The sequence below is a fragment of the Nonomuraea sediminis genome (assembly GCF_018531495.1).
Taxonomy (GTDB): domain Bacteria; phylum Actinomycetota; class Actinomycetes; order Streptosporangiales; family Streptosporangiaceae; genus Nonomuraea; species Nonomuraea sediminis.
In genome coordinates, this window is the sequence record NZ_JAHDTI010000004.1 from 227,119 (window position 1) to 1,006,014 (window position 778,896).

At 70.9% G+C, this 778,896-nt stretch carries 718 protein-coding genes, 3 tRNA genes, 1 other RNA gene and 6 pseudogenes; 408 read left to right on the forward strand and 320 right to left on the reverse strand.

What is annotated here, in order from left to right; genetic code table 11:
- Window positions 1-455: 455 nt before the first annotated feature.
- Complete coding sequence (cofD, locus tag KIK09_RS20905; protein WP_214320956.1) at window positions 456-1,394, reverse strand: 2-phospho-L-lactate transferase; 939 nt, start codon at window positions 1,392-1,394, stop codon at window positions 456-458.
- A gap of 182 nt (window positions 1,395-1,576) precedes the next feature.
- Here cofD and KIK09_RS20910 point away from each other — a divergent pair, with 182 nt between their 5' ends.
- The 4 genes from KIK09_RS20910 (at window position 1,577) to KIK09_RS20925 (ending at window position 8,206) form a co-directional block, all read left to right on the forward strand.
- On the forward strand, window positions 1,577-3,457 hold the full coding sequence (locus KIK09_RS20910; protein ID WP_214320957.1) for a hypothetical protein: 1,881 nt from the start codon (window positions 1,577-1,579) through the stop codon (window positions 3,455-3,457).
- A gap of 307 nt (window positions 3,458-3,764) precedes the next feature.
- Entirely contained in the window at window positions 3,765-4,025 is a 261-nt protein-coding gene (locus KIK09_RS20915; protein ID WP_049564653.1) for a WhiB family transcriptional regulator, read from the forward strand.
- 96 nt (window positions 4,026-4,121) lie between these two features.
- Complete coding sequence (locus tag KIK09_RS20920; protein ID WP_214320958.1) at window positions 4,122-6,914, forward strand: glycosyltransferase family 2 protein; 2,793 nt, start codon at window positions 4,122-4,124, stop codon at window positions 6,912-6,914.
- Window positions 6,914-8,206 carry a DUF5719 family protein gene (locus KIK09_RS20925; protein WP_214320959.1) on the forward strand — a complete coding sequence of 431 codons (1,293 nt, stop codon included), beginning with the start codon at window positions 6,914-6,916 and terminating at the stop codon, window positions 8,204-8,206. Before KIK09_RS20920 ends, KIK09_RS20925 begins: the two co-directional genes overlap by 1 nt.
- A 19-nt stretch (window positions 8,207-8,225) precedes the next feature.
- Here the strand turns inward: KIK09_RS20925 and KIK09_RS20930 are convergent, their stop codons facing one another.
- On the reverse strand, window positions 8,226-8,663 hold the full coding sequence (locus KIK09_RS20930; RefSeq protein WP_214320960.1) for a metallopeptidase family protein: 438 nt from the start codon (window positions 8,661-8,663) through the stop codon (window positions 8,226-8,228).
- 166 nt (window positions 8,664-8,829) lie between these two features.
- Between KIK09_RS20930 and KIK09_RS20935 the strand changes: the two genes are divergently transcribed.
- The 5 genes from KIK09_RS20935 to KIK09_RS20955 are packed head-to-tail and all read left to right on the forward strand — an operon-like array spanning window position 8,830 to window position 12,836.
- Window positions 8,830-9,198, forward strand: coding sequence for a DUF3499 domain-containing protein (locus KIK09_RS20935; protein WP_214320961.1), 369 nt, complete (start codon window positions 8,830-8,832; stop codon window positions 9,196-9,198).
- Between the two features lie 38 nt (window positions 9,199-9,236).
- Window positions 9,237-10,577 carry a phosphomannomutase/phosphoglucomutase gene (locus tag KIK09_RS20940; protein WP_214320962.1) on the forward strand — a complete coding sequence of 447 codons (1,341 nt, stop codon included), beginning with the start codon at window positions 9,237-9,239 and terminating at the stop codon, window positions 10,575-10,577.
- 2 nt (window positions 10,578-10,579) lie between these two features.
- A complete protein-coding gene (locus KIK09_RS20945) occupies window positions 10,580-10,747 on the forward strand; it encodes a Trm112 family protein (RefSeq protein ID WP_308164216.1) in 168 nt (55 codons plus the stop codon).
- Window positions 10,748-10,753: 6 nt separating this feature from the next.
- On the forward strand, window positions 10,754-11,860 hold the full coding sequence (locus tag KIK09_RS20950; protein ID WP_214320963.1) for a bifunctional phosphoglucose/phosphomannose isomerase: 1,107 nt from the start codon (window positions 10,754-10,756) through the stop codon (window positions 11,858-11,860).
- A gap of 49 nt (window positions 11,861-11,909) precedes the next feature.
- Window positions 11,910-12,836, forward strand: a complete 927-nt coding sequence (locus KIK09_RS20955) for a cation diffusion facilitator family transporter (protein ID WP_214320964.1) — start codon at window positions 11,910-11,912, stop codon at window positions 12,834-12,836.
- Here the strand turns inward: KIK09_RS20955 and KIK09_RS20960 are convergent.
- Complete coding sequence (locus KIK09_RS20960) at window positions 12,791-14,614, reverse strand: phosphatidylglycerol lysyltransferase domain-containing protein (protein ID WP_214320965.1); 1,824 nt, start codon at window positions 14,612-14,614, stop codon at window positions 12,791-12,793. The two genes, KIK09_RS20955 and KIK09_RS20960, sit on opposite strands and share 46 nt — an antisense overlap.
- 100 nt (window positions 14,615-14,714) lie before the next feature.
- On the opposite strand from KIK09_RS20960, the gene KIK09_RS20965 reads away from it, so the two are divergent.
- Complete coding sequence (locus KIK09_RS20965; RefSeq protein ID WP_214320966.1) at window positions 14,715-15,845, forward strand: alpha/beta hydrolase; 1,131 nt, start codon at window positions 14,715-14,717, stop codon at window positions 15,843-15,845.
- Between the two features lie 32 nt (window positions 15,846-15,877).
- On the opposite strand, the gene KIK09_RS20970 is transcribed toward KIK09_RS20965, so the two are convergent.
- The 4 genes from KIK09_RS20970 to KIK09_RS20985 form a co-directional block, all read right to left on the reverse strand.
- Entirely contained in the window at window positions 15,878-16,348 is a 471-nt protein-coding gene (locus KIK09_RS20970) for a GerMN domain-containing protein (RefSeq protein WP_214320967.1), read from the reverse strand.
- Between the two features lie 6 nt (window positions 16,349-16,354).
- Entirely contained in the window at window positions 16,355-17,008 is a 654-nt protein-coding gene (locus KIK09_RS20975) for a response regulator (RefSeq protein ID WP_214320968.1), read from the reverse strand.
- On the reverse strand, window positions 17,005-18,153 hold the full coding sequence (locus tag KIK09_RS20980) for a sensor histidine kinase (RefSeq protein ID WP_214320969.1): 1,149 nt from the start codon (window positions 18,151-18,153) through the stop codon (window positions 17,005-17,007). Before KIK09_RS20980 ends, KIK09_RS20975 begins: the two co-directional genes overlap by 4 nt.
- A gap of 359 nt (window positions 18,154-18,512) precedes the next feature.
- Window positions 18,513-18,860 carry a MerR family DNA-binding transcriptional regulator gene (locus KIK09_RS20985; protein ID WP_214320970.1) on the reverse strand — a complete coding sequence of 116 codons (348 nt, stop codon included), beginning with the start codon at window positions 18,858-18,860 and terminating at the stop codon, window positions 18,513-18,515.
- Between the two features lie 158 nt (window positions 18,861-19,018).
- On the opposite strand from KIK09_RS20985, the gene ahcY reads away from it, so the two are divergent.
- On the forward strand, window positions 19,019-20,446 hold the full coding sequence (gene ahcY, locus KIK09_RS20990) for an adenosylhomocysteinase (RefSeq protein ID WP_214320971.1): 1,428 nt from the start codon (window positions 19,019-19,021) through the stop codon (window positions 20,444-20,446).
- 288 nt (window positions 20,447-20,734) lie between these two features.
- Window positions 20,735-22,042 carry an adenosylhomocysteinase gene (locus tag KIK09_RS20995; RefSeq protein ID WP_214321626.1) on the forward strand — a complete coding sequence of 436 codons (1,308 nt, stop codon included), beginning with the start codon at window positions 20,735-20,737 and terminating at the stop codon, window positions 22,040-22,042.
- On the opposite strand, the gene KIK09_RS21000 is transcribed toward KIK09_RS20995, so the two are convergent.
- The gene (locus KIK09_RS21000) at window positions 22,043-23,035 is read right to left on the reverse strand and encodes a stage II sporulation protein M (protein WP_214320972.1); all 993 of its coding nucleotides are present in this window, start codon (window positions 23,033-23,035) and stop codon (window positions 22,043-22,045) included.
- Window positions 23,036-23,066: 31 nt separating this feature from the next.
- On the opposite strand from KIK09_RS21000, the gene KIK09_RS21005 reads away from it, so the two are divergent.
- The 3 genes from KIK09_RS21005 (at window position 23,067) to KIK09_RS21015 (ending at window position 25,843) form a co-directional block, all read left to right on the forward strand.
- On the forward strand, window positions 23,067-24,179 hold the full coding sequence (locus tag KIK09_RS21005; protein WP_214320973.1) for an RDD family protein: 1,113 nt from the start codon (window positions 23,067-23,069) through the stop codon (window positions 24,177-24,179).
- Window positions 24,180-24,340: 161 nt separating this feature from the next.
- Entirely contained in the window at window positions 24,341-25,138 is a 798-nt protein-coding gene (locus tag KIK09_RS21010; protein WP_214320974.1) for an SAM-dependent methyltransferase, read from the forward strand.
- Between the two features lie 144 nt (window positions 25,139-25,282).
- Window positions 25,283-25,843, forward strand: coding sequence for a dihydrofolate reductase family protein (locus KIK09_RS21015; RefSeq protein ID WP_214320975.1), 561 nt, complete (start codon window positions 25,283-25,285; stop codon window positions 25,841-25,843).
- Here the strand turns inward: KIK09_RS21015 and KIK09_RS21020 are convergent.
- The 5 genes from KIK09_RS21020 to KIK09_RS21040 are packed head-to-tail and all read right to left on the reverse strand — an operon-like array spanning window position 25,840 to window position 31,162.
- A complete protein-coding gene (locus KIK09_RS21020; RefSeq protein ID WP_214320976.1) occupies window positions 25,840-27,213 on the reverse strand; it encodes a DUF58 domain-containing protein in 1,374 nt (457 codons plus the stop codon). The two genes, KIK09_RS21015 and KIK09_RS21020, sit on opposite strands and share 4 nt — an antisense overlap.
- Window positions 27,213-28,178 carry an AAA family ATPase gene (locus tag KIK09_RS21025; RefSeq protein ID WP_214320977.1) on the reverse strand — a complete coding sequence of 322 codons (966 nt, stop codon included), beginning with the start codon at window positions 28,176-28,178 and terminating at the stop codon, window positions 27,213-27,215. Before KIK09_RS21025 ends, KIK09_RS21020 begins: the two co-directional genes overlap by 1 nt.
- On the reverse strand, window positions 28,168-29,325 hold the full coding sequence (locus KIK09_RS21030) for a DUF4350 domain-containing protein (RefSeq protein WP_214320978.1): 1,158 nt from the start codon (window positions 29,323-29,325) through the stop codon (window positions 28,168-28,170). Before KIK09_RS21030 ends, KIK09_RS21025 begins: the two co-directional genes overlap by 11 nt.
- Window positions 29,322-29,939: a DUF4129 domain-containing protein gene (locus tag KIK09_RS21035; RefSeq protein WP_214320979.1), complete on the reverse strand. Its 618-nt coding sequence runs from the start codon at window positions 29,937-29,939 to the stop codon at window positions 29,322-29,324. The genes KIK09_RS21030 and KIK09_RS21035 overlap by 4 nt, the downstream gene beginning before the upstream one ends.
- Entirely contained in the window at window positions 29,936-31,162 is a 1,227-nt protein-coding gene (locus tag KIK09_RS21040) for a glycerophosphoryl diester phosphodiesterase membrane domain-containing protein (protein WP_214320980.1), read from the reverse strand. The genes KIK09_RS21035 and KIK09_RS21040 overlap by 4 nt, the downstream gene beginning before the upstream one ends.
- Window positions 31,163-31,431: 269 nt before the next feature.
- On the opposite strand from KIK09_RS21040, the gene mtrA reads away from it, so the two are divergent.
- The 6 genes from mtrA (at window position 31,432) to KIK09_RS21070 (ending at window position 38,411) form a co-directional block, all read left to right on the forward strand.
- Window positions 31,432-32,109, forward strand: a complete 678-nt coding sequence (gene mtrA / locus KIK09_RS21045; RefSeq protein ID WP_175587574.1) for an MtrAB system response regulator MtrA — start codon at window positions 31,432-31,434, stop codon at window positions 32,107-32,109.
- Between the two features lie 8 nt (window positions 32,110-32,117).
- Window positions 32,118-33,851, forward strand: a complete 1,734-nt coding sequence (mtrB, locus tag KIK09_RS21050) for an MtrAB system histidine kinase MtrB (protein WP_214320981.1) — start codon at window positions 32,118-32,120, stop codon at window positions 33,849-33,851.
- Window positions 33,841-35,574 (forward strand): LpqB family beta-propeller domain-containing protein, encoded by a 1,734-nt coding sequence (locus KIK09_RS21055; RefSeq protein ID WP_214320982.1) that lies wholly within the window; start codon window positions 33,841-33,843, stop codon window positions 35,572-35,574. The genes mtrB and KIK09_RS21055 overlap by 11 nt, the downstream gene beginning before the upstream one ends.
- A gap of 29 nt (window positions 35,575-35,603) precedes the next feature.
- Window positions 35,604-36,263: a ComF family protein gene (locus KIK09_RS21060; RefSeq protein ID WP_214320983.1), complete on the forward strand. Its 660-nt coding sequence runs from the start codon at window positions 35,604-35,606 to the stop codon at window positions 36,261-36,263.
- Between the two features lie 619 nt (window positions 36,264-36,882).
- Window positions 36,883-37,542 carry a ribosome hibernation-promoting factor, HPF/YfiA family gene (gene hpf, locus KIK09_RS21065; RefSeq protein ID WP_214320984.1) on the forward strand — a complete coding sequence of 220 codons (660 nt, stop codon included), beginning with the start codon at window positions 36,883-36,885 and terminating at the stop codon, window positions 37,540-37,542.
- A gap of 170 nt (window positions 37,543-37,712) precedes the next feature.
- Window positions 37,713-38,411: a response regulator gene (locus tag KIK09_RS21070; protein WP_214320985.1), complete on the forward strand. Its 699-nt coding sequence runs from the start codon at window positions 37,713-37,715 to the stop codon at window positions 38,409-38,411.
- A gap of 61 nt (window positions 38,412-38,472) precedes the next feature.
- Here the strand turns inward: KIK09_RS21070 and KIK09_RS21075 are convergent, their stop codons facing one another.
- Window positions 38,473-39,648 (reverse strand): winged helix-turn-helix domain-containing protein, encoded by a 1,176-nt coding sequence (locus tag KIK09_RS21075; protein WP_214320986.1) that lies wholly within the window; start codon window positions 39,646-39,648, stop codon window positions 38,473-38,475.
- A gap of 84 nt (window positions 39,649-39,732) precedes the next feature.
- Window positions 39,733-39,975 (reverse strand): HGxxPAAW family protein, encoded by a 243-nt coding sequence (locus tag KIK09_RS21080; protein ID WP_214320987.1) that lies wholly within the window; start codon window positions 39,973-39,975, stop codon window positions 39,733-39,735.
- Between the two features lie 209 nt (window positions 39,976-40,184).
- Between KIK09_RS21080 and secA the strand changes: the two genes are divergently transcribed.
- On the forward strand, window positions 40,185-42,980 hold the full coding sequence (secA, locus tag KIK09_RS21085) for a preprotein translocase subunit SecA (RefSeq protein ID WP_214320988.1): 2,796 nt from the start codon (window positions 40,185-40,187) through the stop codon (window positions 42,978-42,980).
- Between the two features lie 97 nt (window positions 42,981-43,077).
- On the opposite strand, the gene KIK09_RS21090 is transcribed toward secA, so the two are convergent.
- Window positions 43,078-43,668: a TetR/AcrR family transcriptional regulator gene (locus KIK09_RS21090; protein WP_214320989.1), complete on the reverse strand. Its 591-nt coding sequence runs from the start codon at window positions 43,666-43,668 to the stop codon at window positions 43,078-43,080.
- Between the two features lie 43 nt (window positions 43,669-43,711).
- Between KIK09_RS21090 and KIK09_RS21095 the strand changes: the two genes are divergently transcribed.
- The gene (locus KIK09_RS21095; RefSeq protein WP_214320990.1) at window positions 43,712-44,068 is read left to right on the forward strand and encodes a cupin domain-containing protein; all 357 of its coding nucleotides are present in this window, start codon (window positions 43,712-43,714) and stop codon (window positions 44,066-44,068) included.
- Between the two features lie 243 nt (window positions 44,069-44,311).
- Here KIK09_RS21095 and KIK09_RS21100 read toward each other — a convergent pair whose 3' ends face one another.
- Window positions 44,312-44,914 carry a TetR/AcrR family transcriptional regulator gene (locus tag KIK09_RS21100; RefSeq protein WP_308164218.1) on the reverse strand — a complete coding sequence of 201 codons (603 nt, stop codon included), beginning with the start codon at window positions 44,912-44,914 and terminating at the stop codon, window positions 44,312-44,314.
- Window positions 44,915-45,016: 102 nt separating this feature from the next.
- Between KIK09_RS21100 and KIK09_RS21105 the strand changes: the two genes are divergently transcribed.
- Complete coding sequence (locus tag KIK09_RS21105; RefSeq protein WP_214320992.1) at window positions 45,017-46,474, forward strand: FAD-dependent monooxygenase; 1,458 nt, start codon at window positions 45,017-45,019, stop codon at window positions 46,472-46,474.
- 288 nt (window positions 46,475-46,762) lie between these two features.
- Here KIK09_RS21105 and KIK09_RS59275 read toward each other — a convergent pair whose 3' ends face one another.
- From KIK09_RS59275 to KIK09_RS21125, 4 genes are all read right to left on the reverse strand, one after another.
- Complete coding sequence (locus KIK09_RS59275) at window positions 46,763-47,431, reverse strand: Rv3235 family protein (RefSeq protein WP_275956225.1); 669 nt, start codon at window positions 47,429-47,431, stop codon at window positions 46,763-46,765.
- Between the two features lie 202 nt (window positions 47,432-47,633).
- On the reverse strand, window positions 47,634-48,932 hold the full coding sequence (locus KIK09_RS21115) for a PTS transporter subunit EIIC (protein WP_214320993.1): 1,299 nt from the start codon (window positions 48,930-48,932) through the stop codon (window positions 47,634-47,636).
- Between the two features lie 48 nt (window positions 48,933-48,980).
- Window positions 48,981-50,249, reverse strand: a complete 1,269-nt coding sequence (locus KIK09_RS21120) for a PTS transporter subunit EIIC (protein ID WP_214321628.1) — start codon at window positions 50,247-50,249, stop codon at window positions 48,981-48,983.
- Window positions 50,250-50,330: 81 nt separating this feature from the next.
- Window positions 50,331-51,071, reverse strand: a complete 741-nt coding sequence (locus KIK09_RS21125; protein ID WP_214320994.1) for a GntR family transcriptional regulator — start codon at window positions 51,069-51,071, stop codon at window positions 50,331-50,333.
- A gap of 103 nt (window positions 51,072-51,174) precedes the next feature.
- On the opposite strand from KIK09_RS21125, the gene KIK09_RS21130 reads away from it, so the two are divergent.
- From KIK09_RS21130 to KIK09_RS21175, 10 genes are all read left to right on the forward strand, one after another.
- Complete coding sequence (locus KIK09_RS21130) at window positions 51,175-52,209, forward strand: SIS domain-containing protein (RefSeq protein WP_214320995.1); 1,035 nt, start codon at window positions 51,175-51,177, stop codon at window positions 52,207-52,209.
- 84 nt (window positions 52,210-52,293) lie between these two features.
- Entirely contained in the window at window positions 52,294-52,530 is a 237-nt protein-coding gene (locus KIK09_RS21135; RefSeq protein WP_192790232.1) for a PTS sugar transporter subunit IIB, read from the forward strand.
- 11 nt (window positions 52,531-52,541) lie between these two features.
- Entirely contained in the window at window positions 52,542-52,988 is a 447-nt protein-coding gene (locus KIK09_RS21140; RefSeq protein ID WP_214320996.1) for a PTS sugar transporter subunit IIA, read from the forward strand.
- Between the two features lie 69 nt (window positions 52,989-53,057).
- Window positions 53,058-53,711 (forward strand): HAD family hydrolase, encoded by a 654-nt coding sequence (locus KIK09_RS21145; RefSeq protein ID WP_214321629.1) that lies wholly within the window; start codon window positions 53,058-53,060, stop codon window positions 53,709-53,711.
- Window positions 53,711-53,968 carry an HPr family phosphocarrier protein gene (locus KIK09_RS21150; protein ID WP_214320997.1) on the forward strand — a complete coding sequence of 86 codons (258 nt, stop codon included), beginning with the start codon at window positions 53,711-53,713 and terminating at the stop codon, window positions 53,966-53,968. Before KIK09_RS21145 ends, KIK09_RS21150 begins: the two co-directional genes overlap by 1 nt.
- Complete coding sequence (gene ptsP / locus KIK09_RS21155) at window positions 53,965-55,638, forward strand: phosphoenolpyruvate--protein phosphotransferase (RefSeq protein ID WP_214320998.1); 1,674 nt, start codon at window positions 53,965-53,967, stop codon at window positions 55,636-55,638. Before KIK09_RS21150 ends, ptsP begins: the two co-directional genes overlap by 4 nt.
- A gap of 50 nt (window positions 55,639-55,688) precedes the next feature.
- The gene (gene nagZ / locus KIK09_RS21160) at window positions 55,689-56,972 is read left to right on the forward strand and encodes a beta-N-acetylhexosaminidase (protein WP_214320999.1); all 1,284 of its coding nucleotides are present in this window, start codon (window positions 55,689-55,691) and stop codon (window positions 56,970-56,972) included.
- A 12-nt stretch (window positions 56,973-56,984) separates the two neighbouring features.
- The gene (locus KIK09_RS21165; RefSeq protein ID WP_214321000.1) at window positions 56,985-57,629 is read left to right on the forward strand and encodes an HAD family hydrolase; all 645 of its coding nucleotides are present in this window, start codon (window positions 56,985-56,987) and stop codon (window positions 57,627-57,629) included.
- Between the two features lie 31 nt (window positions 57,630-57,660).
- On the forward strand, window positions 57,661-58,161 hold the full coding sequence (locus KIK09_RS21170) for a DUF6912 family protein (protein WP_214321001.1): 501 nt from the start codon (window positions 57,661-57,663) through the stop codon (window positions 58,159-58,161).
- A 200-nt stretch (window positions 58,162-58,361) separates the two neighbouring features.
- Window positions 58,362-58,988 (forward strand): HAD family hydrolase, encoded by a 627-nt coding sequence (locus tag KIK09_RS21175; protein ID WP_214321002.1) that lies wholly within the window; start codon window positions 58,362-58,364, stop codon window positions 58,986-58,988.
- A 470-nt stretch (window positions 58,989-59,458) separates the two neighbouring features.
- Here KIK09_RS21175 and KIK09_RS21180 read toward each other — a convergent pair whose 3' ends face one another.
- Both KIK09_RS21180 and KIK09_RS21185 read right to left on the reverse strand, forming a co-directional pair.
- The gene (locus KIK09_RS21180) at window positions 59,459-59,956 is read right to left on the reverse strand and encodes a TetR/AcrR family transcriptional regulator (RefSeq protein WP_250573532.1); all 498 of its coding nucleotides are present in this window, start codon (window positions 59,954-59,956) and stop codon (window positions 59,459-59,461) included.
- A 75-nt stretch (window positions 59,957-60,031) separates the two neighbouring features.
- On the reverse strand, window positions 60,032-60,505 hold the full coding sequence (locus tag KIK09_RS21185; protein WP_214321003.1) for a nuclear transport factor 2 family protein: 474 nt from the start codon (window positions 60,503-60,505) through the stop codon (window positions 60,032-60,034).
- A 719-nt stretch (window positions 60,506-61,224) separates the two neighbouring features.
- Between KIK09_RS21185 and KIK09_RS21190 the strand changes: the two genes are divergently transcribed.
- Both KIK09_RS21190 and KIK09_RS21195 read left to right on the forward strand, forming a co-directional pair.
- Complete coding sequence (locus KIK09_RS21190) at window positions 61,225-61,614, forward strand: YunG family protein (protein ID WP_214321004.1); 390 nt, start codon at window positions 61,225-61,227, stop codon at window positions 61,612-61,614.
- Window positions 61,615-62,278: 664 nt separating this feature from the next.
- Complete coding sequence (locus KIK09_RS21195) at window positions 62,279-62,986, forward strand: HAD family hydrolase (RefSeq protein ID WP_214321005.1); 708 nt, start codon at window positions 62,279-62,281, stop codon at window positions 62,984-62,986.
- 206 nt (window positions 62,987-63,192) lie between these two features.
- Here KIK09_RS21195 and KIK09_RS21200 read toward each other — a convergent pair whose 3' ends face one another.
- Entirely contained in the window at window positions 63,193-64,725 is a 1,533-nt protein-coding gene (locus tag KIK09_RS21200) for a penicillin-binding transpeptidase domain-containing protein (protein WP_214321006.1), read from the reverse strand.
- 87 nt (window positions 64,726-64,812) lie between these two features.
- Between KIK09_RS21200 and KIK09_RS21205 the strand changes: the two genes are divergently transcribed.
- Genes KIK09_RS21205 through KIK09_RS21215 form a run of 3 tightly spaced genes read left to right on the forward strand, consistent with a single transcriptional unit; the run spans window position 64,813 to window position 68,493 of the window.
- Window positions 64,813-65,730 (forward strand): LysR family transcriptional regulator, encoded by a 918-nt coding sequence (locus KIK09_RS21205; RefSeq protein WP_214321007.1) that lies wholly within the window; start codon window positions 64,813-64,815, stop codon window positions 65,728-65,730.
- A complete protein-coding gene (locus tag KIK09_RS21210; protein WP_214321008.1) occupies window positions 65,727-66,584 on the forward strand; it encodes a serine hydrolase in 858 nt (285 codons plus the stop codon). Before KIK09_RS21205 ends, KIK09_RS21210 begins: the two co-directional genes overlap by 4 nt.
- Window positions 66,585-66,642: 58 nt before the next feature.
- Window positions 66,643-68,493 (forward strand): acetoacetate--CoA ligase, encoded by a 1,851-nt coding sequence (locus KIK09_RS21215; RefSeq protein WP_214321009.1) that lies wholly within the window; start codon window positions 66,643-66,645, stop codon window positions 68,491-68,493.
- On the opposite strand, the gene KIK09_RS21220 is transcribed toward KIK09_RS21215, so the two are convergent.
- Together KIK09_RS21220 and KIK09_RS21225 are read right to left on the reverse strand one after the other, a co-directional pair.
- Window positions 68,483-69,022 carry an NADPH-dependent FMN reductase gene (locus KIK09_RS21220; RefSeq protein WP_214321010.1) on the reverse strand — a complete coding sequence of 180 codons (540 nt, stop codon included), beginning with the start codon at window positions 69,020-69,022 and terminating at the stop codon, window positions 68,483-68,485. The genes KIK09_RS21215 and KIK09_RS21220 overlap by 11 nt on opposite strands.
- Window positions 69,019-69,837, reverse strand: a complete 819-nt coding sequence (locus KIK09_RS21225; RefSeq protein ID WP_214321011.1) for an NADP-dependent oxidoreductase — start codon at window positions 69,835-69,837, stop codon at window positions 69,019-69,021. The genes KIK09_RS21220 and KIK09_RS21225 overlap by 4 nt, the downstream gene beginning before the upstream one ends.
- Before the next feature lie 88 nt (window positions 69,838-69,925).
- Between KIK09_RS21225 and KIK09_RS21230 the strand changes: the two are divergent.
- Window positions 69,926-70,843: pseudogene (locus tag KIK09_RS21230) on the forward strand (AraC family transcriptional regulator); the annotation flags it as partial.
- A 51-nt stretch (window positions 70,844-70,894) separates the two neighbouring features.
- Here the strand turns inward: KIK09_RS21230 and KIK09_RS21235 are convergent.
- The gene (locus KIK09_RS21235) at window positions 70,895-71,527 is read right to left on the reverse strand and encodes a GNAT family N-acetyltransferase (RefSeq protein ID WP_214321013.1); all 633 of its coding nucleotides are present in this window, start codon (window positions 71,525-71,527) and stop codon (window positions 70,895-70,897) included.
- 46 nt (window positions 71,528-71,573) lie between these two features.
- A complete protein-coding gene (locus KIK09_RS21240) occupies window positions 71,574-72,989 on the reverse strand; it encodes an FAD-binding oxidoreductase (protein ID WP_214321014.1) in 1,416 nt (471 codons plus the stop codon).
- A gap of 774 nt (window positions 72,990-73,763) precedes the next feature.
- Here KIK09_RS21240 and KIK09_RS21245 point away from each other — a divergent pair.
- The 5 genes from KIK09_RS21245 to KIK09_RS21265 are packed head-to-tail and all read left to right on the forward strand — an operon-like array spanning window position 73,764 to window position 78,590.
- Window positions 73,764-74,807: a LacI family DNA-binding transcriptional regulator gene (locus KIK09_RS21245; RefSeq protein WP_214321015.1), complete on the forward strand. Its 1,044-nt coding sequence runs from the start codon at window positions 73,764-73,766 to the stop codon at window positions 74,805-74,807.
- Window positions 74,797-75,156 carry a D-ribose pyranase gene (rbsD, locus tag KIK09_RS21250; RefSeq protein WP_214321016.1) on the forward strand — a complete coding sequence of 120 codons (360 nt, stop codon included), beginning with the start codon at window positions 74,797-74,799 and terminating at the stop codon, window positions 75,154-75,156. Before KIK09_RS21245 ends, rbsD begins: the two co-directional genes overlap by 11 nt.
- Before the next feature lie 18 nt (window positions 75,157-75,174).
- Window positions 75,175-76,140 (forward strand): sugar ABC transporter substrate-binding protein, encoded by a 966-nt coding sequence (locus KIK09_RS21255; RefSeq protein WP_214321017.1) that lies wholly within the window; start codon window positions 75,175-75,177, stop codon window positions 76,138-76,140.
- Window positions 76,137-77,621 (forward strand): sugar ABC transporter ATP-binding protein, encoded by a 1,485-nt coding sequence (locus KIK09_RS21260; RefSeq protein WP_214321018.1) that lies wholly within the window; start codon window positions 76,137-76,139, stop codon window positions 77,619-77,621. Before KIK09_RS21255 ends, KIK09_RS21260 begins: the two co-directional genes overlap by 4 nt.
- Window positions 77,622-78,590: an ABC transporter permease gene (locus KIK09_RS21265; RefSeq protein ID WP_214321019.1), complete on the forward strand. Its 969-nt coding sequence runs from the start codon at window positions 77,622-77,624 to the stop codon at window positions 78,588-78,590.
- A 132-nt stretch (window positions 78,591-78,722) separates the two neighbouring features.
- On the opposite strand, the gene KIK09_RS21270 is transcribed toward KIK09_RS21265, so the two are convergent.
- Complete coding sequence (locus KIK09_RS21270; protein ID WP_214321020.1) at window positions 78,723-79,166, reverse strand: hypothetical protein; 444 nt, start codon at window positions 79,164-79,166, stop codon at window positions 78,723-78,725.
- A 154-nt stretch (window positions 79,167-79,320) separates the two neighbouring features.
- Between KIK09_RS21270 and KIK09_RS21275 the strand changes: the two genes are divergently transcribed.
- On the forward strand, window positions 79,321-80,088 hold the full coding sequence (locus KIK09_RS21275; RefSeq protein ID WP_214321021.1) for an SDR family oxidoreductase: 768 nt from the start codon (window positions 79,321-79,323) through the stop codon (window positions 80,086-80,088).
- Here KIK09_RS21275 and KIK09_RS21280 read toward each other — a convergent pair.
- From KIK09_RS21280 to KIK09_RS21295, 4 genes are read right to left on the reverse strand one after another with little or no spacing between them, the layout of a single operon-like run.
- Window positions 80,081-81,601: an NADH-quinone oxidoreductase subunit NuoF family protein gene (locus KIK09_RS21280; protein WP_214321022.1), complete on the reverse strand. Its 1,521-nt coding sequence runs from the start codon at window positions 81,599-81,601 to the stop codon at window positions 80,081-80,083. The genes KIK09_RS21275 and KIK09_RS21280 overlap by 8 nt on opposite strands.
- Entirely contained in the window at window positions 81,598-82,371 is a 774-nt protein-coding gene (locus tag KIK09_RS21285) for a hypothetical protein (protein WP_214321023.1), read from the reverse strand. Before KIK09_RS21285 ends, KIK09_RS21280 begins: the two co-directional genes overlap by 4 nt.
- Before the next feature lie 52 nt (window positions 82,372-82,423).
- The gene (locus KIK09_RS21290) at window positions 82,424-83,806 is read right to left on the reverse strand and encodes a DUF1996 domain-containing protein (RefSeq protein WP_250573534.1); all 1,383 of its coding nucleotides are present in this window, start codon (window positions 83,804-83,806) and stop codon (window positions 82,424-82,426) included.
- Entirely contained in the window at window positions 83,803-84,447 is a 645-nt protein-coding gene (locus KIK09_RS21295) for a DUF4142 domain-containing protein (RefSeq protein WP_214321024.1), read from the reverse strand. The genes KIK09_RS21290 and KIK09_RS21295 overlap by 4 nt, the downstream gene beginning before the upstream one ends.
- Before the next feature lie 109 nt (window positions 84,448-84,556).
- On the opposite strand from KIK09_RS21295, the gene KIK09_RS21300 reads away from it, so the two are divergent.
- The 4 genes from KIK09_RS21300 to KIK09_RS21315 all read left to right on the forward strand — a co-directional run bounded on the left by KIK09_RS21300 (window position 84,557) and on the right by KIK09_RS21315 (window position 91,081).
- Complete coding sequence (locus tag KIK09_RS21300; protein ID WP_250573535.1) at window positions 84,557-85,111, forward strand: sigma-70 family RNA polymerase sigma factor; 555 nt, start codon at window positions 84,557-84,559, stop codon at window positions 85,109-85,111.
- Window positions 85,111-85,290, forward strand: a complete 180-nt coding sequence (locus tag KIK09_RS21305) for a zf-HC2 domain-containing protein (RefSeq protein ID WP_214321025.1) — start codon at window positions 85,111-85,113, stop codon at window positions 85,288-85,290. Before KIK09_RS21300 ends, KIK09_RS21305 begins: the two co-directional genes overlap by 1 nt.
- A gap of 113 nt (window positions 85,291-85,403) precedes the next feature.
- Window positions 85,404-86,183, forward strand: a complete 780-nt coding sequence (locus KIK09_RS21310) for a tryptophan 2,3-dioxygenase (protein ID WP_214321026.1) — start codon at window positions 85,404-85,406, stop codon at window positions 86,181-86,183.
- Between the two features lie 38 nt (window positions 86,184-86,221).
- On the forward strand, window positions 86,222-91,081 hold the full coding sequence (locus tag KIK09_RS21315) for an NAD-glutamate dehydrogenase (protein WP_214321027.1): 4,860 nt from the start codon (window positions 86,222-86,224) through the stop codon (window positions 91,079-91,081).
- Between the two features lie 337 nt (window positions 91,082-91,418).
- On the opposite strand, the gene KIK09_RS21320 is transcribed toward KIK09_RS21315, so the two are convergent.
- On the reverse strand, window positions 91,419-92,441 hold the full coding sequence (locus KIK09_RS21320; protein ID WP_214321028.1) for a DUF8094 domain-containing protein: 1,023 nt from the start codon (window positions 92,439-92,441) through the stop codon (window positions 91,419-91,421).
- Window positions 92,442-92,488: 47 nt separating this feature from the next.
- On the opposite strand from KIK09_RS21320, the gene prfB reads away from it, so the two are divergent.
- The 11 genes from prfB (at window position 92,489) to KIK09_RS21380 (ending at window position 105,591) form a co-directional block, all read left to right on the forward strand.
- Window positions 92,489-93,604 (forward strand): peptide chain release factor 2, encoded by a 1,116-nt coding sequence (gene prfB / locus KIK09_RS21325; protein WP_214321029.1) that lies wholly within the window; start codon window positions 92,489-92,491, stop codon window positions 93,602-93,604.
- A gap of 380 nt (window positions 93,605-93,984) precedes the next feature.
- Window positions 93,985-94,674: a cell division ATP-binding protein FtsE gene (gene ftsE / locus KIK09_RS21335; protein ID WP_020541427.1), complete on the forward strand. Its 690-nt coding sequence runs from the start codon at window positions 93,985-93,987 to the stop codon at window positions 94,672-94,674.
- 20 nt (window positions 94,675-94,694) lie between these two features.
- Window positions 94,695-95,600, forward strand: coding sequence for a permease-like cell division protein FtsX (gene ftsX, locus KIK09_RS21340; protein WP_214321031.1), 906 nt, complete (start codon window positions 94,695-94,697; stop codon window positions 95,598-95,600).
- A 23-nt stretch (window positions 95,601-95,623) separates the two neighbouring features.
- The gene (gene smpB / locus KIK09_RS21345) at window positions 95,624-96,091 is read left to right on the forward strand and encodes an SsrA-binding protein SmpB (protein ID WP_214321032.1); all 468 of its coding nucleotides are present in this window, start codon (window positions 95,624-95,626) and stop codon (window positions 96,089-96,091) included.
- The gene (locus KIK09_RS21350) at window positions 96,088-97,941 is read left to right on the forward strand and encodes a penicillin-binding transpeptidase domain-containing protein (RefSeq protein ID WP_214321033.1); all 1,854 of its coding nucleotides are present in this window, start codon (window positions 96,088-96,090) and stop codon (window positions 97,939-97,941) included. Before smpB ends, KIK09_RS21350 begins: the two co-directional genes overlap by 4 nt.
- A gap of 380 nt (window positions 97,942-98,321) precedes the next feature.
- Window positions 98,322-98,713: a transfer-messenger RNA gene (gene ssrA, locus KIK09_RS21355) on the forward strand.
- Between the two features lie 440 nt (window positions 98,714-99,153).
- Complete coding sequence (locus KIK09_RS21360) at window positions 99,154-100,665, forward strand: protein kinase domain-containing protein (protein WP_214321034.1); 1,512 nt, start codon at window positions 99,154-99,156, stop codon at window positions 100,663-100,665.
- Window positions 100,666-100,668: 3 nt separating this feature from the next.
- On the forward strand, window positions 100,669-103,413 hold the full coding sequence (locus KIK09_RS60080; protein WP_214321035.1) for an AfsR/SARP family transcriptional regulator: 2,745 nt from the start codon (window positions 100,669-100,671) through the stop codon (window positions 103,411-103,413).
- Between the two features lie 83 nt (window positions 103,414-103,496).
- A complete protein-coding gene (locus KIK09_RS21370) occupies window positions 103,497-104,093 on the forward strand; it encodes a hypothetical protein (RefSeq protein WP_214321036.1) in 597 nt (198 codons plus the stop codon).
- Entirely contained in the window at window positions 104,077-104,619 is a 543-nt protein-coding gene (locus KIK09_RS21375; RefSeq protein WP_214321037.1) for an OmpA family protein, read from the forward strand. The genes KIK09_RS21370 and KIK09_RS21375 overlap by 17 nt, the downstream gene beginning before the upstream one ends.
- Before the next feature lie 24 nt (window positions 104,620-104,643).
- Complete coding sequence (locus tag KIK09_RS21380) at window positions 104,644-105,591, forward strand: D-2-hydroxyacid dehydrogenase family protein (RefSeq protein WP_308164219.1); 948 nt, start codon at window positions 104,644-104,646, stop codon at window positions 105,589-105,591.
- On the opposite strand, the gene KIK09_RS21385 is transcribed toward KIK09_RS21380, so the two are convergent.
- From KIK09_RS21385 to KIK09_RS21395, 3 genes are all read right to left on the reverse strand, one after another.
- Window positions 105,579-106,748: a hypothetical protein gene (locus KIK09_RS21385; RefSeq protein ID WP_214321038.1), complete on the reverse strand. Its 1,170-nt coding sequence runs from the start codon at window positions 106,746-106,748 to the stop codon at window positions 105,579-105,581. The genes KIK09_RS21380 and KIK09_RS21385 overlap by 13 nt on opposite strands.
- A gap of 64 nt (window positions 106,749-106,812) precedes the next feature.
- Complete coding sequence (locus KIK09_RS21390) at window positions 106,813-107,868, reverse strand: S1C family serine protease (protein WP_214321039.1); 1,056 nt, start codon at window positions 107,866-107,868, stop codon at window positions 106,813-106,815.
- 19 nt (window positions 107,869-107,887) lie between these two features.
- Window positions 107,888-109,315, reverse strand: a complete 1,428-nt coding sequence (locus KIK09_RS21395) for an AMP-binding protein (protein WP_214321040.1) — start codon at window positions 109,313-109,315, stop codon at window positions 107,888-107,890.
- A gap of 125 nt (window positions 109,316-109,440) precedes the next feature.
- Here KIK09_RS21395 and KIK09_RS21400 point away from each other — a divergent pair, with 125 nt between their 5' ends.
- Window positions 109,441-110,286: a hypothetical protein gene (locus KIK09_RS21400; protein WP_214321041.1), complete on the forward strand. Its 846-nt coding sequence runs from the start codon at window positions 109,441-109,443 to the stop codon at window positions 110,284-110,286.
- 329 nt (window positions 110,287-110,615) lie between these two features.
- Window positions 110,616-112,793 (forward strand): acyl-CoA dehydrogenase family protein, encoded by a 2,178-nt coding sequence (locus KIK09_RS21405; RefSeq protein ID WP_214321042.1) that lies wholly within the window; start codon window positions 110,616-110,618, stop codon window positions 112,791-112,793.
- Window positions 112,794-112,841: 48 nt separating this feature from the next.
- On the opposite strand, the gene KIK09_RS21410 is transcribed toward KIK09_RS21405, so the two are convergent.
- Window positions 112,842-114,650: a hypothetical protein gene (locus KIK09_RS21410; RefSeq protein ID WP_214321043.1), complete on the reverse strand. Its 1,809-nt coding sequence runs from the start codon at window positions 114,648-114,650 to the stop codon at window positions 112,842-112,844.
- Window positions 114,651-114,688: 38 nt separating this feature from the next.
- Between KIK09_RS21410 and KIK09_RS21415 the strand changes: the two genes are divergently transcribed.
- From KIK09_RS21415 to KIK09_RS21430, 5 genes are all read left to right on the forward strand, one after another.
- A complete protein-coding gene (locus KIK09_RS21415; RefSeq protein ID WP_214321044.1) occupies window positions 114,689-116,227 on the forward strand; it encodes an MmpA family trehalose lipid delivery protein in 1,539 nt (512 codons plus the stop codon).
- 104 nt (window positions 116,228-116,331) lie between these two features.
- Entirely contained in the window at window positions 116,332-116,466 is a 135-nt protein-coding gene (locus KIK09_RS59290; protein ID WP_275956272.1) for a hypothetical protein, read from the forward strand.
- Window positions 116,467-116,477: 11 nt separating this feature from the next.
- Complete coding sequence (locus tag KIK09_RS21420; RefSeq protein WP_214321045.1) at window positions 116,478-117,281, forward strand: glycosyltransferase; 804 nt, start codon at window positions 116,478-116,480, stop codon at window positions 117,279-117,281.
- Window positions 117,278-118,402: a glycosyltransferase family 4 protein gene (locus KIK09_RS21425; protein ID WP_214321046.1), complete on the forward strand. Its 1,125-nt coding sequence runs from the start codon at window positions 117,278-117,280 to the stop codon at window positions 118,400-118,402. Before KIK09_RS21420 ends, KIK09_RS21425 begins: the two co-directional genes overlap by 4 nt.
- Window positions 118,399-122,442 (forward strand): alpha-(1->3)-arabinofuranosyltransferase domain-containing protein, encoded by a 4,044-nt coding sequence (locus KIK09_RS21430; protein ID WP_214321047.1) that lies wholly within the window; start codon window positions 118,399-118,401, stop codon window positions 122,440-122,442. Before KIK09_RS21425 ends, KIK09_RS21430 begins: the two co-directional genes overlap by 4 nt.
- On the opposite strand, the gene KIK09_RS21435 is transcribed toward KIK09_RS21430, so the two are convergent.
- Window positions 122,369-123,514: an acyltransferase family protein gene (locus KIK09_RS21435; RefSeq protein WP_214321048.1), complete on the reverse strand. Its 1,146-nt coding sequence runs from the start codon at window positions 123,512-123,514 to the stop codon at window positions 122,369-122,371. The two genes, KIK09_RS21430 and KIK09_RS21435, sit on opposite strands and share 74 nt — an antisense overlap.
- Window positions 123,511-124,239, reverse strand: a complete 729-nt coding sequence (locus tag KIK09_RS21440; RefSeq protein WP_214321049.1) for a class I SAM-dependent methyltransferase — start codon at window positions 124,237-124,239, stop codon at window positions 123,511-123,513. Before KIK09_RS21440 ends, KIK09_RS21435 begins: the two co-directional genes overlap by 4 nt.
- A 140-nt stretch (window positions 124,240-124,379) precedes the next feature.
- Between KIK09_RS21440 and pgfA the strand changes: the two genes are divergently transcribed.
- Window positions 124,380-125,282 carry a cell envelope lipid trafficking protein PgfA gene (gene pgfA / locus KIK09_RS21445; RefSeq protein WP_250573537.1) on the forward strand — a complete coding sequence of 301 codons (903 nt, stop codon included), beginning with the start codon at window positions 124,380-124,382 and terminating at the stop codon, window positions 125,280-125,282.
- A 177-nt stretch (window positions 125,283-125,459) separates the two neighbouring features.
- Window positions 125,460-126,566 (forward strand): NAD(P)H-dependent flavin oxidoreductase, encoded by a 1,107-nt coding sequence (locus KIK09_RS21450; RefSeq protein ID WP_214321051.1) that lies wholly within the window; start codon window positions 125,460-125,462, stop codon window positions 126,564-126,566.
- 221 nt (window positions 126,567-126,787) lie between these two features.
- On the opposite strand, the gene KIK09_RS21455 is transcribed toward KIK09_RS21450, so the two are convergent.
- Window positions 126,788-127,594, reverse strand: coding sequence for a crotonase/enoyl-CoA hydratase family protein (locus KIK09_RS21455; protein WP_214321052.1), 807 nt, complete (start codon window positions 127,592-127,594; stop codon window positions 126,788-126,790).
- A gap of 166 nt (window positions 127,595-127,760) precedes the next feature.
- Here KIK09_RS21455 and KIK09_RS21460 point away from each other — a divergent pair, with 166 nt between their 5' ends.
- The 5 genes from KIK09_RS21460 to KIK09_RS21480 are packed head-to-tail and all read left to right on the forward strand — an operon-like array spanning window position 127,761 to window position 133,937.
- Window positions 127,761-129,314 (forward strand): acyl-CoA synthetase, encoded by a 1,554-nt coding sequence (locus tag KIK09_RS21460; RefSeq protein WP_214321053.1) that lies wholly within the window; start codon window positions 127,761-127,763, stop codon window positions 129,312-129,314.
- Window positions 129,304-130,203: a Zn-ribbon domain-containing OB-fold protein gene (locus KIK09_RS21465; protein WP_308164220.1), complete on the forward strand. Its 900-nt coding sequence runs from the start codon at window positions 129,304-129,306 to the stop codon at window positions 130,201-130,203. The genes KIK09_RS21460 and KIK09_RS21465 overlap by 11 nt, the downstream gene beginning before the upstream one ends.
- Complete coding sequence (locus KIK09_RS21470) at window positions 130,203-131,216, forward strand: thiolase family protein (RefSeq protein ID WP_214321054.1); 1,014 nt, start codon at window positions 130,203-130,205, stop codon at window positions 131,214-131,216. Before KIK09_RS21465 ends, KIK09_RS21470 begins: the two co-directional genes overlap by 1 nt.
- 1 nt (window position 131,217) lies before the next feature.
- Window positions 131,218-132,366, forward strand: a complete 1,149-nt coding sequence (locus KIK09_RS21475) for a thiolase family protein (RefSeq protein ID WP_214321055.1) — start codon at window positions 131,218-131,220, stop codon at window positions 132,364-132,366.
- The gene (locus KIK09_RS21480; RefSeq protein ID WP_214321056.1) at window positions 132,366-133,937 is read left to right on the forward strand and encodes an acyl-CoA synthetase; all 1,572 of its coding nucleotides are present in this window, start codon (window positions 132,366-132,368) and stop codon (window positions 133,935-133,937) included. The genes KIK09_RS21475 and KIK09_RS21480 overlap by 1 nt, the downstream gene beginning before the upstream one ends.
- Here KIK09_RS21480 and KIK09_RS21485 read toward each other — a convergent pair.
- The 3 genes from KIK09_RS21485 to KIK09_RS21495 all read right to left on the reverse strand — a co-directional run bounded on the left by KIK09_RS21485 (window position 133,918) and on the right by KIK09_RS21495 (window position 136,881).
- Entirely contained in the window at window positions 133,918-135,285 is a 1,368-nt protein-coding gene (locus KIK09_RS21485) for a tetratricopeptide repeat protein (protein ID WP_214321057.1), read from the reverse strand. The genes KIK09_RS21480 and KIK09_RS21485 overlap by 20 nt on opposite strands.
- A gap of 62 nt (window positions 135,286-135,347) precedes the next feature.
- On the reverse strand, window positions 135,348-135,971 hold the full coding sequence (locus tag KIK09_RS21490; RefSeq protein WP_214321058.1) for a LysE family translocator: 624 nt from the start codon (window positions 135,969-135,971) through the stop codon (window positions 135,348-135,350).
- Window positions 135,972-135,981: 10 nt separating this feature from the next.
- The gene (locus KIK09_RS21495) at window positions 135,982-136,881 is read right to left on the reverse strand and encodes a LysR family transcriptional regulator (RefSeq protein ID WP_214321059.1); all 900 of its coding nucleotides are present in this window, start codon (window positions 136,879-136,881) and stop codon (window positions 135,982-135,984) included.
- A 110-nt stretch (window positions 136,882-136,991) separates the two neighbouring features.
- Between KIK09_RS21495 and KIK09_RS21500 the strand changes: the two genes are divergently transcribed.
- On the forward strand, window positions 136,992-137,513 hold the full coding sequence (locus KIK09_RS21500) for a cysteine dioxygenase family protein (protein WP_214321060.1): 522 nt from the start codon (window positions 136,992-136,994) through the stop codon (window positions 137,511-137,513).
- On the opposite strand, the gene KIK09_RS21505 is transcribed toward KIK09_RS21500, so the two are convergent.
- The 7 genes from KIK09_RS21505 to KIK09_RS21535 form a co-directional block, all read right to left on the reverse strand.
- Window positions 137,514-138,644, reverse strand: a complete 1,131-nt coding sequence (locus KIK09_RS21505) for an MFS transporter (RefSeq protein WP_214321061.1) — start codon at window positions 138,642-138,644, stop codon at window positions 137,514-137,516. It abuts the gene before it with no gap.
- A 195-nt stretch (window positions 138,645-138,839) separates the two neighbouring features.
- Window positions 138,840-139,304, reverse strand: a complete 465-nt coding sequence (locus KIK09_RS21510) for an RrF2 family transcriptional regulator (protein WP_214321062.1) — start codon at window positions 139,302-139,304, stop codon at window positions 138,840-138,842.
- Window positions 139,305-139,328: 24 nt separating this feature from the next.
- Window positions 139,329-139,895, reverse strand: coding sequence for a TetR/AcrR family transcriptional regulator (locus KIK09_RS21515; RefSeq protein ID WP_214321063.1), 567 nt, complete (start codon window positions 139,893-139,895; stop codon window positions 139,329-139,331).
- A 34-nt stretch (window positions 139,896-139,929) separates the two neighbouring features.
- Window positions 139,930-141,972 carry a YhgE/Pip domain-containing protein gene (locus KIK09_RS21520; RefSeq protein ID WP_214321064.1) on the reverse strand — a complete coding sequence of 681 codons (2,043 nt, stop codon included), beginning with the start codon at window positions 141,970-141,972 and terminating at the stop codon, window positions 139,930-139,932.
- Window positions 141,972-142,535, reverse strand: coding sequence for an ATP-binding cassette domain-containing protein (locus tag KIK09_RS21525; protein WP_214321065.1), 564 nt, complete (start codon window positions 142,533-142,535; stop codon window positions 141,972-141,974). Before KIK09_RS21525 ends, KIK09_RS21520 begins: the two co-directional genes overlap by 1 nt.
- A gap of 62 nt (window positions 142,536-142,597) precedes the next feature.
- Window positions 142,598-143,254, reverse strand: a complete 657-nt coding sequence (locus tag KIK09_RS21530) for an alpha/beta fold hydrolase (RefSeq protein WP_214321066.1) — start codon at window positions 143,252-143,254, stop codon at window positions 142,598-142,600.
- A 4-nt stretch (window positions 143,255-143,258) separates the two neighbouring features.
- Window positions 143,259-143,762 carry a pyridoxamine 5'-phosphate oxidase family protein gene (locus KIK09_RS21535; protein WP_214321067.1) on the reverse strand — a complete coding sequence of 168 codons (504 nt, stop codon included), beginning with the start codon at window positions 143,760-143,762 and terminating at the stop codon, window positions 143,259-143,261.
- A gap of 45 nt (window positions 143,763-143,807) precedes the next feature.
- On the opposite strand from KIK09_RS21535, the gene KIK09_RS21540 reads away from it, so the two are divergent.
- Together KIK09_RS21540 and KIK09_RS21545 are read left to right on the forward strand one after the other, a co-directional pair.
- Window positions 143,808-144,434 carry a winged helix-turn-helix transcriptional regulator gene (locus KIK09_RS21540; RefSeq protein ID WP_214321068.1) on the forward strand — a complete coding sequence of 209 codons (627 nt, stop codon included), beginning with the start codon at window positions 143,808-143,810 and terminating at the stop codon, window positions 144,432-144,434.
- Window positions 144,435-144,456: 22 nt separating this feature from the next.
- Window positions 144,457-144,957, forward strand: a complete 501-nt coding sequence (locus tag KIK09_RS21545) for a pyridoxamine 5'-phosphate oxidase family protein (RefSeq protein ID WP_214321069.1) — start codon at window positions 144,457-144,459, stop codon at window positions 144,955-144,957.
- On the opposite strand, the gene KIK09_RS21550 is transcribed toward KIK09_RS21545, so the two are convergent.
- The gene (locus KIK09_RS21550) at window positions 144,954-146,300 is read right to left on the reverse strand and encodes a dipeptidase (protein ID WP_214321070.1); all 1,347 of its coding nucleotides are present in this window, start codon (window positions 146,298-146,300) and stop codon (window positions 144,954-144,956) included. The genes KIK09_RS21545 and KIK09_RS21550 overlap by 4 nt on opposite strands.
- 231 nt (window positions 146,301-146,531) lie before the next feature.
- Between KIK09_RS21550 and KIK09_RS21555 the strand changes: the two genes are divergently transcribed.
- Entirely contained in the window at window positions 146,532-147,914 is a 1,383-nt protein-coding gene (locus tag KIK09_RS21555; RefSeq protein ID WP_214321071.1) for an aspartate aminotransferase family protein, read from the forward strand.
- 63 nt (window positions 147,915-147,977) lie between these two features.
- Complete coding sequence (ald, locus tag KIK09_RS21560) at window positions 147,978-149,093, forward strand: alanine dehydrogenase (RefSeq protein WP_214321072.1); 1,116 nt, start codon at window positions 147,978-147,980, stop codon at window positions 149,091-149,093.
- A 700-nt stretch (window positions 149,094-149,793) separates the two neighbouring features.
- On the opposite strand, the gene KIK09_RS21565 is transcribed toward ald, so the two are convergent.
- Together KIK09_RS21565 and KIK09_RS21570 are read right to left on the reverse strand one after the other, a co-directional pair.
- The gene (locus KIK09_RS21565) at window positions 149,794-150,240 is read right to left on the reverse strand and encodes a VOC family protein (protein ID WP_214321073.1); all 447 of its coding nucleotides are present in this window, start codon (window positions 150,238-150,240) and stop codon (window positions 149,794-149,796) included.
- A complete protein-coding gene (locus KIK09_RS21570; protein WP_214321074.1) occupies window positions 150,237-150,554 on the reverse strand; it encodes a PadR family transcriptional regulator in 318 nt (105 codons plus the stop codon). Before KIK09_RS21570 ends, KIK09_RS21565 begins: the two co-directional genes overlap by 4 nt.
- A gap of 60 nt (window positions 150,555-150,614) precedes the next feature.
- Between KIK09_RS21570 and KIK09_RS21575 the strand changes: the two genes are divergently transcribed.
- On the forward strand, window positions 150,615-150,986 hold the full coding sequence (locus tag KIK09_RS21575) for a VOC family protein (RefSeq protein ID WP_214321075.1): 372 nt from the start codon (window positions 150,615-150,617) through the stop codon (window positions 150,984-150,986).
- A gap of 657 nt (window positions 150,987-151,643) precedes the next feature.
- On the opposite strand, the gene KIK09_RS21580 is transcribed toward KIK09_RS21575, so the two are convergent.
- The gene (locus tag KIK09_RS21580) at window positions 151,644-153,056 is read right to left on the reverse strand and encodes a tetratricopeptide repeat protein (RefSeq protein ID WP_214321076.1); all 1,413 of its coding nucleotides are present in this window, start codon (window positions 153,054-153,056) and stop codon (window positions 151,644-151,646) included.
- A gap of 115 nt (window positions 153,057-153,171) precedes the next feature.
- Here KIK09_RS21580 and KIK09_RS21585 point away from each other — a divergent pair, with 115 nt between their 5' ends.
- Window positions 153,172-153,936, forward strand: a complete 765-nt coding sequence (locus KIK09_RS21585; protein WP_214321077.1) for a GntR family transcriptional regulator — start codon at window positions 153,172-153,174, stop codon at window positions 153,934-153,936.
- A gap of 165 nt (window positions 153,937-154,101) precedes the next feature.
- On the opposite strand, the gene KIK09_RS21590 is transcribed toward KIK09_RS21585, so the two are convergent.
- Window positions 154,102-154,926 carry a poly(ethylene terephthalate) hydrolase family protein gene (locus KIK09_RS21590; RefSeq protein ID WP_214321078.1) on the reverse strand — a complete coding sequence of 275 codons (825 nt, stop codon included), beginning with the start codon at window positions 154,924-154,926 and terminating at the stop codon, window positions 154,102-154,104.
- A gap of 57 nt (window positions 154,927-154,983) precedes the next feature.
- Here KIK09_RS21590 and KIK09_RS21595 point away from each other — a divergent pair, with 57 nt between their 5' ends.
- Complete coding sequence (locus tag KIK09_RS21595) at window positions 154,984-156,288, forward strand: M28 family peptidase (protein ID WP_250573538.1); 1,305 nt, start codon at window positions 154,984-154,986, stop codon at window positions 156,286-156,288.
- Here the strand turns inward: KIK09_RS21595 and KIK09_RS21600 are convergent.
- The 4 genes from KIK09_RS21600 to KIK09_RS21615 all read right to left on the reverse strand — a co-directional run bounded on the left by KIK09_RS21600 (window position 156,247) and on the right by KIK09_RS21615 (window position 158,209).
- Window positions 156,247-157,104, reverse strand: a complete 858-nt coding sequence (locus KIK09_RS21600) for a sulfite exporter TauE/SafE family protein (protein ID WP_214321080.1) — start codon at window positions 157,102-157,104, stop codon at window positions 156,247-156,249. The genes KIK09_RS21595 and KIK09_RS21600 overlap by 42 nt on opposite strands.
- A 50-nt stretch (window positions 157,105-157,154) precedes the next feature.
- Window positions 157,155-157,421 carry an SHOCT domain-containing protein gene (locus tag KIK09_RS21605; protein WP_214321081.1) on the reverse strand — a complete coding sequence of 89 codons (267 nt, stop codon included), beginning with the start codon at window positions 157,419-157,421 and terminating at the stop codon, window positions 157,155-157,157.
- Window positions 157,422-157,553: 132 nt separating this feature from the next.
- A complete protein-coding gene (locus KIK09_RS21610) occupies window positions 157,554-158,015 on the reverse strand; it encodes a Clp protease N-terminal domain-containing protein (protein WP_214321082.1) in 462 nt (153 codons plus the stop codon).
- Entirely contained in the window at window positions 158,012-158,209 is a 198-nt protein-coding gene (locus KIK09_RS21615) for a helix-turn-helix domain-containing protein (RefSeq protein ID WP_214321635.1), read from the reverse strand. Before KIK09_RS21615 ends, KIK09_RS21610 begins: the two co-directional genes overlap by 4 nt.
- Before the next feature lie 57 nt (window positions 158,210-158,266).
- Here KIK09_RS21615 and KIK09_RS21620 point away from each other — a divergent pair, with 57 nt between their 5' ends.
- Together KIK09_RS21620 and KIK09_RS21625 are read left to right on the forward strand one after the other, a co-directional pair.
- On the forward strand, window positions 158,267-159,622 hold the full coding sequence (locus tag KIK09_RS21620; protein ID WP_214321083.1) for an FAD-dependent monooxygenase: 1,356 nt from the start codon (window positions 158,267-158,269) through the stop codon (window positions 159,620-159,622).
- Window positions 159,623-159,731: 109 nt separating this feature from the next.
- Entirely contained in the window at window positions 159,732-161,318 is a 1,587-nt protein-coding gene (locus KIK09_RS21625) for an ABC-F family ATP-binding cassette domain-containing protein (RefSeq protein WP_214321084.1), read from the forward strand.
- 444 nt (window positions 161,319-161,762) lie between these two features.
- Here KIK09_RS21625 and KIK09_RS21630 read toward each other — a convergent pair whose 3' ends face one another.
- Both KIK09_RS21630 and KIK09_RS21635 read right to left on the reverse strand, forming a co-directional pair.
- Window positions 161,763-162,410, reverse strand: a complete 648-nt coding sequence (locus tag KIK09_RS21630) for a response regulator transcription factor (RefSeq protein ID WP_214321085.1) — start codon at window positions 162,408-162,410, stop codon at window positions 161,763-161,765.
- Window positions 162,407-163,525 carry a sensor histidine kinase gene (locus KIK09_RS21635; RefSeq protein ID WP_214321086.1) on the reverse strand — a complete coding sequence of 373 codons (1,119 nt, stop codon included), beginning with the start codon at window positions 163,523-163,525 and terminating at the stop codon, window positions 162,407-162,409. The genes KIK09_RS21630 and KIK09_RS21635 overlap by 4 nt, the downstream gene beginning before the upstream one ends.
- Window positions 163,526-163,661: 136 nt before the next feature.
- On the opposite strand from KIK09_RS21635, the gene ggt reads away from it, so the two are divergent.
- The gene (gene ggt, locus KIK09_RS21640) at window positions 163,662-165,350 is read left to right on the forward strand and encodes a gamma-glutamyltransferase (protein ID WP_250573539.1); all 1,689 of its coding nucleotides are present in this window, start codon (window positions 163,662-163,664) and stop codon (window positions 165,348-165,350) included.
- Here the strand turns inward: ggt and KIK09_RS21645 are convergent.
- The 5 genes from KIK09_RS21645 to KIK09_RS21665 are packed head-to-tail and all read right to left on the reverse strand — an operon-like array spanning window position 165,340 to window position 170,159.
- Window positions 165,340-166,794 (reverse strand): flavin-containing monooxygenase, encoded by a 1,455-nt coding sequence (locus KIK09_RS21645; protein WP_214321088.1) that lies wholly within the window; start codon window positions 166,792-166,794, stop codon window positions 165,340-165,342. The genes ggt and KIK09_RS21645 overlap by 11 nt on opposite strands.
- On the reverse strand, window positions 166,787-167,659 hold the full coding sequence (locus tag KIK09_RS21650) for a metal-dependent hydrolase (RefSeq protein ID WP_214321089.1): 873 nt from the start codon (window positions 167,657-167,659) through the stop codon (window positions 166,787-166,789). Before KIK09_RS21650 ends, KIK09_RS21645 begins: the two co-directional genes overlap by 8 nt.
- On the reverse strand, window positions 167,656-168,474 hold the full coding sequence (locus tag KIK09_RS21655; protein ID WP_308164221.1) for a M24 family metallopeptidase: 819 nt from the start codon (window positions 168,472-168,474) through the stop codon (window positions 167,656-167,658). The genes KIK09_RS21650 and KIK09_RS21655 overlap by 4 nt, the downstream gene beginning before the upstream one ends.
- Before the next feature lie 57 nt (window positions 168,475-168,531).
- The gene (locus KIK09_RS21660) at window positions 168,532-169,479 is read right to left on the reverse strand and encodes a WD40 repeat domain-containing protein (RefSeq protein WP_214321091.1); all 948 of its coding nucleotides are present in this window, start codon (window positions 169,477-169,479) and stop codon (window positions 168,532-168,534) included.
- A gap of 47 nt (window positions 169,480-169,526) precedes the next feature.
- Window positions 169,527-170,159: a TetR/AcrR family transcriptional regulator gene (locus tag KIK09_RS21665; RefSeq protein ID WP_214321092.1), complete on the reverse strand. Its 633-nt coding sequence runs from the start codon at window positions 170,157-170,159 to the stop codon at window positions 169,527-169,529.
- A gap of 86 nt (window positions 170,160-170,245) precedes the next feature.
- Here KIK09_RS21665 and KIK09_RS21670 point away from each other — a divergent pair, with 86 nt between their 5' ends.
- Window positions 170,246-171,604: an MDR family MFS transporter gene (locus tag KIK09_RS21670; protein ID WP_214321093.1), complete on the forward strand. Its 1,359-nt coding sequence runs from the start codon at window positions 170,246-170,248 to the stop codon at window positions 171,602-171,604.
- Between the two features lie 55 nt (window positions 171,605-171,659).
- Here KIK09_RS21670 and KIK09_RS21675 read toward each other — a convergent pair whose 3' ends face one another.
- Window positions 171,660-171,836, reverse strand: a complete 177-nt coding sequence (locus KIK09_RS21675; protein WP_214321094.1) for a hypothetical protein — start codon at window positions 171,834-171,836, stop codon at window positions 171,660-171,662.
- Window positions 171,837-171,941: 105 nt separating this feature from the next.
- Between KIK09_RS21675 and KIK09_RS21680 the strand changes: the two genes are divergently transcribed.
- Both KIK09_RS21680 and KIK09_RS21685 read left to right on the forward strand, forming a co-directional pair.
- Window positions 171,942-172,724 (forward strand): SURF1 family protein, encoded by a 783-nt coding sequence (locus KIK09_RS21680; RefSeq protein WP_214321095.1) that lies wholly within the window; start codon window positions 171,942-171,944, stop codon window positions 172,722-172,724.
- Window positions 172,725-172,729: 5 nt separating this feature from the next.
- A complete protein-coding gene (locus KIK09_RS21685; RefSeq protein ID WP_214321096.1) occupies window positions 172,730-173,038 on the forward strand; it encodes a DUF3817 domain-containing protein in 309 nt (102 codons plus the stop codon).
- Between the two features lie 13 nt (window positions 173,039-173,051).
- Here the strand turns inward: KIK09_RS21685 and KIK09_RS21690 are convergent, their stop codons facing one another.
- The 4 genes from KIK09_RS21690 to KIK09_RS21705 all read right to left on the reverse strand — a co-directional run bounded on the left by KIK09_RS21690 (window position 173,052) and on the right by KIK09_RS21705 (window position 176,833).
- Window positions 173,052-173,246 carry a tail-anchor membrane protein gene (locus tag KIK09_RS21690; protein WP_214321097.1) on the reverse strand — a complete coding sequence of 65 codons (195 nt, stop codon included), beginning with the start codon at window positions 173,244-173,246 and terminating at the stop codon, window positions 173,052-173,054.
- 104 nt (window positions 173,247-173,350) lie between these two features.
- A complete protein-coding gene (locus KIK09_RS21695; RefSeq protein WP_214321098.1) occupies window positions 173,351-174,712 on the reverse strand; it encodes a glycosyltransferase family 39 protein in 1,362 nt (453 codons plus the stop codon).
- A 77-nt stretch (window positions 174,713-174,789) separates the two neighbouring features.
- Window positions 174,790-175,923 (reverse strand): protein kinase family protein, encoded by a 1,134-nt coding sequence (locus KIK09_RS21700; RefSeq protein WP_214321099.1) that lies wholly within the window; start codon window positions 175,921-175,923, stop codon window positions 174,790-174,792.
- Between the two features lie 55 nt (window positions 175,924-175,978).
- Window positions 175,979-176,833, reverse strand: a complete 855-nt coding sequence (locus KIK09_RS21705) for an arylamine N-acetyltransferase family protein (protein ID WP_308164222.1) — start codon at window positions 176,831-176,833, stop codon at window positions 175,979-175,981.
- Between the two features lie 74 nt (window positions 176,834-176,907).
- Here KIK09_RS21705 and KIK09_RS21710 point away from each other — a divergent pair, with 74 nt between their 5' ends.
- From KIK09_RS21710 to KIK09_RS21735, 6 genes are all read left to right on the forward strand, one after another.
- Window positions 176,908-177,591 (forward strand): response regulator transcription factor, encoded by a 684-nt coding sequence (locus KIK09_RS21710; protein ID WP_214321100.1) that lies wholly within the window; start codon window positions 176,908-176,910, stop codon window positions 177,589-177,591.
- Window positions 177,588-180,800, forward strand: coding sequence for a DUF4153 domain-containing protein (locus KIK09_RS21715; RefSeq protein ID WP_214321101.1), 3,213 nt, complete (start codon window positions 177,588-177,590; stop codon window positions 180,798-180,800). Before KIK09_RS21710 ends, KIK09_RS21715 begins: the two co-directional genes overlap by 4 nt.
- Window positions 180,801-180,830: 30 nt before the next feature.
- A complete protein-coding gene (locus KIK09_RS21720; protein ID WP_214321102.1) occupies window positions 180,831-182,363 on the forward strand; it encodes an N-acyl-D-amino-acid deacylase family protein in 1,533 nt (510 codons plus the stop codon).
- Window positions 182,364-182,534: 171 nt separating this feature from the next.
- Window positions 182,535-183,581: an alanine racemase gene (locus KIK09_RS21725; RefSeq protein WP_308164223.1), complete on the forward strand. Its 1,047-nt coding sequence runs from the start codon at window positions 182,535-182,537 to the stop codon at window positions 183,579-183,581.
- Between the two features lie 9 nt (window positions 183,582-183,590).
- Complete coding sequence (locus KIK09_RS21730) at window positions 183,591-183,971, forward strand: RidA family protein (protein WP_214321103.1); 381 nt, start codon at window positions 183,591-183,593, stop codon at window positions 183,969-183,971.
- 9 nt (window positions 183,972-183,980) lie between these two features.
- Window positions 183,981-185,171: a hypothetical protein gene (locus KIK09_RS21735; RefSeq protein WP_214321104.1), complete on the forward strand. Its 1,191-nt coding sequence runs from the start codon at window positions 183,981-183,983 to the stop codon at window positions 185,169-185,171.
- Here KIK09_RS21735 and KIK09_RS21740 read toward each other — a convergent pair.
- Window positions 185,168-185,713, reverse strand: a complete 546-nt coding sequence (locus tag KIK09_RS21740) for a TetR/AcrR family transcriptional regulator (RefSeq protein ID WP_214321105.1) — start codon at window positions 185,711-185,713, stop codon at window positions 185,168-185,170. The genes KIK09_RS21735 and KIK09_RS21740 overlap by 4 nt on opposite strands.
- A gap of 4 nt (window positions 185,714-185,717) precedes the next feature.
- Entirely contained in the window at window positions 185,718-186,335 is a 618-nt protein-coding gene (locus KIK09_RS21745) for a LysE family translocator (protein WP_214321106.1), read from the reverse strand.
- A gap of 102 nt (window positions 186,336-186,437) precedes the next feature.
- Between KIK09_RS21745 and KIK09_RS59295 the strand changes: the two genes are divergently transcribed.
- On the forward strand, window positions 186,438-189,173 hold the full coding sequence (locus KIK09_RS59295; RefSeq protein WP_308164224.1) for an ATP-binding protein: 2,736 nt from the start codon (window positions 186,438-186,440) through the stop codon (window positions 189,171-189,173).
- A 395-nt stretch (window positions 189,174-189,568) separates the two neighbouring features.
- Here KIK09_RS59295 and KIK09_RS21755 read toward each other — a convergent pair whose 3' ends face one another.
- From KIK09_RS21755 to KIK09_RS21765, 3 genes are read right to left on the reverse strand one after another with little or no spacing between them, the layout of a single operon-like run.
- The gene (locus KIK09_RS21755) at window positions 189,569-190,255 is read right to left on the reverse strand and encodes a hypothetical protein (protein ID WP_214321108.1); all 687 of its coding nucleotides are present in this window, start codon (window positions 190,253-190,255) and stop codon (window positions 189,569-189,571) included.
- Window positions 190,256-190,312: 57 nt separating this feature from the next.
- On the reverse strand, window positions 190,313-190,738 hold the full coding sequence (locus tag KIK09_RS21760) for a nucleoside deaminase (protein WP_214321109.1): 426 nt from the start codon (window positions 190,736-190,738) through the stop codon (window positions 190,313-190,315).
- Window positions 190,735-191,577, reverse strand: coding sequence for an LLM class flavin-dependent oxidoreductase (locus tag KIK09_RS21765; RefSeq protein ID WP_308164225.1), 843 nt, complete (start codon window positions 191,575-191,577; stop codon window positions 190,735-190,737). Before KIK09_RS21765 ends, KIK09_RS21760 begins: the two co-directional genes overlap by 4 nt.
- Window positions 191,578-191,682: 105 nt before the next feature.
- On the opposite strand from KIK09_RS21765, the gene KIK09_RS21770 reads away from it, so the two are divergent.
- Window positions 191,683-192,138, forward strand: a complete 456-nt coding sequence (locus KIK09_RS21770) for an Lrp/AsnC family transcriptional regulator (RefSeq protein WP_214321111.1) — start codon at window positions 191,683-191,685, stop codon at window positions 192,136-192,138.
- Window positions 192,139-192,140: 2 nt separating this feature from the next.
- On the opposite strand, the gene KIK09_RS21775 is transcribed toward KIK09_RS21770, so the two are convergent.
- The 5 genes from KIK09_RS21775 to KIK09_RS21795 form a co-directional block, all read right to left on the reverse strand.
- A complete protein-coding gene (locus KIK09_RS21775) occupies window positions 192,141-193,295 on the reverse strand; it encodes an alpha/beta hydrolase family protein (RefSeq protein ID WP_214321112.1) in 1,155 nt (384 codons plus the stop codon).
- A 12-nt stretch (window positions 193,296-193,307) separates the two neighbouring features.
- Entirely contained in the window at window positions 193,308-194,726 is a 1,419-nt protein-coding gene (locus KIK09_RS21780; protein ID WP_214321113.1) for a S41 family peptidase, read from the reverse strand.
- Window positions 194,723-195,757, reverse strand: a complete 1,035-nt coding sequence (locus KIK09_RS21785; protein WP_214321114.1) for an ABC-2 membrane transporter-related protein — start codon at window positions 195,755-195,757, stop codon at window positions 194,723-194,725. The genes KIK09_RS21780 and KIK09_RS21785 overlap by 4 nt, the downstream gene beginning before the upstream one ends.
- The gene (locus tag KIK09_RS21790; protein WP_214321115.1) at window positions 195,754-196,644 is read right to left on the reverse strand and encodes an ABC transporter ATP-binding protein; all 891 of its coding nucleotides are present in this window, start codon (window positions 196,642-196,644) and stop codon (window positions 195,754-195,756) included. Before KIK09_RS21790 ends, KIK09_RS21785 begins: the two co-directional genes overlap by 4 nt.
- Window positions 196,645-196,708: 64 nt before the next feature.
- Entirely contained in the window at window positions 196,709-197,101 is a 393-nt protein-coding gene (locus KIK09_RS21795) for a GntR family transcriptional regulator (protein WP_308164226.1), read from the reverse strand.
- Window positions 197,102-197,205: 104 nt separating this feature from the next.
- Between KIK09_RS21795 and KIK09_RS21800 the strand changes: the two genes are divergently transcribed.
- From KIK09_RS21800 to ybiA, 4 genes are all read left to right on the forward strand, one after another.
- A complete protein-coding gene (locus KIK09_RS21800) occupies window positions 197,206-197,379 on the forward strand; it encodes a ribbon-helix-helix domain-containing protein (protein WP_214321117.1) in 174 nt (57 codons plus the stop codon).
- A gap of 1 nt (window position 197,380) precedes the next feature.
- Window positions 197,381-197,728 (forward strand): VOC family protein, encoded by a 348-nt coding sequence (locus KIK09_RS21805; RefSeq protein ID WP_214321118.1) that lies wholly within the window; start codon window positions 197,381-197,383, stop codon window positions 197,726-197,728.
- A 2-nt stretch (window positions 197,729-197,730) separates the two neighbouring features.
- Complete coding sequence (locus tag KIK09_RS21810; RefSeq protein WP_214321119.1) at window positions 197,731-199,200, forward strand: MFS transporter; 1,470 nt, start codon at window positions 197,731-197,733, stop codon at window positions 199,198-199,200.
- A 62-nt stretch (window positions 199,201-199,262) separates the two neighbouring features.
- Window positions 199,263-199,829 (forward strand): riboflavin biosynthesis intermediates N-glycosidase, encoded by a 567-nt coding sequence (gene ybiA / locus KIK09_RS21815; RefSeq protein WP_214321120.1) that lies wholly within the window; start codon window positions 199,263-199,265, stop codon window positions 199,827-199,829.
- A 186-nt stretch (window positions 199,830-200,015) separates the two neighbouring features.
- Here the strand turns inward: ybiA and KIK09_RS21820 are convergent, their stop codons facing one another.
- The 3 genes from KIK09_RS21820 to KIK09_RS21830 form a co-directional block, all read right to left on the reverse strand.
- Window positions 200,016-201,014, reverse strand: coding sequence for a LacI family DNA-binding transcriptional regulator (locus KIK09_RS21820; RefSeq protein ID WP_214321121.1), 999 nt, complete (start codon window positions 201,012-201,014; stop codon window positions 200,016-200,018).
- A gap of 120 nt (window positions 201,015-201,134) precedes the next feature.
- Window positions 201,135-202,478: a carboxylesterase/lipase family protein gene (locus tag KIK09_RS21825; protein WP_308164227.1), complete on the reverse strand. Its 1,344-nt coding sequence runs from the start codon at window positions 202,476-202,478 to the stop codon at window positions 201,135-201,137.
- On the reverse strand, window positions 202,475-202,741 hold the full coding sequence (locus tag KIK09_RS21830) for an alpha-L-rhamnosidase C-terminal domain-containing protein (protein WP_214321122.1): 267 nt from the start codon (window positions 202,739-202,741) through the stop codon (window positions 202,475-202,477). Before KIK09_RS21830 ends, KIK09_RS21825 begins: the two co-directional genes overlap by 4 nt.
- On the opposite strand from KIK09_RS21830, the gene KIK09_RS21835 reads away from it, so the two are divergent.
- The 4 genes from KIK09_RS21835 to KIK09_RS21850 all read left to right on the forward strand — a co-directional run bounded on the left by KIK09_RS21835 (window position 202,732) and on the right by KIK09_RS21850 (window position 206,101).
- Window positions 202,732-203,097, forward strand: a complete 366-nt coding sequence (locus tag KIK09_RS21835; protein ID WP_214321123.1) for a hypothetical protein — start codon at window positions 202,732-202,734, stop codon at window positions 203,095-203,097. The genes KIK09_RS21830 and KIK09_RS21835 overlap by 10 nt on opposite strands.
- A gap of 2 nt (window positions 203,098-203,099) precedes the next feature.
- Window positions 203,100-203,621, forward strand: a complete 522-nt coding sequence (locus KIK09_RS21840) for an XdhC family protein (protein WP_214321124.1) — start codon at window positions 203,100-203,102, stop codon at window positions 203,619-203,621.
- Between the two features lie 81 nt (window positions 203,622-203,702).
- The gene (locus tag KIK09_RS21845) at window positions 203,703-204,833 is read left to right on the forward strand and encodes a phosphatidylinositol-specific phospholipase C1-like protein (protein ID WP_214321125.1); all 1,131 of its coding nucleotides are present in this window, start codon (window positions 203,703-203,705) and stop codon (window positions 204,831-204,833) included.
- 401 nt (window positions 204,834-205,234) lie between these two features.
- Complete coding sequence (locus KIK09_RS21850; protein WP_214321126.1) at window positions 205,235-206,101, forward strand: LLM class flavin-dependent oxidoreductase; 867 nt, start codon at window positions 205,235-205,237, stop codon at window positions 206,099-206,101.
- Window positions 206,102-206,723: 622 nt separating this feature from the next.
- Here the strand turns inward: KIK09_RS21850 and KIK09_RS21855 are convergent.
- Entirely contained in the window at window positions 206,724-207,461 is a 738-nt protein-coding gene (locus KIK09_RS21855; protein ID WP_214321127.1) for an FHA domain-containing protein, read from the reverse strand.
- Window positions 207,462-207,521: 60 nt separating this feature from the next.
- Here KIK09_RS21855 and KIK09_RS21860 point away from each other — a divergent pair, with 60 nt between their 5' ends.
- A complete protein-coding gene (locus KIK09_RS21860) occupies window positions 207,522-207,854 on the forward strand; it encodes a hypothetical protein (protein ID WP_214321128.1) in 333 nt (110 codons plus the stop codon).
- Here KIK09_RS21860 and KIK09_RS21865 read toward each other — a convergent pair.
- Both KIK09_RS21865 and KIK09_RS21870 read right to left on the reverse strand, forming a co-directional pair.
- Window positions 207,814-209,496: a serine/threonine-protein kinase gene (locus KIK09_RS21865; protein WP_214321129.1), complete on the reverse strand. Its 1,683-nt coding sequence runs from the start codon at window positions 209,494-209,496 to the stop codon at window positions 207,814-207,816. The genes KIK09_RS21860 and KIK09_RS21865 overlap by 41 nt on opposite strands.
- A 62-nt stretch (window positions 209,497-209,558) precedes the next feature.
- Window positions 209,559-210,563 carry an aminotransferase class V-fold PLP-dependent enzyme gene (locus KIK09_RS21870; protein WP_214321130.1) on the reverse strand — a complete coding sequence of 335 codons (1,005 nt, stop codon included), beginning with the start codon at window positions 210,561-210,563 and terminating at the stop codon, window positions 209,559-209,561.
- Between the two features lie 42 nt (window positions 210,564-210,605).
- On the opposite strand from KIK09_RS21870, the gene KIK09_RS21875 reads away from it, so the two are divergent.
- Window positions 210,606-212,333 carry a serine/threonine protein kinase gene (locus KIK09_RS21875; protein ID WP_214321131.1) on the forward strand — a complete coding sequence of 576 codons (1,728 nt, stop codon included), beginning with the start codon at window positions 210,606-210,608 and terminating at the stop codon, window positions 212,331-212,333.
- On the opposite strand, the gene KIK09_RS21880 is transcribed toward KIK09_RS21875, so the two are convergent.
- Genes KIK09_RS21880 through KIK09_RS21900 form a run of 5 tightly spaced genes read right to left on the reverse strand, consistent with a single transcriptional unit; the run spans window position 212,330 to window position 219,062 of the window.
- Window positions 212,330-214,897: a sugar-binding protein gene (locus tag KIK09_RS21880; protein WP_250573541.1), complete on the reverse strand. Its 2,568-nt coding sequence runs from the start codon at window positions 214,895-214,897 to the stop codon at window positions 212,330-212,332. The genes KIK09_RS21875 and KIK09_RS21880 overlap by 4 nt on opposite strands.
- Before the next feature lie 28 nt (window positions 214,898-214,925).
- Window positions 214,926-215,726: a carbohydrate ABC transporter permease gene (locus KIK09_RS21885; protein WP_214321132.1), complete on the reverse strand. Its 801-nt coding sequence runs from the start codon at window positions 215,724-215,726 to the stop codon at window positions 214,926-214,928.
- A complete protein-coding gene (locus tag KIK09_RS21890; RefSeq protein WP_214321133.1) occupies window positions 215,723-216,604 on the reverse strand; it encodes a carbohydrate ABC transporter permease in 882 nt (293 codons plus the stop codon). Before KIK09_RS21890 ends, KIK09_RS21885 begins: the two co-directional genes overlap by 4 nt.
- The gene (locus tag KIK09_RS21895) at window positions 216,601-217,947 is read right to left on the reverse strand and encodes an ABC transporter substrate-binding protein (protein WP_214321134.1); all 1,347 of its coding nucleotides are present in this window, start codon (window positions 217,945-217,947) and stop codon (window positions 216,601-216,603) included. The genes KIK09_RS21890 and KIK09_RS21895 overlap by 4 nt, the downstream gene beginning before the upstream one ends.
- Window positions 217,944-219,062, reverse strand: coding sequence for a carbohydrate kinase family protein (locus KIK09_RS21900; RefSeq protein ID WP_214321135.1), 1,119 nt, complete (start codon window positions 219,060-219,062; stop codon window positions 217,944-217,946). The genes KIK09_RS21895 and KIK09_RS21900 overlap by 4 nt, the downstream gene beginning before the upstream one ends.
- Window positions 219,063-219,174: 112 nt before the next feature.
- Between KIK09_RS21900 and KIK09_RS21905 the strand changes: the two genes are divergently transcribed.
- From KIK09_RS21905 to KIK09_RS21920, 4 genes are all read left to right on the forward strand, one after another.
- Window positions 219,175-219,933, forward strand: coding sequence for a DeoR/GlpR family DNA-binding transcription regulator (locus tag KIK09_RS21905; protein WP_214321136.1), 759 nt, complete (start codon window positions 219,175-219,177; stop codon window positions 219,931-219,933).
- On the forward strand, window positions 219,930-221,261 hold the full coding sequence (locus KIK09_RS21910; RefSeq protein ID WP_214321137.1) for a 6-phospho-beta-glucosidase: 1,332 nt from the start codon (window positions 219,930-219,932) through the stop codon (window positions 221,259-221,261). The genes KIK09_RS21905 and KIK09_RS21910 overlap by 4 nt, the downstream gene beginning before the upstream one ends.
- 117 nt (window positions 221,262-221,378) lie before the next feature.
- Complete coding sequence (locus tag KIK09_RS21915; RefSeq protein WP_308164228.1) at window positions 221,379-221,726, forward strand: ArsR/SmtB family transcription factor; 348 nt, start codon at window positions 221,379-221,381, stop codon at window positions 221,724-221,726.
- On the forward strand, window positions 221,710-224,133 hold the full coding sequence (locus tag KIK09_RS21920; RefSeq protein ID WP_214321138.1) for an HAD-IC family P-type ATPase: 2,424 nt from the start codon (window positions 221,710-221,712) through the stop codon (window positions 224,131-224,133). The genes KIK09_RS21915 and KIK09_RS21920 overlap by 17 nt, the downstream gene beginning before the upstream one ends.
- On the opposite strand, the gene KIK09_RS21925 is transcribed toward KIK09_RS21920, so the two are convergent.
- Window positions 224,130-225,539, reverse strand: coding sequence for an LCP family protein (locus KIK09_RS21925; RefSeq protein WP_214321139.1), 1,410 nt, complete (start codon window positions 225,537-225,539; stop codon window positions 224,130-224,132). The two genes, KIK09_RS21920 and KIK09_RS21925, sit on opposite strands and share 4 nt — an antisense overlap.
- Window positions 225,540-225,714: 175 nt before the next feature.
- Between KIK09_RS21925 and KIK09_RS21930 the strand changes: the two genes are divergently transcribed.
- Entirely contained in the window at window positions 225,715-226,980 is a 1,266-nt protein-coding gene (locus tag KIK09_RS21930) for an ABC transporter substrate-binding protein (protein WP_214321140.1), read from the forward strand.
- Window positions 226,981-226,983: 3 nt separating this feature from the next.
- Here KIK09_RS21930 and KIK09_RS21935 read toward each other — a convergent pair whose 3' ends face one another.
- Together KIK09_RS21935 and KIK09_RS21940 are read right to left on the reverse strand one after the other, a co-directional pair.
- Complete coding sequence (locus tag KIK09_RS21935; RefSeq protein WP_214321141.1) at window positions 226,984-227,973, reverse strand: hemolysin family protein; 990 nt, start codon at window positions 227,971-227,973, stop codon at window positions 226,984-226,986.
- Window positions 227,970-229,280: a hemolysin family protein gene (locus tag KIK09_RS21940; RefSeq protein WP_214321142.1), complete on the reverse strand. Its 1,311-nt coding sequence runs from the start codon at window positions 229,278-229,280 to the stop codon at window positions 227,970-227,972. Before KIK09_RS21940 ends, KIK09_RS21935 begins: the two co-directional genes overlap by 4 nt.
- An 84-nt stretch (window positions 229,281-229,364) precedes the next feature.
- Between KIK09_RS21940 and KIK09_RS21945 the strand changes: the two genes are divergently transcribed.
- Together KIK09_RS21945 and KIK09_RS21950 are read left to right on the forward strand one after the other, a co-directional pair.
- Window positions 229,365-229,631: a GlsB/YeaQ/YmgE family stress response membrane protein gene (locus KIK09_RS21945; protein WP_214321143.1), complete on the forward strand. Its 267-nt coding sequence runs from the start codon at window positions 229,365-229,367 to the stop codon at window positions 229,629-229,631.
- Between the two features lie 75 nt (window positions 229,632-229,706).
- On the forward strand, window positions 229,707-230,489 hold the full coding sequence (locus tag KIK09_RS21950; RefSeq protein WP_214321144.1) for a pyrroline-5-carboxylate reductase family protein: 783 nt from the start codon (window positions 229,707-229,709) through the stop codon (window positions 230,487-230,489).
- A gap of 12 nt (window positions 230,490-230,501) precedes the next feature.
- Here KIK09_RS21950 and KIK09_RS21955 read toward each other — a convergent pair whose 3' ends face one another.
- Both KIK09_RS21955 and KIK09_RS21960 read right to left on the reverse strand, forming a co-directional pair.
- Window positions 230,502-230,744 carry a hypothetical protein gene (locus tag KIK09_RS21955; RefSeq protein WP_214321145.1) on the reverse strand — a complete coding sequence of 81 codons (243 nt, stop codon included), beginning with the start codon at window positions 230,742-230,744 and terminating at the stop codon, window positions 230,502-230,504.
- A 72-nt stretch (window positions 230,745-230,816) separates the two neighbouring features.
- A complete protein-coding gene (locus KIK09_RS21960) occupies window positions 230,817-232,142 on the reverse strand; it encodes an alpha/beta hydrolase family protein (RefSeq protein WP_214321146.1) in 1,326 nt (441 codons plus the stop codon).
- A gap of 115 nt (window positions 232,143-232,257) precedes the next feature.
- On the opposite strand from KIK09_RS21960, the gene KIK09_RS21965 reads away from it, so the two are divergent.
- Window positions 232,258-233,100, forward strand: a complete 843-nt coding sequence (locus KIK09_RS21965; RefSeq protein WP_214321147.1) for a sulfurtransferase — start codon at window positions 232,258-232,260, stop codon at window positions 233,098-233,100.
- A gap of 9 nt (window positions 233,101-233,109) precedes the next feature.
- Here the strand turns inward: KIK09_RS21965 and KIK09_RS21970 are convergent, their stop codons facing one another.
- The 3 genes from KIK09_RS21970 to KIK09_RS21980 form a co-directional block, all read right to left on the reverse strand.
- Window positions 233,110-234,207 carry a family 2 encapsulin nanocompartment cargo protein terpene cyclase gene (locus tag KIK09_RS21970; protein ID WP_214321148.1) on the reverse strand — a complete coding sequence of 366 codons (1,098 nt, stop codon included), beginning with the start codon at window positions 234,205-234,207 and terminating at the stop codon, window positions 233,110-233,112.
- 88 nt (window positions 234,208-234,295) lie between these two features.
- Window positions 234,296-235,120, reverse strand: coding sequence for a geranyl diphosphate 2-C-methyltransferase (locus KIK09_RS21975; RefSeq protein ID WP_214321149.1), 825 nt, complete (start codon window positions 235,118-235,120; stop codon window positions 234,296-234,298).
- Between the two features lie 13 nt (window positions 235,121-235,133).
- Window positions 235,134-236,498 carry a family 2B encapsulin nanocompartment shell protein gene (locus tag KIK09_RS21980; RefSeq protein ID WP_308164229.1) on the reverse strand — a complete coding sequence of 455 codons (1,365 nt, stop codon included), beginning with the start codon at window positions 236,496-236,498 and terminating at the stop codon, window positions 235,134-235,136.
- Window positions 236,499-236,663: 165 nt separating this feature from the next.
- Between KIK09_RS21980 and KIK09_RS21985 the strand changes: the two genes are divergently transcribed.
- From KIK09_RS21985 to KIK09_RS21995, 3 genes are all read left to right on the forward strand, one after another.
- Window positions 236,664-237,395: an IclR family transcriptional regulator gene (locus KIK09_RS21985; protein WP_214321150.1), complete on the forward strand. Its 732-nt coding sequence runs from the start codon at window positions 236,664-236,666 to the stop codon at window positions 237,393-237,395.
- A 92-nt stretch (window positions 237,396-237,487) separates the two neighbouring features.
- Window positions 237,488-238,528 (forward strand): polyprenyl synthetase family protein, encoded by a 1,041-nt coding sequence (locus KIK09_RS21990; protein WP_214321151.1) that lies wholly within the window; start codon window positions 237,488-237,490, stop codon window positions 238,526-238,528.
- A gap of 18 nt (window positions 238,529-238,546) precedes the next feature.
- The gene (locus KIK09_RS21995; RefSeq protein ID WP_214321152.1) at window positions 238,547-239,893 is read left to right on the forward strand and encodes a family 2B encapsulin nanocompartment shell protein; all 1,347 of its coding nucleotides are present in this window, start codon (window positions 238,547-238,549) and stop codon (window positions 239,891-239,893) included.
- Between the two features lie 71 nt (window positions 239,894-239,964).
- Here the strand turns inward: KIK09_RS21995 and KIK09_RS22000 are convergent, their stop codons facing one another.
- Entirely contained in the window at window positions 239,965-240,999 is a 1,035-nt protein-coding gene (locus tag KIK09_RS22000) for an NAD(P)-dependent alcohol dehydrogenase (protein WP_214321153.1), read from the reverse strand.
- A gap of 46 nt (window positions 241,000-241,045) precedes the next feature.
- On the opposite strand from KIK09_RS22000, the gene KIK09_RS22005 reads away from it, so the two are divergent.
- Window positions 241,046-242,833 carry a flavin-containing monooxygenase gene (locus KIK09_RS22005; RefSeq protein WP_214321154.1) on the forward strand — a complete coding sequence of 596 codons (1,788 nt, stop codon included), beginning with the start codon at window positions 241,046-241,048 and terminating at the stop codon, window positions 242,831-242,833.
- Here the strand turns inward: KIK09_RS22005 and KIK09_RS22010 are convergent.
- Together KIK09_RS22010 and KIK09_RS22015 are read right to left on the reverse strand one after the other, a co-directional pair.
- Entirely contained in the window at window positions 242,830-243,570 is a 741-nt protein-coding gene (locus KIK09_RS22010; RefSeq protein WP_214321155.1) for a DUF8814 domain-containing protein, read from the reverse strand. The genes KIK09_RS22005 and KIK09_RS22010 overlap by 4 nt on opposite strands.
- 406 nt (window positions 243,571-243,976) lie before the next feature.
- Entirely contained in the window at window positions 243,977-244,831 is an 855-nt protein-coding gene (locus KIK09_RS22015) for a hypothetical protein (RefSeq protein ID WP_214321156.1), read from the reverse strand.
- A gap of 810 nt (window positions 244,832-245,641) precedes the next feature.
- Here KIK09_RS22015 and KIK09_RS22020 point away from each other — a divergent pair.
- From KIK09_RS22020 to KIK09_RS60090, 8 genes are read left to right on the forward strand one after another with little or no spacing between them, the layout of a single operon-like run.
- A complete protein-coding gene (locus tag KIK09_RS22020) occupies window positions 245,642-246,874 on the forward strand; it encodes a sugar transferase (RefSeq protein WP_308164230.1) in 1,233 nt (410 codons plus the stop codon).
- Window positions 246,874-248,199: an O-antigen ligase family protein gene (locus KIK09_RS60085; protein ID WP_214321158.1), complete on the forward strand. Its 1,326-nt coding sequence runs from the start codon at window positions 246,874-246,876 to the stop codon at window positions 248,197-248,199. Before KIK09_RS22020 ends, KIK09_RS60085 begins: the two co-directional genes overlap by 1 nt.
- Window positions 248,196-249,722, forward strand: a complete 1,527-nt coding sequence (locus tag KIK09_RS22030) for a lipid II flippase MurJ (RefSeq protein ID WP_214321159.1) — start codon at window positions 248,196-248,198, stop codon at window positions 249,720-249,722. The genes KIK09_RS60085 and KIK09_RS22030 overlap by 4 nt, the downstream gene beginning before the upstream one ends.
- Entirely contained in the window at window positions 249,719-250,417 is a 699-nt protein-coding gene (locus KIK09_RS22035) for a polysaccharide deacetylase family protein (protein ID WP_214321160.1), read from the forward strand. Before KIK09_RS22030 ends, KIK09_RS22035 begins: the two co-directional genes overlap by 4 nt.
- Window positions 250,414-251,526, forward strand: coding sequence for a glycosyltransferase (locus KIK09_RS22040; RefSeq protein ID WP_214321161.1), 1,113 nt, complete (start codon window positions 250,414-250,416; stop codon window positions 251,524-251,526). The genes KIK09_RS22035 and KIK09_RS22040 overlap by 4 nt, the downstream gene beginning before the upstream one ends.
- Entirely contained in the window at window positions 251,526-252,146 is a 621-nt protein-coding gene (locus KIK09_RS22045) for a Wzz/FepE/Etk N-terminal domain-containing protein (RefSeq protein WP_214321162.1), read from the forward strand. The genes KIK09_RS22040 and KIK09_RS22045 overlap by 1 nt, the downstream gene beginning before the upstream one ends.
- Complete coding sequence (locus tag KIK09_RS22050) at window positions 252,143-253,258, forward strand: GNAT family N-acetyltransferase (RefSeq protein ID WP_214321163.1); 1,116 nt, start codon at window positions 252,143-252,145, stop codon at window positions 253,256-253,258. The genes KIK09_RS22045 and KIK09_RS22050 overlap by 4 nt, the downstream gene beginning before the upstream one ends.
- 12 nt (window positions 253,259-253,270) lie before the next feature.
- Entirely contained in the window at window positions 253,271-254,377 is a 1,107-nt protein-coding gene (locus tag KIK09_RS60090) for a glycosyltransferase (RefSeq protein WP_214321164.1), read from the forward strand.
- Here the strand turns inward: KIK09_RS60090 and KIK09_RS22060 are convergent.
- Window positions 254,352-255,716 (reverse strand): glycoside hydrolase family 26 protein, encoded by a 1,365-nt coding sequence (locus KIK09_RS22060; protein WP_214321165.1) that lies wholly within the window; start codon window positions 255,714-255,716, stop codon window positions 254,352-254,354. The two genes, KIK09_RS60090 and KIK09_RS22060, sit on opposite strands and share 26 nt — an antisense overlap.
- 321 nt (window positions 255,717-256,037) lie before the next feature.
- On the opposite strand from KIK09_RS22060, the gene KIK09_RS22065 reads away from it, so the two are divergent.
- Entirely contained in the window at window positions 256,038-257,201 is a 1,164-nt protein-coding gene (locus tag KIK09_RS22065; RefSeq protein WP_214321166.1) for a carboxylate--amine ligase, read from the forward strand.
- Between the two features lie 40 nt (window positions 257,202-257,241).
- Window positions 257,242-258,492 (forward strand): NAD(P)-binding domain-containing protein, encoded by a 1,251-nt coding sequence (locus KIK09_RS22070; RefSeq protein WP_214321167.1) that lies wholly within the window; start codon window positions 257,242-257,244, stop codon window positions 258,490-258,492.
- A gap of 170 nt (window positions 258,493-258,662) precedes the next feature.
- On the opposite strand, the gene KIK09_RS22075 is transcribed toward KIK09_RS22070, so the two are convergent.
- Window positions 258,663-258,914, reverse strand: coding sequence for a hypothetical protein (locus KIK09_RS22075; RefSeq protein ID WP_214321168.1), 252 nt, complete (start codon window positions 258,912-258,914; stop codon window positions 258,663-258,665).
- Window positions 258,915-259,038: 124 nt separating this feature from the next.
- Between KIK09_RS22075 and KIK09_RS22080 the strand changes: the two genes are divergently transcribed.
- Complete coding sequence (locus tag KIK09_RS22080; RefSeq protein ID WP_214321169.1) at window positions 259,039-260,121, forward strand: GEVED domain-containing protein; 1,083 nt, start codon at window positions 259,039-259,041, stop codon at window positions 260,119-260,121.
- A 272-nt stretch (window positions 260,122-260,393) separates the two neighbouring features.
- Window positions 260,394-260,651, forward strand: coding sequence for a hypothetical protein (locus tag KIK09_RS22085; protein ID WP_214321170.1), 258 nt, complete (start codon window positions 260,394-260,396; stop codon window positions 260,649-260,651).
- A gap of 168 nt (window positions 260,652-260,819) precedes the next feature.
- On the opposite strand, the gene KIK09_RS22090 is transcribed toward KIK09_RS22085, so the two are convergent.
- Window positions 260,820-261,440: a C40 family peptidase gene (locus tag KIK09_RS22090; protein WP_214321171.1), complete on the reverse strand. Its 621-nt coding sequence runs from the start codon at window positions 261,438-261,440 to the stop codon at window positions 260,820-260,822.
- A gap of 139 nt (window positions 261,441-261,579) precedes the next feature.
- A complete protein-coding gene (locus KIK09_RS22095; protein ID WP_214321172.1) occupies window positions 261,580-262,770 on the reverse strand; it encodes an FAD-dependent monooxygenase in 1,191 nt (396 codons plus the stop codon).
- A 173-nt stretch (window positions 262,771-262,943) separates the two neighbouring features.
- On the opposite strand from KIK09_RS22095, the gene KIK09_RS22100 reads away from it, so the two are divergent.
- Together KIK09_RS22100 and KIK09_RS22105 are read left to right on the forward strand one after the other, a co-directional pair.
- The gene (locus KIK09_RS22100; RefSeq protein WP_214321173.1) at window positions 262,944-264,056 is read left to right on the forward strand and encodes an epoxide hydrolase family protein; all 1,113 of its coding nucleotides are present in this window, start codon (window positions 262,944-262,946) and stop codon (window positions 264,054-264,056) included.
- Window positions 264,057-264,143: 87 nt separating this feature from the next.
- Window positions 264,144-264,659 carry an LppU/SCO3897 family protein gene (locus KIK09_RS22105; RefSeq protein ID WP_214321174.1) on the forward strand — a complete coding sequence of 172 codons (516 nt, stop codon included), beginning with the start codon at window positions 264,144-264,146 and terminating at the stop codon, window positions 264,657-264,659.
- Between the two features lie 26 nt (window positions 264,660-264,685).
- On the opposite strand, the gene KIK09_RS22110 is transcribed toward KIK09_RS22105, so the two are convergent.
- Window positions 264,686-265,297: a helix-turn-helix transcriptional regulator gene (locus tag KIK09_RS22110; RefSeq protein ID WP_250573543.1), complete on the reverse strand. Its 612-nt coding sequence runs from the start codon at window positions 265,295-265,297 to the stop codon at window positions 264,686-264,688.
- A gap of 130 nt (window positions 265,298-265,427) precedes the next feature.
- Here KIK09_RS22110 and KIK09_RS22115 point away from each other — a divergent pair, with 130 nt between their 5' ends.
- From KIK09_RS22115 to KIK09_RS22130, 4 genes are read left to right on the forward strand one after another with little or no spacing between them, the layout of a single operon-like run.
- Window positions 265,428-265,754 carry an NIPSNAP family protein gene (locus KIK09_RS22115; RefSeq protein ID WP_214321176.1) on the forward strand — a complete coding sequence of 109 codons (327 nt, stop codon included), beginning with the start codon at window positions 265,428-265,430 and terminating at the stop codon, window positions 265,752-265,754.
- Window positions 265,747-266,337 (forward strand): TetR/AcrR family transcriptional regulator, encoded by a 591-nt coding sequence (locus KIK09_RS22120; protein ID WP_308164231.1) that lies wholly within the window; start codon window positions 265,747-265,749, stop codon window positions 266,335-266,337. Before KIK09_RS22115 ends, KIK09_RS22120 begins: the two co-directional genes overlap by 8 nt.
- Entirely contained in the window at window positions 266,334-267,497 is a 1,164-nt protein-coding gene (locus KIK09_RS22125; RefSeq protein WP_308164232.1) for an FAD-dependent monooxygenase, read from the forward strand. Before KIK09_RS22120 ends, KIK09_RS22125 begins: the two co-directional genes overlap by 4 nt.
- A gap of 2 nt (window positions 267,498-267,499) precedes the next feature.
- Complete coding sequence (locus KIK09_RS22130) at window positions 267,500-267,973, forward strand: nitroreductase family deazaflavin-dependent oxidoreductase (RefSeq protein WP_214321177.1); 474 nt, start codon at window positions 267,500-267,502, stop codon at window positions 267,971-267,973.
- Here KIK09_RS22130 and KIK09_RS22135 read toward each other — a convergent pair.
- Window positions 267,951-268,406, reverse strand: a complete 456-nt coding sequence (locus KIK09_RS22135) for a hypothetical protein (protein ID WP_214321178.1) — start codon at window positions 268,404-268,406, stop codon at window positions 267,951-267,953. The genes KIK09_RS22130 and KIK09_RS22135 overlap by 23 nt on opposite strands.
- 49 nt (window positions 268,407-268,455) lie before the next feature.
- A complete protein-coding gene (locus KIK09_RS22140; protein WP_214321179.1) occupies window positions 268,456-268,857 on the reverse strand; it encodes a carboxymuconolactone decarboxylase family protein in 402 nt (133 codons plus the stop codon).
- A gap of 105 nt (window positions 268,858-268,962) precedes the next feature.
- On the opposite strand from KIK09_RS22140, the gene KIK09_RS22145 reads away from it, so the two are divergent.
- The 4 genes from KIK09_RS22145 (at window position 268,963) to KIK09_RS22160 (ending at window position 272,323) form a co-directional block, all read left to right on the forward strand.
- Window positions 268,963-269,865, forward strand: a complete 903-nt coding sequence (locus KIK09_RS22145; RefSeq protein WP_214321180.1) for a LysR family transcriptional regulator — start codon at window positions 268,963-268,965, stop codon at window positions 269,863-269,865.
- 180 nt (window positions 269,866-270,045) lie between these two features.
- Window positions 270,046-270,252, forward strand: a complete 207-nt coding sequence (locus KIK09_RS22150) for a DUF2283 domain-containing protein (RefSeq protein WP_214321181.1) — start codon at window positions 270,046-270,048, stop codon at window positions 270,250-270,252.
- Window positions 270,253-270,392: 140 nt separating this feature from the next.
- Window positions 270,393-271,400 carry a helix-turn-helix domain-containing protein gene (locus tag KIK09_RS22155; protein ID WP_214321182.1) on the forward strand — a complete coding sequence of 336 codons (1,008 nt, stop codon included), beginning with the start codon at window positions 270,393-270,395 and terminating at the stop codon, window positions 271,398-271,400.
- 140 nt (window positions 271,401-271,540) lie between these two features.
- Window positions 271,541-272,323 (forward strand): class II aldolase/adducin family protein, encoded by a 783-nt coding sequence (locus KIK09_RS22160; protein WP_214321183.1) that lies wholly within the window; start codon window positions 271,541-271,543, stop codon window positions 272,321-272,323.
- A gap of 3 nt (window positions 272,324-272,326) precedes the next feature.
- On the opposite strand, the gene KIK09_RS22165 is transcribed toward KIK09_RS22160, so the two are convergent.
- The 4 genes from KIK09_RS22165 to KIK09_RS22180 all read right to left on the reverse strand — a co-directional run bounded on the left by KIK09_RS22165 (window position 272,327) and on the right by KIK09_RS22180 (window position 274,921).
- Window positions 272,327-272,701 carry a VOC family protein gene (locus tag KIK09_RS22165; protein ID WP_214321184.1) on the reverse strand — a complete coding sequence of 125 codons (375 nt, stop codon included), beginning with the start codon at window positions 272,699-272,701 and terminating at the stop codon, window positions 272,327-272,329.
- The gene (locus KIK09_RS22170; RefSeq protein WP_250573544.1) at window positions 272,698-273,312 is read right to left on the reverse strand and encodes a TetR/AcrR family transcriptional regulator; all 615 of its coding nucleotides are present in this window, start codon (window positions 273,310-273,312) and stop codon (window positions 272,698-272,700) included. The genes KIK09_RS22165 and KIK09_RS22170 overlap by 4 nt, the downstream gene beginning before the upstream one ends.
- A 75-nt stretch (window positions 273,313-273,387) precedes the next feature.
- Window positions 273,388-274,608, reverse strand: coding sequence for a GDSL-type esterase/lipase family protein (locus KIK09_RS22175; RefSeq protein ID WP_214321185.1), 1,221 nt, complete (start codon window positions 274,606-274,608; stop codon window positions 273,388-273,390).
- 100 nt (window positions 274,609-274,708) lie between these two features.
- Entirely contained in the window at window positions 274,709-274,921 is a 213-nt protein-coding gene (locus tag KIK09_RS22180) for a YciI family protein (RefSeq protein ID WP_214321645.1), read from the reverse strand.
- 8 nt (window positions 274,922-274,929) lie between these two features.
- Here KIK09_RS22180 and KIK09_RS22190 point away from each other — a divergent pair, with 8 nt between their 5' ends.
- Window positions 274,930-275,370, forward strand: coding sequence for a LysR family transcriptional regulator (locus KIK09_RS22190; RefSeq protein ID WP_275956253.1), 441 nt, complete (start codon window positions 274,930-274,932; stop codon window positions 275,368-275,370).
- On the opposite strand, the gene KIK09_RS22195 is transcribed toward KIK09_RS22190, so the two are convergent.
- The gene (locus KIK09_RS22195) at window positions 275,363-275,944 is read right to left on the reverse strand and encodes a 1,2-dihydroxy-3-keto-5-methylthiopentene dioxygenase (protein ID WP_214321187.1); all 582 of its coding nucleotides are present in this window, start codon (window positions 275,942-275,944) and stop codon (window positions 275,363-275,365) included. The genes KIK09_RS22190 and KIK09_RS22195 overlap by 8 nt on opposite strands.
- A gap of 44 nt (window positions 275,945-275,988) precedes the next feature.
- Between KIK09_RS22195 and KIK09_RS22200 the strand changes: the two genes are divergently transcribed.
- From KIK09_RS22200 to KIK09_RS22240, 9 genes are read left to right on the forward strand one after another with little or no spacing between them, the layout of a single operon-like run.
- Window positions 275,989-277,023: a substrate-binding domain-containing protein gene (locus KIK09_RS22200; RefSeq protein WP_214321188.1), complete on the forward strand. Its 1,035-nt coding sequence runs from the start codon at window positions 275,989-275,991 to the stop codon at window positions 277,021-277,023.
- Window positions 277,020-278,486: a sugar ABC transporter ATP-binding protein gene (locus tag KIK09_RS59320; protein ID WP_214321189.1), complete on the forward strand. Its 1,467-nt coding sequence runs from the start codon at window positions 277,020-277,022 to the stop codon at window positions 278,484-278,486. Before KIK09_RS22200 ends, KIK09_RS59320 begins: the two co-directional genes overlap by 4 nt.
- Window positions 278,483-279,451: an ABC transporter permease gene (locus KIK09_RS22210; RefSeq protein WP_214321190.1), complete on the forward strand. Its 969-nt coding sequence runs from the start codon at window positions 278,483-278,485 to the stop codon at window positions 279,449-279,451. Before KIK09_RS59320 ends, KIK09_RS22210 begins: the two co-directional genes overlap by 4 nt.
- Window positions 279,448-280,620, forward strand: a complete 1,173-nt coding sequence (mtnK, locus tag KIK09_RS22215; RefSeq protein ID WP_214321191.1) for an S-methyl-5-thioribose kinase — start codon at window positions 279,448-279,450, stop codon at window positions 280,618-280,620. The genes KIK09_RS22210 and mtnK overlap by 4 nt, the downstream gene beginning before the upstream one ends.
- Window positions 280,617-281,033, forward strand: a complete 417-nt coding sequence (locus KIK09_RS22220; protein ID WP_214321192.1) for a hypothetical protein — start codon at window positions 280,617-280,619, stop codon at window positions 281,031-281,033. The genes mtnK and KIK09_RS22220 overlap by 4 nt, the downstream gene beginning before the upstream one ends.
- Window positions 281,030-281,329 (forward strand): PE domain-containing protein, encoded by a 300-nt coding sequence (locus tag KIK09_RS22225; RefSeq protein ID WP_214321193.1) that lies wholly within the window; start codon window positions 281,030-281,032, stop codon window positions 281,327-281,329. The genes KIK09_RS22220 and KIK09_RS22225 overlap by 4 nt, the downstream gene beginning before the upstream one ends.
- Window positions 281,320-281,811, forward strand: a complete 492-nt coding sequence (locus KIK09_RS22230; protein WP_214321194.1) for a WXG100-like domain-containing protein — start codon at window positions 281,320-281,322, stop codon at window positions 281,809-281,811. Before KIK09_RS22225 ends, KIK09_RS22230 begins: the two co-directional genes overlap by 10 nt.
- Window positions 281,804-282,274 (forward strand): hypothetical protein, encoded by a 471-nt coding sequence (locus KIK09_RS22235; RefSeq protein ID WP_214321195.1) that lies wholly within the window; start codon window positions 281,804-281,806, stop codon window positions 282,272-282,274. Before KIK09_RS22230 ends, KIK09_RS22235 begins: the two co-directional genes overlap by 8 nt.
- The gene (locus tag KIK09_RS22240; protein ID WP_214321196.1) at window positions 282,252-282,398 is read left to right on the forward strand and encodes a hypothetical protein; all 147 of its coding nucleotides are present in this window, start codon (window positions 282,252-282,254) and stop codon (window positions 282,396-282,398) included. The genes KIK09_RS22235 and KIK09_RS22240 overlap by 23 nt, the downstream gene beginning before the upstream one ends.
- Here KIK09_RS22240 and mtnB read toward each other — a convergent pair.
- The 8 genes from mtnB to KIK09_RS22280 are packed head-to-tail and all read right to left on the reverse strand — an operon-like array spanning window position 282,395 to window position 289,901.
- Window positions 282,395-283,024 carry a methylthioribulose 1-phosphate dehydratase gene (mtnB, locus tag KIK09_RS22245; protein WP_214321197.1) on the reverse strand — a complete coding sequence of 210 codons (630 nt, stop codon included), beginning with the start codon at window positions 283,022-283,024 and terminating at the stop codon, window positions 282,395-282,397. The genes KIK09_RS22240 and mtnB overlap by 4 nt on opposite strands.
- On the reverse strand, window positions 283,021-283,668 hold the full coding sequence (gene mtnC, locus KIK09_RS22250) for an acireductone synthase (protein WP_214321198.1): 648 nt from the start codon (window positions 283,666-283,668) through the stop codon (window positions 283,021-283,023). The genes mtnB and mtnC overlap by 4 nt, the downstream gene beginning before the upstream one ends.
- Window positions 283,665-284,612, reverse strand: a complete 948-nt coding sequence (locus tag KIK09_RS22255) for a nucleoside hydrolase (RefSeq protein ID WP_214321199.1) — start codon at window positions 284,610-284,612, stop codon at window positions 283,665-283,667. The genes mtnC and KIK09_RS22255 overlap by 4 nt, the downstream gene beginning before the upstream one ends.
- Window positions 284,609-285,610: a s-methyl-5-thioribose-1-phosphate isomerase gene (locus tag KIK09_RS22260; RefSeq protein ID WP_214321200.1), complete on the reverse strand. Its 1,002-nt coding sequence runs from the start codon at window positions 285,608-285,610 to the stop codon at window positions 284,609-284,611. Before KIK09_RS22260 ends, KIK09_RS22255 begins: the two co-directional genes overlap by 4 nt.
- Window positions 285,558-286,427: an ABC transporter permease gene (locus tag KIK09_RS22265; protein ID WP_214321201.1), complete on the reverse strand. Its 870-nt coding sequence runs from the start codon at window positions 286,425-286,427 to the stop codon at window positions 285,558-285,560. Before KIK09_RS22265 ends, KIK09_RS22260 begins: the two co-directional genes overlap by 53 nt.
- Window positions 286,424-287,413, reverse strand: coding sequence for an ABC transporter permease (locus KIK09_RS22270; protein WP_214321202.1), 990 nt, complete (start codon window positions 287,411-287,413; stop codon window positions 286,424-286,426). Before KIK09_RS22270 ends, KIK09_RS22265 begins: the two co-directional genes overlap by 4 nt.
- Window positions 287,410-288,885: an ABC transporter ATP-binding protein gene (locus KIK09_RS22275; protein WP_214321203.1), complete on the reverse strand. Its 1,476-nt coding sequence runs from the start codon at window positions 288,883-288,885 to the stop codon at window positions 287,410-287,412. The genes KIK09_RS22270 and KIK09_RS22275 overlap by 4 nt, the downstream gene beginning before the upstream one ends.
- A gap of 2 nt (window positions 288,886-288,887) precedes the next feature.
- Complete coding sequence (locus tag KIK09_RS22280) at window positions 288,888-289,901, reverse strand: BMP family ABC transporter substrate-binding protein (protein WP_214321204.1); 1,014 nt, start codon at window positions 289,899-289,901, stop codon at window positions 288,888-288,890.
- A 91-nt stretch (window positions 289,902-289,992) separates the two neighbouring features.
- Here KIK09_RS22280 and KIK09_RS22285 point away from each other — a divergent pair, with 91 nt between their 5' ends.
- The 14 genes from KIK09_RS22285 (at window position 289,993) to KIK09_RS22350 (ending at window position 307,901) form a co-directional block, all read left to right on the forward strand.
- Entirely contained in the window at window positions 289,993-290,841 is an 849-nt protein-coding gene (locus KIK09_RS22285; RefSeq protein WP_214321205.1) for a universal stress protein, read from the forward strand.
- Complete coding sequence (locus KIK09_RS22290; RefSeq protein ID WP_308164233.1) at window positions 290,814-291,470, forward strand: protein-L-isoaspartate(D-aspartate) O-methyltransferase; 657 nt, start codon at window positions 290,814-290,816, stop codon at window positions 291,468-291,470. Before KIK09_RS22285 ends, KIK09_RS22290 begins: the two co-directional genes overlap by 28 nt.
- 141 nt (window positions 291,471-291,611) lie before the next feature.
- The gene (locus KIK09_RS22295) at window positions 291,612-291,956 is read left to right on the forward strand and encodes a hypothetical protein (protein ID WP_214321206.1); all 345 of its coding nucleotides are present in this window, start codon (window positions 291,612-291,614) and stop codon (window positions 291,954-291,956) included.
- 92 nt (window positions 291,957-292,048) lie between these two features.
- Window positions 292,049-293,599: a serine hydrolase domain-containing protein gene (locus KIK09_RS22300; protein WP_214321207.1), complete on the forward strand. Its 1,551-nt coding sequence runs from the start codon at window positions 292,049-292,051 to the stop codon at window positions 293,597-293,599.
- Between the two features lie 76 nt (window positions 293,600-293,675).
- Complete coding sequence (locus KIK09_RS22305; RefSeq protein ID WP_214321208.1) at window positions 293,676-295,223, forward strand: ABC transporter substrate-binding protein; 1,548 nt, start codon at window positions 293,676-293,678, stop codon at window positions 295,221-295,223.
- Window positions 295,223-296,170 (forward strand): ABC transporter permease, encoded by a 948-nt coding sequence (locus KIK09_RS22310; RefSeq protein ID WP_214321209.1) that lies wholly within the window; start codon window positions 295,223-295,225, stop codon window positions 296,168-296,170. The genes KIK09_RS22305 and KIK09_RS22310 overlap by 1 nt, the downstream gene beginning before the upstream one ends.
- Window positions 296,167-297,027, forward strand: coding sequence for an ABC transporter permease (locus tag KIK09_RS22315; RefSeq protein WP_250573546.1), 861 nt, complete (start codon window positions 296,167-296,169; stop codon window positions 297,025-297,027). The genes KIK09_RS22310 and KIK09_RS22315 overlap by 4 nt, the downstream gene beginning before the upstream one ends.
- Window positions 297,017-298,735, forward strand: coding sequence for an oligopeptide/dipeptide ABC transporter ATP-binding protein (locus KIK09_RS22320; protein WP_214321210.1), 1,719 nt, complete (start codon window positions 297,017-297,019; stop codon window positions 298,733-298,735). Before KIK09_RS22315 ends, KIK09_RS22320 begins: the two co-directional genes overlap by 11 nt.
- Window positions 298,736-298,752: 17 nt before the next feature.
- Window positions 298,753-300,276 carry an N-acyl-D-amino-acid deacylase family protein gene (locus tag KIK09_RS22325; protein ID WP_214321211.1) on the forward strand — a complete coding sequence of 508 codons (1,524 nt, stop codon included), beginning with the start codon at window positions 298,753-298,755 and terminating at the stop codon, window positions 300,274-300,276.
- A complete protein-coding gene (locus KIK09_RS60095) occupies window positions 300,273-301,862 on the forward strand; it encodes a PucR family transcriptional regulator (protein WP_214321212.1) in 1,590 nt (529 codons plus the stop codon). The genes KIK09_RS22325 and KIK09_RS60095 overlap by 4 nt, the downstream gene beginning before the upstream one ends.
- A gap of 14 nt (window positions 301,863-301,876) precedes the next feature.
- On the forward strand, window positions 301,877-304,111 hold the full coding sequence (locus tag KIK09_RS22335; protein ID WP_214321213.1) for a translocation/assembly module TamB domain-containing protein: 2,235 nt from the start codon (window positions 301,877-301,879) through the stop codon (window positions 304,109-304,111).
- An 87-nt stretch (window positions 304,112-304,198) separates the two neighbouring features.
- Complete coding sequence (locus tag KIK09_RS22340; RefSeq protein WP_308164234.1) at window positions 304,199-305,071, forward strand: GNAT family N-acetyltransferase; 873 nt, start codon at window positions 304,199-304,201, stop codon at window positions 305,069-305,071.
- Window positions 305,068-306,177, forward strand: coding sequence for an o-succinylbenzoate synthase (gene menC / locus KIK09_RS22345; protein WP_214321214.1), 1,110 nt, complete (start codon window positions 305,068-305,070; stop codon window positions 306,175-306,177). The genes KIK09_RS22340 and menC overlap by 4 nt, the downstream gene beginning before the upstream one ends.
- A gap of 89 nt (window positions 306,178-306,266) precedes the next feature.
- Entirely contained in the window at window positions 306,267-307,901 is a 1,635-nt protein-coding gene (locus tag KIK09_RS22350) for a helix-turn-helix domain-containing protein (RefSeq protein ID WP_214321215.1), read from the forward strand.
- Here KIK09_RS22350 and KIK09_RS60100 read toward each other — a convergent pair.
- The 8 genes from KIK09_RS60100 to KIK09_RS22390 all read right to left on the reverse strand — a co-directional run bounded on the left by KIK09_RS60100 (window position 307,879) and on the right by KIK09_RS22390 (window position 319,113).
- The gene (locus KIK09_RS60100; protein WP_214321216.1) at window positions 307,879-309,897 is read right to left on the reverse strand and encodes a prolyl oligopeptidase family serine peptidase; all 2,019 of its coding nucleotides are present in this window, start codon (window positions 309,895-309,897) and stop codon (window positions 307,879-307,881) included. The two genes, KIK09_RS22350 and KIK09_RS60100, sit on opposite strands and share 23 nt — an antisense overlap.
- Window positions 309,894-310,961 carry an erythromycin esterase family protein gene (locus KIK09_RS22360; protein ID WP_214321217.1) on the reverse strand — a complete coding sequence of 356 codons (1,068 nt, stop codon included), beginning with the start codon at window positions 310,959-310,961 and terminating at the stop codon, window positions 309,894-309,896. The genes KIK09_RS60100 and KIK09_RS22360 overlap by 4 nt, the downstream gene beginning before the upstream one ends.
- A gap of 5 nt (window positions 310,962-310,966) precedes the next feature.
- Window positions 310,967-312,811 carry an ABC transporter substrate-binding protein gene (locus tag KIK09_RS22365; protein WP_214321218.1) on the reverse strand — a complete coding sequence of 615 codons (1,845 nt, stop codon included), beginning with the start codon at window positions 312,809-312,811 and terminating at the stop codon, window positions 310,967-310,969.
- A 28-nt stretch (window positions 312,812-312,839) separates the two neighbouring features.
- On the reverse strand, window positions 312,840-313,652 hold the full coding sequence (locus tag KIK09_RS22370; RefSeq protein WP_214321219.1) for an ABC transporter permease: 813 nt from the start codon (window positions 313,650-313,652) through the stop codon (window positions 312,840-312,842).
- Window positions 313,649-314,599, reverse strand: coding sequence for an ABC transporter permease (locus KIK09_RS22375; protein WP_214321220.1), 951 nt, complete (start codon window positions 314,597-314,599; stop codon window positions 313,649-313,651). Before KIK09_RS22375 ends, KIK09_RS22370 begins: the two co-directional genes overlap by 4 nt.
- Window positions 314,596-316,611: a dipeptide ABC transporter ATP-binding protein gene (locus KIK09_RS22380; RefSeq protein WP_214321221.1), complete on the reverse strand. Its 2,016-nt coding sequence runs from the start codon at window positions 316,609-316,611 to the stop codon at window positions 314,596-314,598. The genes KIK09_RS22375 and KIK09_RS22380 overlap by 4 nt, the downstream gene beginning before the upstream one ends.
- A 99-nt stretch (window positions 316,612-316,710) precedes the next feature.
- Entirely contained in the window at window positions 316,711-318,078 is a 1,368-nt protein-coding gene (locus tag KIK09_RS22385; protein ID WP_214321222.1) for a serine hydrolase, read from the reverse strand.
- A 135-nt stretch (window positions 318,079-318,213) separates the two neighbouring features.
- Window positions 318,214-319,113 carry a LysR family transcriptional regulator gene (locus KIK09_RS22390; RefSeq protein WP_250573547.1) on the reverse strand — a complete coding sequence of 300 codons (900 nt, stop codon included), beginning with the start codon at window positions 319,111-319,113 and terminating at the stop codon, window positions 318,214-318,216.
- Between the two features lie 71 nt (window positions 319,114-319,184).
- Here KIK09_RS22390 and KIK09_RS22395 point away from each other — a divergent pair, with 71 nt between their 5' ends.
- The 5 genes and pseudogenes from KIK09_RS22395 (at window position 319,185) to KIK09_RS22410 (ending at window position 321,861) form a co-directional block, all read left to right on the forward strand.
- Window positions 319,185-319,571, forward strand: a complete 387-nt coding sequence (locus KIK09_RS22395) for a hypothetical protein (protein WP_214321223.1) — start codon at window positions 319,185-319,187, stop codon at window positions 319,569-319,571.
- Entirely contained in the window at window positions 319,564-321,129 is a 1,566-nt protein-coding gene (locus KIK09_RS22400; RefSeq protein ID WP_214321224.1) for a multicopper oxidase family protein, read from the forward strand. The genes KIK09_RS22395 and KIK09_RS22400 overlap by 8 nt, the downstream gene beginning before the upstream one ends.
- A 40-nt stretch (window positions 321,130-321,169) precedes the next feature.
- Window positions 321,170-321,229: pseudogene (locus tag KIK09_RS60625) on the forward strand (hypothetical protein); the annotation flags it as partial.
- Window positions 321,230-321,359: 130 nt separating this feature from the next.
- Window positions 321,360-321,506, forward strand: coding sequence for a hypothetical protein (locus tag KIK09_RS57915; protein ID WP_250573548.1), 147 nt, complete (start codon window positions 321,360-321,362; stop codon window positions 321,504-321,506).
- A gap of 100 nt (window positions 321,507-321,606) precedes the next feature.
- Window positions 321,607-321,861: a hypothetical protein gene (locus tag KIK09_RS22410; RefSeq protein ID WP_214321225.1), complete on the forward strand. Its 255-nt coding sequence runs from the start codon at window positions 321,607-321,609 to the stop codon at window positions 321,859-321,861.
- Window positions 321,862-321,898: 37 nt separating this feature from the next.
- On the opposite strand, the gene KIK09_RS22415 is transcribed toward KIK09_RS22410, so the two are convergent.
- On the reverse strand, window positions 321,899-322,576 hold the full coding sequence (locus KIK09_RS22415) for a TetR/AcrR family transcriptional regulator C-terminal domain-containing protein (RefSeq protein WP_214321226.1): 678 nt from the start codon (window positions 322,574-322,576) through the stop codon (window positions 321,899-321,901).
- A 55-nt stretch (window positions 322,577-322,631) separates the two neighbouring features.
- On the opposite strand from KIK09_RS22415, the gene KIK09_RS22420 reads away from it, so the two are divergent.
- Entirely contained in the window at window positions 322,632-323,435 is an 804-nt protein-coding gene (locus tag KIK09_RS22420; RefSeq protein ID WP_214321227.1) for an alpha/beta fold hydrolase, read from the forward strand.
- Between the two features lie 125 nt (window positions 323,436-323,560).
- On the opposite strand, the gene KIK09_RS22425 is transcribed toward KIK09_RS22420, so the two are convergent.
- Window positions 323,561-324,829, reverse strand: coding sequence for an MFS transporter (locus KIK09_RS22425; RefSeq protein WP_214321228.1), 1,269 nt, complete (start codon window positions 324,827-324,829; stop codon window positions 323,561-323,563).
- 54 nt (window positions 324,830-324,883) lie between these two features.
- On the opposite strand from KIK09_RS22425, the gene KIK09_RS22430 reads away from it, so the two are divergent.
- Complete coding sequence (locus KIK09_RS22430) at window positions 324,884-325,756, forward strand: winged helix-turn-helix transcriptional regulator (RefSeq protein ID WP_214321229.1); 873 nt, start codon at window positions 324,884-324,886, stop codon at window positions 325,754-325,756.
- A gap of 124 nt (window positions 325,757-325,880) precedes the next feature.
- Window positions 325,881-326,486, forward strand: coding sequence for a hypothetical protein (locus tag KIK09_RS22435; protein ID WP_214321230.1), 606 nt, complete (start codon window positions 325,881-325,883; stop codon window positions 326,484-326,486).
- A gap of 129 nt (window positions 326,487-326,615) precedes the next feature.
- Here the strand turns inward: KIK09_RS22435 and KIK09_RS22440 are convergent, their stop codons facing one another.
- The 3 genes from KIK09_RS22440 to KIK09_RS22450 all read right to left on the reverse strand — a co-directional run bounded on the left by KIK09_RS22440 (window position 326,616) and on the right by KIK09_RS22450 (window position 329,882).
- Window positions 326,616-328,016 (reverse strand): polysaccharide lyase 6 family protein, encoded by a 1,401-nt coding sequence (locus KIK09_RS22440; protein WP_214321231.1) that lies wholly within the window; start codon window positions 328,014-328,016, stop codon window positions 326,616-326,618.
- Between the two features lie 67 nt (window positions 328,017-328,083).
- On the reverse strand, window positions 328,084-328,896 hold the full coding sequence (locus KIK09_RS22445; RefSeq protein WP_250573678.1) for a helix-turn-helix domain-containing protein: 813 nt from the start codon (window positions 328,894-328,896) through the stop codon (window positions 328,084-328,086).
- A gap of 5 nt (window positions 328,897-328,901) precedes the next feature.
- Window positions 328,902-329,882 (reverse strand): hydroxyacid dehydrogenase, encoded by a 981-nt coding sequence (locus tag KIK09_RS22450; RefSeq protein ID WP_214321233.1) that lies wholly within the window; start codon window positions 329,880-329,882, stop codon window positions 328,902-328,904.
- A 155-nt stretch (window positions 329,883-330,037) separates the two neighbouring features.
- Between KIK09_RS22450 and KIK09_RS22455 the strand changes: the two genes are divergently transcribed.
- From KIK09_RS22455 to KIK09_RS22480, 6 genes are all read left to right on the forward strand, one after another.
- Window positions 330,038-331,354, forward strand: coding sequence for a sugar ABC transporter substrate-binding protein (locus KIK09_RS22455; protein WP_214321234.1), 1,317 nt, complete (start codon window positions 330,038-330,040; stop codon window positions 331,352-331,354).
- Entirely contained in the window at window positions 331,351-332,271 is a 921-nt protein-coding gene (locus tag KIK09_RS22460) for a carbohydrate ABC transporter permease (protein WP_214321235.1), read from the forward strand. Before KIK09_RS22455 ends, KIK09_RS22460 begins: the two co-directional genes overlap by 4 nt.
- Window positions 332,268-333,134: a carbohydrate ABC transporter permease gene (locus KIK09_RS22465; RefSeq protein WP_214321236.1), complete on the forward strand. Its 867-nt coding sequence runs from the start codon at window positions 332,268-332,270 to the stop codon at window positions 333,132-333,134. The genes KIK09_RS22460 and KIK09_RS22465 overlap by 4 nt, the downstream gene beginning before the upstream one ends.
- Window positions 333,135-333,140: 6 nt before the next feature.
- Window positions 333,141-334,355, forward strand: coding sequence for an alpha-L-fucosidase (locus KIK09_RS22470; RefSeq protein ID WP_308164235.1), 1,215 nt, complete (start codon window positions 333,141-333,143; stop codon window positions 334,353-334,355).
- A 138-nt stretch (window positions 334,356-334,493) separates the two neighbouring features.
- A complete protein-coding gene (locus tag KIK09_RS22475) occupies window positions 334,494-334,778 on the forward strand; it encodes a hypothetical protein (protein WP_214321238.1) in 285 nt (94 codons plus the stop codon).
- Window positions 334,779-334,940: 162 nt separating this feature from the next.
- Window positions 334,941-335,126, forward strand: a complete 186-nt coding sequence (locus tag KIK09_RS22480) for a hypothetical protein (RefSeq protein ID WP_214321239.1) — start codon at window positions 334,941-334,943, stop codon at window positions 335,124-335,126.
- 216 nt (window positions 335,127-335,342) lie between these two features.
- On the opposite strand, the gene KIK09_RS22485 is transcribed toward KIK09_RS22480, so the two are convergent.
- Window positions 335,343-335,414, reverse strand: a tRNA-Arg gene (locus KIK09_RS22485).
- Between the two features lie 117 nt (window positions 335,415-335,531).
- Between KIK09_RS22485 and KIK09_RS22490 the strand changes: the two genes are divergently transcribed.
- A complete protein-coding gene (locus KIK09_RS22490; RefSeq protein ID WP_308164236.1) occupies window positions 335,532-335,918 on the forward strand; it encodes a response regulator transcription factor in 387 nt (128 codons plus the stop codon).
- Window positions 335,919-336,153: 235 nt separating this feature from the next.
- Here KIK09_RS22490 and KIK09_RS22495 read toward each other — a convergent pair whose 3' ends face one another.
- The gene (locus KIK09_RS22495) at window positions 336,154-337,428 is read right to left on the reverse strand and encodes an FAD-dependent oxidoreductase (RefSeq protein ID WP_214321240.1); all 1,275 of its coding nucleotides are present in this window, start codon (window positions 337,426-337,428) and stop codon (window positions 336,154-336,156) included.
- A 66-nt stretch (window positions 337,429-337,494) separates the two neighbouring features.
- Here KIK09_RS22495 and KIK09_RS22500 point away from each other — a divergent pair, with 66 nt between their 5' ends.
- From KIK09_RS22500 to KIK09_RS22510, 3 genes are read left to right on the forward strand one after another with little or no spacing between them, the layout of a single operon-like run.
- The gene (locus KIK09_RS22500; RefSeq protein ID WP_214321241.1) at window positions 337,495-338,136 is read left to right on the forward strand and encodes a TetR/AcrR family transcriptional regulator; all 642 of its coding nucleotides are present in this window, start codon (window positions 337,495-337,497) and stop codon (window positions 338,134-338,136) included.
- A gap of 9 nt (window positions 338,137-338,145) precedes the next feature.
- Entirely contained in the window at window positions 338,146-338,544 is a 399-nt protein-coding gene (locus KIK09_RS22505) for an ArsR/SmtB family transcription factor (protein ID WP_214321242.1), read from the forward strand.
- 45 nt (window positions 338,545-338,589) lie between these two features.
- Window positions 338,590-339,810: a hypothetical protein gene (locus KIK09_RS22510; RefSeq protein ID WP_214321243.1), complete on the forward strand. Its 1,221-nt coding sequence runs from the start codon at window positions 338,590-338,592 to the stop codon at window positions 339,808-339,810.
- A gap of 15 nt (window positions 339,811-339,825) precedes the next feature.
- Here KIK09_RS22510 and KIK09_RS22515 read toward each other — a convergent pair whose 3' ends face one another.
- Genes KIK09_RS22515 through KIK09_RS22525 form a run of 3 tightly spaced genes read right to left on the reverse strand, consistent with a single transcriptional unit; the run spans window position 339,826 to window position 341,507 of the window.
- A complete protein-coding gene (locus KIK09_RS22515; RefSeq protein WP_214321244.1) occupies window positions 339,826-340,236 on the reverse strand; it encodes a VOC family protein in 411 nt (136 codons plus the stop codon).
- A 9-nt stretch (window positions 340,237-340,245) separates the two neighbouring features.
- The gene (locus tag KIK09_RS22520) at window positions 340,246-340,662 is read right to left on the reverse strand and encodes a helix-turn-helix transcriptional regulator (protein ID WP_214321652.1); all 417 of its coding nucleotides are present in this window, start codon (window positions 340,660-340,662) and stop codon (window positions 340,246-340,248) included.
- The gene (locus KIK09_RS22525) at window positions 340,662-341,507 is read right to left on the reverse strand and encodes an NAD(P)H-binding protein (RefSeq protein ID WP_214321245.1); all 846 of its coding nucleotides are present in this window, start codon (window positions 341,505-341,507) and stop codon (window positions 340,662-340,664) included. Before KIK09_RS22525 ends, KIK09_RS22520 begins: the two co-directional genes overlap by 1 nt.
- Before the next feature lie 85 nt (window positions 341,508-341,592).
- Between KIK09_RS22525 and KIK09_RS60105 the strand changes: the two genes are divergently transcribed.
- Complete coding sequence (locus KIK09_RS60105; protein WP_214321246.1) at window positions 341,593-342,531, forward strand: Lrp/AsnC family transcriptional regulator; 939 nt, start codon at window positions 341,593-341,595, stop codon at window positions 342,529-342,531.
- Here the strand turns inward: KIK09_RS60105 and KIK09_RS22535 are convergent.
- Window positions 342,520-342,921, reverse strand: coding sequence for a nuclear transport factor 2 family protein (locus KIK09_RS22535; protein WP_214321247.1), 402 nt, complete (start codon window positions 342,919-342,921; stop codon window positions 342,520-342,522). The two genes, KIK09_RS60105 and KIK09_RS22535, sit on opposite strands and share 12 nt — an antisense overlap.
- An 86-nt stretch (window positions 342,922-343,007) precedes the next feature.
- Here KIK09_RS22535 and KIK09_RS22540 point away from each other — a divergent pair, with 86 nt between their 5' ends.
- From KIK09_RS22540 to KIK09_RS22550, 3 genes are read left to right on the forward strand one after another with little or no spacing between them, the layout of a single operon-like run.
- Window positions 343,008-343,355, forward strand: coding sequence for an ArsR/SmtB family transcription factor (locus tag KIK09_RS22540; RefSeq protein WP_214321248.1), 348 nt, complete (start codon window positions 343,008-343,010; stop codon window positions 343,353-343,355).
- The gene (locus tag KIK09_RS22545) at window positions 343,352-343,801 is read left to right on the forward strand and encodes an SRPBCC family protein (protein WP_214321249.1); all 450 of its coding nucleotides are present in this window, start codon (window positions 343,352-343,354) and stop codon (window positions 343,799-343,801) included. Before KIK09_RS22540 ends, KIK09_RS22545 begins: the two co-directional genes overlap by 4 nt.
- A complete protein-coding gene (locus KIK09_RS22550; protein WP_214321250.1) occupies window positions 343,798-344,016 on the forward strand; it encodes a dihydrofolate reductase family protein in 219 nt (72 codons plus the stop codon). Before KIK09_RS22545 ends, KIK09_RS22550 begins: the two co-directional genes overlap by 4 nt.
- A 30-nt stretch (window positions 344,017-344,046) precedes the next feature.
- On the opposite strand, the gene KIK09_RS22555 is transcribed toward KIK09_RS22550, so the two are convergent.
- Window positions 344,047-344,928 carry an SMP-30/gluconolactonase/LRE family protein gene (locus KIK09_RS22555; RefSeq protein WP_214321251.1) on the reverse strand — a complete coding sequence of 294 codons (882 nt, stop codon included), beginning with the start codon at window positions 344,926-344,928 and terminating at the stop codon, window positions 344,047-344,049.
- A 55-nt stretch (window positions 344,929-344,983) separates the two neighbouring features.
- Between KIK09_RS22555 and KIK09_RS60110 the strand changes: the two genes are divergently transcribed.
- The 6 genes from KIK09_RS60110 to hemF are packed head-to-tail and all read left to right on the forward strand — an operon-like array spanning window position 344,984 to window position 348,368.
- Window positions 344,984-345,418: an Lrp/AsnC family transcriptional regulator gene (locus tag KIK09_RS60110; protein WP_214321252.1), complete on the forward strand. Its 435-nt coding sequence runs from the start codon at window positions 344,984-344,986 to the stop codon at window positions 345,416-345,418.
- Window positions 345,419-345,430: 12 nt separating this feature from the next.
- Window positions 345,431-345,811: a VOC family protein gene (locus tag KIK09_RS22565; protein ID WP_214321253.1), complete on the forward strand. Its 381-nt coding sequence runs from the start codon at window positions 345,431-345,433 to the stop codon at window positions 345,809-345,811.
- Window positions 345,812-345,856: 45 nt separating this feature from the next.
- The gene (locus KIK09_RS22570; protein ID WP_214321254.1) at window positions 345,857-346,426 is read left to right on the forward strand and encodes a TetR/AcrR family transcriptional regulator; all 570 of its coding nucleotides are present in this window, start codon (window positions 345,857-345,859) and stop codon (window positions 346,424-346,426) included.
- Window positions 346,427-346,483: 57 nt separating this feature from the next.
- The gene (locus KIK09_RS22575) at window positions 346,484-346,657 is read left to right on the forward strand and encodes a hypothetical protein (protein WP_214321255.1); all 174 of its coding nucleotides are present in this window, start codon (window positions 346,484-346,486) and stop codon (window positions 346,655-346,657) included.
- Entirely contained in the window at window positions 346,654-347,475 is an 822-nt protein-coding gene (hemC, locus tag KIK09_RS22580; RefSeq protein ID WP_214321256.1) for a hydroxymethylbilane synthase, read from the forward strand. Before KIK09_RS22575 ends, hemC begins: the two co-directional genes overlap by 4 nt.
- Entirely contained in the window at window positions 347,472-348,368 is an 897-nt protein-coding gene (gene hemF, locus KIK09_RS22585; protein WP_214321257.1) for an oxygen-dependent coproporphyrinogen oxidase, read from the forward strand. Before hemC ends, hemF begins: the two co-directional genes overlap by 4 nt.
- Before the next feature lies 1 nt (window position 348,369).
- Here the strand turns inward: hemF and KIK09_RS22590 are convergent, their stop codons facing one another.
- From KIK09_RS22590 to hemB, 3 genes are read right to left on the reverse strand one after another with little or no spacing between them, the layout of a single operon-like run.
- A complete protein-coding gene (locus tag KIK09_RS22590; protein ID WP_214321258.1) occupies window positions 348,370-348,828 on the reverse strand; it encodes a hypothetical protein in 459 nt (152 codons plus the stop codon).
- Window positions 348,825-349,775, reverse strand: a complete 951-nt coding sequence (gene hemH, locus KIK09_RS22595) for a ferrochelatase (protein WP_214321259.1) — start codon at window positions 349,773-349,775, stop codon at window positions 348,825-348,827. Before hemH ends, KIK09_RS22590 begins: the two co-directional genes overlap by 4 nt.
- On the reverse strand, window positions 349,772-350,779 hold the full coding sequence (gene hemB / locus KIK09_RS22600; RefSeq protein ID WP_250573550.1) for a porphobilinogen synthase: 1,008 nt from the start codon (window positions 350,777-350,779) through the stop codon (window positions 349,772-349,774). The genes hemH and hemB overlap by 4 nt, the downstream gene beginning before the upstream one ends.
- Before the next feature lie 54 nt (window positions 350,780-350,833).
- On the opposite strand from hemB, the gene KIK09_RS59340 reads away from it, so the two are divergent.
- From KIK09_RS59340 to KIK09_RS59345, 3 genes are read left to right on the forward strand one after another with little or no spacing between them, the layout of a single operon-like run.
- Entirely contained in the window at window positions 350,834-350,959 is a 126-nt protein-coding gene (locus KIK09_RS59340; protein WP_275956230.1) for a hypothetical protein, read from the forward strand.
- Entirely contained in the window at window positions 350,956-353,115 is a 2,160-nt protein-coding gene (locus KIK09_RS22605) for a peptidase domain-containing ABC transporter (RefSeq protein ID WP_214321260.1), read from the forward strand. Before KIK09_RS59340 ends, KIK09_RS22605 begins: the two co-directional genes overlap by 4 nt.
- Window positions 353,078-353,209: a hypothetical protein gene (locus tag KIK09_RS59345; protein WP_275956231.1), complete on the forward strand. Its 132-nt coding sequence runs from the start codon at window positions 353,078-353,080 to the stop codon at window positions 353,207-353,209. The genes KIK09_RS22605 and KIK09_RS59345 overlap by 38 nt, the downstream gene beginning before the upstream one ends.
- A gap of 20 nt (window positions 353,210-353,229) precedes the next feature.
- On the opposite strand, the gene KIK09_RS22610 is transcribed toward KIK09_RS59345, so the two are convergent.
- Both KIK09_RS22610 and KIK09_RS22615 read right to left on the reverse strand, forming a co-directional pair.
- A complete protein-coding gene (locus tag KIK09_RS22610) occupies window positions 353,230-353,682 on the reverse strand; it encodes an L-2-amino-thiazoline-4-carboxylic acid hydrolase (RefSeq protein ID WP_214321261.1) in 453 nt (150 codons plus the stop codon).
- A gap of 3 nt (window positions 353,683-353,685) precedes the next feature.
- Complete coding sequence (locus KIK09_RS22615; RefSeq protein WP_214321262.1) at window positions 353,686-354,297, reverse strand: response regulator transcription factor; 612 nt, start codon at window positions 354,295-354,297, stop codon at window positions 353,686-353,688.
- A 315-nt stretch (window positions 354,298-354,612) separates the two neighbouring features.
- Between KIK09_RS22615 and KIK09_RS22620 the strand changes: the two genes are divergently transcribed.
- Entirely contained in the window at window positions 354,613-355,071 is a 459-nt protein-coding gene (locus tag KIK09_RS22620; protein ID WP_214321263.1) for a VOC family protein, read from the forward strand.
- Here the strand turns inward: KIK09_RS22620 and KIK09_RS22625 are convergent, their stop codons facing one another.
- Together KIK09_RS22625 and KIK09_RS22630 are read right to left on the reverse strand one after the other, a co-directional pair.
- Entirely contained in the window at window positions 355,072-356,334 is a 1,263-nt protein-coding gene (locus KIK09_RS22625) for a hydroxyacid-oxoacid transhydrogenase (RefSeq protein WP_308164237.1), read from the reverse strand.
- 22 nt (window positions 356,335-356,356) lie between these two features.
- Window positions 356,357-356,881 carry a CGNR zinc finger domain-containing protein gene (locus KIK09_RS22630; protein WP_214321265.1) on the reverse strand — a complete coding sequence of 175 codons (525 nt, stop codon included), beginning with the start codon at window positions 356,879-356,881 and terminating at the stop codon, window positions 356,357-356,359.
- 28 nt (window positions 356,882-356,909) lie between these two features.
- On the opposite strand from KIK09_RS22630, the gene KIK09_RS22635 reads away from it, so the two are divergent.
- Window positions 356,910-357,803, forward strand: a complete 894-nt coding sequence (locus tag KIK09_RS22635; protein ID WP_214321266.1) for an arginase family protein — start codon at window positions 356,910-356,912, stop codon at window positions 357,801-357,803.
- Here KIK09_RS22635 and KIK09_RS22640 read toward each other — a convergent pair.
- Entirely contained in the window at window positions 357,778-359,097 is a 1,320-nt protein-coding gene (locus KIK09_RS22640) for a DUF4434 domain-containing protein (protein ID WP_214321267.1), read from the reverse strand. The genes KIK09_RS22635 and KIK09_RS22640 overlap by 26 nt on opposite strands.
- Before the next feature lie 75 nt (window positions 359,098-359,172).
- A complete protein-coding gene (locus KIK09_RS22645) occupies window positions 359,173-361,968 on the reverse strand; it encodes an alpha-L-fucosidase (RefSeq protein WP_214321268.1) in 2,796 nt (931 codons plus the stop codon).
- 187 nt (window positions 361,969-362,155) lie between these two features.
- Here KIK09_RS22645 and KIK09_RS22650 point away from each other — a divergent pair, with 187 nt between their 5' ends.
- The gene (locus KIK09_RS22650) at window positions 362,156-363,982 is read left to right on the forward strand and encodes a hypothetical protein (protein ID WP_214321269.1); all 1,827 of its coding nucleotides are present in this window, start codon (window positions 362,156-362,158) and stop codon (window positions 363,980-363,982) included.
- Here KIK09_RS22650 and KIK09_RS22655 read toward each other — a convergent pair.
- From KIK09_RS22655 to KIK09_RS22670, 4 genes are read right to left on the reverse strand one after another with little or no spacing between them, the layout of a single operon-like run.
- Window positions 363,979-365,172: an RNA polymerase sigma factor gene (locus tag KIK09_RS22655; protein ID WP_214321270.1), complete on the reverse strand. Its 1,194-nt coding sequence runs from the start codon at window positions 365,170-365,172 to the stop codon at window positions 363,979-363,981. The genes KIK09_RS22650 and KIK09_RS22655 overlap by 4 nt on opposite strands.
- Window positions 365,169-365,507 (reverse strand): YciI family protein, encoded by a 339-nt coding sequence (locus tag KIK09_RS22660; RefSeq protein WP_214321654.1) that lies wholly within the window; start codon window positions 365,505-365,507, stop codon window positions 365,169-365,171. The genes KIK09_RS22655 and KIK09_RS22660 overlap by 4 nt, the downstream gene beginning before the upstream one ends.
- A 36-nt stretch (window positions 365,508-365,543) precedes the next feature.
- The gene (locus tag KIK09_RS22665) at window positions 365,544-366,365 is read right to left on the reverse strand and encodes an SCO6745 family protein (RefSeq protein WP_308164238.1); all 822 of its coding nucleotides are present in this window, start codon (window positions 366,363-366,365) and stop codon (window positions 365,544-365,546) included.
- Window positions 366,362-367,141 carry an SDR family oxidoreductase gene (locus KIK09_RS22670; protein ID WP_214321271.1) on the reverse strand — a complete coding sequence of 260 codons (780 nt, stop codon included), beginning with the start codon at window positions 367,139-367,141 and terminating at the stop codon, window positions 366,362-366,364. The genes KIK09_RS22665 and KIK09_RS22670 overlap by 4 nt, the downstream gene beginning before the upstream one ends.
- Window positions 367,142-367,224: 83 nt before the next feature.
- Between KIK09_RS22670 and KIK09_RS22675 the strand changes: the two genes are divergently transcribed.
- The 4 genes from KIK09_RS22675 (at window position 367,225) to KIK09_RS22690 (ending at window position 372,908) form a co-directional block, all read left to right on the forward strand.
- Window positions 367,225-368,010, forward strand: a complete 786-nt coding sequence (locus KIK09_RS22675; RefSeq protein WP_214321272.1) for an alpha/beta fold hydrolase — start codon at window positions 367,225-367,227, stop codon at window positions 368,008-368,010.
- A gap of 78 nt (window positions 368,011-368,088) precedes the next feature.
- Entirely contained in the window at window positions 368,089-370,362 is a 2,274-nt protein-coding gene (locus tag KIK09_RS22680) for a CBM35 domain-containing protein (RefSeq protein ID WP_214321273.1), read from the forward strand.
- A gap of 64 nt (window positions 370,363-370,426) precedes the next feature.
- A complete protein-coding gene (locus KIK09_RS22685) occupies window positions 370,427-371,194 on the forward strand; it encodes an SAM-dependent methyltransferase (RefSeq protein ID WP_214321274.1) in 768 nt (255 codons plus the stop codon).
- Window positions 371,195-371,225: 31 nt separating this feature from the next.
- A complete protein-coding gene (locus KIK09_RS22690; protein WP_214321275.1) occupies window positions 371,226-372,908 on the forward strand; it encodes an IlvD/Edd family dehydratase in 1,683 nt (560 codons plus the stop codon).
- On the opposite strand, the gene KIK09_RS22695 is transcribed toward KIK09_RS22690, so the two are convergent.
- On the reverse strand, window positions 372,905-373,852 hold the full coding sequence (locus tag KIK09_RS22695; protein WP_214321276.1) for an NADP-dependent oxidoreductase: 948 nt from the start codon (window positions 373,850-373,852) through the stop codon (window positions 372,905-372,907). The genes KIK09_RS22690 and KIK09_RS22695 overlap by 4 nt on opposite strands.
- 92 nt (window positions 373,853-373,944) lie before the next feature.
- Between KIK09_RS22695 and KIK09_RS22700 the strand changes: the two genes are divergently transcribed.
- A complete protein-coding gene (locus KIK09_RS22700; RefSeq protein WP_214321277.1) occupies window positions 373,945-374,625 on the forward strand; it encodes a type I phosphoribosyltransferase in 681 nt (226 codons plus the stop codon).
- Between the two features lie 3 nt (window positions 374,626-374,628).
- Here the strand turns inward: KIK09_RS22700 and KIK09_RS22705 are convergent, their stop codons facing one another.
- Complete coding sequence (locus tag KIK09_RS22705) at window positions 374,629-376,014, reverse strand: hypothetical protein (protein WP_214321278.1); 1,386 nt, start codon at window positions 376,012-376,014, stop codon at window positions 374,629-374,631.
- 64 nt (window positions 376,015-376,078) lie between these two features.
- On the opposite strand from KIK09_RS22705, the gene KIK09_RS22710 reads away from it, so the two are divergent.
- The 4 genes from KIK09_RS22710 (at window position 376,079) to KIK09_RS22725 (ending at window position 380,370) form a co-directional block, all read left to right on the forward strand.
- A complete protein-coding gene (locus KIK09_RS22710) occupies window positions 376,079-376,345 on the forward strand; it encodes a YciI family protein (RefSeq protein ID WP_214321279.1) in 267 nt (88 codons plus the stop codon).
- On the forward strand, window positions 376,342-376,962 hold the full coding sequence (locus tag KIK09_RS22715) for a DUF998 domain-containing protein (protein WP_214321280.1): 621 nt from the start codon (window positions 376,342-376,344) through the stop codon (window positions 376,960-376,962). Before KIK09_RS22710 ends, KIK09_RS22715 begins: the two co-directional genes overlap by 4 nt.
- 51 nt (window positions 376,963-377,013) lie before the next feature.
- Entirely contained in the window at window positions 377,014-378,294 is a 1,281-nt protein-coding gene (locus KIK09_RS22720) for an MFS transporter (protein WP_214321281.1), read from the forward strand.
- A gap of 66 nt (window positions 378,295-378,360) precedes the next feature.
- Window positions 378,361-380,370: a M14 family zinc carboxypeptidase gene (locus KIK09_RS22725; RefSeq protein ID WP_214321282.1), complete on the forward strand. Its 2,010-nt coding sequence runs from the start codon at window positions 378,361-378,363 to the stop codon at window positions 380,368-380,370.
- Here KIK09_RS22725 and KIK09_RS22730 read toward each other — a convergent pair.
- Genes KIK09_RS22730 through KIK09_RS22750 form a run of 5 tightly spaced genes read right to left on the reverse strand, consistent with a single transcriptional unit; the run spans window position 380,333 to window position 383,858 of the window.
- Window positions 380,333-380,974: an alpha-ketoglutarate-dependent dioxygenase AlkB family protein gene (locus KIK09_RS22730; protein WP_214321283.1), complete on the reverse strand. Its 642-nt coding sequence runs from the start codon at window positions 380,972-380,974 to the stop codon at window positions 380,333-380,335. The two genes, KIK09_RS22725 and KIK09_RS22730, sit on opposite strands and share 38 nt — an antisense overlap.
- Entirely contained in the window at window positions 380,971-381,642 is a 672-nt protein-coding gene (locus tag KIK09_RS57920) for an Ada metal-binding domain-containing protein (protein WP_250573551.1), read from the reverse strand. The genes KIK09_RS22730 and KIK09_RS57920 overlap by 4 nt, the downstream gene beginning before the upstream one ends.
- Entirely contained in the window at window positions 381,639-382,334 is a 696-nt protein-coding gene (locus KIK09_RS22740; protein ID WP_214321284.1) for a 2OG-Fe(II) oxygenase, read from the reverse strand. Before KIK09_RS22740 ends, KIK09_RS57920 begins: the two co-directional genes overlap by 4 nt.
- Window positions 382,331-382,801: a methylated-DNA--[protein]-cysteine S-methyltransferase gene (locus KIK09_RS22745; RefSeq protein WP_214321285.1), complete on the reverse strand. Its 471-nt coding sequence runs from the start codon at window positions 382,799-382,801 to the stop codon at window positions 382,331-382,333. Before KIK09_RS22745 ends, KIK09_RS22740 begins: the two co-directional genes overlap by 4 nt.
- Window positions 382,802-382,859: 58 nt before the next feature.
- Window positions 382,860-383,858, reverse strand: coding sequence for a LacI family DNA-binding transcriptional regulator (locus tag KIK09_RS22750; protein WP_214321286.1), 999 nt, complete (start codon window positions 383,856-383,858; stop codon window positions 382,860-382,862).
- Between the two features lie 166 nt (window positions 383,859-384,024).
- On the opposite strand from KIK09_RS22750, the gene KIK09_RS22755 reads away from it, so the two are divergent.
- From KIK09_RS22755 to KIK09_RS22775, 5 genes are read left to right on the forward strand one after another with little or no spacing between them, the layout of a single operon-like run.
- Window positions 384,025-385,761 (forward strand): glycoside hydrolase family 13 protein, encoded by a 1,737-nt coding sequence (locus KIK09_RS22755; RefSeq protein ID WP_308164239.1) that lies wholly within the window; start codon window positions 384,025-384,027, stop codon window positions 385,759-385,761.
- On the forward strand, window positions 385,758-387,080 hold the full coding sequence (locus KIK09_RS22760; protein WP_214321288.1) for an alpha/beta hydrolase: 1,323 nt from the start codon (window positions 385,758-385,760) through the stop codon (window positions 387,078-387,080). The genes KIK09_RS22755 and KIK09_RS22760 overlap by 4 nt, the downstream gene beginning before the upstream one ends.
- A gap of 1 nt (window position 387,081) precedes the next feature.
- On the forward strand, window positions 387,082-388,230 hold the full coding sequence (locus tag KIK09_RS22765; protein WP_214321289.1) for a sugar ABC transporter substrate-binding protein: 1,149 nt from the start codon (window positions 387,082-387,084) through the stop codon (window positions 388,228-388,230).
- Between the two features lie 3 nt (window positions 388,231-388,233).
- Window positions 388,234-389,652: an ABC transporter permease subunit gene (locus KIK09_RS22770; protein ID WP_214321290.1), complete on the forward strand. Its 1,419-nt coding sequence runs from the start codon at window positions 388,234-388,236 to the stop codon at window positions 389,650-389,652.
- Complete coding sequence (locus KIK09_RS22775; RefSeq protein ID WP_214321291.1) at window positions 389,649-390,482, forward strand: sugar ABC transporter permease; 834 nt, start codon at window positions 389,649-389,651, stop codon at window positions 390,480-390,482. Before KIK09_RS22770 ends, KIK09_RS22775 begins: the two co-directional genes overlap by 4 nt.
- Here KIK09_RS22775 and KIK09_RS22780 read toward each other — a convergent pair.
- Window positions 390,472-391,749: a hypothetical protein gene (locus KIK09_RS22780; RefSeq protein ID WP_214321292.1), complete on the reverse strand. Its 1,278-nt coding sequence runs from the start codon at window positions 391,747-391,749 to the stop codon at window positions 390,472-390,474. The two genes, KIK09_RS22775 and KIK09_RS22780, sit on opposite strands and share 11 nt — an antisense overlap.
- Before the next feature lie 81 nt (window positions 391,750-391,830).
- Here KIK09_RS22780 and KIK09_RS22785 point away from each other — a divergent pair, with 81 nt between their 5' ends.
- From KIK09_RS22785 to KIK09_RS22795, 3 genes are read left to right on the forward strand one after another with little or no spacing between them, the layout of a single operon-like run.
- Window positions 391,831-392,709, forward strand: coding sequence for a thiamine pyrophosphate-dependent dehydrogenase E1 component subunit alpha (locus KIK09_RS22785; protein WP_214321293.1), 879 nt, complete (start codon window positions 391,831-391,833; stop codon window positions 392,707-392,709).
- The gene (locus tag KIK09_RS22790; protein WP_214321294.1) at window positions 392,706-393,695 is read left to right on the forward strand and encodes an alpha-ketoacid dehydrogenase subunit beta; all 990 of its coding nucleotides are present in this window, start codon (window positions 392,706-392,708) and stop codon (window positions 393,693-393,695) included. Before KIK09_RS22785 ends, KIK09_RS22790 begins: the two co-directional genes overlap by 4 nt.
- Window positions 393,688-394,764, forward strand: coding sequence for a 2-oxo acid dehydrogenase subunit E2 (locus tag KIK09_RS22795; RefSeq protein ID WP_214321295.1), 1,077 nt, complete (start codon window positions 393,688-393,690; stop codon window positions 394,762-394,764). Before KIK09_RS22790 ends, KIK09_RS22795 begins: the two co-directional genes overlap by 8 nt.
- On the opposite strand, the gene KIK09_RS22800 is transcribed toward KIK09_RS22795, so the two are convergent.
- The 4 genes from KIK09_RS22800 to KIK09_RS22815 are packed head-to-tail and all read right to left on the reverse strand — an operon-like array spanning window position 394,741 to window position 408,684.
- Window positions 394,741-399,987, reverse strand: a complete 5,247-nt coding sequence (locus KIK09_RS22800; protein WP_214321296.1) for a non-ribosomal peptide synthetase/MFS transporter — start codon at window positions 399,985-399,987, stop codon at window positions 394,741-394,743. The two genes, KIK09_RS22795 and KIK09_RS22800, sit on opposite strands and share 24 nt — an antisense overlap.
- Complete coding sequence (locus KIK09_RS22805; protein ID WP_214321297.1) at window positions 399,984-405,908, reverse strand: non-ribosomal peptide synthetase; 5,925 nt, start codon at window positions 405,906-405,908, stop codon at window positions 399,984-399,986. The genes KIK09_RS22800 and KIK09_RS22805 overlap by 4 nt, the downstream gene beginning before the upstream one ends.
- Window positions 405,905-407,305: a condensation domain-containing protein gene (locus KIK09_RS22810; protein WP_214321298.1), complete on the reverse strand. Its 1,401-nt coding sequence runs from the start codon at window positions 407,303-407,305 to the stop codon at window positions 405,905-405,907. The genes KIK09_RS22805 and KIK09_RS22810 overlap by 4 nt, the downstream gene beginning before the upstream one ends.
- 2 nt (window positions 407,306-407,307) lie before the next feature.
- Window positions 407,308-408,684, reverse strand: a complete 1,377-nt coding sequence (locus KIK09_RS22815) for a class I adenylate-forming enzyme family protein (protein ID WP_308164240.1) — start codon at window positions 408,682-408,684, stop codon at window positions 407,308-407,310.
- A 144-nt stretch (window positions 408,685-408,828) separates the two neighbouring features.
- Between KIK09_RS22815 and KIK09_RS22820 the strand changes: the two genes are divergently transcribed.
- The 3 genes from KIK09_RS22820 to KIK09_RS22830 are packed head-to-tail and all read left to right on the forward strand — an operon-like array spanning window position 408,829 to window position 412,053.
- The gene (locus KIK09_RS22820) at window positions 408,829-409,056 is read left to right on the forward strand and encodes an acyl carrier protein (RefSeq protein ID WP_214321299.1); all 228 of its coding nucleotides are present in this window, start codon (window positions 408,829-408,831) and stop codon (window positions 409,054-409,056) included.
- Complete coding sequence (locus KIK09_RS22825; protein WP_214321300.1) at window positions 409,049-410,251, forward strand: condensation domain-containing protein; 1,203 nt, start codon at window positions 409,049-409,051, stop codon at window positions 410,249-410,251. The genes KIK09_RS22820 and KIK09_RS22825 overlap by 8 nt, the downstream gene beginning before the upstream one ends.
- Window positions 410,248-412,053: a N,N-dimethylformamidase beta subunit family domain-containing protein gene (locus tag KIK09_RS22830; protein WP_214321301.1), complete on the forward strand. Its 1,806-nt coding sequence runs from the start codon at window positions 410,248-410,250 to the stop codon at window positions 412,051-412,053. The genes KIK09_RS22825 and KIK09_RS22830 overlap by 4 nt, the downstream gene beginning before the upstream one ends.
- Before the next feature lie 5 nt (window positions 412,054-412,058).
- On the opposite strand, the gene KIK09_RS22835 is transcribed toward KIK09_RS22830, so the two are convergent.
- Genes KIK09_RS22835 through KIK09_RS22850 form a run of 4 tightly spaced genes read right to left on the reverse strand, consistent with a single transcriptional unit; the run spans window position 412,059 to window position 416,170 of the window.
- On the reverse strand, window positions 412,059-413,555 hold the full coding sequence (locus tag KIK09_RS22835) for an NAD-dependent epimerase/dehydratase family protein (protein WP_214321302.1): 1,497 nt from the start codon (window positions 413,553-413,555) through the stop codon (window positions 412,059-412,061).
- Window positions 413,552-414,493 carry a methionyl-tRNA formyltransferase gene (locus KIK09_RS22840; protein ID WP_214321303.1) on the reverse strand — a complete coding sequence of 314 codons (942 nt, stop codon included), beginning with the start codon at window positions 414,491-414,493 and terminating at the stop codon, window positions 413,552-413,554. Before KIK09_RS22840 ends, KIK09_RS22835 begins: the two co-directional genes overlap by 4 nt.
- A complete protein-coding gene (locus KIK09_RS22845) occupies window positions 414,490-415,179 on the reverse strand; it encodes a PIG-L deacetylase family protein (protein WP_214321304.1) in 690 nt (229 codons plus the stop codon). The genes KIK09_RS22840 and KIK09_RS22845 overlap by 4 nt, the downstream gene beginning before the upstream one ends.
- Window positions 415,166-416,170: an NAD-dependent epimerase/dehydratase family protein gene (locus KIK09_RS22850; protein ID WP_214321305.1), complete on the reverse strand. Its 1,005-nt coding sequence runs from the start codon at window positions 416,168-416,170 to the stop codon at window positions 415,166-415,168. The genes KIK09_RS22845 and KIK09_RS22850 overlap by 14 nt, the downstream gene beginning before the upstream one ends.
- A gap of 181 nt (window positions 416,171-416,351) precedes the next feature.
- On the opposite strand from KIK09_RS22850, the gene KIK09_RS22855 reads away from it, so the two are divergent.
- Window positions 416,352-417,155: an alpha/beta hydrolase gene (locus KIK09_RS22855; RefSeq protein ID WP_214321306.1), complete on the forward strand. Its 804-nt coding sequence runs from the start codon at window positions 416,352-416,354 to the stop codon at window positions 417,153-417,155.
- Here KIK09_RS22855 and KIK09_RS22860 read toward each other — a convergent pair.
- Together KIK09_RS22860 and KIK09_RS22865 are read right to left on the reverse strand one after the other, a co-directional pair.
- Window positions 417,141-417,644, reverse strand: a complete 504-nt coding sequence (locus tag KIK09_RS22860; protein ID WP_214321307.1) for a hypothetical protein — start codon at window positions 417,642-417,644, stop codon at window positions 417,141-417,143. The two genes, KIK09_RS22855 and KIK09_RS22860, sit on opposite strands and share 15 nt — an antisense overlap.
- 86 nt (window positions 417,645-417,730) lie before the next feature.
- Entirely contained in the window at window positions 417,731-418,639 is a 909-nt protein-coding gene (locus KIK09_RS22865; protein ID WP_214321308.1) for a helix-turn-helix domain-containing protein, read from the reverse strand.
- 158 nt (window positions 418,640-418,797) lie between these two features.
- Between KIK09_RS22865 and KIK09_RS22870 the strand changes: the two genes are divergently transcribed.
- The 4 genes from KIK09_RS22870 (at window position 418,798) to KIK09_RS22885 (ending at window position 422,747) form a co-directional block, all read left to right on the forward strand.
- Window positions 418,798-419,352 (forward strand): papain-like cysteine protease family protein, encoded by a 555-nt coding sequence (locus KIK09_RS22870; RefSeq protein ID WP_214321309.1) that lies wholly within the window; start codon window positions 418,798-418,800, stop codon window positions 419,350-419,352.
- Between the two features lie 11 nt (window positions 419,353-419,363).
- Window positions 419,364-420,080 (forward strand): hypothetical protein, encoded by a 717-nt coding sequence (locus KIK09_RS22875; protein ID WP_214321310.1) that lies wholly within the window; start codon window positions 419,364-419,366, stop codon window positions 420,078-420,080.
- Between the two features lie 132 nt (window positions 420,081-420,212).
- Window positions 420,213-421,070, forward strand: a complete 858-nt coding sequence (locus KIK09_RS22880; RefSeq protein WP_214321311.1) for a DinB family protein — start codon at window positions 420,213-420,215, stop codon at window positions 421,068-421,070.
- Window positions 421,071-421,310: 240 nt separating this feature from the next.
- Window positions 421,311-422,747 (forward strand): MFS transporter, encoded by a 1,437-nt coding sequence (locus KIK09_RS22885; protein WP_214321312.1) that lies wholly within the window; start codon window positions 421,311-421,313, stop codon window positions 422,745-422,747.
- 975 nt (window positions 422,748-423,722) lie between these two features.
- Here the strand turns inward: KIK09_RS22885 and KIK09_RS22890 are convergent.
- From KIK09_RS22890 to KIK09_RS22920, 7 genes are all read right to left on the reverse strand, one after another.
- Window positions 423,723-424,235 carry a hypothetical protein gene (locus tag KIK09_RS22890; protein WP_214321313.1) on the reverse strand — a complete coding sequence of 171 codons (513 nt, stop codon included), beginning with the start codon at window positions 424,233-424,235 and terminating at the stop codon, window positions 423,723-423,725.
- Between the two features lie 544 nt (window positions 424,236-424,779).
- Window positions 424,780-425,526 carry a helix-turn-helix domain-containing protein gene (locus KIK09_RS22895; protein ID WP_214321314.1) on the reverse strand — a complete coding sequence of 249 codons (747 nt, stop codon included), beginning with the start codon at window positions 425,524-425,526 and terminating at the stop codon, window positions 424,780-424,782.
- Window positions 425,527-426,016: 490 nt separating this feature from the next.
- The gene (locus tag KIK09_RS22900) at window positions 426,017-426,448 is read right to left on the reverse strand and encodes a hypothetical protein (protein ID WP_214321315.1); all 432 of its coding nucleotides are present in this window, start codon (window positions 426,446-426,448) and stop codon (window positions 426,017-426,019) included.
- Between the two features lie 392 nt (window positions 426,449-426,840).
- Complete coding sequence (locus KIK09_RS22905) at window positions 426,841-428,775, reverse strand: multicopper oxidase family protein (RefSeq protein ID WP_250573552.1); 1,935 nt, start codon at window positions 428,773-428,775, stop codon at window positions 426,841-426,843.
- Between the two features lie 580 nt (window positions 428,776-429,355).
- Window positions 429,356-430,114 carry an ABC transporter permease gene (locus KIK09_RS22910; protein WP_214321316.1) on the reverse strand — a complete coding sequence of 253 codons (759 nt, stop codon included), beginning with the start codon at window positions 430,112-430,114 and terminating at the stop codon, window positions 429,356-429,358.
- Entirely contained in the window at window positions 430,111-431,043 is a 933-nt protein-coding gene (locus KIK09_RS22915; RefSeq protein WP_214321317.1) for an ATP-binding cassette domain-containing protein, read from the reverse strand. The genes KIK09_RS22910 and KIK09_RS22915 overlap by 4 nt, the downstream gene beginning before the upstream one ends.
- Window positions 431,040-432,239, reverse strand: coding sequence for a cytochrome P450 (locus tag KIK09_RS22920; protein WP_214321318.1), 1,200 nt, complete (start codon window positions 432,237-432,239; stop codon window positions 431,040-431,042). The genes KIK09_RS22915 and KIK09_RS22920 overlap by 4 nt, the downstream gene beginning before the upstream one ends.
- Before the next feature lie 161 nt (window positions 432,240-432,400).
- Here KIK09_RS22920 and KIK09_RS22925 point away from each other — a divergent pair, with 161 nt between their 5' ends.
- Window positions 432,401-433,063, forward strand: coding sequence for a MarR family transcriptional regulator (locus KIK09_RS22925; RefSeq protein WP_214321319.1), 663 nt, complete (start codon window positions 432,401-432,403; stop codon window positions 433,061-433,063).
- A 14-nt stretch (window positions 433,064-433,077) separates the two neighbouring features.
- On the opposite strand, the gene KIK09_RS22930 is transcribed toward KIK09_RS22925, so the two are convergent.
- Complete coding sequence (locus KIK09_RS22930) at window positions 433,078-433,407, reverse strand: cupin domain-containing protein (protein ID WP_214321320.1); 330 nt, start codon at window positions 433,405-433,407, stop codon at window positions 433,078-433,080.
- Between the two features lie 95 nt (window positions 433,408-433,502).
- Here KIK09_RS22930 and KIK09_RS22935 point away from each other — a divergent pair, with 95 nt between their 5' ends.
- Window positions 433,503-434,324: an alpha/beta fold hydrolase gene (locus KIK09_RS22935; RefSeq protein WP_214321321.1), complete on the forward strand. Its 822-nt coding sequence runs from the start codon at window positions 433,503-433,505 to the stop codon at window positions 434,322-434,324.
- Between the two features lie 5 nt (window positions 434,325-434,329).
- Complete coding sequence (locus KIK09_RS22940) at window positions 434,330-434,800, forward strand: MarR family transcriptional regulator (RefSeq protein WP_214321322.1); 471 nt, start codon at window positions 434,330-434,332, stop codon at window positions 434,798-434,800.
- Between the two features lie 30 nt (window positions 434,801-434,830).
- Here the strand turns inward: KIK09_RS22940 and recQ are convergent, their stop codons facing one another.
- Together recQ and KIK09_RS22950 are read right to left on the reverse strand one after the other, a co-directional pair.
- Entirely contained in the window at window positions 434,831-436,648 is a 1,818-nt protein-coding gene (recQ, locus tag KIK09_RS22945) for a DNA helicase RecQ (RefSeq protein ID WP_214321323.1), read from the reverse strand.
- A 9-nt stretch (window positions 436,649-436,657) separates the two neighbouring features.
- The gene (locus KIK09_RS22950; protein ID WP_308164241.1) at window positions 436,658-437,890 is read right to left on the reverse strand and encodes an MFS transporter; all 1,233 of its coding nucleotides are present in this window, start codon (window positions 437,888-437,890) and stop codon (window positions 436,658-436,660) included.
- A 76-nt stretch (window positions 437,891-437,966) separates the two neighbouring features.
- Between KIK09_RS22950 and KIK09_RS22955 the strand changes: the two genes are divergently transcribed.
- The gene (locus KIK09_RS22955; protein ID WP_214321324.1) at window positions 437,967-438,212 is read left to right on the forward strand and encodes a type B 50S ribosomal protein L31; all 246 of its coding nucleotides are present in this window, start codon (window positions 437,967-437,969) and stop codon (window positions 438,210-438,212) included.
- 8 nt (window positions 438,213-438,220) lie between these two features.
- Here the strand turns inward: KIK09_RS22955 and KIK09_RS22960 are convergent, their stop codons facing one another.
- The 6 genes from KIK09_RS22960 to KIK09_RS22985 all read right to left on the reverse strand — a co-directional run bounded on the left by KIK09_RS22960 (window position 438,221) and on the right by KIK09_RS22985 (window position 442,712).
- Window positions 438,221-438,460 (reverse strand): DUF3040 domain-containing protein, encoded by a 240-nt coding sequence (locus tag KIK09_RS22960; protein ID WP_214321325.1) that lies wholly within the window; start codon window positions 438,458-438,460, stop codon window positions 438,221-438,223.
- A gap of 140 nt (window positions 438,461-438,600) precedes the next feature.
- Window positions 438,601-438,828, reverse strand: a complete 228-nt coding sequence (locus KIK09_RS22965) for a DUF6343 family protein (protein ID WP_214321326.1) — start codon at window positions 438,826-438,828, stop codon at window positions 438,601-438,603.
- Between the two features lie 10 nt (window positions 438,829-438,838).
- Window positions 438,839-439,537, reverse strand: a complete 699-nt coding sequence (locus KIK09_RS22970; protein ID WP_214321327.1) for a maleylpyruvate isomerase family mycothiol-dependent enzyme — start codon at window positions 439,535-439,537, stop codon at window positions 438,839-438,841.
- Window positions 439,538-439,546: 9 nt separating this feature from the next.
- The gene (gene acs, locus KIK09_RS22975; protein ID WP_214321328.1) at window positions 439,547-441,430 is read right to left on the reverse strand and encodes an acetate--CoA ligase; all 1,884 of its coding nucleotides are present in this window, start codon (window positions 441,428-441,430) and stop codon (window positions 439,547-439,549) included.
- A gap of 73 nt (window positions 441,431-441,503) precedes the next feature.
- On the reverse strand, window positions 441,504-441,842 hold the full coding sequence (locus tag KIK09_RS22980) for a DUF4190 domain-containing protein (RefSeq protein ID WP_214321329.1): 339 nt from the start codon (window positions 441,840-441,842) through the stop codon (window positions 441,504-441,506).
- A gap of 141 nt (window positions 441,843-441,983) precedes the next feature.
- Window positions 441,984-442,712: a glycoside hydrolase family protein gene (locus KIK09_RS22985; protein WP_214321330.1), complete on the reverse strand. Its 729-nt coding sequence runs from the start codon at window positions 442,710-442,712 to the stop codon at window positions 441,984-441,986.
- A 185-nt stretch (window positions 442,713-442,897) separates the two neighbouring features.
- Here KIK09_RS22985 and KIK09_RS22990 point away from each other — a divergent pair, with 185 nt between their 5' ends.
- Window positions 442,898-443,770, forward strand: coding sequence for a sugar kinase (locus KIK09_RS22990; protein ID WP_214321331.1), 873 nt, complete (start codon window positions 442,898-442,900; stop codon window positions 443,768-443,770).
- A gap of 44 nt (window positions 443,771-443,814) precedes the next feature.
- Here KIK09_RS22990 and KIK09_RS22995 read toward each other — a convergent pair whose 3' ends face one another.
- Window positions 443,815-446,733, reverse strand: coding sequence for a discoidin domain-containing protein (locus KIK09_RS22995; protein ID WP_214321332.1), 2,919 nt, complete (start codon window positions 446,731-446,733; stop codon window positions 443,815-443,817).
- Window positions 446,734-446,841: 108 nt separating this feature from the next.
- Between KIK09_RS22995 and KIK09_RS23000 the strand changes: the two genes are divergently transcribed.
- The 5 genes from KIK09_RS23000 (at window position 446,842) to KIK09_RS57925 (ending at window position 452,760) form a co-directional block, all read left to right on the forward strand.
- Entirely contained in the window at window positions 446,842-447,954 is a 1,113-nt protein-coding gene (locus KIK09_RS23000; RefSeq protein ID WP_275956232.1) for a LacI family DNA-binding transcriptional regulator, read from the forward strand.
- A 94-nt stretch (window positions 447,955-448,048) separates the two neighbouring features.
- Window positions 448,049-449,383 carry an ABC transporter substrate-binding protein gene (locus KIK09_RS23005; protein ID WP_214321334.1) on the forward strand — a complete coding sequence of 445 codons (1,335 nt, stop codon included), beginning with the start codon at window positions 448,049-448,051 and terminating at the stop codon, window positions 449,381-449,383.
- A 37-nt stretch (window positions 449,384-449,420) separates the two neighbouring features.
- Window positions 449,421-450,281 carry a carbohydrate ABC transporter permease gene (locus tag KIK09_RS23010; RefSeq protein WP_308164242.1) on the forward strand — a complete coding sequence of 287 codons (861 nt, stop codon included), beginning with the start codon at window positions 449,421-449,423 and terminating at the stop codon, window positions 450,279-450,281.
- Window positions 450,278-451,237: a carbohydrate ABC transporter permease gene (locus KIK09_RS23015; RefSeq protein WP_214321336.1), complete on the forward strand. Its 960-nt coding sequence runs from the start codon at window positions 450,278-450,280 to the stop codon at window positions 451,235-451,237. Before KIK09_RS23010 ends, KIK09_RS23015 begins: the two co-directional genes overlap by 4 nt.
- 2 nt (window positions 451,238-451,239) lie before the next feature.
- Entirely contained in the window at window positions 451,240-452,760 is a 1,521-nt protein-coding gene (locus tag KIK09_RS57925; protein ID WP_250573553.1) for a glycoside hydrolase family 13 protein, read from the forward strand.
- A 26-nt stretch (window positions 452,761-452,786) separates the two neighbouring features.
- Here KIK09_RS57925 and KIK09_RS23020 read toward each other — a convergent pair.
- Window positions 452,787-453,623: pseudogene (locus KIK09_RS23020) on the reverse strand (LysR family transcriptional regulator); the annotation flags it as partial.
- 62 nt (window positions 453,624-453,685) lie between these two features.
- Here KIK09_RS23020 and KIK09_RS23025 point away from each other — a divergent pair.
- Window positions 453,686-454,429, forward strand: coding sequence for an SDR family NAD(P)-dependent oxidoreductase (locus tag KIK09_RS23025; RefSeq protein WP_214321338.1), 744 nt, complete (start codon window positions 453,686-453,688; stop codon window positions 454,427-454,429).
- Between the two features lie 9 nt (window positions 454,430-454,438).
- The gene (locus KIK09_RS23030) at window positions 454,439-454,966 is read left to right on the forward strand and encodes a carboxymuconolactone decarboxylase family protein (RefSeq protein WP_214321339.1); all 528 of its coding nucleotides are present in this window, start codon (window positions 454,439-454,441) and stop codon (window positions 454,964-454,966) included.
- A gap of 4 nt (window positions 454,967-454,970) precedes the next feature.
- On the opposite strand, the gene KIK09_RS23035 is transcribed toward KIK09_RS23030, so the two are convergent.
- A complete protein-coding gene (locus KIK09_RS23035) occupies window positions 454,971-456,176 on the reverse strand; it encodes an FAD-dependent oxidoreductase (protein WP_214321340.1) in 1,206 nt (401 codons plus the stop codon).
- A gap of 126 nt (window positions 456,177-456,302) precedes the next feature.
- Between KIK09_RS23035 and KIK09_RS23040 the strand changes: the two genes are divergently transcribed.
- Together KIK09_RS23040 and KIK09_RS23045 are read left to right on the forward strand one after the other, a co-directional pair.
- Window positions 456,303-456,683, forward strand: a complete 381-nt coding sequence (locus tag KIK09_RS23040; RefSeq protein WP_214321341.1) for a DNA glycosylase AlkZ-like family protein — start codon at window positions 456,303-456,305, stop codon at window positions 456,681-456,683.
- Window positions 456,623-457,009, forward strand: a complete 387-nt coding sequence (locus KIK09_RS23045; protein WP_250573698.1) for a DNA glycosylase AlkZ-like family protein — start codon at window positions 456,623-456,625, stop codon at window positions 457,007-457,009. The genes KIK09_RS23040 and KIK09_RS23045 overlap by 61 nt, the downstream gene beginning before the upstream one ends.
- On the opposite strand, the gene KIK09_RS57930 is transcribed toward KIK09_RS23045, so the two are convergent.
- A complete protein-coding gene (locus KIK09_RS57930) occupies window positions 456,955-457,188 on the reverse strand; it encodes a hypothetical protein (protein WP_250573554.1) in 234 nt (77 codons plus the stop codon). The genes KIK09_RS23045 and KIK09_RS57930 overlap by 55 nt on opposite strands.
- The gene (locus KIK09_RS57935; protein WP_250573555.1) at window positions 457,188-457,553 is read right to left on the reverse strand and encodes a hypothetical protein; all 366 of its coding nucleotides are present in this window, start codon (window positions 457,551-457,553) and stop codon (window positions 457,188-457,190) included. Before KIK09_RS57935 ends, KIK09_RS57930 begins: the two co-directional genes overlap by 1 nt.
- Window positions 457,554-457,692: 139 nt before the next feature.
- Between KIK09_RS57935 and KIK09_RS59355 the strand changes: the two genes are divergently transcribed.
- Window positions 457,693-458,091, forward strand: coding sequence for an ACT domain-containing protein (locus tag KIK09_RS59355; protein WP_308164243.1), 399 nt, complete (start codon window positions 457,693-457,695; stop codon window positions 458,089-458,091).
- Window positions 458,092-458,332: 241 nt separating this feature from the next.
- On the forward strand, window positions 458,333-458,557 hold the full coding sequence (locus KIK09_RS23060; RefSeq protein ID WP_214321343.1) for a hypothetical protein: 225 nt from the start codon (window positions 458,333-458,335) through the stop codon (window positions 458,555-458,557).
- Between the two features lie 80 nt (window positions 458,558-458,637).
- Here KIK09_RS23060 and KIK09_RS23065 read toward each other — a convergent pair whose 3' ends face one another.
- The 6 genes from KIK09_RS23065 to KIK09_RS23090 all read right to left on the reverse strand — a co-directional run bounded on the left by KIK09_RS23065 (window position 458,638) and on the right by KIK09_RS23090 (window position 465,312).
- The gene (locus KIK09_RS23065) at window positions 458,638-459,633 is read right to left on the reverse strand and encodes a LacI family DNA-binding transcriptional regulator (protein WP_214321344.1); all 996 of its coding nucleotides are present in this window, start codon (window positions 459,631-459,633) and stop codon (window positions 458,638-458,640) included.
- Between the two features lie 325 nt (window positions 459,634-459,958).
- Window positions 459,959-460,954, reverse strand: a complete 996-nt coding sequence (locus KIK09_RS23070) for a LacI family DNA-binding transcriptional regulator (RefSeq protein WP_214321659.1) — start codon at window positions 460,952-460,954, stop codon at window positions 459,959-459,961.
- Window positions 460,954-462,297: a GH1 family beta-glucosidase gene (locus KIK09_RS23075; RefSeq protein WP_214321345.1), complete on the reverse strand. Its 1,344-nt coding sequence runs from the start codon at window positions 462,295-462,297 to the stop codon at window positions 460,954-460,956. The genes KIK09_RS23070 and KIK09_RS23075 overlap by 1 nt, the downstream gene beginning before the upstream one ends.
- Window positions 462,294-463,097 (reverse strand): carbohydrate ABC transporter permease, encoded by an 804-nt coding sequence (locus KIK09_RS23080; RefSeq protein WP_214321346.1) that lies wholly within the window; start codon window positions 463,095-463,097, stop codon window positions 462,294-462,296. Before KIK09_RS23080 ends, KIK09_RS23075 begins: the two co-directional genes overlap by 4 nt.
- Window positions 463,094-464,035: a carbohydrate ABC transporter permease gene (locus tag KIK09_RS23085; RefSeq protein ID WP_214321347.1), complete on the reverse strand. Its 942-nt coding sequence runs from the start codon at window positions 464,033-464,035 to the stop codon at window positions 463,094-463,096. Before KIK09_RS23085 ends, KIK09_RS23080 begins: the two co-directional genes overlap by 4 nt.
- Window positions 464,032-465,312, reverse strand: coding sequence for an ABC transporter substrate-binding protein (locus KIK09_RS23090; protein WP_214321348.1), 1,281 nt, complete (start codon window positions 465,310-465,312; stop codon window positions 464,032-464,034). The genes KIK09_RS23085 and KIK09_RS23090 overlap by 4 nt, the downstream gene beginning before the upstream one ends.
- Before the next feature lie 149 nt (window positions 465,313-465,461).
- Between KIK09_RS23090 and KIK09_RS23095 the strand changes: the two genes are divergently transcribed.
- The gene (locus tag KIK09_RS23095) at window positions 465,462-466,166 is read left to right on the forward strand and encodes a poly-gamma-glutamate hydrolase family protein (RefSeq protein WP_214321349.1); all 705 of its coding nucleotides are present in this window, start codon (window positions 465,462-465,464) and stop codon (window positions 466,164-466,166) included.
- Here the strand turns inward: KIK09_RS23095 and KIK09_RS23100 are convergent.
- Together KIK09_RS23100 and KIK09_RS23105 are read right to left on the reverse strand one after the other, a co-directional pair.
- Entirely contained in the window at window positions 466,163-467,050 is an 888-nt protein-coding gene (locus KIK09_RS23100) for a serine/threonine-protein kinase (protein ID WP_214321350.1), read from the reverse strand. The genes KIK09_RS23095 and KIK09_RS23100 overlap by 4 nt on opposite strands.
- Before the next feature lie 131 nt (window positions 467,051-467,181).
- Entirely contained in the window at window positions 467,182-468,936 is a 1,755-nt protein-coding gene (locus KIK09_RS23105; RefSeq protein WP_214321351.1) for an N-6 DNA methylase, read from the reverse strand.
- Between the two features lie 75 nt (window positions 468,937-469,011).
- On the opposite strand from KIK09_RS23105, the gene KIK09_RS23110 reads away from it, so the two are divergent.
- The 6 genes from KIK09_RS23110 (at window position 469,012) to KIK09_RS23135 (ending at window position 475,974) form a co-directional block, all read left to right on the forward strand.
- Window positions 469,012-469,782, forward strand: coding sequence for a PP2C family protein-serine/threonine phosphatase (locus tag KIK09_RS23110; protein WP_214321352.1), 771 nt, complete (start codon window positions 469,012-469,014; stop codon window positions 469,780-469,782).
- Window positions 469,783-469,951: 169 nt separating this feature from the next.
- Window positions 469,952-470,875: a CHAP domain-containing protein gene (locus tag KIK09_RS23115; protein WP_214321353.1), complete on the forward strand. Its 924-nt coding sequence runs from the start codon at window positions 469,952-469,954 to the stop codon at window positions 470,873-470,875.
- Window positions 470,876-470,966: 91 nt separating this feature from the next.
- Entirely contained in the window at window positions 470,967-474,167 is a 3,201-nt protein-coding gene (icmF, locus tag KIK09_RS23120; RefSeq protein ID WP_214321354.1) for a fused isobutyryl-CoA mutase/GTPase IcmF, read from the forward strand.
- Between the two features lie 20 nt (window positions 474,168-474,187).
- On the forward strand, window positions 474,188-474,688 hold the full coding sequence (tpx, locus tag KIK09_RS23125) for a thiol peroxidase (RefSeq protein WP_214321355.1): 501 nt from the start codon (window positions 474,188-474,190) through the stop codon (window positions 474,686-474,688).
- 48 nt (window positions 474,689-474,736) lie between these two features.
- Window positions 474,737-475,366, forward strand: a complete 630-nt coding sequence (locus KIK09_RS23130) for a TIGR04282 family arsenosugar biosynthesis glycosyltransferase (RefSeq protein WP_214321356.1) — start codon at window positions 474,737-474,739, stop codon at window positions 475,364-475,366.
- Window positions 475,363-475,974: a class I SAM-dependent methyltransferase gene (locus tag KIK09_RS23135; RefSeq protein ID WP_214321357.1), complete on the forward strand. Its 612-nt coding sequence runs from the start codon at window positions 475,363-475,365 to the stop codon at window positions 475,972-475,974. The genes KIK09_RS23130 and KIK09_RS23135 overlap by 4 nt, the downstream gene beginning before the upstream one ends.
- A 3-nt stretch (window positions 475,975-475,977) precedes the next feature.
- On the opposite strand, the gene KIK09_RS23140 is transcribed toward KIK09_RS23135, so the two are convergent.
- Together KIK09_RS23140 and KIK09_RS23145 are read right to left on the reverse strand one after the other, a co-directional pair.
- Entirely contained in the window at window positions 475,978-476,679 is a 702-nt protein-coding gene (locus tag KIK09_RS23140; RefSeq protein ID WP_275956233.1) for a flavodoxin family protein, read from the reverse strand.
- A 46-nt stretch (window positions 476,680-476,725) separates the two neighbouring features.
- Entirely contained in the window at window positions 476,726-477,514 is a 789-nt protein-coding gene (locus tag KIK09_RS23145) for an SAM-dependent methyltransferase (protein WP_214321358.1), read from the reverse strand.
- Between the two features lie 60 nt (window positions 477,515-477,574).
- Here KIK09_RS23145 and KIK09_RS23150 point away from each other — a divergent pair, with 60 nt between their 5' ends.
- Window positions 477,575-478,324: a helical backbone metal receptor gene (locus KIK09_RS23150; RefSeq protein ID WP_214321359.1), complete on the forward strand. Its 750-nt coding sequence runs from the start codon at window positions 477,575-477,577 to the stop codon at window positions 478,322-478,324.
- A gap of 368 nt (window positions 478,325-478,692) precedes the next feature.
- On the opposite strand, the gene KIK09_RS23155 is transcribed toward KIK09_RS23150, so the two are convergent.
- Entirely contained in the window at window positions 478,693-479,829 is a 1,137-nt protein-coding gene (locus KIK09_RS23155) for an ROK family transcriptional regulator (RefSeq protein ID WP_214321360.1), read from the reverse strand.
- 1,178 nt (window positions 479,830-481,007) lie between these two features.
- Between KIK09_RS23155 and KIK09_RS23160 the strand changes: the two genes are divergently transcribed.
- From KIK09_RS23160 to KIK09_RS23170, 3 genes are all read left to right on the forward strand, one after another.
- Entirely contained in the window at window positions 481,008-481,793 is a 786-nt protein-coding gene (locus tag KIK09_RS23160) for a sugar phosphate isomerase/epimerase family protein (RefSeq protein WP_214321361.1), read from the forward strand.
- Window positions 481,790-483,109 (forward strand): MGH1-like glycoside hydrolase domain-containing protein, encoded by a 1,320-nt coding sequence (locus KIK09_RS23165; RefSeq protein WP_214321362.1) that lies wholly within the window; start codon window positions 481,790-481,792, stop codon window positions 483,107-483,109. The genes KIK09_RS23160 and KIK09_RS23165 overlap by 4 nt, the downstream gene beginning before the upstream one ends.
- A gap of 519 nt (window positions 483,110-483,628) precedes the next feature.
- Window positions 483,629-484,474 carry an LLM class F420-dependent oxidoreductase gene (locus tag KIK09_RS23170; RefSeq protein WP_214321363.1) on the forward strand — a complete coding sequence of 282 codons (846 nt, stop codon included), beginning with the start codon at window positions 483,629-483,631 and terminating at the stop codon, window positions 484,472-484,474.
- Here KIK09_RS23170 and KIK09_RS23175 read toward each other — a convergent pair.
- A complete protein-coding gene (locus tag KIK09_RS23175; RefSeq protein WP_308164244.1) occupies window positions 484,446-485,240 on the reverse strand; it encodes a universal stress protein in 795 nt (264 codons plus the stop codon). The genes KIK09_RS23170 and KIK09_RS23175 overlap by 29 nt on opposite strands.
- A gap of 73 nt (window positions 485,241-485,313) precedes the next feature.
- Here KIK09_RS23175 and KIK09_RS23180 point away from each other — a divergent pair, with 73 nt between their 5' ends.
- Complete coding sequence (locus tag KIK09_RS23180) at window positions 485,314-485,625, forward strand: hypothetical protein (RefSeq protein ID WP_214321364.1); 312 nt, start codon at window positions 485,314-485,316, stop codon at window positions 485,623-485,625.
- A 43-nt stretch (window positions 485,626-485,668) separates the two neighbouring features.
- Window positions 485,669-486,205, forward strand: coding sequence for a phosphatase PAP2 family protein (locus KIK09_RS23185; protein ID WP_214321365.1), 537 nt, complete (start codon window positions 485,669-485,671; stop codon window positions 486,203-486,205).
- On the opposite strand, the gene pip is transcribed toward KIK09_RS23185, so the two are convergent.
- The gene (gene pip / locus KIK09_RS23190) at window positions 486,168-487,139 is read right to left on the reverse strand and encodes a prolyl aminopeptidase (protein WP_214321366.1); all 972 of its coding nucleotides are present in this window, start codon (window positions 487,137-487,139) and stop codon (window positions 486,168-486,170) included. The two genes, KIK09_RS23185 and pip, sit on opposite strands and share 38 nt — an antisense overlap.
- 23 nt (window positions 487,140-487,162) lie before the next feature.
- Between pip and KIK09_RS23195 the strand changes: the two genes are divergently transcribed.
- Window positions 487,163-488,074 (forward strand): threonine ammonia-lyase, encoded by a 912-nt coding sequence (locus tag KIK09_RS23195; RefSeq protein ID WP_214321367.1) that lies wholly within the window; start codon window positions 487,163-487,165, stop codon window positions 488,072-488,074.
- Between the two features lie 318 nt (window positions 488,075-488,392).
- Here the strand turns inward: KIK09_RS23195 and KIK09_RS23200 are convergent, their stop codons facing one another.
- Both KIK09_RS23200 and KIK09_RS60115 read right to left on the reverse strand, forming a co-directional pair.
- The gene (locus KIK09_RS23200) at window positions 488,393-488,965 is read right to left on the reverse strand and encodes a hypothetical protein (RefSeq protein WP_308164245.1); all 573 of its coding nucleotides are present in this window, start codon (window positions 488,963-488,965) and stop codon (window positions 488,393-488,395) included.
- Window positions 488,966-489,052: 87 nt separating this feature from the next.
- Entirely contained in the window at window positions 489,053-489,694 is a 642-nt protein-coding gene (locus tag KIK09_RS60115) for a DUF397 domain-containing protein (protein WP_308164265.1), read from the reverse strand.
- Between the two features lie 302 nt (window positions 489,695-489,996).
- Here KIK09_RS60115 and glgX point away from each other — a divergent pair, with 302 nt between their 5' ends.
- From glgX to KIK09_RS23250, 8 genes are all read left to right on the forward strand, one after another.
- Complete coding sequence (gene glgX / locus KIK09_RS23215; RefSeq protein WP_214321370.1) at window positions 489,997-492,093, forward strand: glycogen debranching protein GlgX; 2,097 nt, start codon at window positions 489,997-489,999, stop codon at window positions 492,091-492,093.
- Entirely contained in the window at window positions 492,086-494,206 is a 2,121-nt protein-coding gene (treY, locus tag KIK09_RS23220; protein WP_214321371.1) for a malto-oligosyltrehalose synthase, read from the forward strand. Before glgX ends, treY begins: the two co-directional genes overlap by 8 nt.
- Window positions 494,196-495,908, forward strand: a complete 1,713-nt coding sequence (gene treZ, locus KIK09_RS23225; RefSeq protein ID WP_214321372.1) for a malto-oligosyltrehalose trehalohydrolase — start codon at window positions 494,196-494,198, stop codon at window positions 495,906-495,908. The genes treY and treZ overlap by 11 nt, the downstream gene beginning before the upstream one ends.
- 163 nt (window positions 495,909-496,071) lie before the next feature.
- Window positions 496,072-497,049 carry an ABC transporter permease gene (locus KIK09_RS23230; protein ID WP_214321373.1) on the forward strand — a complete coding sequence of 326 codons (978 nt, stop codon included), beginning with the start codon at window positions 496,072-496,074 and terminating at the stop codon, window positions 497,047-497,049.
- On the forward strand, window positions 497,050-497,889 hold the full coding sequence (locus KIK09_RS23235) for an ABC transporter permease (protein ID WP_214321374.1): 840 nt from the start codon (window positions 497,050-497,052) through the stop codon (window positions 497,887-497,889).
- Window positions 497,886-499,955: an ABC transporter ATP-binding protein gene (locus KIK09_RS23240; RefSeq protein WP_214321375.1), complete on the forward strand. Its 2,070-nt coding sequence runs from the start codon at window positions 497,886-497,888 to the stop codon at window positions 499,953-499,955. The genes KIK09_RS23235 and KIK09_RS23240 overlap by 4 nt, the downstream gene beginning before the upstream one ends.
- Window positions 499,952-501,661, forward strand: a complete 1,710-nt coding sequence (locus KIK09_RS23245) for an ABC transporter family substrate-binding protein (protein ID WP_214321376.1) — start codon at window positions 499,952-499,954, stop codon at window positions 501,659-501,661. Before KIK09_RS23240 ends, KIK09_RS23245 begins: the two co-directional genes overlap by 4 nt.
- Before the next feature lie 751 nt (window positions 501,662-502,412).
- On the forward strand, window positions 502,413-504,164 hold the full coding sequence (locus KIK09_RS23250; protein WP_214321377.1) for a hypothetical protein: 1,752 nt from the start codon (window positions 502,413-502,415) through the stop codon (window positions 504,162-504,164).
- Between the two features lie 746 nt (window positions 504,165-504,910).
- Here the strand turns inward: KIK09_RS23250 and KIK09_RS23255 are convergent.
- On the reverse strand, window positions 504,911-505,750 hold the full coding sequence (locus tag KIK09_RS23255; protein ID WP_031169160.1) for a LysR family transcriptional regulator: 840 nt from the start codon (window positions 505,748-505,750) through the stop codon (window positions 504,911-504,913).
- Window positions 505,751-505,855: 105 nt separating this feature from the next.
- Between KIK09_RS23255 and KIK09_RS23260 the strand changes: the two genes are divergently transcribed.
- The 4 genes and pseudogenes from KIK09_RS23260 (at window position 505,856) to KIK09_RS23275 (ending at window position 510,022) form a co-directional block, all read left to right on the forward strand.
- Entirely contained in the window at window positions 505,856-506,581 is a 726-nt protein-coding gene (locus tag KIK09_RS23260) for an SDR family NAD(P)-dependent oxidoreductase (protein WP_214321378.1), read from the forward strand.
- A gap of 73 nt (window positions 506,582-506,654) precedes the next feature.
- Window positions 506,655-507,578, forward strand: a complete 924-nt coding sequence (locus KIK09_RS23265; protein ID WP_214321379.1) for an NADP-dependent oxidoreductase — start codon at window positions 506,655-506,657, stop codon at window positions 507,576-507,578.
- A 181-nt stretch (window positions 507,579-507,759) separates the two neighbouring features.
- A pseudogene (locus KIK09_RS23270) lies at window positions 507,760-508,721 on the forward strand (IS481 family transposase).
- A 362-nt stretch (window positions 508,722-509,083) separates the two neighbouring features.
- Complete coding sequence (locus tag KIK09_RS23275) at window positions 509,084-510,022, forward strand: hypothetical protein (protein WP_214321380.1); 939 nt, start codon at window positions 509,084-509,086, stop codon at window positions 510,020-510,022.
- A 952-nt stretch (window positions 510,023-510,974) separates the two neighbouring features.
- Here KIK09_RS23275 and KIK09_RS23280 read toward each other — a convergent pair.
- The 9 genes from KIK09_RS23280 to KIK09_RS23320 form a co-directional block, all read right to left on the reverse strand.
- Window positions 510,975-512,570 (reverse strand): FAD-dependent monooxygenase, encoded by a 1,596-nt coding sequence (locus KIK09_RS23280; protein WP_214321381.1) that lies wholly within the window; start codon window positions 512,568-512,570, stop codon window positions 510,975-510,977.
- 466 nt (window positions 512,571-513,036) lie between these two features.
- A complete protein-coding gene (locus KIK09_RS23285; RefSeq protein ID WP_214321382.1) occupies window positions 513,037-513,330 on the reverse strand; it encodes an MTH1187 family thiamine-binding protein in 294 nt (97 codons plus the stop codon).
- 55 nt (window positions 513,331-513,385) lie between these two features.
- The gene (locus tag KIK09_RS23290) at window positions 513,386-513,694 is read right to left on the reverse strand and encodes a hypothetical protein (RefSeq protein WP_214321383.1); all 309 of its coding nucleotides are present in this window, start codon (window positions 513,692-513,694) and stop codon (window positions 513,386-513,388) included.
- A 54-nt stretch (window positions 513,695-513,748) separates the two neighbouring features.
- Window positions 513,749-514,426, reverse strand: a complete 678-nt coding sequence (locus KIK09_RS23295) for a uracil-DNA glycosylase (RefSeq protein WP_214321384.1) — start codon at window positions 514,424-514,426, stop codon at window positions 513,749-513,751.
- Between the two features lie 142 nt (window positions 514,427-514,568).
- Entirely contained in the window at window positions 514,569-515,945 is a 1,377-nt protein-coding gene (locus KIK09_RS23300; protein WP_214321385.1) for a M1 family metallopeptidase, read from the reverse strand.
- 72 nt (window positions 515,946-516,017) lie between these two features.
- On the reverse strand, window positions 516,018-516,917 hold the full coding sequence (locus KIK09_RS23305; protein ID WP_214321386.1) for a carbohydrate ABC transporter permease: 900 nt from the start codon (window positions 516,915-516,917) through the stop codon (window positions 516,018-516,020).
- Window positions 516,914-518,281, reverse strand: coding sequence for an ABC transporter permease (locus tag KIK09_RS23310; RefSeq protein WP_214321387.1), 1,368 nt, complete (start codon window positions 518,279-518,281; stop codon window positions 516,914-516,916). Before KIK09_RS23310 ends, KIK09_RS23305 begins: the two co-directional genes overlap by 4 nt.
- A gap of 6 nt (window positions 518,282-518,287) precedes the next feature.
- On the reverse strand, window positions 518,288-519,610 hold the full coding sequence (locus tag KIK09_RS23315) for an ABC transporter substrate-binding protein (RefSeq protein ID WP_214321388.1): 1,323 nt from the start codon (window positions 519,608-519,610) through the stop codon (window positions 518,288-518,290).
- A gap of 7 nt (window positions 519,611-519,617) precedes the next feature.
- On the reverse strand, window positions 519,618-520,865 hold the full coding sequence (locus KIK09_RS23320; protein WP_308164246.1) for an ABC transporter substrate-binding protein: 1,248 nt from the start codon (window positions 520,863-520,865) through the stop codon (window positions 519,618-519,620).
- A gap of 128 nt (window positions 520,866-520,993) precedes the next feature.
- On the opposite strand from KIK09_RS23320, the gene KIK09_RS23325 reads away from it, so the two are divergent.
- The 3 genes from KIK09_RS23325 to KIK09_RS23335 are packed head-to-tail and all read left to right on the forward strand — an operon-like array spanning window position 520,994 to window position 524,531.
- The gene (locus KIK09_RS23325) at window positions 520,994-521,500 is read left to right on the forward strand and encodes a PadR family transcriptional regulator (RefSeq protein WP_214321390.1); all 507 of its coding nucleotides are present in this window, start codon (window positions 520,994-520,996) and stop codon (window positions 521,498-521,500) included.
- Window positions 521,497-522,225, forward strand: coding sequence for an ABC transporter ATP-binding protein (locus KIK09_RS23330; protein ID WP_214321391.1), 729 nt, complete (start codon window positions 521,497-521,499; stop codon window positions 522,223-522,225). The genes KIK09_RS23325 and KIK09_RS23330 overlap by 4 nt, the downstream gene beginning before the upstream one ends.
- On the forward strand, window positions 522,222-524,531 hold the full coding sequence (locus KIK09_RS23335; protein WP_214321392.1) for an ABC transporter permease: 2,310 nt from the start codon (window positions 522,222-522,224) through the stop codon (window positions 524,529-524,531). The genes KIK09_RS23330 and KIK09_RS23335 overlap by 4 nt, the downstream gene beginning before the upstream one ends.
- Window positions 524,532-525,089: 558 nt before the next feature.
- On the opposite strand, the gene treS is transcribed toward KIK09_RS23335, so the two are convergent.
- The 4 genes from treS to KIK09_RS23355 form a co-directional block, all read right to left on the reverse strand.
- A complete protein-coding gene (gene treS / locus KIK09_RS23340) occupies window positions 525,090-526,775 on the reverse strand; it encodes a maltose alpha-D-glucosyltransferase (RefSeq protein ID WP_250573557.1) in 1,686 nt (561 codons plus the stop codon).
- A gap of 281 nt (window positions 526,776-527,056) precedes the next feature.
- Window positions 527,057-527,764 carry a MerR family transcriptional regulator gene (locus KIK09_RS23345; RefSeq protein WP_214321394.1) on the reverse strand — a complete coding sequence of 236 codons (708 nt, stop codon included), beginning with the start codon at window positions 527,762-527,764 and terminating at the stop codon, window positions 527,057-527,059.
- 11 nt (window positions 527,765-527,775) lie between these two features.
- On the reverse strand, window positions 527,776-528,663 hold the full coding sequence (locus tag KIK09_RS23350; RefSeq protein ID WP_214321395.1) for an alpha/beta fold hydrolase: 888 nt from the start codon (window positions 528,661-528,663) through the stop codon (window positions 527,776-527,778).
- Window positions 528,664-528,711: 48 nt separating this feature from the next.
- Window positions 528,712-530,346, reverse strand: coding sequence for an asparagine synthetase B family protein (locus KIK09_RS23355; protein WP_214321396.1), 1,635 nt, complete (start codon window positions 530,344-530,346; stop codon window positions 528,712-528,714).
- A gap of 70 nt (window positions 530,347-530,416) precedes the next feature.
- On the opposite strand from KIK09_RS23355, the gene KIK09_RS23360 reads away from it, so the two are divergent.
- From KIK09_RS23360 to KIK09_RS23375, 4 genes are all read left to right on the forward strand, one after another.
- The gene (locus KIK09_RS23360) at window positions 530,417-532,261 is read left to right on the forward strand and encodes a hypothetical protein (RefSeq protein ID WP_308164247.1); all 1,845 of its coding nucleotides are present in this window, start codon (window positions 530,417-530,419) and stop codon (window positions 532,259-532,261) included.
- 145 nt (window positions 532,262-532,406) lie between these two features.
- Window positions 532,407-532,898: an anticodon-binding protein gene (locus tag KIK09_RS23365; protein WP_214321397.1), complete on the forward strand. Its 492-nt coding sequence runs from the start codon at window positions 532,407-532,409 to the stop codon at window positions 532,896-532,898.
- A gap of 116 nt (window positions 532,899-533,014) precedes the next feature.
- Complete coding sequence (gene lysA / locus KIK09_RS23370) at window positions 533,015-534,397, forward strand: diaminopimelate decarboxylase (RefSeq protein ID WP_214321398.1); 1,383 nt, start codon at window positions 533,015-533,017, stop codon at window positions 534,395-534,397.
- Window positions 534,394-535,674, forward strand: coding sequence for a homoserine dehydrogenase (locus tag KIK09_RS23375; RefSeq protein WP_214321399.1), 1,281 nt, complete (start codon window positions 534,394-534,396; stop codon window positions 535,672-535,674). Before lysA ends, KIK09_RS23375 begins: the two co-directional genes overlap by 4 nt.
- Here KIK09_RS23375 and KIK09_RS23380 read toward each other — a convergent pair.
- Window positions 535,671-536,516 (reverse strand): DUF3800 domain-containing protein, encoded by an 846-nt coding sequence (locus tag KIK09_RS23380; protein ID WP_214321400.1) that lies wholly within the window; start codon window positions 536,514-536,516, stop codon window positions 535,671-535,673. The genes KIK09_RS23375 and KIK09_RS23380 overlap by 4 nt on opposite strands.
- A gap of 234 nt (window positions 536,517-536,750) precedes the next feature.
- Between KIK09_RS23380 and KIK09_RS23385 the strand changes: the two genes are divergently transcribed.
- The gene (locus KIK09_RS23385) at window positions 536,751-536,996 is read left to right on the forward strand and encodes a hypothetical protein (RefSeq protein WP_214321401.1); all 246 of its coding nucleotides are present in this window, start codon (window positions 536,751-536,753) and stop codon (window positions 536,994-536,996) included.
- Window positions 536,997-537,002: 6 nt separating this feature from the next.
- Here KIK09_RS23385 and KIK09_RS23390 read toward each other — a convergent pair whose 3' ends face one another.
- Entirely contained in the window at window positions 537,003-537,374 is a 372-nt protein-coding gene (locus KIK09_RS23390) for a DUF5997 family protein (protein WP_214321402.1), read from the reverse strand.
- A gap of 55 nt (window positions 537,375-537,429) precedes the next feature.
- Between KIK09_RS23390 and KIK09_RS23395 the strand changes: the two genes are divergently transcribed.
- The 4 genes from KIK09_RS23395 to KIK09_RS23410 all read left to right on the forward strand — a co-directional run bounded on the left by KIK09_RS23395 (window position 537,430) and on the right by KIK09_RS23410 (window position 539,615).
- On the forward strand, window positions 537,430-538,182 hold the full coding sequence (locus KIK09_RS23395; RefSeq protein WP_308164248.1) for a LysR family substrate-binding domain-containing protein: 753 nt from the start codon (window positions 537,430-537,432) through the stop codon (window positions 538,180-538,182).
- Between the two features lie 242 nt (window positions 538,183-538,424).
- The gene (locus tag KIK09_RS23400) at window positions 538,425-538,964 is read left to right on the forward strand and encodes a hypothetical protein (protein ID WP_214321403.1); all 540 of its coding nucleotides are present in this window, start codon (window positions 538,425-538,427) and stop codon (window positions 538,962-538,964) included.
- A gap of 70 nt (window positions 538,965-539,034) precedes the next feature.
- On the forward strand, window positions 539,035-539,250 hold the full coding sequence (locus KIK09_RS23405) for a hypothetical protein (protein WP_214321404.1): 216 nt from the start codon (window positions 539,035-539,037) through the stop codon (window positions 539,248-539,250).
- A 38-nt stretch (window positions 539,251-539,288) separates the two neighbouring features.
- A complete protein-coding gene (locus tag KIK09_RS23410; protein WP_214321405.1) occupies window positions 539,289-539,615 on the forward strand; it encodes a hypothetical protein in 327 nt (108 codons plus the stop codon).
- 411 nt (window positions 539,616-540,026) lie between these two features.
- On the opposite strand, the gene recD2 is transcribed toward KIK09_RS23410, so the two are convergent.
- Window positions 540,027-542,138 (reverse strand): SF1B family DNA helicase RecD2, encoded by a 2,112-nt coding sequence (recD2, locus tag KIK09_RS23415; RefSeq protein ID WP_308164249.1) that lies wholly within the window; start codon window positions 542,136-542,138, stop codon window positions 540,027-540,029.
- An 84-nt stretch (window positions 542,139-542,222) separates the two neighbouring features.
- On the opposite strand from recD2, the gene KIK09_RS23420 reads away from it, so the two are divergent.
- Window positions 542,223-543,197: a chymotrypsin family serine protease gene (locus tag KIK09_RS23420; RefSeq protein WP_214321407.1), complete on the forward strand. Its 975-nt coding sequence runs from the start codon at window positions 542,223-542,225 to the stop codon at window positions 543,195-543,197.
- Here the strand turns inward: KIK09_RS23420 and KIK09_RS23425 are convergent.
- Complete coding sequence (locus tag KIK09_RS23425; protein WP_214321408.1) at window positions 543,180-543,890, reverse strand: FadR/GntR family transcriptional regulator; 711 nt, start codon at window positions 543,888-543,890, stop codon at window positions 543,180-543,182. The genes KIK09_RS23420 and KIK09_RS23425 overlap by 18 nt on opposite strands.
- Before the next feature lie 104 nt (window positions 543,891-543,994).
- On the opposite strand from KIK09_RS23425, the gene KIK09_RS23430 reads away from it, so the two are divergent.
- The 5 genes from KIK09_RS23430 to KIK09_RS23450 are packed head-to-tail and all read left to right on the forward strand — an operon-like array spanning window position 543,995 to window position 550,352.
- Window positions 543,995-545,593 (forward strand): ABC transporter substrate-binding protein, encoded by a 1,599-nt coding sequence (locus KIK09_RS23430; RefSeq protein WP_214321409.1) that lies wholly within the window; start codon window positions 543,995-543,997, stop codon window positions 545,591-545,593.
- Entirely contained in the window at window positions 545,590-546,549 is a 960-nt protein-coding gene (locus tag KIK09_RS23435) for an ABC transporter permease (protein ID WP_308164250.1), read from the forward strand. Before KIK09_RS23430 ends, KIK09_RS23435 begins: the two co-directional genes overlap by 4 nt.
- Complete coding sequence (locus KIK09_RS23440) at window positions 546,546-548,471, forward strand: dipeptide/oligopeptide/nickel ABC transporter permease/ATP-binding protein (RefSeq protein WP_214321410.1); 1,926 nt, start codon at window positions 546,546-546,548, stop codon at window positions 548,469-548,471. The genes KIK09_RS23435 and KIK09_RS23440 overlap by 4 nt, the downstream gene beginning before the upstream one ends.
- Window positions 548,464-549,456 carry an ABC transporter ATP-binding protein gene (locus KIK09_RS23445; RefSeq protein WP_214321411.1) on the forward strand — a complete coding sequence of 331 codons (993 nt, stop codon included), beginning with the start codon at window positions 548,464-548,466 and terminating at the stop codon, window positions 549,454-549,456. Before KIK09_RS23440 ends, KIK09_RS23445 begins: the two co-directional genes overlap by 8 nt.
- Entirely contained in the window at window positions 549,453-550,352 is a 900-nt protein-coding gene (locus KIK09_RS23450) for a dihydrodipicolinate synthase family protein (protein WP_214321412.1), read from the forward strand. Before KIK09_RS23445 ends, KIK09_RS23450 begins: the two co-directional genes overlap by 4 nt.
- Here the strand turns inward: KIK09_RS23450 and KIK09_RS23455 are convergent.
- Both KIK09_RS23455 and KIK09_RS23460 read right to left on the reverse strand, forming a co-directional pair.
- A complete protein-coding gene (locus tag KIK09_RS23455; RefSeq protein WP_250573560.1) occupies window positions 550,349-550,624 on the reverse strand; it encodes a dsRBD fold-containing protein in 276 nt (91 codons plus the stop codon). The genes KIK09_RS23450 and KIK09_RS23455 overlap by 4 nt on opposite strands.
- A gap of 44 nt (window positions 550,625-550,668) precedes the next feature.
- Window positions 550,669-552,180, reverse strand: coding sequence for a Na+/H+ antiporter (locus KIK09_RS23460; RefSeq protein ID WP_214321413.1), 1,512 nt, complete (start codon window positions 552,178-552,180; stop codon window positions 550,669-550,671).
- A gap of 51 nt (window positions 552,181-552,231) precedes the next feature.
- Between KIK09_RS23460 and KIK09_RS23465 the strand changes: the two genes are divergently transcribed.
- Window positions 552,232-552,900 (forward strand): hemerythrin domain-containing protein, encoded by a 669-nt coding sequence (locus KIK09_RS23465; RefSeq protein ID WP_214321414.1) that lies wholly within the window; start codon window positions 552,232-552,234, stop codon window positions 552,898-552,900.
- A gap of 14 nt (window positions 552,901-552,914) precedes the next feature.
- Window positions 552,915-553,400: a DUF4232 domain-containing protein gene (locus tag KIK09_RS23470; RefSeq protein ID WP_214321415.1), complete on the forward strand. Its 486-nt coding sequence runs from the start codon at window positions 552,915-552,917 to the stop codon at window positions 553,398-553,400.
- Between the two features lies 1 nt (window position 553,401).
- On the opposite strand, the gene KIK09_RS23475 is transcribed toward KIK09_RS23470, so the two are convergent.
- The 3 genes from KIK09_RS23475 to KIK09_RS23485 all read right to left on the reverse strand — a co-directional run bounded on the left by KIK09_RS23475 (window position 553,402) and on the right by KIK09_RS23485 (window position 556,308).
- A complete protein-coding gene (locus KIK09_RS23475; RefSeq protein ID WP_214321416.1) occupies window positions 553,402-554,346 on the reverse strand; it encodes a sugar kinase in 945 nt (314 codons plus the stop codon).
- Between the two features lie 128 nt (window positions 554,347-554,474).
- Window positions 554,475-555,575, reverse strand: coding sequence for a winged helix DNA-binding domain-containing protein (locus KIK09_RS23480; RefSeq protein ID WP_214321417.1), 1,101 nt, complete (start codon window positions 555,573-555,575; stop codon window positions 554,475-554,477).
- Window positions 555,576-555,621: 46 nt separating this feature from the next.
- A complete protein-coding gene (locus KIK09_RS23485) occupies window positions 555,622-556,308 on the reverse strand; it encodes a TIGR00266 family protein (protein ID WP_214321418.1) in 687 nt (228 codons plus the stop codon).
- Window positions 556,309-556,485: 177 nt separating this feature from the next.
- Between KIK09_RS23485 and KIK09_RS23490 the strand changes: the two genes are divergently transcribed.
- The gene (locus KIK09_RS23490; protein WP_214321419.1) at window positions 556,486-558,297 is read left to right on the forward strand and encodes an ATP-binding protein; all 1,812 of its coding nucleotides are present in this window, start codon (window positions 556,486-556,488) and stop codon (window positions 558,295-558,297) included.
- A 24-nt stretch (window positions 558,298-558,321) separates the two neighbouring features.
- The gene (locus KIK09_RS23495) at window positions 558,322-561,534 is read left to right on the forward strand and encodes an ATP-binding protein (protein ID WP_214321420.1); all 3,213 of its coding nucleotides are present in this window, start codon (window positions 558,322-558,324) and stop codon (window positions 561,532-561,534) included.
- Here KIK09_RS23495 and KIK09_RS23500 read toward each other — a convergent pair.
- Window positions 561,501-562,154, reverse strand: coding sequence for a hemerythrin domain-containing protein (locus KIK09_RS23500; RefSeq protein WP_214321421.1), 654 nt, complete (start codon window positions 562,152-562,154; stop codon window positions 561,501-561,503). The genes KIK09_RS23495 and KIK09_RS23500 overlap by 34 nt on opposite strands.
- Window positions 562,155-562,361: 207 nt before the next feature.
- Here KIK09_RS23500 and KIK09_RS23505 point away from each other — a divergent pair, with 207 nt between their 5' ends.
- Genes KIK09_RS23505 through KIK09_RS23515 form a run of 3 tightly spaced genes read left to right on the forward strand, consistent with a single transcriptional unit; the run spans window position 562,362 to window position 567,876 of the window.
- Window positions 562,362-563,240, forward strand: coding sequence for a hypothetical protein (locus tag KIK09_RS23505; protein WP_214321422.1), 879 nt, complete (start codon window positions 562,362-562,364; stop codon window positions 563,238-563,240).
- Between the two features lie 2 nt (window positions 563,241-563,242).
- Complete coding sequence (locus KIK09_RS23510; protein WP_214321423.1) at window positions 563,243-565,060, forward strand: CASTOR/POLLUX-related putative ion channel; 1,818 nt, start codon at window positions 563,243-563,245, stop codon at window positions 565,058-565,060.
- A complete protein-coding gene (locus KIK09_RS23515; protein WP_214321424.1) occupies window positions 565,060-567,876 on the forward strand; it encodes an AfsR/SARP family transcriptional regulator in 2,817 nt (938 codons plus the stop codon). The genes KIK09_RS23510 and KIK09_RS23515 overlap by 1 nt, the downstream gene beginning before the upstream one ends.
- Here the strand turns inward: KIK09_RS23515 and KIK09_RS23520 are convergent.
- The 4 genes from KIK09_RS23520 to KIK09_RS23535 form a co-directional block, all read right to left on the reverse strand.
- Window positions 567,819-569,231 carry an AfsR/SARP family transcriptional regulator gene (locus tag KIK09_RS23520; protein ID WP_214321425.1) on the reverse strand — a complete coding sequence of 471 codons (1,413 nt, stop codon included), beginning with the start codon at window positions 569,229-569,231 and terminating at the stop codon, window positions 567,819-567,821. The two genes, KIK09_RS23515 and KIK09_RS23520, sit on opposite strands and share 58 nt — an antisense overlap.
- 45 nt (window positions 569,232-569,276) lie before the next feature.
- Complete coding sequence (locus KIK09_RS23525) at window positions 569,277-572,348, reverse strand: serine/threonine-protein kinase (RefSeq protein WP_214321426.1); 3,072 nt, start codon at window positions 572,346-572,348, stop codon at window positions 569,277-569,279.
- Window positions 572,349-572,445: 97 nt separating this feature from the next.
- Window positions 572,446-572,982, reverse strand: coding sequence for a GNAT family N-acetyltransferase (locus tag KIK09_RS23530; protein ID WP_214321427.1), 537 nt, complete (start codon window positions 572,980-572,982; stop codon window positions 572,446-572,448).
- Between the two features lie 3 nt (window positions 572,983-572,985).
- Window positions 572,986-573,477, reverse strand: a complete 492-nt coding sequence (locus tag KIK09_RS23535) for a shikimate kinase (protein ID WP_250573561.1) — start codon at window positions 573,475-573,477, stop codon at window positions 572,986-572,988.
- 37 nt (window positions 573,478-573,514) lie between these two features.
- Here KIK09_RS23535 and KIK09_RS23540 point away from each other — a divergent pair, with 37 nt between their 5' ends.
- Complete coding sequence (locus KIK09_RS23540; RefSeq protein ID WP_214321428.1) at window positions 573,515-573,754, forward strand: hypothetical protein; 240 nt, start codon at window positions 573,515-573,517, stop codon at window positions 573,752-573,754.
- Between the two features lie 2 nt (window positions 573,755-573,756).
- Here the strand turns inward: KIK09_RS23540 and KIK09_RS23545 are convergent, their stop codons facing one another.
- On the reverse strand, window positions 573,757-575,583 hold the full coding sequence (locus KIK09_RS23545) for a transketolase (RefSeq protein ID WP_214321429.1): 1,827 nt from the start codon (window positions 575,581-575,583) through the stop codon (window positions 573,757-573,759).
- 214 nt (window positions 575,584-575,797) lie between these two features.
- The gene (locus tag KIK09_RS23550) at window positions 575,798-576,967 is read right to left on the reverse strand and encodes an ROK family transcriptional regulator (protein ID WP_214321430.1); all 1,170 of its coding nucleotides are present in this window, start codon (window positions 576,965-576,967) and stop codon (window positions 575,798-575,800) included.
- 97 nt (window positions 576,968-577,064) lie between these two features.
- Between KIK09_RS23550 and KIK09_RS23555 the strand changes: the two genes are divergently transcribed.
- The 4 genes from KIK09_RS23555 to KIK09_RS23570 are packed head-to-tail and all read left to right on the forward strand — an operon-like array spanning window position 577,065 to window position 581,763.
- Window positions 577,065-578,255: an ABC transporter substrate-binding protein gene (locus KIK09_RS23555; RefSeq protein ID WP_214321431.1), complete on the forward strand. Its 1,191-nt coding sequence runs from the start codon at window positions 577,065-577,067 to the stop codon at window positions 578,253-578,255.
- A 1-nt stretch (window position 578,256) separates the two neighbouring features.
- The gene (locus KIK09_RS23560) at window positions 578,257-579,207 is read left to right on the forward strand and encodes a carbohydrate ABC transporter permease (RefSeq protein WP_214321432.1); all 951 of its coding nucleotides are present in this window, start codon (window positions 578,257-578,259) and stop codon (window positions 579,205-579,207) included.
- A complete protein-coding gene (locus KIK09_RS59360) occupies window positions 579,204-580,037 on the forward strand; it encodes a carbohydrate ABC transporter permease (RefSeq protein ID WP_214321433.1) in 834 nt (277 codons plus the stop codon). The genes KIK09_RS23560 and KIK09_RS59360 overlap by 4 nt, the downstream gene beginning before the upstream one ends.
- A gap of 10 nt (window positions 580,038-580,047) precedes the next feature.
- Window positions 580,048-581,763, forward strand: coding sequence for a beta-galactosidase (locus KIK09_RS23570; protein ID WP_214321434.1), 1,716 nt, complete (start codon window positions 580,048-580,050; stop codon window positions 581,761-581,763).
- A gap of 40 nt (window positions 581,764-581,803) precedes the next feature.
- On the opposite strand, the gene KIK09_RS23575 is transcribed toward KIK09_RS23570, so the two are convergent.
- The gene (locus KIK09_RS23575; protein ID WP_214321435.1) at window positions 581,804-581,953 is read right to left on the reverse strand and encodes a GPGG-motif small membrane protein; all 150 of its coding nucleotides are present in this window, start codon (window positions 581,951-581,953) and stop codon (window positions 581,804-581,806) included.
- 104 nt (window positions 581,954-582,057) lie between these two features.
- Here KIK09_RS23575 and KIK09_RS57950 point away from each other — a divergent pair.
- Window positions 582,058-583,005, forward strand: a pseudogene (locus KIK09_RS57950) (acyltransferase family protein); the annotation flags it as partial.
- A 64-nt stretch (window positions 583,006-583,069) separates the two neighbouring features.
- On the opposite strand, the gene KIK09_RS23580 reads toward KIK09_RS57950, so the two are convergent.
- The gene (locus KIK09_RS23580; protein WP_214321436.1) at window positions 583,070-583,801 is read right to left on the reverse strand and encodes a hypothetical protein; all 732 of its coding nucleotides are present in this window, start codon (window positions 583,799-583,801) and stop codon (window positions 583,070-583,072) included.
- A gap of 112 nt (window positions 583,802-583,913) precedes the next feature.
- Here KIK09_RS23580 and KIK09_RS23585 point away from each other — a divergent pair, with 112 nt between their 5' ends.
- The gene (locus KIK09_RS23585) at window positions 583,914-584,720 is read left to right on the forward strand and encodes an SAM-dependent methyltransferase (protein WP_214321437.1); all 807 of its coding nucleotides are present in this window, start codon (window positions 583,914-583,916) and stop codon (window positions 584,718-584,720) included.
- On the opposite strand, the gene secA2 is transcribed toward KIK09_RS23585, so the two are convergent.
- The 3 genes from secA2 to KIK09_RS23600 form a co-directional block, all read right to left on the reverse strand.
- Window positions 584,717-586,867: an accessory Sec system translocase SecA2 gene (gene secA2 / locus KIK09_RS23590; protein ID WP_308164251.1), complete on the reverse strand. Its 2,151-nt coding sequence runs from the start codon at window positions 586,865-586,867 to the stop codon at window positions 584,717-584,719. The genes KIK09_RS23585 and secA2 overlap by 4 nt on opposite strands.
- A 162-nt stretch (window positions 586,868-587,029) precedes the next feature.
- Window positions 587,030-587,884 (reverse strand): DMT family transporter, encoded by an 855-nt coding sequence (locus tag KIK09_RS23595; protein ID WP_214321438.1) that lies wholly within the window; start codon window positions 587,882-587,884, stop codon window positions 587,030-587,032.
- A 195-nt stretch (window positions 587,885-588,079) separates the two neighbouring features.
- A complete protein-coding gene (locus KIK09_RS23600; RefSeq protein ID WP_214321439.1) occupies window positions 588,080-588,586 on the reverse strand; it encodes a DinB family protein in 507 nt (168 codons plus the stop codon).
- Window positions 588,587-588,665: 79 nt separating this feature from the next.
- On the opposite strand from KIK09_RS23600, the gene KIK09_RS23605 reads away from it, so the two are divergent.
- Both KIK09_RS23605 and KIK09_RS23610 read left to right on the forward strand, forming a co-directional pair.
- Window positions 588,666-589,040: a VOC family protein gene (locus tag KIK09_RS23605; RefSeq protein WP_214321440.1), complete on the forward strand. Its 375-nt coding sequence runs from the start codon at window positions 588,666-588,668 to the stop codon at window positions 589,038-589,040.
- Between the two features lie 110 nt (window positions 589,041-589,150).
- Complete coding sequence (locus KIK09_RS23610; RefSeq protein WP_214321441.1) at window positions 589,151-590,029, forward strand: DMT family transporter; 879 nt, start codon at window positions 589,151-589,153, stop codon at window positions 590,027-590,029.
- Here the strand turns inward: KIK09_RS23610 and KIK09_RS23615 are convergent.
- Window positions 589,938-591,089, reverse strand: a complete 1,152-nt coding sequence (locus KIK09_RS23615; RefSeq protein ID WP_214321442.1) for an FAD-dependent monooxygenase — start codon at window positions 591,087-591,089, stop codon at window positions 589,938-589,940. The genes KIK09_RS23610 and KIK09_RS23615 overlap by 92 nt on opposite strands.
- Before the next feature lie 86 nt (window positions 591,090-591,175).
- Between KIK09_RS23615 and KIK09_RS23620 the strand changes: the two genes are divergently transcribed.
- The gene (locus tag KIK09_RS23620) at window positions 591,176-591,724 is read left to right on the forward strand and encodes a TetR/AcrR family transcriptional regulator (protein WP_308164252.1); all 549 of its coding nucleotides are present in this window, start codon (window positions 591,176-591,178) and stop codon (window positions 591,722-591,724) included.
- An 18-nt stretch (window positions 591,725-591,742) separates the two neighbouring features.
- Here the strand turns inward: KIK09_RS23620 and KIK09_RS23625 are convergent, their stop codons facing one another.
- Window positions 591,743-592,426: a DUF429 domain-containing protein gene (locus KIK09_RS23625; RefSeq protein ID WP_214321443.1), complete on the reverse strand. Its 684-nt coding sequence runs from the start codon at window positions 592,424-592,426 to the stop codon at window positions 591,743-591,745.
- Between the two features lie 25 nt (window positions 592,427-592,451).
- The gene (locus tag KIK09_RS23630; protein ID WP_214321444.1) at window positions 592,452-595,598 is read right to left on the reverse strand and encodes a bifunctional cytochrome P450/NADPH--P450 reductase; all 3,147 of its coding nucleotides are present in this window, start codon (window positions 595,596-595,598) and stop codon (window positions 592,452-592,454) included.
- Window positions 595,599-595,706: 108 nt separating this feature from the next.
- Between KIK09_RS23630 and KIK09_RS23635 the strand changes: the two genes are divergently transcribed.
- Window positions 595,707-596,324: a TetR/AcrR family transcriptional regulator gene (locus tag KIK09_RS23635; RefSeq protein ID WP_214321445.1), complete on the forward strand. Its 618-nt coding sequence runs from the start codon at window positions 595,707-595,709 to the stop codon at window positions 596,322-596,324.
- Window positions 596,325-596,438: 114 nt separating this feature from the next.
- Here the strand turns inward: KIK09_RS23635 and KIK09_RS23640 are convergent, their stop codons facing one another.
- The 3 genes from KIK09_RS23640 to KIK09_RS23650 all read right to left on the reverse strand — a co-directional run bounded on the left by KIK09_RS23640 (window position 596,439) and on the right by KIK09_RS23650 (window position 600,111).
- On the reverse strand, window positions 596,439-597,005 hold the full coding sequence (locus KIK09_RS23640) for a DUF6461 domain-containing protein (RefSeq protein WP_214321446.1): 567 nt from the start codon (window positions 597,003-597,005) through the stop codon (window positions 596,439-596,441).
- A 166-nt stretch (window positions 597,006-597,171) separates the two neighbouring features.
- Window positions 597,172-599,520 (reverse strand): nSTAND1 domain-containing NTPase, encoded by a 2,349-nt coding sequence (locus tag KIK09_RS23645; RefSeq protein ID WP_214321447.1) that lies wholly within the window; start codon window positions 599,518-599,520, stop codon window positions 597,172-597,174.
- Between the two features lie 24 nt (window positions 599,521-599,544).
- Entirely contained in the window at window positions 599,545-600,111 is a 567-nt protein-coding gene (locus KIK09_RS23650; protein ID WP_214321448.1) for a GNAT family N-acetyltransferase, read from the reverse strand.
- 106 nt (window positions 600,112-600,217) lie between these two features.
- Here KIK09_RS23650 and KIK09_RS23655 point away from each other — a divergent pair, with 106 nt between their 5' ends.
- The 3 genes from KIK09_RS23655 to KIK09_RS23665 are packed head-to-tail and all read left to right on the forward strand — an operon-like array spanning window position 600,218 to window position 603,572.
- Window positions 600,218-601,420, forward strand: coding sequence for an acyl-CoA dehydrogenase family protein (locus KIK09_RS23655; protein ID WP_214321449.1), 1,203 nt, complete (start codon window positions 600,218-600,220; stop codon window positions 601,418-601,420).
- Window positions 601,411-602,556 (forward strand): acyl-CoA dehydrogenase family protein, encoded by a 1,146-nt coding sequence (locus tag KIK09_RS23660; protein WP_214321450.1) that lies wholly within the window; start codon window positions 601,411-601,413, stop codon window positions 602,554-602,556. Before KIK09_RS23655 ends, KIK09_RS23660 begins: the two co-directional genes overlap by 10 nt.
- Window positions 602,553-603,572, forward strand: coding sequence for an acyl-CoA dehydrogenase family protein (locus tag KIK09_RS23665; protein WP_214321451.1), 1,020 nt, complete (start codon window positions 602,553-602,555; stop codon window positions 603,570-603,572). The genes KIK09_RS23660 and KIK09_RS23665 overlap by 4 nt, the downstream gene beginning before the upstream one ends.
- On the opposite strand, the gene KIK09_RS23670 is transcribed toward KIK09_RS23665, so the two are convergent.
- A complete protein-coding gene (locus tag KIK09_RS23670) occupies window positions 603,546-604,133 on the reverse strand; it encodes a TetR/AcrR family transcriptional regulator (protein WP_308164253.1) in 588 nt (195 codons plus the stop codon). The genes KIK09_RS23665 and KIK09_RS23670 overlap by 27 nt on opposite strands.
- A 156-nt stretch (window positions 604,134-604,289) precedes the next feature.
- Here KIK09_RS23670 and KIK09_RS23675 point away from each other — a divergent pair, with 156 nt between their 5' ends.
- Window positions 604,290-605,054, forward strand: coding sequence for a nuclease-related domain-containing protein (locus KIK09_RS23675; RefSeq protein WP_214321453.1), 765 nt, complete (start codon window positions 604,290-604,292; stop codon window positions 605,052-605,054).
- Here KIK09_RS23675 and KIK09_RS23680 read toward each other — a convergent pair.
- Window positions 605,051-606,400, reverse strand: a complete 1,350-nt coding sequence (locus KIK09_RS23680; protein ID WP_214321454.1) for a vWA domain-containing protein — start codon at window positions 606,398-606,400, stop codon at window positions 605,051-605,053. The genes KIK09_RS23675 and KIK09_RS23680 overlap by 4 nt on opposite strands.
- Window positions 606,384-607,235 (reverse strand): AAA family ATPase, encoded by an 852-nt coding sequence (locus KIK09_RS23685; protein WP_214321455.1) that lies wholly within the window; start codon window positions 607,233-607,235, stop codon window positions 606,384-606,386. Before KIK09_RS23685 ends, KIK09_RS23680 begins: the two co-directional genes overlap by 17 nt.
- Window positions 607,236-607,315: 80 nt before the next feature.
- On the opposite strand from KIK09_RS23685, the gene KIK09_RS23690 reads away from it, so the two are divergent.
- Window positions 607,316-607,389: transfer RNA gene (locus KIK09_RS23690), tRNA-Lys, on the forward strand.
- A 135-nt stretch (window positions 607,390-607,524) separates the two neighbouring features.
- On the opposite strand, the gene KIK09_RS23695 is transcribed toward KIK09_RS23690, so the two are convergent.
- A complete protein-coding gene (locus KIK09_RS23695) occupies window positions 607,525-608,010 on the reverse strand; it encodes a hypothetical protein (RefSeq protein ID WP_214321456.1) in 486 nt (161 codons plus the stop codon).
- On the reverse strand, window positions 608,007-609,773 hold the full coding sequence (locus tag KIK09_RS23700) for an alpha/beta hydrolase (protein WP_214321457.1): 1,767 nt from the start codon (window positions 609,771-609,773) through the stop codon (window positions 608,007-608,009). The genes KIK09_RS23695 and KIK09_RS23700 overlap by 4 nt, the downstream gene beginning before the upstream one ends.
- A gap of 110 nt (window positions 609,774-609,883) precedes the next feature.
- Between KIK09_RS23700 and KIK09_RS23705 the strand changes: the two genes are divergently transcribed.
- Window positions 609,884-610,540: a class I SAM-dependent methyltransferase gene (locus tag KIK09_RS23705; RefSeq protein WP_308164254.1), complete on the forward strand. Its 657-nt coding sequence runs from the start codon at window positions 609,884-609,886 to the stop codon at window positions 610,538-610,540.
- A 34-nt stretch (window positions 610,541-610,574) separates the two neighbouring features.
- Here the strand turns inward: KIK09_RS23705 and KIK09_RS23710 are convergent, their stop codons facing one another.
- The 7 genes from KIK09_RS23710 to KIK09_RS23740 are packed head-to-tail and all read right to left on the reverse strand — an operon-like array spanning window position 610,575 to window position 628,743.
- A complete protein-coding gene (locus tag KIK09_RS23710; protein ID WP_214321458.1) occupies window positions 610,575-612,581 on the reverse strand; it encodes an SGNH/GDSL hydrolase family protein in 2,007 nt (668 codons plus the stop codon).
- A 12-nt stretch (window positions 612,582-612,593) separates the two neighbouring features.
- The gene (locus KIK09_RS23715) at window positions 612,594-614,393 is read right to left on the reverse strand and encodes a carbamoyltransferase family protein (protein ID WP_214321459.1); all 1,800 of its coding nucleotides are present in this window, start codon (window positions 614,391-614,393) and stop codon (window positions 612,594-612,596) included.
- Entirely contained in the window at window positions 614,390-615,571 is a 1,182-nt protein-coding gene (locus tag KIK09_RS23720) for a M24 family metallopeptidase (RefSeq protein ID WP_214321460.1), read from the reverse strand. Before KIK09_RS23720 ends, KIK09_RS23715 begins: the two co-directional genes overlap by 4 nt.
- Before the next feature lie 7 nt (window positions 615,572-615,578).
- A complete protein-coding gene (locus KIK09_RS23725; RefSeq protein ID WP_214321461.1) occupies window positions 615,579-616,628 on the reverse strand; it encodes a PLP-dependent cysteine synthase family protein in 1,050 nt (349 codons plus the stop codon).
- On the reverse strand, window positions 616,625-618,442 hold the full coding sequence (locus KIK09_RS23730) for an asparagine synthetase B family protein (RefSeq protein WP_214321462.1): 1,818 nt from the start codon (window positions 618,440-618,442) through the stop codon (window positions 616,625-616,627). The genes KIK09_RS23725 and KIK09_RS23730 overlap by 4 nt, the downstream gene beginning before the upstream one ends.
- 15 nt (window positions 618,443-618,457) lie before the next feature.
- Window positions 618,458-627,163: a type I polyketide synthase gene (locus tag KIK09_RS23735; protein ID WP_214321463.1), complete on the reverse strand. Its 8,706-nt coding sequence runs from the start codon at window positions 627,161-627,163 to the stop codon at window positions 618,458-618,460.
- Entirely contained in the window at window positions 627,160-628,743 is a 1,584-nt protein-coding gene (locus tag KIK09_RS23740; protein WP_214321464.1) for an FAD-dependent monooxygenase, read from the reverse strand. The genes KIK09_RS23735 and KIK09_RS23740 overlap by 4 nt, the downstream gene beginning before the upstream one ends.
- A gap of 145 nt (window positions 628,744-628,888) precedes the next feature.
- On the opposite strand from KIK09_RS23740, the gene KIK09_RS23745 reads away from it, so the two are divergent.
- The 3 genes from KIK09_RS23745 (at window position 628,889) to KIK09_RS23755 (ending at window position 630,709) form a co-directional block, all read left to right on the forward strand.
- The gene (locus tag KIK09_RS23745; RefSeq protein ID WP_214321465.1) at window positions 628,889-629,098 is read left to right on the forward strand and encodes a hypothetical protein; all 210 of its coding nucleotides are present in this window, start codon (window positions 628,889-628,891) and stop codon (window positions 629,096-629,098) included.
- Between the two features lie 177 nt (window positions 629,099-629,275).
- Complete coding sequence (locus KIK09_RS23750; protein WP_214321466.1) at window positions 629,276-630,046, forward strand: AfsR/SARP family transcriptional regulator; 771 nt, start codon at window positions 629,276-629,278, stop codon at window positions 630,044-630,046.
- Window positions 630,047-630,277: 231 nt separating this feature from the next.
- Window positions 630,278-630,709, forward strand: a complete 432-nt coding sequence (locus KIK09_RS23755) for a response regulator transcription factor (protein WP_214321467.1) — start codon at window positions 630,278-630,280, stop codon at window positions 630,707-630,709.
- 3 nt (window positions 630,710-630,712) lie between these two features.
- Here the strand turns inward: KIK09_RS23755 and KIK09_RS23760 are convergent, their stop codons facing one another.
- The 5 genes from KIK09_RS23760 to KIK09_RS23780 are packed head-to-tail and all read right to left on the reverse strand — an operon-like array spanning window position 630,713 to window position 636,820.
- A complete protein-coding gene (locus KIK09_RS23760) occupies window positions 630,713-631,579 on the reverse strand; it encodes a DUF6410 domain-containing protein (RefSeq protein WP_214321468.1) in 867 nt (288 codons plus the stop codon).
- An 8-nt stretch (window positions 631,580-631,587) separates the two neighbouring features.
- Complete coding sequence (locus tag KIK09_RS23765; protein WP_214321469.1) at window positions 631,588-633,666, reverse strand: multicopper oxidase domain-containing protein; 2,079 nt, start codon at window positions 633,664-633,666, stop codon at window positions 631,588-631,590.
- A gap of 9 nt (window positions 633,667-633,675) precedes the next feature.
- Window positions 633,676-634,059: a SchA/CurD-like domain-containing protein gene (locus KIK09_RS23770; protein WP_214321470.1), complete on the reverse strand. Its 384-nt coding sequence runs from the start codon at window positions 634,057-634,059 to the stop codon at window positions 633,676-633,678.
- A gap of 8 nt (window positions 634,060-634,067) precedes the next feature.
- Complete coding sequence (locus tag KIK09_RS23775) at window positions 634,068-636,365, reverse strand: MFS transporter (RefSeq protein ID WP_214321471.1); 2,298 nt, start codon at window positions 636,363-636,365, stop codon at window positions 634,068-634,070.
- On the reverse strand, window positions 636,362-636,820 hold the full coding sequence (locus tag KIK09_RS23780) for an anthrone oxygenase family protein (protein ID WP_214321472.1): 459 nt from the start codon (window positions 636,818-636,820) through the stop codon (window positions 636,362-636,364). Before KIK09_RS23780 ends, KIK09_RS23775 begins: the two co-directional genes overlap by 4 nt.
- Window positions 636,821-637,013: 193 nt before the next feature.
- On the opposite strand from KIK09_RS23780, the gene KIK09_RS23785 reads away from it, so the two are divergent.
- The 16 genes from KIK09_RS23785 to asnB all read left to right on the forward strand — a co-directional run bounded on the left by KIK09_RS23785 (window position 637,014) and on the right by asnB (window position 650,552).
- Window positions 637,014-637,307 carry a TcmI family type II polyketide cyclase gene (locus tag KIK09_RS23785; RefSeq protein ID WP_214321473.1) on the forward strand — a complete coding sequence of 98 codons (294 nt, stop codon included), beginning with the start codon at window positions 637,014-637,016 and terminating at the stop codon, window positions 637,305-637,307.
- On the forward strand, window positions 637,304-637,717 hold the full coding sequence (locus KIK09_RS23790) for a cupin domain-containing protein (RefSeq protein ID WP_214321474.1): 414 nt from the start codon (window positions 637,304-637,306) through the stop codon (window positions 637,715-637,717). Before KIK09_RS23785 ends, KIK09_RS23790 begins: the two co-directional genes overlap by 4 nt.
- 1 nt (window position 637,718) lies before the next feature.
- On the forward strand, window positions 637,719-638,975 hold the full coding sequence (locus KIK09_RS23795; RefSeq protein WP_214321475.1) for a beta-ketoacyl-[acyl-carrier-protein] synthase family protein: 1,257 nt from the start codon (window positions 637,719-637,721) through the stop codon (window positions 638,973-638,975).
- The gene (locus tag KIK09_RS23800; protein WP_214321476.1) at window positions 638,972-640,186 is read left to right on the forward strand and encodes a ketosynthase chain-length factor; all 1,215 of its coding nucleotides are present in this window, start codon (window positions 638,972-638,974) and stop codon (window positions 640,184-640,186) included. The genes KIK09_RS23795 and KIK09_RS23800 overlap by 4 nt, the downstream gene beginning before the upstream one ends.
- A 14-nt stretch (window positions 640,187-640,200) precedes the next feature.
- Window positions 640,201-640,458 carry an acyl carrier protein gene (locus KIK09_RS23805; RefSeq protein ID WP_214321477.1) on the forward strand — a complete coding sequence of 86 codons (258 nt, stop codon included), beginning with the start codon at window positions 640,201-640,203 and terminating at the stop codon, window positions 640,456-640,458.
- Window positions 640,455-640,910 (forward strand): SRPBCC family protein, encoded by a 456-nt coding sequence (locus tag KIK09_RS23810; protein WP_214321478.1) that lies wholly within the window; start codon window positions 640,455-640,457, stop codon window positions 640,908-640,910. The genes KIK09_RS23805 and KIK09_RS23810 overlap by 4 nt, the downstream gene beginning before the upstream one ends.
- Window positions 640,907-641,374 (forward strand): anthrone oxygenase family protein, encoded by a 468-nt coding sequence (locus tag KIK09_RS23815; RefSeq protein ID WP_214321479.1) that lies wholly within the window; start codon window positions 640,907-640,909, stop codon window positions 641,372-641,374. Before KIK09_RS23810 ends, KIK09_RS23815 begins: the two co-directional genes overlap by 4 nt.
- On the forward strand, window positions 641,374-642,108 hold the full coding sequence (locus KIK09_RS23820) for an SDR family NAD(P)-dependent oxidoreductase (protein WP_214321480.1): 735 nt from the start codon (window positions 641,374-641,376) through the stop codon (window positions 642,106-642,108). The genes KIK09_RS23815 and KIK09_RS23820 overlap by 1 nt, the downstream gene beginning before the upstream one ends.
- Entirely contained in the window at window positions 642,109-642,417 is a 309-nt protein-coding gene (locus tag KIK09_RS23825) for an antibiotic biosynthesis monooxygenase family protein (protein ID WP_214321481.1), read from the forward strand. It abuts the gene before it with no gap.
- 17 nt (window positions 642,418-642,434) lie between these two features.
- Window positions 642,435-642,707 carry an antibiotic biosynthesis monooxygenase family protein gene (locus KIK09_RS23830; protein WP_214321482.1) on the forward strand — a complete coding sequence of 91 codons (273 nt, stop codon included), beginning with the start codon at window positions 642,435-642,437 and terminating at the stop codon, window positions 642,705-642,707.
- 111 nt (window positions 642,708-642,818) lie between these two features.
- Window positions 642,819-644,462 carry an acetyl-CoA carboxylase carboxyl transferase subunit alpha gene (gene accA / locus KIK09_RS23835; protein ID WP_308164256.1) on the forward strand — a complete coding sequence of 548 codons (1,644 nt, stop codon included), beginning with the start codon at window positions 642,819-642,821 and terminating at the stop codon, window positions 644,460-644,462.
- Window positions 644,449-644,883, forward strand: a complete 435-nt coding sequence (accB, locus tag KIK09_RS23840; protein ID WP_214321483.1) for an acetyl-CoA carboxylase biotin carboxyl carrier protein — start codon at window positions 644,449-644,451, stop codon at window positions 644,881-644,883. Before accA ends, accB begins: the two co-directional genes overlap by 14 nt.
- Before the next feature lie 9 nt (window positions 644,884-644,892).
- Window positions 644,893-646,242, forward strand: a complete 1,350-nt coding sequence (locus tag KIK09_RS23845) for an acetyl-CoA carboxylase biotin carboxylase subunit (protein WP_214321484.1) — start codon at window positions 644,893-644,895, stop codon at window positions 646,240-646,242.
- Complete coding sequence (locus KIK09_RS23850; protein ID WP_214321485.1) at window positions 646,239-647,255, forward strand: ketoacyl-ACP synthase III family protein; 1,017 nt, start codon at window positions 646,239-646,241, stop codon at window positions 647,253-647,255. Before KIK09_RS23845 ends, KIK09_RS23850 begins: the two co-directional genes overlap by 4 nt.
- Window positions 647,252-648,685 carry a peptide MFS transporter gene (locus tag KIK09_RS23855; RefSeq protein WP_214321486.1) on the forward strand — a complete coding sequence of 478 codons (1,434 nt, stop codon included), beginning with the start codon at window positions 647,252-647,254 and terminating at the stop codon, window positions 648,683-648,685. Before KIK09_RS23850 ends, KIK09_RS23855 begins: the two co-directional genes overlap by 4 nt.
- 25 nt (window positions 648,686-648,710) lie before the next feature.
- Window positions 648,711-650,552, forward strand: coding sequence for an asparagine synthase (glutamine-hydrolyzing) (asnB, locus tag KIK09_RS23860; protein ID WP_214321487.1), 1,842 nt, complete (start codon window positions 648,711-648,713; stop codon window positions 650,550-650,552).
- On the opposite strand, the gene KIK09_RS23865 is transcribed toward asnB, so the two are convergent.
- The 4 genes from KIK09_RS23865 to KIK09_RS23880 are packed head-to-tail and all read right to left on the reverse strand — an operon-like array spanning window position 650,509 to window position 654,032.
- A complete protein-coding gene (locus tag KIK09_RS23865) occupies window positions 650,509-651,423 on the reverse strand; it encodes an NAD(P)-dependent oxidoreductase (RefSeq protein WP_214321488.1) in 915 nt (304 codons plus the stop codon). The two genes, asnB and KIK09_RS23865, sit on opposite strands and share 44 nt — an antisense overlap.
- Entirely contained in the window at window positions 651,423-652,157 is a 735-nt protein-coding gene (locus tag KIK09_RS23870) for an SDR family NAD(P)-dependent oxidoreductase (RefSeq protein WP_214321489.1), read from the reverse strand. The genes KIK09_RS23865 and KIK09_RS23870 overlap by 1 nt, the downstream gene beginning before the upstream one ends.
- A gap of 13 nt (window positions 652,158-652,170) precedes the next feature.
- Window positions 652,171-653,043 (reverse strand): hypothetical protein, encoded by an 873-nt coding sequence (locus KIK09_RS23875; RefSeq protein WP_214321490.1) that lies wholly within the window; start codon window positions 653,041-653,043, stop codon window positions 652,171-652,173.
- A complete protein-coding gene (locus KIK09_RS23880) occupies window positions 653,040-654,032 on the reverse strand; it encodes a methyltransferase (protein ID WP_250573563.1) in 993 nt (330 codons plus the stop codon). The genes KIK09_RS23875 and KIK09_RS23880 overlap by 4 nt, the downstream gene beginning before the upstream one ends.
- Before the next feature lie 85 nt (window positions 654,033-654,117).
- On the opposite strand from KIK09_RS23880, the gene KIK09_RS23885 reads away from it, so the two are divergent.
- The 6 genes from KIK09_RS23885 (at window position 654,118) to KIK09_RS23910 (ending at window position 663,756) form a co-directional block, all read left to right on the forward strand.
- A complete protein-coding gene (locus KIK09_RS23885; RefSeq protein ID WP_214321492.1) occupies window positions 654,118-655,101 on the forward strand; it encodes an LLM class flavin-dependent oxidoreductase in 984 nt (327 codons plus the stop codon).
- A 51-nt stretch (window positions 655,102-655,152) separates the two neighbouring features.
- Window positions 655,153-656,700, forward strand: a complete 1,548-nt coding sequence (locus KIK09_RS23890) for a multicopper oxidase family protein (RefSeq protein ID WP_214321493.1) — start codon at window positions 655,153-655,155, stop codon at window positions 656,698-656,700.
- Window positions 656,701-656,804: 104 nt separating this feature from the next.
- Complete coding sequence (locus KIK09_RS23895) at window positions 656,805-658,514, forward strand: ATP-binding protein (protein WP_308164257.1); 1,710 nt, start codon at window positions 656,805-656,807, stop codon at window positions 658,512-658,514.
- Window positions 658,515-658,524: 10 nt separating this feature from the next.
- Entirely contained in the window at window positions 658,525-659,655 is a 1,131-nt protein-coding gene (locus KIK09_RS23900; protein ID WP_214321494.1) for an exonuclease SbcCD subunit D, read from the forward strand.
- Complete coding sequence (locus tag KIK09_RS23905) at window positions 659,652-662,678, forward strand: AAA family ATPase (protein ID WP_214321495.1); 3,027 nt, start codon at window positions 659,652-659,654, stop codon at window positions 662,676-662,678. Before KIK09_RS23900 ends, KIK09_RS23905 begins: the two co-directional genes overlap by 4 nt.
- Window positions 662,679-662,817: 139 nt before the next feature.
- The gene (locus KIK09_RS23910) at window positions 662,818-663,756 is read left to right on the forward strand and encodes a hypothetical protein (RefSeq protein ID WP_214321496.1); all 939 of its coding nucleotides are present in this window, start codon (window positions 662,818-662,820) and stop codon (window positions 663,754-663,756) included.
- A gap of 242 nt (window positions 663,757-663,998) precedes the next feature.
- Here KIK09_RS23910 and KIK09_RS59365 read toward each other — a convergent pair whose 3' ends face one another.
- The gene (locus KIK09_RS59365) at window positions 663,999-664,133 is read right to left on the reverse strand and encodes a hypothetical protein (RefSeq protein ID WP_275956234.1); all 135 of its coding nucleotides are present in this window, start codon (window positions 664,131-664,133) and stop codon (window positions 663,999-664,001) included.
- A gap of 161 nt (window positions 664,134-664,294) precedes the next feature.
- Between KIK09_RS59365 and KIK09_RS23915 the strand changes: the two genes are divergently transcribed.
- From KIK09_RS23915 to KIK09_RS23940, 6 genes are read left to right on the forward strand one after another with little or no spacing between them, the layout of a single operon-like run.
- Window positions 664,295-665,029, forward strand: a complete 735-nt coding sequence (locus tag KIK09_RS23915) for a GntR family transcriptional regulator (protein WP_250573564.1) — start codon at window positions 664,295-664,297, stop codon at window positions 665,027-665,029.
- Entirely contained in the window at window positions 665,017-665,244 is a 228-nt protein-coding gene (locus KIK09_RS57955) for a 4Fe-4S dicluster domain-containing protein (RefSeq protein ID WP_214321498.1), read from the forward strand. Before KIK09_RS23915 ends, KIK09_RS57955 begins: the two co-directional genes overlap by 13 nt.
- Window positions 665,245-665,255: 11 nt before the next feature.
- Entirely contained in the window at window positions 665,256-666,611 is a 1,356-nt protein-coding gene (locus KIK09_RS23925; protein WP_214321499.1) for an ABC transporter substrate-binding protein, read from the forward strand.
- The gene (locus KIK09_RS23930) at window positions 666,608-667,444 is read left to right on the forward strand and encodes an ABC transporter permease (protein ID WP_214321500.1); all 837 of its coding nucleotides are present in this window, start codon (window positions 666,608-666,610) and stop codon (window positions 667,442-667,444) included. Before KIK09_RS23925 ends, KIK09_RS23930 begins: the two co-directional genes overlap by 4 nt.
- Window positions 667,441-668,115: an ABC transporter ATP-binding protein gene (locus KIK09_RS23935; RefSeq protein WP_214321501.1), complete on the forward strand. Its 675-nt coding sequence runs from the start codon at window positions 667,441-667,443 to the stop codon at window positions 668,113-668,115. Before KIK09_RS23930 ends, KIK09_RS23935 begins: the two co-directional genes overlap by 4 nt.
- Window positions 668,115-670,796: a fumarate reductase/succinate dehydrogenase flavoprotein subunit gene (locus KIK09_RS23940; RefSeq protein WP_214321502.1), complete on the forward strand. Its 2,682-nt coding sequence runs from the start codon at window positions 668,115-668,117 to the stop codon at window positions 670,794-670,796. The genes KIK09_RS23935 and KIK09_RS23940 overlap by 1 nt, the downstream gene beginning before the upstream one ends.
- Window position 670,797: 1 nt before the next feature.
- On the opposite strand, the gene KIK09_RS23945 is transcribed toward KIK09_RS23940, so the two are convergent.
- Complete coding sequence (locus KIK09_RS23945; protein ID WP_214321503.1) at window positions 670,798-670,944, reverse strand: hypothetical protein; 147 nt, start codon at window positions 670,942-670,944, stop codon at window positions 670,798-670,800.
- 25 nt (window positions 670,945-670,969) lie between these two features.
- The gene (locus KIK09_RS23950) at window positions 670,970-671,845 is read right to left on the reverse strand and encodes a serine/threonine-protein kinase (protein WP_214321504.1); all 876 of its coding nucleotides are present in this window, start codon (window positions 671,843-671,845) and stop codon (window positions 670,970-670,972) included.
- Window positions 671,846-671,947: 102 nt separating this feature from the next.
- On the opposite strand from KIK09_RS23950, the gene KIK09_RS23955 reads away from it, so the two are divergent.
- On the forward strand, window positions 671,948-672,814 hold the full coding sequence (locus KIK09_RS23955; RefSeq protein WP_214321505.1) for an exodeoxyribonuclease III: 867 nt from the start codon (window positions 671,948-671,950) through the stop codon (window positions 672,812-672,814).
- A 2-nt stretch (window positions 672,815-672,816) separates the two neighbouring features.
- Complete coding sequence (locus KIK09_RS23960) at window positions 672,817-673,527, forward strand: class I SAM-dependent methyltransferase (RefSeq protein ID WP_214321506.1); 711 nt, start codon at window positions 672,817-672,819, stop codon at window positions 673,525-673,527.
- Here the strand turns inward: KIK09_RS23960 and KIK09_RS23965 are convergent.
- Genes KIK09_RS23965 through KIK09_RS23985 form a run of 5 tightly spaced genes read right to left on the reverse strand, consistent with a single transcriptional unit; the run spans window position 673,500 to window position 679,664 of the window.
- Window positions 673,500-674,210: a tyrosine-protein phosphatase gene (locus KIK09_RS23965; RefSeq protein ID WP_214321507.1), complete on the reverse strand. Its 711-nt coding sequence runs from the start codon at window positions 674,208-674,210 to the stop codon at window positions 673,500-673,502. The two genes, KIK09_RS23960 and KIK09_RS23965, sit on opposite strands and share 28 nt — an antisense overlap.
- Window positions 674,211-674,228: 18 nt before the next feature.
- Window positions 674,229-675,896 (reverse strand): glycosyltransferase family 2 protein, encoded by a 1,668-nt coding sequence (locus KIK09_RS23970; RefSeq protein WP_214321508.1) that lies wholly within the window; start codon window positions 675,894-675,896, stop codon window positions 674,229-674,231.
- Window positions 675,893-677,752 (reverse strand): glycosyltransferase, encoded by a 1,860-nt coding sequence (locus KIK09_RS23975; RefSeq protein ID WP_214321509.1) that lies wholly within the window; start codon window positions 677,750-677,752, stop codon window positions 675,893-675,895. Before KIK09_RS23975 ends, KIK09_RS23970 begins: the two co-directional genes overlap by 4 nt.
- The gene (locus KIK09_RS23980) at window positions 677,749-679,233 is read right to left on the reverse strand and encodes a glycosyltransferase family 2 protein (RefSeq protein ID WP_214321510.1); all 1,485 of its coding nucleotides are present in this window, start codon (window positions 679,231-679,233) and stop codon (window positions 677,749-677,751) included. Before KIK09_RS23980 ends, KIK09_RS23975 begins: the two co-directional genes overlap by 4 nt.
- Window positions 679,230-679,664, reverse strand: a complete 435-nt coding sequence (locus tag KIK09_RS23985; RefSeq protein WP_214321511.1) for a hypothetical protein — start codon at window positions 679,662-679,664, stop codon at window positions 679,230-679,232. Before KIK09_RS23985 ends, KIK09_RS23980 begins: the two co-directional genes overlap by 4 nt.
- A 175-nt stretch (window positions 679,665-679,839) precedes the next feature.
- Here KIK09_RS23985 and KIK09_RS23990 point away from each other — a divergent pair, with 175 nt between their 5' ends.
- Window positions 679,840-680,892 (forward strand): glycosyltransferase family 2 protein, encoded by a 1,053-nt coding sequence (locus KIK09_RS23990; RefSeq protein WP_214321512.1) that lies wholly within the window; start codon window positions 679,840-679,842, stop codon window positions 680,890-680,892.
- A complete protein-coding gene (locus KIK09_RS23995) occupies window positions 680,889-682,502 on the forward strand; it encodes a glycosyltransferase family 2 protein (RefSeq protein ID WP_214321513.1) in 1,614 nt (537 codons plus the stop codon). The genes KIK09_RS23990 and KIK09_RS23995 overlap by 4 nt, the downstream gene beginning before the upstream one ends.
- Here the strand turns inward: KIK09_RS23995 and KIK09_RS24000 are convergent, their stop codons facing one another.
- A complete protein-coding gene (locus tag KIK09_RS24000; protein WP_214321514.1) occupies window positions 682,503-683,969 on the reverse strand; it encodes a glycosyltransferase family 2 protein in 1,467 nt (488 codons plus the stop codon).
- Between the two features lie 123 nt (window positions 683,970-684,092).
- Here KIK09_RS24000 and thrC point away from each other — a divergent pair, with 123 nt between their 5' ends.
- The 3 genes from thrC (at window position 684,093) to rho (ending at window position 688,554) form a co-directional block, all read left to right on the forward strand.
- Window positions 684,093-685,136 (forward strand): threonine synthase, encoded by a 1,044-nt coding sequence (gene thrC / locus KIK09_RS24005; RefSeq protein WP_214321515.1) that lies wholly within the window; start codon window positions 684,093-684,095, stop codon window positions 685,134-685,136.
- A 55-nt stretch (window positions 685,137-685,191) separates the two neighbouring features.
- Window positions 685,192-686,106, forward strand: a complete 915-nt coding sequence (gene thrB / locus KIK09_RS24010) for a homoserine kinase (RefSeq protein ID WP_250573565.1) — start codon at window positions 685,192-685,194, stop codon at window positions 686,104-686,106.
- Between the two features lie 456 nt (window positions 686,107-686,562).
- Entirely contained in the window at window positions 686,563-688,554 is a 1,992-nt protein-coding gene (rho, locus tag KIK09_RS24015) for a transcription termination factor Rho (protein WP_214321516.1), read from the forward strand.
- Between the two features lie 87 nt (window positions 688,555-688,641).
- Here rho and KIK09_RS24020 read toward each other — a convergent pair whose 3' ends face one another.
- Window positions 688,642-689,661 carry a COG1361 family protein gene (locus KIK09_RS24020; protein ID WP_214321517.1) on the reverse strand — a complete coding sequence of 340 codons (1,020 nt, stop codon included), beginning with the start codon at window positions 689,659-689,661 and terminating at the stop codon, window positions 688,642-688,644.
- Between the two features lie 190 nt (window positions 689,662-689,851).
- Here KIK09_RS24020 and rpmE point away from each other — a divergent pair, with 190 nt between their 5' ends.
- The 19 genes from rpmE (at window position 689,852) to KIK09_RS24115 (ending at window position 705,250) form a co-directional block, all read left to right on the forward strand.
- On the forward strand, window positions 689,852-690,070 hold the full coding sequence (rpmE, locus tag KIK09_RS24025) for a 50S ribosomal protein L31 (protein ID WP_214321518.1): 219 nt from the start codon (window positions 689,852-689,854) through the stop codon (window positions 690,068-690,070).
- An 89-nt stretch (window positions 690,071-690,159) separates the two neighbouring features.
- Window positions 690,160-691,212, forward strand: a complete 1,053-nt coding sequence (gene prfA, locus KIK09_RS24030; RefSeq protein WP_214321519.1) for a peptide chain release factor 1 — start codon at window positions 690,160-690,162, stop codon at window positions 691,210-691,212.
- Window positions 691,209-692,063, forward strand: a complete 855-nt coding sequence (gene prmC, locus KIK09_RS24035; protein WP_214321520.1) for a peptide chain release factor N(5)-glutamine methyltransferase — start codon at window positions 691,209-691,211, stop codon at window positions 692,061-692,063. Before prfA ends, prmC begins: the two co-directional genes overlap by 4 nt.
- Window positions 692,064-692,073: 10 nt before the next feature.
- A complete protein-coding gene (locus KIK09_RS24040) occupies window positions 692,074-692,721 on the forward strand; it encodes an L-threonylcarbamoyladenylate synthase (RefSeq protein ID WP_214321521.1) in 648 nt (215 codons plus the stop codon).
- Between the two features lie 87 nt (window positions 692,722-692,808).
- Window positions 692,809-693,996, forward strand: a complete 1,188-nt coding sequence (locus KIK09_RS24045; RefSeq protein ID WP_214321522.1) for a hypothetical protein — start codon at window positions 692,809-692,811, stop codon at window positions 693,994-693,996.
- Complete coding sequence (locus KIK09_RS24050; protein ID WP_214321523.1) at window positions 693,996-694,373, forward strand: hypothetical protein; 378 nt, start codon at window positions 693,996-693,998, stop codon at window positions 694,371-694,373. The genes KIK09_RS24045 and KIK09_RS24050 overlap by 1 nt, the downstream gene beginning before the upstream one ends.
- 20 nt (window positions 694,374-694,393) lie before the next feature.
- A complete protein-coding gene (glyA, locus tag KIK09_RS24055) occupies window positions 694,394-695,659 on the forward strand; it encodes a serine hydroxymethyltransferase (protein ID WP_214321524.1) in 1,266 nt (421 codons plus the stop codon).
- A gap of 57 nt (window positions 695,660-695,716) precedes the next feature.
- Entirely contained in the window at window positions 695,717-697,012 is a 1,296-nt protein-coding gene (locus tag KIK09_RS24060; protein ID WP_214321525.1) for a glycosyltransferase family 4 protein, read from the forward strand.
- Window positions 697,013-697,142: 130 nt separating this feature from the next.
- Window positions 697,143-697,565 (forward strand): Cg1360 family ATP-synthase-associated protein, encoded by a 423-nt coding sequence (locus KIK09_RS24065; RefSeq protein ID WP_214321526.1) that lies wholly within the window; start codon window positions 697,143-697,145, stop codon window positions 697,563-697,565.
- A gap of 65 nt (window positions 697,566-697,630) precedes the next feature.
- Window positions 697,631-697,846, forward strand: coding sequence for an AtpZ/AtpI family protein (locus tag KIK09_RS24070; protein WP_250573566.1), 216 nt, complete (start codon window positions 697,631-697,633; stop codon window positions 697,844-697,846).
- 67 nt (window positions 697,847-697,913) lie between these two features.
- Window positions 697,914-698,714, forward strand: coding sequence for a F0F1 ATP synthase subunit A (atpB, locus tag KIK09_RS24075; protein ID WP_214321527.1), 801 nt, complete (start codon window positions 697,914-697,916; stop codon window positions 698,712-698,714).
- Window positions 698,715-698,769: 55 nt separating this feature from the next.
- On the forward strand, window positions 698,770-699,003 hold the full coding sequence (atpE, locus tag KIK09_RS24080) for an ATP synthase F0 subunit C (RefSeq protein WP_214321528.1): 234 nt from the start codon (window positions 698,770-698,772) through the stop codon (window positions 699,001-699,003).
- Between the two features lie 32 nt (window positions 699,004-699,035).
- Window positions 699,036-699,575 (forward strand): F0F1 ATP synthase subunit B, encoded by a 540-nt coding sequence (locus KIK09_RS24085; protein ID WP_214321529.1) that lies wholly within the window; start codon window positions 699,036-699,038, stop codon window positions 699,573-699,575.
- A complete protein-coding gene (locus KIK09_RS24090) occupies window positions 699,575-700,384 on the forward strand; it encodes a F0F1 ATP synthase subunit delta (protein WP_214321530.1) in 810 nt (269 codons plus the stop codon). The genes KIK09_RS24085 and KIK09_RS24090 overlap by 1 nt, the downstream gene beginning before the upstream one ends.
- 23 nt (window positions 700,385-700,407) lie before the next feature.
- On the forward strand, window positions 700,408-702,054 hold the full coding sequence (gene atpA, locus KIK09_RS24095; RefSeq protein WP_214321531.1) for a F0F1 ATP synthase subunit alpha: 1,647 nt from the start codon (window positions 700,408-700,410) through the stop codon (window positions 702,052-702,054).
- Window positions 702,055-702,057: 3 nt separating this feature from the next.
- Window positions 702,058-702,960, forward strand: coding sequence for a F0F1 ATP synthase subunit gamma (locus tag KIK09_RS24100; RefSeq protein ID WP_214321532.1), 903 nt, complete (start codon window positions 702,058-702,060; stop codon window positions 702,958-702,960).
- A gap of 1 nt (window position 702,961) precedes the next feature.
- Window positions 702,962-704,407: a F0F1 ATP synthase subunit beta gene (gene atpD / locus KIK09_RS24105; RefSeq protein WP_214321533.1), complete on the forward strand. Its 1,446-nt coding sequence runs from the start codon at window positions 702,962-702,964 to the stop codon at window positions 704,405-704,407.
- 46 nt (window positions 704,408-704,453) lie between these two features.
- Window positions 704,454-704,855 carry a F0F1 ATP synthase subunit epsilon gene (locus tag KIK09_RS24110; RefSeq protein ID WP_214321534.1) on the forward strand — a complete coding sequence of 134 codons (402 nt, stop codon included), beginning with the start codon at window positions 704,454-704,456 and terminating at the stop codon, window positions 704,853-704,855.
- Window positions 704,856-704,878: 23 nt separating this feature from the next.
- Window positions 704,879-705,250 carry a DUF2550 domain-containing protein gene (locus KIK09_RS24115; RefSeq protein ID WP_214321535.1) on the forward strand — a complete coding sequence of 124 codons (372 nt, stop codon included), beginning with the start codon at window positions 704,879-704,881 and terminating at the stop codon, window positions 705,248-705,250.
- A gap of 4 nt (window positions 705,251-705,254) precedes the next feature.
- Here the strand turns inward: KIK09_RS24115 and KIK09_RS24120 are convergent, their stop codons facing one another.
- The gene (locus KIK09_RS24120; protein WP_214321536.1) at window positions 705,255-705,845 is read right to left on the reverse strand and encodes a cob(I)yrinic acid a,c-diamide adenosyltransferase; all 591 of its coding nucleotides are present in this window, start codon (window positions 705,843-705,845) and stop codon (window positions 705,255-705,257) included.
- A gap of 234 nt (window positions 705,846-706,079) precedes the next feature.
- Here KIK09_RS24120 and KIK09_RS24125 point away from each other — a divergent pair, with 234 nt between their 5' ends.
- Genes KIK09_RS24125 through KIK09_RS24140 form a run of 4 tightly spaced genes read left to right on the forward strand, consistent with a single transcriptional unit; the run spans window position 706,080 to window position 709,572 of the window.
- Window positions 706,080-706,955, forward strand: a complete 876-nt coding sequence (locus KIK09_RS24125; protein ID WP_214321537.1) for an ABC transporter ATP-binding protein — start codon at window positions 706,080-706,082, stop codon at window positions 706,953-706,955.
- Window positions 706,952-708,055, forward strand: a complete 1,104-nt coding sequence (locus tag KIK09_RS24130; protein WP_214321538.1) for an ABC transporter permease — start codon at window positions 706,952-706,954, stop codon at window positions 708,053-708,055. The genes KIK09_RS24125 and KIK09_RS24130 overlap by 4 nt, the downstream gene beginning before the upstream one ends.
- Window positions 708,056-709,219 carry a sensor histidine kinase gene (locus tag KIK09_RS24135; protein WP_214321539.1) on the forward strand — a complete coding sequence of 388 codons (1,164 nt, stop codon included), beginning with the start codon at window positions 708,056-708,058 and terminating at the stop codon, window positions 709,217-709,219.
- A gap of 35 nt (window positions 709,220-709,254) precedes the next feature.
- Complete coding sequence (locus KIK09_RS24140) at window positions 709,255-709,572, forward strand: STAS domain-containing protein (protein WP_214321540.1); 318 nt, start codon at window positions 709,255-709,257, stop codon at window positions 709,570-709,572.
- Between the two features lie 99 nt (window positions 709,573-709,671).
- Here KIK09_RS24140 and KIK09_RS24145 read toward each other — a convergent pair whose 3' ends face one another.
- The 5 genes from KIK09_RS24145 to nucS all read right to left on the reverse strand — a co-directional run bounded on the left by KIK09_RS24145 (window position 709,672) and on the right by nucS (window position 714,601).
- Entirely contained in the window at window positions 709,672-710,214 is a 543-nt protein-coding gene (locus KIK09_RS24145) for a TetR/AcrR family transcriptional regulator (RefSeq protein ID WP_250573567.1), read from the reverse strand.
- 144 nt (window positions 710,215-710,358) lie between these two features.
- Window positions 710,359-711,831, reverse strand: a complete 1,473-nt coding sequence (locus KIK09_RS24150; RefSeq protein ID WP_214321542.1) for an aldehyde dehydrogenase family protein — start codon at window positions 711,829-711,831, stop codon at window positions 710,359-710,361.
- 23 nt (window positions 711,832-711,854) lie between these two features.
- On the reverse strand, window positions 711,855-712,421 hold the full coding sequence (locus KIK09_RS24155; RefSeq protein WP_214321543.1) for a GNAT family N-acetyltransferase: 567 nt from the start codon (window positions 712,419-712,421) through the stop codon (window positions 711,855-711,857).
- Window positions 712,421-713,710: a carotenoid oxygenase family protein gene (locus KIK09_RS24160; protein ID WP_250573568.1), complete on the reverse strand. Its 1,290-nt coding sequence runs from the start codon at window positions 713,708-713,710 to the stop codon at window positions 712,421-712,423. Before KIK09_RS24160 ends, KIK09_RS24155 begins: the two co-directional genes overlap by 1 nt.
- Window positions 713,711-713,938: 228 nt before the next feature.
- Window positions 713,939-714,601: an endonuclease NucS gene (gene nucS / locus KIK09_RS24165; protein ID WP_214321544.1), complete on the reverse strand. Its 663-nt coding sequence runs from the start codon at window positions 714,599-714,601 to the stop codon at window positions 713,939-713,941.
- 36 nt (window positions 714,602-714,637) lie between these two features.
- Between nucS and KIK09_RS24170 the strand changes: the two genes are divergently transcribed.
- From KIK09_RS24170 to KIK09_RS24190, 5 genes are all read left to right on the forward strand, one after another.
- Window positions 714,638-716,080 carry a 3-hydroxyacyl-CoA dehydrogenase NAD-binding domain-containing protein gene (locus KIK09_RS24170; RefSeq protein ID WP_214321545.1) on the forward strand — a complete coding sequence of 481 codons (1,443 nt, stop codon included), beginning with the start codon at window positions 714,638-714,640 and terminating at the stop codon, window positions 716,078-716,080.
- Complete coding sequence (locus tag KIK09_RS24175) at window positions 716,077-716,361, forward strand: Rv1322 family protein (RefSeq protein ID WP_214321546.1); 285 nt, start codon at window positions 716,077-716,079, stop codon at window positions 716,359-716,361. The genes KIK09_RS24170 and KIK09_RS24175 overlap by 4 nt, the downstream gene beginning before the upstream one ends.
- 497 nt (window positions 716,362-716,858) lie before the next feature.
- On the forward strand, window positions 716,859-717,563 hold the full coding sequence (locus KIK09_RS24180; RefSeq protein ID WP_214321547.1) for an alpha/beta hydrolase: 705 nt from the start codon (window positions 716,859-716,861) through the stop codon (window positions 717,561-717,563).
- Window positions 717,564-718,148: 585 nt separating this feature from the next.
- Window positions 718,149-718,907, forward strand: coding sequence for an SDR family NAD(P)-dependent oxidoreductase (locus tag KIK09_RS24185; RefSeq protein WP_214321548.1), 759 nt, complete (start codon window positions 718,149-718,151; stop codon window positions 718,905-718,907).
- Between the two features lie 972 nt (window positions 718,908-719,879).
- Complete coding sequence (locus tag KIK09_RS24190; protein ID WP_308164258.1) at window positions 719,880-720,674, forward strand: alpha/beta fold hydrolase; 795 nt, start codon at window positions 719,880-719,882, stop codon at window positions 720,672-720,674.
- Here KIK09_RS24190 and KIK09_RS24195 read toward each other — a convergent pair.
- The 3 genes from KIK09_RS24195 to mce form a co-directional block, all read right to left on the reverse strand.
- Complete coding sequence (locus tag KIK09_RS24195) at window positions 720,634-721,803, reverse strand: AI-2E family transporter (RefSeq protein WP_308164259.1); 1,170 nt, start codon at window positions 721,801-721,803, stop codon at window positions 720,634-720,636. The two genes, KIK09_RS24190 and KIK09_RS24195, sit on opposite strands and share 41 nt — an antisense overlap.
- A gap of 135 nt (window positions 721,804-721,938) precedes the next feature.
- Entirely contained in the window at window positions 721,939-723,231 is a 1,293-nt protein-coding gene (locus KIK09_RS24200) for a DivIVA domain-containing protein (RefSeq protein WP_214321550.1), read from the reverse strand.
- Window positions 723,232-723,423: 192 nt separating this feature from the next.
- Window positions 723,424-723,846 carry a methylmalonyl-CoA epimerase gene (gene mce / locus KIK09_RS24205; RefSeq protein WP_214321551.1) on the reverse strand — a complete coding sequence of 141 codons (423 nt, stop codon included), beginning with the start codon at window positions 723,844-723,846 and terminating at the stop codon, window positions 723,424-723,426.
- 84 nt (window positions 723,847-723,930) lie between these two features.
- Here mce and KIK09_RS24210 point away from each other — a divergent pair, with 84 nt between their 5' ends.
- Window positions 723,931-725,112 (forward strand): acetyl-CoA C-acetyltransferase, encoded by a 1,182-nt coding sequence (locus KIK09_RS24210; protein WP_214321552.1) that lies wholly within the window; start codon window positions 723,931-723,933, stop codon window positions 725,110-725,112.
- A 565-nt stretch (window positions 725,113-725,677) separates the two neighbouring features.
- Here KIK09_RS24210 and KIK09_RS24215 read toward each other — a convergent pair.
- Window positions 725,678-725,821: a hypothetical protein gene (locus KIK09_RS24215; protein WP_214321553.1), complete on the reverse strand. Its 144-nt coding sequence runs from the start codon at window positions 725,819-725,821 to the stop codon at window positions 725,678-725,680.
- A 334-nt stretch (window positions 725,822-726,155) separates the two neighbouring features.
- Here KIK09_RS24215 and KIK09_RS24220 point away from each other — a divergent pair, with 334 nt between their 5' ends.
- A complete protein-coding gene (locus tag KIK09_RS24220) occupies window positions 726,156-726,947 on the forward strand; it encodes an alpha/beta fold hydrolase (RefSeq protein WP_214321554.1) in 792 nt (263 codons plus the stop codon).
- 121 nt (window positions 726,948-727,068) lie between these two features.
- On the opposite strand, the gene KIK09_RS24225 is transcribed toward KIK09_RS24220, so the two are convergent.
- The 3 genes from KIK09_RS24225 to KIK09_RS24235 all read right to left on the reverse strand — a co-directional run bounded on the left by KIK09_RS24225 (window position 727,069) and on the right by KIK09_RS24235 (window position 730,165).
- Window positions 727,069-727,221, reverse strand: a complete 153-nt coding sequence (locus KIK09_RS24225) for a hypothetical protein (RefSeq protein WP_214321555.1) — start codon at window positions 727,219-727,221, stop codon at window positions 727,069-727,071.
- 900 nt (window positions 727,222-728,121) lie between these two features.
- Entirely contained in the window at window positions 728,122-728,781 is a 660-nt protein-coding gene (locus tag KIK09_RS24230) for a DUF4230 domain-containing protein (RefSeq protein WP_214321556.1), read from the reverse strand.
- Between the two features lie 28 nt (window positions 728,782-728,809).
- On the reverse strand, window positions 728,810-730,165 hold the full coding sequence (locus KIK09_RS24235) for a hypothetical protein (RefSeq protein ID WP_214321557.1): 1,356 nt from the start codon (window positions 730,163-730,165) through the stop codon (window positions 728,810-728,812).
- A gap of 210 nt (window positions 730,166-730,375) precedes the next feature.
- Here KIK09_RS24235 and KIK09_RS24240 point away from each other — a divergent pair, with 210 nt between their 5' ends.
- Genes KIK09_RS24240 through KIK09_RS24255 form a run of 4 tightly spaced genes read left to right on the forward strand, consistent with a single transcriptional unit; the run spans window position 730,376 to window position 733,939 of the window.
- Complete coding sequence (locus tag KIK09_RS24240) at window positions 730,376-730,894, forward strand: MarR family winged helix-turn-helix transcriptional regulator (protein ID WP_214321558.1); 519 nt, start codon at window positions 730,376-730,378, stop codon at window positions 730,892-730,894.
- Window positions 730,895-730,898: 4 nt separating this feature from the next.
- A complete protein-coding gene (locus KIK09_RS24245) occupies window positions 730,899-731,834 on the forward strand; it encodes a tetratricopeptide repeat protein (protein WP_214321559.1) in 936 nt (311 codons plus the stop codon).
- 9 nt (window positions 731,835-731,843) lie between these two features.
- On the forward strand, window positions 731,844-732,473 hold the full coding sequence (locus KIK09_RS24250) for a cytidylate kinase-like family protein (protein ID WP_214321560.1): 630 nt from the start codon (window positions 731,844-731,846) through the stop codon (window positions 732,471-732,473).
- Between the two features lie 56 nt (window positions 732,474-732,529).
- On the forward strand, window positions 732,530-733,939 hold the full coding sequence (locus KIK09_RS24255) for an NAD-dependent malic enzyme (RefSeq protein ID WP_214321561.1): 1,410 nt from the start codon (window positions 732,530-732,532) through the stop codon (window positions 733,937-733,939).
- A 169-nt stretch (window positions 733,940-734,108) separates the two neighbouring features.
- On the opposite strand, the gene KIK09_RS24260 is transcribed toward KIK09_RS24255, so the two are convergent.
- The 3 genes from KIK09_RS24260 to KIK09_RS24270 are packed head-to-tail and all read right to left on the reverse strand — an operon-like array spanning window position 734,109 to window position 736,596.
- Window positions 734,109-735,017, reverse strand: coding sequence for an NAD(P)-dependent oxidoreductase (locus KIK09_RS24260; protein ID WP_214321562.1), 909 nt, complete (start codon window positions 735,015-735,017; stop codon window positions 734,109-734,111).
- Entirely contained in the window at window positions 735,014-735,202 is a 189-nt protein-coding gene (locus KIK09_RS24265) for a hypothetical protein (protein WP_214321563.1), read from the reverse strand. Before KIK09_RS24265 ends, KIK09_RS24260 begins: the two co-directional genes overlap by 4 nt.
- A gap of 56 nt (window positions 735,203-735,258) precedes the next feature.
- A complete protein-coding gene (locus KIK09_RS24270) occupies window positions 735,259-736,596 on the reverse strand; it encodes an MFS transporter (protein ID WP_214321564.1) in 1,338 nt (445 codons plus the stop codon).
- 69 nt (window positions 736,597-736,665) lie between these two features.
- On the opposite strand from KIK09_RS24270, the gene KIK09_RS24275 reads away from it, so the two are divergent.
- Window positions 736,666-737,277 (forward strand): TetR/AcrR family transcriptional regulator, encoded by a 612-nt coding sequence (locus KIK09_RS24275; protein WP_214321565.1) that lies wholly within the window; start codon window positions 736,666-736,668, stop codon window positions 737,275-737,277.
- On the opposite strand, the gene KIK09_RS24280 is transcribed toward KIK09_RS24275, so the two are convergent.
- Window positions 737,267-737,860, reverse strand: coding sequence for a hypothetical protein (locus KIK09_RS24280; RefSeq protein ID WP_214321566.1), 594 nt, complete (start codon window positions 737,858-737,860; stop codon window positions 737,267-737,269). The two genes, KIK09_RS24275 and KIK09_RS24280, sit on opposite strands and share 11 nt — an antisense overlap.
- Between KIK09_RS24280 and KIK09_RS24285 the strand changes: the two genes are divergently transcribed.
- Both KIK09_RS24285 and KIK09_RS24290 read left to right on the forward strand, forming a co-directional pair.
- Complete coding sequence (locus tag KIK09_RS24285; protein ID WP_214321567.1) at window positions 737,853-738,050, forward strand: hypothetical protein; 198 nt, start codon at window positions 737,853-737,855, stop codon at window positions 738,048-738,050. The genes KIK09_RS24280 and KIK09_RS24285 overlap by 8 nt on opposite strands.
- Before the next feature lie 92 nt (window positions 738,051-738,142).
- Window positions 738,143-738,721, forward strand: a complete 579-nt coding sequence (locus tag KIK09_RS24290; protein ID WP_214321568.1) for a YqgE/AlgH family protein — start codon at window positions 738,143-738,145, stop codon at window positions 738,719-738,721.
- Here KIK09_RS24290 and KIK09_RS24295 read toward each other — a convergent pair.
- A complete protein-coding gene (locus KIK09_RS24295; protein WP_214321569.1) occupies window positions 738,718-739,332 on the reverse strand; it encodes a TetR family transcriptional regulator in 615 nt (204 codons plus the stop codon). The genes KIK09_RS24290 and KIK09_RS24295 overlap by 4 nt on opposite strands.
- A 148-nt stretch (window positions 739,333-739,480) precedes the next feature.
- On the opposite strand from KIK09_RS24295, the gene KIK09_RS24300 reads away from it, so the two are divergent.
- Window positions 739,481-741,085 carry a DHA2 family efflux MFS transporter permease subunit gene (locus KIK09_RS24300; RefSeq protein ID WP_214321570.1) on the forward strand — a complete coding sequence of 535 codons (1,605 nt, stop codon included), beginning with the start codon at window positions 739,481-739,483 and terminating at the stop codon, window positions 741,083-741,085.
- A 50-nt stretch (window positions 741,086-741,135) separates the two neighbouring features.
- Here KIK09_RS24300 and KIK09_RS24305 read toward each other — a convergent pair whose 3' ends face one another.
- A complete protein-coding gene (locus tag KIK09_RS24305; protein WP_214321571.1) occupies window positions 741,136-742,515 on the reverse strand; it encodes a cellulase family glycosylhydrolase in 1,380 nt (459 codons plus the stop codon).
- Between the two features lie 77 nt (window positions 742,516-742,592).
- On the opposite strand from KIK09_RS24305, the gene KIK09_RS24310 reads away from it, so the two are divergent.
- The 6 genes from KIK09_RS24310 (at window position 742,593) to KIK09_RS24335 (ending at window position 748,460) form a co-directional block, all read left to right on the forward strand.
- Window positions 742,593-743,084 carry a hypothetical protein gene (locus tag KIK09_RS24310; protein WP_214321572.1) on the forward strand — a complete coding sequence of 164 codons (492 nt, stop codon included), beginning with the start codon at window positions 742,593-742,595 and terminating at the stop codon, window positions 743,082-743,084.
- A gap of 32 nt (window positions 743,085-743,116) precedes the next feature.
- Window positions 743,117-743,368 carry a DUF3039 domain-containing protein gene (locus KIK09_RS24315; RefSeq protein WP_214321573.1) on the forward strand — a complete coding sequence of 84 codons (252 nt, stop codon included), beginning with the start codon at window positions 743,117-743,119 and terminating at the stop codon, window positions 743,366-743,368.
- 78 nt (window positions 743,369-743,446) lie between these two features.
- Window positions 743,447-744,325, forward strand: a complete 879-nt coding sequence (locus KIK09_RS24320; RefSeq protein ID WP_214321574.1) for a zinc metalloprotease — start codon at window positions 743,447-743,449, stop codon at window positions 744,323-744,325.
- Window positions 744,326-744,344: 19 nt separating this feature from the next.
- The gene (locus KIK09_RS24325) at window positions 744,345-745,730 is read left to right on the forward strand and encodes an MFS transporter (protein WP_214321575.1); all 1,386 of its coding nucleotides are present in this window, start codon (window positions 744,345-744,347) and stop codon (window positions 745,728-745,730) included.
- A 104-nt stretch (window positions 745,731-745,834) separates the two neighbouring features.
- On the forward strand, window positions 745,835-746,515 hold the full coding sequence (locus KIK09_RS24330; RefSeq protein ID WP_214321576.1) for a hypothetical protein: 681 nt from the start codon (window positions 745,835-745,837) through the stop codon (window positions 746,513-746,515).
- Window positions 746,516-746,708: 193 nt separating this feature from the next.
- Entirely contained in the window at window positions 746,709-748,460 is a 1,752-nt protein-coding gene (locus tag KIK09_RS24335; protein WP_308164260.1) for a DEAD/DEAH box helicase, read from the forward strand.
- A gap of 518 nt (window positions 748,461-748,978) precedes the next feature.
- Here the strand turns inward: KIK09_RS24335 and KIK09_RS24340 are convergent.
- The 3 genes from KIK09_RS24340 to KIK09_RS24350 form a co-directional block, all read right to left on the reverse strand.
- Window positions 748,979-749,485 (reverse strand): hypothetical protein, encoded by a 507-nt coding sequence (locus tag KIK09_RS24340; RefSeq protein ID WP_214321577.1) that lies wholly within the window; start codon window positions 749,483-749,485, stop codon window positions 748,979-748,981.
- Between the two features lie 110 nt (window positions 749,486-749,595).
- Window positions 749,596-750,174 carry an isochorismatase family protein gene (locus KIK09_RS24345; protein WP_214321578.1) on the reverse strand — a complete coding sequence of 193 codons (579 nt, stop codon included), beginning with the start codon at window positions 750,172-750,174 and terminating at the stop codon, window positions 749,596-749,598.
- Between the two features lie 14 nt (window positions 750,175-750,188).
- On the reverse strand, window positions 750,189-751,472 hold the full coding sequence (locus KIK09_RS24350) for a nicotinate phosphoribosyltransferase (RefSeq protein WP_250573746.1): 1,284 nt from the start codon (window positions 751,470-751,472) through the stop codon (window positions 750,189-750,191).
- 46 nt (window positions 751,473-751,518) lie between these two features.
- Between KIK09_RS24350 and clpS the strand changes: the two genes are divergently transcribed.
- From clpS to KIK09_RS24375, 5 genes are all read left to right on the forward strand, one after another.
- Window positions 751,519-751,812 carry an ATP-dependent Clp protease adapter ClpS gene (clpS, locus tag KIK09_RS24355; protein WP_214321580.1) on the forward strand — a complete coding sequence of 98 codons (294 nt, stop codon included), beginning with the start codon at window positions 751,519-751,521 and terminating at the stop codon, window positions 751,810-751,812.
- A 10-nt stretch (window positions 751,813-751,822) separates the two neighbouring features.
- Window positions 751,823-752,347 (forward strand): DUF2017 domain-containing protein, encoded by a 525-nt coding sequence (locus KIK09_RS24360; protein WP_214321581.1) that lies wholly within the window; start codon window positions 751,823-751,825, stop codon window positions 752,345-752,347.
- Window positions 752,348-752,413: 66 nt separating this feature from the next.
- Window positions 752,414-752,815 (forward strand): M67 family metallopeptidase, encoded by a 402-nt coding sequence (locus KIK09_RS24365; protein ID WP_214321582.1) that lies wholly within the window; start codon window positions 752,414-752,416, stop codon window positions 752,813-752,815.
- Between the two features lie 136 nt (window positions 752,816-752,951).
- Entirely contained in the window at window positions 752,952-753,224 is a 273-nt protein-coding gene (locus KIK09_RS24370) for a MoaD/ThiS family protein (RefSeq protein WP_214321583.1), read from the forward strand.
- 1 nt (window position 753,225) lies between these two features.
- A complete protein-coding gene (locus KIK09_RS24375; RefSeq protein WP_214321584.1) occupies window positions 753,226-754,173 on the forward strand; it encodes a PLP-dependent cysteine synthase family protein in 948 nt (315 codons plus the stop codon).
- Window positions 754,174-754,245: 72 nt separating this feature from the next.
- On the opposite strand, the gene KIK09_RS24380 is transcribed toward KIK09_RS24375, so the two are convergent.
- Both KIK09_RS24380 and KIK09_RS24385 read right to left on the reverse strand, forming a co-directional pair.
- A complete protein-coding gene (locus KIK09_RS24380; RefSeq protein ID WP_250573572.1) occupies window positions 754,246-756,015 on the reverse strand; it encodes a DUF3352 domain-containing protein in 1,770 nt (589 codons plus the stop codon).
- 181 nt (window positions 756,016-756,196) lie between these two features.
- Window positions 756,197-756,517 carry a hypothetical protein gene (locus tag KIK09_RS24385; RefSeq protein WP_214321586.1) on the reverse strand — a complete coding sequence of 107 codons (321 nt, stop codon included), beginning with the start codon at window positions 756,515-756,517 and terminating at the stop codon, window positions 756,197-756,199.
- 104 nt (window positions 756,518-756,621) lie between these two features.
- On the opposite strand from KIK09_RS24385, the gene KIK09_RS24390 reads away from it, so the two are divergent.
- The 3 genes from KIK09_RS24390 (at window position 756,622) to KIK09_RS24400 (ending at window position 759,072) form a co-directional block, all read left to right on the forward strand.
- Window positions 756,622-757,410 carry a thioesterase family protein gene (locus tag KIK09_RS24390; RefSeq protein WP_214321587.1) on the forward strand — a complete coding sequence of 263 codons (789 nt, stop codon included), beginning with the start codon at window positions 756,622-756,624 and terminating at the stop codon, window positions 757,408-757,410.
- Window positions 757,411-757,474: 64 nt separating this feature from the next.
- A complete protein-coding gene (gene murI, locus KIK09_RS24395; protein ID WP_214321588.1) occupies window positions 757,475-758,317 on the forward strand; it encodes a glutamate racemase in 843 nt (280 codons plus the stop codon).
- On the forward strand, window positions 758,314-759,072 hold the full coding sequence (locus KIK09_RS24400; protein WP_214321589.1) for an MBL fold metallo-hydrolase: 759 nt from the start codon (window positions 758,314-758,316) through the stop codon (window positions 759,070-759,072). Before murI ends, KIK09_RS24400 begins: the two co-directional genes overlap by 4 nt.
- On the opposite strand, the gene KIK09_RS24405 is transcribed toward KIK09_RS24400, so the two are convergent.
- Window positions 759,069-760,292 (reverse strand): MFS transporter, encoded by a 1,224-nt coding sequence (locus tag KIK09_RS24405; protein WP_214321590.1) that lies wholly within the window; start codon window positions 760,290-760,292, stop codon window positions 759,069-759,071. The genes KIK09_RS24400 and KIK09_RS24405 overlap by 4 nt on opposite strands.
- Before the next feature lie 83 nt (window positions 760,293-760,375).
- On the opposite strand from KIK09_RS24405, the gene rph reads away from it, so the two are divergent.
- The 5 genes from rph (at window position 760,376) to KIK09_RS24430 (ending at window position 764,399) form a co-directional block, all read left to right on the forward strand.
- On the forward strand, window positions 760,376-761,095 hold the full coding sequence (gene rph / locus KIK09_RS24410; RefSeq protein WP_214321591.1) for a ribonuclease PH: 720 nt from the start codon (window positions 760,376-760,378) through the stop codon (window positions 761,093-761,095).
- On the forward strand, window positions 761,092-761,679 hold the full coding sequence (gene rdgB, locus KIK09_RS24415) for an RdgB/HAM1 family non-canonical purine NTP pyrophosphatase (RefSeq protein ID WP_214321592.1): 588 nt from the start codon (window positions 761,092-761,094) through the stop codon (window positions 761,677-761,679). Before rph ends, rdgB begins: the two co-directional genes overlap by 4 nt.
- A gap of 62 nt (window positions 761,680-761,741) precedes the next feature.
- Window positions 761,742-763,322 (forward strand): molybdopterin-dependent oxidoreductase, encoded by a 1,581-nt coding sequence (locus KIK09_RS24420; protein WP_308164261.1) that lies wholly within the window; start codon window positions 761,742-761,744, stop codon window positions 763,320-763,322.
- Between the two features lie 25 nt (window positions 763,323-763,347).
- Window positions 763,348-764,133 carry a toxin glutamine deamidase domain-containing protein gene (locus KIK09_RS24425; protein ID WP_308164262.1) on the forward strand — a complete coding sequence of 262 codons (786 nt, stop codon included), beginning with the start codon at window positions 763,348-763,350 and terminating at the stop codon, window positions 764,131-764,133.
- On the forward strand, window positions 764,130-764,399 hold the full coding sequence (locus tag KIK09_RS24430) for an SUKH-4 family immunity protein (protein ID WP_214321593.1): 270 nt from the start codon (window positions 764,130-764,132) through the stop codon (window positions 764,397-764,399). The genes KIK09_RS24425 and KIK09_RS24430 overlap by 4 nt, the downstream gene beginning before the upstream one ends.
- A gap of 62 nt (window positions 764,400-764,461) precedes the next feature.
- Here the strand turns inward: KIK09_RS24430 and KIK09_RS24435 are convergent, their stop codons facing one another.
- From KIK09_RS24435 to KIK09_RS24450, 4 genes are all read right to left on the reverse strand, one after another.
- Window positions 764,462-766,951 carry an ABC transporter permease gene (locus tag KIK09_RS24435; RefSeq protein ID WP_214321594.1) on the reverse strand — a complete coding sequence of 830 codons (2,490 nt, stop codon included), beginning with the start codon at window positions 766,949-766,951 and terminating at the stop codon, window positions 764,462-764,464.
- Window positions 766,952-767,692 carry an ABC transporter ATP-binding protein gene (locus tag KIK09_RS24440; RefSeq protein WP_214321595.1) on the reverse strand — a complete coding sequence of 247 codons (741 nt, stop codon included), beginning with the start codon at window positions 767,690-767,692 and terminating at the stop codon, window positions 766,952-766,954.
- 107 nt (window positions 767,693-767,799) lie between these two features.
- On the reverse strand, window positions 767,800-768,450 hold the full coding sequence (locus KIK09_RS24445; protein WP_214321596.1) for a response regulator transcription factor: 651 nt from the start codon (window positions 768,448-768,450) through the stop codon (window positions 767,800-767,802).
- Window positions 768,451-769,629, reverse strand: coding sequence for a sensor histidine kinase (locus KIK09_RS24450; protein WP_308164263.1), 1,179 nt, complete (start codon window positions 769,627-769,629; stop codon window positions 768,451-768,453). It lies immediately after the preceding gene.
- A gap of 147 nt (window positions 769,630-769,776) precedes the next feature.
- Between KIK09_RS24450 and KIK09_RS24455 the strand changes: the two genes are divergently transcribed.
- Entirely contained in the window at window positions 769,777-770,205 is a 429-nt protein-coding gene (locus tag KIK09_RS24455) for a hypothetical protein (RefSeq protein ID WP_214321597.1), read from the forward strand.
- Window positions 770,206-770,495: 290 nt separating this feature from the next.
- Here KIK09_RS24455 and KIK09_RS57960 read toward each other — a convergent pair whose 3' ends face one another.
- Window positions 770,496-771,047, reverse strand: coding sequence for a hypothetical protein (locus tag KIK09_RS57960; RefSeq protein WP_250573573.1), 552 nt, complete (start codon window positions 771,045-771,047; stop codon window positions 770,496-770,498).
- Here KIK09_RS57960 and KIK09_RS60630 point away from each other — a divergent pair.
- A pseudogene (locus KIK09_RS60630) lies at window positions 770,976-771,317 on the forward strand (HNH endonuclease); the annotation flags it as partial. The gene KIK09_RS57960 and the pseudogene KIK09_RS60630 sit on opposite strands and share 72 nt — an antisense overlap.
- A 60-nt stretch (window positions 771,318-771,377) precedes the next feature.
- On the opposite strand, the gene KIK09_RS24465 reads toward KIK09_RS60630, so the two are convergent.
- Together KIK09_RS24465 and bcp are read right to left on the reverse strand one after the other, a co-directional pair.
- Window positions 771,378-771,461 (reverse strand) — tRNA-Leu (locus tag KIK09_RS24465).
- A gap of 87 nt (window positions 771,462-771,548) precedes the next feature.
- Window positions 771,549-772,022: a thioredoxin-dependent thiol peroxidase gene (gene bcp / locus KIK09_RS24470; protein ID WP_214321598.1), complete on the reverse strand. Its 474-nt coding sequence runs from the start codon at window positions 772,020-772,022 to the stop codon at window positions 771,549-771,551.
- Window positions 772,023-772,140: 118 nt separating this feature from the next.
- Here bcp and KIK09_RS24475 point away from each other — a divergent pair, with 118 nt between their 5' ends.
- Entirely contained in the window at window positions 772,141-772,470 is a 330-nt protein-coding gene (locus tag KIK09_RS24475) for a DUF3618 domain-containing protein (RefSeq protein WP_214321599.1), read from the forward strand.
- Between the two features lie 342 nt (window positions 772,471-772,812).
- Here the strand turns inward: KIK09_RS24475 and KIK09_RS24480 are convergent, their stop codons facing one another.
- The 4 genes from KIK09_RS24480 to KIK09_RS59370 are packed head-to-tail and all read right to left on the reverse strand — an operon-like array spanning window position 772,813 to window position 777,147.
- Complete coding sequence (locus KIK09_RS24480; protein WP_214321600.1) at window positions 772,813-774,006, reverse strand: amino acid deaminase/aldolase; 1,194 nt, start codon at window positions 774,004-774,006, stop codon at window positions 772,813-772,815.
- A 36-nt stretch (window positions 774,007-774,042) separates the two neighbouring features.
- Complete coding sequence (locus KIK09_RS24485; protein ID WP_214321601.1) at window positions 774,043-775,629, reverse strand: ABC transporter permease; 1,587 nt, start codon at window positions 775,627-775,629, stop codon at window positions 774,043-774,045.
- On the reverse strand, window positions 775,626-776,516 hold the full coding sequence (locus KIK09_RS24490; protein WP_214321602.1) for an ABC transporter ATP-binding protein: 891 nt from the start codon (window positions 776,514-776,516) through the stop codon (window positions 775,626-775,628). Before KIK09_RS24490 ends, KIK09_RS24485 begins: the two co-directional genes overlap by 4 nt.
- The gene (locus KIK09_RS59370) at window positions 776,509-777,147 is read right to left on the reverse strand and encodes a TetR/AcrR family transcriptional regulator (RefSeq protein WP_214321603.1); all 639 of its coding nucleotides are present in this window, start codon (window positions 777,145-777,147) and stop codon (window positions 776,509-776,511) included. The genes KIK09_RS24490 and KIK09_RS59370 overlap by 8 nt, the downstream gene beginning before the upstream one ends.
- A 111-nt stretch (window positions 777,148-777,258) precedes the next feature.
- Here KIK09_RS59370 and KIK09_RS24500 point away from each other — a divergent pair, with 111 nt between their 5' ends.
- Window positions 777,259-777,858, forward strand: coding sequence for a DUF6286 domain-containing protein (locus KIK09_RS24500; protein ID WP_214321604.1), 600 nt, complete (start codon window positions 777,259-777,261; stop codon window positions 777,856-777,858).
- Window positions 777,858-778,364, forward strand: a complete 507-nt coding sequence (locus KIK09_RS24505) for a hypothetical protein (RefSeq protein WP_214321605.1) — start codon at window positions 777,858-777,860, stop codon at window positions 778,362-778,364. Before KIK09_RS24500 ends, KIK09_RS24505 begins: the two co-directional genes overlap by 1 nt.
- Here KIK09_RS24505 and KIK09_RS24510 read toward each other — a convergent pair.
- A partial coding sequence (locus KIK09_RS24510) for an L-serine ammonia-lyase, iron-sulfur-dependent, subunit alpha (RefSeq protein ID WP_214321606.1) occupies window positions 778,361-778,896 on the reverse strand: 536 nt, incomplete at its 5' end. The two genes, KIK09_RS24505 and KIK09_RS24510, sit on opposite strands and share 4 nt — an antisense overlap.

The window sequence follows — 778,896 nt, forward strand, 5'->3', positions numbered from 1 at the left end:
CCCCGCCACCTGAGACCGACCGCTCCCCGATTCCCCGACACCCACCGCTTCCCTCACCCCGGCCTCCCCGGCGGCCGCCGTCTCCGTTGGGCCGGGTTCCCTGGTGCTCGCCGTACTGGGGGCGCCGGTCTCCGCCGTCGTCTCTTCCCGCCGTCCCGGCGCCTGGGGATGCGCGCTTCGCGGTTCCGCGGCGGCCGCCGTCTCCGTTGGGCCGGGTTCCCTGGTGCTCGCCGTACTGGGGGCGCCGGTCTCCGCCGTCGTCTCTTCCCGCCGTCCCGGCGCCTGGGGATGCGCGTGTTGCGGTTCCGCGGTGCCCGCCGTCTCCATTGCGCCGGGTTCCCCGGTGTCCGCGGTGCCCGCCGCTTTCCTTGCGACGGGTTCCGTGGGGCTCGCCGTGTTGGGGGCGCCGGGCTTTGGTGTTGTTTCTTCCCGGCGGCCTGGTGCCTGGGGGTGGGTCATGGGGTGAGGGATTGGGCGAGGGTCAGGGCGGCTTGGGCCAGGGACCTGGTGGTGTCGGGGGTGGTCATGAGGAGGGGGCGGGCTTGGACCTGGACGCCGGGCAGGGAGACGTGGGCGTCTTCCTCTGCGACGAGCCACCCGTTGACGAGGTCGGCGCCGTAGAGGTCGAGGACCGCCTGGGCGGTGGTCTCCACGCCGATGGCGGTGAGGCAGGCGTCGGCCATGCCGCGGACCGGGGCGCCGCCGATGATGGGGGAGACGCCGACGACCGTCTTGGGCAGGAGGGCGTCGCGGATCCCCGGGACTTGGAGGATCGTGCCGATCGAGACAACCGGGTTCGAAGGCGGAAAAATCACGAAATCGGCGGAGGCGATCGCCTCGAGCACCCCGGGGGCAGGCCGGGCCGTGTCCACGCCGACCAGGGCGATGGACTCGGCGGGCACCGAGGCGCGCAGCCGTACCCACCACTCCTGGAAGTGCACCGCCCGCCGCCCCTGAGCGTCGTTGATCACCACGTGCGTCTCGCACCGGTCGTCGCTCATCGGCAGCAACCGGACCCCGGGCTGCCAGCGCGCGCACAGCGCCTCGGTGATCTGCGAGAGCGGATAGCCCGCCTCCAGCATCTGCGAGCGCACGATGTGCGTGGCGAAGTCGCGGTCGCCGAGCCCGAACCACTGCGGCTCCACCCCGTAGGCCGCGAGCTCCTCCTTGACGACGTGGGACTCCTTGGCGCGCCCCCAGCCCTGCTCCTCGTCGATGCCGCCGCCCAGCGTGTACATCACGGTGTCGAGGTCGGGGCAGACCCGCAGGCCGAACAGGGTGATGTCGTCACCGGTGTTGCCGATCACGGTGATGTCGGCGTCGGGGGCCGCGGCGCGCAGGCCGCGCAGGAAGCGAGCGCCGCCGATGCCGCCGGCGAGGGACACGATGTGCATGCGGTCAGTCTCGCACCGTGCCCCGACAACCCTGTCCGGGGAGTCACGTTTTCGGTCCCACATGCCCTGAAAAATCATCACAAACGGATAGATGTGGTAGATGAGGTTGCTGGGACTCCCGCCGTCGAAGTCAGTCATGTGGCAAACTCCACTCGGGCCAAAGGGCTCCGATGGGGGTAGTTGTGAGCAAACTCGATGTAACCCGGCTGAAGGAACCGGCCGCGTGGATCATGCTGGCCGCGGGCCTGCTGGACATCCTCGTGGCCATCGAAAGGGTGCTGCTCGGAGGCTCCGGATACGGCTCCAGCTTCGCCGAGCGCGCGTCCGTCGGCCTGTCGGGTCTCACCAGCCCTGTCGTCACGGCCCTGCTCCTGGGCGCGGTCCTGCTCGTCACCAAGGTGGGCGACCCCTCGCCCAAGGCCAGGCTCTTCGCCTACGGCGCCGCCGCGGGCCTCGGCCTGTCCACGCTCTTCGGCGCCGCCTCGCTGATCCTGGGCCTGTTCGCCGGCGGCGGCGCCCGTGACACGGCGGAGTTCCTGCTCACCAGCGCCCCCAGCCTGGCGTTGAGCGGCATCGCGCTGGTCTACCTGCTCCCGCAGGTCCTGCCCGACCGCCCCGCCGCCCCCGCCTTCGGCCAGCAGAACTTCCCTCAGCAGCAGGGGTACGGCCAGCCCTTCCCCCAGCAGGGCTACGGCCAGCAGCCCCCCAGCTTCGAGCAGCAGCCCGCCTACGGCCAGCAGCCCGAGTACGGCCAGCAGGACCCGCAGCCGCTGTACGGCCAGCAACCCCCCAGCGCCGAGCAGCCCGCCTACGGTCAGCAGTACGCGCCGCAGCCCCCCACCGGCGCCCAGCCGCAGTTCGGCCAGCAGCCCCAGTACGGCCAGCAGCCCGCCACCGGCGCGCAGCAGTTCGCCCAGCCCGACCAGGCCTACGCTGCCCCGCAGGAGCAGCCCTACCAGGAGCCCCCCACCGCCCAGGTCAGGGCGGCACTGCCCCCGGCCCCGACCCCGGCCGAGCCGCAGCCCTACGCGCCGCCGGAGCAACAGGCCTACACCCCTCCGGTCGAGCAGCAGCTGTACACCCCCGCCGACCACCAGCAGTACGCGGCCCCTGAGCAGCAGTACACGCCCGCGGAGCCGCCGCAGCAGCAGTACGTCCCGGTCGAGCCGCAGCAGCAACAGCAGTACCTGCCCGCGGAGCCGCAGCAACAGCACTACGCCCCGGCCGAGCCGCAGCAACAGCAGTACACGCCCGCCGAGCCGCAGCCGTACGCCCCGGTGGAGCAGGCCTACACCCCTCCGGTCGAGCAGCAGGCCTACACCCCTGCGGTCGAGCAGCAGCAGTACGCCCCTGCCGACCACCAGCAGTACGCGGCCCCGGAGCAGCACCACTACGCGCCGCCCGAGCAGTCCTACACCCCGCCCCAGGACCACGGGTTCGCGCCGCCCGAGCAGCCCCAGTACGGCCAGCAGCCCGCCTACACCCCGTCGGAGACCCTCCCCGACCCCGGCTACCAGCCCGCCCCCTACGTCCCGGCGGACAGCCAGCCCAACGTGTACGGCAACGCGTACCCCACCCCGGCGCCGACGGACTACCCCACCCCGGACGGCCAGCACAACCCGTACGCCCCGCCGGCGGACTACGCCCCGGCGCACGGACACGTCGAGACCGCGCCCGGCCTGCCGTACCCCCAGCAGGACCAGCAGGCGTACTACGAGCGCCCGCCGGCCTTCGAGCAGGCGGACCCGCGTTCGCAGCAACTGATGGACGCCTACCAGCAGGCGGAGACCTACCAGCACTCGAACGCGGGCACCCAGCCCGAGCTGAGGGTGCCCGACTACGGCGCCGGCAGCCCGTTCGGCCACCCGCAGCAGCCGCAGCAGCAGCAGGGTGGCTACGAGCCGCAGCCCCAGACCTACCAGCCACAACACCAGGGCTGGACTGAGCAGCCCGGCGACTCGACGGTCAGGCTGGACCCGTCGATGTTCGGCGGGCAGCACCCGCAGGGAGACGACCCGATCGATCCCACCGCCATATACACCCCCAACGAGCCTCGCAGGTAATCGACCCGCAAAGAGCGGCTAGAGAGAAGGTGGGCCACGGGCGGGGGTCAATCCCGCCCTGGTACGGTTCCGACCGCTGACAGCGTTGAACACCCCAGGCCAACCCCATGGGCTGGGGGCTCGAACATCACATGCCATGCACACCGGGGCGAGAGCTGGTCTTTCCCCGGATAGCGGCATGCCGCTTGACGTCGGATACAAGACGCGCGTGTAATTACAACCATGTTGTTACGCCTTCCTGTGGGTGGGTAATAAGGAAGGCGTCCATGGGGGGCTCCATTGCGGGCGGGCGGCAGGGAGGTGTGCAGTGACCGATCTGGTCATCGCACAGGATCAGCTTGACGCTGAAGAACTCGGATGGCAGGAGCGCGCGCTCTGCGCGCAGACTGATCCGGAGGCGTTCTTCCCGGAGAAGGGCGGCTCCACGCGAGAGGCCAAGAAGGTCTGCCGATCGTGCGAGGTCCGAGCCGAGTGCCTGGAATACGCGCTCGAGCACGATGAGCGGTTCGGCATCTGGGGTGGGCTGTCGGAGCGGGAGCGCAGACGGATCAAGCGCCAGGCCGTCTAGGGGATATGGGCGAGAGGGGTCACGCGGGCTGCCGTGTGACCCTTTGTCGCATGTATGGTGGTCGGCGCCTGATCAACCCCCAGGAGCCGAGCACAGATGTCCCGTCCCTTCGTCACCGCGATCGTCGTGGCCCACGACGGCGGCCGCTGGCTCGGGGAGACCCTGCAGGGGCTGCTGCGGCAGAGCCGCCTGCCCGATCGCGTGGCCGGTGTCGACAACGGCAGCCGTGACAACTCCGCCGCCCTGATCAAGCAGGCGCTCGGCGAGGGCAACCTGCTCGGCCTGCCCCGCTCGACCGGGTTCGGCGAGGCCGTCGCGGAGGTGCTCGATCGGCTGCCGCGAGCGGGCGAGGAGTGGATCTGGCTGCTCCACGACGACTGCGCCCCCGACCCGCGCGCGCTGGAGGCCCTGCTGCGGGCCGCCGACGAGGACCCCAAGGCCGCGGTGCTCGGCCCCAAGCTGCGCGACTGGCTCGACCGCCGGCGCCTGCTCGAGGTGGGTGTGACCGTCGACCTTACGGGCCGCAGGGACACCGGTCTCGAGCCGCGCGAGTTCGACCAGGGACAGCACGACGGCACCAGGGAGGTGCTGTCGGTCTCGACCGCGGGGATGCTGATCCGGCGCGACGTCTGGGACCGGGTGGGCGGGCTCGACCCGTTCTTCCCGCTCTTCCGTGACGACCTCGACCTGTGCTGGCGGGTGCGCAACGCCGGGCATCGCGTGCTGGTCGTGACCTCCGCCGTGGCCTGGCACGCCGAGGCCGCGGCCCGCAGGAGGCGCAGGATCACCGTCAGCGGCGACCATCCGCGGCGGCTCGACCGGCGCAACGCGATCTTCGTGATCATGGCCAACCTGCCGTTCCGCGCGATGCTCTGGGCGCTGCTCAGGAACCTGTTCGGCTCGCTGTTCAGAACCGTGCTGTACGTGCTGGGCAAGCAGCCGGCCAACGCGCTGGACGAGCTGGTGGCGCTCGGCTCGATCCTGGTCCATCCCTTCCGGCTGCTGAGAGCCAGGAAGATGCGCCACGACGGCCGCAAGAAGGGTTACAACCGCATCAGGCGGCTGCTGACGCCGCCGGGCGTGGCCTACCGGCGGCTGGCCGACCTGGTCCAGGGCTTCCTGACGGGTGAGAGCACCGCCGCCGAGGGACGCCACCACGCCTCCGCCGACGAGGACGAGGCGGTGGCCATCGACGACTCCGGCGCCGTCAGGCGCTTCCTCGGCCGTCCCGGGCTCTGGCTGGTGTCGGGACTGGCCGTGATCACGCTGGTGGCCGAGCGCTCCCTGCTGGGCGACGGGCTGCTCGGCGGTGGCGCGCTCGTGCCTGTGGCCGGCGGGGCCGCTGATCTGTGGCGGTTCTACACCGAGGGCTTCCACGACATCGGGCTCGGCTCGACCGACTGGGCGCCGCCGTACGTGGCGGTGGTCGCGGCGCTGTCCACACTGGCGTTCGGCAAGACCTGGCTGGCCGTGTCGGTGCTGCTGCTCGGCTCGGTACCGCTGGCAGGGGCGTGCGCCTACCTGGCCACGCGGCGGATCGTCCCCGCGGTGTCGGCCCGGATGTGGCTGGCAGGAACCTACGCGCTGCTGCCCGTCGCGACCGGTGCCATCGCCGCGGGGCGGCTGGGCACCGCGGTGGTCTTCGTGCTGCTGCCCGTCTACGCCAACCTGGGCGTGCAACTGATGTCGCCCGACCGCAACCGCGCCCGCCGCGCGGCCTGGGGGTTCGGCCTGCTGCTCGCGGTCGGCACGGCGTTCGTGCCGCTGGTCTACCCGCTGGTCGCGGTGCTCGCCGTGCTCGCGGCCGTCGCCTACGGAGGGGTACGGCGGGGCCTGACGGTCTCCATCGCGATCGTGCTCGCCGTACCGGTGGCGCTGCTGCTGCCCTGGCTGGCCGGGCTCGTCACCGATCCGGGGCGGATCCTGCTCGAGGCCGGCCTGCACGATCCCGCGCTGGCCGACCAGGCGCTGGCGCCCGAGGCGCTGCTGACCTTCAGCCCTGGCGGCCCCGGGCTGCCGCCGTTGTGGGTGACCGCCGGCCTGATCGCGATCGCGCTGGCGGCCCTGGTGCTGCGCAGGCAGCGGATGATCGTGGCGATCGGCTGGGGCATCGCGCTGTACGGCGTGCTCGCGGCCATCCTGGTCAGCCGCATCAGCGTGGCCGGGGCGCGCGCCTGGCCCGGCGTGCCGCTCGCCCTGGCCGCCACCGGGCTGCTGGTGCTGGCAGGGCTGACCGCGCACCGGCTGACCGAGCTGCGGGCCGCCGGCGGGATCAGGAAGGCCGTGGCCGCGCTGGTCACCGCCGCGGCGTTCAGCACGCCGCTGCTGGCCGCCGGGTTCTGGGTCTACACCGGCGTGCGCGGGCCGCTGAGCGGTCACGCGCGCGACGTGGTGCCCGCGCTGGCGGCCGTGCAGTCCCAGCACGGCGAGCGGGCGCTGGTGATCAGGGGAACCTCGTTCACCGTGCTGCACCGCCGTACCCCGCTGATCGGGGAGGCGGAGCTGCCTGTCGCCTCCGACACGCGTGCCCGGCTGGCCGTCGCGGCGGAGGGCCTGATCGGCGGGCGCGGCGGCACGGACGCGGCGGTACTGGGCAGGAGCGGCGTGGCGCTGGTCGTCGTGGCGCCGCCCGTCAGCGACGACCTGGTCAAGACGCTGGACTCGCAGCCGTCGCTGCAGCGGGCGAGCCTGTCGGACGCCGGCGGCATGTGGCGCATCACCGAACCGGTCACGCGCGTCCCTGTCAGACCCGGTGACGCGCTGCACGCCCCGTGGCTGTGGGCGCAGGCCGCGCTGGTGCTCGTCGCGCTCGTGCTGGCCGCGCCGGGCCGCCGCGAGTCCGCCGCCGAGCCCGTGGAGGCGCCCGCGCCGGTGCTGGTGGGGGTCTGATGAAGGCGTTCGTGGAGAACAGGTTCGGGCTGTACCTGCTGGTGCTCGTCGCCCTCGGCGCGCTGTACGGCGTGGCCTTCGTGACCAGGCCCGCGCCCGCCGAGCCGCAACCGCCGGGACCGCGCAAGGTGGCCGTGGAGTCGGCCTCGGTGGTGTGCCCGGCCCCGCATGGGGCCAGGGTCAGCGTGTACGAGCAGGGCGGCGTGTCGGCCAAGGCGGTCAAGGACGCCAAGCCGTACGTGGTCGCCGGGCACGGCGGGCTCGAGGTCGGCTACACCACGCGCGTCACCCGCGGCGGCGAGCGCGGCCTGGCAGGGGTGCGCTGCACCGAGCCCACCGCCACCACCTGGCTGGTCGGTCCTGGACCTGCCGAGGCGTCGGTGACGCTGCACCTGGCCAACGTGGACAAGGCGCCCGCGCAGGTCGACATCCAGGTCTACGCCGCCGAAGGGCCCATCTCCGGGGACAAGGGGCTCGGCCTGGAGTTCAAGCCGGGCGAGCACCGCGACATCGACCTGCGGACGCTGGCCCCCTCGGCCGACATCATGGCCGTCGGCGTCAGCACCGCGCTGGGCCGCGTCGCGGTCGCCGCCAGGGCGGTCTTCGACGGCAAGGGCGTCGACTGGCTGCCCGCCGCCGCCCCGCCCGCCACCCGCGTGGTCGTGCCCGGGATCCCCGGCGGTGGCGGCATGCGGGAGCTGCTGGTCGCCGCGCCCGGCGACACGGACGCCAGCGTGCAGATCAGGGCGGTCAGCCAGGACGCCGAGTACGCGATGAAGGGCCGCGAGACCCTCGACGTCCCCGCCGGCGCGGTCGTCTCGCTCGACGTCACCACCGGCATCGGCGGTGAGGCGGCGGCGCTGGTGCTCACCTCGCAGACGCCGATCGTGGCCGGGATGGTCATCACCGGCACGGGCAACGAGCAGGACGTGGCCTTCACGGCCGGGACGGCGCCGCTCGACCTGGGCGGCGCGGTGGCCGACAACGCCAAGGGCTCCAAGCTCGTGCTCACCGCGCCGGCGGGCGCGGGCAAGGTCTCGGTCCAGGTCGTGCCCGGCGGCAAGGCGTTCGAGGTGCCGATCCCCGCGGGGCGCACCAAGGAGGTCAAGCTGCCGGGCAAGGGGGACTACGGCGTCGTGGTCACCCCGGTGTCGGGCCAGGTGTACGGCGCGCGGGTCACGCAGGAGCGGGTCGGGGGCGGGGTGCTGGTGACCGTGCGGCCGCTGGCTCCGGCGCGGGCCTACGCCGTGCTGCCGGGGCTGCGCGACGACCCGGGCCCGGTGCTCCGCTAGCGCCGCGGTGGGGAAGGCGTCAGCGGCCGTCGTAGCCGGGGTCGACCGTGTCGGGGGACAGGCCCAGGAGGGTGGCGACCTGCTCGACGACCGTGTCGTGGACCAGCGCACCGAGCGTGTCGCGGTCGCGGGCGCGGGCCTCGAGCGGGCGGCGGTAGATCACCACGGCGGCCGGGTCCTGGCCGCGGGCGGGATCGGCGCGCCCGAACGGTATCGGCCCTTCGCCAAGGCCGGGGCCGTCGCCGAGCTCGCTGAGCGGCGGGACGTCCTCCACCGCGAACTCCACCGCGGACAGCTGCCTGCCCCACTGCGGGCGGAGCCGGTCGACCGCGTCGAGCACGAGGTCGTCGAAACGTTCACTACGGGAGCGGGCGATCGGCACGTGCGATGGCGCCAGCGGTCCGCGCAGGCCGCGACCGTGCCTGTCGCGCCGCCTGGGGCCGCGCTTGGGTGTCACCGGATCAGTGTATTCGGGACAGCCTGGTTGGCACGCTCTGGATGGCACGTGCCCAAGGGCGGCATGTTGGTGGAAAGGCTGCGACAGGTGTCCGAATTGTGGCGACACGCTCGTTAAGAGCGCTCAGATAGTGGCGCCTGGCACTCTTACCGGATACGGTCCCTCCGTGAGCCCCGTCCGTCGTTGTTCCCGCACCGCTTGCAGCCAGCCTGCCGTCTTCACGCTCACGTACGTGTACGCCGACTCGACCGCTGTTCTCGGCCCCCTGGCGACGTACGCCGAGCCACACTGCTATGACCTGTGCGCCGAACACGCCGAGCGGCTGACCGCTCCCCGCGGCTGGGAGGTCGTGCGGCTGCCGACGGACGGCAACTCACCCAGCTCCGACGACCTCGAGGCGCTGGCCAACGCCGTCAGGGAGGCCGCCAGGCCGGCCCCGGCCGGCGGTGGCGAGCCCGTGGGACAGGGAGTGGAGGTCGGCCGCCGGGGGCACCTGCGCGTTCTCCGGTCGGCCCAGCAGCACCGCGACCGGTAGGCTCGTTCTGCAGAAGACGACCTAGGGGCGGAGCTGGAGTGGGCGACCTCGCCAAGATCTTCAAGGCGTACGACGTGCGCGGCGTCGTGCCCGACGAGCTCGACGAGCGGACGACCGAGGCCGTGGGCGCCGCCTTCGTCGAGCTGACCGCGGCGAAGTCCGTCGTCGTCGCGCACGACATGCGCGAGTCGTCCGTCCCGCTGTCGGCCGCGTTCGTGCGCGGGGCCACCGCGCGCGGCGCCGACGTGGTCAACGCTGGGCTCGGCTCCACCGACCTGCTCTACTACGCCTCAGGCAGCCTGGGACTGCCGGGCGTGATGTTCACCGCGAGCCACAACCCCGCCCGCTACAACGGCATGAAGATGTGCCGCGCGGGCGCGGTGCCCATCGGCGCCGACACCGGCCTGGTCGAGATCCGCGACCGCGCCGCCGAGCTGCTCGGCGGGGTCGGCGAGCCGACCGGCTCCGTGATCGAGAAGGACCTGCTCCACGGCTACGCCGAGCACCTGCGCACGCTGGTCGACCTGTCGGCGATCCGGCCGCTGAAGGCGGTCGTCGACGCGGGCAACGGCATGGGCGGTCACACGGTGCCCGCCGTCTTCTCGGGACTGCCGGTCGAGGTGGTCCCGCTCTTCTTCGAGCTCGACGGCTCCTTCCCCAACCACGAGGCCAACCCGCTCGAGCCGGCCAACCTGGTCGACCTGCAGCGCGCGGTCGTGGCGACGGGCGCCGACCTGGGCCTGGCCTTCGACGGTGACGCCGACCGGTGCTGGGTGATCGACGAGCGCGGCGAGTCGGTCTCGCCGTCCGCGGTGACCGCGCTGGTGGCCGCGCGGGAGCTGGCCAAGCACCCGGGCGCCACGATCATCCACAACCTGATCACCTCGCAGGGGGTCCCGGAGATCGTCCGCGAGCACGGCGGCGCGCCGGTCCGCACGCGTGTCGGCCACTCCTTCATCAAGGCAGAGATGGCCCGCACCGGTGCCGTCTTCGGCGGGGAACACTCCGCCCACTACTACTTCCGCGACTTCTGGTTCGCCGACTCGGGGATGCTGGCCGCCATGCACGTGCTGGCCGCGCTGGGCGAGCAGGAGCGGCCGCTGTCGCGGGTCGTGGAGACCTACTCGCGCTACCACGCCTCCGGCGAGATCAACAGTACGGTCACCGACCAGGCGCTCGCGCTGTCGAAGGTACGGCACGCCTTCAGCGAACGCGGCACCGTCGACGAGCTCGACGGGCTTACCGTGACGGGTGCGGGCTGGTGGTTCAATCTGCGTGCGTCCAACACCGAGCCGCTGCTCAGGCTGAATGCCGAGGCGGCCGACGAGAGCAAGATGGCGGCGATCAGGGACGAGGTCCTCGCCGTCGTAAGGAGCTGAACGTGAAGATCGACGACTGGCTGCTGGAGATTCTGGCCTGCCCGGCGTGCAAGTCGCCGCTGCGCGCCGAGAGCGAGGCCGAGGAGCTGGCCTGCACGGGCTGCGGCCTGATCTACCCGGTCCGTGACGAGATCCCTGTCCTGCTGGTCGACGAGGCTCGGAAGCCGTAGGGCTCGATGGAGTTCCTCACCGAGCGGCTCGACGACCAGGACCATCTGATCGCGGCCGATCCCGGCGGCATGCTGCCGGCCGTGGCCGCCTCCGCCGCGCAGGTGCGCACCGGCTACCGGATCGCCCTCGAGGCGGGCGTCGAGCGGCTGGGCGGCGGAGGCAGGCCGCGGGCGATCGTGGTCATCGGGATGGGCGGCTCGGCGATCGCCGGCGACATCCTGGCCGCCGTCTGCGGCAACGGCGCGCCGCTGCCGATCCTGACCGTGCGGGGCTACCAGCTGCCCGGCTGGGTGGGCGCCACCGACCTGGTGATCGCGGTGTCCTGCTCCGGCAGGACCGAGGAGACGCTGTCGGCCGCCACCGAGGCCGTGCGCCGCGGCTGCACGCTGCTGGCCGTGGGCGGTCCCGGCTCGCCGCTCGAGGCGATCGCCACGCAGGCCTCGGGGCTGTACGTGCCGGTGCCCGCCGAGGGCCAGCCCAGGGCCAACATCTGGCTGCTGACGATCCCGCTGATCGTGGCCGCGGCGGCGATCGGCGTGGCCCGGGCCGACGCCGGCACGTTCGAGAACGTGGCCAAGACACTGGAGGACATCGCCCACCGGTGCAGGCCCGCCAGCGAGTCGTTCGTCAACCAGGGCAAGTCGCTGGCCGCCGAGCTGGCCGAGAGCGTCCCGATGATCTGGGGCTCCTCGCCGCTCGCGGCGGTCGCCGGCTACCGGCTGGCGTGCCAGCTCAACGAGAACGGCAAGTACCCGGCCGTCTTCGGCGAGCTGCCCGAGGCCAACCACAACCAGGTCGTCGCCTTCGACGGGGCGCTGGCCGAGCGCGACATCTTCGCCGACACCGCCGGCCGTACGCTGCGGCTGGTGCTGCTGCGCGACACCGAGGAGCACCCGCAGGTCGCGCGCAGGCGCGAGGTGTCGCTACGGCTGGCGGAGGACCGCGGCGTGCCCGTCACGGAGGTGGCCGCCGAGGGGGCGCACCCGCTGGAGCGGCTGGCCTCGCTGATCGGATTGGGCGACTACGCGAGCACCTACCTGGCGCTGGGTTACGGTATCGACCCCACCCCGGTGACGGCGATCACCGAACTCAAGGCCAGAATTTCGCAATAGGATCCCTTTTCGGGCCTTTGAAGGTGATCTTTATGAGCGGAGTAAACCGGTGAGCGCGAGTGGCGGTACCAAGGCAATCATCGCGGCGCTGAGCGCCAACCTGGCGATCGCGGCCGCGAAGTTCGTGGCCGCGTACTTCACCGGGTCCTCCTCGATGCTGGCCGAGGGCATCCACTCCGTGGCCGACTCGGGCAACCAGGTGCTGCTGCTGATCGGCGGGAAGCGGTCGCAGCGGGCCAGCACCCGCGAGCACCCGTTCGGCTACGGGCGCGAGCGCTACTTCTACGCCTTCGTGGTCGCGGTCGTGCTGTTCACGATCGGCGCGGCGTTCTCGCTCTACGAGGGCGTCTCCAAGATCGTCTCACCGCACGAGGTGGAGTCGCCGATCTGGGCGTTCGCCGTACTGATCTTCGCGATCATCGCCGAGAGCTTCTCCTTCCGCACCGCGATCAAGGAGTCGAACCCGCTGCGCGGCAGCCAGTCCTGGGTGGCCTTCATCCGGCGCTCGAAGTCGCCCGAGCTGCCCGTGATCCTGCTCGAGGACCTGGGCGCGCTGCTCGGCCTGGTCTTCGCGCTCTTCGGCGTGACGATGGCCGTGGTCACCGGCAACGGCGTCTGGGACGGCGTCGGCACCCTGATGATCGGCCTGCTGCTGGCCGTGATCGCCATCGTGCTGGCCATCGAGACCAAGTCGCTGCTGGTCGGCGAGGGCGCCTCGCCCGAGGTCCTGGACCGGATCTGCGCGGCGCTGGAGTCGGCGCCCGAGGTCGACCGCGTCATCCACATGCGCACGATGCACCTCGGGCCCGAGGAGCTGCTGGTCGCCGCGAAGATCGCGGTGGCGCACGACGACACCGCGGCCGACGTGGCCAGGGGCATCGACGAGGCCGAGCGGCGCATCAGGGAGGTCGTGCCGATCGCCCGCGTCATCTACCTCGAGCCCGACCTGGACCGCTCGCGCACCAGCACCAAGTGACCGCCGCGCTGCTTGGGCGCGGTACGCCGGGGGACCGGCACCGGGTGCGGCTCCGGCTGGGCGGGCTCGGGCTCCGTGCCGGCCTGGCCGTACTCCTGGCTCCTCTTGCGGCCTAGCGGGAGGCCGAGCGTGATGAACGCCTCGGCCTGCATGGCGCCGACGGCGATCCTGGGCAGGTCGCGGGCCTTCGGGTAGACCAGGAAGCGCGGCTCCCAGATGGGGCGGAACTTGGCGTTGAAGCGGTAGAGCGACTCGATCTGGTACCAGCGCGACAGCAGCACGAGCAGGCCGCGCCAGGCCCGCAGGATCGGGCCCGCGCCCAGGCGCTCGCCGCCGGCCAGGGCCGCGCGGAACATCGCGAAGTTGAGCGAGACGTGCGTGATGCCGAACTCAGGCGCGGCCTGCAGGGTCTTGACGATCAGTAGCTCGTTGAGCCCCGGCTCGGCGTCGCGGTCGCGGCGCATCAGGTCCAGCGAGATGCCGTTCGGGCCCCACGGCACGTAGTGCAGCACGGCGCGGATCTCGTCGTCCTTGTGCGCGGTCACCACCATGCAGTCGGCGTCGGAGGGGTCACCGAAGCGGCCCAGAGCCATCGAGAAGCCCCGTTCGGTCTCCCCGCTTCGCCAGGAGTCGGCGGCCGACTTGATCTTGTTGCGCTCCTCCTGGGAGAGATCGCTCACCCGGCGCATGCGGCAGGTGTAGCCGGCGCGCTCGACCCGGTTGGCCATCTGGCGGACGTTGCGCATGGCCCGGCCCTGGAGTGTGAAATCCGCCACGTCGACGATGGCCTCGTCGCCCATCTCCAGCGCCGACATCCCGCCCTCACGCGTCCACACCTCGCCGCCGGTCTCGCCGCAGCCGATGACCGCGGGCACCCAGGCGTGCCGCCTGGCCTCGGACATGAACACCTTGATGGCAGCGGGCCAGGCCTCCGGGTCGCCGATCGGGTCGCCGCTGGCCAGCATGACGCCGGAGACCACGCGGTAGGCGATGGCCGCCTTGCCCGACGGGGAGAACAGCACGCTCTTGTCGCGGCGCAGCGCGAAGTAGCCGAGCGAGTCGCGCTCGCCGTGCCTGTCGAGCAGCTCGCGCAGGCGCTTCTCCTCGTCGGTGGAGCGCCTGGCGACCGGACGCTCGGGCCGCAGCGCCAGGTAGAGCGTGGTGACGGCGGTCAGCACGCCGAGGAAGACCAGCGCGAAGTAGACCAGGTCGGAGACCCTCCCGACGGAGTAGTGCACGTCGCCCTCGACGCCCACCAGGCCGAGCACCACGTGCTCCATGCGGGTGTAGAGATCGGGGTCGCCCTCGATGGTGGGCCGGCTCACGAGCAGGTAGCCGAAGCCCAGGTCGATCGCGGCGAAGGCGAGCAGGTTCCACAGCGCCGCCCAGCGCGTGCGCGGGTCCGACAGCGCGTAGAACTGGTCCTTGCACAGCACCAGCCCCACCAGCAGGATCAGGCTGAGCACCACCGTGGCCAGGTGGCCGGGGTGGATGATCGTCTCCACGGTCGCGCTGACCGGCAGCAGGACCACCACCGCCCGCCAGGCGCGCACCTTCCTGCGGCGCAGCGCGTGCGCGATCATGATCAAGAGGATTCCCACGACCAGCGACGAGGCCCTGGCCACCGTCGAGACGATGCCTGGCAGGACGTTTGACCACTCGGCCACCCGGCTCTGCCCGAAGCGCGGGCTCAGCACCTTGAGGACGTCGAGAAAGCCGATCACCAGCGACACGTATCCTGCGACCGCCGGTACCCAGGGGCGTGAGATCTTCTTCACGACCGAGATTTAACGCCCGCTTCGGTAATCACCGAGTTAACTCGCCGCTTACTAACCAGCGAGTATCCATAACAAAGGTCGGTCAATATACGGGGGCGTCATGGGACTCACGTCGACAAAACTGGAACTTCTCGTCGGAGTGCTCGCTGTCGCCGCGTTGGCGTGCACGATCTGGTTCTGGCCGCGCCTTGCGGGCAAGAGCTGGCGCGCCGTTGTGGGCCGGGTGGGGACTCTGGTGGTGGACCAGGTGTTGACGCTGGTCGTGATCGGCCTGTTGGTGAACAACTACTTCGGTTTCTACGGCTCGTGGGAAGACCTGATCGGCACCCAGACGGGTTCGGCGCCGATCACGCTGGCCAGCGGCGGTCATGCCTCGGGCGTGCAGGTGCTGTCCAGCCGCCCGGCCAAGGGCGGCCGGATCGAGCAGGTCATCGTCCCCGGCCCCACCACCCATCTGAGCGAGCAGGCCTACGTGTGGGTGCCGTCGGCCTATGGCAAGAAGAAGGACTACCGGTTTCCCGTCGTCGTGGCGCTGACCGGCTATCCGGGTGACCCTCGCAACCTCATCACCAGGGAGAACCTGCCCAACCGGATGGCCGACGCGATCGCGGCGCACCAGATCCCGCCGACGATCCTGGTCATGATGCGGCCCAGCGTGGTCCTGCCGCGTGACACCGAGTGCGTGGACGTGCCCAACGGGCCGCAGGTGCTGTCGTACTTCGCCACCGACGTCAAGCAGGCGCTCGCGGCCTCCTACCGGGTGGCGCTGGACCGGGAGTACTGGGGGCTGATCGGCGGGTCGACCGGGGCCTACTGCGCCCTGAAGATCGCGATGACGCACCCGGAGGAGTACTCCGCGGCGGTCTCGCTGTCCGGCTACTACAAGACCATCATCGACCGCACCACGGGTGACCTGTTCGGCGGGGACAAGTCACTGGAGCAGAAGAACGACCTGATGTGGCGCCTGGCCAACCTGCCCTCTCCGCCGGTGAACGTGCTGGTCACCTCGAGCAAGAAGGGCGAGGCGAACTACAAGTCGACGCTGGCCTTCCTGGCCGCGGTCAAGCCGCCGATGCAGGCCTCGTCGCTGATCCTGCCGAGCGGCGGGCACAACTTCAACACCTGGGACCGCGAGCTGCCGCAGGCGCTGCCGTGGCTGGCTCAGCAGCTGCACGCGCCGGCGCCCGCACGCCTCACGACGCAGCCCACGGGGGACGGCGTCTCCTCCTAGTGGGGCAATTGTTGAAATAATCAAAAATAGCGCTACTCGTGGCCGGTGATGCAGGAAGTTCCCGCATCAGTCTCGTCGAACAGGCAGCGGCCGTCCTTGTTCAATGCGACGACTTTTTTCACGGACGAGAACTGCCGGAGCGTCGCCTCGATCGTGCGCAGAATGCGGGCGTCGCCGCCGACGCCACTGCCCCAGACCGTGCGGCAGAAGCGCAGGGTGGCGGTGCCCCGCCTGATCTTGAGGGAGAAGTCGGCGCCGCAGTCGGACCTGCCGCGGATCTGCCCGCCGAGATCGGAGTACAGCCCGCGCCGCTTCTCGGCCTTGGTCGGACCGGCGATCAGCTGCTCGATCGAGAACCTGGCCAGGCCGCCGTGCGGCGCCTGGCGGGTGACGGCGACGACCTTGCCTGGGATGCCGTCGCCCTTGGAGAAGTAGACCTTGACCTCCTGCCCGGCCTGGGCAGTTGAGAGCACGAGAACCGTGGCCATGAGCAGTTGCTTCATGGCCCGTTAGATGCGCGGTCGCCCCGCCGGGTTCACCAGGCCGGTCTCGTAGGCATGGATCACGGCCTGCGTCCTGTCGCGCAGGCCCAGCTTGGCGAGCAGGCGGGCGACGTGCGTCTTGACCGTGTGCTCGGTGAGGACGAGCTCGGCGGCGATCTCGGCGTTGGACAGGCCGCTGGCGATCAGCCGCAGCACCTCCACCTCGCGCGGCGTCAGCTCGGCCGGTTGCGCCACCGGACGGCGGCGGGCGAACTCCGCGATGAGCCGCCGGGTGATCTTCGGGGCGAGCAGCGCGTCGCCGCGGGCCACCGTCCTGACCGCCTCGGCCAGGTCGGTGGCCCTGACGTCCTTGAGCAGGAAGCCGCTGGCCCCCGCGGACAACGCGTCGTAGACGTAGTCGTCCAGGTCGAACGTGGTGATCATGATGGCCCTGGTCTTGCCCGAGGCCAGGATGCGCCGGGCGGCCGAGATGCCGTCCAGCTCGGGCATGCGGATGTCGAGCAGCGCCACGTCCGGCTCGCTCGCCTCGGCCAGCCGTACGGCCTGAAGACCGTCGGCGGCCGTGCCGACGACGGTGATGTCCGGCTGCGCGCGCAGCACCGCGGAGAACCCGCGCAGCACGATGGGCTGGTCGTCGGCGATCAGGACGGAGATGGTCATTCCAGCGGAAGCCCCACGGTGATCAGGAACCCGCCCGCGGGTCCTGGTTCGGCGTTGAACCAGCCGCCCAGGCCCAGGGCCCGCTCGCGCATGCCGACCAGGCCGTGGCCCGAGGCCGAGCCGCGGTCGGTCGCCACCGGCCCGGGGCCGTCGTCGGCGATGCGCATGACCAGCACGTCCGGGCGGTAGGCCAGCTCGACCGACACGCGCGCGCCAGGCGCGTGCACGCGCACGTTGGTCAGCGCCTCCTGGATGATCCGGTACGCCGACAGGTCGACCGCCTGCGGGAGCGGCCGCTGCTCGCCCACCACGTCCAGGTCCACCGGACCGCCGTGCTCGCGGAACAGCTCGGGCAGGCGGGCCAGTCCCGGCTGCGGCTCGGTCTCCTGCACCCTGGGCGTGTCGGCGCGCAGCACGCCGAGCAGGCGGCGCATCTCCGACAGCGTCTGCCGAGCGCTGCCCGCGATCTCGGCGAACTCCCGCTTGGCGGGCTCGTCCAGGTTCTCCAGCGTGTAGGGGGCGCTCTCGGCCTGCACGGCGATCATCGAGATGGAGTGTGCCACGATGTCGTGCATCTCGCGCGCGATCCTGGCCCGCTCGGCCATCGCGGCCTGCTGCCGCAGCGTCTCCAGGTTGCTGGCCCTGACCTGCGTGACCTCGGTACGGCTGCGCCGCACGTCGGCCAGCAGCGTAACCGTGCCGGTCACCACGGCCCCGGCGACCAGCATGACCGCCGCGCCCGAGAAACCGTAGTCGAAGCCGTAGAACCACCACAGGAGGCCTAGACCCAGCGCGCCCAGCGTCACCAGAGCGCCCCCGGCCCAGGCCAGACGGCGGTCGACCAGCCTCAGCAGCGTGTAGAAGCTGAGCGCGGCCGAGGCGTAGACGGCCAGCGGCCACTCCTGCGGGTTCTGACCGTTCACAAGCAGCAGCGCGGCGCCGGCGAGCGGCAGCAGTGCGGCGAGCGGCGGGTAGGTGTGGCGCAGCGCCTGCGGCAGCGTGGCCGCGAGCACGCCGAACAGGACCATCGGCGAATCGGGGATCGCCTGGGCGAGCCCGACGAACGCAAGCGCGACGGCGGTCACGACGTCCATCGCGGGGAGCTCGCGCAACCTGTCGCGGACCTGGGGCCAAGTCATGTCCATGGATCTCTTCCGGGGGTGTCGTAGTCGAGTGAACCACCAGGCGGCCATGCCGGAGAGGAAGCCGCCCCGCAGGATCTCGCCGCCATGGCCACCGAGCGAGGGTCGTGCTCGGAACGGCGTGTGCGGGGCGACGTTCTCGCAGGCGGAGGTCATGCCCTCGCGGGCACGCGGCCCCTCCGCCGCCCTCTCCCCGGCGATGCCCGGCACCGCCGGACCCGGTCCGCCCCCGTGGGGCCCGGCTCGTTCGACCGCCGTGCGATGGCCGTCGCCCGCTCGGCGCCCGTCCCCCTGACCTTGGCCGATATGGCGGGAAAGACCTTCATGGCGGAGGATCATGGCGGCGCGGGACACCGAAGTAGTCACTCTTTCGAGCGATATCCACCGCGCAGCAGCCGCTGCGCCTTCTCCTGGTCGAAGTCCAGGGCGCGGCGCGGCGCCTGGATGCGCCCGATACGGACCCCGAGATCCCGTACTGCGGCGGCCACCGCGGGCTCGGTCAGCACGCGCAGCCCGAAGGCCAGCTCGGCGGGGGAGACGTCGAAGCGCTTCTCCAGCTCGACCCCCTGTGCCACCGCGGCCAGCTCGTCGGCGCCGAACCGGCGGTGCGCGCCCTGCTCCCTGACGGGCGGCAGCAGGCCGAGCGCCTCCCGGTATCGCAGCATCCGCGGTGACATGCCCAGCCTTCTGGCGGCTTCAGTGATCCGCACAGCGGATCCCTGAAGCCGCCGGGCGAGCTGTGTTTTCAAGAGCTGTTATCCGCATCCTTACATTCTTACGTCAGATTCGCGCGTCCTGTGATGCGACCTAGCCAGGAGCGCGCCTAAACTCGACGGCGACAAGCATCGTGACGCGAGGGGAAAACCCGATGGACTTCAAGGTCGCCGACCTTTCACTAGCCGACTTCGGCCGCAAGGAGATCCGGCTCGCCGAGCACGAGATGCCCGGCCTCATGGCGGTTCGCGAGGAGTACGCGGCCTCCCAGCCCCTGCGCGGCGCGAAGATCATGGGCTCGCTGCACATGACGATCCAGACCGCAGTCCTCATCGAGACGCTGGTCGCCCTCGGCGCCGAGGTGCGCTGGGTCTCCTGCAACATCTTCTCCACCCAGGACCACGCCGCCGCCGCGGTCGCCGTCGGCCCCAACGGCACCGTCGACAACCCGCAGGGTGTGCCGGTCTTCGCCTGGAAGGGCGAGACGCTGGAGGAGTACTGGTGGTGCACCGACCAGGCCCTCAACTGGCCCGGCGGTGACGGCCCCAACATGATCCTCGACGACGGCGGCGACGCCACGCTCCTCGTCCACAAGGGCGCCGAGTACGAGAAGGCCGGCGCCGTGCCCTCCGCCACCGAGGACGACCCGGAGGAGTGGCACGTCATCGTCGACCTGCTCAAGCGCACGGTCACCGACGAGAAGCGGTGGACCAGGACGGCCGAGCAGATCAAGGGCGTGACGGAGGAGACCACCACCGGTGTCCACCGCCTCTACGAGATGTTCAAGAACGGCCAGCTGCTGTTCCCGGCCATCAACGTCAACGACTCGGTCACCAAGTCCAAGTTCGACAACAAGTACGGCTGCCGCCACTCCGTCATCGACGGCCTCAACCGCGCCACCGACGTGCTGATCGGCGGCAAGGTGGCCGTGGTCTGCGGCTACGGCGACGTCGGCAAGGGCTGCGCCGACGCGCTGCGCGGCCAGGGCGCCCGCGTCATCGTGACCGAGATCGACCCGATCTGCGCCCTGCAGGCGGCCATGGACGGCTTCCAGGTCACCACGCTGGAGGACGTCGTCGGCATCGCCGACATCTTCGTCACGACGACCGGCAACTTCGACATCATCCGGGCCGACCACATGGCCCAGATGAAGCACCAGGCGATCGTGTCCAACATCGGCCACTTCGACAACGAGATCGACATGGCCGGGCTCGCCAAGACCCCCGGCATCGTCAGGAACAACATCAAGCCGCAGGTCGACGAGTGGGTCTTCGCCGACGGCCACTCGATCATCGTGCTGGCCGAGGGCCGCCTGATGAACCTCGGCTGCGCCACCGGCCACCCGTCGTTCGTCATGTCCAACTCGTTCACCAACCAGGTGATCGCGCAGATCGAGCTGTTCACCAAGACGTCCGAGTACCCGATCGGCGTCTACACCCTGCCCAAGCACCTGGACGAGAAGGTGGCCAGGCTCCACCTCGACGCGCTGGGCGTCAAGCTCACCGAGCTGACCAAGCAGCAGGCCGAGTACATCGGCGTCCCGGTCGAGGGCCCCTACAAGTCCGACCACTATCGGTACTGATCTTCTTCTGGAGATCGTTTCCTGTACGGCGAGGCCGGCGATACGCCCCTCGCCGTACAGGGCCGGGCCTGTCCAAGCACGCCACTCCGGTGATGCGGGGTTGATCGCCGTGACGTGCGCACGATGGGCCGGGTCCTTCGCCTCCCACCCCGGGCGCCGATGTCTCTCGCGCCGACCCTCGCCGCACACCGTCCCGCCGACCCGGCGCGACGTGGTTCCGGGGAGGGGTCGGGCGGGTTCCGGAGGGTCGTAGCGGCTTGCAACCCGCATCGCCGGAGGAGCGTCTCCCTGGACAGGGGCCGGCCGGAGTGCGGCGGGTGGCGGTGGGCTCGGCTTGCCGTAAAAGATCTTAGGAGAGCTGTGACCGGACAAGGCCGGGGTGAGGGGCAGATCGCCTGGGCGGGGCGGTCGATGCCGGTGCTGACCGCGATCGGGGAGCGGTTCGCGGCGGAGCGGCCGCTGGACGGGCTGAAGATCGCCGCGTGCCTGCATGTGACGGCTGAGACCGCGGTCCTGGTGGGGGCGCTCAAGGCGGGCGGGGCGGAGATCGCGCTGGCCGCGTCGAATCCGCTCTCGACCCAGGACGACGTGGCCGACGCGCTGCGCGAGTACGGCATCGCCGTGCACGCCAGGGCGGGCGTCGACCGCGCCACCTACTACCGGCACATCGACCAGGCGCTCGACATAGGCCCCGACCTGGTGCTCGACGACGGGTGCGACCTGGTCAACATCCTGCACACCGAGCGCACCGACCTGCTCGAGCAGGTGAGCGGCGGCTGCGAGGAGACCACCACGGGCATCATCCGGCTGCGGCAGATGGCGGCCGAGAACGCGCTGCGCTTCCCCATGGTGGCCGTGAACGACACGCGGACCAAGCGGATGTTCGACAACCGCTACGGCACCGGGCAGTCCACCCTCGACGGCATCATGCGGGCCACCAACACCATGCTCGCCGGGCGGACGGTCGTGGTGGCCGGGTTCGGCTACTGCGGGCGCGGCGTGGCCGAGCGGGCCAAGGGGTTCGGCGCCCGGGTGATCGTCACCGAGATCGACGCGGTCAAGGCGCTCGACGCCACGCTGCAGGGCTACGAGGTGCGCCCGATGGCCGAGGCGGCCGAGCTGGGCGACCTGTTCGTCACCGTCACGGGCAACCGCGACGTGATCCGCGCCGAGCACCTGGAGCGGATGCGCGACGGGGCGATCCTGGCCAACGCCGGGCACTTCGACGTGGAGATCGACGTGCGCGCGCTGGCGGACCTGGCCGCCGAGGTGCACAGCGGCGTCAGGCCGAACACCGACGAGTACGTGCTGGCCGACGGGCGCCGCCTGCTCCTGCTGGCCGAGGGCCGCCTGGTCAACCTGACCGCCGCCGAGGGGCACCCTGCCGCGGTCATGGACATGTCCTTCTCGGCGCAGGCGCTGGCCGTGGAGTGGCTGGTCAACGAGCGCCTACGGCTGGCGCCCGGCGTCTACGACGTACCCGAGGAGATCGACCACGAGGTGGCCAGGCTCAGGCTCGCCGCCACCGGCATCGGCATCGACACGCTCACCCCCGCGCAGGAGGAGTACTTGCACTCCTGGCGCGTCGGCTCCTGATCACGCGGTCGGCGCCACGTCCGGCGCCCGCTCGATGTCGCCCGTCTCCTGCCGCTGTACGGCGCGGCGGCCGAAGACCACGATGTAGCCGAGGAAGGCCACCTCGGCCAGCACGCCGATGCCGATGCGGACCGGCGTCGGCAGCCCTGACGGGGTGACGAACGCCTCGATGAGCCCCGACACGAACAGCACCACCACCAGGCCGAGCGCCACGCTCATCACCGCGCGTCCCTGCTCGGCCAGTACCTCGGCACGTCTTCGCGGCCCAGGATCGATCACCGTCCAGCCCAGCCGCAGGCCCGCCGCGGCCGCCAGGAACACCGCTGTCAGCTCGAGCAGGCCGTGCGGGGTGATCAGGCCGAAGAAGATGTCGAGCTTGCCGCGCGAGGCCATCAGCCCGCCGCTGACGGCCACGTTCAGCGCGTTCTGCAGCATCAGGTACGGGATCGGCAGCCCCACCAGGATCGCCGAGATGATCATCAGTGCGGCGACCCACGCGTTGTTCACCCAGACGTGGCCGGCGAAGGAGGCCGCCGGGTTCTCGGAGTAGTAGTCGGCGAAGTCGTGCTCGACCAGCTGCGTGATCTCCTCGGGAGAGGCGATCGCCCGCTGCACGTCGGGGTTGCCCGCGACCCACGCGCCCGCGATCCAGGAGACGGCGAAGAAGGCCACAGCCATGCTCAGCCACCACCACCGCGCCCGGTAGGCCACGACGGGGAACGACACGGTGAAGAAGCGCGCCAGCTCCCGCCAGGCCGGGGTGTGCGCCCCGGTCACGGCCGACCTGGCCCTGGCAACCAGCGCCGACAGCCTGCCCGCGAGCAGCGCGTCGGCGGAGGCGCTGCGGACGATCGACAGGTGCGTGGACACCCGCTGGTAGAGGTCGACCAGCTCGTCGACCTCGGCGCCCGTCAGCGACGACCGGCGCCTGACCAGGTGCTCCAGCCTGTCCCATACCGGGCGGTGTGCGGTGATGAACGCATCGATGTCCACCGGACCATTGTGGCCCGGTTAGGCTCCAGATATGTCCGAGGTCGTTACCGGGGATGCCGTCGTCGTCGAGGTGCGGGTGGCGCAGCTGCCCTCGCGCGCTGTGGCGCTGGTCATCGACCTGGCCGTGCAGGTCACCGTGATGGTGCTGGCCTTCGTGGTGCTCGAGGCGTTCGCCATCGTCACCGACCCGGCGCTGTTCGCGGCGATCACGATCGTCGTGATGGTGCTCGTCATGGTGGGCTACCCGGTGCTCTTCGAGACCCTGAGCAGAGGGCGCAGCCTCGGCAAGCTGGCGCTCGGGCTGCGCGTGGTGGGCGACGACGGGAGCCCCGAGCGCTTCCGCCAGGCGCTGTTCCGCGGCCTGGCCGGGCTGGTGGAGTTCTGGATGCTGTACGGCGCGCCCGCGCTGATCTCCTCGCTGGTCTCGCAGCGCGGCAAGCGGCTCGGCGACATCTTCGCCGGGACCATCGTGATCTCCGACCGGGCGCCGGTCGACCGCTCGCAGGCCATCCAGATGCCGCCTCCGCTGGCGGCCTGGGCCTCGACGCTGGAGCTGTCCCAGCTGCCCGACGAGGTCGTGGCCGCCGCCAGGCAGTACCTGATGCGCTGGCACGACCTGGCGCCGATGGTCCAGCACGAGATGGGCTCGCGCATCGCGGCCCAGGTCGCGGCCGCGGTCTCGCCCGCGCCGCCGCCCGGGGTCCCGCCGCACGCCTACCTGAGCGCCGTCCTGGCAGAGCGCCGCCGCCGCGACGAGGTACGGCTGGCCGCCCGCAACGGCGCCCCCCACCCGGGCCACGCCTCCTACCGGCCCACGGGCCCTCACACCCCGGCACCCGGATACGCCACACAACCCGGATACGCCGCACAACCCGGATACGCCGCACAACCCGGATACGGCCCGCAACCCGGTTACGCCCCGCAACCCGGATACGCCCCATCGGCCGGGTATGCGACATCGGCCGGTTACGCCGCGCCCGGCACCCCTTCGTACGCGAACCCGGGCACGGCGACCCCGTACGCGCCTACCGCGTCGCCCTACGCGCCGCCCGCGGCACAGCCCACTCCGCCCGGGGCGCAGCCCGCCCCGCCCGCTGCCGAGCCGCCGCGGACGACGCCGGGCGGGTTCGCGCCGCCCCAGTAAGCCACCATCCCGGGCGCCGTGGCGGCGAGGTAGCGGCACCGACTCGCCGCAAGCGCCGGTCGCGGGTCCTCAGCCGGAGTGCGGCGGGCGGCCGGTGGGGGTGGCTTGCCGTACGAGAACTTCCCGTACAAAAGCAGCGATGTAGCGATATCGTCCGGATCATGAGCGACGAGCCGCGGTTGAACACGGGGATACCGCACACCGCGCGGGTGTGGAACTACTGGCTCGGCGGCAAGGACAACTACACCGTCGACCGCGAGCTGGGCGACCAGATCCGCGCGCTGCTCCCCGACATCGTCACCTCCGCGCGCGCCGACCGGGCCTTCCTGGGCCGCGCCGTGACGCACATGGTCACCGACGGCGGCGTGCGGCAGTTCCTCGACCTCGGCACCGGCCTGCCGACCGCCGACAACACCCACGAGGTCGCCCAGCGCCTGGCTCCCGACAGCCGCATCGTGTACGTCGACAACGACCCGCTGGTGCTCGCGCACGCCACCGCGCTGCTGACGTCGGCGCCCGAGGGCGTCACCGACTACATCCAGGCCGACGTGCGCGACGCGGACGCCGTGCTGGAGGGCGCCGCCAAAACGCTGGACCTCATCCAGCCGGTCGCGGTGATGATGCTGGGCATCGTCAACTTCATCGTCGACGACGACCAGGCGCACGAGGTGGTGGGCCGCTTCAAGGACGCGGTCCCCTCGGGCAGCTACCTGGCCATCGCGCACCCGACGGCCGAGATCAACGGCGACGCCGCGCGCGAGTCGGTGCGCATGAGCAACGAGGCCGGGGTGGCGCCCATGTGCCTGCGCGGCGCCGAGGAGATCGCCTCGTTCTTCGACGGCTTCGACCTGCTCGAGCCGGGCGTGGTGTCGTGCTCCCGGTGGCGGCCGGTCATCTCGGCCGTGGACGGCCCGCCGGCGGAGGTCTACCAGTTCTGCGCGGTAGGCCGTAAACCCTAGCCGGTGCCCTCCGCGTTCGACCTGATCGGGCGGGTCGTCGTGGTCTGCGGGAAAGGTCCTTAAGGAGAGCGGAAGGAGACCTTAAGCGGCCTCCGCGAGTGTTGAGCCATCGCAAGCGAACACGAGCGGAAAAGGATACCGATCATGCGCAAGCTCAAGCTCCAGGTCCAGGTCAGCGTCGACGGCTACATGTCGGGCGCGAACGGCGAGATGGACTGGATGACGCTGCCGTGGGACGAGGAGTGCAGCGCCTACGTCACGAGCCTCAGTGACGGCGTCGACACGATCGTGCTGGGCCGCAAGCTGGCCGAGGGCTTCATCCCGCACTGGGCCTCGGGGCCGGCGGACGAGCCGCAGGAGGCCGTCGACGCGATGAACGCCACGCCCAAGGTCGTGGTCTCCGACTCGCTGACCGAGTCACCCTGGGACAACACCACCGTGGTCGGCGGCGACCTGACGGAGGCCTTCGCCAAGCTCAAGTCGCAGCCGGGCGGCGACCTGATCGTCTACGGCGGCGGCACGCTGGTGGCGAGCCTGATCGCCGAGGGCCTGATCGACGAGCTGCACCTGTTCGTCAACCCCGCTTCGGTCGGCGACGGCCTGCCGGTGTTCCCCAAGGGCGGCACCCAGCGCTTCAGGCTCGCGGCCGCGCGCCCCTTCGCGTGTGGGATCGTCGCGCTCCAGTACGAGCCCGAGCGCTCCTAGAGGCGTCCCGCGGCCTTCAGCGCCAGGTAGGCGTCGGCCAGGGCCGGGGCGATCTCCTCGGGCGGCGCGTCCACGACCTCCACGCCGTGGCGGCGCAGCCGGGCGGTGATCCTGCGCCGCTCGAGCCGGTTGTGCTCGGCCGCCGCCGCGTCGTAGGCCTCCTCGGCCGTCGAACGCCTGGCGGCCATCGCGGCCACCCGGGGATCCGACACCCCGGCCACCAGGACCAGGTGGCGCGAGGACAGCTGCGGCAGCACCGGCATCAGGCCCTCGTCGAGCGCGGCACCGTTCAGGTCGGTGAGCAGCACCACCAGGCAGCGCCGCTTGGCCCGCGACAGGATCGCCGCGACCATGCCCTGCGAGTCCGCCTCGATCAGCTCGGCCTCGATCGGCGCCATCGCGTTGACCATCACCGACAGCAGCTCGGTGCGCGAGGCCCCGGCCACCCAGGCGCGCACCGCGCGGTCGTAGGCCAGGAAGTCCACCTGGTCGCCCGCCTTGGCGGCCAGCGCCGCGAGCAGCAGCGCGGCGTCCATCGACCAGTCGAGCCGCGGCCAGCCCGGCGCGGGCCGCGGATCGGTCCTGACCAGCAGCCCACCGCCGTTCGCGGTCGCGCCCGCGAGCGGGATCGGCGCGTCGCCCACCCGCCCGGCCGAGGTGCGCCCGGTGTCGAGCACGATCAGCACCCGGCGGTCGCGTTCGGGCCGCCACGTCCGCACCACCACGTCGTTGCGCCGCGCGGTCGCCCGCCAGTCGATCGAGCGCACGTCGTCGCCCACCACGTACTCGCGCAGCGAGTCGAACTCGGTGCCCTGCCCGCGCACCAGCGCCGGGTGCTGGCCCTCGAGCTCGCGCAGCCTGGCCAGCCGCGAGGGCAGGTGCTTGCGCGACAGGAACGGCGGCAGCACCCGCACCGACCACGGCGAGCGGTGGCTTCCCTGGCGCGCGGCCAGCCCGAGCGGGCCGATCGAGCGCACGGTCACCGCCACCGACTGGCGGTCGCCACGGCGGGTGGGGTCGAGCGTCACGACGAGCTTGCGGCGCTCGCCCGACGGCACGTCCAGCTTGAGCACCCGCGGCGTGGCTCCGGCCGAGGGCGGCCAGGCGTCCCTGGCCACTCCGCGCACCCGCCTGCGTCCCGGGTTCTCCACCACCAGCTCGACCATGGCGCGCTGGCCAAGCCGTACCAGCGAATCGCCAGAACGGTGGAAGAGCAGCGGGCGGACGGCGCCGGCCAGCGCCAGGTCGAGCACGATCGCGGCGGCCAGCAGGAGGCAGAACCCGAGCAGCGCCAGACCCGGCTGCGGCGCGAGCAGCACCACCACGACCCCCAGCGCGGCGACCAGGCCCGCGCGTCCCGTCAGAGCCATCAGCGCGGGACCGGGACCGAGTTCAGTATGCCGTCGAGCAGCCCGTCGGCGGTCGCGCCCTCCAGCTCCGCCTCGGGCCTGAGCTGCACCCGGTGCCGCAGCGCGGGCCTGGCCAGCGCCTTGACGTCGTCGGGGGTGACGTATCCGCGGCCGGACAGCCACGCCCACGCCCGCGCCGCCGCCAGCAGCGCGGTCGCGCCGCGCGGCGAGACGCCGAGCTGCAGCGAGGGGGAGTTCCTGGTGGCGCGGCCGACGTCGACGATGTAGCCGAGGACCTCGGGCGCCACGTGCACCTGAGAGACGGCCTCACGGCCCGCCGCCAGGTCCTCGGCGGTCGCGACCGGCTTGATCTCCGACAGGTCGCGCGGGTCGAAGCCGCGCGCGTGCCTGTCGAGCACCGCGATCTCCTGGTCGCGGGGCGGGAGCGGCACGGTCAGCTTGAGCAGGAACCGGTCGAGCTGCGCCTCGGGGAGCTGGTAGGTGCCCTCGTACTCGACGGGGTTCTGCGTCGCGCACACCACGAACGGGTCGGGTAGTGGCCGCGCGTCGCCCTCCACGCTGACCTGGCGCTCCTCCATGGCCTCGAGCAGGGCCGCCTGCGTCTTCGGCGGCGTGCGGTTGATCTCGTCGGCCAGCAGCAGGTTCGTGAAGACCGGCCCCTCGCGGAACTCGAACTCGGCCGTCTTCGCGTCGTACACGAGCGACCCCGTCACGTCGCCCGGCATCAGGTCGGGCGTGAACTGCACCCGCTTGAACTGCAGCGACAGCGCCGCCGACAGCGTCCGCACCATCAGCGTCTTGGCCACGCCCGGCACGCCCTCGAGCAGCACGTGCCCCCGGCACAGCAGCGCGATGACCAGCCCGGTCACCACCGCGTCCTGGCCGACCACCGCCTTGGCCACCTCGGCGCGCAGCGCCCCGAGCGCGTCCCTGGCCGCGTCGCTCCGGCCCTCGTCAACGTTCACTGACCATCCTCTCGATGAAGTCCAGGTATCCGGCCAGGGCGACCAGCCCGGCGTCGTCGGCGGGCGGCGGCCCGTACAGCGCGGCCCCGACCTCCTGCGCGTCCCGCCCGGTCCGTACGGCGATCGCCGCCACGATCTCCTGGCCGCCGGCTCCCGGCCCGAGCCCGAGCCGCGGGGTGAGCCGGTCGATCGTGCCCGCCCGCAGCAGGTCGGCCGCGCGTTCCCTGGCCCGCCTGGCCCGGTAGAGCCGCCCCCTGCCCTCGACGGTCTCGGCCGCCCTGACCACGACCGGCAGCCGCTCGGTCACCACGGGCCCGAGCCGCCTGCCCCGCCAGAACGCCACGAGCAGCACCGCGACGCAGCCCATCAGCACCGCCCACGGGATGCCCGGCGGGACGAGCTCGCCGAGCGACCTGCCCTCCTCGCCGGCCAGCTCGCCCTGCGTCTGCTCCTGCACGGGCGGGTTGACCAGCCACGTCACCGCGGGCTTGGACCCTGCCAGGTTGATCGCCAGTGCCGCGTTGCCGTCCTCGGCCAGGCGCTGATTGGTCATGAACTCGCCGCTGCCCACGAGCGTGGCCGTGCCGGTGTCGGTGGGCGCGGTGATCAGCGTGTAGCCCTCGTCCGCCGGGTAGCAGCCGCGGTCGGCCCGGTAGACCTGGCCGCCGACGAACGCGCTGCCCGCAGCCTTGACCGCGGGCAGGTCGCACTCCGGCTCCCTGGACCTGTCGCGCACCGGCCGCGCCTGCGTGCGCACGCCGGGGGCCAGCGTCTCCAGACCGAACACGTCGCCCACGATGAGCCGGTCGCCCGGCAGCGCGGCCAGCCGCCTCGCCTCGGCCACGGTCAGGTCGACGTCGGCGGTGAGCAGCAGCAGCCGGTCGCCCTGCGCCTGCTTGGCCGCCGCCGCCTCGACCGACTCCACGCGGTCCACGGTCACGCCGCGGGCGCGCAGCAGCTGGGCAAGCGCCTTGGCGCCCGCCAGCGAGCCGTCGTCCGGGTCGAGGTGGCGCGAGGCCTGCTTGGCGGGGGCGAGCAGCACCCCGAGCACGGCGGCCAGCACCACGATCGCGCCGAGCAGGATGCCCAGCCTGCTCGAGCGCCACATCGACCGCGCCGTGGGCGAGGTCGGCGCGCTCACGCTCATGCCGTGGCCCCCACGGGCACCGGCCTGGCCTGGCGCAGGCGCTCGTCGAGGTCGCGCAGCGTGGCGTAGGCCTCGGCCGTGCCGGGCACGCCGCCGTAGCTGACGTCGTCGAAGGTGCGCGCGGCCGCCGACAGCTCGGCGGCGAAGGCCGGCAGCGCGCGGCCCGCCTCGGCCGCCAGCTCGTCGGCCGTCCTGCCGGGCATGCCGTCGACCAGGGCGCGTTCCTCCAGGTCGCGGGCGATCGCGCGCAGCCGCTCCTGGATCGCCTCGGTGAAGTGTCCTTCGGCGGCCAGGCGTTCTGCCGACCGGCGGTGCTCGGCGGCGGTCATGGTCCGCTCGCCGTACAGGCCGCCGGACGCGGTCGCGTGCCTGCGCGAGGTCGTGCGCAGGCGCCAGACCACCAGCCCCACGACCGCGAGCAGGATGAGCACGATCACCACGGTGGCGATGATCCCGCCCGTCGTGCCGCTGCCGCCGGCGGCGTCCATCAGGTCGCCGAGGAACTGGGTGAAGCGCCGCCAGAGCTGGTCGAGCAGCGGCTCCTTCTCGTAGCCGGGCTTGAGCAGCTCCGCGGCCGCCCTTCTGGCGGCCTCGTCGCGGTCGATCGGGATCATGGGCCGTAAGGCGGTCGCGCGGCGTTGGACGGGTGCCACAGCTCGTCGGCCGAGCCGTGCACCCAGCCCTGGCGCTGCTGCTCGATCGCCGCGGTCTGCAGCACCAGGTCGAAGGCCTCGCTGCGCATCCGGCGGTCGGCGTACAGCAGGCCTGACACGCCCGCCTCGAACGGCAGCGTGATCATGTTGCTGAGCGTGCCGCCGACCGCGATGAGGATCGCCGTCAGGATCGCCGCGCCGGTCCCGCCGCCGCCGAGCATGCCGATGAACGTGCCCGCCAGCGTGAACGGGAAGCCGAGCACGCCGCCGACCAGGCCGGCGAGCAGCGAGGTGAGGAACAGGATGCCCAGCACGCGCCAGAAGTCGCCGTTGACCAGGTTCCACGAGCGGCGCATGGCCTGCAGCGGACCCAGCCCCTCCAGCACCACGGCGGGCGCGGCCAGCGCGAAGCGGGTGTTGAAGAACAGCACGTAGGCGATGTAAAGGACGAGCGTCAGCAGGACCGTGCCCACGATGGCGCCGGGCGACGAGCCGGCCGTGAACAGCAGCACGAAGACCGGGATGATCAAGGCCAGCGGCGCGAGCAGGATCACCGTCAGCATCCCGACCAGGCCGAACAGCGCGGGCATCCGGCTCCTGGCCAGGCGCCAGGCCTCGCCGGCGGTGAGGTTGCCGCCGAACACGGCGCGTCCCAGGATCCGCATCAGCACGCCGGTCAGCAGGGTGACCACGATGAAGCTGACGACCTGGGAGATGAGGGCGCCGCCGTACTGTGACAGGAAGCCGCTGTAGGACAGCTCGGTGTCGAGCTGCTGCGGGTTGGTCAGGCCGGCGCCCACCTTGTCGAGGAAGAACGCCTGCCCGATCGCGACGGGGACGGCCACCAGCAGCGCGGCGATGGTCGACAGGCCGAGCACGGCCTTGGGGTTGGAGCGGATCAGCTTGATCGTGCCGTCGAGGATGTCACCGAGCCCGAGCGGGCGCAGCGGGATGATCCCCGGCCGCAGCGCGGGCGGCGGCGGCATGTAGCCGTAGGGCGGGTAGGGCTGCTGTTGCTGCTGCTGGTACTGGTACGGCGGGGGGCCCTGTTGGTAACCGGGGGACGGGTGCGGCCCCTGACCGGGCGCGGTCCACGGGGACGCGTGCGGGGCGCCGTACGGCGGGGGCTGCTCTGTGGCCCACCCTGGGGGCGTCTCGGGCGTGGAACCGTGACCGTCTGACATATCCCAATCCTGGCATGGTGGGCGGGTCAATGGGGTCGCCCGCCTGTTTCACCGGCGCATCTTGGCGGCATTCCCCGACGTTTCGGGTCAAGGATCGCGTACGGAACTGGCCGAAAGTTGCTTGGTTACCGCAGACTGAGATTGCGGACGACGCTACGAGTCTAAAATTCGCCTTTTGATGGCCTCATGTCTCATCCATGAGCCAAGCAAGGGTAACCTTCAGCGATCGTGCGGGTATGTCCCACAATGCGTAGAACGAATGAGGGGCCATGAAAGGTCGCGTGCTGGTCGTCGACGACGACGCCGCTCTCGCCGAGATGCTCGGCATCGTGTTGCGCGGAGAGGGGTTCGAGCCTTCCTTCGTCTCCGACGGCGACAAGGCCCTCGACGCTTTCCGGGATACACGCCCGGATCTTGTCCTGCTCGACCTGATGCTGCCGGGGGCGGACGGCATCGACGTGGCGCGCAGGATCAGGGCGGAGTCGGGGGTTCCGATCGTCATGCTCACGGCGAAGAGCGACACGATCGACGTCGTGCTCGGCCTGGAGTCGGGCGCCGACGACTACATCGTCAAGCCGTTCAAGCCCAAGGAGCTGGTGGCCAGGGTGCGCGCGCGGCTGCGCCGTACCGATGAGCCGACTCCCGAGATCCTGCAGATCGGCGACATCACGATCGACGTGGCGGGCCACTCGGTCAAGCGGGCCGAGGAGACGATCAACCTCACGCCGCTCGAGTTCGACCTGCTGGTCGCGCTGGCGCGCAAGCCGCGCCAGGTCTTCACCCGTGAGGTGCTGCTCGAGCAGGTCTGGGGCTACCGGCACGCCGCCGACACCCGCCTGGTCAACGTGCACGTCCAGCGCCTGCGCGCCAAGATCGAGAAGGACCCCGAGCACCCCGAGATCGTGGTCACGGTACGGGGTGTGGGCTACAAGGCAGGACCGGCCTAGCCGGGGTCATGCCCCCGACGAAGGACAAGCGATCACGCCGACGGACGTTCCGCCAGATCCTGGGCGGAGTCCGCCGGCGGGCTCGCCGTGCCGCCGGCAAGGTCCGGCGCGTGTGGCGGCGCTCGCTGCAGCTCCAGGTCGTCACCAGCACCCTGGTCATCTCCGTGACCGTGGTCGTCGTCCTGGGCGTGTTCCTGTCGGACCAGATCAACAAGTCGGTCATCAACGGGCGCCAGTCGTCGGCCGCCCAGCAGGCCTTCGCCGACCGGGTGAAGATCGCCGACGCGCTCACCCAGAAACCTGACGACACCAAGGCCGCCGACCCCGGCAAGACCACCCCCGTCGACCCGCTCGACGAGGCCATGGACACCATCACCGGCTCGGGCGAGAGCACCTCCAAGAAGCCCTACGAGGTGCTCATCTTCGACCCGGCCAAGCCGGACGGCTCGCGCGCCTCAGGCAGCGTCCAGCCCGAGAACGTGCCCTTCAGCCTGCAGCGCGACCTGGGCCGCCAGGCGCAGCTCGGGCACTACGAGCCCAAGGGCATCCGCACGACGATCGCCTTCCCCGGCAGCCCCGGCAAGCTCACCGTGGTCATCGGCGCCATCATCCTGGCCCCCAACGGCGAGTACTACGAGGTCTACCACTTCTTCCCGCTGACGGAGGAAGAGGCGATGCTCTCCAACGTCCGCGTGGCCATCGTCGTGGTCGGCCTCGGCCTGGTGCTGCTGCTGGCCGCCATCGCCTACCTGGTCACCCGCCAGGTCGTCTCCCCCGTACGGCTGGCCCGCCAGGCCGCCGAGCGCCTGGCCGCCGGCAAGCTCGACGAACGGCTCAAGGTGCGCGGCGAGGACGACCTGGCCCGCCTGGCGACCTCGTTCAACGAGATGGCCGCCAACCTGGCGCTGAAGATCCACCAGCTGGAGGAGCTGTCGCAGGTGCAGCGGCAGTTCGTCTCCGACGTCTCGCACGAGCTGCGCACCCCGCTGACGACCGTGCGGATGGCCGCCGACCTGCTCTACGACGCCCGCGAGGACTTCGACCCGATGGCGTCCCGCTCGGCCGAGCTCATGCAGGCCCAGCTGGAGCGCTTCGAGTCGATGCTGGCCGACCTGCTGGAGATCAGCCGCTACGACGCCGGCGCCGCCACGCTCGACCTCGACTCCACCGACGTGCGCGACGTGGTGCTGCGCGCGATCGCCGACTCCGAGGCGCTGGCCGAGCGGCACTCCACCCGCTTCGAGCTCAGGCTGCCCAACGAGCCGTGCATGGCCGAGATCGACAACCGGCGGGTCGAGCGCATCCTGCGCAACCTGCTGTTCAACGCGATCGAGCACGGCGAGGGCAAGGACGTCGTGGTCACCGTGGGCACCGACAGGGACGCCGTGGCGGTGGCCGTGCGCGACCACGGCATCGGGCTGAAGTCCGGCGAGGACACGATGGTGTTCGACCGGTTCTGGCGGGCCGACCCGTCGCGGGCCAGGACCATCGGCGGCACCGGCCTCGGGCTGGCCATCTCGCGCGAGGACGCCACGCTGCACGGCGGCTGGCTGCAGGCCTGGGGCCAGCCCGGCGACGGCTCGCAGTTCCGGCTGACGCTGCCCAGGAACGCCGGCGCCGACCTGAAGGGCTCGCCGCTGTCGCTGGTGCCGCCCGAGGTGGAGATGCGCAGGACCTGGCGCGGCCACATGACGCCCGTGCTGCTGCCCGCGCCCATGGACGGGGTGGTCCATGAGGACTAGACGGCTGGGGATCGCCCTGGCGATGGCGGCCGCGACGGCGTGGGCGACCGCGTCGTGCGCGGTGATCCCTGTCGGCGGTCCCTTCCAGATCGAGGAGGCCGGCGGCGGCGACCCGATGAGCAAGCCGTTCCAGCGGATGGTGGCGGTGCGGCCGCAGCCGAACTGGAGCGAGAACGACCTGGTCAAGGGCCTGCAGGCGGCGATGGCCGCCTACCCTGACGACCCGAAGGTGCTGCCGTCCTACCTGACGCCCGAGGCGCAGCGCACGTGGAAGCCCGGCACCGCGGTGACGGTGATCGACAAGCTGGACGACATCACGGTCGTCTCGGTCGGCGGCAAGGACAAGGAGGCCACCGCCACGCTGAAGGCCACGCCGGTCGCGGTCATCACCGATCAGGACCAGTACGTGCCGATGCAGTCGACGGAGAAGAAGGACTTCACCTTCTCGCTGGTCAAGGGGCCCTCGGGCTGGCGGGTCAAGTCGATGCAGCAGGGCCTGCTGCTGACCCAGGCCGACGTCGAGCGGGCCTACCGCGGCACCAACCTCTACTACCTCAACGGCTCGCCCGGCCAGGCCATGAGCCCCGACAGGCTGGTCGTCGACCGGGTGTGGCTGCGCATCAGGCCGGCCGAGAGCTTCGCCCGCACGATCGTGGACCGGCTGCTGAAGGGCCCGACCCCGGCCCTGCAGGGCGCCGTGCAGAACTACTTCCCCGATCACTTCAAGATCGAGTCGATCACGCTCGACGACCGCGTGGTGATCAACCTGTCGGGTCCCTTCGGCATCGACGACGACAAGCTCGCCGGGCTCCAGGCCCAGCTGCGCTTCAGCCTGAACAACAACCAGGTGGCCAACGGCCGCAGCATCGAGATCCAGCTGGACGGCGAGCCGCTGAGCTCCTCCAGCCCCTCCTCCTTCAACGACTGGCTCGACGGCGGCGCCGCGGTCCTCCCCTACTACTCCGCCGGCGGCGCGCTCTACGCGCTCGACGGCGACCTCAAGCACGGCACCCCCATCAGGGGCCCGGCGGGCCAGCAGAACCCGGACGCCACCGGCTTCGCGGTCTCCATGGGCGGCGACTACGTCGCGGCCAGGTCCACCTCCAGGGGCGGCATCTGGGTGACGGGCACCACCGACGAGGGCCGCTGGCAGCAGTGGTTCCCCGGCCAGGACCTCACCCCGCCCTCGTGGAGCAGGGACGGCACGCTGTGGACCTACGACCCGCACAGCGCCTCGGTGCTGCGCTGCGACGCCTCCTGCGCCAACGGCGCGCGCCAGCCTGCCCGCGTCTCCGCGCCCAACCTGGTCAACGCCGACGTCAAGAAGCTCAGGATCGCCAGGGACGGCGTCCGCGTGGCCGCCCTGCTGGGCAAGTCGGAGGTCAGGGTCGGCGCGCTGACCAACGGCGACGAGATGCTCGGCAACGTCCAGCCGCTGATCAAGGCGGGCCCCGGCGAGGAGATCCTCGACCTGGCCTGGCGCGACGGCGTCCACCTGCTCGTGCTGGTCAAAGGCAAGGGCGGGCGGACCGTCAAGGAGGTCAACGTCGGCGACGGGACCACCGAGACGGTCACGCTGGACAACCGGCTCGGCTCCATCACCGCCTCCGGCGACAACGTCTTCGGCGGCACCTTGGACGGCAAGGAGCTGCTCAGGCTGACCAGGGAAGGCAAGATGGACGATCCGGTCAACGGGACCGCGCCGGTCTTCGCCCTCGGGTGATTGTCGGTGCCGCCCGGCATGCTTGGCCGGTGCTCGGCGCCCTCCTCGATCTCGTCGTGCCGCAGTCGTGCGTGGGCTGCGGCTCCTCCGGCGCGCGGCTGTGCCAGGCGTGCCTGGTCGTCGAGCCCGCGGTCCGCACGCCGGTGCCCGGCCCGCCCGGGCTGCCCCCGTGCTGGTCGGCCGCCGCCTACGAGGGGCCGTTGCGCAGGGCCGTGGTGGCCTACAAGGAGCGCGGCGAGTCGGCGCTTGCCGGTCCGCTCGCCGACGCGCTGGCCTACACGCTGGCCAGGGCCGTCCCGTGCGGGGGCGTGTGGCTGGTGCCCGTGCCCAGTTCCCGGCGGGCCTCCCGGGGGCGGGGGCACGATCCGGTGGGGCGGGTGGCGCGGCTGGCCGTACGGCGGCTGCGGGGGCTGGGGTGGGACGTGGCGGTGCTGCCGGTGCTGGAGCAGGTGCGGCGGGTCGCCGATCAGGCGGGCCTGAGCGCCACGCAGAGGGCCGCCAACCTCGCCTCCTCACTGAGAGTCGCCCCCGCCTTGCGCGGCGCTCACGGGCGTCCTGCGGTCCTCGTGGACGACATCGTGACCACAGGGGCCACTCTGGCCGAGGGTGCCAGGGCGCTGCGGGTGGCCGGTTTCGCCGTCCCGGCCGCGGTCACCGTCGCCGCGACACGCCGAAGATCTTGCAGGTGATGGAGATCACGCTGAGTAAAGTCACGCCCAAGTCTCGGACTCACCCGGGGGCCACACCTTCGTGGCTTGACGGGGCGGGAAGGGCAGCTCAGCACTCCGGAGAGACGCCTCGATAAGGGATGCCGCTCCCCTAAATAGGGCATCCGTACACCCGATAAGGCCGGAGAAAATCACGGAAAGTGATCCTTTGACCGATCTCGCGGCTGACATTCGCCCTGGATGCGGATAGCGTTCTGACATGGCACCCGTTCGGGTCCGTGGTTGCGCAGAGCCGGGGCTCCCGGCTCTGCTAGCCGATGCCAGCCGCAGGCAAAACGGTCCACGTAAGGCGACTCTTTGTCGACCGATCACGGTGCGGCTTAGGGGTAAGTCCTGCCTTCCCGGGGGTCCAGATGTCCCCCGTCAGGAGAGAAGGGCAGTAGTGGCAACAGAGCCGCGAAATCCTCAGCAGGCGGATGTGGGGTCGAAGACCAGGTCGGCCGGACGGGTGCCCTCGAAGTTCCCGGTGATCGCGTGTCGGAAGAGGGGAACGGTGGCAGAAAGGCAGACAGAGGACCCCGCCCGGCACGCACCTCGTCGGGCGCTCTTGCTCAGTCGTTAGACGAAGGGGGGCTGTTGCATGGACATCATCGTCAAGGGCCGGCACACAGGAGTGAGCGACCGGTTCCGAGACCAGGTGACGACCAAGCTGGCCAGGATCGAGCGTCTGGACAACAAGCTCATTCGAGTCGATGTGGAGGTGTCGAAGGAGCGCAATCCCCGCCTCGCCGACCAGCGCGAGCGGGTCGAGCTGACCATTCACTCTCGTGGCCCCGCCATCCGTGCGGAGGCCTCCGCCGACGACCGATTCGTAGCCCTCGACATCGCCCTCGACAAACTGGAAGGCCGCCTCAGGCGGCTGGCCGACAGGCGCAAGGTGCACCATGGCAACCACTGCCCGCCCTCGGTGGCAGAGATCACCGCGTCGCTCCCCGACGTCGTCGACCTGACCCCGCCGGCCGCCCGAGTCCCCGTACCGGCCGAGTCCGAAGAGGACAACCTGCCCGACGACACGCAGTACGACGACATCGTCCCCATCGCGATGGACGGCGAAGGGCCCCTCGTCGTCAGGGAGAAGTTCCACAAAGCGGAACCCATGACCATCGACCAGGCTCTACTCGAGATGGAGCTGGTCGGGCACGATTTCTACCTCTTCCGTGACAAGGAGAGCGGCCAGCCGAGCGTCGTGTACAACCGGCGCGGCTACAACTACGGGGTGTTGCGGCTCGTAGAGCCCTGATCGCCGTAGAAGAAGATCTTCTCGACCACCCGAGGACCGCCGTACCCGTGCCATCATGGCGGTTCAACGGCTCTGGGCCCCCGACGAGGAGGAGACGTGAGCGAGCTCAGTCAGGCGATAGTGAGCGAGCGAAACGAGAAGGCTGTCACGAGGTCGATGGAGGATGCCCCGTGACGGAGTCCGGCGAGCCCCGCGCGTCTGACAACGAACCCATCCGCGTCCTGATCGTGGACGACCACGAGCTGATCAGGCGCAGCCTGGCCTTGGCACTGGCGGCCGAGGACGACATCGAGGTGGTCGGCGAGGCGAGCGACGGGCAGGAGGCGGTCGAACTGGCCGACCGTCTCATGCCCGACGTGGCGCTGATGGACGTGCGCATGCCGCGCCAGGACGGCATCGAGGCAGCGAAGGGCATCAAGGCCTCGGTGCCGAGCACGCGGATCATCATGCTGACGGTGAGCGACGAGGAAGAGGACCTCTTCGAGGCGATCAAGGCGGGCGCCACCGGTTACCTGCTGAAGGACGTCCAGATCAACGACGTGCCCGCCGCCGTGCGCGGCGTGCACGAGGGCCAGTCGCTCATCAACCCGGCCATGGCGGCCAAGCTCATCACCGAGTTCGCGAACATGAGCCGCAAGGAGGCCGAACGGCCGCCGCAGCTGCCCGTGCCGCGGCTCACCGACCGGGAGATGGAGGTGCTGCGGCTGGTGGCCAAGGGGATGAACAACCGCGAGATCGCCAAGCAGCTGTTCATCTCCGAGAACACCGTCAAGAACCACGTCCGCAACATCCTGGACAAGCTCCAGCTCCACTCCCGCATGGAGGCCGTGGTCTACGCGGTGCGGGAGCGGATGCTCGAGATCACCTGACGCCGCCCGACCGTGGCCGCCGGAGCGGGCGATCCCCGCACCCGGCCCCGGCGCGGGACGGCTACACGGTCGCCGAGAGGATGGCCGAGGCCAGCGCGGGCTCTGCGCGCTCGACGCGCACGGAATCGCAGCCGACCCACTCGGCCGCCTCCCTGAGCGCGTCGCCGACCGCCGGACCCCACCTGGCGGGCGACAGCCCTGGCTCCAGGCTCACCTGCCTGGCCACCAGCGTGCCGCCCTCGCGGGCCGGGTCGACGCGCCCGATCAGGCGCCCGCCGGCCAGCACCGGCATCGTGAAGTAGCCGTGCACCCGCTTGTGCCTGGGCACGTACAGCTCCAGCGTGTAGGCGAAGCCGAAGGCGCGCTCGGTGCGCCCCCTGTGCCAGATCAGCGAGTCGAACGGCGAGACCAGCGTGGTCCTGTGCCGCCCGCGCGGCACCTCGGCCAGCGCCTCGGGGGCCGCCCAGGCGTTCGGCGCCTTGCCCGGCCAGCCCGCCACGTGCACGGGCACCAGCCCGGCCGCGCCGCCGGCGAGCACCTTGTCGAGGAGCTCGGCGTGGCGGCCCTTGACCCGGATGAAGTCCACGAGGTCGCCTCGGGTGGCCACGCCGAGCGCCACGCCGGCGATCCTGGCCAGCCGTACGATGCACTCCTCGTCGGTGAGGTCCTCGGCCAGCAGGTCGGCGGGGACCACGCGCTCGGCCAGGTCGTAGACGCGGCGCCAGCCGACGCGGCGGGTGCAGGCGATCTCGCCGATGTCGAGCAGCCACTCCAGCCCGATCTTGTTGTCGGACCAGTCCCACCACGGGCCGCCCTTCTTGCCGCCGCCGACGTCGGCGGTGGTCAGCGGGCCCTCGTCGCGCACCTGCTGGAGCAGCTTGTCGACGTGGTCGGGCACCTCGTGCCAGCGGTAGCGGCGCTCGCGGAAGGCACGGCGGCGGAAGGAGTACAGCGGCCAGTGCTCGATCGGCAGGATGCAGGCCGCGTGGCACCAGTACTCGAAGCTCTGGGCGGGATTGTGCCAGTAGGCGCGCTCGACCTTGGGCCGGGTCACCGCGCCGAGCCGCGCGTAGGAGACCAGCTCGTGGGAGCGGGCGAGCACCGAGATCGTGTCGAGCTGGACGGCGCCGAGCCTGCGCAGCATCGCGTGCACGCCGCCGCGCCGCCCGTCCGCGCCGACCAATCCCTGCGCACGAAGAATGATCTTTCTCGCCTCGTCGGCGGTCAGATCCGTCATGTCGCTTTTGATGTACGGCGAAGCATGCCGGAAATGCTAACGGCGGCCACCGACAAGAAATCGGTGCCCGCCGTCAGGAGGTCGTTATCGGTGATCTTCTGTGGACATGCCCACCCGCGGCGCGTCGATCACGACGTCGGTGAAGATGTCGAAGACCAGGGCGAGGATTCCGCCCACGATGAACACCCCGATGCCGATCCAGATGAGCGCCCAGTTGGTGATCGTCAGTCCGACGCCGCCCACGGTGAAGCCTGCCAGCATGACGGTGACCGCGAGCCACGATGACGCACGGCCGCCGTGGCTGCCCAGGTTGTGCCCGCCTGCCATGGCCTGTCCTCCTTCAGTGTTCCCGCTCATCCATCAAAGGGGGCGAGATCGATGTACCGGCCCATTCTCCCAGAAGGGGGATGCGGTCGTCGCGCCGCATTGGCTGTGTCTGGTTGCGGAACCGCCTACGATGGCAACCGGGGAAGTTTGTCTTGGCCTCTCCTCCTGGCGGCGCCGCCGGGGTAGACCTGCGAGGAGCTTTACATAAAGTGGCAGCCATTCTCGACAAGATCCTGCGTGCCGGCGAAGGTAAGACTCTGCGCAAACTCAAGCGCATCGCAGACCAGGTCAACTCCATTGAAGACGACTTCACGGGCCTGACCGACGCCGAACTGCGCGCGATGACCGACGAGTTCAAACAGCGCTTCGCCGATGGCGAAAGTCTGGACGATCTGCTTCCCGAGGCGTTCGCGACGGTGCGCGAGGCCGCCCGCCGCGTGCTCGGCCAGCGGCCCTTCGACGTGCAGATCATGGGCGGCGCCAACCTCCACATGGGCAACATCTCCGAGATGAAGACCGGTGAGGGCAAGACCCTGACCTGTACGTTGCCCAGCTATCTCAACGCGCTGGCCGGCAAGGGCGTCCACGTCGTCACCACCAACGACTACCTGGTGCAGGTCGGCGCCGAGAACATGGGGCGCATCCACCGCTTCCTCGGCCTCGAGGTCGGCATGATCCTTTCCGGGCAGGAGCCCGACGAGCGCCGCAAGCAGTACCAGGCCGACATCACCTACGGCACGAACAACGAGTTCGGCTTCGACTACCTGCGCGACAACATGGCCTGGTCGCTCGAGGAGTGCGTGCAGCGCGGCCACCACTTCGCGATCGTGGACGAGGTCGACTCCATCCTCATCGACGAGGCCCGCACGCCGCTGATCATCTCCGGCCCCGGCGAGCAGTCCGGCAAGTGGTACACCGAGTTCGCCAAGATCGTCCCCAGGTTGCGGCGCGGCGTCGAGGCCAAGAACCCGGGCGAGGAGAGCACCGGCGACTACATCGTCGACGAGAAGAAGCGCACCGTCGGCGTGCTCGAGGCCGGCGTGGAGAAGGTCGAGGACTGGCTCGGCATCGACAACCTCTACAAGCCCGAGCACACCCACCTGGTCGGCTTCCTGAACAACGCACTGAAGGCCAAGGAGCTGTTCAAGAAGGACAAGGACTACATCGTCTCCGACGGAGAAGTCCTCATCGTCGACGAGTTCACCGGCCGCGTGCTGCACGGCCGGCGCTACAACGAGGGCATGCACCAGGCCATCGAGGCCAAGGAAAGCGTGGCGATCAAGGACGAGAACCAGACGCTCGCCACGGTCACCCTGCAGAACTACTTCCGCCTCTACACCAAGCTGTCCGGCATGACCGGCACCGCGGTCACCGAGGCCAACGAGTTCCACCAGACCTACAAGCTGGGCGTCGTCCCGATCCCGACGAACATGCCGATGATCCGCAAGGACCAGGCCGACGTCGTCTACAAGACGGAGGACGCCAAGTTCAACGCGGTCGTCGAGGACATCAAGGAGCGCTACGAGAAGGGCCAGCCGGTCCTGGTCGGTACCACCTCGGTGGAGAAGTCCGAGCGGCTGTCGAAGGCCCTCAAGCGCCGCGGCGTCCCGCACGAGGTGCTCAACGCCAAGAACCACGCCCGTGAGGCCACGATCGTCGCCGAGGCCGGCCGTAAGGCCGCCGTCACGGTCGCCACCAACATGGCCGGTCGAGGCACCGACATCATGCTCGGCGGCAACCCTGAGTTCCGCGCCGACCTCGAGCTGCGCAACCGCGGCCTCGACCCGATCGATACTCCGGAGGAGTACGAGAAGGCCTGGCCGGAGACGCTGGAGAAGGCGAAGTCGGCGGTCAAGGCGGAGCACGACGAGGTCACCGAGCTCGGCGGCCTGTACGTGCTCGGCACCGAGCGCCACGAGTCGCGCCGCATCGACAACCAGCTGCGCGGCCGCTCCGGCCGTCAGGGCGACCCCGGCGAGTCGCGCTTCTACCTCTCGCTCGGCGACGACCTGATGCGCCTGTTCAACTCGGCCCGCGTCGAGATGATCATGACCAGGCTCAACATCCCCGACGAGCAGCCGATCGAGTCCGGCATCGTCTCCAAGGCCATCGCCTCCGCCCAGCACCAGGTCGAGCAGCAGAACTTCGAGATCCGCAAGGAAGTTCTCAAGTACGACGAGGTGATGAACCGCCAGCGCAAGGTCATCTACGCCGAGCGCCTGCGCGTGCTGGAGGGCGCCGACCTGCACGAGCAGGTGCGGGGCTTCGTCACCGACGTCATCGACGGCTACGTCGACGGCGCCACCGCCGAGGGCTTCGCCGAGGAGTGGGACCTCGACAAGCTGTGGAAGGCCTTCGGCGAGCTCTACCCGGTCTCGACCACGATCGACAACCTCGTCGAGGAGGCGGGCAGCCGCGAGTCGCTCACCGCCGAGCTCATCGCCGAGAAGATCAAGGCCGACGCGCTGGCCGCCTACGACCGCCGCGAGGAGGAGCTCGGCCCCGAGGCCATGCGCGAGTTCGAGCGCCGCGTGATCCTGTCGGTCCTCGACCGCAAGTGGCGTGAGCACCTCTACGAGATGGACTACCTGCGCGAGGGCATCGGCATGCGGGCCTACGCGCAGAAGGACCCGCAGATCGAGTACCAGCGCGAGGGCTTCGAGATGTTCGCCGCGATGCTCGAGGGCATCAAGGAGGACTCGGTCGGCTTCCTCTACAACATCGAGGTCGAGGTTCAGGAGAACCCGATCGTCGAGGAAGAGGACGCGATGATGGCGGAGACCCGCTCCATCATCGCCCGCGGCCTGCGCGGGCCCGAGCGTCCCGCCGAGCTCGAGTACTCCGCGCCCGGCGAGCAGGGCGAGGTCGAGCACAGGAGCGTCCGCACCACCTCCGCGGAGCGCGCCGCCTACGGCAACGTCGAGCGCAACGCGCCCTGCCCGTGCGGGTCGGGCAAGAAGTACAAGCGCTGCCACGGCGACCCGAAGAACGCCCAGACGGCCTAGCCGTTCCCGGAAGCCCCCGCTCCCAGCTCGGGAGCGGGGGCTTCCGCTTTCCCACGCGACTTCCCTCGTGCGGCTTCCCTCGTACGGTGAGTCGGGGTTACGGGGGAGGGGGGTCGGCGAGGGCGGTGCGGAGGAGGGCGCGGGCGGTCCAGCACATGAGGTCGACGGCCTCCTCGCGGGTGGCGCCGGCGATGTCGGTGAGCCAGACCAGCGACTCGATCCCCGTGGCCGAGCGGATCGCGACAGCCAGGCGGTGCACGTCGAGCCGGTCGCGCAGGGGCTCGAGGGCGTCCTCGATCCAGCCGATGGCACGTCCGCCACGGAGCACCGGCTGGGCGGCACCCGGCTCCAGGGACATACGCAGGGACGCGCGCAGCTGAGGCTCCCATTCGAGCGTCGTCCTGGTGAACTCGCGCATCGCCAGCTCGAGCCTGGCCTCGGGATCAGAGGGCGCGTCCTCGGGCAGAAGCGACCGCTGGCCGACCTCAGGATGCGCGGCCATGATCAGGGTTCTCTGGTTGGGGAAATACCGGTAGGCCGTGGTCCGGGAGATCTCGGCCGCCGCCGCGGCCTCCTCCACGGTCGGCTCCACACCCCCCGCCAGCAGCTCCCGCGCGGCCGCCACCAGCGCCTCCCTGGTCCGCGCCTTCTGCCGGGTCCTGCCTGTCGCCTCATATGGTACGGCCATGCCCATCATGGTACTCTCGTCCCATGTAGCTACGGAGGATGCCATGAGCCACGATCCCGCAGTGACCAACCCCGAGCTCTACCACGTGCTCTTCGAGAACGACCGGGTGCGGGTCCTCGAATACCGCGACGTGCCAGGCGACCGTACGGCTCCGCACCGCCACCCGGACACGGTCATGTACCCCCTGGCCTCCTTCACCCGACGCCTCACGGCGGGCGGCCGCCAGGTGGAGGTCAAACTCGAGCCCGGCCAGGTCCGCTGGCTCGACGCCCAGGAACACGCGGGCGAGAACATCGGCGACACCCCCTCCCACGCCCTCTTCATCGAACTGAAGGACCCCCGCCCCACCACCCCACCCACCACCACCCCACCCACCACCGCCCTCGGCCCCACCTCCTGACACCCCTCGCTCCCGCACACCTGTATGGCGAGTTGTGGGCGCGGCAAGGGTGGGACGCCCGGCGCGCGGTGGAGAGGAATGTGCGACGGGCGTTGGGTTGTAGCCCGCAGGGAAGGCGCTCGGCACGCGGTGGGTGTGTGGTGCGGAGGCTGAGACGCGCGGCGGAGGGGAGCGCGCGACGGGCGGTGGGTGTAGCGCGGAAGAAGGGGCGACCGGCTCGCCGCCGATTCGGTCGCCGCGGTTTCAGGACAGGCGATGGGCTCGGACGATGAGGTCGGCGGTCTCGGCGGCGATGTTGTGGCGTTGCCGGGCGGTTAGGGTCTTCGTGCCGTAGACGCTGGCCACTCGACCCTCTGTGATCAACAGGTAGGCGAACTGGCGGGCGGTCCGGGCCGGGTCGGGCACGTCCAGTACGCCGGCGGTCTGGCAATGACGCAGGTAGTCGGTCAGTTGCTCGTCCAGGTAGGGGGCGGCGGAGTCACCCCACTGGCGGCTCAGTTCGGGATGGTTACCGATCTCGGCGATGGTGAGGCGGTGCAGCGCGGCCACGGTCGGGGAGAGCGCCGTCGTGAGGATCTGCTCGCCCATCCGGGTCAGGTCCTGCGTCGGGTCGCCGGTATCCCGTGCGGCGGCTGCCTTCCTGCCGTCGACCACGTCACGGGCGGCGGCCAAGGCCGCGAGGAACAGCGCCTGCTTGTCGCCGAAGTGGCGATACACGGTCTGCTTGCCCACGCCGGCCGCGTCGGCGATGTCGTCGACACTCGCCGCGTACCCAGATCGGAGGAACGCTGCGGTGGCGGCGTCCAGGATCGCCTGTCTTTTCGCCTGGGACGGAACTCCGGTCACGAGGGACATCCTACGCCATGACTAGACGAGACCGTCTCGTCTCGTTATCGTTCGTCGAGACAAGACGAGACGGTCTCGTCTTGTATTCGGGAGGGTGTTGTCATGGACGCTGAGGTCGTCGTGGTGGGTGCTGGGCCGGTGGGGCTGCTGCTCGCTGCGGAGCTCGCGATTGCGGGGGTACGCCCGCTCGTGGTGGAGAGGCTGGCCGCTCCGGCTGAGCAGCCCAAGGCCCGCGGTATCGGGGTGCTGGCGGCGGAGGCGCTGCGCCGCCGCGGTCTCGGGGCGGAGCTTGATCGCGAGCACGAGCAGGGCCTGCGGGCGCTGGCCCGCGACCACGGCACCACCAAGACCCACTTCGCGTGGATTCACAAGATCGACCCGGACGTGGCCGATCCGGGGCGCCGAGGCGCGCTGATCGGGCAGCCGGCGCTGGAGCGCCTGCTACGCGAGCACTTGAGCGGTCTCGGCGTGCAGGTCCATTACGGATGCACCGTAACCGGCTGGCGCGACGGGCCGGACGAGGTCACCCTCACCATCGAGTCACCGACAACCACGCGACCACTCACCGCGGGGTACGTGGTGGGCTGCGACGGCGGCCACAGTGCCATCAGAAAGTTCGCCGGGTTCGGCTTCCCGGGGACACCACCCCTGATGACGGTCCGCTACGCGCACGCCGAGGTGCGAGACCCCGACCTGCTGCCACCGCCCGGCCGGCTAGCAGGCGGCACGCTGTTCCACGACGACGGGGTGATCGCGACCTTCGACTTCGCCGACACCACCCCCGACCGGTCGTCGCCGCTTTCGGCTGAAGAGGTACGCGACAGTGTCCGCCGCGTCGCGGGAGTGGACGTCGCCTTCGCCGCGTTCCACGGCGGCCTTCGCTTCACCGACCAGGCCCGCCAGGCCGACGCCTACCGGCGCGGCCGAACCCTGCTGGCCGGCGACGCCGCCCACGTGCACTCCCCGAACGGGGGACAGGGACTCAACCTCGGGCTCATGGACGCGATGAACCTGGGCTGGAAGCTCGCCGCGGCCGTCCGCGGCGCGGCGCCCGACGGACTGCTGGACACCTACACCGCCGAGCGGCATCCGGTCGGTGCCGCGGTCCTGCACAACACCCGGGCACAGTCGGCTCTGCTCGCGCCGGGCCCGCACGTGGATGCGCTGCGTGACCTCATGAGCGACCTGATGGACCTGCCAGAGGTCAACCGCCATCTCAGCCGGGTGCTGTCCGGCGTCACCCATCGCTACCCGCTGCCCTACCTCGCCACCCACCCGGCCGTCGGCGTGCACTGCCCACCGCTGACGATCGACGCCACTGCCCCGCTCGACGAACTCGCCGCCGGCGGGCGACCACTGCTGCTCCACCCCGAGGCCAAGCAGATCAACACCGGAGGCCGGGTCGATGCCATCCCGATCGTGGCACTGGGCGACGAGCGGCTCGCCGCCGTCCTACTCCGACCCGACGGCGTGATCGCCTGGGCCGCCGGGCCGGGCGAAGACCTCCATCCGCCCGCGCTCTGGCAGGCGCTCGACACGTGGTTTCCGGAAGTGCACTGACGGAACCGGCCTCGCTGGAAGCCGCCACGGTCGGCACGTCGACCGGGGCGCGTCGTGGCGCAGAGCACGCCGTGGCGAGCGGGCAGGCAAGCCGCGCAGGCGGGACGTAGAGCGGGGTGAGCGGGCGGGTAGGGCCGCGCGGGTGGGATGCGCAGCGGTGCGGGCGAGCGGGGCGGGTAGGGCCGCGCGGGTGGGGTGCGCAGTGGTGCGGGCTTGCGGGCGGACAAAGTCGTGCGGGCGGGTGCGCAGTGGTGGAGTGGGGCTCCGCGCGGGGCGGAGCCCCACGGGTCAGGCGGTTTCGAAGTCGGTGCAGAGCCACTGGATGCCGCGGCGTTCCAGGCGTAGGGCCAGGACGTGGTGGCGTTCGCCGCAGTTGACCAGGGCGCACATTTCGATGGCGCCGTCGCGGGGCTCCTTGACGTGGGGGACGCCGACCCAGGGTGGGCGGCGGGTGTCGATCATGCGGCCCGCCCGGACGAGCTCGCGGTAGGCGCGTTCGGTGAGGCGGTCGGCGACCGTCTCCGGTGGGCGCCTGCCTGAGAGCACCTCGGCGAGCGCCTGGGCCAGGCGGCGGAGCTTCCGCTCGTCCGGCAGAGCGCCGCGCGGTCCCCAGACCATGGGCCGAGGGTCGAGCGCCAGGGATCCCTGGATCTGCGGGCGATGCTCGTCACGATGCTCATCGTCGTAGGGAGGCTCCGAGCCGGTGGAGACACCGAGCCTGGGCTGCGAGGAGCCCGGGGAGGCTCCGTGCCTGGACTGCGATGGGGCTTGGACGCTCGGCTTGGGCTGCGAGGCGGTGGCGGGGACGCTGGGCGTGTGGTGTGAAGAGGCGGGGGAGGCGCTGTGCCTGGGTTGTGAGGTGGGGGCGGAGACGTTCGGCGTGGGGTGGGAGGGGGTGGCGCCGTACTTGGTGGGGACGGTTGGACTGGGGTGGGGGAGGTTGGGGTGCGGGGTCATGGGCCCTCCGGGAGTAGGGGGAGAAGGACGGTATAAGGAGGTTTCGGCCCGGCCTGCAGATACATCGGACGCCAACTTCTTTGATTTGCGTGCCCATTCACCCCGGCTTGTGAAGAAGATCGCCTCAAGCTGGATCCCTCTCCGCCCGGTTCCATCGCGATTCCGGATCTTGGGAGTACGCCTTACGGGCGGTGCGGAAGGGTCAGGTTTCTTCGGGCTCGCGGCCGGGAGTGGGGATGTCGAGTTTGCGGATCAAGAAGGAGAACAGGGCGTAGTAGACGACGAAGTAGAGCGCGCCGAAGGCGAGGATGAGCCCGAGCCGATGGGTGTTGGACTTGCCGGCGTTCAGGAGCATGTCGATGGCCCCGGCCGAGAAGGTGAACCCCAGGCGGGCGCCGAACTCGGACATCAGGGCCATCGACAGGCCCGTGAGCAGGGCGTGGACGGCGAACAGCAGCGGCGCCACGAAGATGAACGCGAACTCGATCGGCTCCGTGATCCCGGTGACGAAGGCCGTGAGCCCGGCCGAGAGCATGAGGCCGCCGACGGTCTTGCGCTTGTGCGGCGGGGCGGCTCGCCAGATGGCGATGGCCGCGCCGAGCAGGCCGAACATCATCACGGGGAAGAACCCGGTCATGAAGATGCCCGCCCCCTGCTCCCCGGCGAAGTAGCAGTTGAGGTCGCCCGCGGCGTCGCGCGTGGCGCCGTTCACGCCGGCGGTGCAGGAGGGCAGCGTGAACCAGACGATCGTGTTCAGGAAGTGGTGCAGGCCGATGGGGATGAGCAGCCGGTTGGCCACGCCGTAGATGCCGGCGCCGGGCGTGCCGTGGGCCGACAGCCAGTCGCCCGCGCTCGTCAGCCAGTCGCCGACGGGCCGCCACAGCAGGCCGAACACCACGCCGAGCAGCATCGCCGCGAACGAGGTCACGATGGGCACGAAGCGCCGCCCGCCGAAGAAGGCCAGCCACGCGGGCAGCTTGATCCGGTAGAAGCGTTCCCACAGGACGGCCGCCACCAGCCCGATGATGATCCCGCCGAGCACGCCGGTGGGGTTCTGCACGCCGAGGTCGAGCTGTGGGCTGGGGCTGCCGTTGACCGTCGTGACGATCACCACTTTGTCGTAGACCGCGCCGTGCCCCGCGGCGTAGAAGAGCGTACGGCTGACGCGGTCGAAGACCAGGTATCCGGCGAGCGCGGCCAGCGCGGTGGACCCGTCGGACTTGCGGGCGAAGCCGATCGAGACGCCGATGGCGAACAGGACCGGCAGGTTGTCGAAGAGCGCGCCGCCGGCGGCGGCCAGCACCTGGGCCACGGGAAGGAGCCACGGCCAGATGGCGCCGAGGCCGTCCTTGCCCAGCAGGTCGTCCTGGCCGAAGCGGAGCAGCAGTCCGGCGGCGGGCAGCACGGCGATGGGCATCATGAGCGAGCGGCCGATCCGTTGCAGCACCGCGAAGGTCGAGGCCCAGATCGACGCGCCGCCCTCGGCGCTCGCGCTGCTCATGTACCCGTTCCCCCCGGCCGAGCGAGATCACCGGGGGATAGCGGGATCCTAACCTTCGCCGGAATCCACGTCGGGTTCCGGCTCGCGCCCTGGCGTCATGATGTTCAGCCGCCGGATCAGGAAACTGAACACGACATAGTAGACAAATCCGTATATGACGCCGATTATCAGGATGCCTAAGAGGTTGTGCGTGTTCGGTTTGCTGGCGTTCAGCAGCATGTCCAGCGCCCCGCCGGAGAAGCCGAACCCCAACTGCCCGCCGATCAGCGCCGTCAGCCCCATGGAGAGCCCGGTCAGCAGGGCGTGGACCGCGAACAGCAGCGGCGCGACGAAGATGAACGCGAACTCGATCGGCTCGGTGACCCCGGTGACGAAGGAGGCCAGCGCCGCGGACAGCATGATGCCGCCCACGGTGCGCCGCCGATGCTTGGGGGCCGCCCGCCACATGGCCAGCGCGGCCGCCGGCAGCCCGAACATCATCACGGGGAAGAACCCGGCCATGAACTGCCCGGAGTGCTCGGCGCCCGCGAAGTAGCAGTTCTGGTCGCCGCCCAGGACGCGCCCGCCCACCGAGCACTGCGGCACGACCTGCCAGACGATGGAGTTCACGAAGTGGTGCAGCCCGAACGGGATCAGCAGCCGGTTGGCCAGCCCGTAGAGCCCGGCGCCGAGCGGCCCCAGGTTGGCCAGCCCCTCGCCCGCGTGGCTGATCCACTGGCCGAGCGTGGGCCAGATCCAGCCGATCAGCACGCCGAGCAGCAGCGCCACGATCGAGGTGATCAGGGGCACGAATCGGCGCCCGCCGAAGAAGGCCAGCCACGAGGGCAGCTTGATCCGGTAGAAGCGCTGCCAGAGAACGGCCGTGACCAGCCCGATCAGGATGCCGCCGAGGACCTTGGTCTCGTTCTGCTGGCCGTACTCGATGACTCTGGTGAGGCCGCCGGCGTCCACCTTGGTGATCAGGACACGGTCGTGGATGGCCGAGCCGGCGAACATGACCTTGGTGACGCGGTCGAAGACGAGGTAGCCGACCACCGCGGCAAGCGCCGTCGAGCCGTCGGACTTGCGCGCGAAGCCGATCGCGACGCCCACCGCGAACAGCAGCGGCAGGTTGTCGAACAGTGCCTTGCCGGCGGCCTCGACCACCGGCGCGACGTTCCTGAGCCACTCGAACCCGGCCACGTCGGCCAGGCCGCCGGGCGCGGGGCCGTTGGAGCCCAGCATGTCGTCCTGGCCGAAGCGCAGCAGCAGCGCGGCCGCGGGGAGCGCGGCGATGGGCAGCATCAGCGAGCGGCCGAGCCGCTGGAGCACGTTCATCACGCGCGGAAGGAACCGGCCTAACCGCGCGGGGGACGATGCGGTGGTCTCGTTCACCGGGCCTTTCCTCCGGGGAGTACCTCAGCCCCGTCTTGCGGGCATTTCCAGAATTGTGCGCAGCTGGTAGCGGTCCGCGCGATAGGTGGACACCCCGAGTTCCGCGCACACGCCACCCGAGAAGGATCTTCGCTGCAGCAGCAGTACGGCGCCGCCGCGCGGGAGCTTGAGCAGGTCGGCGTCGCTGGGATCGGCGATGCCGCCGTCGATGGTGAGCTCCCCGGCGTCCATGACGAGCCCGTACCTGCTCTCCAGCAGCTCATACAGTGATTTGTCGGACAAGTCGTGGTCAGCGAGATCGGGGGCGAGCTTGACCGGGATGTGTGCCCGCTCGATCGACAGCGGCTCGCCGTCGGCGGTCCGCAGCCGCTCGATGAAGTGGACCTCCTCGCCCGGCTGGATGCCCAGCTCCTTGGCCAGGTGGGCGCTGGCGCGCACGATCCTGCGGTCGAGGTCGCGCGAGCCGGGCTCCATGCCGCGGGCGCGCATGTCGTCGGTGAACGAGGTGAGCTGGAGCGCCAGCTCGATCTTGGGTCGGGCCACGAAGGTGCCCTTGCCGGGCACCCGGTGCAGGCGCCCCTCGGACACCAGGTGGTCGACCGCCTGCCGTACCGTCATCCTTGACAGGCCGAAGCGCTGACAGAGTTCGCGCTCGGACGGGATGGCGGCACCTATGTTGAGCTCGTTGCTGTCGATGAGGTCCAGCAGGATCTCGCGTAGCTGGAAGTACTTGGGCACCGGGCTGTCCGGATCGATGTGCGCCACGGATCCTCCCCTCGATCTGACCTAAGCGATGGGCTATGGTTCGTACTGGTCTAGTCCGGACTAGACCACATGCCGGAAATGAGAGTCAAGTGATAGGGGCGAGATGACCACCAAGATGCGCAGCGAGATCGCTGAGCAGCCAGCGGCGCTGCGGGCGACCCTCGACTCGCTGCTCCCTAGGGTCGGCGAGGTGAAGGCGCTCGCGGGCGAGGCCCGGCAACTGCTGTTCATCGCGCGTGGCACTTCCGACAATGCCGCAGTCTACGGCCGCTACCTGGTGGAATCACACGCGGGCCGCCTGGCCGCGCTCGCGGCGCCCTCCATCGCCACCACCTACAAGCGCAAGCTCGACCTCGACGGCGTGCTGGCCGTGGCGATCTCCCAGTCGGGCAGGACCGAGGAGATCGTCGAGACGCTGGAGTGGGCGCGCGACTGCGGCGCCAAGACCGTGGGCGTCACCAACGGCGGACCCGACAGCCCGCTCGCGGCCGCCGCCGACCTGGCGCTGTGCACGCTGGCCGGCGAGGAGAAGGCGGTTCCGGCGACCAAGACCTACACCACGCAGCTGGCCGCGCTCGCGGTGCTGGCCATCGGCCTGGGCGCCGACGTGGACGAGAACGACCTGCAGCGCGTCCCCGACGCGGTCGAGCGGCTGATCGCCGAGCCCGGCGACCTCGAGGCCGTCGTCGAAGGCCTGGCAGACAAGCCCGGCGTCGTGGTCTCCGGCCGCGGCCTGGCCTTCTCCACCGCGCTCGAGACCGCGCTCAAGCTCAAGGAGGCCTGCTACCTGCACGCCATGGGCCTGTCCTACGCCGACCTGCTGCACGGTCCGATCGCCGTGGTCGACGCCGACACCCCCGCGCTGCTGGTCGCCGCGGAGAACAGCCCCACGCTGCCCGGCACGGTCGCGCTGGCCGAGCGGGTGGTCGCCGCGGGCGCCGCGGCCTTCACGATCGGCGGCGGTACGGCTCTCGCCAAGGCGGGCACCGCCGCGCTGAACGGCCCCGACCTGCCCGAGTGGGTGGCGCCGATGGGCCTGATCGTGCCCGGCCAGCTGCTGACCGAGGCGCTGGCCAGGAGGCTGGGCATCGACCCCGACTCCCCGCGCGGCCTGAACAAGGTGACCCAGACGGACTGATAACGCTGAGTCGTTTAGCCTGGTCGGAGGGTATTTACCCTGGGAGCGAACCGGGCGGGCGACCGATTAGCAGGGAGGTCCATGATGGCGGCGGATGCCAACGCGATCATCGCCGGCCTCGGTGGTGCCGACAACATCATCGAGATCGAGCCGTGCATCACCCGGCTGCGAACCGAGGTGCACGACGCGTCCAAGGTCGATCAGGCCGCTCTCAAGGCGGCCGGGGCACACGGCGTGATGGCCGCGGGGAACGTGGTCCAGGTCGTCGTCGGGCCCGAGGCGGACACGATCGCCAGCGACATCGAGGACATCATCGGCTAGAGGGCGAGACCATGACGACTGTTCTCGCCCCGGTTGAGGGGGCAGCTGTGGGGTTGGCCGCTGTGCCCGATCCGGTGTTCTCGGCGGGCATGGTGGGTCCGGGAACGGCGATCGATCCGATGAGGGGGCCCGGCAAGGCCGTAGCCCCCATAGCCGGAAAAATCATGAAACTGCATCCGCACGCGTACGTCATCGTGGGGGACGACGGCAAGGGCGTGCTGGTGCATCTGGGCATCGACACCGTCCAGCTCAAGGGGGAGGGGTTCCAGCTGCTGGCGGCGGAAGGCGACAGGGTCAGCGCCGGCCAGCCGGTGGTGGCCTGGGACCCGGCGGCGATCGAGGCGGGCGGCCGATCACCGGTCTGCCCGGTGGTCGCCCTGGACGCCCTCGCCGGCGCGGTATCCGACGTCGTCGAGGGCGACGTGCATGTGGGGGACGAGCTTTTCCAGTGGGAATAGAGCCGGAGCGCAGGAGCTCGTCCGGAGAGAGCGAGGAACGAGCCAACGGAGGACGAAACGGGCGCGACCATAGAATGCGCCCTGTTCGACTTGGACGGGACGCTGATCAACACCGAGGCGCGGAGCATGGCCATGTGGCAGCTGCTGCTCGATGAGCACCACGTCGACGGGGACGTGCGTGCCTTCATGGGGCGCAGGGGCAGGGACGTGCTCCCCGGGCTGTTCCCAGGTCGCGACGTCGAGGAGCTGATCGTGGAGGCCTTCGCCTACCGCGACCACCCGGGGCTGCCCGAGATCGTCCCCGTGCCGGGCGCCGCGGAGCTGGTCCGCAGGGTCGTCGCGTACGGCTCGCCGATCGGCCTGGTCACCTCGGCCGGGCACGCGTGGGCCGAGGAACTGCTCGGCAAGGTCGGAGTCCGCGGTCTGATCAAGGTGCTGGTGGCCGCCGAGGACGTCGACCAGGGCAAGCCCGATCCCCAGGGCTACCTGCTGGCCGCGCGCGAGCTGGGCGCCGACCCGGCCGACTGCGTGGTCTTCGAGGACTCCCCAGCGGGGATAGCCGCGGCCAAGGCCGCGGGCATGAGATGCGTCGGCGTGACCACCACCCACACCGGCCAGGAACTGGCCGGCGCCGACCTCGTGGTCGCCGATCTGACCCAGGTCGGCTGGCCACCGTTCGACAAGGGGTCCAGCTGGTCTGGACCGGTGAGCAAGGAGGAATGATGGCACAGCGCAAGGCCACCGTGGCGGCGGAGGTCGGACTGCACGCTCGCCCCGCGGCGACATTCGTGCAGGCCGCCCAGAAGTCGCCGATCGACATCACGGTGGCGAAGCTCGGCGGCGACCCCGTCAACGCCAAGAGCATCCTGTCGGTGATGGGCCTGGACGTGCGACAGGGCGAGATGATCGTGATCAACGCCGAGGGGGAGGGCGCGGACGAGATCCTCGACGCGCTGGCCGCGATAGCCGAGGCGCCATGAAGGGCGTCGGCGTCAGCCCTGGGATAGGCCACGGACCCGCCTACGTCCTGGCCACCGTGGTGCCCGAGCCTCCTGAGGGCCTCACCTACGACGGCGACGCCGATGACGAGAAGGCCCGCGCCCAGGCCGCGCTCCAGCAGGTGGCCGGGGCCCTGGAGTCCCGCGGCCACCAGGCGGGCGGCGAAGCCAGATCCATCCTCCAGGCGCAGGCGCTGATGGCCGCCGACCCCGGGCTGGCCGTGGGCGTCAAGTCCCTCATCGACCGCGGCGTCGCCGCGCCGCGCGCCATCTACGAGGCTTTCGAGAAGTACCGGGAGATGCTGATCGGGGCCGGCGGCTACCTGGGCGGGCGGGCCGCCGATCTGGACGACGTGCGCGACCGGGCCATCGCTCTGCTGACCGGGCAGCCGCTGCCCGGCGTGCCGTCCGAGGCGGCCGAGCCGTACGTGCTCGTCGCGCGCGACCTGGCGCCCGCCGACACGGCGGTGCTGTCGAAGGACGTGGTCGCCGCGTTCGTGACCGAGGAGGGCGGGCCGACCAGCCACACCGCGATCCTGGCCAGGGCGCTCGGCGTGCCCGCCGTCGTGGCCTGCCCGGGCGCGACCACGATCCCGCCCGGCGCCTCCGTGCTGGTCGACGGCACCAGCGGCGAGGTACGGCTGGCGCCGTCCGAGGACGACGTGGCCGAGGCCGAGCACGCGGCCTCCATCAGGCAGGCGGCCGTCGACGCCACCCGGGGCCCCGGGCGGACCCGCGACGGCTTCCCGGTGGCGCTGCTCGCCAACGTGGGCAGGCCCGCCGACCTGGACCCCGCGCTGGCCAACGGCGCTGAGGGCGTCGGGCTCTACCGGACCGAGCTCCTGTTCCTCGACAGGGCCGAGGCGCCCTCGCTGGAGGAGCAGGAGGCGGCCTACCGCGCCGTGCTCGAGTCGTTCCCCGGCGGCAAGGTGGTCGTGCGGACGCTGGACGCCGGGGCCGACAAGCCGCTGCGGTTCCTGCCCGCGTCCGGCGGGGAGCCGAACCCGGCGCTGGGCGAGCGCGGGCTGCGGCTCTTCCGGGCCTTCCCCGACGTGATGGCCTCGCAGCTGGCCGCGCTGGCCGCCGCCGTCGTGGGGACCGAGGCGGAGCTGCAGGTCATGGCGCCGATGGTGGCCACGGCCGAGGAGGCCAGGTGGTTCGTCAACGCCTGCCGTACGGCGGGGCTGGACAGCGCGGGCGTGATGATCGAGATCCCGGCGGCGGCGCTGCGGGCCGAGAGCCTGGTGACCGTGGCCGACTTCGTCTCGATCGGCACCAACGACCTCGCCCAGTACACCTTCGCCGCCGACCGGCAGCTCGGGGCGCTGACCGCGCTGCAGGACCCGTGGCAGCCCGTGCTGCTCGACCTGGTCGCGGGGACGGCCACCGCCGCCTCCGACAACGGCAAGCCGTGCGGGGTGTGCGGCGAGGCCGCGGCCGATCCCGAACTGGCCTGCGTGCTGGTCGGGCTCGGCGTCACGTCGCTGTCGATGAACGCTCACGCGCTGCCTGCCGTACGGGCCGCGCTGGCGGCCAGCACGCTGGGGGACTGCCAGCTCGCCGCGCAGGCCGCGCGGGCGGCCACCACGGCCGCGCACGCGCGCGCGGCGGCCCGCGCCTACCTGCCGGGGCTCGCCGATCTCGGGCTGTAGGCCGACGCTTCGGGAGCGGAGCACGGCCGCACGCGGATACGGTTGAGTGCATGGTGCGACGGATCGGAGCCGCGGGACTGCTGGTGATCGCCCTCACGGCCTGCGCCGTGGGCGAGAAGGCCGCGGCGGGCTCCACCGCGCCCGCCCCTGATCCCACCACGCCCGCCCCCACCACGCCCGCGCCGGCTCAGCGAGCCGAGCAGGCAGACCAGGTCGGCGCGGTGCTCGCGCGGATGAGCCTGGAGGAGAAGGTCGGGCAGCTGTTCATGCCCGTGCTGTACGGCACGGCCGCCGACACCGTCTCGGGCGAGAACCAGGCCAGGTACGGCGCGGCCACCCCGGCCAAGGTGATCGCCAGGTACCACCTCGGCGGCGTGATCCTCTTTCCGCAGAACATCAAGAGCATCGGCCAGGTCGTCCAGCTCACCAACGGACTCCAGCACGCCTCCAAGGGCGTGCCGCTGATCATCGGCACCGACCAGGAGAACGGCCTGGTGTCGCGGATGTCGGCGCTGATGACCGACTTCCCCGGCGCCTCCAGGATCAAGGGCCCGGCCGACGCGCGCGCCGTGGCCAGGGCCACCGGCGAGGAACTGCGGGCGCTCGGGGTGAACCTGGACTTCGCCCCCGTCGCGGACGTGAACATCAACCCGCGCAACCCGGTCATCGGCCCCCGCGCCTACGGCAAGGACCCCCGCCGCGTGGCCACGATGGTCTCGGCGGCCGTGAAGGGCTTCCGCGACTCGGGCGTGGCGGCCACCGCCAAGCACTTCCCCGGCCACGGTGACACCAACGTCGACAGCCACACGGGCCTGCCGGTGATCAAGCACACCAGGGCGCAGTGGGAGCGCATCGACGCGCCGCCGTTCAAGGCCGCCATCGCCGCCGGGGTCGACGCGGTGATGAGCGCGCACATCGTCTTCCCCAAACTCGACCCGTCAGGAGACCCGGCCACGCTGTCCAAGCCGCTGCTGACCGGGCTGCTGCGCGGCACGCTGGGCTTCAAGGGCGTGATCTCGACGGACGCGCTCAACATGGAGGGCGTGCGCAAGAAGTACGGCGACGGGGAGGTGGCGGTGCGTGCGGTGCAGGCAGGGGCCGACCTGCTGCTCATGCCGAACGACTTCCCCAAGGCCTACAGCGCGGTGCTCGCCGCGGTGAAGTCGGGCAGGATCACCCGGCAGCGGCTGGACGAGTCCGTCACCCGGCTGCTCACGCTGAAGAAGAACCGGGGGTTCCTTACGCAGGCGCCGGTGGCCTCCGCCGCGCAGGCGGCCAAGGTGCTGCGCTCGGCCGAGCATCGTAAGCTGGCCGCCAGCGCAGAATCGCGGTGACAGGAGGCGTCCGTGGTCAGTGGTGTGCTGATCGACTGGGGCGGGGTGCTCACGACCGGCCTGTCCGAGTCGATCACCAAGTGGATCGAGGCCGACAGGATCGACGACGTCCACTACCGGAGTGTGATGGGCGAGCTCGTCTCGCAGGCCTACGGCGACAACCAGGAGAATCTGGTTCACGCCCTGGAGCGCGGCGAGATCGACGGTGCCGTCTTCGAGCGTGATCTGGCTGTCCGGCTGCGCACCCTGGACGGGGTGCCGCCGGTGGCGGAGGGGCTGCTGGCGCGCATGTTCGCCGGGTTCGAACCCGTCACGCCCATGTACGACATGCTGCGCGTCGTACGGAAAAATGGCGTCAAAACGTGCTTGCTCTCTAACTCATGGTCGAACACCTACCCGCGCGACCTCTTCGACGGGCTCTTCGACGCGGTGGTGATCTCGGCCGAGGTGGGCATGCGCAAGCCCGAGCCGGGCATCTACCGGCACGCGCTCGAGCTCGTGGCGCTGCCGGGCGAGGAATGCGTGTTCATCGACGACCTCGAGGCCAACATCGTGGCCGCGCGTGCCCTGGGCATCACCGGCATCCACCACCGCGATCCTGACACGACTCTCGCGGAACTCGAGTCTCTCCTCCGTCTCCCGTTGCGGCGGGCATGATAGAGCTCTTGCATCTGGTGAAAGGTTTCTGATGCGCGTCTATCTGCCGTGCACGCTGCCCGCGCTGACCCGAGCGGTCGAGAAGGGCGAGCTGGGCCCGGCCCCCTTGACCGGCTTCGCGGTGACGCCCGCGCTGACGGAGTGGTACGCCTCGGGTGACACCGAGGAACTGGAGTACGTGGCGCTCACCGAGGCGGCCCGCGCCTCGCTGCGCATGCTGGCGGCCGACAAGTCCGACGGCCTGGAGATCGCGCCGCGGCGCGTGGTCGTGGCCGCCGAGGTGCCCGACGTGGTCATGGGCGCCGACCTGGAGGAGAAGGCCAGGGTACGGTTGCCAGACGCGGTGCCGCTGGCCAAGGTCGCCGCGGTGCACGTCGACGACCCGTCGGCGGCGTCCGACATCTCGGCCGCGATCGAGGCCCTGCCGGCCTCCGACGCGGGCGACGACGACGCCCGCTTCACGGTCGACGGCGCCGAGGCTCACGAGCTGATGTGGTACGCCACCCAGGAGATCCCGGACCTGCTCGCTTGACCCAGATTTGACTATTCCCTGACAAATCGGCATAAACTCCTGTGGTGCTCGTGAGGCCGTTGGGCTTCACGGGTCGCATGTTCGATGAGCTGTGAGCTTCCGGCCGGCGCGGGCCGGTTGCTCTTCCTCGCCCTGGAGTCGTGCCGCGGCTCCAGGGCGTTCATCGCAATGTCAGAGCCGGCGGCTAGGCTGGGGCCGACATGACGAAGCACATCATCTGGGATTGGAACGGCACGCTCTTCCACGACATCGACGCCGTGGTCGGAGCCACCAACGTGGTCTTCAAGCCCTACGAACTGCCCGAGCTGACCGTCGACGACTTCCGCGCGGTCTACACGCGGCCCATCTGGGTGGCCTACGAGCGCCTGCTCGGCCGCCCGCTCGAGGACGGCGAGTGGGAGCGGCTCGACGTCGGCTTCCACGACAACTACTTCCGCCTCATGGCCACCTGCGGCCTGGCCGCCGACGCCCTCGCGACGCTGCAGGCCTGGACGGGCACGCAGTCGCTGTGCTCGATGGCGCCGCACACCCACCTGGTGCCGCTGGTGGAGTCCTTCGGCATCGACGGCCACTTCCTGCGGGTCGACGGGCTGCGCGGCTCGACGGGCGGCGAGAAGGCGGTCCACATGCTGGCCCACATCGAGGCGCTCGGCGCGGAGCCCGGCGACGTCCTCATCATCGGCGACAGCGTCGACGACGGCCTCGCGGCCCGCCACGTCGGCGCCCGCGCGGTGCTCTACACGGGCGGCATGACGACCAGGGCCGAGCTCGAATCCACCGGCCTCCCCGTCGTCGACACCCTCACGGACGCCCTCGCCCACGCGTGACCGCGCCTTCCCGCCGCCCGCGCGGCCGCTCTCTTGGTTTCGCGCGGTGGCCTTCTTGAGGTTCTACGGGGAGCTTTCTTGAGGCTGTACGGCGAGCCGCCGCCCCCGCCGCCCGCCGTACGTGGCCGGGCTCTGTCCAGGGAGACGCTCCTCCGGTGATGCGTGGCAGGCCGCCGTTACGCCACGCGCATTCCCGCCTACCCCGGTCCCGCGTCGCCCGCCGTACGCCCGTCCCCAGAGCGCTCGCCGTACGTCGGTCCTGGGGTGCTCGCCGTACGCCCGTTCCCAGAGGGCTCGCCGTACGTCGGTTCCCAGGGTGCTCGCCGTAGGTCGGTCCCGCGTCGCTCGCCGGATTCGGATCCGTCTGTGCTGGTCAGAGCGTTGAACGGGCGGGCGGTCGGGTGAGACAAGGGGCAGCGCGGGCGTTCGGGAACGGCATGTGCTTATGCCCGGTAGCACACGGTGTTGGGTCATTGACCGGTGAGGACGTGCGCCCACGGCTCATCGATGTCGGCCAGACCCAGCACGGCGACCACGTTGTCGAGCATCCCTGCGCCGAACCAGCGCCGCACGGCGTCGTCATCGCCCAGCAGCTGCCGAACGGTGTCAACCTGCTTGGCGTAGCACCGCCGCACGGCCTGTCCTACCAGCGGCTCCCCGGCGGCACAGTTCGCGTGCATGAGGAAACGCAGGATGGTCCGGTCCGCGACAAGCGCGGCGTAGGCGCCGCGTGCCGCAGCCAGCGCCGCCTCGGGCGCCGGCTTACCCCCACCCGACGTCGGCGAGTGCGTGACCAAGGTCTCGGTCATCACGACGGACACGTGGTCGACCACCGCCGCGAACAGCGCTTGCTTGTTCGGGTATAGGCGATAGAGATACGGCTGAGAGATGCCGACCCGCTCGGCTATCTCGTGCGTCGTCGTGCCGTAGAAACCCTTCTGCGCGAAGCAATCGATCGCGGCGGCCATGATGGCGCGACGTCTTTCGTCGCTCTTCGTGCTAGTGCCGGCGGCAGGCATGGGCATCACTTACCACGGCTCGCCTCAGCTTCCGAAAGTCACGCTGAGGTCAGGGTCGGACGGCACGTCGCGGGGTGTGAGCGCCTCGATGGCTACCAGCGGGTTCCAGTAGTCCAGGTAGTGGGTGATGAGCGCGTCGTCATCGGTCCGGACGACGGAGATGCACGTCTGCTCGTACGGCTTGCCGGTCGGCAGCGCCGTGCCCGTCGAGCGGAATTCCGCGATCACGAGACTCGGATCGACCGTCTCGTGGAACGCCAGATCGACGAACTCTACGTCAAAGGTCTCGGGGAAGTTACTCATGTGCGCGAACAGTGCGTCTCGCCCCGTTACCCGTCGAGGCATGCCGGTCGGTGCGAACGGGAACTCGAGGACCGCGTCCGGGGCGAACAGCTTCACCCATTCGTCGATGCGTCCTGCGGCGGTAAGGCGCAGATGTTCGGCCACGGTGTGCTGGGCAGCGGCGCGGCGGTTGGCGTCGTCTTTCTCGGCTGTCATATCGACTCCTACGTTAGTGATTGACCTATAACATACCAGAGCGCAGCAGTCGTGCCGATCGTTGGCCGCTGCTCGAGGAAGACGGGGTGCCTGGCAGAGGCGGGCGCAGCGAGAGCAGGCTGGAGCTGTCGCAAAACCGCAGTTCGATGAGGTCGAAGACACCACGTGATCGCCGACGAGGTGAACGCGGTCGAGGTAGCCGCCAGGTGGGCGCTGTTGGCACGATCCAGCTCCTACAAGATCATCGAGGCGGTTCGAGTGATGTTCGTTTCGTGTGCGACGCCATGGTGAGGATGAGCGCCTGACTTGCGGTGATTCGATCGCCTTTTCGATGACGGTTGGAGATCGATCGATCCGTCTTGGTTGAGTGCGCTCCGGGTGGGCGGAAACGTGACGACGTCCGTTGAGAAGGCCACGACCCTCCCGATTCTCTTGGCGGAGCAGGCGGGAGGGCCGTGGACGCGAGCCCCGGAGGGCACTGTGGTCGCGGTAGAGGCCTAAGCCGGCCACCTTCGCCGCCGACAAGACCATCGTCGACGAAGCCGCCACCCGCACCGCCATCAATGAAGTCATCGCAGCCGAGTGGCAGAAACCAGCCCCGGCTCGAGGCCTTCGCCAAGTGGGCTGTGATCGTTGACCCGCAGTCCTGGCGGCCGACTACATGTACGTGCACATCGGTCACGCCGCAGATTGTCACACCCTTCTGCGACTCTCCCAGGATGCTGAACGTGGAACATCTGCGGCCGTTACTGCGGGCCGCCTGGGGGCCCGACACCTGCGATCCAGTAGGCCGTGAACAGTGGCGGCCCGACAACCCGGCAAGGAGCCAGTGCGGGACGACGGCACTGGTAGTGCAGGACCTGCTCGGAGGTGACCTGATCCTTGGCGAGGTCCATGTCGGTGGAGCCAAGGTCTGGAACCACTATTGGAATCGGCTGCCTGACGGCACAGAAGTGGACTTCACGTCCGATCAATTTCAACCCGGCGAGGTCGTTGTCGGTGGTCGCGTACAGCATCGGCCACCGGATGCGCCTCGCCGGTGCCGCGAGGAGTACGAGCTGCTCCGACAGCGGGTGCTTTCTGCCCTGGCCTCGCCGCGACTCGACTGAAGAAGGCCTGCCAGTGGCGCCATGAATCGCGATCTTGTAGTGCGCCACTCACAGAAGCGGCCATTCGTTAACGATCTCGTTTGTCGCGAGGCCCCGGAAACCTAGCTTGGACCTCCGCGGTCACCCGCCAATGCGCCCTGCACACGCAGACCCCGTCCGCCTCACGCTGCCGGGGTCTGCTCACACCGCCACATCCTCACGGTGAATGACGTGCCCGTCCTCATCTTGAGTGTCCGGGAACACCGCTCTTGCGGTCCTGCTGCTGGTGACGGGCGTTTCGCTGATCCTGGACCCGCCATTTCGGGGGCTCTGTCCAGGGAGATGCTCCTCCGGTGACGCGTGGTCGGCCGCCGTTACGCCACCCGCATTCCCGCCTACCCCGGTCCCGCGTCGCCCGCCGTACGCCCGTTCCCAGAGCGCTCGCCGTACGTCGGTCGGTCCTGGGGTGCTCGCCGTACGGCTGTTCCCGGGGTGCTCGCTGTAGGTCGTTCTGGGGTACTCGCCGTACGGGGCAGCTGTCGGGCTGATCTTGGAGGGTGTCCTGTTTTCTCGGGTGAGGTGCGGGGTGGGGGAATCATGCTTAAATGAGCCGTCCGGGGCGGCGTAGAGGGGTGGGGGTCGTACCCTGACTGGGATCCCTCAGGAGGCTGCCATCAATCGCCTAGTGCTATGGAACGTCGACCTGACGCTGGTCGACGTCGCGATCGTGACCAGGGAAGCGTACGCAGAGGCGTTCCGGGTCGTGACGGGGCGACCGCTGGTGAAGCTGGCTCCTGCGATGGGCCGGCCCGATTCGGAGATCGTGTTCGAGACGCTGGCCGTGAACGGCATCGTGGCCGAGGACGATCACCTGCCCAGGTTCCTGTCGGCACTGGCCGTCGCGTTCGCCGACCGGCACAAGCGGCTGGCCAAGGACGGCCGGATGATGCCCGGCGCCAAGGACGCGCTGAAGGCCGTCTCCAGGCTCGACGGCGTGGTCCAGTCCGTGCTGACGGGCACGATCAAGAGCAACGCCGTGCACAAGCTGAAGGCGTTCGGCCTGGAGAAGTACATCGACTTCGAGATCGGTGGTTACGGCGAGGAGGTCTATCCGAAGGCCACGCTGCTCCAGGTCGCGCAGGGCCGGGCCAAGGAGCATCTCGGAACGCCGTTCACCCCGGCGAACACCGTGGTCATCGGCGACTCGACGCGCGACGTCCAGGCGGCCAGGATCGGCGGCGCGGCGATGATCGGCGTCGCCTCGGGGCGCTCGATGGCGGCCGAGCTGCGCGAGGCGGGCGCCGACATCGTGCTGCCCGACCTGTCCAACGCCTCCGAGGTGGTGGCCGCCGTCGCGGGCCTGACCGCCCCGCTCGACAGACAAGCAGGCTGACCCGGTACGGCAAGGCCGAGCACGATCCCACGCCAGGTTGCTCACCCGAAGACACCCGGCGAGGCTGGCAGCGTCGGGCGAGTGTCAGGGAGGTCCGCAAAAGCGGACAGACGGTCGCCCACTGAGGGCTGCACGCGGTCGGGCGGGCGCCCCGCCGGGTGAAGGCCGGAAAGGTCGGGCGGGGGCTGGATGTGTGTGGGTGGGGGTCAGGCCAGGCGCTTGAGGAAGCGGGAGGCGATGGGGGCCGCGACGGCCGCGCCGGTGCCGCCGCCCTCGACGATCACGGCGAAGGCCACGTCGCCCCGGTAGCCGATGAACCACGAGTGGGTGGGCGGCTCCTTGCCCGATCCGTACTCGGCGGTTCCCGTCTTGCCCGCCGTACCGGAAGGGAAGGGGACGGCGTGCGCGGTGCCTTCGGAGATCACCGCGGGCATGAGCGAGCGCAGGGCCTTCACCACCGCGGGCTCCAGCGGCCGGGGCTTGACGGAACGGTCGGGCACCAGCGCGGGAGGCACGATGCGGGGCGGACGCCAGGTGCCGGAGGCGATGGCGGCGGCCACGGAGGCCATGTTGAGCGGGCTGGCCAGGACCCGGCCCTGGCCGATGGAGGCGGAGGCCAGGTCGGTGTCGTCGCGCGGCGCGGGGAACTCGGCCCGGACCGCGGGCACGCCCGGTGTGACCGCCGCGCCGAACCCGAACGTCGCGGCCACCGACGCGAGCCGCCCGTCGCCGAGCTTGTCCACGCCCATCGCGCCGAACGTGGTGTTGCACGAGTGCGCGAAGGCGTCGCGGAAGGACAGCGTGCCGTAGTCGTGGAACTCGGCGTTGTGGAAGGGGAAGCCGCCGATGTTCTGCTCCGGCGGGCACGTCACGGTCTGCGACGGCGACACCCCGCCCGCCACCAGCGCGGAAGCCGTAACGATCTTGAAGGTGGAGCCGGGCGGGTACTTGCCCATCAGCGCCCGGTTGAACCCGCCGGGCCGGTTGACCACCGCCAGGATCTCGCCGGTCGAGGGCCGCAGCGCCACCAGCGAGGCGGGCTTGTCCACCCCTTCGAGCGCGGCGGCGCCCGCCCGGTGCACGCGCAGGTCGACCGTGGTCTTCAGCGGTTCCGAGGTCGCGGTCTTGACCAGCGGCCTGATCACGGTGTCGCCCTCCATCAGGTCGATCTCGGTCGAGCCGCGGGTGCCGAACCTGGAGGGATACACCGCCTTGATCCCCTCGACGAGCTGTTGCACCGAGCCGGGCGCGTCGGATCCGTCGATGCGGGTCCCGTCGGCCGCCAGGACGGGCGTGGTGGCCGCGTCACGCGTGATCGCCTTGATCGTCCGGCCCTTGCGCAGCGCGGGGTGGATCGTGGACGGCGACCAGGCGACCTTCCAACGCCGCTCGGTCTCGACGAGCTTCAGCGTCCCGTCGTACTCCCAGTCGCGGACGCCGGCCAGCCGGGAGTGGAAGGGCACGATGTCTCCCGTACCCGCACGGCCGGCCGAGAAGGCGGCCCCCGTCAGCCGGAGGTTCGTCCGGAACCCGCGATGCCAGGACTCGAAGTCGGCCGGCGGGTCGGCGACCAGCCGCTTCATCGCCGCGTAGTCCTGGCGGGACCATGCCGCCAGGTACGCGCCGGCGGTCTCCTCAGGCGAACCCTGGGTGCGCAGGGCCCACACGACTCCCCCGGCGACGAGAACGGGCACCAGGACCCCAGCGGTGATCCACGGCCATCTCCGTCGTTCAGTCATGCCCAAGAGGAGACCAAAGCCCCATTCGGGATGTCCAATACTGATATAACCACAAAACCGATATAAATCTGGATATAGTGGCTGGTCATGGACCTCGTCCGCCATCTTCGCTACTTCATGGTGGTCGCGGAAGAGCTGCATTTCGGCAACGCCGCGATCCGGCTCGGCATGGCCCAGCCGCCGCTCAGCCAGCGCATCAAGCGCCTGGAGGAGGAGCTCGACGTCCAGCTCTTCGACCGCTCAAGCCGCCAGGTCCGCCTGACCGAGGCGGGCAGGCTGCTGGTCGTCGAGGCCCGCGAGATCGTCGACCGCGTCGACCGGATGCGCGAGCTGGTCCGCCAGGGCGACGGCGCCGTGCTGCGCGTGGGCGTCCCGCCCGACCTGGCCGCCGTCGTCATCGCCGCCCTGGTCGCGGGCTTCCGCGAGAGCAATCCGGGCGTACGGCTCGCGCCGGCCGAGATCTGGACCGCCGACCAGGTCACGGCGCTGGCGGACGGCGCGATCGATGTCGGCATCGTGCGTCACCCGGTCACCGCCCCGGGCCTGCACTTCGGCCAGGTCCTGGTGCAGCCGCAGGGCGTGCTGCTGGCCGAGGACGACCCGCTGGCCGAGGCGGCCGAGGTGCACCTGGCCGACCTGGCGGGCAGGGAACTGCTGATGCCGCCCAAGGAGGGCGAGCCCGGCATGCACGCAGACCTGCTCGCCGAGTGCCGCCGCCACGGTTACGTGCCCGCGCAGGTGCACTCGGGCGCCGGGCTCGGGCTGGTGCTCGCGGGCGCGGCGGTGGCGTTCGCGCCACGGCTGGAGTCGCCGGGGGTCGCCTGGCGGCCGCTGCTAGGCTCGCCCCTCGCGTGCCGCTTCTCGACCGCGTGGCGGTCGGCGACGGTCGCGATCACGGACTTCTCGGCGGTAGCCGTACGGACTCTCAAGGAGCGCGCCAGGATGGCAGACGACGGCGCCACGCCCGTGCGGCGGGTCAGCCGGAGGCCGGGGGTGCTGGCGTGAGAGAGCCGGACTTCGCCGGGGTCTTCGCCGGGGCAGGCGTCACGGGGTGGCTGTACGCCTGCGACCTGGACTCCGGCCGGGAGGTCGGGCACGGCGCCGACGCGGGAGTGCCGACGGCCTCGGTGTTCAAGGTGCCGCTGCTGGTGGAGTTCGCCAGGCGGGCCGACGACGGGCTGCTGGACCCGACCGAGCAGCTGACCGTGCCCGCGCGCGGCAGGACCGAGGGGCCCACCGGGATCGCGGCCATGCTCGACGACGTCACGATGTCGCTGCGGGACCTGGCCTACCTGATGATCGCGGTCAGCGACAACGGCGCGGCCGACGCGCTGATGGCCAGGATCGGGTTCGACGCGGTGAACGCCATGCTGGCCGGCTTCGGGCTGCACGGCACCGTCGTGCGCCAGGACTGCCAGGACTTCACCGACAGCATGGCCGAGGACGCCGGGCACGGCTGGCCGTACCTGGACCCCGAGGACATCGCGCGGCTGCGGGTGCTCGACCCGGAGCGCACCAACCGCAGCACGCCGCGGGAGATGGCCAGGCTCTTCGGGCTGATCTGGCGCGACGAGGCCGCCTCCGCCGAGTCGTGCGCGTGGATGCGCACCGTGCTCGGCCTGCAGGTGTGGCCGCACCGGCTGGCCACCGGGTTCCCCTACGACGACGTGGACGTCAGCGGCAAGACCGGCACCATGCCCACGCTGCGCAACGAGGCGGGCGTGGTGGAGTACCCGGACGGCGGGCGGTACGCGGTGGCCGTCTTCACCCGCTCGTTCAGCCCGGCGCTGAACCAGCCGCGGGCCGACGCGGTGATCGGCACGGCGGCGCGTATGGCGGTGGACCACCTACGCAGGTAGCGACTTATGTGGGGGGTCAGGTATGACTTTCGGGGAACCGGGCGACAGGATGGGGCTCATGGTTGCTGAAGGTGCACTGCTCTGGGAACCGACGGCCGAGGTCATCGCGCGTGCGAGACTGACCCGCTACCTGGAGTCGGTGGGGCACACCACCTACGCGCAGGCGTGGCAGTGGTCGGTCGACGATCCGGGGGGGTTCTGGACGTCTGTCTGGCGCTACTTCGACGTAGTCGGTGATCTTGGTGACGGGCCCGTCATCACTGGGACGATGCCGGGCGCCGAATGGTTCTCCGGAACCTCGTTGAATTACGCCGAGAACGCCCTGCGCCGCGCCGACGGCACCGCGCTGGTCTTCGTCTGCGAGGACGGCACCCGCCGCGTCCTGTCCATGGCCGAGCTGCGCTCCGAGGTCGCCCGCGTGCGCGCGGGGCTCGTCAGACTGGGCGTACGGCGGGGCGACCGGGTGGCCGGTTACCTGGGCAACGTGCCCGAGGCGCTGATCGCCTTCCTGGCCACGGCCTCGCTCGGGGCGATCTGGTCGTCGGGCTCGCCCGACTTCGGCGTGCCGTCCATCGTCGACCGGTTCAAGCAGATCGAGCCCAAGGTGCTGATCGCCGTCGACGGCTACCGCTACAACGGCAGGTGGTTCGACAGGACGCAGGCCGTACAGGAGATCGCGGCCGAGCTGCCGACGCTGGTGGCGACCGTGCGGCTCGGCGCCGAGTGGGACGAGCTGCGCTCGGAGGAGGGTCCGCTGGAGTTCGAGCGGGTGCCGTTCGGGCATCCGCTGTGGATCCTCTACTCCAGCGGGACCACCGGGCTGCCCAAGCCGATCGTGCACGGGCACGGCGGGATCGTCCTGGAGCACCTGAAGTCGCTCTCCTTCCACCAGGACCTCGGTGAGGGCGACGTGTTCTTCTGGTACACCACCACGGGCTGGATGATGTGGAACTACCTCATCGGCGCCCTGCTGGTGGGCGCGGTGCCCGTGCTCTACGACGGCGCGCCGGTCGACCTGTGGCAGGTGGCCGCCGACGAGGGCGTCACCTACATGGGCGTGGGCGCGCCCTACATCCTGGCCTCGATGAAGCTCGGCAAGCACCCGGCCGGGCTGGCGCTGAAGGGGCTCGGCTCGACCGGGTCGCCGCTGCCGCCGGAGGGGTTCGCGTGGGTGGCCGAGGCGCTGCCGGGCGTCCCGGTCGGATCCTTCTCCGGCGGCACGGACGTGTGCACCGGGTTCGTCGGCTGGACGCCGCTGCACCCGGTGCGCGCCGGGGTGATCTCGTGCCTGTCGCTCGGGGCGGCCATCGGGTCCTTCGACACCTCGGGCAAGCCGGTCGTCGGCGAGGTGGGGGAGCTGGTGCTCACCGGCCCCATGCCGTCGATGCCGGTCATGTTCTGGAACGACTCCGGGGGCGACAGGTACCGCGACAGCTACTTCGACGTCTATCCGGGCGTGTGGCGGCACGGCGACTGGATCAAGATCAACCCCGACGGCTCCTGCGTCATCTACGGCCGGTCCGACTCCACGCTGAACCGCGGCGGCGTCCGGATGGGCACCAGCGAGTTCTACCGGGTGGTCGAGCGGTTCGATGCGATCGCCGACAGCCTGGTGATCGACACCGGGCAGCTCGGACAGGAGGGGCGGCTCCTGCTCTACGTGACGATGGCCGAGGGCCAAGAGCTGACCGACGAGCTGGCCGGCTCGCTGCGCAAGGCGCTACGCGAGGAGCTGTCCCCCCGGCACGTGCCCAACGAGATCCACGCCGTGCCCGGGATCCCGCGGACGCTGTCCGGCAAGAAGCTGGAGGTGCCGGTCCGCAAGATCCTGCTGGGCACGCCGGTCGAGGAGGCCGCCAACCTGGACGCGATGGCCAACCCCGAGGTGCTCAGGCACTTCACACCCTGATCGTGCGCAGCGCGGCGCCCCACGAGACCAGCTGGTCGAGCATCTGGCCGGCCTGCTGGGCGTACTTCTCGGCCGGGGCGGCCACCTCCTCGAGCGGGAGCGCCACCGAGAGCTGGACGTCGGCCACCTTGACCATGCCGAGCACCTGACGCAGGTGCTCGGCCGCCCTGACGCCGCCGTTCACGCCGTAGCCGACCACGGCGGCCGCCTTGTCGTGCCACTCGGCGAACAGGAAGTCGATCGCGTCCTTCAGCGCGCCGGGGAAGGAGTGGTTGTACTCGGGGGTGACGAAGACGTAGGCGTCGAACTCGCCGATCCGGTCCGACCAGGCCTTGGTGTGCCGGTTCGCGTACTGGCCGAGGGCGGCGGGCAGCTCCTCGTCCAGGTGCGGGAGAGCGAAGTCCTTCAGATCGACCAGCTCGTACTCCGCGTCGCCGCGCTTGACCGCCAGGTCGTGGATCCAGCGGGCCACGGTCTCGCCGGTGCGGCCAGGGCGGGTGCTGCCGATGACGATACCAACCTTGATCATTCCAACCCCTTAATGATGATTTTTCCTCTGATCTCGCCGGATTCCGCTCGTGCGTGGATATCCGGGAGATCGCGCAATGTGTGTGTTTCGGTGATGTCGACCCGGACCAGGCCCGCGTCGACGAGCCCGACGAGCTCGGCCAGGTGACCCGGGTCGTTACGGGCCACGAAGTGGGTGGCGCCCTCGGCCGGATGGGTGATTGTGACGACCCGCTCGCCCAGGATCGGGGGCGGGGCGGGAGCCAGGTTGAGCACCACGTCGTTGCCGTCCGGCAGCGGCTCGCGCGTGTGGTCCACCACCTCGTCGGCGCCCAGCGCCCGCACCGCGGCCGCGCTGCGCGGGCTCGCCGTGGCCACGACCGTGGCGCCGGCGTGCTTGGCCAGCTGGACCGCGAACATACCCACGCCGCCGCCAGCCCCCACGATCAGCACCCGCTCGCCCGGCCGCACCCTGGCGTGCTCGAACACCGCCTGCCAGGCCGTGAGCCCGGCCACCGGGATCGCCGCCGCGTGCTCCAGCGGGATGGCCTTGGGGGCCTTCACCAGATGGTCTTCCGGCACGACCGTGTACCCGGCCGCGGCGCCGGCGGCCAGCGCGATGACCGGCTCGTCAGCCGTGCCCGCCACGTCCCAGCCCAGGGTGTGCGGGAACGTCACGGGCATGAAGCCCCGGCGGAAGCCGACCTCCGACGGGTTGAACGAGGTGGCGGCCACCTTGACCAGCACCTCGCCGGGTCCCGGCTCGGGGATCGGCACCCGGTCGATGGTGATCACGGATGGCTCGCCGTACTCGTGGATGCGGGCTGCGAACATCATGGGCTCCACGGTAGGTCGTGACCATGAGACAGCCAATGCGTCAGAAGCTGGATTTCATACGCGAGCGTCTCCGGCTTAGACTCGATTCGTGGACACGCTGAGCGAGGTCATCGCCATCACCCGCACCGGCAAGCCGCGATCCGCCCGCATCGAGTGGCGCGCGCCGTGGGGGCAGCGCTTCGGCGCGGCGCCCGGCTCGATGGGGTTCCAGGTGGTGCTGCAGGGCTCGTGCTGGCTCATCCCGCCCGAGGAGGGCCCGATCCAGCTGGGCGTGGGCGACGTGATGTTCTTCCCGCACGGCGACGAGGTGGCCCTGGCCGACTCGCCGACGACGCCGCTGCCCGAGCCCGCCTGCGACCCGCTGCTGGAGCGCGAGCTGTTCACCTCGGCCTCCGCCGGCGGCACCGGGCCCGTCACGGTCACGCTGTGCGGCGGCTACCGGCTCGACCGCGCGCGCATGCACCCGATGCTGACCGGCCTGCCCGGGCTCATCCACCTGCCCGCCAGGCTCGGGCACCACCCCGAGCTGCGCGCGGCCATCGAGCTGCTCGCCGCCGAGATCGAGAACCCCCGCCTGGGGGCGGACACCGTCGTGTCGTCGCTGCTCGACACCCTACTGCTGTACATCCTGCGCGCCTACTTCGAGCAGCGGCCCGAGTCGTGCGTCGCGCACGGCTGGGCCGCCGCGCTGGCCGACGACGCGATCAGCGCCGCGCTCGACGCCATGCACCGCGACCCGGCCCACCCGTGGACCGTCGAATCGCTGGGCGCCCGCGCCGGGCTGTCGCGCGCCGCCTTCTCACGCCGCTTCAGCTCGCTGATCGGGCAGCCGCCGCTGTCGTACCTGACCTGGTGGCGCCTGGCCATGGCCGGGCGGCTGCTGTGCGAGTCCGACGCGCCGCTGGGCGAGATCGCCGCGCGCGTCGGCTACGGCTCGGAGTTCGCCTTCGCCAACGCCTTCAAACGCGAGTACGGCACGGCCCCCGGCCGCTTCCGCCGGGCGTCATCCCCAGCTGTGGACCCGCACGTGCACGTCGCCTCGCGGACCTCGGGCGCGCTACGACAGGCCGAAGAGGGGAAGGCAGGGTTCCAGATTGTGGATCTTGACAGTGGGCGTGGAGCGCCAGTCGGTGCGCGGTAGGCGGAAGCGGAGGGTGGTGACGGGCTTGCCCTGGCGGTTGTCCCGTTGCGTCCCGTCCTCCCGGTAGCCGAGCTTCCTGGTGACCGCGAGCGAGGCCGGGTTGTCCTCGAACGCGGCCGTGACGGCGTGCTCGGCGCCCAGCCCCTCGAACGCGAACTGCAGCACGGCCGTCCGCATCTCGGTGCCGATGCCCAGCCCGTGGAAGCGCCGCCCGAGCCACGAGCCGGTGGCGACCTCCCGCTTCACCGGGAAGTCCGTGGCCTCGACCGCCTGCGTGCCGACCACCTGGCCCTCGAAGACGACCACGAAGTCGACGCTCCAGCCCGCGGGCGAGAAGGCTCCCCACTGGCGGAACTGGTACTGCAGGGTGGCCCTGGCCCGGTCCTCCGGCTCGGCCTCGGTCCACGGCACCGCGAACGGCATGAACCCGTCGTCGTGCACTCCTTCGGCGGCCCGGTCGCCGAGCTCGTCCAGGTCCTCGAGAGACGGGTAGCGCAGCTCCAGCCGCGGGGTGGTGATCGACAGGTCGGTGAGAGGCCAGTGACGCATGGTCCCGAATAATCCCAGCTCGACCATCGCCCGGGAAACCGGTTATCTACACCCCCTGGGGGAGGCGGAAGAGGCGGTCGGGGTCGTAGGTGGACTTGACCTGGGCCAGGCGGCCGGCGTTCGGGCCGTAGTACTGGGCCTGCCAGTCGGTCAGGTCAGGGTCGATGTAGTTGACGTAGGCGTGGTCGCCCAGGTGGGGACGCATCGTCGCGTGGATGGCGCGCAGCCACGTCCTGTCGGAGCCGTCGGCGTAGTACTGGACGCTGAAGAGCGCGGCGCGGTGCGGGAAGGCGGTGGCATCGGGCTTGACCCGCCCGACCGCCCCGCCGAGCGCGTCGAGCAGCACCGAGTGCGTGCCGCCCTGCGCCACGCCCGCGACTAACGCGTTCACCGCCTTGTCCGGCATCGGGCGGTAGGCCATGTGCGACTTGGCCGCGAACGCCTCGCGGCCGGTCTGCTTGCAGCGTTCCACGGAGAGTGAGGCGCACCCGGCCATCACCATCATCGCGTGCTGGTAGGACGAGCCCGCCACGTACCGGGACGTGTTCGCGCCCAGCTTGGCGGACAGCGGCGCGAGCAGCCGGTCGAGCGCGCCCTTGCCGCCCAGGTAGAGGCCGCCGATCTGGACGTAGAGCCCGTTCCTGTCGCGGCCCAGGTGCAGCGTGGACCACAGTTCGTCGGGCGCGTTCGGCGCCCACGACTGCCACGCCTTGACCGCGGCGGCCGCCTTGGCCCACGGCCAGCGCAGGAAGAACACGCTGACGTCGCGGATCGGGTGGGTGCGGAAGGTGAAGGAGGTGACCACGCCGAAGTTGCCGCCGCCTCCGCCCCGGCACGCCCAGAACAGCCCCGCGTGGTGCGTGGCGTCGCAGGTCAGCACCCGCCCGTCCGCGGTGACGATCTGCAGCGACTCCAGCGTGTCGCAGGTCAGCCCGTACTTGCGGGACACCACCCCGATCCCGCCGCCCAGCGTCAGCCCGCCCACCCCGACCGTCGGGCAGGACCCGGCCGGGATGCTCACGCCGTGCGCGGCCAGCCGGTCGTAGACGTCGACCAGCTTGGCGCCCGCCCCGACCGTGGCCCGCCCCGCCGAGTAGCTGATCGAGTTCATCCTCGACACGTCGATGACCAGCCCCGTCCCCGTCGACCACCCGGCGTAGGAGTGCCCTCCTGACCGCGCCGTCACCGGGATCCTCGCGGTCCGCACGAAGTTCACGCACGCCGCGACGTCCGCCGCGGTCGCCGCGTAGGCCACCCCGCCAGGCCGCACGCGATCGTAGACCGGGTTGAACAGCCGCCGTGCCCGGTCGTACCCCGAATCGCCCGGCAGCACCAGCGGCCCCTTCAGTTGCCGCCGCAGCCCCGCCCAATCCGCCGGCGGCGACCCCGCGGCCGCCCCCAGCAGCCCTCCACCGATCAACGGCAGCATCCCCGCAACGCGCAGGAAATCCCGACGGCGCATGACATCTCCCCGGCCTAGTGATCAACCGACCGTTGAGACGCCCATACACCCCCTCAAGTTCGTCACAGTCCTGTCACTTCCTCCCAGATACGGCAAGCCCCCCAAACCCCGCACCCCCGCCACCCGCCCCCGGCACCACGCTCACCCCGCCCCGGCGCCGCGTCGCCCTCCCGCCGCACACGAGCCGCGGACCGCTCGCCGTAGGGGGCGCCGACCTTCGCCGTGCACCGCCCCGCCGACCCGGCGCCTGCGCGGCGCAGGTCGGGCGCGCCGCCCTCCCGCCGCATACGAGCCTCGGGCCGCTCGCCTTAGGGCGCGCCGCCCTCCCGCCGTACACGTGGCGGGCGGTCCCAACGGGCGCCGCGTCGGCGAGAGGTGGGTCGGTGGAAGCCGGCGCCCAGTACGGCGGGCAACCCGGGAACAGGCGTACGGCGGGCAACCCGGGAACAGGCGTACGGCGGGCGACCCGGGACCGGGGTAGGCGGGAATGCGGGCGGCGTAACGGCGGCCGGCCACGCATCGCCGGAGGAGCGTCTCCCTGGACAGAGCCCGGCCACGTACGGCGGGTGGCGGGGGGCGGCGGCTCGCCGTACGAGAGGATCCTGCAACTCGTGTAGAGAACATGCGCGCGGTCGAAGCTGAGCGGTGATATGGCCGTGACCTGCTGGAAATAGTGGGATAACGGCTTCGTAACAGCACATCTACACGTGTTGCTAAGGGGCCCTCTTAATGCCGAAGCTAGCCGTCAACACGAGTAGATGGGGATCCCGAGCAGTGGTCACTCGCCGCGATGTAGCCCGCCTGGCCGGCACCTCCGAGGCCGTGGTGAGCTACGTCCTCAACAACGGCCCGCGCAACGTCGCTCCGCACACCAGGGAGCGCGTGCTGCGCGCCATCGACGAGCTCGGCTACCGGCCGAACGCCGTGGCGCGCTCGCTGCGCACCAGCCGCACGCACACGATCGGCCTGGTCGTGCCCGACAACGCCAACCCGTTCTTCGCCGAACTCGCCCGCGAGATCGAGGACGTGGCCTTCAAGCACGGCCTGACGCTGCTGCTCGGCAACGCGATGGACGACGACGAGCGGGAGGCCGCCTACGTGCGGACCCTCATCGACCGCCAGGTCGACGGGCTCATCCTGATCCCCGCGCACGGCCCGCGGACCTGGCGCGCGGTGCTGGCCGCCTCCGGGCTGCCGTGCATCGTGCTCGACCGTGAGCTCGACGAGGTGCCCGCCAGCCACCTGCTCATCGACAACGAGAGCGGCGCCCACCAGGCCACCACCCACCTGCTCGCGCACGGCCGCCGCCGGATCGGCTGCGTGGCCGGTCCCAAGGACATCCACCCCACGGTCGACCGTGTCGCCGGCTGGGCCCGCGCGCTGACCGAGGTCGGCCTCGACCCCGGCGACATGCCCCTTGCGCACGGGCCGTTCGGCCGCAGGCAGGGCTACCTCAGCGGGCGCGACCTGCTGAGCAGGGAGAACAGGCCGCACGCGCTGTTCGTGACCAGCGACGAGCAGGCCATCGGCGTCATGCGCGCCGCCGCCGAGCTGGGCCTGGCCGTCCCCGGCGACGTGGCCATCTGCTCCTTCGACGGCATCGCGGCCAGTTCCTTCACCGTGCCCGCGCTGACCACGATGCGCCAGCCGTTCGAGCAGCTCGGCCGGCAGGCGGTGGAGCTGCTGCTCCGCCAGATCACCGACCAGTCGGCGGGCGAGCGGGTGATCCTGCCCGCCCAGCTCGTACGGCGCGGCAGCTGCGGCTGCCCCGACCCCGTGGGCGGCATCGACGGCGAGGGACTCCCCGATGCGCCCTGACGGCCTCTGGCACCCGCGGCTGCTGCACCTCCTGGCCGCCGCCGGGCACACCGACCTGATCGTGGTCGCCGACCCGGGCCTGCCGGTCCCGCCCGGCGTCGAGACGGTCGACCTGGTGTGGCGGCGGGGCGAACCCCCGCTGGCCCCCCTCGTCGAGGCGATCCGCGCCGAGCTGGTCGTCGAGCACCTCTTCGTCGCCGACGAGGCGCCGGAGACCTTCTTCCCCGAGGCGGAGCGCATTCCGCACGAGCAGCTGAAGCACCTGACCCGGCAGGCCCGGGTGATCGTGCGCACCGGCGAGGCGACGCCGTACGCGAACGTCGTCCTCCGCGCCGGCGTGCCGTTCTGAAACCCCCAAGGAGAGAACATGAAAAAGCAGATCATCGCCGTCGCCGGGCTGGCGCTCGCGCTGACCGCCTGCGGCAAGGAGGGCGGTACGGCCTCCTCCGCCGCACCCGTCAAGGCGGGGGAGAAGCCCACGATCTGCCTGGTGATGAAGTCCCTGGCCAATGAGTTCTTCCAGGACATGCAGAAGGGCGCCGAGGCGCACGCCAAGCAGCGCGGCGACGTGAACCTGCAGGTCGTCGGCATCCAGAACGAGACCGACATCGACAACCAGGTGGCCGCGGTCGAGAAGTGCGTCACGCAGCAGGCCAAGGCCATCGTGATCGCCCCCGCCGACTCCCGCGCGCTGATCGCCCCGCTCAAGCGGGCCTCCGACGCGGGGGTGAAGGTCGTCAACATCGACGTCCAGCTCGACGAGGGCGCGCTCAAGAGCGCCGGGATCTACGACAAGGTGCCCTTCGTCGGCCCCGACAACCGCGACGGCGCCAAGCAGTCGGGCATCGAGCTGGCCAAGGCGCTCGGCAAGGGCGCCGAGGTGGTCATCCTCACCGGCAACCCGGGCGCGGCCAACGCCGCCCAGCGCCAGGCCGGGTTCGAGGACGCGGTCAAGGAAGGCGGGCTGAAGCTGGTCGACACCAAGACCGCCCACTGGGAGACCGACGAGGCGCACACCGTCGTCGGCAACATGCTCAGCGCCAACCCCCGCATCAAGGGCGTGCTGGCCAGCAACGACAACATGGCGCTCGGCGCGATCAAGGCGATCGAGGAGCAGGGCAAGAGCGGTCAGATCAAGATCGCCTCGTTCGACAACATCCCGGCCATCCAGCAGTACGTCAAGGACGGCTCGGTCGTGGCCACGCTCGACCAGTTCGGCGCCCAGCAGGCCGCCAACGGCATCGACTACGCCATGAAGATGATCGGCGGGCAGTCGTTCTCCGGCTGGCAGAAGACCGACATCAAGCTCATCACCAAGGACAACCTCGGATGATCAAGGCCGAGGGCCTCGTCAAGCGCTTCCCCGGTGTGGTGGCACTCGACGGGGCCGACCTGGAGCTGCGTCCGGGCGAGATCCACGCGCTCGTGGGCGAGAACGGCGCCGGCAAGTCCACGCTGGTGCGCACCCTGGCCGGGATCCACTCCCCGGACGCGGGCTCGATGACCGTCGACGGCCGGCCGTACCGGCCGGGCGGCGCGGCCGACGGGCTGGCGGCCGGGATCCAGGTGGTGCACCAGGAGCTGGCGCTGCTGCCGTACCTGACGGTGGCGGAGAACCTGTTCCTCAAGCGGCTGCCGCGCAGGGCGGGGATCGTCGACCGGCGCAGGCTGCGGACGGACGCGGCGGCGTTGCTCGAGCAGATCGGGCTGGACGTCTCGCCCGACACGCACGTCGAGCGGCTCGGGCTGGCGCAGATGCAGCTGGTCGAGATCGCCAAGGGGCTGTCGGGCGAGGCCAGGGTCCTGATCATGGACGAGCCCACGGCGTCGCTGACGTCGCGGGAGGCCGGCCGGCTCTTCGGGATCCTGCGCGACCTGGCGGCACGCGGGGTGGCGATCCTCTACATCTCCCACCATCTGGAGGAGATCCTGGAGATCGCCGACCAGGTCACCGTGATGCGGAACGGGCGCACCATCAAGACCATGTCCATGGCCGGCGTCACCGCCGCCGACCTGGTCCGGTTGATGGTCGGCCGCGATCTGGAGCAGGAGTATCCCCCCAAGCCCTCGATCCCGCCCGGCGAGGACGCGCTGCGGGTCACCGATCTGAGGGTGGCGGGTTTCGACCACCCGCTGTCGTTCTCGGTCCGCAAGGGCGAGGTCCTGGGCATCGCCGGTCTCGTCGGCTCGGGCCGTACAGAGGCCATGCGCGCGCTGTTCGGCGCCGACCCCGTCATTTCCGGAAATATCACCTTGTACGGCAAGCGGCTGGCGATCCGGCATCCCAGGGACGCGGTGCGGCGTGGCATCAGCCTGCTCACCGAGGACCGCAAGTCGCAGGGGTTGGTCCTCGACCTGCCCATCGCCGCCAACGTCACGCTCGCCAAGCTCCGCGGCACCCTGCTGAACTTCGCCAGCGAGCGGAACGTCGCCCAGGACCTCGGCAAGCGCCTGCGCCTGAAGTCGGCCGGGGTGACCCAGCCCGTGCGGACCCTGTCGGGCGGCAACCAGCAGAAGGTCGTCCTGGCCAAGTGGCTGCACGCGGGCTCCGACGTCCTCATCGTGGACGAACCCACCCGGGGCATCGACGTCGGGGCGAAGTACGAGATCCACGAGCTCCTGCTCGAGCTGGCCAAGGACGGCAAGGCGCTCATCGTGGTCTCCTCCGACCTGCCCGAGCTGATGGGCGTCTGCGATCGGATCCTCGTCTTCTCTCGCGGCGAGATCGCCGGCTCGGTGGACCGGGCCGACTTCGACGCCGAACGCATCCTGACCCTGGCCTACTCCCGCTATCTCAAGAACGGTGACGAATAAATGATCAAGAGGATGGTCCTGGGGGAGGCCGGGATCGGCGTGGCCCTGGTGCTGCTTGCCGCCATCTTCGTGGCCGTGGCCCCCAACTTCGCCACGGAGCAGAACCTGCGCAACATCATGACCCAGATCACCCTGAACACGGTGCTCGCGGTGGGCATGACGTTCGTGATCCTGGTCGGCGGGATCGACCTGTCGGTCGGCTCCGCGATGGCGCTGTGCGCGGTGGTCTCGGGAACCTTCATGGCGGGCTCGGGTTCCGTCGTCGTGCTGCTCGGCGGGATCCTGCTGGGCGTCGTCGTGGGCGGCGTGGTCGGGTTCGTCAACGGGTTCGTCTCGGAACAGTGGCGGGTGCCGTCGTTCATCGTCACGCTGGCCATGCTGAACGTGGCCCGCGGCGCGGCCGAGCGCTACACCGACGCGGCCACGATCTACAACCTGCCCGCGGCGCTCAACGACTTCGGCACGATCACCCTGGCCGGCATCCCGGCGGTCTTCTGGGTCGCCCTGCTGCTCGCGGTCGCCGGCTGGTTCGTCCTGTCGCGTACGGTCTTCGGCCGCCTCGTCTACGCCATCGGCAACAACGAGGAGGCCGTCCGCCTCTCGGGCCACAAGACCTCCCGCGTCAAGATCGCCTGCTTCGTCATCGCCGGGTTCACGGTCGGCGTGGCGGCGCTGCTCTACATGGCCCGCCTCAACATCGCCAGCCCCATCCTCGGCCAGGGCTACGAACTCAACGCCATCGCCGCGGTGGTCATCGGCGGCGCCTCCCTCATGGGCGGCCGCGGCTCCATGATCGGCACCTTCCTCGGCGCCTGCCTGCTCGGCGTGCTCACCAACGGCCTGCTGCTGATGGGCGTCTCGGACTTCGAACGTCAGATCATCACCGGCCTGGTCATCCTCATCGCCGTCGTCCTGGACGCCTACCGCCTCCGCCTGGCCCGCCGCCTGGCCATCGCCCAACCCGCCTGACAGCCAGGCCCTCACTTCCAGCGCCAACGCGCCATCAGCCTCGGACCGCCCTCATGGGGGCGCCATTTCCAGGCGATGGCTCCGCTCGGTCGCGTCACCGCCTTCGGCGTCCTGCTCGCCGGGGTGAGGTGATCACGGGATTTGCCGGAGGACGGCGGCGGCGTGTTTGAGGTCGGTGGGGGAGATGAGGGTGGCTGTGAGGATGGCGGCCGAGGCGACCGCGACCGCCACCGCGAGGGCGGGTCTGCGGCGGCGGATCGGGGTGGCGGGGAAGGTGGGGACGGGAGCCGGGGGGAGGGATTCGAGTGCGGTCAGGGTGGTGGTCCAGGGGTGGATTTCTTGGTGCTCCAGGCCGCACGCCCTGACGTAGGCCGCCAGGAGGGGCTCGTGCGGGAGGCGGTTGCGGCTGAGCATGGTGGCGATCGCCGCCGGGGGGAGCGAGTCGCCGACCGCCGTCGCGCGGCGTTCCAGCTGGCGGAAACTGAGGCCTGACCAGGCCTTGAGGCGGCGCAGGTCGGCCACGAAGGTCGCCTCGTCGACGGCCGGGGTGGGCGCCGGTGGTGGCGTGTTGTGCATGGATGTCCCCGATGTGGTGCTGGGCCGGGCGCACGGTGCCCCCGTACGACCTCGAACGAGCAAACATCTTGATCGGGTTCCTGACCGGTGGTCAATGACACGACGCTCGGCAGGCCACCGGCGACCGTACGAAACCGGGGCTAAAGTGCCCGGGATGACGGAAGATCGAGTGATCGTGGTGACCGGCGTGAGCCGGCGGATCGGGATCGGGTTCGCGATCGCCAGGGAGTTCCTGACCACCGGCACCAGGGTGGTGGTGCAGTCGTGGACGCCGCACGACGCCGAGCAGCCGTGGGGCGCCGACCCGGCGGGCATGGCGGGCGTGCTCCGCGAGCTGGGCGACGTGGAGCACGTGGAGGCGGACTTCGAGGACCCCGAGGCGCCCGCGCGGGTGATCGAGCGGGCGGTCGACCGGTTCGGGCACGTGGACGTGGTGGTCGCCAACCACGCGCGCAGTTCGAGACAGTCGCTGGAGGAGCTGACGGCGCACGAGCTCGACCGCTGCTGGGCGGTGAACGCGCGGGCCAGCGCGCTGCTGACCCAGGCCTTCGCCGCCCGACACGACGACGCGCGGCCCGGCGGCCGGGTGATCCTGTTCACCTCCGGCCAGCACCTGGGGCCGATGCCGGGCGAGCTGCCGTACGCCATCAGCAAGGGCGCGATCCAGCAGATGACGCTGAGCCTGGCCGACGCGCTGATCGACCGCGGCATCACCGTCAACGCCGTGAACCCCGGCCCCGTCGACACCGGGTGGGCCACGCCCGAGCTCACCGCCCAGGTCGGCAAGGCCCTCCCGGCCGGGCGCTGGCACACGCCCGAGGAGGTGGCCAAGGTGGTGCGCTGGCTCGCCTCGGACGAGGCCGCCTGGATCACCGGTCAGGTGATCAACGTCGAGGGCGGCTTCCGCCGCTGGGTCAAGTGACACCGGACCCCACCAGACGCAGCGGGCTGGCCGGAGTGGGGGTTCCGTCGGTCCTGGCCAGGCGGAGCGCCAGGGCGGGGCACATCTCGACCGCCCTGCGGGCCTCCTTGGCCATCCACGCGGGCACGGCCCTGAACGACGGGAACCCGTAGGCGTCCAGGTCCACGAACTCCGGCAGCAGGTGCGCGCACAGCCCGTGCCCCTCGCACCTGGTCCAGTCCACGTCCAGCCGGTACTCGGGCTCCTCCTCCGCCTCCGGCAGCGGCAGCACCCCGCGGATGGGCCGTCCGCACGAGCCGTGCTCCAGGTGGAGCGCGATGTCGGTGTCGAAGGCGTCCAGCGCCGACAGCACGAACCTGGCGGTCCCGTCGGGATGGAAGCACGCGCCACGCCGCTCGATGGCCCGTACGGCACGCCGTACGGAATCCGTTGAGCCCGAGCCCTCGGTGAGGGCGCGCAGCGTGCGGGCGAGCTCGGGCAGGCCGAGCCGGCACGGCCCGCACTGGCCGGAGGACTGGGCGGCCAGGTAGGCGGCGACCCGGGCGGCCTCGCCGACGGGGCAGGTGGACTCGCCGAGCGGCACCACGATCCCGGCGCCGAGGCTGCCTCCCGCCAGGCGCAGGCCTTCGCGGGACAGCTCGGCCGAGGCGGCGACCTCACCGGAAAGCCAGGCCCCGTGGTAGCCACCGACCAGGACGCCGTCGCCGATCTCCGCCTCGCACAGCTCGAGCAGGTCGATCAGCGGGGTGCCCGACGGCGCCTCCACGACCGCCGACCCGGCCACGCTGAACAGCAGCGTGCCGGGCTCGCGCTCGGTGCCGACCTCGGCGTACCCGGCGGCGCCCAGCTCGGCCAGGATCGCGAGCTGGGCGAAGGTCTCGGCGTTCGACAGCAGCGTGGGCAGCCCGTCCACGCCGCTCTCGCTGGCGCGGCGCTTGCGGCCGGGCGGCACGGCCTCCAGCCCGTTGACGCCGCGCACCAGCGCGCCGCCCTCGCCGGTGATGAAGCGCTCGGGCAGGCCCACCACGCGGATGCTGATGCGGCTCTCCGAGGCGCCGGCGATGTTGGCGGCGCGGCGCTCGGCGACGGCGGCCGCGATCGAGGCCTCGCCGACCTCGCCCTCGGCCGTGGCGACCACGACCTCCTTGGCGTGCAGCGCCTCGGCCGCCAGCAGCGCGCCGTCGAGCACCAGGTGCGGGGTGCGGATCAGCAGCATCGCGTCCTTGGCGCTGGCCGGTTCGCCCTCGGCCGCGTTCACCAGCACGACGCGCTCGCGCGAGCCGGAGGCCTCGGCGACGGCGCGCAGCTTGCGCGCGAACGGGAACGCCGCGCCGCCCCGTCCGCGCAGATCCACCTCATCGACCTCGGCGATGAGGGTGTCCAGGTCACGCGGCACGGGCTCGCCGTGCAGCGTGCGATGCGCGGGCAGATCGAGCCTGCGGCAGTGGTCGAGCCCGGCGGTCAGCCGGGCGGGTCCGATCCGCAGCACCTGCGGCACCGTGTGGGGAATCATCCGGCCCTCCTGAGCTTGCGCCGCGCCTCGTCCAGGCTCACCGGCGCCTCGACCTGCGGCTCGGCCGCGGTCGCCGTCACGACAGGCGCCTGCACAGGCTCGGGTACGGCCGGCGGCCGCAGCATCGTGGCCCACACCCGCACCAGCAGCGCGGAGCCCACCGCGGCCAGGCAGGCCACGTACGACCAGGCCACCCACGGCGCCGGGGGACGCCCCGCGGTCAGCCCGTGCAGGATCGACACCGGCCAGGCCAGGTAGGCGGCTGCGTGCATGGCCCGCCACACCCACGGCAGCCGGGCCACGGCGAACCGCCCCCGCACGATCCCGGTCACCAGCACCGCGATCATCAGGTCGGAGGCGATCGCGCCCATGCCCACCCAGATCCCGGACACCGGGACGACCGCGGCGGCGGCGGGCGCGTGCCCGAGCACGACCATCAGCGTGATGTGGCCGGCCAGGAACCCGATCCCGGCCACCGCGGCGCCCCGGTGCGCGAGCTGCGCCCTGACCCGGTTGCCCGGCGACAGGAACACCCGCTCGCTGGTCAGCAGCCCGAGCGCGACCGTCGCGGTCAGCGTGACCAGGGTGAAGACGCCCATGTAGTACTCGAGGAAGCCGAGCCCGCGGCCGAGCAGCGCCAGCCCGGGATCCGTCCTGGTCAGCGCGAAGGCTGACAGCAGCAGCGCGGTACCGGCGGCGCTCGCCCCGAGGCGGACGTTCCTGGAGTCCAGCCTCGACGGGGCATGCCGGGGATGTCTTCTGTGGAGCATCGATTCCTCCCAGTGTCGGGTTGAGGGTGCGACTCGGGAGCGAATCGGGTCACTAGCAGCGGCGGCCGCGGTTGAGGCAGCTCACCACGAACGCCATCAGGCGGTCGGGCATCACGTTGGCGAAGTCCGCGTGGTCGGTGACCGGGTTGTGTTTCTGCTCGGGGAAGGCGTCCACCGCGAACGACGGACCCTGCGGCACCGAGTAGGTGAGGATCATCCGCAGCTGCGGCACCGCCCTGGTGCCCTGCGGGCAGGCGCCGTCCTGGCCGGGGAAGACGATGTGCGTGCGGTGGTTGGCGCTGTCGGTGTTCTGCCCGTCCCAGCAGCTGGGGAAGTCCAGGATCCGGACGACCCTGCTGAAGCGCGGGCACAGCGGATACTTGGTGCCGGTGATCCGGTTGCCGAACCCGGTGCACGTCCACTGCGCGCGGGCGTTGGCCCCGCCGTTCGTGGCGGCCTTGGCGTCACCGGTGATGATCCGCAGGAAGCGCGGCATCGGGCTCACCTTGCTCAGCGGGTTGCCGCGGAACAGCAGCGTCACCGTGCGGGCGCGGAGCACCTGGCCCACGTTGCCGTCCTTGTCGCCGAGATTGGCGTCGATCTTCCTGTCTCTCAGCACCGGCCAGAAGTAGGTGGACCTGTCGCCGAATCGGCAGGTCGTCCCCGCCGCGGCCAGGCTCTCGTCGGTGGAGAAGCCGTTGGTCGACAGGTTGCCCACGTAGTCGTGCAGGTGGTGGGCGCCGTTGCTGACGCCGGGCGCGACGATGAAGTTGTCGGGGTTGTTGTGCCCGTTCTGGTTCGTCCCGCAGGCCGACACGAACGAGCCGCGCGACCCGTTGCGGCCGAACCGCACGCCGGTGTCGACGGGCGGCACCTGCCGGATGTCGATGAAGTCCGTGACGAACGGCCCCAGGTCGGCGCACTCGTTCCCGTGATCGGCGGTTTCCGTCGGGGTAGCGGTCTGCGTCGGCGTGGCGCTCTGCGTCGGCTGCCTGCGCCGCTGCTCGCGGGTCGGGCTCGGGCTCGGCTCGTCGCTGGGCTCTGCCGTCTGCGTGGGCTCGGCGGACCCGGTACGGCTTGCCGTACCGGAAGGCGTGGGCTCCGCGGAGTCGGTGGGCGTCGGGGTCGGCGCGAGGACCATCCGGCCGCCGAAGCGGGGCGCGGTGACGGCGCCGCCGCCTCCCGAGCCCTGATCCAGGGGCGCCTGGTCCTGGCCGGTGGGATCCTGCTCGGGATCCTGGCCGGTGGGGTCTTGCCCGTCGGGGTTCTGGCCGTCGGGGTCCTGTGTCGCGCGGAGCGCCTGCTTGCCCTGGGTGGCGGGGTCGCAGTGGTCCGCGCGGGCGGGACCGACGCCGATGACGGCCGCGGATACCAGCCCGCCCGCCGTCACGGCCAGCGCGGTCATGGCCGCGGCCATGCGTCTCGATCTCCTCATGGTTGTCTCCTCGAATCGACCGCCGTGGCGGCGGGTGGAGCGGGGGAGGGCGAGGGAGGTTCGGGTAACTGGGCGTAGTCGACCAGCCCCGTGGACTCCAGCAGCGTCATGTGCTTCTGGACGACGACCACGGCCTGCTGGGCGAACTTCCTGATCTCGTCGTTGCGGGTGCCGGCGCGGACGTCGGCCACGACCGCGAAGACCTTGCCGTGCGCAGCGCGCAGCAGGTTGGCGAAGTCGCGGTCGAAGTCCGCGCCGCTCTCCGCCGACAGTTGCGCCATCCAGCGCTGCTGGTCGGCGTTGGGCTGGTCGGGCAGCGGGACGCCGAGGCGGGCGGCGACCTCCCTGGTCGCCTGGTCCAGTTTCTGGTGGTCCTGCATGATGATCGCCCCGACCTCCCTGACCCGCCGGCTCTCCCCGCGGGTCTGGGCCCATTCGCCGGTGGGCATCTCCCACAGGCCGGCCTGCCGTACGCGGATCAGGAAGTCGCGGTCGGCGGGGCCGAGCGGGCCGGAGGGCGTGGTGGTCCACTCGGCGGACGCCGGCGAACTCGTCGTCGGCATCACCAGCAGCACCGTCACCGTGGCCGCGGCGACGAAACCGCTCAGGATGAGCAGTTCACCGCGGAGAAGCCTGCACATGATCGGGGATACGCGGGCTTGTGGGGGAGGGTTCACCCTATGGGGCTAGATAGTCAGAATTGACTGGAGTTATCGGAGTGACTACCGGAGTGATAACGAAGGTGTAAAGATGTGCCCCGTGCTAGGTCACCTCGACGGCAGGTTCGAGAGTGCGGATGCCGAGGCGGAGCAACGCATCGCGCTGCTTTACCAGGAGTTCGGCGGCCCTCTGCTGCGCCACGTACGCAAGTCGACCGGTAACGATCTCCAGTGGGCCGAGGACGTCGTCCAGGAGACGATCGTCCGGGCCTGGCGTCACTCGGCAAGACTGCACTGGGAACCGAGCCTCATCTGGGCGTGGCTGCTCACCGTGGCCCGCCGCATCGTGATCGATGGACGCCGCCGCAGGAGCGTTCGGCCGCAGGAGGTCGAACCCCCCGAGGTGGACACCATCGCGGTCCCCGACGGGTCGGAGCACGCGCTGTCGGCGATCGTGGTCGCCGACGCGCTGCGGTGCCTGTCGGAAGAACACCGCGAAGTCATCGAGCAGACTTACCTCCGGGACCGTACGATAAGTGAAGCGGCGGAGATTCTGGGGATCCCGCCCGGCACGGTCAAGTCCAGGCTGTACTACGGAATACGGGCGCTGCGCGGACTGCTGCGCGACAAGGGGGTAGCCGGCTGATGCACGAGGAGGTGGCCGCCTACGTTCTCGGCGTCCTGGACGAACAGGACCATGAGGCGTTCGAGCGCCATCTCGACGGATGCCCGGAGTGCCAGGCTCAGCTCAAGGAGCTGAGCGAGGTGCCCGTCAGTCTTGACGAGCTTAAGCATTCCCCCTCCGCCTCCGAGGACTCGCGTTAATTGACGATCGCGGTCTTTTCGGGTGGTATCGGTACGGCAAGGCGTACATCCGGTCAATGAAGACCGGATGATTGGGGGAGGTGCTCCGGTTGGGGGTCAGCGGTGATGCGGCCGTGCCCCGAGATCGGCAGTTCGGCGAGGAAGGCGGCCGGTTGTCCTACGGCGGCTATCTCAGGCTGCCCGAATTGCTGCAGCAGCAGCAACCGCAGTCGGAAGCCCCGGACGAGCTGCTGTTCATCACCATCCACCAGGTCTACGAGCTCTGGTTCAAGCTGCTGCTGCACGAGCTGGAGAACGCTCGCGAGGCCATGTTCGCCGGTGAACTGTGGCAGGCCAGGCACCTGTTCCAGCGCGTGCACGCGGTGGAGAGGGTGCTGGTCGAGCAGGTCGAGATCCTGGAGACGATGACGCCGCAGGACTTCCTGGCCTTCCGCAGCAAGCTGGCCCCCGCCAGCGGATTCCAGTCGGTGCAGTTCCGCGAGCTGGAGTTCCTGTCGGGGCTGAAGGATCCCGCCTTCCTGGCCCGGCTCAGGGACGCCAGCGACACCGAACTCGCCAGGCTGCGCAGACGCCTGGACGAGCCCACGCTGTGGGATGCTTATCTCACCGCCCTCTCCCAGCGTGGTCTGCGGGTCTCCGACGAGGAGATCATGACCTCGCTGCTGGCCGTGGCGAGGGACCGCAGGTCGTACGACGACCTGTGGCAACTGGCCGAAGACCTGTTGATGCACGACGAGGCCGCCGCAGCGTGGCGGCTGCGCCACGTCCAGATGGTCGAACGGCAGATCGGTACCAAGTCGGGCACCGGTGGCTCGACCGGCGCCCCCTACCTCCGTGGTAGAACGCGCCTGCACTATTTCCCCCTGCTATGGGAACTAAGGGCCTGGCTATGAACAGAACTGGCAAACCCTCACAAAGGAGTGAGAGCGAGATGCCCCTCGATGAGGCCAAGGACGAGCTGCTCCAACGAGCCGCCCAGACATGCGCCGTGAGCGACCACGTGAACCCCGAGGACGCGCTGTCCTTCCTGCGGATCTACTACCGGCATGTCGCCCCGGAGGACGTGCTGGACCGCAACCCGGTTGACGTGTACGGCCCGGCGATGTCGCAGAAGCAACTGGCCGAGGTGCGTCCCCAGGGCAGGGCGCTGGTCCGGGCCTACACGCCCACCCTTGAGGAGAACGGCTGGGACTCCGGCCACTCGGTGGTCGAGGTGGTCACGGACGACATGCCGTTCCTCGTCGACAGCGTGTCGATGGAGCTTGACCGCCACCACATCGGCATCCACCTGATCGTCCACCCGCAGATGCGGGTCCGCCGCGACATGACCGGCAGGATGCTCGGCCGCGGCCAGGAGGACGTCACCGGCCAGTTCCTGGTCGAGTCGTGGATGCACCTGGAGATCGACAGGCAGTCCGACCCCGCCAAGCTCAAGGAGCTCGAGGCCGACCTGCAGCGGGTGCTCAGCGACGCGCGCCACGCGGTCGAGGACTTCGCCAAGATGCGGACGCTGGCCGTACAGACCGCGGAAGACCTTTCCGTCAACCCGCCGCCGCTTGAGCCCGCGGAGGTCGAGGACAGCCTCGACCTGCTGCGCTGGCTCGCCGACGGGCACTTCACCTTCCTCGGCTACCGCGAGTACCGGCTGGAGAGCACCGAGGAGGGCGACGCGCTGCGCTCGGTGACCGGCGCCGCGCTCGGCATCCTGCGCGACGACAAGCCCGGGTCGGAGAGCTTCTCCGTGCTGCCGCCCGAGGTGCGGGCCAAGGCGCGCGAGAAGCAGCTGCTGATCATCACCAAGGCCAACTCGCGTGCCACCGTGCACCGCGCCGCCTACCTCGACTACATCGGGGTCAAGCAGTTCTCCCCCGAGGGCGAGGTCATCGGCGAGCGCCGCTTCCTCGGCCTGTTCACGCACGTGGCCTACAACGAGTCCATCTCCAGGATCCCCGTGCTGCGGCGCAAGCTGGCCGACGTGCTGGACATGGCGGGTCTCACCGCCGACAGCCACGACGGCAAGGACATGATCGAGATCCTCGAGACGTTCCCCCGCGACGAGCTGTTCCAGACCTCGACCGAGCAGCTGCTGCCGATCGCGCTCGGCGTGCTGCGGCTGCGCGAGCGCAAGCAGGTCAAGCTGTTCCTGCGGCGCGACGACTACGGCCGCTACATCTCCTGCCTGGTCTACCTGCCGCGCGACCGCTACACCACCAAGGTGCGGCTGAAGATGCAGGAGCTGCTGCTCAAGGCGCTGGGCGGCACCACGCTCGACTACAGCGCGATGATCGGCGAGTCCGCGCTGGCCCGCCTGCACGTCGTGGTGCGCGGCGAGCGGGGCAAGCAGCTGCCGCAGCCGGACATCGACCTGGAGGAGCTGGAGTCGCGCCTGGCCGCGATCACCCGGTCGTGGGAGGACGACCTGGCCTCGGCACTGGGCGAGATGACCACCGAGACCGAGGCGCCCACGCTGACCCGGCGCTACCAGACAGCCTTCCCCGAGGGCTACAAGGCGGACTTCCCGCCCAAGATGGCCGTGGTGGACCTGCGCCGCCTCGAGGACCTCGACGGCGCCGCGGCCGACGAGGTGGGGATCAACCTCTACGAGCCCTACGACGCCGCGGAGGGCGAGAGGCGGCTGAAGATCTACCGCGTCGGCTCGCCGATCTCGCTGTCGCAGGCGCTGCCGCTGATCCAGCGGCTCGGCGTGGAGGTCGTGGACGAGCGGCCCTACGAGATCGACAGGGACGGCGACAAGATCGCCTACATCTACGACTTCGGGCTGCGCTACACGCCGTCGGAAGAGGTCGACCGCAACGACTTCAAGCGGCTGTTCCAGGACGGCCTGCAGGCCCTGTGGCGCGGCCGGGTGCAGGCCGACAACTTCAACGCGCTGATCCTGCGCGCGGGCCTGACCTGGGAGCAGGTCGAGGTCCTGCGGGTCTACGCCAAGTACCTGCGCCAGGCGGGCACCACGTTCTCCCAGCGGTACATGGAGCGGGTGCTGGTCGGCAACGTCCGGCTGTCCCGGCTGCTGGTCCGGCTGTTCGAGGCCAGGCTCGACCCGCGCCGCGACGAGGACGTGCGCAGCGACCTGGTCGAGGCGCTCAACGAGGAGATTCTGGGCGCGCTCGACGAGGTGGCCTCGCTCGACGAGGACCGCATCCTGCGGGCCTACCTGGAGATGATCCAGGCCACCCTGCGGACGAACTACTTCCAGACGGACGAGCACGGCGTGCGCAAGCCGTACATCTCCCTCAAGTTCGACCCCCAGGCGATCAGCGTGCTGCCGCTGCCGCGGCCCAAGTACGAGATCTTCGTGTACTCACCGCGGGTCGAGGGCGTGCACCTGCGCTTCGGCAACGTCGCGCGAGGCGGGCTGCGCTGGTCGGACCGCATGGAGGACTTCAGGACCGAGATCCTCGGCCTGGTCAAGGCCCAGATGGTGAAGAACACCGTCATCGTCCCCACCGGGTCCAAGGGCGGCTTCGTCGTCAAGCGGCCGCCTGAGGGCGGCTCCCGCGAGGAGTTCCTGGCCGAGGGCGTGGCCTGCTACCGGACGTTCATCTCCGGGCTGCTCGACGTCACCGACAACCTCGTCGACGGCAAGGTCGTGCCGCCGCCGGACGTGGTGCGCCACGACGGCGACGACCCGTACCTGGTGGTGGCCGCCGACAAGGGCACCGCGACGTTCTCCGACATCGCCAACAGCGTGGCCAAGGAGTACGGCTTCTGGCTGGGCGACGCCTTCGCCTCCGGCGGCTCGGTCGGCTACGACCACAAGGCCATGGGCATCACCGCCCGCGGCGCGTGGGAGTCGGTCAAGTACCACTTCCGCACGATGGGAGTGGACGTCCAGAACACCGACTTCACCGTGGCCGGCATCGGCGACATGTCGGGCGACGTGTTCGGCAACGGCATGCTGCTCTCCCAGCACATCAGGCTGATCGCGGCCTTCGACCACCGGCACATCTTCATCGACCCGGACCCCGACCCCGCCCGCTCCTTCGCCGAGCGGCAGCGCCTGTTCGCGCTGCCCCGCAGTTCCTGGGCCGACTACTCCACGGAGCTGATCTCGGCGGGCGGCGGTGTCTTCCCGCGTACGGCCAAGTCCATCCAGATCACCCCGCAGATCCGCGAGGCGCTGGACATCCCGGCCGGCGTGACCTCGATGGCGCCCAACGACCTGATCAGCGCCATCCTCAAGGCGCCGGTCGACCTGCTGTGGAACGGCGGCATCGGCACCTACGTCAAGGCGAGCGCGGAGTCCAACGCCGACGTCGGCGACAAGGCCAACGACGGGCTGCGCATCAACGCCTCCGACCTGCGCTGCAAGGTCATCGGCGAGGGCGGCAACCTGGGCTTCACCCAGCTCGGCCGGATCGAGTTCACCCTGAACGGCGGCCTGGTCAACACCGACTTCATCGACAACTCGGCCGGTGTGGACACCTCCGACCACGAGGTGAACATCAAGATCCTGCTCGACCAGGTCGTCCGCGACGGCGAGCTCACCGACAAGCAGCGCAACCAGATCTTCACCTCCATGACCGACGAGGTGGCCGGGCTGGTCCTACGCGACAACTACGACCAGAACGTGGTCCTGGCCGCCGCCCGCGCCCAGGCGCCCGAGATGCTGCACATCCACGCGCGGCAGCTGCGGCGGCTGGAGCGCGACGGGCTGGTCAACCGGGAGCTGGAGTTCCTGCCGTCGGACAAGACGCTGGCCGAGCGCCGCCAGGCGCGGCTGGGGCTCACGGCGCCGGAGTTCTCGGTGCTGCTCGCCTACACCAAGATCGTGCTGGACCACGAGGTGCTCGCCTCCGACCTGCCCGACGACCCGTACCTGGCCTCCTGGCTGGTGTCGTACTTCCCGTCGGCGCTGCGCGACCGCTTCCGCTCCTACATGGACGCCCACCCGCTGCGCCGCGAGATCATCACCACCTGCGTGGTGAACGACCTGGTCAACTCCATGGGCACGTCGTTCATGTACCGCTTCGGCGAGGAGACCGGCGCCTCGGCCCCGGACATCGTCCGCGCCTACCTGGTCGCCCGCGAGGTGTTCGACCTGTCGAGCTTCTACCAGGCGGTCGAGGCGCTGGACAACAAGGTCGACACCGCCACACAGATCGCGATGGAGCTCGAGGCCCGCAAGCTGGCCGAGCGCGGCACTCGGTGGCTGCTCGGGAACCGCCGGCCGCCGCTGGACCTGGCGGGCTCGGTGAACTTCTTCGCCAAGGGCATGAACGGCCTCATCCAGCACATGCCGAAGCTGCTCACCGGTCCCGACCTGGCCGCCTTCGAGGAGCGGCGCGACTCGTTCGTGGCGCGCGGGGTGCCTGTCGAGCTGGCCGAGCGGGTGGCCGCCATGGTCCCGGCGTACTCCACGTTCGACCTGGTGGAGGTGGCCTCGTTCACCGACAGGCCCGTCAACGAGGTGGCGGAGGTCTACTTCGACCTGGCCGACCGGCTCCAGCTGGCCCGGCTGCGCGAGCGCGTCATCGCCCTGCCGCGTGACAACCGGTGGAACGCGATGGCCCGCGCGGCGCTGCGCGACGACCTGTACGCGGCGCACGCCTCCCTGACGCGCGACGTGCTGACCCACAGCACGTCCGGCCAGTCGCCGGAGGAACGGCTGGCCCTGTGGACGGAGGCCAACTCGGCCGCCGTCTCCCGCGCCCGCCAGACCCTGTCGGAGATCTGGGAGAGCGACAACTTCGACCTGGCGACGCTCTCGGTGGCCCTGCGCGCCGTCCGCACGCTGGTCAGATCGTCCACCCTGCCCCACGCGGAGTGATCATCACCCCGCGCTGAGGCGCGATGATCCTGTACGGCGGGCCGCCCCACCGGCCCGCCGCCACGGCGCCCAGAACCCGCCTGGGTGGCCTCGAACCACTCAGCCGGGTGCCCATGTACCGCGTTCTCCCGTGCTCTTCGCGCCGGGGTCGGCGAGGAGGTGTGCGGCGGTCGTCCGGCGCCTCGTGCGGCGGGCCAGGGGGACCGTGGTGCCCGGCTCACGAAGCGCCGTGGCGGCGGGCGACCGTCATCGACTCGCCGGAAGCGCCGGGCACGGGCCCTGAGCCGAAGTGCGGCGGGCGGCCGGTTGCGGCGGCCCGCCGTACGAAGAAAGCGAACTAGCTCCCGTTGACCCGGGTGAGGGCGCCGTCGTGGGCGAGCACGCGCGCGGGCGCGGGCGCCTTCGCCGAGGGGACGACCGCCGCGTACAGGTGCGTTTCCGTGAGCTTGAGGACGTTGTCCACGGAACGGAACTTGATGGCCCACCGGGCGCTCTCAGGGACCGGGATGCCGTCGTCCTTGGCCGCCTTGGTGCGCGGGATCGTCGAGGTGATCCTGGTCAGCGCGTACTGGATCAGCGCGCCGCCGTCCCGCGTGCGCAGGGCGTAGAACGGGTAGTCGCCCTGGCTGAAGATCGAGTCGTAGCCGTAGCCCGAGCCCTTGGCGTCGGCCCGCGAGGTGGCGATCTGCGCGGCGATGTCCGTGGTCAGCGGCCCAGGCTCGATCAGGCCCTCCGTCACGCCCGTGGCGCCCGCCTCGGCGATCGTGGCGTGCAGCGGCCCCATGAACTGCGGGCTGATCGTGACGGACTTGTCGTCGGGAGGCAGCGCCGTGGCGTAGCCCTCGGCGTCGAGCTGGACCTGCGGCGGATCCTGGCCGGGCAGCAGCTGCTCCGTCGCGCTCACGCGCCAGTCGCCGCTCTTGGCGAACGTCACCAGGGTGGGATGGCCGTTGCGGGTGGCCAGCGCCGTGAACCAGAGCGCCTGCTCGTCCGGCTTGAAGCGCGGCACGTACAGGGTCGGCGGGCCCCAGGTGTACTGCGGCGGGTGGCCGCCGGTCGAGGCGAACGCCGCCGCGGTCAGCTGGGCGTAGGCGTCGCGGGTGTTGTCCATGTCCATGCGCAGCGCGGGCTGCATGTTGCCGGCCCTGCGCAGCGCGTTGTCGCTGGCGGTGAACGTGGCGAAGACCTTGGCCGCCTCGACGGGCGTGACCGGTGGCGCGGTGGGCGACGGCGTGGGGGTGGGCGTCGCGCCGGCCGTGGACGGGGTCGTGGCAGGCGATGCCGACGTCGTGCAGGCGGCCGCCCCGGCCAGCAAGCCGACGGCGAGCGCCAGCGCCTTCAGCCGACCGATTACACGCACCTCGCCATGTTATTCGTGCGCGCGAGGGTCGCGTACCCTTGGGAGACGTGGCAGACATCGATCCGGCTGAAGAGATCAAGGAGCTCGCAGGCACCCTGCGGAGCATCCAGGACGTGCTCGACCTGGAGGCGATGCGCAAGCAGATCGCCGAGCTGGGCGAGCAGGTCGCGGCGCCGGACCTCTGGGACGACCCCGAGCAGGCCCAGAAGATCACCAGCAAGCTGTCCCACCTGCAGGGCGAGCTCAACAGGGTGGACGGCCTCGTGCGCCGCCTGGACGACCTGACCGTGCTCTACGAGCTGGCGGCCGAGGAGGCCGACGAGGACACCCGCGCCGAGGCCGACAAGGAGCTGGTCTCGCTGCGCTCCGACATCGGCGCGCTCGAGGTCCGCACGCTGCTGTCGGGCGAGTACGACGCCCGCGAGGCGCTGGTCACGATCAACTCCCAGGCCGGCGGCGTCGACGCGGCCGACTGGGCGGAGATGCTGCTGCGCATGTACCTGCGCTGGGCCGAGCGCAAGGGCTACCCGACCGAGGTCTACGACACCTCCTACGCCGAAGAGGCCGGGATCAAGTCCGCCACCTTCACGATCAAGACCCCCTACGCGTACGGCACGCTGCGCGGGGAACACGGCACCCACCGGCTCGTCCGGATCAGCCCGTTCGACAACCAGGGCCGTCGCCAGACCTCCTTCGCCGGGGTCGACGTGGTGCCCGTGGTCGAGCAGACCGACCACATCGACATCAACGAGGACGAGCTTCGCATCGACGTCTACCGGTCGAGCGGCCCCGGCGGCCAGGGCGTCAACACCACCGACTCGGCGGTCCGCATCACCCACCTGCCGACCGGCATCGTGGTCTCCTGCCAGAACGAGCGCTCCCAGCTGCAGAACCGCGCGACCGCGATGAACGTGCTGCAGGCCAAGCTGCTCGAGCGCAAGCGGCAGGAGGAGGCGGAGAAGATGTCGGAGCTGCGCGGCGCCACCACCACGTCATGGGGCACGCAGATCCGCAACTACGTGCTGCACCCGTACCAGATCGTCAAGGACCTGCGCACCGGCACCGAGGCGGGCAACCCCACCGCCGTCCTCGACGGCGACCTCGACGAGTTCATCGAGTCCGAGATCCGCTGGATGCGGCGGCAGGAGTCAGAGCCCGCTTAGGTGCTTGAGCACCAGCGTCACGAACAGCGCGACGAGCAGGAGTACGGCGATGAGAGCGGGTGACAGTCCGGCGAAGCCGTGATTGTGCATCCGCTCCCGACTGGCACGGCAGACGGGGCAGCGACCCTCGATCACGGGGTGGGCGCACTGCGCGCATACGAGGTGTTCACAACTCATGTCAGCCCCAAGTCTAGCCGCACAATCGTTTTGTTTCCGTTATGGACGTTCCATGCCAGTCTTCCCCCTAGACTGTGCTCTGGCCAATCGGAACGTCGATCATCAGTAAAGATGGACGCCCCCGATAGGCCAGCGGCGGGAGGTGGGCATGTGCCACCCTTGCTTCCGTCCTGACCTCTAGACTGGCATGCCGTGATGCTCTCGTGATCCATTTCGATAATGTCACCAAGGTCTACGCGAACCAGAACCGGCCCGCCCTCGACCACGTGTCCGTTGACGTGGACAAGGGTGAGTTCGTGTTCCTCGTCGGTCCCTCGGGATCAGGCAAGTCCACGTTCCTGCGGCTGGTCCTCAAGGAGGAGCGGCCCAACTCCGGCGCCATTCACGTCGCGGGCAAGGACCTGGCGCGCCTGTCCAACTTCAAGGTGCCCCACCTGCGCCGCCGTATCGGCTGCGTGTTCCAGGACTTCAGGCTGCTCCCGAACAAGAACGTCTACGAGAACGTGGCGTTCGCGCTCGAGGTCATCGGCAAGCCCCGGCGGTTCATCCGCAAGGTGGTCCCCGAGGTCATCGAGCTGGTGGGCCTGGAAGGCAAGGCCCACCGCATGCCCGACGAGCTGTCCGGCGGCGAGCAGCAACGCGTCGCCATGGCCCGCGCCTTCGTCAACCGGCCCATGATCTTGCTGGCCGACGAGCCCACGGGCAACATCGACCCCGCGACGAGCATCGGCATCATGAAGGTGCTCGACCGGATCAACAGGACTGGCACCACGGTCGTCATGGCCACGCACGACGCGGCCATCGTCGACTCCATGCGTAAGCGGGTCGTGGAACTGGAGGACGGCAAGATCGTCCGTGACCAGTCGCGTGGCGTTTACGGCCAGGCCTACTGACAGGGAGCAGCAGACACAACATGCGGGCGAATTTCATCTTCTCCGAGGTCTGGATCGGCCTCCGTCGAAACCTGACCATGACGATCGCAGTGATCATCACGGTCGCAGTCGGCATGGCGATGCTGGGTGTCGGGCTGCTGATCAACGCCCAGGTTTCGATGATGAAGGACTACTGGTACGACAAGATCGAAATCTCGGTCTTCCTGTGCAGCAGGTCCTCGAGTCAGCCCACCTGCAAGGGCAAGCCGGTCTCCACCCAGCAGACCCAGACGCTGCAGGGGCAGCTCAAGACGATCCCCGGCGTCGAGCAGGTTTTCTACGAGGACCAGGCGACCGCCTACAAGAACTTCCAAGAGGCCTACGCCAGCAACAAGGCGCTGGTCAGCGCCACCCGCGTGGAGGACATGCCGACCTCCTTCCGCATCAAGCTGAAGGACCCCAACAACTACCAGCCCGTCATCCAGGCCGTGTCCGGCCAGCCCGGGGTGGCGTCGGTGGTCAACCAGAAGGACCTGATCGGCAAGTTCTTCACCGCGCTGGACAAGCTCCGTACCTTCGCCATCGTCGTCGCCGTCCTCCTGGTGCTCGCGGCGGCCCTCCTGATCGGCAACACCGTACGGCTGTCGGCCTTCAACCGCCGAAGAGAAACCGGCATCATGCGCCTGGTCGGCGCGTCGAATCTCTATATCCAGCTGCCCTTCGTGATGGAGGGCATGATCGCCGGTCTGATCGGCGGCGTGTTCGCGGCCATGATGCTGATCACCACCAAGATCCTGGTGTTCGAGGAGGCGGCCTCGAGTTCCCTGATCGCGCACCCGATCGGATGGAACGACGTCGCGCAAGTGATCACGATCACCATGGTGATCGGTGTGCTGATGTGTGTGCTCGCCTCCTTCGTCACGCTCCGTCGCTACCTCAGGGTGTAGTGGAACGCCGGTAAAGTCGAACCATGCCACGTGAGACCGGGCGGAAGGTCGTCGCCCAGAACAAGCGTGCCCGCCACGACTACCACCTCGAGGACTCCATCGAGGCAGGGCTCGTGCTGCAGGGCACCGAGGTGAAGTCCCTTCGGGAGGGCCGCGCCTCGCTCGCCGATGGGTACGTCAGCATCGACGGTGGCGAAGCGTGGCTGCTCAACGTGCACATCCCCGAGTACTCGCAGGGCACGTGGACCAACCACGCCGCCCGCCGCAAGCGCAAGCTGCTGCTGCACCGCAAGGAGATCGACAAGCTCGCCGCGAAGACCAAGGAGGGCGGGCTCACGATCGTGCCGCTGTCGCTCTACTTCAGTGACGGCAGGGCCAAGATCGAGATCGCCCTCGCCCGCGGTAAGAAGGACTGGGACAAGCGGCAGTCGCTCGCGGAGCAGCAGGCGAAGCGGGAGATGGCCCGGGCAGTGCGGCACGCCAACCGATGAAGCGCGTCCGGCGGACTCTCGCCTCGGCCGTCACGCTGGTGGTCGCGAGCACGACGCTGACCGCGTGCTTCGAGGAGCCCACCCCGCACGACGCGGTCCGCGACTTCCTCGTGGGCTGGCAGTCGGAGGACTACACGCTGGCGGCCGGCCGTACCGACGGTGACCCGGCGACGGTGAGCAAGGCGCTGGCCGCCACCAAGCTGGACCTGGACGCGGCCTCGTTCCGGTTCAAGGTCAAGAGCCTGTCGCAGGACGGCGACGAGGCCAAGGCCACCTTCGGCGTGGAGATCGACCTCGGCGAGAACGTCCCGCTCTGGGGTTACACCAGCACGCTCCCGCTGCACCGCGTCGGCGGGCAGTGGAAGGTGCGCTGGTCGCCGTCCGTACTGCACCCCAAGCTGAAGGACGGCCAGCGCCTGGCGGTCAAGACCGAGCCGCGCCCCCGCGAGCCGATCAACGACCGCACCGGCGAACCGCTGCAGTCCAACGACATCCTGTACGTGGCCGGCGTTACCCCTGACGAGGTCGGGAACCAGGCGCCGCGGATCGTCGCGAAGCTCGCCGAGATCACCGACTTCCCCCAGGACCGGCTGCTGAGCCGGATCCAGTCCTCGCCGCCGAGCGACTTCGTGCCGCTGGTGACGTTCGGCCGCTCGCGCTACAACGGGCTGAAGTCGAGGCTCGACGAGATCGAGCAACTCCAGGTCCACCCGCAGGACCAGCCCGTCCGCCCCGAAGACCCCAAGGACATCATCGGCAAGGTCACCGCGCTGACCCCCGAGCGCGAGCAGAAGCTCGGCGGCCCGCAGCGGGCCGGCGACTCCGTCGGGCTCAACGGACTGCAGGCCGCCTACCAGGACTCGCTCACCGGCTCCACCCAGATCCAGGTGATCACCCTGGACCTGAAGACCGGAAAGCAGGCCGACCTGCTCCAGGAGTGGCAGGGCAGGGTCAACTCCGCCGTCACCACCACGATCGACAGCGGCGTCCAGCACGCGGCCGAGAACGCCGTCCTCGACACCGACGCGGCCGCTCTGGTGGCCGTGCAGGCCTCGAGCGGCGAGATCCGCGCGGTCGCCACCAAGACCTACAACCAGGCCACCGACGCGCTGGCCGGCAGCTTCCCGCCCGGCACGACGTTCTCCATCGTGGCCGCCGACGCGCTGCTCAAGGCGGGGGTCAAGCCCAGCCAGAAGCTGCCGTGCCCCGCCGAGCGCACCGTCGGCGGCGCCAAGTTCGAGCAGGCGAGCCAGACCACCGGCGCCACGCCGACCGTCCAGGAGAACTTCGCCAGGGGCTGCGTCACCGCCCTGGCCGCGCTGGCTCGCCGGGTCAACGCCTCCGCGCTCACGCAGAGCGCCACCAACCTGGGCATCGGCGTGCCGTGGAAGCTGCCGCTGAACTCGTTCACCGGCACGATGCCCGCGCTCGACAGCGACGCCGCCAAGGCCAAGGCCATCGCCGGCCAGAACGTCGAGGTCAGCCCGCTGTCGATGGCCCTGGTCGCCGGGGCCGTGGCCTCGGGCACCTGGCACCCGCCCGTCCTGGTCACCGCGCCCACCACGCCCGACCCCGCCGCCGCCGTCGTCCCCGCGGCGCCGCTCAAGCCGGTCCCGCTGCAGCCGTCCGTCCGCACCACGCTCAAGTCGATGATGCGTGCCGGGACCAGCGGTACGGCTCGCGCCGCCCAGGCGGGCTCGTCCCCGGTCTACGGCGTCTCGTCCACGGTCAAGGACCTGACCTGGTTCGTGGGCTGGCAGGGGGACGTGGCGGTAGCCGTACTGGCAAAGAACTCCGACGCCGCCGCGGTTGCCGGGCGCTTCTTCGGAAGCCTCGGAAGCTCTCGGTAACTTTCTCGTCACTGTAGGCAACCGTTCGTGGGGTCGGCTGCGTCTTACTGAGTGACTGGGCCCGCTCGGGGGGTTGCGGACTCAGTCGCCGTGATGAGATGGGGCTTCATCTCGGGGGAAGCCTCACCGTCCGGACCGGCTCGACCCTGCCGGTCGCCCCCGGGAACGCGTAGCGACCTTGCCGCGCTCCCGGGGGTTCCGCCGTCTCCCCGCCCGTTTCCCCGTGCTGCACCCCTCGCTCGTGGTGGCCCGCCGTACAGGAACCCCTTCTGAACAGGCGGAGCGGGGCCGGGCGGTGGGAATGGAGTTGGCATCGTGGGTGTTGTGAGATGTATCTTCTTGTTGCTCGGCCCTTCGGGGTCGTGTTGACAACTGCACATGGGGGTGACTGGCTTCGACTTTGACCTTGCAACTCAGGTGAAGCGGGCCGAGGACTGCGGACATAACCTCGTTAATCCTGTGACCGCAAACAAATAAGTGCCAATTCTAAGAGCACTAAGGTCGCCCAGGCCCGTGAGGGCCTGGCTCTCGCTGCCTAAGTAGCGGGAACCTTCGTCAGCCCGGGAGTGCCTTCGGCCCGGTGTCTGGCGTCGCTAGAAGGCTCAACCGGACTACCCGGCCACGGGGGAGTTCGGGAAATCTAACAGTGGCTGAGCCCGTCGGCGACTCGCCTGCGTGATCGCCGGGGCTGAGAAAAGCACAGCAGGCTGCGCCCGGAGAAGCCCTGTCTTGGGGTTGAAGGACGCGGGTTCGATTCCCGCCACCTCCACCATGTTGCTCGAACCTGGCTCGTCCTGAGCCTTGGCGAGTATCGCGAACGGCGGTGTCCACGTGGACACCGCCGTTTCGCGTTAGACGTGGAAGCGCCCGAGGAGGCCGCGCGGCGTCTGGGAAACAGGCTGCGGAGAAGCCGGGGCGTGCCACGACAATGCGAATATGTGGAGACCCGCTCACGACGCCTGGTTCGTCGAAGCGACCTTCACCGGTCACGCCAGCTTCTACAGGGCCATCTTCTCCGGAGGTACGCGCTTCCCGCGGAATCGGTGTGGTAAGCAGGTCAGCCTCGAGGAGGCGCTGGTGATGCCCCGCGGCGATGGGGGCAGCGCATGTGTGGCCACTCGGCTGGCAGGTAGAGCCTGATGGCCAAGGGGGTGGTGTGCTGAGAGAGCTCGGATGAGACGGGGTTGTCGGGGGCTGGCTAATCTGTCTGCGATGGACGGTGAGCGGGTGATCGGTGGGTATGTGCTGCGGCGCGTGCTCGGGCGGGGCGGGATGGGGGAGGTGCACCTCGCGTCCACGCCTACCGGGTCGCTGGCCGCCGTCAAGGTGATCCATCCGGCGCTGGCCCGCGATCCCGCGTTCCGGCGGCGGTTCGAGCGGGAGGTGGCGGCGGCGCGGCGGGTTGCGCGGTTCTGTACGGCGCCCGTGCTGGACGCCGGATTCGACGAGGAGACCGCTTACCTGGTCACCGAATACGTCAAGGGGCCCGATCTGGCGCAAGCCGTACGGGCGCAGGGGGCGTTCTCGGGGGCGAACCTGGAGGCACTGGCCGTGGGGATCGCGACGGCGCTGAGCGCGATCCACGGGGCGGGGGTGATCCACCGGGATCTGAAGCCGTCGAACGTGCTGCTGTCGCCGCTCGGACCGCGGGTGATCGACTTCGGGATCGCGCAGCTCGTGGACGGGGACGCGTCCGTCAGCCAGTCGATCCTGGGAACCCCCGCGTTCATGGCTCCCGAGCAGGTGCGCGGTGAGCCGCTGAGCCCGGCGGCCGACGTGTACGCCTGGGGCGGGGTGATCGCGTTCGCGGGGACGGGGCGGCTGCCGTTCGGTGGCGGGGCGCCGCACGAGGTGCTCTACCGCATCGTCAACGAGGGGCCCGCGCTCGACGGGCTCGAGGCGGGCATGCGGGGCCTGGTCGAGCGGGCGATGGCCAAGGAATCCCGGCTGCGTCCGACGGTCCAGCAGTTGCTGGCCGATCTGATGGGTGGCAGGCAGATCACGCCGGAGACGGCCACGCAGGTGGTGGAGAACACCTGGACGGGGCCCGCGAACGGCCGTGAAGAGGTTCCGGCGGACCCGGGGCAGGACGGGGCGGGCCGTAAGGCGAAAAGGTGGCCGTGGGTCGCCGGGGCCGTGGGGCTGGCGGCCGTGGTGGCGGGCGCCGTGGTGGTGCCGCTCACGGCTCGGGAGAGCTGGCCGTACACCGCGGACTTCGGTGACGCGTGGGCCGTCGGCACGTCGCAGGGCGGCACCGCGCGCCAGGTCGGCGGCGCGTACGTGCTGACCGCGAACGCCGGGTGGCGGCTGTGGAAGTCGGCGCCCAGACGCGAGCCCGGCGACGTCGTGGTCAGCGCCAAGGCCCGCCTGGAGCAGGGCGAGGGCGAGTACGGCGTGTGGTGCCACGGCAGGCAGGGCTCGGGCGACCGCTACGAGTTCACGCTGAACGACCAGGGCAAGGCCTCGATCGTCAAGCGCCGCGCGGGCGGTCAGCCCGCGATCCTGTACGGCCCGGCCGAGGCGAAGACCGCGCAGGACAACCGGATCGTCGCCGACTGCGCGGGCAGGACGCTGCGCCTGTGGGTCAACGAGGAACTGCTCGCCAAGGTCACCGACGACCAGCCGTTCGCGCCCGGTGAGGCCGGCGTGCTCGCGGCGCCCAGCGGCGACCAGGCGGTGCGGGTGCGCTTCACGACGTTCGCCGTCCAGCCGTCGAAGGGCTAGGCCGTGCGCTTCGGGGTGCTCGGCCCGCTCCAGATCCGCGACGGTGAGCTCCCCGGCCCCGCCAAGCATCGCGCGCTGCTGGCGGCGCTGCTGCTGTCACCCGGCAGGCCGGTGCCGGTCGACCGGCTCGTCGAGGTCATCTGGGACGGCAGGCCACCCGCGTCGGCGGAGCCGGTGCTGCGGGTGTACGTGAGCGCGCTGCGCAAGCTGGTCGACGGCATCGCCACCGTGCCCGGCGGATACCTGCTTGACGTGGATCCCGACGAGGTGGACGCGCACCGGTTCGGGCGGCTGGTCGAGCGGGCCAGGCGGGCGCGGGAGGCGGGCTCGGCGGGCGAGGCGGCCGAGCGGTTCCGTGAGGCGCTGGCGCTGTGGCGGGGTCCGGCTCTGGCGGATGTGGAGTCGGGGTGGCTGCGCAGGGCGCATGCCGTACCTCTGGAGGAGCTCAGGCTGACCGCGACCGAGGAGCGGGTCGAGCTGGACCTGCGGCTGGGCAGGGGCGCCGAGGCGATCGGGGAGCTGCGCGGGCTGGTGGCGGCGTATCCGCTGCGCGAGCGGGCGTGGGCGCAGCTGATGGACGCGCTGCGGCAGGCGGGGCGGCGGTCCGAGGCGCTGGCGGCCTATCAGGACGCGCGCAGGACGCTGGTGGACGAGCTGGGGCTCGAGCCAGGGCCCGAGCTGCGCGCCTCCCACGATCGCGTGCTTTCCGACGATATTTCGGCGAAAACAGTCCCTGCCGAGACGCCGCCCGATATTTCGGACTTCGTGGGGCGGGGTGCCGCCCTGGCCTGGATCCGCGACGCCGTGCCCGCCAGAACCGGCGCCCCCGTCCACCTCGTGGTCCACGGCCCGCCGGGAAGCGGCAAGACCGCGATAGCCGTACACGCCGCGACAAGCCTGGACATGCCCGACGGCAAGCTCCACGCCGTACTCCGCGACAGGACGCCCGCCGCCGTCCTGGAGGACCTGCTGCGCTCGCTCGGCGGCGGCCCCGTGCCCGCCGCCCTGGACGAGCGCGTCAGGCTCTACCGCGGCCTGACCGCGACCCGCAGGCTGCTCGTCGTGCTGGACGACGCCGCCGACGAGGCCCAGGTCAGGCCGCTGCTCCCGACAGGGCCGGGCAGCCTCACCCTGGTGACCAGCCGCTCACCGCTCGCCGGACTGGAGGCGGCCCGCGCTCACGAACTGGGCGTACTGGACGAGGACGAGGCCGTCGGCATGCTGGCCGCCGTCGCGGGCGCCGGGCGCGTCGCCGCCGAGCCCGACGCCGCGAGGGCCATCGCGCGGCTGTGCGACGGCCTGCCGCTGGCGCTGCGCATCGCCGGATCGCGCCTGGCCAGGAAGCCGGGCTGGACGCTGGAGCACCTGGCGGGACGGCTCGGCGACGAGCGCCGCAGGCTCGACGAGCTCAGCGCGGGCGACCTGGCCGTCCGCGGCAGCCTGGCGCTCGGCTACCGCGGGCTGCCCGAGCCCGAGCGCGACCTGCTGCGCAGGCTCGGCGCGTTCACGGCGCCCGACTTCGCGCCCTGGGTGTTCGGCGCCGACCTCGACCCGCTCGCCGACGCGGGCCTCCTGCAGTCGCGCGGCCTGGACGTCTCGGGCCAGGAGCGGTACGGCCGGCACGACCTGACCCGCCTGTTCGCCGCCGAGCAGCTCGGCGACCCGCGCCCGGTCCTGGCGGAGCTCGCCCCGGCCATCCTCGACAGGACCCGCCGCGCCAGGTCCCTGCTGCTGCCCGCCGAACCGGGTTCGGGCAGGACCGTGGCCGCGACCGCCGAGCAGGTGCTCGGGACCACCCTGCTGCGCGAGTCGGCGCGCTGGCTGCGGGCCGAGCGGGTGTTCCTCGTGGCGACCGTCGGCGACCTGCACCGCGCGGGACTGCACGAGGCGGCCTGGCGGCTGGCCTTCTACCTGACGCCGCTGTTCGAGCTGGACGCCCGGCACGACGACTGGCACGACACCACCGCGATCGGGCTGGACTCCGCCAGGGCCGCGGGACACCGGCAGGGCGAGGCGCTGCTGCTGCGCGGGCTGGCCGACCTGCACCGCGCCGAGGGCCGCCCGGCCGCCGCCGCGGCGGCGCTGCGGGCGGCGTTGCCCCTGGTGGACGGGCTGGAGCTGGCCAGGATCACGCTCAGGCTCGGGCTCGTCGAGGAGCATCCGGCCGCCGCGGAACGCGCGTTCACCCGGGCGTCGCAGGTGTTCGAGGAGGCGGCCGACCTGCGCGGCACGGCCGACGCGCGGCGGGCGCTCGGCGCGCTGCGCCGCGACCCGGACCTGCTCGCACGGAGCCTGGCCGACTACAGGGAGCTCGGCGACCCCCGCGGCGAGGCGGAGTCCCTGCTCGACCTGGCCAGGCTCCACCTGGCGGACCGGCGCCTGGCCGAGGCCCGCGATCACCTGGAGCGGCGCCTGCTGATCAACCGGCGCCTCGGCGACCGGCTGCCCGAGGCGGTGAGCCTGCTCGTGCTGTCGTCCGTCGCGCTGGCGCAGGGCCGTCCGGAAGCGGCCCTGGCCGCGGCGCGGGAGGCCCACGAGATCTACGACGCCCACGGCGAGCGCCGCAATCGCGCGCACGCGCTGCTCGCCGTGGCCAGGGCGCGCCTCGACCTCGACGAGGTTGATGCTGCGGTTGAGGGAGTTATGCGAGCTATGGGAGAGTTTGACGTCCTCGGCGACGAGCCGGGCCGCGCGGAGTCTGAACGGCTCGCGCGAGAGGCCAGGAGGCGGCGTGGCCTGCCGATATAGCGGACTATGCGGAAACTGAAGGTCGCCCGCCTAACGTCGGGGCCCTGAGTTGCAACCCCCGCATCGACAAGGGTGATCATCGGATGAAGCGGATTCTGGCACTGGCCGTCACGGCCGTGGCACTCACCGGGTGCGGCCTGCTGCCCGCCCAGCAGGGCGGCGGCGGCGAGGAGAAGCAGCAGACCGCCGCGGTCCCCCCCAGCGTGCCGCCCGCTCAGGCCACGGCCACGTCTCCCGTACTGCAGGACAGCCCGGCGAAGCAGAGCGACAAGGCCATCGCCAGCCGCGAGGTGAAGGTCACCGCCGGAGGCAATTCCGGCACGGCGAAGGTCGACATCACGCTGCTGCAGCGCCAGGGCAAGCTCGTCTCACTCAACATCAGCGTGACCGCGCTCGACGGCAAGGTCAGCCTGCACGGGCAGATGGGCAACGACCCCGGCGACCTCACCCTCGGCCGCGTCTCGCTCATCGACACCGTGAACGGCAAGCGCTACCGCGTGGCGCGCAACGGCACCGGCGCCGACGCGGCCTGCATCTGCTCCACCACGCAGGGCGTGTGGCCGGAGAAGGGGCAGACCGCCTCGCTCTACGCCGTCTTCGGCGCCCCGCCGCCGGACGTCACCAAGGTCAACATCGAGATGCCGCCGTTCGGAGTCTTCACCGATGTTCCGCTCTCTTAGCCTCGCGCTGGTCGTCCTGCTGGGGGCGCCGCCGTTCGCGGATCCCACGGTCCCGCCCGATGCCGCGGGCGTGGTGGAGGACCTGGTCCTTCCTGTCGAGGACATCGTGGGCGAGGTCGAGTCGCTCGACGGCACCGAGAGCGAGACCAAGCAGGGCAGGCAGGTCACCGTCGCGCTCACCAGCGACGTGCTGTTCGCGCTGGACAAGTGGGTGCTGACGGCCCAGGCCAAGCGGCGCCTGCGGGAGGTCGCGACCAAGGTCAGGTCCGACGGCGCCGGCGGCGTGGTCAGGATCAACGGCTACACCGACGACCAGGGCACCGACTCCTACAACCTCACCCTGTCCAGGAAACGGGCGCTCGCCGTACAGAGGGAGCTCCAGCCGCTGCTGCCGGGCCTCACGCTGCAGGCCCAGGGGTACGGCGAGAGCCGCCCCAAGCTGCCCAACGTCATCGACGGCAAGCCCGACGAGAAGAACCGCGCCAAGAACCGACGCGTCGAGATCGTCTTCGACGCCAAGCAATGACTCATGGGGGCAATGGTGAAGTGCGTGATCCTGGATGACTACCAGGGCGTGGCCCTGGAGCTGGCCGACTGGTCGGCGGTGGAGACGCGCTCGATCCGCGAGCACATCACCGACCAGGACGAGCTCGTCGCCGCGATCGAGGACTGCGAGATCGTGGTCGTCATGCGGGAGCGCACGCCCTTCCCCGCCGAGCTGTTCGCCCGCCTGCCCCGGCTGCGGCTGCTGGTCACCTCCGGCATGCGCAACGCCTCCATCGACCTGGAGGCCGCGGGCAGGCACGGCGTCACGGTCTGCGGTACGGCCGGCAACTCCACCCCGCCCACCGAGCTGACCTGGGCCCTCATCCTCGGCCTGGCCCGCGGGATCCTTCCCGAGGCGACGTCCCTGCGCCAGGGCGGCCCGTGGCAGCACACGATCGGCCTCGACCTCCACGGCAGCACGCTGGGCCTGCTCGGCCTCGGCAAGATCGGCTCGCAGGTGGCCGGGGTGGCGCGGGCGTTCGGCATGGACGTGACCGCCTGGAGCCAGAACCTCACCCCCGACCGCGCGGCCGCCGCCGGAGCCGGCCTCGCCCCCTCGAAGCGGGACCTGCTCGCCACCTCGGACGTCGTCTCGATCCACCTGGTGCTCAGCGACCGCACCCGCGGCCTCGTCGGCGCCGAGGACCTGGCCCACATGCGCCCCACCGCCTACCTGGTCAACACCTCACGGGCCGGCCTCGTCGACCAGCCGGCCCTCGTGGCGGCACTCCGCACGGGCGTCATCGCGGGCGCGGGCCTCGACGTCTTCGACGAGGAACCCCTGCCTGCGGACCACCCCTTCCGCACGCTGCCCAACGTCCTGGCCACACCCCACCTGGGCTACGTCACCTGGGACAACTACCGGACCTACTACCGCGAAGCGGTCGAGGACATCCACGCCTTCCTCGCGGGCACCCCGATCCGCGAGCTCCCGCAACGTCAGGCCGGCTGACGGTTCCATGCCTTAGCGTCCGTCCGCGACAGCTTGTCGCGGCCGTACCATCCCAAGGCCGCGGCGAAGAGCGCGGAGAGGCCGACGAGGCCGAGCGAGATCTTCTTGGAGCTGCCGGCGAGGAACGAGGACATCCGCCAGGCGACCGTGTCCCGCTGGATCAGGAGCGCCGGATTGAAGGCGGCCGCCGTGGAGAAGGCCAGCAGGGCGACGACGAACGTCGCCGAGGCCGCGTTGAGCACCACGTAGGCGGTGTTGAGCGTGCCGACGATGGACTGCAGCGCGTCGGTCTTGGAGCCCAGGCCGTTCTCGTACTCCCGGCCGGTGTTGTGGAAACCGGCGACCCTCCTGGTCGCCACCTGTCCGGCCTCGCCCCGCCATTGGACCAGGTCACCGTTGACCATGCCGGCGGCGACCGCGCTCGGCCGGATCTCCGGGGTGGGGCCCTGCGCGCGACGTCTGCGGTTCAGCACGTCGTTGATCCGCTCGTCGGACGGCACCAGCAGGGCCAGCGCGATGAGCTGAGCCGTCATGGCGGCAGCGGACATCGCTCCGGCCATCCTGGCGTAGCCGAGCGTGAACTTGCTGAACCTGCTCATCTTCGCGATCTCGTAGTCGGGCACGTAGCGCGTGCGCAGGGAGTGGCCGGAACCGGAGAACTTGTCGACGGCCGCGACCCAGGTCTGGGCGAGAGCGACGCCTCCGGCCGCTGCGGGAAGGGCGTGCCTGAGCGGGGTGGACAGGTGATCCTGATCGGACCACGAGTCGCTCGCCGGGCTGTCGCCTCGTGGCGGTCCCTCGACGCGCAACGAGCGGCGATGCCTCGAGAGCTCCTCCCGATAGGACTGCATGAGCTCGTTCATCCTGCGCCTGGTCTCGTCCTCCGTCGCCACGTAGCGCATCGCGCTGGTGTGGAACATGTCGGCCAGGCCGTCGGCGGAGGCGGCTCCGTGCCGCGCGTCCTGCGCCTCGCCGCGGACGCCGTCGTTGTACGCGGAACGGAAAGTCTCGCCGACCAGGCTGAGCGCACCGGGCGGTAGGAGACTCCCGTCGAGTTCGCCGGCCGTACGGTCGAGGTCTTCTCGCATCGTCTGCGAGTTCACGACCGCTCGGGCGAAGGTGTCCAGGTCCCAGCCGAGCTCATCCGACGCGTTCACGGATGATCAACCTAGCAGCGTCGCCGATCACCCGCATGGGCCCGCGCCCGGCAATTTGGAGTACTCAGTCGGCCTGGAGTTCGCCGAGGGTGGCGGTGACGGTGGTGGTGGAGCCGTCGGGCTTGACGAGTTCCACCTTGACCTGGTCTCCAGGTTTGAGGGTGGCCAGGAGCTCGGTCAGGGCCGTGATGGTGGTCGTGGGGGTGCCGTTGACCGAGACGACGACGTCGCCCGCCTTGATGCCGGCCTTCTCCGCGGCGCCGCCCGCTTCGACCCTGGCCACGCCGACGCCCGCCGGCTGGCCGTCCGCGCCGATCACCGTGCTGCCGCGGATGCCGAGGGCGGCGCGGTGGCTGTCGGTGACCTTGCCTTCCTTGACGATCTGGGCCGCGATGTCCGTGGCGGTGTTGCTGGGGATGGCGAAGCCGATGCCGGGCGCCGCCCCGCCGCCGAGGTCGGGGTCGGTGGCCGCCAGCGTGGGGATGCCGATGACCTGCCCGTTGAGGTCCACGAGGGCGCCGCCGCTGTTGCCCGGGTTGATCGAGGCCGAGGTCTGGATGGCGCCGCTGATCGTGGCGCCGGGGGAGCCGGGGTCCTGCGGTTCGCTGACGGTGCGGCCGAGGGCGGAGACGATGCCGTCGGTGACGCTGCCCGACAGGCCCAGCGGGTTGCCCATGGCCAGGACGATCTGGCCCACGCGCAGCTTGCTCGAGTCGGCGAACCTGGCCGGCGTCAGCCCCTTGGGGTCCTGGACCTTGATGACGGCCAGGTCGCCCGCGGGGAAGGAGGAGACCAGGTCGGCCTTGCGGGCCGCGCCGCCGCTGGCGAGCGAGACCTCCATCTGGGTGGCCTGCCCGACGACGTGGGCGTTGGTCACGATGTGCCCGGCGTTGTCGTAGACGACGCCGGAGCCGAGGCCCGCCTTGGTGTTGATCTGCACGATGGACGGCAGCACCTTGGCGATCACCTGCTCGTAGGCCGCTTCGAGGGAGTTCGGCGTCACGGGCGCGGGAGCCGCGGAGGTCTGCGACGCGGAGGCAGCGGGGCTCGGGCTCCCCGAAGGGCCCGAGCATCCGGCCAGTAGCGCGACCGCGGCCACGCTCATGGCGATCTTCCTCATGCGAGGATATCTTCCCAACTCAGCCTGAAAGATACGCCTCTCGCACGTTTCGCCTGCTCAGCTTGCCCGTCGGAGTGCGCGGCAGCGACCGGCGGTACTCGATGACCCGCGGGTGCTTGAGCCGCGCCAGCCGCGGCTCGCAGTGCCGCAGCAACTCGGCCGTCAGCTCGTCGCCGGGCGTGAACCCGTCGGCGGGCTGCACGAGCGCCACCACCTTGTGCCCCCACTCGGGGTCGGGCACGCCGATCACCGCCACGTCGGCCACGGCCGGGTGCTCGAGCAGGGCCGCCTCGATCTCGGCGGGGTAGATGTTGACCCCGCCGGAGATGATCAGGTCGGTCCGCCGGTCGAGCAGGAACAGGTATCCGTCGGAGTCCAGGTATCCGACGTCGCCCGGCGTGTAGGCCTGGCCCCGCATGGCGGCGGCGGTCTTGCCCGGGTCGCCGTGGTACTCGAAGCGGTTCACGCCGCCGATGTAGACCAGCCCGGGCTCGCCCCGCGGCACCTCCTCGCCGTCCTCACCGACGATCGTGAACGTCATGCCGTCCAGCGCCCGGCCGACCGTGCCCGGCCTGGCCAGCCACTCCTGCGAGGAGACCATGGTGGCCACGGCCGCCTCGGTGGAGCCGTAGTACTCCCACAGGACCGGGCCCAGCCAGTCGATCATCGCCTTCTTCGTGGCCGGCGGGCAGGGCGCCGCGCCGTGGTACAGGTGGGTGAGCGAGGACAGGTCGTACTTCTCCCGATCCGGTACGGCGAGCAGCCGGTGGAACATGGTGGGCACCATGAACGCGTTCGTCACCCGGTACCGCTCGATCAGCTCGAGGGTCCCCGCGGCGTCGAAGCGTTCCGGGGCCACCACGGAGTGGCCGAACTGCAGCGCCATCATGGCCTGGCCGTACGGGGCCGAGTGGTAGAGCTGTGAGCACACCAGGTGGACCCCGCCGAGCGGCAGCCCGAAGTGCTTCCAGCTCTTGCGCATCAGGATCGGGTACAGCTCCTCCGGCGTGAGATCGAGCAGTCGCCTGCGCACGCCCTTCGGCCGCCCGGTGGTGCCCGAGGTGTAGAGCATCATCGACCCGGCCCTGCGCTGCTCGGGCGCGGTGTCCGGCTGCCCCTCCGCCAGGGCGGAGACGTCGTCGGGAGAGCGGACCACGACCCGGGCGCCGCAGTCGGCCACGATGTAGGCGATCTCGTCCTCGGTGAAGTGCCAGTTGACCGGCGTCAGGTACGCCCCGATCTGGTAGGTGGCGAGCATCATGGCCAGCATGCCGGCGCCGTTGTGGAGCACGGTCACGACGGCATCGCCGCGCTCTACGCCGCGGGCGCGCAGGCCGTGGGACACCTGGTTGACCCGGGCGAGCAGCTCCCCGTAGGTGATGCCGTCCGCGCCGAGCAGGGCGGGACGAGATTGATCATCAGCCGCGATCTCGTAGAAGCCGCTCATATCTCGCGAGAGTACAGAATCAGGTTCTACTCCGTGAATAGCGGAAATATCCCCACCTGGAGTGACGTAGCCTCAAGGCCATGGCGGACCCCGGCGAACACAGACCCACCTACGATGCTCCGACCATGCCATTCAGACAGGTCGCCCCGTCCGACAGCGAGCAGACCACCAAGATCCCGCGTCCGTCCGCGCCGAGACCGCTGCCGACCCGGATGCCCCCGCCCAGGCAGGGGCTCCTCGCCCGCCTCGGCGACATCCCCATCAAGGTCGTGTACCTCGTCGCCGCGATCGTGGCGACCGTGCTCGCCGTACTGCTGGTGTTCTTGGTCTTCTCCGGTGACGTGCCCAAGCAGGCGCAGCAGGACCGGCCCAGCCAGATCGCCACGGCCCCGGCCACGCCGGCGCCCAAGCCGAGCGCGGCCTCGATCGCGCTGCCCGCGGTGCCGGAGTCGATGAAACTGGCCACGCTGCCGGGCAAGGCCACCGCGACCGCCGGCGTGATCGCCGACAGCGCGACGGGGCTGACCTATCCGCGCTTCGCCAAGCCGTGGCAGGCCCGCTCGTACCCGCCGTACTCGGTCGCGCAGCGGATCGGGAAGGTCGCCATCCCGTACACGGTGATCGCCTCGGCCATGGTGCCGGGGAACGAGGCGATCAAGAAGCCGTCCAAGGACGCCGACTACCGGGCCATCGCGGCGCGCGCGGTCAGGTGGACGATGCGCACGCAGTATCCGGCCGGCGCCACGCTCGCCTGGACCGGCTCGCAGAAGCTCGCGGCCGGCAAGGGCTGGCTGCTCGGCTACAAGGTCACCTTCACCTCGGGCGGCGCGCAGCACGTGGCCCAGGCCCTGATCGCGGTGGTCGAGGTCGGCAAGACCAAGCCCGCCATGCTCCTCGCCTCAATCCCCGACCCCAACAAGTCCCACTGGCCCGACCTGGCCGTCCTCGCCGCGGGGGTTCGGGCACTTTAGATGTACGGCGGGCCGCCCCATCGGCCGCCCGCCGCACTTCGGCTGAGGGCCCGCGACCGGCGCTTCCGGCGAGTCGGTGACGGTTGCTCGCCGCCACGGCGCACGGGAACCACCTGGAAGGGTGAGGCGGGAAGCGCCCGAGCCCTGGCGAGGTGGGAAGTGTGAGCCCCTGATGAGGCGGGAAGCGCCCAGGTTCTGGCGAGGTGGGAAGCATCCGAGTTCAGGCTGGGTGGAGAGGTTTGTTCAAGTTTTCGAAGTGGGCTAGGCGACAGGGCAGAAGCATCCTCTAGAATATGGTTCTGGCATTGGACTCGGCTGGAGGATGAGCGATGGCGATCGGGTTGAGCGAGGAGCACGAGGCGCTCCGCGAATCGGTGAGCGGCTGGGCGGAGCGGAACGTCCCCGCCGAGCTGACGCGGTCCGGGGGCGACGAGCGTCCCGCGTTCTGGCCGGGCCTGGCAGAGCAGGGCCTGCTCGGCCTGCACCTGCCCGAGGAGTCCGGCGGCTCGGGCTACGGCCTGCTCGAGGCCGCGGTCGCCATCGAGGCGCTGGCCGAGCGGCTGGCCCCGGGCCCGTACGTGCCGACCGTGCTGGCGAGCGCCGTCATCCACGCCTCCAAGCGGCACGACCTGCTGCCCGCGCTGGCCGGCGGCGAGCGCACCGCCGCGCTGGCCCTGTCGGGCAACCTCACCGGCACCCGCGGTGACGACGGCACGCTGGTCGTCGAGGGCACCGCAGAGCCCGTCCTGGGCGGTTCGCTGGCCGACCTGCTGGTCCTGCCGGTGACGACGAGCGAGGGCGAGGAGTGGGTGGCGATCGACGCCTCGGACGCCACGGTCACCAAGCTCGACTCGCTGGACCTGACCAGGCCGGTGGCCAGGGTGGAGCTGGCGGCGGTAGCCGTACCTGAGGAGCGGGTGCTCGACGGGGTCGAGGGTCCCGACGTGCTGAACCTGGCGGCCGTCCTGCTGGGCGCCGAGGCGGCCGGGATCGCGGCGTGGTGCGTGCGGGCGGCCTCCGACTACGCCAAGGTGCGGGTGCAGTTCGGGCGGCCGATCGGGCAGTTCCAGGGCATCAAGCACAAGCTGTCGCGCATGCTGGTCGCGCTGGAGCAGGCTCGGGCGACGGTGTGGGACGCCACCCGGGCTGACGGGAAGGAGCTGGAGTTCGCGGCGGCGATCGCCGGGGTGATGGCGCCCGACGCGGCGGTGCGCTGCGCCAAGGACGCGATCCAGACCTTCGGCGGCATCGGCTACACCTTCGAGCACGACGCCCACCTGTACTTCCGCCGCGCGCTCACGCTGCGCGCGCTGCTCGGCTCGTCGGGGCAGTGGGCGGAGTCGGTGACCGGGCTGGCGCTCGGCGGCGTGTCCAGGGAGATGGAGATCGACCTGCCGGAGGACGCCGAGCCGCTGCGCGAGGCGATCCGCCAGGAGATCGCGGAGCTCGCCCGGCTGGAGGGCAAGGAGCGCAACCGCGCCCTGGCTGACCAGGGATTCGTCATGCCGCACCTGCCCAAGCCGTGGGGCCGCGGCGCCAAGCCGCTCGAGCAGGTCCTGATCGCCCAGGAGCTGAGGGCGGCCAAGGTCCGCACGCCCAACATGATCATCGGCGCGTGGGTCGTCCCGTCGCTCGTCTCGTACGGCACGCCGGAGCAGCAGCAGCGTTTCCTGCCCAAGACGCTGAGCGGCGAGATGATCTGGTGCCAGCTCTTCTCCGAGCCCGGCGCCGGCTCCGACCTGGCCTCGCTGCAGATGAAGGCGGAGCAGGTCGAGGGCGGCTGGAAGCTCAACGGCCAGAAGATCTGGACCTCGGTCGCGCACGTGGCCGAGTGGGGCATCTGCATCGCCCGCAACTCCAGCGAGGGCACCAAGCACGAGGGCATCACCTACTTCCTGGTCGACATGAAGTCGCCCGGCGTGACGGTCAGGCCGCTGACCGAGATGACCGGCGAGAACCTGTTCAACGAGGTCTTCATGGACGACGTGTTCGTCCCCGACGACCTGGTCGTGGGCGAGGTCGGCGACGGGTGGAAGGTGGCGCGCAACACGCTGTCCAACGAGCGGGTGTCGCTGTCGTCCGGCTCGGGCGGCACGGGCTCCTCGGTGCCGGACCTGCTCGGGCTGGTCTCGCGGCTGGGCAGGGAGCTCACGTCGGTCGAGCGGCACGCGCTGGCGGACGTGATCTGTGAGGGCCACTCGATCAACGCGCTGTCGCTGCGGGTGACGCTCAAGCAGCTGGCCGGCTCGGAGCCGGGCGCGGACGCCTCGGTGCGCAAGCTGCTGTCGACCTCGCACGCACAGCACGTGTCGGAGACCGCGGTGGACCTGCTCGGCTCGGCGGCCGTGGTGGCGGCCGACATGAAGCTGGGCGACGCCGGCTACTGGAACAGGGCCGTGCTGGCCACCAGGGCCATGACCATCTACGGCGGCACCACCGAGGTCCAGCTCAACATCATCGGCGAGCGGATGCTGGGCCTGCCCAGGGACCCCGAACCCGGACGCTGAGCAGGCGAGGGGCGTCTCCCGGCGGGAGGCGCCCTTCCCTGCCGAGGGCTACGGCTGGACGGGTTGGAGCGGGGTGGGGACGGCGGTCTTGCTGGGGAGCGGGACGCCGACCTTGATCTCGCCGACGCACGCCGTCCGGCCGTCCACCGTGCGCAGCACCAGCTCCTTGCCGCTCGACTTGAGCGTGGCGAACGTCCACCCGAGGTCCTTTCCGGCTGCCACCCGGGTGCCGACGCCGCCCAGAGTCACCGAGAGCGTGGTGGGGGTGGGGTTGAGGTAGCTCACCTGCACCGTCCACTCGCCGTTCGGCAGGGGCAGCGGGAGCGGGATGCGGGTGTCGGTGCCCTTGACCTGCAGGCAGCCGGGGCGCGGGATGGTCAGGCCCTCGATGTTCACCGGCCGCAGGCGGCCCTGCTCGTCGAAGGCCAGCGGGTTGCGCACCGGGCCGGTGAGCTGCGTGGCCCAGGTGACCGGGTGCGTGGCGATCGGCGCGAGGAGTTTCGAGGCGCGCGCGTACTCGTAGAAGAAGATCGGGTAGGCGACCTTGGGCGGCACGTTCGTGTCCATGACGACCGCGTCCATCGGGGCCCGCGCGAGCGCCAGCCTGGCGGTCTCGATGTAGCTCTTGACGTTCCTGCCGAGCGGCAGCCTGCCGTACGCGACGACCGACCAGATCGAGCCGACCAGGACGGCGGCGGCCAGCCCGAACCAGACCCTGCGCAGCGCGGGGAGCGGACGGCGCCACGGCTGTTCCTCGCCCTGGACGGGGATGAACGCCAGCCCGACGACGATCGCCAGGACGGTCGCGGTGGAGGAGACGTAGCGCAGTTCGTAGCCGCCGACGTCCGGTCCGAGTTGCTGGATCCGCCCGATCAGCACCGGCACGACGTCGGCCAGCGCGAAGTAGCCGAGCAGCATCACCCACGCCAGCCAGGCCCGCCGCCGGTAGAAGACCGACACCGCGATCACCACGGCCGTCACCGCCAGCCCGGCCCACACCAGGGCGGACGGCGGCGCGGCGGTGGCGTAGTCGTCGCCGATCGGCCGCCACCGGTACGGTCCGCCGAGCGCCCCGGGCACCAGCGCGCCCGAAAGCAGCGTCCAGGCGAAGCGCGCGGTCACCTCCAGGCTCGGCAGCGACGGCTTGATCAGATCGTTGGTCAGCTGCACCGAGGTGAACAGCTGCCGGAAGAACACCACGGCGTACCCGGCCACGACCGCCAGGTACAGCGGCCAGGCCGTCCGCCGCGGCCGCAGCCAGCCCAGCGTCAGCACCACGGCCAGCACCAGGATGAACGGCGCCTTGACGAAGAACGCCATCCCGAACAGCGTCCAGGCCGCGGCCGCCAGCGCGTGCCTGCGGCGGCCCGTGCGGGTGTAGAGGACGTGCGAGCTGAGCGCCATCGGCAGCGCGATCTGGAACGGCAGCGTCTCGATCGCCACCGCCCACCACGACAGCGACGAGATCGTCAGCGGCGTGACCAGGTACAGCCCGAGCGGCACCAGGATCGCGGGCCGCGCCCCGAACAGCAGCCGCAGCAGCCGTAGCAGGGCCAGGCAGGCCAGCGCCTGCAGCCCGATCACCACGAGGTGGGCCAGCACGTCGTTGTAGACGCCCATCCGCCCCATCGCCCACTGGATCGCGAACGGACCCGGCACCAGGTGGCCGTAGTCCACCCGCATCAGGTAGTCCCAGCTCAGGCTGTTCTCCAGGCCGCGGGTGATGAAGACGAAGTCGTCCTGCCTGAAGTAGGTCCTGCGGACGAGGTCGAACTTCCACGCCAGCTGTAAGGCGATCATCACGAGGGCGACACCGAGCACGATCTCGCCGTGCGCCCGCCTACCGCTTGTGGTCACCCGTGCCTCCCGAGGAGGACATTAGCCACAATAGCTGGATGCCGTCACTGACCCGAGTCGCACCCGTGCTGGGGCTGGCGCTCGGGCTGCTGGCGCTCGGGCCCGGCCTGGGGCGGGGGTTCGTCCTCCTCCAGGACATGGTCTTCGTGCCGTCGCCGGCGTTCTCCCCGTTCACGTTCGGGCTGGCGGGCGGGGCGGCCCGGGTGGTGCCCAGCGACGCCGTCGTCACCCTGCTGGCCCACGTGCTGCCCGCCGAGCTGGTGCAGAAGCTGCTGCTCCTGGCGATCTTCGTGCTGGGGTGCGCGGGGGCGGCCAGGCTCGGCGGCCTGGTCGCGGGCGCGTTCTACGTGTGGAACCCGTACGTGGCCGAGCGGCTGCTGATGGGGCAGTGGGCGCTGCTGCTCGGCTACGCGGGGCTGCCGTGGGTGGTGCACGCGATGGTCCGCGGGCGGCGGCTGTGGGCGGCGCTGCTGCCGGCCGCCGTCGGCGGGTTCGCCGCCATGCTGATCACCGGTCTCACGGCTGTGCCGCTCATCGGGATGTACGGCAGGGCCGTCCGTGACCGCTGGCGTGGCGCGCTGGTCGTGGTGGGGCTGCTGGTGGCCTTCAGCCTGCCGTGGCTGGTGCCCACGGCGCTGCGGCCCGAGGGGCTGACCGGGGATCCCGCCGGGGTGGACGCGTTCGCCGCCCGGCCGGACGGGCCGCTCGGGGTCGTGGCGAGCCTGCTGTCGCTGGGCGGGATCTGGAACGCCTACGCGGTGCCCGAGGGGTTCGGCTCGGTGGTCGGTTCCGTGGCGCGGCTGGCCGTCGCGGTGGCGGGGATCGCCGGGTTCTGGCTGGCGCGGCGCGACCTGCCCTACGCCAGGGGCCTGGGAGTTGCGGCGGCCCTCGGGTTCGCGATCGCGTGCCTGGGGGTGACCGAGCCGGGGCGGGACGCGCTCAGGTGGCTGGTCGGGGCGTGGGGCGGGTTCGCGGTGGTGCGGGATGCGCAGCAGTTCCTGGCTCCGCTCGCCCTGCTCGCGGCCGTGGGGCTGGGACAGCTCACGGCGAGGGTGCCGGGGCGGGGCTGGGTGGCGGCGCTGGTGGTCGTGCCCGTGCTGGTGCTGCCGACGATGGCCTGGGGGCTGGCGGGGCGGCTGGCGGCCGTGCCGTATCCGGACAGCTGGGAGCGGGCGCGGGCGGTCATCGCGCGGGACGGCGAGCCGGGCGACGTGCTGGTGCTGCCGTTCGAGTCCTACCGCAGGTTCGGCTGGAACGGCGGGCGGGCGGTGCTGGATCCGGCGCAGCGGTTCTTCGCCACGCCGGGGCGGCGGGTGGTCGCGAGCGACGTCATGCGGGTGGGTTCGGCGCGCGTCGGGAGCGAGGATCCGCGGGCAAGAAAAGTAGAACACGTACTAGAAGGGGTCTCACCGGACCTTGCCGCAGCGGGGTTTCGGTATGTCCTAGTCGATGCCGGTACCCCCGAGGAGCTTCAGACCTTCACGCAATGGTTGAAGGGTGCACAACCCGTGGTGGACGCCGCTGAGCTGCGACTGTACCGGCTGGCGGGGCCGGTCGCCCGGGTATCATCCGAATAAGTCCACTGATCAGCGGATTTATTAAGATTTCGTTGAGCTACTTCCGAGTAGCAAGAATTGGTTCTAGGTTAGGTGGGGCCCCCAGCTCGAGGAGGAACCCTCCCGTGATCAAGATTCTGCTAGCCGCGATCATCGGCATTGCCGTGGCAGCCTTGGTGACCACGGTCACGACAGTCTCTTTCACCGGCGCCACCGCGACACCCGTCAACAAGCCGCTGTACAACTACGGCGACCGGTAACCGGCTCTGCCATGCCGCCCTCCCGCCAGGGGGACGAACAGGCGAGCCGACGACCACTGCTTGAGATCGTCGTTCCGGCCTACAACGAGGAACGGCGACTCCCCGGGGGGCTCCTGCAGCTGTGCGCGAAGCTTGCCCGTTTGCCGTTCCCGTCCGCCGTCATCGTCGTCGACAACGACAGCACCGACTCCACGGCCGCCATCGTCGAAGCGTGGCCGGAGGGTCCCGTTCCCGTACGGCTCGCCACGTGCCCGATCCCCGGCAAGGGGGCCGCGGTGCGCGCCGGTCTGTCGCTGACCAAGGCCCCGCTGGTCGGGTTCTGTGACGCCGACATGGCCACCGACCTGGACGCCATCGACGTCGCCGTGGGCCTGCTGCTGTCGGGCGAGCGCGTCGTCATCGGCTCGCGCGCGCACGCCTTCTCCGACGTGGAGAACCGGCACAGCAAGGTGCGCGAGCTGGGCGCGGTCGGATTCCGCGCGCTGGCCAGGCTGCTGGTGCGCGGGGTGAGCGACACCCAGTGCGGCTTCAAGTTCTTCGACGGCCCGCTGGCCCGCGAGGTCGCGGCGGAGCTGGCCGTCACCGGGTTCGCCTTCGACGTCGAGCTGCTGGCCCGCTGCGTGCGGCGCGGCTCGGCGGTGCTGGAGATCCCCGTCCAGTGGCGGGACATGCCGGGCTCGCGCTTCTCGCCCGCCCGGCACAGTGCCGACATCCTGCTGGAGCTGGCCCGGATCTGGGTACGGCTGCGCAACGACTCCCGCTCGCGCGCCAAGCCCGCCTGGGAACAGCCCCTCGACCCCGTCGGCTATCCGTGAACGTCGCCGTGCTCAACTGGCGTGACCCGTGGCACCCCGCCGCCGGGGGCGCGGAGACCTATGCCTGGGAACTGGCCAGGCGCCTGGCGGCCGGCGGCGATCGGGTCTGGTTCGTCACCGCCCGCGCTCCCGGCCAGGCCAGGCACGAGGTCGTCGAGGGGGTACGGCTCGCCCGGATGGGCGGGCCGTTCACCCTCTACCCGCTGGTGCTGGCCTGGCTGCTGGTCAGGCGGTGGCGGTTCGACGCGGTGCTCGACTGCCAGAACGGGATCCCGTTCTTCAGCCCGTGGGTGCTGCCGCGCCGTACCAGGGTGCTGTGTGTGGTGCACCACGTGCACGACCGGCAGTTCGGGGTGCACATGTCGCGCTGGATGGCGGCGCTCGGGTGCTTCCTGGAGGGGCCGGTGTCGCGGTGGACCTACCGGCGGCGCGAGAGCGTGGCCGTGTCCCCGTCGACCGTGCGGGCCATGCGCGAGCGGCTGGGGTGGCGCGGCCCCATCCACGTCGCGCACAACGGGGTGAGCGTCCGGCAGCCGGGAGACGTCGCCAGGACCTCGCGGCCGTCCCTGGTGTGCGTCGGCAGGCTGGTCGCGCACAAGCGGGTGGACCTGCTGCTCGACGCCGTGCCGATCCTGCGGCGGCGGTGGCCCGACCTGACCGTGGACATCATCGGGCGTGGTCCCGACGAGGACCGTCTGCGCGCTCGCCTGCCGGAAGGCGTCACGATGCACAGCTACCTGCCCGAGCAGGACAAGGCCCGGCTCACCGCCCGGGCGTGGCTGCACGTCAGCGCGTCACAGGGGGAAGGCTGGGGGTTGTGCGTCCTGGAGGCCGCCGCGCTCGGCGTCCCGACCGTGGCCTTCGACGTCGACGGGCTGCGCGACGCGATCAGGCCAGGCGAGACGGGCTGGCTGATCCCCGAGGGCGCGGACCTGGCCAAGGGCATCACGGCCGCGCTCGACGAGCTCGACGACGCCTACGGCGAGCGGTGCAAGGCCTGGGCGGCCGGCTTCTCCTGGGACGAGACCGCCGGCCGGGTGGCCGCGCTGCTCCACGGTGAGCCCGAGCGGGGGCGGGTCGCCTGGCCGGTCGCCTCGCGCGTGGTGGGGGAGGAGCAGTGAGCGGGCGGGCCCGACATCGCCTGTGGCTGGCCCTGTGCTGCCTCGGCTTCGCCGTCCTGGCCTTCACCACCAGGCCGGGCAACATCATCGCCGACACCAAGATCGACCTGGCGCTGAACCCGATCGGCTGGCTGCAGCGCGCCGCCCACCTGTGGGACCTGCAGCACTTCGGCCAGCTGCAGAACCAGGCCGCCGGATACCTCTTCCCGATGGGCCCGTTCTTCGCCCTGGGCAAGCTGGTCAACCTGGAGCCGTGGGTCACCCAGCGGCTGTGGCTGACCCTGCTGATGAGCGTGGCCTTCCTGGGCGTGGAGCGCCTGGCCAGGCAGCTCGGCGTCGGCACGCCCGGCACCAGGATCGTGGCCGGGCTGGCCTACGCGCTGGCGCCCCGCGCGCTGTCGATCGTCGGTGAGATCTCCATCGAGTGGCTGCCCGCCGCGATGCTGCCGTGGATCCTGATCCCGCTGCTGACCGCCTCGGAGACCGGCCAGCGGGCCAGGGCCGCCGTCAGGTCGGGCCTGGCGGTGGCCCTGTGCGGCGGCGTGAACGCGGTCGCCGTGCTCGCGGTGCTCATCGCCCCGGTGCTGTACATCCTGACCAGGCCGAAGCCGGTGCCGCGCTGGCGCATGCTGGCCTGGTGGAGCGGGGCCATGGCGGTCGCCACGCTGTTCTGGTGGCTGCCGCTGCTGCTGGTCGGCCGCTACGCCTTCTCCTTCCTGCCCTACACCGAGACCTCCTCGGCCACCACGCAGGTCACCGGACTGACGAACGTGCTGCGCGGCGCCTCCGACTGGGTGCGCTTCCTGCCCATCGACGGCACGACCACCCAGCCCGCCGGATACGCGATCGCCACCTCCGCCCTCGGCGTGGTCGTCACCGGCGTGCTGGCCGCCCTGTGCCTGGCCGGGCTGGCCAGACGCGACCTGCCCGCCAAGGGCTTCATCATCGCGCTGTTCGTGATCGGCCTGCTCGCCCTGGTCGCGGGCCACATGAGCGACCTGGAACCGGTCGTGGCCGAGCCCGTGCGCTGGCTGCTCGACGGGCCGCTGGCCCCGCTGCGCAACCTGCGCAAGTTCGACCCCCTGGTACGGCTGCCGCTCGCCTTCGGCCTGGCACACCTGCTGGCCTGCGTGGCGGGCAGGATCCGGCTGCCGGTCAGGGCCGCGGCCCTGCTGGCCTTCGCCGGGCTCGTGCTGCCGGTGTTCAACCAGGGGCTGGCCGCGCCCGGCGACTTCAAGGAGGTGCCGCTGTACTGGCGCCAGGCGGCCGCCTGGGTCAACGAGAACGCCGGTGACGACGGCGTGCTGGTGGTGCCCGGCGCCAAGTTCGGCGAGTACCTGTGGGGCAGGCCGCAGGACGACCCGATGCAGCCGCTGTTCGACGCCCGCTGGACCACCCGCCAGGTGACGGCCGCCGGATCGGTCGGGCTGACCCGGCTGCTCGACGCCGTCGACCAGCGGCTCACCGCCGGGTACGGCTCGCAGGGCCTCACCGACGTGCTGCGCAGGCTCGGCGTCCACTACCTGCTCGTCAGGAACGACCTGATCCGCGCGAACCTGCAGGGCGCCTGGCCGGCGCGGATCTACCAGGCGCTGCGCGACTCGCCGGGCATCACCAAGATCCGCTCCTTCGGCGGCGAGGTGGGCGACGGCTTCACCGACGACGTGGTCAACTCCGTGGACTGGCCGTTCCCCGCCCTGGACCTGTACGAGGTGTCGGGCAGCGACGACCTGGTCGGCGTGCAGCCGGCCGGCGAGGCGCTGCAGGTGCGCGGCGGCCCCGACTCGCTGCTCACCATGGGCGACCTCGGCCTGCTCGGCGAGGGTCCCGTGCTGGTCAACGGCGACGCGGGCAAGCGCGAGGCGCCGACCGTGGTCAGCGACGCGCTGCGGCTGCGCGAGCGGGCCTTCGGCGAGATCAGGTCCAACTGGACCCCCACGCTGACGGCCGACAAACGCGAGGACTTCTCCGGCGTGCGCGCGCTCGACCTGCTGGAGAACGGCTGGCTGCAGGACACCGCGACCGCGCAGTACGACGGCATCGCCGGCATCACCGCCTCCTCCTCGGTGGCCGACCCCGGCGCCGTGCCAGGCCTGAGCACGTCGGGCCGCGGCCCGTGGGCGGCCATGGACGGCGACTACACCACCGGCTGGGAGAGCGGCGGCTGGGACCGCCCGCAGGGCGAGTGGCTCCGCGTCGACCTGCCGCGGCCGCGGGAGATCCCGCAGCTCAAGGTCACCTTCACCAACACCGTGCTGCTCGGCCAGTCGATCAGGCGGGTCGCGGTGGAGACCGAGGGCGGCACGGTCGAGCAGGACGTGCAGCGGACCAACACGCCGCAGATACTGAAGACCGCCTCCGGCCCGACCAGCTACGTGAAGATCAAGATCCTTGCCACCTACAACGCCAAGTGGAGCTTCGTGCAGCGGGTCGGCATCACCGAGGTGGCGATCCCCGGCATCCTGCCCAGCCGCACGATCCGGCTGCCCGGCGCGGGCGGCGACGTGTTCGTCATGGACCGCGGGCTCGACGGCCGGTCCGACTGCATGCGCAACCAGGACCGGTGGATCTGCAACCCGCTGCTCGGCCGCCCCGACGAGGAGGGCGCCGGCTTCGACCGCACCTTCACCGTGCAGGACGCGGGCAAGGGCGCCGTGCGCGGCTCCGCCATCCTGCGCGACCCCGCGCTCGTCGACCGGTACACCCGGCTCAGCGGCGACCTGACCCAGGTGACGGGGACATCCCAGGCCGGCCAGGACCCGGTGGCCGGCGCGCGGTCCGCCTTCGACGCCGACGCCTCCACCACGTGGATCCCCGCGCCCGGCGACACCGAGCCCACGCTCACGCTCGGCTGGATCGGCGCGCGGAAGGTGTCGCAGCTGCAGGTGGCCAGGCCGGGCGGCGACAAGCAGCCGCTCGACGTGATCGTCACCGGCGACGGCGACGTGGTCCGCAGCGGCCGCGTGGACGCCGGTGGAGTGCTGAAGTTCAAGCCCCTCATCACCAGGAAGCTGCGGATCCACTTTCTGCCCGTCTCCAAGCGGCTCGAGGTCACCGAGCTGATCATCCCCGGCATCACGCCCGCCTCGCGGCCCGAGGGCATCCCCTTCCGCCTGCCGTGCGGGCAGGGGCCGCGGCTCGAGATCAACGGCGCGACCGTGCAGACCCAGGTCAGCGGCACCTACGACGACCTGCTCGAGCAGCGGCCCGTGCGCTTCGCCGCCTGCGCCAAGCCCAAGCTCGTCCCTGGCGACAACCGGATCCGCGCCGCCGGCTGGGACCCCTTCGCCATCGAGAACCTCGTGGTCGGGACGCTGCCCTCCGGCACGCCGCAGGTCGAGGCCTCGGCCGTGCGCGGCACCTGGACGCAGTCGCTGCGCGAGGTGAAGGTCAACGCGCCCAAGGACGCCTTCCTCGTCGTCAACGAGAACTACAACCCCGGCTGGCGCGCCACGATCGACGGCGGGACGCTGCGCCCGGTCAGGATCGACGGCTGGAAGCAGGCCTGGGAACTGCCCGCGGGCACCGCGGGCACCGTGCGGCTCGAGTACCTGCCCGACCGGCCCTACTTCCTCGCGCTGGTCGTGGGGCTGGCGGGGATCGCGCTGCTCGCCCTGGCCGCGCTGGTGCTGCGCGGTCCGCGTCCCGAGCACGTCATGGCCACCGCCGCGGCGGGCGACTCGCGCGTGTCCCGGCTGCGCCTGCCGTACGCGATCGTGCTGGGGCTGGCCTTCGGCGGGTGGGTCGCGGGCTGGCCGGGCATGCTCGCGGTCGTGGTCGCCACGGTCGTCTTCCACCGCGCACGGCAGGCCGAATGGTGGGCGGCGGGCCTGTTCTGCGGCGCCACGGCGAGCCTGGCGGCGGCCATGGTGATCCGTGAGTACGGGGTGGACACCCAGGTGCTCACGGATCACGTGCCGCAGGTGCTGTCCTGCGCCGCGATGGGCGTGCTGTTCGGCAGGCTGGTCAGCGAGCAGGAGCCGCAGGCTGCGGAACCGGAGCTTCCGGCGGAGGCAGAGGTGCTGACCGGCGCCCACTGAGCCGCAGCGCGGGCTCCTCGAGCAGGTGGTAGCTGCCCACGCTGGCCAGCACCGAGCCGACGAAGGTGAAGATCGCCACCTGGGCGAAGTTGCCCGCGAACGGCTGGCTGCCCGTCACCTTGTAGAACAGCGTGATCACCGGCGCGTGCCAGAGGAAGAAGCTGTAGGAGATGCGGCCCAGGTAGGCGGTGACCGGGTTGCCGAGCACCCGGTGGCGCAGCGCGTCGTGCCGTGGCGCCAGCGCGAACGGCGCGACCACGAGGATCGCGACCGTGGCCTCCAGGATCATCCGCCACAGCGACTGCGACAGCGACGGCAGCGTGAGCGTGCGCGGCCCGGCCAGCTCGGTGCTGAGGACCGCGTACAGCAGCACGGCCAGCACCAGCAACTGCGGCGCGAGCTGGTCGATGATCCTGATCTCCTTGAGCCACACCGACAGCACCGCCATGGCCATGCCCGCGGCGAAGAAGATCAGGTGGTAGGGCAGCCAGAGTGCGAGCTGCGGCTGGTCCCAGACGTGCGCGGCGACCGCGGAGCCGATCGAGATCACCGGCAGCACGGCGATGCCGGCCAGCAGCCTGACCGGAGGGTTGCCGCGGCGCGCCCAGGCGTGCAGCAGCCAGGCCAGCAAGGGCAGGACCAGGTAGAAGGCCATCTCGATGGGCATCGTCCACATCTGGTACAGGCCGTCGGGAGCGCGCTTCTGCTCGAAGTAGTTCTGCAGCAGGAGCAGCCACTTGGCCCAGGTGCCCCAGTCGAGCGAGGTGCCCCAGGCGGTCAGCGCCAGGATCGTGACCAGCCAGTAGGCGGGCACCACGCGCAACACGCGGCGCCACACGTAGCGGCCCGCGCCCGGCGGGGAAGTCCCCTCGATGACGGCCCTGGCCCACGGCCGGTAGAGGAGCAGGCCGGACAGCAGGAAGAACACCGGTACGGCGATGCCGAGCCGGGTGGTCATCCAGGCGAACATGCCGTCGCGGTAGATGACGCCGGTGTTCCCGCCCACGTGCAGCACCCAGACGCCGAGCGCGGCCAGCGCCCGGATGCCGTCGAGGGCGGAGTCCCTCTTCACTTGTTCTTGCGCAGCACCAGTATCAGGTTCCACGTGGCGAACTCCCTGACGATGGGGACCTTGAGCATCGGGCGGTACCACCAGGGCAGGTAGCGGGGGAAGGCGTCGACGAGTTCCACGTCGCGCCGTGCCCGCGCCCACCTGAGCCCCTGGGCGACGGAGACCGGGTAGAGGCTGAGCCCGAAGTGGTTCTTGGGCGGCTTGCCGTGCTTCTCGCGATACTTCCGGGCGGCGTAGGCGCCACCCAGGTAGTGCCACGGGGAGGTCTCGTGACCGCCCCAGGGCGAGAGCCAGTTCGTGTAGGCCAGGAAGATCAGCCCGCCGGGGCGCGTCACGCGGACCATCTCGGCGGCCATCCGCCACGGCTCCGGCACGTGCTCCAGGACGTTGGAGGAGAAGCAGACGTCCACGCTGCCGTCGCCGAGGGGCAGGTCCATCGCGCTGCCCAGGATGCCGCCGCCCTCCCGCAGGTCGCCGGCGTCCACGTCGACGCAGACGCAGCGGGCGCCGTGGCGGGCGAACTCGCGGGCGAAGAACCCCGGGCCGCCGCCCACGTCGAGCACGACCTTGTCCTGGAGGTCGGCATACTGTCTGAGCTGGGCCGACGTGTCGGAGGCAAGCGTGGTGTAGTAGCCGTCCCTGTCGTGCTGCTCGGTGCGGAACGCACGGAACAGCCGGATAGATCGCGCCAGGTCGGCGCGCTTCCGGAAATCTCCCGCTTTCATATGTGAAACCACGATAGAACCTGTTTCTATCGATTTGATTGCGGCTCAATACCGGGCAGTGACGCTTGTCACACACTGTCATACTTTGTTGCCGGATACTCGGCAACAGGTTCTAGGAAGCGGAGGCCTTGATGGGTCGCATGTCCACGCTTGTCCTCATCGGGGTCGGAGCGTTCTTCATCGCGCTCGCCCCGCTCCTGAAGTTCTGGGCGGCGCCCAAGCTCATCGCCGCCCCCGCCAACCAGTTCGGCATCAGCGAGCTGGAGGCCAAGGGCGCGCAGTACTTCTCCAAGCAGGACCTCAAGGTCCTCACCGCGGACCTGCGGGTGATCGTCACCACACGAGGCGACGTCAAGGAGGCCAACTCCAATCGCGTGGTCTGGGACGAGGCCACCGTGATCAACGACGTCACCAACGGCCGCCCGCAGATCGACATGTCCGACCGGCGCAGCGCCTTCGACAAGTACACCGGCGTCGGCGTGAACTGCTGCGGCGTCAACATCGGCAAGGCCCCCGTGACGCTGGAGGGGCAGATCTACAAGTTCCCGTTCGACGTGGAGAAGAAGACCTACAAGGTGTTCAACTCCTCGGCGGCCAAGGCCTTCGACGCCACGTTCGTGCGCGAGGACGTGGTCAACGGCCTGCCGGTGTACGTCTTCGAGCAGACCGTGCCCGCCACCAAGGTGACCACGCTCACGGCCCCCGCCTCGGTGCTCGGCATGACCGAGACGGGTGACGTGCAGGTGGACCGCTGGTACGACGGCAAGACCACGTTCTGGGTCGAGCCCACCACCGGCGCCCCCGTCCGCCAGGAGGTGCAGCGGCACGAGGTGCTCAAGACCCAGGACGGCGTGGAGCGCTCGGCGGCCTTCATCGGCACGCTCAAGATGACGGACAAGACAGTGGCCGACCTGGTCAGCAACGCGGAGTCCGGCAAGTCGCAGATGAACCTGCTGCGGAACATCGTCCCGCTGATCCTGCTGATCGTGGGCGCCCTGGCCGTGGTGGCCGGCGTGCTGCTGGCCCGCCGCTCGTCCTCCTGATCCATCCGCTACGGCGGGCCGCACGGATCCCGTGCGGCCCGCCGTATTTGTTTGTCGGGGTTCTCACACATAGTTACTAGAACCCGTTCTGCCTCGTAGGTTACTCGCCAGTACCGACAAAAGGTTCTAGAGTAGAACGCGTTGCAGTTTGTTCGGCCGTCGCCGTATTGTCGGGCCATGCGAACACGTGTCACGGACATGTTCGGAATCGAGTTCCCGATCTTCGCGTTCAGCCACTGCCGGGACGTCGTCGCAGCCGTCAGCAAGGCCGGCGGGATGGGGGTCCTCGGAGCCCTCTACTTCACCCCGGAAGAGCTCGAGACGGAGCTCAAGTGGATCGACGACCACGTGGACGGCCGGCCGTACGGGGTCGACGTGGTCATGCCTGCCTCCTACGAGGGCGCCGACTTCGCCGCCGACGAGCTGGTCGGCAGGCTGCAGGCGATGATCCCCGAGGGGCACCGGCGCTTCGTGGACGGCCTGCTGGCCTCCCACGGGGTGCCCGAGCTGTCGCAAGAGGCCGAGGCGGGCAAGGTGCTGCTCGGCTGGACGGACGCGACCGCGCGCCCGCAGGTCGAGGTGGCGCTCAGGCACCCGATCGCGCTGCTGGCCAACGCGCTCGGCCCGCCGCCCGCCGACGTCGTCAAGCAGGCCCACGAGCACGGCGTGAAGGTCGCCGCGCTCGCCTCCACGCCCAGGCACGCGCTCAAACAGGTCGAGGTGGGCGTGGACATCGTGGTCGCGCAGGGCACCGAGGCGGGCGGGCACACCGGCGAGATCTCCACCATGGTGCTCATCCCGCAGGTCGTGGACGCGGTCGATGTCCCGGTGCTGGCCGCCGGCGGCATCGGCAACGGCCGCCAGATGGCCGCCGGTCTTGCGCTGGGCGCCGAGGGCGTCTGGACCGGCTCGCTCTGGCTGACCGTCGAGGAGGCCGACACCCCGGAGATGGCCAGGCGGCGCATCCTGGAGGCGACCTCCCGCGACACCGTCAGGTCGAGGAGCTGGACGGGCAAGCCCGCCCGGCTGCTGAAGAACGAGTGGACCGAGGCCTGGGAGGCCGAGGACTCGCCCGGCACGCTGCCGATGCCGCTGCAGTTCATGCTGGTCTCGGACGCGCTGCGCCGCATCGGCCGCTCCGACGCCGCCGAGCTGGCCACGTTCCCCGCGGGCCAGATCATCGGCATCACCAACCAGGTGCGCTCCACCCGCGACGTGATCTTCAGCATGATGGAGGAGTACGGCGAGGCGGTGGAACGCCTCGACCGCATCGTCGGCGACTAGTGCAGGCCCTCCATGAGGAAGTCGTAACCGCCGCCGCCGGGGAAGACCCACGCCCCGGTGACGGTGTCGCCGTGGAAGCGCGGCTCCCGGCCGGACAGGCGTAGGCTCCTGCAGGCTCGGCCGGCGGCGAGCCCGACATCGGGATCTCGCGCGTGCGGGCCGAGCCTGCGAGCAGGTCCAGGCAGGCGTTGGTGGCGATCTTGTAGAGCCAGGCCCTCAGGCTAGCCGCGCCAGACGGGAGGACGCTTCTCCTTGAAGGCCCGCGAGCCCTCCTTGGCGTCCTCGGACCCGATCACCGGCCAGCCCAGCTCGTCCGACACCTTCAGTGCCTCGACCTCGTCCATCCCGAGCGTGTCGCGATAGGTCCGCAGGATCGCCTGGACGGCAAGCGGCCCGGAGGCCGCCAGGTCGTCGGCGATCTCCCGCGCGACCGCGAGAGCCTGCCCGTCGGGCACCACCCGGTTGACCAGGCCCATCGACAGCGCCTCCGCCGCCGTGACGGCCCGGCCGGTGAGCAGCAGGTCCATGGCGTGACAGTAGGGGATCTGCCGGGGGAGCCTGACCGCGCTGCCGCCCATCGGGAACAGTCCCCGTTTGGCCTCGAACAGGCCCAGCGTGGCCGACTCCGCCACCACCCGCAGATCCGTGCCCACCAGCAGCTCGGTGCCGCCCGCCACCGCGTACCCCTCGACCGCGCACACGATCGGCTTGGTGGGCAGGTCCTCGCGCAGCAGCCCCTTCCAGTGGAAGTTGGCGATCTGCGCCGCCCGCTCGCGCACCGACGGGTCCTCGGAGGGCCGGCCCATGGCCTTGAGGTCGGCCCCCGCGCAGAACGTGCCGTGCGCCCCGGTCAGGACGGCCGCCCGGACGCCCGGCTCCTGCGACACGTAGGCCCAGGCGGAGGCCAGGCCCACCAGCATGTCCGTGGACAGCGCGTTGCGCGCCTCCGGCCGGTCCATGGTGACGATCACGACGTGGCCGTCGCGCTCGACGCGGCAGTGCGGGGTGCTGATGGGCAGGGTCTCCACGGGGGTGCCTCCCTCTTTGAGCAAGCGCTTGGTGGCAGGCTACCCCGTCAGGTGCGCATCGAATGTGGCTCGTGGGAAATCAAGCGCTTGCTACGGTCTCCGCGACCGGGTTACGCTGCCCAGGCAAACGAGAACAGGTTCTCATTTGACGGCCTGAGGAGTCCCGATGGGTACGCTCGGTTTCTGGAGGCTGGCGCAGGCGGATCCCGGCTGGATCGCCGCGGTTGATCCCGACGGTCGCGAGCACCGCGCCGGTGATGTGCTGGCCCAGGCCAACCGGCTGGTGCACGGGCTGCGTTCGCTCGGGCTCGAGGCGGGCGACGGCATCTGCGGGCTCGTGCCCAACGGCGTCGACGGGCTGGTGCTGTACCTGGCTGCGTTGCAGGCAGGGTGGTACTACACGCCGATCAACTGGCACCTGACCGCGCCGGAGATCGCCTACATCGTCGCCGACAGCGAGGCCAAGGCCTTCTTCGTGCACGAGCGGTACCTGGCCGAGGGCGCGCGCGGCGCCGAGGCGATCACCGAGGACCGCCGGTTCCTGATCGGCTCCGCCGTACCTGAGGTGGCTTTCCGCCAGATCGGCGAGCTCGTCGAAGGGCAGCCCGACACGGCGCCGGAGGGCCGCACGGCCGGGGCCACCATGCACTACACCTCGGGCACCACGGGCAAGCCGAAGGGCGTCAGGCGGCCGCTGAGCGGGCTGGACCCGGACGACGCGGCGGAGCTGCTCGCCTTCCTGCCCGGCCTGTTCGGCATCACCGCTGGGCAGCCCAACGCGCACCTGGTCACCTCGCCCAACTACCACACGGCGGTCACCCAGTTCGGCGGGACCGCGCTGCACATGGGCCACACGCTCGTCTACATGGACAAGTGGGACGCCGAGGAGACCCTGCGCCTGTGCGAGCGGTACCGGGTCACCAACTCGCACATGGTCCCCACCCACTTCAAGCGCCTGCTCACGCTGCCGGAGGAGACCAGGAGCAGGTACGACCTGTCCAGCCTCAGGTGGATGATCCACGCGGCGGCGCCCTGCCCGGTCCCGGTGAAGTGGGCGATGTTCGAGTGGTGGGGCGACTGCATCTACGAGTACTACGCCGCCACCGAGGGCGGCGGCACGCTGGCCACCCCCGAGGGCTGGAAGTCCCACCCGGGCACGGTCGGCACCGCCTGGCCGATCAGCGAGCTGCTCATCGTGGACGACGCGGGCGAGCCCGTCCCCACCGGCACCGCGGGCACGATCTACATGAAGATGCTCGGCACCGGCTTCGTCTACAAGGGCGACCCGGAGAAGACCGAGGCGAATCGCCTCAAGGACTACTTCACCGTCGGGGACATCGGCTATCTGGACGAGGACGGCTTCCTGTTCCTCTGCGACCGCAAGGCCGACATGATCATCTCGGGTGGCGCGAACATCTACCCGGCCGAGATCGAGAACGAGATCATGATCCACCCCAAGGTCGCCGACGTGGCCGTGTTCGGCATCCCCGACGAGGAGTGGGGCGAGCAGATCAAGGCCATCGTCGAGCCCGCCCCCGGCGCCGAGCCGGGACCTGAGCTGGCCCAGGAGATCCTCGCCTCGATCGAGGGACGGCTGTCACGCATGAAGTGGCCCAGATCCATCGACTTCATCGAGGAGATGCCCCGCGAGCCCAACGGCAAGCTCCTCAAACGCAAGCTTCGCGCACCCTACTGGGAAGGCCACGACCGTGCCATCTGAACAACCGCTGGTGGCCGAGCACGTCCTGGAGTTCCCCGGCGGCTACACCCGCACGACGGGCCCGGTCATCGGCCGTTTCCTGACCGAGCTGCGCAGCGGCAGGATCGTCGGCGTCCGCACCGCCGAGGGCCGGGTCCTGGTCCCGCCGCTGGAGTACGACCCGTCCACCGGGGAGCCGGTCACCGGCGAGTACGTCGAGGTCGGCCCCGCCGGCACCGTGAAGAGCTGGGCCTGGGTGAGTGACCCGTTACCCGGGCACCCGCTCGACCGGCCGTTCGCCTGGGCGCTGATCGAGCTCGACGGCGCCGACACCGCGCTCGTGCACGCCGTGGACGCCGGCAATCCCAAGGCGCTGGCACGCGGCACCCGCGTGTGGCCGGTCTGGCGCTCGCCACGCACCGGCCAGATCACCGACATCGAGTACTTCGCGCCCGAGGTGACCAGGATCGTCTCGAACGTGCGCTCCGCCTACCGCCTCCAGGCGGGCGGAGCGCTCAGGAGGTTCCTCGACGGGATCGAGCGCGGCCTGTTCCTCGGCGGGCGCTGCGCCACCTGCGACAAGGTGTACGTCCCCTACCGGCGCTCGTGCCCGCAGTGCGGCACCCCGATCGCGGAGGAGGTCGAGCTGCCCGACACCGGCACGATCACGACCTTCGCCATCAACAACCTGCCCGACCCGCGCGCCCCCGAAGTGCCCTTCGTCTCGGCCTACATCCTGCTCGACGGCGCGGACATCCCGATGATCGCCCTCGTCGGCGGCATCCCCGCGCACGAGGTGCGCCAGGGCATGCGGGTCAGGGCCGAATGGATCCCCGAGGCGGAACGCGGCCCGTCGATGTCCAACATCCGATGGTTCGCACCGACCGGCGAGCCGGACGTGGAGCTGTGATGCGTGACGTAGCGATCGTGGCCTTCGCCCAGACGCGCCACACCCCGCACGACGGCGGGCTGACGGAGCCGGAGCTCATCCTCCCGGTGATCAACGAGGTCAAGCAGCGCACCGGCATGAAGCGCTTCGGCTTCACCTGCTCGGGCAGCTGCGACTACCTGGCGGGCGCGCCGTTCTCGTTCGTCTCCGCGCTCGACGCGATCGGCGCCTGGCCGCCGATCTCCGAGAGCCACGTCGAGATGGACGGCGCCTGGGCCCTGTACGAGGCCTGGGTCAGGCTGCAGCACGGGGACGTCGACTCCGCCCTGGTCTACGGCTTCGGCAAGTCCTCGCTCGGCGACCTGCGCACGATCATGACGCTCCAGCTCGACCCCTACTACCTGGCGCCGCTCGGCCTCGACCAGCTGTCCTACGCCGCGCTCCAGGCCGCCGCCGTCGACGCCGACCGCGCACGGCTCGACGAGATCGTACGGCGCAGCCGTACGGCGGGCAGGGACAACCCCTTCGCGCTCGACCTGCCCGACGAGGTCGGGGACTTCGTGGTCGAGCCGCTGAAGGCGGGCGACATCGCGCCGATCACCGACGGTGCGGCGGCCGTCGTGCTGGCCGCCGGGGACCTGGCGCGCGAGCTGTGCGAGCGTCCCGCCTACATCAGGGGCATCGCGCACCGCATCGAACCCCACTATCTGGGCATGCGGGACCTGGCCCTGGCGGCCTCCGCCGCGGACGCCGCCCGAGCGGCGGGGGTCGGCAAGGGTCCCATCGAGGTGGCCGAGCTGCACACCCAGTTCAGCCACGAGGAGATCCTGCTCAGGAACGCGCTCGAACTCCCCGAGGAAACGGTGGTCAACCCTTCCGGCGGGCCGCTGGCGGCCAACCCGGTCATGGCCACCGGCCTGATCCGCATCGGCGAGGCGGCGCGCAGGATCCACGAGGGCGCCGGCCGTACCGTCGCGCACGCCACCAGCGGCCCGTGCCTGCAGCAGAACCTCGTCACGGTCTTGGAGGCGTGAGATGGGCAACCGGTGTGCCGTCATCGGCGTGGGTCAGACCTACTACACGACCAAGCGGCGTGACGTCTCCATCGCCGGGCTCGTCCGCGAGGCGGCGATCCGCGCGCTGGAGGACGCCGGGCTGACGTTCAAGGACATCGACGCCGTCGTGATCGGCAAGGCGCCCGACCTGTTCGAGGGCGTGATGATGCCCGAGGCGTACCTGGCCGACGCGCTGGGCGCGGCGGGCAAGCCGATGATGCGCGTGCACACCGCCGGCAGCGTCGGCGGCTCGACGGCGCTGGTCGGGGCCTCGCTGATCCAGGGCGGCGTGCACGACAGGGTGCTGGTGGTGGCCTTCGAGAAGCAGTCGGAGTCCAACGCGACCTGGGCGCTGTCGACGCACCTGCCGTTCAACTCCTCGCTGGTGGTGGGCGCGGGCGGGTACTTCGCCCCGCACATCAGGGAGTACATGCGCAGGTCGGGCGCCCCCGACCACATCGGGACGCTGGTGGCCGTCAAGGACCGGCAGAACGCGCTGAAGAACCCCTACGCGCACCTGAAGATCCCCGGCATCAGCCGCGAGATGGTCGAGTCGACGCCGATGCTGTGGGAGCCGATTCGCTACCTGGAGACGTGCCCGTCCAGCGACGGCGCCTGCGCGATGGTCCTGTCGTCGGAGAAGTACGCGACGGGCACGCCCGCCTGGGTGCACGGCACCGCGATGCGCTCCGAGCCGATCTTCCGCGCCGATCGCGACACGGTGAACCCGCAGGCCGGCAAGGACTGCGCCGCCGACGTCTACCGGCAGGCCGGCATCGCCGACCCGCGGCGGCAGATCGACGCGGCCGAGGTGTACGTGCCGTTCTCCTGGTACGAGCCGATGTGGCTGGAGAACCTGGGCTTCGCGGCCGAGGGCGAGGGCTGGAAGCTCACCGAGTCCGGCGCGACCGCGCTGGACGGCGACATCCCGTGGAACGCCTCCGGCGGCGTGCTGTCGTCCAACCCGATCGGCGCCTCCGGCCTGATCCGCTTCGCCGAGGCGGCGCTGCAGGTGCGCGGCATGGCGGGCGAGCACCAGGTGGACGGGGCACGGCGGGCGCTCGGCCACGCCTACGGCGGCGGGGCGCAGTTCTTCGCGATGTGGGTCGTGGGACGGGAGAAGCCCTGATGGAGTTCAACCACGCCGACCTGTTCGAGGGCCTCGCCGAGGCGATCGGCGACCGCGTGGCGGTCGTCTGCGGCGCCGAGAGGCGGACCTACGCCGAGCTGGACGCCGAGGCCAACCGCGTGGCCCACCACCTGGAGAGCCTGGGTGTCGGGCCGGGCGGCCACGTGGGGATCCAGCTCTACAACGGGATCGAGTACCTGGCGACCCACCTGGCCGCGCTCAAGCTGCGCGCCGTGCCGATCAACGTCAACTACCGCTACGTCGAGGCCGAGCTGCGCTACCTCTACCAGGACTCCGACCTGGTGGCGCTGGTCTACGACGTGGAGTTCGACGCCAGGGTGGCCGCCGTCGTGCCCGAAGGGGTCCACCTGGTCTCGGTGGGCGGCCGGTCGGCCATCGCCGCGGCCGTGCCGTACGCGCAGGCCCTGGAGAGCGGTACGGCGGGCCGCGGCTTCGCCGAGCGGTCAGGGCAGGACGTGTACATCATCTACACCGGCGGCACCACGGGCATGCCCAAGGGCGCGATGTGGCACAGCGAGGACCTGTTCATGGCCTTCGGCGGCGGCAACCCGTACGGCGAGCCGCGCGCGACCCCGCAGGAGGTGATCGACGAGGCGGCCAAGGCCAATCCGATGATCATGATGGCGGCGCCGCCGCTGATGCACGGCGCGGCGCAGATGGCCACGTTCATCGCGTGGTGGATGGGCTCCACCATGGTCCTGGTGCGCAAGTTCGAGGCCGACGAGGTGTGGCGCACGATCGAGCGCGAGCGGGTCAATACGATCACCATCACCGGCGACGCGATGGCCAGGCCCCTGGCGGAGGCGCTCGAGACGGGCTCCTACGACCTGTCGTCGCTGTTCGTGGTGGGCTCGACCGGCGCGATCCTGTCCGGCTCGGTGCGCGAGCGGCTGCAGGAGCTGCTGCCGAACGTGATGATCCTCGACAACTTCGGCTCGACCGAGTCCGGGTACACCGCCTCGGGCGTGGCCGGGTCCTCGCCGGAGAAGGGGCTGCGCTACCAGCCGAACGCGACCTCGCGCCTGGCCGTGCTGGACGAGACCCTCAAGCCCGTCGGCGAAGGCCAGCTGGGCACCGTGGCCAAGGCGGGCAGGATCGCGTTCGGCTACTACAACGACCCGGACAAGACCGCCCGCACGTTCGTCACCGACGCCGAGGGCACCCGCTGGCTGCTGACCGGCGACCTGGCGACCGTCGACGCCGACGGCACGGTCAACGTGTTCGGGCGCGGCTCGCAGTGCATCAACACCGGCGGCGAGAAGGTCTTTCCCGAGGAGGTGGAGGCCGTGCTCAAGGGACACCCCGGCGTGTTCGACGCGGTCGTCACCGGGATACCGGACGAGCGCTGGGGGGCCAGGGTCGCGGCCGTCGTCGAACCCCGGCCCGGGGCCGAGGTCACCGCCGCCGAACTGGACGCGCACTGCAGGGAGCTCCTGTCGAGCTACAAGGTCCCGCGCACCTACGCCTTCGTCGAGGAGATGGTACGGTCGCCCGCCGGCAAGGCCGACTACCGCTGGGCCAAGCAGACCGCTACCGCGGCTTCCTCGTGAGCAGCTCGCTCTCCACCTGGGTGGCGCGGCGCAGTACCAGCGTGGCCTCCATGGCCTGGTCGGCCTCGACCAGCGCGTCGCCCAGCATGAGCAGCGCCCTGGCCAGGTAGGAGTTCAGCGCCCGGTTACGTGGCGCGAAGCGCTCCAGCGTGGACACCGCCTCGCGCAGCGGCTCGACCGCCTCGGCGTAGGCGCCGCGCAGCTCCAGCGCGCACGCCAACGCCAGCCCCGCCGCCGACCTGCCCGTGTGCACGCCCTCGGCGTCCACCCCGGCCGCCAGCAGCTCGTCGTAGATCGCGATCGACTCCCTGGCCCGCGACTCCGCCCGCGGCCCGTCGTCCAGGCCGAGCAGCGGCAGCAGCTCGGCGCTCTGGGCCAGCGAGTCGGCCAGCACCGCGCGGAAGGTCGGCTCGTCCGGGCGCCGCCTGGCCAGCGTGATGAGCTCCTCGATGAGCGGGTTGGCCGCCTCCAGCTCGCCGCGCATCAGGTGGCACCGCACCAGGCGCTGCCTGGCCAGCGCCACCCGCGCCGCCACGGGCTCGTCCGGTGCCGGGTCGTCCGGGTCCTCCTGGTCCTCGGGTTCGCGCAACGGGCATTCCGGGGGCGCCAGGGCTTCGATGGCGGCCTCCGCGTACGGCGTGGCCTCCTCGGGGCGGCCCTCGGCCAGCAGGTCGTCCACCACGGCGGCGGCCGCCTCGGCCAGCCGTACGCGCTGGGCGGGGGTGTGCGGGGTGGCGGACTCGATGGCCCTGGCCAGGTAGTCCATGGCCTCCCTGCCGCGGCCGAGCTCGCGCAGCACCAGCCCGCGCACGCGGTCGGCCTCCGCGCGCAGGGGCAGCAGCGCGGGCCGCAGGTCGGGCCGCGCGATGAGCACCCGTTCCTGCTCGGCCAGCGACCAGGAGATGGCGGCCAGCGCGTCCTTCGGCCGACCGAGCGCGGCGAGCGTGGCGCCCAGATGCGCGTAGACGGTGGCGGCGACGACCGGCTCGTCCATGTCGTCGCACAGGTCGGCGGCGCGCTCCAGCGGTTCGAGGTCGGGGGCGTCGCGCTCGTACTCGAGCCTGCCGAGTGTGGCGAGCGCCATGCCCAGCCGCACCCGGTCGGTGCCCAGCTCCTCCAGGACCTCCACGGCCAGCGCGGCCAGCGCCACGGCGGCGTCGGCCGCCCCCGCGACCGCGGCCCGGTCGGCGAACCAGCCGAGGTATCCGCACAGGCGGCGCCTGTCGGGGAAGTCGGCGACCAGCGGGGTGACGGAGGCGATCAGGCCGGCGAAGTCGCCGGACGCGTCCAGGCGATCGGAAAGCTCGTCGAGCGCTGTGTCCGCGGCCAGAGGGACGGTGTCCGCCACTACCTCACTATCCCACCGACCTCCACCCCGTGGCACGACCTTTCATGCCGTTGGTCCGCGGACTATTTCGAGGTGGCCAGGAAGGCGCCGAGACCGAGGTAGACCAGGCCGCTGCCGATGTCGAGGCGGCGGCGGGCGGTGGTCGAGTGGCGGAAGCGACCCGCCACGGCCGAGGACATGAAGGCGTAGGAGCCGTCGGTCACCATGCCGAGCGCGGTGAAGATCAGGCCGAGGACGAGCATCTGCGCCCAGACGTGGCCCGCCGCGGGGTTGGTGAACTGGGGCAGGAACGCCATGAAGAAGATGGCGGTCTTGGGGTTGAGGATGTTGACGACGAAACCCTCGCTGAGGATGCGCCTGTTCGACTTGACCTCCAGCTCCAGCGGCTCCTCGATCGGCTTGCCGCGCATGAGCTTGCGGACGCCCAGGTAGACCAGGTAGGCGACGCCGGCGTACTTGACGATGGTGAACGCGGTCGCGGAGGCGGCCAGCAGCGCGCTGATGCCCAGCGCGGCGGCCACCACGTGCACCAGCGAGCCGGCGTGCACGCCGAGCACCGAGATCAGGCCCGCGGCTCTGCCTTGGGCGACGCTGCGGGTGACGATGAACAGGACCGCGGGACCGGGCACGAGGAGCAGGGCGAGGGTGGCGGCGCAGAAGAGCGCCAGCGTGCTGGGGCTGGGCATGTCGTCCAGCTTAGGAACGTGGCGGTGCGGATGCCAGAGGGTTTTGCGCGGGGACGGCCGCACGCAGCGCCGACAGCAGGACCTGGGTGGGCGGCGGGTGGGGCGGGTCACCGTACACGGCGGCGTAGACGTGCCTGGTCGAGCCGGGGACCTCGCGCGCGTGCACGTGCGGGTTGCGGTGGGCGCTCAGCGCCAGGCCCGGCAGCAGCGTCAGGCCCATGCCCGCGGCCACCAGCGCCTGCACGGCCACGATGTCGTCGCTGGTGAAGGAGATCCGCGGCTCGAACCCCGCCTCGCCGCAGACCTCGAGCAGGTGGCTCCTGCAGCGGTCGCACCCGGCGATCCACGGCGAGTCCGCGTGCTCCCACAGCTCCCCTGGCGGGGTGTCGGACAGCAGGTAGCTGGGGTCGTCGAAGAGCGGGATCAGCTGGATGTCGCCGTCTTCCGGCGCGGTGTCGTCGTAGCGGAAGACCACGGCCACGTCCACGCGGCCCGCCCTCAGCAGCCGCATCGCCTCCGGCGGCTCGGTCTCCGTCAGGTTGATCCGCAGCCCCGGGTGCGACCTGGCCAGGCACGTCACGGCGCCGGGGACGAAGGTGCCGAGCGCGGAGGGGAAGGCGGCCAGCCGTACGCGGCCCGACCTGAGGCCGACGTGCGCGGCGAGCTCCTCGGAGGCGGCGTCGAGGCGGCCGATGATCTCCGCGCCGCGCTCGGCGAGCAGCTTGCCCGCCTCCGTGAGGCGGATGCCGCGTCCGGCCCGCTGGATCAGTTTGGCGCCCGTCTCGGCCTCCAGGCGGGCCAGGTGGTGGCTGACGGACGGCTGGGAGTAGTGCAGCTCCTTGGCCGCCGCGGTGAGGGAGCCGCGTCTGGCCACGGTGACGAGGACGCGAAGCCGCACAACATCGAGCATTTATCAAGCGTATCTATGAATAGGCCAAAAGACTTCTGTTGGACCTATCGATCCGGATGGAGCACCGTAGAAGGGGAAGAGGAAATTGCTCTATTCCCTAGGGGGAAACCATGGAAACGATCGTGCGTCCCGGACTGGACCAGCTCGTCACGGACATCAATCGGATCGCGTCCAGGCGGATGCCCCTGCGGGAGACGGCTTTCGCGGTGGCGGACCTGCTGCGCGCCGGGCTGCCTGGAAAGGACATCCTGACCGAGGAGGAGCTCCAGGGTTCGCCCGACGGGTACGTCTCCAAGCCTCTCTACTGTCAGGACGACTTCTCGATCGTGTCGGTCGTGTGGCGGCCCGGCCAGGGCACGGTCATCCACGATCACGTGTCGTGGTGCGCGTTCGGGATCCTGTCCGGCATCGAGTACGAGACCCTCTACCGGGACATGGGCGACCACCTCGTGGAGATCGGGCGGGCCGCCAACATGCCCGGCGAGGTCAGCGGCTTCGCCCCGCCCGGCGACATCCACAAGGTCGAGAACACCAGCTCGGAGGTGGGCGTCTCCCTGCACGTCTACGGCGCGAACGTGGGCAAGCTGGGCAGCAGCGTCCGCCGCGTCTACGACCTGCCGATCAGGGCCTGATCATCGGGTTCTCGCCGCTGTCAGGGGGATGGCCAGTACGGCGAGCGCGGCGCCGGCGGCGAAGACGGTGGGGAAGCCGGAGGGCAGTGTGAAGGCGCCCAGCGCGGTGCCCAGGCCGATGCCGAGGTAGATGCAGGAGGAGTTGAGCGAGACCAGCAACGGAGCCTCGTCGGGGGCGATGTCGATCAGGCGGTGCTGCTGGGGAGGGGTCTGGCACCAACTGCTCGCGCCCCAGGCCGCCATCAGGGCGCCGACCAGGGCGGGGGCGGTGGCGCCCGTGGCGGCGAGGAGGGCGAGCGCGGCCAGGGAGGCGGCCATCAGGGTGTAGCCGGAGCGGAGGACCAGCGAGGCGTTCCATCGGTCGGTCGCGCGGCCCGCGGCGAGGTTGCCGACGACGGCGCCCACGCCGTACAGGAAGAGCATCGGGGCGGGCGAGGCGATGCCGACCGCGGCCAGGGCGGGTGCGCTGTAGGCGTAGGCCGTGTAGCCGGCCGCCATGCCCAGGACGGTCAGGGCCAGGACCGGGAGCACCCCTGGCCGTTTGAGCGCGCCCAGACGGGTGCGGAGGGGCACGCGGGGGTGGCCGGGGAGCGGCGGCAGGACGGCCCTGACGCCGAGCGCGACCAGCAGGCAGACCGCCGCCACCAGGCCGAGCGCGGCCCGCCAGCCGAGCAGCTGACCTGCCAGGCCGCCCAGCGGCACGCCCAGCGCGGTGGCGATCGTCAGCCCGCCCACAACTACCGACAGCGCCCTGGCCCGCTGTTCCGGGCCGGCCAGGGAGGCGCTCACGGCGCCCGCGTTCGGTGTGTAGGCCGCCGCGCCGAGTGCCGCCAGCACCCTGGTGATCATCAGCACGGCCAGGTCGGGGGCGAGCGCGGAGCCCAGGTTGGCCAGGCCGAGTACGGCCAGCGCGCTGACGAGCAGCGTGCGCCGCGGGAGCCTGGCGGTCAGCGTGGCCAGCACCGGCGAGCCGACCGCGTAGGCCGCGGCGAACACGGTCACCGACTGCCCGGCCGCCGCGGGGGAGACGTCGAGCGAGGCGGCCATCGCGGGCAGGAACCCGGCCACCACGAAGGCGTCGGTCCCGACCGCGAAGGTGCCGACGGCCAGCGTGCGAATCGGGATGTTCAATGTCTCGATTCCTTCCAGGCAAGATCCAAAGACAAAAGAGCAGGAAGAGCAAAAGCGTTGGGGTGGAGGTGAAGAGAGGAAGGGCGGGAGCGTTGGGGTGGAGGTCAGGGCAGGAGCGCGGAAGTGTTGGGTGGGGAAAAGAGGAAGAGTGGAAGCGTTGGGTGGGGAAAGTGGAAGAGCGGAAGCGTTGGGAGGTCAGGTGAGGCGGGCGTGGCGCTGCCGCATGCGCGCGGCCGCCCCGGCGGGCGCGGAAGCGACGAGGTCGGCGACCGTCTGGGCGGCCAGCTCGCGCCGCCAGGCCAGCTCCGCCTTGCGCATCGCGGTGGCGACGCCGCACGGGCGGTCGAACTCCTCGGTGCGCGCGACCCCGTTCTGCCGGATCTCGGTGCAGCGGAACGCCTCGTCGGGCCCCTCGACCGCGGCCACGACGTCCATCAGGGTGATCTGCTCCGGCGGCCTGGCCAGCAGGAATCCGCCCTTGGCGCCCGGGGTGGAGACGAGGATCCCGGCGCGTACGAGCGCCTGCAGCCGCTTCTTCAGGTAGGCGGGCGGTAGCTCGAAGAGCGTGGCGAACTTCGCCGTCGAGACGGGCTCGTCGTCAAGCCAGGCCAGCGTGAGGCAGCAGTGCAGCCCCCACTCAACCCCTTCACCGATCCGCATAAAAGGGGATATTACATGTCCCGATTAGCGCAGGCGGCCGTGCATCAGGTCGACGAGCGTGGCGTGCACGTCGGTCAGCGGCCGGTCGGGGTGCAGCACCCGGTGCTCGATGGAGACCGTCAGCACCATCCCGAACACGGCCGTGGCCGCGGTCTCCACGTCCAGGTCCGCCCTGATCTCGCCGTTCTCCGCCGCCCTCCGCAGCACCCCGGCGTACACCCCGAGAACCCGCTCGCGCAGCCGGGCCACGGCCTCCTGCCAGGCCGTGTGCCACATCTCGGCCAGCAGCACGCGGGCGAACGGCCCGTACTCCTCGAAGAAGCGCAGCTGACCGAGCACCACGCCGTCGAGCGCCTCGAGCGCGGTCTCGCCGACGGCGGCCGAGGACAGCGCGCCGGCCAGCCTGCCGATCGAGTGCTCGAGCAGCTCGGAGAACAGGCCCTCCTTGCTGCCGAAGTTGTAGAACACGGTCCCCTTGGCCACCCCGGCCCGCTCGGCGATGGCGTCGACGGTCGTCGCCGAGTACCCCTGCTCGGCGATCAGCTCGACGGCCGCCCCGAACACCTTCAGCCGGGTGTCCTCTCTGGTCATCGGCCCGACTCCGCGGTTCGGTCGCTGCGCTCTCTCACAGGGCCAGCTCCGGGTGCAGGCGCTTGATGGACCAGGTACGGCTGCGCTCCACGGCGAGCGTGGTGAGTGCGAGCCCGAGGAGGAGGAAGGCCGACAGCACCCCGCAAGCCTGCCACACCACGGTCGGATCGCCACCGCTGATCAGGCGGCGCAGCGCCGACACCACCCAGCTCATCGGTAGCCACGGCGAGATCGTCTGGAAGAAGCCGGGCGACGTCTCGATCGGGTAGGTCCCCGCCGCAGAGGTCAGCTGGAGCATCAGCAGCGCCAGCGCGACCACCCGTCCGGGCGGGCCGAGCAGCGCGTTGACCGCCTGAACGATGGCCAGGAACGCGGCCACGGCCAGCAGCAGGAGCCCCGCCACCCCGGCCCAGTGCTCGGCCTCGAGCCCGAGCCCGAACCGCAGCACCGCCAGCAGCACGCCGACCTGCGCGGCGCCCAGCCCGACGGCGGGCAGCCAGCCCGACAGCGCGATCCCGAGCGCCCCCGAGGTGCCCGCGAGCCTGCGCTGGTTGAGCGGCTTGAGCACCATGTAGGCGATCATCGCGCCCACCCACAGTGCCAGGGGGAGGAAGAACGGGGCGAACCCGGTCCCGTAGTTGGGCACCGCGTTGTCCACCGACTTGGCCAGCCGTACCGGGTCGCTCATCATGTCGGAGCGGGCGTCGCGCTCCTGGGCGGAGTAGGCCGGGATCTGCTTGGCGCCGTCGCCGAGCCCGTCGGCCAGGTCGGCCGAGCCCTTGGCGAGCTGGTTCATGCCCCTGTCGACCTTGCCCGCGCCGTTGTGCAGCTTGTCGACGCCCGAGTACAGCTGGCTGGCGCCGTCGCCGAGCTTGACCAGGCCGCCGCCGAGCTTGCCGATGCCGTCGGTGACCTGCTGCGAGCCGTTGTAGAGCTTGTTGGAGGCCTGGTAGAGCTTGGCCGTGCCGTGGCCCGCCTTGGTGACGCCCGCGTCGAGCGCCGAGGCGCCGTCCGCCAGCTTGGCCAGGCCCTCGTCGAGCTGGTCGACCTTGCCGCGCACCCCGTCCACCTTGTCGCCGAGCCCGGGCGCCACCTCGGCGATCCTGCGCGCGGTGGCCGCCACCTCGCGGGCCTTGGCGGCCAGCTCGGGGTTGCCGTCGACCTGGTCGGCGAGCTGGGCCAGGGCCTCGGCGTCGTCGGCGATCCGCGGGCCGTACTCGTTCAGCACGGGCACGTACCTGTCGGCGAGCTGGTCGACCGCGCCGATCTGCGCGTGCACCTGCCGGTAGGCCTGGTTCGCGCCGTCGGACAGCTTGCCGGTGCCGCGCTCGAGCTTGGCCATGCCGTCGTTGAGCGTGCCGATCGCGTCGCGCGCCTTGCCGATGCCGTTGGTGACCTGGGTGGAGCCGTCGTGCAGCCTGCCGGTCGCGGAGCCCGCGGTGCTCAGGCCGGTCGAGAGCTGCTGCGCGCCGTTCTCGGCGGTGCCGAGGCCGTCGTTGAGCCTGGAGACGCCGTCGCCCGCCTTGAGCGCGCCGTTGTGCAGCTTGCCGGCGCCGTCGGCGGCCTGGGTGGTCTTGTCGTGGATGTCGCCGATGGAGACGAAGACGTTGTCGAAGTAGCCGTGGATCGCGGTGCGTGCGGCGGCCGCCTTGACCTCGTTGAACACCGAGTCGGAGATCGTGCCCATGATGTAGCTGCGCCCGGTGTCGACCTGCAGTCCCAGCTGCGCCGGGTTGGGCGTCCCCTTCTCCGACGGCGAGGCCAGCCTGGTGCTGAAGTCGGAGGGGATGGTGAGCGAGAGGTAGAAGCTGCCGTCGCGCACCCCGTCGACGGCCTCCTGCGCGCTGACCCGGTGCCAGCCGAAGATCCTGCGGGACTCCAGCTCGTCGGCCAGGTCCTGGCCTGCGTGCAGGTCGCCCGACGGCCGGTCCTCCATGACCAGCGCCACCGGCAGCCTGTCCAGGTTGCCCTGCGGGTTCCAGAACGACCAGAGGTACAGCCCCGCGTACAGCAGCGGCAGCACGACCACCGCCGCCAGCGCCGCCCGCGTCAGCCGGGAACGCAGCATGCCCTTCATCACAACTCCACGAGGTGGTCGAACCGGTCCGGGGCCTGCACACAGGAGGCGGCCACGGTGTAGCCCTTGGCGGTCAGTTCGCGGAGCATGGTCCAGAGCCTGTCCTGGTGCCCGTCGGGCAGCCCGGCGTCGAGGTTGTCGGCCACGATCACGGCGGGCTCGTCCAGCAACGCCATCGCGACGCCCAGCCGTACCTGCTGCTCCCTGTCGAGCTCGCGGGCGAGCGTGCGCGGGTCGAGGTCCAGGCCGGCAGCCTTCAGCGCCTGCGTGTACGGCTTGCGCCGGCGTTCGCGCAGGTGCTCGGCGACCGTGAGCGAGCGGTCGGGATCGGTGACGCCGTCGACCAGCGCGAGGGAGGCGACGCGGCGGATCGCGTGCGGGCGGGTGTGCCCGGCGACGCTCAGCGTGCCGCCGGTGGGCTTCATCCGCCCGGCCAGCGTGAGCAGCAGGCTGGTGCGCCCGCTGCCCGTCTGGCCGGCGACCACGGTAAGCGTGCCCTTGCCCGCTTCGAGCGAGATCGCGGGGTACACCCCCTCGACCGTTAGGCCCTTGGCGACGATCACTGCGGCTCCATCTCTTGAACTGACCGGTCAGTTCAAAAGATAGTCCATCCGTTCATGGAGTGCTATGTGAGGATGCTCACCAGGTAATCGGCCAGCTCACGCGGGTGCGACAGCATCGCCATGTGGCTGCCGGGCACCTCGTCGGGCGTGATGCCGAGCCGGTCCCTGACCAGCCCGCGCACGAAGGCGGGCGGGAAGAATCGGTCGTCGCGGCAGAGCAGGTAGCGCGTCGGCACGTCCGGCCAGGCCGCCAGCGGCCAGGGCTCGCGTCCCGCCCGGTCCATGTTCATGCCCTCGGACACCGCTTTGTCGTGGGCGAGCACCGCCTCCGTCAGGTCGCGCGGGACGTCGTGCATGAACAGCTCGATCTCGTCCTCGATCTCCGACGAGGAGTACCCCGTGCGCTCCCACCAGTCGTCCGGCGCCTCGCCCGGGGCCGGGATCATGGCCGTGAGCATGACCAGGGCCCTGGCCTTGGCGCGCTCGCAGACCAGCGGGCCGACGAAGCCGCCCCAGGAGTGTGCGACCACCACCAGGTCGGAGCGGTCGCCGGTGGCCTTGACCACCGCGTCCGCGTAGTCCCACAGGGTCGCCGCGGGATCGGAGACGGGCAGGTCGATCGCCACGGTGTCGTGGCCTCTGGCGCGCAGCTCGTCCTCGACCAGGTGCCAGTCGTAGGAGCTGCCGCCGCCGCCGTGGATCAGTGCGAAAGTCGTCATGCGGTTATGACCTCCCGCGGCGGGCGAACTCATCGGGCGTCGCGCCGCCGGGCAGCCGCGTCTGGAAGTCGAGCACGCCCACCCAGGTGGGGCGCACGGCGATCCTGACCATCCGCAGGCCCGGCTCGTCGACCTCGGCGATGTTCCTGGCGCCCTGCTCGGGACCCGCGTAGCGGTAGTGGGCCTGCGCGTACTCGGGGACGACGCCCTCGACGTCGGTGACCTCGGCCTTGCCGCGCAGCAGCAGCTGCTTCGGCGGGAACGAGGCCGTGTCGACGGTGATGGCCACCTCCGGCCTGGCGCGCAGCGCGGCGATCTTGGCACTCCTGGGGAACGTCCCCATCACCCACTCCTCGCCCGTCCACTGGAACATCGTCGGGAACACCCGCGGCGTCCCGTCGGCGGCCACGTAGGCGATCCTGGCCAGCTCCGTGCCGTTGAGCAGTTCCTGGGCCACCTCGTGGGCGAGCAGCCCGACATCTCCCTGGGGTAGCTTGTTCACGTCCATAGTCCTAAACTAGGACCAAGAAGTCCTAGATGACAAGAGGTGGCGATGCGCAGCTACGACGACCCGTGCGGGGTGGCCAGGGCACTCGATCACGTGGGGGAGCGGTGGGCGCTGCTGGTCGTGCGCGAGCTGCTGCTCGGCGCCAAGCGCTTCACCGACCTACGCGCCGGCCTGTCGTCCGCCAGCCAGAACGTGCTGTCACAGCGGCTGCGCGAGCTGGAGGCCTCGGGGATCGTACGGCGGCGCAAACTGCCGCCCCCGGCGGCGAGCTGGATCTACGAGCTGACGGAACGCGGGCTGGCGCTGGAGCCGGTCGTGTTCGCGCTGGCCCGATGGGGTTCGCAGGCGCCGATGACGTCGTCGAGCTCGCTGAGCGTGGACGCGCTGATGATGGCGCTGAGGTCCACCTTCGACGCCGAGGCGGCGCGCGGCTTCGCGGCCGTGGTGGAGCTGCGGCTGGGCCACGACCGCTTCCAGGCGTCCGTCTCGCCCGGCGGGCTGGCGCTCATCAGGGCCTCGGGCGGCGCCGACGCCGTGCTGGAGACGGACGCGGACACGCTGCGTGCCCTGGTCTTCGAGGGGCGGGCCGTGGATCCCGGCGCGGTCACCGGCGACCTGGCGCTCGTCGAGCGGTTCGTCGGACTGTTTCCACGCCCGGCGATGAGTTCCTGAGCCGCCGGCCGTCTACAGCTGTATGGAACCCATCACGGAAATCGACGCGCGCTACAGCTCCGAGGGCGCCGTGGCCACCCCGTGGGAGCAGACGCGCGAGCTGCTGGAGCGGGCGGAGACGTACTGGCTGTCGACGGTGCGTCCCGACGGGCGGCCGCACGTCACCACGCTGATCGCGCTGTGGCACGAGGGCGCGATGTACTTCACCACCGGACCGGAGGAGCGCAAGGCGCTCAACCTCGAGGCCAACCGCAACGTGGCGCTCACCACGGGCGTGAGCTCTATGAGCGGCGGCCTCGACGTGGTCGTCGAGGGCGTGGCCGAGCGGGCGACCGACCCGGCCACGCTCAAGTCCCTGTCGGAGGCCTACGTGGCCAAGTACGGGTCCGACTGGGCCTTCCAGGTGGGCGAAGGCGGCTTCCTGCACGAGGGCGGCGGCCTGGCACTGGTGTTCCAGGTGGCGCCGCGGGTGGTCCTCTCGTTCAGGAAGGGCGACTTCGCCCAGACCAGGTATCGGTTCTAGGCGTCCAGCGCCAGCTCGTGGAGGAAGAGCGCCTCGGTGGCGGCCACGCGGTGCAGCTCCTCCAGGTCGACCCGCTCGTTGGGCGCGTGCGTGGCGGCGTCCTCGTCCTCGGCGCCGAACAGCAGGATCTCCGCCGCGGGGAACTGCTTGACCAGCGTGTTCACCAGCGGGATCGAGCCGCCCGCACCGACGTCGCGCGGCGAGCGGCCGAAAGCGCGCTCCATCGCCCGGTTGAGCGCCGCGCGCGCCTTGCCGCCCGAGTCGGCGTGGAAGCCGGAGCCGACCACGAAGTCCGTGATCGCCACCTTCGCGCCCCACGGCGTGACCTGCCGGAGGAAGTCCATCACCGCGTCGACCGTGGTCTTCGGGTCGCCGGCCGGCGGGACGCGGACCGTGACGCGAGCCCTGGCCACCGCCTGGACCGCGTTGATGGCGCCGGAGACCGTAGGCACGTCAAGACCCGTGACGGTGATCGCGTAGGAGGACCACAGCCGGTCGGCCAGCGAGCCGGAGCCGACCAGCGAGACCTGGTCGAGCACCCCGGTCGTCTTGCGGAACTCCTCCTCCGAGGGCCCCTGGCCGAGGAACGTGCCACGCGGCAGGCCGGGCACGCGGATGTCGCCGTTCTCGTCGTGCAGCGCGGTCAGCATCCGCATGAGGGCGGCCAGCGCGTCGGGCGCCGCGCCGCCGAACTGGCCGCTGTGCACCGGCTCGTTGAGCGTGCGGACCTCGATCGTGAACGCGGCCATGCCGCGCAGCGAGGTGGTGACCGACGGGTCGCCCACGCGCGGGTTGCCGGTGTCGGCGACCACGATCGCGTCGGCCCGCAGCAGGTCGGGGTTCCGCTCGACGAACGCCTCGAGGCGCTCGCCCGCGTACTCCTCCTGGCCCTCCACGATGACCTTGATGCCGACGGGGAACCGGCCCTGGAAGGCGCGCAGCGCGATCACGTGGGAGATGATGCCGGACTTGTCGTCCGCGGTGCCTCTGCCGTACAGCAGCTTGCCGTCGATCAGGGTGGGCTCGAAGGGCGGCGTGCGCCAGGCGGCGGGGTCGCCGGGCGGCTGCACGTCGTAGTGCGCGTACAGCAGCACCGTGGGCGCGCCGGGAGGCGCGGGGGCCTCGCCGTACACGGCGGGGAAGCTGCCCTCGACCGGGATCTGCTGCACGTGCGGCAGCCCCGCGCTGCGCAGCAGTTCCTCGGTCACGGCCGCGGCGGCCAGGACGGGCTCTTCCGGGTGCCCGGGGAAGGCCACGGACGGGATCGCGGACAGCCGCTTGAGGTCCTCAACGGCCTGGGGCATCGCCGCCGCGACGGCGCTCTGGATCTGGTCAGGAGTCACGGGAAGGTCCCCCAGGTCGGTTCTCGACAGGTACATCTCATTGGATCACAGAAGGTTCCGCACGATGGAAAGCCGTGTGACCCGGGGCCAAATCTACATGCGGATTTCGCAGCTGTTACATAGCGGTTCTGCGAATCTCGAACTTCTTGCAGAGTGTTGCGACGCATTCACTTGGCAAACCGCTGGTGAACATGCAGACTGTGGGGAGTTCAGACACGAGGGAAGATAACGATGACGCAGCCGGAAAATGAGATCCTCAAGGCCGCGCAGGATCACCTGTGGTTGCACTTCACCCGACACAGTTCCTACGAGCAGAGCGAGATCCCGACCATCGTCCGCGGTGAGGGATCGTACATCTACGACATTCACGGCAAGCGCTACCTGGACGGCCTGGCAGGCCTGTTCGTGGTGCAGGTGGGTCACGGGCGCAGCGAGCTGGCTGAGGCCGCCGCCAAGCAGGCCCAGGAGCTGGCCTTCTTCCCGCTCTGGTCCTACGCCCACCCCAAGGCCGCCGAGCTGGCGGCCCGGCTGGCGCAGGAGGCCCCGGACGGGCTGAATCGGGTCTTCTTCACCACCGGTGGCGGCGAGGCCGTCGAGACGGCATGGAAGCTGGCCAAGCAGTACTTCAAACTCAAGGGCAAGCCGCTCAAGCACAAGGTCATCAGCCGCAACATCGCCTACCACGGCACCCCGCAGGGCGCCCTGTCGATCACCGGCATCCCCGCGTTCAAGGCCCCGTTCGAGCCGCTCGTGCCTGGCTCGATCCGGGTCCCGAACACCAACTACTACCGGGCTGAAGAGTCCTCTGGTGTTTCCGGGATGTCCGAGGAGGAGTACGGCCGCTGGGCCGCCGACCGCGTCGCGCAGGCCATCGAGTTCGAAGGCCCCGAGACCGTGGCCGCCGTCTTCGCCGAGCCCGTGCAGAACGCCGGCGGCTGCTTCCCGCCGCCGCCCGGATACTGGCAGCGCCTGCGCGAGATCTGCGACCAGTACGACGTGCTGCTCGTCTCCGACGAGGTCATCTGCGCCTTCGGCCGCCTCGGCACGATGTTCGGCGGGCAGAAGTACGACTACGTGCCCGACATCATCACCTGCGCCAAGGGCATGACCAGCGGTTACTCGCCGATCGGCGCCATGATCGCGCACGAGCGGCTCTTCGAGCCGTTCAAGGACGGCGACGCCATGTTCGCCCACGGCTACACCTTCGGCGGCCACCCGGTCTCCGCCGCCGTGGCGCTGGCCAACCTGGACATCTTCGAGCGCGAGGACCTGCTCGGCCACGTCTCCAAGAACGAGCCGGTCTTCAGGGGCGTCCTGGACAGCCTGAAGGACATCCCGATCGTCGGCGACGTGCGCGGCGCCGGCTACTTCTACGGCATCGAACTGGTCAAGGACAGGACCACCAAGGAGACGTTCAACGACGAGGAGTCGGAGCGGCTGCTGCGCGGCTTCCTGTCCAAGGCGCTGTTCGACGCCGGCCTCTACTGCCGCGCCGACGACCGCGGCGACCCCGTCATCCAGCTCGCGCCGCCGCTGATCGCGGGTCCCAAGGAGTTCGACGAGATCGGCTCCATCCTGCGCGGCGTGCTCACCGAAGCCTCCGCTCGCCTCTAAACCCTCCAACCGGTACGGCGGGGCCGCCCGCCGTACCGGATCTTGCCTGAAAGGAACCCCGAGATGAAGATCGGCGTGCCCGCCGAGGTCAAGAACCACGAATACCGCGTCGCCGCCACCCCGGCGGGCGTGCACGAGCTGGTTCGCCACGGCCACGACGTCACCGTCCAGCGCGGCGCGGGCCTCGGCTCGAGCATCACGGACGAGGAGTACCTGGCGGCGGGCGCGAAGATCATCGACAGCGCCGACGCCGTGTGGGCCGAGGCCGACATGGTGCTCAAGGTCAAGGAGCCGATCGCGGAGGAGTACCACCGCCTCCGCGAGGACCTGGTGCTCTTCACCTACCTGCACCTGGCCGCCTCCCGCCCCTGCACCGACGCCCTGCTGACGTCCAGGACGACCGGCATCGCCTACGAGACCGTCCAGGTGGGCAACGCGCTGCCGCTGCTCGCCCCGATGTCCGAGGTCGCGGGCCGCCTGGCCCCGCAGGTCGGCGCCTACAACCTGATGCGCTTCAACGGCGGCCGCGGCGTCCTGCCCGGCGGCGTCCCCGGCGTCGCGCCGGCCAAGGTCGTCGTCATCGGCGGCGGCGTCTCCGGCCTCAACGCCGCGCAGATCGCCGTCGGCATGGGCGCCGACGTCACCGTCCTGGACACCAACGTCGACCGGCTGCGCTTCATCGACGCCATCTACCAGGGCCGGCTCAAGACCCTCGTGTCCAACGCCTACGCCATCGAGCAGGAGGTCCTGGCCGCCGACCTGGTCATCGGCGCCGTCCTCATCCCCGGTGCCAAGGCCCCGACGCTGGTCTCCAACGAGCTGGTCTCCCGCATGAAGCCGGGCTCCGTGCTCGTCGACATCGCCATCGACCAGGGCGGCTGCTTCGAGGACTCCCGTCCCACCACGCACGCCGAGCCCACCTACAAGGTGCACGAGTCGGTCTTCTACTGCGTGGCCAACATGCCCGGCTCGGTGGCCAACACCTCCACCTACGCCCTCACCAACGCCACCCTGCCGTACGCGGTCAAGCTCGCGGACCTGGGCTGGAAGGACGCGCTCAAGGCCGACGCAGGCCTCGCGGGCGGCCTCAACACCCACGCGGGCATCCTCACCAACCAGCCGGTAGCGGAGGCCCTGTCCCTCCCCTACACCTCGGTCGCGGAAGTCCTCGCCGCCTAACCCGGCACACCGAGAGGGCCTGCCCGACTCCTTCGGGCAGGCCCTCTTTCCGTCCCAACACCCACCCCCGTTCACGCTCTCCGCCCGCGCCTCGATCACGCGGCCCCCGTCTCCATGCCCCGGGCTACGGCGCTTGCCTTCGCACGGGGTCGGAGTACGGCGCCTGCTTCAACGGGCCTGGCCGACGGGTGGAGCACTCCACGCGCCGGGTCGGGGGCCGGTGTACGGCGAACTCGGCGCGCATGTGCGGTGGTCTGCCCCGAACCCGCGTCCCCGGGCTACACACTGAAGCCTGGCGCCCGTTCCTCGTGTTGCTCGCCGTACATGCGCGCCGGTTGCGCCGTACCCCCTCCCGCCGACGCGGCGCGCGGTGGAGCTCCCGGAGCCTGTGCCAGGCGGTGGAGTGTCCGGGATCCCGTGCCGGGCGGCGTGGGCGCCTTCCGTTCGCGGCGCTTCCACCATCCCGCCGTAGACGCGCGTCGGTTTCGCCCGTACCCCCTCCCGCCGACGCGCGCGCGGGGGCCGTGTTCTCGGTGGGCGTTGCGTTCTGGTCGCGGCCCTGTCGTGGATGGTTGCCCGCCGTACTTCGTCACGTCGTCCCAGTGCGGTGGGGTGCTGTGTGCTGGTTGGGATCAGGCTGTGGATGGTTGCTCGGCTCGCCGGCGGCTACCGGACACCCGAGTCCGCCGGCGGGCACCCATTAGGGGAGGTCGGTGGGGGTTTGGTGGGCTATGTCGTCGGGGGTTAGTTGTTCGCGGGCCGTGGTGATGGACCAGCGGTGGCCGAAGGGGTCGCGTAGCACGCCGTACCTCTCGCCCCAGAACATTTCCTGCACCGGCATCTCGACTTCCGCGCCGGCCGAGAGGGCGCGGGCGGCGACGCCGTCGGGGTCGTCGACCTCGAGGAGGATCATGACAGGGCTGCCGCCGAGCGTGGGCGGCGCAAGGGCGTTGAGTGCGGGCGTCTCCTCGCTCACCAGGAGGCGGCCGTCACCCACCTGGAGTTCGACGAAGAGGATCACCCCGTTGGGCAGGGTGTTGCGGAACACCTCCACCGCGCCGAACGCGTCGCGGTAGAACTCGATCGCCGCCTCGGCGTCCAGGACGAACAGATGCGGACTGAGCCCGGTGGGCCGTAGCGATGTCATGGGACCAGGCCTGCCTCTCGTGCTGCCGTGACCATGCGCGCGAGGAGTGCGGCCTCGGCTCTGACGGCCGCTGTGCCCTCGGGCGTGAGCCGGTAGTAGCGGCGCCGCGCGTCGTGCGGCGCGGCGGGGTCGCCCTCCTCGGTCTCCTCCACCAGACCGTCGGCCAGCAGCCTGCTGATGGTCCGGTAGAGCGTACCCGGACCGAGTTTGACCGATCCATCGCCGATCTCCTCGACGAAACGCATGACGGCGTACCCGTGGGCGGGCCCGCTGGCCAACGCCAGGAGCACCTGGAAACCCGCCGCGGTCAGCATGTTGACACGATAGCACCACGATGGTTATATCCGAAGCGGATATAACCAAGGAGGGTACACATGGGGATCAAGGTCAGCCAGATCACGCTGTACGTCGACGACCAGGACGCGGCGGTGGACTTCTGGACGAACAAGGTCGGCTTCAACGTCACCACGGACATGCCCTACGGCCCGGGCACACGCTGGATCGAGGTCACACCACCCGATGGGGGTGTCCGGCTCGTCCTGTTCAAGTCCGGCCCCGACTGGCCCGAGCTCAGCTCCGAGCAGCCGAACTATGCCATGTTCGACGCCGACGACATCGTCAAGGCGCACGAGGAGCTCTCGGCGCGCGGCGTCCACTTCACGCAGGCCCCGGTCAAGGAGGAGTGGGGCTGGTCCGCCGTCTTCACCGACAACGAGGGCCACGCCTTCCACCTCAGCCAGCGCTGACCGCGTCTTCCCCTTTCAGGGCCTTGGCACTCTTTAGGCGCTTTCAGGGCCTCGGCTCTCCTTAGGCGCTGTTGTCGGCGGCCCCCTTTAGGCGCTGTTGTACGGCAGGCCGCGGGACCCGCCGCCCGCCGTACTTCGGCTGAGGGCCCGTGACCGGCGCTTCTGGCGAGTCGAGGACGCTGACCCGCCGCGACGCCGCCCCCTACCCGCGTCCCTGGGCTCCGCTTGCTCGCCGTCCGCTGGCCGGGTTGCTCGCCGTAGATGCGCGCCGGGTTCGCCGTACACCGTCCCGCCGACCCGGCGCGGGGGTGGGTGTCGTGACCTTGGGTTCGTTCTGCGTGCCGGACAAGCGCGCCGACCACCGCCGTGTGCCGGCCATGTGTCGTCCCGCCGACGCGGCGCGCGTGGGGTGGGCGTCGTGGCCAGGGGTCGGCTTGCTCGCCGTACGTGCGCGCCGGTCACCGGTGTGCAGCGTCTCGCCGACCCGGCGCGCGTTGGGTCCGCAGCGGACGCCTGTGCGGCACAGCGCCCCGGGACCTGGGTAGGGGGGCGGCGTTACGGTCGGTCACCGTCGTCGACTCGTCGGAAGCGCCGGTCACAGGCCCTCTGCCGGAGTGCGGAGGGCGGCGGTTCCCACGGCTTGCCGTACAAGAGCACTCAACAGGCGGGGTGGCGTTGGGGGAGGTTGAGGCGGTGGCGGAGGGTGCGGGCTGTGGAGAGGACGCGTTCGACCTCCGTGGGCGTGGGCCAGGGGGACGTGCCGGGGCGTAGCAGGGTGGTGCGGATCGCGGCGAGGTGGTCGATGGCGGTCTGGTGGAGGCCGCTGCGTTCGGCCAGCCACACCACCACGTCCGCGTGGTCGCGCAGGGGGCGGGTCGTGAGGTCCCAGGTGCCGAGGATTTCGGTGAGGTCCTGGACCGGGAGGGGCACCCCGCCGCGACGGCCGGTGGCCGCGGAGGCCAGTTCGGCGCGCGCCGTGAGTTCGGGCTCCGCGAGCCGGTCCCAGGTGGGCGGCGGCGGGTCGGCCAGCCAGCGCTCGGCCTCCTGCTGCTGCCCGGCGGCCGACAGCAGCCCGCCGAGCTCCAGCGTCGCCCGGTGGTGTCCGGCCAGCGCCGCCTGGCGGAACCAGTGCTGCCCGCCCGCCAGGTCGCCGAACTCGGCGATCAGCAGCAGCCCGAAGTTGTAGGCGGACTCGGCGTCGCCGCTGGCCGCGGCCCGGCCGAACCAATGGCTGGCCCCCTGCGAGTCGCTCAGCTCCACGCAGACGAACCCGGCCATCCGCTGGTCGTCCAGCCGCCCGGCGTTGGCGGCCCGCTCGTACCAGCCCAGGGCGGTGCGCAGGTCTCTGCGGGACAGCGCGATGCCGCCGAGCTGCGAGGCGGCCCCGGCGTGCTCGCTCTTGGCGGCCAGCCTGTAGTACGCCTCGGCGCCTTCGGGATCGCGGCCGGCCTGCAGGAACAGGCCCAGGCAGTAGGCGGACTCGGCATGGCCGCCGCGCGAGGCGTACTCCCACCAGCGCACGGTCTCCTCCTCCTCACCCGAGGAGTAGGCCAGGAAGCCCAGGTCGTGGGCGGAGGTCAGGTCGCCGTCGCCGGCCGCCTCGCGGTGCCACTCGCGGGCGGAGGCGGTCTCGCCCGCGTCCTCGCACAGCAGCGCCAGCCTGCGGGCCGCGGTGCCGGAGCCGGCCCTGGCCGCGGCCTCGAACCACTTCCTGGCGCCGGCCAGGTCGCCGCGCTGCTCGAGCAGGATGGTGGCCAGGTTGAGCGCGGCCTCGGCGTCGCCGGTGCCGGCGGCCAGCTCGTACCAGCTGACGGCCTCCTCCAGGCTGCCGTGCTTCTCGTGCCAGACGCCCAGGTTGTAGGTGCTGTCGATGTTGCCGCCCGCCGCCGCCCGCTCCCACCAGTGGCGGGCGGCCGAGCGGTCGCCGCGCTGGGCGTAGAGCTTGCCGAGCCGGTGCGCCGCCTGCGGGTCTCCGTCCTGCGCGGCGGCGAAGAGCTCGGCGTCGGGCTCAGAGCGCCGCGGGGAGGGGACCCGCACGGGCACCGTCACATCGGAATTCCCTTGCCACATGTGCCCTCCTCACTTCAGCACAGCGTCGCACGTAACCAGGTGACAGCGGAGCGTAATCGAAGACTTCCTCACCTGGAGCCTGCAAAGGGATCCGGTCGTCCGTACAATTTTCGTCATGGATTGGGAACGCCGCCTCGCCCTGGACCCCGGCGCCGTCGTGCCGCTGTACTACCAACTGCGCGAACGCCTGCGCGCCGTGATCGCCGAGTGCGAGCCCGACACCCTGATCCCGCCCGAAAAGGACCTGATGGGCTACGCGGGGGTGAGCCGGGCGACGGCCCGCCGCGCCATCGGTGACCTGGTCCAGGAGGGCCTGCTGGTGGCCCGCCAGGGCAGTGGCACCTACACCGCCCCGCTGGCCGTGGCCTCGGAACTGGGCAGGCCCACCGGCTTCACCGAGACGATGGCCAGGCTCGGCCGCAAGCCCACCGCCCAGGTGCTGTACGCGCGCACGCAGCCGTGCACGCCGGACCTGGCCCCCGCACTCGGGCTGGAGGCGGGCTCCGAGGTGGTGTTCGTCGAGCGGCTGCGCCTGCTCGACGGCGAGCCGTGCATGATCGAGAGCGCGCACCTGCCCGCCGCGCTGGTCCCCGGCATCCTGGGCGAGGATCTCACGGGCTCGCTGTACGGCCTGCTCAGGCTGAAGTACGGCCTGGTGCCCGCCGCCGGCAGGGAGACCGTGGGCGCGGTCAACGCCGACTACCGGCTGGCGGGCCTGCTGCACGTGCCGATGGCGGCGGCGCTGCTGGCCACCTCGCGCACCACGGTCACGGCGGCCGGCCTGCCGATGGAGTACACCATCCGGCACGCCCGCGGCGACCTGGCGGTCTTCTCCGTCGAGCTGAACGACGCCAAGAACGCGCTCGAGGTCGAGCAGTGAGCGCATCCTGTACGGCGCGGCGAACTGGGCTGGGCGTGGCGATGCAGGCCTACCCGGTGGCCGACCTGCACGGTCACGCCCAGCCGCTGCTGGGCTACCTGCGCCTGCTCGGCGTGGAGCCGGACGACTCGGGCGGGCTCCACGCCGGGGGCCGGGGGCTGACGGTCACGGGAGGTTCTTCTCGGCCGCCTTCTCCCAGCTCGTGTTCGTGTTGATCTCCGGTGTGGAGCCCGCGAAGGCGCCTCTGGCGTAGGTGTCGCCTTGCAGCGTGTACATCAGCCAGGCGGTCAGGTAGCCGAGGAAGCCGCCGCCCGTGCCCTGGATGGTGTTGTGGTCCGCGCCCTTGAGCAGCGCCTTGGCCGCCGCGCCCGGCACCGCGTTGTAGTAGTTCGTCACTGCGGAGTTGGGGGAGATGATGATGTCGTTGCTCCCGCTCATGAACAGGACCGGGGAGGTCAGCTGGCCGACGTTGAACTTGTCTCCCGAACCCACCCAGATCGGGGCGGGCAGGGCGATCGGCACCACGGACTTGATCAGGCCGCCGGACTTGGTGGCGGTGTTGACCGCGCCGCCCGCGCCCTGCGAGTGGCCGACCGCGCCCACCTTGGTCACGTCGAGCTTGCCGTAGAAGACGCTGCTCGGGTCGCTGTTGCGGTCGACGAGGTAGCGGGCCGCGGCGATCATCTCCGCGCCGGTGCCCGTCGTGGTGTCGGTGCTGGCCACCACGGCGAAGCCCCACGAGGCGAGCTGGTTGAGCACGCCCGGATACTGGGCGGGGGTGGCGTTGGTGCCGTTGCCCCAGGTGATGATCGGGTGCTTGAAGCCGCCCGCGCCCAGGTCGGCAGGGTAGTAGAGCTTGTAGTCGGTGCCCACGTCGGCGGTGGCGACCGCCCACGGACCCGCGGCCGCGTAGTGCGCCTCGATCGTAGCGGCGGCCGCCGGTCTGGTGAGGAATCCGAGGAGGAGTAGGACGGCGGAGATGAGCTTCATTCGGCCCCCTGTCTTGTACGGATGACCGATCATTTGCTTCACTCGTAACCGATGTCAATGCTTGAATGGATAGAGACGATCACGGCGCGCGGCATCCGCAGGCCCGGCTATCCGGCCGACGAGTGGACCGAACGCTGGCTGGCGGAACGGCTCGCGGAGTTCGGCCTGGACGTGGCGCTCGAGCCGGTGGAGGTGACCCGCTGGCGGCCCGGTGGCGGCGTGCTCCGGCTCGACACCGGCGAGGAACTGCCCGGCTTCCCGCTGCCGTTCACCGCGCCCACCCCCGGCCTGCGGGCCAGGCTCGCCCGGCTGGAGGAGGCCGAGCCCGGCGACCTCGCGGTCGAGGAGGTGGCCTTCACCGAACTGCCGCAGTCGCTGGTCAAGACGCTGGCCACCGCGTACTACGACCCCGAGGGCGTCTTCGACTCGCTCGTGCAGACGATCCCGTTCGGCCCGCGGATGATGGAGGTTCTCGAGCCCGCGCTGGCCAAGGGAGCCGCCGGCTACATCGGGGCGCTGACCGGCCTGCCGTGGGAGACACGCGACTACTACGTGCCCTACGACGCCGTCGAGCGGCCCGTCCCCGGGCTCTGGCTCTCCGGCGCGGATGGCAGGGCGCTGCTCGACCGGCTACCTGCGATGGGCACGATCGTGTCCGAGTCGGTCAGCGACACCGTGACCACGCACAACGTGGTCGCCACGCTTCCGGGGAGCTCGCCGTACTGGGTGGTCGTGGGATCCCATCACGACGGGCCGTGGGCGTCGGCGGTGGAGGACGCCACCGGCATCGCGCTCGTGCTGGAGTCCGCGCGCCGCTGGGCCCGGGTGCCGCAGGAGGAAAGGCCGCACAACCTGCTCTTCCTGCTCACCTCCGGGCACATGGCGCACGCCGCGGGGACCAGGGCGTTCATCGAGGCGCACCGCGACCTGCTGGCCGACGTGGTGCTGCAGGTGCACCTGGAGCACGCCGCGCTGCGCTGCGAGGGCGTGGACGGCAGGCTCGTGCCCACCGCGGATCCCGAGGTGCGCTGGTGGTTCACCACGCGGGCGGCGCAGCTCGAGCGGCTGGTCTGCCAGAGCCTGGAGGCGGAGGACCTGCGCAGGTCGTTCGTGCTGCCGCCGGACGTCTTCTCGCCGATGCCGCCGACCGACGGCGCGTTCTTCCACCCGGAGGGCGTGCCGCTCGTGCACTTCCTGTCGGCCCCCATGTACCTGTTCGACTCGGCCGACACCGTCGACAAGGTGGACGTGGCGGGGCTGGAGCCGCTGGCCGCGGCGGCCTTCCGCATCGTGCGGGGCACGGCGGGCTGGGACCCGGCGTCACTGCGCGAAGCGGATGAAGCCCGCATACATCCCCATTGAGCAGACGTACCGCAACGTGCCCGGCGGTTGCGGAGGAAGGCGCACGATCGACGGCAACGCGTAGTCACGCCCCTCGATCGTGACCGTGCCGGTGCATCCCCGGTCGACCAGCCGGAAGTCGAGCGTCACCGGCACTCCCGCACGTAACGCGACGAACCCGGGCCGGTATCCCTCGCGCGTCGCCCAGATCGTGGCCGAACTCCCGCCCGCGGTGGCCGCCGCGGGCGCCGCCGGCTCGGGCAGCCAGCCGCCCAGGCTCAGCCCCGAGCCGATCGTCCACACCCCCGCGGCCAGCGCGACCACCCCCGCGACCCGCGCCAGCCTGGTCCGCGACACCCGCCGCAGCAGGAAGCCGAGCAGCGCGAACGCCGGGGCCGAGCCGAGCACGAACCCGGCCATCACCGCCGCCCCGCCCAGCGGCGACCCGCTGGACACCGCCACGAGCTCCATGCCGACCGTGACCCCGCACGGCACCAGGATCGTGGCCGCCCCCACGAGCACGGGAATCCCCGGCCTGGCGGGCGCCGGGCAGTCCACGCGGTCACGCCTGATCAGCCTGACCGCGAAGACGATCACCACGATCCCTGCCGCGACCAGGGACACCGCCCTGACCGGCGGCGGCAGCCGTACGACCGAGCCGAGCCAGCCGAGCAGCGCCCCCGCCAGCGTGTAGGAGCCGAGCCTGCCGGCCAGGAACCAGCCGACCTTGCCGTCCACCCCCGCCAGCAGCCCGCCCTGGACGGCGGTGCACGAGGCGGTGCCTGCCACCAGCCCGGCGGCGAGCCCGCTGCCGAGCAGGGCGATGATCGCCTGCATAGTCGCAACGTAACGTCGCCTGACGGGTGCGGCCAGTCACAGTTTGTTTACTACGAGCCTCCCTTGATCACCGAGATGCGCTGGAAGTACTCGTCGTCGCTCATCTCGCCGCGCGCGTACCGCTCGGCGAGGATCTGCTCCGCCGACGCCGTCGGCCCCGCCGGGGTACGGCGCAGCGGCCCCCAACCGCCGCGCCGCCACGCCCAGAGGGCCAGGCCGACCGCGGCGACCCAGAACAGGCCCCAGAGGAGCGGGATGATCGGCCAGAAGCCGCCGCCCCAGCCCCAGCCCCAGTGCGCCATCGCGAGTGCGTTCATGTCTCTGTCCTCCTTGTCCGATGCTCCTCAGCATCGCTCCGGAGGCATGGCCGCCGAATCGGACAGCGGGCCCCTCCTGCCATCCGACCAGGGGAGTGCGCGCCGCCTCTCGCGCTACGCCCGGGGAGGTAGTCAGGCCAGGCGGGCGCGCACCTCGGCGCGGTCCACGCCGAGCTCGTCGATCAGCGCGGCCACCGGGTCGGGCGGCTGCTGGTCGAGCAGCACGAGCAGGAGGTGCTTGGGCCCCTGCTTGTTACGGGTCCGCATCGTCGTCGCCTTGAGCGCCTGGTTGACGGCCTCCCGCGCGCTGGAGGTGAAGTTGGTGCCCGGTATCCCCGGATGCTTGCGCGGCCGCCGATCGGGCACCTCGCCGACGTCTATGCCGATCGCGCTCAGCGCCGCCCGGTCAAGCGCCTCGAGCCCGGCGCGCGCGGTGTCGAGGGGGACGCCGAGCGCCAGGGCGGTCTCGGAGTCGGGGTCCCGCAGCAGGCCGAGCAGCAGGTGCTCGGTGCCCATCCGGCGGTCGCCGCGCTGCCGCGCCTCGTCGAGTGCGGCCTTCACAGCCGTGGAGAAGGGGTTCACCGTGGACCTCATTTCCCGTACTTGGCGTGCACCGACTGGCGGGACATGCCCAGCGCGTCACCGATCTGTTCCCACGTCCAGCCCTGCTCCCTGGCCAGCGCGACCGAGATGGCCTCGACCTGCTCGGCCAGCCGGTGCAGCGCGCCCACGGCGCGCAGGCCCATGGCCGGGTCGTTGGACTTGATGCGCTCGGAAAGTTCTCCCATGTCCACGCTGTCAGGCTAGATTGACAGGCTTCGTTTTGTCAATCTAGCCTGACAGGCATGGACGAGATGGAGATCGTGATCGTGGGAGCGGGCCCCGTGGGGCTCATGCTGGCCTGCGAGCTGGGCCTGGCCGGGGTCAGGCCGGTGCTGCTCGACAAGCGGCCTGAGCGGAGCGCGCTGCCCAAGGCCAACGGCTTCGGCGGGCAGATCGTGCGCGTGCTGGCCCTGCGCGGGCTGCTCGAACGCTTCGAGAAGGCCGCCTCCTACGCGGGCAGGCCGCCCGGGTTCCCGTTCGGCGGCGTGCCCGTCGGCTTCGCCGGGCTGGACGTGGGTCTCGATCTGCTGGCCGTACAGCAGCCGCAGATCGAGCGCATTCTCGAGGAACGCGCCGCCGAGCTGGGCATCCAGGTCGAATGGGGCGCGGAGGTGAGCTCGCTCGACGACCTGCGCGCCCGCTACGTGGTCGGCTGCGACGGCGCGAGCAGCACCGTGCGCGAGCTGGCCGGCTTCGACTTCCCCGGCACTACCGAAGAGGACGTGGTACGGCTCGGCCACTTCAGGTCCGTGCGCGCCAAGGGCATCTTCGGCGAGGCGGGCCAGTGGCGGCACACGCCCCGCGGCCAGGCCATCGTCACCTCGCTGCAGCCGGGCATCTTCGTCGTCGGCGTGCGCGAGAAGGGCGCCCAGCCGGCGGGCCCGATGACCGTCGAGGAGCTACGGGACTCGCTGCGCCGGGTGCTCGACACCGACGTCGAGCTGGGCGAGCCCATCTGGGTCTCGCGCACGGTCGCCCAGGCCAGGCAGGCCACCGAGTACAGAAGGGGCGACGTCTTCCTGGCCGGCGACGCGGCCCACCTGTTCCCCGCCGGGGGATCCTCGCTCAACGTGGGCCTGATGGACGCCGTGAACCTGGGCTGGAAGCTGGCCGCCGCCGTCCACGGCACCGCCCCTGACGGGCTGCTCGACACCTACCACGCCGAACGCCACCCGGCCGGGGCCGCCGCGCTGCGCCAGACCCGGGCCCAGGCCGCGCTCGGCCGGCTCGACGGCGAGGATGGCGAGGCGCTGCGCGGCCTGCTGGCCGAGCTGTTCGCCTACGACGGGCCGCGCCGGCACCTCGCCGAGGTGCTGCAGGGGTCCGACGTCAGGTACGGCTCCGCCGCACACCCGCTGGTCGGGCGGCTCGTCCCCGAGCTGGGCGTGGGCGCCGAGCTCCTGCGGGCCGCCAAGCCCTTCGTGGTGGACTTCACCGGCGGCGTGGCCGGTTCGATCGGGATCGACGTGGTCCGTGCGGAGATGCCGGACCCGCCCGCGGACACGCTGCTGATCCGGCCCGACGGCTACGTGGCCTGGGCCGGGGCCGACGGGCTCGAGGAGGCCCTGGCCTCGGTCAGGAAAACCGGATCGTCATAGGCCGGCCGTATGGCTACCATGTGAGCATGTCTACGCCCCGGCTGTCTTAGAAGGACACCTCGCTTCCACGCGACAGGTGTCTCCTCTAACAGTTCCGGAGTGTATCCCCATGCTTACCTTCCGTGATGTCGACGTGCGCGTCGGCGCCCGTCTTCTCCTTTCCGGCATCACCGCTCACATCGCCCCCGGCGACCGCATCGGCCTGGTCGGGCGCAACGGCGCGGGCAAGACCACGCTGCTGCGCGTCCTGGCAGGACAGCTCGCCCCCGCCGGTGGCGCCATCACCGCCGACGGCCCGATCAACTACCTCCCGCAGGACCCGGCCGCCGCCGACCCGTCGATCACCGTCATCGACCGCGTCATGTCGGCGCGTGGCCTCGACGCCGCCGTCCGCGCGCTGCGCGACGCGGAACTCTCCCTGGGTACGGCGAGCGAGGCGGCCATGGCCGCCTACGTCCGGGCCGAGGCCGAGTTCCAGGCGCGCGGCGGCTATCCCGCCGAGGCGGATGCCGCCAGGCTGGCCGCCGGGCTCGGGCTGCCCGACCGCGTGCTCGACCGGCCGCTCGGCGAGCTGTCCGGCGGGCAGCGGCGCCGCGTCGAGCTGGCCAGGGTGCTGTTCGCCGAGCCCGGCACGCTGCTGCTCGACGAGCCGACCAACCACCTCGACGCCGACTCCGTGGCCTGGCTGCGCGGCTTCCTCACCGGGTACTCCGGCGGGCTCGTCCTGATCAGCCACGACACGCAGCTGATCGCCGACGTGGTCAACCGCGTGTGGCAGGTGGACCCCGCCCATGCCGCGATCGAGACGCACAACACCGGGTGGGAGACCTACCTGTCCGACCGGGAGGCGATCGAGCGCGGCAGGGCCAGGCAGCGGGCCGCCGCCGAGCGCAAGGCCGCCACGCTGCACGCCCAGGCCGACCGGATGCGGGCCAGAAGCTCGACCGCCGTGCGCGCCAGGGACATGGCACGCCGCGCCGACCGCATGCTGGCAGGGGTACGGCCGGCCCGCCGTACCGAGAAGGTGGCGCGCATCAGGCTGCCCGAGCCTGCGCCGAGCGGGCGGATGCCGCTGGGCGCGATCAGCCTGACCAAGAGCTACGGCCCGGTCAACGTGCTGGCGGGGGTCGACCTTGCCGTCGACCGGGGCAGCCGGCTGGTCGTGCTCGGGCTCAACGGCGCGGGCAAGACCACCCTGCTCAAGCTGCTCGCCGGGCACGAGACCCCGGACTCGGGGCGGGTCGTGCACGGGCCGGGGCTGCGGCTGGGCTACTTCGCGCAGGAGCACGACACGCTCTCGCCCGGGCGCACCGTGCGGGAGAACCTGGCGGACACGGCGCCCCGGCTGACCGACGCGGAGGCGCGGCGGATCCTCGGCTCGTTCCTGTTCAGCGGGGACGACGCGGACAAGCCCGCCGGGGTGCTGTCGGGCGGCGAGAAGACCCGGCTCGCGCTGGCCGGGCTGGTCAGCTCCGGCGCCAACGTGCTGCTGCTCGACGAGCCCACCAACAACCTCGACCCTGCCTCCCGCGAGGAGGTGCTGCGGGCCGTCGACCAGTACCAGGGGGCCGTGGTGATGGTCACCCACGACCCGGAGGCGGTCGAGGCGCTCCGCCCCGACCGCGTCCTCGTCCTGCCCGACGCCACCGAGGACCTCTGGGGCCGCGACTACGCCGAACTGATCACCCTGTCCTAGCTCCAGGCGGGATGCGGGTGCCTTTCCGTCCTGGCAGTGGGCGGCCCGCTCCGGTCACGGTCCGGACTGTGCAATCCTCCGGCGCGATCCGTCTACGGACGTGTGGCGCCTGCTCGTGACCTTGGGGATTGTCACGCCGAGGCGGTGAGGGGGCGGCTCGCCTGCCATCCCGGGCTAGCTGGACTCCAGTTGGCCTAACCGGGGTGCGGCTGATCTACATGCCTTCCGCCCCGGTTGGCTGCGTGTCGGGCTGGCTCCGGCGGCACGAAGCCCCGGAGGCGGGCTTGGGGGGTGTGAGACCCGGAGGGCGGTTCCGGCTCGGGGTGGGCGTCAGGTGGGTGGTGGTCCAGGTGGGATTGGGGCGGGGCCTTCAAGAAACACTGTCCGAGCTTTAGCGAGGGCCTTTGATAGCGCGATAGCGCTGCCTGGAGCGAGGGCCTTGCCCTAGAGCCAGCCGGGTTTGACCAGGCCGCTTTCGTAGGCGATGACGACCAGTTGGGCGCGGTCGCGGGCGTGGAGTTTCATCATGGCGCGGCTGACGTGGGTCTTGGCCGTGGCGGGGGACATGAAGAGTTTCGCGGCTATCTCGTCGTTGGTCATGCCCGTTCCGACCAGGGAGAGGACCTCGCGTTCGCGGTCGGTCAGCTGGTCGAGGCCGTCCGCGGCGATGGGTTCCTTGGCTCTGGAGGCGTACTCGGCGATGAGGCGGCGGGTGACGCTGGGCGACAGGAGGGCCTCGCCGTTGGCGACCACGCGCACCGCCTGGATGAGCTCCGCCGGCTCGGTGTCCTTGACGAGGAAGCCGCTGGCGCCGCCGCGCAGCGCCTCGAAGACGTACTCGTCCAGCTCGAAGGTCGTCAGGATGATGATCCTGGGGCCCGGGGGCATCTGGCGGGTGGCCGTGAGGCCGTCCGTGCCGGGCATGCGGATGTCCATGAGCACCACGTCCGGCTCGTGCCGGCCCGCCAGCCGTACGGCTTCCGCGCCGTCGGAGGCCTCGGCGACCACCGTCATGTCCTGCTGGGCGTCGAGCAGGGCCTTGAAACCGGCGCGTACCAGCGCCTGGTCGTCGGCGAGCAGCACCTTGATCATGAATTCTCCTCCGAAGGAGCCGAGGGCAAGGGTAGCCGGGCCTCCACCTGGAAGCCCCCGTCGGCGGGTCCGGCCACGAGCGTGCCGCCCAGGGCCGAGGCGCGTTCGCGCATGCCGGGGATGCCGTTGCCGCTGCCCTCCTCGGACAGTACGGCGGGCCGCGTCGCACCCGTGTCCGTGACGTGCACGGCCAGCTCCTGCTCGCCGTACTCGAGCCTGACCGTGACGCGCGAGCCGGGCGCGTGCCTGGCGGCGTTGGTGAGCGATTCCTGGACGATGCGGTAGGCGGCCCGCTCGACCGTGGGCGGCAGCGGCCGGGAGCCGACCCGTTTGATCGTCACGTTCAGGCCGGAGCGTTCCGCCAGGTCGTCGAGGCGCTCGAGCCCGGCGGTGGGGGAGCGGGGCGCGCCCTCGCGCAGCACGTTCAGCACCGAGCGCATCTCGCCGAGCACCTCCTTGGAGGCCGTCTTGATCGTCGCGAGCGCGGTGCGGGCCTGCTCGGGATGGTCGTCGATCAGGTGCAGCGCGGTCGAGGCCTGGACGTGGATGAGCGAGATGTTGTGCGCGAGCACGTCGTGCAGCTCCTGCGCCATGGTGAGCCGTTCCTCGCTGGCCTGGCGCCGGGATTCCTCCTCCTGGATGCGCTGCCGCTCGGTGCGCCGCTCCGTGCCGATGCGGACCAGCTCCGCGATCACCATGAACAGCAGCATGAACGTGGTGATCGCTATGTCGTGGAAGAAGCCGTGCTCGCCGATCAGATACGCGTAGATCAGGAAATAGGCCAGCATGGTCCCCGCCGCGAGCCACGCGAGCAGCCTGCGCTTCTCCAGGACCAGCCTGAAGATCAGGACGCCGGGGCTGAAGAAGATCGGCCCGTAGGGGTAGCCGCCCCACACGAACGCGAACGTGGCCGCCAGGGTGACGACCAGCGAGGTGATCGGGAAGCGCCGGCGTACCAGGATCATCAGCGGCCCGACCAGCAGCAGCCCGTACGCCCACGGGTCCAGCGGCGAGCGGAAGGTGCGCTGGCCCCAGTAGGCGCCCTCGGACATCACGACCTGCGCGACCGCCACGATCAGGGCGAGATAAGGGCTGTATACGGACTTCGTGCGCACGCCATCACGCTAGATGAACGCCCTGACCTGCGCATCCCCCGCATGTCGCACGGGCCCCTACCGCGACGGGCGTACCTGGGAGATCGTGGAGAGCATGCGCCGAGTAATCGTTCCCGCAGCAGCAATCCTTGTCACGTTGACGGCCACGCCCGCGGTGGCCGACACGCAGCAGAAGGTCCCCGTAGCGGAGGGGTACGGCGGCGCCGTCGCCACCGTGGACCTCGACGCCAGCAAGGCGGCGATAGCCGTACTCAGGAGGGGTGGAAACGCCGTGGACGCCGCGGTCGCGGCGGGCGCGGTGCTGGGCGTCACCGAGCCGTTCTCGGCCGGGCTGACCGGCGGCGGCTTCATGCTCTACTACGACGCCAGGCAGCGGAAGGTGTTCACCATCGACGGCCGCGAGACCGCGCCGCAGGCCATGACGTCGAGCACGTTCGAGGGCATCCCCTTCGCCGAGGGCGTGACGAGCGGCCTGTCGGCGGGCATCCCCGGCACGACCGCGACCTGGGACCTGGCGCTGCACCGCTTCGGCACGCTGTCGCTGCGCCAGGCGCTGCAGCCGGCGATCGACGTGGCCTCGAACGGCTTCACGGTCGACCAGACCTTCCACGACCAGACCGCGGCCAACGCCGACCGCTTCAAGGACTTCACCTCGACCGCCAAGCTCTACCTGCCGGACGGCCAGCCGCCCGCCGTCGGCTCCACCTTCCGCAACCCCGAGCTCGCCGCCACCTACCGCGAGCTGGGCCGGCGCGGCCCCGGCTGGCTGTACGGCGGGCAGCTCGGCCAGGAGATCGTGGCCACCGTCAAGCAGCCGCCGATCACCCCCGGCTCGACCCGCAACGTCAGACCGGGCCTGATGGAACTATCCGATCTCCGCTCCTACCGGGCGCTCCTCCGCGAACCCACGCACATCTCCTTCAAGGGCCTGGACGTGTACGGCATGGCGCCCCCGTCCTCCGGCGGCTCCACCGTGGGCGAGGCGCTCAACATTCTGCAGGCGCTGCCCAAGGTCGGATTGCACGAGTACCTCGAGTCGTCGAGGCTGGCCTTCGCCGACAGGAACAAGTACGTCGGCGACCTCCCGAACGTGCCGCTGAAGGAGCTGCTGTCCGACGGGTTCGCCAAGGAACGGGCGTGCCTGATCGGTGACAAGGCGCTGACCAGCCCGGTCGCCCCCGGAAACCCGGACGGCAGCTACGAGCCGTGCGCCACCCCCACCGGCACCCCCGTCGCCGACGACAACCCCCAGGGCCCCGAGACCACGCACCTGGTCGTGGCCGACCGCTGGGGCAACGTGGTGGCCTACAACCTGACCATCGAGTCGACCGGCGGCAACGGCATCGTCGTGCCGGGGCGCGGCGTGCTGCTCAACAACGAGCTGACCGACTTCACCTTCGGACCCGCCTCCGGCGACCCGAACCTGCCGGGCCCGGGCAAGCGGCCGCGCTCGTCGATGGCGCCCACGATCGTGTTCGACCACGGCAAGCCGGTGCTGGCCGTCGGGTCGCCCGGCGGCGCCACGATCATCACGACCGTGCTGCAGATCCTGGTCAACCGCTACGAGTTCGGCATGAGCCTGCCAGATGCGCTGGCCGCGCCCAGGGCTTCGCAGCGCAATGCCGTACAGACCGAGGCGGAGCAGGCCTTCATCGACAAGTACGGAGCGGAGCTGACGACCCAGCACGGGCAGAGCTTCAAGCTCAACCCGGAGATCGGCGCCGCCACCGGCCTGGAGTTCCTGGGCCACGGCAGGATCCAGGCCGCCGCCGAGCCGACCAGGCGCGGCGGCGGCAGCGCGATGGTCGTCTTCCCTAGTAGATGAGCTCGTAGGCGTCGGGCTTCACCTTGCGGGTTCGCGCCCAGTACTCGAAGGTGAAGCCCGGCCAGATCGTCCGGTTCTTGCCGTGCTCGTCCAGGTACCAGGACTTGCAGCCGCCCGCGTTCCACACCAGCGGGTCGAGCCTTTCCTGCAGGCGGCGGTTGAAGGAGCGCTGGCGTTCCTGCCGCACGTCGATGGCGCGGGCGCCCGTGCGCGACAGCAGGCGCAGGCAGTCCATGACGTAGCGGACCTGGGACTCGATCATGAAGACGACCGAGTTGTGCCCGAGGCCGGTGTTCGGGCCGAGCAGGAAGAACAGGTTCGGGAAACCGGCGGTGGTGATGCCGTAGTAGGTCTCGATGCCGTCCTGCCAGGCCTCCTGGATCTTCAGCCCGCCGCGGCCGACGATCCGCTGGTCCTGCAGCGCGTCGGTGACCTTGAAGCCCGTGCCGTAGACGATGACGTCGACCTCGTGCTCGACCCCGGCCTCGTCCACGATCGAGTGCGGCCTGATCTCGCGGATCCCGTCGGTGACCAGGGCGACGTTCTCCCTGGTCAGGGCCGGGTAGTAGTCGCTGGAGATGAGCAGGCGCTTGCAGCCGATCGTGTAGTCGGGCGTGAGCCTCCTGCGCAGCTCCAGGTCGGGCACCTGGCTCTCCAGGTGCTTGAGCGCGACCCGCTCGTGCACCTTCATCAGCCGGGGATCGATGGTGAAGCCGAGCGCCCTGGTCTCCAGCACCCAGTAGATGCTGTTGCGCATGGCCCTGGCCGCGCCGGGCAGGCGCAGGATCCGCTGCATCCGGTCGGGGATGGCGAAGTCGGGCTTGGGATGGATCCACGGCGGTGTGCGCTGGAAGAGCGTGAGGTGGGAGACCTGCGGGGCGAGCTGCGGCACGAACTGGATGGCGGAGGCGCCGGTGCCGATCACCGCCACCCGCTTGCCGGTGAGGTCCACGGAGTTGTCCCACTCGGCCGAGTGGAACGCCGGCCCGGCGAACGTCTCACGCCCCACAATTTCTGGAAATTTCGGGATGTGGAGGGCGCCGATGCCCGAGATCACCGCGTTGGGCCGCAGCACCTGACCGTCGGCCGTCGCGACCTCCCACCGCCGCTCCTCGTCGTCGTACTCGAGCCCCACGACCTGCTTGCCGAACCGGAAGTGCGGCCCGATGCCGTACTTGTCGACGCACGCGCGCATGTACTCCCAGATCTCCTCCTGAGGGGAGAACATCCGCGACCATCCGGGATTGAGCTCGTAGGAGTAGGAGTACATGTGCGAGGGCACGTCGCACGCGCAGCCGGGATAGGTGTTGTCGCGCCAGGTCCCGCCCAGGTCCTCCGCCTTCTCCAGGATGACGAAGTCGTGGTACCCGGCCTCCTTCAGCTTGATCGCCATGCCGATCCCGGCGAAGCCGGAACCGATGATCACTATCCCTGGCTCAGCCACCGGTCCTCCTGTAGGACTCGAACTCCGCGTGTGCGGGAGAGATCGCGATGTAGTCCAGCGCCTGCTGGAGGTCGCCCTCCTGACTCGGGTGGAAGGAGGGCTTGACGTACTGCGGCATCGCCAGCAGCAGGCTGCGCAGCGTCGGCACCCTGCCCTGGTGGGCGCGGTAGAAGTAGTGCGTCCACTTCATCCGTACCCGTCCGCCGATGAGCGGATCGTTGGCGATCAGGAACCCGGCGCCCCTTCTGATCAGGTAGATCAGCGCGGGACCGGCCATCGCCATCGTCCTGGCCCGCCGCCCGAACGAGCCGTCGAGGTGCATGAACAGGTCGAAGGCCACGCTGCGATGCTCGACCTCCTCCGCCCCGTGCCAGCGCAGCAGGTCCATCATGACCGCGTCGGCCCCGGCCGTGTCCAGTGGCCGGGCGTCGAGGATCCACTGCCCGAGCACGGCCGTGTAGTGCTCGATCGCCGCGATCATGGCCACCCGCTCGCGCAGCCAGAACTCCCTGGCCATCGGCGGCAGCGTGTGGTCGCCGAGCAGGCGCTCGAAGGCCCACTCCACGTTGTCCACATACGGTTGCGGGTCGAGCCCCTGCTCCTTCATGTGCTCCAGCACCCGCTGGTGCGCCACCGCGTGCGTGCCCTCCTGCCCCATGAACCCCTTGACCTGGGCCTTCAGCTCGGGGTCCGTGATGTAGGGCAGGGCCTGCTTGAAGACGTGCACGAACCACCGCTCACCGGCCGGCAGCAGCAGGTGCAGCGAGTTGATGATGTGGGTGCTGTACGGATCGCCGGGGACCCAGTGCAGCGGCGTCTCCTCCCAGGAGAAGCGGACGCGGCGCGGCTTGATCTCCACGGTCATGACAGGCTCCAGCGGCGGACGTGGGGGAGGTCGTCGTCCAGCCAGGAGGCGTCGTCGTCGGTGACGACCAGGATCTCCTCGAACTTGGCCCCGATCCTGTCATCGTCGGTGCCCAGATGCGGCTCGACCGCCCAGAGCCCCGGCGTCGGCGGGTGCGCCGAGGCCTTCCCGCCGGCCCACAGCGGCGAGCGCCCCTCCAGCCGCTCCTTGACCAGCTCCCGCCCGATGGTGCGCAGCGTCCTGAAGCCGAACGACCCGAAGACCACGAACCGCGGCCCACCCAGCCGGATCCGCGCCACCTGATGCCCGATCACCCGCCCCGGATAGACCCGGTGCCGGTTCCTGTTCCCCTGCGCCGCGATCTCCGCATCCACCTCCCGGTAGATCTCCCGGAAGGTACGGCGCTGCCGTACAAGATCAAGAATTTTCCCGCGAAAGCCGGACAAGTCGTGATCCAGTCGAGCCCATCCGGGATTCGAGCCCAGCACCCCCGAGTACCCGATGTCCGCGACGTAGCCGTCCATCACGGGCGCGCAGTCCAGCACGTACGGCATGCCTTCAGCGAGCCGCCGGTTCGTGGGAAGGAACTGGAGCGACACCCGGAAGTTCCGGAAGGCGGTCCGCTCGCCGAACCAGGCGAACGGCACGTGGAACCAGTCGTCCACCCCGTGCCGCTCCAGCCACCCGCGCAGCTCCCTGGCCGCCATCCGTTCGGTGACCCCGGGCTCCAGCCGCGCGGCGACGTGCTCCGCCGCCTCGTAGGCGAGCCGCTGGAGATCGCGGAACCTGCCGAGGTCCACCGCTCTATTGGACACAAAGTCCAATGTAGTCAGCGAACGCGACCCGGTCCAGAGTGAGGCGCCTCACAGGCCTCAGCCCCCGCAGGCCTCGAATCCCCAGGCCGAGCTCCTGACCGTGTAGCGGTCGCGGAGGGTGAACCTGCTGGTGCCGAGGTCGAGCAGCAGCACGTGCATCCCGGCGGGCGTGCGCATTGCGTCGTCGCGGACATGCAGTGTGAGCTGCTTGTTCGCGGTCCAGTCGAGCATCTCGACGCGCTGGACCATGCCGCGGTAGTCGGGGATCCAGATCCAGGTGCGCACGTTGGGCCGGTCTGAGGACAGGTCCCACAGCACGGCGCGCTGCTTGCCCTTGTCCCCGGTGAGCCAGGCGACCGTGACCCCGTCGGGGTTGAGCGCGAACGGGCCGTAGGACTTCACCTTCGACGTGGCCAGCAGCCTGCCGCTCAGCGTCCGCGAGTGCAGCGTGTGCTCGCCGCTCCTGGTGAGCACCTCGTCGCCGTCGCCGCTGAAGCCGAGGAACTCCTCGCCCTTGGGCAGCGTGGCCAGGCGAGTCCCGGAGGCCACGTCGTAGAGCCGGACGCGGCCGTAGTGCTGCGACACGGCCAGCCTGGCGCCGTCAAGCGAGAGCCACATGTTCGACCCGCCTTGTGACACGCCCCTTCGGAAGGCGCCGCGGGGCATCGGGTAGAGCGCGCCGCCGAGGTCGCGGACGACCAGCCTGCCGTCACCCGCCCGCAGGTAGGCGACGCGGCGGCCGTCGCCGCTCACGCCGATCGGGGCAGCCTGCCCTTTGATCGGCTTCCCGTGCTTGGACAGCGGGTGCACCTGGGCGTCGGAGAAGCGGCGGGTCGTGCCGTCGCCGAGCGTGACGCGCCACGTGGCGCACGGGCGCCCGCAGTCGTCGACGGAGACGTAGCGGATGGCGTGCGCGCGCGAGGCGGCCTGGGCGGGCGCGGCCAACAGGCTGGTGGGTAACAGGATCGTGGCGAGGGCGAGAGCGGCGATGAGCGGCTTTTTCATGGTGGTTCCCCCTTTGTGCCATTAGATGGCGGGGGAAGGGCCGGAGTTCAGCCCTGGCGGACGGCGTAGTCTCCCAGGCTCGGCTCGAGCAGGTCGTAGAGCCGCCGGGCCTCGCCGGCCAGCGCCGCGGCCACGTCGTCCTCCGGCTCGCCGTTCATCCCGCGCGCGAAACCCTCGTGGAACAGCACCCGCTGGACGGTCACGAAGTGGCCGGCCACCGCCTTCGGCAGCAGGTCCTCCCGTCCGGCCCCGGTCTCGTCGGCGAGCGCGGCGGCCAGCGCCTCCTGGCTCTGCTCGTGCAGCTCCCTGAGCCGGGCGCGGAGCGTGGGGCTCTCCATGATCATCTGGGCGAAGTCCGCACCGGCGAAGCCGGCGGTCGGCTCGCGGGCCTCGATCGCGGCCAGGTGCGCGCGCCGCACCGCGGTCAGCGCCGACTCGCCGGGTGCCCGCTCGCGCACGGCCCTCACCGGGCCTTCGATCAGCTCCTCGTCCCGGTCGAAGACCAGGTCCTCCTTGCGCGGGAAGTGGTTGGTGACCGTCATCTTGGCCACCCCCGCCTGCGCCGCGACGTCGGAGATCGTCACCTGCTCGAACCCGCGCTCCAGGAACAGCTTCGTCGCGACGCCCGAGATCTCCCGTCTCGTCTGCTGCCGCTGCCGCTCGCGCAACCCGTCTGCCATGGGGCCACGGTAGCAAAAACAATGGGCTTGACCAATTGACTAGGTCAAACCTAATCTCTAGGTCGCACCTAGCAAAAGGAGTGGGCATGCCGATCACGCGCACCAGGGAACGCCTCGAGCCGTCGCTCGTCCGCATGGGGCTGGTCCTCACGCTCGGCGCGATCCTGGCCATGCTCGACACGACGATCGTCAACGTCGGCATGGACACCATGGGCCGCGACCTGCACGGCAGCCTGGATCAGCTGCAGTGGGTCTCGACCGGCTACCTGCTGGCCGTCTCGATGGTGATGCCGCTGTCAGGCTGGGTCAGCGAACGCTTCGGCGCCAAGACCATGTGGCTGACCTCGGTGGCGCTGTTCGTGGCCGGTTCGGCGTTGTGCGGGCTCGCCTGGTCGCCGGAGAGCCTGATCGTCTTCCGGGTGATCCAGGGCGTCGGCGGCGGCATGATGCAGCCGATCGGCCAGTCGATCGTGGCCCAGGCGGCGGGCCCGAGCAGGATCGGCCGGGTGATGGGCGTGCTGACCATCCCGATCACGTTCGCGCCCGTGCTTGGCCCTGTGCTCGGCGGCCTGATCGCCGGGGTGGACTGGCGCTGGATGTTCTATGTCAACGTCCCGATCGGCCTCGTGACGCTGCTGCTGGCCGCCAGGTTCGTGCCCGCGGCCCCGCCGGCGGGCCCGCGCGCCCCGCTCGACGTGCGCGGGCTCGCGCTGCTCTCACCGGGGCTCGCCGCGGTCGTGTACGGCTTCGCCCGGCTGGCCTCGGGCGCGGGCGCCACGCTGCCGCTGGCCGTGGGCGGCCTGCTGGTGGCCGGATACGCCGTGCACGCGCTGCGCGCCGCCGCCCCGCTGATCGACCTGCGGCTGTTCGCCCGGCGCGGCTTCGCGGCGGCCACCGGCAGCTCCTTCCTGCTCGGCGCGTCCGTCTACAGCTCGATGCTGCTGATCCCGCTCTACTACCAGCGGATCGAAGGGGCGAGCGCGCTGGAGGCCGGGTTGCTGCTGGCGCCGCAGGCGCTCGGCACCGCCGTGGTCACGTTCTTCGCCAGCCGGCTGAGTGACAGGATCGGCCCGCGCCCGCTCATCCTGGCCGGCATCGGCCTGGCCATGGCGGGCACCGTGGCCTTCGCCCTGGTCGCCGCGCGGCCGGCCGCGTGGGTGCTCACGTTCTCGCTGGTCGTCAGGGGCGCCGGACTCGGCATGATGATGGCTCCCGGCATGGCCGCCGTCTACTCCAGCGTCGAGCGGCACGAGACGCCGCGCGCGGCCTCGGCGCTCAACGTGCTCAACCGCGTGGGCGGCTCGATCGGCACCGCCGTCCTGGCCATGGTCCTGCAGAGCGGCCACGCCACCCCGGCCGCCTTCGGCACCGCGTTCTGGTGGGCGCTGGGTCTGTCCGCGCTCACCCTCGTCCCGGCCGCGCTCTACCCTGCCAAGAAGAGCTGAGGAGCACAGAATGCACCGAAGGCCCCCGGGCCCACGGCGCTCGTGTCAGGAAGGGTTACTTCAGGAGGAGGAAGGCCGCGACGCCGATGACGGCGATCACGACGACGACGGCGATGATCGGCAGCAGGGGCGACTTCTTCCGGTGGTTGGAAGAAATCTCCTGCTCGGACCGCTGTGCGAACGCGCGGAACTGTTGGGTGTTGCCCGCGGGATCGATGTGCTGGTCAGACATGGCCGCCAGCCTAGCGGGAACAGATGAGGCGTTTGCGCCTTTTGGCGGTACTTGTAGGTGTGGGCTGATTAGGGGACCGGTCCATCCGGCGGATAGCTTGGAGACATGCTCAGGACCCTGTTCTCCCCTCGCCTGGTGGGCCTCCACCTGCTGACGATCGGGGTCCTCGTCGCCTTCATCCTGCTCGGCCGCTGGCAGCTCGGAGTCTTCCAGGACTCGGGGAAACCCCGCGCCAGCACCGATCCCGCCCCGGTGGCCGTTGACACGCTCTCGCGGGTGGGAGCCCAGATCGAGGGCCCGGCCGTCGGTCGCAGGGTCAGCGCGGAGGGGGTCTACGACTCCTCGAAGCAGCTCTTGGTGGCCGACAGGCGGCCCGATGTGGACGCGCCCGGCGGCAACGTCTCGCGCGGCGAGGGCTACTGGGTGCTCACCCCGCTCCGGCTCCCCGACGGCACGCTCGTCCCGGTGGTGCGGGGCTGGACGGCCACGGCCGACGAGGCGGCGGCGGCAGCCGTACCCCAGGGGAAGGTGAGCGTGACCGGGCGGCTCAGGCCGCAGCAGAGCGGCGACAGCGTGCAGCGGCGGCCCGAGGGGCTGCCCGCCGGGCAGGTGCAGACGGTCTCGACCGGGGAACTGGTCAACCTGTGGCAGGGCGAGAAGCTCCGCAACGGGTTCGTGGTGGCGCAGCCGCCGTCGGGCGCGCTGGCCCAGGTGAAGGTGGCGGCGCCGGTCGTGGGCGGTGAGTTCACCTGGCGGAACCTGGCCTACGCCGCCAACTGGTGGATCTTCGCCGGGTTCGCCGTGTTCATGTGGTTCCACTTCGTGCGCGACGCCGTGCGGGGTGATCGGGACGAGGCAGAGCCCGCCGAGATCGTGATGGAAGGTTGAAAACTGTGGAGTCCGCTCTCAAGCCGTTCCGGGTGATGGCCTACATCGTCGGCGTCACCCTGCTGATCTTCTGCGTCGGCATCGTGCTGCGCTACGGCTTCCAGATCCCCCAGATGTCGAAGGTCATCGCGCCCATCCACGGCTTCCTTTACATGGTCTACCTGGTCACCGTGCTGAACCTGGGCATGAAGGCACGCTGGACCTGGCAGTACATGATCGGGATCATGCTCGGCGGCACCGTGCCGTTCCTGTCGTTCTACGTCGAGCGCAGGGTCGAGCGCCGGGTGCACGCCGCGACGGCGGGGGCCGCGTGACCCCCGCCGCTTCCTAGCGGCCGATCCCGCGCCTGCGGGCCCTCTTGAGGCGCTCACGCTGCGACGGGTCGAGCATCAGGTATCCGACCACCGGGGCCGCGATCACGCCGAGGACGACCAGCAGGGTGATCCATCCGGTGCCGAAGATCATCAGCGAGAGTAGGACCGCGACGCCTGCGCCGATGGCGTACTTCGTGACTGGCGACATCCTCAACTTCCTCCGAACGCGGAGCGCGCGCCCCGCCTCTCCCACATTGTGCGTCGCCTGTCCAACGAGTGGGGGCGGCACTGGGGTTCCATTCGCGATGTATCTCAATTCTTGCGCGTGTAGAGCGTCAGGTGAAGAGAGCCGAACATCCGAACCTGGCCCTTCCTGAACGTCTCCCGGAGCGTGACGAGGCGCTCGTCCTCGGCGTACTTCCACGCGATCCTCGGCGAGACCAGCCATACCCGCTCGATCCCGCCCAGTTCCCGCCTCAGCTGGTCGGCCGTCCTGGGCTGGTACTCGCCCGCCGCGTGCGTCAGGTCGACCAGCCTGTCGTACGGCCGGCCGTACGCGGCCACGAACAGCCGGTAGCGCTGCGGGACGAAGAGCACCGCGTCCCCCGGCCGCTCGTCGGCCTCCAGCGTGGCCGCCAGCGTGCGGAGGTCGTCGGGGCGGCTGTCCGGCAGGCGGATCGCCTGCTGCGTGCCGTACGTGAGGACCGCGAAAAGCGTCACGGCCGGGACGGCGAGCCAGCGGGCACGCGGCAGGCTCGCCGCTCCGATCCCGGCGAGCAGCGCCAGCGCCGGGACGGCGAACAGGACGTAGCGAGGGTGGTAGATCGGCTGGAGCTGGGAGATCGCGAAGGACAGCGCGACGGGCAGCACCGCGCACAGGGTCACCGGCCAGGCCCGCCGCGCGCCCCACGCGGCCAGCGCGAACAGCGCGATCGCGGCGGGGACGCTGCCCGCCACGTCGACGGGGAAGGACGCGACGTCCGACCAGTCGGGCGTCTTCAGCCAGAACACCTGGGCCTCGCGCTGGCCCGAGGCGAACAAGGCCAGCGGGACCAGCGCGAGCCCGGCCGCGGCCATCGGGATCAGCGCCGACCTGCGGCCAGCGAACCAGGCGGCGACCGCGTGGGCGGGCAGCAGGAGCATGGCGTACAGGTGCAGGTAGCCGAGCAGGGCCAGGCTGGCGGCGTAGGCGGCGTACAGCCACCACCTGGCGGGGCGGTCGAAGAGGCGCACCAGGAGCCCGGTGGCCAGCACGGCGACCGCACTGACCAGAGCGTACGAGCGGGCCTCCTGGGCGTAGCGGACGGCGATCGGGGTCACGGCGTAGATCAGGCCACCCGCCAGGCCCGCGACCGGGCCCGCCAGCCTGCGGCCGATCACGGTCACGCCGAGCGCCGCGCCGGCGAAGGCCAGCACCGAGGGGAGTCGTGCGGCCGCCTCGACCGGCAGCGAGAGCGTGATGAACGGGCGGAGCAGGAGGTAGTACAGGGCGTGGACGGCGTCGATGTCGCCGAGCAGGAGGCGGAGCTGCGACAGCGGCATCCTGGCGGCCGAGACGCTGACCGACTCGTCCCGCCAGAGCGACGGGGTGGTCAGACCCCAGCACGCCACGGCCGCCGCCACCAGCATCGGAAGCACCCCGATGTAGCGGGCGACGCCTCGAAGGCGGGTCAAGGGCGGATCTGTCTGGGGGCGCGCGGGGCTCACAGGGGCGGGTGGGTCTGAGACCACGTCGCCGTCCGGGGTTGTGCTCAAACGTGCTGCCAGGAGTTGGCGATGGCCTGCAGGTCCTCCCGCAGGATGTCGGGGGTCGGGCGCTGCGCGGGGTCGCCCGACAGGAGGCGGAACAGGACGGGTGCCAGCGCTCCCGCCCTGTTCAGCGGCGCGCCGGGAGCGGGCGGGTGGCCCTCGACCGCAGTGAACAGGGTGGCGCCGAGCGACCACAGGTCCGAGGCGGGCGTCCTGCTGCCCTCGGGCGCGGTGTAGGCCGGGTCGCCGACGGGCTCGGGCGGCGCGAGCAGCGCCTGCCCCGACTGGTCGAGCAGGATCGTGCTCGGCCGGATGTCGCCGTGCCGCAGTCCGCACTCGTGCCGCGCCGCCAGCCGGTCCAGTACGGCCAGCCCGATCGCGGCCACCTGCTCGGGCGGCAGCGGGCCCGCGGTGCCCACGATCCGGTCCAGCGGCCGGTCAACCCCGGCGAGGTCGGCGGCCGGCTGGAGCGGGAAAGGGGGCTCGAGCAGCGGGGGCGGCCCGGACGGCGCCGGAGGCGCGGGGGCGGGCCGGTTCTCGGCGATGTCGTGCAGGGCCTGGGAGATGATGTCGAGCGGAGGCGGGCCGGTCTGGTGGAGCATGTCCCGGATGAGCGACCTGAGCGGATCGGTGCCCTGCACCGGGTCCGTGCCCGGCGGGCGGCCCTCCAGCGCGAAGTGCATCGTGGCGGCCAGCGACCAGAAGTCGGCCGACGGCTGGAACCCGGTCGGCGGCAGCCCGAACCCGTTGAGCAGCGCCCGCCCGGTCCCGGCGAGCAGGACCTTGGCGGGGTTGACCCGGCCGTGCGCGATCCCGGCGGCGTGCGCGGCCTCCAGCGCCGACAGCAGGCACACGCCCACCCGCGCGACCTGGACCGGCGGGAGCGGGCGCCGGGTCAGCACCGTCTGCTCCAGCGAGGAGCCCTCGACGAACTCGGTGACCAGCCAGGTGCCCTCCGGGCCCGTCACCACGTCCAGCACCGGCACGATGCAGGCGTGGCGCAGCGCCATCGCCAGCCGGGCCGTCGGCACCGCCTCCTCGGGGAGTTCACGGATCGCCACGTCCCGGTGCGCCAGCTGGTCGAAGCCCAAACGCACCGCTCCCCCTGCGAGGGGGTTCATGAGCCGGTAGCGCATGAACTGCACGATAGCGGCCCTTCTCATGCCATAGCTACACGGCCTTCCGTGCCGGTCAGGGATCTTCCTTGTAGAGCCAGCGCTCGTGTGCCTCGGCCAGGCGGGACCACAGCTTGGCGCGCTCCTCCGGCGTCACGTCCGCCATGGTCAGGCCGAAGACGTCGGCGAGCGCCGCGTAGTAGTCGTCCTCGGTCTCCAGAGTCAGCGAGCGCGTGCCGGCGCCGAGGCGCGTCAGGACCAGCCCGCGAAGGGAGTCCACGCCGGAGGAGTCGCGGCGCTGCACGGTGGCCACCCGGACGAAGCCCGACTCGGGCGAGGTGGACAGGTGGTTGTGCTTGGCCACGAAGGCGGACATCCGCGCGGGCTCGGGGTCGAAGTCCATGCCGAGGAAGGAGCCCGCCGGGTCGTGGTCCAGGCGCCATCCGCCGGGGGCGATGTGCGAGGGGCGCAGGCCGTACGTGAAAGGACCCTGGCGGTAGGTGCCCTCGATCAGCGGGAGCGGCTCGTGCAGGGCGTCGCCGAGCCCAAGGTCGGCCAGCCAGGCGCCGCCCGGGTTGTCCTCGGTGGGCAGGCCGTGGACGGTGAGGACCAGGTGGTTGGCGGTGATGCCGGGCTCGTCGCCCCGGTTCTGCACGCCGCCGACGTGCCGGGTGACCTCGTAGCCGAGCTCCCTGATCAGCTGCGAGAACGCGCCGTTCAGGTGGTAGCAGTAGCCGCCGCGGCCGCGGAGGATCCTGGCCGCGGACTCCTCGGGGTCGACCGTGGTGGGGCGGCCGAGCCAGATCTCCAGCGCCTCGTAGGCGACCTTCTCGACGTGCGCGACGTGCAGGGCGCGAAGGCCGGCGGCGGTGGGCGGGGCGTCCGCGAGGCGGGAGAGGCCCAGGCGGCGCAGGTAACCGGGGATGTCCACAAGGCACAGTCTGCACGGGATGTTCACAAACTGGGCAGTGCCCTCTGCACAGGCCCCCTTCTAGGCTCTGGGACGTGGCAGAGCAGCGACGCATCCTCCTGGTCGAGGACGACGAGACGATCGGGCTGGCCGTGCGCAACCGGCTGGCGGCCGAGGGCTTCGACGTCCGCATGGCAGCCGACGGCGAGACCGCTCTGAGCGAGTACGGCAAGGCCGAACCGGACCTGGTGATCCTCGACCGGCTCCTGCCCGGGCTCGACGGGCTCGAGGTGTGCCGCCGGATGCAGGCGGCCCGCCCGGTGCCCGTCCTCATGCTGACCGCGCTCAGCGAGGAGACCGACCTGCTGGTCGGGCTCGGGGTGGGCGCCGACGACTACATCACCAAGCCGTTCAGCATGCGGGAGCTGGTGGCCAGGATCCACGCGCTGCTGCGCAGGGTCGAGCGGGCCGCGCAGCTGGCCGTGGAGGACACCGTGATCAGGGTGGGCGCGGTCGAGATCGACACCGCGGCCCGCAGGGTCTTCGTCAACGGCACCGAGGCGCAGCTCACCAGGACCGAGTTCGACCTGCTGAGGCGGCTGGCGGAGCGGCCGGGGCAGGTGTTCGAGCGCGACAGGCTGCTGTCGGACGTGTGGGGTTTCTCCGAGGCGGCGGCCACCCGCACGGTCGACAGCCACGTCCGGGCGCTGCGCCGCAAGCTCGGCTCCGACGTCGTCCGAACCGTGCACGGCGTCGGCTACGCCCTGGTACGCCGATGAGGCCGCTGGACTTCCTCGGGCGGATCAAGGTCAAGCTCGGCATCGTCATCGTCCTGGCCGTCGGGACCGCGTTCCTGGTCAACGAGCTGGGCATCGGCGCGGGGTGGTCGCGGCCGGTCCGCATCGCGGTGGCCGTCGTGCTGGCGCTGGTGATGGTGCAACTGCTGGCCATGGGCATGACCAAGCCGCTGCGCGAGATGGCCAGGGCCGCCCAGACCATCGCCAAGGGCCGCTACACGCTGCGCGTGCGGACCACCTCGCGCGACGAGGTGGGCGAGCTCGCCAGGGCGTTCAACGCGATGGCCGCCGACCTCGGCGAGGTCGACCGGCAGCGCCGCGAGCTGGTCGCCAACGTCAGCCACGAGCTGCGCACACCCATCACCGCGCTGCGTGCCGTGCTGGAGAACGTGGTCGACGGCGTCTCCGACGCCGACCCGACCACCATGGCCACCGCGCTCGCCCAGACCGAACGGCTCGGGCGGCTCGTCGCCCAGCTGCTCGACCTGTCGCGCCTCGACTCGGGCGTCAGGCTCATCGAGCCCGAGGCTGTCGAGCTCGCGCCGCTGCTCGAGCAGGCCGTGCGCGAGGCCGAGCTGGCCAGGGAGGACGTCCGGCTGGCGCCCTCGGTGCCCGCCGACCTGGTGGTGCGCGCCGACCCCGACCTGCTCGCGCAGGTGCTGGCCAACCTGCTGGACAACGCCGTACGGCACAGCCCCGCCGGGGGCGTCGTGCGCGTCACGGCCGAGCCGGAGAGTGCCGGGGTCCGCATCGTCATCGCCGACCAGGGGCCGGGCATCCCGGCCTCGGCCAGGGCGCGCGTGTTCGAGCGCTTCTCCCGGCTGGACACCGGGCGGGCGGCGGACTCCGGGGGCGCGGGGCTCGGGCTGGCCATCGTCAAGGAGATCGTCGAGCTTCACGGCGGCTCCATCCGCATCGACGACTGCGCGGGGTGTCGCATGATCGTCGACTTACCAGGGAGGACCACGATGGCGGAGACGCCGCAGGAGACCGGCACGGGGGAGCAGCCGGTCGTCGCCGTTCCTGAGCTTGCGGCACCGGCTGGGCTCGCGCCCGCCTTGACGGAGGGGGCCGTGCCGGGAGGCGTCCTTTCGACGGAAGCCGCATCCGGTGCCGCTCTGGCCGGGGACGCTGTGTCCGGGGAGGCTTTGTTCGGGGATGCACCCGCCGGTGTGTCCGCGGGAGTCGTGTCCGCGGCGTCGGCGGTGGCCGGCGCGGTCGATACGGGTGAAGCCGTGCACGTGGGTGACGCCGAGCCCGGCATCGCGGCGGTGACCGGGGGCGTGCCGGAGGGGGCGGCCCCGGTTCCGCGGCCCGCGGTGGTGGGCGGGGTCGGGTTCGGCAGGCTGTTCGGCGGGGCCGTGCTCGGGGCGCTCGGCGGGTTCCTCGTCGGCCTGTTCGGGGCCGTGGTCGTGTCGGTGTTCTTCAGCGGGGCGGCGGCCCTGGCCACGCTGATGCTGGCCGTCCTGGCGGGCGTCGTGCTGGGTGTGGCCGTGGCGGGCGGCGGCCGTCCGCGCCCGCGTCCGGCCTCGGGTTCCGCGTACCCGCCCCCGGTTGGGACGGCCCCGGTGGGAACGGCCCAAGTTGGGACGGCACCGGTCGGGACGGCCCAGGTTGGGGCGGTGCCACCGGCCGGGCCTTACTCGGGTGGGCAGCGCCCGCCGTACGGGGGGCAGCAGGGTGGGCCGTACGGGATGCAGCAGGGCGGGCCGCCGGGGTATGTGCCGCCGCCGCTGTTCCCCAAGCCGGATCTGCCCGAGACGCCCCGCTGGCTGCTGCCCGCGGCGGCGGGCGCGGGGGTGTTCGCGGCCGTGGCGCTGCCTGACGCGCAGGCGGGGCTCGGGGTCGTGCTGGTCGCCGTGGTGCTGGGGGCGGCCGCGCTGCCCGCGGTGCTGCGCAGGATGACGCCGTGGACGCTCGCCTACGGGATGATCGCGTACTGGCTGATCGCGATGGCCGCCGTGCGGGACGCCGACTGGCTGGTCGCGGTGCTGCTGCTGGCGGGGGCGGGGCTGGGCGCCCTGGCCGTCTCGGGGGCGGGCGCCGGCTGGCTCGGGGTGATCAGGGGCGGCGTGTCCGTGCTGCTCGCGCTGGGGCCGGTGGCCTGGTTCCTGGGCGGGCCGCTGCGGCGGCTGGTGGCCAGGCGCCACATCCTGCCGACGCTCTCGGCGCTGGCCATCACGGTCGTGCTGCTGCTGGTCTTCGGGCTGCTCTTCGCCTCGGCCGACGCGGTCTTCGCCGCGTACGTGCAGCGGCTGACCACGACGCCGGTGTGGATGGAGTCGGCGCCCGCCAGGGTCTTCCTGTTCGTGGTGTTCGCGGTGCTGCTCGCCGCGGTCGTGCTGGTGGCACTGCGGCCCGTCAACGACCCGATGGGGCCCGCCGTGAAGCTGGGCGTGGCCAGGAGCGTTTGGCTGGTGCCGCTGACCGCGGTGAACCTGCTGTTCGCGGCGTTCGTCACGGTCCAGGTCACGGCCCTGTTCGGCGGGGACGCCTGGGTGCGCAGGACCGCGGGCCTGACCTACGCCGAGTACGCCAGGCAGGGCTTCTTCCAGCTCGTGGTCGTCAGCGTGTTCGTGCTGGGGATCGTCGCGGTGGCCGGCGGCATGATCAGGACGGCGCGGCGCGAGCGCTGGGTGATGGCCGGCGAGCTGGGCGTGCTGTGCGCGCTGACCATGGTGGTGCTGGCCTCGGCGCTGCACCGGATGGACCTCTACACCGACGCCTACGGCCTGTCGAGGCTGCGGCTGTCGGTGCAGGCCACCGTCTGGTGGCTGGGCGCGGTGTTCGTGCTGGTCCTGCTGGCGGGCGCGGTACGGCTGGCGGGCAATGGAGCCGGATGGCTGCCTCGCACGGTCGTGCTGGTGACCGGGCTCGGGGTCGTGGCGTTCGCCCTGATCAACCCGGATCTGCGGGTGGCGCAGTCGGCCGTCGAGGTGCGCGGCGTGGAGCGGATCGACGCCGACTACCTGGGCGACCTCGGGGCGGAGGCCGTGCCCGCGCTCGACCGGCTGCCCGAGCCCAAGCGCAGCTGCGTACTGGCCTCGGTGGTGCGGACCAACGGCCTGAGCCGGCCGGACCCGTGGAACGGCTGGAACCTGGCCAGGTCGCAGGCCCGCGACGTGCTGGCCGCGCATCCGGTGGGGAGCACCTCGTCCTGCCCCACGACCGGCCGCTACGGCACCGAGTGATCGCCGGCCCGGATCGGGTTTAATCCAGGAGTGGCTTTCGATGTGATCATCAGCGGCGGACGGGTGCTCGACGGGACGGGGGCGCCGCCGTACCGGGCCGATCTGGGGATCACCGCGGACCGCGTCGCCGCCGTGGGCCGCCTCGACGGAGCCGAGGCCCGCCAGGTGATCGGCGCCGCGGGGCGGCTCGTGGCACCCGGGTTCGTCGACTGCCACGCCCACGGCGACGCCGCGGTCTTCGACCCCTCGGTGCAGCTCGCGGCGCTGCGCCAGGGGGTGACCACGTTCGTGCTCGGGCAGGACGGGCTGTCGTTCGCGCCCGGCTCCGCCGAGACCGTGGCCTACGCCTCCCGCTACTTCGCCGCCGTCAACGGCCCGGCGCTCACCGAGGGCCCGCTGACGGTGGCCGGTCTGCTCGGCTCCTACGACCGTGCGGTCGCCCTCAACACCGCCTATCTCCTCCCGCACGGGACGATCCGCTACGACGTGATGGGCCCCTCGTCCGCCGCCCCGACCACGGACGAGCTGCGCCGCATGGTCTCCCACGTCGAGCGCGGGCTCGAGGAGGGCGCCGCCGGGCTGTCGAGCGGGCTGGAGTACCTGCCCGGCCGCTACGCCTCCGCCGCCGAGCTGGCCGCGCTCTGCCGCCCGCTGGGCGGCCTGCCGTACGTCACCCACATGCGGGCGTACGGCGAGCGGGCCGGGACGGGCATGGCCGAGGTCGGCGAGATCGCGGCGCTGTCCGGGGCCGCCGTGCACGTCTCGCACCTGCACGGGCCCGCGGACGTGCTACTGCCCCTGGTGGACTCGGCGCTCGACGGCGGGATCGACCTGACCTTCGACACCTATCCTTACCTGCGCGGGAACACGATCCTGGCGATGGTGGTGCTGCCGCCGTCGGTGCCGGGGGCCGAGGTCGGCCGGGCGCTGGAGATGCTCGAATCCGAGGAGCTGTCCTCCTGGTGGGAGGGGCTGGGCGACACCTGGCCGCGGCTGACCATCTCGCACGCGCCAGGGCTGGGCTGGGCCGAGGGGCTGACCATGGTGGAGGCGGCCAAGCGGGAAGGGGTGGAGCCGGCCGAGTTCTGCCGTCGGCTGCTGATCTCGACGCGGCTGGAGGCGGGCTGCGTGACGGCGCGGCCCGACGAGGGGCCCGAGGGGGAGGAGTCGGTGCGGCGGGTGCTACGGCATCCGGTGCACACGGGCGGGTCGGACGGGATCTACGTGGGCGGGCATCCGCATCCGCGGGGGTTCGGGGCCTTCGCTCGTTTTCTTGGGATGCACGTGCGGGAGCTGGGCGACTGGACGTGGGAGCAGGCGGCCGTGCACCTGGCCTCGCATCCCGCGCGCCGCTTCGGGCTGGCCGACCGGGGGTTGCTGCGGCCCGGGTTCGCCGCCGACGTGGTGGTCCTCGACCCGGCCGTGGTCGCGGACGTGTCGACCTACGACGGTCCCCGGGCTCTTGCGGTGGGGGTGGACGACGTGCTCGTCTCGGGCGTGCAGGTGCTGGCGGGTGGCGCGCTCACGGGGAAGACTCCGGGCAGGGCGCTGAAACCACGGTAGGCGGGTCCCGGGTACGGAACCCGTCCAGGCGGGTCCTGTGCGCCGTTGTGGCGGGTCAGTGGCACCGACTCGCCGGAGTCGCCGGTCGCGGGTCCTCAGCCGAAGTGCGGTGGGCGGGCGGTGGGTGGCTCGCCGTACAAGATCATCAATACGAACGATAGGGTCGGAATCGTGCTGGAGGGGTACTCGCTGCCCGTGATGGTGGTGCGCCGCGACGCGCTGGAGCACAACATCGCGACGATGGCGGCGTTCGTGCGGGATCATGGCATGCAGCTTGCGCCGCACGTCAAGACGCATATGTCCGGTGAGATCGCGCGCAAGCAGCTGCAGGCCGGGGCATGGGGGCTGACCGTGGCCACCGGGCGGCAGGCGATGGCCGCGCGCGGGTTCGGCGCCGACCGGATCATGGTGGCCAACCAGATCCTCGACCCCGAGGGGTTGCGGTGGGCGGCGACCGAGCTGGCCGAGGACCCGGACTTCGAGTTCCTGAGCTTCGCCGACTCGCGGGCGGGGGTCGACGTCCTGGCCGCCCATGCCGGGGAGCGGCCCTTCCAGGTGCTGGTCGAGCTGGGGCACGAGGGCGGGCGCGCCGGGTGCAGGACGCTGGACGCGCTGCTCGACGTGGTCTCCCACGTGCAGGCCGTGGACGGGGTCGAGCTGGCGGGGGTCGCCGGGTACGAGGGGGCGCTGCAGAGCACCGACGAGGTCCGGAAATATCTGGATCGGCTGCAGGAGGCCGTGGAGTACCTGCGGGTCAGGAACCCGATACTGACCGTCGGCGGGAGCCAGTGGTTCGACGTGATCGGCCGCGAACTGGTCGCCACCCAGGCCAGGATCCTGCTGCGCAGCGGCGCCTACGTCGCCCACGACGAGGGCTTCTACCGCGAGCGCACCCCGTTCAACCGCATCGAGGGTGAGCTGCGCCCGGCGCTCGAGGTCTTCGCGCACGTGCTCTCGACACCGGAGCCCGGGCTGGCGATCATCGGGATGGGCAAGCGCGACGCCCCCTACGACGAGGGCATGCCCATCCCCCGGCGCGAGGGCGTCACCGTGGTGAAGATGCTGGACCAGCACACGATCGTGCACGGCGACCTGAACGTCGGCGAGGTGGTGCGCTTCGGCATCTCGCACCCGTGCACCGCCTTCGACAAGTGGCGCTCGCTGCCGCTGGTCGACGAGGACTACAACGTTGTCGGCACGATCAACACACATTTCTGAGGAGACCACGTGAAGAAGGAGCTCAGGACCACCGAAGGCGCCGCCCCCATCGGCGCCTACTCCCAGGGACTGGTGGTGGGCGACTTCGTCTACACCTCCGGCGCGGGCCCGCTCGACCCGCAGACCGGCGAGGTCGTCGGCGACGACATCGAGACCCAGACCCACCAGACCATGCGCAACCTGGGCGCGATCCTGGCGGCGCACGGGCTCGGCTTCGACGACGTGATCAAGGCCACGGTGCACCTGCAGCACCTCAAGCGGGACTTCGCCGGCTACAACGAGGTGTACAAGTCGTACTTCACCCAGCCCTACCCGGTCCGCACGACCGTGGGCTCCGACCTGATGAACATCCTGGTGGAGATCGACTTCGTAGCTCACAAGAGCGCGTAAGGTCGGTGCGTGGACAGTTCGGTATACGTCTTCGTCGAGGACCTGCGGGGCGAGGGCGTCGAGCGGGTGCTCGACAGGATCAGCGGGTACGGCGTGCGAGGCGTGACCGTGGGCGCCGTCCACCACGCCTCCCGTGACGTCACCCCGCACGGGCTGTCCAGGCTCACCATCCGTCACGACGGGGCGCACTTCGCCGCCCCGCACGATCTGTTCGCCCGGCTCCGCCCGGTCCCCGGCTACCTCGGCGCGCTCGACGGGCTGCGCCAGGCGTGCACCGAGCGGGGGCTGAAGCTGCACGGCTGGACCGTCTTCCTGCGCAACCTGGCCCTGGGCGAGCAGCACCCGGACGTGACCGTGCGCGACTGCTTCGGCGACCGGGGCTCGCTCACCGACCTGTGCCCCGCCCACCCGGACGTCCGCGAGTACGCGGTCGCCCTGGCCAGGGCGGTGGCCAGGCTCGGCGTCGACAGCGTGGTGGCCGAGGCGCTGCACTTCAGGCCGCTCAAGCCGCAGCGCTCGTTCGTGCCGCTCGGTCCGATGGACGCCTACCTGTTCGGGCTCTGCTTCTGCGACTACTGCATGGCGCGCGCCGCCGACCTGGGCGTCAACGCCGAGGTCGCGCGCGACGAGTGCGCCAGGATCGTGGGCGGCGTCTTCGACGGCGACCCGCCCGCCCAGGGCGAGGTGACCAGGGCCGCGCTGACCGCCTACGCGGGGCCCGAGGTGGTCGCCTACGCCCGGGCGCGTTCCGAGACGGTGACCACGCTGGTGTCCGAGGTGGCCTCGGCGGTGGCCGAGGAGGGGTCCCGGCTGGTGTTCATCGACTCCACCGGGGCGGTCAAGGGATACACCGACGGGCTCCCGACGCCCGGGCTGGCCGCGCACGACGCCTGGCAGCTCGGGGTCGACCTGGTGGCGCTGGGAGACCTGGTGCCCGCGTTCGGGGTGCTCGCCTACGCCAGGGACGCCGCCAGGGTGGCCGACGACGTGGGCGCCTACCTGCGGTCCGTCGGCAAGGACCGGGAGGTGCGGGCGGTGCTGCGGCCCGGGTTCCCCGACAGCGACTCCAGCGACCGGCTCGTGGCCAAGGCCCGCGGCGCCAAGGCGGCGGGCGCGTCCGCGGTGGACTTCTACGCCTACGGGCTGGTGCCCCACCCGGTGCTCGACAGGATCCCGACCGCGCTCGGGGAGATGCTCTAGCGGGCCACCCCGTCGAGCACGGCCGACACCGCGTCCCCGGCGAAGTCGTCGTCGAGCGGCAGGCCGCGGAAGACGGCCCTGATCCACACCGCCCCCGCCAGCAGATCGATCACGAGCATCGGGTCGGTCTCCGCCGCGAGTTCTCCCCGCCGTGCCGCCCTGTCGAAGATCGCCTTCTCGCGCGCCATCCGGTCGGCGAAGAACCCGCGCACGTCCAGCTCGGGATGGTGTACGGCGGCGCCGAGCGCGGCGACCGCGATGTCGCGTCCCGGCGGCTGCGTGAGCAGGCGCCTGATCCCTTCGACCACCGCCACCAGGTCACCGCGCAGGCTGCCCGTGTCCGGCGGGTCGAAGCCGAGCGTGTCGGCCTCGACCAGGGCGGCGCCGAGCAGCGCGGCCTTCGACGGCCACCAGCGGTAGATCGTCGTCTTGTTGACCCCCGAGCGTTCCGCGACGCCCTCGATGGTCAGGCCGTCGTAGCCGCGCTCGGAGACCAGCCGCAGCGTCGCGTCGAAGATCTCCTGCTGCTTGCGTGGCGCCATGCGATCATTTTCGCCCCGCGAACGCCGTGAGGACGCCCAACCCCAGATAGACCACGCCGCTGACCTTCTTGAGCGCGCGTGCCCGCCTGGCCAGCCGCTGTCCCAGCGCCCCCGCGGTGAAGGCGTAGATCAGGTCGGACAGGAGCCCGAGGGACATCACCGTGACGCCGAGCACCACGATCTGGAGCGTGGGCGAGCCCGCCTCGGGCCGGACGAACTGCGGCAGCAGGGCCAGGAAGAACAGCGTCACCTTGGGATTGAGCACGTTGACGACGATGCCTTCCGCGTACACCTTGCCCAGCGGCTGCGGTTCCGGCGCCTCGGCGGTGTCCTCGGGCTTGCCGGTCAGGGCGCGGATCCCCAGGTAGAAGAGGTAGGCCACGCCCGCCCACTTGACGAGGCCGAACAGCGTCGCCGACGTGCTGATCAGGTACGACAGGCCCGCCGCGGCGGCGGCGATGTGCACCAGCGTCCCTGTCTCCACGCCGAAGGCGCTGGCCAGCGCCGCCGAGCGGCCCTGGGCCAGGCCTCTGGCGGCGATGTAGAGGTGGTTCGGCCCCGGGACGACCACCAGGATCAACGAGGTGCCGACGAAGAGGACGAATGTCGACCAATGGATCATTTTTCGAAGGGTAGGCCGGATTTGGTCCTGCGTTGAAGGCCATTCGGTGGCTAGGATCGGGGACCAATGGGAATGTCGGCCCGCCGTGGCATAGTTGCTGGCGTGAATGGTCTTCTCGTCGGGCGCACGGCTGAGCTGGCGCGGCTCGTGCGTGTCCTCGAGTCCGCCGGTGCGGGCACCGCCGGTGTCGCGCTCGTCGGCGGTGACGCGGGCATCGGGAAGACCAGACTGGTGACCGAGCTCGTCGCCGTGGCCCGGGAGCGCGGCTTCCACGTGCTGGTCGGGCAGTGCGCCGAGCTCGGCGACGCCCTGCCGTACCTGCCCCTGGCCGACGCGCTGCGCGGGGCCGAGCCCGAGATGCGCGAGGCCATCGCCGAGCGGCCGCTGCTCGGGCAGTTGCTGCCCGGCAGCGAGAGCGCGCCGCCGTCGGCGCTGACCCAGCAGCGGCTGTTCGGCTCGCTGCTCGGGCTGCTCGGCGAGGTGCAGCCCGTGCTGTTCGTGATCGAGGACCTGCACTGGGCCGACCGGTCCACGCGCGACCTGCTGGTGTTCCTCAGCCGGATGGTGCAGACCGAGCGCGTCTGCGTGGCCGGCACCTACCGCACCGACGACCTGCACCGCCGCCATCCGCTGCGCTCGGTGCTGGCCGAGCTCAAGCGCCTGCCCACGGTCACGGCCCTGGAGGTCACACCGCTCGGCGCCGGCGAAATGTCGGACTATGTGGCGACATTGGGGTCGGTTGACTCGCAGCGGCTCGGGGAGATCGTCACCCGGGCCGACGGCAACCCGTTCTACGCCGAGGAGCTCTTCGCCGCCATGGCCGAGGGCGACAGCCTGCCCGACGGGCTGGCCAGCCTGCTCATGTCCCGGGTCGAGGTGCTGTCGGAGTCCGGGCAGCGGGTGCTGCGCGCCGCCGCGGTCGCCGGCCGCCGGGTCGAGGACGAGCTGCTGCGCGAGGTCTCCGGGCTGCCGCTGGCCGACTTCGAGGACGCCGTGCGGGAGATCGTCTCGCGCGGGCTGCTCAGGGTCGACGGCTACGGCTACGCGTTCCGCCACGCGCTGCTGCAGGAGGCGGTCTACACCGACCTGCTGCCCGGCGAGCGCACCAGGCTGCACGCCGCCTTCGCCGAGCTGCTCACCTCGCCCGCCGAGCTGGCCCACCACTACCTCGCCGGCCACGACCTGGCAGGCGCCCTGTCGGCCTCGGCCGAGGCCGGCCGCCTGGCCGAGCGGCTGGGCGCGCCCGCGGAGGCGCACAGCCACTACGACCAGGCGCTCGGCCTGTGGGAGCGGGTCGAGGGCGCCGAGCAGCTGGCCGGCGAGAGCCGGGTCGCGCTGGCCTTCCGTAGCGCCGTCATGGCCGCCGACAGCGGCGACAACCACCGCGCCGTCCACCAGTTGCGCGCGCTGCCGCCCACCTCCGAGGTGAACGAACGCCTGGCCTACTACCTCTACGAGATGGGCGACCTCAGCTCCGTCGGGATCGCCGAGCAGGCCGTCGAGACCGCGGTCTCCCAGACCGAGCTGGCCCGCGCGCTTGCCACCCTGTCGCGCACGCTCAGCTACACGCCCCGCCACGCCGAGGTCGAGGACCTCATCGCCCGCGCGCTCGAGGCCGCCAGGGCGGCTGGAGCCCGCGACGCCGAGGCGGGGGCGCTCATCACCCAGGCCGCCAGGGCCGAGCTGCACGGCGACATCGACCGCGCCCACACCCTCATCGACATCGCCACCTTGATGAGCACCGGCGACCTGGCGATGGACCTGCGCGTCCGCTTCTTCCACGCCCGCATCCACTACGAGCAGGGCCTGCTCGAGGCCGCCGCCGAGATGGCCGACGAGGGCATCCGCATGGCGCTCGAGTCCGGCCTGACCTGGAGCACCTACGGCACCGACCTCCGCTTCCTGCGCTTCCTGATTCACTACGTGGCCGGCGAATGGGACCAGGCGGAGGCCGTCGCCCACGGCTTCCCCGCCCGCGTCGGCACGATCCCCGAGGCCACGCTGTCCTCCTTCGCGCTGTTCATCGAGGTCGCCCGCGGGCTGCCCGCGGTGGAGCCACGGCTGGAGCTGCTGCGGCCCTTCTGGTCCGACGGGCTGATCGCCTACATGGCGCGCGGCCTCGCCGCCGAACACGCCCTGTGGAACGGTGACCCGGCCGCCGCGCTCGAGCATGTCCACGCCGCGTTCGACACCCTCGACCCCGGCGACTCCGGCTCGGTCCGCATCGCCGCGGTGGGCCTGTGGGCGCTGGCCGAGCTCGGCTCGGTGGAGGGCGCCGACGCGCTGATCGACGCCGCGCGCTTCGCGATCACCTCAGGGCCCACCGGCCAGCGTGGCGAGATGGGGCCAGAGGGCCGTGCCTGGGCGCTGCGCGCCGAGGCCGAATGGCACCGCGTCCACGGCCGCCTCGACGTCGACCTGTGGCGGGCCACCGTCGACGCCTTCGACTACGGCTTCGTCTACGAGACCGCCCGCGCCCGCTGGCGCCTGGCCGAGGCCCTTCTGGCCGCCGGAGACCGGGTCGCGGCCCAGGCCGAGTGGGAGCTCGCCCGCGAGACCGCCGGCAAGCTGCGCGCCGCGCCCCTGGAGGCGGTCCTCACCGAGTTCGGCCGCCGTGCCCGCTTCGGCGGCGCCCACGGCGACGGCGGGCTCACGGCGCGGGAGCTCGAAGTCCTCCGCCTGGTCGCCGAGGGGCTCACCAACCGGGAGATCGCCGAGCGGCTGTTCATCGCGCAGAAGACGGTCAGCGTGCACGTCTCCAACATCCTCGCCAAGCTCGACGCCTCAACCCGCACCCAGGCAGCCGCCGCCGCCCGCACCCGCGGCCTCCTCGGCTAAGGCCCCGGACAAAGGGCCTCGCTACGCCCTTACAGGCAAAAAGGACCTCGCTACGCTCGGACGTTCCTATTGAGGGCCAAAGGCGTGGTCCTCGCGCTACGCGCTCGGGCTGTGTCCGAGTGGGGCAAGCCCCACACCCCGGCGAGGGGCCGCAGCCCCTCGCGCTCCCCGCCCGGAGCCCACTTGAGCAGGACGTCGTCTCGGCTTGGCCAGGCGGGCTCAATGTCTCGGAGTTAAGGGTCTTGTAGCGCGAATGGGGATGATCAGTCCGCTGCCTTGCCAGGCGCGATGTCGAGTTCGTGTCGGGAGGGGGTCGCTAGGTTCGGCGACGCGCTGTCGAGCTAAAGGACCGCATCATGATGATTGCGCCGGAACCATGCCCTAGACGGTGGTACTCATCCTCTCCGTTCGTCGCCGGGATTCTGGGTGCGAGTTGCGGTAGCAAGGGCCAGGAGCACGCCCCACGCGGCGACCAATATCGCGACCAATGAGTTCCACCAGCTCGGTGTCAGCCAGGGGAAAGAGCCGACGATGAATGCGGCTGCGGCAAAGATGCCGACAGCTCGCCCGATTAGTCCGGCGCGTGTCGACCAGCTGAGCGCGACCGCAGCAACGGCGAAACCTAGGAACGCCAGATGCAGGGCGCCGAACGTCGAGCTGACGACCAGTGCTAGAACCTCGGCTGACAGTTGAATCTCAAACACCGGGTAGACCAGACGCCCCACCGCGAGCAGTAGGACGACGAGGGCGACGAGGGCGGCCGTGAGAGCGGTCACTCCCACGTTGATCCGCGCCGACGGTTCGGCCTTGCGCGCGCCGAAGAGGCCGCGGGCACCGCCTCCCCAGCAGATGACCGCGAAGAACAGCAGTTCGTCGCTCCACGACAGTAGCGAGTGACCGCGTTCGACCCACGCCGTCATTGCGACCGCCTCGGAAGGCGCGCCAGGGAGCAGCGACAACAGCAGAAGGGCGACGCCGGTGAGGAGCGCCCCAACGATCATCAGCCAGCGGTGCACCCGCAAGTCAATCGCTTGGCGCGACGTCGTGTCTTGTCCGATCGGACCGCCTACCGTACCCATCATCCGTTTACCGTGCCCTGCGCCCTCTGCCTCCCGCAAACGGGTCGCGTCCTCGGTGGCTTACTGGTAGTAGCCCTCGACTGGGATGCGGGCCTCGTCGTAGAGGGCCGGGCCCTCGTGTGGGACGTTGGGCCAGGCGCCGCCTGGCTTGAGGGATGTGAGTTGTTCCTCTGAGAGGGCGTAGACGACGCGGCCAAGGCCGGAGCGTTGGATCGCGCCCGTGCACATGCCGCAGGGCTGGCAGCTGGTGTACATGGTCGTGGCGGCGGCGGTGGCGGGGTCGAGTTCGCGGGCCGCCCAGCGGGCCAGTTTGAGCTCCGGGTGTGCGCTGATGTCGGATTCGGTGAGCGTGGTGTTCTGCTCCTCGGCGAGGATGCGGCCGTCCGGGTCGGCCAGCAGCGATCCGAAGGGCGGGTTGCCGTTCGCGCGTGCCGCGGCGGCCAGTTCGATCGCGCGGCGGAGAAGGCGTTCCTGGTCGGGTGTCATGAGTGCTCCATTCGCGGTTGAAGGTCCCAATGGGCGGCCACGGCGGCCAGCATCTGCCACTTCGCCGCGGGGTGGAGGGTCTCGTCAGGGTCGCCGTCGAACGGGTCGAGCACGACGGTGTCGGCGCCGAGCAGCCGTAGCTGTTCGAGGTCCTCGACGACCTGGTCGATGGTGCCCTCGCCGGCGCGGCGGTGGGGATCGGTGACGTGAGAGTCGGTGATCCGCAGGATGATGCGGGGGGCGAAGGCCGGTACCGGCCGGGTGCCGGCGATGGCCTTCATCCGGTCGATCGCCTCGCGCAGCCAGGGCAGGGTGTTCCGCAGCGGGTGCCAGGCGTCGCCGAGGCGGATCGCGCGGCGGATGCCGACGTCGCTGTTGCCGCCGATCCACAGCGGGATCGGTCCTGCGCGGTAGTCGGCGGTGTCGTCCCTGGCGGCCCGTAGCGCCAGGAGGGTGTCGTCGGTGAGTTTCCCGCGCTGGTCGAACGGCACGCCGAGGGCGGCGAACTCCTGCTTGGCCCAGCCCGAGGCCACTCCGAGGACCAGCCGGCCGCCGCTGAGCTGGTTGAGGTTGGCGGCCATCCGAGCGGTCAGGAGCGGGTGCCGGTAGGGCGCGATGAGCACGGTGGTCCCGAGCCGGACCCGGTCGGTGATGCCGGCGAGCCAGGCCAGGGTGGTGAACGGCTCGTAGAACGGGGCGGGGTACTGCGCGGCGACATCGGGCGTCACCACGACATGGTCGGAGACCATCAACAGGTCGAAGCCAAGCCCCTCCACGGTCTGCGCCCAGCCGCGCAGGACGCCGGGATCGGTGCCGGGTCCGAAATTCGGAACGTTCACGCCTATTCGCACCGGTTCAGGCTATCCAGACGATCACCTCGTGATGAAGGCGGTCTTTGCGGCGTATGCGACAGACGCCCGTGATTTTGCCGGTATTTTTGCTGAATGGCCGAGAATCTCGATGCGACGGACTGGGCGATCCTGGTGGAGGTCCAGCAGGACGGTCGTATCGCGCTCACCGAGCTGGGACGGCGGGTGAACCTCAGCCCCTCGGCGACGACAGAACGGGTCAGGCGCCTGGAGTCGATGGGCGTCATCACCGGTTACCACGCCGGCGTCGACCTGGAGAAGGTCGGGTTCGCGGTGATGGCCGTCGTACGGCTGAAGTTCCCCGGCAACCGGCACGAGCCGCTGCACCGGCTGCTCGCCGAGCGGATGGAGATCCTGGAGTGCCTGCGGACCACCGGTGACGACTGCTACACGCTGAAGGTCGCCGCGGCGTCCATGCGCCATCTGGAACGCCTGGTCGGCGAGCTCGCCGAGTTCGGAAGCACGACGACCAGCATCGTCTACAGCCAGCCGCTGCCCTACCGCGGCCCGCAGCGAGCCCCGGACGCCTGACGCTATTGACCGCAGGTCGCGGGGCAGAATGTGACCTCGGGGTAGCGCGACGACGGCTTGTCCAGGAGGGGCTGCCGCTGCGACTTCAGATGCTGGTCGAGGAAGGCCGCCACGTACGTGCGGGTGAGCTCGGCTGAGCGCGCCGCGGGCAGCACGCCGTAGGCGGGCTTGATGCCGAGGGCGCTCGCCACCAGCGGGCCGTCGGTGAAGGACGCGTGTTCCGCGCCCGACAGTACGAGCCAGCGCTTCCATCCGGTCAGCAGCTTCCAGTCGCGGTCCCACGAGTTGTCGCGACCGCCAGGGGCGTGCTGCGGCGAACCCATGAACAGGAAGGGCCGGGAGAACCCGTTCTTGGGGATCCGGGCGTACGTGGTGCCGTCCATGTCGATTCCCGCGCGCACCCGGGAGTCCTTCACCATGGCCGCCACGGCGCTCGCCCCGCCGATCGACTGGCCCACCATCGCGATTCTGGAGCGGTCGATCAGGCCAGACTTGTCCCACTTGGATGTCAGCTGGTCGAGCACGAAGGAGACGTCGGCCGCCCGGCCCTGAACCACCCCGGTGCCGAACCCCGGGTCGGAGTCGCTGTCGCACGCCAGGCACTCCGCGACCCGCCCGCCGGGCAGGGTCGTGGCGTAGCTTTCGTAGGTGTGGTCGATCCCGGCCACGACGTACCCCCTGCTGGCCAGGTCCTCAGCCAGGGACGTGAGCGTGCTCATGGGCTTGGTGAAACCGGGAGACAGCACCACCAGCGGAAGCTTCCGCCCCGTTGGCTTGGCGTCTTCGACGGCGTTGGTCCGCGTCTTGCTCAGCGTGTCGTACGGTGCGCTGGTGATCTTGGAGCCCTTCATGAGGAGCTCCGATTCCTTTGGCGTCATGTACGGCGCCCGCTGCCCGTCCCGTTGCTTGGTCGGATACCACAGGGTGACCTTGAGCTCCCTGACTTTGACGTCGAGGTTCCAGGGGTCGGGGCGGGAGGTGTCCTTCAGGTACAGGGCGGTGGTGCCGACCGGATGGGGGCTGGTGGGAGCGGGCAGGGTGGCGGGGCCGGTCGGAGTGGCCGTCGGGTTGGCGGCCGACCGGGGCGGCGTGGGCGCGGAGCAGGCGGAGGCGGCGAGGACGAGCAGGCCTGCGGCGACTGCCAGGAGCTGTCTCATGGAGGGGTCCATTCACTTGTGCAGCAAGGTCAGGGCCTCGGCCAGGGCGGGGTCGCGCCCGGCGGCCGCGTCCTTCGGCGTCATGGGCACGTAGTGATCGGGCGGCACGCCGATCCGGTCGAGCACCTCGCGGTTGGGCCCCAGGTGGTGCCTGTCGGGGAAGCTCAGCATGGTGTGGTTGCTCAGCAGGTACGGCTGCGCCGGACCGGAGACGACCCCGGCGGTTCTGGTGCCGACCAGCCGGCCGATCCGCAGGTCCTTGACCGCGGAGCTGAAGTGCTCACACGCCGACGCGCAACTGCGGTCGGTGAGCACCACCAGCGGCAGGTTGAGCAACTCGACGGTGTCGTCGGTCCACGAGGTCTTGCACGTGCCGTCCACGGTGCACTGGTATGCGGTGACCTTGCCGTGGACGAACGTGCTCAGCAGCCGGGTCGCCTCCACGGGGCTGCCGCCGCCGTTGCCGCGCAGGTCCAGCACGACGCCGATGAGAGTACGGCTGGTGCGCAGCCTGGAGATCGCCTTGAGAACCCTGTTCGCGGAGTCGGGAGCGAACCCGGCCAGCCGTACATAGGCGATGTCGTCTTCCAGCAGCTTCGATCTCACCACTTGCAGGGCGGCCAGATCCCGCTGGTAGAGGCCGGGCTTGAGCGTCACGCTCCAGCGACGGCCGGTGGTCTGCCGCAGGAGCCGCAGCCGGACCGGGCGGGCTTGCGGGTATTGCGGGTAGAGGGCGGCGATCGCGGGGGTGGCCTTGCCGTCGATGAAGGGCGCCGATCCGTCGATCGATTCGATGACGTCGCCCGGGCGCAGTCCGGCGGCCTGCGCCGCGCCGCCCTGCACGGTGGTGACGAACAGCGGCGGGACGGCGGTGCCGGGGTTGCCGTTCACCTGCGGGCCGCTGACGTTCGCCTGGAGGCCGAGCCCGTACCCGTCGCCGTCGTAGTAGTCGGGCGGGCGCTTGACGTCGTGCACCCAGCGGGCGTGGTTGTCGCCGAGTCCGGCCACGATGGCCTCGAGGGTGACGACGGCCAGCCTGTCGCGCAGGTCGGGCACCTGATCGGTGATCTTCCTGTAGACGGCCTCGAACGCGGTCCAGTCGGCTTTGTGGTCACCGGTCAGCGCCGGCATGGTGGCCTCGGGCACGTCGCGCCCGTTGCGGTTGAGCTCCTGGGTCAGGACGGCGAATCCGGTGGTCAACAGGGAGCGGGCGTCCAGTGTGGCGCCGCTGTAGTAGTTGCCGAGGATGCAGAAGTACGCCTGCTCGATGACGTCGATCGTGGTGGCCGTCTCCGCCTCTGGAGGTCCCTGAGGGCGCGCGCAGGCCGTACTGCCTGCTGTGCTCGCCTGGCTGCGCGGCGGCGTCGGCGCCGTGCAGGCTGCCACCAGGAGGAGCACGAGCCCGGCGGCCGCGGTCCTGATGACGGTCATGACAGGCGCCTGCGGATCCACCAGAAGGAGAACCACGTGAGGCCGAGGGTGAGGAAGGCGTAGATCCCGGTCTCGATCCACTGGAAAGGCCAGAAGCGCTCAAGGGGCTGGTAGGTCGCCTTCTGCCGGTAGCCGAGCCGGTTGATCTCAGGAGTGCACGTGTTCGGTCCCGCTTGCTGCGGTGAGCAGGGTCCCGACGTCGTGGAGACCTGGACGGCGCCTTCGCTGCCGAGCGTACGTCCGGATGGATCGACCAGGTTGTTGGACAGGACCCAGGCGCCCGCGTGGCCAGGAACGGCCGACTTCAGCGAAAGCTGCGGAGATCCGCCTTCACGCGATATGCCGATCCCGTCCACGTTCGCCTCGCCGAGCTCGAAGGTCGAGGTGATCGGGGGCATCAGGTGGGGCCGGACCAGCAGCGGCATGGCGAGCTGGATCGCGGCGAAGACGGCCAGCGTGAGGGCCATGGCGGGCAGCGTGCGGCGCACCAGCATGCCCACGGTCACGCCCAGGACGAAGGCGAAGGCCGCATACCCCATCGGGGCGATGCCGCGCGCGCCGAACACCAGGGGAGCCATCAGGGCCAAGCCCTCCGGGGCCGACTTGTCCAGGGGCCCGGACCACCAGGTGGCCGCGAGGCCGCACAGGCAGGAGGCGGCCACGGCGACCAGGCCGGTGAGCCCGAGCTTGACCGCCAGCCAGCGGGTGCGGGTGATGCTCTGGTTCCACACCAGCAGGTGCGTGCCCGTCTCCAGCTCGCGGGTGATCAACGGTGCTCCCCAGAAGAGCCCGACGAGCGCGGGCAGGAGCAGCACGGCGAGGCTGACGGCCATGAAGGGGGTGTCGTACTGGCCGAAGAAGCGGTCGTAGAAGCGGAGGCAGGTGTCGTCCTGGGTACAGTCGGCGATCCCGGCGGAGTAGCGGGAGGCCAGGCCCGGGCCGGTCAGAGCCAGGGCGGTGGCGAGGATGACGAGTGCGGTGGCCATCATCGCGGCCGAGCCGCGGAACTGGCGCCAGGCCAGCCAGATCATCGCTGCACCTCCAGGGCGACCCGCCGGTTCTCGGCGGTGTGCTTCTCCATATAGGCCAGGACGAGGTCCTCCAGGCTGAGCTGGGAGACCGTCCAGGCGGGGTCGTGGATCGGGGCGTCGGTACGGACCACGTACGTGCTCTGCCGGTCGGTGTGGCGCGCGGAGACCACGTGCTGGTCGGCGGGCAACCGGTTGGGTTCGCGACGCGGTCCGGTGAGCCGGTGATGGGTGGCCAGCAGTTCGTCGGTCTGTCCGGCCACCTGCACGCGCGAGTCGATGAGCACGATCAGGTAGTCGCAGACCCGTTCCAGGTCGGAGACCAGGTGGGAGGAGAGCACCACGCTGAACTCGTGCTCGACGGTGGCCTCCATCAGCCCCTGCAGGAACTCGCGGCGGGCGAGCGGGTCGAGCGAGGCGACCGGCTCGTCCAGGATCAGCAGCTCGGGACGTTTGGCCAGGCCCAGGGTGAGGGCGAGCTGGGCGCGCTGGCCGCCGGACAGCTTGCCCGCCCGGTGGGCGGGATCCAGCCCGAGCCGGGCGATCCGCTCGCGCGCCACCACGACGTCCCAGCCAGGGTTGAGCCGGGCTCCCAGTCGCAGGTGCTCGGCGACGCTGAGCGCGGAGTAGACGGGGGTGTCCTGGGCGACGAAGCCGACCTTGGCCAGTTGCGCGGGGCCGCGGGCGGGACGGCCGCCCAGCACGGTGATCTCGCCCGTCGTGGGCTCCAGCTGGCCGCTGGCCAGCTTCAGCAGCGTGGTCTTGCCGGCTCCGTTGGGGCCCACCAGCCCGACGACGTGCCCGGCCGGGATGCCGAGGGTGCAGTCGCGCAGCGCCCAGCGCCTGCCGTACTTCTTGCCCAGTCCCTGGGCCTGCAGAACGGAAGTCATGACAGCTCCTTCGGAGCCGTCGTGACTTGAGTGCTGTGCTTATTGGTGCCCTCGCTTCGCTCGGTCACGCTATCTCCTCCTGAGCGGTGGTCCGAAAGGTGGTCATGAACAGCGCCTCGATGCTTTCCTCGTCGAGGCCGGCCCGGCGCGCCTTGGCCAGCCAGCGCTGCAGTTCCAGCCGCAGCGGGCCGTGCGCGGCCAGCGAGGTGTCGGTGAGCGTGGCCGTCACGAACGTCCCCACCCCCGGCCGGGCGGCGACCAGGCCCTCGTGCTCGAGCTCCCGGTAGGCCTTCAGGACGGTGTTGGGGTTGATCGCCAACCGCGCCACGACCTCCTTGACGGTCGGCAACTGGTCGCCCTCGTGCAGCAGGCCGAGCCGTAGCGCGTGCCGTACCTGCTGCACGAGCTGCAGGTAGGGCGAGACGCCGGATTTCGCATCCAGGTGGAACTCGATCACAGGTTCCTCCATATATCTAATGTCCTAGCACTATAGATATTTGCATATATGGCGCCCGTTAAGGAAGTCACGGCCTAGATTGCTAGCGTGCTAGCATCGCCGATGTGGGTGACGAGGATGTGAAGCAGTTCAACGTGTACCTGCCGATCGGGCTGATCAAGCAGGTCAAGCATCACGCCATCGAATCGGAGATGTCGCTGTCGGCGTTGGTGGCGCAGGCGCTGCGCGTCTACCTCGACGCCCACGGGCAGCGGCCATCATCTGGGGAGGAGAGCTGACATGGCGACCGAGGGCATCGAGGGCGTGTACCTGGAGACCCACAACTGGGGCAAGGCGGCCAGGTTCTATCAGGCGCTGGGGTTCGAGGTCGAGTTCTCGACCGGCGACGGTTCCGGGGTGCTGCGTAACGGCGGCGGCGGGCCGTACCTCGTCCTGGCGGAGATTCCCGCGGATCGGGAGCCGCAGGTGCAGGTCGTGCTGAAGGTGGCCGACGCGGAGGCCTTCCAGGCCGATCCCGTGGTCGAGGTGGTCACGCCGTTCGAGGACACGCATTACGGGACCAAGGAGATGACCGTCCGCGATCCCGACGGGCGGATCTGGAGCCTGCAGGCCCAGGCCAAGGGCTGACCGTGGCGCGCAGGTGGTGGACGCTGCTGGTGGCGTGCGCGGCGACGTTCATGTTGCTGCTCGACGTCACGATCGTGGTGGTCGCGCTGCCGGACATCCAGCACGCGCTGGGCGCGGGCTTCGCCGACCTGCAGTGGGTGACGGACGCCTACGCGCTGACGCTGGCGGCGCTGCTGCTCACGGCGGGCTCCCTGGCCGACAGGTACGGCAGGCGGCGCGTATTCGTGGCCGGACTGTCGATCTTCACCGTGGGTTCGGCGCTCTGCGGCCTGGCGCAGGGGCCCGCGATGCTGAGCGTGTCCAGGGCGGTGCAGGGGGCCGGTGGCGCGATCTTGTTCGCCACCTCGCTGGCACTGCTCGCCGGGGCCTTCCAGGGCAGGGAGCGTGGCGTGGCCTTCGGGGCCTGGGGCGCGGTCGCGGGTGTTGCCACGGCGCTCGGCCCGATCCTCGGCGGACTGATCACCACCGGGATCAGCTGGCGCGGGATCTTCCTGGTCAACCTGCCGATCGGCGTGGTCGCGATCGCCGTCGCGCTGGCCAGGGTGGACGAGTCCCGCTCGCCGTACAGTGCGCGGATCGACTGGCCCGGGGTCGTCACGCTGACGGCCGGGCTCTTCAGCCTGGTGTACGCGCTGATCAGGGCGAGCGAGACGGCGTGGGACGAGCCGGGCGTCATCGGCTGCTTCGGGCTCGCGGCGGTGCTGCTCGCCGGGTTCGCCGTGGTGGAGTCGCGGGTGCGCGAGCCGATGTTCGACCTGTCGCTGCTGCGGACGCCGACGTTCGTCGGCGGGTCGATCGCGGCGTTCGCGATGAACGCCTCGCTGTTCGCGCTGTTCCTCTACATCGTGCTCTACCTGCAGAACGACCTCGGCTACAGCGCGCTCGGCACCGGCGCCAGGCTCCTGGTCGTCTCGGCCGGCACGGTGATCGCCGCGACGGTGGCGGGACGGCTGACGAGCCACGTCCCGGTCCGTTGGCTGATCGGTCCCGGGCTGGTCCTGGTGGGGGCCGGGATCCTGCTGATGCGGGGCCTGGACGCCGGGTCGGACTGGACGCACCTCATCCCGGGGTTCGTCGTCGCCGGTATCGGGACGGGGCTGGTCAATCCGCCGCTGGCCTCGACCGCGGTGGGTGTCGTGCCCGTTCATCGATCCGGCATGGCCTCGGGGGTGAACCAGACCTTCCGGCAGATCGGCATCGCCGTCGGCATCGCGCTGTACGGCTCGATCTTCGCGGCCTCGCTGCGTGCCGAGCTGTACGAGCGGTCCGGCTCGCGGGAGTACGCCGATCGGATGGCCGAAGCCGTTCAACGCGGTGCGAAGCAGGCGGGCGTGGCGGGCGCGGCACTCAACGACGTGCTGCTCGTCGGCGGCGTTCTCGCCCTCGTGGGCGGGGTGCTCGCCTTCGCGCTCATCCGCAGCAAGGATTTCGTTGCTCCTCAGGCTCCGGTGACCGCCTCGCCGGCTCCCTGATCGGGTACGGCGGCGCAGCTCCGTGAAGCCGGATTGTCGGTGGCGTGTGGGAACCTTCGGGGGTGTCGACCTCCGAAGCCCTTCCCCGCAGCCGCGACGAGGCGATCGCCGCCGAGCAGGCGGGCCGCGTCCTGCGCTACCTCTGCTTCTGGGGGCACACGGGGAGCCTGGCGCCCGGGTGCCTGAGCCAGTGGTGGCCGGTGTCCTTCACCGAGGGCGGGCACACGTTCGGCTCCGCCGAGCACTACATGATGGCGCACAAGGCGTGGCTGTTCGGCGATGACGAGACGGCCGCGCGGGTCCTGGAGGCCGAGCATCCCGGCGAGGCCAAAAACCTCGGCCGTGCCGTGCAGGGCTTCGACGAGCAGGTGTGGAAGGCGGAGCGCTTCGGCATCGTGGTCAGGGGAAACGTCGCGAAGTTCGGCCAGCATGCCGAGTTACGCGAGTTCCTGCTCGGCACGCGGCGCCGCGTCCTGGTGGAGGCGAGCCCGCGCGACCGCATCTGGGGCATCGGTCTCGCGGCCGCCGACGAGCGCGCCGCCAGCCCTTCGACCTGGCGCGGCCTCAACCTGCTCGGCTTCGCCCTCATGAGTGCCCGCGATGCCCTCTCCAGCGAGGCAGGCGCCTGAGCAGGCATTCCCCTCGGACTTCACGGGCACGTCCTGCGGGACCCACTCGGCGCTCACGCCGCGTGCGTGGGTCGGGGCCGCGACCCGGCTCTGATGCGACGGGAAAGCGTTGGGGCAGGGGTGCGCCCAGATCAATGAGCGAGGATGCGTGATGCGCTTGCGGCGTCCCTCGAGCCGGTATGCACGCTAGGGGCGGGGTTGGGAGCTGGCGCGGGCGTGGAGTTCCGTCTGGAGGACTATGCGGGTTGGTGGGCGGGAGGGGGTGTCGATGCGGTCCGCGAGGAGTTGGGCCGCGGCGCGGCCGAGTTCGTAGGTGGGCTGGCTGACCGTCGAGAGCGACGGGCGCGAGAGCCTGGCCCAGGGGATCTCGTCGAAGCCGATGACGCCGATCTGCGCAGGCACGGGCACGCCGCGTTCCGCGAGGCACTCCATGGCGCCGACCGTCATGAGGTTGTTGGCGGCGAAGACGGCGTCCAGGTGCACGCCCTCGTCCAGGAGCGCGGCCATCGCCGCGTACCCGCCCTCCTCACGGAAGTCGGCATGCCGTACCAAGGCCTTGTCCTGGGGGAGACCCGACAGGCGCAGCGCCCGCTGGTAGCCGCGCAGGCGGCGCATGGCGGTGGACATGCGGCGCGGCCCGGTGATGCAGGCGATGCGGCGGTAGCCGGACTCGATGAGGTGGGCGGTGGCCTGCTCGGCGCCCTTCTCGTTGTCGACCAGGACGGCGTCGACGTCCGCGTCGGGGAGTTCGCGGTCGATGGTGCACACGGCGGTGCCGGCCGCGACGAGGGCGCTGATGTCGGTGGTGTCGTCGGCGGGCGAGATGATCACGCCGGCCATGTTGTCGGAGAGCGCGACCGCGATGTACTCGGCCTCGCGCGCCGGGTTCTCGTCGGTGTTGCACAGGACGACCGAGTAGCCGTGCTGCCGCCCGACGTCCTCAACGCCGCGCACCAGCGAGGTGAAGAACGGGTTGCCGATGTCGGAGATCAGGACCGCCCAGAGCGTGGTCTGCCTGCGCCGCAGGTTGCGGGCCACGCCGTTGGGCCGGTAGCCCAGCTCGGCGACGGCCTCGTGCACCCGCGCGGCCAGCTCGGGGTTGACGGTGGCGCGCCCGTTGAGCACGCGCGAGACCGTCGCGGCGGAGACGCCCGCGTGCCGTGCCACGTCCTGGATCTTGAGCAAGCTCGTCCCCCTGTGATCGGATGACAGTGTAGACCCTTGCTGGAAATCGATTGCTCCAGGGCGCATCGTACGGCAAGCCACGCGCCAGGCCATGGCCCAGCATCAACGGTACGGCAGCGATTACCAGGCCGTCCGCTCGTCATCCTGGGGCGCGTACACCAGCTCGGGCTCGACGCCGAAGCGCATGACGGGCCGTTTGACCGACCAGGCGGGCCACCCGGGGTCGCCGGTCCGTGCGAACGACACCCAGGCCGCGTGCATGGCGTCCGCCAGCGGCTGCGGCGCGTCCGGCCCGGTCAGCGCCACGACGTCGGCCGTGCGCAGCGTGTCGAAGACGAAGCCGATCTCCAGCGCGTGGCACGCCCCCAGGTTCTGTACGGGCGTGCGCCAGGCGAACTCGTACATGAACGTCCTGGACGTCCGCTCGTCGGCCAGCTGGTTCAGCGGAACCCGCAGCACCTTGTCGGTGACCAGCGCCCCGAGCACCTCGCCAGGTTTGGCCCCGGGGCGGCGAGCCCGGTAGAGCCCGGCGGCCCGCCCGCCGATCCGGTACTTCAGCCGCGCCAGGGTGAACGCCAGGGGCCCGATCCGGTCGACGAGGCCGCTGGGCACGAACCAGAGCCGGTACTCCTCGGAGTTGTAGCCGACCATCAGCTCGCCCTCGAAGCGCCGATCCATACCGGGATCCACGATGCCGAACCCGTCGCGCACGGCGGCCTGCGCGTCGAGCAGCCGCTCCCGATCGACGTCCGCGAACGCCGCCGCCGTCGCGGGAACCCCCAGCCTGCGCGCGATCTTCCTGGTCAGCCGTCTGGCCGCGGCCGGCCGTACCGTGTCGGGAGGTCCTGATTGCATGATCGCCCGCCGGAACAGCCCGTCGCCCACGGACAGCAGCGCCCCCACCGAGATCGCCCCCGCGGACTCCCCGAACACGGTCACGTTCCCCGGATCCCCGCCGAAGGCGGCGATGTGATCGCGTACCCACCGCAACGCCGCCAGCTGGTCCAGCAGCCCCAGATTGGCCGGAGCATCGGGAAACAGCCCGAACCCCTCGATCCCCAGCCGGTAGTTGATCGACACCAGCACCACGCCGTCCCTGGCGAAAGCCGTACCGTCGTACACCGCGGGCACGGACGAGCCGTACCGCAGCGAACCGCCGTGGATCCACACCATGACCGGCAGATCCCGCGCGCCCACCGGCGTCCAGACGTTGAGGTTCAGGCAGTCGTCGCCGGGCACGGCCGGGTCGGCCAGCAGCCGGTCGAGCGGCGGCGGGTAGGGCCGCTTCGGCGCGGTCGGCCCGTACTCCAGCGCGTCGCGCACCCCCTCCCAGGGCTCGACCGGTGAAGGGGCGCGGAAGCGCAGCTCACCGAAGGGCGGCCGCGCGTACGGCAGGCCGAGAAAGGCCGCGATCCCGTCCACCACCTGCCCGCGCACCCGCCCCGAAACGGTCTCCACGATCACCGGATCACCTCGCAGGGAACGGGCGAGTCGACGCGGACCCGCGTGCCGTCGACCTCCACCGAGACCGGCCCGTGCGGCGTGGGCACGGAGCCGCGCGCCCAGGCCAGGTCGCCGAGCCGGGGCGCGATCCGGACGCTGGCGTACCCGGGCTCGGCCGGAGTTATACCCAGGGTGTGGACGAGCAGGTCACGCGCGGACGTGGCGGCAGTACGAGCCGCCCTCCCAGCACTCGTGCAGCGCCCCGCTGTGCACGATGCGCCCATTCCCGGCAGAGCCCCACGATCCGGTCGGCCGCACCGAGCAGGGCGAGCGCATCGTGCAGGGCGAGCGCGCCGTGCAGGGCGAGCGCGTCGTGCAGGGCGAGCGCGTCGTGCAGGGCGAGCGCGCCGAGCAGGGCGAGCGCGCCGTGCGCCACGTAGCGGAAGAACGGCTGCGCCCCCACCACGAGAGCGTGCACGTCCCAGTCGGGTTCGCCGCGCAGGCTCACCGGGCCGCCGGAGGCGGGGCCGTTCCAGCCCTGCTGCTGCGCGAGGTGGCGGGGCCGACCTCGCTCGACCCCGCGGACGACGCGCACGTCCAGCGTCTCGGGGCCGCCCTGGCCGCCCGGCGTACCGTGTGAGGATGAGCCACATCCATGACCCCGCGTGCGAGATCGCGCACGTGGACGCGCCGCCCGTCGTGGCGGGCAGGACCCTGGTGGCGGCCTTCGCCTCCCCCGTGGCCTCCTGTCTGCTGCGGTTCGGTGCCGAGCTGGGGTTCCGCACCGTCCTGTTCGAGCCGGACGAGTCACGCGACCTGCCCGGATTCACCGTGATGCGGTCGCTCGGCGACTGGCTCGACGGGACCGCCGACGTGGTCCTCACCGACCACCACCGCGACGAGATCGGGCCCGTGCTGCGCGACGTGCTCAAGGGCCAGACCCGCTGGATCGGCATCATGGGCAGCCCGCGGCACACGGGACCGCACGTGGCGGCGCTCGCCGAGCTGGGCGTGCCGCCGGAGGAGATCGCCCGGGTGCACCGGCCGATCGGACTCAACATCGGCTCGCAGACGCCGCCGGAGATCGCCGTGGCCACCCTGGCCGGGCTGATCGCCGACAGGAACGGGCGGCCGGGGGGATTCTCGTTCTCCGACATTTCGTGACAAGTTTGGCTATGTCTTGATCATTGGTTCATGGCGGTGTCAGATGGTCTGTCCGTAATCCCCCTTTAGGACAGGAGCCACATGCGTCTCGGGCGTATCTCCGCACTCCTCGCCGCCGCCGTCATCGGACTGGTCGCCTCGCCCGCCGCGGCCGCTGACCACGGCAGGGGCGGTATCCGGATCAACCAGATCCAGACCATGGCCACACACAACAGCTACCACCGCGAGCTGACCGACGCCGAGAAGGACGTCCAGCGCAAGACCGACAACGGCTGGTGGAACCTGCAGTACTCGCACCCGGCGCTGCCCCTGCAGTTCGAGAACGAGCACGTGCGCGGCATCGAGCTCGACGTCTTCCCCGACCCGCAGGGCGGCCTGTACGCCAACCCGCTGGTCAGGCGCGACGCCGGCCTGCCCGCGCTGACCGACCCCGAGCTGCGCAAGCCCGGCTTCAAGGTGCTGCACTGGGCCGACCACGACTACGGCTCCAACTGCGTCAGCCTCTCGCTCTGCCTGCGCCAGGTGAAGACCTGGTCCGACGCCCACCCCGAGCACGTGCCGCTGACGATCCTGATCGAGCTGAAGAGCACCGACCCGGCCAAGGAGGCCATGGGCGGCGCCAAGAGCCCCGCCTGGGACACGCCGCTGCTCGACGCCCTCGACGCCGAGATCCGCTCGGTCCTGTCCGACGACCAGCTCATCACGCCCGACGACCTGCGCAAGCCCGGGCTCACGCTCGAGCAGTCCGTGCTGAAGTACGGCTGGCCGCGCGTGGACGAGTCGCGGGGCAAGGTCATGTTCCTCATGGACAACCAGGATGCGAAGTTCCAGACCCCCTACCTGGCGGGCAGGCCCAACCTGGAGGGCCGGGTCCTGTTCACCAACTCCCGTCCCGGGCGCGCCGACGCGGCCTTCGTCGAGTGGAACGACCCGACGGGCGCCAACCTGGCCCAGATCCAGGACTTCGTCCGCAAGGGCTACTTCGTGCGGACCCGCTCCGACGTCCCCTTCAACGAGGCGCGCTCCGGCGACACGACCCGCCTCAACAACGCCCTCGACAGCGGCGCCCAGATGATCAGCACCGACTTCCCCGCGGTCGGCCTCGCGGCCCGCAACGGCACGGACTACGTCGCCCAACTCCCTGACGGCGCGACCGTCCGCTGCAACCCCATCACCGCCCCCCACAACTGCCACGACCACGGCCTCGAGTAACCCACCCGGACCCCCATCGCCACGCCCCAGTCACCGGACCACGCCACCCGACCACTCCGTCGCCGCAGGCCGCGCCGCCCGGCCACCCGGGCGGGCGTCGGGCTGCATCGCCTGGCCGCTTCGGCGGTGCCTGGCCGCTTCGGCGGTGCCAGACCGCGTCGCCCGGCCACCCGGGCGGTATCGGGCCGCATCGCCTGGCCGCTCGGGTGGTGTCGCGCCGTGTCGCTGGGTCACTTCGGCGGCTTAGCTCGGGGCGGTGACCTGAGGTGGCGGTCGCTGTGTACTGGTGACGTTCGGTTGGCGGTAGGTGCATGGGGCTCGGGCCGGCCGTTCGGGCGTGGTTGTCAGGATCGTGGGGCGGGGCGAGTGGATTGTCGGCAGGGCGGGGCATCATCTTCGCCATGACGAGTGTTGGCGCTGTGCTGGTGCCCCAGTTCCCGCCCGAGCGGATGCGTTCGATCGCCGTCGCCGCCGAGGAAGCCGGCCTGGAAGAGCTCTGGCTCTGGGAGGACTGCTTCCTGCAGGGCGGGATCTCCTCCGCCGCCGCACTGCTGGCCTGGACGCGACGGCTGCGCATCGGCATCGGTGTCCTCCCGGTGCCGCTGCGCAACGTCGCGCTCACGGCCATGGAGGTGGCCACCCTGCACCGCCTCTTCCCCGACCGGGTGACCGTCGGCGTCGGCCACGGCGTCCAGGACTGGATGGGCCAGGTGGGCGCCCGCGCCGAGTCGCCCATGACCCTGCTCCGCGAATACCTCGACGCCCTGCGCGCCCTCCTGCGCGGCGAGCGGGTGACGACCCACGGCCGCTACGTCCACCTCGACGACGTAGCCCTCGACTGGCCCCCCACCACACCGCCCCCGATCCTCGCCGCGGCCACCGGCCCCCGCACCCTCCGCCTCACCGGCGAAGCGGCGGACGGCACCATCCTCACGGCCCGCACGACCCCCGCCCAGGTCCGCCAGGCCCACGCCACCATCACCGAAGCCCGCGCCACCCGCCCGGGCCCCCACCCTCTGGTCGTCAACGTCCTGGCCGCCACCGGCCCGGACGCCCGCCCCCGCCTGGCAGCCCAACGCCGCCGAGCCGACTACCCGCCCGCCACCCCCACCGAAGTAGCGGGCGACCCCCAGGACGCCGCCTACGCCCTCACCCATTGGGCCAAAGCGGGCGCCACCCACCTCATCCTCCAACCCACCCCCGACGACCCGGACCCCGAATCCTTCATCCGCTTCGCCACCCAAACCGCCACCCTCCTCTCCCACTGACCACCCCGGCCACCGGCCCGGCGAACACCGCGGGCGCTCGCGAACCGCAGACCGCCCCACCACCGGGTCGGCGAGCCGACATACGACAGAGCCCAGCGCCACGCGTACGGCGCGCCAGGAGGTTGCGCAAGACGCCTGGCGTGGCGACGCTGCCCGGGTGCCGGGTGCCGGGTGCCGGGTGCCGGGTGCCGGGTGCCGGGTGCCGGGTGCCGGGTGCCGGGTGCGGGGTGCCGGGTGCGGGGTGCCGGGTTGGTGAGCGTGGCGAGCAGTCGCGGACCGCAGGGTGGCGCGGCGAGCACCCGGCGCCGGGTCGGCGAGAGGGTGTGCGGCGGAGTTCGGCGCTACGTGTGTGGCGAGATGGGGGTGCGTGGGTGCTGTGGCGAGCATCTGGCGCCGGGTCGGTGAGAGGGCGTGCGGCGGAGTTCGGCGCAACGTGTATGGCGAGACGGGGTGCGCGGGTGCTGCCGCGAGCACCCCGGTGCTGGGTCGGTGAGAGGGTGTGCGGCGGAGTTCGGCGCAACGCGTGTGGCGAGATGGGGGTGCGGCGGTGCCTGGCCGTGGCATCCCGGCGCCGGGTCGGTGAGACGGTGTGTGTCGGCCGCCCCGGACTGGAGCGGGTCGGTCAGTCGATGAGGTGGAGGTCCGGGGGGACCAGGGTGGTGCTTTCCAGGAGTTCGAGCATGAGGTTGTGGTTGAGGGCGTTGCCTACCGGCTGGCCGAGTTCTTCGCGGGTGAGGCCGGGGACGCCGCCCTTGGAGAGCCGGGCTCGCACAGCGACCACGGTGTGTTCGACGCGTTTGGCCGTCCAGCCGGCGCCGGGCTGGGTCTCGTCGAGGAGGGTGGCGGCCTGTTGCCAGGTGAGGGGTTGCGGGTGGGCCTCGTGCAGGAGGTAGCGCTGGCCGAGGGCGACCAGTGCCAGCCGCTCGGCGGGTGACAGCCGCCAGGTCCTGGGCGGCTGGGTCACGTCGTCGGGGCGCGCCGCGGGGAACGGGCCGGAGGATCCCCGCACGTACGCCTCGAGCAGGTGCTGGCGCGTGCCGGGCAGGAACAGCGGCGTGTATCCCTCGGCCAGCGGCACCGGGTCGTCACCGCGGAAGACCCGGCGCCCGCCGGGCAGCCGGATCGGTACGCGGCCCAGCGCGCGCACGCACCACGCGCCGCTCTCCCTGGTCAGCGAGCCGTGCCTGCGGCTGACCCGCCGGTCGCCCTCGCCCACGCACAGGTCCACCGCGTGCCGGTTGCGGCCGAAGACGACCGTCCGGCCCTCCACGGGATCGACGACCAGGCCGCCGCCGATCGCCAGCAGGTGCAGCGTGCCGGGCGTGGACGGGGACACGCCCAGCGCGAGGCTGTCGATCATTCGGGAACCCTCCCGAGCGCGGGCCCTAGCCTCGGGATCACCCCTCGAGAAAGGACGATCATGTTCAGGACGGGCATCGCGCTCCTGACCCTCACGACCGCCATCCAGGCCGCTCCCGCGCAGGCCGCCACGAGCGCGCATCCCTGTTTCGACGGCAGCTGCAAGATCACCGTGACGCGCTCGGTGAGTTTCCGCGTCTCCAGCAGGTACGGCATCACGAAAATCTCCATCACCAGGCAGTCGGGCGGCATGGTCCGCGTGCGCGGGTACGGCGGCGGCGTCTCCCTGGAGGTCCGCTTCGACAGGTACGGCAGCGGCCGCCTCAACAACCTGCTGGTCACCCCGGTCTCCATCAAGCGGCGCTCGGCGACGTTGCGCTTCCGCCCGCTGTAGCGGGCAGCCGGGCGGCAGCCGTACGCGCCAGGTCGAGGGCGGGGTCGCACAACCGTCCAGAGGAGCCGAAGACGGCGACGAGCAGCAGTTCGGCGACCGGCTGCCCGCCATCGGTCAGCGTGCGGTGCACGACCCTGACCGCGCAGGTGTGCTCGCCGTACCCGTCCTGCTCGACGTAGGCGTCGTGCCCGGCGAGCCGGACGTGCCGACCGTCCCCCGGCCCGAGGGGTGCGTTCTGGTCGAAGCGGACCAGCAGCCAGGACCGGTCGGCGGGGTCGCGCCAGCGGCACTCCCAGCGTCCGAACCCCACCTCGGGGCGCGCGTCGAGCCCGGGCAGCCTCGCCAGGTCCGCGGGACGCAGCAGCGCGCACGCGTCGGCCGCCGCGAGCGAGGCAGGCTCGGGCGTCCTGCTCGGCAGCGGCCCGCGCGCCAGCCGGGCGGCCGCCGCGGTGGTGGCGGTGTCGGCGATCGCGCACAGGTCCGCTCGTCCCTTCCCGTGCAGTTCCGCGGTGACCTGTACGGCATGCCCGCCCACCGGCGTGGTCGAGCGGGAACACGAGGTCTCGTCCTGCTCCGCGGGATCGGCCGTGGGCACCAGCTCGATCTTGACGTCCACCTCGGCGGGGTCTCGCCGGATGATGACGTCGCAGCGGTTGAAGTTCCCGTAGTGGGCGTCCACCGTGGCCTTGCCGTATCGGCTGAGCACGCCGGGGCCGACCAGGGCACACGGGTCGGCGATCGCGCGGACCGCGGGAGGCGCGGGCGGGCGCGGAGGCGCCCGGAAGGACAGCAGCCACACCGTGAGCGCCACGGCCACGGCGGCGGCCAGGCAGGCGAGCGCCCACCGGCGAAGGCGGAGCCGTGGCGGCGTGGTCAGCAGGCGTTCGGCGTCGGCGAGCGTGGGCCGCCGGGCGGGGTCGCGGCGCAGCAGCTCCACCAGGACGGGCGTGAGAGCCCCGGCGTGCGAGGCCCGCTCGACCCGCCCCGCCATCGCCCGCCGTAACGCGGCCATCGGGCTGCCGGACGCGCCGTACGGCGAGCGTCCCTCGACCGCCGCGAACAGCGTGGCGCCCAGCGAGAAGACGTCGGAGGCGGGGCTGGGATCGGCGCCGTTGGCGACCTCGGGCGCCACGTAGGCGGGCGTGCCGATGACGGTGCCGGCGTCGGTGATCGTGATCTCACCGTCGGGCGAGCGCGAGATGCCGAAGTCGCCCAGCTTGGCCTGCCCGTCGTCGGACAGCAGCACGTTGCCCGGCTTCACGTCCCTGTGCAGGACGCCCGCCTCGTGCACGGCGCGCAGCCCGCGGGCCAGCTGGGCGCCGATCTCGGCGACCCGGGCGGGCGGCAGCCTGCCGTGCTCGGCCAGGCTCCTGGCGGGCACGTACTCCATGACCAGCCACCACGCGCCGCCGTCGGGCACCAGGTCGTACACGGTGACCACGTTGGGGTGGCTCACCCTGGCCAGGATCCGCGCCTCCCGCCTGAGCAGCGTGGCCCGCCGGTCGTCGCCGGTCAGCGCCCGTTTGACGGCCACCACCCGGCCAAGCTCCTCGTCCACGGCACGCCAGACCGCGCCGTTGCCGCCGGAACCGATCCGCTCCTCCAGCCGGTATCGGCCCGCGACCGCGTGAACGGACTCCACCGTCCCTCCGGATCCCGCACGATCGGATACGGACAGCAATGTACGCCACGGTTTGCCGTCGGTCAGGACAAAGCGTTAAGTGCGCGATCGACGTCCGCGACGGTGTTGTAGACGTGGAAACTGGCACGGACCTTGCCGGCGCGGACCGCGGCGCGGATGCCCGCCGCGGCCAGGCGCTCGCCGGGGGCGTCGACGGCGACGATGGCGCTGTCGGAGGGTTCGAGCCCGAGTCCGGCGCGGAAGCGGTTGGCCAGGCCCAGGTTGTGCTCGCGGATGCGGTCGATGCCCAGGTCGTTGAGCAGGTCGAGCGCGGGCGCGGCGCCGACGTAGGAGAACCAGGCGGGCGACAGGTCGAAGGCGCGGGCGTCGTCGGCCAGGCGCAGGGGAGGGCCGTAGTAGGCGTCGGCGCCGTACCAGTTGGCGGCCAGCGGTCGCATACGCGTGCGCAGCTCGGGCGACAGGTAGCCGAACGTGGCGCCGCGCGGCGCCAGCAGCCACTTGTAGCCCCCGCAGGCCAGCGCGTCGATCCCGGAGACGTCGACGGGCAGCCAGCCGCAGGCCTGCGAACCGTCGGCGATGACCAGCGCGCCGTGCGCGCGGGCGGCGGCCACGATGTCGGCCAGCGGCGCGACCTGGCCGGTGGCCGACTGGACCAGGCTGAAGGCGACGGCGGCCGTGGACGAGGTGATCGACTCGGCCAGCCGTTCCACGGGCACGGTCTCGACGTCGGCGGCCACCAGCCAGGGGAAGAGGTTGCTGGTGAACTCGATCTCCGGCACGACGACCTTGGCGCCCTCGGGCAGCGCGGTGGCCACGACGGACATGATCTGCGACACGGTCGAGCTGATCATCACGTCGGCCGGGGAGGCGCCGATCATGCGGGCGAAGCCGGACCTGGCACGCCCGACGGAGGCGTCCCACGGCTTCCAGTCGCTGCTGCCGTGCCGCCACTGCGTCAGTACGGCCTGCAGTTCCTCGAAGGCCTCCCGCGGAGGCAGTCCGTAGGAGGCGGTGTTGAGCCAGCCGGGTTCGGCGTCCCACAGCAGGTGCGCGTCGGATATGTCCACCTAGCCGAGCGTAGCGATCGGTTCACATGGTACAAACTCCGGGTGATCTCGCTCACGAACGACGATCCTCGGCAGATTGGCCCGTATCGCATCGTGGGGAGGCTGGGCGAGGGCGGGATGGGCGTGGTGTTCGCCGGCCGGGACCCGCGCGGCGAGCGGGTCGCGGTCAAGCTCGTGCACACCGCGTTCGCCGGCGACCCGGAGTTCCGCGCCAGGTTCGCCCGGGAGATCGCGCTGCTGGGCCGGGTGCGGGGGGTGTGCACCGCGCGGATCCTCGCCTCCGACGCTCAGGCGGCACGGCCCTGGCTGGCCGCCGAATACGTGCCTGGCCCGACCCTGGAGGAGCACGGGCCGCTCCAGGGGGACGGGTGGTTCGGGCTGGTGGCGGGGATGGCCGAGGCGCTGGTGTCCATCCACGCCGTGAACGTCGTGCACCGCGACATCAAGCCCTCCAACGTGATCCTGTCGCCGGGCGGGCCCAAGCTGGTGGACTTCGGGATCGCCAGGGCGCTGGACGGCACGTCGGTGACGCGGTCGGGCCAGCTGATCGGGACGCCCGGCTGGGTGAGCCCGGAGGAGTACCGCGCGGGCAAGGCCGGGCCCGCTGCCGACGTCTACGGCTGGGGACTGCTCGCGGTCTACGCCGCGACGGGCAGGCCGCCGTACGGCACCGGGCGGCCCGAGGTCCTCGCGCACCGGGTCCTCAACGACGAGGTGGACACCGCCGCGGTCCCCGAACCCCTGCGCGGCCTGGTCGGCAGGGCGCTGTCGAAGGACCCCGCCGCCCGCCCGAGCACGGACGAGGTCATGGCGGCCGTGTCACGGGCCTGGAGCTTCACCGGGTCCCACGGGCTCACGCTCCGGCTCGGGGACACCTGGGTCCTGCCGCAGGAGGAGGAGCAGTGGCCCAGCCGCGGCAAGCCGCGCAGGACGGCGGTGGCGTTCGTCGCCGCCGCGGTGGTGCTCGGCGTGGGCGCGGCGGCCTCGTTACGGCTGATCCCGCTGCCGATCTCGCCGCCCGAGAACACGCCCACCAGCGTGAGCACACCGCCGCCGTCAACGGCCGAGACCACGCGGAGCCCCACCCAGGAGGAGACCCCCACTCAGGAGGAAAGCCCTACCCCGACGAAAAGCCCGGAGGAGAGCCCCACCCCCGAGGACACCACCCCGAAGGAGCCGCGGACGAGCACCGAACTGGCCGCCGCACTGGAACTGGCGCTGGAGAACAGCCCGGCGGCCGACTTCTCCTTCGAGGGCGGCTTCACCCAGAGCGACACCTCCGGCACCAAGGCCAGTGGCAGCCTGGAGAGCGGCTCCGATGACGACGACACCCTCGACATGCGGGTGGAGGCGGGCGACGAGACGACGGCGCGTCACACCGTGCGCGACGGCGCGGCCGACGGCCGGCGGCTGACCACGCTCACCCCGGCCGACCAGCGCTGGTACGCCCTCATGGTCGCCGGTACAGCAAGCCCGTCCGTCATCCGCGACGTCGTGGCGAACTCCTCCCGGATGCGGCACAACGGGCACACCTACTCCGGCACCCTGGACATCGGCCAGACGAGCGGACGCCTGCGGTTCCTGCTCGACTCGTGGATGAGCGGGGACGCCGTCGCCAACAGTCCCCGCTCCTACCTCACCTTCTCCTTGTCCATCGACGACGACGGACTACCGGAGCGTTTCCGCCTGACGTGGTGTGTCCCGACCGGCGACGCGGGCGTCTACCGGTCGGAGTTCTCCACCGAGTACAGCGACTGGCGCTCCGGCTAGCGGACGCGGACCTGGGAGGCCAGCGTCCCGGAGGACTTCCAGCCCGCCACCACGGACGCGTGCCCGGCCAGCGCGCGGTCGAGCGGCACGGTCACGGTCCCGTCGCGGGAGACCGTGACGAGCTTGCCGCCGGCCGTACCCTGGTCGTCGCGGACGAACAGGTGCAGCTCGCCCTGGCCGTTGGCGTGGAAGCGCACCCGCACCGCCTGGCCGTCGGCCGTGGCCGAGGTGACCCAGCCCGCCTCCGACCGGGGCGCCGCGGGGCCGCCCGCCAGCGGCAGGCCGAGCCGTACCGCCTGCTCGAGCGACTGCGGCGAGTCCAGGCTCGACAGCGCCGTGTTCGGGATCACCGGGTCGGGCACCGGGCCGGTCCGTGGCTGGTAGCCGGCCAGCGTGGCCACACCCCAGCGGTACGGGTCGCCCTGCACGCCGCCCCAGGTGGACCAGCCGATCCGGGTCTGGCCGGTCTTGTCCTGGGTGTCGGAGTCGTAGACGAGGATGTTCATCCCGAGATGCGCGGGATCGACCGGGCCGGGCAGAGCCGCGATCGGGATGGACAGCTCCACCGTGTACTCACCCGCGGACACCCTGGAGGCCACCTTCTCGCCGGGCGCGCCGGGACCCTGGTGGTTGTCGGCGTCGCGCAGCACGCACGGCGGGCCTTCGGCCGTCACCGGCAGCACGGCGGTCTTGAACGTGGTCGAGGTGTTCTCCGACGTGCCGCGCGGGTCGAAGGTCACCTCCACCGAGTCGGTGCGCCAGTGCCGCTTGCAGTCGGCGGCGGCCAGCTTCGTGCCCAGCACGTCGTCCTTGACGTTGACCAGGACGAACAGCGTGTCGTCCTGCCAGGTGACCTTGGCCGTGCCCGAGCAGTCGGCGGGCGACGCGCACGGGCTGCCCTCCCAGACGCGGGAGATGTCCAGCGCCGGGCCCGAGTACTCGCCGGGCGACTCCACGCCGTCGACGGCCGGCGCCGTCGCGGCCTGCGGGATCGTGGCCGCCGGGACGAGCTCGAGCGCGGGCTTGGCCACGTCGGAGCCGTCGGAGCCGGTGGTGGTGATCGTGTAGGCGTAGTCGCCGCCCTCGTTGGAGGTCTTCAGCGACGGGTCGGAGTTGGTGATGGTGAAGGGCACGGTCGTCGTCGCGCCGGGGGCCAGCCCGGAGTAGGCCGCCTCGGCGCGGTCGGCGGTGAAGCCGTTCGGCAGCGTCAGCCGTACCGAACCCGACTCCGTGGCGGAGCCGACGTTGGTGACCGTCACGCCCACCTGGCGCGAGCCGCCGGACGGCAGCGTGAGCACGGGCGTGACGATCCCGCGCAGCTGCGGCGCCAGGTCCGCCCACTTCTCGTACTGCGTGACCTGCGGCAGCAGCTGCTGCTGCCCCCGTACGGCGGGCCCGACCTCGACCTGGCGGTCGGCGTAGCCGCGCCCGTGGTCGGTGGTCACGACGGCGCCGATGCGCGCCCGGCCGAGCGCGGTGCCCGGGGTGACGGTGAACGTCGTGCCGGACCCGCTGACCTTCCAGCCGTCGGGCACCCGTGGCTGGACCGAGACGTGCCCCAGGTCCTCGGGCGACTTCAGCGACACGGTGACCGTGAAGGGCTGCCCGGGCCGGACGGCGAAGGAGCTGGTGTTCACGGAGAGCTTGGTGCCGAGCGGGAGCCCGCCCTGGCCCTGGATCAGCGCACCTTCCAGCATCGCCGTAGGCGAGGCGGTGCCGGGCTCGGGGATCGGGACGCGCGAGTCCACCTGGGTGAAGTAGTCACAGCCGAGCTGCGCGGGATCCGCGGGCACGTCGGGGAACCCGGCCCAGCCCTGCGAGGCGTAGGCGCGCTGCGCGTCGCGCTCGATCGCGGCCCACGTCTTGCCCTGGGCGGCCGACTTGCGCCCGCCCCACACGCCGTAGAGGTTGCGGGACGGATCGGGGACGGCCTCGCAGCCCTGGCCGTTCACGGGCGTGACGCCGCGGGCGCCGCGCAGGAACAGGCGCGAGGACGCGAAGGGCTTGAGCCCCTCGCGGGTGATCTGCTCGGGGAACGCCTTGGGGTCGGCGGCGGCGTAGAAGGCCTCGACGGCCAGCCGCGCGGCCTGCTGGTGGTTGCCGTGGTTGCCGGGGGAGGGCGCCGGGTCCATGGTCATGATGACCTCGGGCCTGGTCTGGCGGACGACGCGGACCACCTTCTCCAGGGTGTCGCCGCCCCAGATCTGGTCGGTGAGCGGCGCGCTCACCGTGTAGTAGAAGTCGACGTCGTCCAGGTTGAACACGTCCCGCACGCCCGCCTTGCCGACGGCCGTGCGCTCCTCGCCCTCGCGAAGCAGGCCGAGCGCGGGTCCCTCCTCCGGGCCCACGGCGTTGCCGCCGCCCTCGCCCCTGGTGACGGTGACGACACCGGCGCGCAGCCGGTGGTCCTCGTTCCACTGGCCGAGGGTGGAAAGGCTGGACGCCTCGTCGTCGGGGTGCGCGCCGACGAACAGCACGTCGAGATCGGCTTGTGGTGGAGTGGGGGGTAGTGCGGGAGTGATCGGGTTGAGGTGGAGTAAGGCCGCTAAGAGCAGCGCACGCATGGAGCCTCCGATCGGGTGTTACATGGTGTTACTCGCGGACCGCCCCTTGGAGCAGTCCCCGGATGAAATGGCGCTGGAGGAAGAGGTAGAAAATCACGACCGGCGTCGCGACGATGACGGATCCCGCGGCGAGCAGCGTGAAGCCGGAGGTGTACTGGCCCTGGAAGAAGGCCAGGCCCAGCGGCGCCGTGCGCAGGGACTCGCTGGTCACCATGATCAGCGGGATGAGGAACTCGTTCCACGTCCACATGAAGACCAGTACGGCCAGCGTGACGATGGCGGGCCGGGCCGGCGGCACCAGCACCTGCCAGAGCGTGCGCCACACCGAGGCGCCGTCGATCCTGGCCGCCTCCACGATGGCCCGCGGCGAGGCGCGGAAGTAGGCGCGCATCCAGAACGTGCCGAACGCCACCGACAGCGCCACCTGCGGCATCGCCACCGCCCAGAACGTGTCGATGAGCCCGAGCGTGCGCAGGTCGAAGTAGAGCGGCACGGCCACCGCCTCGCTCGGCATCATGATCCCGAGCAGGAACAGGTAGAACAGCACCGACTGGCCGCGGAAACGCATCGTGCCGAAGGCGTAGCCGCTCATGATGGACAGGACCACGCTGACGACCACCACGAACCCCGACACCGCCACGCTCGTGCGCAGGTACGTGCCGAACCTGCCGACCTCCCAGGCGGCGGCGAAGTTGCCGAGCCCGCTGGTCGCGCCGCTGTCGGACGGGCCGAACGCCGCCGTCAGGATCGACACGATGGGGAACAGCGCGAACGCGGCGAAGGCGATCAGGATGACGTAGTTGCCCAGGCGCTCCGCCCGCGAGATCACGACGCCTCCCCGTCGGCGAACCGGTTGATCACGAATGAGATGGCGAAGATGATCACGGTCAGCGTGACCCCGATCGCCGCCGCCGACCCCACCTGCCCCAGGCCGAAGGCCCGGTGGTAGACCTCGTACGACGGCACCGAGGTCGAGTTGCCCGGGCCGCCCTTGGTGGTGATGTACACCAGGTCGAAGGTGCGCAGCGCGGCGATCACGGTCAGCGTCAGCGCCACCGCGATCTCGCCGCGCACCGACGGCAGCGTGATCGAGAAGAACTCCCTGGTCGCGTTCGCCCCGTCCAGCCGGGCGGCCTCGTACAGGGTCGGGGGGATCCGGCTCATCCCCGCGAGCAGCAGCACGGTCACCAGCCCGGTCTCGAACCAGGTGCCGACCACGCCGACCGCCGGCAGCGCGAAGGTGTAGTCACCCAGCCAGCCCCTGGTCAGCGAGTCCAGCCCGAGCGCGCTCAGCAGGCCGTTGAGCGTCCCGTCGGGGGCGTACACCTTGCGCCAGGCCACCGCCACCACGACCATCGCGACCACCTGCGGCAGGAACACGACGGTACGGAAGAAGCCCATCCCGCGCACCTTGGCGTGGTTGAGGATCGCGGCCAGCATCAGCCCGATCGCCACCGGCGCCACCGCGTAGAACCCGATGAGCACCAGCGCGTGCCCGAAGGCCGCCCGCAACCCCTCGTCCGCGACGATCGCCACGTAGTTGTCCAGCCCGGCCCACGTGCCCAGCGACAGCCCGTCCCAGTTGTACAGGGACAGCTGTACGGCACGGCCGATCGGGTAGAGCAGGAACGCGGCGTAGATCGCGAAGGCCGGGAGGATGAACAGGTAGGCGACGCGCCGGGGCTCCCCAGGTGGTCGGCCTGTCATCCGTTGCTGTCCGAGAACGTCTTGTAGTCCTTCTCCAGCGTGTCCAGGAACTCCTGCGGGGTCTTCTTCTTGGCCAGCAGGTCCTGCAGCGCGGCGCCCAGCGTGTCGGAGAAGGTGGGCGTGGCGTAGTCCAGGTAGGGCGCCAGGCCGTTCTGCTTGGTGATCGTGGAGAACGCGGTGAACATGTCCTGCTGCGGCCCCGCGGGCACCGTCTGCTGGTCGGTGTCGGCGATCGGCAGCAGCCCGTTGGAGGTGAGCACCTTCATCGCGTCGGAGTTGGTGATGAAGTCGATGTAGGCGGCCGCGGCGTCCGGGTTGGGGCTCTTGGCGGTGATGGCGAAGGGCAGGCCCGTGCCGCCGGTCGCGACGGGGGCGCCGGGCGGCAGCATGAAGCCCAGGTTCTTGCCCATCGTCTTCTCCAGGTCGGCCAGCAGCCAGCTGCCGCCGATGAGGAACACGCCCTCGCCCTTGCCGAAGGCCTGCCAGGCCGGGTCGTAGCCCTCGCCGTTGAAGCCCTTGTTGAAGTAGCCCTTGTCCACCCAGTCGACGAGCTGCTGGGCGGCCTTGGTGTTCTCAGGGGAGTTCCACGAGCCGCCCTTGCGGCCGAAGCCGAGCGTGCTGATCTGGTCGGCGGGCACGTTCTGGCCCTGGACGGTGCCGAACACGTGGATGGCCGGCCACTTGTCCAGGTTGCCGAGCATCAGCGGGGTCTCACCGGCGGTCTTGGCCTTGGCCAGCGCCGCCTGGAAGTCCTCCCAGGTCTTGGGCGGGGTCAGGCCGAGCTTGGCCAGCTTCTCCTTGTTGTACAGGACGCCGACGACCTCGCCGACCTGCGGCATGCCGTACAGGCTGCCCTGGCCGAAGATCTTGCCGTCGGAGCTGTAGCTGACGTACTGCAGCACCGACTGGGGGTAGCGCTTCTTCCAGCCGTAGGCCTCGGCGTAGGCGTCGAGCGGGCGCAGCTGCCCCGCCTTGACGAAGGCGCCCATCTGGGGCCTGCCGTTGTTGGCCTGCACCACGTCAGGGGGCTCGTTGCCGGTCAGCGCCAGGCGCAGCGTGGTGTTGAGGTCGTCGAAGGAGCGCGACACCCGCTTGATCTTGATGTTGGGGTACTTCGCCTGGAAGTCGGCGACGAGCTTGGACATCTGGGCGTTCTGTCCGCCGCGGACCTCCTGGTCCCAGACGGTGAGCGTCACGTTGCCGAGCTTGGAGGCGTCGGTGCGGACGCCGCCGCTGGGCTGCGCGGGGGACGTCGCGGGCGGGGCCGAGGAGCCGGGCGCGCAGGCGGCGGTGGCCAAGGCGAGGACGCAGGCGGCGGCTGCGACGCGCATCTTGGGGGTCATGATGTTGCTCCTTCTTGCGTGGCCATCCCGAGGTCGGCGTAGCGGGCGATGGTGGCCGCCGCCCTGTGTACCGCACCCACGGGGACGGTGGGAACCAGCCGGTCCAGGAAGGCGTAGCGGCGGGCCAGCGAGTCGCCGTAGGCGCCGCCGGTCCCGGCGGACGCGCGCACCTCGTGCCACCAGTCCGCGATGTCCCCCCAGCCGGGCGCGGCCAGCGAGCCGCCGAACTGCTGGACGGCCAGCGCCGCGCACAGCCCGGCGAAGGCCAGCCGGTCGGCCAGCGGCCAGCCGCTCAGCGTGCCGAGCACGATCCCGGCGCCGAACACGTCGCCCGCGCCCGTGGGGTCGAGCGCGGTCACCCGCGGCGCGGGCACGAACGCCTCCTCGCCGGTCGTCGAGTCGATGGCCATGGCGCCGTTGGCCCCGTCGGTGACGACCGCCAGCGGGACCCGGTCGGCGAGCGCGTACAGCGCGTCGCGCGTCGTCTCGGTGCCGGTGTAGGCCATGGCCTCGACCGCGTTGGGCATGAAGGCGTGGGCGGTGGACAGGCGGTCGAGCAGCTCGGGCGACCAGGTCTCCGACGGGTCCCAGCCCACGTCGGCGAAGATCAGCGAGCCGTTCTGGTGCGCGAGCTCGGCCCAGCCGGACTCCTGGTGGTCCTCGCTGGACAGGTCCACGATCACCGCCCTGGACGGCGGCGGGCAGCCGATCATCTCCGCGGCCGGCATAGGCGCGGGGTGGCCGTGCGTGACCATGCTGCGGTCGCGGTTGACCGCCATGGACACCGTCACGGGCGAGTGCCAGTGCTCGAAGCGGCGCGATCTGGACAGGTCGACCGACTCCTGCTCGGCCAGGGTGCGCCAGCAGAAGTCGCCGTAGTCGTCGTCGCCGAAAGCGGCGGCAAGCGATGTGCGCAGGCCCAAGCGGCTGGTGGCGATGGCCAGGTTGGCGATGCCGCCAGGGCAGGACCCCATGCCCTCGGCCCACACCTCGGTGCCCGCTGCGGGCATCGCGGGCAGGCCGGTGAAGACGATGTCGAGGAAGACGGTTCCCGCCAGGAAGACATCGAATTGGGGCCCCTCGGGGCTGCGCAGATCGGCAAGAGGGTCGTACACAGGTTTTGCTCCATCCTCGACAAGCCGAGATGTGCGCAATCTTGCACGTTTACGCGTAGATATCAAGAGAGCATGCTCGCTTTTGCGCGGAAATGGCTGATACGATCCGAGCGTGCTTCAGCGCGTCAGGCATGCAGAGATCATGCGAAGGGTTCGCCTCTCGGGCGCGACCAGTGTGCAGGAACTCGCTCAACAGCTCGGCGTCAGCCCGTCGACGATCCGCCGGGATCTCGAGGTGCTCGATCGGGACGGCACGCTGAGACGGGTGCGCGGGGGAGCGCTCGCCAGCGTCGACGCCGACACCGACCGGCCCTTCTCCGAGGTGGCCGAGGTCGACGAGCAGGACAAGGAGGCGGTCGCGCTCAGCGCCGCCGAGCTGGTGCGCGACGGCGACGTGGTGCTGCTCGACATCGGCACCACGACCATGCGCCTGGCCCACCACCTGCGCGGCCGCCCGATCACCGTGATCACCTCCAGCCTGGCCGTGTTCGACGTGCTGCGCCACGACTCCGCCGTCGAGCTGCTGCTGCTCGGCGGCAGGCTCCGGCGCCCCTACCACTCGCTGGTCGGCGTGCTCACCGAGGCGGCGCTCGGCCAGGTCGTGGCCGACCGCGTGTTCCTCGGCGTGAGCGGCGTCCGGCAGGACGGGCAGCTGGTCGACACCACGCTGGCCGAGGTGCCGCTGAAGCGGGCCATGATCGCGGCCGCGGGCGAGGTGGTGCTGCTGGTGGACCGGCACAAGTTCCCCGGCACCGGCGCGCTGCGGGTCTGCGGGCCCGAGGACATCGACGTCGTCGTCACCAACCGGGGTGCCGACGAGACGACGCTGCGCAACTGCGCGGCCGCTGGTGCGGAGGTTGTACGAGTATGAAGTTGGCCGTCCTCGGCGGTGGGGGTTTCCGGGTTCCGCTGGTGTACGGCGCGCTGCTGCGTGACACGGCCAGACCCCGGGTGGACGAGGTCGTGCTGCACGACGTGTCCGCGGAGCGGCTGGAGGCCATCGGCCACGTGCTCGAGCAGCTCGCCGGTGACGAACGCGAGATCAAGGTCCATACGACCACGGACCTGGACACCGCGCTGGGCGGTGCCGACTTCGTCTTCTCCGCCATCCGGGTGGGCGGGCTGGCCGGCCGTACCGCCGACGAGCGGGTCGCGCTCGAGCTCGGCCTGCTCGGCCAGGAGACGACCGGCCCCGGCGGCATCGCCTACGGGCTGCGGACCGTGCCCGTGGCGGTGCGGGTGGCCGAGCGGATCGCCGCCGTGGCCCCCGACGCCTGGGTGATCAACTTCACCAACCCGGCCGGCATGATCACCGAGGCCATGCAGAGCGTGCTGGGCGAGCGGGTCGTCGGGATCTGTGACTCGCCGATCGGCCTGATCAGGCGGTCGGCCGCCGCGCTCGGCCTCGACCCGGCGCGCGTTTCGCCCGACTACGTGGGGCTGAACCACCTGGGCTGGCTGCGCGGGCTGTCCTACCAGGGTCGCGACGTGCTGCCCGAGCTGCTCGCCGACGACCAGGCCCTGGAGCGGGTGGAGGAGGCCAGGCTCTTCGGCAACGAGTGGGTGCGGACCCTGGGCGCGCTGCCCAACGAGTACCTGCACTACTACTACTTCGCCCGCGAGTCCATCGCCTCGATCACCGGGCGCGACCTGACCCGAGGCGAGTCGCTCGAGCGCCAGCAGGACCGCTTCTACACGGCCGTGCGCGAGCGTCCCGAGCGTGCCCTGGCCGAGTGGGAGCAGACACGCAGGGAACGCGACGCCAGCTACATGGCCGAGGCCCGCACCGGCGAGCGGGACGCCTCCGACCTGGAGGCGGGCGGCTACGAGGGCATCGCGCTCTCGCTCATGGGCGCGCTGGCCAGGGGCGAGCCCTCCACGATGATCCTCAACGTCCGCAACGGCAGCGCGGTCCCCGGCGTGCCGGCGGACGCGGTCGTGGAGATTCCGTGCGTGGTGACGGGCTCCGGCATCAAGCCGCTGGCCACCAGCCCGCTCGACGGGCGCTTCCTCGGGTTGGTGCAACAGGTGAAGGCGGCAGAGCGGGCCACCATCGAGGCCGCGCTGACGGGCTCGCCGCGCCTGGCCGTGGCGGCCTTCGCCCTGCACCCGCTGGTCGACTCGGTGGGCACGGCCCGCCTGCTGTTCGACGGATACCGCGCGCGCATCCCTTCGCTGGCCGCCACTTTCCCCGGATAGTTCCATACTTGCGCAGGCACGCAAGCCTGGGTCAGTCTTGGTGGCATGCCAGATCTCGGATGGGGTGAGATCCCGCCACCGGTGACAAGTGATGGATCGCGCTTAGACTGGGCGCCCGTGGCGACCAAGGAGATCGGCGACCCGCCCGCGGACGTGCTTGCCGAGGCGGCGGCCGCCTTCGGGTTGCTCTCATCGCCACCGCGGCTGCACATCGTGTGGGCGCTGTCGCAGGGCGAGTGCGACGTGAGCGGGCTGGCCGAGCGGGTGGGCGGCGCGCTGCCCGCGGTCAGCCAGCACCTGGCCAAGCTCAAGCTGGCCGGTCTGGTGCGTTCCAGGCGCGAGGGCCGCCGGGTGGTCTACCTGATCGACGATCAGGACATCGTGGCCACCGTCAGGGGGTTGGTGGGGCGGCTCGCCGAGCGCACGAGCGCGCCGGAGGAGTCCGCCGGTGGTCTGGGCGCCTGAGGCGCCGCGCAGGACGCGCGAGCTGACCCAGCTGCAGGCGCTTCGGCGGTTGGACTCGGGGCCGCGCGGCCTGGTGGAGACCGAGGCCGAGGCTCGCCTGCTGCGCCTGGGCGACAACGCCGTTCCCGTCCACCCGCCTTCCTGGCCCCGCCGACTGGCCCGCAGCCTGCGTGACCCGTTCACCATGGTGCTGCTCGCGCTCGGCGTGGTCTCCGCGCTGATCGCCTCCTGGGGCGCCGCGGGCGTCATCGTGCTCCTGGTCGCGGCGAGCTGCCTGCTCCGTTCCAACGGCGAGTACCGGGCCGACCGCTCGACGGCGGCGCTGCGCGCGCTGGTGGCCACCACGGCCACGGTCCGCCGGCGCCCGACCGAGGAGGCCCCGTCGTGGGAGCGGGAGATCCCCGTCGACCAGCTGGTACCCGGCGACGTGATCAAGCTCGGGCCCGGCGACCTGGTGCCGGCCGACGTCCGGTTGCTGCGCGCCGGCGGGCTGACGGTGCACCAGGCGCCGGTCACGGGCGAGTCCGCCCCGGTGCCCAAGCGGGCGCTCGACCTGCCCGACGGCGACGACCATCTGTGCTGGCAGGGCAGCAGTGTGGCCACGGGCAGCGCTCTTGCCGTGGTGACGGCCACCGGCGGCGACACCGTCCTGGCCGGCGCCTACCACGGTCCGGTGCGCAGGCTGTCGGCCTTCGACCGGTCGGTGAACGGGATCTCCTGGATCCTGGTCAGGCTCATGCTGATCATCCCGCCGGTCGCCCTGGTGGCCAACGCGGTGCTGCGCGGCAGGGGCCTCGAGGCGCTGCCGTTCGCTGTCGCGGTGGCCGTCGGCCTCACCCCCGAGATGCTGCCCGTCGTCGTGACCACCGCCCTGGCCAGGGGTTCCGTGCTGCTCGCGCGCCGCGGAGTGATCGTCAAAAGGCTGCCCGCGCTGCACGACCTGGGCGCGGTCGACGTGCTCTGCATGGACAAGACCGGCACGCTCACCCGCGACCGCCCCGTGGTCGACGCCTCGGTGGATCCCGACGGGCTCACCGATCCCGAGGTGCTGCGCTGGGCGGCGATCAACAGCTTCTGGACGCTGCACCTGACCGACCTGCCCACGCCGGACCCCCTGGACGAGGCGATCCTGGCCGCCGCACCCGGGATCGGCGACGTCGAGGGCGTGGACGCCGCGCCGTTCGACCCGACGACGCGGATCTCGTGCGCGCTGGTGAACGACGGCGGCAGGCACGTCGTCGTGGTCAAGGGCGCCGCCGAGGCGGTGCTGGCCCGGTGTTCGGTGCCGCGGGGCAAGGGGCCGGCCGACCGGCTCGCGGAAGGGGGTGCGCGGGTCCTCGCGGTGGCCATCGCGGAGAGAGACCGACTGGGCGAGGAGCACGGGCTGACCCTCGTCGGGTTCGTCACCCTGGTCGACGAGCCCTCGCCCGAGGCGGCCGGCGCGCTGGACGCGCTGATCCGCAGGGGGATCACCCCGAAGGTGGTCACCGGCGACCACCCGGCCACCGCCGCCCGCACCTGCCGCGACCTGGGCCTCTCACCGGGCACCGTCGTCGAGGCGGGATCGGCCACGGACGCCGAACTGGCCGAGGCGACCGTCATCGCCCGCTGCACCCCCGAGGACAAGGCGCGCGTCGTCACGGTGCTGCGCGCGGCCGGGCACACCGTCGGCTTCCTCGGCGACGGCGTCAACGACCTGCCTGCGATCCGGGCCGCCGAGGTCGGCATCTGCCCCCGTGACGGCGTCGACGTCACCCGCGAGGCCGCCGACATCGTGCTGGCCGCCAAGGACCTCACCGCGATCGACCAGGCCGTCGTCGCCGGGCGGCGCAGCACCGGCAACATCGTCACCTACCTGCGCATCGCGCTGTCGTCCAACGTCGGCAACGTCATCGCGATGCTGCTCGCCGGGCTGGCGCTGCCGTTCCTGCCGATGCTGCCCGTCCAGGTCCTGGTCCAGAACCTCTGCTTCGACGCCGCCCAGCTCGCCCTGGCCTTCGACCGGGCCGACCCGGGCGTGCTCGCCCGCCCCTTCAGGCTCCGCCCCGACGGCGTGCTGCGCTTCATCCTCGGCTTCGGCGTGCTGAACGCCGGCGTCGACCTGGCCACCTTCACCGTTCTCGGCACCGGGGACCAGGCCGTGTTCCACACCGGCTGGTTCATCGAGAACCTGCTCACCCAGGCCGTGATCATGCTGCTGCTCCGCCCCGTCGCCCGGGTCCCGCGCCCGCTCTGGCCGGCGACCGGCCTGCTCGCGGCGGTCGCGCTGCTGCTCCCGCTCTCGCCGCTGGCCGGCCCGTTCGGCCTGACCGCGCTCCCCGCCGCCGGCTACTTCTGGCTCCTGCTCGTCGCCATCCTGTACGGCGGGGCACTGGTCGCCCTCAGGAGCCTGCGGGCCAGGCGCTAGGCGGAGCAGGCCTCCGACAGCTTGCCCGTGGCCGCGACCAGGGTCCTGGTGGGCTTCGGCGTGTGGCGGGGCTTGGCCAGCAGCGGGGTCGCGGGTCCGTGCGAGCGGGCGATGGCCTTGCGCACGTCGGCCCTGATGCGCCGGAAGTCCGGATAGGCCGGGTTGTACTTGGGCGGCACGAACGACAGCGTCGTGACGCGCGCGTTCTTCACCAGGTCGGCCAGCGGCACCAGGTCCTGCAGCCTGCCCCGCGGGATGTCGGTCTTGAAGGTCTGACGCGCCGCGGTGGCCAGACGCTCGAACTTGAACAGCACGGTGGACGGGTCGAGCTGGTTGAGCATCGCGGAGATGACGCAGTGCTGGCGGCGCATCCGGGTGTGGTTGTCGCCGCCCGCGCACGTGGATCCGTCGTGGTCCCTGGCTCTGCCGTACCAGAGCGCGTCGTTGCCGTCGAGGCGGTGCGTGCCCGCCCTGATGATGCCGCCGTCGCTGCGGCCCACGCCGTAACAGATGTCCTGCTCGACGTGGATGCGCACGCCGCCGAGCGCGTCGATGAGGTGGGCCACGCCCCACATGTTGACCAGCACGTAGTAGTCGATCTTCAGGCCGAGGATCTGGCCGATCGCGCCCTTGATCGCGTCGGGCGCGCGGGTGGGGGAGTCGTGGAACTGCTCAGGGTGCATGTCGGCGTACATCCAGACGGCGTTGAGCAGGTCGGATCCGCCGCGCTCGGGGCCGGTCATGTAGAAGCCCTTGGGCGGTGGGAACAGGGTGCGCATCACGCTGCCCTTGGGGAAGGGCGCGTTCTCCATCTCCCTGGGCAGCGCGAACAGCACGGTGTCGCCGGTCTTCACGTCGATGCTGGCCACGTTCATGCTGTCGGTGCGGATGCTGGTGCCCCGCCGGTCTGCAGCGCCGTCGCCGCCGAGCAGCAGGATGTTGATCCGGTCGCGGCCGGCCCACGGGTCGGCGTGGTTGATCGGGACGGGCTCCTCCGGGGCGGTGAACACCTGGCCGAGCGTGTCGTCGACCGTCTTCACGGCCCGGGACGCCACCACGAACGGCGACAGCACCGCCGCCACCAGCACCAGGGCCACCGCGTCCGACCACACCAGTCGCCGCCGCGGCCGCAGAGCCGCGTAGGAGGCGATCACCAGCAGACCCCACGTCACGCCGACGCCGATGCACAGGCCCGCGAGCATCCTGGCCCAGGCCGCGTCGGTCAGCACCGCGGTGCCGCCCGACGACAGCACCACCACGGTCGCCGCCACGCCCGCGCCGAGGAACAACGTCAGCAGGGCCAGCCCCACTATCCGGTATCCGGCCCGCAGGTGCGCCGCCCCCGGAACCACGATCGACAGTACTGTCCAGCCGATCGCGGCTCCCGCGCTCCTCTTGTCGCTCATGTGCCCTCTAGCCTCAGAAGTCTCTCGTGATCAAGAATCTTGCATAGTTGCCCATCTGCGCAAGTTGAGAAGCGGTCACGACTCGGCATCCAACTGTCCATGGTTCCCCCTTGACACTGGCAGGTCGGCCTGCGGTTTCGTACGTTGCGCTCAGCGGGGGAAATGGAGGCACGTCATGATCCGCATTGCGTCCCGGGGGCTGGCCCTGGCCGTGGTCACGACCACATTGGCGGCATGTGGCGGGGGCAGCAACACCGCCACGCAGCAGACCGGATCGGCGCCTGCCGCGAAGGCCGACGGTGTTCTCACGGTCGGCACGTTGCTGCCGCAGACCGGCTCGCTGGCCTTCCTGGGGCCGCCCGAGATCGCCGGCGTCGACGTGGCCGTCAAGGAGATCAATGCCGCCGGCGGTGTGCTCGGCAAGCCGGTCGTCAAGTACGACACGGACTCCGGTGACACGACGACGAACATCGCCTCGCAGTCGGTGGACAAGCTGCTCGCGCAGAAGGCGGACGCGATCATCGGCGCGGCGTCGTCCTCGGTGTCGCTGTCGGTCATCGACAAGATCACCGGCGCGGGGGTGATCGAGTTCTCGCCGGCCAACACCTCCGACGCGTTCTCCACGATCAACGACCGCGGCCTGTACTTCCGTACCTCGCCGCCGGACAAGCTGCAGGGCCGCGTGCTCGGCGACCTGATCGTCGCCGACGGCAACGACACCGTCGGCATCCTGGCCATGCAGGACTCCTACGGCACCGGCCTGGCCAACAACGTCTCCAAGGACGTCCAGGACGGCGGCGCCCAGGTGGTCGCGCGAGCCGACTACGACCCCAAGGCCACGGACTTCTCGGCTGAGGTCAGCCAGCTCAAGGCCAAGAACCCCAAGGCGATCGTGCTGGTCGGGTTCGAGGAGACCTCCAAGGTCATCCAGGAGCTGGTCAAGCAGGGCCTCACCGCCGACACCCACAAGTGGTACATGGTCGACGGCAACACCTCCAACACCAACTACCTGCAGATGCCCAAGGGCACGCTCCAGGGCGTCAAGGGCACCATCCCCGGCGCGGCCGCGCCGCAGGCGTTCCAGGCCAAGCTCAAGCAGGACAACCCCAAGCTGCAGGACTTCGCCTACGCGCCGGAGGCCTACGACGCGATGAACCTGATCGCGCTGGCGGCACAGGAGGCCAAGACCGACGACCCCGGGCAGATCGCCAAGCACCTTCCCACCGTCAGCAAGGGCGGCGAGAAGTGCAAGGACTTCAAGTCCTGCGCGGCCCTGCTCAAGGCGGGCAAGGACATCGACTACGACGGCGTCAGCGGTCCCGTCGAGTTCAACGCCGCCGGTGACCCCGCGGTCGCCACGATCGGCGTCTACCAGTACGGCGCCGACAACAAGTACCCGACCAAGGCGCTGGAGTACCGCACGGGCGACATCGCGGGCTGATCCTCACCCGGGCACGAGCAGGGTGGTCAGCAGCGTGTCCAGGCTGACCAGCCCGATCAGCTTGCCGTCGCGCTCCTCGACGAGGGCCAGCTGGCTGCGGGCGGCGCGCATGGCGGAGACGGCGTGCGCCACCGAGGCGTCCGCGGCCAGCCGGGGCGCCGGGTAGGCCAGCCGCTCCGCCGTGACCCGCCTGCCCCTGCGCCGCGCCAGGTAGGCGTCGCGCAGGTGCACCACGCCGGCCGGCCAGACCACCAGGCGGGTCCTGCCCGTCCGCGCGCAGGCGTCGACGATCTGCTCGGCCGTGGCGTCCCCCCGCACCCCGGCGATCTCGGCGGCGGGCGTGATCAGGTCGGCGATGGCGGTCTCCGGCGCCCTCAGGGTCTGGGTGAGCACGGCGTGGTCCTCCGGCTCGATGAGGCCCAGCCTGCGCGACTCCTCGACCAGGTGGCGCAGTTGCTCGGGCGTGCGCGGCCTGGTCTCGCCCGCGGCCTGCCGTACGCCGAACAGGCGCAGCAACCCGTTGGTGACCCCGTTGAGCGCGGCGAGCAGCGGCCTGACCACCACCGTGAAGCCGCGGAAGGGCAGCGCCACCAGCATCGCGGAGCGCTCGGGGTGGGCGATGGCCCACGACTTGGGCGCCATCTCGCCGACCACCATGTGCAGGAACGTCACGATCGCCAGCGCGATCACGAACGCCACCCCGTGCGCGGCCGCCTCGGGCAGTCCCAGCGTGTGGAAGAGCGGGACCAGCGTCCCGGCGATCACCGGCTCCGACACCACGCCCAGACCGAGCGAGCACAGCGTGATGCCGAGCTGCGCGCCCGCCAGCATCAGCGACAGCTCGTCGATCCCGTCCAGCGCCGCGCGCGCGGCGCTGCTGCCGTGCGCGGCCTGCCGTTCCAGCCGGGGCCGCCTGGCGGCGACCAGCGCGAACTCGGAGGCGACGAAGAAGCCGTTGCCGATGAGGAAGAGCACGGTCAGCAGCAGGCTCATCCGCCCACCTCCAGCTGGACGCGCTCGGGCACGTGCCGTTTCAGCGTCAGCACCTCGATCCTGGCCTGCTCGGGCTCGTCGGGGTCCAGGCTGGGCGGCAGCTCCACGGTCACCACGTCGCCGGGTACGGCGAAGCGGCCGAGCCGGTAGAGGACCAGGCCGCCGACGGTCTCGTACTCGTTCTGTTCAGGCAGGTGGACGCCGGTCTCCAGGGCCACCTCGTCGATGCGGAGGTCGGCGTCCAGCTCCCAGCCGCCGGATCTCCTGACCGCGTGCCGGTCCTCCGCGTCGTTCTCGTCGGCGATCTCGCCCACCAGCTCCTCTGCCACGTCCTCCCAGGTCACCAGCCCGGCCAGGCCGCCGTGCTCGTCCACCACGCAGGCGACCTCCTCGCCGCGCTCGTGCAGCCGGGACACCAGCGCGGGCAGCGGCAGCGAGAACGGGACGGCCAGCACCTCGCGGGCCAGCTCCGCGACCCGGGTCTCCAGCGGCGGGTAGGAGGCGAGGTCGCGCAGGCTGACGATTCCGGTGATGTCGTCGATGCGGTCGCCGATCACCGGGTAGTGCGTGTGGCCGTGCCTGGCGATCAGCTCGTCCAGGTCGGCGACCGTGGCCTGGCCGCTGATCGTGATGGTGTCGACGCGCGGGACCATGACCTCCTCGGCGGTGTGGTCGGAGAAGGCCAGCGCGCGTTCCAGCACGTCGGCCTCGCGACCCGAGAGCGCGCCGTGCTCCTTCGACTCGCCGATGACGTGCCTCAGTTCCTCCAGCGTGGCGCCGTGGCGCAGCTCCTCGACCGGCTCGATCCCCACCGCGCGCACCAGCTTCGTCGCGGCCACGTCGAACAGCCGGATCACCGGCCCGGCCACGGTCAGGTACACCAGCGTCGACCGGGCCAGCGTCAGTGCCACCGGCTCCGCCCTGGCCAGCGCCAGGTTCTTGGGCGCCAGCTCGCCCAGCACCATCTGCAGGACGGTCGCCAGCGCGAACCCCAGGCCCAGCGCCACCCCGCCCACCGCCTCGGCGGGCACGCCCACGGCCTCCAGCACCGGCGCGATCACCTCGGCCAGCGCCGGCTTGGCGATGAACCCCACCACCAGCGTCGTCACGGTGATCCCCAGCTGGGCCCCCGACAGCATGAACGACAGCCGCTCCATCACCCGGACAGCCCTGGCGGCCCTGGCGTCCCCTCCGGCCGCCCGCTGCGAGAGCAGCAGCCGGTCGGCGCCCACGTAGGCGAACTCCTGTGCCACGAAGTAGCCGGTGGCCAGCGTCAGTACCAGCACGGCAAGCAGACCCGCAGCCATACCGCCACGCTATCGACATCTCCGGCAGGAACCCCGGGGCGGCACGCGAGCGTTGTGCCGGGTGACAGATCATGGGAGGGCAGCGTGGCAATCACCGGAATCATCTCCGCCATCGTCATCGGCGTCGTGATCGGCGCCCTCGGCAGGCTCGTCATCCCCGGACGGCAGCACATGCCGATCTGGCTGACCATCCTTATCGGCATCGTGGCAGCCCTCATCGGCACCGCGATCGCCACCGTCCTGGGCGTCGCCGACACCCGCGGCATCGACTGGATCGAACTGGGCATCCAGGTCGCTCTGGCCGCCCTCGGCGTCTCCCTCACCCAGGGCCTGTACGGCCGGCGAGGTTGACGACCACGGGCCTGCCTGGGGATTCCTGGAACGGGCTTGGTCTGGACTTGGCCGCCGCTGAGGAACACCTGGGTCATGGAGCCAAAGGTCACGATCATCGGTGTGGGGCATCTGGGTGAGGCGGTGCTGGCCGGACTGATGAGGTCCGGGTATCCCGCCGAGGCCCTCAGACGCAACGAGAAGCCGACCGACACGTTCGGCATAGACGTCGAACCCGACAACGCGGCAGCGGTCAAGGACGCCTCCCTGGTGCTGCTCGCGGTCCCGCCCGATCGGGTCGAGACCGTGGCCAGGGAGATCGGCCCCGCTCTGGCCCCCGACGCCATCGTGGTCAGCCTGGCCGCGGGCGTCCCGACGAGCGTGATCCAGGCGGACCTGTCGCGGGCCAACCCGGTGGTGCGGGTGATGACCAACACCGCCGCCCGGGTCGGCGAGGCGATGAGCGCCATCACGCCGGGCCACTCCGCCACGCCGGTCCACGTCGCCGTGGTGCGCAGGCTGTTCGAGCGGCTCGGCGCCGTCATCGAGGTGCCCGAGGACGCCCAGGACACGGTCACCGCGATCGCAGGCTCCGGGCCGATGTTCGCCGCCTACCTGGCGGGCGCCATCGAGACGGTCGCGCTGCAGCACGAGCTGCCGGTCGCCGACGCCCACCTGCTCGCCGCCCAGGCGCTGACCGGCGCGGCCGCCCTGCTCAAGACGGGCAAGGCGCCCGCCGAGCTGGTCGACCAGGCCAGGACTCCCGGCGGGACCAGCGAGGCCGCCTTCGAGGCACTCAGCCACCACTCGGTCGACCACGCCGTCCGCAAGGCCGTGGAGGCCGCCATCCGGCGCGCGGGCCAGCTCGCCCGACGCTGAGGCCGGCGCCGGTCAGCGCAGGTCGTGCGGGAGGAGTTCGTCCAGGCGCGAGGTGGCCAGGGCCGAGTCCCACAGGAGCTCCCGCTGGACGGCCCTGGCGGGGTCGCCGCGGTCCTCGCCGTCCGGATCCTCGGGCGGGTCGGGTGCCGCGGTGGCGTCCGCGACGACGGCGACGTCGCGCTTGTCGGCGTCCGCCTCGTCGCTGTCGATGCGGTGCGCGGCCGATTCGACGTCGGCCGGTGATGAGTCACTCATTCTGCAAAATATGCCCTGATTAGGGCTTTTGATGCTTTTCGGGCGCATAGGTGGACGAGTCCGCATCCTGCTTCAGGGTGTCGTGGTGAGCCGGCCGTACGGCGACAGGGTCTTGGACAGGTCGCCCGGCTTGCCGCGGAGGGTGGCGTCGAGGAAGGCGGTCGTGGCGCCGGCCGTGACGCGCAGGGCGCCGGTGCGGCCGAGCGAGCCGGCCAGTGAGGGCAGCGGCGGCAGGTAGAGCGGCGCGTCGGTGAAGGTGAGGTGGGCCGAGCCGGGCACGGTCAGGCGGTAGGCCCGCGCCGTGCTCAGGGCGAGGACCTGTGACAGGCGCGGGAGGTAGTTCGGCTGCTCACCGGGCCTGACGTCGTGGGTGAGCGCGAGCACCGGCTGGCGGAACGGCCGCGGCGCCGGGTCGTGCGGATAGCCGTCCAGGTCGATGACGGCCGCGAACCGGGGATCCTGCCGCGCGGCCTGCAGCGCGGCGCTGCCGCCGATCGAGTGTCCCGTGACGGCGGCCCTGCCGGTGTCCAGCCGTCCCGACAGCGGGCCCTCGATCCGCTCGAGCCGGGTGAGGGCGAAGCTCAGGTCGGCCGCCCTGATGGTCGACCAGGTGGCGGCCCTGCGCTCGTCCTCGGCCCGGTCGCCGGTGGCCTTCAGCCGGGTGCGGACGGCCCGGCCGTCGGCCAGGGTGACGATGGCCGAGTCGTAGGGGTGGTCGAGGGCGGCCACCACGTAGCCGCGGCTGGCCAGTTCCTCGGCCCAGGCCGTGTTCTGGGTGCGCACGCCGCCCAGGCCGGGTGAGAACAGGACGACCGGGTAGCGCTCGCCGTCGTCGGCGACCGGGGCGTCGAACACGGCGTGGCTGTGGGCACGGGGCAGCTCGTCGAGCGCGAACGCCGGCACCCCGAGGTAGGCCGCCAGGCCGCCGGCGACCACGCCCGCCTCCCGCTCGGTCCGTCCCATGTACTGCGCGCCGGGCCCGTCCGTCTTCCTGGCCGGATACCAGAGCTGCGCGACCACCGTGCGCCGGTCGCCGGGGTCCGGTGTGGCGTCCTCGCCGCGATCCGGGTCGGTCCACTGCGTGATGGTGGTGCCCACCGCGTACGCGCCCGACGGCTCGGGAAAGCCGGGCGCGGGCAGCGCCCACGCGGCCCCCGCGCCCGCCAGGACCAGCCCGGCGCAGACCACGGCCCCGATGACCCTGCCCCGCCACACCGCTGCGAGCGCGGCCCCGGCCAGCACGGGCAGCAGCTGCCACCGGAACCCGTCCACGAACATCACCACGGCGCTCGCCACCACGACCACCCCGCCGCCCACCATGACGCGCGGGCGCCAGGGGCCGGGCAGCCACCGGGCGGCCACCAGCACCAGGGCGCCGGCCACCAGTACGATCTCCATCCGCCCATGGTCGAAGCAGGACCCCGTGCGGCACATCGACCTAATGTCCACGATCACGTCCTACTCAGGTCGCACGCTTATGAGACGTCAATGTCCGCCCGCCAGGCTGACCGGTATGAGCAGAGACAAGGCACTGGTCGACATCGACTGGGCGCAGGCACACCTGAACGACCCCGGCGTCGTGCTGGTCGAGGTGGACGAGGACACCACCGCCTACGACCGCGGCCACATCACCGGCGCGGTCCGGCTCGACTGGACGAAGGAACTGCAGGACCCCGTCCGTCGCCAGTTCGTGGACAAGGCCGGGTTCGAGCGGCTGATGTCGGCCAAGGGCATCGCCCGCGACCACACCGTGGTGCTGTACGGCGGCAACAACAACTGGTTCGCCGCCTACGCCTACTGGTACCTGAAGATCTACGGCCACCCCGACGTGCGGCTGCTCAACGGCGGCCGGATGAAGTGGGAGCTGGAGGGCGGCACGCTGGTCACCGAGGTCCCCGAGCGGCCGTCCACGGCCTACGTCGCCGACGAGCCGCGCGGCGACATCCGCGCCCTGCGCGACGACGTGCTCGCCTCGATCGGCAAGGCCCGGCTGATCGACGTGCGCTCGCCCGACGAGTACACCGGCCGCCTCCTCGCCCCCGCCCACCTGCCCCAGGAGAGCGCCCAGCGCCCCGGCCACATCCCGTCGGCGGTGAACGTCCCGTGGTCACGCGCCTGCCTGGCCGACGGCACCTTCAAGGCCGACGACGACCTGCGCGAGCTGTACGGCGAGCAGGACGGGCCCGTGATCGCCTACTGCCGGATCGGCGAGCGCTCCGCGCACACCTGGTTCGTCCTGCACGAGCTGCTCGACCACCCCGACGTGCGCAACTACGACGGCTCGTGGACCGAGTACGGCTCGCTCGTCGGCGTCCCCATCGAGCTGGGCGACGGCCGGATCTGGGACAACGTCTGACGGCAGGGTCTAGGGCGGGGTGAGCGTGTAGCGACCAGTGGTGGCGTGCCATTCGAACCCGCCGCCGAGCCACGCGCCGACTCCCCACAGGAAGCGCTGGAGCTCGAGCGAAGGCACCGACCGCAGCTCGTGGCAGTCGTTCTCGAAGGCGTGCACGGTGTCGTTGTGCAGCTGGATGACGCGCTCGGCCGCCTCCCTCAGCGAGCAGCCCCGCTCGGCCGCCACCAGCAGGACGAGGTTGCAGTCGGGCGACTCGTCGGCGCTCTCCTTGATCGCCGAGTACAGGTCGTTGACCAGCACGGCGGCGGTGCCGGCCCGCATGACGGCGGTGTGGACGCGCCGGGAGTGGAACAGCTCGCTCGGCAGCTCATAGCCGCCCACGATGTCGATCAGCGTCATCGAGGTGTAGAAGCTGTCATGCTGCCGCGCGGCCAGGTAGCGCCAGGCGGGCACGGGCTCGTCGCCGCGCCGCCAGGAGGCGTAGGCGTTCCAGATAGCCCACATCTGGAATGAGGTGTTGCACACGCGCATCCGCTGGGCGGAGGTGGCGTGCCGGGCGACGCGCTCGGTGGCGGAGGTCAGCGCGACCAGGACGGGATCGGCGCACAGCTGCTCGTCGAGCTGGTCGGTGAACTCGTCGGCGGGCGGCGGCGGGTCCATCGCCGAGACCGCGAGCGCCAGCCTGCCGCCCAGCAGGTCGGGGTCGGCGCCCAGGTCGGTCTCGTCGGCGTAGTAGTCGTCGCACGCCCACCACGCCGCGTTCATCTGCGCGGCGAGCAGCAGCCGGTCGGGGTCGTCGGTCTCGGCGTGGGTGAGCATGGCCAGCCGCCCGAACCCGGTCTTGCGGAAGATGTCGATGCGGCCCTCGTGCAGGCCGATCCCCTCGGCCCAGGCCACGAGCAGCTCGTTGACCTCCTCGCCGAGCCGGTCGTCGACGCGGACCGTGAGCGGGCAGTACAGCGGGGGCAGCGTCCCGTCCCCCCACGGTCGCGGCGCGAAGACCAGCGGAGCCGCGAGGTTGCGCGCACCCGGCAGGTGCGCGACCCCGCTGCCGAGACCGGTGGGTCCGGACAGCACCCGCTCGAGTGCCTCAGGAAACAGGGTCACCGATCCTGTGACCTGCTCTGGGGCCGTCGACGGGGAGAGGAGCGAATCCACGGAGGGGGGACGCATGCCGTACCTTTCGCGAGTCGGGTCAGATGCGGTCGGCGGCGATGAGGAGGTAGTGGAAGCTGCCGTCCTTGTAGGCGCTCAGGAACGCCTCCTCGATGCCGGTGGCGACGGAGGACTGGGCGCGCAGCTCCCAGTAGGGGATCGTGGCCTCGGTCAGGTCGATCACGTTGATCGGGACGAGGCGGTTGTCGGCCATCGCCTTGAAGTAAGCGCTACGTGGGTGGATGTCGCAGATGTAGTGGGTGTTGATCTGGCTGACGGCCTTGGACGGGTGGCCGTAGACGTCGTTGTAGCAGCCGGTGATGCAGACGTAGCGGCCGCCGGGGGCCAGGATGCGGGCGTACTCGGCGAACAGCTTGGTCAGGTCGACGTACATCGTGCTCTCGTTGTTCCAGATGCCGTTGAGACTGCCCGTCTCGAAGCCGGTTTCGAGCATGTTGCGGAAGTGGAAGCGCACCTTGTCGCTCACGCCGCGCCTGTGGGCCTGGTCGTTGGAGAAGTCGACCTGCTTCTGCGAGATGGAGATGCCGTCGACGTGGCAGCCGAAGCGCTGGTTGGCCATGAAGCTGGTGCCGCCACGGCCCGAACCCGAGTCGAGCAGGCGTTGCGAGGGTTCGATCACCCCGAGGTGGTCGAGCAGGAGGTCCGCCTGCGCGGTCTCCAGGCGGTGCATCTCCTCGATGATGCGCTCCTCCGGGCCGCCGAGAACCGACCAGTCGACCGCGCCGATGCCGTAATGGTGGTGGTAGGTGCCTGACACGTCCCCGAGCCGGAGGTTGACCGGGTTCTCCTCCTTGTTCCAGTAGTCGGCGATGGAGTGCTGGTACGCGGTGGTCAGGATGGACATCGCGGGCTTCCTTTCAGGCGATTTCAACCGACTCCAGGACGCCGAGGGCGTCCGGGACCAGAACGGCACAGGAGTAGTAGGCGGTGACCAGGTACTGCGCGATCGCCTTGTCGGTGATCCCGAGCCGGCGCACGGAAAGGGAGGGGGCGTACTCGTCGGGGATCCCGGTCCTGTGCAGGCCGATCACGCCGCGGTCTTCCTCGCCGGTGCGCATCGCGATGATCGAGGTGGTGCCCTGGGCGGTGATGGGGATCTTGTCGCAGGGCAGGATCGGCACGCCCCGCCAGGCGTTCACGGTCCTGCCGTCCACCTCGACCGTGCCGGGGTAGACGCCGCGGCTGGTGCACTCGCGGTGGAAGGCGGCGATCGCCCTGGGGTGTGCCAGGTAGAGCTTGGTCTTGCGGCGGCGGGCGAGCAGGTCGTCCAGGTCGTCGGGGGTGGGCGGGCCCGTGCGGGTGTGGATGCGCTGGCGGAAGTCGGCGTTGTGCAGCAGGCCGAAGTCCCGGTTGTTGACCAGCTCGTGCTCCTGGCGCTCGCGCAGCGCCTCGACCGTCAGTCGCAGCTGCTGGTCGAGCTGGTTCATCGGCTCGCTGTAGAGGTCCGTCACCCGGGTGTGCACGCGCAGGACGGTCTGGGCGGCGCTCAGCTCGTACTCCCTGGGCGCGGCCTCGTACTCGACGTACGTGCCGGGGATCACGGGCTCGCCGGAATGGCCTGACGACATGTGGATCGCGGCCTCGCCGTACTTGTTCTGCTCGTGCGTGTGCGCGTTCAGGTACGTCTCGACGTGCGCCCGCAGCGCGGGGGACTGGGCGAGCACCTGCTGGAAGGCCGCGCGTGAGAGCGTCAGCAGGACGACCCTGGTCGTGGCGCGCACGGTGAAGGGCCACTGCGACTCGGTGACCAGCGCCCTGTCGCCGTAGAACTCGCCGTCGGCCAGGACGCCGAGAGCGACCTCCTGCCCGTAGGCGCCGGGGCCCGACCTGGTCACCCTGCCGTGCGCGATGAGGTGCACCGCGTCGGCGTCGGTGCCCTGCTCGGCCAGGACCTCGCCCGGCTCGGCGGTGCGCTGCTCGCATCGGCCGGCCAGCGCGGCCAGCACCTCGGGATCGCCGAACGCGCGCAGCAGCGGCAGCTCGCCCAGCTCCGCGGGTACGACCCTGGTGACGCCGCCCAGTTGCTCGAAGCTCAGCCGCCCGTCGCCGATCAGGTAGCTGAGGCGCCGGTTGACCCGGTACGCGCCGCCGGGGACCTCGACCCAGGGCAGCACCTTGAGCAGCCACCGCGGGCTGATCTCCTGCATCTGGGGCGGCGTCTTGGTGGTCGTCGCCAGCTTGCGCGCGGCCTGGGTCCCCAGGCTGAGCCGGGTATCGGGCACAGGGTCACCTCAACGGGGGCTCGAGATCATCTATACGCAACGCTACGAGAGATGGACTCAGCGTAAAGCGAGGTGTTCCATTAATCGGACCCGCACGCTGTGTGTAGCAACGAAACACCCAGGGTAGTCATGGGTGCGGTAAACGCCGGTCAACCCGGGGGGGACATGATCGAGATAGTGCAGCGCCCGGCCGCTCTCGGCAGCCTGGAGCGAGGCATCGAGCTGCTTGACTGCCTGTCCTCACAGGCCAGGCCGATGAGCCTCACCCAACTGTCGCGCGCCACAGGACTGCCCAAGACGACCACCCACCGGCTGCTCAGCGTGCTGGAACGGCGCGGCCTCATCCGGCGTTCCGGAGGCGACTATGTCCTGGTCGGCCGGCGCATGCCGTTCAGCCGGCGGCTGGTGCTGCCCCACCTGGTCCGCCTGTACGAGGCCACCAGGCAGACGGTGAACCTGGCCGTGCTGCGCGGCATCGAGGCGCACTACGTCGAGCGGATCTACGGCGAGAACCGCGTGCGGTCGCGCTCCGACGGCATCGACCGGGCCCCGCTGCACTGCACCGCCGTGGGCAAGGTGCTGCTCGCCTTCTCCGTCGACCTCAGGGGCGCGGCCTTCCGTGGACCGCTCCAGCGCATGACCGGGCGCACGATCATCCGTCCCGACCTGCTCGACCAGGAGCTGAAGACGGTCCGGCGGGACGGCGTTGCCTACTCGCGGGAGGAGTTCGTCGACGGGGTCGTGTGCGCCGCGGCGCCGCTGTTCGGCCCCGACGGCGAGGTGCGCATGGCCATCGGCGTCGCGGCCCCGGCCGCCGGCGTCCCGCTGGGCAAGCTGGGCGGCGCCGTACGGCATGCCGCGGACCAGATGGCGCTGGCACTTCTCAAGAGCCGATGAGGTTCCGATTGTCGGAACCCGCGATCGACTTTCCGTACCCGGCACGTAACTTTCTGTTGAGAAGATCGGTTCGGCGGCGAGGGAGGCCGGCCATGACGGCCGACATCGTTGAGTCCACGACCCGGGAGATCACGGCCGACGTCCGACGGCGCGTCGACGACAGGCTCGCCGCCTTCCTCGACGCCCACCCCGTCCCCGTCGCCCATCCGGGCGTCGCCGAGGGATACCGGCTGCTGCACGAGTTCGTCACCTGCGGAGGCAAGCGCATCCGCCCGATCCTGTGCTACTGGGGCTGGCGCGGCGCCGGCGGCGACGACGACTGCGCCGCGATCACCGCGGGAGCCGCGCTCGAGCTCTACCACGCCGGGCTGCTCATCCACGACGACGTCATCGACGGCAGCGTGCTGCGCCGCGGACGCCCCACGGTCCACCGGGCGCTGGCCCGGCGCGGTGAGGTCTTCGGGCACGCCGCCGCCATCCTGCTCGGCGCGCAGGTCCAGGCCTGGGCGGACGAGCTGCTGTCGGAGGTCGCCGACCCGCGGGTGCGCGCCCTGTTCGACCTGATGCGGGCCGAGGTGCTCGCCGGGCAGTACCTCGACATCCTGGCCCACCACCGCGAGGATCCCGGCGTCGAGCAGGCCCTGACCGTCATCCGGTTCAAGACGGCCAAGTACACCGTCGAGCGCCCGCTCCAGATCGGCGGCGCGCTGGCCGGGGCCGGGCCCGAGGTGCTGGCCGCCTACTCGCGCTTCGGCCTGCCGCTCGGCGAGGCGTTCCAGCTGCGCGACGACGTGCTCGGCGTCTTCGGCGAGCCCGCCGCGACCGGCAAGCCGAACCTCGACGACCTGCGCGAGGGCAAGCAGACCGTGCTGATCGCCCACGCCGCGGCGGGCTGCACGCCCGCCCAGCGCCGCGAGCTGCGGCTGTGGCACGGCAACCCCGCGCTCGACGAGGAGCACGCGGCCACGCTGCGGCAGATCATCGCCGAGACCGGCGCGCTCGCCCACGTCGAATCGATGATCGAGCTGCTGGTCGAGAAGGCGATCCGCGAGCTGCGCTCCAGCCCCGTACACCCCGGTACCCACACCGCCATGACCGTGCTCGCCGACGTGCTGACGCGCCGGACCCGCTAACAGAGATCGGAGTTGATCATGCCCGACGAGAGCCCGCTGAGCCTCGGTACCAAGGCCGCCAGGAATCTGGCGACGACCACGAAGACCCCGCCCCAGATGCAGGAGATCACCTCCAGGCACCTGCTCAAGGTGCTGCCCTGGGTCGAGGCCATCGGCGGCGCCTACCGGGTCAACCGGCGGCTCACCTACCAGCTGGGCGACGGCCGGGTGACCTTCACCAACACCGGCGCCCAGGTCAGGGTCATCCCCGCCGAGCTGTCCGAGCTGCCCCCGCTGCGCGGCTACGACGACGCCGACGTGCTGGCCAGGCTGGCCACGCTGTTCGTGCAGCGCGAGTACGGCCCCGACGAGGTCATCGTCGAGGCGGGGTCACCCGTGAACGAGGTCATCCTGGTGGCCCACGGCAAGGTCAGCAAGATCGGCGAGGGCGCGTACGGCAAGCAGGCCTCGCTCGGCGTGCTGGCCGATGGCGACCATCTGGGCGATCAGGCGCTCGGCGGCCCCGAGGGCAACTGGGACTACACCGTCAGGACCGTCACCCCGGTCACCGTGCTGGTGCTCTCCAGGGCCCAGTACGGCGAGCTCATCGACCAGGTCGAGAGCCTGCGGACGCACGTCGCGGGAGCCGCGGCGGACGACCCGGAGATCGCGCTGGCCTCCGGCCACACCGGAGAGCCGACGCTGCCCGGTACGTTCGTGGACTACGAGCTGGCCCCGCGCGAGTACGAGCTGAGCGTCGCCCAGACCATCCTGCGCGTGCACACCCGCGTCGCCGACCTGTACAACGAGCCGATGAACCAGACGCAGCAGCAGCTGCGGCTGACCATCGAGGCGCTGCGCGAGCGCCAGGAGCACGAGATGGTCAACAACACCGACTTCGGCCTGCTCCACAACGCCGACCTCAAGCAGCGCATCCACACCCGCACGGGCCCGCCCACCCCCGACGACCTGGACGACCTGCTGGCCCAGGTGTGGAAGGAGCCGTCGGTCATCCTGGCCCACCCCAAGGCCATCGCCGCCTTCGCCCACGAGTGCAGCGCCCGCGGCGTCTACCCGCAGAGCGCGGAGGTCAACGGCCAGCACGTGCCCGCCTGGCGCGGCGTGCCGATGCTGCCGTGCAACAAGATCCCCGTCAGTGACAAGGGCGTCAGCTCGATCATGGCCATGCGCACGGGCGAGCACAACCAGGGCGTCGTCGGGCTCTTCCGCACCGGGCTGGTGGACGAGTACGAGCCCGGCCTGTCCGTGCGCTTCATGGGCATCAACGAGAAGGCGATCGTCTCCTACCTGGTCACCACGTACTACTCGGCCGCCGTCCTGGTGCCCGACGCGCTCGCCATCCTGGAGAGCGTCGAGGTCGCCTGACCCGGGGACAGAGCGATGATCGCGGCCCGAACCGGAGGGTGGGTCATGGCCCGATCATCGCTCGCCCGTCCTCAGGGCAGGATCACCGCGCGTCCGCGGACCGCCCCCTCGTGGAGCCGCTCGTAGGCCAGCGGCGCCTGGTCGAGGGGGTAGGTCTCGGTGTGCACGGAGATCGCCCCGGCCCGCGCCAGGTCGAGCACCTCGATCAGCTCGCTCCTGCTTCCCCAGTACGGTGCCCGGACCGACACCTCGTGCGCCAGCGTGCCGAACCCGACCCCGAGGCTTCCGCCGCCCAGGCCGACGACCACCACGTCGCCCTCGGCCGCGGCGCACGCGCCCGCCAGGGTCACGGTCGACTGGGCGCCCACGAAGTCGAAGACCGCCTCGGCGCCCCTGCCGTCCGTCAGCCTCCGCACCGCCTGGGCGGACTGCTCGTCCGACGGGATCGCCTCGTGCGCGCCGACCTCGCTCGCCAGCGCCAGCTTGTCCTCGCTGACGTCCAGCGCGATCACCCGGGCCGGCGACAGGGCGCGCAGCAGCTGGACGGCCAGGTGCCCGAGCCCGCCCGCGCCGATGACGACGGCCGTCGAACCCGGCACGAGCTTGGGCAGCGAGCCCTTGATCGCGTGGTACGGGGTCAGGCCCGCGTCGGTCAGCGGAACGGCGTGCACCGGGTCGAGCCCGTCCAGCGGCACCAGGTGCCGGTCGCTGTCGACGAGCAGGTACTCGGCCATGGCGCCCGGCCCGCCCAGCCCCGGCGACATGATCCCGAGCTCCCCGGCGTACAGGCAGTAGTTCTCCTTGCCCACGGCGCACTTGGGGCAGCGGCCGCACCCCCACGCGCCGTAGACGGCGACCGCCTCGCCCACGCGCACGCCCGTCACCCCGTCGCCGACCTCGGCGACGGTGCCGGCGCCCTCGTGGCCGAGCGTCATCGGCAGCGGGAACGGGAACTGCTCGGCGGGCCAGCCCATGATCGTGATGTCCGAATGGCACACACCGGCCGCGGTCACCCGCAGCAGCACCTGCCCCGGGCCGGGCTCCGGCCGGGGGATGTCGACGACCTCGGGCGCCCTGCCCGATGCCCGAAACTGGACGGCCTTCATGAGCCCAGTATTGCCGAACAAGATTCTCGAATGCCATTCTGAATTTATGGCCCTCGACAAGGACGCCGTCCGCCGCAAGTACGCCGAGGAGCGCGCCAAGCGCCTCCGCCCCGACGGCAACGACCAGTACCTGCGCCCGACCGGGCGGCTGGCGCACTACCTGGACGACCCCCACACGCCCAGGGCCGAGCGGGAGCCCAAGACCGACCACGTGACGGTCGCCTTCGTCGGCGGCGGCTTCGCCGGTCTGCTGACCGGGGCACGGCTGAAGGAGGCGGGCATCCACGACGTGCGCATCGTCGAGAAGGGCGGCGACTTCGGCGGCACCTGGTACTGGAACCGCTACCCCGGCGCGCAGTGCGACACCGCCTCGTTCGTGTACATGCCGCTCCTGGAGGAGACCGGCCACATGCCGAGCGAGAAGTACGCGCACGGCCCGGAGATCCTCGAGCACTGCCAGCGCATCGGCAAGCAGTACGGCCTGTACGACAACGCCCTGTTCCACACCGAGGTCCAGAGCCTGGAATGGGACGACGGCCGCTCCCGCTGGATCGTGCGCACCGACCGCGGCGACGCCTTCACGGCCCAGTTCGTCGCCATGGGCATCGGGCCGCTGCACGTGCCCAAGCTGCCGGGGATCCCGGGCATCGAGACCTTCGGCGGGCACTCCTTCCACACCAGCCGCTGGGACTACGCCTACACCGGGGGAGACCCCTCGGGGGCGCCGCTCGACCGGCTCGGGGACAAGCGGGTGGGCATCATCGGCACGGGGGCGACAGCCGTACAGTGCGTGCCTCACCTGGCGCGCGTGTGCGAGAAGCTGTACGTCTTCCAGCGGACCCCCTCCTCGGTCGACGTGCGCGACAACCGGCCGACCGATCCGGAGTGGTTCGCCCTGATCGCCACGCCGGGCTGGCAGCGGCGCTGGCTGGAGAACTTCACCGCCAACCAGGCCGGCGGCGCGGCCACCGAGGACCTGGTGATGGACGGGTGGACCGACATCGCCAGCCGCGTCCGCGAGCGGATCGGCGCGCTGGCCCCTGAGGAGCGGACCCTCGTCAGGATGCTGGCGGCCTTCGAGGACTCCGACTTCGAGAAGATGGAGGAGATCCGCGCCCGCGTCGACGCCGTCGTCGAGGACCCGGAGACCGCGCGGCGGCTGAAGGCCTGGTACCGGCAGCTGTGCAAGCGGCCGTGCTTCCACGACGAGTACCTGCAGGCCTACAACCTGCCCGCGGCGCACCTGGTCGACACCGACGGCAAGGGCGTGGAGCGGATCACCGAGACCGGGGTCGTGGTGGCGGGCGTGGAGTACGAGGTCGACTGCCTCATCTACGCCTCCGGTTTCGAGGTCGGCACGGACTACACCCGGCGCGCCGGATACGACCTGACCGGGCGCGACGGCGTCACGCTCTCCGCGGACTGGGCCGAGGGCATGCGCACTCTGCACGGCATCCACACCCGCGGCTTCCCCAACGCCTTCTTCGTGCAGCCCTTCCAGGGCGCGAACCTGATCTCGAACATCCCGCACAACCTGACCGAGGCGGGCAGGACGATCGCCGTGATCGTCAAGCACGCCCTGGCCCAGGGGTACCGCGAGGTCGAGGTCAGCGAGCAGGCCCAGCGGGCGTGGATGGACCTGCTGCTCACCAACCGGGGCGGGCTGCTCGGCTCGCAGGAGTGCACGCCCGGCTACTACAACAACGAGGGCCAGGACGCCGGGCTGCGCGCCTGGGTCAACGTGGGCTATCCGGAGGGCGCGATGGCCTACTTCGCCTACATCGACGGGTGGCGGTCGTCCGGGGACTTCGACGGGCTCGAGTTCCGCCGCTAGCGGTCGTCGGTCGCCGGCGCGGTCCACAGGTAGGTGACCGTGACCCAGTCGTTGCCGGTCATGCCGAGGTCGCGCAGGAACACGCGGTCGGCCAGGTCGATGCCGGCCGGGTTCAGCACCTTGCGCGAGCGCTCGTCCTTGCCCTTGTTGTAGCCGTCGGCGTAGGCGGCCTGCGCCTGGGGCGTGCCCTGCGGCAGGTCCTGCCACATCTCGCGGGTGGCGGGCGGGTTCCAGTAGTCGTCGCGGATGTTCCACGGGCCGACGTCCCACACCGGGGCCCTTGCGCAGCGATTTGTCCGCGAATAGCAGATTTCGACGACGTAGTCGTTTGTTTTGTCGTCGGAATTCAGCCCTCGGCGGGAAGGCAGCGACGCGAACCTGTCCCTGCGGCGGATCACGTGGCCGTTGGCCGTGTGCTCGCCCACGAGCCCGATGCGGGTGGCGTAAACGCGGGCGCTGAACGGTTCGGGGTTCGCCTGCCGTTCCGGGCGCGGATCGGGGCCTCCCCGCGGGGAAACGTACAGCGAGACGACCGCCGGTTTGCCGGCGTGATCCTTGGCGGAAAAGGTGATTCTCGCCTGGACCGACCGGATGTATTCCGGAAGCTGGACCACGGCCGAGTCGGAGGTCGCCGCGCGCCATTCCGTCCAGTGGCCGGATACCGACAGTCCGCGCAGCTCCAGCAGGGCTCCTGTTCCCGTGGGCCTGGTAGCCGACGCCGTGGCGCGGATTCTCATGGCGGGAAACGGTGTCGGCGTCGGCGGGCTGACGTAGAAGCCCTGTGCGGAGGGCGTCCCGGACAGCGTGAGGCCGCCGGGTGTGTGCTCGACGTTGTACTGGGCGGTTTCGTGAGATGTCAGGTCTATGGGCAGCCTGTGCTCTGCCGTACCGGCTGTCGCAGGGAAAGCGAGGGCTGCTGCGGTGAATATGTGAATGACTCTCTTTGTCCCCCCGAAAGAACGCATCATAGGGCGACTCGTACCCACGATCGCCCGTTAATATTAAAGCGGCATTTGCGGATATTTGCCGCATGAAAAAGCGCCTGGACGTGGAAGTCCAGGCGCATGTCTCATGGGCGGACGCGCGCGGCGCCCGACGGGCGGCACCAGCGCATCGGGAGTCTGCGTTCGCGTCCGACCGGGGTCAGCGGGTGCCGGTCAGGCTGGTCAGCGCGGCGGTGGGGTCGGCTGCCTTGCCGAGGGCACCCCGCAACGCGGGGGTGCCCTCGACGAGCGGGGCGATCTCGTCGAAGGCGCGCATCGACCGACGGCTCTCGGGCGTGCCCAGCGCGGGGGCGAGCTCGGTCGACAGGACCTCCGGCATCGCCGATCTGGTGGCCTCCAGCGATCCGCCCAGGGTGTTCTCGGCCGACACGGCGCGGGCAGCGTTCGCCAGCGTATGGGTCACGCCGCCCAGCTGGCCGGTGGTGGTCGCCAGGCGGTCGTAGGCCTGGCCCGCGGTGTTCGCGGTCACGCCCTGGAGCTGGGGAGCGTGCGCGGCCCTGCCGGCGCGGCCGGAGACCGCGCTGAACATGCCGGGCACGGGCTCCTCGTCCTCCCGCACCCCCACGACCTGGCGGCCGTCGAGCAGGGAGAAGGTGAACGGAGCGGTGGTGGCCTGCGTGATCGGCGTGCCGGGCAGCGTCTGCACGCCCGCCATGCCGGCGACGTCGGAAACCGGCAGGCCGTTGCGCAGGTCGTTCTGCGGCAGGATCTGCGCGGTCCCGTCCAGCGACTGGGCGGCCTTGTCGAAGGTGCGCAGGGTCCCGTCCAGCGGGTCCTTGCCCTCGGTCATCTGGTTGAAGGGCGTGGCCACCGACATCAGCGGGCTCTGGCCCTGGCTGAGGAGCGCGCCACCGGTGTCTGAGGTGCCGAGCAACTGGCTGAGCGGGTCCGTCGCGTTCGCGGGGCCAGGCTTCGCCAGCACGGGACCGGCCAGCGCGGCGGCCAGGCCCAGTGATACGACAGCGATGGCGGACGACTTGATGAGACGATTCATGATTGCCTTTCCGGCGGATCGATCGCAGCCGTCGAATTGAGCGTCGCGCTGCGAAACGAAAACTTCCGAAAGCCGCGACGCACGCGCTGTGGGCACCACACCTGGCACGGGTCACGACCGAGCTACTGAGGCTTTTGTATCACCGGACGAGAGCCCTGAACGCTGCCCGTAAAACTCCAAGGGCGCTGGTTTTGAAAATGATTACGATTCGGCACTTCAACAATGCGGCTCGAATCGAAAGAAGGACTAAGGTGGAAATTTCCCGGGTGACGGCGGTCATTCCGGCGTACACCGTGGATCCGGTCATCGACCGATAATCCCGTGGGCCCGACGGGGCGAGCACCCGCCGCTTTCCGGATGAACCACCCATCGCCCTACATCGAGCCTGTCGAGCGACTTGTCTGGACTTCTCGCTCAGGTGGCGTATGCACTCTTTTTCGGGCCGACAAAGCGCAGAAACCAACGCAAGGTGCCAGCGAGACCGCGACGGCCATCAATTGCGCGTGGATCAACGGCGAAAAATTTGCCTGCATCTGAACGTGACTCGGCGCCCGCGTGCGCGTTCGTGGGCATTCGACTGCGTAACATCGAGGCGATCTTGGTGTGCTCGGGAATGGAAATCGGCTGACCCCTGAAAAGCATCCGCTCCCCGAGTAATCGCCGACTACCCGAGACCCGCCTCATCAGGCTGTCAAAACGACTGGAGGCAAGATGGCCGCATCGGTTGGCACGAGTGATCCGACCGTTGGTGCGCTGGACGGCGAGGCTCAGGTCGCTGCCGCCCGTCCGGTCAGTGGCCCCCATCGGCTCGTGCCCACCGTCCTGCGCCTGCTGGGAGTGTCCGCCTGCATGGTCGCGGCGATGACGATCTGGGGTTCGCCCGACGTCGACGTCGTCGTCGCCACGCTGGCCGCCCTGGTCGCGTACGGCTTCTCGGGCGCCGGGCGGCCCGGGCTGACGATCTGGGCCGCCGCGTCCAGGCACCTGTGCGTCGGTCTGATCAGCCTGGCGGCCGAGGCCACCGTGATGGGGCGGCCGGTCGACGGTGACACGTGGCTGGCCGCGGGCGCCACCTACGCGCTGCTGGCCTGCCTGGCCATGGGCCTGCTCCGCGCCGCCACCGGGCGGGGCAGGCGCAGGGCCGTCATCGCCGGCTCGAGCGAGCACGGACGGCGGCTGGCGCGAGAGCTGTTCGACCACCCCCAATACCGCATCGTGCCCGTCGGGTTCGCCGGCGACTCGGCCGGGGCGTGCGCGCGGGCGATCCGGCGCTCGCACGCCGACCTGGTCATCCTGGCCGGCCGGCTGCCCGCCTCCCGCTCGTGGCTGGAGCAGGTCGCCGGCACCGGGTGCCGGATCCTGTACGCGCCCGTCCCCGGGGACCCCATCCTGGACTTCGTCCCCGTCGAGCGGCACATCAGGGGGTTCCCGCTGCTCGCCCTCACGCCGCCCGCGCAGCGCCGGCCGTACTGGGGGATCAAGAGGGTGCTCGACGTGGCGGTCGCGCTGTCGGCGCTGGTGCTCGCCGCGCCTGTGCTGGCGCTGTGCCTGCTGGGCGCGCGCCTGGAGGGCGGTCCCGGCGTGCTCTTCCGCCAGCGCCGCATCGGCCAGGACGGCAGGAGCTTCGAGCTGCTCAAGATCCGCACGCTGACCGCGACCACCGCGCACGACGCCGCGACGCAGTGGAAGGTCGGGCGAGGCCGCTTCACCGGGCCGGTGGGGGAGTTCCTCCGCAAGACGTCGCTGGACGAGCTGCCGCAACTGTGGAACGTCCTCAAGGGCGACATGAGCATCGTGGGGCCGCGTCCGGAACGACCCTTCTTCGTGCACCAGTTCTCGCAGAAGGTCGCGCACTACGACCGCAGGCACCGGCTGCCGGTCGGGATCACCGGCTGGGCGCAGGTCCACGGCCTGCGCGGCGACACCTCCATCGAGGACCGGGCGCGCTTCGACAACCACTACATCGAGACGTGGTCCATCGGCCTCGACCTCAAGATCATCATCAGGACGATCGTCTGCGTGCTGCGGCTCGGGGGCGCGTAGTGGGGCCCGTCACCATCCCCGCCTCCCGCCTGCCGTCCGACACCCTGGTGCCGGCGGCCCGCCCGCCCCGGGCGCGGCTGCTGCGTCCCAGCCTGCTGGCGGCGCTCACCGCCGTGGTCAGCTGCGTCCCGCAGCAGCGCGCGGACGCCGGCGCGGCCTTCCAGGTCAGCTACGCCGACCTGGCGGGCGTGGCCCTGGTGACCGCCGCCTGCCTCGGCGCCGTCCTGCACCGCCGGCGGATCTCACCGCGCGTCCTGGTGCTCCTCCCGCCGGCGCTCGCGGTGTGCGCCGCGACGCTCGCCTCCACCGACATCGTCGCGGGCCTGCCGGGCCTGGTGCGGTTCCTCGAGATCTTCTTCCTGGTCCCGCTCGCCGTGGTGCTGGCGGTCCGCGACGAGTTCGACCGCAGGCTGGTGCTCGGTTCCCTGGTCACGGCGGCGCTCGTGCAGGCGGTCGTCGGATGGTGGCAGACGCTGTCCGGCAGCGGGGCCTCCTACGCGGGCGAGCGCATCCGCGCCGTCGGCACGTTCGGCGCGCTCGACGTCATGGGCATGGCCACCGTCGTCAGCTACGGGACGATCATCGCGGGGGCGGTGGCGCTGACCACGCGCGGCAGGAGCCGCGCCGCCGCCGTCGCGGTGCTGGCCGTCCTGCTGCCCGCGCTGGTGTTCTCGCTGAGCCGCGGCACCTGGCTGGCGTGCGCGGTGGCCGTGGCGCTGATGGTGGCACTCGCCGGCAGGCGGGCCCTGCTGCGCGCGGCCGTCGTCGGCACCTGCGCCGTCGTGCTGCTCGCGGGCACCGTGCCGGGCTCCGACACCCTCACCGACCGCCTGTCGTCCATCACCGACGCCGCCACCCAGCCCGACCAGTCCGTCACCGACCGGTACGGCCTGTGGCAGGCGGCCACCGGCATGTGGAGCGACCACCCGCTGCTCGGCGTGGGCCCGCGGGGATTCGTGATCCACCGCGACGGCTACGCGCCGCTGCAGGTGTCGGCCAGCAGCGACACTGAAGACCCGGTCAACGGCTTCCAGCGTGAGGAACTGCGCTCCCCGCACAACATGTACCTGCTCGTGCTGAGCGAGCAGGGCCTGCTCGGCATCACCGCCTTCTGCCTGCTGTGCGGGGCGCTCATCGTGTGGTCGATCCGCGCGCTGCGCACCGGCCGCACCCCGGCCGGCCTGGTCGCGGCCGGCTTCCTGGGCTGGCAGCTGACCGACTTCCTCTACTCCGACATCGGCGGGACCCCCACCGTGGTCATGTCGGTCATGCTGGGCGCGGTCCTGTCCTGGGCGATCTCCGGGGGCAGGGACCTGATCCGATGAGCGCAGCACCTGTCGCGGCGGGCACCCGACGCCTCATGTGGGCCGCGAGCCTGACGATGATCCTGACGGCGCTCGGATCCATGTTCGGCTTCGGCAGGGACCTCCTGGTCGCGGGCATGTTCGGGGCCAGCGCGAGCACCGACGCGTTCATGGTGGCCTGGACCGTCCCCGAGACGGCGGCGCCGCTGCTCATCGAGGGCGCGCTGTCGTACCTGCTGATCCCCGCCTTCAGCCGCCGGCTCGAGGAGGGCAGGCCGATCCGCGAGGTCGTCTGGGGCGCGCTGCCCCGGTCGCTGACGGCGTTCCTGCTGCTGACCGTGGTCACCGCGCTCGGGGCGCCGCTGATCGTCGAGCTGATGGCGCCGGGGATGGCCGACCACGCGCTGGCCACCCGGTGCACCCAGATCACCTCGATCACCGTGGCCGCCTTCGGGCTGGCCGGCTACCTGGGCGCGGCGCTGCGCACCCGGCAGGTGTTCGGCCCGCCCGCGGCCATCTACCTGGCCTACAACGCCACCATCATCACGTTCATCGCGCTGGGCCGCGACAGCCTCGGGATCACCGCGGTCGCCTGGGGCGTGGCGGCGGGCGGCATCCTCATGGTGCTGGTCCAGGCGCCGGCCGTGCTGCGGTACATCGGCGCGCCCATGCGCCCGGCGACCACCACGGCCATCTCGCTCGGCGCATTCGTCCCCATCGCCTCGTTCACGCTCCTGCGCCAGGCGCAGATCTTCATCGAGCGGTTCGTCGGATCCTCGCTCCCCGCGGGGGCGATCTCCTATCTCAACTACGCCCAGAAGATCGCTCAGGTGCCGATGGTGGTCTCGCTCATCATCGCCACCGTGTCGTTCCCCGCGCTGGCCCGCAGCATCGCCGCGCGGGACCACCAGGCGGCCCAGCGGCACGTGGTCGCCGACATCGTCGTGGCGGGCAGCCTGGTGCTGGTCTCGACGGTCTTCCTCGTCGTCTTCGCCCCCGAGGTGGTGCGCCTGCTGCTCGAGCACGGCGCGTTCACCGCCACCGACACCGAGGCCACCGCCTGGACGATGCGGCTGTACGCGCCGGGGCTGCTCGGCCAGGTCGTCGTCGGCGCGCTGTGCCGGGTGTACTTCTGCGGCGACCGGCCCTCCTGGTACCCGGCGCTGGCCATGGGCGCCTGCCTGGTCGTGACGGGCGCGCTCGCGCCGGTGCTGGCCGAGCCGCTCGGGACCGGGGGCATCGCGCTGGCCAACGCGGCCGGCATCAGCCTGGGCGCGGTGCTCCTGCTGGTCCGGCTCGGGCCGCCGCTGCTCGTGCTCCCCAGGTGGCCGGTGACGCTGACACTCGGGAGGCTGACGCTGGCCGCCGGAGCCGCGGCCGTGATCGCGGCGCTGGCGCAGCCCTGGCTCGCCCGCCTTCCCCTGGTGCTCACCGTGAGCTGCGGGGGCCTCACCGTGATCGCGGCGTTCGCCGTCGCGATCGTCATCACCGGCGGACGGCGCGATCTCTCGGTCGCGCTCCGGAAGAAGGGCGGGATCCGATGACCGCGTGGGTGCTGATGTACCACTCCGTCGGCGACGTGTCCGACGATCCTTACCGGATCACCGTGTCTCCGCGGCGCTTCACCGTACAGCTGGCCTGGCTGGCGCGGCGGGGGCTGCGCGGGGTCTCCGTGCGCGAGCTGCGGGCGGCGCGGGCGGCGGGAAGGGCGCGCGGGCTGGTCGGGCTGACCTTCGACGACGGCTACGCGGACTTCGTGACGCAGGCGCTGCCGGTGCTGATGCGCCACGGGTTCACCGCGACCGTGTTCGTCGTGGCGGACCGCGTCGGGATGTCCAACGCCTGGGATCCCGAGGGGCCGCGCAAGGCGCTGATGACCGCCGCGGAGCTGCGGTGGGTCGTCGGCCAGGGCATGGAGGTCGGCTCGCACACCATGACCCACCTGTCGCTCACGGGCGCGCCGTCCGACCAGGTCGACGTCGAGCTCAAGGCCAGCAGGGTCGCCCTGGAGGAACTGCTCGACCGGGAGGTGACCGGGTTCGCCTACCCCTACGGGCACGTCGACGAGCAGGCGATGGAGCTGGTCAGGCGCGCCGGGTACGGCTACGCGTGCGCCATCGCCCCGCCGCGCGCCGACGCCTACGCCATGCCCCGCACCTACATCGGCCGGCAGGACGGCCGGCTGCGGCTGCGCGCCAAGCACGCCCGCCACCTGTGGGCCTGGGGGCGCGGCAGATGAAGGTCCTGCACGTGATCACCGGGCTGGCCTCCGGAGGAGCGGAACGGCAGCTGCGCGACCTGGTGGCCCTTCGCGGCCTGCCCACCGAGGTCGCGGTGCTCACCAACCCCGGGGTGGTGGCGCGGGAGATCAGGGCCGCCGGGACACGGGTCCACGAGCTGGGCATGCGCGGCAACCGCGACGTGCGCGCGGTCGGGTCGCTGGCCCGCCTGGTGCGCGCGGGCGGCTACGACGTGGTCCACACGCACCTGTTCAGAGCCGGCCTGTACGGTCGCCTGGCCGCCCGCCTGGCAGGCGTGCCCGCGATCGTGGCCACCGAGCACTCCATCGGCGAGCACCACATCGAGGGACGCGCCATCACCAAGCCGATCAGGCTGCTGGCTCGCGGCGGCGAACGGCTCGGACACGTCACCGTCGCGGTGTCGTCCGCCGCGGCCCGCCGGCTGCGGTCGTGGGGCGTGCCCGCCTCCCGCATCGAGATCATCCCGAACGGCCTGGACCACGCGGCCTTCGCCTTCGACCCGGTGGCCAGGAAGGAGACGCGGGCGGAGCTCGGCATCCCGCAGGACGCGGTCGTGGTCGGGGGTGTGGGCAGGCTGGCGCGGGGCAAGCGGTTCGACGTCCTGGTCGAAGCCGTGGCAGGGCTCCCCGAGGTGGTCCTGCTGCTGGCCGGCGACGGCCCGGCCCGCGCCGACCTGGCCGCGCTCGCCCGCGAGGCGGGGGCCGGGCGGCGGGTGGTGTTCGCAGGAGAGTCGAGCAGGATCCCCGCGCTGCTGTCGGCCATGGACGTGTTCGCCGCTCCGTCCCAGGAGGAGACGTTCGGGCTCGCTGTGCTCGAGGCGCTGGCCGCCGGGCTGCCCGCCGTCTACGCCGCCTGCCCGGCGCTGGACGAGCTGCCCGCCGGGTTCGACACCCCGGCCGCGCGGCGGACGCCGTCGACGCCGCACGACTTCCGCAAGGCCGTTCAAGCGTTGATCAAAACCGCGCCAACGAGGTTCCCGGTTCCGGCAGCTGTTCGGCATTACGACATCAAGCACCATGTCGCCCGGATCGAGGCGCTGTACACCCGAGTTCACCAGCACACGTCCCGCCCGAAGAGGGAGCAGTGATGAACCACGTCAGGAGAATCGTCGTCCTGATCAGGAGATGGTGGCTTCAGGTAGGCGCGCTCCTGCTCGGCGCTCTGGCCGGGTTGATCTTCTCGGCGCTGAGGGAGCCCGTCTACACGGCCGAGGCGTACGTGGTCGCCGTCGCCGACGACAAGGCCAACATCGAGCAGGCCACGAACTTCGCCCAGGCCTACGCCAGGATCGTCACCCAGCCCGCGATCCTCGGCGCGCAGAACTTCGACGTGCTCCAGCGGGCGATCCGCGTCGCCTCGTCCCCGGACGCCCCGATGATCCTCCTGTCGGCCACGGGCCCGCAGCCCGGCCTCGCCTCCGTCCAGGCCAACGAGGTCGCCCAGGCGCTCATCTCCTACGCCAACTCGCACGCCGACGACACCGGCGTCCGCCTGGCGAGCCTGTCGGCCGCCTCGCCGCCCACGGAGCCCTCGTCGTCGAGCCTGGCGCTCAACCTGGCCGTCGGCTGCGCGGCGGGCGCGCTGCTCGGCGGGCTCGGCTACCTCGTCTCGCCCGTCCTGCCCGCCCGCCGTACCCGGTGCCGTTGCGGGGCCACCGCCCGCGAGTACCCCGACGAGAGCGCGCCCAAGCAGCGAGTCCAGGCATGAGGACGTCCACTCCTAGCCTCCAGGCCGCGGTGGTCACCGACCCCGGCGAATGGCCGCGACTCCAACGGGACTGGGACGATCTGTACGCCAGGTGCGCCACCGCCACGCCGTTCCAGTCCCATGCCTGGCTGGGGTCCTGGTGGCAGGAGTACGGCAGGCCGGGCGACCTGACGACGCTGCTGGTACGGCGGGCCGACCGGCTCGTGGCCGCCGTGCCGCTGATGCGCAGGCGGCGATGGGGATGCCGGGTGCTGGCGCCGATCGCGACGGCGCACTCCGACTACACCGACATCCTGCTCGACGAGAGTGCCGGCGAGCAGGTCCTGGAGGCGGTCGCCGACGGCCTGGCGCGGCTGCCGGGCTGGGACGTGATCGACTTCCCCGAGGTGCGGCCTGGCTCCGCCGCCGACCTCCTGCACGAGTGGTGGGCGGGACGCAACTGGTACGTGCCCGCCTCGTCCTGCCTGATCATGGCGGCCATGCCGCTGGAGGAGCACGTGGCGCGCATCGGCGGGCGCGCGGCGGGCAAGCTGCGCCGCTCCCTGCGCAAGATCGAGGAGATGCGGGTCACGGCGACGCCCGTCACGGCCGACGGAGTGCCTGCCGCCGTCCACGAGCTGCTGCGGCTGCACCGCCTGCAGTGGAGGGGGCGCGGCATCAACAAGGACCATCTCAAGCCGCAGTTCCGCCGCCACCTCATCCACTCCGCCAAGGACCTCATCCCGGCCGGGCAGGCGGCGCTCACCGAGTTCCGCGTCGGCGGGGAACTGGTCGCCTCCAACTTCTCGCTCGTCGGCAAGGACTTCGCCGGCGGCTACCTCTACGGCGCCGATCCGCGGCTGCGCACCAGCATCGACGTGTTCGCCCTGGTGCTCGGGCACTGCCTGCGGGAGACGACCGAGCGCGGCCTCGCGACGCTGAGCATGCTGCGCGGGGACGAGCCGCACAAGGCCAAGTGGGGAGCCGTGGTCGTCGACAACCACCGGCTGATCCTCGGCCGCACCCGGCGGGCAGCACTCTACGCCGGGGCCGCCAGCGGCCGCGTGGGCGCGGCGGCGATGGCCAAGCACCGCTTCCCGAGCCTGGCCGAAGCGATCCGTTCCCGTCACTGAAGGGATGCCGCCGTGACGAGCGTGCTCCACGTGGCCCAGCCCACCGACGGCGGCGTGGCGGGCTACGTCGTGGCCGCCGCCACCGACCAGATGCGGCGCGGCTGGCACGTGACCGTGGCCGCCCCCGCGGAAGGCCCACTGCGCGAACGGCTGGCCGAGGCCGGCATCGGCCACCTGGCCTGGCAGGCCCGCCGTTCCCCCGGACCGTCGTCCCTGGCCGAGGCCAGAGCGCTCGGCCGCCTGGTCAGGCGGCTCGACCCGGACGTCGTCCACCTGCACTCCGCCAAGGCGGGACTGGCGGGGCGGCTGGCCCTGCGCGGGCGGTGGCCGACCATCTTCCAGCCGCACGGCTGGTCGTGGCTGCCCTGCCGCGGCGCCATGGAACGCGTGGTGACGGCCTGGGAACGGGCCGCGACGTCCTTCACCGACGCCCTGGTCTGCGTGGGCGAGGGCGAGGCCGAGCTCGGCCGTTCCCGCGGCCTGCGCGGCAACCTCGTCGTCATCCGCAACGGCATCGACCTGGAGCGTTTCCCGCCCGTCGGCCTGGAGGGCAGGACGCGCGCCCGCCGCGACCTGGGCCTGGCCGAGGACGTGCCGCTGGTGCTGTGTCCGGGCAGGGTGACGCATCAGAAGGGGCAGGACATCCTGCTGGACACGTGGCCGCGCGTGACGGCGCGGTGCCCGCGGGCGCTGCTGGCGATCGTCGGGGACGGCGAGCTCGCGGACGCGCTGCGGGAACGCGCCCCCGCAGGAGTCCGCTTCGTGGGCGCGACGCGGGACCCGCGGCCCTGGTACGCCGCCTGCGACGTCGTGGTCCTGCCGTCCCGCTGGGAAGGGCTGCCGCTGACCGCGCTCGAGGCGCTGGCCTGCGGCCGGCCGGTGGTCGCCTTCGACGTCCCAGGCCTGGCGGAGGTCCTGTCCTGGGACGTCGGCGAGCTGGTGACCTTCGGCGATGAGCGGGCCCTGGCCGAGGCCGTCTCCCTGCGGCTGCGCCATCCGATGATCGCCTGGAACGAGGGGTTGTCGGCCGCCGTCCGCGCCAAGCTCTTCGACGCCCGGCTGACCTTCGACCGGCTGGCCGAGCTGACCCTGGCTACCGGTAGGCCCCGCCCTTCGTAGCCGTCGTGCTGGGCGGCGGCAGCGTCGTGGGACTCGGGCGCTGCAGGTCAGCCGGGGCCGGGGCGGGGGTGGGCAACTGCTGAGCGGGCGCACTGGGCGTGGCTGCCGGAGCCCACGCCTTCGTCCACCGCACCCGGGGAACCGACACCCTCGGCACCTTCACGGAAGGGGTTGGCACAGCGGGCGTCGGCCCCGCGGGCGTCGACGCGATGGGTGTCGACACCGTGGGCGTCGGCTCTGTGGGGGTGGGGGTGGGCGTGGGCGTGGGCACCGTGGGGGTGGTGGACACGTCCGCGGGCGGCTTGATCGGGGGCGCGCTCGGCACGGAGGGCGTCGGCGTCGGATCGTTGAGCTTGAGCTCCCTGCGGTAGGCGAGCGAGGACTGCGGGTTGTCCGTGCACTCCCACACGCCGTGCGGGCAGTAGTCGGTGATCGACTGGTAGGCGACGTTGTGGCTGTCGATCCACTCGAGCATGTCCCGCACGTACTTGGGCCGGTCGCCGTTGCGGAACAGCCCCCACTCGGGGAACGACAGCTGCTTGCCGTGCGCCGCGGCGAAATCGGCGTGATACTGCAGTCCGTAAGGCTCGGAGATGTAGCCGGCGAAGGTGCCCGAGGGCGGCTGGTCGTAGCTGTCCAGGCCGATGATGTCGACCACGTCGTCACCCGGATAGCAATCGGACCAGGGAATGGCGTCCACACCACGGTTGGCGGTGAAGTCGAAGCGGAAGTGCTGCCCGGGCACCGACCTCATGGTGGTCACGATCCGTCGCCAGTACTCCTTCCACGCGGCTGGGTCCGGTGCGCACCGGCTCGAGTAGGTCGTGCCGTTCATCTCCCAGCCGAGCGAGAGGATCGAATCCGACGCTCCCGTGGCCACGAGCCTGTCGGCCAGGTGCCGGAAGGTGAGGTCGTAGGCGCCCGTGGCCCCGGCCCTCAGCCGGGCGGACACCTCCGTGTCGGAAAGGCCGCCCTCGTTCGGCACCACCATCGGGACGTTGATGGCCAGGACGCGATCCGGCTTGGCGGCACGCCACGCCGACCACGGCTCCAGGATGAAATCGGGTCCGCGCAACGCGCTCCAGGTGTCGCCCGGCAGATACGTCCTGCCGACCGTCACCTCCCGGCCGAGCCACTGCTCGAAGTCGGGAATGCGCTCGACTCCCTGCGCATCGGAGCCCAGGAAGACACCCAGTGCCGCCGTGGGATGGGGAACGGTGTAGGTCCGCAGCAAGGGCTCCGTCCCACCGGCCGGCCACTGGGTGGCGACCACCACCAGCAGTGTCCCGGCGATCAGGACGGAGCACACACGCAGCTGCGGATGCCTCCGCTGACCCATCCAACACCTCCAAAATCAGGCGACATGCCCATCGTCGGCCTCTATTCCCACTCAAGCCATATCAAGAACATTAGCCAGCGAAAGAGAATGCGCTTGATGGGTCTTATGTCGCATTCGATGCGGAGTTTGTCGCTATATATGCCGATGAAGGTCGAGAGAGTTTAAAGAAATTAATAAGGACAAACAACGGAGTCATGAAATTAGGCCCCATCGAGCCTGTGATAGGAACTATCCGTGAGCAGCGAGCCCCGTGACACCGGCAGAAAGAGCGTCGATGACGTACTCCCTGTCGACACGCGTGTCCCCGCCCTGCTCATAAGAATGGACAGAAATCCATTCCATCACGGCACGCTCGCCGCCATCCGCTCGCTGGGAAGGCTGGGTGTGTCCGTGCACGCCGTTCTGGACGGCGAACGCGTTCCCGTCGCGCGGTCGAAATACCTCGCCGGCTGCGCCGCCTGGGACCAGGCGCACGACGACCAGGAGGCGTTCGTGCGCACGCTGCTCGCCGCGGCGGAGCGCATCGGGCGGCCCGCCGTACTGCTGGCCATGGACGACATCAGCGCGATCAACATCGCCTGCAACGCCCACCGGCTGGCGCCGGCGTTCCTGCTGCCCGAGCAGGCCAGTGAGCTGCCCGGACGGCTGGCCGACAAGCGGGCGCTCGCCACGATCTGCGCCGAGCTGGGCGTATCCCATCCGGACACCGTGGTCGCCAAGAGCGGCGCGGACGTGAAGAGCGCCGTTGGCGACTACGGGTTCCCCATGGTCGCCAAGTGGGCGCGGCCGTGGACGGCGCCGAAGGACGCGCGGCTGCGCAGCACCGCGCTCGTCCACTCGGCCGAGCACATGGCCGGCATCTACGAGCAGGCCGCGCGGATGGGGCGGGAGCTGCTGCTGCAGCGCTATATCCCGCCCTCGCCGCACGCCGACTGGTTCTTCCACGGCTACTTCATGGACGACTCCACCTGCGCGTTCGGGGGCACGGGCAGGAAGGACCGGGCCTATCCGCCCACGGCCGGGCTCACCACGCTGGGCCGCTGGCTGCCCAACGCGCGGATCGCGGAGACGGCCACGACGATGGCCGCGTCCCTGCGCTACGCCGGGATCGTCGACATGGACTTCCGGTACTGCCGGCGCAGCGACCGGTTCTACCTGCTCGACTTCAATCCCAGGATCGGGGCGCAGTTCGGGCTGTTCCGCGACTCCAACGACCTGGACGTCGTCAGGTCCGCCTACCTGAACCTGACGGGCCAGCCGCACGCGCCGTGCGTGCCCGTCTACGGCAGGACGTACCTGGTGGAGAACTACGACCTGCTCAGGAAGTTCAGGAAGCGTCCTGACGGTGCCCGTCCCGCGCGCGGCTGGCTCCACTCCCTGGGGAGCGCCAGCGAGCTCGCCTGGTACTCCGGAGACGATCTCAAGCCCTTTCTCGGCATGGTGAAGCACACGCTGCTCCGCACGGTGCGATTTCACCGGCCGTAATTCGTATATTGCCGGTTTTCCTTTCTAGGTATGGAGCGCGATGCTTACTCACACCCTCGATGTGGCCGTCGTCGGCGCGGGTCCCTACGGGCTCTCCGTCGCGGCCTACGCGCAGGCCGAGGGGCTGGACGTCCGGGTGTTCGGCCGGCCCATGAACGCGTGGGACCGGCACATGCCGGTGGGCATGAAGCTCAAGTCCGAGCCCGCCGCCTCCCACCTCGCCGATCCGGCCAGGGCCTACACGCTGGAGGCCTACTGCGGGCTGTACGGCCTGGAGTACGCCTACGGGTCGCCGGTCCCCGTGCGGCGGTTCGTGGAGTACGGGCGGTGGTTCCAGGAGATGACCAGCCGTGACACCACGGTGGACGCGGAGGTCACCGAGGTCCGCTCCGAGGGCGGGGGCTTCGTCCTGACGCTGAACACGGGCGAGCAGGTGCGGGCCAGGACCGTGGTCCTCGCCCTGGGCTTCCTGCCCTTCGCCCGCGTGCCCGCCTCGCTGACGGCGCTGCCCGCCTCGCTGCTCGCGCACAGCTGCCAGGTCAACGACCTGAGCGACTACGCGGGCATGCGGGTGGCCGTCATCGGCGCGGGCCAGTCGGCGCTGGAGACGGCCTGCCTGCTGAAGGAGGCCGGCGCCCAGCCCCAGGTGATCGCGCGGGGCAAGCAACTGCGCTGGAACACGGTCCCGGTGGCCCGCCGGAGCCTGCTGTCCCGCCTGCGGGCCCCGGATTCCGGGCTGGGCACCGGATGGCGCTCCTGGCTGTGGGCGAAGGCGCCGAGCCTGATCCCGTTCCTGCCCTCGTCCTACCGCCGGCACATCGTGCGCACCACGCTCGGCCCCGCGGGCGCCTGGTGGCTGCGGGAGCGGCTGGAGGGCGTCGACGTGCTCCTGCGCGCGAAGCTGCTGCACGCCACCACGCGTGACGGCGGAGCCGAGCTGACGGTGAAGTCGCGCGGGCACAAGGAGACGATCCAGGTCGACGCCGTCATCGCCGCGACCGGGTACACCGTCGACGTCCGCAGGCTCAAGCTCCTGGAGCCCTCCGTGCGCGCGGCCGTAAGGCACGTCGCCTGGGCGCCGCTGCTGACCAGGGAGTTCGAGTCCACGGTCCCCGGCCTGTTCATGGTCGGCCTGGCCTCGGCCCCCACCTTCGGCCCTGTGATGCGCTTCGTGCTCGGCGCGCGCTTCGCCGCGCGCACCGTCACGCCCGCACTGGTGCGTGCCGCCAGGCAGCGCGGAAGAGACGGCCGTTCTCCCCAGACGGTGCTCTCGGGCACGAACGAACGCTGACCCGCGACACCGAACGGCCTCGCCGGTATGGCGGGGCCGTTTCCCTGCCCGGAGCACCCCGGGGCAATCCCGGCCAATTCCTCCATGCTGCTGAAACGTCAAGAGGATTTTGATCTTTATGCGGTACGTCTTCCTGGAGGAGATGGTCGCGATTGTGCAGTATTTGAAAGTCAGCGCGCGTGCCGGTGCTGACGCCAGCGCAGCGAGGCGTCATGGGCGAGCACGGCCGAATACGCGCGCTGGTGCAGATTTTCCTTTTCTGTGCTCATTCTGTAGAGGACGCCGCGGGCTCGCGCCCTGAGGAGACCTCGGAAATAGACGACCTGTGCCATGGATGGAGCGGCATCGATGTTGCCAAACTCGCAGTTGACGCGTGGAATAGTCGCGCTCGCATTCACGGCGACGATGATAGCGAGCTTCACGGCCATTCCCGAGGCGCTTGCCGCGGGCCGCGGAGCAGCATCGGAGAGCCGCGGCGGGGCACCTGAATGGACCATGACGAATTCGTCCGCACGGGCCCGCAGCGTGACCCCGAGCGGGGTCGTGATGACCGTCGAGAAAACGCTGCACGGGCCTACCACGGTTTCGCGCGCGGACACCGTAAAGGCTAATCCCGCCGCCCCGCCCGACGAATACCTCATCCCGGAGAACGCCAAGGCGGCGCCCGCGGTCAGCGACCTCTACGAGAACTTCAACGTCCGCCCCAACGGCTGGACGGACATCGTGACGCTGACGTTCACCTTCTCCCGGCCCGTGCGCAACCCGCGCCTGCACATCGCCGGGACGGGCGGCTCTGCCGGCTACGAGGGGGACAGGGAGGACTACTGGAGCGGGCTGCGACTGTCGGGCGGCGAGCCGTCGACGCCTACCTTCTCCAAGGTCGCCGGGTTCCCCGGCTTCGAGGTGACCGACAGCGAGATCGTCCCGGCCGATGTCATACCGGGCTTGGAGCCCACCTGCGGCGTCATCTACATGTGCGGGACCGCGCAGGTCAACGGCACTCTCACGTCGTTCTCCGTGGATCTCAGGGCCAGGAACGTGCGCCTGACGGGACCCGCGGGAGACCCGTTCATGTGGGGTGTCTTCCGCGTGACGCTGGAGGAGGACGACTCGGACGCGCCAGGCTCCTACGGGGCCGCCTCCCACGCCGTCTCCGACCTGCGGATCGGGGACGCGGTCACGGCCGACAACCAGCAGACCGTGAGCTTCGCGCCCCGCCGCACCGACGGAAGCGACAACGGGGAGCCCGCGCAGTGGCTGCGCGATGACGCCTTCCAGCGAGTGACTCCGGGCAGGAGGATCCGCCTGCGGGTCCCGGTGGACAGCCCCTCGGCCGCGACGCTCGCGGGCTGGGTCGACTTCGACCGCGACGGCCACTTCGACCGCGGTGAACTGGCCCGGACAGGCGTCGGGGAGCGCGACAGAGGTGCCGCGCTGACCTGGGACGTCCCGCGCGGCGCGCGCTCGGGGCAGACGTGGCTGCGCCTGCGCCTGGCCCACGACGCACGGCAGGTGACGCAGCCGAAGGGCTGGGCGGCGACGGGTGAGGTCGAGGACCACCAGATCGCGCTGGATGTCCGGAACGCACCGAAGCGCGCGTATCGCCACCGTCATTACCGCAAGCTCTAACTTCGCGGCTTCTGTCGCATTTGCCGGGGAGAAATCATCCAATAAATCCGAACGAAATGGACATTTCTCCGCCCTTCGGGCCTTAACCTTTCCAGGTTTTATGAAGCCCCGAGGAATGCCAAGGAATCCATGAAGCTCTTTGACTTTAGCCAGGCCGTACTCGGTGGAATTACTTCGCGTGGCGCGGCAAGGTAGACATGCATCGCGCGGCTGTCGAATTCATCGGCCGGCGAGGCGCCAAAGATTCCACTCGTACAATGGAGGAAGTAAAAATGCTTCGCAGCATTGCTATCGCTGCCCTCGCCGCGGGGGCTTTCCTGACGGCGTCGTCGACCGCGGCTTCCGCGGCCACCTGGCAGACCGACGGCGAGAACAGCAGCACCAACTGCACCTCGTCCCTCGTCTGCCCGTTCCTGAACCACGCACTGAACGGCAACAACGTCAACGTCCTCGGCGTCCAGGTGACGGACGTCAACCTGAACCTGCTGACCAACGGCACCAACCTCACGGACGTCGAGGAGACGGACTGAATTCCGCGAGACGCGGGTCCTTCCGTCAGCTTCCGCCCATCGCTGATGCCGGCCGGAAGTTGACGGAAGGGTCGTGACGAGGGGGGGTTCACCCCGCCGTCATGCTGTTGACGCATTCTGCCTCTGGGCTGGCTCTCTACTCCCGTAGAGCCGGCCCGGAGGCAGTTTTCATGTCCGGGTCTGAATTTCCTCTGAATTGAGTACGGGCGCCGGCCGCACTATTCCCATGAACGTCTTGCGCTTGATGGATTCCACCCTGACCTTCGCGCCCGTGAATGGCGCGACCACCATGTCGGTGGCAGTGGTCGCGATACCGACGTGATCGGGTCCCTTGCGTTTCGGTTTTGTGTCGAAGAAAACCAGGTCGCCCGGCTGAATTTCTTTGCGCCGAATGCGCGGGCCCGCTCGCCATTGCGTGTACGAGGTGGTGCCGATGTGCAGCCCGGCCCGTGCCCACGCGTATTCGGTCAGCCCCGAGCAGTCGAATCCCACGGTCTTGCGGCCGTGCCCGATGCCGTGGCTGGGCCCGTCAGGGCCGCCTCCGCCCCACGAATAGGGAGTGCCCAGCATGGTCAGTGCGGCGTTCGCGGCGACGCGGCCGCGAGCCATCGCCGTGGTCAGTGACCAGGTCCTGGGCGCGCACCAGCGCGTGCCGTAGTGCACGGGATCGGCGCTCGCGGCGGTTGTGACGGGCACCTTGCCGCCGCACTGCGGGGTGTCCACGTCGGGTAGCGGCGAGCCGTTGAGGTAGGCGGCCAGGACCGCTCCGAGTGGAAGCACATGGATCATGTCGCCTGCCAGGTCCGTTGTCCGAGATGGTCGCGCAGAAGATCCCCGGGACATCGGATGATCATTGCCAATACTCGGACATCGAGTGGCATAACTGTGTACGGCGGGCGGAGCCGCCCGCCGTACACCTATTGAGGCGTCAGCGTGAGAACTGCTGCAGCGAGCCGGCGATCCTGTGCCCGGCCCAGCGCTTGATCCTGCGCAGCGCCTCCAGCCGGCCCGCGGCGCGGTCGAGCCGGTAGTACAGCCGCGGGGGGAGGTGCGGGAGCAGCGGCGAGTGCCGCTGGCCGAGCAGCGCGAACATCTGCGCGGGCTCCAGGCGCAGGTAGCGCGGCAGGCTCTCGTAGAACCTGGCGCTGTAGCGGGCGGCGCTCTGCACCGGCAGCAGGGCGGCCTTGCGCGTCCTTTCGTAGTCCGCCAGCGCTGGCGCCAGGCCGGTGTGGCCATCGAGCGCGTGGGCCAGCGCGATGGCGTCCTCGAGCGCGAGCGTCGTGCCGGCGCCGATGGAGTAGTGCGTGGTGTGCGCGGCGTCGCCGAGCAGGACGAGGTTGCCGCGGTGCCACGAGCGGTTGGTCACGGTCTGGAAGTGCAGCCACTGGGCGTCGGCCTGCCCGCGCCCGATCAGCCGGTGCCCGTCGAGCACATCGGCGAACAGCATCTCCAGCGACGCCAGCCCGTCGGCCTCCCCGGCGCGGTCGAGCCCGAGCCCGCGCCACGTGGCGGGGGAGCACTCGATCACGCAGGTGCTGCGGTCGTCGCTGAAGCGGTAGCCGTAGCACCAGATCCAGCCGTGCTCGGTCTCGACGAAGGAGAAGGTGAAGGCGTCGAAGACCTTGGTGGTGCCGAGCCAGATGTAGGTGTTGTGTCCGGTGGCGAGCTCGGTGCCGAAGTCGTCCTCGTGGCGCCTGCGCAGCAGGCTGTTCACGCCGTCGGCGGCCACCACCAGGTCGGCGTCGGGGACCTCGCCGGTGATCTCGCGCTCGAACTCCACCCGCACGCCCAGGCCGGCCGCCCGGTCCGCCAGGATGCCGAGCAACCGGCGGCGGCCGATGCCGGAGCCCTCGTCCCCGCGGTGCCTGGTGGCGCGGTCGCCGATGCGGGCGACCCCGTCGCGCCATCGCACCGAGGCCTCGCCGATGGCGCGGGCCGACTCGGGGTCGCTCTCGCGGAGCTTGCCGAGCAGCCCGCCCCAGTAGGTCACCCCCCAGCCGTACGTCGACCCCGCCGGGTTCCGCTCGTGGACGGTGATGTCGTGAGAGGGGTCCCGCAGCTTCATCAGGATCGAGAAATACAGGCCGGCGGGCCCGCCGCCGACGCAGGTGACCTTCACGTGAGCTCCCGGGACGTCCGTACGCGCTATCGCACAGAGTAGCCATCCGTGTACGTTCCGGTGTCGCGTGCCGCGCCGCCCGACGCCGGGTCGGCGCGCTATCCACAAAACGCAACGGCTCCGGCATCAACCGGATATCCCGCCCCGCGGTCCCCACGGCAGGGTGATGGTCCATGAGCGCAGGCATCCAGCCCTTCCATATCGACATCCCGCGGTCCGACCTGGACGACCTGACGGAGCGGCTCGGCCGTACCAGATGGCCCGACGAGATCCCCGGCGTGGAGTGGCGTCAGGGCATCCCGCTCTCCCGGGTCAGGGAGCTGGCCGAGTACTGGCGCGCCGAGTACGACTGGCGCGCCGCCGAGAGCAGGCTCAACCGGCTCCCGCACTTCACCACCGAGATCGACGGCCAGCGCATCCACTTCCTGCACGTGCGCTCCGACCGGGACGACGCGCTCCCGCTGCTGATCACGCACGGCTACCCCAGCTCGTTCGTCGAGTTCGAGCGGCTCATCCCCGACCTGCTCGGACGCGGCTTCCACCTGGTGGTCCCGTCGCTCCCCGGCTTCGGCTTCTCCAGTCCCGTCCGCGAGCCCGGCTGGGCGATGAGCCGCACCGCGCGCGCCTGGGCGCAGCTGATGGCGACCCTCGGCTACGAGCGGTACGGCGTGCACGGCGGAGACGTGGGCGCCGGCATCTCCGGCGCAGTGGGCGGGCTCGACGGCGAGCACGTGGCAGGCATCCACGTCGTCACCGACCCCTACACCGCGGCGGCCACCGCGACGTTCCTGCCGTGGATCGCAGGCAAGCTGAACGCGGAGGACGCCGTCGACAGGCTGGCCCTGCAGCGGATGGAGGACTTCCGCCACAACGACTCCGGTTACCTGGCCATCCAGAACACCCGCCCGCAGACCATGGGATACGGCCTGACCGACTCGCCCGTCATGCAGCTGGCCTGGATCGCCGAGAGTTTCGACAGCTGGACCGACCTGCCGATCGACCGCGAGCAGCTGATCACCAACATCAGCCTGTACTGGTTCACCGGCACGGGCGTGTCCGCGGCCCGGTTCCTGTACGAGCAGGCCCACTCGCAGGACTGGGGCGCGCCGCCCACCGTTCCCCAGGGCTACTCGGTGTTCGGCGCGGACCCCACCGCGCGGCGCCTGATCGACCCGGCCGAGGGGGTGCGGTGGGTGGAGCACGAGCGGGGCAGGCACTTCCCCGCGATGGAGGCGCCGGCGCAACTGGCCGAGGACCTGTCCGGCTTCTTCGACGGGCTCCGGTGACCAAGACGGTGCGCCGGCGTGGCCTGAACCGGGGCCACTCCGGCGCACCGGCGCCGCGCGTGTTCCTCGATCACAGAAAGGGCTGACGTGCCCAGACTCTCGTTCGTCGCGATCCTTCTGCTCGCCCTGTCCTTCCTCACCGGGTGCAGCAAGGACGACCCCGCCAACGCCCAGCCGGGCAACTGCCTGGAGGCGCTGGGGCAGGATCCCAAGACGACGGGCTTCCACATCGTCGACTGCGGCGCCCCGAACGCCGCCTACAAGGTGGCCCTGCGGCTCGGCCGCTTCGATTCGTGCCAGACCAACACCTACGGCTACGCCACCAGCGGCGGCTCCCGGCGCAGCGGGTGGCACCTGTGCCTCACGCTGAACGCCAAGGTGGGCGACTGCTTCCACCAGGAGGTCGGGTTCCCCACCGGCAAGGCCGTCAAGGTGCCCTGCGGGGCGGGGGCGACCTACCGCGTGGTCAAGAGCGTGCCGGGGACGGCCGACAAGGCGCTGTGCGGCGAGGACGCCGTCGACCCGGTCCGCAACGACCTGGCCAGGCCGATCGCGCTCGTCTACCCGCAGCCTCCGCTCACGATCTGCACCGATCGCGCCTGACCTGCTCCGTCCCCGGGCGCGGCAGGTCATCGCCGGCCCGACAGCGTGCTCGAGGGCGGCCTGCCGTACGTCCGCCTGTACAGCGACGAGAAGCGGCCCAGGTGGGAGAAGCCCCAGCGCATGGCCACCTCGGTGACGGTGGTCCGCGCGCCGGTCTCGGCGATGCGGACCAGGTCGGCGTGGGCGCGCGCCAGCCGTACCTCGCGCAGGTAGGCCATCGGCGTGGTCCGCAGGTGCTTGCGGAAGTCGTGCTGCAGCGTGCGGACGCTGACCCTGGCCGCGGCGGCGATGTCGCGCAGCGAGACGTACTCGCCGGCGTGCTCCTCGCAGTACAGGCGCGCCCGCCGCAGTGCCGCGGGGATGCCGGGCTCGCCGAGCAGTGTGTACTCCAGGAACTGCTCGAAGTGCCGCGCGGCGGCGATCGGCGAGGCCGCGGACGGCTGCCGCTCACCCGGGCTCGCCCGCGACAGCACGGCGAGCGCCCGCTCGACCAGCGTCGAAGGGACGTGGATGATCAACGCGTCGTGGTCGGCGCTCCACCACAGGCCGAACCGCTGTCCCCCGTGACCCGGGTGCCGGTAGGAGATCTGCGACCCGTGGTGCCGCATCTCCTCGATGTCGCCCGTGAAAACGCTCATGGCATCGCTCCCCCAGCTGAGCTGTCGGGTCCGATCGTTGGCGACAATCCCCCCGAACCGCTGACATTTCCCCAAAAGCCGAAGCGTCGCTGACATGCGGTGTCAGCGTCTGGCGGTAGCGTCCGGCGTCATGTTTCTGGAGATCCGCACATACCGCTTGAAGCCCGGCACGCGGGACGAGTTCGTCAGGGTGATGCGCGAGGAGGCCGTGCCCCTGCTCGCCGAGTTCGGCCTGCGGGTGGTCGACTGCGGGCCCTCGCTGGTGGACGAGGACGGGCACGAGGAGGCCTACCTGATCCGCTCCTTCGCCACGCTGGAGGAGCGCGACGCGCAGGAGGAGGCCTTCTACTCCAGCCGCGAGTGGCACGAGGGCCCGCGCGAGGGGATCGTCTCGCGCATCGAGACCTACCACACCATCGTGCTCGACCCCGCTGTGCTAACTTGGCCATGTGACTAACTTAGTCGATCGACCAAGTTCGCCGCGCGGTGATCGGCGGCGCGAGCAACTCGTCGAGGCGGGCGTGGCCGTGCTGTGCGAGAGCGGGTGGCCGGCCGTGACCACGCGCGCGGTGGCCGAGCGCGCCGCGACCAACCCGGGCCTGATCCACTACCACTTCGGTGGCCTGCCGGGATTGCACGCGGCGGTCGCCGCGCGGGCGGGGGAGCTGGTGATCGGGCCGGTGGCCGCCGCGTTCGTGGACGCGCTGGGCAGGCGGCAGGCCGTGGCCACGATGCGCGAACTGCTGCCGCACACCCTGGACGACGAGCGCGCGATGCGCCTGGCCGTCGAGCTCATCGCCGGCGCCACCCGCGACCCTGCGCTCGGCGAGGTGCTCAGGGGCCAGCTCAGGCAGGTCCGCACCGAGATCGGCGAGCAGCTGGGCCGGCTGCACCCCGCCTGGCCGCCCGCCCGGGCAGGCGGGGTGGCGACGCTGGTCACCGCCCTGATCGACGGCCTGGTGCTGCACTACATGGTCGACCCCGAGCTGCCGCTCGACGACGCCTTCGCCGTACTGGGCGATCTGCTGGAGGAGTCGTGAGGATCCTCATCAGCGGCGGCGGCGTCGCGGGCCTGACGCTGGCCTACTGGCTACGGCGGCGCGGCATGGAACCGGTCGTGGTCGAGCGCTCTCCGCACGGCCGGCTGGGCGGCTACGGCATCGACTTCTTCGGCAGCGGCTACGACGTCGCCACCCGGATGGGCATCATCGACCGTCTCGAGGCCCGGCCGCTGCCCGTGGACTCGGTCGACTTCCTGGACGCCGCGGGCCGGCCCACCGCCCGCCTGACGCCCGCGCTGCTGGACCGGATCATGCGCGGCCCGCACATCGCGCTCATGCACACCACGCTGGAGGAGGCGCTGCTCGACGCCGTCCGCGACGACGTCGAGATCCGCTTCGGCCGGTCCCTCTCCGAGGTACGGCAGAGCGAATCCGCCGTGGACGTCACCTTCGACGACGGCGGCCGTGAGAGCTTCGACCTGCTGGTGGGCGCCGACGGCATCCACTCCAGGACCAGGGAGCTGGTCTTCGGCGCCGAGGCCGCCTACGCCCGCTACCTGGGCGTCCACCTGGCCTCCTACCCGATCAAGGACCGCTACGGCTGGGGCAGGGTCAGGGCCCACTACACCGAGCCGGGACGGCAGGCCGTGGTCTATCCGAGCGGGGAGCCGGGGCAACTGGTCGCCCTGCTGCTGTTCACGACGCAGGACACCAGGCCTGCGCCACGGGAACGCCGGTTCGAGGTGCTGCGCGACCGCTTCGCCGGCATGGGCTGGATCACGCCCTCCCTGCTGGAGGAGGCGCCCGAGTCCTTCTTCATGGACGTGATGGCGCAGATCGTCATGCCCGCCTGGCACCGGGGCCGGGTCGCGCTGGCCGGTGACGCGTGCGGCTGCATGACGATGGTGTCCGCGCAGGGTGTGTCGATGGCGATGGCCGGCGCCTACGTGCTGGCCGAGGAGCTGTCGCGCGAGGGCGGCCACGAGCGCGCCTTCCGCGGCTACCAGGCGCGGATGCTGCCCGAGGTGGCCAGGCGGCAGCGCAACGCCCTGGTCTTCGCCCGCTCGCTGGTGCCCGAGACCCCGGCGGGCGTCCGCACGCAGCGGCTGCTCAGCAAGGTCATCATGCGCAACGCGTTCGCGGCGGTGCTCCGTCGCCAGTTCGGCGTCGACAGCGTCCTGCCCCGCGGAGAGGAGTAGCGATGGAGATCGTCAAGAGGCCGGATCCGCCGGCCGGGCTGCGCCGGGTGCTCTGGCGGCTGCCCATCCGGCTCTTCCGGCTGGGGCTCGGGCCGCTGCTCAGTCGGCGCCTCATGCTGTTGAACCACGTCGGCCGCGTGTCAGGGCGCCCCCGCCAGGTCGTCGTCGAGGTCGTCGAGCACGGCCCTGACGGATACGTGGCGCCCTCCGGGTTCGGGCCTGGCTCCGACTGGTACAAGAACATCACGAAGACCCCGGACGTCGTCATCCAGGTCGGCGGCCGGGTGATGCGGGCGACAGCCGTACCGCTGTCTCCCGAGGAGGGTGCCGGCATCATGGCCCGCTATGCGCCGCGGCACCCGGCGCTGGCCCGCCGGCTGTGCGCCTTCATGGGCTTCGCGGTGGACGGCAGTACGGCCGACTACCGGGAGGTCGGGCGGCACATCCCGTTCGTCAGGTTCGTCCCGACGGGATGAGGCCCGCGGCCCCCGCAGAGATGCCGCCGAGCAGGGCCGCCACGGTGGCGTCGGCGGCGATGGCGGCGCCGGTCACGGGATCGGAGGCCGCCAGGAAGGCCAGGTGGCGGATGGCGTGCGCGGCCACGTGCGCCGGGGCCAGCTCGGCGGGCCGCGGATCGTCGGGCGCGGCGCCGAAGGCCACCTCCAGCTCGTCCAGCTCGTCGGCGGGCGCGTCAGGATCGGGGTCGGGGTAGGCGGCGTACGTCAGCACGATCCCCTGCCCGGGCTCGTGCCGCCAGCTCGTGGAGTGCAGCAGCAGCGGCTCGCCCGCCAGGCTCCGCGCCAGCTCGCTCGGGTCCCCCTCCCGATCGAGCGGCGCGACCTGGCGGCGGTAGCTCCAGCCCTGGGGGTCGGCCCGCAGCAGGATCAGCTCGACGACCACTTCCCGCACGGCCCACCCTCAACCCGGTAGTTGCGACTCAATTGCAACTACCCTAGCTTCACGACAGGTTGCTGACGGGCGGAAGCCCGCGGTCGGCGAAGACCTTCTTGGCGACCAGCGTGGCGTTGATCGAGCGGGGCATGCCCGCGTAGACCGCCGTGTGCAGCAACGCCTCGGCGATCTCCGTGGCGCTCAGCCCGACGTTCAACGCGGCGTTGATGTGCACGTCCAGCTCGATCTCACAGCCGCCGAGCGCCGCCAGCACGCCAAGCGTGACCAACTGCCTGTCGCGGGGCGACAGCTGGCTACGGGCGTACATGTCGCCGAAGGCCCAGGCGACCACCTGGTGGCCGAGCTCGGGGGAGATATCGGCGAGCGAATCGACGACCCGCTGCCCCGCCTCGCCGTCCACGCTGCTCAGTACCTTCAGCCCGGCCTCATAGCGCTCTTCACGGTTCATGACATGTTCTCCTTCAGTGGTTGATGTCTCGATCGTCGCGCGATTCGCGGTCCTGCCTGCCCGTCAGGCATGCTTTGGCATGTCACCCATGCCTGGGAGGTATGCATGGACCTGCGGCTGCTCGGCTACGTGGTCGCCATCGCCGAGGAGGGCAGCATCAGCGGTGCCGCGCGCCGGCTGCACCTCACGCAGCCGACGCTCAGCCGCCAGCTGCGCGAGCTGGAGCGCCGGCTGGGCACCGCGCTCTTCGAGCGCCAGGGCCGCGGCATCACCCCCACCGCCGCCGGACGCGCCCTGGTGGCACGCGCGACGACCGTGCTCGCCGAGGCGAGCGCGGCTCTGGAGGACGTACGGCTGGCCGGCGAGGGCCTGGCGGGCCGCCTGACGGTGACGTTCGCGGGATCCGGGATCAACGGCCCGCTGGGCGGCGCCCTGGGCCGGCTGCGGCGCGAGCTGCCCAGGGTGGAGCTGCGCCTGGAGGAGAGCTTCAGCGACGCCGAGATGTCCGGCGGCGTGCTCGACGGCCGCTGCGACCTCGCCGTCCAGCGCCTGCCCTCCCGCGACGCCCGGCTGGCCACGCGCGCCTGGTGGCACGAGCCGCTCAGCCTGTTCATGCCCGCCGCGCACCCGCTGGCGCAGGCGCGGGGCCCGGTGCCGCTGACCGCCCTCGGGCAGATCCCGCTGGTCGTCTGGCCGCGCGAGGTGTCGCCGCAGTCGCACGACGAGATCATCGCGCTGTGCGACCAGGCCGGCGTGATCCCCCGGATCGGCGCGCACGGCCGCAGCGTCCAGACGGTGCTCGCGCTGGTCGCTGCCGGGTTCGGCGCCGCGGTCATGCCGGACTCGCATCGCGCGCTGCGCCGCGTCGGCGTCAAGGCTCGCCCGCTGGCCGGCACCTCGACCACGCTCTACCTGGTCTGGCGCACCGACGACCGCAACCCGCTCCTCGAGCGCTTGCGCGCCGTCCTCGCCTCGCTCGCGGGCGCCGGGGGAGGAGAGACGGGGTGAATTCCGACGCGGCAAGCCCGCCTCTCCTGCCCCCAGGCGGCCCGGCCGATACTGCGCACCATTGATCGGGCCGCGGCCATTCTGCTCGGCCGCCCCGCGCCGGAGCTATCCGAAAAGCGCGGTGTGCCGGACGCTTTCCGGCTCTTCGGTAATCACCGCGCGCCGCCGATACTGGTCGGCATGAGCCTGGAAAGCCACCCCGGAACCTGGACCTACGACCCCGAGGCCGGAGCCGCGTACATCTACCTGCGAGGCCCGATCCCCGCCGGCGGGGTGGCCAGGAGCGTCTCCGCCGAGGACGCGCTGGTCAACCTCGACCTGGACGAGACCGGCACGGTGATCGGCATCGAGATCATCGCCGCCTGGCCGGGCCCCGCCTCGCTCTGAGAATTACGAGGTGGCAATTTCTGGACATTAGCATATACAGGACACATCCGATTTCGCACTTGTGGCTATTGTGGGGGAAATTGCGCGACTATCCCCGGCAAGGAATTGGCTGTACGTGAATCGTCGTAAGTCGAGCACTGATGTCTGATGCTCACCCCGCAGCGGCCAGAATTAATGTCTGGACCGAGCTGCGAATCGCTACTCCGCCTCGCATTTCCATCTCCATCGCGCCGAACCTGACCACGCTCGCGGTGATCGCCGACGCGCTGGCCGGCCGCAGGCGCGGGCTGCCCGACGGATGGCGGCGGACGGTCCAGGAAGGCGTCGGCCCGCGAGGGCGCGAGGCGGCGCGGCCGCTGGCCGTACCCGGATATTCGGTCGTGCCCGACAGTGTGGTGCCGCGAACGCTGGACGAAGACCTGTCCGTGCGGGCCCAGGTGGAGATGCTGCGCGACACCGCTCCCGAGGCGCTGATCGGCGATCTTGAGCAGGCCTTCGGGCCCGACGACCTGCCCGTCCACTGGCGTTCCGCGGCGGAGAAGCCGAGGCAGTGGCTGAGCGGCTACGCCTCGGCGCTCACCGACGTCTGGAACACCACGGAACCGCTGTGGCGGCGGGCAGGGCCGCTGCTCGACAGGGAGATCAGGCGGGTGGGGGTCGCCACCGTCCGCGGCGGGCCAGAACTGCTGCTCGGCACGCTGACCGAGCGCATCAGGTACGGCGAGCGCGGCCTGCTGATCAGCGACGTCGAGGCAGGCAGCTTCGAGCTGGGAGACCGGCGGATCGTCCTGCTGCCGATGCTGGCGGGCAAGGACGCCGTGATCGTCAGGCTCGACGACCCCGACGCGGTGTTCATCGCCTACCCGCTCCCGGGCGCGGAGACGCTGTGGCGGTGGCCGGCCGCGACCGCTGAGGACGAGCTGACGGCGCTGATCGGGCCGGTGCGCGCCGAGTTGCTCGGCCTGCTCGGCCGTCCCATGACGATGAGCATGCTGGCGACGAAGGCGAAGATCGCGCCCAGCAGCATCACCTACCACTGCGATCGGCTGGACGCGGCCAAGCTCATCGTGCGGGTGCGCCGCGGCCGCGAGGTCTGGATCGGCCGCACCGAGCGGGCCGAGGAACTGCTCGAACTGTTCCGCCGCTAGGGCCGTCCGCAGCGCCGAGGCCGAATCAGATTCGGGTCCGGTGAATGTTGATCTGCGGACCTCGGGAGTACACGCTGAGCCGGTGGCCTGCTCCGACCGCGCCGCGTTTCACCCGCCGACCCTTCAGCGCTGGAGGCACGATGAATCTGGACCCGATCCCGACCGACCAGCTGGCCTTCCGCCTGCCGCCGACGTTCGACTCCGTCGAGGACGAGCGCCGCCACCGCCAGGGGCGGCTGGTGGCGGCGCTGCGCCTGTTCGGCAGGTTCGGCTTCGAGGAGGGCGTGGCCGGGCACATCACCGCCCGCGACCCCGAGCACCTCGACCACTTCTGGGTCAACCCGTTCGGGATGAGCTTCAAGCACATCAAGGTCAGCGACCTCATCCTGGTCAACCACCAGGGCCAGGTGGTGCACGGCGGGTACCACGTCAACCAGGCCGCGTTCGCGATCCACTCGATGATCCACCAGGCCCGCCCCGAGGCCGTCGCCGCCGCGCACTCCCACTCGGTGCACGGCAAGGCGCTGTCGTCGCTCGGCACCCTGCTCGAGCCGCTGACCCAGGACGCCTGCGCCTTCTACGAGGACCACGGCCTGTTCGACGACTACACCGGCGTGGTGCTCGAGGTCGAGGAGGGCCGCCGCATCGCGCAGGCGCTCGGCTCGCACAAGGCCGTCATCCTGCGCAACCACGGCCTGCTGACCGTGGGCGACTCCGTCGACGCGGCCGCCTGGTGGTTCATCACGATGGAGCGTTCGTGCCAGGCCCAGCTGCTGGCCAAGGCCGCGGGCCCCACGGTGTCGATCGACCACGACCAGGCCAAGCTCACCCATGGGCAGATCGGCAGCGACCTGGCAGGCTGGATCAACTTCCAGCCGCTCTACGACCAGATCGTCCGCACCGACGCCGACCTGTTCGACTGACCGCTACTCGGGTGACATGACCTCGTAGAGGTTGCCCGCCGCGTCGGTGAAGAACAGGCCGCGCGGGCACAGCGGGTGATCGATGCGGCCGTTCTCGCGGTCGCGGGGGCTGTTGCCGAACTTCACGCCGCGCTCCTTGATCCGCGCCAGGACGGCGTCGAAGGTGGCGGGGTCGACGTCGAAGGCCAGGTGATGGCCCTCGGGATCCTCGACGGTCATGAAGTCGAGGGTGAGCTGGTCGTTGACGCGGACGGGGGCGAAGTGGCCGCGCGCCCCGGCGGGCGGCAGCGTCTCCAGCCCCATGATGTCGGCGAAGAAGCGCGCCTCGGCGGTGTTGTCGGCCGCGGGGACGATGGTGTGGTTGAGGGTTACCGTCATGCCCGCTCCTCCGCCTTCAGCGCGCCGTACAGGAAGATCTCGACCAGATCCGCGCCCTCGGCCAGGCCGTTGACGCGGCCGCGGGTGAACGTCACCGCCAGGAACACCCCGGCCGCCTGCGCGGCGGGCAGGCGCAGCCGGTCCTGGTCGGGCTCGAAGAGCTCCGCGACGGCGTCCCTGATCATCTCGATCGACGCCTCGCGCCCCCGCTCCATCGCCTGCTCGCTCCGCGCGTCGGGCTCGCGCGCCGGCCGCCGGTGCCCCGAGGAGTGCAGCGCCCCGGCGACCGTGCCCATCCGCGCCAGGTGCGCGCCGAGCGCGTCGGCGGCCTCCGCCAGCCGGTCGGGCAGCGGCTGCTCCAGCGAGATCGACGCGATCTGCTTGACCGCGTTGTCGGGGCGCATCGCCTCGAACATGCAGGCGTCGAGCACCTCCTCCTTGTCCGCGAACACGCGGAAGATCGTCGCCTCGCCGATGCCGGCCGCTCTGGCGATCTGGCTGGTGGTCACGGCGGTGCCGTACTCGGCGACCAGCGGCAGCGCCGCCGCGACGATCATCGTTCTCCGTTCCTCAGGACTCATTCCCGGCGCCCTGCGCCGTTTCTCTGTCATACCGACGATGCTACGGAGTGAGCGCTCACTCCGTCAATGGCGAAGTGAGTACTCACTCCGCCATTTTCCAGCGGGCTATCCGGGTGATCCGGCGGCAGCGATCGCGTAGTGGCCGGCGTCGTTGGGGTGCAGGCCGTCCATGAACAGGTAGCCGGGCCTGGACGTGCCCGGCGAGGCGGGGTCGGCCATGGCGCGGTCGGCGTCGAGCACGGCGTCGTACGCGCCGCCCGTCCTGATCCACTGGTTGACCGCGGTCCGCGCCGCCTCCACCTCCTTGGTCCAGAACGGGAACAGCGCCCCGCGCAGCGGCGGGATCGTGACCCCTGTCACCTTCACGCCCCTGGCGTGGGCCGCGTCGATCAGCGCCCGGTACCCGGCGATGAGCTGCGAGAGGCCCACCTTCGGGTTCGGCTTGGCGCACGCGCCGTCGACCTGCGGGTATCCCAGGTCGTTCGCGCCCAGGTGGATGATCACACGCTCGACGCCCGGCCGGTCGAGCACGTCGCGGCGGAAGCGGTCGGCGGCCTTGTCGCCGTAGCAGGAGGAGGCGTTGAGCAGCCGGCTGCCCGCGATCCCCGCGTTCACCACGGGCCGGCCGAGCCGCTCCGCGAGCTGGTCGACGAACCTGACGTCGGCGCCCGCCGTCGAGCCCACCCCGTCGATCAGAGAGTCACCGAAGGCGACCACGGCGCCCGCGGGGTTGTCCACCTCGACGCCGGTCAGGTAGTACCAGGCCTGCGTGGCCTCGCCGTACGCCTTGGCCGGGACGTCGTCCAGATGGTCGCCGTGGGCCCGGTACGACGTGGCGGTGGTGAATCTGTGGAACGTGGCGGGTCCCGTCGCCCCGGTCACCCGGATGGAGACGGCCAGCCGTTCCATCGGCGAGACGCTCAGCGCCACGGGATCGCTGACCAGCTCCTTGCCCGGCGCGACGGACGTCGCCTGCTTCCCGGCGAAGGTGACGGGACGGCTGCCCGGCCACACCAGGGCGCCCCCGGCCGACCGGGCGACCCGCGCGCCGGCGATCGCCAGCGGCCTGGTGCCGTAGAGGTTCGACAGCCGGATACGGACCCTCGATCCGGCCGCGGTCACCCTGACCACCTGCCGCACCGTGTGATCATCGAAACCCTTGACCGACCAGTTCGGCCCGTTGTCCTCGGTGCCCGGGGTCGGCCGCTGCATCGCTGCGCCCCACGCTGCCACCCAGTGCGCCCCGTCCGCGTTCGCCGTCGCCGCCGGTACGGTCACCGTCACCGAGGCCGCGGCCATCGCCACGACCCATTTCCACAGTCTCAACTCGCGCCCCTCTGATCGTTTCCAGGAGTGTTCCAAGGGGCGTGCGATCGGGAATCGACCGTTCGGCCGGTCTACGGCGCTCATCCATCGGCCGGAGGAACTATCGGGTCCGGTGGAACTCGGTGATCTCGGCGGTGGCTGCGCCGTGGACGACGAACGGATCCGAGGCGACCGCGGCCTCGATCTCCTCGCGCTCTCCCTCCGCGATGACGATGCCGCCCGTCCTGGGCTCGAGCCGCCCCGCCAGCACCACCAGGCCGCGGGCGAACAGGCCGTCGGGGCTGGCGTAGTGGGCCTGCTTGAGCTCGTCGATCTTCCCATCTGGCCTACTTCGCGGCGGTCGCCGAGGCGGGGACCGTCACCGAGGCGGCCAGGCGGCTCATGATCGCGCAGCCCGAGCTCCGGCTGGGCGTCTGCCTGGGGGTGCCCGATGCCGTGCTGAGGAGTGCCGAGGCGCTGCTCGGCCGGGTGTCCATCGTGCAGGCCGGCTCCGCCGAGCAGGTGGAGCTGCTGTCACGGGGTGAGCTGGCGGTGGGGCTGGTCAGGCTGCCGGTCGAGGACCCGGGGCTGGTCGTGTGGGTGGTCAGCGACGAACCCCTGGGGGTCGTGCTCGCCGCCGGCCACCCGCTGGCCCGCCGTACCGTCCTGGAGTGGGCCGATCTGGCCGGGCAGCGGCTGCTGTGGTTCCCCGCCGAGCGTGCGCCAGGGTACGCCGCGCAGGTGCTTTACGCGGGAGTCACAGCTCCAGGAACGGTCAGGTAGGGCGGTTGGCGGTGATGGTGTCGTAGTCGGGGATGCGTTGGGCGATGGCGTCGCCGGTGAAGGCGCCGATCCAGCCGTCGTCGTCGTGGAAGAAGCGGATGGCGGTGAAGTCGGGCCGGGTGCCCATGTCGAACCAGTGGGTGGTGTTCTTCGGCACGCTGAGCAGGTCGCCGGGCTCGCACAGCACCGCGTGCACCTTGCCGTTCACGTGCAGGTAGAAGATGCCCGACCCGGCGACGAAGAAGCGGACCTCGTCGTCGTCGTGCGTGTGCTCGGCCAGGAACCTCTGCCGTGCCGCCGCGGCCTTCTCCGGCCAGTCGGGGTCGTCGGAGGGATGTAGCTGCGCGACGTCGACGAAGGTGTAACCCTCCTCGGCGATGACCCGGTCCACCTCGGTCCGGTAGGCGGCCAGGATCTCCTCCTGGCCGGCGCCGGGGCCGAGACCGTCGGCGACCTGCCAGTGGCGCAGGATGACGTCGATCTCCTTGAGCGTGGCCGCGATCTCGGCGTCGTCCTGGCTCTCCAGCAGGGTTTCCGGCGCTTCGGCGTCGGTGTACACGGTGAGGTACGTCATAAAACCTATAATACATGTATGAAATGTGGGATATAGTCCGCTGCGTGAACCGTGTGCGACTCATGGCCGTTGTAGCCGTCCTCGCTCTCGGCGGCTGCTCCCAGGGCACGCCCGCCGCAGTACCCAGTGCCCAGCCGAGCGCCTCGGCGTCTCCCACCGCGGCGCCGGTCAGGATCGCGCTGGTCAGGCAGCTGTCCTCCGGCGACTACTTCGAGCAGTGGCTGGCCGGCGCGCAGGCCCAGGCCAAGGCGCTCAACGCCACGCTGGAGGTCTCCAGCGGCGACGGCAACAACGACAAGCAGGCGCTGAACCTGGAGCAGGCGGTCACCGCCAAGCCCGACGCGATCATCGTGGACCACGGCTTCGCCCAGACCGTGCAGCCCGCGATCAAGAAGGCGGTGGCGGCCAAGGTCCCGCTGGTGGCCTTCGACGTGGACCCCGGTACTCCGGAGGCCGTGGCGATCACCCAGGACGACCACCAGATCGCCGAGCAGGCGCTGGGCGCGCTGAAGGCGGACACGGGAGGAACGGGCGAGGTCGTCTACGTCTACGTCGCCGGGTTCGCTCCGCTGGACCGGCGCAACGAGACCTGGACCCGGTTCAAGCAGGACAACCCCGGCATCAAGCAGGTCGCACAGATCGGCGTCGTCAACAGCTCGACCGCCTCGGCCGTGGCCGACCAGGCGAAGGCGGCCCTCCAGGCCAACCCGGGAGTGAAGGCGGTCTTCGCGCCCTACGACGAGTTCGCCAAGGGCGCCGCACTGGCGGTCAAGGAGCTGGGCCTGGCCGGCAAGGTCAAGATCTACGGCGCGGACGTCTCCACCGCCGATATCGGCGTCATCACCGAGCCCGGCAGCCCGTGGGTCGCCACCTCGGCCACCGACCCGGCCAACGTCGGCCGCGTCGCCGTACGCGCGGCCGTGCTGCTGGCGTCGGGCCAGCACACGGAGCGCACGCTCGCCGTGCCGCCGACACTGATCACGCAGAAAGGCCTGCGTGAGGCGGGCATCGCCAACATCGAGCAGCTCACGCGGGTCTTCCCCGGCCTGGCGACGCCTGACGTGGCACGGGTCCCGTGACGTTCGCGGTCACCCGGCTCTCCAAGACGTACGGCGCGACCACCGCGCTGGCCTCGGTGTCACTGGAGGTACGGCCTGGCGAGGTCGTGGGCCTGATCGGCACCAACGGCGCGGGCAAATCCACGCTCATCAAGATCCTCTCAGGAGTCGTGAGGCCGACCTCGGGCGCGCTGTCCGCCGACGGGCGCCCGCTGTTGTTCGCGAGTCCGCTGGACGCGCAGGCGGCCGGGGTGCAGACGGTGCATCAGAACATCGACGACGGCGTGGTCTTCGGCACCACCGTCGCCGAGAACCTCGTGGTGGGCCGCGGCGGACCGTCATGGTTCGAGACGCGAGCCAGGATCCGCGCCGCCGCGTCGGCCGTGGCTCCGGACCTCGGGTTGCCGCTGGACGCCCCGGTCGAGAGCCTGCCCGCGAGCGCCAGGCAGCAGATCGTGATCGCCAGGGCGCTCGCGCGCCGGGCCCGCCTGCTGATCCTCGACGAGCCCACCTCCACGCTGTCCGCGGCCGAGGTCGACGCTCTTGTCTCCCGGGTACGCCAGGTCGCCGCCTCGGGCGTCGCGGTCCTGTACGTGTCCCACCGGCTGTCGGAGATCGAAGCCCTGTGCGACCGCGTGGTGGTGCTCAGGGACGGAAAGGTGGCCGGCACGTTCGGCGCGGCGCCGCGGCGGGCCGCGATCGTGGCGGCCATGCTCGGCCCGCACCAGGTGCCTGCCCGGCCGGTCGCCCAGGGACCCCGCAGGGAGGTGCTGGCCACCCGCGGGGTGCGGGCGGTGCCCGGCGGGCGCGAGTTCGGGTTCCGCGTGCGCGCGGGAGAGATCCTCGGCGTGACGGGCCTGGTCGGTTCGGGGAAGACGGAACTGCTCGAACAACTCGCCGGGGTCCGGCCGCTGGTCTCGGGCGAACTGCTGCTTGAGGGCCTGCCGTACCGCCCGAAGGAGCCGAGCGACGCGTTCGCGGCGGGAGTCGCGTTCGCGGCCGAGGAGCGGGTGGCGCACGGCGTCGTGCCGGGCTGGTCCGTGCGGGCGCACGTCACGCTGCCCCGGATGCGCGCGCACAGCCGCGCCGGGCTGCTCAGCAGGCGCTCGGAGAGCGCCGCCGCCAGGAGGGTCATCGAGCTGTTCGGCGTGCGCGGGCCGGGGCCCGAGGCGCCCATCGAGTCGTTGTCCGGCGGCAACCAGCAGAAGGTCGTCGTCGGCCGCTGGCTGGACGGGGCGCCGAAGCTGCTGGTGCTCGACGAGCCGTTCCGCGGCGTCGACGTGGGCGCCAGGGCCGACATCGGGCGCGTGGTCAGGGAACGTGCCGCCGACATGGGCGTCGTCGTCGCCTCCTCCGACCCGCAGGAGCTCGTCGACCTGGCCGACCGGGTGCTGGTGCTGCACGAAGGCGACCCCGCGGGGGAACTGGCGATCACCGAGGCCACCCAGGATCGGCTGGCCGCGCTGATGGCAGGTGCGGCATGACCGCGGTCGCCTACCGCTACGGCCTGCTCGCCGTGCTGGCCGTCCTGCTCGTAGTCTTCTCCGTGGCCAGGCCGGTGTTCGCCACCGTGCCCAACGCGCTGGTCATCCTCCAGTCCGTGGCGGTCGTCGGCATCGTCGCGCTCGGCGTCACCGTGTCCATGACCACGGGCGGCTTCGACCTGTCGGCCGGCGCCTGCGTGGGCGCGGTCGTCATGGTGACCGCGCTGGCCATGGTCAGGTTCAACCTCACGGGCGGCACCGCCGTCGTCGTCGGGCTGCTCACCGGCCTGCTCGTCGCCGGGGTGAACGTGGTGCTGACCGTGGTGGCCAAAGTGCCCGACCTGGTCGCCACGCTCGGCACACTCTTCCTGTTCCAGGGCCTGGCACTGATCGTCACGGGAGGCCAGTCGGTCGCGCCCGGCATGACCGTGGACGGCGCGCCCGCGCCCGGCCGGTACACCGAGGGGTTCGCCTGGCTCGGTGGCGGCACGATCGCCGCCGTGCCCGTCCCCGTGGTCGTCTTCGCCGTGCTGGCCGTGGCCGTGTACGTGCTGCTCAACCACACCAGGTGGGGCAGGGCGCTGTACGCGATCGGCGGCAACGCCGAGGCCGCCAGGCTGGCCGGCATCCGGGTCGCCCGGTACCGCGCCCTGGCGTACGCGGTGTCGGGGCTGTGCGCGGCCGTCGCCGGGATCCTGCTCTCGGCCAGGCTCGGCAGGGGCGACGTGGGCGCGGGGGACCCGTACCTGCTGCAGTCGGTGGCCGCGGCCCTCATCGGCTTCGCCGTGCTGGGAGCCAACCGGCCCAACGCGCTCGGCACCGTGGTCGGAGCGCTCTTCACCGGTGTCGTGATCAATGGCTTGACCATGCTGAACGCGCCCTACTACGCGCAGACCTTCGTCCAGGGCGCCCTGCTCGTCGGCGCGCTGGTGACCGGCTACACGCTCAGGAGGAGGATCCGGTGAGCACGCTCACGGTGGAGACGGTGCCCGCCTACGTCGCCGCGCGGCTGCCGCGCTTCGGCGAGGTGACCCGGGTGCGGGAGGTCGGCGACGGCAACCTCAACCTGGTGTTCGTGGTCGAGGCCACCGGCGGGAACGTGGTGCTCAAGCAGGCGCTTCCGTACGTGCGGGTGGACCCGACCTGGCCCGTGACGCCGGAGCGCAACACGATCGAGGGCCGCGCGCTGGCCGTGCACAACCGCGTCGCTCCCGGGCTGGTCCCCGGGCTCCTCGACGTCGACGCCGAGCGGCACGTGATCGCCATCGAGGATCTGTCTGACCATCGGGTCTGGCGCGGCCTGCTCAACGAGGGGCGGCGACACGACGGCGTAGCGGCCGACCTCGGCAGGTACGTGGCGAAGGTCGCGTTCGGCACCTCGGTGTTCGGCCTCGGCGCCAAGGCGCACAAGGCCGCCGTGGCGGCCTCGCCCAATCCCGAGCTGTGCGAGATCACCGAGGACCTGGTCTTCACCGAGCCGTACATCTCCCACGAGCACAACCGGATCCTGCCGGCCAACGCGGCCGACGTCGCCGCGTACGCGGGCGACCCCGCGGTGCGCGCGGCCATCGGCGCGGCCAAGCTCACGTTCATGACGCACGCCGAGGCTCTCGTCCACGGCGACCTGCACACCGGTTCTGTCCTGGTGCGCGAGGAACCGCACGGCACCCGCGCCTTCGACGTGGAGTTCGCCTTCTACGGCCCGGTCGGCTTCGACGTCGGCGCGCTGTGGGGCAACTACGTGCTGGCCGCCGCCCGCGCCTTCGCTCTGGGCGACGGCGAGCACGCAGCCTGGGTGCTGGCACAGGCGACCGAGACCTGGCGGAGCTTCGCCGACGAGCTGACCGCGCTGTGGCCGGGCCGGGCCGACCCGCGGATCATCGACCTGGAGCCCTACCTGGCCAAGGTGTACGGCGACGCCGTCACGTTCGCCGCCGCCAAGGCCGCCCGCCGGGTGATCGGCTTCTCCTCGGTCAGCGACATCGAGTCCCTGCAACAGGACCTGCGCGTGCGCGCCATCCGTGCGGTGCTCGCCGCCGCCAGGCTCCTGCTCGTCGAGGACGTACGGCACAGCGAGCCGAAACCGTTGTTCGACCGGGTCGGTCTGCTCCTCGCGGAGGCGGACGGCCGATGATCGGCGACCTGGGCGCCGAGGACTTCGACCGCCTGATCGAGGCGGCCAGGCAGGTGGTCGAGTCGGCCAGGTCGAGCCCCGCGGAGCCGCCCGAGACGCGCAACGAGGCGGGCGATCAGCTGGTGCGCGCGGCGGCCGTGCTGACGGACGGCGGCGTCGGCATCCAGTCGCTCGACCTGGATCCGCGGGCGATGCGGCTGGACTCCCACGACCTGGCGGAACGCATCCGCGGCACCGTCAACCAGGCGCTGCGCGGCCTGACAGGTCCGGCGAGTCAGCAGGCCGTACCCGACCTGGACCGGCTGGCGGCGGAGCTGCACGAACTCCAGGACCTGTCCGTCCATCAGCTCGGCGTCTTCGCCGACACGATCAACGACGTGCTCAGACAGTTGGAACGGGGGAGCGAGCGGTGACGTACTTCGAGATCAGGAAGGACACCCTGGAAAAGGCGGGGGGTTGGCTGGGCGGCACGGCCACGGACTTACGCGGCGCACTGGACGAGCTGCGCGGGGCCATCGCGGAGGCCGGCCCGATCCCGCAGAACGACGACGTGAGCGCCATGATCGCGGCCGCGTGCCAGACCATCCACGAGATCGCGATGGGCTCGGTCGAATCAGCGGTCACCGAACTCGGCGGCCACGGCGAACTGCTCACCAAAATGGCCGCCACGTACGAGGAAGCCGACCTGGCAGGCGCGTCGTGGGTGTGAGACTGCCCTCGGAGCTGGCGGTGCTGCTGAACGAGCTGGGCTTCCTCTGGCCGGAGGTCGACGAGCAGTCGCTCTACCGGATGGCCGTCGCGTGGATCGAGTTCGGCGGCCGTCTCGGCGGAGTGACCGAGTGGGCGGACGACGCCGCCAGAGCCGTACGCGACCACAACGAGGGGCCCGCCATCGGCGCGTTCCTGTCGGCCTGGACGGAGGAGAACGCCCCGCGCACGGTCGCGTCGGAAGGGGTGACAGGAGCCCGGGTCACCGCTGTTTCCCTGGTCGTGTGTGCCGCGCTCGTGCTCGCACTCAAGATCGTGATCATCGTGCAGCTGTCCGCGCTGCTGGTCAGGATCGGACTGGCTCTGGCCTCCTCGGCGGCGACCGCTGGAGGGTCGCTGCTGTCGATCCCGCTGCACAAGAAGCTGACCGGCGTGCTGGTGAACCTGTCGATGAACCAGACCTCCCGGGTGCTGGTTGCCTAGGGTTCCTGCCGGCGCGGCCGGATTCATCGCGCGCCGGGCGGCCAGGTTCTTCCGCAGGGCGCGGCCGGTGCCGCTCAGCCGCATGATCGGCGACGCGCGGCGCAGCGGCGGGTTCTCCTGGTCCCCGGCGACCGGCCGCCGGCCGGTCAAGGGCTACATGGTGGCCACGACCGGGCGCACCGCCCAGTTCCCCGAGAGCATCCTCGACGATCCCGACGCCGCGGCGCGGGCCATCGACCGATATCTCCACGACAACCGGGACATCTTCGAGAACCGCAAGGACATCTACCTGGGCTGCTGGATCGAAGACGGAAAGATGTGGCTGGAGCCGTCCATGAACATCCCCCGGCGGGCCAAGGCGATCAGGCTGGCCAGGGAGACGGACCAGATCGCCATCTACGATGTCAGGACCCGGGGTTACATCGACACGGGAGGTGCCGGTGGCTTTCTTCAGGAGACGTAAGATCCACGCGCCGCTGCCGGAAGGGTATTTCGACCTGCCGGAGGAGGAACGGCTGGCGTGGGCGAAGGAGCTGGCCGAAGAGCTCAGGAAGGAGCGCGACGGCCAGCGGGAGGACGACGACTAACCGGTCGCCAGAGCGTAGGCGAGCAGCCATTCCACGCATTCGGTGATGTGCCGCGCGTGCTTCAGGTCCGTGCCCCAGGCGTACAGGCCGTGCGAGGCCACGATGACCGCGGGCGTGCGCGGATCGTAGGACTCCTCGAACCGGTCGCCGAGTTCGGCCATGTCCTGGCTGTTGCCGATCACCGGGATCGTCACCTCGTCGCCGTGGGCCAGCCGGCCGATGCCCTTCAGCGTCTCCACGTCGCGCAGCCGTACCCCGGCGGGCCAGCGATGCCCGGCGATCACCGCGTTGAGAGCGTGCACGTGCACCACCGCGTCGGCGCCCGTCAGGGCTGCCACACGCGCGTGCAGCCCGGCCTCCGCCGACGGCCGCAGCGGCTCGACCCCCGAGATCTCGATCGCTTCGCCGTGCGGTCCGACCACGGCCACGTCCGTGGGCAGCAGCTCACCCTTGTCCAGGCCGCTCGCGGTGACGGCCAGGCGCAGCGGGTCGCGGGAGACCACCTCGGAGATGTTGCCCGAGGTGCCGCGCATCCAGCCGATCCCGGTGAAGCGGGCCGCCTCGACCGCCAGCCGGGCTCCCGCCGCGTGCACCGCGTCGGCGGTGGAACCGGTGTCGACACTCATGCGATCTCCTCGAAGGACGTGATGACGGGGTGCGGGCCGAAGGGCGCCGCGCTGTTCGGCTCTCCCGGCCTGCGCACGCCGGTGGTCCGCCACCCGGCGGTGGCCGCGGCGTCGAGCTCGGCCGGGACGTCCGACAGGAACAGCAGGCCGGTCGGGTCGCCGAGCGTCTCGGCGATCCGCGCGTAGGAGGCGGGTTCCCGCTTCGGACCGGCGTTGACCGTGTCGAACCAGTGGCTGACCAGCACCGACAGGTCTCCGTAGTCCGTGTGCGCGAACCAGGGCCGCTGGCTGTCGACCGAGCCGGAGGAGAACACCGCCAGCGTGCGCCCCGCCGCGTGCCAGGCACGCAGCGCGGGCGGCACGTCGGCGAAGAAATGGGCCTTGAGCTCGCCCGCGGCGAACCCCGCAGCCCAGATCCGCCCCTGCAGCGTCTTGAGCGGCGTGGCCTTGACGTCCGCGTCCATCCACCCGTGCAGGATCTTGACGGCCTCCTCGGTCGTCGCCGCGCCGATCTCGGCCACGGCCGGGTCGCCGGGATGGGCGTCGATCCATGGGCCCAGCCTCGGCCGGGCGTAGGAGTACAGCCCCACGTGCACGGACTCGGTGGAGCTCGTCGTGCCTTCGATGTCGAGCACGATGGTCATCGGGTGAGCACCTCCACGAAGTCGGCCACGAACCTGCGCGAGTCGACGGCGGTGATCACGCGCGTGTCCGGCGCCGGCTCGTAGGGGAAGGCAGGGGGCAGCCCGTCGTGCGTGCGCATCAGCCTGGCTCTGGACAGGAAACCGTCGCTGCGCACATTGACCGGGCCTTCCACGTGGGCGGTGGCGAAGCCGGGATCCAGCAGCACGCCGGCCGCCAGCGGGTCATGCAACGGGATGATCCGCCTGCCCCACTCGTTCTGGTAGAAGTCCAGGTACGCCTCGAGGATGTCGGTCGCGAACCTGGCCCTGGGCGTGCCCGCGGCCCGGAGCGCGGCGATGGCCCGCTCGTCCAGGATCGTGCCGGCCGTCACGTTCACGCCGACCATGACGAGTTCGTTGCGGGGGGCGGAGAAGACCGCCCGCGCCGCCTCCGGGTCGTTGTTGACGTTGGCGTCGATCATCAGCAGCGTGCCGGGCTCGCCATACGGTCCAGAACCGCCCATGACCACCACCGAGCGGTACTTCGTGAACAGCTCGGGGTCCAGGCGCAGGGCCAGGCCCAGGTTGGTGAGCGGGCCGAGGGCCAGCAGGTCCAGCTCGCCCGGGCTCTGGTTCGCCAGCCGTACCAGCAGCTCGGGGGCGGACTCGGCGGCCACCGCCGGCAGCGGGCGGTCGCGGCCGAGGTCGCCGAGGCCGTCCTTGCCGTGCACGTAGCCGGCGATGTGCGCCGCGCCGCGCAGGGGCTCCGCGGCGCCACGGGCCACCGGGACGTCGAGGCCGAGCAGGCGCCCGACATAGCCGATGTTGCGGGTGGCGTCCTCCTCGGTGCAGTTGCCGAACACCGAGGTGATCGCGACGATCTCGGCGTCGTCCCTGCCTGCCAGGTACAGCAGGGTATGGGCGTCATCGATACCGGTGTCCGTGTCGACCACGACGCGTCTCACAGGCTCTCCTTCACTTGGTCGGGTTCGAAGCTGCCGCGTTGGGTGACGATGCGGGTCACCAGGTCGGGCGGGGTCACGTCGAAGGCCGGGTAGTAGCCGGTCACGCCTTCGGCGGCGGTGCGATGGCCGAGCACGTGCAGCACCTCGTCGCCGGCTCGCCGCTCGATCACCACGTCCGCGGCGGTGGGCGCGAGCGGGTCGGGGGCGTCGATGAGCGCGTAGAACGGAACCTCGAAGGCCCGGGCGGCGAGCGCGACGCCGAGCGTGCCGACCTTGTTGACCACGTGCCCGTCGAGCGTGACGCGGTCGGCGGCGGTCAGTGCGACGTCGGCCAGCCCGTCGGACAGCGCGGCGGCGACCATGCCGTCGGTGATGAGCGTGGGCTGGTAGCCCATCTCGACCAGCGTCGCCGCGGTGAGCCTGGCGCCCTGCAGGTATGGCCGCGTCTCGGTGCAGACGAACTCCAGCCGCTTGCCCGCCGCCTGTGCCGCCCGGACGGTCGCGATCAGGAACGCGTCGGCCCAGCAGTGCGTGAGCACCCGCGCGCCGTCCTCCAGCAGGACGGCGGCGTGCTCGCCCACCGCGGCGCTGCGCGCCCGGTAGGCCGCGTCGTGCTCGCCCGCCGCCCGCGTGACCGCAGCCACCAGCTCGTCACCGGCCAGCCGCGCGTCGACCGCGGACAGCACACCGTGCACGGCGTCGCGGATGTGGTTGTTCGTCGGCCTGGTCGCCACCAGCCGCGCGCCCACCGCCCGCAGCCGTTCCACGGCCGCGCCCGGCGGCTCGGCACGAGCCTCGCGCGCGCCGAGCACCAGCCCCGCCGTGGCCGCGAACAGCGGGCCCGAGCTCTGCGTCACCATCCGCTCGATCGCCACCGCGACGTCCTCGCTGGTGACACAGCGCACCCAGCGCACCTCCAGCGGGAAGACGCGCCGGTCGAGGATCTCAACCGCGTCGTCCGTCAGCCGCACCGAGTCGGCGAGGATGGGACCGGTCATAAAGCTTCCCTCCGATCAGGGCGAGGAGTGTGATCAGGTACGGCGCGGCGTCGGTGGCCTGTTGCGGCAGCCCGAGCCCCTGCAGCCGGAAGCCCAGCGCCTCCGCGGCCCCGAACAGCAGGCACGCGGCCAGCACGAGGAACGGCCGGGGACCCGCGAGCATGACGGCCACCACGGCCACCCAGCCGCGCCCCGCGCTCATCCCCTCGCTGAACAGCGTCACGTTGCCCAGCGCGAGCTGCGCGCCGCCGAGCCCGCACAGCGCCCCCGCGGCGAGCAGGGCTCCGTGCCGGTAGACGGACACCGGCAACCCGATGGACTCGGCGGCCTCCGGATGCTCACCGACGCCGCGCAGCCGCAGCCCCGACCTGGTCCGGCCCAGCCACCACGCCGCCCACGCCACCAGCACGAACGCGACGGGCACCAGCGGGGACTGCGATCCGATCATCGGCAGCCCGGCCAGGTCGGGCGAGCTGTAGGTGCCGCCGCTGCCGAACACCCGTCGCATGAGGAAGGCGGTCAGCCCCAGCGACAGCAGATTCACCCCGACCGCCGACACGACGGGATCGGCGCGGAACGTCACGGCGGGCACCGACAGGACAGCCGCGAAGAGCGTGGTCGCGAGCACCGCGCCCGACACGCCCCACCAGGCGCTCCCGGTCAGGTGGCTGAAGACGACCGCGGTGAACGCACCCCACAGCAGCTGGCCCTCGAGGGCCATGTTGAAGACACCCGACACCGAGCTGAGCAGTCCGCCGAGCGCGGCGAGCACGACGGGGGCGGTGGCGGTCAGCACCGCTGCGAGAAAGGCGTTCACCCGCGCCTCCGCACGACGGCGGTCACCGCGACGAGCACGACGATCAGTCCCTGGACGATCTGGGTGAGCTGGCTCGGCACGCCCGCCTCGCGTTCCATGCCCTGCCCGCCCGCCTGCAGGATCGTCAGTACCGCCACGGTGAGCGGGATCGCCGGGGGCCGTCCGGTGGCCAGCAGCACGGCCGCGATCGCGGTGAAGGTGTAGCCGGGCGCGGTGAGCGCGCCGTCCACGAACCGGTACGGCGGGCCGAGCACGATCAGGCCGCCCACCAGCCCGGCGAACGCGCCGCCTCCGGCGAGGGCCAGGGTCGCCAGCCGGTTCACCCTGATGCCTCCGTACCTGGCGAACTCCGGGTTCGCGCCCAGCGCGCGGAGCTCGTAGCCGGGAACCGTCCGCGCGTCGACGTACAGCCAGAGCGCGGTCAGAGCCGCGACGATCGGCAGCGCGATCGTGACGTACGTGCTGGAGCCGAGTGCGGGCAGGTGCGCGGACTCGGGCAGGAGCGGCGTCTGGACGAGCCCGGTGCCGCGCTCGGCGAGCGGAAACCTGGCCAGATAGGAGGCCAGCGATACGGCTGGGGCGCTGAGCAGCAGCGTGCTGACGATGGCCGGGATGCCCAGCCTGGTGCGCAGCGGCGCTGACAGCCCCGCGAGCAGCGCGCCTGCCAGGCCTGCGCCCACGAGAGGCAGCACGAACGAGCCGCCGGCGTGCAGGGCCAGCGCCGCCGCGGTGATGCCGCCGAGCGCGAGCTGGCCGTCGCCGCCCAGGTTGAACTCGCCCGCGCGCAGCGGGATCGCGAACGCGACGGCCATCCCCAGCGTGGGGACGGAAGTGGCGAGCGTGTACTCGAGGTTGCCGTCCATGAGCGCGCCGCGCAGCAGCGCGGGGTAGGCGAGCAAGGGGTCGACGCCCACGGCCAGCATGACCAGCGTCGTCAGCGCCACCGCCCCCGCCACCGAGAGGACGGCCGGCGCGCGCACGTTCATGCGGCGGCGCCCGTCATGGCGGCGCCCAGGCGTTCGTCGGTGGCTTCCGCCGCGGGCAACTCGGCGACCACCCGCCCCGCCAGCATCACCAGCACGCGGTCAGCCAATGCCCGGAGCTCGGTGAGCTCGCTCGATTGCAGCAGCACCGCGCGCCCCGCGTCCCTGGCCGCCGCGAGCAGCGCGTGGATGTGCTCCTGCGCGCCGACGTCCACGCCCTGCGTCGGCTCCTCCACCACCAGCACCGGCGCGTCCCTGGACAGCTCCCTGGCCAGGACGGCCTTCTGCGCGTTGCCGCCGGACAGCCGCGCGATCGGCGCACGCACCGAGGCCGCGCGCACGCCGAACCGTTCGACCAGCCCGGCCGCCCGCTCACGCACCAGGCGCATGCTCAGCAGGAAGCCGCGCTGCGCCCCCATCAGCAGGTTGTCGGCCAGCGACATGCCGGGCGCGGTCGCCCGCCCGGCCCGGTCCTCGGGCACGTAGGCGACCCGCCGGTCGCGCCCGCCGCCCACCGGCCGCCCATCGAGCAGCACCTGGCCGGCATCGGCCCGGCCCAGGCCGGTCACGGCGTCGACCAGCTCGCGCTGCCCGCTGCCCGCCACGCCCGCGATCCCCACGATCTCGCCCGGCCGTACCCCGAACGACACCCCCGCCAGGCGGGGCACGCCGTCGCGGTCGCGCACGCGCAGGTCGCGCACCTCCAGCAGGTACGGCTCAGCCGTGACCTTCCCCGGCGGCGGGGCGGCCTCGGTGAGAGAGCGGCCGATCATGGCGGTCACCAGCTCGTCCGCCGACGTCGCCGCGGTGACGAACCGCCCCGTCACCCGTCCCTTGCGCAGCACGGTGACCCGGTCGCTCGCCGCGAGCACCTCGCTCAGCTTGTGCGTCACCAGCACGACCGACACGCCGGTGGCGGCCAGCTCCCGCAGCACGCCGATCAGGCGGTCGGCCTCGCCGGGTGTCAGCACGGCCGTCGGCTCGTCCAGGATGAGCACCTCGGCCCGCCGGTGCAGCGCCTTGAGGATCTCCACCCGCTGCCGCACTCCCACGGGCAGCTCGCCGACGCGCGACTCCGGGTCGACCTCCAGCCCGTACCGCGCGGCCAGTCCGGCCACGGTACGGCGGGCCTCGGCGCGGTCGAGCACGCCCAACCTGGCGGGCTCCGCGCCGATCACCACGTTCTCCGCCACGGTCAACCCGGGGAACAGGCGGAAGCGCTGGTGGATCATGCCCAGGCCGTGGGCGATCGCGTCCGCGGGGGACCGCAGCCTGATCCGGGTCCCGTCGCGCAGCACATGACCGGCGTCCGGGCGGTGCAGGCCGTACAGGATGGACATCAGCGTGGACTTGCCCGCGCCGTTCTCACCGACGACGGCGTGCACCTCGCCACGCTCCACGGCCAGGTCGATGCCGTCGTTGGCCGGCACCGTGCCGAAGTGCTTGGTGATGCCGACCAGTTCGACCGCGGGCATGCCTAGCCCGCCAGCGGGTCGGCGACGGTGACCTTGCCCGCCACGATGTCGTCGCGTACCTGCTTGACCTTCGTCACGACCTCGGGGCTGGAGGCGACCACGCAGGTGGAGGCCGCCAGGTCGTCGCCGAGGGCCGACACGCCGACGCCGCCCTCCTTGAGCCCGTACACCTTCACACCGCCCGCCCTGCCTGCCGCGATGTCCTTGATGGCGGCGCGCTCGGCCACGTCGACGTGCTTGAGCACGTTGTCGATGATCGTTCCTGGGCTCTGCGCGCACTGGTCGACGTCCACGCCGAAGGACTTGGCGCCCGTGGCGGCTGCCGCCTCGAAGACGCCCTGGTTGCCTGCCGACGCCGCGGCGGCCACGATGTCGGCGCCCTGGCCGGTGAGGGACTGCGCCTGCGCCTTCGCGCGTGCCGGGTCGCTGAAGGGGTTGTTGCCGCCGACGTAGAGCGGAGTGCCGGTGGCGGACGGGGCGACCGACCTGGCGCCGGCGAAGAACGGGTCGATCCACCGGTGCACGAACGGCGAGTCGAGCGCGGCCACCACGCCGAGCTTGCCGCTCTTGGACAGGAGCCCGGCCTCCACACCGGCCAGGTAGGCGGCCTCGTGCTCCTTGAACGACACGCAGGTGAGGTTGGCCGCCTGGCCCTTGGCGCACGAGTCCACCTGCAGGAACTGCTGCTGGGGATGCTGCTTGGGCAGCGTGGCGAACGGATCGTCGAAGGAGAAGCTGACCCCCACGATCACCGTCGGCCTGGCCCTGACGGCCGCGTCGAGGTTCTGCGCGATGCTCGTCGGGTCCTTGCTCTCGTACAGCTTGAAGGAGGCGCCGATCTCCTTGGCCGCGGCCTCCGCGCCCTTGACGCTGAGCTGGAGGAAGCTGTTCGTCCCGACGGGGTTGGGGGTGATGAGGATCACGGACTTGGCGGCGGTGGGCTGCTGGCCCGCCCCGCACGCGGCGAGCGTGAGCGTGGCGGTGGTCAGTATGGCCAGCGTGGAGGTGGTGCGCATGCCGCAGAGCATATTCACATATTTCCTACCAGAACAACCTGAATATGGTGGTGAGTCCGGACAGAAGGAGGTTTGATGGGAGGGGGCACCAATGTCTGGATTGATCATCGTTGGGGCCGATGGTTCGCAGGCGGCGCAGTCCGCGGTGGAATGGGCGGCCGACGACGCCTACCGGATGCACGCCTCGGTGCGCATCGTGAACGCGCTGGACCGCTGGCCGTACCGGATCGCGGGCTTTCGCTTCGCAGAAGGGCCTGACCCGCTGACCCGCAGCGCGGAGCGGACCGTGGCCGAGGCGGCCCGCCTCGCCCGCGAACGCCGGCCGGACGTCGAGGTCACGACCGAGATCGTCGACGGCCATCCCGCCGCCGTCCTGTGCGAACAGGCCAAGGACGCCGTCGAGATCGTGATCGGCAGCCGTGGGGTGGGCGGGTTCTCAGGAGCGCTGCTCGGCTCCGTGAGCGACCATGTCGCGGGGCAGGCGCACTGCCCGGTGGTGGTCGTACGGCAGGCCCGGCGGGAGCCGTACGACGAGGTGGTCGTCGGCGTGGACGAGTCGAAGGAATGCGAGCCCGCACTCGCCTACGCCTTCGCCCAGGCCGAGCTCCGGGGCGCCCTGCTCAGGGCGGTCCACGCCTGGCATCTGCCGCAGCTCGCCTACGCGGACTTCGTCTTCGACGTGGACGAGGTGCGCACGACACACCACAGGATCCTGACCGACAGGCTCGCCGCGTTCGAGCGGCGATACCCGCAGGTGACGGTGGTGGAGTACGCGCCGCGAGCGCATCCGGTCGAGATCCTCACCGACGTGTCGGCCACGGCCGATCTGGTGGTGCTCGGCTCGCACGGCAGGGGCGCCTTCGTCGCGGCCCTGCTCGGCTCGGTCAGCCGGGGCGTGCTGCACCACGCCAGGTGCGCCGTCGCGGTGGTCCGGTCGTAGGAGGCGAGGGCACCGCCATCCGGACGCTGGTGGAGATCGTCCAGCAGGCAGGGGTGACCGACCCTCGCCTGCTGGAGGCCGTACGCGCCACGCCGCGCGGGCATTTCGTGTCGCCGGAGTTCGCCCTGCGCGCCGATCGGGACGAGCCCATCCCGATCGGGCACGACCAGCCGACCTCGCAGCCCTCCCTGGTCGCCCGGATGATCGACGGGCTCCAGCTCTCGGGCACGGAGGTCGTCCTGGAGATCGGCACCGGCTGCGGCTACATGACGGCCCTGCTCGCACGCCTGGCCCGCCGCGTGTACTCCGTCGAGCGCCATGCCGACCTGGCGGAGCTCGCCCGGGCGAACCTGGAGTCGTCGGACGTCACGAATGCCGAGATCGTGGTGGGCGACGGCAGCCTCGGCCTGCCGTCGCACGCGCCCTTCGACGCCGTCATCGTGTCCGCCACCGCGGCCGAGGTGCCCGGCCCGCTGGTCGAACAGCTCGCCGAGGGCGGCCGGCTGGTCATGCCGATCCACGCGCGGGAGGCCGACCTGGTCACCCTGTTCGTCAAGCGGCACGGCCGCCTCCAGCGGCAGCGGCTGCTGCTGCCCGCCTGCTTCGTTCCGCTGGTCCAGGGCCCATAGGGCCCCGCTCCCGCTCCCCAGCCACGACGAGATCGGGCGGCCTGGAGCAACGCACCCCCGCGCCGATACGGCCAGTCACATTTCTACGTTGTGACGTGTCAGATCGGGTACAACCTGGAGTGAGGACGAAGGGAAGCCGCGATGACCCGCACCTTGGGGGCGGCTGTCGAGAAGGCGCGCCTCGACTGTGAGGCGACGGCCGCCGAGCTGGCGGCGCATCCGCTGAGCGACGAGCGGATGCACGCGCACCTGCGCGCCCAGACCCTGTACGGCTGGTGGCGCCTCGTGGCCGGCTACGCCACGGACCGGGAGGTCGCACCGACCAGGGCCGTGGACAAGTTCGGCCACTGGATCGGCTCCTACGTCGCCTCGGACGCCGATCCTGACACGATCGAGGCGGCACGGGAGTTCCTGCGCCAGGCCGAGGAGTTCGCCGACCGTCCGGGACCGGTCATTCAGGTGATCGGGATGCCACCCAGGCGATGATCTGGTGCGTGTGCCGGACTCCAAGGCGGGAGGCCGCAAGTTTGCCGTGGAGGCCAAACGTGGCGAGTGAAGGGATCCAGATACTGGAAGACATGGATCTTGAACTGGTAGAACGCGCCGTCGCCGACTTCACCCCCGACGGGCCGGACGCCCCTGGCCTCGCCGTGGGCGTCTACTCCGGCGGCCGAGCGCTGCACACCGCCGCCAGGGGCGTGGCCACCGTGGAGTTCGGCGTCCCGATCGACGCCACGACCCGCTTCGACATCGCCTCGGCCTCCAAGCAGTTCACCGCGGCCTGCGTGCTCATCCTGGCCCACGAGGGCAGGCTGAGCCTGGACGACGACATCAGGAAGCACGTGCCGGAGCTGGCCCTGGAGACGGCGGTCACGATCCGCCAGTGCCTGCAGCACACCGGGGGCCTCCCGGAGTGGTACGCCCTGCAGGCCATCACCGGAGTCCCGCTCCAGGTGCTGACCGAGGAACGGCTCATGACGATCATCAGCCGTATCCGCAGGACGACCTTCGAGCCGGGCACCGCCTTCTCCTACTCCAACACCGGCTACGTGCTCGCCGCGGTCGTGGTCAGGCGGGTGACCGGCAAGTCGCTGGCCGAGTTCGCGGCCGAGCGGGTGTTCGGGCCGCTCGGCATGGACGACACCGTCTTCCGCGACGACGCCTCGGTGCCGCTGCCGCGGATGGCGTTCGGGTACGGAGCCGGACCGGTCAGGGGCGACACCGAGGAAGGGGCGGTCGGCGACGGCGGCCTGGTGACCAGCGTGAGCCAGCTCGCGCCGTGGTTCGGGTTCCTGGCCGACGGGCGGGTGCTGGGGAGGCGGCTGCGTGACGCCCTGCTCGAGCGGGGGGTCCTGGCCGACGGGACGGTGCTCGTCTACGCGTACGGGATCTTCCACTCGAAGGTGGGCGACCTTGACGCGTTCGGTCACACGGGCGGGATGCACGGGTACGTCTCCTACCTGCTCTACCTGCCGGGGCCCGATCTCGGCGTGGCCGTGCTGACCAACCAGAGCGCCCTGGACGCGGTCGGTCTGACCCGCCGGTTGGCCCTCGAGCTCACCGGCCGGCAGGAGGAGCCCGCCCAGGGGAACCAGGCTCCTGCTCCGATCACGGGCCACTGGTACCACGACGAGACCGACACCTCGATGACCGTCACCGAGGCCGCCGGCGGCAGGGTCGCCATCGTGCGGGAGGAGGCCGAGTTCGCCCCGGGCACGGACGGCCGCTGGTACGGCGTGGGCGACGCGCGCCTGACCTGGCTGGCCCTCGAGGACGGCAACCTCGTCATGGGAAAGACCCACCGGGACGAGCCCCACATGATCTTCACCCCCTGCCCTGCCCCCGGCCAGGACAGGGCTCCGGACGGCGTGTGGCTCAGCGACGAATACGACGTGCTGGCCGTACTCGAGGACGGCACGTTCATCATGGGCCTGACCCTGCGGCTCGACACCGAGCCCGCGCCGGCGGGGGCCTGGCGGGCGGGACCCTTCACCCTCCGCCTGGAGGCCGGCGGCGACCTGACGATCAGCGGAGCGGGCTTGCGCCGCATGCGTCTCCTCGCCCAGCCCGAGGGGACCAGGCCGGTGGGCATCCCCCCTGGCCTGGTCCAGCACCACAGGTTGGCCTGAAGGACGAGGGCGGCCGCCCGGAGTTTGGCTGACCAGTCAGTGAACGCGGGGCGTCCGCCTTCTAGCGTCCGAGGGCATGAGATCCGCAACCGCGCTCCCCAGGGTCGCGCTGGCCGCCCTCCTCCTGCTGTCCGCAGGCTGCGCAGGGTCGAAGCAGGGCCAGGCAGCAGACACGTTGCGCTGGGCGATGAGCGATGTGCCCAACAGCCTCGACATCGCCCATGCCTTCAACACCTCCACCATCGTCCAGTTCGCCGTCCTGGACACCATGGTCACCCTAGGGAAGAAGGGCGAGGTGCTCCCGAGCGTCGCCGAGTCCTGGACCCACCCCGACCCCCGCACCTACGTCTTCACCATGCGCGAGGGCGTGAAGTTCAGTGACGGCAACCCGGTCACCGCCGAGGACGCCGCCTTCTCCCTGAGCCGCCACACAGATCCCAAGGTCGCCTCCCAGGCCGCCAGCTACGTCACCACGGTCAAGAAGGTCGAGGCCACCGGCCCGCGCACGGTCACGGTGACGCTGTCCAGGCCGAACCAGGCCTTCCTGCCCACGGCGGCGCTGGCCTGGCAGATCGTGCCGAAGAAGCTGGCCGAGGCGCACCCCCAGGACCTTGGATCGCCCGAGGTGGGCACGCTCGGCTCCGGCCCGTTCAAGGTCACCAAGTACAGCCTCACCCAGGGCGTCACCCTGGAACGCAACCCGCTGTACTGGGGTCCCAAGCCCGCGTTGCGCAGGATCGAGCTCAAGACGATCTCCGACCCCGAGACGCTCCGGCTGGCGGTGTCCTCCGGCGAGGTCGACGGCACCGCCGACGTGCGGACCAGCGAGGCGCGCAAGTGGACCAGCCTGCCCGGCGTCACCACGAGCTTCGTGCCGGCCGACAACATCGCCTTCCTGTCACTGGCGGTCCAGGGCCCGCTCAAGGACGTGCACGTGCGCCGCGCCATCGCGCACGCCGTCGACAGGGCCGCCCTGGCCCAGCTCATGACGGGCGGGCACGGCGGCCAGGCCGACCTGCTCCTGCCCAAGCCGCAGCTCACCGCCATCTACGGCGCCGACTGGCCGGCGGTGCCCTCCTACGCCCACGACCTGGAGGCGGCCAAGGCGGAGCTGGCCAAGTCGGCCTACCCGCACGGCTTCACCCTCGCCGCGCCGTACGACAGCGGCGGCGCGCACGTCAAGGCGATGCAGGCCGTCGCGGCCGACCTCGCCAAGATCGGGATCACGCTGGAGCTCAAGCCGCTGCCGACCGAGAAGTACTTCACGCAGCGCATGTCCCACGAGGGCCTTTCGGTGCAGATGTCGAACCTCTACTACGGCACTCCCGACCCGAGCGAGGTCCTGCCCGACCTGCTCAGCCGCGCCTCCGCGCAGCCGCAGGGCTTCAACTTCAGCCTGTACGGCACCGCCGCCCTGGACGCCGAGCTCGACGACGTGGGCAGCCTGGAAGGCGAGGCCAGGCGGGAGGCGATCACGAAGGTGCTCACCGAGGCGGCCGACCAGGTGCCCTACCTGCCGCTGTTCCACAGCGAGGTGGCCTACGCCCTGAACAAGCGTTTCACCCTCGACGTGGGCACCTGGACGATCGACGTCCTCGGCGCCGTGCGCCCGGCCGGTGCCTGATGGCCTTCCTCGCCCGCCGTCTGGGCGCCGCGGTCGTGCTGCTCTGGGTGCTGTCGCTGCTCAGCTTCGTCCTGCTGGCCGCCGCCCCTGGCGACCCTGAACGCGTCCTGCTCGGCGCGCGCCCCTCCACTCCCGAGACCCGCGCCGCCATCCGGGCGCAGTTCCACCTCGACGACCCCCTCCACGAGCGCTACCTGTCCTGGCTCGGCGGGGCCCTCCACGGGGACTTCGGCACCTCGATCTCCACGCGGGAGCCCGTCACGGACATGGTCGCCGACCGCCTGCCCGTCACCGCGGGCCTGGCCACCTACGCGATCATCCTCACGGTCGGCGTCGGGATCCCGGTGGGCCTGGCCGCCGCCATGCGCCGCGGCGGCGGGCTTGACCAGGGCATCACGCTGACCTCGCTGGTCGCGCTGGCCGTGCCGCCGTTCGCGCTGAGCATCCTGCTGCTGTACGGCTTCGCCGTCACGCTCGGCTGGTTCCCCGTCTTCGGGGCCGGCGAGACGGCGGCCGACCAGATCGCCCACCTCACGCTGCCTGCCGTGGCCCTGGCCACCGGGCAGGCCGCCGTCGTCGTGCGGCAGATGCGCGCCGCCGCCCTCGACCTGGCCGGTCAGGACTACCTCACCTTCGCCAGGGCGCGCGGGCTGGGCCTGCCGCGCGTCTGGATCAGCTACGCCCTGCGCAACACCGCGCTGCCCGTCCTCACCGTCGGCGGGCTGCTGCTGGCCGCCAACCTCACCGGGGCGCTGTTCGTCGAGCGGGCCTTCGGGCTGCGGGGGCTCGGCGAACTGATCGTGACGGCCGTCGCGCAGAAGGACATCCCCGTCGTCCAGGCCCTGGTGCTGCTCGGCGGCGCCGTGGTCGTCGCGGTCAACCTGCTGATCGACCTGGCCTACCTGGCCGTGGACCCGCGGGTCAGGCACGGGGCGGTGGCCTCATGACCGCTGTCTCGGGAACACCCCTGTTCGGCGGGCGAGTGGCGCGGCTGCGCCGGACGAAGCCCGGGTTCATGGCAGTGGCGTCTGCGGTGGTGCTGGCGGTCATGGCACTGGCCGCGATCGGCGGCATGTGGATCGCCCCCTACGACCCGGCCGCGCAGGACGTCGCGCTCGGCGCGACGATGCCGAGCTGGGCGCACTGGGCTGGCACCGACGACCTGGGCCGCGACGTGCTCTCACGCTGCCTGGCAGGGGCGCGCTCCGCCCTGCTCTGGCCGTTGATCGTGACGCTGTGCACCTGCGCGATGAGCACCACGCTCGGGCTGCTGGCCGGCTACCGGGGCGGCTGGGTGGACTCGATCATGATGCGGATCGTCGACCTGCTCATCGCCCTGCCGGGCATGCTGGTCCTCATCGTCCTGGTCGGCGTGCTCGGCGGCGGGATCGGCTGGTCCGTCCTGGCGCTGGCCGTGCTGTTCACCCCCGGCGACATCCGCGTGGTCCGCAGCCTGACCATGGCCCAGCGCGAGCTCGCCTACGCCGAGGCCGCCCGCACGCTCGGGCTCAGCCCGGCGCGGATCATGTTCAGGCACCTGCTGCCCAACATCGCGCCGACGGTCGTCGCCGGTGCGCTGCTCAGCTTCGTCGCCGGGCTGGTCGCGCTGTCCGGGCTGTCGTTCCTCGGGATCGGGCTGCCCGCGGGCACCCCCGACTGGGGTCTGATGATCGAGGAGAACCGCACGCTGCTCGACCTCAACCCGTGGGCCTCCGTCGTCCCCGCGGCGCTGGTCACCGTCGCCGCCACCGCCGCGACCCTGCTGGGCGACCGGCTGTTCGAGAGGCTCTCCGATGCTGCTTGAGATCAACGATCTGACGATCACCGGGCCCGCGGGGACGATCGTCGACGGCGCCGGGCTCACCGTCGCGGCAGGCGAGATGGCCGGGCTGGTGGGCGAGTCGGGCAGCGGCAAGTCACTGACCGCGCGGGCCGCCATCGGCCTGCTGCCCAAGGGGCTGCGCGCCTCCGGCTCCATCCGGGTCGGCGGCGTGGAGATCGTCGGCACGGCCGGCGAACGGACGCTGCGCGGCCTCAGGGGACGGCGCGTCTCGCTGCTGATGCAGGACCCGTTCTCCATGCTCAATCCGCTGCGCACGGCAGGGGCGCACATCGCCGAGACGATGCCGGGCCGGGCGACCCGCGAGGAGGTGGTGCGCAGGCTGGCCGAGGTCGGCATCGACGACCCGTCCGTCGCCAAGCGCTACCCCTTCCAGCTCTCCGGCGGCATGCGGCAGCGGGTGGCCCTGGCCGCCGCGCTGGCCGGGGACCCGGAACTGCTGATCGCCGACGAGCCCACCACCGCCCTGGACGCCACCACCCAGCATGAGATCCTCGCCCTGCTGGCCAGGGTCCAGGCCGACCGCGGCATGGGCGTGCTGCTGATCACCCACGACCTGCGGGTGGCCTTCGCCGTCTGCGACCGGGTCTCGGTGATGTACGCGGGACGCGTCCTCGAACACGGACCGGGGGCGTCCCTGGCCCAGGCGCCGGCCCATCCGTACACCGTCGGGCTGCTGGGCGCACTCCCTTCGGTGGAGCGCACGCTCGAACGCCTCACCGGCATCCCCGGCAGCGTCCCACCGGCCGCGCAGGTGGCGTCGGAGTGCGCGTTCGCCACCCGCTGCGACCATGCGACCACGCAGTGCCACGACTCCCGCCCGCCGCTGCGCGAGCTCGGCGACGGCCGCCTCACCGCGTGCGTCCACGACACCATCCCGCGGCTCACCGCCCGCGACGTCGCGACGGGCACGCTCCCCACCGGGTCAGGCGCGCCGCTGCTCGTGGTGGACGACCTCGTCAAGCGGTACGGCACGCACACCGCGCTCGGCGGCGTCAGCCTCCGGGTGACGGCGGGGGAGACGGTCGGGCTGGTCGGCGAGTCGGGCTCGGGCAAGACCACGCTGGCCCGTTCCCTCCTCGGACTGGTCACCCCCGACCAGGGGCGCATCGAGCTCGACGGGCTCGACATCACCCGCCGCCGCGCCCTGACCAGGCAGGATCGAGTCCGGGTCCACCGGCTGGTCCAGTGCGTGTTCCAGGACCCGAGCACCTCGCTCAACCCCGCCATGACCGTGGGCGCGACCCTGGCCGAGGCGGCGGCCCGCGCGGAACCGGACGGACGGCTCGCGCCCGGCGAGCTGCTGGAGCTGGTCGGCCTGCCTCCCGGGTACGCCGCGCGACGCCCGAAGGGGATGTCGGGCGGCGAGCGGCAGCGGGTGGCCATCGCCAGGGCGCTGGCGGTGCGCCCGTCGCTGCTCATCTGTGACGAGCCGGTGGCCTCGCTGGACGTCTCCGTCCAGGCCCACGTGCTCGAACTGCTGCGGCGCCTCGGCAGGGAGCTGGGCACCGGGATGCTCTTCATCACCCACGACCTGGCCGTGGTCAGGCAGGTCGCGGTCAGGACCGTGGTGCTGTTCAAAGGACAGGTCGTCGAGGAGGGGGACACCGCGGCGGTCCTGGACGCCCCCGCGCACGACTACACCCGGCGGCTGGTCGCCGCCGTTCCTTAAGAAGAAAGGCCTCCTTCATGCATGACCTCATCCTGCGCGCGGGCACCGTCCACGACGGGTTCGGCTCTGCCGGCCGTACCGCTGACGTGGCGGTCAGCGGCGGGCGGATCGTCGCGATCGGGCGCGAGCTCGGGGCGGCCGCCCGCGTCATCGACGTGGACGGGCTCGTCGTCGCGCCCGGCTTCGTCGACCCCCACAGCCACTCCGACACGGTGCCCTTCCTCGCCGGGGAGCACCCGTTCAAGCTGCGGCAGGGCGTCACCACCGAGATCGTCGGCAACTGTGGCTTCTCCAGCGCACCGGTCACCGAGCTGACCCCGCCGCTGGTGCCGGAGATCCTGTCCGACCGGGCCTTCCCGGCGTTCGGCGACTACTTCGACGCTGTCGAGCGGGCGGGGACGACCGGCAACCTGGCCGTCCTCGTCGGGCACAACACCCTGCGCGCGGCCGTCGCCGGGATGGACGCCGCCCTGCCGCCCGGCGCGCTGGCCAGGATGGAACGGCTGGCGGCCGAGGCGTTCGAGGCCGGAGCGGTGGGGCTGTCGAGCGGGCTGGAGTACGTGCCCGGGGCCTACGCCGGCACCGAGGAGCTGGTTGCGCTGGCCCGCGTCGCCCGCCGGTGGAACCTCGTCTACGCCACCCACATGCGCAGCGAGAGCGAGGGGCTGGCCGACGCGCTCGACGAGGCCGTCGCCGTGGCCGAGCAGGCGCGGCTGCGGCTGCAGGTCTCGCACTGCAAGGCTTCGGGGCGCGCGGTGCACGGGGACTCGGAGATGCTGCTCGCCGTGCTGACCGAGGCCCGGGCGCGAGGCGTCGACGTGCGTGCCGACGTCTATCCGTACCAGGCGTTCGGCACCGAGCTGGTGGCGTTGCTGCCGCCGATGGCCTGCGAGGGCGGGCAGGACGAACTGCTCAGGCGGCTGGGCGACCCCGGCGAGCGCGCCAAGCTGCGCGCCCTCGCCGAGGACCCGGATCAGGGCACCGGCGTCGGCCTGTGGCGCGAGGTGCACCCGGAGGACGTCCAGCTCATGAGCCTGGGCAAGCGGCTGTCCGAGGTGCTCGACGGCCGCGAACCCTGGGACGCGCTGTGCGACCTGATCATGGACGACCCGCACGGGATGGGCGTCTTCCACACCATGCACGACGACGACGTCATCCGGATCATGCGGCATCCGCTGGTCTCCGTCGGCTCCGACAGCGGCCTGCCGGTCGGCCCCAACCACCCGCGCACGTTCGGCACGTTCCCCGTCTTCCTCGGGAACTACGTCCGCGAGCGCGGGGTCGTGCCGATGCCGGAGGCGATCCGCAAGGTCACCTCGGCCACGGCCGCCCAGTTCGGCCTGGCCGACCGCGGCTGGCTCGGGACGGGGGCCGTGGCCGACGTCTGCGTCTTCGACCCCGAGGTCATCGGGCACGCCGGGACCTACGAGGTGCCGGACGTGGCCCCGGTGGGCGTCAGGCACGTGCTCCTGGCCGGTCACCCCGTGATCGAGGACGGCGAGTTCACCGGCGGAAGGCACGGGCGGGTGCTGCGCCGGTGAGCGCCAACGGACGCGTCACGCTCGGCGCGCTGCTCGACAGCCTCGGCCCCGACGCCGTGACCGCGATCCGCCTGCCCGGCGGAAGGCAGACGCTGGTCGGCGCGCCCGCCATCCACGGCGCGGGCGAGCCCCTGGCCGCGGCCGAGGGCGCGCTGCTCCTGCTGACCGGCCGCCCCGAGCCGGCAGACGTACGGCAGGCCGCCACCGCGGGGGCGGCCGCCGTGGTGATCCGCGGACCTGGCGTCCCTGGGAGCCTCGAGGCCCTGGCGGAGGCCGCGGGTACGGCGGGCGTCGCGCTCCTGGCGGCCGCCCCCGGTATGGCGTGGGGCCAGCTCTACGCGCTGGTCGACGCCCTCCTGGCCGTCGTCGCCCCGGCCGCCGACCTGGGCGAGACGACGGCGGCCGACCTGTTCGCCCTGGCCAACCAGGTGGCGGCGCGCGTGGGCGGAGCCGTGGCCATCGAGGACCTGGCCATGCGCGTCCTGGCCTACTCCACGGTCGGCGGGCAGCGGATCGACGACCTGCGCAGGGAGGGCATCCTGGGCCGCAGGGTCCCCGAGCACCCGACCCACGCCGAGGAGTACGCCGCCGTCCTGCGCTCCGACCAGGCGGTGTGGAGCTACGAGCCGCGCGACTACCTGCCCCGGCTGGCCATCGCGATCCGGGCGGGAGGCGAGGCGCTCGGCAGCATCTGGGTCGTCGAAGCCGACACCCCGCTCGAACCCGACGCGCCCCGGATCCTGGCCGAGGCCGCGCGGACCGCCGCCCCGCACCTGGCCAGGATCAACCTGGCCGCCGACGAGGCGCGCAGGACCAGAGACGAGTGGCTCGGCCGGCTGCTGCGCGGCGTGGGACCGGTCGGCGAGCTGGCCACCTCCTTCGGCCTCAACCCCGGCGAGCCGGTCGTGGTGGTCGCCATCGGATCGGGCGAAGGCGACGTGTTCGCCGCCGGACACGCCGGAGACCTCCTGCGCACCGCCTACGCCGCCTACCGGATCAGGGGCGCGGTGGGCGCGGTCGACGGACACGCCTACGCGGTCGTGGCTGTCGACTCGACCGCGCCCATGCTGCGCAGGATCACCGCGGGGACGCTGGCCCAGATCGAGGAGCGGCTGGGCGGCCGATGGCGGGCCGGGATCGGCAGGACCGTGCCCTCCGTGGTCCAGGCGCCGCTCAGCGCCCGCCAGGCAGGGGAGGCGCTGCGGGCGATGTGCGGGCAGTTCGCCACCGGCCGGGTCGGCGGGCACGAGGAACTGTCGGCGGCGCTGTTCCTGCAGGAGGTGGCGGCCGCCATGCGCGCCGGCCCCGCCCTGGTCGGCGAACCCCTGTCGGTGCTGGCCGAGCACGACGCCAAGCACGGCACCGACTGGGTGCACAGCCTGCGGGTGTGGACGGCGGCGCACTACGACGTGCCCAAGGCGGCCGAGACGCTGTCACTGCACCCCAACACCCTGCGCTACCGCCTGCGCAGGGCCGGCGAGTTCGTCGCCCTGGACGACCCCGACGTCCGGCTGGCCCTGGCACTGCAACTGCGGCTCGACCCGGGCGCGCCGCGAAACGACGAACGAAAGGACGCCACGCACTGAAATAATCTGATCACATGCTGGATGAGTCGTCCTTACTGCAGGCCTGTACGGCCGGCCAGGTCATACAGCCACAGGACGGCGAGCAGCTCGTCATCGAGGCCCACCTGTTGCGCGAGCTGTGCCGGCGGGACCCCGAGGAGCTCGATCCCCGGGGGCTGGCCATCCGGGGAGCCAGGATCGCGGGCGGGCTGGACCTCAGCGGCATGGAGATCCGCTTCCCCCTGCGGTTCCTGGACTGCACTTTCGACAGCCCCCTCGACCTCGACGGCGCCGAGCTGCACCAGCTGGTTCTCGACGGCTGCACGGTCCCGGGCATCCTGGCCAACGGGCTGCGGGTGCGCCGGGACCTGGACCTGTCCAGATCGCGGATCAGCGGCGGCCTGTGGACCGCGGCCAGCACTTCCCGCAGCGCGGCGGTGTGGCTGTGCGAGTCGGAGATCGGCGGGCGGCTGCTCTGCCTGGACACCGTGATCGACGCGGAGATGCGTGCCGTACAGGCTGATCGCATGCGGGTCGGCGGGACGATCAGGCTCCTGCACGGATTCGAGGCGCGCGGCGGGATGCGGCTGCTCGGCATCGACGTGGGCGGCTCTCTGGACCTGACCGGAGCCCGGCTGACCCGGCCCGACCGCGGGCTGGCGCTGGACCTGGGCGACGCGCGCATCGGCGGCAGCGTGTTCATCATCGACGACCAGACGGGCCGCCGCCCGCTCATCCGCGGCCGCATCGACCTGGGGAACGCCCGGGTGTCCGGCCAGTTCCTGGTCCGCAACGCGGATGTCGAGCCCACCGAGGCGGTCAAGGGCGTCGGCTACGCGAGCCTGCGCCGCACGGGGACCGCGATCAGCGCGCCGGGGCTGTTCGTGGGCGGGAACCTCAGCATCGAGGGCGAGTGCCGCGTCGCCGGCGGGGTGGACCTGTCCATGGGCTCCTTCAGCGTCATCCACGTTCACCAGGGATGCGCGTTCCAGGTGGACGGCGGGCGGGCCCTCGACCTGACGAACGCCGAACTGCGCTCCAGCCTCATCCTCGAGGAGGGAGTGGCGGTCCGCGGCACGCTGCGGCTGGCGGGCGCGCACATCAAGGGAGACCTCACGCTTCGCGGAACCCGGTGGAGCGGGCCTGAGGAGGGCTCGCTCATCGCCGCGCAGGGCGCGATCGTCGACAGCAACGTCAACATCCAGGACCTGGAGGCGGCCGGCGGCAGGATCAGGTTCCGCTCGGCGACGATCGGCGGCAACCTGGACGCCCAGGGCGCCCGGGTCGAGAATCCGGGCGGCGACGCGCTCTCGCTGGAGCGGTCGGTGGTCAGAGGGTCGATCGTGCTCTCCGGCGGCTTCAGCGGCCGCGTATCGCTGAACCGGTGCACCGTGGAAGGGCGGCTCGACTGCAAGGACGGCGGCTTCGGCGGCGAGCTCGAGGCAGGGCACGCCACCGCGCGCGGCGGCATGGACCTGCGCTGGGCCGAGGCTCCCGAATCGGTGGACCTGACGGGCGCGTTCACCACCGTGCTCACCGACGACCCGGCCACGTGGCCGCGCCGCTCGGCGATCGCCGGGTTCGTGTACGACCGTTACCACGGGTCCTGGGCCTGGCGGGAGCGCCGTGACTGGCTGGCGGCCATGGTTCCCTTCGACGCCGGGCCGTACGAGCAGGCGGCCAGGGTGTTCCGCCAGCACGGCCGTCCCGCCGAGGCCGAGCGGCTGCTCATCGAGCAGCGCAGACGCGCCAGGAAGGAGCGGCCGCCGGGCCGGTCGGCGCGCCGGCTGCTGCGCGACCTGCGCGACACCCTCTACGGGCTCACCGTCGGGTACGGCTACCGCCCCGGCCGCGCGCTGTGGCTGCTCGGAGCCCTGCTGGTCCTGGTCGGCATCATGATGCACCTGTCCCCCGTGCAGCAGACGTTGCGGGCCACCGATCCGCGCGGCAACGTCTACGCGGTCGACGGGCGTCTGGTCACCGTGGACGAGCCGGCAGCGGGGCCGGATTCCACCGCGACCGCCACGCGGCTCGCCACCCGCCCAGGCCCCTGCGGCGACGGGCAGGTCCGCTGCTTCGACCCGGTCTTCTACACGGTGGACACCGTCATCCCGCTGATGTCCCTGGGCCAGCGCGCCACGTGGTATCCCGAGGCGGGCACGGCGGGAGGGAGACTCGTCTCCACACTGCTGAACCTGGCCGGCATGCTGGGCTGGCTGCTGTCGACCGTCGTCGTGCTGTCCTTCGCCCGCCTGGCCAGACCGGCGTAGCCGCTTGTCCGACCGGACGAAACGGGCCCCGCCGTCCCATCCTCTTGGACCAGCTACGGGACGGGGCCGGCTGAAACCATGGCCGGCGTGACTGATCTCATCCGCGACCGTCGCGAGTCGCCGCCCGTCGACGCTGCGTGCGCCGCGGCCGAGGCCGCCGCGCGCACCGCGGGCGTCGACATCCGCGTCCTGGACAGCGTCAGCGAGCTCGAGGCCGTGCGTCGCCTGTACGAGCGCATCTGGCGCACGGGCGAGAACAACCCTCCTGTGACGGCCGACCTGCTGGTGGCGATGACGAAGGCGGGCAGCTACGTGAGCGGCGCCTTCGACGAGGGCGAGTTGGTGGGCGCCTGCTTCGGCTTCTTCTCCCCGCCCGCGCGCGCGACCCTGCACAGTCACATCGCCGGGGTGCTTGCGCGCACGCAGGGACGCAACGTCGGCTTCGCGCTGAAGCTGCACCAGCGTGCCTGGGCGATGCTGCGCGGCGTCAGCGAGGTCGTCTGGACGTACGACCCGTTGATACGGCGCAACGCGTACTTCAACCTCGCCAAGCTGGCCGCCGATCCCGTCGAGTACCTGCCGAACTTCTACGGCCCGATGGACGACGACATCAACCGCAGCGACGACACCGACAGGGTCCTGGTCCGGTGGCGGCTGGAGACGCCCGCCGTGGAGGCGGCCTGCGTCGGCCTTCCCCGGCAGACCGATGCGGGTGGCGCCGCGGTGGCTTTGGGCGTCTCCGCCGCGGGCGGGCCGGTCGCCGGACGTGCCGACGCGGGCACGGTGCTCGTCGGCGTGCCTCCCGACATCGAGGCCATGCGGGAGAGCGACCCGGCCTGCGCCGCGGATTGGCGGAAGGCGGTGCGGGACGTCCTCGGCGAGTTGCTCGCCGGGGGAGCGCGGGTGCGCGGCTTCGACCGCGCGGGCTGGTACGTCGTGGACAAGCAGGAGGCGAAGTGAAACTCACCGGAGTCGAGATCCGCACCATCGAGCTGCCGCTCGTGTCTCCGTTCCGAACGTCGTTCGGGACGGAGACCGTACGGGAGGCGCTGCTGGTGCGCGTGGTCACCGACGAGGCCGAGGGGTGGGGCGAGTGCGGCGCGGGGACGGCGCCGCTGTACTCCTCGGAGTACACGCACGCCTCCGCCGACGTCCTGAGCCGCTACCTGATCCCGGCGCTGGCCGAGGTGACGGACCTGAACGCGCATAAGGTCGCCCCTGCTCTGGCGGCGTTCAAGGGCCACCGCATGGCCAAGGCCGCGCTGGAGACGGCGGTGCTGGACGCGGATCTCCGCGCCCGCGGCGTCTCTTTCGGCCACGCTCTCGGCGCCGTCCGCGACACCGTGCCGTGCGGGGTGTCCGTGGGGATCATGGAGTCGATCCCCGCGCTGCTCGACGCGGTCGCCGCCTACCTGGAGGTCGGCTACCTGCGGATCAAGCTGAAGATCGAACCCGGCTGGGACGTCGAGCCGGTCCGCGCCGTGCGCGAACGGTTCGGCGACATCCTGCTGCAGGTCGACGCCAACACCGCCTACGGGCGCGGCGACGCCCGGCACCTGGCCGGGCTCGACCCGTTCGACCTGCTCCTGGTGGAGCAGCCACTGCCGGAGGACGACCTCCTCGGGCACGCGGAGCTCGCCAAGCGGATCGCCACCCCGATCTGCCTCGACGAATCGATCGTCTCCGCCCGCGCCGCCGCCGACGCGATCGCGCTCGGAGCCTGCCAGATCGTGAACATCAAGCCGGGCCGCGTGGGCGGATACCTCGAGGCCAGGAGGATCCACGACGTCTGTGCCGCGCACGGCGTCCCGGTCTGGTGCGGCGGCATGCTCGAGACGGGACTGGGCCGCGCCGCCAACGTCGCGCTCGCCGCGCTGCCCGGGTTCCTGCTGCCCGGCGACACCTCGGCCTCCGACCGCTACTACCGGACCGACATCACGCCGCCGTTCCGCCTCCAGGACGGACACCTCGCCGTCCCGACCGGGCCGGGGCTCGGCGTCACCCCGATCCCCGACGTGCTGGAAGCCGTCACGGTCACGACGAAATGGGTGCCCGTTAATCCCTAATGGGGCTGTCCCGTTCGACGAACGGGATGGCATCATTTCGTCATGGCGACCGAACGAGCACGCACCCGCGCTGAGCTAGCTTCAGGCGTGTGCTCGACACCGTGACCAGCCTTCCGCGAGCCAGCCTCGGGCGCGTCCTGGAGGAGCTCGGCACCACACTGCTCGACGTCGTCTGCGGCGACGCCGGGCTCGCCGCCGACATCGGCGGCGTGGTCATCCACGACCCGCTCGACGAGCCCGAACTGCCGGACAACGCGCTGGTGCTGGGCGTCGGCCTGCACGATCCCGCCGACATCGCCCAGTTCGTGACCCGGCTCGGGCAGCGCGGCGCCGTCGGGCTGGTGGTCCGCGCGCCCGTCGTGGCCGACGAACGGCTCGCCACGGCGGCGCGCGAAGCGGGTGTGGCGGTGCTCTCGTTCGCCCGCGGCGCGTCATGGACGTACCTGGCCGGGATGCTCAGGACGTTGACGGCCGACAGAGACCCCGACGCCCAGATGCTCGGCCGGATCCGGTCCGGTGACCTCTTCGCCGTCGCCAACGCCATCGCCGCGCTGCTCGACGCACCCGTCACCATCGAGGACCGCAACTCGCGCCTGCTGGCCTTCTCCAGCCGGCAGGAGGAGGCGGACCCGTCGCGGGTCCAGACGATCCTCGGCCGGCAGGTCCCGCCGCACTACACCCGCATCCTGGAGGAGCGCGGGGTGTTCCAGGCGATCTATCGCAGCGACAGGCCCGTCTTCGTGGCGCCGCTGCCCGAGACGGGCGAGCTGCCGCGCGTGGCGATCGCGGTACGGGCGGGGGACGAGATCCTCGGCACGATCTGGGTGGTCGTCCCCGAGCTCCTGAGCGAGGAACGCAGCCAGGCCCTCTACGAGGCCTCCAAGCTCGTCGCGATGCACATGGTGTGGCAGCGCGCGGACACCGACATGGAGCGGCGGCTGCGAGCGGAGCTGCTGAACACCGCGCTCGAGAGCGGACCCGGATCGCTGGAGGCGGTGCGCCGGCTCGGGCTGAAGGACGAGCCCGCGGTCGTCCTCGCGCTCACCGTCGTCGGTTCGACCGAGCATCCCCTGCCGGCCCAGCTCGCCGCCGAACGCAAGCGGCTCGCCGACGCCTTCGCCATGCACCTGACCGCCGTGCACCCGCGCGCGGCCACGGCGCTGATCGGCGACGTCGCCTACGGCATCCTTCCCCTCCCGCAGAACCGGCAGGACGCCGAGGAACGCGCGGTCGTGGTCGCCGGCGAGTTCCTGGCCCGCGTCGGTTCCCGCCTGCGCCCGCTGGTCGGGGTGGGCCCCCTGGCCACCGGCAGCTCGGCGCTCGCCCGATCGCGCGCGGGGGCCGAACGGGCGCTGCGCGTCCTGCGGTCAGGGGTCGTCGCCCAGCAGGTGGCCCTCCTGGACGACGTCCACGTCGAGGCGCTGGTGCTCGAGCTCGCCGACATCGTCCCGCGCGGGGACATTCCCAGCGGCGCCGTCGCGCGCCTCGTCGTCTACGACAAGGAGCACCAGAGCAGCCTGATCGAGACGCTGCGCGCCTGGCTCGACGCCTTCGGCGACGTCGCGGTGGCCTCCGCCGCGATGTACGTGCACCCCAACACGTTCCGGTACCGGCTGCGCCGCGCGGCCGAGGTCGGCCGCATCGACCTCAACGACCCGAGCGCGCGCCTGTCGGCCATGCTGCAACTGCGCCTGATGTCCATCAGATCGGCCCCTGACGGCTGAGATCGAGCATCCTGACCAGGAACGCCAGCCATTCGGTGTCCTGCGCGACCGCGACGTCGTGGGAGGTCGCCGCGCCGTGCCCGGCGTTGTCGAAGACGTGCACCAGGATCGGCGCCTCTCCTTCCTGCGCGGCCTGCATCCGCGCGGCGAACTTGCGCGCGTGCCAGGGGCGACACCGCGGATCGGTCGCCCCGGCCTGGATGTAGACCGCGGGAAAGATGCCGGGCCTGACCAGCTCGTACGGCGAGAGCCCCAGCAGCCGCCGCACCTGCGCCGGATCGTCGGGATCCCCCCAGGCCTTGCGGATGACGAAGTCGAGATAGGGGTCACGGGTGCCGCCGACGAGATCAAGCAGAGGCGCCCTCGGCAGTACGGCACGCCACAGGTCGGGCCGGGTGGTGACGGCGACCCCGCACATGAGGCCGCCGTCGGACCCGCCCGTCAGCGCGAGCCGGTCGGCGGTCGTGAGGCCCGTGGCGATGAGGTGCTCGGCGACCGCGACGAGGTCGGCGTCGCGGACGTGCCGTTTCTCCCGGTGCGCGCCCAGGTACCAGTCCCGGCCGAACTCGCCGCCCCCGCGCAGGTACGCCTGGACGAGCACGCCGCCGGCGGCGACGAAGGCGGCCAGGTCGGGCTGGTACTGGGGGAGGAGGGGCACGTTGGCCGCGCCGTACGCGGAGATCAGCACCGGCGCCGGGCTGCTCCCGGCGGAGCGCACCACGTGGTACGGGATCGGGACACCATCGGGCGCGACGGCCCACCCGGCTTCCAGCTCGGCGTCGAGGGTGACGGCGGGGACAACCAGCGTCTCGAGCTCACTCTCCCCGGGCCGGTGCCGGTAGACGCCCCAGGAGCTGGTCAGCGTGGAGAAGGTGAAGACGAAGTCGTCCACGGGAGCGCCGGCGGCCAGGGCGGTGAGCGCGAAGAAGGGAGCGCCCAGCGCCCCCCGGCCGGGGAGGGGGACCTCGCCGGTGGTGGCGCCCGAGCGGTCGATGATCCGGACCCTGGCGAACGTCTGGTCGAACTCGCTGAGGTACAGGTGCTCGCCGACAGGGGTGAGGGAGCGCAGCACCGTGTCGCCTTCCGGCACGAGCTCGGTCCAGCCCGCCGGGTCATCGGGATCGGCCGCGTCGAGCGGGATGGCGACCACCCGCCCGCGAGGCGCCGCGACGTCGGTCACGGCGACGTAGTGGTCGCCGACGATGTGCCCGGCGATCGTCCCCTGGCACTCGGTGACGAAGGGACGCCATGCCGTCCCAGGCTCCGACAGGTCGCGCACCGCGACGGGGATCGGGCTGCCCACGCGATGGGCGGCGACGGCCCACCGGCCGTCCGTCGACAGCTGGACGAGCGTGTACTCGCGGGAACCCTCCCCGACCGGGATCGGTTCCACGGCGGTCTTCCCGTGCCGGTGGAGGAACACCGCCTGACGGAACTCCTGCGGTGAGCCGGTGAGGGCGAAGAAGTAGAAGCCGCTGCTGTCGGGCAGCCACGAGGCGCCCCCCGCCCACGCGCTGTGCAGAACCTGCTCCGGCGCGCCGTCGAGCACCCGCCCCGAGTCGACCTCGACGAGCCGGATGGTGTTGTGCTCGCTGCCGTCGGTGCAGATGCCCAGGGCCAGGGTGCGGCCGTCCGGCGCCGGTGCCAGCCAGGACAGGAACGCCTCGCCGCCGAACGCGGCGAGGTCGATCACCGGCCGTCCGTCCCCGTACGGCCGGTCGGCGACGACCACCTGCGACCCCACGGCGCGGAACCAGCGTCCTGCCGCGTGTTTCGGCAGGGCCGGGCGGGAACCGGCGTCGTAGGCCTCGATCAGGTCCCGGGCGGCCGCCAGGTCCTGATCGCCGATGGCGGCGGTGGCCAGCTCGGCCTGCCGTAGCTGCCAATCCCGCACCTCAGGGGTCTCCTCCTCCAGCCAGCGGTACGGGTCGGGCACCTGGACGCCCGCGACGTCGGCGATGACCTCGACGGTGCGGGTGGGCGGGTAAGGGGTCACGCTGACTCCAGTTCGTCGCGGAGGCGCTCGAACGCGCCGGGGACTCGGCTGACCTGCCGGAAGTGGATCAGCGCGTCGTAGGCCGCGGGGAAGTCGTCGACGAGGTCGAGACCGCCCGCGGCCGCCGTGCCGTCGACGCCGTCGAAGAGCTCGGCGGGCGCGCGGCGGAGGTCGACGAAGGACACGGGCTCGTCGAGGCGCTCCAGCCGCGCCTCGATGGAGTTCGGCGCCAGGACCCGCTCCTCGAGCGAGACCTCGCAGTCGAACGGGCGCGGCGACCGCTGCGTGAAGCGGACCTCGGGGCCTGAGCCGTAGGTCATCCCGATGACCACGAGGTCGTCTCCCAGCGCGGGGGCGAGCAGGCCGCCCAGCATCGGCCTGTCCAGGAAGGGCGTGCGCCGCACGTGCGCGTTGTGCGCGCTCACGACGACGCGCTCCTCGCGCTCCAGGACCCACCGCACGGTGTCCGCCATGAACACCTCTCTCGGGTACGGCCCCGCCGGCGGCGTGCCCAGCTCCTCGAGGAAGGCGGCCAACGAGGCCGCGCACCGCCGTACGACCTCGTCCTCGTGCAAGAGCGCACGATCGGCCAGCGCGCGGAGCCCCTCGGTCAACCGGGTGCGGTCGGCGGCGGGCATGGCCGCGTAGCGGACCGCCGCCTCCGTCCGGCCGCCCAGGTCGCTCAGGCGCAGGAGCTCCTCGTCACCCGGCATCCGCTCGAGGATCGCCCGTACGGCAGGCCCAGGAGACGTGGACGAGCCGGGCAGGTCCATCCCGTAGAAGCCGACCTTCTCCTGGCGCATCCAGCTCAACTGCCGCCACATCGGCTCGCACTCGCCGAACCGGTAGGTGATGCCGTCGCGGGCGACGTCCTCGACCCGCCCAGGCCCGCCGTGGATCCACGCGTCGACCGCCAGCCCCTCGGCGAAGCCGGACTCCATGACGAAGGCGGTGAACCCGTGCTCACGGACGAGCAACCGGAGCAGCTCGTCCCTGAACTCGTGGAACTCGGTGATGTTGTGGGCGCCCTCGCCGACGGCCACCACCCTGGCATCGCCGATCATGGACGTCAGCTGTGGAAATACCATTGTTCCGGGGTGTAGAGGAAGCTGAGCAGGGCCTTGAACGACGACTGCGGGCCGGACAGGGTGTCCTTCCACACGACCAGCGTGTGCGGGGTCGGGAAGAAGAGTACGGGCAGGTCCTCGGCGATGCGGGTCACCTCGGCCGACAGGGCCTTGGCGTCCGCGCCGAACGTCGAGGCGTCGATCAGCTTGTCCACCTCGGCGTTCTGGTAGCTGCCCAGGTTGAAGCTGCCCTTGGTGTTGAACACCGTGTTGCTGCTGGGGTACCCGGCCGCGAGATACAGCGGCCCGTAGTCCTGCATCGCCCACTCGTTCTTGGTGGCGGGCGCGAAGGTGTTGCCGTAGTTGGCGTACATGTAGTTGAGCGCCTTGGTCACGATCTTGACCTCGATGCCGAGCTTCTTGGCCGCCGAGGCGAACGCGATGTCGCGGGCGCCGACGTAGGCCGGGGTGTTCGCGGAGGCCAGCGTGAAGCTGATCGTCTGCCCTCGCGGGATGCCGGCGCCGCACTCGTCCGGCCCGGTGCCGGGCCGCTCGCAGGTGGTGTTGCCGCCCGGCACCACCTTCCAGCCGTGGTCGGTGAGCAGCTTCTCGGCGGCGGCGGGGTCGTGCGGGTAGGGCGGCTTGTCGCCGAACCCGGGCGGGTAGGGGGAGTCGCTGCCCGCGGTGCTGTAGTTCAGCGAACCGGCGCCGTTGTAGATGCCCCTGCTGGCGATGTAGCCCGGCTGGTCGACCAGGCGCTGCAGGGCCTGCCTGACGTACCCCTGAGAGATGATCTTGTCGAACCCGCCGACGGTGTTCTTGAAGTTGATGGTCAGTGAGTCGAAGCGGGCCGGCGCGGGGGCGCCGTAGACGTTGTACCCCGTGGCCTTCAGCGCGTTGATCTGGGTGATGAAGCTGGAGTCCAGCGTGCCGACGGTCAGGTTGCCCGCCTTGAACTGGTTGAGCACCGCGGCGGCGGAGGTGAAGGCCTTGAAGTCGACCTGGTCGAGCCGCGACTCGCCCGGGCCGCTGTAGGCCTTGTTGGGGGCAAGGGAGAACGAACCGGTCGTCGGGTCGAAGCTCTTGAGGCGGTACGGGCCGTTGACGATCTGCCACAGCGGGTTGGTGGCGAACGTGGACTGCGACTCGGACTGCTTGGTGAGGTACTGGTAGATCGCCGTCGCGTTCTTCGGCTTGGTGTAGTCCAGGTGCGGGCCTCCGGGGCCGGCGATGTTCCACTCCTTCGACGGCATCACGTACAGCAGCGCCAGCATGGAAAGCAGGTACGACGGGTTGTAGGCGGTCTCCAGCCGGAACGTGAGCGTGTCCGGCGCGGCGGCCTCCGCCGTGACCCCGTCGGGGAACTGGCCGGGGGTGTAGAAGCTCCAGTTGGCCGGGCTCTTGGCGAGCGCGGCCTTCAGCAGGGCGAAGGAGAAGACGACGTCATCGGCCGTGACCGGGGTGCCGTTGGACCACTTGTAGTCCTTCATCTTGATGGTCACGGTCTTGCGGTCGGGGCTGTAGGACGGGGCCTCGGCCAGGCTCAGCTCGGCGTCCACGACCTGGTCGCCCTGCCCGCTCGGCCGGTAGAGGGAACGCCACATCAGCCCGCGGGCGATGACGGTCCCGTTGGCCGAGGCCGGCGGGTACGGGTAGATGTAGTTGGGGCTGAGCCCCGGGGTCAACGCGACCGTGGCCGTCCCGCCGTCCTTGGGGGCGCCCGACTGCTTCGGCACGGCGCTGTAACCGGCCGCGACGTTCTTCGTCGTGCCCCCGGAGCCGGTGCACGCCGTGGCGAGCATGGCGACCGTGGCGGTGAGCGCCACGGCGAGTTGTTTGCGGGACATGGATGGCTCCTTACTTCAAGGGGGTGTTTCAGTCGGCCCGTCGTCCGACCGCGTCGCGCAGCGCGTCCGCGAGCAGGTTGAGAGCCAGCACCGTGAGGACGATGCAGCCGCCGACGGGGTAGATCAGCCACCAGTAGTCGGCGGAGATGTAGGTGACGCCGCTGGCGAGCTGGCTGCCCCAGTCCGCGGTGGGGTACGTCAGGCCGAAGCCCAGGAATCCCAGGGCTGCGACGACGAGGACCGCGTCGGCGACCTGGAAGGTGATGTTGACGATGATCACGCCGAGCGCGTTCGGGATCAGATGGGTGAGGATGAGCCGCCTGCGGGATGCCCCCATCACCCGTGCGGCCAGCACGAACTCCCGTACCCGCAGCGTCAGGACCTCGCCGCGGACCAGCCGGGCCGAGACGAGCCAGGAGAAGGCACCGATGACGAGACTCAACGACAGGGCGTTCGCGTGGAACCGGGCCGACAGGATCAGCACGAAGAACAGGAACGGCACCGACAGCATGACGTCGACCAGCCGCATCAGGAACCCGTCGACCACCCCTCCGGCGAGTCCGGCGACGGCGCCGTAGAGGGTGCCGATCGTGGTCGCGAAGAGCGCGGCGAGCAGCCCGATCTGCAGGGACACCTGGCCGCCCGCCATCAGCCGTCCGAGCACGTCGAACCCGTTGGTGTCCGTCCCGAGCGGGTGTCCGGCGCCGGGGGGCAGGGCCGCGTTGACCAGGTCCACGTCGGTCTGGTTGGTGTGGTAGATCAGCGGGCCGAGGAAGCAGAATCCGACCAGGAGCAGCAGGAGCAGCCCGCCGGTGAGGGCGAGCGGGTTCTTCGAGGTCATTTGCTCAGCTCGATTCGGCGGTCGGCGGCCGCGACCACGAGGTCGGCGATGAAGTTGCCGGCCACGGTCAGGACGCCGCCGATGAGGGTGTAGGCCAGCAGCACCGGATAGTCCTCGCGTTGCAGGCTGTTGAGGAACAGCAGGCCCAGACCGGGGTAGTTGAAGAGGGACTCGACGATCAGGTTGCCCGCCAGGAGCGTGGGGATGAGCGTGCCGACCAGCGTGATCAGCGGCAGGCAGGCGTTGCGCAGCAGGTGGCGTACCAGGATCAGCCGCTCAGGCAGCCCCTTGGCCCGCGCGACCCTGATGTAGTCCTGACCGAGCTGGTCCAGCGCGGCCGAGCGCTGGTACTGGGAGAAGACCGCGACGCTGGTGGCCGCGAGCGTGATGACGGGAAGCGCCATGGCCCGCGGATCGGTGAAGACCACCCAGGGGGAGTGCGACTGGGACGCCTCGGCGGGGAAGATGGACAGCGACTGGCTGAAGACGGCGATCAGTATCAGCCCGAGCAGGAACGACGGCGTCGCGTAGAGCACGTACGCCACCGCCGTGGTGACCCGGTCGACGAAGCTGTTGCGCCTGACCGCCTGCAGGATGCCGAGCGGCACGGCGACCATCAGCGCCAGGACCAGACCGGCCAGCGAGAGCATCGCGCTCCGGCCGGCGTTCTGCAGCAGCAGGGTCCCTACGTCCTCGTTCAGCTTGTAGGACCTTCCCAGATCCGCGTGCACGAGCCGGCCGAGGTAGCCGACGTACTGCACGACGACCGGGCGGTCGAACCCGTGTACCCGGTTGAAGTCCGCCACCGCCTCGGGCGAGGCGCGCTGCCCCAGCACGATGCGCCCCGGGCTGTCCGACACGAGGTGCAGGAGGAAGAAGACGACCGCGGAGATCCCGAGCAGGACGAGGAACGAGATCGCCAGCCGTCGGACCACGTACCACGTCATGAGCGTGTCCCTACTGCTTGCAAGGGGTGATGGCAGGCGACCTGGTGTGTGCCGGTGACCTGCGTCAAGGGGGGCTCCTGCGCGGCGCACAGGTCGGTCGCCAGCGCGCACCGGGTGCGGAACCGGCAGCCGCTGGGCGGGTTGACGGGGCTCGGCAGCTCGCCGCGCACCCTCGCGCTCGCCTCAGGGCGCCGCACTTCCGGGTCCGCGTCCGGGATCGCCGCGAGCAGCCCCGCGGTGTAGGGATGCGCGGCCGTGCCGTACACCTCTTCGGCGGTGCCGGTCTCGACGAGCTTGCCCAAGTACATGACGCCGACCCGGTCGGCGAGGTAGCGCACGACCGCGAGGTCGTGCGAGATCACCACGCTGCTGAGCCCGCGCTCGAGCTGGATGCGGCGCATCAGGTTGAGGACCTGGGAGCGGATGGAGACGTCGAGCGCGCTGACCGGCTCGTCGGCGACCAGCACCGTCGGGTCCAGGGCGAGCGCGCGGGCCAGGCCCACCCGCTGCCGCTGCCCTCCGGACAGCTCGTAGGGGTAGCGTTCCATGACGCTCGCGGGCAGGCCCACGTCGTGCAGCAGCTCGCGGGCGCGAGCGGTGCGCTGGGCGCGACTGCCGGCGCCCTGGATCGCCAGGGGTTCACGCAGGATCGTCGCGATGCGCATGCGCGGGTCGAGGGAGGCGTTGGAGTCCTGGAACATCATCTGGAGCGAGCTCCTGGTCCTGGTGACCCGCTCGCCCTCGAAGATCACCTCGCCGGCGTCGGGCCGGTCCAGGGCGACGAGCATCCTGCCCAGCGAGGACTTGCCGCAGCCCGACTCTCCGACCAGCCCGAACGTCTCGCCGGCCGCCACCTCGAAGCTGACGCCGGACACCGCCTTCACGGTGCGGCGCCCGCCGATCGGGTGCTCGCGCCTGAGGTCGACGACGCGCAACCGCGGCTCCTGCCCTGACTCGGGGAGGATCGCCTGCGGGGTGACGAACCGCGAACGTTCCCTGGTCGCAGGGCCGTCCACCGGGTGCAGGCAGGCATGGGCGTGGCCTTCTTCGTTCAGCAGCGTCGGCCGCTCCTCGCGGCACCGATCCGTCGCGGCGTCGCAGCGCGGCGCGAAGGGGCAGCCGGCCTGGGCCACGGTCAGGTCCGGCGGCGCGCCGGGGATGCTGAAGAGCTCCTCGCGCCGGTCATGGGTGAGCGAGGGGATCGAGGACAGCAGCGCGTGCGTGTAGCGGTGCCGCGTCCGGCTGAAGAGCACCGGCGTCGGCCCGGTTTCGGCGACCCGCCCGCCGTACATCACCCCGACACGGTCGGCATGCCGGGCGATCACCCCCATGTCATGCGTGATGAGGATCATCGACATGCCCAGCCGGGACCTGAGGTCGTCGAGGAGGTCGAGAATCTCCGCCTGGATCGTGACATCGAGCGCCGTGGTCGGCTCGTCGGCGATGACGACCCGCGGCTCGCACACCAGCGCCATCGCGATCATCACGCGCTGCCGCATGCCGCCCGAGAGCTGGTGCGGATAGTCGTCCAGCCGCTCGGCCGGCCGCGGTAGCCCGACCAGGGCGAGCATCTCCTCCGCGCGCCCGCGCGCGGCTCGCCTCGACGCGCCGTGGTGCAGCCGCACCGGCTCGGCGACCTGCTCACCGATCCGCCGGGTCGGGTTCAACGCCGTCATCGAGTCCTGGAACACCATCGCGACGTCGTTGCCGCGAATGGCCCGGTACTGCGCCGCGGGGAGCCCGACGAGCTCCTTGCCGTCCAGGTCGATCGATCCGCCGGTCACCCGGCCGCCGGCCGGCAGCATGCCCATGACCGCGAGACCGGTCATGGACTTGCCCGACCCGGTCTCACCGACGATCCCGAGGGTCTCGCCACGGTTCAGCACCAGGTTGACGTCCGACACGGGGCGGACGACCCTTTCGCCGCGCCGGATCTCGACCGACAGATCGCGGATCGTCAGCACACGATCGTGATCCTCGGCCGTGCTCGCGGCAGCGCTCTCCAAAGCCATTGGAAGATAGTGGGGCGCAATCACCTGGTGGTGTTCGTCGCCCTCATCGAACCTTCACGCCCGCGTCCGTCCTGCCGGACAAAGTGATCGCCGCGTCGCTCACGGCGACACGCGCCTGTCGGCTCGGCCGGTGTGCAGGTACAGCGCGTGTCCCTCGCCGTCGTCACCGAGGAACGCCAGCGGCGCCCGGACGCCGCGCTCGGGCTCGACCGGGAGCACGGTGTCGCCGCGCCAGGCGACCAGCTCCGTCCGGTACGGCGCCTCGTCCAGCTCGGCGGTGATCCCGATGGGGACGCGATCCAACCACAGCCGTCCCTGCTCGTCCCGGGTCACCGTCGTCTCAGACGTGCTCGACATGTAGGTGCCGACATACCGGGACGCGTCCAGCGGGGGCGCGGCCGGATCGGGCATGGGCTGCCCGGGCAGCTCGACGCCGCCGAGCTCGCGGAGCACGCGGCCCGCGATCTCGGTGTAGACCTGCCGCGGAAAGCCGCCGTTGGTGACGATCGCCACCGCCACGTCGCGCTCCGGCACCGCGCGCAGGAACGCCGACTGGCCGATGGTGTTGCCGTCGTGGCCGAAGACCGTGCCGCCGGGCAGGTCGAAGAGCTCCCACCCCAGGCCCCAGGCCGTGCCCTGGTCGATGTCGGGCTGCCTGACCTGCGGTCGCCGCATGGCCGCGACGCTCGCCGGGCTCAGCACGGGGCCGCCGTCGGGGCCCAGGCCGCCTGCCAGGTGCATCCGGGTGAAGATCAGCAGGTCGCGAGGGCGCATCGCCAGCATCGACCCGGCCGGCGCGTTCGAGCGCGCCAGCGCCCACACACGGGTCGGCGAATGCTCGACGTGCCCCACCGCCGTGCGGTGGAGGATCGCCTCGTACGGATCGTTCGCGGCGTGGGTCAGTCCCAGGGGCGTGAACAGGTGCGTCCGCATGCAGTCGTCGAACGGTTTCCCCCGTACGACCTCGACGATCCTGCCGAGCACGCAGTAGCCGGCGTTGTTGTAGGAGAACAGCTTGCCGGGCTCGAACAGCTGCGGCACCTCGTGCAGGAGGTCCACGTACTTCTCGAGGCAGTCGTCGCCCTTGCCCGTGTCGGTGAAGATGTCCCCCTCGAACCCCGCGACGTGACACATCAGCTGCCGTACGGTGATCCGCTCGGCGGCCCGCTCGTCGGCGATACGGAACTCGGGCAGGTAGGTCCGCACCGGAGCGTCGAGATCCAGTTTCCCCTCGTCGACCAGCTGCATGGCCAGCGTCGCGGTCAGCACCTTGGTGATCGAGCCGATCTGGAAGAGGGAGTCGACCGTGGCCTCGACGCCCGTGGCCGTGTTCAGCGTTCCGGCCGCGGCTTCGACCATCCGGTCACCGGCGCAGATCGCGACCGCCGCTCCGGGCACCTGGTTCTCGGCGAGCAGGTCCGGCAGCCTGTGCCGCAGCCACGTACAGATCTCATCCAGCTTCGACACAGCAACCCCTCCTGGCTCCATCCGCGCGAGCCTAGGCGCGCCGGGAAAGGTCAGGTTCGTCCGCTCCCACGACGACCGGGAGGCCGTTTCGTGGGGTCGGCCAAGCCCTGGCCTGACCGGTCAAGCGAGCCGCGCCTACTCCCGTGGTTCACCGGTGATCCAGTTCCAGCCGGTGATCGTGGTGCGCATCAGGCGGGCGGCGGCCGAGAGATGGTTGTCGGTGCCCCACAGCAGGGTGAGCGTGCGACGGCAGTCGGGGCTGTCGACGGCGACCCAGGCGCCGGGCGCGCCGGTGGCGCCGCGCCGGGCCATGTCGGGGATGAGACCGACGCCGAGTCCCGCGCTGATCAGGTACGCCATGGCGCCGGGCTCGTCACCTTCGCAGACGATCCTCGGGGAGAGGTCCCTTCCCGCGAAGAGCCGATCGAGCAGGCGGCGTTGCCAGTGCCCCTTGCGGGTGGTGACGAAGGGCAGGTCGGCGAGTTCGTCGACACTCACAGAGGTACGGCCCGCCAGCGGGTGGTCCACTGGCGTGACCAGCCACACCGCCTCGTCGAGCAGTTGAACCGCTTCCAATCCCTCGGCGGGGACCGGCTGCGAGGCGACGCAGAGGTCGATGTCCTGGGCTCGCAGGCGGCGGGCCATCTCCTCGGCAGGCATCTGGTGAAGCTCGACCTCGACGTGGGGATGGGCGCGCTTGAACGCCATGAGCGGTCCGGCGACCGTGAGGAAGGTCTCCGACGCCAGTCGCACGGTGCCGAACCCCTCGCCGACGGCCTCGGCGACGGCGCGCCGCCCTGCCTCGAGCTCACCGAGGGAGCGTTCGACATAGCCGCGGAAGAGTTTCCCCGCGTCGTTCAGCCGGAGCCGGCCGGCCCGATCGAACAACGGCGTGCCGAGCTCGCTCTCCAACCGGGCGATGGTACGGCTCAGCGACGGCTGGGCGACGTGGAGTTCGTCGGCCGCGTGGCTGAGGTGTTCCAGCCGGGCCACCACGAGGAACTGCCTGAGCGTGTTCAGATCCATGACGGTCATGCCTCCAACGACATAACTGTATAGCAATATTAATCTTAGACAGGATAACTCTAGAGTCATAAAGTCGACGGGTGAGCTCAAAACGAGGACGACTGACCGGGTGGCTACTGCGCGCCGTCGTCAGCGCGCACGTGGTCGCGATCTTCGGTCAGCCCGTGTTCGCCGGCGTGTACCTGAGTGGTGACTACGACGGCCTGCGCTGGCACGCGGTCGGCGCCGATGTCGTCACCTCCATCGGCTACCTGCAGGTGATCGCGGCGATCGCGGTCTGGATCCGGCTGCGTCAGGTCTGGCCGTTCCTCGCCACGGCGGTTCTGGTGGCGGCCGAGACGGTGCAGTACTTCGCCGGGCTGGACGGCGCGCTGTGGCTGCACGTCCCGCTGGGAGTGCTGACCATCGTCGTGCTCGTCGTGCTCTTCCTCGCCGTGTGGCGGCGACGGGAGGCGGGCAATGGCTGAGCGTGCCCGTGGCGTGACCAGGCGGCAGGTGCTGGGCGCCGGCGGGGGGCTCAGCCTGATGGCCGCCGCCGGGTTGCTGACCTCGGCCGCGTTGTCGCGCCGCCCGCCGTACACCGGAGCGGAAGTGCTCAGTGCCGTGCCGCTGCCGCCCGCCTTCCAGGTGCCGCTGCCGATCCCCTCCGTGCTGGCGCCGGTCGGTGCCGACCGCTACGAGATCACCCAGCGCGAGGCGACCGTGGAGATCCTGCCCGGCATCAAGACGCCGATGTGGACGTACGAGGGCACCTTCCCCGGGCCGACGATCGAGTCGCGCCGCGGCCGGCCGATCACCGTGACGCATCGCAACGCCCTGCCCGTGCCGACGGTCGTGCACCTGCACGGCGGACGGACTCCGGCGGCTTCCGACGGCTATCCGACCGACCTCGTCCTGCCCGAGGGCTGGCAGGACGCCGCCGCTCACGGCATGCGCGATCCACGGGCGGTGCCGACCAGGCTGACGCGGGACTACACGTTCCCGCTCGACCAGCGGTCGTCGCTGCTGTGGTACCACGACCACCGGATGGACTTCACCGCCCCCGCGATCTGGCGGGGCCTGGCCGGGCTGCAGATCGTGCGCGACGACGCCGAGGACTCGCTCGGCCTGCCCGCGGGACGGCGCGAGCTGCCCCTCATGATCGCCGACCGCGCGTTCGCCGCCGACGGCAGCCTCGCCTACCCGGCCCTCGACCCCACCCTGCGCGTACGGCCGGGCGTTCGCGAACCCTATGTCGGCGGAGTCCTCGGAGACGTGATCCTCGTCAACGGCGCCCCGTGGCCCGTGCACGAGGTCGACGCGGCCCGGTACCGGCTGCGCATCCTGAACGCCTCCAACGCCCGGCACTACGAGCTCGAAGCGGTCAGCGACGACGGACGGCGGCTCGACCTCGTCCAGGTCGGCGCCGACCAGGGACTGCTCGCGGCGCCGGTCGCCCACCGGCTCCTGCCGATCGCGCCGGCCGAACGCTACGACGTGATCATCGACTTCTCCGGCGTCCCGGTCGGCGGGCGCGTCAGGATCCTCAACCGGCTGGGCTCCGGGCGCACCCGCGACGTGATGGCCTTCCGGGTCGCGCGCAAGGCCACCGACGACAGCCGCATCCCGCCCACGCTGTCGAACGATCTGCCCACCTGGCGCCGCTCGGACGCCGTCAGGGTGCGCGAGTTCTCCTTCCGTGCCGGGCACATGCACGGGGGTCATGGATGGGTGATCGGCGGGCTGCCGTACGACCCCGCCCGCTCCGACGTCACCGTCCGTCTCGGCGAGGTCGAGGTGTGGCGGCTGGTCGCCGACGTCCACCACCCCGTCCACCTGCATCTGGTCGGCTTCCGGGTGCTCTCGCGCAACGGCAGGCCGCCGCTGCCCCAAGATGCGGGCCTCAAGGACACCGTGTCCCTGCGGCCGGGCGAAGCGGTGGAGATCATCACCCGCTTCGACGGCTACCGCGGCCGCTACCTCTTCCACTGCCACAACGCCGAACACGAGGACATGGGAATGATGGCCAACCTCGAAGTCACCTGACCTTCAGGAAAATCGAAACGCATGCGAACACTTCGAGACCATCGCGGAGCGTGCCCGCGCCGGCAAGGCCACGATCTATCGACGATGGCCGGGCAAGGCCGACCTGGTGGCCACGGCGAAAAGGCGGTACGCGGGAACCGCTCGACGACCCGTTCCTGCACACGCTCGTGGACGCGGTGCTGCTTCCCATGCTCAGCCATCAACTCGGCCGACGATAAGGACCCCTCGCGATGTGGCAGACGATCGTCCTCGGCTTTCTCGGCGGCCTCGTCGCCGGCAACGGGCTGCCCGCCGCCATCGGCGTGAGCGTCCTGCTCATCGGCCTCTTCCACGCGGGCCCAGGCGCCTTCGGCCGCAAGGACGCACCGCAACGATGACGACCGCGCGATCTTCTCCACCGGATCGCGCACGCCTCACCTCTACCGTCCCCGTGACGGCCGCGAAACCGCGGCCACAGGAACGACACGAGGGGACAGCATGATCAAGAGGATGACCGTGGTGCTCGCCACCCTGCTCACCGCCGCCTTCCTGGCCGGCCCCGCGCACGCCGACGAGGACCTGCCTCCCCAGGGCCAGTCGTGGTGGCACAAGAGCACCATCCACCCGACCAAGTCCGAATGCGACACCGACGGTTACGCGGACGTTCACTACCTGCACAACGCGGTCGACTGGGACTGCGACTACACCTCGGGTAACCCCTATTTCCCCTGGCAGCTGTGGCTCAAGTACTGAGTCTCACCGGCTTGCCGTAACCGCTCCTGGGGATGGCCTAACCAGGTGATCCTTCGCCTGTTTCGCGAGTGAGAGCCGCGGCGGTTCCGTCGATGAGGGCGCGCAGGCCGTGCTCGAAGGCCTGCTCGCCGATCGCGCCGCCCTGTTCGCGGTAGGCCGCGATCAGGGTGCCGGGGGCGTCCTCGCCGAGCAGTTCCTCGAGCGCGGCGACCCGGTCCGCGGCGGTCCCGGGGGCAGGCTGCGGGTGCTCGGCCTGTTCCTGCAGGACGAAGCCGTTGACGTACTGGGTCACCGCCGTGATCGTGCGCAGCGCTAGGACCGGGGTGAAGCCGTGCCCGGTCATCGCGGCCAGTTCCTCGTCGAACAGCCGGATCGTGGCCGGCTCCAGATGGGTGGCGCTCGCCACGATGCGCGCGCCGTCGCGGTGGCCGAGCAGCGAGGCGCGATAGGCGCGGGCCCGGCGGGCGAGCCAGTCCTGCCAGGGCTCGCCCTGGCGGGGCGGGCCCATCCCGGCGTCCTGGACGATCCGGTCGGCCATCCCGTCGAGCAGTTCCTGCTTGGTGCGGATGTGCCAGTACAGCGCGGGGGACTGGACGCCCAGCTCGGCGGCGAGCCTCCGGACCGTCAGCCCCTCCAGCCCCACCTCGTCCAGTAGCCGCAACGCCGTGTCGATCAGGAGGTGCCGGGTCAGGCCGGGTCGTTTGCTCGCGCGCATCGTTGACACCTTAGCATCGCTAAGTCAAACTTAGCGGTGCTAAGGAAGGGGTGTCGTGATCACATTGACCTCGGCGGACGGCACCGACATCCGCGCCTACGACGAGGGGCACGGACCGGCGGCCATCCTGATCGTCGGCCCGGGACTCGATGACGGGACCCGGACCAGGAGACTCGGCGCGATCCTGGCCGAGCGGTTCCGTGTCCTGCGTCTGCATCGCCGCCAGTACCGGCTGGACCTCGATGTGCCGTGCTCGGTCGCCCAGGAGGCCGCCGACGTCCTCGCGCTCGCCCGCCACGCGGGCCTCCCGGTCGTCGTCTACGGTCACTCCTCCGGTGGGGTGGTCGCCTTGGAGGCCATGGCCGCCTCGCCCTCCTCCTTCGCCGGCGCGGTGATCTTCGAGCCCGCGGCGGTGGTCACCACGCCATGGGCGGGCGCGGACGGCCAGGTCATCACCAGGGCACGGGCCGCCATCGCGGCGGGCAAACCCGGCAAGGCGCTGGCCGTCTTCACCCGTGAGGCCACCGGCTACCCGGAATGGCAGGCCTGGACGGCCGGCATGATCGCCGCACTCGTCCCGCGCTACCGCAGGCTGGTGCCGTGCCAGATCAACGACCTCCAAGCCATGGACGAACTCGGCAACCGCCTCGAAACCTACGCCCGGTTCCCCGTGCCCACCGTGCTCCTGGCCGGCGACCGCAGCCCACCACGAAACACCGCCGTACTGAACGCCATCAACGACGTGATGCCACACGCCGAACGCGTCATCATGCCCAACCGCGACCACAGCGCCGACATGAAACACCCCCGCGAGGTAGCCCAGATCATCGACACCCTCGCAACCAAAGTGATCACCTAAAGCGCCTGTTCTGGATGGCGACCGCCCCACCCACCGGACGGCGCTGCGCGCGTCCACCAGCACGCCGAGTCCCGCACTGTCCAGAAAGGTGGCGGCTTCACGGGTTGGACGTGTCCGCTTGGGCTTCAGTGGCGAACTGCCGACGAGCCGGTGGATTCGTCGCTCTGCTGAAAGTCGGTGAGGTCGCGCAGGTGCCGGATCGGTGAGGCCAGCAGGACCAAGGGTATGCAGACGGCCGCGACGACAAAGATCATCAGGGTGACCCGGCCGCTGAGCACCCCGGCGATCACTCCGGCGATCAACCCGCCGATCGGGATCGCGCCCCAGGAGACGAAGCGGACCGTGGCCATCACCCGTGGCAGCAGGTCGGGCGGGCTGGCGATCTGCCGGTAGGTGCGGGTCACCACGCTGAGCATCACGACGCCGGCGGCGAACACCACGTTGCCGGCGGCGAAGGCCGCGAAGCCCTGCCAGCCGGTGCCGAGGGGAACGACGAGCGCCCCGGCGACCGCGACGAAGCCGGCGACGATCAGGGCGCGGGCGGTGCCGAGCCTGGCCGTGACGTGGTTGGTCAAAGCCGCGCCGATCAGCGTGCCGACGCCGTCCGCCGCCAGCAGCAGGCCGACGAGACCGGGCTCGGCGTGCAGCTCGCGTACGAGATACAGCGCGTAGAGCGCGTGCTGTGCCCCGCAGACCGTGTTCGCCGCGGTAGCGGCCCACATACACGGACCCATGACCGGGTGGTGCACGACGAAACGCCAGCCTTCGCGGATCATCGCGCGCATCGGTGGCCAGCGGTCGGGGGCCTCTGGGCGGCGTTCGGGCAGGGTCCGCAGCAGCAGGGCTGAGACAAGGTAACTGGCCGCGTCGACGAGGAGGGTGGGCACCGCCCCGAGCACCTGGACGATGAGACCGCCAACCGACGGCCCACCGAGCTGAGTAGTGGCGTGGGTGCCGGACGTCAGGCTGTTACGGGACTGCAGCTGCTCCTTGCTCACGATCGACGGCAGGAAGGTCGAGTTGGCGACATCGAAGATGACGTCCGCGAAGCTGATCACGAGAGCCACGATCACCAGCTGGGCGACCGTCAGCCTGCCCAGCCACCAGACCAGCGGGATGGAGATGGTCGCCGCCGCGCGGGCCAGGTCGGCGGCGACCTGAAGCCTTCGCATGGGGAATCGCTGCACCACCACCCCGGCGGGCAGGCCTATCACGATCCAGGCGACGTAACCGGCGGCGGCGATCATGCCCATCTCGAACGCGGAGGCGTCGAGCACCGTCAAGGCCGTCAGCGGCAGCGCCACTGCGCCTACCGCCGAGCCGACCGCGCTGGTCGTGCCGGCCGTCCACCACCGCCAGAAGACGCCCGCCCCACCTCCACTGTCGATTCCCATCCCAGCGCCTCTCCTTAGGTAAGTTCCAGAATGGAACGCACTATACTGGGGTACGTGAAGCGCGCCGACCTGCCCGACTCCGACTGCGGTATCGCGCAAGCGCTCGGCGTGGTCGGCGACTGGTGGACGTTCCTGGTAGTGCGGGACATCGCGGGCGGCACCACCCGCTTCGACAGCCTTCAGCGTGAGCTCGGCGTCAGCCGTCGAGCTCTGGCCGAACGCCTGGCCCACCTCGTCGAACACGGGGTGCTCGAGAGGAGGCGCTATTCCGATCGCCCGCCGCGCTACGACTACGTGCTGACCACGAAGGGTGAAGGCCTGCTGCCGACGCTCATCGCCCTGCAGGATTGGGGCGCCAGACATGTGATGGGCGATGGGGCGCTGACCGCGACCAGCGAGGACGGGTCTGCCGAGAGCCGTCGCGTGCACGAGCTGGTCAACCGGAAAATGCCGGATGTCGTGCTTGAACGACATGACGGCGAGCCGGCCGCGCCCAACGCGCCGGGCGTCTGGACTGTGCTCTACTTCTTCCCCGGTGCCTTCGCCCCGGGCACCCAGGGCTACCCGCCCGGTTGGGCCGACATCCCGGGCACGAAGGGTTGCACCTTGGAGGCTCTCACCTACGCCTCACGGTGTGCCGCCTTCGAGGCGGCAGGTGCCACGATCCGAGGCGTGAGCACCCAGCGACCCGACCAGTTGGACGCCTTCGTCACGCACGCGAAGTTGCCTTATCCCCTCCTGTCCGACCAGGACAGCAGACTCGCCGCTGGGCTGCTGCTGCCGACCTTCCGGGCGGCCGGCGTCGACCGCTTCAAACGCCTCACCCTGTTGGTCGACCCCGACGCGATCATCCGGGCGGTGCAGTTTCCGATCAGCGATCCGGCCGGTTCAGTGGATGAGATGCTCGCCCTCGTGCGCAGTCAATGACTGCTCTTCACCGTCGCCTACGAGATGCATTTCACGGAGCTGCGGCCACTGGGATGCCGATCTCTCTCAGGAGCGCGCAAAGGCCATGCACAACATCTCCACGGTTCGGCGCGTCTGAGTGATTATGAACTCACCTATCGAGCACACCAGCCGCCAGAGCGCCCACCGACGCGGAGCCTGGGCGAGCGCCGCCGCTCTGGCCGCCTCCCTGACGACGGTTCTGGGCGGAGGCGTCGCCCACGCGGCCACCGTGGATGGTGCGGCGGGACAGGCCGGCGCCGCCATCGCGCAGGCTGCCAACAGGCTGGACCCGGTTGATTGGGCGTCTGTGGTGGAGCCTGCGCTGAAGTGCCCCAAACCAGGACCGAATGCATCCTGGTATGTGGTGCGCGCCCGCGTCGCCGCCATCGGCGACCTCACCCGTGACGGACGGCGTGAGACCGTCGTCGTGTCGTCGTGCCCGAGCCCGACGTCGAGCAATCCCTTGATCGCCTTCGTCTACGACGGAGCCTCCAAGCCCTCGAACCTCCACCTGCTCGGGAAGCTCGGCAAGAACCGCTACTTCAAGTCCCTGAAGGTCGCGATCCGCGGCGGACGCGTGCAGCTGCAGGGCAAGGTGGTCAGCGACCGAGCCCCCAACTGCTGTCCGGATCTGGTCGTCAGCCAGACCTACGCGTGGGACGGCACGAAGTTCCGCAGGACGGCGGAGAAGGCGACTCGCATCTCCTGAGCGATCCGTGACCTCGAGGCCGAGCCCGGCGCGGTACTGCAGGCTCATGCGCGGCCGGCCCACCGGTAGGGAACGGGTGCGGGCCGAGCGCCCGCTCCCGTGCCGCTACGACTACAGCGTCAAGCAGTACTAGCCGGCCTGCCAGGACGGCCCGGTCTCCTCCGTCTGCGGCGGGGCGGGCGGGGTCCGGTCGCGGGAGGGGACCACCACGATGCCCTTGGTGCTGTTGGGCGGGTTGACGTCGAGCGTCCCGCCGTAGACGACGTTCCCACGGAAGGTGTTCGGTTGGAAGGAGAACTTCGCCAGCGGCGGCGTCGTGTCCTGCACCGAGGTGGTCACGGCCACACCGCCCTTGGGCTTGTAGCTGAGGTTGCCGGTGAAGGTGTTGCGCTCGGGCAGCAGCACCATCTGGTAGCCGGGCCAGTGGTTCTTGTAGAACCAGCCGATGTGGATGTCGCTCTTGGCGTTGTCGGCGAACACGTTGCCGGTGAACGCGCTGTCGGTCACCTGCCCGTAGTGGAACAGGTAGCCGTAGGGCGTGAGCGGGTTCGGCTGCGGGACGAAGTCCGGCGTCAGGTAGTCGAGCTTGTGGTTCTCGTCGAACAGGTGCTCTCCGCTGGTGACCTTGAGCCCGTAGCCGGAGACGCCCTGCACGTAGTTGCCGCGCACCACGTGGTGGTCGCCGCTGACGCGGATGCCCTCGCTTGCCGGGTAGCGGTCGCCGATGATGGCGTTGCTCTCCACCGTGTTGTAGTTGCCGTAGCGCAGCACCAGGCCGCCGCTGGACTGCCTGATGGTGTTGTTGCGGACCGTGTTGTGGTTCGACTTCAGCGAGATGATCTCGTCGTCGCCGTCGACGTGCTCGAAGAGGTTGTTGTCGATGGTGAAGTACGCGCCCTCCTGGGCGCCCTCCTCCGCCCACTGGCCGTAGCCCCAGATGCGCAGTGCCTCCATGCCGTTGCGGCCGAGGTTGGGGACATCGGCGAAGCGGGTGTGGTCGACCCGGTTGTAGGTGGCCGCCGGGCCCCGGTCGTTGCCGACCAGCGGCTCCTGGTGGGCCTTGCCCTTGAGCAGGCTGTGGTCGAGCCGGTTGTGCCCGCCCTTGAAGTAGACCCAGTAGTACGGCGTGGCCGGGTCGGCGGGGTTGAAGTCGACCACGGCGGTGTCGGTGACCCTGCCGCGTTCGCTGTTGAAGGAGATGACCGAGACCGCGCCGTCGGGCGCCTGGCCGGAGGTGAAGGTCAGGCCGCTCACGGTCAGGTCGGGACTGTTGAGCGACAGCGCCGACCTGCCGGTGAGCAGCACCTTGCCGGGCGTCTGCGCCCTGAGCTTGAGGGGTCCTGGGGCGCGCAGGTCGATGACGGTGTCCTGCCAGGTGCCGTCGGCCATGACGATGGTGCCTGCCGTCCCGATCGCCGCGTTCAGCTCGGCCTGGTTCGAGACGAGCCGTTCCCCGCCCGCCGAGGCCAGGGCGGGCGCGGCGGGCAGTAACAGGAACGCCGCCGCGACAAGGGCTGCCAATCGGTTCATACCGGCAACGTAGGGAAAGCGCATTCCCTTGGGCATGGGCAAAACTCGGGCACTCCTAGGACGATCCTCAGGAGGCCCGGTGCAAGGCCCGGTACTGCGTGGGCGTCAGCGAGGTCACCTGGCGGAAGACCCGTGACAGGTAGGCGGCCTCCCAGCCCACCGCCCCGGCGATCTCCTCGATCCTCTGCTCGGTGTGGATCAGCGCCTGCTTGACCCGTTCGACCCGCAGCTGCCGGATGTACTGGTTGGGGGAGACCCCGAAGAGCTGGGCGAAGTAGGTGATGAAGTAGGTCGGGTTGTAGTGGAAGACCTCCGCCAGCCGCCCGACCGTCAGCACCTCGGCCAGGTGCGCGTCGATGTACTCCAGGATCCGCCCGGGCCCCTGGCTGAGCGGCCGCAACGAGCCCAGCGGCGCGTGGTCCACCAGGTAGGCCGTCAGCTCCATGAGCACCGCCCGCTGCCGCAGCGGCCCTGTCACCTGCGTCGCGCCCTTGCCCGCCGCCAGCAGCCTGATGAACATCTCCCGTACGGCCGGCGGATCCTCCACCTCCACCACCCGGGGGAGCGCGACCAGCGAGGCCAGCTCGCGCCCGCCCACGGTGGCGGTGAAGTTCGCCCAGTACTTGCGCAGCGGGCGCTCCTTCGAGCTGGAGAAGGCCAGCGCGGACCCGGCGGGCAGGAAGTAGAGCTGGCCGGTCCGCGGCAGGTACTCCACTCGGTCCAGGGTGATCGAGCCCACCCCGTCGAGGATGAGGTAGATCCGGTTGTAGCCGTCGGTCCGCGCCTCCCGCCCCCAGCCGGCGGGGACGGGATCGGCGTGCCCGGCCATGAGCAGGTCGAGGTCGAGCCGCCGCAGATGCTCCCTGAGCGCCGGGTCCATCGCCCTCACGCCCGCAGGCTCGCCAGCGCGGGATCCACCGCGTGCCGCAGCGGTTCGCCCGCGGCCAGGTGGGCGACCTCAGCCAGCACCAGCTCACCCATCCTGCCGCGTTCGGCGCCCATCGCCCCGGCCAGGTGCGGGGTCAGGACCGCGTTGGGCAGGCCGTACAGCGGAGATCCCGGCTCCGGCGGCTCGGGCCAGGTGACGTCGAGGACCGCGGTGAGGTCGGGCCGCCCGCGCAGGACCTCGACCACTGACGGCTCGTCGAGGACGGCGCCGCGGGCGGTGTTGATCAGCGTCGCGCCCGCGCTCAGCCGCGCCACCAGCGGGCCGTCGACCAGGCCCGTGGTCTCCGGCAGCAGCGGGGCGTGCACGCTGACGACCTCGCAGGTCTCGAACAGCTCGGCCAGCGGGAGGAGCGGGATGCCCAGCCTGGCGGGGGCGTGCGGGTCGTAGGCGACCACCTCCAGGTCGAAGGCACGCAGCTGGGAGGCGACCCGACGGCCGATCTCGCCCAGGCCGAGCAGCCCCACCCGCGACCGGTAGGCCCCGGCGACGTGCACCTCGTCCGGGTAGCGGCCCAGCTCCTTGATCTCGCGGGAGATCCGGTGGAACTGCTTGAGCGCCAGAAGGATCTGGGCCAGCGTGAACTCCGCCACCGGGATCGCGTTGGCCGAGGCGGCCGAGACGATCGGGATGCCCCGCGCCCAGAAGTCCGGCGTGGTCAGCGGGTGCACCGAGCCCGCCGCCACCAGCACCGCGCGCAGGCGCGGAGCGTGACCGAGCAGCCCGGCGTCGAGCACCGGCGCGCCCCAGCCGGACAGCAGGATCTCCACCTCCGACAGCACGCGGGGATCGGCGGCCAGCTGCTCGCGCGTCATCGCGGGAGCCTGCCATTCGACCAGGTCAGCCAGCCTTTCCAGAACGTGCGCGGGGTAGACGTCGGCCCGCCTGCGCTCCTCCATCACCAGCAGTGCTTTGATCAACTGTTCCTCATTTCATCGGATGTTTGGCGGGTAATGATGTCGCACAACGGAACGGATTTATCGGTGATGGTTTAGTCATCGGAGCATTGACCGGAGAACGTGACCACCGCTACCGTCCGGGAAATCGCTTGCCAAGTAGAGGGAGCCGTCCACATATGCGAACAGCCTCCACAATACTGGCGTGCCTGGTGGTGCTCACAGCATGTTCGTCAGGCCCAGCCGGGACGAACGTCGAGCAGGACGCCAAGGCCACGCTCGAGCTCTGGACCAGGACCACGCCGGGCGGGCCCGGCGAGCAGGGCACGCTCAAGCTGGCCGCCGCGTTCGAGAAGGCGACCGGCTACAAGGTCAAGGTGACCGCGATCTTCGACGACTTCGAGACGAAGATGCAGCAGCGGGCGGCCCAGAAGGACCTGCCCGACATCGTCATGAACGACGTCGCCCAGCTGGGCACGATGCACAGCCAGGGTTTGCTCAGGGAGATCGACCTCACCAAGCTCGCCGGGGCCAAGGACCTGTCCGAGCGCGCGCTCGCCTCCGGCAAGGGCGTGGACGGCAAGCAGTACGGCGTGCCGTACTCCGCCCAGGCCACGGCGCTGCTGATCCGCAAGGACTGGCGGGAGAAGCTGGGGTTGAAGCCGCCGCAGAGCTGGGCGGACCTGGTGGCGATGGCCAAGGCGTTCACCGAGAAGGACCCCGACGGCAACGGCCAGAACGACACCTACGGCCTGGCCGCGCCGCTGTCGACCAAGCGCGGCTACGCCTCCTGGTACTTCTCCAACTTCCTGTGGGCGGGCGGCGGTGACTTCGTCGCCGACGCCGGCGGTGGCAAGTTCAAGCCCGCCATGTCCACCCCAGAGTCGGTCGCGACCACGCAGTGGTTCCGCGACCTGGCCTGCAAGGACAAGGTGATCCAGCCGGGCGCCGTCACCATGGACACCCCGCCGACCAACGAGACGTTCGAGGCGAACAAGACCGGCATGTACGTCGTCGGCCCCTACCTGATGCCCCGCTACGACAAGTCGCTCGGCAAGGACAAGTACGAGGTCGTGCCCATGCCCAAGGGCGCCAAGAACGCCGACGTGCTCGCCGAGGGCGGCGCGATCTACCTGATGGCGGGCTCGCCCAACAACGCCGGCCAGGACGCCTTCGCCTCCTTCGCGATCTCGGCCGAGGGCCAGAAGATCGGCATGGAGGGCGACACCGCGTACATCGTGCAGCTGCCGGTCAACAAGACCGTCGACATCAGCCAGGTGCGCCCCGACCCGCGCTGGAAGACCTACGCCGACGTCTACCAGAGCTCGGGCCACTACCCGCCGTCGGTCCCCAACTGGACACCCATCCGGCAGGCCACCGCCGACACCGTCAACGCCGTGGTCGCCGACTGCGGCCTGGACCTGAAGGGCGAGCTGCAGAAGCTGGACACCAAACTCGCCGGGATCCTGGCCGAGCAGGGCGTCGCCGCGTCATGACGGCGGTGGAGGTGGAACCGGCCGCTCTCGCGACGCAGGAGCGCGCGAGCGGCCGGCTCGGGCGCTGGTGGGTGCCGTGGCTGTTCCTGGCCCCCGCGCTGGTGCTGTTCCTGTACTTCAAGTTCATCCCCATGGGCAACGCCCTGGTGATGTCGTTCCAGAACGTGCAGCCCTTCCTCGGCAACCAGTGGGTGGGCGGGGACAACTACGTCAAGGTCGTCACCTCCGACGGCTTCCAGCAGGCCGCCTGGCACACCGTGCTGCTCGCGGTCTTCCAGACGGCCGGCTCGATGCTGCTCGGGCTGGTGCTCGCGCTGCTGATGGAGGGGCAGAGCCGCAGGCTGAGCTTCATCCGCTCGGCGGCGTTCCTGCCGGTCGTGGTGCCGATGGCGGTCATCGCCGAGCTGTGGCGGATCATGTACCACCCGACCGGCGACGGCATGCTGAACTCGCTGCTCGGCCTGGTCGGGCTCGGGCCCTCCGGGTTCATCAACGACCCGCACACCTCGATGGCCTCGGTCATCGCCACCGGGATCTGGCGGGGCGCGCCGTACGACATGATGATCTTCCTGGCCGGGCTGGCGGGGGTCAACAGGGACCTGTACGAGGCGGCGATCGTCGACGGCGCGTCGCGGTGGCGGCGGCTGCTGCACGTGACGCTGCCGGGGCTGCGCTCGGTGTTCTCGATCCTGTTCATCCTGGCGGCCATTCGTGGCCTGCGCGTCTTCACCGAGGTCTACCTGCTGACGAACGGCGGGCCGAACGGTTCGACCGAGGTCGTCATGACCCTGATCACCAAGCTGGGGCTGGAGCAGAACCGGCTGGGCGTGGCCTCCGCGGGGGCGGTGCTGCTGTTCCTGGCCACGCTGCTGCTGACCGTCGTCGTGTCCGTGCTGAGGCGGAGGGAGAGGGAATGAGCGCGGCCAGCGAGACCGCACTCGGGCTCAAGGAGAGCAGGACGCCGTCGGCGCGGCTGCTCAAACTCGTCGTCTACGCGCTGGTCCTGGTGGTGTTCGCCGGGCCGCTGCTGGCGCTGCTCGTCAGCGCGTTCAACCACGTCTCCGACCCGACCCAGCTCAGCGTCGTGCCCTCGCGCCCGACGCTGGACAACTTCGCGGTCGCGGTTGACCACGGGGTGCTGAAGTACCTGCTGAACTCCTTCTTCGTGGTCGGGTTCGGGCTGCTGCTGCAGGTGGTGGTCTCGACGCTGGCCTCCTACGCGCTGGCCCGCAAGCGCTTCCCGTTCATGACGATCGTGTTCGTGGCGATCCTGGCCACGCTCATGCTGCCGGAGGAGATCCTGGCGATTCCGCTGTCGCTGATCCTGTCGGACCTGCCGGTGCTGCACATCAACCTGATCGGCACGCTGGCCGGGATCATCGTGCCGGTGGGCGCGTGGGCGTTCTCCATCCTGGTCATGACGGAGTTCATGCGGGACGTGCCACGCGAGTTGGAGGAGGCGGCGCGGATCGACGGGGCGGGGGAACTGCGGATCTTCGCCCAGATCATCCTGCCGATGTGCCGTCCGGCGCTGGGCGTCATCGGGGTGTTCGGGTTCACCATGATCTGGGACCAGTACCTGCTGCCGATGCTGGTGGCCGGCGACTCCTCGACGTACACGCTGCCGCTGGCGCTGCGCACGCTGCGGATCGACCCGATCGTGACGCCGGGGGTGGTGATGGCGGCCTCGTTGCTGGCGCTGCTGCCGTCGGTGATCGTTTTCCTGTTCTTCCAGCGTTCTTTCGTGCATGGCCTGTCGTCGGGCGCCCTGAAGGGATGATTTTTCGTGAACTGGTTCGTCAATGATCGTTTTGGAATGTTCGTGCATTGGGGGGCATATTCGCTGGCCGCCCGGCACGAGTGGGTGAAGACGCGGGAGAAACTGACCGACGCGCAATACCAGCCGTATGTCGACCATTTCTCGCCGGACCTGTACGACCCCGTCGCGTGGGCGCGGACCGCCAAGGCGGCGGGCATGCGATACGTGGTGCTGACCACCAAGCACCACGACGGTTTCTGCCTGTGGGACAGCGACCTGACCGACTACAAGGCCTCCCGTGACCTGGTCGAACCGTTCGTGGCGGCGTGCCGGGCCGAGGGGTTGAAGGTGGGCTTCTACCACTCGCTGATCGACTGGCACCACCCCGAGTTCCCCGTGGACGGGACCCATCCCCAGCGCGATGTCAGACCCCTTCCCGAGCGTGACATCTCGGTTTACCGGCGATATCTGCACGGCCAGGTCAAGGAACTGCTGACCCGTTATGGAACGGTCGACTATCTGTTCTTCGACTTCTCCTACGCCGGCCGGAGCGATTTCTGGGGCGGAAAGGGCCCCGAGGACTGGGGATCGAAAGAACTGCTGGCGATGGTGCGCGAACTGCAGCCCGGCATCCTCGTCAATGACCGGCTCGGTATCCCCGGCGACTTCGTCACCCCTGAGCAGTACCAGCCCTCCGCGCCCATGCCGGGACTCTGGGAGGCCTGCCAGACGCTCAACGGCAGCTGGGGGTACGACCGCGACAACCTCGACTACAAGAGCGCAGACCTGCTGGTGAAGATGCTGGTCGACGGCGTGTCCAAGGGTGGCAACCTGCTGCTCAACGTCGGCCCCGACGGGCGCGGCCGGATCGACCCGCGCGCCACCGCGCTGCTGGCCGACATCGGCGGCTGGATGGACCTGCACGAGCGCTCCATCCGCGGATGCGGTCCCGCGGAGTATCCCGCCCCGCCCGACTGCCGCTACACCCGCCGCGGCGACCGGCTCTACCTGCACCTGTTCAGCTGGCCGCTGCGCCACGTGCACCTGCCGGGGCTGGCGGGCAAGGTGCGCTACACGCAGTTGCTCAACGACGCCTCGGAGATCAGGTTCGTCAGCACGGACCCGGACCAGGAAGCCCAGAACACCCGGATGGGCGGACAGGCGCCGGGCACGCTCACGCTGGAGCTGCCGGTGCAACGCCCCGACGTCCTGGTGCCCGTCGTCGAACTCTTCCTGGAGTGATATGTAGGAAAATTTCTACGACTCGCGGGGACCCCGAGATGGTTCCGTCGTATTTGCCGTCCCTTGGCGTCGGGGGACGCGTGGTGGGGGTATGTCCTCCCGCACGGAGTGATCTTTGAGCCCAGGGGGAGTTCAACCATGTACGCAACGGTACGGCGATACGAAGGGGTAACCGATCCCGCCGAGGCGGGACGCCGGGTGAGCGAGGGCTTCGTGCCGCTCATCAGCCAGGTCCCCGGGTTCGTGGCTTACTACTGGGTCGACGCTGGAGATGGGGTGATGCTTTCCACCAGCGTCTACGAGGATCGAGCTGGAGCCGAGGAATCCACCAGAAGGGCCGCGGACTTCGTGCGGGATCAGCTCGCCTCCCTGCTCCCGAACCCTCCCCAGGTCACGGCGGGCGAGGTTGTAGCGTCCGGGTAACGCCACCTCCGATCTCCCACCCGGCTTGCCTGAGGCAGCGGCGGCAGTTGACGGCCACCATGGTCCCACGCGGCACCCTGGAGGAGCGGGAACGCACTACGGCGAACATGACGCAACTGGGATCCAAGAGAGTCCCAAGCCCGCGCATGTTCCATGAACCCCATGACAAACAACATGTTCGCGGCCCGACGAGTGCGCCGCGCCCTGGCTCTCGTTCTGCTGGCCGGCTCCGCGATGTTCGCCGTCGGTACGACGACGAGCAGCCCCGCCTACGCGTGGAACCCGGCCGACGACGGCTGGCACCGCTGCCTCATTGACGGTAAGTGGATGTGGTGCAAGGACTTCTAAACCCGACCCTCGCGGCTGCTTGATCGATGTCGAGGCCGGCCCGGATGCTCTCGCGACCGCGGGGTGGGGTCGCGAGGGAGGTTGATCTCTGCTCGCGCATGGCTCGTGACCTCTGTCATGCAGCGTCTGGACCCGCCGCGAGCCGACATGACCGATAACCCAGCCAAAACAAGCAAAAAGCCAGGTCAGACGATGTCTGGCCTGGCTGGTGGTGAGTGCCCCCTGTAGGATTCGAACCTACGCACCCGGCTCCGGAGGCCGGTGCTCTATCCCCTGAGCTAAGGGGGCCCAACGGTCCCCAAGGTTATCAGTACTCGGCCACCACTCGTCACCACGATAAAGGTCCGGGCACACATCCGTCGAAAGCCGCGCGTGACCACCCTGCCACGGGTTAGCTTGGCGGCCGTGGGCGAGGTGTTGGGCAGGGTTCTGGTCGTGGACGATGACGAGGTCATCCGTCAGCTCATCGCGGTTAACCTCACCTTGGAGGGGTTCGAGGTCGAGACCGCCACCGACGGGCAGGACTGCCTGGAACGCGTGCAGGTGGTCAGGCCCGACGTCGTCACGCTGGATGTGATGATGCCCTGCCTGGACGGGTGGGTGACGGCGCACCGGCTGCGTACCGAGGAGGCGACCAGCCATATCAAGGTCGTCCTGATCACCGCTCGGGCGCAGGACGACGACCGCAGGCGCGGCCTGGGCATCGGCGTCGACGCCTATCTCACCAAGCCGTTCGATCCCGCCGAGCTCATCGAGGTGGTCCGCGACCTCGCCGGCCGTACCCGCGACTGACCGTTCAGCGGCCGGCTGTTCCGCGACTGGCCGTCGCCGGCCGAGGGCGGGCGCACGGTTCAGGGGACCGTGTACGGCGTGGCCAGAGGGCCGTGCTCAAGGCCACGATGGGCGGCGACGGGCGGCGACGGGCGGCGACGGGCGGCGACGGGCGGCGGCGGGCCACGGTGGGCGGCGGTGGGCGGCGGTGGGCGGCGATGGGCCACGGTGGGTCACGGTCCGGGTGCCCTCGAGGTCATGCCGCCGCAGCCTCCGAGCCGAGCAGCGTGCCCAAGGAAGGCCCGGGCAGGGCGGGCATGGGGGAGCCCCGCAGGATCTCCCTGGCGCGTTCGCTGACGGGCTCCAGGACAGCCGAGGTGCTGTGCATCGTCAGGTACGGGATCACGGCCGGGAGTAGCGAGGGGTCCTGGGATGCGGCACGCAGGATGAGGTCGGGGGCGAGCGGCCCCGACAGCTCCAGCGGCAGCCCGGCCCACTGCCGGCGCATCACCTCGTCGTTGAGCAGCGCGTCGTGGAACCACGGCCGCAGGTGCCGTTCGCACCACGCATCCAATGCGCATGCCCAGGCTGAGGGCGGGCAGGAGCCGACGATGTCCGTCATGGCGATCGCGGAGGCGATGCCGAGCGAGACGCCCCGGCCGCCGGTCGGGTTGGTGGTGCAGACGGAGTCGCCGATCGACAGCACCCGGGTCACGCCAGAGAAGGGCTGGCCGCGGTAGCTGTTGAAGAGGTTGGCCGAGATGCGCACGGGCCCGATGGGCTCCGCGCGTTCGGTGGAGATCCAGTCCGCGGCCACGGGGTGGGCCCGCAGGGCGGCCGAGAAGGCCGAGGGATGCCGCAGCGCGGACAGGGCGGCGGTGTTGTCCTTGGGGAGCACGATCAACGGGGCGAAGACGCCGTCGTCCTGGATGAAGACGATGAGCGCGTACCCGTCGTGCCCCATCGCGTAGCCAGGGGGAGAGTTGACGGGCCCCGCGGCGGCCCCGGGCAGCAGCCGGTAGCTCCTGGACACCCCCACGATCCCGCTGTCGCACCCCTCGGCGGCGGGGCGGAAGGCCCGCGTCACCCGGCTGGTACGTCCGGCCGCGTCCACCACCAGGTCGAACTCCAGGCCGACGCCGTCGACCGTCAACGAGACCAGATCCCCGGGAGTGACCCGATCCACGTGGCCGTGGACGAAACTCACCCCGGGCTCGGCGACGGCCGCCGCCCGGAGGGCGCGTTCGAAGGTGGAGCGCCGGCACCGCAGCACCATCCCGTCGCCCTCCCCGAACGGCTCGGCCCCCGCGGCCACGATCGCGTCGAGCACGTCGGGCAGCCGCTCCCGCAGCAGGTTGCGCGCCATCGACCGGAACAGGTGCGGATGCTCGAACTGCATGACGCCGCGCCGCCGCCACGAGTCGCCGGGCCCGGGGTCGCGGTCGAACACGATCACCTCGTTCCCCTGCCGGGCCAGCGCCATGGCCGCCGTCAGTCCGCTCGGACCCGCACCGATCACTGCCACGCGCATGGCAGCCCCCATCCGTTAGAATTCGATTCACCATAGAAGAATTCGTTACATCGAAGGTAACCCCAAATGGCTGAGCCCCGCAAGAGGGCCTACACCTCGCAGCTGCGTGCCGAGCAGGCCCGCCGTACCAGGAAGCAGATCGTGGACGCGGCGGCCGCGCTGTTCGCCGAGCGCGGCTACGGCGCGACGACGATCGACGCCGTCGCCGAGGCCGCGGGGGTGAGCCGCAAGACGGTCTTCACCTCGGTCGGCGGCAAGGTCGAGCTGATCAAACTGGCCTACGACTTCGCGATCGCGGGCGACGACGCGCCCGAGCCCATGGTCCAGCGCGAGGCGATCCGGGCACTGCAGGCCGAGCCGGATCCGCGCAAGGTGCTCACGGCCTATGCCGCGCTCGTGACCGAGATCGACGGGCGGATCACACCGGTCTACGTCGCGCTCGCGGGCGCGGCCCAGGTCGATCCCGACGCCGCCGCCCTGTTCGAGGAGTTGCAGCGGCAGCGGCTCGACGCGATGCGGATGCCCGCCGCCAAGCTGCGGGACGACCTGCGTCCCGGCCTCAGCGTGGAGCGCGCGGCCGACATTCTGTGGCTGCACAACGACCCGAGCCTGTACGACAAGCTGGTCCGGCAGCGTGGCTGGACCCCCGCCCAGTTCCGCGACTGGCTCGCCGAAGCACTCTGCGATCAGTTGGTGGGCACACCGTAAGGTCTTCTTATGAAGCGAGCAGACGCGGCCCCGATCGAGAGCTGCAGCACCAGGGTCGTCGACGCCGAGCGGGTCGCGGCGGTCCGCACGCGCATGCCTGCCGAGACCGACCTGGCGGACACGGCCGACGTCTTCGGGTTGCTCGCCGATCCCGGCCGCCTGCGGCTGCTGCTCGCGCTGCTCGAGGGTGAGCTTTGCGTGTGCGACCTGGCCGTGGTCAGCGGCCTGAGCGAGTCCGCCACGTCCCACGCCCTGCGCCTGCTGCGCGCGCACCGGGTGGTGTCCGTACGGCGCGCGGGCCGGATGGCCTTCTACCGCCTCGACGACGCCCACGTCCGCATGCTCCTGGACCTGGCCGTGGCACATACCGAACACACCCAGGCAATTCACCCAGAACGCCAGGGGTGATCGTCTTACGCTACGTGAGACGGATCACGGGGCGGAAGGACGCGCATGGCGACAATGAAGACCAGGATGGCCGCGGCTCTCAAGGGAGAGGTGCGCGCCGACGAGCTCGAGGCCTACCGGCGCGCGGGCGGGCTCGTCTACGCCGAGCTCGAACAGCTCGAAATGGCGGCCGACCAGTTACCCTCGCGAAGGCTGTGCACGTGGAACGCCTTCGTGCTGCAGTCGATCGGCGAGCACCTGCTCGACGCCGACTACGCCGCCGATCCGAGCACGGCCGGATACGTGCCGCCAGTCACGGCCAGGCAGGTCGGCGCCTGCTTCGCCCAGGTGGAGGGCTGGGTCTCGCGAGCCAGGCAGTCCGCGGGCAACCCCGCCTACCAGGTCGACAAGGAGCTGCGCCTCCCGGCCGACCTGCCCGAGTGGGCCGAGGCGAACCCCTGCCCGCTGCCGCACCTGAACGGCATGCTCGCCGCCGCCCGCGCGATCCGCCAGCACGCCGAGGTCGCGCTCGGCGGCTTCGAGGAGCGCGCCGAGATGTGGCACCGCGAGAGCCTGCAGCGGCTCCGCCAGCTCGCCGCCGAGGCCGCCACCGCCGCCGACTACGCCGAGGGCCTGCTGCACACCGACCCGGGCGCGCGCATGCACGAGGCCATCGAGCAGCGCCTGCAGCGCGCGCTCGAGCTCTTCTACCACCTCGGCCAGCTCATCGCGATGCCCACCTTGATCGCCTCCTACACCGGTGTACGGCAGGCCCCCGCCTCCTACACCGGTGTACGGCAGGCCCCCGCCTCCTACACCGGTGTACGGCAGGCCGCCCCACCCGCCCAGGTCCCCAAGGTGAACCCGGCGGGCTTCGACCCGTGGTGCCTGACCGACCCGCAGAAGCGCCACGTCTGGCAGGCCGACCCGCGCGCCCGCCAGGCGATCAAGGAGATGTGGGACTACGATCCCGATCCGGCCGCCACGCTGCGCATCCAGGCGGAGATCGACGCCGCGCTGCGTGGCGGGGCGATCGCCTTCGCCACGAACGGAAGCGGCCAGCCGTACGGGAGCTACTACTGCTGCCCGTTCGGGGCGATCTACCTGGTGCGGATGCCGGTCGTCATCGCGGGCCAGCGGCTGCGGGCGATGCAGCAGTTCGCCTACGAGGTGTCGGCCGAGGACGTGCCGAGGGGCGGGCGGTTCAAGCGGGAGCTGATCGTGGCCACGTTCTACCCGACGGACGAGGTCGACTACTGCGACCCGGACGGCCTGCACGGTGGTTGACGTGGCGCCGGTCGGCTAGCGGCGCTGGGTGAAGCGGAGCAGGTTGCCCGCCGGGTCGCGGAAGGCGCAGTCGCGCACGCCGTAGGGCTGGTCCATGGGCTCCTGCACGACCTCGGCCCCCGAGGTCAGGATGCGCTCGAAGGTGGCGTCGCAGTCGCCGGTCTGGAACACCGCCCGCCCGAGCATGCCCTTGGCCATCAGCTCCGAGATCGCCTCCCTGTCGGCCGCCGAGGCGTTCGGGTTGGCGCTCGGCGGCTCGAGCACGATCTCCAGGTCGGGCTGCGACGGAGGGCTGACCGTCACCCAGCGCATGCCCTCGAACTGCACGTCGTTGCGCACCTTGAGCCCCAGCACGTCGCGGTAGAAGGCGAGCGCCTTGTCGTGGTCGTCGACGGCGAGGAAGCAGTGCGAGAGGCTGAGGTTCATGCCGGGAGCCTACGAACCTCCCGCGGGCCTGGCTTCTCCGTTTCTGACCGGTCGGGTGAAGATCTTGGCGAAGCAGGCGGGGATCGCCGCTCCGTCCTCGTGGCCGCGCGCCCGGTAGGCGGAGGGTGTCTCCCCGACCAGCTCGGTGAAGCGGGAGCTGAACGAGCCGAGCGAGGAACAGCCGACCTCGAAGCAGACGTCGGTCACGCTCAGATCGCCGCGCCGCAGCAGCGCCTTGGCCCGCTCGATGCGCCGCGTCATCAGGTAGCTGTAGGGCGTCTCACCGAAGGCGGTGCGGAAGCTGCGTGCGAAGTGGCCGGAGGACATGAACGCGCCGCGCGCCAGCGCGGGCACGTCGAGCGGCTGCGCGTAGTCGCGGTCGATCTGGTCGCGGGCCTGCCGTAACCGGACCAGATCCTCGGGCATCACCCGCCCAGCATCTCACAGGCGTGGTCGAGCACCCACTGACGGAAAGTGCGCGCGGGCCTGCCGGTGACCCGCTCGACGGTGTCCGTGAGCTCGATGGGCGGCTCGTCGAGCATCTTCGCGTACCCGTCCAGGAGCACGTCCACGAACGCGTCGGGGAAGGAGCCGTCGGCGAGCAGCCGCCGCCTGGCCTCCTCGCGCGTCAGCTCCTGCCAGCGCAGCGGCCGCCCCAGCGCCTCCCCGATGACGCGTACCTGCTCGACCTGCGTCAGCACCTGCGGCCCCGTCAGCCGGTGGCACCGCCGGTCGTGGCCCTCCTCGGTCAGCGCCCGCACGGCCACCGCGGCGATGTCCGCCTCGTGCAGCATCGCCATCCGCACCTGCCCGTACGGCCCCGCCACGGTGTCACCGGCGCGGATCTGGTCCGCCCACCACAGCGCGTTGGCGGCGAACGTGCTCGGCCGCAGCACGGTCCAGGCCAGGCCCGACTCCCGCAGCAGCAGCTCGACCTCGGCGTGCGAGCGGCCCACGTGGTTGTCGTGCTGCTCGGGGGCCAGCTCGTCCTGGACCGCGCCCGACGACAGCAGCACCACGCGGCTGACGTGCTTCCTCAGCACCTTCACCAGCGCGGGCATCGGCTCGGCCGTGTGGAAGGGCCACATCAGGAAGACCGCGTCCATGCCCCGCAGGCACTCCTCCAGGCTCCGCAGGTCGGCCAGGTCGCCGGCCACCATCCAGGGCCCGGCCGGCACGCGAGACATCCCGCGCGCGTGGATGCCGTCCTCGTGCAGCTGGGCCAGCACCTGGCCGCCGACGTTGCCGCTCGCTCCCGTTACCAGAATCATGTGCCCGAGCTTCGCCGCCAGGCAGCAGCCCCGCCAGCCGGAGAGCTTCTGCTGGCGGATTCCTCCATCGCACTAGGATTGGTCGGTGGATTCCATCGACCGTGGCATCGTGCACGCGCTGCAGCTCGACGGGCGGGCTCCCTTCAGCCGGATCGCCGCGGTGCTCGAGGTGTCGGAGCAGACCGTGGCCCGCCGCTACAGGAAGCTGCGCTCGGCCGGGGTCGTCAGGGTCGTGGGCGGCGTCGACGGGCTGCGCCTCGGCTACACCTCGTGGTCGATCCGGCTGCGCACCACGCCCGACGCCTCGCAGGCGCTCGGGCTCGCGCTGGCCCGCCGTGCGGACACCTTCTACGTGCACCTGCTCTCCGGCGGCACCGAGATCTCCTGCTTCACCCAGGCCCGCCCCGACGACGGCGAGACGCCGCTGCTCGACCGGCTGCCGCGCACGGGCAAGGTGCTCGACCTGAGCGCGCACTCGCTGCTGCGCGGCTTCGCCGTCCCCGGCGGCTGGGCGGGGCTGGCCTGCCTGGAGGAGTCGCGGGCCGCGGCGCTGCGCTTCACGCCGGTGCCCGAGCTGGAGGTCACCACGCAGGCGGCCGACCGCGCGCTGCTCGACGCGCTGGCCGCCGACGGGCGCGCCGGCCATGCCGAGCTGGCCGCCGTCACCGGCTGGTCGGAGTCGACGGTCAGGCGCCGGCTCGACCAGCTGCGGCGCTCGGGCGCGCTGATGGTGCAGCTCGAGTTCGACCCGCGCGCGCTCGGCTACCGCGCCCAGGCCCGGCTGTGGATGTCGGTACGGCCGGCCGAGCTGACCACCGTGGCGGCCCGGCTGGCCACCCACCCGGAGGTGTCGTTCGTCGGCGTCACCACCGGGGCCACGAACCTGATGGCCGAGGTCATCTGCCGCGACGCCGACGACCTCTACCGCTGTCTCACCGAGCGGGTCGCCACCCTGGAGGCCGTCCAGACCATGGAGACCGCTCCGGTGATGCGCACGCTCAAGCGCATCGGGTCACTTGCCTAGCGGCTTTCTGCGGGCCACGATCCGGCGGTGGGCGATGCGCCAGCCTTGCGGGAGGCGCACCACGGTGTCCTCGTAGACCACGCTCCCGCTCGAGCCGTCGGCCATGACGCCGATGCCCTTGGACCGGGCGCGCACCCGGTCGGCGGCGATGTCGGTGAGCACCACGTTCGTCACATGGTGGCCGACGGGGTTCAGGTCGCCCAGCGCCCTGCCCGCCTCGGCCATGGCCGCCACGCCGTGCAGCGGCTCCTGCCCGAAATCGGAGATGTCGTAGACGACGTCGTCGGTGAACACCTGGTCCAGCCGGTCGAGCTCGCCGCTGTCGCACAGATGCCCGTGCATCGCGATCACCTCGTGCACGGCGAAACGGTCCTCGATGGTGAAGGTCACTCGCCACACGGTAACCAGCGTGACCGACAGAAAAAGCTTAACCAATCGGTTGACGATTCTCCCTGGGCCGCGCAATGCTTAACCACATGGTTGAAGATGTGGCCATGGACGCGGTGTTCCACGCGCTGGCACATGGAGCGCGGCGGCAGATGGTGCACCGGCTCTCCTCCGGCGACCTGACGGTGGGGGAGCTGGCCGAGCCGCTGTCCATGTCACTGGCGGCCGCGTCCAAGCACCTGAAGGTGCTGGAGCGCGCGGGGCTGATCCAGCGGACCGTGATCGGCAGGCGGCACGTGTGCCGGCTGCGGCCGGCGCCGCTGGCCGCTGCCGAGGCATGGCTGCGGTTCTACGAGCGGTACTGGACCGAGCGTCTGGATGCCCTGGAGGCGCTCGTCGTGGCCGCTCCCACCGAGGACGATGAGGAGGAAGCATGACGAACGCGACAGCGGTCCGGCTCGAGCGCGTGATCGCCGCGCCGCCGGAGCGGGTGTACCGGGCCTGGCTCGACCCCGAGCTGGTGCGGCAGTGGCTGGCGCCCCAGGGGATGAGCGTCACGCGGGTGGAGATCGACCGGAGCCGCTACAGCATCTGGCACGGCGACGCGGGCGGGTTCGAGTGCGAGGTGCTCGAGCAGGAGCAGGATCGGCGCATCGTGTTCCGCTGGGGGTTCGCCGGCCCGGATCGGATCGAGGGGCCGGTCTTCGACTCGCTGCTGACGATCACGGTGAACCCGGCGCCAGGGGGCGGCACCGAGCTCACCCTGGTCCACGAGCAGCTCGAGGAGCTGGCCGCCGCCCTGCCCGAGATCGCCGCGAACGTCGGCGTCGGCTGGGCGGGCACCCTCGACAAGCTCGCGGCGGTGGCGGAGGCGGGCGCGTGAGCACGATCACCGTGAGCCAGTGGATGAGCCTCGACGGCGTCATCCAGGGGCCCAGCTCTCCCGAGGCGCGTGACCTGGCCGAGCCGCTCGGCAGCAAGCCGAAGTACGTGGCCTCGCGCACGCTGACCGGGCCGCTGGAGTGGCAGAACTCCACGCTGCTCAAGGGGGGACCTGATCGAGGCCGTCACCGCGCTCAAGCGCGACGGCGACGGTGAGCTGGCGAGCACCGGCGCGATCCTGGCCACCTACGCGCCGGCGAACGTCACCCGGATCGAGTAGAGGTCGCCGCCGGAGTTGGTGATGAACAGGTTGTTCCGCTTGGCGCCGCCGAAGGTCAGGTTGGACGCGGACTCCGGCAGCAGCAGCTTGGCGATCAGCGTGCCGTCGGGGTCGTAGCAGTGCAGGCCGTCGAGCGCGGCGGCCCAGACCCGGCCGTGGCAGTCGAGCCGGATCCCGTCGAACCAGGCCTCGGCGAACACCTTCCCGCCCGACAGCGTGCCCTCGGCGGTCACGTCGAAGACCCGCAGGTGCCGTTTCCTGGTGTCCACGACGTACAGCTGCTTCTCGTCCCGGGAGAAGGCCAGCCCGTTGGGGCGGACGAAGTCGTCGGCGACGATCGCGAGCTCGCCCGTCTCCGGATCGAGCCGGTAGACGTGGTCGCCGCCGATCTCGCTCTCGGCGGGGCTGCCCTCGTAGTAGCCGGTGATCCCGTAGCGCGGGTCGGTGAACCAGACCGTCCCGTCCGAGCGGACCACCACGTCGTTGGGGCTGTTGAGGCGCTTGCCCTGGTAGTTGTCGGCCAGCACGGTGACGCGGCCGTCGTGCTCGGTCCGCGTCACCCGGCGGGCGCCCTGCTCGCAGGTGACCAGGCGGCCCTCGCGGTCCCGCGTGTTGCCGTTGGCGTTGCCCGAGGGGTTGCGGAAGACGCCCACGGCGCCGGTCGTCTCGTCCCAGCGCAGCAGCCGGTCGTTGGGGATGTCGCTCCACACCAGGTAGCGGCCGGCGGGGAAGTACACGGGCCCCTCGGTCTTACGGCTGCCGCGGTGCAGCACCTCCACGTAGTCGTCGCCGCCGTCGTAGCCGAACCTGTCGTCCAGCACCTCGAACTCTGCCTTGAACCGATCCATGACTGAACCTCCTTCGGTATTATGCTAGCTATGCCAAACGTGATTCGGTCAAATCGTGGATGAGATTGACAGGCGCCTGGTAGCTGAGCTGCAGCGGGACGCTGCCCAGCCGTACGCCGCGCTCGGCCAGGCCGTGGGGCTGTCGGCAGGCGCGGCGCACGAGCGGGTCAGGAAGCTGCGCGAGCGCGGGGTCATCCGTGCCACCACGGTCGAGGTGGACCCTGCCCTGCTGGGCAAGGGAGTGCTGGCCTACGTCCTGGTCAGCGCGGACTCGTGGATGGGGGACTCGGGTGCCGCCTTCTCGGGCGTCCCGGAGATCATGGAGGCGCACGTCATCGCGGGAGCGGCCTCGGTGCTGGTCAAGGTGCGGACCTCGACCACGGAGCAGTTGCAGGACGTGCTGCGCCGGATCTACGACATCTCCGGGGTGACGGGCACCGAGGCCGTGGTGGTGCTCGAGACGTTCTTCGAGCGCCCGGTCCTACCTTGAGAGGATTGCGGGATGCGCATTGATCGGCTCGACCATCTGGTCCTCACGGTCGCGGACCTTGAAGCCACGGTCGGCTTCTACACGCGGGTGCTGGGGATGACCGTGACGACCTTCCGCGGTGGGCGCACGGCGCTGGAGTTCGGCCGCAGCAAGATCAACCTGCACGTGGCGGGCCACGAGTTCGACCCCAAGGCCCTGCGTCCCACGCCCGGCAGCGCCGACCTCTGCTTCGTCGTCGCCGAGCCCCTCGCGGACGTGATCGCCCACCTGTCCCGCGCGGGCGTCCCGATCGAGGAGGGGCCGGTCGAGCGGACGGGCGCCACCGGCCCCATCACCAGCGTCTACGTCCGGGACCCTGACGGCAATCTCGTCGAGCTGAGCAACTACCTCTGACCACATAGCCTCGACAGGGGAGCTAGCGATGCTAGAATTTCGGTCATGTCGATCCAGACGCGCAAGGAACGCGAGCGAGCAGAGCGAGAGCGGTTGATCATCACGGCGGCACGGGAGCTCGCCGAGGCCGAGGGGTGGGACGCGGTCACCACGCGCCGCCTCGCGGCCGAGATCGAATACAGCCAGCCCGTCCTCTACAGCCACTTCTCCGGCAAGGACGCCATCATGGCCGCGGTCGCCGTCGAGGGCTTCGCCGACATGGCGGACGCCCTGCGTACGGCGCGCACCGCGGCGCCCGATCCGCGGCAGGCGCTGTCGGAGGTGGGAGCGGCCTACGTCGAGTTCGCCGAGCGGCGGCCGGCGCTCTACGACGCCATGTTCATCCACGCCGTCGACCTGCCGTTCGCCAGCCCCGAGGCGCCTCCCGCGCTGCACGACGCGTTCGCCCAGCTACGCGAGAGCCTGCGGCCGCTGGTGCGGGAGGAGGAGCTGGAGCTGCTCACGGAGACGTTCTGGGCGGGCCTGCACGGCCTGCTCACGCTCACCCGCAGCGGCCGCCTGCGCCGCGAGCACCACGACGACCGCGTCGCCCTGCTCATCGAACGCTTCCTCTGACGCTGTCCACCGAATTGCGGACGTGATTCGGTGGCTGATCCCCGGTTACCGTCAGGCGTGAGCCCAGAGGACCTTGCAGAACGCCTGATCGCGCAGGCAGGTGACATCGTCGAGGCCGAGCTCGCCCGCCTGCGCAGACGCGTCCCCGGCCTCGACCCGCGGGTCGTGGCCGAGACCGAGGCGACACTCCAGCGCGTGGTCCGGACCCTGCTGTGCCGGGAGGCGCCATGAGGCTCGGAACCCGCGAGAGCAAGCTGGCCCTGGCCCAGTCCCGCTGGGTCGCGGCACGCCTGCCCGTCCAGGCCGAGCTGGTGGGTATCACCACCGACGGCGACAGGTCGAGCGAGCCCATCGAGCGCATCGGCACCACCGGCGTCTTCGTCACCGCGCTCCGCCTGGCCCTGCTGGCCGGCGAGGTCGACTTCGTCGTGCACTCCTTCAAGGACCTGCCCACGGCACCGCTCCCAGGGGTACGGCTGGCGGCCGTGCCCGAACGGGCCGACCCCAGGGACGCGCTGGTGGGCCGGGAGGTGCGGGCGGGATGCCGGGTCGGCACGGGTTCGCAGCGGCGTGCCGTACAGATCAGGCGAATGGCCGATGTCGAGGTCGTGCCGATACGTGGCAACGTGGACACCCGGCTGCGGAAGCTACAGGAAGGCGGGGTGGACGCGCTCGTGCTGGCCAAGGCGGGGCTCGACAGGCTGGGCCTGCGCGGCAGGCCGCTCGACCCGCGGGTGATGCTGCCCGCGCCCGCGCAGGGCGCGCTGGCGGTGGAGTGCCGCCAGGACGACGAGCGTACGGCGGAGCTGCTCGCCACCCTCGACCACCCGCCTACCCGGGTGACGGTGACCGCGGAGCGCGCGCTGCTGACGGCGCTGAACGCCGGCTGCACGGCCCCGGTCGGCGCGCTGGCACGGCTCGACGGCCCAGGGACGCTCCGGCTCGACGGCCTGGTGGCCCGCGGCGACCTGGTCGTGCGCAAGTCGGTCAGCGGACCCGTGGCTCGCGCGGCCGAGCTGGGCGCGGAGCTGGCGGAGGTGCTGTGGTGAACGTCCACGAGCTGCTGCTGACCGAGCAGGCACGCCTGGTCAAGGGCTTCGAGGAGTACGACGGCGCCGGGTGCTTCCGCGTGTCGGAATGGACGCGCAGCGAGCTGGGCGGCGGCCGGGCGTGCGTGCTCGAGGGCGGCCGCGTCTTCGAGCGGGCAGGGGTGAACGTCTCCCTGGTCCACGGCCGTGAGGTGCCCGCGACGATCGCGCAGACGTTCCCCGGCACGAAGGGCCGGCCGTACGTCGCGACCGGGATCTCGATGGTGACGCACCCGCTCAACCCGTACGCGCCGGCCATGCACGCCAACTTCCGCTACTTCGCCGTCGAGGGCGCCCCGTGGTGGTTCGGCGGCGGCTGCGACCTGACCCCGATGTACGGCTTCGCCGAGGACGCCGTGCACTTCCACCGCACGCTCCAGACCTGGTGCGGCCCGCGGTACGAGGAGTGGAAGCGCGCCTGCGACGACTACTTCACCATCGCGCACCGGGGCGAGATGCGCGGCATCGGCGGCGTCTTCTTCGACCGGCTCGCCGAGGAGGGGCCCGGCGGGTTCGAGCGCTGCCTGGCCCTGGTCGAGGCGGGGCTGGCCACGATCTTCCCGGCCTACCTGCCCATCCTCGACAGGCGCGTGCGCATGCCGTACGGCGGGCGGCAGCGCGAGTGGCAGCTGGCCCGCCGCGGGCGGTACGTGGAGTTCAACCTGGTCTATGACAGGGGGACCAGGTTCGGGCTGCAGACGCGGGGCAACATCGAGGCGATCCTGATGTCGATGCCGCCGCTGGCCCGCTGGGGGTTCGAGCTGGTGCCGGAGCCGGGCAGCCCGGAGAGCGAGGTCGCGGACTTCCTCAAGCCGCGCGACTGGGCCTCGCCCGCCGGGCTGGCGACCACCTGACCTACGTGACGGGCCGCGTGTAGCGCAGGCCGCAGGCGTGCGCGCCGCGCACCTGCCGCAGCACCACCTCGACGTCGATGTCGGGGTAGGCCCGCGAGGTGGCCTCGGCAGACAGCTCGCAGTGCAGCGACGGCGGATCGGTCATCCCGAGGTCGTCCCCGGCGGCCCTGCACAGGCAGGTGCGGGTGACGACCAGGGCGACCTCGTGCGCGCTCGTCGAGCAGTCGACGACCTCCTCCTGCAGGCCGAGCTCCTCGAAGACGGGCAGCACGTGCCTGATCGCCTCCGGCAGGGAGCCGTGCTCGGTGAGGTAGGGGTCCATGCAGGCGCGCTGCCGGTCGGGGTAGCCCTCGAGCAGCTCCTCGCGGGCCTCGTGGTCGCCCACCTTCTCGCGCAGTTCCAGGTAACGCCGCATCCGGTCCCGCATGTCGGCCCGGAAAGCGGCTTCCTTCTCCTTCATCCGATCCTCGTCTCTACGATGCGTGCCAGGGCACGGGTGAACGACGGGCGGTCGTTCAGCGCGGGGGAGCGGCGCAGCTCGGCCAGGCCGGCTTGCCGGGCGATCTCGGCCAGCTCGATGTCGATCTCCGACAGCGTCTCGATGTGGTCGCAGGTGAAGGCCACCGGCACCACCAGCACCCGCTTGGCCTTCCGCCTCGCCAGGTGCTGGACCGTCTCGATCGTGCTGGGCCGCAGCCAGCGCAGCGGCCCGACCCTGGACTGGTAGGCCAGGGAGTGCGGATTGGGTACGGCCAGCCGCGCCATCACCGCCCGGACCGTGGCCCGGATCTCCAGCGGATACGGGTCGCCCTGCTCCACGGTGCGCACGGGCAGCGAGTGCGCGCTGAACAGCACGTGCGTGTCCGGGTCGCCGTCCAGCCCCTCGGCGACCGCCTCGGCCAGCGCCTCGACGTAGGCGGGATGGGTGGGCCAGCGGTCGATCACGGTCCAGTCGAAGGCGTCCTCCAGGCCGTTGCGCCCGACGGCCTGCCACAGATCCGCCAGGCTCGACCCGGTCGTGGTGACCGAGTAGTGCGGGTACTGGGGGAAGGCGACGGCCCGCCGTACGCCGTCGGCGCGCATCGCCTGGAGCGCGGTGTCGCTGCGCGGCTCGGCGTAGCGGAAGGCCAGGTAGGCGCGGTGCGGCGCGGTGCCGGGCGAGATGCGGTCCAGCTCGGCGACCATGGCCGCGGCCTGGCGCTCGGTCCAGTGGCGCAGCGGCGAGCCACCGCCGATGGCGGCGTACTGGCGGGTGACCCGGCCGAGGCGGGCCCTGATGAGCAGCGGGGACAGCAGCGGTTTGGCGGGCAGCATGTCCAGGTCGGCGAAGAGCGCGCGCAGGAACGGCCGGACGTCGTCGAGCGTCCACGGGCCGCCCATGTTCATCAGCACCACGCCGGTGGTCATCGCAGCAGCTCCTCGGCCGCCTCGACCGCCCAGTAGGTGAGCACGAGGTCGGCCCCTGCCCGGCGGATCGACAGCAGCGACTCGGCGATGGCGCGGCGGCGGTCCAGCCAGCCCCTGGCCGCGGCGGCCTCGACCATCGCGTACTCGCCCGACACCTGGTAGACGGCGACGGGCACGCGCACCGCGTCCGCGACCCGCCTGACCACGTCGAGATAGCCGAGCGCGGGCTTGACCATGACGGCGTCGGCCCCCTCGGCCAGGTCGAGCTCCACCTCGCGCAGCGCCTCGTCGGAGTTGGCCGGCGACTGCTGGTAGGCCGACCTGTCGCCGAAGGCGGGCGCCGACTCCGCCGCCTGCCTGAACGGGCCGTAGAAGGCGGAGGCGTACTTGGCCGAGTAGGCCAGGATCGCGGTGCCGGTCAGCCCGGCCAGGTCCAGGGCGTCGCGGATGGCGCCGACCTGGCCGTCCATCATCCCGCTCGGCGCGATGACGTGGGCGCCCGCCGCCGCCTGGCTGACCGCGACGGAGCGGTAGCGGTCGAGCGTGGCCTCCTCGGCGACCGTGCCGTCCGGCGCGAGCAGCCCGCAATGCCCGTGGTCGGTGTACTCGCACAGGCACAGGTCCGCCACGATCACGCACGCGTCGCCGACGTCCGAGACCAGGTCGCGCAGCGAGCGCTGCACCACGCCGTCGGAGTCGTCGGCGCCGGAGCCGTGGGCGTCCTTGGCCGCGGGGATCCCGAACAGGATCAGCCCGCCCACGCCCGCCTCGGCTGCCCTGGCGGCGGCCTTGCGCAGCGAGTCCCTGGTGTGCTGGACGACGCCCGGCATCGAGGCGACGGGGACGGGGTCGGTGAGGCCTTCCTTGACGAACAGCGGCAGCACGAGGTCGCCGGGCGAGACCCGGTGCTCGGCGACGAGGTCGCGCAGCGCGGCGGCCCGTCGCAGCCGCCTGGGGCGGATGGTCATGCCCTCGATGAAATTCGGCAACGCGAGGGCTGTCATGTCGGCACTTTTGCTGGCATGACGCGCCTACCCGGTCGATGCCAGCCTGCGACTATGGCCGACCAGGACAAGCTGTTCCCCTGGCCGCTGCGCCCGCTCGCACGGCTGCTGCTGTGGCTCGCCGTGGCCGCGCTCGCGGTGGCCTTCTGGTTCGTGCTCGCCGCGGGGATCCTGCGGTGAAGGTGCTGTTCCAGACCAGCCGGGTCGAGTGCGGCCTGGCCTGCTTGGCGATGGTGCTCGGGCACCACGGCCACCAGGTGTCCATCCGCGAGCTGCGCGACCGCTGCCCGGTGGGCCGGTCGGGGGCCGGCGCGGGGACGCTGGTGAAGGAGGCGCGCAGGCTCGGGATGACCGCGTCGGGACACCGGGCCACGCCCGAGCTGTTCACGCGGATCGAGCTCCCCGCGATCGCGCACTGGGGCGCCGACCACTACGTGGTGGTCGAGCGCGCCGGGCGGCGCCGGGTCAGGGTGATCGACCCGCAGATCGGGCGGCGGCGGCTCACGGCCGAGGAGTTCGGCTCGGGCCTCGGCCGGATCGCGGTCCGGCTGGTGCCGGGGGAGGGCTTCGAGCGCAGGCGCGCCACGGCCAGGCCGTTCTGGCGCACCTACCTGGGCGCGCTGCTGCGCGGGCGCGGCACGCCCTGGCTGCTCGCCCAGGTGCTGCTCGCCTCCCTGCTGCTGCAGCTGCTCGGGCTGGCCATGCCGCTGGTCGTCAGGATGGTCGTGGACGAGCAGGGGGCGCTGCGCCATCCCGGGCTGCTCGCGCTCGTCGGAGCGGGGATGGCCGTCGTCGCCGCCGGGCAGCTCGTCACCGGCTACCTGCGCTCGGTCCTGGTGCTCTACCTGCAGGGGCGGCTGGACACCGAGGCCATGCTGCGCTTCTGCCGTCACCTGCTGCGCCTGCCGCTGCGCTACTTCCAGCAGCGCAGCACCGGCGACATCGTGGCCAGGATGGGCGGGATCGTGCTGCTGCGCGAGCAGCTGACCGGGCAGACGCTCGGCTCCTTGCTGGACGCGGCGACCATCCTCACCTACCTCGGCGTGCTGTTCACCATCGACCAGACCACCGCGCTCGGCGTGCTTGCCGTCGTGCTGGCCGAACTGCTGCTGCTCGTGCGCAGCACCCGGGTGGTGCGCGAGCGGATGACGGCCGACATCTCCGCGCACGCCGAGGAGCAGGGGCACCTCGTCGAGATGCTGCAGGGGATCATGACGGTCAAGGCCATGGCCGCCGAGGACCGGGCCTTCGAGCGGTGGTCGAGGCTGTTCCTGGCCTGGATGCGGGCCACGCTCAGGCGCGGGCACACGACCGCGGCGATCGACGCGGCCGCCGGGGCGCTGCGCGTGCTGACGCCGCTGGCCGCGCTCTGGCTGGGCACCAGCCGGGTGCTGGCCGGCGAGCTGTCGGCCGGCACCATGCTGGCGGTCACCTGGATGGCCGCCTCCGTGGTCGGGCCGCTGGCCGTGCTGGTCGGCAACGGCCAGCGGCTGCAGCAGGCCGGGGCCTACCTGCAACGGCTCGCCGACGTGCTGGAGTCGGCGCCGGAGGAGCCGGCCGCCCGCCGCGACCTGAGCGGGAGCATCGAGGTCAGCGAGGTCACCTTCGCCTACGACCCGGCCGGTCCGCCCGCGCTGAGCGGGCTGTCACTGCGGGTCGAACCGGGAGAACGGCTGGCCGTCGTGGGAGCCACCGGAGCGGGCAAGACCACGCTCGCGCTGCTGCTGCTCGGGCTGCACCAGCCGCAGCGGGGCGTGATCAGGCTCGACGGGCACGAGCCCCGGCAGGCACGCGCGGCCATCGGCGCCGTGCTGCAGGAGCCGTTCGTCTTCAGCGGGACGATCCACGAGAACATCGCCTTCCACGACCCGTCGACCTCCAGGGACGAGGTCGAGGCGGCTGCCCGCGTCGCCGAGCTGCACGAGGAGATCCTGGCGATGCCCGGCGGCTACGACACCCGCCTGCCCGGGCTGTCCGGCGGGCAGCAGCAGCGGCTCGCGCTGGCCAGGGCGCTGGTCAGGCGGCCTGCCGTACTGCTGCTCGACGAGGCGACCAGCCACCTGGACGCCGTCACCGAGGCGCGCGTCCACGCCAACCTGCGCGGGCTCGGCTGCACCCAGATCGTCATCGCGCACCGGCTCAGCACCGTCAGGGACGCCGACAGGATCGCCGTGCTCGACCGCGGCCACCTCGCCGAGCTGGGCACCCACGGCGAACTCCTCGCCAGGGGCGGTCGGTACGCGGGCTTGATCGCGGCCCAGCTGAACGCCCGCGCCCATCAGGAAGGAGGTGAACGGCATGGAGCGGCTCACGAATCCGCCCGAGGTCGAGCTTGAGCTGACCGACGAGGAACTCGACGAGATCCACGGCGGCTACCCCGGCTACGGCGACGGCGCCTGCACGAGGGATCAGGCAACGCTCAACACCTGATGCCCGGGAGGGGCGGGTTCCTACCCGTCCCTCCTGCGCGTGTAGCGGAAGACGCACAGGTGGGCGCCGCGGGCCTGCTGGTGGGTGACCTCGACCTCCACCTCGGGCAACGCCCTGCGGGCCGCCTCGTTGTCCAGCTCGCACAGCACCGGCAGCGGCTCGGCGACGCCGGCCGCGGCGCACGCGGCCAGGCACTCGCACGTCGTCAGCACCTCCACGGCCGAGTCCACGCCGTCGGCGGAGGCGTCCACGATCTCGATGTGCACGCCCAGCTCCGCGAACGCCCTGGTGGCCCTGGTGAACCCGGACGCCAGGCCGCCGCCGCGGACGAGCGGTCCCATCCGCGCGGCCTGCAGCGGCACGTACGGTTCGAGCAGCGCCTCGCGCGCCTCGGTGTCGCCGACCTCGTCGCGCAGCCGCAGGTACTCCTCGAGCCTGGCGCGCATCCGCTGCCTGTACTCGGCCTCGTCCATGTCTCAGCTCTCCTCCATGACGCGGGCCGCCAGCTCCAGTTTGGTGTAGGCGGGCCGCCCGACCTGCTCGTACTTGGCCTTCACCCGTTCCAGGTAGGTCTTGGCGGTGGCGGTGCTGATGCCGATGTGGTGCGCGGCGGCCTTCAGTGTCATCCCCGAGCAGTAGGCGACCAGCACCGCCTGCTCGCGGGCGGACAGCCGTGGCCGCGGCGGGTAGGCGCCGGGATCGGCGACCTGGTGGGCGAACGAGACGCCGCCCATGGCCACCGCCCTGATCGCGGCGGCCAGCTCGGCAAGGTCCTGGTCCTTGCCGACGAAGCCGCGCGCGCCCGCCAGCATCGCGGCCGCGATCCTGCTCGGCTCCGGCGCCGCGGCCACCGCGAGCACCCGGTGACCCGCCTCGACCAGCAGTCGCACGTTGGGGCCCGGCGCGGAGCGGTCGCACAGGACCAGGTCGAGCACCACCACGTCCGCCTGCCTGGCGCCGGGCAGCACCTCGGCCACCGTCCTGCCCTCGGCCACGAACCGGAGGTCGCTCGCCTGGCGGGCCCACGCCTTGAAGCCCTCGACCAGCATCCGGTCGCCCACCATCCCGACCCGAATGACCTGTCCCATGCCCGGTCCCCGTCCGATCGTCGGAGCAACTGGTCGCCCTTGTAAACGCCTCGGAACCCTGCGGCGTTCACGTCATCTCATTACGGAATTCGTCCGGCCTCGTCTGCTGGATCAGGGCTCCGACCAGGTAAGTTTTTTCCGTGCATGGCGTGTGGAAATGAGGGCCGTAATAAGTCCAAAATGTCGAATGAATTGCCGACATGAATTTCTCGGGCCGATCCCCGCGGGCTCCTGAAAGATCTTGAAACTGGGTGTCGATCCGGCGTCGAGCCGTTCGACGCGTCAGCGAGACAACGATCCGAGACGGAGGACGACATGCAGAAGATCACGACCTACCTGTGGTTCGACAACCAGGCCGAGGAGGCCGCCACGCTCTACACCTCGCTGTTCGAGGACTCCAAGCTCGTGGAGGTGCACCGGCAGGGCGAGGGCAGCCCGGCCATGATGGTGACCTTCGAGCTGGCCGGCCAGCGCTACCTGGCGCTGAACGGCGGGCCCGGCCACGACTTCAGCGACGCGATCTCGCTCTTCGTCGACTGCGAGGACCAGGAGGAGGTCGACCGGCTCTGGGGAGCACTGACCGCCGACGGCGGGCAGGAGGGCCCCTGCGGCTGGCTCACCGACAAGTACGGGGTGTCGTGGCAGATCATCCCGAAGGCGCTGCCCAGGCTGATGAGCGACCCCGACCCGGCCAGGGCGCAGCGCGCGATGCAGGCCATGCGGACGATGACCAAGATCGACGTGAAGGCGCTGGAGGACGCGGCGCGGGGCTGATCACCAGTTCCGGAGGGAGCGGCGCAGGATCCCCGCCGCTTCCTCCTGGCCGACCGGCTTGGGCGCGGTGGTCAGCAGGCGCTGCTGCTTGAGCGTGCCCTCCACCAGGTCAGGGATGTCGGACTCGGTGTAGCCGACGCCGCCGATGCCGTTCGGCAGCCCGATGTCGCGCATCAGCCGGGTCAGCGCCGACGGCAGCCGCTCGGCCGGATCGTCCTGCGCGGAGCCGGGATCGAGCAGGGCGGCCGCCCGCAGATGCCGCTCGGGCGTGGCCTCGAAGGTGAAGCGGAACGCCTCGGGCGCCGTGAGCGCCACCGCCATGCCGTGCGGCACCATCGGCTCGCCGGCCGGATATCCGTCAGGGTGGAAGCCGCGCACGCGTCCGGCGATCGGGTAGGCGTTCGCGTGCGGGATGTGCACGCCGGCGTTGCCGAAGCCGAGCCCGGCGAACGTGGCCGCGAGCGCCATCTCGCCGCGCGCCCGCACGTCGCTCCCGTCGCGCACCGCCGCCCTGAACGAGGTCGCGAGCAGCGCCAGGGCCCGCTCGGCCCACATGTCCGAGATCGGGTTGCTCCCGCAGTACGGCACGCGCTGCTCGGGCCGTTTGCGCTCGAACGCGGTGTACGGCTTGGCCGTGTAGCTCTCCAGCGCGTGGCAGAGGATGTCCATCCCGGCGGCGGCCGTCACCCCGGCGGGCTGGCTGAGCGTCAGGTCCGGGTCGACCACCGCCAGGACCGGGCGCAGCCGTACGTGGCTGATGCCCGACTTGACCTTGAGCGAGAGCACGTCGAGCACGCAGACCGTGGTGCTCTCGGCGCCGGTGCCCGTCGTGGTCGGGACCGCGACCAGCGGCTTGAGCGGCTCGGAGGGCGCCCGGCCGCCGCCGACGGGGACGTTGACGTAGTCGATCAGCTCACCCGGGTTCGTGGTCAGCAGGTTCACGGCCTTGGCCGTGTCGATGCTGGATCCGCCGCCGACCGCCACGAAGGCGTCCCACGGGCCGGTGGCGCGGGCGTGCTCGATGGCCTCGCGCATGCTGTCGTCGGTCGGCTCGACGTGCACGCGGTCGAAGACGGCCGCCTCGATGCCGTAACCGGCCAGCTGTGCGGCGATGCGGTGCGGGTGCCCGGTGGCGGCGACGCCCGGATCGGTGACGACCAGCGCGCGGCGCACGCCGTACTGGGACAGGTCGTAGCCCACCTCGGCGGAGGCGCCGGGGCCGAACTTGAGCGCGGGAGCCCCGTAGGTGAAGACGGATTCCACTCTCCACTGATCTATCACAGCGCTAGTGGGGCGTGCGGTGGCGGGCTCTGGAGGCGGCGGCGTGGGCGCGGTTGGCGCAGCGGGTGGAGCAGAACTGGCGGCGGCCGGGGCGGCTGCGGTCCACGAAGGCGTCGGTGCACGGGTCGGCCGCGCACTGGCGCAGGCGTTCCCAGTCGCCGGCCGCCGCCAGGTCGAGCAGCTCGGCGACGGCGCGGACCGCCAGCCGTACCGGCAGACCCGACCCTGCGGGGGCCGCGAGGCGGAGCACGGGCAGGCCGGACTCGTCCACCACCGCGGCTCGCGCGGGCAGTGCGGCGGCCCAGGCGGCGAGCGCGTCCGTCCGCGCGGAGGACGCCAGCACCTCGCGCAGGCGCGAGCGCACCTGCCTGACGCCGTCGAGATCGAGGTCGCCGGGCTGTTCTCCCAGCTCGGCGCAGAAGTCGCGCAGCGCATCCCTGGTGGGAAGCCGCTCCGGCTCGGCCAGGAACGGGTCCCAGGTGTTGGCCAGGTCGATCGCCACCAACCCCGTGTCCGCGAAGTGGCGCATCCTGTCTCCTCCTGCTAGCGTCACGACTATGAGCACTATAACCCCTGACAAGAAGTACGCGGTCCTGGACGCCCCCTCGAATCTCGGCCTGCGCCCGCCCGCGCCCGACACGGTGCCCGGCTGCTACAAGGCGCCCTGGGCGCTGCGGGATGCGGGACTGGTCGCCAGGCTCGGCGCGAGGGACGCGGGGGCGCTGGTGCCGCCGCGCTACGTGACCACCTGGAAGCCGGGCGACGGCGTGCGCAACGGCCCCGCGATCGCCGCCTACGCGCGCAGGCTGGCCGAGCGGGTGACCGAACTCAGGCGCGCCGGGGACTTCCCCGTGCTGCTCGGGGGCGACTGCTCGATCGTGCTCGGCCCCGCGCTGGCGCTGCGCAGGGAGGGCCGCTTCGGCCTGGCCTACCTGGACGCGCACAGCGACTTCCGCCACCTGGGCAACTCGCCGCACGTCGGCGCGGCGGCCGGCGAGGACGTGGCGCTGGCCACCGGGCGCGGCGACGACTACCTGGTCGACATCGACGGGCTCAAGCCGTACGTCAGGGACGAGGACGTGATCCTGCTCGGCGTCCGCGACGAGGAGGACCTGGGTGACCACGACGGGGTGCTCACCCACGTGAGCAGCGCCGAGATCGGCCGTGCGGTCGAGGCCGCCGTGGAGGCCACCGGGAAGGTCATGGCCGGGCTCGACGGCTTCTGGATCCACATGGACGCCGACGTCCTCGACCCGTCCGTGCTGAGCGCGGTCGACTCGCCCACCCCCGGCGGCCTCGACCGCGGGCAGGCGGTCGACCTGCTGCGCGGCCTGCTGGCGCTGCCCGGCGCGGCCGGGATCCAGGTGACGATCTACGACCCGGACCTGGACGAGGACGGCTCGCAGGCGGCCGTGCTCGCCGACGTCATCGTGGCGGCGCTGACCGGCTGACGGTGCTGACGATGTCGTCGGCCACCGAGGGACGGCCGACGCCCGGCTGGCAGGTCATGAAGGGGTCCCAGCCATAGGAGATGATCTTGGAGACGTACGGCCTGGCCGCCGCGATCTGCCGGTCCAGGCGCGCCTTGGTCGGCCGCCCGCGCAGCGGCAGCGGGTCGGCCCTGCCGCAGTCGCCGGGCACCGGGGTGGGCTCGAACGCCTCCACGTTGGCCCACAGCTCCACACCGGGCGGGATCGCCCTGGCGGCGGCCGCGTAGTAGTCGCCGGTCGAGCCGTAGTACGCCTGCCGGTTCGTGACGTTCCCCACGATGGGGGTGACGCGCGGATCGACCCTGGCGTCCACCTCCGCGGGGTCGTACACCCCGACCTTGCCCGTGCCGCGCCCGTCCTGGACGGCCACGGTCATCGGCAGCCCGGCCCTGGTGCCGGCGAGCTCGGCGAGCCCCTGACCCACCTGGCCGGGCGGGAAGCCGGGTCCTCTGCGCGCGTCGATGTACGGGCTGACCAGCAGCCTGGTGCCGGGCAGCGTCGCGGCCACCTGCGCGTGCTGCGCCCGGTACAGCCCGATCGTGGGGTCCTTGGCCGGCCGCGCCTTCACCGTCAGCTCGAAGGACTGGTACACGCCGGCGAACGCCTTCACCCCGGCGAAGCGCTGCCGGTAGTCGGCCAGCACCCGCCCGGTGAAGGCCGCCACCGCCGAGGTGTGGCGCGGATCGGGCAGCCACGGCTTGGCCGGGTCCTGCGGCGCGGCGGGCAGCCCCGGATACACCTTCATCCCGTAGCCGTCCGCCTCCGTCATCAGGTTGCCGAGCCCGTCGCCGTCGGAGACCACCAGCACCAGGTCGACGGGCCCCTTGGTGCACGAGCGGCCGAGCAGCAGCTGGTAGTAGGTCCGCCCGTCCCGCTCGAAGCGCCGCTCGCCGGGGCAGCGCAGCAGCCCTGGCCCGAACTGCTCGCTGGTGACGTAGGTGTAGACCCGCCTGACCTTCCGCCCGGTCTGGTAGCAGCCCGGGCAGTCCACCTCGGGGTCGCGCCCCGGCGCCAGCCGCGCCCCGAACGTGACGAGCGTGTCACCGCCGATCCGGTGGATCGCCTCGACCGTCCGCCGCGTCACGCACGGGTCGGAACGCGGCACGAGCCAGTAGCCGCTGATGGCGTACGACACGGCGACCCGGGTGTCGCGCGGAGCGCACCCGTCGTCGCCCGCCGATGCCCGCGTCACGGCCTCGGGAACGGCGGCGACGATCAACGCCGCGGCAGCCGCGACCACCCGCAGGCCCTTCAACCCGTGTCCCCCCAGGTCTGGTGACTGCCCTCACCCTAACCGGTCACACCGGGCCGCGTAGAGATCGTCCGCTGCTCAGCCCAGCGACAGCCGGTCCAGGTCCGGCGCGGACGCCTGATCGTTGTGGATCTTGATGGTGTTGTCTCCCGCCCGCAGCGTGACGGGCACGGTCGCGGTGTACACGACGTTGTTCCCCACCCCGTCCACCCGCACCTCGACGGGCGCGGCGTCGTTGACCGTGACGAAGAACGAGCGCGGCCCGTTGACCGTGTAGTCGACGTAGAGCGTCCGCTGCCCGGCCGCGTCCACGGTGACGTGCTCGAACAGCACGTACGCGTCGGGGTCGCCGCCGAGGTTGCGCACCTTCTGCCCGCCGGAGCAGGCACCGCAGCTCGTGATGCCCGAGCTGCCCAGCCCGTTGGCCGAGTCCTCCGCCTCCCGCATCCAGATCCGGTCGGCCGGGCGCGGCCGCACGCCGACCTTCCTGGTGACCTGCCCGGGACGGCCCAGATTCTGGAAGGAGGCCGTGACCGGGATGTCCGCCGATGTCGCGGCCGGCGCGGTCAGCGTCCACGATCCGGTGATCGTCTGCCCGAGCCGCAGCGCGTTCGCCTTCACCGGATCGCCCCGCACCGTCCAGCCCGCCGGCGCGGCAGGGGCCAGCGTGACCTGGTCGAGCTGGTCGTCGGCGTCCATCCTGAGCGTGGCCGACACCTTGATCGACTGCTCGCCGGGGCCGGTCCACTGCAGGCCGCCCGGCTCCACGGTCATCGTGGTCCTCGGCAGGTCGGGCGGCAGCGGCGCCACCGCGATCCTGTCCAGCCCCGGTCCGCGCGCGTCGGTGCTGAAGACCGTGACCGTGTTCGCCCCGGCGTTCAGCGGTACGGCTACCGCCGTGCTCGACACGACGTCCGGGTTGTCGCCGGGGACGTGCACCTCCAGCGGGGCGGCGCCGTTGACGCTGACCGACAGCTCGCCGGGGATCGCCGCGGTGTGGTCCAGCTGGAGGCGGTAGGTGCCTGCCGTACCGGCCTGGACGTCGTGGAAGGTCACCGCGTTGCGCGCGCCGCCGCCGAGCCCCGACACCCGCAAGACGCCCGAGCAGGCCAGGCACGGGAACGGGTGGGCGGTGCCCGACCTGGCGGCGCGCTCGGCCTCCAGCGGGACGGGCGTGGCGATCGCCAGTGGCGACGCGGAGGCGACCTTGATCTCGTCGATCTGGAGCTGGTTCACGAAGCGTGGCGCCTGCTTGCCCGCCCAGGTGTTGACCACTTCGAGGCGGATGTACCTGGTCAGGTGCTCGCCGAGGTCGATGAACTGGACGCCGCGGGCGCTGCGCAGCGCGCCCGTCCTGATCGGCTCGCCCCAGTCCTTGCCGTCCTTGCTGAGGTAGACGCGGTAGTCCTTGATCCGCGCGGAGTCCTCGGGCCTGCCGAACGTCTCGCGGGCGTAGGTCGGCGACCACTCGCGCTGGTTGATCGCCAGGCTCGAGACCAGCCTCGGCCTGCCCAGGTCCAGGTCGACAGGGAAGGGGAGTCGCCCCTTGTTGTCCCAGTTCTTTCCGGCGGAGAACATGAACCGCTGACCCGCGGTCTCGACCTTGAACACGGTGTCATAGGTGTCCCAGGTGGTGATGCCGAGGATGGTCAGGTAGCCGCCCGACTGGCTGAAGCGCATCCGCTCCCCGGTCCGCAGGTCGGTCACGCCCGTCACCTGGTAGCCGTTGTCGCGCAGCCGTACCAGGTCGGTGCTGGGCCGGGTGACCACGTGCACGTACTGGACCCTGGCGCCGGGCTCGACGGTGACGACGCCGTGGGCGCCGTCGTTCCAGAAGCCGGGCTGCATGCCGCCGTACATGTAGCCGCCGCCCTCGATGCCCTTGAGCGACTTCTCGATCGGCGGCACCCAGGTGGACATGAACGCGTTGAACGCCTCCTGGTTGGCCGGGAACCTCCCGTTCACCATCGGGGTCTCGGCCATCAGCGACTTGATCGACGATCCGGCGTTGGTGACGTACCGGCCGGTGCTGAGGCGGTGGTCGACGGCCGGGTCGGTGCCGTTGTACCACCAGTCGCCGGTGGTGGGCAGCTTGTAGTCGGCCTCCACGAGCCTGGGCATCGGCGTCCAGGCGGCCTGCGGGTAGTCGTAGGGCGGCGTCATGCCGGTCTTCTGCTCGTTGCTGACCGTGTCCATGATCGGGGTGTCTTCGTTGTTGTTGCTCAGCAGCCAGGCAGGCTGCTTCTCCCTGATCTGCTCGTAGAGGTGGTGCTGCTCCCAGTACTCGTTGTCGTTGTCGATCCAGAAGCCCGCCAGGTCCTGGTAGCGCTCCATGACCTCGAAGAACAGGTCGTAGCTGTACATGCCGAAGCCGGGCCGGGTGGTCAGGTCCACCTGCTGCCCCTTGTAGGCGGAGTACGCGGCGGAGTCGAGCGTCTCGACGCCGGTCTCCTTGTGCCACTGCGGGTCGTCGGTCATGTAGAGCAGCACGCGCACGCCCTTGGCCTTGCCCGCCGCGATCAGCTCGCCGAGGAAGTCGCGCCCGGTCGTGCAACTGCCCGGGATCTTCGACGGCCATGGCCGCGCGTAGCCGAGCCTGCTGTGGAAGGTCGCGAGCACGATGTAGGAGGCGCCGAGCTCGCGCGCCTGGTCGACCCAGTAGTCAGGGTTCCAGCCGCCGTTCGTGACGTCCTTCTCCCAGGCGGCGCAGTCCAGGTGGCGCGGCGCGGTGAACATGCCCCAGTGCAGGAACAACCCTGCCGTCGAGGCGCGTAACCACTGCTGCCGCGGATGTTCGACCTCGGCTCCCGCCGGCCGCATCCCCACCAGACTCGTCAGCAGCAGGACCAGCAGGAACGCGGATAAGCGCCTCATTTCCCGTCTCCCTCAACGGTGAACGGTGCAGACATCCGATGATTACCCTGCGAATGCCTAGATCGTCAAGGCCTTGAGTCATGTTGGCGGCGACTCATCCGATGATTGTCGGACGGCCGTGTGAAATGAACCGAAAGGGGTGATGGATCCGTATTCTCGGAACGGGGCCCACGGGGGTTGGTGCGAAGTGAGCACGAGCACGAGCACGAGCACGATCGCGTCCGGGGAACGCGCACTGTACGCCGACGGCGACATACACAGCGGCAGACGCTGGTTCGACGCCGCCTACCGCGAGGCGGAGCGCTCCGGCGACGTGCCCGCGATGGCGCGGGCCGCGCTGGGGCTGGGCGGGTTATGGGTGCACGAGCACCGGACGGCGGCCGAGGCCGCCATGGTCCGGCTGCGCCAGCGCGAGGCTCTGGCGCGCGTCGATCCCGCCTCGCCGCTCGCGCTCAGGCTGCGCGTACGGCTGGCCGCCGAGGCCGACTACCGCACGGGCGGGTATGACGAGGCGCTGGCCCTGCTCGGCAAGGCCAGGGACGCCGGCGACCCGGTGGCACTGGCCGAGGCGCTGAGCCTGGCGCACCACTGCGTGCTCGGCCCCGAGCACGGCACGCTCAGGCTGGAGCTGGCCACCGAGCTGATCGCGGAGGCCTCCAGGACCGGCCGGCGCAGCGACCTGCTGATGGGGCTGCTGTGGCACACCGTGGACCTCTTCCTGGTGGGCGACCCGCACGCCGAGCGGAGCCTGGGCGAGCTGCGCGGCATGCTGAAGGGCCACGACCACCTGGCGGTCGGGTTCGTGCTGAGCGCCATCGACGTCATGATCAGCATCAGGGCCGGCCGGTTCGACCAGGCCGAGGCCCTGGCCGCCGAGTGCGCCCAGCGCGGCACCGAGGCCGGCGACGTGGACGCGACCGGCTGGTACGCGGTGCAGCTCGCCACGATCCGCTGGTACCAGGGGCGGGTGGGCGAGCTGGTGCCGGTGCTGGCCGAACTGTCGGGCACGCCGGTGCTGAGCGCGGTGGACAACTCGGTGTACGCGGGGTTGGCGGTGGCCGCGGCCACGGCGGGCGACCGGCGGCTGGCCGAGAGCATGCTGGCCCGGCTGCGCGGCAGGGACCTGGCGGAGCTGCCGCGCTCGAGCAGCTGGCTGATGTCGATGTACGCGATCACGGAGGCGGCCGCGCTGCTGGGCGACGCGCTGACCGCGGGGCAGGTGTACGGGCTGCTGCTGCCGTACGCGGGGATGCCGGTGATCGCGAGCCTGGGCGCGGCCTGCTTCGGCTCGACCCGGCACACGCTCGGGGTGGCCGCGATGACCATGGGCGACATGGAACGTGCCATCGGTCATCTGGAGGCCGCGGTGCACGACAACCTGGCCTTCGGCCACTGGCCCGCCGTGGTGCTGTCGCGTTCCCGGCTGGCCGAGGTGTACGCGCTGGTGCACGGCTCGCACGACGGCCGGGCCAGGCACGAGCTGGCCAAGGTCGAGCGGGACGCCGACGCGCTCGGCATGATGCTGCCGTGCGCGAGCCGGCGGGTGGCGATGGCGCGCACGGGCCGCCAGTGGCGGGTCGAGCTGCAGGGGCGCGGCGCGCTGGTCGACCACAGCGTCGGCATGGGCTACCTGGCGACGCTGCTGGCCAACCCCGGACAGGAGATCCCGGCCGCCGAGCTGGCGGGCAACCCGCACGCCGACTCGACCCGGCAGCCCGTGCTCGACGAGGAGGCGCGGCGCAGCTACCGGCGGCGGCTCGCGCAGCTGGAGGAGCTGCCACGCTCGGAGGCGGCGGAGGCCGAGCGCGACTGGCTGCTGGCCGAGCTGGCCGCAGCGACGGGGCTGGGCGGTCGGGCCAGGCAGTTCGCCGGGAACGACGAGCGGGCCAGGATCGCGGTCGGCAAGGCGATCCGGCGCGCGGTCGACCGCATCGCCGCCGTGGACCGCGCCATCGGCGACCACCTGCGCGCCACGGTCCACACGGGTGCCCGCTGCTCCTACGGTCCGGGCTAGCCGGGCAGCTCCGCTCTCCTGCGGCGGAGGAACGCCTGCTCGGCGGCGTTCTCCGTGCGCGCGAGCGCCGCGTCGTAGGCCTGGGCGGCCTCGGTGTCCCTGCCCAGGCGGCGCAGCAGGTCGGCGCGGATGGCGTGGAAGAGGTGGAAGCGGTCGAGGTCGAGCCCGTCGACGAGCTCGAGCGCCGCCGCCGGGCCGTCGACCTCGGCCACCGCGACCGCCCTGTTCAGCGCCACGATCGGCGTCGGCGTGAAGGTCATGAGCTGGTCGTAGAGCTGGACGATCTGCCGCCAGTCCGTGACGGGATCGGTGTGCACCGCGTTGATCGCCGCCTGGACCTGGTACGGGCCGGGCGCGCCCCGCCGCAGGCACCGGCGCACCAGCTCCCTGCCCTCCGCGACCAGCCGCGCGTCCCACAGCGCGCGGTCCTGGTCCGCCAGCAGCACCAGCTCGCCCCGCGCGTCCGTCCGCGCGGCCCCGCGTGACTCGACGAGCAGCATCAGCGCGAGCAACCCCATGACCTCGGGCTCGTCCGGCATCAGCTCGGCCAGCAGCCGGCCGAGCCTGATGGCCTCCGCGCACAGGCTCTCGCGGGTCAGCCGGTCGCCCGAGCTGGCCGTGTAGCCCTCATTGAAGATCAGGTAGACCACGGCCAGCACCGCCCGCAGCCGGTCGGGCAGGTCAGGTTCCCTCGGCACCCGGTAGGGGATGCCCGCGTCACGGATCTTGCCCTTGGCCCTGACCAGGCGCTGGGCCATGGTCGGCTCCGGCAACAGGAACGCGCGCGCGATCTCGGCCGTGCTCAGCCCGCCGAGCAGCCGCAGCGTCAGCGCGACCTGGGCGCTCATCGCCAGCGCGGGATGGCAGCAGGTGAAGATCAGGCGCAGCCGGTCGTCGCGCACGGGGCCCTCCTCGGGCGGCTCGTCGGTGGCGTGCAGCAGGGCGGCCTGGGCGTGCTTCTCCTCGCGCGCGGACTCGCGGCGCAGCCGGTCGATCCCGCGGTTCCTGGCCGTGGTGATGATCCAGCCGGCCGGGCTCGGCGGGATCCCGTCCTGCGGCCACTTCCTGACGGCCACGGCGAAGGCGTCCTGGACCGCCTCCTCGGCCACGTCGATGTCGCCGAAGTAGCGCACCAGGACCGCCACCGCCCTGCCGTACTCCTCGCGGAAGACCTGCTCGACGCCGGTCATGCGCAGGGACGCACCTCGACAGGCAGGCCGAGCAGCAGTGACAGGCGGCGGCCCCAATCGAGCGCGGCGTCCAGGTCCGCCACCCGGATGATCGTGAAGCCGCCCAGGTGCTCCTTGCCCTCGGCGAACGGGCCGTCGGTGATCAGCACGTCACCGTCCTTCGGGCGCAGGAGGGTGGCCGTGCTGACGTCGTGCAGCCCGGCGGCGAACACCCACACGCCCCTGTCCCGCATCTCCTGGTTGAGCACCGCCAGGTCGCGCATGATCGGGTCCAGCACCTCGGGCGGGGGCGGGTCGCCGTCGGGCTGGACGATGCTGAGCATGTACTCCTTCATGTCCTTCACACGAACAGGATGCCCGCGGATCGACACTCAGCCGAGATTCAGCAGCCCCCGATCCACCACGGCGCGGCCGAAGGGCCTGGCGAGCTCCGCCAGCCGCTCGCAGCCGTCCTCGCCGAGCGCGGCGTAGGCGGGCAGCGCCAGCGCGTCCGTGCGGTCCTCGACGTGCTGGCGCAGCGCCTTGCCCGCGGTGCTGAGCTCGTCGCCGTCCAGCAGGCCCCGCTCGCGCAGCCGCTCCTCCGTCTCGGCCCACTCCGCCTCCGGCCAGTTCCTGCTGACCTTGAGGAACACGGGCGGGACCGTGCCGCTGCAGGCGTGCAGCACCAGCGCCTCCAGCGGTCCGATGCCCTCGGACAGCAGGATCGCCACGTGGCCGTCGCCGCGGAACTCGCGCAGCAGCGTCTGGGCGTGCCACAGCCGCAGGATCGGCTCGTCGGGCCAGTCAAGCGTGGCGTGCGCGGCGAACAGCGGCCTGCCCTGCGGGTGCTCGCAGGCCGCCTCCGCGGCGCGGGTGGCCAGGGCGAGGGTCTCCTCCAGTCCGGGCAGCTCGTGGATCCCGGCCCTGCGCAGGGCGGCGCCCGCCGCCTCGACCCGGGCGGCCAGCAGTTGCCCGGGGGTGGTGACGTCCCACGCGGCGGGGATGGCTCGCCGTACGAGGGTGGGGTTGAAGTTGTAGAAGGTGGCGATGACCAGGTCGGCGCTCGCGCGGCCGAGGGCGGCGGCGCGGGAGGCGAAGTAGCCCGCGCGGTCCTTCAGGCCCAGCGCGGCGTAGCGTTCCGCGGCCTCGGGGACGAAGTAGATCATGCCGTGCACCGGCTCCAGGCGGCGCCAGGCGGCGCGCGCGGCCTTCACGACAGGCCTGCCACGAAGCGCGCCATGCCGGCCAGCCAGCGGTCGGGGTCCTCGGCCTTGCGCTGGGCGAAGTCGGCCACCTCCGGGTGCGGGAAGATGTGGAAGCGCTCGGCTTCCAGACCGTCGATCACGGCTTGCGCCACGGCCCCCGGCTCGAGGATCGCGCCGGACGCGCCCACTGCGCGGGCCGTCAGGTGATCCTCCTCCAGGCCCTTGGCCAGCATGTTCGTGCGCACGCCCTGCGGGCACAGCACGCTCACCTTGATCCCCTGGGGCGCGTAGTGGATCGAGACCCACTCGGCGAAGGAGATGGCCGCCGCCTTGGTGACCGCGTACGGCGCGTCGCCGGGGCAGCTGATCAGCCCGGCGGCCGAGCAGGTGTTGAGCAGGTAGCCGCCGCCGCGCTCGACCATGGAGGGCACGACCGCCCTGGCCGCGTACACGTGGGCCATCAGGTTGACGTGGAAGAGCCGGTCCCACTCCTCGGCGGGGGCGTCCAGCCCGTGCCCGCCGATCACGCCGGCGTTGGAGCAGAACAGGTCGACGGGGCCGAACGGCGTCTCCGCCAGCGCGGCGACCTCCTCCTCCCGCGACACGTCGGCCCGTACGGCTGCCGCCCGATCACCGATCTCCTTGGCCACCGCCCCGGCGCCCGCCTCGTCCACGTCCGCGACCACCACCCCTCTGGCGCCCTCGGCGGCGAACCTGAGCGCCATGGCCCGCCCGATCCCGCCGGCCGCGCCCGTGACGACCACGACCTTGTCCCGCACCTGCATGCGACGCACCTCCAAATGTTCTAGAACGTCATTCTGTAGGGCCTCCGGCTGGGCAACAAGGTGGGTGAGGCAGCATTCTTGGCGTGCCACACGCCATCACCGCGGATGCGATCGAACTGTCCTACCAGGTCAGGGGTGCCGGGGAACCGCTGCTCCTGCTGCCGGGCCAGGCCAATTCCCACCACTGGTGGGACGGGGTCAGGGACGACTTCGAGACCCGCTACCGGACGATCACCTTCGACTACCGGGGCACGGGTGGCAGCGACAAGCCCGACGTGCCCTACAGCACCCGCGGGTTCGCCGAGGACGCCCTGGCCGTGCTCGACGACCTGGGCGTGGAGCGCGCGCACGTCTACGGAACCTCGATGGGCGGCCGGGTCGCCCAGTGGCTGGCGGCCGACCATCCCGATCGGGTCGGCGCCCTGGTCCTCGGCTGCACCTCGCCCGGCGGCCGGCACGGGATCGAGCGGTCGCAGGAGATCAGGAAGGCGCTGGCGCAGCCGGACCGGGCCGCGGCCGAGCGGGTCCTGCTCGAGCTGATGTACACGCCGGACTGGCTGGCCACCCACCCGGGCCCGCACAACACGGTCGGTGACTTCGCCATGCCGAGCTACGCGCGGGCGCGGCACCTGGCCGCGAGCGCCGGGCACGACGGCTGGGACGCGCTGCCGCGCATCCAGGCGCGCACGCTGGTCATCCACGGCGGCGACGACGTCTTCAACCCGGTGGCCAACGCGCCGCTGCTGGCCGAGCGGATCCCGGACGCCTCGCTGCGGCTCATCCCCGGGGCGCGGCACGCCTACTTCGAGGAGTTCCGGGCGGTCGCGGGGCCTGCCGTACTGGACTTCCTGAACCTCGGAGGTCTGTAACCCAGGCGTCCCACTGCAACCGATATTAGTTCAACTTTGGGCCTTCTGACATCGGACCTTTCGGCCTAGCTTGAGTCCATGAGCGCCTTACGGAAGGCAGCCACGTGCTTCGCTGCCGCCACACTGGTCGCCTTGTCCATGGCCGCGCCCCCAGCAAGCGCGGCGGCGACCTTCAACGTCAAGGACTACGGTGCGACCGGCAACGGGTCCTCCAACGACACAGCGGCGATCAACTCGGCGATCACCGCCGCCAACAACGCGGGCGGCGGGATCGTGGAGTTCCCCGCGGGGACCTACAAGTCGGCCAACTCCATCCACATGAAGAGCAACGTCACCCTCCAGCTCGACGCCGGCTCCACGATCATGGGCGCCTCCAACAACACCTACGACGCCCCCGAGTCCAACCCCAACGACAACTACCAGGACTACGGCCACAGCCACTTCCACAACGCGATGATCTGGGGTGACCGGCTCACCAACATCGGCTTCGTCGGCTCGGGCACCATCGACGGCGGCGGCCACCTCATCACCGGCAACCCCAACTCGGGGCAGGCCGACAAGATCATCTCGCTGACCCGGTGCGACGGGCTCACGCTGAGCGGCATCACGCTGCGGCGCGGCGGCCACTTCGCCGCGCTGACCAACGCGTGCAACAACATCACCTCCGACCACCTGCGGATCGACACCGCCTCCGACCGCGACGGCTGGAACGTGATCAGCGCGCAGAACGTGACCGTCACCAACGCCGACATCGCCGGAAACGACGACGCGCTGGTGTTCAAGAGCGACTGGGCGCTCGGCCAGACCTACGGCAACGGCCACGTCAGGGTCTCGGACTCGCACCTGTCCGCCGGCTGCTGCAACGCTCTGATGTTCGGCTCGGAGACCTGCGGCAACTTCACCGACTACCAGTTCGACCGCATCACGATCACCGGCGCGAACAAGTCGGGACTCGGCATGGTGTCCATGGACGGATCGGTCATCACCGACATCCACTACCGCGACATCACGATGTCCAACGTGCGCAGCGCGATCATGGAGAAGATCGGCACCAGGCGAAGGTGCGGCAACAGCCCGGGCATCGGCCGGATCGAGAACATCACCTACGACAACGTCACCTCGACCGGCCAGAGCAGCTCCAACTTCACCGCCACGCTGTGGGGCGAGAGCGGCACCACCAACCGGATCCGCAACGTCACCTTCAACAACGTGGACCTGACCGTGCCGGGCGGCGGCGCCTGCATGGGCACCGGCGTGCCGAGCAACAACTCCACCGACTACAACCCCAACAGCATCGGCACCCGCCCGTCCTACGGCTGGTACATCCACAACGCGCACGACGTGAAGTTCACCGACAGCTCCGTGCAGTTCAACTCCAACGACTGCAGACCGGCGGTGATCGCCAACACGGGCAGCAACGTCGCCTTCGACCACTTCACCGCCGAACGCGGCAGCAACAGCCCCAGCGACATGGTCTTCCAGACGATCACCGGCTACTGCGTGGCCAACAGCCAGAACACCACCGGCGGGGCCCTGCGGGTCAGCGCCACCGGCTCCACCCAGAGCTGCGGCGGCACCCCGTCGACGTTCCTCGAGGCGGAGGACGCCACCATCACCCAGGGCGTCGTCGAGTCCAACCACGCCGGATTCAGCGGCACCGGGTTCGTCAACGGCGACAACGTGGTCGGCTCGGGCGTTGAGTGGAACGCCAACCAGACCACGGCCGGCAGCTACAAGCTGACCATCCGCTACTCCAACGGCACGACCGCCAACCGCCCGATGGCGCTGACCGTCAACGGGACCGCGGTCGGCGAGCTGCCGTTCGCGCCTACGGCCAACTGGGACACCTGGGCCAACGCGGAGGTCACCGTGCCGCTCAACGCCGGCGCGAACTCGGTCAAGCTCGTCTCGACCACCGCGAACGGCGGGCCGAACCTGGACTACCTCGACGCCCAGCCGGCCGGTCCCGCGCCCGTCGACTACCAGGCGGAGAACGCCACGATCTCCCAGGGCGTCGTCGAGTCCAACCACCTGGGCTTCACGGGCACCGGCTTCGTCAACTACGACAACGTGACCGGCGGCTACGTCGAGTTCAGCGTGACCGCCGCCCAGGCGGGCAACGCGGCGCTGACCCTGCGCTACGCCAACGGCACCACCGCCGACAGGCCGATGGACATCGCGGTCAACGGCACGGTCGTCTCGGCCGCCCGCTCGTTCCCGCCCACGGCCAACTGGGACACCTGGGCCACCTCCACGCTGACCGTCCCGCTCAACGCCGGGACCAACACGATCCGCGCCACGGCCACCACCGCCAACGGCGGGCCCAACCTGGATCGGATCACCATCGGTTAACACTCGCGCACAGGGCCTGCCGTACCTCTATCTGAGCGGGTACGGCAGGCCGTATCGTGCGCGCATGCACGGCGTAGACCCGAGCGTTCCGAGCGTGGCCCGCATCTACGACTACTTCCTGGGCGGGAAGGACAACTACGCGGCGGACCGGGCCGCGGCCGCCCGGATCCTCGAGGTCATCCCGCACGCGCCGGAGATGGCCCGCGCCAACAGGGCCTTCCTGGGCCGGGTCGTCCGCCATCTGGTCGGGGTCGGGATCGACCAGTTCCTCGACCTCGGGACGGGGCTGCCGACGCGGGAGAACGTGCACGAGGTCGCCACCGAGGCCCGGGTCGTCTACGTGGACAACGACCCGGTCGTGCTCGTGCACGCCAGGGCGCTGCTGGCCGACAGCCCGCGCACCGAGGTCGTCGAGGGGAATCTGCACGACCCGGAGCGGATCCTGGCCGACGCGGGGGAGTACCTGGACTTCGGGCGTCCCGTCGCGGTGCTGCTGATGGCGATCCTGCACTTCTTCCCCGACGACGCCGAGGTCGCCGCGATCGTGGCGGCCCTGCGACGCCCGCTGGCGCCGGGGAGCTGCGTGGCGGTCTCGCACGGGCACGCGGGGGAGCTGCCTCCCGACTGGCGGCGGCGCGGGCGGGCCGTGTACGCGGGGACCTACGCGGGCGGGGCCGCGGGGCGCGGCAAGGAGCACCTGGCCGGATGGCTCGACGGCCTCGAACTGGTACCACCGGGAATCGTCCCCGTCCAGAAATGGCATTCCACCGAGGAAACCCCCGACCCGACCGCGGTAGGAGTCCTCGGCGCCGTCGGCTTCGTTCCCCACTGAAACCGGGAGCGCTGGGCGTAGTGTCGCGGGGGTGAGGAGTGCGCACTGGTATGCGGGGGACGACAGGAATTCCTATATCCACCGTGCCTGGATGCGGCGCGGCCTGCCCAAGGACGCCTTCGGGCGTCCCCAGATCGCCATCGCCAACACCGCCTCCGACCTGACCCCGTGCAACGCCCACCTGGACGAGGTGGCCGAGGCCGTGAAGGCGGGCGTGTGGGAGGCGGGCGGCGTGCCGCTGAACCTGCCCGTCGTCTCGCTCGGTGAGACGAACGTCCGCCCGACCGCGATGCTGTGGCGCAACCTGGCCGCGATGGCCACCGAGGAGATGCTGCGCGCCAACCCGATCGACGGCGTCGTGCTGCTGGGCGGCTGCGACAAGACGATCCCTTCGCTGCTGATGGCCGCCGCGTCGGTGGACCTGCCCGCGCTGGTCGTGCCCGGCGGCCCGATGCTGACCGGGCACTTCCGCGGCCGCCCGCTGGGCTGCGGCACCGACGTGTGGCGGCTGAGCGAGGAGGTCCGCGCCGGCGCGCTGGACAACGAGGCGTTCCTGGAGTCCGAGTCGTCCATGATCCGCAGTCGCGGCCACTGCAACACGATGGGCACCGCCTCCACGATGGCCTGCATGGCCGAGGCGCTCGGCATGACCCTGCCAGGTACGGCGGGCATCCCCGCGCCCGACAGCCGCCTGCTCCAGCAGGCCCACGAGGCGGGCAGGCTGGCCGTAGGGATCACGCGGGAGGGGCGGCGGCCCAGCACGGTGATGACCAGGGCGTCCTTCCGCAACGCGATCGTGACGCTGGCCGCGATCGGCGGGTCGACGAACGCCGTCGTGCACCTGCTGGCCATCGCCGGGCGGCTCGGGGTGGAGCTGGAGCTGGACGACTTCGACCGGATCGGGTCGGGGGTGCCGCTGCTGGTGGACCTCCAGCCCGCGGGCAGGCACCTGATGGACGACCTGTTCAGGGCGGGCGGGCTGCTCGCCGTACTCAACGAGGTGGCGGACCTCCTGGACGAGAGCGCGCTGACCGTGACGGGGCAGCCGCTGTCGCGCTATTTCGGCGAGATCTGGGACGAGGACGTCATCAGGCGGCGCGACGACCCGCTGCTGCCCGAGGCGGGAATCGCGGTGCTCAGGGGCAACCTCGCCCCGCGCGGCGCGGTCATCAAGCCCGCCGCGGCCTCCCCGGAACTGCTGCGCCACCGGGGCAGGGCCGTCGTGTTCGACAGCATCGAGGACATGAACGCGCGCCTGGACACGGTCGAGGTGGACGAGACCTCGGTGCTGGTGCTGCGCGGATGCGGGCCGCGCGGCTACCCGGGCATGCCGGAGGTGGGCAACCTGCCGCTGCCCGCCAGGCTGCTGGCCAAGGGCGTGCGCGACATGGTGCGCATCAGCGACGCGCGGATGAGCGGCACCGCCTACGGCACGGTCGTGCTGCACACAGCGCCCGAGGCGGCCGCGGGCGGGCCGCTGGCCAGGGTCAGGACCGGCGACCCGATCGTGCTCGACGTGCCGGCGCGCCGGCTCGACGTGGACGTGCCCGACGCCGAACTGGCCGCGCGCGAGCCGGTGACCACCGGGTTCGCGCGTCCGGTGCGCGGCTGGGAGCGGCTCTACGTCGACCACGTGCTCCAGGCCGACCGGGGCGCCGACCTGGACTTCCTGGTCGGCTCCAGCGGCGACCACGTCAGCAGGGAGTCACACTAGATCTCGAACACGGTCTTGCCGCGGGCGCCGCCGGACTTGTTGCGGAGCAGCGCCTCGGGCGCCTGCTCGAGCGGCAACTCCGCCTCGATCCTGACGCGGATCTTGCCGGCGTCGATCAGGTCCGCGATCAGGGCGAGCAGTTCGGGGCTCGGCGGGCTCTTCAGGTTGACGCCGACGATCTCGCGGGAGGCCAGCTCCTTCGGATCGGCCGTGAACTGCGTCGTCACCAGGTGACCGCCGGGGCGCACGATGCGTGAGAGCTGGTCGAGCGCCGCGGGGTCGGCGCTGATCGTGTCGAGGACCACGTCGATCCCCTCGGGGTGCAGCGCGAGCACCTGTTCGGCGACCGGGGCCGCCTTGTAGTCGACGACCTCGGCCGCGCCGAGCTCGCGCAGGTACTCGGCGATGTCGGCGGTCGCGGTGGCGATGACCCTGGCGCCCTGGAGGACGGCGAACTGCACGGCCTGCTGCCCCACCCCGCCGCTCGCGCCGGAGACCAGCACGGTCTGCCCCTGGTCCACCTTGGCGGTCTCGACCATGTTGTACCCGGTCATCGTGGCCCCCGGCACGGCCGCCGCCTGGGTGAACGTCATGCCGCGGGGCATCCGCGCGACCGGCGCGCCCTGGGTGAACATCCCGTACTCGGCGTAGCTGCCCAGCCCCCGCGTGACGTCCTGGAACTCCCCGTAGACCTCGTCGCCTGGCCGCAACGCGGTCACCGCGGGACCCACGGCCTCCACCACACCTGCCCCGTCCGTGCCCAGGATCAGCGGGAAGCGGTGGCGGACGCCGTCGCTCAGCATGCCCTCGGCGATCTTCCAGTCGACCGGGTTGAGCCCGGCCGCGTAGAGCCTGACGAGTATCTCGTCGGGCCCCGGCTGCGGCCTGGGCAGGTCCATGAGCTGCGGCGTGAGCATGAAGTCGGTGATGGCGATAGCACGCATGAAAATCCCCCCGAAATGCGATCGCGGAGATATGTTCCCCTATGTCGGATTAGCCAACCTCTCGCCCGGATGAGCGGTAGGCTCCGGCTTCTATGGACAGTGCGGAACTTCTGCAGCGGGTGCGCGAGCTGCGCGGTCAGGGCCGGTCGCCGAAGCAGATCGCCCGTGAGCTGGGCGTCTCTCCCTCCGCGGTCGCCCCTCTGGTACGCGCCATCGCCGCCGAGGCGCCCTCCGGCCCCGGGGAGATCGTCGGCGCCTGGGTCAGCAACGGCTGGAGCGTGGGCCTCAAGGTCGATCCGTCGCGCGGCTGGACGGACGCCGAACCGTCCCCGCAGGGAGCCGGGCTGGTCAGCGTGCTGGCGGCGCGGCGCCACGGCTGGGACAAGGTCTCGGTCTGCGGCTACCTGGTGGACGTCTACTGCCTGGGGGTCAAGAACACCATCGGCCCCGACCTCATGGACGACCTGGAGCTGCGCCGATTCCGCGACTTCTTCTTCAGCGACTACCCGGGCTGGCAGGAGGCCCCGGTGGAGCTGGCCCGCCACCTGGTCTTCGGCTCGGAGGAGTACGCGGGCGACCTGGGGTTCGAGTCCCTGGAGTCCTTCGCGTCCGTCGCCGAGCACCTCGGCCCGTGGGAGGGGCCGGCGGCCATCACCTTCGGCCGCGACGGCAAGCCGTACTACGTGGCGGGGCCGCACGACGAGTCACGCAAGATCCTGCGGATACTCGAGCACTCGGTGGGGGCGCCGCCCAACTACGACTACCAGCCCTGAGATTCAGTCGCGGAACAGGACGCGGGTGACGCCGGTGGCGACCGACAGCGTGAGCAGCCAGCCCAGCATCAGCAGCGCGTAGGCGACCGCCTGGGCTCCGCCGTGCGGGTTCCAGGCCCCCGTCTGGCCCAGGTCGACCATCGGCAGCAGCAGGTCCAACGTGTAGGCGAAGGCGCTGAAGTCCGGGTGCTCGCCGGGTTTGAGCGGTGGCGGGGGCGACTGCTGGAAGTAGGTCGTGCCGGCCGCCAGGAAGGCCGCCAGCCACAGCCCGGCCCACCAGGAGCGGTAGCCGTACCCCGCCGAGGCGTCCTGGAGGTAGCCGAGCAGCCGGCCGGGCCACTGCAGCATCCGCCGCCGGTGGCGCTGCTTGGCCAGCAGGACGGTGCGCGCGTCCACGTCGTGGCCGTCGCGCTTGTACATGGCCGCCAGCTGCTCGTACGGCTGAGAGCGGTAGCGATGCGAGCCGAGCCTGATCCACTCCAGCCGGTCGCGGGTCCTGGCCGAGGGCTCGATGGCCTCGTAGGTCAGCCCGTTGATCGACAGCTGCCGCGGGTACGGTCTGAGCACGCCGCGCAGCACGCCGACCCGCGCGCTGTCCAGGACCAGGTGCGTCACCCCGCCGGGCAGGTGCAGGACGCCCGCCTGGACCTCCTCGCAGCCCAGCTCGGACACCTCGAGCAGCTCCAGGTCGATGCGCCCCACCGCGCTGGCGCCCATCAGCGACAGCTTCCCCGTGCATTTCGACGGCCTGGCCACGAACAGGTCGGTGTCGAAGCGGGCCCTGTGCATCTCCACCACGCCGAGCGTGGCCTCGGTGACCCTGACCTGCCCGCCGACGGCGGCGTAGTTGAGCAGCGTCGTGCCCTCGATCGTCAGGCCGGGACCCAGGGTGAGATGCCGTTGCACCTGGACCGTGGCGGCGTCCAGCTCCTTCAGCGTGCCGCCCTCGAGGGTCAGGTCGTCGCTGACGGCGGTGCCGCGCAGGTCCAGCTCGGGCAGGTCGCAGCCGCTGATGGTCAGGCCGCCGTCGATCCTGGACCGCGCGGCCGTCATGCCGGGCAGGACGCACCCGGACAGCGCGATCGAGCGGGTCCGCGCCTCGCTGATCAGCAGCGGCTCATCTAGCGCGCAGCCGACCAGCTCCAGCCGGTGGTTCAGCTCGGCGCCGTCCAGGTCGAGCTGCCCGGTGACGCGCGCCCCCGCCAGCCGGAGCATCGCGACCTGGCCAGGCTCCGCCTGAGCCCCGCCGAGCAGCAACGCCATCATGGACGCGGCGCTGACCTGCCGCGACGCCGGCCAGGTCGAGGCCTGACGAGGATCGTCGTCGTCACCGGAGCGCAGGTCGAGCAGTTCGCCGCTGACGAAGGCCGCACGTAACCGATCTTCCACCCGCTCATCGTGTCAGAAACGACGACGCGGCTCCGACGTCTCCCGCGAGAGAGAGGAGTGCCCCGTGCAATTCATGATCATGACGTACGGCGAGGCCGCCACCGAGCCGTTCGACCGCCGGCTGGCCGGGTCCGGCGAGCTGGTGGACAAGCGCGTCCTGGCCGACCCGGTGAACACCCGCAGGTTCGGCCCAGGAGACCCGGCGGCCGAGGAGTCCGTCGCGGCCTGCTGGGTGGTGGACTGCGACAGCTTCGACCGGGCGACCGAGATCGCCACCCGCCTGCTGGCGAGCCCGGTACCGGGCCACGCGGACGTCAGGCCGGTCCAGTGACGACGCCTCGGTTGCTGGCCTGCGGCCTGGTCGCGGGGCCACTGTTCCTGGCCGTCTACCTGGTCCAGGCGTTCACCAGGGAGGGCTTCGACCCGGCCTACCACCCGCTCAGCCTGCTGAGCCTGGGCGGGCCCGGCTGGATCCAGATCGCGAACTTCGTCGTCACGGGCCTGCTCTACGTGGGTTTCGCGGCCGGGATGCGCCGGGCGATCGACCACGCGCGCGGCGGGACGTGGGGTCCGCTGCTGTTCGGGATCGTCGGGCTCGGGCTGGTGACGGCCGGCGTCTTCACCACCGACGCGGGCGCGGGCTTCCCGCCTGGAGCGCCTGCCGGGGCGCCGGAGATGAGCCGGCACGGGATGGTGCACGAGGTGGGGTTCGTGCTGGCCTCCCTGCCCTGGTTCGCCGGGTGCCTGGTGCTGGTCGTTCGCAAGGTGGTGCCGTGGTGGTGGCTGGCCTCGCCGGTCGGGGTCCTGGTCGTGGACGCCTGGCCGGACCAGCGCACCCTGAGCCTGCGGCTGGTGATCGGCACGGCCGTCCAGTTCGCCTTCATGGTGGCGCTGGCGGTCCGGCTCCTCAGGCAATCAAGGCGGCTGAAACTTATTGACATGATCTAGGTCGTCTATGACGCTTGTCGTCATTCGCAAGACGCCGGGAGGTTCCCCCACATGACGGCACTCGACCAACAGAACACGCAGCGGTCGCGCCGCGCTCTGATCGCCGGTTCGGTAGGAAATTTCATTGAATGGTATGAGTTCGGGGTCTACGGATTCTTCGCCACGATCATCGCGGCGAACTTCTTCAGCCCCGGCGCGGCGGGGGACCTCGAGGCGCTGATCAAGACCTACGCCTCGTTCGCGCTTGCGTTCTTCTTCCGCCCGCTCGGGGCGGCGATCTTCGGCCGGCTGGGGGACCGGATCGGGCGGCGGCCGCTGCTCATCCTGGTGGTCGCGCTGATGTCGGTGGCCACCGCGCTGATCGGCGTGCTGCCGACCTACGCCGCCATCGGGGCCGCCGCCCCGTGGCTGCTGACGCTGGTGCGGATCCTGCAGGGCCTGTCGGCGGGCGGCGAGTTCGGCGGGGCGGTGTCGCTGATGACCGAGTTCGCCCCGCCGGGCAGGCGCGGCCTGTACGGCTCCTGGCAGTCGTTCACCGTGGCGCTCGGGCTGCTCGGCGGCGCGGGCGCGGCGGCGATCATGGCGAGCCTGACCTCCGAGGCCGACCTCAAGAGCTGGGGCTGGCGGATCCCGTTCCTGCTCGCCGTACCGCTGGGCGGGGTGGCGCTGTGGCTGCGGCTGCGGCTGGAGGAGACGCCGAGCTTCCAGAAGGCGGCCGCCCTGCCGCCGCGCAGGCCCACCACGGGCGAGGTCACCAAGGCCATCCTGCTCGGCATCGGGCGGCTGATGGGCTGGTCGGCGGCGGGCTACACGTTCCTGGTCGTGATGCCCGCCTACCTGCAGACGGCGCTGCACGCCACCTTCCAGCAGGGCCTGATCGCCGCGGTGCTGTCCAACCTGGGCTTCGCGCTGGCGATCGTCCCGGCGGGGATCCTGAGCGACAGGATCGGCCGCCGCCCCGTCATGCTGACGGGCGCCGTGCTGATCGTCGTGCTCGCGCTCCCGCTGATCAACGTGCTGCAGGACCCGGCCGGCTCGTCCGCCATGAAGGGCGTGGCGGTGTTCGCCGCGGGCGTGGTGGTGGGCCTGCTGGCCGGGCCCGGCCCGGCGATGCTGGCCGAGATGTTCCCGACCACGGTCCGCTACACGGGTCTCGGCCTGGCCTACTCGCTGTCCAACGCGGTGTTCTCCGGCTGCGCCGGGTTGATCATCACGCAGCTGATCAAGAGCACCGGAGACATCGACATCCCGGCATATTTCGTGATCGCCACCTGCCTGGTCAGCGCGGTCGCGCTGCTGTCCCTGCGCAATCGGGGTGATTTGCCCGATTAATCGGGTCTTGTAGGGCATGCCGTACTCGCTTTGAATGATCGGCAGAGGCCGATCAAGGAGGAGCCGATGCGTGGCTTACGGGCGTCCGCTGTTGTCCTCGCGATAGGCGTCACGACCTACCTGGTCACGGCGCCTGTCCCGGCGGCCGAGCCGCCGCCGGCGCAGCCGGAGCCCACCTCGGTGGTCACGGTCACGGTGCCGGACCGGGCGGCCTTCGAGAGGCTGGTGGACTCCGGGGCCGACCTGACCGAGCGGGTCAGGCCGCAGGCCGACGGCAGCATCCAGGTGGACGCCGTCGTCACGCCCGGCCAGCTCGCCGCCATCCAGGCGCTGGGCGCCAGGACGCAGAAGGCGCCCACGAACACCCCCAAGGCCACCGAGCAGGACCGCATCGTGATCGAGCGGGCGGTCTGGATGAAGACCCGCGACGGCTACTTCCTGTCGGTCGAGGCGACCAGCAGCGCCGGCGCCGGCGCCACGCTGAGCGTGGCCTGGCGCGGCGTGCGCGGCTCCTCCGGCACGGTGGCGATGGTGCCGTTCGTGGACGACGACGTCTACCTGGGCCACCAGTTCGAGACACCGGCCCCCGCACCGCAGCGGCCGATCTGGGTGACGGTCACCTCCGCGACAGGCGGCAAGGCCGACGCGCTGGTCAGGGAATGGCCCGGCGGCAAGGCACCCGACCGGCAGGCCCCCGGCTACCAGAAGGACTTCGTCACCCAGTACATGCCGCCGGGCCAGCTCAACGACCGGATCAAGGCGCTGCACGAGCAGTTCCCGCACCTGACCGACATCATCAAGCTGCCCTACCTCACCAACGGTTACCGCCGCCACGCCCAGGCCCAGTTCGGCACCGTGGTGGTCACCTCGAAGGCCTACGGCTCCGAAGGCGGCAACGCCGTGTCCATCGAGGCCGTCAACCCCGGCACGCCGAGCAGCCCGCTCAAGGTGACGGTGAACGGCACGCGCATCACGGTCGGCCTGGCGACCGACGCCGCGGGCAACCCCGTCAGCACCGCCGCCCAGGTCATCGCCGCGATCAACGCGAGCGCGGGCACGCTGGTCGAGGCCACGCCGTACCGCAACGACCCGGGCACGGGCGTCGTGGCGCCCGCGGCGCTCGCCCAGCTGAGCGACTTCCTCAAGGCCCCGGCCGGCGTGCCGCGGACCCCGTGGCAGGTGCTGGCGCTCCGGGTCGGCGCGCACCGCGACGGATCCAGGACCGGCGTGCTGGCCTACGCGCAGGAGCACGCCCGCGAGTGGGTGGCGCCGCTGGTCACGATCGAGTCGGCCGAGCGCCTGCTGCGCAACTACCAGCGCGACCCGGCCACCCGCCGGCTGCTCGAGCGCACGGACATCTTCATCATCCCGACGGTGAACCCGGACGGCGCGAACTACAGCTTCTACGACTACAACTTCCAGCGGAAGAACATGGTCGACTACTGCCCGGCCGCGCAGTCGGACCCGGCGCTGCGCAACACCTGGGGCGTCGACGTCAACCGCAACTACGCGGTCGGCTCGCAGTCCGACGGCTACTTCGGCGCCTCCACGAACTGCCAGAGCGCCACCTACGCGGGCCCCGCCGAGCACTCCGAGGCGGAGAGCAAGAACGTGATCTGGATGGCGCAGACCTTCCACAACATCAAGTTCGCCATGAACGTCCACTCCTACGGCGGGTACTTCATGTGGCCGCCCGGCGCCTACAAGCTCGACGGCCGCGTCACCCTGCCCAGGCCGACCGACCAGCAGCTGGACTTCTTCCTCCGCTCCGCCAGGACGATCGAGTCCGGCATCGCCGCCGAGCGCGGGACCGTGACCTGGCCGCAGCAGACGGGCCCGGTGACCGACGTGCTCTACTCGGCGGCCGGCAACTCCGCCGACGAGCTCTGGTACGACCACGGCGTCTTCGGCTGGGACTTCGAGGTCGGCAACGACCTGTGGAACCCGCAGACCCAGGCGTGGGAAGGGGTGGGCTTCCAGCCCGACTTCGCCGAGGGGCACCAGGAGGCGCTGGAGTACGCGGCCGGCCTGATCTCCCTCATCGGGGTGGCGGCTGACTATCGCGAAGACCGCTGACCCGCATCGTGATGTTGAGCCGTCCCGACGCCAGCCCGGTGGCCGGGTCACCGGTCCCCGGGTAGACCTTCGGCACGCCGTGGTAGGCGTATCGGGACGGCCCGCCGAACACGAACAGATCGCCCGAGGCCAGCTCGACATCGGTGTACGGCTTGCCCCGCGTCTCGGTGTTGCCGAAGCGGAACACGCAGCTGTCGCCGATGCTGAGCGAGACCACCGGGTCGTCTGCCCGCTCGTCCTTGTCCTGGTGCATGCCCATCTTGGCGTGCTCGTCGTAGAAGTTGACCAGCGCGATGTCGGGCGTGTAGCCCTCGCCGGGCATCCCGGCTTCGGCCAGCGCCCGGCGGCCGAGCTCGGCCAGCCAGCCCGGGAACTCGGCCACCCGCACCCCGTCCACGGTCCTGACGTACTCGTACGGCCGCCAGTGCCAGCCCAGGCACACGGTCTGCACCGACATCACCCCGCCCCTGGGCAGCACGGTGTGCCGCATCGGGACGGGACCCGAGGCCCAGGCCCGGCACTCGGTGACCAGGCGGCGCTGCTCGTCGAGGGACAGCCAGCCGGGCACGTGCACGGCTCCCGGGGCGATCTGCAGGGGCATCATGGGAGGCTCTCGATCAGGTTGCGGCCGATGCGCCACGCGGTGCCGTCGGCGGCGGCCCCGCGCAGCCCTTCCAGTGTCCCCGGTCCCGCGGGCACGACGGCCGCCGCGATCGAGGCGAAGCCGAACGTCCTGCCCGGGTCCCAGCCGGTGCTCATCCGCAGCCGCCTGGCCATCGACGCCCAGCCGGGCGGCGTCCCCGCCACCACCCACGCGTCGGGCTCCTGGGCGGTGAACCTGGTGGCTGGCCTCAGCCAGGAGGCGGCGTCCTCCGGCCAGTCGACGACCGCGAGCACCTCGCCGTCCCAGGCCTGACCGAACGCCTCGACGGCGGCCGTGGAGGCCGGGTCGCGCCCGTGCCCGAGCACCACCGAGCCCGCCCCGCCCACCAGGTCGAGCACCCGGGCCAGCTCGGCCTCGGTGTGCCCGCCCTTCCACGCCCGGTACGCCTCCGGCAGGCACACGGCGCACGGCCGGTACCCGGCCGCCACCGCCGTGGCCTCGTCGGCGAAGAACACCCGGTGCCCGACGTAGCCGCCGCGCCTGATGGCCCGCAGCGCCGACGGGCAGTCGAGCCGCCCGTACAGCCGCGCCCGCCGATGCCCGCCGAGCGTCCCCGGCCTCTCACTCTCGTACGGCAGGCCGTCCCGCCCGATCAGCGTGTAGCTCATGCCGCGTCGTGGAAGACCAGGCCCAGGGTGTGTCTGAGGCCGGTTCTGACCGTGCTGACGCCGTGCCTGACCGGGGAGGCCGACCAGCCGCGCGACGACCTGACGGGCCGGTCGCGGGTCGTGAAGATCAACCCGTGGCCCTGCTCCAGCATCGTCACCGTGCCTCGCGACTGTGCGCGGGGACGCTGCTCCACCAGCAGGAACTCGCCGCCGGTGTAGTCCTCGCGCGGCCGGTCGAGGCCGATCACGACCTGCAGCGGGAACACCAGGTCCCCGTACAGGTCGCGGTGCAGGGCGTTCCAGTCGCCCTCCTGGTAGCGCAGCAGGATCGGCGTCGGCTTGGTCTGCCCGGCCGCATGGCACATGTCCAGCCATTCGGCCAGCGTGTCAGGCCACGGCGCCGGCCGGCCGAGCCGGGCCGCCCAGTCGCGGGCGATCGGCAGCAGGTGTGGGTAGAACGCCTCCCGCAGCCGGTGCACCAGGTCGGGGAAGGGCTGCCTGAAGTAGCGGTACTGCCCCTTGCCGAACCGGTGCCGCTCCATGTCGACCGTCGAGCGGAACAGGCCCGGCTCGCCGTACAGCTGGGAGATCTCCGCGCACTGGGCGGGCGTGAGGATGCGCGGGGTCAGCGCGCAGCCGTGCGCGTCGACCTCGGCGGCCAGCGCCTTCCAGTCCATCTCGTCCGGCTTCATACCAGCACCTGCTGGAGGGCGCCCTCGAGCGTGAGCAGCGCGTGCTTGCGCTCCAGGCCGCCGGCGTAGCCGGTCAGCGACCCGTTCGCGCCCACGATCCGGTGGCAGGGCCGCACGACCAGCAGCGGGTTCGCGCCGATCGCCGCGCCCACGGCGCGGATCCTGTCGCGCGGGGCGCCGATCTCCGCGGCCAGCTCGCCGTAGGTCCTGGTCCTGCCGTACGGCACGGCCGCCACGCCCGCCCAGACCCGCTCCTGGAACGGCGTCCCCGCCGAGGTGAGCTCCAGGTCGAACTCCGTGCGCTCGCCCGCGAAGTACTCGGCGAACTGCTGCCGCGCCCGCGCGAACGCCTCGTCGTCGCCGCCCGGCCGTACCTCCGGCACGAACGACACCCTGCTGATCGCCGAGCCGTCCCCCTCGATCAGGACCAGACCCAGCGGGCTGTCGATGGTGGTGTGAATGCTCATACTCTCTACAACACCGAGGCAGCGAGATCGGTTGGCGGTTTTCGGACCTCTTGGTCCGCTAGGTGCGCGGTCCTGTGGAGGCGCGGGCTGTCAGCGACGGCGGGAAGACGTGGTCGACGTGGGGCGTGTGATAGCCCTGGACCCGCTCCCACAGCGCCGAGGCGGCCGCCGCGGCCATCTGCTCGACCGGCTGCCTGACCGTGGTGAGCGGCGGGTTGCTGTGGAAGGCCAGGTAGGAGTCGTCGTAGCCGATCACGGACACGTCCTCGGGCACCGAAAGCCCGGCCTCGCGGACCGCTCCCAGCACGCCGAGCGCCATCAGGTCGCTACCCGCGACGATCGCGGTCGCCCCGGCCGCCAGCAGCGCGCGGGCGGCCGCGTGGCCGCCGGTCAGCGAGTAGTCCGTCTCCACGTAGAGCGAGTCGTCGACGTGGCCGAACCAGCGGCGCATCTCCCGCCGGTACCCGCGCAGCCGGTTCTGCGACGGCCGCAGGTACTCCTGCCCGCCCGCCAGCCCGATCCGGGTGTGCCCGAGCGAGCGCAGGTGCGCGACGGCCATCGCCGCGCCGGCCGCCTCGTCCGTCGTCACCGTCGATACCGGCAGGTCCTTGACGTACCCGCCGACCAGCACCATCGGCAGATGCCGCTGGTGCAGCTGCCAGTAGAACCCGTGGTCGGCCGACGGGTTGGCGTGCCGTCCCGAGATCAGCACCAGGCCGTGGATGCGCTGCCTGGCCAGGGACGCGAGGTAGTCCAGCTCGGTCGGCCCACGCTTGGTCGAGCTGCCGATCATCGCGGTCACGCCGTAGGCGGCGAGCTTGGCCTCGATCGCCCCGGCCAGCAGGGGGAAGACCGGATTGTCCAGCTCCGGCACGATGATGCCGACGAACGGCTCCGTGACCGGCGCGGGCGCCACCATGCCCTGCTCGCGGATGGCCCGCAGCACCCGGTCCCTGGTCTCCTCCGCCACCCCGGGCCGGTCGTTCAGCACGCGGCTCACGGTGGCCGCGCTCACCCCGACGCGCTTGGCGATCGTCCGGACGGACAGGCGTGTCATCGACCCTCCAGAAACCACTGAAACATGTTGCCGTCCGTTGCGGCCGTCACGAACGCCGACCTAGGCTCCATCAGCATAAATCCAGGTAAAAGCCGTGTTTTGGAGTGTTCATAGTATGGGGCGCCTTTGCAACACAGCAGCGCATCATGATGGTTCGCCGCTGTACGTGACCGATCCCGCGCCGGAGCTCGGCCGGCGGGTCGAGGTGTTCCTGCGGACCTCGAACGCGCTCGGCGTGCGCCGCGTCCACGTGCGGACCGCCCCCGACGGGGAGCCGCGGTTCGGCGAGGCGACGGTCGATCGGGTCACGCCGCACGAGACGTGGTGGCGGGCGGCCGTCACCGTCGTCAATCCCGAGTGCGGATACCGCTTCCTGCTGCAGACCGCCGGCGGACCGCGCTGGCTCACCGCCGCCGGACTGTCCAGGCTGGAGGTCACCGACGCCACCGACTTCGTGCTCACGGCCTACCCGCCGCCGCCCTCCTGGGCCGCCGACTCGGTGATCTATCAGATCTTTCCCGACAGATTCGCCCGCTCAGGACGGGTCACCGCGCCGCTGCCCTCCTGGGCCACGCCCGCGGCCTGGGACGACCCCATCCCGTACGGCGAGCCGCACGCGCTGCAGCAGCTCTACGGCGGCGACCTGCGGGGCGTGGCCGAGCACCTGGACCACATCGCGGACCTGGGCGCGAACCTGATCTACCTGACCCCGTTCTTCCCGTCGAGGTCGAACCACCGCTACGACGCCACCACCTTCGACCGCGTCGATCCGCTCCTCGGCGGCGACGAGGCGCTCATGGCGCTGACCGCGGCCGCGCACGAACGCGGCATCCGGGTCATCGGCGACATCACGCTCAACCACTCCGGCGACGGCCATGACTGGTTCATGACGGGCCGGGCCGATCCGGCCGGCCCCGAGCACGGCTTCTACTACTTCGACGGCGACGACTACGCCACCTTCGCCGGCGTGAAGACGCTGCCCAAGTTCGACCACCGCTCGCCCGAGCTGCGCAGGCGCCTGGCCGCGGTGATCGCGCGCTATCCGGAGGAGTTCGGCCTGGACGGCTGGCGGGTGGACGTCGCGCAGTCCGCGGGCAGGCACGGCGGGGTCGAGCTCAACGCCGAGGTGGCCCGCTCGGCCAGGTCCGCGCTCGGCGAGGGCCGCCTGCTGCTGGCGGAGCACCAGTTCGACGCCTCGGCCTCGCTGCGGGGCGACGGCTGGCACGGCACGATGGCCTACGCGGGCTTCGCCCGCCCGATCTGGTCGTGGCTGGCCCGGGAACGTTCCACCGAGTTCTGGGGCACCCCCGGCTCCATCCCCGAGTACGGCGGGCAGGACGTCGCCGAGGTGATGACCCGGCACGCGGCCCGCCTGCCGTGGCGGTCGTACGCGCACAACCTGACGCTGCTCGACTCGCACGACACCGCCCGCTTCCGTTCGATCGCGGGCGGGGAGCGGCAGCACCTCGGCGCGGCGCTGCTGTTCACGCTTCCTGGCCTGCCGATGGTGTTCGCCGGGGACGAGGTGGGGGTCGAGGGCGTCCACCTGGAGGACGGCCGCCGCCCCTTCCCTTGGGATGGACCCCAGGATTCCGCGACTTACCGGATATTTCAGGACCTCATCCGTCTGCGCCGTGACCACGACGCGCTCCGGCGGGGCGGGCTCAGATGGCTGCACGCCGACGAGGACGTGCTGGTGTACGAGCGCGCCCTGCCCGGCGAGACGCTGGTCGTCCAGGTGAGCCGGGCCGGACACGAGCCCGTCCCTGTCCCTGCGGCCCTGACCGGTCGTGCCGCCTCCGCAGGCACCCTCGTCAGCCTCACCGGCGGGCCCGACCTGCGGCCCGGCGAGTTCATGCCCTCCGACGGGCCCGCCTTCCACGTCTGGGAGCTCTCCGAATGATCGACATCCTGTCCGGCATACGCTCCGAGGCGCTCGGTAACACCAGGGACGTCTTCGTCTACCTGCCTCCCGGCCATGACGCCGCGGCCGGGCCGTACCCGGTGCTGGTCCTGCACGACGGGCAGCACGTCTTCGCGGGTGCGGGGCTGGAGCCGAGCTGGCGGCTCGACGAGACGCTCGACGACCTGATCGGGCGCGGCCTGCTGCCGCCGCTGGTGGCGGTCGGCGTGTCCAACGCCGGTGACCAGCGCGGCGCCGAGTACTCGCACGAGGTGGCCTACCCGCGCGATCCCGGCGCCGAGCCGCGCGGCCCGCTGTACGAGCGCTTCCTGGTGGAGGAGTTGCTGCCGCTGGTGCGCGGGCGGTACGCGGTGACGGACGACCCGGCGGCCACCGCGGTGATGGGGTCGTCCATGGGCGGGCTGGTCAGCTACCACCTGGCCTTCCGCAGGCCGGACGTGTTCGGGCTGGCCGCGATCATGTCGCCCTTCCTGACCTACGTGGATCCCGTGTCGCTGGAGGAGACCTCCGTCCACCGCCGTTTCGAGGCGCGCGGGCCGCGCCGGATCTGGCTGGACATCGGCGGCATGGAGGGGCTGATCATGGTCCGTCCCGTCCGGGAGCTCGCCGAGCGGCTGCTCGGCCTCGGCTACGCGCCCGACGACGAGCTGCGCTATCGGCACGAGCCGTCCGCGCCGCATCACGAGGACGCCTGGGCCCGCCGCGCGCCCAGCGCCCTGCTGCACCTGTTCGGTACGGCGGGCCCGCCCATCCGCCTGACCGGCTCCGACAGCAGGACCGCGGTCGGCCAGGTCGCGGACGTGGCCCCCGTGGGGGAGCGGGCCGACGGCTGCGAGTACTCGGTGCTGAGCGCCTCGGTGACGTGGCGGCCCGCCGAGGCGCTGGAGCCCGCCGGCCACGCGCTCCTGACCGGGGCCGCGCCCGGGACCGCGCAGGTCGTCGCCTCGGCGGCGGGACTGTCCGCCGCCTCGCAGGTGACGGTCGTCGCGGGCACCCCCGACGCGGTCCTCGACGTGACCGTCGTCGTTCCCGCCGACCCCCGGGAAGACGGCCATCCGGTCTACTTCTCCGGCCTGGCCACCACCGAGGTGGCACCCGGGATCCACCACGGAGCCTGGCGGCTGCCCCTCGGGATCGGGCTGAACGGCACGATCGGGCGGGGCTGGCGCCGCGACGGGCTAGACACCGCCGGCCGGCTCATCCGCGAACCGCTCAGGCATGACGGCGACCGGCGCGTCTGGGTGCGCGTCGAGGGCTGGACCGACCCGTCACAGAACGACCCGCACAAGGGAGCATGAGATGCGCAACCCCCTCGCCCTGCTGCCGCTCGCGCTGCTTCTCGCCGGATGTGCCGCCGCGGAGCCCGAGAAGGCACCCGCCACGCTCACGGTCTGGGCCGACGACAGCCGGGCGCCCACGCTCCAGACCATCGCCGCCGGGTTCGAGCGCGACAGGCACGTCAAGGTGAAGATCGTGCAGAAGGCCATGGGCTCCCTGCGCGACGACTTCGTCTCCCAGGCGCCCTCCGGCCAGGGACCCGACGTGATCGTCGGACCCCACGACTGGCTCGGCAAGCTCGTGCAGAACGGCGTCGTCGCCCCCGTCGACCTGTCGGCCAAGGCCGCGCAGTTCCCGAAGGTGGCGCTCGACGCGATGACCTACGACGGGCAGACCTACGGCCTGCCGTACGCGATCGAGAGCGTCGCGCTGGTGCGCAACACCAAGCTGGCCCCTGTCGCGCCGCGAACCTTCGACGAGCTGGTCAAGCTGGGGCGCAAGGCGAAGTATCCGGTCGGGCTGCCGGTCGATCCCAAGGCGGGCTCGCCGTTCCACCTCTATCCGCTGATGACGTCGTTCGGGTCCGCGGTCTTCGGGCCGGACAAGCGGCTGGAGCTGGACGATCAGGGCGGCCTGAGGTTCGCCGCCTACCTGCGCGGGCTGGCGGCGCGGAAGGTGGTGTCCACCTCGATGAGCGGCGACGTCGCGACCAGCGCGTTCGTCAAGGGCGAGACGCCGTTCCTGGTCACCGGGCCGTGGGACCAGCCCGTGCTGGCCAAGTCCGGGGTGCCGTTCGCGGTCGAGCCCGTGCCGCCCGCGGGGGAGGCGAAGGCGCGGCCGTTCACCGGGGTCCAGGGGTTCTACGTGAGTTCGAAGAGCGCGAATCCGATCCTGGCGAACGACTTCCTGATCAACTACCTGGGTACCGCGCCGGCGCAGAAGGCGCTGGCTGAGGCGGGCGGGCGGCCCGCGGCGATGACGTCGGTGCGGGCCGGTGACGGCTGGGCCAGGGCGGCGCTGGACGGGGTGCCGACGCCGAACATTCCGGAAATGGACGCCGTCTGGGCCGACTGGGGCCTGTCACAGCTCGCGATCATCAACGGGCAGGGGGATCCCGCTGCGGTGACCCGCCAGGCGGCCGCCAAGATCCGCGCGAAGATCGGCCAGTGACCCATGCGGATGGTGAAGTTCCTCATCCTCGGGGTCGTGGACGCGCTGGCCGTCTACGGGCTCGTGGGGCTGGCGGGGCAGCGGGCCTGGTGGATGTTCGGCGTCCTGCTGGCCGGGGCGGTGGCGGTCAACGCCGTCTATCTCGGCAGGCGGGCCGTTCCCGCGAAGTACCTGGCGCCCGGCGTCGTGCTGCTGCTCGTCTACCAGGTGTATGTGGTGCTCTACACCGGTTACGCGGCCTTCACGAACTACGGTGACGGGCACAACGGGACGAAGGCGGACGCGGTGGCCGCGATCCTGGCCGGCAGTGAGATCCGGGTGCCCGGGCCCTCGGTGGCCATCCGCGTGGCCGCGCGTGACGGCGAGCTCGGATTCCTGGTGGACGGCGCGAGGGTCGGAACCCGTGCCGGGCTGGGGCCGGTCACGCCCGGCTGGCAGGCGCTGCCGTACGACCAGATCGTGGCACGGCAGGCGGAGATCGCGGCGCTGCGGGTGCCGCTGGACGGTGGCGGACTGCGGACGGCGGACGGGATCACGGCGGCGCGGTACCGGCCGACGATCACCTACCGCGACGGAGCCATGGTCGACGCGCACGGTGTGGTCTACCGCGACGACGGGCGGGGCGCCTTCGCGGCGGCGGACGGGCGGCGGCTGAGCCCCGGCTGGAAGGTGTTCGTCGGGCCGGAGAACTTCGCCTCGGTGCTGACCAGCGCCGAGATCCGCGGGCCTTTCCTGGGCGTGCTGGTGTGGACGTTCGCCTTCGCGGGGCTGTCGGTGGCGCTCAGCTTCGGCTTCGGGCTGGTGCTCGCGCTGGTGCTCGACGGGTTCCGGCTCTATCGGACGCTGCTGGTGCTGCCGTACGCGTTCCCCGCGTTCATGGCGGCGCTGCTGTGGCAGGGGTTGCTCAACCCCGACCACGGGTTCGTCAACCAGGTGCTGCTCGGCGGCGCGCACGTGCCGTGGCTCGGCGATCCGTGGCTGGCCAGGCTCAGCGTGCTGGCGGTCAACGTGTGGATCGGATTCCCGTACATGTTCCTCATCTGCACCGGGGCGCTGCAGGCGATTCCCGCCCCGCTGTCGGAGGCCGCGCGGGTGGACGGCGCGGGGCCGTGGCGGGTGCTGCGGAGCGTGAAGCTGCCGCTGCTCCTGGTCTCGACCGCGCCGGTGCTGGTCGCCACGTTCGCCTTCAACTTCAACAACTTCAACGTGATCTACATGCTGACCGGGGGAGGGCCGCGGGACGCGCGGGCGCCCATCGACGTGGGCGCGACGGACCTGCTGATCTCCCTGGTCTACAAGCTGGCCTTCGGCGGGTCGGCGCGCAACTACGGGCTGGCGTGCGCCGTGTCGATCCTGATCTTCGTGGTGATCGCGGTGGTGTCCCTCGCCGGGTTCCGGCGGGCCGCGCGGGTGGCGGCATGAGGGCTCTCAGGCACCTGATCGGCATGGCGGCCGTGGCCGTGGCGGTGTTCCCGCTGGTGTTCGTGGTGTCTGCGTCGCTGAATCCGCAAGGGACGCTGACCGGGTCGAACGCGCTCTTCTCCGAGATCTCCCTCGAGCACTACGTCACGCTCTTCCGCGACTCGCTGCACCCCTTTCCCCTCTGGTTCCTGAACTCGCTCGTGATCGGGCTGACGACCTCGGCCGGGTCGGTGTTCCTCGGGGTGTGCGCGGCGTACGCGTTCTCGCGGTTCCGCTTCCGCGGGCGGCGGGCGGGGCTCGTGGGGCTGGTCTTCGTGCAGCTGTTTCCCCAGGTCCTCGCCTACGTCGCGATATTTCTGCTCCTGTCCGCCTTCAAGGAGGTGTTTCCGCCGCTCGGGCTGGGGAGCCGGCTGGGGCTGGTCATGGTCTACCTCGGCGGCGCGCTCGGGGTGAACACGTACCTGATGAAGGGCTTCCTCGACTCGATCCCTCGCGAGCTCGACGAGTCCGCCCAGATCGACGGCGCCTCGCACGTCCGGATCTTCTTCCGGGTCCTGCTGCCGCTGGCGGCGCCCATCCTCGTCGTGGTGGCGCTGTTCTCCTTCGTGGCGACCATGAACGACTTCGTCATCGCCGGGCTCGTGCTCACCGACCCGGACCAGCAGACGCTCGCCGTGGGCCTCTACCAGCTCATCTCCTATCAGTTCGGGCAGAACTGGGGGGTGTTCGCCGCCGGTGCGCTGCTCGGCTCGCTGCCGGTGCTCGTCCTCTTCCAGTTCCTCCAGCGCTACATCGTCGGCGGGCTCACCTCCGGCGCGGTCAAGTCCTGAAGACCATGATCAGCAGGCGCTGGTAGCCCGCCGGGAGGGCGTTCTCGACGTGGACCCTGATCCGGTAGCGGCCCTTGCCCGCGTAGGCCAGGTCGGGGAGCTCCTCGCCGCCCATGAGGCTGCCGAAGACCAGGTGACCGGTGGGGCTCCGGTAGTCCAGTTCGACGACCCGGTCCCACCCCTTGCGCTCCATGGGCGGGCGGCGGGTGTACGTCTCGACGGTCGCGCAGGTCGTGGCGTCGGCGAACACCAGGATGATCGCATGCCCGGGCACGGCGGCGGCCACGCGGTTGCGCTGGGCCCGGTCCAGCACGTCGTCGGACGGCACCTCGTCGCCCTCGTACGCCTCGATGATCCCGTAGTCCGGCCACATCGTCCTGCGGACGACGGAGCGCGGCTTCACCAGGGGACGATGGGGCCGGGTGGCGCCGCACGCGCGCTCCTCGGACGCCTTCCACTCCCGGTACTCGCGATCCTTCGCGGCCTGCGTCCCGTCGATCTTCTTCTGGACCTCGGGGCAGGTGGCCGACAGGCCGTAGCCCATCTCCGTGACGTCCGGGTCGTCGCGCATGAACCGCCCGCAGAGCTCGGTCCCGTAGGCGAGCAGGGAGGCGTCGTTCTTGCGGGTGAACGCGGCTCTGTCCAGAGAACGGGCCCAGCACAGGTAGGCGGCCTGTCCTGTATCCCTCGCGCATTCGGTGTCGCGGATGGGCTTGCGGCCACGGGCCAGGTCGGCGCTGGTCAGCGCGGCCACTAGGACGAGGGGCGTCAGGAACACCGCGAGCCTGCGCGGCCACGCCGGGCGGGCCTGCCGTACGGCGAGCAGCATGAAGATCGCCGCCAGCGTGGGCGCCAGGGCGGGCAGCACGAAGAAGCTCACGCCGGGACCCCACATCCCCAGGCAGTCGCGGTCGACCACCAGGTCGACGGCGAGCCCGAGCGGCTGGCGACCGAACCACAGCAGCGGTGCGACCGTCAGCACGCGAACCGCCACGCGCCCCCAGCGGGGCCGCCCGAGCCTGGCGGAGAGCCAGACGGCGAGCAGGCCCGCGACGACCACCGGCAGGCCTCCGTAGTACAGCGGGAAGAGCCACGGGTAGACGGGGTAGGCGAGCAGTTCCACCTGCTCGTTGAGCTCAAGGCCTGGGCACTGCGCAAAGGCCGAGAACCACGCGAATCCCCCCTCACCCCGCAGGTAGCCGTAGGTCAGGCCCGCTGCGGAAGCGGCGATGGATAAGCCCCACCAGATCCATGATCTTCTGGTCATGTCGGGCAAGGTACAGGTATGGCGTGGGATATCTGAGTTAGGTAGCCTTTCTGGAGGTTTTCCTGGGCACTCGAGAGGCCAATGGAACGACTTGCTGACGACGAGCTCTCACGGCTGCTCCTGATCCGGTGCTTCGAGGGGAAGCTGCTCGACCTGTTCGGCCAGGGCGTGCTCAACGGCACCACCCACACCTGCCTCGGCCAGGAGTACGTCCCCGTCGCGCTGCGGCCGCTGCTCGGCCCGCACGACTGGGTGTTCAGCAACCACCGCGGGCACGGCCACTACCTGGCCAGGTTTGACGACCCCGAGGGGCTGCTTGCCGAGATCATGGGGCGCAAGGGCGCCGTGTGCGACGGCGTGGGCGGCAGCCAGCACCTGCGCCGCGACCGGTACCTGTCGACCGGCGTGCAGGGCGAGAGCCTGGCAGTGGCGGCGGGCGTCGCCTTACGCCTCAAACGCCGCGAACCCGGGCGGATCGCCTGCGTCTACATCGGCGACGGGACGTGGGGCGAGGGCGCCGTCTACGAGGCGCTCAACCTGATCGCGCTGTGGCGGCTGCCGGTCCTGGTCGTCGTCGAGAACAACGGCATCGCCCAGTCCACCCCCACGACGGCGCAGTTGGCGGGCACGATCGCGGCCAGGGCGGCGGCCTTCGGCATCCGGCACCAGCGCCTGGACACACCCGATGTCCCGGAGATCAGGGATGCGGCGGGGCCGCTGATCGAGGGCGTGCGCGCCTCGGAGCCCCTCGTGCTGGAGTTCGTCACCCACCGCGTCGGCCCGCACAGCAAGGGAGACGACACGAGAACCCCCGAGACGCTGGCCCAGGTGCGCGACTGGCACGCCGAGTATCCGGACCGTGACCAGCTGGCCCGCCTGGAGGCCCTGGCCAAGGAGCGGGTGGACGCCCTGGCCACGGAGGTGGCGGCCCGCCCGATGGCGACCTGGACGGCCGCGTGAGGGTCGGCGAGAACCTCAACGCCGCCCTGCACGGCCTGCTGTCCGACGACCCGTCCGTCCACGTCATGGGCGAGGACCTGCTCGACCCGTACGGCGGCGCCTTCAAGATCACCAGAGGCCTCTCGACCCGCTTCCCCGACCGGGTCCTGGCCACCCCGCTCAGCGAGGGCGCCATCGTCGGCGCCGCCTCGGGGCTCGCCCTGGCGGGCGACAAGGCGATCGTGGAGATCATGTTCGGCGACTTCGCCGCGCTGGCCTTCGACCAGATCGTGAACTTCGCCGCCAAGTCGGTCACCATGTACGGCTCGCGCGTCCCCATCCCGCTGGTCATCCGCTGCCCGTCAGGCGGCAACCGCGGCTACGGCCCCACCCACAGCCAGTCGCTGCAGAAGCACTTCATCGGCGTCCCCGGCCTGTCGCTGTATGAGATGTCGCCCTTCCATGACAACCGCGCCCTGCTCGACCGCATGCTCGCCACCGCCGCCCCCTGCCTGCTCTTCGAGGACAAGGTCCTCTACACCCGCCAGATGTACGGCGAGCCGGACGTGGACGAGCTGTTCACCTGGGACCTCGTCGCGGACGTGGCCCGAGTCTCCCTGGACGGCGAGGCCGACTACGCCCTGATCGCCCCCGGCGGCGTGGCGCACCGCGCGATCGCGGCCATGCGCATGCTGCTGCTCGACCACGACCTGGCCGGAACCCTGCTCGTGCCCTCCCGCCTGTACCCCTTCGACGTGGAGCCGCTGCTGCCGCTGCTGCGGGAGGCCGGGCTGGTGTGCGTCGCGGAGGAGGGCACGGCGGGCGGCACCTGGGGCTCGTATCTGGCCGCCGAGCTCCACCCCAGGCTGTGGGGTTCGCTCAGCCGCCCGATCAGCCTGGTCAGCTCGGCGGACAGTGTCATCCCCACCGCCGCCCACCTCGAACGCGACGTGCTGGTCCAGGCCGAGACGATCCGCGACGCCGTACTGGAGGGCCTGCGTGGGTGAGATCAGGGTGCCCAAGCTCAACACCAACGACGCCGAGTACACGCTGCTCGAGTGGCTGGCCGAGGACGGCGCCCGGGTGGAGCGCGACGACCCGGTGGCCACGGTCGAGACGTCCAAGACGGTGGAGGAGCTGGCCAGCCCCGAGCAGGGGATCCTGTCGCACGCCCTCGCCGAGGGGAAGGCGTGCGCCCCCGGCCAGGTGATCGCCTGGGTGGGGGACAGGGGCTCACCGCAGGAGAACACGCAGGCCGGCGCGGACGGCCCGATGATCACCGCGCCCGCCAGGGAGCTGCTCGACGAGCTCGGCCTCGACCCGGAGCTGGTGCGGGAGCTCGGGGTCAAGGTGGTGCGCCGGGCGGACGTGGAACGGCTGGCGGCCAGGGAGGGAGCCCCGGCGGCGCCCGGCGGGCAGGTGACACCCGGCCAGGTCCGGTCGCTCCCGAAGCACCAGCAGGCCGTGGCACGGACCGTCGCCCTGTCGCACCGGACCATCCCCGCCGGATATACCGCGATAAAGGTGGACGTGGGGGCGGCGCTGCAGCGGGCCCGTGACGTGACCAGGCGAGCCAGGAAGCTGGTCGGCCTGCCCGACCTGCTCGTCCGAGCCGTGGCCCACCTCCACGACGACTTCCCGCTGTTCTTCGCCCGCCTGGTCGACGACACCACGGCCGAGCTCGCCGAGCGGGCGCACGTGGGTGTGACCATCGACCTCGGCACCGGCCTCTACATCCCGGTGATCAAGGACGCGAGCGGGAAGGCGCTCGAGGAGGTCGCCGAGGAGCTGGCCGGGTTCCGGCGGCTCGCGCAGCACGGCGGGTTCAGGGAGGAGCACCTGTCCGGCGGCAACATCACCGTCACGCTGCACCACGACGCAGACATCGTGATGGCGATCCCGATCGTCTTCCCCGGCCAGGCGTGCGCGCTCGCGCTCACCTCGCCGCAGCGGGACGGAGACCGCACCGTGGCCGCGATCGGCCTGGCCTACGACCACCGCCTGCTCAACGGCAGGGACGTGGTGCTGTTCCTGCAGGCGCTGAAGGAACGGCTAGAGACGCCCGAGAGCCTGTAGCCCGACCAGGTCGTCGGGCAGCGCGTCCGGGCTGCCGTCGAGCACCCTGGGCAGCCGTGAGCGCAGCGCCACGATCGCCAGCACGGCCATCGCCACGGCGAACAGCACGTACATGAACCCGATCCCGCGCCCCGCGCCGGTGCCGATGACCGAACCCACGGTGGCGGCCAGCGGCCCGCCGGGAGCCAGCAGCGGGTCGAGGACGGCCGCGCCGTACGGGGCGACCAGGCCGAACCCGATCGGCAGCGTGGACCAGGCGATGAGCGTGTTGAGCGCGAACACCCGACCGTGGAACCGCTGCGGCACCTTGACCTGCACGATCGTGGCGTAGACGCCGTTCAGCAGCGTTACCCACAGGGACATGCCGAACGCCCCGACCCCGATCGTCACCAGATCGGCCCGCAGCCCGGTCACCAGCGAGAACGCGGCCAGCGCCAGCGTGCACCACAGCACGGCCCGCATCCGCCCGCCGCCGGGCCCGCCCCAGGCGGCCATCGCCAGCCCGCCGAGGAACACCCCGAGCCCGGAGGCGAAGGAGACCCGTCCCACGTCCGCCAGCGAGCCGAACGACAGCACCAGCGGCGAGATCATCAGGAACAGCGGCGAAAGGAACACGTTCAGCACCGCGAAGAAGACCAGCATCTGCCGGAACCCCTGGTCGCCCCAGGTGTAGCGGAACCCGGCGGCCATCTCGGCCAGCACCGGCTCCTTGCGCCGCCACGCCATCGAGGAGGGGAACCTGACCAGCGCCGTCACCGCGATCGCGAAGGCGTAGCTGGCCACGTCGAGCACCAGGATCCCCTCGAGCCCGATCACCGCCATGAGCCCGGCGGCCGCGAGCGGCACGATCAGCTGCGTCATCCCGGTGGCCATCTGCACCACGCCGTTGGCGTGCCCCAGGTAGCGCTTGGGCACGAGCTGCGGTACGGCCGAGCCGTACGCGAGCCGCTGGAAGGTGAGCGCGACGGACAGCAGCCCGAGCAGCGGATAGATCTCCCAGGTGTGCAGGTTGCCCGTCCACAGCAGCAGGCCGAGCCCGAGCTGGGTGGCGAGGGCCGCGACGTCCCCGGCGAGCATGACCGTGCGGCGGCTGGCCCGGTCGACGACCGCGCCCGCCAGCGGCGCCACCACCATGCCCGGCACGAGCGCGACCACGGCCAGCAGCGCGAACTGGGCGAGCGAGCCGGTGGTCAGGTAGATCCAGATCGGGATCGCGAACTCGGTCAGCGCGGAACCCAGGATCGACACCAGCTGCCCGGAGGCCACGGCCAGGAACCGCTTCATGCTGGGCTGCGGTCCGTCTGACACGGGCCGCTCGGCGTGCGACACGCCGTGCAGCCGCCACGTGTCCCCGCCCGGCTTGGAGTCCAGGTTCAGGTGAGTCGTGGTGACGATCTCGGCCAGCTCCGCCGCCCGATATTTCAGGAAGAAGTGTCCGGCCTCGTCCAGCTCGACCACGGCGGCCGTCGGGCTGAGGAAGTGCCACTCCCGGTAGCGCTCCTGGAAGTAGTCGGTGGCCGGGTCACGCTCGCCCGCGACGCCGATGACCGGCGCGCGCAGGCGTTCGACGCCGTTGCTGAAGAGCCCGGTGAAGTACTCCTCGGCCGCCTGGCTGTCGCGGCGCATGTTGCGGATGATCTGCCTGGCCTGCCCGGGCTCGAGGTCGGCCATGTCGACGCCCATCGAGGTCAGCCAGTTGGCGTAGCCGCGGTCGCCGCGCATCCGCTCGCTCAGCCGGGACAGCAGCGCGCCCCGCGGCCGGGCGAACGGGAAGATCGCCCCGATGTAGACCGCGTCCAGCTCCCTGCCCGCGGCCTCCAGGCGGCGGGCGATCGCCACGGTCAGCGCCGAGCCGACGCCGCAGTGCCCGTACAGCGCGAGCGGGCCCTCGACCTTGGCCAGGATCTCCTCCACGCACCTGGCCGCCACCTCCTCCAGCGGCAGGTGCTCCTCGTCCAGCCCCACGTCGTGCCCGGGGATAGCCACCGCCCACAGCGCGTGCGTCTCGGGCAGCGCGTCGGCCAGCGGCTGGTAGACGATCGCGCTGCCGCCGCCGTACGGCACGCACACGTAGGTGAGCTCGGGCGCCCTGGTACGGCGGGCCGTCAGCTCGTGGACCAGCCCCCGGTCGGCCGTCGCCGTGCCGTCGAGGAGCGCGGCCTGCTCCCTGATCGTGGGGTGCTTGAACAGGTCGATGACCGCGATCGGCCCCAGCTTGCGGAGCTTGGCCACGACCTTGATGGCCAGCAGCGAGTGGCCGCCGGAGGCGAAGAAGTCGTCGTCGATCCCGCACGCCCGGCCGAGCACCTCCTCCCAGGCGGCGGCCACCAGCCGTTGGGTCTCGGTCTCGGGCTCCGCCCCGATCGGCTCGGCGGCGGCCTCGGGGGCGGGCAGACGGAGACGGTCGACCTTGCCGTTGGCCGACAGCGGGAGCCGCTCCAGCGGGACGAAAACGGCCGGAACCATGTAGGCGGGCAGGGCCTCGGCCAGGCAGGCGCGCAGCTCGGCGGGGTCCGCGTCGCCGACGACGTAGGCGACCAGGGAGTCCTCGTGCTTGGTGACCACGGCCTCGGCGACCTGGGGGTGGCGGGTCAGGTGGGCCTCGATCTCGCCCAGCTCGATGCGGTAGCCGCGGATCTTCACCTGGAAGTCGGCGCGGCCGAGGATGTCCAGCGTGCCGTCGGGGCGGTAGCGGCCCAGGTCGCCGGTCCGGTAGAGGCGCTCGCCGTGGCGGGTGACGAACGACCGCGCGGTCCTGTCCGGGTCGCGCCAGTAGCCGTCGGCGACGCAGATCCCGCCCGCGTAGAGCTCGCCGGGCACGCCCACCGGCACGTCGCACAGGCCCGCGTCCAGGACGTGCGCGCTCTGGTTGGCCAGCGGCCTGCCGTACGGGATGGACTGCCAGGACGGGTCGACCTCGCCGATCGGGTGGTGGACGGACCAGATCGAGGTCTCGGTGGGGCCGCCGAGCGAGATGACCTCGGCGTGCGGGGCCAGGGCGCGGATGCGGCCGGGGAGCGTGAGCGGGATCCAGTCGCCCGACAGCATGACCAGGCGGAGCGAGGTGAGGTCGGCGCCCTCGGACTCGGCGTGGTCGACCAGCAGCTCCATCAGGGCCGGGACCGAGTTCCACACCGTGATGCGGTGCTCCTCCACGGCCCTGGCCCAGGCGGCGGGGTCCTTGTCGGCCGCCGGGTCGTTCATGACCAGGGTGGCTCCGGCGGCCAGCGAGCCGAACACGTCGTAGACGGACAGGTCGAAGCTCAGGGCGGCCAGGGCGAGGAAGCGGTCTCCTGGGCCGACGCCGAAGCGGCGGTTGCAGTCGCGGATGGTGTTCAGCACCGCCCGGTGCGGGACCATCACACCCTTGGGGGTGCCGGTGGATCCCGAGGTGAACAGCACGTACGCCAGATCCTCCGGACGCGACCCGCCGGAGATCTCGCCCGGGGAATCCTGACCGGTGACGGCGATGCGGGTGAGGCCGTCCGGCCAGTCGAGCTCGCCGTCGAGCCGGGGCTGGGTGAGGGCGATCCGGCACTCGCCGAGCGCGAGCAGCTCGTCCCTGCGCTGCGCGGGCAGCCCGGCGTCGATCGGCAGGTACGCGGCTCCCGCCTTGTGCACCGCCAGCGCGGCGACGATCTGCTCCCAGCCGCGCTCCATGACGATCGCGACCAGCTCGCCGGGATCATCGCCCAGCCGGGCCGCCACGGCGCTCGCCAGCCGGTCGAGCTCGCCGTACGACAGCTCGCCGCCAGGATGGACCACGGCGGGAGAGCTCGGCGCGGCGGCGGCCCGCTCCTCGAACGGCTCGTGCAGGCACCGCGGCGGGCCCAGGTCGAACGCCGTGTCGTTCCAGCGCTCGCGCTCGGCGCGTTCCTGCGGCGTGAGGATCTCGATCCCCGAGACGGGCGCGTCCGGGTCGGCCACCACGCCCGCGAGCAGCGTCGCCAGGTGCCCGCCGAGCCGCTCGACGCGCTCCCTGTCGAACAGCGCGGTGTTGTAGACGACCAGGAACGAGCCGTCGCCGCCGGTGTACAGCTCCAGGTCGAAGCGCGTGGCCCAGCTCCGCAGCTCGAAGGCCGCCACCCCGTCGGGTTCGCCCGCGTAGTTCTGCATCGCGAACAGCACCTGGGACAGCGGCGACCGCGACACGTCGCGCGGCACGTTCAGCTCCGACACCAGCCGCTCGAACGGCAGCTCCTGGTGCGCGTAGGCGTCCACCGCCGTCTCGCGCACCCGCTCGAGCAGCCGCGCGAACGTCGGATCGCCCGACAGGTCCACCCGCATCGCCAGCATGTTGACGAAGCACCCGACCAGCCCGTCCAGCTCGGCCGGCCCGCGCCCGGCCACCGGCGTCCCCACGGCCACGTCATCCTGCCCCGCGTACCGGCCGAGCAGCGCCGCCACGCCCGCGAGCAGCACCATGTACGGCGTGGCCGCATGCGCGTCCGCCAGCCGCGCCAGCCCCTCGGTCACGTGGCCGGGGAGCGTGAAGGAGCAGGCGGCGCCGTGATGCGTCTGCTCCGGCGGGCGCGGCCTGTCGGCGGGCAGCTCCAGGGGCGCGAGCCCGGCCAGCCGTTCCCGCCAGTACGCCACGTCGCCCGCCGCCTCGGGCCTGGCGCGCTGCCACGCGGCGAAGTCGCCGTACGACACCGGCAGGCCGGGCAGCGGCTCGCCCGCGCAGGCGGCCAGCACCTCGCGCATCAGCACCCCGGTCGACCAGCCGTCGGCGGCGACGTGGTGGACGGCGAGCGCGAGCACCGGGTCCGCGTCCGCCTGCCGTACCAGCAGCGCCTTGAGCAGCGGGCCCGTGGCCAGGTCGAACGGCTCGGCCAGGAACGCGTCGACCAGGCCGCTCGCCTCGTCGTCGTCCGCCGCGTCCGCCGTCGTCAGGGGTACGGCGATCGCGTCCGCGAGCTCCATGGCGGGGCGGCCGTCGTCCGTGGCGGGGAAGCGGGCGCGCAGCGGCTCGTGCCGGTTCGCCACGGCGTTCAGGGCCGAGGCCAGGGCGTCCTCGGTCACCGGGGAGCGCAGGCGGCGGACGTAGGGGATCGTGTAGGCGGCGTTGCCCGGGGTGTACTGCTCCATGAACCACAGCCGCTCCTGCGCGAACGACAGCGGCGGCGACTCGCCCTCGGGCAGGCGGGGGATCGTGGGACCGGTTCGCCGCTTGCGCAGCCGGCGGCTCAGCAGCTCCCGCTGCGCCTGGCTCAGCTCGGTCACGCCGGATCCTCCTGGTTCAGCAACGCCTGAGCCTCCTCGTCCGAGAGGGCGGACAGCTCGGCGACCAGGGCCTCCTCGACGGCGGTCGCCAGGTCGGCCATCGTGCGGCGGGCGAACAGGGTGCGGATCGGCAGGTCGATCCCGGCGATCGCGCGCAGGCGGGCGGCGACCCTGACCGCCAGCAGGGAGTGGCCGCCGAGCGCGAAGAAGTCGTCGAACGCCCCGACCTTCTCGGCGCCGAGCACCTCCTCCCACACCTCGGCCACCAGCTCCTCGGCCTCCGTGCGGGGCGGGGTGTCGCCCGTGCCCTCCTGCCGTCCGGGCTCGGGGAGCGCGGCCCTGTCCACCTTGCCGTTGGGGGTGAGGGGGAGGGCGTCGAGCGTGACCCAGTGGCTGGGGACCAGGTGGGGCGGTAACCGTTCGGCCAGGTAGGCGGGCAGGTCGTCGGCCTCGCCCACGGTGTAGGCGATCAGCTCGCCGTCCCCGGCCCTGACCGCGGCCTGCCGTACCTCGGGGTGGGTGAGCAGGCAGTGCTCGATCTCGCCCGGCTCCACGCGGAAGCCGCGCACCTTCACCTGGTCGTCCAGGCGGCCGAGGAACTCCAGTTGCCCGTCAGGGAGGAGCCTGACCCTGTCACCGGTCCTGAAATATCCGTCGATGAAGCGCTCAGCGGTCAGGTCCGGGCGGCCCACGTAGCCGCGGGCGACCCCCGCACCGCCGATGTACAGCTCACCCGGCACACCCGGCGGAACGGGCAGCCCGCGAGGGTCGAGCACCCGCACGGTGGTCGAGTCGATCGGCCGTCCGATCGGCGGAGTCGTGCCCGTCCAGCCGGTGACGTCGCAGGCCGTGGCGACGATCGTGGTCTCGGTGGGGCCGTAGGTGTTGACCACGCGGACCCGGTCGCCGAAGCGCGCCTGCCAGCGGGCCAGGGCGGAGGCGTGCAGCTGCTCGCCGCCCAGGATCACCAGGCGGAGCGCCCGCGGCCAGGCGATGTCGTCGACCAGGTCGGCGAGCTGGTGGAAGTAGGCCGTCGGCAGGTCGAGCACGGTGACGGCCGGGTCGGCCGCCAGCAGGTCGGGCAGCGTGGCGCCGCCGTCGGGCAGCAGCACCACGGTCGCTCCCGCCGCCAGCGCCGGGTGGATCTCCTCGGCGTGGGTGTCGAAGCTCAACGACGCCAGCTGCACGATCCGGTCGCCGGGCCGCAGGCCGTACTCCTCCCGCATCCACCGCACCCGCGCGGCCAGCCCCTGGTGCGTGACCTCCACTCCCTTGGGCGTCCCTGTCGAGCCCGAGGTGTAGATGACGTACGCGGTCCCGTCGCCCACGCGCGAGGTCCGCCCGGTGGGCTCCACGGTGAGCCCGGCCACGACCTCGGCTCCCGAGTCGGCCACCAGGTGGTCGAGCCGCCCGGCAGGGTACGCGGGATCGAGCGGCAGGTAACCGGCGCCGATCCGCCAGGCGGCGAGCATCGCCACCACGGCCTCGACGGACCGTCCGGCGCGCACCCCCACGAGCCGGGCAGGCGGCAGCTCGGCGGCCAGGGCCTGGACGCGCCGCTCCAGGTCCGCGTAGGTGACCTCCTCGTCGCCGCAGACCAGGGCCACCCGATCGGGATGGGCGGCGGTGGCCTCGGCGATCCCATCAGCCACAGACCCCGAAATTTCCGGAAATGTCGCCTTCTCCGACCCCGCGACCAGCGCCGAGTCCTCCGCCGTCAGTACCGGCAGCGAGGAGATGCGGGCCTGGCCCCGCGAGGGATCCGCCAGGGCCTCGAGCAGGACCCGGTACCGCTCCGCCAGCCGTACGACCGTGGTGTGGTCGAAGAGGCCCGCGTCGTAGCCGAAGGCCAGCCGGAGCCGGCCGGGCGCCCGCCACGCCTCCAGGATCAGGTCGAACTTGGCCTGGACGTATCCGTCGTCGAAATAGGACATCTCCAGATCGCCGAGCGAGTCCTGGTCCCCTTCCGCGCCCTGGCTGTTCAGCGTGAGCATGGTCTGGAACATCGGCCTGCGGCTGATGTCCCGTTCGGTCCCCAGCAGCTCCTCGAACGGCACGTCCTGGTGCGCCATCGCCCCCAGCACGACCCCGCGCGTCCGCAGCAGCAGCTCCTCGAGCGTCGGGTCCCCCGACAGGTCGCCGCGCAGCACGACCGTGTTGCTCAGGTAGCCGACCACCGGCTCGAGCTCCACCCTGTCGCGCCCGGCAGTGGGCGAGCCGACCAGCAGGTCGTCCTGCCCGGTGTGCCGCGCGAGCAGCACCTGGTAGGCGGCCAGCAGCACCATGAACAGCGTCACCCGCTGCCGCCTGGCCACCTTGTCCAGCGCGGCGGCCAGGTCCGCGGGCAGCTCGAGCACGTGCGAGCCGCCGCGCGTGGGCCCCGGCCGGTGCGGCCTGTCGGTGTGCAGCCGCAGCGTCGGCGGATCGGCCAGCCGGTCCCGCCAGTACTCCAGGTCCTTGGGCCGCTGCCGCTGCCACCTGGCGACGTCACCGTGCTGTACGGCAAGCGGCGGCAGCTCGCCGCCACGATAGAGCGCGGCGAGATCGTCGAGGAAGACGGTGATCGACCACCCGTCGGCCACGATGTGATGCAGCACCACGCACAGCACGTGGTCGTCGTCGCCCAGCCGGACCACCGCGGCCCGCACCGGCGGCGCGACCCCCAGCTCGAACGGCGCGTTCGTGCGCTCGGCCACCAGGCGCCGCGCCTGCTCCTCGCCGCCCGCCTCGAGCCACTCGATGCCGCCCCCGGCGAACCCGGAGGGCCCCGACGGCGGCTCGACCACGGCGATGGGCCGGCCGTCCACCTCGGGGAAGCGGGTGCGCAACGACTCGTGCCTGGCCTGCAGGCCCGTCAGGGCGTCCGTGAGCGCCCGCCGGGAGAGCGGTCCCCGCAGGCGGCGGACGATGTACATGTTGTACGAGGCGTCCCCGGGGTCCAGCCGGTGCAGGAACCACAGGCGCTCCTGCGCGGGCGACAGCGGCGGGTTCGTGCCGGGCGGCCGCGGCGTGGGCCCCCCGGGCGAGACGTCGGGCAGGGCCGACACGGCCGAGGCGAGCCCCGCCACGGTCGGATGCATGAACAGCGTCCTGAGCGGCACGACCTTGCCCAGCGCGGCCAGCCGGGCGATCACCTGGGTGGCCAGCAGCGAATGACCGCCGAGCGCGAAGAAGTCGTCGTCCGCGCCCACCGCGTCCACCTTGAGCGTGGCCGCGAAGATCTCGGCGACCCGGCGCTCCTCCTCGGTCTCCGGCGGGCGTCCACGCCCCGGGGAGGGCCGGTCGGGCTGGGGGAGGGCGGCCCGGTCGAGCTTGCCGTTCGGCGTCATGGGCAGCGCCTCGACGGGGACCACCACGGTGGGCAGCATGTAGGCGGGCAGCTGCGCCGCGGCGCGCTCCAGCAGGCCGGGCGGGTCGCCGACGACGTAGGCGACCAGGTCGTCGCCCCGCGCCAGCACGGCGGCGGCCGACACCCCGGGATGCTCCTGGAGCACGGCCTCGATCTCGCCCAGCTCGATCCGGTGCCCGCGCAGCTTGATCTGGCCGTCGGTGCGCCCGAGGAACTCCAGCGTCCCGTCGGCCAGCCACCGCACCCGGTCCCCTGTCCGGTACCAGCCGTCCACGAACCGTTCGGCCGTCAGCTCGGGCCGTCCCAGGTACCCCAGGGCCACTCCCGCCCCGCCGATGACGAGTTCACCTGCCACTCCGATGGGCGAGGAGAGCCGGATCAGGGTGTTGGGCAGGGGGCGGCCGATCGAGACGCGCTCGGGGTCGGCGGGGACCTCCCAGGCGGTCGACCAGATCGTCGTCTCGGTGGGCCCGTACATGTTGAACAGCCGCGAGACCCGCGCCCGCAGCCGCCGCGCCAGCGGCAGGGACAGCGCCTCGCCCCCGGCCAGCGCGACCAGCCCGGCCGGGTCGAGCCCGCCGTCCAGCAGCATGGTCCAGCCCGACGGCGTGGCCTGCACGTGCGTCACGCCGCCGCGCGCGATGAGCCCCGCCAGCGCCGTGCCGTCGCGGGCCGTCTCGTCGTCGGCCAGGACCAGCCGCCCGCCCGTGACCAGCGGCAGGTAGAGCTCGAGCGCCGCGATGTCGAACGACAGCGACGTGCTGCCCAGCCACGCGTCGTCGGCGCCGGACCCGAGCAGGTCACCCACCCCGCACACCAGGTTGGTCAGCGCGGAGTGCGGCACCACGACGCCCTTCGGCTTGCCCGTCGAGCCCGAGGTGTAGAGCACGTACGCCGCCCGCACGCCCGGCGGGTCCCCGCGCCGCTCCACGCCCGACGGGGAGACCACCAGGTCCGCACCGGAGTCCGCGAGCACGTACGACACCCGGTCGGGCGGCAGCGCCGGGTCGATCGGCAGGTAGGCCGCCCCGGTCAGCATCACCCCGAGCAGGACCCCGGGCAGCTCCACCGACCTGGGCAGCCGCAGCGCCACCACCGACCCTGGCCCCGCGCCCTCGGCCGACAGCTCCGCGGCCACCTGACTGGCCTGCTCGGCCAGCTCGCCGTACGACAGCCACTGCTCACCGCACCGCACGGCGACCACGGCGGGGCGCTGCTCGGCCTGCCGCAGCACCAGCTCGGCCACGTTCGCCTCAGGCACGGCAAGCGGCGTCCCCTGCCGGCCGTCCATCAGGTCCCGCTCCGCTGCGGGGAGCAGGTCCAGCCGCGACACAGGCCTGTCCGGGTCCGCCACGACCGCGCCGAGCAGGGTCTGGAAGCGGGCCGCCAGCCGGGCGACCGAGTCGCGGTCGAAGAGCTCGGCGGCGTAGTAGAACGCGCCGAGCAGCCCGCCGTCGCGCGGCCACAGATCCAGCCGCAGGTCGACCATGGCCGGGGGAATGCCGTGCGGGAACGGCTCGCTGGCCAGCCCCGCGAACGTCGCGGCCTCGCCGTACCCGGCCGCGGAGGTGTGCAGCGCCAGCATCGCCTGATAGAGCGGCGTGCGGCTCAGGTCGCGCTCGATGTCGAGCGCCGACAGCACCCGCTCGATCGGCACCTCGCCGCGCGACAGCCCCGCCGTGACGACCTTGCGGGTACGGCGCAGCAGTTCCGTGAACGAGGGATCGCCGGAAAGGTCACCGCGCAGCGCCAGCGTCGAGGCGAACAGCCCCACCATCGGCTCCAGCTCGAGCCGGTCACGGCCCGCGGTGGGCACGCCGACCACCACGTCGTCCTGCCCGCTGTGCCGGGCCAGCAGCACCTGATAGGCGGCAAGCAGCACCATGAACGGCGTGCACCGCTCGGCCCTGGCCAGCGCCGACAGCCGCTCGACCAGCGGCGCGTCCAGCTGGAAACCCACCTCGCCGCCCGAGCTGCCGCGCCTGGCGGGCCGCGGCCTGTCGGTGGGCAGCTCAAGCGTGGCCGCGCCCGCCAGCGCCGTCACCCACGGCGACACGTCGGCCTCGACCGCGCGCTGCCGGGCGGCGTGCTCGGCGTAGGTCAGCGGCAGCGGGGCGAGCTCGTCCCGCGTGCCCTCGTAGCAGCGGGCCAGATCGTCCATGATCACGTTCAGTGACCAGCCGTCGGCGATGATGTGGTGCAGCACCAGGCAGAGCACGTGGTCGTCGTCGCCCAGCCTGACCAGTGTGACCCGCAGCGGCGGCGCCTCGGCCAGGTCGAAGGGCGTGTGCGTGCGCACGGCCAGCAGCCGCTCGGCCTCCTCGGGCGAGGCGTCGACCCGCTCGACGGGCACCGGACCCGGCGGGTCGACCACGGCCGAGGGCAGGCCGTCCACGTCGGGGAAGCGGGTGCGCAGCTGCTCGTGCCTGGCCACCACGTCACCCAGCGCCCGCGTGAGCGCGGGGACGTCGAGCGGGCCGCGCAGCCGGCGCACCACCGCGACCCGGTAGGCGGGATCGGCCGGGTCGAGCCGGTGCAGGAACCAGAGCCGTTCCTGGCCGTAGGAGATCATGCGCGCAGCTCGCTGACGGCGGCGGCCACGCCGGTGACCGTCGGGTCGTCGAGGAACACGTCGAACGGCACCTCCACGCCCAGCCGCTTGCGGATCCTGGCGCCGATCTGGGTGATGGTGAGCGAGTGGCCGCCCAGGTCGTACAGGTCCTCGTCCAGGCCGAGCTCGTCGAGCCGCAGCACCTCCATCCAGATCTGCCGCACCTGCTCGACCACTTCCGGGTCGACCCCGTCCCTGGCGCAGGCCTGCGCTACCGCCGGGGTCTCGGAGGCGACGGCGGTCACGGCGCGCGGCACCTGGTCCGGGTCGGCCGCCAGCACCTCGCGCAGGTCGGCGGCCACCCGTTGGACCGCCGCGCGGCCGAGCACGTCCGGGTTGTACTGGATGCTCACCCGGAGCCCGTCTGCGGAGTCCACCGCCAGCAGGTTGAGCACGCTGCGGACCGCGCTGCTCGCGAGCTGCCAGTCGGCGTGGAACGCCAGCCCGGGGAACTCGGGATCCGGGGCGCGCCGCCGGTAGCTGACCGACACCGGTGCGAGCGAGGCTCGCGGCCTGATCCCGCCGACCGCCCGCGCCGGCGGCACGTCGCGGAAGGCGTTCACCTCCCGCACCCGCGCCCGCAGCTCGGTCGCCAGCTCCCGCAGCGTCTGCCCGGGAGCGGAGTAGAAGGGCAGCTCGGTGGCGAACATGCCGATGTCGTCGCGGGTCCGCTCGTCCCTGGTGGACATGGCCACCGCCACGGCCGCCTCGGCGTTGCCGTACCTGTGGAGCAGCGCGTGCACCCCCGCCAGGAACACCTCGAACCTGGTGAGTTCCGCCAGGCCGGGCAGGTCGAGCGTGACCTCCACCGTCTCCGGGTTGCCGGTCCGCGGCGCCACCGGCTGCCCGTCGATCACCACGGCGGGGCTCTCCCGCCAGTGCTCCTTCCAGTACGTGACGGCATCGGGCGGGATCGGGGCGGCCTGGCCGTACGGCATGGGCCGCGGCGTGAGCGTGGCACCCGCGTAGGCCCGGGCGAGGTCGGCGACCAGCAGGTCCTTGGAGACCCCGTCGAAGACCAGGTGGTGGGCGACGAACAGCAGCCGGTGCCTGGTTGGGGAGACGCGGGTGAGCGTGAAGCGGGCCAGCGGCCCGCGCGCCACGTCGAAGGGCCCGTCGTCCGCCACGAGCCCGGCGGCCGGCGGGTCGGCGGCGGGCACGATGTGCAGGTCGCCGTCGCGCTCCTCGAAGGCGGAACGCAGGATCGGGTGCCTGGCCAGGACCGCCTCGCACGCGGCCAGCATCGCCGGCTCGTCCAGCGGGCCGTCGAACCACAGGGCGAAGGGCATGTGGTAGCCGGTGCCGTGCATCACCTCGGTGATCCACATCCCGTGCTGCGCCTGCGACGCCAGGACCATGCTCACTCCTCTGCCATCCGGCGCAGTTCCGTTTTCACGACTTTTCCTGAGGTGTTCCGTGGGAGTGCGTCCACCGTGAGCAGCCGGGTGGGCAGCTCGTGCCGCGCCAGCCGTACCGCCAGGAAGGCCCGCACGTCCGGCAGGCTCAGCGGCGCGCGGGCCACCACGGCCGCGGCGACGGCCATGCCCATGACCGGGTGCGGGATCCCGAAGACCGACGCCTCGGCCACCGCGGGGTGCTCGTGCAGCGCCGCCTCCACCTGCAGCGTGGAGACCTTGAAGGCGCCCGACTTGATCACGTCGCTCTCCCTGTCGAGCAGGTAGAGGTAGCCCTCGTCGTCGAGGTAGCCCAGGTCGCCCATGCGCACCCAGCCGTCGCGGAAGGTGTCGCGGTCACCGCCCAGGTAGGCGCGGGGATGGGCGGCGGCCTTGAGCCAGACCTCGCCGTCCTCGTCGACCTTCAGCCGGCTGCCGCCCGCCGGGCGGCCCAGGGCCCCGGGACGCTCGGGGTCGTAGATCATGATGGTCTGGGCGGGGGCCGCCTCGGTCGAGGTGTAGTAGTTGGCCACGGTGGCGTTCGGGAAGGCCGCGGCCAGCTCGGCGGCCACGCTGGGCGGCAGCGCGGCGGCCGCGGAGCCGAGCAGCAGCACGCTCGACAGGTCGAACCGTTCGTGCACCCGGGCGCCGAGCAGCTCGATGGCCATGGCGGGCACGACGAAGACGGTGCCCGCGGCGTGGGCCTGGATGAGCCCGGCGAACCTCGCGGGGGTGAACAGCGGCGTGGTGACCACGGTCGGAGCGGCGGTCAGCGCGTGCATGAGCATGACCTGCCCGGCGTTCGTCCCGATCGGGAAGGCGTGCACCAGGTGCCGCGAATGGGCGAAAGGGCGGCGCTTGGGATGGACCGGGGGCGAGCTGAGGTTCGCATGGCTCGCGGTCACGCCCTTGGGCCGGCCGGTCGTGCCCGAGGTGTAGAGGATCTGCGCGGGAGCCAGCGGATCGAGGTCCACGCCCGCCGGGCCCGGCGGTCCTTCGACGGCCTCGCGCAGCGTCATCGCGGCCCCGCAGTCCCGGACGAGCGCGGCCAGCTCGGGCTCGGCCAGCCGGTCGGACAGCGGAACCGCCACCCCGCCCGCCTTGAGCACCGCCATCCAGGTCACGGCGTAGTCGATCCAGTCGCGGGCGGCGAACACCAGCGCCACCCGGTCGCCCCGGCGTAAGCCCCGCTCGAGGAGGCCGCGGGCGGCGGCGTCGGAGCGCTCGTCCCACTCGGCGAGGGTCAGGCTGCCCACTCCCGCGACGACGAGCGCCTCGTGGCCGGGATCGGCGGCGGCTCGTTCCGTGAGGAGAGTGGGGACCGGAAGGGCCGAGAGAACCACCCCCAGAATTAATTTTCGGGCTGCCGCAAGACGCTAGAAAAAATGCACAAATGCGTCAACCCCTTACCACCAGCCGCTTGCCGCAGTCAGGCCCCACGTGACACACTCGGCCCGAAATTCCCTGATTAGGGAGGGTATGACCTGGTGGAACTCCGTGAACGGCTCGCAGACATGATCGCGAAGGCCACGGACGGCGAGGTGGAGCCCTTCGACGTGCTGGCCGGGCAGGCCAGGCTGACCGATCTCGGGGTCACCTCGCTCGCCTTCCTCCGGCTGATCGACCTGGTCGAGGCGGAGTTCGGAGTGGAGCTCGACCCGGCCGCGCTGGACAGCCTGGACGAGCTCGCGGCCTACCTCCGGCAGCATGCTTGACGCGCCGCTCACCTGGGGTCAGCAGGACATCTGGCGCGCCGTCGAGGGCGCCCGCCCACAGGAGCAGTACCTCAACATCGCCCGCGTCTTCGACGCGCCCAAGCGGCCCGTCACCGTGGACCGGGCGCTGCTGGCCATCGGGCGGCTGGTCGCCCGGCACGAGGCCCTGCGCACCCGCATGGGGCATGACCTGCGGCAGGTCGTGCATGAGAGCGCGGACCCGCCGATCGAGCTGGTCACCGAACCCGCCCAGCAGGCAGCGGACCGCCTCGCCGCGACCCCGTTCCGCTATTTCGAGGAATGGCCGATAAAGGTCGCCTTGACTGTCGATGGGGGATATGTCCGGCAATTCGCCATTGTGTTGTGCCATCTGGCGGCCGACGGGCACGCCGCCGACCTCATCGTCCGGGACCTGCGGCTGTTGCTGATCCGCGACGCGCTGCCCGGGGCGACCTCGGCCACGCCCAGGGAGCTGGCCGCCTGGCAGCACTCCGAGGAAGGCCGGCGGGTCTCCGGCGCCGCGCTCGACTTCTGGTCGTCCGAATACCGGCGCATGGATCCCATCGGCCCTCTCGGAGGTCCGGCAGGAGAACCGCGCTTCCGCGAGGCGACCATGCGCTCGACGGCGCTGGCGGTCGCCTCCCAGGCGGTGGCCGCCCGCGAAGGGGTCAGCTCCTCGACCGTGCTGCTGGCGGCCGCGGTGCGGCTCGCGGGCGGGCTCACCGGGCAGCGCCACTGCGGCATGCGGGTGATCGTCAACAACCGGCACACGCTGCCCGACGTGGTCTCCACGGTCTCGCAGGAGGCCCTGGTGGTGCTCGACCTCAAGGACCCGGACCCGTACCGGCACGCCTGGAGCACGGCGGTGCGCGCCTACCGCCAGGCCCGCTACGACCCCTACGCGATGGAGGCGATGGCCGCGCCGATGGGTCCTGAGGTCAGGTCCTTCGGGTGCTTCAACGACCAGCGCCTCGTCCACCGCGACGCCCCGCTCGACGTGCCGGCCCGGCCCACCGAGCTGGCCTGGACCGACGCCATGGACCGCAACGTCTGCGACTTCCGCCTGCACATCGGTGGCGAGCCCGACCGGATGGAGGTCTCCCTTTACGCCGACACCGCCCTGCTCGCGCCGCCCGGCATCGAGGCCTACCTGCTCGACCTGGAATCGCTGCTGGTCGAGGAGGCCGCCCGATGAGCCTGCACTCCGTCCTCCAGGGCGACTCGCTGCACCTGCGCGTTCCCCCCGGTACGGCTCGCGTCACCGTGACCGACGTCCCGTCCGGACGAACCGTGCACGAGGAGGACGTGCAGGGCGAGTCGTGGACGCTCAAGGTCGGCCGCGACTGGCCCAGCTCCCTCTACCGGGCGGGCGACGCCTACGTCGTGGTGCGGCCGACCGTGCCCACGTCGCCGATCGTGGTGTCCGTGCCGTTCCCGACCTGGGAGGCCTACAACCGGCCCGGGGTCCCAGGGGAGGGCCTCTACCAGTCGGAGCAGCCCGACCGCGCCGTCAAGGTCAGCCTCGACCGGCCCGGCGCCGGGCCGCAGATCGAGGAGTGGGAGCTCGGGCTGCTGCGCTGGCTCGGCCCCGCCGGGTACGACGTCGACTACTGCTCGGGGCTCGACCTGCACCGCGACGGGCTCGCCCTGCTCGGCGGCTACCGGCTGCTGGTGATCAACGGGCACGACGAGTACTGGTCGTGGGAGATGCGCGACGCGGCCGAGGCCTTCGCCAGGCAGGGCGGGAACATCGCCGTCCTCTCCGGCAACACCTGCTGGTGGCAGGTCCGCTTCGAGGACGACGCGCGCACCATGGTCTGCTACCGCGACGCCGCCGCCGACCCCGTCGAGGACCGCTCCAGGACCACGGTCGAGTGGCCGTCGGAACCCGTCAACCGCCCGGAGAACACGCTCACCGGCGTCAGCTTCCGCAACGGCGCCGGCTGCTGGGTCGACTCCCGCGTCATGGCCACCGAGTCCTACACCGCGCACTTCAGCGACCACTGGGTGTTCGAGGGCACCGGCCTGCGCGACGGCGACACCTTCGGCCTGGGCGCCCTCGGCTACGAGACGGACGCCGCCGACCTGGAGTGGGTCTCGGGCGTGCCACGGGCCACCGGCCGCGACGGCACCCCGCCGTCGTTCGTGGTGCTCGCCGCCGCGGACCTGTCGCACTGGCGCAGGTACGGCAAGGGCGGCGCGGCCACCATGGGCATCCACCGCCTCGGCGCGGGCACGGTCTTCAACGCGGCCACCATCAACTGGGGCAACACCCTGCACGACCCGGTCGTGGCCCGCGTCACCCGCAACGTCCTCGACCGCCTCTCACACGCGCGGACCCCCACCTGGGACGCCATCGGCCGCACCCCCGCCGCCCCGCTCTCGGGCCCCATCGGGAATCACGGGCCGGCGCCCCGGGCGATGGTCGTGTGCGACGGGCGCCTCTACGCCGCCTGCGCGGACGGCACGCTGCGGGTGCGCGACCTGTCCGGGCAGAACCTGCGCTGGCGCACCGTCGACGAGACCGACGCGGTGGCCCTGGCCTCCCCGCGCGAGGCCCACGGCGGCCCCCCGGCAGGCCTGTACGGCGTGGCGCCCGACGGCACGATCCGCTACCGGGACCCGGCCGACGCGCGGACCGGCTGGCAGGACGTCAGCCGGGCCCCCGAAGGGACGATCGGGCTGGCCGCCGCCGACGAGAGCCTGTTCGCCCTCGCCGGGGACGACCTCTGGCACCTGCCCATCCGCGACCTGCCACACCCCACCTGGACCCGCCTCGAGGGGGCCGCGATCCCGCGGGCGACGAGCCTGACGGCCATGAACGGGCGCCTGTACGCCATGGTTGGCGACAGCGTGCTCTCCAGGCCCGTCGCCCGCGACCACACCCCCTGGCAGGAGATCGCCCCCGCCGGGGGATGCACCGTGCTGGCCGCGTCCCTCGGCCACCTCGTCGGCGCCCACCCGGGTGGCCGCCTCCTCTGGCGGCCCCTCGCCTGAGCCGCTCAGCCGCGGTCGCTCCGGTAGGCCAGCCACTGGGCGTAGTGGTGGATCCCGTAGTCCAGGTCCACCTCGGGCCGCCAGCCCAGCCGCTCGGCGGCGGGCCGCACGTCCATGACCCGGGCGGGCTCCCCGGCGGAGGTCACCTGCGAGGCCACGGGCCGCACCGCTCGCCGTACCGCCTCGGCGAGCTCGGGCAGCGGCACGGGCGCGGCGCCCGCGACGTCGAACGTGCCCGTCACTCCCGTCTCCAGGGCCGCGATCACGGCCCGCGCCACATCGCGGACGTGCACGAGCTGTACGGCAGGCCCCCGAGCCCGCAGCGGCCGGTTGAGCGACGACTGGAGGACGAGCTCGGCCACGGGACCGCGCTGCGGCATCCCCGGCCCGTACACCTCGCCGAGCCGCAGCACCACGGCGTCGTTCACGACGATCTCCGAGGCGCCGACCCTGACCCGTGACGAACCGCCCTCGGCCACCTGGTATCCCCGGTCGGCCAGCGCGTGGACGAGGTGGTCCCGCACGAACCCCGGCTCGCCCGTGACCGTCACGGACCCGCGACCCGCTGGACGCGGCCTCGCGGCCAGCCCCGCCTCCAGCCCGTCGCGCGCCTCGGCCAGCCACGCCTGCGCCCTGCCGCCCAGTTCCCTGGACCCCATCGCGTGGCAGTAGCCGCCGGGCCCCATCGTGGCCAGTGCCCTGTCCACCAGGCCTGCCTCGGCCAGGTCGCCCTCGTGCGCGACGCCCATGGTGAACGCCGTGATCCACAGCTGCGACTTCCCCCGCACCGAGAGCCCGAGCCCGTCGAGGTAGTCCTCGCACAGCACGTCCCGCCCGCCGATCGCGCACTGGGCCACCCCGCGCTTGAGGAAGGGGATCACCGGCAGCTCGGGCAGCACGTCCTCGCCCGTCACCGGGTCGTCGGCGACGAAGCACGGCGAGCGGCGCAGCCCCTGGAAGTCGTTGTCCACCAGGCTCGCCAGATCCTCGTGCTCGGCCAGGCTGGGCACCGCCACGTACACCGGCACGCCCGCCTGGCGCAGGTACCGGCCCATCAGCACGTCGTCGGGCCAGGTGTCGCCTCTGTCGCGGGCCCACTCGACGTACCCGGCCGCCACCTCGCGCGGCAGCATCAGCGCCGCCACCGGCGTGTACTCGGCCGCCCCCGGCACCCACCGCGCCCCCGCCAGCGCGCCCATCCGCACGGCCGCGCCGTTCCTGGAGTTCCAGAAGGCGAACAGGGCGAGCGCCGCGCCCGGCAGGGCCGCGGCGGCCCGCTCCGCCCGCTCGAAGAACCCCGAGGAGAGCACCATGTCGTCGTGCAGCAGCACGTGATGGGTGGAATCCGCGGGGACGCTCGACCAGGCCAGCAGCGAGGTCCTGAAGGCCGACGGCCGCCCGCCTGGGTCGGGATCGGTCACCACGTCGAGCACGTCACCGGCCAGCCGCGCGGCCGCGTCCCGCCGCTTCGGGTGCGCCATCACGGCGCCGGTGAGCCTCACGTGCCCAGGCATGCGCCTGCCGGAAGCTCGCCCGACTCCAGCATCGCCAGCGCGTCACGCCGGTCCTCGCCCTCCCACTGGACCGACCGCACCACCAGCAGCCCCTCGCCGCAGGCGACGAGAACGCCGGCCGTACCGGTCGACCACACGGGCGCCAGGATCGTGCCCGCCGGTGCCTGGGTCTCTCCCCACCCGACCAGGTCGGCCGTGTGCACCCACAGCCGCCTGCCGCCGAAGGAGGTGAACGCGCCCGGGTAGGGGGCGGCGAGAGCGCGTACCCAGTCGTAGATCTCGCTCGCGGGCCTGGACCAGTCGATCACCCCGTCCTCGGGGCGGCGCCGCTCCCACCAGGACCCGCCGGACGGCTGCGGCCTGGCCACCACCTGCCCGGCCAGCAGCAGCGGGATGTACTTGGCGAGCAGCTCGATGTTGATCTCGGTGACCTTGCGGTAGACCTCGCTCACGTCGTCGCGCCGGCTGACGGAGAACTCGCGCTGCGCGATGATCTCGCCCGTGTCCGCACCCGCGTCCAGGTAGAACAGGCTGACCGCGCTGGTGTCCAGGCCCTTGATGATCGTCCACGGCAGCGGCGCCCGCCCGCGCCCCTCGGGCAGCCTGGTCGGGTGCAGCCCGATCGCGCCCAGCGGCGGCAGCGACAGCAACGGATCGCGCACCAGTTGCGACCAGCCGGCCACCACCAGCAGGTCGATCCCGCGGCCCATCACCTCGTCATAGGCCCGGCCGTCGTTGATGTCGGCGGTCTCCAGCAAGGGGATGCCGTGCCGTACCGAGGCCTCCTGGAGCGGGGCGTAACCGGAGCGGTGCTGCAGCGACGGCGGATACCCGATGAGCAGCGCCGGGGGAGTCCCCTGCTCGGCCAGCACGTCCACGGCGGGCGCCGCGAACTCCATCCCGGTGGCGAACGCGAACGTCTTCAAAGGACCTCCCTGAGGACGCCGAATGCCTCGGCGTGGGGCACTCCGATCTCCGCTCCGCGGAGCGTGGCCAGGGCCGTCACCGACTCCTCGCTTCTGATGTGGGGGGATGGCCGGTACTGCGACTTGTAGCCCCGCAACGCCACCAACTTAGTCTCGATAAATCGGGTTATGTCGCAATATACGGTGTGCCGGGGCATCGGCTCCGACGCCCATTGAATTTTCGACATCTCGTACATGAAGACATTCGGCACCAGCCATTTGCCGAACTGCGGCGCGATCGGCCGGGCCGCGGCGAAGGCGGCGTCGAACACCGCGCGGTGATCCTGGTCATAGTCGGCGAAGCTGGGCACCAGCAGCAGATCCGGGCGCCGCTCGTTGAGCGCGCGCTCGAACAGGTCGACCAGCTCCCGCCTCGGCAGCGTGTCGAGCCGCTCGGTGAGGTCCCGGTCACCGTAGGCGATCTCATAGGTGAAGCCGAGCGTCTCGCGGACGCTCTCGATCTCGTCGAGGCGCTGCTCGTAGGTGGTGGCGCCGTCGAGGCCGTAGTGGTGCATGCCGTCCACGGCCAGGTAGAGGATGTGGACGTCGGCGCCCGCGGCGGACTGGGCGGCCAGCAGGCCGCCACAGCCCAGGACTTCGTCGTCGGCGTGCGGAGAGATGACTAGTACGCGGTCATAGCGGCGCATTCACTGCCCTTCGGTCCTCGCGCGCGCGGTAGTAGTCGGCCGTGCTCATGATCAGCTCGTCGAGCGGCACCTTCGGCTGCCAGCCGAGGCCGATCGCCGCCCGGAGCGCCGGGATCTTGTGGAAGGACTCAGCCTCGGCGTAGTGCGGGCCGTGGACGCTGCGCCCGTCGACGCCGACGATCGGCGACGGGCTGTCCAGCAGGCTCTTGACCCGCTCGGCCAGCTCCATGATGGTGACCGCGTTGCCCGGGTTGCCGACGTTGATGATGATGTCGTCGGTGTCGAGCGCGGCGTCCATGTGCTCGATCAGGAACCTGGTCAGGTCGTCGGCCGCGATGAACGCCCTGACCTGCTCGCCGCCGGCGAAGACGGTGATCGGTCTGCCCGCCAGGGCCTGCTGGACGAAGGTCGGCATGACGAACCCGCCGGCCCGCGACTGCCGCGCGCCCGCCACGTTGAACGGGCGGATCACGATGCCACGTAAGCCGTGCTGCCTGCTGTTGGAGACCATGGCCTCGGCCAGCGTCTTGGCGACGGCGTACTCGATGCGGGTGTTGTACTGGGTCGGCACGACGATGTCGTCCTTCTCGTCCAGCACGCCGCTGCGGCCGTAGACCTCGGCCGAGCTGAACACGCACAGCGGCACCCTGGCCGCGATGCACGCCTCGATGACCGGGGCCGTGCTGCCGATGATGTCGTGGCCGAGCCTGCCCGCCCTGGACAGGATGCTGGCAGGGCCGACGTAGGAGGCGGCGTGGATGACGCGGTCGACTCCGTCGAAGCCGCCGCCCTGGGTGAGGTAGTCCTCCACGCGCTGCCTGATGACGGTGCAGTGGGGGTTCGCGTCGTAGTCCTCGCCGTCGATGACCGCGCCCGCGTTCGAGTCGATGATCCTGACCTGGTGTCCGGCCGCCAGATAGGCGTCCACCAGGTGTGAGCCGATAAATCCGAGACCGCCCGTGACGACTACTTCGCCACTTGGAGCTCCCACGGGGCCGCCTTTCCAGACTCACGGAAATTCGGTCATACGGGGCTTGCGCCACCTAGCGTCGGATTAAAACAGTTTTCGCATCTCTTGTCACCAGTGCCACAACATTTTCATACAAGCCGTGTCATATCTGGACTCGTCCGGGTTTGGCGGCGTACGCTCCCGCTGATCCACGGGAGGTCACATGGCGCGCGAGCACACCTTCACCGGCACCCACGGCGACCTCGCCGCCCGCGAGTGGCCCCACGACCACCCCCGCTACGCCGTCATCCTCGTCCACGGGTACGGCGAGCACCTCGGCCGCTACGAGCACGTCGCGGACTTCCTGGTACGGCACGGCGCCGCCGTCTACGGCGTGGACCACATGGGTCATGGCAGGTCGGCGGGTGACCGGGTGCTCATCGAGGACTTCGAGGACGTGGTCGGCGACGTCCACCTGGTCGAGGAGCGCGCCCGTGCCGACCACCCCGGCGTGCCCGTCGTGGTGATCGGCCACTCGATGGGCGGCATGATCGCCGCCCGTTACGCCCAGCGGTACGGCTCGGGGCTGGCGGCGCTCGTGCTCTCCGGCCCGGTGATCGGCCAGTGGGACGTCATCCCCGCGCTCCTGGCCCTGGAGGAGATCCCCGACATCCCGATCGACCCGGCCACGCTCTCCCGCGACCCCGCGGTGGGGGAGGCCTACGCCGCCGACCCGCTGGTCTGGCACGGGCCCTTCAAACGGCCCACCCTGGAGGCGTTCGCCGCGACGATCGAGGCCATCGCGAAGGGCGGCTCCCTCGGCTCGCTGCCCACCCTCTGGGTTCACGGCTCGGACGACGCGCTGGTGCCGCTCGCGGCCAGCCGTACCGGCGTGGAGGCGATCCGCGGCAGCTCGCTGACCGAGCGCGTCTATGACGGGGCGCGGCACGAGGTCTTCAACGAGACCAACAAGGACGAGGTCCTCGGTGACGTCACGGCCTTCATAGACCGCTCACTTCACCCTTAGGTCGACATATCCCGATCCGCTGGTCCTCGTCAGCTGGACCCGCCAGCATCCCGCCTTGGGGAAGACGAATCCTGTGCCCCACTCCTGACCGGGTTTGTGCCAGGTCGACCCGCCGTGCTCCTCGGGCCCCCAGGCCAGGCGGGCCCGCGTCCCGTCGGGCAGTGCCGCACTCGCCCGCAGCGGTCCGTCGCCGGTCATCCGCCAGACGATCTTGATCTCCTTGCCGTGCTGGAACGGCGGATTCGCGAAGAGCAGGCCCCACAACTCGGCCCCCTGCGCCGCCCCTCGCACCTCAGGAAGCCCTCCGGTACGCACCACCTGACTTCCCGAGCACCCACCCGCCACCGGCCTGGCAGACGCGCTCGCAGTCTCGGGAGCCGCCTGGGTCGCCTCCCCGGCCGCGTGACCCGGCTGAGTCGCCTTCACCGTCGCGCCACCCGTGCAACCTGCCGCCGTCAGCACCACCGCGCCGATCACCATCCACCTCATGCCATCCATACCGCGCCGGCGCCCGGATGGTTCCCGCTACGGCTTCTTCTCTCTACGGCTTCTTCCCCGCTACGGCTTCTTCCCCGCTACGGCCAGGACCAGCGGATGCCGATCAGGCCGGGTGGGAGGGCCGCGGCCGTCAGGTGGACGGCGTGGTGGGCGTTGAGGGTGAGGTCGGCCGCGGTGTGCTCGCCGGCGCCGGGGCCGCGCTGGGAGAAGCGGTGGATGCGGACCGGGAGCGCCGCGGGGTCGAAGGCGACGCGCAGGACGTACTGTCCGGCGGGGAAGCGGAATCCGCGCTCGTAGTCGGTCGACTCGGCGCCGCTCGCGTCGCGGATGCGGTAGCGCAACACGTGGGTCTCCCCGACGGCGAGCGCCCGGTCGAAGAGCAGTTCGGCCACGAGCAGGGCGGTCGACGCGTCCCTGCGCACCCGCCCGACCCGGCAGTCCTCGAGGGCGTCCACCGTCACCCGCTCGACGTCGCAGCCTGGATCGCCCCGGTAGATCATGATGTAGCGGTCGGCGGCGCCCTCGTGCGCCTGGACCACCTGCAGGGTCTCGCGCGAGTCCGTGCTGTGGTCGGCGCCGATGCGCAGCGACTCGTACATGCCCGCGATGTGCAGCCGCCGGTCGTCCGCCACCGCGTCGAGCTCGTCGAGCAGAGCGGCGATCACCCGGGCATGCCGCAGGATCGTCGAGTACGCCACACCAGGCCCGCGGCCGCGCGGGCGGGGCGGGCCGAGCAGCTCGATCAGCGAGCGGGGCGGCAGCTCGAGGATCTCCTCCAGAGCGCGTACGGCGCGTAACGACTCCTCGCGCTCGGGCCGCCGGGTGCCGTGCTGCCAGTAGCTGAGGCTGCTCACCCCCACCTGGAGCCCCCGCTGGGCGAGCCGGTGGCGCAGCCGCTCCAGGGTCAGGCCACGCGCCTCGACGGCGGCCCGCAGCGCGACGTGGAACGGGCCGGACCGGAGTGCCGCGTGGAGCTCATCGGCCACATGTGAATGTTCACAGATTTCCACAGCTACGTCATCAGTCAGGTCAGGCCACGAAATGTCGGCATTCACATGGATCTGTCAGGTGCTGTTGCGACAGCTTGTACGGCGGGACAGGCACGGCGACCATCCGATGCACACCCCCCATCGAAGGAGCGCCTATGTTCCGCCTCGCCGTGGCCCTCGCGCTGGCGGCGGCCACATGGCTGGCCACCTCCGCGCCCGCCCACGCCTACACCTGGTACCGCCTCGACTTCACCCAGCAGGCCCAGGAGTACTCCAACTGGTGCTGGGCCGCCACCGGCAACTCCGTCGCCGCCTACCACGGCTACTCCTACAGCCAGAACCAGTTCTGCAACCTGGCCTTCAACAGGAACGTCAACTCCAGCTGCCCGAACAACCAGGCCACGCTCGGCAACGACCAGACCGCCTTCAGGAAGATCGGCATCAGCCCCGGCAGCTACGTCTACGACTACCTGACGTACGCGGCCATCGTCCGGGAGATCGACGCCGGGCGGCCGATCATGGCGCGCATCCAGTGGACCAGCGGCGGCGGGCACATGGAGGTCATCTACGGGTACGACAAGAGCCAGTCGTGGGTGTACTGGGGCAATCCGTGGCCGTCGAGCACGCGCTACAACTGGGCCACCTACAACTACTACGTCTCGAACAACTCGTGGTTCTGGACGCACTCACTCGACTACATCGGCGCGTGAAGGAGGCCGTCATGAAGCTCCTGCCCTTACTCGCAGCGGTCCTCTTCCTGCTCGTGCCCGCCTCCGCGGCCTGGGCCGATCCGTCCGACCCCACGCCGTCCGACGTGGCCCAGGCCAGGGCGGCGGCCGTCGGCGCGCGTGACACGGTCGGCAAGTTCTTCGCCACCCACGGCCAGCCCGCCAAGGATCGCGTGGCACCCGTGGCGGCGCAGGTCGACGGCCCCACGGTCACGGTCAACGACCTCAACCCCGCCTTCGTCTCCGGCCAGTCGCAGCAGATAGCCCGCTTCGCCTTCCTCGCCACCCAGGCCACCGCCCCCGACGGCCAGACGGCCTCCATCTGGACGACCCGCATCAAGGCGGGCACCTGGGTGGTCAGCAACATCGCGAGCGGCAGCGACGAGCAGCAGTACGCCGCCCAACCAGGCACCGTCTTCCGCGAGCCCCAGCTCAACGCGTGGTACGCCCTCAGAGACGGGCAGGTCCACCCGCTCAACCAGGAAGCCGTCCAGTCCACCGGCTCCAACCCCGTCCCCGTCGCGACCTACCAGCGCCTGGTCCAGCAACGCTACGGTGACAAGCTCCCCGGCTCCTCCTACGCCCTCGACGGCTACGCGGGCGGCTACGCGCCTCAGGCTCCCGCCAACCCCCTGCTCCCGTGGGTCCTCGGGACCCTCGCCCTCGCGGCGGCCATCTTCACCATCCACCTGCTGCGCCGCCGCGCCTGACCCCTCCACGGCGCCCGGGCGAGAGGGTCGCCCGGGCGCTTTTCCCCGCTCTCGCCGATGATTTCGCGCCTTCCGCGGAGTCTGTATGAGCGAGGAGGCTGACATGACGGAGACAGTACGGCGGGACGGATCATGACCGGGGACCCCGCGGCGGCGCTGGCCGGTGGCGTGGCGTTGCTCGAGCGGGCGCTTGCCTACACGCTCGGCAGCCTGAACCTGGTCACCCCCGAGAACCTGACCTTCCCCACCCCCTGCGCGAGGTGGGACCTGGCGGCCCTGCTCGACCACATGGACGACTCCCTGGCGGCCCTGTCGGAGTGCGCCACCCCCGGGCCCGTCTCATTGACCCCCGGTGATCCGCTTCCGGTTACCCCGGACCTCATTGAGCCGGGTGTTCCGCATTCGGCCACCCCCGGTGTTCCGCTTCCGGTTACCCCGGACCTCGTCGAGCCGGGTGTTCCGCATTCGGCCACGCCGGGTGTTCCGCCTCAGGTTCCCCGGGACTTCGTCGAACCGGGCGCTCCGGTTCCCACGGACTCCGTGGAGCCGGGCATTCCGGTTCCGGCTCCCACGGACTCCATGGAGCCGGGCATTCCGGGTTCGGCTGCTCGAGGCGAGGGTGACTCGGCCATCGTTCGGGTGGTGCCTGCGGTGGTCGGGTCGTTGCGAGCGCGGGCGTGCGGGTTGCTCGGTGCGTGGGCGGCGGCCAAGCAGGCGCACGCGGTCTCGATCGGCGACCGCTCGCTGGACGCGGTCATCGTGGCGGGCATCGGTGCGATCGAGGTCGCGGTGCACGGCTGGGACGTTGCCAGCGCATGCGGCCGACCCCGCCCGATCCCGCCCAGGATGGCCGAGGAACTCCTCGACCTGGTCCCGCTCTTCGTGACGGCCGCGGACCGCCCCCACCGCTTCGCTTTCCCAACAACGCTCCCGCCCCGCCCCACCCCGAGCGACCACCTCCTGACCTACCTCGGCCGCAACCCCCACTAACTGGCTCCGTACCTCGGCACCAGCCGCGCCAGCCCGCGACGCACCTCTGCCGCGACCGCCGCCATCCGGCCACGTCCCTCGTCTGCGGCCGCGCTAGCCAGCGATGTCCCTCGGCCGCGTCAGCCCGGCGATGTCCCTCGGCCGCGACTCCCGCCGGCCGGGTCTGTGCGCTCTCAGCGGATCCGCGAGAGGCGTAAGCCGGCCCGATCATCGTGCCCTTCGAATACCGTCAGGCGCACGATGATCGACCTGCTCAAGGACGGCACCTACCTCCGGTACTGGCTGGCCGTCGTCATCTCCTTCCTGGGCGACGCGATGACCCGCGTCACCCTGATCTTCCTTGCCGCCCGCCTGACCGACAGCCCGGTGGTCATCTCGCTGGTCGTGCTGACGCAGCTGCTGCCGTCCGGAGTGCTCGGCGCGTTCGTGGGCCCGCTGGCCGACCGATTGCCGACCCGCCGGCTGCTGATCGGCGCCGACCTGGTACGCGTGCCCGTCGTGCTCGCGATGATCCCCGTGCTCGACTCGATCGGACCGCTACTGGCCCTGATCCTGCTGGAGGGCGTGGGCAAGGCGGTCTTCGAGACGGCACGCATCACCGCGATCCCTCAGTTCGTCGGAAACCACAGCATCCCCGCCGCCGTCGCCCTCTTCCAGAGCACGAACCAGACGGTCAACCTGCTCGGCCCCGCTCTCGGCGGCTTGCTGGTGGCGATCGGCAGCGTCCCCGTCGTCCTCGGCCTCAACGCGGCTACTTTTGTGGTCTCCGCCGCCCTGCTAGGCAGCCTCGGCGTGCTGAAACAGAGCACCCACGTCCGCGCCGCGGCCGAGCCGTACTGGAGATCCCTGCGCACGGGCGTCCGCGGCGTCCTCGCGATCGGCTCTCTGCGGTTGCTCTTCGCCCTGCTCATCCCCGTCACGCTGGTGACGGGCCTGTTCACGACGAACTTCAACGCCCTGCTCCTGACCGTCTTCCACCTGCCCGCCCTGGAGTACGGCGCGGCCCAGGCGCTCTTCGCGGCCGGCGCGATCCTGGGCGCCCTGGCGGGCCCACCCCTGATCAAACGATTCGGAGCCACCCCCCGCACCCTCCTGGCCACCATCGCCCTCTTCGGCGCGGCCCTCCTCACCCCCGCCTTACTCGGCCAGTCACCCGCCCTCCCCCTGATCGCGGCCTGGTCCCTCCTACTAGGCCTCTGCGCCAACCTCTACCAGGCCCCCCTGGCCAACACCCTCCTACGCGACCTCCCAGCAGAACTCCGCGGCCGAGGCGTAGGCCTCCTCAACACCGTCATGGTCAACTTCATGCTCATAGGCGTAGCCCTCGGCGGCCCCACAGCCACCCTCCTGGGCGTCCCCACCTCCCTACTGGCAGCCGGCACCACCCTCCTCCTCTCAACCGCCGCCTTCCTCCCCACCACCAAACCCCCACTTCCGAACCCCCCACTTCCGAACCCCCCACCTCGACCACCGAACCCCCCACCCTCACCACCACCTAGCCCACCCCCACCACCCCCAAAAACCCAACGCTCCCCACCGCCGCAGAACCGCCACACGCCGAAGCCCGGCCCTCAGCCCAGCGACGAGGCTTCCTGGTGCTGCGCCAGCTGCCTGGCTCGGCATGGACAACCCCGGCGGTTCTCCCGGGCGCCACGTTGGCGAGTCGACGTACGCTGAAGGTCGCCGCCCAGTACCGGAGCCTTGCCCGGGCTGGCTTCCGGGTTCTACGAGGACAACCCCGGTGGTTGTCTCGGGCGCCGGGTCGGCGGGTGGGTGTACGTCGATGGTCGGCGCCCAGTACGGCATCCTTGCTGGGCTGGCTGCCCGGTTCGGTGTGGTCAACCCCGGCGGTTCTCCCGGGCGCCGGGTCGGCGGGTGGGTGTACGTCGATGGTCGGCGCCCAGTACGGCATCCTTGCCGGGCTGGCTGCCCGGTTCGGTGTGGTCAACCCCGGCGGTTCTCCCGGGCGCCGGGTCGGCGAGTCGGTGTACGTCGATGGTCGGCGCCTGGTGCGGCGGTCTGGCCCGGGTTGGCTTCCTGGTGCGGCGGCCTGGACGAGTTGGCTTCCTGGTGCCGGGCCGGCTGCTGGGTTCGACGCGGGCAATCCCGGTGGTTCTCTCAGGTGCCGGGTCGGCGAGTCGGTGTACGTCGATGGTCGGCGCCTGGTGCGGCGGTCTGGCCCGGGTTGGCTTCCTGGTGCGGGGCTGGCTGCCGGGTTCGGTGTGGGCAACCCCGGCGGTTCCCCCGGGCGCCGGGTCGGCGAGTCGGTGTACGCCGATGGTCGGCGCCCAGTACGGCGGCCTGGACGGGTTGGCCTCCTGGCGCTGGGGTGGCTGCCGGGTTCGGTGTGGGCAGCCCCGGCGGTTCCCCCGGGCGCCGGGTCGGCGAGTCGGTGTACGCCGATGGTCGGCGCCCAGTACGGCGGCCTGGACGGGTTGGCCTCCTGGCGCTGGGGTGGCTGCCGGGTTCGGTGTGGGCAACCCCGGTGGTTGTCCCAGGCGCCGGGTCGGTGGGTTGGTGTATGGCGATGGTCGGCGCCTGTTACGGTGGCCCGCCACGATTGCGGGACATGGTGTGGGGGTTGTGCTCGGGTGGAGTCCCGGGGCCAGGCGTAGTGGTCGGGGTCGTGTTTCGCGGGGTGGCGGGGAGAGGTCAGTGCATGGGGGTGGGGGTTCGGAGGGCGGACAGGGCGGTTTTGGGGTCGTCGGTGAAGAAGCGGATCGCGGTGACCTGGGCGCGGCGCCCGAGGGGGCGGGTCACGGTGATGGGTTCCGTGAGGTCGATGGCGATGTTGGTCTGAGACGAGATCGCCACCACGAGGCGTCCGTCCGCCACGGTCACCATGCTCTGCTCGTTGTAGTTACGCGCCAGCCGTACGGCCGAGATCTGCTCGCGCGGAACCCGCACGTCGATGTACGTCCCGAAGCGCACCCGCAGCTCCGTAGGCGTGACCACATGCGGCCGGGTCGCACAGGCCGCCGCGAACGTGGCCGCGAACAGGAGCCCGTACACGTCCAGCACCAGCACCGGCCCGCGAACCGCCATCGGCACGCCGACCGCGTTGAGCATCAGATCCACGGCCACGGTCTCCACGACCATCACGAACGTCAGCACCATCAGCAGAGACGCCTGCTCCTTGATGTACGGCAGAGCCGTCGCCCCCACCGGGACCCCGTGCCGCCTCCGCAGCACCCACGTCCCCAGGGCCCCAAGCCCATCCACCTCAAACCGCAGAACCCGCCACCCCACCCTCACCAACCCACCCACCAAGCCCACGTCGCCCCCCTTCCTCATACGCCACTCACCCCCAAATCCGACGAGCCTCCCCGCCCCACCTCGGACGAGCCTTCTCGCCTCACCTCGGACTCCGGCTCGGACGAGCCTTCCCGTTTCAACTCGGGCCGCGACTCCGACGTGCCTCCCCGCCCCACCTCGGACCCCGGCTCGGACGGGCCTCCCCGCCTCAACTCAGGCCGCGGTTCGGACGTGCCTTCCCGCCCTACCTCGGATTCCGGCTCGGACAAGCCTCCCCGCCCCAGCTCGGGACGCGACTCCGACCGGCCTTCGCCACCCCGCTTGGAATCCGGCCCCGCAGGGCCCGCTCCTGCCGACTCGGAAGCCGTTTCGTCAGGAGCCAGCCCACCCGGGCCGAGTCCCTTCGCCTGTCCTGAGTCAAAGCCCGCTTCCCGAGCCGGGCGAGACGAGGAGGTCATGCGCGGCCCTTCAGCGTGACGAGGAGCAGCCTGAAGACTTCCGCCTGAGCAGGCGAGATCTCCGCGAACAACGCGGAAAGCCACCGATCATCCACCCCGTAGGCCGCGACCATCATCGACGCCATCTCCGCCGGAAGGTGATCCGCGAGGTCCCGAGCGAGCTCCGCCACCCGAGGATCCCCGGGATCCGCGTCGGCGAGCTCGTCCAGCCGCTGGTAGAGGTCGTTGCCCCGGGCCAGCGCCCCCGGCTCGATCAGGGGACGCATCAGGTCGAGGATCCGCGCCTGGTCCGCCGGATCGGCCATGGTGCCGACCAGCGTCAGCAGTTGGTGATCGACCTCCGCCACCCGCGAACCTCCGGCCACCAGGTCGTGCAGGGTCGCCGCCAGGTCGGGCGTCAGCATCGTGCCCGGCTCGGGATCGGTCTGGGCGAGCAGGGTGGCGAGCCGTTCGCGCCTGGCGGCCAGCGCTTCCTGCTCCCTGGCCAGGTCGGCGTCGAGTTCGAGGAGCATCTCGCGCAGGTCCTTGCCCGCGTCCTCGGCCAGCGCGTCACGCAGTTCGTCGAGCGAGAGCCCCAGCTCGGCCAGCCGCCGTATCCGGGCCAGCGCCACGGCATCGCGCAGCTGGTACTCGCGGTACCCGTTGGCCAGCCGTACGGGCTCGGGGAGAAGGCCCAAGTGGTGGTAGTAGCGCACGGTCCGGGTGGACACCCCGACCAGCGCCGCCAGCTCTCCGATCCGCATGCCCACATTGAACACATTGACGTGGCGTCAAGGTCAACCCGGTGGGATTCCGGCTCTCAACTGCTTGAAAGGGGGTCATGATCTTCGCTGTGGACACACTCCGACGGTCACCGTCACCGTCACCGGCAAGGGCTCGGGACGCGTCAACCTCGCCGGGCTGGTGTGACTCAAGCCGCACCCGCCTGATCTTCTACTTACCGAGCTACGCGCCCGAGCCCAACCCCGTCGAGTCCGTCTGGTCGCATCCTGGTCGCATCTCAAACGCGGCCTGGGCAACTTGGCCCCCACACCCTCGACCACAGTGATCCGTGCCAGGCATCAAGCAGATGCAGTACCGTCCCAGTCTCCTGGACGCCTTCCTGGCCCACACCGGTCTGGCCACCGCACAGAGATCGAAACACCTTTGCCTTCAATCTCTGTAGCAGACAATGCCGGAGGTCGGCGTCATTTCGGGTCTTGGTCAGCTATCGGTGAATGGGTCACGCGGCTTCTATTGTTGCCCGTACTCCTGTGGGCATTCCGGGCCGGCCGCGGGGGTGCATACGGCGATGGTGTTCACCCAGCGGTCGATGTAGGTGCGTCCCTGGTACGTGTACTGGATCTCGATGTAGGTCCGGGAACTGCGCCCGGAGGCCTGGTTCACCTGGGTGCCGATGAGTAGCTGATAGCCCTTCTTCTTCTGGGCGCCTCCCTGCGGAGGGATGGGTGGGATGACGTAGCCTTCCGCGGGTTTGATGGGGCCGAGGTACGCGTTTTTGAAGGGCAGCGTCCGGGGCGGGTAGCCGTCGACGGCTTGGAACATGGCAGGTCTACGGTTGGGGTCTGCGATCATCACGCCGATTTGGCGCAGGCCGTTGCCTCTCCAGCCGGATGTCACGCTGAGGATGGTCACCGGAGCGTCGCCAGCGTTGTAGACCAACATCCATCCGTCGGTGAAGATCTGCCCCTTGTCCCGGCGTAGGGAATATCCGTTCGGAGGTGCCGATAGCAGGGGGCCGTTCCCGGTACGCCTGCTCGCCCAGTCCGACGAGATGCCTGGATGATGGGCGGGATCATCGGAGGAGCATCCGAGCGACACCAGGAGGGCGATGAAGACGGCTATGAGCCGCCCCCGGCGCGGGAGCGACTCATGCCGTTGTGATCGGTCTAGCACACCAGTAAGACTCCATGACGAACGATGCAGCTGTTGGCACATCGTCCAAATAGGGCCGCCGATCGTGCCGCTGTTGGCGTGGCGAGCGGGCGCCGGGGTGTCGGGTTGCGTGAACGAAAGGACAGCTGACCTGGCGCCGAATTCCGCTATGTGGTCTCGCCCTATGACGGTAGCGGAGGGATCTTCCCGATGAAGTAGGGCCGCATCATCTCGTTATCCTCGTGTTCGAGGATATGGCAGTGCCATACGTAGAGGCCGGACCGATCGAATTTCGCTTTCACCCGGGTGATCTCATCGGGATAGGCGACGACGGTGTCCTTGAAGCCCGCCTCCCATGGTTCCGGTGGTCGGGTGCCTCCACCGATCCGCTGCCGGTTGACGACCTGGAACTGCACTTCATGGATATGGATAGGATGCGCGTCCGCCGTGAAGTTGTATATTTCCCAGACTTCGACGGAGTTCAACGCCGGATTCTCGGTGATCGGGTCGTCCCACCCCAGTGGGGTCGGCGCGCCGTCCTGCACGGTGCCAAGCAGCACCTCGACCGGGCCGACATCCGGTATGTCGGCTGAGTTCTCCTCGTTGAGGGACAACTGGCGGGTGTTGGTCGTCCGTCCCAGCGGTCTGATCTTCGGGAGCCTCAGCCGGTCGGGTGGCGTGCTGGTGTCATGGGAGGCGAGTGGCACAACCTTGAACTTCATGACCTGACCGGTCGTGCGGGGGTCGGCGAAGGGCTGCTGGCCTCCGTTGAAGGGCTCGTCCGGGCCTTCGTTGATCAGGAAGATCTCCGTGCCCACGGGCACACCAGTGAAGTCCACGATCACATCTGCCCGCTCCGCAGGCGCCATGAGCAGGCTGTCGAGCCGGACCGGTGCGGGAAGGAAGCCGCCCTCTGCGCCGATCACCCAGAGCGGCAGCTTCGTGCAGACAGGACGCCGCCCCAACGGGTCTGACACCAGCTTGAGGATCAGGAAACGGGAGTCGCAACCGTTGAGGAGACGGAAACGGTAACGCCGTGGCTCCACCTTCAGCACCGGCCAGGTTTTCCCGTTGACGACGATCGTGTTGGCGAAGAATTCTGGGTTCCAGATCGGTGGCACGTCACTGTCCGGGGCGTACGGGCCCTGGAACCCGTCGAAGAACGCCCGGCTGTCGGGATAGAACAGCGAACCGTTGTCGTTGAACGAGCGATCCTGGATGGCCAGCGGAATCTCGTGGTAACGCGTGCCCGGCCGGTCCCCGACCAGCGGCGGAGGCCCGGGCAAGCAGCCCTTCGGCAGGTCGTCGGGTCCGCCGCGGAGCAGGTAGAACCCGGCCGGTCCTGCGTAGACATTGGACCTGGTCATGCCGAGTGTGTGGTCGTGATACCACTGCGTGTTGGCCGGTTGATTGTTGGGGTAATGGAAGACCGCATTACCGGGTCCCCAACGCTTCCCCAGCGGCGACTTCGCCTTGAAGAAGTCATAGAAAGTGCCTACGCGGGCAAATTCCGGTGGAATGTTTGAGGCATCCGGCAGATACCACGCCTCCGGGTAGCCGTCGCTGTAGTCGAAGGTGTGATTGCCGTGTACGTGCGTGACGATCGGCACCGGGCCCTGATAGGGGTCCTGGCTGGTGCCCTCCGAGTCACGGTTCTCTATACCGCCGGGCGGGTTCGCCCAGTGCAGGGTCCGATCGACCGGGAGGAGGTGCGGCAGAAACTTACCATTCGCGTCGACAAGGCCGTTGATCCATTTGACTGCGACCGGCCGCCGATACCGAGCTTCAATGGTGAACGCCGGATAGTTGAAAGTGTTCGGGTGCTGCACCGACCCGTAGCTCCACACCGTCGTCGGCGGTAGTCCCGAGGGGAGGATCTGCTGCGTGAACTGGCGCACGGCGATCTCGTAGTAATCGAACTTGTGCGCCTTGAGGGTCCTTGGCATCGCGGGCGGGATCACCAGCGGCGTCACGTACTTCGGGATGGTGGTCGGGTCGAGTGTCCCTCCCGGAACAGGCTCGGCCCAGGACGTCGTGGGGAACCGAATCGGAGCGAGAATGGAGGCTCCTGCGACCGCACTGATCTGCAGGAAGCGTCGTCGTTGCAATTCTGGCATATCTGCTCCCAGTTTCCCGGAGAACGGCACGGCCTTTACTGGCCGACAGGCGAAGAGGCGGATATTCGCCTCTAAGGCACAATCCTGTCTCCTGTGCAGGCAGAATCTATCGGGGCGGCTATCCCCTAGATAGGGCAACACGCCTCATCCTTTGGTAAATCGTGAGCCGCAGTCGCGTTGAGCTCATGTCAGACTGCAGCGGTGGTAAGTTGGCCAGAAAAGCCTCAATAGTGGGAATTTGCGACATACGTGTGAGTTGACAGCGCGAATCTCGGTCGTGTCGCGGAAGCAGGTGGGGTAAGGCCAGTTCCGGCGGCGCCGTTCGGCACGATAGGGCCAAGTGCGGCTAAGGCGGCCTGTCGTGGCTCGCCGTCACAGCGGATAGCCCACGATGATGCTGTTCGGATCCCTCCACCGGCCTCGTTCGGCTTCGAGGGTAATGAGGGTGAGATATGCGGTCACCATGATTGCAATAGCCGCCGACCCCGTGCCGAAATAATCGATTCTCTTAAAAGTGCTCCAGATTGCAGCGCGCTTGACCGTTGGGGTGAATTCGGCAGGACCCGTCCCGTGACGGGGCTCATCGGTTGTAGAGCCTGCGGGCCCACAGGTATCCGGACAGGGCGATGACCGCGCTCCAGACGGCCGCCTCCACGAAGCCGGCGCCGGCAGGGCGGCCGGACAGCAGCGCGCGCAGGGTATCGATGACGGGGGTGAACGGCTGGTGTTCGGCGAACCACCGTAACCCGGTCGGCATCGACTCGGTCGGGACGAAGCCGCTGCCGAGGAACGGCAGCACCAACAGCGGCATCGGCAGGTTGCTGGCCGTGGCGACGCTCTTGGTGACCATGGCGAGCGCGACCGACAGCCAGGTGATGGCGAAGGTGAACATGGCCAGCACGCCGGCCACGCCGAGCCATTCCAGCGCCGAGGCGGACGGCCGGAAGCCGATCAGCAGGGCGACCACGGTCACCACCGCGATCGCGATGAACGTCTGCACCATCGCCCCGAGCACGTGCCCGGTGAGCACCGAGACGCGGGCGATGGCCATGGTCTTGAACCTGGCGATGATGCCCTCGGTCATGTCGGTGGCCACCGAGATCGCGGTCCCCTGCGCGGCGCCGGCGATCGTCGTGATCATGATGCCGGGGGTGAGGTAGCCGACGTAGGCGGCGCGGTCGCCGCCGATGCCCGCGCCCATGGTGCCGCCGAAGACGTAGACGAACAGCAGCAGGAACACCACGGGGACGGCGGTGAACGTGATGATCAGCGAAGGGTAGCGCCAGATGTGTTTGACCTGGCGGCGCAGCATCGTCGCCGAATCAGCGATCGCTCTCATCGGGAGGGCTCCTTGGTCAGGGCGAGGAAGACGTCGTCCAGGTCGGGGGTGTGCACCGACAGCTCGGCGACGTCGATGGCCTGGGTGTCCAGCCACTCCAGGAGCCCCTTCAGCGTCTTGACGCCGCCGGAGTCCGGGATCTGGACGGTGAGTGCCGCGTCGTTGCGCGAGGTGGCGCCGACGTGGGGCGCCGCCCTGCGGTAGCCGTCGGCATCGGCGAAGCGCACGACGATGTGGCCGCCGGGGACCAGCCGCTTGAGCTCCTCCGGGGTGCCTTCGGCCACCAGCCCGCCCTGGCTGAGCAGGGCGATGCGGTCGGCGAGCTCGTCGGCCTCCTCCAGGTACTGCGTGGTCAGGAACACGGTCACGCCGTCCTGCTCGACCAGGTCCCTGACGATCTGCCACATGGTACGGCGGCTGCGCGGGTCCAGGCCGGTGGTCGGCTCGTCGAGGAAGATCAGCCTGGGCGTGCCGACCATGGTCATGGCGAGGTCGAGCCGCCGGCGCATGCCGCCCGAGTAGGCGGCCGCCGGCTTGCGTGCGGCGTCGGTGAGGTCGAAGCGCTCCAGCAGTTCGCGGGTACGCCTGCGGCCCGTGGCGCGGTCGAGGTGGAGCAGGTCGGCCATGAGCCGTAGGTTCTCCTCGCCGGTCAGCAGGTGGTCGACGGCGGAGAACTGCCCGGTGACCCCGATCGCGGCGCGCACCTTGTCGGGCTCTCTGGCCGGCTCGTGCCCGGCCACCCAGATCTTGCCCGCGTCGGCCTTGATCAGGGTGGACAGGATCTGCACGGTCGTGGTCTTGCCCGCGCCGTTGGGGCCGAGCAGGGAGAAGATCGTGCCCTGCGGGATGGTGAGGTCGATGCCGTCCAGGACGCGGTGCGAGCCGTACGACTTGCGCAGTCCCGTTACCGAGATGGCGGAGCCGTTCATCGGCGGTCCCAGGTGACGGGCAGGCTGTGCACGCCGTAGATCAGCGAGGGGTCGGTGCGCAGCGGCACCTCTTCTGCCGGTACGGCGAGCCGCAACGTCGGGAAGCGGGTGAGCAGCGCCGGGAAGGCGGCACGCATCTCGACGCGGGCCAGCTGCTGGCCGAGGCACTGGTGGACGCCGTGGCCGAAAGCCAGGTGCCCGGCGGCCGAGCGGCGCACGTCGAGCAGGTCGGGGTCGGAGAACTTGGCCGGGTCCCTGTTGGCGGCGTTGACCGCGATGATGACCGTGTCGCCGGCCTTGAGCCGCCTGCCGGCGAGCTCGACGTCCTCCAGCACGCCGCGCAGGCCGACGGCGGCGATGGACAGGTAGCGCAGCAGCTCCTCCACGGCGCCGGCGGCCAGGCCGGGGTCGTTGCGCAGGGCGGCGAGCTGCGCCGGGTTGCGCAGCAGGGCGAAGGTGCCGAGCGCGAGCATGTTGGCGGTGGTGTCGAGACCGGCGCCGAGCAGGAAGGCTGCCACGCCGCCGAGCTCCTCGTCGGTCAGGTCGCCGCCCGTGGCCAGGTCGCTGAGCAGGTCGTCGGTCGGCTCGGCCCGCTTGGCGAGTCCCAGGTCCCGCAGGTACTCGCCGAGCTCGATGAAGGCGGCGTACTGCGCCTCGGGCTCTCCGGCGTCCGCGATGCTCCGCGTCTGGGTCTGGAACCGCTCGCGGTCCTCGTACGGCACGCCGAGCAGCTCGCAGATCATCAGGGCGGGGACGGGCTGGGCGAAGACCTCGACGAGGTCGGCCGGCGGCCCTTGGCGTTCCATCGCGTCGAGCCGCTCACGGGTGATCTCGGTGACCCGCTCGGTGAGCAGGTTCATCCTGCGGACGGTGAACTTGCCCGCCAGCAGCTTGCGCAAGCGGGTGTGCTGGGGCGCGTCCATGCCGGTCAGGTCGCCGGCGGGCGCGGGCGGCAGGTGCCCGCCCAGCACCGGGTGGTACTGGGTTTCGTAGCGGGAGCTGAAGCGCGGGTCGGCGAGGACCTGGCGGACCAGCCCGTAGCCGGTTACCAGCCAGACGCCGGGGGCGCCGTCGGGCACGGCCAGGCGGGCGATCGGCTGCTCGGCGCGCAGGGCGGTGATCTCGGGGGCGGGGTCGAAGGGGCAGGCGGGTGCACGCTCGAAGGACGACTCTTCAAGATAGTACGTGTTCGACATGTATTGAAAGCTACGTTGCGTTCAAAATGCCGGTCAATCAACAGAATGAGTCGTCGCAGGTGGAAGCAGAAGAATTGATGCAATGACGCTGCGCCAGAATGCAACGCAACGTTGCAATGGAAGGCGGCGAACGCAATAATGGCGTCATGCCAGGAGGAAGGTTGACCCAGCGGGACCGCCACCGCATCGCGACCGGGCTCACCGAAGGGCTTTCCTATGCCGAGATCGCCAGGCGGCTCGACCGGCCGACCTCGACGATCAGCCGGGAGATCGCCCGCAACGGCGGCCCCGCCGGCTACCGGCCCGAGCGAGCGCAACGGGCGACGGAGCGGCGGGCGCGGCGCGGCACGCCGATTCCCGCGGCCGGGCCTCCGGACCGCGCGGCGGACGAGCTGGAAGACGGGGTCATCGAGATGGTGGTCGGGATGGGGCTGCCGAAGATGATGGCGCGCGTGCTCATCAGCCTGTGGCTGAGCGAGGAGGGCAGGCTCACCGCGGCCGAGTTGGCCCGCAGGCTGAAGGTGAGCCCGGCCTCGGTCTCCATGGCCGTGGGCTACCTGACCCAGCAGGGGCTGATCAGGCGCGAGCGCGATTCGCAGCGGCGTCGCGACATCTACGTGGTCGACGACAACGCCTGGTATCACTCGATGATGACCAGCGCACGCCAGACGCTCGAGGCGGCGGAGGCCGCGAAGGCGGCGGCGGAGACGTACGGGCGCGACACGCCCGTCGGGCGCCGGCTGGCCAAGGGTGGGGCGTTCCTGGAGCGGATCAGCCTGGACACGCTGGAGTCGGCCGACCGCTGGCGCGACCTCCTGTCGTGATCAGCCGGCCGAGCCTAGGGCTGAGGAATGCCGGAGTAGGCGGGAGCGAAGAACACCAGCACCGTCAGGTCCTCGGTGACGTCGTGGAAACGGTGCGACTCGCGGGCCGGGACGAAGATCATGGTGCCCGGACCGACGTCGATCGTCTCGCCGCCTGAGGTGAAGGAGCCGCGTCCGCCGGTCACGACGTAGATCTCGTCCTCGTTGTGCGGAGACTGCCCGTCCACCGCGCCTGCCGGGATGGAGTACGTCCCGAAGCTGAGTGCGGGCACGCTCAGGTGCTCCGCGAAGTCGGCGGATCCGTCCGCCGCGGGCACGAACCGTCCGCCGTCGATGAGCTCCATGGTTCTCGATCATTCCATGGCCGGATATCCATCAAATTTGATGTATCAGTCTTGATGGATTAGACTCTGAGGCATACAGAGGAAAGGAAATCCCCATGAACCTGCGTGTCCCCGGCGCGACCCTCCACTACGACGTGCGCGGCACCGGCCCGATGCTGCTGATCTCGCAGAGCGGCGAGGGCGACGCCGACCGGAGCGTCGACCTGGTCGACCAGCTCGTCGATCGGTACACGGTGATCACCTATGACCGGCGCGGGCTTTCCCGCAGCGTCATGGACGACCCCGAGGGCGGCGTGACCATGCGCGACCACGCCGACGACGTGCACCGCCTGCTGGCCGCCGTGACCGACGAGCCGGTGGCGATGCTGGGCTGCAGCCTCGGCGCGGTCATCGGCCTGCACCTCAGCGTGGCGCACCCCGAGCAGATCCACACGCTCGTCGCCCACGAGCCCGTCGCGCCGTGGCTGCTCCCCGCCGACGAGGCAGACCACCACCGGCGCGAGCTGGCGGAACTGCAGACCATCCACCGCCGCGACGGCTGGACGGCCGCCGTCAAGGAGGTCGCCCGGGTCCTCGGCATCGACCCGGCGAGCCAGGACAAGGAGCCCGGCCTCACGCCGCAGCCGATGACGCCGGCGCGCGGGGCCAACTTCGACTTCTTCCTCGCCCACGACTTCACCGCCGTCATCGAGGACACGCTGGATCTCGCCTTGCTGGGCGGCACCCGGATCATCCCCGCGGCCGGCCGTACCACCCCTCGCGAGGTCTTCGACTACCGGTGCGCGCAGGAACTGGCCCGCATCGTGGGCACGGACATCGCGGAGTTCCCCGGCGGGCACAACGGCAACCTCACGCATCCCCGCGCCTACGCCGCCCGGCTCGTCGAGTGCCTTTCCTCGGCCGGCCGTACTATATGAAACTCATGGGATCGGGAGCCAAGCGGCGGCTGACCGCGCAGATCAAGGACTCGCTGCGAGAGCTGAGCTCGCAGCTCACGCTGCTCAACCAGCAGGTCGGCGCGCAGGTGGATCTCAGGCCGGCCGACTTCGAGTGCCTCGAACTCATCAACCAGTACGGCCCGCTCAGCCCCACCGCGCTCGCGCGCCGCGCCGGCCTCCATCCCGCCACCCTCACGGGCATCCTCGACCGCCTGCAGCGCGGCGGCTGGATCACCCGCGAACGCGACCCGGACGCCCCGGACCGCCGCGCCGTCACCCTCCGCGCCCGCCGAGACCGCAACGCCGAGGTCTACCGCCTCTACGCCCCCATGAACACCTCCCTGGACGAGATCTGCGACACCTACACGGAAGCGGAACTCCACCTCGTAGCCGACTTCCTCACCCGCACCCACACCGCCGCCCAAACCGCCACCACTCCCCACCCCGAGCCCTAGCCCAGAACGCCCATAGGTGCCGTAAGAGGGCTAGGTGGGGTTGGTGAGGACGGTTAGGACTTGGGGGCCGTATTTGGTGAGTTTGTTTTGGCCTATGCCGTTGATGGTCGCGAGGGCGTCAAGGGTCGTGGGGGATTGGGTGGCGATCTCGCGGAGGGTGGAGTCGTGGAAGATGACGTAGGCGGGGACGCCCTGTTCCTTGGCGGTGGTGGCGCGCCAGGTGCGGAGGCGTTCGAAGGTGTCGGTCGCCTCCGGCGTGAGGGTGGTGTCCGTGGAGGGGCGGCTGGAACCGCGGGCGAGTTTGGTACGGGACGCGGGCCGGGTAAGGTCCCGGCGCATGGGGACCTGGCGCTGGCCGCGTAGGACGCCGGAGCTGAGGTCGGTGAGGACGAGGGTGCTGTGGGCGGGCTCGACGGAGAGCAGCCCCTGGGCGAGGAGCTGGCGGATGACCGCGTGCCACTCCGGCTGCCCGAGGTCGGTGCCCACGCCGAACACGGTGAGCGTGTCGTGGCCGTGCTGCTGCACCTTGGGCGTCTGCTTGCCCAGCAGGATGTCGACGAGATGTCCGACCCCGAAGCGCTGGTGCCGCTCGCTCCACAGCCGGTAGACGGCCGACAGCACCTTCTGGGCGGCGACCGTGCCGTCCCAGGTCTCGGGCGGTGACAGGCAGGTGTCGCAGTTGCCGCACGGCTCGGAGTGGTCCTGCCCGAAGTAGTCGAGCAGCATCACGCGCCGACAGCCGACCGTCTCGCAGAGGGCGAGCATGGCGTCGAGATGGAGCGCCTGCCGCCGCCGGTGCGCCTCGTCGCCCTCGCTGATCAGCTTGCGCTGCTGGACCACGTCCTGCAGCCCGTAGGCCATCCAGGCGGTGGCCGCCTGCCCGTCGCGCCCGCCCCGCCCGGTCTCCTGGTAGTAGCCCTCGACGGACTTGGGCAGGTCGAGGTGGGCCACGAAGCGCACGTCGGGCTTGTCGATGCCCATGCCGAAGGCGATCGTGGCGACCACGACCAGCCCGTCCTCCCGCAGGAAGCGCGCCTGGTGGGCGGCCCGGGTCGCGGCGTCGAGGCCCGCGTGGTACGGCACTGCGGGGATGCCGTTGTCGGCGAGGAACTCGGCGATCTTCTCCACCGAGGAGCGCGACAGGCAGTAGACGATGCCCGCGTCGCCGTCGTGCTCGGTGCGCAGGAAGTCGAGCAGCTGCCGCTTGGGATCGGCCTTGGACGTGATCCGGTACTGGATGTTGGGCCGGTCGAAGCTGGCCACGAAGTGATGGGCCTGCTCGAGCCGCAGCCGCGAGGCGATCTCCTTGTGCGTGTCGGGCGTGGCGGTGGCCGTCAGCGCGATCCGCGGCACCGAGGGCCAGCGCTCGTGCAGGTCGGACAGCATCAGGTAGTCGGGGCGGAAGTCGTGGCCCCACTGGGACACGCAGTGCGCCTCGTCGATGGCGAACAGCGCGATGTCGCCCTTCTCGAGCAGCCGCACCGTCGCGTCGACCCGCAGCCGCTCGGGCGCGAGATAGAGCAGGTCGAGCTCGCCGGCCAGGAACTCCGCCTCCACGAGCTGCCGCTCGTCGAAGCCCTGGGTGGAGTTGAGGAACCCCGCGCGGACGCCGAGCGCGCGCAGCGCGTCGACCTGGTCCTGCATGAGCGCGATCAGCGGCGAGATCACCACGCCCACCCCCGGCCGCACCAGCGCGGGGATCTGGTAGCACAGCGACTTGCCGCCGCCGGTGGGCATCAGGACCAGCGCGTCACCCCCGTCGACCACGTGGTCGATGATCTCCTGCTGGCCGGGGCGGAAGGAGTCGTAGCCGAAGACCCGGCGGAGGACCTCGATGGGGGTATCCATGCGGCTACCTTACGTGGTCGGCTCGCGCGGGTCGTGGTGTTCGCCCACGGCGATCACGATCGGGGAAGCCCAGTAGAAGACCAGCGAGAGCGCGCCGAGCCCGCACGCCGCCGCCACCGCGACCATGACCGCCGGATACCCCGCCACCTGTGCGAACGCCGCCGCGGCCAGCGGTGCGAGCGCCCGTGCCGCGGTGATGGGCAGGGCGGCGGCCCCGCTGAGGGTGGCGTAGGCGGCCGTGCCGTACCGCTCGACGAGCAGCGCCGGACGGGCGATCGTGCCGACGCCGAAGCCCAGCCCGAACAGCACGACCGAGGCGATCGCCCCGAGCGGGCTGCGGCCGACCAGGGGGAGCAGCAGCGCGGCCACCCCCTGCAGGACGAACACGCCCGCGGTGATCAGCGCGACCGGCCAGCGCCCCTGCAGCCCCGTGGTCACCACCCGCCCGGTCACCGACAGCACGCCGAGCAGCCCCGCCACGCCGGCGGCGAAGATCGGCGAGTGCCCGAGCGCGATCAGGTACGTCACGACCAGCATCGCGATCACGCCGACCGCGCCGGTCTGCGTCAGGAACGCCACCGCCAGCAGCCAGAACGGCCGCTCGCGCAGCGCCGTCCCGACGATCTCAGGAGCGACGGTACGGCGGGCCGCCCCGTGCCCGCGCAGCAGCAACCCGTGCAAGGGCACCGCGATCACCGCGTACCCGGCGGCCAGCACGACCAGCGCCTGGCGCCAGCCGTACCGGTCGACCAGGAAGCCGGTCAGCGGCAGGAAGATGCTCGAGGCGAAACCCGCCACGACCGTGACGGAGAGCAGCGCGCGAGCCCGCCGCGCCGCGTCGAACCAGGCGACGATCACCGCGAAGGCGGCCTCGTAGAGCACCATCCCCGACGAGACGCCCAGCGCGACGCACACCAGGTAGAGCTGGGCCACCGACTGCACCTGCGACCAGACCAGGACCGTGGCCGCGCCCAGCACCGAGCCGAGCGTCATCAGCCCGCGCCCGCCGTGCCGGTCGAGCCAGCGCCCGATCGGCGGCGCGACCAGCGCGGACACCAGCACCGACAGCGTGGCCGCGCCGGTCAGCTGGGCGAGACCGGCGTGCAGGTCGTGGGCCATCGGGGTGATGAAGACGGAGAAGGCGTAGTAGAGCACGCCGTATCCGGCGGTCTGGGTGATCGCCAGGGCGCCGATCACCGGGGCTGGGGATTTGACGATCACGTAGAGACCGTTCCCGTTCACCCGCCGGAAATACGGTGATAATCATCACTATGAAACGTGCGGGAATGAAAACCGTTTCCGAATGGTTGCAGGGGCCATGAAGAAGAACCTGCACCCCGAGTACCGGCCCGTGGTCTTCCGCGACCCCAGCGCGGACTTCGCGTTCCTCACGCGTTCCACGAGGACGAGCGACAAGACGATCGTGTGGACCGACGGCAGGACGTACCCCGTCGTGGACGTGGACGTCTCCTCCGAGAGCCACCCCTTCTACACCGGCCGCGGACGCGTCCTCGACACCGAGGGCCGCGTCGAGCGCTTCAACCAGCGCTACGGCAGGAAGTGATCGGCCGGTCAGGCCGTGGCGATGGCGAGCACCAGCAAGGCGATCGCGATAACCACGGCCAGGCCGATAACCCACATCCGATGGCGGGCCCACGTCAGCAGGCGCTCCCCGCTGGCTTTCAGGGCCGGCTCACCACCGGACTCGATCATGTTGATCGCCGCGATCCGCCTGGCGAAATCGGGGTCCTCCATCGCCAAGCCATGCTCGATGTCCGCGAGTGTGCGGCGCTCCTTCCCAGAGAGACTCATATCTGCTCACCATCGCTTCCACGCCGGTGTGGAGCATGTACCCATCGGTAACCCCGGGCATGCCCTTTTCACGGTACCCCTGGTAAAGGCCGCCTTCAAAGGGCTAACGGCCGCATGCCCTGCCACGCAAGGCAATCAGGTCAACGCCGCCTGAGGACGACAAGATCGATCGCCGCGATCACGGCCACCGCCCCGGCGATCGCCGCCTCCCAGACCCACACCGCCTGCCCTGTCACCGCCAGCCGCTTGACGCAGAACACGACGGCGGCCACGGCGGCGACCAGCGCGATCACGGACAGGATCCGCCGGGCGCGCACCGGGCTGCGCGCGCTCAGCGGCTCCGTGCCCTCACGGTGACGTAGCCACACGATCGGCCCCTCAGGCCAGGCACCTCAGCGCGGAGGCGATGTGCGGGTCGAGCCCCGGCTTGGGACGGCCCACGGTGGCCGCCACGAACTCCGGGTAGGACAGTTCCGCCTCCACCCCGTCGGCGTCCACCCACAGCGAGTCCGCCAGGTCCTCCACCTGCGCCTTGCTGTCGGACTCCCGCAGCGCGAAGCGGCCCACGGCCACCCGCCACGCGAGGCGGGCGTCGGCCTCCTCCTCGCTCACCGGCGCGCCCACGTCGTCGGCGTGGGTGGCGTACTCGGAGTCGTAGTGGAAGGTCTGCAGACCCACCGGGTACGGCCCGGCCATGGTGTCGAGCGTTCCGTCCCCGCCGCGCTCGCGCATCCTGGCCCGCGTATCGGCGTTCTTCGTGCGCCACTCCTCGAGCACCTGGTCCACGGGGACGTCGCGGCGCTGCCGTACCGTCCACTCGTTGAAGTCGTTGAACCCGGTGATGCCCTCGTCGCGGGCCACGCGTTCCATCACCTGCTGGACGTCGCCGTCCAGGCAGGCCTGGTTGTACAGCTCCTCGCCGGCCAGGTGGCCGAGCACGTCGCGCACCGACCATCCGGCGCACCGCGAGGGCCGGTTCCAGCCCTCCTCGTCCAGGGACGAGAAGAAGGCATCCAGTCGAGCCGCCTCGGCATCGAAGATGTCGAACGGGTCGAACTGTCTCAGCAGGTCGTCCATACTGTGGGGCTACCCACGCAGGCCTTTGCTAATGAGGTCCATCACCGTCGAATCGGTCAGCGTGGTCACGTCCCCGAGCGCCCGGTCCTCCGCCACGTCCTTCAGCAGGCGCCGCATGATCTTCCCCGAGCGCGTCTTGGGCAGTTCGGGCACGACCAGCACCTGCCTGGGCCTGGCGATCGCGCCCAGCGCCCGCGCCACGTGCGCGCGCAGTTCCTGCTCCTCGGGTACGGCATCGCCGCGCGGGATGACGAAGGCCACGATGGCCTGCCCGGTGACCGGGTCCGCGGCGCCCACGACGGCCGCCTCGGCCACCGCAGGATGCGAGACCAGCGCCGACTCGACCTCGGTGGTGGAGATGTTGTGCCCGGACACCAGCATCACGTCGTCCACCCGGCCGAGCAGCCACAGGTAGCCGTCCTCGTCGCGGCGGGCGCCGTCGCCGGCGAAGTACCGCCCGGGGAAGCGCGACCAGTAGGTCTCGTGGAAGCGCTCCATGTCGCCCCAGATGCCGCGGGCCATGGACGGCCACGGCCTGGTCAGCACCAGGTAGCCGGACTCGGTCACGTCGGCGGCGACGCCGGGCAGCGGGCGGGTGGCCGAACCTGGCTTGGTCGCGGTGACGCCGGGCAGCGGGCTGACCATGATGGCGCCCGTCTCGGTCTGCCACCAGGTGTCCACGATGGGGCAGCGGTCGCCGCCGATCGTGCCGCGGTACCACATCCAGGCCTCGGGGTTGATCGGCTCGCCCACGGAGCCCAGGAGCCGCAAGCTCGACAGGTCATACTTTTTCGGGATGTCGTCACCCCACTTCATGAACATCCGGATCGCGGTCGGGGCCGCGTACAGGATGGTCACGCCGTACTTCTCGATGATCTCCCACCAGCGACCCTGGTGCGGCGAGTCGGGCGTGCCTTCGTACATGACCTGGGTGGCGCCGTTGGCCAGCGGGCCGTAGACGAGGTAGGAGTGGCCCGTCACCCAGCCGACGTCGGCCGTGCACCAGAACACGTCGCCGTCCTTCAGGTCGAACACGGCGTGGTGGGTGTAGGCCGTCTGCGTCAGGTAGCCGCCGGTCGTGTGCAGGATCCCCTTCGGCTTCCCCGTCGTGCCGCTGGTGTACAGGATGAACAGGGGATGCTCGGCGTCGAACGCCTCGGGCTCGTGCTCGGCGCTCTGGGCGTCCACCACCTCGTGCCACCACAGGTCGCGCTCGGTCCAGGCGGTCTCCTGCCCGGTACGCCGTACCACCAGCACGTGCCGCACCTCGGGCAGGCCCGCGACGGCCGCGTCCACGGCCGGCTTGAGCGCGTGCGCCGCGCCCTTGCGGTAGCCGCCGTCGGCGGTGATCACCACCCGCGCGCCCGCGTCCTGGATCCGGCCCGCCAGCGCCTCGGCGGAGAACCCGCCGAACACCACCGTGTGCGGCGCGCCGATCCTGGCGCAGGCCAGCATCGCGATCACCGCCTCGGGGATCATCGGCAGGTAGATCGCGACCCTGTCGCCCTTGCCGACGCCCAGCTCGACGAGCGCGTTGGCCGCCCTGCTCACCTGGTCCCGCAGGTCGCGATAGGTGATGGTACGGCTGTCGCCGGGCTCGCCGACCCAGTGGATCGCCACCCGGTCGCCGTGGCCCGCCGCGACGTGCCGGTCGACGCAGTTCACCGCGGCGTTGAGGCGGCCGCCGTCGAACCAGCGGGCCACCGGGGCGCCGCTCCAGTCCAGGACGGCGTTCCACGGGGTGTCCCAGTGCAGGCGGGCGGCCTGCTCGGCCCAGAACCCCTCGGGATCGGCCTCGGCCCTGGCGTAGGCGTCCTGCTTGACGTTGGCGTTCGCGGCGAAGTCGGGCGCCGGGGCGAAGCGGCGCTCCTCCTGCAGCAGGTTGGCGAGCATGGTCCCCCCAAGGTTGGAAATTTCGCTGCATCCACCCTGGGCGGGAGAGATTGACGGCCGATGGACGGCCGGTCTACCGGCCGTCGATGGAGATCGCGGTGCCGCTGAGCAGCCACACCAGCGCCAGCGTGGCCAGCACGCAGACGACGATCACGAGCCAGCCGAGCAGGATCGCGCCGAGCGCCATGCCCCTGCCGTCGGCGCCGAGCCGCTTGGCGCGGTATCGCGCGACGTGCCCGGTGACGATCCCGGCGATGGCGCTCAGGACGGCGAGAGCGACGAAGACCGGCGGGTTCATCCAGGCGATGCCGGTGAAGAAGCAGCCGAGGGCGGCCACGCCGAATCCCGCGAAACCCACGGCCAGCCTGGCCGGAGTGTTCCTGCTCGGCGCGTCCCGCACGGTCGTCGTCATCTTCGCCCCCTTCGGGTCATCCGGAGAATCCTACAGATAACGGGACGATTAAGCTGCAATTGCACGAAAATATCCCAAAGAGGACAGCCGGAGAGCCCGGCCCCGAGGGTGGGGACCGGGCTCTCCTACGTGCCTATCGGCTTACCACCAGTGGCGGTAGACCTTGACGTACTCCGTGCGGCTCTCGGAACCGCTGAGCTCGTCGGAACCATCGAACACGGCCTTGAACTGGCCGCTCCTCCAGGCGCGGGTCTCGGCGTTGAACTTGCCGCCCCAGCGGGTCTTGCTGGAGGCGACCCACTTCCAGCCGCTCGAGCCGTTGGCCTGGTAGTAGATGTTGACCTTCTCGCCGCGGGCGCCCTCCCAGCCGTCGTCGTTGACCTGCAGACGGCCGGAGAACTCGATGGTGCGACCCTTGCGGACGCGGTCGGGGTCGGCGCTGAACCGCACGATGCGGGTGTCGGCCTTGCCCTGCTTGACCTCGACGGAGAAGTACGCCGAGTCACTGGCGACCTGCTTGCCGTCCTTGTCGAACGCCGCAGCCGTGGCCTTCCACTTACCGGCCGGGTCGTTGGCGTTGAAGGGGACGGAGAAGCGCCAGCTGTCCAACTGCTGGACATCCTTGGCACGCAGGGTGCGCGCGCCCTCGGGCACCACGCTGAGCGTGACCTTCTGGACGTCCGGGCTGGCGTCGACCTTGAAGTAGGCCGTCGTCTCGTCATCGCCCCCGACCACGACCGGGTTGGGTGAGATGTCCCTGATCTCGATGATCGAGGCCTTCTTGGCCTGAGCGGAGGCAGCGCCACCACCAGATACCAGCATGGCCCCGCCCACCAGGGCAGAGATGATTCCTACAGCGATTTTTCTCATGAGGGTGCTGATTCCTCTCCCCGTGACTGGAGTCGGCTTCGGGATGGCCGACTCCCTCTACTACTTAGAGGCACTTAATGGGGAAAAGGTTGGCTAAAGTTACGAGAAATATTTGATCACGGCGTCGACCAGGGGGTTTCCGAGAAATCCGCTTTGGGATGACGTGACCTACTACAGTCTGGCGCATGACCGACGTCTACACGCTCGGCGAGGCGCTGGGGGTGGTCTCCAGCGGCCGGGTCCGGCACGAGTGCGAGGCCCGCCTGGACGTCTGCGGGCCGGAGTTCACGCTGGCAGTGGCCCTGGCGCGGCTCAGGCACCGGGTGGCCTACCTCGGCAAGGTGGGCAGCGACGAGCTGGGCGCGCGGGTGCTCACGATCCTGCGCGGCGAGGGTGTCGACATCGCGGACATGCGGGTCACCGAGGGCGCCCAGACCGGGTTGCTGCTGCGGGAATCGCGGCTGGGGCGTCCGGAAAGGTTGACTCACTACCGGAACGGATCGGCCGGATCCCGCCTCAGCCCCGGGAACGTTCCCATCGACCGGATCGGCGCCGCCAAGATCCTGCACGTGTCGGGCGTCACCGCGGCGCTCAGCAGGGACGCGCTCGAGGCCGTCCGCTCGGCCGTCTCGGCGGCCAGGACGGCCGAGGTGATCATCTCCTTCGCCGTGGACTACCGGCCGGAGCTGTGGGCCTCGGTCAGGGAGGCCGAGGAGGTGCTCGGCGAGCTGGCCTGCGCCTCGCACCTGCTCTTCCTCGGGCAGGAGGAGCTCGACCTGGTCAAGCCCGCGCTCACGGCCGAGCGCGAGGTGGTCGTCAACCGCGGCCAGAAGGGGGCCAGCGTCCGGGCCGATCGGATGCGCTACGACCAGCCCTCGCTCCAGGTACCCGTCGTCGACACGGCGGGCGGCCAGGACGCCTTCGTGGCCGGGTACATCAGCGCCGCCCTCGACGGCCTGACGCCCCAGGAGCGCCTCCACCGCGGCGCCCTCCTCGGCGCGGCCGCCGTCTCCAGCGCCAGCGACTGGCAGGGCCTGCCCACCCGCGCCGACCTCTGACCCCGCCGCCGGTGGCCCGGGAGCCACCGGCGGGCGGGCGGCCGTCACGGGTTGACGGTGAGGGTGAAGGTCGAGGTCGTGTTACGGATGTTCACCGCGTTGTTCGCCAGCTTCAGCGTGTTGAACGTCGCCGAGCCGACCGCAGGACCCTGGTCGGGCTCGGGCAGCTCGTTGGCCCAGATGGCGAAGCCGGACTTGGCGTCGAAGGCGTCACCGCTGCGCTGCGCGCCCGAGATCGACACGTTGGTCAGGACCGTGTCCTTGACCGGGTTCTGCGGCTGGCCGCCGACGTAGTTGGTCTGGAACATGATGCCGTGGTAGGTCGGGTCGACGATGTCCAGGTTGTTGACCCGGATGCCCTGGAACACCTTGGAGGCGGAGAAGAGCCACATCGCGGGGAAGGTCTGCTGCCCCCAGAAGTGGCCGCCGTCCCTGACCAGCGTGATGCCGTCGAACGTGGTCGGCGGGGAGGCGCCGAAGCCGTTCATCGGGATCCCGAAGTCCAGCGAGCTGATCGTGACCCCGGAGTAGACCAGCGTGTCGGCCACGTAGATGTTGCGGAAGGTGTTGCCGTAGCCGCCGTAGACGGCCACGCCCGCGGCCCGCCAGGTCAGCAGCGAGGTCAGGTTCTCGAAGACGTTGTCGTGCTGCTCGCCGGGGTTGTTGTCGATGGCCGAGAACAGCGCGAAGCTGTCGTCGCCGGTGGAGCGCGCCTCGACGTTGGTGACAAGGTTTCCCGTGCTGCCGTTGGTCATGTTGATGCCGTCGGCGAACGTGTCGCGGATCCGCGAGTTCCTGATCGTGGTGTTGTCGGTGTTGGTGCCCCAGAACATGCAGACGAAGTGCTCGATCCACACGTCGTCGATCACCATGTTGGCCACGTTGGAGAAGTCGAAGACCTTCCCCGGCCCGTCGATGCGGGAGGTGTAGTTGCCGAACACGGCGAACCCGGCGTAGGTGGAGCCGTTCGCCGACGACTCCGTGCGGAACCCGACGTCGGTGTTCTCCTGGCCGGCCGGCGCGAAGAAGCGGGTGTACCACGGCCCGGCTCCCACGATCCTGACCGCCTTGCCGTACACCTGGAGCTTGCTCGACAGCTGGTAGTCGCCGGTGGGCAGGTAGACGCCGACCAGGGACGAGTCCTGCCGGGCCCTGTCGAGCGCGTTCTGCACGTCCTGCTGGCTGAACCCGGCGGGTACGGCATAGCGCGACGGATCCGGGTTGGCCGCGGCCGTCGCCTGCTCCAGGTTGACGAAGTCGATCGTGTACGTGGCGCCGTTGGCCGGGTCCTTCTGCAGGCGGATCCTGCTGCCCTTCGGGACCGTGGTGCCGAGCAGCACGCTCGCCTCGTCGTAGATGTGCCGGGCCGGGCCCGAGCCGGGGGAGTTGTTCGGGCTCGCCTCGGGGCCGTAGAGCCAGGCGTAGCGCGAGGTCAGGTTGATCGCCTTGAGGAAGGTGCCGTCGACGTAGATGTTGAGCGAGGTCGAGTCGTTGCCGTCGGGCACGGAGAATCTGGTGACCAGCGTGTTCGTGCTGGCCCTGGTGGTGAACTCGACGTAGGCGCCGGTCGTGCCGAGCGTCACCGCCCTGCGGCCCGAGGCCTCGCCGCCGAGGTCGCCGACGGTCCTGTTCGGGCCGACGCGGGTCGCGCCGCCGCCGATCGTGGCGTCCTCCGCCTCGTACATGTCGTAGGGCAGGTGCGCGCCGCGGCCGACGAACAGCGGCTGGGTGGCGGTGTTGTTGACGCGCTGGGCGGGCAGCTCTGCCGGGTCGTCGGCCAGCACGGTCCTGACGGTGTAGTTGCCGTTGGCCGCGGTCCACGTGCCCAGGCCGGCCGCCGCCGACGTGGCGCCCGGGGCGAGGGCGCCGCTCACGGACCCGGTCGCCGTTTTCACGACATTTCCGGAAGAGTCGGTGAGGGTGAGCGTGATCCCGTGCGAGCCGCCCGACGTGGCGACCGTGCCCTGGTTCCTGATGGCGACCGAGAACGTCACGGTGTCGCCCTGGGACGGGTTTCCCGGCGCCCACGAGGTCACGGGCACGATGTCGGCCGTCTGGGGCGGCGGGACCGCCTTGCCGTACACCTCGAACTCGGCGACCTGCCCGCCGGGCGCGCCGGAGTTGGCGGTGATGCGCAGCTGCACGTCGGCCACGCGCGCGGTGACCGGGATCGTCACGGTGTTCCCCGAGGCCGGGTCGAAGGTGTAGGTGGTGGCGGCGACCAGGCCGGTGAAGGAGGAGGCGCTCTCCTCCCGTCCGAGCACCTGGATGGTCTGGGTGCGCCGCGCCCAGATCGGGTCGGGGTTGAGCTTGAGCACGACCGAGGTGAGGTCGGCGTTCCCGCCGAGCTGGACGGTCAGCGTGTTCGGGTAGGCCCCGCCCTCCCAGTAGGTCTGGACGTTCCCGTCGTCGGCGTTGGCCGCCACGTAGGTCTGGTTGTGCGAGGACTCGGTCATCGCCTTGCCGAGCGCCAGGTTCGTGCCCGGGTTGGAGCCGGCAGTGCCGTACACCTCGAACTCGGAGAGCTGGCCCGCGGGCCAGCCGGTGTTGGCGGTGATCTGCAGGCGGAGGAAGCGCGCGCTGCCGCTGAGGGTGATCGTCGCGGCAGGGTCGAAGGTGTAGGTCGCCGACGCCACGAGCGTCGCGAAGCTCGACCCGTCCGTGCTGCCCTGCACCGTGAGGGTCTGCGTACGGCTCGGCCACCCGGAGGGCAGCTTGAGCACCAGCCGGTCCACGGCGGCCACCGAGCCCAGGTCCACCTGGACCCACTGGGGCAGCGCGTTGTTGGCCGACTCCCAGTAGGTGGCCTGGTTCCCGTCGGTGACGTTGGCGGCCCGGTAGACGTCGGTGAAGCTGCTGGCGGAGGCGGCCTTTCCTGCCGCGAGGTTGGGCGGGTCGGCCGCCATGGCCGGTGTGGCGAGTAATCCGAGTACCAACGCAAGGGCGGCTAAGACGGCTCTCATGGGGGAGGCCCTTCGTGTGAGGCGGATGGCCGAACCATAAGTTGTCGAGCAGATCACAGCAATATTCCGACGAGATTTCGCAAAGAACTGACGGTCCAATGCGAGCTCATGGAAGCTTTCCTTGCAGGTCAGGCTGCCGAACAAGCGCTGTCAGACGTCAACCGCCCGTGCAAGCCGCCAAGTCGGATCGGCGTAAGCGGTTGCAAGCGCTTGCGCGCCCGGTCGTATAGTTTGCGCATGACGCGACGACTCGCAGAGGTGGCCAAGAAGGTCGGGGTGAGCGAGGCGACCGTGAGCCGCGTGCTCAACGGCAAGCCCGGGGTGTCGGAGGCCACCCGCGAGGCGGTGCTGACCGCTCTCGACGTGCTCGGCTACGAGCGCCCCACGCAGCTGCGCGGCGACAGGGCCCGGCTGGTGGGGCTGGTCCTGCCCGAGCTGCAGAACCCGATCTTCCCCGCGTTCGCCGAGGTGGTCGGCGGTGCGCTGGCTCAGCAGGGTTTCACCAGCGTGCTGTGCACCAGGACCGTGGGCGGCGTCTCCGAGGCCGACTACGTCGACCTGCTCCTGCAGCAGCAGGTCAGCGGCGTGGTCTTCGCCGGCGGGCTGTACGCGCAGGCCGCCGCCTCGCACGGGCACTACGAGCTGCTGCACGAGCGCAAGCTGCCGACCGTGCTGGTCAACGCGGCCGTCGACCATCTGGACTTCCCCCAGGTCTCCTGCGACGACTCGGTCGCCGCCGAGATCGCGCTGGCCCACCTGAAGGCCCTGGGCCACGAGCGGATCGGCATGGTGCTCGGGCCCAAGGACCACATGCCGTCGCGGCGCAAGCTGGAGTGCTTCCTCGGCAAGGACGGCGACCCCGAGCTGGTCGAGCACACCATGTTCTCGCTGGAAGGCGGGCACGCGGCGGCCTCGCGCCTGGTCAGGCGGGGCGTGACCGGCGTCATCTGCGCCAGCGACCTGCTCGCGCTCGGCACGATCAGGGCCGCGAAGCGGGCGGGGCTGAGCGTCCCCGCGGACGTCTCGGTCATCGGCTTCGACGACTCCGCCCTGATGAACTGCACCGAGCCGCCGCTGACCACGGTCCGCCAGCCGATCGACGCGATGGGCAGGGCCGCCGTGGACCTGCTCGTCGCCCAGATCGACAAGGCCGTGGTGCCCGCCGACGAGCTGCTCTTCGAGCCGGAGCTGGTGGTGAGGGCCTCGACCGCCCGCGCTTAACATAGTCGTTATCTTGCAATGCTCCGTCGAAATATTGCGTGATCTCGTTGGCGATCCTATGGTGTGGGCACCTCGCATCAGAAGGGTCAGACCCATGCAGAGATCGACGGGGCTCCTCTTAGTGGCCGCTCTATGCCTGTCCGCCTGCGCCTCCACCAAGGAACCCAGCACCACCTCGGCGAACGTCACCATCACCGTGGCCTGCCAGCCGGCCAAGTCCGCGCCCAAGGAGCGCCAGGCCTGGGACGACGACGTGGCGACCTTCATGAAGGCCCACCCCGGCGTGACCGTCAAGAGCACCGACCAGCAGCCGTGCTTCGACCCCAAGACGTTCGGCCCCAAGCTGGCGGGCGGCCAGATGGAGACCGTCTTCGTGGTCCCCGTCACCAACTACAACGACGTCATCAGCCAAGGTCAGGCCCTGGACGTCACCCAGTACACCGGCGAGATCAAGAACTGGAACGACCTGCGCCAGGACGTCCGCGCCCTGGTGACCAAGGACGGCAAGGTGTACGGCGTGCCGAACGTGCACTACGGCGTCGGCCTGGTCTACAACCGCAAGCTGTTCACCCAGGCGGGCCTCGACCCCAGCAACCCGCCCAAGACCTGGGCCGAGATCCGCGAGGCCGCCAAGAAGATCGCCGGCCTGGGCCCCGGCTACGTGGGCTACGGCGAGTACTCCGGCGGCAACACCGGCGGCTGGCACTTCACCCAGGCCATCTACGGCCGCGGCGGCAGCGACCTGACCCCCGACAACAAGAAGGCCGCGTTCAACTCGCCCGAGGGCAGGGCCGTGCTGCAGAACCTGCACGACATGCGCTGGGTGGACAACAGCATGGGCAGCAAGCTGCTGGTCGGCTGGGAGTCGCTGATGATGGCGATGGGCAGCGGCAAGGTCGGCATGATGCTCGGCGCGCCCGACGTGGTCACCGACGTGGTCAACAAGTTCAAGGGCAACGTCGCCGACTACGGCATCACCGGCTTCCCCGAGGCCAAGGCCACGCTCAGCGGCGGCGAAGCCTTCATGGTCAACCCCAAGGCCACCCCCGCGGAGGCCAAGGCGGGCCTGCAGTGGATCGACTTCCGCTTCAACACCGTCGGCAAGGGCCGCTTCGACTTCGCCCGCGGCAAGACGCTCGGCAACCCGGTCGGCGTGCCCGACAACGACGTCTACGGCGACTCGGCCACCGGCAAGGCCATCCAGGCCGACCGCAAGGCCAACGCCACCCTGCCGGTCGAGAACTACGAGCCGTACGTGCAGGCGGCGGCCGCGGTCCCGCCCAAGGCCGAGCCCGTCCATGCCCAGGAGCTGTACGCGATCCTCGACGTGGCCATGTCGGGCGTGCTGAGCAGGCAGAACGCCGACGTCGGCCAGCTGCTCTCCGACGCAGAGAGCAAGGCCAACTCGATGCTGGCCGCCAAGGGCTGACCGCATGACCTCGTTGAGCACGAGACGCCTTCCCGGCGTGCGACGCAACCTGACGGCCTACGGATTCCTGTGCGCGGCGCTGTTCTGCTTCGCGGTGTTCGCCTGGTATCCGATGATCCGCGAGTTCATTCTGAGCTTCCAGAAGACGAACCTGATCGGGTCGCCGCAGTGGGTCGGGCTGGACAACTTCACCGCGGTCGTCCAGGACCCGGCCTTCGGGCAGGCATGGCTGAACACGGCGGAGTTCACGGTGCTCGCGCTGCTGTGCGGGTACGCCGTGCCGTTCGTCGTCGCGCTCGTGCTCAACGAGCTGCGCCACGCCCGGGCCTACCTGCGGTTCGTGGTCTACCTGCCGGTCATGCTGCCGCCGATCGTGGCGGTGCTGCTGTTCAAGTGGTTCTTCGATCCGGGTCCCGGACTGTTCAACCAGATACTGGACTTCTTCCACCTCCCCGGCCTGGCCTGGCTGGACTCCTCCGCGACCGCGCTGATCTCCCTGGTCATCGTCTCCACCTGGATGAACATGGGCAGCGCGACGCTGATCTACCTGGCGGCGCTGCAGAACATCCCGCCTGAGCTCTACGAGGCGGCCGAGCTGGACGGCGCGGGGATCCTCAAGCGGATCAGGCACGTCACGATCCCGCAGACCAGGCTGATCCTGCTGCTCATGCTGATGCTGCAGATCGTGGCCACGATGCAGGTCTTCATCGAGCCGTACATGCTCACCGGCGGCGGCCCGGAGAACGCCACGGTCACGGTCGCCTACCTGATGTACCAGTACGCCTTCGTCTACGGACAGAACTACGGCGCCGGGGGAGCCCTCGGCATGATGCTGATGATCGTCCTGCTTGCCTTCGCGGCCTTCCAGCTCCGCCTGACAAGAGAGGACAAATCATGACTTCGGTACGGCAAGGCCTCGCCGCATCCGCGGAGCCCGCCGCGCCGGAGCCCAGGCGGCGGCGGCGAGAACCGCGCAGGCCGAAGCCGATCGACGTCCAGTTCCGCACGATCGTCTCGCCCCACCAGCTCAACAGCCGGTGGGGGCGGCGGATCTACTGGGCCGTCCTGGTCACGGTCGTGGTCTCCTTCACGCTGATCTTCGTCTTCCCGCTGTACTGGATGATCACCGGGGCGATGAAGACGGGCGAGGAGATCGCCCAGATGCCGCCCACGCTCTTCCCCGCCCACCTGTCGTTCGACGCCTTCCTGGAGGCGTGGGACCTGTTCGACATCGGGACGCTGCTCCGCAACACCGCCTGCTACGCCGTCGGCGGCTGGCTGTTCTCGATGGCCGTCGACGTGGCCGCCGCCTACGCGCTGTCCAAGCTGCGGCCGGCCCTGGGCAACGTCGTGCTCGGCGCGATGCTGGCCACCCTGATGATCCCGCCGATGGTGGTGCTGATCCCGACCTACGTCACGATCGTGGACCTGGACCTGCTGAACAACCCGTGGGGGCTGTGGTTCCCCGCAGCGGCCAACGGCTTCAACATCTTCCTGCTCAAGCGCTTCTTCGACTCCATACCGCGGGAGCTGATCGAGGCCGCGCAGATCGACGGCGCGGGCGCGCTGCGGGTGCTGTGGTCCGTGGTGCTGCCGGTGTCGCGGCCGATCCTCGGCGTGGTCTCCATCTTCACGATCGTCAACGCCTTCCGCGACTTCGTGCTGCCGCTGCTGGTCATGTCCGACAGCGAGAAGATGACCATCAGCGTGGGCCTGTCGCAGACCGCGGGCGCGGTGTCGCAGAACCAGATCATGGGCGGCCTGGTGATCGCGAGCATTCCGACGATCATCGTCTTCTTCGTCTTCCAACGGCACATCATGGCGGGCCTCACCGCCGGATCGATAAAGGGATGAGCATGTCGCAAACGTGGTGGCGGGGGACCGCGATCTACCAGGTCTATCTGCGCAGCTTCGCCGACGGCAACGGTGACGGCTTCGGTGACCTGGCCGGGCTGCGGGGACGCCTGCCGTACCTGAAGGAGCTCGGCATCGGGGCGATCTGGCTGAACCCGTGGTACCCGTCGCCGATGGCCGACGGCGGGTACGACGTGGCCGACTACCGGGACATCGAGCCGGTCTTCGGGACGCTGGCCGAGGCGGAGAAGTTCATCGCCGAGGCGCACGAGCTGGACATCAAGGTGATCATCGACGTGGTGCCCAACCACAGCTCGACGGAGAGCGCCTGGTTCAAGCAGGCGTTGTCCGACAGGTCGGTCAGGGAGCGGTTCTGGTTCCGCGACGAGCCCAACGACTGGAAGTCGATCTTCGGCGGGTCCGCGTGGACGCAGGTGGCCGACGGGCAGTGGTACCTGCACCTGTTCGCCCCGGAGCAGCCGGACTTCAACTGGGAGAACCCGGAGGTGCACCGCGAGTTCGAGGACGTGCTGCGGTTCTGGTTCGACCGGGGAGTGGACGGCTTCCGCGTCGACTCGGCCGCGCTGCTGTTCAAGAGCGAGGACTCCTACGAGGACCTCGACGCGGTCCACGACGTCTACCGCCGCTGGCGGGAGATCGCCGACTCCTACGGCGAGCGCATCCTGATCGGCGAGGTGTGGCTGCCCGACCAGGAGCGCTTCGCCCGGTACCTGCGGCCGGACGAGCTGCACACCGCCTTCAACTTCGACTTCCTGTCCTGCCCGTGGGACCCCGCGGAGCTGCGCCGGGTGATCGACCTGACGCTGGCCACCCACACGCCGATCGGCGCGCCGCCCACCTGGGTGCTGTCCAACCACGACGTCACCCGGCCCGTCACCCGCTACGGCAGGGCCGACACCACCTTCGCGCACGGCGGCGCGCTCCACGGCACGCCCTCGGACCTGGAGCTCGGCTACCGCAGGGCGCGCGCGGCCGCGCTGCTGGCGATGGCGCTGCCCGGCTGCGTGTACGTCTATCAGGGCGAGGAGCTCGGCCTGCCCGAGGTCGAGAACCTGCCCGACGCCGTCCGCCAGGACCCGATGTACGCCAGGTCGGGCGGCGCCAACCCGGGCCGCGACGGCTGCCGCGTGCCGCTGCCCTGGTCGGGCGAGGAGCCGCCGTTCGGCTTCGGCCCAGCCATGAGTACTGCGACGCCCTGGCTGCCGCAGCCCGAGGCCTGGCGCAAGCTGACCGCCGAGGCGCAGGCCGCCGACCTGGGCTCGATGCTCAACCTCTACCGCTCCGCGCTGGCGCTGCGCCGCGACCTGCTCGGCGACGGCACGCTCACCTGGCTGCCGCTCGGCGGTCCCGACGTGCTCGCCTTCACCCGCGAGTCGGGGCTGACCTGCGTGGTCAACCTCGGCTCCGAGCCGGTACGGCTGCCGCCCGGCGAGGTGCTGCTGGCCAGCGGGCCGCTGGAGGACGGCTCGCTGCCCCCGGACACCGCCGCCTGGCTGTCCTGACACAGGCAGCGGACGAACGCCTCCACCAGCACGCGGACGACCGGGCGCCGGTCGTCCGCCCGCCAGATGATGGCCAGGCGGCTGGGTGACAGCCCGGTGACCGGGCGGGCGGTCACGTCGTCGCGGCGGTAGAGCTCGGCGTTCCCCGCGGAGACCAGGGTCACCGCCCGGCCGGCGGCCACCGCCTCGAACGCCTCCTCGGCGGTCTCCGCCTCGGCGCCGATCACCGGCGGGCGGTCCCGCTCGTCGGTGGCCAGCCAGAAGTCGCGCAGCGGCCCCGCCGTGGCGGGCAGCGCGACGAACGGCTCGTCGAGCAGGTCGCCCAGGGATATCTCCGGCTTCGCGGCGAGCGGGTGCGCGGCGGGCAGCGCGACCCAGCGCGGCTCGGTGCTGATCACCGTGTGCAGCAGGTCGCCCGGCACAGGCAGCCAGGCGATCGCCACGTCCACCTGCCTGCTCGCCAGCCCGACCGTCGGGTCGCTCCACGGGATCTGGCGGAAGCGCAACTGCCAGTCGGGCAGCTGCTCGGCCATCGAGGGCACCAGCCCGCGCCCGATCCTGGTCTGGAAACCGACGACCAGCGTGCGGTTGTCGCGCTGGGCCTCGGCCACCGCCCGCTCGGCGCCCTCCCAGTCCTCGATGATCCTGCGGGCCAGCGGGAGCAGCGCCGCGCCCGCCGGGGTCAGCTTCACCGTGCGCCGGTCACGCTCGAAGAGCGTGGCCCGCATCGACAGCTCAAGCTGCCTGATCTGCCTGCTCAGGCTCGGCTGCGAGATGAACAGCCGCTCGGCCGCCGCCCGGGTGAAATTCAGCTCCTCGGCGACCGCGACGAAGTAGCGCAGATCTCGGATGTGCGCGTCCATAGCAAAACGCTATAACAGCAGGTCTTGGACATGCATCGCATACCCCGCGAAGCATGGACGATATGGGAAATCTAACGGGAAAGACCGCACTGGTGACGGGGGCCTCGCGCGGGATCGGGCGGGCCATAGCCGAGCGGCTGGCCGCCGACGGCGCCCAGGTGATCGTCCACTACGCGAGCAACGAGGCGCTGGCCAAGGAGGTCGTGGACGCGATCGGGGGCGGCGCCTACGCGGTCAGGGCCGCCTTCGAGGACGGCGTGGACGAGCTCTTCGACGGGCTGCGCGGGGAGCGGCTCGACATCGTGGTCAACAACGCCGCCATCCTGGGCGGGCGCCTCGGCACGATCACGCCCGCCGACTTCGACCGGGTGTTCGCGGTCAACGTGCGCGCGCCGTACTTCGTCATCGAGCGCGCGCTGCCGCTGATGAACGACGGCGGGCGCATCATCAACATCTCCTCCGCGGTGGTCCGCATCGCGCTGCCCGACGTCGTCTACTCGATGACCAAGGGCGCGCTCGACACGCTGGGCTTCACCCTGGCCCCGCTGCTCGGCGAGCGGAACATCACGGTCAACACGGTCTCGCCCGGCGTCACCGAGACGGACATGAACTCCTGGCTGCGCGACGACCCGACCGGCGGATCCCAGGTGACCTCGTTGACCGCCCTCGGCCGGATCGGCCGGCCGTCGGACATCGCCGACGCGGTGTCGCTGCTCGCCTCCGACGACGCGCGCTGGATCACCGGGCACGTCCTCGACGTCACCGGCGGGTACTTCCTCGGGCCCGAGGGCGGCGTCGTGCCCTAGCATCGTCGGATGCCACGCCTGCCCCGCCTGACGCCGGACAGTCCCTCCGCCCGCGCCCTCTACGACAAGATCGTCGCAGGGCCGCGCGGCACGTCGATGCTCGACCAGGAGGGCGGGCTGGCGGGGCCGTTCAACGCGATGCTGCTCAGCCCCGCTGTCGGCGACGCGCTGCAGGAGCTCGGCGCCGCCGTCCGCTACCGCTCATCGCTCAGCGACAGGGCGCGCGAGCTGGCCGTCCTGGTCGTCGCCTCCGCCTGGGACAGCGCCTTCGAACAGCAGGTCCACGAGCCCATCGCGCGCTCGCTCGGCCTCACGGACGCGCAGCTCGCCGACCTCAGGAACGGCAGGCCGCCCGCGCTCGGCGACCCGTCGGAGGCCGCGGTCGTCCGGGTGGCCACCGCGCTGGTGAGCAGGCGGGACCTGGACGACGAGGAGTACGCGCTGCTCCCGGAGAGCGTGGTCTTCGAGCTGACCACGCTCGTCGGCTACTACAGCACCCTCGCCCTCCAGCTCCGCGTCTTCCGCGTCCCCGGGTAGGCCCTCAGCGGCGGGCGAAGGCCGGGGCGTGTTCGGGACGCGGGCCGTACGCGATCAGGCGTGAAGGGATCTGCCGGAACCCCGGCACGTGCCTGATCAGGAACAGCAGCGAGCGCGGCGGCCCGCTGCGGCGGCCCTCGAACGCGGCGACGAACAGCACCCGCTGCAACAGCCGCTGCGCCGCCTGCACCACCACGGTCGGCGGCCACCTGCGCCGCTGCACCCTGGCCAGGTCGCGCACCGTGACGTTCCCCCGGCGCAGCGGCCTGGCGAGCAGCGCGGCGGCGGCGACAGCGTCCTGGAAGGCGAGGTTGATGCCCACCCCTCCGGCGGGCGACATGGCGTGCGCCGCGTCGCCGATGAACAGCAGCCCGTCGGAGTACCAGCGGCGCAGCCGGTTGAGCCGGACGTCGAGCAGGTGCACGTCGTCCATGCTCGCGATGTGATCGACCCGGTCGGCGAAGCGGGGCATCAGCAGCCGGATCCGCTCACGGAACCGCTCCACCCCTTCTGCCCGCAGCCGCGCGTCCCGGCCCTTCACGGTGAAGAAGGCGATCTGGTAGTAGTCCTCCCGCACCAGGCAGACCCCGGCCTCCTCGCCGCGGAAGTCGACGCGCAGCGCCGCGATCTCCTCTCGCTCGCCCTCGAACCGCGGCAGCCGGAACCACCACGTGTCGAACGGCACGGGGAACTCCCGCGGCGGCGCCTCGCGCAGGATCGAGTTGCGGCCGTCGCAGGCCACGGTCAGGTCCGCGCGCAGGTCGCCGCGGTTCGTGCGGACGCCGACCACCCTGCCGCGCTCGCGCAGCAGCCCGGTCACCTCGGTGCTCATCCGCAGCTCGAACGACGGCTCGCGCCGCCCGGCCTCGGCCAGGAAGTCCAGCAGGTCCCACTGGGGGACCATCGCGATGTAGTTGTACGGCGCGGGCAGCCGGCCGAAGTCCGTCAACGTCACCCGCCCGCCCTCGGGGACGGGCGCCGACAGATCCCCCAGCCGGCTCTGGGGCAGCTCGCGGAACCCCTTGCCCAGACCCAGCTCGTCGAGCAGCCGGATCGTGGAGGCGTGCACGGTGTCGCCACGGAAGTCGCGCAGAAAGTCCTTGTGCTTCTCCAGTACGGTCACCCGGATCCCGGCCCTGGCGAGGAGCAGCCCCAGCATCATCCCCGCAGGGCCGCCTCCGGCGATGGCGACCGTCGTCCTGTCGGTCATGTCATGCCTCAATTCATCCGTTGATGAATTTCTCTCCTATGAGCGTACGCCCCGAACCGCCGCAGATCCACCCACCTCCCGCGTCGTCGCTGAGGGCGGCCGGGGGGATCGGGGGAGAATCCTGGGATGAGGATCACGGCGCAGGAGCTCAACCGGGCCACGCTCGGCAGGCAGATGCTGCTGGGGCGGGAGGCGGCCGGGGTGACCGACGGCGTCCGGCGGGTGGTGGCGTTGCAGGCGCAGCAGGCCGCCTCGCCGTACATCGCGCTGTGGAACCGGCTCGAGGGGTTCGATCCCGCCGAGGTGGATGCCGCCTTCGCCGGCCGTACGGTCGTCAAGGCGACGTTGATGAGGATCACGCTGCACGCGGTGCACGCCGACGACTACGGGACCTTCCGCGAGGCGGTGCAGCCGACGCTGCGCAGCGCGCGGCTCCACGACCGCCGCTGTACGACGTTCCCGGCGCGCCGCGCCCGCCTGCGGACACACCCGCCCCGCCCAGGCTGATGGCCATGTGGGACAGCGTCCTGCTCGCCCACCACGACCGCGGCCGCGTCATCCCGCCCGGCTACCGCAAGCTGGTGGCCAGGTCGAACGGCGACGTGCTGCCGACGCTGCTGGTCGACGGCTACGTCGCTGGCGTGTGGCGCCCGGTCGTCGGCGGCATCGAGGCCACCGCCTTCCACCGCCTCCCGGCCGGGGCCTGGGACGGGCTGGCCGCCGAGGCCCATGCGCTGCTCGCCCTGCTGGCCGTCCGCGAGCCCCGCGTCTACCGCCGCTACGACCGCTGGTGGGACGGCCTGCCCGCCGCCGAGGTGCGCGTCCTTGCCTGAAGAGCGCGGCGGCGGTAGTACTGCACGGTCAGCAGCCCGAGCAGCGGCCCCCAGGCGGCCAGCGGCCAGTACATGACGTTGAAGACCACCGTCTGCCATCCGTGCGTGATCAGCCCGCTCGGATCCCCGTTGAGCTTCAGGCCGAAGCTTCCCATGACCATCGAGTACGGGAAGACCATCAAGACGATCGCGCCGAGGCCCGCGGGGACGACGGCGGCCGGCACCGGCACCCGGCGACCGCCCAGCCGGGGATCCACCGCGGCCACACCTCGCCCCACTGGCTGACCAGCCCCACGGTGAGGAACGCCGCCGCCTCGCTGACCACGCTGAGCGCGAGAATGTAGGCCCACCCGCCGTCGAACCCCTCGCCGGGAGGCGTCGGACCGTACTCCAGCAACGGCACCTCGAGGATGAACCCCGCGATCCGCCACAGCCCGGAGGGCAGCACGAGCAGCGGGGTGGCGTAGGCGGCCAGCACGGCCCAGCGGGGCACGCCCGCCGCGGTCCGGCCGTGCAGCCTCGTCATGATGGTGTGCGCGGACATGGGGATCTCCTCGTATCGCCGGCTCGTCCCCAAGATCGCAGTCACCCCGAGGCCCGCTCATCCCCCGCGAGAGGGCATGCCCTCCCCAACGAGGGGGAGCGACCCCTTTCTGTCGGGGCGGCTGAGTATCCTCTGCCGCGTGCCTTCACCCACAGCCCAGCGCCTCGGCGTCGTCCCGTCCGTGTTCGCCGTGGAGCACGTGCCCCACGCCACCTTTCCCGAGGACGACGAGTGGATCGCCCTGGTCCGCGCCCCTGAGGGCCTCACGATCGTGCGCGAGACCTGGCCCACCGGCTCGGGCGAGCGCTGGATAGGCCTGTACGGCGGAGCCAGCGCCCACGGTCTGGACGCCCCCGGCATGCTGGCCGCCGTGGTGGGCCCCCTGGCGGAAGCCGCCATCCCGGTGTTCGTGGCCTCCACCTACCACGCCGACCTGGTCCTGGTCCCCGACCACCGCATCGACGAGGCCATCACCGCCCTGGAGTCCGCCGGCCACTCGGTGGACACCACCCACCTCAAACCCCGCCCCACCCCCTGACCCACCCCAGTCCGACGCCACCGGATCGAGACGCCCTGACGACCAGCTGCGGACGCTTCTAGACGGGCCACCCGGTGCATCGCCGCCCTGGACGCACGCGGGCTCCAGGTCGAGGAGCCCGAACCGGTGCTGTACGTCGCGAGACGGTCGCGGGGGCGTGGCCCTTCTTCGGCGTCGGGGAGACTCCCGGTGAGCACCCGAGCATCGGATCCGGCGCAGGCCAGCGCGCTGTAGCCGCGCGGTGGCCGTGCTCGCTTCCGCGGCGGCCGACCGGCACTCGGTGGCCGTGCTCGCTTCCGCGGCGGCCGTGCTCGCCTCCGCGGCGGCTGACCGGCATGCGGCGGCCGTGCTCGCCTCCGCGGCGGCCGACCGGCATGCGGCGGCCGTGCTCGCCTCCGAGTGCCGGTCGGCCGGCGCGCACGGCCCGTGCGCACGGCCGACGCGCACTGGAGCCTGGGCCGGGTGAGAGTGGCGTGGTGGGAGACGGCTGGCGCGTGTTCCCGGAGGGTGGTCTCTCCTCGTGGGTAGGTGTCGGGGTTCTTGCTGTCAGGCGGACTCGCGGAGGATGAGTTCGGTGGGGAGGATGACGGGTGGGGTGGGGGCGCCTTCCAGGTGGGTGAGGAGGAGGGCGACCATGGCGGCCGCCTGTTCGGTCACCGGGTGGCGGATGGTTGTCAGGGGTGGGTCTGTGTACTTGGCGGCTTCTATGTCGTCGAAGCCGATCACCGCCACGTCGTCGGGGACTCGGCGGCCCGCCTGGCGGAGGGACTGGAGGGCGCCTACGGCCATGAGGTCGTTGGCGACGAAGACCGCGTCCAGGGCGGGGTCGTCGTGCAGGAGCTGGCGCATGGCCACCGCGCCCGACTCGCGGGTGAAGTCGCCCACCGCGACGATCGAGCGGCGGTCGGAGTCGCGCAGGACGTTGCGGTAGCCCGTCAGGCGGTCCTGGCCGCCGATCATGTCCTGGGGTCCCGCGATCGTGGCGATGCGGCGGCGGCCCAGCTCCACCAGGCGCCGCACGGCCGTCTCGGCGCCGCCCACGTTGTCGTTGTCGACGTAGGGGATGTCGACGGGTACGGCGGGCCTGCCGTACGAGACGACGGGGACGCGCAGGCGGGCCAGTGCGGCGGGGAGCGGGTCGGCGCCGTGCATCGAGATGAGCATCGCCCCGTCGACGTGACCGCCGGCGATGTAGCGCTCCACGCGGGCGTGGCTGCGTGCTGAGGAGGCGAGCATGAGCACGACCTGCTTGTCGGCGGCCTCCAGCTCGATGCTGGCCGAGCGGATCACGGTGGCGAACAGCGGGTCCTCGGAGAAGACGCGGGTGGGCGGCTCGGAGACGACCAGCGCGATCGAGTCCGTGCGCTGGGTGACCAGGCTGCGGGCCGCCGAGTTGGGGACGTAGCCGAGCTCGTCGATGGCGTGCAGGACGGTCTCGCGGATGTGCGGTGCCACGGTCGACAGGCCGTTGACGACCCGGGACACGGTTGCGCGCGATACCCCGGCACGGGCGGCGACCGCCTCCAGCGTGGGCCGCTTCATCTCGCGATCCCACGGAGGGTGAGAGGAGCCACGGCAGGAGCCTAGCCGCCACCGCCCCCCACGCCGCACCCCAGAACCACCGACCACCCAGGCGAGCCCCACAACGCTGCACGCGTGCCCCGGAAACGCTGAGCGCCGGGGATCCGGAAGCGCCGAGCGCCACGGGCGCGATCCGGGACGTCGAGCGTCACCGGCGTGACCGGGAACGCTGATCGCCGGGGGCGCGATCCGGGACGTCGAGTGTCGCGGGCGTGACCGGGAACGTTGAGCGCGGGGGGCGCGATCCGGGGGTGCTGAGTGCCGCGGGCTGTGACGGGGGAGCGGGTCAGGCTGAGTCGCGGATGATGAGTTCGGTGGGGAGGATGACCGGGGTGCCGGGGTGGCCGTCGAGTAGGTCGAGGAGCAGGCGGACCATGGCGGCGGCCTGCTCCGGGATCGGGTGGCGGACGGTGGTGAGCGCGGGCTCGGTGAACCTGGCGGCCTCGATGTCGTCGAAACCCACCACGGCCACGTCGTCCGGCACCCGGCGCCCAGCCTGCCGCAGCGACTGCAGCGCCCCGATGGCCATCAGGTCGTTGGCCACGAACACCGCGTCGAGCGCCGGATCGTCGCCGAGCAGCTGCCGCATCGCCACGGCCCCCGACTCGCGGGTGAAGTCGCCGACCGCCACGATCGAGCGCCGGTCGGAGCCGTTGAGCACGTTGCGGTAGCCGGCGAGCCGGTCCTGCCCGCCGATCATGTCCTGCGGCCCGGCGATGGTGGCGATCCGCCGCCGGCCGGAGGCCAGCAGGTGCCGCACGGCCGCCTCGGCGCCGCCCACGTTGTCGTTGTCGACGTAGGGCAGATCGACGGGTACGGCGGGCCTGCCGTACGACACGACGGGCACGCGCAGGCGCGACAGGGCGGCGGGCAGGGCGTCGGCGCCGTGCATCGAGATGAGCATGACGCCGTCGACGTGCCCGCCGGCCACGTAGCGCTCGACCCTGGTGTGGCTGCGGGAGGAGGAGACCAGCATGAGAATGACCTGCTTGTCGGCCGCCTCGAGCTCCACGCTGGCCGAGCGGATCACCGTGGAGAACAGCGGGTCCTCGGAGAAGACCCGGGTGGGCGGCTCGGAGACGACCAGCGCCACCGAGCCCGTGCGCTGGGTGACCAGGCTGCGCGCGGCCGAGTTGGGCACGTAGCCCAGCTCCTGCACCGCGCGCAGCACGGCGTCGCGGATGTGCGGCGCCACCGTGGGCCGGCCGTTGACGACCCGGGAGGCGGTCGCCCTGGACACCCCGGCCCTGACGGCGACCGCCTCCAGCGTGGGGCGCTTGATCACGGCCCGTTCCCCGCGATCACGTCGCGGTACCACAGGGCGGAGTCCTTCGGAGTCCTGGCCTGCGTGGCGTAGTCGACGTGCACCAGCCCGAACCGTTCGTCGTAGCCGAAGGCCCACTCGAAGTTGTCCAGCAGCGACCACACCAGGTACCCGCGCACGTCGGCGCCCGCCTCGATGGCGTGCCCGACCTCCCGCAGGTGCTCGGCGAGGTAGGCGATCCGGTCGTCGTCGTGCACCCGGCCGCCGTCCACCACGTCGTCGAAGGCGGCCCCGTTCTCGGTGACCATGAAGCCGACCTCGGGGTAGTCCCGCGACAGCCGTACCAGCAGCCTGGACAGGCCGTCGGGGACGATCGGCCAGCCCATCGCCGTGGTCGGCGCGTCGGCCGCGGCGAACCTGATGCCCTCGGAGCCGGGCCAGGCCAGGTCGGCGGGTTCGCCGGGAGCGGCCTGCACCACGCACGGGTTGTAGTAGTTGATCCCGACCAGGTCGATCGGCGTGCTGATGATCTCCAGGTCGCCGTCGCGTGCCTCGTGCCGGATCTCGTCGGGATACCTCCCGCGCAGCACCGGGTCGAGGAAGCGGCGGGTCAGCAGCGCGTGGATGCGGTCCACGGCCGCCGCGTCCGCCTCGCCCGGCACCGAGGCGGGGTCGTTGACCTGCGCGGGGGTCAGCACGGGAGCCGAGTTGACGACCAGCATGAGGCTGCGCGCCCCGAGCTCGCGCAGCCTCCCCGCGGCCAGCCCGTGGGCGAGCAGCAGGTGGTGGGCCGCCCGCTCGGCGTCGTCGGCGTCCTTGCGCCCCGGCGCGTGCACGCCGTTGCCGTAGCCGAGGAAGGCCGACACCCACGGCTCGTTCAGCGTCGTCCAGTGCTCGACGCGGTCTCCCAGCCTGTCGTGTACGGCTACCGCGTAGTCGGCGAAGCGGTAGGCGGTATCCCTGAGCGGCCACCCGCCCCGGTCTTCGAGAGCCTGGGGAAGGTCCCAGTGATAGAGCGTCACATACGGCGAAATTTCGGCCTCTAGGAGTGCGTCTACGAGCCTGTCGTAGAAGGCGAGGCCTTTCGGATTTGCCGGACCTGTGCCGTCGGCCTGGATGCGCGGCCAGGCCACCGAGAACCGGTAGGCCTTCAGCCCGAGCTCGCGCATCAGCCGCACGTCGGACCGGTAGCGGTGGTAGTGGTCGCAGGCCACGTCCCCGGTGTGGCCCATCGCGACGTTGCCGGGGGTGCGGGAGAAGGTGTCCCAGATCGACGGGCCGCGCCCGTCCTCGTCGACCGCCCCCTCGATCTGGTAGGAGGCCGTGGCGGCACCCCAGACGAAGCTTTCCGGAAATTTCATCCCTTAACGGCTCCTTGCATGATTCCGCCAATGATCTGCCTGCCGAACAGCGCGAAGACCACCACCAGCGGGAGCGTCCCGAGCGCCGTGCCCGTCAGCCCCAGCACGTAGTCGTTGACGTAGCCGCTGGCCAGGGTCGACAGCGCCACCTGGACCGTCGGATTGTCGGGGGTGAGGACGACCAGCGGCCAGAAGTAGTCGTTCCAGGCCGACATGAACGTCAGCATCCCCAGCACGGCCGCCGCCGGCCGGGCGGCCGGGATCACCACGTGCCAGAACAGTCCCCACGTCGTGCACCCGTCGACCCGCCCCGCCTCGAGCAGCTCGGTCGGCAGCGCCCTGGACAGGTACTGCGTCATGAAGAACACGCCGAACGCGTTGACCAGCGCGGGGACGATCAGCGCGTAGGTGGTGCCGGTCCACTCCAGCTTCACCATCAGCATGTACAGCGGGATGATCCCGAGCTGGGTGGGCACCATCATGGTCGCCACCGTGATCAGCAGCAGCGCGTTCCTGCCGCGGAAGCGCAGCTTGGCGAAGGCGAAGCCGGCCAGCGTGGAGAAGAACATCACCGCGACCGAGATCGAGCCCGCCACCAGGACCGAGTTCGCCAGCGCCAGCGCGAACGGCACGGTGTCGAACACCCGGGCCACGTTGGCCAGGAAGTTCCCGCCCGGCCACAGCGGCGGCGGCACCTCGGCCAGCGCCGAGTTGTGGCGCGAGGCCACCACCACGCTGTAGTACAGCGGGAAGGCGGAGAAGAAGGCCACCGCGATCAGCGTCAGATAGCGCAGTCTCATCGCATCCGCCTGGTGAGCGCGTAGTTGAGGCCCGCCACGATCGCCACGATGAGGAACATCACCCAGGAGGCGGCCGAGGCGTAGCCGAAGTCGAACTTGGTGAAGCCCTGCTCGTAGACGAACAGCGCGAGCGTTTGGAACTGCCTGTCGGGACCGCCGCTGGCGATGCCGCCCCCGCCGCCGCTGCTGGCCCCGTAGAGCAGCGGCTCGGCGATGATCTGCATGGCGCCGATGGTGGAGACGATCACCACGAACACGATCGTGGGCCTGATCATCGGCAGCGTGATCTTACGCAGCTGCGTGAAGCCCGAGGCGCCGTCGATCGTGGCGGCCTCGTACAGCTCGCGCGGCACGGCCTGCATCGCGGCCAGGAAGATCAGCGCGTTGTAGCCGGTCCACCGCCACATGATCATCGTGGAGAGCGCGATGTGGGAGGTGGCCGTGCCGGCCGCCCAGTCGATGCTGCCCACGCCGAACCACGACAGCACCCAGTTGATCAGCCCGTAGTCGCGGCCGAACAGCTGGCTGAAGATCACCACCACGGCGACCACGCTGGTCACGTTGGGCAGCAGCAGCGAGACCCGGAAGAAGGTCTGCCAGCGCAGCGGCCGGTTCAGCAGGTGCGCCAGCCAGATGGCCAGCAGCAGCTGCGGCACGGTCGACACGACGCCGATCGACAGCGTGTTGAACGCGGCGTTCCAGAAGTAGCCGTCGGACAGCAGCGTGCCGAAGTTGTCCAGCCCGACGAAGGCGTGCTCGTCGGAGGTCAGCGTCCAGTCGTGCAGGCTCACCCACGCCGTGAACAGCAGCGGGAACAGCCCGAACGCACAGAACAGCAGGAAGAACGGGGCGACGTAGGCGTACGGCGACACCCTCATGTCGAGGGTGTGCCGCACGCCGCGCCGATGCTTGGGCAAGGACGCCGAGAGCGTGGTCATTTGATCTTCTTGACGTCCTCGAGCACCTGGGCCCACGCCTGGTCGGGCGTCTGCTTGCCCTGCTCGACCCGGCCCAGGCCGTCACCGATCGCGGTGCGGACGTCGGGCTCCTTGGGGCCGAGGTGCTGCGGCTTGAGCGCCTTGGCGGCCTCGGAGTAGATCTTGCCGATGGGGGCGTCGCCGAAGAACGGCTTGGTGAAGTTCTGGATCGACGGGTCGTCGTAGAGCGCCGGGATCGAGGGGAACGTGCCCTCCTCCTTGAACACCCTGGCCTGGTTGTCCTTGGAGGTCAGGAAGTCGATCAGCTCGGCCGCCTCCTTAGGGTGCTTGCTCTGCCTGGGCACCATCAGGTGGGATCCGCCGCTGTTGCCCGATCCGCCGGGCACGGTGGCGATGTCCCACTTGCCGGTGGCGTTCTTGGCCTGCTCCTGGATGAAGCCCGTCATCCAGGCCGGGCAGATGATCGTGGCGAACGACCCCTTGGCGAAGCCGGTGTTCCACGGCGGCGAGAAGGCGGCCAGCTTGGCGGTCAGCCCGTCCAGGCTGAGGTGGTTGGACAGGTCCCAGGCCTGCTTAACGGCCGGGTTGCTGGCCACGATGATGTTGTCCTGGTCGTCGTAGAGCCCCTGCGGCGCCTGGTTGACCATGGCGCGGAAGATCTCGCCGGGCGCGTCGACGAACTTGGCCCCCGCCACGCCGGCCGCGGCGAACTTCTTGCCGGTCTCGATGTACTGCTGCCAGGTTGGCCACAGCGCGGCCACCTGGGTCCTGTCGGTCGGCAGGCCCGCCTTCTTGAACAGGTCCTTGCGGTAGCACATGGCCAGGCCGCCGACGTCGGTGCCGAGGCCGAGCAGCTGCTTGCCGTCCTTGCTGAGCCCCTGCTGCCACTTCCAGTCCAGGTAGTCGCCCTGCCGCTTGCCGAGCCCGAACTGGTCGAGATCGTAGAAGCGGCTCGCCTGGGCGGTGAACGTGCTGATGTAGCCCACCTCGACGGCCTCGATGTCGGCCGCGCCGGAGTTGGTGGCCAGCTGCTTGATCAGGTTGTTGTGGTGGTCGTTGAACTGCGTCACCTGCTCGGTGACCTCCACGTTGGGGTGGGTCTTCTTGTACTCCTCGTAGAGCGGCTTGAAGCCGAAGTCGCCGAAGAGCGCGACGCTGAGCTTCACCTTCTCGCCCGGCTTGGCCGCCGGCGGCGTGGAGCCGCCACCGCCACCGCACGCGGCCGCGAGGGCCACCACACAGACACTGATCAGGGGTACGGCGAGCCGCGGTTTCATGGCAACCCTCCAGGGGGTGGGGAACGGGCTGAGAGAGCGCTCTCTCGAAAGAGTGCTGCGCATCACAGAGTGCGTCAACGAGTGCCAGGTAACGATGAGAGAACGCTCTCTCAGGCGCTCCGGCTCGCGGGGTTTGAGAGAGTGTGCCCGTGCAGATCCTCATTCCCGCGCTCGTCGCGGCCCTGTTACCGCTGGCCCCCGCCACCTCGACTGCCGGCTCCAGCGACGTCTACCGCAACTACGCGCAGCTCGCCGCGCACGAGGTGGAGGGGAAGGACTACCTGCGCGTCCAGCGCTTCCCCGCCGGCGCCAAGGTGGCGCACATCGCCATCCACGGCGGCGCCATCGAGGCGCCCACCACCCAGCTGGCCGACCAGGCCGCCGCCTCCACCCGCCAGGCCTTCTACTCCTTCGAGGGGATCAAGGTCGCGGGCAACAGCAAGCTCCACATCACCTCCACCCACTTCGACGAGCCGAAGGCGGTCAAGCTGGTCGGGGCCGTGGACTACACGGTCTCCTGGCACGCCGCGTCGGGGGCCAAGGCGACCACCTTCGTGGGCGGGCGGGACAGGGAGCTGATCCGCCGCGTCACCGCCGCGCTCAAGGCGGCCGGGTTCGGCGTGGCGGTCACCGTACCCGAGGAGATCGGCGGTGACAGCCCGCGCAACATCGCCAACAGGAACCACCGCGGGATGGGCGTCCAGCTGGAGATCAGCCGCGGCCAGCGCGAGCAGTTCTTCGCCGGCGGCAAGCTGGGCCGGGCCTGGGTCGAGGACCCCTCTCACCGGACCAAGGCGTTCTACCGCTACATCAACGCCGTCAATCAGGCTCTGGCGAACCGGACCCCGTACTAGGACAGGACGCGGCCCACCAGCCGGGAGTACATGCGGCTCGGGCTCGGGGTGGTGGTCAGGAAGCCGGGGAGCATCGGCAGCTTCACGGCGAAGGGCTGCAGGCGGTCGTAGAGCACGTTGGCGTCGGCGGGCCGTTCCTCCGGCTTCTTGGCGAGCAGCTCCGACAGCAGCGCACCGAGCCCGTCGGGCAGGTCGGGCACGCCCGGCGGGCTCTCCTTGACCTGCTTCTCGAAGACCACGTAGTCCGTGGGCCCGGTGAACAGCTGGCGGCCCGTCAGCATCTCGTGCAGGACACAGCCCAGCGCGTACAGGTCGCTGCGCGGCTCGGCGACGCCGTGCTGGATCTGCTCGGGCGCCATGTAGGCGGGCGTGCCGAGGATCTGGCCGATCCTGGTGAACGTGGTGACGTCCGTGTCGCGCAACATGGCCAGGCCGAAGTCGAGCACCTTCACGCTGCCGTCGGGGCAGAGCATCAGGTTGGTGGGCTTCAGGTCGCGGTGGCAGATCGACAGCGCGTGCGCCGCCGACAGCACGGCCGCCGCCTGCGCGGCGATCGCGGCCGCCCAGGGGACCGGCAGCGGGCCGTGCTCGCTGACGACGTCGGCCACCGTGACGCCCTCGATGAACTGCATCACCTGGTAGAGCCGCTGCTCGTGGGTGCCGAAGTCGTACAGCACCGGCGCGCCCGGGTGCTCGAGGCGGGCCAGGATGCGCGCCTCGCGGATGAAACGGCGCTCCAGCTCCTGGTCGGGGCCGCTGGGCAGGCGCAGCAGCTTGACGGCGACCCGGCGGTCGAGGTGGCGGTCGTGACCGGCGTAGACCGCACCCATGCCGCCCTGCCCCAGAGGAAGGTCGTCGAGCTCATAGCGGTCGCCGATGACCATTCGCCCCTCCCCGCAGCCTTTCCGGAAAAACTACACCGTCCTGTGCTTTCACGAGTGCGTCGTGGAATCCCGGTGCCACAGGCGATCGCGACGCGGAGCGCTGATGAGAGGGCGGGCGCAAGGCGGATGGATCAGGAGGAGTGGGGGTGGAGGTGGCCGTCGGTGAGGCCGTCGAGGCCCAGGCGGATCAGCGTCTGCCCGAGCGCGGCGGTCTCGCGCAGGGCGTCCTCCAGTACGGCCAGCTGTTTGAAGGCCGTGCCGTACTGCCGCTGCTCGTCCAGCGAGAGCCGCGGCAGGCGGGTGCGGCGCACGTCGAAGCGGCTCGAGCCGGTCGTGGCGCGCCCGCCCGCGGCGCGCAGGAAACCGGCCAGGAAGTCCGGGTCGAGCCGCCTGGCATCGACCCGGTAGAGCGTGAGGTGCGGGCCGAGCACCGCGCCGCCCTCGGCCATCACCCGGACGCTGGAGTAGGACGCGACCACGTCGCCGGGCTCCACGGCGACCAGCCCGTCGGGTACGGCGGTGCGGCCCGAGGCCGTGGCGCCGGTGGCCACGTCGTCGGCCGTCAGCACCGGGATGTCGCCCCCGTCGGCGACCATCTTCGGTGGCGCCTGGAGCGCGGTCACCAGGCCCTCCTTGATGAGGTCGCCGACCGTGGTCATCGGCTGGTCGAGCGGCTCGTCCAGCACCTTCAGGTCGGGCGGCGCGGCGGCCGCGGCCATGAAACGGTCTCTGGCCTCGGTGAAGGCCCTGCCCAGGTCGTCGCGGCGCTGGTGGCGGGCGGGGGTCATGTCGACCTCGTCGGCCAGCAGGTCGATGATGCGCACCGTCTGGTCGGAACGGTCCTCCAGGTAGGCGTGCCAGGCGGGCTCGACGCTGCCCAGATCCTCCGTGGCCTCCAGGATGAGCACCTCGGACGGCGGGCGCTCGCCCGCCATGGGCCTGCGCAGCAGCCACAGGTCGCTGCCAGGGAGCGCGATCACGGCCCTGAGCGCGCCCGCGCGCAGCAGGTTGGCCCTGATGCGGCGGCCGGCCTTGCGGCTGGCGGCGGCCGGCGGCATCAGGATGGCCACCAGGCCGCCGGGACGCGCGTGGCCGAGGCAGTGCTGCACCCAGGCCAGCTCGGGCTCGCCGCGCGGCGGCAGACCGTACTCCCAGCGGGGGTCGCCGGTGAGCTCCTCGTAGCCCCACGTCCGCTCGTTGAAGGGCGGGTCGCACACCACGGCGTCGGCCCGCTTGCCGGGGAAGCCGTCGTGGCGCATCGCGTCGCCCGCCACGACCTCCGCCTGGACGCCGCGCAGCCGCAGCCGGGCGGCCGCGATGCAGGCGGAGTTGTCGCTGAGGTCCTGCCCGAGCACGCGCACGGAGTCGCCCGCGGCCAGCAGGAGCGTGCCCACGCCCGCGGCCGGGTCGAGGACCGTGCCACGGTCGGCGCCGGCCAGCCGTACCATCAGCGCGGCGATGTCGTCGCGGGTGACCGAAAGCTGGCGGGAGTGGGCCTCCAGGTAGCGCTCGACCAGGAACTCGTAGGCGGTGAGCGCGCCGTGCTGCTCGGCCAGCTCGGTGACGAGGGTCGCCGTCTCGGGCTCCAGCGTGCTCTCGCCGACCGTGAGGAGGGCGCCCGCCTCGGCCACGAGCTCGCCCAGGCGCAAATCGCCCGCGGCTTTCAGTCGTTGCCACACCCGATCACCCAGTGATACCTGGTAGGACTTCCCATAGCGGCGCAACCACGCCTCGACTTGGCGCAGCGAGAACAGGGGCTGGTTGGCGGTGCCGCCGATGGGAGAGGGGAAGTCGTCGTGGCGGCGGCGCCAGTTGCTCACCGCGGCCCGCCCGACACCGGCGAGCCGGGCGATGTCCCCGGCGTTGACGGTCGGGTCGTGGCTCATGAAGCCACAGTAGTTCACAAGAGTCTTCAGCGCATCTGCTTGTGAAGTCTTTCAACCAATGATTTACTGCAGGGTATGAAGCACAACATCCGCTATGCCGCCGGATCAGACGTGGGCCGCCGCAGAGAGCAGAACGAGGATTCGGGCTACGCGAGCGCCCGGCTGCTGGTGGTGGCGGACGGGATGGGCGGACACGCGGCGGGGGAGCTGGCCAGCTCCGCCGCGATCGCGGTCATGCGCGAGCTGGATGGGACGCTTCCCGAGACGGGCACCGACCTGGAGGCCGCGCTGGAGGGCGCGGTGCACGAGGCGGGGCGCAGGCTGGTCGAGCTGGCAGACATCGACCCCGCGCGCAGGGGGATGGGGACCACGGTGACCGCCATGCTGTTCGACGGCTACCGATTCGCCCTGGCTCATCTCGGTGACTCCCGCGGATATCTGCTGCGCGACGGCGCTCTTTACCAGATGACCAAGGATCACACACTTGTCCAGTCGATGGTGGACGAAGGGCGGATCACGGAGGATCAGGCGGCCGTCCATCCCCGCCGCTCGATGGTGCTGCGGGTGCTGGGCAGCGAGGGCAGGGCCGAGCCCGACATGGCGTTGCGCGAGGCGGAGCCCGATGATCGCTACCTCCTGTGTTCCGACGGTCTCACCGCGGTGCTGGGGCCCGAGGTCCTGCACGAGGTCCTGACCACGGTGGCAGACCCGGCCGCCGCGGTCCAGCGCCTCATCGACCTGGCCAACCAGGGCGGTTCGCCGGACAACGTGACCGTCATCGTGGCCGATGCGGTGGCCCCGGGCGACGGCGACACGAAGGTCTACAGGGTGGGCGCCGGCTCCTAACTCTGATCGTAGACTGCCTCATCTACCTCACGAGTCACAGAGCCGAAATTTCGGCTCATATGTAGACACTTTCCGAGTGTGGCGCACGGATCGGCGATCGTACTACTACAGTCCATCGTGATCTGCTTGGCCTACGGGAGGAGTCGCCCTGGACCCGATCGCGGAGGCGTTGCTCAAGGAGATCCGCTCGGAGCTCGGCTATCGCGAGAAGGGCGGGGGAACCAGCAAGTTCGGCCAGTGGTACGCGGCGCGCGTCCAGGACACGCAGTACAGGGACGGCCCGTGGTGCGACATGCTCATCGCCTGGGCCGCCGACAGGGCGGGCGTGGGCAAGTACGTCGGCCAGTTCGCCTGGACGCCGTCCCACGCCAAATGGTTCATGACCATGCACGCGTGGACCGGCAAGCCCGAGCCGGGCGCGCTGGTGTTCTTCGACTGGAGCGGCGGCAAGAGCTACACGGGCATCGACCACGTCGGCGTCGTCGTGAGCGTGTCGGGTTCGAAGATCCACACTCTCGAGGGCAACATCGACCGCGGGGTGCTCAAGGCCAAGACCCGCGACCAGTCCAAGGTCGTCGGGTACGGCGTGCCACGCCTGGTCAAGGCCTACCTGGACGCCGGCGGGATCCGGGCCACCGAACGGCCGTTCGTGATGACGCAGCCGCGGCCCGAGCGGCCCGTGACGCTGGACTTCGGCGTGATCCCGCAGGTCGTGTTAGCCGCGATGGTCCTGCTGACCGTGATGCTGTCCATGAGGTGGGCCCGCTCCAACGGCCGTCACCGCCGCGGCATCCTCGCGCTGCTTCGCTTCCGCCGGGCCGCCGCCAAGCCCGCCCCCGCCGCCGTCCCCCGGCCCCGCACCGCGCCCTCGTCCGGGGTGAAGCGGGCCGGCGCGTCCAAGCCCGAGGTGAGGCGGACCAGCAGCCGGATGCCTGGACTTGAGCGCGTGCGGGCCACGCCGTCCGGCGTCCTGACGGACCGGGAGATCGACGACACCGATCGCTTCCTGCCGTATCTGGAACGTTCTCCTGAGGAGAAGCCGGTACGGCTGCGGCCTTACGAACCCAGACCCAGGAAACGCACTCCCGCCTGAGCGCGCGGCCTACTAGGACGTCCTACTATCTATTTATTAGGACTTCCTAGTACCTTCGGAGTGGAAGCCCCTCACGAAGGAGTGATCTGGCGTGCACGTTCCGGCGCATCCCGTCCGTTTCGTGACCGCCGCGGCCCTGTTCGACGGCCATGACGCGGCGATCAACATCATGCGGCGGATCCTGCAGTCGCAAGGCGCCGAGGTGATCCATCTCGGCCACAACCGTTCCGTCGACGAGATCGTCACCGCGGCGATCCAGGAGGACGTCCAGGGCGTGGCCATCAGCTCCTACCAGGGCGGGCACGTCGAGTTCTTCTCCTACCTGGTCGAGCTGCTGCGCGAGCGCGGCGCCGGCCACGTCAAGGTGTACGGCGGTGGCGGCGGCGTCATCGTCCAGGACGAGATCGATCTGCTCCACGAGCGGGGCGTCACCCGGATCTTCTCTCCCGAGGACGGCCAGCGGCTCGGGCTCCCCGGCATGATCAACAAGCTGATCGAGGAGTGCGACCACGAGCTGACCGGCGAGCCCTCGGCCGAGGCCGTGCTCTCCGGCGACCAGGCCGCGCTGGCCCGCGCCGTCACGCTCATCGAGTCGGGCCGCGCCTCGCAGTCCCTCCTCCAGGGGCTGCGTACGGCCAGCCGTACGGCTCCCGTGCTGGGCATCACCGGCACCGGCGGATCGGGCAAGTCATCGCTGACCGACGAGCTGGTGCGCAGGCTGCGCGTGGACAACGACGACAAGCTGCGCATCGCGATCGTGGCCATCGACCCGACGCGCAGGCGTGGCGGGGGAGCGCTGCTCGGCGACCGGATCCGGATGAACAGCCTGGGCGGGCAGACCTACTTCCGCTCGCTGGCCACCAGGGGCGCGGCCAATGAGGTGCCCGCCTGCCTGGACGACGTGATCACGGCCATCCGCGCGGCCGGCTACGACCTGGTGGTCGTGGAGACGCCCGGCATCGGCCAGGGTGACGCGGGCATCGTGCCGCACGTGGACGTGCCGATCTACGTGATGACGCCGGAGTTCGGCGCGGCCTCGCAGCTGGAGAAGATCGACATGCTCGACTTCGCCGAGGCCGTGGTGATCAACAAGTTCGAGCGGCGCGGAGCAGAGGACGCGCTGCGGGACGTGCGCCGCCAGCTCGTCCGCAACCGCGAGGCCTTCGGCGTCAAGCCGGACGACATGCCGGTCTTCGGCACGATCGCGGCCCGCTACAACGACGCGGGGGTCACGGCGCTGTACCAGCACCTCAAGGGGGTTCTGGTGGACAAGGGCATGCCGGCGGGGCCGGGGCTGCTCCCGCAGATCGAGGGGCGCACGTCGAAGGCGCACGCGGCCATCGTGCCGCCCGCCCGGGTGCGCTACCTGGCGGAGATCTCCGAGACGGTCCGCGGCTACCACGCCGAGACGCTGGAGCAGGCCGGGCTGGCCCGTCGCCGCCAGCAGCTCGCCGCGGTCAGGGAACTGCTGGGGGAGGACGCGGGCACCCGCCTCGTGGAGCTCGCCGAGCAGGCCGATCGCGACCTCACGCAGGAGAGCGGGCGCCTGCTGGCGGAGTGGCCGTCGGTCAAGGAGCAGTACTCGGCCGACGAGCTGGTCGTGAAGGTGCGCGACAAGGAGATCCACACCCCGCTGTGGCGCGAGACCCTGTCGGGCAACCGGATCCCGCGCGTGGCGCTGCCGCGGTTCGAGGACCACGGGGAGCTGCTGCGGTTCCTGCGCAGCGAGAACCTGCCGGGCAGGTTCCCGTTCACGGCCGGGGTGTTCCCCTTCAAGCGGGACGACGAGGACCCGACCCGGATGTTCGCCGGGGAGGGCGACCCGTTCCGCACGAACAGGCGCTTCAAGCTGCTGTCGGAGGGGCAGCCCGCGACCCGGCTGTCGACGGCTTTCGACTCGGTCACGCTCTACGGCCACGACCCCGACCTCCGCCCCGACATCTACGGCAAGGTCGGCACCAGCGGGGTCTCGATCGCCACGCTCGACGACATGAAGGTCCTCTACGACGGGTTCGACCTGCAGGCGCCGAACACCTCGGTCTCGATGACGATCAACGGGCCGGCGCCCACGATCCTGGCGTTCTTCCTCAACGCCGCCGTCGACCAGGCCGTCGAGCGGTTCACCACGGAGCACGGCCGCCCGCCGTACGAAGATGAGGAGCGCGAGCTGCGCGCCAGGACGCTGGCCACCGTCAGGGGGACGGTCCAGGCCGACATCCTCAAGGAGGACCAGGGGCAGAACACCTGCATCTTCTCCACCGAGTTCTCGCTGCGCATGATGGCCGACATCCAGGAATGGTTCATCAGGAACCGGGTGCGCAACTTCTACTCGGTGTCGATCTCCGGCTACCACATCGCCGAGGCGGGCGCGAACCCGATCAGCCAGCTGGCCTTCACGCTGGCCAACGGGTTCACCTACGTCGAGGCGTACCTGGCGCGCGGCATGAAGATCGACGACTTCGCGCCCAACCTGTCGTTCTTCTTCTCCAACGGCATGGACCCAGAGTACAGCGTCCTGGGCCGTGTCGCCCGCCGGATCTGGGCGGTCGCGCTGCGCGAGAAGTACGGCGCGGACGAGCGCGCGCAGAAGCTCAAGTACCACATCCAGACCTCCGGCCGCTCGCTGCACGCGCAGGAGATGGACTTCAACGACATCCGCACCACGCTGCAGGCCCTGATCGCGATCTACGACAACTGCAACAGCCTGCACACCAACGCCTACGACGAGGCCGTCACGACCCCCTCCGCGGACTCCGTACGGCGGGCCATGGCCATCCAGCTGATCATCAACCGCGAGTGGGGCCTGGCGCGCAACGAGAACCCGCTGCAGGGCTCGTTCATCATCGACGAGCTGACCGACCTGGTCGAGGAGGCCGTGCTCCAGGAGTTCGAGCGGCTGTCGGACCGCGGCGGCGTGCTCGGCGCGATGGAGACCGGCTACCAGCGCGGCAAGATCCAGGACGAGTCGATGCTGTACGAGACGCGCAAGCACGACGGCTCGCTGCCGATCATCGGGGTGAACACCTTCAGGAACGGCGACGCCGGCACGCCCAAGACCCCGGAGCTGGCCCGCGGCACCGAGGACGAGAAGCAGTCGCAGCTGGACCGGCTGCACGACTTCCACGAGCGGCACCGCACCGAGGCGCCCGAGGCGCTGGCCAGGCTGCGGGCCGCCGCGATGTCGGAGGACAACGCCTTCGAGGTGCTCATGGACGCGGCCCGCGTCTGCTCGCTCGGGCAGATCACCGAGGCTCTGTTCGAGGCCGGTGGCCAGTACCGGCGCAACGTGTAGCCCTCGCTAGGATCGATCGCATGTCTACCATCACCTTCAAGGGCAACCCGGTCACCGTGGGCGGCACCTTCCTGCAGTCGGGTGACTCCGCGCCGGCCTTCTCCCTCGTGGGCAAGGACCTCTCCGACGTCACCCTGGCCGACTTCGGCAGCCGGCAGAAGGTGCTCAACATCTTCCCGAGCGTCGACACCGGCGTGTGCGCCGCCTCGGTGCGCCGCTTCAACGAGGTCGCCTCCGAGCACCCCGAGGCCGTCGTGCTGTGCGTCTCGGCGGACCTGCCGTTCGCGCAGAACCGCTTCTGCGGCGCCGAGGGCCTGGACAACGTCGTCACGCTGTCGACGATGCGCGGCCGCGAGTTCCTCGCCGACTACGGCGTGGCCCAGGAGACGGGGCCGCTGGCCGGCCTCGCCGCCCGGGCCGTCGTCGTCCTCGACGGCGACAACAAGGTCGTGTACTCCGAGCTGGTTCCGGAGATCGCGCAGGAGCCCGACTACGACGCCGCGCTCAAGGCGCTGCGGTAACGACCTTGTAAGGGTTGACCCCGGCATCGTGATCTAGCGTGGGACGACATGACACAGGTCATCGTCCTCGCCAAGGAGCCGGTGCCGGGGCGCGTCAAGACGCGGCTGACGCCGCCGTTCACGCCGGCCCAGGCGGCGCGGCTGGCCGAGGCCGCGCTCTCCGACACGCTCTGCGCCGTGGGCGCCGGCGTACTGGCCCTGGACGGGTTGCCGGGGATGTGGCTTCCTGCTGGGTTCACGGTGATCCCGCAGCGCGGCGACGGGCTGGACGAGCGCCTCGCCTGGGCCTTCGCCGACGCCTTCCGGCTGCGGTCCGAGCCGCTGGTGCTCATCGGGATGGACACCCCGCAGGTCACCTCCGGGCTGCTGCGGTGCGCCGCGGATGCACTGGCCCGCTGCGACGCCGTCTTCGGTCCCGCCGCGGACGGCGGTTTCTGGCTGCTCGGGTTCCGGCGTCCTGATCCGCGGCTGCTGCTCGGGGTGCCCATGTCGCGGCCCGACACGGGGGCGCTCCAGCTCGCCCGGCTGGTCGAGGCGGGTCTCGACGTCCACCACCTCCCGACGCTCACGGACGTCGACACGGCGGCCGACGTCTACCACGTGGCGGCCCAGGTGCCCGGGTCCCGCTTCGCGGAGACCGTGCGCACTCTCACGGGCCGCGGGGAAGCCGCCGGATGATCGGTGAGCTCTACGCGGACGCGCTCGCCGGGGCGGCGGTCGAGATCGAGTACGTCAACGGGGACGTCGTCCCGCTCGAGGCCGCCCGCTGGTCCACCCCGATCCCCGGGGACGAGGCGATCCTGCGGCACTGCAGCGGGCCGACCCTGGACATCGGCTCGGGTCCAGGACGGCTCACCGTGGCGCTCACCCGCCGCGGCGTCCCCGCGCTCGGCATCGACATCACGCCGCACGCCGTGCACCTGACCCGCCTCGCGGGTGGCCTCGCGCTGATCCGCGACGTCTTCGCTGAGATCCCCGGCACGGGCCGCTGGTCCACCGTCCTGCTGGCGGACGGCAACATCGGCATCGGCGGCCACCCGCAGGCGCTCCTGCGCCGGGTCAGGCAACTGGCCAGGCCCGGCGCCCGCGTCATCGTCGAACTCGCCCCGCCCGCCACCCCCAGCCGCGTCGACCAGGTCCGCCTGCGCAACGCCGGCTCGGCGAGCTCCTGGTTCCCCTGGGCCACGGTCTCGGCCACCGACATTCGCCGCCTGGCCGCCGACGCCGGCTTCACCCTCACCCGGTGCCGCCCCCACGCCTCCCGCTGGCTGGCCCACCTGCACTGACCTTCAGCGGTGCTCCGGATTGGGGTAGTCGAACCGGCATCCCGCGTCCCAGAGCGAACGCTGGTTGCCGTGGGCCGGGATGCCGCCCGCGTCCTTGAGCAGGCGTGCCAAGTGCATCAGGTTCCACGTCATGAAGGTGGTGTTGCGGTTGGTGAAGTCGTTGGCGGGGCCGCCCGAGCCGGGATCGAGGTAGGACGGCCCTGGCCCCGCCTCGCCGATCCAGCCGGCGTCCGCCTGGGGCGGGATCGTGTAGCCGAGGTGCTGCAGGCTGTAGAGCACGTTCATGGCGCAGTGCTTGATGCCGTCCTCGTTCCCGGTGATGAGACACCCGCCGACGCGCCCGTAGTAGGCGTACTGCCCGGCGTCGTTGAGCAGGCTCGAGCACGCGTAGAGCCGCTCGATGACCCGCTTGGTGACGGAGCTGTTGTCGCCGAGCCAGATCGGGCCCGCCAGGACCAGGATGTCGGCGGCCAGCACCCGTTCGTAGATCGCCGGCCACTCGTCGGTGGCCCAGCCGTGCTCCGTCATGTCGGGCCACACGCCGGTGGCGATGTCGTGGTCGACCGCGCGCAGCTCTTCCACCTGCACGCCCTGCTCCCGCATGAGGTGGACGCTGCGGTCGATCAGCCCCTGGGTGTGGCTGAGCTCCGGGCTCTTCTTGAGCGTGCAGTTGATAACCAGCGCACGCAGGTCGTCGTAGGTCATGGCACGATCCAACAATCCTGAGAGCGACGAGTCCATTACATGACGCTTACCGCTTCCGGCCGACGGCGCACAGCAGGCCGGACGTCCTGGTGTCGGGGCCGAAGTCGACGGTCGTGGTGTCGTCGGGATGCCACTCCGGCAGCCACACCAGGCCGGGGTCCACCAGGTCGAAGCCGGACAGCAGTTGCGCGATCCTGCCGCGGCTGCGCAGGGCCAGGGGAGAGGTGGTGGAGCGGTACACCTCGACGCACTTGCGGACCGCCTCGGGGCGGGCATCGCTGGTGCCGTGGGACATCACGACGTAGCTGCCGGGCGCCAGCGCCCCGCGCAGGGTGGCCAGGATCCTGCCGGGACCCTCGGTTTCCGCGATGAAGTGCATGACGGCCGCCAGCAGGACGCCGACGGGCCTGGTGAAGTCGATGGCCTGCCGTACGTCCGGATTGTGGAGGATCTCCAGGGGCCTGCGGAGGTCGCCGGGGACGATCGTGGTGTCGCCGTCGCCCGACAGCAGGGCGCGGGCGTGGACGAGCACGACCGGGTCACGGTCGACGTAGACCACGCGGGAGCCGGGCGGGGCCATCTCGTGCACGTTCTCGCGGGTGGGCAGCCCGGTGCCGATGTCCAGGAACTGCGTGATGCCCGCCCGGCCGAGGAAGCGCACGGCCCGCCCGAGGAAGGCGCGGTTGGCCCGGGCCGCGGCTCGGGCCTCCGGTGCCACGCGCAGGAGCCGCTCGGCGGCCTCCCGGTCGGCGGGGAAGTGGTCCTTGCCGCCCAGGTAGTAGTCGTAGAGCCGCGCGACGTTGGGCGTGTTCGGATCGAAACCCCGTGTTTCCAAGCAATCCCCCGATCTTGATCTTTAGCCCGGAATCATAAGGTCTGGCGGGATACTGGATCCATGGACGATCTCGGCAATCCGGTACCTCTACCCACCCATGTCGAGCGAATCGTCTCCCTCGTCCCCTCCCTCACCGAATCCGTGGCCGCCACCCTGCCCGACGCCCTCGTCGGCGCCACGGACTGGTGCACCCACCCGGCCGAGCTGCCCGTGACCCGCGTCCGCGGCACCAAGAACCCCGACCTGGAGGCCATCAAGGACCTCAAGCCGGACGTCGTGCTCGCCAACGAGGAGGAGAACCGCGCCCCCGACCTCGACGCGCTCCGGGAGGCCGGGATCCCGGTGTGGGTCACGCGCATCAGGACCGTGGACGAGGCGTTCACCTCGCTGGACCGCATGCTCCGCGTCGCCTGCCGCGCGCCCAGGCCCGCGTGGCTCGACGAGGCCGAGGCCGCCTGGCGCGAGCCCTGGCACGGCCCGCGGCGCACGGCGATCATCCCCATCTGGCGGCGTCCGTGGATGGTGGTCGGCCGCGACACGTTCACGGGCGACGTGCTGCGGCGGCTCGGCGTCGACAACCTCTACGCCGGCCACGCCGAGCGCTACCCCAAGGTCCCGCTGCCCGAGCTCACGCAGAGCGGCCCCGACCTGGTCGTCCTGCCGGACGAGCCGTACCGCTTCACCGCCGACGACGGCCCCGAGGCCTTCCCCGGCCTCCCCTGCGCCCTGGTCAGCGGCCGCCTCCTCACCTGGTACGGCCCGTCCCTTGCCACCGCTCCCGCCGACCTCTCCCTCTCCTTGCGGGTCTAGCTCTCTTTCGTACGTCTCCAGGCTTCTCTCGTACGGCGAGCCAGGGGACCGACCACCCGCCGACCAGGGCCGGGCTCCTCGGCTTCCACGCCACTCCAGGCCCACTCGGCCGCCCGCCGTAACGTCTCGCCCAAACCCGCTTCCCCCCTCCCCGCTTCCCGCCGACCTCGTAGGTGGCTCAGGGTGGAGTCGTTGCGGTGGGGAGTGGCGTCGACTCGCCGGAAGCGCCGGGCGCGGGTCCTCAGCCGAAGTGCGGCGGGCGGCGGGTTCCCACGGCTGGCCGTACGGAAGCATCCAAAAGCTGCCGTACGGAAGCATCCAAAAGCTGCCGTACGGAAGCATCCGAGAGCCGCCGTACGGCAGAAGTCTTAAGGGAGAGACGAGTCAACGGTGGTGGGGGAGAGGATGTGTTCCATGACGAGGACGGCGGTGCCGGTGATGGCGGCGTTGCCGGCCAGGGTGCTGGTGACGATGTCGAGGTTGCGGGTCGTGTAGGGGAGGCTGCGGCGGTAGATGCTCTCGCGGATGCCCGTCAGGTAGTGCTCGCGCGTCTCCGCCATGTCGCCGGCCAGGACGAGGACGCCGGGGTTGAGAAGGCTGACCGCCGTGGCCAGGACGATGCCGAGCGTGCGTCCCGCCTCCTGGGTGAGCGCGATGGCCTCGGGGTCGCCGGCCTGGACGAGGCGGACGACGTCGCGGCTGGTGGCGACGCCGAGGTCGGCGGCCAGTGCCTGGCCGCTGGCCAGTGAGGCGACGCAGCCGCGCGAGCCGCAGGTGCAGACCCGGTCGTCCCCCTCGCGCAGCCGCACGTGGCCGATGTTGCCCGCGGCCTGCTCGACGCCGCGGTAGATCTGCCCGTCGACGATGATGCCGGCGCCGATCCCGGTGGAGACCTTGATGAGCACCAGCGCGGGACACGATCGCCAGGACGACCACCATTCGCCCAGCGCCATGGCCTTGGCGTCGTTCTCGACCAGGATGGGCACGTCGAAGGACCTGCGCATGACCTCGGCGATCGGGTGGTCGTCCCAGCCGGGCATGAGGAAGGACCTGATCAGCCGGCCTGAGGTGTGGTCCACCGAGCCGGGCAGGTCCAGCCCGATGCCGCAGACCTCGGCGGGCGAGTGGCCCGTCTTGTCGAGTAAGCGCTGGAAGGCCTGCCGCACCCAGCTGAGCACCGGTTCAGGGCCGAGCTCGATGCGCATCTCGATGTACTCCTCGGCGATCGGCCGGGCGGTCAGGTCGGTGAGCGCGGCCCTGGCGTGCGTGGCACCGAGGTCGGCCACGAGCACGAGCCGGGAGGTGGAGTCGATCGCCAGCACCGAGGACGGCCGCCCGCCCCCTGAGGACGCCACGCCGGTCTCGTGGATGTAGCCGGCCTCGATCAGCCGGTCGACCCGCTCGGTGATCGTCGAGCGGGACAGGCCGGTGTAGGCGATGAGCTCCTTGCGGGTACGGCAGGTGCCATTGCGGATCAGCTGGAGGATCTGTCCTGCCGTCTGCATGGCCCACCCCTTTTCCGCGCCTGCGGTTAGCCTCTCCGTCAGCAGCCGCTCTCCTGCGAAGAAGAGGGATCACGACCACAGATCCTGCCATGAGGGCGATTGTCGGGATCTCGAGGGTCGGCCGCGACAGCCTCAGGGACACCGTCCAGCTCCCCCGCTTCTCGACGGCGCAGGTCAGTGGCGCGACTGGGTGGCCGGTGGTCGAACTTCCCCTTCTGCGGGCGAGTGGCGCGGAGGCTCCGATCGTTTACGGCGGGGAGGAAACGCGGAACGGCGGGTCGTGACGCTCTTCGTGCTCGATGGATACGACCCCGTCGTATCCTCCTTCGGCCGGCGCGTCGAGTACCCCGCGCCGGTCCACCTGCCCGAGCCCGGGCACGCGACAGCGATACCGGCCCTTTTCCCCGATCGCCGACCCCTGGAAGCCATGGCGATTAATCTCCCCCGCCAGTATTTGGGTATCTTTCGGCTGAACATGAGAAACGTCCTAAATGTATGGTGGGGCGGCCTCTATGCGGCGTTTGACGTGCGCGTTCACCTGCGGCCCTTGCTCAGGGTGCAGATTGTTCGCGCAGTAGGCGATCGAGGAAAGCGTGAGTCCGGTATCCGTGAAGATTCTCCCGACGCGGTGGCATTCGGCGTCGTCGAACTGATCTACCCTGATGTGATTTCGGTCGTCCGTGGAGGGCCGCCCGATCACTGCAAGAGTCGGCGGCTCAATGTGCGATGTCGGAAAGGTCGCTTTCCGGAAGACATGCGGTTAGGAACCCCAATGTCATCGGCCCACCTCGAGGGTGTAAGTCCTACACTTAGGCGTGTTGTGCGGGCGGCTGTCGCATGCTTTCAAGCGCTGAATCTTTGACTTCTGGTTGATCAAAAAGCATAAGTGTGGGGAATGCGCGTCATCACCATCGAAGAACCCGGAGTGGTCCGTGTCAGGCGCGAGCTCGCGACGGGCCGCGTGCGGGTGCGCACGCACTGTTCAGGCGTCTCAGCGGGCACCGAACTCACCGCCTCCCGCGGGACGAATCCCTACCTGACCCGAACATCGATCGCCGTCCGGCTGAAGTGCTCCAGCTCGTCTTCGGATTCGCCGAGCGGAGGAGCTCCGGTGCGGACAGCGAGCAAGCAATGCCAACGGAGCCGGAAGCGGCCGCGACCATAGGAGCAGTGCAACGATGAGGCTGGCCGTACAGGAGCAGTTGCTTCCGGGCAGGTCCCTGCAGGAGAAGTTCGTCTTCGCCGTCGACGCCGGGTTCGACGCGATCGAGCTGCGCGGGAAGGGCGACTTCCAGTTCGCCAACCGGCTGACCGAGTTGAAGCGGGCGCTGGCCGACGGTGTGGTGATGCCGACCGTCTGCGTGGACATGCCGCACTTCATCGGCGACTTCGACCCGGCCAGGCGCAAGGACGCGATCCAGCAGCTCAGGTCGCAGCTGACGGTGATCGGCGAGCTGGGCGGGATCGGGGTGACGACCCCCGCCTCATGGGGGCAGTTCTCGCGCCGCCTGCCGCCGTTCGAGCCGCCGCGCTCGCCGCAGGAGGACCGCGAGGTGCTCGCCGAGGCCCTGGTCACGCTGGGGGAGCACGCCCAGCGCTGCGGCGTGCTGATCATGCTGGAGGCGCTCAACCGCTACGAGGACCACATGGTCAACACGCTGGCCGAGGCCGTCTCCTACTGCTCGATGGACTCGATCAAGGTGGTCGGCGACACGTACCATATGAACCTCGAGGAGGACGATCCCTGCCGCTCGCTCGTGGAGGCCGCGCCGTACCTGGCGCACATGCAGATCAGCGAGTCCAACCGCAACCAGCCGGGCACCGGCCACCTGGACTGGGCAGCGCAGCTGAGCACGCTGGACGCCGTCGGCTACGACGGCTACCTGGCCCTGGAGTGCCGCCTGCGCGGCGAACCCGAGATCGTCCTCCCGCAGACCGCCACCTTCATCAGGAAATTCCTATGATCGTCCGTGAGGCCGTGCGAGTCCTCGTCGCCAACTGGGACGGCAGCTACACCGTCCCGTCCAGGCGGCTCTATCCCCACCAGTGGAGCTGGGACTCGGCGTTCGTGGCGATCGGCAGCGCCCGCTGGTCGCCGCGCCGGGCCAGGTCGGAGCTGCTGAGCCTGTTCGGCTCGCAGTGGCGTGACGGCCGGGTGCCGCACATCGCCTTCAACCCCGAGGTGCCGGACGGCGCCTACTACCCCGGGCCCGGGTTCTGGGACGTGCGTGCCCCGTCAGGTTCGGCCACCTCGGGCATCGTGCAGCCGCCCGTGCACGCGCTGGCGGCCTGGCGCGTCCACCTGGCCGAGCCCGACTCCCGGTTCCTGCGCAGGATCTACCCGCGCCTGGTCGCCCAGCAGCACTTCCTGCGTACGGCCCGCGGCTCCGAGCACGGCCTGGTCCACATCGTCCACCCGTGGGAGTCGGGCATGGACAACAGCCCGGCCTGGGACGCCCCGCTCGCCTCCGTCCAGCCGGGACCCGCCGGGGTCACCCGCCGCGACGTGGCCCACGTCAGCGCCGACGAGCGCCCGACCGACCTGGACTACGAGCGCTACACCGCGCTCGCCCGCGCCTACCGCGACACCGGCTACCGCAGGGCGGGCGCGTTCTGCGTGGAGGACCCGCTGTTCAACGCCGCCTACGGGGTGGCGGAGGTGAGCCTGGCCAAGATCGCCAAGGCGTGCGGGCTGGACCCCGAGCCGCACCACCGGGCGGCCGCCGCGATCACCGCGGCGATGGTCGAGCACCTCTACGACGACGGCCTCTTCCACGCCCGCGACGTCCGCACCGGGATCCTGCTCCGCTCGCACAGCGCGGCCGGGCTGGTGCCCCTGCTGCTGCCGGACCTGCCGCGCGACCTGGCCAACGCGCTGATCGGCTCCGCGCTCGACCGCTTCGAGATCCGGGAGGGGACGCTGCCCAGCTACGCGCCCGGCGCGCCCGAGTTCGACCCGGCCCGCTACTGGCGCGGGCCGAGCTGGATCAACCTGACCTGGCTGGTCTGGCAGGGCCTGCGGCACCGCCGCCCCGACCTGGCCGACCTGCTGGCCGACGGCATGATCGCGGCGGTGTCGCAGTCGGGCTTCCGCGAGTACTTCGACCCGTTCACGCTGCGCGGGCACGGGTGCGGCGACTTCAGCTGGTCAGCCGCCCTCATCCTCGACGTGATCGCAGAGCACGGCCTGAACGGCGTGCCGGCGACCGGAGGCCAGATCCGCCAGGAGGCCGGGAGCCTCGGCGAACAGGGCGAGATCGGTGATCACGTGCTCGCGTAGGGCGTGGCCGCGCCGCCTGAGCAGGCCGATCGTCTCGTGCGAGAGCCGCTCCCTGTCCCAGGCGTGCGCCAGCCCCCGCGGCACCCGGCCGCTCGACGCTCAGAGTCTCACCCATCCACCATCCCTTCCGTCGCCGACTGTGCCACGGCCTGCGCCAGGCGGTGCGTCCGTAGCGCCTCGGCGTACGGCACGCGCACGTCGGCCGTGTCCCTGCCCCGGACCGCGTCCACGATCGGGGAAGGCGGACAGCACGTCGGCGTGACGAGCGGCGACGTTTCCCGCACCGATGATGCCGACGCGAGTCGTGGGGGGCACGACCGGCATATCCCACGCATGCGCGAGGCCAAACCACGTCCCCCGGCCGGCCTCGGTCGCGCTGGAGGAGGACGTCGCGTTGAACGCGGGGCCCTGGCTGGAGGTGCCGCCGCCCGACTACGGAGGCATCGAGAACGCTCATAGCGGATCGCTATAACGGCAGGTCTTGGACGGCGGAGCCGTTCCGCCCCCAGGGTTGTGCCCATGGAACTGGGAGTGACAGGGTTGAACGCCAAGGCCACGCTGGGGCCCGCGCAGACGGTACGGCTGGCCGGGCTGGCCGAGGAACTGGGATACCGGTCATGGTGGGCCGGCGACCACGTGGTGCTGCCGAGCCCGCGGGTCCCCGCCTCGCCGATGGAGGCCACCGACCCGATCCTGGACCCGCTGGTGCACCTGGCCTACGTCGCCGGCGCCACCCGGCGGATGGAGCTCGGCACCGGGATCGTCATCCTGCCCCAGCGCAACCCGCTGGTGCTGGCCAAGCAGGCCGCCAGCCTGGACGTGCTGAGCGGCGGCAGGCTCCTGCTCGGGGTCGGCGCCGGCTACCTGGAGCCGGAGATGGCGGCGGTCGGCGTGCCGTTCGCCGAGCGCGGCAGGCGCACCGACGAGTACCTCGACGCCATGCGCTCGCTGTGGAACGACCCCGCACCCTCCTACCACGGCAGGTACGTGACCTTCGACCACGTCGACGCGCACCCGCGGCCGGTCAGCAAGGGCGGACCCCGGGTGGTGGTCGGCGGGCACAGCCCGGCCGCCTTCCGCCGCGCCGTCGCGCGCGGGCACGGCTGGTTCGGCAACGGCGACGGCCCCGGCGACCTGGCCAGGCACCTGAAGGGGCTCGAACGGGCCGCCGCGGAGGTGGAACGCCCGGACTGGCTGGGACGGCTGGAGATCAGCTACATGCAGTTCGGCGAGATCGACCCCCGGGAATACGCCGAGCTCGGCGTCGACCGGCTCGTGGTCTACCCGCTGCCACTGGAGGACCCGGACGACGTCGCCCGCTTCCTCGAACGCCACGCTAGGAGAATCCCCGAGGCAGCACCGTGACCGGGCAGGCGGACGCGCGCAGCACCTTCATCGCCAGCTCGCCAAGGAACACCCGGTGCGGCTGCGCGTCCTCGCTGGCCGCGCACACCAGCAGCTCACCGGGCAGCCACTCGATGCCCTCCACCGCCGCCACCACGTCGTGCCCCTCGGCGATCTCCGACTCGGCCTCGATCCCGGTGCTCTCCCAGGCCAGCCGTACGGCCAGCGCCAGGTCGTCGCCGAGCCGACCGGTGTCCTCCGTGCGCAGGTCCAGCGTGATCAGCCGCAGCGGCACGCCCAGCCGCAGCGCGGCCTGCGCCACCCGCTCCACCGCCTCGTCGCACTGCGGCCGGTGGACGTAGGCCAGCGTGAGCCGGGATGCCGCCTCGGCCGGGACGTAGTCGCGCGGCGCCAGCATGACCGCCTCCGACGACAGGTGCAGCAGGTGGTCGGAGGTGCTGCCGATGGAGATCCGCCCGTGCTGCCCGCTCCGGGCGGAGCCCACCACGATCAGATCCGCCCTGATCCTGCTGGCCAGCACCGACAGGCCGCGGCCCGCGCCCCTGCTCTCGAAGGCCATGTACTCGGCAGGGACGTCGCCCAGCTCCATCGCCGCGTGCGCCAGGTTGGCCTGCGCCTCGACCGCCAGTCCCGGGCTGCCCGGCGGGTAGATCGTGGCCACGGTCAGCTCGCCGCCGGTGATCCGCGTGATCGCGGAACCGAGTGCCAGAGCGTCCCTACCACCCTCGTCGTCGGTGTATCCGACGACCACGTGCTCACCGATCACGCTGCCTCCCTACCCGCTGTGAACTGGGAATACGCGGCGATTATCGAGCGTTATCGCTTTTTGGAGGCGCTAAGTGAAGATCACGCTTGACATCGAGTTCAATGGTTCCCTCGGCCGGGTCACTCTGGCAGAAGCCGTGAAGCACCTCAAGGCTCACGAGCTCGCATGTACCGTCTCACCGGAAACGGTCGAGCAGAAGGTCTCCGTCTTCTCCGACTGCGTCGAGCGCGGGTTCACGCCGCTCCGCAGCGAGATCATGGCCGCGTACTACGTCGCCACGCGGGACGCCACCAGCGAGGCCTTCGACCGCGGTCTCATCACCGAGGGCGAGCTGCGGCAGCGCCGGGTCGACCTGGATCGCCTGGTGCTCAGATCGGTTGGATAGCTCTTAAGGTCGTGTCCATCGCCTGTTAACCGATTGGACACGTGTGTACCGCGACATCGTCGACTTCTCCCTGACCACCCCCGCCTGGTTGCGCTCGCTGGCCGAATTCGGCACCGACGCCGGGCTGTTCGTGTTCGCCGCGCTGTTCGCGCTGACGTGGTGGCGCCTGCGCCAGGCACCCGCCCGCGACCTGGCGATCGCGATCGCGGGCCCGGCCGGCGTCGTCTTCGCCTACCTGGTGAGCGAGGTCGTCAAGGTCCTGGTCAGGGAGGACCGGCCGTGCCGCGGCATCACCACGATCGCGGCCTGCCCGCCCGCGGGCGACTGGTCGTTCCCGAGCAACCACTCGGTGATCGCCGCCGGCGCCGCGGGCACGCTCGTCCTGGCCTGGCGGGCGCTGGCCTGGGTGGGGCTGCCGCTGGCCGTACTGATGGCCTTCTCACGGGTGTTCGTCGGGGTGCACTACCCGCACGACGTGGCCGCCGGCCTCCTCGTAGGGCTGGTGGCCGCGCCGCTGTTCGCGCTGCTCGCGGTCGGAGCCGTCACTCCTGTGGTACGGCTCGCGCGAAGCCGTCCGTAGCCGTGACCAGCCGGTCCACGATCCCCGGCTCCGTGGCCGCGTGCCCGGCGTCGTGCACCACCTGGAAGTCGGCCTCCGGCCAGGCCCTGTGCAGGTCCCAGGCGGTCGTCATCGGGGTGCACGCGTCGTAGCGGCCCTGCACGATCACCGCGGGGATGTGCCTGATCCTGTCGACGTTCCCGATGAGCTGCTCGGGCTCGAACCAGCCCAGGTGCGTGAAGAAGTGGTTCTCGATCCGGGAGAAGGCCAGCGCCATCTTGTCCTCGCCGAACTCGGCCACCAGCTCCGGGTCGGGCAGCAGCGTGATCGCGCCGCCCTCCCACTGCGCCCAGGCCTTGGCCGCGGCCAGCCTGGCCTCCTGGTCCTCGCCCTCCAGCCGCCTGCGGTAGGCCCCCATCAGGTCGTCCCGCTCCTCGGCGGGGATGGGGGCGAGGTACCCCTCCCACAGGTCGGGGAACAGGAAGTTGGCGCCCTCCTGGTAGAACCAGTGCAGCTCGTGCGGGCGCAGCGTGAAGATGCCGCGCAGCACCAGCTCGGTCGTGCGCTCCGGATGCGTCTGCGCGTAGGCCAGTGACAGCGCGCTGCCCCACGAGCCGCCGAACACCTGCCACCGCTCGATCCCCAGGTGCTCGCGCAGCTTCTCCATGTCCGCCACCAGGTTCCAGGTGGTGTTGGCCGCCAGCGAGGTCGCCGGGTCGCTCGCGTGCGGCAGGCTGCGGCCGCAGTTGCGCTGGTCGAACAGGACGATCCGGTACAGCTCCGGGTTCCACTGCCTGCGGTGCTTGGTGGTGCAACCGCCGCCGGGGCCGCCGTGGAGCATGACCGCCGGCTTGCCCTCAGGGTTCCCGCACACCTCCCAGTAGATCTGGTTGCCGTCGCCCACGTCGAGCAGGCCGGAGTCGTACGGTTCGATGGGCGGGTACAGGGTTCGCATATCGGCGATCCTAGAGTGGGGCCATGGAGCTCGTGACTATCGATGACATCCGGGCCGCAGCCTCCAGAATCGAACCCGTTCTCGTGCGGACACCGCTGGTGCCCATGGGCGAGGCGTGGATCAAGCCGGAGAGCCTGCAGCGCGTCGGTTCCTTCAAGATCCGCGGCGCCTACAACGCCGTGTCCCTGCTGAATCCCGCCGGGGTGGTCACCCACTCCTCCGGCAACCACGGTCAGGCCCTCGCCTACGCGGCCTCGCGGTTCGGGATCCCCTGCACCGTGGTGGTCCCCGAAGGGACACCCCAGGTCAAGATGGACCGGATCGCCGGCTTCGGCGCGGCGCTCGTCGTCGTCCCGCCGCCCGAGCGGATCTCGGCCGCCACCCGGATCGCCGAGGAACGCGAGCTCACCATGATCCCGCCCTACGACCACCTGGCGGTCATCGCCGGTCAGGGGACGATCGGGCTGGAGATCCTCGACGAGCTGCCGTCCGCCGAAGTCGTCCTCGTGCCGGTCAGCGGGGGCGGGCTCGCCTCCGGCATCGCCTCGGCCGTCAAGGCCCTCGATCCCTCGGTGCGGGTGATCGGCGTGGAGCCCGAGCTCGCGGCCGACGCCCAGGAGAGCCTGCGCGCCGGGCACCCCGTCTCCTGGGACACCTCGCGCACCTTCCGCACGATCGCCGACGGGCTGCGGGCCGACCTCTCCGAGCTCACCTTCGCCCACCTGCGGGAGCACCTGGACGACATCGTCACGGTCACGGAGGAGCAGATCCGCGACGCCATGGCCTACATCGCCCGCACCACCCGCCTGATCGCCGAGCCCAGCGGCGCCGTCACCACGGCCGCCCTCCTGGCGGGCCTCACCCCACCCGGCCGCACGGTCGCCGTCCTGTCCGGCGGCAACGCCGACCCCACCCTCCTCCGCTCCATCCTCTAACCCTCGCCCGGCAGGCCCCGAGTAACCCTTGTACGGCAGGCCCCGAGTCAACCCTTGTACGGCAGGCCCCGAGGCCGCGCCCCGGCGGACCGTCTTTGTACGGCGGGCACACCCCGGGATCGCCTACCCCCGGGGCGCTACTTCCCGGCGCCGGGTCGGCGGGAAGGTGTACGGCGAGGCCGCCGGGACCGTGGTGCCCGGGGAACGAAGCGTCGTAGCGGCGCTCAGCCACGCATCACCGGAGGAGCGTCTCCCTGGACGGAGCCCAGCCGAAGTGCGGCGACTGGCGGTGGCGGCAGCCTCGCCGTACGACAGAAGTCACGTCCAGGTGAAGCGGGACAGGAACTCCTGCGAGCCGGTGGCGTACTCGTGGAAGGCGCGCTGCACCTCGGCCAGGTCGTCGACCATGGTGCTGCGCAAGGTGCCCTCCTTGTACTCCAGCTCGTACCCCGGCGACACCTGGATGAAGTGGAGCCCGAAGACGACGAGCGCGGCGAAGGGGTTCTGCGGCGAGAGCGTGGCGAGCGTGTCGTGGACCAGCCCCAGGTCAGGGTCCGTGACGATCATGCCGTCGCCGGTGTGGAGCTGCATGCCCTCGTACACCCCGAGCGGGGCGAGGTTGTGCACGAGGTCGCGCTGCGGGTCGTAGCAGACCAGTCCGTGGGCGCGGGCGACGGCGAAGACCTGGGTGGACATCTCGTCCATGGAGTCCATGTCCATCGTGACCAGCACGTGGTCCTGCAACACCGTGACCTGCCCGGGCAGTTCCTTGGCGTACGCGGGCACGGGCCCCTCGGCGGGCCGGGTCTTCTTGGTCGCCAGATAGACGGCCCGGGCCCGATCGCGGGGGATCGGCTCGGGTTCCCGCCAGACCATCAACTCAGCGCTCACCCGTCCATTCTGGTGGAAGCGCCGCCGAACTTCGCGGACCGCCCGCGAACACCCGCCCAGTCCGGGCTCCGCCCGCGAGTCGGCTCGTTACTCGTCGAAGCGGCCGCGCCTGAGGTCGTCGAGGAAGCTCACCCAAGCCTCCTTGCTGAACGACAGAGTGGTGCCGTCTGCGCTGTTCCTGACGAGGACCCTGTCGGGCAGCGCGGCCACCTCGACGCAGTTTCCGTTGTTGCACCTGCTCGATCGCCGCCAGTTCGGCTCTTCGGGAGTCCGGGGGGACGTCGCGTCGCCGAACCCGCTGGTCGTGCTGTGGCGCTGGCGGTACGAGCTGGCGCTGCTCATCGGGATCCCGCTGGCCGTGTACGCGTTCGGGCCCTTGACCCTGACGGCGGGCGTGATCCCCGTCGCCGCGGTCCTCTGGCCGCCCGCCCGATCAGAGGTGTGGGGGAGGATCCGCTGCGTCGTGACGGCGCACAGGATCCGGGTCGGCTTCGTCGAGGCGTACATCGCCAACCGGCGCGGCAAGATCCCGCCGATCCTCTGGTGCGCGCCGGCGCCGTTCGGTGAGCGGGTGTGGGTGTGGTGCCGCGCCGGGATCACGCCCGCCGACCTCGAGCGCGGGCGCGCGGTCATCGCCACCGCGTGCTGGGCCGCCGACGTCGTCGTCCGGCCGCGGGCCGGGAGCCCGCACTGGGTCCTGCTCGACGTCATCCGCGCGCGGCATGCCATGGATCGGTGGGCCGCCGCGGATTCCGCGCCGACAGAGGCGGCCCGCTTCACGTCCTCGTGATCCTGTACGGCGGGCCGCCCCGACCGGCCGCCCGCCGTACATGGCGCCGACCTGCGCCGTACACCTTCCCGCCGACCCGGCGCCGGGGAGAGCCGATGTCGTGGGGCCCGGCGAGGCGTCTGGAGAGGGTTCTGGGGGAACCGTTGGAGGGGTGAGGGATGAGGGGGCTTCGGTGGAGTTTGATGATCTTGCCTTTGTGGAGGGCAGCGCGGAACATGGGGGAGACCGCAAGGGAGCCTCGATGATCGAGATCTGGCCGGGCGACCCCTATCCGCTCGGGGCCACCTACGACGGGGCGGGCACCAACTTCGCCCTGTACACCGAACTGGCCGACGGGGTCGAGCTGTGCCTGTTCGACGACGGCGGCACCGAGTCACAGGTGCCGCTGAGCGAGGTCGACGGCTTCATCTGGCACGGCTACCTGCCCGGCGTCGGCCCGGGCCAGCGCTACGGCTTCCGGGTGCACGGGCCCTACGACCCGGGCAGGGGGCTGCGGTGCAACCCGGCCAAGCTGCTGCTCGACCCGTACGCCAAGGCCATCGAGGGCAGGATCACCTGGAACGAGGCGGTCTACGGCTACCGGTTCGGCCAGCCCGACAGCCGCAACGACCTGGACTCGGCGCCCTACGTCCCGAGGTCGATCGTGACGAACCCGTTCTTCGGGTGGGGCCACGATCGCCCGCCGGCCACGCCGTACCACGACACGGTGATCTACGAGGCGCACGTGCGGGGGCTGACCATCGCCCACCCCAAGATCCCCGACCAGATCAGGGGCACGTACGCGGCACTCGGCCACCCGGAGATCCTCGACCACCTGACCAGGCTGGGCGTGACGGCGCTCGAGCTGATGCCGGTGCACCAGTTCGTCGCCGACGACATCCTGGAGCAGCGCGGGCTCAGCAACTACTGGGGCTACAACTCGATCGGCTACTTCGCCCCGCACAGCCTGTACTCCAGCCAGGGCCAGCTCGGCGGCCAGGTGCTGGAGTTCAAGGCGATGGTCAGGGCGCTACACGAGGCGGGCATCGAGGTCATCCTGGACGTCGTCTACAACCACACGGCCGAGGGCAACCACCTGGGGCCCACGCTCGGCTTCCGCGGCATCGACAACCCGAACTACTACCGGCTGGTCGACAACGACCCCCGGTACTACCTCGACACGACGGGCACCGGCAACAGCCTGAACATGCGCTCACCGCACTCCCTGCAGCTGATCATGGATTCGCTGCGGTACTGGGTGACGGACATGCACGTCGACGGGTTCCGCTTCGACCTGGCCTCGACGCTGGCCAGGGAACTGCACGAGGTGGACCGGCTGAGCTCGTTCTTCGACCTGGTCCAGCAGGATCCGGTGCTGTCGCAGGTCAAGCTCATCGCCGAGCCGTGGGACGTGGGGCCTGGCGGATACCAGGTGGGCAACTTCCCCTCCAGGTGGACCGAGTGGAACGGGCGCTACCGCGACACCATCCGCGACCTGTGGCGCGGCCAGCCCGCCACGCTGCCCGAGTTCGGCTCCAGGTTCACCGGCTCCAGCGACCTCTACCAGGACGACAGCCGCCGCCCGGCCGCCTCGATCAACTTCGTCACCTGCCACGACGGGTTCACTCTGCAGGACCTGGTCTCCTACAACGGCAAGCACAACGAGGCCAACAAGGAGGACAACCGCGACGGCACCGACGACAACCGCTCGTGGAACTGCGGCGCCGAGGGCCAGGACGCCGGCGCGTCCGTGGTCGCGCTGCGCGAGCAGCAGAAGCGCAACTTCCTGACCACGCTGTTCCTGTCGCAGGGCGTGCCGATGCTCTCCCACGGCGACGAGCTCGGGCGCACGCAGCAGGGCAACAACAACGCCTATTGCCAGGACAACGAGCTGAGCTGGGTCGACTGGTCGGACGTGCGGGAGAACTGGCTGCTGCTCGAGTTCACCCAGCGCCTGGCCGAACTGCGCAAGAAGCACCCGGTCTTCCGCCGCAGGCGCTTCTTCTACGGCAAGCCGGTGCGCGGGCTCAGCGACGTCGCCTGGCTCAAACCGGAGGGCTCCACGATGACCGACGCCGACTGGAACACCGGCTACGCCAAGTCGCTCGCCGTCTTCCTGAACGGCGAGGCCATCACCGAACCCGACCGGCGCGGCCGCAGGATCGTGGACGACTCGTTCCTGTTGCTGTTCAACGCGCACTACGACACGATCAGGTTCACGATCCCCAAGGACTACGGCGAGATGTGGCAGACCGAGATCGACACAGCCATGCCGATCAGCGTGGAGGTCCGCACCTGCCGGGCCGGCGAAGGAGTCCCGGTGCCGGGCCGCAGCGTGCGGGTGCTGCGCCGTGTCTGACCCGACCTCGACGTATCGCGTCCAGCTGACCCCCGCCTTCGGCTTCGACCGGCTCGCCGAGATCGTCCCCTACCTGCGCGATCTGGGCGTCAGCCACGTCTACCTGTCGCCGATCCTGCAGTCGACGCCCGGCTCGCTGCACGGCTACGACGTTACGGATCAGTCCAGGATCCGCGAGGAGTTCGGCGGCGCGAAGGGCTTCCGCCGGCTGGCCGAGACCCTGGCGGCGCACGATCTCGGCCTCGTCCTGGACCTCGTGCCCAACCACATGAACACCGAGAACCCGCGCTTCCTCGAGGTGCTGCGGGACGGCCCGGCCTCGCCGTACGCGAAGTGGTTCGACCTGGACTGGCAGGAGGGGAAGATCGCGGTCCCCGGCATCCGCCCGCCGGGCGAGCACGCCAGGCCGGTCGACTTCCGCGAGGGGCCCGGCTACCGGCGCTTCTTCGACGTGTCCTCGCTGATCGGGCTGCGGGTCGAGGACCCCGAGGTGCTCCAGGCCACGCACGAGGTGATCTTCTGGCTGCTCGACGAGGGCATGGTCGACGGCCTGCGGGTGGACCACCCCGACGGGCTGGCCGATCCGCGCGGCTACCTGCGCACGCTGCGGGCCAGGTCGGGCGGCGTGTGGACGGTCGTGGAGAAGATCCTCATCGGCGACGAGCGCCTCCAGGACGACTGGCCGTGCGAGGGCACCACCGGCTACGAGGTGCTCAACCGCGTCAACGGCCTGTTCGTCGACCCCGCGGGCAGGGCGCCGCTGGTCGAGCTGTTCACCGGCCTGACCGGGCAGCCCGCCGGCTACTCCGAGGTCGAGGCGCGCGCCAAGCGCGAGGTCATCGACCTGTTCTTCGCCGCCGAGGTCGACCGCCTGGCCAGGGCCACCGGCTGCGAGGCCGAGCCGATCAGGGAACTGCTGGCGGCCATGCCCGTCTACCGCGCCTACGTCAACCCCGGCGAGCCCCCGCCGGCCGCCTCCGTCGAGATCGTCGAGAAGGCCGCCGCCCGCTGCTCTCCCGCCGTCGCCCCGCTCGTCCAGCAGGTCCTGTACGGCCCTGCCGAGGCGGTCACCCGCTTCCAGCAGACGACGGGACCCGTCATGGCCAAGGGCGTGGAGGACACCGCGCTCTACCGCTGGTACCCGCTGGCCTGCCTGAACGAGGTGGGCGGCGAGCCCGACGCGTTCGGCGTGACCGTGCGTGAGTTCCACGACTTCTGCGGCGGGATGCGGCCCAGGACGATGACCACGCTGTCCACGCACGACACCAAGCGCTCGGAGGACGTCCGCGCCCGGCTGTCGGTGCTGTCGGAGCTGCCCGCGCCGTGGGCGGCCGCGGTGACGGACTGGTCGCGGGCCGTCGGCTTCGACCCGCTGCTGGACTACCTCGGCTGGCAGAACCTGATGGCGGCCTGGCCGATCTCGCTCGACCGCTTCACCGCCTACCTGCTCAAGGCCGCCCGCGAGGCCAAGACCCACATCTCCTGGGTCAATCCGGACCCCGCCTACGAGGAGGGCGTCCGCGACTTCGCGCGGCGGGCCCTCGAGCTGCCCGTGGGGGAGTTCACGGCCAGGATCGACCCCTTCGCCCAGGTCAACTCGCTGGGCGCCAAGCTGGTGCAGCTGATGATGCCCGGCGTGCCCGACGTCTACCAGGGCAACGAGGTGACCGACTTCTCCCTGGTCGACCCGGACAACCGGCGGCCCGTCGGCTACCCGCCCGTGCCCGTGACCGGGTGGGACGCGGCCAAGCTGCGCGTCACCACGCAGGCGTTGCGCCTGCGGCGCCGGTTGGACGCGGCCGCGCCGTACCAGCCGCTGTACGCCGAGGGGGAGGCGGCCGAGCACGCGATCGCCTTCGCCCGCTCCGGGGAGCGCGTGCGCGCGGTGGCCGTGGCGACCCGGCTGCCCGTGGGCCTGGCCAGGCGTGCCGACCCGGGGGCCGAGTGGCCCGACCCGGCGCGCCTGCGGCACGGCTGGGGCGCCACCGCGTTGACGTTGCCCCGTGGCGCGTGGCGGGATCTGCTCACCGGAGGGCTCTACACCGGGCGGATCCCGCTCGCGCACCTGCTCGGTCAGCATTCCGTCGCACTCCTGGAGAGTCATGATCTTTGAGGTCTGGGCGCCGCGAGCCAGTGTGGTCGAGGTCGAGGTCCAGGGGACGCGTCACCCCATGCGTCCGGGGCTGGAGGGCTGGTGGTCGGCCGACGTGCCGGCGGCCGGGCACGGCGACCGGTACGGGTTCGTGCTCGACGGCGACGGGCCCTACCCCGACCCGCGTTCGCGGCGGCAGCCCGAGGGCGTCTTCGGCCCGAGCGCCGCCTACGACCACGCCCGCTTCACCTGGTCCGACCACGAGTGGACGGGACGTGACCTGCGCGGCTCGGTGATCTACGAGCTGCACGTGGGAACCTTCACCACGGCGGGCACCTTCGAGGCGGCCGTCGAGAAGCTGGACCACCTGGTCGAGCTGGGCGTCGACCTGGTCGAGCTGATGCCGGTCGCCCCCGTCCCCGGCGGGCGCAACTGGGGCTACGACGGCGTCGACCTCTACGCCGTCAACGAGACCTACGGTGGGCCCGATGGGCTGAAGTCGTTCGTGGACGCCTGCCACCAGGCGGGGATCGGCGTGATCCTGGACGTCGTCTACAACCACCTGGGGCCGTCGGGCAACTTCCTGCACCCGTTCGGGCCGTACTTCGGCGGGTTCGCGGGCAGCTACTGGGGCGAGGCGGTCAACCTGGACGGTCCCGGCTCCGACCAGGTCAGGCGCTACTTCATCGACAACGCGCTGCAGTGGCTGCGCGACTACCACGCCGACGGGCTGCGCCTGGACGCGGTGCACGCCCTGCACGACAGTCGCGCCAGGCACCTGCTGGCCGAGCTGTCGGCGGAGGTGGACGCGCTGGCCTGCTCGGTCGGGCGGCCGCTGTCGCTGATCGCGGAGTCGGACCTGAACGATCCCCGCATGGTCGGCTCGCTGGACGCCGGCGGGATGGGCATGACCGCCCAGTGGGACGACGACGTGCACCACGCCCTGCACACGGCGGTCTCGGGGGAGAGCCACGGGTACTACGCCGACTTCGCCGACCTCTCGGCGCTGGCCAAGGTGCTCACGGACGGGGTCTTCCACGACGGGTCGCACTCCAGCTTCCGCGGGCGCGCGCACGGCCGGCCGTACACCGGGGTTCCTGGGCACCGGCTGGTGTGCTGCCTGCAGAACCACGACCAGATCGGCAACCGGCCGCGCGGCGACCGGCTGACGATGACCGCGCTCAAGCTCGGCGCCGGGCTGCTGTTGACTTCGCCCTTCACTCCGATGCTGTTCATGGGTGAGGAGTGGGGGGCGCGCACCCCGTTCCTGTTCTTCTCCGACCACGTCGAGCCGGCGCTGCGCGAGGGCGAGGCGGCCCGCAGGCAGCGCGAGTTCGAGGGGTTCGGCTACGACTGGGACGCGCCCGATCCGTCGGACGAGGAGACGTTCCTGCGGTCCAAGCTCGACTGGAGCGAGCTGAAGGACGAGGAGCACTGGTCGCTGCTGTGCTGGTACCGCGATCTGATCGCGCTGCGCAAGGCTCTGCCAGAACTATCTGACCCTCGCCTTGACACGATTCGAGTGGAGACGGAGCCCCTCGGAAAATGGCTGGTCATGTGGCGCAGCTCACTTTGCGTGACTGTAAATTTTTGTCCTGATTCTGTGACATTGCCACTACCTGACGGTGTTGTCCTACTTGCCTCCGATGATCCTGTATCCGCAGGTCAGGACGGCCTGCACCTGCCCGGTCAGAGCATGGCGATCTACCGCCCGGTGATCTGACCGTTATAGTCAACAGTTGCCCACCGTGACGTTTGCACGGTTATTCTGCTGCCCGTCCGTCATGAACGCGTCAAGTGACTTTCCCACTTCGCGAGACGGCGTTTTCCTGAGGCGGGGGCGCCTTTCCTTAACCATGACCCCCGTTTGGTGCGAACGGAGGGCGATGGGCAAGTACCTGCTGCGCAGGTTCGCGGTCAACCTGCTTCTTGTGGTGATCGCGGCCAGTCTGGCCTATCTCCTCGCCGCGTCGAGCATCAATCCGCGAGCCAACTACGAGCAGCGCAACCCGCGCCCTCCTGCGGCCGTCGTCGAGGCGACGCTGACCCAGTACAACATCAACGACAAGACGCCGATCCTGCAGCGCTACGCCACCTGGGTGTCCGGCGTGGTGCACGGCGACTTCGGCAGGACCTGGGACGGCGGTTCCGTCAACGCCGAGATGGGCCGGCGCGTGGGAGTGAGCCTGCGCCTGCTGCTGGTGGGAACGATCCTGGGCTCGGCGATCGGCGTCGCGGTCGGCGCCTTCGCCGCGGTGCGGCAGTACAAGATCAGCGACAAGGCCATCGGCGTCAGCTCATTCGTGATCATGGCCGTGCCGGTCTTCGTCATCGGAACGATGCTGACGATCATCGCGGTCAACATCAACGACGCGGCCGGGACCAAGGTCTTCGAGTACCTGGGTGAGTACAACCCGGCGCTGTCCGGCTGGGCGCAGTTCACCAACCGGCTGAACCACCTGATCCTGCCGACGATCGCGCTGTGCCTGGGGCAGATCGCCTTCTACAGCCGCATCCAGCGCAACATGATGCTCGACGTGCTCGGCCAGGACTTCGTCCGCACCGCGATGGCCAAGGGCCTGCGGCGCAGGACCGCGCTGTTCAAGCACGCGCTGCGCACCGCGCTCATCCCCGCGGCCACCTACTTCGCCTTCGCCTTCGGCACGCTGCTGACCGGGGCCACGTTCACCGAGAAGATCTTCAACTGGCACGGCATGGGCGCCTGGCTGGTCGACTCGATCAACGCGCACGACGTCAATTCGGTGGCCGCGGTCAACGTCTTCGCCGCCGTCTGCATCCTCTTCGCCGGGCTGCTCTCCGATGTGATCATCGCGGCCCTCGACCCCAGGGTTCGGGTGAGCTAGTTGCGTCGCAAGGTAGTCATCGGTCGCCTGCTGCGTAACAGGCAGGCGCAGTTCGGGCTGGCGGGCGTGCTGCTCCTGCTGCTGCTGGCCTACGTGGGCCCGCTGTTCGGCCCCTACGACTGGGGCGACAAGGACTTCCTCAACTTCCTGTCGCCGCCGTCCGGCGACCACTGGTGGGGCACCACCCAGATCGGCCAGGACGTCTACGCCGTCACCCTGCACGGCATGCAGAAGTCGATCATCATCGGCCTGCTCGTCGCGCTGATCTCGACCGGCATGGCCGCGATCGTGGGCGCCACCGCCGGATACTTCGGCGGCTGGGTCGACCGGGTGCTCACCTTCGGCGTCGACCTGCTGCTCGTGCTGCCCAGCTTCCTGATCATCGCGATCATCTCGCCCCGGCTGAAGGGCGGATCCTGGCTCTGGTTCGTGGTGCTGCTCGCGGCCTTCTCCTGGATGATCACCGACCGGGTCGTGCGCAGCCTGACGATCTCGCTGCGCGACCGGGAGTACATCCAGGCCGCCCGGTACATGGGCATCCCCGGCTGGCGGATCATCCTGCGGCACGTCGTGCCGAACCTGGCCTCGCTGCTCATCATCGACGCGACGCTCAACGTCAGCGCCGCGGTCCTCGGCGAGACGGGACTGTCCTACTTCGGATTCGGTGTCCAGCCACCCGACGTCTCGCTCGGCACACTGATCGCCGACGGCAGCGACAAGGTCACCGGATACCCCTGGCTGTTCCTCTTCCCCGCGGGGCTGCTCGTGCTGCTGGTACTCAGCGTCAACCTCTTTGGCGACGGCCTGCGTGACGCGCTCGACCCGGGGAGCAACTCATGACCATCCTTGACGTTCGGGACCTCACCGTCACCTTCAAGGGCGGGATCGAGGCCGTGCGCGGCGTCAGCTACCAGCTGTCCCGCGGCGAGGTGCTCGGCATCGTCGGCGAGTCCGGCTCGGGCAAGTCGGTGACCTCGCTGGCCGTGATGGGCCTGCTGCCGACCAGCGCCGTGGTCAGCGGCTCGGCCAAGCTGCACGGGCAGGAACTGCTCGGCATGCCGGAGGACGAGATCATCCGGCTGCGCGGCAAGACCGTCAGCATGATCTTCCAGGACCCGCTGTCGGCCTTCACCCCCGTCTACACGATCGGGGACCAGATCGCCGAGGCCGTGCGCATCCACCAGAAGATGGGCAGGGACAAGGCCGCCAAGAAGGCCGTCGAACTGCTCGACCTGGTCGGGATCCCGCACCCGGGCGTGCGCGCCAAGTCGTTCCCGCACGAGTTCTCCGGCGGCATGCGGCAGCGGGCGATGATCGCCATGGCCATCGCCAACGACCCCGACGTGATCATCTGCGACGAGCCCACCACCGCGCTCGACGTCACCATCCAGGCGCAGGTCCTCGAGGTGCTCAAGACCGCCCAGGAGGAGACGGGCGCGGGCATCGTGATGATCACTCACGACCTGGGCGTCGTGGCCGGCATGGCCGACCGCGTGCTGGTGATGTACGCCGGCAAGCCGGTCGAGCAGGGCACGGTGGACGACATCTACTACCGGCCCCGCATGCCGTACACGATGGGACTGCTCGCGTCGATCCCGCGGATCGACGGCGAGGAGGGGCCGCTGGTGCCGATCGAGGGCAACCCGCCCTCGCCGTCGGCACTTCCGCCCGGCTGCCCGTTCGCGCCGCGCTGCCCGATGCGGGTGGACGCCTGCCAGGAGGAGGAGCCCGAGCTCGTCGAGATCAGCGGTGGCAGGCACGTGGCCTGCATCCGCTCGCGCGAGATCGAGCACAAGGGCCTGACCGGCGCCGACGTCTTCCCCGTGCCGGTGATCCCGGCCAGCGAGATCGTGCGCGTGCCGCGCGAGCATCGCGAGACCGTGCTCGAGCTCAACGACCTGGTCAAGCACTTCCCGCTGATGAAGGGCGCGGTGTTCAAGCGCCGCGTGGGCACCGTGCACGCGGTCGACGGCATCAGCTTCGACATCGCCGAGGGCGAGACGCTGGCGCTGGTGGGCGAGTCCGGCTGCGGCAAGACCACCACGCTGCAGCAGATCATGCAGCTGGAGGCGCCGCAGAGCGGCCGGATCGTGGTGCTCGGCAAGGACAGCTCCGCGCTGGACCGGGCCTCGCGCAAGGCGCTGCGCAGGGACCTGCAGATCGTCTTCCAGGACCCGATGGCCGCGCTCGACCCCCGCATGCCGGTCGGCGACATCGTCGCCGAGCCGCTGCGCGCCCACGGCAGGAAGGACATCGCCAGGCGCGTGTCCGAGCTGCTCGAGCTGGTCGGGCTGTCGCCCGAGCACGCCGAGCGCTACCCGCAGCAGTTCTCCGGCGGCCAGCGCCAGCGCATCGGCATCGCCAGGGCGCTCGCGCTGGAGCCGAAGGTGCTGGTGCTCGACGAGCCGGTCTCCGCGCTCGACGTCTCCATCCAGGCGGGCGTGATCAACCTGCTGGAGGAGCTGAAGACCACGCTCGGGCTGTCGTACCTGTTCGTGGCGCACGACCTGGCCGTCGTCCGCCACCTGGCCGACCGCGTCGCCGTCATGTACCTGGGGCGCATCGCGGAGATCGGCTCGGTGGAGGACGTCTACGACCGGCCCGCCCACCCCTACACGCAGGCGCTGCTGTCGGCGATCCCGCTGCCCGACCCCGAGGTGGAGCGCTCACGCAAGCGCATCCTCCTCGAAGGCGACCTGCCCAGCCCGGCCGACCCGCCCTCGGGTTGCCGCTTCCGCACCCGCTGCCCGAAGTTCGCCCGCCTGACGGAGGGCCAGCAGCAGCAGTGCGTCACCCAGGAACCTGCCGTTACCCGGCTTGCGAACGCCGCCGATCACGGGGCCGCCTGCCACTACGCGGAGGAGATCGAGGTCATTCCGGCCTCGAACGATCAGGAGGAAGTGTGAAGGTTCGTTACCGGGTCGCGGTTGGCGCCGCGATCCTCGCCATGGCCGTTTCGGCATGCGGCGGCGGCAGCGCGGACAAGAACAAGCCGAACGCCCAGTCCTCGCAGGAGGCACAGAAGCAGGCGGCCGATCTGCCCGGCGCGACGATCAACGCGGTCGCCTACGACCAGGTCAAGCAGGGCGGAACGATCCAGCTGGCGCTGACGGCGTGGCACAACCAGTGGAACTACCACGAGCTCGACGGCACGCACGCGGACGTCAACGCCGTCATCGAGCCGCTCATGCCCACGACCATGCTCGTGGACGACAAGGGCACGGTGACCAACGACCCGAACTTCATCTCCGAAGAGAAGATGGACAACTCCTCGGGCAAGCAGGTCGTCACCTACAAGATCAACGAGAAGGCGGTGTGGTCGGACGGCAAGCCGATCAGCGCCCAGGACTTCATCTCCCAGTGGAAGGCCCTCAAGGGGACCGACAAGAAGTTCAAGGTCTCCTCGTCCGAGGGTTACGACAAGATCGCCGACGTCAAGCAGGGTGCCACGGAGAAGGACGTCATCGTCACCTACTCCGTGAACTACCCCGACTACACCGGTCTGTTCGCGCCGCTGTACCCGGCCTCGACCACCGGTGACCCGGCTGTCTTCAACAAGGGCTGGGCCGACGGGTTCCCCGTCACCGCCGGTCCGTTCAAGGTGGACAAGGTCGACCAGACGGCCAAGACCCTCACTCTGGTCCCGAACGACAAGTGGTGGGGCCAGAAGCCCAAGCTCGACAAGATCATCTTCCGGGTCGTGGACTCCTCGGCGACCACCAACGCCTTCGCCAACGGCGAGCTCGACGCCGTCGAGATCCCCTCGAACTCCGCCGACCTCAAGCGGGCCAAGGAGATCCCCGGCGCCGACGTCCGCAAGGCCGCCGCGCCGTTCCAGCGCCACTTCACCGTCAACGCCAGCAGCCCGATGCTCCAGGACGTCAAGGTCCGCCAGGCCGTGTCCATGAGCATCAACCGCGACGTCATCGCCCAGTCCGACCTGAAGGACATGGACTGGCCGGTGCAGACGCTCGGCAACCACTTCTACGTCAACACGCAGAAGGGCTACCAGGACAACACCGAGCCTTACGCGCAGTACCACCCCGACAAGGCCAAGCAGCAGCTCGACGAGGCCGGCTGGAAGATGGACGGGGAGTACCGCAAGAAGGACGGCAAGGTCCTCACGCTGCGCTGCATCGTCCCGAACTACGCGCTGTCCAAGCAGGAGTGCGAGCTCGCCCAGGCGATGCTGAAGGAGGTCGGCGTCAAGGTCGACGTCCAGACGGTCTCCGACGACGACCAGTTCCCCAAGTACATCACCCCGGGTAACTTCGAGCTCGCGCCGTTCACCTGGCTGGGCACGCCGTACCCGATCTCCTCCTCGTCGAACATCTACAAGAGCATCAAGGCGGGCGTCGAGGACCCGGGCCAGAACTTCGCCCGCGTCGGCAGCGCCGACCTCGACGCCAAGATGGACGCGGCCAAGACCGAGCTCGACGCGGCCAAGGCCGTCCAGCTCGCCAACGAGGCGGACAAGATGATCTGGGAAGAGGTGCACACGATCATGCTGTACCAGCGCCCCGAGATCTACGCCGCCAAGAAGACCCTGGCCAACTATGGCGCCTTCGGCTTCAAGAGCAAGGACTGGACGTCGGTCGGCTTCACCGGCTAACCCCTCCACTCCCAAGGCAGGCCCCGACCCCTCCCGGCCGGGGCCTTCCCCTTTTTCACCCCTTCCCCCACTCGCCACAGCCCCCGCCACGACCCGCCCCTGCCACAGCCCGCCCCCGCCACAGCCTCCGCCCTCTGCACGCCTTTACCCCTGGCCGTAGCCCCGCCTACCGCCACAGCCTGGGCCCCTGCCACCGCCAGACCGCCACCGCAGCCCTGCCTCTGCCACAGCCCCCTGCTACGACCCGCCCTCCACCGCAGCCCGCCGCCCAGCGCAGTCCCGCCCTCTGCGCACCTTCGCCCCCTCTGCCATGGCCCCGCCTACCGTCACAGCCTGGCTCCCCGCCACCGCCTCGCCTCTGGCCACAACCCGGCTCCTGCAGCCCCTCCCACGGCCTCGCCCCCGGGCTCCAGTCGTATTCCTATCTCCCGCCACAGCCCGGGCCCCCGCCGCCTGCCCGCCAACCGCAGCCCTGCCCGTGCCACAGCCCTTCCAGCGTCCCCCACGGCCCCGCCACCGTCCGGCCCACGGGCTTCACGTACTCCGTGCCCGCGTCCCGCACTCCCCGCGTGGCGCCTCGCTCCCGCCTCTCTCGGGTGGTGGCTCGCGCTCTGGCAGGTCCTGTACGGCCGGCCGTATCCACAGCTGTAGGACGCGATCACGGCGTTATCCACAGAACCGCGCTCTGCTCCACCCGAGCACCCGAAGTTTGCCGATCCTGGGGCCTCACCCCACCCACCCGGAGGCCCACATGACGATCACCCTGCCCCTACCCACCCAGCTGACCTCGACATTCGTCGTAGCCGTCGAACGCACCCCCGCCGCCCTGGAGACCATCGCCCCCTGGCGCGTCGCCGCGCCGTACCGCAGAGCCGCCCTCGAGGCCTACGGCACACCCGCCCTACGCGTGACCCGCCAGCGCTCGCAGTGGAAACCCATCGGCATCACGCTGGGCGAGGAGGATCGCCGCCTGCTCCGCCGTACCCGACATCACCTGCTCGTCACGACCACGTGCCCCCCGCAGGAGTTGCCCCACAACCTCCAGGTGGCCCGCGCCACCGCCAGAGCCCTGGCCAAGGAATACTCCGGCCTGGTGATCGACCCCATCGCGGGCACGCCGGTCCTGAGCTGCGACCGCTGCGTGGGCGAGCCCGCCGACTTCCGCCTGGCCGACGACTGGCTCGGCTGGGACGTCCAGATCCACGACGACGCCACCTGCCCGCCCTGGGATCCCGCGGGCACGGGTTCCTGCGCGTGCCTCCGCGTGACCTCCCGCGGCCTGAGTCGCTTCGCCCTCCCGGAGATCACCCTCGACGGCGCCGCCTGCGCCCACAACCTGTGCGCGATGAACCTCCTCCGCACAGTCGCCACCCGCCTCCTCGCAGACCACCTCACCTTCCTCACCACCCACCCCACCGCCACAGAACGCACCATCAACGACCATCTCCGCATAGACCAGGCCTTCTTCCCCGGCGGCCCACCCTTCAACGTCCACCTAACCCCCTACGCCCCCCAACCCCCCACCCCGTCCCACCTCAGCCCATCCACACCCTCACCCTCCACACCCATAGCCATCAGCCCGTCCGCGCCGGCCACGCTCTCAACCACCGCCAGCCCCGAGGCACCCGCCACCTCACCCACGGTCGCCACCCCGTCGACGCTCTCAACCTCCGCCGACCTCGATGTGCCCGCCGCCTCGCCCACGGTCATCAGCCCGTCCGCGTCGACCACACCCTCAATCTCGGCCAACCCCGCGACGCCGGCCGCCTCGCCCTACTTCGCCACCTCGTGCGCGCCCGCCGCGCTCACTACCTCCTCAGCCCCCGAGGATCCTGCCGCCTTGTACCGGCCTACCAGGTCGACAGAGTTCCCCACCGCCACGCCCATCCCCGACATGCGGCCCGGCTCGGTACGCTCCACCCTTCCGGCTGGCCGTCCCACCACATCGACGACTCAACCCACCGGCCAGGGCCTGGATCCCGAGGCGCCCGCTGCCTCGCCCATATCCGCCACCTCGTGCGCGTCGGCCATGCTCTCGTCCTCCGCCGACCGCGAGGTAGCCGCCGCCTTGTACCTGTCTGCCAGGTCCACAGAGTCCCCCACCGCCACGCCTATCCCCGACATGCGCCCCGGCGCGGTGAGCTCCACGCTTCCGGCTGGCCGTCCCTCCACATCGACGACTCAACCCACCGGCCAGGGCCTGGATCCCGAGGCCGATTCCGATCCTCACCCCGCTGTCGATCCTGCCCGGCACCCTGGCCCGATGGCGTCCACCGTCCCTGCCCGGACCTCTGAAGCTGCGACACCGGAGGCCAGGCGCAGTACTCACCTCAAGGTGGCTCCACCACCACGGCCGGAGCCGATCACGCATCTCAAGGTGGGACCCGCTTCCGGCTCAGGCCAGGTCACCTGTCTGAAGGTCGGACCGCCCTCCGACTTCGCCGGGTCACTCAACGACTGGCTCTGCGCCACCCAGAGCCCAACTCCCGCCCTCGTAGCGTAACCACGCAGGGCTCCGGTCGCCGTAGCCCCCAAGTCGAACAGCCGAGCCCGTTCCCATCCCGATGACCATCGCTGGACTTCGAGTGGATGAGCCTCTCTCATGCCGCGACGACCTCTGCACTTCGAGTGGGCAAGCCCCACCTTGTACGGCGACCATCGCCGGGCGTAGAGCGGACCAGCCGCTCGTTGTGTGGTGACGAGGGGCCCGTCCGATCTCCGGCCGACGGGGAGATCCCGCCGGGGCGGTTGCTGCAGGTCTGCGGCTTCTGCCGGGCGGACAGGAGACGATGTTGCTGGCCATGACGTTGTCGTCGGTGGTGGTCACGGCTGAACTTCGTCAATCCCGGCATGAGCGATTGGATCTTGTCGCCAGTCGGTGACCGGAAGACGATATTGCTGTGACCAGCGGGAGAACCTCGGATTGGCCAGAGACGGTCGGGCGCTTCGGAGCGGTCGGTGCCGTCGTCGCTGGCCTGTCCGGTTGTTGCGTCGGCCTAGTCGTGGGCCTCTTGGGCCTATCCGCCCACCGCTTGGTTTGCGACGTTTGAACTAGGCGCGCCGAGCGGTGGCGCGATCGTGGGGGCAATCGCTGGTGCGATCACCGCGTATTCGCGGGCCCTCACCGTTAACCCGCGAACTCCACGCGGCATTTCCGGATGTATCCCGAATCCGGATGTATCCCGGAACATTGGTGATGCTCGGTACAGTCGTGCGGCCTGCGAACAGTGGTGCTGCAGCGGGTATCGGCTAGAGGCGTGTCGCGGTTCGGACGAGGTCGGCGACGGCTTTGGATCTGCTGTGTGGTGGCCAGGCGATGACGGTCGTGACTGCCGGCGCGTCCGGCACCGGCACGATGGCGTGGTCGTCGCGTAGCTGGTCTCGGAGCGACTCGGGTACGACGGCGCAGGCCAGTCCGAGCGCGATCAGTTGGAACAGTTGGGTATGGTCGCGCACCTGCGGGCCGGGGCCGTCCGGATGGCCGCCATCCCGTCCAGGCCAGCGCGGCAGGGGCAGGTCCGTCTGGGCGTTGACCTCGACCAACGACAGATGCGCCCGGTTGGCGAGGGGATGACCCTTGGGCAGGACCACGACCTGCTGTTCGGTGTGCAGATCCTCGGTGTCGAATCCGGCTGTCGTGTCGTAAGGCCGGTGGAGCAGAGCAACGTCGGCACGCCCGGTGCGCAGCAGACTTTCCGGCTCGCCCGGCCCGCACAACATCACCTCGACTGCCACTGAGCCCGGTTCAGCGGCGTAGGCGTCCAGAAGCTTCGACAACAGTTCCCTGGACGCTCCGGCCTTGGCGGCCAGCACCACACCCGGCTGGTCGCCCGCGGCACGGCGGGTTCGCCGCTCGGCGGCCTCGACCGCGTCGAGCGCGGTCCGGGCCTCCCGCAGCAGCACCGACCCGGCCTCGGTTAAGGCGACGGCGCGAGCAGTGCGGTGCAGCAGAACGACTCCGAGCCGCCGTTCCAGCTGCTGGATCGCCCGCGACAGTGGTGGTTGCGCCATCGCGAGCCGTTGTGCCGCCCGCCCGAAGTGCAACTCCTCGGCGACGGCGACGAAGTATCGCAACTCCCGCGTCTCCACCCGCTCATCGTATCCGGCGCTGACCACGACCAATACCCGTGCGGTATCGCCGCCCACCCGACCGGTCTTGGACGCCCCACCCGAGTCCGCAACATGATCGACGGTATGAGTGAACGGACGATCGCGCTGGTGACCGGCGCGAACAAGGGAATCGGATACGAGATCGCCGCTGGCCTGGGCGCGCTTGGCTGGCGAATCGGTGTGGGCGCGAGGGATCAACAACGCCGCGACACCGCGGTCGAGAAGCTGCGCGCGGCCGGGACCGATGCGTTCGGCGTGCCGCTCGACGTCACCGACGACGCAAGTGTCGCCGCTGCGGCCGAGCTGATCGCCGGCCATGCCGGAGGGCTCGACGTCCTGGTCAACAATGCCGCGATCACCGGCGGCGTGCCACAGACACCGACCACGGTCGAGCCCGCGACCGTGCGAGCTGTCGTGGAAACCAACGTGATCGGCGTCATCCGGGTCACCAACGCGATGCTGCCGATGCTGCGCGGCTCGGCATCACCGCGGATCGTCAACATGTCCAGCAGCGTCGGCTCGCTCGCCCTGCAAACCACCCCCGGCATCGACATGGGCCCGGTTCCCGCCGCCTACTTGGCATCGAAGACCTTCCTCAACGCCCTCACCATCCAATACGTCAAGGAACTGAGCGACACCAACATCCTGATCAACTCCGGCTGCCCCGGCTTCACCGCCACCGACCTCAACGGCTTCCAAGGCGTCCGCACACCACAACAGGGCGCGGCCATCGCGATTCGCCTCGCAACCCTGCCCGACGACGGACCGACCGGCGGATTCTTCGACGACGCCGGAACGGTGCCCTGGTAACAGCCATACCGATACGAACCATTCACGTTCTCGACGTCAGCCGCGCATCGCGCGCCACAGGAGAAGCAAGACAATGACAAAGGCAGTCAGATACGACGAGTTCGGTGGAATCGAGGTGTTGCGGGTCGCCGAGGTCGACCGGCCGGTGCCCGAGTACGGGCAGGTCCTCGTGCGGGTCAAGGCCGCAGGCATCAACCCCGGTGAGGCGGCCATACGCACCGGCGCGATGGCCGACATCTTTCCCTCGACCTTTCCATCCGGGCAGGGCAGCGACCTCGCCGGAGTTGTCGCCGAGGTCGGCGCCGGAGTCGACCGATTCGTGGTCGGCGACGAGGTGATTGGGTTCTCCGAGCGGCGGGCAGCACAGGCCGAGCTGGTCCTGGTCGACGTCGACAACCTCACACCCAAGCCGGACAGCATCTCATGGGAGGTAGCGGGCGGCCTGTACGTCGCCGGAGTGACTGCGTGGGGGGCAGCGCATTCCATACAACTCGACAGCGGGGAGACCGTCGTCATCTCCGCAGCAGCCGGAGGAGTCGGCTCGCTCGCCGTTCAGCTCGCGCGCCGCGCCGGAGCCACGGTCATCGGCCTGGCGAGCGAGCACAACCATGAGTGGCTGCAAACACACGGTGTGATCCCGGTCGCATACGGTGACGGCGTCGCCGATCGGATCAAGGCCGCCGCACCGAGCGGCATCGATGCCTTCATCGACACCTACGGCGGCGGGTACGTCGAACTGGCCCTGGCTCTCGGCGTCGCGGTCGAACGGATCGACACGATCGCCGACTTCGCGGCAGCCGCGAGGTACGGAGTCAAGACCGAACCCGGAACCAACGCCAGACCTGGCGCCGAGGTACTTGCCGAACTGGCCGCCCTGATCGCCGACGGACACCTCGAAGTCCCGATCGCCAACGTCTACCCGCTGACGCAGGTCCGCCAGGCCTACACCGAACTCGAACGCCGACACACCCACGGCAAAATCGTGCTCAGCCCCTAACCGGCACCATGCAACGCAGCGCGCTCGAGGCTCTGCTCAACCGCAGGATGATCCCCGTCGGGACTGTTCGGCCACCTGATTGGCCGCGACAACCCGGACGACACATCCGATATTCGGCAGATCCGCAAGCAAACCTCGCAAGAAGTTCAGACAGCAGGACGCAGGATGCCGCAACTCGCCGCTGTCGGTCGAAGGCAGGCGGCGACTGGTGGAGCGGCGCCGGAGCCGACCGATTTCCCACGTGGCCGCCGAAATGGGCATTTCGCGAGCCACGGCGTCGAAATGGGTGAATCGATACCGGCAGTTCGGCGACCTCGGGTTAGTCGACCGGCCCTCGACGCCGCACCGGCAACCCACCGCGACCCCAGGCGACGTTGTCGTACAGATCGAAACTATGCGCCGCAGCCACAAGTGGTCGGCGGCACGGATCGCCTTCGAACTCAGCCAGCAGGACGTCCCAGTGAGCCGGCGCACGGTCAGCCGGGTGCTCGCACAGCTCCAACTGAATCGGTGACGGTTCATCGACCCGAGCGGTGAGAGCAACCGCGAGCCTCAGCAGATCGTGGCCCGTCGGCCAGGCCACATGGTCCATATCGACGTGAAGAAGGTCGGCCGGATCCCTGACGGCGGCGGCTGGCGCGTCCACGGCAAGAACAGCGCACAAGCCCGAGCCAAAACCCGCGGACGGGCTATGTCTACCTACACTCGGCGATCGACGGCTACTCACGCTTGGCCTACACGGAAGCGCTGCCCAACGAGCAGGCCGTCACCGCCGTAGCTTTCCTCAATCGAGTGCGAGCGTGGTTCGCCGCGCACGGCATCACCCACATCGAGCGAGTAGTTACCGACAACGGCCCCTGCTACACCGCTGCCGCGTTTGCAGCAGCCCTCGAGGGCTCCCGGCATCAGCGGATCACGCCGTACACCCCGAAACACAACGGCAAAATCGAGCGCTACAACCGGATCCTTGCCGAAGAGTTCCTCTACGCCAGAACCTGGACCTCGGAAGACGAGCGACGCGCGGCGATCGAAGTGTGGAACCTGCACTACAACTATCACCGGCCCCACGGAGCTGCCGATGGGCAGCCGCCAGCGTCGCTGGTGCCAGTCCGCGTCGACAACATGCTGGCCTCATACAGCTAGATCCACCGTTTCCGGAACACGCCCCTGTGCATAGAGCGGACCAGCCCCACCTTGCGCGGTGACCATCGCCGCGCGTAGAGCGGACCAGCCGCTCGTGTGTGGTGATGAGCGTTTGGGCTTCAAGAGGGAGAGCCTGTTCTCGTGTGTGGATCGCTGCGCATCGGGTGGGCGAGCCCGTTCTCATGCGGTGACCTCGCGCGGCGGTTCGAGGGGACGAGCAGGTTCTTGTCGCGGTGAGTGTCGCTGCGTGACGTGCCCGTTCTCGTCGTGATGGGCATTGATGTGGGAAGTCGGGTCTCGGGGGTTTCGGTTGGGGGCGGGTGGCTGAGGAACACGGGCCGCGTGCCGTTCGTCGAAAGGGTGTGGATTCATTCGAAGATCTCGACAGCGATCTCCTGGAGACCCGGGAGCGCGTGCGCAGGTTCGACTACCTGGCCGGGCAGCGGACCGCTGCAGGTGGTCAGATCAGGGAGGTCGCCCAGCTGATCGGGAGCCTCGAGACCCAGCTCGCCAAGGAAGAACGCGATGTCACGCGCCTGGAGAAGGGTTTCCGTGGGGTCCTGGCCGGGCTGGTCGGCGCCAAGGAGGAGCACCTCGCGCGCGAACGCGCCGAGGCGGTCGCCGCTGCCGAGCGCCTGCACGGCCAGCGCGCCCGCGTCGTGAGCCTGCAGGCCGACCTCGACGGGATCGAGCGCGAGCTGGCGTCGCTGGCCGGTGCCCACGACGCCTACCAGCGCCTGCTCGCAGAAAAGGAGCGCCGCCTGGTGCAGCTGGGCGACCCGCGCGGCCGCGAGTTGCTCGACCTCACGCGCAAGCTGGCCGACACGGAGTCAGACCTCAAGGAGTACGGCGAGGCCTGGCAAGCCGGTAACGCCGCCGGTCAGGCGCTGAGCCAGGTTCTCGCCCTGCTGGGCGGCGCCCAGGGCGCCTCGACCTGGGACCTCCTGGGCGGCGGCGTCATCTCCGACGCGATCGAGCACGATCGCCTGACGCAGGCGGACCAGGCGGCTTGGCACGCGCAGCGCGCTCTCGACGTGTTCGCACGCGAACTGGCGGACGTCGGCTGGGCCGCCAACCCGCGGCTCCCCAAGGTCGACACCCGCTGGTTCGTGGACACGTTCTTCGACAACATCATCACGGACGCCCTCAAGCACCAGCGCATCAACAAGACCCGCAACGAGGTGGCCTCCACCGCCCAATGGGCCTCCGAGACAACCCGAGCCCTGGCCGCCCACCGAGACCAACTGACCCACCACCGAGCCACCCTCCACCAACAGCGCGAACACCTCCTCACCCGCTAACACCTCACCTGCTAACACCGCCCCCCGCTAACACCGCCCCCCGCACCTCACCGCCTCCCGCTAACACCGCCCCCCGCACCTCACCGCCTCCCGCTAACACCGCCCCGCATCTCACCGCCCCCCGCATCTCACCGCCCCTCGCACCCCACCCCGCCCTAACAGCTGCGGTCCTACGACGCATCCCCGATTGCCGCGGGTCCGCGAGTGATGGGCATGGGCTCCTCCACCACGGCAAGGGGTTTGGAGACTGTCCGATTTCCGCCTGAGGAGGGCCCGTCCGATCTCCGCCCGACGGGGAGACCCCGGTGAGGCGGCTGCTGCAGGTCTGCAGCTTCTGTCGGGGGGACAGGAGGCTAGGTCCACCGATTTCGGGACACTTCCGCTGAGGAGGAGGCCCGCTCGGGAGGTCGCCGTAGGTTGTGCGGCTTCTGCTGGGGCGGTAAGGAGGCTAGGTCCACCGCTTTCGGAACGTTCCCGGGCCGTGCGTGTGGGTACGGGAGCCCGAGTGCTGTGACGCGGCCTAAGACACCATCTCCTGCGGGGCGGTAGACGTTTCCCCGGTGCCCGGTGCCCGGTGCCCGGTGCCCGGTGCCCGGTGCGCGGTGCGCGGTGCGCGGTGCCCGGTGCGCGGTGCCCGCTGCCTTGCTGTCGTCGTGAGTTGTTCCTGGTGGTGTGTCGCTGAGTGCTGGGTGGATGCCTCGCGTGCGGCGCTGCCCGCGCGGCGTGGCGAGCATGGCCGCACGGGTAGCGCAGTGGAGGCGAGTACGCCGCGCAGCCAGGTTCCGGCGCGGTGGGGGCCGGTTTGTGAAGGTCCAGGGCGATGGGGTTGTGCGGGGGCCTGTGGACCGTGGGGCTGTTCACCGCGCTCCCGGGTGGGAGGGCTGGGCGACCGGGTTCTCGGCGGTGGGTGTTCACGTTGTGGCGTGATGGGTGGCCGGAGCTCGGGGCGGGGTTAGCGGTGGAGGATTTGGGTGAAGGCTTGTTCGAGGGTTGCTGCGGGGTTGGGGGTGGGGCCGGGGGAGCGCCAGGCGATGCAGCCGTCGGGTCGGACCAGGACGGCGCCGCCCTCGCTCACGCCGTACCGTTCGCGGAAGCACCCCTGGACGTCCTTCATCTCCCCGTTGACCCGCAGGCGCATGAGCTGCACCCCGATCCGGTCCTTGACGAGCCGGGCCGCGTCCACCCACGCCTGCCCCGCCTGGTCGGCCATGAGGACGAAGCCCGAGCCGAACAGGTCGATCGTGGAGATCGGCTGGCCGTCCCAGTCGAGCAGGACGTGCGGCGCCCGGCTCCCCGGCCGGCCCGTCGGCACGCGGCAGTCCTCCACGAGCGAGCCGTCGTCGCCTGGTTCCTCCACGATGGCCGACGAGTGGTACCGGTAGGAGATCATGAGCGAGATCGGGTCCTTCAGCGGCTCCGGGTAGCCGATCCGGGCGGCCGGAGGCATGCGGACCCCGAGGTTGGCCAGCTGGTTGTCGGCCGTCAGCGCCCCGATGGGGCGGCGTTCCGCGTCGTAGCTGTCGAGCAGGCCGGGACCCGCCTGGCCCGAGATGACCAGCCAGAGCCGCCACGCGATGTCGCACCCGTCCTGCAGCGCCGTACTGCCGCCCTGCCCGCCGGTCGGCGGCATGGTGTGCGCCGCGTCCCCGGCCAGGAAGACGCGCCCCTCGCGGTAGCGCTCGGCCAGGATGTGCGCCATCGCGAACGAGGTCGTGTCGATCAGCCGCACGTCCAGGTCCGGCCGCCCGGTGGCCTTGCGCACCAGGTCCAGGCACCGTTGCGGGGTGAAGTCGGCCTCGGTCTCGTCCTTGGTGGCGTCATAGTTGACACCCAGCACGTGCATCCCGACCCCCGTGCCGGTGACGATCACGCCGGTGAACTCGTCGTTCCGCAGGTACCAGAGCGTGACCTCGCGATCGTGCACCAGGTCGCTCAGGTCGGCGTCGAACATGATCGCGCACATCTGGCTCAGCTCGCCCCTGCCCTCGACGGGAATGCCGAGCTTCGAGCGCAGCGGGCTGCGGTAGCCGTCGGCGGCCACCACGTAGTCGGCCCGCACGATCGTGTCCTCGCCGTCTGACCTGATCAACGCCGTGACCCCGTCGGTGTCCTGCTCGAGCGAGATCAGCTCCGTGGAGAAGCGCAGGTCGGCGCCCAGCTCCTCGGCCTTGTCGCGCAGCACCCGCTCCACCTCGGCCTGCGGCGCGCCCACGTTCGGCGCCGGGCTGACGTCGGCCAGGAACGCGAAGTCGTCGTCGTTCTTGAGGATCATGTGGGGGTCGGGGTCGTCGAGGCTGCGTGCGATCGCGATCCGCAGGCCGTCGCCGATGCCCTCCCAGATGGAGGTCAGCGACTGCTCGATGCCGGGGACGGTCCGCAGCATCTCCACGGCCCGCGGCCCCACGCCGAACGCCTTGGGCTGGATAGACGTGCTCGGGTGCTTCTCGACCACCATGACTGGTACGTCTCGCCACGCCAGCAGCGTCGCCGCGCTCAACCCCGCGTAGCCGGCACCGACCACCAGCACGGGAACCCGCTCGTGTCTCATCTCCGCCTCCGGAACGCGTAATATCGTGTCGATGTCCGCTCGACACGATATGTCGCGTCTTGCGAGGCGGTCAAGACATATCTCGAATCTCGCCGCACGCCTCTTTCCGCGCTGAATCGTGAAGACGGCCGCTCACCGCGCGCCGCTCTCGGCGGGAGATCTCGTACGGCCAGGCCGCCCCACCGCCAGTCGCCGCACTTCGGCTGAGCTCTGTCCAGGGAGACGCCACGGCCAGCAGGACGGGGCAGGCCGCCGCAACGACGCACGGAACCCACCGAGGGGAACGGCGAAACCCGGGTGCGGGCGAGACGTTACGGTCTCAGCCCGTCCGGCTGCCTGGCGTGAAGTGGAGCGGGCAACCCGCGTCGGCGGGAAGCGGCCCACCAGGCTCGCCGTACACCATCAGCAACCGGAAAGCGGGAACCGGCGAGCAGCGAAACAGAAAAGGCGAGCAGCGAAAAAGAAGTCACTCCGCCAGATGGCGTTCGATGGCGTCGACCTTGGTGTGGAGGGCGTCGGTGACGCCGGGCCGGATGTCGGCCTTGAGGACGACGCTGACGCGGGGCGCGACCTCGCCGACCGCGTCGACGGCGGCCTTGATGACCGCCATGACCTCGTCCCACTCGCCCTCGATCGTGGTGAACATGGCGTCCGTCCGGTTGGGCAACCCGCTGTCGCGGACGACCTTGACGGCACGGGCGACCGGCTCGGAGACTCCCTCGCCGACGCCGAGCGGGGTGATCGAGAAGGCGACCAGCATGAGGCGATCGTAGCGAGGGGCCGCGAGAGCGAGTCCCGCGGCCCCTACGGGAAGCTCATTCCCCCTCGTCGTCCTCGCTGGGACCGTCGGAGGGCTCCACGCCCAGGACGGCCTCGCGCGGCTCCACCTCGTCGATGTGGTCGACCAGGGAGAGGACGTGGTCCGGCTCGATCAGCCACTGCAGGGCAGTCGCGCCGGTCTCGTCCGAGTTGACCAGTTCGGCCTGCTCGGCGCGTTCCTCGTCGGTGAGCTCGGCGTCGGGGTGCCGGATCTCGGCCAGCGCCGCCGCCTGCAGCGCGTCGACGTCCAGCACTTCGACGGTCAGCTCGACCGTGAGGCGCAGGAACTTCTCGTTATCACTCATGGCGACGATGCTAAGCCAGGCGGGGGCCTTGGGGAGCTGACCTACGCGCCGGTTTTAGGGCAGCTTCCACTCCACAGGAGCCGCACCCTGCTGGACCAGCAGCTCGTTTGCCCTGCTGAACGGGCGTGAACCGAAGAACCCGCTGCGCGCCGACAGCGGCGAAGGGTGCGCCGACTCGATGCGCGGAACGCGGCCGAGCATCGGAGCCAGGTTGCGGGCGTCGCGCCCCCACAGGATCGCCACCAGCGGCTTGTCGCGGGCGACGAGCGCGTGGATGGCCTGCTCGGTGACCTCTTCCCAGCCCTTGCCCCGATGGGAGGCAGGCTTGCCGGGCATCACGGTCAGCACCCTGTTGAGCAGCAGCACACCCTGCTCGGCCCACGGGGTCAGGTCGCCGTTGGCGGGCCTGGGCAGGCCGAGGTCGGTCTCCATCTCCTTGTAGATGTTGACGAGGCTGCCAGGCAGCGGCCGCACGTCGGGCGCGACGGAGAACGACAGGCCGACGGGGTGCCCGGGCGTCGGGTACGGGTCCTGGCCCACGATCAGCACCTTGACGTCGTCGAAGGGCTGGTTGAACGCGCGCAGCACGTTCTGCCCCGCGGGCAGGTACTGCCTGCCTTCGGCGATCTCATTGCGCAGGAACTCGCCCATCGTGGCGATCCGCTCGCCGACGGGCTCAAGCGCGCGCGCCCATCCGGCTTCGACGACTTCATGTAGTGGACGACCGGCCATGGGCGCGGAGTTTATCAGCTTAAAGATCATTTTGTACGGCAAAGCCAAGGATAGGCCACCCACCGCACTTCGGCCGGCCCCTGTCCAGGGAGACGCTCCTCCGGTGATGACGGCTTGGCGCCGTTACGACGCACGGAACCCGTCAGGCCAGAGCCGGTTTCCCCGGCTTGAAGAGCCAGGCGTCGAACAGCGTGGTGAGGTCCTTGCCGGAGACGCGCTGGGCGAGCGCGACGAAGGCGGCCGTGTCGGCGTTGCCGTACTTGTGCTCGGCGATCCACGTGCGCAGGATCCGGAAGAACGCGTCGTCCCCCACGGTCTTGCGCAGCACGTGCAGCGTCATCGCCCCGCGGTCGTAGACGGGGCTGTCGAAGATGTGGGCCGCGTCGCCCGGATCGGCGGTCGGCGTCTGCCAGAACGCGTCGGTGGCGGCCGTGGAGTAGGCCGAGTCGAACGAGTCCTGCACGGACTTCTGCCCGAGCTTGTCCAGCCACAGCCACTCGGCGTAGGTGGCGAAGCCCTCGTTGAGCCAGATGTCCTTCCACCGGTTCGGCGTCACGGTGTCGCCGAACCACTGGTGGGCCAGCTCGTGCGACATGAGCGAGTCGCTGGGCACCTGCGGGTAGATGGGCCGGGTCTGGACCTCGAGCGAGTAGCCGACGTTCGGCTCGAAGTCCACGATGCCGCCGGTGGAGGAGAACGGGTACGGCCCGAACAGCGAGCTGAAGTAGCTGATGACCGGCCCATGACGTTGAGCGAAATTCGCCGCCTTATCGGCAAATTTAGGGTCAACCGCGGTAATAACTCGGAACCCGTCGACTTTGGTGTCGATCAGCTGGAACTTCCCGACGGTGACCGAGGCCAGATAGCTGGCCATCGGCTCGCGCTCGTCCCACACGAAGGTGGTCCTGCCGCCGGCGGACCGCTTGGAGATCAGATCCCCGTTGGCCACGGCCACCCGGTCGTCCGGCACGGTGACCGTGAAGTGATAGGTGGCCTTGTCGGTCATGTGGTGGTTGCCGGGGTACCAGGTCATGGCGCCCTGCGGCTCGTTGGCGTTGAACGCGCCGTCGTTGGTGCGGATCCATCCGTCGCGGGACCCGTCGGGGTCGACGACGTGCGTGGGTTTGCCGTCGTATCTGACCACGACGGTCAGGTCCGCGCCCGAGTCGAGCGCGCTGCCCGGGTCGACGACGAGCTCCTGCCCGCGCTGCGTGAACGCCGCGGCCTCGCCGTTCACGGTCACCGACCGCACGCTCAGCGAGTCGACCAGGTCCAGGTCGAAGGCGCTCAGCTCCTGCGTGGTCTTCGCGGTGATGGTCGCCACGCCCTTGAGCGCGTCCGAGCTCGGGTTGTAGTCGAGCGCGAGGTCGTAGTGGCCGACGTCGTAGCCGCCGTTGCCCTGCTCGGGGAAGTACGGGTCTCCGGCCCCAGGCGCGCCTGGCGCGCCGTCGAAGGCGGCGGCGGGTGTCAGCGGGATGGCCACGAAGGCGGCCGCCGCGAGCGCGAGGAGTCGCTTCATGTCCAGGATCATCGCACGACGGAGCCCGCCTCCCCGAGGAAACCCTGGAGAGGCGGGCTCATCGTTTACGGGCTATTTGACCGATCCGGCCATCATGCCCTGCACGAAATACCGCTGGAATGCGAAGAACAGGACCAGCGGGATGATCAGCGACAGGAAGGCACCCGAGGAGAGGATGTCCATATTCGAACCGAACTGCCGCATCTGCGATTGCAAATACTTGGTCATCGGCTGGTTCTCGGTGTTCGCGAAGACCAGCGCGATGAGCATGTCGTTCCACACCCACAGGAACTGGAAGATGCCCAGCGACGCGATCGCCGGCTTGCCCAGCGGGAACACCACCGAGGCGAAGATCTTCCACTCCGAGGCGCCGTCCATCCTGGCCGCTTCCAGCAGCGAGGACGGGATGCCGATGAAGAAGTTCCGCAGCAGGAAGATCGCGAACGGCAGGCCGAACGCGACGTGGAAGAGCACCACGCCCGGGATCGTGCCGAAGATGCCGACCCCGCCGTAGAAGGAGGCGACGGGGATCAGGGCGATCTGGATGGGCACGATCAGCAGCCCGACCACGATCAGGAAGGCGGTGTCGCGCCCGCGGAACTCCATCCAGGCGAAGGCGTAGGCCGCCATCGCCGCGATCCCGATCACCAGGACCGTGGTCGGGACCGTGATGAGGATGGTGTTCCAGAAGGACGCGCTGAACCCGCTGGACAGCAGGTTCTTGTAGCTGGAGATCGTCAGCTCGGCGGGCTTGGTGAAGATCGTCCACCAGCCCTCGCTGCCGTTGACCTGCACCGTGCGCAGGGAGACGATCAGCAGGCCGAAGGTCGGCACGAGCCAGAACAGCCCGAGCAGCACCATGATGACCTGGACGCCGCCGCCACCGATCTTGTCGGTGATCCTGCTGATGACGCCGCGCCGTGGCGCGCCCGCGCTGACACTGGTGGGAGCCGTAGCCGTCGCGGTTGTCATGCGTTCTCCCTCCTGAACCGGCGGATGTTCATGATCATGAAGGGGAGCACCAGGATCAGCAGGAAGACGGCGAGCGCACTGCCCATGCCCTGGTTGTTCCCGCCGCCGAACGACACTCGCCACATCTCCAGCGCGATCACGTTCGCCTGTGGCTGGACCGAGGAGGGGGCGATGATGAAGACGAGGTCGAACACCTTCAGCGTATTGATGATCATCGTCACGAAGACGACGAGCAGCACCGGCGACAGCAGCGGAATGGTGATCTTCCTGAACACCTGCCACTCGGTGGCGCCGTCGATCCGCGCCGCCTCCAGCGCGTCACGCGGGATGGCCGACAGGCCGGCCGCGATCAGCACCATGGCGAACCCGGCCCACACCCAGACGAACGCGCCGATGATCGCCGGTGTGATCAGTGTCGGTCCGAGCCAGGTCAGGCCGCGGAAGGCGGCCTGGAAGTTGTCCTGCGGCAGCCGTACGGTGTAGGACCCGGAGGTCAGCCCTTCGAAGCGGAAGGAGCCGTCGTCGGCGGTGGTCGTGCTCTCCACCACCTTGCCGTCCTTCAGTGCTTCGACGGTCATCCCCGGCAGGCCCCTTTCGCTGCCGTCGATGGCGCCCTTGGTGCCCCCGCCACCAGGGGTGAAGTCGAACCACACGGTTCCCGACAGGCCCTGGCCCCCCGATGGTGCCCTGGCCGGCTGGGCGTTGGACGGCATGATCTCCTTCTTGATGCCCAGGATCGGCAGCAGCACCGGCTGGCCGGGCTGTGCGGGCTGGGCGGCGACGACCGCGCCCTTGTCGTCGGTGACCTTGGACGGGTCGCCGGGGCGGGCCTCCGGGTAGCCCTTGGAGGAGGAGAACGTGTCGTGCACCGTGGTCATGATGGCGTTGGCCACGCCCTTGGACGGGTCCTCGTCGTAGACCAGGCGGAAGATGACGCCGGCGGCCATCAGCGAGACGGCCATCGGCATGAACACGATCAGCTTGAACGCGGTGGCCCACTTGATGCGCTCGGTGAGCACCGCGAAGATCAGGCCGAGCGTGGTGACGATGATCGGCGCGACCACCACCCAGATCAGGTTGTTCCTGATCGTGGTGAGCGTGCTGGAGTCGGTGAAGATGCTGACGTAGTTACCGAGCCCCACGAAGCCGGTGCCGTTGGCGTCGAAGAGGCTGCGGAAGACGGAGTAGATGATCGGGTAGACCACCCAGATGCCCAGCAGCACCGCTGCCGGCAGGATGAACAGGATGGCCATCGTGGAGGATGGACCTAGGCGTCGTTCTACGTGGGGGGTATCGGCCCGAGGAGAGGTGGCCCCCTCTTCCGAGGGGACCTGCGGGCCGTCCAACCGTTCGGTCACGGCCATACCTCTTTACTTCCAGGCCTTCTTGGCGTCTTCCTCGAGCTTGGCCTGCGCGCCCTTGATGTCGGTGGGGTTGCGCAGGAAGTCCTGCAGGTCCTTCCACTCGCCCTTGCCGTCGGTGCCGCCGAAGGCGCTCGGGGCCAGGTCCGACATGTCGTAGCGGACCGCGTCACCGGCCGAGACGATGGTCTGGCCGAGCGCCTTGGTCAGCGGGTCGGGGTAGTTGTCGGGGGAGACGTTCTTGTTCGGCGACAGGTAGCCGGGCAGCTTGGCCCAGATCGAGCCGCCCTCGGTCGAGGCGAGGAACTGCAGCAGCGCCATCGCGCCGGGGGAGTCCTTCATCGCGACCGCGACGTCACCGCCCAGGACGACCGGCTGGGTGTCGCCGACCTTCGGGAACGGCACGTACTTGGCCTCCTCGCCGACCTTGGCGCCGTCCTGGGTGGCCTGGGTGGCCACGAAGTCGGCCTCGATGACCATGGCGGCCTTCTTCTGGCCGTAGACCTTGGTCACGCAGGTCGGGAAGTCCGTCTGCAGCGCGCCGGAGGCGCCGTCCAGGACGTACTCCTTCTTGCCGACGAGCTGCTGGATCTTCTGCAGCGCCGTGGTGACCGACGGGTCGGTCCACGGGATCTCGTGCTTGGAGAGCTTGTCGTAGTTCTCCGGGCCCGCGCTGGACAGGTAGACGTTCTCGAAGAGGTCGGTAAGCGTCCAGCCGGAGGCGCCGCAGAGGGACAGCGGGGCGGTGCCCGAGTCGGCGATCGTCCCGGCGGCCTTGACCAGCTCGTCCCAGTTGGTGGGCGGCTGCACGCCGGCGTCCTCGAAGGCCTGGCCGCGATACCACACGAGCGACTTGTGCGCGGCCTTGATCAGCACGCCGTACACCTTGCCGTCGGCGGAGCCGAGCTCCTTCCAGTAAGGCGTGTAGTTGGCGTCGATCTCCTTGGTGACCGCGTCGGTCAGCGGCTTGAGCGCGTTCTGCTTGGCGTACTGCTGCACCAGGCCCGGCTGGGGCAGGATCGCGACGTCGGGCGGGCTGCCACCCTGGATGCGCGGGCCGAGATAGGCACCGGTGTCCTCACCCGTGGAGGCGTAGGTCACCGTGGCACCGGTCTTCTCCTGGAAGGCGTCGAGCACCTTCTGGAAGTTCTTCTGCTCGTCACCCGTCCACTTGGCGGCGACCTCGAGCTTGACGCCCTGCAGCGGCTTGGTCCCACCGCCCGCGGACTCCGAGCTCGACGCGGACGGCTGGGTGGTCGTGGGTGCGTTGCCGCACGCCGCGACGGCCACCGCGAGCCCGGCCAGGACGACTACTGCACTGGCTTTGCGCATGACTGCCTCACTGGGTTCTGATGATCTCTTCAAGTTCCGTCTTCATGGAGGCCGCCGCATCGTCGGGGGTCTCGCTGAAGGGGGGAGTGATGGCCTTGGCGACCGAGCTGGCGATGACCAGGCTGAGCTGGTTGTAGTTCGCGCTCACCGGTCGCGGCTTGGCCGAGAGGATGCTCTGCTTGAGCACCGGGAGATAGGGGAAACGCTTGATCAGCTGGGGATCGTCGTAGAGCTCCGTCCAGACCGGCGGGAACGAGCCCTCGGACAGGACCCTCCGCTCGTTCTCCAGGCCGGTGAAGTACCGGATGAACTCCTGTGCGGTCTGCTGATGCTTGGAGTAGGCGCTGACGGCCAGGTTGACCCCGCCGAGCGTGCTGGCGCCCGGCCCGTCGGGCCCGGGCAGCCTGGTCACCGCGAATCTGCCACCGAGCTTGGCCATCGCGGGTCCGTAGGCGTGCGGCCAGTTGCGGGCGAAGACGAGGCGTCCGTTCTGGAAGGCCAGGCGGGACTCCTCCTCCTTGTACGACAGCGACTCCTTGGGGATCCAGCCTTCGCGCAGGCCCTGGATGAAGAATTCCAGCGCGGCCTTGGCTTTGGCCGGGTCGAGGGTCACCTCTGTGCCGTCAGGGTTGAGGATCTGCCCGCCCGCGGACTGCACAGCCTCGGAGAAGTTCACGGTCAGCCCCTCGTAGGCGAGGAACTGGCCCGCGTATCCTTCGATACTGTGCTTCTTTGTTACTTGTAGTGCCTGTTCGCGAAGTTCCGCCCACGTGCGGGGCGGCTTCTTGATCAGATCAGACCGGTAGTACAGCAGCCCCGCATTGCTGGTGTACGGCACGGCCCAGAGCTTGCCCTTGTAGACAGCCGTGTCCACGACGGGCGGCAGGAACCTGTCGAGCGGGAAGAGCCCGCGCTCCAGGGGGATGATCCAGCCGTTCTCCGCGAACTCGGCAGTCCACACCACGTCAAGCCCGAGCACGTCATAACGGGTGCTTCTCGCCTGAAGATTGGCCACCATCTGCGCGCGCTGCTCGTCGGCGGCCTCGGGCAGTTCGAGGAGCGTCACCTTCTCGGCCGGGTGGGCCTGGTTCCAGCGATCCAGCAGGGGTTGCAGGTACGCCGTGGTGTCGCGCCCGGTGGCGAACGTGATCGGGCCTGTTCCGCTCGATCCCTTGTCGCCGCCGTCCTCGTCGCCGGCCGTCGCGCAACCAGCCGCCAGGAGGACGGCGAGCACGACTGACAGCTGGCGAAACACCGGGGTTTCCTCCACGTTTTCGGGGGCTACATACGTGTTATGTAGATGCATTCATGTTATGCACACATGTAATCTGGCGGTCAACGGATGGCCATGTAACGCATGCGTAACACAAACGGAGGTGGGGCGTGCGGCTGCACCTTCTGGCGCTCCTGGCGAAAGAGCCCGCCCACGGCTACGAGCTCAAACAGGCGCTGGAGCAGACCTTCGGCAACGCCTACCCCTCACCCAACATCGGCCAGATCTACGTCACGCTGAGCAGGCTGGAGAAGGACGGCCTGGTCAGGGCGGTGGACGTGGAACAGTCCAACCGGCCGAACAAAAAGGTCTACTACCTGACGGTCAAGGGCCGCGACGTGCTGACCGAGTGGGTCGACGAGCCGACCGAGGGCCCGCGCGTCCGCGACGAGTTCTTCATGAAGCTGGTGCTGGCCCCGCTGACCGGCATCGCCGACCGGATGGCGCTGATCAACAGGCAGCGCCGGCACTACCTGTCGCTCATGGCCGATCTCAACGACCTCATGAGCAGGACCGAACCCGGCGACCGCGTCGCCTCCCTGCTCATCGAGGGTGCGATGCTGCACCTGCAGGCAGATCTTGACTGGCTGCAACGGTGTCAGGAGGATCTGGTATGACCCCGGTCCTCAAAACGGTCAATCTAGTCAAGATCTACTCCGATGGCGGCGTCCCCGTGCCGGCCGTCCGCGGCGTCGACCTGGAGGTCGAGCCGGGCGAGTTCGTGGCCGTGATGGGCCCGTCAGGGTCGGGCAAGTCCACGCTCGTGCACATGCTCGGCGGCCTCGACACGCGCACGAGCGGGGAGATCTGGCTGGACGGCCAGCGGGTCGACACGCTGTCCGAGAGCGCGTGGGCGCTGCTGCGCCGCAAGAAGGTGGGCTTCGTCTTCCAGTTCTTCAACCTGGTCGCCAACATGACGGTGGCCGACAACGTCGAGCTCCCCGCGCTGCTTGGCGGCGCCTCGCCCAAGGTCGCCCGAGAGCGCCGCGAGTACCTGCTCGACGCGCTCAACCTCACCGAGCGCGCCGACGCCGCGCCCGCCCAGCTCGCCGGCGGCGAGCAGCAGCGCGTCGCGCTCGCCAGGGCGCTGGCCAACCGGCCGAGCGTGCTGCTGGCCGACGAGCCCACCGGCAACCTCGACAGCCGCAACACCCGCGACGTGCTGCGACTGCTGAGCGAGGTGCACAAGGAAGGCCAGACGATCATCATGGTCACCCACGACGCGCGGGTCGCCAGCCTGGCCGACCGGCTGGTCGCGCTGCTCGACGGCGAGATCGTCGACGACGGCCGCATCGCCCGCCGTCGCACCCGCACCGCCGGCGAGGTCATCGACCTGCGATGAGCACGCTGCGGGCGGGATCTCGATGGATCAGGGCCGACCTGCTGGCCAGGCGGGGGCAGGCCGCGCTGACCGTGCTGGCAGTCGCGGGGATCGTGGCCGCCCTCATCGCCGCCGTCACCCTGCTGGAAGACGGCACCAACCCGTGGCGCAGCCTGTTCGCCCAGACCGACGGGGCGCACGTCTGGCTCTACACCAAGGACCCGCCGCCGGTCGACCAGCTGCGCCGCATCGACGGCGTGACCGACACGGCCGGGCCGTACCGGTCGGCGCCCGTCACCGTGGTGCAGAACGGCAAGAAGGACCCGGCGGGGCTGCGCGCCATGCCCGCGGCCATGCCGCCGGTCGCGCACCCCGTGGTCGCAGAGGGGCGATGGCTGGACGGCGCGCAGTTCAACGGCGTCGTGGTCGAGCGCTCCTTCGCCACGTCGCTGCGCCTGCGGGTGGGCACGCCCTTCACGGTGATCGCGCTCAGCGGCCAGCGGTACACGCTCTACGTGCGCGGCATCGCCGACTCGGCCGATCAGGGCTTCTATCCCGAGTGGACGCCCGGGCTGATCTGGGTGCTGCCGCAGATGCTCGACAGCGTCGAGCCCGCGCTCGGCCGCAGCGAGTTCGTGACCGGCCTGCGGCTGACCGATCCTGAGGACACCCAGCTCGTCTCGCAGCGGGCCGTGGTGACCATCGACGACCAGCTGCAGCGCGCCGCAGACTCGGCCACGCCGGGCGACCAGCTGCAGCGCGTCTACACCTGGCGCGAGGTGCGGGCCGCGATGGAGCTGGACAACCGGCTGCTCGGCACCCTGCTCGCGCTGTTCGGCGTGGTCGGGCTCGTCGCGGCCGTGCTGGCGCTGGCCAACGCCGCCGGCGGGCGCGTGCTCGGCCAGCTGCGCGACCTGGCCACGCTCAAGTCGATGGGCTTCACCGCCGCCCAGATCGCCCTGCTGCTGCTGGTCGAGCACGGCGCGCTCGGCCTGCTCGGCATCGGGATCGGGGCGCTGGCGGGCTGGGCGGCCACCGTGGCCGTGCTCGGCACCACCTCGGTCGCGGCCGTGCCCGTGCTGGCCATCGTGGCCGGCACCGCGCTGGTCGTGCTGGCCGCGGTGGGCCTGCCCGCCTGGCGCGGCGGGCGGACGCCGCCCATCCCCGACGCCCCCGCGGCGCCGCCGCGCGGGCATCTGTCGCGGCTGGCTCGCCTGGCGCTGCTGGTACGGCTGCCGCCCGCGCTCATCCTGGGCACCAGGGACGCCTTCACGCGGCGCGCGCCCGCCTTCCTGACGGCGTTCGGGCTCGCCGTACCGATGATGATGATCACCATCGGGCTGGGCGTGTGGGCCACCATGGACAACTTCCTCAGCCACCCCGAGCAGGTGGGGCAGCACGCGAGCCTGTACGTCAGGCCCGGCAAGCTGCAGTCGGACGAGGCCGAGAAGATCGTCCGCAACGACCCGTCGGTGCAGCAGGTCTACCCCGGCACCGAGGTCAACGCCCTGGCGCCCGGAGAGGCCCGCTCCGTCCGCGTCCGCGCCATCGGCACCCAGACCGAGGCCTACCCGTTCCCGGTCGTCGAGGGACGCATGTACGGCCAGCCAGGTGAGGCCGTGGCCGGGCAGGGCCTGCTCGACCTGCTCGGCGCCAAGATCGGCGACCGCGTCCGGCTGACGGTCGGCGGAACCCCGCTGATCGTGCGCATCGTGGGCCGCACGGTCGAGCCGGACCTGGACGGCGAGGTGCTGTCGGTCGGGATGGACAGCCTGGCGGCCAAGGACACGGTGCCGCCCGAGTTCTACGCCCTGGCGCTCAAGCCCGGTGCCGACCCCGGCGAGGTGCGGGGCAGGCTGCTGGCCGAGTCGAGCGAGAGCCTGGACGTGCAGCGGGCGGTCAACCCCGCGGACAGGCTGTCGATCATCCGCGTGGTCATCGTGGCGATGATCGCGGTCCTGGCGCTCATCGGGCTGGCGAACCTGCTCACGGCCAGCGCGCTCGGCCTGCGCGACCACGCCCTCGACCTGGCGGTGCTCAAGGCGATGGGGCTGACGCCGCGGCAGGTCATGGCCACGCTCGTCACGGGCACGGGACTGCTGGTGGTAGTCGGCGTCGTCACGGGCACGGTGGCGGGCGCCTCGGTGGTGACAGGGCTCATCGACCTGCAGGGCCACACCAGCGGCGTGGGCGCGGGCATCGGCCGCCCACCGTCCCTGTTCACCCTGCTCACGGCGGTCTTCCTGGCGGTCGGCGCCTCCCTGGCGGTAGCCCTCCTCCCGGCCCGCCGAGCCGCCCGAGCCCAGGTCCCCGTCACGGCCCGCTAACCGCATCGTCCTCGCGCCAGGGCGCTCGGGCTGGTCCTGTGGGGGAGCCGAGCTCCCCCAGGCCCCCTTGGCAAGAGGGCTCCGCCCTCCTGCACCTCCGGGCAAGGAGCTCGCTCCGCTCGCCCGCCTTCCGTGAGCTGGCGCCCAGCGAAGACGCCGATTCCACCTAACGGGAGCCGTAAGGGGGATGTTTCCCCAGGAGTTCACAACCGCATCAGCGGGCCCGAAGCGTGGCCTCGCGAGCGTGGTGTGTCGGCTTCTTGGCCTGTGAAATGTCGGTGAGGGAGCCGCGGTGTGTCGGTTCTGATGACCGTGAAATGTCGGTGATCGACTCGGCAGGCGGGATGTCGGCCCAGCCAGAAGGCGATATGGCCGATCCGATACTCCGGCGGAACACCGAGCACGGTCCAGCGCCCAGGAGTTCGGCGCGATCAAGGCGGGCAGCGGCCTGGGGCTGCGCCCGCGGGTATACGGGAAGGCGGTCGCCGTCCTTTGGGGATCGGCTGGCCGCCTTGCCGTTGTCGGTAGAGCAGGGGGAGCCGGAGCTCCCCCTGAGGGTCAGTCCGCGGGGTCGAGCTTCTTCAGGGCGAACCAGTAGAAGCCGTGGCCCGGCAGCGTGAGCAGGTAGGGCAGCTCGCCGATCCGGGGGAAGTGGACGCCGCCGCGTGCCTCCACCGGCGTCATGCCCTCGAAGCGCCGCAGGTCCAGCTCCACCGGCTGCGGGTACTTCGACAGGTTGTTGACGCACAGCATGATGTCGTCGCGGTCCTCCCTGATGTAGGTCAGCACCGCCGGGTTGGACGACCACATTTCCGTGTAGGCGCCCGTGCCGAACACCGGGTGGTTGTGCCGGATCTGCAGCATCTTGCGGGTGAAGTGCAGCAGCGAGCCCTCGCTCTTCTGCTGAGCCTCCACGTTGACCGCCTGGTAGCCGTAGATCGGGTCCATCACGACCGGCAGGTAGAGCCGGCCGGGGTCGGCCTGCGAGAAGCCGGCGTTGCGGTCGGGGCTCCACTGCATCGGCGTGCGCACCGCGTCGCGGTCCTCAAGCCAGATGTTGTCGCCCATGCCGATCTCGTCGCCGTAGTACATGATGGGCGAGCCGGGCAGCGACAGCAGCAGCGCCGTGAACAACTCGATACGGTCGCGGTCGTTGTCGAGCAGGGGCGCGAGCCGGCGCCGGATGCCCAGGTAGGCGCGCATCCGCGGGTCCTTGGCGTACTCCGCGTGCATGTAGTCGCGCTCCTCCTCCGTCACCGTCTCGAGCGTGAGCTCGTCGTGGTTACGAAGGAAGATGCCCCACTGGGCGGTGTCGGGCAGCTTCGGCGTGCGCGACATGATCTCGGAGATCGGCTCGCGCGTCTCCTTCTTGACCGCCATGTAGATGCGCGGCATCAGCGGGAAGTGGAAGGCCATGTGGCATTCGTCACCCCCGGTGGTGGGGTCGCCGAAGTACTCCACCACGTCCTCGGGCCAGCCGTTCGCCTCGGCGAGCAGCACGCGGTCGGGGTAGAGCCGGTCGACCTCGGCGCGGATCTTCTTCAGGTAGGCGTGCGTCTCGGGCAGGCCGGAGCACGCCGTGCCCTCGCGCTCGAACAGGTACGGCACGGCGTCCAGCCGGAACCCGTCGATGCCCAGGTCCAGCCAGAAGCGCAGCACCTCGAGCATGGCCTCCTGAACCGCCGGGTTGTCGTAGTTCAGGTCGGGCTGGTGGTGGAAGAAGCGGTGCCAGTAGTACTGCTTGCGCACCGGGTCGTAGGTCCAGTTGGACTCCTCGGCGCCGACGAAGATGATCGGCGCGTCGGGGAAGCCGTGAGGGTCGTCGGACCAGACGTAGAAGTCGCCGAAGGGGCCCTCGGGGTCGTGCCTGGAGGCCTGGAACCAGGGGTGCTTGTCGCTGGTGTGGTTCATCACCAGGTCGGTGACGATGCGCAGTCCGCGCTGGTGCGCCTGCTCGATCAGCTGGACGAAGTCGCCGAGATCGCCGAAGCTGGGCAGGATCTTCATGTAGTCGGAGATGTCGTATCCGCCGTCACGCAGCGGAGACTCGTAGAGCGGGAGCAGCCAGAGGCAGTCGACTCCCAGCCATTCGAGGTAGTCGAGCTTCTCGATGAGCCCCTTGAGGTCTCCGGTTCCGTCGCCGTTGGAGTCTCTGAACCCGCGGACGAGAACCTCGTAGAACACCGCCCGCTTGTACCACTGCGGGTCCTCCGAGACGAACGTCTCGGTGACCGGCTCAGGCATTGGGGATGCGTTGATCATATGTCGCTCACAGAAGGAGATGTGGGCAGGACGAAGTCACCGGATTCCCCGGCGTCATGTGGTGACCGCACCGCCTGAGGTCGTCATCCCTGCGAGCCTCATGCCCTTTGCGGAACCGGATTTGTGATCCAGTGCCCGCTTGTTCGCGGTGCTTACGGGCCGAACACTACCAGCCCAATGGCCTTCCGGAACCCGCTTGTGCTGTGCATCTCGTAATACCCCCGAGAGCGCCGTGTAATCGTCTCGTTACCTAGCGTTCTTCTTCACGAAACCGACAACAACTTCTCCAAACGCCGCCACGCCGGTGAGGATTCCCCGACGTGCGAATACATCAGCACGACGGTGCCCGGCTCGGCGTCTTCCGGCTTGTCCCGGGTGGCGTCCCAGGCCTTGATGTCCTCGGCGAGCCGGACGAGCCGAGGGTCGTCAGGATCCCAGCCGAGAGCCTGGTCACAGGCCAGGTAGATACGCATGAAATCCGCGTCGTCCATGGCGGCGTTCTTGGTGGCGACCCACTCCTCGATCGACTGCGGCGACAGCGCGGCGATCATGATCCACAGGTCGCGCTCGATCTGGATCATCCGCTCGCTCAGACCGGCCGCCCGCAGCCGGTCGAGCAGCTCCACGACCTCGGCAGGGACGAACAACCGCTCGCCGTCGGCGAGCCGGGCGATGTCGCGCCGGTGCTCGGTCAGCTCGCGGATCTTCCGCTTCAGGTCGCGGTCGATCTCCGCGACGGCCGCGGCGAACTCCGCGGGCCCGGCGTGCAGCAGCTCCTCGATGCGGGCGAGCGGCACGCCGGCGGCGGCCAGCGTCCTGATCCGGATCAGGTCCACCACGGCCTGCGCGTTGTAGCGACGGTAGCCGGAGGCGTCACGCTCGGGCTCGGGCAGCAGCCCCACCTGGTGGTAGTGGCGTACCGCGCGGATCGTCACCCCGGCGTGGGCGGCGAGCCGGCCGATGGTGAGCATCGGCACCCCCTTCAGCACACGCGCCGCCACAGGTCGTGAATCGCCTGGGTGACGGCGTCCGGGTCGTCGGTGGCGATCGTACTGTGCCGGGCCTTGTCCAGAACCCGGTGCTCGCCGTCCTGTACCGAGGCGGCCAGGGCGTCGTACATGGAGATTTTGCCCTGGGTCATCTCGGTCAGCGCCTTCTTGGACATCATCAGCTTCATGCCGGTGTCGATGCCCAGCGTGGTGAGCGCGATCAGCGGCCTGTCCGGCACGGGACCGGCGGCCTTGAGCTCGTCGCGCAGCGCGGGCAGGTCGCCGCGCTCCTGGGCGCCCGCGCGCTGGGACTCGACGCTCAGGTGCCGGGCCGTGAGCGCCTCGCGGACCTCGCGGGGCCAGGTGGCGAACATCTTGCCGTACAGGCCGCGCGAGAACAGCACGATCAGGCGCAGCATCAGGTCACCGGGCACCGGGTACGCCTTGAGCCGCGTCTTCCCGTCGCGCATGTAGGCGTCCCACTCCTCGTAGAACGCGTCCAGGTACACCACGCCCGCCACCTCGTCGGGGAAGAGCTGGAGGTAGCGCCGGGCGTAGGCGCCGCCCAGCGAGTGCGCCACGAACACATACGGACCCTGCACGCCGGCCGCCCGCAGCAGCTCGCGCAGCTCGGTGGCGACCTCTTCGGCGGTCCTGGGCAGCGCGACGGGGTCGCTCCAGCCGGTGCCGCCCCTGTCGTACAGCACGGAGGTGGTGAACCGGGAGACGCGCTCGTGCAGGTTGAGGTAGTCCAGGCCGAGGGCGCTGGCGCCGGGCAGGAACACCACGGCGGGACCGCCCGATCCGGAGCGGTGGAGCAGGAGGCGGCGGCCGTCGATGTCGTAGTGGCGGCCCAGTGGGGCCTTGTCGGAAATGCTCATGCAGGGATGGTGCGACCCTGACGTTGGGTCAAGGTCAAGCCATCACCTTCAGAAAGGTGGAGTCAGGTCCGCCAGGTCGTTGTCGAAGTCGTTCAGCCAGGCTCCGAACAGCACCAGACCGCGCACCCAGAACCTGTCGTTCCACCCGTTGAAGCGGGTCAGCGCGTCGGGCCCGCCGGCGATCAGCGCGTGCAGGTCGTCCGACAGCAGAGCAGGAACCCGGTCGGCGACGTTCTCGAGCATCCGGTGCGAGTACGCGCGGGCGGGCGCGGCCGTCGAGCGCAGCGGCACCCGCTGGAGGGGCTGCTTGACCACGTTCGTGGACGGCAGGGCTGCCACCCGAGGGTTGGCCGCGTGCAGGACCTCGCGGTAGAAGCGGCCCTTGTCCTTGCGGGCCACGCCGACCGACAGCGCCGCGTCGAAGAAGTCCGGGTGGATGAACGGCGCGGCGAAGGACGCCTCGGGCCCCACCAGGTTGACCGCCGAGCGGGCGATGCCGCGGACCGTCCGCGTGTGCAGCACCGACAGCGGCAGCTCGGCCCGGTGACCGTGCAGCATCGAGGTGGACGCCACGAACTGCTCCCTGACGACGTCCTCCATCCAGGCGCTGGCCTGGGGCGACAGGAACGGCGCCGACGGGGCGCCCAGCGACAGCGAGGACAGCACCGCCGCCGACCGTTCCGCCTGGGTCCGCGCCTCCAGCGCGGCCCCGCTGACCATGAAGTTCTTCAGCAGCGGCCCGCCCGCCAGCCCGTCGACCAGGACCCGCCCCGCGCCGTGCACCTCCTTGGCGAAGGGCGCGTACCAGGCGTGGTGCGGCGTCAGGTACTCCAGCCGCCGCGCCACCTCCAGCGCGTCCGCCGGATAGTCGGCGGCCTCCTGGACGACCACGCGGTGCGGCACGCCCAGCTCCCGGGTGATCGCCCTGGCGAAGGCGATGTCGGTGTCGGTGCCGTCGTCGGGGCTGGTCGTCCACGACTCCACGTCGAAGCCGCGCGCCACGGCCACCGAGCACAGCAGCCGCGAGTCGTAGCCGCCGCTGACCGGCACGAGCAGGCGCCGCCCCTCGTAGTCCTTGTACACCTCGTGCAGGATGTCCACGATCTCGCCCGCGCTGGTCCAGGCCTCGTACGGCTCGCGCCGCAGCCACCGCGGCAGCCGCCGCTCCGTGGCCAGCCTGTCGTGCTCGAACACCAGCGCGCTGGACCCCGGCAACCGCTTGACCTGCGGGTACGGCGTGGCCTCGCCGAGCGGGAAGGTGACGTGGAGAATCGAGGCCCACGCCGCCCAGTCGATCTCGATGGGCACCAGCGACAGCAGGGGCTGGATCAGGGACGAGAAGTAGACCGCGCCCGCGTGCCGGACGAAATAGACGTCGACCAGGCCCAGGGCGCCGGCGTGCAGGACGAGGCGGCCGTCGGAGGAGATCAGGCCCGGCGTCTCGTACGTCTCGGCCACCGACATCCAGTCCGCCAGCGCGGCCGGCTTGCGCTCGCCCCAGGAGAACGCGAAGGAGTCCTGCGTCCTGTGGTAGGGCGGCAGCGGGTGGGAGCTGTAGAGCGCGGCGTCGGGGGTCTGGAGCGCGGGCCTGCAGCGCGGGCCCGCGGCGGTGAGTTTGCCCAGCAACGCGGTGTCGATCCGGCCGAGAGCGCCACAGACATAGGGCCGCACGTTGAACTGCACCGGATCTCATCCCTTCGAGACGCTTCCCGCAAAGAGTATCCTTTGCGGGCCAAAGGGAGCGGAGGTCTTGGTGGGCATTGAACTGGAGAGCACGCGCCAGGCGCTGCGCGAGGCGATCGCGCAGGCCGAGCACGCGGCCGAGCTGGCCAGGCTCCTGGACGCCGCGCAGGCCAGGCTCGCCGAGGCCGAGCGGAGCGCCGAGGAGGCCAGGACGCTCGCCGGCCTGCTCGGCGAGGCCGAGCAGCTCCTCGAGGATGAGCGCGCCGCCGCGGACAAGCTCCGCAAGGAGGTGGCCGAGCAGCGCTACCAGGCCGAGGTCGCCAACTGGAAGCTCTCCTCGATCAAGGTCGCCCGGTGGAGCCGCATCGGCGACGCGATCAAGACGGGCAAGAAGAACCCGGTACGGCTGGCCAAGGGCCTCAGGGGCGCCGCCAAGCCGGTCAAGCGCCCGGTCGCGCCCAAGCGCAAGCCCATCGCCTCCGCCCAGGTCAAGGACGAGCGGCCGGGCGCCGCCTTCCAGGCCACCACCTCCATCAGGAGGATCGACGGCGCCTCCTTCAAGCTCAAGCCGTTCAGGGTGCCGACCGGCCCGAACACGCGCCCGCACATCACCGCGGCCGTCATCGCCGACCCGCACGCCGAGGCGCTGCTGCGCTACGAGTGGCGGCAGACGACCGGTTTCACGCCGCGCGACTTCGCCCGGGTGCTGCCGCTCGAGGTCCCGCACCTGCTGGTCGTGGAGTCGGTCACGCAGGGGCCCTGGTTCGAGGAGATCGCGGGCGAGCCGGGCGAGGGCCTGCGCGCGCTGCTCGCCTGGTGCGCCGAGCGGGGCATCAGGACCGTCTTCTGGCACACCCAGGGTGACGTCAGGCAGTACGCGGCGGCGGCCGGGCTGTTCGAGCACCGCTTCTCCACCGACCCCGCCACGGGCTGGCCGCGGCTGCCGTTCGGCGTGCAGCCGCGCGTGCACAACCCGCTGCCGCTGGCCGGTGGCCGGATGGACCGGGTGCTCACGCTGGACCAGCTCATCGGCGACAACCTGACCTACCCGGACGTGCTGACCTCCTACCGCTGGCCCGCCTCGGTCGAGTGCCCGCCCGGCACCCCGCAGTGGCGCCTGGCCGAGATCGCCGCCTGCGGCACCTCGATCGGTCCCGAGCCCGACTCGCGCCGCGCGCACGTCGCGCTGCGCCGCGCCTACGCCTCGGGCACCATGACCGAACGCGTCGACGAGCTGCTCGAGGCCGTCGGGCTGCCCAGCGCCCGCGCCACGCTCAACGTGTCGGTGCTGCTGCCCGTCCTGGACCCGGCACTGCTCGAGCACGGGCTCGCGCAGGTCGCGCGGCAGTCCGGGGTCGCCCAGGTGATCGTGTTCGGCCCGCCCGAGGCCGAACTGCGCGCCCCCGACGTGCTGGCCGACGTCGAGGTGATCTTCCGCCACCTCGACCCGTCGCAGTCCACCGGCGCGATGCTGGCCCGCGGGCTCGACCTGTGCGAGGCCGACCTGGTCGCGGTCATGGACCCGCGCGACGTGTACGGCATGCACTACCTGGCCGACCTGCGGCGGGCCTTCCAGTTCTGCACGGCCGACATCGTCGGCAAGGCGGCCTTCTACGCCCACATCCGCAAGGCCCAGGCCACGCTGCTCAAGCAGCCGGACGCTGAATACTCCTACCTGCCGGAGATCGCCGGGGCCACCCTGCTGGCCCGCCGCAACACGCTGCGCGAGGTGGGCTTCCCCGACGTGTCGGAGGGCTGGGACGAGGTCATGATGCGGCAGTGCCGTACCGACGGGGTGAAGGTCTTCTCGGCCGACCGCTTCGGCTACGTCCGCGTCCGCGACGAGGACCGATGGCTGCTCGGCGCCGCCCAGCTGGTGGAGTACGGCTCCGCGGAGCCGCACGCGCTGATCTGATCCGTTACGGCAAGGCCACCGCCACCGGCCGCCCGCCGCACTTCGGCCGAGGGCCCGTGACCGGCGCTCGCGGCGAGTCGGCGACGGTTTCCCGCCGCCACGGCGCACGGGACCCCGCCGGGGCGGAAACCCTAAGATCGGATCCGTGAAACCGGTCGGGACCTGGGAGGACGAGGCTACCTACCTCGACGAGCGAGGCGAGCGGGTCGTGGTCGCCGTGCCGGGTGAGCTGGTGCGTGCGGTGGAGCCGCTCGAGGTCGAGGTGGACTGGCCCGACTTCCCGCGCACCTGGGACAACCCCGGGTTCGTGGTGCGGTACGCGCACGTCAGGGCCGTCGCGGTGCAGCGGTGGGCGCGCGAGCTGGGGGTGCCGCTGGAGGGGTTCCGGCCCGAGTTGCTCGATTACCGGCTCGATCGGGCCGTGCTGCGGGTGCTGGCGGAGGTGCCGAGCCGTCGTGGGAGCAGGAATCCGGGGTGGGGGCCGTTCCTGGTGCGGCTGGCCGAGGCATATCACGACGCGTTCGAGCACGCGCCCGCGCTGCCGGTGGGGGACGAGCCGGTCACGCCGCTGCACACCGCCCGGGTCCACCTCGCGGCAGCCGTACAGAAGATCCTGGTGGGGCCGGATCGGATATGAAATATCCCGCCATAAGGCGGAAAAGCGTAAAAATATCCCCCAAAGGGGGCTTGATCGCGTCTCGATAGATGGGCAGCCGGTCCAGGGGGATCGGGGGTTCCGATAGCCTCGTTCGGGTGAGTCGCTTCGCCCATCCAGCCGGGGACCGGCACGCCGAGATGCTGCCCCACGAGCGCCCGCCCTTGGCGCCCGACGACCTCAACCGGATCGACCCCACGATCTGGCCCCGAACGTCCGGCCGGAACCAGGGCGCGCTCACGATCGGCCAGGTGGACGTCCGCGAACTGGCCGCCGAACACGGCACCCCGCTCTTCGTGCTCGACGAGAGCGACGTGCGCTCGCGGATGCGCGACTATGCCACCGCCTTCGCCGGGTCCGACGTCCACTACGCGGGCAAGGCGTTCCTGTGCAAGGAGATCGTCCGCTGGCTGAGCGACGAGGGCCTCGGCCTGGACGTGGCCAGCGGCGGCGAACTGGCCGTGGCGCTCAGCGTCGGCTTCCCGCCCGAGCGGATCACCCTGCACGGCAACAACAAGTCCGCCGCCGAGCTCACCCGCGCGATCGAGGTGGGCGTCGGCCACATCGTCGTCGACTCCTACGAGGAGATCGCCAGGCTGGGCTTCCTGGCCGACAAGCACGGCAAGCGGCCCAAGGTCATGATCCGCGTCACCACCGGAGTCGAGGCGCACACCCACGAGTTCATCGCCACGGCGCACGACGACCAGAAGTTCGGCCTGTCGCTCAACACGGGCGCGGCGGCGGAAGCCGTACGGCGCATCCTGGCGCTGCCGCAACTGGAGCTGGTCGGCCTGCACTCCCACATCGGCTCGCAGATCGTCGACACGGCCGGGTTCGAGGTGGCCGCGCGGCGGCTGGCGACCCTGCTCGTGCAGATCAAGGCCGAGCACGGCGTGGTGCTGCCCGAGCTGGACCTGGGCGGCGGCTACGGCATCGCCTACGTCGAGGGCGACGAGGCGCCCGACATCAAGGAGATCGCCGACGGCCTGCGCGAGATCGTCGCCAAGGTCTGCACCGACGCCGGGCTGCCGGTGCCGCGCCTGACCGTCGAACCCGGCCGCACCGTCGTCGGGCCGGGCGGGATCACGCTCTACGAGGTCGGCACCGTCAAGGACGTCGAGGGCCTGCGGACCTACGTCAGCGTCGACGGCGGCATGAGCGACAACGTGCGCACCGCGCTCTACGGCGCCGAGTACACCGCCGTACTCGCCAACCGGGAGAGCACGGCGCCGCCGATGCTCAGCCGCATCGTCGGCAAGCACTGCGAGAGCGGCGACATCGTCGTGCGCGACTGCTACCTGCCGGCCGACCTGGCGCCCGGCGACCTGATCGCGATCGCGGCCACCGGCGCCTACTGCCGCTCGCTGGCCAGCAACTACAATTACCTGCCCAAGCCCGCCGTGGTGGCCGTCGCCGACGGTTCCGCCCGCGTGATCGTGCAGGGCGAGACCGAGGACGACCTGTTGAGGGGGCAGCTGTGAAAGTCGCGCTGTTGGGCTGTGGCGTCGTCGGTTCGCAGGTCATCAGGCTCATGCACGAGCAGGCCGCCGACCTGGAGGCGCGCATCGGGGCTCCGCTGGAGCTGGCCGGCGTGGCCGTGCGGCGGCTCGGCCGAAAACGGGACGTGGCCGTCGACCCGTCGCTGCTGACCACGGACGCCACCGAACTGGTGACCCGGCCGGACGTCGACATCGTCATCGAGGTGATCGGCGGCATCGAGCCCGCCAGGTCGCTGATCGTGGCCGCCCTGGAGGCGGGCAAGTCCGTCGTCACCGCCAACAAGGCGCTGCTCGCCGAGGACGGCGCCACTCTGCACGAGGCGGCCAGGCGGGGCAACGGCGACCTGTACTTCGAGGCCAGCGTGGCGGGTGCCATCCCACTGCTGCGCCCGCTGCGCGAGTCGCTGGCCGGTGACCACGTCAAGCGGGTGCTCGGCATCGTCAACGGCACCACCAACTACATCCTCGACAAGATGGACTCCACCGGCGCCTCCTTCACCGACGCGCTGGAGGAGGCCCAGGCGCTGGGCTACGCCGAGGCCGACCCGACCGCCGACGTCGAGGGGTTCGACGCGGCCGCCAAGGCGGCGATCCTGGCCGGGCTGGCCTTCCACTCCCGGGTGACGGCGGCCGAGGTGCACCGCGAGGGCATCACCGAGATCACCGCCACCGACGTGGCCTCCGCCAAGGCCATGGGCTACGTCATCAAGCTGCTGGCCATCTGCGCCCGCTCCGACGACGGCCGCTCGATCGGCGTCCGGGTGCACCCGGCGATGATCCCCAGGACGCACCCGCTGGCCGGGGTCCGCGAGGCCTACAACGCGGTCTTCGTCGAGGCCGAGTCCGCCGGGCAGCTCATGTTCTACGGCAAGGGCGCCGGCGGCGCGCCCACGGCCTCCGCCGTGCTCGGCGACCTGGTGGCCGTGGCACGCAACCGCCTGGCCGGCACCCGCGGTCCCGAGGAGTCGACCTACGCCTCGCTGACGGTCCACCCGATGGGCGACACCGTCACCCGCTGCCACGTGGCGCTCGACGTGGCCGACAAGCCCGGCGTGCTGGCCCGGGTGGCCGACCTGTTCGCCAAGCACGACGTGTCGATCCAGACCGTGCGGCAGGAGGGCCACGGCGACGACGCCCAGCTGGTCATCGTCACCCACCGCGCCACCGACGCCGCGCTCGGCGCGACCATGGAGGGCCTGCGCGACCTCGACATCGTCAGGGCCGTGGCCAGCGTCATGCGGGTGGAGGGCGACGACTAGGACAGCTCGGCCCAGCTGCGCTGATCGCCCCACACCGAGGCGGGATCCACGTAGGGGCGCAGCAGCTCGGTCAGCTCCCTGTCGCCGCGGCCGTTGAGCTCCTCGGAGGCGATCTTCCTCGCCACCCCGGCGAGGAAGTCGGCCACCTGTACGCGGGCGTCGTCGCGCGAGTCGACGAGCCTGAGTCCTGTCGGGCCGCCCACCAGCTCGTCGAGCTGCGCGATCCGATCCTCGGTGAGCGTGGTCTGCTGGTCGTGCACGATCGCGGCCGGTCGCCAGCGCGCCACGGCTCTGAGCAGGGCGGGCACCAGCGGGTCCAGGACCGGGAGCATGTCGCGGTGGTCGTGGTAGGTCTCGGCCTGCCGTACCAGGTGGGTGATCTCGATCTCCAGCCGCAGCGCGGCGACCTGCTCGGCGAAGGCCTCGGCGGTGATCCTGGCGCGCATCAGTTCGTTGAAGGCGCGCAGGAAGTCGTGCTCGCGATACAGAGCCAGCGCTCCGGGGCCGGTGTCGACCGCGTAGGTGAGCCGCCCGCGGAGCAGGTCGGCGGCCCTGGCGGCGGCGAAGAACGCCTTCTCGACCAGAAGCACGCCCGCCTGCCCGTGGATGGGGCCGTCAGGGCCGAGCAGCCAGAGCAGCGTGCCCCTGTGCTTGCCGCGCAGCAGATGGTTGGCCTTGTACTCCTCGGCCGGGGAGCGGATCCTGCGGCGCAGCTCAAGCACGCACTCCTCGGCGACCTCGACGGTCAGCAGCACACCGGCGTGCGCGAACACGTCGGTCACGCCGTCGATGAGGTTCTCGCCCTCCGCCCCCGACTCGTCACACGCGATCTCCGCCCGCATTCAAACCGCCCCGACGCTGTCGCCCAGCTTCACCCGCTGCGCGGAGCGCCGGAACACGTCGCAGCCGCGCAGGTGCCGCAGCTCGATCATTGCTCCAGTCTGCCCCTTTGACGCGCGCGCCGCACCGCGATATCCCAGCCGGTGCTTACGCCGACGCCTACGGTCGGTAGCCGGAAGCTTACCGAGGCTGCTGTTTTTGCCAACTGTTGGTACGGCACGCGGCACAGTGACTGGATGGACCAAACCGCCCAGGACCGCTGGCTGGCAGCGCTCAGGGACCACGCGGCCCGTCTCTCCTTCCCCGACTGGGAACCAGGAGAGGAAGACTGGACCACCCTCTACACGACGTTCGACGAGGCCGGATCCCCGGTCACGGAGGTAGCCGTCTTCCGAGGCCACGACAGGATCCACTACCACCGCTACACCGGCGCCGACGTGACCCCCTTCTGGACCGACCTCCTCAACGAAGCCGCCGAATAGAGCCGTCTAGCGTTGCTTGAGGCGGAGTGCTTCTTTACGGGTCTCGGCATGGATGGACTGCTCGTGCTCCAGCCACGCGGGGTTCTCCGCTTTCAGCTCCTCGATCTCAGCGGTGGTGAGCGGTTCGGTGATCCCGCCTCTGGCCAGGCCGGAGATGGAGACCTTGAGCTTCGCGGCGACGACCTGCTTGGGGTGCGGGCCGTTGCGGCGCAGGTCGACGAGCCAGGCCGGCGGCTTCGACTGCAGCTCGTTCAGCTCGTCCCTGGAGACGACACCCGCCTGGAACTCGGCGGGCGTGGCCGAGAGGAGGACACCCAGCTTCTTGGCCGCGGTCTCGGGCTTCATCGTCTGGGTGGGCTTGGGCTTGGGCGAGGTCATGGCGCCAAGATTAGTCAGTCGGAACGGGTTCCCCTGACATCGGTACCCTGAGGACGTGACTGATGGTGAGACCGGCAGGGTGTTCCGGCTGGCGTACGTGCCCGGGGTGACACCCGCGAAATGGGTCAACGTCTGGACCGAGAGGATGCCGGACGTGCCGCTCACCCTGCTCGCCGTTCCCGCCGCCGAAGTGGTGGGGCTCCTGCGGGACGGCGGCGCCGACGCCGGATTCGTCAGGCTTCCCGTCGACAGGGATGGGCTCAGCGTGATTCCTCTCTACGTGGAGACCACCGTGGTCGTGGCGCCCAAGGACCACGTGGTGACCGCCGCCGACGAGGTGGCCATCGCCGACCTGACCGACGACGAGATCTTCCATCCTCTGGACGACACCATCGAGTGGGCGGTCCGGCCCGGGCTGCCCGCGTTCATCCGCCCGGCCACGACGGCGGACGCGGTCCAGCTGGTGGCGGACGGCGCCGGGCTTGTCCTGGTTCCGCAGTCGCTGGCACGCCTCCACCACCGCAGGGATCTCACCTACCGGCCGCTGCTGGACGCGCCGCAGTCTCAGGTCGCGCTGGCCTGGCCCACGGACGCGACCACCGACCTGGTGGAGGATTTCATCGGCATCGTCCGCGGCCGGACGGTGAACAGCTCGCGGGGCCGTACCCCTGCCTCCCCTGCGGAGAAGCCGGCACAGAAGCAGGCACAGAAGCCCGCACAGCGGCAGGCGCAGAAGCCCGCACAGAACGGCTCCGGCCGACGCGCCGTACCGACCAGCCGTAAAGGCAAGGGCCGCCGACCTCGGTGACCCGGTCTGTCTTCCGAGGCCACGACTATCACCGTTAATCCCTTCTGTACCGACCTCGACCGCCACCGTTAACCCCCTTCTGGATCGACCTCCTCGACGAAGCCGCCGAATCCTCAGGACGCGGTGCGCGCCTGTGCGCGATCATGGACTGCCGGTTGCATCGTTACTGGACAGGAACGGTCCGTTTGACTCGTGGCAGAGGTAGGGCGGGATGGCTCCACGTCGGCGTCCTGGAGGAGCGCGTGACGAGGGCGTGGGACCCGGGCACGTTTCCGCCGACGGAGTGTCTGCTGGCCGTCATGACTCTTGCCGCCGTGCCGAAAGCCCTGGCCAAGTGCCTGGCCGATCACCTCTCCGGCGGGATCGTCGTCGGCGCGGGGTCGGTTCCCGACCTTCCCGGGTTCGAGCAGTTGCGCAAGCAGCCGCTGCCCCTGCAGCAGGGTTCATGGGAGCGCAGCGCCGGCGTGTACGACCCGGCGGCACGAGGCATCGGTGTGGGCAGCGTGCTGTCGCCGTCCGTGAGTGTCTGCGGGCATGAGCTCGGGCATGCCGTGGACGATCTGGACGGCAGAGCTTCGCAAGGGGAGTGGTGGCGGGTGCTGCACACGTTGCGGGCAGGCCGCCTGGCCGCGCCCTATCAGGCGGATGTCGCCGAGCTGTTCGCGGAGAGCTTCGCCTGCGTGCTGACCCGGCGGGCGGCCAGGTTGATCAGGCTCCTCGGTGACGAGGCCGCCGCGGAGCAGGTCTACCGCTGGATGGCCGGACGGTACGGGCTGGGATGAACATGGCCCCGCCGCCGGACGGACGGCTATCGTGGCAGCACGGGAGCGGAGAGCACGGGAAAGGACGGCCATGAGCGTCGTGTTGTTGCCGGGCGGTGCTCTGCGCGTGCCGACGGTCGACGTCCTGGAGGACGGGACTCGCGTGGAAGGCACGCGGGAGGTGCTGCCGGACGCTCCCGACTACCAGCGGTGGCTCGCCTTCGCCGTGCCCGAGGAGCAGTCATCGCACGAAGGCGATGACGACCAGGAGATCCTCGCCCGCTGGCGCTCAGCCGCCAGCGCCTGACGCGCCCAGTCCCCAGTTGATCAGGAAGGTCATGACAGATGGGGTTCGACGCCTGGCTCGCTGCGATTCACTGGGCAGGCCTCACTCTGGGCTGCGCGCTCGGCGTGTTCGGGATCCTCGGGCTGACCACCAGGTTCGTGGAGAGCCGTTGGCAGCACCGCAGGGGCGGAGTCAGAGCTGGGCGGATGATTGCGGGAACCGTCTGCCTGATGTCGTTATTCCTGATCATGAAGTCCAGCACATCCCTGTTCCCATTCCCTCACTGGCTGGAGGTGGTCCTGGTCGTCGCGCAGTTCTGCTGCTTCGGCGGCTACCTCTGGCTATACCTGGCCGCCCGACGAATCGGATCCCACGACGATAGATAAGGACGGATGTGCGGCATGTACATCCGTTTCAGTGAGGCTGCCCCTGGACAAGTGCTCCACCAGAGAGTCCTGCGGCAGAACGTCCACGCTGCCTCCGGCAGAACGTCCACCAACCATGCGGCAGAACGCCCACATCCACTCCAGCAGAACGCCCACGCCCTCTCCGAATAGGGCCCATCGGGCGGTCCCGCCTCCGGGTGGGGGGCAGATGGGTGGTGGTCCAGGTGGGTTTCGGGTGGGGTCTTCAAGAAACACTGTCCGAGCGTTAGCGAGGGCCTTTGCGCGCCGGAGGCGCGAACCCCGAATCAAACACAGTCCGAGCCGCAGGCGAGGTCGGCGCGGGTGCAGGGGCGCGCCCCTGCCAAGGGGGATTGGGGGAGCTTGGCTCCCCCGTGAGAGGAGTCCGTGGCGCTAGGGGGCGAGGGCGATGCGGTGGGGGAGGGCGGTGTTGCGGCGGGGGTCGAGGCGGTTGACTGCCAGGTCCAGGGCCTTGCGTTGGCCTACCAGGACTACCCAGGACTTGGCGCGGGTGACGAGGGTGTAGAGGAGGCGGCGGCGGAGCATGATGCCGCCCGACTCGGCGACGATGGGGGCGACGACGAAGGGGTATTCGCTGCCCTGGGAGCGGTGGACGCTGATGGCGTAGGCGTGGGTGAGGTCGTCGAGCTCGTCGAAGCCGTAGGTGACCGGGTCGCCGTCGTCGACGAGGATCTCGACCAGGCGGTCCTCGTGGTTGATGGCGGTGATGGTGGCGGTCTCGCCGTTGAAGACGCCCTTGTCGTAGTTGTTGCGGATGGGCATGACCCGGTCGCCGACGCGGAAGGGGCGGGTGCCCGACCAGTGTTCGGGCTTGTCCGAGGTGTAGGGGTTGAGGCGTTCCTGCAGGAGGCGGCCGAGCTCGGCGGTGCCCGCCACGCCCTTGCGCATGGGGCAGAGGACCTGGATCTGCGAGGCGGGGATGCCCTGCTTGCGGGGGATCGCCTCGGTGGCCAGGTGGACCACCCGGTCGGCGACCGCGGAGGGGTCGTCGAGCTCCTCGAACCAGAAGCCGCCCCCGCCGGGCAGGAACGGCAGCTCGCCCGAGCGGATCTGCCCGGCCGCCTGGACGATGCCGCTGCCGGAGGCCTGGCGGAAGACGTGGGTGAGGCGTACGCGGGGGATGTCCTCGACCCGCAGCAGGTCGGACAGCACGCTGCCGGGGCCGATGCTGGGCAGCTGGTCGCTGTCGCCCACCAGCAGCAGGTGGCTGCCGGACGGCAGGCCGGTGCACAGGCGGGTGGCCAGGTGGAGATCGAGCATGGACGCCTCGTCGACCACCACGAGGTCGGCCTGGACGGGCGCCTGGTCGAACAGCACGGTCGGGTCGGGCTCGTGGGCCAGCATGCGGTGGATGGTCATCGCCGGCAGCCCGGTCAGCTCCGACAGCCGCTTGGCCGCCTTGCCGGTGGGCGCGGCCAGCGTGACCCTGCCGCCCATGGCGCGGACGGTGGCGGCGATGACCTTGACGGTGTGGCTCTTCCCGCACCCCGGCCCGCCAGTGAGGACCGACACCGTGCTGGTCAGGGCCATGGTGACGGCGGCACGCTGGTCGTCGTCGAGCCCGGGGTCGTCGCTGAACCCGCGCAGCGGCAGCGTCGAGGGCGCCCGCCACAGCCGCAGCAACTGCTCGGCCAGCTTGACCTCGCGCGCGTGCAGCTCCTTGAGGAACACCACCGGGCGGCCCTCGATGGACTCCACGACCACGCGGCGCTCGGCCGTGAGCGCGTCGAGCTGCTCGCGGACCAGGTCCTCGTCCAGCTCGAGGAGCTCGACGGTCTGGGCGATGAGCGCGGTTTTGGACAGGTAGCAGTGGCCGCCGCCGCTGGCCGCCGCCTCCAGCCTGTCGACCAGGGCCGCCTTCACCCGCAGCGGGCTGGTCTCCGGGATGCCGCACTGGAGGGCGATCCTGTCGGCCGAGGCGAAGGCGATGCCACGGACCCGGCCGATCAGCTGGTACGGGTCGGTGGTCAGGGTCTCCGCGGCGGCCTTGCCGTACACCTGGAAGATCTTGGCGGCGAGCAGCGGGCTCAGGCCGAAGCCCTGCAGCACGACCATGAGCTCGGCGATGGCCTTCTGGTCCTGCCAGGCCTCGATGATCTGGGTACGGCGGGCGGGGCCGATGTTGATGACCTCGGTCAGGCGCGAGGGGTCGGTGTCGATCACGGTCAGCGTCTGCTCGCCGAAGTGGCCGACGATGGCCTGAGCCAGGCGCGGGCCGATGCCGCGGATCAGGCCGGAGCCGAGGTAGAGCTGGATGGCGCGGATCGTGGAGGGCACGATCCGCTCGCACGCGCTCACCTCGAAGCGCCGCCCGTGGCGGTGGTGGTCGTGCCACTCGCCGACCAGCTTGAGCGTCTCGCCCGGCTGGACCCCCGCGAGACTACGGCCGGCCGCCACGAACCCTGGCTCGGTCTCGGAGGCCATGCGGGCAACCGTGTATTCGTCGTCCCTGACGTACACGAGCTGCTCGACCGAGGCCTCCACGCAGCAGATCCAACCACGCCACGCCGACATATTGAGTAGGGGCCTACTCATGTCGCTGTGCGAACTCGGGAACAATCTGACGCCATGGAGATTCCATTCGAGCTGGTAGAGGCCAAGAAGGCGGTCGAGTTCGCGGTGCTGGCGCTGCCCGGCGTGGTGGGCATCGGGCTGGGGGCGCGCGAGGAGGGCGGCGAGCTGTTCGACGAGCTCGCCGTGCGGATCCTGGTCGAGGACGCCTCCCAGGTGCCCGACGACCTGCCGGGGGAGATCGGCGGCGTGGCGGTGTGCGTGATCGAGCGGCGCTACGAACCGTGCGGCTTCCCCGACGAGGCGCGCTACAAGGATCTGCGGGGCGGGATCAAGATCACGCAACCGCTCAGGGGCGACGGCACGATGGGCGCGATCGTGGAGGACGCGAGCACCGGCGAGCTGCTCGGCCTCAGCTGCTACCACGTGGTCGGCGACGTCGGCGTGGGCTTCCCCGACAGCGTCTGGCAGCCGACGAACCCGCCGCTCGTGGCGCCCGTCCCTGACACGGACAACCTGGGCGAGGTCGCGGCGGTCGACTTCCCGAACACGCCGCCGCTGCCGTTCTCACCGATCCGGGTGAGCATGACGGATTCGGCCGTGTTCCACCTGGACGTGGCCAGGAAGAACGGGCGCAGCTTCTCCCGGGCCATCGCGGGCAAGGGGCCCGGGCAGCCCGACCTGATCCCGGCGATCCAGGCGACGGCGGATCCGACCGTGTTCCAGCAGGTGCGCAAGCGCGGGTTCAAGACCGGGCCCACCGACGGGACGATCACGCCGGGCAAGGTCGCGGGGCTGTGGACCACCCTCAACTGGCCCACCGGCGGACCGAACGCCTACCTCATGGAACAGGTCGAAATCCTCGGAAAAGGCGGGAAATTCTGCGACAAGGGAGACTCGGGGTCCGTGGTGCTCGACGCGACCGAGCCGACCGCGCTCGGCCTGCTGTGGGGAGCGCAGGGCACGTTCGGCATCATGTCGCTGATCAGCAACGTCGAGGCCCACCTGGGGATCTCAATGGTCTGGGCGTAGCCGCGCCAGCCGGTTGCGCACGCCGTCGAAGTGGGCGCCGACGGCCCGGACCGCGGCCGCCTTGTCGCCCGCCAGCACGGCGGCGTAGATGTCGCCGTGGCGCCTGGCGACGTCCGCGGGGGACTCGTCGGGCGCGCCGAGGTGGCCGCGCAGCTGGTAGTAGACGTCCCAGAACGCGCCGAGCAGCTGGCTGACCAGCGGGTTGCCGAGCGGCCGGTACAGCACGTCGTGGAAGAGCCGGTCGATCTCCGGTGACACCTCGCCGGCCGCCGCCTCGGCCTCCATGCGCGCCATCACCTCGGCCACGGCGCTCATGTCCGACGGGCCCAGGTCGATCAGCCGCTGCACCAGGCCCGTCTCCAGGATCTCGCGGATCTCCACCAGGTGCTGCAGGTGGTTGCGGCCGTCCAGCAGCGTGATCCTGCTGTGGAAGGCCAGCTCGTCGACGAGCCCCGCCAGCGACATCCTGCCCACGAACATGCCGAAGCCGTGGCGGATGTCCACGATGCCCACGGCCTGCAGAGCCTTCAGCGCCTCCCGCACCGAGTTGCGGCTGATGCCCAGCTCCTCCATCAGCTCCGACTCGGTGGGCAGGGGGTCCCCGGCCACCAGCCCGCGCCGCACGATGATCTCCTTGACGGCCTCCTGGGCCTCCACCGCACGGCTCAGCCGGGGGCGCGGAACACCGGCCATGTAGGACCTCCCCACGTAACGTTCCGGAAACCACCTGTTGACCATCAGCTTACGCACAAGATAGGACATGGGATGTCCCACGTTCCATGTTTTGGGAGGAATTCGTGAGCTCCGAGTTAAGCCGCCGTGACTTCCTGCGCTACAGCGGAGCCGCGGCGTTCATCACCGCCACCCTGTCGGCCTGCAGCGGCGGGCCGGCCTCGACCGGCTCCGTGGGCGCGGGCTCCAACAGGGACCTGATCACCGCGGTCATCGGCTACGGCAACGACCAGAGCTGGGACCCGACGCAGACGGCCTCGGCCTTCGCGATGGCCGGGATCAGCCACGTCTACGAGGGGCTGCTCGACACCGACCCCATCACGCGGGAGCCGTACCCGGCCCTGGCGACGGCGCTGCCGGCCGACCTCAACGCGACGTCGTGGAAGTTCACCCTGCGCGACGGCGCCAAGTGGCACGACGGGCAGCCCGTCACCGCCGACGACGTGGTCTTCACCTTCCAGCGCATCCTCGACCCGCAGGCCAACGTTCTCACGGGCAACTTCTTCAAGGCCTGGCTGCAGGAGGTCAAGAAGGTCGACGACAAGACCGTCGAGCTGGTCTTCAAGTTCCCCTTCCCCGACGCGGCGCCCCGCCTGACCATCGCCAAGATCATGCCCAAGCACGTCTTCAGCCAGCCCGGCGCCTGGGACCAGGCCAAGACCGGCAAGGCGGTCGGCTCGGGGCCGTACAAGCAGGTGCAGCACAACCCCAAGTCCAACACCGCGTTCGAGGCGTTCGACGGCTACAACGGCCCGCGCCCGGCCACGGTCAAGAAGATGAACTGGCTGACGATCGTGGACGCCTCCGCCAGAGTGGCCAAGATCTCCGGTTCCAGCGCCGAGGCGCAGATCGCCGACAACATCCCCTACGCCAACGTCGACCAGCTCAAGCAGCAGGGCCTGACCGTCGAGGGCGGCAAGGGCATGAACCACATGTTCCTGATGTTCAACACCGGCGCCAAGCCCTTCGACGACGTGCGCGTACGGCAGGCCCTGCACCACGCCATCGACAAGCAGAAGATGATCGACGTGGCGCTCAAGGGCCACGGGACGGCCGCCAGCTCCTTCCTCAACGAGGGCCATCCGGACTACAAGCGCGCCTCGGTCGTCTACGACTACGACCCGGACAAGGCCAAGGCGCTGCTCAAGGAGGCCGGGGTCAGCAACCTGACGATCAACCTGATGGCCGTCAACGTCAGCTGGATCGCCGACTGCCTGCCCACGATCGCCGCCTCCTGGGAGGCCATCGGGATCAAGACCACGCTGGAGCCGCAGGACACCGCGGCCCTGTTCGCCAAGATGGACCAGGGGCAGGACTACCAGGTCGTCGCCGCCGCCTCCAACCCCAACCAGTTCGGCATGGACGCCGACCTGATCCTGCACTACAACTACGTGCCCGGCGGCGTGTGGATGAAGTACACCCACTGGGCGGACTCCAAGGACGCCAAGGCCCTGTTCGCCATGATGGACGAGGCCACCCAAGAGCCGGACAAGGCCGCCAAAGCCGAAAAAATCCGGAAATACATTGACGTCATCGCCGAGAACGCCGTGCTCTACCCGGTGGTGCACAACGAGCTGATGACCGCCTGGGACCCGAAGAAGCTGTCCGGCATCCGCGCCCAGCCCTATCCGGGCATCAACCTGCTGCAGGCCAAGCGGACGTGATCGTCGTAGCGAGGATGCTGCTGCGGCGCGTCCTGATCCTCGTTCCGCTGCTGCTCGGCGTCGTCGCGTTCGTGTTCGTAGTGATGCGCTTCTCCGGCGTCAAGCCGGAGTACGCCTACTTCCAGGGCGCGAACCCGACCGCCGAGCAGATCCACCAGTTCCAGGTGGAGAACGGCCTGCTGGACCCGCTGCCGATCAGGTACGTCCGCTTCGTGGCCGACCTGGCACGCGGCGATATGGGCACCAGCGTGCTCACCAAGAAGCCGGTGCTGGAGTCGGTCACCACGGCGTTGCCGCTGACGCTGCAGCTGACGTTCCTCGGCCTACTGGTGGCGGTCGTGCTCGCGCTGGTGTTCGGCGTGGTCGCGGCGCTGTTCCGCGACCGCTGGCCGGACCAGGTGATCAGGATGGTGTCGTTGATCGGCGTGGCCGCTCCGGCGTTCTGGCTGGCGCTGCTGATGATCCAGTGGCTGGCCGTGGGCGCGGGGATCTTCCCGACCGGCGGCTACATCAATCCGGCCGACTCGCTGTCCGGCTGGCTGCGGTCGCTGACCCTGCCGGCGCTGTCGCTGTCGCTGCCTGTCGCGGCGCAGCTGACCAGGATCGTGCGCACCTCGATGGTCGAGGAGCTCGACCGCGACTACGTGCGTACCGCGATCGGCAGCGGGCTGCCGCCGGTCGTGGTCGTCGGGCGGAACGTGCTGCGCAACGCGCTGATCAACCCGCTGACCGTGCTGGGGCTGCGCGTTGGATACCTGATCGGGGGCGCGGTGGTGATCGAGACGATCTACGGGCTGCCCGGGATGGGGCAGCTCATGATCAATGCGGTGCGTGACGGGGATCCGGCGGTCGTGCAGGGCGTGGTGCTGACGATCGCGGTGGGCTTCATGGTGGTGAACCTGGTGGTGGACATCCTCTATCTGCTGATAAATCCGCGTTTGAGGAGTGCGGCATGAGGCCGGAACTCACCGAGCGCCTCGCCGTCCCCGGCATGCGGTTCCGCAGGCTCAAGCTCGGCTCGTGGATCTGCCTCGCCCTGGTGGCCCTCGTGGTCCTGGCCGCGATCCTGGCACCGTGGATCGCGCCGCATTCGCCGTACTACCAGGAGATCTCCGGCGGAGGGCCGAGCGCCGGGCACTGGATGGGGCTCGACAGCGCCAACCGCGACATCCTGTCCAGGCTCCTGTACGGCGCGCGGTGGTCGCTCATCATCGGCCTGGGCGCGACCGGGCTCGCCCTCGTGGCGGGCGCGGTGATCGGCGCCCTGGCCGCCACGTCCCGCAGGGGCGTGGACGAGACCGTCATGCGGGTCCTCGACGTGATCATGGCCTTCCCCGGGATCGCGCTGGCCGCCGTGCTCGTCGCGGTGTTCGGGGGCAGCATCCCGGTGCTGGTCATGGCCATGGCCTTCCTCTACATGCCGTCCGTGGCGCGGGTCGTGCGGGCCAACGTGCTGGCCCAGTACGGCGAGGACTACGTCGCCGCCGAGCGCGTCATCGGCGCCAGGACCCCGCACATCCTGCTGCGCCACGTGGCCGTCAACTGCGCCGCGCCCGTGCTGGTGTTCTGCACGGTCATGGTGGCCGACGCGATCGTGTTCGAGGCGTCGCTGTCGTTCATCGGCGCCGGGGTGCGGCCGCCGAACCCGTCCTGGGGCAGCGTCATCGCCGACGGCAAGAACATGGTGCTGCTCGGCGGCTGGTGGGCCACGGTCTTCCCCGGCCTGCTCATCCTGATCACGGTGCTGGCGCTGAACATCCTGTCCGAGGGCGTCTCCGACGCCTGGGCGGCACCCGCCAGGCGCGAGCGCGCCGGTGCCGCGCCGTCCACAGGCCCAGGGCTCCACCGCACAGGGACGGTGACGCAGCTGCCGGGGATCGAGGAGGCGGCGCGGCGGCTGGCCGAGCGCGCCCGGCCGATCCCCGAAGGCGAGCCCGTGCTCGCCGTGGAGAACCTGAGGATCGGGTTCGAGGCCGGGGTCGACGTCGTGGACGGGATCTCGTTCGAGGTGCGGCCGGGCGAGGTGCTCGGCCTGGTCGGCGAGTCCGGCTGCGGCAAGTCGCTGACCGCGTTGACGATCATGGGTCTGCAACCGCGCGACGCCCGCGTCTCCGGCCACGTCCGCTTCGACCACAAGGAACTCATCGCCCTGCCACGCCGCGCCAGGCGCAGGCTGCTCGGCCACGAGATGGCGATGATCTACCAGGACGCCCTGTCCTCGCTGAACCCGGCGATGACGATCCGCGCCCAGCTCAAGCAGGTCTGCCGCCGCAGCGGCAGCCGTACCCCCGCCGAGCTGCTCGAGCTCGTCGGGCTCGACGCGGCCCGGACGCTCAGGTCCTATCCGCACGAGCTGTCGGGCGGGCAGCGGCAGCGGGTGCTCATCGCGATGGCGCTCTCGCGCGACCCCAGGCTGATCGTCGCCGACGAGCCCACCACGGCGCTGGACGTCACCGTCCAGGCGCAGGTCATCGAGCTGCTGCTGCGGCTGCGCGAGGAGCTGGGATTCGCGCTGATCCTCGTCTCGCACGACCTCGCGCTGGTCGCCGACGTCACCGACCGCGTGGTCGTGATGTACGGCGGGCAGATCGTCGAGACCGGAGCCACCGCCACCCTGGTCGGCGCCCCCGCCCACCACTACGCCCGCGGGCTGCTCGGCTCGGTGCTGTCGCTGGAGTCGGGGGCCGAGCGGCTCACCCAGATCCCCGGCGTGGTCCCGGCCCCGGCCGACTTCCCCGCCGGGTGCCGCTTCGCCGACCGCTGCCCGATGGCCACCGAGATCTGCCACACCACCACCCCACACCTGGAGGGCGACGTGCGCACCCACGCCTACGCCTGCCACCACCCCGCGCTCGTGGGGAGTGAGCAGCATGCTTGAGCTGCGTGACGTGCACGTGGTGCACAAGGCGCGCACCGGCGGGCTGTTCTCCCGCGACCGGGTCCACGCCCTGACCGGGGCGGACCTGACGGTCGTCAGGGGCGAGACCGTCGGGGTGGTGGGCGAGTCGGGGTGCGGGAAGTCCACGCTGGCCCGGGTGATGGTGGGGCTGCAACGGCCCGCCGAGGGGACCGTCCTGCTCAAGGGACAGGACCTGTGGGCGGGTTCCGACGCGCGGCGGCGCGATCTCGTCGGGTCGAGCGTCGGGATGGTCTTCCAGGACCCGTCCACGGCGCTGAACCGGCGGCTGCCGATCAGGAGGATCCTGCGGGACCCGCTCGACGTCCACCGGCGCGGGACCCCCGCCCAGCGTGAGGAGCGGGTCAGGGAGCTGCTCGGTCTGGTCGGCCTGCCGGCCGGTGTGGCGGGGCTGCTGCCGGGCCAGTTGTCCGGCGGGCAGCGGCAGCGAGTGGCCGTGGCCAGGGCGCTCGCGCTCGAGCCCGAGCTGCTCGTGGCCGACGAGCCGACCAGCGCGCTGGACGTCTCCGTCAGGGCGCAGATACTGAACCTGCTGCTCGATCTCAAGGAGCGGCTGGGGCTGGCGCTGGTGTTCGTCTCGCACGACATCCAGACCGTCAGGCGGATGAGCGACCGGGTGGTCACCATGTACCTGGGCAGGATCGTCGAGCAGGCGCCCGCCGGCGACGTGCCGCTGGGCGCGCGCCATCCCTACACCCGGGCGCTGTTCTCCGCCACGCCCGGACTGATCTCACCCATCAACCCCATCCCGCTGGTGGGGCAGGTGCCCTCGGCGACCAGGCCGCCGTCCGGCTGCCCGTTCCGCACCCGGTGCTGGCGGGCCGACGGGATGTGCGAGACCGCCTGGCCCGCCGTACAGCGGGACGACCGGCACCTCTACCACTGCCATCACCCTGTGGCGGCAGGAGCGACCGACCTCGAACTGATCCAGGAGAGACCCGTATGAATGGCGTGATCCCGCCGGTGTGCACCCCGATGACCCCGGATGGCGAGGTGGACGCCGCCTCGCTCGTCCGGCTGGTCGACCACCTGCTGGCGGGTGGGGTGGACGCGCTGTTCGTGCTGGGGTCGTCGTCGGAGGTCGCCTATTTGACGGACGCGCAGCGGGCGGTCGTGCTCGACACCGTGGCCGGGCACGTGGCCGGGCAGGTGCCGGTGCTGGCGGGGGTGATCGACATGACGACGCCGCGGATGCTGGAGCACGCGGCGGTCGCTCGCGCCAAGGGCGCGGACGCGCTGGTGGCGACCGCGCCGTTCTACACGCGGACGCACCCGGTGGAGATCCGCACCCATTTCAGGATTCTTGCTGGAAAGTCGGGATTACCGGTCTATGCCTATGACCTGCCGGTGTCCGTACACACCAAGCTGACTGCCGACCTGCTGCTCGAGCTGGCCTCCGAGGGGGTGCTGGCCGGGGTCAAGGATTCCAGCGGCGACGACGGCGGACTGCGCGAGGTGATCCTGCGCAGGCAGGCCGGGTTCAGCGTGCTGACCGGGTCGGAGGTGACCGTCGACGCGGCGCTGTGGATGGGCGCCGACGGGGTGGTGCCCGGGCTCGGCAACGTCGACCCTTCCGGATACGTCAGCCTCTATCGGGCGGCGCGCCAGGGCGACTGGGAGGCGGCCAGGGCCGAGCAGGAACGGCTGGTCCGCCTCTTCGAGATCGTCCGCGTCGGCGGGCGGCGCATGGGCGGCAGCTCGTCCGGGCTCGGCGCGTTCAAGGCCGCACTGCACCTGCGCGGCGTCATCGACCATCCCACCACCGCGCTTCCCCAGGTCCCGCTCGACGCCGACGAGATCGGCCGGGTCGGCAAGCTCCTGGCCGCCGCGGGTCTGCTCTAACGCGCTCTGATGGAGCCCGCGAGCTGCGCGACGTCCTCCGCACCGTCCTCGATCAGCTTGGCCGCCAGGTCCGAAAGGGCCCGTCCCGCGGCCAGCTCGTCCCCGATGCCGGGCACCGGCCTGTCGGTCGGGTTGCGTCGCGCGTAAGCGACGCTCTCGTGCCGCCTGGCACCGGAGGCGAAAAGGGTCGCCGTCGCCGTCGTGACGGCGTCCTCGTCGTCCTCGGTGATCGAGATCTCTATGGTCCACTGCTTGCTCTGCATCGCGACCATCTCCTCACCTCCAGGGTCTCTCGGCACGGCCCCCGGGGGAAGACCTACGGGTCGTCGTGAAAGCGCAGGTCCTCGCGGTCGAGCCGGCGCTGCAACCGGCGCCGGTTCGACTCGCCGATCTCGCCGTCGGCGTACATCCGCTCCAGCATCGCGCTCTGGATGAACAGCACCTCCCGCCGCACCTGCACGGTGTCGGGGTCGTCGTCCTCCAGCTCCAGCTGGTCACGCACCTTCTTCAGTACGGCCGGCGGCGTCGACTCCAGGTCCTCCAGCTCGTCCAGGTAGGCCTGGGCGCGCTCCGACAGGCGCTCGGCCGCCCGCCGGTACTCCTCCTCCGAGTCGCCCGGCGTGATCGCCAGCCCCGACAGCCGCACCAGCGGCGCCAGCGTGAACCCCTGCACGATCAGCGAGATGACGATCACGCCCGTCGCCAGCACCATGAGCAGCGACCGGTGCGGCAACGGCCGGCCGTCGTCGGTGAGCAGCGGGATCGACAGCGTCGCCGCCAGCGGCACCACCCCGCGCGTCCCCGCCCACGACACCACGGCCGGCACCTGCCACGAGGGCCGCAGCCTGCGGTGCAGGATCGCGCTCAGCGGGAACATCCACGCCACCCTGACCAGGATGAGCACCGTCGCGATGGCCAGGACGGCGGGCAGCCACGACTGCTCGTCGGCCGCCAGTTGGCGGATCTGCGAGGGCAGCTGCAGCCCGATCAGGCTGAAGACCACGCTCTCCAGCAGGAAGATCACCGTGCCGTAGACGGCCGACAGATGCAGGCGGATGCCGGAGTTCGTCAGCGCGTGCTGCCGGATGCCGAGGATCACCGCCGCGACCACCACGGCCGTGACGCCCGAGGCGCCGACGGACTCGGCCAGGACGTAGGCCGTGTAGGGCGTCACCAGGGCGATCACGCTTTCGAGCACGGGGTCCTCGGTGCGCCGCCGTACGAACGAGACGCCGATCGCGACGACGGTGCCCACCAGGGCGCCGCCGCCCGCCAGCAGCGCGAAGTCGGCCGCGACGCCTGTCCAGCCGAGCACGCCGCCCGCGACCGCGGCGCTGACCGCGATGCGGAACAGGATCAGGCTGGTCGCGTCGTTGAACAGGCTCTCGGCCTGCAGCAGCGTCTGCAGCCTCGGCGGCAGCGCGAGCCGGCGCCCGAGCGCCGTCACGGCCACCGGGTCCGTGCTGGAGAGCACGGCGCCGAGCAGGAACCCCAGCGCCAGCGGCAGCGGCGTCAGCCACGTCGTCACGAAGCCCACGGCCGCCGCCGACACCACCACCAGCCCCACCGCGAGCAGCGTCACCGGCCGCCACACCTGTTTCAGCTCGGGCCAGGACAGCTCCTCGCCGGCGGCGTAGATGAGCGGCGGCAGCACGACCAGGCTCACGATCTCGGGAGTCACCTGGATGGCGCCGCTGAACGGCAGCAATCCGACGATCAGCCCCGCCACCACCAGCAGCGACGGAGCCGGAACGCTGATGCGGTCGGCGAACGTGGCCACCACGGTGGCCAGGGCAACCAGGAAAAGGACGACCTGAACGCTGTGCACCGAACATCCAAGGTTGATTGAAAATCAATCGGTGGCGCTCACCCTGTTTGCGTGAGTACCGACACCAAGCCTGCCATCTGGGAGATGGTGGTCGTCCATCGCGCCTTCCGCAGGGAGTTCAAGCTCGCTCCGCGGCTCATCGCCCAGGTCGCGCCGGGGAACCGGGCCAGGGCCGAGGTGCTGGCCGACTACCTGACGGAGCTGCTGACCGGCCTGCACCACCACCACACAGGCGAGGACAAACTGCTCTGGCCGCTGCTGCTCGAGCGGGTCACCCTCGAGGCCGACCTCGTCCACACCATGGAGGCCCAGCACGAGAAGGTCGGCACGTGCATCGCCGAGCTGGAGGAAGTGCTGCCCGCCTGGCGCGCCGAGGCCGACGCCGAGCGCCGCGACCGGATCGTGAGCAGCCTGACGCTGCTGAACGACGAGCTCGTCGCCCACCTCGACCAGGAGGAGGAGCGCATCCTGCCGCTGGTCGCCCAGCACCTCAGTGTGGCGGAATGGGACGCGCTCTCGGAGTACGGGCGCTCGCACCTGTCGAAGGACCGGCTGCTGATCCAGCTCGGATCCCTGCTCGAGGACGCCACGCCCGCCGAGCGGGACGCCTTCCTGACCCTGCTGCCGCCGGCCGCCCGGGTGCTGTGGAGGCTCGTGGGGCAGCGGCAGTACCGCAAGGAGTGCGCGAGGATTCGCGGCATAACTTTTGCCCGATCCTGAGCGTCAAATCCAGCATGAAGAAGTTCCAGATCGCCGCGCTCACGGCCGGGCTCCTGCTGGCGGGCGGCGCGGCCCCCGCCCTGGCGCAGGAGTCCGCCTCGGTCCACCGCTGCGGCACCGCCCAGCTGCAGGTCAAGCTGGGCCGCGTGGACGCGGGCGCGGGCAACCGCAACGCGCCGCTGGTGTTCACCAACCGGTCAGGCACGACCTGCACCCTGTACGGCTACCCCGGCCTCATCATGATCGACAAGCAGGGGGACGCCCTGCGCACCCGCGCCCGCCGCGAGCCGGGACCCAGGCACACCGTCACCCTCAAGCCCGGCAAGTCGGCCTCGGCCATGGTGCACTGGACGGTCATCCAGGTGGGCTCGGAAACCACCTGCCCGGCGCCGTACCGCCTCATGGTGATCCCGCCGGACGAGACGGCGCACCGCGAGATCCCCTTCGACATCGGCCAGGTCTGCGACACCGGCCGCCTGGACATCCAGCCCATCAAATAGGTCAGCGGTGGACGCCGTCGCCTGCGGGGGTGAGGAGGGCCAGGTCGGGGCGGCGGGGGAGGCTTTCCCAGTCGCCCTGGGAGGTGACGGCGAAGGCGCCTGCCGCGCACGCTGTTCGCAGGCGTTGGTCGGGGGTGGCGCCTGCGAGCCAGTCCGCGAGCCAGCCTGCCGCGAAGGCGTCGCCGGCGCCGACCGGGTCGACCTCCGTGACGGGGAACGCGGAGGCCTGCCGTACCTGGTCGTCGGAGAGTTCGAGGGCGCCGTCGGCGCCGAACTTGAGGAGCACGTGGCGGGGGCCGAGCGACGAGAGGGTCTTGGCCAGCTCCAGGGGGTCGGTGACGTCAGCGATCAGCTGGGCCTCGGGCACCGTGGCGAACAGGATGTCCACCTGGCCGATCGTGTCGCGGAGCCAGGCGCCCGCCTCCTCGGGGGACCACAGGGCCTTGCGGTAGTTGACGTCCAGCGACACCGGCACTCCGGCGGCACGGGCGGTCTGTACGGCATGCCGTACGGCATCGCGAGCCTGGGCGGAAAGGGCCGGGGTGATCGCGGAGACGTGCAGGATCCGGGCTGAGCCGATGAGGTCGGGATCCAGGTCGGCGGGGGAGAGGCGGGATCCGGCGCTGCCCGCGCGGTAGTAGCGGACCGCGATGAGGTCGGCCGTCCGGCGGCCCTTGATCATCAGGCCGGTCGGGGCGTCGGGGTCGGGGATGGCGTGGGCCCGCACGCCCTCGCCCAGCAGCGTGGCGCGCACCAGGTCACCGAACTCGTCGGCGCCGACGCGGCCGATCCAGGTGGCCTGGTGGCCCAGGCGGGTGACGCCGATCGCGACGTTCGACTCCGCGCCGCCGACGCCCAGGTCGAAGTCGCGGGCGAAGCGCAGGGGGCCGGTGCGGCGCGCGGCGAACAGCGCCATCGTCTCGCCGAAGGTCACCAGATCGGTCACGCGGGTAAATTACGGCACAAGACGCATCACTGTCATCCGCGCCGATGAGTTTTCCGGCGCCAGGCGGTCTTCCCCATCGCAAACAGCGCCGACCTGCTGACGTTCGGTATGGGGATCGGGCGGCTCGGCTAGCCGCGCGAGGGGCGGTCGTGCACGGCGACCTCGTGCCGGTCGCGCGGGGCGAGGAAGTCGAGCAGCAGCCTGGCCTCCGCCTCGACGGCGTCCAGGTCGGCGATCGGCTCCCACTGGTGGATGTGCAGCGTGGAGGTGCCCTTGGCCCGCGACACGGTCCAGTCGCCGGCGGTGAAACCGTCCACCAGGATCGCGCGCGGCATGACATTTGTGCCCATAAATCCGGACAAGGCGGTGAAGCCGGTGGGTGTGATCACCCGCGTCCTGTCCGCGTGTGACAGGAAGAGGTTGTCGAAGTCGTACATCAGCCGGACCGGCGCGGGAACGTCCCCGGAGGGCCGCGGCGCGTCCGGCAGGTCGTAGTAGGTGGCCCCGCCGGCGTCGCGGAAGCGCACCAGATCCATGGCCTCCATCACCTCGGCCAGCCGCGTGAGCCCCGACCAGGTCTGCACGTCCTTGACCGTGGCGGGCCCGAACGCCCCCAGGTACCGGGCCACCAGCTCGGCCGGCGTCATGGCGGGCACCGAGAACCCCAGCCAGGACTCCGCCGAGGTGTGCGCCACCGGCCCCGACCTGCCCCACAGCCCCCGCGGCGGCACCTGGACCAGCGGCACCAGCCACCGGACCCCCTGGCCGAGCGCGTGCGGGTCGTTGCCCGGCCAGCGCTCGGCCAGTGCCTTGCCCAGGTCGGCGAAGGTCATCGGCCGCTCCTCGAGCAGCAAGCGCCCGAGCGCGGCCAGCTCGTCCAGGTCGACCCCGTCCAGCCGCCTGCCGAACGTGCTGCGCGTCATCCGCTCGGTCACGATCTGCACCAGCGGCCGCATCGCCAGGCAGTCGCGGCCGCTGACCAGGTGGATCGTGGACCGCTGCAGGGCGATGCGGACCACCCCGCGCGAGGCGAGCAGGTCGGCCGCGTCGGCCGCCCGGAACTCCTCGATCCTGTTCCACAGGCCGGTGTACCAGGTGTGCGGCGTCTGCGCCTGCAGGCCCCCGAGGTGTTCGACGACCTCGAGCACGCTCCTGGAGGTACGGCGGAGCAGCAGCTGCCGCTCCAGGGTGGCGCGGTTCAGCTCGCGGAGGGTGAGGACGGGATCCATGGCCCTACCGTAGGGGCTATCGCGGCCTGGTTCTGGCCGCGATGCCTCAGGACTGCTTGAACGGGAGCTCCGCCGTCAGCCAGGAGATCAGCGCGCTGGGGTTCCTGGTCTGGGTGAGCACCCGGCCGGGTCCGGTGAAGTCGAAGACCAGGCCCTCGCCCGACTTGAGCGACTGGATGGTCTTGCCCTCGACCGCCCTGCGCAGGTTGCTGCGCACCGTCTCGTCGTAGGCCACCAGGTGGCCGGTGTCGACCACGATCGTCTCGCCGGGGGCGAGCTCGATCCAGTCGAGCGCGCCGTAGCAGCCCAGGATCACCTCGCCATCGCCCTCGGCCCTGATCAGGAAACCGCCCTCGCCGCCGATGAGGTTGGACATGCCACCCCACTTGGTGACGATCTCCACCCCGTCGGAGGAGGCGATCCACGACCCTCTGGTCAGCAGGAGCGCCCGCTCGTGCTGGACAGGCGCCGAGACCACGTCGCCCGGCAGGTGGTGCGCCACGTCCACCCAGCCGCCGCCCTGCGGCGCGGTGTAACGGGTGGTGAACAGCGACTCGCCGCCCAGCGCGGAGCGCGCCAGCCCGCGCAGCAGCCCGCCCTCCATCTTGGCCTGCAGCTGCACCCCGGCGCTCGTCGCGCTCATCGCGCCCGACTCGACGCGGACGCTCTCGCCGCCCGCCAGGTGGCACCGGGCCACGGCGAACGACCCGCCGTGTCTGATATCTGTCTTCATGGCCCGAGACTTCCCGACCATGGTTGACGGACTGTTGACGATCGCTTGATATGGCCTCTGACCTGCACGTAAACGTTTCGTATACGCATCGTTGAGTGGTCGGCGGCACTGTTCTCCCCGTCCAATGGGGAAAGTTTTTGGGGGGACGGAAACATGCGTTTCGGTGTGCTCGGAAGTATGGAGGCATGGCGCGAGGACGCCAGGGTCGAGGTGGGCACCCCGCGCAACAGGGCGGTGCTGGCCCGGCTGCTGCTGTCGCGCGGCAAGGTGATCCCGCTCGACCGGCTGATCGACGACCTGTGGCAGGGCGAGGCGCCGCCGCAGGCGCTGTCCTCGCTGCGCACGTTCGTCTGCCAGCTGCGCCGGGTGCTCGAGCCGCGGGCCGAGGGGCGCACCGCCCCCAGCGTGCTGGTCACCGAGCCGGGCGGCTACGTGCTGCGCGTGGGCGACGACGAGGTGGACTCCGGCCGGTTCGAGCGGCTGTTCCGCCAGGCGGCCGAGGGGCGTGATCCCGCGACGGCGCTGCGGCTGCTCGACGAGGCGCTCGGGCTGTGGCGCGGGCCCGCCTACGTGGAGTTCGCGGGCACGCTGTGGGCCGAGGGGGAGATCGCCCGGCTGGAGGAGCTGCGGATGACGGCGGTGGAACACCGCCTGGACGCGCTGCTGTCGCTGGGCAGGCACGCCGAGGCCGTGCCCGAGCTGGAGGTACACGCCCGCGCCCACCCGATGCGCGAGGAGGGGTGGCGGCTGCTCGCGCTGGGCCTGTACCGGTCGGCGCGCCAGGGCGACGCGCTCGGCGCGCTGCGGCAGGCCCGCAGCTACCTGGCCGAGGAGCTCGGCGTGGATCCGGGCCCCGAACTGCGCCGCCTCGAGGCCGACATCCTCTCGCAGACCGCCTCGCTCGACCTGCCCAGGGCGGTGGAGACGCCGCGGGTCGCACGGCCGGTGGAGGAGCCGCAGGCCCTGGTCCGCTGCCTGGGGCGCGACGAGCTGCTCTCCGTGACAGGCGCCGCGCTGGCCGGCGCCGAGGCGGGCACAGGCCGCAGCGTGGTCTTCGAGGGCGCGCCCGGCTCGGGACGCACGCAGCTGCTGCGCGCCGCGGAGGCGCTCGCCCAGGTGCGCGGCTTCCGGGTGGCGCACGCCCGCACGCATCCGCTCGAACAGGACCTCCCGTACGGCGTGGCCAGGCAGGTCTTCGAGCCCATCCTCTGCGCGATGCCCGAGGCCGAGCGGAACCAGTTGCTGAGCGGCGTGGCCGCCCCCGCCGCGGCCGCCGTCTGGGACAACGCCGTCGCGGGCCCCGGCGCCACGCATGCCCTGTACTGGCTGGCCGTACGGCTGGCGGAGCGGGGCCCGCTGCTCATCGCCGTGGACGACCTGCAGTGGTGCGACCCCGAGTCGTTGCGCTGGCTGGCCTACCTGGTGCGGCGCAGCCAGCGCGTCCCCGTCGTGGTGGCGGCGACCAGGGCGACCGGCGTGGCCGGTCCTGAGGCGCTCGACGAGCTGTGCTCCCTGCTCGGCCCCGTCAAGCTCGGCAGCCCGCCCAGACAGGCGGTCGAGACGCTGGCCGCGGAACTGCTCGGCGGGGCGCAGGATCCCGGGCTGATCGAGGGCGCGCTGCGGCTCACCGGCGGCAACGCGTTCCTGCTGACCGAGTACCTGGCCGCCGGCGACCGCCAGGACGGCTGCCCGGCGAGCATCACCCGGTGGACGGCCGACTGGCTGCGCAAGGCGGGCACGGGCGCGGTACGGGCGGCCAAGGCGGTGGCGCTGCTCGACGGGCCCGCCGAGCCCGCCGCGATCGCCGAGGCGGCAGGGATGGAGCTCGACGAGCTGGCCGCGGCCCTGCGCACGCTCGTGGAGCTGGGCTTCCTGGCCGAGGACGCGCCGGTCCGCTTCACCCAACCGGTGCTGCGCCAGGCCGTGCTCGCCGACCTGCCGCAGAACGTGCGGTGGCTGGTCAGGACGGGGGCCGGCGCCACCGTGTAAGGGCTGGCGTACGGTGGCAGCATCGTGCTGACCTTCCGGGTGCTCGGACCGCTCGCCGCTCATCTCGACGGCGAGCCCGTCGTGCTCGGCAGGCCCAGGCAGCGCTCGGTGCTGGGCCGGCTGTTGGCCGCCGGAGGCCAGGTGGTGCCCGTCGACCGGCTCATCGACGACCTGTACGCCGACGAGGTGCCGCCCAAGGCGCTGGCCGCGGTCCAGTCGTACGTCTCCAACCTGCGCAGGGCGCTCGAGCCCGGCAGGTCGCCGCGCTCGCCCGCCGAGGTGCTGGTCACCCGGCCGCCGGGATACGCGCTCGACCTGCGGGCCGAGGCGGTGGACGCCTGGCGGTTCGAGAGCCTGGTGCGCGACCCCGCCGCCGGGCCCGAACGGCTGGCCGAGGCGCTCGCGCTCTGGCACGGGCCCGCCTACCAGGAGTTCGCCGGGTTCCACTGGGCCGACGCCGAGGCAGGGCGGCTGGAGGAGCTGCGGCTCTCGACGATGGAGCGGCACGCCGCGGTGGTGATCGGCCACGGTGGGGCGGCGGTGGCCGTACCGGATCTGGAGCGGCTGGTCGGCGAGCATCCGTTACGCGAGGGCGCGTGGGCGCTGCTGGCCAGGGCGCTGTACCGGGCGGGACGGCAGGGCGAGGCGCTGGGCGCGATCCGGCGGGCGCGGGCGCACCTGGCCGAGGAGCTGGGCGTGGATCCCGGGCCCGAGCTGCGCAGGCTGGAGGAGGACATCCTCGCTCAGGCCGCCCATCTCAGCGAGGTCGCGCCGCCCGCGGCGCCGCCCGCGCGGGTGGTGGCCGCCGCGTCGCCGTACGTGGGGCGGCGGGACGAGCTGGAGTCGGTGCTGGCCAAGGGCGGCGGCGTGGTGCTGGTCGCGGGGGAGCCGGGGGCGGGCAAGACCGCGCTGCTGGAGCAGGTGCGCGCCCGGCTCGGCGAGCAGGGCCGGGCGGCCGGCTGGGGACGCTGCCCCGAGTACGAGGGGGCGCCGGCCGGATGGGCGTGGGCGGAGCTGCTGCGCGAGCTGGCGGCGCGCTTCCCGCCCGCTGACCCGGACGCGCTCGCGCCGCTGCTGCTCGACACGGCCACCGGAGGTGACAGGTTCCGGCTGCACCGGGCCGTGGCCGCGTTCGTGGCCGAGGTCGCGGCCAGGCAGCCGCTGCTGCTCGTCCTCGACGACCTGCACAGGGCCGACGCGGAGACGCTGGCCATCCTCACCCACGTGATCGCCGAGGCGCCGGGCCCGCTGGTCGTGGCCGCCTACCGGCACACCGAGCCGAACGAGCGGCTGGCCGAGGCGCTGGCCGCGATAGCCGCCCACGAGCCGCTCCGGCTGAGCCTGGACGGGCTGTCCAGGGCCGAGGTGGGCGAGCTGATCAGCCTCACGGCGGGCCGTCCCGCCCCCGAGCCGACCGTGGCCGAGATCGCCGAGCGGACCGGCGGCAACCCGTTCTTCGTCAAGGAGATCGCCCGGCTGCTCGACGCCGAGGGCATCGGCGCGATCCCCGACGGGGTGCGCGACGTGCTGCGGCGCAGGGTGGCCAGGCTGCCCGCGACCGCCCAGACGATCCTGCGCCAGAGCGCGGTGATCGGCCGCGAGAGCGACGTGGACGTGCTGACCTCGGTCAGCGGCGCCGACGAGGAGACCGTGCTGGAGGCCATCGAGTCAGGCCTGGTCACCGGGCTGCTCACCGAGCCCGTGCCGGGCAGGCTGCGCTTCGCGCACGTGCTGATCCGCGACACGCTCTACGACGACCTGTCCCGCATCCGCCGCGCCCGGCTGCACGCCAGGGCGGCCAGGGCCATCGAAGAGCACCGGCCCGCCGACGTGGCCGCGCTCGCCCACCACCACCTGGCCGCGGGCGACCAGCCGGCCAAGGCCGTGCACTACTGCGGGCTCGCCGCCCGGCAGGCGGAGTCCCGCTTCGCCCACGACGAGGCCGCCGCGCTCTGGCGGGCGGCGCTCGACCGCTTCGACGGCGACCCGCGCGAGCGGCTCGAGCTCACGCTGTCCATGGTGGCCGCGCTGGCCAACGCCGGGCGCCTGGTGGAGGCGCGCACGCACAGGGAGCGCGCGGTGCGCCAGGCGCTGCCGCTCGGCGACCCCGAGCTGCTGTCCCGGGTGATCGTCTCCTTCGAGGTGCCCACGTTCTGGAGCAGCAGGGAGTACGGCAGGCCCGACACCGACCTGCTGGCCGCCGTGGAGACCGGGCTGGCCGCGCTGCCCGGGTCCGACAGCAGGGCCCGCTGCGGGCTGCTGACCACGCTCGGCTTCGAGCTGGAAGGGGAGGTGACCGAGCGCGGCTACCAGGCCTCCCGCGAGGCCGTGGCGATGGCCCGCCGCCTGGGCGACGGGGACCTGCTCGTGCTCGCGCTCAACGGCCGCTTCCACCAGACCTTCCGCTACGACGGGCTGGCCGAGCGCGAGGAGATCGGGACGGAGCTGCTGGGACTGTCCGAGTCGGACGTCACCGTGGAGGTGCTGTCGCGGCTCATGCTCATGCAGGCGGCCACCGGCCGGGCCGACTTCGCCGCGGCCGACGCGCACGCCGCCAGGGCCAGGCAACTGGCCGAACGGTACGACCTGGCGCTGCCCGTGGCCGTCGTCGGCTTCTACGAGGGGCTGCGCGCCGCGCTCGACGGCGACGACGCCGCGGCCGAGCGCGGGCTGCGGGAGGCGGCCGAGCGGGCCAGACGGCTGGGCATGTGGGAGCACGAGCGCGGCCTGCTCGCCCTGGCCCTGTACGGCATCCGCCTGATGCGCGGGGACGTGGGCTCGATGGTGCCCGAGCTGGAGCAGCTGGCCGGCTACGAGCGCTGGCGCGAGCAGCTGTCCGAGCTGTACGCGCTGGCGCTGTGCCACGCCGGCAGGGCGGACGAGGCGCGGGCGTGGATCGCCGCCGATCCCGAGCCGGTCAGGCGCGACTACTTCTGGCACGTGCTCACCGCCGTGCGCGGCCTGCTCGGGATCGCCGTCGGCGACCGGGCCAGGGCCGAAGCCGCCTACCACGACCTGCTGCCGTACTCGGCCCAGCCGATCGGCGGCACCGGTTACCTGGCCGTCTGGCCCACCGCCCAGGTCCTCGGCGACCTGGCCGCCCACCTGGGCCTCCCGGCGGGCGACCACTACAGGCAGGCGCTGGACATCGCCGAGCGGGCGGGCGTCGAGCCGTGGGCGGAGGCGGCGCGGCGGCGGCTCGCTCAGCCGAACACCAGCCGCTCGCGCCGCGCGTAACCACCCCTGGTCGCCGCCAGGAGCACCCGGAACGGCCAGCCGGCCCCGGCCAGCAGCCGCTCGATCTCCTCCCGGGTGGCGTAGCGGTCGAGCCATGGCGCGGTGAACGCCAGCTCCGGCAGCGTGGCGCGCTTGGCCACCTGCTTCTCGACCCAGGCGTAGGCCGCGTACGGAACGAAGCGGTGGACGATCGGGAACAGGTCCCGCTCCTCCTCGGCGATGTGCTCCTCCAGCAGCTCGAGCAGGCTCGCCAGCAACCCGCCGAGCTCCTTCTGGTCGCCGTGCAACGCCCGGCGGCAGGCCTCGAGCGCGGGCGCCAGCAGTTCGTGGTCGTCGGTGAACGGGCTCAGGTCGACCGCCTGGCCTGCCGTACGCTCGATGAGCGGCCACAGCAGCTCGTCCTCGTTGATGTGATGGTGGTCGATCTCCACCAGCATCGAGGCCGTGTACCTGCGCAGCGCCGCCTGCCGCTCGTGGCCGACCGCCGCACCCGACAGCAGCTCGGTGAGCCGCCGCAGGTCGCCGAGCATCGCCCGGTGGATGACGTACATCGAGGTGAGGTCGGGCTCCGGCTCGCCGGTGCGGCGGGGAGCGACTGCGGGGATCTGTACGGTGCTCATGCCGCCAGCATGAGCGGCGCCTCTTTCCACCCTCTGGTCGCCGACTTGTCGGGGTTAGACGCCCGATGGACGAGCACGTTTATCTCCCGTCAACCAGGCATCGACATGCCCACTCCATCCTCTCTTCTCATGAGTTATCAGCCTTTTTCGCCAGAACAGGCTTATGTCCCCCCGATGCCGCCCGCCCAAACCCCTCCGCCTCCGCCGATGGAGCCCGAGGAGCCGAAGGGGTCGGAGCGCGGCCGCGTCCTCGAGCTCGTCGAGAAGGTGAGCTCGTTCGCGGTGCCGCTCGCGGTGGGCCTGTACGCGATGCTCTACATCGGCTACCAGGACGTGTACGAGGTCTTCGGCATCACGCCCGAGCAGGCAGGCCTGGAGCAGGCCACGGTCTTCGCCCGGCTGCTGAGCACCCTGGTCCAGGTCTTCCTGTGGCTGCTGCCCTGCGTCGGGTTCGTCGTCGGGGTCGGCTGGCTGATCAACAAGGTGACCCGCGGCGCGGCCGGGCGGATGATCAACACGCTCAGGGAGCTCCCCTGGGTCGCGGCCACCTTCGCGGCCCTGCTGTCGGCGGCGGGCTACTGGGCGTACTTCGTGGTCAACGGCGCCCCGGACCTGGACGCGAACACGGCGCTGCTCCTGGCCGCGATCGTGGCCCTCTTCGGCCTGTTCATCCCCTACCGGATGATGCGGCGCACCTCGACGGGCCGCGCCGGCACCAAGGTGCTGACCGGCGTGCTCGTTGGCATGGGACTGGGCTTCTTCCTCAACATCATGATGGTGCAAGGAGCCCACGACATCTACGTCAACGGCAACGGCAACGAGTTCCTCAAGATCGTGGGCTTCAAGAACCAGTGGGCCACCGTCCACGACGGCGACAACAAGCCCGTGCTCAAGGACGACGACAGGGCGCTGGTCCTGGGCGAGATGGAGGGCGCCTACGTCCTGTACAACTGCGGCACCCAGGAGACCGTCCGGCGGCCCGTCGAGGCCACCCTGCTCGGGCAGATCGAGCTCGACCCCGACTTCAGCAACGGCGGCAAGGACAAGGTCGAGCCGTGCGGCTACGCCACGGAGGAGGGGCAGTAGCCATGTCCAGGGAGCGACTGAGGTACTGGTTCGACAACACCATGTCGAAGGGCACGCCCGCCCTCATCGGCTGGCTGGCGGTGGCCTCGGCGATCCTCGTCGTGATCGTCACCGCGCTGGCCGCGCCCTTCGCCGGCGGCAACGGCCCCTGGTACAAGGTCGCCTGGATGAGCCTCCTGCGCACGCTCGATCCCGGCACCATGGGCGGAGACGAGGGCAGGCCGTTCTTCATCTTCATGATGCTGGTCGTCACGATCGGCGGCATCTTCATCGTCAGCACCCTGGTCGGCGTGCTGACCGCGGGCGTGGAGGCCAAGCTCGACAGCCTGCGCAAGGGCAGGTCCAGGGTGGTCGAGCGGGGGCACACGGTCGTGCTCGGCTGGTCGGAGGAGGTCTTCGCGATCGTCTCCGAGCTGGTCAAGGCCAAGGAGAGCGAGGCACGCCCGGTGATCGCGATCCTGGCCGACAGGGACAAGCTCGAGATGGAGGAGGACCTGCGCGGCAGGCTGGGCGACACCGGCAAGACCCGGGTCGTGTGCCGCTCGGGGGACCCCTCGGAGCCGTCCGCGCTCGACCTGGTCAGCCCGGGCGACGCGCACGCGGTGCTGGTGCTGCCCACCGACGACGCCGAGCTGGTCAAGACGCTGCTGGCGCTCGGCAACCGTGACTGGCCCAAGGGGCCGCCGCCGGTCGTGGCGGCGGTCAGCGACAGCGACAACCTGGCCGCGGCGCGCCTGGCCGGCGGGCTGAACGTGGAGGTCGTCGACTCCCAGGACGTGGCCGCAAGGCTGGTGGTCCAGTCGTGCCGCCAGGTGGGGCTGTCGGCCGTCTACAGCGACCTGCTCGACTTCGACGGCGACGAGATCTACATGCAATCCGAGCCCGCCCTCACCGGCCGCATGTACGGCGAGGTGCTGTTCGCCTACGACAGCGCGGCCCCCATCGGGCTGCGGCTCAACGACGGCCGTGTGGTGGTCAACCCGCCAAGCTCCACCGTGATCGAGGTCGGCGACCAGCTCCTGCTCATCGCCCCCGACGACTCGGCGATCCGCCTGGCCGCCACCCCTCCCCGGGTCCTGCCCGAGGCCATCAGCCAGGCCGTGGACCGGCCCGCGGTGCCGACCAGGACGCTGGTGCTCGGCGACAACTCGCGCAGGCCCCGGATCCTGCGCGACCTGGGCAACTACCTGCTGCCCGGCTCGGAGATCCATCTGGCGGGACCGGAGGCGCAGGACGTGCCGCTCCCGCCGGGCGTGCTCGTGTCGGCCAAGGAGATCGACACCACCAGCAGGACCGCGCTGGAGTCGCTCGGCATCGGCGGCTACGACCACGCGATCGTGCTGTCCGACGACGGCTACGAGCCGCAGAAGGCCGACGCCCGCACGATCGTGACCCTGCTGCACCTGCGCGACATGAATACCGGCTGCGCGATCGTCAGCGAGATGAACGACGAGCGCAACCGCAGGCTCGCCCAGATCGCCCAGGCCGACGACTTCGTGGTCGGCGGCAAGCTCGTCAGCCTGCTGCTCACCCAGCTGGCCGAGAACCGCTTCCTGGGCCAGGTCTTCGAGACGCTGTTCTCGCCCCACGGCTCCGAGATCTACCTCAAGCCCGCCGAGAACTACCTGATCCCCGGCGCCACCGCCACGTTCGCCACCGTGGTCGAGGCGGCCAGGCGGCGTGGCGAGACCGCGATCGGCTTCCGGCAGGCCGCGCAGTCCGGCACGCCGCCCGAGTACGGCGTCCACCTCAACCCCGACAAGTCGGCCGACCTGACCTTCGGGCCCGGCGACAAGGTCATCGTCCTCGCGGAGAGCTGATGACAGACGATCTGAGGTTCTCGCTGCTCGGCCCGATCCGCGCCTGGCGCGGCGAGCAGGAGCTCGAGCTGGGCTCGCCGCAGCAGCGCCTGGTGCTGGCGGCGCTCGTCCTGGCCGGGGGCAGGACCGTCGGCCAGGACCAGCTGATCGACGCCGTCTGGGGCGAGGCCCAGCCGCGCACCGCCCTCAGCACGCTGCGCACCTACGTCTCCAGGCTGCGCGGGGTGCTCGGCGGGTCCGCGCTGCTGTCGGTGGGCGACGGCTACGCGCTGGCCGCGGGCGAGTCTGACCTGGCGCTGATGGAGCGGCTGTGCGCCGAGGACAGGCACGCCGAGGCGCTGGAGCTGTGGCGCGGCGAACCCCTGGCAGGCGTGGACAGCCTCTACGTCCAGGCGCAGCGCGCCCGCCTGGCCGAGCGGCGGGCCGCCCTGCTCGAGCGCAGGCTGGAGGCCGACGTCGAGGAGGGCAGGCACGTCGAGGTCGTCTCCGAGCTGAGCGCCCTCTGCTCCGAGCACCCCACCAGGGAGCGGCTGCGCGGCCTGCTCATGCTCGCGCTCTACCGGTCGGGACGGCAGGCCGAGGCGATCGGCGTCTACACCGACACCAGGCGGCTGCTGGCCGACGAACTGGGCGTGGACCCCTCGCCCGAGCTGGCCGAGCTCTACCAGCGGATCATCAGCGCGGACCCGACCTTGGGCGCCAAGCTGCCGGCCGCCGCCAAGGTGACCCACGTGCCCAGGCAGCTGCCCGCCGACGTGGCCGACTTCACCGGCAGGGAACGCGAGATCGGCGAGATGACCGCCGCGCTGCGCTCAGGGGAGTCCTCGGCGCTGGTCATCTCCGCGATGGCGGGCGTCGGCGGGGTGGGCAAGACCACGCTGGCCGTGCACGTCGCGCACCGGCTCGTGCCCGACTTCCCCGACGGGCAGCTCTTCGTCGACCTGCGCGGGTCGGGACCGCAGCCCGCCGACCCCGGCACGGTGCTCGCCTCGTTCCTGCGCGCGCTCGGCGTCGAGGAGGCCCCCGAGGAGCAGGCGGAACGCGCCGCGCTCTACCGGTCGGTGCTGGCCGAGCGGCGGGTGCTCGTGGTGCTCGACAACGCCGCCGGGGTGGGGCAGCTGCGGCCGCTGCTGCCCGGGTCTGCGTGCTGCGCCGTCCTGGTCACCAGCAGGAACCGGCTCATCGGGCTGACCGGGGCACGCCAGGTGGACCTGGAGGTGATGGGCCCCGTCGAGGCGCTGCGGCTGTTCTCCAGGATCGTGGGGGAGGAACGCGTCCAGGCAGAGCGGGGCGCGGCCATGGACCTGGTCGCCGCCTGCGGGTTCCTGCCGCTGGCCATCAGGATCGCCGCCGCGCGGCTGGCCGCCCGTCCCGGCTGGAGCATCGCGCTGATGCGCGACAGGCTCGCCGACGAGCGGCGCAGGCTGGCCGAGCTGCGCGCGGGCGACCTGGCCATCGAGGCCACCTTCGCGCTGGGCTACGACCAGCTCGACCGCGACCACGCCCGCGCCTTCCGGCTGCTGTCGGTGCCGGACGCGCCCCTGCTGTCGCTCACCGCCGCGGCCGCGCTGCTCGACCTGTCCGAGGCGGAGGCGGAGGAGGTGTGCGAGGCGCTCGTCGACGCCAGCATGCTGGAGTCACCCTCGCCCGGCCGCTACCGCTACCACGACCTGCTCAAGATCTACGCCCGCTCCCGCCTGGACCGCCCGGACGAGCAGGTCCCCGCCCTGGCCAGGCTCCTCGACTTCTACCTGGCCGGCACCGCCACCGCCTTCCGCCTGGTGTTCGTGGGCGACCCGCGCGCCGACAGGATCGCGACCAGCGCGGCAGGCCTGTCGTTCGCCGGCGAGGACGAGGCCGTGGAGTGGGCCCACGACGAGGAGCAGGGCATCCTCGGCTGCCTGGCGCAGGCCGCCGACACGCCCGGCACGCCGCTGCGCCAGGCGGTGGACCTGTTCGACCTGGCCAGCGACGTGCTCGGCGTCGAGAGCGACCCGTCCCGCTACGAGCGGCTCGGCGACCTGCTCGTGGACGCGGCGGCCCGGCGCGAGCCCGGGCTCGAGGCGCGCACGCGCGTGCTGCGCGGCCAGATCCGCGTCGGCCGCAGCGTGCTCGAGGGCGCCACCGAGGACGGCCTGGCCGCCAGGGACCTCAGCCTGGCCGCGGCCGACCTCGTCGGCTACGCCGACGCGCTGAACCTGCTCGCGCTCTGCGCCCAGTCGGGCCGTCGCCACGAGGAGGCGCTGGAGTGGTTCGCCCAGGCCATCGAGGTGTGGCGGTCGCTCGACGCCGGGGCCGACCTGGCCACCGGACTGGGCAACATGTCCCGTTCCCTGGTCCGGCTCGGCAGGGCGGAGGAGGCGATCGCCACCGCCCAGGAGGCGGACGCCGTCTCCTTCCAGGTCGAGGGCAGGCGCAGCCCCGACGCCGCCTACCAGCTGGGCATCGTTCTCGGCGAGGCAGGACGGCCGGACGAGGCGATCCCCACGCTCGACGGCGCGCTGGCCGACTACCGGCGGACCAAGCAGCGCACCTGGGAAGGCGCCACGCTGTTCAGGATGGCCGAGGCCTACCTGGCCGCCGGGCGGCCGCAGCGCTCGCTCGACTGCGCGGAGGACGCGCTGGCGGTGCTGACCGAGGCGGCCGACGAGTGGGGCCAGGGCATGGCGCTGACCGTGCTCGGCCGGTCGCTGCACGAGCTGGGCCAGCCGGGCAGGGCCTCCGCCTGCCTCACGGAGGCGCTGGAGATCTTCGAGCGCTACGGCCTGCCCGAGGCCGAGGACGTCCGCGACCTGCTGGCCTCCGTCTCCACCTGAGCCAGCAGGTGCCGGATCGTCCACGCCGGCCTGGCCGCCAGCCTGGCCGCCGCCGCCCTGACCGCCCTGGGCAGGCAGCCGCACGCGGCCACGACCGCCGCCACCGCCTCGGGATCCTCGTTCACGCGCCGCTCGCCGGCGACCTTGGCGAACAGCGCGAACGCCTCCTGCGCCGGCAACGCCCCCAACTCCACCCGTACGGCAGGCACCCCCACCCGGGCACGCCCCGCCACCAGCGCTGCCCCCTGCCCGCCTGACCCGGGCAGCAGCTCCCCGGCCGCCGCCCCGTCGAGCACCACCAGCACCCGGGCCCGCGCCAGGCACTCCCGGTAGGCCGCCACCCGGCCCTCCAGCGTCCCCGGCGGCGTCCGCGAACCGAGCGCCCGCAGGAAGCACCCGAGCACGTCGAAGGGCAGCGCGTCCCCGACGTCGGCGTACAGCTGCCCGCCGGGGAACCGCCCGGCGACGGCGTGCGCCACGTGCACGGCCAGCGTGCTCTTGCCGGTCCCCGTCGCCCCGCCCACGACCACGGTCCGCCCGGGCTGGAGCGCCGCCGCCACCTCGGCCACCTCCCGCACCCGGCCGGTGAAGTCGGCGATGTCGGCGGGCAGTTGGCGGGGCACCGCGCGGGTCCTGGCGAAGGCGGGCGGCCCGGCGCGCAGGATCCCGGAGTATGCCTCGGCCAGTTCCCTGCCGGGATCGATGCCGAGCTCGTCGGCCAGCAGCCGCCTGGCCTCGCCGTACACCGCGAGGGCCTCGCTCTGCCTGCCGCACAGCGACAGCGCCCGCATCAGCAGCGCGCGCGGCCGTTCGCGCAGCGGGTGCTCCGCGCACAGCTCCGTCAGCTCCGCCACCGTCTCCCTGTGCCGCCCGCGGTCCAGGTCGATCCCGATGCGCCGCTCCAGCGCGGCGAAGCGCAGCTCCGCCAGCCGTACCCGGTGGGCCTGGGCGAAGGAGCCCGGCAGGCCGGACAGGGGCTCGCCCTGCCACAGCGCGAGCGCGCGGGCGAGCAGGTCGGCGGCGGTCCGCGGGTCGGCCCGCTCGGCGCCGGCGACGAGGCGGGCGAACTCGGCGGCGTCGAGCTCGCCGCGCACGGCGTAGCCGGCGGGCGCCGAGGGCATCGCGTCGGCGCCCAGCACGGAACGCAGCCGCGAGACGTAGGTGCGCACGGTGCCCGCGGCGGTGGCGGGCGGTTCGTCGCCCCACAGGGCGTCGATCAGCTGCGGCAGGCCCACGGGACGGCCCTCCGCCAGCAGCAGCGCGGCCAGCACGATGCGCTGCTGCGGCGAGCCGAGATCGAGCTCCGACTCGCCGCGCCATCCTCTGGCAGGGCCGAGGAGGGAGAATCGAAGCATGCGTCCCAGTGTCTGGACGGCGTTCGCAGAAGGATTGGAAAACGATCAGCAGGTGGGCAGGTAGGGACTCTCGGGGATCAGGCGCTGCCACTCGCTCTGGCTGAGCGGCCCGCCGGCCCGCACGCACACCTCGGCCGCCGCCAGCGCGGGATCGACCGGGCTCTCGTTGATCGTGCCATCGCTCTGCACGCCGCGCAGGCGCTTGCCGTCCTGGCTGAAGGCGAGCCCGACGGCGTGCCCGTCCATCCTGGCCTGGCCGACCTCGCGCATCGAGGCCGTGTCCCACAGGCCGATCCGCTCGCCGTCCACCGCGAGCGTCTGGCCGTCGGGTGAGAAGCGCAGCTCCGCCACGGGGGCCGAACCCGGGCGGAACGAGCCCCGCTCCGCGCGCGCGGTCACGTCGTAGAGGGTGACCAGGCCGTCGCTCAGCCCGTAGGCCAGGGTGCCGCCGTCGGGGGAGAAGGCCAGCGCGCTCGGCGGGCGCTGCCCGAGCGGGGTGAGCCCACCGCCGTTCAGGTCGAGCAGCATGGAGCCGACCGCGAGGGTGCGGTCGTCGGGGCTGAAGGCCATCGCCAGGTCGCCCGGCCCCTCGTAGGCCCTGATGCGGCGCTGCTTGCCGACGTCCCAGGTCTCCAGGGTCCTGCCGCGGGAGGTGGCCAGCTTCGTGCCGTCGCGGGACAGCGCCACGGACAGCACGTCGCCCCCGGCCTCGATGGTGGCCAGCCGCTTGCCGGTGGACACCTCCCACACCGTGACCGGGTCTCCGGAGACCGCCAGGCGCTTGCCTGCGGCGTCGAAGGCCAGCTCGCCCGCGGCCTGGATCTGCCCGAGCGGCTTGCGCCCCGCCGCGTCCACCAGCGTGATCGCCCCGTCGACCTCGGTCGCGGCGACCCGCCCGTCGTCGCTCAGCGCGGCCTCGGTGCTGGAGTAGGCCTCCACGGCGGTGGCGACGTGGAACCCGGACAGGTCGAGCGTGACCACGGAGCCGTGGCCGCTCAGGTAGCGCAGGCTCCGCCCGTCGCCGGAGAAGGCGTAGCCGCGCTCGGGATCGCGCAGCGGGAACGTGCCGAGCAGGTGCCTGTCGGCCAGCCGCCACAGGTGGACGGTGCCGTCCACGGGTAAGGCGAGCAGGCTCCCGTCGGGGCTGAACAGCGGGGCCTCGCTCGAGGTGTCGGGGATGGTCTGCGTGCCGTCCTCGCCGCTCAGCGTGATCCCGCGCCCGCCCATCACCGCGATCCGCGCGCCGTCAGGGCTGAAGGCCACGATCGGGGCTCCTGAGTCCTCGGTGGTGACCGGTTCGACGTGGATCGTGCGGATCCTGGCGCCGCGGCGCAGGTCCCACACTTCGACGTGGCCGTCGAGCGCCGACAGGGCGGCGCGGGTGCCGTCGGGGGAGACGGCCACCTGCCTGCCGGTCGACTCCACCAGCGGGCGCGCGTCCGCCGCGGCGTACAGCCTGGTCCGCGCGTCGCTGGAGACCGTCAGGACCTTGCCGCCCGCGTACAGCGCCGGCTCGCCCGCCGGGCGTCCCGCGCCGACGCCCTGGCCGGTGGACACCTCCACGAGCCGCCCGTCGGCGGTGGCCGCGATCCGCCCGTCGTCGCTGACGGCCGCGGTGCCCGCGGGCAGCGAATGGGTGGCCGGTTTGCGGCCCGCCGCCAGGTCCCAGGTGGTGACGCTGCCCACCGACCAGCGCGTCAGCGTGTCGCCGCTGAGCCGGTAGGAGGCCCGCGCGTCCGGCTCGGGATCGGAGAAGACGCCCAGCTCGGGCTGGACCAGCGAGTGCTGCACCGCGGCCCGCGCCTCGAACACCGGCGACAGCTTCCACGCCGCCACGCTCAGCCGCATCGCCGCCTGCGGGTCCGAGGACCGTATCGCCTCCGCCCGCGCCGCCACGGCCCGCGCGTTGGCCTGCGCGAGCTGCCGCTCCAGGTCGCGCTGCCCGTGTACGGCCAGCGCCGTGACGGACACCGCGATCGCCGTCACCGCCGCCAGACCCGCCAGCGCCAGCCCGCGGATCCTGGCCCGGCGCCTGGCCCGCTCCGCGCGCCGGTCGGCCGCCCAGGCCCGCAGCCGCGGCCAGGCCAGGAACAGCGCGCCGCTGGTCGGCGACACCGCCTCGGCGCGGGTGGCCACCAGCTTGCCGAGCGGGGTCTCGACCGGGTCGACGCGGTGGCTGTGCCGTACCAGCAGACCCTCCTCGAGCAGGCGGGCCAGCGTTGCCTCGTCGCCGCGGTTGTCCAGCAGCAGGTCGGGCACGGCCCGCTGCTCGGCGGGGGTGAGGCGGGCGTAGACGTCCTCGGCGACGGCGCCGAGCGGGGGAGGGCCCGCCAGGCCGTCGGGCGGGCGGAGCGTGGCGGCCAGCGCGGCCGCCTCCTTCATGTCGAGCCCGTCGAGCAGCTCCTCGGCGGCGGGCCGCTGCTCGGGGTCCTTGGCCAGTGCCCGCTCCACCAGGGAGCGCAGCGGCTCCTCCAGCGCGTCGAGGTCGGGATCCACGGTCAGCACGCGGTGCATGACCGTGCCCAGGCTCTCGCCGCGGAACGGGTCGGCGCCGGTCGCCGCGTACAGCACGACGGCGCCCCAGGCGAACACGTCGGCGGAGGTGGAGCCCGCCAGGCCGGTGAAGACCTCGGGCGCCAGATACGTCCTGGTCCCGCCGGCGGGATCCGCCGTGGCCAGGCCGAAGTCGATGACCTTGGGCCCGTCGGCGGCCAGCAGCACGCTCTCCGGCTTCAGGTCGCGGTGCGCGATGCCCGCCCCGTGCAGCGTGGCCAGCGCCCCCGCCAGCCCGGTCGCCAGCGCCCGCAGCTGCTCGCCGCGGTAGGGCCCGTGCCGCTCGACCGCCTGCCGCAGGTGCGGGCCGTTGACGAACTCGCTCACCACGTACGGCGGAGCCGCGTCCAGCCGTACCTCCACCACCCGGACCGTGCAGCAGGGAGCCAGCTGGGACAGGGACTCGGGGACTTCACCGGCGATCCCGGCGTGCAGCACCTTCAGCGCGAAACGCCGCCCGTCGGCGTCATAGGCGTCGTAGACGACCCCTTGAGCGCCCGCTCCGAGCCGACCTGCCAGCCAGTAGCCGCCAAGCCGCTCGGGGTCGCCGGGCACCAAGCGCATCGTCACTGATGCTTAGATGCTCCGAACGGCTGATTGGTTGCGCCCGATAACGTCACAGGTCCCTCGCGCGCCTCGAGGGACCCGTGCGTCATGATCATTATGCCAGCGCCCAGTCGGTGCGCAGGACGGCCATGACGATCTCGTCGGCCCACTCGCCGTCCCACAGCAGCGCGTCGCGGAGCACGCCCTCCCTGGTGAAGCCCACTTTCTCGTAGACGTGGACGGCGCGCGGGTTGAAGGCGTAGACGCCCAGGCTGATGCGATGCAGCGGCGTGGTGCGGAAGGCGTGGTCGACGACCAGGCGGAGCGCCTCGGTGCCGTAGCCCTTGCTCGCCCGGTCGCTGAGGAGCGCGACGCGCAGGTTGCACGACAGGTTGTCGGTGTCGAGCTTGTTGAGCACGACCTCGCCCACGTACTCCCCGTCCACGAGGACGGCCAGGTCCAGCCGGTCGGGGTGGTCACCGCGGGTGGCGTACCACTGCTCGGCGACGCCGGGTTCGAAGGCGGCCTGCGAACCGGTCAGCCGGGCGACCTCGGGATCGGACAGCAGCTTCTCCAGCCCGGCGACGTGCTCGGGACCGACCGGACACAGGGTGACCCGCTCACCGGCGAGCGTGGGCTTGTTCGCGAACATGCGTCACTGGTTAGCAGCCTCGGTGATGCGGCGGCAAGCGATTTCCGGCGTGCTCGCCGCCATGTCGAGTACCAGGTCGGCGACTTCCCGCAGGTAGGCGCCGCGCCTGGCGCGCATCGCGGCCGGTGTGAAGCCGGGCCGGTGAGCGCCCGACTTCATCCGTTCGGCCAGCACGCCGTCGGGCGCGTCGAGCCAGACCACGAACGCGTCGTGCAGCGCCTCGCGGACCCGCGGGTCCTCCACGGTGCTCGCGGCCGCCGCGATCACCTTCGGCTCGCCGTCGAGCGCGTCGAGGACGTGCGCGGCCTCCCGCTCGTGCAGGACGTCGGCGCCCACGCTCGCGGCCATCTCGGCCGCGCTCGCGCCGTACCTGGCCTGGAGATACGGGTCGCTGTCGGTGAAGGGCAGGCCGAGCGCCCTGCTGACCAGCCGGCCGACCGTGGTCTTGCCGGAGCCCATGAGCCCGATCACCACGATGGGTTTGTTTTTCGCCATAGGGATAGAGGTTCCTGATGCTAAGGAGGGAGTTCTGATGACAATCGCCGGAAGCATCATCCTCATCATGCTCGGCGCCATCCTCACCTGGGCGGTCGAGTTCGACCTCGCCGGCGTCGACATCAACGTCGTAGGCGTCATCCTCATGCTCGGCGGCCTGGCGGGGCTGGCCTTCGGTATCTACCGCATCCGCATGGCCCGCCGGGCCACCCCCATTGTCGAGGAGCCGCTCGAGGTCTACGAAGAGCGACGCCGATACGGCGAGCCCCCGCTGTAGACCTAGAGCAGCCGCCGGACGGCGGCGACGATGGCTGTCCTGTCGATCCCGGCGTCGGCCAGCTGCTCGGCCGGGGTGGCCGAGCCGGGCAGCCGGTCGACCGCCAGCTTCACCACTCGCGGCCCGAGTTCGGCGACCGCGCCGAGAACCGCGTCCCCCAGCCCGCCCTCGGGCCAGTGGTCCTCCACCGTGATGAGGTTGCCCGTCGTGGTGGCCGCCTCGGTCAGCGTGGCCGCGTCGACCGGCTTGACCGAGTACAGGTCGATCACGCCCACCGGCACTCCCTCGCCCGCCAGCTCGTCGGCCGCGGCCAGCGCCTCGGGCACGGTCACCCCGGCCGCCACGACGGTGGCCCGGTCCCTGTCCGAGCGCCGCAGCACCCGCGAGCCGCCCACGGGGAACTCCTCGCCGGCCTCGTAGATGACCGGCGTGTTCCCGCGCGTGGTCCGCAGGTAGGCGATGCCCGGGATGTCGGCCATCGCCGCGGTCAGCGCCGCGCACTGGTTGGCGTCGCACGGGTAGAGCACCGTGCTGCCGTAGGTGGCCCGCAGCATCGCCAGGTCCTCCAGCGCCATCTGCGACGGACCGTCCTCGCCGATCGCGACGCCGGCGTGCGAGCCGACCAGCCTGATGTCGGCCCCGCTCACCGCGGCCATCCTGATGAAGTCGTGCGCCCTGGTCAGGAACGCCGCGAACGTCGCCGCGTAGGGCACCCAGCCGCACACCTGCAGGCCCACGGCCGCCGCGACCAGTTGCTGCTCGGCGATGTAGCACTCCACGAAGCGCTCGGGGAAGGCCTCGGCGAACTCCTGCAGCTTGGTCGAGTCGGCCACCTCGCCGTCAAGCGCGACCACGTCGCCCCTGGCCTCGCCCAGCGCCCTGAGCGCGTCACCGAAGGCGTTCCTGGTCGCCACCTCGTCGCCGACCTTGTACTCGGGCAGCCGCAGCGTCCCGTCAGGGAAGCGGTACGGCTTCCTGCCCTCGTCCGGCTTCTGGACGCGCACCGTCTCGTGCTGGTCGCCGCCGAGCTCCTCGACGGCCCTGCCCGGCTCCTTCAGCGGCTTGCCGTGCTTGCCCTCGCGGTTCTCCACCTCCGAGGCGCCCGCGCCCTTGCGCGTCTTGGCCAGGATGACCGTCGGCCTGCCCCTGGTGCCCGCCGCGTCGGTCAGCGCGTAGTCGATCTGGCCGGGGTCGTGGCCGTCGATCTCGATCGTGTGCCAGCCGAACGCGCCGAACCTGCGCGCGTAGGCGCCGGTGTCCCAGCCGTGCCTGGTCGGGCCGCGCTGCCCCAGCCGGTTCACGTCCACGATCGCGACCAGGTGCGCCAGGCCCTCGGCGCCGGCGGCCTCGGCCGCCTCCCAGATCGACCCCTCGGCCAGCTCGCTGTCACCGCAGAGCACCCAGACCCGGTACGGCATGCGTTCGAGCCGCCCGGCCAGCGCCACCCCCACGCCGATCGGCAGCCCCTGCCCCAGCGATCCCGTCGCCACGTCCACCCAGGGCAGGCGCGGCGTCGGATGCCCCTCCAGCCGGGAGCCGCGCTTCCTGAACGTCATCAGCTCCTCGTCGGTGATCGCGCCCGCGGCCTTGTACAGCGAGTACAGCAGCGGCGACGCGTGCCCCTTGGAGAAGATCAGGTGATCGTTGGCCGGGTCGTCGGGCCGGTCGAAGTCGTAGCGCAGGTGATTGGCGAACAGCACCGCCATCAGGTCGGCGGCCGACATGGACGAGGTGGGGTGCCCGGAGCCCGCCGCCTCGGCGCACCGCACGGAATCCACACGCAGCTGGTCGGCCAGCCGGCTCAGGTACTGGATGTCCCGCTCTGTCATCTTGACCTCCTCTATCCCTCCCTGCCCGCCTACCCTTTCCTCAGCCCTTAAGCCCGACTTCCTTTCCTCGGCCCTTGCTTTGGACCGCGGTGCCCCGACAACCAGGCGCCGTAGCGGCGGAAAGCGGCACCGACTCGCCGGAGGCGCCGGTCGCGGGCCCTCAGCCGGAGTACGGCGGGCGGCCGGTGGCGGTGGCTCGCCGTACAGGAAGGACCTACGCGAGCAGGGAGAGGCGGTCTTCGCTCAGGAGGCGTTCGATGACGAGGGTGGCGGCGCCGAGGGCGACGGCGTCGGGGCCGAGGCGGCCGAGGGTGATGTCGGTCGACTCGTACGGCGGCGCGAGCGTGCTGGATGCCGTGGCGGCGCGGATCCGGTCGAGGTAGCGGGGCCCGAGCATGAGGCCCGCCCAGCCGCCGATGACGATGCGCGAGGGGTTGAACAGGTGGATCAGGTTGGACAGCCCGATCCCGAGCAGGTCGGCCGTCTCGTCGAGCACGGGGGAGTCGGTGGCCACGAGGGCGGCCAGGGCGGCCTCCTCGTCGGCCGAGTCGGCGCTGATGCCCGCCCGCTCCAGGATGGCCTCGGCGCCCACGTACGCCTCCAGGCAGCCGTGGCCGCCGCACCGGCAGGGCCGCCCGCCACCGACGATCTTGATGTGGCCGATCTCGCCGGCCGCCCTGCTCGCCCCGCGGAAGATCTTGCCGTCGATGACGATCGTGCCGCCGACGCCCGATCCCATCAGCACGATGATCGCGTCGCCCGCCCCGCGTCCCGAGCCGAACCAGAGCTCGGCCTGGCCCATGGTCTTGGCGCCGTTGTCCACGTGCAGCGGCAGCGGGGTGCCCGCCCGCAGCATCGTGCCGAGCGGCACCGCCTCCCACCCGAACGTCGCGGCCCGCACCAGCGCCTCGGGCCCCGCCTCGACGATGCCGGGCACGCCCACGCCCACGCCGAGCACCTGCGACGGTGACACCCCGCTGTCGGCGATCACCTGGTCGACGCCCGTCAGGATGTGCCTGGCCACCAGTTCGGGGTCGTGCCTGGCCGATCGGAGCGCGTAAAGCGCGCGGGCCAGCTCCTTCATCTCCAGGTCGAACAGCTCCACCCTGACCTGCGTCTCGCCCACGTCCACGCCGATCGCGAAGCCGTAGGAGGGGTTGACGCGCAGCAGGACCCGCGGCCGCCCGCCGTCGGAGTCGACCTGGCCGGCCTCGACCACGATGCCGTCGCCGAGCAGGTCGCCGGTCATCGTGCTGACCGTGGCGGGCGACAGGCCGGTCGCCGCGCACAGGTCGTTGCGGCTGGCGGGGCCGCCGAAGAACAGCGACTGCAGCAGCATCGCGCTGTTGCCGCGGCGCACGTCCTTCACAGTCTTCCTGGCCATCGTCCCCTCCTTCCAGATCATCGTATTTCAGGGGGCCCATGACTTTTTTCGAACCTTACATTATGGTCTGGGCAATCCCCCCGACGAGGAGTACGAGATGATCCGAGGAATCGCTGCCGTCGTGGCGCTCGTGGTCGGTCTCACCGCCTGTGGCGGTGGCAAGAGCTCGGATGCCAAGACCCTGACCTACTGGATGTACCAGGATCGGACTCCGCAGGCCGGGCAGGTCATCGAGAAGATCCGCAAGGACTTCGAGAAGGCCAACCCGGGAGTCACGGTCAAGCTCATCAAGATCCCCAAGGACGACTACAACACCAAGCTCGGCAGCGCCCTGGCCAGCGGCGGCGCGCCGGACGCCGGGATACTCGACCAGCCGCTGGTCTCCAAGTTCGCCCTCGACGGCACCATCAAGCCGGCCCAGAACGTCGACGAGAGCGCCTTCTACAAGGGCGCGCTCGACACCAACCGGGCCAGCGGCAAGCTGTACGGCCTGCCCGTCGACCAGACCGGCGTCGCGCTCTTCTACAACAAGAAGCTGGTGCCCACGCCGCCGAAAACCTGGGAGGAGCTCAAGCAGACCGCCGAGCGCGTCCACCAGGCCAACCCCGACATCGCCGGCATGAACGTGCCCAAGGGCGACGGCTACGGCGCCTGGATGTGGCCCGGCGTGGTGGCGGGCAACGGCGGCCAGCTGGTCGACGAGCAGAACAAGAAGATCCTCTTCGACCAGCCCAAGGCCGTGGAGGCGCTGCAGCTCTGGGTCGACCTGATGAAGTACTCGCCCCGCAAGATCACCGACTCCGACAAGCCCTTCGAGAACGGCAGGGCCGCGATGGAGATCTCCGGCCCCTGGGACGTGCCCACCATCCACGAGCAGTTCCCCGACCTGGACTTCGGCGTGGCGCCGCTGCCGTACAACACCGAGCCCGCGGGCAACATCGGCGGCGAGAACTCCGTCGTGTTCAGCACCAGCAAGAACGCCGACCTGGCCTGGAAGTGGCTGGGCTACCTCACCGACGCCGAGCACAACGGCCCGCTGGCCGACGCGCTCGGCGGCTTCCCCGTCAACCTCAAGGCCCAGGTCGTGGCCGGCGGCCCCGAGCAGGCCGCGTTCCTGGCCCAGCTCAAGGTGGCGCACGCCAGGCCCGCGGTCCCGCAGTGGATCCAGGTCAACGACGAGATCATCGCCCCGGCGCTGGAGTCGGCGCTGACCGGCAAGACCACCGCCCAGCAGGCTCTCAGCGACGCGGCCGCCAAGACGCGCTCGCTGCTGGGCTGGAACGGCTGACATGGCGGCACCGGTGATCACCGAGCGGGCGGCCGTCACGGTCGCCCGCCGGCTCGGGGCGCGACGCCGCGACCACCTCATCGGCTGGCTGCTCGTGGCGCCCGCGCTGGTCTACTTCGTGGTCTTCCTGCTCTATCCGGCGCTGTCGGCGCTCTACTACAGCTTCACCGACTGGAACCTGCGCTCGCCGGCCTCCTGGGTGGGCCTGGGCAACTACGCCGACCTGCTCTTCGACGACGTCAAGTACCCGCACTTCTGGAAGGCCGTGCGCGTCACCCTGCAGTACACCCTGCTGGCCGTGCCGCTCACCCTGGTCTCCGCGCTGGTCCAGGCGCTCCTGATCAACGCGGTACGGCGGGGCTCGAACGTGTTCCGCCTGCTCCTGTTCCTGCCCGTGGTCACCGCCGAGGCCGCCGTCGGCGCGATCTGGCGCTGGCTCTACGACCCGCAGTACGGGCTGATCAACGCCGTGCTCGGCCTGTTCGGCATCCCCGGGCAGAACTGGCTCAACACCCCTTCGCTCGTCATTCCCGCGCTGGCGTTCATCGCGGCCTGGCAGTGCGGGATCTCGATGATCATCTACCTGGCGGGGCTGAAGGGGATCCCTTCGTCGATCACCGAGGCAGCGATCATCGACGGGGCGGGACCGTGGCAGCGGTTCTGGCGGGTGACGTTCCCCATGCTCCGGCCGACCACGTTCTACTTGCTGGTCACCGGCGTCATCGCGGCGCTGCAGGTGTTCGGCCTGGTGTACGTGATCTTCTCGGGGGCCGGCCGGAGCGTCACGGGCGGGCCCGAGCAGGCGGGGCTCACCTATGTGCTGCACCTGTACCTGTTCGCGTTCCGCTACGACGCGATGGGAGCCGCCTGCGCGATGTCGTTCATCCTGCTCGTGTTCATCATGATCGTCACGGCGCTGCAGTTCCGCTTCGTCAAGCAGGAGGCGTCGTGAGGAAGGCGTCGATCTACGTCGCGCTGGTCCTGCTGTCGGCCGTCTCGGTGGTGCCGTTCCTGTGGATGCTGGCCACCTCCGTCAAGCACGGCCAGGACATCTACACCAAGGTGCCGCAGCTGCTGCCCCTCGACCGCAAGACCGGCGAGTGGGCGGGCACGCTCGACAACTACTCCTACGTGCTCGACATCGGCGGGCTCGGCAACGCCTTCGTCAACAGCGTGTGGGTCTGCCTCATCCTGGTGCCCGCCAAGCTGCTGATCGACGCGCTGGCCGCCTACGCCTTCGCCAGGGTGCCGTTCCCCGGGCGGGACAAGCTGTTCGTGATCATGCTGGCCGGGATGATGGTGCCCACGATCACGCTGCTCGTGCCGCGGCTGCACGTCACGCAGGCGCTGGGCATGTTCGACTCCGGGTGGGGGCTGATCGTGCCCAACATCGCCTCGGTGCTGGACATCTTCCTGCTGCGGCAGTTCTTCCTGTCGATCCCGGCCGAGCTGGAGGAGGCCGCGCTGATCGACGGGGCCGGGCGGCTGCAGGTGTTCTGGCGGATCGTGCTGCCCCTGTCCAAGCCGGTGCTGGCCGTGGTGACGATCACCAGCTTCCTCTACCACTGGAACGACCTGGTGTGGCCGCTCGTGGTCACCAACGACCCCGACCTGTACACGCTGCCGCTGGCGTTGCAGCAGCTCGTGGCAAGCCCCGACGGCGGCCGCGCCTACTACATCATGGCGGGCGCGACGCTCGCCGTCCTGCCCGTCATCGGGGTGCTGCTGATCTTCCAGCGGCGCATCCTGCAGGGCATCGCCTTCACCGGTCTCAAGGCCTAGGAGCTTGTGCATGGAGTTCGTCAGTGGGGTGGCGGTCGTCGACGGCCGGCCTCAGGTGCTCGTCACCGCCGACTACCCCTACTACCGCGACGACCCGGCGGTGTGGGCGGATCGGCTGCGTGCCGTACGGGACGAGCTGGGGATATCGGTGATCACCAGCTACGTGCCGTGGCGGCACCACCAGCCCGCGCCCGACCGGCCGCCCGCGTTCGGCGACGTCCTGGACTACCTGGAGCTCTGCGACTCGCTCGGGCTGACGGTGATCGCCAAGCCGGGGCCGTTCGTGCACGCCGAACTGGATTACGGCGGGCTGCCCGACTGGGTGGACCCCGCGGCCGACCCGGACATCGAGCCGCTGCTCGACGTCCACGGCGAGCCGTCGCGCTGGATGGGCAGGGCGCTGCCGGCGCCGCTGGGGCCCGCGTTCCTGGGCAAGGTCACGCAGTGGCTGTCGGCGGTGGGCAAGGAGATCGGCGACCGCGTGGCGGGCTGGCAGATCGCCAACGAGGGCGTCTACACCAACGGCGCGCTGCCGCTCACCGCCTACGACTACAGCCCCTCCGGCCTGGCCCTCTTCCGCTCGCTGTACGGCAACGAGAATCCGCCCTCGGGACCCGACTGGGGGCGCTTCCACGCCGCCTACCTCGCCACGGTCTACCGGACGTGGGCCGACGCGCTGGGGACCTCGCTACCCGTGGTGGTCAACCTCAACCCGCCCACCATCGAGGAGCTCGACGACTGGCTGGCGCGGGTGCGGCCCGCCTCGTGGGACGGGATCACCTACGGGTTCACCAACTGGATGGGCGTGGTGTCGGCCGATCCCTCCGCGCAGGCCAGGTACGTGATCGCCGCCAAGCGGGCGCCCGGGCCGAACCTGGAGGAGAACTGGGGGTTCGCCACACTCTACGACGCCGCGTACGCCGACGGGGCCACCAGCTTCCACCAGTCGCTGCTCGCGCTGGCGGCGGGGGCGACCGGGTTCAATGTGTACACGGGGGTCGCGACCTCGACGTGGTCGGCGTCGCTGGATTCCGTGCACGCTCCGCCGTACCCGGACAGGGCGCCCATCGGGCCCGACGGGCTGCCTACGGAGAAGGCGCCGGTGGTGCGGGCGCTGGCGGACTTCTTCGCCGTGCACGGCGAAGAGTTCCTGGCCTGCGAGCCCGCCCGCGCGGCGGCGTTCGGCCTGTACGCGCCGCTGGCCGCCTCAGGCGGTCTGGGCGAGGCCCTGCTGTCCTTCCACGCGGAGATGCGGTCGCTCGGCTGCGACTACGCCCTCGTGGACCTGGAGACCTCCCCGGCCCTGGACGGCTTCCCCGTCGTGGTCGTGCCTCCCGGGTTGCCCGAGGCCGTCCGGCCATCAGGGGCGAGAGAGTTGGACGGTGCGCTGACACTCTCTGAGATCTGTCAGCCCACGGTTGTCGTCACACGTGGTGACGCCGACGCCTACTGGCGTGCCGACGCCTCCGTGGCCTACCTGATCGTCCTGGTCCAGGACTCGAACACCGGCCCCGTCACGGTGTCGACCCCGCTCGGTGACGTGGAACTCGTCTGCGCCCGCGGCGGCGCCGCCGTGGTCCGCCTGGTGAACGGCTACCTGGACGACGTCGTCATCAAGGGCACCAACGCCCACCTGGACTCCTACGAGACAGCCTCGATCACCTTCGCCAACGAACACCTCACCGCCCCCGCCCCTGCCGACCTCATCGTCATCCACACCCGTTGAACGGCGAGCGGGCCGGAACCGATCTCCCGGCCCGCGATCCCTAAACGTGAAAGATGCTGATGCCGCCCGGCCCGATCAGGAATCCGAGGACGATCAGCACGATCCCCCAGAGCAGGTCGCGCCGGGCCAGGATCACGTAGATCCCGGAGATGACGAGGATTACCGCGATGATCCAGAGCAATGTAGCCATGAGAACGCCACTGCCCTGGGAGAGCCCGCCTTAACTAAGAGCCCTGCAACCGCTCGTCAAGCGGCCGTCAGTGACGCGTCAACCGTCATGAAGACCGTAGAGGCATGCGAACCAGGACGGACAGGCTCTACGAGATCGACGGGCTGCGACTGCTGGCCGCGCTGTGCGTGGTCTTCTTCCACTACACCTTCTCCAGCTGGGTCGGTGGCACCACCACGGTGGCCTTCTCGGCCGAGAGTGGTTGGTCGAAGTACGGCTACCTGGGCGTCGACCTGTTCTTCCTGATCAGCGGGTTCGTCGTGCTGATGAGCGCGTGGGGCAGGAGCCCGCGGGCGTTCATGGTGTCGCGGATCTCGCGGCTGTATCCGGCCTACTGGGTGGGGATCGGGCTGACCGTGCTGGTCACCGTGACGCTGGGCGCTGGGTTGTTCAAGGTGACGCCGCCGCAGGTCCTGATGAACCTGACGATGTTCCAGGCGGTGCCCGACGTGGCCAACGTGGACGTCGTGTACTGGACGCTGTGGGCGGAGATGCGCTTCTACCTGCTGATCCTGGTGCTCACCTGGATCGGGACCACGCGTAACCGGGTCATGATCGGGCTGTGGGCCTGGTTCGGGCTGACGGTGCTGGCCGAGACCGGGTTCCTGCCCCACGCCGCCGACCTGCTGATCCAGTCGGAGTTCTCGCACTACTTCATCGCGGGGATGGCGCTGTTCCTGCTCTACAAGTTCGGGATCGACCGGCAGATCGCGCTGCTGGTGCCGCTTTGCCTGGGCAACGCCGTCTTCCGCGCCATCGGTTACGCCGACGCGGTCGGGCGGCGGTACTCGGTGGGCTACTCCCACGCGGTCATCGTGGCGGTGGTCGTGGTCATCTTCCTGGTCATGACGCTGGTGGCGCTGCGCGTGACCCGCTTCGCCGCCAAGCCGTGGATGGTCACCGCGGGCGCGCTGACCTACCCCCTCTACCTGCTGCACGCCCACATCGGCTTCATCCTGATCAACAGGGTGGGCGACGCGGTCGACAAGCACGTGCTGCTCTACGGCACGATCGCGCTGATGTGCGCGGCCGCCTACGCGGCGCACCGCTTCGTCGAGCGGCCCGTCGCGCCGCTGATCAAGCGCTGGGCCGCCCCGCGACCAGATCTTGGAAAGCGTGTTTGGCCCGCTCGATCGGCTCGCGGTAGCGCTGTTCCCGCCATGCGGCCCGCGCCAGCTTCCGAGAGCCTTCCCGGTAACGCCACCGTGCCCATGGCGATCCAGGGCGCGCCAGCCGGATGGCACCGATCAACGCCAGCGGCGTGAGGTAGAGGCCGATCAGCCCGGTCCACACCTTGCCCTTGAGCAGGCAGACCGAGGCGAAGATCAGGTTCGTCAGCACGGTCAGGGTGCCGTTCAGCACGGATTCGTCGAACGCGTCGATCGCCAGCGGGCTCACCCCCACCAGCGCCAGCCCGGTCAGCGCCCCCGCCATGAACACCGTGTCGACCGAGAGCCTGCCCCGCTTGGCCCAGTAGACGTCGTCCAGGTGCAGCACCAGCGCGAACTCGTCGAGCACCAGCGCCGTCCCCACGCCCAGCACGCCCGCGGCCAGCGCCGCCACCCAGGACCGCGGATCCTGTACGGCCAGGCCGCCGATCCCGCCCAGGCACATGAGCACCATGCCGAAGACCACGTGATGGATGTGCAGCCCACCGGGCGTGACATTACCCGGCCACCACTTCACCTGCTTCCTGATCATGCGCACGCTGAATCGAATGAACAGGAATGTCGCCAGAAACATCACGAAAAAGCAGAAGAGCCGGAGCCGCCCCCCTCCGATGATTTCTGCGGCGAACCAGTGGCTCATGATCCGACTTTGCCAGCCGTATGCACAAGTGCTGGTCAAGTACGGATAACTGCGGATTACAACCGGCTGCCAACTGCGGACAGCGCCCGGAAATTGTGGCAGCATCCGCGCCGTGAGCACTTCCCCCGAATGGGCTCCGCCCGGCGTGGATCCGACCAGGCCGAGCGTCGCCCGCGTGCACGACGCGCTGCTCGGCGGGACCGAGAACTACGCGGCCGACAGGGCCGTGGCCAGGAGACTGAGGACGGCCGTGCCCGAGGTGGTGGAGCTCGTCTGGTGCAACCGCGCCTTCATCGGGCGGGTGGTCGACTTCCTGGTACGCGAGGCGGGGATCCGGCAGATCATCGACCTGGGCGCCGGGCTGCCGACGATCGAGAACACCCACGAGGTCGCCCAGTTCGCCGCGCCCGGCACCCGCGTCGTCTACGTGGACGTCGACCCGATGGTCGAGCTGCACGCGCGGCAGTTGCTGCGGGACACCGGGAACGCCGTCGCGGTCACCGCCGACGCCCGCGACGTGGACGCGGTGCTCGGCCATCCCGCGCTGGTGCGGGTCATCGACTTCTCCCGCCCGGTGGCGGTGCTGGCGATCGGGCTGCTGCACCTGTTCTCCGACAGGGACGACCCGCACGGCCTGGTCAGGCAGTACATGGAGGTGCTGCCGCCCGGCAGCCACCTGGCGGTCTCCAACATGATGGCCGCGCCGAACCCGCAGGCCAAGGCGCTGGAGGCGATGCTGCTCGCCACGATGGGCACCGGCCACTTCCGATCCCGCGAGGCCATCGAGCGCTACTTCGACGGGCTGGAGCTGGTCGAGCCGGGCGTGGTGCACCTGCCCGAGTGGCGTCCCGACCGGCCGACCGCCCCGCTCGCTCCCTGGGAGCGCCTGCTGCTGGGCGGCGTCGGCCGCAAACCCTAGCCGCGCCGGGTGGCCGAGGTGACGCGCTTGAGGATGCGGTCCCACTCGGTGCCGAACGGGTTGTCCTGCACCAGGTAGGTCCAGGTGGCCGTGGGCCGGTTCAGGTCCGGCTCCGGGGCCTCGAAGGACTCCACCGAGCGGCGCTCCACCTCGGCGAGCAGCGCCTTGTACTCGGCCACGGCCTCCCTGTGGAACTCGTCGATCGGGCTCATCCTGCCCAGCGCCCGCAGGTGGATGCCCTCGCGCAGGTCGGTCAGGAACGCCAGGTGCTCGGTCCAGCAGCGGTCGATCGCGTGCAGCACGATCTGCCTGGCCGTCTCGTCCCTGGTGTCCTCCGGCAGCTCCGCCCAGCGCTCGGGATGGGCCTCGGCCAGCGCCTCGGCGGCGGCGTCGCTGTGCAGGACCTTGTCGCGCCACTCCAGGATGAGCTCGCGCTGGTGCTCGAGCAGGCGGGTGTAGCGCCAGGTGTTGCGGTGGATCTCCAGGTTGACGCCCTCGGCCACGCGCTGGGCGTGACCGACCAGGTAGGCGCCGCGGCGGTGCCGTACGATCCCGTCGGGGTCGGCGGCGGGCGGGCGCTCGTCGGGGATGAACTGGGTGATCAGGTCGTCCTGCATGCTGACGAAGAAGACCGAACCGCCGGGGTCGCCCTGGCGGCCCGCGCGGCCGCGCAACTGGTCGTCCAGGCGGCTGCTGGCGTGGCGGCCCGAGCCGATCACGTAGAGTCCGCCGGTCTCGGCCACGCCCTCGCCGAGGCGGATGTCGGTGCCGCGGCCGGCCATCTGGGTGGAGACCGTGATCGCGTCCTTCTCGCCCGCCTTGGCGATGATCGCGGCCTCTTCCGCGTCGTTCTTGGCGTTGAGCACGACCGGCTCCATGCCGCGACGCTGCAGGAGCTTGGCCAGGTTCTCGGACTCGGCGACGTCGAGTGTGCCGATGAGGATGGGGCGGCCGGTGGCGTGGACGGCCTGGATCTCCTCGACCAGGGCCGCGTCCTTGTCGGGGACCGTGGGGTAGATGCGGTCGGGCTCGTCCTCGCGCACGCACGGCCTGTTGGGCGGGATCACGGCCACCTTCAGGCCGTAGAACTCGCCGAGCTGCTCGCTCACGGCGACGGCCGTGCCCGTCATGCCTGAGATTTCGGGGTATCGGCGGATGAGGCCCTGGACGGTGATGGAGTCCAGGATCTCCCCCTTCTCGCTCGGCGGGAGGGCCTCCTTGGCCTCGACCGCCGCCTGCAGGCCGTCCGGCCAGCGCTGCAGCAGCGCGACCCGGCCGCGGCTGGGGTTGATGAGCTGGACCTTGCCGTCGCGCACGATGTAGTCGACGTCCTTGGCCAGCAGGGCGTGCGCGTGCAGGGCCAGGTTCAGCTCGGTCAGCGTGCCCGGGTCGTGCTCGTCGTAGAGCTCGACGCCGAGGAGGTTCTCCACGCTGTCGGCGCCCTTGGGGGTCAGGTAGACGTTGCGCGCCTGCTCGTCGATCTCGTAGTGGTAGCCGCGGACCAGGGTCCGCACCAGCGCCGCCATCTCCGGTACCGCCGTGCCCGCGTCGGAGGCGCCGGCCATCACCAGCGGCACCCTGGCCTCGTCCACCAGCACCGAGTCGGCCTCGTCGATCAGCGCGACCTCCGGCTGGGGCACGATGATCTCGGCCGGGTCCGTCCGCAGCCTGTCGCGCAGCACGTCGAAGCCGATCTCGCTGACCGGGCCGTACAGGACGTCCTTCTGGTAGGCCTCGCGCCGCTCGTCCGGGCTCGAGTTCTGGCCGATCCAGCCGACCGACACGCCGAGCGCCTCGTACAGCGGTGCCATCCACTCCGCGTCGCGCCTGGCCAGGTAGTCGTTGACCGACATGACGTGCACGCGCTTGCCCTGCAGCGCGTACCCGGCCGCGGCCATCGCGCCCGACAGGGTCTTGCCCTCGCCGGTCGCCATCTCGGCGACCTTCCCGTCGAGCAGCGCCAGCGTGCCGAGCAACTGCACGTCGTAGGGCCGCAGGCCCAGGGTCCTGTCGGCCGCCTCGCGCGCCACGGCACAGAACTCGGCCAGGTCGTCCATCGCGGGTTCCGGGAGCTCCTCGAGCTTCCTGATCCGGTCGGCCCGCTCGTTGGCGGACCTGACGACCTTCTTGTACGGGGTCAGGTTCACGCCCCCTGGACGGTCCAGGAGGCTCCTGACAATTCCGGAAATCGAGGCCACAGTTCCTCCAACGCGCGCTCTGTCGGCACCGTTCCCCTGATGCCCCGTTTTGATGAGCTCCGGTACGGCAGGCGCCGCCGTACCGGACCTTAACTCATAAGACGCCCTGCCTCACCCGTCGGCGCGTGCGGTCAGCACCGCGACCGCGGCGAGCAGGCAGGCGCAGCCCACCCAGGCGAGCGCGGACAGCCGCTCGCCGAACACCACCACGCCCAGCACAGCGGCCCCCACGGCTTCACCGAGCGAGATGATCGACACGGTGGTGGCGCGCAACGCCGTCAGCGCACGGAAGAACAGCCCGTACGCCAGGGCCGTCGGGACCGCGCCGAGGTAGATCAGCAGCCCGGCGGACATGGCGCTGAACCGCGGCACGAGCCCGTCGACCAGCGCGAACGGCAGCAGGCACGCCGCCGCGACGACGAACCCGCCGACGGCCGTGCCGGCCGGGTCGCCGCGGAAGCGCCTGGACAGCAGGGTGACACCCGCGTACCCGGCGGCGGCCAGCAGCGCGAGCCCGATCCCGCCCAGCTGTCCTGTCGCCTTCTGGGCCGCGGGGGCGGTGAGGAGGACGAGACCGGTCAGCGCGCCCACCAGGGCGAGCGAGCCGGCCCGGCCCAGGCGCTCGCCGAGGAGGACGCGGCCGCCCAGTGCGGTGAACACCGGTGTGGCACCCATCGTCACCACGGTCGCCACCGCCACGCCCGACAGGGCGATCGCCCCGAAGTAGGCGGTCTGGTAGACGGCCATCCCGGCTCCGACCACGAGAACCAGCGGGCCCCGGACCCGCGTGACCCGGGTGACCAGGGCCAGGAAGACGGCGCCGAGCAGGTAGCGCCAGAACGAGACGCCGACGGCGTTCAGGCCGCCGGTCTGGAACAGCAGGGATCCCGCGGCTCCGCCGGTGCCCCACGCGGCAGCGGCGACGGATACGTAGACGGCGCCCCGGCGCACGGACACATGCGTCATGAAAGCTTCTCCGAGAGATGGTTGGGATTCGGCCCGTCTCGCGGGCAGCAACCATCCCCGGATCGCCTGGACCCGGTTACGTCAGGATCGGCCGCCCGCTAGCGGGCGGCGGGCGGAGAGCAGATCAGAAACCGGGACATGCGCCCCAACCTACCGTTTCGGCCCACACACTCTCGACCTGTTTCCTGGGGGAAGCTAGTCGCCGACGACGCCGTCGACGCGTTCGCGGATGAGGTCGGCGTGGCCGTTGTGCCGGGCGTACTCCTCGATCATGTGCACCAGGACCCAGCGGTGCGTCACGTCCTCGCCGTTGCGCTGACGCTTGCCGATCGCCTCCATGGGCAGGGCGGCCGACAGCTTCCTGGCGATCTCGACCTCCTCCTGCCACACCGCGAAGGCCTCCTCGGCCGAGGCCGTGTCCACGTCGTCGAAGTCGGCGTCCTGCCGGGTGTCCTTGCCCCACAGGCGCGGAATGTCCTCGTCGTTGAGCACGTGCCGGAACCAGGCCCGCTCCACGTGCGCCATGTGCCGCAGCAGGCCGAGCAGCGACAGCGTGGACGGCGGAGCCGAACGCTCCCTGAGCTGCTCCTCGGTCAGCCCCTCGCACTTCATGATGAGCGTCCCACGGTGCCATTCGAGCCAGTTGTTCAGCATCGTCCGCTCGTCCCCGGCGTAAGGCGGCGGCACGCGATTGTCGGTCATGCCGCGCAAGTTATCGCATCCACCTGCTTTCTTCGGATACGTGACAGAGGATGGCAGGTATGGCTGGGAGGGTTGAGCCATGACGACGAAGGCGAAGCTCCTGGCGTTCACCATTGACTGCGCCGAGCCCAAGAAGATGGCCGAGTTCTACCACGCGATCACCGGCCTGGAGATCCAGTACTCGGAGGACGAGTACGCCGCCGTGGGGGACGGCACGACGAACATCTACTTCGGCCGCGTGCCCGACCGCAAGCCCGCCGTGTGGCCGGGGCCGGACAAGCAGTTCCACCTCGACTTCCGGGTGCCGGACGTGGAGAAGGCGGTCGGGGAGTACCTCGAGCTCGGCGCGACCCGCCCCGACTTCCAGCCCGGCATCACCGAGGAGGGCACCGGCTGGGTGGTCCTGCAGGACCCGGAAGGCCACCTGTTCTGCGTCTGCCCCGAACGCTCCTAGCCCCTCAACGCGGTGAGCAATATCGGCCCAAGGAAGGATTTAACTACTTTCCCGGCCCCATAAGCTGGGGCAATGCTCTTGGAAGGATCCATACCCCTGCGTAGCCGCCGATGACCTTGGTCGGGGTGCTGATCGCGCTGGCGGGGGCGCTGGGATACGCCGTCGGGGCGGCCATGCAGCAGTACGAGGCCGTCGCCGAGGGCGCGACACTGAGGCTGGTCCGCCGCCCCAGGTGGTGGATCGGCGGAGTGATCGGGTTCACCGGAGCGTGCCTGCACGCCGTGGCGCTGAGTTTCGCGCCGCTGGTGGCGGTGCAGCCGATCAGCGTGGCCACGCTGGTCTTCGCTGTCCCGCTCGCCGCGTTCATGTACGGGCGCAGGCCGTACCGGGCCGAGATCCTCGGGTCGATCGCCGTGGCCGTGGGGCTGCTCTGGCTGATGCTGCTGGTGCCGCAGCACAGCGTGACGCCGCGGCTGAGCACCGGGGCGGCGCTCGGTTTCCTGGCGGTGATCGGGCTGATCGTGCTGGTCACCCAGGTGCTGGGGAAGCGGGCGCACGGGCCGTCCAAGGCGCTGCTGCTGTCCGTGGGGGCGGGCGTGGTGACCGCGAGCGTGTCGACGTTCGTCCGCGTGGTGGGCGGCGGCATGCAGGGCGACTGGGGGCGGCTGCTGCACTGGTTCACGGTGGCCGTGCCCGTGCTGCTGGTCTGCGCGGTGGTGCTGCTGCAGCGGTCCTACGCGGTGGGGTACTTCGGCATCGCCTACGCGGGCGTGCAGGTCATCGACCCGATCACCTCGGTGCTCGCGGGCGCGATCCTGCTGGGGGAGCCGCTGCCCACGAGCCCGTCGACGGCGATCCCCGCGATGATCGCCGCCGCGCTGACCATCGGCGGCACGATCACGCTCGGGCGCCTGGCTCCTGATCACTCGAAGCCGGTGGTCGCCACGACAGAATCGCGTCCGCTGACCGCAACATCAGATCTGAACTGAGCCGCGTGGCCAGCGACAGGCCCGCGTCGCGCAGCCGTACGGCCAGCGGGTTGCGCAGCTTGGTCGCCCGGCAGATCGTCCACGACTTGCGCACGATGTCCCTGGTGCGCTCCATCCGCGTGGCGGTGTAGTCGGCCAGGCGGGGCGTGCGGGCCAGGACGACCGCGTCCTCGATGGCCTGGCAGGCGCCCTGGCCCAGGTTCGGCGTCATCGGGTGGGCCGCGTCGCCGACCAGCGCCGCCTTGCCGCGGTGGAGCGCGGGGATCGGCTCGTCCAGGAAGTACACGTCATTGCGGAGGATGCGCCCGGGTTCGGCGGCGTTCAGCAGCGCCGGGATCGGGTCGTGCCATCCGCCGAAGCGCCTGATCAGCTCCTCGCGCTCGTCCGCGTGCACCGCCCCCGCGGGGGACAGATCGGTGGCGTAGAAGTACACCAGGTCGCCCGCCAGCTCGTGCAGCCCGAAGACCGTCCCGCGGCCCCAGGTCTCCGAGCTGCGGATGGGCGCCGCGGGCAGCGCCGAGCGGGGGACGAGCCCGCGCCAGGCGGTCACGCCCGAATACCGCGGCCCCGGATGCTCGGGGAACAGGGCTCTGCGGGTGGCCGAGTGGATCCCGTCGGCCGCGACGATCAGGTCGGCCTCGAGCACCTCGTCCCCGGCGTGCACGGTCCCGGCGTCGGGATCGACCGCGGTGACGGTGACGCCGAGCCGTACCGGGCCCAGCGCGTCGGCGAGGAGCTCCACCATCGTGGCGCGCAGCATGACCACCACCGAGTCGCCGTAGCGCTCCTGGGCCAGGTCCTCGGTCGTGTGCACCAGCCAGTGGCCGTCGGGGCGCTTGATGCCGGCCTGGCCCTGGAGCCTGGACAGCTTGCGCACCTGGTCGCCCAGGCCGAGTGTGTCGAGGGCGCGCAGCGCGTTGGCCGCGATGGCCAGCCCTGAGCCCACCGGGTCGAGCCTGTCCGCCTGCTCGAGCACCGTGACCTCCCAACCCTCGCCGCGCAGCGCGAGCCCCGCCGTCAGCCCGCCGATGCCCGCACCGATCACCACCGCTTTCGGCATTTCCGCCAACTCCTCAGGGAAAACTACGTCTGTAGTTGAACCATACTACGGCTGTAGTTCGGACTGCAAGTGTAGTATCGGGTTCCGTGAAGAGGTCAGACGCGATAGCCGAGGCGGCGATCACCCTGCTCGCCGAGCGGGGCATGCGCGGGCTCACCCACCGCGCCGTCGACGAGATCGCGGGCCTGCCACCCGGCTCCACCTCGAACCTGGCGCGCACCAGGGCCGCGCTGCTCGAGCTCACCCTGTCGCGGCTGACCGATCTGGAGGCAGCGGTCTTCAACAGCCCGGTGCTGCCCGAACACCCGGACCTGGGCGGGCAGATGGCCCTGATCCTGCACACCCAGTTGCGGGACAAGCGGCGCACGCTGGCCCGCTACGAACTCGCCCTGGAGGCGACGCGGCGGCCCGAGCTGCGCACGATCTACGACAAGGCGGGCCGCCTGTTCCGCGATCCCGTCGTGCCGATGCTGGCCGCCGCGGGGTCGCGCGATCCGGTGCGGCACGCGCGGCAGCTCGTCGCCTTCGGGGAGGGCATCATGTTCGACGCGATCGTGGGCGCGGGCGTCGAGCCGACGCTCGACGAGCTGTCCACGATGATGCGCGAGTTCCTCGCCGGGATCCTCGCCTCCTGACCGCTGTACGGCGTGCGATCACACCCAGATGGCGCAGGCGACGCCGTCGCCGAACGTCTGCGGCGGCGAGGGCATGCAGCGAGCTCCGCCCGTGGCGACGCGTCGCGCCGTCCAGGCCGCGGCCGCGGCGTCCAGAACGTCGTCCACGCCCGCCATCGCGCCGGCCGTACCGAGGTCCCGGGGAACCGCGATGCCGGCGCCTTCGAGCAGGGCGCGCCGGCGCTCGGCACCTGCCCAGGTCGTCTTGCCGACCGGCAGTGGCGCCCCGGCCAGCTCGGCGAAGCAGACCTCCGGATGGACCTCGACGACCTTGTGATCCGTCAGGCCGATCCACCGGTCGACCTGCAGCAGTTTCTCCTTCAGGGCGAATGCCTGCCGCGAGATCCCTTCACCGGCCAGCCGCCGGTTGATCGCGACCGCAGCCGCATAGTCCTCGGCCTCCAGCGCCGCCCGGGTCGGCGTCATGAACACCGACGCCCAGCGTGCGCCTGCTGCCTGCCTGGCCAGGACGTCGGCCTCCCTGCGCCCGCGATCAGGCAGGCCGATCGGTATGTCGACGGACACGACGTCGAGCTCCCCGTCCTGCGTGGCCGCCGAGACCAGCTCGCCGATCCGCGGTGCGAAGTAGGCGTGTGCGAGCTTCCCTTGTACGGCGATGCCGATCCAACCCCGCTTGCATCCGTCGATGCCGAGCACCCGCATAACGCCATGGTCCCTCCTGGACGGTTCAGGCGAAGACGTCGGCGACGTAGCGGCTGCGGTCGCGTTCCATGTCGGACAGCCAGGCCTGCGCCTCTTCTGCGGTGGCGCCGGTGGCGTCCCGGTAGATGCGCAGGCACGTGTCGTAGACGGCCGGCGCCATCCGGCGCCCGTCGCCGCAGACGTAGAACACGGCGCCCTGCCGTACGAGCTCGACCACGTCGGCGCGGTCGGCCCACAGGCGGTCCTGGACGAAGCGGACCTCGCCCTCCGGCTGCTCGGAGAAGGCGGGTCGCAGCGACACTGCCGGCGCCCACTGGGCGAACTCGTCGGCGTACAGCAGGTCGGTGTCACGGGCGTCGCACCCGAAGAACAGCAGGGCGGGCCCGGGGGTCACACCCTCGGCTTCGGCACGAAGGGCTCGGTCCTGGACGAAGCCGCGGAACGGGGCGACGCCGGAGCCCGCGCAGACCATGACGACCGGCGTCGCCGGCGACTGCGGAGGGTGGAAGGCCACGTTGGACGGGCGGACCGTGACGGCCACCTTGGTGCCAGGCCGGGCCCCGGCGAGGTAGGTGGAGGCGGCGCCCTCATGGATCCCCGAACCTGACAGCGCGGGCGCGGACAGGACGGCAACGGTCAGCGTGACGTGGTCCTCACTCCACAGCGGGGAGGAGGAGATCGAATACTGCCGCGGCGTCAGCGGGGTGAGGAGCTGCAGGTACGTCGCGAACGGCAGCTGCACCGAGGGGAAGCGTTCCAGCAGGTCGAGCACGCTGACCCGGCGGTCGAGCACCTCGCCGGCGTAGGTCTGCTCGTCGGCGATCAGCCGCAGCAGCGCCGCCTTCTCAGGCGGGCAGGCGGTGGCCTCGGCCAGCTGTGCGATCTGGCGCCGCCCGGCGGGCTGCGAAAGCTCGACGTAGCAGCCCAGCAGCTCGCCCACGGCGATGGGCCGGTCGGTGGGCAGGAACGTCGGCCCGACGGAACTGAGTATGGCCTGCGCGTCATACGCCAAGGCGAATCGGGACAGCACCCGGTCGACCGTCGCGGCGGGGTTGAGCGGCAGCACCGCGAGATAGTCGCCCGTGCGGTAGGTCGCACCTTCGGGCAGGGCGATCTCGAGGTGGCGCTTGGAGCGGGCGTTCGGCCGGGACAGGTCGACGAGCTCGCGGTTGGCGACGACGGTGCCGAGCCGCAGGTCGTTGCCGCGCAGCAACGGGTCACGCATGGCGCCGGTGAACGTGACCTCCAGCTGGGACGAGGGCGCGGGATCGGCGTGAGTCTGGCCGAACTCGGCGCCGGCCTTCTCCCAGAAGTGCTCGTACCAGGCGTCGAAGTCGCCGAAGAAGTCGCCGCGCGCGTCGGCCTCGCCGCGCTCGACCAGCCGCTGCGCTCCGGCGGCTGCCAGGCGGTCGTCGATGAGGGTGGGGATGCGCTGGTAGGTGCGCGCCCAGTCCTTGTTGCCGCACCCGAACACGGCATACTTCACCCCGGCCAGCGAGGGCAGGTCCTCCGTCCAGGTCACGAAATTTCGGGCGTTGTCGGGTGGTAGACCCTCGTACGAGGCGGTGACGATCACCAGGGCGCCCTCGGGGGAGAGGTCGTCCGTGGCGCTGTCGAGCGTGCCGAGCTCCACGGTGTAGCCGCGCCGGCGGGCGTCACCCGCGATGCGCTGCGCGAACGCCTCCGCCGTCCCCGCGTTCGACCCGTACAGCACGCGGAGCGGGATGCCGTTGGCGGCGGACTCGACCTGAGGCCGTTCGGCCTTGGCGGCGCCGGGCTCGCTGGTGATCGTGACCGGCCTGCGCCGGACCCGGATGCCGAACCCCTCCGGCTTGATCGTGAGCGTCTGGTGGATCTTCAACTCGTAGTCGGGATCGGCCGCGAACAGGTCGAAGCGCTGCAGCAGCATGGCCAGGAACAGCTGGGCCTCCTGCAGCGCGAAACCCCGGCCGATGCACGAGCGAACCCCGTTGCCGAACGGCTTCCACGCGTCAGGCGGCAGCTGCTGGGCCTTGTCGAAGGAGAACCGGTCCGGGTCGAACCGCTCAGGGTCCGCCCAGACGGCCGGGTCGCGGTGCAGCGCCGGGGTCAGCACCAGGAGGGTGTCGTCCCTGGTCACCCGGTAGCGCCCGCCGATCGTCGTCTCCTGCTCGAGTGGCTTGACCGCGAAGGCGGGTGCGGTCGGCCACAGCCGCAGCGACTCCTTGAGCACCTGGTCGAGGTAGCCCAGCTTGGTGAGGTCCGCGTAGCGGGGCGCCCGGTCGCCGAGCACGCGCTCGACCTCCTCGCGGGCCCTGGTCAGGGTGTCCGGGTTGCGGAGCAGCTCGTAGAGGGTGAAGGTGAGCAACCCGCTGGTGGTCTCGTGGCCCGCGATGAGGAAGGTGACCATCTGGTAGCGGACGTTCTCGTCGTCGAGCGGTTCCCCGGTCTCCGGGTCGGTCGCGTGGAGCATCGTGTCGAGGATGTCGTGCCGGCCCTCCGGCGAGGGGTTGCGCCGCCGCTCGGCGATGAGCTCGTCGGCGATCGCGTACATGACGCTCTTGTCCTCTTCGTATTGCCGGCGGGTCAGCAGCATCAGCCGGTTCTGCAACGGCAAGCGCTGGGTGCGCTCCCCGGACTTGGTGAGCGCGTCGGCCATCGCGCCGACGAACGGGTGCATCGTTTCGGCGTAGAAGCTGTTGAACCGGTAGCTGAAGGCGCACAGCGAGATCGTGTCGAGCGTCAGCCGGGTGCAGCTGTCCGCGACGTCGATCACCTGGTTCTCGCCCTGGCGCTCCCACTTGAGCAGGAGCTGCTCGGCGATGTCGGCCATGCCGTCGAACATCGGGCGCAGCGCGGCGGGACCGAACGCGGGCATCAGGACGCGGTGCGCCTTGCCCCAGTTCCGCTCGACGGTGTCGGCGGTGAACAGGCCGTCCCCGGCGAAGTCGCGGACCTGGACCAGGGGAGCGTGCAGCTTCTTCTCGAACCGGCTCTCGTCGCACAGCTCCGTGACGAGCTCCTGGCTGCTCACCTGGATCAGGCTCTGGCCGGGCAGGCCGAGCTTGAGGACCGGACCGTGCTCGCGGGCCAGTCGCATGAGCCCCCGGATCGGGACCTCCTTGTCCATGTCGGGCAGGTTCCCCAGCAGAGGGTGGGGCTTCGGCTGAGGGATCGCCTCATATGCGCTCATGAAAGACCTCCTTCGGGACGCCTCCACGGTATGTGATGGTTTCATCAGAATCTGACGCCGAATCCAAAACTGATGTTTACATCACATGTGATGCCTATACTGTGGCTCATGAGTTCGCGGCTGGAGCGGCGTAAGGCGGAGACCCGCGGCAAGCTGCTGGTCGCCGCCCGTGCGTTGCTCGCGGAGACCGACAGCCTGCCGCAGGCGAGCATCCAGGAGATCACCGAGCTCGCCGACGTCGGATTCGGCTCGTTCTACAACCACTTCGACAGCAAGGCCGACCTCTTCCGTGCCGCCATCCTCGACGCGCTCGAGGAGGTCGGCGTGATCCTCGACCGGCTGCGGCAGGGGATGAACGACCCCGCCGAGGCGTTCGCGACGTCGATTCGCTTCGGTGCACGGCTGGTGGGCGCCGATCCGCAACTCGTCCAGGTGCTCGACAGGTACGGCCTGCCGTACCTCCGTGCCGAGGACGGCATCGCGGGACGGGTGCACAGCATCCTCGCCGAGGGCGGCGAAACCGGACGGTTCCGCGCCATCGACCCGCACGTCGGGCTGGCCGCCACGCTCGGCTCCATCCTCACCCTGATCCACCTGTCCCTTGCCGCTCCCGAGGCCGTGGGCGATGACGCCTGGGACGAACTCGCCGAGCGGCTCCTGCTCATGCTCGGGCTGGAGCCGGACGAGGCGCACACGATCGCCACGAAGCCGCTTCCTGATCTCTGACGGCCGGCTGGTGGACAGCCCGGCGGGCGTACGTCCTGGCCGCCCACCGAGCGCCTGCGGCCGTGCAGCCAAGGGAGTTGGCGTGGTTCTCCCGACCGGCTGCCAGGCCGGAGGTCATGTCAGATGCGCAGTGGAGCCGATCAGCTCCGGCTCGTCTATCGCCTGCGGCGTCAGCCGTACCCCGGTCACCCGCTCAGCCAGTGCCAAAGCGATCAGGATCGGATCGCCCCAGTCCTCCTCGGTGTCGGCATTCTCGGTGGGCATGCCCAGCTCGATCATGGACGGGAGCAGCCGATTCTCGTCCGCGCCGGAGCGAGCGTCAGGGTAGTCGGGCTCGAACTGGGTCACCACCTGCCCGTCCGCGGCGTAAACGAACTGCTGGTCGGCGTTGACGTTCAGGAACACCGAAGCCATCACCGTTCCCGGCGACAGACGCTTGGCCACGGTGTCCAGCGTGCCTGCGAAACCGTTCGGCTCGACCAGGATCGTGCCGCCCTCGACCGCGCTCGCCGTGATCGCGCCCTCGTCGAGCAGATCCTCTACTTCGGCTTCCTCTTCGGGGGTGATGTCCAGCCGGGCGAAGGCCTCGGCCGGGGTGAGGCCCCGCACGAAGGCGATGCAGAACGCCATCGCCAAGGCCTCATCGTGCCCGTCGAACCAAGCATAGTTTTCGGGGGTCATCCGGCTGCTCCTCGCGCGCTGGGGGTTGGGCAGGACAGAGGATGCCAGGCGCGGACGACAGAAAAGCACGTCTTGGTTGCTCGCCATACGGAGCGCCGACATCGCCGACGAACAGCCCAACCGACCCTGCGCCTGAAAGGCCCGGTGCCCAGGTCCGGCCCTTGGGTCAGTCGTGGGGGCACAGGGGGTGGTAGGGGACCTCGGGCAGGTGGTGGTTCCAGTCGGACTCGGTGAACGGGCCGTAGTGGGTGCAGATCGTGGCGGCGGCCTGCTCGGGAGGGACCGGGGAGGCGGCGTGGGCCAGGTCGATCGTCAGGACCGTGCCGCGCCCGGCGAGGACGCGCAGCCAGCGGCCCGAGGCGTCGAGGCGGGCCTGGGCGGGGCGGTCCGCGGCGGTGGGGACCTGGCGGTCGGCCACCAGAGCGCCGTCGGCCAGGCGCCACACGCGCAGCCGGTCGTTGTCCGTGCTGGCCAGCAGCTGACCGTCCGCGCTGAAACGCAGCGCGCCGGGCGAGGGACGCAGCCGGACCGGCAGCACGGGCACCCCGTCGAGGCGGTAGACCTGGACGCCGGTCTCCTCGGCGATCGCCACCCGCTCCCCGTCGGGCGCGAAGACCGTGTACTCCCACGGCATCCGGTCCAGCCACGGCGCCGCCGTACGCGCGCCCGAGGGGTAACGCCGCACGGACGAGCCCTTGCCCGCGAACTCCAGCGCCACCGCGTCGCGCGGCCCCACCACCACGTCGTCATCGGCGTAGACCGAGCGCCGCATCCGCAGGTCCCACACCCAGCGCTCGCCCGACTGCCGGGCCGCGGCGAACAGCAGCCCGCCGCCTGGGCTGAACCACGCCGTCTGCTGGCCGGGCGCACCGAGCCCGCGGCCGAAGGCGGGGCCCATCCCCGACGCGCTGCTCCACAGGTAGGTCCGATCCACGCCGACCAGGGCGAGCGTGTCGGAGACCGGCGACCAGGCCATCGCCCGCACGCTCTGCTCCGGGCCAGGCGACTGCGCGATCTCGGCGCCGGTCCGCAGGTCGTACACCCGTAGCGTGCCGTCGGTCAGCGCGGCCAGCCTGCCGCCGTCGTCGCTGATCGCGTAGACGGAACGGTCGTTGGCGTGCGGGTCGGTGAAGACGCCCACCGCCGCGTCGGCGTCCGAGCGGGCCAGCGCCCGCCGCGCCTCGGTCACCGGCGCCAGGCTCCACGCGGCCAGGCTCAGCTCGCGCGCCAGGACCGGGTCGGCCAGCCGTACCGCCTCCGCCCGGGAGGCCGCCACCCGGGCCATCGCGTGGTCCAGCCGGTCCTCGGCCGAGCCGCTCTGCCAGATCGCCACGCCCGCCGCCACCAGCGCCACGGACACCACCGCTGCCAGCACCGCCAGCCGCCCCCGCCGGCGCCCGGCCGCGATCCCCGCGTCGATGAAGCGCTGCTCGTCGGCGTTCAGTGTCAGGTGCCGCCGGCCGCTGGCCGCCCACGCCAGCGCCTGCCGGAGACGCTCGCCCCGGTACAGCTCGGCGTCCCGCCGCCCGCCACCCTCCCACCGCCGCGCCGCCCGCGCCAGATCCCGATGTACGGCCAGCCCGACCCGCTCCGCCTCCGCCCACTCCCGTAACCGCGGCCAGGCCCACAACAGCGCGGGCCACACCACCTCCACCGTGCCGCCCTCCGCGTCGTCGGGCGGCACGGATAACAGGGTGGCCTCGCCGTACGCGGTGAGGATGCGGCCGAGGGAGGCGACCTGGTCGGGCGTGCGGCCGGACAGGAGCTCGTCCAGGGGGACCGGCGCGCACCCTGAGGCGTCCGTGGTGACGAGGCGGAGGAAGATCTCGGGCACCAGCCCCTGGTCCGGGTGGCTGAGCCCGAGGAAGACCTCCTCGGCGAGCCCCCCGAGACCGGGATCGTGGACCGGCTCGGGCGGCAGCAGCCGGCCCTGCTGGGACTGCGGCGCGTCGAGCAGTGACAACAGCAGTTGCCTGGCGCCGGGCCGTTTCCTGGGGTCCCTGGAGGTGGCCGCGGCCGCCAGCCCGCGCAACTGCCGGTCGAGCGGCTCCGCCCCGCGCGCGGCGTAGAGCAGCACCTGCCCCCAGGCGTACACGTCGTCGGCGGGCTCGCCCGAGGCGACGCCCAGCCCGATGAGCCGCGGACCCGAATCGGTGAGCAGCACCCGGCCGGGATCGAGCGACCCGTGCACCGCGCCGGCCTCGTGGATGGCCGCCAGGGCCGTCGCCGTGGCGGTCGCCAGGCGGTAGAGGTCGCCGACGGCGTACGGGCCGTGCTCGTCGACGACCCGCCGCAGGCTCATCCCCTCGACGTACTCGCTGACCAGGTAGGTCGTGGCGACCTCGACCAGGTCGGCCACGTGCAGGGAGTGCACCTGGAGGGCGGCCTTGGCGGCGTCGGAGTCCACCGGCAGGGCGCGCAGGGCACGGCGCTGCCCCGACTCGTCGTAGGCCTCGAACACCTCGCCGCTGCCGAGCCGGGCGCCCAACCAGTAGCCTCCCAGCCGATCAGTCATGCGGGGTTTGACGCCGCCCTTCGGCTAACGGTTCAGACGATCCCGATGGTGTGGCCATTCTTCCTTGAGGATGCCGAAATACACCGAATCGCGCCAGGTGCCATCGGGACGCTTCTTGTGCCGGCGCAGGGTCCCCTCGTGCACGCCGCCGATGCGCCTGATCGCCTCCTGCGAGCGCAGGTTGAGGTGGTCGGTCTTGAGCATCACCCGGTTGTAGCCGAGCGAGAACGCGTGGTCGATCAGCAGGATCTTGCACGAGGTGTTGACCGCCGTACGCCAGACCGCCCGGCCGTACCAGGTCCACCCGATCTCGACGCTGTCGTCGAACCCGGGCACGTCGATGTAGGTGGTCCAGCCCACCGCGCGGCCCGTGGCCTTGAGTATCACCGCGAAGGGCACGTGCTCGGTCATCACCAGGGACGCCAGCGCGGCCAGCTCCTCCTTGGTACGCGGCGTCGTGGTGATCCAGCGCCACAGCTCGTCGTCGCCGCCGCCCGCGTCGAACAGGTCCGGCACGTGCGACAGGGTGAGCGGTTCCAGGCGCACGACGTCGTTCTCGAGCACCACGGGGCCGGGCATCTTCGCGGTCATGGCCGCACCCTATCGGGACGCTTGACCAGCCTTTATGGCCACATGGGGGAGATTGCGGAGGACCACCTGTCGACACGCATACCGGCCGGTCGGTAGGCTCACGAGCATGGACTTCGCCTTCGACACCGTCACCGAAGACCTTCGCGAGCGACTCCTGCGCTTCATGGACGAATGCGTCTATCCGGCCGAGTCCGCCTTCGAGGAGCAGGCCGCGGCCAGCGGCTGGAGCCAGCCGCCCCTGCTGGAAGACCTCAAGGACGAGGCCAGGAAACGCGGCCTGTGGAATCTCTTCTTGCCGGGCGAGCACGGAGCAGGGCTGACCAACCTGCAGTACGCGCCGCTCGCCGAGATCATGGGCAGGTCGCCGAGCATCGCCCCGACCGCCACCAACTGTGCGGCGCCCGACACCGGCAACATGGAAGTCCTGTCCATGTTCGGCAGCCAGTGGCAGCGCAAGGAGTGGCTGCAGCCGCTGCTCGACGGGGAGATCCGCTCGGCCTTCGCGATGACCGAGCCGGACGTGGCCTCCTCCGACGCCACGAACATCGCCACGAGGATCGACAGGGACGGCGCCGAGTACGTCATCAACGGCCGCAAGTGGTTCATCTCCGGCGCGATGAACCCGAACTGCAAGATCCTCATCGTCATGGGCAAGACGAACCCCGACGCGCCCAAGCACCGTCAGCAGTCCATGGTCCTGGTCCCGCGCGACACCCCCGGGCTGCACATCAAGCGCGGCATGACCGTCTTCGGCTACGACGACGGGCACCACGGCGGCCACGCCGAGGTGGTCTTCGACGACGTACGCGTGCCGGTGGACAACCTGATCGGCGAGGAGGGCGGCGGGTTCGCCATCGCGCAGGCCAGGCTGGGGCCCGGCCGCATCCACCACTGCATGCGGCTGATCGGCATGGCCGAGCGCGCGATCGAGCTGATGTGCAGGCGGGCGCTGTCAAGGACCGCGTTCGGCAAGACGGTGGCCGAGCAGGGCGTGGTGCAGGACTGGATCGCCGAGTCCAGGGTCCGCGTGGAGCAGTTGCGGCTGCTGGTGCTGAAGACCGCCTGGCTGATGGACACGGTCGGCAACCAGGGCGCGCACACCGAGATCCAGGCCATCAAGATCGCCACCCCCGCCTCCGTGGAGTGGATCATGGACAAGGCCATCCAGGTGCACGGCGCCGGCGGCGTCAGCCAGGACTTCCCGCTGGCCGGGCTGTGGGCGGGCGTGCGGTCGCTGCGCTTCGCCGACGGTCCCGACGAGGTGCACAAGCGGTCACTCGCCCACAGGGAGCTCAAGAAGTGGATGTAGCACAGCGCATCACCCGATTGCTCGACGAGCACGACCCCGCGGGCGACCCGCAGGAGTGGCTCGGCGCCCGCTACGACGCCGGCCTCGCCTGGGTGTGGTACCCGGAGGGCCTGGGCGGGCTTGGCCTGTCGCGGGACGTGCAGGCCGAGGTCGACCGGGCGCTGGCGGGCACCCCGCAGCCGACGGCCGTGCAGGGCATCGGCCTGGGCATGGCCGCGCCGACGATCCTGGCCTTCGGCACCGACGAGCAGAGGAAGCGTTTCCTGCGGCCGCTGTGGACCGGCGAGGAGATCTGGTGCCAGCTCTTCTCCGAGCCGGGCGCCGGATCCGACCTCGCCACGCTGGCGACGCGGGCCGTACGCGACGGGGACGAATGGATCGTCGACGGGCAGAAGGTGTGGACGTCCGGCGCCCACCACTCCCGCTGGGCCATCCTGGTCACCCGCACCGACCCCGACGTGCCCAAGCACCGCGGGCTGACGTACTTCGTCTGCGACATGCACGCGCCCGGCGTCGAGGTGCGGCCGCTGCGCCAGATCACCGGCGAGGCCGAGTTCAACGAGGTCTTCCTGACGGGTGTCCGGCTGGCCGACGACCTGCGCCTGGGCCAGGTCGGCGACGGCTGGCGGGTCGCGCAGACCACGCTGATGAACGAGCGCGTCGCGATCGGCGGCGCCCGCGTGCGGCGCGGCATGCTCGAGGTCATGGTCGAGGCCTGGCGCGAGCGGCCGGAGAACCGGACCCACGACCTGCACCAGCGGCTGCTGGCGCTCTACGTGGAGTCCGAGGTCACCCGGCTGTCAGGGGCCCGGCTCAGGGAGCAGCTCGCCGCCGGCCAGCCGGGGCCCGAGGGCTCGGGCATGAAGTTGTCCTTCGCCGAGCTCAACCAGGCGCTGTCCGGGCTGGAGCAGGAGTTCACCCGGGACCTGTCCTACGACGACTGGAGCTTCCGCCGCTCCGACACCGTCGACTTCTACGGCCGCGAGGCCGGATACCGCTACCTGCGGGCCAAGGGCAACTCGATCGAGGGCGGCACCTCGGAGATCCTGCGCAACATCGTCTCCGAACGGGTGCTCGGCCTGCCCTCCGAGCCCCGCATCGACAAGGACGTGCCCTGGAAGGACCTGCCTCGATGACCCTGCTCTACACGGAGGTCGAGGAGGAGCTGCGCGCCGCCGTGCGCGCCCTGCTCGCCGATCGCCTGCCGCCCGCCGCCGTGCTGAAGCGGGTTGAGGGCTCGCCGTACGACCTGGACCTGTGGAAGACCCTCGCGGGCGAGATCGGGGTGGCCGGGCTGCTCGTCCCCGAGGAGTACGGCGGGGCCGGCGCGTCGGCCGCCGAGGTGGGCGTCGTGCTGGAGGAGCTGGGGCGGGGAGTGGCGCCGGTGCCGTTCTTCACCAGTTCGGTGCTGGCCACGCACGCCCTGCTCCAGGCGGGCGCCGCTGACCTGCTGAGGGAGCTGGCCGCGGGGGAGAAGACCGCGGCGCTCGTGGTCTCCTTCGCCGCGTCGCCGTACGCGCCCGGTCGCGGAGCCCTCACGGGAACCGTGACGAACGTGGCGGGGGCCGAGGTGGCCGACGTGCTGCTCGTGGTCGTCGACGGGACGCTGCACCAGGTCGAGGGGGCGCGCGTCGAGGTGAAGCCGTCGCTGGACCTCACGCGGCCGGTCGCGACCGTCACCCTGGACGGCGGTGCGACCCCGCTCGGCCCGTGCGACCTGGCGCAGACGCTCAGGTTCGGCGCGGGGATGCTGGCCTCCGAGCAACTCGGCGTGGCCGAGTGGTGCCTGGACACGACGCTCGCCTACGTCAAGGAGCGGCACCAGTTCGCCCGCCCGATCGGGTCGTTCCAGGCGGTCAAGCACCGGCTGGCCGATCTGTGGCTGGACGTGGTCCGCGCCAGGGCCGCCGCCCGCGGCGTGATCGTGGACCCCTCACCCAGGCAGGTCGCGGTGAGCCAGGCCTGGAACGCGGCGGTGGCCGTGCACGCCGCGGAAGAGGCGCTGCAACTACATGGCGGCATCGGGATGACCTGGGAGCACCCTATCCATCTCTACCTCAAGCGCGCCAAGGCCACCGAGATCGCGCTCGGCACCCCGGGCGACCACCGGGAGGCCCTGGCCGAGCTAGCCGATCTCCCCGGACCTGAGTGAGGTCAGCAGCAGGTCGGCGAAGTGCTTGCCCACCTGGGCGCCGGTCAGCGGCCCGTCCGCGTGGTACCACGTGCCCAGGTGGTGGACCGAGCCGAAGAAGAAGTCGACCACGATCTCGGCCGGGACCCGGTCGCTGAAGACGCCCTCACGCTGCCCCTCGGCCACCAGGTCGCGGAAGCGCTCGTGGTAGCGGCGGCGGTCGGCGCGCACGTTCTTCTGGGTCTCGGGCGCCAGCAGGTGCATCGAGCGGAAGAAGATCTTCGTGTCGTCCAGGTTGGCCGTGCTGGTCTCCACCACGTCGGCGGCGGCCGCGTGCAGCCGTTCCGCGACCGTGCCCGGCCCGTCGGCGATGCTGGTCAGCCGCTCCATCTGCATGCGCAGCACGCGGCCGTAGATCTCGTGGAGCAGATCATCCTTGGAGTCGAAGTAGTGGTACATGGCCCCCTTGGTGACTCCGGCCGCGAGCACGATCTCCTGCACCGAGGTGCCTTCGAAACCGCGCTCGGCGAACAGGCGGGTGGCCTCCCCTAGCAACCTCTGCCGTACCGGCTCATCTTTCACACCCACCAGCATACCGACTGGTCGGTAGATGGGTCTCGCGGGTGTTATTTCCCTCACCTTAGGATGGCCTTTGTTCCGGCTGGGTATGACCTTGACCGGCGAGGGATCTTCGGCGTTGCAGATCCTGGTATTGGCGATGAACTCGGGGAGTTTGCCGTGCCCGGTGGGTCGATCTATGTGCAGCAGGACCCGAAGTTCACTGGAGCATCCCCTCAGTGGTACTTCGAGACGTACTGGCGCGAGGGTGCCAAGGGCCGAAGGCGGTCCAGGGCCATCAAGGCGGCCGTCGGCTTAGTGGCCGGCTTCGCGCTGGCTCTCCGCTTCGATCTGGCGGGCGCCGCGGTTTACGGGCTGGCGCTCGCGGCGGTCGTGGCGGGAATCGACTGGTACGTGAGCTGGCGGAGCTTCGCCGCGACGGCGGTGTGGCGGGGTAAACGGCGCGGTGAGCAGATCACCGGCAAGCTGCTGCGCCGCGCGCTGCGCAAGCGCGGCTACAGCGTGCTCGACGGGCGCGCGATCAGGGGTCAGGCCTCCATCGATCACCTGGTGATCGGTCCCGGTGGCGTGTGGATCGTGGACAACGAGTCGTGGAGTCCCGACACGGAGATCGCGACGTACGGCGGGCGGCTGTTCTTCGGCGAGAAGTACGGCACCAAGGTGGCCAAACCACTGGTCGACACCGCGTCCGCGTTCGCCGAGGTGCTCACGCGGGAGACCAGGGTGCCCGTCACGATCACGCCGCTGCTCGCCGTCCACTGCGGGCAGTTGCCGCGCGGCGGGATCCTCACGGCCGAGGGCCTGACGCTGCTCAAGCCCCGGAAGGCGGCCAAGGTGATCATCGCGGCCAGCGAGCGCGTGCTCGACGACGAGCAGATCGAGTTGCTGTCCAGGACCGCGGCGCGGGAGCTGCTGAAGTCCTAGGCCAGCTCCTCGATGAACGCCGTCAGCTGGGCGACATTTCGGCATTCGGTCATGGGGACGACGGTGCCGTAGTCGGTGGCGATCGAGTCGCCGGTGTCCCACTGCTGCCTCGGCTCCGGGTTGAGCCAGTAGGCGTGGCGGGCCCCGGCGGTGAGCCGTTTCAGCGTGTCCAGGGCAGGCGGCTGGTAGTTCGAGCGGGCGTCGCCGAGGATCAGCAGCGACGTCTTGGGGCCGATGGCCTCGCCGTACTTCTCGGTGAACTCCTCGAAGGCGTGGCCGTAGTTGGTGCGGCCGAACCGCACCATGTTCGCCTCGTTCGCCAGCCTGGTCATGGCGTCCACCACGTCGGCGCCGGGGACGAAGAAGCGGGTGATCTCGTCGATCGTGTCGACGAAGCCGAACGCCCTGACCTTGGTGAACTGTTCGCGCAGCGCGTAGGTGAGCAGCAGCGTGAAGTGCGCGAACGTCGACACCGAGTCACTGGTGTCGCACAGCACGACCAGCTCGGGCTTGTGCGGGCGCGGCGGCTTGAAATGCGTGGTCAGCGGCACGCCGCCGCTCTGCAGCGAGGCGCGCATCGTGCGGCGGAAGTCGAGCCTGCCCCGCTTGCCGTGCTTGTGCTTGATCGTCAGGCGGGCGGCCAGCCTGCGGGCCAGCGGGTAGACCTCCCTGCGCAGCCTGGCCAGGTCGGCCTTGGTGACGCGCAGGAAGTCGATCTGGTCCAGCGGCGGGCGTACGGCGGAGCGGGCGATCCGCTCGATGCCCGCGTCCTCGGCGATCCTGCGCCTGACGTCGGCGGCGACCGCGTCCTCGAAGCGTTTGATGTTGTCGTTCACCCGCTGGCGCGTGGTCTTCTCCTCCAGGCCGCCTCTGAGCACGTTCTGCAGGAGCCTGGCCATCAGCGTCTCCGGCGACAGGGCCCGCATCACGCTGTAGGAGAACCAGTTCTGCCTGCCGGGGCCCGCGGGCTGGCGGCCGAAGCGCTCGACCATGGCTCGGGCGAACTCCCGCAGCTCGGGGTCCGTCGAGCCGTCGAGGAGGTCGGCCAGGTAGTCGCGGAGTTCCTCGACGGTCGCCTCTTCCGGATTTATCGGGGTTTGGGACCGCTGGCCGTACAGGCCTGTCGTGGACGGCGGGAACCACAGGTCGAACAGCACGTCGAACCCGGGGCGATAGGCCGGCTTCTTCACCAGCGTGGCCGCGTAGGCCGCTCTGAGCGACTCGCGCTCGGCCAGGTCGATCACCTGCAGCGCGCGGGCCGCGTCCAGCCCCTCGGCCAGCGACACTGGCAGCCCCGCCTCGCGCAGCGCGTGCACGAACCCGATGTGCCTATCGATCAGCGACATCGGGCAGTCCGAGCTCCTTGACGGCCCGCGTCTGGTCGGAGACGTGCTTGAGCACCACCCCGAGCGTGCCCGCCATCGTCGCCTCGTCCAGGTCGTCGCGGCCCAGCGCGAGCAGCGTGTTGGCCCAGTCGACGGTCTCGGCCACCGACGGCGCCTTCTTCAGCTCCAGCGCCCGCAGCGTGGCCACGGTCCTGGCGAGCTGCTCGGCCAGGCTCTGCGTGATCGTCGGGACCTGTTTCATGAGGATGTCCCGCTCCCGCTCGGGCGTGGGGTACTCGATGTGCAGGTACAGACAGCGTCGCTTGAGCGCCTCCGACAGCTCCCTGGTCGCGTTCGAGGTCAGCACCACGTACGGCTTGCGCGCCGCCGTGATCGTGCCCAGCTCGGGAATCGTCACCTGGAAGTCCGACAGCAGCTCGAGCAGCAGGCCCTCGACCTCGACGTCGGCCTTGTCCATCTCGTCGATCAGCAGCACCGTCGGGTGGGTGGCCCTGATCGCCTTCAGCAGCGGGCGCTCGAGCAGGAACTCCTCGCCGAAGATGTCGTCGTCGGCGCTGGTGGCCTGGATGCGCAGCAGCTGCTTCTTGTAGTTCCACTCGTAGAGCGCCCTGGCCTCGTCCAGGCCCTCGTAGCACTGGAGCCTGACCAGCTCGCTTCCCGTGGCCTGCGCCACGGCCTTGGCCAGCTGCGTCTTGCCCACGCCCGCGGGTCCCTCGACCAGCAGCGGCTTGCCCAGAGCTGCGGCCAGGAACACGCTCGTGGAGATGGCGTCGTCGGAGAGATAGTCCACGCCGGCCAGCCGCCGCGACACGTCGGCGGGCGAGTCGAACCACATAGGCACTCCAGATCGGACCGAATGTTGTTCTAGCATACCGATTCGACCAGGATGCCGCGGGCCGGTATATTCATCGCTGCGCGCCGCTAGCTCAGTTGGTTAGAGCAGCTGACTCTTAATCAGCGGGTCCGGGGTTCGAGTCCCTGGCGGCGCACCGCAGGAAACCCCAGCTCTCGTGGACGTGAGCTGGGGTTTCTTCGTTTGACGCCCCGCCTGCTGGGTGGTGCGGTTCCCCCCGATTGGGGCTCTCCGTGATGGACGAGACCGCGGCGCCTGGATCAGGCAGTCCTCAGCGCCCGTCCGGTGGGGCTGTTCCGTCGGGCCAGACGCAGGTTGAGGTGGCGGCGAGGAAGAGATCGTCGCCTTCCGCCCAGGTGAGGGCGAGGATGAACCCGTCCGGCTGGGACTCGCCGCTGAGGTCGGGGTTATCTGGCTTGCCGGAGGCGACGATGCGGTGTCCCTGCGCCTGCCAGTAGGCGCGGACCTGGCGCGAGATGTTCATGTTCTCGCTCTTGGGGATCTCGCGGAGCCAGTAGGCACGGTTGATGGTGACCTTGCCTGGTGGCTCGCTGTCGTGGGTGCACTCCTCCGGCCCTGTGCCGTGGGGGATGAGTTCGAGGCGAGGCTCGGGTCTGAGAGCGGCAGCGGTGTCTTTGATGAGCTGCTCGACACGGGCGGTTGCTTGGTCCTGGGTGATGGTGTGGTCGTTCACGGTGCATCCGGTGAGGAGGAGTAGGGCTACCAGGGCGCGCGCGGCATGAGGGATGGCAGTCATGGTGGCGTCACCTGCTGGAGTCGAAGGGCTAGGTCGGGGGCGAGGTCAGGAGCCAGCATCTGTGGACGGCCGAGCGGGCTCTCCGGAGCGGTGAGCTTGTCGTACTGGCCGTTGATGAGGCGGCCCATGTTCCGTAGGGAGGTGGAGTCGCGGTCCCAGTAGCTGCTGTGGGCGGCGGTCCATACGGTTCTGCCGACCGGGAAGTGTTGGGCGCCGAAGGAGTGGTGCCCGGGATCTGCGCCGAATCTGCCCAGCGCGGCGACGGGGTCGCCACCGGCTTCGCCGACCCAGACATGCTGGGGATCCACTCCCAGGTCGGCGGCGTGGTCGACGCCGACGCCGGGGCTGCCGACCAGGATCAGGTCGTCGGCGAGTTTGCCGGGGCGGAGCGTGGCGGCGTGGCCGGTGGTCAGCGAGCCGTAGCTGTGGCCGATGACGACGGCGCGTGCCGTACCGGAAGGCTGGTGGGCGGCGTGGAGGCCGTCCTGGAAGGCGGCCAGGGATGCGCCGCCACGTGCGGCGGCGCTTTCGAAGGCGACGGACGTGGTCGGGTTGAGGAGGGTGGGGTCGATCTGGGGTGCGTCGTAGCCGTACCAGGTGATGCAGGCGATGGTGCGGTCGCCGCTGGTCTTGGCGGCCTGCTGCCACAGGGCGCGCGCCTGTTGCAGGTCGCCGTGGACGGTGTCGAGCTTGCTGGTGAGGCCGGAGACGTTGGTGACGGTGATGTCGGCGGTATCGGGGTCGCCCCAGGAGACGATCAGCCTGCCCAGTCCGACCAGGTCGAAGCCGAGGAGCAGCGGTTGCGGGTAGCCGGGGGCCGGCTGGAGTTCCTTCTCGATGAGCTGGATGCGCCGCAGTTGGTCGGCGAGGTGCTCCCAGCGCCCGAGAGCGACGGGGTTGCTTCGGGCCTCGGCAGTGGCGGCGTCGAGCTCTCGGGTCGATCTGGCCTTCTCGGCGGTGAGCCAGTGCCGGTTGGACTGGTCGCGGACGCCGGCGGGAAGCCCGTTGAGCAGCCCGAAGCCGGGCAGCGCCATGAGGTGCTGTCGCAGGGTCGTGTCGAGGGTCTGCCACCAGGCATTCACGCGCGCGGCCAAGGACCCCTCGTTTCCCTGCTCCTGGAGGGCAAGCAGCGCACGGATCGCCTGCACGTCTCCTACGGCGAGACGGTCGAGCGTGGCGGTGATGCCGTGGCGGTCTGTCGCGCCGGCGCCGAACAGCCCGTAGGCGGCCACTGTTACGGGCAACAAGGTCCACGGCACGGCTTGCTGGATGCGGGTCAACCGGCGGCGTAGGTCCTCACCATGGGTGGCAGCCCAGCGGGCGATGTCGCCGACGGTCTGCCCAGGTTGGGCAGACAGACCCTGGGCGGACAGTTCGCCGGCGAGCTGAGCTCCGGCGGCGGAGAGGGTGTGGCCGGCGTGGTCGAGGGCGGAGACGAGAGCGGTCATGGCGCGGGGATCGATGCCCTGGAAGGCGCCGGATGGAGCGCTCATCGCGGTCACCGGGGAGGTCAGGGCGGGTAGGCCGGGTGCGGGGCCGCCGTGCCGTACGACCAGGTCGGCCAGCGCGCGCAGCGCGTCGGTGAAGGCGGCCTGCAGAGCTGTACGCCGTTGGGTCAGATCGGCGGTGAAGGTGGGGGCGCCGCCGCCGATCCAGGCGTGGGCGTGCATGAGGCGGGTGGCGGTGTCGAGGGCGGCATCGTGGGCTGCGGCGAGTGCGCGTACTCGTCCGAAGGCTGCCAGAGCTGCTGTGTGATCCGCCATGAGGTGGTTCAGGATGGCAGGACCATCGGTGGCCGCTCAGGTGATCGGCGGCTCACCCGAGTACGCGGCGACTTGCCCGGGAAGTGGCGATTGCGGGCTAGCGTGTGCAGGTGGGCCTTCTCGATCATGAGGCGCTCGAGCGGTCGTCGGTGGTGGCCAACAACCGGATGAACCGTGAGCGCCGGCTGCGCGCCTACCGGCGCGAGCTGGGCGTGGATGTCGCCGCGTTCCTGGCGTCACGGCCTGGCGCGCGGTGGCTGGATCTGTGCTGCGGCACCGGCAACGCGTTGTCCGAGGCGGCGGACACGGTCACCGGTGACGTGGAGATCGTCGGAGTGGACCTGGTGGACTTCTTCGCCGTCCCGCCGCGTCCGCCTCGCCTTCAGCTGATCACTGCGTCGGTGACGGCATGGGAGCCTGATGCTGCGTTCGATCTGATCACCTGCGTGCACGGGCTGCACTACGTGGGCGACAAGCTCGGCGTGATCAGTAGGGCGGTGCGGTGGTTGACCGAGGACGGGTTGTTCGTGGCCAACTTCGATGCCCGTAGCGTCCGGCGGGCGGACGGGGCTCCGGCGGGGCCAAGGTTTGTCCGTGCCCTGCGGGAGGCCGGGCTGGACTACGACACCCGCAACCGGCGCCTTCGTAGCCACGGCAGGCGGGAGGTCCGCTTGCCGTACCGCTTTGTGGGAGCCGATGATCAGGTCGGCCCGAACTACACCGGGCAGCCCGCCGTCAACTCGCACTACACGGCACCGAACAGGTAGGGAGCCCCGCTGGAGGGCTCCCTACTCTGAGGACTTACTTCGCTGGTTCTACGGGCTGCTTCCATCCCGTTGACGCGCTCACCCGCGAGGCGCGGACGGCCTCCTCGTCCCCTCGCGCGCCGGACGACTCGAACGTCGCCGTGTAGAGAGCGCCGAAGACAGGCAGCATCCGGGGGAAGAGCCTGCGGGCCAGCGCGGAGGCGTCGGCCTCGACGGCGTCCTCGTACGCCGTCTTCGGCACCGGCCAGGCGATCTCGACGGAGTTCACTCCCTCGCGCGTGGCGGCGGCGGGGATCTGCAGGGCCGTGCGGCACCAGGTCGCGGCCTGGGGCAGCTCGCCGACGGGTACTCCGTTCACACTGACCCAGGCGGTCCCGCTCGGGAGGCGGTGCACCAGACGCAGCCAGCCACCCTCGGCGGCGGCCAGAGCCATGTGGAGGGTCGTGCGCGCCTTGGTCGCTTCGTAGTACGCCTTGCCCGGCACGAAGTTCGGGGCGCGGAAAGCACGACCGTCGGTGACTCCCAGCAGGTCGATGCACTGCCAGCGGCAGGTCTCCGGGTCGGTCCGCCGTCCCAGGACCTCCTGGACCACGTCGCGGAAGGTCCAGTAGCCGCTCGAGTGCTCCCGCGTCTGCGCGATCTGGTAGCACACCTGCCTGGTCTGCGGGTCGGCGTGCAGGTCGGCGAGGGCCGGGTGCGTCCAGCGAGGTCCGGGTGTCTCGAGCACGTCGAGGTAGCGCTCGATGACCTGCCTGGCGCCCTCGGAGTCGGCCGCCAGGGCCAGCTCGAGCTGTTCGCGGACCGCGTCGGCGGGCTGCTCGCGCAGCGCGCGGTAGCCCGCCGCGAGGGATCGGCCGAGGGCACGGACGCGCGGCGAGGCGCCCTGGCCCGGCGGCGTGCTCCCCGGGGGCAGTTCTGCGATGGCGTCCACGACCTGGGCCATGACCCGCTCGATGCCCTCGTCGCTGAGATGGATGTGGTCGAGGAAGCAGGCGGGGTCCGGCAGCTCGGGGAGCCTGTCCCAGGACAGCGCCCGGGCCGCGTCCACGTGCCGGACGCCGTGGGCGGCGGCGAAGTCCAGCAGCCGGCGGCGGATGGGGGTGATCACTCCGGATACGTGGTCGAGCAGCAGTCCCGGCGTGGCGTCCCTGGCCCGCTCCAGGGCGTCGCGTGCCTGCGCGCCCGCGCCCGTGCCCAGCGCCGCCTGGCCCTTGATGTGCCACGACACGGGGCTGAGCCCGCGGTCGAGCTGCACCATCCTGGCGGCGATGGCGGCGGCGCGATCCCAGTCGCCCGCGGCCAGCGCGGCGAGCGCGTCGGAACGCAGGAGGTACCAGGAGCGCAGGTCCACCTCGGGCAGGACGGGCACCTCGATCTCGGCCGCCGGCGTCCAGCCGGCGAGGTTGCTCTCCGGCACGACGAGGACGATCTCGCTGGTGTCGCGGAGCCGCGCCAGGTCCTCCAGCAACAGGTCGACCTCGGGCAGGATCACGTTCTCCACGTACGTCCTGCGCATCTCGGGGTATCCGCCGCGGCGTACGGCGGCGGCCAGCACGTCGCGGTAGCCGTCGTCGAGCGGCGCGAACGTGAAGTTGTTGCCAGCGAAGAGCACGACGACGTCCGGCTCGATGGAAGGCAACGCGTGCAGGGTCTCCCGCAGCATCCAGATGTCGATGTTGCTGCGGGCCAGGTCCACCACCTGGGAGTCGGCCAGCAGCCGGCCGAGGGCCTGGGCCGGGGTGAACCCGGGCTCCAGCAGCCAGCCGCGCGCCACGGATTCGCCGACCAGAGCCACCCGGCGGCGCCCTGCGGGCGGGGGGACGTACGGCACGTCGGCCCAGCGCCACCAGTCGACGGTGTTCTCGCGCCGTCGCAGGGCGACGCCCTCGTCGGTCGCCTCGGTGTCCCATACGCCGACGCCGTTCGACGGCTCGGGCGCGGTGGTGACGCCGGGCCCTCTCATGACCTTCTGCAGCTCGGCGAGGATCTCGGCGCCACGCGTGTCCGAGAGCAATCGGGCGAGGTGGTCAGCAGGCTTCATGGCGTCCCCCTTTCAGAAGAACGTGTAGCTGTCGCTGCGCGACACCGGCGGGTGACGCGGTATGGCCGCTTCGGCGATGGCCCAGCTCGCCGGTGTGTCCTCGCGGAGGATGATCAGGTCCTCCAGCACGAGCACGTCGATGCGGCAGCGGACGAAGCAGGCCAGCGCGTCGCTCGCGTCGCAGACGATCGGTTCCCCCCGCATGTTGAAGGAGGTGTTGAGCAGGATGGGATAGCCCGTTCGCCGCCCGAACTCGGTGAGCAGGCCGTGGAAGCGGGGATCGACGTCGCGGTTCACGGTCTGGACCCGGGCCGAGCCGTCCACGTGCGTGATGGCGGGCAGCTCCGCGGCGTGCCGTACCTGGGCGGTCTCCAGCATGAACGGCGCGGGCAGGTCCCGCTCGAAGAACTCGGCGCAGCGTTCCTCCGGTACGGCGGGCGCGAACGGGCGGAACGCCTCCCGCTTCTTGACCAGCGCGTTGATGTGGTCGCGCATCCGTGCGTCGCGGGGGTCGGCGATGATGGACCGCGCTCCGAGCGCCCGCGGGCCGTACTCCATCCTGCCCTGGTACCACCCCACGACCGCCCCCTGGGCCAGCAGCTCGGCGGTGGCGCTCAGCAGCCCGGCCTCGTCGCCGGCGAAGTCGCGGTGCGGGACACCGGCACGGACCAGGCAGTCGCGAACGTGCCGGATGTCGTAGCGCGGCCCGAGCCGTGCGTCGAGGAGGGGTGCGGGCTGGAAGGAGCCGGTCAGGCGGTGATGGCACAGCAGCGCCGCGCCGAGCGCGCCCCCCGAGTCGCCGGAGGCGGGCTGGACGAACAGGTCGCGGAACGGGCCATCGCGCCTGATCCGGCTGTTGGCCACGCAGTTCAGCGCGACGCCTCCCGCGTAGACGAGGCTGTCGGAGCCGGTGAGCTCGTGCAGGTGCTTGAGCTTGTCCAGCAGGACCTCCTCCAGGACGGTCTGCATGCTGGCGGCGACGTCCTCGTGGAAGGCGTCCATGTCGCTTTCCGGCTCGCGTGGCGGCATACCGAGCAGCTCGGCGACGGCCGGGGTGAACATACGATCGGAGCCGTCGAAGGAGAAGTAGCTCGGCTCCAGTTCGAAGCCGCCGCCGGGGCCGTTGCGGAGCATCTGCCGCATCCGGTCGGCGAAACGTGGCTTGCCGGCCGAGGCCAGCGCCATGACCTTGTATTCGTCGCTGTTCACCGCGAAGCCGAGGTAGGAGGTGAGCGCGCTGTAGAACAACCCGAGGGAGTGCGGGAAGGCGACCTCCTCCAGCAGCTTCAGCCCGCTGTCGTCGGCGTGGCCGTAACTCGTCGTGGTCCACTCGCCGACGGCGTCCGCGGTGAACAGGGCCGCCTCCCTGAAGCCCGAGCAGTAGAAGGCGCTCGCCGCGTGCGACTCGTGATGGGTGAAGGTGTGGACCGGGCCCTCGAACCCGAGGAGCTCGCGGATCTCGCGACGGGGCCTGGCGGCGTCGAGCTGGGCCAGGCTCTGGCCGTGCAGCCGCGGCATCCCGGCGGCCGTCCAGTCGAATTCCAGGAGCGGCTCGGAGGCGTGGTTCGCGACGCCGGCCCAGAGCTGGCGGGAGAGCTTGGCGACGGGATCCTCGTAGTAGGCGACGCAGTCGACGTCGGATATGTCGATCCCGGCGTCCAGCAGGCACGAGCGGAACGCGTTGACCGGCATCGACCGGTCGTAGCGGCGGCGCGTGAACCGCTCCTCGTGCGCCGCGGCGACGGGCCGTCCGTCGATGACGACCGCGCAGGCGGAGTCGTGGAACAACGCGGAAATGCCAACGATGATCATGAGAGGTCCCGGCTGAGAGTGGTGAGTAGCGTGTTGCCCGATGGCCCGACGACGAAGGGGTCCTCCACCTGGACGGCGCCGAAGCCGAGCTCGTGGTAGGGGGTCTCGACGTTGACGACGGTGCCTTCTTCCAGACTGTCGTCGCAGGTGGGTGTGATGAGCACGCGATCGTAGAGCTCGACGCCGATGCCGTGCCCGACGTGCTGGCGGCGGTAGTGGGGCACACCCGACTCGCGGACGGCCGCCACGACGAGGTCGAAGAGTTCCTTGCCGGTCATCCCCGGACGGGCCTCGGCGAGGGCGCGATCCGCTCCCTCTCTCATGGCCGCGTGATAGCGGACCAGCTTCTCCGCCGGCTCGCCCGTGCTGTGGACGCGCGCCATGTCCGACCAGTAGCCGCGGTGCACGCAACCCACGTCCATCCAGATCGCCTCGCCCATCCGCAGCGGAACATCGCGTGGCCGGCGTTGCCCGCCGACCGCCGACCGGCCGAACTTGATGAGGGTGAACGCAGGACGCGCGCCCGCTCCGACGATCGTGCGCTCGAACTCGCGAACCAGGTCGATCTCGGTGACGCCTGGCCTGGCGATCCCGACCGCGGCCCTGATGGCGTCCTCGGTGATCGCCGCCGCCTCCCGCAGCCGGTCGATCTCCGTGCTCGTCTTCACCTTCCGGGTCCAGCGCAGGAGGTCGGCGCCCGCACGCACGCGGGCGCGCGGGAGGGCCTCGCCGAGCTTCTGGAGGAAGCCGTACGGCACGCCGTCCTCATCCACCGCGAGCGTGCCCCCCGAGTATCCGGCCCGGTTCAGGGCCAGGACCAGGGCGTCCATGGCCGTCGCCGCGTGCGGCCCCTCCAAGGCGACCGCGCGCAGCTCCTCCTCGACCGGCTCCAGCGCCGCGCCGGGGGTGACCTCGCGGTAGAACTCGCCGAATCCGACGATCTCGCCCAGCCGTACGTCGGCGTCGAGAGCCTGGTCGAGGTCGCACCTCGGGGAGATCAGGTGCGGGCGGTCCGGCCGGTCGCGGGTCACCACCGCATAGCACTGCCCGCCGTGGGGGAGGACGGACAAGGTCACGTTGGAGATCCCGGTCAGGTAGAAGACGTTCTCCTGTGTCGTCGCCACCACGGCGTCGACGTCCAGTTCGGCCATCCGCTCGCGTAACCGTTCGACGTTCATCGCATCCTCACCGGGTGATGGCGTAGCGGCGGGTGAGCGCGACCGGCAACGACTGGGGGCGTCGAGCGGCTTCGATCAACCGCTCCGGATCGGTCAGCCCAGCGGCGGCTATCTTCTGCTGCAGGCCGTGCTCGCGCAGCCAGTCCTCGTTGAAGGACTCGCTGAGGTAGTGGATGCCGTCGTCGGCCGCCACCACCACGATCCGGCTCGGGGAGTGGTGCAGCGCGTAGTGGAGCGCGCCGAACACTGCGGCTCCCGACGACTCGCCCACCAGGATGCCCTCGGTCTTGGCGAGCACGATGCTGGTCGCGATGCCCTCGTGGTCGGCGACGAGGTGGGCGTGGTCCACCAGATCCAGGTCGAGACAGCCGGGCATCCACGGCAGCCCCAGGCCGCGCATGAGGTAGCCGGCGAAGGGAAAGCCCATGGCGGCTGAGCCGATGGCATCCACCCCGACGGTCACCAGGCCGGGCAGCTCGCGTTTCAGCGTCGAGGAGAGTCCGCTGATGTGGCCGCCCGTGCCCACCGCCGTCACCAGCGCGTCGAAGTTCGGGACGTCGCTCAGCAGCTCGTAGGAGGTTTGCTCGGCGTGGGCACGCGGATTGTCGGGGTTGTCGTACTGGTCCGGCCAGAACGAGCCGGGTATCTCCTGCAGCAGCTGCTTCACCCGGGCGATGCGGGGCCGCTGGTAGAGACCGCCCTCGTCGGCCGTGTCCACGACCACGATCTCGGCCCCGAGCGCGCGGACGTAGTCAAGCTTGGATCGGGGGGCGTTCGGGTCCACGACGAGGATGACGCGATAGCCGTTGACCGCGCCGATCAGGGCGAGCGCCTTGCCGACGTTTCCCGACGTGGACTCGATGATCGTGCCGCCCGGGCGGAGCCGCCCGTTGAGCTCCGCCCGCCGGATCATGGACAGCACGGCCCGGTCCTTGATGCTTCCGCCGGGGTTGAACCCTTCCAGCTTGATCAGGATCTCGGTGCCGGGCACCGTCAGCCGCCGCAACCGGACCACCGGCGTGCCGCCGATCGTGCTCAGGATGTCGTTGTGAATCACCGCAGTGCCAATCGCACCCGATAGCCGGTCAGCCAGTTGTTGAGCTGGATCATGAGCTCGACGTCCGCCCGCGCGATCCTGTTCTCGGCGAGCACCGTGGGGTCGCCCGCGCGCGCGGATGCCTGGTCCAGGTCCATCAGCGCTCGGACGGGGGCCTGGTTGTCGGCGAGGATCTCCTTGAGCTCCGCCTGCAGCTGCCGCGGATAGTCCGGATGGTTGCTCACCGGGGTGGCGCTGCGCCGTCGTTGGACGATCTCCTCGGGGAGCAGGTCCGCCACGGCCGCCCGGAGCAGGCCCTTCTCGATGCCGCCGTGGGCCTGGAGGTCGGCCGGAATGTTGTAGGCGTATTCCAGCAGCCGGTAGCTGTTGATCGGCGAGCGGGCCTGCAGCCCGGCCGCGGAGAACATCGCGTAGTCGGTGCGGAAGAGCGTCAGCACCAGGTAGGAGACGCGCCGGAGCTGCCGCTGCCACTGATCCTCGCCGGGCAGGTGCGCCACGTTGGCGATGGCGGTGGCGTAGGTGTCCCGGTAGTAGACGGGGAAGTCCAGCAGAGCCAGGGTCTCCTTGTTGAGCAGTCCGGTGCCGAAGCCGTTGACGGCGCCGTGCCGCTGGGCGAGGGCCAGCCAGGGGAAGGTGCCCGACTCCACCAGCCCCCTGTCGATCGCCCAGTTGGAGCCCAGGAAGGCGTTGTCGCCGCCGAAACCGGTCAAGATGATCTTGGATCCGGTCGCCGCGGTGTTGCGGAGGAAGATGTGCTGCCCGGCGTCCATGTCGTAGATCCGGGTCGGGGCCTCGGTGGCGAACAGCAGCCCGTCCTTGACGAGCGGATGCAGGATGTCAGAAGGGCGCAGGCTGATCACCGTGTGCACCGAGCCGATGTGCTGGGCGGCCTTGCGCGCGTACGGCTCGTCCTTGGTGCGCCGCATGACGTCGGCCTGGAACTCGCTGTCGAGGTAGTCGATCGTGAAGGTGCGCAGCGGGTCCTGGCCCCTGTGCCGCAGCTCGGCGGCGGCCAGTGCGGCCACCGAGGAGGAGTCGATGCCGCCGGAGAGCATGGAGACCAGCGACGTCGTGTCCTCGGGGAGGTTCAGCTTGATGCTCTCCTCCAGCAGCCCGCGGATCGTGGCCACGGTCGCGTCCAGGTCGTCGGTGTGCTCCCGGGTGGACAGCTGCCAGTACCGCTCGCGCCGGGCCCTGCCTTCACCGTCGAACCTCACGATCTCCGCCTGCCCGACGCTCTCGAACCCGGCGAAGATCGGCCCGGTCGGGAGTGCGTGGGAGATGACCTGCCGCAGGCCGTCGACGTCCACCGTGGGCCGGACCTCGGGGTGGGCGAGCAGCGTGTCCCTGCGCGAGGCGAACACCAGCCCGGTCGGCGTGGCCGTGTAGAACAGCGGCTGGCCGCCGATCCTGTCCCTGGCCAGGACGAGCTCGTGGGAACGGCCATCCCAGATGACGATCGCGAAGGGGCCGTCCAGCCAGGGCACGAAGTCGGTGCCCCATTCCAGATAGGCACGGGCGGCCAGTTCGGCGGCCGATGCCCGCGACGGCGCGTTCGGCAGCCGCCTGCGCAGCTCGTCCAGGCCGAACGGGGTCCCGGTGACGCAGGCGGCGACCGGTCCCGGTTCCAGGGCGAACGGGCGCCCGTTCACCCCGAGGTCGAGCTCGCGGTAGCCGATCGCGGCATGCGGTGAGATCCACACCTCCTCCGCGTCAGGGCCGCGCTGCGCGAGGGTCCCGGTGAGCGCCGTCATCAGCGGCGCCTCCAGGGTCAGATTCCTGGAATAGTCGATCCATCCGACAACACCTGACATCGGAATGCCCTTCTGCTACGTGTGCCTGACGGCCTCAGCATCGCCGGACCGCTTCGAAGAGCCGTCTAGCGCGGCTGGAGTACTCAGTTCCGCCTCCAGGCGCTCGTAGATGGCCAGTGGGGTGGGGGACCGCAGGATCAGACCGGCCGAGGGACGCAGGCCGGTGGCGGCGGCGATGCGGTTGCGCAACTGGATCGCGGTGAGCGAGTCGAAACCCAGGGCTTTGAGGTTCTCCTCCGGGCGCAGCGCCTCGCCGTCGTGCCCCAGCGCACCCGCCGCCTCCGCGCAGATCAGCTCCAGCAACCGGTCCCCGCGAACGGAGGCCGGCTCACCGGTGGCCATCTCCGCGGGTCGTACCAGCTCCCGAAGGACAGGTGGAATCTCCGGTACGGCTCCCGCCTCCAGGCGCATCGGCACCACGCAGGGTTCGTCCAGATCGAGGGCCGCATCGAAGAGCCCGAGCGCGTCCGCGGTGGGCAGTGGCGCCATGCCGGAGCGGCGGATCCGCGCCAGGTCGGCCTCGCTGAGGTGCCCGGTCATGCCGCTGCGCTCCGCCCACAGCCCCCAGGCGATGGAGATCGAGGGCAGGCCCTGGCGGTGCCGGTACCGGGCCAGCTCGTCCAGGCAGGCGTTGGCGGCGGCGTAGTTGGCCTGCCCGGGTTCGCCGAGCACGCCGGCGGCGGAGGAGAACAGGACGAAGGCCGACAGGTCGAGGCCGGCGGTGGCCTCGTGGAGGTGGAACGCGGCCACCGCCTTGGGGCGCATCACCGTGTCGAGCCGCTCCTGCGTGAGCGAGGAGACGATGCCGTCGTCGAGGATCCCCGCCGCGTGGACCACGGCCGTCAGCGGCCGCTGTGGCGGGATGCGGGACAGCAGCCGGTCGAGTGCCGTGCGGTCGGCGACGTCGCAGGCCTCGACCCGCACCTGCGCGCCCTGCCCGGCCAGTTCGGCGCTCAGTTTCTCGGTGGCGGGGGTGGGGCCGCGCCGTCCGGCGAGCAGGAGGTGCCGGACGCCGTGGCGGGCCACCAGGTGCCGGGCCACGTGGGCGGCCAGCGTGCCCGTGCCACCGGTGATCAGGACGGTTCCGCCGGGATCGAGGGGACGCGGCACGGTCAGCACGATCTTCCCGGTGTGGTGGCTGCGGCTCATGTCGCGGAAGGCCGTGCGGGCCTGGCGCAGGTCGTGTGCCGTCACCGGCAGCGGGCGCAGTACTCCGCGAGCGAACAGCGGGACGAGCTCCTGGAAGATCTCGCGGATCCGGTCGGGCGGTACATCGGGCAGGTTGAACGGGCGGTACGTGATCCCCGGATGCTCTGCCGCCACCGTCGCGGGGTCGCGCAGATCGGTCTTGCCCATCTCGGCGAAGCGACCGCTTGTAGCCAGCATGCGTAGCGAGGCATCGACGAACTCCCCTGCCAGTGAGTTGAGCACCACGTCCGCGCCCGCGAAGGCGTCGGCGAACTCGACCGTCCGGGAGGAGGCGAGGTGGGTGTCGTCGATTCCCATCCCGCGCAGCACCTCCCACTTGCGTGGGTGAGCCGTGCAGAAGACCTCCGCTCCCAGATGGCGGGCGAGCTGGACCGCGGCCATGCCCACGCCGCCGGCCGCCGCGTGGACGACGAGCCGTTCGCCGCGGCGCAGCCCGGTCACGTCCACCAGACCCAGGTAGGCGGTGAGGAACGCGACGGGCACCGACGCCGCCATGGCGAACGTCCAGTCGTCGGGGATGGGCACCAGCGTCCTGGCATCCGCGTAGGCGACCGGGCCGAAGGCGTCCCGGAGCAGCCCGAACACCCGATCGCCTGGGCGCAGGTCGCGCACGCCCGGTCCGGTGTCCAGCACGACGCCGGCCCCTTCGAGCCCGAGACCTTCCTCGCCCGGCAGGAGGCCGAGCGTGACGACGACGTCGCGGAAGTTCAGTCCGGCTGCCCGCACGGCCACCCGGACCATGCCGGGACCGAGTGGCTCCGGCTCGGCGGGCACGATCGTGAGGTTCTCGATGAGCCCCTTCGCGGTCAGCCCGAGCCGCCACGCACCTGCCGGGGGCGGCGTCAGTACCTCGTGGTCCACCAGCCGGGACAGCCGGGGGACCCGCAGCCGGGTGCCGTCGAAGCGCAGATGCGCCTCGTCGCTCGCGGCGACGCGGGCCAGCAGCGCATCGGTGAGTGGCGCGTCCGTCTCCAGCACCACGAAGCGTCCAGGATTCTCCGCGTGTGCGGATCGCACCAGCCCGGCTACCGGGGCGTGCGCGAGGCCGGGGCGGACCACCAGGACAAGGCGGACGCCGTCCTCTTCGCCGGCGAGCCGTTCCCGCAGGAGCTCCAGCGCCTCGCGCGCGGCGGCGGCGGGGGAGTCCGCGGAGATCTCGACGGCGGCGTAGCGTTCTCCCGGCATGGGTTCCGGCAGGTCAACGGGCCGCCAGTGCACCTCGAACAGCGAGTCCCTGTCGGCGGCCTGGGCGGGCCGCAGCGTGAGCCCGCCCACCGACAGGACCGGCCGGCCCTGGTCGTCGGTCGCTGACAGTGACACCTCGCCCGTCCCCTCGACCGGCGCCAGCCGTACCCGGAGCCGGGTGGCACCCGCCGCGTGCACGCGCACGTCCCGCCAGGCGAACGGCAGCACGAGGCCGGACTCCCGCGCGTACAGCCAGGCATGCAGAGCCGCATCGAGCAGGGCCGGGTGTACGGCGAAGCCGTCGGCCGCGAGCTGGGGAGGGAGCGCCACCTCGGCGAACACCTCCTCGCCGCGCCGGAAGGCTCGCCGCAGCCCCTGGAACGCCGGCCCGTACTCGTAGCCGCGCGCGGCCAGAACGGCATACGCGCCGGTCACGTCGATCTCGTCCGCTGCCGAGGGCGGCCATGGCGAGGAGGGGGCCAGGTCCGCGCTCTCGCCCGAGTCCAGTGTCCCGGTGGCGTGCAGGGTCCACGCGCCCTCTTCCTGCTGGGTGTGGACGCTCAGCCGGCCGTCCGCCACCGTGACCCGCAGCCGCAGGCCGTCACGCTCGGGGAGCGTGATGGGACGTGCCAGGACCAGCTCGCGGATCCCGGCCCGGCCCGTGACCTCCGCGGCATGCGCGGCCAGCTCCAGGAACCCGGTACCCGGCAGCAGTACCCGCCCGGCGACCGCGTGCCCGGCCAGCCAGCCCGCGCCGGAGATCCGGCCGGTGAGCAGCACGCCGTCGCTGTCGGGCAGCTCCACCCGCGCGCCGAGGAAGGGATGCCGGTCCTCCGACAGCCCGGCCTCGCTCAGACCCGCACCGGCGGGGGCGTTGCGCCAGAACCGCCGGTGCTGGAAGGGGTAGGTGGGCAGATCGACGGGCCGCACCCGGCGGCCAGGCAGGAGCCTGTCCCAGTCGACCGGTGCCCCGTGCGCGTGTGCCTCGGCGAGGGCGGCCAGCAGGCGCGGCCACCCGCCGCGGTCGCGCTGGAGGCTGCCCACAGCCGCCCCGGCCGACCCGCGTGACTCCAGGGTCTCGCTCACCGCGAGCGTCAGGATGGGATGCGGGCCGGCCTCGACGAAAAGCCCGTGCCCCGTGGCGGCCAGTTCGGCGACGGCATCCTCGAAGAGGACGGGCGAGCTGAGGTTCTCGTACCAGTAGGCGGCGTCCAGCTCCATACCGGACAGCAGGACGCCGCGCGTGGTGGAGCGGAACGGGATCGACGCGGCGCGCGGTGTGATGCCGTCGAGACGGGCCAGCAACCGGTCGCGGATCGCCGCCATCCGCGGGGTGTGCGAGGCGTAGTCCACGTTGATCCGCCGGGCGTGCAGGCCGTCCGCCTCGGCACGGGCGAGGAAGTCCGCCACCTCGTCGGCGTCGCCGCCGATCACCACCGAGGCCGGGCCGTTGACGGCCGCCAGGTGCAGGCCGGTATCGCGCAGCCGGAGCCGGGCCTCCGCGACGGGCAGGGCGATCGAGCCCATGCCGCCGGTGCCCGCCAGCTCGGTGATGACCTGGCTGCGTATCGCCACGACGGCCGCGGCGTCCTCCAGGGTGAGCGCGCCCGCGACGCACGCCGCGGCGATCTCGCCCTGCGAGTGGCCGATCACCGCGTCAGGACGCACGCCCCACGACTCCCAGACGGCGGCCAGCGCCACCATGATCGCGAACAGAGCGGGCTGTACCACGTCCACGCGATCGAGCGGCGGGCTCCCTGGCGCGCCGCGCAGGACGTCCATGAGCGCCCAGTCCGCGTGCTCGGCCAGGGCGTCCGCACAGGCGCGGAGCCGTTCGGCGAAGACGGGCTCGGTCTCTGCCAGCTCCACGCCCATGCCCGGCCACTGGGCTCCCTGGCCGGGGAAGACGAACACCGTCTTGCCCTGGACCGCCGTCCCCCGGATCAGGTGCTCGGCGGCGCGCCCTGTGGCCAGCGCGCCCAGGGTCTCCCGCGTCAGGTCGGGTCGCTCGGGGTCGGCGAGCACCACGGCGCGGTGTCCGAACCGGGACCGCGTCGTGACCAGGGCGTGCGCGAGGTCGCTCGCCCGCGGCGCGGGATCGGCCTCCAGCAGCTCGCCGAGCCGCTCGGCCTGCTCGCGCAGAGCCGCGTCGGTCTTCGCCGACACGAGCAGGGGAACCAGCTCGCGCGCAGGTTCCCCGGCCGTACCCGATGGCTGCTCCAGTGTGCCCGGTGCTTGCTCCAGGATGACGTGGGCGTTGGTGCCGCTGATACCGAAGGAGGAGACGCCGCAGCGCCGCGGTCGCCCATCGTCCTCCCAGGGCCGCTCCTCGCGCAGCGGCGCGACCGAGCCCCACTCCACGTGCGGGGTGAGCTCGTCGATGTTGAGCGATCTGGGCAGTTCGGCATGCCGCAGCGCCTCCACCATCTTGATCACGCCCGCCACGCCCGCGGCGGCCTGGGTGTGACCGAGGTTGGACTTGAGGGCCCCCAGCCACAGGGGGCGGTCGCGGTGGCGGCCGTAGGCCTCGATGAGGGCACGCGCCTCGATCGGGTCGCCGAGCGTGGTCCCCGTGCCGTGCGTCTCGACGGCGTCCACGTCCTGCGGACGCAGGTCAGCATCGGCCAGCGCGTCCCGGATGACGCGGACCTGGGCCCGCGTGCTCGGCGCGGTCAGCCCGTTGCTGGCGCCGTCCTGGTTGACGGCGGTGCCCCGGAGGACCGCGAGGATGGGATGGCCGGCCGCCTGCGCGTCCTCCAGGCGGGCCAGGACCAGCATGCCGGCTCCCTCGGCCCAGGAGGTCCCGTCCGCGGCGGCGGCGAACGGCTTGCACCGGCCGTCCGGAGCGAGCCCTCGCTGCCTGCTGAACTCGACGAACATCCCGGGGCTCGACATGACCGTGACCCCGCCGGCCAGCGCGAGGTCGCACTCCCCGCTGCGCAGCGACCGCGCGGCGAGGTGCATGGCCACCAGGGACGAGGAGCACGCCGTGTCCACGGTGAGCGCGGGACCCGTGAGGCCGAGGCAGTAGGCGATCCGCCCCGAGGCGACGCTGGCCGTGGTGCCGGTGAGGGCGTAGCCGCCCGTCGGCCCGGCCTCCTGCAGCCGCGGGCCGTACTCCTGCGCGGTGGCGCCGACGAAGACACCGACGGGCCGCCCCGCGAGGCCGGTTGGGTCGAGGCGGGCGCGCTCAAGCGCCTCCCAGGACACCTCCAGCAGCAACCGCTGCTGGGGGTCGATGGCCTCGGCCTCCTTGGGGTTGATGCCGAAGAAGTCGGCATCGAAGCCGGCCACGTCGTCGAGGAAGCCGCCGTGCCTGACGTAGGAGGTGCCTGGACGCTCGGGGTCGGGATCGTAGAGGCGGCCGATGTCCCAGCCGCGGTCCTGCGGGAAGGGCGAGATGGCGTCACGGCCCGCCATGACCAGCCGCCACAGGCCTTCCGCGGACCGGACGCCTCCGGGATAGCGGCAGCCCATCCCGATGATCGCCAGCGGTCCTCCGGTGGAACCGGTCCTCCCGTCCGTGGCCTGGGTCTCGCCGTCGTCGGCGAGGTGCGCGGCGAGTGCCAGCGGGGTGGGATGGTCGAAGACGGCGGTGGCAGGGACGTCCCTGGCGAGCGCCACGGACAGGGCCGCGCTCAGCTCCATGGCCGTGATCGAGGTCAGTCCCAGATCGTGGAAGGAACGGCTCGGATCGACGTCCTCGGGGCTCCGGTGGCCGAGCACCGCCGCCGTGTGCGCGCGGACCAGGTGCACGGGGTCGTCCCCGACCCGGACCAGCTCGGTGGCCGGCTCCTGGACGTCGTCCATCCAGTAGCGCTGCCGCTGGAACGGATAGGTGGGCAGGTCCACCGTCCGCCGCGGGCCGAAGACGGCACGCCAGTCCGCCTCCCGCCCGTTGACCCACAGTCCGGCCACCGCGCGGAGGACCGAGCGCTCCTCGTCCTCGCGGCGCAGGGTCGGGAGGAAAGCCGCCGCCGGGTCCTCCAGGCACATACGGCCCATGGTGGTGAGCTGCGCGCCGGGGCCCAGCTCGATGAAGGTCCGCACCCCTGCCTCATGCAGTGCCTGTACGGCGGCGCCGTACAGGACCGGCTCGCGGGCCTGGCGCGCCCAGTACCGGGGGTCGCGCAGCTCGCTCGCGGAGACCACGCGCCCGGTGAGCGTGGAGACCATCCGCACGCCGTCGAAGTCGCCGAACGTGAGCCCGGCGGCCGTGGCCGCGAGGCTGTCCATGATGGGATCGATGTGCGGGGAATGGAAGGCGCGGTCGGTGGCGAGCCTTCTGGTGCGCATGCCCATCGCCGCGAGGCGCTCGGCCAGAGCTGTCACCTCGGCGGCCGAACCGGAGATCACGCTCGAGCGCGGGCCGTTCACCGCGGCGACCGAGACCGGCCCATCGGGCGGGAGCACGGCCAGGACGTCGGCTTCCGAAGCCTGGACCGAGACCATGAGGCCGTCGCCTGACAGCCCTGCCATCAGCGTGCCCCTGGCCGCGACCAGCCGGCATGCGTCGGACAACGGCAGAACCCCCGCGACGTGCGCGGCGGCGATCTCGCCGATGGAGTGTCCGGCCACCCAGTCCGGTCTGATGCCCCAGCTCTCGAGGAGCCGGTAGAGCGCGACGCCCGCGGCGAAGAGTCCTGCCTGGACCTGCCGGGTGCCGGTGGCCGTGCTGGAGCGCAGGGGTTCGAGCTCGGCCGCGATCATGTCGAACGTCTCGGCATAGACGGGGAACGCCTCACGAAGCGCGTCGCCCATGCCGGGGTACTGGCTGCCCTGACCGGGGAACAGGAAGCCCAGCCCGCCCCCGCCCGCCTGCCCGGTCACCACCTGGGGCCCGGGCTCGCCGCGGGAGATGGCCGTCAGGCCCTCGGCGTACTCCTCGGGCGTGACGCCGACCACCGCCGCGCGGTAGGAGAAGGGCGTCCTGGTGGTGGCGAGCGACCAGCCCACCTCGCCCGGGTCGGCCGCCGTGACGGAGGTGACCGCGGCGGCCTGCGCGCGCAGTGCCGCCGCCGAGCGCGCGGACAGCAGCCACGGGGCCACGCGTGGAGCCGTGGCCGGTGGAACCGGCCCGGTCGTGGGGGCCTGGGTCAGCACGACATGGCAGTTGGTGCCGCCGATCCCGAAGGAGGACACGCCCGCGATCCGCGGGCCGCCGTCCCACGGCTCCGGCTCGAGCGGGATCCGCAGGCCCAGCTCCGCCAGGGGAATGCGAGGGTGGGGCGAGGCGAAGTTGAGGCTGGGCGCAATCGCGCCCTCGTGGATGCTGAGCACCACCTTGAGCAGCCCGGCGATGCCGGCGCCGCCTTCCAGGTGGCCGATGTTGGTCTTGACCGACCCGACGGGCAGCGGGCAGGCGTCCGGGCGGGCGACGCCCAGCACGGCGCCGAGCGCGGCGGCCTCGACCGGATCGCCGACCGGCGTGCCCGTGCCGTGCAGCTCCACGTAGCCGACCTCGGCCGGCTGGACGCATGCCCGCAGGCAGGCTTCGCGGATGACCTCTTCCTGGGCCAGGCGACTGGGCACGGTCAGCGCGTCCGCGGGACCGTCGTTGTTGACCGCGCTGGCCCGGATGACGCAGTACACCCGATCGCCGTCGGCTCGCGCGGCGGGCAGCGGCTTCAGTACCAGCGCGACCCCGCCCTCGCCGCGCACGTACCCATCGGCGCGGGCGTCGAAGGTGAAGCACCGGCCGCCGGGAGACAGCGCGCCCGCGCGACCCACGCTCAGGCTGCCCGCCGGTGCCAGGATCAGGTTGACGCCGCCGACCAGCACCAGGTCGGCCTCGCCCGCGCGCAGCTTGGCGCAGGCTTCGTGGACGGCGACCAGCGAGGAGCACTGGCCCGCGTCCACGACGAGGCTCGGGCCGCGCAGGCCCAGCACATGCGAGACGCGGTTGGCGATCATCGCTCGTTGCACTCCGGCGAGCGTGTGCGGGCCGATCGCCTCGGCGGTGCCGTACGTCATCGCCAGATAGTCGTCGGAGGCCGCACCCATGATCACTCCGGTACGGCTACCGCGCAGCCGTCCTGGGACGATGCGCGCGTCCTCCAGCGCTTCCCAGCACAGCTCCAGCATGAGCCGCTGCTGCGGATCCGCCGCGGCGGCCTCGCGCGGCGCCATCTGGAAGAAGTCGGCGTCGAATCCGTCCACCCGGTCCAGGTAGCCGCCGGGGCCGCTCGGCGGCCGTCCGGGCGGCGGGGTGTCGCGTACGGCGCTCACGCCCTCGTGCAGCAGCTTCCAGAACGCGCGCGGGTCCCCTGCGCCGGGAAGGCGGCAGGAGACGCCGATGATCGCGATGGGGGTCTCCAGCAACCTCATGAGCGGTCCTCCGGCCGCCGGCAGAGCATCATGGCGAGGGCTTCGGCCAGGCCGAGATCCGAGGAGCCCGAACGCCAGCAGACGAATCCGTCGGGCCGGACCAGGACGGCCCCGGAGGACGGGACGCCGTAGGCCTCGGGCCAGCCTTCTGCCTCCAGGTCGTGCCCGATCCGGTAGACGCGCAGCGGCAGATCCTTGGCCGCCTCGCCGCCTTCGGCCTGCCAGTCCTCGGCGTCCGGTCCGCACATCAGGACGGCATCCGGACCGAAGAGATCGAGGATGGAGATCGTGGCGCCGTCGCGGCGGACCCAGAGATGGGGCGCGCGCGTGCCTGGGCGGCCGCTGAGCTCGGCCGGGTGGACGAACGGCGGCTGGTCGTCCCCGTTCCCTTCCTGGCAGATCGCCGGCGAGCGATAGCCATAGCCGAACGTGACCGTCATCGTGTCCAGGACCTTGGCGGCCTGCTCGGGGCTGGCGAAGCCGGCTCTGGCGGCCAGGCGTAGCTCGGCCTGCTGGATCGTGGCGGTGGCGACGGGCCGCCGTTCGGCGTCGTAGGTCTCGAGCAGCCGGGCCGGGGCATGTCCTGCCAGCACCGCACGCAGCTTCCAGGCCAGGTTGTGCACGTCCTGGATGCCGGTGCCCGCGCCGTAGCCGCCGACGGGAGGGATCACGTGCGCGGCGTCGCCCGCCAGGAAGACGTTGCCCTTGGCGTACGTCTCGGCGCCGAAGGAGGCCATCTCCCACGGGAGCACGTCACGCAGCTCGACCTCGAGGTCGGGCACGCCCACCGCGGCGCGGACGAGCTGGACGCAGCGTTCCGCCGTGAAGTCCTCCGGCCGCTCGCCCTTCTCCGGGTGGAACGTGCTGATCAGCGTGCCTTGCCGCAGCGTGTCGTCGTGGCCGAGCACCCCGGTGACCTCAGGGTTCTCCACCTGGCAGACGGCGAAGCGCCGCTCGCCCAGCACCGGACCCAGGTCGGCGTGGAACAGGACGCTGATCTGGTGGCGCAGCACCCCCCTGCCGTGGCGGCCGATGCCGAGCGACTCGCGAATCCGGCCACGGGCGCCGTCCGCCGCGATCACGTAGCGGGCGCTGATCGAGTACTTCTCGTCGTTGTCCACCACGGTCGCCACGGCCTGGCCGTCCTGGAGGACCAGGTCGGTGAGTTCCGCGCCGAAGCGCAGGTCGGCGCCGAGCTCGACGGCGCGGTCGCGGATGATCGGCTCCACGCGGTCCTGCGGGAGCGAGATGATCCGGGGGATGGGGCTCACGCCGCCGACCTCGTCGGGCGCGGGGATGACCGAGACGGCGATCTCCTTGCCCGCCAGGGACTCGACCTTGCCGTTGAGGTTGTGGCCGGCGAACCCCCGGCTCTCGGCGAGTATCGCATCGGCGATGCCCGCCTGCCGGAACAGCTCCAGCGTGCGGGGGTACCACCCCCACGCACGCGGATGGACGGAGATGGTGTCGTGGCGCTCGACCAGCACGGACGACACGCCCAGCAACGACAGGAACAGGGATGCCGACAGGCCGACGGAGCCGCCTCCGACGATCAGGACAGGTGTGGATTCCTCACGCACGAGGGTCAGCCTGACCGCCCGCCCTAGAGCGGGTGTCCACTCCGGCTGGGACGGGCTGGTCTATCCCGTGGACCAAGCATAGGCTGTCTACATATTGACAGATCGCCTTGCCACAGTCGTCACGCAGCTGAAAGGGGCTCACTTCATGAGCGCCGACCAGACCAAGGGACCCGCCTGGGCGTTCGTGAGGCTCGTCCTCCTCGTCATCGGCGGCATCGTCCTCGCCCAAGTGTTAGTCAGCCTGCTGATCCACCGGGACACCGGGCTGGGGCTCGACGACCTCCTCGTCTTCGGCGGCGGCGCACTGCTGGGTGTGCTGATCGAGTTCGTGTTCTTCCGGCGCACCCGCCGCTGAGCCTCCAATGCGCATGAATACAAAATGCACTTTAATAATAAGGGGATTTGTAACGTTCCAAGAGAATGTTTCTTTCGGAGTAGAAATCCCACTTTGGGAGTACGTATCTTGCCCTGAGAATGACCGTCGTGTTAAGTCTACTGTGCAGTAGCAGGTCTAACCTCGATCGGGGGCAATATGCTGCTCTTCAAGGTGCTCGGACCGCTGGAGGTATATCGCGAAAACTGTGCGATGACTCCGAGCGCGCCAAAACTGCGATGCGTTTTGGGACTATTGCTGCTACGCGCGGACAGTATCGTCGATATGCAGACGGTAATTGACGAGCTGTGGGGCGATCATCCGCCGGCGAGCGCGGTCACGACGATGCAGACCTACATCTATCAGCTGCGCAAGGAGCTCAACCGCGATACGGAGCGCTTGATTACCAAGCCGCCCGGCTATCTCCTGCGGCTCGACGGGGACGAGTTCGACGCCCGGACCTGTGAGCTGTTGATCGACAGGGGCAGCCGGCTGCTCGAGGACGACCGGCCTGAGGAGGCCGCCGAGGTGTTACGGGCGGCGCTGGGCCTGTGGAACGGGCCGCCGCTGGCGAACGCGCCGTGCGGGCCCCTGCTCCAGGCGCACGTGGTTCACCTCGAAGAGCTGCGTATTCGCGCGCTGACCATGCGGATCGAGGCCGACATGCGGCTCGGCCGGGTGTCCTTCCTCATCGCCGAGCTGCGTTCCCTGGTCGCTCTCCATCCGCTCAACGAGTGGTTCTATGCCCGTCTCATCGAGGCGCTGTATCGCGCCGGGCGCCGCGGCGACGCGCTGCAGGCCTTTCGCGACATGCGGACGACTCTGCGGGACGAGCTCGGGCTGGAGCCGCAGGAGCCGGTGCAGCGACTGCAGCGCTCGATCCTCACGGGGGCCGAACTGCCGCCCGTTCCCTCGTACGGGCTGCTATGACGCGAGTGGCTGCCGAGGTCGCTGCCGCCTGAGCGCGAGATGATCTGGCGGACGAGTTTACGGCGGGCGAAAATCGCCTATTTTGGTACGCTCATTCCTGTCTAGACATTGCTTATGTCTAGACATAGTGTGATCCTTCATTGTTACCATAGGTTTCGGGCTTTTCGTCGCACGCGTGCCGCTCGCTCTGAGGCGCGCTTGTCAGATGTCTGACACGGGGGAAGTGTCTTGATGAAATCCGAGGAAAGCGGAGATGAAGAAGCAGTTCTGATCATCGGCGGTGACCAGCAGACCAGGGACGCCATACTCGACATTATATCCGATCACGATGAATTATCTTCGACCGTCCAGGCATTGCAGCAGGCGTCGCCGAGTTCCACGGTCATCATCGTGGGCGTGAGCTCGGCCGTGCAGGACGATACCGAGGAAACCCAGGAAACGTCTGTCAGCGTTCTTTCCCGGCGTGAGCAGGAGGTGCTCGCGCGGGTGGCGGAAGCACTGAGCAACGCACAGATCGCCAGCCGCATGGGAATAACGGAGGGGACGGTCAAGCGTCACCTGCGCAACATCTTCGCCAAACTCGGCGCCGTCTCCCGCATGGACGCCGTGATAAAGGGCGGCGTGGTGTCGGCCCGCCCCCGGCAGCCCGACACGGACGCCTGAGCGTTACTGCGGGAGCGGATCAGTGGCTTGCTCGGCTTGCTCCGCGGCAGGGCGCCGGGGCAGGAGCATGCGGACCAGCGCGACGATGCCGACGACCACCCCCACGATGGCGATCGAGCCCCACAGCACGCCCTGCGGCCCGCCCCCACGCTGGGACAGAATCACGAACGCCGGCGTGAGCAGCGCAGCCGTGGCCGCGGCGAGTGCCTGGGAACGCGACTTGCGGCGCCACGCCTCATAGCCGAAGACGGCCGCCGGGACGAGCAGGGCGCAGGCGGCCATGCCGGGCAGGGCCTTGCCGACGGCCGCTACCGCCGGGATGTAGGACAGCAGCGGGACCAGCCAGTAACCGGCGAACACCGCCACGCAGATCACCGCGGACACCGCGGCGACGACGGCGGGCAGCACGCCCTCGGACCGCTCGCGGAGGGCTCGCTCCAGCAGGTCAGCGGTGTTGAAAGGGCTGTAGGTGGGATAGCGCCGCCGCCACACCAGCGCGGGGATCGCGGCCACCTCGACACCGCCGTAGCCGCTCACCGCGTTGACGATGAGCGAGATCGACATGCAGGCAGCGATGCCGTTGAAGAACGCCGAACCGCCGGGGTTGGTCCCGTACGCCAGGACGGGCAGGAGCAGCACGGCGCTTGTGATCCACGGGCTGATCCGCCCGATGACCCGGTCGGCGAGCAGCCGCCACACCACGCTGTAGGCCACCACCAGCATCAGGAAGAACACCGCCACCAGAGCGATCTGCGCAAGGGAGGCGCCGTTCAGACGCCGGGCGAGGAGCCCGAGCCCGGCCAGCCCGGCAAGCAGCCGGAGGATCCTGCCCGCGGGCCCGCTGTCGCGGCCGATGATGAACTCGTCCATCGTTCACCTCACAGAGGGTTGTTGGGCGTGGAGCTACCCGACTCGAAGGGCGACTCCACGTTGTCGTACATCAGGTGCATGACCTGCCCGGCACGCGCGTGCAGCAGGTTGTGGCAGTGGTCCATCCAGACGCCGGGGTTGTCGGCCAGGAAGGCGACCTCGAGGATCTCTCCCTGCTGCACGTCCACGGTGTCCAGCCACACGGGGCTCCCGGTCACCGGCCGCCCGTTCCTGGAGAGCAGCAGCATGCTGTGACCGTGCAGGTGCATGGGATGGTCGAGGTGGCTGCGGTTGATGAACCGCATCTTCACCAGCTCCCCCTTGCGCACCACGGGCGTGGGGATGTTCGGGAAGACCTGCCCGTTGATGGTCCACAGGAAGGTGAAGGCCCCGTCGTAGAAGCCGGGCCGGTTGTCGAACATGAAGGTGAAGGTCCGGTCGAAGTGGCTCTTGGGTCCGAACGGCGTGGCGGTCGGCTTGCCGTACGCGCTGATGTCGAACTCCGGCGCGTTGCGCGTGGGAGTCACATCTCCGCTCCCGTCCGGGCTGATCAGCAGTCCGGCCTGCGGCGCCTCCGACTCGGTGATCCGGACCGGGCCGGCCGGCATGGTGAACTCGACGTCGTAGCGTCCGCCCCCTCCCAGTGGGAGGCGCACGTGGGACAGCGCTGAGGGCTGGTTGACCGGGTTCCCGTCCTCCGCCGTCACCTGGAACGAGGTTCCGTCGATCGAGATGAAGCGCGGGGTCGGCGCCGTGTCGACCAGGCGCAGCCGTACCTTCCGCCCGGCCGGGACGGCCAGGCGTTCGAGCTGGTCGGCCAGGCCGAACGCGCGGTGCTGCTTGCCCTGCGACTGCCAGGTGTGCATCATCACGGTCCGGTCGACGACGCCGGTCTCCTGGAGCCCGCCGGCGGGCTCGACGATCAGCGGGCCGAACAGGCCGCGCTCGACCTGTTCCGCGGCGACCTGGTGAGAGTGGTACCAGTGCGTGCCGACGTCGCCGGGCCGGACGCGGAACCGGTAGACGAAGCGCCCGCCGGGCGGGACCGCGTCCTGGGTGACGCCGGGGACGCCGTCGGCCGCGTTGGGCACGTGCATGCCGTGCCAGTGCACGCTCACGTTCGCCGAGGTCAGATGGTTCACCAGGGTGATCTCGACCAGCTCGCCGACGCGGACGCGGATCTCCGGGCCCGGGACGCTGCCGTTGAACGCCCACGCGTCGACGACGGCGCCGGAGGCGAGCTTGACGCGCTGCTCGCGAGCCTCCAGCGTGAAACGACGGTCGGGCGGGCCGGTGTCCGGCTCGGTCAGCGAGGTCACGCTGACCGTGTCCTTGACGGCCGGGGCCGAGCCCGCCGCGAACACGGAGGCCGAGGAGTGCGCGGAGCCGTGGGCGGCCCCTTCCTGCGGACCGTGCATCTTCATGACCTGCGGCAACCTGCTGGACTGCGCGGACAGCACGGTGCAGCCCGCCGTCGCGGCCAGGATCACCGTTCCGGCGAGCACCCGGCGCAGCCAGCGCACGCTCCAGCGGGGGCGCCGGAGTTCGGTACGGCCACGCCGTACCAGCCTGACCCAGAGCAGTGTCGCGGACAGACCGAACACGACCAGAGCGAGCAGCACCTCGCCGGTGAACGGCGACGGGATGGGCAAGAGGAAGCCGAACACGAACCCGATCGCCGCGCCGACCGCGGTGACCTGGACGGGCCAGGCCAGCCGCGGGTCGGCGGCGGCCCGGCGCGTCTCCTCCTCCGGGAGGCCGCGCGACCGCAGCCGCCACAGCCGGGGCACCGTCCACCAGCCCGCCAGGACGGCGGGAAGCAGCGTCACCGGAGCGACCACCACCACCCGGTCCGCGACGAACTCCCAGCCGAAGCCGGCCAGCATGCCGGACAGGACGGCGCGGACCACCAGCGCCAGCGTGGCCAGGGCGAGCACACCGAGCAGGACCCGCGCACCCACGTGCGGCCGCCTGCGGTACGGCAGGCGATAGGCGGCATGCGCGGCCCACCACCACGGCAGGAGGACCACAAGTGACAGCGTTGACTCGAAGTTGAGCAGTTGCTCGAAGTAATCCGCCCGGTACATGTCGCTTCCTTACGCGCTCGAGCCCGGGTAGTTGTCCGGGGTGAGCTGGGCGATGGACCGCATGATCGAATTTGCGAAGTGGCGCTGGAAGCCCTCCGGCGACTTGGTGTCGCGCCGCTCCGCGAGGTAGGGGGCGAGCTGCTCCTCCAGGTCGTGCACGCCTTCCTGGGTGGACATGTGCCGGCCGACCTCGGGCAGGGAGCCGTCGTAGTGGATGACCCTGACCATGAGGTCGTCCTTGATGAAGACGGCGCTGCCGAGCAGCTCGCCGACCTTCTCGCCCTGGGCGTTGCGGATGACGGGCGTGCTCACGCGCCGGAATCCCGAGAAGATCTTCTCGATCTCCTCCTCGTGGCCGGGCTTGACCTTGTAGGTGATGGCTGCGTACGGCATGACTCTCCTTATGAACGGATTGCAGACAAAGCAGCGGCGACGGCCTCGCGGTCCCGCGTGTCGTCGCCGGACTGGGCCGGAAGCAGCCCGATGACGGCGCTTCTGCCGGAGAGCACCGCGGGATGGCGCCGGAGCAGCGCACACAGGCTCTGCCCTGGCCCCGCGTCGACCAGCAGGAAGTCGCCGTCGCTCAGGAGCCGGTCGAGCGCCGCCCAGAACAGGACGGGTTGCGCGGGCTGCGCGGCCCAGAGTTCGGGGTCGAGCACGTTCTCGTCGGACACGCGGCCGGGATGGTAGGCCGAATAGAGCGGAATCTCCGGTGGCCGGAGCCGGACGGCGCGCCAGACCTCGACCGAGGCCGCGGTGCAGGCCGACAGCAGCGGGCTGTGGAACGCCTGCAGCGCGCGCGTCGCCCGGCAGGCGAAACCGTCGGCGACCAGGCGCTGCCTGACCTCGTCGAGCGGCCCTGCCGGTCCGGCGAGCACGGTCTGCCTGGGCGCGTTCACCACGCCGACCACGACCTGACCGTTGACGTAGGGGGCCAGGTCCTCGGGGGAGCCGCCCACCGCGAGCATGCCGCCGGGCGGGCTCTTCCTGATCTGCTCGACGCGGTCACACATCAGCCGTAAGCCCTCTTCGAAGCTGAACACCCCGGCGAGCGTGGCGGCGGCCATCTCGCCCACGCTGTGCCCGAGCAGCGCGGCCGGGCGGACCCCCGCGTCCATGACCATCCGGCCCAGGGCGCAGTTCACCGCGTACAGCAGCGGCTGGGCCATGGTCACGTCGTCGAGCCGCTCGGAGGGCTGCTCGCGCAGCCATTCCTCGCGCAGCTCGGGTCCCAGCACGGTGAACGCGGTGTCCATGACCGCGGTGAAGCTCGGCGAATGGCCGTACAGGCCGGCGGCCATCCTGGCGCACTGCGCGCCCTGCCCGGGGAAGAGCAGGACCACTGGGCGGCCGGGCGGTTCGGTGGACTTCGGCAGCATGAAGATCAGCCCCAGGATGGTCGAGCAGAGGATCAGGCTCAGGAAGGCGGTGGTGGAGAACGCTCCGCCGTACGCGCCGGGCCCGGTCGAGCCGCTGAGCAGGGCGTAGAAGAACGCGCCCGCCGTGGCCACGCCGGCGGCCCCGCCGAGCTGGCGGAAGGTGGTGAACATGCCGGCCGCGGCACCGGCCTCGGTGCGTGGCACCGCGCTCATGACCAGGGAGAGCGTCGGAGTGGAGACGAGGCTGATGCCGGTTCCCGCGCTCAGCAGGGCCAGAGCCATGAGCAGCGGCGCGTGCTCGATGAGGGGGACGGCGGCGGCCGCGCCGGCGATCCCCAGCGTCATCAGCATGGCGCCGCACAGGGGCGCGCCCCGGCCGATGCGCCGGGTCAGGGGGGAGGTCAGCGCGGCGCCCACGGCCGTGCCGACCGCCCACGGGGTGAGGGTCAGGCCGACCCGCGAGCCGGTGAAGCTCAGGCCGTCCTGCAGGAGGATGACCAGGAGCAGGAAGAACGCGCTGAGAATGGCGCTGACCATGACGTTGACGAGCAGGCCGGCGGTGAAGACCCGCAGCCGGAAGGTCCGCAGCACGACCAGCGGCTGACCGCCGGACCGCTCGACGCGCCGCTCGTGGCCGACGAAGAGCGCCAGCGGGATCGCCGACAGCGGCAGCAGCACCCGGGCCGATCCGGTGGTGAGCGGGTAGATCAGCAGCAGCACGGTGACGGCAGCGAGCACGGTTCCCGTGAGGTCGAGCTTGGCCGTCGCGGTGGCCGTGGGCAGGTGCCGCGCGCCGACGATCAGGGCCGTCGCGCCGATCAGCGCGTACAGCAGGAAGACGAACCGCCAGCCGAGTGCCGTCTGCGTCAGGAGCCCGCCCACGGGCGGCCCGCACATCGTCGCCAGACCGGCCACGAGCGCGTAGCGGGCGAAAGCCGCGCCCCGCCGGGCGCCCGGCACGAGAACCCGGATGGTCGCCAGCACCTGGGGCGTCATGAGCGCGGCCGAGATGCCCTGCGCCCCGCGCGCGGCCAGCAGGACCGGCAGATCCCACGCCGAGGCGGCCAGCAGGGACGCCGCGCCGAATCCGCCGACGCCGGCCAGGAACACCCGCCGGATGCCCCACAGGTCGCCGAGCCTGCCGCCCGTCACCACGAACAGCGCGAAGGGCAGCGTGTAGGCCAGGATGATCACCTGGGTGGCGGAGTGGTGCGCGCCGAAATCATCGCGGATGGCCGGTGCCACCACGTAGATCACGCCGAGCTCGAAGAACCCGAGGAAGCCCACCAGCAGCACGGCCGCCATCGCCCGGCGCGTCATGACGTCGCCAATGCCGTGGCCGCCGCGTTGACCACCAGCGCGGCCACGCCCAGCACCGTCCGCAGCAGGTGCCAGCTGCTCCAGGAGGGGCGGGGATCGTCCCAGTCCGGCGGAATCGCCGCGGGGTCGATCGCGCGGATCCGCTTGTTGATCGGGACATTGGCCAGGTGGGACACGCCTTGCGTGCCGAGCATGAGCAGGAACGCGGCGGCGAACAGCAAGCGGGCCGGAGCGGGGGTGAGGAAGACCAGCACGAGGTCGGCGACCGTGCCGCCGTTCACCGTCAGCGGCATCGTGGGGTGGTAGCCCTGCCCGAGCCGGCGGTGCATGTCGATGTAGCGGTCGGCCGGCAGCACCCGCAGCGCCGGCAGCACGCTGACGGCGATCGCGAGGAACACGCCGGCGACCAGGCCGCTGGCGACGATCGCGACGATCTCCAGGAGCGCGGTGATCATCAAGCCCCCCTGTTGGCGGTAGTGGCTTGGCAGCCACTGTGCACGCCCTGGTTCGAGAGCCGGTGGGGCCGCGCTGGAACCAGGCCGTCTCCAGCGGTGCTGGACGGTGCCCCTAGTCCGGGATGCGAGCGTGCTCTGCGTTGGACCGCCAGAAGGAGGGACCGTGGCTCACCGAGCTTTGATCGTCGCGCGCATGGACCCGAACGACACCGACCAGGTTCGGCAGGTGTGGGCGGAGTCGGACGCGACCGAACTACCCCACATGATCGGCGTTGACCGGCGGACCCTGTTCCGCTTCCACGGGCTCTACTTCCAGCTCATAGAGGCGGACGAGGACATCACCGGGAACCTCTACCAGGCCCGCAGCCATCCGCTCTACCAGGACATCCACCACAAGCTGGCGCAGTACATGACGCCCTACGACCCCGGATGGCGCGAGCCGAAGGACGCCATGGCCGAGATCTTCTACAGCTGGACGCGCGAATGAAGATCACCTGGGACGACGTCGTGTCGAACCGCCGCCGAGGGGGCGACGTCCGGGTCCTGCTCAGCCCCCGGACCGTCAAGTCGACCTCCGGGTTCGGCGGCGCGCTCACCCTCGAACCGGGCGAGTACATCTGCGAGCACTACCACCCCTACTCGGAGGAGTTCGTGCACGTCGTACGCGGCTCGCTCGTCATGCGCGTGGACGGGGTCCCCGAGCGGCTCGGGCCGGGAGACGCGCTGATGGTGCCGATCAACGTCAGGCACCGCATGGAGAACGACGGCGCGGAGCAGGCTTACGTGATCTTCCACCTGAGCCCGCTCGCGCCCCGCCCGGAGCTCGGCCACGTGGACCTGGAGACGCTCCCCGGCGCGCACAACGAACCGCAGCCGCAGGTGGGGGGTGCCCAGTAGCGTGGACGGCCGCACTGTCGTGGTGACCGGCATCGGGGTCGTGGCCCCCGGCGGTCTCGATCGCGAGGCGTTCTGGGAGCGCATCACCTCCGGCGTGCCGGCGACCAGGCGGATCACGTTCTTCGACCCGGAGGGCTTCCGCTGCCAGGTCGCGGCGGAATGCGACTTCGACCCCCGCGCGGCTGGGCTCACCGCCCAGGAGGTCCGCAGGATGGACCGGGCCGCGCAGCTCGCCGTCGTCGCCACCCGCGAGGCGCTGCAGGACGCGGGCCATCCCGCGGCCGGCCCCGAGCGCACAGCCGTGTCGGTGGGCAACGCCGTCGGCTGCACGATGGGGCTGGAGCAGGAGTACACCGTCGTGAGCGACGGCGGCCGCAAGTGGATCGTGGACTACGAGTACGCGGTCCCCGAACTGTACGACTACTTCGCCCCCAGTTCCCTGGCCCGCGAGATCGCCTGGGACTGCGGCGCGGAGGGTCCCGTCGCCGTGGTGTCGTCCGGCTGCACCTCCGGTATCGACGCGCTCGGCTACGCGGTCGGCCTGATCGCGGAGGGCGCGGCGGACGTGGTGCTCGCCGGGGGAACCGACGCGCCGCTCTCGCCGATCACCGTCGCGTGCTTCGACGCGATCAAGGCGACCTCGACCTACAACGACCGGCCACAGGAGGCGTGCCGTCCGTTCGACGGCGAGCGCAGAGGGCTGGTTCTCGGGGAGGGAGCGGCGATGTTCGTACTGGAGTCGGCCGAGCGCGCCCGCCGTAGGGGAGCGCGGATCTACTGCGCGATCCCCGGCTACGCGACGCGGGCCAACGGGTTCCACATGACCGGGCTCAAGCCGGACGGGCGGGAGATGGCCGAGGCCATCAGGATCGCGCTGGACCAGGCGCGCCTGGCCCCCGACAGGGTCGACTACGTCAACGCCCACGGGTCGGGCACCAAGCAGAACGACCGCCACGAGACGGCCGCGGTCAAGAGGGCCCTCGGCTCCAGGGCCTACGAGATCCCGATGAGCTCGATCAAGTCCATGGTCGGCCACTCGCTGGGCGCCATCGGCGCCATCGAGGCGGCGGCCTGCGCGCTGGCCATCCAGCGGAACGTGGTTCCGCCCACCGCCAACCTGCACACCAAGGACCCCGAGTGTGACCTGGACTACGTGCCGGTGACCGCGCGGGAGCACCGGACGGACGTGGCCCTGTCGGTCGGCAGCGGGTTCGGCGGCTTCCAGAGCGCCGTCGTCTTCGCCGGGATGGCGTCATGACAGCCGTGGTCACCGGTCTGGGCGTGGTCGCCTCCAACGGCATGGGCGCCGAGGAGTACTGGGCGGCGGTCTGCGACGGCAAGAGCGGCATCGACCGGATCAGGCGCTTCGACTGCTCCGGCTACCCGGTGACGCTGGCGGGCGAGCTGCACTCCTTCGACGCCACCGAGCAGGTCCCCGGCCGGCTGCGGATGGAGACCTCGATGATGAGCCACATCGCCTTCGCCGCGGCCGAGATGGCGCTCGCCGACGCCGCGCTCGACCCCGAGGCGCTGCCTGAGTACGAGCGGGGCGTCATCACCGCCAACGCCACCGGCGGCGTGGAGTTCGGCCAGCGCGAGCTGCAGAACCTGTGGAGCAAGGGGCCCAGCCACGTCAGCGCCTACATGTCCATCGCCTGGTTCTTCGCCGCCACGACAGGTCAGCTGTCCATCCGGTACAAGCTGCGCGGCCACTGCGGCGTGGTGCTGTCGGAGACGGCGGGCGGGCTGGACGCACTCGGCCACGCGCGTCGCGCACTGCGCGCCGACCATCGCATGATCATGGCGGGCGGCACGGAGTCGGCGCTCTCGCCCGCGGGCATCGTCGCCCAGATCCCCACGCGGCGCCTCAGCACGCGCGGCGACCCCAGCCGCGCCTACCTGCCCTTCGACGCAGACGCCAACGGATACGTCGCCGGTGAGGGCGGCGCGATCCTCATCGTCGAGGACGCCGCCTCGGCGCGGGAGCGGGGAGCGCCCGCGATCTACGGCGAGATCGCGGGTTATGCCGCCACGTTCGATCCCCGCCCGGGCACCGGGCGCCCGCCCGGCCTCGAACGGGCCATGCGGACGGCGCTGGCCGACGCGGACGCCCATCCGCGCGAGGTCGACGTCGTCTTCGCCGACGCCTATGGCGTGCCGGAACTGGACCTCGTCGAGGCCGCGGCCATCTCGGCCGTCTTCGGGCCCTACGGGGTGCCGGTGACCGCGCCCAAGACGATGACCGGCCGGGTCTACGCGGGCGCGGGCGCGCTGGATGTCGCCACCGCCCTGCTGTCGATCAGGGACGGGCTCATCCCGCCGACCGTGAACGTCACCCGTCTCGCGGAGGGGTGCTCCATCGACCTCGTCAGGGAGGGGCCACGGCCGGCACCCGTGCGCACCGCGCTGGTACTCGCGCGCGGACACGGAGGGTACAACGCGGCGCTCGTCGTGCGCGCCGCCAACTGAGAGAGGAGATGCGGATGCCGGAGTTCACCACCGACGACCTGCGCTCGGTCATCCGGGCCACTGTCGGGGTCGACGACTCGGTCAACCTGGACGGCGAGATCGGCGACGTGCCGTTCCGCGATCTGGGATACGACTCGCTGGCCATCCTCGAGATCGCCAACAAGATCGAGAAGGAGTACGGCGTGACCGTACCGGACGACATGATCGTCGATCTCGAGACCCCGCGGCAGCTCATCCAGTACGTCAACAAGACAGGAGCGGTGCGGTCATGAGCGGCAGGACGGAAGCGACGACCATCGTCAACGCGCCCATGGACCTGGTCTGGGACATGACCAACGACCTGGAGTCCTGGCCGAACCTGTTCACCGAGTACGCCAAGGTCGAGATCCTCCACCGCGAGGGCGACACGGTCCGGTTCCGGCTGACGATGCACCCGGACGAGAACGGCAGCGCCCACTCCTGGGTGTCGGAACGCACGGCGGACCCGCGGGCGCGGACCGTCAAGGCGCGCAGGGTCGAATCGCACGCCTTCGACTACATGAACCTCTTCTGGCGCTACCGCCAGGTCGACGAGGGCGTGGAGATGACGTGGGTCCAGGAGTTCCACGTCAACGAGGCGATGTCCTACGGCGACGAGGACATGGCCAACCATCTGAAGAAGAACACCGCCATCCAGATGGCCGCGGTCAAGCAGCGGATCGAGGAGGCGGCCCAGCGGACATGACCTGGCTGCTCCTCCCCCTGGCGCTGGCGAGCGGCGGGCTCGCCGCCGGTGGACTGATGATCGCCTCGCTGGGTGGCGCCCCGCTGCTCGAGCGGCTGCCGCGGGACGAGTACATCCCGGTGCACCAGTTCCTGGTGACCCGGTTCGATCCGTTCATGCCGATCTGCATGATCACCGCGACCGCGTGTGATCTGGCGCTCATGTTCATGGTCCCAGGCGCGGTCAGGATCCCGCTGCTCGTGGCGCTGGCCACGCTGCTCGGAGCGATCTACGTGTCGCTCGTGAAGAACGTCCCCATCAACCGATGGGTGGCAGGCCTGGATCTGGAGGACCTGCCGGAGGACTGGGAGTCGGTGGACCCAAGGGTCCGCTGGCGCAACTGGAACCTGCTGCGCACCGCGTTCGCCGTGGCCGCGCTGGCCGGCAACGCCGTGGCAGCCTCGCTCGTGCTCGGAGGAGTCTGATGGACCTGAATGGAAAAACAGCCCTGGTCACCGGGGGGACAAGGGGGATCGGCCGGGCCATCGTGCTGGCCTTGGCCCGAGCCGGCGCGAACGTCGTGACCTGCTCGTTGTCGGGTGGAGAGGGCGCGATCGACCTCTCGCGGGAGTTGAAGGAGTTGCCGGGAGAGCACCGCGTCATCCGGGCCGACGTCCGTCACGCCGACGAGGTCGCCTCGCTGGTCGAGGAGTGCCGGGCGGGTCTGGACGTCGTCGTGCACAACGCAGGCGTGATCAGCCACCTGCCGGTCGAGGGCATCGAGCCCGACGAGTGGCACCGCATCGTGGACACCCACCTCACCGGGGCCTACCAGCTCGTCCGGGCGACGCTGCCGTTGCTGGGCGAGGGCTCGTCCATCATCGGGATCGGCTCACGCGTGGCCGCGGTGGGCCTGCCCCAGCGGACCTCCTACACGGCGGCGAAGCTGGGCATGGTCGGGTTCTTCCGGTCGCTGGCCAAGGAGCTCGGCCCGCGCGGCATCCGGGTCAACATCGTGGAACCCGGGGTGATCGAGACGGAGGCCGCCAACAGCCTGAGCCGGGAGCAGTACGACGCGCTCCAGGCCCGCTACCGGCAGCTGACCTCGCTCGGCCGCCTGGGCACCCCCGACGAGGTCGCCGACGTCGTGCTCTTCCTCGCCGGTTCCCAGTCCCGTTACGTCACCGGCAGCGTCATCCGTGTTGATGGGGGAATCTGAATGACTTTCCGCGTGCTGCTCCGCTTCGAGATCAACCCTGGCATGGAGAAGGGGTTCGAGGACACCTGGCTGTCGATCGGTTCCGTCATCACCGGCGATCCGGGCAACCTCGGGCAATGGCTCATGCGTGACGCCGAGGAGCAGAGCGTCTACTACGTCATGAGCGACTGGCTCGACGAGAAGCACTTCCGCGAGTTCGAGCACAGCGCCGCGCACGTCGAGCACCGCACCAAGCTGCATCCCTACCGCAGGGGCGGCTCGATGCAGACCATGCTGGTCGTCCACGAGCTGCGGGGAGCCGCGGCGTGAAAGGCCGGGCACGTGTCATGGTCTGGTACCTGGCACCCGCCGACGATCCCGGGATCGTCGAGCGAGCCTACGAGCGGATCAGCGGGGATCTCGCGGGAACCCCAGGCCTGATCGGCAACGAACTCCTCAAACGGGCCGACGATCCCAGACGCGTGATGGTGATGAGCGAATGGGAGGACCTGGCCAGCTTCGAGGAGTGGGAGTCGGGTGCCGAGCACCGGTCCACGACGTCCCCGCTGCGTCCCTTCGTTGATCGGTACGAAATCTATGAAGTGGTATCAGCCTTCTGATCCCGAGGAACCGGGCCCCTTGTGGAAGTTCCTGAACACGCTCGCGATGACCGGCATCTGCTGGTTCGCCGTCCCGCCCCCGCCTCCTCCCGAAACGTGGGAGGAGGACCCGTGGCAGTGACGACCTGGATGGCCTGCGACGGTTGCGGATCTCTGGTGTACGGCAAGCGGTTCGCCAGGGAGCTGAACGTGTGCCCGGAGTGCGGGCACCACAGCCGCCTCGGCGCGCCGGAGCGGCTGGCGCAGCTCCTGGACGCCGGGTCGGCCGAACTGCTGCCGGTCGCGCCCACGCTGGTGGATCCTCTCGAGTTCGTCGACGATCGCCCCTACACCGAGCGGCTCGCCCAGGCGCGCGAACGGACCGGGCTGGAGGACGCCGTGCTCTGCGCCCGCGGCAGGATCCTGGGCGTCGACGTGGTGGTGGCCGCGATGGACTTCCGCTTCCTCGGCGGCAGCATGGGAGTGGCGGTCGGTGAGGCCATCACCGGCGCCGCCGACGCCGCGGCCCGTGACCGCGTCCCGCTGATCCTGGTGACGGCGTCGGGCGGGGCACGCATGCAGGAGGGCATCTGGTCGCTGCTGCAGATGGCCAAGACCAGCCAGGCGCTCGCGGAACTCGATGCCCTGGGCGTGCCGACGATCTCCGTCATCACCGACCCGACCTACGCCGGGGTGGCCGCCTCCTTCGCGACCCTCACCGATGTGATCATCGCGGAGCCCGGTGCGCGGATGGGTTTCACCGGGCCAAGGGTGATCATGGAGACCATCGGTGAGCGGCTCCCCGAGGGCTTCCAGACCGCGGAAACGCTGCTGCGATGCGGCCTGATCGACGCCATCAGGCCGCGCGGCGAGCTGCGCGTCACGCTGGCCGGGTTACTCAACCAGCGCCGCTCTGTCCCCGCCGCCTGGAGCGCCGGCGCGCTCATCCGCCGCATCGAGGAGCTTCCGGCCCGCGACGCGTGGCAGGTGGTACGGCAGGCGCGCGACCCCGGCCGGCCGACCGCGCTGGACTACATCGCGCAGATCGTCGACGGGTTCTGCGAGCTGCGCGGTGACCGGGCCACGGGCGACTGCCCGGCGATCCTGGGCGGCGTCGGACGCCTCGAAGGCCGGCCCATCATGATCATCGCCCATCAGAAGGGGCACACGACCGCCGAGCTGATCGCCCGCGACTACGGCATGGCCGGTCCCGACGGCTACCGCAAGGCGGCGAGGCTCATGCGCCTGGCCGAGAAGTGGCGGCTGCCGGTGATCACCTTGATCGATACGCCGGGCGCCCATCCCGGGGTGGCCGCGGAGGAGGGCGGGCAGGCCATCGCCATCGCCGAGAGCGTGCGGCTGATGTCGCAGCTGCGTACCCCCACGGTCGCGGTCGTCACGGGCGAGGGCGGCAGCGGCGGAGCGCTCGCCCTGGCCATGGCCGACCGCGTGCTGTGCCTGGCCGGCGCGGTGTACTCCGTGATCAGCCCCGAGGGGTGCGCGGCCATCCTGTGGCGGGACCGCGCGCACGCTCCCCGCGCCGCGGCGGCGCTGCGCGTGGACGCGCGGGAACTGCTGCGCATGCGCGTCGTGGACGGCGTGATCCCCGAGCCGGCCGGGGGCGCGCACAGCGATCCCCTGCTGGCGGCGGAACTGCTGCGGCACGGCCTGCGTGCGGCCTTCGCGGAAGTGGCCGACGTGCCCATCGACGAACTGCTGGCCGCCCGTCGGCAGCGCTACAGCGAGATCGGCAGGGATAACCATGTCAGAGCCTGAATCGGAGATCGTCGACGGAGTCGTCAAGGGCGCCGAGCGGCTGATGCGCGCCTCCGACCGGCCGCTGCGACGGGTCGTGGTGCGCTCGGGAGAGGCCAGCGTCGAACTGGAATGGCCGTCCGCGGCCCAGGCCGCCGATGAGGCGGAACCGGCGGACGCCGTATCTGATCCGTCGCGCGCGTTCGTGCGCGCGCCCATGGTCGGGACGTTCTACCGCGCTCCGGAACCGGGTGCCGACCCCTTCGTCCGTTCCGGCGATCTGGTGGAGCTCGGTAGCCAGATCGGGATCCTCGAGGCGATGAAGATCATGAACCCGATCGAGGCGGACGTCGCGGGGCGCGTGAGCGAGGTCCTCGTCCCCGACGGCACGCAGGTCGAGTACGACCAGCCGCTCGTCGCCATCGAGCCCGCCAGCATCTGAGGAGCCAGCATGCTCGACACCGTGCTCATCGCCAACCGGGGGGAGATCGCCCTCCGCATCGCCCGCACGTGCCGTGAGATGGGCATCAGAACAGTGGCGGTCTGCTCCACGGCCGACCTGGACTCGGCGGTCGCCCGTCTCGCGGACGACGTCGTGTGCATCGGCCCGCCCCCGGCCAGGAAGAGCTATCTCAGCATCCCCGCGATCATCGAGGCGGCCCGCCGCAGCGGAGCACAGGCCGTCCATCCCGGATACGGCTTCCTGTCGGAGAATCCCGACTTCGCCGAGGTGTGCGCGGAGGAAGGGCTGCGCTTCATCGGCCCGCCGCCGGACCTCATGGCACGTCTGGGCGACAAGGCACAGGCCAGGGCCATGATGGCCGCCGCCGGACTGCCCGTGTTGCCTGGCGGCGACCATCCTCCCGAGGACGCGGCCGAGGCCAAGGAGGCGGCGGACGCGATCGGGTACCCGGTGATACTCAAGGCCGTCGCGGGCGGTGGGGGCCGGGGCATGCGGGTGGTGCGCGATCCGCGCGACCTCGTCCGTGCCTTCCACGAGACGCGCGCCGGCGCGCGGGCCGTCTTCGGCGACGGACGGCTCTACCTGGAGCGCTACATCGAGTCCGCGCGCCACGTGGAGGTCCAGGTGCTGTTGGACAGCCACGGCGGCGGCATCCATCTCGGTGAGCGTGACTGCTCGGTGCAGCGGCGCCACCAGAAGCTCGTGGAGGAGACGCCCGCTCCGGGGCTGGACCCCTCCCTCACCGCGCACATGTGCGAGGCCGCGGTCAAGGCCGCGATGGCCGTCGGCTTCACCGGTGCGGGGACCTTCGAGTTCCTGGTGGAGGACAGCGACTTCTACTTCATGGAGGTCAACTGCCGCATCCAGGTGGAGCACCCGGTGACGGAGGCCGTCACAGGCCTTGACCTCGTCCGCGAGCAGATCCGCGTGGCCGCGGGGTTGCCCCTGGACATCACGCAGGACGGTGTCGTCCCTGTCGGCCACGCCATCGAGTGCCGGGTGAACACCGAGGCGCCCGAGCGCGGGTTCATCCCGACCGCCGGCACCTTGACCGACTTCCGCCCGCCCGGCGGGCCGTTCACCCGCGTGGACACGCACGGCTTCACCGGGATGACGATCACGCCGGACTACGACTCGCTCCTGGCCAAGGTCATCACCTGGGGCGGGGACCGCGAGACCGCGATCGCGCGCATGGACCGGGCGTTGAGCGAGTTCGTGGTGGCGGGACGCGGCATCGGGACCACCATCGGACTGCTGCGGGAGGTGCTGCGGGCACCGGAGTTCCGTGCGGCCGAGCACGACACGATGCTGCTCTCCAGGATGCTGGGGGCCCCATGACCGAGCTGTTCGTGGCCGGGACCGGGCGGTGGCTGCCACCGCGGGTGAGCCTGGAGCAGGCGGTGGCCGAGGGTCTGGTGGAGCGCCGGGCGGTATGGCGCGACGGCATCGTCTCGGTCTGCGTCTCGGCGGACGAGGCAGGGCCCGAGATGGCCGTGCACGCGGCACGCTCGGCCCTGCGCGCCGCCGGCACCCGGCCGGAGGAGATCGACCTGGTCCTGCACGCCTGCATCTACCACCAGGGGCACGACCTGTGGGCCCCGGCCTCCCACGTCCAGCACGCCGTCGGCGCGGGACACGGCCCGGCGGTCGAGATACGCCAGCTGTCCAACGGCGGGATGGCCGCCCTCGAGCTGGCGGCCGGGTACCTGGCAGCCAACCGGGCCCGGCGGCACGCACTGATCACCACGGGAGACCGCTTCGCGCTGCCCGGCATGGACCGGTGGCGCAGCGACCCGGGAACCGTCCTCGCCGACGGCGGCACCGCGCTGGTCCTTTCCACGGTCGACGGGTACGCCCGTGTACGCGCGCTGGTGACCGTGTCCGACGCCTCGATGGAGGGCCTGCAGCGGGGCGCCGATCCGTTCGGCGTGACCCCGCTGGACGCGCGCCGTCCGATCGACGTCGAGCCCGCTCACCGGCACTTCATGGCCTCGGCGGGTCTGGACGCGATCCTGGACCGGCTGGACGCGGGCGGGCGTGAGGTGGTCAAGCGCGTCACGTCGGAGGCCCGAACCGAGCTGGAGGAGATCGCCTGGTTCGTCCTGCCCAATCTCGGGCTGCCCCGGCTGAAGGAGTACTTCCTCGACAAGTTCGACATCCCCCTCGACCGCACGCTGTGGTCATGGGGCCGTGAGATCGGCCATCTGGGAGCCGGTGACCAGATCGCCGGGCTCGACGAGCTGATCGTCTCCGGGCGCCTGCGCCCGGGGCAGCTGTGCCTGCTGGCCGGGGTCGGCGCGGGCTTCACGTGGTCGTGCGCGGTTGTCGAGATGCTCAGGGAGGCGTCATGACGGCTTGGCCGCGATGGTTCGGGACGCTGTTCGTCGTCGACATCTGGGAGCGCTTCAGCTTCTACGGCATGCTGGCCATCCTCTACCTCTACCTGGTGGCCCCACACTCGCGCGGCGGCCTGGAAATGGCACCCCACACGGCGTCGGCGCTCTTCGGGATCTACATGGCGCTGCTGTTCATGGCGGCGCTCCCCGGCGGCTGGATGGCGGACCGGGTGCTCGGGGCACGCCGTGCCGTCCTGTACGGCGGCGCCCTGATCGCGGCGGGGCACCTGTGCCTGGCCGTCCCGGTGGAGCCGGCGCTCTACCCGGGTCTCGCGCTGATCGTCGCGGGCACCGGGCTGGTCAAGCCCAGCATGGCAGCGATGATCGGCGAGATGTACCCGGGGCAGCCGGAGCGGCGCGAGGCCGTCTTCTCCGTTTTCTACATGAGCATCCAGATCAGCGCGCTGTTCGCGCCGCTGATCACGGGCCTGGCCGCCGAGCGGGTGAACTGGCATCTCGGTTTCGGCCTCGCGGCCGCCGGCATGCTCGCGGGGCTCGTGCACTACGTGGTCGGCCTGCGGAACTTCGGCGATCTCGGCGTCCACGCCGCCAGCCCGGCCACCGCCGAGGAGCGGCGGCGGGTGCTGCGCGGGGCGGCGCTGTGGGGCGGCATCCCGGCGTCGCTGGTCGCGGTGGGGCTCGCCGCGGGGGTGCTCACGGTGGACCGGGTGCTGATGCTGATCGGCCTGGTGCTGCTGGTGTCGCCGATCCTCTACTACCGCCGCCTGCGCTGCGGCCCCGCCGGTGGCCCGCGGCTGCGGGCGTTCGTCTGGATGCTGGTCGCCTCGGCCGTCTTCTGGCTGCTCTACGCGCAGGGGCCCGCCCTGATGAACCTCTTCGCCCGCGACGCCGTGGACAGGACCCTCGGCGGCTTCGAGATTCCGGCGAGCTGGTTCCAGTCCGCGCAACCGCTCTTCCTGCTGCTGCTCGCCCCCGTCTTCGCGATGCTGTGGACGCGGCTGGGCGCGCGCGTGGGCCCGCCGCCGAAGTTCGTCGCCGGGCTGCTGGCCGGCGGGATCTGCTTCGTGGTCATGGCCCTGGCCGCCACGCAGGCCGAGCATGCGCTCGTCTCACCGCTGTGGCTGCTCACGGTGTACCTGCTGCTGGTGTGCGGCGAGCTCGTGGTGGGCCCGGTGGGACTCAGCCTCGCGGCGGAGGTGGCCCCGCCCGGACACACCAGCCGGGTGCTCGGGCTGTTCTGGATGTTCGCCGCCATCGGGGCGGCCGTCGGCGGGCGGCTGGCCGAGCTCACCACCGTGATTCCGCTCCCGCTCTACTACCTCCTGCTCGGGGTGGTGGGAACCGTGGCGGCGGTGGGGCTGGCCGCGGGCGCGGGATCGCTCGGACGGCGCCTGCGCCCGGCGCCGGTCAGCGAGAAGACCTGATCACCTGAGGGAATTGGAGATCGTCATGTCGGGCATCGCCGGTTGGGTGGACACCCACAGAGATCTGTCGAGGGAAGCGAACACGGTCCGCGCGATGGCGGGCGCCATGGCCTGCCGCGGGCCCGACGGGGAGGGCGTCTGGGCGTCGGCCTCGGCGGTCCTGGCCCATCGCCGCAGGGATCTGGGCGTCCCCGACCCGCAGCCGCTGGTGACGCCGGACGCCGTCGTGACCTGCGCGGGCGAGGTCTACAACGCGCCCGAACTCCGGGCGGAGCTCCAGGCCCGCGGGCACCGCTTCGCCACGGCGGGCGACGCGGAGGTGATCGCCCGTGGGTATCTGGAGTGGGGCACGGCGCTGGCCACCAGGCTGACCGGCATCTACGGCATCGCCATCTGGGATCCCCGCAGGATGGAGCTGATCCTCATCCGCGACAGGCTCGGCGCCAAGCCGCTGTTCTACGCGCCGGTCGGGGACGGCGTGCTGTTCGCCTCCGAGCGCAAGGCGATCCTGGCACACCCCCTCATCCAGTCCCGGGTCGGCGCCGACGGCCTGCGCGAGATCCTCTCCTACGCCGGCACGCCGGGGCACGCCGTGTTCGAGGGCATGGCCGAGGTCCGCCCTGGCCACCTGGTCCGCGTACGGCAGGGCCGTACCACGCGGGAGCGGTACTGGCAGCTGTCGGCCGGCGGGCACGCCGACGACCTCGACACGACCGCGCGCACGATCCGTGAGCTGCTGGAGCAGGCGGTACGCCAGCAGATGCGCGCGAGCGTCCCCCTGTGCGTGATGCTCTCCGGCGGCCTGGACTCCAGCGGGATCACCGCCCTGGCGGCCCGGGTGCTGCGCGAAGGCGGCGAGGAGCCGCTGCGCACGTTCACCGTCACGTTCGGCGCTGAGGAGGACTTCCAGGCCGATGAGGTCTGGGGGACACCGGACGCGCCCTTCGTCCGCACGATGGTCGAGGAGGTCGGAGCCCGGCACACGGACATCGTCCTGAGCGCCGGTGACCTGCTCGACCCCGTCATCAGGACCAACTCCCTGCGCGCCAAGGACATCCCCAGCCCGCTGGGCAACATGAACACCTCGCTGTACGCCCTGTGCCGGGCCATCGCCGAGCACGTCCCGCTCGCCCTGCTGGGTGACGCAGCGGACGGCATCTTCGGCGGCGGCATGTGGATGGGCATGCCCCCGCTCCTGCAGGCCAGGACCTTCCCGTGGTTCGCGATGGCCCAGTGGGGCGGTGGGAAGCACGGCATGGGCACCGATCTGCTCGACCCCTACCTGCTGTCCGTCCTCGACGTGCCGGGCTACGCCGCCACGCGCTACCGTGAGGCCGTCGCCGAGGTTCCCGCGCTGCCGGACGACACGCCCGAGGAGAAGCGCATGCGCGAGGTCTGGCACCTGGGCGTGACCAACTGGCTGCACACGCTCCTCCCGCACGGAGAGTCGATCTCCCAGGCCGCCGGGCTGGCCTTCCGCCTGCCGTACTGCGACCACGAGCTGGTTTCCTACGTGTACGGCGCGCCGTGGGCGATGAAGAGCTTCGACGGCCGCGAGAAGAGCCTGCTGCGGGCGGCGCTGCGAGGGCTGCTGCCCGACTCCGTCCTGGAGCGGCGCAAGACGCCCTACCCCACGCCGCAGGACGACATCTACGCGCGGGCGCTGTGCGCGGAGCTCATGGAGATCGTGAACGACGCCTCGGCGCCGGTGGCGGCGCTCATCGACCCCGAGGCGGTCAAGCGTTTCGCGACCGAGCCAGGAGAGCTGGTCAGCGGTCCCCGTGCGTGGGTGGCACGCACCCACGCGGAGATGGTGCTGCAGCTCAACTCCTGGCTGGACCTGTATCGCGTCCGGCTGGTGCTGTGACCTGCGGGCTGGTGAACAGCTCGCAGACCGCGGCGGCGTCCCGGTCGCCGGCGCCCTGGCCGACCAGTTCCGCGAACTGGTCGGCCGCGCTTTCGGTGATCGGCAGGCGCAGGTTCGCCAGGGCCGCCTCACCCAGGACGAGGCGGAGGTCCTTCTCCATGAGCCGGGAGCGGAAGGCGGGCGGCGTGTAGCGCCGCTCCCGCATCAGCTCCGCGCGGAAGCTCATGACCATCGAGCTGAACCCGCTCTCGGCGATCGCCGTCAGCAGCAGGTCCCGATCGAGGCCGGCGCTCTCCCCGTAGCTGACGGCCTCGGCGAGCGAGGCGAGCTGGGCTCCCAGCAGCAGGTTGAAGGCGAGCTTCATGGCCGCCGCCCTGCCCGCCTGTCCCAGCTCGTAGATCTCGCGGCCGAGTGCCTCGAGGACCGGCCTGGCCCGCCGTACGTCGGGCTCGTCCCCGGCGACCAGCACGCGGAGGCCGCCGCTGCGCGCCAGGAGCGGATTGCCCAGGACGCACGCCTCCACCCGCCGCGCGCCCGCGGCGGCGATCCGCCGCGTGGCCCGGCGCGAATAGGCGGGCGACACCGTGCTGGTGTCCACGATCAGTGTCCCTGGCCGTGCTGCGGGGAGGGCCTGTCCGAACACGACCTCCTCCACGGCGCTCTCGTCGGCCAGGCTCAGCAGCACGACCTCGGCCCCGGCCGCCGCCTCGGCGGCGGAGCCGCCGATGACGGCGCCCTTCTCGGCCAGGGGAGCGGCCCGCGCCGCGGTGCGGTTCCAGACCGTGATCCCGAATCCGGCCTCAAGCAGGCGTGCGGCCATGCCGGAGCCCATCGAGCCGAGCCCCAGCACGGCCACGTCGCGGATGGGCATCAGATCCCTCCGTCCACGGTGATCGTGGCGCCCGAGAGGTAGGAGGATTCGTCACTGGCCAGGAACACCACGGCCCTGGCGATGTCGTCCGGCTCGCCCAGCCGGCCGAGCGCGGTCGCCGCCTTGATCCGCTCCAGGATCTGCGGGGGCGGGCCGTTGTCGTCGCCGCCGATGACTCCCGGCGCGACGACGTTGACCCGGATGCCGCGCGGCCCCAGCTCCTTGGCCAGCGAACGGCTCCAGCCGATCACCGCGGCCTTGGAGGCGGTGTAGTGGCTGCGGAAGGGCTGTCCCCGCTCGGCCGCGGACGCGCCGATGTTGATGATCGTGGAGTTCCTGGACATCAGTGGCAGTACGGCGCGCGTGACCAGGTGCAGCGCGGTCAGGTTGGTGTCGAGGACGCGATGCCACTCCTGGGGCTCGAGCTCCTCGATCGGCGAGTGGCCGTCCACGCCGGCGTTGTTGACCACGACGTCCAGGCCGCCGAACAGCTCGCCGCAGGTGTGGGCGAGTAGCGCGGCGTCATCGGGTTGGCGCACGTCCGCCCGCAGGACGCGATGGCCGGGGCCGAGCGACTTCAGCTCCCGCTCGAGATCCGCCGCCGCCTCCTGGTCCTCGCGGTAACACGTGACCACCCGCGCGCCGTGGGCAGCGAGGGCCCGGACGATGGCGCGGCCGACTCCGCGGCTGCCGCCGGTCACCAGGCTCCGCTTCCCGTTCAGCTGCAGGCTCATCTGGCTGCTCCGTTCAGGTCAGGGTGATCAGGGTGAAGGCGCCGTCCCAGGCGCGTGGAAGGCCGGTGCGAGGATCGGGCATGTAGGTCCACAGGACATACGGGCCTGCGGACAACGAGGTCTCCAGGACGGCGACGTGCCCGGGCGAGAGCGGGGCCAGGCCCGTCGGCTGGCCGGCGAACGGCATGCTCGGCGGCGGCTTCCCCTCCCTGAACGCGTCGAAGGCCGCCTGCACGTCGCGTTCGGTCGTGCCGGGCTTGACGGGCACGAGGACGGCTTCGTTCAGCCCGTCGGAGCCGTTGACCACCAGGTAGCGGCCGCGCGCGGGCAGGCGCGGGCCGGTCACGGCGAAGCGCGTGCGCGTGCCCGCCTGCCACATCGCGATGGTGGCCTCGCCGGCCGGATACGGGCCGGCCGACGTCCCCTTGACACCGAGTTCGCGGACCACGGGCGGCACGTTGGGGTTCTGGTAGTCGAAGGCGATCAGGTGGTAGCGCCCGGGAGGGAGGACCTGCGTGAACGTCACGGGGATCTGGGCCGTCACCACCGCGCCGCCGAGCCCGTCGGCGGACTGCTCGATGGCCTTGGCGGCGGCCTTGCGGACCTCGAGGTCCTTGGAGTTGGTCTTGGCGAGATCGCTGAGGTAGGTCTCGATGGAGGAGCCCGGGCGCAGCCGCATGAAGATCACCGACAGGGCCGGCCCGGTGGAGCGGACCCGGAAGGTCACGACGCCCTCCGGCAGGCTGGACGGGACCGACAGCGAGCCTTCCGCCACGACCACATCGACCACCTTCGCGGTGGCCGCGGCGGGAGTGACGAGGCAGGCACCGGTCAGGACCGCAGCGCCGCCGATCAAGAGCCCTCGCCGCCCGATCGACGTTGTCATCTGCCCCCCTTGCGGGCGGTGATCATGACGTCGGGACCGCTCAGCGGAGCCAGCTCGATCTGGTCGAAACCGGCGGTCGTCAGCCAGGAGCGGCACTCCGTCTCGGTGTACTCCGAGCCGCCGCTCGTGATCAGGCGCATGTTGAGGCTCATGAGGAACGTCTCCGGCGAGCCCGGCGCCTCCTCCTTCAACGCGTCGTAGATGACCACCTGGCCGCCGGGCGGCAGCGCGTCGTAGGCCTTCTTCAGCAGCGCCATCCGCTGCTCCTCGTCCCAGTCGTGCAGGACGTGACCGAAGACCGCCACGTCCGCCTGGGGGAGCGGATCGGTGAAGAAGTCGCCGCCGCGGAAGCTGATGCTGTCCTTCAGGCCCAGCTTGTCCATGTGCTCCTGGAAAGCGGGTTCCACCTGAGGCAGGTCGAAGGTGATCCCGCTCAGGTGGGGGTGCGCGCGGACGATGTCGGCCGCCAGGTTGCCGCGTGCGCCACCGACGTCGACGAACGAGCGGTAGGCGCTCCAGTCGAAGGCCTGCGCCAGCGCGGGTCCGACGGCCGCCGCGGCGCCGTCCATGGCCGACATGAACTGCTCCACCCGGCTCGGCTCGGCGTAGAGCATCGCGAAGTTCGCCGCGCCCTTGAAGCCCGGCTCTCCTGTCCGCAGCAGGTTGGACAGCGACTGCCAGTTGTTGTAGTGGAAGTTCAGCAGGAGGAAGAACCCGCCGATGTAGGTGTCCTTCGTGGAGTCGAGGTACACCGCGGCGTCGCGGCTGTTGGCGTAGCGCCCGCCGTCGCGCACCAGCAGCCCCAGGCCGGTGAGCGAGTCCAGCCAGTCGCGGGAGGCGCGTGGATGCAGGTCCAGCCGCTCCCGGATCTCCGGTTCGCTCAGCGCCTCGGTTCCCAGGGCGCTGAACAGGTCGAGTTCGACGGCGCTGAGTAGCACCTTGGCGGCGAAGTACGAACGCGCGAGCCTTACGAGATCGATGTCTGCCATGGTCACGAGCCTGGCACGGGGCACTCGGAGCGGCGTCCAACGCGGCTCGACCGTGCCACCAGCGCGTGCGGTGATACTGCGTCCCATGCGATTGGGACTCAACCTCTTCTCCCCGGACGTGGGAGCGCTACTCGACCACGCGGAGCGGCTGGACTTCTCCTACGCGCTGGCAGCCGAGGGGCTGCGGGACGCGGTCAGCATGCTCGGCTGGGCGGCAGGTCGTACGACGAAGATCAATCTGGTGTCCGGGGTGTGCCAGATCCCGGCGCGCACCCCCGTCATGATGGCGATGACCGCGGCGACGCTCGACTCGCTGTCCGGCGGGCGCTTCCGCCTCGGGCTCGGGATCTCCAACTCCTATGCCACGGAAGGCTGGCACGGGCGGCCCTTCGCCGGGCCGCTCGACCGCACGAGGGAGTACGTCGAGATCGTCCGTATGGCGTTGGGCGGCCAGGAAGTGCGTTACCAGGGCGGCCACCATCGGTTGCCGATGGCTGAGGGTGCGGCCGGGTTCCGGCTGCAGGCGCCCGCCCGCGTCCCGGTCTTTCTCGCCGCGGTCGGTCAGCGCAATCTCGAGCTCGCTGGAGAGATCGGTGACGGGTGGATCGGCACGTTCCTCTCGCCCGAACGGGTTCGCGAGGCCGTTGCCCTCATGGGCAAGAAGGCGCCGCTCGCCGAGGATTTCGAGGTACTGCTCACGGTGCCGATGGCGATGGGGGACGCGCCCCTGTCCGAGCTGGCGGGACCCATCCGCCGATTCGCGGCGCACTTCCTGAGCATGGGACACCGGCGGGAGAACTTCTACTACCGGATCGCTGAGGAGATGGGCTACGGGGAGGCCGCGGCGCTGGTCCAGGACCGGTATACCGCGGGCGACGTGCTCGGCGCCGTGGAGGCGGTGCCTGTGGAGTTCGTCGACGGCATGTCGCTGCTCGGGCCACCGTCGCGGATCGCCGAGCGGCTGGCGGCCTACGCCCAGGCCGGGGTCACCGCGATATGTGTGGGACCGGTCGCCGCCACGCAGGAGGCGCGCATCGCCGCGCTCACCGCGGTATCCGAACTCGTCTGAAGGACTCAACGTGTAGTCTGTCTACATATGAAGCCGACGAGAGGATCGTCGATGAACCTGAATCGACGGGACGTGTTGCGTGCCGGGATGGGGATCGCTCTCCTTCCGCTCGTCCCCTCCTGCGGGGGCGGCGACAAGGCCCAGTACCAGGCAAGCACGGGGAAGATTCTGACCAGCAAGATTCCCCTGCCGAAACCCTTCAGCGTTCCTCTGCCCATCCCGCCCGTGTTGAAGCCCACACGGACCGACGGCACCACCGACTACTACGAGATCATCCAGAAGCGGGCCACCGCCGAGATCATCCCCGGCAGGCAGACCGAGATCTGGGGATACAACGGCCTCTTCCCTGGACCGACGATCGTGTCACGCAGCGGGCGCCGCACCCGGGTGACTCACCGCAACGAACTGCCCGTCCCCGTCGCCGTGCACCTGCACGGCGGCAAGACGCCCGCTGAGCACGACGGCTATCCGATCGATCTGATCATGCCCGCGGCCGGTATGTCGGGGCACGGCAGTCACGTGATGGGAGGCCGCGTCAGCAACCTGCAGAAGGAATACGACTATCCGGTCGACCAGCCCGCGGCCACGCTCTGGTACCACGACCACCGCATGGACTTCACCGGGCCTGCCGTCTGGCGTGGCCTGGCCGGTTTCCACATCGTCCACGACGACGTGTCCGACGCGTTGCCGTTGCCCAAGGGCGACCACGACGTTCCGCTCATGATCCTCGACCGGGCGTTCGCCGAGGACGGCTCGATGGCCTACCCCTCCATCTCGCGCGACCTCAACGGCGCCGCCGGGGTGACCGACTCGTTCACGGACGGCGTCATGGGTGACGTCATCCTGGTCAACGGCGCGCCGTGGCCGGTCATGGAGGTCGACAACACCCGCTACCGCTTCCGCATCCTCAACGCCTCCAACGCCCGCCGTTACCAGCTCGCGCTGGACCCGGCGCGCACGCAGTTCGTCCAGGTCGGCAGCGATGCCGGCCTGCTCGGCGCCCCGGTCAGGCACAGCCGGATCCCGATCGCCCCGGCCGAGCGCTTCGACGTGGTCATCGACTTCTCCGCCTATCCCGTCGGCTCCGAGGTGACGCTGCTCAACACCTTCGGCGACAACGGCACCGGCCAGATCATGCGCTTCCGCGTGACCAGGCAGGCACGTGACGAGAGCTCCATCCCGGCGCGGCTCGCCGACTTCGAGCGCCTGTCGCCGGCGTCGGCCACGGCGACCCGCAAGCTCAACTTCACCCTGGGCGCGGATGGCGACCAGATGGCGTGGGCGATCAACGGGAAGGTCTTCGACCCGAACAGGGCCGACGTCCAGTCCCGGCTCGGCACCGTCGAACGCTGGCAGATCATCACCGACCAGCACCATCCGCTGCACATCCACATGGCGCACTTCCAGGTGCTCAGCCGCGCCAACGAGAGCCGGGTCAGGCCGACCGACGCGGGCTGGAAGGACACGATGGATATCCCGGACAACGAGCTGGTGGAAGTGCTCGTGAAGTTCACCGGGTACCAGGGGCGATACGTCTTCCACTGCCACAACCTGGAGCACGAGGACATGGGGATGATGGGAAATCTGGACGTCACCTAGCGCGCCCTCCCCGGCGGCGTCACAGGGGGGATAGCCTGGGCGTTCGATGCTCAACCGCATCGGTTGGGCGAGAATAGTCGGGAGCACCGGTTACGCTGCGGCCTGTGACAGCTGTCGTGACTGGTGTGGCGGTCGGCCGGGTGTTGGGCACCCAGGCCGCATCCCCCTTGTCGTTCTGGATCGGCCTGGAGCCGGGCAAGGTCGTCCAGCTCGACGACGTGGTGGTGACCAGGCGCGAGGTACCCGACCACGGCCCGGTGCTGGTCGCGGGCGTGGTGACCACGGTGGAGGCCCGCCACGAGGGGGCTGCGTTCGACAGCGACGTGTTCCTCATCGCCGACGGCGCCCTGCCCGCCGCCGTGGTGGAGGTCGCCGAGGTGCGGGTGACCCGCATCGAGCCCGAGGTGTTCGTGCCGCCGCTGCCCGGCGAGAAGGTGTTCCTGGCCGAGACCGGCGACCGCGACCAGGCGCTCTACTTCGACGTCATGGACCGGCGCATCCCGATCGGCACCGGCCGCGACGGGCAGCCGCTCTACCTCAACTTCGACTTCATGGACGGCACGCGCGGCGCGCACGTGTCGATCTCGGGCGTCTCCGGCGTGGCGACCAAGACCTCGTTCGCCACGTTCCTGCTCTACTCGATCTTCAACTCGGGTGTGCTCGGCGGCGAGTCCGCCAACACCAAGGCGCTGATCTTCTCGGTGAAGGGCGAGGACCTGCTCTTCCTCGACCACCCCAACACCCGGCTGACCGACACCGGCGCCTACGCCAGGCTCGGCCTGCCCGCCCAGCCCTTCGGCAGCGTGCACGTCTTCGCCCCGCCGCGGCCGAACGACCCCAACGGGGTGCCGCACGTCTCGGCGCGCACGCACGGCGTCAGCGCCTTCTACTGGACGCTCGTGGAGTTCTGCCAGGAGGAGCTGCTGCGCTTCGTCTTCGCCGACTCCGACGACGAGCGCGCCGGCTACTCGCTGCTCGTCGGCCAGATCGCCGCCCGCCTGCAGAGCTGGGCCGAGCCGGTCGGCGACGGCGGCGCGGTGCGGATCCGCGGCACGGCCTGCCGTACCTTCTCCGACCTGGTCGAGCTGCTCTCCGACCAGTTGCAGGACGAGGAGGAGCGGCGCGAGTGGACCGGGGCCACGACCCCGCTCGGCACCGTCAACGCCTTCCTGCGGCGGCTGCGCAGCGCTGTGCGGCCGCTGTCGCCGATCGTCCGCGGCGACCTGCCGTTCTACCGCGGCCACTCCATCCGCACCTCCGACGCCCAGGTCTCCATCGTCGACCTGCACAACCTGCCCGAGCGGGCGCAGCGGTTCGTGGTGGGCGTGGTGCTGCGCGGCGAGTTCCACCGCAAGGAGTCCTCCGGCACCGCCAAGCCGCTGCTGTTCGTCGTCCTGGACGAGCTGAACAAGTACGCGCCCCGCGAAGGCGATTCGCCGATCAAGGAGATCCTGCTCGACGTCGCCGAGCGGGGCCGCAGCCTCGGCGTGATCCTGATCGGCGCCCAGCAGACCGCCTCCGAGGTCGAGCGGCGCATCGTCTCCAACAGCGCGATCAGGGTCGCCGGCCGCCTCGACCCCGCCGAGGCCGCCAGGTCGGAGTACGGCTGGCTGCCGCCCACGGTCCGCGACCGGGCGACGATCGCCAAGCCGGGCACCATGTTCGTCGCCCAGCCGGAGATCCCCGTGCCGCTCGCGGTGGCCTTCCCCTTCCCCGCCTGGGCGACCAGGCCGTCGGAGGCCGCCGCTCCGGCCAAGCTCACCGGCAATCCCTTCCAGGGCCTGCCCGAAGAAGAGGACATCCCGCCGTTCTGAGAGGCTTCCAGTGAAGATCTTGCACACCGCCGACTGGCACGTGGGCAAGGTGCTCAAGGGCCGTTCCCGCGCCGACGAGCACCGTGCGGTGCTGCGCGAGCTGGTGGCCGCCGCCCGCGAGCACGACGTCGACGCCGTCATCGTGGCCGGCGACCTGTTCGACACCTCCGCGCCCACCCCCGAGGCCCAGTCGCTGGTGCTGCCGGCGCTCATGGCGCTGCACGAGGACGGCCGCGACGTGGTCGTCCTGGCAGGCAACCACGACAACCCGCAGCTGTTCGAGGTCTACCGGCCGCTGCTCGGCGCATTGGGCGTGCACGTGGTCGGCTCCTTCCGGCGTACTCCGGTGGAGTTCACGGCCCGCACCGGCGAGCCGGTGCGGCTGGCCGTCCTGCCGTTCCTGTCCCATCGCTACGTGGTGCGGGCCGCCGAGGTGCTGGCCGGCACCGCGATCGAGCACAACCGCGACTACGCCGCGCGCATCGGCGAGCTGGTCGGGGCGCTCACGGCGGGCTTCGGCAACGACACCGTCAACCTGGTCGCCACCCACGGCACCCTGCCGGGCGGCCGGTTCGGCGGCGGCGAGCGGGAGGCCCAGTCGATCTTCTCCTACTACTTCGAGCCGACCGTCTTCCCCGCGACGACGCAGTACGCCGCCCTCGGTCACCTGCACCGTCGCCAGCAGATGCCGGGGCCGTGCCCGATCTGGTATTCCGGCTCGCCCATCGCGGTCGACTTCGGCGAGGAGGACAACGTGCCCGGCGCCCTCCTGGTCGACGTACAACCCGGCCGTCCCGCCGTGGTCACCGAGCTGGTCTTCGGCCAGGCCCGCCGCCTGCGCACGGTCAAGGGCAGCCTGGAGGAGCTGGAGGCGCTGGAGACGGGCGACGACTGGCTGCGCGTGGTGGTGGCCGAGCAGCCTCGCGTCGGCCTCGCCGACCAGGTGCGCGACCTGCTGCCCAACGCGATCGACGTGATCCTGGACGAGCGGTTCCGCCCGGTGCGTGCCGTACGGCAGGCCGGGGCGACCGCCCGCGCGCCCGGCGAGCTGTTCCGCGACTACCTGACCGCGACCAAACGCTACGACGAGCAGGTCGCGACCCTGTTCGATCGGTTGCACGACGAGGTGACGGGCGGATGAGGCCTCTCCTGCTGACCCTGGACAACTTCGGCAGCTTCCGCGAGCCGCTGACCCTCGACTTCTCCGACGTCGACTACTTCGCCCTGGTCGGGCCGACCGGCGCGGGCAAGAGCACGATCATCGACGCGATCTGTTTCGCCCTGTACGGCACGGTGCCGCGCTGGGGCAGGGAGAACGCCATCGCCCACGCGCTGGCGCCCTCGGCGGCCGACGGCAAGGTGGGGCTGATCTTCGAGAGCGGCGGCAGGCGCTACGGCGTGGTCAGGGCCATGGCCCGCGACGCCAAGGGGGTCGTGCGCACCAGGGAGGCCCGCCTGGAGGAGCTGTCCGGCGACTGGGAGAGCGTCGTCCGCTCGCTGGCCGAGGGGGAGAACGTCACCGCCGAGGTGCAGCGGCTGACCGGTCTGGAGTACAAGTTCTTCACCCAGTGCGTGGTGCTGCCGCAGGGCAGGTTCGCCGAGTTCCTGCACGCCAAGCCGAACGAGCGGCAGGACCTGCTGGTGCAGCTGCTCGACGCGGGGGTCTACGACGAGATCCGGACCATGGCCACCCGGGAGGAGGAGACCGCCAGGCAGGTGGCCGCGCACGCCCGCGAGCAGCGCGCCGCGTTCTCCGCCACCCCGCAGGCCGAGGAGGAGGCCGCGTCGAGGGTCACCGCGCTGCGCGACCTGCAACGCGACATCGGCGCCGAGCTCGAGCTGCTGCGCGCCCGCGACGCCGAGCTGGAGCGCACCAAGCACGAGCTGGCCGAGCTGACCGGACGGCTGACCGACCTGCGTGCCCTGACCATGCCGGACGAGGTGCCCACCCTGGCCGCCTCCGCCAAGCAGACCGCCGAGGAGCTGGCCGGCCTGGAATCGCGGGCCACCACGTTGACGGCCACGGAGCACGAGGCCGAGGCCGCCCTGGCCGGGCTGGGCGACCGGGCCGAGCTGACCGCCGCGCTGGCTTCCCTCGACGCGGTCGAACGGCTGGCGGTCACCATTGCCAAGGCGCACACGAACTCCGCTCGGTCGCTGGCCGAGTCGCGCGAGACGGCTGTTCGGACACTCGAGGATGCCCGCCGGCAGGCCGCCCAGGCTCTGGAGGAGGTCCGCTCGCACGCCCAGCGCACGATCACCGAGGAGCGCGCCCAGGCCACGCGGTCCCTGGCCGACTCCGGGGAGGCCGCGCAGCGGTCGCTGGCCGAGAGCCGGGCGGTTGGCGAGCGCGCGCTGGCCGAGTCCCAGGCTCGTGGCGCGCACTCCCTGGCCCAGGCTCGCGAGGAGGGCGCCCGGTCGCTGGCCGACGCCCGCTCGCAGGCCGAGGCCGCGGCGGCTTCGGTGGGCGAGCTCGCGCGGGCGGCCACCGCGGCCGGTGAGTCGCTGGCCACCGCGCGGGCCGAGCACGACCGGCTCCGCGACGCCCACGCCGCCGCCGACCTTGCCACCCGGCTGACCGTGGGCGACCCCTGCCCGGTCTGCCTCCGCCCCGTCGCCGACCTCCCCGCCCACCACGGCACGGCGGTCGGCGGCGGCGAGGACCAGGTCAGGGCGGCTCTGGACGATGCGGAGCGAGCCTTGGCCGCCGCCGAGGCGGGAGACGAGCGGGCCAGGGCCGACCTGGGCAAGGCGGAGACGTCCGCCGCCATGCTCGCCGACCGGGCCGCCCGGCTGGCGGACGAGCTCGCCGCGCAGACCGCCCGCACGGAGCGGGAGCTGGCCGAGCGGCTGGCCGCGCAGCAGCGGGAACTCGCCGACCGGCTCGCCCGGCTGGCCGAGGAGATCGCCGAGCAGCGGACCACGCTGGAGACCGACACCGCCGACCGGCTCACGCGGCGCGAGCGTGAGCTGGAGCAGCAGGTCGAACGGCGTGAGCAGGAGCTGGCCGCCGAGCTCGCCCGGCGCGAGCGGGACCTGTCCGGCCAGACCGCGCGCCTGGAAGCCGAGCTGACCGCCCAGATCGCCCGGCTGGAGGCGGAACTCGCCCAGCACCGTGCCACGCTGCCCGACGGCGCCGACCGCGACGATCTCCGGTCCCGCCTGGACGCCGTGGTCGAGGCCGACCGGCGGGTCGCCGAAGCCAGGAAGGCCGCGCGTGCCTGCCGTACCAAGCTCGACGAGGTACGCGGGAGAGCGGCGCACGACGCGCGCCGGGCCGAGGAGGCGTGGGCGGCGCTCGGCACGGCCCGCGACAGGCTGATGGTGCTCGGCCTGGGCGAGGAGACGGCTCCGCCGGTCGACCGCGCCGACCTGCACGCGGCCTGGCTCGACCTGATCGGCTGGCGCAACCGGGTCGGCACCGCCGCCCGGGCCAGGGCGGACAGGACCGAGCAGACGCTGAACGAGCTGGTCGCCCAGCGCGAACAGCAGGCCAAGCACCTGCACGCCCGGCTGGAGGAGCACGGCGTGCACGCCGGCGATCATCCCGACCAGCTCGCCGCCGCCGTCGCCACCACCCTGACCACGGCCGAGCACCTGCTGGAGCGGATCAGGGAAGACCTGGCCAAGCTCGCCGAGCTGGATCGCGTGATCGGCGAGAAGGAGCGCGAGGCGGACGTGGCGCACGAGCTGGCGCTGCGGCTGCGTGCCAACGCCTTCGAGCGCTGGCTGTGCGCCGAGGCGCTGGCGGTGCTGGTCGCCACGGCGTCGCAGACGCTCCTCGAACTGTCCGACGGTCAGTACGAGCTCGAACTCGGCGACAGGAGCGAGATCGAGGTCATCGACCACGCCGAGGCCGGGATGCGGCGCAGCGCCCGCACCCTGAGCGGCGGCGAGACCTTCCAGGCCGCCCTCGCGCTGGCCCTGGCGCTGTCCGGTACGGTCGCCCGGGGCCTCGACTCGATCTTCCTCGACGAGGGCTTCGGCACGCTCGACCCCGCCACCCTCGACACGGTGGCGGCGGCCCTCGAACGCCTGGCGGCCGGGCAGGAACGCATGGTCGGCGTCGTCACCCACGTGCAGGCCCTGGCCGACCGGGTCCCGGTACGCTTCGCAGTCAGCCGCGACACCACCGGCTCCCACGTACGGAGAGTGGACGCGTGACCGAGTTGTGGGACTGTGGTTCGCCCGCGCGGGGACGTGTGGCCGAGTTGTGGGGCCGTGGTTCGCGCGTGCGGGGGCGTGTGGCCGAGTTCGGCGTCGATCTGTGGGGCCGCGGTCGGCGGGTGCGGGGAGTGGGCGCGTGACCGAGTTCAGTATCGATCCGTGGGATCCCGGGTACGCCGCTGCGCTGGCGGTGGAGGCGTTGACGGAGCGCGGGTCCACCAGTGCCGAGCTGGAGCTCGGTGTCGAGGCGGAGCCGCAGGACTGGGCGCCGGTCGTCCCGCGCGGCAGCGCGCCCTCCTGCCTGCTGGTGGCCGACGGGGTGCGCCGGATCGACGCGCGCATCTGGGTGCACGGCGAGGCCGACCCGATGCCGCTGCCCGGCATCGCCGCCTCCTACGCGGCCGGGATCGTGCGCTGCGGCCCCGACGGCGCCGACCTGGCCGAGATCGAGGTGCGGCGCTCCATGATCAGCGCCTCCGCCGACACTCCCGAGGTGAAGACCCGGCACGCCACCTTCCAGCCCGCGATGGCGGCCGACTCCAGCATGGAGGGGCTGTCGCTGGCCCTGCAGCGCCAGGTCACCCAGCTGGAGCTGGAGCTTTCCATACGGCATCGCCGCGAGGGCACCGACCTGCTGCTGGTCGACGGGCCGCTCCGGGGACGCACCCACCTGACCGACACCGTCGGTTACATCAAGACCCACCACATCTCCTACCTGCCCGCACCGCAGTCGTCCGTGGTCGGCGCCCTCGCCTCCGGCCAGCGCACCCCCGTCTTCCTCATGGGCACGAGCTGGCGGCGGCACGCCTGGTACCTGCGCCTGCCGGTCACCTCGACCGCCCCCTGGGCGGGCATCGCCCGCTGCGAAGCCAGCGCCGACCTCTCCTCCGACCAGGTAGTACGGCTGGCCGACGCGGTCACCCTGGCCCTGCAACCGCTGGCGGGCGTGCCGTACAAGGACCCACGCGCACCCCAGAACCTGGTACCGATCGGCGGCCTGGAAAAACTCCTCCGCCACCACCTGGGAGACCCGGCCCTGATGTACCGCGCCCTCCGCACAGCCGCCCGCCCCTAACCCCAAAACTCACCCCCAGCACCCCCGCACGGGCCACTCCCGGCCACCACAGCCCGCCGCGCACTGCCCGTGCGGGCCGACCCCTGGGGCTATGGCGCGCCGCGGAATGCCCTGCGCGGGCCGATCTCGGCGGCGGCTCGTCGCAGGCTGCCCTGCGCGGCCCGGTTCCCGCGGCTACGGCGCGCCGCGCGCTGCTCTGCGTGGTCGGCTACTGCGGCTGCCGTGCGGGCTGGGCTCTTGGCCTACGGGCGGGTGAGGATGTCGCGAAGGCGGGCGCGGGCGAAGCGGGATGCCACCTCCGCCCGCTCGGTGTCGGTCAGCCGGGTCACCCGGCCGGCCAGCTTGCCGGGCTCGTTGCTCGTGATGAGCTGACGCACCTCGTCCTAGATCATGGGCGGAGCATAGGGACGGGGACTGACAACCCCGGGACTGGCGGTTCTGTCCCTTTCCGCGGCGGACTCCCAGCTTGACCGCACGTCCAGGTGGCGCAATCCGACCGTTATCCACTATTCCCTATCGGGAAGCTATGGTTTTGCCCATGGACGGCAGGCGGCTGCGTGCGGATCGGGCCCGGCAGGTGGCTGACCTGCTGCGTCGCGAGGTGCTGCACGGAGGATACGACAGGCAGCTCCCGTTGGAGCACGCCCTGGCCAGAGAGTTCGGCGCCTCGCGGAACACCATCAGGGAGGCGCTCGACCTGCTGCGCGCCGAGGGACTGATCGAGCGGTGCCCGGGCGTCGGCACGACCACCGCCACCGAGGGCAAGGTCCCGCACGGCCTGCACAGGCTGCTCGGGCTGGCCGAGACGCTGCACGAGCACGGCGAGGTCGTCAACGAGGTCAGGTCGATGACACTGATCGACCCGCCGGGCGTGGTCAGCGAACGGCTGCGCACGACCGGACAGGTCGTCTACATCGAGCGGTTGCGCAGGCTCAACGGCGTCCCGCTCTCGCTCGACCTGACCTACCTGACCCGCGACATGGGCGAGCCGCTCATGGACGCCGATCTCGTGCACAACGACGTGTTCATCCTGCTGGAAGGCATCGCGGGCCGCCCGCTCGGCACCGCGGAACTCACCATCGAGGCGGTCAGCGCCGACCCCCACACCGCCGCCGTACTCGGGACCACGCGCGGCGCCGCGCTGCTGATGGTCGAACGGCTGGCGCACCTGTCCGACGGCCGCCCGGTGGACCTGGAGTTCATCCGCTTCCGCGGCGACCGGCTGACCATGCGTGGACACCTCAACAGAACGGAGAACCCGTGGCCCTCGTGAACACCCGCCTCGACGTGCCCGTGACGATCGACGAGTCCCTCTGCATCGAGGGCTGCACGCTCTGCGTCGACGTGTGCCCCCTCGACTCCCTGGCGATCCACGAGGTCAGCGGCAAGGCGTACATGCACGTGGACGAGTGCTGGTACTGCGGCCCGTGCGCCGACCGCTGCCCGGCGGACGCGGTCACCGTCAACATCCCCTACCTGCTCAGATAGAGGAGCGATCGATGCGCCAGATCATCGCTGCGGTGGCTCTGCTGGCCGCCGCGACCGGATGCTCGGTGGCCGAGAGCCAGAGCAAGCCCACGGTCGTCATCGGCTACCAGTCCAAGACCATCAACACCGTCACCGCCGGCACGCTGCTGCGCCGGCTCGGCTACTTCGAGAAGCGTCTCGGCGGCAAGTACGCCGTCGAGTGGCAGGACTACGACACCGGCGCGCCGATCACGGCCAAGATGGTCGCCGGGAAGATCGACATCGGCTCGATGGGCGACTACCCGCTGCTCATCAACGCCTCCCGGACGCAGTCGATCGAGTCGGCCAGGACCGAGCTGATCTCCACCACCGGCTACAGCCTCCGCGGCGGGCTCAACATGGTCGTCGTCCCCAAGGACTCACCGGCGAAGACGCTGGCCGACCTGGCCGGGCTGAAGGTCTCGGCGAGCGTCGGCTCGGCCGGGCACGGCACCCTGGTCCAGGGCCTGGAACGGGCCGGGGTGAACGCCGAGGTCGTCAACCAGCAGCCGCCGGTCGGCGCCTCCGCGCTGGAGTCGGGGGCGGTGCAGGCCTACGCCCAGTTCGTCGCCTGGCCGGGCCTGCTGGCCTTCCAGGGCAAGGCCCGGCTGCTGTACGACGGGTCCGCGCTCGACGTGCCCACCTTCCACGGCGTGGTGGTACGGCACGCCTACGCCGCGGAGCACCCGGACGTCGTGGACGCGTTCCTGAAGGCGCAGATCGACGCGACCGCCTACCTGCACGAGCACCCGCTGGAAGCGGCCCAGGCCGTGGCGACGGCCACCGGCCTGCCGCCCGAGGTCGTCTACCTCTACAACGGCAGGAACGGCATCTCCACCTTCGACGTCACCCTGAAGCAGCAGCTCAGGCAGGCGCACGCGCACGACATCCCCTACCTGAAGAAGATCGGCGCCGACTTCAAGGACATCGACCTCGGCAAGTTCGTCAACGACTCCTACCTGAGGAAGGCCTACGGCCCGGCCTACGACACCGACGCCGCCTCCACCGCCAACCGCGCGGCGATCACGGGCACCGACGCCGCCTGCGGCATCCCCGCCACGGACCCGGCCAAGGCGGGCGAGATCTGGATCGGATCCGAGCTGCGCCCCGCGGCCACGCCCACCTGCCTGCTGCGCCAGATCACCGGCGCCGTCAGGGCCGCGTACGTGCCCGACACCGCCACCGGCACGCACTGGTTCGCCGACAAGGCCATCTGGGTGAAGGACCCCGACGGCGGGAAGAACGACCGGTTCAAGCCGTTCACCACCGGCGACGGCGCCGCGGCCTACCTCAAGGCCCACCCCCGGACCGAGCGGATCTCCTACGAGAAAGCGCTGGCCGAGGCATGACCGTCACCCGAGTCGCCGGACCGCGCGCCGCACCGGCGATCAGGAAGCCGGGCCCCTTCCCCGTGCGATGGCTGGTCCGCGCCCTGTCGCTGCTGGTCGTGGTCGGCGCATGGCAGGTGCTGACCACGGCCGACGCGCGGATCGGGGTGAACTTCGACCGGCTGCCGTCACCGAGCGAGGTGGCGGGCGAGCTGGCCAAGCAGCTCTCGTCGCCGGTGTACTACCTCGACCTCGTCCAGAGCGTGATCCGCATCCTGACCGGGTTCGGGCTGGCGGCCGTGGCGGGGATCGGGCTCGGCGTGCTCGTCGCCCGGTCGCGGTGGGCGGCGGACCTGCTCCTGCCGCCACTGGAAGCGGTCAGGCCCATCCCGGCGATCGCCCTGGTGCCGATCGCGATCCTGCTGTTCCCCACGGATGAGCAGGGCATCGTCTTCATCACGGCCACCGCCGCGTTCTTCCCGATCCTGGTCAGCACGCGGCATGCCGTACGGGCGCTGCCGACGCTCTGGGAGGAGGCGGTGCGGACGCTGGGCGGGCGGCGGCGGCACGTGTTGTGGCACGTGGTCCTGCCGGGCGCGCTGCCTGGAATCTTCGGCGGGCTGTCGGTCGGGATGGGCGTGGCGTGGATCTGCGTGATCTCCGCGGAGATGATCTCCGGCGAGCTCGGGGTCGGCTACCGGACCTGGCACGCGTACACGGTCGTGGACTACCCGGCCGTGCTCGTCGGGATGGCCTCGATCGGCGTGCTCGGCTGGCTCACCTCGGCGGCGGTCGAGGTGCTCGGCCGCCGCCTGACGCGCTGGCTGCCGCGCGGGGAAGGGAGCCTGCGATGAGCCTCGCGCTGACGCTGGAGCGGACCGGGCTCGGGTACGGCGGAGCCACCGTGATCAGCGAGCTGGACCTCACCGTCGCCCCCGGCGAGTTCCTGGTGGTCGTGGGCGCCTCGGGATCGGGCAAGTCGACGCTGCTGCGTGGCCTGGCAGGGCTCCTGCCGTACTCGGGGAGGATCCTCGCCGACGGCGCGCCGCTCGCCGGTCCTTCGGCCGCCCGGGCGATGGTGTTCCAGGAGGATGGGCTGCTGCCCTGGCGCAGCGTCAGGCGCAACGTCGAACTGCCGCTGCGGCTGCGCGGCGAGTCCCGCGCGAGCAGGCGGGCGAGGGCGGAGGAGTGGATCAGGCGGGTGGGGCTGGCCGGGTTCGAGGACCGGCTGCCGCGCGAGCTGTCCGGCGGCATGCGGCAGCGGGTGCAACTGGCCAGGACCCTGGTCGCCGAGCCGGGCGCGGTGCTGATGGACGAGCCGTTCGGCGCGCTGGACGTACAGACGCGGGCGGAGATGCAGCGGCTGCTGCGCGACGTGCTGCGCACCACGGGAGCCACGGTCGTGTTCGTGACCCACGACGTCGACGAGGCGCTCCTGCTCGGCGACCGGATCGTCGTGCTCGGCCGTACAGGACTGAAGACGATCACTGAGCCGTCGCGTGAACGCATCCTGGAGGAGCTGTAGTGGACATCCCCCCTCTCACCGACCGCCTGGAGCTGGACTGCCAGGTGCTGGTGATCGGCGGCGGCACGGCGGGCACGATGGCGGCGATCACCGCCGCCGAGCGCGGCGCCGACGTGCTGCTGCTCGAGAAGGCCCACGTACGGCACAGCGGCGCCCTGGCCATGGGCATGGACGGGGTGAACAACGCGGTCATCCCCGGCAAGGCCACGCCCGAGGACTACGTCGCCGAGATCACCCGCGCCAACGACGGCGTGGTCGACCAGCGCACCGTCCACCAGACGGCCAGCCGCGGGTTCGACATGGTCAAGCGGCTCGAACGCTACGGCGTGAAGTTCGACAAGGACGAGTACGGCGAGTACAACGTCCGCCGGGTGCACCGCTCGGGCGCCTACGTGCTGCCCATGCCCGAGGGCAAGGACGTCAAGAAGGTCCTCTACCGGGTGCTGCGCCGCCGCGAGATCCGCGAGCGGGTCAGGATCGAGAACCGGGTCATGCCGGTGCGCGTGCTGACGGACGGCGGCCGGGCGGTCGGCGCGGCGGGCTTCGACACCAGGTCGGGGCGGTTCGTCACGGTACGCGCCGGGGCGGTCATCCTGGCCACCGGCGCGGCGGGACGGCTCGGCCTGCCCGCCAGCGGCTATCTCTACGGCACCTACGAGAACCCGACGAACGCCGGCGACGGCCACTCCATGGCCTACCACGCCGGTGCCGAGCTCAGCGGCATCGAGTGCTTCCAGATCAACCCGCTGATCAAGGACTACAACGGTCCCGCGTGCGCCTATGTGGCCAATCCGTTCGGCGGCTACCAGGTCAACGGCGAGGGCGAGCGGTTCGTGGACTGCGACTACTGGTCGGGCCAGATGATGGCCGAGGTGGCCCGGGAGATCGCCTCCGCGCGCGGGCCCATCTACCTCAAGCTCACCCACCTGCCCGACGAGACGCTCGCCACCCTCGAGGGCATCCTGCACACCACGGAACGCCCGACGCGTGGCACCTTCCACGCGGGCCGCGGCCACGACTACCGCACGCACGACGTGGAGATGCACATCTCCGAGATCGGGCTGTGCGGCGGGCACTCGGCCTCCGGCGTGTGGGTCGACGAGAACGGCCTGACCACCGTCCCCGGCCTGTACGCCGCCGGTGACCTGGCCTGCGTCCCGCACAACTACATGATCGGCGCCTTCGTCTTCGGCGACCTGGCGGGCGCGCACGCCGCCGCTCACCACCAGGCTCCGTCCGGGCTGCCGGAGGACCAGGTCGCGGACGCGCACGAGCTGATCTACCGGCCGCTGCGCAACCCGGACGGGCCGCCCCAGCAGCAGGTCGAGTACAAGCTGCGCAGGTTCGTCAACGACTACGTCGCGCCGCCCAAGACCGGCAGGAAGCTGGCGATCGCCGTCGAGACGTTCGAGCGCATGCGCGGTGAGATCGCCGCCATGGGCGCCCGCACCCCCCACGAGTTGATGCGCTGCGCCGAGGTCACCTTCATCCGCGACTGCGCGGAGATGGCGGCGCGGTCGTCCTCGGTGCGCACCGAGAGCCGATGGGGCCTCTACCACGACAGGGCCGACCTCCCCGCGAGGAACGACGCGGAGTGGCTGTTCCACCTCAATCTCCGCAAGAACGCCGACGGCGCGATGGAGTTCGTCAAGCGCCCGGTCGCCCCCTACCGCGTCCCCGTCGACGGCTTCGCCCCCGCCGAGGGGGCCGCCCCGGAGGTGCTCGCCGCCTTCGCCCCCGGCGGGCCCGGGGCCGCCTCGCGCGCACGGCTGGCGGTCGAGGCCATCGGCCGCTCCCCGCGGATCCTGGAACTGCTGCGCCTGCCGGACTCCGCGAGCCTGGAGCCGTACCTGACCGACCCCGATCCCCAGGTACGGCGGGCCGCGATCGCGACGCTCACGGAGCTCGCCCCGCCCGAGGCCGGTGAGGCCCTGCTGGCCGCCCTCGACGACCCCCACGGCACGGTACGGCGGGCCGCCGCGGTCGCCCTGCGCGAGCTCGTCGAGGTGCTTCCCGCCGATCCGGGGTTCGGGGTACGGCTGCGCGCCCTGCTCGGCACGTCCGCGGACGCCGGAGTGCGGGCGACCGTGGTGGACGTGCTGCGGGCCCTGCGGCTCGGCGACGAGGCGACCTTCGTGGTTGCTCTGACCGATGCCGAGCACCGGGTCCGGATCGAGGCGGTCAGAGGGCTGGTCTCCCTCGACGCCGCACCCGCCCTGGTCGACGCCGTAACCGATGTATCGCGAGAAGTCCGCATATGGGTGGCGCGCGGCCTGGCCGCCATCGGCAAGCCGTCCTCCCTGGAAGCCCTGCTCGTTCTCGCCGCCGACCTTGATCCGCTCGTCAGATCGGCGGCGCTGGAGGCGGCCGCCGCGTTCGGCCCGCTGCCCGAGGAGTTCGTCGCGACAGCCGTACCGGCACTGGGGGATGCCGAATGGCAGGTCCGCGTCGGCGCGGCCCGAGGCCTGGCAGGTTGTCCCGCCGCGGAAGCGCCGCTGGTAGAGGCCACCCGAGACCCCCACCTCGACGTACGGAAGGCCGCCGTGCAGGCCATCGCGCCCTTGGCGGACCGGCCCGCGGTCGCGCAGGCCCTGCGGAGGGCGCAACAGGATCCGGACGCGGACGTCCGGGCCTACGCCCGCCGCGCCTTCACCGCCTCGCGGCAGCAGCCCGTCGCCTGAACTAGCGCTCCAGGAGGGCGTACATGGTGAAGCGGGTGTTTCTGGTCACCTCGTTCTCGCCGTGGCCGGTGTAGCGGAAGACGAGGGTGTGGGCGGCTGGGTCGAGTTCGAGGGTGATGGAGCCGTTGTGGGGGCAGTTGCCCTTCATGGTGGCTCGTTTGAGGGTGGCCTCGTCACCCTTGACGGCGGGAATCCCCCACCACGCCGCCGGGTCCGGCAGGGAGGGGTGACGCGTCAGGCGTGGGTGCGGCTGGGGTTGAGGTGGGGACCAGGAGGCGGAGGCAGATCTCGACCATGGTGGGGCGGGTGGTGGGGTCTTTGGCGAGGGCCGCTTCGACGATCGAGCGGAGGGGGTCGTCGAGGGGGGAGAGGTCGGGTTCCGCGGTGAGGATGCGGTGCATGACGGCGGGAAGGGTGTCGTTGCCGAAGGGGGCGCGGCCTGTGGCGGCGTAGAAGATGACGCCGCCCCAGGCGAAGACGTCCGCGGCCGGGCCGACCGGCTCTCCGGCCAGCTGTTCGGGGGCCATGAAGCTGGGGGTGCCCACGATCTGGCTGGTCAGGGTGGGGGAGTCGGACAGGGACTTGGCGATGCCGAAGTCGATGACGCGGGCTCCGTCGTGCCCGAGCAGGACGTTGGCCGGTTTGAAGTCCCGGTGGACGATGCCCGCCTCGTGCACCGCCGCCAGTGCCGTGGCCGTCGCCACCGCCAGCCGCTGCAGGTCCGCTCCCGCGCGCGCACCCACCTCGGCCAGCGAGGGTCCTTCGACGTACTCGCTGACCAGATAGGGCGAGTCGCCCAGCGGATCGGCGTCCACGATGCGTGCCACGCAGAACGGCGCCACGCGGCGTGCGGCCTCGATCTCCCTGGCCAGGCGCTCACGGGCGCGAGCATCCACCCCGTCGGCCCGCAGCACCTTCACCGCGACCCGCCCCGCGGGCCCCTCACCCAGGTAGACGACCCCCTGCTCGCCGCTGCCCAGCCTGCGCAGCAGCCGGTACCCACCCACCTCGGCCGGATCCCCCGGCCGTAACGGTTCGCCCCCAGCCACGCCCGCCCTCCTCGCTCCCGCGCCGCTGCGATGATACGCAACCCCCAGTACGGCAAGCCCTCCAGCACGGCAGGCGGTGGCCGTGGGGAATAGGGTCTTGCCATGCGGATAGCCACCTGGAACGTGAACTCCGTCAAGCAGCGCGTCCCGCGCCTGCTGCCGTGGCTCGACGAGCGCAGGCCCGACGTCGTCTGCCTGCAGGAGACCAAGCTCGCCGACGCCGCGTTCACCGAGCTGCTGGCCGAGGAACTGGACAAGCGCGGCTACGAGGCCGCCGTCCACGGCGAGGCCCGGTGGAACGGCGTGGCCATCCTGTCCAGGGTGGGGCTCGACGACGTGGCGATCGGCCTGCCGGGAGGGCCGGGCTTCCCCCATCAGGAGGCGCGGGCGGTGTCGGCGACGTGCGACGGGATCCGGGTGCACTCGGTCTACGTGCCGAACGGCCGCATCCCCGACTCCGACCACTACCACTACAAGCTGGCCTGGCTGGCCGTCCTGCGCGACCTGGTGAAGGCCGGCCCCGAGGACGTGATCGTGTGCGGCGACATGAACATCGCGCCCACCGACGCCGACGTCTTCGACCCTGAGGCGTACATCGGCCAGACGCACGTCACGGCGCCCGAGCGGGCGGCGCTGGCCGACCTGCAGGCGCTCGGGCTGCACGACGTGGTGCGCGACCGCTGGCCGACCCAGCGCGTGTTCACCTACTGGGACTACCGGGCGGGCATGTTCCACCAGGACCTCGGGATGCGGATCGACCTGGCCCTGGCCTCGGATCCGGTGGCCGGGCGGGTGCGCGCCGCCTGGGTCGACAGGAAGGCCCGCAAGGGCACGGGCCCGAGCGACCACGCCCCCGTCATCGTCGACCTGGACGCCGCACCCGACGGCGACATCGGCCCCGTCGTGCCGCCGCCCTCGGCCCCCGCCACCGGGCGCCGCGCGGTCAAGCTCCCGCAGGCGCCGGACTGAGCATGCTCGACTACGACCGCGAGGCGGATCACTACGACCGGACGAGAGGTGGCGACGCCAGGGCCGCCGCTGCTGCCACGGCCATCGAGGAACTGCTGCCTGACAGCGCGCGCGTGCTGGCCGACATCGCCTGCGGCACCAGCATCGTGACCTCCCGGCTGGCCGTGCCGGGGCGGCGGGTGGTCGGCGTCGACCGGTCCGCCGGCATGCTGGCGGTCGCCCGCACCAGGGTGGACGTGGTGCGGGGCGACGCGCTGGCGTTACCGTTCGCCGACGGCTCGCTCGACGCCGTGACGATGATCTGGCTGCTGCACCTGCTCCGCCCCGGCACCGTCGCGGCGGCGGTCCGCGAGGCCAGGAGGGTGCTGCGGCCCGGCGGCCTGCTGATCACCACGGTCGACAAGAACGACGCCGTGTTCGCCACCGGGTGCGACGTGGCCGCCGTGCTCGGTCCGGTTCGCGTGAGCGCGCCGTCCGACGCGCTGGACAGGGTGGCGGAGGGGTTCACCGTGGCGGGCCGTACCGGCTTCGCCGGGGTGGGGCAGGGCCGCAGCCCGCGCGAGTGGGCCCGGGAGATCGCGGACGGTTTCGGCTGGACGCGCCGGGTGCCCGCCGCGGAACTGGCCGAACTCGGATTACGGCTGGCCGCCCTGCCCGAGCAGGACAGGGCACGGCCGGATCCCGTCTACACGCTGGTGGCGCTGTCCACGTAGCGACCCCGCAGGGGCTCGGGGTCGAAGCCGAGCCGCTTGGCGTAGTCCTCGACGGGGCCGAGATCACGCAGGAAGCGGCGCATCAGGTCGGCCGGGGCGGTGCCGTAGGCGGGCCAGCGCGGCGACCGCCCGTCGTGGGCGGCGCGCCAGTCGGCGACCAGGCGGTCCGTGGCCAGCCCCGTGAGGGCGAAGTCCTCGACCACGGTGTCCTCCTCCACGCCGAGCAGCGACAGGACCAGCGCGGCCACGATCCCGGTGCGGTCCTTGCCGGAGGCGCAGTGGAAGACGACGGGCTCGTCGGCCGCGGCGATGACCTCGAGCGCCTGCCGGATCTCCGCGACGCCGTCCGCCGTCACCTCGGCGAAGCGCTCGGCCAGGTAGTCCACCGGGTCGACCTCGGGGCCAAGCGCGGCCTGGTCGTAGGGGCGGTGCTCGATGCTCAGGTTGTGGTACTCGGGACCGTCGGGCACCCGGCCCCAGCGGTCCACCTCCCAGGGATACCGCAGGTCGATCACGGTGCCGATGCCGAGCTCCAGGAAGCGGTCCCAGTCGGCGCCACCCAGTTTGCCCAGCGAGTCGGACCGGTACAGGCGTCCCAGGCGCACCCTGCGCCCGTCCGCGGTGGGGTAGCCGCCGAGGTCACGGAAGTTGTGCAGCCGCTCAAAGGTGACATGTCTGCTCACAGGTCACCATCCTCGCGTCTACGGCTTGACGATGAGCGCGCGGACCCGGCGGACGGCTCGTTCCAGCACGGTCCTGTCCTTGGCCCGGGCCAGCCCGACCGCCTCGCGGCGCCACGACTCGGCCTTCTCGCGCCAGCGCTGGGCGTCCCTGCGGCCCTTGCCCGCCTCCCGCCGCAGCTGGGCGACCTCCGCCTGAAGCGCGGCCAGGCGCCTGCGCACCCGCCTCAGCTCCTTGTCGTGCTGGGCGCGCAGCCGCTCGGCCTCGGGGACCGGCCGCCTGCGCGGCGGGTAGACCCCGGGCCTGCGGGCGAAGCCCCACGTCTCCCCGTCGACCCACTCCAGCCCGAACACTTCATCCAGCACGTCGTCGTACCGTTCCCCTGGACGAGCCACCAGCGCGACCCTGGCCAGCGCGGCGGTCCGCTCGAGCCGGGCCACCACCACGCCGCCCTGGCCCTCGTCCAGCGCCACGAAGACGGCGCCCAGGTCGTGCTCCTCCAGGTGGGCCACGAGCCGCTCGAGCGTGTCGTGCCCCGGCACCCAACCAGGCGGCATCAGCAGGCGGAAGGGCGCCGGCGAGGCGGGCTCGGAGGCGGCCAGCCGTACCCGGGGGTCGTGCTCGAACGTGGCGCGGACCAGCCGCAGGTCCAGCTCGGGGTCGGTGAGCGGGGCGCGGCGCGAGGAGCCGAGCGAGTCCCAGCCGGCCTCGATCGTGACGGCGATGTCGGGCAGCGACGAGCCGAGCAGCCCGTCCACCGTGGCCCGCACGTCCTCGTAGGAGGCACCGCCGACCACGGCGTGCACGTACGGCACGAGCCACTGCCTGCCCGCGTCCATGCGCAGATACCGCCGGTACGGCACGCGGTCGGCCACGAACGGGTCGTTGTAGCGCTTGAGCGCGGCGAACTCGCGCATCGCCGTCGGCAGCCCCAGATGCCAGGCGCGCGACTCGGGGTCGGGCACGAACACGGCCCCCGCCTGCGTGAGCCGGTAGCCGAGCTCGGTGTCCTCGGCCAGCACCAGCGAGGTGTCCAGCCCGCCGATGGCGCGCAGCAGCGCGGCCGGGTAGGAGGCGGTGGCGCCCACGTGGATGCGGGTGGCCAGCGAGTTCGGCGCGGTGCGCAGCCCGTCGTGCTCGCTGATGATCTTCTCGGCCCAGTCGTGGCGGTGCGGCGACAGCGGGAACAGCTTGTCCTCGGTGCCGGCCTCGAGCGCCTGCCGTACCTCGGCGGGCGCGGGCAGCACGTCGCCGGGGGTGAAGTCGATCCAGCCGAGCACCACCAGGTAGGGGGCCAGGTGGTGCCAGCGCAACTGGGCCTCGACGTGGGTGCGGTGCGGCACCATGTCGGCGTCCAGCACGAGGATCACGTCCCCGGCGGCGGCGTCGATCCCGGCCTGCAGTGCCCACGCCCGCCCCCAGCCGTCCGGCGGACTGCTGATGAGCGTGGACCTGGCGGGTCTGACGTCGGGGAGGCGCAGCGGCGGGGAGCTGCCGTCGTCGACCACGATCACGTCGAGCAGCTCGGCCGGGTAGCTCTGCCCGGCCAGCGCGGCCAGCGTCAGGTCGAGCGTCTCCTGCCGGTCGTGCGCGGGGATCACCACGGTCACCCGCAGCGTGGGCTCCCACTCGCCGAGCGCGGGCGGGGTGAGCACGCCGAAGTCCTGCCGCCGGATGCGCGGGGTCACGGGGCCGGCTCCATCAGCGCGCCGGGGTGGAAGCCGCGCCACTGGCGCCGGTTGCGCTGCAGGAACGTGCCGATCGGCTCCTGCCAGGTGTGGTTGGCGGCAGGCCCGCGGCGCAGGAGGTAACCCAGGCCGTGGGTGCGGTAGATCTGCCCGCCGGCCGCCTGCAGCGCCTCCTGGAACTGCGTGTCCACCGAGCGCCGCAGCGGGCGGAACCCGCCCACCGCCTGGAAGGCCGACCGCTCGACCAGGATCGTGCCGCCCGCCACGAAGCTGGTGATCTGCTCGGTGATCTGGTGCCGGTGCACGGTCACGTCGATCGAGCTCAGGTAGACGAACTCCGGCACGGTACCCACCAGCTGCGCCCCCGAGTAGGAGTGCGCCAGCAGCAGGTCCGACAGGAACTCGGGCCCGTACCAGTCGTCGTCGTCCATCTTCAGCAGGAACGACCCGGAGGCCCTGGCCGCGGCCTGGTTCAGCACCTCGCCGAACACCGCCGACGCGGGCGCCTCGAACACCGTCAGCGGCCCGTCGAAGGCGCCCACCGCGGGCGCCACGTCAGGATGCCCGGCGGGCACGCCGTGCAGCGCCAGGATCACCTCCAGGTTGGCGCCGCGCTGGCGGGCGATCTGGTCGAGGGCGAAGCCCACCATGTCGGTCCTGCGGGTGGCGAGCAGCACCGAGACCAGCGGGGGAGCGGGCGCCGGGGCGCCGAGCTGCTCCCATCGGGCCGCCACCCCGTGGGTGCGCAGCGCGGCCCGCCGCAGCCTGATGCTGTGCTCCTCTCGCGCCAGATCGTCCGAAATCTCGGGACCTTGGGTGATGAGCTCCACCAGCTCAGGGCCGATCGCGCCCGCCCAGCGCGGCACCGCGTCGGCCACCAGCGGCACCCCGGCCGCCGCCAGTCCGGCCAGCACCCGGACCGCGGCCAGCGGTCCGCTGTGCGCACGCCGCCAGTCGATCTCGAGCCCGCGGATCTGCCGCAGCCGCGCCACGTCGGCGTCGGTCACCCCGCCCGACTCGGCGAACGTCACCACGGCCCTGCCGTCGAGCACCGCCGACCAGCGCCCGTCGCGCTCGGCCAGCACGGCCATGCCGCGCGAGGGCGTGGTGACGAACCCCTGCGGGTTGACCAGCCGCTCGTCCACCGGCGGGATCATGGACGGCTCGCTCAGCACGTCCGGATCCGTGAGCGGTAGCTCCGCGCCGCCCGGACGGCCGAGCCGCTCCCAGCTGGCCGCGTCCAGCGTGGGCCGCTCGATCGGCGTCTCCTCGCCCGCCCAGTCGGCGCTCTCGTCGAGCGTGCGCAGCACCAGGTCGCTGCCCGGCGCGCCGACCCGCTCGGGCACGGGTCCCGTCAGCTCGGCGGGCGTGGCGTTGGGGTCCCCCGGCCGCCAGTCGGCCGCGCCGACGCCCGCGATCCCCGCCGCGGGCGCCGCGATCACGTCCAGCCGGTGCCCGGCGAAGGCCCGCGCCGTCGCGGTGACGGTACGGCCGGCCGGTGTGGGAGCCGAGAAACGCGCGTCCACCACCCACACCCGGTCCGCGGGCCGATGGACCCGCAGGTCGGTGAGGGAGCGCCAGCGGTGCGCCGGCGTCGGGGTGGGCACGGGCGCCGGGTGGGAGGCGGGCGTGTCCAGCACGGCCACGACCACCCGGCGCGCCTCGGGCAGCAGCTTGTGCAGGGTGGAGACCCGGCGCAGGTCGGCAGGGGTGGCCGCCAGGACGAGCACCTCGTGCACACGCTCGGCGGGCTGGGAAGGCTCGAGCAGGTCGTGGTCCAGGTCGACGCCCGGCCCCTCGACCCCCGCGCGGAACACGCGGGCCTTGGGCAGGTCCGCGAGCAGCTGGTCGATCATCCGGTGCTCCGCAGGTGCCGCATCAGCGAGCCGAGCCCCTTGGCCGGGGGCTTCCTGGCGCCGTCGAGTTCGGCGGTCAGGCGCTCGACCTCGGCGCGCAGGGACTTGATCTCCTCCTGGCGCTCGGCGGCCAGCGCCCGCCACTTGGCAGGGTCGCCCGCCAGGGGTTCGGCCTCGTCGGCCGGGGCGAAGTCGTACTCGGACCCGCTCACCCACAGCGCGCCGAACAGCTCGTCGACCAGGTCGTCGGTGGGCGCCTCCACGAGGGCGGCGCGGGCGTAGGCGGCGGTGCGCTCGAGCCGGGCGGCGAGCACGCCTGCTTCCTGCTCGGTCAGTGCGGCGCTGACCAGGCCGAGGGTGCCGCGTTCCGCCTGCCGTACCAGCTTGGCCAGGGTGTCGGCGCCAAGCACCCAGCCGGAGGGCAGCGTGAGCAGGAACGGCGCGGGCGCGGCCGAGGCGGGCGCGCTCTCGGCGAAGGTGACGCGTGGTTCGTGGGCGTAGAGGTTGCGCAGCAGCCGCAGGTCGAGCAGCGGCTCGTCGAGGCTGGCCCGGCGCTCGTCCGTGAGTTTCGACCAGGGGCCGACGAGGGTGACGGCGGCGTCGGTGAGCGTGCCGGCCAGCGCGGAGTCGGCGGCCGCCCGGGTCTGCTCGTAGGCGCCAGGAGTGGGCGGGACCTCGATGACCACCTGGACGTAGGGCACCAGCCAGCGGCGGCGCGGGTGGTTGCGGAGCCAGCGCAGGTCGGGGACGAGGTCGCCGAGGAAGGACCAGTTGTGCCGGTGCACGTCCCCCTCGCGGCGCATGACCGTGGACGGGCCCGCGTGCACGGCGCGGGCCTGCGGGTCGGGGATGAAGACCGCGCCCGCCTGGGCCAGCCGGTAGCCGAGCTCGGTGTCCTCGGCCATGTTCAGCGAGACGTCCACGCCGCCGGCGGCGCGCAGCAGGTGGGCGCGGGCGGAGGTGGAGGCGCCGGTGTGCAGCAGGTAGGCGGTGGCGCCCGCCTGCTTCAGCAGGTCGGTGGACTCGAGGGTCTTGCGGGTGTACTCGGGGCGGACCTCGCCCTCCTCCACCGCGAAGCGGGTGTCGCCGATCACCACGGCATAGTTGAGGAGGTGGTGCCAGCGCAGGTGGGCCTCGAGGTGGTCGGGTTCGAGCAGCATGTCGGCGTCCAGCCAGTGGACGACGTCGCCGGCGGCGGCATCCAGGCCCGCCTGGCGGGCGGCGCCGCGGCCCCACCCGCGCCCGACCCTGACGACGCGGACGCCGGGCAGCTCGATCGGCGGGTCGCTGCCGTCGTCGGCGACGATCACCTCGACCAGCTCCGCCGGGTACGTCTGCGCGGCCAGCACGGCGAGCGTGCGCTCCAGGTCGGGCAGACAGTCGTGGGCGGGGATGACCACCGAGACGGTCAGCGACGGCGCCCACGCGCCGATCGCGGGCGGATCGAGCGGGCCGTAGTCGTTGTGCCTGATCCGGGTCATACCGGGTCCTTGGCCAGCTCGTGAACCTCCTCGCGCAGCTCCTCCACCTCGCGGGCGTGCGCCATCGCGTTGACCCGGTCCTCGCCCAGCGAGGCCAGGATCGCGGCCAGGTCCTCGCCGTGCCTGGCCATCGACTGCTCGACGGCCCGCGTCAGCGTGTCGATGCGCGACTCGATCCGCGTCAGCGCGGTGGCGGTCCTGGCCAGCTCCGCCTCGTGCTTCTTCACCCGGAGATCGATGCGGTGAGCCTTGCCGTCGAGGCGGCGTACGGACAGCACCAGGAAGGCCAGGGCCGCGAGCGAGATCACGAACGCTCCTGTGGCCGCGGCGGCGCCCGGCTCGAGCGCCCCGGTCACGACGAGCACCACGAGCACGACGGTGAGAATCCCGAGGAACGCGGCGGTGGCTGCCAGTCGGCGTGGCGAGAGCATCCGCCCAAACCCTTCTCAGTCAGATTTTGTTGACACCTTAATAAACATGTACCTCTACGGTGCCATAAGTTCCTGGATGAATCCTGATAGCCACCTCCGAACCCCTTGACGGCGCGGTCGTAAATCGGGCGTATGGTAGGCGCCGACCGAGACCCGCCCGAGGAGCACGACACTCATGTCCGTCACCCCCTGCGGCTTCCTGCGCACGCCGGAGAAGGGGCTCACCCGCCTGCGCGTGGGGGACGCCTTCGACCTCGACGCGCTCAGGGCGATGCGCGGGGTCGAGCTGGATTGGCCCGACCAAAGCGTCCCGCTCGACGGCGTCACCCACCTCGCGGCGGCGGGGATCCCGATCACCACCGAGCGCGCTCCCGGCTGGGTCCCGCGCGAGCTGGCGGCACTCCTGACCGACCGCCGGTGGCTGGCCCACGAGCCTGACGGCACCCTGCGGTGCGTGGCCGACCTGCGCCGCGAGGAGCACTCGGTGCGGCTGCGCCGCCTGGCCCACCGCACCTCCACCACGCCGCTGGTCAGCGTCGTGATGTCGACCATGCGCCCGCACCTGGTGCCCTTCGCGCTCGGCCAGTTGGCCCGCCAGCGCGGCGTGCGGGTCGAGGTCCTGCTCGGCCTGCACGGCATCGCCTTCGAGCAGGTACGGCAGGCCGTCGAGGACACCCCGCTGCCCGTGGAGTGGTTCGAGGCGGACTCCGGCGTCCCCTTCGGCGAGGTGCTCAACAAGGCCGCGGCCCCCGCCAGCGGCGACTACCTGGCCAAGTGGGACGACGACGACTGGTACGGCCCCGACCACCTGGCCGACCTGGTCATGGCCAGGACGTACTCCGGCGGCGACGTCGTCGGCACCACCGGCGAGTTCTTCTACCTGGAGCCCCTGGACGCCACGATCAGGCGCACCACGTTCGCCAGCGGCGCCGCCTACCGCAGCGAGGTGTTCGACGACCACGTGGCCGGCGGGACGATCCTGCTCAAACGCGACAGGTTTCATGAGATCGGCGGCTTCCCCGCGGTGCCGCGCGCGGTCGACCTCGGCTTCCTCAAGGCGGCCAGGGCCGCCGACGCCACCGTCTACCGCACCCACGGCCTCGGCTACGTGCTGCGCCGCGCGCTGTCCGGCGCGCACACCTGGCAGCTTCCGCTGGCCCACTTCCTCAAGGTGGCCGCCAACCAGTGGCGCGGCTTCCGCCCTAGCCTGCTGATGGAAGCCGCATGAGAATCAGGGGCAACGACTACCGGACGCTCCAGCCGGCCGAGGACTACACGCCGACGCTGACCGTCAGCGTCGTGGTGCCCGCCTACGGCGGCCAGGACAAGCTGGACCTCGTCCTCGAGGCACTGGCCGCGCAGACCTACCCGGCGTCGCTGATCGAGATCATCGTGGTCGACAACGGCAGCTCGCCGCCCCTCAGGCTCCCCGAAGGCGCCGATGCCCGGCTGATCGTCTGCGAGACCCCTGGTAGGGCCAATGCCCGAAATGCCGGACTCGCTGAAGCAGCCGGGGACGTCATCCACTGGCTCGACTCGGACGTCGTCCTGGCACCCGACGCGATCGAGGCGCACATGCGCTGGCACCACGCCGCGCCCTACCTCGTCGTCACCAGCTACATCCGCTTCACCGAGGCCCCGCTGCCCGACCACCTCGACCGCGACCTGGACAAGCTCTTCGAGCCCGCCGAGCCGCACTCATGGATCGTGGATCTCGTCGAGCGCACCAACGGCCTCACCGGCAACACGCAGCGCCCCTTCAGCCTGCACGTGGGCGGCGCCACCTCCGTCAACGCCCGCCTGATCAAGGCCGCGGGCCCCATGGACGACGACCTCGTCCTCGGCCAGGACACCGAGCTCGGCTACCGCCTGGCGCAGGCCGGCGCCGTGTTCGTCCCCGAACCCCGCGCCCGCGCCTACCACCTCGGGCCGACCATGCGGATGCGCGACAAGGCCCCCATCGACCGGGTCAGCCACGCCTTCGTCGCCGACCGCATCCCCGCCTACCGCTGGCTGCGCTCGCATCCGGGCCGCCAGTGGAAGGTGCCCTACGTGGCGGCCGTCGTCCAGGCCACCGCCTACGAGCAGACCCGCGTCACGGTCGACGCGCTCCTCGGCGGCACCGTCGCCGACGTCTCCGTCGTCCTCACGGGACCTTGGGACAGCCTCGCCCGCGACCGCCGCGCCCCGCTCCGCGATCCCGCCCTCGACCTGGTGCTGATCCGCGGGCACTACGAGCACGAGGGCCGGGTACGGCTGGCCGTCTCCGACGACGCCGTCGACCCGGCCATCCCCTTCGTGCTCCGCCTCCCGCCCGGCTGGGCGCCGGGCGAGGACACCCTGGCCCGGCTGCTCGAACTGGCCAAGGACGAGGGCCTCGGCCTGGTCAGCGCCCTGCTCGAGGAGTCGGCGGACGGCGTCCTCGCCGCCCGTCTTGAGCGCACCGCCTCCTTCGCCAGGGCGTCGATCGTCGCCCGGCCGGGAGAGCCCGTCGAGGACGCCGTGGACGACGTGTCAGGCGTGGTCTGGGTCGACGGCGAGACCTACGGGTTCACCGCGGAGCCGGTCGAGATCCTCGGCCGCCGCACCGCCTACCGGGCCAGGACCGAGGCACAGTCGGAGGCCGCCCGCCTGGCCAAGGAGGTCGAACGCCTGCGCGGCCAGGTCACCAGGTGGCGCGACGAGGCGGGCCGCTGGCGCAAGAGCGCGGTCGAGCTGCGCCGCGAGGTGAGCACCCTGCGCCGCCAGCTCGCCGCCGCCTCCCGCGTCCAAAAGAGCCTGCGCACCCTGCTGTCGGCGTCCGTGAAACGCGCGCTGCGCCGCAAGCTCCCCGACTAGCTAGTTGGCGCGGAGCGCCGAGCGGAGCCGGCCCAGCAGGGTGGACTCCTCCGACGCGGGGGCGGGCGCGGGCGCGGGCGGGATCGTGACGGGGTCGGGCTTGGGCGCGGGCCAGTAGCGGTCCGGCGCGGCGTGCCGTACGCCGTGGGTGGTCTCGATGACGTCGTCCACGTCGTCGCCGGGCGAGCCGAGGAGCTCGGCGCGGGCCAGGGCCGAGGTGCGCTCCAGACGGGCCGTGCGGCCGTCCGGCAGGTCGACGATCAGAACCCCGGTGAGGTCCTCCTGCACCGACTCGATCATGCGCTCGAGCGTCGCCTTGTGCAGCGGCACGTCCACAGGACCGCGGTAGCGGAACGGCGTCGGCGCCGGCGTGGGGGACGCCTCGTCGATCAGGCGGATCCTGTCGTCGTGTGCGAACAGGTCGCGCATCAGCCGCAGCTCGAAGCAGGGGTCGCCGAGACCCGTGCGCTGGTCGTCGCGCAGCCTCGACCACGGGCCGACCAGCGTCACGACCACGTCCTGCAGCCTGCCGTCCAGCGCCGCCGCGACGGCCTGCCGTACGACCTGCTCAGAGGTGTCCGTGACGTCGAGCACGATCTCCACGTACGGCACCAGCCACCGGCGGCCGCGGTCCTTGCGCAGGTCGCGGCGGAGCGGAACGCGGTGCGCCAGATAGGGCTCGACGGCCCGCACGGCGCGCTCCCTGTCGCGGTGCTGCGCGGGCAGCCCGAGATGGACGGCCTGCGCCTGGAGGTCGGGGATGAACACCACCCCGTGCATGGCCAGCCGGTAGGCGAACTCGGTGTCCTCGCCGCGCAGCACCGTCGGGTCGAGCCCGCCCACAGCGTGGAAGACCTCCCGGGGAAGGGCGAAGGTCGGTCCCGTGCACACGTGGTAGGGGTTGCGGCTCTTGCGCAGCCCGTCGGTCTTGGCGATCGTCGCCTCGGTCGAGCTCGGCCTGGCGTTGTCCAGGTCGAACAGTTCTCCCAGGTGTCCCGCCCGGAAGACGTCTTCCGCCGTGAGCGGCGGAACCTCGACGAACCGCTTCATCCCGATCGTGACCAGGTAGTCCGTCACGTGGTGCCAGCGGGCCAGCGCCTCGATGTGCTCGCGGCAGGCGACCATGTCGGAGTCGAGCCGCTGGATGAGCTCGCCGTCGGCGGCCCTGGCACCGGCGTTGACCGCGTTGGAGATGCCCCAGCCCGTCTCGGGCCTGACCAGGCGGGTGTTGACCGGCCTGATCTCCGGCAGCGCGATCGGCGGCTCGCTGCCGTCGTCGACAACGAGGACCTCCATCAGGTGGTCCGGGTACGTCTGCGCCGCCAGCGCGGCGAGCGTGAACTCCAGGTGCGGCCCGCCGTGCGCCGGGACCACGACGCTCACCGAAAGGGCAGGCGACCAGGCCCCGAGCCCGGGTGGCGTGAGTGGAGAGTAGTCGTTCTGCGTGAGGGCAGGACGCGCGTTCATGGTGGTGACCCCCTGCGCCAGACCCTAGACCCAGATGCTGAATATTTCCTGAATAGTGGCAACAGGACCGCCCCCTGGCGTCCCGCTAGACTCGGTGCCCAACACCGCAGGTAGGGAGTCATCATGAGCAGGGCGTGGCGTGGCCTTATCGAGGAATATCGCGAGCGGCTTCCGGTCACCGCGAAGACGCCCGTCATCACGCTGCTCGAGGGCGGCACGCCGCTGCTGCCCGCGCACCGCGTGTCCGCGCTCACCGGGTGCGACGTCTACCTCAAGGTCGAGGGCGCCAACCCGACCGGCAGCTTCAAGGACCGCGGCATGACCGTGGCCATCAGCAAGGCCGTCGAGGAGGGCGCCAAGGCGGTCATCTGCGCCTCCACCGGCAACACCTCCGCCTCGGCCGCCGCCTACGCGGTACGCGCCGGGCTCACCTGTGCCGTCCTGGTGCCGCGCGGCAAGATCGCGATGGGCAAGCTGGCCCAGGCGCTGGTGCACGGCGCCACGCTGCTGCAGGTCGAGGGCTCCTTCGACGACTGCCTGGAGATGACGCGCAAGCTGTCGTCGTCCTACCCGATCGCGCTGGTCAACTCGGTCAACCCGTACCGGCTGCAGGGCCAGAAGACCGCGGCCTTCGAGATCGTCGACGCGCTCGGCGAGGCTCCCGACATCCACTGCATCCCCGTGGGCAACGCGGGCAACATCTCCGCCTACTGGATGGGCTACAAGGAGTACTCCGACAAGCGGCCGCGCATGTTCGGCTTCCAGGCCAGCGGCGCCGCGCCCATCGTCCAGGGAGCGCCGGTCGCGCACCCGCACACGATCGCCACCGCGATCCGCATCGGCAACCCCGCCTCGTGGCGCCTGGCCGAGGAGGCACGCGACGAGTCCGGCGGCGTCATCCAGTCGGTGACCGACCGCCAGATCGCCGCCGCCTACAAGCTGCTGGCCCAGGAGGAGGGCGTCTTCGTCGAGCTCGCCTCGGCCGCCAGCGTGGCCGGCCTGCTCCAGGCCCACGCGCAGGGGCTGCTCGAGCCGGGGCAGCGGGTGGTCTGCACGGTCACCGGCAACGGGCTCAAGGACCCCGACTGGGCCATCTCCGGCGCCCCCGCCCCCGTCACGGTCCCGATCGACGTCCACGCGGCCGCTGCCGCGCTCAACCTGGCCTGACGGGCTTGTTCTTCAGTACGGCGGGCATCAGCCCGGCCCGCCGTACAGGATCCTCATGAGCGGTGAGAAACACATGGTGAACATTCGAGTCCCCGCCACGTCCGCGAACCTCGGGCCGGGGTTCGACTCGCTCGGCCTGGCGCTGACGCTGCACGACGACGTCGAGGCGGAGCTCACCGGACCGGGCGTCGAGGTCACGGTCGAGGGTGAGGGCGCCGGCGAGCTCGACCTGGGCGAAGGACACCTGATCGTCAAGGCGATGCGCAAGGCGTTCGACCGGATGGGCATGAAACAGCCCGAGGGGATCCGGCTGCGCTGCCGCAACAGGATCCCGCACGCCCGAGGCCTGGGCTCCTCGTCGGCGGCCATCTGCGCGGGCATCCTGGCCGCCAGGGCGCTCGGCACCGGAGAACTGTCTGACGACGAGGTGTTCGCGCTGGCCACCGAGATGGAAGGGCATCCGGACAACGTGGCGCCGTGCCTGGCCGGCGGCCTGACCATCGCGTGGACGCACCAAGGCGGATCACCGCGTATGGTGAAGCTGGTTCCCGACGCGCGCATCCGCCCGGTCGTGCTCGTCCCGGCGACGCGGCTGTCCACGGAGGCGGCTCGGGGGCTGCTGCCGAAGGATGTGCCCCACAAGGACGCCTCCTTCAATGCCGGAAGGGCCGCGCTGCTGATCGCCGCGCTGACCCAGCGGCCGGAGCGGGGGCTCTTGCTGGCGGCGACCGAGGACCGGCTGCATCAGGACTACCGCGCGCCTGCCATGCGTGCGAGCGCGGATCTGGTAGAACGTCTACGTGCAGTGGGCGTGCCCGCGGTTGTTTCGGGAGCGGGTCCCACCATCCTTGCGTTTTCGACCTCGGATTCGCAGGATTTGATCGCGCCAGAAGTGGGTAATGACTGGCACATCCAGCTATTGGACGTCGACCCGGATGGGGCGACCGTTCAGGTTCCCGAGACACGCTGATGCCTCTTTAGACCTTCAGGGAATAGCCGTGTGCGCTGGTGATGTTAGGCTGGTAGCCGCACCAGATGCCCCCTTGTTGGGTGCGTGCTTGTCAGCCGTACATCGCTGCATCATGTCTCACGTCGCGAGACGTGGGCAGCGCGGCTGTCTCCCCGGAACCCGTTGCCTCCGGTTGGCCCACACCCGGTTGGCCCAACGTGAGGCGGCGCCGACGGGGCTGAGCGCGTTCGAATCTCCTCGACATCTGGCTGGCGACATCTGGGGGGTGTTTTCCACGCGCCACCGTCCTGTGGATGCCTGGACGAGCCCCTCCACAAAGTGTGGCGACCGCCGTCCCGGCGGCGGCCGAAGATCGCAGAGTGCACCCCGACCCGGTCTGTCCCGCCGGATCGCAAGCACCTCCGGGACGCCCGGCATGAGATACCCGGCGCCCGACCCCTGGGAAGGACCTTTTAGTTGAGCGACACCACCGAACTCCTCTCCGACGCATCAGGCGCATCTGCGCAGCCTGCGTCCGGCGACACCCCCACTCGCGCCGCGGCCAAGCCTCGCGCGCGTCGCTCCGGCACCGGCCTGTCCGCCAAGGTGCTGCCCGAGCTGCAGAAAATCGCTGCCGAGCTCGGCATCAGCGGGACCGGACGCATGCGGAAGAGCCAGCTCATCGCGGCCATCCAGGAGAAGCAGGGTGGCAGCGGTGACGGCGCCTCCGCCCCGGCCGCCGAGGCGGCGCCCGCCCCGGCGGTGACGGCCGAGCCGGCGCCCGCCGCGGAGCGTCCCGCCCGCAGCAGGAGGGAACGTTCCCGGGCCAGGAGCGTCGAGGAGAGCACCCCGCAGGCCGCCGCCGAGCCGGTGGCCGCGGCAGAACCGGCCGTTCAGGCCGCACCGCCGGTGGTCGCCGACCAGCCGGCCACGACCGTCGACAGTGGGCAGGGCGAAGGCCGTGCCGTCGAGCAGGGCGAGGGGCGCGAGCGCGGCGAGAGCCGCCGCGAGCGCCGCAGCAGGGGCGAGCGCCGGGAGCGCGGCGAGCGACCCACCAACGACCGTGCCAGCAGCGACCGTGGCGAGGGCGGCCGTGCCGACCAGCGGGCGGCCGACGCCGGCAACCGCGGTGACCAGCGCGGCGGCGACCAGCGCGGCGACCAGCGTGGCGACCTGCGCGGCGACCAGCGTGGCGGTGACCAGCGCGGTGGCGACCAGCGCGGTGGCGGGGACGACGACGACCGTCGTGGCCGCAGGGGCCGCTTCAGGGAGCGCAACCGCGGCCGTGGCCGTGACCGCTTCGACAGCACCGAGCCCGTCATCGGCGACGACGACGTGCTCATCCCGATCGCCGGCATCCTGGACATCCTGGACAACTACGCGTTCGTCCGCACCAGCGGCTACCTGCCGGGCAGCAACGACGTCTACGTCAGCCTGGCTCAGATCCGCCGCAACGGCCTGCGCAAGGGCGACGTCATCACCGGCGCCGTCCGGCAGCCGCGCGAGGGCGAGCGCCGCGAGAAGTTCAACGCCCTGGTCCGCCTCGACACCGTCAACGGCATGGACCCGGACCAGGCCCGCAACAGGCCGGACTTCAACAAGCTCACGCCGCTCTACCCGCAGGAGCGCCTGCGCCTGGAGACCGAGCCGAACATCCTGACCACCAGGATCATCGACCTCGTCTCCCCGATCGGCAAGGGCCAGCGCGGCCTGATCGTCTCGCCGCCCAAGGCCGGCAAGACGATGGTGCTGCAGGCGATCGCCAACGCGATCACCCGCAACAACCCCGAGTGCCACCTCATGGTCGTCCTCGTCGACGAGCGGCCGGAGGAGGTCACGGACATGCAGCGCTCGGTCAAGGGCGAGGTCATCCACTCGACCTTCGACCGTCCCGCCGAGGACCACACCACGGTCGCCGAGCTCGCCATCGAGCGCGCCAAGCGGCTGGTGGAGCTGGGCCACGACGTGGTCGTGCTGCTCGACTCGATCACCCGTCTCGGCCGCGCCTACAACCTGGCCGCGCCCGCCTCGGGCCGCATCCTGTCGGGTGGTGTCGACTCGACCGCGCTCTACCCGCCCAAGCGCTTCTTCGGCGCCGCCCGCAACATCGAGAACGGCGGCTCGCTGACGATCCTCGCCACGGCCCTGGTCGAGACCGGGTCCAAGATGGACGAGGTCATCTTCGAGGAGTTCAAGGGCACCGGCAACGCCGAGCTCAAGCTCAACCGCTCGCTGGCCGACAAGCGCATCTTCCCCGCGGTGGACGTCGACGCGTCCGGCACCCGTAAGGAAGAGATCCTCATGGCCAAGGATGAGCTCAGCATCGTCTGGAAGCTGCGCCGGGTGCTGCACGCGCTCGACATGCAGCAGGCGCTCGAGCTCCTCCTGGAGAAGATGAAGGAGACCAAGTCGAACGCGGAGTTCCTGCTCCAGGTCCAGAAGACCACCGTGAGCAACGACCGCGACTGACCATGACGAAAGGGCGGCGAGAGTTTCTCGCCGCCCTTTCGCTTGCTCCGCATCACCTTGTACGGCAGGCCGCCCGCCGTACGGGAGTTACCGCACGTCGACGAAGTCCTGCGGGGACAGTGCGCTGCGGGTCGTGGACGTGGACTCCACCTTGGCGCGCCAGTAGCCGTCCTTGGCCGCCTTGAACAGCTTGGCGTACTTGCCCGTCGAGGTGGCCTTGACCAGGCCCATCAGCTTGTACTTCGTGGTGCCCTTGGCCTTGAAGTACACCTCGACCTCGGCGCCCTTGTAGGCGGCCGAGCCGCGCAGGACCTTGCCCGCGACCTTGAAGCGCTTGCCCTGCGCCACCTTGGCCGGCGCCTGCAGGGTGATCCTGGCCTTGGCCTTCTTGGAGACGCCCCCGGTGGGCTCCTCGACCGTGAAGCCGGCCACGCCCTTGAGCGTCTGGCCCGCGCGGGTGGCGTACACCTCGAGCGTCCACGCGCCCGCCGTCGAGTCGTCGGCCATGTAGGTCACGCCCGAGTACGTCCCGTCGTTGTTCGAGTCGAGCGCGCCCAGGTCGTAGTACTCGCCGGTGTCGTTGCTGACGAGCTTGGCCGACACCGTGCTCGCGCCGTTGGCCGTGGCCTCCACGGAGACCTTGACGTCCTTGCCCTTGCGTAGCTTGACCGGGTTGGGCGTGACGGAGGCGGCCGTGATGCCCTGCTTGGCCGTCACCTTGATGGTGAAGGCGTTGTCGCCGCTGTTCGTGCCCCTGGTGACCTTGACGTGGAGCTGCCAGTCGCCGGCCGGGTCGTCCTTGCCGATGCCGAACGTGCCGCTGACCGGCGCCTCGGACCCGCTCTTGGTCCAGTCGCCGAACGCCACCGCCCTGTCGGCCTTGCCGGGCGGCGTCACGGTGCCGGAGATGCCGGTGGCCGTGCCCGGGTCCTTCAGCTTGAGCGTGACCGTGACCTGGATCTCCTTGTCCAGGGGTACGTACGCGTCGGACGAGGCCGCCCCGTTGAAGTCCGAACCGGCGGCGTTGGCGGCCTGCAGTCCGGTACCCCCGAGGAGAAGCGCGGCCCCCGTCGCGGTTGCCAGCAGCAACCGCAGCCTCTTCATCATCTGGTGTCCTTAATGTGTGCCTTTGTGTGCGCGGGAGCCTAGTGTGACAGGAGTGGCGTCGCCATAAGGTTCCGGGGAATGCCTCGTGGCCTGGGATGGTTCCAGCATCTGGCACACTGTTAGCTGAACCGAAGCGGTTCCGGTTCCCGCCGTGCCGGCGACCCGGCGACCGCCAGCTGAGAGGACTCTCATGAAGCCCGACATTCACCCCGATTACCACGTGACCCAGGTGTCCTGCTCCTGTGGCAACACGTTCACGACCCGCAGCACCGCCAAGAACGGTGTCATCCACGCCGACGTGTGCTCGGCCTGCCACCCGTTCTACACGGGCAAGCAGAAGATCCTCGACACGGGCGGCCGGGTTGCGCGCTTCGAGAAGCGCTTCGGCAAGAAGGCCTCGGGCAAGTAGCTCGATCGACGCCGGCTCGGACGCACAGCAGGTGCGCCGGGTCGGCGTTGTTGGTGAAAGGGCCAGAATCTTCCAGGTAAGGACGCACGGTGAATCTTGACGACACGCTCAAGGAATATGCCGAGCTGGAGACCCAGCTCGCCGACCCCGCCGTGCACGCCGACCAGAACAAGGCCCGCACGCTCGGCAAGCGCTACGCCCAGCTGACCCCCGTCGTGGGCACCTACCGCGAGCTGGAGACCGCCCGCGAGGACCTGGCCGCAGCCAAGGAGCTGGCCGCCGAGGACGAGGCGTTCGCCGCCGAGGCGACCGAGATCGAGCAGCGCATCCCGCAGCTCGAGGAGCGCCTGCAGCACCTGCTCATCCCGCGCGATCCCAACGATGACAAGGACATCATCATGGAGATCAAGGCGGGCGAGGGCGGCGAGGAGTCGGCGCTGTTCGCCGGCGACCTGCTGCGGATGTACCTGCGCTACGCCGAGCGGCTCGGCTGGAAGACCGAGGTCATCGACGCGCAGCACTCCGACCTGGGCGGCTACAAGGACGTCACCGTCGGCATCAGGGCCAAGGGCGACGAGGGTGTGTGGTCCAGGCTGAAGTTCGAGGGCGGCGTCCACCGCGTGCAGCGCGTGCCCGTCACCGAGTCGCAGGGCCGCATCCACACCAGCGCCGCGGGCGTCCTGGTCTACCCGGAGGCGGAGGAGGTCGACGTCCAGATCGACCCCAACGACCTGCGCATCGACGTCTACCGCTCCAGCGGCCCCGGCGGCCAGTCGGTCAACACCACCGACTCCGCGGTCCGCATCACGCACCTGCCCACCGGCACGGTCGTCTCCTGCCAGAACGAGAAGAGCCAGCTGCAGAACAAGGAGTCGGCGCTGCGCATCCTGCGCGCCCGGCTGCTGGCCATCGCCCAGGAGGAGGCCGAGGCCGCTGCCCAGGCCGAGCGCAAGTCGCAGGTCCGCACCGTCGACCGCTCCGAGCGCATCCGCACCTACAACTTCCCGGAAAACCGCATCTCCGACCACCGCGTCGGCTTCAAGGCGTATAACCTCGACCAGGTGCTCGACGGCGAGCTGACCGCCGTCACCCAGGCCCTCATCGACGCCGAGCTGGCGGAGAAGCTCGCACAACACTCATGAGTTTTCTGCTGGACGAGATCGCACACGCCACCGCCCGGTTGGCCGAGGCAGGCGTGCCGTCGCCGCGCACCGACGCGGAGGAGATAGCGGCCTTCGTCCACGGCGTGCGCAGGAGCGAGCTCCACACCGTCAGGGACGCCGACTTCGACGCCCTGTTCTGGGAGGGCATCGCCCGGCGCGAGGCCCGCGAGCCGCTGCAGCACATCACCGGCCACGCCTACTTCCGCTACCTGGAGCTCAAGGTCGGCCCCGGCGTGTTCGTCCCCAGGCCGGAGACCGAGGTGGTGGCCGGCTGGGCGATCGAGACGCTGCGCGCCATGGACGTGGCCGCCCCGCTGGTCGTCGACCTCGGCACCGGCTCGGGCGCCATCGCCCTGTCGATCGCGCAGGAGATCGCGCTGGCCGAGGTGCACGCCGTCGAGGTCGACCCCGCGGCGTACTCCTGGGCCAAGCGCAACATCGCCGAGCACGGCCAGGGCCGCACCCACCTGCACCCGGAGGACCTGACCGACGCCTTGCCCGAGCTCAACGGCAAGGTCGACCTGGTCATCTCCAACCCGCCCTACATCCCGCCCGGCGCGATCCCGCGCGACCCCGAGGTGCGCGACTACGACCCCACGCGCGCGCTGTACGGCACGGGCGACGACGGCCTGGGCGAGGTCAGGGCGGTCGAGCGTACGGCCCGCCGCCTGCTGCGCCCCGGCGGCTGGGTCGCCGTCGAGCACGCCGACCAGCAGGGCCGCGACGTCTACCTGACCTTCCCCGAGGACAGGGGCTGGCGCGACGTACGGCTGCGCCAGGACCTGACCCGCAGGGACCGCTTCGTCACCGCCAGACTCGGCCAGGACTAGGATGCACGCCGTGGGACGACGTTTTGACTGCACGGATCTCGACCAGCGGGCCGAAGGCCTGACCGAGGCGGCCGCCGCGGTGCGCCGCGGCGAGCTCGTGGTGCTGCCGACCGACACGGTCTACGGCATCGGCGCCGACGCCTTCACGCCCACCTCCGTGACCGCACTGCTCGAGGCCAAGGGCAGAGGGCGCGACATGCCGCCGCCCGTCCTGGTGGGCACCGTGCGGGCCGCGAGCGCGCTGGTGGAGGACCTGGGCCCCTACGGGCAGGACCTCATCGACGCGTTCTGGCCGGGCCCGCTCACGCTGGTGTGCAAGGCCAACAGGGCGCTGTCGTGGGACCTGGGCGAGACCAAGGGCACGGTGGCCGTGCGCATGCCGCTCCACCCGGTGGCGCTCGACCTGCTGAAGGAGACGGGCCCGATGGCGGTCTCCAGCGCCAACCGCTCCGGCGCCCCGGCCGCCACGACCGCGGAGGAGGCCGAGGAGCAGCTGGGCGACTCGGTGGCCGTCTACCTCGAGGCAGGCAGGACGACCGACAACACGCCCTCCACGATCCTGGACCTGACCACGGCCGTGCCGCGGCTGCTGCGCAAGGGCGCGATCCCGGTGGAGAAGCTGCGCGGCATCATCGGCTACGTGGCCACCGACTCCTGAGCCATACCCGCTGGCTATCCCCGCTGCGCGGGTCGTGCCTCGCCCCCTAGCGTGATTGCGGGAGCGGCGACACGTCGGGAGTGAGCCATGGGCAAGTTCGACGGTATGGATCCGAAGCTGGTCCGCGAGCTGCTGGCCGAGGTCAAGCGGGTGGCGGGGGAGCTGCGGACGACGGAGAGCCGCGTCGCCCACGTGATGAGCGTGGCGGGGCTGCCCACCCAGACCACGCATCGGCCGTCCCAGGTGGCCGACGCCGCCGACACGATGGTGCACGACGTGTCGGCGCGGCTGGCGCTGCTGGAGAAGAAGCACGACCCGACTCCGACGACGATCGTCGGCGGCGACCAGCACACGACCACCGGCGACCACACCCCCGCGCAGGACCACAAGCCGGTCTCCGACCCGCCCTCGGACCACAAGCCCGCGTCCGACCAGCCCTCCGGCCACACGACGGAGTCCGGGCACCAGACCGTGTCCGGCGATCTGGCGGCCGAGTCGGGCAAGCACGACCAGGCCAAGGACCCCGTCACCCAGCCGACGCAGCTCGACCCGCACAAGCCGCACGTCGTGGAGGTCGACGGCGTCAAGGTGCTCCAGGTCCCCATCGACCCGCCCACCGCCACCGAGCTCAACGACCTGATCAAGAACATCGACCAGGTGCAGCCGCACGACCTGCCCGCCGCGACGGTTCACCACCCTGGCCAGGTCGAGCCGGGCGACGCCCGCCCCTGGGTCAACGACGGCAGCGATGTGGTCTCGGTCAACGTCAAGCCCATCAGCCCCGAGGCGCTCAAGAACCTCATCGACCACATCCGCGACGTCCAGCCCATGGACATGCCGCACGTCGAGGTGCCCAAGGGGGAGTGGGGTCACGGCGACTGGGCGCCCAAGCACATCCAGCCCGACGGCCCGACCGGCACCGTCGATCCCGGCGGTCCCACCCACCACACCGCGCCCCCGGGCTCCTCGGATCACGCGACCACGGCCGGCGGCGGCGTGCACGCCGTACAGGGGGTGGACGACGGTGGCGGGCGAGACGCGCAGAGCGCGTACGCCGATGACGGGAGCGACGTGGTGTCGGTGAACGCCAAGCCGCTCGACCTGGACGCGCTCAGGACCCTGCACGACCACGTCCGCGAGGTGCAGCCGCTGGACATGCCGGGCGTCGAGGTGCCCAAGGGCGAGTGGGGCCACGGCGAGTGGACGCCCAAGGACATCGAGCCGGACGGCCCCACGGGCACGATCGAGCCGGGAGCCCCGGAGAGGAGCGCGTGATGTACGCAGACCCGCCCGCCCCGCAGCCCCGCCAGCCCGGCGAGAACCCGCCGAGCACCGGCAGCGCCAACCCGCTCGACGGCCAGCCGAGGGCGTGGGAGTTCAACCCCGAATACCAGCGCCTGGTGACGGCGTGGCAGACCGCGCTGCCCTTGCTGGAGTCGCTCACGACGGCGCTCGACAAGGCCTACCAGCTCGCCAGGAGCCCGCAGACGTGGGACGCGCCGGTGGGCGGCCGCTACGTCCAGGACCTGGCTGAGTGGCGCTCCAGGCTGGCCATGTACCGCCAGGCCGTGCTCACCTCGATCAGCGACGAGGCCGCCGACACGCCGCGCTGGGTGCCCAGTGCGACGGGGGCACCTCATGCTTTCTCGTGATTCGGTCGTACAGTGGGGAAATGGGTGAACAGCCCTACTACGGCCCGGATTTCAATCTGCTCCAGCGCCAGGACCCCGAGGTGGCGCAGGTGCTGCTCGACGAGCTCGACCGCGTTCGCGGCGGGCTGCAGCTGATCGCCAGCGAGAACTTCACCTCGCCCGCCGTGCTGGCCGCGCTGGGTTCCACGCTCACCAACAAGTACGCCGAGGGGTACCCCGGGCGGCGCTACTACGGCGGCTGCGAGGTCGTCGACCGGGCCGAGCGCCTGGCCATCGACCGGGCGCGCAGGCTCTTCGGCGCCGAGCACGCCAACGTCCAGCCGCACGCGGGCGCCACCGCGAACCTGGCCGCCTACGCCGCCCTCCTGCAACCGGGCGACACCATGCTGGCCATGGCGCTCCCGCACGGCGGCCACCTCACGCACGGCTCGAAGGTGAACTTCTCCGGCCGCTGGTTCGACGTCGTCTCCTACGGCGTGCGGCGCGACACCGAGCTCATCGACTACGACGAGGTCCGCGAGCTGGCCCTGCGCCACCAGCCCAAGCTCATCGTCTGCGGCGCCACGGCCTACCCGCGCCTGATCGACTTCGCGGCCTTCCGCGGCATAGCCGACGAGGTGGGCGCCTGGCTGCTCGCGGACGTGGCGCACACCATCGGGTTGATGGCCGGCGGGGCGATCCCGTCGGCCGTGCCGTACGCGGACGTGGTCACCTTCACCACCCACAAGGCGCTGCGCGGGCCGCGCGGCGGCGGGATCCTGTGCACGGCGGAGCTGGCCGCGAAGATCGACAGGGCGGTGTTCCCGTTCATCCAGGGCGGGCCGCTGATGCACGCGGTGGCGGCCAAGGCGGTGGCCTTCGGCGAGGCGTCGCGGCCCGAGTTCCGCGACTACGCGCACAAGGTCGTGGCCAACGCGCAGGCGCTGTGCGAGGCGCTCGCGGTGGAGGGCATGCGCCCGGTCTCAGGGGGTACGGAGACCCATCTGGCGCTCATCGACCTGCGCCCACTCGAGGTCACGGGCGCCGAGGCCGAGAGGCGCTGCGCGGATGCCGGGATCACCCTCAATCGCAACGCGATCCCGTATGATCCTGAACCGCCGGCGATCACGTCAGGTGTCAGAGTGGGCACTCCCTGTGTCACCACGCAGGGGATGGGGCCACAGGAGCTGAAGGAGGTAGGAACCCTCGTGGCGCAGGCCGTACGCTATCCCGACACCGTCGTCGAGATACGGGAAAGAGTGAAGGCGCTCTTGGCCATCCATCAGCCATATCTCAGCGAATATTAAGCCGTTCTGTGTCGATTTCCGGCCACAGCAGGCCGGAGCATCCGGGAAACTAGGTCCGTGCGCGAATACCTGTTCATGGCGCTCATAGCGGCGGCGGTGACGTACCTGCTCGTCCCGCTCGTGCGACGCTTCGCGATCCGCATCGGCGCCATGCCCGAGGTCCGTGACAGGGACGTGCACACCACCCCGATCCCCAGGCTGGGCGGCCTGGCCATGTACGGCGGGCTGGTCGCGGGCCTGCTGACGGCCAGCGAGCTGACCAACACCGGCAAGACGCTCGCCGAGTCCGACGGACACCCCGTGATGGCCCTGCTCGTGGCGGGCGGCATCATCACGCTGACCGGGTTCCTGGACGACTGGTGGGGCATGGACGCCTTCATCAAGCTGGGCGGCCAGATCGCGGCCGCCGGCGTGCTCGTCTACTCGGGGCTGCGCCTGACCTACATCCCGCTGCCCAAGGACTGGGGCGGCTCGCTCAGCCTCGACTACCCGCTGAGCACGATCATCACGATCCTGGTCGTGGTCGTGGCGATCAACGCCATCAACTTCGTCGACGGCCTCGACGGGCTCGCGGCCGGGATCGTGTGCATCTCGGCGATGGCCATCTGGGCCTACTCGATCCTGCTGAAGCAGAGCATCTCCGGTGACCGCATAGCCACCACGGCCGCCATCGCCGCCGTGCTGATCGGGGCCTGCCTGGGCTTCCTGCCGCACAACTTCCACCCGGCCAAGATCTTCATGGGCGACACCGGCGCCATGCTGATCGGGATGGTGCTGGCCTCCTCGTTCGTCACGGTGACGCCGGTCGACCCGACCGTGATCGAGAACATGAACCGGTTCGGCGTGCTGATCCCGCTGCTCATCCCGGCGGCGCTGCTGGTGCTGCCGCTGGTCGACCTGATAACCGCCGTCGTCAGGCGCACCTCGCAGGGGTTGTCGCCGTTCGCGCCCGACCGCGGCCACCTGCACCACCGGCTGCTCGACATCGGACACTCGCAGCGTACCTCGGTGCTGATCATGTACGCGTGGACGTTCCTGTTCGCGTTCGGCATCGTCGCGATGTCCATCGCCACCGTGCCCGTGGTGCTGTTCCCGATCGCCGTGGTGCTCGCGGTCGTCGTGCTGGTGGCGATGGCCGCGCCGCGCTGGCGCGGCAGGGGCGGCGCCCACGCGGCCGAGCGCAAACACCCCTCCGACGACGACGGCCCGCCCACCGGCCCGATGCCTCCGATCCCGCCCGTGATGGACGACGAGGTGACCAAACAGGTCAGGCGGCCGGTCATGCCGCCCACGCAGGAACGGGCCACCGCCGACGGGCAACCGGTCATTCACGCCTTTCCGGGCAGTTCATGATCGCGAAGTAGAAACGGCAGGTAAAAGCGGTCATCGGTGAGCTTGTGATATCTTTCACGAGCAGGGGCCCCCACCACACAGGTTCTGGGGGTAGCAAACGCTCGCTTGATAATTTGCTGATGGAGCACCGATGCAGGCCAACGACGTGCGCGTACTCAAGAGCGCCGCGCTGCCCACACTGGTCGTGGGAGTGCTCGCCGTGGTCCTGGCCTTCCTGCTCGCCGGGGGCAAGGGAGCGCTGGGCGCGACGATCGGCACCTTGCTCGTAGGTGTTTTCTTCAGCATCAGCGTGGTAGCCGTCTCCTATGCCGCCCGGATCTCGCCGCACATGATGGCCGCCGCCGCGATGGTCAGCTATCTAGTCAAAGTGGTCGTCATCATGGTGATGCTGGCCACATTCCGTGACACGTCCGCGTGGGACACCAGGGCGTTCGCCTGGACCGTCGTGGCGTGCACGCTCGTGTGGACCGCCTTCGAAGTCCGCGCCTTCATGAAGACCAAGATGCTGTACGTCGACCCCGACGCCAAGGTTCCCGGGCACGGCGACTCATGATCCGGGTAAAGGGATGGGGCCCGATATGACTAGTCCTCCTCTTCCCTGCTATCGTCAAGCCCGCGATGAGCGAACAGGAACGCCGGCCGGAGAACGACGGTCGCGACTTCGCCGACGCCATGTGGTCGATCCCCAGCTATCTGCTCGCAGGGATGGCGATCTATGGCGGACTCGGGTGGTTGCTGGACCGCTGGCTTGGCCTGTCCGCGCTCTTCCCTATAGGCGTGGTTTTTGGGGTCATGCTGTCCGGCTACCTGGCCTACCGCAAGTTCAGTCGCTAGCGCCACGCTGCGATCGCCCCACTCAGAAATCCTCTGTGATCCGTTACGACGTTGAAGGGAACGCCGCGTGAATGCGCTGACGGTCCTCGCCACCGCAGACGATGGTGGATTCAAGGCACCCACGCCTCAGGAACTGTTCAACCTTCCTCCGATCATCCCCGGCGTCGACTGGTTCACGAAGCCGGTGCTGCTCGCCATCCTGAGCGCCATCATCGTGCTGGCCGTCTGCTGGGCCGGGTTCGCCAACCCGAAGATCGTTCCCAGGGGCGTGCAGAACGTGGCCGAGTACGGCTACATGTTCGTGCGTGACCAGGTCGCCAGGCCGTTCCTGGGCAAGGACGCCGACCGGTGGATGGGTCTGCTGCTGTCGATCTTCTTCCTGGTCCTGGTCTGGAACTTCATGGGCGTCATCCCCATCGCCCAGTTCCCCGTCGCCTCGCACATCGCCTTCCCGATCGTGCTGGCCGGCACCATCTACATCCTCAAGATCTACCTGGGCGTCAAGCACCAGGGCGCCATCGGCTACTTCAAGAACATGATGTTCCCGCCGGGGCTGCCCAAGATGATCTACGTGCTGCTCGCCCCGATCGAGTTCCTCTCGAACATGATCATCGCGCCGTTCACGCACGCCGTGCGACTGTTCGCGAACATGTTCGCGGGGCACATGCTCCTCGCGTTCTTCAGCATGGTCGGCTTCTGGTTCCTGTTCCAGGAGCTGACTCCCCTCGGCGCCCCCCTCGGTGCCGTCGGCGTCGTCATGACGATCATCTTCACCGGCTTCGAGATGTTCATCGAGTTCCTGCAGGCGTTCCTGTTCGCCATGCTGGCCGCGATGTACATCGGCGGTGCGCTGCACCCCGAGCACTGACCCCGAAAGTCCAGACCGGTACCCACACCGGCCGTCCAGTAAAGGAAGAACAGTAATGAGCGTTCTCGCTGAGGTCTCCGGCAACGTCACCGCCATCGGTTACGGTCTTGCCGCCATCGGCCCCGGCATCGGCGTCGGCATCATCTTCGGTCAGGGCGTGCAGGCCATCGCCCGCCAGCCGGAGGCCTACGGCCTGATCCGTCAGAACATGCTCCTGGGCTTCGTCCTCACCGAGGCCCTCGCCCTGATCGGTCTGGTCGCCCCCTTCATCTTCGCGGGCATCAAGTAACCAGAAGAAACCCCTGACGAAAGGCTGCGACCATGACCAAGGCAGCTACGCTCCTCGCGGCGGAGGAGCAGGCCTACAACCCGCTCCTCCCGCACACGTTCGAGCTCGTCGTCGGTATCTTCTCGTTCGCCGTCGTCGCCATCTTCCTGATCAAGGTCCTCGTCCCGCGTATCCAGAAGACGCTGGCCGAGCGGACCGACGCTATCGAAGGCGGCATAAAGCGAGCGGAAGAGGCTCAGGCCGAGGCGTTGGCTTTGCAGAAGCAGTACCGCGACCAGCTCGCAGAGGCCAGGCACGAGGCGGCTCGCCTGCGTGAAGAGGCCCGCGAGCAGGCAGCGCAGATCAAGGCCGAACTCCGCGAGGAGGCTCAGGCCGAGGCGCGCCGGCTCATCGACGCCGCGCACGCTCAGATCGAGGCCGACCGCCAGGCCGCCTTCGCCCAGCTCCGCACCGAGATCGGTCGCCTGTCGACCGACCTGGCCGGCCGCATCGTCGGCGAGTCTCTCGAGGACGAGGCCAGGCAGCGCCGTACCGTCGACCGGTTCCTCGATGAGCTCGAGGCGGTCCGCTGATGATCGGTCTGAGCAGGACCTCGCTGGCGGAGGTCGAGGAGCGCTTCAACGCCGTGGCGGGAAGCGCTGATCTCGGCACCCTCGCCGACGAGCTGTTCGCGATCGCGGATCTGCTCGACCGCGAGCACGGCCTGCGGCGTGCTCTGTCCGACCCGGCCCGGCCGGCCGAGCAGAAGGCGCAGACCGTGCGCGGGCTGCTGTCCGGCAAGGTCAGCGAGCCCGCGATCGCCACCGCCGAGGCCGCCGTGTCGGCCAAGTGGTCGCGCGCGGGCGACCTGTCCGACGTGCTCGAGCGGCTCGGCGTCGTCGCCGCCGTCGGCGAGGCCGAGGCACAGGGCAAGCTCGACGACGTGGAGGACGAGCTCTTCCGCTTCGGCCGCATCATCGCCGGCAATCCCGAACTCCGCCGCGCCCTCACGGACGCCGCCGCCCCAGAGGACGGCAAGCGGCAGCTGCTGCGCGACCTGCTCGACGGCAAGGTCGCGCCGACCACGCTGCGTCTCGTCACGCAGCTGGTGCTGCACCCGAGAGGACGTAGCCTGGAGAGCGGGCTGGAGGAGTACGGCCAGCTGGTGGCCCAGCAGCGCCAGCGCCTCGTGGCAGTGGTGCGCAGCGCCGTCGAGCTGTCCGAGGAGCAGAAGCGGCGCCTGGCGGCGTGGCTGAAGAGCTCCTACGGCCGCGACGTGCACCTGAACGTCGAGGTGGATCCGCGAGTGCTCGGTGGATTCTCGGTCCGCATCGGCGACGAGATCATCGACACCACCATTGTGGGACGAATCGAAGAAGTCCGCCGCCGGTTGGCCGGCTAGGCGAATAGGGAGACAGAGTAGAGATGGCGGAGCTTACGATCCGGCCGGACGAGATCCGGGACGCGCTTGAGCGCTTCGTCCAGGCGTACGAACCGGAAGGCGCCGCGCGCGAGGAGATCGGGACCGTCGTCGACTGTGGCGACGGCATCGCCCATGTCTCCGGCCTGCCCTCGGCGATGGCGAACGAGCTGCTCGAGTTCGAGGACGGCACGCGCGGCCTGGCACTGAACCTCGACACCCGTGAAATCGGTGTCGTTATCCTGGGCGACTTCAGCAAGATCGAGGAGGGCCAGTCGGTCCGCCGGACGGGCGAGGTCCTGTCCGTGCCGGTCGGCGACAACTTCCTCGGCCGCGTGGTCGACCCCCTGGGCAACCCGCTCGACGGCAAGGGCGCGATCGAGTCCGAGGGCCTGCGCGCCCTCGAGCTGCAGGCGCCGTCGGTCGTCCAGCGCCAGCCGGTGAAGGAGTCCCTGGCCACCGGCATCAAGGCGATCGACGCCATGACCGCGATCGGCCGTGGTCAGCGCCAGCTGATCATCGGTGACCGTGGCACCGGCAAGACCGCGATCGCCGTCGACACCATCCTCAACCAGCGCGACAACTGGGCCTCCGGCGACCCGCAGAAGCAGGTTCGCTGCGTCTACGTCGCCGTCGGCCAGAAGGGTTCGACGATCGCGCAGGTCAAGGCCCGCCTCGAGGAGGCCGGTGCGCTGGAGTACACCACGATCGTGGCCGCTCCCGCCTCCGACCCCGCGGGTTACAAGTACCTTGCCCCGTACACCGGTTCGGCCATCGGCCAGCACTGGATGTACCAGGGCAAGCACGTCCTGATCGTCTTCGACGACCTGACCAAGCAGGCCGACGCCTACCGCGCCGTGTCGCTGCTGCTGCGTCGCCCGCCGGGTCGTGAGGCCTTCCCCGGCGACGTGTTCTACCTCCACTCGCGCCTGCTGGAGCGCTGCGCCAAGCTCTCCGACGACATGGGCGCCGGCTCGATGACCGGCCTGCCGATCATCGAGACGAAGGGTAACGACGTCTCGGCGTTCATCCCGACCAACGTCATCTCCATCACCGACGGCCAGGTCTTCCTCGAGACCGACCTGTTCAACGCCGGTGTGCGTCCGGCGATCAACGTCGGTATCTCCGTGTCCCGAGTCGGTGGCTCGGCGCAGGCGAAGGCGATGCGGAAGGTCGCGGGCACGCTGCGTCTGGCGCTGTCCCAGTACCGTGACCTGGAGGCGTTCGCCGCGTTCGCCTCCGACCTCGACGCCGCCTCCAAGGCTCAGCTCGAGCGCGGTCTGCGTCTGGTCGAGCTGCTCAAGCAGCCCCAGTACAGCCCGTTCTCGCTGGAGCGCGAGGTCGCCTCGGTGTGGGCCGGCACCACCGGTGAGCTGGACGAGGTCCCGGTCGAGGACATCCGCCGCTTCGAGTCGGAGTTCCTGGACTACATCCAGACCGCGCACAAGGGCATCTTCGACGCGGTCCGCGAGACGCGCGAGCTGTCCGACGACACGGTCACCGCTCTGAAGGACGCCATCACGGAGTTCAAGAAGGGCTTCACCACCTCTTCCGGTGAGCTGCTCATCAAGGACGAGCCGGTCGCGCCGCTGGAGGCCGAAGAGGTCGGCCAGGAGAAGATCCGCAAGGTTGTCCGCAAGGCGGAGAAGTAGGTCATGGGTGCCCAGCTAAGGCTGCTGCGGCGGCGGATCAAGTCGGTCAAGTCGACCGCCAAGATCACGCGCGCCCAGGAGCTCATCGCTTCCTCGCGGATCGTGCGAGCGCAGCAGCGGATGCAGGCGGCCCTGCCGTACGAGCGTGAGATCACGCGCGCCGTCACGGGGGTCGTCAGCAACGCCGCCAGCGTGGACCACCCGCTGACGGTGGCGAAGGAGAACCCCGCCACGGCGGGCGTGCTCGTCGTCACCAGCGACAGCGGTTTCTGCGGCGGCTTCAACGCCAACGTGCTGCGCGAGGCGGAGGCCCTGCGCGGGCTGCTGGAGAGCCGCGGCCTGAAGGTGACGCCGTTCGTGACCGGGCGCAAGGGTGTCACCTGGCACTCCTTCCGCAACCGCGAGATGGGCGGGCAGTGGGTCGGCTTCTCCAGGAAGCCGGCCTATGCCGACGCCAAGGAGATCGCGCAGGTGCTGATCGACTCCTTCAAGGACGAGAACGGCATCGACGAGATCCACATCGTCTCGACCGAGTTCGTCTCGATGCTGACCCAGAACGTGGTCGTCAAGCGGATCCTGCCGCTTGAGGTCGAGGAGACCGAGGCGAGCGCGAGCGACGCGATCCCGCCCTACTACGAGTTCGAACCGACCGCGGCCGACGTGCTCGAGTCGCTCCTTCCGCGTTACGTGGAGTCGCGCATCTTCACCGCGCTGCTGGAGTCGGCGGCCTCGGAGGAGGCCGCACGCCGCCGCGCCATGAAGTCCGCTACGGACAACGCCAACGAGCTGATGAGGGTCCTCACCCAGGACATGAACCAGGCTCGCCAGGCCGAGATCACCCAGGAAATCAGCGAGATCGTCGGTGGCGCCAACGCGCTCGCTGACGCCGCAGCGGGGAAAGAGTGAAATGACTGCAGAAGCTGTTGAGACCGTGGAGAACTCCGCGGCCGGAACGGGCCGGGTGGCGCGCGTCAACGGCCCCGTCGTCGACGTGGAGTTCCCCGTCGATGCGATGCCCGATATCTACAACGCGCTCCACGTCGAGGTCACCCTCGGTGGCGAGACCAAGACGCTGACCCTCGAGGTCGCCCAGCACCTCGGTGACAACCTGGTGCGCGCGATCTCCATGCAGCCCTCCGACGGCCTGGTCCGCGGCGCTGCCGTGACCGACACCAACGCCCCGATCTCGGTGCCCGTGGGCGACGTCGTCAAGGGCCACGTGTGGAACGCGCTCGGCGAGACGCTCGACGTTCCCACCGCGTCCCTGAAGATCAACGAGCGGTGGGGCATCCACCGTCCGTCGCCGGCCTTCGACCAGCTCGAGTCGCGCACGGAGATGCTGGTCACCGGCATCAAGGTCATCGACCTGCTCACCCCGTACGTGCAGGGTGGGAAGATCGGCCTGTTCGGTGGTGCCGGTGTCGGCAAGACCGTTCTGATCCAGGAGATGATCCGCCGGGTCGCCCGCAACTTCGGTGGCACCTCGTGCTTCGCCGGTGTGGGCGAGCGTACCCGTGAGGGCAACGACCTCTGGCTGGAGATGGAGGAGGCGGACGTCCTCAAGGACACCGCGCTCGTCTTCGGTCAGATGGACGAGCCGCCGGGCACCCGTCTGCGCGTGGCGCTGTCGGCGCTGACGATGGCGGAGTACTTCCGCGACGTGCAGAAGCAGGACGTGCTGCTGTTCATCGACAACATCTTCCGCTTCACGCAGGCCGGTTCCGAGGTCTCCACGCTGCTGGGCCGCATGCCGTCGGCCGTGGGTTACCAGCCCACGCTGGCCGACGAGATGGGCGTGCTCCAGGAGCGCATCACCTCGACCCGTGGTCACTCGATCACCTCCATGCAGGCGATCTACGTGCCCGCGGACGACATCACCGACCCGGCGCCGCACAACGCGTTCGCTCACCTGGACGCGCAGACCGTTCTGTCCCGGCCGATCTCGGAGAAGGGCATCTACCCCGCGGTGGACCCGCTCGACTCCAGCTCCCGCATCCTCGACCCGCAGGTCGTCGGTGAGGAGCACTACGCGGTCGCCCAGGAGACCAAGCGGATCCTGCAGAAGTACCGTGAGCTCCAGGACATCATCGCGATCCTCGGTATCGACGAGCTGTCCGAGGAGGACAAGGTCACCGTGCAGCGGGCCCGCCGGATCGAGCGGTTCCTGTCGCACCCGATGTACGCTGCCGAGGCGTTCACCGGCCAGCCGGGCGAGAACGTGCCGCTGGACGAGACCATCGCCTCCTTCAAGGGCCTGTGCGCCGGCGAGTACGACCACCTTCCCGAGCAGGCGTTCTTCATGGTCGGCGGCATCGACCAGGCTGTGGCGAAGGCCAAGGAACTCGAGCGCTGATCATCGCCCGTGGCGGGGGCCCTGCCCCCGCCGGAAAGGAAGCTACGTGGCGAAGCTACGAGTTGGGGTTGTCTCGCCCGAGCGGGAGATCTGGTCGGGCGAAGCCGACATGGTGATTGCCAAGACCGTGGACGGCGAGATCGGTATTATGCCGCAACACGCACCTGTGCTCGGCGTCCTGGTCGAGGGCGGCGTGCTGCGCGTGAAGCGGGAGGGCGCCGACGACCTCGTCGCGGCCGTGCACGGCGGTTTCATCTCCGTGGCGGACGACGAGGTGTCCGTCCTCGCCGAGGTGGCTGAGCTCGGGTCCGAGGTCAACGTCTCGGCCGCCCGCGATGCGCTCGAACGGGCGCAGGCCTCGATCGAGGCCAACCAGGAGGACGCCGACGCGGCTGTCGCGGCCAAGCGGGCCAGGGCCCGGCTGCGCGCGGCAGGCGAAGAGGTCTGACGTACACAAGCCAAGGGGGCGGCATGGTAGCGGCGATTCTCATCTGTTTGCTGCTGTTTGCCGCCCTGGTGGTGGTACGTGCCATCGTGTTGAACGGCAACGTGCCGTGCCGGCTCCGCGTCGGCAACCACCGCTGGCGTAGCGGGGTAGCCCGCTACGCCGCTGGGGAGCTCCACTGGATTCCCCTGCTGGGTCTGCGACTGAGGCCGCGCCACGCGATCGCGAGGCGCGGCCTCGTCGTTTCCTCCCGCCGTCCGCTCGACGGCGAACTGTTCGCGGTCGACTGCTCGGGCACGACGCACGACATCTCGCTCGCGATGAGCGCCGACGCGCTCACCGGCTTCCTGGCCTGGCTGGAGTCGGCTCCTCCCAGCGCCTACCTCGACGTCGCCTGATCCGTTACCGGGTGCCGCCCGGCTTCCACAGGATCTCCGTGCCGTCGTGCGCGATCCTGCACAGGATGAACAGCAGGTCCGACAGCCGGTTCAGATACTTGGCCGTCAGCGGGTTCGTGTCGTCGTGCTCGTGCAGCGCGGCCCAGGCCGTCCGCTCGGCCCGCCGTACCGTGACCCTGGCGACGTGCAGTTGGGCGGTGGCCGGGTCGCCGCCAGGGAGGATGAAACTGCGCAGCGGCTTGAGCCGCTCGTTGAAGGCGTCGCACTGCTCCTCCAGCCAGTCGATGTAGGACTGCTCGACCCGTAGCGGCGGGAAGGGCGGATCGTCGACCACCGGCGTGGCCAGGTCGGCGCCGAGGTCGAAGAGCTCGTTCTGGACGCGGCCGAGCACGGCGGTGATCTCGGGGGAGAGCGTGCCGTAGGCCAGGGCCAGGCCGATCGCGGCGTTGGCCTCTTCCGCGTCGGCGTAGGCGGCCAGCCGGGGGTCGGTCTTGGCGGCCCGGCTCATGTCGGCCAGCGCGGTCGTCCCGTCGTCCCCGGTGCGGGTGTAGATCTTGGAGAGGACGACGGGCTTGTCCTTGTCTGCTCGGGTCATGCTGTCCAGGATCGCACGCCGGCAGCGAACGTCCTGTTTGCCGTCTGACGCCCGTAGAGCGAGGGTAGACACGTTTGTCCGGGGTGCCGGTGGTCGTGCCGCTGTAGCGCTTGTGCGGCCCGCGGGAGGCACTGCAGGCGCTTGGCTGTGCGCTCCGGCGGATGACAAATGTCAAAGCAGGGCGGTGATTTCGGCAACTACCAGGCATGACACCCGGACCGGCACCATAGGCGCATGCTGGAGATTCGGGAACTACGCAAGCTCTTCGGGAGCAAGCTGGCCTTGGACGGGATCGGGTTCGCGGTCCGTCCGGGTGAGATGTTCGGGTTCGTCGGCGCCAACGGCGCGGGCAAGACCACGACCATGCGCATCGTGATGGGCGTGCTCGAGCCCGACTCCGGCTCGGTGCACTGGGAGGACAGGCCGCTGGGATTCGCCGACCGGCGGCGTTTCGGCTACATGCCTGAGGAGCGGGGGCTCTACCAGAAGATGCGGGTGGCCGAGCAGGTCGAGTACTTCGGCCGGCTGCACGGCCTCGGCCCCGGCAAGGCCCGCAAGGCCGCGGACGACCTGCTGGAGCGGTTGTCGCTGACCGAGCGCCGCGGGGACGCGGTCGAGGCCCTGTCGCTGGGCAACCAGCAGCGCGTGCAGCTGGCGGTGGCGCTGGTGCACGACCCCGAGGTGCTGATCCTGGACGAGCCGTTCTCCGGGCTGGACCCGATCGCGGTGGACGCGCTGGCGACGGTGCTGCAGGAGCGGGGCCGCGGCGGGGTGCCGGTGATCTTCTCCAGCCACCAGCTCGAACTGGTCGAGCGGCTGTGCGATTCGGTGGGCATCGTCTCGGGCGGGCGGATGGTCGCCTCGGGGACGGTCGGCGACCTGCGCGCCGCCGAGGGCCGCACGCTGCGGGTGGTCGTGCGCGACCCGGCGCCCGGCTGGGCCGACGGGCTGCCCGGCTCGGTGACCGTCAACGGCGACCGGCAGGTGCTGCTCGCCCAGAACGGCGACGACCAGGAGATCCTGCGCCGCGCGATCAAGGCGGGCCAGGTCGAGCACTTCGGCCTCGAGCAGCCGTCCCTCACCGAGATCTTCAAGGAGGCCGTGGCATGAACGGCATGATGCTGGTCGCCCGCCGCGAGATCACCACCCACATCCGGACCAAGGCCTTCGTCATCGGCCTGCTCATCACGGCCGTGCTGGTGGGCGCGGTGGCGTTCGCGCCCAAGGTGTTCGGCGGTCCCGACTCCTACAAGCTGGGCACGGTCAACTCCCAGAAGCTGCCCCTGCAGGACCCCGGCGCGAAGATCGAGTGGAAGAGCTTCCCCGACGAGGCCGCCGCCAAGAAGGCGGTGCTGGCGGGCGACGCCGACGCCGTGATCGTCGACGGCACCAAGGTGATCTCCGACGGGGAGCTCGAGTCCAAGCTCGCCGTTCTGTTGCAGAGCGCCAACCGCGAGGTCAAGCTGGGTGCGGCGGGGGTGAAGATCGCGCCGCTCGCGCTGGAGTCGGTGGGCCAGGACACCCGCTACCAGGCCGCCCGCACGGGCATCGCCGTGACGCTGGTCGTCGTCCTCTTCATGCTGCTCATCGGACAGGCCATGATGGTCGCGATGGGCGTCGTGGAGGAGAAGGGCAGCCGCATCGTGGAGATCCTGCTCACCTCGGTCAGGCCGTGGCAACTGCTCGGCGGCAAGATCATCGGACTGGGCGCGCTCGGGTTGATCAACCTGTGCACGATCCTGGTGGTGGGTGTGACCGCCTCGAAGGTCTCCGGCGTGGCCATGGACTTCCCGCCGGGGATGGTCGGGATCGTGGCCGGCGTGCTGGGCTGGTTCGTGCTGGGTTATGCCTTCTTCGCCACGCTCGCGGCCGCGCTGAGCTCGCTGGTCTCGCGCCAGGAGGAGGTCAGCAACGTGATGACGCCTCTCACGATGCTGATCATGGTGACCTACTTCGCCGCCTTCTACGCCACCTTCGAGCCGACCGGGACGCTCGCCCAGGTGCTGTCGTTCATCCCGCCGTTCTCCTCGATGGTGATGCCGGTGCGGATGGCCGCGGTGGACGTGCCGCTCTGGCAGGCCGGCATCGCGGCGGTGCTGATGCTGGCCGCCGTGGCGGGGGTGCTGTCGATCGGGGCCAAGGTCTACCAGCGAGCCGTCCTGCGCACGGGGGCCAGGGTGAAGCTCGCCGACGTCCTGCGCGTTCGCTAGATGGAGGCGATCGGGCGAGCCCGGCGGCTCACCAGCATGATGCTCAACAGCATGCTGGTGGTCGCCTGGCTCATGGTGGTGGCGATGTCCGCCGCCTCGCTGGCCGAGGGTGTGACGACCTGGCCACTGCTGGTGCCGGCCGTGCTCGCCGGGATCGCCTTCTCCTGGTTCTTCCTGCGCATCACCGGCGCGGCGATCGAGCACCGGTACGCCACCCGCGAGGTCGTGGCGGCCGGTGCCCTGGCCGTGGTGGCCGCGGCGCTGGGCGGCGCCGACCCGATGGGCTGGGGCGTTCTGCCCGTGGCCTGGCTCTCCGTGGCCGTGCTCGGCGTCAGCAAGCGCCAGGCCCAGCTCGTCGGGCTCGCCACGTTCGTGGTCTGCGGCGCGCTGAGCGTGCTCGGCATCCTCACAGGCCGCAGCCTGTTCAGCGTCGGCGGCGGGTCGCTCTGGTCGTCCATCGCCGTCTCCTGCCTGGTCTACGCGATCTGGTGCCTGGCCATGCCAGGCTCCAACCGCATGTGGGCCTGGATCTGGCGCCTGGCCAACGAGGCGCACGAGGGCCGCGAGGCGCACGCCAGGCTGGCGGTGGCCGAGGAGCGGCTGCGCTTCGCCAGGGACCTGCACGATCTGGTCGGCCACCAGCTGTCCGCGATCGCCGTCAAGGCCGAGCTGGCCGTACGGCTGGCAGAAGCGGGACCGGCCAGGAGCGAGATGACCGAGGTGAACGCGCTGACCCGCCAGGCCCTGCGGGAGCTGCGGCAGGCGGTGCGCGGATACCGCGAGCTGGACCTGTCGGCCGAGCTGGGCAGCGTCCGCGGCGTGCTGGAGGCGGCCGGAGTGCGGTGCGAGCTCAACCTGCCCTACCGGGACCTGCCCGAAGGCCTGGCCCCCGTGTTCGCCTACGCGGTCAGGGAGGCGGTCACCAACGTGCTCAAGCACAGCACGGCCACCTACTGCGGTATCACGCTGCGCTTCACCCAGGAAGAGGCGGAGCTCGTGGTCCGCAACGACGGGGTGGCCCGTCGTCAGGCCGCCGACCTGGGCAGCGGGCTCACCGGGATGGGGGAGCGGCTGGCGGCGGTGGGCGGGAAGCTCACGGCCCGGCCCACCGGTGACGGCCAGTTCGTGTTGAACGCGGTTGTTTCACTCCCGATTCGTGGGTAGGGGGTAGACCCGAAGGGTGTGAGCAGGGAGGTGGCATGCGAGTCCAGGGCGATCCCCGCGCCCGGGTGGTGCGGGTCGGTGCCCGCCTCGACGCCGGGACCTCGGCCGGAGTACGCCCGCGCCTGCACGACGCGGTCGACTCGGGCACGGGCGACCTGATCCTCGACCTCTCCCGGTTGGAGATGATCGACGCCACCGGTCTCGGCGTGCTCGTCGGGACGCACCGGCGCGCGATGAGCGCCGAGCGGCGCCTGATCCTGCGCGGCGTTCCGCCGCGCATCATGCGGATACTCGCGGTGACGCGGCTGAATCGAGTGCTCAACGTCGAGGTTACGCACGCCGCCGTGGCGTGAGACTCGTGCAAATGCAATTGCACGGAAATCCCGCGGGCGGTGAGAGTTCGAAAATGATGTGAAAAGCGGCGCGAAATCTCGCGCCGCGTGATCAATCCATCACGTCGCACCGAGCGATCGGCCGAAGATGTGCACGGCCACGCCGACGAGCTCTTCGGTCTCGGGCTGTTCGTCGGCCAGCAGCCATTCGATGAGCAGCTCTTGCAGCGCTCCAATTACACCGAGTGTGAGCAGCCGCCGATTGAGCCGCGCGGGCTGCGGGAATTCGGCGGAGGCCTCTTCGATGAGGCGCGCGAAGGCGTCCACGGCACGCTGCCTCGACAGCGATAGCACATCGCCTGACCTGCGCACCTCCACGTGCATGATGCGGGCGCGACGCCAGTCGGCGGTGGCGAATTCGACGTAGGCGCGAATCCCTGCCTGCACTCTGGCGGCCAGCGTGCTCGGCGCGTCCTGTAACGCTTTGGCCACGGCGGCCAGCGTTTCGTCGACACACCGTTCGTGCAGCGCCTGAAGCAGTTCCTCGCGCCCGCCGAAACATTCGTAGAAGGCGCGGTTGGAGATCCGCGCCTCCGAGCACAGCCTTTCGATCGTCGTCGCCGCGAATCCAGGCTTGGCGTAGAGCGTGTACGCGGCTGTCATCAGCCGCTCGCGCCTATCAGCCAGCCTTTGCTCTGCTGTCATTCCCCGGTAAGACCGGTTCACATTCCACCCGTCCAACATGATCGTGGCCCCCAGAGCACACAATTATGGACGGATGATCCCTTATAGGAAAGAGTGTGAACATTACCTCTTTCGTCGACCATGCAAGAACGTGACGAGTCTGATCAGCCGGTCAAGCTCTTCCTGGCCGCGGGAGAACGAGGTCAGGTTCATGCCGGGCAGGGCGAAGCGCTGCCGGGATACGGCCTTCGGCCTGGCGAATTCGCGCAGCCCGTCTGCGCCGTGGATGCGCCCGAACCCCGAGTCGCCCACCCCGCCGAACGGCAGCGCGGGAACCCCGGCGAAGGAGATGACCGAGTTGATCGCCGTCATTCCGGTCCGCATCGCCCTGGCCAGCTCCATGGCCCGCCGGGCGTTGCGCGAGAAGATCGTGCCCGCCAGCCCGTAGGCCGAGGCGTTGGCCAGATTCAGCGCCTCCTGGGCGTCCCTGGTCCGCCTGACCGTGATCGTCGGGCCGAACGTCTCCTCCCGTACGGCAGGCGAGTCCTCGGGCACGTCCTCCACCACGACAGGATCGACATACGGCGCGCGGACCGACTCCGGCCCACCGGTCACGATTTTTCCGGTCTTGGTGGCGTCGTCGATGTGGCGCCGGATGATGTCCAGCTGCCCCGGCATGGTGATCGGGCCGTAGTGCTCCCCGGCCTTGACCCTGGCCACCCGCTCGGTCAGCTCCCGCATGAACGGCTCGTAGACCGCGTCGACCACGTAGACCCGCTCGACGCCCACGCACGTCTGGCCCGCGTTCGACATCGCGCCCCACAGGCACGCCTCCGCCGCGGCCGGCAGGTCGGCGTCGGAGTCCACGATGAAGGCGTCCTTGCCGCCGCACTCGGCCACGATCGGGGTCAGGTTCTCCGCGCAGGCGGCCATGACCCGCTTGGCCGTCGCGGTCGACCCGGTGAAGGCGATCTTCTTGACCCGCGGGTCCTTGGCCAGGAACGCGCCGGTCTCCCCGAGGCCCGTCACGGTCTGGAACACCGGCTGCTCGGGCACGGACTCGGCGAACAGCTCGGCCAGCCGTACGCCCACCCCTGGGGTGAGCTCGCTCGGCTTGAAGACTACCGCGTTGCCCGCGGCCAGGGCGTAGGCGATCGAGCCCATCGGGGTGAAGACCGGGTAGTTCCACGGGCCGATCACGCCCACCACGCCCAGCGGCAGGTACTCCAGCGTGGCCGACAGGTTCATGCCGATCATGCCGGTCGCGACGCGGCGGCGGCCGAGGACCTTCTGCGCGTGCTTGGCCGCCCAGTCGAGGTGCGTGATGGCCAGCACGATCTCCAGCGTGGCGTCGCCGACCGGTTTGCCGGTCTCCTCGTGGACGAGCCGCGCCAGCTCCCTGAGGTCGCGCGTGATGACGGCCTTGTAGTCGAGCAGGCGGCGCCTGCGCTCGGCGGGGCCGATCCCGGCCCACCAGGCCGCAGCCTCCTCCGCCCTGCCGACCGCCTCGTGCACGGCCTCGGCGCTCTGCTGGGGATGGCTGCCGACGACCTGACCGGTCGCCGGATTCAGGGAGTCGAACGTCAGCGTCGTCATGGCCGCCACGATAACTCCGTAAGCTATCGCTTACTAGGTCTCCACATGCCCCACATCGGTGGCCCGTCGGGCAGGTCGACGCGCTCGGTGACGGTGAAGCCGTAGTGCTCGTAGATCGGGACGTTCGACTCCTTGCTGCTCTCCAGGTAGGCGGCCAGCCCTTCGGCGTCGACGCGGGCCAGACCCGCCCGCATCAGCTCGCCGCCCACGCCGGATCCCTGGGCCTCGGGCACCACGCCGATCTGGGCCAGGTACCAGTGCGGCTCCTTCGGGCGGTGGGCGGCCAGGGCCTCCTCCAGCAGCATGCCGTGGCTCACCCGGTCGCCCATGGCCTCGACGAAACCGGGGATGGCGCCCTCCATGTCACCTTCATGGCCCGGCGGGTCCCACAGCGCGGCCCCTGCCATCACGTCGTCGCGGTAGGCCAGGTCGGCCAGCGCGTGCTGGTAGCGGGCCAGCGTGGCGAACATCAGCGCAGAACCCTTGCCCCCGGGCAGCATCCACAGGATCACCGGGTCGTCGTGGAAGGCCCTGGCCAGCACCTCGCCGAGCTCGACGGTGTCCTGGTCCTTGTCCGCCGATCGGATCATCAGTCCTCCAGCCAGGTGCCGTGGAAGCCCGCGGGCACGCGCCGCGGTAGCCGTACCGACGCTACCCGCGAAAGGTCCGCGGCGTGCAGGACCAGCAGCTCGGACGTTTCGCCCGAGGTCACGATCGACAGCAGCCAGCCGTCGTCCTCGGCGTCGGAGGCGGGCACGAAGACCGCCTCGCCGGTGTCGCCGCCGGTCTGCCTGACCTGGGCCTCGCCGGTGCGCTGGTCGTACTTGACGACGCTCTCCTTGCCGACCGTGTACAGGTAGCGGCTGGCGGTGCCGCACAGGTCGTCCCTGTACGTCGGGAACTCGATCGTGCGGTCGTCCAGCGGCTCCTCGGTCACCGTGCCGGTGCGCGGGTCGAGCGTCCACCGGTGCAGGGACGCGCCGCCCTGCCTGGCCGCCTGCCTGGCCGGGTCGTTGCTCCCGCCGATGCGCCGCCACGTGCCCGCGAACGACTCGCCGGAGTAGCGGGCCGCGTTCAGCACGATGCGTCCCTGCTCGTCCTCCCAGGCGTTGCCCACGTGGAAGACGTAGCAGGGGTCCACCTCGAACCACCGGGTCGGGCCGCCCGCGCGCGGCGTCACGCCGATCCGCGCGCCGTAGGACTCCTCCCAGTCGTAGGGCATGCCGGGCCTGTTCAGGTCGAAGACCACCGGCAGGTCCAGCCACAGCAGGTGGTGCTCGGTGACGGCGAAGTCGTGCATCATCGTGGACGCCGGGACCTCGATCTCCCGGGACTCCACCAGCTCGCCCGCCTTCGACAGCCGGTGGTAGGTCAGGAACGGCGGCATGAACCCGTAGCCGAAGAAGTGCAGCTCGCCGGTGACCGGGTCCTGCTTGGGGTGGGCGGTCATCGCCGTCGTCAGCCGCCCGCCGAAGTCACACGGGCCCACCGTCGCCAGCTCCGGCGTCATCTCGTACGGCAGGCCGTTCTCGACCAGCGCGAAGATGCGCTCGGAGTGCCGGATCACGCTGGTGTTGGCCGTCACGGCGGACAGGTCGAGGCCGGTGTCGGTGATGAATTTGGCGTTGTCGGTGAATTTCCGGGTCTTCACCCAGCGGTTGCGGTACCACTCGGCCCTGCCGTCCCTGAGCCGGATGCCGTGCAGCATGCCGTCGCCGACGAACCAGTGCCCGGGGTCGTCGCCCGGCTTCGGGTTGGGGCCGTTGCGGAAGTACCTGCCGGTCAGCTCGTCGGGCAGCTTTCCGTCGACGGGCAGGTCGTGCGCGTCGATCTCGTCGGGGACCGGGGCCAGGTTGCCGCTCAGGTAGCTGGGCATCATCGCAATACTCCAATCTTGATAGGTCAAACGTAGAAGCTCCACATACGACCTGTCAATATTGGAATGACGGGCAATGGCGCCGCCTGGGCAGGGTTTTCATGCGACCCGACCCAGGCCGGTTCCGTGCGCCGTGGCGGTGGGTCAGCGGCCCCGACTCGCCGCAAGCGCCGGTCGCGGGTCCTCAGCCGGAGTGCGGCGGGCGGTCGGTGGGGTGGCTTGCCGTACCTCTCAGAAGAGGGTTGGGTTCTCCGGCTCGATGCCGCGCAAGGCGGCGTAGTCGAGGGTGACGCAGTCGATGCCGCGGTCGGTGGCCAGGACGCGGGCCTGGGGCTTGATCTCCTGGGCGGCGAAGACGCCGCGGACGGGGGAGAGCAGCGGGTCGCGGTTGAGCAGCTCGAGGTAGCGCGTGAGCTGCTCGACGCCGTCGATCTCGCCGCGGCGCTTGATCTCGACGGCGACCGTGGCGCCCGTGGCGTCGCGGCAGAGGATGTCGACGGGGCCGATCGCCGTCATGTACTCGCGGCGGATCAGCGAGTAGCCCTCGCCGAGCGTGGTGATGTGCTCGGCCAGCAGCTCCTGCAGGTGGGCCTCGACGCCGTCCTTGATCAGGCCCGGGTCGACGCCGAGCTCGTGCGAGGAGTCGTGCAGGATCTCGTCCATGGTCAGGACGAGCTTCTCGCCCGTCTTGCCGTGCGTGACGGTCCAGGTCCCGCCGTCCTCCTTGAGCTTGCACGGCGGGTTCATCCAGTTCAGCGGCTTGAAGGCGCGGTCGTCGGCGTGAATGCTCACGCTTCCGTCTGCCTTGATGAGCACGAGCCTGGGCGCCATCGGCAGGTGTGCCGTGAGCCGTCCGATGTAATCCACGCTGCATCGCGCGATGACCAGCCGCATGACCGTCAACCCTAGCGGCTCTGGAAAACTGGACGCATGGCGTTCGACAGGGTGGGAGTTGTCGGTCTCGGCACGATGGGGGCCGGGATCGCGGAGGTGTTCGCGCGGGCAGGGATCCGGGTGATCGGGGTCGAGGCGGACGCCGAGGCTCTGGCCAGGGGGCGTGGGCACCTGGAGAGGTCCACCGGGCGGGCGGTCGACAGGGGCAAACTGACCGCCGTCGAGCGCGAGGAGATCCTCGGGCGCGTCACGCTCACCACCTCGCGGGGCGACCTGCGCGAGGCCGATCTCGTGGTCGAGGCGATTCCCGAGGTGCTGGAGTACAAGCTCGCGCTGTTCGGGGAGCTCGACCGGATCTGCAAGCCGTCGGCCGTGCTGGCCACCAACACCTCCTCGCTGCCGGTGACCGCGCTGGCCGCTGCCACGGGACGGGCGTCGCAGGTCGTCGGCCTGCACTTCTTCAATCCGGCTCCGGTGATGCGGCTGGTCGAGGTCGTGGGGACGGTGGTGACGGCACCCACGGTCCTGTCCGACATTGGGGATTTGTCAGCAAATTTGGGTAAGCGGGCGATCGTGGTCGGGGATCGGGCCGGGTTCGTCGTGAACCGGCTGCTGCTGCCCTACCTGAACCACGCCGCCCAACTGCTCGAGCTGGGAGTGGCCGACCGTGACGGCGTCGATGCGGCCGTCAAGCTCGGCGCGGGGCTGCCGATGGGGCCGTTCACGCTGCTCGACCTGATCGGGCTCGACACCGCCTACGAGATCATGGGCGCGCTCTTCGACGAGACGCGCTCGCTGCGGCACGCACCCTCGCCGCTGCTGCGGGAGCTGGTCGGCGCCGGGCTGCTCGGGCGCAAGAGCGGGCGCGGCTTCTACGCGCCCGCCGAGGAGCCCGCGAAGCCTGGCGACAAGTCGGACGTCGCGACCTTCGCCGTGCAGGGCTCTCCCTCGCTGGCGGTACGGCTGGCCGAGGCGGGTTTCAAGGAGTCCGACGACCCGGACGTCGTTCTGCACGTGGGGGATCGGCCGGTCGTGGAGCATGCCGTACGGCTGGCGCGGCCCGAGCGGCTGGTGGGGGTGCACCTGGCGGAGCCCGTGGTGGAGCTCGCGTCGACCGTGCTGACCTCCGCCGAGGCGGCGCTGGCGGCCCGGGATCTGATGACCGTGATCGGGCTGACGCCGGTGGCCTGCAAGGACCGGGCGGGGTTCGTGCTCGACGCCCTGATTTTTCCGTACTTGAACGACGCCGTCCGGATGTACGAGTCCGGGTACGCCTCGATCGACGACATCGACACCGCCATGCGGCTGGGCTGCGGATACCCGCACGGCCCCTTCGAGACGCTGGAGTCGCTGGGCCTGGCCCGGGTGCGCGACGGCCTGCGCGCCCTCTACGCCGAGTACCGTGAGCCGGCCTTCGCACCCGCGCCGCTGCTCGACCAGCTCGTCACCGCCGGGCTCACCACCTTCCCGCGCCCATGAGCCCGCGCCGCGCCCGCCGCAAGGAATCCCCCGCGCCGCCGCTGTCCGCCCGGGGTGTCGACCGGGTCGAGGAATGGCCGGACGGCGAGTGGAAGGTCAGAATGCTCAGAGGCTCGGGCAAGGCATACCGCTGCCCCGGCTGCGACCAGGAGATCCCCGCCGGTCAGCCCCACCTGGTCAGCTGGCCCAACTGGCCGGGCGGCGACGACGAACGCCGCCACTGGCACACGACCTGCTGGCGCAAACGCCTCGACCGCGGCCCCGGCCGCTCCCGCTACTGACCTCCGGCGCTCGCCGGGCGCCCAATCGCTCCCCGCGCTTCAGGCTTCCGTGCTTCAGGCCCTCGCGCTTCGGGACCCTTGGGCTTCGGAAGCTTCGCGTTTCGCAACCCTGCGCCTCGGGATCGCTCGCGCTTCAGGACCCCGGTGCATTGGGATCTCCGCGTCTTGGTCCGCGGGTTCGTCCCGCGCCGGGGTCGGCGAGGAGGGGGCGGTGGTTGTCCGGCGCCTTGTACGGCGGGCCAGGGGGACCGTGGTGCCCGCGTCACGAAGCGTCGTGACGGCGAGCAAGCGTCCCCGACTCGCCGGAAGCGCCGCTCGCGGGCCCTCAGCCGGAGTACGGCGGGCGGCCGGTTGCGGCGGCTTGCCGTACAAGATCAGCCTCAGAACAACGCCCTCGGAACAGGGCCGGAGCCGTGGGGAGACCCTTGCCGACTGCGCACACCGGCGCGGCCACTACCGTAGGGTCTCGGACCGCGGCCATAAGCGAAGGGACGAACGTGGAGATTCGCGCGGCGACCGTGCTGCCCGCCCGGCGTGAGCCCATCGAACTGCACACGGGCGACGGCCTGACGCTGGTCGGCGAGCTGGCCCAGCCGCTGGACAAACCGCCGGTGGCCACACTCGTCACGCTCCACCCGTTGCCCACGCACGGCGGCTTCATGGACAGCCACATCTTCAAGAAGGCCGCCAACCGCCTGCCCGCTCTCGCCGACCTGGCGGTGCTCCGCTTCAACACCCGCGGCACGTCCTCGGAGCGTGGCACCTCCCAGGGCACCTTCGACGGTGGGGAGGGGGAGCGCTTCGACGTGCTGGCGGCACTGGAGTACGCCGAATTCCACGACCTCCCCCACGTGTGGGTGGTCGGCTGGTCCTTCGGCACGGAACTCGCCCTCAAGTGGGCCCACGACCCCCTCGTGGAAGGCGCCATCCTCCTGTCGCCGCCGCTCCACCGCGCCACGGACGCCGACCTGGACGCCTGGGCCGCCTTCGGACGCCCCCTGGTGGTCCTGGTCCCGGAGTTCGACGACTACCTCCGCCCGGACGAGGCCCGCCGCCGCTTCGCCAGAGTCCCCCAGGCAGAGGTCATCGGGGTGGACGGCGCCAAACACCTCTGGGTAGGCGAACCCTACGTCCGCACAGCCCTCAACCAAATAGTCCGCCACGTAAACCCCACCGCCCACCCCCTCCCCACCGAGCTCTAACCCGCACCCCCGAACCCCAGCACGCGGAACTGAGATGGCCGTGGCACGAAGCGGGGCCCGCACCCGCCGCCCAGTCGTGTGAGGCGTCCCGCATCCGCCGCTCAGTCGGGTGAGGTGTCCTGCACCCGCCGCCCAGTCGTGTGAGGCGTCCCGCACTTGCCGCCCCAGCGTAGGGACCCACCCCGCCCACGCCAGCTCAAGCGAAGCGAGGCGACGCAGGATGCCCACGCCGCCCCGTCGGGTGACCCACCAGGCGCCGGGTCGGTGGGGCGTGGGTCGGCGGCGATCGGCGCCCTCGTACGGCGACCCACCCGCACAAGCCCAAGCACCCGCACCCGGCGAGTCCCAATGCCCGGAAAGTCCTAGCGCCCGGCATGCGCTCGCGTCTCCCATCGGGGTGGCGCCTTGGGCGAGAGCCCGTCGGGCGCCAGGTCGGTGGTCGGTGCCCTCGTACGGGGGCTCGTCGCGCAGGCCCCAGTGTGCGGCAAGCGTTCGCGTGTGAACCCGCGTCTTGGAAGGGCGGTTCGTGGTGGTTGGATGGGGAGTGGGTTTGTAGAATCTTGTTCGGTCGGCTTAGGAGGCGGGATGGGTGCGTTCGGGTTGGCGGGTAGGAAGGCCCTGGTGACCGGGGCGTCCAAGGGGATCGGGCGGGCGATCGCGCTCGCGTACGCCGAGGCGGGCGCCGACGTGGCGCTCGTGTCGCGGTCCGCCGAGGCGCTGTCCGAGGTGGCCAAGGAGGTCGAGGCGCTGGGACGGCAGGCCGTGGTGATCCCCGCAGACCTGACCGATCGCGAGGCCGCCGCCGCGTCCGTGCACGCCGCGATCGAGGGCCTGGGCCACGTGGACATCGTGGTCAACAACGCCGGAGGGTCGAACTTCCTGGTCGAGTTCAAGGACCTGCGCCTGTCCGGCTGGGACAAGCTGATGCGCCTCAACCTCGACTCCGCCATGACCGTCTGCCACACGATCGCCCCGCACCTGCTGGAGCGCCGCACCGGGTCGGTCATCAACGTCGCGTCCGTCGCCGCGCTGGGCGCGCCGTTCCTGGCACCGTACGCGGCCGCCAAGGCGGGCCTGGTGGCCCTGACCAAGACCCTGGCGGTCGAATGGGCCGCCGCCGGCGTACGCGTCAACGCCCTGTGCCCCGGCTGGACCGCCACCGACCTCAACAGGAACCTCTGGGAAGACGAGTCCGCCGGCGCCTCCACGGTCGCCGGCGTCCCGATGCGCCGCTGGGGCACGCCCGAGGAGATGGCCCACCCGGCCGTCTTCCTCGCCAGCGACGCCTCCGCCTACATGACCGGCCAGGTCCTCTTCATCGACGGCGGCGCCACAGCGATCTAACCGATCCACCTCTCCCCACCGCACGGCCCCTGCCCTCCGCTTCCGTACGGCAGGCCGCCACCGCCCGCGCGCTTGAGCATGCTCGGGCACATGCCGGGCTGGGTGTTGTACGGCATGCCGCTACCGTCTACAGGCTCGGCACATATCGGGCTCGGTGTTGTAGGGCATGCCGCTATCGTCTACCGGCTCGGGCATGTGTCGGGCTCGATGTTGTACGGCATGCCGCCGCCACCCGCCGCCCGCCGCACTCCGGCTGAGGACCCGCGCCCGGCGCTCCCGGCGAGTCGATGCCGCTACCTCGCCGCCACGCCACTACGTAACCCATCCACCGCGGTCCCTTGCCACTGCCCGCCACGCCACCACGCAACCCATCCACCACGGCCCCCCTTGCTCCCGCCCACCGGGGTTCTTCCGACCCCGGGCACCACGGTCCCTGAACCGCCGTACGAAGCGCCGGTCGTCCGCCGTACGCCTTCTCGCCGACCCCGGCGCGTGGTGGCCGGGCGTCGTGGGGTGGGTTGCTGGGCTTCGCCGTACGGGGGGCGCCGGTCGACCGCCATACGCCTTCTCACTGACCCCGGCGCGTGGTGGCCGGGCGCCGGGGCGTGGAGGTCGGGTGCCGGGGTTTTGTCAGGCGCCGGGTCGGCGGGGTGGTGGGCGGGAGGAGGCGGCGCCATGTGCGGTGGGTGGCCGGGGCCGGGGGGCCACGGTTGCGGGTGGCGTTGCGGCGGGGAGTGGCATCGACTCGCCGGGGGCGCCGGGCGCGGGTCCTCAGCCGGAGTGCGGTGGGCGGCCGTGGGCGGGGGCTTGCCGTACATGAGGAAGAGACCTGTCGAACGGGAGGAAGCTGCAGCCCTGAAGAGGAAGCGCCTGAGGAAGTGGTGCCGTATGAGCGCGGAGGAAAGAGGCGGCGCTGGTAACGAGAAGGGAGAGGCGCTTGTCAGAAGGAGTGAGGGGGCTAACGTTTGGTCCGTGCAGCTCTACACGAGATCAGCCGGGACCGGGATCCCGGTCGTACTGCTACACGCGTTCCCCCTGTCCTCGGCGATGTGGCTGGCGCAGCGGGAAGGGCTGGCGCGTGCGTGCCGGGTGGTCACGCCCGACCTGCGGGGGTTCGGGGGCTCGCGGCTGGGGGCCGACGAGCCGTCGCTCGACCTGATGGCCGACGACGTCGCGGCGCTGCTGGACGAGGAGGGCATCGACCGGGCGGTGGTCGGCGGGCTGTCGATGGGCGGCTACGTGACGATGGCGTTCTGCCGCAGGCATCCTGATCGGGTGATGGGCGTGATCCTGGCCGACACCAAGGCCTCGCCCGACCCGCCACCCGCGCAGGAGAACCGGGAACGCATCGCCAGGGCCGTGCTCGAGGACGGCAGCGAGGTGCTGATCAGGGACGTCCTGCCGGCGCTGATCGGCAGGACGACCAGGGAGCGCAGGGCGATGGTCTTCGGCCGGGTCCGCGGGCTGGTGCAGTCTGCACCGCCGCAGGCGGCGGCGTGGGCGCAGCGGGCGATGGCGCGCCGTCCCGCCTCGTTCGAGACGCTGGCGGGGCTGAAGGTGCCCGCGCTGGTCGTGGTGGGCGAGGAGGACGAGCTGTCACCGTTGGCCGACGCCGAGGCGATGGCGCAGGCCGTGCCCGAGGGGCGGCTGGAGGTCATCCCCAAGGCCGGGCATCTGAGCGCGGTCGAGCAGCCTGAGGCGTTCAACGCCGCGGTGCTCGGGTTCCTCAACTCCGAGCTTGGCGGGGAAGCACGATCTCACGGATGACCAGCGCGATCGCGGCGGCCACCGGGATGGCCAGCAGCGCGCCCACGATCCCGAGGAGCGCGCCGCCGAACAGGGCCGCGATCACGGTCACGGCAGGGGTGACGTCCACCGAGCGCTTCATGACCCTCGGGTAGATGAGGTAGTTCTCGACCTGCTGGTAGACGATGAAGAAGATCGCGCAGGCGATGCCCGCGGGCACCGACTGCAGGAACGCCACCCCGGTCACGAGCACCGCGCCGATCGTGGCGCCGACCAGCGGAATCAGGTCCGTCAGCGCCACCACGAGGGCGAGCGCCAGCGCGTACTTCACGTCCGCGATCGACAGGAAGATCCACGTGAGCACGCCCGCGATGACCGAGATGAGCACGTTGCCCGCCACGTAGCCGCCGATGCCGTCCAGCACCTCCTCGGTGATGCGGCGCGTACGCTCCCTGCGGGAGGCGGGCACGAGCTTGAGCAGGTAGTCCTTGATCGTGTGCAGCGAGCCGAGGAAGTAGAGCATCAGCACCAGCAGCGTCACGCCGGTGAACACCCCGTTGAGCACCACCAGGCCCGCGCCCACCACGCCGCTGGCCAGCGCCGGCCCCAGCGTGCCCGTCACGAACGCGCGCAGCGTCGGCAGGATCTGGAAGTCGGCGTCCAGCTTGCGCAGCGTCGCGTTGCCGGTCAGCTCGTTGAAGTAGCCGGGAACGGCCGCGATGAACTCGGCCATCTGCTTGCTCACCGGTGGCACCACGGCGAGCCCGAACAGCACGAACGCCACGATCACGCCGGCGAACACGATGGAGATCGCGCCCCGCCTGGCCAGCCCGCGCCGCTGCAGCGCCTCCACCGCCGGGTTCAGCCCGACGGCCAGGAACATGGCCACCACGACCAGGATGATGACGCTCAGCGAGTGCACGATCATCTGCGCGATCGCGATCGCGGTCAGTACGCCGAGCCCGCCCACCAGCCCGAACAGGAACGGCCCCCGCCGCAGCGGTTTCCCCGGCAGCCCGTACGGCAGGGCCGCCTCATAGTCCGCCTCGGTGGATTCGCTCGTGGGCGCCACAGTGGTGGCGGACCGGGCATGCGGCACCCCGCCTGCGACAGCGGCGCCGCCGGACTCCGGTGCGGGTTCGGGGGGCACAGCGGGCTCCTCGGGATAGGGGGCGAACCGCATCGAGGACGGCCAGGCCGTACTCGCAAGCAAAAAGAGAGCCTAGCGACCATACCGGTCGCCAGGCTCTCTCCAGCCGTCATTCAGCCCCCGTGTAGGCGGTTACTACTCCTGCCACCACTCAGCGTCGTCCTCGGACTTGGCCTCCGCCTTGGCCGGAGCCGGGGCGGGCGCCGCCGCGGCGGGCTTGTCGTTGGCGGGTGCGGCGATCGCCGGCTTGGCCGGAGCGGCGGCCACCGGCTCGGGCTCCATGCCGGGCAGCGCGGCCCCACCGAGCAGCTGGCGCAGCTGGGCGAGGTGGCTGGTGATGCTGTCGCGCTGGCGGGTGAGCTCGTCGACCTGGCGCTGCATCGAGGTGCGGGTGCGCTCGGCCTCGTTCTTGGCCTCGGTGGTGATCGTCTCGGCGCTGCTCTTGGCCTCGGCCACGATCTGCTCCGAGCTCTTGCGAGCGTTGGCGACCAGCTGCTTGGCGTGCAGGTCCGCCTCGCGGCGGGTCTGATCGGCCTGCTGGGTGGCCTTGGTGGCCCGCGACTCGGCGGTCGCGGCGCGCTGCTCGGCCTCGGCGACCAGCTTCTGCGTCGCGGCCTGCGCGGTGGCGTGGCGCTCGGCCTCCTGGCGCTCGGCCTCCTCGCGCCGGGCGGCCAGCTGGATCTCGAACTCCGCCTCGTCCTGCGCCCGCTTGGCCTCGGACTCCTCCAGGACCCGCTGCGCCTGCGCCCGCATCTCATCGGCCTGGCGCTTGGCCGTGGTGAGCACCTCGTCGCGCTCGCGCTTGGTCGAGGCCCGCAGCTGGGCCACCTCGCGCTCGGTCGTGGTGCGCAGCTTGGCGATCTCACGCTCGGCGTCGGCGCGCTTCTCGGCCACCTCGTGGTCGGCGGTGGCCCGCAGCTTGGCCGCCTCACGCTCGGTCGTGGCGGTCAGCTCGTCGGACTCGCGCCTGGCGGTCGAGCGGATCTCCTCGGCCTCCCGCTCGGCGGTCGTGCGCATGTCGTCGCTCTCGCGCGTGGCCTGGGCGCGCTTGTCAGCGGCCTCCGACTCGGCGGCTGCTCGCAGGTCGGCGGCCTCCACCTTGGCCGCGGCCTTGATCTCGTTGGCCTCGGACCTAGCGGCCTGCACGAGCTCGGTCGCCTGCTCCTCGGCAAGCCTGAGCAACTGCTCGATGCGGGCGCCGAGACCGGAGTAGGTGGGCCGCTCCTGTTCCTGGAGCTGGCGCTGGGAGTCGGACAGGTCACGCTGGAGGGAGCCGACCTGCTCGCGGGACTGGCGCAACTCGTTGTCGAGCTGCTTCAAATGGTCGTGGACCTGGTGCCGGTCATAACCGCGGAGCACGACGTCGAACTCGCGTGCTGGGGCATCCTCGAAGAAGTTGTTGAGCTGGGCGTCGATGTCGGACTGCATGGAGGCTCGATCCTGGGTTGTCGAGACGGCTACACGGGCCGGACGGGGGGTCGGGACATCCGAGCCAGGAGCCCATGCCTCACGGCAAGACCCATGTCCGGTGGAAGGCCAGCGTACTCCGCTGGTGCCGCCTTGGAGGCCCCGTCCAACTTTCTGCGTCACTAGTTACATACTGAACGTTTATTGCTGTTGCTATGGTCTGGCGGCTTGGACCAGTTCCGTGAGCATTCCTCCTACGTCCTTGGGGTGCAGAAACGCGATCGAGGAGCCCATGGACCCGTGCCGGGGACGCTCGTCGAGGAGCCTGACGCCCTTCTCCCCAATCTGCTCCATCGCCTGCGCGACGTCCGGGACGCCGAACGCGACATGGTGGACGCCTTCACCGCGCTTGGCCAGGTATTTTCCAACAGGCGAGTCTGCGGAGAGAGGCTCGAGGAGCTGGATGTAGGAGCCCCCGCCCTCGCCGTCGGCGATGTGGAGCATGGCCTCCTTGACCCCCTGCTCCTCGTTCACCTCGCGGGCCACCACCTCCAGGTCGAACAGCGAGGAGAAGAGCGCGATCTTCTCCTCCAGGTCGTGGCAGGCGATCCCGATGTGGTCGATGCGCATGAACATGTGTGGCCTACCTCCATGGCGGTGATCCGGCTGCTCGTGGGTATCGTGTCAAACGACCCCGCACGCGCACAGGAGGCCCCTGCCATGTCTGGTTCCGTCATCGTCGCCGGAGCTCGCACCCCGATCGGCAAGCTGCTCGGGGGCCTGTCCGGCCTGCAGGCCGTCGAACTGGGCGGAATCGCGATCAAGGCCGCGCTCGAACGCGCCGGCGTCTCGCCCGAGCAGGTCGAATATGTGATCATGGGTCAGGTGCTCCAGGCGGGCGCCGGCCAGATCCCCTCCCGCCAGGCCGCGGTCAAGGCCGGCATCCCGATGACCGTCCCGTCGCTCACCGTCAACAAGGTGTGCCTGTCGGGGCTCGACGCCATCGCGTTGGCCGACCAGCTGATCAGGGCGGGCGAGTTCGACATCGTGGTCGCGGGCGGCATGGAGTCCATGACCAACGCCCCCCACCTGATCCCCGACCTGCGCAAGGGCGTCAAGTACGGCAACGCGGGCATCGTCGACTCCATGGCGCACGACGGCCTGTTCTGCGCCTTCGACCAGTGCGCGATGGGCGAGTCGACCGAGCGCTACAACGCCCGCCTCGGGATCGGCCGCGAGGAGCAGGACGAGCTGTCGGCCCGTTCGCACCAGCTGGCCGTCGCCGCGATCAAGAACGGCGTCTTCGCCGACGAGATCGTGCCCGTCGAGATCCCGCAGCGCCGCGGCGAGCCGATCCTGGTCAAGGACGACGAGGGCGTCCGCGGCGACACGACCGTGGAGACGCTGTCCCGCCTCAGGCCCGCCTTCGCCGCCGACGGCACGATCACCGCGGGCTCGGCCTCCCAGATCTCCGACGGCGCCTGCGCGGTGGTCGTCATGTCCAAGGCCAAGGCCGAGGAGCTCGGCCTGCCGTACCTGGCCGAGATCGGCCGCCACGGCAACGTCGCCGGCCCCGACGCCTCGCTGCAGTCGCAGCCGGCCAACGCCATCAAGCACGCCCTGGGCAAGCAGGGCCTCACGGTCGACGACCTGGACCTGGTGGAGATCAACGAGGCGTTCGCCAGCGTGGTGCTCCAGTCGGCCAAGGAGCTCGGCCTGCCGCTCGACAAGGTCAACGTCAACGGCGGCGGCATCGCGCTCGGCCACCCGATCGGCGCCTCGGGCGCGCGCATCGTCCTCACCCTGGCCCACGAGCTCAAGCGCCGCGGCGGCGGCACCGGCGCCGCCGGCCTGTGCGGCGGCGGCGGCCAGGGGGATGCTCTGATCATCACTGTTTCGTGACGTCTGTACGGCGGGCCGCCCCACCGGCCGCCCGCCGTACTTCGGCTGAGGACCCGCGACCGGCGCTCACGGCGAGTCGATGCCACTACCCCGCCGCCACGGCGCCCGGAACCCGCCCGGGCGGTCACGCACACCCGAGAACGCGCGCTCACGAGGCGGAACCCGGGCACGGGAGCCGTACCGTGCCCTGCTTCGAGAAGGCCTGCCGTACGCGCGATACATAGGCATGCCGTACGCGCGGCACATAGGCGTGCCGAGCGCGCGGCCAAGAGAGCGCTCCGTAGGAGCGACAAAAGGGTGTGTCGTGCGTGCTACAAGAGGGTGTGCTGTGTGCTGCGCGACAAGCGGGCGTGCGGTCCGCGCGCAAGACGGCGCGCAGTGCACGCGACAAGACGGTGTGCTGGATCCTCCGACCTGACGGGGCGGACCCTGGGCATGAGAAGAGGGCGAGAGACCCGGAATCTCTCGCCCTCTGGTGTGGGTGCAATATGTCGGCTCCCTAAGTACTAGGGAGGGAGATTGGCCCGGCCGCGAGGGAGGTTGCGGCCGGGCCTTCTTGACGTCTTCATGAGGAGAGGAAGCGGGCGAACACCGAACGGCGCCCGGACTTGCGGCCCTTGGCCTCCTGGATCGTCCGGTGCTTGGCAGCGGCCCTGCGCAGCTCCTCAGCGTGGTTCTTCATCACTACGTACTCGAGCTCGGCGTGCATCTCGGCTCCTTGGAAGGTGCTCCTTGTTGGCACCTTTAACACTCCTCCTAAGGCCCCTCCCGTCACATCGGACGGATGCCTTATCTCTGCGCCGAACACCGCATAGGGATACCTAGACCACCGCCTCAGCCCCCCTGCCAAAGACAAAAGCCCGTACTCAAAGCCGCCCCTACCACCCAAGCCCGCAACGGACACACACCGCGAGAAGCCCACACCGCCCATGCCGCCCACCTCCTCGCCGAACGTTCGGACCGCGTCTCGAGCGGTGCGGGGACTGTTCACAAGGTTGCCTTAGCGGTGCTAAGGTCCGCTTAGCGTTGCTAAGGAGGCAGGCATGCTCACGGTGGAAGCCGCCGACGGCATCGAGATCCGGGCGCACGACGAAGGGCAGGGGCCGGTCGTCCTGGTCCTGCACGCGGGGCTGGACGACGGGACCCAGTGGCAGCGCGTGGCGGGCCTGCTGGCGCGGCGCTTCCGCGTGGTGCGGATCCAGCGCAGGCAGTACAGGAAGGACCTGCGGCCGGCGTGCACGATGGCGCAGGAGGCCGACGACGCGCTGGCCGTCGCCGCGACCCTCGGCACCCCGCTCCTGCTGGTCGGCCACTCCTCGGGCGCGGTAGTCGCCCTCGAGGCCATGGTGCGCGCGCCGGGGACGTTCGCTGGTTCCGTGCTCTATGAGCCGCCCGTGGTGATCGGGGAGTCGCTGGGCCGCGAGGCCGTCGCCAAGGCCAGGGCGGCGGCCGAGGCTGGGCGTCCCGTCCCCGCGATGCGCGCCTTCCTGGGCGGAGTCGTACGGGTGCCGCCCGCGCAGGCCGTGCTGGGGGCGCTGCTCATCGGTGCCGTGCCACGGATGCGGGCGCTGGCGTTGCGGCAGGTGGACGACCTGGTGGCCATCGAAGCGCTGGGTGATCGGCTCGAGGCCTACGCGGCGATCGACGTGCCGACCGTTTTGCTCGGCGGCGAGACCAGCCCCGCCCATCTGGGTGAACGGCTCGACGCGCTCCAGGCCCGCCTGCCGAACTGCCGACGCGTCGTCATGCCCGGCCAGGGCCACGGCGCCCACGTACGTAGTCCCGAATCGGTCGCCCGAGTGATCGAGGACCAGGCGGCGGAGGTTCTGATATGAAGAACAGGCGGCGGAGGTCCTGACATGAAGAAGGGCGCGAGCCCCGGTCTCGCGCCCTGTCATCAGGGGGGAAGTTCGGCCCGGCCGCGAGGGAGGTTGCGGCCGGGCTTTCTTGACGACTTCATGAGGAGAGGAAGCGGGCGAAGGCGGAGCGGGTGCGGCGCTCGGAGCTGTGCGCCTTCTGCGCCTCGCGTACCCGGCGGTGCTGCGCCGCGGCGGCCCGCAGCTCCTCGGCGTGGTTCTTCATTACTGCGTACTCGAGCTCGGCGTTCATCTCGCGTCTCCCGTGCTGTGCGGTGCTTTCTTCCTTGCACTCTCTACGATGCGGCTAAGGCCCACCCCGCCACATCGGGCGTATGCCTTATCTCCCGCCGCACACACCCACGCCCCATACCTAAGCCCCGCCTTAGGAGTACTTAGACACTCCTGGCCTGCACTTATGCACCCCAGCAACAACCCAGGCAGAGCCTCCCAGCCTGCCTACGCAGAGGGCCTAAGACGACCAACACGAGCCACCCAGCGACCTACGCAGAGCGGCCCCACACGGCCAACACGAAGCTGCCCGGTCGGCCCGCGCGACGCCGCTCTAACAGCCCACACGGAGCGACTCAGTAGGCGGGCGTGAGCGGACTCATTCGGCCCGCGCGGCGCCCGTCCAGCCTGCCTACGCAGTGCTGACCTGGACGGCCTACGTGGAGCGCTTGGAAGGCGCGCGGGAGCGGACCCCGGAGGCACGCGTGGAGCGGACCCGGTGGGCCGACGCGGAGGTGTTGGGGACGGCTCACGCAAGGCCGTCCAGTCGGCGTCCGTGGAGCGGACCTGGATGGTCTACGCGGAGCGTCCAGAAGGCGCGCGGGAGCGCCGCACCCCACAGGCCCAAGCTGAGCGGACCCGGTCGGCAAGCGTGAGGCTCTCGGGTGCGACTCCACACGGACCTGGTCGGCAAGCGTGGGGGCTCTCGGGTGCCCGGTCGGCCCGCGTGGAGCTCTCGGGTCGACTCCACGCGGGCCGTGGCGGAGTGTTGAGACGGGCTACGTGGAGTCGCCTCAGGTGGCTGAGGGTGGAGTCGTGGCGGTGGTCTGGCCGCGTCGCTGGAGGAGCGTTTCCCTGGACAGGGGGCGGCCGAAGTGCGGTGGGTGGCGGTGGGGTGGCTTGCCGTACAGGAGAAGGGGAGTCATGGCTCGTCGGAGAATTTGATGGTGGTTTTGGTGAAGCCGAGGGACTTGAGCAGGCCGGTCAGCATCGCCTTGGTGTTGGCGTCGGCGCGGGCGCGCAGGTCGCTCTCGCGGGCCGCCTGGGCGATCTTGTTCTCGGCCAGCACGTAGAGCTCCCGCTCGTCGGACGGCGAGGACGACAGGAAGCTCTGCACCCGGTCCAGGAGCCCGCGCTGCTGCGCGAAGACGTAGGAGCGGCTGTTGTCCAGGTTGGGCTTCTCCAGCTCGGCGTGCGGCAGGCGGAGCGTGGCCTCCTTGCGGTCCTGCGACACCGTCACCATGCTCCCTGACAGGCCGGAGAAGTCGACGTAGGCGTCCACGCCGCCCGCGCCGACGAACAGCGTGCGGGTGCCCTTGATGGCGTCGGGCAGGAAGGGGGCGTCCTTCTCCAGGTCCACGACCACCTGGAAGGAGCCTGTCGCGGCCTCGAAGCGGCTCATGTCCTTGATCGACTGGAGCAGCACGGGCTGGCTGCGGTCGATCGTGCGTTCGCCGAGCGGGTCGAGCCAGGACCAGGCGAGTCGCCCGCCCACGACCAGCAGGGCGACGAGCACGAGGAAGCCGGCCAGATATCGCCACCGGCGGCGCCGCGCGGGGGCGGCGGTCGGAGGAGTAGTCATGAGCCCTTGACTACCCGCCCGCCGATCATCAGTGCCAGCTGTTTGGTGACATCTCCGATCCCCAACCGGATGTGGGCTCCACGGCGGGGTCCGGGTAGACCGGGTAGACCTGCGTGGCGTCGGGCGAGGGCCGCACCGGCGCGGCCGCCCGCGACGGGCCGCCGCCGAAGTGGCTGCTGGACAGCTTGCACGCCTGGAAGTCGCGGTAGAACATGCGCAGCCACTCGCGCCGCTGGTGCTCGCTGAGCCCGGAGAACCAGGCCGCGGCGTACTGGTGCTCGGGCAGCGGCCCGCCGGGAAGCGGCTCCCCGCGCAGCCACGCCAGCACGATCTCCCGGTAGCCGGCGGCGGTCGTGTCGGTGCACTGAGGGGTCAGCGACTCGACGTACTCGTAGGCCGCCTTGTCGGCGAACCCGGCCGACAGGTCGGGCAGGTGGATCTGCGCCAGCCCCGCGGTGTGGTCGAGCTGGTCGTCAAGCGGGCGCTGCTCGACCCGGGTGAAGGCCGCGGGCGTGCCCGCCAGGCGCGAGGCGATGCTGGTGAACGCGGCGCCCAGCTCGGTGAGCCCGGCCCGCATGCCGGGATGCACGCACACCGTGATCGGCCAGTCCTGGCAGGCGTAGGCGATCTCCTGCGCCGCGGCCGGCTTCGGCTCGCTCAGCAGCCGCGCCACCCCGGCGCCCGCGGCCAGCACGGCGAGCAGCGCGCACGCCAGCGCCAGCGCCTGCCGGGTGACCAGGGCCGCCCAGCCGAGCAGCAGCGCCCCCGCGATCCCCGACAGCCAGATCGTCTGGTCGGTGAACGTCGCCCCGCTCAACCCCTGGAACAGGTCGTACGGCTCGCCGGTGCCTGGCGCCAGCTTGTCGGCCCAGGTCTCCCGCTCGGCCAGCCAGGTGAACAGCCCGTAGCAGGCCAGCCCGGCCAGCGGCGGCGTCATCACGCGCGGCACCAGCCATCCGGCCACCCACCCGATCACCGAGTAGAGCGCGAGACCCGCCATGCCCATGCCGAGCCCGGACACGCTGAGCCGCCCCGACTGCTCGGTGATCACGGTCTTGACCGCCAGCACCAGTACCGTGGCGCCGAACGAGCCCACCACCACCAGCACGATCGCCAGCGGCGCCTTCAGCGCGCGCAGGGCCGACATCGAACGGCCGCGCAGCGCCCTGCGCTTGCGGATCGCCACCCACGCGGCGAAGGCCGCCGCGACGGGCCCGGTCATCCGGAGCGAGCCGAGCACCGCGGCCACGATGTTCTCCCAGGCGTCCACGCCGGGGATGAGCACGCTCCAGGCCGCGACCAGGCCGAGGGCCAGCAGCACGGCGACCGTCACGGCCGCGCTCTGCTTCAGCTCCTCGCGCGTCACCCCCGCGTGCTCACGCACGCGTCACCCCGATGAAGTCCATCAAGCACCCCCCGTGCCCCGAAGGCGACGCGGAAAACGATCAGTCCCCACTTTGTTTCCGCGTCACCATTTGATGCGAGAACCATAACTGAGCGTGACGATTGGCGTCTGCATTCTTGGTCAAGCGGTGAATTCGATCGCTGAGAGTAACCAGACGAACCTGGACGAGCGGCGCGCTACGGTAGCGCTGTGTCGCTCAATTTGCCGTTCGATCCCATCGAGCGCGCCGCAGAGACCTGGCGTGTTCACTTCGGTCCCTCTTCCGCCATGGCCGCCGTTACCTCGATCATGAGAGCGCACCAGATCCTGCTGTCGCAACTTGACTCGCTCCTGAAGCCATACGACTTGACCTTCGCCAGATATGAGGCGCTGGTGTTGTTGACCTTCAGCAGAACCGGCAGGCTGCCGCTGTGGAAGATCGGTGAACGCCTCATGGTCCACCCGACCAGCGTCACCAACACGGTCGACCGGCTGGAGAGGTCCGGTTACGTGCGCCGCATGCCCAACCCCGACGACGGCCGCGGCGTGCTCGCCGAGATCACCGACGCGGGCAGAGCCGTCGTACGGCAGGCCACGGCGGACCTGATGGGCGCCGACTTCGGCATGACGATGTACGACGAGGGCGAGCTGGCGAGCATGTTCCAGCTCCTGCGCACGCTACGAGTGGCGGCGGGTGACTTCCCAGGAGCCGAGATGCGGCAAGATTGAGGGCATGGCCGACTTCACTAGGCCCGGATCGCTCTACGGGGCCATTGATCTGGGCGCGCGTAAGCAGGCACTCGAGGCGCAGGCCCGGCGGGGGTCCGCCGGACCCCAGTCGTCGGCGTCAGTCGTCGAGGTGACCGAGGAGACGTTCACCGCCGACGTCATCGACCGTTCGATGACCGTGCCCGTGGTGCTGGACCTCTGGTCTCCCCGGGCGCCCGGCAGCGCCCAGCTGAGCCCGATCCTGGAAAAGGTGGTCGGCGGCCTCGCCGGCAGAGTCGTGCTGGCCAAGGTCAACGTCGACGCCAGCCCGCAGATCGCGCAGGCGCTGCGGGTGCAGGCGGTGCCCACCGTCCTGGCCATCTTCCAGGGTCAGGCCGTCACCGGCTTCCAGCAGGTGCTGCCCGAGCAGGAGGTCGCCCGCTGGCTGGACGAGCTGATGGCCGCCGTCGAGCAGTTCTACGAGGCCAACCCCGACATCCGCCCGGCCGACACCGGCGAGGCGGGGCCCGACGTGCAGGCCCAGCCGCCTGTCGACCCCGACCTGCTGGCCGCCGAGGAGGCCATCGACAAGGGTGACCTCGACGCGGCGGAGGCCGCCTACGAGCGGCTGCTGGCCCGTAGTCCTGGCAACGAGGACGCGCGCATGGGTCTGGCCGGCGTCGGCCTGATCAAGCGCACCGGCCAGGTCGACCCCGCCGACGTGCAGCGCCGCCTGCAGGACCCGTCCGACCTGGACGCCCAGCTGCTGGCCGCCGACCTGGAGATGCTCTCCGGCAACGTGGACGAGGCGTTCGAGCGGCTCGTCGGCGTGGTCAAGCGCACCTCGGGCGACGACCGCGACAAGGTCAGGAAGCACCTGCTCGGGCTGTTCGAGGCGCTGCCCGCGGAAGACCCTTCGCTGGCGAAAGCACGTAGAGCTTTGTCGAGCGCTTTGTTCTAATCTGAGGGCATGCGCGTCGTCACGATCTCGGCGACCTACGGCACGGCCGGCAGCCACATCGGCCCGGCCGTCGCCGAACGGCTGGACGTTCCCTTTGTCGACCGCGCCATCCCCAGCGCGGTGGCCCAGGAGCTGGGCTGCACGCTGGAGGAGGCCCTGGTCCACGACGACCGTGCGGAGCACGGCCTCGGCAGGCTGTTGTCGGGCGCCATGCGCCTGCCGACCGTCACCTTCGGCGGCGTCGACATGTACGTGCCGGGAACGCTGCCGCTGCCGCCCGAGGAGTTCGTCAGACGCACCGAACGCATGCTCACGGAGATGGCGCGCACCCAGGGCGGGGTGTTCCTGGGCAGGGCGGGCGCCATCGTGCTGCGCGACCACCCCGGCGCCCTGCATGTCCGCCTCGACGGCCCGCTGGAGCGCAGGGTCCGCCAGACGGCCGAGTTCAACGAGGTCAGCGAGCGTGAGGCGCGCCGCATCATCGAGGACAACGACCGTGCCCGCACCGCGTATGTGCGGCACTTCTACCGGGCCGATCCGGCCGAGCCGTGCCAGTACCAGCTGACGATCGACAGCACCACGATCCCGGTGCAGACGTGCGTCGACCTGATCGTCATCGCGGCCGAGGCGCTGGACTGACCGCAGGCCCCCTACCATAGGGGTACTTCTTGGTCAGGCGCGAAGGAGCGAATGACGTGGCGACCGTCCCGAGTGTGTCGTACTCCATCACTGTGCGGCTCGAGGTGCCCGCTGGCGGCAAGGCCGTCAGCCAGCTCACCCACGCCGTTGAGTCGGCAGGAGGGGTGGTCACCGCCCTCGACGTCACCAACGCGGGCCACGAGAAGCTTCGCATCGACGTCACCTGCGCGGCCCGCGACACCGATCACGCGCAGCAGATCGTCGATCAGCTCGAGGCCGTCGACGGCGTGGTCATCCACAAGGTCTCCGACCGGACCTTCCTCATGCACCTCGGCGGCAAGATCGAGATGAAGTCGAAGGTGCCGCTGCGCAACCGCGACGAGCTGTCGATGGCCTACACGCCCGGTGTGGCCCGCGTCTCGATGGCCATCGCGCGCAACAAGGAGGACGCGCGCCGCCTGACCATCAAGCGCAACTCGGTCGCCGTGGTCACCGACGGCTCCGCCGTACTGGGCCTGGGCAACATCGGGCCGGAGGCCGCGCTGCCCGTCATGGAGGGCAAGGCGGCGCTGTTCAAACGCTTCGCCGGCATCGACGCCTGGCCGATCTGCCTCGACACGCAGGACGTGGACGAGATCGTACGCACCGTCCAGATCATCGCGCCCGGGTTCGGCGGCATCAACCTGGAGGACATCGGGGCGCCGCGCTGCTTCGAGGTGGAGCGGCGGCTGCGCGAGCTGCTCGACATCCCCGTCTTCCACGACGACCAGCACGGCACGGCCATCTGCGTGCTGGCCGCCCTCACCAACGCGCTGCGGGTCGTCGGCAAGCCGATCGACTCCGTCAAGATCACCATGGCCGGTGCGGGCGCCGCGGGCAACGCCGTCCTGCGCCTGCTGCTCGCCGCCGGGGCGCGCAACGTCATCGTCTGCGACTACCTGGGCGCCGTCCACAGCGGCCGTGACGACCTGGACGAGTCGCTGCGGTGGATCGCCGAGCACACCAACGCCGAGGGCTACTCCGGCGACCTGCGCGGCGCGGTCAAGGACGCCGACGTGTTCGTGGGCGTCTCGGCGCCCGGCATCCTCACCGGCGACGACATCGCCACCATGGCCAAGGACGCGGTCGTCTTCGCCCTGGCCAACCCGGAGCCCGAGGTCTCGCCCGACGACGCCCGCGAGCACGCCGCCGTCGTGGCCACCGGGCGCTCGGACTACCCCAACCAGATCAACAACGTGCTGGCCTTCCCCGGCGTCTTCCGCGGCCTGCTCGACGCGCAGGCCGACGGGGTGACGCAGGAGATGCTGCTGGCCGCCGCCCACGCCCTCGCCTCGGTCGTCGCGCCGGAGGAGCTCGGCCCCAACTACATCATCCCCAGCGTCTTCCACCCCGACGTGGCCGGCGCGGTCGCCGCCGCCGTCCGCGAGTCCGCCGGCGGCCGCGCCCGCGGCTTCACCGAGGCGTGATCTTCTCTTTCATCAAGAGCTTCAGCTCGTACGGCAGGCCGCCCCACCGCCACCCGCCGCACAGGGCCGGGCTCTGTCCAGGGTGACGCTCCTCCGGTGATGCGGGGTTTCGCGCCGTTACGACGCCCGTGACCGTGGCACCCCGGCCCCGCCTCCTCGGTCGGGGGCGTTAGCGCGCCAGCCCGTCGTCGACCGCCACGTTCTCCGGCTCGAGCACCAGCCCCGAGGCGGCGGCCTGCAGGTCGAGCAGGATCGCGAAGTCCTCCTCCACCCGCCCCGTGCCGATGCCCGCCTGCACCAGCTGCGCCGTGAGCGCCGCCACCGGCATCGGCACGCCCAGCTCGCGCGCCGCGGCCAGTCCCAGGTCGAAGTCCTTGCGCAGGAGCACAGGCGTGAACGTCGGCGTGTAGTCGAGGTTCACGAACGCCGGGGTCTTGTAGCGGGTGAAGGCCGAGCCCATCACGCTGTTGTTGAGGAACTCCAGGAACGCGTGGCGCGGCACCCCGCCCTTCTCCGCCAGCACGGTGATCTCCGCCAGGCACTGGGTCACCACGCCGAGCATCAGGTTGTGCGCGATCTTCACCAGCCGGGCGCGGTCTCCCTCGCCGGCGTACGTCACCGCCCTGCCGATGATCTCCAGCAGGTGCGACACCCGGTCGTAGGCCTCCCGCGGTCCCGACACGACCAGGCTCAGCCCGCCCGCCTCGACCACCTTGGCGTTGCCGCTGACGGGCGCGGCCAGGAAGTCCACGCCCCTGTCGGCGCAGAGCTCCCGCATCCGCGCGGAGGCCTCGAGCGACACCGTCGAGCAGTCGACCACGACCCGCGGCACGCGTTCCGCGCCGTCGAGCAGGGCGCGCAGCACCTCCTCCAGGTCCTGGGAGGCCGAGACCATCGTGAAGACCACGTCCTGACCGCGCAGGTCGGCGATCTCACCGGCCACCGAGGCGCCCTCGGCAAGCAGCGGCTCGGCCTTGGCCCGTGTCCGGTTCCACGCGGTGAGCTCCACCCCCGCTCTGGCCAGGCGCGCGGCCATGGCCAGGCCCATCCGTCCGGTGCCGATCCAGCCCACGTTCATGACAGTTCTCTCCCCGATTGCGCGATGACCGGCCGCACCCCGGCCTCGCGCTGCTCCCGCCAGGTGAGCGACCACGCGACCGTGAGCCCGCCGTCGCGCGAGGTGCGGACGACGTCGCCGGTGCCGAGCAGCAGTTCCGCGTGCAGCTCGTCCAGCGCCTGCCTGGCGACCGGGTCGTGCCGCATGAGGGGTTCCTTTCCAGGGCTGTCATGTCCCAATCTGCCCGTCAGCCGAGGTCGGGTCAGCCCTTCCTCGTGATCGCCCCGACCAGTGTCAGCGCGGCGTTCACCAGCACCGCGACGATCACGCCCTGCAGCACCGAGCCCATCGCCGCCGTGACGACCCCGCTCATGACGGGGATCCCCATCGTGATCCCCACCTGCTGCGTCATCGTGGCCAGCCCGGTGGCCAGCCCCTGCTCGGAGTCCGGCAGCCCGGACGTGGCGGTCACCATGAACCCGACGATCGCCACCATGTTGCCCACGCCGCCGACGAAGGTCGCAACCAGCAGCAGCCAGATCCATCCGGGTGAGGTGCCGAGCAGCGCCAGCGACGCCGTGGCCAGGGCCTGGACGGTGAAGCCCGCGACCAGCGCCCGCCGGGTGCCCAGCCGCCCGAGCACCCGGGGTGCCACGGTCCCGCCGAGGACGGTGCCGAGCCCCAGCACGCCGAAGGCAAGCCCGGTGGCCAGCGCCGAGTAGCCCAGCACCTCCTGCAGGTAGAGCGTCATCAGGAAGACCAGCGACGTCTCGGTCGCGAACGCGATCAGCCCCGCCAGGTTGCCCCACTTCACGCTGCGCCTGGCCAGGATCCCCACCGGGACCAGGGGCGCCTCGGCCCGTCGTTCCACGAACCAGAACACCACCAGCAGCACCGCGCCCGCGGCCAGCCCCACCAGCGAGGCCCTGCTCAGGCCGTAGACCAGCGCGAGCAGCCCCGCGGTCACCGTCACGGCGCCCGGCACGTCCATCTGCGGCCTGCTGTCGGGCCTGCTCTCCGCCAGCAGCGAGGGAGTGGCGAGCAGTACGGCCAGCGCCACGGGAACGTTGATGAAGAACGCCCACCGCCAGCTCAGCAGCTCGGTCAGCAGCCCGCCCAGGATGGCGCCGGAGGTGAACCCGGCCGACATCAGCGCCCCGTTCAGTCCCAGCGCCCTGGCCCGCAGCGGACCCTCCGGGAACGAGGTGGTCAGCAACGACAGCCCCGCCGGTGTCACGATCGCCGTCGCGAGCCCCTGCGACACCCGGGCCACCAGCAGGATCCCCGGCGAGGGGGCCAGGCCGCCCGCCAGCGAGGACAGCCCGAGCAGCGCCATCCCCGCCAGGAACAGGCGGCGCCGCCCGAACAGGTCGGCGATCCGCCCGAACAGCAGCGTGAACCCGGCGGCGGCCAGCGCGAACGCCGTGGCCACCCACTGCAGGTCGGCCAGCGCGAAGCCGAGCCCCGAGCCGATCACGGGCAGGGCCACGTTCAGTATCGAGAAGTCGACGGCCAGCATGAACTGCGAGCCGAGCAGCAGGACGAGCACCATCCGTTGCCGCGCGGTCATCCGCGTGGCCGTGAGTGCCATCGTGGTCATGGTCAACCTTCTTAATGGGTCAGCAGTTCCGTTAGGATGTGAATCGAAGGTAACACAGGAGGAGCGCTAATGGAACAAGAGACCCGTTTGGCTGGCATGGTGCGTCCAGGCGGCCGGACCGCCCGCGTCCGCGCGGCGGTGCTCGAGGCCACCCAGGACGAGCTGGTGGAGCACGGATTCCACGGCCTGACCATGGACCAGGTGGCGGCCAAGGCGGGTGTGGGCAAGACCACCGTCTACCGGCGCTGGGGGAGTACGGCCGGCCTGGTCACCGACCTGATGAACGACCTGGCCGACCAGTCGGCGGCGCACGCCGACACCGGCTCGATCGAGGACGACCTGCGGGCCAACGCGACCAACGTGCTGGGCGCCATCACCGACCTGCGACTGGGCGCCACGCTCCAGGCGGTCATCGCCGCCGCCACCTGCGACCAGCAGGCCGCGGACGCGCTCAACGCCTTCTACCTCCGCCGCATCACGGAGTGGGCGCGCGTGGTCGACCTGGCCGTCGAACGCGGCGAACTGCCTCCCGGCACCGACGGCCCCGAGGTGATCAGGGCGATCTCCGCCCCGCTCTACTACCGGCTCGTCGTCACCAGGGAACCGGTGAACGAGACGCTCGCCGTACATGCGGCCGACCGGGTGCTGGCCGCGGCGCGCGCGGGCGCGTTCAGATCTTGAGGTTGGGCCAGCGCCTGCGCGACCTGGTACGGCCGGCCGTGATCGCGCCGTCGTAGGTCTGGCGCGGCCAGATCGAGCCGTACCACCACACGATGCCGCCGGTCAGCATGAGCCCGCCCGCGGTGGCCACCTTGCCCCACAGGTCGGCGGGCGGACCGGTGAACGGCAGGCGGCCGCCGCAGCCACGGTGCCACTGGCCGTTGTCGCAGCCGTTGCCGCAGTTACCTCCGTGGTTGGTCCAGCCGTTGCAGCCTCCGCCGTTGTAGCCTCCGCCGTTGTCGCAGTTGCCCCCGTGGTTGTTCCAGCCGTTGCAGCTGCCGCCGTTCCAGCCGCCGCGATTCCAACCACCACCACCGTTCCAGCCGCCGCCGCCACAGCGGGCGCCGACCTGTTTGAAGAAGATCTGCGAGTTGGTGAGCTCGGAGAACACCGAGATCTGCACCGACTCGCCGCGCGACAGGCGCACCACCTCCCTGGAGGGGTCGTCGCCCGGGTCCAGCTGCTGGGTGTCGATGACCTGCTTGTCGGCCTTGAGGATGTAGGTGTCGGGTCTGGCAGGGTCGCCGGTGTTGGTGATGCTCACGATGATCCTGCCGTCGCCGCAGCTGAAGCTGCCCAGCCTGACGCTCAGCGGCGACTGGTTGTCGTGGTTCGGCCAAGGCCAGGCCTTCGCGGTGGCGGGGAGAAGAAGCGCCGCACCCAGCGGCAAACCAAAAAGGGCAAGGCGGGTGGCGGACTTCATCGTGCTACTCCCGTGCTGCGCCGGAGCGTGATCTTTGGTACGTACAGTGCCCATTTAGCTACAGAAAGTAACATCGCGAACCCGGGGGAGCGGGATGCGGGGTTCACCCCTCATGATGGATGTATGGCGGAAGCGATCTACGTCGGCGGTCTTCTTGTGGCCACTCCGCTTCTCGACGACCCCAACTTCCGGCGTAGCGTCGTGCTGATCCTCGAGCACGACATCGACGGCGGCACCCTCGGTGTTGTGCTGAACAGGCCGAGCGAGATCGCGGTGACCCAGGTGCTGCCCGTGTGGGACCCGTTGGTGACGGGCCCCTCGGTGCTGTTCGAGGGCGGGCCCGTGCAGACCGACAGCGCGCTGGCCCTGGCCGCGGTGCCTAGCGGAGAGGAGCCGCTCGGCTGGCGCCGCCTGCATGCCGGGACCCCCGCGGTGAGCAGGCTGGGCACGGTGGACCTGGACGCGCCGCCGGAGATCCTGCAGGGCGAGATCGCGCAGATGCGGATCTTCGCCGGTTACGCGGGCTGGACCTCGGGACAGTTGGAGAGCGAGATCGCGGAGGGCGCGTGGTACGTGGTCGAATCCGAGGTGGGTGATACTTTTCACACCGATCCGGGTGTGCTGTGGCGGCACGTGCTCCGCCGCCAGCCGGGCGAGCTGGCCTTCGTGGCCACCTGCCCTGACGACCCGACGTTGAACTAGAGGTCCCAGCCCGGTTTCAGCGACGCCTCGGCCAGCTCCAGCGTCTGCTCCATGCGCCGGACGATCTGGTGCAGGTTGTCCACCTCCGGCGGGCATTCGAAGCCCACCCGCATGGTGGCCATCGCGAACGTGACGATCAGCAGGGTCTTCTGATCGGTGGCCTCGACCCCGCGGCGGGCGGAGATCTCCTCGGCGAGGTGGCGCTCGGTCTGCGCACCACGCGCGACCGACATCCCGACCAGCTGCGGATTCTTCTCCAGCAACTCCCGCAACTTCAGGAATCTCGCGGTGTCCTCGTCCGTTGATCCCTCCATGTCGCGCAGCACCGCCCGCAGCGCGTGCGCCATCGACGTGAACGGGGGCTCATCCGTGGGGCGGCTGCGCAACGTCTCCAGCATGATCTCCTCGCCGTGGTCGTGAAACCAGAAGACGAGGTGGTCCTTGCTGGTGAAGTAGCGGAAGAACGTGCGCGGGGACACGTCGACGGCCCCCGCTATCTGGTCGACCGTGGTCGAGTCGTAACCTTGTTCGAGGAACAGGTCGAGCGCCGCGTCGAGCAAGGCGAGGCGCGTCTTCTCCTTCTTGCGTTCCCGCAGACCCACTGCCGTCACTCCCTCGAAACCTTCCTGTCACACTCTGCCATAAGTCATTCTGCGCCCAATAAAACTGGTTTGTCATCTGGCAGCGTCTGACATAAGTTACCTGAGGCTTAAGTGAACTATGCCCCTGTATGGGGCGGCACGTACTGAGGGGGCACCAATGGCGCACGCCAGAACGGTGGACGCACCGTTGTCAGCCGAAGGGGGGACCAAGAGCGGGGGCAACCCGTGGCTGACCCTGCTGGCCGTATGTCTCGGCGTCATCATGGTGATGCTCGACGGCACCGTGGTGGGTATCGCCAACCCGGTCATCGGCAGGCAGCTCGGCGCCTCGCTGTCGGACCTGCAGTGGGTGACCAGCGGCTATCTGCTGGCGCTCGCCGTCTTCTTGATCACCGCCGGCAAGCTGGGTGACCTCTTCGGGCACAAGCGGGTCTTCCTGATCGGCGTCGCGGGATTCGCGCTGTCGTCGGTGGGCATCGGCCTCAGCCAGCAACTGGCCGACGTCTTCTCCTTCATCTCGCCGATCGGCGCCCTGATCGCCCTGCGCGTGCTGCAGGGCCTGTTCGGCGCGCTGCTCCAGCCCGCCGCGCTCGCGCTGCTGCGCGGGGCCTTCCCCGGTGAGAAGCTCAACCAGGCCATGGGCGCCTGGGGCGCGATCATCGGCCTGTCCAGCGCCGCGGGCCCGATCGTCGGCGGCCTGCTGGTGGAGAAGGTCAGCTGGGAGTCCGTCTTCTTCATCAACGCCCCCGTCGGCCTCGTCGCGCTGATCATGGGCATCGTGATCATCAAGGAGAACCGCGCCGCGACGCTGGCCAGGATCGACTGGCTGGGCGTGGTGCTGCTGTCCGGCGCGATGTTCGCGCTGATCTGGACGATCATCAAGGCGCCCGCGTGGGGCTGGGGCGACACCAAGACGCTCGGCTTCCTGGCCGGCTTCGCCGTGCTGATCGTCCTGTTCATCGCCTGGCAGAGCAAGGCCAGGCAGCCGCTGGTGCCGCTGACGCTGTTCCGCAACCCGTCGATCTCGATCGGCACCGTGCTGATGATGATGGTGGCGTTCGCGATGTTCGGCGCCATGTTCTTCCTGGGCTTCTTCTTCCAGGGCGTGCACGGGCTCTCCCCGCTCAACGCCGGTCTGCGCATGCTGCCGATGTCCGCGGGCATGATCGTGGCCTCGCCGCTGGCGGGCATGATGATCGGCAAGGTCGGAGCGAAGGTCACGATGGCCGTCGGCCTGGTGATCACCGCGGCCTCGATGTTCCTGATGTCGCAGCTGACCATCGACGCCTCGTTCTTCGCCACCGGGCTGCCGTTCCTGCTGCTGGCCTTCGGCCTGTCGCCGGTGTTCGTGGGCGCCACGGAGATCATCGTGGGCAACGCGCCGGTCGAGCTCAGCGGCGTGGCCGGCGGCGTGCAGCAGTCGGCGATGCAGGTGGGCGGCGCGCTCGGCACCGCCATCCTGGGCGCGGTGATGGCCAGCGTGATCTCCGACAAGTTCTCCGGCTACCTCGGCCCCGTGGCCAAGGCCATCCCGGCGGACAAGATCACCCTGCTGGAGAAGGCCGCCGCGTTCGGCAAGGCGCCCGACGGCCTGCCCGCCCAGATCGCCCCGGCGGTCACCAACGCGGTGCACAACTCGTTCATGGACGGCATGCACGTGGCCTTCCTGATCAGCACCGGCATCGCCCTGCTCACCGCGGTCCTGGCCCTGTTCGTCAAGGCCGGCCGCAAGTCCGAGGGCGTCCAGGTCCACGTCGGCTGACGGCTCGTACGCGCTCGAGTACGGCTCTCGCGTAGGCGGGAGCCGTACTGCTATTTCAGGGTGATCGTGAGGGTGACGATGCCCGTCGTCTTGGTCTTGACGGTCAGGATGTGACGGGACGGATCCCAGGTCGACTCGCCCTCCGAGGCCGTGCCGCCGTTGGGCAGGTAGAACTCGCTCGGGCCCGTCTCGTTGGCGTCGAAGACGACGGTGAGCGACCTGTCACCGTAGGAGATCTTCCTGGGGACGCCGCCGATGGCCCGCGGGTAGGCCCGGTTGTAGATGGCGACCAGCGGGGTGGGCTTGCCCTTGTCGTCGTAGGGACCCCAGGCGCCGGGGTCGCGGGACCAGTAGGACATGCTCAGCCCCAGGTCCTGCACCCTGTTCACCAGGTCGGCCGCGCCCGGCCTGGTCATGTCCAACCCGAACTCGCCCAGGATCACCGGGCCGCCGATCCGCCGGGCCGTGCGCAGCGTGTTGTCGCGCCACCAGCCCATCGTGCGGTCCGTCCACTCCTTCGACCCCGCGGTGTAGTCGTCGCCCAGGTCAAGCGGGAGCGGGTAGAGGTGCGGGGCGAAGCCGATCATGGGCGGGCCCGGGCGCGGGTCGTCGAAGTGGGGGAGCGCCGAGGGCAGGCCCCAGTTCGCGCCGACCGCCTGCGGCTCGAGGAAGATCCACGAGTCGTCGTCGACCGACCTGATCTGGGCGATGCACCGGCGGTACAGCTCGGCCAGCGGGCCCGACTCGAACGCGGCGCCCTGGACCGAGCCGCCCCACGGCTCGTTCATCAGGTCGTAGCCGAGCACGGCCGGCTCGTCCTTGAAGCGGGCCGCGACCGCCTTCCACGCTCCGGCGTAGTGGTCCATCAGCTCCGGATGGTCGCCCGTGGTGTTCCAGAAGTGGTCGAAGGCGCGGATGACGCCGGGCTCCAGGTAGTACATCTCCCAGGTGGGCTGGTCGGTGGCGACCGGCAGGCCGTCCAGGTGGGTGGCCCAGCCGGGGGCGCCGTTGCCAGCCCCGCCCTCCGGGGTGATCCCCGAGCCCCACAGGTCCTGGTGCATGTCGAGCATCACGTGGTAGCCGCGCTTGGCGTACCAGCCGACCCGCTCCGCCACCTTGTCCAGATATTTCGTGTCATAGGTGCCCGGGGTGGGCTCGACCGCGCGCCACTGGATGAGGAAGCGGACGAAGTTCGTGCCCATGTCCCCGTACTCGCGCTGCAGGTCCGCCTCGGTGAACTCGGGCAGCGCGTCAGGCGTGCTCTTGGCGCTGCTCGAGGTGTTGAACCCGCGCAGGATCAGCGCCCTGCCCCGGCTGTCGGTGACGTACGGCACCCCGTCCCCGGGCGTATCGCGAGTCCACGCGACGACCCCGGCCCCTGTCAAAAAGGCCAGCACCAGACCAACAGCGATGAACCGCGCGAGCTTCATATGATCTCCGGCCTTCAGAGGGGGTTCCCGAAACCGGGTCTTCCGCCAGAATCGTGGTCGCCGCTAGCCTGCCGAACATGAGCCTTGTTCGCAATGGCCTTCCCGCGATCGTCACGTTGGTGATGGTGCTGGCCTTCGGGCTGTTCGGCGCCGCGCTCGTGACCCGGGTGGGCTACCTGGCCGTCCCCTCCGCCGTCGGCCTGCCGTACGGCCTGCCGGGGCTGCGCGTGGTCCCGCTGGGCGAGACGACCTGGATGGCCATGCTCGGCGAGAGCGTGGCGGCGCTGGTGCTGGTCTTGTTCGTGGCGGCGGCCAAGGGCGGGTTCTGGCGGACCTGGGGCGCCTTCCTGCTCGGCACCCTGGTCGCGGCCCTGCTGCGGGCGGCGGTGCTCTTCCTGGAGTCCAGTGGCGCGGGGATCGGCGCCTACGGCGCCTACCTGGCGGGCGGGCTGCTCGCCGGACTGGTGTGGGGGGTCGCGCTCGGCTGGATCCCGGGGCTGGCCGCGCTGGCCCGCCGTACCCGGACGGGCCAGGACGCCGGCCGTACACCCGTGGCGAGTGGGGGCTGAGGGCGGGTGCCCGCGCGAATAGAATTGGCAGGGTGAGCACGAAGATCCTGCCAGAGCAGGAAACCATCCCGCAGGTTTCGCACGGCGACGGTGATCACGAGCGGTTCGCGCACTACGCGGACAAGCACAAGATCACCGAGAGCATGGTGACCGGCACGCCGATCCGCGCCCTGTGTGGCAAGGTCTGGGTGCCCAGCCGCGACCCGAAGAAGTACCCGGTCTGCCCGGAATGCAAGGAGATCTACGAGGGCCTGCCCGAGAACAACGGCGATGACAACCAGTGAGTGTTGATCACGGCTGATCGCCTCCGGTGGGGCTACGGTCAGGACTACTGACCAGCTCATGCCGGATCGGGGGACCGCATGGCCCGGCGCGCGACCGCCGTCTTGTTGGTATGCCTGCTCGCAGCCTGGCCCTTCGCGCCGCCCCGTCCGGTGGCCGCCTCGGGCTGCCTCAGGGGAGCAGTCCGCAGCCCGCGCGGCGTCGAGCCCGACTCGCCGGAGCCCAGCCAGGTCACCGGCGTGCTCGCCGAACTGGCCAGGCGCCTGACGGGCACCTCGACGCCCCGCACGGTCACCGTGCCCACCCGGGTCCACGTCATCACCGACGGCCCCCACCGTGCCTCCGACGAGGCGGTCAAGGCCCAGATCGACACCCTCAACGCCGCGTACGGCGGGCGTTACGGCGGCGCCGACACCGGCGTCAGCTTCCGTCTGGACGGCGTGGACGTCACCACCGACGCGGAGTGGTTCACCGACCCGCTGACCAACGAGACCGCCATGAAGGCCAAGCTGCGCGTCGGCGGCCCTGAGACGCTCAACCTCTTCGTCGCCCAGCTCAGCGAGCTCGTGCTGGGCTTCTCCACCTACCCGTACTGGTACCACGACGCCCCTGGCCTGGACGGCGTGGTGGTCGACTGGCGCACGCTGCCTGGCGGCGCCCGGAGCGACTTCAACCGCGGCTACACGGCCGTGCACGAGATCGGCCACTGGCTCGGCCTGTTCCACACCTTCGAGAACGGCTGCCGGCCGCCCGGCGACGGCATCGACGACACCCCGCCCGAGGCGTCCGCCACCCAGGGCTGCCCGGTGGACAAGGACACCTGCCCGGGGGGCGGCGCGGACCCGGTGCACAACTTCATGGACTACTCCCACGACCGCTGCATGTCGGGCTTCACCGCCGGTCAGGGGGTGCGCTTGCGGGAGATGTGGGCGGCCTACCGGGCTGAAAACGATTTGTGACAGCTACTACGATGTGTGAGTGACAGCACCGAAGACCATCGACGCTACATACGAACCGCCGCGCATCTTCGGCCCGGCCTACCGCACGGCCACCATCGGCATCCTGCTCGTCGTCACGCTGATCGCCTTCGAGGGCATGTCGGTCAGCGTCGTGATGCCCGCCGTCTCCAGCGAACTGCACGCCGACAGCGTGTACGGGCTGAGCTTCTCGGTCTTCCTCATCGCGAGCCTGTTCGCCAACGTCGTTTCCGGGCTGTGGGCCGACCGGCGCGGGTACGGCCTGCCGTTCCTGCTCGGCGTGGTGCTGTTCGTCACCGGCATGGGCCTGGCGGGGGCCGCCGCCGGCAAGGAGATGTTCCTGCTCGCCAGGACGGTTCAGGGGCTGGGCGCCGGGTTCACGATCGTGGCGCTCTACGTCATGATCGCGCGGGTCTACCCGCCCGAGGCGCGGCCCAAGGTCTTCGCCGCGCTGTCGGCCGCCTGGGTGGTGCCCGCGATGGTGGGGCCCGCCGTCGCCGGGTTCGTCGCCACCGCGGTGGGCTGGCGGTGGGTGTTCTTCGGGATCATCCCGCTGGTGGTGCCCGCGCTGGTCATGCTGGTCCCGGCGCTGGGCAAGAAGCCCACGGAGGACGCCACCCCCGGTGACGGGCCACGGTCCCGGCCGCTGGCGATGACCCTGGCCGCCACCTCGGCCGCCTTCGGCGCCGCCGTCCTGCTGTACGGCGTCGACCTCCTGCACCGCGAGACCGTGGTGGGCGTGATCGAGGTCGTGGCGGGACTCGGGCTGCTCGGGTACGGCCTGGCCAGGCTGCTCCCGCCGGGCGCGCTGCGGTTCCGGCGCGGGCTGCCGACCACGGTCATGATGCGGGGCGTGTTCTCCGCCGCGTTCTTCGGGGTGAACATGTACATCCCGCTCGCGCTCCAGACGGTCAAGGGCTTCGACCCCAGGACCGCGGGCATCGCGCTGACCACCGGGGCGCTCGGCTGGTCCACCGGGTCGTTCCTGCAGAGCAGGCGTACGGCGGAGCCGCACCGGCGCATCAGGCTCGGCATCGCCTGCGTGATGACCGGGATCCTGCTGTCACTGCTGTCGGTGCTGCCCGGGGTCACCGGATGGGTGGCGGTGCCCGCCTGGATCGTCGCCGGGTTCGGCATGGGGATGGGGATGACCACGGTCAACGTCACCGCGCTCAAGCAGTCGCCGGTCAACGAGCAGGGGGCCAACTCGGCCGCGCTGTCGGTAACGGACATGCTGGGCTCGGCCGTCGCCGTGGGCGTCGGTGGCGCGCTCATCAACGTCATCGGTCACGCGCCCGCCCAGATCGCCACCGGGTTCGTCGTCATCACCTGTGTCATGGCGTCCGTCGCGCTGGCCGGGACCGTGCTGGCGCCGCGCACGCGGTAGGGCTCGCCGTACGGGATGGCCTTTTCTTCCTCCTGCGCCACAGCGATCACGGATTCCCGGAAGCCCGCTCTCCGGAGTGATAGGACAGCGGGCAGGGAGGTGTCATGGAGGGTGATCATCGTGTCTGGCCTCCCGGCGAACCGTGGAACCCGACGCTGAGGCGCACGGCCGAGCGGTCGTGGGAGGCGCTGCCTCCGTCGGCGCGGATCCACGGCACCCCCGCCGATCCCGGGATCACCCGGCGGATCGGCGGCCGCAGGTGGAAGCGCCGGATCGGGGCCGTGTTCGCGCTGATGGTGGCCTCCGGGCTGGTCGCCGGGGCGGTCGTGCTCGTGCTGCGGCTGGCCAGGCCCGAGCCCGTCAGCGGGCAGGTGGTCGACTCGCTGGCCGGGGTGACGATCGCGCTGCCTCCCGGGTGGGAGCGGGGCGCGGTGCCGCCCGTCACCGGGTTCACCTCGGTGGTCAGGTCGGGATCCGCGCTGGTGATGGCCAGGCCGCTGGAGCAGGTGGCCGACGCCAAGCAGGCCGTGTTCGACGCCTCGGAGCTGTACTCCAGGCTGCTGCTCAAGGGCGACCGGGTGACGATCGTCGAGGACAGGGCCACCCCGCAGGGACACACCAGGGCGCTGCGCGCCGAGTACCAGGACGTGGTGAACCGTCCCGCCTATCTGCGAGTGACACTTCTCACCCGGCCGACAGGCGGCGTGCTGCTGGTCGGGCTGCTCCAACCCGAGGACCCGGCGGCCAGACAGGCGCTGGACACGCTCATGACGAGCGTGCGATAAGCCACTTACCACCTGAGGATGACCTTGGCCAGGATTCCCGTCGCTCGGCACGTCTTGTCAGTGCCCCCGATTACTCTTGTGACACTGTGAGCACTCGAACCTCGGAGGTGACGCTCGTGAGCGAGCGTAGCGAGCGAACCATCAACCGCTGCGCATGGCGTTCACGGGCTGGCGAGCGTAGCGAGGCTGGCCTGTGAGCACCTTCGCCGCATCCCACCTGTCGCCCTCATACCCCGACCGAGCAGCGTGGGGCACCGCGCCCAAGCTCCGGGCCTGGCAGCAGGAAGCGTTCGATCAGTACTTCAGGCGCGAGCCGCGCGACTTCCTCACCGTCGCGACCCCCGGCGCGGGCAAGACCACCTACGCCCTGCGCATCGCCAGCGAGCTGCTGGCCAACGGCGTGATCAGGGCGATCACCATCGTGACGCCCACCGAGCACCTCAAGCGCCAGTGGGCCGACGCCGCCGCCCGTGTCGGCATCGGCATCGACCCCGAGTTCAAGAACAGCCAGGGCGCCACCTCGCGCGACTACCTCGGCGTCGCCGTCACCTACGCCCAGGTCGCCATGCACCCCGCGCTGCACAGGGCGCGCACGGAGGCCCGCAAGACGCTGGTCATCTTCGACGAGATCCACCACGCGGGCGACGCCAAGTCCTGGGGCGACGGCGTGCGCGAGGCCTTCGAGCCCGCCGCCAGGCGCCTGCAGCTCACCGGCACGCCCTTCCGCTCCGACGACAACCCGATCCCCTTCGTCGGCTACGAGGAGGACGAGGAGGGCTTCAAGCGCAGCATCTCCGACTACTCCTACGGCTACGGCCCGGCCCTGTCCGACGGAGTCGTCCGCCCGGTCATCTTCCTGGCCTACTCCGGCGAGATGAAGTGGCGCACGCGCGCCGGCGACGAGATCGCCGCCACGCTCGGCACGCCGCTGACCAAGGACCAGCTCTCCCAGGCCTGGCGCGCCGCGCTCGACCCCAAGGGTGACTGGATCCGCCAGGTCATGCAGGCCGCCGACCGGCGCCTGACAGAGGTACGGCGGGGCGTCCCCGACGCCGGCGGCCTGGTCATCGCCACCGACCACGAGACCGCCCGCGCCTACGCCCGCCACCTGCGCAACATCACCGGCGAGGGCGCCACGGTCGTGCTCTCCGACGACCCCGGCGCGTCCAAGAAGATCAAGCACTTCGCCGCCTCGGAAGACCGCTGGCTGGTCGCGGTCCGCATGGTCTCCGAGGGCGTCGACATCCCCCGGCTGTGCGTCGGCGTCTACGCCACCTCCACCTCGACCCCGCTGTTCTTCGCCCAGGCCGTGGGCCGCTTCGTGCGGGCCCGCAAGCGCGGCGAGACCGCCTCGGTCTTCCTGCCCTCGGTGCCGACCCTCATGGGCCTGGCCAACGAGATGGAGGTCGAGCGCGACCACGTCCTCAACAAGCGCCCGCCGGAGGACGGCCTCGACGACAGCCTGCTCGAGCAGGCCAACAGGCAGAAGGACAACCCCGACGTCCTCGGCGACGAGTTGCCCTTCGAGACGATGGAGACCTCGGCCACCTTCGACCGCGTCCTGTTCGACGGCGGCGAGTTCGGCACCGGCGCCGAGGTCGGCTCGGCCGAGGAGGAGGACTTCCTCGGCCTGCCCGGCCTGCTGGAGCCCGACCAGGTGGCCACCCTGCTCCGCAAGCGCCAGTCCGACCAGCAGGCGGCCAAACGCAAGACCGCCGCCGCGGAGCCCGCCGAGCGCCTGGCTCCCCACGAGCAGATCGCCGAACTCCGCCGCGAACTCAACGGCCTCGTCGGCGCCTGGAACCACCGCACCGGCCAACCCCACGGCGTGATCCACTCGGAACTACGCCGCGCCTGCGGCGGCCCCCCCATCGCCCAGGCCACCGCCGACCAGATCCAGGACCGCATCAACAAAATCCGCACCTGGGCCACCACCCGCCGCTAACCCCACCCCAAGCAACGTCGCCCCGCCAAGAAGCATGCGGGAACCGCCCGCTACCCAGCTAGGCCGCCCACAGCACCTCGTACGGCGGACATCCAGGGACCGTGGCGCCTTGTACGGCGGGCGTCCAGGGATCGTGGCCACGGTGGTCAAGGAGCGTGCGGGGAGTGCCCAGGGGCGGGACGCCGGGACGCGCAGGGAAGGTCGTCCGTCCCCCAGGCGTCAGTGATAGCCCGCCGGCGTCGTAGCGCGCCTTCCAGGCGCCGGGTCGGTGGGACGTGGGTCGGCGATGCTCGGCGCCCTGTACGGCGGGTGTCCAAGGACCGGGCGTCAGGGATCGCCCGGTGGCGTTGTAGCGCGGCCACGCAGGCGCCGGGTCGGCGGGGGCGCGGGTTGGTGATTGTCGGCGCCCTGTACGGCGGGTGGCCAAGGATCGTGGCGGTGGTCAGGAATGTGGTGGCGGGTGGTCGAGGGGTGTGGGGTTGGGAGTGGCGCGGTTGGGGCTTGCCGTGCTTGAGGGGTTAGGAGCGGGGGATGCGGTGGCCGGACCGGCCGTCTATGGGCTGGTAGTGGTGTTTGGGAGGTAGGTCGAGCGGCACGTGGAGGGTGGCTGAGCCGGAGGTGACGTGGACCGGGAGGGTTTGGACTCCTGAGTGGGTGCCCTGGAGGGGGCCCTCGTGGACCCAGACGCGCAGCCGGTGGCCGTTGTGGCGCAGGACGACCTTGGCCGTGTCGCACTCGTCGGGCGCGGCGGGCCAGGACAGCGTGAGCCCGTCGTGGACGCGGGCCTCGGAAGGCACCGGCATGCGCTCCGCGCAGGCCTTGGGCGTCGGCGGGATGACGTCGTGGGCGACGACGGCGGGGCCCAGGTCGGCCTTGTGGGCGGCGTCGAGCATGATCGTGCCGCCCTCGAGCAGGGCGAGCGTGGCCAACGCGCCGATCCTGGCGAGGTTACGACCCCGGACGAGGACCCAGAGGCTGAACGGGGCGAGGAGCAACCAGGCAAGGCCGAGCGAGTAGGCGAGCATGAAGGACCCCATACGTGGACTGAGACATGTGACTCTCCGTACTAGCTCCACTCCGGAGAGCTGTCGCTGTCTTGGATATCACATGAACTCAGCGTGACGCACTGTGTACGCTACTCGGCGGGTCGCACCACCGGCGCCCCCTTCAGGGTCGCCCCCGCGGCGACGAGCTCCGCGATCGCCGCCTGCGTGGTCTGCCGCGCCACCCCGGCCGTCAGGTCGAGCAGCACCCGTACGGCGAGCCCGTGCGTGACCGCGTCGAGCGCGGTGGCCCGGACGCAGTGGTCCGTGGCGATGCCCACGATGTCCACCTCGTGGACGCCGCGCTCGTTCAGCCACTGGGCCAGCGGCACCCCGTCGCCCGAGGTGCCCTCGAAGCCGCTGTAGGCCGCCTTGCCGGAGCCCTTGCTGAAGACCTCCTCCACCGCCGACACGTCGAAGGCCGGGTGGAAGTCCGCCCCGGGCGTGCCGGCCACGCAGTGCGCGGGCCAGCTGGTGGCGTAGTTGGGCGTGTCGGAGAAGTGCTCCCCCGGGTCGACGTGGTAGTCGCGGGTGGCCACCACATGGGAGTAGCCGTGGTCGGCCACGTGTCTGGTGATCGCCGCCGCGACCTCCGAGCCGCCCGCCACCGGCAGGCTGCCGCCTTCGCAGAAGTCGTTCTGCACGTCAACGATGATCAGCGCGCTGCCCATACCAGCACGATACGTCAGGCGAACTCCGTGGGGAGCGCCGCATACCCCCTGCCCAGGTGCAACGCCTCGAGCGGCAGCTGGGCGACCACCTGGCGGTGCCGGTCCCTGGCCGCCTCCAGCGACTCGGCGCCGACCACCTCGCCCTCGACGACCATCGGGTGCAGCAGCGGCTCCCCGCCCTCGGGCTCCAGCCCGGACGTGGTGATCAGCTCGGTGTCCCAGTGGCCGGCCTCGTCGCGCAGCCGGTAGGCCTGCTTGCGCCCGCCCCTGGAGGGCTTGCCGACCGACCGCTTGGCCACCGGCTCCAGCTTGCCGCCGGCCGACTCGCGGGCCACCAGCTTGTAGACCAGCGCGGCGGTCGGCACTCCCGACCCGGTGACCAGCGAGGTGCCCACCCCGTAGGCGTCAACGGGGGCGGCCGCCAGCGCGGCGATGGCGTACTCGTCCAGGTCGGAGGTGACCAGGATGCGGGTCTTGAAGGCGCCGAGCGCGTCGAGTTGCTCGCGCACCTCCTGGGCGGCGGCCGCCAGGTCGCCGGAGTCGATCCTGACCGCGCCGAGCGTGGGGCCCACCAGCTCGACCGCGGTCCGTACGGCCTCGGGCACGTCGTAGGTGTCGACGAGCAGCGTCGTCTCCGGGCCGAGCGAGTCCACCTGGGCCTGGAAGGCGGCCCGCTCGGAGTCGTGCAGCAGCGTGAACGCGTGCGCCGCGGTGCCGGCCGTGGGCACGCCGTAGCGGTGCCCGGCCATCAGGTTCGAGCTGGAGGAGAACCCGGAGATGTAGGCGGCTCTGGCGGCGGCCACGGCGGCCCACTCGTGGGTGCGTCGCGACCCCATCTCGATCAGCGGCCGCTTGCCCGCCGCGTTGACCATCCGGGAGGCGGCCGAGGCGATGGCGCAGTCGTGGTTCAGCGTGGACAGAATGAGGGTCTCCAGGAGCACGGCCTCGGCGAAGGTGCCCTCCACGACCAGGATGGGGGAGGCGGGGAAGTAGAGATCGCCCTCGCGGTAGCCGTACACATTCCCGGAAAAGCGGTAATCGGCGAGAAACGCCAGGGTCGCCTCGTCGACCACGTGGTTCTCCCGCAGGAAGGTCAGCTCCTCGTCACCGAAGCGGAAGCGTTGTATCTCCTCCAGGACACGTCCCGTACCAGCGACAACCCCGTAGCGACGCCCGCCGGGGAGATGCCGGGCGAATACCTCGAAAACCGCGCGCCGGTGAGCGGCGCCACTGCGCAGCGCGGCCTGCAACATCGTCAGCTCATAGTGATCTGTGAGCAACGCAGTGCTCATGGGCATAGTCACGACTCGAAGACTACGGCCCAGATAGGGCAGACTCGGGGATGTGGGTAGCACCGCTCCAATCGCCGTCGAGCGTCCATCAGCGGACGTCCGGCCCGATCTGCCATGGGTGACCATCGTTTGGAATGACCCGGTCAACCTCATGTCGTATGTGACCTATGTCTTCCAAACGGTCTTCGGCTACACGAAGGAGAAGGCCGAGAAGCTCATGCTGGACGTCCACCGCAAGGGCAAGGCCGTCGTCTCATCCGGCACGCGTGAAGAAATGGAACGCGATGTGCAGATTCTTCACTCCTACGGCCTGTGGGCGACGCTCCAGTCGGACTCGATCAAATGAGGCGGCACCGGTGAGCTCCGGATTCTCCGCTCGCAGGGGCGGCGGCGTGGTGGCGGAGTTCGAGCCCGCCGAGGTGTCGATCCTGCGTTCGCTCGTCACCCAGGTGCTCGGCCTGATCACCCCGGGCCAGACCAGCGAGGACCCGCTGGAGCGGGCGCTGGGCATCGGCGCGGCCGAGGCGCCGTCGGATCCGGTGCTGGCCCGCCTGTTCCCCGCGGCCTACCAGGACGCCGACGAGGCGGCCGATTTCCGCCGCTACACCGAGGCGACGCTGCGCGACGGCAAGCGGGCCGACGCCCAGACCATGCTCGACACCGCCAAGGCCGGCCGCAGCGAGCTGACGCCCGAGCAGGCCCAGGCCTGGCTGCGCTCACTCAACGACGTACGGCTGGCGTTGGGGACCCGCCTGGAGGTCACCGAGGAGATCCACGACGAGATCGCCTCGATGTCGGAGGACGACCCGCGATACCCGGCCTACGTCACCTACGACTGGCTCACCTACCTGCAGGACAGCCTCGTCCGAGCGCTCTGGTAGGCCGCGGAGCGGCCTACCAGAGCGCTCAGAGCACAGTGTCCGATTCAAGGGTGGTAATTTCCCCGCATGCTGTCCATCTCGCAGGACCTGGCCGACAAGATCATCGCCCATGCCAGGGCCGACCATCCCGACGAGGCGTGCGGCGTGATCGCGGGGCGCGACGGCGTGCCCGAGCGGTTCGTCCCGATGGAGAACGCCGAGCGCTCGCCCACGTTCTACCGCTTCGACTCCCTCGAGCAGCTGCGCGTGTGGCGGGAGATGGACGACCGCGACGAGACCCCGGTCGTGATCTACCACTCCCACACGGCGACCGAGGCGTACCCGTCCCGCACGGACGTCACCTACGCCTCCGAGCCCGACGCCCACTACGTCCTGGTGTCCACCCGTGAGGAGGACAAGGCGGAGTTCCGCTCCTACCGGATCCTCGATGGGGTGATTACCGAGGAAGAGGTAAGGTTTCTCCCATGATGGTCCGGCCGGTGCAGAGTTACCTCTTCGCGCATACCCCGGCCGTCGTCGTCTACGACTGTCGCTGACCTGGAATCCGCATCCAGCCACCGGTGTTGCTCCGGTGGGACGACTTCATCCGAGGAGACTGAGCTCGATGGCCATCGAGGTTCGCATTCCGACCATTCTGCGCAACTACACCGACGGCGCCAAGGCCGTCAACGCCGAGGGCGCCACCCTCGACGAGCTGATCAGCAACCTGGAAGCCCAGCACCCGGGCATCAAGGAGCGCCTGGTCGACCAGGGTAACCTGCGCAGGTTCGTCAACGTGTATCTGAACGACGAGGACGTGCGCTTCCTCGGCGGGCTGGGCACCCCGGTCGCCGATGGCGACACGGTGACCGTGCTTCCCGCTGTCGCCGGCGGGTGACATGCGCTTCGACTCGCTGATCGACTCGGTCGGGCGCACCCCTCTGGTCGGTTTGCCCAGGCTCTCGCCGTCGGAGGACGTGCGGGTCTGGGCCAAGCTGGAGGACCGCAACCCGACCGGGTCGATCAAGGACCGCCCCGCGCTGTGGATGATCGAGCAGGCGGAGAAGGACGGCCTGCTCACCCCCGGCTGCACCATCCTGGAGCCCACCAGCGGCAACACCGGCATCTCGCTGGCCATGTCCGCCAAGCTCAAGGGCTACAAGCTGATCTGCGTGATGCCGGAGAACACCTCCGAGGAGCGCCGCCAGCTGCTGCGCATGTGGGGCGCGCAGATCATCTCCTCGCCCGCGGCGGGCGGCTCCAACGAGGCGGTCCGCGTCGCCAAGGGCCTGGCTGCCGACAACCCGTCCTGGGTGATGCTCTACCAGTACGGCAACCCGGCCAACTGGCGCTCGCACTACGAGGGCACGGGCCCGGAGATCCTCGAGGACCTGCCCACGGTCACGCACTTCGTGGCCGGGCTCGGCACCACGGGCACGCTCATGGGCGTCGGCCGCTTCCTGCGCGAGCGGGTCCCCGGCGTGCAGATCGTCGCCGCCGAGCCACGGTACGGCGAGCTGGTGTACGGCCTGCGGAACGTGGACGAGGGCTTCATCCCCGAGCTGTACGACGAGAGCGTGCTGACCACCCGCTACTCGGTGGGCTCGGCCGACGCGCTGCGCCGTACCCGGGAGCTGCTGGCCGCTGAGGGCATCTTCGCCGGGGTCTCCACCGGCGCCGCCCTGCACGCCGCGCTCGGCGTGGCCGCCAAGGCGGTCAAGGCGGGCGAGCGGGCCGACGTGGTGTTCGTGGTGGCCGACGGCGGCTGGAAGTACCTGTCGACCGGCGCCTACGAGGGCACTCTCGAAGAGGCCGAGGAACGCCTCGAAGGCCAGCTCTGGGCATGAGAAAAGGGGCCAGGCTCAGCGCCGGCCCCTTTTCCTGAGCCGGGCCGACCCGAAGGCCGGCCCTTGTGAGCGCTAGTTGAACAGGACGCGCAGGGAGAAAGTCGCCTCCGTGTCGGTCTGCTTGCCGCTCAGGCCGACCGCGCGCAGCTTCTCCAGGTTGGCCTTGTCGTCGCCCTCCATGCCCTGCAGGTAGTACTTCTCGACCTTGTCCAGGTCCACGAAGAGCGCGAAGGTGTCGGAACCCGCGTCGGGGATCGCCGTCTTGAACGCCTCGCTGTCGCCCAGCGTGCCGTCCTCGGACAGCTTCTTGGCGTAGTCCTGCGTCGTGGCGAGCGTCAGCGTGCCGTCACCGGGAACCTTGGCCAGCTGCGGCGCGGGCTGGCCGCCCGAGTTCGCGGTGATGGCCTTCTCGACCTTGTCCACCACGGCCTGCGCCTTGGCGGGGTCGGTCACGATGCGGACGCCGGCGTTGGGGGTTTCGCCGTCCAGGCCCTGGCTGTCCACGGCGACCGTCAGGTTCTTGCCGAGCACCGTGGCCAGGTCGTCGGGGAGCTGCAGGCCGTACTGCGACTTGGCCTGCTCGACGAACTGCTTGAACTGCTCGCCCGCCGGCGTGGCGGCTGCGGACTCCTGGATCTTGGCCCACTGCTTGGTGACGATCTGGTCCAGGCCGGAGATCGACAGCGCGCCCGCGGTGGAGGCGGGCAGCTTGCTCAGGTCGGCGTTCTCCAGGTCGCCCGCGGCCAGGCCCTCGGCCCCGCGCAGCACGCCCGCCAGTTCGGCGTAGGCGCTGTCGAAGCGCAGCGCACCGGCGAAGCGGGCGTTCTTGAACTGCTCGAACGCCTTGACCTCCTCCGGCGTCATCGTGGCGCGGCCCAGCTGCGCGGCCTGCCCGATGTTGGACCAGAAGGACAGCACGCCCTGCTCGCCCACGGCGCCGAGGTCGTCGCTGAAGTCCTTGTTGTCGGCCAGGCTGCCCTGGGCCTGCGCGTACTGGTCGGCCAGCGCCTGCGTGGAGGTGACCAGCGCGTAGTCGTCGCGGAAGGACAGGCCGTACTTCTCCTCGCCCATCAGCTTCTTGATGCCGGCGCGGGCCTGATCCTGGTCCTTGACCTGGACGGCCACCGCGAAGTCGGGCTCATCGGCCGACTTGCCGGGCACGGCCGCCAGGCCGATCCTGCTGCCCAGCCACGGGTCGACGTCCCTGGCGAAGTCGAGCTTGGACAGCTTGTCGTCATCGCTCTTCATCGCGTTGAACAGCGCCTGGCGCGGGTCCTCGCCGGTGAAGGCGTCCTTGGTGACGGTGAACTTCCTGCCGAGCTGGAACAGCGCGAGCTTCTGGTTGGCCGCCGGGTCCAGGTCGAGGCGCACGTAGGCGAAGGAGTTGGGCGGCAGGACCTCCTGCGGCTGGGTGCCGCCCCCGCCGATGGCGCCCACCACGGCGTACGCGCCGCCGCCGAGCAGCAGCACGGCCACCGCCGCGGCGATCGCGATGATCCAACCCTTGCGGCCCTTCTTCGGCTCGCCCGGACCCCCGGGAGCCTGCTGCCAGCCCAACTGCTCGGCCTGGCCGTACTCGGGCTGCTGGCCGTAGTGCACCTGCTGCTGGCCATATCCTTGCTGGCCGTAGCCTTGCTGGGCATAACCCTGCTGGCCGTAGTCCTGCTGGCCGTAGGACGCCTGCTGCCCGTAGGCGGACTGCTGCCCCGAGGACGCCTGCTGCCCGTAGGCCTGCTGGCCGCCGTACTGCGGCGGGCCGTACTGCTGCTGTTGCGGCGGCTGGTAAGGCTGCTGCTGCTGCTGGTAGGGCTGCTGCGGCGGGTACGGCTGGCCGAGCGGCATCGTGGGAGGATTCGCAGACGGTTGCTGGCCCTGCTCCCAGCGGTAGGCCGTCGTCCTCTCCGGATCCTGACCATTCGGGGGATTGTTAGCAGACATCACTCAACTCACAAATGTGGATATTGGCCACTGTGAACGTAGCTGATGTTGCTATCAGGCCGCTTGCAAGAGACTGAAGTCCGATCTACACGCGGTTCAGCTCCTTTCGCGTCGCCTTGAGGAACACCTCACCCTCGCCGTATGCGTCCACCGTGTCCCAGGGCACGAACGTGCACCCCACGTAGACGATCCTCGCCAGCCACTCCGACAGCCACCCGAAGCGCCCCTCGCGCCCCCTGGTCAGCCCCATGAACACGGGCCCGCGCAGGCCCGAGACGAGCAGCCCGTACACCGAGTGCCGCATCTCGCCCTTGTGCTTGACCACGCGAACGTCGACGACGTGACCGACCCACACCCCCCGGCAGTCCCAGACGGACTGACCCATGAGTTCGGAAACACCTGCCATGATCGAGACTCTTGCAGCCGAATCACGTTTTCGCAGGTAGGCGCGCTGATGGACCGATGCCGTAGAGTATGGGGCCTAATAGAATTATATTCGGGAGTTGGCGCATGACGAAGTTCGACGAGGCCACCCAGGCGATCAGGGTCGACGAGAACACCTATGACGTCTGCCTCGATCCGGGCTACGCGATCGGCGTGCCCCTCAACGGCGGATACCTCATGGCGGTGATCCTGCGCGCGGCGGTGGACGCCTCGCCGTTCGAGCACGCGGTGAGCCAGACCGCGCAGTTCCTCAAGGCCCCGGTCGTGGGCCCGGCGCAGGTGCGGCTGCAGCAGCTGAAGGCGGGCAAGACCGCGGCGTTCACCAGGGCCACGCTCCTGCAGGACGGCGTTCCGCAGATCGAAGGCCTGATCACGACGGCCACCCTGCGCGAGGCCGAGCCGGTCTACAGCGACCAGGCGCCGCACATGCCGCCGATCGAGGAGTGCGTGCAGCTACCTGATCCCAAGCCCGAGTCGAACATGACGCTCAACGCCCAGATGGAGCTCCGCTTCGACCCGCCCACGATCGGCTGGCTCAAGGGCGAGCCCACCGGCAGGCCGGAGTCGCGCGCCTACTTCCGCATGTCGGAACCCCAGGACCCCGACCCGTACGTGATGGCGCTGGCCGTCGACGCCCTCCCGCCGGTCGTCTTCTCCGCCGGCGCCCGCGGCTGGGCGCCGACCGTCGACCTCACCTGGCACCTGCGCGCCCTGCCCGCGCCCGGCTGGCTCACCCTGCACGGCACCGGCCGCCTCGTCTCCGACGGCTGGTTCGACGAGGAGGTCGAGGTCTGGGACTCCGCGGGCCGCCTGGTCGCCCAGTCACGCCAGCTGGCGCGGGTGGGACGTGGGTAACACGGACAGCACTGTGAGCATTCTTACGCAGTGAAGTCGTAGCAGGTCGCTTACCCTCGGAGTCGTGCCTGACGCGAGCATCGGAATCTTCGACAGCGGGGTGGGCGGCCTGACGGTCGCCAGAGCGATCATCGATCAGCTGCCTCACGAGTCCATCACCTACGTCGCCGACACCGCCAACCAGCCCTACGGCCCCAAACGCATCGCCGAACTGCGCAGGTACGCCCTCGAGGTGATGGACCACCTCGTCGACAGCGGGGTCAAGATGCTCGTGATCGCGTGCAACAGCGCGAGCTCCGCCGTCCTGCGGGACGCCCGCGAGCGCTACGACGTGCCGGTGGTCGAGGTGATCCAGCCCGCCACCCGCAGGGCCGTGCGTGCCACCCGTAACGGCCGGGTGGGCGTGATCGCCACCAGCGCCACCATCGCGTCGATGGCCTACGACGACGCCTTCGCCGCCGCACCCGACGTCAAGCTCACAGGAGTGGCCGCCCCGCTCCTGGTGGAGTACGTCGAGCGCGGCGAGACGATGAGCGAGGAACTCATCGAGGTGGTACGCGAGTACCTGGTGCCCATCCAGGCCGCCGACTGTGACACGGTCATCCTCGGCTGCACGCACTACCCGCTGCTCACCGGGGCCATCTCCTACGTCGCGGGAGACGGCGTCACGCTCGTCTCCAGCGCCGACGAGACGGCCAAGGACGTCTACCGCGTCCTGCACGACCGCGGCTTGGCCGCAGGGACCGACGCCACCCCCCGGCACCGGTTCCGCGCCACCGGCGACTCCCTGCTCTTCGCCCAGCTCGGGCAGCGCTTCCTGGGCCCGGAGATCGATACGGTCGAGATAGTCGAGTGGAACTCGACGACCAACCCAGGGGGTACCACCTCTGATGGGAGGCCCGCATGAAGGTGACCATCGTCGGCTGCTCGGGAAGCTTCCCCGGGCCCGACAGCCCCGCTTCCTGCTACCTGCTGGAGGCCGAGGGGTTCCGGTTGCTGCTCGACTTCGGGAGTGGGTCGCTGGGAGCGCTCCAACGGCATATCGGGCTCTACGACGTGGACGCCATCTGCCTGTCGCACCTGCACGCGGACCACTGCCTCGACCTGTGCGGCTACCACGTCGCCCGCACCTACGGCCCCGCCGCGCCGTACCCGAGGATCCCCGTGTACGCGCCGGCCGACGCCCCGCGCAGGATGGCCGCCGCCTACGGCATGCCGGAGGAGCCCGGCATGGAGACCGCCTTCGACTTCGTGCCACTGGCGCCGGGCATCTTCGAGGCCGGCCCGTTCACCGTGGCCGCCGGGCTGGTCAACCACCCGGTCGAGGCGTACGGCTTCCGCGTCATGCACGGCGGCACCAGCGTGGCCTACTCGGGTGACACCGGCGAGTCCGCGGAACTGGTGAAGCTGGCCGAGGGCGCCGACCTGCTGCTGTGCGAGGCGTCGTTCCTCGACAAGCCCGACCTGCCCACCGACCTGCACCTGTCGGGCCGCCAGGCGGCCGAGCACGCGGCGAAGGCCGGGGTGTCCAGGCTGGTGCTCACCCACCTGGTGCCCTGGAACGACCAGACCAGGGTGCTGGATGACGCCACCCGCGGCGGGTACGGCGGGCCGATCGAGCTGGCGCGCAGCGGCGCGGTCTACGAGCTGGCCCGCGGCTAGGACTTGGCCCGCAGCTCGGAGAAGTCGCGCACGTACGGCAGCGGGGAGAACAGCAACGGCAGGAAACCCACCAGCCGGAAGCTCATCAGCAGCCACAGCGCGTCGCGCACGCCCAGATGCTGGGCCAGCAGGCCACCGAGCAGCGCCCCGATCGGCATGGTGCCCCACACCACGAACCGCACGGTGGCGTTGACCCGCCCAAGCAGGTGCTCGGGCGCGACGGTCTGGCGGTAGGTGACCTGGCCGACGTTGTAGAGCATCGCGCCCCACGACAGCCCGATGGAGGTGATCGTGAAGAAGCACACCCGCCAGTCGGCGTGCGTCATCGGCAGCAGCAGGCCGAACGGTGAGCTGATCACCATGGCCAGGAACATCACCCTGGCCGTGCCGTACCTCCTGATGAGATAGCCGCTGGTGAAGCCGCCGAGCAGCCCGCCGACGGCGCCCGACATGAGCAGCACGCCGATCACGCCGGGCTGCAGTTTGACCACGTCGGACAGGAACAGCACCGACAGCCCGAGCACGCCGTTGATGCACAGGTTCGTGTAGGCCGTGGTCATGACGATCACGCGCAGCAGCCGGTCGCGCCAGACGAACGCGAGCCCCTCGCCGATGCCCCGGGTCAGCCCGCCGCGCTCGGTGAGGTGGGGCTCGCGGTCGGGCTCCTTGATGGTGCCGAGGAACAGCAGCGACCCGAGCGAGGCCAGCGCGGTGGCCAGCAGCGTCCGCGGCGCGCCGAGCAGCTCCACCAGCAGACCGCCGAGGCTGGGGCCTGCCAGCATGCCGCCCGACCTGACGGTCTCCAGCTTGGCGTTGCCGTTGCTCAGGTTCTCCCGATGCACCAGGTCGGGCAGGTAGGTCTGGTCCGCCACGTCGTTGAACACCTGCGCCGCCCCCGCCAGCAGGGCGACCGCGAACAGCATCTGGATCGAAAGCAGCCCGAACGACTCCGCCAGCGGGATGCTACCGAGCAGCAGGAACCTGGCCGCGTCGGCGCCCATCATCACGCGCCGTTTGCGCATCCTGTCGACCCACACCCCCGCGGGTAAGCCGATGAGCAGGAACGCGGTGGTCTGTAACGCGGACAGCGTGCCGACTTCCAGCGGGCTGGCGTGCAGGATCACCACTGCGACCAGGGGGAGGGCCACCCGCGCGACGTTCGCTCCGAGTTCGTTGGCGACATGCGAGCTGAGGAAGCGGAGAAAGTCAGGGTTCCGCAACACCCCCATTGTCATTGCGTAAGGATCGCTGTGGTGAACACATTCGGTCAAGGGCATGTCGAGCCGGAGATAGGGTGATCTGCATGTCTCGACAGGATGGACGCACCCCCAGTCAACTTCGGCCGGTCACGATCACGCGCAACTGGATCAGCCATGCCGAGGGCTCGGTGCTGGTGGAGTTCGGCGGCACCAGGGTGCTGGTCGCGGCGTCCGTCCAGGACAGCGTGCCGCGCTGGCGGCGCGGCAGCGGGCAGGGCTGGGTGACCGCCGAGTACGCGATGCTGCCCAGGGCCACCAACACCCGCAACGAGCGCGAGTCCGTGCGCGGCAAGATCGGCGGCCGCACCCACGAGATCTCCCGCCTGATCGGCCGCTCGCTGCGCGCCTGCGTCGACTACAAGGCGCTGGGCGAGAACTCGGTGCTGATCGACTGTGACGTGCTGCAGGCCGACGGCGGCACCAGGACCGCCGCGATCACCGGCGCCTACGTCGCGCTGGCCGACGCCGTCGCCTGGATGCGCGAGCGCAAGATGTGCCCGGGCGACCCGCTGGTCGGCTCGGTCGCGGCGGTGTCGGTGGGCGTGGTCGGCTCGGTGCCGATGCTCGACCTGTGCTACTCCGAGGACGTGTCCGCCGAGACCGACATGAACGTGGTCATGACCGGCGACGGCAGCTTCGTCGAGGTGCAGGGCACCGCCGAGGGCGCCCCCTTCGACCGCGGCGCGCTCGACCAGCTGCTCGACCTGGCCGTGATCGGCTGCGAGCAGCTGACGCTGATCCAGCGTGAGGCCCTGGCGTCGTGAAGATCGTGCTCGCCACCCGCAACCCCGGCAAGATCGCCGAGCTGCGGCGCATTCTGTCCGGCTTCGACATCGTGGGCCTGGAGGAGTTCCCCGACATCGAGGACGTCGTCGAGACCGGCGTCACGTTCGAGGAGAACGCGCTGCTCAAGGCGCACGCCGTCGCCCAGGCCGCCGGCCTGCCCGCGGTGGCCGACGACTCCGGGTTGTGCGTCGACGTGCTGAACGGCATGCCGGGCGTGTTCTCCGCCCGCTGGGCCGGGCGGCACGGCGACGACCGGGGCAACCTGGAGCTGCTGCTCGCCCAGGTCTCCGACGTGCCGGAGCGGCATCTGGGCGCACACTTCACCTGCTGCGCCGCGCTGGCCCTGCCCGACGGCGGGCAGCGCACGGTGGAGGGCATCCTGCCGGGCAGGCTCATCCGTGAGCCGCGCGGCACCAACGGGTTCGGCTACGACCCCATCTTCGTGCCCGAGGGCGACAGTCGTACGACCGCCGAGCTGACGGCCGGGGAGAAGGACGCCATCAGCCACCGCGGCCGGGCCTTCCGCGCGCTCGCGCCGATCGTCCGGGAACTGCTCAGCTAGCCGGAGCCGCTGTAACCGGGGCGTAAGAACTCCGGACCCCCGGCGGGCGTAGCGTCGATGGCGTGAAAGTGGTTCCAGTATGGGCGGCCGCGCTGGCCGGGCTGGTCTCCGGCGCGGTGGCGCTCGGTGTGGCGCAGCTCGTGGCCGGGTTCATCAAGCCCGAGACGTCACCGGTGGTCGCGGTCGGCGACTCCGCGATCGACCTGACGCCCCCGCCGGTCAAAGATTTCGCGATCAACACCTTCGGCTCCTACGACAAGACCGCGCTGCTCGGCGGCATGCTCGTGGTGATCGCGCTGATCGCGGCCGGGCTCGGGGTGCTGGCCAGGCGCCGGGTTCTGTACGGCCTGCTCGGGCTGGCCGCGTTCGGAGTCGTGGGCGTGGCGGCCGTGCTGACCAGGCCGGGCGCCGCTCTGGTCGACGTGGTCCCGACCATCGTGGGCGTGATCGCGGGCATGTGGGTGCTCGCATGGCTGATGAACCGCGCCGTCACCCGGCGGCCCAGTCCCGAGGACGTCCACGAACAGCAGACGCAGGAAGCCGAACGGCCCGCGGTGATGCGGGCGGGGGACGAGCTCTACGCCTTCGACCGGCGGCGGCTGCTGACCGGGGTCGCGACAGGCGTCGTCGTGGCCGGGGTCGGGACCGTGGCGGGGCAGGTACTGGGCGGGCGCAAGGCCGTGGACATGGCCAGGGGCAGCCTCGCGCTGCCTCGCGCGACCGCCGTACCGTTGCCTGCCGGTACCGACTTCCACGTCAACGGCCTGTCCTCCTTCATCACGAAAAATCGGGACTTCTACCGGGTGGACACCGCCCTCATCGTCCCCCAGGTCGACCCCCGGGCCTGGAAGCTGCGCATCCACGGCATGGTCGACCGCCCGATCGAGCTCACCTTCGACGACCTGCTCAGGCGCCCGCTCACCGAGGCCTACGTCACGCTGACGTGCGTGTCCAACGAGGTCGGCGGCCCGTACGCGGGCAACGCCCGCTGGCTGGGCGTGCGGATGGCCGACGTGCTGCGCGAGGCGGGCCTGCAGTCCGGCGCCGACATGCTGCTGTCCACCTCCGACGACGGCTTCACCGCCGGCACGCCCGTCGACGTGGTCATGGACGGCAGGGACGCGCTGTTCGCCTTCTCGATGAACGGCGAGGTGCTGCCGACCGAGCACGGCTTCCCCGTTCGCCAGGTCGTGCCAGGGCTGTACGGGTACGTGTCGGCCACCAAGTGGGTGGTGGACATCAAGGTGACCAGGTTCGACAGGGACCAGGCCTACTGGACGCCGCGCGGGTGGGCGGCCAAGGGGCCGATCAAGACCGAGTCGCGCATCGACGTGCCCGGGGACAGCGCGAGCCTGAAGGCCGGCCGCACGGTCATCGCCGGGGTGGCGTGGGCGCAGCACACCGGGATCTCCGCGGTCGAGGTGCGGGTGGACAACGGCCCGTGGCGGCAGGCCAGGCTGGCCTCGGTCCCGGGGCCCGACACCTGGCGGCAGTGGATGCTCGACTGGGACGCCACCTCCGGGGCGCACACGATCCAGGTGCGGGCCACCGACGCGGCGGGCCGCACGCAGACCGAGCAGGAGGCGCTCCCCGCGCCCGACGGGGCCTCCGGCTGGCACACCATCGGCGTGAACGTCGCGTGACTTTTCCCGATCCTGCCTCCTGAGCGTGATCGTCCGCATACGATCGGTGGTCGGTCGTGACAGGAGGCAGGACGTGGTCCCGGGCGGCGGGCAGTACAACCCGATGGTGGGCGATGGGTTGCGGTGGCTCGACTACGAGCGCGCCGCCGAGGACGGCTCGCCGCAGGAGCGCGCCCCGGCGCCGGGCGTCCGCGACTGGTTCGACAGGGAAGGGCGGCCGCCACGGCTCGCCGACTGCCGGCCGTACGGGACGGCGGGCGGGCTCGCGCCACCCGACCCGCAGGTCGAGCGGGACCTGGCGCGGGCGGTGCCGACCGGCACGCGTTTCCCCGACCCGCGCGGCACCTGGGTGCGGCTCATCAACGGCGGCGGGCCGGCCGACGACCCGTTCCGCGCGTCCAACGCCGTCGACTGCGCGCTGGCCGTCCTGTCGACCTGGCACGGCGAGCCCGCCGCGGCCGCGGCCAGGACACCTGAGTACGACAGGCTCGGCAGGCCGCTGCTGTCCGGCGAGACCGGCGGCACGGCCAGGATCGAGCGCTGGGCCGGCCATCCGATCCAGTGCGCCGGCCAGGGGCGGCACGCCTACCCGCTGCTGGCGCGGCGGCTCATCGAGGCCGGTCACGGCGCCGCCGCGGTGATCGTGGTGCGCTGGCCGTCGGGCGGCGCGCACGCCTGGAACGCGGTCAACCACCACGGCGAGGTCGTCTGGATCGACGCCCTGCGCGGCCACATGGCCGTCGAACCGCCCTACACCAACGTGACAGGCGTCTTCTCCGTCATCCTCGACAGGGAAGGACAGCCCCGATGAACCTGGACCAGGCGCGGGCCCTCGCGGAGGAGTACTTCAACGGCGTACGGCCGGCCGACGACCCCGTCACGGTCGGCGTCCACGCCTTCCCCGGCGGCCACGTGGCCTGGATCCGCGAGCCGGACCCCGACGACCCGGCCGCCCTGCCCGCCACCGCGGGCGGCGCCTGCATCGTCATCGACGCGACCACCGGCGAGGTGGCGATCCGGCCGCTGCTCGACCCCGAAACCGTGGCCGCCCAGTGGCCGGACCGCGCTCCGAGGTGAAAGTGCGGGGCGGCGAGGAGTTGCAACCCGCCTGACCGCCCCGCACTGGTCTCATCCGGCCGCTAGCCCGCAGCCAAGGAGCCGACGATCGAGGCACGGGCGGCTCTGCGGGCGGGCAGCACGGCGGCCAGGACACCTGCCAGGCCCGACAGCGCCACGAACAGGGCGATCTGTCCGGCGGGGGCGGAAAAGCGGGCGCCGTCGACCATCGTGTGGATCGCCGCCCAGCCGAAGACCGTGCCGAGCGCCACCCCCACCAGGGCGCCGATCAGCCCCAGGACCAGGGCCTCCACCGACAGCATGCGGCGCAGCTGCGGCCGCGTCAGGCCGAGGGCGCGCAGGAGGGCCGACTCCCTGGTGCGTTCGTGGACCGACAGCGACAGGGTGTTGGCGATGCCGAGCAGGGAGATGAGGATCGCCAGGCCGAGCAGACCTGTCACGATCATGAGGACCATGTCGAGCGTGTCGTCGAACTGGCCGCGCACGTCGGTCGAACTGGTCACCTGGACCGTCGGGTAGGCGGCGGCCGCGGCGTCCACGACCTTGCGGGCCTGGTCGGGCGGGATGCCGTCCTTGATGTTGACCATGACCCGCGAGTCGGGGACCTTGCCGAAGTAGTCGTCGAAGACCGGCTCCGCCACGGTGACCGCCGGAAGCGGCGAGTCGCTGCCGTTCACGATCGCGACGACCTTGAGGGGGACCGTTCCCGCCTTGGCCGTGCGCACCGAGACCGTGCCGCCCAGCCGTACGCCCAGGTTCTTGGCCGCCTTGGAGTCGACGGCCGCCTGGCCGGGGCCGATGCCCTGCAGGGTTCCGCTGACGAGGGCGGGCTTGAGCGGGCCGGAGAACGTGCCGACGGACGTGGGCTGCTTGCCGATCTTGGCGTCCTTCTCGCGGATCTGCACCACCGAGGTCAGCTCGGGCCGGGTCCGCAGCTCCTCCGCGATCGAGCGGGGGACCGCCGCGTCGCGCTGCTGCGTCGTCAGCAAGTAGTCGACAGGGAACTGGCTGTCCAGCTTGGCCGTCAGCGTCACCCGGGTGGAGGCGGTGATCACCGAGATGAGCGTCATCAGCGTCACGCCGATCGTCAGCGCGACCGTGGTGGTCGCCGCCCGCCTGGGGTTGCGGCCCGAGTTGTCGACCGCCAGCCTGCCCGGCACGCCGAACAGCCGCCCCGGGATCCACCCGACGACCGCGCTCAGCGGCCTGACCAGCACCGGCCCGAGGATCAGCACGGCCAGGAACGTCAGCACCCCGCCGCCCATCACCACGAACAGCGGCAGCTGGCTGCCCGGCTTCATCATCACCCCGACGACCGTCGTGCCGATCCCGGCCAGCAGGAACAGCCCGGCGAACACCATGCGCAGCGCCCCGGTGCGGAACGACTGCTCCTCCACCTGCGTGCGCAGCGCCGCGATGGGCGCCACCCTGGTCGCCGCGCGGGCGGGCAGCAGCGCGGCGCCCACGGTCACCGCCAGGCCGATGACCAGCCCGATCGCGATCGTCTTGGGCGCCAGCGAGACCGCGGCACCCGTCGGCAGCGGCGCGTCGAAGGCGCGCAGCACGGTCATGGCCAGCGTGCCCAGCCCGTATCCGGCCAGCAACCCCAGCACGGACGACAGCAGCCCCACGACCGCCGACTCGAGCAGGATCGAGCCGAACACCTGCTTGCGCGTCGCCCCGATGCAGCGCAGCAGCGCCATCTCCCTGGTCCGCTGGGCCACCAGGATGTTGAAGGTGTTGTAGATGACCAGCGCCGCCACCATCATCGCCACCGCACCGAACAGCAGCAGCCCGGCGGTCATGAACTCGGTGCTGACCCCCGCCCCCTGGGCCAGGCGGCCCGCCAGCTCCTGCCCGGTCATCACCGTGTAGCCCTTGCCCAGGGCGGCCGTGATGGCCTGCTTGAGCGCGGCCGGGTCGGATCCGGCGACGTCGATCTCGTGGAAGCCCTTCGCCCCGGTCATCCGCTCAGCGGTGGCCTGGGTGAAGCCGAGCGCCCCCGTGAAGCCCAGCTCCTGGTCGACGCCGGTGTCGAACAGGCCGACGACCTTGAACTCGTGCCTGCCCTGCTTCGGGTCGAGCACGCCGACCGTGTCACCGACCTTGATGCCCTGCGTCTTGGCCGTGTTCTTGTCCACGACCACCGCCGAGTCGTCGCTGCCCGGCCCGGTCCCCGAGACGATCGTGGTGCGGTTGAGCGCGCCGGGCACGACGGAGATCGCCGTGGTGGGCAGGTTGCCCGCGACCTTGCCGTCCTTGCCGAGCAGCGGCGCGGCCGCCCTGACCAGGCCCTGCGCCTCGGTCACCCCTTGGACGCCGCGCACCTGCTCGAGCAGCTTCTTCGGCAGTACGGCCGGCGACTCCTTGACCCCGACGGCCACGGCCACCTTGTCGGCCTCCGCCGTGACCCGCTGCGAGAAACCCGCCTGGATCGTGTCGGTGAGCACGAACGTGCCCGCGATGAAGCCCACACCCAGCGTGATCGCCAGCGACGTGAGCAGCAGCCTGAGCTTGTGGGCGCGCAGCCCGGCCAGAGCCGTCCTGAACACCTACGCCTCCAGCTTCACGAGCGTGTCGAGCACCGACTGCGGCGTCGGCTGCAGCAGCTCGCTGACCAGCTCGCCGTCGCGCAGGAACACCACGCGGTCGGCGTAGGCGGCGGCCACCGGGTCGTGCGTCACCATCACGATGGTCTGACCCAGCTCTCGCACGCTCGCCCGCAGGAACGACAGCACCTCGGCGCCGCTGCGGGAGTCGAGGTTGCCCGTCGGCTCGTCGGCGAAGATCACCTGCGGCTTGCTGATCAGCGCGCGGGCCACGGCCACGCGCTGCTGCTGGCCGCCCGACAGCTCGGTCGGCCGATGGCTGAGGCGGTCCTTCAACCCGACCGTCTCGATCACCCGGTCGAACAGCAACTGGTCGGGCTGGCGGCCGGCGATCTCCAGCGGCAGCCGGATGTTCTGCTCGGCCGTCAGCGTCGGCAGCAGGTTGAAGGCCTGGAAGATGAAACCGATCCGCTCACGCCGCAGCAGCGTCAGCTGCTTGTCCGTCAGCCCGGTCAGCTCCACGTCACCGATGTGGATGGTCCCGGTGGAGGCCGCGTCCAGCCCGGCCAGGCAGTGCATGAGCGTGGACTTGCCGGACCCCGACGGGCCCATGATCGCGGTGAACGCGCCCGTCTCGAAGGCCACGTCCACGCCTCGCAGGGCGTGCACCTGGGCGTCGCCCTGCCCGTACACCTTGGTCAGGCCCCGGGCCACGACGGCATGTCGCGTCTCGGTGATGGTCACGTTCACTCCTTGGTCGGTTGCAGAACGCGAACCACGCTACGGCCGGAATGTTCAGGAAATATGGGCCCTGAGGAGGGACTTCGCGTAGGCCGTGAGATGACCCGGAGTCAGCCGTTCGGCCGATAGGAGGGGACCACGAGACCCGCCTCGTAGGCGTACACCACGACCTGAGCCCTGTCACGCAGCTCCAGCTTGGCCAGGATCCTGCCCAGATGCGTCTTGACCGTCGCCTCGGCCACCTCCAGCGCGGCGGCGATCTCCAGGTTCGACAGCCCGCGCGCCACCATCAGCAGCACCTCCTGCTCGCGCGGCGTCAGCCCGCTCGCCGGCGGCAGCTTCTCGGTCGGCAGCTGCGCGGCGAACCGGTCGAACATCCGCCGCAGCGTGCTCGGCGCCATCACCGCGTCGCCGCCGTGCACCGCGCGGATCGCCGCCACCAGATCGGCCGGCGGCACGTCCTTCAGCAGGAACCCGGAGGCGCCCGCCTTGATCGCTGCGTAGGCGTACTCGTCCAGGTCGAACGTGGTCAGGATCAGCACCTTGGGCCCGTCGATGCGGGCGGTGGCCTCCACGCCGTCCATGCGCGGCATGCGCACGTCCATCAGCACCACGTCCACCTCGGTGGTGGCCAGCCTCTCCAGCGCCTCGGCGCCGTCGGCCGCCTCGGCCACGACCTGCAGGTCGGGCTGGGCGCCCAGCACCATGCGGAACCCGGCGCGCAGCAGCTCCTGGTCGTCGACCAGCATCACCCTGATCATCTACGCCGCCTTCCGTTCGGCCACCGGGAGCGTGGCCAGGACCTCGAATCCGCCGCCCGGTCTGGGCTCGGCCGACACGGCCCCGCCGTACATGCCGACCCGCTCGCGCATGCCGATCAGGCCGTGACCGTCGGCGCTCCTGGGGGTCGCCGCGCCCCTGCCGTCGTCGGTGATCCGCAGGGTCAGCTCGGCCGCGCCGTACCGCAGCTCCACCAGGCCGCGCACGCCGGGGCCGCCGTGCTTGAGCGCGTTGGTCAGCGCCTCCTGCACGATGCGGTAGACGGCCAGCTGCTGCCCCTCGGGCAGCTCGCACGGCGGGCCCTCGATGCGCAGCTCGGCGGGCACGCCGGCCTGCCGTACCAGTTCCTCCAGCTGGGCCAGGCCCGGCTGCGGCAGGTAGTCGGTGCCGGGCGCCTCGTCCTGGCGCAGCACGCCGACCAGCCTGCGCATCTCGGCCAGCGCCGCGCGGCCGGTCTTGGAGATGTTGCGTACGGCCAGCCGCGCCTGCTCCGGGTCGGAGTCGATGGCGAAACCCGCGCCGTCGGCCTGGACCACCATGACGCTGACGTTGTGCGCCACCACGTCGTGCAGCTCCCTGGCGATGCGGGTGCGCTCGGCCGCGGCGGCGATCCTGGCCTGCTGGTCGCGTTCGCGCTCGGCGCGTTCCGCGCGTTCCTCCAGGCTCTCCAGGTAGCGGCGGCGGGTGTTGGCGTACAGGCCAGTGATCCAGATCGTGACGACCAGGATCGAACCGCTGAAGAACAGGCTGAGCGTCACCTGGTCCCAGTGCACCAGCGCCAGCCACACGCCCACCTCGGTGACCGCGCACGCGGCCAGCGCCCAGCGGAACGAGCTGAGGTAGGTCACCGACCAGAGCGCGACCAGGACCGCCAGGTTGGCCGGCAACGGATCCGTGCCCACGAGCCACTGGCCGAAGCAGACCAGCGCGACGACCGCGAAGACGACCAGCGGACGCCGGCGCCGCCACAGCAACGGCACCAGCAGCAGCGCTGAAAGGCCCAGATAGCCGGCCACCCCCAGGTACGTGCCCGGGTCGTGCGGCGTGATGCTGCTGTACGGGATCGCCATGCCCAGGCACAGCACGAAGAGAGGCGCCACCCGCAGGGCGTCCACCAGCATGCCGTGGCTCTTGGACCAGGCCCAAACCCTGCCGAACACACACTCACGATATGTAACCCCCGGCGCGCGTTTGTCCGCCTGGAGTTGGAAGTCGGTCTACGACCCAGGTCTTACACGGGTCTTACGGGTCCGCAGGCACTCTTGGTTGTGGGAGCGCCCCTGTGGGGCGAGTAAAGGGAGATCGTGATGGCGGATCATGATCGCGATGTCGAGCCGCGTGACGAAGAGGAAGCGTCACGCGGCTCGGCCCCAGCCGGGGATCAGAGCGCGGACACCCAGCAGAGCCACACAGTGCCCGCCGCGGCGCCGCCTCCTCCTCGGGGCGACGGGTTCCGCGACTTCATGCGGCAGAAGACGGCGCAGATCATCCTGGCCGGGCTGGTCGGGCTCGTCGTCGGCGGGCTGCTCGGAGGCGGGGCCGTGGCGGTGATCAGCGGGTACGTGCATCGTGGGGATCGCCACATGTACGACTACTACCCGCGCTGGCAGCGGTTCCATGACGACTGCGGGCCCGGGCCCTGCTACTACCGGTATCCGCCGCCGTACGTGGAGCCGTATCAGCCTCCACCTCCACCCACGGCGACACCGGTGCCGAAGCCGACCCGTACGGGGTGATCGCGGGTGCCCGCCTTACGTTTCGTCGTAACGGCGGTCAGCCACCATCTCTTCAGGAGTGGCGTCTCCCTGGAGGTCCTCAGCTCCGTGCGGCGGGTGGCGGCTCGGCGGCCTTGCCGTACGTCATGAGACGGCATCAGACGAGAGGCCGACCACGTCAGGGGAGTGTCGGCGCGGGTCGATAGTTTTCCGCCATGGCGCTCGGCGATTTCCCGGCTGATTCGTTCACGAGGATTGTCCGGCAGGCCCGATCGATCACAGAAGTCGTGGCTTTGCTGGGGATGAACAACTCAGGCGGGAGCCGGGCGACGGTGAAGCGGAGAATCGAGCAACTCGGCCTCGATACGCGGCACTTCCGGCGCCCACAGTGGACGAAATACTCGATCGCGCGATTGGCCGAGGCGGTGGCCGGGGCGACGAGTGTCTATGAAGTGCTCGACCATTTGGGGATTCCGCGCAGCGGCGGCGCGCATGTCCACATCGGACGGCGGATAAAGGCGGCACACATCAGCACGGCGCATTTTTCGCGCCCATCGCCGACATCCCTGGGCGCGATCGACCGCGAGAGGCTGACATCGGCTGTGCGGGATGCCCGGAGCCTGAGCGAGGTGCTCCGGCGTCTCGACTTGCCCGTGCGGAGTGGCACGCGCGACGAAGTGCGCCGCCGCCTGCGTGCCCTCGGCATCCCGGAGCCCGCCGGCTTCCGGCGGCTCGGCATCGACAGGGAAGAGGTGTGCCGTGCCGTGGCGGACTCGACCTCGGTGGCCGAGGTGATACGTCGGCTGGGCCTGCCGTACGGCGAGGCCAACCGTCGGCGGATCCTGCGCTTCGTAGGGCGTCACGGCATCGACACGACCCACTTCCGTCGCGAACCCACCAGTGCGGAGTTGCGCCGCCCCTGGAAAGACCCTGCCTCGATCCTCGTCAGGCGTCCGCGAGGGGAGGGACGGACTCCGGGATCCGCACTCCGGCGCGCGCTGGCCTGGCTGGGAGTTCCCAGCGTCTGCGCGAAGTGCGGGACGGGCGACACCTGGCAGGGCGCGCCACTGATCCTCGAGGTCGATCACATCAACGGGGATCCGCTCGACAACCGGCGCGACAATCTTCGGCTGCTGTGCCTGAACTGCCACTCGCAGACCCCGACGTTCGCCGGGCGGAACCGGGGACAGATGTGCGGGCGGGGGGACTCGAACCCCCACAGTGTCTCCACCAACAGGACCTAAACCTGCCGCGTATGCCGATTTCGCCACGCCCGCGCACGGTCCCGCCGAATCGGGACCCGGCTCAGTCTAGCGTTCCGATCCGAACGGCCGTACCGAGAAAGCCGGGCCCAGCCTGCGGTGTCAGGCGAGGTTGAGTTTTTTCTTGAGGGAGGCTACGTGGCCGGTGGCCTTCACGTTGTAGAGGGCTTGGTCGATCTTGCCGTCGGCGTCGATGACGAACGTGGACCTGATGACGCCGATCGTCTCCTTGCCGTACAGCTTCTTCGGGCCGTAGGCGCCGTAGGCCTTGTGGACCTCCAGGCCGGGGTCGGAAAGCAGGGGGAAGGTCAGGGCGTCACGTTCGACGAACTTGGCCAGCTTCTCCGGCTTGTCCTTCGAGACGCCGAGGACCACGTACCCCTCGGACGTCAACTGGCCCAGGTTGTCGCGGAAGTCGCAGGCCTGCTTGGTGCATCCGGGCGTCATCGCGGCGGGGTAGAAATAGAGGATCACCCGCTTGCCGCGGTAGTCGTCGAGCGAGACAGTGTTCCCGTCGGCGGTCGGCAGCGTGAAGTCGGGCGCCGCGTCGCCCTGCGCGAGCTTGGTTTCGGTCATGATGCCCTCCAGAGTTCTTCAGGCAAAACCTACCGGCCCGCCCGCTGTCCCGCGGGGCGCCGCGACCTGACAGACTGATCGCGACCACAGCGGAATGCGCGCGGTCGAGAGGAGAGCCATGGCTGACACCAATCCCGACGAACTGGAGCGGCGAATCGCGCGGACGCGCGCGGAGTTGGCGCAAACGGTCGACGCCATTGCCGACCGGGTGAGCCCGAAACGGGTCGCCGAGCGCACGGTCGCGGACGTCAAGTCGCGCGCCACCGGGTTCGTGGCGTCCGTGGGCGACGCGCTCGGCTTGGCGCCCCGCTCGGTGGAGCGCGCCGACGACCCTGACCGGCTCTGGGAGGAGGAGCCTCCCAGCCTCGCGCCCGTCCTCATCGGCGTCGGCGCGGCCCTGGTGGTGGGCGCCGCCATCGTCCTGTGGCGCCGCCGCCGTCGCAGCTGACCCCCTCAGTCAGTACGGCATGCCACCCCGAACCCAGGTACGCCCAGCCCCTCGAACCCACGTACGGCACGCCGCCTCAAACCCCAGTAGGGCGTGCCGCCACGAACTCCAGTGCGGCGTGCCGCCTCGAATCCACATACGGCGTGTCGCCTCGAACCCAAGTGCGGCGTGCAGTCACGAATCCACGTACGGCGTGCTGCCACGAACCCAAGTGCGGCGTGCTGCCTCGAAGCGGAGCCGTCCCGAACCCCGGCCAAGAGGGTGGCGCGGAGCCGGGCACCGTGGCGGTTCGGCGCCGGGTGCGGACGGCTCGCCGTACCGGGTGAGTCCGGAAGCGTGGGATTACAGGAACGTCTTGCCTTCGCCGCGGTAGGTCGGCACTGATTCCACGACCGAGTACTCGTCGATCAGGTGCAGGGTGTCGAAGCGTTCGCAGAGCTCGCCCGACTTGGCGTGGCGGAACCACACCCTGTCGCCCACCCGCAGGTCCTCGGCGGTCTGCCCGATCAGCGGCGTCTGCACCTCACCGGCGCCTTCGTCGCGGGAGAAGCGCAGCCCGGCGGGCAGGTACGGCTGGGGGAGCCGGCTGGGCCCTGGGGCGCCGGAGGCCAGGTAGCCGCCGCCGAGCACGGTGACCACGTCCAGCGCGGGCCTGCGCACCACCGGCAGGGCGAACAGCGCCGCGGGATGCCCGGTGAAGCCGCGGTAGAAGTCGAACAGTCTTGGGTGGAAGAACCCGGACCCAGCGGCCACCTCGGTGATGGCCTTCTCGCGCACGGTCCGCTCCACCGAGCCGCTGCCGCCGCCGTTGACGAACTCCAGGTCGGCGAACTGGCGGACGGCGTTCACGATGCGGCCCCTGCGGACGATCAGGTCCCTGGCAGATCGTGCCTGCACGAAGCGGACGGCCCGGGCGAAGGCGGCGTTGCCGGGAGGGTCGTCGCCGACGCCGGCGATCTGGGCCTCGTAGGCCATCAGCCCGACGAGGCGGAACCCGGGCCGCTTGGCCACCTCGGCGGCCAGGTCCGCGGCCTGCTCGGGTTCGCGGATCGTGGACCGCAAGGCTCCTGCCCGGAATTTCCCGCCGAGGGCCACAAATCCGGCGTCGATGTCCAGACATATCCGGATCTCGGAGCGGGCGACCACCGACGAGACCGCCGCCTCGATGAAGTCCAGGTGTTCGGCGGAGTCGACAGTGAGCGTGATCTCGTCGCAGGATCGGGGATCGGCGGCCAACTCGGCCAGGGCCTCCCGGTCCACCGTCGGGTAGGCCACCAGGATGTCGCGGTGACCGCGGGAGGCCAGCCAGAGCGCCTCGGGCAGGGTGAAGGCCATGATGCCGCGAATGCCGTCCATCGCCAGGATCCGCTCGAGCACGGGGCGTGACCGGATGGACTTGCTCGCCACCCTGATGGGCTTGCCCTTGGCCCGCCGTACGAGATCAGCGGCGTTGGCCCGCAGAGCCGCCAGGTCCAGAATCGCGAAGGGGGGCTCGAGGTCCGCGGTGGCCTGGTCGTAGCGGTGGCGGTCGTCCATAGAGGCAGCGTAACTGAATATGAGCTGAGTTCATATTCATCCGAAGTCACGGCGGCGGAGCGCGAGCAGGCCGCCGCCCAGGAGCGCGGCCGACAGCGCGACCATGACGAGCGCGGGCACGGGAGTGAACGGCTCGCCCGCCACGGTGTCGGGGACGTAGTGGAACGGCTCGAAGGGGGTGCCGCCCCAGAGCCCGTACAGCGGGCCGGCCACCCGCCCGAGCACCGCCACCGCGACCCAGACCAGCCACGAGACGGGCACGGCGGCGCGCGGCAGCAGGCCGTAGGCGAACAGGCAGACCGCGCCGACGAGCCAGGCGGCGGGCACGGTCAGCAGCGTCCCGGCCAGGACGCGGATGATGTCCGAGGACGGATCGCCGACGAGGAAGCCGAACAGCGTGCCGAAGACAAGCCCGGCGACGGCCAGCAGCGCCGCGGTGCCGAGCCCGGTGACCACCAGGTGGCCGAGCGCCCACCTGAGCCGGGTGATGGGGGTGGCCTGGACGGCCTCGGCCCTGCCCGAGGTCTCCTCGGCGCGCAGCCGCTGCACCATCAGCACCGGATACAGCGCGATGACGTGCGCGAAGATGAGGATGATGGCCCAGATCCCGTAGTCGAGCGCGTGCGCTCCCGGCCTGCCGCCGAAGCCCTGCAGTAGCTGGTTGCCGATCCCGCCCGGCATGTTGGCGAGCTGGCCGGCGAGCGTGCTGGCGCCGCCGGCCGCCGCGGCGAAGGCGGCGATGCCCGCGGCCCACTTCAGCAGCAGGCCGCGGTTGAGGCGCCACGACAGGCTGATCGGTCCGCGCAGGGCGGGGGCGGTCTGCGGGCCCTGGCGTTCGGGGATGAGGCCCGCGCCCAGGTCCCTGCGGTCGAGCAGCTGGTAGGCCAGGGCGACCAGGACCGCGGCGACCGCGATCGGGACGGCCAGCGCCCACCAGTGGTCGCCCCAGTACGGCACGACCAGGTGGCTCCAGCCGATGGGCGAGATGTACTTCATCCAGTACATCCCCGTGGCGTCGCCGGCGTAGCGCAGGAGGTAGGCGGCGCCGAGGATCGTCAGGCTGACGATCCTGGCCGTGCGGGCGGTGCCGGCGAGCTGGGCGGCGACGGCCGCGATCGCGCCGAACACCAGGCCCGCGGCGGCGACGGCCGCGCCGTAGGCCAGCGATCCCGCAGGGTCCAGGCCGATCGCGATCAGCAGGAGGGCGGGCACGGCCCCGCCGGCGAGGCTGACGCCGCCCGCCACCAGCAGGGCTGCGGTCAGGGGCGCGAAGCGGCTGAGCGCGCCGGCGCGGATCAGCTCGGCCCGGCCGGTGTCCTCGTCGGCGCGGGTGTGGCGGATGACGGCCATCAGGGCGGCCAGGCCGTTCAGCACGTACAGGAAGCCGCCGCTGCGCCAGGCCGCCATGTAGCCGAGGTCGGCGACGACGGATCCGCCGCCGAGCGCGCGGAAGAAGCTGTTGTGGTTGATCACCTCGACGTAGCCCGCCATCTTCTCCGGCGTGCCCATGTTGCGCTTGATGTAGGAGACCAGCACCAGCGCCAGCACGCCGAGCAGGACGATCCACCAGGGGGCGACGGCGCGTTCGCGGCGCAGCGCCAGCCGGACGAGCCTGCCGTTCATCGGGTCACCTCGTAGTGGCGCAGGAACAGCTCCTCGAGCGTGGGAGGCCCGCTGACCAGGCCGCGCACGCCGAGCGAGTCGAGCGCGCACAGCACGGAGCCGAGGGCGCCCTGCTCGACGTCGAAGCGGGCCGTGCCGTTGTCCATCCGCAGGTCGTGCACGCCCGGCAGCCGCGCCAGCCCGTCGGCGGGGCCGGACAGCTCAGCCCTGATGGAGGTGCGGGTGAGGTGGCGCAGCTCGGCGAGGCTGCCGGAGTCGACCTGGCGGCCGTCGCGGATGATGGTGACGCGGTCGCACAGCGCCTCGACCTCGGCGAGGATGTGGCTGGACAGCAGCACGGTGCGGCCGCGGCGCTGCTGCTCCTCGCGGACGACGTCGCGGAAGACGACCTCCATGAGCGGGTCGAGGCCCGAGGTGGGCTCGTCGAGAATCAGCAGCTCGGCGTCGGAGGCCAGGGCCGCGATCAGCGCGACCTTCTGCCTGTTGCCCTTGGAGTAGGCGCGGACCTTGGTGCGCGGGTCGAGGTCGAAGCGTTCGACGAGCTCGTCGCGTCTGGCGCGGTCGGCGCCGCCGCGCAGCTGCAGGAGCAGGTCGATGACCTCGCCGCCGGACAGTCCCGGCCAGAGCGTGACGTCTCCCGGCACGTAGGCCAGGCGGCTGTGCAGCGTCGTGGCGTCGTCCCACGGGTCGCCGCCCAGCAGCCTGACGGTGCCGGCGTCGGCGCGCAGCAGGCCGAGCAGGATGCGGATCGTGGTGCTCTTCCCCGCGCCGTTGGGTCCGAGGAATCCGTGTACCTCGCCGGTGTGGACGGTCAGGTCGAGCCCGTCGAGGGCCGTGGTGCGGCCGAACCGTTTGACCAAACCGCTTGTCGCAATCGGGTCAGTCATCGTGGGCCTTTCTGGGGAGGCGTGCCAGATGCTCGGCGGCCTCCTCGGGGGTGAGATAGGGGTGGGAGTAGAGGTCGAGCAGAGCGCGGGCGAGCAGGTCGGCACCCTCGGGGGAGAACGCGGGGACACCGAGCCCGCGGGAGACGTGCTCGTGCAGGATCGACACCGACAGCGCCATCGCGGCGCCCACGGTCGCGCGGGCCTGGCGGGAGACGGTGGGCGGGTCGGGGCGCTTGGCGTCGAGCTCCGCCAGCCATTGCGCGCTCAGCTCGACGAGCTTGTCGAACAGGGGCGCCGCCCGGCCCTCGGTGAGTGCGCGCGCGACGTAGCGCTGGTACGGGCCGAAGGCCGCGCCCGCCACCGCCACGTAGTTCTCCTCGGGTGGGGTGGGGGAGGCCCTGACCTGGTCGTTGATCTGGACGACGGCCTTGACCAGGTATTCGTCGCAGGCGTCGCGCAGCGCCTCCTTGGAGCCGAAGTGGTGGCGCACCAGGCCCGACGACACTCCCGCCGCCTCGGCGATCCCGCGGATCGTCGCGCGCTCGAAGCCGAGCTCGCCGAACTGCAGGAGGGCCGCCTCGCGGATCCGGGCGCGGGCGGTGAGGTCGTCGAGGTCTCGTTGGCTACACACACGTGCAGCGTACTACACGCTTGTGTAGTGATGCGAGCGTAATGATCCGGCAAATCGGCGGCGGGGGCGCGGTCCAGCGGTTACCGGGTCCGTGTACCTCTGGTCGGTGTGATGACCACGCTCCAGCAGATATTGCCCGGTGTCGCGATCTCCCAGCAGGAAACACCTCTTCGCAGGGCGAACCGGGTGCTGAAACCCGCCAGGACGCCGGCGGGGGCCGTGGTGGCGTTCACGCTGGCCGCCGGGCTGGGGTTGACGGCCGCGGAGGTGGTCTCCGCGCTGCTCGGCAAGCCGCTCGGACTGGTGCCGGTGGACGAGGTGATCGAGCTGGCCGGGCGGCACAGCTGGTGGGACCTGGCGTACGCGGCACTGATGGTGGCCATCGCGGGTGCCGGGTTGCTGCTGCTCGCCGCGATGCCGGGCCGGTCGAGGCTGGTGCCCGTGGAGACGCGCGACCCGCTGATCGTCATCGGGGTCACGCGGGTGGGGCTGCGCCGCACGCTGCGCGCGGTGGCGCAGCAGGTCGACGGGGTCGAGCGGGCCACCGTACGGCTGCGCCGCCGCACCATCGAGGTGACCGTCATGACCGGGCCGGAGAGCTCGGGGGCGATGCTGCGCCAGGTCGGCACCGCGGTGGGCGACAGGCTCGCGGGCGTGGGCGCGCTGTGCACGGGCGAGGTCGTGGTGCGCCTGCGCAGAAGGGGCCTGTGATGAGGATGCGCCAGTACTCGGGCAACCGGGTCGGGCTGGCGGTCGTCGGCGGGGTCCTGCTGGCGGCGGGGGTCTACGGGCACCTGCGCGGCCTGAACTACCTGCCCGGGCTGTCACCCCGCGGCAAGATCCTCCCGGAGCGCACGGCGCAGCTCGCGGCCGACCACTCGTGGGTGCTGTGGCTGGGGGCGCTCGGCATGCTGATGCTGTCGCTGGTGTGCCTGCGCTGGCTGCTGCTGTGCCTGGGCTGGGGCCGTCGCGGCGCCCGGACGGGCACCGGCACGGCGCTGCTGTGCATCGGGCTCAAGGAGATCGAAGGCATCAACCGGGCGGCCGTCCGCGTCGTCGGCGAGAGTGACCGCCTGCGGGTCGCCCTCACCTGCCCGGCCACCGCCGACGTCGGGTCGGTGGTGGGCAAGCTGGAGGGCGACCTGGTCGGCCGCATCCGGCGCGAGGTGAGCAACGACGAACTGGGCGCTGTCGTGCGCATCCACGTGCGCCGCTAGCACTCGATGACGTTGACGGCCAGGCCGCCGCGCGAGGTCTCCTTGTACTTGTCGAGCATGTCCCGCCCGGTGTCCCGCATCGTCTTGATCGCCTTGTCCAGCGAGACGAAGTGCCGGCCGTCACCGCGCAACGCGATACGGGCGGCGGTGATCGCCTTGATCGAGGCCACCGCGTTGCGCTCGATGCACGGGATCTGCACCAGACCACCGATCGGGTCGCAGGTCAGCCCCAGATTGTGCTCGATACCGATCTCGGCGGCGTTCTCCACCTGCTCCGGCGTGCCACCCAGCACCTCCGTCAGCCCGGCCGAGGCCATCGAGCAGGCCGAACCCACCTCACCCTGACAGCCGACCTCGGCACCGGAGATCGAGGCGTTCTCCTTGAACAGCACCCCGATCGCCGCCGCCGTCAGCAGGAACCGCACCACACCGTCGTCATCGGCGCCCGGCACGAACCGGTTGTAGTAGGTCAGCACGGCCGGGATGATGCCCGCGGCGCCGTTGGTGGGCGCGGTGACGATACGGCCCCCGG

Excerpts from the sequence above, each read along its gene's own strand:
- KIK09_RS22275 (WP_214321203.1), bottom strand. The coding sequence starts at position 288,885 with ATGCCCGCGGTCGAACTGGTCGGCATCACCAAGCACTTCGGCACGGTG.
- KIK09_RS21240 (WP_214321014.1), bottom strand. The coding sequence starts at position 72,989 with ATGCGCCGTCGGGATTTCCTGCGCGTTGCGGGGATGCTGCCGTTGATC.
- KIK09_RS21785 (WP_214321114.1), bottom strand. The coding sequence starts at position 195,757 with ATGATCTGGCTGGCCTGGCGCCAGTTCCGCGGCTCGGCCGCGATGATG.
- ftsX (WP_214321031.1), top strand. The coding sequence starts at position 94,695 with ATGCGGGCGAATTTCATCTTCTCCGAGGTCTGGATCGGCCTCCGTCGA.
- KIK09_RS22885 (WP_214321312.1), top strand. The coding sequence starts at position 421,311 with ATGATCGACCTGCTCAAGGACGGCACCTACCTCCGGTACTGGCTGGCC.
- KIK09_RS21535 (WP_214321067.1), bottom strand. The coding sequence starts at position 143,762 with ATGGACGTGAACAAGCTACCCCAGGGAGATGTCGGGCTGCTCGCCCAC.
- KIK09_RS23000 (WP_275956232.1), top strand. The coding sequence starts at position 446,842 with ATGGAAGCTTTCCTTGCAGGTCAGGCTGCCGAACAAGCGCTGTCAGAC.
- KIK09_RS21140 (WP_214320996.1), top strand. The coding sequence starts at position 52,542 with ATGACGACTGTTCTCGCCCCGGTTGAGGGGGCAGCTGTGGGGTTGGCC.
- KIK09_RS21850 (WP_214321126.1), top strand. The coding sequence starts at position 205,235 with ATGACGAGTGTTGGCGCTGTGCTGGTGCCCCAGTTCCCGCCCGAGCGG.
- KIK09_RS23490 (WP_214321419.1), top strand. The coding sequence starts at position 556,486 with ATGGAGGCATGGCGCGAGGACGCCAGGGTCGAGGTGGGCACCCCGCGC.
- KIK09_RS22260 (WP_214321200.1), bottom strand. The coding sequence starts at position 285,610 with ATGACCGGTCCCATCCTCGCCGACTCGGTGCGGCTGACGGACGACGCG.
- KIK09_RS23650 (WP_214321448.1), bottom strand. The coding sequence starts at position 600,111 with ATGACCGCGAAGATGCCCGGCCCCGTGGTGCTCGAGAACGACGTCGTG.
- KIK09_RS22155 (WP_214321182.1), top strand. The coding sequence starts at position 270,393 with ATGTCTGATGCTCACCCCGCAGCGGCCAGAATTAATGTCTGGACCGAG.
- KIK09_RS22005 (WP_214321154.1), top strand. The coding sequence starts at position 241,046 with ATGGCCCTCGACAAGGACGCCGTCCGCCGCAAGTACGCCGAGGAGCGC.
- KIK09_RS22955 (WP_214321324.1), top strand. The coding sequence starts at position 437,967 with ATGAAGAAGAACCTGCACCCCGAGTACCGGCCCGTGGTCTTCCGCGAC.
- KIK09_RS21965 (WP_214321147.1), top strand. The coding sequence starts at position 232,258 with ATGAGCAGAGACAAGGCACTGGTCGACATCGACTGGGCGCAGGCACAC.
- KIK09_RS22165 (WP_214321184.1), bottom strand. The coding sequence starts at position 272,701 with ATGACGGTAACCCTCAACCACACCATCGTCCCCGCGGCCGACAACACC.
- KIK09_RS23030 (WP_214321339.1), top strand. The coding sequence starts at position 454,439 with ATGCCACGCCTGCCCCGCCTGACGCCGGACAGTCCCTCCGCCCGCGCC.
- KIK09_RS24300 (WP_214321570.1), top strand. The coding sequence starts at position 739,481 with ATGGCGCACGCCAGAACGGTGGACGCACCGTTGTCAGCCGAAGGGGGG.
- KIK09_RS21255 (WP_214321017.1), top strand. The coding sequence starts at position 75,175 with ATGAAAAAGCAGATCATCGCCGTCGCCGGGCTGGCGCTCGCGCTGACC.
- ptsP (WP_214320998.1), top strand. The coding sequence starts at position 53,965 with ATGAAGGGCGTCGGCGTCAGCCCTGGGATAGGCCACGGACCCGCCTAC.
- KIK09_RS24370 (WP_214321583.1), top strand. The coding sequence starts at position 752,952 with ATGGCCATCGAGGTTCGCATTCCGACCATTCTGCGCAACTACACCGAC.
- KIK09_RS22115 (WP_214321176.1), top strand. The coding sequence starts at position 265,428 with ATGTTTCTGGAGATCCGCACATACCGCTTGAAGCCCGGCACGCGGGAC.
- KIK09_RS23510 (WP_214321423.1), top strand. The coding sequence starts at position 563,243 with ATGTCCAGGGAGCGACTGAGGTACTGGTTCGACAACACCATGTCGAAG.
- KIK09_RS23110 (WP_214321352.1), top strand. The coding sequence starts at position 469,012 with ATGAAGCACAACATCCGCTATGCCGCCGGATCAGACGTGGGCCGCCGC.
- KIK09_RS23405 (WP_214321404.1), top strand. The coding sequence starts at position 539,035 with ATGAGCGTCGTGTTGTTGCCGGGCGGTGCTCTGCGCGTGCCGACGGTC.
- KIK09_RS24230 (WP_214321556.1), bottom strand. The coding sequence starts at position 728,781 with ATGACTACTCCTCCGACCGCCGCCCCCGCGCGGCGCCGCCGGTGGCGA.
- KIK09_RS21020 (WP_214320976.1), bottom strand. The coding sequence starts at position 27,213 with ATGGCTCTGACGGGACGCGCGGGCCTGGTCGCCGCGCTGGGGGTCGTG.
- KIK09_RS24480 (WP_214321600.1), bottom strand. The coding sequence starts at position 774,006 with ATGGACGACCGCCACCGCTACGACCAGGCCACCGCGGACCTCGAGCCC.
- KIK09_RS22085 (WP_214321170.1), top strand. The coding sequence starts at position 260,394 with ATGCTTCGCAGCATTGCTATCGCTGCCCTCGCCGCGGGGGCTTTCCTG.
- KIK09_RS24245 (WP_214321559.1), top strand. The coding sequence starts at position 730,899 with ATGGCCGACTTCACTAGGCCCGGATCGCTCTACGGGGCCATTGATCTG.
- KIK09_RS23530 (WP_214321427.1), bottom strand. The coding sequence starts at position 572,982 with ATGTTCGCGAACAAGCCCACGCTCGCCGGTGAGCGGGTCACCCTGTGT.
- KIK09_RS21170 (WP_214321001.1), top strand. The coding sequence starts at position 57,661 with ATGCGCGTCTATCTGCCGTGCACGCTGCCCGCGCTGACCCGAGCGGTC.
- KIK09_RS23250 (WP_214321377.1), top strand. The coding sequence starts at position 502,413 with ATGACGATCACCCTGCCCCTACCCACCCAGCTGACCTCGACATTCGTC.
- KIK09_RS21300 (WP_250573535.1), top strand. The coding sequence starts at position 84,557 with ATGTGCCCCGTGCTAGGTCACCTCGACGGCAGGTTCGAGAGTGCGGAT.
- KIK09_RS24345 (WP_214321578.1), bottom strand. The coding sequence starts at position 750,174 with ATGGGCAGCGCGCTGATCATCGTTGACGTGCAGAACGACTTCTGCGAA.
- KIK09_RS22720 (WP_214321281.1), top strand. The coding sequence starts at position 377,014 with ATGACGGCACTCGACCAACAGAACACGCAGCGGTCGCGCCGCGCTCTG.
- KIK09_RS22140 (WP_214321179.1), bottom strand. The coding sequence starts at position 268,857 with ATGAACCGTGAAGAGCGCTATGAGGCCGGGCTGAAGGTACTGAGCAGC.
- KIK09_RS23665 (WP_214321451.1), top strand. The coding sequence starts at position 602,553 with ATGACCCTGCTCTACACGGAGGTCGAGGAGGAGCTGCGCGCCGCCGTG.
- KIK09_RS20950 (WP_214320963.1), top strand. The coding sequence starts at position 10,754 with ATGGAGTTCCTCACCGAGCGGCTCGACGACCAGGACCATCTGATCGCG.
- KIK09_RS23685 (WP_214321455.1), bottom strand. The coding sequence starts at position 607,235 with ATGTGGTTCGACTCGCCCGCCGACGTGTCGCGGCGGCTGGCCGGCGTG.
- KIK09_RS21390 (WP_214321039.1), bottom strand. The coding sequence starts at position 107,868 with ATGAGGAAGATCGCCATGAGCGTGGCCGCGGTCGCGCTACTGGCCGGA.
- KIK09_RS21515 (WP_214321063.1), bottom strand. The coding sequence starts at position 139,895 with ATGACCAGAGAGGACACCCGGCTGAAGGTGTTCGGGGCGGCCGTCGAG.
- KIK09_RS21350 (WP_214321033.1), top strand. The coding sequence starts at position 96,088 with ATGAAGCGCGTCCGGCGGACTCTCGCCTCGGCCGTCACGCTGGTGGTC.
- KIK09_RS23735 (WP_214321463.1), bottom strand. The coding sequence starts at position 627,163 with ATGAGGTTGCTGGAGACCCCCATCGCGATCATCGGCGTCTCCTGCCGC.
- smpB (WP_214321032.1), top strand. The coding sequence starts at position 95,624 with ATGCCACGTGAGACCGGGCGGAAGGTCGTCGCCCAGAACAAGCGTGCC.
- KIK09_RS21910 (WP_214321137.1), top strand. The coding sequence starts at position 219,930 with ATGAAGTTGGCCGTCCTCGGCGGTGGGGGTTTCCGGGTTCCGCTGGTG.
- KIK09_RS24000 (WP_214321514.1), bottom strand. The coding sequence starts at position 683,969 with ATGAACGCGCGTCCTGCCCTCACGCAGAACGACTACTCTCCACTCACG.
- glgX (WP_214321370.1), top strand. The coding sequence starts at position 489,997 with ATGATCGAGATCTGGCCGGGCGACCCCTATCCGCTCGGGGCCACCTAC.
- KIK09_RS22680 (WP_214321273.1), top strand. The coding sequence starts at position 368,089 with ATGAGCGCCTTACGGAAGGCAGCCACGTGCTTCGCTGCCGCCACACTG.
- KIK09_RS24225 (WP_214321555.1), bottom strand. The coding sequence starts at position 727,221 with ATGAACGCCGAGCTCGAGTACGCAGTAATGAAGAACCACGCCGAGGAG.
- KIK09_RS22935 (WP_214321321.1), top strand. The coding sequence starts at position 433,503 with ATGAACCTGCGTGTCCCCGGCGCGACCCTCCACTACGACGTGCGCGGC.
- KIK09_RS21285 (WP_214321023.1), bottom strand. The coding sequence starts at position 82,371 with ATGCTCCACAGAAGACATCCCCGGCATGCCCCGTCGAGGCTGGACTCC.
- KIK09_RS23745 (WP_214321465.1), top strand. The coding sequence starts at position 628,889 with ATGAGCGCCGACCAGACCAAGGGACCCGCCTGGGCGTTCGTGAGGCTC.
- KIK09_RS23605 (WP_214321440.1), top strand. The coding sequence starts at position 588,666 with ATGACGACGAAGGCGAAGCTCCTGGCGTTCACCATTGACTGCGCCGAG.
- acs (WP_214321328.1), bottom strand. The coding sequence starts at position 441,430 with ATGCTCGCCAACCTGCTGCAGGAGGAGCGCCGCTTCGCCCCGGCGCCC.
- KIK09_RS23500 (WP_214321421.1), bottom strand. The coding sequence starts at position 562,154 with ATGAGCACCGTACAGATCCCCGCAGTCGCTCCCCGCCGCACCGGCGAG.
- KIK09_RS22610 (WP_214321261.1), bottom strand. The coding sequence starts at position 353,682 with ATGGACGAGGCCGAGTACAGGCAGCGGATGCGCGCCAGGCTCGAGGAG.
- KIK09_RS23525 (WP_214321426.1), bottom strand. The coding sequence starts at position 572,348 with ATGCGCTTGGTGCCCGGCGACCCCGAGCGGCTTGGCGGCTACTGGCTG.
- pgfA (WP_250573537.1), top strand. The coding sequence starts at position 124,380 with ATGTCCACGCTTGTCCTCATCGGGGTCGGAGCGTTCTTCATCGCGCTC.
- KIK09_RS21105 (WP_214320992.1), top strand. The coding sequence starts at position 45,017 with ATGGACGCTGAGGTCGTCGTGGTGGGTGCTGGGCCGGTGGGGCTGCTG.
- KIK09_RS22035 (WP_214321160.1), top strand. The coding sequence starts at position 249,719 with ATGACCGCGTGGGTGCTGATGTACCACTCCGTCGGCGACGTGTCCGAC.
- KIK09_RS22480 (WP_214321239.1), top strand. The coding sequence starts at position 334,941 with ATGACAAACAACATGTTCGCGGCCCGACGAGTGCGCCGCGCCCTGGCT.
- KIK09_RS21665 (WP_214321092.1), bottom strand. The coding sequence starts at position 170,159 with ATGGCAGACGGGTTGCGCGAGCGGCAGCGGCAGCAGACGAGACGGGAG.
- KIK09_RS22805 (WP_214321297.1), bottom strand. The coding sequence starts at position 405,908 with ATGATCTCCTACGGCCAGGAACGGCTCTGGTTCCTGCACCGGCTCGAC.
- thrB (WP_250573565.1), top strand. The coding sequence starts at position 685,192 with ATGAGCGGTGAGAAACACATGGTGAACATTCGAGTCCCCGCCACGTCC.
- KIK09_RS23710 (WP_214321458.1), bottom strand. The coding sequence starts at position 612,581 with ATGAAGCCTGCTGACCACCTCGCCCGATTGCTCTCGGACACGCGTGGC.
- KIK09_RS21030 (WP_214320978.1), bottom strand. The coding sequence starts at position 29,325 with ATGAGCGTGAGCGCGCCGACCTCGCCCACGGCGCGGTCGATGTGGCGC.
- KIK09_RS22415 (WP_214321226.1), bottom strand. The coding sequence starts at position 322,576 with ATGCGCGCGAGCAAACGACCCGGCCTGACCCGGCACCTCCTGATCGAC.
- KIK09_RS22875 (WP_214321310.1), top strand. The coding sequence starts at position 419,364 with ATGAAGCTCCTGCCCTTACTCGCAGCGGTCCTCTTCCTGCTCGTGCCC.
- KIK09_RS23420 (WP_214321407.1), top strand. The coding sequence starts at position 542,223 with ATGGAGATTCCATTCGAGCTGGTAGAGGCCAAGAAGGCGGTCGAGTTC.
- KIK09_RS22630 (WP_214321265.1), bottom strand. The coding sequence starts at position 356,881 with ATGCGCCACTTCGCGGACACGGGGTTGGTGGCGATCGACCTGGCCAAC.
- KIK09_RS22455 (WP_214321234.1), top strand. The coding sequence starts at position 330,038 with ATGCGAACAGCCTCCACAATACTGGCGTGCCTGGTGGTGCTCACAGCA.
- KIK09_RS23520 (WP_214321425.1), bottom strand. The coding sequence starts at position 569,231 with ATGCTTCGATTCTCCCTCCTCGGCCCTGCCAGAGGATGGCGCGGCGAG.
- KIK09_RS22270 (WP_214321202.1), bottom strand. The coding sequence starts at position 287,413 with ATGAACGTGCGCGCGCCGGCCGTCCTCTCGGTGGCGGGGGCGGTGGCG.
- KIK09_RS23615 (WP_214321442.1), bottom strand. The coding sequence starts at position 591,089 with ATGCCGAAAGCGGTGGTGATCGGTGCGGGCATCGGCGGGCTGACGGCG.
- KIK09_RS22040 (WP_214321161.1), top strand. The coding sequence starts at position 250,414 with ATGAAGGTCCTGCACGTGATCACCGGGCTGGCCTCCGGAGGAGCGGAA.
- glyA (WP_214321524.1), top strand. The coding sequence starts at position 694,394 with ATGGGTGAACAGCCCTACTACGGCCCGGATTTCAATCTGCTCCAGCGC.
- KIK09_RS21135 (WP_192790232.1), top strand. The coding sequence starts at position 52,294 with ATGGCGGCGGATGCCAACGCGATCATCGCCGGCCTCGGTGGTGCCGAC.
- KIK09_RS21650 (WP_214321089.1), bottom strand. The coding sequence starts at position 167,659 with ATGACCGTGGAGATCAAGCCGCGCCGCGTCCGCTTCTCCTGGGAGGAG.
- KIK09_RS21290 (WP_250573534.1), bottom strand. The coding sequence starts at position 83,806 with ATGAGGAGATCGAGACGCATGGCCGCGGCCATGACCGCGCTGGCCGTG.
- KIK09_RS22700 (WP_214321277.1), top strand. The coding sequence starts at position 373,945 with ATGGACAGTGCGGAACTTCTGCAGCGGGTGCGCGAGCTGCGCGGTCAG.
- KIK09_RS22375 (WP_214321220.1), bottom strand. The coding sequence starts at position 314,599 with ATGACGTGGTACGTGGTCCGACGGCTGGCGATCTCGTTCCTCGTCCTG.
- KIK09_RS24220 (WP_214321554.1), top strand. The coding sequence starts at position 726,156 with ATGCTCACGGTGGAAGCCGCCGACGGCATCGAGATCCGGGCGCACGAC.
- KIK09_RS22915 (WP_214321317.1), bottom strand. The coding sequence starts at position 431,043 with ATGAACGGCTCCGCCATCTCGGTAACGGGACTGCGCAAGTCGTACGGC.
- KIK09_RS21150 (WP_214320997.1), top strand. The coding sequence starts at position 53,711 with ATGGCACAGCGCAAGGCCACCGTGGCGGCGGAGGTCGGACTGCACGCT.
- KIK09_RS22170 (WP_250573544.1), bottom strand. The coding sequence starts at position 273,312 with ATGACAGAGAAACGGCGCAGGGCGCCGGGAATGAGTCCTGAGGAACGG.
- KIK09_RS21890 (WP_214321133.1), bottom strand. The coding sequence starts at position 216,604 with ATGACAGGCCGACCACCTGGGGAGCCCCGGCGCGTCGCCTACCTGTTC.
- KIK09_RS22785 (WP_214321293.1), top strand. The coding sequence starts at position 391,831 with ATGGAACGACTTGCTGACGACGAGCTCTCACGGCTGCTCCTGATCCGG.
- KIK09_RS24475 (WP_214321599.1), top strand. The coding sequence starts at position 772,141 with ATGGCTGACACCAATCCCGACGAACTGGAGCGGCGAATCGCGCGGACG.
- KIK09_RS59340 (WP_275956230.1), top strand. The coding sequence starts at position 350,834 with ATGGCCGACCAGGACAAGCTGTTCCCCTGGCCGCTGCGCCCGCTCGCA.
- KIK09_RS22750 (WP_214321286.1), bottom strand. The coding sequence starts at position 383,858 with ATGACACGCCTGTCCGTCCGGACGATCGCCAAGCGCGTCGGGGTGAGC.
- KIK09_RS23930 (WP_214321500.1), top strand. The coding sequence starts at position 666,608 with ATGACCGTCACCCGAGTCGCCGGACCGCGCGCCGCACCGGCGATCAGG.
- KIK09_RS22810 (WP_214321298.1), bottom strand. The coding sequence starts at position 407,305 with ATGGTCCTGGCGTCGCAGGCGCAGCACGGGATGTGGATCACCGAGGTG.
- KIK09_RS23600 (WP_214321439.1), bottom strand. The coding sequence starts at position 588,586 with ATGACCGACAATCGCGTGCCGCCGCCTTACGCCGGGGACGAGCGGACG.
- KIK09_RS23730 (WP_214321462.1), bottom strand. The coding sequence starts at position 618,442 with ATGTCAGGTGTTGTCGGATGGATCGACTATTCCAGGAATCTGACCCTG.
- KIK09_RS22765 (WP_214321289.1), top strand. The coding sequence starts at position 387,082 with ATGCGCAACCCCCTCGCCCTGCTGCCGCTCGCGCTGCTTCTCGCCGGA.
- KIK09_RS23315 (WP_214321388.1), bottom strand. The coding sequence starts at position 519,610 with ATGCGCAAAGCCAGTGCAGTAGTCGTCCTGGCCGGGCTCGCGGTGGCC.
- KIK09_RS21035 (WP_214320979.1), bottom strand. The coding sequence starts at position 29,939 with ATGATCCCGATCGACCGCGACGAGGCCGCCAGAAGGGCGGCCGCGGAG.
- KIK09_RS24260 (WP_214321562.1), bottom strand. The coding sequence starts at position 735,017 with ATGAACGTGGGCTGGATCGGCACCGGACGGATGGGCCTGGCCATGGCC.
- KIK09_RS23440 (WP_214321410.1), top strand. The coding sequence starts at position 546,546 with ATGAGGCCGGAACTCACCGAGCGCCTCGCCGTCCCCGGCATGCGGTTC.
- KIK09_RS22555 (WP_214321251.1), bottom strand. The coding sequence starts at position 344,928 with ATGGATCGGTTCAAGGCAGAGTTCGAGGTGCTGGACGACAGGTTCGGC.
- hemC (WP_214321256.1), top strand. The coding sequence starts at position 346,654 with ATGAGGCTCGGAACCCGCGAGAGCAAGCTGGCCCTGGCCCAGTCCCGC.
- KIK09_RS22220 (WP_214321192.1), top strand. The coding sequence starts at position 280,617 with ATGATCGGCGACCTGGGCGCCGAGGACTTCGACCGCCTGATCGAGGCG.
- KIK09_RS24505 (WP_214321605.1), top strand. The coding sequence starts at position 777,858 with ATGAGGATGCGCCAGTACTCGGGCAACCGGGTCGGGCTGGCGGTCGTC.
- KIK09_RS23290 (WP_214321383.1), bottom strand. The coding sequence starts at position 513,694 with ATGAGTGATAACGAGAAGTTCCTGCGCCTCACGGTCGAGCTGACCGTC.
- KIK09_RS22060 (WP_214321165.1), bottom strand. The coding sequence starts at position 255,716 with ATGGGTCAGCGGAGGCATCCGCAGCTGCGTGTGTGCTCCGTCCTGATC.
- prmC (WP_214321520.1), top strand. The coding sequence starts at position 691,209 with ATGAGTTTTCTGCTGGACGAGATCGCACACGCCACCGCCCGGTTGGCC.
- KIK09_RS23985 (WP_214321511.1), bottom strand. The coding sequence starts at position 679,664 with ATGCTCTCGCCACGCCGACTGGCAGCCACCGCCGCGTTCCTCGGGATT.
- KIK09_RS23570 (WP_214321434.1), top strand. The coding sequence starts at position 580,048 with ATGGAGTTCGTCAGTGGGGTGGCGGTCGTCGACGGCCGGCCTCAGGTG.
- KIK09_RS22725 (WP_214321282.1), top strand. The coding sequence starts at position 378,361 with ATGCGTGGCTTACGGGCGTCCGCTGTTGTCCTCGCGATAGGCGTCACG.
- KIK09_RS22565 (WP_214321253.1), top strand. The coding sequence starts at position 345,431 with ATGCGCATTGATCGGCTCGACCATCTGGTCCTCACGGTCGCGGACCTT.
- KIK09_RS21260 (WP_214321018.1), top strand. The coding sequence starts at position 76,137 with ATGATCAAGGCCGAGGGCCTCGTCAAGCGCTTCCCCGGTGTGGTGGCA.
- KIK09_RS22195 (WP_214321187.1), bottom strand. The coding sequence starts at position 275,944 with ATGACGTACCTCACCGTGTACACCGACGCCGAAGCGCCGGAAACCCTG.
- KIK09_RS21075 (WP_214320986.1), bottom strand. The coding sequence starts at position 39,648 with ATGACGGATCTGACCGCCGACGAGGCGAGAAAGATCATTCTTCGTGCG.
- KIK09_RS22780 (WP_214321292.1), bottom strand. The coding sequence starts at position 391,749 with ATGACCAGAAGATCATGGATCTGGTGGGGCTTATCCATCGCCGCTTCC.
- KIK09_RS57925 (WP_250573553.1), top strand. The coding sequence starts at position 451,240 with ATGTCGCAAACGTGGTGGCGGGGGACCGCGATCTACCAGGTCTATCTG.
- KIK09_RS22460 (WP_214321235.1), top strand. The coding sequence starts at position 331,351 with ATGACGGCGGTGGAGGTGGAACCGGCCGCTCTCGCGACGCAGGAGCGC.
- KIK09_RS23625 (WP_214321443.1), bottom strand. The coding sequence starts at position 592,426 with ATGCGGGTGCTCGGCATCGACGGATGCAAGCGGGGTTGGATCGGCATC.
- KIK09_RS23330 (WP_214321391.1), top strand. The coding sequence starts at position 521,497 with ATGACCCCGGTCCTCAAAACGGTCAATCTAGTCAAGATCTACTCCGAT.
- KIK09_RS23655 (WP_214321449.1), top strand. The coding sequence starts at position 600,218 with ATGGACTTCGCCTTCGACACCGTCACCGAAGACCTTCGCGAGCGACTC.
- KIK09_RS57930 (WP_250573554.1), bottom strand. The coding sequence starts at position 457,188 with ATGGTCTTCCCGTACTCGATGGTCATGGGAAGCTTCGGCCTGAAGCTC.
- KIK09_RS22325 (WP_214321211.1), top strand. The coding sequence starts at position 298,753 with ATGCATGACCTCATCCTGCGCGCGGGCACCGTCCACGACGGGTTCGGC.
- KIK09_RS21590 (WP_214321078.1), bottom strand. The coding sequence starts at position 154,926 with ATGAAGCTCATCTCCGCCGTCCTACTCCTCCTCGGATTCCTCACCAGA.
- KIK09_RS21115 (WP_214320993.1), bottom strand. The coding sequence starts at position 48,932 with ATGAGCAGCGCGAGCGCCGAGGGCGGCGCGTCGATCTGGGCCTCGACC.
- KIK09_RS23975 (WP_214321509.1), bottom strand. The coding sequence starts at position 677,752 with ATGATCGACCAGCTGCTCGCGGACCTGCCCAAGGCCCGCGTGTTCCGC.
- KIK09_RS22635 (WP_214321266.1), top strand. The coding sequence starts at position 356,910 with ATGAGCACTATAACCCCTGACAAGAAGTACGCGGTCCTGGACGCCCCC.
- mce (WP_214321551.1), bottom strand. The coding sequence starts at position 723,846 with ATGTTCATGCGCATCGACCACATCGGGATCGCCTGCCACGACCTGGAG.
- KIK09_RS23820 (WP_214321480.1), top strand. The coding sequence starts at position 641,374 with ATGGACCTGAATGGAAAAACAGCCCTGGTCACCGGGGGGACAAGGGGG.
- KIK09_RS21610 (WP_214321082.1), bottom strand. The coding sequence starts at position 158,015 with ATGAGGTCCACGGTGAACCCCTTCTCCACGGCTGTGAAGGCCGCACTC.
- KIK09_RS23755 (WP_214321467.1), top strand. The coding sequence starts at position 630,278 with ATGAAATCCGAGGAAAGCGGAGATGAAGAAGCAGTTCTGATCATCGGC.
- KIK09_RS24320 (WP_214321574.1), top strand. The coding sequence starts at position 743,447 with ATGGCCCGGCGCGCGACCGCCGTCTTGTTGGTATGCCTGCTCGCAGCC.
- KIK09_RS23935 (WP_214321501.1), top strand. The coding sequence starts at position 667,441 with ATGAGCCTCGCGCTGACGCTGGAGCGGACCGGGCTCGGGTACGGCGGA.
- KIK09_RS22505 (WP_214321242.1), top strand. The coding sequence starts at position 338,146 with ATGAAGCGAGCAGACGCGGCCCCGATCGAGAGCTGCAGCACCAGGGTC.
- atpE (WP_214321528.1), top strand. The coding sequence starts at position 698,770 with ATGAGCGTTCTCGCTGAGGTCTCCGGCAACGTCACCGCCATCGGTTAC.
- KIK09_RS24050 (WP_214321523.1), top strand. The coding sequence starts at position 693,996 with ATGTACGCAGACCCGCCCGCCCCGCAGCCCCGCCAGCCCGGCGAGAAC.
- KIK09_RS20925 (WP_214320959.1), top strand. The coding sequence starts at position 6,914 with ATGAAGGCGTTCGTGGAGAACAGGTTCGGGCTGTACCTGCTGGTGCTC.
- KIK09_RS23770 (WP_214321470.1), bottom strand. The coding sequence starts at position 634,059 with ATGCCGTACGCAGCCATCACCTACAAGGTCAAGCCCGGCCACGAGGAG.
- KIK09_RS24485 (WP_214321601.1), bottom strand. The coding sequence starts at position 775,629 with ATGAACGGCAGGCTCGTCCGGCTGGCGCTGCGCCGCGAACGCGCCGTC.
- KIK09_RS22905 (WP_250573552.1), bottom strand. The coding sequence starts at position 428,775 with ATGCCAGAATTGCAACGACGACGCTTCCTGCAGATCAGTGCGGTCGCA.
- KIK09_RS22110 (WP_250573543.1), bottom strand. The coding sequence starts at position 265,297 with ATGAGCGTTTTCACGGGCGACATCGAGGAGATGCGGCACCACGGGTCG.
- KIK09_RS21120 (WP_214321628.1), bottom strand. The coding sequence starts at position 50,249 with ATGAACGTGCTCCAGCGGCTCGGCCGCTCGCTGATGCTGCCCATCGCC.
- KIK09_RS24400 (WP_214321589.1), top strand. The coding sequence starts at position 758,314 with ATGAAGGTGACCATCGTCGGCTGCTCGGGAAGCTTCCCCGGGCCCGAC.
- KIK09_RS22520 (WP_214321652.1), bottom strand. The coding sequence starts at position 340,662 with ATGCCCGAGGATCTGGTCCGGTTACGGCAGGCCCGCGACCAGATCGAC.
- KIK09_RS22880 (WP_214321311.1), top strand. The coding sequence starts at position 420,213 with ATGACCGGGGACCCCGCGGCGGCGCTGGCCGGTGGCGTGGCGTTGCTC.
- KIK09_RS22980 (WP_214321329.1), bottom strand. The coding sequence starts at position 441,842 with ATGACGACGACCGTGCGGGACGCGCCGAGCAGGAACACTCCGGCCAGG.
- mtnB (WP_214321197.1), bottom strand. The coding sequence starts at position 283,024 with ATGAGTGTCGACACCGGTTCCACCGCCGACGCGGTGCACGCGGCGGGA.
- KIK09_RS23915 (WP_250573564.1), top strand. The coding sequence starts at position 664,295 with ATGGACGGCAGGCGGCTGCGTGCGGATCGGGCCCGGCAGGTGGCTGAC.
- KIK09_RS24275 (WP_214321565.1), top strand. The coding sequence starts at position 736,666 with ATGGAACAAGAGACCCGTTTGGCTGGCATGGTGCGTCCAGGCGGCCGG.
- KIK09_RS23640 (WP_214321446.1), bottom strand. The coding sequence starts at position 597,005 with ATGACCCCCGAAAACTATGCTTGGTTCGACGGGCACGATGAGGCCTTG.
- KIK09_RS21460 (WP_214321053.1), top strand. The coding sequence starts at position 127,761 with ATGGGTACGCTCGGTTTCTGGAGGCTGGCGCAGGCGGATCCCGGCTGG.
- KIK09_RS20965 (WP_214320966.1), top strand. The coding sequence starts at position 14,715 with ATGGGACTCACGTCGACAAAACTGGAACTTCTCGTCGGAGTGCTCGCT.
- KIK09_RS23870 (WP_214321489.1), bottom strand. The coding sequence starts at position 652,157 with ATGAGCCTGCAGCTGAACGGGAAGCGGAGCCTGGTGACCGGCGGCAGC.
- KIK09_RS22655 (WP_214321270.1), bottom strand. The coding sequence starts at position 365,172 with ATGACCGGCGTCGAGCAGGTCTTCCGCGAGGAGTACGGCAGGGCGGTG.
- KIK09_RS23825 (WP_214321481.1), top strand. The coding sequence starts at position 642,109 with ATGACTTTCCGCGTGCTGCTCCGCTTCGAGATCAACCCTGGCATGGAG.
- KIK09_RS24375 (WP_214321584.1), top strand. The coding sequence starts at position 753,226 with ATGCGCTTCGACTCGCTGATCGACTCGGTCGGGCGCACCCCTCTGGTC.
- KIK09_RS23995 (WP_214321513.1), top strand. The coding sequence starts at position 680,889 with ATGAGAATCAGGGGCAACGACTACCGGACGCTCCAGCCGGCCGAGGAC.
- KIK09_RS24310 (WP_214321572.1), top strand. The coding sequence starts at position 742,593 with ATGAGCCTTGTTCGCAATGGCCTTCCCGCGATCGTCACGTTGGTGATG.
- KIK09_RS21770 (WP_214321111.1), top strand. The coding sequence starts at position 191,683 with ATGGCCGAGAATCTCGATGCGACGGACTGGGCGATCCTGGTGGAGGTC.
- KIK09_RS23680 (WP_214321454.1), bottom strand. The coding sequence starts at position 606,400 with ATGTCGCTGATCGATAGGCACATCGGGTTCGTGCACGCGCTGCGCGAG.
- KIK09_RS23480 (WP_214321417.1), bottom strand. The coding sequence starts at position 555,575 with ATGGATCCCGTCCTCACCCTCCGCGAGCTGAACCGCGCCACCCTGGAG.
- KIK09_RS21180 (WP_250573532.1), bottom strand. The coding sequence starts at position 59,956 with ATGGCCGCCGCGATCGATTGCTTCGCGCAGAAGGGTTTCTACGGCACG.
- rpmE (WP_214321518.1), top strand. The coding sequence starts at position 689,852 with ATGAAGCCCGACATTCACCCCGATTACCACGTGACCCAGGTGTCCTGC.
- KIK09_RS21955 (WP_214321145.1), bottom strand. The coding sequence starts at position 230,744 with ATGAGTGACTCATCACCGGCCGACGTCGAATCGGCCGCGCACCGCATC.
- KIK09_RS22860 (WP_214321307.1), bottom strand. The coding sequence starts at position 417,644 with ATGAGGTGGATGGTGATCGGCGCGGTGGTGCTGACGGCGGCAGGTTGC.
- KIK09_RS23955 (WP_214321505.1), top strand. The coding sequence starts at position 671,948 with ATGCGGATAGCCACCTGGAACGTGAACTCCGTCAAGCAGCGCGTCCCG.
- KIK09_RS22305 (WP_214321208.1), top strand. The coding sequence starts at position 293,676 with ATGAGATCCGCAACCGCGCTCCCCAGGGTCGCGCTGGCCGCCCTCCTC.
- KIK09_RS21095 (WP_214320990.1), top strand. The coding sequence starts at position 43,712 with ATGAGCCACGATCCCGCAGTGACCAACCCCGAGCTCTACCACGTGCTC.
- KIK09_RS22370 (WP_214321219.1), bottom strand. The coding sequence starts at position 313,652 with ATGACCTCGAAGAACCCGCTCGCCCTCACCGGCGGGCTGCTCCTGCTG.
- KIK09_RS23925 (WP_214321499.1), top strand. The coding sequence starts at position 665,256 with ATGCGCCAGATCATCGCTGCGGTGGCTCTGCTGGCCGCCGCGACCGGA.
- KIK09_RS21995 (WP_214321152.1), top strand. The coding sequence starts at position 238,547 with ATGCCCGACGAGAGCCCGCTGAGCCTCGGTACCAAGGCCGCCAGGAAT.
- KIK09_RS23980 (WP_214321510.1), bottom strand. The coding sequence starts at position 679,233 with ATGACCCGGATCAGGCACAACGACTACGGCCCGCTCGATCCGCCCGCG.
- KIK09_RS23545 (WP_214321429.1), bottom strand. The coding sequence starts at position 575,583 with ATGACAGAGCGGGACATCCAGTACCTGAGCCGGCTGGCCGACCAGCTG.
- KIK09_RS21740 (WP_214321105.1), bottom strand. The coding sequence starts at position 185,713 with ATGGCGCCACGCAAGCAGCAGGAGATCTTCGACGCGACGCTGCGGCTG.
- KIK09_RS24135 (WP_214321539.1), top strand. The coding sequence starts at position 708,056 with ATGGAGGCGATCGGGCGAGCCCGGCGGCTCACCAGCATGATGCTCAAC.
- KIK09_RS23555 (WP_214321431.1), top strand. The coding sequence starts at position 577,065 with ATGATCCGAGGAATCGCTGCCGTCGTGGCGCTCGTGGTCGGTCTCACC.
- KIK09_RS23005 (WP_214321334.1), top strand. The coding sequence starts at position 448,049 with ATGCAGAGATCGACGGGGCTCCTCTTAGTGGCCGCTCTATGCCTGTCC.
- KIK09_RS22570 (WP_214321254.1), top strand. The coding sequence starts at position 345,857 with ATGTCGATCCAGACGCGCAAGGAACGCGAGCGAGCAGAGCGAGAGCGG.
- KIK09_RS22335 (WP_214321213.1), top strand. The coding sequence starts at position 301,877 with ATGCTGGATGAGTCGTCCTTACTGCAGGCCTGTACGGCCGGCCAGGTC.
- KIK09_RS21130 (WP_214320995.1), top strand. The coding sequence starts at position 51,175 with ATGACCACCAAGATGCGCAGCGAGATCGCTGAGCAGCCAGCGGCGCTG.
- KIK09_RS57920 (WP_250573551.1), bottom strand. The coding sequence starts at position 381,642 with ATGAGCTACACGCTGATCGGGCGGGACGGCCTGCCGTACGAGAGTGAG.
- KIK09_RS24145 (WP_250573567.1), bottom strand. The coding sequence starts at position 710,214 with ATGACAGCCGCGTACACGCTCTACGCCAAGCCTGGATTCGCGGCGACG.
- KIK09_RS20970 (WP_214320967.1), bottom strand. The coding sequence starts at position 16,348 with ATGAAGCAACTGCTCATGGCCACGGTTCTCGTGCTCTCAACTGCCCAG.
- KIK09_RS22400 (WP_214321224.1), top strand. The coding sequence starts at position 319,564 with ATGGCTGAGCGTGCCCGTGGCGTGACCAGGCGGCAGGTGCTGGGCGCC.
- KIK09_RS23025 (WP_214321338.1), top strand. The coding sequence starts at position 453,686 with ATGGGAAATCTAACGGGAAAGACCGCACTGGTGACGGGGGCCTCGCGC.
- KIK09_RS21790 (WP_214321115.1), bottom strand. The coding sequence starts at position 196,644 with ATGACTTCCGTTCTGCAGGCCCAGGGACTGGGCAAGAAGTACGGCAGG.
- KIK09_RS23305 (WP_214321386.1), bottom strand. The coding sequence starts at position 516,917 with ATGACAACCGCGACGGCTACGGCTCCCACCAGTGTCAGCGCGGGCGCG.
- KIK09_RS21440 (WP_214321049.1), bottom strand. The coding sequence starts at position 124,239 with ATGAAAGCGGGAGATTTCCGGAAGCGCGCCGACCTGGCGCGATCTATC.
- KIK09_RS24175 (WP_214321546.1), top strand. The coding sequence starts at position 716,077 with ATGAGCCCGCGCCGCGCCCGCCGCAAGGAATCCCCCGCGCCGCCGCTG.
- KIK09_RS24200 (WP_214321550.1), bottom strand. The coding sequence starts at position 723,231 with ATGCAGTCCGACATCGACGCCCAGCTCAACAACTTCTTCGAGGATGCC.
- KIK09_RS24125 (WP_214321537.1), top strand. The coding sequence starts at position 706,080 with ATGCTGGAGATTCGGGAACTACGCAAGCTCTTCGGGAGCAAGCTGGCC.
- KIK09_RS21205 (WP_214321007.1), top strand. The coding sequence starts at position 64,813 with ATGGACCTCGTCCGCCATCTTCGCTACTTCATGGTGGTCGCGGAAGAG.
- KIK09_RS21605 (WP_214321081.1), bottom strand. The coding sequence starts at position 157,421 with ATGAACGCACTCGCGATGGCGCACTGGGGCTGGGGCTGGGGCGGCGGC.
- nagZ (WP_214320999.1), top strand. The coding sequence starts at position 55,689 with ATGGTGCGACGGATCGGAGCCGCGGGACTGCTGGTGATCGCCCTCACG.
- KIK09_RS22930 (WP_214321320.1), bottom strand. The coding sequence starts at position 433,407 with ATGGAGCTCATCGACGGCGGACGGTTCGTGCCCGCGGCGGACGGATCC.
- KIK09_RS22425 (WP_214321228.1), bottom strand. The coding sequence starts at position 324,829 with ATGGGAATCGACAGTGGAGGTGGGGCGGGCGTCTTCTGGCGGTGGTGG.
- KIK09_RS23805 (WP_214321477.1), top strand. The coding sequence starts at position 640,201 with ATGCCGGAGTTCACCACCGACGACCTGCGCTCGGTCATCCGGGCCACT.
- KIK09_RS23155 (WP_214321360.1), bottom strand. The coding sequence starts at position 479,829 with ATGCAGACGGCAGGACAGATCCTCCAGCTGATCCGCAATGGCACCTGC.
- KIK09_RS22435 (WP_214321230.1), top strand. The coding sequence starts at position 325,881 with ATGAACTCACCTATCGAGCACACCAGCCGCCAGAGCGCCCACCGACGC.
- KIK09_RS23505 (WP_214321422.1), top strand. The coding sequence starts at position 562,362 with ATGGAGCCCGAGGAGCCGAAGGGGTCGGAGCGCGGCCGCGTCCTCGAG.
- KIK09_RS23760 (WP_214321468.1), bottom strand. The coding sequence starts at position 631,579 with ATGGACGAGTTCATCATCGGCCGCGACAGCGGGCCCGCGGGCAGGATC.
- KIK09_RS22475 (WP_214321238.1), top strand. The coding sequence starts at position 334,494 with ATGTACGCAACGGTACGGCGATACGAAGGGGTAACCGATCCCGCCGAG.
- KIK09_RS23385 (WP_214321401.1), top strand. The coding sequence starts at position 536,751 with ATGGACCAAACCGCCCAGGACCGCTGGCTGGCAGCGCTCAGGGACCAC.
- KIK09_RS23765 (WP_214321469.1), bottom strand. The coding sequence starts at position 633,666 with ATGTACCGGGCGGATTACTTCGAGCAACTGCTCAACTTCGAGTCAACG.
- atpD (WP_214321533.1), top strand. The coding sequence starts at position 702,962 with ATGACTGCAGAAGCTGTTGAGACCGTGGAGAACTCCGCGGCCGGAACG.
- KIK09_RS23335 (WP_214321392.1), top strand. The coding sequence starts at position 522,222 with ATGAGCACGCTGCGGGCGGGATCTCGATGGATCAGGGCCGACCTGCTG.
- KIK09_RS21270 (WP_214321020.1), bottom strand. The coding sequence starts at position 79,166 with ATGCACAACACGCCACCACCGGCGCCCACCCCGGCCGTCGACGAGGCG.
- KIK09_RS21375 (WP_214321037.1), top strand. The coding sequence starts at position 104,077 with ATGTTCCGCTCTCTTAGCCTCGCGCTGGTCGTCCTGCTGGGGGCGCCG.
- KIK09_RS24155 (WP_214321543.1), bottom strand. The coding sequence starts at position 712,421 with ATGATCCGATCGGCGGACAAGGACCAGGACACCGTCGAGCTCGGCGAG.
- cofD (WP_214320956.1), bottom strand. The coding sequence starts at position 1,394 with ATGCACATCGTGTCCCTCGCCGGCGGCATCGGCGGCGCTCGCTTCCTG.
- KIK09_RS21690 (WP_214321097.1), bottom strand. The coding sequence starts at position 173,246 with ATGTCGCCAGTCACGAAGTACGCCATCGGCGCAGGCGTCGCGGTCCTA.
- KIK09_RS22070 (WP_214321167.1), top strand. The coding sequence starts at position 257,242 with ATGCTTACTCACACCCTCGATGTGGCCGTCGTCGGCGCGGGTCCCTAC.
- KIK09_RS24065 (WP_214321526.1), top strand. The coding sequence starts at position 697,143 with ATGCAGGCCAACGACGTGCGCGTACTCAAGAGCGCCGCGCTGCCCACA.
- pip (WP_214321366.1), bottom strand. The coding sequence starts at position 487,139 with ATGCGAACCCTGTACCCGCCCATCGAACCGTACGACTCCGGCCTGCTC.
- KIK09_RS23170 (WP_214321363.1), top strand. The coding sequence starts at position 483,629 with ATGGAACTGGGAGTGACAGGGTTGAACGCCAAGGCCACGCTGGGGCCC.
- KIK09_RS21700 (WP_214321099.1), bottom strand. The coding sequence starts at position 175,923 with ATGCGCTACCGGCTCATGAACCCCCTCGCAGGGGGAGCGGTGCGTTTG.
- accB (WP_214321483.1), top strand. The coding sequence starts at position 644,449 with ATGTCAGAGCCTGAATCGGAGATCGTCGACGGAGTCGTCAAGGGCGCC.
- KIK09_RS22970 (WP_214321327.1), bottom strand. The coding sequence starts at position 439,537 with ATGGACGACCTGCTGAGACAGTTCGACCCGTTCGACATCTTCGATGCC.
- rph (WP_214321591.1), top strand. The coding sequence starts at position 760,376 with ATGTCTCGACAGGATGGACGCACCCCCAGTCAACTTCGGCCGGTCACG.
- KIK09_RS23945 (WP_214321503.1), bottom strand. The coding sequence starts at position 670,944 with ATGAAGGGCAACTGCCCCCACAACGGCTCCATCACCCTCGAACTCGAC.
- KIK09_RS23630 (WP_214321444.1), bottom strand. The coding sequence starts at position 595,598 with ATGAGCGCATATGAGGCGATCCCTCAGCCGAAGCCCCACCCTCTGCTG.
- KIK09_RS22065 (WP_214321166.1), top strand. The coding sequence starts at position 256,038 with ATGGACAGAAATCCATTCCATCACGGCACGCTCGCCGCCATCCGCTCG.
- KIK09_RS22920 (WP_214321318.1), bottom strand. The coding sequence starts at position 432,239 with ATGTCGAACACGTACTATCTTGAAGAGTCGTCCTTCGAGCGTGCACCC.
- KIK09_RS22410 (WP_214321225.1), top strand. The coding sequence starts at position 321,607 with ATGATCAAGAGGATGACCGTGGTGCTCGCCACCCTGCTCACCGCCGCC.
- KIK09_RS24330 (WP_214321576.1), top strand. The coding sequence starts at position 745,835 with ATGGAGGGTGATCATCGTGTCTGGCCTCCCGGCGAACCGTGGAACCCG.
- KIK09_RS23905 (WP_214321495.1), top strand. The coding sequence starts at position 659,652 with ATGAGGCCTCTCCTGCTGACCCTGGACAACTTCGGCAGCTTCCGCGAG.
- KIK09_RS22990 (WP_214321331.1), top strand. The coding sequence starts at position 442,898 with ATGACCGACGTCTACACGCTCGGCGAGGCGCTGGGGGTGGTCTCCAGC.
- KIK09_RS24185 (WP_214321548.1), top strand. The coding sequence starts at position 718,149 with ATGGGTGCGTTCGGGTTGGCGGGTAGGAAGGCCCTGGTGACCGGGGCG.
- KIK09_RS21530 (WP_214321066.1), bottom strand. The coding sequence starts at position 143,254 with ATGACGACTTTCGCACTGATCCACGGCGGCGGCGGCAGCTCCTACGAC.
- KIK09_RS22590 (WP_214321258.1), bottom strand. The coding sequence starts at position 348,828 with ATGAAGGAGAAGGAAGCCGCTTTCCGGGCCGACATGCGGGACCGGATG.
- KIK09_RS21975 (WP_214321149.1), bottom strand. The coding sequence starts at position 235,120 with ATGTCCATCCTGACCACCGCGTACCAGCACTCCATCGCCGACTACTGG.
- KIK09_RS21580 (WP_214321076.1), bottom strand. The coding sequence starts at position 153,056 with ATGTGGCAAGGGAATTCCGATGTGACGGTGCCCGTGCGGGTCCCCTCC.
- KIK09_RS22545 (WP_214321249.1), top strand. The coding sequence starts at position 343,352 with ATGACGAACGCGACAGCGGTCCGGCTCGAGCGCGTGATCGCCGCGCCG.
- KIK09_RS21295 (WP_214321024.1), bottom strand. The coding sequence starts at position 84,447 with ATGTGCAGGCTTCTCCGCGGTGAACTGCTCATCCTGAGCGGTTTCGTC.
- KIK09_RS24265 (WP_214321563.1), bottom strand. The coding sequence starts at position 735,202 with ATGCGGCACGACCCGGTCGCCAGGCAGGCGCTGGACGAGCTGCACGCG.
- KIK09_RS21495 (WP_214321059.1), bottom strand. The coding sequence starts at position 136,881 with ATGCTCGATGTTGTGCGGCTTCGCGTCCTCGTCACCGTGGCCAGACGC.
- KIK09_RS23865 (WP_214321488.1), bottom strand. The coding sequence starts at position 651,423 with ATGCCCATCCGCGACGTGGCCGTGCTGGGGCTCGGCTCGATGGGCTCC.
- KIK09_RS21175 (WP_214321002.1), top strand. The coding sequence starts at position 58,362 with ATGACGAAGCACATCATCTGGGATTGGAACGGCACGCTCTTCCACGAC.
- KIK09_RS21540 (WP_214321068.1), top strand. The coding sequence starts at position 143,808 with ATGCGCAGCTACGACGACCCGTGCGGGGTGGCCAGGGCACTCGATCAC.
- KIK09_RS23450 (WP_214321412.1), top strand. The coding sequence starts at position 549,453 with ATGAATGGCGTGATCCCGCCGGTGTGCACCCCGATGACCCCGGATGGC.
- KIK09_RS21830 (WP_214321122.1), bottom strand. The coding sequence starts at position 202,741 with ATGGGCGCATCGTGCACAGCGGGGCGCTGCACGAGTGCTGGGAGGGCG.
- KIK09_RS21585 (WP_214321077.1), top strand. The coding sequence starts at position 153,172 with ATGGATTGGGAACGCCGCCTCGCCCTGGACCCCGGCGCCGTCGTGCCG.
- KIK09_RS22295 (WP_214321206.1), top strand. The coding sequence starts at position 291,612 with ATGACCCGCACCTTGGGGGCGGCTGTCGAGAAGGCGCGCCTCGACTGT.
- treS (WP_250573557.1), bottom strand. The coding sequence starts at position 526,775 with ATGCCTGAGCCGGTCACCGAGACGTTCGTCTCGGAGGACCCGCAGTGG.
- KIK09_RS22465 (WP_214321236.1), top strand. The coding sequence starts at position 332,268 with ATGAGCGCGGCCAGCGAGACCGCACTCGGGCTCAAGGAGAGCAGGACG.
- KIK09_RS22730 (WP_214321283.1), bottom strand. The coding sequence starts at position 380,974 with ATGATGCCCCTGCAGATCGCCCCGGGAGCCGTGCACGTGCCCGGCTGG.
- KIK09_RS23855 (WP_214321486.1), top strand. The coding sequence starts at position 647,252 with ATGACGGCTTGGCCGCGATGGTTCGGGACGCTGTTCGTCGTCGACATC.
- recQ (WP_214321323.1), bottom strand. The coding sequence starts at position 436,648 with ATGGATACCCCCATCGAGGTCCTCCGCCGGGTCTTCGGCTACGACTCC.
- KIK09_RS21490 (WP_214321058.1), bottom strand. The coding sequence starts at position 135,971 with ATGCCCAGCCCCAGCACGCTGGCGCTCTTCTGCGCCGCCACCCTCGCC.
- KIK09_RS23790 (WP_214321474.1), top strand. The coding sequence starts at position 637,304 with ATGAAGATCACCTGGGACGACGTCGTGTCGAACCGCCGCCGAGGGGGC.
- thrC (WP_214321515.1), top strand. The coding sequence starts at position 684,093 with ATGAGCAGGGCGTGGCGTGGCCTTATCGAGGAATATCGCGAGCGGCTT.
- KIK09_RS21950 (WP_214321144.1), top strand. The coding sequence starts at position 229,707 with ATGGAGCCAAAGGTCACGATCATCGGTGTGGGGCATCTGGGTGAGGCG.
- KIK09_RS22855 (WP_214321306.1), top strand. The coding sequence starts at position 416,352 with ATGGCGCGCGAGCACACCTTCACCGGCACCCACGGCGACCTCGCCGCC.
- KIK09_RS21840 (WP_214321124.1), top strand. The coding sequence starts at position 203,100 with ATGAGCCACATCCATGACCCCGCGTGCGAGATCGCGCACGTGGACGCG.
- KIK09_RS21470 (WP_214321054.1), top strand. The coding sequence starts at position 130,203 with ATGCGTGACGTAGCGATCGTGGCCTTCGCCCAGACGCGCCACACCCCG.
- KIK09_RS24290 (WP_214321568.1), top strand. The coding sequence starts at position 738,143 with ATGGCGGAAGCGATCTACGTCGGCGGTCTTCTTGTGGCCACTCCGCTT.
- KIK09_RS24150 (WP_214321542.1), bottom strand. The coding sequence starts at position 711,831 with ATGACGACGCTGACGTTCGACTCCCTGAATCCGGCGACCGGTCAGGTC.
- KIK09_RS21940 (WP_214321142.1), bottom strand. The coding sequence starts at position 229,280 with ATGGCTGCGGGTCTGCTTGCCGTGCTGGTACTGACGCTGGCCACCGGC.
- KIK09_RS24160 (WP_250573568.1), bottom strand. The coding sequence starts at position 713,710 with ATGATGCCCAGCTACCTGAGCGGCAACCTGGCCCCGGTCCCCGACGAG.
- KIK09_RS21630 (WP_214321085.1), bottom strand. The coding sequence starts at position 162,410 with ATGATCAAGGTGCTGCTCGCCGACGACCAGGCGCTGGTACGCGCCGGT.
- KIK09_RS21500 (WP_214321060.1), top strand. The coding sequence starts at position 136,992 with ATGGAAACGATCGTGCGTCCCGGACTGGACCAGCTCGTCACGGACATC.
- KIK09_RS21670 (WP_214321093.1), top strand. The coding sequence starts at position 170,246 with ATGCCGATCACGCGCACCAGGGAACGCCTCGAGCCGTCGCTCGTCCGC.
- hpf (WP_214320984.1), top strand. The coding sequence starts at position 36,883 with ATGGACATCATCGTCAAGGGCCGGCACACAGGAGTGAGCGACCGGTTC.
- KIK09_RS21315 (WP_214321027.1), top strand. The coding sequence starts at position 86,222 with ATGCCCCTCGATGAGGCCAAGGACGAGCTGCTCCAACGAGCCGCCCAG.
- KIK09_RS23345 (WP_214321394.1), bottom strand. The coding sequence starts at position 527,764 with ATGCTCACCATCGGCCGGCTCGCCGCCCACGCCGGGGTGACGATCCGC.
- KIK09_RS22080 (WP_214321169.1), top strand. The coding sequence starts at position 259,039 with ATGACCGTCGAGAAAACGCTGCACGGGCCTACCACGGTTTCGCGCGCG.
- KIK09_RS23425 (WP_214321408.1), bottom strand. The coding sequence starts at position 543,890 with ATGGCCGGTGTTCCGCGCCCCCGGCTGAGCCGTGCGGTGGAGGCCCAG.
- KIK09_RS23815 (WP_214321479.1), top strand. The coding sequence starts at position 640,907 with ATGACCTGGCTGCTCCTCCCCCTGGCGCTGGCGAGCGGCGGGCTCGCC.
- KIK09_RS23750 (WP_214321466.1), top strand. The coding sequence starts at position 629,276 with ATGCTGCTCTTCAAGGTGCTCGGACCGCTGGAGGTATATCGCGAAAAC.
- KIK09_RS23080 (WP_214321346.1), bottom strand. The coding sequence starts at position 463,097 with ATGAGACTGCGCTATCTGACGCTGATCGCGGTGGCCTTCTTCTCCGCC.
- KIK09_RS21680 (WP_214321095.1), top strand. The coding sequence starts at position 171,942 with ATGCTCAGGACCCTGTTCTCCCCTCGCCTGGTGGGCCTCCACCTGCTG.
- KIK09_RS23390 (WP_214321402.1), bottom strand. The coding sequence starts at position 537,374 with ATGACCTCGCCCAAGCCCAAGCCCACCCAGACGATGAAGCCCGAGACC.
- KIK09_RS24045 (WP_214321522.1), top strand. The coding sequence starts at position 692,809 with ATGGGCAAGTTCGACGGTATGGATCCGAAGCTGGTCCGCGAGCTGCTG.
- KIK09_RS23085 (WP_214321347.1), bottom strand. The coding sequence starts at position 464,035 with ATGACCACGCTCTCGGCGTCCTTGCCCAAGCATCGGCGCGGCGTGCGG.
- KIK09_RS21575 (WP_214321075.1), top strand. The coding sequence starts at position 150,615 with ATGGGGATCAAGGTCAGCCAGATCACGCTGTACGTCGACGACCAGGAC.
- KIK09_RS59275 (WP_275956225.1), bottom strand. The coding sequence starts at position 47,431 with ATGACCCCGCACCCCAACCTCCCCCACCCCAGTCCAACCGTCCCCACC.
- KIK09_RS23065 (WP_214321344.1), bottom strand. The coding sequence starts at position 459,633 with ATGAAGCGGCCCACGCTGGAGGCGGTCGCCGCCCGTGCCGGGGTATCG.
- KIK09_RS21545 (WP_214321069.1), top strand. The coding sequence starts at position 144,457 with ATGGAACCCATCACGGAAATCGACGCGCGCTACAGCTCCGAGGGCGCC.
- KIK09_RS22940 (WP_214321322.1), top strand. The coding sequence starts at position 434,330 with ATGGGATCGGGAGCCAAGCGGCGGCTGACCGCGCAGATCAAGGACTCG.
- KIK09_RS22760 (WP_214321288.1), top strand. The coding sequence starts at position 385,758 with ATGATCGACATCCTGTCCGGCATACGCTCCGAGGCGCTCGGTAACACC.
- KIK09_RS21565 (WP_214321073.1), bottom strand. The coding sequence starts at position 150,240 with ATGACATCGCTACGGCCCACCGGGCTCAGTCCGCATCTGTTCGTCCTG.
- KIK09_RS22770 (WP_214321290.1), top strand. The coding sequence starts at position 388,234 with ATGCGGATGGTGAAGTTCCTCATCCTCGGGGTCGTGGACGCGCTGGCC.
- KIK09_RS24085 (WP_214321529.1), top strand. The coding sequence starts at position 699,036 with ATGACCAAGGCAGCTACGCTCCTCGCGGCGGAGGAGCAGGCCTACAAC.
- KIK09_RS21510 (WP_214321062.1), bottom strand. The coding sequence starts at position 139,304 with ATGCGGATCGGTGAAGGGGTTGAGTGGGGGCTGCACTGCTGCCTCACG.
- KIK09_RS23285 (WP_214321382.1), bottom strand. The coding sequence starts at position 513,330 with ATGCTGGTCGCCTTCTCGATCACCCCGCTCGGCGTCGGCGAGGGAGTC.
- KIK09_RS21370 (WP_214321036.1), top strand. The coding sequence starts at position 103,497 with ATGAAGCGGATTCTGGCACTGGCCGTCACGGCCGTGGCACTCACCGGG.
- KIK09_RS23230 (WP_214321373.1), top strand. The coding sequence starts at position 496,072 with ATGGGCAAGTACCTGCTGCGCAGGTTCGCGGTCAACCTGCTTCTTGTG.
- KIK09_RS22685 (WP_214321274.1), top strand. The coding sequence starts at position 370,427 with ATGCACGGCGTAGACCCGAGCGTTCCGAGCGTGGCCCGCATCTACGAC.
- KIK09_RS22440 (WP_214321231.1), bottom strand. The coding sequence starts at position 328,016 with ATGAACCGATTGGCAGCCCTTGTCGCGGCGGCGTTCCTGTTACTGCCC.
- KIK09_RS23015 (WP_214321336.1), top strand. The coding sequence starts at position 450,278 with ATGACTTCGGTACGGCAAGGCCTCGCCGCATCCGCGGAGCCCGCCGCG.
- KIK09_RS22280 (WP_214321204.1), bottom strand. The coding sequence starts at position 289,901 with ATGCGCACCACCTCCACGCTGGCCATACTGACCACCGCCACGCTCACG.
- KIK09_RS24455 (WP_214321597.1), top strand. The coding sequence starts at position 769,777 with ATGGCGGATCATGATCGCGATGTCGAGCCGCGTGACGAAGAGGAAGCG.
- KIK09_RS21405 (WP_214321042.1), top strand. The coding sequence starts at position 110,616 with ATGGCGATCGGGTTGAGCGAGGAGCACGAGGCGCTCCGCGAATCGGTG.
- KIK09_RS24120 (WP_214321536.1), bottom strand. The coding sequence starts at position 705,845 with ATGACCCGAGCAGACAAGGACAAGCCCGTCGTCCTCTCCAAGATCTAC.
- KIK09_RS21055 (WP_214320982.1), top strand. The coding sequence starts at position 33,841 with ATGAGGACTAGACGGCTGGGGATCGCCCTGGCGATGGCGGCCGCGACG.
- KIK09_RS21660 (WP_214321091.1), bottom strand. The coding sequence starts at position 169,479 with ATGAAAAAGCCGCTCATCGCCGCTCTCGCCCTCGCCACGATCCTGTTA.
- ahcY (WP_214320971.1), top strand. The coding sequence starts at position 19,019 with ATGGACTTCAAGGTCGCCGACCTTTCACTAGCCGACTTCGGCCGCAAG.
- KIK09_RS21620 (WP_214321083.1), top strand. The coding sequence starts at position 158,267 with ATGGACGAGATGGAGATCGTGATCGTGGGAGCGGGCCCCGTGGGGCTC.
- KIK09_RS20920 (WP_214320958.1), top strand. The coding sequence starts at position 4,122 with ATGTCCCGTCCCTTCGTCACCGCGATCGTCGTGGCCCACGACGGCGGC.
- KIK09_RS23780 (WP_214321472.1), bottom strand. The coding sequence starts at position 636,820 with ATGATCACCGCGCTCCTGGAGATCGTCGCGATCGTCGCCAGCGGCCTG.
- KIK09_RS24285 (WP_214321567.1), top strand. The coding sequence starts at position 737,853 with ATGCTCACGATGATCCTGCCGTCGCCGCAGCTGAAGCTGCCCAGCCTG.
- KIK09_RS21040 (WP_214320980.1), bottom strand. The coding sequence starts at position 31,162 with ATGTCAGACGGTCACGGTTCCACGCCCGAGACGCCCCCAGGGTGGGCC.
- KIK09_RS24490 (WP_214321602.1), bottom strand. The coding sequence starts at position 776,516 with ATGACTGACCCGATTGCGACAAGCGGTTTGGTCAAACGGTTCGGCCGC.
- KIK09_RS21930 (WP_214321140.1), top strand. The coding sequence starts at position 225,715 with ATGATCCGCATTGCGTCCCGGGGGCTGGCCCTGGCCGTGGTCACGACC.
- KIK09_RS21400 (WP_214321041.1), top strand. The coding sequence starts at position 109,441 with ATGCCATTCAGACAGGTCGCCCCGTCCGACAGCGAGCAGACCACCAAG.
- KIK09_RS21715 (WP_214321101.1), top strand. The coding sequence starts at position 177,588 with ATGAGGCCGCTGGACTTCCTCGGGCGGATCAAGGTCAAGCTCGGCATC.
- KIK09_RS23540 (WP_214321428.1), top strand. The coding sequence starts at position 573,515 with ATGACAATCGCCGGAAGCATCATCCTCATCATGCTCGGCGCCATCCTC.
- KIK09_RS22960 (WP_214321325.1), bottom strand. The coding sequence starts at position 438,460 with ATGAGTCTCTCTGGGAAGGAGCGCCGCACACTCGCGGACATCGAGCAT.
- KIK09_RS22160 (WP_214321183.1), top strand. The coding sequence starts at position 271,541 with ATGAATCTGGACCCGATCCCGACCGACCAGCTGGCCTTCCGCCTGCCG.
- KIK09_RS21415 (WP_214321044.1), top strand. The coding sequence starts at position 114,689 with ATGCCGTCACTGACCCGAGTCGCACCCGTGCTGGGGCTGGCGCTCGGG.
- KIK09_RS21570 (WP_214321074.1), bottom strand. The coding sequence starts at position 150,554 with ATGCTGACCGCGGCGGGTTTCCAGGTGCTCCTGGCGTTGGCCAGCGGG.
- KIK09_RS22045 (WP_214321162.1), top strand. The coding sequence starts at position 251,526 with ATGAACCACGTCAGGAGAATCGTCGTCCTGATCAGGAGATGGTGGCTT.
- KIK09_RS24365 (WP_214321582.1), top strand. The coding sequence starts at position 752,414 with ATGCTGTCCATCTCGCAGGACCTGGCCGACAAGATCATCGCCCATGCC.
- KIK09_RS21215 (WP_214321009.1), top strand. The coding sequence starts at position 66,643 with ATGGTTGCTGAAGGTGCACTGCTCTGGGAACCGACGGCCGAGGTCATC.
- KIK09_RS21520 (WP_214321064.1), bottom strand. The coding sequence starts at position 141,972 with ATGAAGGGCATGCTGCGTTCCCGGCTGACGCGGGCGGCGCTGGCGGCG.
- atpA (WP_214321531.1), top strand. The coding sequence starts at position 700,408 with ATGGCGGAGCTTACGATCCGGCCGGACGAGATCCGGGACGCGCTTGAG.
- KIK09_RS22695 (WP_214321276.1), bottom strand. The coding sequence starts at position 373,852 with ATGCGTGCTATCGCCATCACCGACTTCATGCTCACGCCGCAGCTCATG.
- KIK09_RS22740 (WP_214321284.1), bottom strand. The coding sequence starts at position 382,334 with ATGAAGCCGGACGAGATGGACTGGAAGGCGCTGGCCGCCGAGGTCGAC.
- mtrB (WP_214320981.1), top strand. The coding sequence starts at position 32,118 with ATGCCCCCGACGAAGGACAAGCGATCACGCCGACGGACGTTCCGCCAG.
- KIK09_RS23845 (WP_214321484.1), top strand. The coding sequence starts at position 644,893 with ATGCTCGACACCGTGCTCATCGCCAACCGGGGGGAGATCGCCCTCCGC.
- KIK09_RS22015 (WP_214321156.1), bottom strand. The coding sequence starts at position 244,831 with ATGAATCGTCTCATCAAGTCGTCCGCCATCGCTGTCGTATCACTGGGC.
- KIK09_RS24385 (WP_214321586.1), bottom strand. The coding sequence starts at position 756,517 with ATGGCAGGTGTTTCCGAACTCATGGGTCAGTCCGTCTGGGACTGCCGG.
- KIK09_RS21220 (WP_214321010.1), bottom strand. The coding sequence starts at position 69,022 with ATGATCAAGGTTGGTATCGTCATCGGCAGCACCCGCCCTGGCCGCACC.
- KIK09_RS23090 (WP_214321348.1), bottom strand. The coding sequence starts at position 465,312 with ATGAAACCGCGGCTCGCCGTACCCCTGATCAGTGTCTGTGTGGTGGCC.
- KIK09_RS24140 (WP_214321540.1), top strand. The coding sequence starts at position 709,255 with ATGCGAGTCCAGGGCGATCCCCGCGCCCGGGTGGTGCGGGTCGGTGCC.
- KIK09_RS24170 (WP_214321545.1), top strand. The coding sequence starts at position 714,638 with ATGGCGTTCGACAGGGTGGGAGTTGTCGGTCTCGGCACGATGGGGGCC.
- KIK09_RS21080 (WP_214320987.1), bottom strand. The coding sequence starts at position 39,975 with ATGGCAGGCGGGCACAACCTGGGCAGCCACGGCGGCCGTGCGTCATCG.
- KIK09_RS23830 (WP_214321482.1), top strand. The coding sequence starts at position 642,435 with ATGGTCTGGTACCTGGCACCCGCCGACGATCCCGGGATCGTCGAGCGA.
- KIK09_RS22000 (WP_214321153.1), bottom strand. The coding sequence starts at position 240,999 with ATGAAGGCCGTCCAGTTTCGGGCATCGGGCAGGGCGCCCGAGGTCGTC.
- KIK09_RS22300 (WP_214321207.1), top strand. The coding sequence starts at position 292,049 with ATGGATCTTGAACTGGTAGAACGCGCCGTCGCCGACTTCACCCCCGAC.
- KIK09_RS22310 (WP_214321209.1), top strand. The coding sequence starts at position 295,223 with ATGGCCTTCCTCGCCCGCCGTCTGGGCGCCGCGGTCGTGCTGCTCTGG.
- KIK09_RS23265 (WP_214321379.1), top strand. The coding sequence starts at position 506,655 with ATGACAAAGGCAGTCAGATACGACGAGTTCGGTGGAATCGAGGTGTTG.
- KIK09_RS23280 (WP_214321381.1), bottom strand. The coding sequence starts at position 512,570 with ATGAGACACGAGCGGGTTCCCGTGCTGGTGGTCGGTGCCGGCTACGCG.
- mtnC (WP_214321198.1), bottom strand. The coding sequence starts at position 283,668 with ATGACCATCGTGCTCGACATCGAAGGCACGACGAGCTCCACCGAGTCC.
- KIK09_RS23105 (WP_214321351.1), bottom strand. The coding sequence starts at position 468,936 with ATGAGCCACGACCCGACCGTCAACGCCGGGGACATCGCCCGGCTCGCC.
- KIK09_RS22050 (WP_214321163.1), top strand. The coding sequence starts at position 252,143 with ATGAGGACGTCCACTCCTAGCCTCCAGGCCGCGGTGGTCACCGACCCC.
- KIK09_RS22510 (WP_214321243.1), top strand. The coding sequence starts at position 338,590 with ATGGCGACAATGAAGACCAGGATGGCCGCGGCTCTCAAGGGAGAGGTG.
- KIK09_RS21305 (WP_214321025.1), top strand. The coding sequence starts at position 85,111 with ATGCACGAGGAGGTGGCCGCCTACGTTCTCGGCGTCCTGGACGAACAG.
- KIK09_RS21775 (WP_214321112.1), bottom strand. The coding sequence starts at position 193,295 with ATGAGACAGCTCCTGGCAGTCGCCGCAGGCCTGCTCGTCCTCGCCGCC.
- KIK09_RS22360 (WP_214321217.1), bottom strand. The coding sequence starts at position 310,961 with ATGATCGGCGATGCCAGGGTGGTGGCCGTCGGCGAGGGCGCCCACAAC.
- KIK09_RS22670 (WP_214321271.1), bottom strand. The coding sequence starts at position 367,141 with ATGCAGGTGCGGGACAAGGTCGTGGTCGTCACGGGCGCGGCCGGCGGG.
- KIK09_RS21855 (WP_214321127.1), bottom strand. The coding sequence starts at position 207,461 with ATGATCGACAGCCTCGCGCTGGGCGTGTCCCCGTCCACGCCCGGCACG.
- KIK09_RS23075 (WP_214321345.1), bottom strand. The coding sequence starts at position 462,297 with ATGAAATTTCCGGAAAGCTTCGTCTGGGGTGCCGCCACGGCCTCCTAC.
- KIK09_RS23135 (WP_214321357.1), top strand. The coding sequence starts at position 475,363 with ATGATCGGTGAGCTCTACGCGGACGCGCTCGCCGGGGCGGCGGTCGAG.
- KIK09_RS21190 (WP_214321004.1), top strand. The coding sequence starts at position 61,225 with ATGCTGAACGTGGAACATCTGCGGCCGTTACTGCGGGCCGCCTGGGGG.
- KIK09_RS21745 (WP_214321106.1), bottom strand. The coding sequence starts at position 186,335 with ATGATCCATTGGTCGACATTCGTCCTCTTCGTCGGCACCTCGTTGATC.
- KIK09_RS22210 (WP_214321190.1), top strand. The coding sequence starts at position 278,483 with ATGACCGCGGTCGCCTACCGCTACGGCCTGCTCGCCGTGCTGGCCGTC.
- KIK09_RS22100 (WP_214321173.1), top strand. The coding sequence starts at position 262,944 with ATGAGCGCAGGCATCCAGCCCTTCCATATCGACATCCCGCGGTCCGAC.
- KIK09_RS21015 (WP_214320975.1), top strand. The coding sequence starts at position 25,283 with ATGCGCAAGCTCAAGCTCCAGGTCCAGGTCAGCGTCGACGGCTACATG.
- KIK09_RS24130 (WP_214321538.1), top strand. The coding sequence starts at position 706,952 with ATGAACGGCATGATGCTGGTCGCCCGCCGCGAGATCACCACCCACATC.
- KIK09_RS23150 (WP_214321359.1), top strand. The coding sequence starts at position 477,575 with ATGGACGATCTCGGCAATCCGGTACCTCTACCCACCCATGTCGAGCGA.
- KIK09_RS23380 (WP_214321400.1), bottom strand. The coding sequence starts at position 536,516 with ATGCGGGCGGAGATCGCGTGTGACGAGTCGGGGGCGGAGGGCGAGAAC.
- KIK09_RS24340 (WP_214321577.1), bottom strand. The coding sequence starts at position 749,485 with ATGCTCGCCTACTCGCTCGGCCTTGCCTGGTTGCTCCTCGCCCCGTTC.
- KIK09_RS23295 (WP_214321384.1), bottom strand. The coding sequence starts at position 514,426 with ATGGCCGGTCGTCCACTACATGAAGTCGTCGAAGCCGGATGGGCGCGC.
- KIK09_RS24430 (WP_214321593.1), top strand. The coding sequence starts at position 764,130 with ATGAACCTGGACCAGGCGCGGGCCCTCGCGGAGGAGTACTTCAACGGC.
- KIK09_RS23240 (WP_214321375.1), top strand. The coding sequence starts at position 497,886 with ATGACCATCCTTGACGTTCGGGACCTCACCGTCACCTTCAAGGGCGGG.
- KIK09_RS23890 (WP_214321493.1), top strand. The coding sequence starts at position 655,153 with ATGAACCTGAATCGACGGGACGTGTTGCGTGCCGGGATGGGGATCGCT.
- KIK09_RS23990 (WP_214321512.1), top strand. The coding sequence starts at position 679,840 with ATGTCCGTCACCCCCTGCGGCTTCCTGCGCACGCCGGAGAAGGGGCTC.
- KIK09_RS23100 (WP_214321350.1), bottom strand. The coding sequence starts at position 467,050 with ATGGTCATCGGCGACCGCTATGAGCTCGACGACCTTCCTCTGGGGCAG.
- KIK09_RS23535 (WP_250573561.1), bottom strand. The coding sequence starts at position 573,477 with ATGGCGAAAAACAAACCCATCGTGGTGATCGGGCTCATGGGCTCCGGC.
- KIK09_RS24390 (WP_214321587.1), top strand. The coding sequence starts at position 756,622 with ATGACGAAGTTCGACGAGGCCACCCAGGCGATCAGGGTCGACGAGAAC.
- KIK09_RS23595 (WP_214321438.1), bottom strand. The coding sequence starts at position 587,884 with ATGACGCATGTGTCCGTGCGCCGGGGCGCCGTCTACGTATCCGTCGCC.
- KIK09_RS22910 (WP_214321316.1), bottom strand. The coding sequence starts at position 430,114 with ATGAGAGCGATCGCTGATTCGGCGACGATGCTGCGCCGCCAGGTCAAA.
- KIK09_RS22745 (WP_214321285.1), bottom strand. The coding sequence starts at position 382,801 with ATGAGCATTCACACCACCATCGACAGCCCGCTGGGTCTGGTCCTGATC.
- KIK09_RS24500 (WP_214321604.1), top strand. The coding sequence starts at position 777,259 with ATGACCACGCTCCAGCAGATATTGCCCGGTGTCGCGATCTCCCAGCAG.
- KIK09_RS22010 (WP_214321155.1), bottom strand. The coding sequence starts at position 243,570 with ATGAGAATCCGCGCCACGGCGTCGGCTACCAGGCCCACGGGAACAGGA.
- KIK09_RS22320 (WP_214321210.1), top strand. The coding sequence starts at position 297,017 with ATGCTGCTTGAGATCAACGATCTGACGATCACCGGGCCCGCGGGGACG.
- KIK09_RS22495 (WP_214321240.1), bottom strand. The coding sequence starts at position 337,428 with ATGCGCGTGGCAGTGATCGGTGCGGGTCCGAGCGGACTGACGGCGGCC.
- KIK09_RS21895 (WP_214321134.1), bottom strand. The coding sequence starts at position 217,947 with ATGACCCCCAAGATGCGCGTCGCAGCCGCCGCCTGCGTCCTCGCCTTG.
- KIK09_RS23800 (WP_214321476.1), top strand. The coding sequence starts at position 638,972 with ATGACAGCCGTGGTCACCGGTCTGGGCGTGGTCGCCTCCAACGGCATG.
- KIK09_RS60115 (WP_308164265.1), bottom strand. The coding sequence starts at position 489,694 with ATGGCATGCCGCGCGCGGATGACGTCGAGCAGGACCCAGTGCGGGCTC.
- KIK09_RS21985 (WP_214321150.1), top strand. The coding sequence starts at position 236,664 with ATGATCGAGATAGTGCAGCGCCCGGCCGCTCTCGGCAGCCTGGAGCGA.
- KIK09_RS21265 (WP_214321019.1), top strand. The coding sequence starts at position 77,622 with ATGATCAAGAGGATGGTCCTGGGGGAGGCCGGGATCGGCGTGGCCCTG.
- KIK09_RS21360 (WP_214321034.1), top strand. The coding sequence starts at position 99,154 with ATGGACGGTGAGCGGGTGATCGGTGGGTATGTGCTGCGGCGCGTGCTC.
- KIK09_RS22130 (WP_214321177.1), top strand. The coding sequence starts at position 267,500 with ATGGAGATCGTCAAGAGGCCGGATCCGCCGGCCGGGCTGCGCCGGGTG.
- bcp (WP_214321598.1), bottom strand. The coding sequence starts at position 772,022 with ATGACCGAAACCAAGCTCGCGCAGGGCGACGCGGCGCCCGACTTCACG.
- KIK09_RS21200 (WP_214321006.1), bottom strand. The coding sequence starts at position 64,725 with ATGACTGAACGACGGAGATGGCCGTGGATCACCGCTGGGGTCCTGGTG.
- KIK09_RS21090 (WP_214320989.1), bottom strand. The coding sequence starts at position 43,668 with ATGGCCGTACCATATGAGGCGACAGGCAGGACCCGGCAGAAGGCGCGG.
- KIK09_RS22445 (WP_250573678.1), bottom strand. The coding sequence starts at position 328,896 with ATGGACCCGGCGCTCAGGGAGCATCTGCGGCGGCTCGACCTCGACCTG.
- KIK09_RS21010 (WP_214320974.1), top strand. The coding sequence starts at position 24,341 with ATGAGCGACGAGCCGCGGTTGAACACGGGGATACCGCACACCGCGCGG.
- KIK09_RS21615 (WP_214321635.1), bottom strand. The coding sequence starts at position 158,209 with ATGGGAGAACTTTCCGAGCGCATCAAGTCCAACGACCCGGCCATGGGC.
- KIK09_RS24210 (WP_214321552.1), top strand. The coding sequence starts at position 723,931 with ATGTCTGGTTCCGTCATCGTCGCCGGAGCTCGCACCCCGATCGGCAAG.
- KIK09_RS23195 (WP_214321367.1), top strand. The coding sequence starts at position 487,163 with ATGGAGCTCGTGACTATCGATGACATCCGGGCCGCAGCCTCCAGAATC.
- KIK09_RS21845 (WP_214321125.1), top strand. The coding sequence starts at position 203,703 with ATGCGTCTCGGGCGTATCTCCGCACTCCTCGCCGCCGCCGTCATCGGA.
- KIK09_RS21760 (WP_214321109.1), bottom strand. The coding sequence starts at position 190,738 with ATGACACCCGACCAGGAACGCCTTCTCCGCCGCGCGATCGAACTGGCC.
- KIK09_RS23610 (WP_214321441.1), top strand. The coding sequence starts at position 589,151 with ATGACCTTGGTCGGGGTGCTGATCGCGCTGGCGGGGGCGCTGGGATAC.
- KIK09_RS23035 (WP_214321340.1), bottom strand. The coding sequence starts at position 456,176 with ATGACCGACAGGACGACGGTCGCCATCGCCGGAGGCGGCCCTGCGGGG.
- KIK09_RS21960 (WP_214321146.1), bottom strand. The coding sequence starts at position 232,142 with ATGGAGATCGTACTGGTGGCCGGCGCCCTGGTGCTGGTGGCCGCCCGG.
- KIK09_RS23880 (WP_250573563.1), bottom strand. The coding sequence starts at position 654,032 with ATGGCAGACATCGATCTCGTAAGGCTCGCGCGTTCGTACTTCGCCGCC.
- KIK09_RS23885 (WP_214321492.1), top strand. The coding sequence starts at position 654,118 with ATGCGATTGGGACTCAACCTCTTCTCCCCGGACGTGGGAGCGCTACTC.
- KIK09_RS22775 (WP_214321291.1), top strand. The coding sequence starts at position 389,649 with ATGAGGGCTCTCAGGCACCTGATCGGCATGGCGGCCGTGGCCGTGGCG.
- KIK09_RS21600 (WP_214321080.1), bottom strand. The coding sequence starts at position 157,104 with ATGCAGGCGATCATCGCCCTGCTCGGCAGCGGGCTCGCCGCCGGGCTG.
- KIK09_RS23165 (WP_214321362.1), top strand. The coding sequence starts at position 481,790 with ATGATCGTCCGTGAGGCCGTGCGAGTCCTCGTCGCCAACTGGGACGGC.
- KIK09_RS23515 (WP_214321424.1), top strand. The coding sequence starts at position 565,060 with ATGACAGACGATCTGAGGTTCTCGCTGCTCGGCCCGATCCGCGCCTGG.
- KIK09_RS22145 (WP_214321180.1), top strand. The coding sequence starts at position 268,963 with ATGGACCTGCGGCTGCTCGGCTACGTGGTCGCCATCGCCGAGGAGGGC.
- KIK09_RS21755 (WP_214321108.1), bottom strand. The coding sequence starts at position 190,255 with ATGATGGGTACGGTAGGCGGTCCGATCGGACAAGACACGACGTCGCGC.
- KIK09_RS22285 (WP_214321205.1), top strand. The coding sequence starts at position 289,993 with ATGTCTGGATTGATCATCGTTGGGGCCGATGGTTCGCAGGCGGCGCAG.
- KIK09_RS21625 (WP_214321084.1), top strand. The coding sequence starts at position 159,732 with ATGCTTACCTTCCGTGATGTCGACGTGCGCGTCGGCGCCCGTCTTCTC.
- KIK09_RS22900 (WP_214321315.1), bottom strand. The coding sequence starts at position 426,448 with ATGTTGGTCTACAACGCTGGCGACGCTCCGGTGACCATCCTCAGCGTG.
- KIK09_RS23715 (WP_214321459.1), bottom strand. The coding sequence starts at position 614,393 with ATGATCATCGTTGGCATTTCCGCGTTGTTCCACGACTCCGCCTGCGCG.
- ald (WP_214321072.1), top strand. The coding sequence starts at position 147,978 with ATGAAGATCGGCGTGCCCGCCGAGGTCAAGAACCACGAATACCGCGTC.
- KIK09_RS21835 (WP_214321123.1), top strand. The coding sequence starts at position 202,732 with ATGCGCCCATTCCCGGCAGAGCCCCACGATCCGGTCGGCCGCACCGAG.
- KIK09_RS21395 (WP_214321040.1), bottom strand. The coding sequence starts at position 109,315 with ATGAGCGGCTTCTACGAGATCGCGGCTGATGATCAATCTCGTCCCGCC.
- KIK09_RS22315 (WP_250573546.1), top strand. The coding sequence starts at position 296,167 with ATGACCGCTGTCTCGGGAACACCCCTGTTCGGCGGGCGAGTGGCGCGG.
- KIK09_RS24115 (WP_214321535.1), top strand. The coding sequence starts at position 704,879 with ATGGTAGCGGCGATTCTCATCTGTTTGCTGCTGTTTGCCGCCCTGGTG.
- KIK09_RS22995 (WP_214321332.1), bottom strand. The coding sequence starts at position 446,733 with ATGAGAGCCGTCTTAGCCGCCCTTGCGTTGGTACTCGGATTACTCGCC.
- treZ (WP_214321372.1), top strand. The coding sequence starts at position 494,196 with ATGATCTTTGAGGTCTGGGCGCCGCGAGCCAGTGTGGTCGAGGTCGAG.
- KIK09_RS24380 (WP_250573572.1), bottom strand. The coding sequence starts at position 756,015 with ATGCCGCTCGGCCAGCCGTACCCGCCGCAGCAGCCCTACCAGCAGCAG.
- KIK09_RS24305 (WP_214321571.1), bottom strand. The coding sequence starts at position 742,515 with ATGAAGCTCGCGCGGTTCATCGCTGTTGGTCTGGTGCTGGCCTTTTTG.
- KIK09_RS22500 (WP_214321241.1), top strand. The coding sequence starts at position 337,495 with ATGGCTGAGCCCCGCAAGAGGGCCTACACCTCGCAGCTGCGTGCCGAG.
- KIK09_RS21275 (WP_214321021.1), top strand. The coding sequence starts at position 79,321 with ATGACGGAAGATCGAGTGATCGTGGTGACCGGCGTGAGCCGGCGGATC.
- KIK09_RS22645 (WP_214321268.1), bottom strand. The coding sequence starts at position 361,968 with ATGAGGCGCTTATCCGCGTTCCTGCTGGTCCTGCTGCTGACGAGTCTG.
- KIK09_RS23775 (WP_214321471.1), bottom strand. The coding sequence starts at position 636,365 with ATGACGCGCCGGGCGATGGCGGCCGTGCTGCTGGTGGGCTTCCTCGGG.
- KIK09_RS23160 (WP_214321361.1), top strand. The coding sequence starts at position 481,008 with ATGAGGCTGGCCGTACAGGAGCAGTTGCTTCCGGGCAGGTCCCTGCAG.
- KIK09_RS23140 (WP_275956233.1), bottom strand. The coding sequence starts at position 476,679 with ATGACCTACGACGACCTGCGTGCGCTGGTTATCAACTGCACGCTCAAG.
- KIK09_RS21225 (WP_214321011.1), bottom strand. The coding sequence starts at position 69,837 with ATGATGTTCGCAGCCCGCATCCACGAGTACGGCGAGCCATCCGTGATC.
- mtrA (WP_175587574.1), top strand. The coding sequence starts at position 31,432 with ATGAAAGGTCGCGTGCTGGTCGTCGACGACGACGCCGCTCTCGCCGAG.
- KIK09_RS23695 (WP_214321456.1), bottom strand. The coding sequence starts at position 608,010 with ATGACTGCCATCCCTCATGCCGCGCGCGCCCTGGTAGCCCTACTCCTC.
- KIK09_RS21450 (WP_214321051.1), top strand. The coding sequence starts at position 125,460 with ATGCGAACACGTGTCACGGACATGTTCGGAATCGAGTTCCCGATCTTC.
- KIK09_RS24250 (WP_214321560.1), top strand. The coding sequence starts at position 731,844 with ATGCGCGTCGTCACGATCTCGGCGACCTACGGCACGGCCGGCAGCCAC.
- hemB (WP_250573550.1), bottom strand. The coding sequence starts at position 350,779 with ATGACAGCCCTCGCGTTGCCGAATTTCATCGAGGGCATGACCATCCGC.
- KIK09_RS23580 (WP_214321436.1), bottom strand. The coding sequence starts at position 583,801 with ATGAGCCACTGGTTCGCCGCAGAAATCATCGGAGGGGGGCGGCTCCGG.
- KIK09_RS23470 (WP_214321415.1), top strand. The coding sequence starts at position 552,915 with ATGAAGAAGTTCCAGATCGCCGCGCTCACGGCCGGGCTCCTGCTGGCG.
- KIK09_RS23485 (WP_214321418.1), bottom strand. The coding sequence starts at position 556,308 with ATGAAGACAGATATCAGACACGGCGGGTCGTTCGCCGTGGCCCGGTGC.
- KIK09_RS23445 (WP_214321411.1), top strand. The coding sequence starts at position 548,464 with ATGCTTGAGCTGCGTGACGTGCACGTGGTGCACAAGGCGCGCACCGGC.
- KIK09_RS22660 (WP_214321654.1), bottom strand. The coding sequence starts at position 365,507 with ATGAAGGAGTACATGCTCAGCATCGTCCAGCCCGACGGCGACCCGCCC.
- KIK09_RS21555 (WP_214321071.1), top strand. The coding sequence starts at position 146,532 with ATGACGCAGCCGGAAAATGAGATCCTCAAGGCCGCGCAGGATCACCTG.
- KIK09_RS22870 (WP_214321309.1), top strand. The coding sequence starts at position 418,798 with ATGTTCCGCCTCGCCGTGGCCCTCGCGCTGGCGGCGGCCACATGGCTG.
- KIK09_RS22895 (WP_214321314.1), bottom strand. The coding sequence starts at position 425,526 with ATGCGGATCGGAGAGCTGGCGGCGCTGGTCGGGGTGTCCACCCGGACC.
- KIK09_RS23455 (WP_250573560.1), bottom strand. The coding sequence starts at position 550,624 with ATGGTCGCGATGCAGAGCAAGCAGTGGACCATAGAGATCTCGATCACC.
- KIK09_RS23300 (WP_214321385.1), bottom strand. The coding sequence starts at position 515,945 with ATGAAGCGACTCCTCGCGCTCGCGGCGGCCGCCTTCGTGGCCATCCCG.
- KIK09_RS23130 (WP_214321356.1), top strand. The coding sequence starts at position 474,737 with ATGACACAGGTCATCGTCCTCGCCAAGGAGCCGGTGCCGGGGCGCGTC.
- KIK09_RS21185 (WP_214321003.1), bottom strand. The coding sequence starts at position 60,505 with ATGACAGCCGAGAAAGACGACGCCAACCGCCGCGCCGCTGCCCAGCAC.
- KIK09_RS22620 (WP_214321263.1), top strand. The coding sequence starts at position 354,613 with ATGCAGAAGATCACGACCTACCTGTGGTTCGACAACCAGGCCGAGGAG.
- nucS (WP_214321544.1), bottom strand. The coding sequence starts at position 714,601 with ATGCGGCTGGTCATCGCGCGATGCAGCGTGGATTACATCGGACGGCTC.
- KIK09_RS21880 (WP_250573541.1), bottom strand. The coding sequence starts at position 214,897 with ATGCGTGCGCTGCTCTTAGCGGCCTTACTCCACCTCAACCCGATCACT.
- KIK09_RS21675 (WP_214321094.1), bottom strand. The coding sequence starts at position 171,836 with ATGTCTGACCAGCACATCGATCCCGCGGGCAACACCCAACAGTTCCGC.
- KIK09_RS57935 (WP_250573555.1), bottom strand. The coding sequence starts at position 457,553 with ATGTCCGCGCACACCATCATGACGAGGCTGCACGGCCGGACCGCGGCG.
- KIK09_RS22830 (WP_214321301.1), top strand. The coding sequence starts at position 410,248 with ATGAGCCTGCACTCCGTCCTCCAGGGCGACTCGCTGCACCTGCGCGTT.
- KIK09_RS21280 (WP_214321022.1), bottom strand. The coding sequence starts at position 81,601 with ATGATTCCCCACACGGTGCCGCAGGTGCTGCGGATCGGACCCGCCCGG.
- KIK09_RS21480 (WP_214321056.1), top strand. The coding sequence starts at position 132,366 with ATGGAGTTCAACCACGCCGACCTGTTCGAGGGCCTCGCCGAGGCGATC.
- KIK09_RS24100 (WP_214321532.1), top strand. The coding sequence starts at position 702,058 with ATGGGTGCCCAGCTAAGGCTGCTGCGGCGGCGGATCAAGTCGGTCAAG.
- KIK09_RS59345 (WP_275956231.1), top strand. The coding sequence starts at position 353,078 with ATGGAGCGGCTCACGAATCCGCCCGAGGTCGAGCTTGAGCTGACCGAC.
- KIK09_RS21925 (WP_214321139.1), bottom strand. The coding sequence starts at position 225,539 with ATGAGCGACAAGAGGAGCGCGGGAGCCGCGATCGGCTGGACAGTACTG.
- KIK09_RS23550 (WP_214321430.1), bottom strand. The coding sequence starts at position 576,967 with ATGGCCAGGAAGACTGTGAAGGACGTGCGCCGCGGCAACAGCGCGATG.
- KIK09_RS22515 (WP_214321244.1), bottom strand. The coding sequence starts at position 340,236 with ATGAACCTCAGCCTCTCGCACTGCTTCCTCGCCGTCGACGACCACGAC.
- KIK09_RS24070 (WP_250573566.1), top strand. The coding sequence starts at position 697,631 with ATGAGCGAACAGGAACGCCGGCCGGAGAACGACGGTCGCGACTTCGCC.
- KIK09_RS24020 (WP_214321517.1), bottom strand. The coding sequence starts at position 689,661 with ATGATGAAGAGGCTGCGGTTGCTGCTGGCAACCGCGACGGGGGCCGCG.
- tpx (WP_214321355.1), top strand. The coding sequence starts at position 474,188 with ATGTCTACCATCACCTTCAAGGGCAACCCGGTCACCGTGGGCGGCACC.
- KIK09_RS23575 (WP_214321435.1), bottom strand. The coding sequence starts at position 581,953 with ATGGCTACATTGCTCTGGATCATCGCGGTAATCCTCGTCATCTCCGGG.
- KIK09_RS24350 (WP_250573746.1), bottom strand. The coding sequence starts at position 751,472 with ATGCCCATGAGCACTGCGTTGCTCACAGATCACTATGAGCTGACGATG.
- KIK09_RS22825 (WP_214321300.1), top strand. The coding sequence starts at position 409,049 with ATGCTTGACGCGCCGCTCACCTGGGGTCAGCAGGACATCTGGCGCGCC.
- KIK09_RS24215 (WP_214321553.1), bottom strand. The coding sequence starts at position 725,821 with ATGCACGCCGAGCTCGAGTACGTAGTGATGAAGAACCACGCTGAGGAG.
- KIK09_RS24445 (WP_214321596.1), bottom strand. The coding sequence starts at position 768,450 with ATGATCAGGGTGATGCTGGTCGACGACCAGGAGCTGCTGCGCGCCGGG.
- KIK09_RS21005 (WP_214320973.1), top strand. The coding sequence starts at position 23,067 with ATGTCCGAGGTCGTTACCGGGGATGCCGTCGTCGTCGAGGTGCGGGTG.
- KIK09_RS22030 (WP_214321159.1), top strand. The coding sequence starts at position 248,196 with ATGAGCGCAGCACCTGTCGCGGCGGGCACCCGACGCCTCATGTGGGCC.
- KIK09_RS23410 (WP_214321405.1), top strand. The coding sequence starts at position 539,289 with ATGGGGTTCGACGCCTGGCTCGCTGCGATTCACTGGGCAGGCCTCACT.
- hemH (WP_214321259.1), bottom strand. The coding sequence starts at position 349,775 with ATGACCACCGGCGTGGTGCTGATGAACATGGGCGGCCCGTGGACGCTC.
- KIK09_RS23875 (WP_214321490.1), bottom strand. The coding sequence starts at position 653,043 with ATGACAACGTCGATCGGGCGGCGAGGGCTCTTGATCGGCGGCGCTGCG.
- KIK09_RS21420 (WP_214321045.1), top strand. The coding sequence starts at position 116,478 with ATGCCGCCCTCCCGCCAGGGGGACGAACAGGCGAGCCGACGACCACTG.
- KIK09_RS21595 (WP_250573538.1), top strand. The coding sequence starts at position 154,984 with ATGCTTGAATGGATAGAGACGATCACGGCGCGCGGCATCCGCAGGCCC.
- KIK09_RS23700 (WP_214321457.1), bottom strand. The coding sequence starts at position 609,773 with ATGGCGGATCACACAGCAGCTCTGGCAGCCTTCGGACGAGTACGCGCA.
- asnB (WP_214321487.1), top strand. The coding sequence starts at position 648,711 with ATGTCGGGCATCGCCGGTTGGGTGGACACCCACAGAGATCTGTCGAGG.
- KIK09_RS22380 (WP_214321221.1), bottom strand. The coding sequence starts at position 316,611 with ATGGCTTTGGAGAGCGCTGCCGCGAGCACGGCCGAGGATCACGATCGT.
- KIK09_RS23635 (WP_214321445.1), top strand. The coding sequence starts at position 595,707 with ATGAGTTCGCGGCTGGAGCGGCGTAAGGCGGAGACCCGCGGCAAGCTG.
- KIK09_RS22390 (WP_250573547.1), bottom strand. The coding sequence starts at position 319,113 with ATGACCGTCATGGATCTGAACACGCTCAGGCAGTTCCTCGTGGTGGCC.
- KIK09_RS23260 (WP_214321378.1), top strand. The coding sequence starts at position 505,856 with ATGAGTGAACGGACGATCGCGCTGGTGACCGGCGCGAACAAGGGAATC.
- KIK09_RS21990 (WP_214321151.1), top strand. The coding sequence starts at position 237,488 with ATGACGGCCGACATCGTTGAGTCCACGACCCGGGAGATCACGGCCGAC.
- KIK09_RS21475 (WP_214321055.1), top strand. The coding sequence starts at position 131,218 with ATGGGCAACCGGTGTGCCGTCATCGGCGTGGGTCAGACCTACTACACG.
- KIK09_RS23720 (WP_214321460.1), bottom strand. The coding sequence starts at position 615,571 with ATGAACGTCGAACGGTTACGCGAGCGGATGGCCGAACTGGACGTCGAC.
- rbsD (WP_214321016.1), top strand. The coding sequence starts at position 74,797 with ATGCGCCCTGACGGCCTCTGGCACCCGCGGCTGCTGCACCTCCTGGCC.
- KIK09_RS23785 (WP_214321473.1), top strand. The coding sequence starts at position 637,014 with ATGGACCCGAACGACACCGACCAGGTTCGGCAGGTGTGGGCGGAGTCG.
- KIK09_RS23040 (WP_214321341.1), top strand. The coding sequence starts at position 456,303 with ATGAGGATCACGGCGCAGGAGCTCAACCGGGCCACGCTCGGCAGGCAG.
- KIK09_RS22985 (WP_214321330.1), bottom strand. The coding sequence starts at position 442,712 with ATGAGAAAAATCGCTGTAGGAATCATCTCTGCCCTGGTGGGCGGGGCC.
- KIK09_RS21235 (WP_214321013.1), bottom strand. The coding sequence starts at position 71,527 with ATGCGTCACTGGCCTCTCACCGACCTGTCGATCACCACCCCGCGGCTG.
- KIK09_RS21780 (WP_214321113.1), bottom strand. The coding sequence starts at position 194,726 with ATGACCGTCATCAGGACCGCGGCCGCCGGGCTCGTGCTCCTCCTGGTG.
- KIK09_RS23560 (WP_214321432.1), top strand. The coding sequence starts at position 578,257 with ATGGCGGCACCGGTGATCACCGAGCGGGCGGCCGTCACGGTCGCCCGC.
- KIK09_RS24090 (WP_214321530.1), top strand. The coding sequence starts at position 699,575 with ATGATCGGTCTGAGCAGGACCTCGCTGGCGGAGGTCGAGGAGCGCTTC.
- KIK09_RS24270 (WP_214321564.1), bottom strand. The coding sequence starts at position 736,596 with ATGACCACGATGGCACTCACGGCCACGCGGATGACCGCGCGGCAACGG.
- KIK09_RS23350 (WP_214321395.1), bottom strand. The coding sequence starts at position 528,663 with ATGAGCATTTCCGACAAGGCCCCACTGGGCCGCCACTACGACATCGAC.
- KIK09_RS22090 (WP_214321171.1), bottom strand. The coding sequence starts at position 261,440 with ATGATCCATGTGCTTCCACTCGGAGCGGTCCTGGCCGCCTACCTCAAC.
- KIK09_RS21860 (WP_214321128.1), top strand. The coding sequence starts at position 207,522 with ATGTTCAGGACGGGCATCGCGCTCCTGACCCTCACGACCGCCATCCAG.
- KIK09_RS22150 (WP_214321181.1), top strand. The coding sequence starts at position 270,046 with ATGAGCCTGGAAAGCCACCCCGGAACCTGGACCTACGACCCCGAGGCC.
- KIK09_RS20975 (WP_214320968.1), bottom strand. The coding sequence starts at position 17,008 with ATGACCATCTCCGTCCTGATCGCCGACGACCAGCCCATCGTGCTGCGC.
- KIK09_RS23960 (WP_214321506.1), top strand. The coding sequence starts at position 672,817 with ATGCTCGACTACGACCGCGAGGCGGATCACTACGACCGGACGAGAGGT.
- KIK09_RS23645 (WP_214321447.1), bottom strand. The coding sequence starts at position 599,520 with ATGACTGATCGGCTGGGAGGCTACTGGTTGGGCGCCCGGCTCGGCAGC.
- KIK09_RS23810 (WP_214321478.1), top strand. The coding sequence starts at position 640,455 with ATGAGCGGCAGGACGGAAGCGACGACCATCGTCAACGCGCCCATGGAC.
- KIK09_RS20980 (WP_214320969.1), bottom strand. The coding sequence starts at position 18,153 with ATGGACATGACTTGGCCCCAGGTCCGCGACAGGTTGCGCGAGCTCCCC.
- KIK09_RS22845 (WP_214321304.1), bottom strand. The coding sequence starts at position 415,179 with ATGCGCCGCTATGACCGCGTACTAGTCATCTCTCCGCACGCCGACGAC.
- KIK09_RS57915 (WP_250573548.1), top strand. The coding sequence starts at position 321,360 with ATGTGGCAGACGATCGTCCTCGGCTTTCTCGGCGGCCTCGTCGCCGGC.
- KIK09_RS22540 (WP_214321248.1), top strand. The coding sequence starts at position 343,008 with ATGGTTGAAGATGTGGCCATGGACGCGGTGTTCCACGCGCTGGCACAT.
- KIK09_RS23850 (WP_214321485.1), top strand. The coding sequence starts at position 646,239 with ATGACCGAGCTGTTCGTGGCCGGGACCGGGCGGTGGCTGCCACCGCGG.
- KIK09_RS22365 (WP_214321218.1), bottom strand. The coding sequence starts at position 312,811 with ATGTCCCGCAAACAACTCGCCGTGGCGCTCACCGCCACGGTCGCCATG.
- KIK09_RS22615 (WP_214321262.1), bottom strand. The coding sequence starts at position 354,297 with ATGGGACAGGTCATTCGGGTCGGGATGGTGGGCGACCGGATGCTGGTC.
- KIK09_RS21935 (WP_214321141.1), bottom strand. The coding sequence starts at position 227,973 with ATGAGCCTGCTGCTGACCGTGCTCTTCCTCATCGGCAACGGCTTCTTC.
- KIK09_RS21805 (WP_214321118.1), top strand. The coding sequence starts at position 197,381 with ATGGCGACCGAGGGCATCGAGGGCGTGTACCTGGAGACCCACAACTGG.
- KIK09_RS23310 (WP_214321387.1), bottom strand. The coding sequence starts at position 518,281 with ATGGCCGTGACCGAACGGTTGGACGGCCCGCAGGTCCCCTCGGAAGAG.
- KIK09_RS22525 (WP_214321245.1), bottom strand. The coding sequence starts at position 341,507 with ATGATTCTGGTAACGGGAGCGAGCGGCAACGTCGGCGGCCAGGTGCTG.